The sequence below is a fragment of the Janthinobacterium sp. GW822-FHT07H10 genome (assembly GCF_058798675.1).
Genome location: NZ_JBXAKS010000002.1, coordinates 55,833 through 729,234 on the forward strand (window position 1 = coordinate 55,833; position 673,402 = coordinate 729,234).

Below are 673,402 nucleotides of genomic sequence, written 5' to 3' on the forward strand. Positions count from 1 at the left end.
CAAGCTCACGCTCGATACGCCCGTGCAGCAGGTGTTGCCCGAGCTGGCCCTGAAAAACCCGTGGCAGGCCAGCGACCCCGTGCGCATCCGCCACTTGCTGGCGCATACGTCCGGTCTGGACAATGTGCGCTTCTGGCAGGCGTTCAGCCTGAAACCGGCGCCGGATACGCCGCTGGCGGCCGCGTTTGACGGCGGTGGCGGCCTGCTGCGCGTGCGCGCCCGTCCCGGCAGCCGCTATGCGTATTCGAACATGGGCTATGGCTTGCTGGGCATGGTGATCGAGAAAGTCACGGGCCAGCCATACGAGCGCTATCTCGATGCGCAGCTGCTGCAGCCGCTGGGCATGACGGACAGTACGTTTACCTTTGTCACGCAAATGAGCACGCAGGCGGGAGCGCAGGCCGACCCGCGCCTGGCCATGGGCCACTTCGAACGCGGCGTGGCGCAGGCGGTCGTGCCCCAGTACCTGCGCCCGGCCACGCAGTTCACCACGACGGCAGCCGACATGGGCAAGCTGGCGCAATTCCTGATGGGCGACGGCCAGCTACAGGGCAGGCAGTTCATCGACCTGGCCCTGTTGGGCGCCTTGTCGGAGCCGGCCGGCACGGACGCGGCGCAGGCGGGCCTGGAAACGGGGCATGGCCTGGCGCTGGCCGTGCGCGACCGCCACAATGTGGTGGGCGCCTGCCATCCGGGGACGGGCGTGGGTTTCCGCGCCATGCTGTGCATCTACCCGGAACAGAAAAGCGCGTTTTTCGTGGCCTTCAACACGGATGCGGAGCAAGCCGATTACGAACGCTTCAACCGCCTGCTGCTGCGCGACCTGGGCTTGCCGCTGCGGGCGCCGGCCGCGCGCGGCATCCCCGCGCCCACGGTGGAAAACTGGCAAGGCGTGTATGTGCCGTCGCCCAGCCCCATGGCCAGCATGGCCTGGGTCGACGCCGTCTTCGGCTTCACGCGCCTGAAATGGGATGGCGAATCGCTGTTCCTGATTCCATTCCAGGGCGAGCCGAAGGAACTGGAGCCGGTGGGCGGCTTCCTGTTCCGCGCCAGCGACCGCAGCGCGCCGTCGCACGTGCTGCTGCAGGAAGAGGGCCGGCATGTGCTCAGCGACGGCTTGCGCAGCTATGAGCGGGCGTCGATGCTGCGCATGCTGGTGTTGTGGGGCAGCCTGGCGCTGGGCGCGGCGGGCTTGCTGTACGTGCTGCTGGCGGGCCTGTATCGCGCCGCGCGCCGCACCCTGGGACGTGGCGATCACCTGTTTGCGCCGCTGCTGTCGTTGCTGTCGCTGGCCTTGCCGCTGCCATTTTATTTCTTCCAGTCCTGGCTGCGCCTGGGCGACGTGACGGTGGCCAGTGTGCTGCTGGCGCTGGCCACAGGCGCGCTGCCGCTGGCCATGGCCTTTGGCCTGGCGCGCTGCTGGCGCAGCCGCGGCACGGCGGCGGGCACCCTGGAAAAATGGGACTGGGTCGCCTTGCTGGCGGCCCTGCAACTGCTGCTGGTGCTGGCCTGGTGGGGCTTGCTGCCGCTGCGCATGTGGCAGCTGTAGGGGGACAGACGGCAAGTCTGTCCGACTGCAAGTCTGTCCGACGGCAAGCCTGCCCGGTTGTAGGCCTGTCCTGCGGTCAGTCTGGCGCTCTGCGAGCCTGTCCGCCGGTCAGATCCAGCCTGCCAGCAGGCGGCGCCACCAGCGTTGCGCCGGCCTGGCCTGGGTCCCATGTCCGGCGCGCTTGGCGCGATAGCTGGCCGCCGCCATCTGCAGGCCGATGCGGTCCATCGCCGCCATCGCGTCCGCTTCCTGCGCCGACAAGCCATGCAGCAGCGCTTGTGCATGCGGTGCCAGCAGGAAGGCGCGGCGCAAGGCGTCGTCCGTGTACAGCTGCGCCAGGTAAGTTTCCAGCGCGGGGGAGCTCATGCGTTTCGCCCCGCGCGCAAGGCCGCGCGCGCCAGTGCCAGCTGGTCCAGCACATGCGCGAACGACGGGTAATTGCCGTCGCGTTCGACGATCACCGTCAGCGGCTGTGGCGCATGGCGCGCCAGCAGGGTCAGTAAATCGAAGACGGCGGGCGGCACGTCGTGCAGATGGTCGTCCAGCAAGCGCCTGCCCGCGCCGTCCGGCTGCGCCACCCAGTGGCCGCCGCTCAGGTGCACGGCGCCGACCATGGCCAGGGGCAGGCGCAGCAACAGCTCTTCCGGCGCCTCGCCGAAATTGACGGCGTTCGCATACAGGTTGTGCAGGTCGAGCAGCAGCGGCACTTGCGCGCCGTCGACGATCTGCGCCAGCCATGCCGCTTCGTCCATCGTGCTGGCCGGCGGCTGGACCAGGGTGGCGATGTTTTCCATCAGCGGCGCGCTGCCGACGATGCGCGTGGCCAGCGCGATATTGGCGATTGCGCCGGCGGCGCTGTGCGGCGTGCGCGGCGGCGCCGCCAGGTGGCCGATTTCGACGCCGCCGGCGCGCACAAAACTCAGATGCTCGGACCACGATTCGGCTTGCACCTGCCGCATCAGGCGCGCCATCGCGTGCAGCCGGCGCGGATCGGCGGGTATCGTCGACGCCAGTCCCATGCCGACGCCGTGCAGGCTGAGCGGGACCTGGCGCGCCAGGCTGCACAGCGCGGCGATGCCGGCGCGCGAGGCGCGGTAATAGTCGTCGGCGATCACTTCCAGCACGTCGATGTGCGCCAGATTCGACAGGATGCCGGCAGCCAGTTCGCCGCGCCAGCCCAGACCGACGCGGTCCGGTGCTACCGCCATGCTAGCTGCCACAGCCGCCGCCACCGCCGCACCCGCCACAGCCGCTGCCGCACGACGAACCGCCGCCATCGCCGCCCGATGAAGAGTCGCCGGAACTCGAGCTGCCCGATGCACTGTCGCTGCCGCCGTTGCCGGACCGTGGCGCCGGATACAGTTCGGCGATATACGTGTACACGGACAGCGGCAAGGCGCCGATGCCGAAGATGGCGGCCAGCAGCGCCATGTCGGCGCTGCCGTCGCCCGCCTTCAGGCGCGACGAACGCATGTTCAGCCGGCGAAACAGCATGCGCAGGTCGGCCAGCAGCCGCTGCGCGCTCCAGCTGGACCGCCGGTTGCGCAGGCCGCGCAAGATCAGCAGGAAGAGCGCCAGCAGCAACGCCAGGAACAGCAGGTTGTAATGCCCGTTGGCGATGGCGACGATGGCCTTGATGGCGGCCACCGCCAGCAGCAGGTAGTGCGCGATCCCGGTGATGCGCGCGCGCCGGCGCAGCAGCGGCGGCCCGACCAGCAATTCCTGCTGCGTCAAGCTATCCAGGTAGGCGCGGCACGCGGGCAGCGTCGCGGCCTGCACAGCCAGTTCCCTGCTGTGGCCCTGGCGGCCCAGGAAGAGCCGCAGCACGTCGCGCTCGATGTCATGGCTGGCGAAGCGCAGGCTGTCGGCGCTGGCCGTGGCCAGCAGCGGCCCTGCGGCGCGCAGCAAGCCGCGATCGACCAGCACGATGGCGGCGATCTTCACGGCTTCGAGCGCGCCGCCGCGCAGGAAGGCGATACGGTAGGGATCCTCGGCAAGCGTCAGCTGGGCATGCGGATTGCGCAGTTCCTGGCGCATCAGCAGCTCGCGCACGAGGTACAGCACGAGCACGCCGAAGAGCAGGTAGGCGAGCAGGAACCACGGCCCGCTCCAGTAAAACGGATTGAGGCCGTTCACCGCATCTGCTCCGCGTGCTCGCGCAGGCGTTCGGTAATGGCCATCAGGCCGGTAAAGGCGGGCAGGGCCTGCCCCGGCGCCAGGCGCGCCGTTTCGCGCGCCGTCGACATGGCTTGCAAGGCTGCGTGCAAGGCCGGGTCGCCCAGCCCGTCGACAAACGCTTCGAGCGCCTGCTTGCCGGACAACGGCGCCAGGTCGTCCAGCTGCGCCAGTGACGCCGCCGCCGAGCGCAGGGGGCCGGCGGCGTCGGCGATGGCGCCGGCCAGCTGTTCTTCGTTCAGGCTGAGGAGCAGGTAGCGTTCGCGCATGCGCAGCTGCTGGTTCAGCAGCACCTGCCGCAGGCGGCGCAGCACGGCGTCGCGGCTGGTGTGCAGGCTGGCGAAAGGATCGGCGCCATGCAGCACCTGGTGGCGCGCGATGATGTCGGCGAACTTGACGGCGAAGGCGTCGGCCGCCTCCGCCAATTCGCTCTCGAGCAGGAACATCACCTGCAGATCGATGGCGGAATGCGCCATGCGCAAGGGCCCGCGCAGCGCATCGGCCGCTGGCGGCGCAAAGCGCTTGAGCAGCAACAGCAGGTTGACGTCGGACGTGGCGCGCAACTGGCCGTCCGCGGCCGAGCCAAACAGCACGGCGGCGGCAAGGTCCGCGCCGAAGGCGTGGTGCGCGGCGGCGACAAACAACGCCAGGTGGCGTTCTATCTCTTCTGGCAACGATGGCGGCATGCGGTGTTCTTTCACGGTGGACAAGCTCGGTATGCACAAGTTTGCAATATAGCAAAAATATGCAGCCGTGCGCGCGCCGCCCGCTGCCTTGCCATCTGCCGCCAGCCCAGGCCAACTCAGGCCGGCACCAGCTCAGCTCAATACGTTGAGCAAGCCATCGAGGCCGACAAAGTTCAGCGCCACGTCGGCCTGCGAGCGCACGACGGGCTTGGCGCGGAAGGCCACGGACAGGCCGGCGATGCCCATCATCTTCAAATCGTTGGCGCCGTCGCCCATGACGATGGCCTCGGACGGGGAAATGCCCATCTCCTTGCACACGCGTTCCACCGTGCGCTGTTTTTCCTCGGCGTCGACGATGCCGCCCAATACCTTGCCCGTCAGCTTGCCGTCGACGATTTCCAGTTCGTTCGCGTGCGTGTAGTCGAGGCCCAGGCGTTCCTTCAGGCGTTCCGTGAAGAAGGTGAAGCCGCCCGACACCAGCAGGGTTTTCAGGCCCGCCTTCTGCACGGCCGCCAGCATGGTTTCCGCGCCGGGCGACAGTTTCAGGCGCTCGTCGTAGACGCGCTGCAGGGCGGACGCATCGAGGCCTTCGAGCAGGGCCACGCGCTGCGTCAGGCTGGCGGCAAAATCGAGCTCGCCGCGCATGGCCGCTTCCGTGATGGCCGCCACTTGCGGCTTCAAGCCTTGCATGTCGGCGATTTCATCGATGCATTCGATGGTGATCAGGGTCGAATCCATGTCCATCGCCACCAGCTTGAACTCGGCGAGTTCACGCTGACCCATCATGTAGGTGGCGTCCAGCTGCGCCGCCTGCGCCGCCACTTCGATGGTGGGGCGCAGCGCGGGCGAATAGGCGATCTTTTCGCAGCGCACGGCGTTCGGCCCCAGGCGCGTGATGGACGTCGGCGCGGCCAGCGCGGCGATGCGCTCGAGGCGGGCGCTGTCGCCGTCCAGGCCCTGCAGGATCAGATTCATGGTGATGGTCTTGGTATTGGTCATGGGTCAGCCCTGCATAAATGGTATGAATAGTCTAAACCGTCAATTGCTTGATGGTGGTCTTGATCTGCGTCACGCGCGCGGCCAGGTCCGGCATGGCGGCCGTGATTTTCAGCTTGTCCTGGCCATGCAGCTTGATGTGGCGGTTTTTCTGGATCAACTCGATGATGCGCATCGGGTCGATGGGCGGCTTGGCCATGAATTGCAGGGTGGCCGCCTCGCCATGCACGTCGATCTTGACGATGCCCACGGTCTTGGCCGCGATGCGCAGGCGGTGCGTCTCGATCAGCGCCTTCACCGGGTCGGGCAGCTTGCCGAACCGGTCGATCAGCTCTTCCTGGATATCGTCGATCTTGTCCTGCGTGGCGCAGTTGGCCAGCCGCTTGTAGATCGACAGGCGCTCGTGCACGTCGCCGCAGAAATCGGCCGGCAGCAGGGCCGGCACGTGCAGGTTGATTTCCGTCGTCGACGCCAGCGGCGCCGCCAGGTCCGGCTCCTTGCCGGCCTTCAGCGAACGCACGGCTTCGTTGAGCATGTCCGAATACAGCTGGAAGCCGATCTCCGTCATCTCGCCCGACTGGCTCTCGCCCAGCACCTCGCCGGCGCCGCGGATTTCCAGGTCGTGCATGGCCAGGTAAAAGCCGCTGCCCAGCTCTTCCATCTGCTGGATGGCGTCCAGGCGGCGCTGCGCCAGTTTTGTCAGGCCCTGCACATCGTGCACGAGCAGATAGGCGTAGGCCTGGTGATGCGAGCGGCCCACGCGGCCGCGCAGCTGGTGCAGCTGCGCCAGGCCGAACTTGTCGGCGCGGTGCATGATGATGGTGTTCGCCGTCGGCACGTCGATGCCCGTCTCGATGATGGTCGTGCACAGCAAAATATTGAAACGCTGGGCGACGAAGTCGCGCATGACCTTTTCCAGGTCGCGCTCGTGCATCTGGCCGTGCGCCACGGCGATGCGCGCCTCGGGCAGCAGTTCCGTCAGCATGGCCAGGCGGTTCTGGATGGTTTCCACCTCGTTGTGCAGGAAGTAGATCTGGCCGCCCCGTTTCAGTTCGCGCAAGCATGCTTCGCGGATGATGGCTTCGCCTTCGCTGCGCACAAAGGTCTTGATGGCCAGGCGCTTTTGCGGCGCCGTGGCGATGATGGAAAAGTCGCGCAAGCCTTCCAGCGCCATGCCCAGCGTGCGCGGGATCGGCGTGGCCGTCAGCGTCAGCACGTCCACTTCCGCGCGCAGCGCTTTCAGCGCTTCCTTCTGGCGCACGCCGAACCTGTGTTCCTCGTCGATGATGACCAGGCCCAGTCGGGTAAACTTCACATCGTCCGACAGCAGTTTGTGCGTGCCGATGACGATGTCGATGGTGCCGTCGGCCATGCCCTTGAACGCCTGCGTGATCTCCTTGCCGGTGCGGAAGCGCGACAACTCGGCGATGCGCACGGGCCAGTCGGCGAAGCGGTCGGCGAAGGTTTGCGCATGCTGTTCGGCCAGCAGGGTGGTGGGCGCCAGGATGGCCACCTGCTTGCCGCCCATGACGGCGATGAAGGCGGCGCGCAGCGCCACTTCCGTCTTGCCGAAGCCGACGTCGCCGCACACGAGGCGGTCCATCGGCTTGCCCGAGGTCATGTCCTTGATGACGTTATTGATGGCCTCGGCCTGGTCCGGCGTCTCGTCGAAGCCGAAGCTGTCGGCGAAGCGCTGGTAGTCGTGCGCCGAGAATTCGAACGAGTGGCCCTGGCGCAGCGCGCGGCGCGCATACAGGTTGAGCAGCTCGGCGGCCGTGTCGCGCACCTGTTCGGCCGCGCGTTTTTTCGCCTTTTCCCACTGGCCCGAACCGAGCGAGTGCAGCGGCGCGTCTTCCGGCGAGGCGCCCGAATAGCGCGAGATCACATGCAGCTGCGACACGGGCACGTACAGCTTGGTGTCCTTGGCGTATTCCAGGTGCAGGAATTCCGTTTCGCCTTCGCCCAGGTCCATGCTGGTCAGGCCCATGTAGCGCCCGATGCCGTGGTTGATGTGCACCACCGGGTCGCCGATCTTCAGCTCCGACAGGTCGCGCACCATCGACTCGACCTGCGTCACGCCTTCCTGTTTCTTCGTGCCGACCCTGCGGCCGGAACCGGCATACAGTTCCGTCTCCGTGATGAAGGATAAATTACCTTCCGGCGTGAACAGTTCGAAGCCCGCGTGCAGCGGCGCCACGCCCAGCATCAGCTTGGCGTCGGATTGCAAAAAGCCGTCGCAGCCTTCCACCGGCGTCAGGTGCAAATCGTATTCGGTGAAGTACTGCTGCAGGGTTTCGCGGCGGCCATTCGATTCGGCGCAGATCATCACGCGGCGGCCCGATTGCAGCAGGTAGCTGCGCAGGTTGGCCAGCGGATCGTCGGCGCGGCGGTTGACGGCGATGTTCGGCACGGGCGCCGACAGTTCGGACGCCAGCGCATCGTTGGACTTCGTGATGGCCAGGCGCGGATACGGCTTGGCCAGGCCGAAGAACTGTTCATCCGAGAGGAACAGCGCTTCGGGCGCCAAAATGGGCCGCTCGCGGTCCGCCTTTAAAAAGCGGTAGCGCGACTGCGTATCGGTCCAGAAGCGCCCGATGGCGGCGTCGATGTCGCCCACCAGGGCCAGCGAGGCGTCGGGCGGCAGGTAATCGAAGAGGGTGGCCGTCTGCTCGAAGAACAGGGGCAGGTAGTATTCGATGCCGGCCGAGGCGATGCCGCTGCTGATGTCCTTGTAGACGACCGAGCGCGAAGGGTCGCCTTCGAACTGCTCGCGCCAGCGGTTGCGGAAGGTGGTGCGCGCCGCCTCGTCCATGGGGAATTCGCGACCCGGCAGCAGCCGCACTTCGTGCACGGGATACAGCGAACGCTGGGTGTCGGCGTCGAAGGTGCGGATGGTCTCGATGGTGTCGCCGAACAGGTCGAGACGGTAGGGCAGGGCCGAGCCCATGGGGAACAGGTCGAGCAGGCCGCCGCGCACCGAGTATTCGCCGGGCGACATCACTTGCGAGACGTGGCTGTAGCCGGCCAGGGTCAGCTGCGACTTCAACCGCGCCTCGTCGAGCTTTTCGCCCTTCTTGAAGAAGAAGGTGTAGGCGGCCAGGAAGGATGGCGGCGCCAGGCGCACCAGCGCCGTGGTGGCCGGCACGATCAGCACGTCGCACTGGCGGTTGCCGATTTCGTGCAGGGTGGCCAGGCGTTCGGACACCAGGTCCTGGTGCGGCGAAAAGGCGTCGTAGGGCAGGGTTTCCCAGTCCGGCAGCAGGTGGCAGCGCAGTTCCTTGCCGCCAAACCAAGGGATTTCATCGAGCAGGCGCTGGCCGTCGCTGGCCTGCGCCACCACCACGGCCAGCATCTGGCCGCGTGCCTTCAATGCCAGCGCGGCCAATGCCAGCGCATAGGCGTCGGATGAACCATACAGGGCGGGCAGCGCAAAGCGGCTGCCGGGCTTGGGGAGGGATTTTGTTAAGTCTAAGGACATGCAGGCGACGACGCTAGTGGCAGAGGCAGTTGAGTGGGACGGCTGTGGTGCGCGCAGCGCCGCCAGTGACGGCGCCGACAGGCAAGATTATAGACCATCGCCTCTATCCCCGCGCTTGAGAAAACCGTCGCGAGCGGCAGTGATTCGTGGCCAGGAAGCGCAAGCGTACTTTCGTGCGGTGAACATCGCCGGCCGCATAGCGCGACGCGCAGCAGGTTTGATCAGGCGCGGGCATTGGCGATGCCGAACGGGACATGCACCATCGGTATCGTGCCGCCCGCCGATTTCAGATGGCTCATCTGGTCATCGAAGAAGATATGCGGCTTGAACACGGCCAGCACGCGCGACTTGTCCATGCCGCCGAGGAAAAACGTCTCGTCGGCCGCCACGCCCCAGCTTTTCAGCGTCGTCACGACGCGCTCGTGCGACGGGGCGTTGCGCGCCGTGATGATGGCGATGCGCAGCAGCTTCTTGTAGCCGGGGTCGCGCCGCTGCGCCTTTTCCTCCAGGCGCTGCATGGTGGCCAGCTTCTGGAACAGGTCGGCCAGCGGACCGGGGCGGTGCGGCGTGCCCACGTTCAGGGTTTCGTGGGCGTGGAATTCATCGACGTCGTTGTTGCGCTTGAACACGGTTTCCGCTTCGTCGTCGGCGATCACGCCGTCGAAATCGAAGGCCACGCGCAGCTCTTCGTCGCTGACATCGTCTTCCGTGCGCGACGGCAGCACCAGGCCGGCAGGGTAGCCGCAGTCCAGCGCGCTGCGCACGTCGTCTTCATTGGCGCTGAGGAACAGCGACGCGTTGAAGGCGGGCAGGTAGGGATACGGCGACTGGCCCGTCATGAAGGCGGCGCGCGAGATGTCGAGGCCGTAATGGGCGATCGAGTGCATGACGCGCAAGCCCGTTTCCGGCGAATTGCGCGAAAACAGCACCACTTCCACGGGCGACTGGCGCGGATAGTGCTTGTTGATGTTCAGGAAGCGGCGGATGAAGGGGAAGGCCACGCCCCGCGGCAGCACCTCGGCTATATGCGCTTCCTGGTACTTGCGGTATTCCTCGGGGCCGCTGTCGAGGTAGACCTGGTGCGACTCGGACAGGTCGAACAGCGCGCTCGAGGCGACGCCGATGACCAGCTTGTGTTCGATAGGATAAGCCATGGTGTGCCTGTTGTTTGCTTGTTGACCATCTTATACGACTATTAACTGCGTAGCCAATAGCGGCACGCCGCGATTTTTTGCACCAAAGCGGGGCGTCGGATGGATTTTTGATGCCACTGTGCAAGGTGCGCCACAGTCAGGAAATAAATATTGTCTTGTATCAAGTATGTAACAGTCAGCGCGCGCATTTTCCACTATGCTTCCTCTTATGAAATCTCGCCAATTGTAACGAAGCGTACGCCCCGTCCCCGCCACCTTTATACAAGTGTCAGCTGTTTTACTCGAACATGCCAGCCCCAACCTCGCCAGCAGTTATCGTGACTTTATAAAGGACCTAGCCATGTTTAAGAATTTACTGATCAAATGGAAGTTGGCGACGCTCGTCGCCGTGATGATGGCGGCGCTGCTGGTGGTGGGCATCTGCGGCTATACGGGCATCGCCACCGTGGGCGATGCCGTCAATGAAATCGGCGTGGTGCGCCTGCCGTCGATCCAGGGCTTGCTGATGATTAACGAAGGCCAGACGGCCGTCGCCGCCGCCACCCTGACGGCGGCCATCTATGAAAACAATTACCAGGCACAGGACAAGTTCGCGGAAGCGCTGCAGCTGCGCACCAAGGCCTGGACGAATATCGAGGCGGGACGCAAGCTGTACGAGCCGCTGCCGCAGACGCCCGAGGAAGCCGTGCTGTGGAAGCGCTTCCTGGACGAGTGGACGGCCTGGAAGGCGGACGACGACAAGGTGCGCGCCATCCTGCGCCAGCTGGCCGACAACCGCGACGAACAGCAGCAAAAGACCCTGTTCGTGGCGTTCTACAAGCAATACCAGGATTCGCGCAGCCTGTTCAGCAAGGCCGAGGGCAGCCTGAACGAAATCATCAAGCTCAATAACGGCGTGGCCGAGGCCAGCGTGAAGGCGGGCGGCGCGGCCGTGGTCCGCTCGGAAAGCCTGATGCTGATCCTGGCGCTGCTGGCGTCGGCCGTGGGCATCGCCTGCGCCGCCTACATCACGCGCGCCATCACGCAACCGATCAACTCGGCCGTGAAAGTGGCGCAGACGGTGGCCTCGGGCGACCTGACCAGCCATATCGACGTGCAGACGACGGAAGAAACGGGCCAGCTGCTGCAGGCCCTCAAAGACATGAACACGAGCCTGGTGAGCATCGTCGGCCAGGTGCGCAGCGGGACGGACACCATCGCCACGGCCTCGTCGCAGATCGCCAGCGGCAACCTGGACCTGTCTTCGCGCACGGAAGAGCAGGCCAGCTCGCTGGAAGAGACGGCGTCGTCGATGGAAGAACTGACCTCCACCGTGCGCCAGAACGCCGACAACGCCCAGCAAGCGAACCAGCTGGCGCGCAGCGCCTCGGGCGTGGCCGTCAAGGGCGGCGAGGTGGTGGGCAAGGTGGTCGAGACCATGGATGCCATCAACGAATCGTCGCGCAAGATCGTCGACATCATTTCCGTCATCGACGGCATCGCCTTCCAGACGAATATCCTGGCCTTGAACGCGGCCGTGGAAGCGGCGCGCGCGGGCGAGCAGGGGCGCGGCTTCGCCGTCGTGGCGACGGAAGTGCGTAATCTGGCCCAAAGATCGGCTGGCGCAGCGAAAGAAATCAAGACCCTGATCGGCGACTCCGTCGTGGCGGTGGACGCGGGCAGCAAGCTGGTGGCCGAGGCGGGCAGCACGATGGCGGAAATCGTTTCCAGCGTGCAGCGCGTGACGGACATCATGGCGGAAATCAGCCTGGCCACGCAGGAGCAAAGCTCGGGCATCGACCAGATCAACCAGGCCATCGGCCAGATGGACCAGGTGACGCAGCAGAATGCGGCCCTGGTGGAAGAGGCGGCCGCCGCGGCCGAATCGCTGCAGGAACAGTCGGGCCAGCTGGCCGGCGTGGTCAGCGTCTTCAAGCTTGACGGCATGCAGGCAGCGCCGGCGCGCGTGGCGGCGACGGCGAGCAAGCCGCGCGTCGTGGCGGCGCCCGTGCGCGCGGCCGCGAAACCGCGTCCCGTGCTGCGCGCCGTGCCGTCCGGGCACAAGAACGCATCGCGCGATGACGAGTGGGAAGTATTCTGATCGTGGGATAGGGTGACGGCGGCCTTGCCGCCTGCCCGATACCGGACGGCCGCCTTGCGCGGCCGTTTTTTGTGGCCGCGCCACATGCCGGCAGGGCGCCGGCGCTGTTTTCTTTGCGCGCGCTCAAAGCCGTGGCGCAGGAAGGGGATTGAATAGGCAGTTCAGGCCAACCATCCCGGGTATTCCGGTCGTTGCTGTCTTGCGCCGGCGTCTGCACAGACGCCATGCCCCCATGGTTGTCGCCGACAGGTCCGGCTGATCAGGCACAGCTGCAACGATTCCCATCTCCCTGCTCCAGCACAAGCGGTCGCGGTCGCGTCTGGGCATGCCTATGGGGCGTTATTTGGCCGGCAAGCCACCGATCACGGCGGCCCGGCATTCATCGATCGCATGCAAACCAACGAGAGGAGGGCGCGCCATGAGCCTAGCCATGATAGATTTCAGTACCCGAAACTGGGTCGATATTCCAGCCGACACGCGTCGCATCCAGGTGCAGTTGCTCGCCAAGCCCCCGGTGGGCGCCAATCTCAAGATCGTCATTTTCAGCAGGGAAATTTCCGAGTCCTCCGAATGGGAGAAGATCGGCGCCTCGTTCCTGGACAACCTGGCCCATACGCCCGACGTGCAATCGACCTCGTTTCCCGTCAAGCCAAGGCGCTACTATTCGTTCAAGGTACAGGGCGAGGCGCACCTGCTGATGCCGCAGGTGGACAAGCTGCGCGTGGGGTTGTCGGTCCTGGCCGATGATGACGAGCTGTTCGACTACGGCTCTCCTCAGGCGATCGACGGCAATGCGGCGGGATTGATCGGCGTCACCTATCTGCAACTGGTGAACTAGCCATGCGGCCCTTTCCGGCGTATGGCATGCCGCTGTGCCTGTGCTTGTGCTGTGCCAGCGCGGCCGCGGAAAAAATGTCGCTCGGCAGCCTGCTGCAGAAAGCCGTAGTCGACATGCCGGCGACGACGGCGCCCGCCGCCTTCCTGTTGGGCGCTTCGGCGCAGCAGGTGCCGCGCCTGTCGACTTTCCGCGAATTCGTCACGCAGATTGCGCGGGCTTACGATGAAAACGGGGAACTGGCCAATGCGGTGGCGGCTGAAATCGCGCCCAGCCTGGTGCTGGGGCATACCAGCTGGGATGGCATCGTGCACAGCTGGCCTACCCGCGTACTGTCGCGCACCACGGTGTCGTTTGCCACCAAGGTGGGGGAAAACAACGGCGCCAAGCAAACGGCGCTGGGCCTGCAGTCCGTCCTGTATTCGCGCGAAATGGATGGCGTGTTGCTGGTGGCGGCCGACGACCGGTGTCGGGGCGCCGCCCGTTCCTTCGACGACAGCGCGCCACCCCTGGCGCCGCCGGGTAATGCGCCGGGGGCGCCGTCGGCCGCCGTGCCGATGTCCGCAGAAGTCCAGGCGGGCATTGAAAAGTGCCAGGAAGAAATTACAGGCATCCTGAGCAAATGGAACCAGACCATGCTGGCTTTCGGCGCGGGCCGGGTCTTTTCCTCCGGCGATGCGCCCGACGCCAGTGCCGCGGATGCCTCGGCCTATTGGCTGACGGGAAGCTATGGCGGAGATCTTGGCAAAGAAAGGCTCGATACCGGCAAGCGGCTCGGTTACCTGCTGACGGCGCACGTCCGGCACACGCGCAATGCGGCTATGAAAGACATCGCGGGCAATGACGTTCTGGCCCGCCAGCGCGTCGCCGGGCTCAATTTACGCTATGGCAATCCACGTCTGGCGGGCATTGCCGAGTATTCCATTCTCAGGAGCAGTGCGCCCGGCTTGATTCTCGATGATCGCAAGCGCGCATTGCTTGGCCTGGAATACAAGGTGGCTGACGGCCTGTATCTGACCCTGGGCGTGTCCAGTGACAGGCAAGCAGGGCAAAGCAAGCGTTCGATGCTGGCCAATGTTAACTGGGGGATCGCCAAGTCATCCGTCATCTTTCCCTAACGGGCGTGGCCACCTTCATTCGTAGGCGCCCAGCCTGCGCTGTTCGTCCGGCGTGAAACTGGCGTCGCGCAGCTGCTGTACGGCCGTCGCGTCCTGCGCGCCGCCGGGCAGGCTGGCCTTTTGCGCCTGATAGGCGATGATGCGCTGCTGCCATTGCGATTCTTCGCGGTCCAGCTCGGCCAGGCGCGCCGCCGCCGCCGGCGTGAACGTGCTGGCGCGCAGGCGGTAGACTTCATTCTCGCCGCCGCCCTGGGCCCGCAGCGCCTGCACCGAGGCGTCCAGCTTGGTCACCTGCAGCGGCGCGTCGCGCGCGGCGCGCTGGGCCGGCGACAGGTGCTGGTCCAGCGCCGCCAGTTTCGCCTGGCGCTGCGCCTCGTCCAGCGTGGCGTCGCCGAGTATCGTCATGCGCGCCACGGCATCGTCGTCATACGCGTCGCTGGCGCCGAACAGGCCCGCGCTTTCCTGCGCAGTAAAATAATTGCCGCGCAAGGCCCGCATGGCTTGCAGCCGCGCGCGGGCCGCCATGGCGGGGTCGGCTTGCGCGGGCAGGGCCTGTTCCGCGCCGGCCAGCGCCTGCCTGTAGTCGAGGTAAGCGCCCAGCAGGCGCTTCGCTTCGCGCGCGGGGACGGGCGCCAGGCGCTGGTCCAGCTCCGCCTCGATCTGGCTGCGGATGGCGGCCAGCGGCTTTTCGCCGAGGCCCGCCAGGTAATAGTCGAACAGGTGGCCCAGTTCCGCGTCGACCACCAGCTTGTCGCCGGCGGCCACCGTCACGTTGCCATCGGGCCGCGTGCCTTCCATCGAGCGCACGAACGCAAACAGGTCCGGCTCGGCCTTTTCCGGCGGCGGGGCCGGCGGCTCGCCCGGCCGCAGCGCCAGATACAGGGCCAGGGCCGCCACGCCGCCCGTCATCATCCATTTCGCGTTCGTGCGCATCGCCGTCTCCTTACAGTCCCAGGCCTTGCAGGCGGTTGGCCTGCTGGCGGAAGACGGTGACGGGGCTGGTCTCGAACAGGTTGACGATGCCGACGAACTGGTTGACTTCATCGAGATGGTTCATCGCGTAATCGTCGCGGATCACCTTGCCCAGGTGGCTCGAGCAGCTGCTGACGAGGCCATCGTTCTTGGCGCCGCCAAAGGCCAGGCTGATGGCGGCCAGCAGCGGGTCGCCCACGTCGAGCACGTTCGTGTACGGCTGCGCGCCGCTCCACGAAAAGTAGTGCACACCCTGCACCTGGTAGGCGCCTTCGCCGCAGGCCGTGGCCGGGATGCCTTGCGGATGGCGGCTGTTGAAGGCCAGCGAACCGGCCGTGGACAGCGAGGCCAGCGAGGCGCCCGCGTTTTGCGGCAGCCCCTTGTTGCCCGACAAAATGCCGATCAGACTGGCGAGCGCATTGCCCAGCGCACCACTCGTGTTGGGGGCCGCGCCGATGAGGATGTCGGCCACCTTCGAACCCTTGTTGACGCCGGCCACGCTGGTGACGGAAGCCACCAGGTCGGGCCGCACGGACGCCACATAGCGGGCCGTGGGGCCGCCGTGGCTATGGCCGATCAGGTTGACCTTGGCCGCGCCCGTGGCGGCGAGGATTTGCCGCACCTGCGACAGCAGCTGCTCGCCGCGCACTTCCGTGCTGTTGGCGGCCGACACGGTGGTTACATAGACTTGCGCGCCGCCGCTGCGCAGGGCAGCGGGGACGCCATAGAAATATTCGACGGGACCCAGCTTGTCGAAGCCGAACAGGCCGTGCACCAGCACGATCGGGTATTTCGTTTGCGTGTAGCCGGCCGCGCTGGCGCTGCCGGGCAGGATGGCGATGGCGAGGAGCAGCGTGGATAGCAGTTGCCAAAAGCGAGTCTTCATTTTGTCTCCGTTCTTATTAATAGTCGATTGAATTAATAGTGGAAATGTCGATGCTGTAGCGATTACCCGTGTGCCCACTGCACATTCTATCGATGCATGAAATATAGCGAGCGCTCGGTTTTTTGAATGTAGCACCGCTGGATTTAAATTGCATTTAAATTGCATGATGCAGCGCAATATCTGTGCGCATTCATCGTTGCTTATGCACTCATTGCATAGTTGAAAAGTAAAATAGTTGTTTTCCTGAGCTATAATCGGCCCCGCATCAGCCGTCCCGCCGTCTTGCAGCGCCGCCCAGGCACTGTATTTACACCGCTCATAACCGTTACTTGGGAATGCACTTGTCGACCCATTTTAATTTCGAACAGTTTCAGCAGATGACGCCCCTGAATGGCGAAAACATCTGGGAATATATTCTTGACCGCCACGCGGGCCGTATCGGCGTCAAGCGCCGCAAGCCGGCGCTGGAAAATCTCGAACGCATTTTCGGCGCCACGTTCCGCCTGGCCAATGACGTCGGTTTCCGCGCCATGAGCTTGCGCGACCTGTGCCGCGAGACGGGGCTGTCGATGGGCGGCCTGTATGGCTACATCACCAGCAAGGACCAATTGGCCGAAATGATCGAGGACGTGGTGCGCCACGCCACGCAGGCGTTGCCGCTGCTGTTCGCCGACGTGAAGTCGCCGCTGGACCGCCTGGAAGCGATGATACGCTCGTCGATCTACCTGTCTGAAGTGCTGCAGCCGTGGTTTTACTTCGTCTTCATGGATTCGCGCGTGCTGCAGGTGGAGCAGCGCAGCATGGCGAAGAACTCCGAACTGTTCGTCCAGACCCTGATCGCCGCCACCATCGCGGAAATCGAGCCGAAGCCGCATGGCGATCCCACCTTGCTCTCCGCGCACTGCCTGGCCCTGTTCCAGGACTGGTACGTGAAACGCTGGAAGTACCGCGCCGCGAAAGTCAATGTCGACGATTTTGCCGATAGCGTGGTCAGTACGGTGCGCAGGTATTTGAGCATGAGCGGCGAGGTAGGTCGGACTAGCGCAGCGTAATCCGACACGCACGGACGGCGGCTCATGCCGGGTTACGCCGTTCCGGCTAACCCGACCTACGCAAACTGCCCTTTACCCATCAGTTCGTGGTTTCCGGCGGCAGCGTCTCCGGCACGGCCGTCGGATCCGTCGGCGTCTCGGCCTCCATATCCAGCGTTTTCACGCCGTTCATGTCGATGAATTCATCGTACATCCATTCGCCGTCGACCTGGCTCAGGCCCGCCGGCACCGCGCGCGCGACTTGCGGGCGCGTCGACAGGGCCGTGCGCATGTAGTCGATCCAGATCGGCATGGCCAGGGTGGCGCCGAATTCGCGCCCGCCCAGCGATTTCGGCTCGTCATAGCCCATCCACGCCACCGCCACGATGCCGCCGCCGTAGCCGGCGAACCAGCCGTCGACGGCGTCGCTGGTGGTGCCCGTCTTGCCGGCTAGGTCGCTGCGTCCGAGTTTCTTCGTCGCCGCCGCGCCCGTGCCCGAGCGCGTCACTTCGCGCAGCATGCTGTCCATGACGAAGGCGTTGCGCGGGTCCAGCGCCAGGGTCTTGTCGTCGTTCGGCGCCGGCGGCTTGGTCTGCATCAGGATGGCGCCCTTGGCGTCGACGATGCGGTCGATCAAATACGGTTCCACCTGGTGGCCGCCGTTGGCGAACAGGGCGTAGGCGCCCGCCATCTGCACGGGCGTGACGGAACCCGTGCCCAGCGCCATGGTCAGGTTGTTCGGCTGGCGCGCCGGGTCGAAACCGAATTTCTCGAGGAAGTCGTGCGTGTACGACACGCCCAGCGCGCGCAGGATGCGCACCGAGGCCACGTTCTTCGATTGCGCCAGCGCATAGCGCATGGTGATGGGGCCGTCGAACTTGAAATCGTCATTCTGCGGTGCCCACACCTTGCCGCCCGCCTGCAGTGCCAAAGGCACGTCGTTGATCAGGGTGGCCGGCGAAAAGCCTTTTTCCAGCGCCGCCGAATACACGAAGGGCTTCATGGCCGAACCGGGCTGGCGCCACGCCTGCGTGACGTGGTTGAACTTTTGCAGGTTGTAGTCGAAGCCGCCCACCATGGCGTGGTAGGCGCCCGTGTCGGCGTCCAGCGAGACGAAGGCGGCGGCCACCAGCGGCACTTGCGTGATGGTCCAGTTGCCCTTGGCGTCCTGGCTGATGCGGATCACGGCGCCCGGGCGCAGCTTGATGCCGGCGCCGGCCTTGGCGGACAGGGCCGGGGCGGCGAAGCGCAGGCCGTCGCCCGTGATGGTCTTGGCGTCGCCGTCGCCGGTGTCGGCCACCACCTTGCCGCTGGCGACGTCGGTGACGACAGCGGCGATCAGGCCGTCGCTGTCCGGGCGTTTTTGCAGCGCAGCATCGATGGCGTCGTCGCGTTGTTCCGCATCAGGCGGCAAGTCGATGAAGGTTTCCGGGCCGCGGTAGCCGTGGCGCTGGTCGTAGGCGATGACGTTGCGGCGCGTCGAGGCGTAGGCCGCATCCTGGTCCGCCTTCAAGATCGTCGTGTAGACGCTGATGCCCCTGGTGTAGCTGTCTTCCTTGTATTGCGCAAACACGGCCTGGCGCGCCAGTTCGGCCACGTATTCGGCGTGCGTGTCGAAACCCTGCTTGCCGCGGCTGTTGACATGCAGCGGCTGCGCCAGCGCCTGCCGGTACTGGCCTTCGCTGATGTAATCGAGTTCGCGCATGCGTTTCAAGACCAGCTGCTGGCGCGCGTGCGCCTTTTTCGGATTGCTGATCGGGTTGTGGCGCGACGGGTTTTGCGGCAGGCCGGCCAGCATGGCCATTTCCGCGATCGACAGCTCGGACAGCGGCTTGCCGAAGTAGGTCTGCGCCGCGCTGCCGAAGCCGAACGAGCGCTGGCCCAGGTACATCTGGTTCATGTACAGCTCGAGAATCTGCTCCTTCGACAGGGCCGATTCGATCTTCAGGGCCAGCATGATCTCGTTCAGCTTGCGCGAGGCGACTTTTTCGCGCGTCAGGAAGAAATTGCGCGCCACCTGCATGGTGATGGTCGAGCCGCCGCCGTGGCCGAAGCCGTGGCGCAAATTCGACAGCACGGCGCCGCCGGCGCGCACGAAGTCGATGCCGTGGTGTTCGTAGAAGCGGCTGTCCTCGATGGCCAGCAGGGCCTTTTTCATCATTTCCGGCACTTGCGCGATGGGCACGAAGTCGCGGTGCTCCTCGCCGAATTCGCCGATCAGCACATTGTCGGCCGTGTACACGCGCAGCGGGATCTTCGGCTGGTAGTCGGTGATGACGTCGAGCGCGGGCAGGCGCGGTTTGACATACAGGAACAGGTAGGCGGCCAGCAGCAGGGCGCCAGCCAGCGTGGCGCAGCCGGCGAGGATGACGCCGCGCATGGCGGCGCGGCGCGAAGGCCAGGGAAATCCGGTTCGTTTGGCAGTCAAGGCAGTCTCATGTGAGCGTGCAAGGCACGGTGGCAGCGATTATAGACCAATGCGCCAGCGGCTCCGGCGCGGGCGGGGCGCCGGGGCCGCCCGTCGGGAGCGGGAGCAAAAAACCTTTTCATCGAAACGCGGCTGTGCGATAGTCTCGGCTTCAAGAAAATAGCCCGGGCGTCAATCCGGGCTGTTTATTTTATAAAATTAAGGATTTATTTATGGCAAAAGATGCAATGCCGAGCGCCGTGAAGCCGTACATCCCGGCCGATGCGAAGCTGCCCGAGATGACCTTCCGCGCGCTGTTCATGGGCGTCATCCTGGGGATGGTCTTTGGCGCCTCCTCGCTCTACCTGGTGCTGAAAGTGGGCCTGACCGTCAGCGCCTCGATTCCCGTCGCCGTGATCGCCATCACCCTGTTCGGCCTGGCCAAGAAGGTGGGCGGCAAGGATTCCTCGATCCTGGAAAACAGCATCACGCAGACGGCCGGTTCGGCCGGCGAGTCGCTGGCCTTCGGCCTGGGCGTGACCATGCCCGCCATCCTGATCCTCGGCTTCGACCTGGAAATCTCGCGCGTCATGCTGGTCGGCGTCCTCGGCGGCCTGCTGGGCATCCTGATGATGATCCCGATGCGCCGCACCATGATCGTCGACCAGCACAAGGAACTCAAGTTCCCCGAAGGGACGGCCTGCGCCGAAGTGCTGAAGGCGGCCGCCACGGAAGAATCGCGCATCGCCGCCGGCGAAAGCATCGAAAAGGACTCGGCCGCCGCGAAGGACGCCAAGCGCCGCGCCAAGATCATCTTCGGCGGCTTCGCCGTCGGCTTGCTGTACAAGGTATTCAATATCTCGTTCAAGGGCTGGAAGGACACGCCGGGCGTGGAATTCGGCGCCCCGCTGAAGGCCGGCTCCATCGGCGCCGAGATTTCGCCCGAGCTGCTGGGCGTGGGCTACATCATCGGCCCGCGCATCGCCGCCACCATGGCGGCCGGCGGCGTGCTGTCGTACCTGGTGCTGATCCCGATGATCAAATTCTTCGGCGACAGCCTGACCACGGTGCTCTCGCCGGGCACCAAATTGATCAGCGAAATGGGCGCGGACGATATCCGCAGCGCCTACGTGCTGTACATCGGCGCGGGCGCCGTGGCGGCCGGCGGCCTGATTTCGCTGGTGCGCGCCATGCCGATGATCTGGCGCAGCCTGTCGGCCGGCCTGAAGGGCCTGGGCAAGGGCGTCAAGGTCACATCGACCCTGCGCACGGAGCAGGACATCCCGCTGAAATGGGTCATCATCGGCTGCCTGTCCATCATCGCCGTGATCACCTTCGCCACGCCGCTGCACATGAATTTCCTCGGCGCGCTGCTGATCCTCGTCTTCGGCTTCCTGTTCGCCACCGTCTCGTCGCGCCTGACCGGTGAAATCGGCTCGTCGTCGAACCCGATCTCCGGCATGGCCGTGGCCACCCTGCTGTTTACCTGTTTGATCTTCCTGATCATGGGCTGGACGGGCGGGCGTTACTATGTGACCGCCTTGTCGGTGGGCGCCATCGTGTGCATCGCCGCCAGCAATGCCGGCACCACCTCGCAAGACTTGAAAACCGGCTATCTGGTGGGCGCCACGCCGCGCCTGCAGCAGTACGCGATCCTGGCCGGTGCGCTGTCGTCGGCCCTGATCCTCGGCCCGATCCTGCTGAAACTGAACGAGGCGAGCACCGTCTACGTGCCGGCCGCGCAAGTGGCGCCTGGCCTGACGGTCGATGCGTCGAAGCTGACGGTGACCGGCGAGCTGCATGGCCCGCAAGCCGAGACCGACCACAATACGTACAAGGTCTGGCAAAAGACCGATACCGTGGGCGGCCCGGCCGGCAAGTACTTCGTCAAGGACGACGGCCAGCTGGCCTATCTGGTCGATCCGGGCATCAATGGCCATTACAGCAAGCGTCCGGACGGCTCGGAAGTGAAGAAATACGATGCGCCGAAGGCCGTGCTGATGTCCTACATCATCAAGGGCATCCTCGACCAGCAGCTGCCGTGGACCCTGGTGCTGTTCGGCGTGATGATCGCCGTGGTGCTGGAAATGGCCGGCATCCCGTCGCTGGCGTTCTCGGTGGGCGTCTACCTGCCGCTGTCGTCGACCCTGCCGATCTTCGTCGGCGGCCTGGTGCGCTGGCTGGCGGACCGCCGCAACAACAAGCTGGAACACAACGCCAGGCTCAATGACGAAGAGCGCCAGCTGGCGGGCGACCGCAGCTCGGGCGTGCTGCTGGCGTCGGGCTACATCGCCGGTGGCGCGCTGGCCGGCATCATCATCGCCATTACGGCCGGCGTGCTGACGCACTTCGACCAGATGATGGCCGACTGGGCCGAGCATGGCAACCCGTTCTACGCGGGCATGAACTCGGACGTGCTGTCGCTGCTGCCGTACGCTGCCATCATCGTGCTGCTGTATATCGTGGCGCGCGAGAAGAAAGCCGACAAGCCGCAGGCTTGATGTCTGACTAAGCCCCATGAAAACCGCCCGGCTCGCACCGGGCGGTTTTTTTATGCGCGGCGCCGGCTGCTCCAGGTATTTTGTTATAAAAATGGAATCAAATTACTTCAAGTAGTGTATTGTTCTTGCTATTTAAAATACAACACACTGGAGTTCTCCTCATGTCCAAGCTGCGATACCGTAACAAGTTACAAGGTTTTATCTCTGCTGCCTTGCTGGCCGCCAGTCCGGTCCTGCATGCCACGCCTTTCCCCGTCGAAGCCATGTTTGAAGCGGAGGGCACGGCGCCCGGCGCGCCGTGGGGGCTGGAAAACGAGGGCGGCAACGTAGTGTCCGGTGGTGCCTACCTGAGCACGCCCGCCGACCTCGTGCGCGCGGACACGCCAGGCGCGGCAGCGCAATTGTCGTATCCCGTGGCCGTGCCCCGCGACGGCACGTACACGATCTGGCTGCGCGTGCTGGCGCCGGCGGCCAGCGCCGCGTCCCTGTACCTGGCGGTCGACAGTGCCGCCTATGCCAGCGTCGCCGTGCCGGTGACCGTTGGCCAGCCAGCGCGGTGGACCTGGGTGCCCGTCACCCGCTGGCTCGCTGCCGGCGCGCGCGAACTGAAGATCAAGTACCGCGAGGGCGGCCTGGGGATCGACTGCCTGCTGGTGACGGCGCTCGCCGATTTTGTCCCGCAAGGCTATGGCGTGTACCCGCTGCCCACCGTGCTGCCGCCCGCCGGCGAACATCCGCGCCTGTTTGCCAGGGGAGGGGACCTGGCCGCGATACGCGGCCGTTTCGAGTCGGACGCGCAGGAGATGGCGACGCACCGCGCCGCCCTGAAGACGTTCATCGAGGCGCCGGCCGTCGTGGCGCTGCCCGTGTTCGTGCCCGGCGGACCGGCCAGGAGCAACCACCAGACCGAGCTGGTGAGCAGGATCAAGGCGAAAGCGCTGCACTCGCTGCTGTACGAACACGGCTTCCCTGCCGCGCAGGCGCCGCGCGGCAGGGAAGCCGTGCAAATGCTGCTCGACTACCTGGCGGCCGTGCAGTTCGCGCCCGGTTACAATCACCCGAATGAAAAGGGCGAGGTCATCCTGGCCAGCGCCATGGTGTATGACTGGTGCTTCAATCTGATGAGCGCGCAGCAGCGCGCGTATGTCGTCACGCGCTTCACGCAGCTTGCGGCCACGATGGAAATCGGCTTTCCGCCATCGCGGCAGGGCGCTGTCGTGGGCCATGGCAGCGACAACCAGCTGTTGCGCGACCAGCTGTCCGCCGCCATCGCTTTTTATGACGAGGCGCCGCTGGTCTACAACATCGTTGCCGGGCGTTTTTTTGCCGACTATATCGCGCCGCGCAACTACGCCTACGCTGCGCAAGCCTATCACCAGGGCGCGTCCTACGGCACGGTGCGCTTCCTGGCGGACATGTACGCCGCATGGCTGTTCCGGCGCATGGGGGCTGCCCCCGTGTTCGATCCCGTGCAGCAGATGATGCCCTACCATTGGCTGTATGCGCGCCGCCCCGACGGGCAATGGATGCGTGATGGCGACGTCTACCATTCCTCCTACACCAACAGCACGCAGTACTGGAGCGAGCCGCTGGCCTTCCTGCTGCCGGCGACCTATTACAATAACTCCACGTTAAAGCATGAGTACCTGAAACAGTCGCTGCAGCAGTCGACGAACTTTATCCACACCAAGGACAGCATCTGGCCCGTGTTGCTTGGCAATACGACCATGGGCAGCACGCCCAGCCCCGCTGTGTTGCCCTTGACCAAGTATTTCCCTGATCCGGCCGGCTTGATGATCGCCCGCACGGGCTGGACCGATGGCGAGCGCATTCAGGTGCAGTCGGGTAACGTGATCGCGACGATGAAGCTCGGTGGCGACTGGTTCGGCAATCACGAGCATTACGACGCCGGGCATTTCCAGATTTACTACAAGGGCGGGCTGGCCATCGATTCGGGCATCTATAGCGGCAAGGATGTTGCCGACCCTTCCATTCCCCTGGAGTACGGCAGCGCGCACGACATGAACTATCACAAGCGCACCATCGCGCATAATTCGATGCTGGTGTACGATCCCGGCGAGCATTTTGACGGTTATGCGAATGACGGCGGCCAGCGCTTTCCGGGTGAAGAGCCGCAAACCCTGGCGGAACTGGCGAATGGCTACAAGGTGGCCTCTGTCCTGCGCCAGCAGCAGGTCGGCACCGAGGCGGGGGCGCCGGATTTCAGCTACATCAAGGGTGACCTGACGGCCGCGTACAGCAGCAAGGTGCGCCAGTTCCAGCGTTCATTCGTGTTCCTGAACCTGAAGAACGCGGACCACCCGGCGGCCCTGATCGTGTTTGACAAGGTCAGTGCCAGCGATGCGGGGTTCAAGAAGACCTGGCTGCTGCACAGCCAGGGCGAACCCGAGATCAGCGGCGACACCGTGGTGATCCGGCGCACGGAATGGGACTACAACCACACCTTGCAGTACAACGGCAAGTTGATCAACCGCACCTTGCTGCCGGCAAATGCCGTGCTGGCCAAGGTGGGCGGCAGCGGCAATGAATTCAGCGTCGGCGGGACCAATTATGCGATCCAGCCGGAAGCCGAGTATTCGACCGAGGAGGCGGGCGCGTGGCGGCTGGAAGTCTCGCCGCCGGGGCCCAGCGAAACGGATCTGTTCCTGAACGTGATGCAGGTGATGGACGCCAACAGCGCGCTGCCCGCATTGCCCACGACGGTCATCGATTCGCCCTTGCTGGCCGGCGTGAAAATCAAGGACCGCGTGGTGCTGTTTTCCAAGAGCGGCCTGCCGCTCGACGGGACGGTCGCCGTCGAGCTGCCGGCACAAAGCGCATCCATGCAGGTGCTGGTGACGGATTTGCAGGCGGGAAGCTGGACGGTGAGCAAGCGCGGCACGGGCGGTCCCATCGAGGATGAGGTGAATGCCGATGGCGGCACCTTGTACTTTATCGCCAATGGAGGCGGCTGGTACGACCTGCGGCGCGGCGCAGGCAGCACATCGAGGGCGGCCGCCGCATTGCCCGCATCACCGGCCGTGCCGTGACGGGCCGGCAGCAATAGGCCGCGCCGCCAGCTGCGCCGCCGTAGCGTAGATCGTCACGTGGTCCGACGCCAGCTGGCGCAGGTGGTCGAAAAACCCCTGCGCCGGTATCAGCCACGACGCCGCATCGCCCACCTGGCCGTTGCTGCGCAAGCCGGCGGCGTCGAACTCGCGCTGGAAATACGCGCGCAAGTCGGCACGGCCGGGATGGTCGATGCGGCGCTGCGCGACGACGGGGTCGAAAGGGCGCACGGGCACTTCCCAGCGCTGGCCGCCGTGGTCCAGGCAGGCCAGCAGCGCCGTGTTCGTTTCCCAGACGGGGATGGGAAAGGCGTCGCCCATGGCGTCTTCCAGCGCATGATAGAACGTCACCGGGCCCATGGAAATGCCCAGGCCCAGCACTTTCGCATGCTCGCAGCCGATGAAGCGCTGCCACGGCGAACCGGCGCCGAAGATCGAGGGCGCGCGGTGATGTGCTTCGGTCAGATCGCCCGCATGGCGGCCCCACGCGGAGACGGAATGGGTGGGGTGGATGCTGCGGCAGATGCCGGCGCAGGACAGGAACGCCTCGGGCAGGCGCCCCATGTGCGTGCCATGGCGGCGCGGGTCGAATACATAGTCCTGCATCTCGCAGGTGGCGCGCACCGTGCCGCCGGGGAGGTAATAGGTGGGCAGCAGCAAGCTGCCTTGCGGGCCGACGGCGTCCTGCAGGGCATGGACCACGGCCGCCGCGCCGCCTGCCACGTAGCCGAGGCTTTTCAGCGAGGAGTGCACGAACAGCGTGTCGCCTGGCGCCACCCCGAGCCGCAGCAGGTCGGCCGCCAGTCCGGCGCGCGTCACATGGCGCCCGCTCTGGCGGACGCGATGGGCGCTGGCGGCGCGCCGCCAGGCTTCCAGCACGGCCCTGGCGGCGCGCTGTGCCTGTTCATGCATCGCTGACTTCCCGCTTCAGTTTCAGTTCCAGTTCCAGTTCCAGTTCCAGCAGATTCGCGTCGATGCAGAACTTGGCCGCCCAGTTCAGGTAAGCCCAGGTGCCATAGTCGCCATCGACGGGAAACGAACCCTTGACGCCACCACGCGCATGCGGCGGACCGTCGACGCTGATCGAGCGCCGCACGAAGCCATTCAGCCGGCGTGCCGCGTCGAGAAAGCGCCGCTCGCCCGTGAGCTGGTACAGCAGGAACAGGCAGTGCGCGTTTTGCGCGGAACCGGTCAGGCAAACGTAGTCGGCCCCGGGCTGGAAGTCCGGACCCAGGCGGCCGGCCAGGTAGCCATCGGCCGCCACGGCCCTGGCGATGCCGGCACCGGTGCGCACGGCGGCGTCCAGCAGGTCCGCGCGCGCAGAGAACCGGTGCGCTTCAAGCAGGCCGCGCAAGGCGTAGCCGATGGTATGCGTCAGGGGCAGGAGCGGGTTGTCCAGGCAGTTCGAGGCGAACCAGCCGTTTGGGCGCTGTTTGCTCAGCGCCCAGTCGACCTGGCGCAAGCCCGCCGCGCCGTAGCCGTGGCCAGGCGCCGCGCGATCCGCCTCGAACAGTCCCCATGCCACATGCGTTTCGTAGGCCTTCTCGCCGGCGCTGGCAAATGGCGTCGGATGTTTGCGCCAGCAGCCGTCCGCGTCCTGGCTGTCGCGCAGCCAGCGTGCCGCCCGATGCATGGCATCCTGGTAGGCGACGCCATATGCCACGACGCCGGCCGCCAGGCCCAGCAGGATCTGGCCCGTGTTGAAGGTGACGGGCACGCGCGGCGTGGAATCGACCTTGCCGCCCTGGAAGCCGCCTTCCTCGAACTGGATCGCCACGCACCAGTCGAGCATGTGGCGCGCGCGCTGGTGCAGCGCCTCGTCGCCCGCGCGCTGCGCCAGGGCGATCATGGTGGGGATGATGTAGCCGGTGGTCTCCGGATAAGAGCTCGACCATCCCGTCAGCAGACTGTAATCGCGGGCGACGCCGCCGTCGGCCGAGGTGGAATGGTCTTGCGCCGCGCCCAGCCAGGCCGTGCAGGCCTGCACGACAGCTGCCGGGCCGGGATCGAAGGCGGGCAGGCCACGCGCATCCGACAGGCGCGCCATGCGTGCCGCCACCGGCAGGCTCGCCGGCGGCGCCAGTGTGTTCCTGATCTTCGCGAGCAAGGTGCGCATGGCGGCGATGACGTGGTGGTTGGTTCAGGCTACTGTAGCCCTGGCGGGCAGCACGGTTATTGACTTGCCGCAAGCGCAGCGTGTCCGTGTAGCGCAAGGGGCGGCAAAGCGTGTCGTCGCATTGCCGCCCCCAGAATTGACGCATAATGGAGGCCTCACCACCGTTGACGAGGCCCGCCATGAACAAGGTCACGCTTGAGTACTCGGTCGTTACCAATCCCGACACATTTGTCGGCTTCAAGTATTACGTCAAGGCGGGACAGGCATTCGACGCCGACGATTTCGCCTATTCCTACAAGTTGAACCGCTCCGACCTCGATCCGGACAGCGTGCTGGCGACCCGCGAAGCGGCGGCGAACCTGTTGCCTGGCGAGTGGCTGACGGTGTCGCATTCGATTGCGGCGTAGCCTGTCTTCCTGTTTCACGCTTGTGCCACTTTGACGGGCCTGCCAAGGACCGATGCACCTGACTCTTACAGTATTTCCTGAGATGTCCATTGTTCCAACGCTGGCAGAACATGCCGAAGCGCTCGCCACGCTGGTGAGCGAAAACCGTGGACACCGGCACTTGCCTGTCCGCCGTGGCGCAGCCGGACTCGTTCGGCGAGACGCCAGCCTATCCGCTGGCCGCTGCCGCGCGCGCCGCAGCGGCGCAGTACTGGAATGGCAGAGTTTCCCGGCACGGTCTTGTGCGCAGCATCCGCCTGAAAGAAATCGACGACGCCGACCGCAAGGCAAAATAGGCTGTTGCCTGGTCCGCCAATTCCAGGGGGCGGGGCAGCGCCAACGCGTCGCTGCGCGCCATCCTGGTGCTGTCCGGTGGCCGGGATTTACGCACGAAGGCGTGTTGCGGCAATGGAGTTGTTAAATGGGGCTGATGGTTTGCCGTGGACGGATTTTGCGCCGGCTGGTGCGGCATTCCATTATGACGGTGTTTCCGAATTGTTGAAATTGCGCGGCCGTTGGTCATTGTTCACGCAGAATGGAGTGGATATAATGACGGCGGCGTGTAATCCGATGATCGATAAGGATGGCGCGTGAAAAAATTATTCCATGTAATTGTCCTATATTTTAAGGAATCAATGAAACGTATCCTTTCTGTCTGTATGTTAATGTCGGTAATGTCGGTAATGGCTGGATGCGCAACCTCCAGTACCGGACCAGTTGCGGCTGGACCTGATACCTTTGTTGTGTCTCGTCAAGCTGGTGCATTTCCGAGCGGAAGGGAGCCACTCCTGGCAGAAGCCCTTGTTGAGGCGAATGCCAAGTGTGCGACTGTCGGTAAAACAATGAAGTTGTTATCGACCGTTGAAAATCCGGGCCCTTATGTCTTCGGAAACTATCCGAAGGCTACTGTTGTATTCTCGTGTGCCTAATTAAAAATAAAATTCAATTGGATATGGATTAGCATGAAGAAATCTGTTTTTGCCTCATTTGTCTTGGTGACAGTTTTATCCGGCTGCGCGACGCAGCTCGATGCCGGTGCGGAAAAAGTACGCATAGTAACGGCTACGCAAAAAGACGATTGTGAATCGTTGGGCGTCGTTAGCACAGATCAGCAACTGGGACTCAATAAAGCCTCCAATTCAATGAATAAGGCGATTAATGAAGTTGCGCGACGGGGCGGTAATGCGATATTTTTGGTGTCGACGGGAACGAGCGGTCTGGATGGTGTCGCAGTCACTGCCGAAGCTTTGCGCTGCAAAAGCCGCTAATTGTTTCTATTTGAAGTCTGAAGGCCCCGCCGATACCGCCGAGGCCTGATTTTTCCGCTACTGCCCGAGTCGGGCAGTAGCGATAGCAGCGACGCCAGCGATTATTTGGCATATGCTGGTCGCGCAACCGTGTGCGGCCACACGAACCGCTGACTTTCACATCGATGCTTTCTTCGCCTGGTGCACTGCCCAGTCATTTCCCTACTATTTCCCCGGCGGGCACACTGGCGCAAACCAGGCCCGCAGCTCCGCCTCGGCCTGCTGCGCAGTTGCCTGCGTCAAGGTCAGCACGATGATCTTTTCCTGCGCCGGCCGGCTCCCGTCGCCATCGGCCAGCTCGATGGCCTGCTCGAAGCTCGTGTAGCCGTGGCCGCATTCGCGCGGGCATTGCTGCACGATGCGCGCCGCCTTGCCGGCGATCCTGTCAGCCAGATTGACGATGGGATTGCCGTCATAAAATGGCTGGCCGTTGGCAAAGGCGGTGCGCAGATAGGGCGCGCACTGGCCGTCGAGGAAGGCCAGGCGCGCCTGCCAGTACGCTTGCACGGCCGCATATACGGCGTGGTCGTCGAGAAAATCGGCAAACAGGAAGTCGTTCATCATGGTTTCTGCGGCTAGATGCCGAACACTTTCAATAGGGCGTCCGTCAAACCCTCGAACCAGCTGCCCACCTTGCCCGGCTGCTTGCCGTGGCGCGGGGTTTCTTCGTACAGGTAGACGCCGTTGTCGCCGTCGAAGCGGTCGTTGAGCAGCGCCTGCTGGCCGCGCAAATACGGGATGAAGGTTTCGCTGCGCAGGGTCGAGTACAGCACGTCGGTGCTAAATCCCAGGGTGGCGGACTGGCTGATGGAGCGGCCCTGGCCCGCGCGTTCCAGGCGCACGCCGCGGCAGCCACGCACGACCAGGGTGACGGGGCCGCGAAAGACGATGAAGCGCAGCTGCAGGGTAAGCCAGGCGTGCAGGCTGCCCAGGCGCCAGTGGCTGGACATTGCCAGCGGCTGGCCGGCGTCGCAGAGCAATCCCACGAGGCCCCGAGGCTGGAACACCAGCGCGCTGCCGGCCGGCAGGTGGACGATGGCCACTTCCAGCAGCGGATCGTCGCTGGCGGAAATCGTCACGGACGCCGGCTCGTCACTGTGCAAACGCGTCAGCGCCACCATGCCGGCCGCCAGGCTGGTCAACGGAAAGCGCCAGTCCAGCAACCACTGCGTGCGCTTGCGCGTGCTGACGGGCGACGATTGCAGGTATTCGGGGTGGATCAGCATGACCTGGCCCGGCGCCAGCCGCAGCGCCTGCGACACGGCGGAGATGCGCGACTCGCCAGGCAGCGATGGCGACAGCGGCAGGGCGCCGCCCGCCAGTTGCAGCTCGCGCGCGATCGACAGCGGCTGCAAACGCGAGGCGAAGGGCGCCAGCACGAAGTAAAAGAAGGCCTTGATCGCCAGCGGCAGCAGGATGGCCGACAGCACCAGCAGGGCGGCCGTGGGCGCCACGTCGAGCACGGGAGCGCGCCAGCGGCCGATCCAGTTGCGCGCCAGCTGCGTCTCGGTGGCCGCCATCGCCGCATGCATGGGCGCCAGCGCCCCTGTCAGCGCCGCATGATCGATGGCAAATGGCGCGGGCCGGGCGGCGTTGGTGGCGTCGCTGGTGCGCGCGCGCTGTGCCAGCCAGGCCCGGTACGCTTGCAGGTTGATTTCGCGCAAGCGCTGGCCTTGCGCTTCGAGCCGCGACAGCTGCGCGTAAGCGTCGCTGCCGGGCAGGCGCGCCGCCAGCGGATGCTGCGCTTCAAGCTGCTGGCGCTGGCGTATGTTTTGCTGCAATGCGGCATAGGCGCTGACGTGCGCCGCGTGCAGGCGCGCCAGCGTGCGCCGCGCATCCTCGCCGCTGATGGCGGCCTGCAGGGCAAGCAGGTAGCGCGCTTCCTGCGCCAGCACTTCAATCTCCACGCGGCGCCTGGCCTCGTCCTGCGCATGGGCGGCCAGGACGCCGGCGTCGGGCAGGGGAATGGTAAACAGCGACGGTTGCTGCTGCGCGCGCAAGGCGGCCAATTGCGTTTGCACTTCGCTCAGGCGGGCCGCGATGGCCGCTTGCGAGGCGTGTGTCAGGGCGTGCATGCGGGCCGTGGCGGCACCGGCCAGGCTGGCGCCATGGCCGTCGGCCGTGACGGACGCCAGCCTGAGCGCAGCGATGGCATCGCTGCTGGCGCTGTAGGCGCGCCATTCGGCCAGCAACAGGCGTCCGGCCAGCAGGATGACGATGAACAGCGCGAACTGCAGCGCATGGCGCAGCAGGAAGCGCAGGATGGCCGTCAGCAGCTGGCGCAAGGAGAGCGCGCCTCAGCTTGCCGCGCTATCGGCGTCGGCGCAGCATTTCTTGTACTTCTTGCCGCTGCCGCAGTGGCAAGGGTCGTTGCGGCCCGTCTTCGGCACTTCGCGCAGCACAGTGGCGCCGGGCTGGTGCTGTACCTGGCTTTTCAGGTGGCGCTGGCGGGCCCAGGCCGCGTTGATGGCGATGACGGCGGGAATCACGCCATCCATGGCCGTTTCGGCCGCATCGTCGTCGAGTTCGCTGGCCGTGGCCAGGTGCTGGAACGGCGCCAGGTATTGCGGATGGCTGACGGCGAGGGCCGCCCACTGGGGCTTGTCCAGGGTCGTGCCCAGGATAAAACCGGCGCACCAGGCGGGCACGCTCCATTCGGGGCCGCAGACGTAGATCGGTTCGAAGCTGTCCGGGTCCTTCGCCAGCCATTCGACCATGTAGCCATGGTGGCGCTGCGCCAGGGCGGCGGCCCGTTCGCTGTCCGCATCCTGTGCCGGCGCGGCGCTGCCGGCCGCCTTGTCCCATACCCAGGGCAACCATTGTTCAGGCGCGATTTGCTTCGGGCTCAGGGCCACGGCCGTGAGGAAACCTTCCAGCATCGACACGTCCATGGCGGTACCGGCCAGGGCTGGCGCCGCCAGCAGGGTGTCGAGTTCGGCGTATTCGTCGTCGGAGAGGGGCGTGGTGGTGGACATGCTGGACATGGGATTCTTCTGTAATGTGGGTGGAGTGGCCATCGGCCCTGGCGGTATTGTACCGCCCGGCCAGGGGGAAACGGTGGCCGGAATGAAAAACGGCGGCCCGCAGGCCGCCGTTTTGATCTAAAACAAGACGCTTACTTCACGCCGTGCATCAGTTTGTTGATCAACGGTGCGATCAGGAACAGCACGACGCCGGCGCCCAGCAGGGACCAGAAGCCGAAGGTGTAGCCGGACAGGGCCGACTGCACCGACATGCCGCTTTCGCCGCTGACGTGGCTGGCGAAGATGCCCGACAGGTTGTTGCCGATACCGGTCGACAGGAACCAGCCGCCCATGCCCAGGCCCACCAGGCGCACTGGCGCCAGCTTGGTGACCATCGACAGGCCGATAGGCGACAGGCACAGCTCACCGATCGATTGCAGCACGTAGACGGTGGTCAGGGTCCAGAACGGGATCTTGTTGTCGGCGCCAACCAGGCTCGACAGAGCGAAGATCAGCAGGCCGAAGGCCAGCGCATTGCCCAGCAAGCCCAGGCCGAACTTGCGCGGGATCGATGGATTGACGTTGTGGCGCGCCAGGAAGACCCAGACGGCCGCGATGATCGGCGCGAAGACAATGATGGCCACCGAGTTGACGGTCTGGAAGTAGGCGGTCGGGAAGATCCAGAAGCCCAGGTCGCGGTTGACGATCTTGTCAGCCAGGAAGGTGAACGAGCTGCCTGCCTGTTCGAAGAACATCCAGAACAGGATGTTGAAGACAAAGATCAGCAGCATGGCGATGACGCGGTCGCGCGCCACCTTGCCGTTGCGGATGCCTTCGATCATCAGCATCACGGCCAGGCCGATGAACAGCACGGTCAGGACGATTTGCAGTTTTTGCGCGCCCACGGTCAGCAGGAAGTACACGAGCGGGATCACGCACAGCGAGCCGAGGGCTACCCAGATGACGCGCATCGGGTTGCCGGCGCCGGTTTCCGGTGCGCCGATGCCCTTCAGGGCACGGCGGCCGATGGCGAACCATACCAGGCTGATGATCATGCCGAAGCCGGAAGCCATGAAGACCATCTTGTACGAAGGCATGGCGCTGGTGCCGAAGATCGATTCGGCCAGCCACTGGGTGAAGACAGGGGCGACCATGGCGCCCATGTTGATGCCCATGTAGAAGATCGTGAAGCCACTGTCGCGGCGCGGATCGGCTGTCGTGTACAGCTTGCCGACCATGGTCGAGATGTTCGGCTTGAACATGCCGTTACCGACGATCACGGTGGCCAGGCCCAGGTTGAAGATGTCCTGGTTCGGTACCGAGATGCAGAACAGGCCGGCAGCCATGAAGACGGCGCCCAGCAGGATCGAACGCTGGTAACCGATGACCCGGTCGGCGATGTAGCCGCCGAACAGGGCGCCGGCGTACACCAGCGCGAGGAAGGAACCGTAGGTAAGGTTGGCCGCTGCCTGTCCCGAACCGTCGCCACCGTGGAACTGGGCCACGATGTACAGTACCAGCGCCCAGCGAACTCCGTAGAACGCGAAGCGTTCCCAGAATTCAGTCATGAACAACATCCACAATGGGCTTGGATGGCCCATAATCTGCTTGAACTCGGGAATAACGGCTTCCTTGTTGGGCGTAGTCGCACCGCTCATGCGGTTCCTCCTGAAAAATTATTATAGTCAATCGATAAAACAAACTTATGGAAGCCTGCCGGGCTGCGGGCACTCTCATGAAGAACCGACCACACGGGAATTCCAATAGGCTGGCATTCTAATCTACAAATTGCGCTGAGCGAAGGTTTCCATTCGCATTAGCAAGAATGACTGTTTCATATTAGTCAAACCGGTTTGCATGCAAGGGGCGATCGCGGCGATTTTGCGGCACCACAGCACAACTTGCCTGACTTGTCGTATATTGCTAGTGCAATACCTTCGAGCATCGATTTTTAAAGGGATTTTTCGCATTATGGAACACGACGTTATCGATACTCTGGTTTCACCGGAAGGCCGCCTGGACGTGCTCTCCAAGACTGAAGTCAACAAACTGCTCGACACCAGCCAGGGCGGCCTGTACAACACGTTCCGCCGCTGCGCGCTGGCGGTGCTCAATTGCGGCAGCACCATCGACGATGGCCGCGCCTTGCTTGAGCGATATCAATCGTTTGAAATTTCCATCATCCAGCGCGAGCGCGGCATCAAGCTCGACATCAAGGGCGCGCCGGCCATCGCCTTTGTCGACGGCAAGATGATCAAGGGTATACACGAACATCTGTTTGCCGTCTTGCGCGATATCATCTTCGTCAGCGATGAAGTCACGGGCAATCCGAAATTCGACTTGCAGAGCACGGAAGGCGTGACGGACGCCGTCTTCCACATCCTGCGCAATGCCAACGTGCTGCAAACCCAGCTCAACCCGAACCTGGTCGTGTGCTGGGGCGGCCACTCGATCAACCGCGCCGAATACAATTATTCGAAGGAAGTGGGCTACCAGCTGGGCTTGCGCGGCCTCGACATCTGCACCGGCTGCGGCCCGGGCGCCATGAAGGGCCCGATGAAGGGCGCCACCATCGGCCACGCCAAGCAGCGCCTGCACAATGGCCGCTACCTGGGCATCACGGAGCCGGGCATCATCGCGGCCGAATCGCCGAACCCCATCGTCAACGACCTGGTCATCATGCCGGACATCGAAAAACGCCTGGAAGCGTTCGTGCGCGCGGGCCACGGCATCGTCGTCTTCCCCGGCGGCGCCGGCACGGCCGAAGAGATCCTGTATATCCTCGGTATCTTGCTGCACCCGGACAACGCCGACATCCCGTTCCCGCTGATCTTCACGGGGCCGGAAACGTCGCGCGAATATTTCGTGCAGATCAACCAGTTCATCAGCGACACCCTGGGCCCGGAAGCGCAGCAGCGCTACAAGATCATCATCGACGACCCGGAGCTGGTGGCGCGCGAGATGCTCGAAGGCATACGCCAGGTGCGCGAATTCCGCAAGGCGCACAGCGACGCCTATTACTTCAATTGGCTGCTGAAGATCGACCACGAATTCCAGAAGCCGTTCCACCCCACGCATGAAAACATGCGCAACCTGAGCCTGCACAAGAACCAGCCCACGCACTTGCTGGCGGCCCAGCTGCGCCGCGCGTTTTCCGGCGTGGTGGCGGGCAACGTCAAGGACGACGGCATCCGCTCGATCGAAGAGCACGGCAACTTCGAAATCCACGGCGACAAATCCATCGCCGGCCCGATGGACGCGCTGCTGGCCTCGTTCGTGGCGCAGCACCGCATGAAGCTGGCGGGCACGGCGTATGTGCCGTGCTATACCGTGATTCAGTAGTGCGGGATGCGTAGGTCGGATTGGCGTGCAAGCGCGTCATCCGACATGAATGGCCAACAATGTGTCGGATGACGCGTGGCGCCAATCCGACCTACGTGGCGACAGAAGTGAAAAAGCCGCCTGATCTTGCGATCAGGCGGCTTTTTATTGGCCAGCGTCCGTGCTTATTCTTCGCGGCGCAGGTGCGGGAACAGCAGCACGTCGCGGATGTTCGGCGAATCCGTGATGATCATCATCAGGCGGTCGATGCCGATGCCGCAGCCGCCGGCTGGCGGCATGCCGTATTCCAGCGCGCGGATGTAGTCGGCGTCGTAGAACATCGCCTCTTCATCGCCGGCGTCCTTGGCCGCTACCTGCGCCAGGAAGCGGGCCGACTGGTCTTCCGCGTCGTTCAACTCGGAGAAGCCGTTGGCGATCTCGCGGCCCACCATGAACAGCTCGAAGCGTTCGGTGATGCCGGCCACCGTGTCGGAAGCGCGCGCCAGTGGCGACACTTCGACCGGGTAGTCGATGATGTAGGTCGGTTCCCATAGCTGCGCTTCCGCCGTTTCCTCGAACAGCGCCAGTTGCAGCGCGCCCAGGCCGGCCGTGGCGAACGGCTTGACGCCGAATTTTTTCAGCTCTTCCTTGATGAATTCGGCATCGTTCAACTGTTCCGGCGTGTAGCCTGGAGCATATTTGTTGATCGCTTCGACGATGGTCAGGCGATGGAATGGCTTGGCCAGATCCAGCTCGCGGCCGCCATAGGTCAGCGTGGCGGTGCCGTGCGCGTCGATGGCGGCCTGGCGGATGACGGCTTCCGTGAAGTCCATCAGCCATTTGTAGTCGGTGTAGGCCGCGTAGAATTCCATCATCGTGAATTCAGGGTTGTGACGGATCGACACGCCTTCGTTGCGGAAGTTGCGGTTGATCTCGAACACGCGGTCGAAGCCGCCGACGACCAGGCGCTTCAGGTACAGTTCGGGCGCGATGCGCAGGAACATTTGCATGTCGAGCGCATTGTGGTGCGTGATGAACGGCTTTGCCGCGGCGCCGCCCGGGATCGTGTGCAGCATCGGCGTTTCCACTTCCATGAACTCGTTCTTTTCCATGAAGCGGCGGATCGACGAGATGGCGGCGGTGCGCGCCTTGAAGGTGCGGCGCGTCTCTTCGTTCATGATCAGGTCGACGTAGCGCTGGCGGTACTTCGTTTCCTGGTCGGCCAGGCCGTGGAATTTGTCCGGCAGCGGGCGCAGCGACTTGGTGATCAGGCGCAGTTGCGTGACCTTGATGGTCAGTTCGTCCGTCTTGGTCTTGAACAGGGTGCCTTGCACGCCCAGGATATCGCCCAGGTCATAGTGGTGCAGGGCGGCCATGGCCGCTTCGCCGGTGAGATCCAGCGTGGCGTAGATCTGGATGCGGCCGTCGGCCTTCGGGCCGGAAGCGTCCTGCAGGGTAGCGAAGGCGGCTTTCTTGCCCGCTTCGCGCTTGAGCATCATGCGGCCGGCCAGCACCACGTGTACGGGGTTCTCTTCCAGCTCTTCACGCGACTTGCCGTCGTATTGCGCGTGCAGATCGGCCGCCTTGTGCTCAGGGCGGAAATCGTTCGGGAAGGCGACGCCTTGTTCGCGCAGTGCGGCCAGCTTGGCGCGGCGCTCGGCGATGATCTTGTTTTCATCGGGGGCGGCGGCTTGTTCTTGGATATCCGTAGTCATGGTGTTCTTCGTGATTGATGATTGATGGTTATGTCGTTGGCGTGCCGGCGGCAAACGCTGCCGGCTGGCTGGCGAACAGCGCCTCGACATCGAGTTGGCTGAAGTCCTGCGCGATGCAGATGATGTTGTCGAATGCGGCAAACGCTTCGGCCGGCAGGGTGGTGGTCAGGACCACGACCCGCATGCCGGCGCGGCGCGCCGCTTCCACGCCCAGGGGCGCGTCTTCGAAGACGATGCAGTGCTGCGGCAGCGCGCCGGCCAGCTGCGCGCCTTTCAGGAAAACGTCCGGATGCGGCTTGCCCCGTTCCACGTCGGCGGCGCCGACGATGGCGTCGAAGCGGTGGCGCAGGTCCAGGCCGTCGAGCGTGAACGCGATATTCTCGTTCGGCGCCGCCGTGCCCACCACCAGCCCGACGCCGGCCTGGCGCGCGCTGGCGATCAGCTGGTCGAAACCGGCCACCGTGGCCAGGTGCGGGCCATACAGCTCGCGGTAGACGACTTCCTTTTCGGCCAGCAGGGTGACATGGTCGGCATCCTCGCCCAGGTATTTGGCGATGATTTCGTGTCCCTGCCGTCCTGCCGTGTCGCGGAAGAAGGCGTCCGCGTCCAGCGCATGGCCCTGGCGTTCGAAGAACGCCAGCCACGATTGCGTGTGGAAGGCCATGTTGTCGACGATCGTGCCATCCATGTCGAACAGGAAGGCACGCTGCGCCACTGCCGGAGCGGAGGCGTTCATCCTTACACGCCCTGTTTCAGCGAGGCGGAGATGAAGTCGTCGATGTCGCCATCGAGCACGCCCTTGGTATTGCCCGTCTCGAAACCGGTGCGCAAATCCTTGATGCGCGACTGGTCCAGCACGTAGGAGCGGATCTGGTGACCCCAGCCCACGTCCGTCTTCGAGTCTTCCAGCTTTTGCTGCTCGCTCATGCGCTTGCGCAGTTCGTGCTCGTACAGCTTGGCTTTCAGCATTTCCATCGCTTCGGCGCGGTTGCGGTGCTGCGAACGGTCGTTCTGGCACTGCACCACGATGCCGGTCGGCGCGTGGGTCATGCGGACGGCGGAGTCGGTTTTATTGATGTGCTGACCACCGGCGCCCGACGCGCGGTAGGTGTCGACGCGGATATCAGCCGGGTTGACGTCGATCTCGATCGAATCGTCGACCTCCGGATACACGAACAGCGACGTAAACGAGGTATGGCGGCCGTTGGCCGAGTCGAATGGCGACTTGCGCACCAGGCGGTGCACGCCCGTTTCCGTGCGCAGGAAGCCGTAGGCGTGGTCGCCCTCGACCTTCAGCGTGGCCGTCTTGATGCCGGCCACCTCGCCGTCGGACTGCTCGAGGATCTCGACCTTGAAGCCCTTGCGTTCGCAATAGCGCAGGTACTGGCGCAGCAGCATCGAGGCCCAGTCCTGGGCTTCCGTACCGCCGGCGCCGGCCTGGATGTCGATGAAGCAGTTGTTCGGATCCATCGGATTGTTGAACATCCGGCGGAATTCCATGCTTTCGATGACCTTGCGGATTTCCTGCACGTCTTGCTCGATCGCTTCCAGCGTCTCTTCGTCGCCCTCTTCACGGGCCATGTCGAACAGGTCCTTCGTGTCGCGCAGGTCGGCGTCGGCCTTGGTCAGCGTGAAGACGATGGCTTCCAGCGCCTTCTTCTCCTTGCCGAGGTCCTGGGCGCGCTTGGGATCGTTCCAGACGGTAGGATCTTCCAGTTCTTCGTTGACTTGCTCTAGTTTCTCCGACTTGACAGTGAAGTCAAAGATACCTCCGAAGTTCGGCTTCGCGGACCGTGAGGTCGGAGAGCAGGGCGGAGATGAGATTGATGCGTTCGGCTTCCATAATGTTCTGGTCTTCTATGGTGAAATCAAACCCTGAATTATACGCGAGCGCGGGCCGTTTCCGATGCCGCTGGCGCCGAATCGGTGGCGCGCGCAGCAATAAAAGCACTAATTTGCTGCATTTACGACAATGTTCTACCCAGCGTCACGGCTGTTTTATGCCTTGATGGCCGCTGCCGTGCTGCGTATGATGCTGGCGATATTGTCTTTCCACAGGAATTCTCATGTGCCACCCCCTGCGCCAGTTCCCCCGTCTCGCCCTGTTACCGCTGCTGCTGGCCGGCTGCGGCGCCTTGCCGCCCGCCGCCAACAGCCCTGTCCACGCGCCATCGGCCGCGCCGGCCGGCAGCAGCGCCACCCTGGCCCTGCTGGAGACGACGGATTTGCACGCGAACGTGCTCAGTTATGACTATTACAAGCTGCAGGCGGAGCCGTCGATCGGCCTGGAACGCACGGCGGCCCTGATCGCGCAGGCGCGCGCCGAATTCCCGAACACGCTCTTGCTCGACAACGGCGACACCATCCAGGGCACGGCGCTGGCCGACTACCAGGCGCTGGTGAAACCGCTGGCCTGCGACCAGACGCTGGCCATCTACAAGGCCATGAATTTGCTGAAAGTGGACGGCGGCGGCATCGGCAACCATGAATTCAACTACGGCCTGGCGTTCCTGAGCCAGGTGACGGGCAACCAGTTCGACGTCGACAGCGTCGATGCGGCCAAGCCGCGCTGCGCCGGCCCGCAATTCCCGCAAGTGCTGGCCAACGTCTACAGCGTCAAGAGCGGCAAGCCGCTGTTCGCGCCGTATCACATCATCGCCAAGCAGATCACGGCCACCGGCCCCGATGGCCAGCCCGTCACGAGCACGGTCAAGGTGGGCATCATCAGCTTTGCGCCGCCGACCATCATGGCGTGGGACAAGCGCTGGCTGGAAGGGCGCGTCTACACGCAGGGCGTGCGCGAGACGGCGGAAAAATTCATCCCCGAGATGCGCGCCAGGGGCGCCGAGCTGGTGGTGGCCATCTCGCACGGCGGCCTCGATGACAGCCCGTATTCGCCGACCATGGAAAACGGCAATTACTACCTGTCGCAAGTGCCGGGCGTGGACGCCATGCTGATCGGCCATTCGCACCAGCTGTTCCCGAACGCCACGAGCACCGTGCCGCAGTTCAATTTGCCCGGCGTCGACAAGGTCAAAGGCACGGTCAACGGCGTGCCCACCGTGATGGCCAATCTGTGGGGCAAGCACCTGGGCGTGATCGGCTTGCGCCTGCGCCACGACGGCCGGCAGTGGGTCGTCGACAAGGCGCAGACCACGGTGGAAGCACGCGGCATCCAGAACGCGGACAAGAGCTATGTGGCGCCCGATGCGGCCATCGCCAGGCTGGTGGCGGAAGAGCACGCGGCGACCATCGCCTACGTGCAGACGCCCGTGGGCGCCACCGACTTCCGCATGTCGACGTATTTCGCCGACGTGGGCGACGTCAGCGCCATCGAAGTGGTGAACCAGGCGCAATCGGGCTACCTGGCCGCCTACGTGAAGGCCAACCTGCCGCAGTATGCGCACTTGCCCGTGCTGTCGATGTCGTCGCCGTTCAAGAGCGGCTCGGCCGGCGTATCCGATTACACGGACGTCAAGGCGGGCAACGTGGCGCTGAATAACGCGGCCGACCTGTACCTGTACCCGAACGCGCTGTACGGCGTGAAGATGAATGGCGCGGAACTGAAGGCCTGGCTGGAACAGTCGGCGCGGCGCTTCAATACCATCGATGTCAACAAGACCGAGCCGCAGGAACTGGTCAACACGGCCCACCCGAGCTACAACTTCGACGCCATCACCGGCGCCGACGTGCGCTACCAGATCGACATCACGCAGCCGCCAGGGCGTCGCATCCAGGGCCTGACGTACCAGGGCAAGCCGGTGGACTCCAGCCAGGAATTCCTCATCGCGACGAATAATTACCGCGCCAGCGGCGGCGGCAATTTCCCCGGCCTCGATGGCAGCAAGACGGTGGTGGCCTCGCCCGACAACAACCGCGAACTGCTGATCGCCTACGTCACGCAGGAAAAACACCTGACGCGCGCGAAAAACGGCTCGGCGCGCAGCTGGACCTTTGCCAGGGCCGCCACGAAAGGCCCCGTGGTCTTCCACTCGGCGCCGAACGTCATCGAACTGGCCAAGGCGGCCGGCATCGCCAACGTCACGCAGCTGAAGGCCGACGATGGCGCGGGCAAGGGCTTTGCGCTGTACCAGCTCGACCTGTCGAAATGAAGCTGACGGCTTGGCTGCTGGCGGCCGCCCTGGCTTCCCCCCTGGCGTCGCCGCTGGCGCAGGCCGGCGCCGATCCCGCCGCGCAAGTGGTGCAGGCGAAGGCGCTGATGCGCGCTGGCGCAGCATCGCAGCCGGCCGCGCGTGCGCTGTTCCGGCAGGCGGCGGGGCAGGGCAGCGGCGCGGCCGCATATTATCTGGGCCTGATGCTGAAGAACGGCATGGGCGGCGCGCAGGACAGCGGCGCCGCCTTGCACTGGCTGCAACTGGCCGCGCAGCGCCAGGTGGCGCCGGCCATGTTCATCGTGGCGAACATGCTGCTGGACAGCGACGAGGACAAGGCGCGCTTTTGGCTCGATGCCGCCTGCGAGCTCGAATACCCGGAAGCGTTGCAGCAAAAATCCGTCGCCGTGGGCGAAGGCAGGATGGGCTATGCGCACAGCGAAGAGCTGGCGAACCTGTACCTGAAAATGGCGACGCATGCGATGGGGCACCGGGCCGCCGAACCTTGATGATGTGAGCCGAGCATTGCTTATTTTTCTCAAGATATATTTATTCCATTAAATAAGGCCATTGCTTATATTTTCTTCTCTATTTTTCACTGTTGGCGCTCAGTTATTGTTGTTTTCAAAAGAGTCGTGGCAGTATGCGGGAAGTATTTTTTTGATAACTTCATGATGAAAATAGAGGAAACGCATGGCAATGCAAGCAATGGCAAGGCAATCCGGTTGTCAGGTTCCCGCGCGTCGGCCAGGCAAACGATGGCTGCATGCGGGCCTGGGCGTGCTGGCGATGGCGGCGTCTGCCGCGATGGCGCAACTGCCCGCGCCCGTCAAGACGGGCCATCCGAAGCTGTTTGTCAGCCAGGCCGGCTTTGATCTTCTCAAGACACAACTGCCTTATTACCCCGCCGCGCGTTTCCCCGCCACCAGGGGCAGCATCAGTTTTCAGTTGCTGGCACAGCACAAGGATAGCCGCGACGGGGTGAATCAGAACATTTTCGGCCAGCACGTCAGTGTTGGCAATACGATTCTGATACGCCATGTGGATGGATGGGATGTGCCGGCCGTGGCGGGAAGCAAGGGGACGGTGGGTGTCCAGTTCGCATTGCTGAAGAATGGCGTGTATGCCTCGAGCACGCAGGTCAACTTGACGCCAGGCGTGCTGTCCAGGATGAAATTTTCATGGGATAGCCAGGCGCACCGGGTCGGGCTGACGGTGAACGATGTCGCCATTCCCACCATCTGGAATACGGCCCTGGGCGTGCCCGTCGAGTGGCAGGCGGATGCGCAGATATTCAGCCTCGGCGGCCGGTACAAGGAAGACATGCAGGATTTCGTCCTGCGCGACGGGCAGGGCACGGCATTGATCGGCTATCCCACCCGGGATGTGGGTCTCAATACCGCCTGGAACGCATTTGTTTATGCGGCAGACAGGCGCCTGGCGGAAATCCATAGCTGCGCCACGATCGCGCCCACGTCGGCCGCTTTTCCGAAATCGTGCAAGGTGGCCACCGGGCATCGCGGGACGATCTATGAAAGCGCGCAATTGCTGTCCATGGCATGGCTGCTGACGGAAAAGGACAAGTACCGGCAGGGCCTGCTGACGTACGCGGACATGCTGCTGGCGAGCCCACTTCCCGCCGGCAATGAATGGTCGATGGGGGGCAGGGTGGCCGCCATGGGGCTGATGTATGACTGGCTATATGACTTGATGGGCAGCGTGAATGTGCCCGCCGCGCTCGGCACGGGGCCGTACCGGAACATGCTGGCGCAGAGAATCAAGGAGACGATAGCGGCGGAAAATACGCTGCCGGCACATGATCACCTGGTGGCGTCCATGTGCGGCAGCGGGCAGCATTTGCGCGACACGAGCACGGTCTTCGATTGCGAGCAGAAACCCGTGTACGAACACTGGAACCGCGGCGCGACGCCCTCGATTGCCAATTACTATGTCAGCGGCCACGCCTTCAGTGCCGTGACGAACATGGCGCTGGGCTTGCTGGCCATCGCCGAGGAGCACCCCGAAGTCGTGCCGATGATCGACACGGCATATGCGCATTTCGACAAGGGTTTCATGGCCGCGCGCGCCACCATTTCCGCCGATGGCGGCCACCAGATGGGCTTTGCGTATGGCGTGTCGAGCATCCCTGAGCGCTTGCTGTTGTGGCGCACGGCGCTCGACAATGGCGACGGCACGCCGCTGTTGCAGGCGGACTGGCAGGATCAGTTGCTGTATCCCTATATCTACGGCTTGCGCAGCGACGGCCTGTTCCCTTCCAGCGGCGACAACTATGATTTCCCCGTAGGCAATCCACTGCTCGGGCAATTGGCGCGTGGCGTGGCCAGCGTTGGCGGCGATGGCGTCGCCTGGTCCTTCTATCGCGAGCAGGTCGCGACGCGTCGCGGCGGTGGCGACGAGATCCTGGAGCGCCTGTTCTGGCCAACCCCGGTGGTGCCTGCGCCGATACCAGGCCTGCCGCTGGCGCGCCATTTCAGGGTCTCGGGCCAGGTGCTGATGCGCGACAGCTGGGATTATGCGCAGGCCACCGTGCTGGACTTCAAATCATCGTCGTTCGCGGCGCAGAATCACCAGCACGCGGACCAGAACAGCTTTTCGCTGTATTACAAGGCGCCCTTGCTGCTCGATACGGGCTTGTATGACAGCTATGAAAGCGTGCACTGGTGGAATTACTACACGCGCAGCGTAGCGCATAACACGATCACGGTCTACGATACGGTGGACGATGCGACGGAGCTGCTCATGAACGGCGTGAGCGGCCTGAGCCGCGATGGCGGGCAGTGGCTGCAGGCGCGGCAACAGAACTATCCGACAATCGACGAGATCCAGCCTGGCGGCGTGAATGCGCTCGATGGCATCGTGCGCTATGAAAATACGCCGGAATATACCTATACCAGCGGCAATGCCAGCAAGGCCTATTCGGCGACCAGGCTGGACCGGAATAACGGTTTCGTGCGCCAAGTCCTGTTTCTGCGCCAGCCGGCGTTCTGGCCCAAGCCCGTGACGGTGGTCTTCGACAGCGTGCGCAGCAAGCGTGGCTTGCCAGCCACCTTTTTGCTGCATACGGCGCATGACCCGGCGGCCAATACGGCCAATACGAGCAATCTCGGCGATGGGCACTACAAGCTCGGCTACAGTGCGGGACAGCGGCGCATCGCCACCGTGCGCAACGGCGAGGGCATGCTGATCGTGCAAACCGTGCTGCCGGAAAATGCCGTCGTGCACAAGGTCGGCGGCCTCGATCATGACGGCACCGTGTGTCGGCAGATGAGCCCGGTCAAGGCGAACGAACAATGGGCCAGCAGCGGCGATTGCCGCTTCATGGTGCGCCGCCGCCAGGCCGATGGCAGCGATCTGTGGTTCAACCATGCGCCGCAGACGAGCGAGCAAAAAACCACGAATGAGGATGTGGGTGTTTGGCGCCTGGAAGTCACCTCGGCAACGGCACCGGCGGCCAATGCGCCCGAGTATTTCCTGCACACGCTGTTTGTTGCCGACAACGATGGCGCCAGCGGCACGGCCCAGCCGCCCGATACGCGGCGCCTGGCGGCCGCGGCCAACACCGAGGCGCTGTTGCTGGGCAGTCAGCTGCACGTGCTGTTCAACCGCGACGTGACGCCCGCTGCCCGCATGGACTGGACTTCGCCGCTGGCGGCCGGCGCCATCCTGGCCACGGGCTTGAAGCCTGGCGTCCATTATGCGCTGACGTCGGCGCCGGCGGCCGGCGCGTTCGCCCGCAGCCTGGTCGAGGTGGTGCCAGGGCCGGGCACGCACCTGAGTTCCGATCAGGGCGTGCTCAGCATCGAGTAAGCCGCTTGCCTGCTGGCCGGGTCAGGCCGCCTCGTCCTTCTTCGGCTTGGCGCGCAAGGCGGCCGCCGCCTTGCCGATGGCGAACGGGTCACGCGACAGGATGGCCGCGCCCAGGTCGACCAGCCTGGCCGCGGCGTGGATGGCGGCCTTGACGTCGGCGATGCGCTTGAGCTGCGCCTTGCCTTTGGCGATGGCGGCGTCGATGTCGCCGCGCGCCTGCTCGGCACCCTCGGCGATCAGCGCGATGCCGAAGGCGCGGAACAGCGACACCATCTGGTCCAGGTGGTGCTCGTATTGTTCCAGCAGCGCGCGTTGCTCCGCCGACAGCGCCGGGCGGGCGCGGATGCGCAATTCCAGCACCAGGCTCGATGCCTGCGCCAGGCTGTCGGCGATGGCGAACGATTCGTCCTTCGTCAGTTCGGTCAGTTGGGCCATGGGATTCTCCAGTGGACGCGCCGCTTACCAGCGGACGGGGGCGTAGAAAACGGCTTGCCGCTGCAGGGCGTCGACGTGGCGCGCAAACTGCGCCAGCTGCGTTTCCAGCTCCGGTTCCTGCAGGCGGTCGATATGCGCGCGCAGCGCGGCTACGCTCGCTTGCAGCGACTCGACGGCGCGCACATAGGCGACGACGATCTTTTCCCTTTCCTGCAGTTGCTTGCCTTCCTGGTGCAGGCGGGTGCGGATGTAGTTGGCGGCCAGCGGTTCGCGCGCGGCGGCGCCATCGACGGCGCCGCGCAGCAGGGCCAGGTCGCGCAATTCATCCTGCAGCCCGGCGCGGTAGCTGCGCTGCGCATAGTCCTTCAGCGCATCGCTGACGATATTCACGGCGTCCTGCTGCTCGAGCAGTTCGCGCAAGGCCGACTTTTGCAGGCGCTGCGTGGCCAGGCGGCTCAGCAGTTCGCTCAGCTTCACGACTTTTTCCAGCTTGTCCGCGTCCAGCAGGGGAGCGCCGGCACCGGGCTGGGCGAGGCCGCCCAGCGCGTCGCCCAGCCCCGCAAATTCCTCCTGGTAGACGGGCAGCTTCTCGTCGGCCAGCGCCGCCAGCGTGTGCGCGTAGCGCAGCAGCACGTCATTGAGGCCGGCGATCGACAGGCTGGCCTGCGCGATGGCCGCGCAATCGGCGCGCGCGGCCTGTTCGCTCGCCTGCGCATCGAAGCGCTCGGCCATGATCAGGCGCTTGCGCATGGCCTTGTCCGTGCAGCTGTTGACGCTGCCAGCGAGCATCGGTTCGAAGTGCACCGACATCTTTTGCGTCTGTTCGGCGAACGTGCGCACGGGCGCCAGCTTGCTCGCGCAGCCGCCCAGCAGCAGGCTGGCCAGCAGACTCGCCAGCAAGGCCGCGGCAGGCGGGCGCAGCGCGGTGGAAAGGGATGGTTTCGACGGGCGCTGCATATTGCCTCCATGCGGTAGGAGTGGCTGGACGGGGCCGCGCTTGAGCGCTGGCATGGCCGACCTTAGCATGCTGGACAGTGGCAGCATTGCGCCAGATCAGTGCACGGAAGAATCGCTGCCAGCACCCGTCCCGGCTGTCGCGTTTTGCCACAAACGTGTTGCCCGATGGCGCAGAGTGCGCCAATTTGCGTCATATTTTCCTTACAGAAGTCTGACAGCAGACAAGCAATTGGCTGTTTTACACATGCTGCGACGCGTCATATGTAGTTGTTGCTGGAGCATGTTTACTAACCTACAATGATTTATCGATGGGGCGGTTATCCAGCGTACGACTATAAAAATAAGTGGCATTAAAAACGTTGTATCACAGGAGATGACAAATGAATTTCAAACAGAAGTTGCTCGTGGCAAGTTTGGTTTTGGGTTTCTCGCAAATGGCTGTCGCAGCCGACCCCATCAAGATCGGCGTGTCCGGTCCGTTCACGGGCGGTTCCGCGCCGATGGGCGTGTCGATGCGCGACGGCGTGAAGCTGGCGGTCGCCGAAATCAATGCCAAGGGCGGCGTACTGGGCCGTTCGCTGCTGCTGATCGAGCGCGACGATGAAGCGAAGAACGAGCGCGGCGTGCAGATTGCCCAGGAACTGATCAACAAGGAAAAGGTCGCCGCCACTGTCGGCTACATCAATACGGGCGTGGCCCTCGCTTCCCAGCGTTTCTACCAGGAAGCCAAGATTCCCGTGATTAACAACGTGGCAACGGGTTCCATCGTTACCAAGCAGTTTGCCGACCAGCCTGAAAACTACATCTTCCGCAATGCCGCCAACGACCAGATCCAGTCGCACATGATCGTCGAGGAAGCCGTCGACCGCCGCAAGTTCAAGAAAGTGGCGATCCTGGCCGATTCCACCAACTATGGCCAGCTGGGCCGCGCTGACCTGGAAAAAGCGCTCGACGCGAAAGGCATCAAGCCTGTCGCCATTGAAAAATACAATATCAAGGACGTCGACATGACGGCCCAGTTGCTGAAAGCGAAGCAGGCGGGCGCGGAAGTGGTGCTGACCTATGGCATCGGCCCGGAACTGGCGCAGATCGCCAACGGCATGGAAAAACTGGGCTGGAAAGTGCCGCTGATCGGCAGCTGGACCCTGGCCATGGGCAACTTCATCGACAACGCGGGCAAGAACGGCAATGGCACGCGCATGCCGCAAACCTTCATCCAGGACCCTACCACGCCGAAGCGCAAGGCCTTCATCGACGGCTATGTCGCCGCTTACAAGCCATCGGGCGGCCGCATGCCGTCGGCCGTGTCCGCCGCGCAAGGCTATGACTCGATTTACCTGCTGGCCGCGGCCATCACGCAAGCCGGAGGCACGGACGGCCCGAAAGTGCGCGCGGCGCTGGAAAACCTGAACGAAAAAGTGGAAGGCGCCGTCACCACCTACAGCAAGCCGTTCAGCAAGACCAACCACGAAGCGATCACGGCGGAGCTGACGGTGTTTGGCGAAGTCAAGGATGGCAAAGTGGTCCTCGCCAAGTAACGGGCGGATAGTTCATCCATCGCCGTGGAATGGCCAGCTTGAGGATTCAAGGCTGGCCATTTTTGTATCGTTCGTCTTTCGGGGAATACCATGGAAATCTTCCTGCAGCTTGTCTTCAGCGGCGTCGCGCTGGGCATGATCTATGCCGTCATCGCCTTCGGCTACCAGCTGACCTTTGCCACCTCTGGCACGCTCAATTTCGGCCAGGGCGAATCGCTGATGCTGGGCGCGCTGGTGGGCCTGTCGCTGGTGGGCAGCATCCACGGCGGCCCCTACATGAGCTACCTGCTGATGATTCCCATCGTCATCGCCTTCGGCGCTCTGCAGGGCGTGTTCGTCGAGTGGATCGGTGTACGGCCCGCCATCAAGATCAAGTCCGAATTCGGCTGGATCATGTCGACCATCGCGCTGGCCATCATCTTCAAGAACGTGGCGGAAAACATCTGGGGCAAGGATGACCTGATGTTCCCCTCGCCGCTGTCGGCCGCGCCGTTCCAGGTCTTCGGCGCCAACGTGCAGCAGATGCAGGTGGCCGTCATCATCGGCGCGCTGGCCATCATGCTGGCCGTCGAGGTATTCAACCGCAAGTCGATCTATGGCAAGGCCGTGGTGGCCACGGCGAACGACCGCGACGCGGCCGGGCTGATGGGCATCAATACGGGCATGGTCATCACGTTTTCGTATGCGCTGTCGTCGGCCACGGCCGCGTTTGCGGGCGTGCTGGTGGCGCCGCTGACACTGACGGGCGCCACCATGGGCGCTTCGCTGGGCCTGAAGGCATTCGCCGTGGCCATCATCGGCGGCCTGACGTCGGGAGTGGGCGCCATCGTGGGCGGCCTGATCCTGGGTATCGCGGAAACCACCACAGGCTATTACATTTCCACCGGCTACAAGGAAGTGCCTGGCCTGCTGCTGTTGCTGCTGGTGCTGGCCATCAAGCCGTCCGGCCTGTTCGGCAAAGCCGCGATCAAGAAAGTCTGAGGATGCCATGAACAAGAAAATCACCATGCTGGCGTTGAGCGCGGCAGGACTGGCCGTGCTGGCGCTGTTTCCCATCGTCATTCCGAATCCCTATTACATCCACCTGGCCGAGACCATTTTGATCTACGCCATCCTGCTGTTCGGCCTCGATATCGTCGTCGGCTACACGGGGCAGGTGTCGCTGGGCCATGCGGGCCTGTTCGGCATCGGCTCGTATGCCACGGGCGTGCTGGTGTTCAAGCTGGGCCTGCCGTTCTGGCTGGCCATTCCCGCCAGCATCGTCGGTGCGGCCGCGTTCGGCGCCATCCTGGCCTTGCCGGCCCTGCGCGTGACGGGCCCCTACCTGGCCATGGTGACCCTGGCGTTCGGCACCATCGTGCAAATCCTGATCAATGAAATGAGCTTCCTGACGGAAGGCCCGATGGGCATCAAGATCCACAAGCCCGTCATGTTCGGCCATAAATTGACGGAAGTGGAGTACTACTACATGGTGGCCGCGCTGATGGTCATTTCGCTGGTCGTCGTGCACCGCATCCTGAAGTCGAACCTGGGGCGGGCCTTCGAGGCGCTGCGCGACAGCCCCATCGCCTCCGACTGCATGGGCGTGTCCGTCTACCGCTACAAGGTGTACGCCTTCGTCATCAGCGCCGGCTTCGCGGGCCTGGCCGGCAGCCTGTATGCGTATTCGGAAGAGTATATCTCGCCGAATACCTACAACTTCGAGCTGACGATCCTGTTCTTGCTGGCCGTCATCATGGGCGGGCGCAAGACGCGCTCGGGCGCCCTGATTGGCGCCCTGATCGTCGTCATGCTGCCGAGCTTGCTGTCGGACATCGAACTGTTCCGCAAGATCGCCGTGGCCGCCGCCGTGCTGGGCGTGATCGGCTCGGCGTTCATGGTGGCGAAAAAGCGTTCGACCGTGCGCGGCGTGATCGTGCCGCTGGTCGCCACCATCGGCCTGGCCGCGTTTTCCTACAAGCTCGACAACATGGTCGACTGGCGCCTGACCATCTTCGGCCTGATGACCCTGTTTGTCGTGTACTACCTGCAGGACGGCATCGTGGGCTTCCTGATGAGCTTTGTCGGCAAGGGGCGGCGCCATGTGGAAGCCGTCGCTTCGCACGGCGTGGCCCCGTTCCACCATGCCGAAGGCGGCGCCCAAGGCGCCACCCTGCTGCGCGTGGAGCAGGCGCTGATGCAGTTTGGCGGCCTGAAAGCGCTGAACCAGGTGGACCTGAGCGTGACGCAAGGTTCCGTGCATGGCTTGATCGGGCCTAACGGCTCGGGCAAGAGCACGATGATGAACGTGCTGACGGGCATCTACAAGCCGACGGCGGGCAAGGTGGAATTTGCCGGCGTGGTGATCTCGGGCCGCACGCCATCGGAAATCGCGCTCGGCGGCGTGGCGCGCACCTTCCAGAACGTGCAGCTGTTCGGCGAGATGACGGCGACGGAAAACGTGCTGGTGGGCTTGCACAACACCTTCCAGTCGAACGTGCTGGACGTGATGCTGCACACGCCGCGTTACCGGCGCGAAGAGAAGGCCGCGCGCGAGCGGGCCGCCAGCATCCTCGAATTCGTCGGCCTGGCCGACCTGGCCAATGAAGAGGCGCGCAACTTGCCGTATGGCAAGCAGCGGCTGCTGGAAATCGGCCGCGCGCTGGGCCTGAACCCGCGCCTGCTGCTACTGGACGAGCCGGCGGCGGGCCTGACGGCGCCCGACATCAAGGAGTTGATGGCCATCATCCGCAAGATCCGCGAACATGGCATCACCATCATCCTGATCGAGCATCACATGGACGTGGTGATGGCGCTGTCGGACGTGGTGACGGTGCTCGACTTCGGCCAGAAGATCGCGGAAGGCGTGCCGAGTGCCGTGCAGAGCGATCCGAAAGTGATCGAAGCCTACCTGGGCGGCAGCGCTGAAACCCTGGCCCCTGTGGCGCACTGAGAGGAAGACCATGCTGACCATTCATAATCTGCACGCCGCCTACGGCAAAGTCGAAGTCTTGCACGGCATTTCGCTCGACGTGCCCAAAGGCAAGCTGGTGACCCTGATCGGGTCGAACGGGGCCGGCAAGACCACCACCATGCGCGCCATTTCCGGCATGCTCAAACCGAGGTCGGGCAGCGTGACCCTGGGCGGCAAGGACGTCACGGGCCTCGATTCGCACCGCATCGCCCGCGCCGGGCTGGCCCATTCGCCGGAAGGGCGCAGGGTCTTCGCCTCGATGTCGGTGACGGACAACCTGCTGCTGGGGGCGTTTCCCCGTTTCACGCGGGCGCGCCCGAAAGGCGACATCAAGGGCGACCTGGACAAGGCCATGGAATTGTTTCCGCGCCTGAAGGAGCGGCGCGACCAGCTGGCCGGGACGCTGTCGGGCGGCGAGCAGCAGATGCTGGCCATGGCCCGCGCCGTAATGCTGAATCCGGAAGTGATCCTGCTCGACGAACCATCGATGGGCCTGGCGCCCATCCTGGTGGAGGAAGTCTTCCGCATCATCACGCGCCTGAAAGCGGAAGGCGTGACCATGTTGCTGGTCGAGCAATTCGCCGCCGCCGCCCTGAACGTGGCCGATTACGGTTATGTGCTGGAAAACGGCAGCATCTCCGTGCATGGCCCGGCCGAGAGCTTAAAGACGGATCCGAAGGTGATCGCGGCCTACCTGGGAGGGCAGGGGCACGCCTGAGTGCCGGAGCAACATGCATGCAGGCACGGCTGGGGGGAGCGCTTTCCAGGCCGGCCTGCTGCGGTCAAGCCCGCTTTAATTGATGGGGTCAACCTGGGTGACCGTGCAAAATCCCGACACATTGCCGCTGGTATACACCATCACGCGGCGATTGCCGCTTGCAATGGACATCAGGGTGACGGCGATGATGGTCTTGCTCGCTTCGGGAATGAACATCCAGGTGGCGCCCGCACAATTGTCGGGCGATGCCGTGGTAGAGGGATTGAAGCGTATCAGCAAGCCGCCGGCGACCGCCGAGTGGTCCCATATCTCGCCCTCTTGCCACGTTGGCCCGGCATGCGCCGGCGCCAGCGACAGGGAACCGCAGAATAAAACGGCGGAAAGCAGGAATTTGCGCAGCATAGTGTCCTTTAAGTCAGTATTTTTCTGAAATGATCATTCATGCATCGCCGCGCGACCAGGCGGCTACGGCACGGCTGATGCCAGCCTCGCGGCTGGCGTGGCGCTGTTATTGAATGATGTAGAGCGAGCGTAGCGTCGTGCCCCAACCCGCGCAGGCATCGACTTCCAGCTGGATTTTTTTGCCGGCCACCAAGGCTGACAGGGCAGCGGCGTACGCTTGCTTGGAGCCAGGGCGCGTATTGTCGATCGAAAAAACGTTGGTCCCGCAAAAGACGTCACTATCGAGCGAGATATAAATCCTTGCTTCGCCGTTGGCGGGCTCACTCATGTACGGCCGCAGTGACGTAATACCGACCGGTCCGCTTTCAGGGCCGGCGATGGCCAACGGTGCCGCCGCGCACAGTGCCCCGAGGAGGATTGCGTGTTTGATATTCATTTTAAGAAATATTGTTTTTCGGAAATGTGTGATTTTATAGCGATTTGTAAAAAATGCAATAGCCATGTCGCGTCTGGCGGAGCGGCAGGTAGGCGTGCGGGAGGAAGGGCCGGCATGCCGAACGTGGCGCGGCGGCGCGGCCGCTATCGGCTGGTCGTGCGGCGATGGAGCCGGCAGGCGGCTGTCTTTCCAGTATCGAATGCAGTGGCTAGTCCGGGATGACTAGTCATCCATGCGAAGAAGATTGAAGCCGCTGACATAGTTCCAGCGCGCGGGCAAGTCTGGACACACCGTGGCGGAATCGGTGACCCACAAGGTGACGCTGCGGCCACTGGCTTGTGCCGCCAACAAGGTGGCGTATATCACTTTGCAGGTGGCGGGATTGATGCCGTTGGTGGCCGTTTCCACATTGCACAGAAACCCCCATTGCACTTTCCCGATGCTCTCCGCGACCACGGCGCCTAGGCCGTTAATCGACACGCCTTCACCGGTCCGCTACACGTATGGTTTGCCGATGCGGGCATGGAAGTGATCAGGGAAGCGATGGCCAGCATGGCGGCGAGATATTGGTCATTGAGCGCCAAGTTGGTGAAGCGATGCCGTCGCTGGCGGTACGCAGATCTTGCCCGGCAGCGCCCCGGCATGCTTGCCGCCCGGCGCTGCGCTTGTCCCGCGGTGCCTAGTGTTTGGTGGGTTTATCCTGCTGCACCAGGATAAACGGGCTGACGACGACGGCCCACAGGGCCGCGTCGGCCGCCTGCCAGTCCAGCGCCTGCTGGTCCGATACCTTGGCGACCTTGCCGTCGGCCATCCATTGCGAGATGGTGGCCTTGTCGTCGTGCGAGATGCGCACGGCGACTTCCACCAGGTCCAGCTCGTTGGCGACCCAGACGACGTTGCCCTGGGCGAAGTGCTTTTCCAGTTCGCTCCAGGCCAGGCGGGCCGTTTCGCTGTTGACTTTAAGGCGCAGTTCGGTGTCTTTTTCAGGATTGGTTTGCATGCGAAATATCAATGTTCTGTGAGTCGGATGCCGCGCCGCACAGGGTTCTTTACAGGATTTCCACGTGCGGCGTTGGCGTACCCCGCCATGTTAACCGATAGGCGGCGCCTTTGCGAACATTGCCCACGAGGGCGGGGCGGAAGCAGGCCAGGTTGGTGCCGCCCGCCAGCCTCGTGCTGGGGAAGATGATGCCCATGGAACCGGCCTCGAGCAGGATGGCGGCCAGGTCTTGCGAGGCGATATAGCTGGCCGGGTCGAGGCAGGCGCGGTAGCGCTCCTGGCCGCGCAAGTCGTGGAAGCTGGCGGAAAAATCGGCCAGCAGCGACTGGTAATTGACGCTGTCGTCGAAATAATCGATTTCCTGGTATTCCACGGTCTTGTGGAAAATGATCTCGGCCAGCGCCGTTTTCATGTCGAAGGCGCAATACCAGGCGCCCCGCTCGCCATCGTTGAAACGCGCGCCTTCCGGGCGGGCATAGGTGTAGGCGGCGTTGATGATGCGAAAGTGCGGCACGCCAAAAACCAGCTCGTCCACGCCAATTCCTGGCGCGCCGCCGTACTCGGCCACCAGGCGCGCATTCGTCGCGTTATCGAGTTCAAACAGCTCGCGCAAGTGATCGTCGTCTTCCGCCAGCGGCGCCAGCACGGAGTCTTCCATGTCGGCAAAGCGCGACGGGATCAAGCGGCAGGTATCGATCTGGCGCAACGCGGCCAGTGGCGGCAGGTTTTCAAGGGATGAGGGCGGCAAGATCACAACCCTCCACGCCGCGCATCGAGCAGCTTGCGCACCGTCTGCATGGCCAGCAAGCCGCCGGCCAGCATCTGCGACAGCGGCGTGCGGCCGCCAAACACGGGATTTTTGTTGGGCAGGCTTACCCATTCATCGGCCAGCTTGTCGCCGTACAGGATGTGCAGTGCCTTGTAAATGCCCAGCAGATACGAGATGCGCGTGATACGGTCCACCTCCAGCACGCGGTCCGGATGCTTCTTCCATTCGTAATAGGCGCTGCTGGACAGGCCGCCCAGCAATTCGCGCGCATCGTCGTCGCGCAGCTTCCAGGCGGCGGCCAGCTTGAAAAACCCTTTCAAGGCCGCTTGCGACAGGCGTTCGCGTTCGGCTTTCGCATTCAGGTCGACGAGCACGGCCGGTTCGAAGCGGCTCTTGGGGTAGGCGTAGGCAAGATTCATGATGAACTCCTTTTATGGATTAATATTACTCCTTTTTTGGAATTATTGCTGTCCTGCTCCAATTGTGTGCGATAACACCCCTCATGCGTCAAAGAAGACCATGCCGGTGTAGGGCGCGGCACGGCAGGCGGCCAGGCGCTGCGCCAGGCTGCCCGCATGCGCTTCCAGCCGGTGGCCGTCCGGGTCGAGAAAATACAGCGAGTCGCCCTCGCTGCTGTTGCGCTGCCATTCCGGCACGTTTGCCGCGCGCAGGCGGGCCGCGAGCGGGCCAAAGTCGGCGGCAGCGATCGACAACGCGTAGTGCGTGTAGCCGGGGCTGGCGAGGGGTGCGTCCGCCGCCTGGGTGTCCAGCGACAGGCATAGCCACAAATCGCCAGCCGACAGGTAGGCGCCCCGGTCCCAGCGCGCATGCAGGCGCAGGGACAGGGCATCGCGGTAAAACGCGATGCTGCGCTCGAGTTCGCGCACGGACAGGGTGAGGTGGTTCAGGCCGCTCAGCATGGAAGTGGGGGCTGCTTTCAGGTGGGTGTGGAGGCCAGCGGTGGCGCTTGCGTTGCGCGGGCGGGGAGTTTGACGACGACCGTGCCGGCCATGAAGTCTTGCAGGGCCCGGCGCTGTTTATTCAGCATCAGTACGATAAATTCGCTGAGCATCCAGAGAAATGCAAGAAATATAGCCGACAGCTCCCAGGCGTACGCGTTCTCGAAGGACAATGCTGTCTGCCCCGCCAGGCCAGGAAACGAGAGTCCCAGGAAGTGCCAGAGTTTCGGCAGGCTTGCCAGCAGATAGAGCGTGGCGACAACGCCGTAGCGCAGCCAGGCGGCGCGGCTGGTCACGGCCGATCCGTCCTGCAACTGCAGTTTTAATTTGCATAGCCACATGCCCGGCGTCACACCGTTGCGGGCGACAAGAAAGACGTTGTACGCCAGCATGACAGGTAACATAAACAGCGGCATGAATTCCTGGTTAATCAGTGTCGGCCCCGGAGTGTCGAGCGCCCAGGAGGCCGTTAGCACAATCGACACTGGAATGATCATGCTCAATGATACGATTATTTGATCAATACAAAACGCGCCCAGCCGGCGCCAACATCCCCCGTATTCCATGCGATGTCTCCCATTCATGGCAACCGGCGGCTGCCTGTATGACTGGATACGCCATTACTTAGGGGAAATGTTAGCTATTCGCCGCAGCATTGAGGTGGAGCAATAAGACTAGCAAGGTCATCAGGCAGGTTCCGCATGCTCCACCATCAGTTGCACCTTGGTCGTGCCATTGTATTCATTCGCATCGAGGCGGAAGGCGACGCGCGTGCGTTCGCCCAGGGCGTCCGTGTGGCCGAACCAGATGGCGTCGAAGCGCACGCCGTTCTTTTCCAGCAGCAACTTCAAATGGCGCTCCTTCAGGATGCGCTGGCTGACGACGCGGAATTCGTCGCAGAAGACGGGCGGGGCGAAGCCCTGGCCCCACACTTGCCCATCCATCAGCTCGATGAAGGCCGTCGTGTAGTAGGCGTCTTCCAGCGGGCCGTCCGTTTCCACCACGCGCTCGAGCTGCTGCTGGCTGAGCCAGGCCTGGCCCACGGCTTCGAAGGCCTTGGAAAATGCGTCGAAGGCGTCGGCGCGGATGGTCAGGCCCGCCGCCATGGCGTGGCCGCCGAACTTGTCGATCAGGCTCGGCGCCCGTTTCGACACAAGGTCGAGCGCGTCGCGCAGGTGAAAGCCGGGGATCGAGCGGCCCGAGCCCTTGATCCAGCCGTCGGCACCCGGCGCGAACGTGATGGTCGGGCGGTAGAATTTTTCCTTCAGGCGCGATGCGACGATGCCGATCACGCCCTGGTGCCACGACTCGTCGAACACGCTGATGGTGCTGCTGGCGGCCGGCTCGAAGTCATCGAGGTGGAGCAGGGCCGTATCCTGCATTTCCGCCTCGATTTCACGGCGTTTCAGGTTGATGTCGTTCAATTGCTGCGCCAGCGCCCAGGCGCGGCCTTCGTCGTCCGTGATCAGGCATTCGATGCCCAGCGACATGTCCTGCAGGCGCCCGGCCGCGTTCAGGCGCGGTCCCAGCGCAAAGCCCAGGTCGAACGGCGTGGCGCTGCGCGCTTCGCGGCCCGCCACGCGGAACAGGGCGGCCACGCCCGCGTGCATATTGCCCTTGCGCATGCGCTTGAGGCCTTGCGCGACGAGGATGCGGTTGTTCGTATCGAGGCGCACGACGTCGGCGACCGTGCCCAGCGCCACGAGGTCGAGCAGGTTATCGAGCTTGGGTTGCGTTTGCGCATCGAAAATGCCGCGCCGGCGCATTTCCGCGCGCAGGGCCAGCAAGACGTAGAACACGACGCCGACGCCGGCCAGGTGCTTCGATGGAAAACCGCAGGCCGGCTGGTTCGGGTTGACGATGACGGCCGCGTCGGGCAGGGTGTCGGCCGGCAAATGGTGGTCGGTGACGACGACCTGGATGCCGCGCCGGTTTGCCTCGGCCACGCCGTCGATGCTGGCGATGCCATTGTCGACGGTGATGATGATGTCGGGCGACTTTTCGCGCGCCGTCAGCTCGACGATTTCCGGCGTCAGGCCGTAGCCGTACTCAAAACGGTTGGGCACGATGAAATCGACATCGGCGCCCATGGCGCGCAAGCCGCGCAAGGCGACGGCGCAGGCGGTGGCGCCGTCGCAATCATAGTCGGCGACGATGACCATGCGTTTCTTGGCGGCAATGGCATCGGCCAGGAAGACGCCGGCAGCGCCGATGTGCAGCAAGCCGGACGGCGGCATCAGGGCCGCCAGTTCGCTCGACAGTTCTGCCGCGTCGGACAGGCCGCGCGAAGCATACAGCCGGGCCAGCACGGGATGGATGCCACCCTGGCGCAGCAGTTCGGATTCGCGGTAAGGGCAGGGACGGGTGGCGATGCGGGTACGGGTCATGATGCTTTCAACTTGTTCAGGGTGGGCGCGCGCCAGAATTTGCGCTGCGCATGCTTGCCGGTGGTGACGTCCAGCCAGGCGTCGCGGTGGCTCAGCACCAGGCGCAGACGCCCCAGGCGGCCATCTTTGAGGGCCGCCAGCAGCGGCGCGAACCAGTGTGCTTCCAGCGCCTGCAATTGCTGCAGCCACAGGCCCCATTCCTGTGCCTGGGCCGGTTCGATCAGCCCGCCCAGCACGACGAGTGCGTCCTGCTTGCCCGCCAGTACACTGTTTGGACTGGCATGGCGCTGCGCCGGTTCCGCCAGCGCCGCCAGCCAGCCTGGCGCGTCCGCCGTATGCAGGCTGGCCGCGCATGTCGGACGCTGCGCCGTCGCCAGACCGGCGCCCCAGACCCAGAAGGAATTGATGGCTTTCAAGCCGCGCTCTTCGCGCGCCGCATTGACCGGGTGTTCATGCCACAGCATCTGCACTTCGTTTTGCAGGCGGCGCGCGGCGCGTGCGTGCTCGCCTTCCGGCATCCAGACGGACAGGTCTTGCGTGGTGGCGCCGTCCGGCGACGCACATTGCAGGTCGGACCAGCCATCGGCGCGCATGAACCAGGTGCCGGCGTCGCCATACGCCAGCGGCTGGCCGATCTCGTCGAAATACGGGCGTGCCGTATCGAACAGGGCGCGGCCGTCCTCTTCGCTCAACTTGAGCTGGCGCAGGTCTTCCAGGCTGATATGGCTGCGGGCGATGGCCAGGTGGGCCGGGTGCAGCAGGAAATAGCGCGCGCCGGGCGCTGGCGCCAGGCCGTAGCCGCGCATCGCCTCCACGGCAAAGGCTGCCTGCGCCGCCGCGCCATTCGGCGCTGGCGCCAGGCCCAGCGCATGCGCCAGCCACGCTTCGTGCGGCAGCAGGCGCTGGGCGGTGTCAAATGTTTCTAAATTGGAACTGGAAGTGCGCGACAGGAGCGCCGCCAGCGCGGGCGCCTGCAAGACCTTGAGCAGGTCGGCAGCCAGTTCGGCATTGGGCAGGGCGCAAGGCAAGACGAGGGTAAGTTGATTCATCCCGAGATTGTAGGCGATTGGGCAGTGCCAGAGTAGGGGCATGTCATTTTCATCGGCGGCGGCAGCCATATCAAAAGTATCAAAAATACATCAAAATTATAATAATTTAATCATTATTGGTGGAAATCAATTTGCTTTTACAAATATCGACGATATAATTGCGCTAACTTAAATATCAGAAAGACAATCACCCCCTGCTGTGTGGTTGCGTCGTTTGGCTCCTGTGTCCCTCGAAACTGTATACAAGACGCTGCCGGCTTCATTTTTTAAACAAGTCTTTTTCTTGGAAGCCCACCCATGTATACATTCGCCGCTTTGCACGGCCAGGCTGATCGCGCCCTGGCCTCCCACGTTGCCACTCCTGCCGCCACCGTTGCGCACCGCCAGGAGGCCGCATGACTACCTACAATCTGTCGACCACGGTCCACGTGTGCGAAGACATCAACAAGAATTTCGACATCCGCGACTTGCTGGTGCAAGCCGGCTATTCGGTGCAAGGTGAACTGAACATCAAGAATTTCACCGTGCTGTTGCCCGACGATACGGAGTCGACCGTCAATACGCCGCTGTTCGGCATGCTCGACGCGGACACCGTGTACGTGCGTCCCGGCGACTGGGCCGCCAACTACAACGGCAGCTTCTCGACCATCCAGGTGACGATCGACAAGGGCAATGGCGATATCGTCCAGCTGAGCCTGCAAGTCATCATCGACCCCGTCAATGACGCCCCCGACGCGGCCGACAAGACTTTCACCCTGGTCGATGGCAGCAGCGTGGTACTGAGCGAAAGCGATTTCGGCTTCCACGACGACGTCGAGCATAACGGCTTCAAATCCATCGTCATCACGAACACCACCACGGCCGGGCAAGTCTTGCTCAACGGCGTGGCCGTCGCCGTGGGCACGGAAGTTTCCATCGACGCCATCCGCGCGGGTCAGCTGGTCTTCGTGCCGAGCCAGACCGTGGCCGGCGACTTCGACCTGGGCTTCAAGGTGCGCGATGATGGCGGCACGGAAGGCTGCAACGCGCAAGACCTGAGCCTGGCGCCCCATTATCTGACCTTCAAGGTGCCGATGGCCCACCTGGGCGACTTCGTGTGGGAAGACAAGAACGCCAATGGCGTGCAGGATGCGGGCGAGGCGGGCATCGCCAATGTCGTGGTGCAACTGAAGGATGCGGCCGGCAATGTTGTCGCCAGCACCACCACGGACGCCAGCGGCGGCTACCACTTCGACGTCAATCCGGGCACCTATTCGGTGACGGTGGTGGCGCCGGCCGGCTATGTGCCGACGGCGGCCAACCAGGGCGGCGACATGGGCAAGGACAGCAATATCGATGCGGCCGGCAAGATGGCGCCCGTCACCCTGGCGCCAGGCGAAACCAATCTGAGCCTCGATGCGGGCCTGTACCGCACGGCCGAACTGGGCGACCGCGTCTGGCTCGATACCAACAAGAATGGCGTGCAAGACGCCGGTGAAGCGGGCGTGGCCGGCGTGAAAGTGACCTTGCTCGATGCGTCGGGCAACGCCGTCGGCAGCCCGCTCGTCACGGATGCGAACGGCAACTATCTGTTTACGAATTTGAAGCCGGGCGCCTACAGCGTGCAGTTCGACAAGACCAGCCTGCCTGCCGGCTACGCCTTCACGGGCCAGGACCTGGGCGGCGACGATCAGCGCGACTCCGACGCCAATGCGCTGACGGGCAAGACGGCGCAAGTGCTGCTGGCCTCGGGCGACAGCAACCACACGCTGGATGCGGGCATCGTGGCCCTGCCAGCCACCCTGGGCGACCGGGTATGGCATGACAGCAACGCCAATGGCGTGCAGGATGCGGGCGAAGCGGGCATCGCCGGCGTCACCGTGCAGCTGAAAAACGCGACGGGCAGCGTAATCGGCTCGACCGTCACCGACGCCACCGGCTACTACAACTTCAATGTCGATCCGGGCACGTATTCGATCGCCGTCGTCGCGCCACCCGGCTATCTGACCACGGTCAAGGATGCGGGCGGCAACGATGCGCTCGACAGCGACATCAACGCGGCCGGCAACAGTTCGCTGGTGACGGTGGCCGCCGGCCAGAACTACAAGGACCTCGATGCCGGCCTGTACAAGACGGCCGCCATCGGCGACCGCGTCTGGTGCGACACGAACGGCAACGGCACGCAGGATGCGGGCGAGGCGGGCGTGGGCGGCGTGAAAGTCAACCTGTACAACGCGCAAGGCGCCGTCGTGGCCAGCGCCACCACGGATGCCAACGGTAACTATTTGTTCAGCAACCTGGTGCCAGGCAATTATTACCTGGGCTTCGTGCCACCGGCCGGCTACGGTTTCACCAAGGCGGACATCGGCGGCTATGCCACCGATTCCGACGTCAATCCTGCCACCGGCCTGACCACCACCTGGGCCACCTTGAAGTCGGGCGAGACCCAGCTGGACTGGGATGCGGGCCTCGTCAAGCTGAACACGGCGTCCATCGGCGACCGCGTGTGGGAAGACAATAACTACAACGGCGTGCAGGATGCGGGCGAACTGGGCGTGGCGGGCGTGAAAGTCAACCTGCTCAATGCCAGCAACCAGGTCATCGCCACGACGACAACGAATGCCAGCGGTAACTATCTGTTCGACAAGCTGGCCGCCGGCAGCTACAAGGTGGAAGTCATCCGTCCATCGGGCTTTTATTACACCAAGGCCAATGTGGGCAGCGACGCGGCCGATTCCGACGTCGATACGAGCACGGGCCGTTCCGGCCTGATCAACCTGGCCGCCGGCCAGAACGACATGAGCTGGGATGCGGGCATCTACCGCAAGGCCAGCCTGGGCGACAAGGTGTGGCGCGACGCCGACCATGATGGCGTGCAGGACGCCAACGAGGCGGGCATCGCCAACATCAAGGTGCAGCTGTACTCGGGCAGCGGCGCCTTGCTGGCCACCACGTACACGAATGCCAGCGGCAACTATCTGTTCAGCAACCTCGATCCGGGCAGCTATTCGCTCAAGTTCGACAAGTCGGGCGTGTATCACGCCGGCTACGCCATGGACAGCTGGCGCTGGGGCGTGAAGAACGTGGGCAGCAATGACAACATCGATTCCGACGTCAACAGCAATGGCACCCTGGCCAACGTGGTGTACACGGACATCCTGAAACTGGCATCGGGCCAGAACGACATGAGCTGGGATGCCGCCATCACGCCTATCGTGATCGACCTGAACGGCGATGGCGTGCACACGATCGCCCGCGCCGATTTCCACGGCAGTTTCGACTTGCTGGGCACGGGCAGCGCCATCCAGTCGGGCTGGGTTTCGGCCCACGATGGCTTGCTGGCCATCGACAGCAATGGCAATGGCAAGATCGACAATATCTCCGAGTTGTTCGGCGGCAACGAGAAGGGCACGGGCTTTGCCAAGCTGTCCAGCTATGACTCGAACCACGACGGCGTGGTCGATGCCAAGGATGACAAGTTTGCCGAATTGCGCATCTGGCGCGACGCCAACAGCAATGGCGTAACGGACGATGGCGAACTGATGTCGCTGCACGACGCCGGCGTGGCCAGCCTGACGGTGGCTTACACGGAACTGCCTTTCCTCGACGCCAACGACAACCTGCACCTGGAGCGCAGCAGCGCCACCCTGGTCGACGGCAAGACGGTGGACATGACGGACGTGTATTTCAACGTCGACGCCAAGGATGCGGCCAAGGCTGGCATCACCTTGCCGAGCATGGCCGACCTGCTGCGCGACGACCATGCGCTCGACACGGCGCTGGGCCAGGACGCGACCGTCGCCACGGTGGCTGCCGCGCCAGCCGCGCCGGCCGCGGAAGCCCAGGCCCAGTGCGAAATGGCCGACCTGTTGCGCCGCGCCATGGCGCACACCACCGCACAGCCCCAGGAAATGGCTGCCTGATGTTCCTTGCCGGGCCGTAATCCTGCCCGGCAATGCCGCACCGGCGCACCCGTCAAGGGGCGCCGGCGCTTTCCACACGTACTTTCTACACTTACATAATAGAAATAGGGAAACCACCATGAAACAATCCATGCACCTGCTCGTTCGCGGCGCCATCGCCGCAGCCGCCTTCGCCCTCGCCAGCGGCAGCGCCCTGGCGGCCTCCAACCTGCAAGTCGTCGATTCGCACAGCGTCAGCCTGTTTACGGCTGCCGGCGGCGCCTTCGGTTCGGGCAACGCCATCTCGCCGACCTTGTGGGAAGTCAAGTACGACAGCAATACCTTCCTGGCCTTTTGCCTCGATCCCCATGTGGCCGTGAGCAACAGCGCGAACAGCTACAGCAGCGGCGCCTTTGCCGCCAGCGATGCCGTCAAGCGCCTGTACGAGGGCTATTACGCGTCTTCGATCGCCAATGTGTCGACCAGCGCCAACAGCGCCGCCGCCTTCCAGCTGGCCCTGTGGGAATTGAATAACGACAACACGAACCTGTTGACGGGCGACCTGCGCTTCAAGAACCTGAGCAACGCCGTCGTCAGCCAGGCCAACAGCATGCTGGGCGTGGCGACGGGCAATGGCGCCATCCAGAACCTGTACAACTACACCAGCCTGACAAGCGTCAACCCGGCCTCGCAAACGCTGCTGGCCGTGTCGCCGGTGCCGGAAGCGCAGACCTGGGCCATGCTGGTCGCCGGCCTGGGCTTGCTGGGCTTCATGGCGCGCCGCCGCAAGTCCGGCGCCGCGTAAACCGGCAATAGCGGTATTGAGTTAGTAGTTTCTGCTGCGGCGCGTCCATCACGACGCGCCGCAGTTTTTCATTTTTACAACATCATTCTGAATAGCTGTTATTACTATGGCACAATGTTTCTGCAGGTTATCGCAGCGCGACCGTGACCATAGTCTCTTACTGTTTATTGCAACTGCCTGAGATAGGACTTGAGTTCCTCATGACGCCACCTTCTGACGCGCACGCCGCCGTCGATGCCTCCCCCTCCACGGCCCGTGCCGACACGCTTGCCGACGCCATGGTCTTCCTGGCCCGCTTTCTTGGCGCCGGCGTGCAAGCCGAGCGCCTGCGCGCCAGCGTGACCGCGCATGGCGATCCGGCCGCCGCCGATTTTCTCGAGCAGGCGCTCAGCCATGCCAGCCTGGCCGGCACGCCGCTGCCGATGGGCAAGCCGCGCCGCGCCACGGAAATGCCGGCCTTGCTGGTGAATGGCGCCGGCCAGGCGCTGGTGGTGCTGGGCATCGCCAATGAAAAATATGAATGCCATGTGCCGGGCATCGCCGGCACTTCCTGGCTCGATGCGGCGACGCTGGCGCAGGAAGTGCCGGATGGGCGCTGGGTGGCCGTGCGCCCGGTGATGTTTTTCGACCAGCGCAGCCTGCTCTACAACATGCCGGCGGCGGGGCGCTGGTTCTGGGACGTCTTCAACCGCAACCGCTGGGTCTTCCGCTGGGCCTTGCTGGGCACGCTGGTTTTGAATGTCATCAGCGCGCTGGTGCCGTTCTACGCGATGGCCGTCTACGACCGCGTGATCCCCAACAACGCCACGTCCAGCCTGTGGGTGCTGACCGTTGCCGTGGTGGCGCTGACGGGCTTCGAGCTGGCCATGCGATTGCTGCGCGGCGAGCTGGTGGAAACGGCGTCGCGGCGCATGGACGTGGCCCTGTCGTCGAATATCTTCGCCCAGTGCCTGCGCCTGCGCGCGGCCAGCCGGCCCGCCTCGGGCGGCGCCCTGGCCAATACCGTGCGCGATTTCGAATCGGTGCGCGAATTCTTCGCCTCGACCACCCTGACCACCCTGGGCGACTTGCCATTTTTGCTGCTGTTCCTGCTGGTCATCGCCCTGGTCGGCGGCTGGCTGGTGCTGGTGCCGCTGGCCGCCATCCCCATCCTGCTGCTGGTGGCCTTCGCCTCGCGCGCGGCGCTGGCGCGCCACGTGGCCGCCTCGATGCAGGAGAGCGGCCAGCGCACGGCGCACCTGTTTGAAACCATGAATGGCCTCGACACCATCAAGGCGCTGGGCGCCGAGGCGTGGAGCCGCCGCAAATGGGAAAGCCTGACGGTGGCCATCGCCGCCAACAGCGTCGAGACGCGCGAAATCGTCAGCCGGGTCAATTACATCAACACGGCCGTGCTGGCCCTGTCCGGCGTGGCCGTGGTGGCCGTCGGCGCGCTGCTGATGGGCGAACACCTGCTGACCCTGGGCCAGATCATCGCCGTCAGCATGCTGACGGGGCGCGCGCTGGCGCCCGTGAGCCAGATCGCCGGCCTGATCATGCGCTGGGAGCAGACCAAGCTGTCGTACGAGGCGCTCAACAAGATCATGGAAGCGCCCACCGACGACGATGCGGCCAGCCTGCAGGCGCCGCCGCTGTCCGGGCGCATCGAGTTCCGCGAGGTGGGCTTCGCCTACCCGAACTCGCCGCCGCTGCTCGATAAACTGAATCTGCAAATCCGTCCCGGCGAACGGGTGGGCGTGATCGGCAAGCTCGGTTCCGGCAAGAGCACCTTGCTGCGACTGCTGCTGAACCAGTATGGCCCGCAAAGCGGCAGCGTGCTGTTCGACGACCTCGCCAGCACCCAGCTGGAACCCCTGAGTCTGCGCCGCCAGATCGGCTACGTGCCGCAGGACGTGACCCTGTTCCATGGCACCCTGCGCGAAAACATCGAACTGGGCCGCAGCCAGGCGGACGACGCCGGCCTGCTCGACGCCATCCGCCTCGCCTGCCTGGACGACATCATCACCCAGCTGCCCAATGGCGTGGCGACGGAAGTGGGCGAGCGGGGCGAGCGCCTGTCCGGCGGCCAGCGCCAGGCCGTGGCCATGGCCCGCGCCCTGCTGGCGAAACCGCCGATGCTGCTGCTCGATGAGCCGAGCAGCATGTTCGATCCTGCCACCGAGCAGCGCCTGATCGCCCGCCTGCGCACCTTGCAGGACACCACCATCGTGCTCGTCACGCACCGCATGGCGATGCTGGCGCTGGTGGACCGGCTGATCGTCTTCGACAAGGGACGCATCGTGGCCGATGGCCCGCGCGATGAAGTCCTGCGCGTGATCAATGGGCAAAGCAATGGACAAAGTAGTGGACAAAGCCCGGCTCAGAACCAGGCCGCCAGGCCTGCCACCGTTGCCACCACGACGGGAGCACCGGTATGAGCGCCCTGAATGCCCGTCCGCTGCCGCAGGCGCACCCGGACCCGGAACGCGAGCCGCGCCGCATCATCATCCGTATGCTGGCCCTGACGGCCGTGCTGCTCGTGCTGACCCTGGCCTGGGCCACGTTCGCCCAGCTTGACGTCTCCGTGAATGGCCGCGGCGCCATCACGCCGCCGTCGCATCTGCAGGAAGTGCAAAGCCTGGAAGGCGGCATCGTGCGCGAAATGCTGGTGAAACCGGGCCAGCAGGTGCGCCGCGGCGACTTGCTGCTGCGCCTCGATACGGCGCAGTACGACGCCAACCTGGGCGCCAGCCTGCAGAACCGCCTGGCCGCGCTGGCCGGCAGGGCGCGCCTGGACGCGCTGCTGACGGGCGGCACGCCCCGGTTCGCGCCGGAATGGCAGCGCGAGGCGCCCGAGCTGATCGCCAAGGAAACCCAGTTGTGGCGCGACGGCCAGCGCGAATTCGCGTCGGCCACGGCGGCCGCGCGCGAAGGCGTGACGCGCCGGCGCGGCGAACTGGCCGAGGCGCACAGCCGCATCGCCCAGCTGGACGCGGGCATGAAGCTGGCGCTGGAAAGCCTGTCCATCGAGGAGCGCTTGTTCAAGGAGGGGGCCGGTTCGCGCGGCGATTACCTGAACGCGCAGCAGCGCGTGCAGCAGCAGCGCACGGAACTCGACAGCCTGCGCAGCTCCGTGCCGCGCCTGGTGGCCACCCTGGCCGAGGCGCAGGCGCAGGCCGGCGAAGTGGAAGCGCGCATGCGCGGCCAGTGGGGCGCGCAGCGCAGCGAATACGAGACCAAGGCCGGCGCCCTGGCCAGCACCGTCAAGGGCCAGCAGGACCAGGTCAGCCGGCGCGACGTGACGGCGCCCGTCGACGGCATCGTCAACCGCGTGCTGGTGGCCACCGTGGGCGGCGTGGCGCAGCCGGGCAAGCCGATCCTGGAAATCGTGCCGGCCGATTCCGAGGTGCTGATTTCCGTGCGGGTGAAGCCGTCCGACATCGGCTTCATCCACGTGGGGCAGGGCGCGTCGGCGAATGTGCTCGCGTATGACGCCACCACGTACGGCCGCATGAAGGCGCAGGTGGTGCGCGTGGGCGCCGACGCCATCCCCGACGAGCGCAACGAGCCGTATTTCGAGGTGCAGCTGAGTACCGACCGCAGCCAGCTGACGGCGCACGGCAAGGTGCTGCCGATTACGCCCGGCATGCCGGTCGACGTCGGCATCCTGACGGGACGCCGCTCGGTGCTGCAATATGTGTTCAAGCCCGTGCTGCGCGGCTTGCAGTCTTCCCTGCAGGAGCGTTGATGCGTGCCTTGCTGATATTTGTCATGCTGGCGTGCGCCGGCATCGTGGTGGAAGCGCAGGCCCAGCTGCCCGGCACCTTGTCCGTCCAGCCGGCGCCCATGCGTGGCTTGCCGGCCCTGCTGGCGCGCGCCGTGCCGCGCGACCCGCAGGTCATCGCGGCGCAGGCGGCGCTGGCCACCACCGAGGCGCGCTACAAGCAGGCCCGTTCGCGCCTGTTCCCGAATGCGGCGCTGCAGGCCAGGCGCGGGCGCAGCAACGACCTCGATGGCACGCTGGACGTGCAACGGCGCACCCACGAAGTGGAGGCGAGCCTGCGCTGGAATGTGTACAACGGCGGCGCCGACCGCGCCGAACTCGATGCGGCCGACCGCGAGATGGCGGGCGCCGCCTTCGACGTGGAGCGGGCGCGCGCGGAAAGCGCGGAAAAGCTGGCCGAAGCGTATTTCGACATGCAGCGCCTGGAACGCAGCCTGCTGCAGTCGCAGGAACGCCTGCGCGACGTGACGCAGCTGGTGAAGCAGGTGGCGCGCCAGGCGGAGCTGGGCAAATCGTCGGAAGTGGACCGCGAGCTGGCGCAAAGCTCGCAGCTGGACGCGGAACTGGTGCACGACGGCTTGCTGACGGACCGCCTGGCCGCGCAGATCAAGCTCGAGGCGCTGGCCTTCGAGCCGGTGGCGCAGTTTGCCGATTTTGTCTTTGCGCCGCTGTCGGCGCGGGCGCTGGAGAACGCCGACGCGCAGCAGGCGCAATTGCGCGCCGCGCGCGAGCGGGCGGCGGCGGCCCAGCTGCGCGTGCGCAGCGTGGCGGCCACCCTGGCGCCGAAAATCGACCTCGATGTCAGCCATCTGCTGAATAACAAGACGACGCCACCGCCGTCGACGATCCAGCAGCGCGGCTGGTCGGTGGGCGTCAGCTGGGAATTCCCGCTCGGCGGCGGCAACCTGGCGCAGCGCGACGAGAGCATCAGCCGCGCCCAGGCGGCCGAGGCGGACGTGGCGCGCGCCGAGCAGGGCACGCGCGCCGACCTGGCCAGCATGCTGCCGCGTATCGCCAATGCGCAGCGCACCCTGGCCCTGCTCGACGAGCAGGAACGCAAAATGGCGTTTGTCGTGCGCGGCGGCACCATCCAGTACGAGGCGGGCCGGCGCAACCTGCAGCAGGTCATCCAGACGCGCGACAGCTACTTCACGATACAGCAGCGCCGGATCGACCAGCAGCACCGCCTGACCCTGGCGCAGATGCGCCAGTACGCGCTGGCGGGACAGTTGCTGCAGGTGTTCGGACTGGCGCAATAGGGCGCTGGCGCCGGATTTGGCGCCAGCGTGCGCTGTTTCACGCACAGTTTCATGCATGAAATGGCCATTGTGTGGCACACTGCGCGCTCGCATATCATCGTTGTCGCGGGAGCGCATGAGCATCATCAAACAATTTCCTTTTGAGTGGCAGGTCGGCGTGCGCTATACGCGCGCCGGGAAACGCAGCGGCCGCAACAGCTTCATTTCCTTCATCTCCCTCATTTCCGTGGCCGGCATCGGCCTGGGCGTGGCCGCCCTGATCGTCGTCCTCTCCGTCATGAACGGCTTCCAGAAGGAAGTCACCGACCGCCTGATGTCGGTGCTGGCGCACGTGGAGGTGTTCGACACGAGCGGCTCCATGCCGAACTGGCAGGCGCAGGAGCGCGCCGCCTACGCCAACCCGCAAGTCAAGGCCGTGGCGCCCTTCGTGGAAACCCAGGGCATGCTGCTCAATGACGAAACCATGCGCCCGTCCGTCGTGCGCGGCGTGCTGCCGCAGCAGGAAGCCACCGTTTCCAGCGTGGCCGCGCAGATGAAGCAGGGCAGTTTCCAGGAGCTGACCCCCGGTTCCTACCATATCGTGCTGGGCATCGACCTGGCCAAGGCGCTGGGCGTGCAGGTGGGCCAGAACGTCACCCTGATGCTGGAACGCGAGCCGAGGGCGGGCGATCCGGCCAATGGCCTGGTCATGCCGCGCATGCGCGCGCTGAAGGTGTCCGGCATCTTCGAAGCGGGCCATAACGAACTCGATGGCAGCCTGGCGTTCGTCAACATGCAGGACGCCGAGCAGCTGCTGCAGCTCGATGGCCCGTCCGGCCTGCGCCTGCGCCTGCACGACATGAACCAGGCGCCCCAGGTGGCGCGCGAACTGAAGGCCTCGATGCCGGGCCAGCTGTGGATGCGCGACTGGTCGCGCGCCAGTGCCAGCTGGTATGCGCTGGTGCAAAGCCAGAAGAACATGATGTTCATCATCCTCAGCATGATCATCGCCGTGGCCGCGTTCAACCTCGTCTCGACCCTGGTCATGTCGGTCACCGACAAGCAGGCCGATATCGCCATTCTGCGCACCCTGGGCGCTTCGCCGTTCTCCATCATGAAGATCTTCATGATCCAGGGCGCGCTGGTGGGCTTGCTGGGCAGCGCCCTGGGCGTGATCGGCGGCGTCGTGCTGGCGCTGAACGTGGGCGTGATCGTGCCTTTCATCGAAGGCATCTTCGGCCTGCATTTCATCTCGAAAGAGGTGTACCAGATCAGCGCCGTGCCGTCCGATGTGCACTGGTTTGACGTGGCGCAGATCGGCCTGATCGCCTTTGGCCTGGCGCTGGTCGCCACCATCTACCCGAGCTGGCGCGCCGCCCGCGTGAAACCCGCCGAGGCGCTGCGCTACGAATGATCGCCGCCGTTTGCAAGCTGAAACGAAACCTGAAACGATAAAGACCGCCGGAACAATGAGTATTTTCAAGAATTTGCCTTTCGAATGGCTGGTCGGCCTGCGCTACACGCGGGCCGGCAAGCGCAGTGGCCGCAACAGCTTCATCTCCTTCATCTCGCTCATTTCCATGGCCGGCATCGGCCTGGGCGTGGCCGCGCTGATCGTCGTGCTGTCCGTCATGAACGGCTTCCAGAAGGAAGTGACGGACCGCATGCTGTCCGTGCTGGCTCACGTGGAAGTGTTCGACAACAGCGGCAGCATGCCGGACTGGCGCGCCGAGAAGGCGCAGGCCTTCAAGAATCCGGCCGTCAGGGGCGCCGCGCCGTTCGTCGAAACGCAGGGCATGCTGCTGCGCGACGACGCGCTGCGCCCCGCCATCGTGCGCGGCGTGCTGCCCGAGGAAGAGCCGAACGTCTCCGACATCGCCGGCCAGACGCGCATGGGCAGCTTCAAGGCCCTGCAGCCGGGCACCTTCAATATCGTGCTGGGCATCGAGCTGGCGCGCGCACTGCGCGTCAACCTGGGCGACAAAGTCACCCTGATGCTGGCCCAGGGCCAGGTCACGCCGGCCGGCGTGCTGCCGCGCATGCGCAGCTTCACCGTCAGCGGCATCTTCCAGGCCGGCCACAATGAATTCGACGCCGGCCTGGCCTTCATCAATATCGAAGACGGCCAGCGCCTGCTGCGCCTCGACGGCCCGTCCGGCCTGCGCCTGCGCCTGGCCGACATGAACCAGGCGCCGCAAGTGGCGCAAGAGCTGAAGAAAACCATGCCGGGCGACCTGTGGCTGCGCGACTGGTCGAAGCTGAACGCCAACTGGTTCGCCGCCGTGCAGACGGAAAAGCGCATGATGTTCATCATCCTGACCCTGATCATCGCGGTGGCCGCCTTCAACCTGGTCTCGACGCTGGTGATGACGGTGACGGACAAGCAGGCCGATATCGCCATCCTGCGCACCCTGGGCGCTTCGCCGGCGTCCATCATGAAGATCTTCATGATCCAGGGCGCGCTGGTGGGCATCCTGGGCACGCTGCTGGGCGTGGGCGGCGGCGTGCTGGTGGCGCTGAACATCGACGTCATCGTGCCCTTCATCGAACACCTGCTGGGCGTGCAGTTCCTGTCGAAAGATATCTATTTCATCAGCACCGTGCCGTCCGACCTGCGCTGGCCCGACGTCAGCAAGATTGGCGTGCTGGCCGTGATCCTGGCCTTTTTGGCGACCCTGTACCCAAGCTGGTGGGCCGCGCGCGTGAAACCTGCGGAAGCCCTGCGCTATGAATAACCCACTGACTACGACCATGACCGATCTGAATAAACCTGCCTCCAACGGCGCTTCCGCTGATACTGCCGTCCTTTCCTGCCGTGGCCTTGGCAAGACGTTCACGCAGGGCAGCTACAAGGTACAGGTGCTGGCCGGCATCGACATCGACATCCATCGCGGCGAAAGAGTGGCCATCGTCGGCGCCTCGGGCTCGGGCAAATCGACCCTGCTGCACCTGCTGGGCGGCCTCGATACGCCGACCAGCGGCAAGGTGAGCCTGCTGGGCAGGGATTTCGCCACCCTCAGCGAAAAGGCGCGCGGCGACCTGCGCAACGCCTCGCTGGGCTTCGTCTACCAGTTCCACCACTTGCTGCCCGAGTTTTCCGCGCTGGACAACGTCGCCATGCCGCTGATGATACGGCGCATGCAGCGCGCGCCCGCCACCGACCTGGCGCAGCAGATCCTCGCGCGCGTCAACCTGGCCAAGCGCGTGACGCACACGCCGGGCGAGCTGTCCGGCGGCGAACGCCAGCGCGTGGCCCTGGCGCGCGCGCTCGTCACGCAGCCGGCCTGCGTGCTGGCCGATGAGCCGACGGGCAACCTCGATCACGCCACGGCCGAACAGATTTTCGACCTGATGCTGGAACTGTCGCGCACCCTGGGCACGGCCTTCGTCATCGTCACGCACGATATCGAACTGGCCAAGCGCTGCGACCGCGTGCTGCGCCTGACGGACGAAGGGCTGCAGCCGTACCAATACTAAGGAGCCACCATGCTGTGGATCGACACGCACTGCCACCTCGACGCGCATGAATTCGGCGATGAATCGCTGCAGGTGGCGGCGCGCGCGGGCGCTCAAGGCGTGGCGATGATCGTCCTGCCGGCCGTCGAACGGGCCAATTTCGCCATCGTGCGTGGCCTGGCCCATGCGGCGCCCAACGCCTGCTATGCGCTCGGCATCCACCCGATCTACGTGCCGCATGCCACGGAAGACGATTTGTCGGCCCTGCGCGCTGCCGTGGAGCTGGCCATGGCCGATCCGCGCTTTGTCGCCATCGGCGAGATCGGCCTCGATTTCTTCCTGCCCATGCTGTGCGAGCCGGCCATGCGCCTCAAGCAGGAGCACTTCCTGCGCGAACAGCTGAAGATCGCCCGCGATTTCGACTTGTCCGTGCTGACCCACGTGCGGCGCTCGCAGGACATCGTCCTCAAGCACGCGCGCCAGATCCGCCCGAACGGCGGCATCGCGCATGCGTTCAACGGCAGCTTCCAGCAGGCGCAGGGCTATATCGATCTGGGTTTCAAGCTCGGTTTCGGCGGCGCCATGACGTTTACGCGCGCGCTGCAGATACGCCGCCTGGCCGCCGACTTGCCGCTCGACGCCATCGTGCTGGAGACGGATGCGCCCGACATTTCCCCCAGCTGGCTGCATCCGGGCCGCAACAGCCCCGAAGAATTGCCGCGCATCGGCGCCGTGCTGGCCGAACTGCGCGGCCTGGATATTGCGCAAGTGGCGGCCGAGACCAGCGCCAATGCACGCGCCGCGATTCCCCGATTACCCCTGATGGAATGAGACCATGAACAAGAAAATGCTTGCGGGCGCCCTGGCAGCCTGCCTTTCCGGCGCGTTGGCGCCCGCCATGGCGGCGGCCGGCGCCCAGTGCGACGGCTTGCCGCGCCTCGACGTCGCCACGCCGCCCGGCTTTTGCGTGGCCGTGCTGGCAGACGGCCTGAAGTTTCCCCGTGGCGTGCTGCCGCTGACGAATGGCGACATCCTCGTCACGGACATGGCGGGCTGGACACCCAAGCAGGGCAAATTATGGCTGTTGCAGCGCAAGGCGGCTGGCCCCGGCTATGAACGCAAGTTGCTGCTTGACAAACTCGACCGCCCGAACGGCATCGTGCAGGGACCGGATGGCATGGTGTACGTGGGCGTGGTGGGCCGCATCTTCCGTTTCGACTTGCGCGACCCGACCCGCGCCATCACCGACGTCATCGGCGGCACGGCCAGGACGCCGGGCTTGCCGGGCCTGGGCCTGCATTTGCTGACGAACATGCGCTTCAGCGCGCAGGGCGACCTGTACGTGAACGTGGGTTCCAGCACCGACCATTGCGAAGGCGCGGATGGCAAGGCGCCCGATCCGGCCAAGGCCTGTCCCTCGGCCGAAGGCGAGCAGGCGCTGGGCGCCATCCGCGAATACAAGATGGCCTGGCCGGCCGGCAGCGTGACGAGCTGGCGCACGCATGCGCGCGGCTTGCGCAATTCGATGGCGCTGGCCTTCCACCCGGCCACGGGCGAACTGTGGCAGGCGGAAAACGCGCGCGACGCCATCCAGGCCGCCATGCCGCAGCTGAAAAGCGATGAAAACCTGCCGCACGAGGAATTGAACCTGATCAAGGCCGATCGGCACTATGGCTGGCCCTATTGCTACGACGATAATGTGGCCAGCCCGGAATACCCGAAGACGGCCTGCGCCGCCCAGTATGCGGCGCCGCAGCGCTTGCTGCCGGGCCACGCGGCACCGCTGGGCATGACCTTCTATACGGCCAGCCGCTTCCCCGAGCTGTATAAAAACAGCCTGATCATCGGCTACCACGGCTACCGCAGCAACGGCCACCGCCTGGTGGCCTTGCTGCCGGATAAGGCCGGCGCGCCGCTGGGCAAGTCCGTCGAGTTGATCGGCAACTGGGAGCGCAAGGGCAAGCAGGGCCGCGGCGCGCCCGTGGACGTGAAGCAGGGCCAGGATGGCGACATCTATCTGGCCGACGACCACAACGGCCTGGTGCTCAAGCTGCACTACGAGGCGCCGGCCAAGCCCTAGCCAGCGCGCGCTACAGCGTGCGGAACGACACCGTCGGGCCGGGAGCGCCGATCTGCACCAGGTGCAGCCCCGACTGCGCGCCGCTCCACCACTGGCTGTCCGGCAAGGTGTCCGGTCCGAACTGGTTGTTGCCCGCAGCGGCAAACAGGTCGCCGGCGTCGCCGCGGTTCGATGAGTCGCGCTCCAGGTCGCACAAGCCGTCGGCCTGCACCAGCGAACATTCATAGTGGCGTTCGGCCGTCATCTGTTCATTCTGGTTGTCGCCCAGTTCATCGATGTGCCATATGGCCAGCCCTTGCGCGGGCAGGGCCAGGTCGCGGCCGCTCGCCTGGCGATTTTCGATGATGAAGTACTCGGTGGCGCTCTTGCGGTGGATGTAGAACTGGTTTTTCTCGGCCGCCGCCGCCGCGCTCATGCCGGGATCGAGACGCACGGTGGAGGTGGCCCAGCCGGCGCGGTATTTCAGGTAGGCATTGACCTGGGTGGGATTCTTCCTGTCGACGTTGGCGCCCGTGCACATCAGGCAAAAGCTGCCCACGCCCGACGATTCGGCGCCGTAATCGTACAGGTCGGGGAAATCGCAGATCAGGTGGCCGTTTTCATGGCAAAACGTGCCCAACGACAATTCCTTGTCCATGTCCGTGATCTGGTAGTCGAAACTGCAGGTTTCCGGCCCCAGCTTGTATGGCGTGAGCAGGTGGAACGAGTGCGGCCACAAGCCCTTGGCCCAGTTGTTGACCCGCTTGCCCGCGTAAAAGACATTCGTCGCATACACATATTCCTGCTCATCCGTCGACAGGGTTGAGAAGTCGAAGCCCTGGGCCTTGAAATGGTCGAGCGCTTCCTTGATCAGTTCGCGCGCCCGTTGCGGCTGGCGTATTTTTTCATTCGTGTAGTAGTCGCGTGGCTGGCGCGCCGTGTAGTACGGCGTGACGAGGTTGGTGTAGCGCATGCGCCCGGCTGAATTATCGAAGAAGTAGTCGTAGACGGAGCCATGGTTGCCGAAGCCGCTGTAGCCGGGCTGGTTGCAAAAGTCGCTGACCTGCTGCTGCGTGATGGTGCCGGGCACGTCGGGGAAATCGATCAGCAGGCACAGGCCGACAAAGTCGCCCACCGTTTCGCGCTTCGGCGGCGCCGGCATCATGGCTGGCGCCAGGCTGTGCGCGCGCAAGTCCGCCTTGTATTGCTTGCGTCGCTGTTCCCAGCGCGACGTGCCCGGCTTCAGGATGGCGTTGTCGCGCACGCTGGCCCTGGCCGCCTCGGGCTTGACGCGCAGGCCCGGATCCAGCCCCAGCGCCTGCACGGCCACCTGCCGCGGCCGCGCGCCCGCCGATTCCAGCTGCTCGGCATCCGCGCTCAGCTTGGCATACATATAGTAGTTGGTGGCCGGATTTTCCACCACCGTATAGCCATTCTGGGCTTCGAATACGGCGTGGTACTGGTTGCCCCAGCCGCGCACCGTCAGCGCGCTGCCGTCGGGCTGTCTGAAGGTGAACTCTTCTCCGTGAAATGGTGTAGACATGGCATGCTCCTGTTCTCATTGTCGTTTCGACACGGCCAGTCCGCTCCAAGCGGCGGACCAGCCTGACCTTGCCCGGCCAGCGGCTCGCAAATCGCTGGCGGGTCTTGATGGACAGGTGGTGGAGGGGAAGGTTCATTGATGGGTTGGCAAGACGGTCCAATCCACAGTGCGCACGCGGACTCTCATCCAGCCCTGCGCTTGCGCCCGCTCATGGTCCGCCCATGGCGGCGTCCTACAATGGAGCATGCTCGTGTCCATCCCGGCACGGCGTTGCTTCGTTGCTACTCGAGCGGGAGGTTGACGTGAAACCTGCATTCATCACGCTGCGTGAGAATTACTCGAGCGTGGACGCCGTCGGCCAGGCGGCCCTGTTTGGCGAGATCGGCTGGGAAGACCTGATCGACCAGGAAAACTTCAGGAATACCTGCGCCATCCGCGTCAGCCTGGCCCTGATCAAGTCCGGCGTCCGGCTGAAGGGGCGCATGGCCATCCGCAAGGGGCCGTTCAAGGGCGCGCTGATCGAACCGGGGCAGGCCAGGCTGTCGCACATGCTGGCCAGTCCCGCACTGTGTGGCGCGCCCGAAAAATTCGGCAGGGCGACGGCGCTTGCCGGCGTCGGCCAGCGCCAGGGCCTCGTCGCGTTCTTCCGCATCCCCGGCTACCTGGACGGTGCGGGCGGACATATCGACATCCTGCTGCCGTCCGCAGGCAGCAAGGAATGCGGTAGCGCATGCTACTGGGATTGCGGCGAGGTGTGGTTCTGGGAGCTGCGGTAGATTATTTGAACTTCTTGCCCAAACGTCCGCGCGAGGCCGCGTTGTGTGCGCGCAGGATGGAATCGACGCGCTCGGAGGCGTCGCGCGACAGGTTCTGCGCCACCGCGATATCGGGGAAGAATTCGGGCAGGCGGTAGCTGAGCCACGCATACGCCGAGTAATAGCGGCACGTGTCTTCCACCTGCTGCAGGTTTTGCGTGCCGCCGCCATACGCGTGCTGGCGCAAGGTGGAGGTCTTGCCCTGCGACAGATTCCTGGCCCAGTGTTCCCACGCCGTTTGCAGCGACGGCACCTTGCTGGAGATCGGTACCAGTGACAAGGTGAATTTGTCGGCCACGGACAGGGGCAGGGTATCGAGCCACAGCGCGCGCTCCTTCTGGTCTTCCGTGATGCGCGGGAAGAAGAAGCCGTCCGGCACGTCGATATTGTGGATGAAGCGGCGCAGCAGCTTTGACAGCGACAGCTCGCCCGTCACGGAGGAAATGCGGTGCAGATGCTCGAGCGATGGCGCCACGGCAAAGCCGCTGGTGTTCAGCGGATGCAGCTTCTCCTTGAGCAGGGCGCGCATCACTTCATGCGTCTCGTTGTCGTAGCCGGCCACGAGTCCCTCTTCGTGCACGCCGTAGCGGCCCGCGCGTCCGGCGATCTGGCGCGCCAGCGCGGCGGAAATCTCTTCTTCTTCGCGGCCGTTGTACTTGACGCAGGTGGTCATGACGATGCGCGCGATCGGCATGTTCAGGCCCATCGCCAGCGCATCGGTGCCGACGACGATATCGGCCGTGCCGTCGCGGAAGCGCTGCGCCTGCGCGCGCCGCACTTCGGGCGACAGGTTGCCGTAGACGGTGGCCACCGACAGCCCCGTTTCCGTGATCATGTCGCGCCACATCAGCACTTCGCGGCGCGAAAAGGCGATGACGGCGTCGCCGCGGCGCAGGTTGCGCACCTTGCGCACGGCGTTCGCCTCCATCGACAGGGGGGCCATGCGTTTCAATACATGCACTTCCAGCGGGCAGTCCAGGCGTTCGGCCAGCGCCTCGATGGCGCGCCGCGCTTCCGGCGCTCCCACCAGGTACACGGTGTGGGCCGGCGCGCCGCAGACGGCGGCCGTCCAGGCGGCGCCCCGGTCCGGGTCGGCCAGCATCTGGATTTCGTCGATGACGGCCACCTCGACGACGGTTTTCGTGTCCAGCATTTCCACCGTGCTGGCCACGTGCGTGGCGCCGTCGACGACGCGCCGTTCCTCGCCCGTGATCAGGCTCACGGCCAGCGGCTTGCCATGCGGCGCGGCTTCCTGCAGGCGTTCGTAGTTTTCCAGGGCCAGCAGGCGCAGGGGCGCCAGGTAGAGGCCGCTTTTCGCTTTCACCAGCGCTTCCATGGCGCGGTGCGTCTTGCCGGAATTCGTTGGTCCCAGCAGGGCGATGAAGCGGCGCGGCAAACGGCGCGCCATCTCGAACGAGGCCGGATATTCGGCCAGGTTGATGCTCTGGCGCGTGCGCGCCGCATGCTGTTCTTCCTGCTGGCGCTCGATGGCGTGGTTGAAGCGCTGGCGGATGCGGTCGAAGACCATGCCGGCCGGCTCCGACGTCTGCATGTCGCCCAGCGTATGCAGGAAAAGCATCGGGTCCGTGTCCACGTCCTCGCACTGGCCCGCGATATCGGCGACGAAATCCATCACGTGCTGGCGCAGTTCCTCGAAGATGGCGGCGCTGGCCCGTTCGCGTATCAGGGCCAGCTTGGCCTCGCGGTCCATCTTGCGCCACTTGGCCGGCCGCGCCAGCACGCCCTGCGCCGGCACCAGCGCATACGGCACGCGCAGGCCGCCCGCCTTGACCATGCCGGAAAAGCGCACGAAGACGCGGCCTTCCATCTTGACCAGGCGGATATGCTCGGCCAGTTCCCCCAGTTCCGCGACCAGGGTGGCGTCGTTATTGTCTTCGGTGCTGTCGGCGAGATCGGTGGAAGTGTCGGGAGGAAGTGCGGAGGAAGTCATGTCGTGCCTGGGTGTTGAAGTAAGCGAGGCCGATTATACCGTCGATGGCGGACAGCTTGCTTCCAGGCATCCATTTTCAGGCAGCCTGCGCGCGCACCAGGCGCAAGCCCCAGCCCGTGGCGATGGTGCCGTCCACGCGCTGCAGGCAGCGGACGGCGTCAAGAAAGGCTTGCCGCAGGCGCTGCCTGGCCACGTCGTCGAGCCGGTCGATGTCATAGGTGTCGAGCAGCGCGGCCCACAGTGCGTGCGGCGTCGGCGACCAGGGCACGTCGATGTCGTCGAACGCGACGTGCGCGAAACCGCCATCGAGCAGCTCGCGCCAACCGGCTTCCGAGCCCGCGCGCCTGTCGCCAAAGCGCAGTGGCGGCAGCGCGTCGTTGGCGATCGGCCTGAAGACGTCCATGAAAGCGTCGTTCACTTCGCCCAGCAAAAAGGTCCGGCCGACGATGGCCGCGAACTGGCCGCCGGGGCGCAGCACGCGGCGTATTTCGCGCATCACCTGTTCCATGTCGTCCATCAGCATCAGCGCCATGTGCGACACGAGGCAATCGACGGCGGCGGGCGCCAGGTCCAGCGCCTGCGCGCGTCCCTGCTGCAGGCGCACGGATGGGGGCAGGGTGGCGCGCGCCGCGGCCAATTCGGCGGCGCTCATGTCGATGCCGATCAGCTGCAGCTGCGGCCTGGCAGCCAGCAAGCCTAGCAGGTGGCCGTCGCCGCAGCCGAGATCGAGCACTGTCAGTGGAGTATCCGTATCCGCTATGAGGCTGGTCAGCACGGCATAGGACGACGCATGGTGCGCGCTGGCCGAGCGGGCCGGCAAGTGGCCGAATGCGGCGCTGGTGACGCCTGGCTGGCGTTGATGGAAGTCCTGCAGGTACATCTCGGCGGTTGAAAGCGCGGTCATGTGGCGTTCGATAAAGGGGGGGAGTTGGCGCCCGGGGCGCTGAAGGGCATGCTAGCATGGAAGCGCATGAGAATGCACCGCGATTGCTTTGGCTGGGCTGGCGTCGTTCGTAATATGGAGACTGGGAGAGTAATGATGTTGAGTCGCCGGGGTTTTTTCGCTGTAGATGCCGCAACTGCCGAGCAGATCATTCTCGATTCGCAAACGGACGGCATGCATGTGTTTCACCTCCCTGGGGAAATGACTTCCAAGGACACATTCTTTGATGGGGTACGCCAGAGGCTTCCTCTCGATCCTCCGTTACATAGCAATACAAGCTGGGAGGCGCTAGCGGATTCCGTATGGACAGGATTGGATGGATTGAAGGACGATGGCATCGTGATTGTCTGGCGGGACTCCGGTTGCATGGCAACATGCGCCCCGGAGGATTTCTGCATGGCCTTTGATATCTTGAATGAATTGCCCTGCACACTCGACGATGTCACGCTAACATTGAATAACCCTAAGAAAGTGGTGGTGCTTCAGGTGGTTTGATCGCCATATGGCGCTGGACGGGCCGTGAATGGGCGATATCGCTTGCTCATGCGCCGCTCAGGCAAGAGCGGCACTGCAGGGTTGCAAGAGATCGTAATGAGATGGCAAACCTTGGGCTTTAGCAAGATGAAAAGAAAAATGCAGCTTGAACTAAGCGCAGATGATGATAATGTTGCATATTTGATTCTTCCAGGTCATCGGGGGAAGGGCGTAGCCGGCGGCGTGAAAAAACAAATTCGGCTGCGCGATGTGCTGGAATATGCCGGACCCGATATTTATTTCGATTTTGATGATGGCGGCAATCTTGTCGGCGCAGAGATTCTCGCCTGAACTGCATATTGCAAGTTGTTGCCGGTGATCGTCAGGCAGTCGGGCCATGGATCATGGCGCGGAGACTCCACTCTTTTATATTTCCAGGGAGTTTTCCGCAATCCGGATGCAGTGCAAGATGGCGCTTCAAGAAAATCGGATGTTTAATGCTCAATGACAAACTTTGTTGCCGTGTTTGCGGCTATGCTCCTGATACTCCGCCATGGTGAACGGATGGAAAAACGCCAGGGCATGACTGTTGATCCTGTTGCGGGGTGGAGCATGGCTGTCAGGATTGCCTGCGCTCTGCTGCCAGAAAATTCAGGGAAAACTGGATACCTGCGGGAGCGAATTGGAAAAATTCTTCCTTCGTCCCATTCGATTGGAATTTGGTGGAGCAGCTGAGAATCATTCCTGTCGATTGTCTTTAAAATCAGTATGGCGTGGTGTAGATGGGAAAGAAATGCAAGGTGGCTATTGCTTGGTATTAACTGAGCTACTTCGTCTTGTTCTGCTCCCGATCAAACTTGCAGCTAGCATGTGCGCGCGCACCCAGATAGCGCCGTTTATAGTGGTGAATCTGAGTCAGCGCCGCTTCGGCCTGCCATGCGCACCTTCATACTCGGCTTTTCCGCTGGCGCTTTCTGGCTGCAGACGCAGGCCGAACTGCCTGCGCATGCGGGTGCGGCGCTGCTGCTGGCCTGCTTGCTTTTCCTGGGGCTAGGCTACACCGCGCGTGGCGGGCATGTGGTCTTGCGCCTGTCCCTGGGCTGCCTCTTCGGCGTCATCTTCGGTTATTTCTGGGCCGCGTTCCTGGCGCACGCGGCGCTCTCATCCCAACTGGCATTGCAAGACGAGGGCGAGGACATCACCGTCGTCGGCACCATCGCCAGCCTGCCCTACCATTTCGAGCAGGGCGTGCGCTTCAACTTTGCCGTCGAAAAGGCGGTCAGTGCCAAGGTGCCGCCCCTGATCGCCCTGTCCTGGTATGCGGGCTTTCGCGACGCCGCGACGAATGAAGTGGGCAATGTGCAGCCGGGCGAACGCTGGCGGCTGACGGTGCGCCTGCAGCGCCCGCATGGCAATGCCAATCCCATGGGTTTTGACTACGAAGTGTGGCTGCTGGAGCAGGGCGTGCGCGCCACCGGCTACGTGCGGCCGCAGCCGCGCGCGGACATGCCGAACCGGCGCCTGGCTGCCTTCGTGCCCGGCTTCGGCAATGTGGTGGAAGCGAGCCGCGCGGCCCTGCGCGCGCGCATCGTGCGCAGCCTGGAAGGCAAGCAGTACGCGGGCGTGATCGTGGCGCTGGTGGTGGGCGACCAGCGCGCCATCCCCCAGTCGGACTGGCAAGTGTTCAACCGCACGGGCGTCAGCCATCTGATTTCAATAAGTGGTCTATGAATATACTAAAGGCTGATGATATAATTGCCTGTTGGTAATCATATGGACCTCGCCGTGCCAGTCGCCTATAGCTATATTCGTTTCTCTACGTCAGAGCAGAAGAAAGGCGACTCCCTTCGTAGGCAGACCGAGTTGTCAGAAAGCTACGCCGCCAAGCACGGCTTGACGCTCGACACCACACTTCATTTGCAGGATCTTGGTCTGTCAGCATTTGACCGCTCGAACATTGAACGTGGCGCGCTTGGTGGGTTCTTGGAAGCAATCAAACGTGGTCGTATTGTTTCCGGCTCGTTCTTGCTGGTTGAGTCGCTGGATCGTTTGTCGCGTGACAAAGTTCTTGCTGCGTTGGAGATTTTCATTTCCATTCTTCGGCAGGGCGTCACTATCGTTACGCTTGCAGATAACATGGTCTACAGTGCGGAGTCCGTTGGCGATAACTTTAGTAGTCTGATCATCTCTATCACGATCATGGCTCGCGCCCACGAAGAATCCGCGATGAAAAGCCGCCGCATCTTGGCCGCATGGGAAAGCAAAAGAGCGAGTATTGGTGTTAAGAAGTTAACCGCACGATGCCCGTCATGGTTGAAGTTGAATGCTGACAGGACTGAGTTCGAGTTTATTCCAGAGCGTGCTGAGTTGGTAATGGAAATTGTTGGCATGGTCAAGGCCGGGATGGGGCAAGCGCTGGTTGCCAAGCGGCTTAATGCTCGTTCTGAACCACCAGTCTCAGCGCATGGAAAGGGTTGGCACGCCTCTTACATCTATAAGATCATTACCAGCACTGCACTATATGGCGAATTTCAGCCCCAGTTATGGAATGGTGGCAAGCTGACGCCTCATGGTGAGCCGATTCCTGACTACTACCCAGCCCTGATTTCCAAAGAAGATTACTTTCACTTGCAGGCCATTCGTTCACAGCGTCTGTTCCCCGGCGCAAGAGCTAGGAAGGGTACTGATGTCCCGAACTTACTGAGTGGCATCGCCAAGTGCGGATACTGTGGTAGCACAATGATCTTGGCAGGTGGCGCAGCACAGCGTGTGCGTTCCGACGATGGTGAAATCAAACGGCCAGGAAAGAAGGTGCTTGTGTGCGACGGCGCGCGCCGGGGCCTCGGATGTTTCGCAGTGCAATGGCCGTACAAAGATTTTGAGAAGAGCTTTCTTACGTTCTGTCGTACGTTGCAGTTGAAGGAACTTCTGTCGGATGTCGATGCTGTTGAAGGCGAAAGTGCGCGACAGCTCACGATTAGCGAACAATTGCAATCAGCAAATGCTGCTGCTGACGAAAACAGCAAGCGTCTTGCGCACTTGATGTCAGCACTGGAATTGGGCGATGCGCCTGCAACCGTCCTCAAACGTATACGTGAGCTTGAGCACGAGGCGGACATACTGAGTGCTACAAGGGATGAGCTTGCGAACCAACTGAAATCGGCTGAAGCTTCAGTTCGCCATCGTTCAGAAGAGATGGATTCAGTTAGAAAATTGATCGACCAACTTGACTCCCTAACAGGAGACACGTTGTTTACGGTTAGGACCGGATTGGCTGAGCACATTCGCCATCTCGTTGATAGCGTTCAGGTATTTCCGGCTGGCTCATTGTCCAGCCGCGAGACTATTGATGATCTTCGACGGAAGTTGATCGATGCAGGGTTCTCGTCGGCGCGAGCTGATGCATACATACTTGAGACGCATAGAACCGAACCAAAGCGGACAGGAAGAGGTGTTCGCGGACGATATGTTTCGCGGAAAGATGTCGGTAGGTTTTTCACGATCACAGCAAGAAACGGTGGCTTCAGAGTCGTGTATCCTGACTTCGATGATCCGGCACAGGTGGTAGTTGAGGTCGGGACGAGAGGCGGTTGAATCGGAGTCAGCTCACGATAGGGCAGGTAGGCCGTAGACGAGTCGGACCAGATCGACTTGCCTGCTGACGCCAATCTTCTGATAGATGTGCTGTGTGTGGGTCTTGATTGTGGAGAGTGAGACGAACAAAGTATCGCTCAACTCATCCTGCGTAAGCCCTCCGGCCAAGCCGGTCGCCACTTTCGTTTCCGCAGCGGTCAGTCCATACGAGTCCTGCAAAACATGTGATGCCATCGCACGCTGCTGATTGTTGTCTGAAAGGACGAGAACAACACCGGCTTCATCGTCGTCTAGCTGTCTCTTTTCTTCATTGCTAACCGGAAGCACCGCGATTCGAACGCGAGTATTGCTTTGCGTGGCAAGTGTCTCGATGGTTTTGGCCTGCGTATCAGCATTGTCGCCGCTAACCGCAGTTCGTATCAGTCCGCAGAGCGCGTCATTGTCCTTGATGTTTGTGAGCCGGATTCGACCAAATAGGGATTGAACTACCTCACCTGATTGTAGCCATAGTTCTGCGCGCTGGTTCGTCATCCTTACATGACCGGCCTGATTCACGATGATGATGCCGTAGTCCATGCGATCAAGGACTGCCATCGCGAGTCGTTTGGCATCGCTAACGGTGGATACCTTCGCCGCAACTTGGTCGGCCTTGGCGAAATGCGGTATCAGGCGTTGTAGGAAGTCTGTTTCGATCTGCGAAAACGGTGGTTGGCTGACGTGACGTTGAAAGCCGAAGAAGCTGATCATACTGCCTTCCATGCTGACAACGCCGCTAAGAACATAGCGAATTCCGTTCGGAATCATGAAGTCGGAATAGAATTTGCTCGTCGCCACGTCGGCATCAGACAGGTATTCGCTACAGGCGAGTGCTCGACCTGGCGTTTTGATGATCTGGGCTAGGGTCGGGTCAACTGCAAGAAATTGATCGTTGTAGAGCGCTTGCGTTCGCTGGTCGTGTCCGACTGTGTGCCAATACGCACCTCGACCATGACGGATATCCAGTCCGGCATAGAAGCCTGCTACAGCACCGATGACCGAAGTAATTTCGGTCAACAACGTCTCCCACTCGGCGGGGTCTAGGGCTGCGTCATAAATCTTCCGAATGATGCTGTCTAACCGATCCATGTCCCTCGATTCTTCGCTTCGCTGAAATCATCCTTTGGGATGATTTAAGCAAATTCATTGCTCTCTATCATTAGTCCAACAGAGAGCGCTAGTTGATTAAAAGTCAACGCATTCCGACAGCAGAGGCGTAGATCGCCAAGGCATTCAGGAAATGTTGCCAATTGTCAACATTATGGCGTTCCTTGTGATAGTATATCCCATAATAGGTTATGGCATATCCTGAGTTGGGTTTCAACCTGTGTGGATGGCTAATCCTATTCACGACCCCAACTCACAAGTGTTCCGGCAAATGCTGGTTGAAGCGCGCATGTCGCGCGGACTTTTGCAAGCCGATCTGGCTGATAAACTCCGCAAGACACAGTCTTTTGTCTCGAAATATGAACGCGGTGAACGACGCCTGGACTTTCCAGAATTCGTCACCATCGCTGATGCGCTCGGCCTTGACGTTATGGTCTTCGTTGACGAGTACAGGTCACGTATCACCAAGGATCACCCGATGATCTAACTGGTTTCAGCGAATCGGGAAAAAGTTGCGCCAATAGACCTTCACTGCCGGGGCTTCACAAACGGCAAGCGCCCACGAGGTGCGAGTGGAGGAAATGAATGAAGAAATCTATTGGAGCGGGATTGATCACTCTGTCATTGGCCGCATGCGGCGGTGGCGGTGGCGGTCCTGCCACGCAAGTGCCTGTAATCCCAGCTACCCCAGCGCCAACAGTCACGCTAGCGATCAGTCAGCCTAAAGTCGCATTGGGATCGTCGGCTACGCTTACTTGGTCGTCCACAAATTCCACATCATGCAGCGCGACCGGGGCATGGTCAGGAACTCAGGCTACATCCGGCACGTCAGTACAGACGCCAACTGCGGCTGGCGCTGGAACGTACACGCTAACTTGTACTGGCGCGAGCGGCACCGCAAATCAATCGGTATCGTTGATCGTTCCGATCCCGGTGCTTAAGTCGTCCTACGAAAACAAGATCGCTGCTGGCAAAGCACTCGGCGCACAAACAATGCCGGCGGATGTGACTGAGTCCAACTCGGTGGCATTTGCGGACTTCTTCCAAGAAGGTAGCTATTCGATGGTTACCCACTCCTTGGAATACAACTACACGGCGGCGACGGCATCAAAGCTGGGCCACATCCGATTCTACAAAAATGTGAACGGCGCTTGGGTTGATAACACAGCCAAGCTATTGACCAACACTGTCGGCTGTGTCCATCCGCGCAAAACCATCGTAGCCGACTTCAACAACGATGGCGTGCCAGATGTGTTCTTCGCCTGTCATGGCGTTGATGCTGATCCGTATCCCGGCGAACAGCAGCACATGTTGATGAGCCAAGCAGATGGCACCTACAAGAACCTGACGCTTCCCGATATCTGCTATTGCCACAGCGCTTCGGCGGGAGACATCAACGGTGACGGCTATGTCGATATCCTCGTAACGGACAACATGGTTCAGCAGAAGCCGTACTTCCTTATCAATAACAAGGACGGCACGTTCACGCGTGACATGTCGCACTTCCCGGCAATGATCAACGCGTATCAGTCCAATGGGCAGCCAGGCATCACAGGCGTTAATACTGGCAACGCCGCAATCTACACGTCAGAGTTGATTGACTTCTCCAAGTCAGGACGCTACGACGCATTCTTGGCAGGTACAGCGCCAGACAACCACTTCGGCAACTGGCCTCCGACCATTTTTAAGAATGATGGATCGGGCGTGTTTTCGCAGTCGAGGGTAACGGTACTGCCATATATGCAGCAGTATCAGACCACCTTGGATATCGTTGTCGATGCCGGTTCGATTTATCTGACCAATGTTCATCTGACCTATGACGCGGCGGTCTATGGCTTCAGCAACATCGTCAAGATTGATCCGGTGGCACTTACCTCCACGCAGATTTACGGTAACACGGCCAACTTCAACAACGGTCACGGCTGGTTGAACTGGATCATTCCATACCAAGGCAAGATCGTAAGCCAATCAGCAGCATACGGCGTCTCGGTTCCGGAGTAATGAAGTCTCGCACGGCAAGTCCACTTGCCGTGCGACGCTACGAACATCAAAGGTGAAAAAATTGAAGAACACTATACTGTGCCTATTGCTTCTTGCTGCTGGATCGGTCGCACACGCGGCCAGTTTCGATTGCGCGAAGGCCGCAACTAATGTCGAGAAAACGATCTGTTCTGACGAGAAGATTTCTGACCTCGATAGCCAGCTTATGCAGTCGTATAAGAAGTCGATGTCAACGGCAGTCAACGCTGATGAATTGAAGTTGGAGCAACGAGCTTGGCTCGCGAACGTTAGAAATAAGTGTCAGGATGTTGCATGCCTGAAGCATTCTTACGCTGATCGAATTGCAGTGCTTAATGGGGCAACTTCGATCAGCGTCACACCCGCTATGACGGCGAATAAAGCTGAACAAATTGTAGTGGTGGAACCTGCGGCAGGTGTTCGGCGTGCCACGAAAACCAAGTCGGCTTCCTTGCCGGAAGCTTCCTCATCATTGTCAAATATAGAGATTACTGAAAGGGCATACACAGATAGTGAAGAACTGCGGAAAATCGTCCTCTTGAAGCCCCCGGCGGTGGGCGCGCCCTTTCTTAGCAAGAAACTTGTTGAGGTTGCGGGAACAGATCAAAAATTGATGGAATTCGCGTTGAAATATGTAAATGAACGTAGGTACACCGACGCTCTGCCGTTGCTACGCTACCTCACAATTCGAGGAGATGCGGAAGCTCCACGGTTGCTGGCCAATATTCACAGTATGGTTTATCCGGGCGTAACATCAGCGTACATAAAGTTCGATTACGTCGGTGCTAGACAGCTTTACCAATTGGCTGAGAAGCGTGGAAATGTTAGTGCCATGGTCGGCGAGGCTGATTTGATAATGAAGAGCGAGCTGTTCCAAAAGGAGCTTGGAACAGCAGTTACCTTGTATCGCATCCCCGCATCTCAAGGCGATCAGAAAGCCATTCTAGGACTAGCGCTAATCGCAACGTCGAAGCCTCCAAGCCCAGAAAGCAAGCAGGCCAATGCAGAGCTGAAAAAGATCGGAGTTCCAATCGAGAAGATCGAGCAAGTTGCAGCAAATGCACGTGGAAGAAGCTCGAACACAGTCATCATTGATCCCAATACAGGCAGGAGCGTGGCGGACCCTTATTGCCTCATCCACGAGAACGCGGTTGAAAAGAGTCGACGTTCTGGCGATCTCGCTGGTGCTCGGATACTCGCAGCACAGACACCAGCAAATTGTAAGTGAAGGCCCCCACCAATGTTGACGAAACTAGCGATAGTCGCGTTTAGTCTGGCAATTGTGTTTCCTAGGTGTGTTGGGGCTGCGGAGATCGCGGAACGCATCAACGTGGCCCAAGTTCTTCAACCGACGGGGAAGTCATGTCAGAGTTACTATTCACTTTATCCAGCGGGCATTGCCTGCCTCAAGGATGTCGAGTACAAACGGCTGTTTCGCGTCACGTACAAATTCGCTGGTGAGGTGAGAAAGGCTGACCTGGAGTGGTATCCGGAGAAGAAATTTGCGGTGATGGCAGACGGCACGCCAATCAATCCCGATACGTCCAACCAGTTCAAGACTGAGCATGACCGACCTAACTGATTTCGGAGGATGGTATGGAAAGCGTGTCGTTGTTTGACGGATCTGGCCGAAGGGTAGGTTTCACCGAATCCCGCCCCAACGGAAACATCGTCGCGTACTCGCCAAACGGAACACCGCTTGGCTACTACTGCGCTTCTTCGCGATTTACCTTCGAGTGGCTGGGGCGTCGTGTCGGCAGCGGCAATCAGATCGGTCTGCTGTTTCGATGATCACGAAGCCAGTCATTGACGTTGGCTTGAAGATCAAGTTAGTAGACCGCGTGCTGTTCGCTGTGCGGCGGCTTTACAATCGCACGGTCGGCGCGCATGTCCTGAACTGGAGCAGTGACCGGCTTACTCTCTTTGGCTACAGCATCGTGTCAAAGCGCTCCATTGATGCGCTGTACTCCAAGCAAGCCAGAGAAAATCTCAAGGTCGGATTGTCGGCTGACGAATATCGGGAAGTCTTTCAGGCGTTGGTGATTACCAGCTTTCTACCAACGCCTGAATTGTTCGATGGTTCCTTCTCAGATCGGCAGAAGGCCGAATATGGTATCCGACTTGTCTGGTGCCGCTTCTATGTCCTTGCCACTATTTGACCGTGGATGTTGCCAGTCTAGACAGGTAGCCGGTCAGCAGGCAGGGCCATGTTCCTATCGGCATTGAGGGTCCACCAGAAGCTCACCTGGGATCGCAAGAGCTTAGGCTGGTAGTGCAAGGTCTGCTTTTGCTACTGGGGTCCCTGAAGTGCTCAGATAGATAGTCGGATACGACTGCGCCACTGATGGCAACTGATTGTGACAGTCAACGACAGGCAACTGCTTGTGACAGTCAACGACACTCGACATTGGCAGATGCCAAAGTACGCTGCACATCGGATTCGTGCCACGAAGTTCCTCGATCATGCGCAACGCATGAGTTTGGCGAACCAACACTTCAAATGAATTGAACTTCGCATCATCGAAGATGGACTCATCTACTACGATCAGCGTTGGCTTGAAGGACGATACTGAAGTCAAAAATACCTGCTCAATATCGTCATCGCCACAATCATCAACGTTGCAGAAGTCAATCCACAGTTTGCCGATCTGTTTATGTGCATACGCTAGCTTACACTGTGCGATGGCGTCGAGTTGAACGCTCATGTCTGCCGCAGGTTGCTCGACGCCAGCAATTTTGAACATGAGCTGTTCGGACATACGGCGCAAGTCTACGGTAGTACCGACCCATATTACGTGGCCTCCTTTGGTGGCGAAATGCCAAGCCAGCGCTAGGGGCATCGAGATTGCGTCGGTCGTTGGCGTACAGTCGATCACATAGTTGGTCTGCGGCTCCCAGAGCTCTGCCTGCGCGTTGAGTGGCAGGCCGAACGCGATCTTTGGTGGCAGGTACCTTGCCAGCCAGTCTCGTGCGAGAAGGCTGATTGGCTTTCTTGGCACGCTCCCTGATTTGTTGATTTCGTCTCTTGCCCTGCTCGTTGGCATATTGCTATTGATATTCATGTCGTGCTCCGCTTCGCCTCCAGTGGCGGTGATGATTCTGGATGCAGATATTTATCGACTACGGAGTAGCAGTGATTTCGAGAACAAACGTGAAATTTTCTTCAACCTATTGACGAAGATTGTTGCCTTCAGTTATTGTGTCATCAGCGTTAAGTACTTCAACCCAACTACGCTGCCAGATTTTGCGGACACTCTCCGCGCCTCGTGGGTAACACGGCCGACACAGAGCGGTACCATCATTGAGTTTGATGGAAGGGGCAGGCTGAAATTCTTTCATTCGGTATTTCGGATGTGGGAGTTCGCCTGCAAATCTGACAGAGTCTATTAGACGGCGTCTACTGCCGTTCGCGTCTCTGCATATTCCCAGGCTGCCACACCTCCGGTCTTCCGATTTCGTACGACGTTGTGTTTGCTCGTCTTCGAGTTGCATACCGTCTGCCGAAGGAGTTTCATTTTTAACCTAACCATTAAATTTGAAAAGGCAGTTACCTCATGTTCGCACTCAATATCCCTACCTCCTCCAATGTTGCTGATCTGCTCGCGAAGAAAGCAGAACTTGAAGCGTCGCTGAAAATGAATGAAGACGCTCTGAACGCTGATCGTCCCCTGTTTATCGCTCAGGTGCATCAACTTATTGCGACGTTTCGTATTACCAAGGACGAAGTTTTTCCGCCATCAAAAGATAAACAGGCCATTGTCGATAAAGACTACAGCCCTGACTATTTCTTCCGCGATCCTACGACTGGAGAAGAGTGGGACGGTAAAGGAAAACGCCCTAGCTTCTTGAGCAAGAAGAAGAAGACAGATGATTTTCGCATCTACTACGCGACCAACACGAAGTTCCCGCCCGTCGCCAAACCAGTGCCTTCCCCGGTTGAATCTGCAACTTCAGCCGTCGAGCCATCCGCTATTGCCGCTCCTGATGTCGCCGACATCGCAGACTCCGCAGAAGACGTCGCCTCCCCGGCGGTCGTTGACGAGTTGGTTGCGAACGCTGCGCAACACATTCGTGTAACTACTGCGCTGCTGCCAACCGCAAGCTAAGTTTCCAAAGATTCGTTAGTCGCGAGGGCTTGGTTCAAATTGCCCTCCGGCTAGCTGTTTTCAATCTTCGTTTGGATTGATAGTGCATGTCATCTTTTTTGATGAGGCACTGTCACGCAAAAAATATTAGGAAAATCATGAGCAAAGCTACAAAAGTCGTTAAGCAAATCACTTTATCTGATCGCGATATCGAAGTTGCGAAAAGCGCCTTGCGCGAAAGCAAAATGGGCACAGACCACAAAACACTGAACCTAGTCCTTCGTGACTTCGCGGTGGTAAAAATGTTGGCGAAGAACGGCGACCAGCTCCATGTTAGTAGGTCAATAGACCATTTCGTGTACATCCCAAACAAAGGGAATATCGCGCAGCTTCACAAATGGCTGCTTGAACAAGGATACGCAAACATTAGTACTAGGAAGGGAGAAGATGCCAAGGTGTGCATTAGCTTCACACACACGGGGGCTACGAATTTAGGTGAAATCATCTTGCATACCATTCCAATCGCTCGTGCTTCCCGCAAGGCAGGCGGCAAATATGACGGATGGGGGACGTTCTTGGAATTCAAATCGGAAGACGATTTTGATAAATGCCCTTTAGTCGAAGAACAGCGATGTGCTAACCAAGCGTAATTGAACGTTGGACGCATATAAATAGACTGAGCGCACAAGACAACTCTTTAGGTATCGCCGCTTCGCGTTGTTACCTCCATCGAAACGATATCTGGATAGTTGTTGCGTGCCTCAGTCGAACTGGTAACTCGACTTTAATAGCGAAGCGGGATCACAGCTTGACGATTCCGCATTACATCATCATCGGAGTTTTCATGTACATCACTCTGCCTATCGGCATCACCTTTTTCCATCAAATGGCCGACAATCAGGCCAAATCTACCTCTCTTTTGTGGCCCGAAATCGCGGCCATGTTGAGTGCGCCGCACGCGAGCGCACTCAGCCATAAATCTAACCTGCCACTTTTTTCCCCTTGGGTATACAAGGACGTGTCAGACCCGACTGTAGTTAAAGGTGACGACCGCGAAGGGAAGCCACTCAAGTTTTTCAGCCGCACGCACGTTCGCCGCATCTCAGAGAACTTGGTAGAGATGACCATGCTCGTGCTCGACTATGACGGCGGCCGTCCATTGGATCAGCTTCGTGAAATCTTCAACAAGTGGGAGCATGTGGTCTATACGACGCTTAACCACCGTGAAGAAGGCAAAGACAAAGCACGCATTGTGCTGCCACTGGCTACTTCGATGCCAGTCGCGGACTTTCTTCAATTGCAGCCCGTCATCGAGTCATGGGCTACTGACTTGGGTGCCGATCCTTCGACGGCTGATATTGGCCGCATGTTCATCTTGCCTGTTGTGGGCAAAGAGCGTCGTCACCTTGCGCAAAGCTGGCACCACGAAGGGATGTTTCTGGACTGGCGCATGTTCAGCGACATGCCTAAGCCTGTTGCTGTGCCGATGACCGCAGTGGCTAAACCGCTCAATAGTCACGGCCAGTTGCGCAAGCTGCTGCCGGAGGACGTGATCGAAACGGCTAACAGCCATATCGTCGTACGCGATATCACTCACAAAATTTCTAACGTGCGCTGTCCATTTCATGACGATCCAGAGCCGAGTGAGTTCGTCAACGTCACCGGACGTGGCACTCCGTTCTTAGTCTGCAAGAAGTGTGGCACGGTTTACATGGAGCGTGCGAAAGGCGATGACATCGTTGACGGCATCGCGGAAATCCTCGCTAGGAAAAAACTGCGTGAAGGCGATGCTCAATGATGATCAAACCAATACATCAAGATGCTGAACAATGCGGCCCCGGCAAACTGATCGCGCTCGTGCAGAACTTGAATGAGTCGCATCAGGCGCACGCGGAACTGAAAGAAGATAAGCACAAGGATGCCATCTACTTGGACGACCGCTATCTCGGTGTTCCAATCCGCCACATGAGCAAAGAACTCAGCGAGGCTAAGGTTCTCTTTGTGAAGTCGCCGAAGGGAACGGGAAAAACACAATGGCTGGTGCCATACATGAACTCGCTCCCCGCAACCTGGCGTCGAATTCAGCTTGGACATCGTCGCTCCTTGGAGAGAATGCTTGCCCGTGAGCTTGGACACATTTGCTATCTGGACGAGCGCTCACCAACAGATCGGTATGCAGTGAGCATGGATAGCTTGGATTTCATTCGCGAACATCATCACTACGACGTGCTGGTGATTGATGAAGTCGAACAGGTTCTGCGCCATTTTTTGGCTGATACCACTAAGCCGAAGCGGAACCTCATCTTCAAAATCTTGATTCGACTTCTGCGTGAAGCAAAGCAAGTGATCTGTCTCGATGCTGACATGAGCGATACGCTTACCCTTCATCTGATCCCGATGCTGATGGGACAGTTTGACGTACGTGCGGCCAAGGCCATTATCAACGAATGGAAGACTGATCGTACCATCGAGCTATATGAGGACAAGGATCATCTGATTGCTGAAATGATCGCGGCTATCGAGGCCGGCGAGCGTGTATTTGTGCCTGTCGGGAAGAAGGTGTTGGCGAAAAAGCTTACATCGCTATTGCGGTTCATCCATGATAAGGACGGCAACCCGGTGAAAGTGCTTTCGTTGAACGGCGATACTAACGACGAGCGAAATCACAAGGCGTTCTTCGATGATCCTAACGGCGAGTCGAAGAAGTATCAGGTGTTGATTGCTACGTCTACGCTGAGCACAGGCGTGAGCATTGACGTTAAATGGTTCGACTCTGTCTACGGCCTGTTCGATGCTGGTGTCTATACCTTTCAGGACTGCGATCAAGCTATCAGCCGTGTTCGGTCTCCCAAGCGTGTAAAGGTCTGGATTCACGATGACAAGCGCAGTGTCTTGCAGTCCGAAAGCGCAATTCGCAAGGGCACAGCGGCCCGTGAGCTGGCAACGCGAACCCTCAGTTTGAATCAGACTGACGCTACGCTGTCGGAAGGGGAGTTGCTATACCTGGACTTCGTTACTAGGCTGGCTTGGTGTGAAGAGCAGTGGCGGCATAACCGTCAGCGGCAGTTCATCGGTTTGAAGAAAGGAGAGGGGTGGACAGTAGAGCTTGTCCCGGTAGACAGCGCTATCAAGCAAGCAGGCGCGGAGATGTTGAAGATTGCCGCAGACCCTGACGGGAACAAGAAGTACGTGGCAATTCTTGAAGCGCCATCGCTGTCAGCAGAGGAATTGCATGAGCTTCGCAAGGTTACACACACGAAGCTCACCAACATAGAGAAGCGATCACTGAAGAAGGCCACCATTGCTGACCTCTTTGATTTGAAAAACGTGAGCGACCTAACCTTGCAGCAGATTATCGACTACGACTCGAAGAAGCTTCGTAGTGTCCTGCGAGATATCAAGCTGCTTGAACTTTCGCACGACGACGCGCTGAAAACTGACCGAGTTGAGCGTGAGAGCAAATGGACGCATCGTGCCTTTCCCGACTATCGCCACAACACAAAGCGGCGAGACTTGTTGCTCGGGGCAATTCACACCGTGGAGATTGAGCCCGGCGATGTTCTGCGGAATGCAGCGCAATGCAAACTCGTTGAGGCTGAGTACGCAGCAGCAATGGGAGGGGTGTCTAGTTCCTCGCGACAGGGCCGTGCACTCGCGAAACGACGCAAGGAGCAGCTTGGTGAACTTCAATGGGTGATAACTGACGAGCAGATTAATCGTGCCGCTGCATATGCCACAAAAAATCTAAGAGACTTGAATCGCTACCTTGACACTAGCTTCAAGGTGCCTGATGCGCCGGAGGCGAAGGTGAAGGTCTTCAACGGGATCATGAAGCATGTAGGTGTCGCGATAAAGAGGAAACGTGTGATGGTAAATGGAGTAACGTCCAGCATGTATTGCATCGACTATGATCAGGTTGCTGAGCTGGCGGCGGCAGTGGACTTCAAGACATATCCAGACCTTCTGGCTGCTTGATGGCTGTACATTTTTGCATATGTTTTCAGTGAGGGTGTAATGTGTTTGTGTATTAAGCCTTACTGGAACGTATGCAAATATGTACCGGGTCAAAGGCGGGCTCGGGCGAGTGGCTTGTACAAATTTGCATATGTTTTCGGTGAATGAGTAGTGTGTTTGTGTACATCATCGTATCGGCGGCGGCTGCAAATTTGTACACCTCGAATTTTGGATGGGCGAAGGGCGATCTTGTATAGATTTTTTTCGTGAAGCCCGGCCAGAAACTGAGTAAAAAGCTGTACAAATATGTACGGCTTGTTTATAGCCTCTCAGGGGCATCAGGGCAGGGCGATGAAGGAACATATCAGCCGCGGCGCAATCGACGCTCAGGGGGCGGTTTGACAAGGACAAAAAAATGGGCGTCAGATCACCTTCTGCTATCAACGATCCGAAGTAGATGGCTGGCTAGCACGACCATTTCCTGAGCGTCAGTAGGATCGTTTATTGTAACTGTACGATGCGAATGCGGATTCTTATATGAGCCAATGGCGCCAGCAAAAAGGTGCGCCAGCGCTTCTCGCTCTGCTTCTGGCTGGTTTTGATCGGAAAGTGGTCCTGTGGTCTTATCGAAAGCCTTCCGCATTAATGCTGTGCCAACGTCGGCGTCGGCAAAATGTCCAGCCTCCCGAACTGCAATTTCAACGGCGCGAAAACCTTTAAAGACGGCTGTCTCCAAATCTCCCCGAACGATATCTAGCCAAACTTCATCAGCAATTGTTGGGTGTAGCAGCGACTTAGGAAATCCAACGCTTCTGACATAGGTCGTGAAGCTTGCGTTTGCGACAATGGTCTGAGCGCGGCGACTCAGTAGCATCCAGCCGTTATTTCCGTTCGAGCCAGGTTGAGGTACAAGAAGGCCGTTTATCAGTAGCCAGTTCCATGCCTCTGCCAAAGCCAACTCCGCTTCGTTTCGACGAGTCTGAGGGTATCCGTCGTTTGTCGTGGGATGACCGGTTATATCTGATGCGATAGATTGCTGGTGGATTACATTGTTCTGCTTACGCTCTTGAGCGAGTTGCAATACGACTTCAGCTAATTCCTCCGGCGCAAGTGCAAGAAGCACTTCGACGTCAGGAATTAGTGAGGTTAGAGTAGCCATGGTATTTCACTCCAGCGTAGAAAGTAGTCGCGACAGTATGATGTAGACGGGGCATTTTCCCACGGCTAGAACAAGTCTGTGCAGATTTGCTTGAGCCGCACAGGGTTGTCCTCGACGTACTGTGCTGTCATAGCGATAGACGAGTGGCCCATCAGCGTGGACACGGCCTTTATGTCCACACCCTTTTCAATCAGGGTTGTTGCAAATGTGCGCCGCCCGCTGTGGCTGGAGGCACCTTGCAATTTCGCGTCCGCGTACATGCGATGGAAGAGCTGCTGCAAGCTGTTCGGCGAAAACGAGCTGCCTTTCTGCGACTTGAACAACGGCGCTTCGAGGTTGAACAGGATACCTTCACGCTGCTGCCGTTCGGCGACGAATTCGCGCATCGCGGCGACCACTTTAGGGTTCGTCACATAGACATGTCGCTGCTTGCTACCCTTCGTCATCGATCCGGTGAGGTTGATCTCATCGAGCAGGTTGCCATCAACGCCGAGCACGTGCTTGATGCGCAGCGCGGCCATTTCCTTCGCACGTAGGCCGAGGCCAAACGAACAGTAGAGTAACGCGACGTTTCGCTTGGCGTGCGCCTTCTTCTTCACCACGTTGACGACGCGGGACAGCTCCCGCTCGCTCAGTACCTTCGCTTGACCTTCTCGCATCGGATCACCTCGGAATGTTTCATTATTGCATAATTGCAATACTTTCAAACCATTCTATCCAGCCCTTTGGGCTTCGTACATCGCAGGAGTGGCACCGGCAGCCACAACGTTTACTAATTGCATTTAGTAAACATTATCGCTAGCCTGGCTTGACCTTGCACCTGATCAAAAAACTGACCATCGCAGGACGCCGCCAGGGACGTTCAGGCTGGCTGGTCAATATGTCACTATCGGCATGGGCTACTCATCTGGTAGACTGTGAACGATTTTAGTCGACTTTACGCTATTGAAACAAAGGTCCATGCAATGAATGCCGAACCGTGGGTGACCGCCGAACAAGTAGCCGAGCACTTGGGCGTTGTGAAAGATACCGTCTATCGCTGGCGGGAGCGAAAGGGGCTTCCAGCCCACAAGATCGGGCGTCTTTGGAAGTTCCAGCTTTCGGAGGTCAATGAATGGGTTCGCACCGGCGGCGCAGACGAAACAGTCGCAGGCCACGATCAGCAGGCATAGGCGTGACGGAAAATTTCGAATTTCGAATTTCGCAATGAAGTTCAATCACACAACAATATTAGGTCTGCTCAATGACAACAACAGAAAACCAAATTGAACAAGATTTGATCGGCAAGCTGAAAGATCTTAAATATACCTATCGGCCGGACATCCGTGACCGTGAAGCGCTGGAACAAAACTTCCGCGCCAAATTTGAGGAACTGAACAAAGTCACCCTCACCGATGCTGAATTCGCCCGCCTGCGTGACGAGATCGTCACCGCTGATGTATTCATTGCATCCAAAACCCTACGCACCCGCAATACGTTTACACGCGAAGACGGAACACCGCTGCAATACACCCTGGTCAATATCAAAGACTGGTGTAAAAACGACTACGAAGTCATCAACCAGCTGCGTATCAATACCGCCAACAGCCACCACCGTTATGACGTGATTCTGCTCATCAACGGTATGCCGGTGGTACAGATCGAACTTAAAACCCTGCAAGTGAGTCCGCGCCGCGCTATGCAGCAGATCGTCGATTACAAGAACGACCCCGGCAATGGTTACGGGAACAGCTTGCTGTGCTTTATGCAGCTGTTCATCGTCAGTAACAACAGCGATACCTACTACTTCGCCAACAACCACAATCAGCATTTTGGTTTTAATGCGGACGAACGCTTTTTGCCGGTTTATCAGTTCGCCGCTGAAGACAACAAAAAAATCACCCAGCTCGATGCATTTGCCGATAAATTCCTCGCCAAATGCCTGCTTGGAGAAATGATCAACCGCTATATGGTACTGGTCGCCAGCGAGCAAAAATTATTGGTAATGCGCCCGTACCAAATTTATGCGGTCAAAGCGATTGTTGATTGCATCCATCAGAACCGTGGCAATGGTTATATCTGGCATACCACAGGCAGCGGGAAAACACTTACGTCATTTAAGGCCTCAACCTTACTCAAAGACAATCCCGATATCGAAAAGTGTTTGTTTGTGGTCGATCGCAAAGACCTGGATCGTCAAACCCGCGAGGAATTTAATAAATTTCAAGATGGCTGCGTGGAAGAAAACACCAATACCGAAACGCTGGTGCGGCGCATGCTTTCGGAAGACTATTCCGATAAAGTCATCGTAACCACCATACAAAAGCTCGGCCTCGCGCTCGATGGTAATAACAAAAAGAATTACAAAGAACGCCTAGAACCTTTAAGCAATAAACGTATTGTATTTATTTTTGACGAATGCCATCGCTCACAATTTGGCGACAACCATCAAGCCATTAAAGAATTTTTCCCCAAGGCCCAACTATTCGGCTTTACGGGCACGCCCATTTTTGAACAAAACGCCAGCTACAAACAAATCGACGGCAAAGACGCCTCCTACAAAACTACCGCCGATATTTTTGAAAAACAACTGCACGCATACACCATCACCAACGCCATTGATGATAACAACGTGTTGCGTTTTCATATCGACTATTTCAAACCGGAAGGCAACGTAAAGCCAAAAACAGGCGATACGCTTTCGCAGCAAGCTGTGGTCGAAGCAATTTTGGCCAAACATGATGCTGCAACTAATGCGCGTCGCTTCAACGCGGTATTAGCCACGGCCTCGATCAATCACGCCATTGAATACCATCGTTTGTTTACCGAGATTCAGGCAAAACGCTGTCGTGACGATGATAGCTTCCAGCCGTTGAATATCGCCTGCGTGTTTTCACCGCCTGCCGAAGGCAATAAAGACGTGCAGCAATTGCAGGAAGACTTGCCGCAAGAAAAGCAAGATAACACCGTCGCGCCAGATGAAAAGAAAGCCGCGTTGAAAGCCATCATCGCCGCCTACAATGAGCAATACAATGCCAATCACAACATCAACGAATTTGATTTGTACTATCAGGACGTACAGCAACGCATTAAAGATCACAAATACACTAATGCTGATTATGCCCACCACAACAAGATCGACGTGATGATTGTGGTGGATATGCTGCTCACTGGTTTTGATTCAAAATATCTTAACACCCTTTATGTGGATAAAAACCTCAAACATCACGGTTTGATTCAAGCCTTCTCGCGCACCAACCGCATTCTTAACGACACCAAACCCTACGGCAATGTTCTCGATTTTCGGCAACAAGAACAAGCGGTCAAGGACGCTGTGGCATTGTTCTCTGGCAGTGATTTTGAATCCGCAAAAAAATACTGGTTAGTAGATGCTGCGCCGGTAGTGATAGAAAAGCTCGATTCCGCTATCACGAAGCTACAAGAATTTATGCAAAGCCAGGGGCTGACTTACGCGCCCGCCGAAGTGAACAACCTCAAAGGCGACGACGCGAGAGGCCAGTTCATCAACCTGTTTAAAGAAGTGCAGCGGCTGAAAACCCAGCTCGACCAATACACTGATTTAAGCGCAGAGCAAAGCACCAGCATTGAGGCGGTCATCACCGATGACACCCTGCGCGCCTTCAAAGCCATGTACCTGGAAACCGCGCAACGGCTGAAAGAGAAGCAAGACAAAAGCAAAGAGCCGGACGATAAACTCCAGCAACTCGATTTTGAATTTGTGCTGTTTTCTTCTAGCGTCATCGACTATGACTACATCATGGGGCTGATTGCGCAGTACACGCAAAACCCACATGCCAAACAAAGAATGACTCGCGAACAGTTAATTGGTCTATTGGCTTCCAGCGCGAACTTAATGGACGAACGCGAAGATATCACCGCCTACATCAACCAGCTCAAAGCGGGCGAAGTGCGGAATGAAAAAGAAATCCGCGCCGGTTTCGACGCCTTCAAATCTGCCAAATCCGCGAAAGCAATTAGCGAAATGGCAGCAATGCACCAACTGGACAGCGCAGCGTTGCAATCATTTGTAGACGGCATTATGGGGCGTATGATCTTTGATGGCGAAAAACTAAACGACTTGCTTGCGCCACGTGAACTGGGCTGGAAAGAGCGCGCCAAGGCTGAGTTGGCATTGATGGAAGACCTGCTGCCATTGTTGAAAAAATTGGCACAAGGGCGCGAGATTTCGGGGTTAACTGCGTATGAGTAAGGATGTGAAAAAAATGCTGGTGCCGAAGTTGCGTTTTCCTGAGTTTCGGGATGCAGGAGCGTGGGAGGAGAAAAGGCTTGGAAATGAAGGTGAACTCTTTTCTTCGCTAACTGGAAAAGCAGGGGCTGACTTCGATGCTGGCGAAGCCCGATTCGTTACATACATGAATGTGTTCTCTAACACATTCGTGGATCCGAAGGCGTTGAGGTTTGTTGACGTGCAAGAAGGCGAGAGTCAAAACGCAGTTGTCAGTGGCGATGTGTTTTTCACGATATCATCTGAGACGCCCGGTGAAGTTGGCATGTCGAGTGTCTTGCTGGAGGAATTGGAGAATTGTTATCTCAACTCCTTCTGCGCGCTATTTAGGTTCTCCGAAAACAAACGCCCCAATCCAGTGTTCACCGGCTACTTGCTTAGGCAGCCCATGGTTAGGGCCTACTTCACAAAGAAAGCACAAGGTTCCACACGATTTAACCTCTCGAAGGATTCATTCAGAAATCTTCCACTTTTCGTCCCTACGTCCCCCGAGCAACAAAAGATTGCCGATTGCCTATCCAGCATCGACGCACTGATTGGAGCTCAAAGCCAAAAAGTCGAGGCCCTTAAGAACCATAAAAAAGGTCTATTGCAGAAACTATTTCCCAGCAAAGGCGAAACTGTTCCTCGCCTTAGATTTCCTGAATTTGGGGATACGGGAGAGTGGAAGACTCAAAGAGTTGAAGAGTTAGCAAAAAGAGGCTCTGGCCATACACCGGATAAAAAGCAGCCGGGTTACTACAACGGGGGTATTAAGTGGGTCTCTCTTGCGGACTCTAATAAGCTCGATAACGGGTATTTGTATTCAACAAAAACTGAAATTTCTAAAGAGGGTCTTAAAAACTCTTCTGCGGTTCTTCATCCTGCCGGTACGGTGATTGTCAGTCGTGACGCAGGTGTCGGGAAAAGCGCAATCTTGCATTCGGACATGGCTGTAAGTCAACATTTTATAGTATGGGTTTGTGACGAATCGAAGCTTTCAAATTGGTTTTTGTATTATGTATTGCAAATTTTAAAACCCACGCTTGAAAGCATTGCGGTGGGTAGCACAATTAAGACCATTGGGCTGCCGTATTTTAAAGCTCTTTATATATCCATTCCGTCTATTGAAGAGCAGAAGAAAATCGCCGATTGTCTATCCAGCGTCGATGCACTGATCATGTTGCATAGCAAAAAACTAGACTTACTAAAAGCCCATAAAAAGGGCCTGATGCAGCAACTCTTTCCCGTTGTGGATAAGGTGGGGGCATGAATTTACCAGCTATAGCAAAGCAATTGGTTGAAATGAACGAGAACATTATTCTTATCTTCGCGTTCAATGGAACAGGAAAAACTCAACTATCAGTTGCCTACAAGAATGCGACAAAAAATCACGACACTGGTCAGCATGCCGGCGTGTATTACAACGCCTTTAGTGAGGATTTGTTTGTTTGGGACAACGATGAAGACAATGATGGCCTTAATATTCATTTAAATATACTGCCGAGTAGCTTGAATAAATTCCATAGTTTTTTTTATGAGAATGAAAATCTCATTATGGAAAAGCTTGCGGCCTATAGCCCTAAATATCGCTACAAATTAAATCTATACGACAATATTGAGAATGGCATTGAATCGGTTACTTTTTTTGCGGAAGACGAAAAAGATACTCCTATCAAAATATCACGTGGCGAAGAACGTATATTTGTTTGGTGCTTCTATCTGGCGCTGTTAGAGGTTGACGGATGGGCCAACGAACAAGACGCGCATATCTTCATTGATGACCCGGTTTCCAGTCTTGATGAACACAACATTTTCATAACTGCGGATACATTGTTTAAGCAGGTCGAGACACATTACGAAAAAAAGAAAATCATCATCACTACGCACCACATTGGTCTTTTTTCTATTCTGGCCAATCGCCTTACTAAAGGCGAGAAAAGTGGTCGTTACAAAAACCTAACAGGTTTGCGTATGTTGAAGAGGGTTGGTAATGATTTGACTCTTGAAGTGCCACGACGAAGCGTCTTTCTTTATCATTTGCATTTGTTACAGGTCTTAGAAGAGGCGAGAGGTGAGCAACTGTACACCTACCACTTTGCTTTACTAAGGCAGCTTCTAGAGAATATTGCGTCGTTTCTTGGCACAGGAAGAATAGGCCACACCTTAAACCAGATAGGCGTTGAAAACGTTGATGGTGTAGCAGACGTCATAAACACCCATTCACATAAAAGCGTTTATTACGATCAGACGGAAATAATGAATGGTACAGAGCAAGAATATTTTAATGACATATTCAAGAAACTCACTGAAAAATATCAATTTGTACTGCACGCGAGATAGCCATGACTGAACAAGACCAAAAAGAATTAGGCAATACCCTTTGGAAAATTGCCGATGATTTGCGCGGTGCGATGAATGCCGATGACTTCCGCGATTACATGTTATCGTTCTTGTTTTTACGCTATCTCTCCGACAATTACGAGCTGGCAGCAAAAAAAGAATTGGGCAGTGATTACCCTGTTTTGGAGCCCGGCGACCGACGTGCGCCTTTATCGCTTTGGTATGCCACTAATCAAGATGATACTGTTGAATTTGAAAAACAGATGCGCCGCAAGGTGCATTATGTGATTGAGCCTGCCCATCTGTGGAGTAGCATCGCTGAACTAGCACGAACGCAGGATGACGAGCTGCTCCACACGCTTCAGAAGGGCTTCAAATACATCGAAAATGAATCCTTTGAAAGTACCTTTGGCGGATTGTTCTCCGAAATCAATCTCGACTCAGAAAAGCTAGGGAAAAACTATGTCGAGCGCAACAAAAAACTTTGCACCATTATCAGCAAAATCGCCGAAGGCGTAGCAAAATTCTCTACCAACAGCGATGTGTTGGGGGATGCATATGAGTACCTGATCGGCCAGTTTGCCGCCGGTTCGGGAAAAAAAGCGGGCGAGTTTTATACGCCGCAGCATATGTCGTCGATATTGTCGAAGATCGTCACGCTCGACAGTCAAGACCCATCCACCGGTAAAAAGAAGAAACTCAACCGGGTTCTGGACTTTGCCTGCGGTTCTGGTTCACTGTTATTGAATGTACGCAAACAAATGGGTGCGCACGGCATTGGTAAAATTGTCGGGCAGGAATCCAATATCACCACGTACAACTTGGCGCGCATGAACATGTTGCTGCACGGGGTGAAAGATTCTGAGTTCGAGATTCACCATGGCGATTCACTGTTAAACGACTGGGATATCTTGAATGAAATGAACCCGGCGAAAAAGCTGGAGTTCGATGCCGTGGTTGCTAACCCGCCTTTCAGCTACCGCTGGGAACCTACCGAAGCGCAGGGAGAGGACTTCCGCTTTAAAAGCTACGGCCTTGCGCCAAAATCAGCAGCGGATTTTGCGTTCTTGCTGCATGGCTTCCACTTCCTGGGGAAGGAAGGCACCATGGCGATCATTCTTCCGCACGGAGTATTATTTCGTGGTGGCGCAGAAGAGCGTATCCGCAGCAAACTGCTCAAAGACGGAAACATCGACACAGTAATTGGCTTGCCCGCCAACCTATTTTTCTCTACCGGCATCCCTGTGTGTATTCTGGTGTTGAAGAAATGCAAAAAACCTGATGATATATTGTTTATTAATGCCAGTGAACATTTCGAAAAAGGTAAGCGCCAGAATAAATTAACTGATGATCATATCGCGAAGATTGTTTCTACCTATCAATTCAGAAAGGAAGAAGATCGCTATTCCCGCCGGGTGACGATGGAGGAAATCGAGAGGAATGATTTCAACTTGAATATTTCGCGTTACATCAGCACAGCGACTGCGGAGGACGAAATCGATTTGCAGGCGGTGAATGCCGAGTTAGCCACGCTGGAGCAAAAGATTGAAACAGCACGGGACAAACATAATGTGTTTCTCAATGAGCTGGGCTTGCCTGTTTTGTGCTGAGCAAACTTGAGCCATTGAAGCCGGCGACACTGAAGCTTGCGCTTCGGTGATCGCCGCCGCTGTCAGTGGTCAGATTTCGATGATCTGGTGGACGATGGCTTGCACTTCCGGGCCGCTCTTCTTCAGCAATGATGCGAAGCGAGCGACGATCAGACGGTTTTTCTTTGTTTCCAGCTTATTGATCTCGCGGACAATGCTCGAATCGAATGGCTTGCCGGGCTTGATGTTCTCGATGGTGGTCTTAACCAGTTCAGTACGTTCAGCGTCGAGGGCCTTAATGGCATCGCGCAGATTGTCGGCGACGGATTTTTCTGGCTGCATGGTCGCGCTGGATTGCGAGGTGTCCGCCGATGGCGAAGAGGTATCGGGTGCGGAGGCCTTCTTATCGAGGGCGACGGTTGGCTTTTTGTCGGTGGCTGCGTTCATGGTAAATCTCCTATTTGTTTGTCAAATCGACAAGACAATCTTATCCAGCCTTTCGAAAATCGTACACTGATTTATTGCAAATAATCAACTTTTAGCTTTCGGCGACCGTTGTCTGATTATTAGCTCTTGTTGAGAACGAAGAGGTCACACATTGAACACTCCAGATGAAGACGCAAGAGACGAATGGTATGCGGATCTAGTCGATGAAATAACCGAAGATGCTATTAACGCGTTTACCTTTGATCGACTGCGTTCCTATTACGTAGATAATCCGACGCTCGCTATCGCTGCTTTTAACACACATCGCGAAGCAGAAAAAGTGCAGGAATTATCGCCTTCTTCGGCACTAGTCTTCTTCACGGCGGCTATTGAGTTAGGGCTCAAAGTTACGCTGCTGGAACCGGTGGTATATGGACTGGTGCACAACGAATCTGTTGCAACGCTTATTTCAAGCCTCGTCGTTCGAAACAATGGCTTTGATCGTGTCGGGGGCCTGCTAACCGCCGTTCTCAAAACATATGGACAAATAGATTTCGATAAATTCAAAATTGAAGGGCACGCGAAGATTATGCGTGAAGAGATTCTTGTTCTTCAAAAAGCGCGCAACAGTGTAGTACATCAAGGGACGTTAGTTGGCAGCGAGACTGCGGAGCTTGGGCGTGTCATATCGCAAACGATACTTGGTGTGTTTCTCGTAGCTGTCCTGAAAGGACTGGAACTTAAACTCAGCAAACGGGGAATCATTGAAGAGATAACTTCGCATCTCCAATTCGATGAGTGGCGTAATCCAGAGACAAATTTTCGCGCACATCTCAGGTTGCTAAGAGAAGATGAACAATTGAGTGCGATCCCAGGTATTGCAATCGTTTTCGATGGAACGAAGTTGCATGGGACAATTATTGCAATAGAGAGTCTAAAGGACGAGTTATCTACCCATCTAGCAGGGAATCCATTACCGTTAAAGGTGTACTGGAAATCAATGAAAGACTCGACAGAGAGGAGTGCATTGCTAACCGCGCTTGGCCCGACGCCCACTTTGGTTTCGCGCTGAGGCGCTAAAGTCCCGCCAGTGGACACATCATGGTGCACCCCCTGAATAATGTATTCATAGACCATTTGTAAGAATAAGTGGTCTATGAATACAAATCTGGCCTAGTGTATTCATGGCCCATATATCTCCATTTCGGGCTTGCACATCACCATGATCGCGGGATTGTTCGCCTTGGCTGCGGGCGCATTGTGGCGGCGCTCGTTTTTTACTGGCTGGCAACTGCCGTTGCGGCTGCCGGCGCAAAAGGTGGCGGCGCTGGCCGGCGCGCTGGCTGCGTTTTTATATGTGCTGCTGGCCGGCTTCGGCGTCCCGGCGCAGCGCACCTTATATATGTTGATGGTGGTGGCGCTGGCCTTGTGGCTGGGCCGCATCACCAGCATAGGCCACGTGCTGTGCCTGGCGCTGGGCGCGGTCGTGCTGCTCGACCCCTGGGCCGTGCTGTGGCCTGGTTTCTGGCTGTCGTTCGGTGCCGTCGCCACCATGCTGTACGCTGGCGTGGGACGCACCGCGGCGCCGATGCCGGCGCAGGCGAGCCGCTGGCGCCGCCTGCGCGCGGCCGTGGCGCTCGGTGCGCAGACGCAATATGTGGTGACGGTGGGACTGGTGCCGCTGACGATGCTGCTGTTCTCGCAAGTGTCGCTGGTGTCTCCTGTCGCCAATGCGCTGGCCATCCCCGTCATCAGCCTGATCGTGACGCCCTTGTCGCTGGCGGGCAGCCTGCTGCCAGCGCCGCTGTCCGATGGTTTGCTGTTGCTGGCGCATGCCATCGTGCAGATGCTGGCGCAGGTGCTCGATTGGCTGGGGGCGCGCCGTTTTGCCGTGTGGACGGCACCCGCGCCGCCGATGTGGAGCTTTTGCTGGGCGCTGTTCGGCACCCTGTGGCTGCTGGCGCCGCGCGGATGGCCGCACCGCTGGGCGGGCATGCTGGGCTGGCTGCCGCTGCTGACGGCCTTGCCGTCCAGCCCGCCGCCGGGTCGCTTGTGGGTGACGGCGTTTGACGTGGGACAAGGCATGGCCCTGCTGGTGGAAACGCACGGCCACCGCCTGCTGTACGACACGGGGCCAGCCTACGGCCCGGAATCGGACGGTGCCAGCCGCGTCATCGTGCCGTATCTGCGCGCGCGCGGCATTGCCAGTCTCGATGGCGCGATCATTTCGCACAGCGATCTTGACCATGCGGGCGGCGCCATGTCGCTGCTGGAAAATATCCATGTGGGCTGGCTCGCTTCGTCGCTGTCCGGCGGCCACCCGGCCATCGAGGCGCGGCGGCAGTCTGGCCGTCCCTACCTGCGCTGCGTCGCGGGCCAGAGCTGGACGTGGGAAGGCGTGCACTTCGCCATGCTGCATCCATTGCCCGCCAGCCACGACGACATCGCCTTGAAGCCTAACGCCCGCAGCTGCAGCGTGAAAATCACGGCCGGCCAGCACGCTATCCTGCTGGCCGGCGACATCGAGGCGGCGCAGGAGGCGCAGCTGGTGGCGCGCTCTGCAGAAGGTGAACTGGCGGCCGACGTGCTGCTGGCGCCGCATCACGGCAGCGGCACGTCTTCCACGCAGGCATTCCTGGACGCCGTGCATCCGACCCTGGCGATCTTTCAGGTGGGACACCGCAACCGCTATAAACATCCGAAGGCGCAGGTGTATGCCCGCTATGGCGCGATGGGGATCACGCGGCTGCGCACGGATGTGGAAGGGGCGCTGGTGCTGGAGTTTGGCGAAGGTATCGCCGTGACGCAGTACCGGGCCAGCCGGCCGCGGTATTGGCAGGGGCGGTAGGGCCAGGCGCGCATTGCCCAGCTCGTTGAGTTAAATGCAATATCTCTCTATGATGGCGAGCGTAGCGGCGCGCGGCGCTGCCTGATGATGCTGAAAGGATAAGGATGGCGCTGTTTAACTGGTGGAAGAAGGAAGCGGCTATGCCGCAGCTCGGCTTCGAGGAGCGGATTCGTTCGCAGAGTACGCAGGCGACGTCCCGGCAGTTTGACTTGCGGGGGCGGCAGACTGACGCCGTTCGCCAGCAACATCCATATCTATTTCATGTGACCGACGTGGCAACGGCCGAGGCCATCGTGAACTCGCAGCAACTGCAGGGCATTTTTACCTACGTTACGCTTTCCCAGGAATTGCAAGGCGCGGCACAACAGGCGGAAAGAAAAGGTTGTGCGCTGATTTTTCAATTCCAGGGGCTGTCGATTGTCGGGGAAGCTCCGTCAACGAAAGCGAAGGAGGTGGCTTACCACCATGTTGGTTCCGACGGCTATGTGGAGACGTTTATTGCTCACGGCACATTGGCACAGCTTACCCTGGTCGCGATTTCATTTCGGGGAGAGGCGCCGCTCTACGATGTCGCCTGGGTGCTGCATGCGCCGCTGGCCGTTTACGTGAAAAAATAGCCGCCATGATTGGACGCGCCGGGCCAGCCGCCGCGATGAGCAAGGAGCATGAATGACGCACCCCGGCACAACTTACCTTGTCCGCCCGGCGCAGGCCGCCGACATCGACGCCATCACCTCCCTGCTGCAAGCCAACTCTCCCTCGCACGGCGGTAGCCTGACGGGCAAGTTTTCGCGCGACAAGGTGGCGGCCATGGCCGATGGGCTATCGCCCGTCATCGTGGCGCGGCGCGTGGCCGATGGGCCGGTCGTTGGCGTGCTGTTCAGCGCGGCGACAGCCACCGCGCAGGCGCCCGTAGTGCTGGCCATGCTGGCCGCGTACGCGGGAGGAAAGGGCGCCTATGTGTACGGCCCCGTCTGCATTGCGGAATCGGAACGGGGGCAGGGCTTGCTGGCGCTGCTGTATGCGGCCCTGCGCGAGCAGCAACAGGGTGCGGAGGCCGTGCTGTTTATCCGGCGCGACAATCTGGCGTCGCTGCGCGCGCATGCACGGCTGGGCATGCGCGAGGTGACCGGGTTTGTCTGCGATGGCGCCGAGTTTGCCGTGTATAGCGATGCGATCGTCGCGGAATAGTCGCTAACTTATGCGTTCATCGGGTATGTCCAGTCCCCGCTGCCGCACGTATTCGAGGAACAGCCGCGCCCCCTTGGCCATGCGCGAGGTGCCGTAGACGGCGTGGATGCTGGGGTCCAGCTCCTTTGACGAAGTCAGCCGGTACGCCGTGCAGACGCGCCGCAGGGTGCCGGCGGCCACTGCGGGCTCGGCCAGCCAGCTGGCCAGGCGCACGATGCCGGCGCCTTCCAGGGCCGCCTGGAAGGTGGCGATGCCGGAGGTGAAGCGGAAGCGCGGTTGCACCTGGTAGCGCACGTTGCGTTCGCCGGAGACGAAGTGCCAGTCGCGCAGGATGCGCGGCGCCGAATGCATGATGACGTCATGGCCGGCCAGCTCTTCCGGCTCTTCGGGCGCGCCCATGCGGGCTATATAGTCGGGCGAGGCGTACATGTAGCGGCGGTAATTCCACAGGGGATAGCCGATCAGTTCGCTGGACTGGGGAAAGGCGCCGCGGATGGCGAAATCGAGCTTTTCCTGGATGGGGTCGATCGACTTGTCCGAAAAATGGATGTCCACCGACACGTTCGGGTAATCGCGCGAAAACTGCGCCACCACTTTCGGCAAAAAGCCCAGCGACAGAATTTCCGGCGCCGAGAGGCGCACCCAGCCCTGCGGCGAGTTGCTCAGCTCGGCCAGCTGATCTTCCGCCTCGGCCTGCGTTTCCAGCAAGTGCTTGGCCGATGCGTAATAGGTTTCGCCGGCCGTCGTCAGGGTAAACTGTTTTTGCGTGCGCAGGATCAGCTCGGCGCCGATGGCGTCCTCGAGAAACTGGATGGCGCGCGTGACGGCCGACGGCGAGCGTCCCAGCATGCGCGCCGCGTGGATGAAGCTGCGCTTCTCGACGACGGTGCAGAAGGCGCGGATTTCCCACATCAGTTTCATCGACATCGTACGGCCCCGGTAGCAAAAGAGGCCAGTAGACCGCACGGGGCGCATTCCGTCAAGCGTTACGCCTGATTGCGTTTTCCGCAATATGAAGTTGCATCCAGAAAAATGCCCTGCGCCTATACTGCCCCTGTTGCCCATTTCCTGCTGCCTATCATGTTGACCATTTCGCTGCTGTGTTTATTTGCCTTCTTTGCCGGCCTGATCGATGCCGCCGTGGGTGGGGGCGGACTGATCCAGCTGCCGGCCCTGTTCAACCTGATGCCGAACATGGCGTCCACCTCCTTGCTGGGCACCAATAAGCTGGCGTCGGCCTGCGGCACCACGTTCGCGGCCCGCTCCTTTGTCGGCAAGGTGCATATCCCGTGGCTGCTGGTGCTGCCGGCCGTGGCCAGCGCCTTCATCATGTCCTTCATCGGCGCGGCCGCCGTATCCTATGTGCCGCAGCAGGTGGTGCGTCCGATGGTGCTCGTATTGATCATCATCATGGCCATCTACACCTTCATCAAGAAGGATTTCGGCACCACGCGCGAGGCGCGTCCCATCGGCGGGCGCGAACGCATCCTGGCCATCGTCATCGGCGGCGCCATCGGCTTTTATGACGGCCTGTTCGGGCCGGGCACGGGCAGTTTCCTGATCTTCCTCTTCATCCGCGTCTTCGGCTTCGATTTCATCCTCGCTTCGGCCTGCTCGAAACTGGTGAATATCGCCACCAACGTGGCGGCGCTGGCCTTCTTCATTCCCGCCGGCCACGTGGTCTACGCCGTAGCCGCACCCATGGCCGTGTGCAATATCCTGGGCGCCCTGACGGGCACGTGGATCGCCGTGCGCCGTGGCGCCGCCTTCGTGCGCATCCTCTTCCTCGTGCTGCTGGTGTTGCTGATCGTGAAGCTGTCCTACGACATTTTCTTCAAGTAATCAGTTTAAGTAAGCATTTAAGCCGAACCTCGCCATGAAAACCATCCAGGGTGTGCTGTGGGACAACGATGGCGTGCTGGTCGATACTGAACAGCTGTTTTATGAAAGCAACCGCGACTTGCTGTTGCCCTACGGCATAGACCTGACGCCGAAGCAGTTCTTCGACTGGTTCCTGGACAATAACTATGGCGCCTGGCATGTGCTGCTGGGGCAGGGCCACGATATCGCACTGGTCGACCGCCTGCGCCTGGAACGCAAGCGGCTGTTTGCCGACCGTTTGCGCCAGGCGCGCCGCTTGGCCCTGCCTGGCGTGCAACAGGTGCTGGCAGCCTTGCGTCCGCATGTCGCGATGGGCGTCGTCACGAGTGCATATGAACAACATTTCGAGATCAGCCATGCCACCACGGGCTTGCGCGGGCATTTCGACTTCGTGCTGACGCGTGAAATGTACCTGGAAAGCAAGCCGGCGCCCGATGGCTATCTGCTGGGCTTGCAGCGCCTGGGCCTGGATGCCGCCCACTGCGTGGCCGTGGAAGACTCGCCGCGCGGCTTGCGCGCCGCCAACGCTGCCGGCCTGGAGTGCATCGTCCTGCGCAACCAGATGAACCGTCACCACGCGTTTGACGGCGCGTTTTGCGTGGTGGAATCGATGACCGAGCTGGGCGAAGTGCTGGCCTCGTTCGTGCCCGGCATGGCCGTGGCGCAGCGGCAATTAGAGGCCTTCCTCTGATACGTCTTGCCGGGCTGCCATTACAATTGCCTATCGCATTTACCGGCCCAGCCCCACGATGACACTCCCGCAGCTGCACTTTGCCCACGCCAACAGTTATCCCGCCGGCACTTACCGCAAGCTGTTCGGCTTGCTGGGCCAGTATTTCCAGGTACAGGCCCTCGACATGCACGCGCACGACCCCGCGTATCCCGTCAGCACGGGATGGCCCGAGCTGGTGCGCGAGTATATCGACGACCTCGAGCGCCGCTACACGGCCCCCGTGATCCTCGTCGGCCACTCGCTCGGCGGCATGCTCAGCGTGATGGTGGCCAAGCGGCGACCCGATCTCGTGCGCTGCGTGGTTTTGCTCGATTCGCCCGTCGTGGCGGGCTGGCGCGCCTTGCTGGTGCGCCTGGCGCGCAACACGGCGCTCGGTGAACGCTTCTCGCCGGCACGCTTTTCCGCCAAGCGGCGCAAGCTGTGGCCCGATGCGCAGGCCGCGTATGAGCACTTCGCGGCCAAGGACATGTTCGCCATCTGGGCGCCGCAAGTCTTGCGCGACTACATCGCCAGCGGCCTGGCGCCGCATCCGGACGGGGTGCAGCTGCGCTTCACGCGCGAAGTGGAAACGGATGTGTACCGCAGCTTGCCGCACCATATCGGCAGCCTCGTGCGCGATGGCTTGTCCGTACCGATCGGCTTTATCGGCGGCACGGCATCGGTGGAATGCCGCCAGGCGGGCTTGACGGCCACGCGCAAGCTGGTCGGTCCGTTTTTCCGCCAGGTGCCTGGCGGCCATTTGTTCCCGATGGAAAACCCCGAGCTGACGGCGCAGGTGGTGCGCGAGATGATCGCTGCGTTGCTGGCGAAACACTAGACTATTGGCAATGATTTTCAGGGGGCAATGGCCAACGGCGGTGGATTTTCGCGTAAAATCCTGCCATCCGGGCCGCGCCTGCTCAAGGCGTGCCGCCCCAGCCATTCCGATATTCTAGAAAGATGCCCCTGCGATGACGATTAAAAGCGATAAATGGATACGCCGCATGGCGGAAACAACCGGCATGATCGAGCCGTTCGAGCCGGGCCAGGTCAAGGAACGCGACGGCAACCGCATCGTGTCCTACGGCACGTCCAGCTATGGCTATGACATCCGCTGTGCCGACGAGTTCAAGCTGTTTACCAACATCAATACCACCATCGTCGATCCCAAGGATTTTGACGCGAACAACTTCGTCGACGTGTCGGGCAAGGGTTATTGCATCATCCCGCCGAACTCGTTCGCGCTGGCCCGTACTGTCGAGTATTTCCGCATTCCCCGCAATGTGCTGACGATTTGCCTGGGCAAGAGCACCTATGCGCGCTGCGGCATCATCGTCAACGTCACGCCGTTCGAACCGGAATGGGAAGGTTATGTGACCTTGGAGTTTTCCAACACGACACCGTTGCCGGCGAAAATCTACGCCAATGAAGGCGTGGCGCAAGTGCTGTTCTTCGAATCCGATGAAGTATGCGAAACGTCGTACAAGGACCGTGGCGGCAAGTACCAGGGCCAGGTCGGCGTCACCTTGCCAAAAACCTGAGCGACGGCGGGCAGGCGCCAGTCCTGCCTTGTGTCTGCTTAAAGCTGTTTCAGTAGCCAGGCTTTCAGCTGCGGCGATGCCTGGTACAGCGGAACATGGCCGCGCAGCAAGATTTGCGTGCTGCGCCGGTAAGCCGCGCTGCAGATGGCCAGTGTATCGTCATCCTGGCGCGCCACGATGCCGGTGTCCAGGATGCCGGCCGGATTTTCTATGCCCACCGCGATTTCCGCCTCGTTCGCTCCCACGGCCGGCAAGCCGCGCGCCATGGCGTGCGCCACCGTGCCTGGTATCAGGCAGGCGGCCGCCAGGCAGCAGCCGCCCGAGACGGCCAGCGAAGCGTGGCCCGCCTGCGGCGTAAAGTAACGTACAGCAATATTTCCCTCTCCCGACGCCGGCCCCACGATGCAGAACTTGGGGATGGTTTCGCTGCGCCCGAGTTCATCCAGGCTCATCGGCTGGCCATCGCCCCGCCGCAAGCCCATCAGTTGCCCCGCCGCGCTCCACACCTGGCGGATGGTGTGCATGAAAGCCGCGTCCGCTTCCAGTTCCGCGATGGACTCGCGCGCCGTCTTGCCGAACTGGCTGGCCAGCGCGATGACCATGGGCACGGCCACATCCACGCACGAGACGTCGTAGCCGAGCACCTTATCCTGCGCCTTGCCCGTCGGTAAGAGCTTGCCCGTCTTGGCGCCCACGGGTTGCTGCAGGAATAGATCGACGCGGGGAAAGCTGCCGGGCACGCCGGGTATGCCGGTCGCCGCAAAGCTGCCGTCCGGCTCGCGCGCCATGCGCGAGGTGGTGATGACGCCCGTGTTGGTGTTGCGGATGTCGATGGCGTGCGGGCCGATGGCCAGCGCCTCGATGACGCCGCTATCGAGGCCCCACAGTTGCAGGGCGGATGACATATTGCCGCAGTTCACGCTCCAGTCGATCCCGGCATGGCCGCCAGCCAGTTGCGCCAGGGTGCTGACGAGGCGCGGCTGGCCCGCATGCTGTTCCACTTCGACAAGAAAGACTTTATTGCTGGTCGGTGCGCCGCGCCCCAGCCCCGTGATTTGCCGGTTGCCCGGCAACTGGCCGGACAGGGGCGCGCCCATCAGGTGGCGCAGCAATTCCTCGCGCAAGGCCAGGTCGGTCGGCACGGACGCCGCGTGCAAGACCAGGCCCGTCGAGGTGCCGCCGCGCATGTGATGGACGGGAAACTCGATGACGCCGCAGCGCAGGCGGGGCAGGAAGTCGGGCAGGGCGGGCAGCAAGGATATCGTCATCATTGATCAAGGCCAAGGAAGGGAAGCCCCAGTGTGCCAGTTTTGCATGCCGGGAGGCAAGCGTGCGCCGGAGCGGCGTCTTTACCTGGCTTTACACGCGCGCCACTACATGCGCACCTGCCCGTGCCGTTAACATTGGTATCGACACACACAGGAGGCATCATGGTAGCGGCAATCGGTACAGGCGGCGCGGTCAGCGCGGCCAGTGGCGGCAGTTCGGGCGGCAGCTCGCAAATCGCGGCGCTGCAAAAGCAGATCACGGCGGCGCAAAAGGAATTGACGGAGTCGCAGAAGGGCGAGCAGACGGAAGCGTCGCAAAAGCTGCAGCAGCAGCTGGCGCAGCAGATCCAGGCCTTGCAGGCGCAAATTGCCCAGTTGCAGGCCGCCGCCGCGCAAAAGGCTGCGCAGCAAAGCACGCAGGCGGCCGGCAGCGCCGATACGGCCACCAGCCCGGCCGCATCGGCCTCGTCCACCCTGGGCAGCATCATCGATACGCAGGCGTAACAGGGCGGCTGGCCATCCCCTGCGCGAGGCTGGCCTCGATGGTCAGCCTGGCGTTTTCACGGGCAGCAGCATTTCCACGCACAGCCCGCCGCCGTCGCGCAGGCTGGCCCCGATGCGGCCGCCATGGGCGCCGATCACGTGCCGGGCGATGGCCAAGCCCAGGCCATGGCCATCCGTACTGTGCCGGGTAGGGCTGGCGCGGAAGAACGGTTCGAAAATGCTGGCGAGGTCGGCCGTGGCCACGCCCGGCCCCCGGTCCAGAACGGCGATGCGCAGCATTGCCTGCCTGTCATCGTCTTGGCGCGACATGGCCACGTCCACCGTGCCGCCGTCCGGGCTGTGCTTGACGGCATTGCGCACGACATTTTCCACGGCGCGCGCCAGCAATTCCGGCTGGCCCGTGACCATGGCGTCGGCGCTGGCCGCGTCGCCCGCCACCGCGATGGCCACCTGGCGCGCCCCGGCCTCGTAGCGGGCGTCTGCCACGATATCGTGCACGAGGTCGGCGATGGCGACGTCTTCGCTGTGCGGTTGCGCGGCGCCCCCCTGCGCGGCGCCCGCTTCCAGCCGGGACAGAGTCAGCAGTTCGCCGATCAGCTTGTCCATGCGCTCGCTTTCGCGTTCGATGCGCTGCATCGAGGCGGCCATCTTTTCCGGCTGCTGGTGGGCCAGGCCGATGGCCGCCTGCAGGCGCGCCAGCGGCGAGCGCAGCTCGTGCGAGACATCATGCAGCAAGCGCGTCTGGCTATCCATGAGGTGGCGCAAGCGTCCCGTCATGCGGTCGAAATCACGGCCCAGGTCCGTCAATTCGTCGCCGCGCTTGCCGCTGGCGTGGAAGCGCGGCGCCAGGTCGCCATGCGATGCGGCCTCGAACGCTTGCCGCAGGTCGCGGATGGGACGGGCAAAGTACCAGGCCAGCAGGAAGGCGAACAGCAGGCTGGCGGCGATGGCGGCGGCGAGGGGAATGAAGGTGCGGTAGGGACTGTCCAGGCGCGGGCCGGGCGGCGGGCCCCGTTCGAACTGCGGGCGGGGCGGCGCGGCGCCTGCTGCGCCTGACCGTGGCCCTGGCGGCATGCCGCGCGGACCGCTCATGGTGACGGCATTGAGGGTATCGCGCGCGGCGCCTGCCTCGGCATTGCGGAAGCGTTCGGAGGAGGGCAGGAACAGCAGGTAGCGCTTGCCGTCGCTACCGCCCGCCTCGCGCACCACGGGATGCGACTGCGGCTGCGCCAGCAAGGTGCGCGCCTTGAGCAGCATGGCGGGGTGGACATTGCGTCCCATTAATTCGTGCCCTTGCGCATCGACGGCAAACACGCGCAGCCGCTCCATCTTGCCGAGGAACTGGCGCAGGGCCCCGCTGCCGCCCGCTTCCAGCGTGGCGCTGGCCGCTTCGATGGCCATTTGCGCGGGCGGGCTGGTGTCGATGTCGAGCGCCCGTTCCTGCAGGGCGGCGCGGTTTTTCAGCCAGAAGGTGCCGCCGATGCCGATGGTGGCCGTCACCTGGGCCAGCATGATGCACAGGAAAAACTTCCAGAACAATCGGCCCACGGCTTACTCCTTGATCAGCTGGTAGCCGAGCCGGTACACGGTTTGCAGGCAGGAACGGCCGTCGGCCAGGCTGCCCAGCTTGCGGCGCAGGCTGCTCAAATGCACGTCGATATTGCGGTCGAAGCGGGCCATGGGCCGCCCCAGGCCCAGTTCCGACAATTGATTCTTGCTCACGGGCTTGCCCGCGTGGCGCACCAGCACTTCCAGCAGGTTGAATTCCGTGCTCGTCAGTTCCAGGTGCGTGCCGGCCCAGGCGGCACGGCGCTGCTCCGGCCACATCGTCAGCTGGCCCACGGTCAGCGGCGCCGTGCCCCCGTTGTCGTGCGGCGCCGCCTGCGCACGGCGCAGGATGGCGCGGATGCGCGCCGTCAGTTCGCGCGGCGTGCATGGTTTCGTCACGTAATCGTCGGCGCCCAGTTCCAGGCCCACGATGCGGTCCGTGTCGTCGCCGCGCGCCGTCAGCATCAGGATGGGCAGGGTGCTGCCGGCGCGGATGCGGCGCAGCGTTTCCAGGCCATTCATGCGCGGCATCATGACGTCGAGGATGGCGATCGCATATTTGCCCGACAGGGCTTCGGCCGCGCCGCTTTCGCCGTCGTGCACGGCCTTGGCGTCGAACCCTTCCTGCGTCAGGTACTCCTGGAACATGCCGACCAGCTCGACGTCGTCGTCGATTAACAAAACCTTGCTCATGCCTGTACTTTTTCGGTGGATATCGCCCGATGATAGCAGCCAAACGCGGGTGTTCACGGCCGTTTTACCCACTTTTACATGCCGGCGCGCCCGTTCCTGCGACCATTGCCGCCCACATGCCTGCTTACATTCCTTTACACGCTTTTACGCCGCCCTAACGCTGCTTTACATGGCGGACGCCGACAATCAAGGCTGATCGCCACGAAAGGAATGTCCCATGAAATACCTGAGCATAGTCGTCTCCCTGTTGCTGCTGTCGGCCTGCAGCATGCCGCTCGTCGCCCTGGCCCAGCAGGCGACGGCTTCCGACGGCCCGCCGCCGCATCCGATGGAGGGCGCGCCGCCGGGAGCCGGACGCGGTCCCGGTTCCGGCCCCAGTCCCGGCCCCGGCTCCGGCCACGGTCCCGGGGCGGGCTTGCCGCCATTCCTGCGCGGCGTCGAGCTGAGCGAAGCGCAGCAGGACAAGGTCTTCGCCGCCACTTATGCCCAGGCGCCGCTGCTGCGCGAACAGCACAAGATCGCCTTCAAGGCGCATGAGCAGCTGCGCGAACTGGCCGCCTCATCCGCCTATGACGATGCCAGGGCCGCCACGCTGGCGAACACGGCGGCCCAGGCGATGGCGCAGATCAGCTTGCAACAGGCGCGGCTGGACCAGCAATTGCTGGCCGTGCTGACGCCGGAACAGCGCCAGCAGCTGGCCCGGCAGCGCGAAGACGGCCCCGGACCACGCGGCCAGGCCGTTGAACGCGTCCAGCCGGCTGCGCGCCAGCGCTAGGCTGCCCGATACAGTGGCCTGAACCATGGAACGCCAGTTCGCCCTTGCTGTCAGGAAAGCGCTCGCGGAACGGGCCATGCAAGCCCTGTTCCTGTGCGCCAGCCTGAACCCGGCATTGGCGGGCTTGCCCCACTTGATGGAGTATTTATGGACTTACATGACCACGGCCTGGCATCCGACCTCGAAATGATGGCTGCGCTGGCGGCCGAGCGGCGCCAGGTCTTGCGCTGGCTGCTGGCGGGCGCGGCCGGTTTGCCTCTGATCAGCTGCGGCGGCGGTTCCGACGCCGGCACGACGGCCGTGGCCGGCAGCGGCGCAGGCACGGTCGCGACGCCCACCGTCCCCGCTACGGGCGCCTGCGCGGTGATCCCCGAGGAAACGGGCGGGCCGTATCCTGCCGACGGCACGAACACGCATGGCGGCAGCATCGTCAACGTGCTGAACCAGTTGGGCGTCGTGCGCAGCGACATCCGCGCCAGCTTCAACGGCGCCACGGGCGTGGCGGCCGGCGTGCCGTTGACCATCAACTTGCAATTGCTCAACGCCAGCGGCGGCTGCGCCAGCCTGGCCGGCTACGCCATTTACCTGTGGCATTGCGACCGCGACGGCCTGTATTCGCTGTACTCGAGCGGCGTGACGGCGCAGAATTACTTGCGCGGCGTGCAGGAAACGGACAGCGCCGGCAAGCTGAGCTTTACAACCATCTTTCCCGGCTGCTACGCAGGACGCATGCCGCACGTGCATGTCGAGGTCTATCCCAGCCTGGCGAAGGCGGCCAGTGCCGCGAACCGCATCAAGACGTCGCAGTTCACGTTCCCGATGGCAACATTGAACGAGGCCTATACGGCCAGCGGCTACACGGCCAGCGTGCGCAACCTGGCGCAGATCAGCTATGCCACCGACAACGTCTTCAGCGACGGTACCAGCCTGCAGATGGCCACGGTGACGGGCAGCGCCACGGATGGCTATGTCGTTACCCTGAGCATCGCCGTCAACGGCTAGGCGCCGAGTGCTCAGGCGGCCATGAAACCCAGGTCGCGCCGGCTGAAGTTGCCGATGTTGGGGAACACGCTGGCCAGCTGGCTGTCGGCCACGCCGAACCACCTGGCCAGGGTGGCGCCGTACTGGTCCACCGACGTGGTGGGCAGCAGGGCGCCGGAGCCGACGTCGAGTTCATGGCCCACGCCCGTGGCGGGGAAGGCACCGTAGATGTCGCGGCCCTTCACGGCGCCCCCGACGACGAAGTGGTGCGCGCCCCAGCCGTGGTCCGTGCCGTCGCCATTGCTGCTGAAGGTGCGGCCGAAGTCCGACGCCGTGAACGTCGTCACCTGGCGCCGCATGTCGGCGCCCTGCAGCGCGGCCAGGGCCGTGTCGAAATACGCGAGCGCATGCGCAACGCGCGCCATCAGGTCGGCATGCAGCGCCTTTTGCCGGTCATGCGTGTCGAAACTGCCCAAGGTCACGTAAAACACCTGGCGTTTCGCGCCCAGCGGGCCGCGCCCGCCGATGATGCGCGCCACCGTCTGCAATTGCACGGCCAGCGGATTGGCGCCGGACGCGCCCGTGTTCGGATTGACATAGGGCGGGGGATTGGGCACGCCGCCCGGGCCGGCCGGCAGCATGGCGCCGCTGAGGATGCTTTGGCTGGAGATGGCGCGCTCGATCATGGCCACATGTTCCTGTTCCATCATGTCGCTGCCGGCCGTCGTGATGATTTCGCGCAAGGCGGCCGGTCCCTGCGCCGTGCCGAACAGGCTGCCGCCAAGGTTGATATTGCGAATCGGCACCGCACCGGACTGGCCCACCTGGAACTGGCGCACCTGGCGCCCGCTCAGGAACAGTGCGTTCGATGCCGCGGACACGGCCGTGAACATGGTGTTGCTGTTGCCGGTGCCCACCAGGTCGCCCAGGCGACCGCCCCAGCCCACGCTGGCGCCTTCCGGCAAGCCCGACTGCCAGGTCGATTGCTGGTCGTTGTGCGAAAACAGCTTGGGCGGCAAGGCCACGCTGCCCGCCTTGTATTGCGCCAGGGTGACGGGCTGGATCAAGGTGCCCACATTGGCGACGACGGCGGCGCGGCCGTCATCGAACAGGCTTTTCAGCGGGCCGAGCGCAGGATGCAGGGCAAAGCTGCGCCCCGCTTGCGCGGTGGCCGGCACGATGGGCAGCACGCCACCGGCTGCGCCGACGGCGGGCAGGTGGATCGAATCATTGCTGCCGGTGTTGCGCAGGCGCAGGTATTCATTCCAGGAAGGCGTATCGGTCGCCAGCACCGTGTTGAAGGCATCGTTGCCGCCAGCCATGAACAGGCACACGAGCGCCTTGTAGTCATCGGCCGACTGGGCGGCGGCCTGGCCCATGGCGGCCAGGTTGAGGGCGAATGGCGCGGCCGTGCTGCCGGCCAGGCCCAGCATGGAACCGAGGAAGCGGCGGCGGGAAAAAGGGGGGAGTTGGGACATGCGGCTTCCTTATTTCTGGACCAGGTATTCAGGCGAGGCCATCGACAGGAAGATGGCCAGGCGTACGCGGTAGGTTCGTGCGAGATTGACTTGTGCGGCATTGCTGCCGTTGGCGGCCGGAATCGGCACGCTGTTGACGGCGGACAGGATGGTGCCGCGCAGCTTGGTCGTCATGTTGCCGGCCAACAGCAGCAGGTCAACGCGGTCGAGCAAGGCTGCCGGCTGGTCGGCCAGGGCCAGTTCGGCCGCATAGTCCGCCTTTACCTCGGCGCTTTCTCCCACGCCGCCGCTGATGGCATCCTGGATGAAGTTCAGATAGCCGGTGACGGACGGCTCCGCCGTGATCTGCATTTCCGGCGCCACCAGGCCCGCAGTGGCCAGCGGCGAATTGGGCGGCACATAGCTGGGACGGAAATAATTGAAGACGGATGGCGCATTCATGGGATTCTGGCCCAGGCCCGTGAGCGGATCGCTCAGATAATAGATGCGGTATTGCGAGGCGGCATCCTTGGCGTTAAAGGCGCGCATCCAGTTGCCCAGGCGTACCAGCGGTTCACGCAGCTTCCCCGTGCGCAAGGTCGTGCCGGCCGGGGCCAGCGCTTCCGGATCGAGCAGCACGGCGCGCAGCACGGCCTGCATGTCGCCGCGCACGCCCGCGCCATTGTTGGCAAATGCGGCGGCGACCCTGCCTACATAGGCGGGGCTGGGATTGCTGGTGACGAGGCGCTGGATCAGCTGGCGGCCGAAGAAGGGCCCCGTGTTCGGATGGTTGAACAGGGTGTCGAGGGCTTGCGCCAGGTCGGCTTCGCCGCTGGTGGCGCCCGAAATGCTGACTCCCAAGAAACGTTTTTCACCGGTGGAATGGAAGGCTGCGTAATTCTGCATCGGTTTCCAGTCGCGGTCCGGGTCGGCAACGCTGCCGTTGAAACGGGTGGCGCCCTGGTCCGGCCCGGCCCAGCTCCAACCCGTAAACACTTTCGCCAGGCCGCTCACGTCGTCGCGCGAGTAGGTGTCGATGGGCTTGCCTCCGGACAATTTCAAGCTGCCGTCCGCGTTCAGCTGGTACAGGCCGATGGTGAAGAGCTGCATGACTTCGCGGGCGAAATTTTCATCCGGCGTACGCGTCGCCGACTCCTTCTGATTGCGCAGGTGCGACAGGTACAGCCCCATCATCGGGTGCGTGGCGACGCCTTGCAGCAGCGCGCGGAAGTTGCCGAACGCATGTTGCCCCAGCATGTCGTAATAGCTGGCAACACCCCGCGTGTGCGGCCACACGGCTTCGTTTTGCGTGGAAATGACAAAAATTTCCGACAAGGCGAATGCCGTGCGTTGCCGCAGCTGGTCGTCGCCGCGCACGGCCTGCTGCCAGAACGTTTCATAGAAATCCTGCGGCAGGGCCTTGCCGGCCGTCGCGCCCGCCGGTGGAAACTTCGCATCGATATATTTGCGATGCAAGGTTTGTGGCCTGGAAAACTGGTATTTGAACCAGGCGTCGCTGTCGCTGGCGGCCAGCGCATCGATGGCCGCCATATTCGGGCCGAACGTGGCCCGGCCCAGGAAACGCGACGCCTGCTGGCGCGTGAAGGTCGTCGCCTGCCCGGCGGGCGGGATCGTCAACGGTGGTGGCGGGACGGTTTCCCCGGGGACTGCCGGCTCGCCCGGCGTCACATCCGGGGGCGCCACCGTGGCGGGCGGTTCCACCGTTGCCGGTGGCACCACCGAGACATCGGGTTTCTGTACCGGGGTGGCCGGACTGTCGCCACCACCGCCGCAGGCGGCAAGCAAACTCAGGAGTGTTACGGCTGCGAATAAGCGGCGCAAAGTAGGGAAGGTCATTTAGTTTCTTTATGGCAATCAAATTCTGACCTCGTAATTGTAGAGCTTACTTACTGGAAGTGCGTTCTCAAAAGAATATTTATGTCTTGTCCATCTTTTAAATTGATAAGTTTTTTGACGAAGTTGCAGGATGATGGCTTCAATTTGAGGGAACTTTATTTTTTGTAAATGGAAAAATATTTTTGCGTGCACGCCTACTTGTGGTCGATGCATGACGTAAAAATTCCCTCGCATTAAGCTTGTTTAAAAATTCATGGACACAGCGAAAATAGCTTCGCCGGAAACCATGGTTTTTACGCCATCGGCGAAATGCCGTTCGCCGCCGCGCCCTCCATTCCCCCGACTCCCTGCTGGCACGGCCCTTGCGATAACAGGGCATGGGCCGCGTGCCTTCCTTGTGTTTTGCCGGAGCCTGCCATGACCAGCCGCCTGCTTGCCTACCGTCCCGAAATGGAATTGCCCGAATCGCCGGACACGCTGCCCTTGCAGCACGAGGATGAACTGGCGCTGGCCGCGCAGCTGCTGGAAGTGCAGGCGCCGGGGCGCTTCGACGCTTTCCTCGCGCGCCAGCTGGCGGGCACGGTGGCGGGGCGGCAGGTGCGCGGCACGCCGCTGGAAAGACCGCTGCGCCGGCTGCTGGGCAGGGTGGTGGCGCCCATGCTGCCCCTGCATGGCGGTTCCGCGCAGGCGCTCAAGCAGCGTGCCGCACACATCTTCGGCATGGAACTGGAAGGATTGAGTCCGGAAGACAAGGAATTCGAACTGGCGCGCCATGTCGTGCATCTGATCGACGCCGTCAATACGGAGCTGGCGCAGCAAGGGCGCGCCGCCGCCGCGCGCACGCCGGCGGCGCGGGTGGAAACGGCAGTGCTGCAAGCGGCGCGCACCCTGGCGCCAGGCTTGCTCAAGCATGCGGCGCAAACGCCAGGGCCGGGGCGGGACGGTGGCTACTGGCGCCGCGAAGGCGGGCACATCGTCGTGCTCGATGGTTAGCCGGGTGGTCATGCCATCCGGCACGGTAGGGTCAACTGAGGTTTCAACTTTTAGGAGTTCATCATGCATGACATAGATCGTACGACCCTGGAATATGGGCAGGAGATGTCGGGCTTTGAGGCGGAACAGTTCGAATTTGGCCAGGGCGAGTGGAGCGGCGAGGGTGGCTCGAACGCCATGTTTTCCGAGGCGGAAGAAATGGAGCTGGCCAATGAATTGTTGTCGGTCAGTAATGAGGCCGAACTCGAGCAGTTTCTCGGCAATTTCCTGCGCAAGGCCGCCTCCGTGGCGGGCGGCATCATCAAGTCGCCCGTGGGCCAGGCCATCGGCGGCGTGCTCAAGGGTGTGGCGAAGAAAGCCATTCCGCTGGCTGGCGGCGCCATCGGCGGTTATTTCGGCGGCCCGCTGGGCGCCAAGATCGGCAGCGGCCTGGCCTCGGCCGCCGGCAGCGCGCTGGGCCTGGAGGCGGAAGCGTCATCGAACGAGGACCGCGAATTCGAGGGCGCCAAGCAATTCGTGCGCCTGGCCGCCGATACCGTCAACCGCGCGGCCCAGGCACGCGGTTCGGGCGATCCGCGCGCCATCGCCCAGGCGGCGGCCAGCGCCGCGGCGCGCCAGTTCGCGCCCGGACTGCTGGCGCGTGCGGGCAGCCAGGTCGCCACGCAGAACGACGCCGGCAGCCAGGCGCCGGGCGCCGCGCGCAGCCAGGCCGGCATGCGTCCGGCCAGCGGCCGCTGGGCACGCCAGGGCCACAAGATCGTCCTCTACGGCGTCTGAGATCATGGCCATCGGCGCTTACGCTGCCTGGATGCTGGCGCAGGAGGCGCGCTCGCTGCTGACGCGGCTGGCGCGGCTGGAGCCGTTCGCGCTGATCGAGCCGACGGTGCTGGCGGCCGCCCTGATGCCCAGCGCCCAGTCGGCCATCGAAAGCCAGCTGGTGCAGGGCCGGCGCGAATTGCGGCGCATGGTGGCCCAGTTCCAGTGGTGGCTGCGGCGCGAGCAGGCCGACGGCGCCAGCATGGCCACGGCCGCCGAGGCGCAGCGCCGGTTTACCTTCCTGCGCCTGAAATTCAATGCCGCGCTGACCCAGTTCGACCTGTTCAACGAGGTCATCACGCAGCGCAGCGAGCACAAGACGGGCGTGTGGCTGGCCGGCCTCGACATCGTCGCCGCCGACGCGCTGGCGCTGCCTGGCGACGTGTACCAGGCGCCGCCCGTGATCTGCTACCTGGACCGGGGGCCGGGGGCGGCCATCCGCCGCGCGCGCACGCGCCTGCCAGGCGGCGGCGACAATCCCGTTGCCATCATCCGCCTGCCGCGCGAACGCATGATCGGCAGCAGCATCGCTTCTTCGCTGGTGCACGAGGTGGGGCACCAGGGCGCGGCGCTGCTGGACCTGGTGGCTTCGCTGCGGCCCGTGCTGCAAGCGATGCAGCATGGCGGCAGCGGCGCCGTGCACGTGTGGCAGCTGTGGGAACGGTGGATCTCCGAGATCGTGGCCGATTTCTGGTCGCTGGCGCGCGTCGGCGTGGCCGCCACCCTGGGCCTGATCGGCGTCGTCAGCCTGCCGCGCGTGTTTGTCTTCCGCCTCAACGTGGACGATCCCCACCCGGTGCCGTGGCTGCGGGTCAGGCTCAGCTGCGCCATGGGCCGGGCCCTGTATCCGCACCCGCAATGGAGCCGCCTGGAGCAGCTGTGGCTGTCGTACTACCCGCTGGCGGGCCTGCCCTTGTTCCAGCAGCGGCTGCTGGAACAACTGCAAGCGAGCATGGCGGCCCTGGTCGGCCTGCTGGTGCAGCACCGGCCACCGGCCCTGCGCGGCGCCTCGCTGGCCGAAAGCATGGCCGTGCAGGCACGCCAGCCGGCCAGGCTGGGCCATTTGTTTCGCAGCTGGAACCTGGTGCCTGGGCAGATGTACGAGGCCGCGCCCACCCTGGTGTTTGCCGTGCTGGGCCAGGCGCGCGCCAGCGGCAGCCTGAGTCCCGAGGACGAAAGCGAGCTGCTGGGACGCCTGCTGACGCACTGGGCCTTGCGCAGCACCCTGGACACGTCGGAACTGTGCGCCGATGTCGTGCGGCATGGCCGCCAGGCTGGCGGGACGGTGCCGCCCCCGGCATCCCGTTTGATTATCCATTGAGGAGAATGACATGAGCAGCAAGATGAGCAGCAAAATGAGCGGCAAGGGCGGGGGGGCGGGCCAGGCGGGCCCGAAAAACCGGGGCGGCAGCATCGCCGTCACCGTGCACGAGCACGATAGCGGGGTGCGGGTCGTCAACGCGGCCGTCAGCCTGTACCGGGGGCTGGATGCCGATTGCCATAATTTCAATGCCGCCACGTGGGTGGCCGATCCGGCCATGCTGGTCGGCGTGCGCTGGACCGATGGCAATGGCTGCACCGTGTTTTCCGACCTGGCGACGGGCAGTTACGTGGGGCGGTACGGCAATTTTCCGGCCACGGCGCCCCAGTGCGTGACGGTGCAGTCCGGCTGCAGCGCCGTGCTGTGCTTCAAGCCCCAGCTCAACCCGCAGGTGGGGCTGACGTTTGAAACGGCCGACTGCCATCCCAGCGACTGCAATTTCGGCCGCGTGGGCGACCGCGCCATCGCCAGCGTGTCGTTTGACGGCGATCAAAGCGCCGATGGGCGCGACCTGGTGCAGGTGCTGGCCGCCTCGCCGTGGGTACCCATGCGCGGCACGCCAAACGCGTTTTCCACGCCCGTGCGGCGCGCCGGCATGCACCGCTTCGGCGCGCAGATGATGCTGTCGCAGCGGCCGGAGCTGCTTGGTGCGCTGCCCGTGCCGGAGGGCCTCAGCCCGAATGCCATGCTGGCCGTGGATGCCGATTACGAGACGGAAGAGCGCCAGCCATCGCCGATCACGGGCAATGTGGGGGTGTCGCTGACGCGCACGGAAACGGAGCCGACCGAGGATTTGCCGCTGTGGACCCTGATACGCAACAGTACCGAGGCCATGTCGTTTACGAACTACCTGCATTTCATGGACAGCCTGTTCTGCGGCGACCTGGCGAGCGTGCGCGGCTTCGAGCAGGAGCGCTTCGTCAAGAAGGCCGACATGTTCCAGCAGCTCAAGCAGCGCCGCGCGCTGCCGTTTTCCGATTCCGATTCCTACCGCGTGCTGAAAGTGGCGACGGAAGCGTTCGTGATGGTCAATTGCGGCGTGCTGAACCAGCCGCTGGCCTTCAATCCGGCCGAGGACAACGCCTACCTGGACCGGCGCGACATTCCCCAGGGACGCGACCTGGAAACCGTGCTGCGCAACGACTACCTGGAAAACATCGACGGCTTCCAGACCTTGCCGTATCTGGCCGTGATCCGCCGCAAGCTGCCCGACATCCCGATCAGCATCCCGCGCGGCCAGGAAGGCGAAGTGGATCTGTGCTTTGGCATCATCCAGGAAAAGCTGGCCAATCCCTGCCTGCTGGAACTGATCTGGTCGTACTGGCATGAAGAGGGCATGCTGGTGCAGACCATGAATGCCATCACGCAGCGCTTCCAGAACCTGCGCGCGCCCGGCGGCGGCCTCGACCCGCTGTCGAATACGGAAATCGACATGCTGCGCCCGCTGAATAACTTGCTGTGGGGATACACGCAAGATGAGCAGCACCGGCTGACCGTGGTGCGCCGCAATTACGAGTACGACCACCATTACGGCGTGCGTCTCGACGGCAAGGCGGTCCAGCACTTCCGGCCAGCCGACAGCCGCTCGAAGTTCCTGGAAGCGTTCCACCACCTGCTACGCCTGCTCACCTCGTTCTACAAGCAGGACGACGACACCACCGTCAAGGCGGACGCCTTCCCCGTGCTGAATGCGCTCAAGGAAATCCATTTGATCCTGTCGCAGGGCGCGCACAACCAGTTCGGCGACTTGCCGTCGACGGCGCGTATCGAGATGCTGATGCAGCAATGGATGCTGGCGCGGCCCGAATTCCGCGAATTCCTGCCCACGCGCGTGATGGTGGCATATCCGGAACCGTGGATGGACCGCGTCGACGCCATGAAGAAACTGCAAGGCTGGACCGATACGAGCGTGATGCACTTCCGCAACCTGGCCATCTTCGGCGAACAGTTGCTGCTGTCTGTGCGCTATGGCAACTGGAGCGACATCTATGAACCGACGCAGGCGTTCAACTGGGCACGCTTCTGGCGTCCGCAAGTGCAGGGCTATATCCACGGCTACCGTGCCGCCACCGGGGTCGACCTGTCCGTCGACAGCAGCGACCCGGTGGTCGAAGCGACCATGCCCTCGGTGCTGCTGCGCCAGCGTTTGAGCCAGCAGCTGCGCAGCGTCTAGGGTGGGAGCGGGGCGGGGGCATGCTCGACTTTACCAGCGCCCTCTACCTGGGCATGCGCCACCCCTCGGCCCAGCTGGCGCCGTGGAGCTGCCTGACCCTGGGCCAGCCGGCGGCCCTGCGGGAGCCGCCGGGCGCGCAGGCGGTGGCGGCCGACCTGGCGGCGCTGCAGGATTGTGAGGCGGCTTGCGTGCTGCCGTCGACGCTGCACCTGTTCTGGGACCTGTTTGGCATGCTGGCGGCCGACCGGCTGGTGATCCTCGTCGACGGCGGCAGTTATGCCATCGCGCGCTGGGGCGCCGAGCGGGCGCAGGCGTTGGGCTTGCCGCTGCAGGTGTTTCCGGCCGGCGACGTGGTGGCGCTGCGCCGGCTGGCCGCGGCCTGGGGCAATGGCGGGCCGGTCGCCAGGCGCGGCGGCCGGCGGCCCCTGATCCTGGCCGATGGCTATGTGCCCGGCAGCGACGCGGCGCCGCCGCTGGCCAGCTACGCGGCCATCGCGCGGCACGGTGGCGGCTACCTGCTGCTGGACGATACGCAGGTGCTGGGCGTATCGGGGCCGAACGGTGGCGGGTCGGCACGGCAACATGGTTTGCGGGACGGACACGACGGCAATGGCGGCCACCTGCTCATCGGCGCTTCGCTGGCCAAGGGCTTCGGCGTGCCGCTGGCCGTGCTGGCGGGCAGCGCCAGCCTGCTGCGGCGCTTTGCGGCGCAGAGCCAGACGCGCGTGCATGCCAGTCCGCCATCGGCGGCCGTGCTGGCGGCGGCGCGGCGGGCGCTGGCGCTCAATGCGCGGCATGGCGATGCCCTGCGCGCCAGGCTGGCGGCCAATGTGGCGCAATGGCGGGCCGCGATGGCGGCCGCCGGTATCGCTTGCCGTGGCGGCAGCTTTCCCGTGCAGCGCCTGCCAGGCCGCGCCAGCCTGCAGGACGCCTTGCGCGAGGCCGGCGTGCTGGCGCTGGCGCAAGCGGGGGGCGGCAGCGGAGCACTGACTTTTTTGTTGCGGGCGGACCATGCACCGGCGCAGTTGGCGCAGGCCATGGCGCTACTTGAACATCACACGAGGAGGCGATATGAACGAGGCATTTGAAATGCTGTCCTTTATGGGGCAGCCTCAGGCAGCTGGCGGGCAGGAGCAGGAGTGGGCCGGCGAATGGGCGACAGAGTGGGAAGGGGAGTGGACCGGGGAGGACGAAGGCGAGTGGGAAGGCGAGCGCCCGCGTCCCGGCGGCCCGCGCGGCGGCCTGCGCAGCGGCGGCCTGCGCGCGCGCCCGCCGCTGCGCGGACAGCGCCGTCCCGTGCCGCCGCGCTACCAGGGGCGCCGTCCGCCGCGCCCGCCGCCCTTGCCCTACCTGCCGCCGCGCTTCCGGGGCTGGGGCGGTTACGCGCCGATCTACCCGGCCATCTATCCGGCGGCCTATCCCGTGCCGGAGCCTGCATTTGGCGACCGGCAGGGGCCGGATCAGGTGCTCGACCCGGACCAGGGACAGGACCAGGGCGGCGCGGACGATGACCAGCAACAGGGCGAAATCCCGCCCACCCTGGCCGGCACCCTGGGCCGGGTACCGGAAGCGGCTGCCTTGCGCTACCAGGCGCTGGGACCGCTCGCCGATGCCTTGCGCGATCCGAATGGCCGCGGCCCCGGGCTGTATGTGATCGAATTCGATGCGGGCGGGCGCCGCCGCGCCTACAGCGGGCAGACGGATGACCTGCACCGGCGCCTGCTGCAGCACCGCCTGTGCGGCCAGATGATGGGCGTCGACCTGAGCACGCATCAGGTGTACGTGGCGGCCCTGTCCTCGGCAGCGCAGCGGCGCCGCATCGAGCAGCGCATCCACGACGACATGTTTGCCAACCAGCGCGGCGTGCTGACCAACCAGCGGCGCGAGCTGGAACTGGCCGTGCTCGGTGAATTGTGGACTTGAAGCGCCCTAACTCAGCGAAGGAGAGCATCATGCACCGACTCGAATGTGAATGCGCGCAATGCCGGCAACGTGCCGGCGCCGCGTTTGAAGTGCTGGAATTCGGCCAGGACTGGCCCGGCAAGGGCAGCGCTACGGCCATCATGAGCGAAGAGGAAGAGCTGCAACTGGCCATGGAGTTGCTGGAAGTGTCCAGCGAGGATGAACTCGACCAGTTCCTCGGCAAGGTCTTCAAGAGCGTGTGGAAAGGCGTCAAGAAGGTGGGCTCGACCATCGCCAAGGTGGCCAAGCCCCTGGGCGGCGCCTTGAAAGCCGTGGCCAAGACGGCCTTGCCCTTTGTCGGCGGCGCGCTCGGCTCGATGATCCCCATACCGGGCGTGGGCACGGCGCTGGGCTCGGCCCTGGGGCGGGCCGCCAGCAATGCGCTGGAGCTGGAAATGGCGGCCGGGGCGCCAGCCGACCGCGAACTGGAGATGGCGCGCCGCTTCGTGCGCATCGCGGGGCAGGCGGCGCGCCTGGCCACCGAAGGCGATGGCAGTCCGCGCGCCGTGGAAAGCGCGCTGACGCGGGCCCTGCACCAGCAATTGCCGCATTTCCGTTCGGCCGCGCCAGACAGCGAGGACGAGAGCGGGCGCTGGCGCCGGCGCGGCAACCGCATCGTCGTGATGGGCGACTGGAATTGAGCGGCCAGCGGCCGGGGAGGGCGGCGTGGTTCCCGTCATCGATTGCCATTGCCATGCCGGTCCCGGCGACGGCTTGAGCGGACCGTGGGACAGCGATGCGCCGCTGCAAGCGTACCTGCGCCGCGCGCGGGCGGCCGGCATCGCCCGCAGCGTGCTGTTTGCCACCTTCCATTCCGATTACGCCATCGCCAACCACGGCGTGGCGCGCCTTGTCGCCGGCGATCCGCAGCGCTACTACGGTTTTGCCTTCGTGCATGCGCGGCGCGACCGGGGGCGCATCATGGACCTGGTGCGCACGGCCGTCGAGCGCTACGGCTTTGTCGGCATCAAGGCGCACCGCCTGGACGCGCGCATCAGCGGCGAGCTCTGCGATGCGGCGCGCGCCTTCGGCTTGCCCGTGCTGTACGACCCGGCCGGCGAGGTGGCCGTGGCCGAATTGCTGGCGCAACAGTATCCCGACGTCAATTTCATCCTGCCCCACCTGGGCAGCTTCGGCGACGACTGGGCGGCGCAGCTGGCCTTGATCGATCACCTGGCGCGCCACGCGAACATCTACACGGACAGCTCGGGCGTGCGCCGCTTCGACTTGCTGGAGCAGGCCGTGCGGCGCGCCGGGCCGCACAAGATCCTGTTCGGCTCGGACGGGCCCTGGCTGCATCCGGGCCTGGAGCTGCACAAGATCCACTTGCTGAACCTGCCGCCGCTGGACGCGGCGCTGATCACGGGCGGCAATTTCTTGCGCCTGGCACGGCTGGCTTGAGGTGGATCAAGGGAGGATCAAGGGGCGGCCGGCGTGGCCGATGTCGCAGCCGCCTGCGCCGCGCAGGCGGCTGCCTTGCGGCGTATCTGCAGGGCGCGGTCGGTCACGCCCAGGCGGGCTGCGGCGCGCTGGTTGTTGCCGTGCTCTTCCGCCAGCACGAGGCGGATGGCCATGTCGGTGGCGCAGCGCGTGATACACGACAGGTTCAGGCCCAGGCTCAGGGCGCGCCGGATGGCCGCTTCGAAATGCGGGTCGGGCCAGGGCGGTGCCAGCAGCCGCTCTTCGGGCGGCAGGGCACCGATGGTGATGGGGCCGGGACCGCAATGGCGGTGCCAGATGCGCGTGACCGTCTGGCGCAGTTCGCGCACATTGCCCGGGTAGTCGCGCAGCAGCAGGTATTCGCGCACGGCGGCGTCGAGCGGGGGCGGCGACTGTTGCGCCAGCTCGGCCAGGAAATGCCGGGCCAGCGGCAGGATGTCGTCCTGGCGCTCGCGCAGCGGCGGTGTCTGGCAATGCCAGCCCGCGATGCGGTAATACAGGTCGGCGCGAAAGGCGCCGCGCGCCACTTCGCCCTCCAGCTCGCGGTTGGTGGCGCAGACGAGGCGAAACTGCGTCGGCTGCCAGCTGCTGCCGCCCACGCGCTTGTATTTGCGTTCCTGGATGGCGCGCAGCAGCTGTGCCTGCAGGGGCAGGGGTAGTTCGCCCACTTCGTCGAGGAACAGCACGCCGCCGTCGGCCAGGGCGAAGGCGCCGTCGCGCGCGCCGGCCGCGCCCGTGAAGGCGCCCCGTTCATGCCCGAACAACTCGCTGCCGGCCAGTTCCGGCGACAGCGTGGTGCAGTCGAGGATGGTCAGCTCGCCCCTGCAGTTGCTGAGGCGATGGATCAGTTGCGCCAGTAGATCCTTGCCCGTGCCCGTCTCGCCCGTGATCAGCATCGACGCCTGGCTGAACGCGGCCATTTCCACCACATGGTGCAGCAAGGCATTCCAGGCGGCGCTGTCGCCCACCAGGTGCCGGCGCACGGCGCTCGATGCCAGCAACTGCGCCACCGCCTGCCAGCGCTGCAGCCGCGCCAGCACCTGGCCCGCATCGACGCTGCCGGGCGGCCACAGCAGCACGTCGAGCGCGCCGGCCGCCATCACGGCCCGCTGTTGCGCGCAGCTCAGGGGCTGGCCGCAGGCGGCAATCGCCAGCACGCGCGCCCGTTGGCACAAGGCGGGCAGCGTTTGCAGCAAGGCCGCATCGGCGTGCGAAAACAGGACGATGCCATGGCCGTCGCGCTCGCTGTCGCGCTGCGGCACGATAGTTGCCTGAGCCTGCTTCAAGGCTGCAGCCAGCAAGGCGCCACTGCCAGCCGCCGCCTGCTGCACGATTTCCAGCCACACCTTGAGCGCCATAGTCATCCCTCCACGAGGGCAGGAGTCGCCCATCTTAGGAGCACGTCACCCCAGCCGTTTGATCTGGCGCAAGCGTGCGCGGTAGCCGGAAATGAAAAACGCCACCTGAAAGGTGGCGCTAATGCGTGCAGTTCAACGAACGTCACAACGGGTCATCCGATCGTAGCGGGCGGCAGCGAGGCCCGGCGCCCCCTTGTGGCCAGGAAGCGCAGCCGTACTTTCGTACGGTGAGCATCGCCGGCCGCAAAGCGCGGCGGGCTAGATTGGATGAGCCGTCACTAGTCGTCCATCTTGACGCAGTCGACGAAGTAACCGCGCTTGCCATCGACCTCGCGTTTCACGAGACCATGCACATCCGTCTCGAAGCCAGGGAAGCGCTCGTTGAAGTCGCGCGCGAAGCGCAGGTAGTCGACGATGGTCTTGTTGAAGCGTTCGCCCGGGATCAAGAGCGGGATGCCCGGTGGGTACGGCGTCAGCAGGATGGACGTGATGCGGCCTTCCAGGTCGTCGATGGCGACGCGCTCGATTTCACGGTGCGCCATCTTGGCGAAGGCGTCCGACGGCTTCATGGCCGGGATCATGTCCGACAGATACATTTCCGTCGTCAAACGGGCCACGTCGTAGGCCTTGTAGAAGTCGTGGATCTGCTGGCACAGGTCGCGCAAGCCCATCTTCTCGTAGCGCGGGTTGGCTGCCGCGAATTCCGGCAGGATGCGCCACATCGGCTGGTTCTTGTCGTAATCGTCCTTGAACTGCTGCAGCGCCGTCAGCAGGGTATTCCAGCGGCCCTTGGTGATGCCGATGGTAAACATGATGAAGAACGAATACAGGCCGCATTTTTCAATGATGACGCCATGCTCGGCCAGGTACTTGGTGACGATGGACGCGGGAATGCCCGTGTCGCCGAACTGGCCGTCCAGCGACAGGCCCGGGTTGACGATGGTCGCCTTGATCGGGTCGAGCATGTTGAAGCCGGGAGCCAGGTCGCCGAAACCGTGCCAGTCGTCCTCGGCGCGTATCATCCAGTCGGCCTGTTCGCCCATGCCTTCGTCGTTGAAGTTGTCCGGCCCCCACACCTGGAACCACCAGTCCTGGCCCCATTCCTGGTCGATCTTCTTCATGGCGCGACGGAAATCGAGCGCTTCCATGATCGATTCTTCCACCAGGGCCGTGCCGCCCGGCGCTTCCATCATGGCCGCGGCCACGTCGAGCGACGCGATGATGGAATACTGCGGCGAGGTCGAGGTGTGCATCAGGTACGCTTCGTTGAAGGCATCCTGGTCCAGCTTGACCGTATCCGATTCGCGCACGAGGATCTGCGAGGCCTGCGACAGGCCGGCCAGCAATTTGTGCGTGGACTGGGTCGAGAAGATCATCGATTCCTTGGCGCGCGGACGGTCCTTGCCGATGGCGTGCATGTTCTTGTAGAAATCGTGGAAGGTGGCGTGCGGCAGCCATGCTTCGTCGAAGTGCAGGGTGTCGATCTTGCCGTCCAGCATCTCGCGCAGGGTTTCCACGTTGTAGATCACGCCGTCGTAGGTCGATTGCGTGATGGTCAGGATGCGCGGCTTCTTGTTCTTCGCTTCGCGCGCGAACGGATTCGCCTCGATCTTGCGGGCAATGCTTTCCGGCGTGAATTCGTGCAGCGGGATGGGGCCGATGATGCCCAGGTGATTGCGCGTCGGCATCAGGAACACGGGAATCGCGCCGCACATGATGATCGAATGCAAGATCGACTTGTGGCAGTTGCGGTCGACGACGACGATGTCGCCCGGCGCCACGGTCGAGTGCCACACCATCTTGTTCGAGGTGGATGTGCCGTTCGTGACGAAATAGCAATGGTCGGCATTGAAGATGCGCGCCGCATTGCGTTCGGAGGCGGCGACCGGACCGGTATGGTCGAGCAGCTGGCCCAGTTCCTCGACGGCGTTGCAGACGTCGGCGCGCAGCATGTTTTCACCGAAGAACTGGTGGAACATCTGGCCGATCGGCGACTTCAGGAAGGCCACGCCGCCCGAGTGGCCGGGGCAGTGCCACGAGTAGGAGCCGTCGTTGGCGTAATGCACGAGCGCGCGGAAGAACGGCGGCGACAGGCCGTCCAGGTAGGATTTCGCTTCGCGGATGATGTGGCGCGCGACGAATTCCGGCGTATCTTCGAACATGTGGATGAAACCATGCAGTTCGCGCAGGATGTCGTTGGGGATATGGCGCGAGGTGCGCGTTTCGCCATACATATAAATAGGGATGTCGGCGTTCTTGTAGCGGATTTCCTCGACGAAGGCGCGCAGCGACTTCAGGGCGATATCGGTGTCTTCGACGGAACCGGAACCGAATTCCTCATCGTCGATCGACAGCACGAAGGCCGACGCGCGCGATTGCTGCTGGGCAAATTGCGACAAATCGCCGTAGCTGGTCACGCCCAGCACTTCCATGCCTTCTTTTTCCATTGCGGCGGCAAGGGCGCGAATACCCAGGCCGGACGTATTTTCAGAACGGAAATCCTCGTCAATGATGACGATAGGGAAACGAAATTTCATGCATGTCTCCAAAAAAGCAAGCCGCCCCTGACGTAATGGAGGGGCGGACTAGGGCGCGTCAGCCTGGCGGTATGGGTGCCGGCAGTCGCAGAAAAAAAATAAGAACGGGATTCTCGCAGAAATGCGGCGTCTGCGGGAAAAAAATATCATACAAAAAACACTTCAAGCGTGCGCTAGCGTGACGCAACGGTGTGACAGGGGTATTACAGCCATAACTTGCCGCTGGATATATGCCCCTCCAGCACGTTCAGCACCTTATCAGGCTTTGCGTTCCAGCGTGACAAAGGCATACGGCAAGCCGGATTTCTCCGACACATGCGCTTCGCGCGCGGTTTCTTGCCACACGGTATGGTCAATCGCGGGGAAAAAGGCGTCGCAGGCAAACGTCTGGCCGATTTCCGTGACGACCAGGCGCTGGGCCAGGGGCAGCGACTGCCTGTAGATCTCGGCGCCGCCGATGACATAGCCTTGCGCGCCGTCCAGCAGGGCGATGGCTTCCTCCAGCGAGCCGACGGCTTCCACGCCGTCATGGCGCCATGCGGCGTTGCGCGTGATGACGATGTTGCGGCGGTTCGGCAGCGGGCGGCCGATCGAATCGAAGGTCTTGCGGCCCATCAGGATGGGGTGGCCCGTGGTCAGGCGCTTGAAGTGGGCCAGGTCTTCCGGCAGCTTCCACGGCAAGGTGTTGTCGATGCCGATGCCGCCTTGCTGGTCCGTGGCGACGATGATGGTGAGTATGCTCATTGGTTCTGTGAAATAGGTGGGGGCAGGGCCCGATGCCCGTCATTATCCTTGAAATTGCGTTCAGGCTCCATCGGCGCCCGCAAATGCGGGCGCCGCCAGGAAGGCGCGCATGGCATCGGCCAGCGTGTCGGGCGCTTCCAGCGGGATCATGTGGCCGCAATGGTCTGCGATCATGCGCAAGGTTGCGTCAGGGAAATGTTCTGCCATTTCCCGCAGATCGGCCGGCTTGACCAGCTTGTCCTCCTCTGCGCCCACGATCAGCACGGGAAACGGCAGTTCCGCCAGGCGCCCCATCAAGTCCGGGCGGTGGATGGTGGTGATGAACTGCGCCAGCAGCACCTCCTTGCCCAGGTCCAGCCCCATTTGCCGGATCAGCCCCGTGATGGCTGCATCGTCCAGGTGCGATGGGTGCAGCAGTTCGCGCAGGCGCTGGCGGCTGATGCCCGTATACGCGTGCTGTTCGAGGATGGCGACGATGCGCTGGCGCGCCGTAATTTCCGCCGGTGGCAAACCTTTCGCGGAATTGGCGATCAACGTCAGCGACTGGACGCGACCGGGGTGGGCCAGCGCGTGTTCGATGGCCAGGTAGGCGCCCAGCGAAAAGCCCACCAGGTGCGAGCGCGGCGCGCTGTGGCTGGCGATCAGCGCCTGCATGTCCGCGCGCGTGCGGCCCTGGTGCAGGGGCACGGCGTGCAGGTGGAAGCGCTCGCCCAGGGCGGCAGCCAGGCGCGACCACATGCGTTCATCGCACAAGGTGCCGGGGAGGCAATCGAGGCGCGTGATGGTTTCCTGTAAATAATGGGTATGGCTGTTGAAATCGGTCATGGCGATGGAGGTATGCACTTGTCGAGCGGCATTATCGGTCATTTTGCCGTGCTGCTGTCCAGTGCTGCTGTCGCCTACCCGGGGCAGGGCGGCAGATGCGATGGCATTATTTTCAATAGTGCGGCTATGGCACGCATTTACTTTATGGTAGGCTCATGGCTCGCCCGGCCATTGCGCCGGCGTCGTGTTCCGTAGCACCGAATGCAACCTACTAATTAAAAAGGAAATACCATGGCGATCAGTCTGCAAAAAGGCGGCAATGTCAACCTGAGCAAGGAAGCTCCTGGCTTGAAGAAAATCGTGATTGGCCTGGGTTGGGACCCGCGCGCCACCGATGGCGCCGCATTCGACCTGGACGGCAGCGCCTTCCTGTTGAAAACGGACGGCAAGGTCCGCTCCGATGCTGATTTCATTTTCTATAACAACCTGAAGTCGGCCGATGGCTCCATCGTCCACGCGGGCGACAACACGACCGGCGGCGGCGATGGCGACGACGAGAAAGTGGCCGTCGACCTGGCCAACGTGCCGGCCGATATCGACAAGATCGCCGTGGCCGTCACCATCCACGACGCGGAAGCCCGCAAGCAGAACTTCGGCATGGTCGGCAAGGCCTACATCCGTTGCCTGAATGGCGACAATGGCGCGGAAATCGCCCGCTACGACCTGTCGGAAGACGGTTCGACGGAAGCGGCCATGATCTTCGGCGAAATCTACCGCGCCGGCAGCGAATGGAAATTCAAGGCCATTGGCCAGGGCTTCAAGGGCGGTCTGGGGCCTCTCGCACGCTCGTTCGGCATCAACGCCTAATAACACCTGTCAAAACCTACTGCGCGTCGCGATTTGCGGCCTCCGATGCTCACTGTGCTACAGCACAGCTCCGCGTCTCGGCCACAACTCGCTGCCGCTCGCTACGGTTTTGTCAGGCGTTGCTACGCATAAAATGGTCCATGGCGGCATGATGCAGCCATGGGTTTGCTATGTTATGCGCATTTCTTTGGACAACCCGCCTTGCCCTGGGCTGCTGTTCGAAGCTTTCACACCTGAATAAACAATCCCATGGAAAATCTGATCAAGGGGCAGCGTCTGGCGCTGTCCGGCCTCGTCACGGGCAACGCTTTGCAGCTGGGCATCAGCAGCGCCGGCCTGGCGCTGGACTTTGCCTGTTTCGGCCTCGACGCCAATGGCAAGCTGTCCGACGACCGCTACATGACCTTCTTCAACCAGCCGCGCACGCCATGCGGCGGCGTGGAGGCGGCCGCGCCGTCCGGTGACGCGGCCGGTTTCAGTTACCAGCTCGATCGCTTGCCGGCGTCCATCGAGCGCCTCGTCGTGACGGCTGCCATCGATGGTGCGGCCACCATGGCCCAGCTGGGCAGCGGCTGCCTGCGCCTGCTCGACGGCGCGCGCGAACTGGCGCGTTTCGCGTATGCGGGCACGGATTTTGCGCAGGAAAAAGCCGTCATGCTGGGCGAGTTTTACCGCAAGGATGGCGCCTGGCGCTTCATGGCCGTGGGACAGGGTTTCAATGGCGGCCTCGACGCGCTGGTCGCGCATTTCGGCGGCGAAGTGGCGCAGGCCGCTCCCGCTCCCGTGGCGCCGAAGATTTCCTTGTCGAAAATCTCGCTGACCAAGGCGGGCCAGACGCACAGGGTGTCGCTGGAGAAGGGCGCGGGCGCGCCGAAAAAGCTCACCGTCAAGGCCACCTGGACGGACAACGGCGATGGCGACGACGATAACGACGACCTCGACCTGCGCGTGGGCGTGCTCTTGCCGAACGGCCTGATGCGCTTCATCCAGGCGCCCGATACGGCGGGCAGCTTCGACAGCATGCCCTACGTGCGCCACCTGGGCGACGTGGCGGGCGCGTCGGGCAAGGAGCCGGCCACGGAAACGGTGGAAGTCAACCCGGCGCTGGCGCAGCATTATGGCGGCACCGTCGGCCTCGTCTTCAGCGTGTATTCGGCGCTGGCCAACGGCGCCGTGTCGGTGGCGTCCATGCGGCCGAAGATGGTCATGCAGTATGGCGAACAGATCGTCGAGTGCGCGTTCGACTTCCGCCTGTCCAAGGCGGCCGAGGACGATTCCGTCTACACCTATGTGATCGGCCTGGCGCGCATCACGCCCGACAGCATCATCCTCGAGCCGTCCGGCAGGACGTCGCCGCCGGACAGCGAAGCGACGCCGTGGCTGAGCTGGCAGGGCGAAGGCTTGCAGCTGGCCTTCAACGGTCCCGTCGTCTTTAAGGGCGAGGACAAGGATGATGAAGACGATTTCAACGCCGACAATCCACGCCGCTACATCGCCTGAGGCCGTGCAACTTCACATAACGCAGCATCGATACCGGAGAAACTGATGGAAACCTTGTCCAAGGGCCAGCGCTTGCCGCTGGCCAATCTTGTCCCCGATGGCGTGCTGGACGTTGGCGTCGCCGCGCAGGGGCTGGCGCTCGATTTTGCCTGCTTCGGCCTCGACGCCAACGGCAAGCTGTCCGACGAGCGCTACATGACCTTTTTCAACCAGCCGCGCACGCCGTGCGGCGGCGTGGAAGCGCGCGCGGCCAGCCATGGCGACAATGCCGCGTTCGCCTTCCAGCTGGCGCGCCTGCCGGCCGGCGTGGAGCGCCTGGTGCTGACGGCCTCGATCGATGGCGGCGGCGTCATGTCGCAGCTGCAGGCGGGCCATGTGCGCCTGCAGGCGGGCGGACGCGAGCTGGCCCGCTTCGCCTTTGCCGGCGCTGATTTTGCGCAAGAGAAGGCCGTCATGCTGGCCGAGCTGTACCGCAAGGACGGCGCCTGGCGCTGCATGGCCGTGGGCCAGGGCTTCAATGGGGGCCTCGATGCGCTGGTGCGCCATTTTGGCGGCGAAGTCGCTCAATCGGCCCCGGTCGCCCCGGCTGCGGCGTCGGCCGTCATGCAGGCCAAGATCGACCTGGAAAAGCGGGTCGAACGCGAAGCGCCGCAACTGGTGAGCCTGGTCAAGCAGGCGGGCGTGTCGCTGCAAAAGGTGGGCCTGTCGGCGCACCGCGCCAAGGTCTGTCTGTGCCTCGATATTTCCGGCTCCATGGGCCGGCTGTACAAGGAAGGCCTGGTGCAGCGCTTTGCCGAGCGCATCCTGGCGCTCGGCTGCAAGTTCGATGACGATGGCGAGATCGACGTTTTTCTTTTTGGCAAGAACGTCCACCACCCGGCGCCGATGGCCTTGAGCAACTGCAATACCTACGTGGGCCAGGCCATCACCCGCCACCCGCTGGAAGGCGACACGCGCTATGGCGCCGCCATGCAGGCGATCCGCGCGTTTTACTTCCCTGACGCGCGTGGCGGCGAGCGCACGCGGCCCATCGCGGCCGAGCTGCCCGTGTACGTGATGTTCGTCACCGATGGCGGCACCAGCGACCAGGCGACGACGGAGAAACAGTTGCGCTGGGCCAGCAACGAACCGATTTTCTGGCAATTCATGGGCATCGGCAAGGGGCGCAAGTCGAAGAGCAAGTTCCTCGCCGCCTTTGCCGATTCGGATTTCCCCTTCCTGGAAAAGCTCGACGAGTTGCAGGGCCGCCTGGTCGACAATGCCAATTACTTTTCCGTCAGCTCGCCCGACGAGCACAGCGATGCGGAACTGTATGACTTGCTGATGACGGAATATCCAGGCTGGCTGAAGCTGGCGCGGGGGCAGGGCTTGCTGCGTTAGCATCAGGCGCATCGGGTGAGGCTGGAATGCCACAAGGGCAAGAGATTTGTAAATTGAAGTAAATTGCCATGCTGCGCATTTGCCTTGGCCTGGCGACTCGTGGCATGCTTTCAATGTGCCCTCACGCCGCGGCGTAGCGCCTCATCCGTAGCGTTTCCATTATTCATTACCTCATGCATAAAATCCTCTTTCACTGTCTGGCGGGCGGCAGCCTGCTGGTCGCCGGCGCCGCCCAGGCGCAAACCGCTGCCACCGCCGCCACTGGCGACGCCGTCGTCAAGCCGGCGCCGCCGGCCAAGGTCCCGGCCGTCGATGCGCCCGCTACCGTCAGCATCACGGCCGAGCGCCCCACGGGGCGCATCGACCGGCAAGTCTACGACGTCAAGTCCGACGTGGGCAGCACCAACGGCACGGCGGCCGACGCACTGAATAACGTGCCGTCGGTGGCCGTCGATCCCGATGGTTCCGTGTCCCTGCGCGGCAGCAGCAACGTGCAGATCCTGATCGACGGCAAGCCGTCGGCCATGCTGCAGGGCGACTCGCGCGGCGCCACCCTGAACGCCATGGCGGCCGACGATATCGAGTCGGTGGAAGTGATCAACAATCCCGGCGCCCAGTTCGGCAACGAGGCCGGCGGCGGCCCGATCCTGAATCTGGTGATGCGCCGCAACCGCAAGCCGGGCGGCTTTGCCACCGTCAACGCGAATACGGGCATCGGCGGGCGCTACAACACGGCTGTTTCGGGCAGCTACAACGAGGGGCCATGGGGTTACCAGGGCGGCATCAACTTCCGTCACGATGGCCGCAATTCCGTGGGCGAGGTCAGCCGCGAGCGCCTGGACCGCGATACGGGCGCGTTTGCCCCCAGCAGCCAGCGCTCCACCAGCAATGGCTTGAATGATTCGCTGGGCTTGAACGGCACCGTCAATTACAACCTGAACGCCAATGACACGCTGGCCGCCAGCGTCTCGTACAACGGCCGCAGCAACGACCAGCGCTCGCTCGATCGCTACATCAATGGCGACAGCGCGGGCAACACCATCGGCGACTATGTGCGCAGCACCGTGCGCAATGGCGACAGCCGCAACTACAGCTGGGGCGCGCGCTACGACCACAAGGGCGAATTGCCGGGCGAGACATTGAAGATCGACCTGCGCGTGTCGTCGTCGAACAACGAGAGCGACAGCGATTACGCCAACGCCTACACGGTGGCGCCCCCGAATGCCTTCGACACGCGCGCGCGCCAGCACAGCGAGACGGGCAACCGCATCGTCGACTTCAGCGGCGACTACGAGCGTCCGCTGGCGGGCGGCACGGCCAAGCTCGGCTACAAGGTGGCCGACAACAAGAGCAGCTTCGATACCCTGTACACGGACATCAACCCCGGCAGCCTGGCGGAAACTGTCAATCCCATGCGCAGCAACCGTTTCGAGCTCGACGAGCGCACCATCGCGCTGTACGGCTCCTACCAGATGCGCATCAACGAGCGCTGGGGCGCGCTGGCCGGTTTGCGCGCCGAATACACGGACTTGAATGTGCGCCAGATCACGGGCGGCATCGAGGCCAGCAACAATTACGTCAACTACATACCGAGCCTGTTCGCCACGTATAAAGTCAGCGACGAGAGCAATCTGCGCTTCAGCTATGCGCACCGCATCCGCCGCCCGAACGCCGGCGACCTGAACCCGTACGTGGTGTACCGCGACGAGTTCAATGTGTCGTCCGGCAATCCCAAGCTGAAGCCCACGCAGACGGACTCGTTCGAAATCGGCTATGAAACCAGGCTGTTCGGCCTGGAAAGCAGCTTGCGCGCCTATCACCGCCGCGACACGGATGCCATCGTCGATTACCGTTATTTCATCAGTGATAACGTCTTGCTGACCACGCGCGAAAATGGCGAGGGCAGCCATTCCAGCGGCATGGAGTTCAGCGTCAGCGGCAAGCTGACGCCATCCCTGACCCTGAACACGAGCGGCAACCTGGCGCGCAGCCAGCAGACCAGCTCCGACGACCTGGGCAACCGCAGCACGCGCACGGCCAACTCGCTCAGCGGCAGGGCGCGCCTGAATTACCAGATCAATGCGGACAACCAGCTGCAACTGGCCCTGCAAATGCAGGGCAAGACCCTTTCCGGCCAAGGCTACCGCTCGCCGAACAACACGCTGAACCTCAGTTTGCGCCATACGGTGACGCCGCAATTGAGCCTGGTCATGAATGTGACCGATGTTTTCAGCAGCAACAAGATGGAAACCGTCATCAACAGCGCCTCGCTGCGCGAGACGAGCACGCGCCGCTTCGATGGCCGGATGATTTATGTGGGATTGTCGTACCGCCTCGGCGGCGCCGGCACGGCGGCGAAGGATGGCGAGCGCGAGCCGCGCTTCGGTCCGCCGGGCGGACGGGGCCCCGGTGGTCCGGGCGGTCCGGGCGGTCCCGGCCCCGGCTGATGCCGGAGCTCAGGCGGCGGCGATTTCCAGCAGGAAGTCGATAAAGCTGTCCGCGTGGCGCTCGAAACGCCAGGCGCCGGCGCCATGCCGGGCCGTGTACACGGGCGCGTCGCCGTTGGCGATGGCGCCCAGGTCCAGGCAATACGGATCGCCGCCCGCATCGGCGATCACCAGATAGTGTTCGGGCCAGCCGGGAATGGCTGCATCGCTGGCGGGATTCCAGGCGTAACCGTGCTGGGCCTTGACCAGTTCCACCGCGCCGTACAGGTTCAAGCCCTGGAAATACTGCTCGCTGTCAATCAACACCCGCAGCGGCGAATGGCAGGCCAGGAATCGCCGGTAATGCTCCGGCAAGGCCCAGCGCTGCGCGATGGCGGCCATGTCGGCGGCGCTGGCGATCGTCAGCCAGTTCGATGGCTGCGCCAGGTCCTGTTCCTGTTTGCGCCTGGCCGCCAGTTTTTTCTCCAGCCTGGCCGCGGCTTTTTCCAGCGCCGTGCGCGGCTCGTCCAGCGATGCATGGGTGGCCGGCGCCGCATGGCCTGCACCATCCGGGCAGCCATCGCGCTGCCAGGCCAGCACGGCATCGAGCTTCAAACTGTCTTGCCGCCAATGGCCGGGGTCTGTCGGCAAGCCCGCATCGAAGGGCTGGCGGCTGAAGACGGCCAGGCTTTTCACGGCCTTGGCCCGCACTTCCAGGCTGGCAGTGCCGGACGCGGCCAGCGCCACCAGCGGCGCATAGGCATCCCTGCCTGCGCTTTTCAGCAAGCCATCGACACTCCAGTACGCCAGCGTGGGTTGCGCCAGGGCCCAGGCGAAAAATGCCGCATGCTCATCTGCTTCCACCAGGCGCGCGATATCGCTCATGAGGAAGTTGCGCCAGTGCAGCAACTGCCCCTCCTTGGCGTAGCCGATGAGGATATCGAGCACGGCCAGCCGGTCGCTGGCGCCGTGCTTTGCCAGCAGCCGGTCTTTTAGTTTGGAAAACTTGACGCCATCGGTCTCGTCAAACAGCTTGCGGTGCAGGGCGGCCAGCGCAGTCACCGCCATCAGACGGCCATCGCCGCCTTGATGGGCGCATGGTGTTCATAGCCTTCCAGCGAGAAGTCGGACGGTTCGATCTTTTCCAGCCACTCGGGTTCGTACTTGCCCGTCTTGGCGTAATCGGGCACGCAGTCGGCAATGACGAATCTCGGGGCCGGGAACGGCGTGCGCTTCAATTGCTCTTCCACCATGTCGAGGTGGTTTTCATAGATGTGCGCGTCGCCGATGAAATAGGTAAACCAGCGCGGCGTGTAGCCCGTCAGGCGCGCCACCAGGTGCAGCAGGGCCGCGCCTTCGGCGATATTGAACGGCGTGCCCAGGCCGATGTCGTTGCTGCGCACATACAGGCACAGCGACAGCTCGCGCGTGCCGGCGTTCGGGATGAACTGGTACAGCAAGTGGCAGGCGGGCAGGGCGACGGCGTCCAGCACGGCCGGGTTCCAGCCGTGGAACAGGATGCGGCGGCTGCCGGGGTTGTGCATGATGGTGTCCAGGCATTCGCGCAGCTGGTCGACGGCCTTGTACAGCAAGACTTTCTGTACGCCCGCTTCGACGATGGGGGCGATCAGCGTAAAACCGTTGGCTTGCGCATCGGCGATCTGCGCCGGCTGGTCGGCGTCGAGCAGTTTATACGCGGGCCATTGGCGCCATTGCACGCCGTACACGGGGCCGAGGTCATCCTCGCCTTCGCGGTAGGGGTTGGCCAGCCACTGCGCATTTTCATTGGCGTTCTGGTCCCACACTTTACAGCCGAGCGCGCGGAATTCGGCCGCGTTGCGCGAGGCGCGCAGGAAGGCGCACAATTCGCCGATCACGGATTTGAAAGCCAGTTTCTTGGTCGTCACGGCAGGGAAGTTGCCGTTGGCCAAGTCGAAACGCATCATGGCGCCCGGCACGCTCAGGGTGCGGATGCCCGTGCGGTTGTCTTGCCAGCTGCCCGTTTCGAGGACGGTCTTGATCAAATCTTGATATTGCTGCATGTATTTCTCCAACGGTAAGGATGGTGATTGTAACGCAGGCGCGACAGGCGGGCCGCCGCCCGCACAGATAATTGCACTACCTTATCACCTGCAAACATGACTCTGTGGTAATTTGTGTGTCCCTAAGGAAATATAGAAACGGCAGACGCTGGCACCATGTTTTTGCGACAATTTGTAAATAATAATAACGCCGCCGTGGTGGAAATGAGCAGGGCCGATTTTCTCAAGGCCAACCTGCGCCTGATCCTGGCCTGGCCCCTGCTGGGCGTGGCCCTGTGCGCCGTGCTGTGGACGGCCACCATGCTGCAGCTGGAAGCGGAAAAGAAGGTGGCGCAGCAGCAGGCGCTCGACAGCGTGTCCTCGCAGTCGAAGGCGTATGGCCAGTATCTGCTGCGCACGCTCGAGCAGATGGACCAGCTGACCCTGCAGCTCAAGTATGAATGGGAAAACTCGCGCGGCCACTTGCGCCTCGACCAGTTGAAGACGCAGGGCATGTATGCCTTGCCGCAATTTGCCATCGTCGCCATCCTCGACCGCAAGGGCCAGGCCGTGACGGCCACGGCGCCCTTGACGCGCCTGCGCACGAACGAGCGCAGCGATTTCCTGCTGCGTCACTGGCGCAGCAATTCCAGCGCCCTGCGCATCGCGCTGGGACGCGCCAACGAGGCGGCCCCGGCAGCCACGGCCACGGGCATCGACGAGACGCTCGTGCATTTCACGCGCCGGCTGGAAGACGAGGACGGCAATTTCGACGGCGTGCTGCTGATCTCCATCCATTCCAGCTATTTTTCCGAATTCTACGACAGCGTCAATTTCGGCAAGCTGGGCATGTCCGCCATGGTCGGCGAGGAGGGCGAGCTGTTCAGCACGCGCCTCGGCGCGCGCGTCCTGCCTGTCCATGCGGGCCAGGGCACGGCGTTCCTCGACACGAGTTTCCTGGAAACGGACAGCGGCGCCATGGAGTCGGGCAGCCGCGTGGCGTTTTCCGACAAGCAAAACCGCTATGTGGGCTGGCAGGCGCTGAAGGCGTATCCGTTTACGGCCGTGGTGGGTTTTGCCGACAGCGAAATGCTGCATCCCTACCAGGAAACGCGCACCATCTACATGGGAATCGCCTTTGCCGTGACCTTGCTGCTGCTGGCGTTTACCGTCATCGCCACCGTGCTGTCGCTGCGCCTGGCCTGGCGCCACCACCAGTCCGAGGGCGTGCGCAACGCCTACCGCATGGCCACGGAAGGCACGAGCGACGGCTTTTTCATCATCTCCGCCCTGCGTGGCGACGATGGCGGCATCGTCGACTTCGAGATCGTCGATTGCAACGAGCCGGGCGCCGGCTACTTCGGCGTGCGCCGCGAGCAGTTGCTGGGCATGCGGCTGCAGTCGCGCGCCCACGAGCCGTATTTCCGCGACCTGATCCATAATTACCGGGCCGCCATGGTTTCCGGTTTTTCCGAGGAAGAGATCGAATTGCCGGATGGCAATCCATTCAAGCTGCGCTGGATACGCCGGCGCCTTGTGCGCAGCGGCGACCGCCTGGCCGTCACCCTGCAGGACATCAGCACGGCGAAGGAGCACGAGCGCGACCTGCGCCGCCTGGCCAACGAGGATGGCTTGACGGGTTTGCCCAACCGCTACTGGCTGCAGCAATTCCTGCCCGGGGCGCTGGCGCGCGCGGCCATCACGCGCCACATGCTGGCGCTGCTGTTCATCGACCTCGACGGTTTCAAGGATATCAACGATACGCAGGGCCACGCGGAAGGCGACAAGGTGCTGCGCGCCGCCTCGCTGCGCCTGAAGGCCGTGCTGCGCCCGGGCGACCATGTGGTGCGCCTGGGCGGCGACGAATTCGTCGTCGTGCTCGACCCGGTGGAGGACGACAGCCGCGCCGAGCAGGTGGCGCAGCGCATCGCCATCGCCTTCGACGAACCGTTCTACCTGGGCAGCGAACGCCACAAGATGGGCGCCTCGATCGGCATCAGCCTGTATCCGCGCGATGGCGCCGAGACGGAAGTGCTGCTGAAGAACGCTGATATCGCCATGTATGCCGTGAAGGTGGCGGGCAAGGGCCATCACCGCTTCTTCCAGCCCGAATTGTTCGAAACCATCCGCAGCCGCCGCGAACTCGAACAAAGCCTGGTGGCGGCGCTGGAACAGGACCAGTTCCTCGTCGTCTACCAGCCGCGCGTCGACGCCATGAGCGGGCAGCTGTGCAGCATGGAGGCGCTGGTGCGCTGGCGCCATCCGCAGCACGGCATGGTGCCGCCGCTGGAATTCATCCCCGTGGCCGAAAGCAGCGGCCTGATTTCGCAGCTGGGCGAAGTCGTCATCGAAAAGGTGTGCCAGCAGATGGCGCACTGGCAGGCCAGCGGCCTGGAGCTGGTGCCCGTCTCGATCAACGTCTCGGCGCGCCAGTTCGGCCGCGGCGACGTGCACCAGGTGCTGGCGTCGGCGCTGGCGCGCCATCGCATCGATGCGCGCCTGATCGAGGTGGAAATCACGGAATCGGCCATGATGGATGAACAGAACCGCGCCGTCGAGCAGCTGTCGGCCATCCGCGCGCTGGGCGTGCGCCTGCTGGTCGACGATTTCGGCACCGGCTATTCCTCGCTGTCGCAGCTGCAGAAGTTCGCCATGGACGGCTTGAAGATCGACCGCGCCTTCACCATGGAGCTGGGGCGCTCGGAGCAGGGCGAGGTCTTCGTGCGGGCCATCCTGTCGATGGCCCATGCGCTGGGCATGAGCGTGGTGGCCGAAGGGGTGGAAACGCGCGAGCAGCTCGACATCCTGCGCGCGCTGCAGTGCAACGAGGTGCAGGGCTATTTCATCTCGCGGCCCGTGCCGGCCGAACAGATGCAGGTGCTGATGCGCAAGCGCTTCCTGATCCCGCTTCCCGTTCCCGTATCGCCACCGTACAGTCCTGTGCAAGGAGAGGAAAACAACACCGTTTCATAAAAAGAGCGAACGTTCGCTTTTTATTTCAAAATATTATATGCTTCGCTCATGCCGTCAGTGAATTGGAGTTCACGGCGGCAAGAAAAGTGCAAGACGGGCCAGGTTGAGACGCCCGAGACAGTGCGCCGAAGAAACTAAACACGGCAGACAAAACGCGACGCACAGCAGGTTTTGTCCAGTGTTTTTATTCATATAATAAAGAGAGACCAACTTGAAACATAAATATCTGCCCCTCCTGATCGTCGCCGCATTCGCCGGCATTTCCTCCACCGCACAAGCATCGGGTTACCGTTTCGGTTCGCAAAGCGTGTCCGGCCAGGGTTCGGCCGATGCGAACGGCGCCGAAGCGGCCGACGCCTCGACCATTTTCTACAATCCGGCCGGCCTGTCGCGCCTGGAAGGCACGCAGTTCGTCGGCGGCGGTACCCTGGTGGTGCCGCATTCGACGTATGAAGACACGGGTTCGAAGACCTTCACCGGCCGCACCCCGGGCGGCACGACCAAGGATTACGCGCCGGACGCGGTCTTTGCACCAGCCCTGTACGCGAGCAAGAAGGTCAATGAGCAATGGACCGTCGGCATGGGCCTGTTTGTGCCGTACGGCGCCAAGCTCGATTACGGCAATGACTGGAGCGGCCGCTATGCGATCACCAACATCAAGCTCGAAGCCATCGCCCTGAATCCTTCCGTTTCCTTCAAGGTCAATGAGCACCATTCCTTCGGTTTCGGCGTCACCGCCGAACACATGAAGGCGGAACTGGGCCAGGCGGTCGACGTGCCGGGTTCCGTGGCCTTCCTGGCCCAGCACGCGCCAGCCGCGTCGCAAGCCTTCCTGGCGAATATCGCCAAGACGCAGGGCCTGGCCGCCGCACAGGCAGCCGGCGCCGCCCTGAAGGGCGCGAAGGATGGCCATGCCTCGATGGATGGCGACGACTGGGGCTTCGGCTTCAACCTGGGCTACCTGTACCAGATGAATGAAGGCACGCGTTTCGGCATCTCCTACCGTTCGTCGATTTCGCACAAGCTGAAAGGCGACACGATCTGGGACTTCTCGCAAGTGTCGAACAACGCGGATGTGAATGGCTTCATCGCCAAGGCATCGAACAAGGTCAATTCCAAGGCGCTGGTGGAAGTGCGCACGCCGGAAACCCTGTCGGTCAACGCCTTCCATCAGATGGATGATCGTTGGGCCCTGATGGGCGACGTCACCTGGACCCGCACCTCGCGCCTGCAGAACCTGGACATCCAGTTCCCGCCGACGGCCGAAGGCCCGGAACGCATCCGCCAGCAGTGGAAGAACACCTACCGCGTCTCGCTGGGCACCAACTACAAGTACAGCGAAAACCTGCTGCTGCGCGCCGGTATCGCGCATGACCAGGCGCCAGTGCGCAGCGCCGAGCTGCGTCACCCGGCGCTGCCGGACAGCGACCGCATGCAGTATTCGATCGGCGCGAACTGGAAGCTGAACGCCAATTCCTCGCTCGACCTGGCTTACAGCTACATCGACTTCAAGGATGCCACGGTCAACTACAAGAATGACTGCTCGCCGGTGACCCCTGGCTGCACCGGCAACGGTGAAACCACCAAGGGCCTGTTCAAGACCCGCATGCAGTTGATTGGTCTCGCTTACAACTACAAGTTCTAAGCAAGCGATGGCGGCCGATCCGGCCGCCGGAATGTGAAAAAGGCGCCTTCGGGCGCCTTTTTTGTGCCATGCACAACTAAACTTGCTTTTCGAAAATGTTGTTTCATTATTATAATGAAGCTTGATGGACCTCTTTCATGCAGCGAAAACCGGCGAGGACGAGACATGTGTATGGATACAGATCAGCGCGAAAGTAGCGCGGAAAACACCGGGGCGATTACAACAGGTGCAGGCGCCAGGCGGCTGGCCCAACCTGGCGTCTTCCACGGCGGCGGGCGGGCGTCATGAGCGCCGCCTCACCTGTCCCGTCGCCGTTCTACACGCCGCCCGGCTTTGGCGACACGCCCGTCGGCGCGGTGATCGCCTTTGCGGGAACCATCGCCGATACCGGCATCGAAGCCTGGGGCTGGATGGTGTGCGACGGCCGCCTGCTGGGCGTCAGCCAGTATCCGGAATTGTTCGCCACGCTCGGCTATCTGTATGGGGGCGCGAACGATACCTTCCGATTGCCCGACTATCGGGGCTGCTTCCTGCGCGGCCGCGCTGCCGGCACGGATACTGATGCCGGCCAGGGCGCCGGCCCGGTACGGCAGGAGGCGGGGCCGAACAGCGCCGATGTCAGCTATCTGATCAAATTCACCTCTGGCATGCGCATGCGGATGCCGCCGCCATTGTCGGCATAGTTACGACAGGGGCGCCGCGCGCCTGCCGCGCGGCGTCATTCATTCCCCTTACCAGGAGCGCAGCATGGCAGATTTTTTGCAAGGCATGGACGTATCGGAACACAACGGATACATCGACTGGGCCAGTGTCGCCAGCCGCATGGGCGTGCCGCGATTCGTCTATCTGAAAGCCACCGAAGGCGGCAACCGGATCGACCGCCAGTACGCCAGCAACCGTGCGGGCGCCACGGAGCAGGAGCTCTTGTGCGGCGCCTGCCATTTCTTCCTGCCCTCCACGCCGGTGGCGCAGCAGGTCGCCAACTTCTGCAATGTGGTGGGCAGCGTCCAGGGCGAATTGCCGCCCATGCTCGATGTCGAACAGGCCGGGCTGGAGCAGCCTGCCTATGCGGCCGCTGTCGCACAGTGGCTGCAGCAGGTGGGCGAGAGGCTCGGCTGCGTGCCCGGCATCTACACCCACACCAGTTTCTGGGACGGCAGCGTGGGCTCGTTTGCGCCTTTCCTCGCCCATCCGCTGTGGATCGCCCAGTACGGCTCCAGGCCCGGTCCCGCATTGCCGTCCGGCGCCAGCGGCTACACGTTCTGGCAGTATACGAATATGGGCGTCGTCAACGGCATTGCCGGACCGGTCGACATGAGCCGCTTTGCCGGCTCGCCGGAGCAGCTGCAGGCGCTGCGCTGCGGCTAGCGCCCGCTCAGCGGGCAGCCAGCGTCTTGCCGCGCATCGCCTGGTCGAGCAGCGTCAGGGCCAGCCGCACGGTATCGTCGGGCATTTCCAGCAGCTGATCGCCCACATACCACTCCACCACGCTGTGCCCGGGCAGGGCGGCGTGGCTGGCGCGGCCGAACAGCCAGATGCCGTGGTCTTCGGCCACCTGGTTGCGGATGGCGATGGCCCGTTCGCGCGAGACGGGCAGGTGCAGGTGCAGCATGTTGGCCTGCGGGCTGGCCGGGTTGACGGCGATGGCCGGGAAGTCGTGCAGCAGCGCATACAGCCATTGCGTGCGTTCAAAGTAGCGCGCCATGGCGGCGATGCGTGCATCGAACTGCATGGCGGCGGCCACCACGTACGGCGTGCGGTGCACGATATTGCCGCCCTGGCGGCGGAACCATTCGCGCGCGCGTTCGACGAACGGCCGGCTGCCGGCCAGCATGGCGCCACCGAGGCCGCCGATACCCTTGTACAGCGAAACATATACGGAATCGAAACCGGCGCAGATGGCGGGCAGGGGCTGCTTGAAACCTGCTTGCGCTTCCCACAGGCGCGCGCCATCCATGTGCAGGTGGATGTTGCGGTCGCGGCAGTGCCGCTTGATGTCGCTCAACTCATCCCATGACGGACACTGGCCGCCGATTTCGCGCATCGGCAGTTCGACTTGCACGGCGCCCAGCGCATCGGGCACGGCGCGCAAGTCATCCAGCGTCCATGGGCGGTGCGGGTCGCCGATCATCAGGCCCTTGAAGTGCTCGAGCAATTCATGGTTGCCCCGTTCGTGGCGCAGGATGTGCGACGTCGGGTGCAGCGCCACGAGCGGGGAGCCGCGGTCCTGGCAGGCCAGGCGCAGGGCGGTCACTTGCGTCATGGTGCCCGTGATGCAGAACACGGCCGCCTCGAAACCGAGCAGGCTGGCGACCTTGTTCTCGAACTGTTCGATCAGCGCGCCTTCGCCGTAGGTATCGTGCGCGATGTCGTTGGCATCGCACCAGGCGGCCATGGCGGCGAAGGTGGCGGCCGGGGTGGGCTGGCGGTGGCCCGGCACGATGGTGTGGCAGCGCTGGCGCAGTTCGGCGTCGGTCAAGGGGCGTCTCCGTTACGGTTACAAGGTGGCCGTGGCCAGTTTTGCGCCAAAGCCGATGAACATGGCGCCCACGCCGCCGCCCATGCCGGCCGACAGGCGCCGGCGGCGGCGGAAGGTCTCGGCCAGGCGCGCGCCGACGAAAATGATGGCCGTCAAATAGGTAAAGCTGATCACCTGGCAGATCAGGCCCAGGCCGATGAACGACAGCACGGGATTCGGGAAGGCCGGATCGACGAACTGGATGAAAAACGAGATGAAGAACAAAATGGCTTTCGGATTCATCAGGCTGATGATCAGCGCCTTGCGGAACGGATCGCTTTCCTTGACGGCGACGGGCGTCGCGGGCGTTTCGCCGTCGGCCGCCGTGGGCGCGCGCAGCTTGCGCCAGCAGCCTATCAGCATCTGCAGGCCGATCCAGCCCAGGTAGGCCGCGCCGATGTATTTCACCACGTAGAACAGGGCCGGGCTGGCTTTCAGCAGCGAAGCGACGCCGCAGGCCGACAGCACCATCAGTATCAGGTCGCCGGCGAAAATGCCGAAGGCGCCCTGGTAGGCGGGCCGCACGCCGCGCTGCGCGGCCACCGACAGCACGTACATGGAATTGGGGCCGGGCAGGATGACGATGAAGATGGTCCCCAGCAAGAAGGTCCAGAAATCGGTGATGCCCAGGTTGGCGTGGAAGATGGCGTTCATGGCGGGTCGTGTCTAGTTAATTTGTACGTGATGGAATTGCAGGGCCGCCAGGTTGGCGTAAATGCCGCCTAACGCGACCAGCGATGCGTGCGTGCCCGTTTCGACGATCTTGCCGTCTTCCATGACGACGATGCGGTCGGCCCGCTGCACGGTGGCCAGGCGGTGCGCGATGATGACGGTGGTGCGGCCCACCATGGCCGCTTCCAGCGCCTTTTGCACCAGGCGTTCCGATTCCGCGTCGAGCGCGCTGGTCGCTTCGTCGAGCAGCAGCAGCGGCGGGTTTTTCAGCAGGGCGCGGGCGATGGCGATGCGCTGGCGCTGGCCGCCGGACAGGCGCACGCCCCGTTCGCCGAGGAAGGATTTGTAGCCGTTCGGCAGGCGCTCGATGAATTCGTGGGCCGCCGCCATCTTCGCCGCGGCGATGACTTCCTCGTCGCTGGCGCCGGCGCGGCCGTAGCGGATGTTTTCCATGGCGTCGGCCGAGAAGATCACGGTATCCTGCGGCACGATGCCGATGGCGTCGCGCAGGGTGTGCAGGTCGAGCTGCTTGATGTCGACGCCGTCGAGGCGGATGCTGCCGCCCTGCGGGTCGTAGAAGCGCAGGAACAGCTGGAACAGGGTGGTCTTGCCGGCGCCGGACGGGCCCACCACGGCCACCGTTTCGCCGGCGCGGATGTCGAGGCTGACATGGTCGAGCGCATGCGTGTCGGGACGCGACGGGTACGAGAACATGACATTGTCCAATGTCAGGGCGGCGCCGTTCGCGGCGCGCGCGGGCAGCGGCAATGGCACTGCCGGCGATGTGATTTCCGATTTGACGGCCATCAGTTCCAGCAGGCGCTCGGTGGCGCCGGCGGCGCGCTGCGCTTCGCCCATCACTTCGGACAGGGCGCCGATGGCGCCGGCGACGATGGAGGCGTACAGGATGAACTGCCCCAGGTCGCCGCCCGTCATCGAGCCTTCCAGCACGGCGCGCGCGCCCAGCCACAGCACGAAGACGATGGTGCCGAACACCAGCAGGATGGCGATCACGGTCAGCAGCGCGCGCGCGCGGATGCGGCGCATGGCCGTCATGAAGGCGCCTTCGACGGAGTCGCCGAAGCGTTTCGATTCGATTTTTTCGTGCGTGAACGCCTGCACGGTGGGCATGGCGTTGAGGATTTCGCCGGCCATGGCCGAGGCGTCGGCGATGCGGTCCTGCGAATCGCGCGACAGCTTGCGCACCTTGCGGCCAAACACGACGATGGGCACGACGACGAGGATCAGCAGGCCGATGATGATGCCCGACAGCTTGGGGCTGGTGACGAACAGCATCACCAGGCCGCCGAGGAACAGCAGCACATTGCGCAGGGCCATGGAGATGCTGGTGCCGACCACGGCCTGGATCAGGGTGGTGTCGGTGGTGATGCGCGACAGGACTTCGCCCGTCTGCGTGGTTTCGAAGAATTCGGGGCTTTGCGTGACGACGTGGCGGTACACGGCGCTGCGGATGTCGGCCGTGACGCGCTCGCCCAGCCACGACACCGTGTAAAAGCGCGCCGCCGTCGCCAGCGCCAGGATCGAGGCGACGCCGAACAGGGCGAGGAACACCAGGTCCACATGCTGGATGCTTTTCGAGCCGGCCGCGCCGCCGAAACCGAGGTCGATCATCTGCTTGAAGGCGGCGGGAATGGCCAGCGTCGAGGCGGCGGCCACCACCAGCGCGATACCGGCCAGGAAAAACTGCTTGCGGTAGGGCGTCAGGAAGGGCATCAAGCCCTTGAAGGCTGCCAGGCTGCCTTTTTTCAGTTCGCGGCTGCTGCCGCTATCGGGAGACGGTGTTGCGCTTGCGGCGGTTGCTGTACTCGTGCTGTTTGTTTCTGTGCTGGTTGTCATTGTTTTTCGCTTTGATTTACATATTCGGTACTGTTTACAACTTCATCGGCTGCACGTAGCCCGTCATTTCCAGGTAGGCGCGGCCCGCCGGCTGGCCATCGCGCTCCACCGTGACGGCGCCTTCCCAGTACACGGCGCCGGTGGACCTGCGCGAATCGAGTTCCTGGTCGGCCTGCAATGGCTTGATCTGCCAGCGCGTGGCGCCCGTGCGGATCTCCGTGGCGACCGGGTACTCGGCCTGCGTGCGGGGCGAGCGCCACAGCTGCGTGGGGGTGAAATCGACGTCGCCGGGCGCAAACTGCGTCACTTTGCCGGCAGCGTCGCGCCATGCCGCGTGCGCCCATAGTTTAGCACCTGTCTTGCTGCGGATCTGGAAGGCCATCAGGGCGCCGCCGTCATCGAGGTTGGCGCCGACCCAGTTCCAGCCGCTGGCATCCGCGTCGAGCACCTGGCTCGACCACTCGTGATCGAGCCAGGTGGCGCCCGTCACGGCTTCCGGCTTGCCGCCCGCGCGGGCGATCGTGCCCGTGGTGCGCAATTGCGGCACGCTGTAGTAATAGCTGGCCTGCGCCGGCCGCGCGCCCTTGCGCGAGTAGCCGCCGTCGCCCTGCAGCAGCACCGGCTGCGAGGGGGCCAGGGTCAGCTGCAGGTTGAAGTCGCGGGCGGCCAGGCTGACCTGGTAGCTGCCGTCGGCTTGCCGCCGCATGCGCCAGTCGTCGAGCTTTACGTCCGTGTCGCCGACCTTGGCGTAGGCCAGGCCGAAGCCCTCGCGCGCGCTTCTTTCATCGTGCAGCAGCTTGCCCAGCTTCGGATCGGACAGGGCCGCATGGCCGATGATCAGCTGTTTCGGCGCAAACGCGCTGGGGTTGTCCGCATCGGCGGCCGTGGCGCTGCGGAAGAAGGTCACCTGGTAGCCCAGCTGTTCCCCGGCGCCGGTCTTGACCCACCCGGTGGCGTACCACCATTCCGTTTTATACGCGGGATGGGCGCCGAAGTCGTGCGGCAGGCGCAGGGTCTGGCCCGGCGCCAGCGGCGTGACGGGGGCGAAGGCGGGTGGCGCGGCCAGCGCGGTGGCGCTGCAGAACATGAGCAAAACAGTCAAACGGCGCATTACCAGTCCTCCCTGACGGCGCGGATGGGGCCAGCGGACAGCGCCTGGCGCCCCGCGATGAGGGCCGTGGCGGCGGCTGCCGTCAGCAGGGCGCCGGCCACGGTGGCGATCAATGGCCAGGGCAGGTGCAGCTGCATGGTCCAGTGGAACGATTGCGGATTGACGATGAAGACCAGCACAAAGCTGATCAACAGGCCGAGGACAAAACCGGTGGCGATGCCCAGCGCCGTCAGCGCGCCGCCCTCGAACGCCAGGATGGCGAGGATCTGCCCGCGCGTCACGCCCACATGGCGCAGCATGCCGAACTCGCGTGCGCGGGCCAGGGTCTGGGCCGAGAACGTGGCGGCCACGCCAAACAGGCCGATGACGATGGCGATGGCTTCCAGCAGATACGTGACGGCGAAGCTGCGGTCGAAGATCTGCAGGCTCAGGGCGCGGATGGCCGACGGATTCGATACTTCCAGGCTGGCGCCGAACGGCAGGGCCTTCAGGCGCTGCTGCAGCTGTTCGCCCGTGGCGTCCTTGTCCAGCCACAGGGCCGCATCGCTGACATCCATGTCGGCGCTGAGGGCGCGGTAGTCGGCCAGCGGCATCTGGATCGCGCCGGACGAGCGCGCATAGTCGCGCCAGATGCCGGCGACAAAAAAGCCGTGCAGGCCGCCGGCCAGCGGCAGCGCGATCGGCTGTCCCGGCTTGACGCTGTACAGGTCGGCCGCCGCCTCGGACAGCCAGACGGGCCGGCTGCCAGCCGGCACGGGCAGGGAGTCGCCCACCAGTACCATGCTCTTGCCCGGGTCCTGCAAGTTGATGGGGCGCGCCAGCAGCGCCACGTTGGGCCGGTCCGGCGCCAGCGACAGCGAGCGCACGCGCTGGAAGTCGGCCCTCGCCACGCCGGGCAGGGCGGCGATGGCGGCTTGTTCGCGCGGATTCAGGCCACCGGTGCCGCCGCTGGCGGCCGTGCGCGCATACACGTCGGCCGGCAGCACTTGCAGCAGCCAGTCGTCGACGGAAACGCGGAAGCTCGACACCATGATGGCCATGGCCACCATCAGGCTAAAGCTCGACAGCACGCCGCCGAGGGCGATGCCGGCCTGGCCCGAGGCATTCGCCAGGCGCGCCAGGGTCAGGCTGCGCACGGGCGCATGCTGGCTCGTTGCCGTGCGCAGCCATGCCGCCTGCGCGGCGCGGAAGACGACGGCGGCCAGCTGCGGCATCAGGGCGATGGCGCCGATCAGCAGCAGGGCGATGGACAGGTAGCCGAACAGCGGCAGCTCGAACACGGGCGGCAGCAACGTCAGGGCGCCGGCCAGCAGCAAACAGGCCAGCGCGGGCCAGGTTTTCGCCAGGCGCGTCGTGACGACTTCCTCGCTGCCCGATTTCAGGGCGATGGCGGGGGCGGCGCGCGCCGCCTCCAGCGCGGGCGCGGCGCAGCCCAGCAAGGCCACGCCGAGACCCAGCGCGAAATACACGAAGGCGGCAACGGGCGTGAACTGGACCTGCGGCTGCACGCCGGCGAAATAGCCGGCGCCCAGGTCGCCGCCAAAGAAACGCAGGGCCACGGCCGCCATCGCGTAGCCGCCGGCGATGCCCAGCGCAGCGCCCACGATGCCGAGGCTGGCGCCTTCCAGCAGCACCTGGCGCAGCAGCTGGCCCCGTTCCATGCCCAGCACGCGCAGCAGCGCGAACTGGCTGCGGCGGCGGATGACGGACAGCGCCTGCGTGGAAAAGACGAGGAAGGCGCCCGTAAACAGGGCGACGAGCGCCAGCACGGTCAGGTTGACGCGGTAGGCGCGGCTCAGGTTATTGTTGCGGCTATTTTCGTTCTCGTCGTTGGGCTGGCCCACGTGGAAGCGCCCCGGATACTGCGTTTCCAGCGCGCGCGTCAGGTCCGCCAGGAAGGCGTCGCGGTTGACGCCCTGGCGCAGTTTCAAGTCGATGCGCGACAGCTTGCCCAGCCTGTCGAAGCGCCACTGCGCCGCGCCGATATCCATCACGGCGATGCGCTGGCCGGCGCGTGCGCGCTGCAGCGAGCCGGCCACGCGCAGCGGCACCTTGCCCGTGCCCGATTGCAGCGCGAGCGTGTCGCCCTGCGCCAGACCGAGCCAGCGCAAGGCGGCGGGCGACAGGAAGATGGCGTCGTCGGCCAGGGTGTCGAAAGGCTGGCCTTCGGCGGGCGCGCCGATCAGGTCGGGAGAGATATGGCCGGCGCGGAAGACGTCGAGCGCGAGGATATGCAGCGGGCCGCCATCCTTGCCTGCTTTTCCTGCCACGCCGGCCTGCAATTCCAGCACGGGCGAAGCGACGGCCACGCCGTCGCGCTGCGCCAGCCATGGATAGATGCTTTCGTCGAACAGCGCTTCGCGCCCGGCCACCTGCACGTCGGCCTGGCCGGACAGGCTTTTCACGGCCGTGGAGAATTCATTGAAGGCGGCCGCGTTGATCAGGTGGATGGCAAAGCCCAGCGACACGCCGATGGCGATGGCCAGGATGGCGACGAGGGCGCGCACGGGATGGGCGCGCCATTCGCCCAGCAGCAGCCAGCGCGACAGCAGGCGCGGGGACGCGGGCGGGCCCGGTTGCCGGGTCAATTCAGGCACTCGATGGCCAGGCGCTCGCCGGCGCGCCGCGCCTTGAGCTGCGCCGCATCGCGGGTTTTGTCGCCGGCGCCGACGGCGTCCTGCGCCGCCCATTTCTGTTCGAGGCGCAGCTGGGCGCAGTGCTTGTCGCGCGCCTCGAGCTGCCTGGCGGCCCGTTCGCGGGCCTGGTCTTCGACCTTCTCGCGCTGCTTGCGCGCCGCTTCCATCTGGCTGGCCACCCGTTCCTGGCGCGTGGCCGCGCCCTTGTCGACGGCAGGCGGCGGCGCTGGTATCTCGAGGATTTGCAGCTGGCCACCCGTGCACGGCGTTTCGCCATAGCTGGTCTGGCCATCCTTCACGCATTTGTACACGCCCTGCGCACCAGCCTGGCCGGCCACGCTGGCCAGACAGGCGAACAGCATCGGCACGATAGACGACTTCACAATATCTTCCCAGGATTCATGATGTTTTGCGGGTCCAGCGCCTGCTTGACGGCGCGCATCAGCTGCAGTTCCAGCGGCGACTTGTAGTGCGCCAGGTCCGCCTTTTTCAGGGCGCCGATGCCGTGTTCGGCCGAGATGGAACCGCCAAAGCCGTCCACCCGGTCGTGCACGATGCGGTTGATGGCATCCTGGTTGGCAAGGAAGTCGCCATCCGTCATGCCGGCTGGCGGCGCCACGTTGTAATGCAGGTTGCCGTCGCCCAGGTGGCCGAAGCATACGAGCTGGCAGCCGGGGAAGGCCGCTGCCAGGGCCGCATCCGTGACGGTGATGAAATCGGCGATGCGCGAAATCGGCAGCGAGATGTCGTGCTTGATGTTCTTGCCTGCCTGTGCCTGCGCCAGCGGAATGTGCTCGCGCAGCTGCCACAGGCCTTCGGATTGCGCCACGGAACTGGCGACGACGGCGTCGTCGATCAAGCCGTCTTCGAGGGCCGCGCCGATGCTCGCTTCCAGCAATTCCACGGCGTGCGCCTCGGACTGGCTGCTGGACAGTTCGAGCAGCACGTACTGGCCGTGCGCTTCGGCAAAGGGGCGCGGCAGCTGCGGGAACTGCTCGGCCACCAGCTGCAGGCAGTACTGCGACATCAGTTCAAAACCCGTCAGGCTGGCGCCGCAATGGTCCTGCATCAGGCTTAACAGACGCAGGGCGTGGGCGGGCGAGGGCATGGCGGCCAGCGCCGTGATGCAGGCTTTCGGTTGCGGGTAGAGCTTCATCACCGCGCCCGTGATGACGCCCAAGGTACCCTCGGCGCCGATGTAGAGGTCGCGCAAATCGTAGCCGGTATTGTCCTTGCGCAAACCGCGCAAGCCGCTCCAGATCTCGCCTTGCGGCGTGACCACTTCCAGGCCCAGGCACAGCTCGCGCGTGTTGCCGTAGCGCAGCACGGCCGTGCCGCCCGCGTTGGTGGCCAGATTGCCGCCGATGGTGCAGCTGCCCTCGGCCGCCAGCGACAGGGGAAACAGGCAGCCGGCGGCGGTGGCCGCTTCCTGGATGGTTTGCAGGATGCAGCCCGCGTCGACCGTGATGGTGCGGTTGACGGGATCGAGCGCGCGGATGCCGTTCAGGCGCGCCAGCGACAGCACGATGGCCGTGCCGGCCGCGTCGGGGATGCTGCCCAGGACCAGGCCCGTATTGCCGCCTTGCGGCACGACGGGAATCCGCCATTGCGCGCAGGCGCGCAGCACGCCGGCCACCTGTTCCACCGTGGCGGGACGCAGCACGGCCAGGGCCTTGCCGGTGAACCTGTCGCGCCAGTCGGTGAGGAAGGGCGCCGTGTCGGCGTCGCCGGTCAGTACATAGGTGTCGCCCAGCAGGTCGCGGCAGGCGGCGAGGAAGTCGGTCTGGTCTGTCATTTTTTGATGCTCACTTTATTCACTTTTTCCAGCAGTTCCCTGGCCATGCGCTTGGCGGCCTTTTTATACGGGCGCAGATACAGTATGGCGCAGAAGAAGTAGATGCAGACGATGGCCGCCTCGCCCCAGGCCATCAGGGCCGACATGCGGTTCGTGTCGCTGTAGCCGCGCACCACGCCCTCGGTAAAGTACAGCAGGATCACCATCGACGACCATTGCAGGGTGTAGACGTCGCGCTTGATGACGCCATACAGGGGAATGAGCAGCGGGACGGCTTTCAGCACGACCCAGGAGCCGCCCGGCTGCAGCGGGGCGACGACGGTTTCCCACAGCACGCACCAGACGATCAGGGTGACGAGGCTGGCGATGGCCCCCCAGTGAAAATACTTGTGCAGCGCGCCGTGCATCAGGCGCCCGCCAGTTTCGCGGCGTTTTCCGCCAGGCGCCGGCCCAGGGCGATGGACAGGCGCTTTTCATCGTCGCTGAGCGCCTTGTCGCCGTCTATGCCCGACCAGTGCGTGGCGCCGTAGGGCGAGCCGCCCGTAGCCGTCGTCATCAGTTCAGGGTGGGTGTAGGGCAGGCCCATGACCAGCATGCCGTGGTGGAAGAGGGGGATCATCATCGACAGCAGCGTTGATTCCTGGCCGCCATGCAGGCTGCCCGTGGACGTGAATACGCAAGCGGGCTTGCCGGCCAGGCTGCCGGCCAGCCAGTCGCTGGCCGTGCCATCCCAGAAGTACTTCATGGCGGCGGCCATGTTGCCGAAGCGCGTGGGCGAACCGAGGGCCATGCCCGCGCACTCCTGCAAGTCTTCCAACTCCACGTAGGGCGCGCCATCGGGCGGCACCTCGGGCGCCGTCGCCTCGGCCACCGTCGAGACGGCGGGCACGGTACGCAGGCGCGCATCGCAGCCAGGCACGCTTTCCACCCCCTGGGCAATCAATTCGGCCAATTGGCGCGTGGCGCCATGGCGTGAATAAAACAATACAAGAATAATCAGATTGGTTGGCTTCATCATTGGTATTATAGGGCGCTTTACAGCCTGATACGACTGCTGTCATGGCGCCGTTCTGATTTCGAACATGTTTTTAAAATATATACTTCCATTCTTTCAATACCTGTGGCGTACCCTGGGCATCGGGCTTGACGTCGTGCGCGGCCTGACCTGGTCCGAAACGCGCGACCTGCTGCAGTTCGCGCGCCGCCGCGTGCGCGAGGAAAGCCTGCCGCAAGTGGCGGGCAGCCTGACGTTTGCCACCGTGTTCGCGCTGGTGCCGCTGCTGACCCTGGCCCTGGCGATCTTCACCACCTTCCCGCTGTTTAATACCTTCCGCCACGCGCTGGAAGATTATTTCGTGCAAAGCGTGATGCCCAAGGGTATTTCGAACACCATTCTCGACTACCTGACGACGTTTGCCTCGAAGGCCACGCGATTGTCGGCCATCGGCGCGGGCGCCCTGATCGTCACCTCGGTGGGCATGATGAGCTTGATCGAGCGCGTCTTCAACCGCATCTGGCGCGTGCGCCAGGAACGCCGCTGGACCAAGCGTCTGCTCGTGTACTGGGCCATCGTCACCCTGGGGCCGCTGCTGGTGGGCGTGTCGCTGACGGTGACGTCGCGCGTCTTCATCGCCACCAGCGGCGTGGTGGGCGCCGTGCCTTTCCTCGGCACCGTGTTCTACACGCTGGTGTCGATCGGCCTGACCATGCTGGCGTTCACGCTGTTGTACATCACGGTGCCGAACCGCGACGTGGACTGGCGCGACGCGGCGTGGGGCGGCTTGCTGGCGGCGCTGGCGTTCGAGGTGGCCAAGCGCGGTTTCGGCGAATTCATCCAGGAATTTCCCACGTATTCGCGCATCTATGGCGCGCTGGCCGCCTTGCCGCTGTTCCTCGTGTGGATCTACCTGAGCTGGATGATCACGCTGGTGGGCGCCTTGCTGGTGGCCGCCTTGCCCGTCGTGAAATACGAGCGCTGGTGGTACGAGGCGGCGCCCGGCAGCGAATTCGTCGACGCCGTCGCCATCCTGAAGGTGCTGCACCAGGCTTGCCATTGCGCCGATTCGGCCCTGGTGGGCGCGGCCGAGATCCGCCGCAGCACGCGCCTGGGTTTCGAGGAAATGGAAACCCTGCTCGACAAGATGGTGCTGCAGGGCTGGGTGGGCCGGGTCAACGTGGACGGCGCCGTGCGCGTGCAGTGGGGCAAGCGCGTGGCCGACAGTTCCGACCACTGGGTCTTGCTGGGCAATGTCAACCGCATCACCCTGGCCGACGTCTACCGTTTATTCGTCTTCGGCGGCATGCGCGTCAATTCCGGCTACCCGGCCGGCTCCACCAACGAGCGCGACATCAAGGCAGCCGAAGAGGCAGCCGCGCTGGCCGCGCAGGTGGAAAATGCCGTGGAAGAGGGCCTCGGCATGAGCTTGGCCCAGCATTTCGGCGAAGTGCGCTGCGCCTGATGGGCAGTCAGGTATTGAGCCTGTCGTACAGCAGGCTGTCGAGCGCGCCCGTCAGCGTATTGCCTTCTTCATCGAGCAGCGTGTAATCCTGCTGGCTGTCGCCGAGCGATGCGCTGCCCTCGATGCCGCACACGAGCTGGTAGGTGGTGTCGTCGATCGCCAGCTTGATCATCGCCAGGACTTGCTGGCGATGGCCGTCGGCCAGTGCCAGCGCGTCGAGCATGGTGCCCAGCCGGGTTTGTCCCTGCCGGCCCTGCGCATACAGGGCCAGCAGCGAGGCATTGGATGCGCTGACATCATCGATGAACTTTTTCGCTTGCATGGGGACCTGGTCTTGAAGTGGCGCGGGCTGTCGGTCGCCGCCGGGGCGAAAACTCACAGCAGCACGGGCCGCAGGGCCGCCTGCAGCGCCACCTTGCCGAATGCCGCCGCATCGCACGCGCGCACCACGCCCAGGTAATACGTGTCCTCGCCGCCGTGCATGTTGACCAGGCGCAGCTGATGCGGCGCCAGGTGGGCGGCGATGGCGGCCAGGCCGTCGGCCATGGCGTCGCCATCGTGCTGGTCGGCCCAGGTGAAATCGCGCAGCGCGGGCAGGTCGATATGCCGGGCGATGCGCGGCACTTCATCGACCGCTTTCCAGTCCAGCGTGGTGCCGTGGCCTAGCACGTGGGCGGCCGTCGACCAGAGCAGGAAGAAACAGGCGGCTGCCGGCGTGTCGCCCTCGTATTCCTCTTCCGGGTCGTCTTCCGCCAGTTCTTCCAGCGTCACCTCCACGCAGCGCTGTGCCAGCGCCGCATCGCCCAGCAAGAGCAGCGCGGCCATGGCGCGCAGCTGTTCGCGGTCGGCTTGCGCGAGGATCTGCGCCGGCGTAAAGCTGTTGCGCGGCGGCGCTTTCTTCTTGCCCAGTCCCATGGCCTCGCTCAGCTGGGCCGTGATGGCCGCCTTGAAGTTGTCCACGGTGTCGAGCTGCTCCAGCAACTGGCCCGTGAAATCCATGGTCCACGCCATGCCATCCTTGACCACATATAGAAAATCGCTTTGCACGGCCACGCCGCGCAAATGGTGGGCGGGCGGGTACAGGGGCGTGAATGCCTGTTTTCCATCGGGCGTCAGCATGCACGCCAGCCCTTGCGCGTCGATGGCGAAGATCAGGTTCTTGCGCAGCCTGGGCGACGACGAGGTGGTGGCGCAATCGATGGCTTCATACCGGCACGGTGCCAGCAGCTCGCCCTTGGCGTTGGCCAGGCCGAACAGGTAGCGCCCGGCTATGCGCTGGCTGACGATGGCGATCTTCTTTTTCGTGCCGAAGTCCTGCACGGAGCTGTAGGCGGTCGGCAGCAGCACCTTGCCCGTGGCGTCGATCACGCCGCAGACATTGCGCTCGTCGTCATCCTTCGTCTGGCGTTCGATGTCGATATGGCCATCGTCGCGCTGGCCGATATTGTCCACGCCGTCGATCAGCAGCGCGCCATCGGGCAGGCGCAGCAGACGGCTGGTGCCGTCCGGCGCGATCTGCTGCAGCAGGTGGGGAGTGATCACGTACAGGGCGCCGGGGGCGGGCGGCAGTACCACCGTGCCGTTCAGGTCCAGCACGCCGTGCGCATCGGGCTGGGCGGCCGTGGCGTAGGTGATCCAGCCATCGTCCGCGTCGTGGCTGTCCAGCGCAACCGCGTTCAGCGACAGCGGCACGATCCAGCGGCCGTACGGCGTGACCATGCCCAGCAGTTCGGGCTGTCCGGCTTTGGCCACTTCGTAGCACAGCGCGTCCTCGATCCACTTGCGCACTTCCAGGCCCTGCAGGAAGGGCAGTTCGTCCGTGTCGAGTTCCTCGACATCGGCCAGCTGCGCGCTGGCGGACGCCGACCAGTAGCCGGTCGCGGGCGATGCGGCGCCGGCGGCCAGCAGCGGCGCCAGCGCTTCCCGGTCGCCGCGCAGCAGGGCCGAGTGCAACGCTTGCGCCTCGGCGCGCAGGGCCTCGAGCGCGGCCGCGTATGCCGGCGTGTCGATATCGTGCGGGATCAGCTGCACGCAATCGAGCACCAGCCACGGCTGGCCGCCGGCCAGCAGGGCGCCGATGGCGCTGCGCGCGACGATGGCGGCCGCGTCGCGCGGCTTGTCCATCAGCGCGGACAAGGCTTGCCAGCTGGCCTGCGCCTGCGCCATCGGCGCGGCCAGCACGCAGGCGCAGTCCTCGCCATCGCCGTAGACGGGCCAGGCGACGGCTTGTGCACCGTCGCCGATGAGCAGCTTGAACAGCATGGGCGTGTCCAGCCGCCATTCGGCCAGGCCGGTAATCGTGTCGGTGTCGAAATCGGCTTGGCCGGGCAGGACGGCGGTGCCGAACAGGGCTGCGGTATTGATCATGGATCTGTCTGAAAATGAAGGGTAGGAATGGTTCAGGGGGCGGGCGGCATGAGCCAGTGCGCGAGCGCGCCGCGATCGAGTCCCAGGCGTTGCGCCACGGCGGCCGCCTCGAAGGCCCACAGGCCGTAATAGCCGCCCAGGCCCTGCGCGCGAAGATGGCCGTTGAACCAGTCTTCCTGCACCAGCGCGCCGTGCCAGCTGGCCAGGTAGTCTTGCAGGTATTCCAGCTGCAGCGTTGCATCGTCCGCGCGCAGGCAGTCGTACAGGGCCGAGCAGGGTTCGGCGAAATACCACTCCTCGACGGCGGGACGCCGCGGATCGATGGCAGACAGCAGCGCCTCATACACGCCATCCTCGCCATCGAAGGCCGTTTGCAGCGCGGCCAGGCGCGCGGCCAGGTCGTGGCGGCCGAACAGCAGGCTGGCCCCCAGCAGTTGCAGGGTGCGCGCATAGTCGGTCAGCTGTTCGAAATCAAAGGCGGGCAAGGCGTCGTCATCGTAGGCTGCGGCCAGGGCCGCGCGCGCCGATTCGCAGGCGGCGATGGCAGCTTCCAGCGCCGTTTCCACCTCGGGCAAGGGCAAGCCTGCCGTGTAGCGCAGCGAAAACGCCTGGTACGCGGCGCTGGCGGCCGCACAGGCCCAGTAGCCGTCATCGCCGCCATCGTCCAGCGCCTGCGCCCGTGCATACGCTGCCAGCAGGGCGTCGAGGTAGGCCAGGTTGCGCGCGAAATCAAACGGAGTGCCGAACGGCGCGGGCGGCGCCTGGCGCGGCGTACAGTGCCACGGCGCGGAGGACGGCGCGCAGGCGTTGGCGCAGTCGCGCTGGATGGCCCAGTCGGCAAAGATTTGCCGCATATACAGCGCCGTCTCGTCGTCGTGGGCGATGGCCCCGGCGCCCACCATGGTCGTGCCCAGCAGGGTATAGCCGGGAAAGCGGCTGCTCTCGTAGGCGATGGTGGTGACGCTCTGGATGGCCTTGCCGTCGCTCAGGTCGCGCACGCGGAAGTACACGTCGTCCCAGCCCGCCAGCGGCATGCCCTGCCGGGCGGCGGGCACAGTGGTCCAGCCGCCATCGGCCTGTTCCGCATAGGCGTCGAGCAGTTCGTCGAGGCCGCCGGGCCGGTCGATGCGGTTATTGGCATCGTATTGCAGGCCCAGTGCGGCCGCGAACGCGGGCGCATGGCGGCCTTCGAAGACCAGGTATTGGGCGTTCAGGGTGCCGACCAGCAGGTCGCTGCGGCAGCCCGCCACGGTGACGGCTTGCGGCAGGCGGTACCAGTGGTAGCCCGGTATGCCGGCCATGGGGCCGCCTTCGGCCGCTTGCGGATTATCGCAGCGCAGCTGTTCCAGCCAGGTGTAGCGTTCGTGCCGCGCCGCTTCCGTGCCGCTGCCGCGGCCAGTCAGTTCGTCCAGCAGGGTGTCCAACAACATCATGCATCTATCCTAAAAATGGGCGTGGCAAGCTGCCGCCGCCACGCGGGTACCAGTGTCAGCGCCTCACGCGGGCGCTGTTTGCGCAAACGCAAACAGCGCGTCGAGCACGGCGTCCGGCTGCTCGGCCATCAATTCATGCCCGCTGTCGACCTGCACCACCTGGCCATGCGCGATGCCTGAGGTCAGCAGCCGGGTCGATTTGGGCGGCGTCATCATGTCGCGCGCGCCGAAAATGAATAAAGTCGGGCAGTGTACCGAAGCGGCGGCGATTTCGCCGTTCGCGTACGCATTGCAGGCATAAAAGTCCGTATGGAACACGTGCTGCGGGTTGATGGCGGCGATGCGCTGCTTCAGGCGCCGCGCGCCGCCCATGGCATAGAAGCCGGGGCCGGGGAACGACGGCTTTTGCGCGATCGACGAATGCGACCAGATATTGACCATGTCGATGGCCGCCTGTTCATCGTGCAGCGAGGTTTCCAGCAGCGCCGGCGACACCTTCATCGGGTAGGTCGAGCCGAGCATGGCCAGCCGGCTGACCCGCTGCGGCGCCTGGAAGGCCGCTTCCAGCGCGATCAATGAGCCCATGCTGTGGCCGGCCAGCATGGCCTTGTCTGCGCCGGCCGCGTCCAGCACGGCCAGTATCCAGCGCGCCAGTTCCTCGACGCTGGCTTTCGCCGCGCCCAGGCTGCGGCCATGGCCGGGCAGGTCGACGGCCAGCACGTTCCAGCCATGGTGGGCGAAATAGCGCGTCTGCAGGGCCCATACGGAATGGTCGTTCTGCGCGCCGTGGATGAAGACGGCCGTCGGCTGATTGGGGTCAAAAGCCTTGCCGCCCGTGTAGCAGTAGGCGACGGTATGGTCGATGGTGAACAGCATTTCAGGCGCCTTTCTGCGACAGTTTCAGGCCACGGGCCAGGTCTTCGATCAAATCGTCCGCGTCTTCCAGTCCCACGGACAGGCGCATGGTGCCCTGCGTGATGCCGGCCTGCGCCAGCTGCTCGTTGGGCACGCGGAAGTGCGTGGTGGAGGCGGGATGGATGACGAGCGACTTGGCGTCGCCCACGTTGGCCAGGTGCGAGAAGATTTTCAGGCTGTCGACGAAGCGCTGGCCGGCCGCGCGGTCGCCGCGCAGGCTGAAGGTGAAGACGGCGCCGGCGCCTTTCGGCAGCAGGGTCTTGGCCAGTGCGTAATCGGGATGCGAGGGCAGTTCGGGGTAGGACACGGACTCCACGGCGGGATTGGCCAGCAGGAAGTCGATCACCTTGCGCGTGTTGGCCACGTGGCGGTCCATGCGCAAGCCCAGGGTTTCCACGCCTTGCAGCACGGCGAAGGCGTTGTGCGGGCTCATGACGGCGCCGAAGTCGCGCAAGCCCTCGCGCCGCGCGCGCAGGGCGAACGGCGCCACCGTCGATTCCTCGGCGAAGACCATGCCGTGGAAGCCGTCATACGGTTCGCACAGTTCGGCAAAGCGGCCCGTCCTGTCGTAGGCCGCCTGCCAGTCGAAGGTGCCGCCGTCGACGAGCAAGCCGCCGATGGCCGTGCCATGGCCGCATAAAAATTTGGTGGCAGAGTGGAACACCAGGTCGGCGCCATGCTCGAAGGGACGCAGCAGATACGGCGTGGTGAAGGTGGAGTCGAGCATCAGCGGCAGATGATGCTCGTGCGCCAGCGCGGCGACCGTCGGGATGTCCAGCACGTCGAGGCCGGGATTGCCCAGGGTTTCCGCGAACAGCACCTTGGTGTTCGGACGGATCGCGGCGCGCCAGGCATCCGGATCGCGCGGATCGACGAACGTCGTCTCGATGCCGAAGCGTTTTAATGTATAGGACAGCAGGTTGTGCGAGCCGCCGTACAGGGCGCGCGAGGCGACGATGTGCGAGCCGGCGCCGGCGATGGTGGACAGGCCCAGGTGCATGGCGGCCTGGCCGCTGGCCGTGGCGATGCCGGCCACGCCGCCTTCGAGGGCGGCGATGCGCTCTTCCAGCACGGCATTGGTGGGATTCGAGATGCGCGAATACACATGGCCGGCGCGCTCCATGTTGAACAGCGAAGCCGCGTGATCCGAACTCTTGAAGGCAAACGAGGACGTGAAGTGGATCGGCGTGGCGCGCGCGCCCGTGGCCGGGTCGGGCGCGGCGCCCGCGTGCAGGGATAGGGTATCGAAACCGGGGTATTTCGGGCCGCTCATGGTGGTGTCTCCGCCAAATATTAGTGTGGCCAGATCGTACCCGGATTTGCCGCCGAGCAAAAGGGCATGCGTGCAGGGCGCATGGCGCCGTGCTGGCGGCTAAGCGGTGTAACTTGAAGTCGAAAAAAAGTGACCGGCGCGGGGCGGCGGTGGTAGCATATCGGGTCAGCGATATTCGGGTTGTTTCACCCTCGCGCGTGCGCCGCGCCGTGGGGAAGGCGGCTGCATGCAAGCGAAATCCTGGGCTTCAGGCGCACTCTCATTGCATGTTCACCAGGAAAGATTTTATGCCCGCACCATCGTTCGACGGCGCCCTCGCCGTACCCGGACCATCTGTCGCCGACGGCCTGTGCCACGCAGGCTGGGTCATGCAAGAGCATTTCATTCCTCCTGAACTCAGTCGCCAGCTGGCCGCCGAGTGCGTGCAATCCATGCTCAACGGCAACATGAAGGGCGCCGGCGTGGGCAGCGGCCACGCGCCCTTGCTGCAGCCGGATATCCGCGGCGACCATATCGAATGGCTGGAAGCGGGGCGTTCCGCCGCCTGCGACCGTTACCTCGAGCATATGGAAGCGCTGCGCCTGACCCTGAACCGCGAGCTGTTCCTGGGACTGGACGAGTATGAAAGCCATTTCGCCCTGTATGCGCCGGGCGCCTTTTACCGCGCCCATCTGGACCGTTTCCGCGACGACGACAAGCGCACCGTTTCCGTCGTGCTGTACCTCAACGATGACTGGCTGCCCGCGCACGGCGGCGCCCTGCGCCTGTACCCGCAGGGCGCGCCCGTGGTGGACGTGGCGCCGGTAGCGGGGCGCATGGCCATGTTCCTGTCGGGCGAGATGCTGCACGAGGTGCTGCCGACGGCGCGGGAGCGCCTGTCGATAGCCGGCTGGTTCCGCCGCCGCGCGTGACGCAATGTTGCGCGCAATCCCCCTCGATTTGATTGTGCGCAAGGCTGGATTTTTCCGCAGGCATAGGCTACAGTCGCAGTAAGGGCTTAGAATAACTAAAATACCAATCACGCGGACAGGACGGCCAATATGAAAGTATCTGAAATTCTCCAAGTCAAGGGCAATATTCTCTACACGGTCACGCCTGACCAGCCCCTGCTTGACGCGGCCAATACCATGGCTGAAAAAGACATCGGTTCGCTGGTGGTCATGGAATTTGGCGACCTGGTCGGCATGCTGACCTTCCGCGAAGTGTTGAACGCGCTGCACGAAAACGCGGGCCAGATCGGCGGCGGCACCGTGCGCAAGCACATGGATGACCACCCGATCACCGTCACTCCCGATACGGAAGTGAACGAAGTGCGCCGCATCATGCTGGAAAAGCACGCGCGCTACCTGCCCGTGATGAACGCCAAGACCTTGCTGGGCGTCATCTCCTTCTACGACGTGGCGCGCGCCGTGCTGGAAGCGCAAAGCTTTGAAAACCAGATGCTCAAGGCGTATATCCGCGACTGGCCGGCCGAAACCACCGACTGAATTCATTCCTTGCAGTTAAAGCAACGCCGGCATCGCCGGCGTTTTGCATTCCAGGGGCAAGATACGGCGTTTACGCCGCGCCCTGCAGCGCCTCATTGTTCAGCCAGCTGCCCAGCGCCGCAGCCGTCATGGGACGGGCAAACAGGAAGCCTTGCGCCATCGGGCAGCCCAGCGCCTGCAAGATCTGCGCCTGGCGCTCGTCTTCCACGCCTTCCGCGATGACGGCCAGGCCCAGGTTGCGGCCCAGCTGTATCACCATCTCGGCGATGCTGCTGCCGCGCGCGGAGCCCGTGATTTCCGTGACGAAGGCGCGGTCGATCTTCAGACGGTCGACCTGCAGGCGCTGCAGGTAGGACAGCGACGAGAAGCCCGTGCCGAAGTCGTCGATGGCGATGCTCACGCCCGTCTGCTTGATCTGCCACAACATCTTGATCAATAAATCCGGCTCTTCCATGGCCATCGATTCCGTGATTTCCAGCTCGATGAATTCGGGCGGCGCCTGCGTCTCTTCCAGCGCCGCGCGCAGCATTTCCAGGAACAGCGGATGGCGGAATTGCACTTGCGACACGTTGACGGACATGACGAAGTTGCGGTGGCCCTGTTCGCGCAGCAGCACCAGTTCGCGGCAGGCCGTGCGCAGCACCCATTCGCCGAGGTCGATGATGATGCCCGAATACTCGGCGATGGGGATGAAGCGGTCGGGCGAGATGAACTTGCCGTCCGGCGTCTGCCAGCGCAGCAGCGCTTCCGCGCCGACGGGGCGGCGCGTGGTCAGGTCGATCTGCGGCTGGTACACGACAAACAGCTGACCCTGGCTGAAGGCCGTGCGCAGCGCGTGCATCATGCGCACGCGTTCGCGGATTTCGATGCCCATGCTGCGCGAGAAATAGAAGTGCCCGGCCCGCTGCTGGCTTTTCGCCCGCTTCAGGGCGATGTCGGCATCCTTCAGCGCGTCCGCGCCCGTGCCCGCATGTTCGCCCAGGCGCACCAGGCCCAGGGTGGCGGACAGTTGCACGTCCTGGCCGTCGATGCAGAACGGCGCCTGGAACAGGGCCAGGATGTTGGCGGGATTGACTTGCGACGAGTCGCCGAGCACGCAGAAGATGTCGCCGCCCAGGCGCGCCACGGTCAGCTGCGACCCCAGTTCCGTTTGCAGGCGGCCCGCCACGGCGACGAGCAGCAGGTCGCCGAACTGGTGGCCCAGCGCATCGTTGGTTTCGGCAAAGTGGTCGAGGTCGACCAGCGACAGGGTGGCGTCGTCGCGCGCGGGGCCGGCCAGGGTGGCGTCGAGGATTTCCACCAGGCGCGTGCGGTTGGGCAGTTTCGACAGGTTGTCGTAGAAGGCCGCGTTATGCAGGTGCGACACGAGCTCGACATTGTCCAGGCCGACGGCGACATTGCTGCAGAATACTTCCAGCAGACTTTCATCGATGGCCGAGAGGGGGCGCGGCAGCAGCAGGTAGGCGGCCGCGTCGCGGCTCGACTTGCCGGCGAAGTACAGGGTGGCGTAATCGTGCGCGTACACATTGCGCCGCTGTGCCAGCGTGTGTTCGATGGCGGCCATCACGCGTGGGTTTTGCAGGCCGCACAGGGCGCTGTGCGGCAGGCCGGAAAAGCTGCCCGTGCAGGCCGAGACGAGCAATTCCTTGGCGCCGCTGTCGAGCAGTTCCTGCACGCACAGCACGCCGTCGGCGCGGATGCCCAGCAGGTCGGCGATCTGCGCCAGCACGCCGGCCGAGAAATTCTGCACGCCATGCAGGGCCATCAGCTGCGTGCTGGCGTGCACGATCTGGTCCAGGCCGCGCCGGCTGCTGCTGATCGAGCGGATCTGTTCGTACGAGCGGATGGCGGCCGTCACCGTGGTAAACAGTTTGATGCGCGTCAATTCCGACTTGGTCTTGTAGTCGTTGATGTCGAAATCGCGGATGGCGTCGATTTCTGGCGCATAGCCAGGCTGGCCCGTGCGCAGGATGATGCGCACGTCCGTCATCTTCAGGGTTTCGCGGATGTAGCGCACCAGGTGCAGGCCGGCGTCGTCCTGTTCCATCACCACGTCGAGCAGGATGACGGCGATGTCGTTCTCGTGCTTGAGCAGTTCGCGCGCCTGGCCGGCCGAGTAGGCATGCACGAATTCCAGCGGACGGTGCTGCATTTCCAGGTTGCCCAGCGCGAAAGTGGTGGTGGAGTGGACGTCTTCATCGTCGTCGATGATCATCACCCGCCAGACGCTGCGCGGCGCGGCGGCCAGCGGCAGCGCTGGTTGCTCATCGAGAAATACCAGGTCGTCGTGATCGTCCTTGTTGGCGTCAAGGGGGATGATCGGTGCGGGCATGTATAGCTTCTCCTGGATGACTCAGTACGGAATGTGAGCACATCAGAAATGTCCATGGCGTTGTTGCGCTGCCTCGCCGTACTCGCGTACTGACTTCGGCAGCGCGCCTAGCCCTGGGCATTTCTGATGCACTCAGGGGCAGCCAAAACAGCACTCAATTGCCGTGGCGCTTTGCCTCGCCGTACTCGCGTACTCTCTTTGGCAACGACGCCTGGCCCTGGGCATTTTGTGACGCGCTCTCGGCGCTGCACAAATCTGGTTTGGCAACCAGTATTGTGTAGCGCGCTTTGATCCAAGTATATAGCTATTTAATAAGCAAAATGTTTTTTTAAGCCTATTCTGTGGGGCAATATTTATTGTTTTGCATGATTGCAACTCATATCTGGCATTTTTCATACGAAAAAAAACGCGGGATTTAAAAATGGCAATTCCTGCGCGGCAAATGGCGGCAGCGAGGGCGGACAGGCGCGCGAATATCGGGCGCTGGCGTGGCATTAGCGGCATGGCATGCCCCGCGGCTGGTAGAATTGAGTTTTCCAGTCCTCACATCTCCCTACTATGTCCGGCAACTCTTTTGGCAAGCTGTTTACTGTTACCACTTTCGGCGAATCGCATGGCCCGGCCATCGGTTGCGTGATCGACGGCTGTCCGCCGGGCCTGGTCCTGTCGGAATCCGATATCCAGCCCGAGCTGGACCGCCGCAAACCGGGCACTTCGCGCCACGTGACGCAGCGCCAGGAATCGGATACGGTGGAAATCCTCTCCGGCGTGTACCAGGGCGTGACGACGGGCACGCCCATCGCGCTGCTGATCCGCAATGAAGACCAGCGCAGCAAGGATTACGGCAATATCGCGGAAAGCTTCCGTCCCGGCCACGCCGATTACACCTACTGGCATAAATACGGCGTGCGCGACCCGCGCGGCGGCGGACGCTCGTCGGCGCGCCTGACGGCGCCCGTCGTGGGCGCGGCGGCGATCGCCAAGAAATGGCTGCTGCAGCAGTACGGCACCACGTTCAAGGGCTGCATGAGCCAGCTGGGCGACATTGCCGTGCCGTTCCAGTCGTGGGAACACGTGCATGCGAACCCCTTCTTTGCCGCCAGCGCCGACGCGGACCTGATCGCGCGCATGGAAGACGCCATGGACCAGCTGCGCCGCGACGGCGATTCGATCGGCGCGCGCATCGACGTGATCGCGCAAAACGTGCCCGTCGGCCTGGGCCAGCCCATCTACGACAAGCTCGACGCCGACATCGCCTACGCCATGATGGGCATCAATGCCGTCAAGGGCGTGGAAATCGGCGCCGGCTTCGATTCGGTGGCGCAAAAGGGCTCGGAACACGGCGATGAACTGACGCCCGAAGGTTTCATCGGCAATAACGCCGGCGGCGTGCTCGGCGGCATCTCGACGGGGCAGGATATCAGCGTGTCGATCGCCATCAAGCCGACGTCGTCGATCCGCACGCCGCGCCGCTCGATCGATAAAGAGGGCAATCCCGTGATGGTGGAAACGTTCGGCCGCCACGACCCCTGCGTGGGCATCCGCGCCACGCCGATCGCCGAAGCCATGCTGGCGCTGGTGCTGATCGACCACGCCCTGATGCACCGCGCGCAATGCGGCGATGTCAGCGTGGGTACGCCGAAGCTGAAGTAAGTGAGGGTTGTCGGATCGCGGGCCTGCGGCCCTGATCCGACCTACGACCCATGCCATGCAGGTCGGCTTAGCGTGTAGGTCGGATTAGCGCTTGCGCGTAATCCGACACCATTGTCGGCGTTTCCTGTCACGCCACCTTGTTTGCCACCAGCTCGAGTTGGTGGCGCATCTCCACCGACTGCACCAGCAACGCCCGGATATCGTTGATCAGGTTGAATTCCGTCTGGTTCAGCTGGATCGGCGGGAAGCTGTCGTCCCAGTCGCCGTACAGGAATCCCGTCGGGTGGCCGTTGGCCGACAGCGGCAGCACGACGAAGCTGCGCGCTTCCGACAGCGTGGCCTTCCACCATTGTGGCAGCTTGGCGGCGAATTTCGGGTCGCGCGCATTGTCGATGAAGATCACGCGGTCGCTATTGAGGGCCGCGTGGAAGACGTTCGGTTCATACGTGTCGCCAAACACCATCAAATCCTGCAGGTCGGCCATGCCTTCGCCCATGCTGATGCGCGCCGAGTACAAGTGATCCTTGTGGTTGCGCACGAACGCCACCGAGCGCGAAAAATCAAAGCCCTGGTGCAGCGTTTCCAGCGCCATCGAGACCATTTGCCCGGGACTGGCGCTGCCGATGGCGCCGCGCAGGTCGGCCAGGCCGCTGATCAGCACGCGGTTGCCCTCGGCGCGCATGCGCGTGGACGCCAGCTGGCGCGCGCGCCGTTCGGCCGGCTTCGACAGCGGCGCGATCGACAGGTCGGCCGCCGCCATCATCTTCGCCTTGTCCACCGCCACGCCCAGGTCGTTGGCGGCGATGCCCAGGGTGCCCGCATAATTGTCGATCAGCGCGTGCACCTGGGCCGCGCCGGCCGCATCGTCATGCCACAGCGAGTCGGCGCAGCGCGCCGCCATCGTCGACAGGCCCGCCATCCAGTCGGCGCCGCTGACGGGGGAATTGTCGGGCGACGGATCCATCGGGCGCATGCCGTTGATCAGGTGCTGCGGCAAGCCCCAGTGGGCGGCCGTGGCATAGCCCACTTCCGGCAGCGACAGGCCGAGGATCTCGCGCGCGGCGGCCGCCTCGTTGCCGGGCCCGGCGTGCGCCTGCATGCGGGCCCAGAAGTCCGTCATGTAGAACGTCACCATCATGCGGCCCAGGGTGTGCAGCATCGAGCAGACGACGGCCTGTTCGGCCTGCAGGCTGCCGGCGCTGGTGGCCACCTGCTGCGCCACCATGCCGGCCAGCACGGCCTTTTCCATTTCCACGTGGGCGCTGACGGAGTCCGGCGAGGCCTGCGACAGTTCCTCGATCAGTTTCAGGCCCAGCGCCAGGTGGCCGATGGCGTCGATGCCGAGCACCAGCACGGCTTTCGATACCGTGTTGACCCGCTGGCCGAAGGCCGAATACATGCCGCTGTTGGCCAGGCGCAGCACCTTGTGCGTGAGGACAGGGTCCGACAGCACCGTTTGCGTGATGTCGAATTCGTGGTCATCCTCGCCGCGCATGGCGCCGAGGATGGCGCTGATGGCCTTGGCGAAGCCGGGCATGTCGCCCTGCTGGCGCGTGCGCGCCCACAGCAGTTCCAGGGTGTTTTTGCCGAGCTGGGTCGGCGCCGTGAAATGGCCAGGGTTCATTGCACACCTCCGCGCAGCTCATTGGCAGACGGCGTGGGCACCAGCGCCGCATAGGTTTTGTCGCTCAAGGCCGATAGCGCCGCGTGGGCCGGCATCGGTTTGCCCGTCAGGTAGCCTTGCACATAGTGGCAGCCGCGCGATTCCATGAAGTGCATCTGCTCCTCCGTTTCCACGCCCTCGGCCACCACGGACAAATTCAAATGCTTGGCCAGGTCGAGAATCGTGTTGCAGATGGCCGCATCCTTGCTCGATTCCGGCAAATCCTTGATGAAGGTGCGGTCGATCTTCAGCACGGAAATGGGGAAGCGCTTCAGGTAGGCCAGCGAGGAATAGCCGGTGCCGAAATCGTCGATGGCGATGCGCGCGCGGCGCTCCGTCATCTTGCCGAGGATGGTTTCCGCGTGCACGGGATCGATCATCAGCGTGCCTTCCGTGATTTCCAGCACCAGGTGTTCGCCGGAGAGGCCCGAAAAGGCGATGGCGTCGTCCAGCACGTCAAGGAATTTGTCGTTGCGGAACTGGCGCGGACTGATATTGACGGAGATGTACAGCGCCCGCTTGGCCACTTCCTGGAACTGCTTGAGCTGCACGCAGGCCGCCTTCAGGGCCCAGGCGCCCAGCAGGTTGATCAGGCCATTCGCCTCGGCGATGGGGATGAAGCGCACGGGCGGCACCAGTCCCAGGGTGGGGTGCTTCCAGCGCATCAGGGTTTCAAAGCCCTGGATCTGGCGCGTGTGGGCGTCGACGATGGGCTGGTAGAAGAGCAGGAATTCTCCTTCGCGCACGGCGTGGAACATGGCCGCTTCCAGCGAGATATCGTGTTCCGACGGGCCATTCAGGCGCGGGCTGTAGACCAGGCAGCGGGCCTTGCCCGTTTCCTTGGCGCGCGACATGGCCGCATCGGCCAGCGCCACCAGCCGCACTTCGTCTTCCGCGTGCAGCGGATAGATCGCCACGCCGACGGATGCGCCAATGTAAATCGTGTGGCCATCGACCTCGAACGGCGCCTGCAGGGTGGCCAGCAGGCGGCCCGTCACCAGCTTGATCTGCGCATCGGTGGCGCTGCCGGGCAGCACGGCGACGAATTCATCGCCGCCCACGCGCGCCAGGGTGTCGCTGTCGCGCAGGGTCTTGCGCAGGCGCGCGGCGGCCAGGCGCAGCACGGCGTCGCCGACCGGGTGGCCGAGGCCATCGTTGACCTTCTTGAAGCCATCGAGGCCGATGGTGGCGACGGAAAAGCCCTGGCCCGAGCGCGCGGCCTGGGCGATCACCATGCGGATGCGGTCCGACAGCAGCAGGCGGTTCGGCAAGCCGGTCAGGGCATCGTGCGTGGCCATGTGGCGCAGCCGTTCTTCCGTACTGTGCTGGGCCGAGGTGTCGCGCCCGACCACCAGCAATTCGGCGACGCCGGCCGCGTTCATATAGGAAGACAGGCGCAGTTCGAACCAGATTTCCTGGTCCGGCGTTTGCAGCCGCACTTCCAGGCGTCCCGGTTCGGCCAGGGCGTCTTCCAGTGCCGCTTGCAGCGCGGCGCGCGACGCTTCGGCCGCCAGCGGCAGCAGCAAATGGCCGCCCAGGCCATTGGCCGCGCCGAACAGGGTGGCCGCGCGTTTGCTGGCGAACAGGATCAGGCCGTCCGCATCGAGCCGGAACACGACGTCGCCTGCCTCTTCCATGAGGTTGTCCAACTCGTGGCGAGCCTCGCGGTGGGCGGCGGATGGGGTACTGGAAAACATCGTGCTGGCTTTTACCTTCTTTGTCAGTGCCGGCTTCCGGCGCATTGCCGGGAGCCAACGGGAGTAGTGCGTAGGGCAGCTTGCCGCAATAGCAGGCTAGAGTGACTATGGGAACGCGATCCACACGAAATGTATCATTGAAAAGCACCCGAATACATGAAATAGAGCAACATTGCTTCAGGTTTTATAAATAATCCTGTCTTCCCTGAAAAAATCAGGAAGCTTTTTGCGTGGCCCCGTTTCACCCCTCATCGCACCGCTGCGGCGCGCTTGCCCCGCCCGCGCGTTTGCGCTAGTCTGGCTGGCAGACGGATGCACGGTGCGCCAGCGGCGGCGAGGGCGCCATGATAACAAATCGCGGGAGACAGCCATGAATGCCTTTGACACGCATGAAGTTTTCAACCAGGCGACGCCGTTCGAGAACGTCAACCTGTTCGCCTGCGATCCGGCGCTGATCGAGGCGCTGCTGCGCGAGGGCGGCGGCGCCGCGCTGCAGGAACTCGATGCGCTGGGCGAAAGGCTGGGCCGCGCCGAGACGATCGCGCTGGCGCGCCTGGCGAATATCCATACGCCGGAACTGCAGCAGTTCGACCGCGCCGGGCGCCGCATCGACGAAGTGCTGTTCCACCCGGCCTGGCATGAGCTGATGGCCATCCTCGTCGGCGCCGGCGCGCATGCCTCGCCATGGGCCGCGCCCGGTCCGGGCGCCCAGGTGGCGCGCGCGGCCGCCTATCTATTAGTGGGGCAGCTGGAAAACGGCACGCAATGTCCGGTGACGATGACGTATGCCTCGGTGCCGGCCCTGCGCCAGGCCCTTGATCTGCCGCAAATTGCCGAGCGCTGGCTGCCGAAGATATTGTCGCGCCACTACGACCCCCGCTCGCTGCCCGTGGAGCAGAAGCGCGGCGCCCTGGTCGGCATGGGCATGACGGAAAAGCAGGGCGGCTCCGACGTGCGCAGCAACACGACGCGGGCCACGCGCGTGCCGCCGGCCGAGGCGCGCACCCTGTTTGGCGGGCAGGCGGACGGCGCCTGGCGCATCGTCGGCCATAAATGGTTTTTTTCGGCGCCGCAAAGCGATGCCCATCTGATCCTGGCGCAGGCGGACGAGGAGGGGCTGTCGTGCTTTTTCCTGCCGCGCTTCCTGCCCGATGGCAGCCGCAACGCCATCCGCGTGCAGCGCCTGAAGGACAAGCTGGGCAACCGCTCGAATGCGTCGTCGGAAGTGGAGTTCGCCAACGCCTACGGCTGGCTGGTGGGCCAGCCGGGGCGGGGGATCCCCACGATACTGGAAATGGCCAGCCACACGCGCCTCGATTGCGTGCTGGGCAGCACCGGCATCATGCGCGCCGCCTTGAGCCAGGCGCTGCACCATGCGCGCCAGCGGGCCGCGTTCGGCAAGCCGCTCGTCGAGCAGCCGCTGATGCAGAACGTGCTGGCCGACCTGGCGCTGGAATCGGAAGCGGCCACCGCGTTCGCGCTGCGCCTGGCACGTTGCTTCGATGAAAAGGACGATCCGCAGCAAGCCATGCTGGCGCGCGTGCTGACGCCGGCCGGCAAGTACTGGATCTGCAAGCGTGGCCCCGGCTTCGGCGCGGAAGCCATGGAAGTGCTGGGCGGCACCGGCTACGTGGAAGACGCGCCGCTGGCGCGCCTGTACCGCGAGCTGCCCGTCAACTCGATCTGGGAAGGCTCGGGCAACGTCATGTGCCTCGATGTCTTGCGCGCGTTCGGCAAGTCGCCGGCCGCGCGCGATGCCCTGGCGGCCGAGCTGGCGCTGGCCGGCGATGACGATGCCACGTTCGCCGGCTACCGCGCGCGCCTGCTGGCCGACCTGGACGGGGCGCAAACGGATGAATTTGGCGCCAGGCGGCTGGCCGAACGCATCGTGCTGGCCGTGCAGGGCGGCTTGCTGCTGCGCCACGCGCCGCCATTTGTCGCACAAGCCTTCCTGGGCTCGCGCCTGGCGCAGGCGCCGGGCGGCGCGTATGGCCGCTTGCCGGCCGGCACCGATTGCGCAGCCATCCTGGCGCGCGCGCTGCGCGAGTATTGAGGAGGGCGGGGCAGGACGCCGCACTGGCCCCGCGCGGCGCGGAAAGCGGATTTTTGTATGCAATGTCGAAAATTCCGGCCACAGGCGGGCTGTGGGCTGGGATAATGCTGGAATCCATCATTTTATCGACGCACAGCGCGTTTGCGGCCATGCATGCCGCCGCGCCAGAGAGTAGAGAAAGAAAAATAACATGAAACAAGATCCACGCTTCCCCAATCTGTTCATTACCGACCATCCCTTGATCCAGCACAAGCTGAGCCACATGCGCGAGCACGATACGTCGACGCGCACCTTCCGCGAGTTGCTCAAGGAGATCACCTTGCTGATGGGCTATGAAATCACGCGCGACTTGCCGCTGACGACGCGCGAAATCAAGACGCCGCTGGTGACCATCGACGCGCCCGTCATTGCGGGCAAGAAACTGGCCATCGTGCCCATCCTGCGCGCCGGCATCGGCATGAGCGATGGCCTGCTGAACCTGGTGCCGTCGGCGCGCGTGGGCCACATCGGCGTGTACCGCGACCCGGCCACCCACATGCCCGTGGAATACCTGGTGCGCCTGCCGGACTTGAACGAGCGCACCTTCATCCTGTGCGATCCGATGGTGGCGACCGGCAATTCGGCCGTGTACGCCGTCGACGTGCTGAAGAAACGCGGCGTGACCGACGAGCAGATCATCTTCCTGGCACTGGTGGCCGCACCGGAAGGCGTCACCGTGTTCCAGAACGCGCACCCGAATGTCAAGATGTTCTGCGCCGCGCTCGATTCGCACCTCGACGACCACGCCTACATCGTGCCGGGCCTGGGCGACGCCGGCGACCGTATCTTCGGTACCAAGTAAGCGTTTTCAGGCGAGTATCGCGATGGCAACCTTGATCGACCCGGATTTTCGCGCCCGTTTGCGCGCCTTGAACGACAAATATGCGGCTAGCGTGCCAGCTCTGATGCAAACGATTGCCCAAGCGCAAGCACGTTGCGATGGCGAGGGGCCGCGCCTGGATCCGCTGACGGAGCTGCACCGTGCGCTGCACGCGGTGGCCGGCTCGGCCGCCACCTTTGGTTTCGCCGCGCTGGGCCAGGAATGCCGGCGCATCGAGCAGCTGGTGCGCGTGCTGCTCAACGAGCCGGGGCCGGTGCTGACCGAGTGGCCGGTGCTGAGCGCGCAGGTGGGGGCGCTATTGCGCTGGGCGGAGAGCGATGCGGCCGCCACCCACTTCACTGCCTGAACGACCGCGTCATAGTGGGTGTGGTTGCAATGATTCATTTGATACAACGCAAAGCCCCCGCGTCGTAGATTAGGATATAGTGTGTCCATGCCGCTGGTACAGGGCGCCGCAAGACGGGGATTTGGCTATCAAAGTAGTGTTCGCAAGTTTATTTTGCGAAAGAATGGTTTTTCTCAGTTTTGTTGGTATAATTGGGCATCGTTGGATTCGAGGTAGTAGTGCAGTTTGTCTGTCATTTCTTTCTTGCTTCAAACGATATAACGGGCGCAAGCCCAACTTAACTGAAATAGGAAATTGTAATGGCAACTGGCATCGTAAAATGGTTCAATGATTCGAAGGGTTTCGGCTTTATTACCCCTGACGAAGGCGGCGAAGATCTGTTCGCTCACTTCTCGGCTATCCAGTCGAACGGCTTCAAGTCCCTGCAAGAGAACCAACGCGTTTCTTTTGAAGTGACCGCTGGCCCTAAAGGCAAGCAAGCTTCGAACATTCAGCCAATCTAATACGCTGGATCAAACGAAATAAAGAAATCCTCGGTCTCCGAGGATTTTTTTTCGCCTGAATTTCCGTAAGGCATGGGTTTTATGTGTTTTACGGGGACATTTTGCCCGTGCGCAGCCATTTGTCGGGCGGCTGCGCTGCAGCGTCGGGCGGGCAGGTCGGCCTGGCGCTTATGCGTATGCCGGCCGGCCCGCATTTCCCTGTCGTCACTGGGCTGGGAGGCGTCGGCTTAGGCTGTGCCATGCCGACCTGCGCCGCTGCTTGTTGCCGCTTTGTCTCATTGCTGGCGGGCAGGCCTGCCTGGTCAGCGCAAGCCTCTAAGTCGAGCTCTACGGCTTTTCCCGCTGACGTCTCGGCGCCGGACAAAGCCGTCGCGAGAGGAAGACAGGGGGGGGGCGAGAAGCGCAACGTAGTAAAGACCGGTGAGCATCGCCGGCCGCCTATGCCGATGCGCAGCAGGTTTGGTCTCGCATCCTCAGAAAGCCGGTTCGCGCCAGTAATCGGGTTGCGAGTACGCATGCCGCAAAAAATCCACGAATGCCCGTATGCGCAGCGGCAAATGGCGGCGCTGGGCAAACACGGCGTAAATGTCGTTGCCCGGCGCGGCGAACTGGTCCAGTACCGTCACCAGCTGGCCAGAAGCGATCTCGGCACCCACTTCCCACATCGAGCGCCACGCCAGTCCCTTGCCCGCCAGCGCCCAGTCGTGCAGCACTTCGCCATCGTTGCACACCATGTTGCCTGCCACCTTTAAAATCACATTCTTGCCGTTTTCGCGGAAGGTCCAGCCGCGCTGGCTGCCTTCGCTGCTGATCGCCAGGCAATTGTGTTTCGCCAGGTCGGCCGGGATGCGCGGCGTGCCCGCCCGTTTCAGGTAGGCGGGCGAGCCGACCAGCACGCGCTGGTTGTCGGCCAGCTTGGTGCTCACGAGCGAGGAATCGGACAGGCTGGCGATGCGGATGGCCACGTCGATGCCTTCGCCGATCAGGTCGACGAGGCGGTCGTTCAGGTTCAGCGATACCGTCACGTCGCGGTGCTCGGCCACGAACGAGGGGATCAGCGGCGCCACGTGCTGGCGGCCGAAGCCGGCTGGCGCGGAAATGAGCAGATGGCCGCTGGCTTTCACGCTGCGCTCGGCCACGGCCGCTTCCGCCTCTTGCAGCTCGCCGAGGATGCGCTGGCAATCCTCGAGGAAGGCGGCACCTTCATTCGTCAGCGCCAGCTTGCGCGTCGTGCGCTGCAGCAATTTGACGCCCAGACGCTGTTCCAGGGCATCGAGGCGGCGCCCTATCATGGCCGGGGCGATGCCTTCCGCGCGCGCGGCGGCCGACAGGCTGCCCTTGGCGACGACTTCCACGAACGTCGATATTTGTCTGAACTGGCCCATGCTGTGTTCTCGTTATGTCGTAACTTGTGATAAAAACGCATAGATGAAGTGATTTTTAATCTCGTTTCCATGCCTTATAGTGCAATACTATAGAACAAAAGCGCCGCCCGGCAGAGTGTTTTCGCGTCTCTGTCCAGCTTGCCCGCACAGTCGTTCGGCTTATACTTGGATCACCAGATTACCTTTGCTTATATTTACTAAAAACCGGAGAACGTCATGACGCAGAGCACAATCCCCCTTCCCGAAGGCATGCAAATCACGGGCGCCATCGCCCCCGGCTACGAACAGATCCTGACGCCCGATGCGCTGGCGCTGGTGGCCAAGCTGACGCGCGCGTTCGAGCCGCGCCGCCAGGAATTGCTGGCCGTGCGCGTGGAGCGCGCCAAGCGTCTCGATGCAGGCGAGCGTCCCGATTTCCTGCCAGAAACCGCACACATCCGCGACGGCGACTGGAAGATTGCGCCCATCCCGAAGGCGCTGGAATGCCGCCGTGTGGAAATTACCGGTCCCGTCGAGCGCAAGATGGTCATCAACGCGTTCAATTCCGGCGCCGACAGCTACATGACGGACTTCGAGGATTCGAACACGCCGAACTGGGACAACCAGCTGACGGGCCAGATCAATATGTTTGACGCCGTGCGCAAGACGATTTCGCTCGAGCAAAATGGCAAGTCGTACAAGCTGAACGACAAGATCGCTACCCTGGTCGTGCGTCCGCGCGGCTGGCACCTCGATGAAAAACACGTGCTGGTCGATGGCAAGCGCATTTCGGGCGGCATCTTCGATTTCGCCCTGTTCATGTTCCATAACGCCAAGGAGCAACTGGCGCGCGGTGCCGGCCCGTATTTCTACCTGCCGAAGATGGAATCGCACCTGGAAGCGCGCCTGTGGAACGACATCTTCGTCATGACGCAAAATGAGCTGGGCTTGCCACAGGGCACGATCAAGGCCACCGTGCTGATCGAAACCATCCTCGCCGCCTTCGAAATGGATGAAATCCTGTACGAACTGAAGGAGCACAGCTCGGGCCTGAACGCGGGCCGCTGGGATTACATCTTCTCGTGCATCAAGAAATTCAAGCTGGACAAGGATTTCTGCCTGGCCGACCGCGCCAAGGTCACCATGACGGCGCCGTTCATGCGCGCCTACGCCTTGCTGCTGCTGAAAACCTGCCACAAGCGCGGCGCACCGGCCATCGGCGGCATGGCGGCCTTGATCCCGATCAAGAATGATCCGGAAAAGAACGACATCGCCATGGGCGGCGTGCGCAACGACAAGGCGCGCGATGCCACCGACGGCTACGACGGCGGCTGGGTCGCCCATCCTGGCCTGGTGGAACTGGCCATGGGCGAGTTCACGAAAGTGCTGGGCGACAAGCCGAACCAGATCGAAAAGCAGCGTCCCGACATCGACGTCAAGGCGTCGGACTTGCTGAATTTCCAGCCGGAAGCGCCGATCACGGAAGCGGGCTTGCGCTACAACATCAACGTGGGCATCCACTACCTGGGCAGCTGGCTGGCCGGCAATGGTTGCGTGCCTATCCACAATCTGATGGAAGACGCGGCCACGGCCGAGATCAGCCGCTCGCAAGTGTGGCAGTGGATCCGTTCGAGCAAGGGCGTGCTGGAAGATGGCCGCAAGGTGACGGCCGAGATGGTGCGCGCCATGATTCCGGAGGAGCTGGCGAAGGTGCAGCGCGATGCGCCAGGCGGCGACGGCCCGACTTACGTGCGCGCCGGCCAGATTTTCGAGGAAATGTCGACGTCGGAGTCGTTTGCTGAATTCCTGACCCTGCCGCTGTACGAAGAAATCTGATCCTGATCAAGAGCTATGTAAAAAAATCCCGGCAGATGCTTTTGGCGCTGCCGGGATTTTTGTATTGATGTATGCGCGCCTGACAAGACCGTCGCGACGTGCGGCAGGTTTGCTCAGGTGTCCTCAGAAATTATTCTTCCACATGCGCAGTGCGGCAAACGCTTCCACCGGCGAGGCGTCGGCGGCCAGCTTGCCTTCCACCTTCAGGCTGGTCAGGATGGCCGGTTCGCGGTAGCGCAGGAAGGGGTTCGTTGCTTTCTCCAGTGCAATGGTCGACGGCACGGTGGCCAGGCCTTGCTGGCGCTTTTCCGTGTCGATGGCGACGCGCTCCTGCAGGGCCAGGTTGCCCGGCTCGACGGCGCTGGCGAAGCGCAGATTGGACAAGGTGTACTCATGCGCGCAAAATACCTCGGTATCGTCGGGCAGGGCGGCCAGCTTGCCCAGCGAATCGGCCATCTGGCCCGGCGTGCCTTCGAACAGGCGGCCGCAGCCGCCGGCAAACAGCGTGTCGCCGGAAAACAGCCATGGGGCGCCACCGCGCTCGTCGCGCTGGCGCACATAGGCGATATGGCCCTTGGTGTGGCCGGGCACGTCGATGACCGTCAGCTGCAAGCCCAGTTCGGGCACATAGGCGACATCGCCTTCGGCAAGCGGTTCCGTGATGGCTGTGATAGCCTCATTGCGTGGGCCGAAGACGGGCACGGCGAAATGCTGCAACAATTCAGGTACGCCGCCCGTGTGGTCGGCATGGTGGTGCGTGAGTAAAATGGCGGACAGGGTCAACTGATGGGTTTTAAGCGCATCGAGGATGGCCATCGCATCGCCGGGGTCGACGACGGCGGCATGGCGGCCGTCATGGATCAGCCACAGGTAGTTGTCGGCAAAGGCGGGCACGGCAAGTACCGATAAAGCGTGTTCAGGGGAATGGGTCATGAGTCAAAGAGAAAACTGAATGGACAGTGTGGCATCCGAAAAATCCATTATAGCGCTTGACGGCTGGCTGCAGACGCCGGCAGGTCTGTACGTGCGCGCCTGGGAGCAGCAATGCCTCGACAGCCTGACGGTCGACATCTTCGGTTTTAACGCGGTGCAGATCGGCTTGCCCCAGCTCGACGCGCTGGCCGCCAGCCGCATGCCGAACAAATGGCTGCTCGATTCGCGGCTGCCGTCGCGCCCGCCGCAAGAGAGCCGTTTGACCCTGGTGGCCGCTTTCGACGAGCTGCCGTTCGACTCGCAAAGCCTGGACCTGGTGGTGCTGCCGCACGTGCTCGAGTTTGCCGCCGAGCCGCACCAGGTTCTGCGCGAAGTCGAGCGCGTGCTGATACCGGAAGGGCGCGTGATCGTCTGCGGCTTCAATCCGGCCAGCCTGTGGGGCGCGCGCCAGGGCTTGAGCCGCGTGACGGGCCGCCATTACCTGCCGCAGGCGGGCGAGCTGATCTCTATGCCGCGCATGAAAGACTGGTTAAAATTGCTGAATATGGGCGTCAGCCAAAGCCATTTCGGCTGCTACGCGCCCGCCTGCAAGACGGAAAAATGGCTGCGCCGCAACGCCTTCATGGACAAGGCCGGTGCGCGCTGGTGGCCATATCTGGGCGCAGTGTATATAGTGCAGGCGATCAAGCGCGTCAAAGGGATGCGTTTGATCGGTCCGGCGTGGACCAAGAAACCGGCGACGGCGCCCGCAGGCGCACCGGTCACGAATAAAAGGCGGGAACAGCAAGATGGATAAGGTAGAAATTTACGCCGATGGCGCATGCAAGGGCAATCCCGGCACGGGCGGCTGGGGCGCGCTGATGGTCGCCGATGGCGCCAAGAAAGAAATTTACGGCGGGGAACTGAATACGACGAATAACCGCATGGAATTGAAGGCCGTGATCGAAGCCTTGACGGCGCTCAAACGCCCCTGCCAGGTCGTGATGTATACCGATAGCCAGTATGTCCAGAAGGGCATCAGCGAATGGATCCACGGCTGGAAGGCGCGCGGCTGGAAAACCGCAGCCAAGGCGCCCGTGAAAAACGTCGACCTGTGGCAGGCGCTGGACACGGCCCAGGCCGTCCACGAAGTGGAATGGCGCTGGGTGCGCGGCCACAATGGCCATCCGGGCAATGAGCGGGCCGATGCGCTGGCCAACCTGGGCGTGGAAACCGTGCGTGCCTGAGAACGTCTTGCCAAACCTGCTGCGCGCCTGTGATGCTCACCGTAGCTGCGTACGGTTGCGCTTCTCGACCGCAAATCACTGCCGCTTGCGACGGTTTGTAGGACGTTCAAGCACACTGTGGTTCGATTACGATACGCAGGTTTGTTATACTGTGCGCTTCGCTTTTTGCTTTTAAGACTGAATCCCCCATGCGTCAAATTGTTCTCGATACTGAAACCACCGGCCTGAACCCACGTACGGGCGACCGCATCCTGGAGATCGGGGGGGTCGAGATGAACAACCGCATGTTGACGGGGAATAATTTCCACCATTACATCAATCCCGAGCGCGATTCGGAAGAGGGTGCGCTGGCCGTCCACGGCTTGACGACCGAATTTCTGAGCGACAAACCGAAATTCGCGGAAATCGCCGAGGAATTCCGTGCCTATATCGCCGGCGCCGAACTGATCATCCATAACGCGCCGTTCGATATCGGCTTCCTCAACGCCGAATTCAAGCGTCTGAACCTGCCGCCCGTCCACGAGCAAGTGCATGGCGTGATCGATACCCTGGTGCAGGCGAAGGAAATGCATCCGGGCAAGCGCAATTCGCTCGACGCCCTGTGCGACCGCTACGGCGTCTCGAACGCCCACCGCAAGCTGCACGGCGCGTTGCTCGACTCGGAATTGCTGGCCGACGTCTACCTGGCCATGACGCGCGGGCAAAACAGCCTCAGCATGGAAGAGGAAGTGGAAGTGGCGGCCGACGGCGCCGCCCTGGAAATCGTGCCTCTGGCCGAAGTCATCTTCCAGAGCGCCAGCGCCGACGAACTGGCCGCCCACGAAGCCACCATCGCCGGCCTGGACAAGGCCGCGAAAGGCCAGTGCATCTGGACCGCCGTCACGGCGCCGCCAGCAGTCGCCTGAGAAAAATGTGGGCCGCGACAAATTTCCTGCCGCCAGCCCTTGCAGATGCCGCAACACCTATGCGATAATTCGCCTCGCTTCGGGAGGTTAGCTCAGGGGTAGAGCACTGCATTCACACTGCAGGGGTCGCAAGTTCGAAACTTGCACTTCCCACCAGAATTCGTAATGAAATCAAGTAGTTACATGAAAGCCCTCTATTAAAACAGAGGGCTTTTTTACGCCTGTGTAATTTCCCTGTGTAATTTTATTTTTTGTTTTGCACCAACACCGATAATTTATCCAGAGCCGCGCGCTGTGCATCGACTTGCAAGTGCGCATAGCGCTGAGTCGTCTGCACATTACTGTGGCCTAGAATTTTGCTTATTGTATAAAGGTCTACACCCAGGCCAAGCATGATGCTGGCACAAGAGTGGCGCAGGTCATGGAAGTTCACATGTTCCATACGAGCCTTCACGCGCGCCCGGCGCCAAGCGGATTTTAGGCCATCAACACTCACTTCAAGCGGAAAGTGGGTGAGCCAAGGCCGGAGCGCGGGGATGATTGGAATAACCCGCGCCCGTAAAGTCTTCGTGTGGCTGGAAGGTAAGGTGATCGTGTCAACGCCAATATCCTCCATACGAATTTTGAACAACTCGCCGCGGCGGGCACCCGTCAAAAGCGCAGCCCAGATGGCGGCCTGTACCTGGACCGTGCAATGCTGAGCAATTTGCTGCACTTCATCCACCGAAAGAAATACCTCCCGCTTGTTGTTCACTTTCATGTTCTCAATTCTTAATCCGAAATTTTCGGAAATTAAACGTTGGCGCCATGCAATTGCAAGTCCCTTTTTTGCGCAGGCCAGCGAGCGATTAATGGTAGCGGGCGCATATGCATGCTTCATTTTTCCAGTCTTTTTGTCCAGTATTTTCTGGCTCATATCTTTGATGACGTGATCCGAGAATTCTTGCGCTTGGCTTGCTTTATACTTACGAGCCCATGGTTCAAGACGCTTTACGTGATGCTCAGACGACTCCGCACTGCGAAGTGTTTTTGAGTGCTCCACATAGAGAGCCAGGATGGCAAGCATGGGTGGGTCGCCCTGAATAATTACGGGCTTCGTTGGCGCGCGCGCTACCGAGCCGCGCATTTCCGCCTCTATTCGCTTGGCATCACGCGCAGTTGTGCCTTGCGGCAAGATATGGTGAAATCTTTTGCCGCTGACCATAAAGCCGATGTGCTTCCTTCCGTCCTTGTCATCCCAGATGGACATTGATTGTTTTCCTTTAACCAGTTCTTGCATTCTTCAAGGTCGTAGCGCTTGGAGCGCGCGCCGACCGGTGTGTATGGCAGCCCGGCCTGCTCGAGCCGTCGGATCGTTGATTCGCTGACGCCGAGCGAGGCACAGATCTGTTGCCTGTTAAGTTCGCCGGCGGTGTTTGCGGTGTGCTTGCCGCCAGCCTTGTCCAACGCCGCCACCATTTCGGCGATGTGGCGCATTTCGACTTCGCTCATGTTCATGGCGCGCTCCCGGCTGGCAAGTCGCCGGCATGCCCACTACCACCGCAAGCGGGACAGTCCAACTCGCCGCTGCCTGGCTCGGCGCCGTTGTTCAAGAAGACCAGGCCGCGCGGCGTCGCCGCGATGGTCTGGCCGGAGGCGCGCGCGGCGGCGATGGTCTGCTGCGTTTCCGGCGAGAGCGGGGCGCGACGGCGCACGAGCTGAGCTTCAAGCTCGGCAATTCGTTTCGCCCAGCGCTCCCCGGACTGCATATGCTCTGCCAGCGCAGCGGCGCGCCATTCGTTGCCTTGCTTGAGATCGGCCTCGGCTTTCTCAGCGCGTTGTTGCCATGCGTGGACGCAAGTGCATTGACCACGCCACTCGCCGTCCAGCCCATGCACGCCGCCAGTTCCGCCGCAGGCGCTGCACAGGGCGCGCATTTCGGCGCACGCGCCCACAACCGTCGCGTCTTTGCCCACAATGTGCACCGATGGGGGAGCAGGCGCCGCGGCGATCATTGCTCGATATGCCGGCACCATCGTAGCCAGCATGCCAGCCAACGCATCGACGGTCGTGCCCGGCGCCATGTTCATCTGCATCAAGACGATTGGCGCCGCCTGGCGAGCCAGGTCGATATCGGCAAGCGTTGCGGTTGGCCAGGATGCGATTGCGGCGCCAGCGATGATCTCAGGCGTCGGTTCAACCGGCACCAGCTTCCAGTCGTCCTGCACGGCCAGGCGCTGCGCCGTTACGGCGACCGAAAGGGGGTCGCCTTGCTCCAGCGCGTCAATACTAGCGTTGTTGTTCATTCTGCATGCTCCAAAAAGGTTATCTCGTTTGGCTGGCGCGGTGTCGCGTCGCCCATCAGGTAAATCACGGACGACACGCCGCCGCCCAGCACCTGGGCGCCCATGGCGCGCAAGTGGTGCTGCTGACCCTCGAACAGCACGGGCTGGCAGGTGTGGATCGCGCGCAGCACGGCGCGGTCCAGCTTGTAGGCGGCCTCGGCCGGGGTTTCCGGCGGCGGCGCCGATCTGCAGTTACTCACGTCGCGGCCGGCGCTGGCCGGACGAAGTACGCTACGGGACCATCGTCCTCGGTGTCGAAGATGGCCAGAAGGAACCAGTCGGCGCCTACTGGCGTGGTGGGCTGCCACTCCTTCAGTGCGTCGGTATCGTCGTCCATGTAGCGCCCGCAAAGCGGTGCGGCATCGATCTCCATCCAGACGCGGGTGACTTCGACGCCGCATTCCGCCAGCCAGGCGCTGAAAGCTACGGCGCTGTCATCGTCCGGCGAATTGGCCAGGGCGGGGTGGAAGTAGCTACCATCCTCACGGCGCTCGACTTGCACGGCTTCGATTATTGTTTTCATATTTACCTTTCAGGTTGTCGCGGCCAAGACGCCCGCCAGGGTCGCCGCCACGTAAATCAGGATCAGGGCCAGTGCGGCGCGCGCGGCGGCTGGGCTGCGCTCGCTGTTCGGCACTTCGTCGTTGTCGGTCATGCAGCCTCCGTGGTGGGCATCTTGACGCCGCGCCAAGCGTAGAAAGCTGGCCTGTCATCAGGCGAGATGCGCATGCAGTCTTCGCCGAACGTAAAGGTGGCGTCGTGCTGCGCCCCTGGAAATCGGAAGTAGAGGAGCGCCTGAGCATGTCCGAGCCTGTCCGGCCCCTGCAGCGGCGCGCGGCTTACCCAGATGCTGCCGATCTTGCAGTCTGGATACTTGACCTCAAAGAACTCGATCAGGGCCGCCTGGGCTTCCTTTTGCGCGCGCTGCTCGACAAACTCTCCCATCACACAGCTCTGGCTGCAGTAGACGGCATCGCCATCCGTGACAACTTCCAGGTGTTCGTGCTCTTCACCTTCATCCTCCGCCTCCTGCTGCAAGTCGTCGCTGACGCGCCGGCTGCAATGCTGGCATTCGAACCACCAGCCATGCTCAATCAGCACGGTCTTCGGCACCGGGCCGGGCGCGTACTGATCGAACTGCGGGCGGCGGTTGCAGGATTCGACTTCGTTGAAGGAGCAGTCCAGCTCGTTTCCGCCTTCGCGCCGCGCTGTAGCGCTGTTGGTGGCGAAGCAGATAACGCAGTGGCCCTCGCCAGGCTCGCGCACCTCATAGGCAAGCAGCCGCTTCATGGCGCCACCCGCTTGAATTCGATCACCCACACCCATGGGTTGGCTGCCCAGCTGCCGGCGCCGTTGATGGATTTCCATAGACGCTCGAACGATGCTTTGGCCGTTTCGCTGACGCACCACTCGTCGTGCGACCACCCCCCGTGTGACAGGTGATTGGCTGGCTCGTATCGCTTGGCTCCCTCGGCGCGAGCATCCGATTCGCTGATATCCTGCAGGTGCTCGACGCGCACCGACACGATGTCCAGCAGGATCCTGCTGGCCGCGCGCGGCATGTGGATGCTTGGCCTCCATCGTGGGCGTGCGAGATCGCCAACACATTCACTTGCTGGCCAGCCGCCAGGGCGGTCGGTGCTGCCCTCCGGCAGATCAGCACGGTACTCGATGCTGCATTCGGACAGCGGACGCTGGTGTTCGTCAGGGGACACATAGCCGAACGTCTCACGCACCCACAGGTGATCTCCATGCCCGCCGTGTGGGCACGCGTCGCCAGCCATGCCGTGGGCGCCAGGCGCACGCGTATCCGCAACGCTCACCATTGACTGGAATGCATTGCAGGGCCACTGGTAGTCGCCTGGGCGGTGCGGGCTGGGCTCCGGCTGCGGCTTCATAACCCGCCGCGTCTGCGTCTTGCTGCCGTCGAGCAGTGCTCGTACCATCGAAGCACTGAACAGAATTGGGCGCTCTTTGCTCATGCTATTATTTCCTTATGGACATGGATAAATTTACCGTTGCGAACAAAAAATTTTGGGTTCGCTATTTTTATGTAGGCCGTGATGCCTGGCATGCGTGTTACTTCCGAGACGTAACAGGGCATCGCGATGCAGACTTCTTTGTTGCGCGTTGTAATTCAGCGATTTACACACATAAGTACCCTAGATACGATCGCGAAGCTGCATACGGGCTAGCCAAATATGAGGCTGATCGGCTTGTGCGACTTGAAGAAGAGCCCGAGCGTTACTCGTTTTCTATATCAGGAGAGTGGTATAGCGAGTAGCGCGTCGTGAGATCCGCCGGGCGTTTCATTCCTGACCACACCTTTCTTTTTCATGGCCTCCATAAGCTGGGCCGCTCGGTTGTAGCCGACGCGCAGGTGGCGTTGCACCAGCGATATCGATGCCCGCTGTTGCGTGCGAACGACTTCGACGGCCTGCTCGTACAGCGGATCGCTCGCGCTGCCGTCGCCAGGCAGCATGGCGCCTGCAGCTTCGCCATTCAGCTGCAGCGCCGGGCGCTGCTGGCGGACAGGGGCATCGCCCGCTGCCGGTCGTGGGCTCGGTTCCATGATCTCAACGGCGGCTACCAGCAGCAGGTCGGCGGATCGCGAGCCGCCAAGCAACTCCTTGGCCAGCGTCAGCGCCGATTTAATTGCACCTTCGGCTGTTTGCGCCATATGCTCGCGCACGCGGGCAACGGCCGGCTGCACGGTGCTGTCATACAGCTCGTTGAGCACATCGCGGTAACGGGCGCGAAGCTTGTATAGATCGGCAGTCAAGTTCACGGCGCGCTCGATCTTCTGTTGGCCGGCAGCAGCCGGGCCCGGCGCCTGCGTCTCCACGTCGGCCTCGCCACCCAGCGCCTCGACCAAGTCAGCCAGCATCTTGGCCAGCTCGCCCGTTATTAAGGCGAAGTCGCTGTCGAAGCGCTCGTCGTCATTCCGCGTGACGCTTTCCTTGATGAACTCCAGTGGCTTGACGGACTTGATGGCCAGCGACTCGTCCAGCACGAAGCTGATTTTGTCGCTCCAGGTCATGGCCAGGCGGGTGCATTGCTTGCCGGCGGCGATGTGGCGGCGGATATCGTCCGCTTCCAGGGTATGGCGCTTGTACGCCACCTGGGCCTTGCTCTCGCCGGTGGCGCGCATGATCGCGTCTTGGTCGACCGTGAAGCCGGCCGGGGATTCGTCTGCTTGCAGCCATTCCGTCATGGCGCCCACGGGCGAGCGCACGACGCGCAGGCTTTCCAGCGGCAGCTTGTCGACGGATTTGAGCAGCAGCTTGACTACCTCGTCGGCCTTGGCCGGGCTGGCCGCATCCACCACCAGCCAGCCATTGATCGGGTCGATCCACACTGCCGTGGTGCTGAGAATGGCGAACGCGCGCGGCAGCAGCTCATCGGTGACGCGCTCCTTCAGCTCTTTCATGGCCTTCTTGCCAGGCGCGAAGCCCTGGGCTTCTTCCATTTCCAGTGCGCGGGCGGCGGCCACCTGGTTGACCACAGTCGACGGCAGCAGCTTCTTCTCGGTTTTCAGCTGCAGCAAGAATTGGCCGCCGACGGCGTGCACGAGCGGCTGATCGGCGCCGCGCGGCGCGGCCCAGCCTTGGCGCTGCAGCTCGGCGCTCGTGGCGGGCGTGAAGGTCTGGCGCTCGAGCATGCTGTTCAGCTCCGGGGCGCTCATGGGCCAGTTTGCGGGCAGGCGGTAGATTTGAAGATTCTTGAAAAACATGGCGCTTCCTTATTCTGAGAACACGACGCCGCGCGCGGCACCGAAGGCATACAAAAATTCAATGAACTGCGCGGCTTCCTTCACGTAGAAGTCGCTGGTCTGGACGCCCAGCTGCACGATGCGGCGCCCGTCGAAGCTGGGCGTCACGCGCCCGTCGTGGTGCAGCGGCGTGCCGGCCAGGCGCATTTCGTCGGCAAACTCGTCCACCAGCAGCCGCTTCATGTCGTCCGCATCCCACTTGCGCCCGATGTGCTCGACCTGCTTGGCGATCTCGCCGATCATGGCGTGGTACTTTTCTTCTTGGGCGCGCTTCTTTTTCGGCTCGGAAAACACCACCATCCAGCCGGGCGGCGCGGTCTTGGCAAATTCAACTGCCCGGCGCCGCGCCTCGTCGTGCACGAGAAAGTAGGTTTGCTTCGTCATGGCGGAACTCCCGCCGCGCGGCGCGCCGTCATGCTGGCACCGCCTCGGCCGCCAGCCGCTGGGCAGCGTCGTATTGCTCGATGCCCCAGGCCAACGCGTAGCAGCACCAGAGGAAGCGGGGCGTGTATTCCTTCGTATCGACCTCCCAAAAGTCGGTGAACTCGAACTTTGCATTCGGGCCATGGAATGCCTTCCAGGCATCGCCGGCGTGCGTGAAGTCGTTCGCGGCGTCAAAGCACCGCACCTCGTTGCTGTCCGCGCTCAGCACCTCCGACTCGACCTCGGCGCGCAGCTCGGCATAGGCATCAGCCCACAGTGCAAGCTGCTCCGGTTCGTCGTCGTTTGGCTTGTCGCCTTCTGCTTGCTGGTCCACCCAGTCATTTATCTGGCGCGTGAACTCATCGTGACTGTGTCTTGTCACGCCGGTGTTGTCGGCTGCCTCGATTTTCTCGGCCCAGTAGCGCCGATCGATGCCGTCCAGGCGTCCGTTCTTGCGGAAGAAGCCGAACATGTCCTGCGTGCGCTGGAAAACGTAGGTGCCCATGTCGCCGCTGTAGCACAGGAAGCCCGGCCAGGTGACCAGATCGAAGAACATGTTGCTGCTGTCCGGCTGCTTGAACCGGATGTGGCGGTGCACGCCGTCATCGCGGATCACGGTCATTTCGTGCTTGGCTACGTCGCGTAGGAATCGTTCTTCGGAACAGGCGGCGCTCATGCTTTTGCCGCCTTCAGAGCCGTCACGCGTTCCAAGTCATAGCAGCCGCTGATACCATCCAGCCAGATGACTGCGGTGTGTCCGCTGAGCACCTGCGCCTCGCTGACGGTGATCGTCTCGCGGATTTCGCCGCCATCCAGCTCGACGCTGACGGCGGCGCCGACCTGGTGCGCGGCATTGAACTTGTCGCAAGCAGCCTGGAGCTTTGCAGTCGCCTGTGCCTGGCGTTCGGCGCGGGTGGTCATGCTGTACCGCCCAGGTCGGCCACGTCGATCACGATGCCGCGGCAGTACGGCTCGCCGTCTTCCACGATTTCGAAGGTGGCGTGCGGCACGTCGGTGCGGTAAGTCCAGCTGTAGCAGTCTTCCTTGCCCCACAGGGCATCCACGGCGCGCACCTGCGGCGCACGGGCGAAATAGTCTTTGAGTGCTTCGTCGTCGTGCTGGATATCCTCGCGGAAAGGCAGCAAGCCCTTGGCGTCGAGCAGTGCGATGGTTGGCGCGCCGCGCTCGTCGTCCACGAAGCCGCGGAACTCCATCAGGTCGTCGCTGGCGCCAAAGATCACGATCAGGCCGGCGGCCTTGGCCTGCAGCTCTTCTTCCTTGGCCATTTCGCTGCCGTATTCGCGGCCCATCAGCAGTCCGGCCAGCAGTTCCTTGCTCAGCTTTACCGGCGCCAACTCGACGGCCGGCGTGCCCATGTTCTCGTACGGATGCTTGTCGGCATGCGGCTTGATGTGCGCGTAGAAGTGCTTGCCGACGGATTCGGCGCCGGCGAAGGCTGCATACTCGGCGGCCGTGACGTTGGCGTAGTGGTACACGTCCGCCGGCGCGCCCTTGCGGAAGAACTGCACGGCCAGGGTTTCGGTGGCCGGACAGTGCCCGATGGCGGCAATCTGCGAGGACTGAATGGCTTGAAGGGCGATTTGTGGTGCTGCGGCTGCTGTGTTCATGGGTTTCTCCAGGTGGTGGGCGGGGCGGTTTATGCAGCTTCGGCGACCAGGCCCGCGCGCGCGACGGCAAAGTCGAACTTGGCCAGGCGGTCGATCGCTTCGGCTGGCGTCAGGCCGAACTGCTCGAACATCACATCGAGGATGTCGCTGTCGGATGGGTAGAGGTCATCGGCAGCGGCGTCGAGCAGGTCAGGTGCTGGCGCTGGGCGGCTCGGCGCCGGTGCGTCGGCGGCCGGCGCGCGGCGCATGCCGACAGGGGAGGGAGGCGCTGGGGTCTTAACCTTGACGACTGGTGCGGGGGCGCGCTCGGCAGCGATCTGCGAGGCTTGCTCTGCCAGTTGGCGCTGCGTGTCGGCGGCCGCGCGTTCGCGTTCGGCCTGGGCAGCCTCGGCAGCCAGGCGGTCCGATTCCACCTGGGCCAGCCGGATTGTCTCTGCCGCTACCTTTTCTGCCTTGACGCGTTCCTCTTCGCGGATCCGGGCGCGCTCGGCTTCAGCCTTTGCTTCCTCGGCGCGCTTGTGATCAGCGATGCGGCTGGTGATGACGAGCTGGAAGTCTTCCATGGGCTTGCCGATGATCGTGGCCATGTCCATGAACAGGAAGCCGTAGCTGGCAGCGTTCACGCGGCACCAGGTCTGCTTGGCGCGGTAGTCGGCTGCTTGCGTGTTGGCGGCAATCTTGGCGTTGGCCAGCGTTGTGCTGACGGCATCGCGCAGGCTGCCCAGGGTGCGCTTGTTCTTCATGGCGCCGGCAAAGTCCGGCTGCTGCAGTTGCAGGCGCAGCGGCGTGATTTCGGTTTCGAGCGCGGCCACGTGCGCGGTGAAGGCGTGCCGACCTTCGTTCAGGATGGTTTCCTTGATCTGTTCCTTGCGGGTTTTGACCAGCCTTTCCAGTTCCAGGCGCTTGGCGCGGAACTGCGCCTTGATGTGGTCGACCGTGCGCATCACTTCGTCAATGGTCGCGGTTTGCGCCAGGGCGGCGGCCTTGGCCAGTTCCAGCTTGTCTTCCGCCTCGCCGCAATACCTGACGGTGTTTTCGGCATTGGCGAAGTCTTCGTCGGTTTCCAGCTTGGTGTTGATTTTGGCAATGAACTTCTCGGCGGCGGCCTTGTACGCCACGAGGTTGCTGCTGACGACCTTGCCTTCGGTCTGGACGACCAGGGCGGGCAGGGCGGCGATAGGCTCGGCAGCTGGCTTCTCGACAATGTCCACCTGTGTGTAGTTGGCGACGTCGATATCGAACTGCTCCCAGCCGGCCACGATGCGCGAAAACCATGCGGTGTCGGGATATACCCACATCCAGACCATGTTGGCCTTGGTGCCGTCGGATGCCATGAACAGCCACTTCTCGGCGCCGGTCACCAGCAGTTGCTGCTGGACCTGCGGCTGGTGCTCTTCCGGCAGCGCGCCGGCGCCAACCGACGCGGCCAGCTCGGCATTCCACTGCTTGTGCTCGAAGCCGATAGTTTCGGCCATGTTCAGGCCATCGCACGAGGCGCTTTCCTTGCCCAGCGACAGTGTGGCAGGGTACAGGTCGTCGCCAATGATGCGCTCTGCCAGCGGGCGCGCCAGCGCTTCGACTTCATGGCCGTAGTCCAGGATGTTTTCCTGTACCCAGTCGCTGAATTCCTTGGCCAGGCCTGTGGCCTTCATGCGCACCAGCTCGCTGCGAGTTACCTTCGTCGACAGGCCCAGCATCGCGGCCGCCTCGCTGGCACCATGGTGATCGAAGCGGAAGGCGTGCCAGTCGTCGCTGCCCTGGAGCAGATTGTGGATTTCGCGGGTGAGAGTATTTTCGCGTTGCATGATGTGTCCTTGGTGATTTTTTTGTGGTGTAGCGATTAGTCGTTTTCGTGCGCCCAGCTGTCGATTGTCATTTTTTGCGCCTCGGTGAAGGTCGCCCGGGTGCTGAGCATGGCAATCAGCTGCGCCGGCGTTTTCTTCTTGCTGTGGATGGTCTGGCGCCATTCCGGCGTTTTTTGCTTGAACAGTTCGTCAGTACATTCCGGCAGCTGATCGATGGTGCGGTCATCTGCAGCCGGCGCGGCCGGCGTGATGTCGCGCATTTCGCGGTTCGTTTCCTCAAGCTCGTCTGGCGTGTAGACGCCCAGGATTACGTCAGGGGCGTACAGGCGGCTCCAGCGCTTTACGGCGAGGTAGGCCAATTGCTGGCGTGGATCGGTCGCCCACAGTGGTGAGTTGCGCACGGAGGCCTGGACAAGCAGCAGTTCGAGATAGCGCGGCTCGCTTTCGCCGCGCAGCGTTGCCCAAATGCGCACTCCGCAGCCTTCTTCGCTTTGCATGGGGTAATCCGGCACGCGGTATTGATAGGCCTTTTTGTAGTCTTTATCGCCCGGCTTTCCCTTGGCAGGTGCCTCGCAAACGCGTGTTTTGCCGATGATTTTTTCCCATGGCCCAAACCATTCGTAGTTGAAACGGTCGAGCGTGACGCCGCTGGACTGGATGGCTGCGTTCACCAGCTGGCCTTCGTAGCCGAGCGTGCCGTTCACCAGGTGCGTCTTCTGCGCCACTGCGAACGGGTTCATCTTCCACTGCATGGCCTGCATGACGACTGCAGCGCAGTCGGCCGAGCTACCTTTCAGGTGGTCTGGGATGGTTGAGCGGCCCTTGGCCATGATGTCGGCCAGGCGCATGATGCTATCCATGCTTGCAACATCAAGGATCAGGGAGGCGCTGCTGGTGCTGGCCACGGACAGATCACCCTGTCCGTACTGCGCTGTTTGCAGGGCCGTTTGACCCTCTTTAGTTGCTGCGTTCATGACTTTTTCCTTGTGAGTTTTATGATTTCTGCCTTCAACAGCGCCAGGCGGACGGCGTAGACGATGGCGTGGCCGGCATGCCAGTTGCGCAGGGCCTGGCCGGCCACGTCCATCACGGCTTGGCTTACGACGTCCACTGCGCCTCCCGGTGGGCGCGGCCCAGGCGCTGCACGCGCGCGCTCGATTCGTCCAGGTCAATCAGCGCTTCGATCTGCGCGGTGATCAGTTCCTTGCGCATTTCTTCGAGTCCGGCCAGCTCGCGGCGCACGCCGGCCAGGCGCATCTTGTTCATGCAGTGCTGGTGCTGTGCCTGGTAGTGGCGATGGGCGGCTAGCAGGCGGTGGAAAAGGGCGATCATGGGCGCACCATCGCTGTCACGCCCAGGGCGCCGCCGTCGTAGGCGGCATCGATCAGCGCGGCCAGGTTGCCGATGGCGGCGAAGTGCGCGATATCCTCGGCGCGCGGGCCGGTGCGGATGGTGATGATGTAGCTCATGCCCTGCTCCTCGGGTTAATGGGTTGCTGGCGACCCGAGATAATCCGTCGGGCGTGTGATTCCTGCGGCTGTTGGGCCACCAACAAAGCAAGGGGCTGGGCGCTACTCCAGCCGTCAGTTGGCTATGTCGTGGTAACGCGACCCGAAACTGACTTACTGCGAGGGATCATTCCCTCGGGTGCGTGTCTGCTTCCCACGCCGCCCTTGCTTTGTTGGCCGCCGGTTACGCCGGCGAGACGGGCCAGGGCGACTAGCCCGTGCTTAAAATCAGGCTGCCGTCACCTGCGAAGGGCGGAAGCGCTGGCTTTGCGTCGAGCCGTCCAGCAGTACTTCCAGGAAGTCACCGCGGGCGCCTGGATGCGTTTGCACGAACTTGCCAGGGCGCGGCAACGGCTCGGTTTTCGTGCCCTTCACATTCACTTTTTGGTCTTTTTTGAAATTCGACATGCTGTATTTCCTTCAAGGTTTGTTGTGGCGCCGAGCTTCCCCGGGCGCCTGATCCTCACGAAGATCAATCGGGGCATGCTGATCCCACAGGGCATTTATCCGGCCCGCCGGCCTGTCCCGCCTTGAACTACGGCGCGGGCGACCGCTGATCTGGTTTGGCCAGTTCGACCAGGTGGCCGAGCTCTTTGCCGTAGAAGGTGTTGCAGGGCGAGGCCATGCGCGCATCCGTCAGGGCCATGGCATGCGCCACACTTTTGTTGCGGGCCCGGACCTTGTTGCGGTAGGTGCCGTCTGTGAAGCGAATCGTCACGTCGAAGTTAAAGCGCGGGGCTGGAGCTGTGACAGTAGCTTGGTGCTGTGCCAGCTCAGCCTGCAGCTGGGCGGTGTCGTGGTCACGGGCACTCATGCGGCAACCTTCGAAAACTCGCCAACAGCGTCTTCGACAGACCAGTCCGAGGCGAACAGTTCGTCTGCGAGTTCCAGTGCTGACGCATCGAGCTTGAAGCCCAGTGCCATTTCAAGAGCCGCCACCCAGTGGGCGAAGGCGCGTTCGAGCACAAAGTCGCTGCAGCCTTCGGCGCTGCGGAAGTTGCGGGTTTTGGCGATGGTGTCGGCGTGCATGATGTATTCCTGTGCAAGGTGGTTAAGCACGCGCAGCAGCAACGTGCACGACCGGGATCTGTTCGCCGGCGGCGATCAGGGCTGCTTCAAGTGCTGCTAGTTCGGCGCGTGACATGACCTGCTCCTTTAAGCGAACATCAGCTTGTTGATGACTTCGATATGACGCGCCGAGGCGGCCGCTTTTTCGATCGCAGCGCTCGTTGCGCGTTCAGCCTGCAGCTTCGCGGCATCAATCATTTCGATGGCTTCAATCGAGTCGATCTTTGCAAGGCCGTTGTGGGGCACGAAGGAATAGAACTGGTTATTTCGGGAGAGGACGTATGCATCAGGCGTGGAATCACCTGGAGTCGGTACCGCGGCGACTACCAGCAACCCATTCAAGAAGCCGACTTTGACCGTTGCTCCTATTGCCCAGCTCTGCTTACTTTTCGTGATCATCATTTGCTCCGGTGTCTGCTTGTTCGATGGAATGAATTATCGCGAATGCGATTATCCAAGTCAAGCGCATTCGCGATAATTCTTGTTAAATTTTTTTATTTGCAGAGATTGGGGCGAAAAAAAACCCGCTCAAGGCGGGTTTTGATATTTTGGCGGCTGTGAATTCTGACCTAGGTGCAGCTCCGTTTAGGAATGTTGCCTGAATTTTTGAGGCACCTGTCAAGGATTTCGATAGCGGCTGCAGACGCTGGCGTGGCATCAACTGCTACTGAGGCGCGATCAATCTTGTCTCCACTTAGGTTGCCCAAAGGCAGTGTCCAATCTTCAGCTAGTTTGTATTTTCTAGCCACGGCCTGTCCAGCTTTCTTATCGGCGCTCAAAGCATCCATGCCCTGTGCGATGTATTTCTCATTTAGCGTTTCGAACTCTGCTGCGGCACTAATTTCGGATTCAGCTGCCGGTCGATCGGCGGCGAAAATCGCCCATTTTTCTTCTGGCCATATTGTTTTTTTTAAGTCAGGTCCATAGTACACGACGGCATACTCGCGGTATTTCCTTGGCGCACTCTCCATGCCGGACCGCAAAATTGTTACTTTGGCTGAATCGGCGCCAGCCTGGATAGCCCTTTCGGCGATGACAATGCCGGTAGCGATCCAGTCGTTTTTTGTGCCACCATCAACTTTTGCGTCAACTTCCGTAACTCGAACCCCGTTCTCAAAGAAGTTGCTAGATGACGCAGTTGGTGCAGAAAAAGTCAAAACAGTTCCGTGAACTGCTGGCTTTACAACGGTCCGATCTTGCTCGGAAGCCTGGGGCTGTATATGTTCGCTGCAGGCTGTAAGGGCCGAAGTAAGCGATAAGATGATGAAATATGGCCGCAATGAGTCTCTTAGCGTAATCATTTAAAAATGTGTGCTTTCTCGCCTAACTACTCGCCCAACAACAATACAGTCGCGGCCTTGGCATAGCTTTCGATGATACTTACGTTGGTCAGAGTTGTCTGACATCAGCCACCATTGGCCTGCATCTCGGGAAAGTCGTTTTACGACAGCTTCGCCCTCATAGTTAAGGGCATAGACGCCGTTGTCGACCAAACTTGTGTCGTCGAGATTAACAACTATCACATCGTCTTCGTAAAGAGTGGGCTCCATGCTTTCCCCCTTGACCTGCAAGGCAACCAGCCTTAAAGGATTAAGGCCAGCTTTATCTGCCCACTGCTTCGGCACTCCCACTTGCCCGCCGTAGGCGTCATCGGGTTCTGTCCGGACTCCATTAATGCCAGCTTGCAGCCGCAATTTCACTCTTGGGATTTGGTAGTGATGGGGGAAATTGCTATCGGCAGCAACAACCTTGAGTGCCCCTTCGGGCGGTTGTGCTTGTTGATCTCCGGAATTCGGGTAAGGCGCTCCACGCCCCTCGGCAAGCCACAATGGATCAACGCCTAAAAATGCGGCAACAAGTGGGATCTTCCTACCCGACTCCCGTGCACCCGATTCCCAGCTGGCAATGGTCGACTGCGCTATCCCAGTCTTCTGTGCCAACTCTTGCTGGGTTAGGCGAGCCTGTGTCCTGGCCCAAGATAGTCGTTCTGCAAGTGTTCTCATAATCACGAATGTAATACAGATGTTAATCACAATGGCGATTGACATGCGATATCGCATACGCGATAATTGATCGCATGGATACTCGTAAAATCACATCGGACCTTCTTGCGACTGGATTAACTCAGCAAAAGTTAGCTACTTTAGTACCTTGTGGTCAGTCAACAATTGCATCTTTCCTAACAGGAACGCGCGGGAAAAATCCGACTTTCGCGATCGCCGCGCGCCTGATCGAATTGCACGAGGAGCTGTGCGCCTCGCCACCGCATGACACCCCGTTGGGGAAGGAGCCTGCGTGAGCGCCATCGCGAACATACTAAGTTCAGTCATTACCTTCGGCACAATCCCGTCGAATTCCGTTGTCATGGGTGTCGAGCCATGACCCGCCTGGTTCCCATCCCCTCACCACGCCCGAAGGGCCGCATCGGGCGCATCCCGCTGCTTGAACCGCATCAGCTGGCTCGCGGCGCGCAGCTTGAGGAGCGCACATCGCCCGCCAGCGCGCGTCCACCTTAAATCAGCACGAACGCACCAACCTGCAATTCGCTGTACCCAAACCCTGTAACACCGACCACCAGGAGAAAACCATGAAACAGAAGCAAAAACGTACCGCGCTCGTTAAGGGCTACATCACCGACGAGAACAAGGCTGACTTGCAAGCCGCATGCACTGCGATGCGCAAGAGCGTCAGCGATGTGCTGAACGAATGCACGATCGTGATCATCCGCAATCACCTGGATGCCAGGCCAAAACGGAATGATACGCCGCCGTTTTCCAGTGGAGCTAGGCCCAAATCAATAGTTAACAGGGCCCAGATTCTGCCAGCGCCGCGCCCGTGCTTTGGCGTCGTCCCGCGCGTCGTGCGGATGCGGGTTTAACGGCATGGAGGCAGCTATTGAGTAAACCAGCCGAGGTCACAGCCGAGGAAAAGGAGCTGGTCTTCCAGCGTTCGATGATCTACCGCCAGGCCGAGAAGGACTTGCAGGGCGCCAAGGACGGGGAGGGCGAGAGCGCGGCGAAGGCTGCGCACAAGGAAGCGCGCCAGAAATGGCGCGATGCCACCGACAGGGTGGCGAAGAAACACGAGGTGCCGCGGCGCGAGCCGCCATAACGGACCCGCACCCGACAGCTACAGCATTGCACGGCCGGATTCGGCCACTTTAATCACCATCAAATAGGAATATGACATGACGCAAACAACTGCTATTACGCCGTATCGCTCGCTGGACAACGCTGCTGGCAACAACGAGCTGCTCGACACTCTCCTGGCCAAAGGCCCAAAGAACGACGCGGCCCTGGCCCGCGCGCTGGAAGTGGCGCCGCCAGTGATTTCCAAGATCCGCCACGGCCGGCTGCCTGTCGGCGCCTCGCTGCTGATCCGCATGCACGAGGTGTTCGACGTGTCGATCGGCGAGCTCAAGCGCATCGCGCGCGCTGAGGTGGCGGCTTGACCTGGTTGATCACGCAGCCTGAGTCCGGCGCAAGTGCGGCGCTTGGCGAGGAGGGCGCCCAGCAGCAAGGGCATGTCGATCGAGAACTGCCGATTGACCCCGGCCACGTGCGGACGCGCCAGCACTACGAAGCAATGCTGCAGGAGCTGCAAGGCCAGAAATGAAAAAAGCCCGCTGGCAGGCGGGCTTCCTTGAAACGCTATAAATCCCAGAAAGAATTTATGAGCCAAATTGTACAACACAAAAGCATCAGCATCGCGAATACGGTCATCACCACCGATCAGGACGGCCGGTTCTGCCTGAACGATCTGCATAAGGCAGCTGGCGGTGAAGACCGGCATGTGCCTGGATACTGGTTGGAAAATCGGCAAACAGCCGAATTAATTGCTGAACTGGAAACTACCGGAATTCCGGTAGTTAAAAAGCCTGGCCGTGCCGGTGGCACATACGCTTGCAAGGAGCTGGTGTACGCCTACGCCATGTGGATCAGTCCCAAGTTCCACCTGGAAGTCATCCGCACCTTTGATGCCGTGGCCACCGGCCAGGCGCCGGCCGCCGCGCGCACGCGCAGCGCCGTCTCGCCCGCCAAGGAATTCCGCGCCATCTTCGGTATTGCGCGCCTGATCGGCCTCGACAAGAATGCCGCGGCGATCAGCGCGAACCAGGGCACGGCCGCGCTCACCGGCGTCAACATGTTGCAGCTGATGGAGCGCACGCACCTGGCCACGCCCAGCCAAGAGATTTACTACACGCCGACGGAGCTGGGCAGCCGCTTCGTCAAGAGCGCCAGGGCATTCAACCAGCTGCTGGTGCAAGCTGGCTTGCAGGAGAGCATCGCCGGACACTGGGTGCCGACGGAGAAGGGACGCGCGCATGCTTTCGTGGCGGACACCGGCAAGGCGCATTCCAGCGGCACGCCCATCCAGCAAGTGAAATGGCGCGACTCCGTCCTGGCGGAGGTGGCATTGTGACTGGCCAAGCTGACAATCGCGCGCGCCCAGCTTTTGGCGTAAATAAGGCGAAGCGCCGCCGAACTTGCGTCACTCTCCCGAAACACGGCTCCCGCTCGTACGCGCTGTTGCATGCGATGCTGGTCGGGCCCGGCACTTTCTACCAAATCTGCGAGCGCGCCGGCTTCGATATTGAAGAAGCGGGCATGGAACACCGCTTGCGCATGATTTTTTCGCGCTTCATCCAGGGCAACGTGCGCCTAGTGGGCATTCGCTACGTGCTGAAAGACGCCTCGCGCGCGGCGCTGCTGGGTGCTGAGACCGAGCAGCCCGGCCAGGTCGCCACGCCGCACTTTCGCGGCACGGTGGGCGCCATGCCTGTAGTGGTCGTTCGCCGGCCAGCTGCGGAGGTGTGCCCATGAAGCAACTATTCAGTATCGTTGCCGTAAAGCTCGTAACCCGTGGGGCTTGGCGCAACTTCATTGGCAGCCGCCTGACATTGCCTGAGAACTACCGTAATTCGATCGGCGGAAACTGCAATCAAAGCCTTCCATCTATCAGTCTGCGCCTGGGTGAGCTTCGTGGTGGCGTTGTCAGCGTACGCCAGATGATCGCCAATGAGTCGCTGGGCGAGCTCAAGCGCGGAAATTGCGTAGGCAAGTCTGGTCGCGCAGTTCCCGCCCAACAGGCTCAGCAAAGCCAACTCCTCAGTGGATATCGCAAATTTCTCGATGCGAAGCAGTTTCTCAGCCTGAGCGCTTGCTATCGGTTGATGGGCCGAGCTTGGCCCTGCAAAGGCCAGATGGGCGATACACATGTCGAGGCTTTGAGAGAGCGATTCAAGGCGTGGGGCAAGACTTGCTGCGACGATATTCGCCCGAAGCAAGTCAGCTTTCTTGCGAGTTCGTTTTTCTTGAGTGGACAGCCACAAGGCCGCGACAGTAGCGGCGACCGTAGCCAGCGCGGAAATTGCATCCCAATCAATGCTGTACGCCATATTCATTCCATCCGTTTTTTGCAAGGATACATCCGCATGTGCGGCAATTCGGTCTCCCCGCCCATGGCCAAGGCCTTGATCCTCGCAAGCTTCGTGCATGAGCGCGAGATTGCGAGGGTGGCGTGAAATCACATGCTTCTGAGTACGACTCTGCCTGTTTCCACCACTTCGACTACAACATGAAAAGCATCTTGCTCGATTTCCTTAAATTGAGTGACTTCAGCATGCATTTCGTAATAGTCCGAGTGCCTAAATCCTGGATCTGTTCTAGCTTTCTGTGTAATGAATCGAAGTACATGGATGCTTCTTTTCATGGCGAGTATCGCGCCGACCATCTCTGTAGATCTGAGATTGTGGAGGGGTATAGCCGCGAGAGCTGCTTCGGCGCCATCAAAATCAAGATGGTAAGAGCTTACCTCCAAATAGCCGAAGATGTTTCCTCGGTCCAGAAGGTTGTCAATGGCTTCAATTGCGATTTGATGAGCATAGGCCGCGATGGTAAAGGCGGAAGTGAGTCTTTCATCATCCGCTTCAGCTCGCTCACGTTTAGCGAGTTTTTCTGCATTGGCGCTTTGTACGCTCGCAATGACGAATCCTGCGCAGATTGCAACGAAAGATGCAATGGCCTGGACCCAACTCGCACTATCACTTGTGCCGAGTCCACCACCAGGCTTGTCAATCGCTTTCGTCAAGCCGGCCATCATGAACACAAGAATAAAAATCGTTATTACGGTGACGACGCCGATAGCTATGTTTTTGCGAATCATTTCCAGTATGGCTTCTTAGGTGATGAAGGTTTGAAGCATAACCGAACTTTTCAAAATGCAATCAAAACGGAGTCGCCATGATCGCTAATCCCGCCCAAATCGCTCGCCACTACCTAGCGAACCAGGCCGCGCCAGCCTTCTCGCTGATCCGCAAGGCCTGCGCCTGCGGCAAGGCCAGCACCGCCAAGCAGCTGACCCAGCATGGCAAATGCGCCGCCTGCGCGCTGGCGGCCGTCCGCGACGCAATCATGCCAGGCGACTTCGCCAAGCTGCAGCACATGCTGGGCGCCGTCGAGCACGTCGCGAAGAAACGGTGGGGATGGCGCAATTACTTTGCCGCTGGCCGCGGCCAGCAGCACGAGGCGATGCAGCGCCTGGTGGCCGCTGGCCTGGCCACGGCCGGCCGCGCCGACGGCGACATGACCTACTTCTACGCCACACGCCTGGGTTGCAAGGCTGCTGGCCTCGACGCCGCTGGCATCAAGCGCGCGATGGAGGATGCATCGTGAGCCGTTGCTTAGGCCTCAATCATCGGTGTCGGGTGCGCGCTTGCAGCATGGGGTTGATGCCGACGACAGACATCGTCCGAACTTTGACTTGCAACCAACGAACCGACTCAAATTTAGCGTTGACTCGCGAACACTTCGAAATCGCTCAACATGCTACTGGCAGCCAAGATATGTTCATGACTTGGGCCACCTGGAGGCAGTACGTCCCAGCCGTTCACCTCGCTTCCAGTCGCTCCGTGTGGGCGTGTAACAAATTTCATGCCTGGCTTAAAAAACTTATAAGTGCTAAGCCGCCTGTTGAGTTCCAGCAAGTATTCATCTTCAGTGAGGCGCGGTCGGAACTGCGGATTCGAACTTGCTGCCTTCCCGCTCACTATCAGCATGGCTTTCTCCAAAGCATTTTGCACGGCTTCATCGGAAGATTTGAACGACAAAACGTCTTGCTCCTCAGATTGCCGCGACACGTCGTCGGAAATGAAAATGGTGGCGCTCCATTCTCCTTCTGGTTTTTCGCGAGCAATGGCTGTCAAGGTAAGTCCGCGGAACTTCATGGGATTTGTATGCCGCATGGTGGCCTCTATTGTCAAAAAAGGAATGTTAGCATGAATCAACTCGACATTTTTTCAGCTGGCGTCCAGCGACTGCAAATGACCGAGTCCATCGATCTGACCCTCCAGTCGCTGTTGGCCTACGGCGCCACGCACGAGCACTGGGGCATCGCTTGGTCGGGCGGTAGGGATTTGAGCTACCGCGTGAAGTTCTCAGCTTGTGGATATCTCACGATGCATATCGAGAAAAATAGAGAGTTCTTGCGAAGCAGCATTCAATTTTTCGCTAGCAAATCTAAGTCGGTTCGCAATATTTTTTTCGACACCAGTTGTATGTGCAACTACGTCATGCGTTACTCTTTCTTCAATTCTTTTGATGAGCGGGATACTCCCGCGAATGTTGCTCGAAGCCGACATAAGATTCGTTGCGATATCTCGTCCCGCAACGATCAAAGGCGTAACGTCAGCACTACTCCACGTATCGATAGCGTCCAACGTTTTTATGCACGAAGCGTAGTCAGGGAGATCGAAATCACCCGACTCCACGTGAAGAGTCTTAATTGCGCTTGCTACACATGCCTGGATAAACATAAGTCGAAATATCCAATCGACAGCTACAACTATTGCCAGCGTTACCTTTTCTTCGTTGCGCCTCCTGCTTTCGGCAGTGGCAAGCCATATTGTGCCGGCAAGCGTGCCCACGGTGCCGATCGCTCCGATCCAGTAGGCCCATTCAGCGACGCCCATTTTGCACCATGGAACGCCGTTATAGCCTGCCAAGCCAATAGCGGCAGTGATAACCATGATTGCCCACTTATCGGACCAAGCCATTCTGCCTCCAATAGAAGTTGGCGGAATCGTAACACGGCGAGTATTGGCGGTGGGAAATGAAGCGTTCACCCATGAAGCCAGGGAAGGCACTGGCCCGTTCGCCATTCAAGCGCACCTCGCCCATGCCCAGTACCGGCATGCTCTCCGTGCAGTCGCACCAGCGCACTGCGCCGAAGCGCAAGGCAGGCTTGAAGACCAAAGGCACACGTTCGACGCCGATCCGGCGCGCCGCGCGCGGTCAGGACTGCACGCTGCGCCTGGCCGTTTGCAACTTCGACCCTGACACCACCGTGCTGTGCCATTCGAACTTTCTGGCGGACGGGAAGGGCATGGGCCTGAAGGCGCCAGACACGGCCGCCGCGTTCGGCTGCAGCGCCTGCCACGACGTGCTCGATGGTCGGCGCCTGCGCCCGGCTGATCTGTCGCTGGCCGGCCTGGAGGCTGCCTTTCGCGTGGCGGTCGGCCGCACACACGAAATCTTACGGTCGGCGGGCCTGCTCGATGCAGCGCCTGTCGCCAATCAACCTATATTGGAACACCCATGAGCGCTTTTAGCCAGCAAGAGCAAAAACACCTGAAAGAAGCCGCGTACGGCGAATTCCTGCGCGCCAAGATCAAGCTGGCCCAGCGCAAGGGCTTCGACGTGCCGCTGGCCGACATCCATCCAGGCCTCAAGCCGCACACCCGCGACATCGTGCGCTGGGCCTTGGCCGGCGGCCAGCGCGCCATCTTTGCCTCGTTCGGCCTGCACAAGACCAGCACCAACCTGGAAGTGATGCGCCAGATCGGCATCAACCGGCCGGGTGGCATTCGCGGCATCGTCGCGCCGCTGGGCGTGCGCCAAGAATTCGCGCGCGAGGTTGCGAAGCGCTTCACCGGCGATCAGGCCGTCGACCTGCGCTTCATCCGGTCCGACGCGGAGATCGATGACCCGGCCACGATTTACATGACGAACTACGAATCGGTACGCGAGGCGAAGGTCGACGTGACCAAGTGGCAGGCATCCGGGCTGGACGAGGCCAGCGTACTGCGCAGCTACGGCAGCAAGACATATCAGGAGTTCTTGCCGATGTTCGACGGCGTCGAGTTCAAGTTCGTCTACACGGCCACGCCGAGCCCTAACCGCTTCAAGGAGTTGATCCACTACGCGGGCTACCTGGGCGTGATGGACACCGGCCAGGCCCTGACGCGCTTCTTTCAGCGCGACAGCGAGAAGGCTGGCAACCTGACGCTGTACCCGCACAAGGAACAGGAATTCTGGCTTTGGGTGGCCAGCTGGGCCGTGTTCATCCAGCGCCCGAGCGACCTGGGCCATTCGGACGAAGGCTACGACCTGCCGGCGCTGGACGTACGATTTCACGAGGTGCCAAGTAACTACAGCACGGCCGGCGCCGAAAAGAACGGCCAGGGCCTGTTGATCCCGAACGTGGCCATGGGCCTGTCGGCCGCTGCCGGCGAGAAGCGCGACAGCATGGCCGCGCGCGTCGCCAAAGTAGCCGAGATCATGGCCGAGGATCCTGATGATCACTTCCTGATCTGGCACGACCTGGAGGACGAGCGCCATGCGATCCAGGCGGCCGTGCCGGGCGTTGTCAGCGTGTGGGGCACGCAGGACCTGGACCAGCGCGAGCAGCGCATCGCCGATTTTAGCGACGGCAAGATCAAGGACTTGTCGACCAAGCCGATCATCGCTGGCAGCGGCTGCAACTTCCAGGTGCACTGCCACCGTGAGATTTTCGCGGGCATCGGGTTCAAGTTCAACGATTTCATCCAGGCAGTCCACCGCGTCCAGCGCTTCCAGCAGCAGCACGCGGTGCGCATCGACATCATCCATACGGAAGTTGAGCGCAAGGTGCTGGCCGACCTGATGGAAAAATGGCGCCGCCACGACGAAATGCAGGCCAAGATGGGGCAGATCATCCGCGCCTATGGCCTGGACCAGTTGTCCATGCAGGACTCGCTGGCGCGCACCATTGGCGTCGAGCGCGCCGTGGTGGCCGGCGAGCGCTTCTCGGTGGCCAATAACGACTGCGTGCTCGAAGCCATGCAGCAGCCGGACAACTCGGTGGGCATGATCATCACCAGCGTCCCGTTCGCCAACCATTACGAATACACGCCGAGCTATAACGACTTCGGCCACACCCAGGACAACGATCACTTCTGGGAGCAGATGGATTTCCTGACGCCCGAGCTGCTGCGCATCCTGCAACCGGGCCGCATCTACGCTTGCCACGTCAAGGACCGCATCAATTTTGGCAACGTCACCGGCGCCGGCGTGCCCACCGTCAGCCCGTTTCATGCCGAGGCGCTGTTCCACGGCATCAAGCACGGTTTCGACTACATGGGCATGATCACCGTCGTGACCGATGTGGTGCGCGAAAATAACCAGACCTACCGCCTGGGCTATTCCGAAGTGTGCAAGGACGGCACGAAGATGGGCGTTGGCTCGCCGGAATACATCTTGCTGTTCCACAAGCCGCAGACGGACCGCAGCCGCGGCTATGCCGACACGCCAGTCACCAAGGCCAAGCCGATGTGTCTGGACGATGCTGGCGACCGGATCCCGTTTGACCGCAAGGCCGCGCCGATTCCCGGTACCGGCTACAGCGTGGCGCGCTGGCAGGTCGACGCGCATGCGTTCTGGCGCTCGAGCGGCGACCGCCTGCTGGGCGCGGCCGAGCTGGCCAGCTTCGGCCCTGGCAAGTTGGCGAAGCTGTTCACCAGCATGTCGCTGGAGAACGTCTATAACTACGAATACCACGTCGAGGTGGGCGAGGCGCTGCTGGCCGGCAAGGCGCTGCCTGCGGATTACCTCAGCCTGGCGCCCGGCAGCGCCGATCCGGCCGTGTGGCACGACATCGTGCGCATGCGCACGCTGAACGGCGAGCAGTCGGCGCGCGCGGTTGAAAAGCACGTTTGCCCGTTCCAGATCGACATCGTTGACCGCCTGATTGGCCGCTACAGCAGCCCGGGCGATGTGATCTACGACCCTTTCTGTGGCCTGGGCACCGTGCCGGTGCGCGCGATGAAGCTGGGCCGCCAAGGTCGAGGGAGCGAGCTGAACCCGGCCTATTTCACCGACCAGGTGCACTACTGCCAAGCGATGGAGCGCGAAATCAGCATGCCCACGCTGTTCGATATGGAACTGATGGACGAGGAGAATGCAAAGTGACGCGCGCAATTTTCAGTGAATTCGTGCTTGGCGCAATGCCCGGTACCAAGGCCGAGATCGTCATCAAGTCGGGCGTCAGCCAGGCGGCCGTGCTGCGTTGGGTTCGCCTGCTGCATGCAGGCCGCAAGATTTACGTCGCCAGCTGGAAGCCGCACCCGCGGGCCGGCGCCCCGATGGCCGTGTATGCCATCGGCGAGCTGCCAGACGCACCGTGCACGCTGCTGCACCTGAGCAAGCGCCAGATTCGTTTGCGCTTCCAGGCCAAGGCCAAGAAGGATGGCCGCTATGACTCAATGAAGGCGCGCTGGCGCAGCAAGTACTGGATCCGCAAGGCGGGCGCCGTGGGCGATCCGCTGGTGGCTGCGCTGTTCGGAGCGGCGCGCGCGCAGGAGGCTCGCTGATGGGGCGCATTCGCACTGTAAAGCCGGAGCTCTTCAAGCACGAAGACCTTTTCGACTTAGAAAAAGAAACTGGCCTGCCGATCCGCACAGCCTTTATGGGTCTGTTTACCTGCTGCGATAAGGAAGGCCGGTTCAAGTGGCGCCCGCGCGCGCTTAAGCTCGACATCCTGCCATACGACGAGCTTGATTTTTCACGCGTCCTTGACGCGTTGATGACGCGTGGATTTGTAGTGAAATATGAGGTCGACGGAGAGTTTTTCGGCATTATTCCGACATTTTCCAAGCACCAAGTCATAAATAATCGTGAATCTGACTCTGAATTGCCAGCGCCGGATGAATCTCTATATATATCAATGACATCCACGCGTGCGGCACGCGTGGATGACGCGACAGTCACGCCCCTTAAGCATGCTCAAGGGGAAGGGAAGGGAAAGGAAGGGAAAGGAAGGGAAGGGGAACAGGAAGGGAAGGAGACTCTTGTCGAGCAAACCCAGCTCGACCCCGTGAAGACGATCTTCGCGTTCTGGCAAAAAGTCATGGACTCGCCCAAGTCGGTTCTGGACGACAAGCGCAAGCGGTTGATCGCCAAGGCGCTCAAGGGCTACTCGCCGGCCGACATCTGCAAGGCCATCCGTGGCTGCTCGAAGACGCCGCACAACATGGGGCAGAACGACGCCCAAACGAAGTACAACGGTCTGGGCCTGATCCTGCGCGATGCCGACCACATCGACCGGTTCATCCGCAACGATGCTGGCCAGGCTCGCGCCAGCGCCGGCAACGAGTCGATCGAGCAGACGAATGAGCGGGTCATGCGGGAGTTGATGGGTGCTTCCGCGCCATCCGGCGACATCATCGACATGGTGCCCGCATGAACGCCGCCGATACGCCACGCTTCATGCAGCTGCTGGCCGAGACGCTGGCCGCCTACGGCAAGCCGCTCCCGGAGCCTGCCATGTCCCGCGCCTGGCTTGCCAACCTTGAACCCTATCCGCTGCGCACGGTGGCGGCTGCCATGCAGGCCTACCGTGACGAGAATGGCGAATTTGCGCCGGTACCGGCTGGCATCGCCAAGCGTTGCAAGCTCATGGACGGCCGCCCGGGCTCCGAGGAAGCATGGGCAATCGCGCTGATCAGCCAGGACGAAATGGCCAGCGTGGTCTGGACGACCGAGATTGCCGAGGCCTTCCGCATCTGCCGGCCAGTACTCGACTCCAGCGGTGCCATCAGCGCGCGCAAGCCGTTCCTGGAGGCGTACGAGCGCATCGTTGCCGCTGCGCGCGCGGCGCGGCGCCCGGCCGAGTGGGTGGCATCGGTGGGCTGGGACAAGACGCGCCACATCGAGGTGCTGGGCAATGCGGTGAGGGCAGGGCTGCTGCCGGCGCCGGCCGTGGCAGGCCTGCTGCAGGGCAAGCAGGACCAGACGCCGGACGATGCCGCGCGCGCTCAACTTGCCGCCATCAAAAAAATGATTTCCGACGGCGCTGCCGCGAAGGAAGCGGCGCGCCTGGAGCGTGTCGAGCAGCAGCGCCTGGCGGACGAAGAATTCAAACGGTCGACCGCTGAGCGCGTGCAACTTTACCTGGCTGACGGCAGAAATGCACCAGGCCCGGCAAGTGCGAATGCCGTTCAGGATTTGCCAGAGGCACCGCCGCACTGCGCAAGGGCCATGGCCGTTACGAAGTGACGTACCCATTAGAAAAAACGGCTTAAAAGGCTTTAAATGAAAAATCAAGAAAACAAAATCGCAGCAAACAAACGCCTGGCCGAGCTGCTGGGCTGGTCCAACATTGTCGAGGTGGGCGGCGCTCTGGTCGGCACGCCGCCGGCGGGCGCCGCCGCAAGTCGCGGTCTGGTGCTGGTACCGGACTGGCTGGGCGACTGGGCGGCGGCCGGGCCGTTGCTCGCGCGGTTCGAAATTAACCCGATGTTCATGTCGACCTATGTCGGTGCAGGCGGCACTGCCGAGCTTTATTCGGTGCACGGCGGCGACCGTGACGCGGCTGCGCGGTGTGCCATCGTTAAGGCGGCAATGCATCGCCTGGAGAAATCGCGATGATGGCCCGTGGCTTACAGGCCTTGGGCCGCCTGAAGGTCGGCGCCATGAACCAGACCGAGGAGGCCTACGCCAGGACGCTGGAGCTGCGTAAGGCTGCCGGCGAGGTGGCCTGGTACAAGTTCGAAGGCCTGAAATTTCGCCTGGCCGATAGCACTTTTTACACGCCGGATTTTGCCGTGCAGCTGGCCGACGGCGCGCTGGAGGCGCACGAAGTGAAGGGGTACTGGCAGGACGACGCGCGCGCGAAGATCAAGATCGCGGCCGACATGTACCCGCTGCGCTTCGTCGCCGTCCAGGCGCTGCCGAAGAAGGCAGGCGGCGGTTGGAAAATGGAGGAATTATAAGAGGCCACTTTCTCAAATTAAATTGAAATGCATTGCTGAGACTAAAAGTGATAATTTTTGATTGATAAAACTCTAATTTGAAAGGGGGTAGATTATAGAGCGTTGCCTAATAAAAACTCCTCCTTTTGATGGTCTAAATGCCGCCTTCGTTGCATAGGGCACGCCTTCTTTGTCGGTATAAAGTAAAACTAGGAATGACTTCTTTTCCTTTGAGAATAGAGTTTCAATTTTTTCTTTATCTATGCCGTAAAATCCGGCATAGGTTTCGATGAGTGCTTCTTTGTCTTTGTATCTTTCATTTAATGATATTATCATCGTTGCTTCATTATCTGCTTTTAGCATCCCTCTGCCGCCAGCTTTTGTTACGAGAAGAATATTTTTTTCGTGTGAATAATAAAATGCCTTAATGTCACGTGCAAGATTGCTAGTTGCATTAATGATTGATATGTTTAGTTCATTTTCCTCATTAGGTTTGCTGAGCTTTCGCGCGTATAGGATCGGCTTTATTGATTCAATATAGCTTTTTTCTGCTAATTTGAATTGTTTTTCAATTATGTTTCTTGATATGTATGTTTCACGCAAATAGAGAAACGTAATAATTGCAAGGATGAGGCTTATGATTATTGGAATGAGTGTAGAGGGATTGCATAATTCGTTCATTTGTTACTCCTGTGGATTTATTGCGTTATTGGAAATTTATTTTCCATATTCTATTTCTTTTAAATTGTCTATCAGAGCTTGATTTTTTTTCTTTCCATTCATTCCGTGATGGATCTCTTTATGGCATGAGGGGCAAATCGCTCCCACGTGGGATGGGTGGTCCGGTCCGCCATCTGAAACTCTTGTGGTGTGATGCGGCTCAAGGTAAGGCGTGCCATCTTTCTTGAAAAATGGTGCTGGTGTATTGCACGACTCACAAATGCCTCCTGCGCGCAAAAGTACGTAGTCTTTCACTGCTTTGCTTCGTAAGTAAAGAATGCGAACACCAGATTTTCCAGCAGGATTAGATGTTGTTGTTGATGCCGCATAAGCAGCAGCTCTGGCTTCTTCTAACGAAACGTTTGATGAATTTATCTGATTAACGTCCTGCGGCTCTTCTGATTCAAAGCGTTCTGCATCTGCAACGTTTATTAGGCGAAAAACAATAATTTCCCGTTCTGCTAAGGTCTTGTCCCTACCACGCCTGGTTTCGTGATTAGCATAGATAAATTCGCCGAGATATCTTACTCCTTTTCTTTTTCCTAATATTTCAAATAAGTGGAGTGCTCGTCCAAGTTTGCTATGCTCTGAAATTGCAAGGTTTCCACGGGTAAGTGTCATATTACCGACTTGACCTTCGCCGGTGTACATGAAAACCTGAACGCCACTTTCGTCAAGGACGAACTCGTCCTTGTAGCCATATTGGCCACCGCTATCGCCCGTAAAAAGGAAAATGGCGTCTGATACGCTCGATGCGGAAATTCCGCTTTGCCAGCTTCCTCCGTATGGGAGATGAATATCTTCTCGCCTTTGGTAGACCTTTCCGAGTTCGAACACGGGGATCGGCTTCGTAACGCTACCGGCGATTGGAACTATTTTGAAACCTCTTTTCTTCAAGTAATTGTTCGCCTCAGGGCCGCCGCTCAACGCTGAAACTGGCATACCGGTAGCCATAGAGATAATTTTCTTTGGAGGATATTTTTTTCCGTTTAACTCGATTGCGTGGCGTTGAGCCTTGCTACTCTCCCAATCGAGGAATTCGTCTGAAGTGCGTACATGTTCGTCAAATGCTGCGAATGCTTCTTCGATTTTTTCTTTGCCTACTGGAATGATTGCCATCTTGTCCTCTAAAGATTGCCATATCGCGCTATTTGCGTGTGGTCCTCATTATCTTGTGTATCAGCTAGATAAATCAACAATTATTGTTGTTTGGAAATATTCTAACCCTGCCTACTTGATCAATGTCATAGATGCACTATCGCTTCCCAGGCTACACAGGGTTCTATCAAGATTCAGCGCCGCGTTGCGGTCGAAGCGATTTTGCTGTGTTAACATTTCAGATAGAGATAGAGATAGGGAGGCATAAAATGGGCTTTACAGACCGCTACATCGCAGCAATCGGATCGAACAATCTGATGGACGACGCACAGCACCACCAGACGGACCCGCTGGCCGCCGCGGCGCTTGCTGGTGATATTGGTGCGCTGCTGTGCCGCGTGAAGTACGCCGACGGCACGCTAAACCGCATGTTCGAAGGCAATCAGCAGAACCTGGCACAGCTGTTGCGCATCTGGACTGTCGAGGTGATTAAGCGCGGCCGGGCACGCCGTTGGCTGCCGGAAAACACGGCCTGGGATGCCCAGTCGGCGCAGGCGCTGTACCGCCGAGTAGCCGAGAAGTCGCTGGCGCACTGGCTCGATAGCAAGTGCAAAGGCTGCAGCGGGACCGGCGTCAAGGTGTTGCTGGGGAGCGGGCAGTGCACGTCGTGCAAAGGAACCGGTGTGGCGCCCGTATATGGCGTGGCGGGCTTGGAGTTGGAGCGGGTCAAGGACATGGTGAGCGACCTGAGCGCGATTTACGACAGCCATTCTGGCCGGGCGGGCGGATTGTTGCGCGGCGGCGACCAGTAGTGCGGTAGTTTTTAAAGCCTGTGTTTACAAACAGTATTTCGGCTGTATAATGCAGGCTCTAGTTCAAGAAAATTCTTCCGGAAATCGTAATGTGCGCACCGCGCCACCGATAGCTGGAACTCGCGACAGTACCCGGACCCAGCGCTGTACCTGCACGCCTTGAATTTGCCTCTCACCACGCACTGAAGTCGTGAAAGTAATACCGAACCCGTATATGCGGGCTTTTTCTATGGGGCAAGTTAGGTCGATAGCGACTGCGCCAAGCCGATCCTTTTTTGCCAAGGCTGATCACCGCATTTGCGTGCAATGACAGGGCACTGGCCGCGGCGAAAGCTGCTGCGGGTTTGAGCCTGAGCCTGAGCCTGAGGTTGAGCCTGGGATGGTGCTGGATATATGTAGCTTGATGAAAGAGCTGCTTTCATCCGACGATCCGCCCACTACCCACCCATAGTGTGTCCAAAACTATTCATTAGGCTAAACTTCGTTTCTTCTTGTTAAGGAGTTGAGATGGATATTTTGGGTTTTGTTTCCGGCGCGATTTCTAGCGCTTTCCTTTTGTCGATCGCTGCGCTTTTGTCCAAAACCTGGATTGAAAAGCGAATAGAATTTTCCATCGCACATGAATACGAGAAAAAGATTCAGGCTGCTGAGCACGAACACGAACTCCGCATGAAGGCGGCTTTGGTTGCTGAGCTTTTAGCGGTCTGGGCGTCGAGCATAAATGTGAATCCCGACCTGGCCACGCGTTTGAACCAGTTGAGTTTTGAGGCATTTCTTTGGTTGCCAGAATCCATAGCGAAAGAACTCTCTAACACTTTGGCGCACGCCCCCGGGGCTGATAGCGTTAAGACTATTTTGATAAAAGTCAGGAAGCATCTGCTGGGCGACGAAGATCATCTAACCGCTCATGATGTCATTTCTTTCCGCAATAATGTTCCATGAAGTTTTTATGGTAGCAAAAACCTAAGCCACCCTTGAGGTGGCTTTTTATATTTCAGCGCGTGAGCAGCCAGTGGAAGAGGTCACCCTCCGGCCGCCCGATTCGTGCAGTATGACGCTTGCCACCTGCACCGTGTGACGGTTATGCCGCTACAACCTCAAGCTCTCGACCAAGTGCATGCATCGCGTCTTCGATAGCGTCGATCTTGGTTGTATGCGCCAAGTCAAGCAGCCGCGTTACTTCCTGGGGCTTCACGCCCAGGCGTCGGGCCAGCTCGGCCGGGCGCATATCCTGTGCGGCCATTTCATTAAGTAGTAACACCTTGGCGCTGACACTGGCCGGAAGGCTGATAAGGCGCTCGCCAGGCAGCGCGGCTGATGGCGTAGGGGCGGCACGGCGGTCTTCAAAATAGAAATCCATCGCGGTGGCAAGGGCAGAGCGGGCTTCGGCCAGTGCTTCGGCTTCGTCATCGCCTTGGGCGATCGCTTCGGGGATGTCGCGGAACGTGACGACATAGCCGCCATCCGGATCTGGTGTAAAAGTTGCTGGATATTTCATTTTCGTCCTCGTCTAGGTACGGTTGCTGCGGTGCTGTGAATCGTGTCGCAAACCCCTTTCGGGGCTTGCTTCACTTTAGATTTAGCTGTTTCTTAACTCCTTCGACAAGGCCTGTTTTCAGTTCCTTGCTTGGGTGCCTCGGGAGGATGGTCTGTTTGCCGTTCAGATAAACCTTCAAGTGGTTCGTGCCATCCTTGAAAGTCGCTCCGTTCTGCTTGAGCCACCGTACAAACTCACTCTGTTTCACTGCACCCCTTTGTTGTTTCGATGGAATGAGTATAAGCAAAATTGTTTATGTTTGCAAGCAATATCAACAAAAATGCTTATATTTTTTTGGGTGGCCGGATGCGCGCGCGAGCATGCCGCCGCAGGCCTGAAAAGGAGGTGCACCATGAAGTAGCGAAGAATTCATCTCCAGCGCCATGTGGCGCAAATGTGAAGGCGACTTACCGTGCATTTAGCCATCGGCGCAGCGGGTAGTTTGGCACTGGCGAGGCCTTAGCGCATCAATCAGCCAAAAACCACGAGCAGGATATGCATCACCCAGCCGACGCGCGTTGTACCCGCGGCTATTCGGCGCCGGACGCTGTAACCGGAAACCAGATTTCGCGGGCTTAGCTCAATGGCAGAGCGGAAGCCTTCCAAGCTTTCCACGCGGGTTCGATTCCCGTTGCCCGCTTTAGGTTCATCGCACGTTTAGCCGAGCGCTCCAAAGCACTGGGCCGCAACCCTGGACAACCGTAACTCGAAAGGTATGTCATGCAAAACGCTGTTGGAAATGAGGGGGCTGTAACTGCCGAGCGCGCCGGCAAGGTTGGCCGCTTGGATGCTCCGCCCGGCGCGCGTGATAGACCCGGCGTCATTGGCGGCGCTGCGCCAGGCCCTGCCGACCAGCCAATTACCAGCCAGCCAGGATGACAAACTGCGCGCGCTGGTAGAGTTATGGCGAACAAGTGTACGCGCACGTTACCAGTGCGCAGATCGGACGGACTACCCCGAAGGGAAGCGCGCCATGAATAGCGCGGCGATGATTTATTTCAACCGCTCAGAGGAACTTACGAAAGCCCTAAACGCGACTTCGCCTCCGTTACCGCCCACTCTTTGAGGACGCCAAAGGCGACGCCGCCGAACGGCGCGATCACATTCTTCTTCGCCTTTTCCCATAAAGTTGGGTCCTTGATGGAGTCAATAAAATCATGACCCTCCCAGGTCAGGCCGATCGGGAATGCGTACTTCGGACCGCTCATCCGATCCTGCACAGTGCCCTCCAGTAGTCCCGCCTCAATAAGGAGGGTCATGTGAGCGTTAATGATTTCTGGATCGTAGTCGGCGTGCGTGAATTTCAATGGGATGTTGCTGGGCGGTCGCGCCTCAAACTCCAGCAGAATTATTCGGATAAGGTCGAAGTCTCGTTTCATTTTCTCTTCCGTAGTTGATGAGTGCGTCCACCGCCGGCAAGCAGTGGGGCGCGCCTAATTGTAGTGCAGTTGATAATTTTAAATATCACAAATGGTTACGCGGCTGGTGAGTACCCGCCCGCTCTAGCTTCTCCTTGCCCGCCACGCCGGGTTTCGTCGCCGGCCGCATAACTGCGCTGGCGGCTTTTCTATTTGAATATCGAGGACACTGATACCGTGTTCCGAAACTGCGAAGCCCCGACAGAATTGAAGCTGGCCGGGGCTTCTTTCATTTCCATGCGCAGATAGGTTTGCAAGCCGAAAGCAGCTCGTCCCTGCTTCTGCGCACCCATTTCAACGACGACCATTGACGAGGGAAATCATGCACGAGATCATCATTTCGGAGTTCGGCGGTAGCGTGTTTCAGTTCGATCAGCGCGGCTGGTTCAACGCGACAGGAGCGGCGGTATCGTATGGCAAGCAGGCGCACGAATGGTTGCGACTGCCAGCCACCGCTGACTATCTGGCTGCAATGTCGCGTAGATACGGGGAAATCCCGTATGTAGAAACGAGCCGCGCCCGGGTCGATCGCGGCGGCGGTACATGGCTGCACCCAAAGTTGGCAGTGGTGTTTGCGCGCTGGCTAAATATTGATTTCGCGCTCTGGTGCGATGAACAAATCGACAACATCATGCGCGGACAGGTAACGCAGCAGTTCGCCATTTGGCGTGAGCTGCAGGCGGCCATCGCAAAGGATGACGGTTCGAAGATCCGCGCTTCGTTCGGTTCGCACTTGATGCTGAAGCGCAAGCGCGAAAAGCCGAGCCTCACGGGTGAGATCGACCGCTTGGCACTGCAAATTCAGCCTTCCTTGCTTGAGAGTTCCTAGCTCGATCTGTCAGCGTGCTCCAATAGAAGGGCCTGAAATACGGTACTTTTATAACGCCATAAAGCGTATCCGCGGAGCCTCGTTGCCCTGCGTAGTTCGACCGGTACTCGGGTCGGCTATACTGAATTTTCACCAAAGCGAGGGAGTTCAATATGGGCGAATTCAAAAAGGGCGAGACAGTTGAGCTGAAAAGCGGGGGGCCAGTAATGGCGATTGCAGGAGTTGGGAACTATGTTGAGACTGGGGGGCCAGAGGATGGGGCAGCTTGCACTTGGATTGACTCGGCAAATGAAGTGCATTCACATGTTTTTGATGTGGAATTACTTAAGCGAACCTCACAAAATGACCGTAGAAAATAACGACAGTTGAATCTAACCGCCTATTGGCGGTTTTTTTATGCGATGAGCTTATGGGGAAGGGAATGCTGACACGAAAGTCCGCCGCATTGACATCTCAGCGCCCGATGCCGCCACCCGAATTCGCCGACCCGCTTAACAACCGCTACCTGCCTGCGCCCGAAGTACTCAAATGTGTGCGCGCAACCATCCTCACCGAAGGCGGCGCGCTATACAACGAAGACCATGCCCACCTGGAATATGCCGACGTGCAGTTCCTGTGGGCGCCGCACGGTTTCAATAAGGCCGGCCGCACCGTGCTGGGCCAGTGCGAGGAAGTCACTTTCCGCTGTGGAGCGTGGCAGAAAGGCCGCCAGAAACAGCAGATGGCCGACTGGTTCGGCGCCGTGCCGGACTTCCTCATTACCTTGGACGCATCGTATTGCTTGACCTGCAGTGACGCCGAATTCTGCGCGCTGCTCGAGCATGAGCTTTATCACATCGCCCAGGAGCAGGATGAATTCGGCTCGCCAGCATTCAACAAGTACGGGCTGCCGAAGCTGTACATGCGCGCACATGACGTCGAGGAGTTTGTCTGCGTTGTCCGGCGCTACGGAGCAAGCGAGGACGTGCAACGCATGATTGACGCAGCAAAGACCGCGCCAGAAGTGGCGAAAATCAACATAGCGAGGGCGTGCGGAACGTGTCTGCTGAAGGCCGCGTAGGCTTTACGTTGCTTTACAGGAAACTAAAACATGGCCGCACTCAAGGACGAGGTGAAGCTGTACATCGTCAACGCGCTGGCCTGTTTCGACTCGCCGACGCAGGTTTCGATAGCGGTAAAAGAGGAATTCGGGCTTGATGTGAGTCGCCAGCAGGTGTCCTGCTACGACCCGAACACGTACGTCGGCCGTAACCTGAGCCAAAAATGGCGGACGATCTTCGAAGAGACCCGGACCAAGTTCCGCGCCACTGCCGAGGAAATCCCGATCGCCAGCAAGGCATTTCGTCTACGTGGACTGGGTCGCCTAGCGCAGAAGGCCGAGAACATGCGCAACTTGCCGCTGGTAGCCAGCCTTTATGAGCAGGCCGCCAAGGAAGTGGGCGATATCTACGTGAACAAGGGCAAGGCCGAGCAGGCCGACCAGGTGCCCACACCAGTCGCCATCACCTTCGGCGTGAAAGACGCCAAGCGCCATGACGACAATCCAGTTTGACCTGAACGTCCCGCAATCCGACTTCCTGCAGCTGCCGCACAAGTTCAAGGCCTACGTGGCCGGGTTCGGCTCTGGCAAGACGTTCGTCGGCTGCGCCGGCATATGCGGACACTTCTGGCAGTGGCCAGGCATCAACCAGGGCTACTTCGCACCGACCTATCCGCAGATTCGCGACATCTTTTATCCCACGATGGAGGAGGTGGCCTTTGCGATGGGCCTGCGCATCAAGGTGAAGCAGGGAGACCACGAGGTCGAGGTGTACGAGGGCCGGCGCTATCGCGGCACGGTCATCTGCCGCTCGATGGAGAAGCCTGAAACCATCGTCGGCTTTAAGATTGGCCACGCGCTGATCGATGAACTGGACGTGATGCCGCTGAAGAAGGCGCAGATGGCCTGGCGCAAGATCATCGCCCGAATGCGCTACAAGGTGCCGGGGCTGATGAACGGAATTGACGTGACGACGACGCCCGAGGGCTTCAAGTTCGTCTATCAACAATTCGTGAAGGCCATCCGGGACAAGCCAGAGCTGGCCAGCCTGTACGGCTTGATCCAGGCGAGCACCTTCGACAATGAGCTGAACTTGCCGGACGACTACATCCCGTCGCTGATGGCCAGCTACCCGCCGGCGCTGATCGATGCGTACTTGCGCGGCAAGTTCACCAATCTGACCAGCGGCAGCGTGTATGCCGATTTCGACCGCGCGCTGAACCACACGAACGAGATCATTCTGCCCGGCGAGCCGCTGATGGTGGGCCTCGACTTCAACGTGCAGAACATGACTGCCTGCATCAACGTGGTCCGGGAGGGGCTGCCGCGCACGCTATCCGAGCGCGTGCAGGTGCGTGATACACCGGCAATGGCCAAGATCCTGAAAGAAGACTTCAAGGACAAAGGCCACCAGGTGAAGATTTTCCCGGATGCCTCCGGGCAGAACACCAGCAGCAAGAACGCCAGCGAGTCCGATCTGTCCATTTTGCGCCAGGCGGGCTTCCTGCTTGAAGTGAACCACTCAAACCCAGCGGTCAAGGACCGGGTCAACGCCTACAACGGGATGATCCTGAACGCCCAGGGCGAGCGCCGCTGGAAGATCAACACCGATCAGTGCCCGACCACCACCGAGGCGCTGGAGCAGCAAGTGTGGGGCGCCGACGGCCAGCCGGACAAGAAATCTGGCCATGACCACCCGAATGACGCGAACGGCTACTTCCTCGTGAAGCGCTACCCGATCGTGAAGAGCACGACGACTACGGCGCCGCTGCGCATGTAACAACAAGGATTTCCATGACCGATGTACGCACACAATCAGCCGAAGCGGCCAAGCTGAACGAAGATTGCGCACTGATTGGCGCGCTGCTGGGCGGCACGAAGACCATGCGGGCCGCCGGAAAAAAAAAATATTTGCCGCAATGGCCAGGCGAGGACGACGAGAGCTACGAGCTGCGCCTGGCCGTGGCCACGCTGTTCCCGGCCTACGCACGTACCATCGATGTGCTGTCGGCCAAGCCATTCAGCAAACCGGTGACGCTGGGCGAGGACGTGCCGGAACGGCTCAAGCCTTGGCTGCAAAACGTCGATCTGTCGGGCCGCGACTTGCATAGCTTCCTGTCGGAGATCACACAGGAGGCCATGGGCTACGGCTTCGCTGGCATCCTGGTCGACTTCCCCAAGGCTGGCAACCTGGTTACGAAGGCCGACGAGCAGGCCGCTGGCGTGCGCCCGTACTTCGTCCAGGTGCATGTGCAGAACGTCCTGGGCTGGCTGCCGAAGAATGCGACCAGCCTGAACGGATTGACCCAGCTGCGGCTGCTGGAGAGCGTGTCCGAGCCGAATGGCGACTTCGACACCAAGGAAATCGAGCAGGTGCGCGTCCTGGGGCGCGGCACTTGGCAGACTTGGCGCCAGCGCGAGACCGGCAGCAAGAAGGAATGGGCATTGTACGAGGAGGGAGTCACCACGCTGGAGACAATTCCTTTCGTGCCCGTCTACGGCAAGCGCCTGGGCTACATGCAGGCCACGCCGCCGCTGCTCGAGCTAGCGCACAGCAACATCGAGCACTGGCAGAGCAAGAGCGACCAGCAGAACATCCTGCACATCGCGCGCGTGCCAATCCTGTTCGCCAAGATGCTGGGCGAGGGCGGCATCACCGTCGGCGCCGGCAGTGCAGTTAAGTCGGAAGCGCCAGAGGGCGACCTGAAATTCGTGGAGCACGGCGGCAAGGCCATCGAGGCCGGCCGCCTGTCCATTCTTGACCTGGAAGACCGCATGCGCCAGGCTGGCGCTGAACTGCTGGTGATCAAGCCGGGAAACATTACCGAATCACAGACGCAGGCCGACAACGAGCAGGGCTCCTGCGCGCTGCAGAAAATCGCGGGCAACGTCGAGGATGCCGGCGACCAGGCGCTGCAGTTCATGGCTGAATGGGTGGGCGAGGCCGAAGGCGGCCATATCACCATTTTCAAGGATTTCGGCGCCGCGTCGATGGCCTCGGCCAGTGCCGAACTGCTGTTCAAGAGCGCCGCCGGCGGCAAAATCTCTGGCGAAACCTTCTTCAACGAGCTGCAGCGCCGTGGCATCTTGTCGCCGGATCTGGACTGGGAGACGGAGCAACAACGCATCCGGTCGACTCCGCCTAACATGATTGGGACATAAATGGGCGCGTACATCGACCTTTGCAGCTGGACGAACCGGGCGACGGCACGCGCCTGGGACGGCCGTTCGCTCAATGGCAAGACATACACCGAGGGGGGCAAGGATAGGGCCTGGTGTGCCGAGTACCTGGGCCCGGGCCGCGCCGAGATGTATGAGGCGGGCAAGATCACGCTGAATGACCTGATGAACCTCAAGGGGCGAAGATTGACGCTGGGGCAGCTGAGAGACAAGAATTTTCCATGAGGTATCTTTGGAATACAACGCAGAAGTAATTCCATTTTTACAATCCGCTAGTCTTAGCGTTCGAATTTCCGATCCTGGTGATCTTCGCACCATGGCTGCGTTTATTTGATTGTAAGCGTTCAGTTGGGCTTCTAGGTCGCCTGTTGCGGCATTGATTTGCACCCAACGGATGTCGCCGATGTAGGTCAAGACTATATGAGATCGGATTGCTATATTGGTTGTAAATAGATTACTATGGTGAAAGTCTCTATTTTTATAGGGAATTGCTCTGGTAGTTCTATATCTGAGGATGTATGGCGACGCGAAAAAAAAGAGTTAGAAAGCATGTAATAGCAGACTTAAGCGTGAATCACGTTGACTTTCATCTGCTAAATGCAGGGCACACAATGACCGTTGTTCCGAAGGACTATGGGTATGATGGAGTTGCATTCACTTATTCACCAACAGGTGAAGTGGAGAATGGTCTTGTTTATATACAGTTAAAAGCAACTGACTATATGCGTTTGAAAGTTAGTGGGAGTGATTTTACATTTTCGCTTAGCGCAAAAGATATAAATTTTTGGCATGGTGAGCCTTTTCCAGTATATTTGGTGCTCTACGATGCGATTAATCTAAAAGCATATTGGTTGTATTTGCAGCAATATTTTGAATTGAATAAAATAGATCCTGCTTCTATGAAAAAAAAGTCAATGACTGTCCGTATTGCTTCAGCTAATCTATTCGATGCGAGTACGCCCATGATTTGGCGAACTCATAAGAATAATATTCTTTCTTTGCTTAAGGCGAATGTTGGAGTAACACATGTATAGGCCGGTACTTACGAGAAATTTTATTCGTGCGCTAGAGAAGCTTGGTTTCTCTTCTGAAAGAAACTCCGGATCCCATGCGATATTTAAGCATGAAAATAATGAATTGATAATATCTATTCCAACCGGAGAAAAGGAATTGCGCTCTGTATATATTAAGGCAATTTCAAAGCAAATTATTGAATCAGGGTTGACCACAGAATCTGAATTAGAGAAATTAATAAATTAATATTTTTTATTGTTGATTGAAGCCGCCCGGACAACCAGGCGGCTTTTTTTTTGCCGCAAGCGGACGCGACGCGGCGCACCGGCCGGAAGGTCACCAATGGGGCGGATGCCCAGAAAGCCACCACATGAAACTTAAACTCGATGCAAATGGCAATGTCGTTGTCCAGGATGGCAAGCCAGTCTACGTACATGAAGACGGGAAGGAAGTCCCGTTCGATGCGGCGGCCGCCGTGCAGAAGATCCAGGGCCTGAACGGTGAGGCAAAGTCTCACCGCGAAGCAAAGGAAGCCGCCGAGGCAAAGCTGCAAGCGTTCGCTGGCATTGACGACCCTGCCGTTGCAGCGAAGGCGATCGAACTGATGAAGAACGTCGACGAGGGCAAGTTGGTCGCAGCCGGCAAGGTTGAAGAAATCAAGCTGGCCGCGAAAAAGGCAGCAGAAGAGCAGGTTGCTGCAGCCAACAAGGCCCATGCCGACGAGCTGGCCCGGACCAAGGCTGAGCTGGACGCCATTACCGGCAACCTGTATTCGGAAATGATCGGCGGCAGCTTCAATCGTTCGAAGCTCATCACCGACAAGTTTGCCATCCCGGTCGACCTGGTTCAGGCGCGCTTTGGCCAGGCCTTCAAGGTCGAGGCCGGCAAGATCGTGGCCTACGACGGCGCGGGCAACAAGATTTTCTCGCGCACTCGCCCGGGCGATCTGGCCGACTTCGATGAAGCGCTCGAAACGCTGGTGGACCAGTATCCCTACAAGGATCAGATCCTCAAGGGTTCGGGCGCATCCGGCGGCGGTGCGCAGCAGGGCGGTGGTGGCGGACAAAAACAAACCGGCAATCTCGGCGGGACGCGTGAAGAACGTGCCGCCGCTTTTGCTGCTCAATATCCCGAATTAGCGAAAGGCTAAAAAATGTCTCTCTCCCAAATGCAAGTCTTCAACAAGTACATCATGCCGGCGACCATCGAAACGCTGGCGCAGATGGTGGACAAGTTCAACGCGGCCAGCAACGGCGCCATTCGCCTCACTACCGAAGGTTTCGAAGGCGACTTCCTGCAAGAGTCGTTCTTCGCTGCCATCCATTCGGCCCAGCGCCGTGTAAATCGCTACGGCGCCAATGGCGTGGCGGCGTCGACCGACCTGACCCAGTTGAAGCACAACTCGGTGAAGATCGCCGGCGGCTTCGGTCCGATTCGCTTTGAACCATCGCAGATGACCTGGCTGCACAAGCCGACGGCAGAAGGCATTGAAGTTGCCTCGCGCAATTTCGCTGAAGCGATGCTGGCGGATCAATTGAACACCGCCATCCTTGCGCTGGTGGCGGCCATCAGCAACAACGCCAACACGGTCAACGATGTGAGCGCGACGCGTGGTGTGGACTACATCGCCATGAATGAAGCCCACGGCAAGTTCGGCGACCACAGCGGCAATTTGGTGGCGCAGATCATGAACGGCACGACCTTCCACAAGCTGATTGGCGCCAACCTGGCCAATGCAACTCAGCTGTTCCAGGCCCAAAACGTGCGCGTGGTGGATGTGCTGGGCAAGCCGGTGGTCGTTACCGACGCGCCGGCGCTGTATTCGGCTGCCGTCGGGCCAGCACCTGGCCCTGCCGCACCCGCGAAGTTGCGCGTGCTGTCCTTGGCCGAAGGTGCGGCAACCGTTACCGACGGCTCCGACATCATCAGCAACATTGAAACGACCAACGGTAATCAGCGCATTGAAACCACGATGCAGGTTGACTACACCTTCGGCCTGGGCTTGAAGGGCTACACCTGGGATGAAGCCTCGGGCGGCAAGTCGCCATCCGATGCCGCGCTGGGCACCGGCTCCAACTGGGACAAGGTGGCCACCAGCGACAAGCATACGGCTGGCGTGATCACCATCGGTGACGCGACCAAGTAAGTAGCGACCGCGCCATTAAACAGGGCGCGGTTTAATCCAACATGCAGAAGAAACGGGGTTCCAAATGGAAAAAGTGCCGGAAAACATCTGGTATCTGGCAGGGCCGATGTTCCAATACAACGAGGACGTCAAGGCGCTCGCGCGCCAGGCTGGCCTCAAGATTATCGATGCAAACGTGGCGGTCGACCGCGCCAATGCCGCTGTAGACGTGCCGGAAGTCACGATCAAGGCCGAATACATTGATCAAAGCGCGGGCGAGCGCTTGCCGACCGCGGGCGAGTTGATGGCTGCTCGCGCTGAACTGCTGGCTGCGCACGATGATTTGCAGCAACGCGAACGCGAGCTGGCGGCCGAGAAAGAGCGCGTTGCCAAGCAGGCGCACCAAAATGAGCTCGCTGCCGCCCGCAACGCGGAGCAGGCCGCCGCGAACGAAGCCGAGGCCCAACGCCTGCGTGACGAAGCGGCCAAGCAGGCCATAGTCACTCAGGCGGCAGCCGCTGAATCAAAGCCTGCCAAGGCCAAGACCACTTAAGCGCTACCCACCGCCCTAAGTTGGGGCATTCATTGATCCAGCATCCTAAAGCCGTTATGCCCATCATCATCGAATCCGGCGAAGGCCTGGCCGACGCCGAATCCTACGCCAGCACTGTAGCGGTGGACGCGCACGGTGCCAGCAATTACAGCGCCGTATTTTCACTGGAGATTAAATGCTGACATCAGCGCAAATGACGGACGCCCGGCGTTGGATGGGTTACCAGGTGGTCGGCACAGCCATGCCAATGGACGGCAATCATGACGTGGTGCATGGCCGCTTCGGCATGCGCACGATGTCGCTTTACGCGCGGCTGACCACGCTCACGGCTGAGGAAGAGGTGGTGCTCGTGACGATCTACCTGACGAACTTAGCTACACTTGAAACGGCAATATTTGGCGCCGGGGATAATCTGGATACCGACGTTGCCGCTATCTGGTCGCATAACAAGAACGAAGTCAGTGACCGGGTTGGGCTCTTTAATCGTGTTCGACGCCAAATGTGTGCTTTCATAGGATTCGCACCTGGTCCTGGACTGGACGATGGCGGCGGCAATTCGATCAAGTTGGTACGGGGATGATGGATGCCGACGATACCAACGACCTGATCAATCTGATCTGTGGTCGGAAACTGGGTGTGGGTACCTACCGCACCGTTTTTGAATGTGCGATCGACAAGACTCGTGTCGTAAAGCATGATAGCGGATGCAATTTCAGCAATATCAATGAATGGCAGCTGTCGAGTGAACTGGCGGCCACGTCACTGGCGAAGTGGATTGCTCCGGTCTACTGGCTCAGTCCGCGAGGGCTTTGGCTGATCCAGGCCAGGACGACGCCTATCACGCTTGAGCAGTTGCCGGAGAAAATCCCTGCCATCTTCGCTGATACCAAAGTCGAGAACTGGGGTCTGTTCGAAGGGCGCCCGGTTTGCCACGACTACGGCAATCACCGTGCCTTCCTCCTTGCAGGCAAATCTGGCATGCGGATGAGGAATGCGCACTGGATTGGGACGACATGAGCGTTCGCGCAAGGCTGATGCCTTATTGACACTGGAGTACTTATGGACGGCGCTAAAATTCAGGACCGCGTGTACCGTGGCTATGCCAAGGCCGCCGACAAAATTGGCCTAGCTCATGCGCTGTATCGGCCCTCCGGCGCAGCCGTGCCACTGGCAGCCGGCAATCTAATCGCGTCGCTCCGGGCCAGTTTCAATGCCGAGGATATGAAATACGGCAGGCCGAACAAATACGGCAAGCCAACCTGGTACGCCATCGTTGACGGCGCGCAGACGCGGGTGGGCGACTACTTGGTGGGACCGAGCGGCACTTTCTTCATCGCCGCCCAACAGGCGCTGTTGCCGATCCTGGCGGTCGAGTGCAACAGAACGATCAATATCCTGCGCCCGCAGCAGCAAACGGGCGTAGGTGCGGTCGGCTACGGCGGCGACACAGACGACAACGAGACGCTGCTGATGCAAGCGTGGCCAGCCTCGGTGCTGCAGGGCGCCAAGGGCGAGAAGAATGAAACGAATCTGCCGGGCGACGTTCGCTCGCCTTGGTGGGCCGTGCTGTTGCCTGCGCTCCCAGGTTTGCTGTTGCGCACGGCGGACATCATCACCGACGATCTAGGTCGCCGGCTGCTGGTCAGCTCGGCTGAGCTGACCGACATGGGCTGGCGCATCACCGCAATGCAGGCACTGACATGAGCGATATTGGCGACGTACAAAACAGCCTCGTGGCCATGGTTGCAGCTGCGGTCTACCCGGGCGGTACCGGCGCCGCCTCTGTCTCCGGCAAGGATATCGTTGTCTACGCCGGCTGGCCGACCAGCTCGCGCCTCGACGCAGATCTACTGGTGGAAAAGGCGCACGTCACTGTTTTTCAGACCCAAACTGAGGCGAACAAGACCCGTTACCCCAAGGACTGGACGGAGGCGAGCATCAACACTGCAGGCCTGGCCATCGCGGTGACCGGCCAACAGATCACGATCAGCGGCGCACCGCTTGAGTCATTCCAGCCTGAGAACGTATCGGTCCGGATCGGCCGGAAGTGCTACGTGGTGGCCGCGAGACCGGAAGACACGCCGGGGACACTGGCTGCCGGTCTGGCGGGGCAGATTGCCGCCGATTGGCCGGCTGCGGTGGCCGCCGGAGGCGTCATCACGCTGCCAGCTGCCGCGAACATCACTGCGGCGCTGATCGGCGTGGCCGGCACCGTAGTGCGGGCGCTTCGCACCTTAGAACGGGTGTTTCAGATTACGGTCTGGTCGGCGACGCCGGCACAGCGCGACGTCATCGGCAGGGCACTCGATACCGCGCTGGCGGGGATTGAACGCTTCACGCTGGCCGATGGGTACGGCGCGCGGCTCATATATCGAAGCAGCCACATCACTGACCACCAGCAGAAGGCGAAGCTGTATCGGCGCGACTTTCAGTACAGCGTCGAATATTCGACAACGCAGTCAATGACTGCAACCCAAATCACGCAAACCGCACTCAACAGTACGGGAAGCGCCACTTAGGAACGCCATGAATTTCAATTTAACTGTTGTCGAAGCTTTCCTTTCCCACGGTAAAGGTGACGTGATCAGTGACGCCGCGGAGGTCGCGAAGTATGTCGATTCTGAATGGCAAGGGCATTTCGTGAAGAGCGCGGCACCTGCGGCGTCTGCTACTAAACCGGCGACAAAGGGCGACGCTGCCGGGAAGTAATCCAACATCAAGCCATTTTGGCCGCCGTCGGGCGGCTTTTTCATTTCTAGGAGCCGTTCATGACTGTAGTTCAACAGGGCAGCATCAATACCACGGCACTTATCGTGCCCGATCTGTACGTCCAGATTGTTCCACCGAGCGTTGCGCTGCTCAACGGATTGCCGACCAATATCCTCGGCATTGTCGGCACGGCGACCTGGGGGCCGGTCAATGCGCCGGCGGTTATCGGCAGCATGGCCGACTATTCGCGCCAATTCGGTGCAATCATGCCGCGCAAGTACGATATGGGCACGGCCGCGGCCGCTGCAGTGCTGCAGGGGGCCAATAACTTCCGCTGTGTGCGCGTCACCGACGGCACCGATACTGCCGCCAGCGGCACGCTCACAGCCTCTTCAGCCGCCGATGCTACGGCTATTGCTGCCGCGATCAATGCCGGCCAGTCCGGCTTGCGCGGGCCGTCCCAGCTCGCGGTGGCCACCGCCGCCTTGGCAGTTGTCACCGTCACGTCCAAATATACTGGCACCCTCGGCAATTCCATGGTGGTGTCAATCGGCGCCGGCAGCAAAGCGACTACCAGTCGCGTCACGATCGCTCTGCCTGGCCAAGTCCCGGAAGTGTTTGACAACCTGGGCGTTGCCAGCGCGGCCGCCGCCACCGCTGCAGTTGCCGGCGGCACGGACGGCGCTACGACGATTACGGGGGGCGTGCTGGTGGGCGTAGACACCGTGCCCCGCAAAGGCATGTACGCGCTCCGCAACACGGGTGTGTCCGTCGCGATGCTGAGCGACGTCGATGATTCGACCCAGTGGTCTACCCAAGTGGCGTTCGGCTTGTCGGAAGGCACGTATATGGTTTTGACAGGCCCGGCCGGCGATACCATCACCAATGCCGTGACGGCAAAGGCTTCGGCAGGCATCGACTCGTACGCGGCAAAACTGCTCTTCGGCGACTGGATTTACTTTAACGACACCGTCAACAGCCAGGTGCGTTTGATTTCGCCGCAGGCATTCAGCGCTGGCCGGCTGGCCAACTTGTCGCCCGAGCAGTCCAGTTTGAACAAGCCGATGTATGGCATCGTCGGCACGCAGAAATCGCAGCAAAACCTGGTGTATTCGAATGCTGAGCTGCAGCTGCTGGGGCAGGCAGGCATCGACGTCATCACGAATCCGATTCCTGCCGGAAACAGTTTCGGCGCGCGCTTCGGCCACAACACATCGAGTAATGCGGTCACCAACGGCGACAACTATACCCGCCTGACTAATTACATTGCGTACAGCCTTGATGCGGGCATGGGCCAATACATTGGCAAGCTGCAGTCGCCGAGCGTACGCCGCTCTGCATCCGCATCGATTTCTTCCTTGCTGGAAGGTATGAGCGGCCAGGGCATGATCGGCAGCGCAGACGGTAGCCAGCCCTACAGCGTGCAGATCAATGATGCCAACAACCCTCAAGCGCGCGTCGCCTTGGGCTACATGCAAGCTGACGTCAAGGTGCGCTACTTGTCGGTGATCGAGAAATTCATCATCAATCTGGAAGGCGGCCAGTCGGTCAATATCAGCCGACAATCCGTCAATTTAGCCTAAGCCGTTCATCCCACCGAGGCCCGCGCTGCCGGGCCGCACTTTTTCTAGGAGCATCAGATGCCGCTTAATGGCTACTCAGTCGGGCGCGACTTGTCGCTCGATATTATCGGCCCCAATGGCCCGATCAATCTTAACCAGATCGTCGGCTTCACAGCTAAACCCGACGTTACTGACAAGAAAATCAAGGGTCTCGATGGCATTACCCGTCATCTGCGCTTTCCTGACGGCTGGTCGGGCTCGTTCGACCTGGAGCGCCAGAATAACGTCGTTGACGACTATTTCTCGACGCTGGAAGCAAACTACTACGCAGGCCTGAACGAAAGCCCGGCCACGATCACGGAGACTATCCAGGAAGTGGATGGCTCGGTTTCGCAGTATCGATTCCTGCAAGTACTGCTGACGCTGGAAGACGCCGGTAGCTTCAAGGGCGACGATACCGTGCATCAGAAAGTGCGTTTCGTCGCAGCCCGCCGCGTAAAAGTCTCGTAATTCAACCGCTGCCGGGGAGCTCCGGCGGGAAAAAAGGAATGCCATGAATACCGAACAAGTAAAAGTGACCTTGCGCGAAGCGCCCGCAGCGCAGGTACTCGCCAAGGCCAATGAGGAAACAGTTACCACCGACGCGCGCGGCCGAGTTATCAAACTGAAGAAGCCAGGCGTGCTCGCGCAATATCGCCTGATCGAGGCCTTGGGTGACTCGGCTGCCAACCAAACCTATATGGGCATGGTCTTGCCGCTGATCTACGTCACCGCGATCGACGATCTGGCAGTGAACCCTCCTAAGCTGAAAATGCACGTCGAGGCGCTTATTCAGCAGCTGGACGAGGATGGCATCGAGGCAGTCATGAAGCACGTCCAAGAAACCTACGGCAAGACGGATCCAGACGCCGACAAGGCGGAATTAAAAAAGTAGTCCGGGCCGGCCCGATTCGCGAATGCCTGTTTCTGGTAAAGAACCATGTGCCATTTGATATTGCGTTCGGGCTGGATGACATTACGCGAACGGGCTGGTGCATCATTTTTTCTGAAATGGACGGCGCGAAATTCAATTTTCACACCATGGCCTATGAGGAGCAGAAATGAAGCATTTTTCGGATATTGGCGAGATGATCAAGCATCTGACCCTCATAGCTGCCGCACAGACGCTGGCAGACCATCGTGCGTTGAAGAAGTGCGCCGTAGCGATAGAAAACACGGCCAAAGAAGAGTTCGGACATTACCAAGGCGAGGTAACGCCGTTTGCTGGCTGGACAGAATTAGCCGAAAGCACTAAAGAAGATCGACTGGCGAAGGGCTTTACTGAAAATGACCCACTCCTGCGCACCGGCAAGCTCCGTAAATCGGTCAGCCATTTGATCAGCGGCGCTGACGCCGTGATCGGTTCCGAAAGCGAAGTGATGGTGCACCAGGAGCTGGGCACTGACAGAATTCCACCGCGGGCGGTGCTTGGGCCAGCTGCTATCCGCAATAAACAGCTGATTATCGACACGATTGGTCATTCGGCAGCGGAGGGCCTGCTTTACGGCTCCGGCCTTACATTGGCCAAATTAACGTAAATGCAAAGTAGAAAATAGCTGCTGCAAATGCAAAGCCAGCCAGGCCAAGCACAAGCAGCGCTCCCGACAAAACGAGCACGTCAAAGCGTTGGCCCATCGTTAAATGGCGCTTTGCCACCGGACTAGATCGTGATGCAACGCGAGTAAAAGCATCAGTGGGCCTGATATTAGGGTACTGAACCCATGACACCCGGTCGGCCGCCCATTCCTGAATTCTGTGCGACAGCTTCATATTTTCCCAAGGTTTCTCAATGTTTGATGCGTACAAAATCGGCGTAACGCTTTCCCTGACAAATCATGTCAGCAAGGGTCTATTGCTTATGGCCGGGGATTTCGCCAAGACGGAAGCTCAGGCCACGTTGCTCCAGCGGCGCATGAATAGTATCAAAAATGATGCCCTTAAAGGTGGTTTGATGCTCGGCGCCGGCGCGGGCATGCTGATGCTGCTCAAGGGGCCATATGAAGAAGCCAAGAAGCTCGCCCAGGCACAGGCGAATTTTCAAACGCTGAACTTGTCAGCAGGTGAGAACGCGGAGGTGTTCGGGAAGGCGGCAGCCATGTCGCATAAGCTGCTTGGCACCACGATTACCGAAAACGTGAAGCTGATTCATGACCTGCACACTGCGTTCGGCGATCTGCATCATGCGGTCGACACGGCGGATATGTTCGCCAAAATGTCAATTGTGGGAAAGGTGGCGAACGGCGGCAAGGACATGGACGGCATGATCAATGCGGCTGCTAAGGCCCTTGAGCACCGCGGCGGCAAGGTGATCAATAACCCAGCGGAGTTCAATGCTGAAGCGAGCCTGATGACAAAAGTGATGCTTGCCACCAAGATGCGCGTCAGCCCCAGGGACTACCTGACTGCATCAGGTACCGGCAAGATGGCTTACCAGCTATATGACAAGGAATATTTGTACGGAAACTTTGCCGGGCAGATGGCGATCAATGGCGGCGCACGCACTGGGAATGAGGCAATGACCGCATTCAGTTCGTTGATCAGCGGGCGCATGGATTCCAAAGGCAAGGGTTTTCTAGCGGATTTGGGGCTTTGGCAGGAGGGATTTAGTAAGAAGCGTCTCGCCCTCCTGAATGCCTCAATGAAAAATATGACGCCAGAAGAAAAGAAGTTGGCGATCGCTAGCATGGGCGGCCAAAGCATTGTATCGGGTGGATTGAACGATGCTGACTCGGAATTATTCGCTCGTCGTCCTGATCTTTTCATTCAGAAGATTTTGCCCTTAATTCGTTCGCGTTTCGGCATGGATTTGACCGATGACCAGATCGCATTGATGGTAGCCAAGAAATTTAATCGCAGTACTGGTATTTTCCTTGGCACTCAGATCACCATGGCATCGAAATTATCCAAAGACACGGCCATTATTAATAAATCGATGGGAGTCGGAGAGGCCTACCAGCACTACTTGAAGTCGCCCGAGGGCGCAGAGGAGGCCGCTGGTGCCGCATGGAAGAATTTTCTTGCTGTATTCGGATCGGTATATCTTCCTGCCATCACCAAGGGCCTGCTGAAGCTGGCCGCCGGGCTGGATTCGATGTCTAAATGGGTCAAGGAGAATGAAGGGCTGGTTCGTGGCTTGGTTGTAGCATTCTCGGTATTAGCCGGTAGTATGGCGATTCGCGGGTCAATCCTTCTGCTTGGAGCTGCATTTAATTCTCTCGGCTTGTTATTGACTATGGGAACCGGCCTGACTATACCTGCCAGTTTGACGGCCCTGGGAGTCGCGGCGGCAGGTTTGGCTGCCCCTGTCGCGATTGCAGTTCTTGCCATCACGACTATCGCCGGGGCGCTGTATGCATTTCGGCCTATTACAAAGGCCGAAATCGAGGCCGCGAAATTCGAAGGCGGCGCAAAGTTGAGCCCTTCCGCTGCAGCGCGCATCGCCAACGGGGAACTTGCAGTGCCGTCTCTTCCCGTGGCTCCTCGCATTCCCACTGTGCGATATGGCGCGCCTATGGTTGCCATATCGCAAGGCCCTACGGTTACTTCCCCCCTTGTTGAAAACGCAATTGCAAGCACGACTCAGCGTACCGGCATGGTCGAAACGAATATTCATATTGATGGCGTGAGAATCGGCAAAGCGGTGACCGCCTACCAGACCAAGGTTTCGGCAGGACCGCAGTCCGGAATTGGTCGCTTTGATTCCTCCATGGCAGCACCACAACCAGGGATATTACGATGAAGCCTGACACTTATATGCAGCTCGGCGACATGCAGTTGTCGCGCTACGAGGTGCCGGAATCGATCGGCTTTGGTGGCGAACAGGCACTTGCCGTGCATGAACTGACCGGTGGCAGGCGTGTTGTTGACGCGATGGGGCGCCAGGACCGCCCCTTGGAGTGGTCGGGCTTGTTCATCGGCGAGAACGCCAGCGAGCGCGCTCGCTACCTGAACGCGCTGCGGATCGCTGGCAAGCAGGTCAACGTATCTTGGGCCGAGTTCGCTTACAAGGTGGTCATTCGCTCTGCGCTGCTGGACTACCGGCGCGCCTACGAGATTCCGTACACGATTTCGTGCACGGTCATAGAGGATTTAACGATCCCTGTGTTCGAGCTGACGGCGTCGTCCATCGATTCCGCTATCAGCGACGACATGGATGCAGCGAATGCGTTGGGCGACCAGATCGGCGATGGCACGTTGTCGACGATGCTGGGCACGCTCAATTCCGCCATCAAATCCGTGTCGTCCTTTGCCGGTGCGGCGCAGAGCACGATCACCAGCGTGCTGGGACCTGTGCTGGCCGTCCAGTCGCGCGTCTCGGCGCTGATCGCCGCGACGGGCAACACGATCTCGAATATCTCGACGGTCGGCGGCGTGCTGCCGAATAACCCAATCGCGACGCAGGCCGCCAAGCTGACCCGCCAAGTGGCGGGCTTTACGCAACTGCCGCTGCTGCTCAACCTGCAGTCGACGGTGGGGCGCATGGGCGCGAACTTGGGCGCGGTGTCCGGCGCCGGGACTAGCATCACTACCGCCGGCGGCAACCTGTTCGCCATGGCATCCAAGGCCTACGGCGATGTCTCAAAATGGGTAGGCATCGCCCGGGCCAATAAAATCAGCGACCCGGCGCTGACCGGCGTGCAAACAATCATCGTCCCGCGCGTGGCGGGAGATACGGGGGGCATCAATGCCGGTTAATCCAGATACGGTATCCGCTGCGCGCCAGCCGCGCGGTATTGTCAATGTGGGCGGCGTACGCGTTGACGGCTGGGTGCGGTTCGAGGCCGACAACAACACCTTCAGCGAGGCCGACACGTTCCGCGTGGTGTTCGCGCTGTCGGCGCTGCCGACCGCCTACGGCGATTCATTTTGGGCATCGCAGTCCGAAGTGTTTGTCGAGGTGTTCGCCGGCTTCCCGGCCGACGCCGAGCACTATAGTGCCGAGGAGTTGCGGAGTTGGGTCTACGGGCGCGTCGATGACGTCGAGTTCGACCCCGTGGCGCGCACTGTGGTTGTCTCAGGGCGCGACCTGACGGCCATCCTGATCGACGCGCGGACCATGGAGTCGTTCCAGAACCTGACCGCGTCCCAGGTGGCGACAAAGCTGGCCCTGCGCCATGGCTTTACGCCAGTGGTCACGGCGACAAGGGACATGGTCGGCAGCTACTACGAGACGGACACGATCAAGGTCAACACGCAGCGCAGCGAGTGGGATATTTTGACGACGCTGGCGGCGGCCGAGGGCTTTACCTGCTTTGTGCGCGGCAAGGAACTTCACTTCGAGCCGATCGCGCCAGCGCCGGTCGATAGCTACGCGCTGAAATGGGAGGCGCCGAACGACCAAACGGGCGCCTACAGCTTCAACGGCAAGGCCATCAGCTTTCGCCGCGCGCTGAGCATCGCCCGCGGCGTGGTAGTAGAGGTGACCTACACCGTGCCGAACAAAAAAGGCACGTTTCGTGTGCGCTATCCGAGCAAGGCCGCCGATATCAAAGTGGGGCAGAGCGCCGCTTCGGCGCAACTCTACCGCATCACCATGCTCGGCACCAGCCCACAGGGCGCGCTGAATCGGGCGCAGCGGGAGCACGCCGCAATCACGAAGCACGAGGTCAAGATGGTGGCAAGCCTGCCGGCCGACGACATCCTAACGACGACGAACATCATCACAGTGACCGGCACCGGCACTGCGTTTGATCAAACCTATTATCCGGAGAGCATCATGCGCGAAATGGATGTCAGCACCGGCTATTCGATGACTGTGCACGCGAAAAACCATTCGCCGGAAACGGTCGTGGCGATATGAGGGGCATGCTCAACGCGATGCGCCAGCAGGCACAGGCTGCTATCGGCGACGTTGCGCTGCCGAGTACTGGCATCGTGCGCAGCTACGACCCGACGAAATACGCAGTGCGCCTGGAGTTGCAGCCGCAGGGCAACATGACTGGCTGGATCCCGCTCTTGACGCCCTGGGTGGGCAACGGCTGGGGCATGTTCTGCCCGCCGACCATCGGCGACCTGGTCGAGGTCACGTTTTTGAATGGCGACATCAATTCCGGCGTGGCCGGCCTGCGCGCCTTCAACGACCAGGACTTGCCGCTTCCGGTGGTGTCCGGCGAGTTCTGGCTGGTGCACAAAGCAGGGCAGGTTCTGAAATTCCATAACAACGGAACTATCGAGATCAGTGCGTCAGGCCGAATTAGCTATACGGCAGCCGGCCACGATTTCCACGGGCCAGTGACCATGGATGACACGCTAGACGCGCAGGGAACGATCACGGCTCCGATTGTCGACGGCACTTTAAATGTGACCTTCGGCGGCAAATCCGGTATTGACCATAAGCACGGCGGTATTCGCCGTGGCAGCGAAATGAGCGACCCACCCACATGAGCGACCTGAACCACTATTTCGGCGGAGACCTTACGCAGTCGTCCACGGGCGATCTACTCAAGGTCGACGGTATAGAGGAGGGGCAGCAGAGGGTGCTGCGCCGGCTACTCACAAACCCGGCCCTGATCGATGCCGACGGCAACACGCTGATCCCGGGCGACTATATCTTTCATCCCGACTACGGCGCCGGCCTGCCGCGCATGATCGGCGACACAGTCGACATCCCAAAAATCAAGGGGCGCATCCAGGGGCAGATGTTTCTCGAGGCGTGCGTCGCGCGCAGCCCGGCGCCGATCATCATGGTGACCGAGATCCTGGGCGGCGTGTCGGTCGATATCCGCTACAACGATGCGCAGACCGGGACGCCGGCGGCGCTCGCGTTCGATGTAACCAAATAAGGCGACCATGAGTATTTCAACAAAAGATTTTGTAACGCTGGTTCGCGACGCTGTCACGGCGATCCAGGGCTCCGCGAGCGGCCTGGTCAACCTGACCGTCGGCTCGATCCTGCGCGCCGTAGTCGAAGCCAACGCCACAGTCATTCTGTGGCTTCAGGGTCTGATCTTGCAGTTACTTGCCGCCACGCGGGCGGCGACGTCCAACGATGCCGATCTGGATAGCTGGATGGCCGACTTTGGCGTGGTGCGCCTGGGTGCCGTTCCGGCCTCGGGCCTGGTCTCGTTCTCGCGCTTCACTCCGACCGCGCAGGCTGTCGTCCCGGTCGGTGCCACCGTTTTGACGCTCGACGGCGCTCAGGCGTATGTTGTGCTGCCCGACGCGACGAACGCCGCGTACAGCGCACTGCTGGGCGGCTACGTGCTTGCGCCGGGCGTGGCGAAAATCAATATCACCGTGACCGCATCGACGCCTGGCGCGGCAGGGAACGCAGTGGCCGGGCAGATTGCGTTGATCAATCAGCCGATCCCCGGCGTCGATGCCGTCACGAACGCGTCCGGCTTCGCAAATGGCGTCGACGCAGAGAAAAACGCTGCCCTGCGAGCCCGTTTCATCACCTACATCGCGTCGCTGTCGAAGGCGACCAAGCTGGCGATTGGGAACGCCATTACGTCGCTGGCGCAGGGCGTGACGTTCTCGCTGACCGAGAATTTCACCTACGGCGGCGTGGCCCAGAACGGCTATTTTTTCGCTGTGGTCGATGATGGCACGGGCTATCCGCCATCGCAACTTCTGCTGTCGGCGGCGAATGCGATCGACGCCGTGCGGCCGTTCACGTCGACGTTTGGCGTGTTCGCCCCGGTTGTCGTCACGGCGAACATCTCAATGACGATCACCACGGCCTCCGGCTATGACCACGCGGCGACTGCTGCTCTCGTGGCGAAGGCGATCAATTCCTACGTCAATACCCTGATGTTGGGGAATGCCCTGACTTTCTCCCGCCTAACACAGATCGCATACGATGCCTCGCCCGGCGTCACAAACGTGACCGCCGTCAAGCTCAATGGCAGCACGGCCGACCTGGCCGCCACCGCGCTGCAGGTCATCAAGACCGGTACGATCGCGGTGGCGTGATGACGGGCGACCAATCTGATATTGCCGCGCGCATCAAAAGCGTGCTGCCGCCCTGGTTCGGCCCGGTGCGCGACCTGGTCGACGCGCTGATCCAAGGCCTCGCCAATGCATCCGCCTTCGCATATGCGCTCTACCAATACGCGGTGCTGCAAACCCGTATCAAGACGGCGACCGAGGGCTGGCTCGACATGATCGCTGCAGACTTTTTTGGTACCGCGCTGATGCGCTCGGCGAACCAGTCCGACGCTAGTTTCCGCGCGCGGATCATCATCAACCTGTTCCGTGAGCGCGCCACGCGCAATGCGATCACTCGCGTACTGACCGACCTGACCGGGCGCGCGCCGATCATCATCGAGCCGCAGCGGCCGGCGGATACTGGCGCTTACGGGGCACCAAACAGCGGCTACGGCGCGGCTGGCGCCTACGGGTCGATGCTGCTGCCGTTCCAGGCGTTTGTGCAAGCTTACCGCCCAGCCTCGTCAGGCATCCCGTACATCGCCGGTTACAGCTCACCGCCAGGTGGTTACAGCGCGCCGTCTCGCGCGGCCTACGCAACGCTGTCGCAAAGCACGGGCGCAGTAACGGACGCCGACCTATACGCGGCTGTGGATAGCGTAAAGCCGGTCGGAACCATCGTCTGGATGAGCATCCGCTCCTGATAAATCCGCAATTCACCCACAAGGGCCGCTCACGCGGCTCTTTTTTTTGGAGTAAATTTTGAAACGACAAATTATTTATCCAGGCCAGATTCCTTTGGAGACGGACCTGCTCGGCACCAATAAAAATATGATGATTGCCCTAGCAAAGCTGACGGCGACAATCATCGGCACCGCGACCATGGCCAGCGGTTTGGCCTGCGCGCCGAACTCGCCAGCAGCGCTGAACGTCGTGATCGCTCCGGGCGAGATCTACAGCCTGCAAAACATCGATGGCACGGCCTACAGCTCAATCGCCGCCGACACCGCGCACTCGATCATGAAACAGGGCATCCTGCTCGATTCCGTGACACTGGCGTGCGCGGCGCCAGGCACTGCTGGCCAGAGCATCAATTACCTGATCCAGGCAGCATTTTCAGAGGTGGATAGCGGGGCGGTGGTGCTGCCGTATTACAACGCCAGTAATCCCTCGACCGCATACAGCGGCCCAGGCGGCGCTGGCACAACGAACAACACTGTACGCGACGGGACGGTAGCGCTATCGGCGAAGGCCGGCATCGCGGCTGCGACCGGATCGCAAGTAACGCCTGCGGCAGATGCCGGCTATGTCGGCTTGTGGGTCGTCACAGTAGCAAATGGTCAGACGACAATTACGGCTGGGAATATCGCGCAGGCTGCAGGTGCGCCATTCTCTGGCACTGCAGCGATGCTGAATGTGATGAATGCGTTCACAGTCTCCCCAACGGTGCCAACGCCGCCTGCAGCCGATAACAGCGCGAAGGTAGCGACCACTGGTTGGCTTTATAACGCCATAGCAACTGTCGCTTCCGCAATGGGCTTCTCAGCAAGTCTTACTGGACACGGATATATAAAACTCCCATCCTGGCTCGGCAGTTTCATCATGCAATGGGGGTACGGGTCAACATCCGACAGCTCTGGATTATCAACCGTAGCATTCACCATCGCTTTCCCTGCCTCGGTTTTACACGTATTCCCTTTCTACGAAGCCAGTGGAGGCTCCCCTTCACCCAATCCGTCGGTTGTAAATGCTGGGCTGACGACCTTAGTGGGAGCCAAACTTTTTACTTGGAGCGGCACAACCATCTCCGGTGGCATCACCCCCTCATACATTGCCATCGGCAAATAAAGGAATCTAAATGAATAAATTTTTCTCAGTTGCAACTGGTGGATTTTATGGGGCTGCGTTGCGTGGAGACTATGACGGTGCAGGTACCTGGCCGGCTGATGCAGTTGAGGTTGCCGCTACAACAGAAGGGGAGTTGAGGGCGGCAATTTGCCGCGGCGACACGATCAAACTCTCTGGCGCGAAATTCATTTTTACCCCGGCGCCTGCGGCTCCGTTCGCCCCAGTCTCTGCCGCGTACCTGGACACCGTGCGCGTCATACGTGAACAGGTTCTCAATCGCCTGGCCGGGATCGGTATGGCGGCACTACTTGCAGCCGATACCAAGACGGCCAATGCGGCTGCGGCCGCCCGGCAGGAGCTGCTCGATATCACCATCGCGCCGGCTGTGCTGGCCGCTACTGATCTCGATGGAATGGTCACTGCAATGAGAGGCGCCTACGCGGCGATCATTACAGCGGCGCCGCCGGCTATTCGCGAGGCCTTTGATCCTGACGCGATCTGAGAGCACGCCCAGTCCATTACAAACCCGCTTCGGCGGGTTTTTTCATTTCCACCACCTGAAAGGCATCCATGGCCATCGAAACAACCGCCGCCGGCGGCGCACTGATTAAAATTTTTGGCATCCCGGTCCTGGCCGGCGCGGCCGCAACCTCACTGGGATTCATGTTCATGTGGCCAAAAACCGCCAAGGAAGCGGGCGTGCGCTTCTTCGTCACCATTCTCTTTTCCGCCCTGATGGGCCCGGCTTTGGTCGTGGTCGTGCGCAACTGGATGCCGGGCCTGTTCGACAGCGCGCGCGCCGTGGCCGTGCTATACGGCAGCGACCCGGCGCTGGGCTTCCTGTTCATCGCTGCGCCGCTGATGGTGGCCGCCGGCTTGCCCGCCTGGTGGGTGCTAGGCGCCACGGTACGTTGGCTCGATAAACGCAAGGACAAGGACATCGGCGAGCTGGCGCGCGACGCGGCCGCCATTGTCAAGGACGTACGGGGTGGGCTGTGAGCGCCGTGACGCTGGCCCAGCTGGTGGCGATCATGCCGCTGGCGCGCTCTCGTGCGGCCACCTTCCTAGCGCCGTTGAACGCGGCCATGCTGGAATTCGGCATCACGACGCCGGCGCGCCAGGCGTCGTTTCTGTCCCAGGTCGGGCACGAGTCTGGCCAGCTGCGCTATGTGCGCGAGCTGGCCAGTGGCCAGGCTTACGAGGGGCGCGCCGACCTGGGCAACACGCAGCGCGGTGACGGCATGCGCTTCCGTGGGCGCGGTCTGCTCCAAGTGACCGGCCGCGCGAACTACGCCGCCTGCGGCAAGGCGCTGGGCCTGGATCTGCTGGCTCAGCCCGAGCTGCTCGAGCAGACAGTCAACGCTTGCCGCTCGGCTGGCTGGTTCTGGCAGACGCGCGGCTTGAACGCGTTGGCCGATACAGGAGACCAGGAACGGGTGACGCGCCGAATCAACGGTGGCGTGAACGGCCTGGCTGAGCGTCTGGCCTTGTTCCAGGAAGCGCGTAAGGTGCTGGTGTGAGCGCCTTGGGCGCGCTGGTGGGCGTCGCCGTTAGCGGCATCTGGAAGGCGGCCGCCGTCATCCTGGCCGTCGCGCTGCTGCTGGTGGCCAGCTCAACCTGCACCGGCTGGTGGCTGGCCGCCGACGACAGGGATGCAGCACGCACGGCGCTGGTGCAAGAGCAGGGCGTCAGCGCGCAACTGCGCGCATCGATCACCGAGCAAAACCGCGCCATCGATGGGATGGCCGCCGCCACGCTGGCGGCGCAGGAGCGCGGCGCTGCGGCGCGGGCGGCAGCCGTTGCCACGGGCCGGAAGTACGACGCGGCCCTGGCACGGATCACTGGCGCGCGTGCCACGACTTGCGACGAGGCCATGCCGGCCGTGAGGCTGCTGCTGGAGGGCGTGCGATGAAAATCGGTAACTTGACCAAATTGGCAGGTTTGGCTGTCGTGGTGTTGTCGGTTGGCTGCGCCAGCGCGCCGACAACACCCGTGCGCGTCGAGATTCCAGTATTTACACCATGTGTAAAGGTGGCGCCGCAGCGCCCAGCCTACGAATTCGACGGGCTGACGTCGGTGGCAACAGACGGTGAAATGGTCTTGGCGCTGGCACGGGACTGGTCGCGCGGCCGGAAGTATGAGGCAGACTTGGAAGCTGTGTTGGCTGGCTGTCTTTAGAAAGACTGATAAGTTGGGGGTAACAGTCTTAATGTCGGGCTAGCAGCGCCGCCCAAGAAGCAGGGGGAGCGCGACGTGGTGGTGGGGGCGCTGCAGCGGCCGCTGCAGCCGCTGCTGCCGTAGCAGTAGCTGCCGCTGCCGCTGCGGCAGCCTGTTGGACAATTAAATTTGCATTGCAATTTGCAATTCTGGTTTGCAAAAAATTTATGGCATTTTGATGACCGGCATCCCTTGGGATGCCGAGTCTTGTCACGAGGGCTGTCGACGCCGCCCGGCCATTAATTGCTAATTGATAAGAATTCTTCGCTTGTTGATAACGCGCCGCGCCGAAATGTACATTCCCTGCGGCTTCATCAGCGTGATAACGCTGAACGAGCGCTGCATTCCTATCCAAATCGGCTTGGTCTTCTGGGCGTGGCATAACGTTGTCCTTTGGTGGCTTTTTTTATCATGAGTTGTTATACGTCAGTAATCGAAGTTCGCATCCAACTTGAATGGAATTGCCTCCTCTGGCCTAAGTGAATAGTAGGTGAGATTTTTCAAGTAACACAAGTAACAATTGCAGGTGCAGAAGCGCAATTGCCCCTCGCTTTTATAGAGTGCAAGGGCAGTAGGCGCATGCCGGGTACTTTATTTTTATTGGGATAAGCACAGCGGTGGTTGTAGGAATATATCGGTTGTCGCTGCGTCAACAGCGACAACCGAGATCGGCGCGGGCCAAGCCAGTGACCCAAGTAGGCTCGTGTTACCTCGGGGAGGTAATTCGACTCTAACATTAGGAGGTTCACATTTTGGCATTTCCCATCATCCCCTGGATTGGCGGTAAACGACGCCTGGCCGACCGCATCATTCCGCAATTTCCACCCCATACTTGTTACGTCGAGGTCTTCGCCGGCGGCGCCGCGCTGTATTTCATGCGGCCGCCGGCGGAAGTCGAGGTGCTGAACGACGTCAATGGTGAACTGATCAACTTGTACCGCGTCGTCAAGAATCACCTGGAGGAATTCGTACGCCAGTTTAAATGGGCGCTGTCGAGCCGCGAGGTGTTCAAGTGGCTGCAGGATACGCCGCCGCATACCCTGACGGACCTGCAGCGCGCGGCCCGTTTCTTCTACCTGCAGCAGCATGCCTTCGGCGGCAAGGTCGACGGGCAGAGCTGGGGCACGGCCACCACCGCACCGCCGATCAACCTATTGCGCATTGAGGAGAACTTGTCGGCCGCACACTTGCGCCTGTCTGGCGCCTATATCGAGAACCTGGACTGGTATAAATGTATGGAGCGCTACGACCGGCCGCATACGCTGTTCTACCTCGACCCTCCGTATTGGGAGACGGCCGGGTATGGTGTGGAATTTGAGTTCGAGCAGTACGAGAAGATGGCTGAGTTGATGGCCAGACTGAAGGGCAAGGCTATCCTGAGCCTTAACGACCACCCGGATATTCGACGGGTGTTTGCGCGCTTTCAGATGGATACGACCGGTATCCATTACAACGTCGGCGGCGGCGGAAAGGCGGTGGAGCGCAAGGAATTGATTATTTACAGTTGGGACAAGGCGACCGAGCCTGCCGGGCTATTCTAAGGAGTTCGGCAGGCGGGTGCCAGCGGCCATGGACGGCGAGATCGTCCTGGCGCTGGTGCGAGACTGACCGCGCGGACGAAAATACGAGGCGCAGATGGAGGTAGTTATTGCAGGGTTTTGGTAATAGTGATCACTTTGTTTTATATAGGGTGCTCACGCATGTGCCACATACTTCGCGCCCGATCTTAGCGCACTTTTCTCGAGCTACTTGTTCCGTTTCACAACTGAACTTGTTGGTGCTACTGTCTTTTTTATCCATCTCCTTGCATTGCGACTTCTGTGCGATATTGTCGCATGTGAATTTTGGGTCAGCAGCAGGCATGCGCCCTTTGAATAAATGCAATTCCCCAGTTGTATCATGTTGCTTTAGTGAATATGAATCCATAAATAATTCCTATAGAGAAATATTCATTGTACGAAAATAACGTCACGAGCAATCTATCCAATTGTTGCATTAATTGACTCATTCGCAAAAAGAGGAGAAAGCCTTCGAAACCGACTCTCCGAGGGCAATGCCAGCAACCGGTTGCACCAAATTGCGCCTCCGATCTTCGCTCGAGTTGAGGGCGCGTGCCCGCCTGAATTTTCAAACCAGTATTGTCGACAGTCATTCACGCACCGGCGTCCGCTTCTCGTTTGCATAGTCGTGCAGCATGGGCTACGCTGCCGCACTGTGTATTGGCGTCACTTTTGCCGCCGCTGGCACCGTGGCGCAAAGGTCCATCCACATGTTCATCAACAGCATCCGCTTCTCCAGCAGGTCGCCACGTGTTAAAGAGATAACGGCAGCACCCACAAAAGTTAAGGGAAGTAGGCGTTGACGGTGAGTAGCTATAGCGGTGTTCACTAAGCGATTATTGAATATTGTTGTTGATTTTAAATTAATTTCAAAGAAATTTAACGATGTATTTTGATAGTACACCTATCGCTAATGATAATAAGCTTGATGAAATTAAATTTCTAATAACTAGCGATTTTCTTGTTTTAAATTCTTCAACCAAATTATCGTCACCTCTGTTTAATTTTAAATAAGAAAGAATAGGATAGCTATCCACGGCATGTTCCAATATTTTCCCTGCCATCTCCGAAAAATGAGAGAGTATATACCCAATGCCTATATACGCGATTATAATTGTGGCTAATCTTGAATTTGATGAATCTAAGAGTAATATTTTTTGAGCTTCCATCGCGGAGAAATACGTAAAGATTCCCACTGTAAAAACCTGAATAAGAGTAGGGAAACTATGGGATCTTATTTGAAAAAATTCAAGTCCAAGTGGTTTTGCTGTTTTTTTACAGCCCTTAATCCACTCATCAAATGCCTCGAAGAAGCCGCGGGCAACTACATAATCAGAGTAATCAATGGTTATTTCGGCCGTATTCGCATTAATGTAATTCCACAGCCGTCCTCTCATGACTGCTGGGGCTTCGGTTTCTAATTGTTTTATAACTGCTAGTTTGGATGCTAAACGAACGGTTACTACATACTCTTGCGGACATCGAGTCTCAGGGGAGAATATTGAGAAATTATACTTTAATAAAAGTGTAACTGTTGGGCTGATAGCGCTGGAATTATAGGTTTTAAATTTTTCAAATGAAGGGAATTGTTGTTTTTTGTCTTTGGCATGAAAAATTGTAATTACTTCACTTTTTGCTACTATTGTATGTATGCCACATAGCTGCATAATTTTAATATGCAACTGGTTTATATCATCAAATTCGAGCAGCAGATTTTCTGAGAAGCTAGCCTTACTTTGCTCGCTTCTTCCCGTAATTTGTTTATATGCCTCTCTATATATGTCTAAAAATATATTTTCTTGTTTTTTCTCTGGTGCAACTATCTCTACTTGATTGTTTTGGTCGTCAGACCCTACCAACTCACTCATAAGCCCTCCCTAATTTTGATTGGTGGAATGGTAATTATTTAAAAATAAATTGTCAACAAGTAATTTAAGTTGCTTTTCATTTTTTGTGGTAAAGAAGTGACAATAATTATATGGTTTAGATGTGAATGGATTTTTCAGGGTTCTGTGAAGCCTTTAAGCCTATTATTTACTGCAAACGTCTTTCGTTATCAAGGGAGTGCAAGATTGTCCTGCGACTAATTTGGCGCTATGGTGCGGGAATGTCCCAACTACACCACCGGCGCTAATGCGCTGGTCGAGAATCGATTCGGCATCCGCTCACGTTAGCTCGATCTTCCGCCGAAGGTCTGCCTAGGCTACATGGCGCCTTCCTGTGTGGTTCACACGAAGCGCCCGGCGAGCTAGAAATCGCTCCAGCCATGTTCGGCATGGTTCGCCACTGGGCAGACCCCAAACTGGCTCGCCAGACCTACAACGCGCGCACCGAGACGGTGGACACCAAGCCGCCCTTCCGCAACGCCTGGAAGCGCAAGCAGTTCTGCATCATCCCGGCCGCCAACTTCTTCGAGCCCAATTACGAAACCGGCAAGCCTGTGCGTTGGCGCATCGAGCGCGCCGACGGTGCCCCGGTGGCCATCGCGGGCATCTGGGAATATCGGCCGGCGGATCAGCTGCTCTCGTTCTCTATGTTGACGATCAACGCCGATGAGCACCCGCTGATGCAGCGCTTTCACAAGCCTGATGATGAAAAGCGCATGGTGATGATCCTGGACCCGGACCAGTACCCAGGCTGGCTGGATGGCTCGCTGGTGTCGGAAGAGGACGTTTATCGGCAGTATCCAGCGGAGTTGCTTGTCGCGCAGCCCGACCCTATGCAGACGCGATCCCGTTCGAAAGCGCCTGCGCCGGCCGCGCCAGCGGAGCAGGGCGGACTCTTCTAGTTACAAATTTCGCCTTCTGGTTTCCTAAGCTTGGCAATATACTGTGTTTTTGTACAGTGGATTTGGGGTGAATGATGAAGGTTTGGGCATCAAGGCGTCGAGAGGAAGGGGCAGTGCTGGCAGCCCCTGCACCGGTAGTAGAGGGTGCCATACTGCTCGAACTGTTGGTGGTCGACGTAACGCTGGAGGGGAATCGACGCCCTTCAAAAGTGGCACGCCTGCAAACCATAGGCGCGCCGCGTATTCTGGCGCAGCTGGCCAAGCCCAAACTGGTGCGGGTTCAAGGATGGAATATGGTGTTGAGTGGCATTGAGGCAACGAAGGATGAGTCCGGCCACACCCGCGAGGTCGCCCAGACCTGGGTATGCAAACTTTTCGTACCGGAAAACGCTATCGGATTCCGCGCCAGGGAGTTGTATCGATCCGGAGTGGCGCTACCGAAAAAACTTGCACGTGAGAGCGGTGGCTCGCGCGGGTTGCTGGCGGTGGCTGATGATTATTCAAATGTGCTTCAGCGCCACGCCACGTGCGCTGAGTTGCGCCGCCATCAGATTTCCACATTTCCGGAGGGCCGACTGATCGATTGTTATATCGAGTGGATGTCGGAAGAGTCGTTCGAAATGGGCGGCTTGCAGTTGCGCTCGAGTTGCGAGAGCCATCCGGAACAACTGGAGCGCGGCGGGTGGCTGGTCAGCATCGACATGAAAGAACGCGAGCTGACGAAGAGCGAGGCGCGCATGGTTCGATAGAATGCCGACCGAGTTTAACGCGCGACGACGAACTGGCATTGGGCAAATGAAAAGTTATGAGCAAGATTCGAAAGCCGCTCAGCATCGAGCAGCTGAAAGAAATCCAAGGTCGCAATGACTCGGCCGATGTGCGTGCGCTTTTGTGGGAGGTTCGGCGCCTGCGCGAGATCGCCGCAGCGGCCGATGAATTGGAGCGCGGCTTGGGGCCTCGCATCGGCATGTCCGGGCTGATCCGTGCCTCGCTTCGGGTGCAATTGGACGGCGAGCCTTGCTTTGCCATAATGCAACCGCCTGAATGAGCCGACGGCCGATCAGCGTGCCGGGCAAGATCGTCCGGCGGATGCCCAACCCGCCACGCGCTGTTGCTGGTCGAGCAGCACGATGACTTGGCAGTCGGCTGCCACGCTGCCATAGTTCAGTTGCAGGTAGTCGCCCTGGTGCTGGTAGCTGGCGGGCGTGCCGTAGCGGGCGGCGAGGGCGAAGCTGTCGATGCCAACAATATCCGAAAAGGCGTGGCGAGCTTGTGGTTTACTGCTGCACCCAGCCAAGAACATCAGCACTATCGACATTGTCTTCATGTATATACATCCACTCAGTATTTACATGAGTATGATCGCCGCATGACGTTATGATTTATGAAATGTCATCAAATGATCTTACGTGCATGTTCGAGGCTGGGCCTGTGTAAATTCCTGTGTAATTTGGTGCAATTTCGTGATGGTTTGTGATGGCCAAGAAGAGATATCCCCTATGAGAACACTGCGCAGCCGTGCCTTCAATGGCATTCACACTGCAGGGGTCGCAAGTTCGAAACTTGCACTTCCCACCAAATTTTTCGTTTGTATTCAATGACTTAGGATTTTGAATCTGGTCGAAATACGAACTTGGGGCAAACTTGCGGCAATGAGATTTTTCTTCCACCGCCTAGCCTCAACGATACGGCCGCTTCCTGCGGCCGTTTTCATGTCAAGCTGCCTTAGAACGCCTGACATTCCTCTTACTAGCTTTCTCAACAACGGCCTCGTACACTGCGCTATTCTGATTGCCCTCTATCGGCCTATTGTGTTGAAAAACTCTTGGTCAAGACTTGTCACAATGCAATAAATGTACAGGAAAATTGTACGTAGTGAAGGATGCGTTTGAGGTGGGCAAATAGTATCTCGACCTTTTTCCGATCTTTAGAAGATGAAATCGGTACGGCTGAACGTGCCGTCGCGATGCTCGGAGTTATCCCATGCAAGGACTTGCAGGGCGATCTTCTTTTCATCGACCAGCCATCCCAGCATTGCAGCCACGCCGTAATTCGTATCGCCCACCAATTGCTGCGGCTTGATAGCGAATTTTTCCTCAACCCGGTTGATCATCGTTTTGGTCACTTCGACCTCTGCGAGCTTGTTCACGGCTGGTGCCTCGACATCGACAATCATTCCCGCTTTCAAATCGATCAGGTAATTTGTTGAGTAAGCAAAAATAGCCGGCCCTGCAGCGGCAGTCCAGGTTGCAGACGGATCCGTCAGCGAGATTCTTTTGGGCAGCACTGGATTAGCTTGCTCCAGAGCTCCAGATATTCTCGCACCGGTCGACTTGCCTGCTCAGGGTCACCCCAATCGATAGCGGAATCGCCTGAACAGGAACGTCGCCGCTGGGCGTCAGCCTTGATCATGCTGGCGTCGCTTGCAAACCCTTCGCCCTGTACCAGGCCTGCTGCCATGCAACGTCGAAGAACCGCATCGAATAGATTACGAAATGCATCGTGATCGCGAAAGCGGCCGTGTCTATTTTGGGAAAAACTTGAGTCATCCGGCACCTTATCCTGCAGACCCAACCGGCGGAACCAACGGTAAGCCAGATTCATGCCGACTTCTTCGCACAGCCTCCGCTCAGAACGTATGCCATCGAGCGCGGAATCGTTTTGTATTGTCGCGCTTGCGGTAGCCTTGCTTATGCAACCGATGGAACGATCATCGCTGACGACTCATCTTCTAGCAAAGGTGTGCGGCCTGCTCCGTCTTCGCGGTGTCAAATGCGCTAACCCCTAGCTATACAACGTCCGCTTCGAGTGTGGCGCGGACACTACTATAGTTCCGCAATCGACAAGAAGCAGTCGTTGTTGTGTATCGCTGTCAGTCCTATTTATCGTGCATTAAGCAGTATCCATCACTCTTAAGTGTGCAGCGGACTCCTGGGTTAGATTGCAACAGCTCATATTCAGCGTAGGAACGTTGAAGCTGTCGCAAAACAGCAATCACCTGGGGATCAGTGCTTTTGGACAGGTCATCCAATTTTCCCCAAGCTACTAACTTAGGGGAAATACCAACAAAGACCATGGAAAATGGCGCCAATTTGTACTCAGGGAAATAACTGGTCACGCAACCAGTGCCGTTTTTCTCGCATTTGTAACTTGATGCCACCCGACCGGTTGGCTCGCTAATTTCGTAATGCCGCAACGTATAAGTCGCTCCCTCTACTTCAAATATTCTTGACGCAAGAACACTTGACCGACCCAACACCTTATCGACCTCAGAAATTGTGAGTCCTTTCCCTTTTTTTTCGAGCGTCGCAACGTCGCTCTCCCATACGGGAACAGAGACACATCCTGTAAGCATAACCAAAAGAGTGACAATAGTGAGTTTGGAAACAAGACGCATAGATTTTAGGGGAAATATTTTTAATGTAACCACTTTCCGAGACGATCATGGTTTTTTATCACGTTGGATATAAACAATGATAGCATTTCCCCTTCGCAAGTTTTCGATATCTGATGACTATAATGCGTTGCACCGATGACCTGGCACGCGAGCCATGCGCCGCAGACGGTACTCGCCTAATGGCCGTGGCGATATATTCTTCTGCTTTGGGGTGGAAGCTGTCGCACATGAACACCGGCAACCGGCCAGAAGCAGTCATTGGAGAGATAATGGATTGGGAACCGATTTCAGAGACAGAATGATGGGATAAGATCATCAGTGCGGAAGGCCGAATGGGTCCTCAGGTACTCCGCCTGTGGGAATCCATCAAAATTCCTCCTGAGAAGTGGGCCGAGAAAACCTATGGCACAGTTGGCGGCGGCTTTTGGGTTGTGGCGGTCATCGGCAGCAGGGTAATCTGGTTCCACGATATCGAAGATGGTTTTAACTGTTCTTCATATGTAGTCGCCGGTAAGCTTTCCGAGTATTTTTGCAACCAAGATGAACTTGAGATAGCCGTTCAAAATATGCTAGCGATCATCGAGACCGGCAGAGATTCAATCGCGCGACGCTCCGTCCCGATCCCAAGGGAATGGAAGTCTAGATAAGTCTAGTATCAAAGGTCCGGTCTGGAGCGGAACCTACCAACAGCGGCAATCGGCCAAGAGGAGCCACTACAATAGACTCGGGTCCAACCCTTCGGCGTACGTCGCTCATCATCGAGATAAACCGTCATTCCTTCGTTCCCTTAGATAATTTGATGAATATTTCTTCCCTTCCAATAATACCCTGCGCGAATGCTCCGAAGCTCGGACAACCTTTGGCTTGAGCGCGACAGGAGCCTCTGCAGGGCAGGGGGCTAGGCAGGTCATACCCGATTTCGTCGTTGCATCAGCTGACGCCGAGAAGGCACACCAGGTGCCAGGCAGGATACCCAGGCCCCTAACACGATCCATCGGTTTTTCATCTTTCAAAAACTATGGATCGGGCGAGTTTAAGCGACTGGTGGTGATTCAATGGAACGGTTCGCTTCCACCCCCTTGCGGACGCTTGGAAGTAGCGGCCTTAGGCAAAAAGATAGCTGGCTATCGCAGACCGCAACGGTCCGCTTTGATTTCCTGATCAAGCGCTTGCAGATCCCGGTCAAGCGGATCACATTGATCTCCTTCAGCCAAGGCAACCAGCTTAATTTTGATGACACGGTTCCAGCCCTTGCAACGGATGCAGCCAATATCTTGAACTTCAAATGCTCGAATCATTTGATAAATTTCCTTTCCGTCAGATGGCTGCTTACTTACATAACAATGACCAGCATTGGAATACGAGAAAAGGCCAGGTGCCACGGTAGACGGCATCCCACAGGAAGTGCAGCATCCATCTTCGACGTAGAAGGGGCCTGGCGAATTTTCAGGAAAAGGAATTTTTTTCTCATCATTTATGATGACCGCATAAAAGCGCCGATGTCGACCGGCAGCTTCTGGCCGGTTGTCGTAGTAGATAGAATGAGAAATATTTAATTCATATTTTTATGAAATATATTCATATGATGCTTGATATAAAACAGAAATTCACAAAAAACATGGAGTAATTGCATGGCAATATATATTGCTTTGGTGCCCAGATACCTATAATTGGCCGCTATGAACTACGACGACTTCCAACGACACATCGGCAAGGCGGGGCCGAAGCTCCACGAGTTTGCGACGCTCATGGACATGAGTCACTTATTCCCCCAGTTTCAGCGGATGCACTTGCCGCTACCCTTGAGTGTGCAGCGATATCGCTGGGTGAGAAGTATTCCCTTTCCCCATCGGGTCAGAAGTTTTCACCCGCAGAGCGCAGCTCCGGACAATGGCAATTGCTCTTTTCCTTGCTGTTCGTTTCGCTGGCAGTCGAGGACGATACGTTGATGCGCTTCCCTGTAAAAAATCGCCCAATTCGATAAGGAGTAAAAATGGCGAAGATACTCGATACACGCGGCCTCAAATGGCAATTCCAGAAAACGAACGGTATCGATACCATCGTTCTCGTCAATGACTCACCGCAAGACGTGGCCATCTCGGCGCTCTGGTTCGAGGCGAATATTTCCATCGGCGTCGGGCTCGGCCAGCAGCGCAATCTGACGGACGACGCGACTGCCGAAGTCAGGAAAGGGCAAACGCGCCAGGAAGACAGGGACAAGCCGATAGAGGAAAAGCGCCTCAGCGACATGAAGGTCCATCTTTTCCGGGAAAGGATGTGGGACCTTACCTACAAGAAAAAAATGGACGCTGGCATGGCCTTTTGGACAGTCGCCGATGTGTATCTGAATCCCTGGGGGACGCTGTGTGTGACGAGCCAGGACGATGGGGTGTTCAGCCGAACCTCCTTCTCCGCAAGCCCGGTCTACCTTTACCAGTTTGAGTACAAGAAACCAAGATCGATTGCCGCCAATCTGCAGAAGTCGCTCTCGTATGTCAGCAGTTTCGCGTGCCTGGAATATGGTTCCTACATCAAGAACCTGAGCACGCTACCCAAGGTCTGGGTCCGCTTCCCAGATCAGAGTGATCCTGTGCAAGTTCCCCTGGACCTGATCGACCTTCAGATGAGCGGCAAGCGGCGTCGCACGATAGACAGCTCCAGCCGGAACATCATCAAGTCCGCGGCTTTTTCGCGGCGGGCTCTGGGGTATTACGCAAATTACTTCGGCTACGGCCGCGATGTTTTCATCCGCGATCTGCCGTTCGAGCATATCAACGAAATTTCCTACGGCATGTTCAGCATGGACCTGAACGGGAACCCCGTCAGTTCCGATCCCTGGGGCGACGACTGGCAGCTCAGTTCCCTGCAATTCATGAAGCAGTTGAATCCCGAGCTGAAAGTCCATCTGATCGTCGGCGGGTGGCCGAAGGAATTGCCGTTCGAAGTCCTCACTGTGAACGACAGGGAAGAGGCGAAGCGTATCGGACGGCACAATCCGGCGGCGCAATTCACGATCTATCTGCCTCCCGCCGCCCCTACTGGCGCGCTGGCTCAGAATGAATTTTATGTGCGGCGCTGGGTTGACGCGCCCGATGGAAATGGCGGCATCATGCCGCCGGATAGCGAGCCGCAAGGCCATCCCGCAGGTGTCTACCCGGAACTTTATCAGCAACTGCTGCCGGGCTGGTACAAGGACATGGATCAGCACAGGCAGTTGTTCATACAGGACTGGTTGTCCACGCAGTTCAATATCAAGATCCTGCCTGCGGCCGATCTGTTTTCCTACATCGGCAAGACCCCGAAGGCGGTGCAGAATTTTGCCCGTTCCCTGGTGCGCGCCGTCATGGTGCTCGGCTTCGACGGCATCGAGCTGGACTGGGAATACCCGTCCGAAGCGGATGGTCCCGGCTTTGTCGCCATCCTGGAGGCATTGCGTCAGGCGGAAAAGGACCTGCAAGACCCGAGCCAGAAACAGTTTCTGCGTGATGCGTGGATCGAGGTTCCGGACGACAAAAAACTCCTGCTCTCCATTGCGGCCCCGGCCGACCCGAAAAAGATCAAGAGGCTGGACAAGTATTGGCTCAAGATCGGCAGCCTGGTCGATACCATCAATGTCATGACCTACGACTATGGCGGTACGTGGCTCCAGAATTCAGATTTCAACGCGCCCATGCGTCCGGTTTCCACGGCAACGCCGGCAAGCGGGTATGAAGCGCCGAGCGGCGTGCGAGAGACGATGACGGCAATGCTGGGGTACGCGGACAAGCTCTGCTTCACGCGGCGGCAGTTGTCGCTGGGGCTCGCCATCTATGGCCGGGGGCTGGAAGTCGACGGTGTCACGCGCCCGGCGACGGTTTCCGAGGCCGACTGGAACAGCGGCATCAACCGGCCGGTCCGGAAGGCTGCGGACGGGCAGTTCAACGACGGCACCGGCACCTATCTTTACAATTACATCGCGACCGAAGTCCGCAAGGGCAGCGCCTCCGACAAGCTCCCCGGCCTGGTCGCCTCGTCTTACCTGCACCCGGTGGCGCGCGCGCCTTACCTGTTCGTGAAGGGCGAAGGCGGACGTCAAGATACCCTGATCACCTACGACAACCCCAATTCCGTCCGCGAAAAAATCCGCTACGCCAAGCAGGAATGCCTGGGCGGCGTCATGGCCTGGGACCTGTCGGGCGATCTGCCGCCAGACGATCCGCAATCGATCCTGCGCGCCATCGGCGATGAAATGCGGCAGGAGCGCCCGGCCTCGCGCGCCGAGGTGCGGAAGCAGAAGGAAGCAACCCTGATGGCTGCGACAGCGCGCGACGGCGGTTCCTTGCCGAACCAGCGGCTGTGGGGTGTCGCGCGCGACTATGCGGGCACTTCCGTATTGCGCGAAATGCCGCAGGGCGACCGGCTGTGCGCCGTCGCCGCCTTGCCAGGCGGACGCATGGTCGTGGGCCGCGCCAGTGGCGTGATGCAGTTGCTGACGCCCGATTACAGCCAGACGCCGTGGCAGTGGCAAGTGACGGCGGCCTGGAAACATGCGAACAGGGCGATTTCCCTGCTCGACCTGCCGTCGGGACGCATTCTCGCTCTGCTTGCGGACGGTACGCTGCTCTGCCTGAGCGCCGATGTGGATGGGCAGCCGCGCGAGCATCTGGTCAAGAAACTTCCCGAGGCGCAGGACGCCCGGCTGATCCCGGCCAAGGGTGAACAGGCCTTCCTGGTGCAGAACAATTCTCTGCTGGTCGTCAACATGGGCGCAGACGACAATGCGCAGGATCGCGTGGGCGGTTACGGATTGACCGGACCGGATGGCGCGCGGGCAAATATAGCGTGCGCGCTTGCGCTGCCGGGCGGAATGATCCTCACGGGCGGCGCGCGGACCGATGGTATTCCGACCGTCGGCGTCTGGGCAATCGAGACGGGCACGCCGGTCTTCAAGGGCTCGCCGCCGCGCAGCCAGAACGAGGATTGGGGCGACATCGTTTTTCTGGCCAATCTGTCGGACGGCTCCGTCGCCGCCCTTACAGCCAATGGCAATTATCAGGTCTATGGACCGTCGGCCTTTACGCCCGGCCATCTGCAACCGGCCCAGTGGAGCGTCTTCGCGCCAGATCCGCTGGCCGGGCGTGCGCTGACGGCGCTGCCGCAAGGCGGCTTCCTCAGCATCACCGACGGCGTCTACATGTTGTGGAACAGCCTGCCGAGCGGCGGCTATATGCTGGCCCAGCGCTTGCCTGCCGAGGGCGTATTCCAGGGCGTGGCCGTGCTGGACGACGGTACGGTGATCATCGCGCGCGACGCGGAGAGCTTCCTGCATATCGAGGCGCGCGGCTGGCCGCGTCCGGAAGCCCTGCTGCGTTCAAGCTGGGACTGGCGCGAGCAGGAAAGCGGCTATTCGTGGCTCCACCATCTCGCCGCCAACGGCAACGCCGGCGCGCTGGCACAGGCCCTGGCGGCGGGCGCGCCGCCGGAACTGGCTGACGATACCGGCGCTCAGGCGATCAGCCTGATCCGCACGGCGCTGGAGAAAGACCAGTTGAAGAGCCTGCCGCCGCTGCTGGCGGCCGGCGCGCCGCTCTGGTCCGTGCCGGACATCGCCGACGGCAACTTCTTCAATGATGAAACCCTGGCCGGCTTGCTGCCGGCCTCGCTGCTCGCGGCCTATCCGCATTTCGTGCCCGAACTGCCGCCGGAAACGCCGGCAGTCATTCCGGCCGAGACAGCCGGCTTTCTTTCCGATAATCCACGGCTGGCCGCTACCATCGTCAGCACGCTCGTGCCTATCCTGCCGGCGATGGCGAAGGCGGTCCAGCGTGTGATCCAGGACTTCGCCGTCGATGACGAACTGCTCAAGACAGCGGCGGGCGGCGGCTCCGACCAATTGATGCATCTGATTGTGGACGAGTCGAAGAAATCCACCGAAGCGCAGGAAGCCGAGGGCGTCGGCGAGGATTTACGCCGCGTGCTGGACACACTCAAAGGCAAGCGTTTCGAGGACGGCGACGCGTTGCGCAAAGCCATCGACGACAACTGGAGCGCCGCCGACAAGACCCGGCCGTGGCGGGTGTCCGAGTGCGATCAGGTCATCAATGCCGCCGCGCGTCCCAAGCGTCCGGACCGTTACAAGATCGATGGCGATATCGCCCTGAACGAACAGGCCCTGGCGCATTTCGCCAAACTGGTGGAGGCCGGATGGCCGATCCAGCAGGATGGCAAGCCGGTTTCCCTGATGGCGCACGCGCCGGCGCATTACCGCATCGTGATGGAAGCGGGGCGCAGCGCGCTGACGCCGGATGGCTATGACGCTCCGCTCCTGCGCGCCGACAAGGAGACCTTCACGATGCCGCCGACCGCGGCCAGCCTGCTGCAAATGGCCCCCTTTATGGCCGACTCGCTCGCTGCTGTCGCCAATAGCCTGGTATCCGGCCTCGGTGCGCTGGTGCATGCCTATGTCGGGAACGAGCGAAGGGAAGGGCGTCTCGCCGTTGCCGATGTCGCCGCCGTTCAGGACCCCTATGCGGCCCTGGCCGACTTCGACGGCGGCTCCGCGCTGGCTGGAACGGCGATGCAGGAATTGATCATCGAGGGCACGGTGTCGCCGCGCGGCGGACGGCTGTCGGCAAAAGCGGCTGTGGCCTTCCTCGCCCGGCATGCGGCCGATCCCTGGATTCCCCAGGGCAGCTGCAACGCCTTCAGCCAGGCCTGGACTGCATGGTCGGCAGACTCGCTCTGGCTGCCGCTCGACCCCAGGGGCTTGCCGGAACAGACCGGCAACGGCGTCCTGCCCCCCGAGCGTGGTATCGCGCAGGCGAAGTCGGGCCGGAGCTTCGACGGCCCGCCTGATGCGCCCGATCTCGACGACAGCCGCAACCGCCAAAGCATGGCGCTGCTGCGTGCGACCCAGATGAAGCTGAAGTTCCAGGCGTGGCAGAACGGCATCCGCTTCGACAGTACGGTCGAGGATAGGGAAATCCAGCGCCGGAAAGACAGTCCTTTTGTGCAGAGGATGGACAATCTGGCCGAGGACATCGCCATGAAGGATATGGTCCTCAACCGGTCGCGTTCGCTGCGCAGCATCCTGGACGATCTGGGCCAGAAACCTCAGGACAACATGTCGATCAACGACCTGAAAAAGCTGGGCTTCTTCGGATTGAAGCCGCCGGAAGGTTTCGGCGAAACGGATGTGTTGCCGGCGGGTACATTCAAGGACGTGATCGATAGAGAGAACAAGCGGCTGCTCAAGCAGGAAGATGACACGGCAACCCAGCGGGCGGACTCCGCGAAGCAATTGCGCTCCCTCTACCGCAAGCAGGCCAGCGATCCCCTGCGCCAGAAGTCGCTGGTCGAAGCGCGTGCGCAAAAGGCCCAGATGAAGTCGGCCCAGCGCATGATGACCAAGATGCAGGACTATGCGATGGTGTCCGAGCAGATCCTGGTGTACGGCACCCAGGCCATCAACTTCCTGGAGGACAAGGGACTCAACAAGGCCGTCGCGTCGCTGCTGCGCAATGTACTCCATTACGCCAACATGGCCGTGCAGATCGGCACGGCGCTGGCCACTGTTGGCTATGCCTTCCAGCAGATGCGCGCCATGCAGGCCATCGGCTCGATAGGCAAGGGTGGCGGCGCGATGATGATGCTGTCCATCGGCTTCACCGCTTTTTCCCTGATCAAGACCGCCATTTTCGGGGCGGACCCCGATCCGCTGGAAGAAGTCTACAAGGCACTTTCCAAGCAGATCGAAGAGATGGCGAACACCATCCTGAAGAGCCTGGAAGCCATGTCCGAGCAGATGGACAGCATGGGTGCGGGCATCAACAAGCGCATCGACGGCCTGGAAGAAAAGATCGACGGGCTGGCGCGCGAACTGGGACAGCAGGTTGCCGACATGTCGAAGCTGATGGACGAAAACTTCGCCCTCGACCGCGCGGAAATTCGGCAATCGACCGCGCAGGTGCTGCTGGCCATGCAACGCGGCTTCGATACGATGAACCGCCGCTTCGACATGCTCGAAGACCGTCTGGAAAACGACATCCGCCACCTGGAAGAAGTGATGACGGTCAGCCTCATGAACGAGTACGAGGAAATCGATATCGCCATCGACAAGTCGGAACGCGACCAGGTCTGGGCTCCGGAGCCGGTCGCTGTTCTGGCCGATGATCCGAAGCGCCTGGTCGATTATCGCAATGCCCTGGTCAGCGGCGTGCGCAACAAGCTGCTTGGGCTGGCCCCGCAGCAACTGGAAAATGTGCTGGATTCCCGCTGGCTGCAGGACTGGCCGCTGGAGGTGGGGACGGCCTCGGCCTGGGCCGGCGCCGTCGCGATCAACCGTATCGGCGACTGCTACGACTTCTATGTCCGGCGCGGCACTGGCGCGGACGCCTCTCGCGGCCGCATCTACTTTTCTTCCGTCTATGGACACAAGCTGGCGGACCGGCTGCTTTGGGTGTTGCAAAAGATTTTGCGCTTCTCCGGTAACGTGGGGTCGATGATCGAAGACCTCGACGAACTGATCATTGAGCCGGCGGAACGCACGAAGGCTTTCCTGACCGGGCTGAAGACGGACAATGCTTTCTTCGGCGCGCTGTTCGACGACTACCGCGATACGCTCGATGACGTTGCCGGCCGTTGCGCCGACATCCTGCCGGGCGACCTGGTGCAAAACTGGCGTCTGCCGGCGCAACGCCTGGGCGATCACGCCTTCCTGCAAGGGCTGATGTTCGACCGCCTGCCGCTGCTGTCGCTGGCCGATCTGGCGGCGGAAACCGTATCGGCGACGACGCCGCTCAGGCGCGACCGGTACCTGTCTTCGTTCGACCTGTTCCTGAATGGCCCCGCCCTGGGGTGGCGCGCGCGGCGGGTGCTGCGGGTGCTGGCACTAGCCCATGTCTTCAAGGTGGCCGATCTGGAAATCACCGACGACAAGGAAACGATCACGCTGTGGGTCGGCTTCCGGGGCGTGCGCCAGCCGGTGGCGCAACTGTCGCTGGTGGCGGACCAGATCGTGGACAGCCGCTTCACGATGACGGGCAATAGCCTCGCGATACGCATCGCCCGGGCCTGCCGTCCGGAGCAGCAGCGGGCCGTAACCGCGTACAACGCACGCATCCGTGCCGAGGCGAAAGGGGAACTGGCGGCGCTGGACGACAGCGTGGCGCGGTTGATCCAGTTCATGACGCTGGCCGGCCTGTCGGAAGCCGGAATGGCCGAGGCGTTGAGCATGCTGTGGAGTTCCGGACGAATCGACTCCTACTTGTCGGAGCAGATCGCAGCGCCTGACGGCGGAGCGGCGGCAATCAGTCCGCCGGTTGCTGTCGTCCTGCGCAGCGGGCGCACGACTTCAGCCCGCTCAGAAACCGTGCTGCGCGAGGCGTTGGCAGCGCTGCCGTCCTGGCCGGCAGACGATGCCCGTCGCGATCCTCTGCCCGCTCACCTGATCGAGGAAACGGAAGATTTCCTCACGCGGGCAAATGCGTACAAGGACAGGTTGAACGACGCTTTCGTGCCGCTCCTGCCGTCGTTCGACACGCTTGCGCCGGTCGAGATTGTGAGGCTCGACGCCGCTGAAAGGACGGCCGCATGAGGGGAGGGCTTGCGGACAGCCTGGTTTTATAGGACCTTCGGTATTTTTCTTATTCCGGACTTTTTCCGGAATGGCGGCAACGGGTGGGAACGGATGGGGAGCGAGGCGCTGACGGCGCAGCGCTCCCTGTACGCCATGCCTTCGATACTTGCCGAATGGAAAATTAAGAATACTCATCCTGAACGATGACCCTCCGGTCATTTTCTAAAATGTAGCGTCGGGGGCATTTCTGGGACTTGATAATTCCTGAATTTTGCCAAATTTGCCAATGCCTTGAAAGTCGTGGAGCAAGCAATGCCCTATCTCGCCAGGAATGCGCACATCCTGGTTTTCCATTCCTTCAGACTGTTTATCGTCGCGATAGGTATCGTCGGCATCAAAAGCAGGACGGAAAGCTGCATCGCTTTCGCCGATTACGCATCCGCTACCAACTGCGGACTCAATCAAATGCATCGTTACAGAAAAGAAATGATGCGAAAGAGAACTCGAATCGATTGCTCCGCGCCCCGCGAAACCCGGGATTTACGTTGCAAGAGGCTTAGCCACGGAAGCGTGCATGGAGAAATTCACTGAAGGCCAAGCAGTTTTTGCTAGCGCGCGGTATCCGCACGGTGCAAGTGGTGGCCCGTTCTGCCGGAGACAACCGTTTTGATCCAGCCAAACTCATGGACTTTACGTTGACAGGGGCAAGCGGCCAACGCATCCCGCTGTCGCAGGTAGGCAAGGTCGACGTGCGCGCTGAAGAAGCGATCATCCGGCGTCGCGACCGGACGCCGACCATCACCGTGCGCGGCGACATCGCCGATGGCTTGCAGCCCCCGGACGTGTCCAGTGCTATTACAAAGCAGCTTCAGCCTATCATCGACAAGCTGCCGGCTGGCTACAGGATCGAGCAGGCCGGCTCCATCGAGGAATCGGGCAAGGCAACGACCGCCATGCTGCCGTTGTTCCCTATCATGCTGGCGGTCACGCTGCTGATCATCATTTTTCAGGTGCGCTCGATTTCGGCGATGGTCATGGTATTTCTGACCAGCCCGCTGGGGCTGATCGGAGTGGTACCGACACTCATCGTGTTCCAGCAGCCATTCGGTATCAATGCACTGGTCGGACTCATTGCCCTATCAGGCATCCTGATGCGCAACACGCTGATCCTGATCGGCCAGATCCAGCATAACAAGCAGGCTGGCTTGGATCCCTTCCGTGCGGTGGTCGAGGCAACCGTGCAGCGTTCCCGTCCCGTGATCCTGACTGCGCTGGCAGCCATCCTGGCCTTTATTCCGCTAACCCATTCCGTTTTCTGGGGGACGCTCGCTTACACGCTCATCGGCGGCACATTTGCGGGCACGGTACTCACACTGGTATTCCTGCCAGCCATGTATGCCATTTGGTTCAAGATTACGCCGACAAGCAATGTTGAATCGAACTGATCTGTCGTTTTGCACCATTGTATTGGAAGGATGTGCGATGTCGCAGTCTGCTGTCGTCGTTGTCACCGGGGTGTCGTCTGGAATCGGCGTGCCGGTGCGGAACATTTCGCCAGGCGCGGCCGCACGGTGTCTGGCACCGTGCGCAGCCTCATCGACGCAGCGCCCCTGACCTTGCAACGTTTCACGATGATCTCTTAAGCAACAGCCCGCGTAGTAGTAATTCCAAGGCCGCAACTCCCTCGATCAATCGCACCCTGCCTTCGTCACCGTCTGCGATCCAGAACGCCGCTTCTGCCAGACTGCCGTAAATCAGCGAAGCCAGTGCCCGTGGGCAAGCCTCGGCCACGATGCCTTGATGAATCAGTTCGTGGATAATCCCTTGCATCGACTCGACGCAATGGCGCTGCGAGTCCGGTGACGCACCACCCAGTACCGCCCTGGCATCGCGTAAAACGATGCGCTGAATTTCCGGCTCCAGGGCCATCTCCAGATAGGCACGACAGCGACTACGAAAACCTTCCCACGGATCGTCGGCCCGTTCGGAGATGGTTTGCAGGCGGTCATCCATTTCCGCGTCGATCTGTTCTACCACCGCGAGCAGCAAGCCCTTCTTGTCGCCAAAGTGGTGATACAGCGCACCACGCGTTAGCCCTGCCTGCGCAGTGAGGTCGTCCATTGACGTGTCGGCATAACCGCGCTCGCCGAACACTTTGCGGGCAGTGGCTAGCAACGATGCACGGGTTTCTTCCATTTCTGCACGGGTGCGGCGAACCATTGCTTCCTCCTTACATACGCTACGTATGATTGTTTACATTCAAGGCGTATGAATGTATGATTTATTCATACGCCATGTATGTATTATCACTGTAGCGTGTCTTCATTGCAAGTGCAGCATGAAGGGGATCGAGATCGATACGCCATGGCAGAAGATGCCTGCTGTGTCCGCACCACGGATTTTTCCTTCCATTTCATGGCAATTGAACAACACCTACCCGATACCGTCTTTACCGGCAAAAGCCGTCTATCTGATTCTCTAACGAAGGATATGAACCATGAGTACGTCTCCCTGCGCTGTAACAGAAACCTCTGTCCGTCACCCGTGGCTGGCGATCACCGCCATAGGTATGGCCACCTTCTCGGTAGTGACAACGGAAATGCTCCCGGTCGGCCTGTTGACGCCGATTGGTGACGCCCTGGACACCTCCACCGGAACCGCTGGCCTGATGATCTCGCTGCCAGCATTACTGGCGGCCTTGTTCGCTCCATTGCTGGTGATCGCATCGGGAAGCCTGGACAGGCGCAAAATTCTATGTGGTTTGCTCAGTCTATTAGTGATCGCGAACATTGCCTCGGCATTGGCACAAAACCTGGCGTGGATGCTGGCTGCGCGTGTTCTCGTCGGTTTTTGCATGGGCGGAATCTGGGCCATTGCCGGTGGCCTCGCTTCCCGTCTTGTTCCTGCTCCCTCAATCGGCCTGGCAACGTCGATTATCTTCGGCGGAGTAGCGATCGCTTCCGTCCTGGGCGTGCCGCTTGGCGCCCAAATCGGTGACTTTGCCGGATGGCGCTGGGCCTTTGGCGTCATGGCGCTGTTTAGCGGCCTGGTACTGGCGTTCCATCTGGCCGTCATTCCTGCGCTGCCTGCTGCCAGTTCGGCAACCTTGCGTCAATTCGGCAAACAGTTGTGCAACCGGAAAGTGCAAGCAGGGCTGCTTCTGACCCTGTTGCTGGTGACGAGCCATTTCGTGGTCTTCACCTTTGTGCGTCCGTTGTTGCTGTCAGTGTCGGGGTTTGATGTGCAATGGCTAGGAGCACTGCTGTTTTTCTATGGCTGCGCGGACATCATTGGAAACTTCCTGGCTGGTGTCGTTGCGGTGCGGCGCACGGCGCCAACCATCATCGCTATCGCGAGTGGCTTGCTGCTCACGCCGCTACTATTCTTGGCAGTCGGCGACTCCAGGATCGGCGCCGGCTTGGTGTTGCTAGCTTGGGGACTAGCCTACGGCGGTGTATCGGTCGGCCTGATGACATTGATGATGAAGGCGGCACCCCAGGCAGTGGAGATAGGCGCCGCGCTGTACGTGAGTGTATTTAATGTTGCCATTGCGCTCGGGGCATGGGCCGGTGGACAGGCAGTCGACAGGCTAGGCCTTTCCACCAACCTCTGGACCGCAGCAGGATTCTCTGCTGCTGCCTTGCTGCTGTCGTTTGGTATCAGCTTTGTTGAGCATCGAATGAAGACTGACGACAGGCAGCTTGGCTCTGCAATGCACTGACAATGCCAGTCTCGCCCAATAGTGAGGCGTCTCGCAGTCGGAGACGCCATGCGGTATCTATATTGGCACAGTCTTTCAGAGGCGGTACAGACTGCCGGAGCCAACGCTGTCCACCGGTGTGCCGTCCGTGCAGCCGGCCATCGGCAAACCCTGCGCCCATCCGGCTGCCAAGGCATGCACGTCACGCAAGGGATCGGACGCCTTGGCGCGCTCATTGCGAATGCGGCAGGTTTCAGGATCAGTGGCAAACAGGCCACGCGCGAAAACGCGACCCTGCTCGGCCAGCTTCGCGGTCTTCGGCCCGCGGATCTCCGCGAAGCGCAGCAAGGCTGCATCGAGGCGGCCGTCCGTCCCGGCCAGACACCGCGCCAGATGCCAGGCGTCTTCCAGCGCCTGACAGGCGCCCTGGCCAGATGTCGGCAACGGCGCGTGCGCCGCATCCCCCACGAGCAGCACATTGGCCCGGCTCCACGTGTGCAGTGGCTCCAAGTCGTGCACGGCAATCAGTCGGATGGCATGCACCGGTGTCGCCTGGATGATGCGGGTGACAGGTTCCGGCCATCCCGCGAACAGATCCTCAATTTCCTTACGCATATCCGCTGCGGGCGCTGCCCCCGGCAATGGCCGTGCCTGCGCCGCCGCCCAGTAGACCAAATCCGGCCGGACCGCCACGCAACCGAAGCGATCACCCGCACCCCAATAATCCTGAATCGCGATATCGTCCACCAGTGCACTCTCCGCCTGCGCCACACCCACCCAGTTCACGAAGCCCTGATAAACTGGCGTGTTGTCCCCCGCGACGAACCCCCGTGCCACCGAGTCCATGCGGCCATCGGCGCCGATCAGCAGATCCGGACGAATGCTTACCCCGTTTTCGAACCGCGCTACGGCTTTGCCACTAGCATCGAGGTCGATCGCCACCGCCCGATGCCCGAATTCTACCGGGATCCCGGCCTGTGCCGCATGATCCAGCAGTACCGCCTGCAAGTCCCGGCGCAAAATCGTATGGGTCGGATGTCCCATAATCTGGTCTAGCAGCGCAATATCGATGCCCCCCAAAGAATTGCCTGCGGCATCCTGACGGTGCATGGCCACTGGCCGGCCTCCCACTGCAGCGATGTCTTGCAGCAGCCCTAGTTCCTCTAGCACAAAGCCGGCGTTGGGCCAGAGCGTAACGCCAGCCCCCATCGTCGCTGGCCCCGCCCGGCGCTCATATACGCGGGGACTGTACCCCCGCTTGCTCAAGGCAAGCGCCACGCTCAACCCTGCAATGCCGCCGCCAAGTATTCCGATTTCCATGCTGAAGCTCTCCTATTCAATCTGTCCCGACGTGCCGCCGGCGGCGATCCATCGGACGAGACGGCATCTTAGATTCCGCCACTGTGGAACACTAGTATGTGAAAATGGATAGCTTTCATACCTTAATCGGGATAATAATGCGCAATGCCCTCGACCTGAATACCGTCCGTGTCTACGTGGCAGTCGTCGATGAACAAAGCTTTGCCGGCGCGGCACGCCTGCTGACCCTGCCATCTTCCAACGTCAGCCGCCACGTCGCCACGCTGGAACGCATGCTGGGCGTCCGCCTGCTGGAACGCAGCACCCGCCACCTGCGCATGACGGAAGCTGGCAGGCTACTCTACGAACGCGCCAAACCCTTGCTCGACGCCTTACTCTCCACCGAGGAAGAGCTTGGCGCAGTGCAGGGCGAACTGCGTGGTCCCCTAAGGATGTGCATGCCAGGCGAAGCGCCAAGGCTGCTAGCGCCTATCCTGGCCGAATTCTGTAGCCTCCATCCCGGCGTCGAACTGGAATGCGACACGCGCCTGACCGGTCTGGAAGCTCTCCGGGAAGACATGGACCTGTCCATCGTCTTCCATCGTGGGCGCCAGGACGACAGTACCTTCATCACCCGCGAACTCGCTACGCTGCCCAGCATCGTGGTCGCGGCGCCCGCCCTGCTAGCCAAAACTGGAATACCGCGCCAAGTACGCGAACTTAGGTCATTGCCTTGCATTACCACCTTGAGCGCGTTAAAGGGCCAGCCCTGGCAGTTTCTCGACGCCACAGGCGAAATCGTGAAGGTAGCTGTGCGTAGCCGCTATCGTGTTAACAGCGGAGAACTGGCATTGGCGGGCGCGCGGCAAGGCATCGGCTTTGCGATAGTGGCGGCCTATCCATGCCAGGAAGATCTTGCCGCGGGCCGATTGCAGGAAGTGCCGCTGGACCTGTGCCCTGCGCCGCTGCAATTGCTTGGCGCATACAGCCATCGGCATTCCGTGACTGCGCGGGTTCGGGCTTTACTGGAATTGATACAGGTGCGGTTGGAAGGAGTGGGGAGCGGCTCAAGATGAAAAGCGCATCGAGGAACGCGCCCGAATAGCCGAATGCCTGCTCGGCAACTGCGGATTCAATCTATCAACGCAGCACTTTAACTTAGACACATCGTTGCAGACTGGGAATGATGCGAAAAAGAACTGGAATGGATTGCTCCACGCCCCGCAAAGCCCGGGATTAACGTTGCAAGAGGTTTAGCCAAGGAAAGTTCATGGTGGCTTCCACCGAAGCTCAATCAACTATGGCTTCAGCGCGGCACGAGTCTCGGCAGGGCAGGGGAGATAGACAGGCCGGACCCGATCTGGCCGTTGGATCAGGCAGCCACGAGATCGCACACCTGGTACCTGCCAGGACATCCAGGCAAAACACGATCCATCGATTTTTCATCTTTCAAGAACCATGGATCAGGGGAGTCTAAGCTACTGATAGCAACTCATGGCGATTTAGTATTGATGTAACAACACCGTCACATTTGAATGCCACTATGCACCATTTCAGAATGGTGCAGCTACCTTGCCGACTCGATCCGTCATCCTGCCATGGCCCATGCAGCACCGCTGCTGGCTTGACGACGCTCGCGGCAATGCACGGTGGCGGATTCGACAGGGGTGCGTATGTACGTCGGCGGCTTGAGCTGCAACGGGCTGGCGCTCTTCTGGGTACTGAGTGGGCTTATCGGATTAACAGGGGACGCCCATGGCGCTCCTCCCGATTTTCCGCCTACCGGTGCTGCACGTGTCGATCCCGTTTCTGATGCGGCTATTTCTCTCCTTGCTTTCAGTATCCCGGCGCAGCCGCTCAATGCGGCGCTGAACCAATATGCGGACATCACCGGACAGCCTGCATTGTTTTCTAGTGATATCGCGCATGCCCGTACCTCCACGGCAGTATACGGCCATCATTCGGCCGAAGCGGCATTGCGCATCCTGCTCGAAGGTACCGGACTGGTTGCTGACAGGCGCAGTTCTGGCCTGGGCCAGACCTTCATTCTGAAAGAGGCCGCCGTGGCATCCGCAGCACCGGCATCCACCTTGCCGCGCAATGGCATGGCCGAGCTGTTCAGCGAGAATGGCTATGCCGGACTGGTTCAGATGCGTATCTGGCAGGCGCTGTGCTCGGATGCGCTTACCCGGCCGGGAAACTACACGTCCTTGCTGCGGTTTTACCTGGAAACGGATGGCCGCATCGGCGGCGCCCGCCTGCTCGGCAGCAGTGGCGATCCCCGCCGCGATGCCGCGTTGCTGCATACACTGCGCCGTGTGCACATCGGCAGCGTCCCGCCAACGGCGATCGCGCGCCAGCCTTTGACCATGTTGGTTGCACCTAATGCCCCGGATGCCGGGCCGCAGTGCGAGCGGCAGGGAGCGGGCTAGCCATGGCCGAAGGCACGCAGCTCGTTCTGCTGAACTACCTGGGCAAGCATTACGCTTCCATCAAGCAACGCCTGACGCGCAAGCTGGGCAATGCGGAAGATGCCGGCGATGCACTGCACGATACCTGGCTGCGCCTCAAGGGCGGCGAGGACCTTGGGCCCGTCCAGAATCCCGGTGCCTACCTGTCCCGGATGGCGGTCAACATTGCGGTGGACGTGCGGCGCCGGCACAGCCGCCTGCTGTCCGGCGATAATGTCGATGCATTGCTGGAGGAGCTGGTGGATCCGGCCCCCGGTCCGGCGCGGACGGCCGAGATACGCTCGGACCTGGATGCCCTGTTCCAGCTGCTCGACCGCATGCCCGAGCGCCGCCGTGCCGTCGCGCTGCTCGTGCATGCGGAAGGCGTGACGCAAAAAGAGGCGGCCCAGCGGCTGGGCGTGTCGTTGCGGACGGTCGAATACGAATTGAAGCGCGTCCATGAGCGCCTGGACGCTTATCTGGCGGCGGAGCATGAATAATGCGGGTTTTCCGGGGCGCCATTCGTCATCAAGTATGAGAGAGCAAAAAACATATGCACGCAGCACGCAGCAGCCCGCAGGTTTCCTGCCTCGCGGCCCGGCCTGGCCGCTGGACCTGACACGATGAAGACGCCGCCACCCAAGGACAGCCGCGCCGCTTCGTCCGCCGATCTGGACGCCCAGGCGTGGAACTGGTTGCGCCTGCTCACCTCGGGAGACGCGCGCGAAGTGGATGCGCAACGGTTCCGGCGCTGGGTCAAGTCCAGTCCCTTGCATCAGGCCGCGTACAACGACGTGAAGCGGCGCTGGGATGCGCTTGAGGCCCCGGCCCGCGAGTTGCTGCGCGCCAGACCGCAGGCCGTGCCGGCGCGTGCGCGACGTCCCCTGCTTGCGCCCGGTGGACGGCGGGCTTTTCTCGGCGCTGCCATCGGCGCGGCGGCCGTCGCCGGCGTGGCCGTGGTCCATCCGCCCCTGGGCTTGTGGCCGGGGCCGGACGAGTGGGCTGCAGACGAGCGCACCGCCCCTGGCGAACAGCGCACGCTGGCGCTGTCCCAGGGTGTCGACGTCATCCTCAATACGCGCACCAGCATACGCCGCCAGACCGATGGCGGCAGGCTGGTCGGCCTGGATCTGCTCACGGGCGAGGCGTCCATCGACCTGAGGGAGGCGGGGCCGGCCTTTGCCGTCGTGGCCGGCGTTGGCCGCAGCCTGCTCGAATCCGGACGGGCCGAAGTGCGCCACCTCGATGGCAAGGTCTGCGTCACCTGTATCGATGGCGCCGTCCGCGTGGAGCATCCGGCCGGCGCGCGTCAGCTGCATGCGCGCCAGCAAATGGTTTATGGCGCCAGTTCGCTGGGCGACATCACCGGCATCGATCCGAAAACGGTGTCGGCCTGGCGCCAGGGGATGCTGGTGTTTAACCAGGCCCCCCTGGCCGACGTGCTCGACGAAATCAATCGTTACCGCGCCGGCCGCGTGGTGCTGATGAACGATGCCGTGCGCAACAAGCCCGTCAGCGGGCGTTTCTTCACGGCCTCGCTGGACCTGGCGCTGTGGCAGTTGCAGGAGTCGTTTCAGCTGCAGGCACGGTCGCTGCCGGCGGGATTGCTGCTCTTGAGCTGAACGGCTCGCTCCATCGGGTTGCACCACAGGTCCCGGGGCATTGGCGCGCGTGTCACCCTGCGTTGTGCGCCGTATTTCGCGCTGTGCGCAGAGGTTACAAAAAAAAGTTTCAAAAAAGTTTGCGGTATTTGCGTGGTGCGGTTCGTCACCCTTGCATAGGGGCCCTTCCTGTCGCCGGCGCTACTCGGCTGCGATGGAGAAAGCCTTCATGAATGTGGCTGGCCGGTGCGAGACGGGCAGCCGGACGGCATCGACTCAATGACCAGGCGGAAACTTACATGAACACACGCGGGCGCAGTGGCAGGGAAAATCAAACGATACGCAAGCAGGATCGGGTATTCAGGCTGGCACCGCTGGCGCGGGCCATCGCGCTGGCGCTGGCCGCCGGCGCGGTGACGGTGCCGGCCCATGCGCAGCGCGCGTTCAGTCCGGCATGGTTTGCCGACAAGGGCGCGGTCCGGGACACGGCGTCGCAAACGGGCCGGCTGCCCAACGGCTTGCCCGCATCCAACCTGACGAGCCCGCTTGGACAGCAGCAGAAGGCCAACGAGCAACTGCAGCGCTCCATCAGCAACCTGAACCTGGCCGCGCGCGGCATCGCGGCGCAGCAGTCGGCCCAGGCTGCCGCCCGCCTGGCGGCAGCGAACGGAGCATCCGTTCCCGACGGCATGACCGTGGGTGGCTTGAAAATCGATACCGATTCGCTGAGCGCAGGCTGGCACAACGCCAATGCCCCGACGCTTTCCCAGGTCGACGGCCGCAGCAACGTCGCCATCGAACAGACGGCCGACAAGGCTATCCTGAACTGGGAGACGTTCAATGTCGGTCGCAATACGACGGTCGAATTCAGGCAGCAGAAGGAGTGGGCTGTTCTCAACCGCGTCAACGATCCGAATGCGCGCCCCTCGCAGATCCAGGGCCAGATCAAGGCCGATGGCACGGTGCTCATTGTCAACCGCAACGGCATCGTCTTCCATGGCAGCAGCCAGGTCAATACGCGCAACCTCGTCGCCGCCGCCGCCCAGATCGTTGACGGCCAGTTCAAGACCAGCGGCATCTACACGGCCAATGCCAGCCAGCCCAGCTTTACCAATGCCCAGGGCAAGGTAGAGATCCAGTCCGGCGCCCGGATCGCCACCCAGGCCCCGAAGACTTCCACCGAAGGGGGCGGCTACGTCCTGCTGCTCGGCAAGGAGGTGCACAACGGGGGGGACATCGCCACGCTGAAAGGCCAGACCACGCTTGCGGCCGGCAACAGTTTCGTCATCAAGAGGGGCGTGGGCACGGATGGCAACCAGGCGTCGACCACGCGCGGCAACGAAGTCACGCCGCAGTTCAGCGGCGACAAGCTGGCCGGCAAGGTCAGCAATACCGGTCTGATCCAGGCCCATGAGGGCGACGTGACCCTGGTGGGGCGTGACGTCCAGCAAAACGGCATCGTCCTTGCCACCACCAGCGTCACCGCGCGCGGCACCGTGCACCTGAACGCCTTCGGCGCGGACGGCAAGGTGGTTTTCGGACAGGGCGCCGCCACCGCCGTGCTGATCGAGGACGACGGCAAGACGGCCCTGGACAGCCAGCGCGCGGGCCTGCGCAGCCCCGTGCTGGCCAGCGCCGACAACATTGTGGCCCTGGCCGATCGCCGCGACCAGTCCCGCATCGAGATTGCCAGCGGCGGCACGGTCGACTTCCAGAGCGACTCGCTCACGCTCGCCACGGGCGGCCAGATCGTGGTCAACGCAGCGGGCCGCAGCCTGGTGCGCGAGCGTGCCATGCTCGATGTGTCCGGTGCCGTGGGCGTGAATGTGGCGATGGCGTCCAACAATGTCGAAGTCAACATCCAGGGCAACGAACAGCGCGATGCCCCGCTCAACCGGGACGGCAAAAGTCTCAGCAGCAACGACGCGTGGATCGACCGCCGCCGCCTCGTCTTCGTTCCCAAGGGCACGAACGGCTACGACAGCGACCGCTGGTACACGGCCGGCGGCCTGCTGGAGGTGGGCGGCTATCTTGGCACCGCGGGCCACACCGTGGGCGAATGGATGGCGCAGGGCGGCACGGTGAACTTCGGCGGCAACGAGGTGGTCACGCAGGCCGGATCGCACATCAACCTGTCCGGCGGCACGATCGATGTGCAGAACGGCTTCATCCGCCAGACCTGGCTGAAGGGGGCCGATGGGCGCTTGTACGAAGTCAGCCAGGCCCCGGGCGACCAGCGCTACACGGGCGTCTACAAGGGCTTCGAGGACAAGCACGAACGCTGGGGCGAGAAGGCGACCGGCTATTACTACAACCCGCTGATCGGCATGCAGAGCCGGCTGGAAAGCGGCTACACGGTGGGCCGCGATGCGGGCGTGCTGGTGGTCGGGACGAAGAACGCGGTGCTCGAGGGCGACATCGCGGGCAATACCTTCCAGGGAAGCCGCCAGACGCAGGCGGCGCAGGCCGGGCTCGACGGATACGACCAGTCGCAGCTGGCCGTGGCGCGCGGCGGGCAGCTGGCAGTCGGCAAATATCTGCCGTACTTCGTCAAGGACAGCGCCACCCTGCAGTACCAGCTGACGGCAGATGCGGGCACGCTGCAGGACGTCATCCTGCGCAAGGACGTCCGCAAAGTCGCCGCCGGCCTGGACATGGACACCGTGCTGCCGCAGGAGCGGCAAGGCACGCTGTTCCTCGACACCGAGCGCTGGAACGGCTTCGGACTGGGCGGGATCAAGATCGCGGCGCGCAACAGCATCACGGTCCAGGACGACCTGGCCGTGGGCCATGCGGGCGAAATCACGCTGTATGGGCCGAAGGTGGAGGTCAACGCCGACCTGACGAGCCATGGCGGCACGATCCGGCTGGGCAATGTACTGAACCAGATCGGCAACAATTTGCAGGTCCAGGATACGCTGCTTGCCGCGCCGGCGGAAACGGCGGCGGGCGTGACGGTGGCGCAAGGGGTGACGCTCGATGCCAGCGGGCTGTGGAGCAACCAGTTGCCCGATGCCGGTGATGGCAGCCGTTTGCCTTACCTCAACGGCGGTAGCGTGGCCTTGCGCAGCAGCGGCAACGTGATCCTGGCGGCCGGCAGCCGGGTGGATGTGTCCTCCGGTGCGGCACTCGATGCCGCAGGCCGGGCTTCCGCAGGCAAGGGCGGCAACCTGACGCTGGCCGCCAACGCCGGCACCCCCAGCAGCCTGGGCAATCTGGTATTGAACGGCGAGCTGCTCGGCTACGGCGTCAGTGGCGGCGGGCGCCTGAGCGTGCAGGCCGGCAAGGTGCTGATCAGCGATCAGGCCGTCGCGCCGCAGGCGGGGACCTTGCTGCTTGGCGGCGACTTCTTCAACAAGGGTTTTGGCGCGTATGACATCACCGGCAATACCGGCTTGCTGGTGGCCGATGGCACGCAGGTCGACGTGACAGCACCCGTGTACCGTTTCAATGCAAGCGCGCAGGAGGTGCCGGGCGGCGCCGGTCCGCGCAGTGCGCTGGACATCTGGATGCCGCCCCAGTACCAGGAAAACCCCGCCAAGGGCCAGTTGACCTCGCGCAAGGGGGCGAGCCTGAATCTGCAAGCGGGCACCTCGCTGTGGTCGACGGCCGCGCAGATGGCGACGGCGCAGGCGCGCATCGGCCAGGGTGCCCGGATCAGCGTCGACCCGGGCCAGTCCATCAGCGTGCGCAGCATAGGCCAGTTGAGCGTGGACGGCACCCTGAACGCCTGGGGCGGCAGCATCGCCCTGGGCGGCGTCAGCGTGCAGCCCACCGTGTCTGACAGCGTGGAAGCCCAGGGCCATGGCCGTTCGATCTGGGTCGGTGAGCAGGCGGTGCTCGATGTGGCTGCGCGTGCCGTCACCGCGGTGGACAGCCTGGGCCGGCACTACGGCACGGTGGGGCCGGGCGGCAATATAGCGATCGGCGGGGCGGTCGATGCCGCCACCGGGATCGCCGATGCGGCCAACCTGTTCGTGGTGGTGCGCGAAGGCGCGCGCCTTGACGCCTCGGGCAGTCATGCGGTGCTGGACCTGCCCGGCGCCGGCGGCCCGAGCGTGGTCGCCAGTCGTGGCGGCAGCATTTCCCTCGCGTCCAATAATGGCGTGTACCTGGACGGCACGCTCGTGGCCAACAGCGGCGGTGCGGGGGCGGCCGGCGGCAGCCTGAGCCTGGCCCTGGAAGCGCCGCTCTACATCGATGCGGCCACGGCCCGCGTGCGGCAAGCCCGTGAATGGATCGTCAGCGCAGCCGACCCCGCTTCGTCGTTGCCGAACGGTAGTACCCCCGAATCCGCCGCCGGCAGCCTGGCCTACGGCCATGGCCGGCTGGCGGCCAGCCAGGTCAAGGCGGGCGGCTTCGATAACCTTTCGCTGCTGAGCAATGGCCTGATCAGCTTTGACGGCGACGTGTCGCTGCGCCTGGGGCAGAGCCTGAGCCTGTACGCGGGAGCCATGGCCCTGGCCGATGGCGCGGCCCGGCAGTCCCAGGTGCGGCTGGCGGCGCCGCATGTGCGGCTGGCCGGCGTTGGCAACAATAGCCAGAACAGCGTCGACAGCGCCGTGCGCCCGACGGTCCAGGGCGGCGTTTCCACGCAGGACGCGGCCGGCGTATTGCGGGTGGAGGCGGCCAACGTGCTGGAGCTGCGTGACGGCGTCAGCGTCGGCGCCCATGCCGCGCGTTCCAAAGCCTTGGCCGATGGCATCGACCGCCGCGCCTTCGACCAGACTGAGCTGGTCAGCCAGGGCGACATGCGCTTCCTGGCGCGCAGCTCCAGCAAGACCCAGACCAGCCTGACCACCCAGGCCGACCTGAACCTGACGGCGGCGCAAATCTACCCCGCGACGGGGGCCATTGCCGAGGTCACGGCTGGCAACGTGGGCGCCAACAGCGACTTTGACCCGGCGCGTACCTTGCGCATCGGCAGGGTCGGCAGTACGGCCCCGGCGCAACCGTATTCCGTGTTCGGCAGCTTATTGCTGAGTGCCTCGACGATTGAACAAGGTGGGGTGCTGCGGGCCCCCATGGGCAAGCTCAGCCTGGGCGTCGGTGCGGACATCCGTCACGCCACCAATGTGATCAGCCTGTTGCCGGGCAGCCTGACCTCCGTCGGCGCCGGCGGGCTGGTGCTGCCGTATGGCGGCACGGTCGACGGCGTGACCTGGCGCTATGACGGCAAGCAGGTGGAGTTGCTGGGCGTCGGCGGCACTTACGGCACGGGCAGCCTGGCCGTGGGCGTGCAACTGACGGGACGCTCGCTCAATGTGCTGCCAGACGCGGTGCTGGACCTGTCCGGTGGCGGCGAATTGCTCGGCGCGGCGTTTGTTTCCGGACGGGGCGGTTCCACCGATGCGCGCTACCACCCGCTGGTACAAGTGGGCAAGGATGGGCGCCTGGTCTTGCCGGCGCTGGCCACCAACCCCGTCTACGCCATTGTCCCCGGCGCCCAGGCAGGCGTAGCGCCCAGCGGCGGCGAAGCGGGGGCGAGCCAGCCGTTGGCGGGGCAGCAGATCAGCATCGGCGCCGGGGTTCCCGGCCTGGCGGCAGGCACCTACACCTTGCTGCCGTCCACGTACGCCTTGCTGCCGGGTGCCTTCCGTGTCGAGATCAACGGCCTGGCGCCCGCCTTCGCCCCTGGCACCACGCCGCATGCGTCGGCCATGAACAACGGCTCCTGGTCAAGCGAAGGCGTGCTGTCCATTGCGCGTACGGGCATACGCGACAGCCTGGCCAGCCAGGTGATCATCACCCCCGCACAGGTATTGCGCAGCTATTCCCAGTACAACGAAACCCGCTATGCGGAGTTCGTGCGCGCCGATGCGCTTCGGCTGGGCGTGCCGCGGGCCGCACTCGAGGCAGACGCCAAAACGCTGAAGTTGCAGCTGCTTGACGGTCAACAAGGTCTGGGGCTTGCCTTTGGCGGGGAAGGGCGTTTCAAACCCGCCGAAAATGGGTTTGGCGCCACAGTGTCGCTGTTGTCCAGCGGCGATCTGGAAGTGATTGCCGACGGCGCCCGGGCCAGTACGGCGCCGTCGATGGTGTCCGTGCGCGCCAGCGACCTCAATGCCCTGGGTGCTGCCCGTCTGGTGGTGGGCGGCGAAATGACGGTGATGTATGGCCAGGGCGGCAATTTCGCGGAATTCGACAAGGGAGGCACGATCGCCAATTCCGTGTCCGTGCGCGAGGGCGCAACCCTGGCGGCGCCGGAAGTGTTCCTGGTGACGGGCAGGTCCGCGGGGGCCATAACAGTCGAGCAAGGCGCCTCGATCAATACTGTGGGCCGCGGCAAGGCCGCCTATGATACGGATGATGGTTTTATCTATCGGCCAGGCATCAGGAGTGTGCTGGCCGTCTCCAACGGGCGCTTGCAAATGCTGGCCCCCGTCAATGGCAATGGTTTTATCGGACCGGGCAGCATCCTGGTCGGCCAGTGCAATGCAGCTGCCTGCAGCGGCGAAACGTCGCTGTATTCGGACGGCTCGATTGCCTTTGCCACCAGCAACCGGTTTGCCTTGAACGACGGCGTGCGCTTCGGCACCCGCCACCTGGCGCTGGCGGTGGGCGGTATCAACGTCGGCGGCGCCGAGGCGCTGGCCGACGCTGCCGCGCGGGGCGTGCTGCCGTCGGGCCTGACCCTGAACCAGCAAGTGATGGACCGGCTGCTGCGCGGCGACACTTCCCGCGGCGCGCCGGCCCTGCAAAGCCTGGCGCTGACCGCCGGACAGTCCTTGAACTTTTATGGCAGCACGACCCTCAGCACGCTGGACGGTTCGGGCAAGTCGCTGCTCGACCAGCTGCTGTTGACCACCCCGGCGATCTACGGTGACGGCAACGCGGGCGATGTGGCGCTGATCCAGACCGGCACCCTCGTGTGGGGTGGCGACACCGGCGCGCCGCCGTCCGTGATCGGCAATGGCGCGGGCACGGGCAGCGGCACCCTGGAGCTGCAGGCCCGGCGCATCGAATTCGGCTATGGCCGCAACGCCCAGCCCGACAGTGTTGCCAGCAATGGCCGCATGACCCTGGGCTTTGCCAACGTCAGGCTCAACGCCAGCGAACGCATCACGGCCAACCATAAAGGCAGCCTGGCCGTGCATCAGTCCCAGGGCGCCTATGCAGCGGGCACGGGCTTTGCGTACAGCGGCGGCAACCTGGCCATCAGCACGCCTTTGCTCACGGGCGAAGCCGGTTCCGTCAACCGCATCACCGCCGGTGGCGCGGTGACCGTCGCGGCCCCGGCCGGCGGCACTGCGCCGGTCGATGCGGCGGCCATCGACGCGCTGGGCGCCGAGCTGCTGCTGTCCGGACGCAGCCTGGCCCTCGACACGGCGGTGGTGCTGCCGAGTGGAAAATTGACCCTGGGCGCCGATGAAGAATTGACCCTGGGCGCCGCTTCGCGCCTGGACCTCAGCGGCCGCAAGGTGCAGATCAACGACGTCAGCAAATACAGCTGGGGCGGCGACGTGATCCTGGAGAGCCGGCACGGCAACATCCGCCAGGCGGCCGGCGCGCTGATCGACCTGTCGGCCCAGTCCAACCAGGGCGGCTTGCTCAAGGCCGTGGCCGAGGACGCCAACGCGGGGCAGATCGACCTGCAAGGGCAAATCCGCGCCGCCGGCAGCGGTTATTCCGATGCGGGCGGCACCCTGGTGCCGTACAAGGCGGGCGGGGTGGACATCCGCGCGCAGCGGGTGGGGGATTTCGCCGCGCTGAACCAGCGCCTGAACCAGGGGCAGGTGTTTGGCGCGCGCAGCCTCCAGCTCAAGCAGGGCGACCTGCAGATCGGCAATGAACTCAAGGCCAGCCAGGTCAATGTGTCGCTGGATAACGGCAGCCTGACGGTGACGGGCACCATCGACGCCAGCGGCGAACGGGTCGGCAGCATACGCCTGGCCGGCAAGCAGGGCCTGACCCTCGCCGGCAGCGCCGTGCTCGATGCCCACGGCACGCTATTACGCGTCGACAGCTACGGCAAGATCATCGACGCACCCAACCGTGCGGTGGTCGAACTCAACAGTGGCGACGGCCAGCTGACCCTGGCCGACGGCGTGCGCATCGACTTGCGTCACGGCACGGCAGCCGCCCCGGGCAACCGGCCGGGGCAATACGACGGCCTGGCCCGCGGCACCCTGGAGCTGAACGCGCCACGGCTGCATGCCGATGACGTGGCCATCGATGCGGCCGGGCGTGTCACTATCCTGGGCGCCCGCTCCATCGCGCTCAATGCCGTGGCCCGTTACACCGACGCGCCCGCCGGCACCGCGCCGTCGGCCAGCGGCCGCCCGTATCAGCTCATCGACCAGCATTACCTCGATGAAAAACACGCGCTCGGCACTACCTTCATCAACAAGGCCCTGGGCAACGACGTGCTGATGAAAGGCAAGCTGGCTGGCTTGAACAACGGCAGTTACCGCGATGCCTTCCGCCTGCGCCCCGGCATTGAAATCGTCACGGAAGGCGATCTGGTTGTCAGTGGCGACCTGGACCTGTCGGGCATGCGCTATGCCAGCGTCAATCCCAACACGCCGAAGACCTCGGTTTACGGCTCGGGCGAGGTGGGCAGCCTGGTGGTGCGCGCCGGTGGCAACCTGGACATCTACGGCAGCATCAACGACGGTTTTGCCCCGCCGCCGGCCACTCCGGACGATAAGGGCTGGGTGCTGACACCCGGCCTGCAAGGGTTCGGCAGCGATGTGGTCGTGCCCGGGCCTGGCGTCGTGCTGGCTAATGGCAGTGCATTCCCCACTGGCAAGATCCTTAACTATCCGCTGCCTATCCAGGCCACCATGCTGGCCCAGGGCACGGTGCTGCCCGCCGCAGGCATCCTCGATGCCCCATGGAGCGTACCGGCCAACACCGTGTTGAGCGCGGCCGTGCACGACAGCACCGGCAAGCTGCTGTATGCCGCCGGCACCCTGTTGCAGCAAGCCGTCGTGCTGGCCGCCGGCACGCGGCTGGACGCGGGCACCTTGCTGGCGGGCGCCGCCTCGCTGCGCGCCATGACCTGGCCGGCGGGCGTGCCATTGCCCAGCCGTGGTTCCGTGACGGGCAGCGCGGCCGACGGCGTGCTGCTGGCCGGCAACCTGGCACTCCACGTGGGTGCGCTGATTCCTTTCGGCACGGACGTCAAGTTGCCCGATGGCGCACTGTCCGTGCCCTTGCGCACCGCGACGGGCGCCGTGGCGCGGCAGAACTGGGCCGTGGCGCCGATGCTGGCCGAAGGTTCGCAGTCGTGGTCGTTGCGCCTGGTGTCGGGCGCCGATACCCAGGCGGCCGACACCCGCTCGATCAAGCCGTCCTTTGCCGGCGACCTGACCCTGGCCGACACGCACTATGGCATCTACGAAACCCATGACAAGAAAATCATCCCGGGAAGACCCGCCCAGCCGGGCGGCGCCTGGTACTGGGACCAGCTTGGCGAAGAACTGTTCGGCGTCAAGCCGGGTACGCCGGTGGCGGACATCGACGCGGGTTCCTGCGAGGAGCCGGGCGTGTGCGTGCGCATCAAGTACGTGTGGGACGAGCTCGGTGAACTTTTCGACAAGGTGCCCGGCCAGCCGGTATTTCCCGACGATGAATCTTCATGCAGCGAGCCAGGTTTCTGCATTGCCCTGGGCGAACCTACGCCGGCTATACCGGAGCAGGTGATCGTCGGCGAGGTCAAACTGGTTTCGCCGGTGAGCCAGCATTTCAGCGTGCTGCGCACGGGCACCGGTGACCTGGACCTGATCGCCGCAGGCAAGGTGTCGATGCAATCGCCCTACGGCGTCTATACCGCAGGCGCCTCCAGCGCTGCGCGCGCCGGTACTGCCGCTGCCGACTTCAACCGGCCCCGCGCCACGGCGGCCGATGGCACGGTGCTGGGCAGCGCCGCCAAGGCGCATGAAGCCCTGGTCAATGAAGACGCCGCCAGCCCATATGCCGCCTGGTATCCCGACGGGGGCGGCAACCTGCTGTTGCGCACGGGCGCCAGCCTGACGGGCAACGTCTGGGCGCCACGCACAGGCCAGGCCATGGCCAATGACGGTCGCGCGCAGCTCGCCAGTGACAGGCTGGGGAACTGGCTGTGGCGTCAAGGCACGGGCAACACCGCCGGTGTTGCGCCCATACCCACCAGTTGGTGGATCAACTTTGGCACGTATGTGAAGGGAAGCGCCGGCGCCAACCTTCTGTTCGAGGACCGGGCACAGATAGAACTGCTGCCACGCCTGGTGGGTTTCACCGGTATCGGCACCCTGGGCGGCGGCAACCTCACCCTGGACCTGGGCAGCGATGGCGGCATGCTGGCGCGCCGCGGCACCCTGGCGAGAGCGCCGCGCAGCGAAGGCCTGGTGCTGGCGGTGGGCAGCACCGGGCGGGTAGTCGACGGCCAATTGCTGCTGACGGGAGGCGGCGACCTGGATGTGCGCATCGGCGGCGATTTGAATCCCGGACTGGACGCTCGCGCGAGTCGCGTCAGCAACACCAGCAGCATGCTGTCCGCCGACTACAAGGACCAGGAACTCAGCCTCAACGGCGTGCTGACCAACCTGCGCGGCGCCTTGAACCTGCAGGCAGGCAGCCTAGGCGGTATCGCCCTGAACTATGGCAGTTTGCGTGGAGAGCAGGATGCCAAGGAAAGCCGGGCTTACTCGCCCTATGCCGCAAGCGTGGGCACGGCCACCGGCGGGATCACCCTGATGCTGGGCGATGCCACGGCCAGCCTGTCGACGCGGGGCGACCTGGTGCTGGCGGGAGCGGGCGACCCGGGACGTATTTCTACCGAGAACACCCAGGCGTTCAATTACAACGGCAAGAACGACGGGACCGATGGGGTCACCTGGTTCTCGTTGTGGACGGGGCGCACCGCCATCGACCTGTTCTCCGCAGGCGGCAGCCTGACGCCCAGCGTGCAGACCGTGTCGCTAGGCGCGAGTGCCGGCAGCACTCCCACAGCAGGGTTGAACTACTCCCCGTCGGACGGGCGCTTCATTTTCCCGTCCAAGCTGGGCGCGGTGGCCGCCAACGGCAGTATCTATCTGGGCCCGTCCGCATTGGGCAGTGCCCCGCCACCGAACGCTCCGGCGTATTCGCTGCTGCTGGCGCCGTCGAGCCAGGAACGGCTGGCAATGCTGGCCGGGGACTCGATCTACGCCAGTGGCTATGCGCTCAACCAGTCGGGTGAAAGCCCGGGCTCCATGCCGACACCGTTCGCGCCGGCCTTTATTGGCAAGACCGGTGCTTCGGATGCCGATGTCAACAACCTCGGCAGCGACGCCACATCGTCTTCCATTAGTGCCGGATTCTCCTTGTTTGCCTTCCGCACGCCGGCCGATCCGGCACGTCCCGATGCCCAGGCAACGCCGGCCAGGTTTTACGCCTTGCATGGTGACATCGTTGGTTTGCGCAGCGGTGAAATCCTGACGCTCGGCGGTTCGCGGCTGGGGCAAGTCCGCCATGAGTCCGCAGGTCCCGTGTGGATGCGGGCGGGGCGGGACATCGTCAGTTCAGGCACCGCCCTGGGCTTGCCTACCATCTATCCGAGCGTCATCAGCTCCACCACGGAGGACAGCGTGGGTTCCATTGGGGAAAGCCGTGGCAATCTGTTCGTCCACAACGCCCCCAACGACGTGTCTGTCGTTTCCGCCGGACGCGACATTCTCTACAGCTCCTTCAACGTCGCCGGTCCCGGCACGCTGGAAATCTCTGCGGGGCGCAACCTCCTGATGGAAGACAAGGCCTCGGTCGTGAGCCTCGGTCCCGTCGCTGCAGGAGACCTGCGTCCGGGTGCCAGCATCGTCATGCAGGCGGGCGTGGGCCCCGCAGGACCGGACTACGCAGGCTTTGGCCGGCGCTACCTGAGCCCGGGCAATCTGGCGGACAGCGGCGCTGCGCTGGCCAGCCAGCCCGGCAAGGTGCCTTACCTCTACAACCGGGAACTGACCATGGCCGGATGGCTGCGCGAACAGCATGGCTACACGGGCGACGAGGCCGGCGCGGACGCCTTCCTGGCCGCGTTGCAGGCCAGGCGCGATGCCGCCGCCGACCAGCCCCGGCGCGACCTGCGCCAGGACTATGTCCAGACCGGCCAGCTGCACCTGGTGAACTGGCTGCGCGATCGCCACGCCTATGCGGGCGCGGCGGGCGACGCGCAGGCCTTCTATGACGCGCTGGCCCCCGAGCAGCAGCGCGTGTATGCGCGCAATGTGTACTTTGCCGAACTGAAGGCCGGCGGCCGCGAGTACAACGATGCCGGCAGTCCCCGCGCCGGCAGCTATCTGCGGGGCCGCAATGCCATCGCGGCGCTGTTCCCGGCGCAGGATGCGCAGGGCCGCAAGACCGTCTACCAGGGCGACATCACGATGTACGGCGCCGCTGGAGTCAACACCCTGTTCGGCGGCGACATCACCATGCTCACCCCGGGCGGCAAGCAGGTTTACGGAATCGAGGGGACGGCGCCCGTGGCCGTGGCGGGCGTCATTCCCGGCGTCATCACCCAGGGCCAGGGCGACATCGCGCTGTATGCGCTGGGCAGCATCCTGCTGGGCCAGAGCCGCATCATGACCACCTTCGGCGGCCACGTCATGGGCTGGTCGGCCGAAGGCGACATCAACGCGGGACGCGGTTCCAAGACCACCATCGTGTACACGCCGCCCAAGCGCGTGTATGACCAGTGGGGCAACGTCAGGCTGTCGTCGTCGGTGCCCAGCACGGGCGCGGGGATTGCGACGCTGGCGCCGATTCCGGAAGTGCCGGCCGGCGATATCGACCTGATCGCGCCCCTGGGCACCATCGACGCGGGCGAAGCGGGAATCCGGGTGTCGGGCAATGTGAACCTGGCGGCCCTGCAAGTGCTCAATGCGGCCAACATCGCCGTCAAGGGCGAGTCGACGGGCATGCCGGCCATTGCGGCGGTGAACGTCGGCGCATTGAGCAATGCAAGTGCGGCAGCGTCGCAAGCGACGGCCGCCGCGCAGGACGTACTGCAGCGCGAACGCGCGACGACGCGCCAAAACCTGCCGTCGATCTTCACGGTACGCCTGCTCGGCTTTGGCAACGAGCCCATGGAGGGAGAGGCGGAAGCACCGCCGCCACCGCGGGCCGGCTTGCAGTCCGCCCGCGGCGTTCCCTACGATCCTGCCAATCCGGTGCAGTTCCTTGGCGTGGGGCGGGATTTTGACGCCAAGCAGCTTGCGCGGCTGAGCCCGGAGCAACTGCACCAGTTGCAGCAGGAGCGCCAGTCCAGCGGCATGTAGCGCATGCCCGCCTGTTTCCTGCCCCGTGCAGGGGACAGGCCGGGGCGCTCCCCCCATTCTTGCAGCCGAACACCGAGGTAGACGTCATGAACCCGAGTACCCTGGATGGCCTGGAGGCCTCCAATACTGCCGATGCGCTCGCAGCAGCGTCGTTTGGCGAAAATGGCCCAGGCATCGTGCTGCGCGATTTCCTGGCGGCGAACTACGCCCGCCTGCACCGCCGATTGCTGCGCAATCTCGGTTGCGCGGACCTGGCCAGCGATTGCCTGCACGACGCCTGGCTGCGGCTGGCGGATGCCAGCACCCCGGTATACGTGCAAAACCCGAACGCCTATGTCTACCGGGTGGCGTGCAACGTGGCGATGGACCAGCTGCGCGGCAAGCGGTCGTCGCAGTACGACGACGAGGCGGCGGTCGAATACTTGACGGATCCGGCCCCCGGTCCGGACCTGATTGCGCTGGTCCGCTCGGACCTGGCCGCGGTCGAGCGCGCGATGCAGCGCATGCCGTACCGACACCGTTCCGTGCTGCTCGCCCTGAGAATAGAAGAAAAAACGCGCCAGGAGGTGGCAGACGAGTATCAGGTTTCCCTGACCAATGTCGATACGATGCTGCGCCAGGCCCTGGATCATTGCGCCCGTGAAACCGGACAGCCCGTGCTCGGGGGCATCAGCCAGCCCCGGCGGGGTTTCTCGCGCCACTGGCAGACCAAGGTGCTCGCCGCCGAGTCCACTGCGCTGGCGTGGCAACTCCCAGCTACCGACCTGTTCCGTTTTGTTCAACAAATCAAGCCCGTTGGCGAAATCCCTCGCATGACGCGGCTTGATCACCGCCAGAGGAGCAGCGGCAATAGCCAGTAACGCAGCGGCTTCAAAGGTGTTATCACAATGGTTCTGTCGCCTTGTTGATCGGTGGGTGAAATTTTCCCGGCATGGCACTTGAGCTCTCACACTGGACGGACCTGGCCTGCCAGCGCACAAAGTGGTCGGCGAACGACGTCATCACTGTGCGAACCATTGCGAACCGACCTTCGCCGATCATGTGCATGAGTTTCACGCAAGCAACTATGCGCTTCCAGCGTTAACAAGCAGGCGCTCTGCTGCTGCTTCGGTCAGCTATGCCATCCTTCGCCGGCAGCGATAGCCAGGGAAAGCCTGCTTTTGCTAGGTCGCGGCAGGAGTCTCTGCAGGGCAGGGGAGATAGACAGGCCAGGCCAGATCTCGTTGGTGGATCAGGCAGTTACGAGATCGCACGCCAAGCGCCTGGCAGCATACCCAGGCCGCAACACGATCCATCGGTTTTTCATCGTCCGAGAACCATGGATCAGAAGAGTCTAAGCTACGGGTGGCGATTCAACTGGGCGAATCTCAAACTGGCCCGCCAGACCTACAACGCGCGCCCCGGGACGGTATACAGCAAACCACCTCTTCGTGCAGGTGTCGATGGCTGGTACCGGTGGCGCCGAAGCAGGCGCTGCAGCCGATCCCGTCGGCGGCTTACTTCCTGGCGCGGTGGCGCGAGATATTCAAGACTTGATCCTGCCGAGGGGAGCGCTTGCTGCGACAGGGCGCGCATGCCAAGCGTTTGTGCGGCGTGAGCCGGTCTCAGGCTGTGTGTGGGAGGGAGGCAAGAATGGCTGCCGAACGATTGAACGATTGAACGATTGAACGGATAGAACGCAAAACGGCGGTACGCCATTGCAGGCATACCGCCGGCCTCATGCCAAACTGCCGCGATGGCGGTCAGGCATTGCGGCGCACAGCTAGTTTAAGGGATGATGGGCGCATTTTTCGGGTCCACGGCCAGCACGGTGGTGCCTGCCACGACGCCCTTGCTGTCCAGCCATTGCACCGCGCCCAGATAGCGTTTGCCGGCGTCGAGACCGGACCAGCTCAGGCCCACGGTCGCTTTGCCTGCGGGATAGACCTGGCCCGGAGCGCCCGCTTTCAGGTTGCCGCCGACGTCGCCGCGCTTGACGATGGCCTGGGACAGGGAAAGGTTCGTGGAGACGCCATTGGCAATTTTGTAGCCAACCAGGCAAACGTTGTAGCTGCCCGGCGCTGGATTGCTGATCGTCAGGCTTTCATTGCTGCTCGATCTACCGCTGTAACCTTGGCGTACGCCATTGCTGTCCAGAATGAGCATGTCGATGTCATCGCCTTTGCCGGTGCCAGTATCGCGGTCAAACGTTTCAAAGCGTACCGCGGCCGTGCCGGTGCTGACGACAAACGGCACCAGCAAGGTACCTGCGCTTTTGGCGACGCATGCCTCTACATTGCTGACTACGGTCGCCAAGTCGGCCTGAATTCCCTGGGTGAGCGTCAGCGGAATGCGTTTGACTTCGCTGAACCCGGCAATGGCTGCCGTCATGGGGCCGCTGATGGCGCTGGTCACGCCCAGCAGGCGCGTAGCCGCGGGTTTGTCCGAGCTGATCAAGGGCGGCACTTCCAGCAACTGTGAGCGTGCCACCAAGGGGCTGCGTACCTTGTGTTGGCCATCGCTCCATTCCAGTGCGCCGAATTGCCAGGTATTGGTTGGCGTGCTGGTACGCGTCAGGGTCACGTCGAAGGACTTGCTTTCGCCAGGCTGAAGGCTCAGGCTGGCCGGTACGATGAGCACATCGTAGCCGTTCAGCGACGCGCTGGCGACATACGTTGCCGCAGCGGTAGCCACATTGGTTACCGTGCGCTTGACGGTTTGCCGAATGTACACATTGCTCACGGAAATCGACGGCAGGTTCAGGTTCAGGCCTGCCTTGTCGACTGCTGTGCAACCCTTGCCGATACCCATTTCACAGACATATTTCTGGTAGTCGGCTGGCGTTATGTCGTATACCAGACCAGGATCGGACGCCAGGTTTGGAACGACGTGACCTGCGCCTTGGCCGAAAGGCAAGATGCCGCGCGCATCGCGCTCCTGGATATCGGCATGCGTGGCGCTGGCCGTGGTTATCAGCGCCGATTTGATGGCGGCAGGAGACCAGCTAGGGTATTGCTGGCGCAGCAGGGCGGCCAGACCGGCCACATGGGGACTGGACATGGAGGTGCCTTGCAAGAATTGCCAGCTGGCTGGCGGTACGATGGTGCCGGCAACGATGGACGCATGCTCGGCTTTCGTCATGCCTGGCGTGTAGCCCGCCAGTACATTGACGCCCGGAGCGGTGAGATCGGGTTTGAGCACATTACCGTCGTACCTGTTGGGTCCGCGCGAGGAAAAATCGGCGACGACGGGGGAGGCCGACGGGTTTTTGCCGAAGCTGGCCGCCGAGAGGGCGGCAGCCGCGTTGGCGGTGCCGGCATAAGTACGGATCAGTGCGCCGTCCGCAGCAGTCATGTGCACCGTAGGGACGGCGTGTATTTCCGCGACCAAGCCGGCACCATTGTCAACCATCACCATGCCCACGCCGCCGGCTTCCCGAACGGCATAACTCTTGTCCACGCGGGCATTCGCCCCGCGTGCGCATACGACAACCTTGCCTGCCGCCTTGGCCGGATCGAGCAGGGCTACCCCGGCATTTTCCGTGCTGCTGTAGCAACGCGCCAGCTTGACGGCGTCGGCACCGGCCAGGCCTGCATCTTCCGCGCGGATCAGCGTTTTCTGGGGCAGTGCGGCGACATTGCCTGAGGCACCCTGATATTGTTTGCCATCGGCCAATAGCACGCTGGCCGTGCCCTGACCCCGATCATGCGTCGATGCCGCCACCGTGATCAACCATGGGCTGACATGCGCGACTTCATTGGACGGCCCACTGTTGCCGCCCGAAGCGGCAACAAACACGCCTGCGCTGGCCGCACGCAAGAAGGCCAGCTCCACAACGTCATCGATTTTTTCGCCACCGCTGATCGAGAAGTTAAGTACATTCACGCCGTCGATGATGGCTTGCTCGACTGCAGCCACAGAGTCGGCTCCATAGCATGTATTTTTGCCTGCAACAGCTGCCGTTGGATACGTCCAGCATACCTTGTAGGTGGATATCCGCGCGCGCGGCGCCATGCCCGAGATATTGATAAGGCCGCTGCCCGCCAGGCTATTGCCAGCCGCAGTAGTGGCGGTATGAGTGCCGTGGCCCCCTTTGCCAACGGGGTCACCCAGCGAATCCCGGGGTGAGCGGAAGTCACTCCAGTGCATGACAGGGTAGTTCGCCCTGAAGGTACTGTCGAAATAGCGTGCACCTATCAGTTTATTATTGCAGTGGTCGGCTGTAAATCCGTCTCCCGTCTGGCATATGCCTTTCCAGCTGGCTGGCGGCGCGCCGTAGGCGAGCGTAGCGCCTGGGTCAAAGGTCGGTGCGCCACTGGCGTCGATGCGGTCGGCAAAGGCAGGATTTTCCGGCCAGACGCCGCTATCGATAATGCCAACCACGATGTCCTCGCCCGCGTGCGCGCGCCCGCCCAGCTTGCTCCATAAACCATCGGGTTGGTCCAGCCCCAGAAATGTGGGTGTGCTAACCGTTTGCGCCGCTTGTGCCACATCGGCCTTGATGCTGGCGACATCGTCGCTGGCTTTCAATTGCAGCACTTCGCTATCCGTCAGCATGGCGGCAAAGCCGTTCAGCACGGCCATGTATTGATGTTGGACAGGCGCGTCGGCCACGATGGCTAGAACGGCCTGGAGTTTTCCTTCCAAGTAACTGGCATATTGCTGGGCATTGCTGCTGTTGATATCCAGGCGCTCGCCGGGAGCTGGCTTGGTGGCGGGTAAGCCATCGATGCCACCGGTATAGGTGGCCAGTGGTTCCGCTTTCAATTGCACGATGTATGAGCGACGTACGTCATCTCCGTCAGAAGGGGCGGCGTTGACGCTGGATATGCTGCAAAGCAGCACGGCGATGGCAAGGCAGATAGGGCGTAATTGCATGGTTTATCCTCGGTGTATGGATTGAATCAGGCGCGGCGACGTGCGACGGCAGCGATGCCTGCCAGGCCCAGCAAGAGCATCGTGTAGGTCGATGCTTCCGGTACGGCGCTGATGCTGAAGTTAAGATTGTCGAGGGCAAACTGTCCCTGATTGTTGCCAAGGCCGTTGCACGCGCCGCTTGAATCGCAACTGAGGGTAAACATTTGCATGCCACTGAAGCTGAGTGCGCTCATGGCGCTATTGAAACTGTATTGCTTAAAAGATAGCCCATTCTTGCCGGGGCCGGCCAGGTCGAACGTTTGCGACAGAGACAGGCCATTGCCATAGAAACCCTGCACGACCAGGCGCCCGGCCAGCACAGGAAGACTGCCGCCGCTGCCAATAAAGCTGGCGTCGAAGTTCTGTACCTTGAATGTACTGCCGCCTTGTAAGCCATGAATACCGAGTATGCCGTCGTTCAAACTGCCATAGTAATTACCGGCGTTGCCCGCAGGGCAGCTGAGAGCGCTGCAAAACCCGCTGTCGCTGCCGTCGATGACGGCGCCTACCAGCGCTCCACTGGCGCCATTGAAGTCGGAACCGCTGAGCCGCAAGCCACGCTGTTCGATGCTGCTGCCGCTGAAAATCAGGTCATTGCCGAGTCCTTCGAAATCAATTACATCGGCGTGTACGACGGGAGCCAGGGTAGTAAGCGAGCAAAACACGGCGCCGGCCAGACTTTTGTAAAGTGGGGAGCCGGCATCGATGTCAGGCAAAGTAAATCGGTAGGCAGAGTGATTCATGTTCATCCCTATGGTGATAGTTTTTGATGGTTAGCGCGCGCCGGATGGGTGCGAATAACATGTCGTCCAGCAAATGTTGGACTTGGTAAACTATATCCATAATGATATTTAAGTGTGTTTTTTTTAATGGTTGGTGCGAAAAAGAAAACACGTCATTACTTGCATGTTAGCAATTATCATTCTTGCAGTAACCAATAGTAGATAAAAAATAAATGTAAGTTGTAGAAAAAAAACGACATTTTTTTTGCGTTCGGGTATTTCGTACAAGATGTGTGCGACAAGGCACGATAGATGGAGCGGGAGTCGTGGCGAAAACCAGCTATTTCGAGGAGTGGCGGGATTTTTTTGCATTTTGAAGCCATTTAATTACTAAAAAAGTCAAATTTATTTTTGAATAATTTTTCAACGCTAATTTGAAAATCATGGCACATGGGGAAATAAAATCTCAAATTCATCATCATATTTTGACTAATAGTTGTATTTCCATGTTTGAAAGAGTCCGCCGTGATATCCCCGGCAGGTTGTGGTCAAGCCCACCTGTTTGCGCTGGCAAAGGCCTGTGATCTGGTTTGATGTGTGCGGGGGAGGGGGCGCATCCCTGTCAGTGGGGGCCATGGCTGCGTTGGACACGCTGAATGGGCGCTTCGGACGCCGTGCCCCCGCGATATGCAGGCCAGGTCTGGTGTCGGGTAAGGTTGTCCGCGAACGCAGGCCACGGTATGGAGCGCAGCTTGGAGTCGCGCGTCGGTCTGCATGGATTGATCAGTGCCTGGCGAAGGGGGCAACTGGAGGGGCAGCCTTGCATGGTTGTAATGCCAGCAGCCAGGCAGGCAGAAGCTGCTCAGCGGACCGTACACGATTTCCCCGTCGATGCCCGGCTTGCCACGCGCTGCGACTCATCGATCCGCACGATGAGCGGCAGCCGGAGGCTGCGCTGCCATAGTTGAACTGTAGCGGGCCGCCCCGGTGCTGGCAATTGGCGGGCGTGCCGTAGCGGGCGGGGGGGGGGGAACTGGCGATGCCGGTCATATCGGCATGCTCGCGCGAGCGCGGCCCACTGCATGAGAACAAGGTCAAAAGTGCGAGAATTCTCTACGAAATCAAATGCTTAGATTAAAGCCGACACGTGAGGTGATCGGCTTTTTTGTGCCTGTGTAATTAGCCTGTGTAGTTTATTTTGGGCCTTGCACCAGCGCCGAGAGTTTACTCGAGCGCATGGAAAACATTCGGCAAGCTTAGCCGACGTCAAATCAGGTCGGCATACGCCCATTTCCTTCAAACGCTTGTGCCTTGACGCTTAGGGATCGCAAGGTCGGCGACGATCTGCCCCAAAGTCATGCCAATCCCTGTAGTCTTTTCCATGGGCGCAAGTTGCCTGGATCGCCTTTGGTGAAATCGTCTTGGTTCAGATCGAACGACCATGAGGCAGGATCGGCAGCGGTTGGCCGATGGCGATATTGTCACAGGTCCGACGTTGCGTTCCCATCGGGAATGACTAGTACAAAATCGTAGCCCTGAATCATGCCTTGGACACTGCTGTTTCCATTCGCCAGGGTGTTAGCCGAGCCTAACAAGGGGCGCACGTCGAACAATGACCATTCCTTATGCCCATTCGCCGCGGCAAAGAAGGGCATTACGCCAGCCATGGAGGACTTGGTATCGATTTTTTCGATTTCTGTTATGGCCGACGCGCGCCCAATGCCAGCAAATTGCGCCTGCTGGCCTTTGGATGCCAGCACCAACACATGCAGCGATTTTTGTCCGCGGCCTTCCGCATATTCAGCCAAATAATTGCCGATCTCCCGGCTACCCGCAGCAAGCGAGTTATAACCCCGGAATACATGAACTGCGCCGGCTTTCAGCAACATTCGCTGCGCAGGCGCAAGCGTCAAATGGCTGGCCACAAGCTGCTTCATTAGCCTGGCACGCTGTATATTGGACGAATACCCTTGTCCCGGAGTCATGTTTTTGAGATAAATGCTGCGGCTTTCAAGCAACGAATTTAACATCGTCAAGGCGGGCATTTCCGCAGGTGTCGTGAGCAGCTTCTGTAGCGCGACCAATTCTTCTTCCTTGATTTTCATCATGAAAAGCTCACGCGGGTCGCCGTTCTGCAACGCTCGGCTATAGTAGTCGCTTTCAAGCTTGCGGAAGGCCTCGATTTTTGATTTCGCCAAGGGACTGAGCGGTTGCCCAGCCATTTGGTCGAGCAAATATTTCGAAGCGCCCATGAGTTCCTGATCCATTCCTACTAATTGGAACGATGGCCCAGCAGCTTTAGCGATACGGGCCAAGAATTGCGCCTCAGCTTGCCATTTGTAAAAAGCAGTAGCGACCGGATATGCCGTATTAAATGCTGCTATGCCAGCAACGCCAGTATCGGACTTCAATGTCTTTGCCAAAGCATCAGCAACGGCCGGCCCATTTTCGATAATCAGCGTCGTAAATCCCCGACTTGCCAATGCTTCAAAATACGCCGCCGAAAAATGCGCAATTTCTGCGACGCCATGGTCCTCGCCGATGAGTACGAATTGGCTGTCCAGACCGGCGTCCATCAATGTTGCCGCGCCAGAACCCACCATCTTTCCATGATCGATTGCGATCGTCGTGCGAACGGCAGCCAAGCGCTCTGGCAAAGATAGTGGCTTATCCGCCGACAATACAGGCATGGCCAAGCTGGCCAACATGATAAACATAATCATGGAATGAGGTTTTCGCATTATTTTTCGCATAAATTGTGTTCTGGTCGGCGATTTCAGTCGCGGTGTATTTGGAAGCACGATGTAAAGCCGCCAGCGCAGGATGTCCTGTTTGTCTGGTAAGCAATCGCGATCGCGCTCAATCAGTATGCCATGTGAAATGAGGGTAGGCTGGCCTTGAAGGATGCTTCCTTTTATAAATTTTATGTATTGGCGGGAAGGAGAAATGCGGCAATCCTACGATAAATCATGTGACGCCACAACTATCCTGACACAGGAGGGTATTAATAATTTTATGTAAATGGTCATGCGCGGGACACGGCCGCGATCAAGGAGACACAATGGCCGGAACGGCGCTGCACGGCCTGTCCATCATTTTTCGCGCTGGGTTCAAGTACAGGAAGGCCGGAATCATGCTGATGGACCTGCAGCCGGAGACGCGGCGCCAAAGCGTCCTGTTTGATGCGGGCCCGATGGTGCACGGTCGGTACGCGCCATGGCCGCGAACGGTAGCAGTGTATCCATCCTGCCGTTGGGGCAAGTCGGGCGCTGCGCGAGGGTGTCAGACAGCCAGCGTGCTGGATCGAGTCCGTTGAGCTTGGCAATGGCAAACAGGCTCTGGATCGCGGCGCACGGCGGCCCGACCGCTCGGCGTCCACCACCAAGCAGTTTCTCTTGCCGATGGCGATGGGGCGTATCGCGCTCTCGACAGGGTTGTTGTCGATGGGCAGGCTGTCCGAACTGGCGTAGCGCTGCAGCGCCGGCCGATGCTCGAAGGCATGCTCGATAGCCTGGTCGTGCGGCTGCCGGCGGCGCCAGCCGTGGCGGTACCGTTCGCCAGCGTGCCGATTGCCGTTTTAGCCAGTATTTACTTGAACATACAGGCGCCTTGTTGCACAATCAGCCATTTTCCTGGTGAGAGATGCGCGATGAGTGACTTGAAAGCGGCCAGCGCCCTGACGATGGCAGGTGTGACGGCCAGCGAGATCGAGGGCGATAAAACGCCGCAGCGAGCCAGTGCCGCGCCCCTTGCGAACTGCGCCAACTGCCAGGCGCCGCTGGGCGGCGCGTTTTGCCAGGACTGCGGCCAGTCGGCCCACATCCACCATTCGCTGCTGCACCTGGCCGAAGAAGTCGTGCACGGCATCCTGCACTTCGACGCCAAGGCCTGGAAGACGCTCCCGCTGCTGGTGGCCTTTCCGGGCCGCCTGACGCGCCGCTACATCGACGGCCAGCGCAAGAACTATGTGTCGCCGCTAGCGCTGTTCCTGTTCATGGTCTTCCTGACCTTCTTCGTCACCTCGTTCGGCAACGGCCAGCTTCTCAGCCGCGACGCCAATATCGCCTCGCTGACCAACCACGCCGCGTCTGCCAAGCTCCGGGTCGAGCGCAATGAGCGGGCGCTGGATGAGGCCCGCAAGGCCAATACCGGGGTCGCTGGTGTTGAAAAAGCGCTGGCCGTTTCGCGCAAGCTGCAACACGAAGCCGAGCAACGCCTGTTGTACGTCGTATCGCCAGAAAAAGCGAACGGCGAGGAGGCGATTGCACTGAGAGAACCCGGCTGGTTCGACAAGACTGTCTCCAAGATCGCGTCCAGCCCGCCCAATCCCAACGCCAATTTTCCGGAGTTGGAAAAAACCTTTCGTCATGCCGCCGAAAATCCCGAGTTGGCGTTTTACAAGCTCAAAAACACGATCTACAAGTTCTCGTTCCTGCTGATCCCGATCTCGCTGCCCTTCATGTGGCTGATGTTTTTCTGGAGACGCGACGTAACCATGTACGAGCATGCGGTGTTCGTGCTGTACTCGCTGTGCTTCATGTCCCTGTTGTTTACCGTGTTGATACCGCTATCGATACTCAACCAGGGCTGGCTGATCGGATTGCTGGTGTGCCTGGCGCCGCCCCTGCACATGTTTCTGCAGCTACGCGGCACCTATAACCTGGGCAAATGGGGCGCGCTGTGGCGCACTTGCATGCTGCTGCTGGTAGCCAACATCGTGTTTTGCGTGTTCATCGTGCTGGTGTTGATGAAGAGCCTGCACTAGCGTCGCAAAGTGGGGCCATGAAGTGGTCGGGACCCATCTGTTTGGGTATCTGCCACTCAGCCGTGGCGGACGGGCACTCTAGAATTGATGAAGTTCTACATTTTGGCCACCGACCAATACTACGAAGCAGCTTGCGGGCCGTCGGAAGCATCGATTTTCTGGCGTGATGCGGACCTGCCTGCGCCGTGCAGGAAGGCGCGGTCTGCGAAGTCTGAAATAAGGGGGCGGCGGGGGGGGGGGGGGGGGGGGGGGGGGGGGGGGGCGGCGCGGTTGGCAATGCCAACCGCGCCGCCAGCTATTAATGCGACAACACCGAATCGCGCGATCTGTGTCCGAGGTAAGGCAGCAAGCTGATGAGGCCAAGCACGGCCAGTGCGACACCGACCCACAGTGGGGAGCGCAAGCCGTAGCCGGCGGCGATGCCGAGGCCGCCGAGCCACGAGCCGGCGCCCAGGCCGATGTTGATGACGGAGGTATGCACGGTGTTGACCAGCGGGCCTGGATGGACGGTTTTCATCACGCGGGCGATGATGGCGGGATTCATCGACATCCCGACCAGGCCTGTGACGACCAGCAAGGCGACGCTGATGGTCTTGTCGTGTGCAAAGACCGCGAATAGCGCCAGGCTGATGCTCAGGATGACCATGCCCCAGACCATGATGATGGTGGTATAGCGGTCCGCATAACGGCCGACTACGGCATTGCCCACCACGTTGGCGACGCCGTAGATGCCCAGCAGCCAGGGGATGGCGGACGCGGGAAAGCCGGTAATTTCCGTCAGGATGGTGGCGAAGTAGCTGAAGGCCGCGAAGATTGCGCCAATGATGAGGCCGCTGCTGGCATACGCTGCCCACAGGTGGCGGTTCCTGAATTCCCCCAGTTCATTGCCGAGGCTCACGACTTCAGATGGCTTGGTGCGCGGCACCAGCACGGTGATGAGCGCCAGGCACAATACCGCCAGCAGCACCACCAGCCAGAAGCTGGCGCGCCATCCCAGGTGCTGGTCGATGAGCGTGGCGACCGGCACCCCCAGCACGGACGCCAGCATGAGGCCGCCGATCACGACGGCGGCGGCGCGCCCGCGCGCGTTGGCGCTGACGATGTCGGCGCAGATCGCCAGCGACAGGCCAAAGCAGGTCGAGGCGGCTACGCCCGTGACCACCCGTGCGATGGCCAGGATGTCGTAGCTGGTGGCCGATGCGGCGACGGATTGGGCAAGGGCATAAAAACCCAGCAGCCACAGCAGCCCCTTTTTATTCGGCACGCGCAGCTTGAGCAGGGCAATGGTGCTCAGCGGCCCGCCGATGACCATGCCCATGGCGTAGAGCGAAATCAGATAGCCGATCCGTGTCACCGGTTCATCCATGGCCAGGGCCAGCGAGGGCATCATGCCCGCTACCATGAATTCGGATGTCGTCAACGAGAAGATCGTCAAGCCCAGAATGTATACAACCAACGGCATAGCAATATCCTTCGAGAGTAAAGACTAAAACACTTGCCAGGCGTGGCGCGCGCCCTGGCCGCATGCGACCGGGGCGAGCGCCACGTGCTGGTCAGGTGTCGCAAGACGTAAAAACGCTGTCCGGAATGTCGCCGACAAACAGGTTGGGAAAGTCGCGTACCGACAGGTGCTGCGGGTCGTTGCCGGTGACCATGCGCAGCAGGCGGTTGCCTCCGGCCTCCAGGTAGAAGACCGATGAGGCCTTGCCCGCCCGCTCGACTACCCAGGCGTCCGCCTCCTGGCCCAGCACGGTGTGGCGGCCATCGTGGCGCGCCGCGCCGTCAAGCAGGATCGCTTGCGGCAGGAACAGGCCATGGAACGGTGTCACCTCATCGGCCAGCGCCGTGCCGTGCAGCTGTTCGCCAGCGGCCTCGGCTTGCCTTGTGTATGCCACTTTCTGCTTGCGGCTTTTTTCACGCCTGGCGTCGCCGATTTCCGACATCCACAGCAGGTGTCCATGTTCCTTTTCCGACCAGGGGTTGAACAGGCCATCGATGCGGCAGATGTTGCGCGCATAGTCGAACCAGCAATAGCCGGACGTGATCTGGTCGTCTGCCTGCATCGGCGTCCAGTAGGATATATAAGCGCTACTCCATTGCATCGGCAGCAGCGGCGGGGCGAGGTGGGTTGGCATGGCGACTCCCTAGCGGCCCAGCGCGTAGCCGAGGCTGGCCATCAGCGCTTCTTGTAGCGACGGCAAGTCCTTGCGGCGGGCGTCGAAGCTGGCGGTCAGCTCTGCATTGCTCAGTCCGATACGCTGGCCCACGCTTTCAAACCACAGGCGGCTGCTGTTGGCGTGCTCCTTGAACAGTTGCACCAAGGGCACTGCACGGGCGTTGAAGCTGTCCAGGGCAGCCGCCGCGTCGGCTTCGGTATCGAGGGTTTTGACCAGCAGCAGTGCCGCCACCACCGCCATGGTGGTGCCATGGCCGATGGAAAAATGCCCCGATTGCAGCGCATCGCCGAGCAGGACGAACTTGCCGTCGCGGGCCCGGTCGTGGCTGAGGGTCATGAAGTTGCGCCAGCCCTGGCCCGGTTGGCTGAGCAGCCCGTGCTCACCCAGTTCGGCCTCGAAGGTTTTGGCGATATACGCGGCGGCGTCGCGCTCGGAAAGCGCCTCCAGCTGCGCCCTGGCGTACGTTTCTTCACTGCATTCGACGATAAAGGTGCTCATCGTGTCCGAGTATTTATAGGCATGGCCGATGAAAATGCCTTGGTCATTGCTGCGGAACACCAGGTTCATCTGGTCGAACAGCTGGGTGGTGCCGTACCAGATGTATTTGTTGCGGCCGAAATCGATGTGCGGCGCCAGCGCTGGCGGCAAATCCAGCGATTTGTAATTGACGCCATTCGAGACCACCACCAGATCGTACTCGGCTTCCAGCTGCGCCTTGGCCGCCGGCGGCGTTTCATAGCGGATCGTGATGCCGGCTGCTACGCACTTGGCGCGCAGCGCCTGCACCAGGGCCTGCCGTCCGACGCCGCACAGGGTGACGCCGGTGCTCATCAGGTTGGGCTGGTCGTGATGCACGAGCTTGAATTCTTCGAGGAACTGCGGATTGAGCCGTTCCGGTTGCTCCAGGTAAGAGAGTGGATTGGCGGGATGGCGCGGCGGCCGTCCCGGTAGCACCACACCCCAGCCCAGCACTTCTTCCTGGGTGTTTTTTTCCGTAATGCGGATATTCCAGCCGGGCTGGGCCTGTTTCATCTGGCTGGCGAAGAGCAGTCCTGCGGGGCCGGCGCCGATAACGAGAATGTTCATTAGTTTACCCTCCCAAGTTTGTACCAAACGTTTTGCTTTTTCTGGATTTGCTGCAATTCATCGTAAGGTATCGATGTAAAGAACAATTTATCCGCCATGTCGGGTGGATAAATACGGGGGAATTTCTGGTGCATGTAGCGGTTGTAGCGCGTCTGCAGGAAGAAAATCAGGTTGGGGTTGCTCAGCGCTTCGTAGTTGGCGATCGCCATATCCTGCATGGCGTCCGCCTGTACCTTGCGCAGGTGCGTGAACTCGGACAGGGTGGGGGCCAGGGCATTGCCGTGCTTTTCCAGCAAGGTGGCGAAGATATGCGTGTCCTCCAGCGCCATGTTCATGCCCTGTCCGAGGAAGGGAGCGGTGGCGTGCGCCGCATCGCCGATCAGCAAGACATTGCCCTTGTAATGGAAGGTGCTCGAGCGGACATTGATGAGGTCGTTGCTGGGCAGGGCGATAAACTGGTCCACCATCTCTTGCCGGCTGGCCGCCGGCAGCTTGTCGTAATAGCGGTCGAAGAAGGCCGCCATGGTTTCCCGGTTCAGCGTGTTCAGGCTGGGCGTGCCGGAGTAGGGCAGGCAAATGACGAAGCTGACGCTGCCATCTGGGATGGTGGCCGCGCGGCCGGCAAACTGGCCCTTGGACGCCATGCCGAAGAAATACAGCAAATCTTTCCTGAAACCCAGGCCCTCCGCATTCGGCAACACGAGGGTCTTGTAGCCATGGCGGAAGAAGCTTTGCTTGAATTCAAAGCGCCGCATGCCGCTTTGCATGGCGCGACGCACGGCGGAATGGGCGCCGTCGGCACCGATGATCAGGTCGCCATGCAGGTGCTGCAGGGCGCCGTCCGGGCCCTGGACCAGCACGACTTTTCTTTCCAGGTCGACATCCAGGCATTTATGCTCGAAGTAGTATTTCACTTCGTGCCTGGCGGCGTAGGTGTTCAACAGGCGCTGAAATGCGGACCTGTCCAGCGACAGCGGAAACAAGCCTTCGCGCTGGGGCAGTTCGCGCACCTTGAATGTGCGGCCGACGGAAAACGCCATGCCCAGGATGCGTTCGCCGCACAGCTCGAGCTCCTGCCGGCTGATGCCGGCCGCCAGCACCGCCTTGACGCCGCGCACGGTCATGGTGACGCCGATGGCGCGCGAGTTGACCGGATCGGCGTTGGCGGACGCTTTCTGCAGCGGATCGCCGCGTTTTTCGACGACGTGGACATCGTGTCCCCGTTGCGCCAGATAAATGGCGCTGAGGCTACCTGCCAGGCCTCCGCCGACGATAATGATTTTATGCATTTCAGGCCTCTCTTGACATCTTTCCCCGAGATAAATCGGTAAGTTGCTGATTAAAAAACTCCAACATTTCTATCGGCGCCATGCCGATGACATCGCTTTCCAGGCTGCGGGCGTACTGCGCCAGCGCCAGGCACTTTTGCGCCAGCATGTCGCAGCCCAGGCTGTAGTCGCTGCTGACCCGGCTGCTGACGGGCTCGGGTACGGGCGGTCCTGCTTGGCGGCCGGGCACGCCGGACGGCATGTTCATCAGGGCCGCCGACAGCGGACGCAACAGGCCGGTCATGATGTCGATGGACGCATTCATCAGGCGCGAGCGGCGCAGGCTGCCCAGCGGCTGCTGCGCAAAATGGTGCGCCATCATCAGGAAGGTCAGTTCGTAGCAGCCTTGGTACAGCTGCATCAGCGCGCGCGCCTTTTGATCGGTCACCACGGTGCAGTCCGCGCGCGCTTCCAGCACGGGATTCTTCAGCGCCGGCAGCGCCGGTTCGAACGGCTTGTCGCGGGACGAAAACTTGCCGGCGATGGCGCGCAGCCGCTGGAAGTGCGAAGAGGCGAAATGCGGCGAATCGACGGCCACGCCTTCCCCCTGTTCGGTGACGAAGTCGATGGCGAACAGCGCGCTGTCGCGGTCCGATACTTCCAGCTGGTAGCCGGGATAGGCGCGGTTGGTCAGTTCTTTCAGGAACAGGTGGTGTTCGCCGCCGCGCTTGCCGCCGCCGCTCTCGAACAGTCCGGGCAGCTCGGCCACGGCCTGGCGGATCGCGATATAGAAGGTGGCAATCGATTTGCCCGGCGTGGGAATGTAGTCGGGCCATTCGAACCGCACGAAGCGGGCCAGCACGTGCTCGGAAAATGGCTCGAACGCAAATTCCGTGTCCAGGCCGAAACGCCGGCGCGCCTGCTGGCCCAGCACCGGGGTGCCGCTGTAGAACGGTTCGCCAAGCGCCATCAGCACATTGTTCACCAATAAGTAGTGAATCATTTCTTCATGGGCGATTTCCAGCAGCGCGCCGCGCGTACCGCTGTTGCGGCGCCGGTCTTCGGCGCCGCAAGCCAGCTCCAGCTCGGCCGGTTGCCAGCGACCGGACTGCACCAGCGCTTCCCCCTGCGCATAGTTGGGAATGGAATAGGCGGCATACAGGTACTGCAGCATGAGCGACAGCTCCAGGTCGATGGCTTTTTTCAGCTCTTCGATCAACTCGGCCTTGCAGCCGATGACGTGCGGCACCGCTGGCGCCGGCACCGCCGCCTTGGCCGCCGCCTCGACCTGCGTCAGGTATTTCAGGAACAGGCGCGACTTTGGCAGCGACAGTTCGCGGGTGCTGGGCATGTAATAGCTCTTGTCGCGGTTCTGCGGATCGCACATCTGCCACATCAGGCGCGAATACGTTTCGCACTTGCACTGGTCTGCCAGGCTGAAGACCTTGTCCGACATGAAGGGATACACGAGCTCGTAGTAGCTCATCACATGCCGGTAGAGGAAGGCATAGTCGACCTGTTCCGCCGGTACCTCATCGAGGTGCCAGTCGTCGGGCAGCACGCGCACGCCGAGGTACTGCGTGCCCTTGCCGGTCCCCAGCACGACGCGGGTCGCGCCAGGCCGGCGGCCCGTCAGGGTCAGCGTCGTGTAGCCAAGCCCGAGCGGCGACGGCTGCTGGCGCACGGCCAGCAGCGCGCCATCCTCGGGTTCCGCCGCCAGGGCCGCAGGCGCCGCCAGCTCGCCGCGGAAGCGGCTTTGCAGCATGATCGTCTGCGGAAATTCCTCGTGCTTTTTTCCGTTGGGCGCTTCCAGATACAGCTGGTTGCTGTCCGATTGCAGCACCCAGTCGGCCTCGTCCCACTGCGCCTGCGCGCTGCCCAGGCTGAGCGAACCCGGGGCGGTGCCAGCGTGCTGCAGCGGCACATCGAAGACGCCGTGATGGCGCCAGTGGTCGCGGTACAGCGGTTCGGGAATGCGGGCCAGCAAGGTGCCGGCGTCGTCATGCAGCAGCAGATCGCCGAGCCCCTGCTTGCCGCCCAGCGCATGCGTGGGATGCTGTTCCGAGACGGCGCCCGTGTCGCGCGTGGTGAAGGGAATGGCGGTCGGCATGTTGAACGAGACGCGGTCCGCATGCACCTTCACCAGCACCGGCCCCAGGCTGCCCTGGCGCGGCTGCAGCAGCCGGCCGGCCGGGTAGGTAGCCAGCTCGCCGCGCCGCCACAGGCCGATGCTGCCGGCCAGGTCGTAGAACACGGGCGAATCGGGTTTTTGCGGCGTCGACATATTGAAGAGGGCATACTGCACCGTCAGGCCCAGCACCTCGTCGTCGTCCAGGGCTTGCCGCAAGGCGAGCATGCTGGCCGGCAGCGGCAGGTCCGCATTGAACAGGAAATGCGGATCCTGCTTGGCCACGGAAAACTGGAACAGCCTGGAGCGGCCGATTTCCTCGTCGAGGAAATGCCCGCTGCGTTCCGTGATATGCCCGCTGCCGAGCCAGCGCACCGAGTGCGCCTGCGCGATGTCGGCGGTAAACAGCGTGGGCGTGTTGGGCGTGGCCAGCCTGTCGCTCAAGGTGAACTGGCCCGCGTAGATCAGCGTCGTGTCCGGCTGGGCGGGATTGTTGTCGATCCACCTGGCGCGGTTGAACGTCGTGCGCAGGTACTCATTGTAGTGTCCCCACAGGCCCAGCTTGGCGCCCACCAGTGCATCCTGCGTATCGACCTCGCCATCGCGCAACTGGACGCCCGTGATCCGCGCGTTTTCCCACGAGAAATGATTGTTGCCGCAGAAATTGTAGCCCGCCGCCAGGCTGAAGATGCCCTCCGGATCGGGCTTGCCCGCCGCATTGAAGCGGGGGGCAAGCTGTTTCAGGTGCGCATGGAATTCGGCTGGCGGCCGGCTCAGGTCGACCGCTTCGCCCGCCATCGATACCGCATTCGTGGCGATATCGATGTTGCCGTGCGTATTGCGATTCCCGGTCGGTACATTGGCGCGGGCAAAACCCCGAAAATGCAGGCGGGGGAAGTCAAGTAGGCTCATGCGCGCTCGGTCGAGGAAGTGATGAACGTATCGTTGGCGGCTTCTTCTGCCGTCCGCTGATCTAGCCGTTGCAGCAACAGGCCGCTCGCGTGCCGGGCGCTGATCAGGCTGCCTTCCATCCAGCCGCAATGCGCGGTGTAGGCATCCGAGCAGGAGATGATGCCGTCCTGGTGCAGCAGGATGGCCGGGTGCTCGGCCTCCGGCTCCACGCAAAACTCGACGCCATGCGGCCAGAACTTGTGGAAATGCGCCTTGATCTGCGGCAACGGCTGGCCATCGAGCGGCAGGACTTCTTCCAGGTGGCCGCGGACACGCTCCAGGTACACGTCCTCGCCCAGTTCCAGGCTGTCGCGCCAGTAGGTGGCGCTTTTGCTGTCGGTGTAGAACAGCACATACTTGTTGCTCTTGAAGTAGATCTTGCGCAAGGGATTTGCCGCCATCAGCACCTTGTCCGTCAGCCCCAGCGCGTCCCACCAGGCCGTGTCGAACGTGAGGAAGCCCTTGAACAGGGGCAGCGAGTCGTACTGGAACGGACTCCATGCGGTCGGGAAATCCAGGTTCAGGCGTGGCATGGCGGATGGCGGGATGGCCATCACCAGATGGCGTGTCCGGTGCATCTGCGTGTCGCCATTATGGCTGAAGGCGAGCACATGGTCGGCGCCGGATTTTTCAACGGACAGCAAGCGATGTTCGAGCTGGAATTCCACCCCGGCGGCCTGGGCTTGGTGTTGCAACTGGCACAGCAATTCGTGGTAGCCGTCGGTGGCATAGTGCCACTGGTTGGCGGCGTTCTCCGTAAAGTGCTGCGTTTCCGGGTGTTTCTTGATGATGTCGTAGGCCATGGCCGCCGACACCATCGGCAGCAGCAGGGCGTCATAGCCGGTCGCCTTGATGATGTGGTTGGCCTTGGCGGCGCCCAGGTAATGGCTGACGAAATCAAGGAAGGAGTCGTTCGGATGGTCTTTCAGCATCGGGCTCAGCTCATCCAGCGTTGCCTTCAGTTCTTCCAGCACGCTATCGTGGGAGATGACCTCGGTGAACGGGTAGACCGCATGCGGCAAGCCGCTGCCCTGCATGAGCTGCTGGAAGTGCGGATGCAGCTGCGGCGAGTAGCGGGCGGCGCCGAGTTCGGCGATTTCCTTGCCATCGATCTTACGCGACTGGATGCGGCCGCCGACCGTGGCATTCAGGTCGAATACCCGGATGCGCAGATTCCTGCTGGCGGCGGCGTCGATCAGGTGGTTGGCGCAAGTCAAGCCTCCGATACCGGCGCCAACGATGCAAATGTCAGAATAAGTGCTCATAAGAAATTCCTTTCTACGTTCATTAATCAAAAGCCGCAAAATTGCTGGCAAAAGTTTTCCCAGCGCGTGTAGGCAAGGAAGGGGGAACGCTGCGTGTCACCGCACTGGGCGGGTGTTATCGGCTGGGGAATGAAGCGCCTGGCGAGAACTGGCGTTGTTTCTGAAATGGTCGTTTCTTGGCAGCAGAGTTTCTGTTTCAAATCAAAGATGGCACCGACAGTAGCCCAGGCATCGGGCAGTCAATTTGATAAATATCAATGTAGTTGTCGTTTGGCCTGCGCCGCTTCCTGGCGCGTCGATGCATGCGGGCCGGCGGCGGCGCCCATGTGCCGAATCGATACGGCTGCCGGTGGCGCCAGCGTCACGGCGCGCCGGGCGAGGAGGGGAAGCGGATTTGCAGCGGCAGTGCGCCGGGCAGTGCAGGAGTGCTGGGAAGGGGGAATGGGTGCGGGATCTCCAGCCGCTGCCATGCCGTGAGTTCCGCCGTGTGCCGATGGAGACAGGGCCGGCAGCGGGGCGTGTCGCCATCGGCGGTGGCTTGATCTACATCTTGCTTTTTACATTGCTGCTGGCGCGCGGTGCATGCCGGCAGTCGACGGCGCTCGCTTCTTCAGCCATCTTCCGGCCGGGCGATGCCGGTGCCCGTCAAAAAAACCGATGCATGAGAGTCGCACGGTGCGGTGCGCCGATTGCAGGAGCGTTCCATGCGCCGCCGCGCCCGCCCGGCAATGGCGTTCAAGTGCGTTGATCGGCCCGTCGCGCGAGGTGCCTGCCTTGCTGAAGGAGGGCGACAAATTGCCAGCTTTTTGTCATGCCGTCGAAAAGCGCCCGTGCCCGCCCTGAAATCGGCAGGCCGGCACGGTAGTCGTCCTGGGTGTCCTGTTTTTAGCGTGCGATCCAGACTCCGCGGATTTCTTGCAGGGCGTTGCAATCGGCATTGTCCTGCGTATAGCGAACCACCACATCCTTTTGTGTGCTGATAGCCGTCAAAAAGAGAGCGTAAATGGGTTTGAAGTCCGGGCTTGTTTGCGCAATTTTTCCCTGGCCACCTCCTTGAAATACCACCCATAACAGGCCGTCGCCCACATACATGTTTCTCGGTGATAGATTGCACTCGGTCACGGCAGCTGCCGGCAAGGGGGCGAGGGTCAATGCCATGCCGGCGGCAAGGACATAAGCCAGCTTGGCGAGAATGTTCTTTGTGCTTTTTTTGTTTGTTGTGAGCTTTTGAATGTTCATCAATGATTTTTGATTGTGTATTGGAGTGGAGCGATTATCGTCGCCAGCTGTGAACCGATTTGTTTTATTTGCGATTTTATCATGCTTATGATGCAAGTATTCTTGGCATGTCCGAACCGGTATTCCTTGTCGTTGCTGTATGAACGGTGCGACATGGCGAGCATGTCTGCAGGGTATGACGGTGCAAACAGACTGCTTTGGGCGGGCGTGCAGGAATCTTATCGGCTTGCATGGTGGTCGGGAAATGGCAATCGTGTCTCTGTCCGTGTATTTCAGAAGGCCGTCGCGTCGGCGCGGCGGTTACCGCAAGCCCGGCATGCGGGGGACCTGAAATTTGCATGCCCGTTTCCCTCCTTTTGGCAATTCGCCTGGAATTGTCGCAAGCACTTAATATCAGCAGATATAGAATCAATAATTTTGTTTTTTTGAAAAAGTCAATTACAAAAATCAGAAAATATCGGCAGGCGATAGTTTTTTATGCTGCAATGACTGACGCTGCCAGATGCCATGCCGGCTGTCGTTATTTGGGTTGTGAAATGTTAATTTTTCCTGCATACTTTCAATGTGGTGGGAAAAAGACATCACTCTCTTTGCTGGGGCACCTGTCGATATCGTTATGCGAGTCTTTGCACATATCTGATGCGGTAGTGCGCCATATTTTCTCAAGATTGTCTGATTTGCGGGCTTGCATGTGGCTGCTGTTTCTGTTTGCCTGATTTGGCAGGCTATTGATATGCGCTGTCATGTAGGGGGTGGAAACCGGATTCTAAATATAATTAATGCAGTTCGAACTCAAAACTTTCCGCCAGGGCCAAGGTGTCTCTTCTTTAGTCTTGCGTGCGAGTAGTTTTTCGGACGCACGTCAGCAGGCTGAGGTTCTTGGCCATCAGGTCATTTCCGTGCGCCGGCAGATACGCTGGAATTTTTCGCGCCGGACGGCCCAATCCTTTTCAGTGCCATTATTTAGCCAGGAGCTGCTTTCCTTGCTGGAGGCAGGCCTTAGTTTGATCGAGATTATCGATCTTCTCGAACGCAAGTCTCGCCACGAAGCATCCAAAAAAGTTCTTCGCACGCTATTCTCCGCACTGCATCAGGGCTATTCTTTTTCACGCGCCCTGGAAGAGTTGCCTGAGGTTTTTTCTCCCCTCTATATCGCGACGATTCGCACTTCGGAACAGACGGGTGATTTGATTGAGTCCCTGCGCCGATACCTGACCTACAACCAACAGCTTAATATTGTGCGCGATAAGATCGTCGCCGCCTCTGTATACCCCGCATTGCTGATTAGCGTAGGCGCCTTGGTCGTCTTGTTTTTGCTCGGTTATGTCGTTCCGCGGTTTAGCCGTGTGTATGAAGACCTGGGACGCGACTTGCCATGGATGTCCCAGTTGCTAATGCATTGGGGAAAATTTGTTGGCGACTATGGTTGGTGGCTGGCCGCCGGAGTATTGGCGACATTTGTAGCTCTCGTGGCGGCTTTCATGCGGCCTGGCACGCGTGCGGGCATTGAGCGTCGCTTGTGGAACATTCCGGCCGTCGGTGAAAAGATGCGTTTATATCAGCTGGCGCGGTTTACCCGTACCTTGGCGATGCTGGTGAATGGCGGGATTCCCTTCGTCACGGCCCTGGAAATGGTCAGCGGCCTATTGCACCAGCCCGGCCTTCGGCATGGCTTGGTGCAGGCGGCTCAGTTGATACGCGAGGGACGTTCGGTTTCCGATGCATTCTCCGTGCATGGCCTGGCCAGCGAGGTTGGCGTCCGCCTGCTGGCGGTCGGCGAGCGATCGGGCAACCTGGGACGCGCGATGGAGCGCGTGTCAGGCCTTTATGAAGATGAATTGGCACGCTGGATAGATTGGTTTGGCCGTTTATTTGAACCCTTATTGATGATAGGTATCGGCCTGATTATTGGCCTGATTGTGATTTTGATGTATATGCCAATTTTTGAACTTGCGAGCAGTATTCAATGACGTCTTCCGCCCATGCTGCTTCCCCGCCCGTGATTCCAACTGCCATGCTTGCCGAGTGCCGCGATATTTCGGCCAATGGCGGTGGCACGCTGCTCGATTTGCTGGAGGAACGGTTGCAATTGCCGTCAGAGCAATTCATGCAGTGTTTGCAGAATACATTGCATTATCCCGTCCTGGTATCGGAGGACTTCCATCGCCTTAGCCCCGAGTTTGACGTGCTGCCGTTTACGGAGGCACTGCAGCAAGCCTGTTTTTTAGCCCGCGATGGGGCTGTACTGGTTTGCGTGCTTGCCGATCCATTCAATTTGTCGCTACAGACATCGATCGAAGCCCGCTGCAGGGAACCGATTTCGTGGTATCTCGCGCACCGGGCCGATCTCAAGGCATTCTTTGCCTTTCATGAAAATACGCTGCGGGCCATAGACGATACCCTGCATACGGCTTCCGATGAAACCTCGGTACCGATCATGCTGGAGGATCTGTCGCTGAGTTCTATTGCCGGCGATACCAATCCTGTCATTAAATTGGTTAATTCGACCATTTATGACGCGCTGAAAACGGGAGCCAGCGACATCCATCTCGAAATTACCCGCGCAGGTCTGCATGTCAAGTATCGCATCGATGGCGTGCTGGCCAGCATCGCCAATTTCCAGGGACTGGAAATGGCCGAACAGGTGGTGTCGAGAATCAAGGTGATGGCGGAGCTGGATATTGCCGAACGGCGCATTCCGCAAGATGGCCGATTCAAGCTGTCTGTGCGAGGGCACGAAATTGATTATCGTGTTTCCATCATGCCCAGCCTGATCAGCGAAGATGTGGTCATCCGTATCCTGGACAAGCGCAATCTGACGGATCAGATCCAGGGGCTGCGTCTGGATTTGCTGGGGTTTAATCCGGCCACGCTTTTGCAAATACGCCGTCTTGCGCGCGAACCGTACGGCATGCTGCTGGTGACGGGCCCTACCGGCAGTGGCAAGACCACCACCATGTATGCGGCCTTGTCTGAAATTAATAATGGCCAGGACAAGATCATCACCATCGAGGATCCTGTCGAATATCAGTTGCCCGGCGTCTTGCAGATTCCGGTGAATGAAAAAAAAGGCTTGGGATTCGCCCGCGGCCTGCGTTCCATTTTGCGCCATGACCCCGACAAGATATTGGTCGGCGAGATACGCGACCCCGAAACCGCACAAATCGCCATTCAGTCGGCCCTCACCGGGCATTTGGTTTTTACCAGCGTCCACGCGAATAACGTGTTCGATGTATTGGGCCGTTTCCTCCACATGGGGGTCGATACCTACAGTTTTGTTTCTGCTTTGAATGGCATCCTGGCGCAGCGCCTGGTGCGTTTGATATGCCCCAAATGTACCGTGCCCTATCAGCCCTCCCTGGAAGAACTGGAACTGTCGGGCATTGATGGCGCTGACGCCTCTGCCATGCATTTCTGCAAAGGGCAGGGTTGCGGTCACTGCCGCGGCACCGGTTATCAGGGGCGGCACGCCATAGGCGAGGTATTGATGCTGAATGACGAATTACGCGAATTGATCATATCCCGCGCTCCTATCCGCACGATCAAGGAAGTCGCGCGCGCAAAAGGCACGCGTTTCCTGCGCGATTCGGCGATCGAGTTATTGGCACAAGGCAGGACTACGCTGGAGGAGATCAACCGTGTCACTTTTGTTGCGTAATAAATTGCGCGTTGTCCTCTGTCGCGATCAATTATCGTTGACCGTCACGGCCCGCGGCTGGCGCCAGCCAGCGGCCGACCCCATCGTCTTAAGCTGCAAGGCGGCCGATGGTGCTGCGGAATGGGCGCCGGCGCTGGCGGCGCTGGACAGCTGGCTGGCTGGGAACAAGATGGCTGCGACAGTGGAGTTTATCTTGTCGGACAGGCTGGTGCGCTACGCCCTGATGCCGTGGTCCGCAGAGATAACGAGTGAGGCGGAGCGTCGTGCCATGGCGCAGATTCATTTTCAATCGCTGTATGGCGCAACAGCGGGAGCATGGGAAATTCAGATGTCACAGGCTGGCTATGAGCAGGCACGCCTTGCGTGTGCCATCGACCCGCAGTTATTGCATGCACTGCGCGCCCTTGTTTCCACGCACAAGTTGCGCCTGGCGTCGTTGCGCCCCTATTTGATGAATGTTGTTAAGCAATGGCGCAAGCAAATGGCAGGCGATGCCTTGCTCGCTGTGATGGAATCGGATCAATGCACGATGGCAGGTTTTAAGAATGGCGGCTGGTGCAGCGTCCGTGGTGTCCGCCTGCAAACGCACGCCGCTACAGATATGGGCTTGCTCATCGAGCGTGAGCTCGTGTTGCAGGGCCTCGAGGGCGCAACAGTCTATTTGCATGCGCCAGGTCTCGCGCCAGCCGTTCAATTGCGCGGCGGCGGCGCCGTCGTGGTGCTGGCGAATGTGGCCGGCGGCGTAGCGCAGGCTCCTTCCATGGTGATGTCGACATGCGCAATGTGATGATGCGGAAGCTGGACCTGGATTTTGTACGCCAGACGCGTCCATTGAAAACACTGGGCGTGGTGCTGTTCTTGTTTGCCGTGTCAGGCATGGCGCTGGTGACGCACGCATATCTTCAGCGTAAAGGCGAGTTGGATACCTTGCAGCTGCAAATGCAAAAGCTGACCCAGTTGACGCGGAAAGTGAGTGAAACAGGCCTTACTGAAAAAAAAGCGACAAAGCAGGTTCAGCTTGAACTGACGCTTGCCCAGCGCGTCATAGGCCATCTGGCAATGCCATGGGAGCCATTGTTCCAAACATTGGAATCGACCTTGGGCGAGGACGTGAGTTTGCTGAGCGTAATTCCAGATACGGAAAAAATGACCTTGAGCGTAACGGCGGAAGCCAAGAACCTGGCCGCCATGATCAGTTATCAGCAGCGCTTGGCTGGTGATCCGCTATTCCAGGATGTTTATATCGCCAGCCATCAAACGCAGCAGCAGGACTTGCAGAAGCCCGTGCGCTTCATGGTCAATGCCCGCTGGGTCGATCCCGCTCTGCATGACGCGGCACAGGCCGTGCAGGTGGTCCCATGACGGCAAAGACCCATTTCCAGCGCTATGTCTGGTGCATCAAGGAATATGCGGCGGCCCTGGCCTGGCCGGGCATGTTGGCCATCGCTATTGCTTTGACAGCGGTGCTTGTGGCAGGCGTGTTATTGCGGCCCCTATCCGGGCAGATGAGTGGCTTGCAGCAGCGTGTTGCGCAGGCCAAGGCCGCCCATGGCGGAAGATTGACGCAATTGCCTGCTGCCGACGGGGCAATTGAGCAGTTGCGACAGTATTACCAGTTCTTTCCTGCCAAGGAGACCTTGGGCGTCTGGATGGGACGCTTATATGAAACTGCCGCCGAGAATGGTATTGCCCTGGATCAAGGGCAATACCAGTTGTCTCACGATGGCAAGGGCAAACTTTGGCGTTACGAAATTGTGTTGCCTGTGCACGGCAGTTATCCGCAGGTACGGGCCTTCCTCGCGCAGGTGCTCGCCAAAATCCCTCACCTTGCGCTGCAGAGTGTTTCCTTCGAGCGCCAGAAGGTTGGCGATGCCATGGTCGAGGCGAACATCAGATTGACGCTATATCTCAGTGAAAATAATGCTTAAGAGAAAGCCTATTTTATACGCGCTGCTGGCGGCGACCATTGTTGCCGCTGTCTGGCCGGGCGCGGACGATGCTTCGGCAGTGGTGGAGCCCAGTGTGGCAGTGCGGCCCGTGAAGGTCGCCGTGGCTGCCCCGGGGGCCAGCGAGCCCAAGCCTGCGGATTTGGCTTTGTATAAGCTCGAGCGCGCATCGATGGTGGTGACCACGCAGAATCCGTTTGCGACGACTTCCTGGTTCGTGGCGCCGCCGCCACCGCCGCCACCAGCGGCCGCCGCGCCGCCACCGCCACCAACGGCGCCCGCGATGCCGTTTGTGTATGCCGGCAGATTGCAAGGGACGGGCGGACGCTGGACATACTATCTGACGCGCGGAGACCAATCGTTCGCCGTCAGCCGCGGCGAAACATTCGATACCTCGTATCGCCTGGACAGTGTCGATGACAGCAAGATGGTCATCGAATACCTGCCCTTATCCGTCAAGCAGACGCTTTCCCTGATGGGGGAGTCGTGAGGCAGGTGCAGCGCGGATTCACCATCGTGGAAATGCTGGTCACGGTGGTACTGGTATCCATTTTGGCCAGCGCGGCATTTCCCATGGCTGAACTGGCTTTCCAGCGCGACAAGGAGCAGCAGTTGCGGCGCAATCTGAGGGAGATACGCGAAGCCCTGGATGCATATAAGCAGGCAAGCGATGACGGGCGGGTGATGCGAAAGGCTGACCAGTCAGGATATCCGCCGAATTTGCAGGTCTTGCAGGATGGCGTGCCGAATGCGAAGGATCCGGATGGCGCGCCGATCTATTTCTTGCGGCGTATTCCACGCGATCCATTCTTTGAGAAAGAGGATATGCGACCGGCTGCGGCAACCTGGGGAACGCGCAGTTATGCCTCCAGCGCGGCCGAGCCGAAAGAGGGGGCGGATGTGTTTGACGTCTATTCGACGATGGAGGGCGCTGGCATCAACGGCATCGCTTATCGGGAATGGTAGGGATAATGAGAAAAGATCAGCGCCGCCATGGCGGCTTCACCTTGATCGAATTGCTGGTCGTAATGACGATAATCGCCACCTTATTAACGCTGGCTGCGCCGCGTTATATGGGGAACGTAGACAAGGCAAAGGAGTCCGTATTATCGGAAAACCTGGCGACATTACGGGATGTGATTGACAAGCACTATGCGGACACGGGATCTTACCCGATGGTGCTGCAGGACCTGGTGACGCTCAGGTATATGCGCAAAATACCGCTTGATCCGATGACCGATAGTAACCTGACCTGGGTGATCGTGGCGCCGCCGGATACCCAAAAAGGCGCGGTATTTGATGTGCATAGCGGCGCCAAGACCCGGGCGCGTAACGGCAGTTATTACCGTGATTGGTAATACGTTACGGCAGCCGCCTTTGCCAAATTGTGCGGGATTTACTTATTTGGCACTGCTGTTTGCCGTCAGCATTGCCGGTTTGGTGCTTGCTGGCGGCGGCGTCCTGTGGTCGCATGCGCAGCAGCGCGAAAAAGAAGGCGAGCTACTTTTTGTCGGCAATGAATTTCGCCGGGCAATTGGCGCCTATTATGAAAATACGCCAGGCACGCTAAAACGCTACCCAGCCACTTTTGACGATCTCATGGAAGATCGCCGCTTTGCCGCGACCACCCGCCATTTGCGCCGGATATATGCGGACCCGATGACTTCACGTTCCGAATGGGGCATCGTTACTGGTCCGGATGGCGGAATTATGGGCGTCTACAGCATGAGCGCGGGCACGACCATCAAGCGCTCCGGTTTTCGCCAGCGCGATGCCGGGTTTGAGATGGCCGAGCACTATGGCGAATGGCGGTTTGTTTATGAGTCACCCGCAGTAATCGTGGATAAAACGGATGTGATGAAAAAATGAAAATATTTTTAATTGTTAAAAAAATAGTTTCCCTGTAGAGTCACGGTCTTATTTTATTTTGGCTTTTCTTGGTTGAGAAAAATCGCCGGGCGGTGGTCTGGCATGTACTTCGTATAAGAATGAAAGAAAAATACATGATATTTAAATGGCGGACAACGCTTGGGGCAATTTTTGCCTCTCTTTCCCTGGCAGGTTTTGCGCATGCAGCCATGCACACGCCTGGGAAATTTGATGTTAGCGAACTTGGTGCAGCAACTTATTCTATTCCGATTCTGGTGCCTCCACCGACAGCAGGTATGGGACCAAAACTGGCATTTAGTTTTAATAGTCAAAGTGTTTCAGGAAATAGTCAAAGTCTTTCCGGTACGCTTGGCAAAGGCTGGTCTATAGCCGGTATGTCAAATATTACTCGTTGTGGCCAGACCATTGCACAGGATGGTGGCCTGCGCAGTGGGGTCAACTTTGATGGTAATGATCGTTTTTGCCTTGATGGTCAGCGTCTTGTTGTGAGCAATGGCGGTATGTATGGCGCAAATGGCACGGAATACCGTACGGAACGCGACAATTTTTCCAGAATTATTTCTTATGGCATCGCTGGTACTGGACCTGCTTGGTTCAAGGTATGGAGTAAATCCGGAGAAATTATGGAATATGGTAATACTACTGATTCCAGAATCGAGGCACAGGGAAAACTGACGGTCAGAATATGGGCGCTTAATAGAGTGCAAGATTCTGTAAGTAACTATATGACAGTAAATTACATTAAGGAGACTGAAAGCGGAGATTTCTATCCAAGCATTCTCAACTATACCGGAAATAGCAATGTTGGAATGATGCCAAATAATTCAGTACGTTTTAAGTACGAAAAGAGGCCAGATATCGCCACCATGTATCAGGCCGGCTCTTCGATAACAACTTCGATGCGTTTAACGAATGTTGAAACATATACTGGTGCAGTTAAGGTAATGGATTTTCGTCTCGCATACATGGGAAGTAGCGATCCTTTCCGTTCGCGGTTGAGTAGTATTACTCAATGCGATGGAGCCGGTGCAATATGCCTGCCAGCAACCAAATTTGACTGGGAGTCCAGCGCCAATGAACTTCTTTCAGTAGGAGCATGGTTGAAAACAGGTGCCGTGTTGGATACTGGAGCTCCTATACTGCACTCGGGAAATTCATTTCTGGTCGGGGACGTAAATGGTGATGGGAAAACAGATCTGCTTAGATTGATGCAAAGAGATTCGACTTTACGGATATTACCTCTTATATCGAGTGGCAATGAATTCGTCACTGGAACATGGCAGGATACAGGGGTATATGGTAACGCTACAGTTGCAGGCGATTTTAATGGCGATGGTAAGATTGATGTTGCTATTATAGGAGATGGTTATATTCTTCCAATGTACTCCAATGGAACTGGTTTTGATAAAGGGGTGCCATATCAAAATTCAGTATTGAATGGATATAATTCATGGGTCGCCATGGATATTAATGGCGACGGTAAGGCAGACTTGGTACAGTATAAAACATCCGGTAACGAGCTTTGGTTATTGCCTGTAATATCTACCGGAAACTCTTTTAATCCAGGGGTTTTTTCCTTGGCTAGTTCTCGTCAATCTGCTGGATGGGCGCATGACGCTGCAATTAGTATTTTTCCGATTGAATTGAATGGCGATGGAAAAATGGATTTCATCGAGATGTGGCGAAATAATCTAACGGGTAATATATGGTTGCTTCCACTATTCTCGAATGGTTCGGGGTTCTCCGCCGGAAGTTGGTTTGATACAGGATTGCCAGGTTATGACACAGTCGATCCAGGAAAAACATTGCTGAATCAATATATCGCAACTGATTTAAACGGCGATGGGATTGGCGATTTTGTTATCGTGAATAAGCCATATACAAAAGCAAGTCCGATGCGGAGGAGCGTGTATTACAGCCCATTTTATTTTAATGGCGTTTCATTTGTTGCCGGTGAGGGGCGATCAGCTAATGCAGCATGGAATTACCCATCGTCATTGTATGCGGAAAGTACCATCGCAACGGATCTGAATGGCGATGGAAGGATGGATTTGATTCAGGTATGGCTTTCGAATAATACCGGTGGTGGAGTGCAAGGAGAAATGTGGCTGCAACCGATAGTTTCATCGGAAGGGAAGGGACTTATTTCCATGGCTCCTTATAATACCCATTTGAAGGGAGATACGGTAGGTGCTCCTTATGCAGAGAGTGAAAGTGGATATTCATTCGAGGGTAAAGGACCAGGATTAATGGCATTGGACATTAATGGCGACGGTAAATTAGATCTGGTGCAGCAAAATTATAAAAATTATGACGTTCCGATCACAATACAAGCACATATGATTGATGGCGGCATTGGTGATTTGATGACTTCGATCACTGGGGGAACTGGGGCAAAAATTGATGTGGTTTATAAAGCACTCGCTGATAACGATGTGTACACTCCCGACATGCAATCGTTGTATCCAGTGGCGGATGTGACAATGCCTTTATATGTGGTCTCAACCGTGAACCGTTCGAATGGGAAAAGGGGAGTTAATTCTTCAAGTTACACCTATGGAGGTTTGAAGCTGGACTGGAGTCGGGGAGGAATTATAGGGTTTCGTTGGCGACAAGAGAAGCAGATAGAATCTGGATTGACCAAACGTAGTGAGTATCGCCAGGATTGGCCTTATATTGGTATGATCGCAAATTCAAAAACAATGCTGGCCGGGCATGGTAATGGTGATCGTTTAAATGATGTATCGAGCAGCTATGCTTGTATCGATCCAATTTATGGAGGCGCATGTACGATAGCCCCCGGACGAGTCTATTTTCCTTATGCTGCACAATCGGTTGATTTTTCTTGGGATTTGAATGGTGCAATTTTTCCTGCAAACACAACGACTACCAATTATGATTCGTGGGGAAATGCAAAAAAAGTGGTGAAAACAAGCATTGATGGGGTTAATGCTTTTAGTAATATCACGGAGAATATTTTTAATTCTGCCGATCTGATTAACTGGCATTTAGCCCAATTGCAACGCTCTACAACTACTAACACTCGGCATGCTGCATCTACGCCACCATTCCCTTTAGGGCCAATTGGTGCCTGGCCAGGCGGAGAAGGTTCGGTAGGCCCGGGAATCAACAATCCGGGAAATGCTGGCATTACTACCAGTACGACGTTTTTGGCTGCTGGTTATCCTTCGCCAGAAATCGCAGTTCCGGGACAGGTTGTGGAATTGAAGGTTTATGTTAAAGGGGCAGTTGTTCGTACTGGATATGTCACTTTCAGCGATGGAAATGAAATATTGGCAATGGTCGGGCTGGACGCAAGTGGTTCCGCGTCATTTTCTGCATCATTGAATAGGCTGGGAGAGCATACAATAACAGCTACGTATTCGGGAGATGCAAGAAATTCATCAAGTTCAATTAAGACCGTTATTAGAGTAAGGAAATTGGACCTATCGCCAATTATAATGTTATTAATGGATTGATGTTTTTTAATATCGGTGAAAGTGAATTTTGCAAGTTGAGAAAGTAAAGATAATGGAGAGATTTATGAGTTACTTTCTTAATTGTATATTTGAATATTATTTTTTTCAAAAGAAAAGATTAAAAAATGAAAAAATATTTTATATTATTTTTATTTTTATCGGGAGATGTTATTCCGGTTATGGCTGCTACGGTTGTGGCTCCACCATTCAGTGCCAGTCGTACTATTGCATATAATTATCAAGTTGGAAATGGTCTTCTGAGTGCAGTGACAATAGAGCCAGATCGTGCACAGTTACGTTTAGACGCTAGTTTTAAATATGATGCTTGGGGCAACGGTGTTGTGACAACCGTATCATCACCGGCAATCGGGAATGCAGCTATAACAGCTCGTGAAAGCCATTCTTTATTTGATTCACGTGGGCAATTTTCGACTGGAACGGTTAATCCTTTATCGCAATCTGAAAATTTTACATTTGATTCTTCATTCGGTGTCGTACGTAAAATTATAGATGTAAACGGAATTGCGACGGAGTTTAAATATGATAGCTTTGGTCGAAAGATTATGGTTGTTGGTGCTGATGGAAACCGAAAGAAGCTAGATTATAAGTTTTGTAGTGGTGTGAATGATGGAGCAGAAATTTGTCCCATGTATGCGAAATATATGCTTCAAGAAACCGCATTGGCGAGTGACGGCCTAACAGTGAACGGTGGTTGGAGTAAATATTATTATGATGAACTTGACCGTGAAGTTGCTCTGGAGAGGTCTGGATTCGATGGTACTTCTGTCATTGTTATTAGTACAGAGTATGATGAACGTGGACGCATATCGAGAATTAGTCGCCCATATTATAAGGGTGCGCAAGTATATTGGAATGTCATTAGTTACGATGATGTTAATCGTGTCAGCATGATTGTTAATGCAGATGGCTCTAAAAATACTTACTCATATAATGGCTTAAGTAGCTCGTCTAGAAATGCAGCTGACCAGGTTAGGATACACATAAAAAATTTGCAAGGAAAATTGTCAAAACTGATTGATGATGAGGGAAATGAATTTAATTATCAGTATAGTGTTTTTGGAGATTTGTGGAAGACAGTAGATTCAAAATCTAATGTAATTTCAATCGCTTACGATGATCTTGGAAGAAAAATTCAAATTGACGATCCTGATATGGGGGTGAGAACATTTGTTAATGATGCATTGGGACAATTGGTTCTCCAGGTGGATGCTAAAGGGCAGTCATCTAGTTTTTCCTATGATAAATTAGGGCGATTATTATCTCGTCGCGAAGTTGATCTGGTTTCCTCTTGGAGCTATGATAGTTGTGTGAAGGGTGTTGGGAAACTTTGCAAGATCACGGCTGATAATGGATATGCTGAAACATTAAGTTATGATCAATATGGTCGAAAAAATGTAAGCAATAAATATATTGATGCGGCCTATGTTGAAACAAATAGTTTCGATATGAATGGGAGGATGAATAAAAGAACTTTTCCCGGTGGATTGACTTTGCGCTATGACTATACTCAAAATGGTTATTTGAAAGAAATTCGAGATAATGACACTAATGTTTTATATTGGCAGGCGCAAAATTTAGATGCTGAAGGGAATTTCCTGAAGCAAATTTATGGAAATAACATTGTTACAACGAGGGAGTATAATAGTGGGAATGGTCGTGTTAAAAATATTTACGGTGGTACGGGAAATGGAGTGCAAAATCTTGCATATGATTTTGATGTAATTGGGAATATTGTTTCCCGAACGGATAAAGCACAAGGGTTGACTGAATCTTTTTTGTATGATGGATTGAATCGTCTTCGAACATCAACTGTCAACTCTTCCGGAGCTGGATTGCTGACGCAGAGTTATGAGTACGATAGTATAGGTAATATATATTCACGTTCAGGAGTAGGTAAATATATTTATGATGCGGCGCCGCGAATACTTCCTCATGCTGTTGGAACAATTGAATTAAGTTCTGGTGGTAGTCGTCGTTTTGAATATGATATGAATGGGAATCTAATTAAAGATTTCAAAATGGATGCATCAGGAAAAAATATACCTGCCGCGGAACGTACAATTTTTTATAGCAGTTTCGATATGCCTGCGAGGATTGTTTCAGCGGGCGGTGCAGTCGATTTTCTATATGATGCTAATCATATGCGAATTAAAGAAACATCATCTTCCGCGACTAATATTTATGTTCATCCTGGAAATGGTGGGGATCTATATTATGAGAAGGAAATAAAAAAAGATGGAAGTGTTGAACATCGACAGTTTATTTCTGTGGCTGGGGTTGTTATTGCCGTTGTTAAGAAAAATTCTGGAATTCAGTCTATTAATTATTTTCACCGAGATTATCTTGGTTCAGTTGTTGCCATAAGCGATGAGGCGGGTACTGTTATTGAGCGACTTGCTTACGAGCCATTTGGTAAGCGTCGCTATGTTTCTGGTCTTCAAGATGCTAATAGACAGATTCGTGGTGTGAATTCGGTGAGAGGATTCACTAATCATCAGCATTTGGATGATCTTGAATTGATACATATGAATGGTCGAGTGTATGATCCAATAATTGCACGTTTTATTAGTGCGGATCCAACAATTACGAATCCAACCGATTTGCAATCATTTAATAGGTATTCTTATGCAATTGGGAATCCACTGGCATTTGTAGATCCAAGTGGATTTACTGAAATAAATATGCTCGATCAAGTAGTTAATATTGAGGGAACAAAACTCAGTATGAATTTTACTGCTCCTGTAAATTCTTTATATATAATGAGTTTGGATGGGTTTAGTTGGACTGTGGCTGGTTGGGACACTATTGATCCTGAAGGTATGCCAATAGTTGGTATTCATGCACGTAAGGATAGAACCAGTACGAGTGTTGCGCAAACTGCTATTAATGGGACCAGGGATTTTATGGATGGTGGGTATGGAGCCATGTCCCAACAGGCATTTAGCAGTGGTCGCTACGGATTAGGCAGTGCTTACATATTAGCTGGTGCCGCATTTGGTACACTCAATGTACTATCTTTTGGTGAGGCGGGGGCACTTGTTAGTGCATCGCGTGCAATTGGAGCAAAAGCTGGTAGCCGTTATGTCGCAGGAAGCCCAGTAAGAGTTACTGAAAAGGGGCTGGCATTAGTTGAGAAAAACTTGGCCAGATTTGAACCATATGGCCCTAATGAAGCGATGGTAAGTGCTCTTCGCGAGTCTTTGAAGGCTGGTGAGAAAGCCAGTGGTGCATACGCGGATTTCTATTTGCATGAAATTGCAGAAAATACTTTTAGAATAGGGAAAATTGTTGATCCAGGGTATGATGCTGCGCATAAGGCAGCGTTGTTAAAATATGGAGCGTCTGAATTTAGTATATATAGTGAAAAAGTTATTCGCTCCATGCCGGGTGAATTTAATCAGAATTTTAGAAATTTTTGGGGTATTAAATGAATGTAATTATGTTATCAAAAGAGCGCAGGGCGCGAGTGTGGATTGATAATATTCCATCAAGTTTTTTCTATCCATTTGGTGAGATAAGTTTTCTAAATGATGTGAAAAATAAGAATTTAATTTTTCAAAATAAAATGGTAGCTATTGAATTGTTTATCCCTGTTGGTGGGAGATTTTTATATGGAATGTTAGGTTGTGAGGCAGTAAAGCTAAAAACACAAGAATTGGATTTGGTTGTTGAGTCTTCTTCCAATATTGGGCCGAATTTTAAAGATGCTTTGTCTAGTGAACTTGAATCTGTTTGGCTTGGAATTTCTCCTGAGTATGTTGATGCAATTAAAAAAGGAGCAAAATCCGGAATTGAAAAATATGGAGTTATCGAGAATTTTGGTATTAAATTTTCATGTGGTGCTCACGGAGAAATTGGCTCAAGTGAGAAGATATTCGAAAGATTGGCAGAATTGTGTGTTGTTTTTTTAAATTCTAGTGGGAGTGATGAGGAGTATATTAAAGATAAACTTGAGATTGCATTGGGATAATTTAATGTTTTATCTTTATTTAAAATAATCTGTATTTCATGAAAAATTGTGAAAGAGCTATATGGGATTGCGGGGCTGTATTTCAACTGTTGTCACAGCACTTCTGCTGTCAGCCTGCGCCGGCGAACGCGAACACCGTTCGGGCCTGAATTTGCTTGCCGAGGGCAAGACGGAGGATGGGCTGAGCAATCTGGAAAGCGCCGTGGCGCAGGCGCCTGATAATTCGCAGTATCGGCTGGACCTGCTGAGCCGCAGGGCGGAGCAGGTTGGGCGCTTGCTGGCCTCTGCCGAGGCCGAGCGCGGTGCCGGGCGCTTCGATGAGGCGCAGGCGCTGTATGAACGCGTGCTGAAGATCGAAAAGGCCAATAGCCGGGCGTCGCATGGCATCGAGTTGCTGGCGCGCGAGCGTTTGCATGGACCGCTGATCGCGGAGGCGCGCGAGTCGTTCAAGCGGGGCGACCTGGATCGTGCGTTGGGGCTGTTGCGCCCAGTCTTGTCCGAGAGTCCTTCGGATGTCGAGGCGCAGGCGCTGAAACGCCAGATCGAGAGCAAGCAGACGCAGGATAGGACGGTCGAGCCGCTCTTGCAGATGGGGCAGCGCAAGCCGATCAACCTGGAGTTCCGCGATGCCAGCGTGCGCATGGTGTTTGAAGCGCTGGCGCGTACCAGCGGCGTCAATTTTATTCTGGACAAGGATGTCCGTCCCGATTTGCGCACCACCGTATTCTTGCGGCAGGCAACATTGGAAGACGCGATCGAGTTCATTCTGCAGACGAGCCGCCTGGAAAAGAAGGTCTTGAACAGCAGCACGATTTTGATTTATCCGAATACCACGGAGAAATTGAAGGATTACCAGGAATTGGTGGTCAAAGGCTTTTACCTGGCCAATGCCGATGCCAAGCAGACCCAGGCGATGCTGAAGGCTTTGCTGAAATCGAAGGATACGTTTATCGATGAAAAGCTCAACTTGCTGGTCATGCGCGATACCCCGGATGCGGTGCGCCTGGCGGAAAAGCTGATCGCCATGCATGACCTGTACGAGCCGGAAGTGATGCTGGAAGTCGAAGTGCTGGAAATCAAGCGTTCGCGCTTGCTGGAAATGGGGATCCAATGGCCGAGCCAGCTGGTGCTGGCGCCGATCGGCAGCATCGGCGGCACCACGCTGAGCGACTTGAAGGGGCTGAACGCTGACCGCATCACGGCCAGCATCGGCCCCACCACGGTGAATCTGCGCCGCGCCGTCGGCGACGCGAATATCCTCGCCAATCCCCGCATCCGCGCGCGCAACCGGGAAAAAGCCAAGATCATGATCGGCGACAAGGTCCCTGTGTCGACCTCGACGACGACGGCAACGGGCGTCATTTCCGAGAGCGTGCAGTATCTCGACGTCGGTATCAAGCTCGATGTGGAACCGACGATTTACCTGGGCGATGAAGTCGCCATCAAGATCGGCCTGGAAGTGAGCTCCATCAGCAACGAGGTGCGCACGCCCGGCGGTTCGCTGGCTTACCAGATCGGTTCGCGTTCGGCGTCGACCGTCCTGCGCCTGAAGGATGGCGAGACGCAGGTGCTTGCCGGCCTGATCAATGACGAAGACCGCATGGCCGCCAACCGCGTACCGGGCGTCGGCGATATTCCTGTGCTGGGCCGCTTGTTTTCCAGCCAGAAGGATGACCGCAACAAGACGGAAATCGTGCTGTCCATCACGCCACGCCTGGTGCGCAACATCAACCGTCCTGACGCCGCCGCCAGCGAATTCTGGTCCGGCACCGAGTCGGCCTTGCGCACGCGTCCATTGACGATGCAGGTCGCCAATGAAAAGCAGGGCCTGGACCCCGCTGCGCCTGGTGCGGGACAAGGCGTCATGGCGCGCGGCGCGTCTCCGATGGCTGGCCAGGAAGAGGGGCCAGGAGCGCCACGCAAGGATATCGAGCCGGTGGCGGTCAGTTTGCAGTTGCAGGCGCCCGAGCAGGTGAAGGCGGGGCAGCAATTCAAGCTTGCCGTGCGCATCAAAAGCGATGGCGACTTGCGCAACCTGCCGCTGCAGATCGCCTATGACACGACGGCCTTCCAGGTAATGGGCGTGGAAGAGGGCGGCTTCTTCAAGCAAAATGGCGGACAAAGCACGCTGTCGAGCAATGTGGATGCGACGACGGGCCGCATCTTCGCTAGTGTGCTGCGTTCAGGTACGGCGGGCGCGCGCGGCGAGGATGTGGCGGCCGTCATTACCTTGAAGGCCTTGAAGGCCAATCCGAAGGCGGAAATCAGAATCCTGTCGTCGACACCGATTACCGTCAATAACAGGACGATTGAGCCCGTGATGCCGGCGCCGCTGGCGATCAAAGTTGTCGACGGCAAGTAGTTCGACTGCAGGGTTGTGGGTAGCCGATGGTGCTTGAGCGGGACCTGCGCGGGAAGAGGCATGCTGCGCAGGGGCCGCGTATCGCCGGGTAATCACGGCGATTTGCGGCAGGTTCTTCCCGCGTTCTTTTGATGCGATGAGTGTAAATCATTGCTGAGGGATGTGATACGGCGTTGTATATGATGAATGACTTACCAGGAATTGGATGCTGATGAAATATCGTTCGAAAATAGCCAAATTGGCCGTGTGTCTTTTTTTATCGGCATTGAGCGGCAGTGCTGCAGCCGGCTGGACGGTTGCCAAGATATCCTCGATTGTCGTCTATGAGGATGGCGATGTCGTCTATGTGTTTCCAGAGGGTGGAGTCAAGGACGCACCTGCGTGTCATGGTAGCAATGGCGATTATTTATCGTTTTCCTTGAAGCGTCGGTATGCCAGGGAATATTATGCTGGCATGCTTGCCGCATATACCGCTGGGAAAACTGTCAGGTTTCGCGGGCTTGACGCGTGCAAGGATCAATCGATGTCAGAGACACTGATGTACTTCGAGCTGATGTAAGTTTTGATGGGCATGCCTATGTAGATGCCATCATTGATATGCGAGGGTGACCAGTATCTCATCAAATGCCTACTCCGAGGAGTAGGCATTTTTCATTAGAGGTGGCCGGTATCACAGCGCCTGGCCCTGCGTCGGGGCGTCAAGGCATGCCCGTGGCCCCACCGCAATCGCTTGCCGCCGACGCACACACTTCCCAGCCGCCGCCCAGTGCCTTGTAGATGCCGACGATGGCCAGCCGCTGCCCGGTGCGGGCGGCGGCCAGTGCGCGCCGGCTAGCGAAGTCGGCGCGCTCGGCGTCGAGCACATCCAGGTAAACGCCTGCGCCTTGCGCGAAGCGCAAGCGGGCAAGGCGGGCCGCTTCGCGCTGTGCCGCCGACTCTTGCAGGCGCAAGCCCAGCGTGTCGCCTGCGGCGGCATAGGCCAGGAAGGCGTCGTCCGTTTCCTGCAGCGCGCGCAGGATGGCCTGGTCGTAGACGAGCAGGGCTTCCCTGACGCGGGCCTCGCTGGCGGCGATGCGGGCGCGCACGCGGCCTGTATCGAGAAAGGACCAGCGCAGCACGGGGCCGAGGAAGCCGGACAGGGCGCCCGCGTCGCCCATCGCGTCGAGACTGCCCGCCACGAAGCCGATCGAGCCTTGCACCTGCATTTCCGGGTAGAGTCCGGCCGTTTCCACGCCGATGCGCGCCGTCGCCGCGGCGAGACCGCGTTCGGCCGCCGCGATGTCGCTGCGCCGCGCCAGCAGGGCGGCGGGATCGCCCACGGCGAGCGGGCGCACCGCCAGCGTCGCAGCGGCGGGCGCGGCGGCCGGCAAGCTGAACAGTTGTGGTGTTTCGCCCACGAGGATGGCCAGCGCGTTGATGGCGGCCGCGCGGCGCCGCTCCAGTGCGGGCGCTTCCACCTCGACCTGGCGCAGCAGGGCCACGGCGCGCAGCCGGTCGACTTCGTTGGCGGAACCGGCGCCGACCTGTCGCTCGACCAGCGCCAGGCTGTCGCGCTGGCTGAGTCGCAGGTCGGCGACGACAGCCAGTTCGGCCTCGATGCCACGCAGCTCGAACCAGGTGGCGGCCACCGCGGCAGCCACGCTGGCCTGCACGCCGCGCAGCAGCGCTTCGCGCGAACCGGCTTGCGCCTCGGCCGCTTCCACGGAGCGCCGCACGCGGCCAAACAGGTCGATTTCCCAGCTCGCATCGACGGCGCCGCGATAGCTGTCCGTGCGGCGCGCCTGGCCGGACGGCATTTCGGCGTCGCTGCGCCGGCGCTGCTCGACGCCGAGCGCGGCGCCGCCGCGCGGCAGGAAGCCCTGGCCGCTTTCGCGCAGCATGGCACGGGATTCGTCGAGCCGCGCGGCGGCGATGCCGATGTCGTGGTTGGCCGTCAGCGCGCGCCCGACCAGCGTGCTCAGCGCCGCATCGTCGAAGGCGCGCCACCACTCGGCCTCGACGGTTCCGACGCCGAGGCCGGCAACCGGCTGGCCGAAGCTGGCGGGCAGCCGCGACGCGGGCAGGGGTGGCGCGGCATAGTCGGGCCCGGCCGCGCATCCGGCCAGTAGCGCGAGGGCGCCCAGTGGCAATACAACTGTTTGATAGAGATTTTTCATGACGTGCTTTCCTCCAGGTGCGGTTGGGGGGCGGGCTGGTGCCGCTTGAAACGGGCCGCCAGGCCGCGCATCGCCACATAAAACACCGGCGTCAGGAACAAGCCGAACAGGGTCACGCCGAGCATGCCCGCGAACACCGCGATGCCCATGGCCTGGCGCATCTCGGCGCCGGCGCCGCTGGCCAGCACCAGCGGCACGACGCCGGCGATGAAGGCGAGCGAAGTCATGACGATGGGCCGCAGGCGCAGCCGGCACGCCTCGATGACGGCTTCCAGCGCGCTGGCGCCCTGCGTTTCCAGGCTGCGCGCGAATTCGACGATCAGGATCGCGTTCTTCGCGGCCAGGCCGACCAGCACGATGAGGCCGATCTGTACGAAGACGTTGTTGTCGCCACCCGTCAGCCAGACGCCGGCGATGGCGCTCAGCAAACACATCGGCACGATCAGCAGCACGGCCAGCGGCAGCAGCCAGCTGTTGTATTGCGCCGCGAGGATGAGATAGGCGAGCAGCACGCACAGCGGGAAGATGAACAGCGCCGCATCGCCGGCCAGTTTTTGCTGGTAGGTGAGGTCCGTCCACTCGAAACTCATGCCTTCAGGTAAGACCTCCTTTGCCAGCCGTTCCATCACGGCCACGGCCTGTCCCGAGCTGACGCCCGGCATCGCGCCGCCCGACAGGTCGGCCGACGGATAGCCGTTGTAGTGCATCACGCGGTCCGGGCCAGCAGCGGGCGTGACGGTGACGAACGAGGACAGGGGCAGCATGGCGCCGGCCGCGTTGCGCACCTGCAGGCGTCCGATGGCGTCGGCCTGCATGCGGTGCTGCGCGTCGGCCTGGGCCGTCACCTTGTAGGTGCGGCCGAAGCGGTTGAAGTCGTTGACGTACAGCGAGCCGAGATACACTTGCAGCGACTCGAACACGTCGGCCAGGTGCACGCCCTGGCTCTTGGCCTGGGTGCGGTCGATGGCGACGTCGAGCTGCGGGGCATTGATGTCCAGGCTCGTGAGCAGGCCCGCCACCTGACCCGATTCGCCCGCTTTCGTCATCAGGACCCGGGTGTGCCGCGCCAGGGCGTCGAGCCCGGCGCCGCCGCGGTCCTCGACCTGCATCTTGAAGCCGCCCGTGGCGCCCAGCCCGGGCACCGGTGGCGGCGGGAATACGCCCAGGTAGCCGTCGGGAATGCTGGCAAACTTCGCCTGCAGCCGGGCGGCGATGGCCGTCGCGCCAAGCTCCTGCGTGGTGCGGTCCTTGAACGGGTCGAGCATGACGAACATGACGGCCGCGTTCGGCACATTGACGAAGCCGTTGATGGACAGGCCGGGGAAGGCGACGACGCTTTCCACGCCGGGCTCGGCCAGCGCGATCTTCGACATTTGCCTGACGACGGCGTCGGTGCGGTCCAGCGATGCCGAGTTCGGCAACTGGGCGATGCCGACCAGATAGTATTTATCCTGCATGGGCACGAAGCCGGGCGGCACGGCCTTGAAACCGAAGAAGGTCAGCGCGAGCAAGCCGCCGTACACGAGCAGCGCCACGCCGCTTACGCCCACGACCTTGCGCACCGTGTTGCCATATGCGCCAGGCGCGCGCTGGAACGGCTTGCCCAGCACGTGCAGCAGACGGTCGGCGCGTCCGCGCAGGCTGCGTGGATCGCGTGGAGGGCGGGCGCGGCCTACCTTGCGCGGGCGCAACAGCAGGCCGGCCAGCGCCGGGCTGAGCGTGAGCGAATTGACGGCCGAGAGGATGGTCGAGATGGCGATGGTCAGCGCGAACTGGCGGTAGAACTCGCCTTGCAGGCCGCTGAGGAAGGCGGTCGGGATGAAGACGGCGGCCAGCACCGAGGTGATCGCGATGATGGGGCCCGTGACCTCGTCCATGGCGCGCCTGGCCGCCTGCGCGGGTTCCTCGCCGTTTTCGATGTGGCGTTCGACATTCTCGACGACGACGATGGCGTCGTCGACGACGATGCCGATCGATAGCACCAGGCCGAACAGGGACAGGGTGTTGAGCGAAAAGCCCATCAGGTGCATGACGGCGAAGGTGCCGACCAGCGATACGGGCACGGCCATGAGGGGGATCAGCGAGGCGCGCCAGTTGCGCAGGAACAGCACCACCACGAGGACGACGAGCAGGGTGGCCTCGAGCAGGGTGGTGGCCACCGATTCGAGCGAGGCGCGCACAAACACGGTCGGGTCATAGGCGATGCGCGAGCTGAGGCCGGCCGGGAAGTGCGCTTCCAGGCGCTGCATGGTGGCGCGCACGGCTTGCGCCACGTCAAGCGCATTGGCCCCCGGACTCTGTATGATTTGCAGGGCGACGGCCGGTTCGCCGTCAAGCAGGCTGCGCAGTGCATAGGCGTCCGCCCCCATCTCGATGCGGGCCACGTCGCGCAGGCGCGTCACCTGGCCATCGCTACCCGTGCGGATGATGATGTCGCCGAACTGTTCCTCGTCCGTCAATCGCCCCAGCGTATTGACCGTCACCTGGAAGGCGGCCGTCGAATCGGGCGCCTGGCCGACGGAACCGGCCGCCACCTGCACGTTCTGCTCGCGCACGGCGGCAATCACGTCGCCTGCCGTCAGGCCGCGCGCGGCGACCAGGTCCGGGTCCAGCCACAGCCGCATGCTGTATTCGCCGGCGCCCCACACGAGCACGTCGCTGATGCCGGGGATGCGCGACAGCTCGTCGCGCACCTGCAGGTAGGCGTAATTCGAGATGTACAGCGGGTCATAGCGCTTGTCCGGCGACAGCAGGTGCACCACCATCAGGATGTCCGGCGAGGTCTTTTGTGTGACGACGCCCTGGCGCTGCACTTCTTCAGGCAGGCGCGGCAGGGCGCGCGCCACCCGGTTCTGCACCTGGACTTGCGCCATGTCGGCGTTCGTTCCCTGCGCGAAAGTGACGCTGAGTATCATCCTGCCATCGGTCGCCGATTGCGACGACATATACAGCATGCCTTCGACGCCGGTGATCGCCTGTTCGAGCGGCGCGGCCACTGTTTCGGCGATAACCTTGGGATTGGCGCCCGGATAGGACGCCGTCACCTGCACGGTGGGCGGCGTGACGGCCGGATATTCGCTGAGTGGCATCTGGAAGAAGGCGACGATGCCGGCCAGTACCATCAGCACCGACAGGACGATGGCAAAGATGGGGCGGTCGATGAAGAAACGCGGGAAGGACATCATGCACCTCCCGAGGCGTGCGGCGCCGCGATGGGCGTGCCGTCGATGGCGGCCGGCTGCGGCGTCACCTGCATGCCCGGGCGCACGAGGCCCTTGACGACGATGCGCTCGCCCGCCTGCAAGCCTTGCTCGATCACGCGCAAGCCGTCGACCACGGGGCCCAGCTCGACCGGCCGGAATTCCGTCCTGTCGTCCTTGCCGACGACGAGCACGTAGCGGCGCCCCTGGTCCGTGCCGATCGACAGCTCGGAAATGAGCACCCGCGCTTGCGGCGCGCCCGTCTCCAGCTTGACCCTGGCAAACAGGCCGGGCGTCAATTTCCCATCGGCATTGTCGACGACGGCGCGGATGCGCACCGTGCCCGTGCCGCGCTCGGCGCTGTTGGCGAGGAAATCGACGCGGCCCGAGCGCGCATACGTCTTGTCGGTGGCGAGGGCCAGCCGCACCGTGGCCGCTTGCCTGCCTTGCAAGCTGGGCTTGTCGCGCTCCGCCGCGAGAGAGCGCAGGTAGGTGCGCTCGTCGACGTCGAAATACACGTGCAGGGGATGGGTCGAGACGATCGTCGTCAGCGGCGTCACGCCGCTGGCCACGTAATTGCCTTCGGTGACGAGGGTTTGGCCGACCCTGCCGCTGATGGGCGCCGTCACGCGGGTAAAACCCAGCTCCAGCCGCGCGGCATCGAGCGCCGCCTGCGCGGCATCGACCTGGGCCTTGCCTGCCTGCAGCGCGGCCGTTGCGGTATCGAGGCGGTCGCGCGCGACGATCTTTTGCGCGAACAGCTGTTCGGCGCGCGCATGTTCGGCCTGGGCCAGCAGCGACGCCGCTTGCGCCGCGCGCAGGCGCGCCGTGGCCGCATCGAGCGCGGCCTGGAAGACGCGCGGGTCGATACGGAAGAGTTCGCTTCCTTTCTCGACGTAGCGTCCTTCGGGCACGCTCACCTGCTGGATATAGCCGGCCACCTGCGGGCGCAGCTCCACGCGTTTGACGGCCGTCAGTGCGCCGGTGAATTCGGCAAACGGCGTCACGGGACGCACGATGACCTCGGCCACGGGAACGCCGGGCGGTGTTGCTGCGGCCGGCGGGGGCGCCGCCTGCCGGCAGGCGGAGAGGGTGAGGGCGGCGCCGAGCGCCGCCGTAATCAAGCTGATGCGTTTGACTGTCATTTTCTGCCTTTCGCGACGGTTGTCGACCTGGTTTTGTCGAGCTAAAAACAGCTCCCATGGCCTTTATCCGACTTGCCACGCCGGGAAAGTCAAGTCTTATTGCCCGTGCCCGCGATTTTTCCGGGCGCTGCCGGCCGAGGCGAGACCGTTATGCCGATGCCGGGCGAGGCGGTACAGTGGAGGGACGGGGGATGGGCGGCAGGCACTGGTGAAAAACAATGCCTTTTTGATATAATTCTGTCTCGTCATCCGGTGCTCCGTTTTGCGATGCAAAACCAAACGGCGCCGGAGTTTACACAAATAGCGGCAGGACAGTCTAAAATAGATGGTTAGGCTAAGGCAGGCCCCAGGGCCGATACACGAGCCGTCCAGGGCAGGGTCAACCACCATGTGTTTGGAACGAAGTAAGTTAACCACCTGAACCACAGGCATCACCGCATACAAGGGAATGAACATGGCAACACAAAAATCCAAAATCATCTACACGCTGACTGACGAGGCGCCGCTGCTGGCGACGTATTCCCTGCTGCCAATCATCAAAAAATTCACCGCGCCGGCCGGCGTCGACGTGGTTTCCAGCGATATCTCGGTGGCGGCACGTGTCTTGGCAGAATTTCCCGAATTCCTGACGGACGAGCAAAAAGTCCCGAACACCCTGGCTGAACTGGGCAAGCTGACCCAGAATCCGGACACCAACATCATCAAATTGCCGAACATCAGCGCCTCGCAAGGCCAGCTGATCACGTGCGTGCGCGAACTGCAAGCCCGTGGCTACAAGCTGCCGGACTACCCGGAAGAGGCGAAGACGGACGAAGACAAGGCCCTGAAGGCACGCTACGGCAAGTGCATCGGCAGCTCCGTCAACCCGGTCCTGCGTGAAGGCAATTCCGACCGCCGCGCGCCGAAGGCCGTCAAAGAGTACGCACGCAAGCACCCGCATTCGATGGGCGAGTGGAGCCAGGCTTCGCAAACCCACGTCTCGCACATGCACCACGGCGACTTCTACCATGGCGAAAAATCGCTGACCCTGACCCAGGCGCGCGACGTCAAGATGGAACTGGTCACCGCCTCGGGCAAGACTATCGTGCTGAAACCGAAGGTATCGCTGCAAGCGGGCGAAATCATCGACAGCATGTTCATGAGCAAGAAAGCGCTGCTGGAGTTCTACGAGAAGGAAATCGACGACGCCTTCAAGACGGGCGTGATGTTCTCGCTGCACGTCAAGGCCACCATGATGAAGGTGTCGCACCCGATCGTCTTCGGCCACTGCGTGCGCATTTTCTACAAGGACGCGTTCGCCAAGCACGCCGAGCTGTTCGACAAGCTGGGCGTGAATGTCAACAATGGCATGAGCAACCTGTACGACAAGATCGAAACCCTGCCAGCGTCGCAAAAAGATGAAATCCTGAAAGATTTGCACGCTTGCCACGCCAACCGTCCGGAACTGGCCATGGTCGATTCGGCCAAGGGCATCACCAACTTCCATTCGCCGAACGACATCATCGTCGACGCGTCGATGCCAGCCATGATCCGTATCGGCGGCAAGATGTGGGGCGCCGACGGCCGTCCGAAGGATGTCAAGGCAGTCATGCCGGAATCGACCTTTGCGCGCATCTACCAGGAAATGATCGGCTTCTGCAAATGGCATGGCAACTTCGATCCGAAGACCATGGGCACCGTGCCGAACGTGGGCCTGATGGCGCAGCAGGCGGAAGAATACGGTTCGCACGACAAGACCTTCGAAGTGCCGGAAGGCGGCATCGCCAACATCACCGACCTGGCAACGGGCGAAGTGCTGCTGACGCAAACGGTGGAAGAGGGCGATATCTGGCGCATGTGCCAGGTCAAGGACGCGCCGATCCGCGACTGGGTCAAGCTGGCCGTCACGCGCGCGCGCAACTCGGACATGCCTGCCGTGTTCTGGCTCGATACCTACCGTCCGCACGAGAACGAAGTCATCAAGAAGGTGCAAACCTACCTGAAAGACCACGACACCAAGGGCCTGGACATCCAGATCATGTCGCAGACGCGCGCCATGCGCTACACGCTGGAACGCGCGTTCCGCGGCCTGGACACCATTTCCGTGACCGGCAACATCCTGCGCGACTACCTGACCGACCTGTTCCCGATCCTGGAACTGGGCACCAGCGCCAAGATGCTGTCGATCGTGCCGCTGATGGCCGGTGGCGGCATGTACGAGACGGGCGCCGGCGGTTCGGCTCCGAAACACGTCAAGCAGCTGGTGGAAGAAAACCACCTGCGCTGGGATTCCCTGGGCGAGTTCCTGGCCCTGGCCGTGTCGCTGGAAGACATGGGCATCAAGACGGGCAATGCGAAGGCGAAGATCCTCGCCAAGACCCTGGACGAAGCCACCGGCAAGCTGCTGGACAACAACAAGTCGCCATCGCCACGCACTGGCGAGCTGGACAACCGCGGCAGCCACTTCTATCTGGCCCTGTACTGGGCGCAGGCGTTGGCAGCGCAGGCGGAAGATGCGGAACTGGCGACGCACTTCGCGCCACTGGCAAAAGCCCTGGCGGAAAACGAAGCGAAGATCGTCGACGAGCTGAAGGAAGTGCAAGGCAAGCCGATGGATATCGGCGGTTACTACTTGCTGGATCCGGCGAAAGCGGACGCCGTCATGCGTCCGAGCGCCAGCCTGAATGCGGCCTTGGCCAGCATCTGATGCAGTCTTGATGTAGAGCAAAGCCAGCTTGCGCTGGCTTGCTTGCGGTAAATCAGTTTACTGCAGAAAAAACGCCGCCGGGAGCGATCCCGGCGGCGTTTTTTATGGCTTCACAGCTTTATTGATAGTGCTTGTAGACGCTGGTGCTGCCATTGTTTTTCACCAGCAAGACGTCGTACGGGTCCTTGCGCGGTCCTTCCATGCCAGGTGAACCCATCGGCATGGCGGGCACGGCCAGGCCTTTCGCCTTCGGTTTTTCGCGCAGCAGCTGCTTGATTTCGCTGGCCGGCACGTGGCCCTCGATGGCGTAGCCGTTGACGAGGCCCGTGTGGCAGGAGCCCAGCTGCTCAGGAATGCCGGCGAGCTTGCGGTACTGCGCCGGCATTTCCACGTTTTTCGCGCGCACGCTAAAACCGTTCGCTTCCAGGTGCTTGATCCATTCGGAACAGCAGCCGCACGCGGCGCTTTTATACACTTCGATGACGGGCGCGGCCGCCATGGCGAACAGGGGCAGGCCCAGCATGCCGGCGCAGGCGCCGCGCAATAACAGATTCTTGATCATGGATAGGTCTTTCAAATAAGGAATGCAGATGGTGTAGCCGCCAGCATGGCTCCACGGTGACGGTGGCAATGCTGGTGGTTGAATGGAGTGCAGCCGCTTCGAGACGGCTTGAGCTTATGCGGCGCGCGTTTGCCGGGGTGGGCGGCGCGGGCCGTCGGGAATGTATCCCGCAGCCAGCGTGGCGGCGGCAATGCTGACGCTTTCCGAGGTCGCGCCATCTGGAACGGCGAGGCGGGCAGGCGGCGCCATGAGCGCACCCATGCAAAAGGCGGAGCAGGCATCGCAGGCGGAATGGCGGGCGGTGGCGTCGTCGCCGGCTGGCGCGTCATCGGCCGTCAAGGGGGCGGCACGCTGGTGGCAAGGATGGGCAGCTACTTCACTGGACGTGACTGGCGGCGCGTGTTGCTGGGCTGGCGCGCATGCCATGCCGATGCTGGCGGCCGCCGCGTGCAGCGGCAGCGCCGTGACCAGTATCAGCATCAGCCATGTTGTGAAGAGTCGTATCATGCCCACAAAGTATAACATGCGGGGCAGGGGCGCCTGTCGCGATGGCAAAATGAAAAACTTTCATGCTTCGCAATGCTCATGATTTGACTATACATGCCGTTATAGATGTGTCCGCTTCAGGTGTGCACCATCTCAGGTGGATCAAAAGTGCTCTTCAACTTAGTTTTCGTTTAGCAAGGCATAGCGACCATGACTTCTGTATCTTCCCTTTCCCCGGCGGCGGGCTGGACTCCGTCCGCGACCCGTGCAGCGGACAGCGCGTCCTACAAAACGCCAGCCGCCTCCGCCCCGGCAAGTACGCCATCGACCATCGTCGCCCTGAGCGGACAGGACGCCGCCGTCGATCCCGCCCGCTCCACCATGAAGGGTTCGCCCATCGTGTGGGAAAGCGGCGCGCGCGACGGCGTCAGCGACCAGATCGCAACAAATTTCTCGGCGCGTTCGTTCGGCGGACGTTTCAGCGGCCTGGGCGCGGCCCTGCTCGACCAGCTCAAGGATGGCGTGCGCAACGTGTCGCAAGCCGTGCAGCAGCCGTCGCTGCGCGTGCAGCGCGATACCTACGCCGAACTGGCCGGCGTCGCGCCGGCCGGCCTGCATGGCAATGGCGAAGACCAGGTGACCCTCAGCGTGACCACCAAGAGCGGGGTCGAGGTCAAGCTGTCGCTCGACAGCCAGGGCGATGGCCTGGCCGTGCGCATGACGACCAGCGGCGAACTCAGCGATGCTGAAGCGAGCGCGCTGGGCGACCTGTCGGAAGCGTTCCAGGACGCCATCGACGGCATGGCGCAACAGCCGCCGAAGGCCAGGCTGGTCGGCTTGATGCAGTTCGACCAGGAGGTGCTGGCATCGGTGAACCTGCATGCGGAAGTGCGCGTGCGCGGGGAGCAGGAAAGCTCGGAAACCCTCGACTTCCAGGCCGACGGCGCGCAGCGCAAGGTCAGCTTCAGCGGCGTGTCGGGCAGCCTCGACGTGAAGGTCGATACGAGCCAGCTGAGCGCCCTGGGCAGCCCGGAACGGCAGGCCAAGGCGCTGGGCAGCTACATGAAGCAGTTCGACCAGGCCGCCTCCCGCGGCCATGGCGATGCCGCGCTGATGGGCATGTTCAAGGAGGCGTTCACGGCCATGAGCAGCAATGCGGCGGCGCCCCCGGCCCCTGGCGCGCCGCCGGCGGACAAGTGGCGGCTGGCGGCCGAGGACCGCGCCATGCTGACGGGCCTGCCAGACTTCAGCGCATCCATCTCGCAAACGGCGAAATTCAGCAATCCCATGCGCTCGTCGGAACGCGATGGCTTCCAGTACGAAGTGTCGCAGAGCACGACCCAGACCGGCGCCAGCCAGGACGACCGCTCGGTGCGGCAGAAACAGCAGTCCAGGCTCAGCGCCAGTTTCCACGAGACGCTGGTGCCGGGCGTGCCCCTGCGCCTGACGGAAAAGGTGGAGTCGCAAAACTACACGTATCACCAGATCGAGGATACGGCCAGCAGCGATGCGCAAATGGCGTACAGGGAAGGCAAGCTGGTGAAGGCCAGCCTGCAGCAGGCGGCCAGCCAGTCCACACACATCACGAAATTCATGATGGGCAAGGTCGAATCGGACGTCACGACGCCGACCAACCGCTCGCTGATGCGCGATCTGCTGTCGGTGCTGGGACCGTACAAGACGGGCGAACTGGGCATGACGCCGGAGAAAAAGGCGGAGCAGCGCCAACAGTTGCTGCTGGGACTGAGCGACGACGTGCTGCTGCAATCGTATCCGGGCCAGATGATCAGCCTGTGGCAGGCCGACGTGCAGCCGAAAGTAGCGGACGCGGTCGCCGCCGGCTAGTTGTCCGCGCGGCGCCAGCTGTAAAAAAAAGCCCGTCTTCCTGCGAAGACGGGCTTTTTGTTGGTGCTTGATGCGGCGCAGGGCGCGATCAGGCCCTGGCCTTGTTTTGCTTGATCCAGTAGCCGACGCCCAGCGCGGCCAGCCACACGGGTATCAGGTAGACGGAGATGCGCAGGCCCGGCGTCAGGTACATGATCACCAGGATGCCGGCCAGGAAGACCAGGCACAGGTAGTTGGTGAACGGGTAGCCCAGGCTCTGGAACAAGGTCGTCTTGCCTTCGATTTTCTTTTGCGCGCGGAAGCGCAGGTGGATCCAGCTGATCATGGCCCAGTTGATGATCAGCGCCGACACCACGAGGCCCATCAGCACTTCGAACGCTTCGCCCGGCATGAAGTAATTGACCACCACGCAGGCGCCTGTCGCCAGCGCCGACACGCCCAGGGCGACGAGCGGTACGCCGCGGCGGTTCAGGTGCAGCAGCGCGCGCGGCGCATTGCCCTGCTTGGCCAGGCCGAACAGCATGCGCGTGTTGCAGTACACGCCGCTGTTGTAGACGGAGAGGGCGGCCGTCAGCACCACCACGTTCAGGGCCGTGGCCACCAGGTTGCTGTCGAGCGCATGGAAGATCAGCACGAAGGGGCTGCCGCCGGTGACGACGTTTTGCCACGGGTACAGCGACAGCAAAATGCCCAGCGCGCCGATGTAGAAGATCAGGATGCGGTAGATGGCCTGGTTGGTGGCGCGCGGGATCGTCGTGCTCGGGTCATCCGCCTCGGCCGCCGTGATGCCCACCAGTTCCAGGCCGCCGAACGAGAACATGATGACGGCCATGGCCATCACCAGCCCTTGCCAGCCATTCGGGAAGAAGCCGCCGTGCTGCCACAGGTTGGCGACGGACGCCTGCGGGCCCGCGTCGCCGGAAGCGAGCAGCCAGGCGCCGAAGACGATCATGCCGATGATGGCGACCACCTTGATGATGGCGAACCAGAATTCCATTTCGCCGAAGGCTTTGACATTCAACAAACTGATGGCGTTAATCACGCAAAAGAAGATCAGTGCCGACACCCAGGTGGGCACACCGGGCCACCAGTACTGCACGTAGATGCCGACGGCCGTCAGTTCGGCCATGCTGACCAGGACATACAGCACCCAGTAGTTCCAGCCCGACAGGAAGCCGGGCAGGTGGCCGCAGTATTTGTCGGCGAAATAGCTGAAGGAACCGGCCACCGGTTCGTCGACCACCATCTCGCCCAGCTGGCGCATGATCAGGAAGGCGATCACGCCGGCGATGCCATAGCCCAGCAGCACCGAGGGGCCAGCCATCTTGATGGTTTGCGCGATGCCCAGAAACAGGCCGGTGCCAATGGCGCCGCCCAGGGCGATGAGCTGGATGTGGCGGCTTTTCAGTCCGCGCTTGAGCTCTTGTGGTTCGGTAGTCCCGACTGCCGTCATAGTGTTTTATCCTGTTTTTACGGGCTGAGGTCGCTGATTCTAAAGCATGCACGCGCAAATCAGGAGCGAAATGCATGTTGCACTGCGGAGGCGCAAGAAAAGCCATGCATCTTCGCCGAACGGCGCGCAAAACCACTGCCGCCGGCGACGGCGGCGCGGTATCATGATGGCAAATTTTTGAGGAGCGTGTATGAATCTGGCGCAGCGCAGCCGCATGCAAGGCATCAGCCTGGGTTTTTTGGCCGGCTATGTTGACACCCTGGGCTTTGTCGCCCTGTTTGGACTCTTTACCGCCCACGTGACGGGCAACTTCGTGCTGATCGGCGCCGCGCTGGCGAATGCCACGCATGCGTCGATCGCCCTCAAGCTGCTGGCGTTTCCCGCCTTTATCCTGGGCGTGGCGGCGGCGCGCCTGTTGAGCGTGGCGGCGGAACGCCGTGGCGGCCCGGCGCTGCGCCTGGCATTGGTGCTGGAACTGGCGCTGCTGCTCGGCTTCATGGTGTGCGGCATGCTGGCCGAGCCGCTGACGGCCGAACCGGGCGCGCTGGCCATGGCGGCGGGCCTGTTCGGCGCGGCCGGCATGGGCGCGCACAGCGCCATCAGCCGGTTGCTGCTGGCGCACCTGGCGCCCACGTCGATGATGACGGGGAATGTCACGCAAGTGGTGATCGACACGGTCGACGTGCTGCGCGGCGCGGCAGACGGTGCCACGCGCGAGCGCTGCGTCAAGTTCTTCTGGCCGCTGCTGGGCTTTGCCGTGGGCGCCATCCTGGCCGCCTTCGCCTACCTGGCCGTGGGCTTTGCCGCGCTAGCCGTGCCGCTGGCAATCCTGCTGGTGCTGATCGCGCTGGAACCGGCGCGGCTGCCGGCCTAGTCCCGCACTTGCCGCCCTAGTCCTGCGCTGGCCGGCGCGCCGCGACGATGGCCGGTTCGTACACGGCCAGGAATGCGGGCGGCAGGCGGCGCGCGCGGCCGCTGCTCAATTCGATGCAGATCAATTCCCAGCGTCCGCGCACGACGGTGGCGCCGTCGCTGTCGCGCACCAGCTGGAAGCGCCGCTCCATGCTGGAACGGCCGTCGCTGGCGCACAGCCAGGTGGCCAGGGTCAGCGCCTCGCCGGCCCGCGTCGGCAACAGGTAATCGTATTCGCCGCGGCGTATCGCCATGGCCCGGTCCAGGCGCCGGTAATCGTCGAGGTCCAGTCCCAGCGCGGCCGAGTGGTGCCAGGCGATATGCTCGCACCAGCGCACATACACGGCGTTGTTCGTGTGCTGCAAGCCGTCGATGTCGGCCGCTTCGGGCGCGACGGGCAGGGTATGGGCGTGCGGATAATCCCAGTTCAAGTGACTTCCTTTCAAGGCAATGGCGGCGATTGTACTTTCCCGCCGCATTTCGTGCTGGCGCCGCACACGCCATAAAACAGCGTTTTTTCTATTGATGTATGATGCATCATAATTTTTGAAGATACTCAAACGCGCATGAATCACCAATTCGACCACCTGGCGCACGTCAACCTGGGCAAGTCCGTGTATGCGATGCTGCGCGAGGCACTGGCGGCTGGCCGCTTCCAGCCGAACGACCGCCTGCGCATCCGCGACCTGGCGCTGCAGCTGGGCACCAGCGTCACGCCCGTGCGCGACGCCATGCTGCAACTGGTGCAGGAAGAAGCGCTGGTGCTGCGTTCGCCGCGCGACTTCCGCGTGCCCGTGCTGAGCGTGGCGCGCTACCTGGAAATCCGTGCGCTGCGGCTGGAACTGGAAGGGCTGGGCGCGTTTGAAGCGGCGCAGCGCATCGATGCGGCCACCCTGGCCGACCTGGAACGGCTGCTGCAGGCAAACGAAGACGCCATCGCGCGGCATGACCTGGCGGCGGCACTGCAATGCAACCAGGCGTTTCACCTGGGACTGGCGCAGGCGGCCGGTATGCCGACCCTGAAGCGCTTCGTCGATCACCTGTGGATGCAGACGGCGCCATTGATCGCCGCCGGCTATGCCGCATTTACGCCCGACATGCGGGTCGGTCACCACCGCGCCGTCATCGGCGCGCTGCGCCAGCGCGACGGCGCGGCGGCGCGGCGCGCCATCGAACAGGACATCCTCGACGGCGGCGCGCAGATGCTGGCGTACGTGATGCGCATGGAGCGCAGCCACGCCGTCCTAACGCAAGCAGACAAGGAAGAGCATGCACAAGACTGAACATCCAATCGAACAGAAAACCGAACAGAAAACCGCCATCGTCACGGGCGCCAGCCGCGGCATCGGCCACGCCGTGGCCGAACGCTTCCGCAGCCTGGGCTGGCGCGTCATCACCGTCTCGCGCAGCCCGATTCCCGGCGGCTGCCCGCGCAGCCAGGAACACAACACGCATGTCTGCATGGATCTGTCTGACCTGAGCCAGATCGGCCAGATGGTCGAGACGCTGCGTCCCATGCTGGGCGACTCGAAACTGCACGCGCTGGTCAACAATGCGGGCGTGTCGCCGAAGGGGCCGGGCGGCTCGCGCGTCAATTCGCTGACGACGGACATGCAGACGTGGCAAGCCATGTACAACACGAATTTCTTTGCGCCGCTGGCGCTGACGCGCGGCTTTGCGCAGGAATTGTCGAACGCGCGCGGCGCCGTCGTGAACCTGTGCTCGATCGCCGGCTACCGCGTGCATCCGTTTGCCGGCTCCGCCTACGCCAGTTCGAAGGCGGCGCTGGCGTCGCTGACGCGCGAGATGGCCAACGACATGGCGCCGCTGAACGTGCGCGTCAACGCCATCGCGCCCGGCGAGATCGACACGGCCATCCTGTCGCCCGGCACCTCGCACATCGTCGACACGCAGATTCCCTTGCGCCGCCTGGGCACGACGGCCGAAGTGGCCGACCTGGTGGAGTTTTTATGCAGCGAGCGCGCCTCGTACATCACGGGCGCCGAAATCCCCATCGACGGCGGCCAGCGCATCTGATACAGATCAATACACCACTTGTGGAGACATCGCCATGACCCTGCATATCGGCATCGTCGGCTGTTCCGCCGAAGGTGCGGCCCTGTGCTACCGCACCATCTGCGAGGAGGGCGCGCACGCGCTGGGGCCGTATGCGCACCCGGAGGTATCGCTGCATACGCCGTCGCTGGCGCGCTACGTCGCCTGCCTGAACGCGGGCGACCTGGCCGGCGTGGCCGAGCTGATGCTGGCCTCGGCGCACAGGCTGGCGGCCGCCGGCGCCGATTTCCTGATCTGCCCCGACAACACCATCCACCAGGCGTTTTCCCTGGTGGCGCCCCGTTCGCCGCTGCCCTGGCTGCACATCGCCGAGGTGGTGGCCGGCGAAGCGGCCGCGCGCGGTTTTCGCCGCGTCGGCCTGACGGGCACGCGCTGGCTGGTCGACAGCGCCGTGTATCCGGACATGCTGGCCGCGCGCGGCATCGATTGCGTGCGGCCCGGCGAGGACGAGCGCGCCGACATCAACCGCATCATCATGGAAGAACTGGTGCCGGGCGCGGTCAAGCGGGAAAGCGTGGCCCGCTTCCAGGCCATCATCGGCCGCTTGCGGGAACAGGGCTGCGACGCCGTCATCCTCGGCTGCACGGAAATCCCGCTGATCATCGGCGACGCCAACTCGCCGTTGCCGACGCTCGATTCCACGCGCCTGCTGGCGCGCGCCGCCTTGCGCAAGGCGCTGGCCGGCTGACCGCCCCGGTTATCTGGCCAGCTGTGCCTGCAGGGCGGCCACCACCAGCGCATGGTCGTCGGCCTGTGCCAGGCCCGACACGGTCACGGTGCCGACCGGTCCCACGCCGCGGATGATCAGGGGGAAGGCGCCGCCATGGCCCGCATATTCGACGTCGTCGAGGTAGGCCACGTCTTCGAAGGTGCTGCCGCGGCTTTTATACGAGATGCCCATGTAGTACGAGCTGCGGCCGAAACGCTGCACGGTGTTGTTCTTGCGGCGTATCCAGTCGGCCTGGTCCGGGGTGGCGCCCGCCATGGCGTGATGGAACAGGACCTGGCCGTTGCGCGTGATATTCACGGTGACGGCCTTGCCCCGCTTGCGCACTTCCTCGACGAGCCACAGGCCGACGGCCAGCGCGGCATCGTTGTCGAAACATTCGAATTGCAGGGACTCTTCCTGTTGCGCCAGGGTTTGCAGCAAATCCGCGTAGTGATCCATCGTCGGTGAGTGTCGTAGTGGCAGGAAACGCTACTGTAGCGCACCGCGGCCGCGCCGCGCGCATTTTTTGCGCATCGCGCCGGCCCGATCAAGGCCGTTTACAATAGGCGGCATGAATCTGTCCCTGTTCGCCGACGAAGACCTGGTGCCGTCCGGCCCCGTGCCGCTGGTGCCCGGCACGCTCGCCTCCATGCTCTTGCGCGGCTTCGTGCTGCCCCATGTCGCGCAGCTGCTGCCGGCGCTCGACGCCGTCGTGCGGGCCGCGCCGCCGCGCCACATGGCCACGCCGGGCGGCTTGCGCATGTCGGTTGCGATGAGCAATTGCGGGCAGCTGGGCTGGGTCACGGACGGGCGCGGCTACCGCTACGCGCGCCTGGACCCGGCCAGCGGCCAGCCGTGGCCGCCGATGCCGCCCGTGTTCTTGCGCCTGGCGCAGGAGGCGGCGCTGGCGGCCGGCTATGCGGATTTCGTGCCCGACGCCTGCCTGGTCAACCACTATGCGCCCGGCGCGCGCATGGCGCTGCACCAGGACCGCGACGAGTGCGACTTCACGGCGCCCATCGTCTCCGTGTCGCTCGGCTTGCCCGCCGTGTTCCTGTTCGGCGGCGCCGCGCGGGCCGACAAGGCGGCCCGGATTCCTCTCCTGCATGGCGACGTGGTGGTATGGGGCGGCGCCGACCGCCTGCGCTTCCACGGCGTGGCCGCCCTGAAAGAGGGCGAGCATGCGCAGCTGGGCGCGCAGCGCATCAACCTGACCTTCCGCAAGGTCGGCTAGCTGGCGGGCGGCGGCACGGCATGGTCCGTGGCGCTGGCCTCGGGGTGGGGCGCGTGGCGGCGTCCCCGGCGGGAGCGCGGCGTGCCTCAATACGCAATTGACTTGCAAATGCGATGAAAACTCTTCATGATATGCAATTGACTTGCATATTAAGGATGCCGTTCCATGAAGCGCGATCACCATCATTCTCCCTTGCCCGACGTGGCCCTGGGCGGCAACGCCGGCAGCCAGCTGCCGCTGGACTGGGTCGGCATGCAGGGCATCGCCTTGCCCTTGTGGTTGGAAGAGGGCGGGCAGGCGCAGCAAGTCCATGCCTGGGCCGACGTGCACGTGGATCTGCCCGATGCGCGCGTCAAGGGCATCCACATGTCGCGCCTGTACCTGCTGCTCGATGCATTTGCCGCCGCGCAGCCGCTGGAGGCCACGGCGCTGGCGGCCCTGCTGCGGAATATGGTTGCCAGCCACGCCGACTGCGCCAGCACCAAAGCGCGCGTGGCGCTGGCCTTTCCCGTGCTGCGGCGCCAGGCGGCGCTGCTGACGGCGGGACTGTCGGGCTGGCGGTCGTACCCTGTGCGGTTGCAGGCGACATCCTCATCGCAAGGTTTTGCGCTGGCCCTGACGGTGGACGTCGCCTATTCGTCGACCTGTCCGTGTTCGGCGGCACTGGCGCGGCAATTGATCGCCGACGGTTTTGCGGCGCGCTTCGGGGAGGGGCCGATCGACGGCGCGGCCGCCCGCGCCTGGCTGCAGGAACACGCGAGCCTGGCCACGCCGCACAGCCAGCGCAGCATCGCGACGGTGACGGTGCAGCTGGCGCCAGACGCGGAGCTGGAACTGTTCCCCCTGATCGACCTGGTGGAGGGCGCGCTGGCGACGCCGCTGCAGACGGCCGTCAAGCGGGCCGACGAACAGGCGTTCGCGCGCTTGAATGGTGCTAATCTGATGTACGTGGAAGACGCGGCCCGCCGCGTGCAGGCCGCGCTGGCGCTGCGTTACGCGCAGGCGAATGTGACTGTACGGCATGTGGAAAGCCTGCATCCGCACGACGCCGTGGCGCAGGCCGGCAACGCCGCCTGAGGCGGCGCGCTGGCGTGCGGCGGCATTCGCCCGAAGCGCCTACACTTTTCAGTCACCCACCGCGAAGGAGCGCAGCATGCCGGAGAAAACCGTACGGGACGCCATTGATGACGACGTGGAAGAGGAATTGCAGCGCGAACGGCGCGAGCATGCGCTGATCGACGAGGAAAAACTGGGGATGGATGAGCTGGAGGAGGAACGGCTGAGGCGCGAGCGGGAGCCACAGCCTTTAAGTAAGCTCCAGGGGTAGTCAGGCTGGCCTGCGCAACTGGTGGCTAGGATTGCTTTTCTGAAGTAGATGGCATATTAATTGTTTCCCATGAAACTTAAAAAAATGATATCGTTACAGATAGGGGCGATATGCAATTATTTAAATGATCTTCAATATGGGAGAGTGTATGTCAGGAATTTTCAGCGGTATGCAGGATAGGGCTAAGCTGCATACCAAAAAAAATAATGCAAGCGGGAAATTATTATTGCTTTCTTCTTTATGCCTGGCCAGTTTGAATGTCGGCGCAACGCCATTTTCAATTTCTCCGCAACACCCGCGCATATTAACAACGCAGCTGGCAATAGATAATTTGAAGTGGCGATTGCCTTTGGGGCCAGCGGTTTTTCCTGGCGCGGCCGGCACCATCGCATTTGATTTTACCGCATCGAAAAGAAATCCGGCGGATGCGGTCGAGCAGTTCATTTTTGGCGAAATGAACGTCAATAATGGTAAGAGTGGCATATTCATACGGCATATTGATGGCGATACGCCGGGAATTTCCAGAATTCAACTTGGCATGCTGCAAAAAGCAATCGGAGCCAAGCCTGCGCGTTACATTGCTTATAAGACGATCGAGATGCCTATCGGCGTGGCGACGCGGATTGAGTTCAGCTGGAATAGCAGTATGAAAACCACCAGCCTGAAAATCGGTGGCGCCAGTGTAGCGATGGGATTGGAATGGCTGAGTGAGGGTTCCGCCGGCAAGGTCGATTTTTCACCAGACCAGACCGCTTTTCAATTCCCTGGCAGGGTAAATGAACCTATCAGTAATTTCGTGTTGAAGGATGGTCAGGGAAATATCCTCGTCAACTATCCGGGTAGCCTCGATATGGCACTGGCCACCGCCTGGTTTGATTTTACACGGCTGGTCAAATCGGACGTGGTATCGTTGAATATGTGCCCAACCGCTGCCTCGCCCTGGACGCAGCCGAAAGTGTGCAATACCGCCAGCGGACATCGCAATGGCATTGTCGAGTCGGCACAGCAACTGGCACTGGCCTATAAGATCACGCAAGATCCCGCCTATTATTCGGCAATATTAAGTTATATCGACAAGTTGCGCATCGTTCCCTTGAATGCGGGCGGTGACATGTCCATGGGCGGACGCGTGATTGCGCTGGGCATCCTGTATGACTGGCTATATGCGGAACTGGGTGCCAGCGCGGTGCCGAATGATAATACACAGGCCAGCTATCGGACGGCCATGGCTGCCACCATCCGCAATACCATTGCGGCGCAGGCGGCACCGGGCGGCACCAACCTGTTAAGTGAAATTTGTGGCCCGCAAGGCATGGCACCCTCCTCGTTCGACTGCGCTGCCAAGCCCATTTTCGGTAACTGGAATCGCTATGCTTCGCCGCCCCAGCCATCCATCGCTACCGCTTATATGGCTGGCATGAATTTCAGCAGCGTATATGGTGCTGCGGTCGGCCTGCTGGCCATCGCCGGACCGCAAAATGACGACGTATTGCCGATGATAGAAACGGCGTATAGCCATTTTAACGAGGGGTTTCTGGCGGTGCGGCGTGATATCTCCATCGATGGCGGATACCATTCCGGATTTTCCTATAGCCTGACAGACTTGCCGTCCCGCCTACTGCTATGGAATACCGCTGTGCAAAATGCAGGCGACATGGGGCAAGCCTCGCAGTGGATGCCAAAAACCATCTACCCCTATATATATGGCCAGCGTGACGATAAAAGTTATCCAGCCAGTGGCGACAACTTCGTGACATTGTCAAATTTCCCGCTGGTGGGCAGCATTGCGCTATGGGCCGCCGCCCATGCAGGCGATGGCAATGCCTGGGATTATTACCAGAAACAGGTGCATGGCCAGCGCTATGCGCCGAATCGCTACCCGTACATCCTGGAACAATTGTTTTGGCCCGTCGATCAGGCAAGCTTGAATCAGCCTGTCGATCTGGATTTGTCGCGCCACTTCCGCCGTTCGGGCCAGGTGCTGATGCGCGACCGTTGGAATTACGCGGACGCGACCTTGCTGGAGTTCAAGTCCACGTCATTCATCACGGATAACCACCATCATCTGGATCAGAACAGCATTTCGCTCAATTACAAGGGACCGTTGCTGGTCGACTCCGGCAGGTATGACAGCTATGGCAGCGCCCATTGGGCCAATTACTACACGCGCAGCATTGCCCACAATACGGTGGTTGCGTTTGATGCCAATGAGCGTTTCCAGCGGGCTGGCAGCGGGACGAGCAAGCTGGAGTTCAGCAATGACGGCGGACAATGGGTGGGCGGTACGCGTGCGGCGTACCCAACCCTGGAAGAAATCCAGCCCGGCGCGATGAACGCCCTGGGGGGTATCGTCAATTATGAATATGCGCCTGGCTATACGTATGTTCGCGGCAATGCGAGCAAGGCCTATGCCGCATCCAAACTGGATCAGGCGAATGGTTTCTTGCGCAGTGTCGTCTACCTGCCGGCGCCAGCGACGGGTTCCCTGCCCATCGTCCTGACGTTTGACAGTGTGCGTACAAATGCCGCGCCTGCTACATTCTTGCTGCATACGGTCAACGAACCCGCCGCCGCAGTGTCGGCCACCGCACTTGGTAATGGGCAATACCGATTTACCCATGCGGCCACCGATGCGCGTAGCATTACCATTCGCAATGGCGGCGGTATGCTGATCGCTCAAACCTTGCTGCCCGAGAAAGCCGTAATTACCAAGGTCGGAGGCTTGAACGCGGGCGGGCTATGCGACCAGGTCAGCGCCGATTCCGCCTTCGGTCCTGGCACCTTGCTGCCTGGCGGGCCTACCGGCGATTGCCGCTACACGGTCCGGGTTTTGCAGGCGGATAATAGCTATAAATGGCGCAATTATCCACCCAGGGCCGTGGCCGATGCCACTGATACCAGCGTCACGGGCGATATCGGTGCATGGCGCCTGGAGGTGCAGGCCGAGGTGGCCGCTCCTGTCGGTACCCCCCAGTATTTCCTCCATGTCTTGCATGTGGCGGACAATGACTATGGCAGCGGCAGCGCTGGCAGCGGTAACGCGCGTCGCCTGGTGGCCGACAGCCATACGGAGGCTGTGCTGATCGGTACCCAGACGATGGTGGTTTTTAACCGCGACACGGCGCCATCGACGCGCATGAGCTGGAATGCGCCCGCATCGGCGACGAATGTGCTGGCTACAGGCTTGTTGCCGGATACAGACTTCCTGCTGAACCGGGTGGCGACGCCCGATGGCGATCAACTGGTACTGGCGCAGGCGGCAGCCAGTAGTGCAACTTATCGCAGCTCGGCTGAGGGTGTGGTCAATATCGGCATGTAGAATGGCGGTAGGCGATCTGTATCGCCTACCGGCTCCCGGCGGGTTTTGACTGGGCAACTGTCGACTACCTTTTATTAAAACGCATGAATCTATATTTGCATGGCGCGTTGTTGGCCGCATTGTCGGCCTTATCCATTACCACGGCCCAGGCCGCCACTATCTGCACCGCCATGGCCGACGCCAAAGCGGGCACCGTTTTGTTGCAAGAAGGCAATTGTTTTGACCGGGTCACGCCCGCGTCCACGTTCAAGATCGCCCTCAGCCTGATGGGCTATGACGCCGGCTTCCTCAAGGACGAGCACAAGCCCAGCCTGCCGTACCGCCAGGGCTATGTGGACTGGGGCGGCGACGCCTGGCGCCAGGAGACGGACCCGTCGCGCTGGATGCAGTACTCGGTGGTCTGGTATTCGCAGCAGATCACGCAGGCGCTGGGCGCCGAACGCTTCCAGAAGTATGCGAAGGCATTGCGCTATGGCAATGCGGATGTCTCTGGCGATCCAGGCAAGGAAAACAGCCTCGAGCGTTCGTGGATCAGTTCCTCGCTGAAGATTTCGCCGCTGGAACAACTGGGCTTCCTGCGCAAGCTGGTCAACGATCAATTGCCCGTCAGCAAGCAGGCGATGGAGCAGACGCGGCGCTTGACGCGCCTGGCGGACGTGGGCGGCTGGCAAGTGCATGGCAAGACGGGCGCGGCCTATCCGCGCAAGGCTGACGGCAGCTTCGACGAAGAGCACGGTTATGGCTGGTTCGTGGGCTGGGCCAGCAAGGGCGAGCGCACGATCGTCTTCGCGCGCCTCGTGCAGGATGAACGCAAGGGCCAGCAGTCGGCGGGCCTGCGCACGCGCGAGGCCATGCTGAAGGAATTGCCGGCCCTGCTGGAGCAGGCGCAGAAGTGACGCCGTCTGTCGTCACGGCCACCTTTCTCTGCACCGAAGGCGACTACCTGGAAGCCATCATCGAGGCCGATGGCCAGCGCCTGCATGTGATGGACGAGTTTGGCGGGGCGCAACTGGCCGCCGGCACGCAAATCCGGCTCGAGCTGTGGCCGCAGGCGAGCGAGGGCGGCGACTGGGACGCGATGTTCACGGCCAACCCCGGCCGGGAAAAGGGCCTGCGCCGGCTCGATGGCTGGCGCTACCTGGCGCTGGGCGTCGTGACCCAGGTCGATCCCGTCATCTGCGACTGCGGCTTGCTGCAGGTGGAGGACGCGTTTCACACGCGCGACGTGCGCTGCGTGGGCGCCTATGTCGGCGTCACCGTGTCCCGCCTCGATGCTTGCCTGCCGTAAATTCCAGCCCGCTTTGTTGCCCGCCCTATATACTTGCTGAAACGGATCATCCGGCATCAGACAAGGTACAGGCATGGCATCAGGCATGGAGCAGTTTCAGGAAAAAGCACGGCAGGCATGGACATGGGCGCGCGCGCAGGCCTTGCGCGTGGCGGGCATGGCGTGGGTGAGGGCAGTGGCGCTGTACCGGCGCGGCCACGCGCACTTGATGACCTTGCCGCCCGTGCGGCGCGCGCTGGTGCTGGGCCTGTGGTCGTTTCTGGCCCTGCTGGCGCTGCTGGTCCTGTACATGCTGCTGCTGATTCCCCTGACGCCCAGCATCCACGACTTGCGCCAGGCGCGCGCGGCCGCGCCGAGCACCATGGTCAGCGCGGACGGCAAGGAGCTGGCCCGTTTCGACCAGGGCTTGCAGGAACGCGTGACGCTGCAGCAGATTTCGCCGAACGTGATCAGCGCCTTGATCTCGACGGAAGACCACCGTTTCTACGAACATCACGGCGTCGATTTCACGCGCACGGCCGGCGCCATCGTGCATACGGCGGGAGGCAACCCCCAGGGCGGCTCCACCATCACGCAGCAGCTGGCGCGCAATATGTTCCCCGAAGAAATTGGCCGTTCGCGCAGCCTGAACCGCAAGCTGAAGGAACTGATCACGGCCCTGAAGATCGAGGCCACCTACAGCAAGACGGAAATCCTCGAAGCCTACCTGAACACGGTGCCTTTCCTCTACAACACCTATGGCATCGAGATGGCGGCCCGCACGTATTTCGACAAGTCCGCCGCGCGCCTCGATATCCTGGAAAGCGCCACCCTGGTCGGCATGCTCAAGGGCACGAATTACTACAATCCGGTCGGCAATCCCGAACGTTCCTTGCAGCGGCGCAATGTGGTGCTGGGCCAGATGCGCAAGCATGAGGTCATCGACGAGGCGCGCTACCGGCAGCTGGTGAAGCGTCCGCTGCGCCTGCATTTCGAGCGCCAGAGCGAACGGGCGCAGTCGGACAGCCACTTCACGGCCTATGTGCGCAAATGGCTGATCGACTGGGCCGATGAAAACGACTACAACCTGGAGCTCGATGGCCTGGTGGTGCACACGACGCTCGATTACGACTTGCAGCAGGCGGCCGAGCGGGCCGTCGAGCGCCAGGCGAATGCCTTGCAGGCGATTGCCGACGTGGAATGGAGCCGCGCCGGCGTGCCGTCGTCCACTTCGACGGGCATGTATGCGGGCATGCAGGCCGGCAGCGTGCCGTTCGACTATTTCTGGAAATCGCATCCGGGCTTGCTGGACGCCTTCGTGCGCGAGTCCGGCGACTACCGCAAGCTGACGGCGGCCGGCAGCGCGCCCGACGAGGCGCTGGAGAAATTGAAGGGCGACCGCGCCTTCATGGCGGCCCTGCGCAAGTCGAAGACGCGCCTGGAGGCGGGCTTTACGGCCATGGACCCGGCCACGGGCGCCGTGCGGGCCTGGGTGGGCAGCCGCGACTTTGCGCGCGAACAATTCGATCACGTGTCGCAGGCGGCGCGCCAGCCCGGCTCCACCTTCAAGCCCATCGTGTATGGCGCGGCGCTGGAAAAAGGCCTGAGTCCCGACCACGTCTACCGCGACGCCGTGATGGATATCAAGGCGGCCGACGGCACGAAATGGCGGCCGACCGACATGAGCGGCAGCACGGGGCGCGACATGACCATGCGCGACGGCCTCGTGTATTCAAAGAACACCATCACGGCGCAGGTGATGCAGGACGTGGGCTTGTCGCCGATTATCAAGCTGGCGCGCGCGCTCGGCATCCGCGACAGCAAGCTGGAAAAAGTGCCATCCCTGGCGCTGGGCACCAGTCCCGTCACCTTGCTGGAAATGGTCAACGCCTACGCCAGCATCGCGGCGCAGGGCGAGGCCCGTTTGCCGTTCGTCGTCACGCACATCACCGACCGCGACGGCAAGACCATCGCCCGCTTCGGCGAAGACAAGCCCAAGCGCGCCATGAAGGAAGAATCGGCGGCCACCCTGACGGACATGATGCGCGGCGTCATCGACCGCGGCACGGGCACGGCCATCCGCAGCCGCTTCGGCATCCGTTCCGACGTGGCCGGCAAGAGCGGCACCACGCAAAACAATGCGGACGGCTGGTTTATCCTGATGCACCCGGAACTGGTGGGCGGCGCCTGGGTGGGCTTCAACGACGCCCGGGTCACCATGCGCAGCAATTACTGGGGCCAGGGCGGCCACAACGCCGTGCTGGTGGTGGGCGACTTCTTCAAGACGGCGCTCGACACGGGAAAACTGTCGCGCGACGCCATCTTCCCCGGCGGCAAGCCACCACCGCCGCTGCGCCATGTGGAGCCGGTCGAGGAACCGCAGGATGAGCCGGTGGAAGAGCCGGGCGACCTGGTGCCGGAAGGCGCGCCAGCCGCGCCGCTGGCCATGCCGGCCGAAGGCGACGGCGGGCAGGAAGCGCATGGCAAGGCGGTGCCGGAGGCAGCACCTGAGCCGCAGACTGCGCCAGTGCCTGTACCGCAAGGCTGAATGGCCGGTCCGGCGCGGTCTTCTGATCGGCTGCATGATTGACGTTAGTCCCCCAATGGGACTAACGTCAATCATGCGCGTTCCGGCCAAGCCGACCTTGATGGCCTTCCATGGACAGGCCATCCATGCAGATTCGACGGCACCGTTGTTGCCGCGTTCTGGCCATGTGCTCAGGGCGTCATGGCCCGATCCGGCGGCGTGAAATCGGACTTTGCCACGGCGAGCATCCTGAGAGAGGGACGGGGTGCCCAATATCGGCGGGGGCAACAAGTCTGGGCTTGTCGCATCGATCAGTTATGCGTATGGCATTTTGCAGATCCAATTTATCGGAACGCAGCGGCAATATGACGCGATAGATGCACGGACAATCCAGGACAATAAAATGCGCATCAAACCTCCCCAGGCTGACGACGGCTACGGCGCCGCATTGCGGGAGCCTAGTCCTTGATGTGCGCCGAATTCGGCACGCCTGCAGGCGACCACCTGGACGGACTGGCCAGCTCGTCGATGCCTATGAACGCGGTACTGCATGAGGCGCCGGAGATTCCGGCGGAAGTGCTGATACGGCAGGCGGTGGCTCAGGCATAGCTGCTCGGCCTGACGTTTTACACCGTATTGCGCATCAACCCCGCCTGCCGCACGAACACTTGCAGCGCCGCCTGCGTCTGCTGGTGCAGCGTCTTCAATTCCTCTCTCAGCGTGGGCGTGATGGCCAGGCTGCCGTCCGCCTGGTGATGCAGGGGCAGACCCAGCGCTTGCGCCATTTCTACTGGGTAATTCGTAAAGTTGCCATACGGTCGCTTGCCGTCCACGGCTGGCGTGGGCCAATAGCCTTCGGCCAGGTAGTCCTCGGCCGCGCCCATGCCCAGCATTTCCAGCGGCAGCCACGATTGCTGGCGCAGCAATTGCAGATGCCGGGTGGTAAACGTGAACGGCGTCTTGCCGTTCGCATAGCTGCCCGGCTTCAGGTTGGCCATTTGCACGAAGTGGGGCAGCAGTTGCGCCGCCTCCATCAGGCGCTGGGCGGCCAGGGCGGCATCCTTGCCGCCGATCGCCTGCATGGCCAGGGCCAGGGTATCGCCATCGCCGAGCGGGTGCGCGGGATTGAGCATGGGCGCGCCGCTTTCCACGGGCGACCAGCCGATGTTGAAACGCTGTATCAGCGCCAGGTGGTGCACGTTCAAGACGGTGGGCAGCGGCGCGTCGAGCGCGGCCAGGACGCGCCGGCGCACGGCGCCGGGCAGGCTGCGTTCGGCCGCGCGCGCCAGCATGGGCGAGCACAGCAGGGTGCCGGCCAGGCGCAGCAGCTGGCGCCGCATGGGCTGGATCAGCCGCTGCATCATGGCGTCGTCAGGGATTGACGCTGGAATTCGATGCGGTTTTCCTGGTAGTCCCATTTGGTGTAGGGCCCGAACACGCGCCGGTTTTCCTTGCTGTCGGCATTCGACAGTTCGCGCTTCATGCGTCGTACCAGGGCGGGATCAACGAGCGGCGCGCTCGTCGCGGCGAAGACGTCGTGGCGCACGCTGGCCTTGGCGTCGGCGCCGCGCGAGATGATGGTGAGCTTGCGCGACGCCGGATCGAAATACAGGCGCATGGCGAAGGTATTCATGTCCTGCAGGTACAGGCCGTCATCGCGCTGCTGGGCATAGAAGTAATCGCCGCAGACGGCCTTCGGTTCGCGTTTCCATTCGCACGACAGGACGATCAGCAGGTGCTGGTCGTCGAGCTGCTTGACCGAAATGCGTCCCTTGGAATAGCCCCAGCTGCTGGCCGGCACGGTTGCCGACGAGGCGAGATTGTAGTCGCCCACCAGCGTGGACATGGGCGCTTGCGCCGAGGCGCCGGTGCAGAGCGTAAAGGCGGCTGCCGCTGCGGCGCCGAGTCTCTTGGAAAATGGTGTCATGATGGCCATCAAAAAAAAGTTGCCATATTATAAGTGGCAACTTTCTTTGAGGAACGCGCGATTGAACGCGCCCGTGGCCGTTACTTCAGCTTGCTCAATTCCGCCACGTCGATCTTGACGACCTTGCCGTCGGTGGCGGCCACCAGGGCATGGAAGTGGGGCGTCGCGTAGTGGGCCGTCAGGTGGGCCTTGTCGCTCCATTCTTCCAGCATGATGAAGCGCGTGGGAATGCTGTTGTCGAGGTGTAATTCATAGCGCAGGCAGCCGCTTTCAGCGCGGCTGGGCGGCACGACGGTTTCCAGCGCGGCGCGCACGGCGTCGATATGTTGCGGTTGGGCATCGATGGTGGCGACGACGATCAGTGTCATGGTAATCCTTGTGTATGGGGTGGAGCGCTATGCGTTGGGCGCATGCAGCTTAGCGTATCTTGCCCTTTCTTGCCCACCAGTACACTCTGGCTGCGCCGAAACAGTTTCCGCCGCAGCCAGAAAATCCGCCGTGATTACGCCGCCTGCAGCATTCCGATCTGTTCGAACGCGGCGTCCAAGGCTTGCGCCCTGGCTTCGTCGCTGACCTTGACGCCTTCGGCGCGCACGATTTCGGGCTCGGTGATGCCGAGGAAGCCGAGGAAGCTGCGCAGATGGCTTTCCTGGTGTTCCAGGCTGGCCATCGGCGTGTCGGCGCCGTAGTAGCCGCCGCGCGACGAGGCGATGATTACGCGCTTGGCGCCCAGCAAGCCATCCGGGCCGTTGGCGCCGTACTGGAATGTCTTGCCCGGTACGGCCAGCGCGTCCAGCCACGATTTAAGCTGGCTGGGGATGGCGAAGTTGTACATGGGGGCGCCGATGACGATGACGTCGGCGGCCAGCACTTGTTCGAGCGCAGCGGCAAGGACGACGCCATCGGCGTCGCTGGGGGCGGCCGTGAACTGCGGCAGCGGCTGCGCGGCCAGGTCGTGGTAATGGACGGCGGCGCCCGGCGCGGCCGCCTGCAGGCGGGCCACGATGGCGGCGGACAACTGGCGGCTGACGGAATAGTCGCCGAGGACGCTCGAATCGATATGCAGGATGTTCATGTGAGCCTTCTTGGGTGGTATGATCGGGTGGTATGGATTTGTTACCGAGGCTAATATAGTGACTATAAAATGAACGCACAAGAAGGCACTTTTTCCACACTGGGGCACACGGATGTGACTATTGGAGACGCGGCCGCGCAAAGGGCCGAGCTGGAGCGGCGCATGCGCGACGAGGGCGGCCATGCTGGCGTGGCGGATTCGTGCCGCCCCATCACGGATATCCTCACGCGCGTGGGCGACAAATGGAGCGTGATGGTGGTGATGTTGCTCGGTAATGGCACCAAGCGCTTCAACGAGATGCGCCGCGTGATCGGCGGCATTTCGCAGCGCATGCTGACCTTGACCCTGCGCGGGCTCGAGCGCGACGGCCTGGTGACGCGCACCGTGTTTGCCACCGTGCCGCCGCGCGTCGATTACGCGCTGACGGACCTCGGGCGCTCGCTCCTGATCCCCATCAGCGCGCTGGGCGCCTGGGCCTACGGCCACCGCGACGCCATCGATGCGGCGCGGCTGGCGTTTGATGCCCGGAACGCAGGCGAGCCGCCGCCAGGCAACTAGACAACTGGAATAGCTTTCCTGTTTCCCGGCATTGCCGCCGTCGATGCTGTCTCTTTTAACTGCTTTGCACGTCGTTGCGGTAGCGCGCGGGCGGCAGCTCGAACTGCGTCTTGAAAAAGCGCGTGAACGCGCTTTGCGAGGAAAAGCCCAGGCGGTCGCCGATTTCCGCCACGCTCATGCTCGTTTCGCGCAGCAGCCGGCGCGATTCGCGGCTCTTGGCGCGCAATTCCAGCGCGCGGAACGATGTTTGCTCCTGCTGCAGCTGGCGCTGCAAGGTCCAGCGGTTCATCGCCAGGCCGTCGCACAGGGCCGGCAGCAGCGAGGCGCCGTCGGCGTCGCCCGCACCTTGCCGACCCAGTAAATCGATGATGGCTTGCTCCACGCGCGCCGAAAACAGCTGCGCGCCGTGCAGCTTCTGCAGCTGCGCCTGGGCGTGGCGCAGCGCGTGCGGCGCCAGCATGGCGTTGAACTGGGCGAACGGCAGGTCCAGGCCAGGTGCCTCAAAGGTCAATGTATTGCGCCCCTGGCCATAGGTGGCCGCGGCGCCGAAGCATTCGGAGACGGCCGGCGCGAACCACGGCGCCTTGCCCTGGAAGCTCGCATGGAAGGCTGTCGGCGCGCCCGTGTCGTAGGCGCGCGTGACCAGCGACAGCATGCGGAAATTGGCCAGCGCCTGCATGGCGCCGCCGACCGGGCAAAACTCGGACAGGTATTCGATCTCGATGCGCGTGCCGCTTTCGCTCATCAGCATGAAATCGAATTCGCCGATCAGGCCCCGCAAATGCAGCATCTCGTGCAGGGCGCTGCGCAGGGTGGGGCGATTGAAGCAGACGTGGGCGACGCCGGAAAAATGCGCGAACCAGTGCGTGACGTCGAGATCGAGGATGCCGCGGTGCGCCGGCAACTGCTGGGCGTAGGCCGTCATGCGCCGGTGCCGGTCGGCGTTGATGCGGCCGCCAGGCTCGCTCAGCTGCGCCGGCGTGATGCCCGTCTGGCGGAAAAAATCGGCGGGATCGTGGCCATCGGCCTGCATGGCCCGCGCGTATTGCTGCGCAATGCGGTTCGAGACCGTGCGCGTATCGGCTTTGTGCAAGGGTGTCTCCTGCTTGTTGTAGTAATTTTTCACAAATATTAGCACTTTGTAGGAAATTGTTGGTTGTCGCGCCGTCTAACCAAAAATTGTTTTCGCCGGTATAAAACGCGTGCTGCGCGGTCAAGAAACTCACGGATTCTCACGCTATATTGGATCCGGGCTGCCCTGAAGCGGCCCGGATACCTACAAAAACAGTCTTGGAGATAATGATGAATTGCACATTGAAACCGATGGCCCGCGTGGTCGCCGGCTGCATCGCCACGCTTGCCCTGGCCGCCTGCGGCAACGACACCGTCAGCGAGGAATACACGCAGCCCGTGTTCGGCGCCACCACCTTCAATCTGGTCAAGGTTGACGGCTATACCTTCAAGGACATGAACCGCAGCGGCAAGATCGAGCCGTACGAGGACTGGCGCCTGTCGGCCGAGGCGCGCGCCGACGACCTGCTGTCGCGCATGACGCTCGATGAAAAGGCGGGCCTGATGATGCATGGCACGGCGCCCACGGCGTCCGATCCGTCCGGCATCGGCCTTGGTGGCGCGTATGACCTGGCGGCCTTACAAGACCTGATCGTCAAGCAGTACGTCAACACGTTTATTACGCGCATGGCGGGCGATTCTGCCAACATGGCGGCGCAATACAACAAGCTGCAAGCCCTGAGCGAAACGTCGCGCCTGGGTATTCCCGTCTCCATCAGCACCGACCCGCGTCACCATTTCCAGTACACGGTGGGCGCCAGCGCCGGCACCAAGGGTTTTTCACAGTGGCCGGAAACCCTGGGCCTGGCGGCCATCGGCGACGATGCGCTGGTGCGCCGCTTCGGCGACATCGCGCGCCAGGAATACCTGGCCGTCGGCATCACGCAGGCGCTGTCGCCGCAGGCCGATCTGGCCACCGAGCCGCGCTGGTCGCGCATCAACGGCACCTTCGGCGAGGATGCCGACCTGGCCAAGCGCATGGTGCAGCACTATATCGAGGGCTTCCAGGATGGCAACACGGGCTTGCATGACGGCAGCGTGGTAGCCGTCGTCAAGCACTGGGTCGGCTATGGCGCGACGAAAGAGGGCTTCGACGGCCACAATTACTATGGCCGCTACATGACCTATCCAGGCAATAATTTTGCGTATCACGTGAAGCCGTTCGAAGGGGCGTTCACGGCCAAGGCGGCATCCGTCATGCCCACGTATGCGCTGCCGGACGGCAATATCACGATCGACGGCATCACGCTGGAACAGGTGGCGGCCGGTTTCAGCAAGACCATGCTGACGGACTTGCTGCGCGGAAAATATGGCTTCGAGGGCGTGATCCTGTCCGACTGGGGCATCACTTCCGACTGCGACGCCAACTGCCGCAACGGCACGGCGCCGGGCGTGGCGCCGTCGTTCATCGGCTTCGGCACGCCATGGGGCATGGAAGACGCCACCAAGGCCGAACGCTACGTGAAGGCCGTGACGGCCGGAATGGACCAGTTTGGGGGCGTGACGGAAGCGCCGTACCTGACGCAGGCCGTGCAGCGCGGCCAATTGACGGAAGCGCGCATCAACGCCTCGGCGCGCCGCATCCTGGTGCAGAAATTCAAGCAGGGCCTGTTCGAGCATCCGTTCGTCGATGCGGCCAAGGCGGCGGCCACCGTGGGCAAGGCGGACTTCGTCGAGGCGGGCGTTGACGCCCAGCGCCGTTCGCTGGTCTTGCTGGAAAACAAGGACAAGGTCTTGCCGCTGGCCGCCACCGTCAAGAAGGTGTATTTATATGGCATCGACGCGGCCGTGGCGCAAACGTACGGCTACACGGTGGTCGCTACGCCGCAGGAAGCGGACGTGGCCCTGCTGCGCGTGGCCGCGCCATATGAAATCCTGCACCCGAACTACATCTTCGGCAGCATGCAGCACGAAGGGCGCCTGAACTATGTCGATGGCGATGCCGACTACGAGGCGATCAAGAATGCGGCGAAATTCGCGCCGAAGACGGTGGTCACCGTCTACCTGGATCGCCCGGCCATCCTCGGCAACGTGCAGGACAAGGCCAGCGCCATCGTCGCCAACTTCGGCGTCAGCGACGGCGCGCTGTTCGATGTCCTGACGGGCAAGGCCAAGCCGCAAGGCAAGCTGCCGTTCGAGCTGCCGTCGTCGATGGCCGAAGTGCAGGTGCAGAAGTCGGACGTGCCGTATGACACGGCCCATCCGCTGTACAAGTTCGGCTACGGCCTGGCGTACTGACAACGCTCCTGCTGTCAGCGCACGGTAATCCAGCTGCGCTCCTGCACGGAGCGCAGCGCCCCCTCGATCACCCGGTCCACCTCGTAGCCATCGCGGAAGGTGGGCCAGACCGCTTTGCCGCCGGCAATCGCCTGCAAAAAATCGCGCGCCTCGATGACGATCTGCTCGTTGTAGCCGGTGCCGTGCCCCGCGCCCTGGGAAAATGCCAGGTAGTCGGGATGGGCGGGGCCCATCAGCAGGCGCTGGAAGCCCTGGCGCTGCGCCGGGCGGCTGGCGTCGTACAGCCACAGTGCATTCTGGTCTTCCTGGTCGAAGGCAATCGCGCCTTTCGTCCCCGTGATGCGGTAGGTGTAGCCCATCTTGCGTCCGGCCGCCACGCGGCTGAAGGTCAGCGCGCCGAGGGCGCCGCTGGCAAAGCGCAGCATCAGGTTCCCCTGGTCGTCGTTTTCCACCGCTTCCATGCCCTGCGGGCCCTGGCGCTGCGCGTGCACGGTATTCATGTCCGCCACCAGCGCGTCGACGGGACCGCCCAGGCGCAGGGCCAGGTTGATCAGGTGCGAGCCGACGTCGGCCAGCGCGCCGGCCCGCGTCGCCGTCGCCGCACGCGTGCGCCATGAGGCGGGCGCGCGCGGGTCGTGCAGATAGTCTTCCACGTGTTCCGCGGCGATGTGGATGATCTCGCCGATTTCTCCCGACTCGATGATCTGCCGCGCCAGCTGGCTGGCCGGCGTGCGGATGTAGTTATAGCCGACCATGTTGGCCACGCCCGCCTGTTCGGCCGCCTGCGCCAGCTGCAGGGACTCGGCGGCGGAAAAGCCCAGCGGCTTTTCGCAGAACACGGGTTTGCCCAGGGCCAGCGCGGCCAGCACGATGTCCTTGTGCGTGGCCGGCGGCGTGGCGACGACGATGGCGTCGATGGCGGGATCGTTGACGAGTGCGCGCCAGTCGCCCGTGGCGCGGTTCCAGCCCAGTTCCCGCGCGCTGCGGGCCGCGCTTTCTTCGCTGCTGGTGGCGATGCATTCGCACACGGGATGGCGTGCCGTGGGGAAGATGCTGCGCACGGCCTTGTAGGCGATGGTGTGGGCCTTGCCCATGTAGCCGGCGCCGATGAGGCCGATGTTGATGTTGTGCATGCGGTGAGTCTCCAGTGTGATGGCAGTGTCGGATTCAGGCTTGCTGGCGCCAGGCGTGGCTGTCCAGCGCATCGCGGAAGCGCGCCGGCGGCCAGTCCTGCGCCAGCGCCTCGTGCATGAGCTGCTGCTGCGTGGGCGGCGCCATGCCGCCGATCGGCTGGTCGCGATCGAGGTTGCTGGGAAAGGCGTAGCCTTCGGCGCAGGCGGCAATCGCGTGGGCGATGCCATCGGCGGACAGGCCGCCCTGCGCGCGCAGCGCCTGCAGGGCCGGATACAGGGTGGCGCTCATGGCCTTGCGGTCCAGCGCTTCCATCGCGCGGCCGAATGGCGACGACACTTGCAGCAGGTTGGCCATGCGCCGGATGTCGGGCGAGCAGTTATGCCCGGCCGCATGGAACAGGGCGGGGTTGAAGAACACGGCGTCGCCTTTGGACAGCGGCAGCTGCACGCAATGCTGCGCGAAATAATCGCGGAAAGCGCTTTGCTGCCAGGCGAGAAAGCCTTCCCGATAACGCTGCGAGTACGGCAGGTACAGCGTCGGTCCCGATGCCAGCGGCATGTCGCCATGGGCGACGGCGCCCTGCAGGGTCAGGAGGGCGGACATCTGGTGCACGGGCGCGGGATACGCGGCGCAGGCGGCGGCGCTCTGGAAGCCCAGGTGGTAGTCGCGGTGCGGCGCCTGGGCGGCCCCGCCAGGGTTGACGACGTTCACCTGCGCCGTCATCTGGTAGGCCGGCCCCAGCCAGGCCTGCGATATCCAGGCAAAGACGGGATTGGCGTAATAGCGGGCGAAGGCGTCGGGCGCCCGCAAGCACAGCTTTTGCTGGGCGTTCCAGATGCGGTCGTTCGCGCCTGGCCTGGCGAAATGGTCACCCGCCGCCTGGCCGCTGGCCTGCTGTTCGGCGATCAGGTCGCGAAACACACCGCTCACCTGGTCCAGCGTACCGAGATCGTCGACGGCGCCTTGCAGCACCACCACGCCCGGCCCCTCCATCAGGGCCCGGCTCCATTCCGCCTGCAGCGCGCGCAGCGCGGAGGAACCGGCGGCCAGCGCGCGCACGGCATCGCAGTCGTAGACGAGGATATTCGCTTCCACCGCGGCGGCGTGCGGATAGTCGGCCAGCGCCGTGCGCCGTTCGACGGCGCGGATGAAATCCTCCAGCCGGCAGTCTTGCGGCGACAGCCAGCAGGGGGAGGGCGCGGAAGGCGACTCCGTGCCGGCGTCGGTAGTGTGCATGTTTTGTCTCCATTGTTTAAGTTGTAGAATCAGTATAGGGATGAAAAGCCGCATTTTTCATCAAGAAATCCATCAAAAAACCATCAATTCGAATTGGACATCGCATGACCCATCCTTTCCCCGTCAAGGTCGTGGCGCTGCAGGCCGGCGTCAGCGTGGCCACCGTCGACCGCGTGCTCAAACAGCGCGGCGGCGTGCACGCGACCACCGTGCGCCGCGTGATGCAGGCGCTCGACGAACTGGCGCGGCAAAGCACGCAGGTGGGGCTGGCGGGGAAAAAATTCATGCTCGACGTGGTGATGGTGGCGCCGCAGCGCTTTACCGATGCCGTGCGCGCGGCGCTGGAAGCCGAACTGCCGTCGCTGCACCCGGCCGTGCTGCGTTCGCGTTTTCACCTGCATGAAACGCTGGAAGTGGAAAAAATTGTCGCGCTGCTCGAACGCATCCGCAAAAATGGCAGCCACGGCGTGCTGCTCAAGGCGCCGGACTTGCCGTCGGTGGCCGAAGCCGTGAACCGGCTGGCGGCGGCCGGCATCCCCGTGGTGACCCTGGTGACGGACGTGCCGGGCTCCGCGCGTCGCGGCTACGTGGGCATGGACAACCGCGCGGCAGGGGAGACGGCCGCCTACCTGATCGGCCAGTGGTTGGGGGAGGAGAAAAAGCGCCAGAAGCAGCAGGTGCTGGTGACTCTCAGCAGCAACCGCTTTCACGGCGAGGAAGAGCGCGAGATCGGCTTTCGCCGCGCGCTGCGCGAACGGCACCGCCACCTGAGCATCGTCGAAGTGAGCGAGGGCCACGGCATCGACGGCGCCACTGGCGCGCTGGTGCGCCAGGCCCTGGCCGAGCATACAGGCATCGTCGCCGTGTATTCGATCGGCGGCGGCAATGCCGCCATCGTGCAGGCGTTCGCGCAGGCGGGCCGGCCATGCCGAGTCTTCATCGGCCACGACCTCGATGCCGACAATGTGGCGCTGCTGCGCTCGGGCGCGATCCAGGCCGTGCTGCACCACGACTTGGGCCAGGACATGCGCCGCGCCTGCCAGGAAATCCTGCGCGCGCAGGGCGCGCTGCCGGCCCTGGCGCGGCCGCAGCCGCTATCCGCCATCCAGGTGGTCACGCCGTGGAACCTGCCGGCCCTGGGCGCGGTGAATTGACAGTCGTCCGGGTCTGGCCGATACTCGCCGCTTCGCTCATCGCTCACCCCTGGAAGGAATCTCCGATGTCCGTCATTCCGACTTTGCATCAGACCGTGCTTGCTGCGGCACTCTCCATCGCGTTCGCCATGCCCGCGCTGGCCGCCGCTCCCGCAGTGGCCAGCGCGTCGTCGGCCTGGGTCGATGCCAGCAACCGCAACGCCGCCATCGTGCTGGCGGCGCAGGCGCAGTTTTCGCCCGAAGACGCTTCCGACACGGGCCTGGCGCAATACGACGGCCTGGCGGCCGACCTGGGGCCGAACATCACGGAGCGCCATGTGGCGGCCATGCAGAAGGCGCGCGCGCAGCTGCAGCAAAAGCTGGAACTGGAGCGCGACGAACGCATTCGCCAGGATCTGGAAATTTTGATCGGCGCCGTCGACCAGGAAATCGCCGGCGTCCAGCTCGACGCCCAACACAGCTTGCCGTGGGTCGACGTGCCGCAAATGGTCTTTGGCAGCATGCAAAGCCTGCTGCAGGAGCAGCGTCCGGCAGCGCGCCGCGCCAAGGCGCTCGAACGCCTGCAGCGCTACGTGGGCCAGTATCCGGGCAGCACGCCGATCACGGCGCAGGCGAAAGCGCGCTTCACGGAAAAGATCGGCCAGACGGGACTGGCAGGCCCAGTGCGCCGGCAGGTGGAGCAGTCGCTCGAGAACGTGCCGACGTATATCGCCGGCATCCGTAAGCTGTTCGCCGACATGCAGATTGGCGGCACGGAGGGCGCGCTGGCGGCCATGGAACAGCAACTGAACGAGTATGCGGCATGGGAAAGGCAAGTGGTGCTGCCGCTGGCGCGCACGGATTTCCGCATGGCGCCCGAGCTGTACGCGTTCCGCCTGAAGCAGGTGGGCATCGACATCGAACCGCGCGCGCTGGTCGAGCGGGCGGAAGTGGCCTACCTGGAAACGCGCGCGGCCATGCAGGCGCTGGCGCCCGTGGTGGCGGCCAGGCTGGCCTTGAAGGGCGTCGACGGCGCGGATTACCGCCAGGTGCTGCGCGCGCTGAAAAGCGATTCCATTCCCAACGAGCGGCTCGAAGCGCACTACAAGGGCGTCAATACGCAGCTCGAGGAGCGCATCCGCGCCCAGCGCGTGGTCGACCTGCCGCAGCGCGCCATGACCATGCGCCTGGCGTCGGCGGCGGAATCGGCGGCCCAGCCGGCGCCGCACATGCGTCCGCCTCCGCTGATCGGCAATACGGGGGAGCACGGCCAGTTCGTCCTGCCCGTCAGCAATCCGGCCGCCAGCGGCAAGGGCGAGGCCTATGACGATTTCAATTTCGCCGGCGCCGCCTGGACCCTGAGCGCGCACGAAGGCCGCCCCGGCCACGAGCTGCAGTTCAGCGCCATGGTGGAGCGCGGCGTGTCGCAGGCGCGCAGCCTGTACGCGTTCAATAGCGTCAACGTGGAGGGCTGGGCCCTGTACGCGGAAGCGGAAATGATCCCGTACGAGCCGGCCGAGGGCCAGTTCATCGCGCTGCAGTTCCGCATGCTGCGCGCGGCGCGCGCCATGCTCGACCCGATGCTGAACCTGGGGCAGGTGACGCGCGAAGAGGCGGGCCGCATCCTGACGCAGGAAGTGATGCTGTCGGCGCCGATGGCGCGCCAGGAACTCGACCGCTACACCTTCAATGCGCCGGGCCAGGCGGGCAGCTATTTCTATGGCTATACGCGCATCCTGCAGCTGCGCGCGGAAACGGAGCTGGCGCTGGGCGCGCAATTCGACCGCCTGGCCTTCAACAACTTCCTGCTGGGCCAGGGCTTGCTGCCGCCGGACCTGCTGGCCAAGGCCGTGCGCGAGCACTTCATCCCCGCGCAGCGCAAGGCCAAGGGCTGACGGCAGCCTGCGCCGCATGCCATACTGGCGTCCTTGAAATGATGACGTGAGTGGCGGGCATGTGGCGTGGGATCGTATTTGGTTTGCTGGCGGGCGCCTTCTGGGGCGCCGTTTTCATCGTGCCGGCCCTGCTGCCCGATTTTTCGCCGTTCGAGCTGATGGTCGGCCGCTACGTCTGCTATGGCGCGCTGGCGGCCGGCCTGATGCTGCCGCGCCTGTTGCCGCTGCTGCGGCGCTTGCGGCGCGGCGACTGGCTGGCCATGCTGCGCCAGGCCCTGGCCGGCAACGTCGTGTACTACCTGCTGCTGGCGTATGGCGTCAAGCTGGCCGGCGTGGCGGCCACCTCGCTGATCATCGGCCTGCTGCCCTTGAGCGTCACCATCCTGGGCCGCAACGACCACGGCGCGCTGCCGCTGCGCCGCCTGGCCTGGCCGCTGCTGGTGGTGGCCCTGGGGATCGCCTGCATCAATCTCGATGTCTTCAGCCATGACGTGGGCGTGGCGGTGGGCGGCGCCAGCCTGGCGCACAAGCTGCTCGGCGTGCTGTGCGCCGCCTGCGCGCTTGCCTGCTGGACCTGGTATGCGCTCGACAATGCCCGTTTTCTCAAGCGCCACGCGCATTTCAGTTCCATGGAATGGTCGATGCTGTATGGCCTGGCCAGCGGCGTCATCGCCCTGGTCGCCGGCGCCGTGGCGTTGGCCCTGCACCATGCGGGCGAGGCGGGCGGCCAGGCGGTCCCCGGCCGCGACTGGCCCGTCTTCTGGCTCGTGTGCCTGCTGCTGGCGCTGGGCGCTTCCGTGATCGGCAACTACCTGTGGAACATGGCCTCGCGCCTGGTGCCGGTGACGCTGTCGGGCCAGCTGATCCTGTCCGAAACCCTGTTCGCGCTGCTGTATGGCTTCGTCTACGCGCAGCGCATGCCACGTCCGCTGGAATGGGCGGCGATGCTCTTGCTGACGGCGGGCGTGCTGTGGTCCGTGCAGCGGCATGCGCAGCAGGAGCCGGAGCGCGGGGAAGGGCGGACGTAGCGAAAAATACATGGTTGCCAGCCTGCCGTTTGCACTGGCCGGGCCGTATAATTACGACAATGATGCTTGCCTTCCATGGGAGTTCCGCTTGCAATTACCGATCCGTTATCCGAACATGCCGCAACTGCTGCTGAAGGCGCGCGACAGCCTGCTGCAGCACTTCCGTCCCATCCTCAATCACTTCGGCGTGACGGAGCAGCAGTGGCGCATCATGCGCGCGCTGAATGAAAGCCCGACCCTGGAGCCGCGCGAGCTGTGCGACATCTGCCAGATTTCCAGCCCCAGCATGAGCGGCATCCTGGCCCGCATGGAAGAAATCGGCTTGATCGGACGCAGCAAGTTCGAAGGCGACCAGCGCCGCCGCAAGGTGCACCTGTCGGAAGCGGGCGCCAGCCTGCTGCTGCAGATGGGCAAGCTGATCGACTTGCAATACGAAAACCTCGAAGCGGCCTACGGCAAGCAGGTGTTCGAGGACATGCGCCGCACCCTGGAAGCCTTCATTGCGCTGGAAACCCTGCCGGTGGCGCCCGCCATCCTGCGCTGAACGGCCGCACCCGCTACCTCCCTCCTTCCTCCTGAAGCACCGACCGGCGCATGTTTTCTGCATGCGCCGCCGCTGCTTTGTCCACGCCTGTCGTCATCATTTTCGGCATATGCCGGGCTTGCGGCCCCGTTTTTGTCTGTTTTGCTATAAGACACAAGAAAGTTTTGCTATAAGACTATGCCTTATAGTCAATCACTTACATGTGAGTAAATAAGCGTATAATTTGCCTCACTTGATCCAAATCAAGAAGAACAGCGGACGCCCCGGTCAGCGGATCGGGCGACAACGCGGCGTCGAGGCCGGTACTGCGCCATCGCGGCGGCACTACTTGCCAGGCGTACAATAAATCAGGAAAGTCAGGAAAAATAATGAAGAATACTTGCATGCGCGCTACGGCGCTGGCCGCCTTTTCACTGCTTTGCGCAAACGTTTGCGCCCAAAGCAACGTCAGCATCTATGGCGTTGTCGACGCGGCCACCGCATACGCGAGCAACCAGGGCGGCAATTCGAACACGTATATGCGCAGCGGCAGTTTGTCTGCCAGCAAGATCGGTTTCCAGGGCGTGGAAGACCTGGGCGGCGACCTGAAGGCGCTGTTCCTGCTGGAAAACGGCTTTGAAAGCGATACGGGCGCGCAAAGTTCGGCCGACTCCCTGTTCAACCGCCAGGCCTACGTGGGCCTGCAATCGACGGCCTACGGCACCCTGACGGCCGGCCGCCAGTACACGCCGTACTACCTGCTGGTGGGATCTTTGGCATCGAGCAATGTCCTGACGGGTGCCACCGGTGCCCACCCTGGCGACATCGATGGGCTCGATACGACCGTGCGCATCAGCAATTCCCTGAGCTACAGCATGCCGGCGTGGCGCGGCCTGCAGGCCAGCGCGCAATACGGCTTTGGCGAAGCGGCCGACGGCAATGCCGTGGGCAGCAGCTTCAGCGCCGCCGTCAAGTACAGCACGTCGCCGGCCGAATTCGCGCTCGGCTATTTGAAACTGAAAAATGGCCGGAACGCGGCCAGCAGCATGGCCATGAGCGGCCAGGCCGGCTGGAACAGCAACGCCTCCGGCAGCTTCGGCGTGTCGGCCCTCAACCAGGGCTATGTTTCGGCCGACAGCATCGAGTTCATCGCCGCCAGCGCGCGCTACACGATGGGCAAGTGGATGGTGGGTGCGAATGCCAGCAACGTGCAGTACCAGGCGGGCAGCCATTCCACCTTCCGCGACACGGCCATCTTCAACACGGCCGGCCTGATCTCGAGCTACCAGCTGACGCCGCGGTGGTTCCTGGCGGCCGGCTACAGCGATACCTTCGCCAGCCACGCCAACGGCATCGCCGACCGCGCGCGCTACCGCCAGCTGTCGTTCGAACAGACGTATGCGCTGTCGAAGCGCACCGCGATCTACCTGATCGAAGCGCGCCAGCTGGCGCGCGGCCAGACCCTGGGCCAGAACGGCGATATCGTCAACGCCGTCGCCTCGGTCGGCGATTCGCAGAACGGCACGCCGTCGTCGAACGGCGGCCAGACGGTGGTCATGGTCGGTCTCAAGCATTCTTTCTGAACGGTTGCTGAACTCACGGGAGCTTCAATTGGACGCTACACACAATAAGGAGGGCCGCGGCCCTCTCAATCCCGGCCGCCGCATGGTGCTGGCCGGCTTGCTGTCGGTTTCGGCCGCGGCGCTGATACCCTGGGCGCTGGCCGAGCCGGTCGCCGACGCGGAGCAGGGCGCCTTCTTGGGCGTGTCGGCCATGCTGGTGGGGCGTCCGGTGCTCGATCCCGTGCTGGCCAGGCGCCTGTATGACGCGCTGGTGGCGCAGGACGCCGCCTTCCCCGCGAATGTGCGCGCATTGCTGGCCCTGATCAATGCGCAGGGCTTGCAGGCAGCCGGCCTGCAGGAAGCGCTCGATGCGCTCGATCCGGCGCAGTCGCCGCTGGCGGCCTTGCCGCGCCAGATCGCCAGCGCCTGGTACCTGGGCATCGTCGGCACGGGCGAGGCGGCCGTCTGCGTCGCCTACGAGCAGGCGCTGAACGCGGCCGTCGTGGCTGACGTCCTGAAGCCTCCCACGTATTCCTACGGCGCCTACGGCAGCTGGGCCAGAAAACCAATTTAAGGAGCCATCATGGCTGAACAACTGACCGCCGATTACCTCGTGATCGGCTCCGGCATCATCGGCTCGCTGGCCGCGCGCAAGCTGGCGCTGGCCGGCGCCTCGGTGCTGATCCTGGAAGCGGGGCCGCGCGTGTCGCGCGGCGAAATCGTCGCGCGCTTCCGCAACACGACGCGCCGCAGCGACTGGATATCGCCGTATCCATCGGTAGCCACGGCGCCGCACCCGATCTACCAGCCGAAGGATAACGGCTACCTGGTGCAGGCCGGTCCGTATCCGTACCCGGCCGAATACATCCGCCAGTTCGGCGGCACCTCGTGGCACTGGGCCGCGCAGGCCTGGCGCAACGTGCCGAACGATTTCCGCATCCACACCCTGTATGGCGTCGGCGTCGACTGGCCGATCAGCTATGCAGACCTGGAGCCGTTTTACCAGGAAGCGGAAGAGATCATGGGCGTCTCGGGCGCCGACAATACCGGCTCGCCGCGCAAGCAGGCCTTCCCGATGGACCCCGTGACGGAGCCGTACGCGATGCGCCGCATCCGCGAGCGCCTCGACCCCTCGTTCAAGGTGGTCGGCAACACGGTGGCGCGCAACAGCGTCGGCTACGATGGCCGCCCGGCCTGCTGCGGCAACAACAGCTGCCAGCCGATTTGCCCCATCGACGCGCAATACCACGGCGGCATCGCCGCGCAGCAGGCGGAAGACGCGGGCGTGAAGATCGTCTGCAATGCCAACGTCTACAAGCTGGAACACGACGCGCAGGGCCGCATCACGGCCGCGCTGTACTACGACGTCGACAGAAAGAGCCACCGCGTCACGGCCAAGACTTTCATTTTGGCCGCCAACGGCATCGAAAGCCCCCGCTTGCTGCTCGTTTCCGCCTCGGACAAATACCCGAACGGCCTGGCCAACAGCAGCGACATGGTGGGCCGCAACCTGATGGACCATCCGAGCACCTCGATCACTTTCGACGCCGATGAAGACCTGTGGCTGGGCCGGGGCCCGCAAAGCCCCAATTCCATCAACACCATGCGCGACGGCGACTTCCGCAGCCAGCATTCGCCATACCGCCTGGACTTCACGAACATCTCGCGCGTCGATGGCGCCTCGAAGGAACTGATCGGCAAGGGCGTGTTTGGCGCGGAATTCGAACAGCAGCTGCGTTTCCGCTCGGCGCGCGAAATGAGCCTGAAAAACGTGCTGGAAGTGCTGCCGAACCCGGAAAACCGCATCGCCCTGAGCAGCGAAAAGGATGCCATGGGCATTCCCAAGCCGCAGGCGCACTATGCGATCGACGACTATACGAAGCGCGGCCATGAACGCTCGAAGCAGGATTTCGAGCAGATCGCGAAACTGATGGGCGGCACCAATCTGCGCCACAGCAAGGAAGGCGTGTTCGCCAACAACCAGCACATCTGCGGCACCCTGTCGATGGGTTCCGACCCCGCCAAGGCCGTGTGCGACCAGTGGGGCCGCACCTTCGACCACGCCAACCTGTTCCTGTGCAGTACCGGCGTGCTGCCGACGTCCGGCACCTGCAATTCGACGGAAAACGGCCTGGCCGTGGCCTTGCGCACCGTCAAGCACATCCTCGATGAACAACTGGGAGGAACGGCATGATGGCGGCCTTCAGACTGGCGGCGGGCGCCGCCTTGCTGTCCCTGGCCTTGCCCGTGCTGGCTGCCGGCGCATCCAGTCCGGATGCGGCGGCGATCGAGCGTGGCCGCTACCTGGCCACGGCCGGCGACTGCATCGCCTGCCATAGCGTGCCCGGCGGCAAGCCGATGGCGGGCGGCCTGGCCCTGGCCACGCCGCTGGGCGCCGTCTATGCCACCAACATCACGCCGTCCAAAACGCACGGCATCGGCAACTACACGCTCAAGCAGTTTTCCGACGCCGTGCGCCATGGCGTGCGGGCCGACGGCGCCAACCTTTATCCGGCGATGCCCTACACGGCCTACGCCAGGGTGACGGACGAGGACACGGCGGCCCTGTACGATTACTTCATGCATGGCGTGGCGGCCGTGGACGCGGCGCCGGCGCAAACGACGGATCTGCCATTCCCGTTCAACATCCGCCTGTCGATGGCGGGCTGGAATTGGCTGTTCCTCGACAAGAAACCGTTCGTGGCCGATACGGCCAAGAGCATGGAGTGGAACCGCGGCGCCTACCTGGCGCAGGGCCTGGCGCACTGCACCACCTGCCATACGCCGCGCAATGCGCTGATGGCCGAGCAGCTGTCGAAAGAGCTGGGCGGCGCCGACCTGGGCACCTGGCATGCGCCGAATATCACCTCGGACGTCAACAGCGGCGTCGGCAGCTGGAGCCAGCAAGACCTGGTCGACTACCTGCGCACGGGTCGCGCGGCCAACAAGGCGCAGGCGGCCGGACCAATGGCCGAAGCCATCGACCATAGCCTGAAGCACCTGAGCGATGCGGACTTGAACGCCATCGCGCACTACGTCAAGAGCGTGCCCGCCATCCGCGACAAGGCCGACACGCAAGCGGTGACGCAATGGGGGCAGGCGGGCGATGCGCTCAATGCGATCCGGGGCGTGCCGCTGCCGCAGGACTTGAACAAGATGTCGGGTGCGCAGCTGTACGATGCGCAGTGCGCCAGCTGTCACCAGGCCAGGGGCGAGGGCAGCTTCGATGGCGGCCTGCCGCCGCTGTTCCACAACTCGGTGACGGGCCGCAGCAACAGCAACAACCTGGTGATGGCGATCCTCGATGGCGTGGAGCGCCAGGGCGGCAAGGGCAGCCATGCCTCAGGCCACCTGATGCCCGCCTTCCGCCAGACCCTGTCGGACGAGCAGATCGTCACCCTCGGCAATTACGTGCAGCAGATGTACGGCAATCCCGCCGTCAAGGTGACGGCGGAACAGGTGACGACCCTGCGCAATGGCGGCGCGCCGTCCAACCTGATCGGCCTGGCCCGCGCCGGCATCATCGTCGGCGTGCTGGTGCTGCTGGCGCTGCTGCTGCTGTGGTGGCGCGGACGCCGGCGCAAGCAAGCGTAAGCTGGGGCCAGGCTGGAAAGCCTGGCCCTTTTTTTATGCGGCAAAACCGCCGTCGATCTTCAGCCCTGCGCCCGTGACGAATGCCGCTTCCTCGCTGGCCAGGTAAGCCACCATGCCGGCGATTTCATCGGCGCTGCCGTGGCGCGGCAGGGCCATCAGGCCGTGCATCAGGTCGGCGAAGTCGCCCGTCGGCGGATTCATGTCGGTGGCGACGGGGCCCGGTTCCACGTTGTTGATGGTGATGCCGCGCGGGCCCAGGTCGCGCGACAGGCCTTGCGTCAGGCCGCTCAGCGCCGATTTGCTCATGGCGTAGGCGGCCGCGCCGCCGAACGGCATGCGGTGCGCATTCGTGCTGCCGATGTTGATGATGCGTCCGCCCGTCTGCATGTGCGCCACGGCCGCCTTGATGGCGACGAAGACGGCGCGCACGTTGACGGCCACGGTCTTGTCGAAGTCCGCCAGCGAAAAATCGTCGATGGCGCCGGGCAGGAAGACGCCGGCGTTGTTGACGAGGATATCGACGCGGCCGAACTGCGCCGCCACCTGGTCGATGGCCGCCGTCAGGGCCGCCGCATCGGCCGCATCGGCCTGCACGGCCAGCGCCTTGCCGCCGGCCGCTTCCACCTTGCCTGCCAGCGCCTGCGCTTCGGCCGCGGAACTCTGGTAAGTGAAGACCACCGTGGCGCCCTGCAGGGCCAGGCGGCGCACGATGGCGGCGCCGATGCCGCGCGAGCCGCCCGTGACGAAGGCGATCTTGTTCAGCAGTGATGGGGAACTGGTGTTGGCTTGGGTGTGCATGATGTAACTTTCTGTGTGGGGAGTCGAGGAGTTCAGTATCTGCCTTTCATTCCTGCCGCGCTAGCCATGAATCGCTACAATCACTTTCAACCATTGCTATCAAATGAGCGGGTAGAATAGGCGCATGGACGCCCTCAATCATTTGCAATCATTCGTGCTGTCGGCCGAGGCGGGCAGCTTTTCCGCGGCCGCGCGCCGCCTGGGGCTGACGCCGGCTGCCGTCAGCAAGAACGTGGCGCGCCTGGAAGCGAGCCTCGGGCTGCGCCTGTTCCAGCGCAGCACGCGGCGCCTGACCCTGACGGAAGGGGGCGAACGCTTCCTGCAGCAGATCGGCGGCGCCCTGGCCACCCTGCGCGAAGCCATCGCCGACGTGGCCGAGGAGGGCGGCCAGCCGGCCGGCGTGCTGAAGATCAGCATGGCGCCGTCGTTCGGGCGCAGCTACGTGGTGCCGCTGCTCGGTGAATTCATCGCGCGCTACCCGGGCGTGATCCCCGACTGCCATTTCGACAACCGCCAGGTGGACCTCGTGGGCGAAGGCTTCGATGTCGCCATCGGCGGCGGCATCGAACTGACGCCGGGCGTGGTGGCGCGCGAACTGGGGCATGCGCACATCGTGGCCACGGCGTCGCCCGCCTTCATGCAGGGTAAAACCATGCCCGTGCATCCGTCGGACCTGGCGCCATTCGACGGCGTGGCGCGCCGCTCGGCCGGCAGCGGGCGCCTGCGCAGCTGGATACTGCGCGATGGCCGGGGCGGCGAGGGCGTGGCCGAATGCCGGCCGCGCGCCATCTTCGACGATCCGGAAGCGATGGCGCAGGCGGCCATCATGGGCGTCGGGGTGGCGCTGCTGCCCATGCCGCATGCGCTGCCCCATTTGCGCAGCGGCGCCCTGCTGCGGCTGCTGCCCGGCTGGCATGCCGATTCCGGGCCCCTGTCGATATACTATCCGAGCAAGAAGCTGCTGCCGGCGAAGACGCGCGTGTTCGTCGATTTCTTGCTGGAGCAGTTCCGCCAGCGCGATTTCGCCGCCCAGATGCGGCCCGACTAACGAAGAGAAAGCACGCATGCCTGCTAATTACAGCCTGTTTTACACCTTTGACGGCGATCAGCCGGCCCGCTTCCGCGAGGTGCGTGTGTTCGGCACGACGGTCTGGACGGCCGGCGGCGCCGCCATGACCTGGGGCGAGGAAACGCGCAGCGACTATGCCAGCGCGGCGCAGGCGCGTGCCGTGTACGCCGCCCATTGCCAGGCGGCGCTGGCCGATGGCCATGCGCTGGCGCGTGAAAGCTTGATCGACCCCGCCGCATTCGATGTCGCGCTGCTGAAAAGCCTGGTGGCGGACGCCGCGCGCCTGGCCTTCGATGCCGTGCGCGCCGCCCATCCCGGACAGCACATCAACGCGTTCGCGCTGGTCAGCGACGACAGTGCCATGACCATCGGCCCCATGGCGAATAGCCGCGAAGCGCTGGCGGCCTCGGAGTATGGCGACGAGATGCTGTGGAATCCGGCCGAATGGGCGTTTGACGATGGCGGCGCGTATTTCGACAGCGCCTACCGCCTGCTGTTGCAGGCCCACCGCGACTTGCCGTTCGACGTGGATTTCGCGACCTTCCGCACGGGCGTGTTCGAGGCCTGTATCGCGGCGCTGGCGCAGCTCGATGCCGAAGGCGCGTTCGGCGCCGGCGCGCAGCGCGACGATAGCGTGCTGCTGTTCGAGGTCAGCGACAGCGAAGCGGTGGAGGGCGCCATGGCGCGATTGAATCCGCCGGCGGTGCTGGCGCGTTTCGAGGCGTGGATGGCCAGCTGGGCCGATTAGGCTTTACGCCGCCAGCAGTCTCAGTCTCGTAATCTCGGCCGGCGCGCCGATGCGCTTGGGCGGGCCCCAGTAGCCGGTGCCGCGGCTGACGTAAATCCACAGGCGGCCGCGCCGGTGCAGGCCGGCCACATACGGCTGCTGCAGCGGCACGAACAGATTCCACGGCCAGAACTGTCCGCCGTGCGTGTGGCCCGACAATTGCAGGTCGTAGCCGGCCAGCTCCGCTTCCGGCGCGCTGCGCGGCTGGTGCGCCAGCAGGATGCGCGGGATGGCGGCCGGCGCGCCGGCGATGGCGGCCCGCGGGTCGCTCTTCTGGGCTGGATCGAAACCGGCCGCATTGAAGTCGGTCACGCCGGCCAGCGCCAGGCGCGCGCCGTCGTGTTCGAGGATCGCGTGCTCGTTCATCAGCACGCGCAAGCCCAGGCGGCGAAATTCCGCGACCCACGGGCCGGCGCCCGAATAGTATTCGTGGTTGCCCGTCACCAGAAACACGCCATGGCGCGCGCGCAGCTCGCCCAGCGGCGCCGTGTGCGCCCCCAGCTGCGCCACCGTGCCGTCGACGACGTCGCCCGTGATGGCGATGGCATCCGCCTGCAGGCCGTTGGCGCGCGCCACGATGGCCTCGACGTAGGCGCGCTTGATGGTGGCGCCGACGTGGATGTCGCTCAGCTGCACGATGGTGAAGTTGTGCAGCGCCGGCGGCAGGCCGGCAATCGGCACGTCGACGTCGCGCACCCTGGCCACCCGGCGCGCGTTGACGAAGCCGACGATGGTGGCCAGCAGCGCCAGGAGCAGGACGGCGATGGCGGACGCCTGCGCATGCGGGCGCGCGGCGGGAATGAACATCAGCAGTGCGCGCAGCAGCGTGAGCACGAACAGCGAGGAAAAAAAGCCCATGCACAGAGAGCCAGCCCAGCTGAGGCGGTCGGCCAGGCGCGCATCGCCGGTGACGGCGCGGGCGAAGATCGTCATCGGCATCAGCATGGTCGAGGCCAGCAAGACGGCGCCGCCCAGCAGCCAGCCGGCCAGGCCGATGGGCAGCGCTGGCAGCAGCAGCCAGCCCAGCAGGGCGTGCAGGGCGCCCAGTATCATGGTGATGCGCAGCAGCGGCGTGCGGGTTTTCATGTCATGGTTCCAGAAATGGGGGCCGGGATAGGCGCGGGCGGTGCGCACGGGCTGCCGTCCGGGCGGCGGCGCGCATCGCTGGCCGCCGCCGCTTCGCGGCAAGGCCGAGACCGTCGCGTTTCGCACGCGCCGATTATAGCCGAAGCGTTATGCGGGCGCGCCGCCGCGCCCGGGGCGGGGCGGCGGCGCTCACTGGCCGATATGCAGTCCCAGCGTGGCCAGCTTGCCGAAATCGACAGGCTTGGCAAAATGTTCGTTGAAGCCGGCCTGCATGGCGGCTTGCCTGTCGTGTTCCTGGCCGTAGCCGGTCAGCGCCACCAGCAGGAATTGCTGCGGGATCGGCAGCTTGCGCAGGGCGACGGCGACCTCATAGCCGTTCATGTCGGGCAGGCCGATGTCGAGGAAGACGATGTCGGGCCTGAATTCCAGCGTGCGCTCGGTGGCCTGGGCACCCGTGTAGGCCGTGCGCACCGTGTGGCCGTACATTTCCAGCAATTCGGCCAAGGTGTCGGCCGCATCGCAATTGTCGTCGACGACGAGGATGCGCTGGCTGCCGCCAGCATCGGCTGGCGCCGCGGGTGGCGCCGGCAGCGGCACGTTGGCGTCGAGCGGCAGATGGACTTCAAAGGTGCTGCCCAGGCCCACGCCCGGACTGTGCACGCTGACCTGGCCGCCGTGCAGCTCGACCAGGTTGCGCACCAGCGACAGGCCGATGCCCAGGCCGTCCTGCACGCGGTCGGGCGAATGGCCGCTCTGGGCGAACAGGCCGAAGATGCTGTCGATGCTGGCGGCGGCGATGCCGATGCCGTTGTCGCTGAGGCGGATGGCCACGTTGTCGCCTTCGCGCGCGGCGCAAATGGCGATGCGCCCGCCCGGCGCCGTGAACTTGGCCGCGTTGAGCAGCAGGTTGGCGACGATCTGCGACAGCCGCACGGCGTCGCCGCAGACCCACAGCTCTTCCGAGGGCAGCTTGACGTCCAGCGCGTGGCCGCGCGCCTCGATGCTGTGCGAACTGGTCTCCAGCGCGCTGCGGATCACGCTGGCCAGGCTGACGCTTTCCCACTGCAGCGAGATCTTGCCCTGCGAAATGCGCGACACGTCGAGCAGGTCGTCCACCAGGCGCACCAGGTGGTCCGTATGGCGGGCGATGGTGCGGCGCGCATTGTCCTGCATGGCCGGCACGACGGGATCGAGCTTGCACAGCAGGGCCAGCGCCGTGCGGATCGGTCCCAGCGGATTGCGCAGTTCATGCGCGAGGGTGGCCAGGAATTCATCCTTGCGGCGGTCGACGTCGCGCAGTTCGCGCTCGACCTGGCCCAGGCGCAGCAGCGCCCGGACGTTGGCGATCAGTTCATCGGCTTCGATCGGTTCGACCAGGTAGTTGTCGGCGCCGCCGTCGAGGGCGCGGATCTTGTCGGCCGTGCCGATGCACGAGGCGGACGTCTGCAGCACCAGGATGGTGTTGGTGTCGGCGCCGCCTTTCAGCTGGCGGCACACTTCCAGGCCGTTGATGTCGGGCAGCTTGACGTCGAGCAGGATCAGGTTGGGGCGGTCCTGGCGCGCGCGCAGCAGCGCGTCGCCACCGTTCGACGCTTCGATCACCTTGAAGCCGGCGCGGGTGAGGATGCGCGATTTGGCGTAGCGTGCGCCGTCGCTGTCATCCACGTTCAGGATCAGTGCATCGCTGTTTTTATCCGGTAGCATGCGCATTGTTCCAGGTGGTTGTGCCTTGCGGCGGGGCCGGTTCTTGCCGGTGGTGTGGATTGCCGATCAGGGCGCGCAGGGTGGACAGCAGCTGCTGGCGCAGCAGGGGCTTGACGTAATAGGCGTCGGAACCCAGCGCCAGGCCCTTGCGCTGGTCCTCGATTTCGGTGGCGACGATGATCGGCACCTGGCGCCGCAGCGGATCGTTTTTCAGTTCCGCCAGCCAGTGCCAGGCGCTTTCGCCATGCAGCAGGATGTCGAGGATGACGGCGGCGGGCCGCTGCTGTTCCCAGCGTTCCTCCGCTTCGCGCACGCTGCGCGCGGCCACCACGCGAAATTCGCTGCCGGCCAAAAATTTTTCATACAGCAGGCGGATGGGGGGATTGTCTTCCACCACCAGCACGGCGATGCGCTGGTCGTTGCCGTTGTCGTTGGCCGGCGCGCAGGGCGGCAGGCTGCCTTCGGGCGCGTCGTAGCGCACGGGCAGGACGACGGAAAACAGCGAGCCCTGGCCCGGCGTGCTTTCCACGGCCACCGTGCCATTGAGCAGGGTGGCCAGGTTGCGGCACAGGGGCAGGCCGAGGCCCGTGCCCTTGACCTTGCGCTGCATGTGGTTTTCCACCTGGCTGAATTCCTCGAAGATCATCTGCACGTCCTCGGCGCCGATGCCCAGGCCCGTGTCGGAGACGGAAAAGCGGATCGCGTCCTGTTCCGGCAGTGGCGTGGCGCTGACGACGATGGCGCCGGCCTCGGTGAACTTGAGGGCGTTGGAGATGAAGTTGCGCAGGATTTGCGACAGCTTGCCTTCGTCCGTATGGATCTGCAGGCCCGCATCGGGATCGAGGAAGGTGAGCGTGAGCGACTCGGACACCAGCAGCGGACGCAGCATGCCGCGCAGGGCGCTGAACAGGTCGGCCACCTGGAAGCTGTTGGCGTGCACGTCGACCTTGCCCGCCTCGATCTTGGCCAGGTCCAGCAAGTCGTTGACCAGGTCGCTCAGGCTGACGGCGCCCTGCAGGATGAACAGCACCTGTTTTTCCTGTTCCGCCGACAGCTCGCCATCGACCCTGTCGAGCAGCAGCTTGGCCAGCGCGCGGATGGAGCTGAGCGGCGTGCGGAATTCATGGCTCATGTTCGACAGGAAGCGCGATTTCATCTGGTCGGCGCGGCGCAGGTGGTCGGCCTTTTCATCGAGTTCGGCGTACAGCGCCACCACGCCGCGGTTGGTGTCTTCCAGTTCGCGCGTCAGCTGCAGCAAGTCTTCCTGGCGCGTCTTCAGCTCGGCCAGGGTGCCCAGCAGCTCGCGGTTCTGCTGCTGCACCTCGGCCACGGTGATGTCCGATGGCAGCGCCTGCAGGCTGCCGGAGAGGGTGCCGATTTTCTGCCCGTCGAGCAGGGGCGCATCGCGCGGGAACAGCTTTTGCAGCGTGATTTCCGTGCCCTGGCCCGGCACGCTGTGGATGTGGCAGCGGTCCATCAGGCGCTGCGCGCCCAGGATGCCCAGCCCCATGCCCGTCGGCGAATGGTAGGTGCCGGCCAAGATGCGCTCGAGCTGGGCGATGCCGGGGCCCTGGTCCTCGATGCGGATGGTAAACACCTGCGGCGCCGTCTGGCCATCGATGGCGAAATGGACTTTGCCGCTGCCCGCGTAGTTATATACATTGCGCGCCAGTTCCGACACGGCCGTGGCGATGCGCACCTGGTCCTGCACGCCAAAGCCGCACAGGGCGGCGATCTGCCGCGCGCGCTGGCGCGCCCCGACGACATCGAGCTCGCTGGCGATATTGGCGGTCAATATGCGTTGTGTCATGCTGTCCCTTCTTCTCCGGTTGCGGCCTGCTGCTCCTCATGTTCGCGCAGCACCACCACGGTGACATCGTCGCGCCCGCGCGCAAAGTCGCGGTATAGCGCGGCGGCGACCAGGCTCGGATGGCATTGCGCCAGGCCCGGATACTGTTCCAGGTCCCAGCGCGTGTGCAGGCCGTCCGAATGCATGATCAGCATGGTGCCGACCTGCCACGGATAGCGGAATTCCTGCAGCTTGCGCAGGTTGCTGCCGACGATGCCGTTGTGCGACAGCAGGTGACGGCGCTGTTGCGGCGCAAAGGCGCAGGCGGCGATATTGCCCACACCGGCGTAGCGCAATTCCTGGCGCGCGCTGTCGATATGCGCCACGGCCAGCGCCGCGCCGCGCGTGCCGCGCAGGGCGCCGTGGGCCAGTTCGATGAAAGGCGCGGGCAGGGGCGGCAGGCCGGGCGTGCTCTCTTCGAGCAGCGCGCTGGCCAGTTCCGAGGCGCGCGCCGCCAGCGGGCCATGGCCCAGGCCATCGGCCACCATCAGGCTCAGTTCATGGCCTTCGCACACCACGTTCCAGGCGTCGCCGCACACCTGCTCCGAGGCCAGCGGCAGGCAGACGGCGCCGACCTGCCAGTTCGGACTGGGGGGGATGGCGCTGCTGGCGTGCGGACCCCACACCACCATCATCAGCAAGGTGCCCTTGCCGGGCGCCGTGTACAGGTCGAATTCCTGGCTCAGGCGGCGGATCGCCCCCAGGCCCACGCCATACGTGCCCGTGGTGGAATGGCCATCCTGCATGTGCTGGCGCACGTTGGCCATGCCTGGCCCGCTGTCGATGGCCAGCACCTCGATGCCGCTGCAGCCGCCGCGCACCACCTTGCGCAGCAGGATCTCGCCGCGCCGCGCATGCTTGACGATGTTGGTGGCCGCCTCGCTGATGACGATGGCCAGCTGGCCCGCGCGCACGTCGTCGAAGCCGATGTGGCGCGCCAGTTCGTTGCCGGCGCGGCGGGCCGCGGCGATTTCGCTCGGTTCGCCGATGGGAAAACTTCTTTGCCTGAGGATGTCAGGGTACGGCTCTTGGTGGTTCAAAACAGCTTCCATTTCGCGATGGTGACGGTGGTGCCCGCGCCGGGCGCCGTGTCGATGTGAAATGCATCGGCCAGGCGCTTGGCGCCGCCCAGGCCCAGCCCCAGCCCGCCGCCGGTGGTGTAGCCATCGGTCAGCGCCTGGGGAATATCGTCGATGCCCGGTCCCGCATCGACAAAGCTCAGTTCCAGCCCGAGGCGCGCGCCATCGCGCACGCGCGCGATGCGCGCCTCGCCGCCGCCGCCGTAGCGCAGGGTGTTGCGCGCCAGTTCGCTGGCCGCCGTGATGATCTTGGTCTGTTCGATCAGGCCAAAGCCCATGGCGACCATGCTGTCGCGCACCTGCTTGCGCAGGCGCACCACGTCCTCATCGCTGCGCAGCGGCAGTACCTGCGCCGCTTCCTGCGCCGTTGCCGGCGCGGATGGCGCCCAGCTGGGCGATGCTGGCCAGGCCGGGCTTAGTCCCACAGGCTGCCCCGTTCCAGCAGCTTGATGCCCAGCTCCACGTTCAGCGCCGTGCTCACGCCTTCCAGCGCCAGTCCCAGCTCGACCAGCGTGATGGCGACGGCTGGCTGCATGCCCACCACCACCGTGCGCGCGTCGAGGATCTTCGCCATGGCCGCCGTGTTGCTGATCATGCGGCCGATGAAGGAATCGACGATGTCGAGCGCGGAAATGTCGATCAGCACGCCCGTGGCGCGTTCCTTGACGATGCGCGTGGTCAGGTCGTCCTGCAGGGTCATCGCCAGGCGGTCATGCATGTCCACCTGGATCGTCACCAGCAGCAGCCGGCCCATGCGTAAAATGGGGATTCTCTCCATGGACGCCTCAGTGTTGCTGCTGCTGGTAGGTGATGGTGGAGCCCGTACGCTTCAGGGCCACGACAAAGGCGTCGGCCAGGGTAGCCTTGGTGATCACGTCTTCCAGGTTCACGCCCAGGTGCACGATGGTTTGCGCGATCTGCGGACGGATGCCGCTGATGATGCAGTCGGCGCCCATCAGGCGCGCCGCGGCGATGGTTTTGAGCAAGTGCTGCGCCACCAGGGTGTCGACCGTGGGCACGCCCGTGATGTCGATGATGGCGATCAGGGCGCCCGTGTCGACGATCTTTTGCAGCAGGCTTTCCATCACCACCTGCGTGCGGGCGCTGTCCAGGGTGCCGATCAGGGGCAGGGCCAGCACGTTTTGCCACAGTTGCACTACCGGCGTCGACAGTTCCAGCAATTCCTGCTGCTGGCGCAAGATCACCTGTTCGCGCGCCTTTTGATAGGTGGCGATGGTCAGCAGGCCCAGTTCGTCAAACAGCTTGCTGGTGCCGATGATGGCGTCGCCCAGCGTCTGCGGCTGCTCGGCGAGCTCCTTGCGCAGGTAGGTAAATAGCGGTTCCTTGAGGGAAAACACGAAGCTGGCCGTGTCGATCGGCGAATAGCCCTGGCGCACGCGCGATTGCGACATTTCGCTGAGCAGCTGGCGCGTGTCGTCCCAGGCGCCGCCTTCGATATCGAAGGAATCGCTGCCTTCCAGCGCGCGCACCAGCAGCGGCAGGAATTGCGCCGCCTGCTGGCGCAGCTCGTTTTCCGCGATCTTGTCGCGCCGCACCAGGCGGGCGATCAGGTCGGCCATCCAGCCGTCCAGCAGTTCCGTGTGGTGTTCGCTGATGATGGCGGCCAGCTGCTGCGCCTGGCTCATGCCCGTCTTGTTTTTCATGCTCATCCTTGGCTGGAGTGGAGGGCGCCGGACTGCCTGCCATGTGCGCTGCGCGGCGGCGGCGAGATCCGGTTTGCCGATAGTAAATTATAGGCAGACATGGCCATATTGTTATGTTCTTTGGCGCACATAGTGGCGCATGTCAATCAATATTCTTGTCGGAAACTTTGGGCGTGAAGGGAGTTCCTTAAAGATGTATATGGTTTGCATGTTTATGGGAATTCCGCTACACTGGCCGCACTCAACCAGAGAAGAACGCCATGAATATCGACAAGTTCAAACAGCAGCACCTGGCCATCCTGGCCGCCATCGATGACTTGCGCCGGCTGGCGCGCGGCGGCGTCGCCGTGCAGGCCAAGGCGATCGCCGGCCAGATCGTCGCCATGAGCGGCTTGATCAAGCTGCACCTGGCCGTCGAGCAGCGCTACCTGTATCCGGCCGCGCAAGCGAGCGGCGTGGCCAAGGTGGCGCAGCTGGGACGCCGGTATGAAAGCGAGATGGATGGCATTGCCGGCGCCTACCTGGTGTTTGCCAGCCGCTGGAATACCCCCGTGCGCCTCGAAGCCGAGCCGGACGCTTTCCGCCGCGAAGCCAACACCGTGCTGCACGCGCTGTACCAGCGCATGCGCCGCGAAGACAGCGAGTTGTATCCCGCCGTCGAAGCGCTGGCCTAAGCGATTATTTTTTACCTCATACAGGAGTTTTACATGCTGACCCAAGAACAACGCGCCATCATCACCGCCACCGTCCCCATCCTCGAGCAGGGCGGCGAAACGCTGACCCGCCATTTTTACAAGAACCTGTTCCGTGACCATCCGGAAGTGCTGCCCTACTTTAACCAGGCGCACCAGCACAGCGGCGACCAGCAGCGCGCGCTGGCCAATGGCGTGCTGATGTATGCCAAACATATCGACCAGCTCGAGGCGCTGGGCGACCTCGTCTCGACCATCGTCAACAAGCACGTGGCGCTGCAAATCCGCGCCGAGCACTATCCGCTGGTGGGTGCCAGCCTGCTGCAAGCCATCCGCGAAGTGCTGGGCGCGGAAGTGGCCAGCGACGCCGTCATCGACGCCTGGGGCGCGGCCTACGGCCAGCTGGCCGACATCCTGGCCGGCGAGGAGGGCCGCATCTACAAGGCGCAGGCGGCCGCGCCCGGCGGCTGGCGCGGCGCGCGCGATTTTCTCGTGCAAGCCAAGGTCGTGGAAAGCGACGAGATCACCTCGTTCCTGCTGGCGCCCGCCGATGGCCAGCCCGTGCTCGACTTTGCGCCAGGCCAGTATATCGGCGTCGTGGCGACGGTCGACGGCGTGCCCATGCGCCGCCAGTATTCGCTGTCGGCCGCCAGCAATGGCCAGACTTACCGCATCAGCGTCAAGCGCGAGCAGGGCGGCAAGGTGTCGACTTACTTCCACGACCAGGTGCAGGCGGGCGGCATTGTGCAGCTGACGCCGCCATCGGGCGACTTCGTGCTGGCCGATGGCGACAAGCCGCTGGTCTTGATCAGCGGCGGCGTGGGCATCACGCCGACCCTGGCCATGCTGGCGTCGGCCCTGCGCGGCAAGCGTCCCGTGCATTTCATCCACGCGGCGCGCCACCATGGCGTGCACGCGTTCCGCGCGCAGGTCGACGCACTGGCCGCGCAGCATCCGCAGCTCAAGCGTTTCTATTGCTATGCGGAGCACGGCGGCGAGCAGGCGGCGCCGGACGCCATCGGCCTGCTCGATAAAGCCCAGCTGGAGCGCTGGCTGCCGGCATCGCGCGACGTCGACGCGTATTTCCTCGGTCCGCAGCCCTTCATGCGCGCCGTGAAAGGCTATCTGCGCGACCTGGGCGTGCCCGAAAAGCAGACGCATCATGAATTCTTCGGACCGGCGAGCGCGCTGAACTGAAGCAGCGTCGTGCAGGCGTCGTTGTGGCTGGACGAGAAATAGCCGCGCCGTAAGGGGCGGGTAAGCCTCGCCCTGTACTGTGAAAACAAGCTCGAAGAAAAGAGCATGCTTTTACATAACAGGAGGCAACACCATGCACGACGATCTGGTTCAGAAAATCAAGGGCGACCCCGCCTATCATCAACTGGTCAAGGTGCGTTCCCGCTTCGGCTGGACGCTGACGGCCCTGATGATGGTGGTGTACTACGGCTACATCCTGCTCATCGCGTTCGACAAGGAGTTTCTCGCCTCGAAGACGGGCGAAGGCGTGATGACGTGGGGCATGCCGATCGGCCTGTTCGTCATCGTGTTTACCGTGGTGATCACGGGCGTCTATGTGCGCCGCGCCAACAAGCAGTACGACGACCTGACCCAGGCCATCCAGGCGCGGGTGCAGGCATGAGCGGCGCGACCTTGACGCGGCGCACGCTCTCCTGGCTGGCGGCGCCAGCCCTGCTGGGTGCAAGCAATGCCGTGCTGGCGGCCGGCGCCGACCTGGGCCAGGCCCAGCAGCAACCCACCAACTGGACGGCCATCATCATGTTCGCCGTCTTCGTCGTCTTCACCCTGTTCGTCACCAAGTGGGCGGCGGCCAAGACCAAGTCGGCGTCCGATTTCTACACGGCAGGCGGCGGCATCACGGGCTTCCAGAATGGCCTGGCGATCGCCGGCGACTTCATGTCGGCCGCGTCCTTCCTCGGCATTTCCGCCGCCGTCTTCCTCAACGGCTACGATGGCCTGATCTACGCCATCGGCTTCCTCGTCGGCTGGCCCGTCATCACCTTCCTGATGGCCGAGCGCCTGCGCAACCTCGGCCGCTTCACCTTTGCCGACGTGGCAGCCTACCGCTTCAAGCAGGCGCCGATCCGCATCTTTTCCGCCTCCGGCACCCTGGTGGTCGTGGCCTTTTACCTGATCGCGCAGATGGTGGGCGCGGGCCAGCTGATCAAGCTGCTGTTCGGCCTCGAATACTGGATCGCCGTCGTGCTGGTCGGTACCCTGATGATGATCTATGTGCTGTTTGGCGGCATGACGGCCACCACCTGGGTGCAAATCATCAAGGCGGTGATGCTGCTGGGCGGCGCCAGCTTCATGGCCATCGCCGTGCTGGCGCAATTCAACTTCAGCCCGGAAGCGCTGTTCGCCAAGTCCGTGGAAGTGCACGCCACCAAGGAAGCCATCATGGGTCCAGGCAGTTTCATCAAGGACCCCATTTCGGCCATTTCGTTCGGCATGGCGCTGATGTTCGGCACGGCCGGCCTGCCGCATATCCTGATGCGTTTCTTCACGGTGCCGAACGCCAAGGAAGCGCGCAAGTCCGTGTTCTGGGCCACCACCTGGATCGCGTATTTCTACGTGCTGACCTTCATCATCGGCTTTGGCGCCATCGTGCTGGTGAGCACGAATCCCGAGTTCAAGGATGCTGCCGGTAAATTGTTGGGTGGCAATAACATGGCGGCCGTGCACCTGGCCAAGGCCGTCGGCGGCGACGTCTTCCTCGGCTTCATGTCGGCCGTTGCCTTCGCCACCATCCTGGCCGTCGTGGCGGGCCTGACCCTGTCGGGCGCCTCGGCCGTGTCGCACGACCTGTACGCCACCGTCTTCAAGAAGGGCAAGGCGACGGGGGCCAGCGAGCTGAAAGTGTCGCGCGTGACCACCATCGTGCTGGGCATCATTGCCGTGGTGCTTGGCATCGTCTTTGAAAAGCAGAACATCGCCTTCATGGTCTCGCTGGCCTTCGCCATCGCCGCCTCGGCCAACTTCCCCGTGCTGTTCATGTCGGTGCTGTGGAAGGATTGCACCACGCGCGGCGCCACCATCGGCGGTTTCATGGGCCTGATCACGGCCGTCGGCTTGACGGTGGTGTCGAAATCCGTGTGGGTCGACGTGCTCGGCCATGGCGAAGCGCTGTTCCCGTACGCCTCGCCCGCCATCTTTTCGATGACGGCCGGCTTTGTCGGCATCTGGCTGTTCTCCGTGCTCGACAAGAGCCCGCGCGCGCGCATCGACCGTGCCGGCTACGAAGCGCAGCAGATGCGTTCGGAAACGGGCATCGGCGCGGCGGGCGCCAGCGCGCATTGAGCTATAAGTAGCCGCTGAAGGAAACAATGCCCGGTTCGCCGGGCATTGTGGTTTTTGGCGCAGGCCTTGCTTACCTTGCCAGGTGCAGCGGGATCACGCCCGGTGCCGGCAGCGGCGCATTCTGCGTTCCCTCGAGTATCGACGCCAGAGTCACGCTGTCGAGCACGGCCAGGAAGGCGCCCGTGGCCTGGCCCAGCTTGGCCTTCAACTGGCAATCCGGCGTCAGCGGGCACGTGTTGCTGTCCTTGTTGAAGCACTCGGCCATGAAGAAATCGCTTTCCGTCTCGCGCACCACGGTGCCGATATTGATCTCGGCCGGGTCGCGCGCCAGGCGCAGGCCGCCATTTCTCCCGCGCACGGTTTCCACGATGCCCGACAGGCCCAGCTGGTGCACCACCTTCATCAGGTGATTCTTCGAGATGGCATGCAGGTCGGCGATGTCCTGGATGGTCACGAGCCGGTCGCGGTGCGTACCCAGGTACATCAGGGTGCGCAGGGTGTAATCAGTATAGGCAGTCAGTCGCATGGGGCGGAGGAGTAAAACACCTGACAAAGCGATTGCGCATCGCGATTTGCGGCCTCCGGCGCGCACTGCGCATGCGCACAGCTCCGCTTCTCGGTCGCAACTCACAGCCGCTCGCTACGTTTTTGGCAGGTGTGTAGTAAAGATGTGGAATACATCCTTGTTTCAAGCCGCCAGCATACAGCAAAAGCGCTTCGCGACGGCCGCCAGGCTGTGCGTGTCAGCGTTACATTTCAGCCGCGAAAGACAAAAGTTGTTTGCCTTTCGTTCAAATGCGTAGTAAATTTTCATATTGCTGCCACGGCAAACAGCTTGCACGCCCTTTAAAGCCCTTTGAGTACGGATTTTATGGATGAAAATCAAGAGGATGGTGAAACAATAAGGTAAATTTACTACAAATTGGACGATGGGCGTTTCCCGGGCCGGGAAGCGCGTACTACGCAATCTGTGCGGTGCCGCCGTGGCCGCCCCAGGAATGAATACCATGCAAATGAATGAAGTGAAAGACGAGCTGCTGAGCAGCGATATCCGCCAGCTGGGCCGTCTGCTGGGCGACGCCATCCGCAATCACCTGGGCGACCCTGCCTTTGACCGCATCGAGCACGTGCGCCAGCTGGCCATCCGTTTCCGCCGCGACAATGACGAAACCGCCCGCGTGCAGCTGTCGGCCGCGCTGCAAGCGCTGTCGCAGGAAGAAACCACGCAATTGACGCGCGCCTTCAGCTATTTCTCGCTGTTGGCCAATATTGCGGAAGATCAACACCACATCCGTCGCACGCGCGCCCATCTGATCGCCGGCTCGCCGCCGCGCCAGGGTAGCCTCAGCCACGCCGTGGGCAATGTGCTCGACGCGGGTCAGGCCGATGCGCTGGAAACCTTCTTTGAAGATGCGTTTGTCAGCCCCGTGTTTACGGCGCACCCGACGGAAGTGCAGCGCAAGAGCATCCAGAATTGCCAGATGGCCATCGCGCGGCTGTTGAACGAACGCGACCGCGTGCAGATGACGCCGGAAGAAGCGGAACAGAACGAGGAAGCGCTGGGACGCGGCATCGTCACCCTGTGGCAGACGCGGCTGTTGCGTACGAGCAAGCTGTCCGTGATGGATGAGGTGGCCAATGGCCTGTCGTTCTACGACCACACGATCCTGCGCGAATTGCCGAAGTTGTATTCCTCCCTGGAAACCATGCTGGCGCAGCGCGATGCGCGCTGGGAAGATGTGGAATTACCCAATTTCATGAAAGTGGGCAGCTGGATCGGTGGCGACCGCGACGGCAACCCCTTTGTGACGGCCGATATCCTGCGCAGCACCCTGCAGACGCAGGCCGACAAGGTCCTCGATTTCTACCTCGGCGAATTGCGCAAGCTCGCTTCGCAGCTGTCGCTGGCGCAAATACTCAATGCCTGCAGCGAGCCGCTGCGCGCGCTGGCCGAGCGCTCGGCCGATGCTTCGCCGCACCGTGTCGACGAGCCATACCGCCGCGCCCTGCATGGCATCCATGCGCGCCTGGACGCCACGCGTTACGTGCTGTGCAGCAAGGGCAGGCAGGCGGACGGCGTGCAGCCTTACGCTTCCGCTGCCGAGCTGCTGGCCGACCTGGACGTGGTCCAGCATTCGCTGGTCAGCAATGGCTTGCGTTCGCTGGCGCGTGGCCGCCTGCGCCAGCTGCGCCGCGCCGTGAAGGTATTCGGTTTTTCGCTGGCGCCGCTGGACTTGCGCCAGAATTCCGACGTGCACGAGCGCGTCGTGGGCGAACTGTTTGCCGGCGCCCAGCCGGGCCTGGTCTACCTCGACCTCGATGAAGAGCAGCGCATCGCCTTGCTGCTGGCCGAGCTGGAGTCGCCGCGCCTGTTGACGTCGCCATACGCGCAATACTCGGAGGAAACCACCTCCGAGCTCGACATCTTCCGCGCCGTGCGCGAGGCGCACGCCAAGTATGGCCGCGAATCGGTGCCGAACTGCATCATCTCGAAGGCGGCCAGCGTCTCGGACTTGCTGGAAGTGGCCTTGCTGCTCAAGGAAGTGGGCTTGCTGCGCCAGGACAGCCAGGAAGTGGACGTCAACATCATCCCCCTGTTCGAAACCATCGACGACTTGCGCGCCGGCCCCGCCATCATGGCGCGCGCGTTCGGCTTGCCGTTCTACCGTGGCTTGCTGGCGTCGCGCGCGGACCAGCAGGAAGTCATGCTCGGCTATTCGGACAGCAACAAGGACGGCGGCTTCCTGACGTCGGGCTGGGAACTCTACAAGGCCGAGATCGAGCTGGTGTCGGTGTTCAGGCAATACCAGATCAAGCTGCGATTGTTCCACGGCCGCGGCGGTTCCGTCGGCCGTGGCGGCGGTCCCAGCTACGAAGCCATCCTGGCCCAGCCGGCCGGCGCCGTGCAGGGGCAGATCCGTCTGACGGAGCAGGGCGAAGTCATCACGGCCAAGTATGCGAACCCGGAAGTGGGGCGCCGCAACCTGGAAGTGCTGGTGGCCGCCACCATCCAGTCCACCCTGCTGCCGCAGGCCCAGCTGCAGCCGAAGGCCTCGGCCGGCGCGGGCCATCTGGCCGCGATGGACGAGCTGTCCGGCACGGCCCTGAACGCCTACCGCGACCTCGTCTATGGCACCGAAGGCTTCGAGCAGTATTTCTGGGAATCGACCGTGATCGCGGAAATTGCCGCGCTGAACATCGGCAGCCGTCCCGCCTCGCGCAAGAAATCCACGTCCATCGAGGATTTGCGCGCCATTCCCTGGGTGCTGAGCTGGGCGCAATGCCGCCTGATGCTGCCGGGCTGGTTCGGTTTCGGTTCCGCCGTGCAAGCCTATCTGGCCGCCCATCCGGCCGATGGCGCGGACGTGCTGCGCGGCATGTACACGGACTGGCCTTTCTTCACATCCCTGCTGTCGAACATGGACATGGTGCTGGCCAAGAGCGATATCGCCATTGCCGGCAAGTATGCGGAACTGGTCAAGGACAAGGCCTTGCGCGACGCCATCTTCACGCGCATTCGCGCCGAATACGCGGCCACCCTGGACGCCCTGAAGCTGATCACGGGCCAGGAAGAATTGCAGCAAGCCAATCCGCTGATGCAGCGCTCGATACGCAACCGCTTCCCGTATATCGACCCGCTGAACCACGTGCAGGTGGAGCTGCTGCAGCGTTTCCGCGAGGGCAAGCAGGATGTGGCGGCGCGCACGGGGATTCATTTGTCGATCAACGGCATCGCGGCTGGCTTAAGAAATAGTGGTTGATTCTTTTTAACCCAACAACAAATGCTGGGGTCGGAGCTCAAGGTCTGCCCCCGGATTTTGCACCTGGGTTGCTTTTAAGTAAAACAACAAGGAGACAGCATGACCATCAAAGTTGCCATCAATGGCTATGGCCGCATCGGCCGCAATGTCTTGCGCGCATTTTACGAAGGCGGCAAGCAGCAGGATATCGAAATCGTCGCCATCAATGACCTGGGCGACGCCAAGTCGAATGCGCATCTGACGCGCTACGATACGGTGCACGGCAAGTTTCCCGGCGTCGTCACCATCGATGGCGAGAACATGGTCGTCAATGGCGACCGCATCCGCGTCTTCGCGCAGCGCGACCCGGCCTTGATACCGTGGGGCGAGCTCGGCGTCGATGTCGTGCTCGAATGCACGGGTTTCTTCACGACCAAGGAAAAAGCTGCGGCGCATTTAAAAGGCGGTGCAAAGAAAGTCATCATTTCCGCGCCCGGCGGCAAGGATGTGGACGCCACCATCGTGTTTGGCGTCAACCAGCACGTACTGAAAGCCACGGATACGGTCATTTCGAATGCCTCGTGCACGACAAATTGCCTGGCGCCACTAGTAAAACCGCTCAACGACGCCATCGGCATCGAATCGGGCCTGATGACCACCGTGCACGCCTACACGAACGACCAGGTATTGAGCGACGTGATGCATGAAGACTTGCGCCGCGCCCGTTCGGCCACGCATTCGATGATCCCCACCAAGACGGGTGCGGCAGCGGCCGTGGGCCTGGTCTTGCCGGAACTCAATGGCAAGCTCGACGGTTTTGCCGTGCGCGTGCCGACGATCAACGTGTCGCTGGTCGACCTGTCCTTCATCGCCAGGCGCGACACCAGCGTCGAGGAAGTCAACGCCTTGCTGAAAACGGCCTCGGAAGGCGCGTTGAAAGGCATTTTGACGTACCAGACGGAGCCGCTGGTATCCATCGACTTCAACCACAACCCCGCCTCGTCGAATTTCGATTCGACCCTGACCAAGGTGTCGGGCCGCCTCGTGAAAGTGTCATCGTGGTACGACAACGAGTGGGGCTTCTCGAACCGCATGCTCGACACCACGGTCGCCCTGATGGCGGCCAAGTAACAAGGTTTCACCGCTGATCCAGCGCACCAGGACGGCCGGCCCACAAGGCTGGCCCTTGTAGCAACTTATTATAGAAAGCAGCACACCATGACCATGCAAGTACAGCAACGCGCCACCAAGATCGTTTCCACCATCGGCCCCGCTTCGAACGATATCGATACCCTGGTCCGCATGTTCAAGGCCGGCGTCGACGTCGTGCGCCTGAACTTCTCGCATGGCAAGGCGCAAGACCATATCGACCGCGCCCGCATGGTGCGCGAAGCGGCAGCCCTGTGCGGTCGCGAAGTGGCCATCATGGCCGACTTGCAAGGGCCAAAGATTCGCGTCGGCAAGTTTGAGGAAGGCAAGATTTTCCTGGAAAACGGCGCCACTTTCATCCTCGACGCGAAATGGGGTGAGAAGGGCGAGCTGGGCAACATCGAGCGTTGCGGCCTTGACTACAAGGAATTGCCGCGCGACTTGCGCGCCGCCGATGTACTGTTGCTCAACGATGGCCTCATCGTCTTGACGGTGGACAAGGTCGTCGGCAGCGAAATCCATACCACCGTGAAAATCGGCGGCGAATTGTCGAACAACAAGGGCATCAACCGCCAGGGCGGCGGCTTGTCGGCGCCGGCCTTGACGGCGAAGGACATGGAAGACGTGAAAACGGCGATGAGCTTCCAGGCCGACTACGTGGCCGTGTCGTTCCCGAAAAACGCCACCGACATGGTGATGGCGCGCCAGCTGGCCAATATCGCCGGCGAAGCGTGGGACCACAAGCCGATGATGATCGCCAAGATCGAGCGCGCGGAAGCGATTCCCGCCCTGCAAGAGATTCTCGATGCGTCCGACGGCATCATGGTGGCCCGTGGCGACCTGGCCGTGGAAGTGGGCAACGCGGCCGTGCCGGCCCTGCAAAAGCGCATGATCAAGATGGCGCGCGCGTCGAACAAATTGGCGATCACGGCCACACAGATGATGGAATCGATGATCGTCAACGCCGTGCCGACGCGCGCGGAAGTGTCGGACGTGGCCAATGCCGTGCTCGATGGCACGGACGCCGTGATGACGTCGGCGGAAACGGCGTCGGGCCGCTATCCGATCGAAACGGTGGAAGCCATGGCCGCCATCTGTCTGGATGCGGAAAAGTGGGATACCTGCAAGCTCGACGCCGACTTCCTCAACGCCACGTTCTCGCGCATCGACCAGTCGATCGCCTATGGCGCGCTGTTTACGGCCCACCACCTGCGCGTCAAAGCCATCGCCACCCTGACGGAATCGGGTTCCACGGCCTTGTGGATGAGCCGTTGCAACATCGACATCCCCATCGTCGCCCTGACGCCGAGCGTGGGCACGCGCCGCAAGCTGGCCCTGTACCGCAACGTCAGCACGCTGGAGCTGACGTCGGGTACGGATCGCGACAAGGTCTTGCAACAGGCGGAAGAATTGCTGCTGGAACATAAAGTCGTGGCCAAGGGCGACACCGTCGTGCTGACCTGGGGCGAGCCGATGGGCAAGGTCGGCGGCACGAATGCGCTGAAAATCATGAAGATCGGCCAGCACTGATCATCGATTGCAGGGTGGCGCGCGGCAAGCCTGCCGTCACCCGATTGGCGCCATCACTAGCCGCAGGCCGGCTCGGCGCCGCAGCAGGCGTGGCGGAGTATGCGCCGCAAGCTTAAGAATTCCTGAAAATTCCGCCTTCCACGGCAAGCTGTCGGGCGGATGGCAATCCGCCCATTGCGGTATCGCCATTTCCGTGCCAACATGCATTTCCTGCCGTGTAAGGCGTTTCCGGAGTCCATGATGACCGCATACCTGCCTGCCTTGATCTGGTCGCTGTCGGCCTTTGCCTGCCTCTTCATCGCCAAACGCCGCCGCGTCCGGACAACTGCCGTGCGGGCCGCCCTGGTGGTCCTGCTGGGTCCGTTGGCCATTCCCTTCGTGCTGGCCGCAAGGCCCGATCCGCTCAAGCCGGCCTGACGCATGCACCGTTAAACGTGCGGGCCGGGCGCGCTGTCCTTTGCTATATTTTCGCCTTTTAGCAGAGAGACATGCTTATGCAACGCAGCGCGACCTTGTTAATGATGAGTATCTTGCCCTGGTGTCTCGCCACGGCCGCTTGGGCGGCGGAGCCGGCACAGCGCCTGCAGCGCGCCACGGGCTTGTGGAAGGTGACGCCAACGACGTCGCCTTTTTCCTGGGAAATCTGCGTCGACCAGGACCGCGACCGCCTGATCGACGATGACTTGTGGAGCGACTTCGAGCAGGAATGCACGATAGCCTCGCAAGGCCGCGATGGCGACAGCTATGTCTTCCAGTCCAGCTGCCCCGGCGCCATGCTGGCAGGCCATTTCAAGGGCGACCTTGCCAAGGCCTACACGCTGAGCAGCGACACCACCATGGAACTGAACGGCAAGACCGAGGTGCAACACCTGGAACTCGAAGGCGTCTTCCAGGGCGCTTGCCCGGCCGGCCTGGCGCCGGGCGCCAAGAAAATGCGTGGCGGCATGGTGATGAAGACCTTGTACACACACCGCTAGGAACGGCGTCGGCCCCGCTGTACGCTGCGCTGACCGCTGCGCTGACCGCTGCGCTGACCGCGTGGAACCGGCTTGCCGCGCCCGCGTCACGCTGCATGAAACAACAGTTTCCGTGCCTGGGCAGGCGCCGGGATTGACGCGGCAGGCGATGATTTGCGATAATGAGAATTATTCTCAATTGAGCTGCTTGTCATGCAGCTGCTCACCATCCCAGGCAGCGCCTCGCTTTGAGCGCATCGGAGTTTCTAGTGAACATTGCGCATTCCAGCGACACCATCGCGTGTATGTATAGCAACCACCATGGCTGGCTGATGCGCTGGCTGCGCGCCAAGCTGCAATGCGCCGACCATGCGGCCGACCTGGCGCAGGACACCTTCGTGCGCCTGCTGGCGGCGCCGCCAGAAGGCCGGCAGAGCTTGCACGAGCCGCGCGCCTACCTGACCACCGTGGCGCAGCGCCTGCTGATCGACCATTACCGCCGCCTGTCGCTGGAGCAAGCGTGGCTGGAAACGCTGGCACAGCAGCCTGAGCTGCTGATGCAGTCGCCGGAAGAACGCCTGCTCGTGCGCGAAGCCTTGCAACGCATCGATGCCATGCTCGACGGCTTGCCGCCGCTGGTGCGCAGCGCCTTTTTGCTCGCGCATGTCGATGGCCTCGGCTATGCGGAAATCGGCCTGCGCCTGGGCGTGAGCGAGCGCAGCATCAAGCGTTACATGGTGCAGGCCTTCGAGCGCTGCATCCTGCTGATCCTGTGAACGGCGCCGCCGCCATCGACCCGCGTGCCGCGCGCGCGGCCGCGCAATGGCTGGTGCGCCTGCATGCGGGCGCACTGACGGCGGACGAGCAGCGGACATTCCAGGCCTGGCGCGCCGGCGACCCGGCCCACGAAGCGGCCTGGCAGCGGGCCGAGCTGGTGTGCAACACCCTGGCCAGCGTGCCGCCCGCGCTGCGCCAGGCGGCGGGCGAGGCGCCGCCGTCGCCGCGCCGCCGTGCCTTGCTGGGCAGCCTGGCCGCGCTGGGCGTTGCCGCTCCCACCCTGTGGCTGGCCAGCCAGTCGGCGCCCTGGCAGGCGTGGCGCGCCGGCATCCGCACGGCGCGCGGCGAGATTCGCCGCATGAACTTGCCTGACGGCACGCAGCTGGTGCTCGACACGGATACGGCCATCGACGTGCGCTACGATGCGGCGGCGCGGCTGCTCGTGCTGCATGCGGGGGAAATCCACGTCGGCACGTCCCATGACGGGGCGCTTCCTGCGCGACCGTTCCTCGTGCGCAGCAGCAATGGCGTCGTGCGCGCGCTGGGCACGCACTTCAGCGTGCGCCAGGGCGGCAGCCTGCTGGCGCCGCGCACCGAGGTGAGCGTCAGCCAGGGCGCCGTCGAAGTCCGGCCAGCGCAGGCGTCCGCCGCCGCGCGCCTGGTCGATGCGGGATTGCAGGCCAGTTTCGACGATGGGGCCGTTTCCCCGCTGACGCCGCTGGCGCCCCATGCGGGCGCGTGGCTGCAGGGCGTGCTGATCGCCGAGCGCATGCCGCTGGGCGAAGTGCTCGAGCACGTGGCGCGCTACCGTTATGGCGTGATCCGCTGCGATCCGGCGCTGGCGGCCATGCCCGTCGACGGCATCTTCCAGCTGACTGAGCCGGACAAGATCCTCGCCTTGCTGCAGCATTCGCTGCCGATACGCATGGCGCGCCGCACGCGCTACTGGATCAGTGTCGAGCCGGCCTGAGGCAGTTATTTACCGTTTGCCTGTCCCTTTTTCCGGATTGCTTCGTCATACAAGGTAGAGAAGGAATCATCCGAACCATCGAAAGGGTTTTACATGGCTGTGCAGCACCGCTTATTCTCACCATGGACGCCGCCCGCGCTCCATCCCACCACGGGCGCCGTGCGCGCCACGCTGGTCTTGCTCCTCGCCGTGGGCGCCGCCGGCGCCAGCTTGCCGCAGATGGCGCTGGCGGCCGACGCCGGCCAGGCTGCCGGCGTGCGCGACTACCATATTCCCGCCGGCAGCTTGCGCGGCGCGCTGTCCTCGTTTGCCATTGCCGCCGGCATCAACCTGTCGACGCAGGGCGTGGCGCTCGACGGCCTGGCGACGCCGGGCTTGCAGGGCCGCCATGCCGTCACCGCTGGTTTGAGCAAGTTGCTGCAAGGCAGCGGCCTGGAAGTGACGGACGGCGGCAATGGCAATTACCTGTTGCGCAAAATCAATGCCAGCACGGCCGATGGCGGCCTCGACAGCATGCCGGCCGTCGTCGTCAGCGCCGAGGCCGACCGCGCCACGGAAGGCACGGGCTTATATACGTCGCGCAATATGTCGACGGCCACGGGGCTGAACCTGTCGCAGCGCCACACGCCGCAAACGGTCAGTATCATTTCCAGCCAGCAAATGGAGGATTTTGACTTGACCACCTTGCAGGACGTGGCCCGCGCCACGCCTGGCATTTATGGCAAGTCGCAGGGCGTTTCCGACCAGGAAACCACGTATTTCGCGCGCGGCTTCGCCTTGAGCCATGTCAATGTCGACGGCTTGCCGCTCGATGTGACCGGCTTCAACGAACGCAACGTGTCGGCCGACATGCTGATGTACGACCGCGTGGAAGTGGTGCGCGGCGCCACGGGCCTGATGGAAGGGGCTGGCGCGCCAGCGGGCAGCATCAACATGGTGCGCAAGCGCCCCACGGCCACGCCCCTGCTGAATGCTTCGGCCCACCTGGGCAGCTGGAAAGACCGGCAATTGACGGTGGATGCCAGCAATGCGCTCAATGCCACGGGCAGCGTGCGCGGCAGGGTGGCGGCCAGCTGGCGCGACAGCGACAGCTTCGTCGACGTCGTCAACAACCGCAACAGCACCGTGTATGCGATCGTCGAGGCGGACCTGACGCCGTCGACCACGGCCGGCTTCGGCTTTTCGCGCCAGCACAGCCGCACCGATGGCGTGTTCGTCGGCTTGCCGACGTTTGCCGATGGCAGCCACATGCCCTTGCCGCGCTCGACGTTCCTGAACAACGCGGACTCGTTCCAGAAACGCGACAACAACGTCGTCTTCGCCGACCTGGAAACGCGGCTGGAGCAGGGCTGGCGCAGCCGCTTCGCCATCACGCACATCGATGCCTCGTCGAGCACGCGCAACACGACGAATAGCCGCATCGACGGCGAAACGTATTTATTGAACCAGTCGGAAACGGGCTGGAAGTACGGCACGAGGCAAGTGGTGGCCGACTGGCGCTTGAGCGGTCCCGTCAGCTGGTTTGGCCGCCAGCACGACGTCATCGTGGGCGCCAGCTACCGCCACGACAATTCGGACGCGGGCCAGAGCTGGGAGGGCGCCGGGACGCGCGTGATCGACATCCGCAACTGGAATCCGTACGCCTTTCCCATGCGCGGCACGGCGTTCGAGCCCTACAACTGGGGCCGCAAGACGGACGAGAAGGGCATCTATGCGGCGGGCAACTTCAGCCTGGCCGAGCCGCTGCACCTGGTGCTGGGCGGGCGCTTCGGCTGGTATGCGCAGGACGTGACGGGCTGGTATGCGAGCAATCCGGCATGGCGCCGCAGCCTGACGGAAAACGCCAAGTTCACGCCGTACGCGGGCCTCGTCTACGATGTGGATCAGCATCATTCCGTGTATGCGAGCGGTACGCAGATTTTCGAGCCGCAAAGCTCGCTGGACGTGCGCGGCAATACCTTGCCGCCGCTGAGCGGCACCAATCTGGAAGTGGGCGTCAAGGGCGAGTATTTCGGCGGCAGGCTCAACGCCAGCGGCGCCTTGTTCCGCATCAAGCAGAATAACCGCGCCATGGCCGACGAGCTCAATTGCCCCACGGGCGGCGCCATTTACTGCGCCCGCGCGGCCGGGCAGGTGAAGAGCGAAGGCATCGATCTGCAATTGTCGGGCTCGCCGCTGCCGGGCTGGCAAGTCGCGGGCGGCTACACCTATGTGCTGGCCAAGTATACCAAGGATAGCGTGGCGGCGAATATCGGCCAGCGCATCGCCACCGATGAGCCGAAGCAGCTGTTCAAGGTGTACACGAACGTGCAGCTGAGCGGCAGCCTGGCGAAATGGAATCTGGGCGCCTCCGTGTATGCCCAGGACAAGATCTACCGCCGCGACCCCGGCTACCTGACGCGGCAGGGCGGCTACGCCATCGTCGGCCTGACGGCCGGCTACCGCCTCAGCGAGCAGCTGCAGCTGCGCGTGAATGTCGACAATGTGCTGGACCGCCATTACTACCAGGGACTTGGCTATTCCTGGTCGGGCGGCCTGGAACGCTACGGCGCGCCGCGCAGCGTGCTGGTCTCGCTGAACTACAAGATGTAAAGGCTGTGCTAGCGGAGCGCGCCCCGCGCGGCGCCTCTGCTACACTGCCGCCGTCCTCATCTTTCCACTTTTCCATGACCGCTACCCCTGTCCTGACGCCCCTGAAAAGCGCTTTCCAGCAATCGCGCGCCGAAAATAACATCGAGCTGATCCTGCCCGAACTGCTGGCAGCCCAGCTGCACGTCGTCATCGGCGGGCAAAGCGAGCAGATCGACCTGTTCCTCGTGCCGTCGCCGAATCCCGAGCGCCGCTGCGTGACGGTGGCGGAAGCCCCGGCCTTCCTGGCCGGCATCGCCTTCCCCAACATTCCCGTGACGGGCGCGCAATTGCTGGCCTCGATCCCGGCCGAGATCGAGGTCGTCATCCTGCATGGCGATGGTGCCAATTACCTGACGCGCGAGCAGCTGGCCTGGTTCCGCCGCATGCTGGCGCCGGCCGCTTGAGCGGGGAGGCGGGACCCGGGCTGAAGCCGGCGCGCGCGGAATGGATATGCTTTGCGCCGGCCGAGGATGCGGCGGCCCAGGCGGCGCTGGTGGCGGATATGCGTCCCGTGCTGTCGCGCAGCGTGCTGCTGGGCGGCTGTGCCCTGATCCTCGCGTTTGTCGGGCAAGCCGTGTGGCGCAACGTGCCATATGCGGGCGAGGCAGTGTTGTTCGCTCCGCTGGCGCTGGCCGCCTGGATCGCGGGCCTGGTGCTGTTTCCCGGACGCGCTCTGCTCTTTCATGTGGAGCTGGGCGACGCGGGCCTGCTGCTGCGGCGCCATGCGCGGCGCCTGCCCGGCTGGGATAAAAGCGTGCTGCTGGAGCTGGCGCAGCTGCAGCGGCTGGAAGTGGTCACCCATGCAGGCGCGCTGCAGGTCTACCGGGCAGCGCCGCCGCTGTCGCGCGTGGAGCTGCTGCTGCACACCGGTCTCGCGGAGTGCCCGCTGGTGCGCGTGGTGGGCCTGGACTTGCCCGTGCCGCAGCGCTGGTCGCTGTGCCAGATCAAGGAGGAGCTGAGCCGCCGCTGTAGACTGGCCGGTATCCCTGTCAGTGAGACGGCTGGCCCGCCCAGCCAGCAATCGGCGGCCCTCCGCGCGCGCTGGCCGCAGGCATAGCGCGGACATACGATGGGCATAAACACGTCGTTGTCGCATCGGCGCCGCAATCACTGTCATTTTTGATAACTGTATTGCTGAAGTCCTATGAATATTTTTGTAAAGCAACTATACTCATGGCTCTTTAAAAAAATCATCGTCACGCTGGTGGCCAGCTATCCGCGCCAGAGTTCGTACGCTTTCCGCTTTTTCTATCTGAAAAAGCATCTTTTCCCCGCGCGGCAGGCGCGGGCGTGATGACCGAGCCTTGCCCTGGTCGACTCGTACCGTTGTCATTTTCGCTGTGTTGCCGCTTTGTTCAAAGTGCGGCGCCGGCACGCGGTGCGCCGTCATGTTTTGCGACGTCACGTTTCACTCACCTTATGCCACGACCGTATGTTTAGCTCCATGTTCGCCGTATCGTCCGATACGCTGCCGTATATCTATGGCACGCACAATTACTGGCTGGTGCTGTTTTCCATCGCGATCGCCATCTTTGCCTCGTTCATGGCCCTGCAGATCGCCGGCATGGCGCGCAGCAGCGAGCGCGGCTTCCAGCGCCAGACCGCCATCGTCACGGGCGCCATCGCGCTCGGCGGCGGCATCTGGTCCATGCACTTCATCGGCATGCTGGCCTTCGACATCTGCACGCGCGTTTCCTTCGATCCCAGCCTGACCCTGCTGTCCATGCTGCCCGGCATGGCGGCCTCGTGGGTGGCGCTGCACTTGCTGGCGCGGCCACGCATCAGCTGGCGCCAGCTGGTGGTGGGCGGCGTGCTGGTGGGCGTGGGCATCGGCTCCATGCATTACAGCGGCATGGCCGCCATGCAGACTTCGCTGACCCTGCACTATGAACCGTGGCTGGTCGCGCTGTCGCTGCTGGTGGCCGTCGTCATGGCCATGCTGGCCTTGTGGATACGCTTCGGCCTGAACGCGCTGCGCCAGCGCCTCAATCCGCTGGCATCCTTGCTGGTCAGCAGCGTGGTGATGGGCCTGGCCATCTCCGGCATGCATTACACGGGCATGCTGGCGGCGCGCTTTTCCGGCACGCCCACGGTGGGCGACAACACGATTACCGTGCAGGCGTCGTTCGTGGCGCTGGCCGTGGCCCTGATCACCGTCACCCTGACCGTCTTCGTGGCCGCCGCGAACGGCTTGCTGCGCTACCGCCAGCTGCTGCGCCACGCCAGCGCCAGCGAGTCGCGGCTGCGCGCCATCGTCGACACGGCCGCCGACGGCCTGATCACCATCGACGGCCAGGGCAAGGTGCGCTCGTTCAATCCGGCCGCCGAAGCCCTGTTTGGCTGGCGCGAAGCCGACATCGTGGGGCGCGACGCGAGCCTGCTGCTGCAGGCGGCCGACGCGTCGCAGTACCAGGGCTACCTGCGCGACTACCTGGAAACGGGCGCCTCGCGCATCCTCGACAGCGGACGCGAACTGGAAGGCCGCCACCGCGACGGCGCCGTGCTGCCGATGCGCGTGGCGATCGGCAAGATCGACACGCCGGGCCAGCCCCTGTTCGTGGCCTTTGTGACGGACATGCGCTCCTCGCGCAACATGGAGCAGGCGCTGAAGGACAGCGAGCGCCAGTACCGCACCCTGATCCGCAATATCCCAGGCGTTTCCTTCCACTGCAGCTTCGCGCCCGAGTGGAAGATGATTTTCATCAGCGATGCCGTTTTCAACCTGACGGGCTGGATGCCGCAGGACTTCATCGAAGGGCGCGTCCGGCTGTTCGACCTGGTGCACCCCGACGACCGCCAGCGCGTCAATGACACCTGCGTGCAGGCGGCCGGCGAAAAGCGCGACTTCGAAAACGTCTACCGCATGATCCACCGCGACGGGCGCGAACGCTGGGTGCGCGAAAGCAGCGGCCCCGTGCTGGACAACGACGGCGTGGTGCGCTGGATCGACGGCGTCATCCTCGACATCACGGAGAGCGAATTGCGCAACGCCGAATACGAGGGCAAGGTGACGGCCATCTCGCGCGCGACGGCCGTCGCGGAGTTCGACCTGCAGGGACGCATCCTGGAAGCGAACCAGAACTTCCTCGACCTAGTCGGCTACCAGCTCGACGACGTGCGCGGCCTGCATCACAGCATTTTCTGCGAGCCGGCCTATGTGACGTCGCCCGCGTATGCGGCTTTCTGGCAGCAGCTGGCGCAGGGCGAATTCAATACGGGCGAGTACAAGCGCATCGGCAAGGTCGGCCGGGAAGTGTGGATACAGGCGTCGTACAATCCGATCTTCAACACGGACGGCAAGCCGTTCAAGGTGGTCAAGCTGGCCACCGATATCAGCGAGCGCCGCGCCATGCAGGAGAACCTGCGCGCGGCGAAAGACCGCGCCGAGCTGGCCGCCGAATCGAAGACCAGCTTCCTGGCCAACATGAGCCATGAAATCCGCACGCCGATGAACGCCATCATCGGCTTTACGGAAGTGCTGCTGGGGACGGCCCTGGACAGCCTGCAGCGCCGCCACCTGGGCACGGTGCGCCAGTCGGCGCGCTCCTTGCTCGAACTGCTCAACGACATCCTCGATACGGCGAAGCTGGAAAAGGGCGCCACCGAGCTGGAACTGGTGGACTTTTCGCTGCCGGACCTGGTCGACCACGTGGCCGCCTCGCTGCGCATCACCGCGCATGCGCGCGACCTGGTGCTGCATGTGGATGTCGACCCGGGCATGGGCCAGTTCTTCCTGGGCGATGCGCGCCGCGTGCAGCAGGTGCTGACGAATCTGATCGGCAATGCCGTCAAGTTCACGGAAGTGGGCCATGTGCGCGTGGCCGTCGACATGCAGGGCGACAGGGTGCATATCGCCGTGCACGACACGGGCATCGGCATACCGGCCGACCGCCTGGAGAAAATCTTCGCGCCGTTTACGCAAGCCGATTCCTCGATGAGCCGGCGCTTCGGCGGCACGGGCCTGGGCACGACGATTTCGCGCCAGCTGGTCGAGCTGATGGGCGGCACCATCACGGTGGAAAGCACGCTGGGCGTGGGCAGCGTGTTCCACGTGCTGCTGCCGCTGGCGCCGGGCAAGGCCGTCCTGCGCCGCAGCGAGCAGCCCGTGGTAGCCTTGCCGCCGCTGCGCATCCTGGCGGCCGACGACGTGCCGCAGAACGTGGAGCTGCTGCTGATCAGCCTGGGCGCGGCCGGTCACCAGGTGATCGCGGCCAGCGATGGCGAGAGCGCCGTGCGCGAATTCAGCAAGGGCAGCTTCGACATCGTGCTGATGGACGTGCAGATGCCGCGCATGGATGGCCTGGAGGCGGCGCGCCTGATCCGCGTGCACGAGCGCGAACAGGGCCTGAAGGCGACGCCCATCATCGCCCTGACGGCCAGCGTGCTGGAACAGGACCGGCGCGCGGCGCAGACGGCAGGCATGAACGGCTTCGCTTCGAAGCCGCTGGAAATGCACAAGCTGACGGCGGAAATCGCGCGCCTGCTCGACATCTCCGTCGTCCAGGCGGCGCAAGCGGCGGCCCCGCCGGGCGCCACGGCCGGCCAGGTGGACTGGCAGCGCGGCGTCGCCCTGTGGGGCGGCCGCGACACCCTGCAGCGTGCCATCGCGCGCTTCGTGCAGGCCAATGGCGGTTGCGCGGCCTTGCTGGCCACGGAACTGGAACGGGGCGGCATCAGCGTGGCCGGCCACCTGCTGCACCGGGTCAAGGGCGCGGCGGGCAACCTGTGCCTGGTGCAGGTCGAGCGCCTGCTGGGCCGGATCGAGCAAGCGATCGCGCGCCAGCAGCCCGTTACCGAATTGTTGGCACAGCTGGCGGCCGCCTTTGCGGCGCTGGGCGCCGAGCTGGAAGAGGGGACTGAAACGCTGCCGGCCGCGGTCATGGAAGCGCCCGCGGATGCGGCGCCGCTCGACGGCGTCGCCGCCGGTGCCTTGCTGCGGCAAGCCATCGCCAGCCTGGAGGGCGGGCAGCTCGACGACGCCCTGATGGCGCAGATCGCCGCCATGCTGGCGCCGCATGGCCAGCAGCTGCGCCTGCAGGCGCTGGCCGGCGCCATCGACGACTTCGAATTCGCGCGCGCCGCGGGCGTGCTGCGCCAGCTGCTGGACTGGCTGGATGCTCCTGCGCCGGCCGACCATTCCTGATATTGGGCTTGAGATGACCTTACACGAAGACAAACCAACCCTGTTGCTGGTTGACGATGAAGCGACGAACCTGCAGGTGCTGCGCCAGATCCTGCAGGACGACTACCGCCTGCTGTATGCCAAGGATGGCGAGAAGGCGCTGGAACTGGCGCAGAACAACCCCGTCGAACTGATCCTGCTCGACATCATGATGCCGGCCATGACGGGTTATGAAGTGTGCCGGCAGCTGAAGGCCATGCCGGCCACCGCAGCCATCCCCGTCATCTTCGTCACCGCCTTGTGCGACGTGAAGGACGAGGCGGACGGCTTCGACGCCGGCGCCGTCGACTACATCACGAAACCGGTCAGCCCGCCCATCGTGCGGGCCCGCGTGCGCACGCATTTGTCGCTGGTGGACGCCGAGGAATTGCGCCGCTCGCGCCTGCAGGTGATCCAGACCCTGGGCCAGGCGGCCGAGTACAAGGATAACGAAACGGGCATGCACGTCATCCGCATGAGCTATTACGCGCGCCAGCTGGCGCTGGCGGCCGGCTACAGCGCGGCCAGGGCCGAGGATCTGCTGAATGCGGCGCCCATGCACGACGTCGGCAAGATCGGCATCCCCGACGCCATCCTGCAAAAGCCGGGCAAGCTCGATGCGGACGAATGGAAAGTCATGCGCAGCCACGCCGAGATCGGTGCGGCCATCATCGGCGAGCACGCGGGCGGCCTGTTGAAAATGGCGCGCACCATCGCCCTGACGCACCATGAAAAATGGGATGGCAGCGGCTATCCGCAAGGCTTGAAAGGCGAGGAAATTCCCCACGAAGGGCGCATCGTCGCCATCGCCGACGTCTTCGACGCCCTCACCAGCGAACGCCCCTACAAGCCCGCCTGGACGATCGACGAAGCCATCGCCACCATGCAGCGCGACAGCGGCACGCACTTCGACCCGGACCTGCTGGCGTTGTTCATCGAACACTTGCCGGCCATGCTGGAGATCAAGGACCAGTGGCGCGAGCCGGCGTGAACGGGCTGCGCACCGTGCTGTCCCGTATAGTGATGGCTTGATTTTGAGCGCAGGATTGCCCATGGATTACCGGAACCGCATCGCCGACTATCTTCGTCAATGGTCATTGCAGGCCGATGGTGTACCCGTGCACACGCACGGCGCATGCCTGCTGCCCGTGCTGCGTGGCGGCCAGCCGGCCATGCTGAAACTGTCGGCGGGTGGCGACGAGGGGCGCGCCGGCGCCGTGCTGCGCTGGTGGGATGGCGAGGGTGCCGTGCGCGTGCTGGCCGCGGCCTTGGACGATGACGTCCTGCTGCTCGAGCGGGCGCCGGGTTCCCGTGCGCTGGACGCGCTGGCGCACGCGGGGGAGGCGGGCGACGCGGCCGCCACCGGCATCCTGTGCGCCGTGGCGGCACGCCTGCATGCGCCGCGGCCCATGGCGCCGGCGCTGCCTGCCTTGTCCGGCTGCTTTGCCGCGCTGGCTACCGCCGCCGTGCACGGCGGCGTGTTTTCCGCCTGCCACGCGGTGGCGCAGGATTTGCTGGCGGCGCCGCAGGACAGCGTCGTGCTGCATGGCGACCTGCATCACGGCAACGTGCTCGATGGCGGCGCGCGCGGCTGGCTGGCCATCGATCCGAAAGGCTATGTTGGGGAGCGGGGCTTCGATTTCGCCAATATCCTGTGCAACCCGGATGCCGCGCTGGCCACTGCGCCTGGCCGGCTGCAGCGGCAGGTGAGCGTGATCGCCGGTGAGGCACGCCTTGATCCGGCGCGCCTCTTGGCGTGGGTCGCCGCGTGGGCCGGCCTGTCGGCGGCATGGCACCTGGAGGATGGCACGCCGCCGCAGACGGCGCTGGCGGTAGCCGCCATTGCGCTGGGCGCCTTGCGGGCGTGACGTCGCCTAAGGCAGGCTGTCGGGCTGGCGCAGGATGCGCCGTATCTCCAGAATCGCCTGCGGACTTTCCTGCACGCTGTGCCACGAGGGGATGACTTTTTCCGACTGCGCGCCATCGAGGTGGGCGCTGGCGTAGGGCACCACGCCGTCGCTCGACTCAAGCAGGGGCAGCTCCGGCGTGTCGTTGCCCATGATCGAGTAGTAGCGCACTTTCGGGCTGATGGGCAGGTCCGCCACCAGGCGCACGAACGGGTCCTTGTCGCTGAGGTTATCGATGCTGTTGGGGATGCGCAGCGGTTCGCTGCTGCCCGTGTCGAGCTGCGCCAGGCTGCCGGCGGCGTCCGATAACTGGTCGAGCATGGTGATGGGCAGCGTCACGAGGTTGGCGATCCAGCGCGCCACCTTGTGGTTGGCGAACGAGGTGCCGCGGTGCGGCGCGGCGATGAAGATGGCGCGGTTCACCTGCGGCATGGCCGTGAAATCGAGGTAGGGCTGCAGCCCGGCGCGCACTTTCTCGGCCTTCTTGCCCTTCAAATTGTATTCTTCCGTGATGGCGTCGAGCAGGGTGTTGCTGGCGTCCGAGACCATCAGGCGCGCCAGTACGCCGCCCATGCTGTGGCCGATCAAGACCATGTCGTTCGCGGCGGCGGCCTTGGCCGACGGGTCGAAATGCGCCAGGGTGGCTTCCAGCGCCTTGCGGATGGCGACGTTGTTGGCGGCCAGCGGCGCGTTGCTGGGGTAATACACCTGCCAGATCTGGTAGCGGCGGCGCAGCTGCTCGTCGCCCATCAGTTCATTTGCCACGTTGATCCACGCTTCAGGGCTGCTGGCCAGGCCATGCAGCATGACGATGGTGCGCTTACTCGGGTCGTACGGCTGCATCAGGTGCACCTGCGGGCGCGAAATGCCGTCGGCGCGGCCGAACAGCGTGCGCAGCGCCTGCACGCCGAAGCTGGAACGGGCCAACCACAAGCCATAGCCGGCCGTGAAGTTGGCTGCGACAGGCAGTTCCTGGCCCGCCATGCGCGTCGCTTCGCTGCGCGTCGGGTCGACCAGCATCACCATCAGCTGCTGCGTGGCCAGCACCTCCTGCAGGCTGTTGCCGTCGAAGCGGATCAGCGCCGTGACGACGGGAAAACGCGTTTCCTGGTATGGCACATACTCGCCTTTCGGTGCCTGTGGCTTGGGCATGACGGCCACCAGGTCGGCACCGAAGCCGTCGCGCCGGTAGACATTGCGCAGGCCGGAAAACGACAGCGAGGTGGCCGGCAGCAGTTCGTCGGGCAGGGTGCCGTCTTCGGGCAGGCGCAGCGCCGACAGTTCGCTGTCGATTTCCCAGCCGGCGGCGCGGATCACGTGGCCGTCCGGCCGGTATTCGCCGCGGTGGCGGAACAGGTTGCCGACTGCTTTTTGCACGGCGTAGTTATAGTAGTCGCGGATCTGCGTCTGGCGCTCCTCGAAGGCGCGCTGGCCCGGCGTGCGCGTCGTGTAGAACAGGTAGGCGTAGGCGTAGCGGGCCGATTCCAGCCAGGCGGCCAGCAGTTCGGCGCTCGGGCGGCCGAGCTGTTTTTCTTCCGCCAGCGCGCTTTCCAGCCACAGTTCGGACAAGGTCGCCAGGCGCTGCTCGTCGCTGAGCAGCTCGGAACGGGCCAGGTCGGCGCGGCAGCTGCCCGTATTGGCTTCGCAGGCGGCGATGTCGCTGCCGATGATGCGCAGCACCTCGCTGGCCGAGGCACTGAGTTTGCCCGTGGTGAGGATGTCGCCGCGCCGCTGTTGCAGGTAGTCGGCCGGCGAAATGGCGCTGACGGTGACGGCGGCGCAGCCGCTCAGGAGCGCCGCGGCGCACAGCAGGGCGCATACGCGCAGACGCCGCATCAGCATGGGCGCGCGTCCTAGAACGAGTAGACCAGCGTCAGCGAGGTCTGCGTATCCGTGTTCTTCTTGTCGTCGGGCACGCGCGTGTCGTTGCGGGCGCTGAAGGCCGCCTTCATCTGCATGGTGCCGTTGATCTTGGTGCTGAGGGCCGTCTCGGCGATCGAGTGGGTGTTCGAGGTGCCCCGTTCGACGCTGATCGTTTGCGTAAACATCGCCGACTGGCTGATTTTCCACTTCATGGCGGCCGCGCCGCGCACCGTCAGGCCGTGTTCCGATTCGCCCGCGTCATTGGTGCCGCTGAAATAGCCAGGACCGATTTCCACGTCGACGCTCTTGTCGTTCGACTGGTACCAGCGCGAGCCATGACCGACGGCCAGGGTCGAGTATTTGGTGTAAGCGCCAAACTTGTCGTTGACGTGCGAGGCCAGCACGAACAGTTTTTCGTGGTCGGCCATCAGCTTGTAGGCGGCCTTGGCGGAGGCGGAAAAGCGCTCGGCCGAGCGTTCGCGCACCTTCTTGCCGTCGTCGTCGGTGGTTTCGTCTTCCTTGAAGTAGCCGCTGAAGATGTACTGGTTGCTCCAGTCGTCGAGCTCCTGGCGCGCGTCGATCTTGCCCGTGACGGAGGTGCCGACCGTGTTGCCCGAGGTGGTGATGGCGCCCAGCTCGGCCGAGGTGCTCCAGCTGCCGATGGCGATTTCGTCAAACAGCATGCTTTGCTTGGTGTCCTTGGCGGCAGCGGCGCCGCAGGTGATGGCCATGGCCAGCGCCAGTGCGAGAGAGGGGGTCGATTTCATGGCTGTATTTGTCTGTGGCGCGCGCCAGCGTGGCGGCGAGCCTTTTGTTCGTTAGTGGCGATGGTGTCGATGCAGGCCGCGGCAAACCTGGCGCCGCCGGTAAAACATGCGCACATGCGCGCGCGGGCGCGGCCATACATTGTCGAGGCTGTATTGTACCCGACCCTGCCATCGGCCGCCGCACGCGCGCAGCGCCGCACTGGAACGGCGATGGCGGGGCGCCTTGCCAGGCTGATATGCGCCTGGTGCGCGCCGCCGCCGGCCACGCAGGGTGCCTGCGCGCGGGGCTGGCAAGTGGCGCGCGCCTGGCGTATGCTGCGCGTATCTGCCGCCCCGATTTTTACAAGGAACCACTGTGCGCTGCCTGGTCATCGAAGACGAAGCTGAAACTTCCCGCTACATTTGTGCCGGCCTGCGCGAGGCGGGCCACGACATCACGGCCTGCGACAACGGCATCGACGGCATGCGCCTGGCCTGCGGCGAGGACTGGGATGCGCTGGTGCTGGACCGCCTGCTGCCCGGCGAAATCGATGGCCTGGCCATTGTCGCGCGCCTGCGCGGCATGGGCCGCAACACGCCCGTGCTGGTGCTGTCGGCCCTGTCCAGCGTCGACGAGCGCGTGCGCGGCCTGCGCAGCGGCGGTGACGACTACCTGTCGAAACCGTTCGCCATTGCCGAACTGCTGGCGCGCATCGAGGCGCTGCTGCGCCGCGCCGCGCCCGTGCCCGAGTCGACGCAGCTGCAGGTGGCCGACCTGGTGCTCGACATGCGCACCATGCGCGTGACGCGCGCCAACCGCCAGATCGCCCTGCAGCCGCGCGAATTTCGCCTGCTGGAATACCTGATGCGCCATCAAGGCCAGTCCGTCACCCGCGCCATGCTGCTCGAAGCCGTGTGGGACTACCACTTCGACCCGCAGACGAATGTCATCGACGTGCAGGTGAGCCGGTTGCGCACCAAGGTCGACAAGGAATTCACGCCGCCGCTGATCCACACGGTGCGCGGCGTCGGCTATACCCTGGGCGTGCTCGATAGTGCGTAGCCTGCACCGTTCGATCGCGGCGCGCCTGGCGCTCGGCTATGGCGTGCTGGTGGCGCTGTCGATCGCCGTCGTCTGCGGCCTGTTCTATTTCGGCACCATCGGCGTGCTTGATCGCAGCGTGGACCGCAAGCTGGTGCTGCTGTCCGAGCGCCTGGCCGCGTTGTACCGGCCGGAGGACGCCAGCCGCACGGCGGCGGAAATCGCCCATCTGCTGACCGACCGCACCGACAGCGACACGGAAATCTTCCTGCTGGTGGGCGCCGATGGCCATCGCGTGGCAGGCAACCTGTCGGCCTGGCCCGACACCGCCAGTCCCGTGGGCCAGCTGCTGCACCGCGACGTCACGCGCGAAGGCCGGCGCGTCCCGGCGCGCCTGCTGATCCGCGACCTCGATGGCGGCGCGCGCCTGTTCGTCGGGCGCGACATGGAGGAGGGCGAATCGATCCGCACCCTGGTACTGCGTTCGCTGGCCTTCGGCGGCGGCGTCGCCGTCCTGCTGGCCGTGGCGGGCGCCTGGCTGTTCCGGCGCCAGCTCGAGGCGCGCATCGGCCAGATACGCCGCACGGCGGCCGAGATCGAGGCAGGGGACCTGAGCCGGCGCATTCCCGTCTCCAGCGAAGATGAATTCGGCTTGCTGAGCCGCGACATCAACCGCATGCTCGACCGCATCGAACACCTGATGGATGGCGTGCGCCATGTGTCGAACGCCATCGCGCACGACTTGCGCACGCCACTGGGACGCATCCGCAACAAGCTCGATGGCGCCCTGCGCCAGCAGCAGAGCGTGGCCGCGTATGCCGGCGCGGCGCAGGCGGCCATCGACGATATCGACGACCTGACGCGCGTGTTCGACAAGCTGCTGCAGATCGCGGCGGCCGAATCGGGCATGCGTCCCGAGAATTTCGATGACATCGACCTGCAGCAGATCGGCGCCGACATCGTGGAAATGTACGAAGCGACGGCCGACGAGCAGGGCGTGCTGCTGGTGCAGATGTATGGCGACGGCGTGCCGGCGCGCGGCGACCGCAACCTGCTGGGCAGCGCACTGGCCAGCCTGGTCGATAACGCCATCAAGTACGCGGGACCGGGCGCCACGGTGGAAGTGTCGGCCGGCAGCGATGCGCAGGGCAGCTGGCTGGCCGTGCGCGACAACGGCCCCGGTGTGCCGCCGGAAGAGCTGCCGAAGCTGACGCAGCGCTTTTATCGCCTCGACAAGAGCCGGCATTTGCCCGGCAATGGCCTGGGCCTGTCCATCGTGGCCGCCATCGCCGTCCTGCATGGCGGCAGCCTGGAGATCGAGGACGCGGCACCGGGATTGCGGCTGAGGCTACGCCTCGTCTAAACGCGGGGCTGGATCACGGCCACAGGTTTATAAGCCTGCGGATGTGCTCGAAGGTTTGCTGCGCGGCATGCCGGGCTTTTCGGCCGGCATCTTGTTGTTTTACTACCGCAGGCAAGCCTGGATATTCGCTTATTCTGCGGCACTGTCCCTGGCCGTCCTGCTTGCCCGCAAGGGGCAGAGCGTCGACCTGATGCTGGATGTCGTCGCGATCATGGCCCTGTTTCCGGCGCTGCTGCGGCTGCTGGCCGCCATCCGTCCGCGTATCCTGGAAGAGAAATGTCGGCCTTCCTCGGCGATATTTCCTATGCGGTTTATTTACTGCATGTGCCCCTGGGCCCGATACTGATCAATCCCTTGCTGCGCCTGATACCGGGTGCCGGCCTGGCGCCGTGATCCCCCTGCGGCACATTACCAACTTGTAACCCCCTTTGTTTTCGCTCCCACCTATCATCCGCTCTACCCGGCGTAGAGCGGCTGCGTGCGCGCAGCCGCCTGTTCCGGGCTGCCCGCGGTGCGCCGCGGATTGCCTGTCCCGATCCGTCGTAGAGCCGTTCCATGCATACTTTTACCGTCAGCGGGGAATCCGCCGCAGCGCAGCAGCAGGCAGCGCGCCAGCATGGCCACCGCATCAAGGCCGCGCTGGGGGCGCTGGTGTTTCCCGTGCAGCGCGCGCGCTGGCACGCCTTCATCGCAGAAACGCCGGGCCTGGCGGCGCTGGCGCAAGCCCATCCCAGTCTGCTGTACAAGATCTACCGTCCGTATGCGAGCCGCCAGTTCGGCTGCGCGGCGCGCGTGGACCTGCTGCGCGGGCATTACCGCTTCCTGTGGCAGGCGGGCGCGCGGCCGCTGGTGGAATATGCGGCGCGCCGCCCGCTCGTGCTGGCCGCCATCGAGGGCAAGGATGGCGCCATCTACCGCCTGCAGCTGACGGCCATCCACGACAGCCACCGCGAGGGCGACCTGTGCCTGCGCCTGACGTGCGACGGCGTCTCGCTGTACCTGGCCAGCTTCCTGTTCCGGCCCCAGCCCGGCGGCGTCGCCATCGCGCTGGGTGCGCTGCAGGGCTTGCGCGCGCAGGCGGGTGCGCAGGCCGTGCGCGACGCGACGCGGGCGCTGCACGGCTGCCGGCCGAAAAATCTGATGGTGGCCGCCTTGCGCGACCTGGGCGACTTTTTCGGCTGCGAGCATGTGAGCCTGGTCAGCAACGCCAACCGCATCGCGCTGAACTGGCGCCGGCGCCGCCACATCAGCTGCGATTACGACCAGGCGTGGCAGGAGCTGCATGCGCAGCCCGCCGGCGACGGCAATTACCGCCTGCCGTGCGCCCCTTGCCGGATGCCGGAGCTGGACCAGGTGCCGTCGAAAAAACGCGCCGATGCGCGCCGCCGCGGCGCCATGCTGGTGCGGCTGGCGGCAGACATGCGCTGGCAACTGACCGCCATGCTCGATGCCCAATGAGGCAGCAAGCCCGCGTTTCTTGACCTGGGCGGCATTTTTGCCGGGCGACCGGGCGCAATCGGCGCGATCGGCGTATACTTACCGGCGTTCTCAACCTGAAGCCAGTCACCCCATGCCAGCACAATTCCCCACTTTGCGTATGCGCCGCCTGCGCGCGACCCCGCAACTGCGCGAGCTGTTCCGCGAAACCGAGATCAACCCGCGCGACCTGGTTCTGCCGATCTTCGTCGACGAAGGCGCCAGCGATTTCATCGACATCACGTCCATGCCCGGCGTGCGCCGCATCCCCGAGGCGAAGCTGGCGCAGGAAGTCGAGCGCTATGCGCGCGCCGGCCTGCGTTCCGTCATGACCTTCGGCATTTCGCACCACAAGGACAGCCACGGCACGGACACCCTGAACCCGGACGGCCTGGTGGCGCGCATGTCGCGCATCATCAAGGACGCCGTGCCCGAGATGGTGGTCATGTCCGACACCTGCTTCTGCGAATACACGGACCACGGCCATTGCGGCATCCTGCATGGCGACACGGTGGACAATGACAGCACCGTGCTGAACCTGGGCAAGCAGGCCGTCATCGCCGCCCAGGCGGGCGCCGACATCATCGCCCCATCGGCGGCCATGGATGGCCAGGTGGCGGCCATCCGCAGCGCGCTCGACGCGGCCGGCTTCCACGACACGCCCGTGATGGCGTATTCGACCAAGTTCGCCTCCGGCCTGTACGGCCCGTTCCGCGACGCGGCCGGCAGCACCCTGAAGGGCGACCGCAAGACCTACCAGATGGATCCGATGAACCGCCGCGAAGCGGTGCGCGAATCGCTGATCGACGAAGCGGAGGGCGCCGACGCCCTGATGGTGAAACCGGCCGGAGCCTACCTGGACATCATCCGCGACCTGCGCGAAGTGACGCGCCTGCCGATCGGCGCCTACCAGGTCAGCGGCGAGTACGCGATGATCAAGTTCGCCGCGCAGGCGGGCGCCATCGACGAGCGCCGCGTGGTGCAGGAAACCCTGGGCGCCATCAAGCGCGCGGGCGCGGACATGATCTTCACGTATTTCGCGATGGATGTGCTGAACAATCCGTACTAAGCAAACCAGGGGCAGGGCAGCCGCCTTTTCAGCTATCATGCGCGCTGCCCAATCCGAAGCTGCGATTTGTCGCCGTTAGTCTATCCATGCCCCTGAAAATCTCCCGCATCCTGCACGCCGGCTATGTCTTCGAGTGCGAAGGCACGGCCATCGCCTTCGACCCCATCGTCGAAAACCCGTTCAGCCGCAATTGCCACGCATTCCCCTCCGTGCGTTTCGACCTCGATGCGGTGCGCCGGCTGCGCTGGGATGCCGTCTTCATCTCGCATTTCCACGACGACCACTGCTCGCTCGACAGCCTCGATGCGCTCGACCGCGCCACGCCCATCTACCTGTACTGCGTCTTCGACGAACTGTTCGCCATGCTGCGCGCGCTCGGTTTTACCGCCGTCGAGCGCCTGCACGTGGATGCGCCAGTGCGCGTGGGCGCCATCGAGGTGATACCGCGCCGGGCGCTGGACGACGATGTCGACTCGCTGTTCCAGGTGCGCGCCGCCGGCTTGAACGTGCTCAACGTCGTCGATTCCTGGATCGGTCCGGAGACCCTGGCGCAACTGGCCGCGTTCGCGCCATGGGACATGGTGCTGTGGCCCTTCCAGACCATGCGCGAGATTGCCGTCATCGCGCCATCGCAGGCGGCGCGGGGCCAGGTGGAACTGCCCGACGACTGGGTGCCGCAGCTGCGCGCGCTGGCGCCCCGTTACCTCGTGCCCAGCTCCTGCCAGTTCGTGCAGGAAGACTGGTCGTGGTACAACCACGCGATGTTCCCCATCACGTACGCCCGGTTTGCGCGGGAGATCGGCGCCGCGCTGCCGGGGGCGCACATCTTCCGGCTCGACCCGTCGACGGCCGTGCTGCTCGACGCGCAAGGATTGACCGCTGCGGCGCCGCTGCCCTGGGTCATCCCGGTGGGGCCGCAGGACGTGGATTTCGACTACCGTCCGGAGGCGCCGCCGCCCGCCACGGCGGACATCGCGCGCCATTTCGCGCCCCTCGATGCCGAGGATACGGCGCTGGTGCTCGACTTTTGCCGCCATGGCCTGCTTGAGCGCTACCGCTACATGGAGCTGCCCGAGGACAGCTACTTCCAGCAGCCGCGCCTGTGGCGGCTGTCGCTGTACGGCCACGACGGCGCGGCCACGGTCCTGCATTACCGCACGCATGGCGACTTGATCGACCTCGTGCCCGATACCGGTGAAGCGCCCGGCTGGACGACGCAAGTGCCGCTGGTGAAATGCCATGCGGCGCTGGTGCTGGGCGAATCGCTGACGTCGATGTACATGCGCATCAACGATGGCGCTTTCGACGCCGCCACGCAGGCCGAACTGAGGGATGCCGACCTCGTCGACGATCCCCTGATCCGCTGCCTGTTCAACGACGCCATCGGCGCCTACCAGGCGGCGCAGCTGAAACGCCTGCTGGCCCGCTGAAGAAAACGCGGCGACAGGGTAAGATAGCTGTTTCTGACTTTGATCTGGAAAGACACCATGGCACACGACAATGAAACCGCAATCCTGGCCGGCGGCTGCTTCTGGGGCGTGCAGGACTTGCTGCGCCGCTATCCGGGCGTGCTGGCCACGCGCGTCGGCTACAGCGGCGGCGACGTGGCCAACGCTACCTACCGCAACCACGGCACGCATGCGGAAGCCATCGAAATCATCTTCGACCCGCAAGCCATCAGCTACCGCAAGATCCTCGAATTCTTCTTCCAGATCCACGACCCCAGCACGCCGGAGCGCCAGGGCAACGACCGCGGCAGCAGCTACCGTTCGGCCATCTTTTACACGAGCGACGAGCAACGGCGCGTGGCCGAAGAGACCATCCGCGACGTCGACGCGTCGGGCCTGTGGCCGGGCAAGGTGGTGACGGAAGTGGCGCCGGCCGGCCCGTTCTGGGAAGCGGAGCCCGAGCACCAGGATTACCTGCAGCGCTTGCCGCACGGCTATACCTGCCACTACATCCGCCCGGACTGGGTCTTGCCGCAGCGTGCGCAGTAAGCGCGCGGGGCAGGGGAGACGGCGATGCGCTATTGGCGGGTGGAGCGGCGGCAGGCGGAAGGGCAGCTGGACCTGGGGCGCGCCCTGGACCTGGTGGCGGCCATCGGCCATGCCGACGTGAATGCCATGGCGGGCGCCATCCTGAAGACGGTCGGCACGGCCGCGCCGATCGCCCAGTGCACGATCTTCGCGTATGAATTCGGCAACCGGCCGCGCACGGTGGCCGTGGCGGACCGGCGCGGCGGGCGCTTCCTGCAGGATATCGCGGACAGCTACGCCCGCCACTACTACGCGCTCGACGGCAACCAGAGCGTCATCGCCCCTGCCGTCCAGCCGAAAATCGACCCCGCCATCGTGCTGCACCAGCAAGCGAGCGACGAGATCCGCCATCCCGGCTACCGCGCCGCCTGCTACCAGCGGCCGAATGTGTCGGACCGGCTGTCCTTGCTGGTGCAGCCGGCCAGCGATATCTGGCTGTCCGTCAATTTTTACCGCGACAGTAGCCAGGGCAAGTTCCAGCCCGGCGAAATCGCCGGCATCGAAGCCCTGTCGCCGCTGTTTGCATATGTGGCCAGGCACCACTACAGCTTGAACGGCCAGCCGGCGCAGGGCGTCGCGCCCATGATGCTGGCCCGGCTGCGCCAGCATGGCCCGCAATTGAGCAAGCGCGAACTCGATGTCCTGCGCGGCGTGCTCGAAGGACTGACGGCCGTGGAGATTGCCGAGACCATGGGCGTGCAGCCGGCAAGCGTCATCACCTACCAGAAGCGCGCGTACAAGCGCCTGGGCATTGCCAGCCAGCGACAATTGTTTGCGCTATGTCTAGGCCCGCAAGCGGCATAGATGCTAGCGCTGCCTGGTTGCCGGGGCCTGCATAAAATAGCTGAAATTCAAGGTGATAATGTGCGCGTATTGATACGGGAATACGGCCTATGCTGCTTGCAGAGTGTTGATGCGTTGAAACAAAACAACCGTCGGCAAGGCTGATAGCCAGCGCCTGTCGCAGCCCGCGATCTCCTGTTTCCCTGGCTCAGGAACCACCCCGAAGGAGTTCATTGTGTCCACATCTGAATTGAATGCGGTAGAACACGTGTATTTGATCGCCGGCAATCTCGGCCTGCCAGGCGCACCCATCCTGAATCTGGCCCTGTTCTACAACCCCGACGATGGCACGGTCAGCGGCGAAGCCCTGATCACGCAGTCGATCGCGCCTCCGCACGGCCGCGTGGTGATCCGCCCCGTCAGCGGACCCGTGCATGGCCTGGGCGTGGGGAAAACCACGCGCGTCTTCAGCCTGCGCGGCGAATATGTCGTGTCCGTGCCGCCACCGGCCATCGGCAGCTACCTGGTACAGTTCGAAGCGACGTTTGCCACCGACAACAACTGGAGCGGCCACGGCTCCTTTATCTATGACCAGCAAAAGGTCGATAACGTGCCGATCAAGAAACGCGGCTAAGCACGCCGCCCGACGGCATCGGGCCATGAGGGCGGCAGCCCGCGCGGGCCGCCGCCGTTGCCCTGCCCACTAGTTCTTTTGGCGGCCAGCTGTCCCCAAAATGGGGACAGCCTTGAGCCTGCCCGTCTGCATACTGTGTCTCAAGCCGGATCAGCCGGCGGCTCCCACCCCATAAAAACAGCAAGGGGGGAGCGACACCTTATGGAGACAAGCATGACCATCGCCCCGGCGGCTCCCCCCGCCATCCATGCGCCCGTCCTCGACGCGGCCACCGTGCAACTGGAACAGCAGGTGATGCGCAAGGTATCGCGCCATCTGCTGGGATTTTTGTTCCTGCTGTTCGTATTCTCCTTTCTCGACCGCATCAATATCGGCTTTGCCGGCCTGACCATGATGCAGGACCTGGGCCTGTCCGGCACCCAGTTCGGCTTTGCCACCACCCTGTTTTACATCGCCTACATCGCTTGCAGCATCCCCAGCAATATCGTGCTGGCGCGCATCGGCGCGCGTCGCTGGATAGGCTCGATGATGATCGCCTGGGGCCTGGCCTCGACGGCGACCCTGTTTGCCAGCGGCCCGGCCAGCCTGTATGCGCTGCGCTTCCTCGTCGGCGTGACGGAGGCGGGCTTTTTGCCCGGCATGCTGCTGTACCTGACCTACTGGTTTCCCAGCGCCTACCGCGCGCGGGCCAACGCCCTGTTCATGATCGCCATGCCCGTCACGGCCGCCATCGGCTCGGCCCTGTCGGGTCTGATCCTGGGCCTGGACGGCCACTGGGGCTTGAAGGGCTGGCAATGGCTGTTCTTGCTTGAAGGCATGCCTTCCGTGCTGCTGGGCCTGATGGTGTATGGCTACCTGGACGACGCGCCCCACAAGGCGAACTGGCTGGGCACGCTGGAACGGCAGGTGCTGGCGCGCATGCTGGCGGCCGAGCACAAGCCGGCGGCGCCACAGGCCGCGGCACAGGCACAGGCCTCCGTGCTGGCGGAGATGTGCTCGCCCACGGTGCTGAAATTCGGCATCGCCTATTTTTGCCTGGTGAACACCCTGGCGATGGTGGCCGTGTGGACGCCGCTGATCGTGAAAAGTTTCAATAGCGGCGCCAGCAATACGCAGATCGGGCTGCTGGCGGCCATCCCGCAAGTGTGCACGGTGATCGGCATGATTGCCTGGGGCCGCCGCTCGGACCGCCGGCAGGAACGCCGCTGGCACATCGTCTGGCCCATGCTGCTGTCGGCCCTGGGCTGGCTGTTGACCGCGTATGCCGGCAATCCCGTCGTCCAGCTGCTGGGCGTGTGCATGGCCTCGACGGGCGCCTACACGGCCATGTCCGTCTTCTGGACGACGCCGGACCGTGCGCTGAGCCTGGGCGCGCGCGCCATCGGCATCGCCGTCATCAATGCGACGGGCAATATCGGCTCGGCCCTGAACCCCGTCGTCGTGGGCTGGCTGAAGGATTTCACGCACAGCTTTGCCACGGGCTTGCTGTACGCCAGCGTGCTGCTGGTGGCGGGCGCAGCCATCGTGCTGACCCTGCCGATGGCACGCGGCAAGGAACATTCTTGAAGAGGACACCATCATGAGCGACACGTTTCACCCCTATCCCCATGTGCCGACAGTCTATCCGCCCGGCAAACCGGCCGCTACGGGCACGCAGCATGTGCCCGTCGTGATCGCCGGCGGCGGCCCCGTGGGCCTGGCCACGGCCCTGGGCCTGGCGCGCCACGGCGTGCGCTCGGTGCTGATCGAAGCCGATGACGGCGTCTGCACGGGCAGCCGCGCCATCTGCATTTCGCGGCGCAGCCTGGAAATCATCGAACGCCTGGGCGCGCTCGACGGTTTTCTTGCCAAGGGCTTGCCGTGGGCCGGCGGGCGCAGCTTTTACCGCGAGGAAGAAGTGCTGCACTTTACGATGCCGCAAGACGCGCACCAGAAATTGCCGCCGATGCTCAACCTGGCGCAATACCATATCGAACAGTTCCTGCTCGATGCGGCCGAACGCCTGCCGGAATTGATCGATATCCGCTGGCAGACGCGGGTCACGGACGTGGCGCGCCGCGCCGACGGCGTCACCGTCAGCGTGGCCACGCCCGATGAAAGCTACCAGATCGAGGCGGACTGGCTGGTGGCGGCCGACGGCGGGCGCAGCGCCGTGCGCGAGGCGCTGGGCTTGAAACTGCAGGGTACCAGCTATGAGGGCCGCTATGTGATCGTCGACATCCACCTGAACAGCAGCCGTCCGACGGAACGCCTCGCGTATTTCGATCCGCCGTCGAATCCCGGTTCGACCGTGCTGGTGCACAAGCAGCCCGACGACATCTGGCGCATCGACTACCAGCTGCGCGACGACGAGGATGCGCAGGCGGCCGTGCTGCTGGAAAACGTGGCGCCCCGCGTGGACAGCCTGCTGGCCATGATGGGGGAAACGGCGCCGTGGCATCCCGTGTGGATCACCATCTACACGGCAAACGCGCTGACGCTGGAGAAATACCGCCACGGCCGCGTGCTGTTCGCGGGCGACGCGGCCCACCTGGTGCCGATCTTCGGCGTGCGCGGAGCGAACTCGGGCATCGACGACGCCGACAACCTGGCCTGGAAGCTCGCCTATGTCGTCCAGGGCCAGGCGCCGCACGGTTTGCTCGACAGCTATTCGGACGAGCGCGTGTACGCGGCCCATGAAAACCTGCGCCACGGCACGAAAAGCACGGAATTCATGGCGCCGCCCACGTTTGCCTTCGAGTTGATGCGCACGGCCGTGCTGGGCCTGGCGGGCAGGCATGCGCACGTGCGTTCCCTGATCAATCCGCGCCAGACCAGCGCCATCGCGTATGCGCGCTCGCCGTTGAACGGGGCGGATGCGGATGCGTTCGGCGCCGGTCCCGCGCCGGGCACGGTCTTGCCCGAGTGTCCGCTGGCGCTGCTGCAGGACGGCGCGCGGAAAGCCGGTTATATTACCGATCTAGTGCGGCTGGGGCAGGGGCGGTTTGCGGGCTTGTACTTCAGCGACGATGGCCAGGTGCCAGAGGAATTGCTGGCGCTGCGCGGCACGCTGCCGCTGGCGACCGTGGCCATTGCCCGCAATCCCGTGCGGACAGGCGGGGAACTGTGCGCCTGGGACCATACGGCGCAGGTATGCTCGCTGTTCGATGCGCAGCCCGGCACGTTTTACCTCGTGCGCCCGGACGGTCACGTGCTGGCGCGCTGGCGGCAGGTGCAGGCGGGGCAGGTGGCGGCAGCGCTGGCGGCGGCAGGCATCGGCACACAATCGTAACAAGGAGACAATATGACGGACATTGAACTCGATAATCTTTATACCGAGCTGTGCCACACCATGGGCGGCGTGGGCGAGCAGCGCGCGCCGCTGCTGCTGGCTCGCTTCGCCTTGCTGGCCATGGGCGCCATCGGCAAGGCCGACGTGGTGCAGGGCTTGCTGCGCGACGCGGCCGAAGGCCTGGCGGAGCCCGTATGATAGGCGCCGGTTATCAAAGCGGCTTCGGCAATGAATTTGCCACGGAAGCCGTGCCCGGCGCCTTGCCGCAGGGACAGAATTCGCCGCAGCAGGCGCCCCTGGGCCTGTATGCGGAACAGTTGTCGGGCACGGCCTTCACGGCGCCGCGCGCGCAGAACCGGCGCTCGTGGCTGTACCGCATCCGTCCTGCCAGCCGGCATCCGCCGTTTACCCTGCTGGCGAATCCCCGCATCGTCAGCGATTTCCATGCGATGCCGCCGACGCCGCCGAACCAGCTGCGCTGGGATCCGCTGCCGCTGCCCGATTCCGGCCAGCCGACGGACTTCATCGGTGGCCTCGTGACGATGGCCGGCAATGGCAGCGCCGAAGCGATGAGCGGCTGCGCCATCCACCTGTATGCGGCGAACCGGCCCATGCAGCGCTTCTTTTACTCGGCCGACGGCGAGCTGCTGGTCGTGCCGCAGCAGGGCCGGCTGGCCATCGCCACGGAACTGGGCCTGATCGAGCTGGACCCGCAGGAAATCGCCGTCATTCCGCGCGGCGTGCGCTTTCGCGTGACCCTGCCCGACGGCCAGGCGCGCGGCTATGTGTGCGAAAACTTCGGCACGGCGTTTCGCCTGCCGGACATGGGGCCCATCGGCTCGAACGGCCTGGCGAACGCCCGCGATTTCCTCACGCCGCATGCCGCGTACGAGGATATCGAGGGCGAGTGCGAGCTGGTGGCCAAGTTCGGTGGCCATTTGTGGCGCACGACGCTCGATCATTCGCCGCTGGACGTGGTGGCCTGGCATGGCAATTACGCGCCGTATAAATATGATTTGCGCCGCTTTAACACCATCGGCTCGATCAGCTACGACCACCCGGACCCGTCGATCTTCCTCGTGCTGCAAGCGCCCAGCGAAAACCCGCAGCTGGGCGCCATCGACTTCGCCATCTTCCCGCCGCGCTGGCTGGCCGCCGAACACACGTTCCGCCCGCCCTGGTTCCACCGCAACGTGGCCAGCGAATTCATGGGGCTGATCCACGGCGTGTACGATGCCAAGGCGGCCGGTTTCGTGCCGGGCGGCGCCAGCCTGCACAACTGCATGTCCGGCCATGGCCCCGATGCGCAGACCTTCGAGCGCGCCTCGCACAGCGACACGTCGGCGCCCGTGAAGGTGGGCGACACCATGGCCTTCATGTTCGAGACGCGCACCATCATCAAGCCGACGCCATTCGCCTTGAACGGCGGCCTGCTGCAAAGCGATTATTTCGAGTGCTGGCAAGGCTTGCGCAAGCACTTCGACCCGGACCAGGCCTAGTCAAGCGGCCCGCGCCCGCGTGTGCGGGTTGACGGGCCGCGCCAGTCCCAGGTGGTCGCGCAGGGTGTTGCCTGCATATTCGGTGCGGAACAGGCCGCGTCGCTGCAGTTCCGGCACCACGAGGCGGGTAAAATCCTCGAAGCCTTGCGGCAGCAGGGGCGGCACGACGTTGAAACCGTCCGCGCCCCGTTCCGTGAACCACTTTTCCATCTGGTCGGCCACCGTCCTGGCGGAGCCGATCGCTTGCAAATGGCCGCGCGCGACGCGAAAGCGCAGCACCAGCTGGCGCAGGGTCAGGTGCTCGCGGCGCGCCAGTTCCAGCTGCTGCGCAAAGCGTCCCTTGCCGTTGTCTCCCGCCTGGTAGGGCAGGTCGGGCAGGGGGCCGTCGAGCGGATAGCCGGAGAGGTCAAAACCGCCAAATTCCAGGTTGCTGAAGTCGACCAGCGATTGCAGCTCGCCGAACTGGTCCTGCGCCTGCTGGTCGCTTTCCGCCACCACCACCGACAGCCCTGGCGTGACCTTCAGCTGATCTTCGGCGCGGCCGTATTTCGCCATGCGCCCTTTCACGTCCGCGTAATACGCCTGCGCCACGGGCAGCGAGGTGGCCGAGCAGTACACCATCTCGGCCTGGCGCGCGGCAAATTCGCGGCCCGTGTCGGAATTGCCCGCCTGCACCAGCACGGGGTGGCCCTGCACGGGCCGGGGCAAGTCCAGCAAGCCTTGCGAGGCGAAATGCTCGCCGCGGAAGTCCAGCGCGTGGCCCGCCGCCGGCTGGTAGAACTGGCCGCCGGCGCGGTCGGGCCGGTCGAAGGCATCGTCATCCCAGCTATCCCACAGGGCCCTGGAGAGGGCGACGAATTCGTCGGCGCGCGCATAGCGCTCCGCGTGACTGCGCGGTGCATCGATGCCGAAATTGCGCGCCGTGTGTTCGCCGAACGAGGAAACGACGTTCCAGCCCGCGCGCCCGCCGCTCAGGTGGTCGAGTGAGCTGAATTTGCGCGCCACGTGATACGGATGTTCATAATTGGTGTTGACGGTGGCGATCAGGCCGATACGGCTGGTGACGGCGGCGATGGCCGACAGCAGGGTGAAGGGCTCGAAGGGCAGGCCGATGGCGGCGCGGCCCGTTTCCGGCGCGACGTCGCCGGCGCGGCCGATGAAGTCGGCAATGAAAAAACTGTCGAATTTGGCCGCCTCGGCCAGCTGGGCGGCGCGCAGCCACCAGGCCAGGTCGGGCCGTCCGCTGGCGCTGGCCGATGGGTGGCGCCAGGCGGCAGGGTGGTGGCCGTGGCGTTGCAGGAAGACATTCAGGACGAGCTGGCGTGGCGGCATGGGAGTTCCGTGGTGGGCAGGCGACATTGCCTGCTCCACTGCCATTGCAAGGTTCGGGCCAGCACCGGAGCCGCACCTGAGCAGCAGCGGGCATATGCAAAATCCGGATAAGCTAGAACGGCACCATTCGTTCACGCCGGCGCTTTTTGCGCGGTATAGTCGGCGCATGGAACTCCTAGCCCACAATTTCAGCAGCGACTTTGCGCGCAGCGCCCACCTGGCCCGCGGCGCGGGCAGTGCCGATGACGACGGCGCGCTGGTTGCCTTCCGCGATCCGCAGCAAATGAGCTTGCTGGTGCGCGCCACGGCGTTTGTCTTTGCCGACCCCCACTCGCGCCAGTTGCACGAACTGATCGAACGCATCGCCCCCAGCGAGGCGACGGTGCTGATCACGGGCGAGACGGGCACCGGCAAGGAGCTGATCGCGCGCCACGTGCATGGCTTGAGCGGGCGCGCCGAGCAGCCCTTTGTGGCGATTAACTGCGGCGCGTTTTCCGAAACCCTCGTCGAGAGCGAACTGTTCGGCTATGAACGGGGGGCGTTCACGGGCGCGCAGCAGGGCAAGCCGGGCTGGTTCGAGACGGCCAGCGGCGGCACCCTGTTCCTCGATGAAATCGGCGACTTGCCGCTGGCGATGCAGGTCAAGCTGCTGCGCGTGCTGCAGGAGCGCGAAGTGGTGCGCCTGGGCGCGCGGCGCGCCATTCCCATCGACGTGCGCCTGATCGCCGCGACGAATGTGGACCTGGCCGAAGCCGTGCGGGCCGGGCGCTTCCGCGAAGACCTGTATTACCGGCTGCAGGTGATCGGCCTGCCGCTGCGGCCCCTGCGCGAGCGTCCGGGCGACGTCATGCCGCTGACGCGCCACTTCATGGCCATCTATGCGCAGCGATTGCACCTGGGCGAGGTGGAGCTGGGGGCCGATGCGCAGCAAGCCTTGCTGGCCTATCCGTGGCCGGGCAATATCCGCGAACTGGAAAACGTCATCCACCGCGCGCTGCTCGTGTGCCGCAGCGGCGTCGTGCGCGCCGAGGACTTGAGCCTGTCGGGCTGGCACCGCGCAGTGGCTGCCGCACCCGCGACGGCCCCTGTGCCTGCTCCAGATGCCTGGGCCGGCGGCGCCGACATCGCCTACGCGGCGCACGGCGCTGCCGCGCAGGACGACTCGCTGGCCGCCGAACGCTTCGCCCGCGCCTGGCAAGCCTTGCTCGACTCGGGCGAAGCCGTGGCATTCGAAGCCATGCAGCAGGAGCTGGTGCGCGCCGCGTGGGAGCGCAATGAGCGCAACCAGGTGCGCACGGCCAAGCACCTGAACCTGAGCCGCAACATCCTGCGCACCTTCCTGAAAAAAGCGGGCGCCATCGATTAGGCACGCGACTTCTCCCCTGGAGCCGGACCCGCAGCCATGCGGGCTCCGGCTTTTTTCATGGCTGCTGCCTATGCAGCAGTCTGCTGGCCAGGGTGCAGCCGCTTGCTGCACAAGCAGCAGCTTCGGGCGCCGGTGGGTGTCCAGCACATGGCATGTTTTCTGCGAGGAGGGTGGGGCAGGCCGCGGCGCGCAATGTGCGGCGGTATTTTCTTCTATCCACGACAGGAGTCCATGCATGACCATTGAATTCATCTGGCAATTGCCCACAAGCGGCGACGGCCGCCATGCGGCGCCCGGCGTCACGCGCCGCGGCGAACGGGCCGCTGGCGCGCCCAGCCCCCTGCAGGCGGGCGTGAGCGACCCGCGCGGCGCGCGTCCGCCGTTCAATTACTACGACTACCTGCACCAGATCGCCCGCGCGGCGGACCTGTCCGGCTTCGACGGCATCCAGGTGCGCCACGATACGCAGGGCGATGAAAGCTGGATCGTCGCCGGCTACCTGGCGCGCAGCACGCGCCATTTGAAACTGATCGCCGAATTCGATGCGGCCTGGGGTTCGGCCGTGTACGCGGCAAAGAACGCCGTCAGCTTCCAGCGCTTCACGGGCGGGCGCTTCGCCTGGCAGATCGCGCATGGCGGCGATGCGGCAGCGCGCCGGCGCCAGGGCGATGCGGCGCCGGACGCTGATATCGTGCCGCGCATCGATGAATTCATCACGGTGGCGCGCGGCGTGCAGAATGCTTCTCCCTTCAGCTTCAAGGGCAGGTTTTTCGAAGTGCAGGATGGCGGCTTCAAGGGGCCGCTGGCGAACCACCCGCTCAACGGCATCTACCTGACGGGCGATAGCCCCGAGGCGCTGGCCCTGTCGGCGCGCCAGGCCGACGTGCACGTGTTCGACGCGGCGCCCGTGGCGGCCCTGCAGCCGGCCATCGACAGGCTGCAAACGCAGGCGCGCCAGCTGGGCCGCAAGGTGGCGGCGGGCTTGCGCATCGACGTGCTGGCCCGCGAAACGCTTGAAGAAGCCTTGCGCGATGCGCGCCGCTACCGCCGCGGGGCGGGGCTGGCCGACGATGCCCCGTTCGACGGCAGCGCGGCCGCTTTCTGGCCCGGTTTTGCGCAGGCGCAAACGGGCGCCCACGGCGCCCTGGTCGGTAGCTATGAACAGGTCGGCGCCGCGCTGGAGGCATATGCGCAGGCCGGCGTGTCCAGCTTCGTGCTGGCGGCCATCCCGCATTTCGAGGAAGCCTATCGCATCGGCGAGCATGTGCTGCCACGCGTGCGGGCAGCCTTGAGCGCGCAACGGCAAGCGGCCTGAATTCCTGTATCCACCTTACTGAAGGAGCATCCCTGATGGCAATCGATTTTTTCTGGCGCATTCCCACGCATGGCGAACCGAGTTCGCACCGCGCCCGCACGCCGTTTCGCGGCGACTGGTTTCCCGGCAACGACAACCTGCGCCAGGCCGGCCTCGGTGGCGGCGGCGCCGACGGTTTCACCTACATCGACTACCTGGCGGAAATCGCCCGCGCGGCCGAAATATCGGGCTTCCAGGGCGGCCTGATTCCCTCGTTTCCCATGACGGACGAGCCGTGGGCCATTTCCGCGCTGCTGGCGCGCGAGACGCGCACCTTCCGCTTCATGATCCCGTTCCAGCCCGGTTTCCTCAACCCCGTGGTGGCCGCGCGCATGACGGCCAGCCTGCAGCGGGCCACGGGCGGGCGCGCCCTGTACAACGTCATCACGGGCGGCGGCGGGCCGGCGCAACTGTGGTGGGGCGATGCGGCCGGCCACGACGACCGCTATACGCGCACGACGGAATTCCTCGATGTGGTGCGCGGCGTGTGGCGCGGCGGGCCGTTTTCCTACCAGGGCAAGTTCTACCAGGTGGAAGATGCGGGCCTGGCCACGCCGCTGGCAGAGCAGGACTTCCCCGAGATTTATTTTTCCGGCTCGTCCGACGCGGCCCTCGGTTCCGCGTCGAAGCATGCGGATTACTACCTGACGTGGCTTGAACCGTTCGAGCAGCTGCGCGAGAAATTCGCCCGCGTGCATGAAAAGACGGCGCTGCTGGGGCGCAAGATCAAGTGCGCCGTGCGCGTCGACATCGTCGCCCGCGCCACGGAAGAAGAGGCGTGGGACGAAGTGCGCAAGGGCTTCGACGCCGTCGATGCCACCACCCTGCGCCAGTTCCTCGGCGCCGATGGCGGCGATTCCGTGGGCGCGGCGCGCCAGCGCGGCAACCGCCCGACCACCCTGAACAGCTACAAGGACTTGATCACGGCGCCGAACATCTGGTCCGGCTTCAACCTGCTGCGCGGCGGGCAGACGCAGGGCATCGTCGGCAGCTACCAGCAGGTGGCCGAGCGCCTCGACGAGCTGGTGCAGCTGGGCGCCGATGCCTTCATCCTGGCCAGCACGCCGCACCTGGAGGAAGCCTACCGCGTGGGCGAGGAAGTGCTGCCGCTGGTGCGCGGACATACGTCGGCCCTGCTGCGCGCCGCCTAAGTATCCCCTGTTGCCGCGACAGCAGCGCCATGGCCTGCTGTCGCGCAGGCAGCACGCGGCAGCGCCGCTGCTGCTAAATCAACAGCACTATCATCACGCTAGTCTTCCTTTGAAATCAAGCACTTGATTCCCATTTTGCTGCGCTGCGGCAGCGGGCATGCGCCTTGCAATGACAGTCATCACCATCTCGCGTTTTGACTTTACTCAAGGATAATTACCCATGCGCCGTTCGACTGCCCCCGCCGCCATTTCTTCATCCCCCTTCCATCTGACGCCAGTGCGCCGCGCGCTGCGCTCGGCCTTCGCCATCGGCGGCTGGATGCTGGTCCATGGCATGGCCCATGCGGAAACGCCTGCCGCCGATGTCATCGCCACGGCCGACGCGAACGGCGCCGGCGAGGGCGCCTCCTTGCAATCGGTGACGGTGACGGCGCAAAAGCGCGAGGAATCCGCGCAGAAGGTGCCGAGCGCGATCACGGTCCTGGGCGGCAAGGAGCTGCTCGACACGGGCATCGGCCGCTCGGCCAGCGAAATCCTCAATTACGTGCCGAACGCCTCGGCCGGCACGCAGCAGCATGGCCGCCCGCGCTGGTGGATACGCGGCGTCGGCGCGGGCCAGCAGCAGATCGATTTCCCCAATCCCGTCGGCTTCTATCTCGACGACGTCTACATCAGCAACTCCAGCGCCACGGGCTTTCCCCTGTTCGACCTGGACCGGGTGGAAGTGCTGCGCGGCCCGCAAGGCACCTTGTGGGGCAAGAATACGACGGGCGGCGCCATCAACGTCATTTCGCGCAAGCCCTCGTTCAAGTCCAGCGGCTACGCCAAGCTGGACTACGGCAGCTACGACACCAAGCTGGCCGAAGGGGCCATCGGCGGCGCGCTGGTCGACGAAGTGCTGGCGGGGCGGCTGTCCTTCCACACGGAGCAGCAGGACCGGGGCCGCTTCCGCAACCTGTTTACGGGCGAGCGCGACGGAAAACTCAAGGACAGCGCCATCCGCGGCCAGCTCAAGGCCCTGATCGGGCGCGACCTGACGGCCAATCTGAACCTGCATTACCGCGACTACACGACCAAGGGCGCCACCACCACGGTGGCCAGCTATGGCGCCAATGGCGTCTACCGCAATGGCTACGTCCCCAGCACGAATCCGGACGACGTGAGCACGAACGCGCCGGCCGACAGCGACGTGAAACAGGGCGGCGCCCAGCTGAACCTGGAATACGCGCTGGGCGAGCTGACCCTGACCTCGATCACCGGCTATGAAAACTTCCGCAACGAGGCGACGGGCGACAGCGACAACACGCCGCTGGAAGTGGGGCGCAGCCGCTCGAAGGCGAGCAGCCGCCAGGTGTCGCAGGAACTGCGATTGACGTCGCCGCAGAACGGCGCCGTGAGCTGGGTGGCGGGCCTGTTCTACTTCAATGAAAAGATCGATTCCGATGCGGCCGGCGCGCGCCTGCCCAACGGCACGGTGCCGGCGCTGGCGGGCAGCACGCAGCCCGTCGGCTACAACCGCACCATCTACCAGCACAAGGCGCGCAGCGCGGCCATCTTCGGCAGCACGACCGTCAACTTCAGCGAGCAGCTGCTGTCCACGTTCGGCCTGCGCTGGACCACGGAAACCAAGGACCTGGACCTGCGCCGCGTGCAGGCCGCATCGAACACGGTGACGTTCGGCGATCCTTCCAACTGGTGGAACACGGTCCGGGGCGGCAATTACGCGGCCGCCTCCGTGGCCAACAACAACTTCACGTCGAATCCCTCGACCACGTGGAATGCGCTGACCTACGACGTGACGCCCGAGTACCGCTTCAGCCGCACCCTGCGCGGCTACCTGAAATACGCGCACGGCATCAAGTCGGGCGGCTACAACACGAGCGCCACGGACGTGCGCGCCCTGAACACGGTGAAGCCGGAGACCCTGAACTCGTTCGAGGCGGGCATCAAGTCCGAATGGCTGGATGGCCGCCTGAATTTCAACGCCAACGTCTTCCACTATGACTACAAGAACGTGCAGGTGAATATCACGGGCGTGTACAACGGCGACCCCACGCAAAGCGTGAATTATCTGCAGAACGTGCGCAAGGCCCACGTGAACGGCGCAGAATTCGAGGTCGAGGCGCAGCCGACGGACAATCTGCACATCAACGCCAACGCGGGCCTGCTGCGCACAGAATTCGACGATTTCGCCATCCAGAACAATGGCGGCGACCGTTCCGGCAATGAATTCGTGCGCTCGCCCCACGTGACGGCCCTGCTGGCAGCCGACTACCGCTACCCGCTGGGCAATGGCGCGCAGCTGGTCTTCAGCGGCGACGTGCGCTACACGTCCAAGCAGTACTACTATGTCGACCCGCAAAGCGACGCGCGTGGCTTGCTGAACCAGGGCGGCTTCGCGCTGGCCAATGCGCGCCTGTCGTATGTGCTGCCGGGCGGCAAGCAGCGGATCACGGCGTATGCGAACAACCTGGCCGACAAGGTCTACCGCAACCATACGCTCACCAGCTTCGTGCCGGGCGCGGTGAATGGCGACACCGTCATCATCGGCCAGGGCCGCACGGTGGGGGCGTCGTACACGCTGCAGTTCTAGGCGCGCGGGGCAGGGACAGGGGCGATATGCTATAGTCGCCGGGCGTGGCTGCCGCACCCTGTGCGGCGGCCACGCGACGTTCTCAGGGCGGGGTGCGATTCCCCACCGGCGGTAATGGCATGCGTGCCTAGCCCGCGAGCGCTTGCCGGCACGGTCTTCGGACCGGGACGGCAAGGTCAGCAGACCCGGTGCGATTCCGGGGCCGACGGTATAGTCCGGATAAAGAGAGAGCGGGATGTATCATTGTGTTGCTGCCGGCCTGCGCCCGGCGCATGGACGGCCTGCGTTTGCCGTCGGTGCGCGTGCGTATGTCTGCATGCCCAGTAGGGCGCGGCTGTTCTGCGCCTGTCATATCCCCTTCGATCCCATGCCCTGTTTTTATCATTCTTGAAAACAGGAGTTTCTTATATGTCACAACCTTCACACGCCGCACCCGGCAAGCGCATCGCTTTCATCCAGGCGGGCTGGCACCGCGACATCGTCGCCCAATGCCGCCTGTCCTTCATCGCTGACATGGCGGTCCTCGGCTTTGCCGAAAACGAGATCGATGTCATCGACGTCGCCGGCGCCTTTGAAATCCCCCTGCATGCGCAAGCGCTGGCCAGGAGCTGCCGGTACGCGGCGATTGCCGCTTCCGCGCTGGTGGTCGACGGCGGCATCTACCGCCATGACTTCGTCGCCGACGCCGTCATTTCCGGCATGATGCAGGTGCAGCTGGCAACGGGCGTGCCCGTGCTGTCGGCCGTGCTGACCCCGCACCACTTCCATGCGGGCCACGAACACCAGGAGTTCTACTTCCAGCATTTCAAGGTCAAGGGCGCGGAACTGGCCACGGCTTGCGCGGCCACCATCCATTCGCTGCAGCGGCTGGCGCAACCGGCCAGTGCGCCGCATGCGGCGCTGGCCGCCTGAGCGGCCGTTTGCCGCGTAGCGGCAATGCCGGGGCCAGCGCATCTGGATGCGCTGGCCTTTTTTACGCCGCCTGCTGCAGCAGCGCTGCCAGCCGCCGCTGCGCTTCCTCCAGGGGGCGGCGGTCGATCCAGGCGTCGATGTCGACGTCGCGGTCGAGGAAACCGTGCTGCAGCTGGAAATCCTTCTGTTGGCGGAACAGGGCCACCTTCTCGTCGGACAGGTCGGGCGCCAGCGTCAAATGAAAACCGTCGCGGTAGGCTTCGGCCACGGCGTCGGCGCCGGCCCGCGTCTCGCCCTGCAGGATGGCCAGCACGTCGGCCTGGTGGTTGCGCGCCCAGTGCGCGGCGCGCAGCGTCTGCGTCAGAAAGCGCACGACCAGCTCGAAGTGCTGCTCCAGCATCGTTTCATGCACGGTGATCGGGCGCGGCGTGCCGTTATTCACGCGGAAGCGGCGGTCGGGCAGGGCGTCGATGTCGATGCCCACTTCCAGCCCCGCCGCGCGTGCCGCCTCGGCCGCCGCCGCGCCTTTCACGTAGACGGCGTCGACTTCGCCGCGCAGCAGCGGGCCTATGCCTTGCCATAGCCCCGCGCCCAGGTTCTGCGCCGCTGGCGCCTCACCTCCCACTTCCACCAGCCGCACGTCGTCGAGCGTCAAGCCGGCCGACGCCAGCACGCCCTTGTAGCCGGCCAGGCTCATGCCGCGCGCGATGCTGCGGCCGCGCCGGTTCTCGCGCAAATCCTCGGCGCGGAAGGCGGGCAGCGCCAGGCGCTTGCCCTGCAGCTGCGCCGGCGTCGCGATGCCGGCGCCGGGGCGCACGAGGATGGCTTGCCATTCGTCTATCCATGTGAGGCCGATCAGGCGCGTGGGCGCCCCTTGCGCGCGCGCGGGCAGGGCCAGCAGGTTGCCGCCTTCGCGCACGAGCGTGGACAGGCCATGGTCGTAATGGTGGCGCGCCAGTTCGCCGCCCACTTCCTGCAGGGTTTTCAGGGCGATGCCGTCGCGGGCGAATTCCTCGTCCAGCCAGCCCAGCTTGTAGGCCAGGCCCGTGGCCGTGGGCACGGGGCAGCGCGTGAACCAGACGGTATCGACGGTATCGGCGCCAGCGGAGGTTGCGGTAGTCATGGGATTCCTTGGTGAGGTGAGGGAAGACCAGGCGCTGCACGAAACATGCCCGCTGCCGGGGCCTGGTCCGCCGGATCGGGCCCGGCCCTGTGCTTGCTGGCTGGCCGACAGCGCCGGCGCCTGGCGCTGCTGCCGCGCCAGCAGCCGCTGTTGCGCCAGCAGCAGCCATCCGCCAATGCCCCCGGTCCCGGTGCTGGCACGCGTCTTGCGAAAGTAGGGACAGGAGCGACCCGTATCCCTAACCCAAACTGAATGGAGCATGACATGACGGACGTGGCACAAGCGGAAGCACAAGCAGAAACCCAGGAGCTGACGGCGGCCGAACTGGCCTTCGTGGAGCAGGTGCGGCGCGATGCGCAGACGGCCTTCGACGGCTTGCGCGAGACGGGCAGCCTGACGGCCAACGGCACGGTGGGCTTCGTCGAGCGCACGCCGGGCGGCGACAAGGTGGTGGTGGTCAACGATCCGGGTCCGTTCCGCCGCGGCCAGCCCCTGAAGGCGGCCGTGCTGGCGCTGGACGGCACGGTGATCGTGGGCGACGCCAACAACGGCGGCGCGCGCTATTTAAAACTGTTCCGCGAGCGGCCCGAGGTCACCTCGATCTCGCACGTGCATTCGCCGTCGCTCGGCGCGTGGGCGCAGACGCACCGCACCCTGCCGATCCGCTACGTGCCCGTGCAGCGCTACCAGCTGATACGCGAAATTCCCATCTATATCGACCGCCGCCAGCCCGAAGTCGATTTCATCCTCGGCGAAATCGCGCGCAACACGCACGCCACGGCCATCCTGGAAGCGAATGGCGGCGCCACCGTGTGGGGCAAGCAGGGCTTGCTGAAGCTGGCCGAATTCATTTTGCTGCTGGAAGAGGGCGCGCAGATCCAGATCGCGGCCGAAGCCATCGGCGGCTCGCGCGACTTCGGTCCCGGCGTGCTGCTGCAGCAGTGGAAGATGAGCAAGCTGATCGACACGGCGCGCGCTCTTTCCCTGCTTCCTGCCACCGACTTGGTATAACTTTCAAGAACAGGTCCGCAATGTCATTGAAATTCTTACGTTTGACCTGGCGCAAGGCAGTCGCCGCCGCTTTGGCGGCCAGCCTGCTGGCGCCGTCGATTGCGGCCGCCGCCGAGCCGCTGCCGGCCGCCGTGCGCATCGCCGTCGTGGCGCGCACGGCGCCATCCGGCAAGACCGTGTTTGCCGGTTCGGCCGCCCAGGTGGCAGCGCAAGGCTGGCTGGCCGCCGAGCTGGGCAAGCTGGGGGTGAAGCTGGAGTGGGTGCCCGTCACCACCAATTCCGTGGCGACGCAAGTCAACGAAGCGTTTGCCAACCGTTCGATCGACCTGGCCCAGTATGGTGACTTGCCGTCGATTATCGCCAATGCCTCGGGCTTGCAGACGCGCCTGATCCTGCCCGGCGGCAGTTTCAGCAATACCTATCTGGTGGTGCCGAACGGTGCCACGGCCCGCTCGATCAAGGACTTGAAGGGCAAGCGGATTGCCCTGCACCGTGGCCGGCCGTGGGAATACCCGTTTGCGCGCCTGCTGGAAGCGAATGGCATGACCTTGCGCGACGTCAAGATCCTCAACCTCAATCCGCAGGCCGGCGCGGCGGCCGTGGCGACGGGCGGCGCCGATGCCTTCTTTACCCTCAGCGACGCCTTCCTGCTGGAAGATAAGAAGGTCGGCAAGATCATCTGGTCCAGCAAGGCGCCGCCGCAGGACTGGAAGATGCGCGCCGAACTGTGGGCAGACAGCGGCTTCCTGAAAAGCTATCCGCAGCTGGCCCAGCTGGTGGTGACGGCCTATGTGCGCGAGCACCACCGGGCCGCCGGCGCCGGCGGCGAAGACGAATACGTGCGCATCGAGGCCGCGTCCGGCCAGGTGGAAAGCGTGGTGCGGCGCGAACTGGCGGGCGACCACACGCCGTGGCAGGCGCGCTGGTCGCCCTTGTTTACGGCCGGCCTGCGCCAGCATTACCTGGGCGAGGCGGCGTATGCGAAGAGCGCGGGGCTGATCGCGCGCCCGCTGCAAGTCGATAGCCTGTTCGCGCCGCAGTTCGTCAACCAGGCGCTGGCGCAGTTGAAATTGCAAACTTACTGGACGCCATGACTTCCATCGTCAACGCCATCCCCTTGCCACGCGCCAGGCCGGCGCCGCCAGCGCAGGCCGCGGCGGCGCGCACGCCGTGGCTGCGGCGCTTCGTGCGCTCGCGCTGGTCCGTGTGGGCCTCGCCGCTGGCCTTGCTCTTGCTATGGAGCATAGCCACCAGCTATGAATGGATGCCCGCGCACATTTTGATGTCGCCCTGGCAAGTGCTGCTGACGGCCCGCGACCTGGCCGAGAGCGGCGAACTGGGCCAGCACCTGGGCATCAGCCTGTTCCGCCTGCTGGCCGGCTTCGGCCTGGGCGCCAGCGTCGGCCTGGCCTTCGGCGTCGTGCTGGGCCTGTCGCCGGGCTTGCGCAGCTATGTCGATCCCACCTTCAATGTCTTGCGCCAGCTGCCGACGGTGGCCCTGATTCCCCTGTTTATCCTGCTGTTCGGCATAGGCGAGAGCTTCAAGGTGTTTATCGTGGCCAAGGCCAGCTTCTTCATCGTGGCGCTGGCCGTGCATGACGCCATCCGCAACCTATCGCTGCGCTACTTCGAGGTGGCGCAAGTGTATTGCTTTTCGCGCTGGCAGCGCATCCGCCTGATCGTCTTGCCGGCCATCGTGCCGGCCGCGCTGACGGGCATGCGCATCGCGCTGTCGCGTTCGTGGATGGTGCTGGTGGGGGCGGAATTGCTGGCCGCCGACAGCGGCCTGGGCCAGATGATGGAAATGGGCCGGCAAATGTTCCGCCTCGACGTGGTGATGGTGGGCGTGGTGCTGACGGGCGTGATCGGCTTCGGGCTGGATCGTGCTTGCCATGCGCTGGAAGCACGGCTGATGCGCTGGCAGCGCGGCGCCAAGGGAGAGTCGGCATGAGACAACGCCTGATCCGTATCATCAAGGGCGCGCTGTTGCCGCTGTTCTTGCTGGGCGCCTGGCAATGGGCATCCGGCCAGGGCGCGGCCGCCGCCTATATCTTCGTCTCGCTGGGCGACCTGGCGCACAGCCTGCGCGACCTGCTCGTGACGGGCGAGCTATGGGTGCATTTGCGCGCCAGCCTGGGCCGCACCCTGGCCGGCCTGCTGCTGGGCGGCAGCGCCGGCATCGCCACGGGCGCGCTGATGGCGCAGTCGCCGCTGGCGGACCGGCTGATCGGCCCGCTGTTCCACAGTATCCGGCAAGTTCCTCTGCTGGGCCTGATCCCTTTGCTGGGCCTGTGGGTGGGCAATGGCGACGGCGCCAAGCTGCTGGTGATCGTCATCGCCGCCTTCTATCCGACCGTGCTCAACACGTATGCGGGCATGCGCCAGGTGGAAGGACGCTTGCGCGAAGTGGGGCAGGTGCTGACCCTGACGCGCTGGCAGACCCTGCGCCGCATCTTGCTGCCGGGCGCCATGCCGGCCATCGTCACCGGTGTCACGCATGCGCTGGCGTTCGCCTGGCTGGCCTGCCTGGGCGGCGAACTGCTGTTTGCGGCCGGCCCCGGCATGGGTTCGCTGCTGCTCAACGGCGAAGTGTCGGGCCGCATGGACGTCGTCCTGCTGGCCGTGCTCGTGATCGCGCTGCTGGCGCAAACGATGAACGTGGCGTTTGCGCGCCTGGCGCGCCTGCTGGTGAAGGGGCGCAGCAGTGAGTGAATCCCTGCCATTCCAGCCGGACGCGGCCATCATCGCCCGCGACGGCGAGCTGCGCGCCTTCCTGCTGCGTTTTATCGGCCTGACCCTGCTGTCCGGCGTGACCATCGGCATGAACAAGGTGCTGGCCACCCTGCTGGGACTGCATCTGCACGTGAGCAATTTCCAGCTGGCCATGATCAGCAGCGCGGAAACCCTGGCCATGGCGCTGGGCACGATACCGGCCGGCTACATCCTGTCGCGCGGCAACCCCAGGCACCTGTACGCCGGCGTCAGCCTGAGCCTGGCGCTGGCCTTTTGCGTGCTGCCGTGGTTGCCGGGCTGGCAATGGGTGGCCTTGCTGATGTTCCTCGTCGGCCTGTGCATCTCGCTGCGCATCGTGGCCATGAGCACCGTGTTTCTCGTGCGCCTGCCGGAACTGGGGCAGGGCAAGGCGGGCTGGTACAAGGGGACCTTGATCCTCGGCATGCAATTCCTCGGGCCCCTGTGCGGCAATTACCTGATCGCGCAGCTGGGCCTGAAGGCGGGATTCTTGATCTCGGCCCTGATGTTCGCCATCCTGGCCGTGCTGGGCTGGCACGTATTGCCCAACAATACGTTGCCAGGCAACACGGCACCCCGCAGGCAGGCCGGCCAGGCGCCGTTGCCGGGCGCGGCCAGCCTGCGCCAGCTGTTGCGCCTGCCCATCGTGCGCAGCACGTATCTGTTTGAAATCCTCGCCAGCTTCACGGCGTCCAGCGTGGGCGTGTTTTCCATCCTGCTGGCCATCCGCGTGCTGCACTGGCCCGCGCACCACTCCGTCTGGCTGATGGCCGTGCAGGGACTCAGCTGCGTGCTCGTGCTGCTGTTCCTGGGACGCTTCGTGCTGGCCAGCCGCCACCGCGAGCAATTGTACGGCGGCGCGCACCTGGCCATCATGGCCGCCTTGCTGATCCTCGGCCTGTGGCCCGGCAGCATCGCCTACCTGGGCGCTTCCGTGCTGCTGGGACTGGGGCTGGGCGTGAATAACCTCGTCAACACGGACAATATCGCGCGCGCGCCCGTCGACAAGGCCCGCGTCTCGGCGCATTTGACCCTGTTCGGCATGGTGGGCGGCACGGCCGGCGCGCTGGCGGCAGGCCGCCTGGCCGACCTGGCGGGGCTGCGCAATGTGTTCCTGATCTGGCTGGCGCCCTGGCTGGCCGCCTGGCTCGTGTTCCACGGCAGCCGCTGGCTGCGCCGCGCGTCGCCCGCCGCTGTTTCTTCCCTAGCCCCTACTGCAGAGAGTGCGCCATGAATGATCTCGTTTCCCCATCGACCCTGCTGCCGCGGCGGTCACACCTGAGCGGCGGCTTGCAGGTGCAGCACGTGAGCAAGTCGTTTTCGCTGAAAGGCGCGCCGCTGCTGGTGCTCGACGATATTTCCCTGACGATTGCACCCGGTGAATTCGTCGCCATCGTGGGGGCGTCCGGTTGCGGAAAATCAACCCTGCTGCGGCTGCTGGCGGGCCTCGACACGGACTACACGGGCTTGCTGCTGCACGATGGCGTGCCGATCCGTGGCACGGATCTGCACCGGGGCCTCGTGTTCCAGGACCACCGCCTGTTTCCCTGGCTGACGGTGCAGCAGAACGTGGCCGTGGCTTTCAGCAATACCAAGGTGCCGCTGGCCGAGCGCGACGCGCGCGTGGCGGCGGAAATCACGCGCGTGGGCCTCGACGGCTATGCGGATGCGTATCCGCATCAATTGTCGGGCGGCATGTCGCAGCGGGCCGCCATCGCCCGCGCCCTCGTCGGCCGGCCCGACGTGCTGCTGCTCGACGAGCCGCTCGGTGCGCTCGATGCGCTGACCCGCTTGCGCCTGCAGCAGGAGCTGCGCCGCCTGTGGCAGGACGAAGGCATCACCATGGTGATGGTCACGCATGACATCGACGAAGCCGTGTACCTGGCCGACCGCATCGTCGTGCTCGATGCGCGCCCGGGCAAGGTGCGCCGCGTGCAGGACGTGCCGCTGGCCCACCCGCGCCAGCGGGGATCTCCGGGCTTTGTCGCCATCCGCGATGGCTTGCATGCGGATTTCAGCGATCTCGACGATAGCCACGTGCCGCTGGCGACAGCGGAAGTCCATCCCAGCAGCTTGTGGGACGGCAATGAATGGGCGCGCAGGATGGCGCTGTAGTTTCCCTTTGATCGACACACCCACCCGGAGATACCCGATGAGCAATGACACACTCGACACCCTGTGGTACACGCGCTGCCCCGTCCCGACGGGCCTGGGCATCGCCTTGCAGCAGGGCTGGCTGGAAGAAGCCCTGCGCGCCGACGGCACCAGCTTGCGTTCGCTGCGCGAGTCCGAGCAGGAAGCCGTGCGCGAATCGCATTTCGACCATACCCTGCAAAATTCCGTGCGCCACGGCGGCAATATCCCGGCCCTGTGGGCCAGGGCGGCGGGACGCGCGACGCGCGTCATCGGCCTGTCGTGGTCGGACGAGACGCAGCTGATCCTGGCCTTGCCCGACAGCGGCATCAAAACCGTGCGCGACTTGAAGGGGCGGCGTTTCGGCCTGCCCCTGTGGGCGAAAGCGCAGATCGACTTTGCGCGCGCGCAAGCCTTGCGCGGGCTGGAAAACGCGCTGAGCCTCGAAGGGCTGGCTGTTGCCGACGTGGAGCTGGTCGACTATGTGGTCAACACGGGCCAGAGCGAAGCGCCGCCCGAGCGGGGCGCGGCAACGAATCTGTTCAGCGGCGCGCGGCGCGGCGGGCAAAGCCCGGAACTGCTGGGGCTGCTGCGGGGCGAGGTGGACGCCATCTTCCTGAAAGGCGCCTCGGCCGCGCAGCTGGCGCAGCAGTTCGGCTTGCACACGGTGATCGATACGGGCAGCCATCCGGAACCCTTGATCCGCGCCAACAACGGCACGCCGCGCACCCTGAGCGTCGATGCGCACCTGCTCGACAACCATTTTCCTTCCGCCGTGACCCTGGTCGACCAGGTGCTGCGGGCCGAAGCGTGGGCGCGCGGCCATGCGGACGAGACGCGGCGTTTCCTCGCGCGCGAATCGAATGCCAGCGAGCATTGGGTGCAAGTGGCTTATGGCAAGGATGCGCATCTGCGCCTGGATACGGATCTGGCGGAAACGTCGATCGCCGGCTTGCAGGATTTCAGCGATTTCCTGTTCCGCTGGAATTTCCTGCCCAGCAAAGTCGATGTGCGCGCGTGGATCGACCCCCGTCCTTTCGAAGCGGCGCTGGCGCAGACGCGCCGGGCTGCCTGAGCGGGACGAACGTCAACGGTGGCCATGTTCGATGAAGAGGAGAATGCGATGCGGCGACGTACGGTGATGGGCGGGCTGGCGCTGCTGCCCCTGGCGGGACAGGCAGTGTCGGCGGCGAAAGCGGCGGGGGCGCCGCCGGCGGCCCTGCGCATCGCCTCGACGGGCTTTGCGGAAAACGGCAGGGCGGAGCTGGGCGGCATCGCTTACCGGGTACAGCAGGAAGGCTGGCTGGCGCGCGAACTCAAGCTGCGGGGCGTGCGGCTGGAATGGCTGCCCGTCACCGGCGATACGGGCGCCACCATGAACGAAGCGTTCGCCAGCGGGCGCATCGACATGGCCGCGTATGGCGACTTGCCCTCCGTCATACTCAACGCGGGCGGCGTGCGCACGCAGGTGATCGTGCCGGCAGGGCGGGGCACGGACCAGTTCCTGCTGGTGCCCACGAGCTCACGCGCCACGTCGCTGGCCGAGCTGAAAGGCAAGCGCATCAGCGTGCACCGGGGCCGGCCGTGGGAGCTGGGCCTGCGCCAGCTGATCGCCGACCAGCGCATGTCGCCCACGGATTTCCGCCTGATTAATATGGACCTCAAGCCGGGCACGGCCGCCCTGGCCACGGGCGCCGTCGATGCCTTGTTCATGATCAATGGCTACCCGCTGGAAGACAAGGGCATCGGCCGCATCATCTGGTCCAGCAAGGGTTTGCCAGAGAGAAAAATGCGCGCGGAACTGTGGGCGCGGCGCGACTTTACGCAAGCCCACCCCGACATCGCCGAACTGGTGGCCACGGCCTGGCTGCGGGCCCAACACTGGGCGGCGCTCGACGGCAACCGCGAAGCGGTCATCAAGGATGGCACGCGCAACGGCACGCCCGACAGCGTGGTGCGGCGCAGCTACGACGATCCTGGCTTGCAGTGGAAGGAGCGCTGGTCGCCGCTGTACGACGATGCCGTGTACCGCCATTACCGCAGGGTACTGGCGTTTGCGCAGGAACAAAAGCTGATCCGCCAGCCATTGACGGCGGAAGAATTGCTGGAGCCGCGCTTCGTCGCGGCCGGCCTGAAAAAACTGGGCCTGGCCCATTACTGGGAGCCGGCCAAGGTGTAGTCTGGCTAGAGGGACGCGTGGATCAATGGGGCAGGCACACGCGTCCTGCCGGTTTAACCTCCGTATCGCCCGCATGCGCGCGCAGTTGCAGCAGCATCAGGGCCACGCCCAGCATCAGCGCGGCCGCGCAGAGTTTCTTGTGCATTGTCTTTCCCGTTTTCACTATCTTTTATGGAGGTTGGCAACAATATTATTGCCGAAATTCAGCGTGCGAACCGAGTAGTTGCTAAGCGTGCTCTACAATTATGCATCTTGCGCATCCGCGCCATCTGAATTCTATGCATAGTATGTGAAGGGAATGACAAGCCTGTGACTTCCAAGCCGATCAAGATCGCCGCCACCGTCGTCGTGGCCCTCGCCGCTGGTGCCGGCATCTACACGTTGACCCGTCCGGCCGCCACCGCCACGCCAGACGCTCCCGCCGGCGCGCCCGGCAACTCGGCCGCCGCGCCGCAATCGGCCGCCGATACGGCCGCCATGGCGGCCCAGTTCCGCGACTTGCTGGCCAATTTCCGCAAGATTATCGTGCTGCTGGCCGACGAGCAAAGCTTGCCGGAAGGCGCGCGCGACGAGGCGAGAAAAGTGGGACAGGCGCTGTTCCATGAAAACCAGGAACGCATCGCCAAGCTCGATCTTGCGCTGGATCAATTGACGGCACCCACCAATCCGGGCCGCTTCGAGGCGCTCGACAGTTTATTGACGTATATCGAATCCGATCCCGGCCTGTACGATGCGGACCGCCTGGCTTTCCGCGAGCTGCTGCAAAGCATGCTGGCCGACGTCGCCAAGGATTCCTCCTTGCCGGCCATCAAGCTACACAAGCGCATTTCCGAAGACCTCGACGCGCTGGGCGAGATCGAGCGCAATTACGAGAAGGAAATCCGGCAAATCTTCGGCAACCTGGGCCAGCGCGCCATCGAACTCAAGCGCGAGCGGTGGGACGACTACGTGGCGCAGCTGAAAAAGCTCTACAGCCGCGAACAGATCCTCAAGGAGAACGGCATCGTCGTGCCGTATGCAGCACCGCCGGCTGGCTCCGTGCCCGAAGCCAAGCCGGCGCCGAAGAAGGACGAGGCGGAAATTTTCGGCCTGGGCTTGCCGAAGAAGACCATCGTGCTGACCTTCGACGATGGCCCGCACCGCCGCTACACGGAAGAAATCAGCGCCATCCTGAAGCAGTATGGCGTGCCGGCCGTGTTCTTCAACGTGGGGCGCAACCTGGGCTCGCTCGACGCGGAAGGTCATGCCAAGCTGAACGCGGGCGCGGAAGTGAGCCGCAAGCTGATGAAAGAGGGCTATGCCGTGGGCAACCACAGTTTCAGCCACGCCCAGCTGTCGAAACAGACGGGCGAGAAGCTGAAAGGCGAAATCCTCGGCACCGACACCCTGTTGAAGGCCATCAGCCCCGAGCGGGCCGCGCTGTTCCGCTTTCCTTACGGCGCGCGCAACAGCGAAGGCATGGCTGCGCTGGCCGACGCCCACCTGAAATCCGTGATGTGGAATATCGATTCGCTGGACTGGGCCGACCCCGTGCCCAGTTCGATCACCAACCGCGTGCTGGCGTCCGTCGACAAGGCGGGGCGCGGCATCGTCCTGTTCCACGACATCCACGAACGCACGGTGAAAGCCTTGCCGGCCGTGCTCGACAAGCTGATCGCCGAAGGCTATCAATTCGCGGGCTGGGATGGCACCAGCTTCCAGGTGGCCAAAAGCACGGCGCCGGCGCCGGAAAAAGTGCCCGTGACCACGGGCTATGCCAATTCCTGGGCCGTGGTGATCGGCATCGACGATTACGCGAAATGGCCGAAATTGCAGTATGCGGTGCGCGATGCGCAAGGCATACGCGAAACCCTGATCGAGAAATTCGCGTTTGCGCCCGAGCGCGTCGTGACCCTGAAAAACGGCGAAGCGACGCGCAACAACATCCTGGCCGCCTTTCACGACAAGCTGGCTCATGGCGGCGTGCAAAAGAACGACCGCATCTTTGTCTTCTTCGCCGGCCACGGCGCCACGCGCAAGCTCAGTTCGGGACGCGACCTCGGCTACATCGTGCCCGTCGATTCCGACCCGGCGCAGTTCGCCACGGATGCGATCCCGATGACGGAAATCCAGAATATCGCGGAAAGCCTGACGGCCAAGCACGCTTTCTTCGTCATGGACGCCTGTTACAGCGGCCTGGGCCTGACCCGCGGCGCCGGGTCCAGTTCCTTCCTGCGCGACAACGCCAAGCGCATCGGCCGGCAAATGCTGACGGCCGGCGGCGGCGACCAGCTGGTGGCCGACGGCGGACCGAACGGTCATTCCGTGTTTACGTGGACCCTGCTGCAGGGCCTGGCGGGCAAGGGTGACCTCAACGGTGACGGCCTGATCACGGCGACGGAACTGGCGGCCTACGTGGCGCCGGCCGTCTCCAGCGTGTCGAACCAGACGCCCGCGTTTGGCAGCCTGCCCGGCTCGGAAGGGGGCGATTTCGTCTTCGAATTGCCGGGCGAGACGGAATTCCTCAGCCCGAACACGGCGCAGCTGTCGACGGAAGCCATCGCCCTGAATAGCAAGCTCGACGCCAAGCCGCAGGCGGCCAGCGTGACGGTGAAGGACTTGCAGGGCGGCGAACAGAAGATCGTCACGCCGGGCGCCGTGCCGACCTCCACGCGCCAGCTGGCGCAGCGGGCCAACGACCGCGGCTTGCAGCTGTACAAGGAAAAGCAGTATGCGCAGGCGGAAGCGCAATTTACGGAAGCGCTGAAATTGCGTCCCGACTTCGCACTGGCGGCCAACAACCTGGGCTTTGTCTTCTACAAGCAGGAAAAATACCGCGAAGCGGCCCGCTGGTTTGAAAACACGGTGCGGATGGACCCGTCGCGCGCCATCGCCTACCTGAACCTGGGCGACGCCTATGCCAAGGCCGGCGATGCCGCCAAGGCGAAAGCCGCGTACAAGACTTATCTGGAACTGGCGCCGACGGCCGCCACGGCCCCGGCCGTGCGGCAAAAGATGGAGAAGCTGTAAGCGTGTCCGGCAGCCAGTCCATCGTCCACGTGTTTGCCTGCAGCGGGCGCTTCGTCAGCTGGGAAGCGCTGCAAGCCTTCCTGGCGCCCACGTACACGGCAGATGGCGACGCCGTGCCGTCGGCGTTCTTCCTGGAAACCGGGCTCACGCAGTACGAGCCGGCCTGCCTTGAAAGCGCGATGCTGGCGGCGCCCGCGCCGCTGGCGCAGCTGCTCGATGGCGTGTCGTATGGCGACAGCTGGCTGGCGCGGGCTGGCGCGGACGCCGATGCGCAGGGCGTGCTGGCCGACACCAGCGTCTGCGTGTTTGCGCCCAACCAGCTCGCCCATCCACAGCGCAGCTCGCTGCATTACGTGGGCAGCTATGCCTATGTCATTGCTTGACGCTTCAGCGTTCGCGCTCCTCATGCAATAGCTTGTTCACGCTGGCCAGCAGGCTGGTGCCCGAGGTGGTGATGAAGCGGGCGCCAGCCGCCTCCGCTTCCACGCCATAGCTGGCGACCGTATCCTTGCTGCAATACACGATGATGGGCAGGTCCGGCTGGACCTGGCCCACTTCGCGCACCGTGCGCACGCCCGCATCCTTGACGCGCCGGCCGTTTTCGGCCCGTGCCATGTCCGTGATGAATAGCGCATAGCGCTTCTGTTGCAGCATGGCCAGCGCCTGCCGCGTCGAGACGGCCTGGTCCACCTTGATGTTTTCCCGTTCCAGCTGTTCCACCAGCAGGGTGTTGTTGCGCGGGTGGTCGTCCAGCCACAGCACCAGGCTGGACGGTTTTTGCGCCGTCGGCATGCCGGCCAGGGCCGTGACGGCGGCGGCGCCATCGGGAGGATGGGCCAGCAGCAGCTGCGTGACGGCTTCCTGCATGTCGTCGAGCGACTTTTGCTGCAAACGGCTCAGCTCGGTGACTTCGATTTCCTTGCCGCTTTCCAGGCGCACGGACTCGTTTTTCACGAGACTGTCGGCGCGCTTGATCATGATGGACAGGTAGATGCGCGTGAGCAAATAGCCGATGAGGAAACCGTGCACGGAGAAAAACAGCATGATGCCGCCGACCACCGCCATGGCCGTGGCCGTGTCGACGGCCAGGCTGGGCGCGATGAAGGCGGCCATGCTGCGTGCGCTGGCGGGCAGGCTCTTGAGTTCGATCAAGCCGACGCCGACGATGATTTTCGTCAGCCAGTCCGACACTTCCACCAAGTTCGAATTGATCTCCATCGGCGTCGGCGTGCCGAGGAACAGGGTGTTGCTGGCGTTGCTGGCGGCCGCATCGCCCGCCGCGGCTGGCGACTCGTCCGTGGGGCGGCTCTTGCCGCCGGCCCGCTCATCGGGTGTCGCCATGTTGACGGTGCCCGACGGCAGGGTGCGTGGAATGCCGAATAAAAAGCCCAGCAGCATGCCGCTGACGCAAAATCCCAGGCTCCACAGCAACGCCGGCACGGCCTGGTAATGGGGCGGCAGCAGGGCGCCGGCCAGCACGGCCAGCAAGCCTGCCAGCAGGATGAACAGCAGGATGTAGGGCAGCACGTCGCGCTTGCGCACGCTGGCAGGCACGTTCCTGGCCGGCTTGCTGGCGTTATCGGTCTGGTCCACGGGCACTCCTTGCGAAGTCGGCCATATCGCCAGCGCTGAATCCAGACGGGCGATGGCCGCGTATATAAGCGGTAGGCCGGCCACGGCCGGCGGCCTGTACTGACATCATAAAAACTGGGGGCGCGATGGGATTGATAAAAAGCAAACGGATGGCAGCTTGTGCGCTGGCGCTGCTGTCGATGGCAAACAGGGCGGCGGCCGCAGCCCCGGCCCCGGCCGCCACAGCCGTTGACGAGGCGCGCACCGTGCGGGTGTCCGGCCACTACGACAACGCCGTCGGCACCTCGGATGCGGCCAGCCAGGGCGTCATCACCAGCGAACTGATCGTCAACCGGCCCGCCTTGCGCACGGGCGAGTTGCTGGAATTCGTGCCGGGGCTGATCGTCACCCAGCACAGCGGCGACGGCAAGGCCAACCAGTATTTCCTGCGCGGCTTCAATCTTGACCATGGCACGGATTTCGCTACCCATGTCGACGGCATGCCCGTCAACATGCGCACGCATGCGCATGGCCAGGGCTATTCCGACCTCAATTTCCTCATTCCCGAACTGGTGCAGCGCATCGACTACAAGAAGGGGCCGTATTTCGCCGGCGAGGGCGATTTTTCCTCGGCCGGTGCGGCGCGCATCCGCCTGGCGGATAAATTGCCGCAAGGCCAGGCCAGCGTCTCCGTGGGCCAGCATGGCTATGTGCGCGGCGTCGTTGCCGATTCCTTCGATGCGGGACCGGGCACCTTGCTGTACGGCATGGAGGTGAACCGCAACAACGGTCCCTGGGACGTGCCGGAAAACGTGCGCAAATACAGCGGCGTGCTGCGCTACAGCCAGGGCACGGCGGATGACGGCTACAGCGTGACGGCCATGGCCTACAGGAATAGCTGGAACGCCACCGACCAGGTGCCGCTGCGCGCCGTGGAAGCGGGCCAGATCGGCCGCTTCGGCTCGCTGGCGCCCAGCGACGGTGGCGACACGTCGCGCTACAGCCTGTCCTACGCCATGCGCCAGCGCACGCAAAACCGCCTGTTCGAACTCGATGCCTACCTGATCCGCTCGCAGCTGGAACTGAACAGCGATTTCACGTATTTCCTGGCCAAGCCGGAACAGGGCGACCAGTTCCAGCAAAGCGAGCGGCGCACGGTGGTGGGCGTGAACGCCAGCGAAAGCTGGAACACGCAGTTGGCAGGATTGTCTATGCGCAACAAGGTTGGCGTGCAGGGGCGTTTCGACCGCCTGTCGCCCGTGGGCCTGTATGACACGGTGGAGCGCATCCGGCAAAGCACGGTGCGCGAAGACCGCGTGCGCGAGGCCAGCCTTGGCCTGTACGGCGAAAACACGGTGCAATGGCTGCCGTGGCTGCGCTCGGTGGCGGGCTTGCGCTATGACGCCTACCGTTTCAAGGTCGATAGCAGCATCGACGGCAACAGCGGCACGGCGCGCGACCATGTGGTGTCGCCGAAACTGTCCTTGATATTCGGCCCGTGGAGCAAGACGGAGTTTTTCGTCAATTACGGCAAGGGCTTCCACAGCAACGATGCACGCGGCACGACGCAGACGCGCTTGCCCAACGGCGAGGCCGCCACGCCCGTCACGCCGCTGGTGCCGACCAAAGGCATGGAGCTGGGCGCGCGCACGGAGTGGTTGCCGGGCCTGCAAAGCTCGCTGGCGCTGTGGCGCCTCGACATCGATTCGGAACTGCTGTTCGTCGGCGACGCGGGCGCAACGGAGGCGAGCCGCGCCAGCCGCCGCCACGGCATCGAGTGGAACAACCATTACATTGCCGCGCCCTGGCTGCTGTTCGACCTCGACCTGGCCGCTTCTCGATCGCGCTACACGCAGAATGACCCGGCCGGCAAGCATATCCCCGGCGCCATCGGCAAGGTGGCCTCGTTCGGCATGACGGTGACGGACCAGGGCCCGTGGTCGGGCGCCTTCCAGCTACGCTACTTCGGCCCCCGTCCCTTGATCGAGGACAGTAGCGTGCGCTCCGCCTCGACGACACTGGCGTATGCGCGCCTGGCGTATCAGCTCAACCGCAGGACGCGGCTGTCGCTCGACGTCTTCAACCTGTTCGACAGGCGCGCCAGCGACATCGATTACTACTACGCGTCGCGCCTGCCCGGCGAGGCGCAAGATGGGGTGAACGACCGGCATTTCCATCCCGTGGAACCGCGTTCTGCGCGCCTGACCTTGTCATATGCGTTTTAACAGGCGTAGACTGCGGCCATGGCGCCCGCTGTGGGCGCCTGCATTGACCCATAATAACAAGATTGAATGACCGATAATTTAGTACACACCAGCAAATTCCTTTCCCTTATCCTGCGCCACGCGCCTGAAAAAATCGGCCTCGCGCTCGATGCCCAGGGCTGGGCCGACATCGGCCAGCTGCTGGCGCAGGCGGCCCGGCATGGCCGCCGCCTTTCGCGTGACCAATTGGATGACGTGGTGGCGCGCGACAGCAAGACACGCTACGCCATCAGTGCCGATGGCTTGCGCATCCGCGCCAACCAGGGGCACTCCTTGGCCGCCGTCGATATCGGCTTGCCGCCGGCCGCGCCGCCCGCCATGCTGTACCACGGCACGGCCAGCCGCTTTGTCGAGGCAATACGCGCGGCCGGCCTGCTGGCCGGGTCGCGCAACCATGTGCACCTGTCTGCCCACCGCGAAACGGCCGTGGCCGTGGGCGCGCGCCATGGCAAGCCCGTCGTGCTGACGGTGGACGCAGCCGCCATGCAGGCCCGGGGCCACGTGTTTTATGTGTCGGCCAATGGCGTGTGGCTGACGGACGCCGTGCCGGCGGCGTTCATCGGTTTCCCCTGAAGCGCGGCAGGTTTGCCCTGGCCTGGCCCTGGCGCTTGCGGCGCCAGATCAGCACACCCGTGATGCTGAGGGTCGCCACCAGCACACCCATGGCGCAGATGAACAGCTTGAAGGGCCAGCCCCACATCGAGGCCATGTGCAGGGCGCTGATCCAGCTGCGGATGGTGTCGCCGCTGGCCGCACCCGTGGGCAGCCAGGTGGCCAGCTGTTGGCCGCTGGCCGCATCGAAAAAGACGGTGGTGAGGCCCTTGTGGGCGCGCACGTCGCGGCTGCTGCGCACGTGGTAGCTGTACACACCCAGTGCGCGCTCGTACGCCAGCGCGTTTTCCTCGATGATGCTAAATGCGTGCCGGCGCGCCAGCTCGTTCATCAGCTGGCGGCCCTGCGCGCGCGCGGCCGGCCAGTCCAGGTGCGGCGCGGGCGAAGGCGTGTGCCGCGCCACCACTTCCTCGGCGCCCTGGTGCGGGAACAGCGGCTGCATCACGGCCGCATATACGCCGTACAGGTTGAAGGCGACGCCGCTCCAGGCAAACACCAGCAGCATGGCCCACAGCCACAGGCCGCCCGCGCGATGCAGGTCGAACACCAGTTTATAGCTGCCGCCATGGCGGCGCAGCAGCCATGAAGGACGCCAGCGCAGCAGCCAGGCTTTCGTGTCCGGCCCCCGTTTTTTCAGGCGCGTGGGGAAGGTCAGGGCGGCGCCGATGAAGCAGTCGACCGTCCATAGCACGGCGATCAGGCCAAACACCAGCAAGCCCGTGTCGCCCAGCGCCAGCGCGTAGTGCAGGCGCTCGATGAAGGGCAGCAGGTTGATGGCGCCCTGGCCGATGTCGCCCCACCGGCGCTGGCCCAGCACGGCGCCCGTGTACGGATCGACGAACACTTCGTCGCTGGCCAGCGGCGTCTGGCCCGCCGGGCGCAGGTAGAACTGCATGCTGTGGCCGGGCGGCGCCGACAGCGGCGCGTAGCTCACCTGCGCCTGCGGGAAGCGCGCGGCCACCCGTTCGCGCAGCAGCAGGGCGTCGAGCGGCACCGCGCCAGGCGCGGGCGGCGCCACGCGGAACACGGCGGGCAGCATCGCCGCCTCCAGTTCATCCTTCCACGCCAGCGCGCTGCCCGTGACGCCTGCCACGATCAGGAAGCCGGCCATCAGCAGGCCGGCGTAGCGGTGCATGGCCGCCAGTGCGGGCCGCATCTGCAGCGATGGCATCAGAAGCGGTACATGGCGCTGACGTTGGCCGTGCGTTCGGCGCTGCGGTAGCACAGGTTCGGCAGGTAGCCGCAGTCATACAGCGCCTGCTTGTTGAACAGGTTGTTGACGTTGAGGGAAAACTGCCAAGGTCCGCGCGACATGCCCAGCGCCGCATCCCACTGCGTGATGCCGCCGTTGCGGAGATTCAGGTTGTCGCCGTCCGAATTGGAGCGCATGGCGCCGAGGAAGCGCATGCCCAGCGCCGCATGCGCGGGCAGGGTCCCGGCCACGTTGAACGACTGGCGCGCCCAGGCCGAGGCGCTATGGCGCGGCGCGCCCGGCTGTTGCAGGCCCAGGTCGCCGTTATTGCTCTTCGTTACTTCCGTATCGAGGTAGGTGTACTGGGCGATCAGGCTCAAACGGCTGGCGAACTCCGTGCGCGCTTCCAGTTCCACGCCGCGCGCCTTGACTTGCCCCGTCTGCAGCAAGTGGCCAGGATTGGCGATGTCGGACGTCGAGACATTGTCGCGCACCAGGTCGAACACGGCGGCCGTATAGCTGGCGCGCCGGCCCACGGGTTCGTAGCGCACGCCCGCTTCCAGCTGCTTGCCGCGCGACGGCTTTAACGCGCCGCCGCCCGCCATCGTGCCCAGTTCGGGCGAAAACGAGGTGGCGTAGCTGACATACGGCGCCCAGCCGCCGTCGAACAGGTAGACGGCGCCCAGGCGGCCCGTGGTGGCCGATGGCGACTGGTGGTAATCGGGTTTGACGGCGCCGCTGGCCAGGTCGATGACGTCGCGCGATTGCGTGGCCTTGTCGCGGCGCAGGCCTGCCGTCACGACCCAGCGCTCCCATTTCAATTGATCCTGCGCGTACAGGCCCAGCTGGCGCGACGGGGCGTCGGCGCGCGTGGGCGCCTTGGCCGGCACCAGCGGCTGCTTGCCATACACGGGATGGTACAGGTCGAGCGGTTCGACGAAACCCTTCTGGTAGCGGTAGTCGTCCGTGTTGCGGATGTTCGCGTAGTCGACGCCCAGCAGCACCTGGTGCGTCAGGCCGCCCGTGGCAAACCGCGCCTGCAGCTGCGTGTCGGCGAACAGGCTGCGCGATTCCGTGTCGACGGGCCAGAAATAGCGCTCCACCGTGCCGTCGTCGTTCACGCCGCCGGGGAACATGTCCGTGCGGTCGTTGTTCAGGCGCGTGTAGCGCAGATTCTGGCGCAGCGACCAGGTATCGTTCCATGTGTGCTCGAACTCGTAGCCCAGCATGGTGTTGCGGCGCTTGAAGCGGTTGTCGTCGCCCATCAGGTTGACGCGGGGATCGACCTGGCCGCGCGGGCCCGGCACCAGCAGCTGGTTGGGAAACGCGTACTGCTGGTTGTCCTGCTCGTAGCGCGCCAGCAGGGTCAAACGCGTATCCGGACCCGCTTGCCACGTCAGCGAAGGGGCGACATACAGGCGGTTGTCGCGGTCGCGGTCCAGCCGCGTGTGCGCTTCGCGGCCCAGCATGACGACGCGCCAGGTCCATGCGCCTTGCGCGTCGAGCGCGCCGCCCACGTCGGCCTTCAGCTGGCGACGCTGGTAGCTGCCGTATTCCATGCCCACTTCGCGCACCGCGTCCACGCTGGGGCGCTTGCTGACGGCGTTGACCATGCCGCCGGGCGGAATCTGCCCGTACAGCACGGAAGCGGGGCCGCGCAGCACTTCCAGGCGCTCCAGGCCATACGGCTCGATGGAGGCGCCAAAGGTGCGGCCCGAATTGCGCAAGCCGTCCTGCAAAATGCCCGTCGTTTCGATGGTGAAGCCGCGCAGCAGCGAGGAATCGTCGCTGCCCAGCGGGCGCTGGTTCGGCGTCACGCCGGCCGTGTAGCGCAGGGTTTCATCGAGCGATTCGGCGTTGCGGTCGCTGATTTCGTCGGCCGTGACGACGGACACGGATTGCGGATTTTCATTCAAGGCCGTATCCGTCTTGGTGGCCGAGGCGGCGCGCCGCGCCACATAGCCGCGCACGGGACCGGTGGCCGTTTCGCGCTCGCTGCTGGCATTGATGGTGATGGCGGGCAGGGTGGCGCTGGCTTGTGCCTGCGCGCCTGCCTGCGCTTGCGTCACTGCGGCTTCGGCCCGTAGCGCATATGCGCCGTCGGCGCCCGCCACGAGGCGCAGGCCCTGGCCGCGCAGCAGTTCCTCGAAGCCCTGGCGCACCGTGTAGCTGCCCGTCAGCCCGCCGCTGCGCTTGCCCTGCAGGAGCGACGCGTCGGCCGACAGTTCCACGCCGGCCGCGCTGGCGAACGTGGTCAGCGCGCGCTCGAGGGAGCCGGCGGGAATCGCGTACTGGCGCTGCGCCTGCGTGTTGTCCGCCGTCTGAGCCTGGGCTGCAGGCGCGGTGACGGCCAGGACGCCCACGGCGGCACCGGCCAGGAACAGGGCCTGGATGGCGGCGGCGATGGGAAACGGGCGCAGGTGGCGGGTGGGCGCGGTCGAGCGATGAGGCATGGTGCAGATCCTTGGAAAGTGGAAGGAAAAAAATGGTTCTTCCCGTATTCCGTACGAGCCGCCAAAACCCTCAACGTTTTTTGCACTTATTCTGACTTTATTTTTCAAGCGGCGAAACGGGGGGCCACGCTGACCCAGTAACGCGTGCGGTAGACCAGCTGCACGGGCAGGCTCAGGGCCAGGTTGGCCAGCGAGCGGTCCGTGTCGCGCAGCGAGTACACGCCGGTCACGCGCAGCCCGGCGATGCGCGCGTCGCAGCGCAGCACGCCGTGGCGGTAGCGTCCCAGTTCGGCCAGCAGTTCGCCCAGGGGCATGCGCTCGGCCACCAGGCTGCCGTGCGCCCAGGCGGCGGCGCTGTCCTCGACGCTGCCGATGCCCTGCACGGCCAGGCGCGAGTAGCCGGCGCGCTGGCCCGCCCGCAGGCGCACGGATCCGGCGCCGTCCTGCGCCGGCTGCAGCGCCACGGCGCCCTGGAAGACGGCCACCGTGCTGGCGCCGCCATCGAGGCGCACGGAGAAGCGCGTGCCCAGCGCCGTCGCCGTGCCCTGCGGCGTTGCGACCAGCAGCGGGCGGTAGACAGGCGCCGTTTCGTGGGCGGTGGTGACGAGGATGGCGCCGGCGCGCAGCACGATGCGCCGTTCGCCGGTGCTGTATGCGACGTCGATGGCGCTGGCCGTGTCGAGCACCAGCTGCGTGCCGTCGGCCAGCACGATGGCGCGCGTCTCGCCCACAGCCGTGCGGTAGTCGCTGGCGGCGCGCCGCCACAGGTCCGATTCGTGCGCCAGCAGCGCCGTGCCGCCGCCGGCCGCGATCAGGCCCAATAGCTGCAAGGCGCGCCGGCGGCCGGCGGCCTGGCGCTGGGGCGGCGCCAGTGCGCCGCGCGCCACCTCGCGCGGCAGGGCGTCGAATTGCCGGGCAAAGCGCTGCAGCCGGGTCCAGGCCCGCTCGTGCTCAGGATGGGCGGCGCGCCAGGCGGCGCAGGCGTCGGCATCGGCCGCGCTGGCGTCTTCCGCCCACAGCCGCGCCATCCATTCGGCGGCGCGCTGCAGCACGGCCGGGGCAATCGGTGGACTGTCCAAGGGGGGGCTCATGTGAATTGCGCCGCGCAGCAGGCCAGCAGGGCGCGGGCGATGTATTTTTCCACCGACGAGACGGATACGTCCAGGCGCGCGGCGATGTCGGCATAGGCCAGGCCTTCGAGCTTGCACAGCAAAAAGGCGTCGCGCACCTTCTGCGGCAGGCCGGCCAGGATGGCGTCGATTTCCATCAGCGCCTCGACGATCAGCGCGCGCGTTTCCGGCGTCGGCGCGGCCGCTTCCGGCTGCGCGGCGATGGCGTCCGCGTAGGCCGCCTCGATATGCCGGCGGCGGAACAGGTCGACCACGAGGCCGTTGGCGATCTGCGCCAGGTGCTGGCGCGATTCCACGGGCGCCGGCGCGCGGCCGCGCGCGAGAATGCGCAAATACGTGTCGTGCGCCAGGTCGGCCGCATCGAAGGCGTTGCCCAGCTTGCGGCGCAGCCAGCCCTGCAGCCAGCCGTGGTGGTCGCTGTAGAGCACTTCGATTTGCCGGTGCAGTTCCAGTTCGGGACGTAGCATGCAACCTTTCCATGCCATGCTCCGCTGGACGGTCAGGCCTTGATGCGATTGAGAATTGTTCGTATTGTAGCCCGATTGTCAGGCCCTGTGCTCAGGCAGTGGCAAGCCAGCAACGCTTTCAGGCCGTGATCAGCTTGATATCGGCGACCCGCTCCACCAGCCAGACAGCGGCCACCAGCGCGATGGCCAGCGAGCCCACGGTCAGCACCTGCCGGTACAACCAAGTCTTGCGCAGCAGCCAGGCGACGGGCAGGAAGGCGGCGACGATGGCCAGCTGGCCTATTTCCACGCCCACGTTAAAGCCCAGCAGGCTGGCCAGCAATGCGCCCTGCGGCAAGCCCAGGTCGCGCAACACGCTGGCGAAGCCGAAGCCGTGGATCAGGCCAAAGGCGAAGGCGGCCACGGGGCGCTTTCCGCGGAACAAAGGCAGCAGATTGTTCAGCGCCGCCAGGATGACGGAAGCGGCGATGGCCGACTCGACCCAGCGCGACGGCAGCGAGACGAGCGACAGGCTGGCCAGGCTCAAGGTGATGGAATGGGCCAGCGTGAAGGCCGTGACGACTTTCAGCACGTCATAAAAGGCCGCCTGCAAGCCTTGCTGTTCGTCGCGCCGGCCAGGCAGCAGCACGGCCGGCAGCAGCAGCGAGAGCAGAAATAAAATATGGTCGTAGCCGATCCAGATATGCCAGATGCCGTGCTTCACATAGGCGCCGAACTGCGCCAGGCGGTCGGGCGTCGCCAGCGAGATGGTCTGGCGCGGGTTGTCCGGGTCGAAGATGGCCGTCTGCGTGACGCCGCCGTGATCGATCTTGAGCAGGCCCTTGTGCTGCGGATCGAGGTCGGCGAACAGGGTGTAGCCGATGTGTAAGGCCGTCGGCGCGCCGCCGGGGCAGCTGGCCGTAAAGCGCAGCACGCTGTAGGCGCCGTCCGTGTGGCGGTCGATCAGCTGTTCGACCGCCTGCAGCGGGCAGGCGCCGTGGTCGCTGGCCAGCTGCAGGCGCTGCAGGGCATAGGCGGCGATGGCGTCGTGGCGGACGCGGATTTCGTCCCACGTCAGCGCGCCGTCGCCATTGCCGTCGAGGCCGATGGCGAAATCGAGGTCGCGCAGGGCGATATCCCATTGCCCTTCGATCCGCTGGCCGTGCACGGCCAGGCTCAGATAGCTGTCGCTGGGCTTGTGGGCTTGCGCGGGAGCGAGCCAGGCGCAGAGTAAAAACAGGGCGAACAAACACCGTTTCACAGCGCACCTGCCTTCCTGGCGGCGCTGAGCTTCTGGCCATCCTGCGGCCCCAGCCGTTTGACCAGCGCCTGCAGGACCACGTCTTCCACGCCATTGGCGGCGATCCAGGCCAGCACCGGTTGCGCGGCCGCGTAGTTGCGGGCGGCCAGCGCCGCTTCCAGCAGGATGCGCATGTCCGGCACTTCCTTCTGGATGGCCCAGTTTTTCTGCGCCAGCCGCAGGGCGGCCGGCACATCCTGCTGCAGGAACAGGGCGAAACGGGCCTGCTCGCGCTGGTGCACGGTGTCGCCGCGCTGCAGGGCGGCGTGGAAACGGGCCGCCAGTTCCGCTTTTGCCGCCAGGAATGCCGCTTGCTGGCCGGGCAGCGCCTGCAGGGCCAGCGCGTACCGCAGCAGCAGGGCGTCGATGCGCTGCTGCTCTTTGAGCAGCTTGACGACTTCCTGCGGGCGCTGCCGGTCGAGCAGGAAATCCGCGTAGGCGCCCAGCAGGTAGCTGTCGCGCGGCTGCCGCGCCAGCGCTGTCCTGTAGCGGCTTTCGGCCAGCGCCGCTTCGCCGCGCCGCGTGGCCATTTCCGCCAGCAGGGTCAAGGCCCAGCCTTCCAGCTCGGGCGCCACGCCGGCGCTTCTCTGCAGGGTCAGGTCCAGCAGGCGCTCGCTGCCGGCGGCGCGGCCCGTGACGCTGGCGATATTGGCGATGCAGCTGACGGTAACGAGCTGGCTGGCGAGCGCCGACAGGCGCGCGCAGGCCGCCGTCGCCCGGGCATAGTCGCCCTGCACGGTGAGCACGGTGGCGCGCGTCAGCCAGGCCTGGCCATTGCCCGGTTCCTGCGCGATGATGGCGTCGAGGTCTTGCAGGGCGGGAGCGAACTGGTGGGTGCTTTGCAAGATGGTGGCGCGCAGCAGGCGCACGGGCAGGGGCGGCGCCGCCTGCCGCCACCACGGCGCCAGCGCCGCCTGTGCGTAGCCCAGGTAGCGCGGATCCGTCTCGCTGCGCGCCAGCGCAATATAGCGCTGCGCCAGGCTGGTGGCCAGCGCCAGGTCTTGCGGCGTGGCCGTGAGTTGCTGGCGCAGGCCGCGCAGGGCCAGCTGCGTGGCGTCGGCGCGGCGCGGCAGCTGTTCGATGACGGCGCTGCCGTCTTTCGGCGTGTAGGGCGCGGCCCATGCCAGCAGCGGCAGGCAGGCGCACAGCAGGGAAATTGGTATTTTCATCGTGGACGCCATCGACGGTGGAGTAGGGCGGCAAGGGCGGGGCGCCGGAGAACGCTGTCTCCGGCACCCGCACCCAGTTACTGCGCGTTACAGCGGCACCGGTTCCGTATTTTCCGGAGACGTCGCCATGATGGCGTCGATGGCGACGCCGTCCTTGTCATCGCTGGTGGTCGCAATGACATTGCTGACGGCCACATAGAAGGCGTCGAGCAGGACCACGGGCGGCGGCGTGGTGCCGCCATTGTCGCCACTGCTGCTGCCGCCGCCACCGCAGCCGGCCAGCAGGGCCGTGAGCGCCAGGGCGCCGCATGCATAGAGCTTTTTCATCGCATTCTCCTATTACAGCTGCGGCGAACCGGCCACGGGATTTTTCAGGTAGGGGAAACCTGCCGTGAACGCGGTTTCGTCGAGGAAGGCGCCATCCGTGAAGTGCAGGCCGCCGGCAGGCGCATCGCCGGGGACGCAGCCGATATTGAGCGTGCACAGCTTGCCCATGGCCACGCGCAGCACCACGTCGACCACGTCGTCGCCAGGGCGGCGGCCATTCGGGAAGCCCGCATTGTCGCCGCCGATGACGCCGAGGCGGTTTTGCGCACCCACATTGGTGGCCGCGATCGACGTGTTCAGGCGCAGCATTTCAGAGGCGACCACCGTCACGGGCTGGTTCACGCCCTTGATGCCGGTCAGGAAAGTAGCCACCAGGTCATTGCGGGGAAAGTTGGTGGGCGCCTTGGCGCCGGCCGAGCCGAACAGCACTTCCACCAGCGCCGGTGCCGTCGGGTTGGTGACGTAGTCGGCGAATTGCGCATCGCCCGACGGCTTGCTGGCGTTGAAACGGTCCTTGTCCTTCAGGCCGATCACCAGTTCATTTACCAGCGGCATGCCCAGGCGCGACACCTGCACCCAGGCGCCGCCTTCCTTCGACGCCGTGGTGGTGGTCCCGGGCGCGGGGTTCAGCAAACGGCCCTGGCGCAGGCTGGCCGTGGTCCAGCCGCCGATGACGGGGTCGCTGCCGGCCGTCAGGCAGGAGGTCGGCACTTCCATCTCGATGGCCGTGACGTTCTTGCGCGCCAGGTCATCCTTGGCTGCCGACTCCGCATTTGCGGCGAATTCCGTGGCGGGCGCCTTGATATTGATCAAGTCGAAGGTTTCGCCCAGGTTGACCACGAACGGGTCCTTGCGCTGGCCGACGAACAGGCGCGCCGGCGCGGCGCAGCCGGGAATGTTGACGGCGTACACATGCTGCGCCGCATAGGCGGCGTAGTTGGGGATGGCCTTGTTGCCGATATTGTCGACGGGCTTGTCGAACGTCGTGCCGCCGCCGCTGGCGTTGGTGACGGCGCTTCTCGTGCCCGTGCGCCGGTCGCCGCGCACCACGGTCACGCTGTACGTTTCGCGCACGTTCAGGCCGGCCGGATTGACGGAATCGATGGCGCCGCCGTTGATGACCAGCGGAATCGACACTTTCTTGCCGCCCACGGTGAACTGGCCATCCTTGATGGTGTTGGTGAAGCGGAACTGGAAGGTGAGGTCTTCCTTGCCGTCGCCATTGTTGTCGATATGGATTTCGTACAGGGCGTTGGGATCCATGGCGAAGTAGTTGGGGCCGCCATACGCGTCCTGCAGGGGGATATAGTCGGCCACCAGCGTGGTGTAGGCGCCGCGGCCGGCCTCATAGCTGCGGAACATATAGAAGTCGGTGGCGTCGACCTTGGGGTTTTGCGTGATGAATGGCGCTTCGCGGTGGCTGGAAGCGTAGGCGGCTGGCGCCAGGGCCAGCGCCAGCAGGTTGCCCAGAAGGGCGGCGCCGAGGGCGGTTTTCGAGTGTGACAAAGACATTTCGATTCTCCCGATTTTTATGTACGTTGACCAACAAGTCCAAAAAACTGCAGGCTGCCTGACTTGTACGCACGGTGGGAGAAAACGGATTCAATTCTTTGGCCAGGGCCGCCAGGGGCTTACCAGGCCAGCACTTTCGGCCCGATGGCGGCGCCGATGGCGGTCGGCACCAGCATGCCCAGCACATACCAGAAACCGACGAAGCTGGCGGCCAGCTCCGGGCAATGCAGGCAGTAGACGAGGGCCGCCATGGCGCCGGCGGCAAACCCGGCGCCCGCGCCCGCCAGGCGCAGGCGCGTGGGCGCCAGCTCGCGCATCAGGCGCAGCACGGCGGCCAGGAGGGGCAGGGACAGCATGGCGATCAGCAGGGGGCAGCTGCGCCAGGTGGCGCCCCAGAACAGCTCGGCACGCTGCTCTGGCGGCGCTTCATTGACGGTGATGGCACCCAGCGCCCACATCAGGAGCACGGGCACGGCGATCAGCAGGGGCAGGGCGCGGGTGGCCGCCCCCGGCATGCAGAGGCGGCGGCTGACATGCCAGGCTGCCAGGGAGAGGCAGATGACGAAACCGACCTTGATCCAGAAGTCGGGCAGCAGGGCCAGCTGTTCCAGGTTGGGGCGCACGCCCAGCAGCATGGCCATCAGCGCCACGCTGGCCAGTACTCCGGCGCCCAGCGTGGCGGCGGCGCGCCAGTGCGCGCCCGGCGGTGGCGCGGCTGCCACGTCGGGGCCGCTGGCCAGCATGGCGATCAAGTCATCGGTTTTCATGGTGCGTTTCCCTCATTGCCTGTTCTTAAATGGGCCGCCAGCGCCTTCAAGCCGCGGTGCACGGCCACCTTGACGCTGGCTTCCGAAATCTGCATGGCGGCCGCCGTGTCGCGCACGGACCAACCGTCGAGCTTGGTATGCACGATGGCGTCGCGCTGCTGCGCCGGCAAGCCGGCCAGTAATTTACCCAGGTCGCGGCTGGCCTCGGCAGCGTCGGCGTCGGCGCTGGAAAACAGTTCCTGCGCACCATCCTCCTCGTCATACGGCAAGTGCTGCGCCTCGCGCCGCGCATGCCGGCGCAGCCAGTCGATCAATTTATAGCGCGCGATCGCATGGATCCACGACGTCAGCGGCACCCCCGTATCGTAGGTCAGGCGCTGGTTGTGAATGGCCAGCAAACACTCCTGCACCAGGTCTTCCACTTCGTCCGGCCAGCGCTGCAGGCGCCGCCGCAGGAATGCGCGCAAATGCTGGCTCGTTGCCTGCAAAAAACTGCGGTAGGCCGCCGCATCGCCATCGAGCCCGCGCAGCATCAAGCCGTGCAGCCGCAATTCCGTGCCATGCAGGTGTTCGCTTACAGGTATTCGTTGCATGCGGGCCTTTGGTGACAGGCATTGAAAAAAATAAATCCCGGATTATTTTTGGCAGCGGCTGTAACCAATCCGTATCGCGCGGCGAATTGACTGGCAAGCACGCTTCTTCATTCAACGTTTCTTCATTCAACGTTTCTTAATTCAATATACCGGCTAAAGACCATGGACATCAAGCACCGCCTCGCAATCCTGCTTCTTCCCGCCCTCGGCGTGAGCGTAGCGGCGCCGGCCGCCGCGCAAATGGCGGCCGGCCAGCGCTGCGCCGTGCACAGCGGGCCGCGGACGGCGGCGCTGGTGGAACTGTACAGCAGCGAAGGCTGCTCCAGCTGCCCGCCCGCCGACCAGCGCCTGAATGCCCTGCGCAAGGAGGCGGGGGCGGCCAGCCTGGTCGTGCCGCTGGCCCTGCACGTGACGTACTGGGACCAGATCGGCTGGGCGGACCCGCTGGCGCAGGCGCAATTCGACGCGCGCCAGGCGCGGCTGCTGCGCTACCAGCGGCGCCAGGTCGCCTACACGCCGCAGTTTTTCGTTGGCGGCACGGAATTGCGCGGTTGGCAGACACAGTTGCCGGCCGCCATACGCCGCATCAACGCGACCGCCGCCAGCGTCAACATCGGCCTGTCCGCCACGCCGGGGGCGGGCGGCAAGCTGCTGCTCGACGCGCATGCCAGCGCGCCGGACGCGGCCACCAGCGGCGAGCTGTACCTGGCCATCAGCGAAAGCGGCATCACTTCGACCGTGCTGCGCGGCGAAAACCGCGGCGCCACGCTGCACCACGATGCGGCCGTGCGCTTGTGGCTGGGACCGGTAGCGCTGGCGCAAGGCCGCGCCCAGCTGCGCCGCGAAGTCGATCTTCCTGCCAACTGGCGCCCGGAGCGGCTGCAAGTCGTGGCCTTCGTGCAGCAGACGGGCGGCAGCGCCATCCTGCAAGCCGTCAGCACGGCGTCCTGCGCCGGGGGAGTGCTGTGATGCAGGCGCCTGCCACCGCCACCATCCACCCGGCCTGGCTGCGCATCACGCACTGGCTCAATGCCGTGGCCGTGGTCGTGCTGGCCGCCAGCGGCTGGCGCATCTACAACGCGGCGCCATTTTTCCCGTTCGAGCTGCCGCGCGCCTTGACCCTGGGCGGCTGGCTGGGCGGCGCCCTGCAATGGCATTTCGCCGCCATGTGGCTGCTGGCGGCCAATGGCTTGCTGTACCTGTTGATCAATATTGCCTCGGGACGCATGCGGCGCCAGTTCTTTCCCCTCTCGCCACGAGCGCTGCTGGCCGATTTTAGCGCCGCGCTGAAGGGCAAGCTGGCCCATGCGGACCCGCGCCATTACAACATGGTGCAACGCGCCGCCTACCTGTTCGTCATGTTGGACTGCATCGTGCTGGTGCTGTCCGGCCTGGTGCTGTGGAAATCCGTGCAGTTTCCCATCCTGCGCGAGCTGATGGGCGGCTACGAGAGCGCGCGCCGCGTGCATTTCATCGCCATGGCGCTGCTGGCCGGCTTTGTCGGCGTGCACCTGGCGATGGTGGCGCTGGTGCCGCGCACCTTGCTGGCCATGCTGCGCGGACGTTAAACGGAGAACCCCATGAAAAAAACCATCATCGTGGCTGAACCCGGCCAGGCCATGCTGGCCGATGCCTTGCGCCAGATCAAGCAGCCGTCGCGTCGCCTGTTCCTGCAGCGCAGCCTGACCCTGGGCGGCCTGTCCCTGCTGACGGGCTGCAATGTCAGCGAGCCATCGAGCATCGAGACGGCCCTGGCGGCGGTGTCGCGCTTCAACGACACGGTGCAGGGCTGGCTCTTCGACCCCAACAAACTGGCGCCGACCTATCCCGAGTCCATGATCGCGCGGCCGTTCCCCTTCAACGCCTATTACGGCGAGGATGAGGTGGAAGAGGTCGACGGCGACGCCTGGCGCCTGGAATTGAACGGTTTGATCGCCGACAGGAAGCCGTGGAGCTTGCCGCAGCTGCGCGCCTTGCCGCAGGAAACGCAGGTGACGCGCCACATCTGCGTGGAAGGCTGGAGCGCCATCGGCAAGTGGGGCGGCGTGCCGTTTTCCCACTTCCTCAAGCTGGTCGGCGCCGACACGACGGCGAAATACATCGGCTTCAAATGCGCCGACGATTATTTCACCAGCATCGACATGGCCACGGCCCTGCATCCGCAAACCATCATGGCCCTGAGCTACGACGGCAAGGAACTGCCGCCCAAGTATGGCTACCCGATGAAGCTGCGCATGCCGACCAAGCTGGGCTACAAGAACCCCAAGCATATCCAGGCCATTTTTGTCACGAACACGTATCCGGGAGGGTATTGGGAGAATCAGGGCTACAACTGGTTCGGCGGCTCCTAGGAAGGCCGGGAAGGCGGTAATGCGCCTGGCCTTGGCCATACCTCCCGACCTTCCTGTTATTTGGCAACAGGCATTACCGGCAGCACAGCGACAGTTTTACCACCGGGCAATTTCGCCCATCCAACACTGAGACAAGGACTTATCATGAAAACCACGATCACCGCCATCATCGCTTCCGCCATCCTCATGTCGGGCGCCGCGTTCGCCCAGGACGCCATGAAGAAGGACCCGATGGCCAAGGAGGCCTCGGCCGACGCCATGCACAAGGATGCCATGGGCAAGGATGGCATGCACAAGCCGATGGCCAAGAAACACATGAAGAAAGACCACATGGCCAAGGATGGCATGGCGAAAGACGGCATGCAGAAGGATGAAATGAAAAAGGACGAGATGAAAAAGGATGGCATGGCCAAGGATGCGATGGCCAAATAAGCTGGCATAGCCGGCATTGCGCCGCCTCTGGTGGCGGCGCAATGTCGCGCGGGTATTGACGCGGAGTATGCAATGCATCAGAGTTTATGGCGATGGCTGCCTTCGGCCGCCTTGCCGGACTCCGGCCCGCACCCTGTGCACTACTGGAAACCAAGTCTGCCCATGCCGCCACTGCCTTTGCTTGAAACGCCACGGACTGTCCTGACCGTGCTGCATCCCGACAATGCCGGTTTGCTGCATGCATACCAGCAAGAGAACAAACGGCATCTGGCGCCATGGGAGCCGGAGCGCGACAGCCAGTTCCATGGCGCAGAAGCGTGCCACGCGCGCGCCGCGCCCGCTTACCGCGCATTTCTCGATGGCCATGCCGTCAATTTCATCGCCATCGACAAGGCCGCGAAGACGATGGTTGCCGGCTGTAACTTCACGAATATCGTCAGGGGCCCTTTGCAGGCCTGCAATCTCGGCTATTCCATCGCCCGGGAATATGAAGGCCGCGGCCTGATGCAGGAAGTGGCGGCGGCGGGCATCCGCCATGTATTCGAGGTCGTTCGGCTGCACCGCATCATGGCCAACCACATGCCTGCCAATGTCAGGAGCGAACGCCTGCTGGGAAGGCTGGGATTCGAACGGGAAGGCTATGCCCGGGCCTACCTGAAAATTGCCGGGAAATGGGAGGATATGGTGCTCAATGCGCTGATCAATCCGCAAGGATAGCCTGTCGTGCCATGCGGATGAGCCGATACTTGTATACTGCTTGCTTTCGTCTCGCTTCCGATGCATTTCGCCCGCTACTCAACCGCAGAGCCATGAACGATCCGCACACCACCGCGCTTGCTCCCGAACCGCACGCCATCGCCATCTCCGACAAATCCCTGCGCCGCCGCTCGCTGTTCGCCGCCTGCGGCGCGCATGCCGTGCATGACGGCTTGACCGATGTCATCTATGTGCTCTTGCCCATCTGGCAAGCGCAGTTTGCCATCAGCTACGCCATGGTGGGGCTGCTGCGCGGCTCGTATTCGGGCATGATGGCCGGTTTCCAGTTGCTGGCCAGCCGCATGGCGCGGCGCTGGGGGCGCGAGCGCATGCTGGTGGGCGGCACGGCGCTCGCTGGCCTCGCCTATCTGATCGCGGGGCAGGCGGGCGGCCTGGCCGTGTTGCTGCTGGCCTTGCTGCTGGGCGGGCTGGGCGCCAGCACCCAGCATCCGCTGGCCTCGTCCATCGTCACCGATACGCACGAGGCGGGCGGCGGCGTGAAGGAAGCGCTGTCGCAATACAATTTCGCCGGCGACATCGGCAAGACCCTGATCCCCGCGCTAGTGGGCCTGCTGTTGCTGGTGTGCAGCTGGCAAGCCAGCGTCAGCCTCATCGGCCTGCTGGGCCTGGCGGCGGCCGGCTTGCTGTGGTGGCTATTGCCGAAGCCCGGCGAGCTGCAAGCCATCCAGAAAAAAGTGCTCAAACCTATCGCGGGCAGCGGTTCTGCAGGGGGCTTTCGCGCGCTGCTGGCCACGGGCACGCTGGACAGCGCCGTGCGCATGGGCTTTCTCACCTTCCTGCCATTTTTATTGAAAAGCAAGGGCGCGGGCACGGCCGGCATCGGCGTGGCCTTGTCCCTGCTGTTCGTCGGCGGCGCCTTCGGCAAGCTGCTGTGCGGCTATCTGGGCGCGCGCATCGGCATGATGAAGACCGTGTGGCTGACGGAATCGATGACTTCCGTCCTCATCGTCGCGGCCCTGTGGCTGCCCCTGGCCGGCATCATGGCCATGTTGCCCTTGCTGGGGCTGGCGCTCAACGGCACCTCGTCCGTACTGTACGGCGTGGTGCCGGAACTGGCCGGACCCGGCAAGCGCGAACAGGCATTCGCCCTGTTCTACACGGGCACCATCGGCGGCGGCGCGCTGTCGCCCGTGCTGTTCGGCGCCTTGGGCGACCATACGAGCGTGCCGACGGCCTTGACGGTGCTGGCGGCGCTGTTGCTGCTGACCTTGCCGCTGGCGTGGAAGGTGCAGAAGGGTTTGCGGGCGTGACGGGGGAAGACTGGTTTGCGCGGGAACAACTGCACCGCGCCGCACAGGATGGGGACATGAAGGAGATGCGGCGCCTGCTGGATGCCGGTTTTCCGCCGCGGCTGTTTGACGACTTGAGCTGCACGCCGCTGCATTATGCCGTCCAGGGCGAGCATTACCATGCCGCCGAGCTGCTGCTGGGCGCCGGCGCGCAGGTCAATGCGCATGAGCAAGACCGGATAGGCGAGACGCCGTTATGCCTGGCCGTGCAGGGCGACTACCCGGAAATGGTCGGCTTGCTGCTGAGCCATGGCGCGGACCCGGACATTCCCGGCTGGATGGGGCTGACGGCGAGGCTGCGCGCGCGCAAGCGCAAGGATGAGGCGGGCCGGCAGATCGCCGCGCTGCTGGCGCGCCATGCGCCGGTTCTCGCACGGTGATTCCCGGCATGCGCACTTGCCCGCCGATACTCCCATCGTCTACACTCGCCGCATGAAAAATTTTGAAAAGCGGCGCGACCGCTATGACTTGTTCCGCGCGTTCGAGAATCCCCTCGTCAACATTAACTTCATGCTCGACGTGCCGGATTTCCGTCCGTACTGCAAGGCGCGGCAGATTCCCGTGTTTCATTTCTTCCTGTTTTGCGTCTTGAACACGGTCAAGGACATCGACAATTTCATGTACCGCATCTACCAGGATGAAGTCATCAGGATCGACGATTTCCCCGCCTCGTACACCGTCATCAATGGCGACGAAAACCTGAACTACACGCGCTTCGCCATGACGGACCAGCTCGACGTCTTCATCGCGCGCAGCCTGGAAGCAAAACGCATCGCCGAAACCAGCTCCGAGCTGATCAACACCGGCGAGGGCATGAGCGAGCGCGAGCAGCGCAACAATATCTTCATCACCAGCCTGCCGTGGCTGGACATGCGGGCCATCGAGCACCCGATCCACCGCCACCGCGACGCCGATATCCCGACCTTTACCTGGGGCAGGTTTGGTCCTGCGCAAGACGATGGCCGCATGACGCTGCCGTTTTCCGTGCAAGCCCACCATGGTTTTGTCGACGGCTATCACATCCAGAAGCTGGCGCAGGCGCTGGCGCGGCGCATCGCCGATATGATTTCTTAAGCCAGATAGTCGCTGGGCGCCTGGCCCAGCACGCGGCGGAACGCGGCCGTGAAGGCGCTGGGACTGGCGTAGCCCAGGTCCAGCGCGATCCGCGTGACGGCTTGCCCGTCGGCCAGGCGCGCGATGGCTGCCAGCAGGCACGCTTGCTGGCGCCATTGGGCAAAGCCCAGCCCCGTCTCGGTGCGGAACAGCCGCGTAAACGTGCGCCGGCTCATGCCCGCCTGCGCCGCCATCGCGTCCAGGCTGCCATCGATGCGCGGTTGCCGGAACAGTTCAGTACACAGCCGCGCCAGCCTGGCGTCCCGCGGCAGCGGCGCGCTCAGGGGCAGGGGCGTGGCGGCGGCGATTTCGTCGAGCAGCAGGGCCATCAGGCGCCCGGCGCGCGATTCGGCCGCATATAAAGCATCGACCTTGACGGCGTCGGCCAGCAGCTGGCGCAGCAGCGGCGAGGCGCCCAGCACCTGGCAGTGCGCCGGCAAGCCTGCCTGGACCACGGCGCCGGGCTCGATGAAGACATTCAGCATGGTCACCGCGCCATGCATGCGCATGCCGTGCGCCAGGCCGGCCGGCACCCAGCAGGCGCGCTGCGGCGGCACCAGCCAGTTGCCTTGCGGCGTGTGCACGCTGATGGCGCCTCGCGCCGCATAGGCGAATTGCCCACGTGCATGCTGATGGCTGGGAAAGATGTCGCCGGACGCATGGTCGCGCGCGGTGGCGATCAGCGCGCGCGGCGATTCCGTATAAAAGTCGCTCATGGCCCGAACTCTACAGTATTTGACCCGGCATCAAAAGCGGGCCGCCATGCGTGCCCTTACCATGGCTGTTTTCTACTCGGGAACAGTGATGCACAATACCTATCATCGCGTGGGCACGGGCGCCCATGCCGTCCTCGTGCTGCACGGCTGGTTTGGCGACGCGCACGCCTTTGCGCCGATGGAGCCTGGCCTCGATGGCGCCAGTTTCAGCTATGTCTTCATGGACAACCGCGGCTATGGCGGCATGCGCGGCGCGGCGGGCGACTACACGGTGGACGAAGTGGCGCGCGACGCGCTGGCGCTGGCCGATGCACTCGGCTTTGCCACCTTCAGCGTGGTCGGCCATTCGATGGGCGGCATGGTGCTGGAAAAACTGGCCCTGCTGGCGCCCTTGCGCCTGCGCAAGCTGGTGGCCGTGGCGCCCGTGCCCAGCTGCGGCGTGGCCTTCGAGGCGGCGGCCCGCGCGCTGTTTCTCGACGCCGCCGGCAGCGTGGCGGCGCGGCGCGCCATCATCGACCGCAGCACGGGCGCGCGCTTGCCTGCAAGCTGGCTGGACTGGAAGGCGGCGTATTCCTGGGCAAGTTCGGATGCGGCCGCGTTTGCCGCCTATTTCCTCGCCTGGAGCGAGACGGATTTCAGTGGGGAAGTCAAGGCGGCGCGTCCGCAGCTGCCCTTGCTGGCGCTGGCGGGCGAGCATGACCCGCGTTTCGATGCGGCGCTGATGCGTCGAACGTACCTGGCGTGGTACCCGCGGGCCAGGCTCGAGGTGCTGGCCAATGCGGGACACTATCCGATGAATGAAACGCCGCTGGCCCTGGCGGCCAGCATCGAGGCGTTTTTGCAGGAAAAGTAACTGCGCCGCTTATGCCGCCTTGGCGCGCAGGCGCAGCAGGCTCAGGCCCAGCAAGACGAAGGCGCCGCCCGAGATGCGGTTGAACAGCTTGGCGCGGCCCGGCGTGGCCAGCTGGCTTTTCAGCAGGCGCGCCAGGTTGGCGTAAAACAAATGGGCCAGCATGGCGCAGGCGACAAACGAGGTCGTCAGCACGGCAAACTGGATGCCCACGGGCTCGCCCGGTGTGATGAATTGCGGGAACAGGGCCGAAAAGAACAGGATGGCTTTCGGATTCGTCAGCGCCACCGTCAAGCCCTGGCGGAACAGTTTCCAGAACGAATTCGGATTCGCCGTGCCTGGCAGCGCTGGCGCATCGGCCACGATGCTGGTCTTGCTGCGCCATTGCTTGATGCCCAGGTACACCAGGTACAGGGCGCCAGCCAGTTTCAGCAGCATGAAGGCCGTGGCCGAGGTGGCCAGCACGACGCCCATGCCGGCCATGGCCACGCCGGAAATGATGAACAAACCAAAACCATTGCCCATGCTGCTGATCATCGCGCGGCGCGGGCCGACGGCGATGGCGTTGGAGATGGCCAGCAGGACGGCCGGGCCGGGCGAAAACGTGACGAGCAGGGCAACGCTGCAAAATAGCAGCCAGTTCGAGAGATGCATGGATGTTCCTGGATGGGGCCGTGGCCGGATTGAAAAGTCAAAACATGCTTATTGTACGAAGTTTTTCGCGCGCGCGTCGGCGGCCCCGGCAGGCGCAGCACACCGCGCCACGGCGTCAGACGAGCACAGGCAGCACGGGATGGGGAACGCCGTGGGCCAGATCCGGCTTCGGCATGCCCGATGGGGATGCGGCGGCGATATGCGCGGCCAGGGCACGGCCGCTGAGCCAGGCGCCTTCCACCGTGCCGGCCTGCAGCCAGTCGCCGCACAGGCCCAGCCGCGAACGCTCATGCCAGGCGAACAGTTCGTCGTGGCCGCCGGCCGGGGCCGCGTGCTGCCAGCATTGGGTGCTCCATGCCAGCGGCGCCGGGCCGCCAAGCTGGGCGAAGGCGTGCAGCAGCGCCTTGGCCACCTGGTCGGCGGGCCAGTCCAGATGCGCTTCACTCCAGTCCGGTTGCGCGTGCAGCAGCCAGCTTTCCTGGCCATGGCGGCCCGGCTTGCTGTTATTGCGCGCGACCCAACGCAGCGGGCCGTGGTTGACGAAGGCGGCGTCGAACGGCAGGGCCAGCGGCTGCGCGTAGCGGGCCATGACGGCCCAGCAAGGTTGCATGACGCTGGCGGCCGCCAGGCTGGCCAGGCGGCGCGAATGGGCTTGCAGCAAGGGCAGGGCTTGCGGCGCGGGCATGGCCAGCACGACGCCATCGTAGACGGCTTCCAGCAAGCCCAGTTGCCGCGTTTGTAATTGCCAGCCAGCCACGCCACGCTGCAGGGCGGTAATCGTGGTTTGTAAGTGCAGCGGCAAGCCGCTGGCCAGCCAGCGGGCCGGCGCGTTCATGCGCGGCATGCCGACGAAGCGTTCGACGGGGCCGGCCGGCGCATGCGCGCTGCCGTCCGCCGCCAGCAGGCACAGGCGCGGCGTCCACAGGGCGGCCACGCCTGCCAGTTGCCAGCGCGCCACTTCGGCGCGAAACGCGGCCGAGCGGGCCGTGAAATACTGGGCGCCGTGGTCGCATTGCCAATCCCCGGCGCGCCGCGTGGCCATGCGGCCCGCCACGGTGCCCGCCGCATCGAAGACGCTCACTTGCCAGCCGGCGTGCTGCAAGGCGCTGGCGCACGACAGGCCGGCGATGCCGGCGCCGACGACGGCGATGTGGCGCGGCGCGACCATGTGCGGCTTATCCATGCGTTTCCGTGGGCAAGGGCAAGCCTTCGGCGCGCGCCAGCCGGTCCATGGCCAGTTCCAGCATGGCCCTGGCCTGGCCCGTGGCGTGGGCCAGGTCCTGGTGCAGCAGGGCATCGTCCGGATGGCGCGTGGCGCAGTGCTGGCTGTAGCGCTCGAAACTGCCCACCATCGACAGGATTTCCGCCAGGTGGCGCGGGCATTCGCACTGCACGGTCGAGGTGGCGGCCGTGATGGCGGCCAGCGCCTGGGCGTCGAAACGGCAGGGCGGCACGGGCAGCGCGGCTGGCGGGGGCGGCGCGGCTGCCGGGCCGGGATGGCCCAGGGCGCCGGCGCACATGCGCAGGATGTCGGCCGGCGCGGCCGGTTCGCGCGCCAGCAGGCAGTCCTGCGCACGCAGGTGGGCGATGGTGGCGCTGGCGCCAAAATGGAAGAGCACGACGACGGTGCGGGCGGCGCCCGCCAGGCGCGCCGCGCGGATCAGCGGCAAGGCTTCGTCGGACAGTTCGGCGATTTCAAGCATGACGATGTCGGCGCGCGCCCCCAGCAAGGCTTGCGGCGCCTCGGCCAGGCTGTCGCAGACGCGCACCACGTCGCAGGCGGGCAAGGTGGCCGTGCCGCGCAAGTCGCTGGACATGCGCATCGGCAAGGTGGTGCCGACGAGTGCCAGACGCAAGGGGCGCGGCGGCGGGACGCCGCCAGGCGCGCCGAGCGGCATCAGCAGTTGCTGCAGGCTGTCTGGCGGCAGTCGGGCCAGCATGCCGACGGCATGGCCGAGGTCGGCCAACTGCTTGATCAGGCCCAGGCGCTGGACTTGCTCCGGCGAATACAGGCGCTGGCCGCTGGCCGTGCGCTGCGTGGCGGAAATGCCGTAGCGGCGTTCCCACACGCGCAGGGTTTCCACGGGCAGGCCCGCCATCCGGGCGGCGGCGCCGCTGCGCAGCGCGCCGCGTTCGCCATCGTCGGCGACGCTGCCAATCGCCTCGTTCGATATGGTCGATGCTGTCATGATGACCCGCTGATGAACCGTGATTTTTTCATTGTAGCGGTTCAATTTCCTTGTGCAAGCGATATTCACGGCTACTTGTGCGATATCAAGCGGGTCACTTCGTTCAGGCGAACAGGCTGGCCACGACATGGTTGATGGCGGCGCCACCGGCGATCAGCCAGCAGAACAGCAGGCCGGCCAGCAGCAGCGGCTTGATGCCGGCGCGGCGGATGGCCGACATATGCGTCGTCAGTCCCAGGGCCGCCATGGCCATGGCCAGCAGGGCCGTGTCGATATCGGTGATGGTGGCCACCATGCTGCCTGGCAGCAAGCCCAGCGAATTGAAGGCCACCACGGCAATGAAGATGAAGGCAAACCAGGGGATGGCCAGCTTGGCCGCCTTGTTGCCGCCGCCCGCCCTGGCCTTGCCGCGCGCCAGCACCGCCGACAGGATGACGAGGAAGGGCGCCAGCATCATCACGCGCACCATCTTGGCGATCACGGCCGCGTTCGCCGCTTCCTGGCCGATCGACTTGCCTGCGGCCACCACTTGCGCCACTTCATGCACGGTCGAGCCGATGTAGACGCCGAAGGCCGTGGGCGTGGCGCCCAGCAGATGCCAGCCCAGGTTCAGCTGGTACAGCAAGGGGTACAGGAAGATGGCGATGGTGCCGAACACCACGACCGTCGAGACGGCCACGGTGACGTCCTCGCTGCGGCCTTTCACGACGGGTTCGGTGGCCATCACGGCCGCGGCGCCGCAGATCGAGCTGCCGGCGCCGATCAGGATGGCGCTGTTGCGCTCGAGCTTGAAGACCCGGGTACCGAGGAACATGGCCAGGCCAAACGTGGAGGTCAGCACCAGCGCGTCGATGGCGATGCCGGCCAGGCCCACCTGGCCGATATCCTGGAAGGTCAGGCGGAAACCGTAGAGGATGATGCCCAGGCGCAATAATGTCTGCTTGGAAAAAGCCACGCCGGCGCCGCAGGCGGGCGCCAGGCGCGCATACACGCTATTGCCGAGAATAATGCCGAGCATGATGGCCAGGGTCAGCGCGCTCATGCCATGGCTTTGCATCCAGCCCAGCTTGCCCAGCTGGATGGCGCCATACGCGATGAGGCCGCTTAGCAGCAGGCCGGGCAGCAGGCGGCCATAGCGGTCGCTGACAGTGCTGGTGTTGGTGGTCGAGAGGGATGACATGCCGTACTCCATGGTTCTGTGTTCGTATGGCATGACTGTACAGTTCGGTGATTAAATGGTAAAACGGATTGTTTTTGTATGTTTAACCTGAAAAATAGGTAAATAAGGAGGCAGCAGCGTGTCATTAACTTTACGCCAATTGCAGATCTTTCTCGCCGTCGCCGACACGGGCAGCACCAGCGCGGCCGCGGAACATATTGCCTTGTCGCAATCGGCCACCAGCGCGGCCCTGAACGAACTGGAAGCGCTGCTGGGCGCGCAGCTGTTCGACCGCGTCGGCAAGCGATTGCTGCTCAACGACAACGGCCGCTTGCTGTTGCCGCAGGCGCGGCAGATGCGCGACGCGGCCGCCAGCATCGAGCGCCAGTTCGCGGGCGCCGACCCGTCCGTGCCCGTCAGCCTGCAGATCGGCGCTAGCACCACCATCGGCATCTATCTGCTGCCGCAGATCCTGGCGCAGGCGGCCCGGCAGTATGGGCGCAGCATCCCGCAGGTGACGATCGCCAACACGGCCGACATCGCCGCCGCCGTGGCCGCATTCCAGGTCGATATCGGCCTGATCGAGGGGCCGTGCCACGAGCCGGGCTTGCTGGTGGAGCCGTGGCTGACGGACCAGATGCTGATCGTGGCCGCGCCCACGCACCCGCTGGCGCAGCTGCGGCACCTGCTCAGCTTTACGGAATTGAACCAGGCTGGCTGGCTGCTGCGCGAGGCGGGCTCGGGCACGCGGGAGGCCGTGGAGCAGGCGCTGGTGCCGTATTTGCACTATCTGCGCGCCGCGGGAGAATTCAGCAATTCGGAAGCCATCAAGTATGGCGCGGCGGCCGGCCTGGGCATCGCCTGCCTGTCGCGCGTGGTCGTGGCCGATTTGCTGGCCAGCGGGCAGCTGGTGGAACTGGAAACCATGCTGCCGCCCCTGGAGCGCAACTTTTACCTGATACGTCAGTCTAAAAAGATCCTCTCGCCGCGCCTGACCGGCTTTCTGGAGCTGTGCCGCCACGCTTCGCGCATGGCGGGCTAGTTCGTTGCGCGGTCGCTGCCATTGTTACGGGGGCACGCGTGCAGTGTTGTTGTTGTTGTTGTTGTTGTTGTTGTTGTTGTTGTTGTTGTTGTTGTTGTTGTTGTTGTTTGTTACAGGACAAGCGTTACAGGGCAAGCTCGTCCAGCTCGTAGTCAATCGTAGTTGCTCTGGGACTATTTTTCTTGCGGCAGCTTGCCAGCATCCGGCCGCGCCATGCGCGGAGCTGCTGGCAGTCATGCCTATTTGGGCCGTGGCGGCCCCAGCTTCGCATCGGGTGGCGCCAGGGTGCCCGCGCGTAGCCGCTTGACGGCTACGGCCACGGCGCGCGCCACGTTGCGCACTTCTTCCTGCATGGCCGTGTCGCGGTCCAGCGTTTCATGGCTTTGCGCATAGCTGTCGTAATAACCGATGTAGCGGTCCAGCCGTGACTTGGCGCCCGCGTCGACCAGGCCCATCCAGTCCAGCCAGTCCGACAGGCCGCGTCGCACGCCTTCGATGCCGGCCACGTCGCCATGCACGACGAGGCCATACGCGCGCCCGGCCAGGTGTTTTGGATAATCCCAGCCTTGCAGCTCCAGCGCTTTCGCTTCCACGGCTTTCTTGCCGTGCGTGCTGGTCGGGTCCGGGTTGCCGCCGTCGGCACATACGAGCCTGTCTATCATCAGTTTCAGCACGCTGGGCGTCTGGTACCAGTACACGGGCGTGAGGATGATGACGGCATGCGCGGCCGTCCAGCGCTCGTAGATTTCCGCCATCCAGTCGTTCGTCTGGCGTTCGCCATGGTTCGGGTAGCAGCTGCACGGCCAGTGGCACAGCGGCATGGCCGTCGAGACACAGCCCTTGCACGGGTGAATGTGCAAGTCGTACGAGGAGGTCAGCAGGCTCAGGTCGAGCACGTCGGCCTCGATCTCGTCCGCCAGCAGCACCTCCTTGGCCCACTGCGTCATGCGCCACGTCTTCGAAATTTCACCTGGGCAAGAACCGTCATTGCGCGCCGCGCCGCAGATCAACAGCACGCGCGAGGGCGTGGCCGGGTCTTGCTGACGCGCCTGGGCCGCCAGTAAACGGTTGCGCGTGGCCATCCATTCCACCGAGATATCGTAGTCGGGGTCTGCAAAGCCAGGTCCCGCCTTTTGCGTGAGAGGCGCCTTGCGGCCCTCCTTGTAGTTGTTCCACGCCACTTCTTCCACCTGCACGAGGGCGCCGCGTACGGCGTCGAAGGTGGGGTCGGTAAACGAACGGATGAATTGCAGGTGGAATTCGACGCGGCCCAGGGAATCGGGCGCCTGGCCCTGGCGCGGCACGGGAACGGCGGGAGTGACGGGAGTGACGGGAGTGGCGGACATGGCTTCTCCTTGATGGGGTGGAGCCATGCTGCCGCATGGGCGGCCTGCGGTCTGTGCGTTGAGCAACGGTGCGGGCGGGCTTGACGAAATTCCATTTCAGGGATAAATTCCCATATATGGAAAATCATGCAGTGCTCGATAACGATACGGAACAGCGGCTGGCGGCGCGCCTGAAACAGCTGCGCGTGGAGCGGGGCTGGTCGCTGGACCAGCTGGCCGGCGCCAGCCAGGTCAGCCGCGCGACATTGTCCCGCCTGGAAAACGGCGAAGTCAGTCCCACGACGAGCGTGCTGGGCAAGCTGTGCGCCGCCTATGGTCTGGCCATGTCGCGCCTGCTGCGCATGGTGGAAGACGATTTCCCGCCCGTGCTGCGGCGTGCCCAGCAAAGCGTGTGGAAAGACCCGGACACGGGCTTTCGCCGCCGCTGCGTCTCGCCGCCATCGCGCGCGCTGGCCGGCGAGGCGCTCGAATGCGAACTCGATGCGGGCGTGACGATCGCCTATGCCGCCTCGCCGCGGCCCGGCATGGAACACCATCTGCTGCTGCAGGAGGGCAAGTTGAACGTGAGCGTCGATGGCAAATCCCACGACTTGCTGGCCGGCGATTGCCTGCGCTACCAGTTGCACGGCGCCAGCGCCTTCGTCACGCCGCCCGACAGCGGCGCACGCTATTTCCTGTTCATCGTCTGAGGCCGCCATGCATCCATCACTACGACTTTTCAGCTCCACGGATATTCTTGCGCGCCTGCCGGAGCTGGGCGCGCTGCTGCAGGCATGCGTGCACGATGGCGCCAGCATCGGTTTTATCCTGCCCTTCGATGCGGCAGCCAGCCAGGGGTTCTGGACGGACAACGTGCTGCCGGCCGTGACGCGCGGCGTGCGCCTGCTGCTGGTGGCCGAGGTGGACGGACAGGTGGCGGGCGCCGTGCAGCTCGACTGTGATACCAACCCCAACCAGGCGCACCGGGCCGAGGTGCGCAAGCTGCTCGTGCATCCGGCGTTTCGCCGGCGCGGCATCGCCCGCTTGCTGATGCAGGCGCTGGAAGCGCAGGCGCGGTTGCTGCCGCGCAGCCTGCTGACGCTCGACACGCGCAGCGGTGACCATGCGGAACCGTTGTACTTGTCGCTGGGTTACGTGGTGGCCGGCAGCATCCCCGGCTATGCGCTGGCACCGGCCGGCGAGCGGCTCGACGCCACCACCATCATGTACAAGCTGCTGTAGCGGGGAACTCAGGCTTTCAGCCGCGCTCTAACAGCAGGGCGGTGCGCCGACGGTGTTGACACCATGGGCTGGGTGGTGCTTTGCTGCGTCTGCGTCTGCGTCTGCGTCTGCGTCTGCGTCTGCGCCGTGGCCAGGCTGATGCCGTGCGCCGCATGCGCAGGCGTCAACGCCGGCGCATGGCCCAGCTTGAAGATGCCCACCGTGCCCGACAGCTGCGTGGCGCGCTGCTGCATGCTGGCGGCCGCCGTTGACGCCTGTTCCACCAGCGCGGCGTTTTGTTGCGTCACGTGTTCCATCTGTACGATGGCGGCATTGACTTGCTCGATGCCCGACAATTGCTCGCCGCTGGCCATGCTGATTTCACCCATGATGTCCGTCACGCGGTGCACGCTGGCAACGATATCGCGCATGGTGGCGCCCGCCGTGTCGACCAGGCGCGCGCCCGCATCCACGCGCTCGACGGAGTCGCCGATCAGCTGCTTGATTTCCCTGGCCGCGCCCGCCGAACGCTGCGCCAGGGTGCGCACTTCGCTGGCCACGACGGCAAAGCCGCGCCCCTGTTCGCCTGCGCGCGCCGCTTCCACGGCCGCATTCAGTGCCAGGATATTCGTCTGGAAGGCGATGGCGTCGATGACGCCGATGATATCGACTATCTTTTTCGACGAGGCATTGATCGAGCTCATGGTCTCGACCACCTGCGCCACCACCTTGCCGCCTTTGCCCGCCACCTCGGCCGCCGAGAGCGCCAGCTGGTTGGCTTGCCGCGCGTTATCGGCATTCTGCTTGACGGTGCCCGTCAATTCCTCCATCGATGCGGCCGTCTGCTCCAGAGAACTGGCCTGCGCCTGCGTGCGCTGCGACAGGTCGAGGTTGCCGGCGGCGATCTCGCCCGAGGCGCCCGCGATGTCGTGCGTGCCGCCGCGCACCTCGCCGACGATGCCGGTCAGGCTGGCCGTCATGTCTTTCAGCGCCTGCAGCAACTGGCCCACTTCATCGCTGGATTCGACGCGGATATTGTCGCTCAGGTCGCCGCCGGCCACCTTGCGGGCCACTTTGACGGCATGGCGCAGCGGGCGCACGATGCCGCTGCTGATGAACCAGGCCGTAAGCAGACTCAGCACGCCGCCGATCACGCCCAGTGCAATGATCAGCATGCTGGTATTGCGCGCCCGCGCCACGGCCGCGCCGGCCGCTTCGCGCATGAGGGCGGACTGGGCCGCGATCTGCCGGTCGATGTCGCGCAGGGCCGCCGGATCTGCCTGCATGGAGTTGCGCAAGGCGTGCAGTTGTTCGATGCGCGCATAGCGCTGGTTCACGCTGGCGTCGATTTCCCCGCTGACCGTGGATAGTTGCCAGGTGCTGATGATCACGACGATGGCCAGCAACAGCGATGCCAGCAGAAAGCCTGTTGTCAGGCGTGCTCCGATACGGATGTTGGAAAGTTTCATGTCCCCTCAGCGGTTGTCCCATGGTGGCCACTTCCCATGCGGACGGCATGGCGCGGCGCGATTGCCCCTGACATTGCTGGGGTGAAATGAGTGTAGCAGTGCAGTACTAAGTAATCTATAAATATTTCCATATTGGAATTTGTTGCTGATTATTCAGCAACAGATGACGACTGCATGTCGGAACGAATCACGGCAATGAATCAGGAGTTTTCCTACTGATTCGGGCGGGATTGTCTGACTAGCCATTTGAGCCGCCGCGCCTACACTCCAATCCTGGCCCGCTGGCGCATGCCTGCCGGCGGCATCGCGATTGTCAACCGTAACATTAAGTGCAGCATTAACCGCAACAGGAGACCGAGATGGCGAATATTCAATCGGGTACGGAAGGGACGGCACGCACGGAACTCATGGCCATGCGCCTGAATGCGCTGGACTGGGTGGCCATGGTGCTGCTGATCGTGGGCGGCTTGAACTGGGGCCTGGTGGGCCTGTTCGATCTCGACGTGGTGGCGCGCCTGCTCGGCGACGTGACGATGGCGTCGCGCACCGTCTATGTGCTGGTGGGCCTGGCTGCCCTGTATTCGATCTATCTGTGCGTGCGCAAGCTGCCGTCCAAGCCATGACGGGAGAGCTGCCATGCCTGTCGGCGCCAATCCCAAGCGTGAACGCGAATTCAGGAAGCTGGACAAGGATTTCAAGCAGGAAGGGCGCTATCGGGGCCGCGAGGAAGAAGTTGCCGCCCGCATCGTGAACAAGCAAAGGGCGCAAGCGGGCGAAACGCTCGTGCCACGGGCTGGCAAGCCAACGGGCAAGGGTGGGACGCCGGAGCTGCCCATCGACGGCTACCAGCACCTGACGGCGGCGCAGATATGCGGCAAGCTGGAGGGCCTGTCCGCTGCCGACCTCAAGCGTTTGCGTACCTATGAAATGGCGCACAAGAAGCGCAAGGGCGTATTGCAGGCGCTGGGAGCCTGACCTGCCGCGGCGTGGTTCCTGTGGCTTGATGCGGGGCGTTGCTTTCAGCCGGCGTGCCGGTCTGTGGCGCGGCCGTGCGCGCTTGCATACGCTTATTGGCCTGGCTTAGGTTTAAGCTTGGTGGGCTTGGTGGGCTTGGTGGCTTGATTGGTTTATTGCTGCGTACGCAAATAGGCCAGCAAATCGGCCACTTGCTGGGCATTGCCGATGCCCCAGAAGCGCATGTTGTTGCCCGGAATGAAATCGCTGGGCGCTTTCAGGAAAGCGGCCAGATTGTGTTCGGTCCAGACGACCTGGGAGTTTTTCATGGCCGCCGAATAGCGGTAATCGGTGGTGGCGCCCGCCTTGCGGCCAATCACGCCCGTCAACTTGGGGCCGAAACCGCCGCGCGCCGATGGCCCCACCTGGTGGCAGGAGGCGCACTTGCGAAACGCCGCCTTGCCCGCCTCGGCATTGCCCTTGAGGGCGGGTGCCGCTGGAGTTGGCGCTGTGACGGCGGGCGCAGCCGCATGGGCCATGACAGCTTGGGAGCAGAGCACGGCGAACAGCGTGGCGGCCGCCAGGCTGTTGCTACGCATGCTGGTCGGCGGCAGGCGCAGCGGGCGGTGAAGGAGATAACGGCAAGCTTGTAACAGGTTTTTCATGGTGAAAGCGGATGCGTCAGGCACGTGCGTGGCAAGCGATGGCGCATTTTACAGGGTGGTATGGATACTTGCTTTTATGCATGCATCCGCTGCGGCAGGTCTGGGGGCGCGGTGTGGCCAGCACAGTGTGGCCTGTCTTGCCGCTGCTATCTGCCTTGCCGCATTGCCGCATGCGCGTTGCAGGCGGTTGCAGTTGCAGTCGGCATGCCGCCGCTAACGCTTGCCGCCTTGCGCCCCCAGCGCCGCCATGGCCGAAGCGAAGACGATGCAGCCGATGGCCAGCCACTGGGTCATGCTCAGCAGTTCTCCCAGCACCACCATGGCGGCCAGTGCGCTGACGGCCGGCGCGGCGCTGCTGAACATGCCGAACACGCCTTGCGGCAAGCGGCGCAGGGCGAAGATTTCCAGGGAATATGGCAGGGCGCTGGAGAGCATGGCAATCGCCAGGCCCATCAGCGCAATCGACGGCGCCAGCAGGGCCGTGCCCGAGTAAGTGATGCCGATGGGTACCGTCACCATGGCCGCCACCGTCATGCCCCACGCGACGGCCTGGCCGCCCTGAAGACTGGAAGCGCGCTTGCCGAAGATGATATACAGCGCCCAGCACAGCGCCGCGCCCAGCGCATACGCCACGCCGATAGGGTCCAGGCTGCCCGGACTGCCTTGCAGCGGCAACAGCAGGTACAGGCCGAACACGGCGCAAGCCACGGCCAGCAAATCGCGCGGCCGCCGCGACGACAGCATGGCCACGGCCAGCGGCCCCGTCACTTCGATGGCAACGGCGATGCCGATCGGTATCAGCGCAAACGCCCGGTAAATCAGCAAGTTCATCAGCCCCAGCACGGAACCGTAGACCAGTAAATTCAGTACATCCTTGCGCGTCAGCCGAAAACGCCACGGCCGAAAGATGGCCAGCAAAATCAAGGCTGAAAACCCCACGCGGTAGGCCGTGATGCCCTCGACACCGATGACAGGAAACAGATTCTTCGCAATCGCCGCCCCCAGATTGACGGAAATCTGCCCTCCCAGTACGGCCAGGGAAGGGAGCAGGATGCTGTCGGGGAGGGGGGAGGTCGAGGCGGGGGAGGTCATGGGGCATGATTTTAATACGCCTGGGCCTGCCAGTCGCTGGCAACTTGGTAAGTTGGGAAGATTTAACTGGGCAGCCGCTGGCATAGCTGGCGTATCGCGGCTTCTTCCATGTCATTTCTTTGATGTTATATTGTAAAATACGCTACAGTTGCGGAATTGTTTGCGAATGACCAGAGGCTGCACGTTGTCAGTGAAGCGGTTAAGCATTGTCATATTTTTAAATTCAGATAGGATTTAAGCCATGGAAAATAGCGCCCCAAGTCTTTTTGCTTCATTTCTTCCATTAATATTGATGTCACTATTGATGGCAATACCAGCACATCTTCTGGCTAAGGAAAAGGGACGCAATGTAACAAAATGGACGATTCTTGCGTTGATTCCGATTGTAAACTTCGCATGTATCTGGTTCTTCATCGGCGCATCGAATCTAAAGCTTGAGCGCAAAATTGACGATTTAGCGCTTCGTTTGCAATCCCAGAGCGATAAGTAATAAATTACCTCACTGCTCGCTGTCGGCCAGCACCGGATGCTTGGATACTCGCCAATTCGTCTGCCCGCGCAGGTTCCGTAGTGCAGACTCAAGCCGGCGGCATAGTTGCAAGCGATAATTGGCTGCCGCACTAAGCCTCGCGGTCTTTTAATCTATGGGCCCGCAGGCTCAGCTACAAGCTAGGTTGCACCATGGAGTATTCGTTTTCACGCTTGATAATTGCGGCTAGTTTGGCTTGTTTAGTCATGGGTGCGACCGCTATTCATCAGATGCGCCTCAGTCGTCCCATCGGTAAAGTAAAATACTTTCTGCTTAAATTGGCGCTGTTAGTCTGGCTAGTGAGTGGGCTATTTGTCGGAACACTCTACAGTCACGGAATCGATGTGGCGTGGTACATTTTTGGTGTCGCCGTTAGTCTGGCCGGATGTATCGTTGCAGGCATTGTGGTGCTTGCCTGGCTGCTTTTCACAAGGCGCAAGCAGGACAGTTAATATACTTTATGAAATTGCCTCGCTTACGAATTTAGTTGCCGACCGATATCTGCTTCCGGCCAGAAGCGGACGGTTAGAACGCCATGGGTAAAGATATGCGCGTAGCGAAATCAATGAAATGACGCAGCGTGAGTGGCGCGAGTTCGGTTTCTTCTATGACAGCGATGATGACGCCAAGGAGTGGCGATTGGTTGGGACCAAGGCAGGGCTTCGACAGTTCGCACATGCAATGCAAAAATATGCAGCAAAACCTAGCAACGATTTAATTTCGGCACACGAATACTTTGGCGCCTACCGTTACCTTGCGCCCGGCACTTGGACAACATCGGAGATCAGCGACCATTGGCTCGCCGGTTCGCTGAAGGACATTCAAAGGCCCATCAACGATTCCAAACGCAAGTCGATTTTGCGTCGTTTCTACCCAGACTATTTTAAGCGAGGATAGCTAGTGCAAAAGTAGCCGTTCGATAGAATGGAGTCTGTCTAATTCAGGGCGTGCAGTCGCCCTTGTCTAAATATGGAATCAATCACAGTGATGGCAACCAAGTGGAAGAACCAGGAGGTGCGCAGCTGCAATGGCCTCGTGTGCACCAACGGTGACATCTACGAAGTGCACGAAACCTGGATGGCCAAAGTACATGAAAAACAGGAGCCTGGCAGTTGGCTCAATGTCGCGATTCTGGCGCAAGAAGAGCTGTATGGTGGACAGTACATAGTCAAGTGCGGAGAGGCGGCGGAACATGGCTCAATCGGCGTAATCGTTTTGGAATCGCTGCAAAATCATGAACCTGTTTGGACGTTTGTCTCGGATCAATCCAATCCATTTGATCAAATAACAATCAAGGCTGGCTGGGTTGTGGTGCTGTCAACGTCAGGCGCCGTTTTTCGGTTTGGCGCTCCAATTAGGGAGGTAAGGCTTCTGCTTCCGCGTACTTCAATCCATGGTTCTAACTACGCAAGCTTGTAGAGTGGACGCAGCGTCTCCATTAGCTTTGCGTGACACCTTTCAGGCAGCCTTCGGCCAACAGCAGTCATTCATATTGACGTGATAATGCGTGACTTTTCCCCTTCGGTAATTTGCTATTCTCTGGGGGCGCTGTAAAAAGCGGCCACGGTCGGGTGTTGGAATGATTGGCTTTCTGACGCCTGCGCCGACGCTATGTTCGCGCTTACACCTTACCGACGAGGCATTGAACAAATGCAGCGGCATCATGCAATACACCGCCTTAATCCTGCCAATACCATGCTGAACATCCTGCTCGCGCTCTATCTGCTGTTTGTTTTTCCTGCCTTGAACGTGTGGCGCAGCCTGCGTCCGAAGAGTAATAAGCCCCGTCCACTGCTGCTTCGTTACTGGTCAATGAGTTGGCATGTACTAGTACTACTGGGCATCCTCTGGGTCGGTTCCTGGCAAGCCGGCTACACGCTACGCGAAATCGGCTTCGATCTGCCCCTTTCCAGCATCGGCACCTGGGGATTGGCCTTCGCCGTGTTGCTGCTGTGTGGCCTTTCGCTAGTCGTCAACATCATTGAGCGTCGTAAAACGCCACTGGCTCGCGCTGAGAATGAACGCAAGCTGCTGGATTCATCTTTCCCTTGGCCGCGTACCGGCGCCGAGACGCTGGCCTTCGTGGCTAGTATGTCGCTTACGAGCGCTGGATGGGAAATCCTCTACCGCGGCTTTATTCTGCTGCTACTGACACCCAGCACAGGCTTGCCGATTGCCATCGCGGCTTCTGCTCTTGCCTACGGCATAGGGCACGGCTACAAGAACCCGAAGCAGCTAATCGCCTCGATCGTGTCGGCCTTCGTCTTTACGATCGCATATGCTTTGACGCACAGCCTGTGGTGGCTGATCGTCATCCATGCTGGTTTGTCGCTAATCTCAGTTCCGGTGGTGTTCCGGGCGCGACAGCGCCGTGAAACAGAGATCGCACATGCGGTGTAGAGGAAAGTTCGAACGCAGACCCATCAACGACGAAGGTGCTGGATCGTGAATCTCTGAAAAGAGGTAGAAGCTGCCACCAGCCATCTGCCGCCGTTCGCCAATGTAAGAACTGAAGCATCACCGATTTATTTTTGGAGCATCGATTTGGAAAATCTAGTTGTATTGCGAATTTTCGACAATGACGGCGTAGACTTGAATGGTGTCAAACTACGCTCAGCAAGTGAGGTCGCTGAAGCTCTTGAGAAAATCGGCGCCGAAAACTCGGACATGACCGTTTCTGTCGAGGCCACCGATTCCAAATGGTATGAGTCTATCGGAAAGGCCATTTACGGTAGCCACCGGGCGGGCTTTTCAGGTGAGCGATTTCGCGTACTCATCGACGGCAAGCCTCTGGAAGCCTGACCTACACCGCCGGCTGCCGGCCAGAAGCGGCCGTAGCCAGGGCAGCTAAGGAGACATTCAATGGCCGTGTGGCAATATGATCTGTTTGTAGTTGGTGAAGGGAGCACTCTTCCGCTTTTGAAAGAAGATGGTTGGCATCTTCCTCAATCTCCTGCAGCGTCAACGCTGAGCGCACAGCGAACTCTAATCGCCTCGATGCGCTATCCGTGGTTCATGATGGGTGACTGGGTAGTCTTCGGGGCGAAAATAGCACTCGCGTTGACCTCTTCTTTGAAGAAGGCGACGGGGTAGAGATACACATTCGTCTCGACGCATCAGCAACTGAGACAGAACTCGATGCAGTCTGCACCTTTGCTGGTGCGCTAGGTAGTCGATTATTCGATCCGACGACGCGTGTATTGCTTCAACCCGACCAGAGCTCGGTTGCTTCCGCGCTGACTATGTCCCGTGCAGTAACCTTTTCCCGCGCTCCGCAACTATTTCTGATAGAGACGCTAGGTAATCGACCGGTTCACGCCAACGTCTGCTTTGGTGCGGAAGCAGACGTCACAGGTCTTGCCTTGTCTGCGGACTAAGCGTCCTTGCTGCATTCACGGGCCTTTAAACGCGTTGAAGTTTGACGCCGTCGCTGTGCGCGTTGACAATGACGGCACGTACATGGGCTTCAGGATGAAAATAGGCCATCTGCATGCTGGCCGTGATTGCCTGGCTTATACTTGCCGCCTGCTTGATCGACGCGACCGTTCTGCATGCATGCCTGCCTGTCGCCCCGCATATTCACATATAACCCAGGAGTCGTATTGCATGACTGTTTTCAGTATCGGTGGCACCAATTTTGAAGTGGACGTGGCGAAATCAGGCATTCGCCTGGAAGGCGATGGCAGTGGCTTGCTGGAGCTCAATATCGATATCCATGGCGACGACGATGTGTTCATGCGCTTGACCGAGGACGACGATGCGGAATGGGCGTGGGCCCTGTATCCGCCGGCCTTTTTCCTGCACGGCTTGCGCGTGCAGGCAGGGCCGCAGGGGGAATTCACTGCCGGTCCGCTTGATACGGAGTCCGATGCCGAGGAGTCGGGTATCTATATGATGGAGTACGGCGACGTATCGGCCGTCCATGTCGTCGAATTGTCGGCGCGGCGCCTGGCCATGTCGGGCATGGTGGACTTGTGCGGCCAGCGGCTGCCATTTCATATCGACATGCCGCGCGCATAGTGCCGGGTACCGGGGGGCGGTTCCCCCGGGGGCGGAATGCGCGCCATTGGCGCGTATTCCCCGGCGGATCTGCCCCCTTCCTGCGTCATTACTCCAGCTTCAACGCCTTCGCCACATCCGCCCACGCCACATACTTGAAGTTCTGCGGGCCGTCGGGCAGGCGCTTGTAGCCGTCCTGTATCACCAGCATGCCTTGCGCGTAGGCGCCGCCCAGGTTGGCGGAGGTGACGTCGAGACCGTCCGTCTCCGACGTGCCGTCTATGCCGGCCGGCAAGTTAAAGCCGACCTTGAAGCGGCCGCGCACCTTGTACGGGGCTTGCGCATCGAGCACGACATAGCTGCTGTCGCCCTGGCTGGAGACGACCAGGTAGCCGGTGTCAGGCGCGCTACCCGGCTGGCGGTAGATGGCCATGCCTTCCACGTCGGCCGTCAACTGCGGGCCGACCGGCAAGACCATGGTCAGCGCGTCCGGCTTGGCGGCGTCGGCCGAGGTGGTCCACACGCCGCGCGTTTCTTCGCCGAGGAAGAGGCGGCCATTGGCGTCGTCGGCCACGCAGCCTTCCGGTTGCGTGGCGACCTTGATGCTGCGCAAGAGGGTGGCGGTAAACTTGTTCTCGCTCATGCCGATCCGGTACTGCTGGAAAGTGCCGTCCTTGTCGTTGATGAACGCTTCCACGCCGCCGCCAGCCGGCTGGTACAGACACATGCCGTAGATGCTTTTCAGCCCGGTAGGGAAACGGCCCGCCTCCGTCACTTCGCCGCTGGCATTGATCGTGAACAGCATCATGCTGTTGTCGTCGCGCTGGGTGGCGACGGCCAGGTCGACCTTGCCGCCGCCAAGGCTGGTGTTCTGCCGCACGTCGACGTTGTTCAGGCGGCCCACTTCCAGCAGCTGGGTTTGCTTGCCTTGCAGGTCGTAGACGAGCAAGCCTTGCTTCTTGTTCGTGCCGAGGATGCGTGCGTCGCCCGGCTTGCTGGACAGCCAGATGGCCGGGTCGTCGGCCGCGTCGCCCTGGCGCGCCATCGGTTCCGTCTGCGCTTGCGGGGCGACGATGGCGACCGCTGGCTGGATTTCCGCCTGGCCCGTCCACTTCAATGGCCGCGCTTGCCAGCTATTTTTGCCGCGCAGCAATAACGAGCTGGCATCGAGCGCCAGCTGGCTGTCGCCCTTGCGCACGTTCAGGGCGACGGCTTGCGGCGGCAGGGCCGTCCACTTGCCGCCCTGGTGTGCCAGCAGATGCAGTTTTTCTGCCTTGCCGTCGAGCACGGCCACGCCGCCGGGCAGCACGGCCAGTGCGCCGGCACCGCCATCGAGCTGGCCATACGGCTTGCGCAAGGCCACGACTTCGCGCTTGCCCATGCCTTCGGCATCGGCGTCATACGCCCACACGCCCATGTTCGCTTCGCTCACCAGCAGGCGCTGCGCGCCATCGTCGACCCGGCAATGCTTCGTATGCGGCGGCAAGGCCAGCTTGCGTACCAGCTGGCGCTGCTCGCCCCGCATTACCCACTGTTCCGCTTGCCCATCCTTGCCGATCAAGAACAGATGTTCGAGCTGCTGGGCATCGCGGTACAGGCACGACGCTTCCACGGAAAACGTCGGCACGGGAAACGGCGCCAGTTTCACCAGCTTGCCGGCCTGTACATCGACGGTGACGGGCAGCGGGCGCTGCGTGTCCGCTTCCAGGAAGACGGCCAGAACCTTGCCGCCATCGATGCGCGTGTCGAGCTGTTTGGCGCGCACGGCGATGCGGTCCTGTTCCTGGCCGGCAGGGTCGAACAGGCGCAAGCCGTGCTTGTCGAGAAGCAGCCAGCCGCCGCCGGGCAGGCGCGCCAGCTCTTCCGCTTCCTGCGTGAAGGCGGGAGGAACCATGGCGGCAGGCGCGGCCTGCGTCACGCCGCTGAAAGAAAAGGCGGCCAGCAAAGCACTGCAGAGTACGGTCTTTTTCATCTTGTTCAAATTCATCATCAGAAGGCGCTGGCTTTCAGGCTCACCTTGAAGGTGCGGCCATATTGTTCGTTCTGCACGTTGTATTGCTTCGTGCCCTGGTAGACATAGTATTTCTCATTGTTCAGGTTGGCCGCTTCGAAAATCACCTGGAATTGCTTGTTGATCTGGTATGACAGCGAGAAATCGAGCTGCTTCTGGCTGTCGACGATGTGGTCCTGGCTTGAATCGAGGATATCGCCGCCCATTTCCAGCAGATACGGCGACTTGTAGTTGAGGGCCAGGCGGGCGCTGACGGGACCCGTTTCATAGCCCAGCATCAGGTTCATCACCTGGTTCGACTGGCCCGGCAGGCGGATGTCGCGGTTGACCTGCTTGCCTGCCGCCTTGTCGAAACGGCCGATCTGCGCGCTCGACGTGCTCAGCGTGCCATTCACGCCCACGAGGAATTTGTTCCACGGCGCCGGCAGCATGCGCAGCGGCTGCATATAGGCCAGTTCGATGCCTTTCACCTTGGCCGCATCGCCATTCGCATACGAGGTGGCCGTCGTGTAGCCGGCCCACTGGCCCGTGCCGGCCAGGTTCGTCGTGTACGTAAAATTGTTGATGTCCTTGTAGAAACCGTAGGCCGACATCACGCCGTCATTGCCCAGCACGCGCTCGATGCCCAGATCCAGGTTGTTCGCCTTCAGCGGCTTCAGGTCCGGGTTGCCGATCACGGCTTCCGTGTTGCTGGCCAGGCTGACGCCGGGCGCCAGCTGGCTGAAATTGGCGCGCACCACGGCTTGCGTCCAGGCGGCCCGCACGCTGGTCTTTTGATCCAGGTCATAACGCGTCTGCAGGTTCGGCAGCCAGTTGGTGTACGAGCGTGCGCGCGTCAAGGGCGTGGCGACGCCGGCGCTGTCCACTTGCGAGCCGGCCGCTTCAAAGCTGGTGCGCTCGGCGCGCACGCCACCGAGGATGTGCCAGGCATCGAAGTCGTAGCTGTTTTGCACATACATGGCGTTGATGTCTTCATGCATGCGGTAGTCGTTGATGATGGACTCGGTTGCCAGGCGTGCCTTGGCGCGGTCCAGCCCGGCCACGCGGGCGCGGATCAGGGCCGGATCCAGGGCCACGCCGATGTTGCCCAGGTCGTAATCGAGGCTGTGGCCTTGCACGAAGCTGCTCATCGACGTGGACCCGGCGCCCCAGTAGTTGCCGCTGGTGGCCTTGCTGCTGTTGTACGCCCATTGATCCGTGTCATTGCTTTTCTCGCGGCGGCTGACCTTGGCGCCGAATTTCAGGGTGGCGATGTCGAACTTGCGCGCCAGGTCGATGCGCGCGTGGTGTTCATTGTCCTTCGAGTAGCGTTTTTGCAGCGTGATGGCGTTGAGCGCGTAGCTGGCCGGGTCGTACAGCGAGGCGGGGCCGCTCAGCCTGGGTTGCTGCGTATCGGTGAAGCTGATGCCGGGGAAGTTGCTGAGACCGCGGAAACGGCCGTCGTTCAGCGATTCCGGCGTGTCTTCCGTGGCGCGGCTCATGCCGCCTTTCACGTCCAGCGTCCAGTCGCCCGATTTTTGCTGCGTGCCCAGCACCAGCGAGCGCACCTGCTGCGTGTACTTGCGCTGGCGGATGCGGCGCTCGGCGCGCGCGCCGGCCGTTTCCCCTTCGGCCAGGCTGCCGCCGGCGATATTGCTGATGGTCAAGCGGTCGCGCACTTCATTGTCGGAAAACGCGCTGACGAACGAGCGCAGGAACCAGCTGTTGCCCGCTTCGGGACGGTAATCGAGGTTGACGGCCAGCGCGCCGCGCTTGCGCACGGGCAGGTAGTCGCGCAATTCCAGGCCGGATACGCGGCCCTTGCTCCAGGCGCCGCCCGTTTCCACGTCGTCGGAACCGAACGAGCGCTTTTCCGCGCTCAGGCCGGCTGCCACGCCCAGCTTGCCGTCGAGGAAGCGCTGGGCCCACAGGGCGCCGCCGCTGGGGCTGGTCTTGCCCGTCTTTTCATCGTGGCTGGCGCCTACGTTGGCTGACAGCAGCTTGCCCGGCAAGTCGAAGGCGGACAGCGATTTCACCTCGACCGTGGCGCCCAGCGAGTTGGCGTCCATTTCCGGCAGCAAGGTCTTCGACACTTCCAGCGTGCGGATCAGGCCGGCAGGCAGGATGTCCAGCGCCACGGCGCGGCGGCCCGCTTCCGGCGACGGCACCAGCGCGCCATTGATGGTGACGGCGTTCAGGTCCGGACCCAGGCCGCGCACGGTGATGTAGCGGCCTTCGCCCTGGTCGCGCTGCACGGACACGCCCGGCAAGCGGGCCAGCGCCTCGGCCGCGTTCTTGTCGGGCAGGCCGCCGATATCGTCGCTGCTGATGACGCTGATGATGTTGTCGGCTTTTTCCTGCGCCGCGATGGCGTTGCGCAGGCTGGCGCGCTGGCCGCTGACGACCACGGTGGCGGCCGCCTGGCCGTCTTCCTGTGCCTGGGCCTGGCTGGTGCCGCCAAAGACGGCCATGATGCCGAGGGCCAGGGCCGTCAGGCGCAGCGGGGAGGGAGTCGAAGTGTGCATGGTTTTCATGAAGAGCTCGGTTAGGGGAGGGAACCGGGCGGATTCTAGGCAGCAAATATGACCATTGCGTGACAGGCAAGGGCTTGCCACCCTGAAAACAACGGCAGGCAAGCGCTTTCCGGCCGGAAATGAACCGTGGTGAGCTGAAATGACCTGCGCGCGCCGGGCGCATGGGCTGCCGCTTGCCGCATTTGCATCATGTTGCTTCGCAATCATGAGCCGTTTGCACCTGTCGCACGGCAGCCGGCCATGTCATCGTGCCGTCATGGGCGGACGCTATCGTGGCGGCAGCACCACTTTTAAAGGTTTCCCCACATGCTGCCACTCCACCGCAACAGCCTGATTGCCGCCGCGCTGGCGCTGCCCCTGTTCTTTTTCCTCTACGCCACCTTGGGGCAGCCGAAGCCGATCGCCCTCTGGAAGTGGATGGACATCGTGTGCGAAGGCGGCACGGCCATCATGGCCGGCGTGTGGTTCCTGTTTACCCTGAGCAGCCGGCCGCGCGGCCTCGTGACGCGCCTGATCGCCGGCGGCCTGTGCGCCATCATGCTCGGTTCCTGGGCCGATTGCCTCGACGAATTCTTCGCCGTCGACAAGCGCGCCGTATGGGATAACTGGCTCGAAGGCTTGATTCCGTTCGGCATGCTGCTGCTGACCATCGGCATGTATTACTGGCGCCACGAGCAGTTTCGCCTGAACGAGCACCTGCAAAAGCGCGAGCGCCTGTTCCGCGACCACCGCGCCTTCGACCGCATCACGCAGCTGGCCGACGCCAGCTACCTGCGCACGCAGATCCGCCTGGAGCAGGAGCGCCGGCCGGGCCTCGATTGCGCGCTGGTCTTGCTCGACATCGACAGCTTTCACCTGATTAACCGCGAATACGGCCACCGCGAAGGCGACCGCGTGCTGCAGGCCGTGGGGCACATGCTGCTGCTCAATCTGCGCAATGACGACTTGCTGTGCCGCTATGCGGGCGACCGCTTCGCCGTGCTGATGCCGGGCGTGTCGCGCGAGGCGGCGGCCGTGTGCGCGCGCCACCTGTGCGCGATGGTGGGGCAGATGCGCCACCACGCCAACGACAACCGCGAAATCCGCCTGAGCCTGCGCCACGCCTGTTCGCTGGCCGATGGCGTGCCGGAAGTGGTCCTGGCCGAACTGAGCCGCGCGGTGGAGACGCCGCGCGCGCATGCCGCCGCGCCCGCCTGATGTCGCTGAACCAGGCGGGCGACCCCAGCATCGCGGCGCGCCACCAGCCGGCGCTGGTGCTCGACTATGCGCGCAGCCGCGACCTGGCCACGGCGCCGCTGCTCAAGGGCACGGGCCTCGATGACGGTCCGCTGCCATCGGAGGAAAGCCAGGTCAGCGCCGCGCAATACCTGCAATTGCTGGCCAACGTGGCGCGCGGCCTCGACAGTGCCGACACGAGCTTCATGCTGGGCCAGCAAATGCTGCCCGGCCATTACGGCGCCGTCAGCCACGCCTTGCTGCAGGCGCAGAACCTGCGCCAGGCCTTGAGCATCCTGTGCGACTTCCACACGCTGCTGTGCCCGCTGTTGCAGCCGCGCCTGCGCGAGGCGGGCGAGCTGCACGTGCTGTACTGGACCGATGCGTTCGGCGCCCCGAGCCAGCTGCCTTTCCTCGTCGAGATGCACATGACGGCGCTGGCCGCCATGTGCCGCTGGCTGGCCGGCGAGACGCTGCCGTGGCGTTTCTGCTTCAACCGGGCGCAGCCGCGGCATGTGGAGCAGCACGAGGTGCACCTGGGCCAGGCGCTGCGTTTCGATTGCCAGGTCGACGCCATGCTGATCGAATCGGGCTGGCTCGACCGTCCCTGGCCGCGCGGCAATGCCACGGCGGCGGCGCTGGCCATGCGCGCGGCGGCATTGGCGCCGGCGCCGGCCGCCAGCCTGCTCGGCGCGCTGTACGACTACCTGCTGGAGCATATCCGCTGCGCGCCCACGCTGGAGCGCACGGCGCAGGACTTCGGCGTCAGTCCCGCCACCTTCAAGCGCCACCTGGCGCGCCATGGCACGCATTTCCAGGCCGAGCTCGACCAGGTGCGCGCGCACAAGGCGATCTACCTGTTCCAGGCCCACGGTTACGACAACGACGCCGTGGCCGCCTATCTCGGCTTTCATGATGCCACCAACTTTCGCCGTTCGTTCAAGCGCTGGACGGGGCAAACGCCGCAATTGCTGCGCCACGCGCTGGCCCTGTTCGTCGCTGGCTGAGAACGCGGATCAACACCTGCTGCACGTCGCGATGACGGCCTGCGCTGCCCGCTGCCTGCGCGGCCCCGTGCACGGACAGCGGCGCTTCGCGGCCGTATCCCGCTTCCGCCCGCCACGGTTTGGATGGGCGTTGCCCGTTCCTGGCCGGCGCGAATTGCGGCAGCGTTGCGCGATAGCGCCAGTGTGAGTCGTTCCAGAGGGAACAATTGCCCGTTCTGCTACATCCATAGTACACTCGGCAAGAGAGCGAGCAGACGCGCTTTGAGGCGGTCCGGCTGGCGTGGCGTCACACGACGCCGCAGCGCCGCCATATCGATGGTGCGCCGGTGGCAGCCGACCGGCTTGCCTTGCCTTAACCCAGTCTGGCAACTGGCGCCCCGATGGCTGGCGCGCCGGAAAACCGGGCCACTTGATAATGTTCAATCGTGTATTCACAATCGCAAATCGATCCAGTCGTCAGTTTCCGCAACACCCAGGGTGAGGCGGTGCGCGGCACGATTTTCAACCTGCAGCGCAACTCGCTGGTGATGGAAATCTACAATCCATACTCGATTGTGCAGGTCAGCGAGGTACTCAACGAGCTGACGGTGCGCATGGGGGCGAAAAACGCCTACGTCGGCAAGGCGGTCGTCATCAGCAGCGTCAACACGGGCCTGACGGCGATCGTCTCGGTGACCCTGATCGACGAATGGCGCGAACTGAGCGATGTGGTGGTGGTCAAGGGCGCGGTGGCGAAGGAGTCCAGCGCCTTTGTCGCCGGCTGGGGCGAGCGCTTCCGCATCCGCCGCGACTACCAGATCGTCGTCAATGAAATGCGCGCCTTTTTGTCGGAAGTGGCGCGCTGGGTCGAGCAGGTCGACTTGTCCGACTCGCTGCCCAAGGAAAATGGCCGTTTGCGCGCCGATATCTTCGACGAGCTCGCGCTGCCGCTGATGGAGCAAACCCAGCTGTACTTGCGCCAGCTCGAGACCGAGGCGTCGCTGGTCGAGGAAGAGCGGGCGCCGGCCCACCGCGCGTTTGCCCAGGCGGCGCTGCACCCGCTGATCCTGCGCGCGCCATTCGTCTTTCGCACGTTCACCAAGCCGCTCGGCTATGCGGGCGACTACCAGATGGTCAACCAGTTGCTGGACGACCCGCGTCAGGGACCGAGCACGTATTTTCAGATCGTCAATGCGGCCTTCCTGCAGGCGGCCGTGGCCACCGCGCACCGCAACCGCATCGATATCCTGACGGAATTCCTGACGCAGAAGGCGGCCGCCGCGCGCGCCGCCGGGCGCGTCTTCAAGGTGCTCAACGTGGGCTGCGGCCCGGCCATCGAAGTGCAGCGCTTCCTCGACACCTGTGCCGATGCGCAGTGGCTGGCCTTTGAACTCGTCGACTTCAGCAGCGAGACGCTGGACTGGACGCGTGCGCGCCTGACCACCATCATGCAGCGCACGGGCCGCGTGGTCGAGATCGACTATGTGCACGATTCCGTGCACAACCTGCTCAAGCGCCGGCATGGCGCCGGCGTCACCGGCTTGCCCGGCAGTTTCGATGCCGTGTATTGCGCCGGCCTGTTCGACTACCTGTCCGACAAGGTCTGCGCGCGCCTGCTGCTGCACTTCGCTTCGCGCGTGGGGCCGGGCGGGCGCCTGCTGGTGACGAATGTGCACGCCAACAATCCCGGCAAGTTCGGCATGGAGCATTTGCTGGAATGGCATTTGATCTATCGCAATGAAGAGAGTCTGTCGGCCCTGCTGCCCGAGTATGCGACGGACCCGCATATCTATGTCGATGCCACGGGCGTGAATGTGTTCGCGGAAGTGAGCATTCCCTGATGGATACTCCAGGCCTGCACGCCGGCTACACGGCCGTTTTGCGCGACTTCCGCCTGGAATTCAGCCGCGGCGGTGCCTACACGGGCATCGTCCTGATCCTGCTGGGCATGGGCCTCGATTCGGCCCTGTATCCGGACATGCAGTCGGCCTTCACCAGCGCCCGCCTGCTGGTGTCGGTGCTGATCTTTATTGTCGTGCTGGCCATGCGCACGCGCTGGGCGCAGGACCGCATCCAGGGCCTGACCTTCGTCTGGCTGCTGCTGCCGCAGCTGATGATCGCCTGGATGATCGCCGTCACCGAAGGGGCCGCCTCCATCTATTACGTGGGCATGACCCTGGCCATCTATTCGTCGGGCATCGTGCTGGCGTTCGGCCTGTGGCAAAACATGGTCTTCGGCGCCGTCTCCTGCCTGCTGTACGTGGCCGCCTGCGCCTGGCATGCGCACGGCTTCGACTTGCAGAGCACGTTTATCGTCAATTGCCTGTTCCTCATCATGTCGGCCAGCATCAGCGCCGTGTTTACCTACTTTAACGAGCGCGCCCGTTTCATGCTGTTCCAGCTGAAGGCGGAAGTGGCGCAAAAGAACACGCAACTGGAAGAAACCAACAAAAGTTTGGCCGATATCAAGGGGCAGATGCTGCAACAGGAGAAAATGGCGGCCATCGGCACGCTGGCCGCCGGCATGCTGCACGAGGTCAACAACCCCGTCAATTTCTGCATGATGGCCATCGAGGTGGCCATCGAAGATCCGGCCGCCAAGCAAAGCGCGCTGGTGAGCGAATGCCTGGCCGACGCCAAGCAGGGCATGCTGCGCGTGCAGCACATCGTTTCCGACTTGAAGACCTTTGCCTACCGCAAGAGCGGCAATCAGCTGGAAACGGGGCACTTCCAGTTCCGCAGCGCGCTCGACGCGGCGATCCGCCTCGTGGGCCACGAAACGAAGAATGTCAGCATCAGCCATGACTTGCCGGTCGATACCCTGGTGCGCGGCGACGAGGCGGCCATCGTGGGCGTCCTGATCAACCTGCTGGGCAATGCCGTGCTGTCCATGCGCAAGGGAAATGCGCCGCCGTTCGAGATCCGCATCACGGCCCGCTGGGACGACGACCGCCTGCGCATCAGCGTGCGCGACAATGGCCCCGGCATCGCGCCGGAAAACCTGGCGCGCGTCTTCGAACCGTTCTTCACCACGCGCGAAGTGGGGCAGGGACTGGGCCTGGGGCTGAGCATCAGCTATGGCGTGATCGAGCGCCATGGCGGCACGCTCAGCGCCGAGAGCGAGCTGGGCGTATGGGCCAGCATGAACTTCGACCTGCAGCGCTCGGATTGGGAGGGCCGCTAGCATGGATAACGATAGCCGCGCCTGCGTGCTGTATGTGGACGACGAAGCGCTCGCCTGCAAGTATTTCGAGCGCGCCGTCGCCACGCGCTACCGCGTGCTGACGGCGCCCGGCGTCGATGCGGCGCTGGCCTTGCTGGAACAGCATGGCGGACACGTCGACGTGCTCGTGACCGATTACCGCATGCCGGACCGCCTGGGCAGCGAATTGCTGCAGGAAGTGGCGCAGCGCTACCCGCACATCGTCTGCATGCTGGTGACGGCGTATGCGGACAAGGACGTGCTGCTTGAGCTGATCAATGGCGGCACGGTGTTCCGCCTGCTGGAAAAGCCGCTCGACCTGAACGCCATGCACAGCGCGCTGCAGCTGGCCGTGCAGACGGGACGCGAGCGCACCGCGCGGCGCCAGGGCCTGGTGGCGATGCAGGAGTCGCTCGCTTTCCTGGCCCATGAATTGAATACGCCGCTGGCGGCCATCGCCAATTTTGCGCGCGGCATCGAGCGGCGCACGCAGTCGGCTGGCGCGCAACAGGCCGAGATCGGCGAGGCCGCCGCCCTGATGCATGGCAATGCCCGTTATTGCCTGTCCGTCCTGGCCAGCTTCATCGACACGGTGCGCCTGGCCAGTGCCGGGCCCGGCATGCAGGATGGACGCGGCGCCGGCAGCGCGCGCCAGCTGCTGGCGGCACTGCTCGACAGCTACCCGCTGAGCACGCAGCAGCGCGCTGCCATCACGGTCGAGGCCGGCGAAGACTTTGCCATCGCCGAGTCGCCCAATTGCGTGGCGCTGATCCTGTCGTCCGTGCTGGGCAATGCCTTGCGCTCGGCCGGCGAGCAAGCCCATCCGGCGATCAGCATCCGCATCGGTGCCGGCCACATCAAGGTGCGCGACAATGGCGCCGGCATCGCCCCCGAGATTGTCGAGCAGCTGTTGATCGACCCCGTCAGTGCCAGCAGCGATGCGGGCAAGGGCTGGGGCATGGTATTTTGCCACCGCATGATGCAATCGTTCGGCGGCAATCTCGACATTGCCACCGAGTTTGGCAGTTCCACCACGGTGACCCTGAATTTTCCAGTACATATAAGGAACGAGCATGATTGACGCCAATCTGCGTTTACCGGCTCAACGAGAGCCGGCGCAAGGCTTGCCGACGATACTCTATGTCGATGACGAGGCCAACGCCCTCAAATATTTCCAGCGCGCCATCGCGCCGCTGGCCGACGTGCTGACGGCCACTTCGGTCGAGGAGGGCAAGCGCATTCTCGACGAACAGGCTGACCGCATCGCCGTGCTCGTATCGGACCAGCGCATGCCCGGTGCCTACGGCAACGAGCTGCTGTCGTACGCGTGGGACCGCCATCCGCATATCGTGCGCATCCTGACGACCGCGTATTCCGAGCTCGAGCACACGGTGGAAGCCGTCAACCAGGGGCAGATCCACCGCTACATCCAGAAGCCGTGGGATATCGCGGCGCTGCGCATGGAGTTGAAACAGGCGCTGGAGCTGGCGCGGCTGCGCAACGAGCATGCGCAATTGCTGCGCGAAAAGCTGATGGTGCGCCAGCGCCAAGCGATCGCCAACCGCATCGGCACCCTGTACACGCTGTGCGCCAGCCTGGCCGGTCCGGAACAGCAGCTGCCCGTGGAAGCCTACCTGTCGGCGGCCCTGACGGCCGGCGTCACGCCGCCCGAGCCGGACTGGCTGTTGATGGATTATGCCGACCTGGTCAGTTCGGAAGCGTTCCGCGGCACGGCTTTTGCCGCCGCCGTGCGCCAGCAGCTGGAAACGCTCGAGCGCGAGCATCCGGGGCGCGGCGTCGAGCAGGCCATCGACATGCTGCAGCCTGCGTTTGGCGCGGCGCTGCAAAACCAGGCCGGCACGGCGCTGTTCCTCGATGGCCGCCTGTTGACGGAATTCCTTGAAACGCCCACCACCACGCCCGTCTCGGCCACCCATGCGTTCTGGCTGGCCAACCTGCTGTGGCTGGCGCGGCGCGGCTGGTCCTTGCAGCTCAGCAAGGGCGAACAGGGTTTGCTGGGCAAGGTGGTGCAAGCCGAACCGGCCCTCACGCCCGATCACCTGGCGGCGTGGATCGAGCAGTTTTAAGCATGCGGTCCGCTTTCACGCGCCAGCGCGGCGCCGACGGCGTGCAGGCGGACCGTTTTCATGCGGTGGATGGCATATTTAATCTTCGAATAACTTTGTTTATTGCATCCCCCAATATAAAATAGGGTTTTATTGTATTCGGATTCAAATGAAACCTATTTTACTGAGCCTGGTTTTTGCCCTGTCTTTTATTTCATCGCAAGCCCATGCCGAGGGTTCCATTATTGGCAAGGTCTCGGAAGTGCGCATTGATTCCGACGGCAAGGGCCTGGTGACATTTGTCGACGTTATCACGGGTACGCCGCCGGCGTGCGCCATTGCCGGTTATAACCATTCCCTGGCATTTGATGCCGCGACGGCCGGCGGCAAGGCCTTCTACGCCATGGCCTTGCTGGCCAAATCCAGTGACGGTGTTATTTTTGGCCTGGGAAAAGGAATATGCGTGACTTACGGTGTCGTCGAGGATGCCAATATTCTTTTCTTGAAATGACGAGTATCGGGTTTTCTGGATAAAACATCCTGGCCGCTGCGTCACAGCAGCCGCCCGTGGCAGTGCCGCTGTCGGCGCTCCTGACGGCCGGCGGGCCGTTTTCATGCGGTGGATGGCATATTTAATCTTTGAATAACTTTGTTTATTGCATTTGCCAATATAAAATAAGGTTTTATTCTATTGATATTCAAATGAAACCTGTTTTATTGAGCCTGGCTGTTGCCCTGTCTTTTATCTCGTCGCAAGCCCATGCGGAGGGCGCCATTATTGGCAAGGTCGCGGAAGTGCGCATCGATTCCGATGGCAAGGGCCTGGTGACATTTGTCGATGTCGTCGTCGGCACGCCGCCGGCGTGCGCCATTGCCGGTTATAACCATTCCATGTCATTTGATGCGGCGACAGCCGGCGGCAAGGCTATGTACGCGCTGGCCTTGCTGGCCAAATCCGGCGGCGCCACGGTTTATGGCCAGGGCAAGGGCACTTGCGTGATTTACGGTGTCGTCGAGGGCGCCAGTATTCTTTTCCTGAAATAATAAGCGCAAGGGCATTCCCATGTGAATGCCTGTCAGCTTGGATGCTTGCTGGGCCCGCCGGCAGGCGGTGCAATGCACCTGCCTGCATGGATATGCAAGGGCCGCGCCTCCAACGGTCATCCCAAAAGAACAGGGCCGCGCAGGCCCTGTCCGTCATGGGGCGGAGACGATTTACCGTTCCGCCGCCGCCTTCAGGTTGTTCAAGCCCTTTTCGAAATCCTTGCCGATCATGGTATCCATGCTGACGAATACGGTCATGACCTTGCTGACGTAAGGGCTGGGGCCCGTCATGGTCCAGTTCACCTTCGTGCTGTCGCCCTCGGGCGTCATGGTGAACGTGGTGGTGTTATGGCTTTCGAACGGTTTCAGGAAGTCCAGCTTGATGACGGTGCGCTCCGGTTGGGCCGCTTCCGTGATTTCCATGCTGCCGGCGCCCACCTTGTCATTGCCTTGCCATGCATATTGCGCGCCCAGGCCGCTGGCCGGGCCCGTAAACGTGCGGCGCATGGCCGGATCGAGCTTTTCCCACGGCGACCAGGCGGCCCAGTAGTGGAAGTCCGTGATCAGGGCGGCGATCTTGTCCGGCGGGGCCTTGATGGTGATTTCGCGCTGGACACTGAATGTGTCGGGCTTGGTGGTGGCATAGCCGAGGATGGCGGCGACGACGACGACGATCAGCAACAGGGTTTTTTTGATCATATGCTCTCCAAATCTTGAATGGTCGATGCGAACGAATCAAGGCAATCTTAGCAGATATGAATGGCTGTGCGCTGCATGTTGGCCTTTATTTGCGCTAGCTCGCCGCAAGGCCGCTTGCCGCCTCGCGGACGGGCGCACGGCAGGTTTGTGGTGCGGGCCTATCCTCCGCTAGAATGCTGGCCTGCAAAGATTTCAACTAGGGAAATATGATTCAAGGAACGATCGCCAGGCTGACCCTGGCGTGCGGCGTGCTGGCTACGGCCTTTGCCGCGAACCTCGCTTACGCCGCCGCTTGCCCCGCGCATTACGTCGATGGCCGCAGGCCGGAAATCACCAACCCCAAGCTGGAAGTGGCCACCAAGGAACTGTGCTACAACGTGTTTGGCGTGATGCACTCGGGGATTACCCGCACGCCGCTGTGGTCGGCCGAACATTTGACGGCGAACAACCTGGAAGCGGCGCAGGACTTGTCGCGTGAAAACTCCTTCCATGCCGAGCGCAAGCTGCCGGCGGCCCAGCGCGCCGAGCTGGCCGATTATGCGCGCAGCGGCTTCGACCGTGGCCACATGGCGCCGAATGGCGACATGCCGGACCGCCAGAGCCAGCGCGACAGCTTTACTCTGGCCAATATGGTGCCGCAAGACTCGCGCAACAACCGCTATGTCTGGGCCGGCATCGAAGGCGCCGTGCGCAAGATGGCGAAGAAGGAGGGCGACCTGTACGTGATCACGGGACCGGCCTTTATCGGCGGCAATTTGCGCAAGGTGGGCAGGGTGATCGTGCCCAGCCACCTGTACAAGGCCGTGTACAGCCCGCGCCAGCGCGCCGGCGCCGCCTACTTCATTGAAAACGTGGATACCAAGAGCTATGAAGTGCTGAGCATTGCGCAACTGGAAGACAGGATAGGCATCGATCTGTTACCGTCGCTGACGCGGCAGCAGAAGTTGCGCATGCTGAGTTTGCCGAAGGTCAATAGCAAGTCCAGGAAATAATCTGATTGAGAGGAAATGCCATGTGCGCAAAGAAATTCGTTCCCTACGCCAATGAAAGCGATGTGCTGGAAATTGGCAGCCTGACGGTCGAGAACCGCATCGACCGCATTAGCATCAGCGGCGACATCGACCTGACCCTGGACAAGCCGGGCCTGGCCCTGGCAAAACAGCTGCAAAAGCTGCTGGCCGACGTCGTGGCGCAACTGGAAAAGCAGGACTTGCCGGACCAGCTGCCGCCGCCCGAAGTGACGTCGGTGGCCAATCCCTTCGAGTGAGGCGGGCCTGCTCCTGCGGCGCCCGGGTGGTGCGGGAGCAGTGAACAGCCTATGCCGTGGGCGGGAAAGGGCGGATAATAGCGGCTAATTCATTAATGCACAGGTTTGTTATCCCCCATGGAAATTAAAGTCAACTTTCTCGACAAGCTGCGTCTCGAAGCCAAGTTCGATGATTTTACGGTCATTGCCGACCAGCCCATCCGTTACAAGGGCGATGGCTCGGCGCCGGGCCCGTTCGATTATTTTTTGGCCTCGTCGGCCCTGTGCGCCGCGTATTTCGTGAAGTTGTATTGCGATACACGCAATATTTCCACCGAACATATCCGCCTGTCGCAAAATAATATCGTCGACCCGGAAAACCGTTACCAGCAGATCTTCAAGATCCAGGTCGAATTGCCGGCCGATATCTCCGCCAAGGATCGCCAGGGCATCCTGCGTTCGATCGACCGCTGCACGGTGAAAAAAGTGGTGCAGACGGGCCCCGAGTTCGTGATTGAAGAAGTCGAGAACCTCGACGCCGATGCCCAGGCCCTGCTGACCTTGAATGCGGCGCCGGGCGCGAGCACCTATATTACCGGCAAGGATTTGCCGCTGGAACAAACCATCGCCAATATGTCGGGCCTGCTGGCGGGCCTGGGCATCAAGATTGAAATCGCGTCGTGGCGCAACATCATTCCCAATGTGTGGTCGCTGCATATCCGCGATGCCCATTCGCCCATGTGCTTTACCAACGGCAAGGGCGCGACCAAGGAAAGCGCGCTGGCCTCGGCCCTGGGCGAGTATATCGAGCGCATCAGCAACAACCATTTCTATGCTGGTTCATTCTGGGGCATAGACATCGCCAACGCGCCGTTCGTGCACTATCCGAACGAGCGCTGGTTCAAGCCTGGCCGCAAGGATGCCTTACCGGACGGTATTCTCGATGCATACAGCCTGGACATCTACAATCCCGATGGCGAGCTGCGCGCCTCGCACCTGGTCGACACCAACTCCGGCAATGCCGAGCGCGGCATCTGTTCGCTGCCGTATGTGCGCCAGTCGGATGGCGAAGTCGTGTACTTCCCGTCGAACCTGATCGAAAACCTGTATGTCAGCAATGGCATGAGCGCCGGCAATACCCTCGTCGAAGCGCAGGTGCAATGTTTGTCGGAAATTTTCGAACGGGCCGTCAAGCGCGAAATCCTTGAAGGCGAGATCGCCTTGCCCGACGTGCCGCAGGAAGTGCTGGCGAAATATCCGGGCATCCTGGCCGGCATTCAGGGCCTGGAAGAGCAGGGCTTTCCCGTGCTGGTGAAGGATGCGTCGCTGGGCGGCACCTACCCCGTCATGTGCGTGACCTTGATGAATCCGCGCACGGGCGGCGTGTTTGCCTCGTTCGGCGCACACCCGAGCCTGGAAGTGGCGCTCGAGCGCAGCCTGACGGAATTGCTGCAGGGCCGCAGCTTTGAAGGCCTCAACGATTTGCCGCAGCCCACGTTTGCCAGCGAAGCCGTCACCGAGCCGAACAACTTTGTCGAACATTTCATCGACTCGAGCGGCATCGTGTCGTGGCGCTTTTTCAGCGCGAAAGCCGATTACGATTTTGTCGAGTGGGACTTTTCCGGCCACGGCGACGACTCGAATGCCGAGGAAGCGGCGACCCTGTTCGGCATCCTTGCCGACATGGGCAAGGAAGTCTACACGGCCGTGTATGACCAGCTGGGCGCCACCGCCTGCCGCATCCTCGTGCCCGGTTATTCGGAAGTGTATCCAGTCGAGGATTTGATCTGGGACAATACCAACAAGGCCTTGCTGTTCCGCGCCGACATCCTGAACCTGCATCGCCTGGACGAAGCCAGCCTGGAAGACTTGCTCGAGCGCCTGGAGAACAGCGAGCTGGACGAGTACGGCGACATCGCCACCCTGATCGGCATCGAATTCGATGAAAATACGGTGTGGGGACAGTTGACGACGCTGGAATTGAAACTGCTGATCCAGCTGGCCTTGCAGCAATTCGAGGAAGCCAAGGAGCTGGTGGAAACCTTCTTGCAGTACAACGACAACACGGTCGAGCGCCGGCTGTTTTATCAGGCCTTGAACGTGGTGCTGGAGGTAGAGCTCGACGACGAGCTGGAGCTGGACGATTACGCGGTCAATTTCCGCCGCATGTTTGGCAACGAAAGGATGGACGCCGTGCTCGGTTCGGTGGACGGCAGCGTGCGTTTCTACGGCCTGACGCCCACCAGCATGCAGCTGGAAGGGCTGGACCGGCACCAGCGCCTGATCGACAGCTTCAAGAAACTGCACGCGGCGCGGGCCAGGGCGGCAGCCATCGGCTGACCGCCGCTTCATACACCGGTTCAAGCCTGATCGGCCATGCTGCGCCGGATCAGGTTTGAACCGCGTTTCTTCCCGTCTTATTTGGCGAACGCCTGCGCCGCCGGCGTCACCGTCACCGCTTCCGGCTTGATGTTGAGTTTCATCGCACCGATGACCTTGTCTTCGGCTAGCAGCGCTTGCGGCTTGTTGCCATCGTACTTGATGGGCGAGTAGGCGTCGCTGACGAGCTTATCCTTCAGGCCGGCCGCATCCTTGGCGATCACCACCACGGACAGGTTCTTTGCCGACAGGTGCTGCTGGATGGCGCGGTTGACGTCGGCCACCGTCAGTTTCGACAGGCCATCACGCATCAGCCTGGTGAACTCGGGCGTGCCATACCATTGCGAGTCGAGCGCGTAACCGAGCTGCTGGTCCTGCGTCGAGGTCATGACGAACACGTTCTTCATCAGGTAGTCGCGCGTGGTGGCGAACTGTTCCTGCGTCAAGCCGTTGTCGACCAGCTTGCCCAATTCCGTCAGCGCCACGCGCAGGGCGAAGTGGGCGTTTTCTGGCGCCACGGGGCGGATCCAGATTTCGAACAGCTGCGCCTTGCGGCCCAGGTTCGGGTTCGGGAAGAACTGGTACATGCCGCGCGGGAAGGCTTCGATGTAGGCATAGTCGCCATAGTTCATGCCGCGGATTTCACGGATGCGCTGGTACAGGTAGGAATTCGAGGCGCGGTGTTCGCCCAGCCAGGTCTTCACCAGCCACAGGGCGGGGAAGTCCGCGTGCGTGCGCGTCACCTCGAGCGGCAAGCCGAAGGAAATGGCCGTGGCGCGCGTGTTTTTCTCGATGATTTCCACTTCCAGGCCGTTCGCCTTGCGGCCCACGGGTTTCACCGTGGCCGGCAAGCCGGGACCGGCCGGCAGCTTCGCCAGCGCCTGCATCAGCGAAGCCGTCATGGCGTCCGAGACGTCGCCGGAAATGCCCACCTTCACGGCGCCTTGCGCATACGCCGTCTTCCAGAACTGTTTCACGTCGTCGAGCGTGATGGCGTCGATGCCGGCCACGGTACCCAGCACCGGGTGGCCGTACGGCGTGCCCGCGTAGACATTTGTCTGCAGCCGCTCCTTGGCGAACTCTTCCTCGTTATTGTCCTTCAGGTCCAGCAGCAGCGCGTTCTTCTGCGCATCTTTCAGGCGGCGGAAGTCGTCCTCGCGGAAACCGGGCGAGAGCAGCAGCGGCAGGGCGATGTCGCTGAACTGGTTCCAGTTATCCTTGTGGATGGAACCGGTAAACGTCGTCATTTCCTTGTCCGCCTGTTGCGTAAAGCTGCCGGCCAGCGGGAACAGGGCCTGGTTGACTTCGTCGATCTTGCGCTCGGACGAGCCGCCCGACGCCACCATGGCGGCCGTCAGCGCGGCCAGGCCTTCCTTGCCTTGCGGATCGTGCGCAGAGCCGGCCGTAAACAGCAGCTTGTAGCGGATTTGCGGCAGCGCGGACTTTTGCACCAGCACGTCGAACTTGGCGTTCGGGGCGGCTGGCAGCAGGCTGGCCAGTTTCGGCACGCTGGCGATGGCGGCCGGCATGGCTTCATGCGACAGGGTGGTCAGCACCAGGCCGTCGTCGTTCAGGTATTTGCGCGCGGCCGCCTGCAGGTCGGCCGGGGTGAGCGAGTCGATCAGGCGGTAGTACTGGTTCAGGGTGGCATACGAACGGTCGAAATGCACGAACGAGGCCAGGGTGCCGGCGATCTGCTCGGTATTGTCGAGGGTGCGGATCAGGCCGTATTTTTCCGCCGACTTGGCGTCCGCCAGGTCTTTCTCGCTGACGGGCGTCTCGCGCAGCTGCGCCACGGTGGCGAGGATCGCGTCGCGCACGTAGACGGCGTCGGCGAGGTTTTTCACGCGCGCGCCCAGCACGGCCAGGGTCGGGTCGACCCGGTCCGGCGTCATGTCGAACAGCTGGTCGACCTTCTGCTCGTTCTGCACCAGGCGTTTATACAGTGGCGAGGTGCGGCCGAACGACAGCGACAGCAGGGTCGCCAGCGCCGCCTGGTCCTTGTCCTTCACGGAAAACGCCGGCGCATGGAAGCCGACGGCCACCCACGGCAGGGTCGGCGTAGGCCAGGCCACGTGCTTGTAGACGGGGCCATGCGGTGCCGGTTCGACGGGCACGGCCGCCTGCCGCTTGCCGCGCTGCCAGCCGCTCCAGTATTTTTCCACCAGCGCGATGGCGTGCTGCGGCTCGACGTCGCCGGCGATGATGATGGTGGTGCGTTCCGGGCGGTACCAGCGGTCGAAGAAGATCTTCGAATACGCATACTGGTTCGGCATGTCCTCGATGTCCTGGATGAAGCCCATCGTCGTGTGCTTGTAGGTATGCGTCGTGTAGGCGCTGTCGCGCATCACTTCGAACAGTTTCGAGACGGGATTGGCACTGTTCTTGTTGTATTCGCCCAGCACGGCCCGCGATTCCGTCTTGAACGCGTCTTCCGCATAGTCGAGGTGCTGGAAGCGGTCCGCTTCCACCTTCAGCACGGTTTCCAGGTCGTCCTTGGCGAACGTCGTGTGGTAATTGGTCAGATCGTCGCTGGTGTAGGCATTCTGGCGCGCGCCCGCCTTGGTGATGATGTCCTGGTATTTTTCGGGCGGATAGGCCTTGGTGCCGCGGAACATCATGTGTTCGAAGAAATGCGCGAAACCGGACTTGCCCGGCTCGACTTCATTGCGCGACCCCGTCTGCACGGGAATCTGCAGCGAGACGATATTCGGGAAGCCGGTCGGCACGATGATGATCTTCAAGCCGTTGGCCAGGGTCTTTTCCGTGGCCTTGAACGGCAGCAGGTCGGCCTTGCCGGCGGCGGCGCTTTTGGCAATGACGGGCTTGGCTGGCGCGGCGCCGGCCGTTTGCTGGGCCAGGCTGGACGAGGCCATGGCCGACAGGGCCAGGGCGAAAGCGGGGATGAAAACGGGCATGATTCTTGACACGAGGGCTCCTTCTTTTCTTGGAATGTGGAAAGTGCAACGCCGCAGCATAGAATATTCATGCCGCCGTGCATAGGGGGCAAGGCGTTTTGGCATGCAGCATGCAGGGGCGCCCCTGTCAGGGCAATGGCGCGAGCGGGCAAGGCATGCCGCTGGCGCGGACACTCACGTCAGCGTCGTTTCCGGCAAGCTGATGCGGTTGCGGCCCAGGTGCTTGGCGCGGTACAGGGCGCAATCGGCCGTGTGGATCAGCTGGCCCAGTTCCGTGCCGGCGCCGGGCAGGGCGGTGGCGGCGCCGATGCTGACGGTGACGCAGGCGCCGCCTTGCTTGCTGCGCGGCAGTTGCAAACGCTCGACGCGCTGGCGTATGCGTTCGGCCACGATGGCCGCGCCCTTCAGCGACTGGTTCGGCAGGATCACGGCGAACTCTTCGCCGCCATAGCGGGCCACCAGGTCGTTCGTGCGCATTTCGCTGGCGACGGCGCCAGCCACCTTGCGCAGGCACAGGTCGCCTCCCTGGTGGCCGTGGCTGTCGTTGTATTGCTTGAAATTGTCGACATCGACCATCAGCAGCGACAGCGCCTGCTGCTGGCGCTGGGCGCGCTGCCATTCGGCATGCAGGGTATCGTCGAAGCAGCGCCGGTTCGCCAGGCCCGTCAAGCCGTCGCGCGTGGCCAGGCGTTCCAGCTCCACGTGCGCGCGTTTTTCATCGGTCATGTCGCGCAGGGTTTCGACGACGGCGATCAGTTCGCCGGGATTGCCGTAGATGGGGCTGGCGTCGACGGCCAGGTAGCGCCGCCGGCCCGTGCGCGGCATGTCGCACCAGTTTTCCGCGCACAAATTGTCGCCCGTGTTGCCGCGGTATTGCTGCTGCGCATACACGGCGTGCAAGTCGCCGCCGCGCCCGGCCAGCAGCAGGTCGGCCAGGGTGGGGCGCTGATCCGTGTAAAAGCAGCTTCCCGCCTCGCGCGTGCCCAGCACTTCGGCGGCCGGCACGCCCGTCAGCTGTTCGCAGGCGCGGTTCCAGATCATCACCTGGCCATGCACGTCGAGCACAAAGGTCGGCACGACCAGCAATTCCATCATTTTGACGGCGAAACCATGGGCGACACCATAGGGCGACTCGCTGGCCTGTGCGTGGCTGTCCGGCATGAAAGCATCCTTATCGGGCGTGGAATGGGGCTGGCTCGACCGCCATGATGCAGCGTGGCGGGTAAATGATGTTGATATTGAGCAATATTCTCAGGGATAGCCGGCACGTTCGTCCGGCGTGGCCGGCAGCGGCAGCGACAGGTGCAAGGTGGTGCCGCTATCGACGCCGCCGCGGCTGTCGATGCGCAGGGCGCCGCCGGCGCTGGCCAGGCGTTCATGCATGCCGGACAGGCCGCAGCCGAGGCGGGCGGCGGCGGGCATGCCGACGCCGTTGTCGCTGATGCGGAACTCCAGCGTGGCGGCGCGGCGGCGCAGCTGTACGCTGACGCGCGTGGCGTGCGCATGGCGGGCGATATTGGCCAGCGCCTCCTGCAGCACGTGGTACAGCAGGATGGCGTGCGCGCCTGCCGCGCCCTCGGCCAGCGCGGGTTCGCACATGCATGCGCAGACGACGCCCGTATTGCGCGAAAAATCGGCCAGCAAGCCGTCGAAGGCTGACTGCAGGCCCAGCTCGAGGGCGGGCGGGCGCAGGTCGTGGATCACGCAGCGCAGGGCGGCGATGCTGAGGTCGACATTCTGCACGATCATGGCCAGTTTCTGCGCCAGCAGCGGCGTGGCGTCGCACGTGCTCGTCTGCAACATGCACAGGTCGATTTTCAGGGTCAGCAGATGCTGGCCCAGGTCGTCATGGATATCGCGCCCGATGCGCTGGCGCTCCTGTTCGCGCGCCTTTTGCTGCTCGCCGGCCAGCAGCGTGCGCTCGGCGTCCGCGCGCAGCTGCTCCTGCGCGTGCAGGCGCGCGGCCAGGCAGTGCTGGCGCCACAGCAGCAGCAAGGCCAGCGCGCCCAGCAGGACGGCGCAGGCCGTCATCAGGTTCAAGGGCGTATTCACCTGCGCCAGCGATTCGTCGGCGTGGCCCGCCTGCAGGGATGCGGCCGTGCCCGCAGCAAAGCAGGCAACAATGCCGAGGCGAACCGGCAGGCGTATGGCGCGTTGCATCATCTCCTCGCTCCCCGAATGTTTTCCAACAGGCAATGCTATTGCCTGAAAATATATTATCTTGTGTATATTTATATTGTCTAAACGCAAAAGCTCGGCAGATAGGCGCGCTGCTGTCGTTTTCCGGGCGGCCGTGGCGGGCCATCCAGGCACCGGGCGCGGCATTTGCACGGGAAGTGTCTGGGCGGCATATAATAGAGGGTTGTCAATCGGCTTTTGCGGTCCCGGCCCTGCGGTTAGCGCCGTGCGCGCCCGCATCCATGCGCCCGCCATGCGCGATGGCGCCAGCCAGCTCTTAGGAAATACAGTGACTTATAGCATCAAAGAGATTTTTTATACCCTGCAGGGGGAAGGCGCGCATGCGGGCCGTCCAGCCGTGTTTTGCCGCTTTTCCGGCTGCAATCTGTGGACGGGCCGCGAAAGCGACCGCGCCACGGCCGTGTGCCAGTTCTGCGACACGGATTTCGTCGGCACGGATGGCGAACGGGGCGGCAAGTTCAAGACGCCGGCCGAGCTGGCCGCGCTGATCGACAGCCTGTGGCCGACCAGCTATACCGCCAGCAAATACGTGGTGTTTACGGGGGGGGAACCGCTGCTGCAGCTCGATGCCGCGCTGATCGACGCCATGCACGCGGTGGGCTTTACCATCGCCATCGAAACCAACGGCACCTTGCCCGTGCCGCCCGGCGTGGACTGGATCTGCGTCAGCCCGAAGATGGGCTCGACCCTGGTGGTGCACAAAGGCAATGAAATCAAGGTGGTCATTCCCCAGTTCCAGCAAGACCTGGCCGCCTACGAACAACTGGACTTCGAGAACTTCTTCGTGCAGGCGATGGACGGCCCCCTGGCCGCGTACAACATGAAGCTGGCCATCGAGACATGCAAAAGCAACCCGAAGTGGAAGCTGAGCCTGCAAACCCATAAACTCCTGCAAATACCTTAATAAAACAATATGCTGACTATCACACGCAAGCTCGAATTCGACGCGGGCCACCGCATTCCCGACCATAAAAGCCAGTGCCGCAACCTGCACGGCCACCGTTACACGGTGGAAATCACCCTGGTCGGCAAGGTCATCGAAGCGGAAGGCAATTCCGACAATGGCATGATCATGGACTTTTCCGACGTCAAGACCCTGGCCAAGCAGCACCTGGTCGATGTCTGGGACCACGCCTTCCTAGTCTACGAGAAAGACACGGCCGTGCGCGACTTCCTTGCCAGCCTGCCTGACCACAAGACGGTCGTCATCGACCGCATCCCGACGGTGGAAAACCTGGCGCGCATCGCCTTCGAGATCCTCAAGGCCGCATTTACCGACCATTTCGGCACGGGCTTGCACCTGCATAAGCTGGTGCTGCACGAAACGCCGAACTGCTGGGCAGAAGTGACCGATGAGTGAAACGCCTGACAGCGCCGTGCCCGCCGTGAACGCGGCCGACGCCGGGTTCATGCGGCTGGCGCTGGAGCAGGCGCAGCATGCGTGGGACCTGGGCGAGGTGCCCGTCGGCGCCGTCGTCGTCAAGGATGGCGCAGTCATCGCCGTCGGCTACAACCAGCCCATCGGCCGCCATGACCCGACGGCGCATGCCGAGATCATGGCCCTGCGCGCGGCCGCCGACAAGCTGGGCAACTACCGGCTGCCCGGCTGCGAGCTGTACGTGACCCTCGAGCCGTGCGTGATGTGTTCGGGCGCCATGCTGCATGCGCGCCTGGCGCGCGTCGTGTTTGGCGCGGGCGATCCGAAGACGGGCGCCTGCGGCTCCGTACTGAATCTGTTCGAGCAGACGGCGCTGAACCACCAGACGGCCATCGAAGGCGGCGTGCTGGCCGACGAGTGCGGCACCTTCCTCAAGCGTTTCTTTGTCGAGCGCCGCCGTGCCCAGGCGGAAGCGCGCAAGCTGGCCAATCCGGCCGCCCAGGTCTAGCCAGGAGCGGGCAGGGTAGTCCCGGCCCGTGCTCTCGCCAGCACGCATATGCCAGCCATCCCGGCTGGCATTTTTTATAACTGTTGCGAAATAACATCTGTCTAGACCATTTTGCCATTCTCAAATGAGAATGATTCGTGTTACAGTATTGTTTTCGCCAGCAACCTTTCCCCTTACGTATCGTTATCGATCCGGGTCCAAGAGCCAGCCTTCACTCTTTCACCGGATCATCATGACTACAGTGCCTCTGCAGCGCACCGCTGCACCCGTCGTTCCTGCCGCCCACATTCCTGCCCGCCGCCATAACCTGGTGCTGCGTGCCGCCTTGCTGGGTCTGTTCGCCGCGCCCATGCTGCCTGTTTGCGCGCAAACGGCCGCCATCAATGCGGGCACGGCCGCCCAGGAGCCGGCCAAGCTGCCCGTCTTCCCGGAAATCGTCGTGAATGCCAAGCAGGACTACGAGCGCCGCGCCGGCACCAAGACGGTCATCAGCAGCGACGATCTCGAGCGCCGTGGCGTGACGGACATGGCGGGCATCGTGCGCTATCAACCGCTGATCAGCACGCCAATGTCGGCCTCGGGCGGCGGCAGCGTGTGGGATGGCGCGGGCAACACCGGTTACAACATCCGCGGCCTGGAAGGCAACCGCGTCAGCCTGGACGTCGATGGCATTTCCCTGCCCGATGCGGCGCCGAAGCCGGATGGCACGACCCTGAACGCCTTCGGTACGGGGCGTGACTATTTCGATCCTGAAACCTTCCGCGAAGTGCGCATCGATTCGGGCACGACGTCCGTCAGCGGCGCCAATCCCGGCCTGGGCGGCGGCGTGGCCTTCATCACCAAGTCGCCCGAGGATTACCTGGGCGAAGGGCAGGACCACTATGTCGCCTATAAATACGGCCGCGCCACGGCCGACCGCAGCAATGCGCACACCCTGACGGGCGCCGCCAAGCTCGGTGGCAATCTGCAAGGCCTGGCCGTGTATGTGCACCGCGACGGCGAGCAGCTCGACAGCCGCGGCAGCGCCACGGTCAATCCCGACGACTGGCATTCGAACGCCTTGCTGTCGAAGCTGGTGTGGGCCTTGCCGGGCGAACAAAAGCTGGACTTGACGGTTGACATGTTCGAACGCAAGAACAAGCGCGATCTGCGCAACAAGGTCAGCACCTATTATCCGACGGGCGTGCAGCAGGACTCCACCACCAAGCGCACGCGCGTCAGCCTGGGCCACGACGTGGCACTGAAAGACTTCGCCCTGTTCGACCGCCTGACGTCGAAAGTGTATCTGCAGAATGCGAAAATCGATGACAAGACGCAAGGCCGCTACACCTTCGGCAGCCCGTCCCAGCGTACCATAGCCACCAGCTTCAAGAATGACAGCATCGGCCTGACCACGGAAGCGTTCAAGCAAGTCAATGCCGACAATGCGCTGCTGTACGGCGTGCAGCTGGAACAGGCGAAATCGCGCCGCCCATGGATGGAAGACCGCACCATCATCGCCACGGGCGTGCACCAGATCACGCGCAAGAACCGCATGGCGGACATGGACAGCACCAAGCTGGCCGTGTACGTGCGCGACGACTATAGTTTCGACCTGGGCGGCAAGAAAGCCGTGCTGACGCCTGGCCTGCGCGCCGACTACCGCAAGCTGGAACCGAAGAATCTGCAGAATTATGTGATCGCCGTGCCCAACGCGGCCAAGGAAGTGCGCAAGGAAAGCGACACCTATTTCACGCCCAGCCTGAGCCTGTCCGTGGAAGTGTTGCCGCAAATGAATGCCTACGCCACGGTGACGCGCGGCACGCGCCTGCCGACGGCGGCCGAGCGCACGGGCACCTACGACTCCTTCAGCTATACGGGTGCCGGTACGGGCTATGCCGTGCTGGGCAATGCGAAGCTGCGCAAGGAAACCAGCCAGGCCTATGAACTGGGCTTGAAGGGCGACATCGTCAAGGGCTTGAGCATGCACGCTTCCGTCTACCAGACGGAATACAAGAACATGATCGAGTATGTGGCGCAGGAAGACGATCCGGTGAACTTTCCCACCATCGTGCAGGGCCTGTTCCGTCCGGAAAACATCGGCGATGCCCGCACCTGGGGCGGCGAGTTGAGCCTGCGCGCGCAACTGGGCGCCTGGTCGCCTGCCATGCAGGGCTACCGCGTCGACCTGGCCACGGGCGTGGCCAAGGGCCGCTCCTTCAATACCCAGACGGGCCAGAGCGGCGGCCTGGCCTCGGTGGCGCCGGCCAAGACGGCGCTGACCTTCGGCTACGACCACGCGAACCAGCTGTTCGGGCTGGAACTGACTGCCCTGCATGCTGGCGAGAAACAGGCGCCGAACGACTTGCTGATGGGCACGACCGCGCCGCGCTTCAAGGTGCCGTCGTACACCATCTTCGACCTGTCGACCTACTGGAACGTGCACAAGAACGCCAAGATCATCGTCGGCGTGTACAACTTGACGGATCGCAAGTACTGGGATTATGCCGCTGCGCGCAGCCTGTCCGCCGGCACCACGGCGGCCAGCCGCGCCGAGATCGAGCGCTACGCCAAGCCGGGCCGCAACGTCGCCGCCAGCCTCAGCATCAACTATTGATTTTTACCGGGGAGGGGCGGCTGCCCCTCTTTTTTTCCATGTTTGATTGAATGGTCTCTCTATGAAGTTATCCAAACTCGTTCTATCCCTGCTAGGCAGCCTGCTGATTGCAAACGCATATGCGGCCCCAGCCACTTTGGCGGAACGCTGGTCCACCTTGCGTACGGAACAGCCGAAGCTGCAGATCCGCGACGCGGCGCGCGCGCTGGGTGTGTCGGAAGCGCAATTGCTGGCAACCAACATCGGCAATGGCGTCACGCGCCTGCAGGCCGACGGCAACCAGCCGCGCGAAATCATGCGCGCCGCGCTGGACCTGGGCGTGGTGCAAGCCATCACGCGCAACGAAAACGGCGTCATCGAAACGACGGGCACGGCCAGCAAGTTCAAGCAGGCGGGCGACAAGTCGGAACAGGCCGACGCCAAGCAGGATCCGGAACAGGAAGCACGCCAGCGCAATATCGCCGGCGGCTATCTGGGCGGCCAGATCGACCTGCGTTTCCACTTTGAAAACTGGAAATACGCGTTTGCCGTGGTCCAGCCTGGCCGCGACGGCAAGCCGACGCGCAGCCTGCAATTCTTCGACGCCAACGGCACGGCCGTGCACAAGATTTATCTGCGTAACGAGCCGGGCGTGGCCGTCTACGACAAGCTGGTGGCAACGTTCCGCATGCCCGAGCAAAGCGCCGAGCTGAATGTGCTGGCCGTGGCGCCGAAGGCGGCCGAGAAGCCGGATGCCGAGATCGACGTCAAGGAATTCCAGCTGGCGTGGAAAGACATGACGGATGTGCACCAGTTTGCGCAGATCATGCGCGAATTCCACCTGTCGCGCGAACAGGCGCTGCGCCTGGCGCCGGCCGGCGTGGTCGAACGCGTGACACCGGAAGCGCTGCGCACCCTGCTGGAAAACGCGGCCAGGAACAAGGTCGCCATCATGGTGTTCCTGGGTAATGAAGGCTTGACGCAGATCTACAGCGGCAAGATCGAGAAAACCATGGCCGCCGGCGGCTTCTTCAACGTGCTGGACCCGGACTTCAACCTGCACATCCGCGACACGGCCCTGCGCAGTGGCTGGGTCGTCAAGCGCGGCGGCGTCACTTCCGTCGAATTCTTCGACAAGGAAGGCACGCAGGTGGTGTCCTTCTTCGGCGTGCGCGAACGCGGCAAGCCGCAGCCGCAAGCGTGGGTGGACCTGGCCGATTCCCTGCCGAAAGCCAAGTAAGTTGCAGCACCGTTGCCGCCCGGCGTACCGGGGCGGCAACACTTCAGGATGAGTGCCGCGTGCCGGTCTCATGTCTGAAGCACAATAGTGGTATGCTGATTGCAAGGCCGCAGCGATCGTGCCTGCGTGCTGGTTCCTGGAAGAGAGGCAATCATGGCAACCATCATGGCGAACGGCCTCAACATAGCTTATGAATGCCACGGTGACCCGGCCGACCCGTGCGTATTGCTGGTGATGGGCCTGGGCATGCAACTGATCGCCTGGCCATCGGATTTTGTCGAGGGCATCGTCGAGCAAGGCTTTCGCGTCTTGCGTTTCGACAACCGCGACAGCGGCCTGTCGAGCAAGATGGCGCTGGCCGGCAAGCCGTATCTACCGCTGGCCTACGTGAAAAACCTCGTCGGCTGGCCCCTGAAAAGTTCCTACACCCTCAACGACATGGCGGACGACGCGCTGGGCCTGCTGTCGGCCCTACGTATTGCCCAGGCGCACGTGATCGGCGTGTCGATGGGCGGCATGATCGCGCAGGTGATGGCGGCGCGCGCGCCGCAACAGGTGCTCAGTCTGACTTCCATCATGTCGAGCAGCGGCCGGCGCGGCTTGCCCGGCCCCACGCGGGCGGCCCGCAATGCTTTATTGCAACGTCCGAAACGCAATGCCAGCCGCGCCGAGCTGATGGCGCACATGGCCGCCACCGTGCGCGTCATCGGCAGCCCCGCCTATCCCGTCTCGGAAAAACTGCTGTACCAGCGCATCGAGGCGGCACTGGAACGGGGCAGCTGTCCGGAAGGCGTGGCGCGGCAAATGGTGGCGATTGCCGCCTCGGGCGAGCGCACGGCCTTGTTGCCCAGCATTACATGTCCGGCGCTGGTGATCCATGGCGCGGCCGACCCGCTGATTCCCGTCGCCTGCGGCATCGATACGGCGGCGCTGATTCCGGACGCGCGCCTGGAAGTGATCGAAGGCATGGGACACGACATGCCGCCGCAGCTGATCGAGCGCCTGCTCGCCTTGATCGATGTGCATCTGCAAGGTAAGATGGCGCCCCAGATGCGCTCCCAGCCAGCCTAGGCGCGCCCACCACTTGACTAGCCGGGCATATTTTGAAGACACCTGAGATTGGCATCGCCATCGTCGCGCCGGGCGGGTATGCGCCCGACGAGGCGGCCCTGGCGCGCGGCATCGCCCGCTTGCAGGCGCAAGGCGCCACCGTCCACAATTATTACGATCCACAACATAAGTTCCAGCGCTTCGGCGGCACGGATGCGGGCCGCCTGGCGCAGCTCAACGCGGCCGCCAGCGACCCGGCCGTGCAGGTGGTACTCGCCTTGCGCGGCAGCTACGGCATCAGCCGCATCCTGCCCGAGATCGATTTCCAGGCCATGGCCGACAGCGGCAAGCTGTTTGTCGGCTACAGCGATTTCACGGCCTTTCACATGGGCTTGATGGCAAAGACGGGCCGCGCCAGCTTTGCCGGGCCCATGGTCTGCGACGATTTTACGCGCGACGAGCCCGAGCAATTTACGCTGAATCAACTGTGGTCATGCCTGGCCGGCCCCACGCACACGGTGACGGGCACGGCAGCGGGCAATCCGCAGGTCGAATTGCAGGGCAAGCTATGGGGCGGCAACCTGGCCATGCTGGTGCACTTGCTGGGCACGCCGTATTTCCCCCAGGTCGATGGCGGCATTTTGTTCCTGGAAGACGTCAACGAACACCCGTACCGGGTAGAGCGCATGCTGCTGCAACTGCTGCACGCGGGCGTACTCCAGCGCCAGCAAGCCGTGCTGCTCGGCGATTTTTCCGCCTATAAACTCAGCCCCATGGATAACGGCTACGATTTCGACGCCATGCTGGCCTATGTGCGCCAGCGCTTGCCCGTGCCCGTGCTGACGGGACTCGAGTTCGGCCACATCCGCCGCCGCGTCACCTTGCCGTTCGGCGGCCAGGCACGGCTGCGCTCGGACGAGGCGGGCTTTACCCTGCAGGTGGGCGATTACCCCACCCTGGCGCGGCCCTGAACGCCGTGCCCGCCAGACACGGACGCTTGCCGCAACTCGACGTGCTGCGCGGCATCGCCGTGTTCGGCATCCTGCTGGTCAATATCTGGGGCTTTGCCTGGGGCACCATTTCCCTGCGCTACGGCACCTTGCCGGCGCAGCCGCCCGTGCTCGACCAGCTCGTCATTTTCGGCGTGGCGGCGCTGGCGCAATTCAAGTTCTATCCCATCTTCGCCTTCCTGTTCGGCGCCGGCTTTGCCCTGCAGACGCGCTCGCTGAAGCGCCAGCTGGGCAGCTGGGAAGAGGCGCAGGCCGCCTACAGGCGTCGGCTGCGCTGGCTGCTTGCGTTGGGCCTGCTGCATGGTTTTTGCGTGTGGAGCGGCGACGTGCTGACCTCGTATGCCGTTGCCGGCATGCTGATCCTGCCGCTGGCGTCCGCCAGGCTGAGCCGCGTTCGCAACCGCGCCTGGCTGGTGGCGGGCGGTTTCCTGCTGTTCATGTGTTTATTGATTCCCGTGGGCCAGCAGGGCGGCGCCCCGGACACGGCGCACGATCTGCAAAGTTTTGCCGCCCGGTACGCCATCTATACGCAAGGCGGCGCGTGGGCCGTGGCAAAGTTGCGCGCCAACGACTACCTGACGTCCTTGCTGTACGCCATCGTCATGCTGCCGCACATCGTCGTGCTGTTCTTGCTGGGCATCGTTTCCGTGCGTTTGGGCTGGCTGACGCAGCCGCAGCGCCACGGGCGCCTGTGGCGCTGGGTCTGCGGCGTGGGGCTGGGCGTGGGACTGCCGTTCAATTTGCTGGCGGCGTTTGCCATCACGTGGCAAGTGGTCGATCCGTATCAACAAGTGTTCGACGCGGCCTTGTTCGAGGCGGGCCTGTTCGCGGGCGGTCCCGTGCTTGCCGCAGGCTATGTGGCGGCCTTGATGCTGGCCGGCCCCTTCCTGCTGCGCTGGCTCGCTTCCTGGCTGGCGCCCGTGGGCCGCATGGCGCTGAGCAACTACCTGTTGCAATCCTTGCTGGGAAGCTGGCTGCTGCAGGGGCCGGGCCTGGGCTGGGGCGCGCGTTTGCGCCCGGCCGAGATGCTGGGGCTGGCGATACTGATGATGGCGGGGCAGGTGCTCTTCAGCCGCTATTGGCTGCGCCACTTCCGCCAGGGTCCGTTTGAAGCGCTGTGGCGCCGCCTGGCGCGGTTGCCCGGCTGATCTGGCGTAATCCGGTCTAATCCGCATTCCAGTCGAATGAGGATTGGCCGGGCGGCGCGGGCGGCGGCTTGGCCTTGGCGGACGGCACCAGCGGATTGTCGACGGCATGCCATGCGAACAGGTCCACGTCGAGCATGCAGCTGCGCGCCAGGTGCAGCGCGGCCTCGGGCGTCAATGCGGGGTCGAGCCAGCGCCGCGCGTCTTCCAGGCTGACGGCGACGGGGCGGCGGTCGTGGATATCGACCATGCCGCCCATGCTGTCGGCCGTCACCAGCACGAAGCCCGCTTCCTCGCGGCTGTGTTTCCAGGGACCGAACTGGGCCAGCACCAGCAGGAACAGGCGCGCGCGGTCGCGGCGGTGGATATGCCACGGCTGCTTGCCGCCTTTTTCACCGGTCCACTCATACCAGCCATCCACGCAGACGATGCCGCGTCCCGCGCGCAGCAGCGGCTTCCAGTAGGCGCCGGCCAGTTTTTCCAGCCGGGCGTTGATGGCGATGGGAATTTTCTTCTTGCCGGGCGCCGGCGTGGCCTGTGCCGCCCAGGCAGGGCGGTAGCCCCAGAAGACGTCGTCGACGCGGCGCACGCCATCCTCGATATGCAGCACGGGCCGGTAGCTACCCGGAGAAACGTTCAGGTGCGGCTCGGCCTCGCTGTCGAAGACCGCGTCGGTCCAGCCGAAAGACGACGCCAGCACGCGCGCCGTGTCATTTTGATCGAATCGTCCACACATGGCGAAATCATACCTGAATGCCTGGCCGCGCGACGGCTGGCGCACGCATCGTGCGGGTGTGGGCCAACGTACAGACCGTGCGCGGCGACCGGCGCACACTGGCTGCAGTCAGATCCCTGACGCTCATGCATCGGAGGAAATATGTCTTTTGAGAATCCCACCATCCACAAAGGTTTCACCATCAGCGCCACGGCCAGCCAGCGCCGCGATGGCCGCTGGGTCGGTTCCTTCATCAGCCAGAACCACGCGTGCGGCGCCTATGCAGACACCTGCGATTATGACGATTGCAGCAACGAGAAGGACGCGCAGCAAGTGGCCCTGTCGGTCGGCTGGCGCCTGGCCGACGGCACGCCGGCTTCCCGCTAAGGTATGCAGTGGCGCAAGCTTGCAGGCGCCGCGCCTTCAGCCTTTGCGCCGCAATGCCAACAGCACGCCCGCCAGCGGGAACAGCAGGACGGTGCCCAGGCGCACGGCCGCCAGCGAGGCGATTTCCACGCCCAGCACATGCGGCAAGGCCAGCAGCAATAGCGGCGCCGGCACGGCAATGGCGAAGAAGAACAGATACCACGAGTGGCCGTTCTTCTTTGCCAGCAAGGCGATCAGCGCGCAGCCGATCAGGAAGACCAGTGGCAGATTTACATTTTCCATTATTTGGCATCTCATCGAGTGGGGTAGGCGCCGCGTCTGCGCGGCGCGCGTGATTATACGCGTCCCCATGCCGTAGGGCGCCTGGCAACTTCGCCCGGCAACTTGCTAGTTGCCGACCAAGTCAGGCGGCTGCGGCGCCTGCTTGCCGCTGGCGGGCGCGTCCGCCGGCAGCAGCGCCTTGATGGCGCCGTTATAGATGAGTTCCTGCGCATACGCGGACGCCTCGATCAGGGCCGCATGCACGGATTTGAAGCTGCTGGCCGTCTCGATGAGCACCGGCTTGGCGTACACCTGCTGCGTATCGCCGCGCTTGCTGACCAGTATCATGCCCCGGTAGCGCCCATCCTTCTCCAGCGCCCCCGTCACATGAAATTCATAGCCCCTGATCTGGTGTTTTTGTTGTTGCTCCATATTTCCCGCCTCCAGCACCGATTGTCACGGCATTGGACCATCCATTCGATAGGAACAGCAGAGTGTTTGATGTGTATTAATGCTTGAAATTTTTACCACGATACAAGGAACGTCACGCCGCCAGGCAGAATCGCAGCGAGCGGCAGGGACCTATGGCCGAGTGGTGCAACCGTACCCTGCTACGGTGCGCCTCGCCAGCCGCAAGGCGCCCCGCGCAGTCGCTTGCGGCAAGTGTCATCAGCCAGCGCGAATGGCTCGGATCTGCTGGGCTGTTTCTTCTATCTCGCGATACGCTTCCTGGATATAGCCATCGATAGGATGCCCGTCCATCCATTCGAAATAGGCGCGTTCGTCATGCTTGATGGAAAAGGGGACATGGTGGTCGCGGATCGATTCGGCCGTTTCGCGCACCAGCGAGGCAAACAGCAGCTCCAGAGTTTCCATGATGGTCACCTTGCGAGACATAGAGCATTCAATGTAGCACACCGCCAGCCAGGGCGCGCACCGCCGCCGTGCGCGCCCGCGCCCGACATGCCGCCCGCGGCTATCATGATGCGAGGCGGCTGGCCGGCCTTCAGGCCGGGTGGCCGATATGCTCGTACAGGATCACGCAGCCGATGACGATCAGCACGAGGCCGCCCACCAGTTCGGCGCGGCGGCCCGCCACCGTGCCCAGCACCCGGCCCAGCATCACGCCCAGGGTCACCATGACGAAGGTGGAAAAGCCGATGGCGGCGGCCGTGACGACGATATTGGCGCCAAGCAAGGCCAGGCCGGCACCCACCACCATGGCGTCGATGCTGGTGGCCAGGCCCGTGATGGCCAGCACCCAGAACGAGTGCGACTGCGCGGGCGCTTCCTCCTCGTCGGCGTCGGACAGGGCATTGCGTATCATCAGCAAGCCGATGATGCCCAGCAGGCTGAAGGCGATCCAGTGGTCCCACGCGGCCACATATGGCGCGGCCACGCTGCCCAGGGCCCAGCCGATGACGGGCGTGATGGCTTCGATGACGCCAAAGATGAGGCCAGTGCGCAGCGCTTCGCGCCATTGCGGCTTGTGCAGGGCGGCGCCCTTGCCGACGGCGGCAGCGAAGGCGTCGGTGGACATGGCAAGCGAGAGGGCGGCGGTGGCGGCGAAATTCATCGTTGGCTTTCAGTGGGGCTGGCTGGGATGGTTGTTCACGATAAGGCCTGCAAGACTGTAGCGGGCGCAGGAGAGTTGCGGCCGAGAGGCGCCACTGTACGGAGGTACGGTGCGCATCGCAGGCCGTCAATCACGACGCGCAGCAGGTTTGATCGGCGTTTTCAGCAAACCCGGCGATTCTACCCCACGTACAGCACGATGGCAGAGGCCAGCAGGCAATAGGCGCCAAAGAAATGCCAGCGTCCCTGTTCCAGCCAGCGCGACAGCCAGCGCAGGGCCAGCAAGCCGGCCAGGAATGAGAGCAGCATGCCCAGCAGGCTGGGCGCGAGCAGTTGCGGCAGGCTGGCGCCATGCGCCAGGTGGCCGAGGCTGCCGCTGGCGACGGCCTGGTAGAAGCGCCAGCCTTCCTTGACCAGCACGGCGGGCGTCAGCACGACGGCCAGCGCGAAGCTGAATTCCTCGGCGCGGCGCTGCGGCACGCTCATGGCGATGCCGGCCGAAATGGTGGCGCCCGAGCGGGAAAAGCCGCGGAAGGGCAGGCACAGCCCCTGCACGGCGCCGATCACCATGGCCTTGCCGATAGACAAGGTGCCGCTTTCCCGCGCCTGCTGGCGCGAGGAGGCGATGATCAGCAGGCCGGCGGCGGCCAGCGCGGCCGCCATCAGTGTGGCGTTGCCGAACAGGTGTTCGATTTCAAAGCCGGGCGCCTCCTTGCGCATGACGTGGGTGATGCCTTTCAGCAAGCCGAAACCGACGATGCCCGTCAGGGCCGTGGCGGCCACCAGCAGCAAGGCATTGCGGCGGAAGGCCGCGGCCGAGCTGAAATAGGTGGCGCGCCAGGATTTCCAGAAATACACGATGACGGCAAACATGGTGCCGGTATGCAGCATCACCAGCAGCATGGTCAGTTCGGGTGACGTGGGGTCCAGGCCCATCCATTTTTCCGCCATGATGACGTGGGCGGAGCTGGACACGGGCAGCAACTCGGCGAAGCCCTGGACGATGGAAAGGATGAGGAGTTGCAGAAAAGTCATGGATGGTGTGCTCGGGATCGTAGGCAGGCAGGAAAATTGTTGCATCGGAAACAGGGCGTATCCGGCCGCGCCATTTTACAGGCCGCCTCCTGGCTGGCCGCCTGGCGCACCATTACAGTTTGTCCATGTTGGCGTAGGCCAGCAATACGCCTAGCGCCATTAAAATCGTGCCGATCAGCCGGTCGACCATCCGCTGGTGGCTGAGCATGCGGGAACGGAACGTTGCTCTTGAAAAAAAGATGGCGACCAGGGCAAACCACAGCAGATGGATGACGGACATGCATAGCCCGTAGCCGAACTGGACTGTTAATGGCGTGCCAGGCTGCACCATCTGGGTGTAGGTACTGATGACAAACAGCGTCGTCTTCGGGTTCAGGGCATTGGTGAGGAATCCATGGAGGAAAATTTGCTGTCGGGACACGGACGCGCCATCGTGCAGGTCGATGACGAGCCCGGCGCGGTTGGCGCAAGTTTTCCAGCCGATCACGATCAGGTACAGGGCACCGGCAAACTTGATCGCGGTAAACAAGGCCGGTGACTTTGCAATGATGAGCCCGATACCAAACATCGTATAGAACACGTGGACTTGCACGCCCACGGCGATGCCGAGCGCGGCCAGCAGGCCGGCACGGCGGCCATGCAAATAGCTGTTGCGCGTGACCATCGCGAAATCGGGGCCGGGGACGATGGAGGCCAGCAGGGTAATCAGTGCAACAGCAAGCAATTCAATCATGGATTCTTCCTTGGACGGTGGCGGCGCCGCATGGCGATCAGTGAGTATTCATCGCCTGGATGGCAAGCGCCATTGCGCATGCGGGCTAGCGGAAGAGCAATTATCCCTATAATGACGCACGGTGAAAAACGATGATATCTTGCGATTATGTGTGAGAAAAAATGACAGATCATGACTAGACAGGTAGCCCTCGGCGCCTTGCGCTTCTTCGCGGCGGCGGCCAGGCTGGGCAGTTTCGTCCAGGCGGCCGACGAATTGCATGTCACGCACGGCGCGGTGAGCCGGCAAATCCGCCTGCTGGAAACGTCGCTGGGCACGGCCCTGTTCGAACGTCGCAACCGTGGCGTGTTCCTGACGCCGGCGGGCGCGCAGCTGCAGGAGGCCGTCCAGCAAGCGTTCGAGCGGCTCGATGCCGCCCTCGAGGCCGTGCGCCAGCCGGCGCGCCAGGCGCCACTGGTGGTGTCATGCGAGCCGACGATCGCCATGAAATGGCTGATCCCGCGCCTCGGCGACTTTTACCAGCGGCATCCCGAGGTGCCGCTGCACCTGTTTGCGTCGGGCGGGCCGGTGGCGTTCCAGCGCGACGCGGTGGATGTCGCGCTGCGCCGCAACGATTTTCTGTGGGATGCGGGCCTGCATGCGGAAAAGGTGTGCGACGAATGGATCGCGCCCGTGTGCGCGCCGGCCCTGTTGCGGGACGGCCGGCTGGACTTGTCAGCGCAGCGCTTGCTGCATACGGCGTCGCGCCCGGCCGCCTGGACGCACTGGCGCGCCGCCGCCAGGGACGACGGCGGCCAGGGCCAGGGCGACAGCCAGAGCTACGAACACTTCTACCTGAGCCTGCAAGCGGCCTGTGCCGGCCTGGGCGTGGCCATCGGCTCCGTCTTCATGGCGCGCGAAGACCTCGACCACGGGCGCCTGGTGGCGCCGTTTGGCTTCCGGCGCGACGGCACCGGCTATTTCCTGCTGTCCCCGCAGCCGTTCGACGGCGACGCGCGCCGTACCACCTTGCTGCACTGGCTGCGCGAGCAGATGGCACAGGCGCTGCCGGCGCCGTAGCCACCCCGTTTACCGGGACGGCGTGGCCGGCTTGAACACGTCGCGGAAGGCCTTCAGGGCGGCGGGATGGTAGATCGTGCCATGGGTTTCGGCCGGCATCTTTTCCTGGTGCCATTGCAAACCGGCAGGCGCCTGCTTCTCCAGCACGTCCGACAGGCGCTGCACTTCGACGGCGATGCCCGCTTCGCTGCTGGACGCCAGGTACAGGCTGCGCTTGCCCGGCGCGCCCTTGGCCAGCAGGGCGGCCGCCTGGCGCGGCAGGGCGCCGCCGTTCCACCACAGGCTGGGGTCGAACGCCAGGTAGTGGTCGAACAGCTGCGGCTCGAGCAGATAGGTTTCCACCACGAACAGGCCGGCCAGCGATTCGCCGACGATGGCCGTCTCGCCCGTCGTGCGGTAGCGGCGCTTGACTTCCGGCATCAGTTCATCGCGGATGAAGCTGCGGTAGGCGGATGAACCGCCCACGACGGCAGCGATCTTACGGTCGTCGGCGCTATCGGTCGGCCCCGTCAAGTCGCGCCGGCGCTGCGTGTTCTGCATGCCGACCAGCATGAAGGGGCGCATCGTGCCATTGGCTACCGACACTTGCAGCAGGCCGGCCACGTGCAGGAAGTCCTCGGCCACGCCGCCATCGGGCATGTACAGCACGGGCAGCGGGGCGTCGGGCGGGGTGTCCCAGGCGCGCGCCACGTACACATTGATGTGGCGCTTTTCCTTCAGGGCGCGGGAATCGATGCTGAAACTTTCGCCGATGACCAGCGGCGTTGCCGCGCTGGCCACCGCGGTGGCGGGCGCGGCTGCGCTGGCAAGGTGAAAAGCGCTGCTGGTGGACAGCAGCAAGGCGGCGGTGAGGTGCAGTGCAAGGGTAGAGCGGCGCATGTTTTCCTGTGATAAGTAAATTGGGACGATGGCATGTACTCGTATAGACATGCCATTGAGCAATTCTATCTTATCTTTGATGCAGGATTACTTGATCGCCAATAGTTCCCGCTCCCGCACGATGCCTGCCTTGTCCACCGTGTAGGCGATCAGCAGGGCACCATCGTCCGCGCACGCATGACAGCTCTTCAGGGACGTGGAAAACAGCAGGCGCTGGCCGCCATCGCTGGTGGCCGTGCTGCCGACGAAGTCGGCCGGCGCAAACGGCATGGCGTCCGGGTGGGCGGCGGCAAAGGCGCGCCAGGCTGGCGTGGCGCGGTCCTCGTCGCGCACGGAGTTTTCGTCGACGTCGATGGCGGCGCCATCGCTGCCGATCAGCAGGCTGCCTTCATTCGTGTTGGCGCGAAACGGATAGGTGACGGTGGCCAGGGCCGCCTTGCCCAGCGGACGCCAGGCGGAGATGAAGCCGGCCTTGTCCGCTTTGACCAGCATCCTGGCGGCGGCGATGGCTTGCGGCCGGGCGCCGCTGCGCTGCATGGTGCGCAGCAGGCAGACGTCGGGCGCGGTGGACGATTGCTCGCTGCGGCAGGCCGACAGCGAGCGTTCCTGCCACACGGCGCGCGCGTCGATGGCGTCCGTGGGCGGGGTGGCATGCGCCGCGTGCATGGTGGCCAGGCTGGACAGGGCTAGTGCGGCAACGCCGGCAAGGTGGCGGGAAAGTCGTAGGGGCATGGCGTTATCCTTTCAGTGCTTTTCAACAGGCACTGATTATAGGAGGAGGGCCGCGCCCGCCTGCGCACCGTAGCGGCGGCCTAGCGCTTCCTTGCCGCCGCCTGGCGCAGCGCCTTCGCTTCCTGTTTGTTCGGGATGTGCGGACGCTTCGCCAGTTCCGTCTTGACGGCGGCGATGGCGGCGCCGAACAGCTGTTCGGCCTGCTCCATGCTGGCGCCCGCATAGTGCTGCTGATTGGACTGGGCGGCACGCAGCCGGCGCAGCAGCGCCAGCAGCTGCCTGCCGTGCAGGGCGGGCAGATCCTGGGCCAGTACTTGCCGGCCCAGTGCGCCTTCCACGTAGTCGGGATCGAGCAGGCGCAGCAAGGCCAGGCCTGCGGGTTGCGGTACCGGCTTGTCCATCAGCACATTCTAAACGCGGCGCGGATTACAGGTAATCCCAGATTTCATCGAAGGTTTCGCGCGCGAAATCGTTGCGCCACGCTTCCGAACTCTTTTCGCGGCTGATGGGGAACACGGCGCGCCAGGTCTGCTTCGGCGCGCTCGCGTAGGTCGCGGCGATCTTTTTCAAGCCTGCAATGCATTGCTCTGCCTTGCAGCCGCTCTTCGCCAGTTGCTGCGAGGCAGGCGCCCATGCGACGGGCACCTTGACGAGCTGGCATTCGAAGCTGACGACGGTCGTCTGCATGCCGTTTTCTTCCGTCGCCGGATCGGCCTTGGTGGCCTGGCATGCGGCGCCATTCTTGGCGGCGATGACGTTTGCGGCCAGCAACTCGGCTGCCGGCGTCAAGGCTGCCTGCATGGCGGCCGGGAACAGGTCGGCGATCAGCTTGCCCGTTTCCGCTGGAAATTGCGCATCCGTTTCCTTCAGCGCGCTGTACGACGCATATTCGGCGGACTGGTGGCCGGCCAGGCGGGTGGGGCGCAGGTAGGCGTTGAGCTTGGCGACGCTCGCTTCGTCATGGTTGACGATGGTCTTGATGTACAGATTGGCCACGTCGACCGGCGCCAGCTCCACGGCGACGGGCGTCGCGGCGATGGCGGGTTGGGCCAGCGCGGCGGCGGCGGCAAGGGCAGCCGCCAGCAGGGTGGCGCGCGGTGCTTGTTGTTTCAGGTGCATATATGTTCTCCACGATTCAATGTCAGGCGCCAAAAATGCCTTACGGCAACTCTGGCGCCGCGCATTATATATGGTGAAAGTCATAACGTTGCGCACGTCACGCATCACCCTTGCTGGCCGCGGCCAGGAGGGCGATCAGCAGCTCCTTGCGCCGTCCGTCCGCCTTGCGCGCCAGGGCGGCCATTTTTTCCAGCTTGCCCCAGATCGGATACAGCATGTGTTCCACCAGATAGCCTTCCAGCCCCTGCAGTTGCTGGTGCAGGCAGGCCAGTTTTTCCACATCGTCGAACTCGGCCTGGATCTTGAGTTTCACGTTGTCCGTGCAATGCCGCAAACACGCCACCAGCGTCGGGATGGATTGCGTCGTGACGCCATATCGCTCCACGAAGGCCGCCGTAAACTGATCCTGCACCGACTGGTGTTCGTCATCGACCTGCGCCATGTAGTCCTGGATCAGGGGAAAATAACGGGCGTCGAGCAGGCCCAGGCCGAACGTGGCATAGCTGCCGGGCATGCAATTCTTTTCGCCTTCCGTATCGGCATAGAATTCATATTCCGCGATGGCCGCGCGCGCATACGCTTCCAGCTGCGGCTGCAGGGCGGGCCAGGCGAGGGCGTTGGCAAAGAAGCGGTGCGTATCGGATTTCGCCAGTCCCTTGATCGGCAGGTAGGCCTTGGCCCTGGATTTGAGCTTGATCTGGTAGCTTTTCGGGAAACCGTTTGCCAGCAGATGCGTGATGAATGCCAGCGCCTGCCCATACGCGGCTTCCTCTTCCTGGGCAATGCTGATGGTCAGCGTGGCAAACACGTCGTTGGCGCGGCATTCCAGCAGCGCATTCTTGACATGGATTTCCCCCTCGCTGAACGTGCCGCTGCCTTCGTGCAGCATGCGCACGGCCCGTTCGCTGCCCAGTTCGCGCGCGATTTCCAAGAATTTGAGGCCCCTGGCCTTGGCGTAGCTCGGTTCATGGCGCAGTATCATGACGGCGCCATAGAGCAGGAGGTCGAGCGGCTGCATGGCTTGCGCATCGAGCGCCACGGCCGCTTTCAAGGCGTATTCGGTGGCGCGGTAGGCGGACTGGGCGCGGTCGTAGTATTGCGGCAGGAAGTCGTTTTCCACCCATTGCGTGATGGCACGCAGGATATGGTGGCGGTGTTCGGCCAGCGCATCCGGCGTGGCCTTGTTCAAGGCCAGGATGCGTTCGAATTGCGCGATGGTCCAGGCCACGTCGAGTTGCGGGAATAGCTGATGGTCGAGCAGGTGGCGCGCGAGGAAGAACGATTCCAGCGCTTGCGTCGGCTGCGTGCCCTGGGTCAGCTGTTGATCGATATACGCGTGGATGCGCTCAAGCAGCAGTTGGCGTTTGTCTTCATTCACATATTCCAGCAAGCTCAAGTGCAACTTGCCCTGCGCCGTCTGGAATTTGCCGCGAAACGTGAAGCGGTAGTCGATAATCGCCGTGTTCACCAGCGGCGCCAGCCGCGCTTGCACCAGCGCCGTCAGCTGCGGCGCGATCAGCTCGCGCACTTGCGCATCATCAAGACGGGCCGGCGTTCTCGGGCCCGCGTCATCGTCGTTGTCGTAGCCCAGGTCGATATCGTCGGCCGTCGTGCGCCCCGGTTTATAGTCGAGCAGGAAATCGTTGAAGATGCCCACTTGCATGGTGGTCCGGTCGAGAGACGAGTTCAGGTCGGTGCGCTGCAGGCGCTCGTCGAACCAGGCATGGATCGCCTGCGTCATTTCCTCTGTTGCCTGCTCTTGCAATGTGCTCATCTATTTCGCCTTCTCATGCATTGCACGCGACAAGGCCAACGCATGGCGTCACGAGCAATATTTAATATAAATCACTATTTTAGGTGTTCCGGCCTGACCTGGGCAAGGGCGCACGGACGTCAGGAGGGCGGCGCGAGAAAGCGCTCGTCGATCTCGCTCGATTGCGGCCCCACCGTGACCGTCGAGTGCCAGCCCGACGGTTTCTCATTGCCGTCAAATAAGGCGATGCGCGTGTGGATGAACAGCACCGAATAGACGCCGGACTTCATGTCGCGGTTCAAGTCCCAGTGCACCAGTTCTATGGCTTCGCCGATGCGCGGCAAATGCGCGCCCGGCGGCACCACGATGTTCTGATTGACGAACTCCCGGCTTGGCCCCGGTTCCTTGTGGCGCGGATCGATGTAGCGGAAGGAAACGCTGGTGGGGATGGTTTGCATGGACGGGCCTGCTCAATTGTATGTCCGATGACAATAGCACATGGGCGGCTGGCCTGATGCGTACCGTACGCGGCCGGGCTGCCTGTTGTCGCGGCAGGCTTGCGCATGCGCTATGTACGGTAACAGACGGTTTTTAACCGGGAATCACGTTAGGCTTGCTTGTTGTCACTCCTAATAGATCGCAGGAAATGTCATGATGCATTTATTCCTAGAGGAAAAGCAGGTGGGTACGGCCGCGCTCAAGCCGGGGAGCACGGGCATGTCGGGCGCGACCGGTGCCGTGCTCGAGCGCAGCCTCGCGGGCTTGGGCACCCTGAACAACCGTGCGCTGGTGGAAGTGCGCTCGGAGGCGGGCTTGACCTTGCAGCGCTCCATTTTTTCTGTCAGTAACTTCATCGCTGAACTCAGCTATCGGGCCGGCCTGCAAGCGGAGCTGTCGCGCTGCATCTTCGTCGCGGAAACGGTCGATCCCGTGCTGCGGCTCGATGCGGACAAGGATTTGCTGCTGTCTGCCGTGGGCAGGCTGCTGCAGAATGCCTTCAAGTTTGGCGCGCCGAATGGCACGGTGGTGCTGCGCGCGTATGCGAGCGGCGAGCGGATCAAGGTCGAGGTGGAGGACAACGGCGCCGGCCTGTCGCCGGCTGCGGCAGAGCAGTTGTTTCTGCCATTCACGCAAGACGGCGCCAACAAGACGGGCCTGGGCCTGTCGATCGCCAAGCGCAGCGTGGAAGCGAATGCGGGCGTCCTGAGCGCGGAAAGCGTGCTCGGCCACGGCTCTGTCTTCATCATCGACTTGCCGCGCCATGCGGACGCTGCGGATACATCTTGCCCATGAATGCCTGCCTGCTTCCCGACATCGTGGCCACTGCGTCGCCACCAGGCACGTCGCGGACGGCATGCGGGACGGAGGCTGGCCATGCCCTATGAAATCGTCAAGGACAGCATTGCGCTCGACCAGGCTGGCGCCGCCGTCACCTTCCATCTGAGCGTCTTCGGGGTGGAAAAGAGCTGCAGCATCAGCGCAACCGCATTGCACAGCCTGGACGAGGGCCGGGGCGGCGACTTGCTGGCCATCTTCGACACCCACCGGCTGCGCATCGCCCAGCGTGCGTTCGCTCACCTGAGCAGGGATTTGCTGGTCAGCGGCGTGACCTTGCGCGCACTTGATTTCTAGTCACTATTTCCTGTGTTGACGCCGCTGTCCTGGCCAGATATGGCATTTCCGCACAGATCATCAAGTAAATGCAGGTATGGCTGGACGGAAATGTTACATCTCGGTATTCTGCGCATCTGATACTTATTTCTATACGGAAAAAAGTAAGAATGTGGCCGGGACCAGCGCTCACGCTGGCAGCCTGGCCAGGCACGATCAGGCATGCAAAGATGAAGTCGTCCACCTGCCGAGTGTCGCCGTCTGGTTGCGGCGCGCAGGGGACAGGGAAACTGTGCTGTCATCTTAAAAAGTAAGAGAGGTTGTTTATGAATCCAGAAAAGGCTGTTGTGTACGGTACAGAAGATTTGTTAATGAGTTTGTGTAACTCGGTAGTGCGGGTGCTCAACGTTGCAACACAAAGCAAGGTCAATTATTCCGGCATGGTGCAGCGCATCACCAAGACCGGCCTGAAACCGGACATCGGCTGTTTCGTGATGTTCGATGGCGGCTTCACGGGCCTGGTCGTGCTGAACTTCGCGGCCGACACGGCGATGGAAATCTACGAGCGCTACATGTTGCACATGGGGATGCCGAAGTCGGAACTGGCCAGCTTCTACACGTCGGACGAAGTGTCGAACATCATGGGTGAGCTGATGAACCAGATCGTGGGCGACTTCACGGGCAAGGTGCGGCGCGAGCTGCAAACCAACATCACCCAGAACCAGCCGAAGATGCTGGTGCTGAACAAGCAGGTGATGCTCAGCGTCGATACGCCGCTGGACCGCCCGGAAATGCGTCGCGTGACGTTCTATACAGAAAAGAACAACATTTTCTATCTGGAACTGGCAATCGACCGCACCGAGTTCATCAAGCTGCACGATTTCGATTCCAAGGAATACGACGCCGACGCCTTGATGGCTACCGAGCATGCCAACCAGGCCAGCCAGGCCGCCGCGCCGGCGCCCGCGCCAGCCGCGCCGGACGAGGATGACAACGCCGACCTGCTCAAGTCCCTGGGCATGTAAGCTGGCTGTTCATCGGCGGCGGTGGGGGCATTGCCGCCACCGCCGCCAGCGGTTTCAATCGCGGTTTCAATCGAGTAAGGTTTTGCTCATGAACACCCGGCTCGTCCCCTCGGGACTGCAGCTGATTTCGCCAAAGGTACGCCAGCCACGGCGTTCGTAAAATTCGGGCGCCTGGAAACTGATGGTGTACAGCACCGCCGAGGCGCAGCCGCGCCGGCGTCCTTCCGCCTCGAACTGCGCCAGTACCTGGCTGCCCAGGCCGAGTCCGCGCAAGGCGGCGGGCAAATAAAACAGATCGAGGAAAAGCAGGCCCAGCGAGGTGCGGCCCATGGCGCCGCCCAGCACCTGACGCGTCTCGCGGTCGCGTACGACCACGCTCAGCGCCTGTCTGTCGCTGTAGCCGGTGATCGCATCGTTGTAGGCGTTCAAGCCATCGAGAATGACTTGCTCGACCTCGGCGTCGATCGCGGCGCTGACGGAAATGGTATAGGACGGCACGGTGTGCGGATTTTCTGGCATGCTCGACAAGGTTGTGATTGATGACTGTATGAATATACAGTATCTTGCGTCCCGCGACCAGTGCGAGTCTACCCGGCGCGCGCCGTGCTGGCGCTATGGCGACAGCGTCACCGTGTCCATCTTGCCCGTGCCGACCATGCCGCTCTGCTGGCTGTCATCGAGCGACCAGTACTCGAGCGCATACACATAGCTGCCATCGATGATGGTCAGCGTTTCCTTCTGGCGCCCGCTGGGCGCCTTGTAATACAGGCGTCGCGCCGGTTTGCCATCCACCGTCTGATGGAACGCCTGCGGCGAAATGCGGACGCGCTTGCCCGCCTTGCCCGCCATCGACATCGCCGTGATCGTCAGGTAGGCCCGTTCCGGGCAGCGCGCCAGCAGGTGTCCGCCGCTCAGTACAGTTGCCTGCGCGCCCTCCAGCGGGAAGCCAAACGGTTGCACGCCGACGATATCGTGGCAGCCGACCTGCCGTGCCACAGCGGTCAATACGGCCGGGTCGAGCGCGCTGCCCAAGTGTTTTTCATCGGCCTGTGCCCGACCGATCGCCCAGCGGCGCTCCAGCTCGGCCAGCGAAATGTCGCCGGACACGGGCAGCGGGGCAGGGGCGTGCGGATCGGCCGCCCTGGACGTTTCGTCCCGCATGCGCGCTTCGACAGAGTGGGCGCGCTCGGGGGATGTGGCGCGCGCGGCTTGTTCCGCTTCAGGCGAGGCGCTTGCCAGGGCGGTGCTGGCGAAGAACAGGCCGGCGGCCAACGTGATAACTTGTTTGCTAAGCATGGGGATATTGTGGGCGGCGGGCGGGCCTGACGCGCTAGGGGCAAAGGACAGGCATTCTTGCACCGAATCGCGCTTTTGCCCATGGGGGCACGAGAAATAGGGCGGCGCAGTGCCAAACATCAGGGGCCGGACAGGCTGGGGCGCAAAGGCGGCGAGTCGGGCGTAGCTTGTCTGCCGGTGGCGTTCCGTGCTTTGACGTAATTTACAGCTGTCGTCAGCCGCAAAAGTCAGCCCCCAAAAAATCTGTCGAGCCTGTAACCATAATGCCTGAGTTTCCCTTTTCGTATGGCCGTTCCCGAACCCAGCATGGAGTCGTCTTTTATTGCTGACATCAGCTTGCCTGCGGCTTTGAGCTTATCTTCCATCGAAATGCTTTTTTGCAAGAAAAACAGCCCGTCTCCCGGGTTAAAGAAAAAAATACCGTCGCGATGCTGGTACACCGCCCCCGCGTGTCCGTTTCCGGCAACGAATAGAAAGTCTCCCGGCTCCATTCCCGCAATATCCGCGCTGGATAGTTCTGCGGGAACAAGCGGGAAAAACATCGAATCAGTGCCTAATAAGTCCTGCAATTTCACTGCCCAGGAAGTGTCGCCTTTTTCAATAAGGGCTTGCAATGCATCACAATCGCTTGCCTTCAACTTCAAGGCATGTTCCATTCCCTGATTATCAAGCCGGGATAGCCATAACATTGCCGCCGCCTCACATACGCCCTTTGGGTGCGTATGGGTCTTGTTTTCCCATTCCTTTACCTTTTTCATGATATGTGTCCGTCATTGCCAGATGGATGGGATGTTCCTATTTATTTTCACGGCTTGATTTCTTGTAATTATAGTTGGTGAAATATTGGTAATTCTAGATAATTGTCACTGCTTGCTTGTAATTTCAGGTAAAAATTGCGGCTGCCGCAATTCGCCGACTCGTCGGGATTTGCCGCCTGGCTAGTGCTGCGATGTACAGGTGGCGATAGTGATTTTTTGCTTCTAACACGTTACGTGCCGCGTAACCTGCTGTTACTTGCTGGCCGATGCGGGTCGGCATACTGTGCCTCCATCGGTCCACCAGTTTTGTTGTAATAAATATGCAGGCCGGCCCTTGTGGCGACTCCCTATCCATCGATTCGATGGATAGGGCAGTGTCTGTCGCTCCCGTGCAAGTTGGTGTCATGGCATATGGATTCCTTGAGTACGGAACCGATACACTTTCAACCAATCAATGAGGAAATGATCATGCAAACGATCGGCAGCTTGAATCTTGCGAACAATGGCGGCTTTGTCTGCGCTGGCAAAGTGAGTTTTATCGACCCCAATGGCGGCACGGGAACGTCTGATCGCTGGGATATGATCGCGCTTGGCCAGAACGAGACGATGAAGCCAGGTGACAGGGGCGTGGCAAGCGGTTCGCTGGTGCAGATGTATATCGACATCGTGGCGGGAAACGACCGTACGGGAGGAACTTACTTCCTGTACGACCCGGCTTCGCCACGCTGCGCCAACTACAGCATTACGGGCACGACGCTTAACAGCACGGTGCATTTTGGCGGCATCACGCCAGTCTGATCAGGGGGCGTGGTCAGGCTGGACGGTATCGTGTCCCTGGTCTGGCTGCGCCGGTGCAGGCGGAAGCCGAGCATAAAATGGCTGCCTGGCATGGCACGGGAAAGCGAGCTGGTTCCCGGATTGCCTTGCTGGCGGTATCGGCTGAGTCCTGCCTTGGCAGCAGCCAGCGTTTTATCGGCGGAATGTGCGGATCGAGGATCTTTTCCGCTGATGTAAATCCGATGTGAATTTATAGGCGCCCACCACAGCAGCGGCAGCGGCAATGCCCAGCCCGTAAAATCCCATTCCCCAACCTACTTGAATGTCCGTACTCGCGTATTTATTCAGGAAAAAGGGCGCCGCATAGATCAGCGCAAGGCTGGCAACCCCAAAAACGCCCGCTCCTATCTTGGACGCCTCTGCAACCTCCCCCTGCGTGGCGCCATACACGATGTCGCCTCGGCAGCCTTGGCACACATGCGCGCCAACATTGAATTCGAAATGGCATTGATAGCAACTACTTGTTTTTTGAGCCAATTAAATTCTCCAGATAAATGTTTATTTATGGAAATTATCATAGATTGTCTGAAGTTTAATTGTCAAGGGCAGGGCATCGTGCCGCCGCAGCTGTCTTACCGCCCCGTAACCGCCGGCGCCAGCTCGATCGAACTCAGTTTCCAGCCCCAGATGCCGTGTCGCTGCAAGACCAGCGCGCCGTTTTGCGTCTTGCCATCCTTCGCGCGCACGACGAACTGGTTGATGCCGGCATAACCGGCCCGGTAGTCGGCCTTGTTGCGTCCGCCATCGGCTGCTGCACCGGCCCCTGCGCCTGCATCCATCTGCGGGCTGACGGCGCTGTTGTTGACGAGCGCGACGACGCCGGCGGGCGAGACCATGGCGTCGACCATCTTGCCCAGCATGGCGCCGGCAATCGATTGGCCGAGGGCGGCGAGCGGGTTGTCGCTGCCGGCCACTGCCTGGATGCTGTTGGCCATGTTCGCTTCCAGCTGGATCTTGACGCTGTCGCGCAGGGCGGGGAAGTCCACGTGCGCGGCCAGCGCGTCGGCATTGCGTTCGGCCAGCGCGGTCTTGATCTGGTGCAAGGCGTAATACGGCGAGGCATAGATGGTGGCGGCGATGGTAATGGCGGCTACGGCGGCGGCGATGGTGATTTTTTTCAAGGGATGCCTGTGTGATGAAAGGGAAAAGGGCGCTGTCACGCCGCCTCGCATGGCGGCCTGAAGCGGGCGAGCGCAGCGTATCTGTTAAATGAAAATGCGGCAATAGTAATTTCTTGCCATTAGCTTGCGCCGCATCCGCTGGCCTGGCCGCGCCAGGTGCCGATTCCCGGCCCCTATGGAGGGGAGGGGGGCCGGTGCTGTATAATGGGAGAAAAGTACTTAACTAGCTGTTTTAACTGAATAAAGACCTAATATCACATGCTTTCAACCGCAAATATTACGATGCAGTTTGGCGCCAAGCCATTGTTTGAGAATATCTCCGTCAAGTTCGGCGACGGCAACCGCTATGGTTTGATCGGCGCCAACGGCTGCGGCAAATCGACGTTCATGAAGATCCTCGGCGGCGACCTGGACCCATCGGGCGGCAATGTCATGCTCGATACCAACGAGCGCCTGGGCAAGCTGCGCCAGGACCAATTTGCCTTTGAAGACATGCGCGTGCTCGACGTCGTCATGATGGGCCACACGGAAATGTGGGCCGCCATCCAGCAACGCGACGCCATCTACGCGAACCCGGAAGCGACCGACGACGACTACATGCAGGCGGCCGAACTGGAAGGCAAAGTCTCCGAATACGACGGCTACACGGCCGAATCGCGCGCCGGCGAGCTGCTGCTGGGCGCCGGCGTCGCCATCGACCTGCACCAGGGCCCGATGAGCAATGTCTCGCCGGGCTGGAAGCTGCGCGTGCTGCTGGCGCAGGCGCTGTTCTCGAACCCGGACATCCTGCTGCTCGACGAACCGACGAATAACCTGGACATCAACACGATTCGCTGGCTGGAAGACGTGCTCAACGAGCGCAACTCCACCATGATCATCATTTCCCATGATCGCCACTTCCTGAACCAGGTGTGCACCCACGTGGCCGACATGGATTACGGCACGTTGAAGATTTATCCAGGCAACTACGACGAATACATGTTCGCCTCGACCCAGGCGCGCAACCAGCAACTGGCCAACAACGCGAAAGCGAAAGACAAGGTGGCCGAGCTGCAGGAATTCGTGCGCCGCTTTGCCGCGAACAAGTCCAAGGCCCGCCAGGCGACGTCGCGCGCCAAGCAGATTGAAAAGATCAAGGTCGATGACATCAAGCCGTCGTCGCGCGCCTATCCCTTCGTGCGTTTCGACGGCGAGAAGAAATTGCACCGCCTGGCCGTGGAAGTCGAGAATATCTCGAAAGGCTTCGACCGCCAGCTGTTCAAGAATTTCAGCATCATGGTTGAAGCTGGCGAGCGCATCGCCATCATCGGCGCCAACGGCGCCGGCAAGACCACCATGCTGCGCTGCATCGCGGGCGACATCGCCGGCCTGCAGCCGGACCAGGGCCGCGTGAAGTGGGCGGAAAACGCCAACGTCGGCTACATGCCGCAAGATCCGACGGAAGATTTCGCCAAGGATACGAACCTGACCGACTGGATCGGCCAGTGGACGAAAGAGGGCGACGACGACCAGGCCGTGCGTTCCATCCTGGGCCGTTTGCTGTTCGGCGGCGACGATGTGAAAAAGGCTGTCAAGGTACTGTCCGGTGGCGAGAAGGGCCGCATGATGTACGGCAAGCTGATGCTGGGCCGCCACAACGTGCTGATGCTCGATGAGCCGACCAACCACATGGACATGGAATCGATCGAATCGCTGAACATCGCGCTGGAAAAATACGCGGGCACCCTGATCTTCGTCTCGCATGACCGCGAATTCGTTTCCTCGCTGGCCAACCGCATCATCGAGATCAAGGAAGATGAAGTGGTCGATTACCGCGGCAATTACGAGGATTACCTGAAGAGCCAGGGTATTGATTAATTTTGTAGGGTAACGTTCCGTCGGATTACGCGCTGTGCGCTGATCCGACCTACGTCAGAGTGAGTTGACTGGGTTGGCCGCGTAGGTCGGATTGGCGGGGCCGCCGAGGCGTAGCGTAATCCGACATTACAATGCCAGCCTGCAACGCCAACCGCCAGCACCACACCGACGCGCCGCGGTCCTTTCGTTCCGGCGCACTTGCTTTCATGCGATAGTGCCGGTCTATTCCGTTTTTGTTTGACACAGCCATGCAAACTTTAGCAATCAAATCCGTCGAGTATGAACATCCACAAGACGGAGCCAGCTGCACTGCCCACGCCTGGGCACGCACGCCAGCGACGCCTTCCCCGGCCGAAAAAGCCGAACTGATCACGCGCATCAAGCGCCTGCTGATCGAGCGCGAAGCCGTGCTCGTTGCCCACTACTACGTTGATGCTGACCTGCAAGACCTGGCGGAAGCGACGGGCGGCTGCGTCTCCGATTCCCTGGAAATGGCCCGCTTCGGGCGCGACCATCCGGCCAAGACCCTGGTCGTCGCCGGCGTGCGTTTCATGGGCGAAACGGCCAAGATCCTCAGTCCCGAGAAAACCGTGCTGATGCCCGACCTCGATGCGACCTGTTCGCTCGACCTCGGTTGCCCGGCCGATGAATTCACGGCCTTCTGCGACGCCCATCCCGACCGCACCGTCGTGGTCTACGCCAACACCAGTGCGGCAGTGAAAGCGCGCGCGGACTGGATGGTGACGTCGTCCATCGGCCTCGACATCGTTGCCCATTTGCATGCGCAGGGCAAGAAAATCCTGTGGGCACCCGATAAACACCTGGGATCGTACATCCAGAAGCAGACGGGCGCCGACATGCTGCTGTGGCAAGGCAGCTGCCTCGTGCACGACGAATTCAAGGGCATCGAACTCGATCTGCTCAAGGAAGAGTATCCGCAGGCCAAGGTGCTCGTGCATCCGGAATCGCCGGCCAACGTGGTGGCGCTGGCCGACATGGTGGGCTCGACGTCGCAAATGATTGCGGCAGCGCAAACCATGGACACGGATACCTTCATCGTCGCCACCGACAATGGCATCCTGCACAAGATGCGCGCGGCGGCGCCGGGCAAGCGTTTCATCGAAGCGCCCACGGCCGGCAACAGCGCCACCTGCAAGAGCTGCGCGCACTGCCCGTGGATGGCCATGAATGGCTTGCTGAACCTGGCCGAAACGCTGGAAAACATGCACAACGAAATCCACGTCGATCCCGCCGTCGGCCAGCTGGCCGTGCGCTCGATCAACCGCATGCTCGACTTCGCCGCCGCCAAGAAGGCTGGCCTGCAGCCGGGCGCCGATCTGGCAAAAGAAACTAAATTGTTCCAAGGAATCGGTCCAGCATGAGTACCCTCGTTAATTCTTTCGCTCCCTTCGACCCGGCCCTGGCGCGCGCGTTCGAGGGCAACTTGCTGGCCGCCCTGCTGGAAGACGTGGGCCAGTGCGACCTGACGGGCGAGCTGGTGCCGCCCGACCACATCGTCACGGCCCGCGTCATCGTGCGCGAAGCGGCCGTGCTGTGCGGCGCGCCATGGTTCGAAGGCATCATGAAAAGCCTGGACCGCAGCATCGACATTACATGGCATTACGCGGAAGGCGACATGATGACGGCCGACAGCGTCGTCTGCACGATACAGGCGCCGGCGCGCGCCTTGCTCACGGCCGAGCGCAGCGCCCTCAATTTCCTGCAGCTGCTGTCGGCCGTGGCCACGGCCACGCGCCAGTACGTGGACGTGGTGGCCGGCACCAAGGCGTCCATTTTAGATACGCGCAAGACCTTGCCCGGGCTGCGCCTGGCGCAAAAATATGCGGTGCGCGTGGGGGGCGGCAAGAACCAGCGCCTGGCCCTGTACGACGGCATCCTGATCAAGGAAAACCATATCGCGGCGGCAGGCGGCGTCAGCCAGGCCCTGGAAAACGCGCGCAACCTCGACGCGGGCGTGCCCGTGCAAATCGAGGTGGAAACCCTGGCGCAACTGCAGGAAGCGCTGGACGCGGGTGCCGTCTCCGTGCTGCTGGATAACTTCAGCAACGACATGATGCGCGACGCCGTGCAGCTCACGGCGGGCCGTGCCTTGCTGGAAGCGTCGGGCGGCATCAATTTCGATACCGTACGCGCGATTGCCGAGACGGGCGTCGACCGCATCTCGATCGGCAGCCTGACCAAGGACGTGCGGGCCACCGATTACTCCTTGCGCATCGTCGGCTGATGACGGCAGCAGGGCGGCGCCTGGCGCGCACGCGCATGCTGGCCATGGCCCTGCTGTGGCCGGCGCTGGCCTTGCCCTTGCAGGCGCCAGCGCGCGAATTGCTGGCCGTGGGCGCGCAGTTCGAACGCGTGTTCGAGTACCAGGATAGCGGCGAATATGGCGGCCTGGGCGCGGAACTGCTGCGCCTGATGGCGGCGCGCACGGGCAATACCGTGCGCTTTCGCATGGTGCCGTGGGCGCGCGCCCAAGCCATGCTGGTGCAGGGCCAGGCCGATATCCTGATCGGCCCCTACAAGGCGCCGGACCGCATCGCCAGCATGGCGTTTTCCGACAAGCCGTTCTACCAGGACCAGATCGTCTTCTATACGCGCCAGGATGCCAGTTTCGGCTGGGATGGCGACTATGCGACGCTGAAGAACCGCAGGGTGGTGCTGCTCAATGGCTGGGCCTATGGCTCGGACTGGGAGCGCGCGCGGCCCGGCTTGCAGGTCAGCGTGGCCAACAACGTGGAAAATGGCTTGAAAATGCTCGTGCATAACCACGTCGACGTGTTTGTCAGCAACCGCCGCAATACCGATCCCGTCATCGCCCGGCTTGGCTACGGACGCCAGGTGAAACCCTTGCCGAAGGTCATAGAAGTGCAGAACGGCTACTTTGCCTTTCCCCGTTCGCCCACATTCGACAAGCTGCGCCTGCAATTCGACCAGGAACTGAATATGCTGATCGAGACGGGCGAACTGAAAAAACTGGGCAAGCGTTTCGACGTCAGCGTGCCCTGACGGGCGTGCCGCCAGTGCGGCTCAGCTTGCCTATCTCTCCTGCGCTTGACGCGCCTCAACCATGCCGCATGGCCTGGCTATACCCTGACAACAGGCAGCGAATACTGTCCACCTCGTTGAAGGGAGACGCCATGCATACGCACCACATCAGCAAGCTTGTCTGCGCCGGGTTCACCGCCGTGCTGGCCGGGGTCCTGTTTGCCTGCGGCGGCGGCCACCATCACCACAAGCCGCCGAGCCTGGAAGGCTATGGCGCGACCAGTCTCGTGTCCGATACGGCGCAGCTGCCCGCCGCGCACACGGATGCCAAGCTGGTCAATGCCTGGGGCCTGGCCTTCAATCCCCGCGGTTTCGTCTGGGTGGCGGCCAACGGCACGGCGAAATCCACCTTGTATGACGGCAATGGCGTGCCGCAATCGCTGGTGGTCAGCACGCCTGCGGGGCCGACCGGCATCGTTTTCAACGGCACGCAGGATTTCAAGCTGAGCCGGAACGGCGTGACGGCGCCCAGTCCCTTCATTTTCGCCGCCGAGAACGGCAGCATTTCGGCCTGGTCGCCCTCGGTCAGCCCGACCACGGCCCTCGTCGTGTTCGATGGCGGCGCCGGCGGCAGCGGCTACAAGGGCCTGGCGATGTCCCGCCATGCCGGCGCCAACTACCTGTATGCGGCCGATTTCCACAAGCAGCGCATCGATGTGTTCGATGCCAGCTTCGCCAGAGTCAGCTGGTCCGGCGCGTTCAGCGACCCCGGCATGCCGGCCGGCTACGCGCCATTCGGCATCCAGGCCATCGGCGAGCGCATCTATGTGGCGTATGCGAAGCGCAGCGCCAGCGGCGACGAGGAGGAGACTGGGGCCGGCTTGGGCATCGTCAGCGTGTATGACAGCGGCGGCACGCTGATCAGGCAACTGGTGCGCGGCGGGGCCCTGAATGCGCCATGGGGCATGGCGCTGGCGCCGGCCAATTTCGGCAGCGCCAGTCATGCCTTATTGGTGGGCAATTTTGGTGATGGCAGGATCAATGCCTATGATGCGGAGACGGGCGCGGTCATCGGCAAGCTGACGCAGGCGGATGGCAAGGCGCTGGAGATCGACGGCTTGTGGGGCATCGCCTTCGGCAATGGCGTCAACGGCCAGCCGGCGAACACGCTGTTTTACGCGGCCGGGCCGGACGATGAGACGCATGGCCGGTATGGGCGCATCGACGTGAAATAGGCGCTCATGCCATTGCCGCCCATGCCACCGGCGGCGGCATGGGCGTTCGCGCCGTTACAGCTGGCGCGCCTCGAACGTGTTGCACTGGGCGATCTGGCCGCTTTCGATACCCTTGCTAAACCAGCGCACGCGCTGCTCGGAGGTGCCGTGGGTAAAGGAGTCGGGCACGACATGGCCTTGCGCCTGGCGCTGCAGGGCGTCGTCGCCGATGGCCGTGGCCGCTTTCAGGGCCGCTTCCACGTCGCCTTGCTCGAGGATCTTGCGATCCGCATTCGCGTGATACGCCCACACGCCGGCGAAGCAGTCGGCTTGCAGCTCCAGGCGCACGGACATGGCGTTGGCCTGGCGCTCGGACGCCGTGCGGCGCGCATTGTCGACCTTTTCGGACAGGCCCATCAGGTTTTGCACGTGGTGGCCCACTTCATGCGCGATCACGTACGCTTCCGCGAATTCGCCGGACACCTTGAAGCGCTGCTGCATCAGGTTGAAGAAGTCCAGGTCCAGGTAGACTTTCTGGTCGCCGGGGCAATAGAAGGGGCCGCTGGCGCTCTGGCCCGTGCCGCATGCGGTCGGCGTGCTGCCCGAGAACAAGACCAGCTTGGGTTTTACATAGTTGCCGCCTTCGGCCTTGAACAGGTTGCTCCACGTGTCTTCCGTATCTGCCAGCACGGTTTTCACGAAGCGCGCCATCTCGTCCGATTCGGGGGGCTGGCGCGCGGGCGCCTGGCTTTGCTGGGTGCTGACCTGGCCACCGCCGCCGCTGAGCAGATTCAGCAAGGTCAAAGGGTTGACGCCCAGCACATACGAGCCGACGAGGGCGATGACGATGGTGCCGATGCCGATCGAGCGGCCGCCAAAACCAAAGCCGCCACCGCCACCGCCCCCACCACCGTCTTCGCCACGGCGGTCTTCCACATTGTCGCTTTCGCGATTGCCTTCCCATTTCATGATATCTACTCCTGCTGCGATTGTGCGATTGATTGGTGACGCCTCAAAATGTTTCTTGCGACGAATCTTATAATTATCGCAGCAAACCGCGCCGCGACAGGAGCGACAGTGTTACGCTTTGCAACTTTCCACCCACACGACAACAGGTAGATGCATGGTGCTTGCCAACGATACACTCATTTCGCCCGCGGCGGTGGTCCAGGCCCAACTGGACGCCTATAACGCCCACGACGTGCCTGCCTTGCTGGCCATCTACGCCGATGACGCCCAGCAATTCCAGCACCCGGATACCTTGCTGGCCACGGGCGCCGCGCAGATCGCTTCCCGCTTTACGGCCCGTTTTGCCGCCAGCCGGCCGCAGGCGCAGTTGCTCAACCGCATCGCCTGCGGCAAGCTGGTGATCGACCACGAGATCGTCCATGGCGACACGGACGATGGTGTTTCCGCGCAGGAACTGGTCGCCACGTATGAAGTGGCGCAGGGGCGCATCGCGCGCGCCTGGTTCAGCTTTGGCGCCTTGACGCGGCTGCGCGTGGCCCTGCCTAGCGACGTGCCCGCCATGAATGCGCTGATCGCCCGTTCCGGCGTGGAATTGAGTACGGGCTTTTATACGCTGGAGCAGGCCGAGGCCGTCACGCGCCACGTGTTTGGCGTCGATACGCAGCTGGTGGCCGACCAGACGTATTTCGTCATCGAGCGCGATGGCGCCATGCTAGCTTGCGGCGGCTGGAGCCGGCGCGCCACCCTGTACGGCGCCGACCGCGCCAAGAGCGGGCCGGACCCGCTGCTCGACCCGGCCAGCCAGCCGGGCCGCATCCGCGCATTCTTTGTCGACCCCGCGGCCGCGCGCCAGGGCCTGGGCAGCATGCTGATGCGCCATTGCGAACGGCAGGCGCGGGCGGCAGGGTTTACGGCGCTGGAACTGGCCGCCACCTTGCCCGGCGTGCCGCTGTACCTGGCCAGCGGCTTTGCCACCACGCAAGAGTTTCACCTGGACTTGCCTGGTGACATACAACTGCCGCTGGCGCGCATGCACAAGCGGCTGTGAGGCCATGCTTTACCAGGGCAGCGGCGCCTGTTCGCCGTTGCCATTTTCCGCGTAGTACAGCGAGGGCAGGAAGCGCGACAGATAGGTAAATTCGCTGTAGCAATGGCGCAGCAAGTTCAGGCCCAGCACGTCGGGTACGTCGCGCACGGGATCGAGGCTGTTGCGCCCCAGCAGGAAGCGGCTGCGCAGCACGCAGCCGGTGGACGTGTCGCGCGCCAGGTGCAGCATTTCGCCATCGAGCGGATCGCCTTGCGGGTCGAGTTCGACCTGGTCGCCAAAACCGATGCGCGCGCAGACGGCCGCCGACAGGGCGCCGCTCTCTTGCGCGTGGCGCAGCTGCGCCGCATCGAATACACACTTCGGATCATGGAACTTCAGCTTGGCTTTCACGGGCGGAATGTCGCCCAGCGCTTCCACCGCCTCGATCGAGGCGCCATGGTAACTCTCGCCCTTTTTCCAGACGCTGTTCCAGCCGTGATGGGCCACGTGGTCGTGCGGATGCCACCATTTGATGTGCTGCGTCGTTTCAAAGAACGTGAACCACCAGTCCAGCATGCGCCCGCTGCAGCCATGCAATTGCGTGCGCGCCGCCACCAGCAGGCAGCCGTCGTCCAGGCGCGTGACGCCCGTTTCCAGGTGCAGGGGGAATGGGTCGAGCAAGTCGCCCGTGCCGGCGATACGCCACGGTGTGGCAGGATGGTTTGTGTCAGCCATGTTGTTCTCCTTTGTTGAGGTGAGCCAATTATATATTAAAGAAACGTAAAACGTTTCCTAAATGTTTTTCAGTGTAAAATCGGCCATCGATCAAGCAGGAGCAGGCATGCAGGAAGCAGACAGCAAGACCATGCGCGGACGCGGGCGTCCGGCCCGTCCGCCCGAAGAGGGGCGCGAAGCGGCCGTGCAGGCGGCCACCTGGCTGCTGCTGCATGAAGGTTATGCGGCCACGACCATGGAAGCCGTGGCGCGCCACGCGGGCATGGCAAAGAAATCGCTGTATCAGTACGCGGCCAACCGCGAGGAGCTCGTGGCCCTCGTCGTGCGCGGCTGGACGGACGCCTTCCTGCCCGCCATGGCGCACGATGCGGCCACGCCCGCAGAGGTCCTGCCCTTGCTGAAGGACATATTGCAGGCGATGGCGGCGCGCGTGCTGACGGCCGACGCCGTCGGCCTGTTCCGCCTGCTGTGCACGGAGTTTCCCGCGCGTGCAGACTTGCTGGCCGCCTACCAGCGCAACGGCATCGAGCGGGGCACGGCCCTGCTGGCCGAATGGCTGCAGCGCCAGGCGGCGCGCGGCAGCGTGGCGCTCGGCAATGCGGGGGAAGTGGCTGGTTTGCTGCTGTCCATGGTGATTGCCGAGCCGCTGCGGCAGATGGCGCTGGGTTTGCTGGCGCCCGCGCCCGCCTGGGATGCGGCGCCGCGCATCGACGCCGCGCTGCGGCTGCTGGGCGGGCAGGGTTTCAGCCTGGCTGGTGCTTCAGCGCTTCGCGGTAGCTGAGCGCAGATAGTTGCTGGCGGTGTGCGCTGGCAAAGGCCAGCACGGCCTCGGGCGCGTGGCGCGCGTAGTCGCGCAAGGCCCAGCCGATGGCCTTGCGGATGAAAAACTCGTCTTCGTGGGCCAGCGCCAGCGCGGCGTCATACAGCCAGGCGGCATCCGTGTCGGCGCGCCAGCCCAGCTGGTGCAGCATGGCGATGCGGCGCAGCCAGAAGTCGTCATGGCGCAAGGCTGCGTCCATGTGTGCATGGCCGTCGCCGCCGCGCTTGTGTTCCGCCTGCAGCACGTCGCCCACGATGCCCGCCATGCCGTCGACGCTGTCCCACCACGCGCGCTGGCGCGCCAGGGCCAGCAGGGCGGGGAGGTGTGCCGGCGTCAGCTGGCGCCGGTGCAGGGCCAGCATGTCGAGCGCCACATGCTGGTATTCGCGTTCGGGCTCCTGCCACAGCCGCTGCGCGTGTTCCAGCAGGACATCGGCCCCAGCACCCTTCAAGCCCGCCAGCAGCGCCTTCGCGGCCAGGCGCCGCTGCGGCGCAGCGACGCCAAGAAACACGAACTGGTCGCGCATATAGGCCTGCATGGGCATGGCGCGGGCCGGGTCGGCGGCCGCTTGCAGGGCGGCTTTCAATTCTGCATGTAAACGCATGGCGTTCTCCGGGCGTAAAAAAAGCGCTCCAGGGAGCGCTTTATATCCGGGCAGGATGCCCGATTTACTGAATCTTTGCTTTCTTCATCAGTTCGTCGCGGTAAGCGGCGAGCTTCTTCTGTTGCAGCGATTCAGCCACCTGGCCCTTGACTTCTTCCAGCGACGGCAGCTTGGCCGGGCGGGTTTCTTCCAGCTTGATCACGTGGAAGCCGAATTGCGATTGCACTGGCGTTTGCGTGACCTGGCCTGGTTTCAGGGCGACCATGGCGTCGGAGAATGGCTTCACGTACGAAGCTGGGCTAGCCCAGTCCAGGTCGCCGCCATTGGCTGCGGAACCGTCTTTCGATACTTTCGCCAGTTCTTCGAACTTGGCGCCGCCTTTCAGCTTGGCGATGATGTCTTTCGCTTCCGCTTCGGTGGCCACCAGGATGTGGCGTGCATGGTATTCCTTGTCGCCGGCCTGGGCCTTGAACTTGTCGTATTCGGCCTTGATTTCAGCGTCCTTGACCGGGTTTTTCTTCACGTAGTCGGCCAGCAGGGCGTTGATGATGATGCTTTGACGGGCATTGTCGATCTGCGACTTGACTTCCGGACGGGTGCCGTAGCCTTGCTTGTCGGCTTCCTGGATCAGCACTTCGCGGCCGATCAGGTCTTTCTTGATGGCTTCGCGCAGTTGCGGCGAATCCGCTTGCTTGCCTTGGGCGACGACTTGCTTGACGACCTGGTCGACGCGCGACGATGGAATGGCCTTGCCATTCACGGTGGCAACGTTTTGGGCGAAAGCAGGGATCGCCGCAACGGCTACCAAGGCTAAGATCAGGCGGGCTGGCTTCAAAATCATGTTCATTCCTAATAGATATACAAAAGATCGCGTCTGGCGGACAGAACGCATTCAGGCGCAGAATACACGACCGGCGCCGAAAAGGGCGCCGGGGAGGTCAGTTCTTATTGAACTTTCGCTTTTTTAATCATTTCTTCTTGATACGCTTGCAGTTTCTTTTGCTGCAGCGCTTCAGCGATCTGTGGCTTGACTTCTTCCAGGGTTGGCAGTTTTGCCGCGCGGGTGTCGTCCAGCTTAATCACGTGGAAACCGTTAGGCGTTTGCACCGGGGTATCGGTGACCTGGCCTTTTTGCAGTTTCACGAAGGCGTCCGAGAACACTTTCGGGAACGACGATGGGGCTGCCCAGTCGAGGTCGCCGCCATTGTCGGCCGAGCCGGCATCTTTCGATTGCTTGGCCAGGTCTTCAAACTTGGTGCCGCCTTTCAGCTTGGCGATGACGTCTTTCGCTTCGGCTTCGGTGGCCACCAGGATGTGGCGCACATGGTATTCCTTGTCGCCGGACTGGGCCACGAAGCGGTCGTATTCGGCCTTGATTTCAGCGTCGGTGACGGGGTTCTTTTTCAGGTAGTCGCCGACCAGGGCGTTGATGATGATGGCCTGGCGCGCGTTCTCGATTTGCTGCTTGACGGCTGCATCTTTACCGAAACCTTTGTTTTCCGCTTCTTGCATCAGCACTTCACGGCTGATCAAGTCCTTCTTGATCATTTCGCGCAATTGCGGCGAATCCGGTTGCTGGCCTTGGGCGACGACTTGCTTGACGACTGCATCAACGCGCGACGATGGGATAGGCTTGCCATTAACGACGGCAACATTTTGCGCAAAAACAGGTACCGCGACAACGGCGAGTAGTGCGATCAGCAAGCGGGCTGGCTTAAAAGTCATTATTAAATCCTGTTAGGGAAAGTTTCGTAAAAAACGCATGGAAGAAATTCCGCATGGCGTAGGCTGCGGCGTATCCGCAAAAATGCGGATACGCCAAAAACGCCATCCTTATGCTACCTCGGACGGCGCCAATGCAACAATCGCCAATGCATGTATCTCATTATGCATCATATCGTGCACGGAATCATACACCAGTCGATGGCGCATGACGAGCCTGAGGCCTTCAAATTGACTAGAAATAATGCGCAAATTGTAATGGCCTCCGCCCGAAGCGGCGCCCGCATGGCCGCGGTGGCGTGCCGAGTCGTCTTCCAGCACGCATTCCAGAGGGGAAAGCGCTGTTTCCAGGCGGCTACGAATGCGCTGCATGCGGGTTTCCGGCGCGGTGTTTTCGGTGGTGGTATGCATCATGCGTCTTCCTTGATATGTTTGGCCAGGAACAGGGTTTGCGCCACGATGAAGGCAAAGAAGATGCCCGTCGCGCCAAATGCCTTGAAACTGACCCAGGCCGCCATGTCGCCCTTGTATAGCACGAAGGCAACGAACAGGTTCAGCGCGCCGATGGCGCCAAAGAAGATGATCCACGCGGCCAGCAACTGGTTCCATACGGCGTCGGGCAGCTGCACTTGCGCTTCCATGGTCTTGCGGATCAGGTTTTTCTTGAAGCCCACGTGGGCGATCAGCAGGGCCAGGCCGGACAGCCAGTAAATCAGGGTCGGCTTCCATTTCAGGAAGAAATCGTCATGCAGGTAAATGCTGGCGCCGCCAAACACGACAAAGATGAACAGCGACAGCCACAGCATGCCGTCCACTTTGCGTCCGCGCAACAGCAGGTAGCTGACCTGGCAGGCGGTGGCGACGATGCCGACGAGGGTGGCGAGTATCCACGGCGCCTGGTCGGCCTTGATCAGGCCGCCGGACACGAAGCCGGATAAATAGTGCTGCACGAAGTCGTGCGTGGCCGCTTCATACATGCCGCCCAGCTTGAAGGCGGCGAAGAAGGCGATCAGGGGGAAGAGGTCGAATAGAAATTTCATGGCGAGACTTTACTATGGTCTTGTTAAAAGCATCTTAGGAATGGCTTAGGAGCAAGCGTGGCGCTCCCAGGCGATCCCCGTGTCTCAAGGCTGCGGATCGAAGCGCAGGGAAGCGGAATTGATGCAATAGCGCAATCCGGTCGGTGGCGGGCCGTCCGGGAAGACGTGGCCCAGGTGGGCGTCGCAGACGGCGCAGACGATTTCCGTGCGCACCATGCCATGGCTGCGGTCGACGATTTCCGTCACGTTGGCCGGATCGAGGGCCTGGAAATAGCTGGGCCAGCCGCAGCCGGAGTCGAACTTCGTGTCCGAGGCAAACAGCGGCGTGTTGCAGCAGACGCAGGTGTAGATGCCGTGTTCATGGTGGTCCCAGAACTTGCCCGTGAAGGCCCGTTCCGTGGCCGCGTGGCGCGTGACTTCGTATTGCATGGAATCGAGCATGGCGCGCCATTCGGCGTCCGTTTTTTTGACTTTATTGGTGGTCATGGTAATACCTCAGGATGAGCAACTGACTTCAAGGTGGCTGGCCCAGTCGGGCGGCAGCGCCGCATAGTGCTGGTGTTCGGGCTGTTCGTCAAATGGCTTTTGCAATATTTCCAGCAATTTTGCCACTTCCGTGTAATCGTGCTGCTGGGCTTTTTCGATGGCAACCTGCGCCAGGTAGTTGCGCAGCACGTATTTCGGGTTGACCGCATTCATGGCCGCTTGCCGTTCCGCATCGACGCTGTGCTCCTGCAGCAGGCGCGCGCGGTAGCTGCCGGCCCACGCATCGAAGGCGGGACGGTCGATGAACATGTCGCGCAGTGGCGCATCCGTTTCCGGGCTTGCCACTTGCAGTGTAGACAGGGTGCGGAAAAAGTTCGTGAAATCCACGTGATTGGCTTGCATCAGCGCAAACATGCCGTCGAAAAGCGCCGTGTCTTCGTCCTGCGCCGTGCGCAAACCGAGCTTGGCGCGCAGCAAGGCGTTCATCTTCGCGGCAAACGCGCCCTGATAGCCGTCCAGCGCCGCCTGCGCCAGTTCCACTTCGCCGATCAGCGGCAGCAGGGCCTGGCCCAGCGCATAGCAGTTCCAGTGGCCCACCTGCGGCTGGTTGGCGTAGGAATAGCGGCCTTGCTGGTCCGTGTGATTGCAGATGTGCTCGGCATCGAACGCTTCCATGAAGCCGAACGGGCCGTAATCGAGGGTCAGGCCCAGGATGGACATATTGTCCGTGTTCATCACGCCATGCATGAAGCCGACGGCTTGCCATTGCGCCACCAGCTCGGCCGTGCGCACGCTCACCTCGGCCAGCAAGGCTTGATATGGATTTGATGCAGCGCGCAAATGCGGATAAAAACCGTCGATCACGTAGTCGGCGAGGATTTTCAGCTCGTCCGGTTTCTTGCGGTAAAACCAGTGCTCGAACGAGCCGAAGCGCACGAAGCTGGGCGCCATGCGCGTGACGACGGCCGCCGTTTCTACCGTTTCGCGCATGATGCCTTGCTGCGAGCCCATGATGGACAGCGCGCGCGAGGTGGGGATGCCCAGCGCCGCCATGGCTTCCGAACAGAGGAATTCGCGGATGGACGAGCGCAGCACGGCGCGGCCGTCGCCCATGCGCGAATACGGCGTGGCGCCGGCGCCTTTCAGCTGCAGCTCCATGGGACCGTTCGTCGTGGCGATATCGCCCAGCAAGATGGCGCGGCCATCGCCGAGCTGGCCGGCCCAGACGCCGAACTGGTGGCCCGAATACACGGCCGACAATGGCTGCGAGCGCTCGGCAACGGCGTTGCCGCTGAATAGTGCCACGTAGTCGGACTCGGCCAGGCGTGCCGCATCGAGCCCCACCAGGGCCGCCGCCGGCGCGCTGGCGGCCACAAAGTAGGGTGCGGGCAGGGGCGTGGGCATCAGGCGCGTATAGAACGCGGGCGGCAAGGCCGCGAAGGAGTTGTCCAGGGGTAAGGTATGAGCGGTGATGGCGATTCCATTCAATAGTGTCAAGCGCGCCAGCGGTGTGCGCCGGCCGGAAAGGCGATTTTACCGCACGGCGCCGCGGCGTGCGGCGCCGTGCCATTTCCCCGCGCCGCCATGCCGGTTTGCCCGTGCGCGCGGCGGGAAAAACGGCGAAAAAACGGAATGGAAAATTCCATGCTGCATTGCAATATCGAAATGCGTTGACGATTTCCGCACGACCGTACGAAACTAGGCCATCTTAGTTAAAACTCAAGAATAGAAGCGAGCCATCCCGGGCCCTGCCGCTATTCGCTTACCAGGAGACACGATGTCGGCATTCCCCTTGAGTCCAGTGATGGGCCAGATGATGAATCAGCCCCTGCTGATTTCCAGCATTATCGAGTTTGCAGCGCGTCATTATGGGAGCGGAGAAATCGTCTCGCGGCGGGTGGAGGGCGATGTGCACCGCTATACCTACCGCGATTGCCACCAGCGCACGCGGCGCCTGGCCAACGCCCTGCATGGCCTCGGCGTCGGCATGGGCGACCGCGTCGCCACCCTGGCCTGGAATGGCTACCGCCACCTGGAAGCCTACTATGCCGTGTCCGGCTCGGGCGCAGTGCTGCACACGATCAACCCGCGCCTGTTTCCCGAGCAGATCGCCTACATCTCGAACCATGCGGAAGACCAGGTGCTGCTGTTCGACCTGACCTTCCTGCCCGTGGTGGAAAAGATCGCCGCCGATTGCACCTTCGTCCGGCACTTCGTGCTGATGTGCGACCGCGACCGCATGCCCGCCAGCAGCATCCCCGACCTGCTGTGCTATGAAGACTTGATCGACACGCATTCGGACGAATACACCTGGCCCCTGTTCGATGAGAATTCGGCCGCCGCCCTGTGCTATACGTCGGGCACGACGGGCAACCCGAAGGGCGCGCTGTACTCGCACCGCTCGACGGTGCTGCATGCGTATGCCTCGGCCATGCCCAGCGCCCTGAACGTGCGCGCCACCGACACGGTCCTGCCCGTCGTGCCCATGTTCCACGTGAATGCCTGGGGCTTGCCGTATTCCGTGCTGCTGTCGGGCGCGCGCATGGTGTTTCCCGGCGCGGCGCTGGACGGCAAGTCGCTGTACGAGCTGTTCGAAACGGAAAAGGTGACGTTCTCGGCCGGCGTGCCCACCGTCTGGCTGGGACTGCTGAACTACGCCTTGCAGAACGACTTGAAGTTTTCCACCTTCCGCCGCACGGTGATCGGCGGCGCCGCCTGTCCGCCGGCCATGATGGATACCCTGATCGACAAGTTCGACGTGGAAGTCATCCACGGCTGGGGCATGACGGAAATGTCGCCGCTGGGCACCACGGGCGGCTTGCAGACGCGCCACCTGGCCATGAGCAAGGAAGCGCAGCGCGACATCCTGCACAAGCAGGGCCATGCCATCTATGGCGTGGACATGAAGATCGTTGACGACGATGGCAAGGAATTGCCGTGGGATGGCGTCGCCTATGGCCATTTGCTGGTGAAAGGGCCGTGGATCATCTCGTCCTACTACAAGAACGAGGGCGGCGAGGTGCTGCAGGATGGCTGGTTCCCCACGGGCGACGTGGCCACCATCGATGCGGACGGCTACATGCAGATCACGGACCGCAGCAAGGACGTAATCAAGTCGGGCGGCGAGTGGATAGGCACCATCGACCTGGAAAACCTGGCCATGGCGCACCCGGCCGTGCTGCAGGCGGCTTGCATCGGCGTATTCCACCCGAAATGGGATGAGCGCCCCGTGCTGGTGGTGGTGGTGCGCCCGGGCATGGCTGTCACGCGCGAGGCCTTGCTGCAGTTCTTCGAGGGCAAGATCGCCAAGTGGTGGACGCCCGACGACGTGCTGTTCATTGACGCCTTGCCCATGGGCGCCACGGGCAAGATCCAGAAGAACAAGCTGCGCGAGCAGTTCAAGGGGCACAAGCTGCCAGGCTTGTAGGCAGGCGGCGCGGCGCGGGCCTTACGCGGCCTGCGGCAGCGCCGAGCCCAGTTTTTCCAGCAAGTGTTCGCACTGGAATACGGACAGGGTCTGGCGCTGGGCCTCCGTGCCGATATCGATCATGTCATCCATGTCGCTGCGCAAGTCGTCGTGCGTGCCCGTGCGGATGATTTGCGGCGCCGCAAAGCGCTGGCTGTCGGAAATGGTCATGATGTTGTCGACGTGGTCGACGAGGAAGCCGTAGCGCTCCTCGCCCCGTTCCACGATGAGGATCTTGCCGGCGCTTGCGTCCGGCAAGGCCGGCATCGCGTACAGCTGGCGCAAGTCGATGATGCTGATCATTTGCTGGCGCAGGTTGAGCATGCCGCGCATGCAGGCCGGCATGCCGGGCGGCGTCGTGATGGCGGCGCTGAAGTCGATGATTTCGCGCACCTGTCCGATTTCCACGGCAAACTGCGTTTCCACCGTGAAGGTGATGTAGACGCGGCGCTGCGCCTTCAGCGTGGCGGCGCTGGCCGTTTCCGCATCGGCCGGATACAGGCGCGCGTGGCCGTCGCGCATCTCGACGATCTCCGTTTGCGACAGGATTTCCTTATGGTCGAGGAAAATGATGTCGCCCAGCCCCTCTTTCGTGATGCAGCCGGCAAACATGGCCGCGCGCGCCTTGCTCAGCAGGGGAATCGGCAGCACTTCATCGCCGAAGAAATGCACGATGCTGTCGACCGAATCGACGAGGAAGCCCACCGTCGTGTCGTCCAGGCGCACGACGATGATGCGCTGGTCCGGCGTGGCCGCCTTGCCGGATGCGGCCGCATGCAGCAGGGCGCCGAAGTCGACGACGGCCACCTGGCTGCCGCGAAAATGCATGCGTCCCAGGCACAGCGCACTATTCAGTATCGAGCTGTGCAGTTCCGGCACGCGGATGATTTCCTGGATCGCGCACATCTCGAAGGCAAACGTGGCACCCGCCGCATGGAAGCTGACGCACTGCCGGCGCTCGCTTTGCGCGTGGTAGCGGGCCGTGCTGAGCTTGGCGCCGCTCGCTTGCAGGGCCAGCACGTGCGGCACGTTTTCGATGCGCAGCATGGCTTGCGGGTCGAGGATTTGCAGCAGGCGGGCACCGCCGTCGAGCAATATCGTGCCGGCGATGACGGCATGGGCGTCGCTGGCCGCATATTGCAGGGCGCTGCGCTGGCTGGCGGGCACGCGCAGGATTTCGCCCGTATCCTGGAAGACGATGCCAATCAGCACCTGCTGGAAATCGAGTATGGCGATCTTGTCGCTGGGCACGGCGCGCGGTGCGTCGGCATGGAACAAGCGGCCCAGGTTGACGACGGGAATGACGCTGCCGCGCAGGGTGAACATGCCTTCCAGGTAGGGCGGCGACAGGGGCAGGGTCGTGACCCTGGCCGGATAGTTGACCACTTCGCGGATGCAGCTGGCGGGCAGGGCGAATTCATCGTCGCCGAGAAAGAAGGAGCCGAACAGTTCCGTGGCCGCCTCGCCGCCGGCCTCGGTGTGCAAGCCCGTCGCTTCATGCATGTCCATATGCGCTTTCCTTGCGTTGAGTCAAAGGGGCGTGCGCCACCACGTCGGTGACGGCAAAGCTGTGGCGGGCACAATCGATCAGCAGCTGGCGGCCGTGGCGTCCGCCCAGCGCGCAGAAACTGACGTGCAGGCCGCACTGGTCCAGGTATTTCTGCGCCGCTTCCGCGTTTTGCCGGCCCACCTGCAGACGCCCGTTGCGCGGGCCAAACATGCTGGCGCCGCCGGCCAGCACCACTTCGATGTCGGGATAATCGGCCTGGCGCGCCCCCATCAGGCGCAGCAGCGAGGGCACGGCCTGGCTTACATAGCGCGCGCCCAGGGCTGCTTCCCGGCCCGGCGCTTCCGGCAGCAGGCAGTGGGCGAGACCGCAGCAATGGCCTTTCTTCCAGAGGAAGCCGATGCCGATGCAGGAGCCGAGCAAGGCTTGCAGCTGCTCGCCGTGCGTGCCCACGCTGAGTTGCCCCATGCCAACCTGCTGCAGGGGCACGCCGTGTTCAGGGAGAAGGACGCTGCTGCTCATGCCGTGCCCGCCTTATAAATCATGGGAAACTCGAATTGGTAGCCGGTGCCGAGGCGGGCGATGGTTTCCGACTCGCCCAGGATCAGCCGGCCATCGTCCTTGAGGCTGCCGCGCGCCTGGCGCAGCACGGTCTCCTGGTGCTCGGCGTCGAAGTAAATCAGCACATTGCGCAGGAACACGAGGTCGAACTGCTGGGCCGGGCGCAGCGCTTCCAGCAGGTTATGCTGGGCAAAGCTGACGTGCTGGCGCAGCTCCTCGTTGATGCTGACGCCATACGGCGAGGGCGTGAAATACTTGCGCAGCAAATCCGGATGCGACAGGCGGATGCGCTCGACGGAGCGGCCGCTGTACTGGCCGGCCCGGGCCGCGGCGAGGATTTGCTGCGAAATGTCGCTGGCCAGGATCTGGTAGCGAAAGGCCGGCACTTGCAGCTTGAATTGCTCGCACAGCATGGCGATCGAATACAGCTCCTCGCCGCTGGCGGCGGCCGCCGACCACACTTTCAGGCAGGCGCCAGGATGGGCGCGGGCCCAGGCGGGCAGGTAGCGGTCGCGCACATAGTCCCACACCTGCGGCGTGCGGAAGAACAGGGTGTCGTTGGTGGTCACCAGGTCGATGAAATGGCTCACTTCGTCGCGGTCGCTGGCCACGCGCTCCAGGTAAGCCTGGTAGCTGTGCAGCGACAGCGCCTGCAGCCGGGGCTGCAGGCGCCGCTCTAGCAAGACGCTCTTGCGCGGCGTCATGGCGATGCCCGTATGCTCGCGCACCAGCGCGATCAGGCTCGTCAGGACCTCGGGCGTCAGGCTGGCCGCGTGGCTCATGGCCTACACCACGAAACCGGAGACAGTCTGGTTCAGGCTGCCCGCGCGCTCGTTCAGGCCATCGGTGGAGCGGGCGATGCTGTCGCAGTTGGCGGCCGACTTTTCCGTTTCCTCGGCGATATACTGGATCGCCGTCGACACTTCGCGCGCCGTCAGTAGCTGCTCGTTGGCCGCCTTCGAGATATCCGAGATGGCCAGCGTGGTTTTCGCCACGCCCGAGACGATCTTGTCGAAGGCGTCGCTGGCCTGGCGCGAAATCTCGCTGCCCGTCGAGACGCGCTTGACGGATTCGTTGATCAGCTTGGAAATTTCCTTGGTTGCCTGCGAGGAGCGCTCGGCCAGCTTGCGCACTTCGTCGGCGACGACGGAAAAGCCCAGGCCGTGTTCGCCCGCGCGCGCCGCCTCGATGGCCGCGTTGAAGGCCAGCATATTGGTCTGGTTGGCGATTTCGCTGATGACCTTGACGATTTCGCCGATGTCTTCCGACGAGCGGTTGATCAAGTCCATCGCCTCGATCGACTTGGCGACGGCGCGCGCGCCCGCTTCCGCCTCCTGCTGCGTGGCTTTCGCCAGGTAGTCGGCGTTCGAGGTGTTTTCGGCGATGGAATTGATGGAAAAGGTCAGGCCGTCGATGGACGCGTTCATTTCCTCGACCGTCGCGCCCAGCGCCTGCGTGCCGACGGCCACGCCCGTGGCCCGCTCGGCGATCGCGTGCGAGGCGTCGGCAAAGCCGTTCGCCGCCGACACCACGTTGCCGATCACGCCGCGCAGGTCGACGATCATCTTGCTGATGCCGCCGGCCAGCAGGTCGATCGGTTCCTCGCCTTCGGGCACGATATTGCAGGTCAGGTCGCCTTGCGCCGCGCGCGCCACGGATTCGAGCAGGGCATTGACCTTGCGGCTGTCGTTGGCGGACCTGGCCTGGATGCTGTTTTCCAGGTTCACCTGGTCCGTGATGTCGATGGCGAATTTCACCACCTTATATGGCTTGCCGTTGAGGTCGAGGATGGGGTTGTAAGTGGCCTGTATCCACACCACCTTGCCGTGGTTGCCCAGGCGCTTGTAGCGGCCGCTGTCGAATTCGCCGCGGTTGAGCTTTTGCCAGAACTTCTTGTAGTCGGCGCTGCTCGCATACTCGGGCTCGCAGAACTGGCGGTGGTGCTCGCCCTTGATGTCGCTCAAATCGTAGCCCATGACGGCGAGGAAATTTTCGTTCGCGTCGAGCACATTGCCCTGCATGTCGAACTCGATCACGGCCTGGGCCTTGCCGATGGCGCTGACCTTGCCTTCGTACTCGGCGTTGCGTTTCTTCAGGGCCGTGATGTCGCTGGCGAACTTGACCACCTTGAACGGCCGGCCTTCCGCGTCGAAGATGGGATTGTAGGTGGCGTTGAGCCAGATTTCGCGGCCATCCTTCGTCACGCGCTTGTATTCGCCGGCGTCGAACAGGCCTTGTCCCAGTTTCTGCCAGAACTGCGCATATTCGTCGCTCTTGGCATACTCGGCTTCGCAAAAGATGCGGTGGTGCTTGCCCTCGATTTCCTCGGGCGTATAGCCGACGGCCTTGAGGAAGTTTTCGTTGGCGCGGATGATGGTGCCGTCGAGGCGGAATTCGATCACGGCCTGCGCCTTGCTGATGGCGTTGATCTTGCCTTCGTAATCGGCAGTGCGGCGCTTGCTGGCCGTGATGTCGGTGGCAAACTTGATGACTTTGTACGGCTTGCCGTCGGCGTCGAGAATGGGGTTATAGGAAGCGTTGATCCACACTTCGCGCCCATCCTTGGTCAGGCGCTTGTATTCGCCCTGGTCGAATTCGCCGCGGGCCAGCCGGGCCCAGAAGTTGCGGTATTCGGGCGTTTTCACATACTCGGGGTCGCAGAACAGCGCATGGTGCTTGCCTTGCACCTCCGCCAGGGTATAGCCGAGCACGTTCAAGAAATTGTCGTTCGCATGCAGGATGGTGCCGTCGAGTTCGAATTCGATCACGGCCTGTACACGGTTGAGTGCAGTATTTATCGCTTGTAAGTCCAGATCCTGCGAATGGCTGACATGGCTGGCTGCGTCCATAGTATTTCCTTCTGTGTGAGGCGAAGTGAATGGGGGCGATAATACTGATCTGGTAATGACTACATAAATGGCTTACATCCATGAAAAAATGATGGCGACCGTGCGCGCGGTGATAATCGGTGAGAATGTCCGCAATACGCACGGCTATTTCGGCAATGACTGTGCCTAATATTAAATCAATTGCAGAGTATTGATTTGAATCAACTATTTTATTATTCCCCAGCGTCAGGCGAAAAACAAGGGGGCTGAATAAATAATGCGAAAAGTGTCGTTATTGTCCAGTGTCGGTATATATCGGGGCATTTTTCATATAATAAAACGATGTTTTTCTTATTGCTGTTTTATTATTTAAATGAATATCCAAACGATAGCTGCTGGCATCGGGCGCGGTCCGTGCCGCCCTGCGCAGGTGGGCGATGTTGTACCATGGCGCCCAAGGCGACCGCCTGGCACGCCACGACAAAAATAATACGAGCGTTCTTTTATGCGGTATAGTGAAGCTTCATCCCTTGCAACCACCTCATACGTTGAGTAAAACCAATAAGGAAGAGACATGAGTGCTGAATATCAGGTGAACGGCGCCGTTGCCGTCATTACCCTTAGCAATCCGCCAGTCAATGGCCTGGGCCTGGCAACGCGCACGGCCGCCGTCGCCGGCATCCGCCAGGCGCTGGCCGACGACAGCGTGAAAGCCATCGTCATCACGGGCGCCGGCAAGGCCTTCTCGGGCGGCGCCGATATCAAGGAATTCAATTCGCCCAAGGCGCTCACGGAACCGACCCTGCATACCCTGATCAATGTGGTCGAGCAGTCGGGCAAGCCCGTCGTGGCGGCCATCCACAGCGTCTGCATGGGCGGCGGCCTGGAGCTGGCGCTCGGCTGCAACTACCGCGTGGCCGCGCCGGGCGCGCAGATGGCCTTGCCGGAAGTCAAGCTGGGCATCTTGCCGGGCGCGGGCGGCACGCAGCGCCTGCCGCGCGTGCTGGGCCTGGAAATGGCGCTCAACATGATCGTCTCGGGTACGCCCGTGGCGTCCGACAAGCTGGCCGGCACGGCCCTGTTCGACGAAGTCATCGCGCCGGGCGCGGACTTGCTGGGCGCCGCCGTGGCCTTCGCGACGAAGGTGGCCGACGTGCGCCCGTTGCCGAAAGTGCGCGAGCGCAAGGTCGATTACCCGAACTACGAAGCCTTTCTGCAGTTTTCGCGCAATACGGTGAAAGCCATGTCCGGCCCGTTCCCCGCGCCGCTGAAATGCGTGGATGCCGTGGCGGCCGCCGTGACGATGAAATTCGACGACGGCTTGAAGTATGAGCGCGAACTGTTCATGCAGCTGGTGCAGTCGCCCGAGTCGAAAGCCCTGCGCCACGCCTTCTTTGCCGAGCGCGTGGCCAGCAAGGTGCCCGACGTGCCGGCCGATACGCCCGTGCGCACGATCGCCGGCGCGGCCATCGTCGGCGCCGGCACCATGGGCGGCGGCATCGCCATGAACTTCGCCAACGCGGGCATACCCGTGACGCTGCTGGAAACGCAGCAGGAAGCGCTGGACAAGGGCCTGGCCACCATCCGCAGGAATTACGAGAACACGGTGAAGAAGGGCAAGCTGACGCAAGAGAAGGCCGAGCAGCGCATCGCATTGGTCAGCGGCACGCTGGCCTATGCGGATATCGCGCAGGCCGACATCGTCATCGAAGCCGTCTTCGAAGAGCTGGGTGTGAAGGAAACCGTGTTCCGCCAGCTCGACGCCGTCATGAAGCCGGGCGCCATCCTCGCCTCGAACACCTCGACCCTGGACCTGGACAAGATCGCCGCGTTTACCGCGCGGCCGCAGGACGTGGTCGGCACGCATTTCTTCAGCCCCGCGAACGTCATGAAGCTGCTGGAAATCGTGCGCGGCAAGGCAACGGGCAAGGACGTGCTGGCGACGGCGCTGGCGCTGTCGAAAAAGCTGAAAAAGACGGGCGTCGTCTCGGGCGTGTGCGACGGCTTCATCGGCAACCGCATGATCGAACAGTACAGCCGCCAGGCCGGATTCCTGCTGGAGGAAGGCTGTTTGCCGGAGCAGGTGGACAAGGCGGTCGAGAAATTCGGTTTCGCCATGGGCCCGTTCCGCATGGGCGACCTGGCCGGCAACGACATCGGCTGGGCCATCCGCAAGCGCCGCTATGTGGAAAAGCCGGAAGTGACGTATTCGAAGACGGCCGACCTGCTGTGCGAATTGAAACGCTATGGCCAGAAGACGGGCGCCGGCTGGTATGACTACAAGGCGGGCGACCGCAAGGCCTATCCATCGGAGCAGGTCAATGCCATGATCGTGCAGCATAGCGCCGACATCGGCGTGGCGCGGCGCAAGATCGGCGACCAGGAAATCGTCGAGCGGCTCGTGTATGCGCTCGTCAACGAGGGCGCGCGCATCCTGGAAGAGGGCATCGCCCTGCGCGCTTCGGACATCGACATGGTCTACCTGACGGGCTACGGCTTCCCCCTGTTCCGCGGCGGCCCCATGTTCTATGCGGACAGCGTCGGCTTGCCGAACGTGCTCGATACGATCAATGGCTACGCGAAAGGCCGCCACGGCGAGGCATGGACGCCGGCGCCGCTGCTGGTGAAGCTGGCGGGCGAGGGCAAGGGATTCAATAGCTGATGATGGGGTAGGTCGGATGTAGGTCGGATTAGCGAGGCTGCGCCTCGCGTAATCCGACAACATTGTTGGCCGTAGCGGTGTCGGATTACGCGGCATGCCGCCAATCCGACCTGCGTTGTTATTTCTTCTTCGCCACCATCTTCACCGCTTCGTTGACGATGACGGGGTTGTCCTTCTGGATGTAGTAGCCGGCGCCCGTGATACGCTCGATGGCCGGCGCGCCGGACAGGCGCTGCCAGTCCTTCTCCTGCGCCCGCACCAGGGCTTCAAACGAGCCCATTTCCTCGATGCCGAACTTGTCGCGCACCAGCAGCATGGCCGGGATGCGCAGCGGGCTGGCCATGTCCACATGCTGCAGGCACTGCGCCTGGGCATCGAATTCGGCCGACTCGGCACTGTTGAAAATCAGCTTGCGCCGCGTCTTCACGAGCATGGCGTAGGTGGACGCGTCCGTCTGCATGCGGTTCCATTGCTGCGGGTGGGTAGGGTCGAGCAAGACCAGCCCGGCCACGTCCTGCGGATACAGCTTGGCATACACGTACTGGTACAGGCCTCCCAAGCCCTGGCCGACCAGCACATATGGCGGCTTCAGGCCCGCTTGCGCCAGCAGGGCGCGCTGCTGGGCCGCGATGGTGCACGGGTCGCGCGGCGTGGTGGTTTTCCGGCTGTCGCCGTAGCCGGGACGGTCATACACGAGCACGCGGTGCTGCTTTGCCACTTCGGGCACCACGGTGGTCCACACATCCTTGCCGTCGCCCATGGCCGACTGGAAGACCACCGGCAGCGTGCCTTGTCCTGTCAGCGTGTAGGCGATGGTGGCGTCGGGCAGGGCGGCGGTGGCCGGCACGCCGGGCATCACGGGGGAAGATGGCAGCAGGGAGCAACCGGACAGCAACAGCCCGACACTGCCGAGGAGAATGGCGCGCGCGCGGCGGTCGACGAATAGATGATGCATGAATTTCCTTCTTGGTGCAGGGACCGGGGACCGGTATGGCGTGCCAGCCATTATAGGCAAATCGTCCTGAAGTGGAAATGCCGAACAGAGACGGTTTTCCGTCCTGTCAGCCGGCGTCGGCGCGATGGCAGACGGCTTCGATGCGGTTGCCGTCCGGATCGAACAGAAAGGCCGCGTAATAGCTGGCGTGATAATGGCGCAAGCCCGGCGCGCCCAGGTCGAAGCCGCCGTGCGCCAGGCCCGCCTGCCAGAAGGCGTCCACGGCGGCGCGCGATGGCGCCTTGAAGCAGCAGTGGCGGCGCGGCGCGTCGTCGGGCGCGGGACCGAGGCGCACGGAAAAATAGCTGCGCGCGGGGAATTCGGCGTCGCTGCGTTCGCCATAGCCTATCCACGCGTTCGCATGGTCGCTGCCCACCTTGGGCACGCCCAGCGCGGCGAAGACGGCGTCGTAGAAGCGTTCCGCGCGCGCCAGGTCGGCAACGGTGAGGGAAACGTGATCGAGCATGGGCACTCCACTGTAATCGGGGACGGCCATAGCATAGCCCGTATCGGACGCCATGTGGGCCTGGCGAGGGCAGAATGACCAAGTGATCCTGTGCGAAGACTACCTTTGGTCAAGGCAGGCCCAGATCAGGCGGAGAGCGGCGCGCGGTGGCGGCTCAGGACGAGCAGGAGCAGGCCGTGCCCGCTGGCGCGCTGCCGCAAGCACAGATCGGGCAGGCCGGCGCCGGACGCGCGATCCTGGCGACGATGCCACGGCTGAGCGCTTGCACGCGCGGCGCGAACAGCATCACGGCGCAAAAGGCGACGGGCCAGGCGGCAAGGAAGGCATGGCCCCAGCGCGGCAGGAAGTCCGCCTGCAGGCCGATATTGAGCCAGGTGACCCAGGCGCTCATCAGCAAGGTCATCACCAGCGACATCAGCAGGGCAAACACGAAACGCAGGCGCAGGGCGTCGGACATGGCGTCATCTTCCAAATGATTGAGAAATGACAGCGTAAACACTTGCGGCAATCTATACTAGAGCGAAATTTTTAATTTCAAATTCCATAAATGAAATCATATTCGACGCATCATGCTGGATGACCTGGCCCTGTTTGTCGCCATCGTGGAGGCGGGCAGCCTGCATGCGGCCGCCGTGCAGGAAGACTTGCCGCCCGCCACCGTCACGCGCCGCCTGCAAAAACTGGAAAGCGAGCTCGGTTACCGCTTGCTGAACCGCAGCGCGCGCCGCCTGCAGCCGACGGCGGAAGGCTGGCAATACTATGAGCAGTGCCGCCCGCTCGTGCATGCCTTGCGGCAAGCCACGCGGCAGCTCGACGCCAGCCTGTCGGCCGTCTCGGGCAGCATCCGCGTGCTGGCGCCCGTCAACTTTGCCAGCGGCCTGCTGACGCCGGCCTGGGTCAGCTTCATGCGGCAGTATCCCGATATCCGCCTGGAGCTGGAACTGTCGAACCGCCTGCAAGACCTGGTGGTGAGCGGCGCCGACCTGGCCATCCGCGTGGGCGCGCTCGACGATTCCTCGCTGATGCAGCGCCGCCTGGGCAGCGCCGCGCTGGTGATGGTGGCCGCGCCCGCTTACCTGGCGCGCGCCGGCGTGCCGCAAGACTTGCAGGAACTCGAGCGGCATGAGCTGATCGTGGCCGAACCGCTGCGCAGCTGGCGCTTGCGGCGGCCCGGCGACGGCGCCGAAATGGTGATCCAGCCGCAGGCGCGCCTGCGCGTCAATGAAATGCGCCTGGCCGTGGAAATGGCGGACGCCGGCATCGGCATCTTGCTGTGTCCGCTGCTGCAATGCCGCGACGAAGTGGCCCGTGGCAGCCTGGTGCGCGTCCTGCCCGACTGGATGCCGCAGCCGCGCCACGTGTACGCCGTGTGGACGCAGCGGCGCTACCTGCCGGCCCGCGTGCGCGTGCTGCTCGAGCACCTGGCCACGTTTGCGGCCGGCAATCCCCTGTTGAACGGGGAGCCGGGCGCTTAAATCGCCTGCTGCCGCGCCAGCCACCGCGTGAACTGGCGCAGCGCCGGCACGAAGCCGTCAGCCGGCGCGGCGCCCGGCCGGGCCTGGGCCAGGAAGCAGGCCAGCTGCGCCCGCATGGCGGGATGGCGGCGCAGGAACAGCTGCGCGTGCTCGTCCAGGCTGGCGGGCCAGCAGGCGTCGCCGTCGCGGCGCAGGATATTCGTGGAACGGATCAGCTTGCGTGACGCTTCCCGCTGCAGGCGCGCGATGGCGGCCGGCTCGGTCGCACTGTCGAGGCGCCGCGCGTAGTCGTCCAGCACGTGGGCAAAGTCGCCATTCACGGCCATGGCGATGGCGCGCGATGGCGCAAACGGCGCAAAGTGACAGGACAGGTCGTCGCCCCACAGACAGCGGCACTGGTGCTTGAGCCAGTAGCCCCAGCTGTACAAGTGCTCCGGCGCCAGCACCTGGGCCCGGTGGCCGATATCGAAATCGACCTTGAGCACTTCCGGATGGCGCGCCTGCAACGCCTGGCGCAGCGTTTCCAGCGCCGCGGCGTGCGCCGGTGCCGGCGCCTGGCGCAGCACCAGCGTCAGGTCGAGGTCGGATACGCCAGGCGTGGCGTCGCCGCGCGCGATGCTGCCGTAAAGGTAGATGCCATCGAGCAAGTCCCCGGCGTGCGCGGCCAGGGTGGCGCAGGCGTCCTGCAGCAGGGCGTCGAAGGCTGGCTGCAGCGCAGCGTCGGGGGCGGGCGGCAGGAAGGTGGCGGTGGCGGGCATGTCCGGAGCATTGAGCGTGAAAGCAACAGCTACCATAGCATGCGGCCGGGCTGGCGCGCCAGGCAGGGCCGGGAAGCATGGGCGCCCCCGTTAATTATTACCATTCAGTAATACCGAGCGCTTGTACTTCGCGCCGGGATCGCGTTAAGATAAAGCCGCTCGCTTATCAAGCTTGTAACCTGGTGTTTTTTGTCGCGCAATCCCTTCCATACACATGTGAGATGCAATGAAATATCTGATCGTTCCCTTCCTGTTGGCCATTACCGGCTGCGAGGTACTGTATGACGCGAACCGGGACAAGATCGGCGAGTACTGCAACAGCCTGAATAATTTCGACGACCGCAATGCCTGCCGCAAGCGCAACCAGACCAGCTACCAGGAATACGTGCAGCAGCGCGACAAGCTGAAAAAGGGCGCCACGGAAAAGTAAGCGTCCCGCCGCCGCATAAAAAAACGCCGCTGACATGTCAGCGGCGTTTTGCTTTGCGGGCCCCGGCAGCGCGGCCGGGGCTTGCATTGCATCAGTCGTCGGCGTAGATATTGTTGTCTTTGGTTTCGCCGACAAACAGGGTGCCGATCACGACAGTCGCCAGGGCGACGACGATCGGATACCACAGGCCATAATAGATGTCGCCCTTGAAGGCCACCAGCGCGAAGGCCGTGGTCGGCAACAGGCCGCCGAACCAGCCGTTACCAATATGGTAAGGCAGGGACATCGAGGTATAGCGTATGCGGGTCGGGAACATTTCCACCAGCATGGCGGCGATCGGGCCGTACACCATGGTCACGTACAGCACCAGGATGAACAGCAGCAGCACGACCATCGGCTTGTTGATCTGTTCCGGATCGGCTTTCGCAGGGTAACCGGCTTCCTTGATGCCGGCGCCCAGTTCCTTCTTCAGCGCCGCTTCATGGGCCTTGCTCTCGGCGTCGAAGTTCAGGCCATCGGCCGTCATGACGGCGTTAAACGAGGAGAACTCCTTCGTGCCGATGCGGACCTTGGCGATGCTGCCCGCCGGTGCATCTTCCTTCGTGTAGTTGACGGAGCTGTTCGACAGGAAGCCGGTGGCGATGTCGCACGACGATGGGAATTTCTTGGTGCCCGTCATGTTGAACTGGAAGTGGCAGGAGGCGGGATCGGCCACCACGACCACTGGCGAGTTCTTCAGTGCAGCTTCCAGTTGCGGGTTGGCGAAGTGGGTCAGGCCGTTGAAGATCGGGAAGTAGGTGGCGGCGGCGATCAGGCAGCCGCCGAGGATGATGTACTTGCGGCCGATGCGGTCGGACAGGCTGCCGAAGAACAGGAAGAACGGCGTGGCCAGCAGCAGGGCGATGGCGACGAGCACGTTGGCCGTTGCCAGGTCCACTTTCAGGGTCTGGATCATGAAGAACAGCGCGTAGAACTGGCCCGTGTACCACACGACGGCCTGGCCTGCGGTCAGGCCGATCAGGGCCAGGATGACGATCTTCAGGTTTTTCCACTTGCCGAACGCTTCCGTCAGCGGGGCTTTCGAGGTCTTGCCTTCGGCTTTCATCTTGGCGAACGCCGGCGATTCATTCATGGCCATGCGGATCCAGACGGAAATACCCAGCAGCACCACGGAGAGCAGGAACGGCACGCGCCAGCCCCATGCCTCGAATGCCTGCTCGCCGGTCGCCAGGCGGGTGCCCAGGATGACCATCAGCGACAGGAAGAAGCCCAGGGTCGCCGTCGTCTGGATCCACGCCGTGAACGCACCGCGCTTGCCTTCAGGGGCGTGTTCCGCCACATACGTGGCGGCGCCGCCGTATTCGCCGCCCAGGGCCAGGCCTTGCAGGATGCGCAGGATGACGAGGATGATAGGCGCGGCGATGCCGATGGACGCATGGCCCGGCAGCAAGCCGACGATGAAGGTGGAGCCACCCATGATGATGATGGTGACGAGGAAGGTGTACTTGCGGCCGATCATGTCGCCGAGGCGGCCGAAGACCAGCGCGCCGAAGGGACGCACGATGAAGCCGGCGGCAAAGGCCAGCAGCGCGAAAATGAAGGTGGTGGTGGGGTCGCCGATGAAGAATTGCTTGGCGATGATGGAGGCCAGCGAACCGTACAGGTAAAAATCGTACCATTCAAAGACGGTGCCTAGCGAGGACGCAAAGATGACCTTGCGTTCCTCCGGCGTAATCGGAGTTCCCTTGGTGGAAATTTTCCGTACGTCGGCCGAGCCGGATGGTGTTGCCATGGTTTGTCTCCCTATATTTATAGTGAACCGTTGCCGAGGTCTTAGATTGACTATTCTTGCAACAGCTGGAGCCGAGTGTGTTCTCTTAACCTTACGTCATGCTTGCTTGAAACTTACACGGAGCTTACAGTGCGCGGCTTTTACGCGGGCGCAAAACAGCGTGCAACTTTGCGAACGACCGTACTTAAATGTGCTATTCTGCCTGCATGCACTGCACCATAGACATCACCACAAAACATTCCCACAAGGAGACACAGCATGAATGAAGCCGTCATCGTTTCGACCGCCCGCACGGGCCTGGCCAAGTCCTGGAAGGGCGCGTTCAACATGACGCATGGCGCCACCCTGGGCGGCCATGTGCTGGCCGCTGCCGTCGAGCGCGCGCGCATCGAGGCGGAAGAAGTGGAAGACGTACTGGTTGGCTGCGCGTTTCCGGAAGGCGCGACGGGCGGCAATATCGCGCGCCAGGTGGCCTTGCGCGGCGGCTGCCCCGTGACGACGGCCGGCATGACCGTCAACCGCTTCTGCTCGTCCGGCCTGCAGGCGATCGCCTTGGCGGCGCAGCGCATCATCGCCGGCGAAGGCGATATCTATGCGGCCGGCGGCGTGGAGTCGATTTCCTGCGTACAAAACGAGATGAATACACATATGTACCGCGACGTCTGGCTGCAGCAGCACAAGCCGGAAGTGTACTGGCCCATGCTGCAGACGGCCGAAACCGTGGCCAAGCGCTACCAGATTTCGCGCGAACGCCAGGATGTGTATGGCGCGCAAAGCCAGCAGCGCGCCGCCGCGGCCCAGGCCGCCGGCCTGTTCGACGCGGAAATCGTGCCGATGACCACCATCATGGGCGTGGCCGACAAGGCCAGCGGCATGCTGGTGTCGCGCGAAGTGACGATTGCCGCCGACGAAGGCATCCGCGCCGACACCACATATGACGGCGTGGCGAAGATCCGGCCCGCCATGCCGGGCGGCGTCATCAGCGCCGGCAATGCCAGCCAGTTTTCCGACGGCGCGTCGATGGCCATCGTGATGAACGCCAAAGTGGCCGAAGCGAAAGGCTTGCAGCCGCTGGGCGTGTTCCGCGGCTTTGCCGTGGCCGGCTGCGAACCCGATGAAATGGGCATCGGCCCGGTGTTTGCCATCCCGAAACTGTTGAAAAAAGCGGGCTTGACGGTGGCCGACATCGGCCTGTGGGAACTCAACGAGGCATTCGCTGTGCAAGTGCTGTACTGCGCCGACACGCTGGGCATCCCCATGGAGCGCCTGAACGTAAACGGCGGCGCCATCGCCGTCGGCCACCCGTACGGCGTGTCGGGCGCGCGCCTGACGGGCCACGCCTTGATCGAAGGCAAGCGCCGTGGCGTGAAATACGTGGTGGTGACCATGTGCATCGGCGGCGGGCAGGGCGCGGCCGGCCTGTTCGAAGTGCTGTGATGATCGCGAGTCCAGCCATGTAATCGCGTCTGCGGGCGGCCTTTGTGGCCGCCCGTTTGCATTCCGCCCCCTGTTCCTGCAGAGCGCGCCGATAGCGGTTACAGTAATGCTTCATTTATAAACAACCAGCCTGCCACCATGATCAAGCACATCGTTTTCTGGAAACTCAAAGACCATGCCGAAGGCGCGGACCGCGCCACGAACGCATTGAAACTCAAGGCTTTGCTCGATTCCTGCGCCGACCTGGTGCCCGGCATCGTGACATTCGAGGCGGCAGTGGCCCAGCCTGGCCTGGAAGCCACGTACGACATCGTGCTGTACAGCGAGTTCGCCAGCCGCGAAGCGCTCGATGCCTACCAGAACCACCCCGAGCATGTGAAGATCAAGCCGTTTTTCGGCGCCGTGCGCGAAGCGCGGCAATGCATGGATTACGAAGTGTAGGGACGCAGAACTAAACCTGCTGCGCGTCGGCACAGGCGGCCCGCGATGTTTACCGTACTTCAGTACGGTTGCGTTTCCCGGTTGCCTTCGCCTTGCGCTCGCGACGGTTTGGTACGGTGTCGTGAATATCAATGTTAGCCATCAACTTTATTGACAGGAGCATCATGAGCACATATCAACGCATCGTCCTCGCTTCGCGCCCCGCGTCCACGGATGAAGTCCAGCCGGCGCATTTTCGCCTGGAAACCAAAGACATTCCCGCCATCGCGGAGGGCCAGTTGCTGGTGCGCAACCATTATCTGTCGCTCGATCCCTATATGCGCGGGCGCATGAGCGCGAATAAAAGCTATGCGGCGCCGCAGGCGCTCGATGAAACCATGATAGGCGGCACGGTCGGCGTGGTGCTCGAGTCGAAGCATCCGAAGTTTGCCGTCGGCGACACGGTGGTGGGCACCCTGGGCTGGACGGAAGTGGCCGTGTCGGACGGCACGATGCTGCGCAAGGTCGATACCACGCATATCCCGGCGTCCGCCTACCTGGGCGCCGTGGGCATGCCCGGCATGACGGCCTGGTATGGCTTGAACCAGATCATGGCGCCAAAGGCGGGCGAAACCGTGGTCGTGTCGGCCGCCAGCGGCGCCGTCGGCAGCGTCGTCGGCCAGCTGGCGAAATTGCAAGGTTGCCGGGTGGTCGGCATCGCCGGCGGCGCCGAGAAATGCGCGTACGTCGTCGATACGCTGGGTTTTGACGCCTGCATCGATTACAAGGCGGGCAATCTGGCGGCCGACCTGGCGGCGGCCACGCCGGACGGCATCGACGCCATCTTTGAAAACGTGGGCGGCGCCGTGTTCGATGCGGCCCTGGCGCGCACCAACGCGTTTGGCCGCGTGGCCGTGTGCGGCTGGATCGCCGGCTACAATGGCGAGCCGACGCCGCTCGACAATGCGCGCCTGATCCTCACCAACCGCCTCACCGTGCGCGGCTTCATCGTTTCGGAACAGCCGGAATTCTGGCCGCAAGGCCTGGCGGAACTGGGTTCGCTGGTGGCGACCGGCAAGCTGACATTCCGCGAATCCGTGGCCGACGGCCTGGCCAGCGCGCCCGAAGCCTTCATCGGTCTGTTAAAAGGCCGTAACTTCGGCAAGCAGCTGGTGAAGCTGACTTGACGCGGCCGGGCTGAGTGCCCTGCTAAAGAAGGGCAGGCCGTGCGACAATAACGGCCTGTCTTTTACTACTGCCTACCATGACCAAGCACACCATCCGCCTCGGCGACTGGGCCACCCTGGGCCAGGACGCCACCGCCATCCGTTTCGAAGTCTTTGTCGATGAACAGAAAGTGCCGGCCGAGATCGAACTCGACGATATGGACGCCGTCTGCCTGCATGCCGTCGCCTATGACGCGGCCGGCGTTGCCGTCGGCACGGGCCGTTTACTGCCGGATAGCCACATCGGCCGCATGGCCGTGCGCCAGCCGGGCCGCGGCACGGGCGTGGGCGGCGCCATCCTGCAACTGCTGATGGAAAAAGCGCGCGAGCGGGGCGACCGCGCCGTCGTGCTGAACGCGCAAACCGTGGCCGCGCCATTCTATGCGCGCCACGGTTTCGTGCAGCAGGGGAATGTATTCGAAGAGGCGGGGATTGCGCATGTGGAGATGCGGCTGGAGTTTTGAGCCTTGCGCACGAGGTTGTCGGATGACGGCCTGCGGCCTCGGCGGCCCCGCCTAATCCGGCCTGCGTCGACCTGCTGCGGCTATGGCAGGCCGGGTCAGCGCGCAGCGCATAACCCGACATCACCAGCACAATCAGTTCTGCGCGTGCGACTGGCGCCATTTATCGAGGATGACGGCCAAGACAATCACGACACCCTTGGCCACATACTGCCAGAACGACGACAGTCCGAGGATCGTCAAGCCATTGTTCATCACGCCGATGATCAAGGCGCCGATGACGGTGCCCCAGACGGAGCCCACGCCGCCCATCAGGCTCGTGCCGCCCAGCACGACGGCGGCGATGGCGTCCAGCTCATAGCCTGTGCCCCAGTTGCCGTTGGCCGCGTACAGGCGGCTGGCCGACATGGCGCCGCCCAGGCCGGCGAACAGGCCGCTGATGGTGTAGACAAACATCAGCACGAGGCCGACCTTGATGCCCGTCAGGCGGGCCGCCTGGATATTGCCGCCGACGGCGTAGATATGCAGGCCCAGCGTCGTCTTGCGCAGGATGAACCACGTCAGCACGACGACGGCGGCGGCCAGCCAGATCAGCCAGGGCACGGCCAGGAAGCTGCCATTGCCCATCCATTCGAAACTGGGGATTTCCGTGTTCAGCACGCTGGTGCCGTCGGCCAGCAGGTAGGCGGCGCCGCGCAGGGCCGTCATGGTGCCCAGGGTCACGACGAAGGGGTTCAGGCCGACGAGGGCCACCAGCACGCCGTTCAGCGCGCCCAGCAGCAGGCCGACGATGAGGAAGGTGGGAATCGAGAAGCCGGCGAACTGGGCCGATAGCGACATCAGCATGCCCGCCACGGCCGAGACGGCCAGCACGGAGCCGACGGACAGGTCGATGCCGCTGGTCAGGATGACGAAGGTCATGCCCGAGGCCAGCACGATATTGATCGACACCTGGCGGAAGATATTCATGGTGTTGTTGCTGGTCATGAAGGTCGATGTGCCGTCGGCCGAGAAATACACGGTCAAGCCATACATGGCCAGGTACAGCACCACCAGCACGGGCAGCATGCCCAGGCGGCGCATCAGGTTCGAGGCATTGAAGGGTTCTCCGGCGCGCGCGGCGCCGCTGGTGGTACTCGTAGTCATGGTCTATCTCCTGAATGATTATGCTAATACGTATTCCTGGAACGCCTGACAAAACCGTAGCGGGCGGAAGCGGCTTGTGGTCGAGACGCGCAGCAGGTTTTGACAGGTGGTCTTATGCCGCTTCCAGCTGGGTGGCGTAGGCAAGGATGTTTTCCTGCGTGATGTCGTCGCCCGTCACTTCGCCCGTCAGCCGTCCTTCGCACATCACCATCACGCGGTCGCAGATGCCGACCAGTTCGGCCAGTTCGCTGGAAATGCATAGCACGGCCGTGCCCGCATCGGCCAGCTGGTGGATGATCTTGTAGATTTCGCTCTTCGCGCCCACGTCCACGCCGCGCGTCGGTTCATCGAGGATGAGGACCTTGGGCGCGATGGCCAGCCAGCGCGCCAGCAAGACTTTCTGCTGGTTGCCGCCCGACAATCCCCCGACGATGCCTTCCGGGCCCGACACCTTGACGTTGAGGTTGGCAATCGCCTCGCGCGTGAGCTGCGTCAGGGCGCCGCGGTTGACCACGCCCGCCGTGGAATGCTTGGAAAGGATATTCATCGACATGTTTTCCATGGCCGACAATTGCATGAACAGCCCTAGGCTCTTGCGGTCTTCCGGCAGGTAGCCGATGCCGTGGCGGATGGCCGCCAGCGGCCGCTGGATATGCACTTCCTGGCCGTCGAGCCAGACTTGTCCCGATTGCTTCTTGTCGGCGCCAAAGATCAGGCGCGCCAGTTCCGTGCGGCCCGCGCCGACGAGGCCGGCCAGGCCCGTCACTTCGCCCGCATGCAGGGCGAACGAAGCGGGCTTGACCTTGCCGCCGCCCACGTTTTCCACGCGCAGCCGTTCGGCGCCGCGCGACGTGCGGCGCTGGTGCGAGTAAAAGTCGTCGGCGGGACGGCCCACCATCATTTGCACGACTTTCTTTTGATCCAGCTCATCCTTGCCCAGCTCGCCCACATAGGCGCCGTCGCGCAGCACCGTGATGCGGCGCGCCAGGCGCTCCACCTCGGCCATGCGATGGCTGATGTACAGCACGGCCAGGCCCTTGTCGCGCTGCTCTTCGATGATGCGGAACAATTGTTCGGTCTCGCGGTCGGACAGGGCGGCCGTCGGCTCGTCCATGATCAGGATGCGGCTTTCGTGCACGAGGGCGCGGGCGATTTCCACCTGCTGCTGCTCGGCGATCGACAGGCTGGACACCATGGTGTCGGCATCGAAACGGGAACCGAGGTCGGCCAGGATGGCGTTCGTGCGCGCGCGCATCTCGCCGCCCTTGACGGTCCAGAACGGTCCTTGCGGTTCGCTGCCCATGAAGACGTTTTGCGCCACCGTCATGTTCTTGGCCACGCTCAATTCCTGGTAGATCAGGTTGATGCCCAGCGCGCGCGCTTCGCCCGGGTTGCGGATACGAATCGGCTTGCCGTCGAGGATGATTTCTCCTGCATCGGGGGTATAGACGCCCGAGAGGATTTTCATCAGGGTGCTCTTGCCGGCGCCGTTCTCGCCCATCACGGCATGGATTTCGCCGCTGCGCACCGTCAGGTGCACGCCGCGCAGCGCGCGCGTGGCGCCAAAGCGCTTCTCGATGCCGCGCATTTCAAAAATAATATCGTCGCTCATGGGAATATCCTTGCTGTGAAACTGTCGCCCGCCTCCGGGCCGGAGCCGGGGCGGGCGACATGTGGTTCAGGTCAGGCAGATCAGTTCTTTACCCAGCCCGTATAGGTGGCGACGTTTTCCTTGGTGATGGCAGGGGTCGGCAACAGCACCATGGTCTGCTTCGGCGTGCGGCCGTTCATGATGTCGTAGCCCATCTGCACGGCGTCGGTGGCCATGCGGTACGGGTTTTGCGCCGAGGTGGCGGCAAACAGGCCGGCCTTGTTTTTCAGGGCGTTCTGGCCATCGGGCGCGCCATCAACGGCCGTGATCAGTTTCACGTCCGTGCGCTTCGATTGCTTGATCGCCAGTTCGGCGCCGATGCCGGTCGGGTCGTTGATGGCGAACACGCCGTCGATCTTCGGATGGGCCGTCAGCAGGTTCGACATCACCGTCATGCCGCCGTCGCGGCTGCCGCCCGCATTCTGGTTGTCGGACAGGATCTTGATATCCTTGAACGCGGCCAGGGTCTTCTTGCAGCCGTTGACGCGGTCGATGACGGAGGTGACGGGCGGGCCGTTGAGGATCACCACATTGCCCTTGCCGCCGATCTGCTTGGCCAGGTAGGCGCACGAGACGTCGCCGGCCATGGTGTTGTCGGACATCACGGTGGCCGAGGCGCCCACGGCGCCCACGTCGACGGCGATGACGACCACGCCCGCATTGCGCGCCTTCTTGATGGCCGGCGCGATGCCCTTGGAATCGACGGCGTTCAGGATGATGATGTCGGTCTTGTTGGCGATGAAGTTCTCGATCTGGTCCACCTGGGTGTTGAGGTCGTACTTGCTCGACACGGTGGTGACTTTCACGCCGGGGCCGCCCAGCTTTTTCGCGCTTTCTTCCGCGCCGCGGCCGATGGCGACGAAGAAGGGGTTGGCCAGGTCGCCCACGCTGACACCGATCGATTTCAGCGGTTTGTCGGCGGCGAAGGCGCCGCAGGCGGCGGACAGCAGCAGGGTGGCGGTAAGGACTTTTTTCATGGGTATCTCCAAAGGGTTTTTATTGTGAGAGCAGGGGTGCTACGGGTAAAACTTATTGCTTCTTTAATTTTTCGATCATGGCGTCCAGCTTGCCCGCATCGACGGCGAAGCCGCGGATGCCTTCGGCCAGCTTTTCGGTGGCCATCGCATCGTCGTTCAAGGCGTAGCGGAAAGCCGCCTCGTCATACGTGATGGCTGCCTGCGCCGCGCCGAGGTCGCCGCCCAGGGCGCGCTCGAACGGCGCATCCGCCGCTTCCAGCTTGGCCAGCAAGTCGGGGCTGATGGTCAGCAAGTCGCAGCCGGACAGCGCCGTGATCTGGCCCACGTTGCGGAAGCTGGCGCCCATGACCTGGGTGGCGATGCCATGTTGCTTGTAGTAATTGAAGATGCGCGTGACCGATTGCACGCCTGGATCGTTGGACAGGCTGCGCGCCGCTTCGTCCCAGGCCGCGCCCAGCGATTTCTTGTGCCAGTCGTAGATGCGGCCCACAAACGGCGAAATCAGGCGCACTTTCGCGTCGGCGCAGGCGACGGCCTGGCAAAACGCGAACAGCAGGGTCAGGTTGCAAAAGATGCCGTCCTGTTCCAGTTCGCGCGCCGCCTGGATGCCTTCCCAGGTGGCGGCGATCTTGATCAGCACACGTTCGCGCTTGATGCCGGCCTGCTCGTACAAGGCGATCAGGCGGCGCGCCCGGGCCACGGTGGCGGCGCGGTCAAAGCTCAAGCGGGCATCGACTTCCGTCGACACGCGGCCCGGCACCACCTTCAGGATTTCCAGGCCGAAGCGCACCAGCACCTGGTCGACGATGTCGTCCAGCGAGGCGGCTTGATGCGCGGCGACCGTGCTTTCCAGCAAGGGCGCGTAATCGGGCTGCAGCACGGCCTTCAGGATCAGCGACGGGTTGGTGGTGGCGTCTTGCGGCGCGAAGCGGGCCAGTTGCATGAAGTCGCCCGTGTCGGCGACGACGGTGCTGTATTGCTTCAGTTGTTGCAGTTGAGTCATTGCTACTTATCCTTCGCTAAGTTGGTGCAAGGCCTGCACGGCAGGAAACAGGCTACGGTATCGACCGTAGCGGACGCTCAAGGCTGCGCTGTGCGCGGCATCGGGCAAGAAAGTATTTTTGACGGGCAAGCCCTGCGCCAGCAGGCTGGCGTCGCCGATGGCGGCAAAGCCCAGCTTGGCCGCGCCCAGGCTGGCCGACAGCTCGCTGTGGTGCAGGGTGCGCATTTCGCGTCCCAGCACATTGGCCAGCAGCTGCGCCCAGTACTGGCTGCGCGCGCCGCCGCCCACCAGCAGGCAGTGCGGCACCACGGCGCCCGTCGAGGTGACGGCCGCCATGGCGTCGCGCAAGGCAAAGGCCACGCCTTCGAGCACGGCATAACCGAGCTGGGCGGTATTGCTGTCGTGGCCCAGCTGCAGGAAGGCGCCGCGCACCTGCGGGTCGTTATGCGGCGTGCGTTCGCCCGACAGGTAGGGCAGGAACAGCGGCGCCGACGGCGCGATGGCGGCATCGAGCGGCAAGCCCGCTTCCACCAGCGCCAGCAGGGCCGCCTCGTCGGGCAAGCCCAGCACGCCCGTGGCCCAGCGCAGGCAGCTGGCGCCGGACAGGATGGCGCCCATCGCATACCAGCGCCCGGGCAAGGCGTGGCAAAAGCTGTGCACGCCGCCGGCCGGGTTGCCCAGCGGCGCTTCGGTGACGCTGACGATGGCGGCGCTGGTGCCCAGCGAGATAAAACTGTCGCCGCCGTTGACGGCGCCGATGCCCACGGCCGAGACGGGGTTGTCGCCGCCGCCGCCGGCCACCACCACGTTCGCCGGCAAGCCCAGCTTGTCGGCGATGGATGCCAGCACCGTGCCCGTGGCTGCATCGCCTTCGGCCAGCGGCGGCAATTGCTCCGGCGCCAGGCCGCAGGCGGCCACCATGGGCGCGAACCAGGCGCGCTTCGCTTCGTCCAGCCACAGGGTGCCGGCCGCGTCGGACATGTCCGTGAGCTTGATGCCCGTCAAGCGCAGGCGCAGATAATCCTTCGGCGACAGCAGGCAGGCGATGGCGGCAAAGGCGGCCGGCTCATGCGTTTTCAGCCACAGCAGTTTCGGCGCCGTCAGGCCCGCCATGGCCAGGCTGCCCGTCACGTCCGCATAGGCGGGATAATCGCGCGCCAGGGCGGCCGCTTCGGCATCGGCGCGCGCATCGTTCCACAGGATGGCCGGGCGGATCACGGCATCATGGTCATCGAGCAGCACGGCGCCGTGCATCTGGCCCGACAGGCCGATGCAGGCAATGTGCGCAAAGTCTTGCGGCCAGCCGGCGCGCAGCTGGCCCAGCGCGGCGACGCAGGCGGCCCACCAGTCGTGCGGCGACTGTTCGGACCAGCCCGGCTGCGGGCGGCTGACGTCGAGGCGCACGGAGGCCTGGCCGCGCAAGTTGCCGTCGCGGTCCATCAGCACGGTTTTCAGTTCGGAGGTACCGAGGTCGATACCGAGGGAAATAGCTGAATGCATGGGTGTCTGGCGTAAAAGTTCAGGGGCAACCGCAGGAATTGCGCACGCGCAAGGCTGGCGACAAGCGCTGCACATGCTGGGCGCGGCCCGGGTTGGCGATACGGTCGATCAGCAGGTCGACGGCCATGGCGCCCAGTTCTTCGAGCGGCTGCGCCATCACGGTCAGGCGCGGGCTGAAATAATCGGCCCAGTCGAAATCATCGAAGCCGGCCAGCGCCACGTCTTGCGGTACCGCAATATGGGCGTCGCGCAAGGCGTGCATGGTGCCGATGGTCATCAGGTTGTTGCCGGCGACGATGGCCGTCGGGCGTTGTGGCAAGGCCAGCAGTTCGCGCGTGGCCATGCCGCTGCGCTCGAGGTTCGAATCGCCCGAGCGCAGCAAGTCCCCATCGAAGGCGATGTTGGCGCGCTGCAAGGCCAGGCGGTAGCCCGCGATGCGCTCGTCCGTGGTGGACAGGCCCGGCGCGCCGGCGATGAAACCGATGCGGCGGTGGCCATGGGCCGCGATCAGGTGGCCGACCAGTTCGGCCGTGGCCTCGATGTTTTCCACGCCCACCTGGTCGAACGCCTGCGGCGACATGCGGTCGACCAGCACGGAAGCGATCTTATTGCTGCTTAAATAGTCGAGAGCGCGGTTGTGCGCGTCGCCGGACGGTGCCAGCACGATGCCGTCGACCCGGCGCTGGTGCAGGTTCTGCACCACCTTGAGTTCCTGCCCGGGGTCGTCATGCGTATCGGAAAACAGCATCATCAAGCCGTGGCGCGTGCAGGCGGCCTCGATGGCGCGCACGGTTTCGCTGAAATAATGGTTGGTGAAGGCGGAAATGGCCACGCCGATGGTGCCCGACGAGGAGCCGGCCAGTGCGCGCGCCAGCATATTGGGCACATAGCCGATCTGCTGCATGGCCGCGTTGACGGCGGCGACGGTTTTCGGGCTGACCTTGCGGGTGCCGTTGAGTACGTGCGAGACGGTCGACAGCGATACGTCCGCCGCCCGCGCTACATCTTCCATGGTGGCCATGGTGTCTCCTGATGGTTTTTTTATTCTTATGTACTGCGATTGGATGCGGCTGTGTCGCCGCGTTGGAATCCATCGTAAACAAAAGAAAGCGCTTGCGCAAGCGCTTTCTTTTTTTGTGCGCATGGATGGCGTGTGGGTTTTCGATGAGGATAGGGGAAGCTTGCGTAGGTCGGATCAGCGCGCCGGAGGCGCGCGTGATCCGACGTCGGGGATGGCGGTGATGCCGGTGGAGTGTGGTGGGTGGTGTCGGCTTACGCGCTGCGCGCTAACCCGACCTACCTGACTTTTTTGTGCGCATGGATGGCGTGTGGGTTTTCGATGAGGATAGTGCGTAGGTCGGATTAGCGCGCCGGAGGCGCGCGTAATCCGACATCGGGGACGGCGGTGATGCCGATGGAGTGTGGTGGGTGGTGTCGGCTTACGCGCTGCGCGCTAACCCGCCCTACTGAATCACCAGCTCATGCAGTTCGCCGGGGGAGTCGGGGAACAGTTTGACCACCGTGGACGTGCGCGTGCCGTAGCCCGGCGTTTCGATGCAGACGGCCGACAGCACGCGCTCGAGGTCGAGCGGCACGCCCGTGTCGGGCAGGCGGAAGTCGGGCGCGCGCGTGGTGTCGGCCAGCATGTCGAAATAGGCGTCGTCCGGGGCGCCCTGGCACAGCAGGCTGGCGAACTGGGCCTTGGTTTTCAGGACCTTCGGCCACGGCGCGTCGAGCAGGGCGTTCGACAGGCCGTAGATGCCCGGCGCCAAAGGCTGGCCGTTGCGCGCATCGCCATCGCCGCGGTTGGAGAACCAGATCAGGGTGCTGGCGTCGCCCAGCACGAGGTTGAAGCCGTTGTAGGCTTTGCAGCCGGGGCGGATCTGCGCGATGTAGTCTTGCGGCGACATCGTGCCGGCCAGGTAGTCGGCCACCAGGGCGCCGCGCGAGGGGGCGTCCGGGTTGCGGTCTTGCGGGCTGCGGATATTCGTGATGGCGGCAAAGCGCGAACTGCCGCCGCCCGTCTGCGTGATGCCCATCCAGCTGCCGCCCGCCTGCAGGTCGCGCCCGGCATACACTTGCGGGTGCTCGGGCCAGGCGCCGGCGGGGGCGCTGGCGCGCTCATAGAATTCGTCGCGGTTGGCGGCGGCAATCAGCGGGATGTGCGGATTGACTTTCCAGGCAAAAACGATCAGGCACATGGGGGCAAATCCATGAACACTTCCGTATGGCGGGCGCCTGCCGTCAGTGCCAGCAGGCCGGCCTCGTCGGCGGCGCTGGCCAGCAGGTCGGCAAAGCCTTCGCCGACGACGGGATAGATTTCCATCCACGTCTGCAAGCCATCCTTCGCCTCGGGGCGGCGCTTCAGCTGCGGCGCCACGCCGGAGGCGGCCGCCAGCTTGCCTTGCAGGGCGCGGACCCTGGCTTCCAGCGCCTGGGCGTGCTCGTCTTTTACCTGATAGTAAATGTACAGATCTTTCATGGCATTCTCACAAGTCGAGTGCGTCGAGCACGTAAGGCATGGGCAGGAATTGCACGGCGGCACCCTGGGCCGAGCCGTAGCGCACGGCACCGGCGTCGCTTGAACCTGATTCGATCGCCCCCAACTTCATTTCAACGAGGGCGTCAACGCCGCCGGCGCCGTTGGGCGCCGCGTTGACGACCATGCCGCAAGGCTGGTCCGGATCGCTGACGGCAAACAGTTCGCCGCCGGCCGCTACCGATGCCCCGGCGATGCTGACGAGGGTGGTGCGGCGCTTGAGCTTGCCCAAATACTGGCTGCGCGCGACGATTTCCTGGCCCGGATAGCAGCCTTTCTTGAAATTGACGCCGCCCAGCAGCTCGAAGTTGACCATTTGCGGCACGAACTGCTCTTGCGTGGCGGCCGTGATCTGCGGGATGCCCGCATGGATCTCGGCCAGTTGCCAGGCGTCGTTGCCGCCCTTGGCCAGCCGGGCAATCAATTGCGGCCACGCGTCGCGCGCCGTGGCGGCCGACGCCAGCCATTGGTAGCGGGGACTGCCGAAGGCGTCGGCCACGCGCAGCAGGGTGCCCGCCGCTGTCTCGACCTTGCTGAACGGCGTGGCGGGCAGGGTGGGGAACCAGGCGGACAGGGCCGCGTCGGCTTGCCGGCCGCCGACACCGAGCACGACCTGGGTCGCCGCATCGGCGGTGGCATCGTGCAGCTTGGCCTTGGCGCGCAGCACGAACATCTGCAAGCGCTTCTGGATGGCCGGCTGTATGGCGCGCGGCAATTGCAGATAGATGGTGGTGGCGTTGCGCCACATCAGGAAACTGGCCAGCAAGCGGCCTTTCGGCGTGCAGTAGCCGGCCAGGCGCACTTGTTCCTGGTTCAGGTGCTCGACATCGTTGGTCAGCTGGCCGTGCAGGAAACTGGCCGCATCGTCGCCATCGAGGCCGATCAAGCCCTGGTCCGTGATGGCCGCGACGAAGCCGTCTTGCAGCTGGGGCACTGTCAGGGACTGGCCGAAATCGGCGATGGGGGACGCGGTGGCGGGGACGGTACTGTCAGGCGCGCCTTCGGGAGGGACGGGACGGGCGCCTTGCGCAGCTAAAAATTGATTCCAGTTATTCATAATTTCCATTAGATCAGCGATTAAGCATTATCATTACGGGTTCATTATAGTGATGTCGCGCGGATCGCGTCGGCAGCGGCAAGAAACACAGCATTCGTGCAGGTTTGCGCAGACTTTCTTCACAAATGAACGATCACAACAAGCGGGCGCCGGCAACAGGCGCCGGCATAACAAGAATCGGAACAATGGCTTTCTTTAAAAAACTTGTAGTCAGTTCAGTCATCGCCGCCATCGGCGTCGGTGGTACTTTTGTGTACTGGGCGCAGCAGCCCATCACGACGGAAGGCGAAGCGATTCCGTTTACGATTTCGCCGGGCAGCGGCGCGCATGCGGCCGGCCAGCAGATCGCGGACGCGGGCGTGCCCATCGTGCCCATCCTGTTCAACTTGCTGGCGCGCATCGAAGGCAAGACGTCGAAGATCAAGGCCGGTTCCTACGAGCTGAAGCCGGGCACGACGCCGCAGCGTCTGATCACGCAGCTGGCGCGCGGCGAGTTCGCGCAAGAGTCGCTGACCATCATCGAAGGCTGGACCTTCAGGCAGATGCGCCTGGCCATGGCCGGCCACCCCGGCCTCAAGCACGACACCGTGGGCCTGTCCGACAAGGAACTGATGGCCAGGATCAGCCCGGAATATCCGCAGCCGGAAGGCCTGTTCTTCCCGGACACCTATCTGTTCGCCAAGGGCGCCAGCGAGATGCAGATCTTCAAGCAGGCGCACGCGGCCATGATCGGACGGCTGTCCGAGGCGTGGGACAAGCGCGATCCGGCCTTGCCGTATAAAAACCCGTACCAGGCGCTGATCATGGCCTCCATCGTGGAAAAGGAAACGGGGCAAAAGTCCGAACGCGCCATGATCGCCGGCGTGTTCGTGAACCGCCTGAAGACGGGCATGCTGCTGCAGACGGACCCCACCGTGATCTACGGCATGGGCGACAGTTACCAGGGCAAGATCCGCAAACGCGACCTGGAAGCGGACACGCCGTACAATACCTACACGCGCGGCGGCTTGCCGCCCACGCCGATCGCCTTGCCCGGCGCGCAATCGCTGACGGCGGCGCTGGCGCCGGCCCGCACGCAGGCGCTGTACTTTGTCGCGCGCGGCGACGGCACCAGCCAGTTCTCGGCCAACCTGCCCGACCATAACCGCGCCGTGAACCAGTATCAGCGTTAACATCAGAAAATAAGAAGTTTCATGACACAACAATATCAACCCCGCTTCATCACGTTCGAAGGCATCGATGGCGCGGGCAAGTCGACGCATATCGGCTTTGTCACTGATTACCTGCAGCAACAGGGCGTGCGCCTCGTCTCGTCGCGCGAACCGGGCGGCACCAGCCTCGGCGAAAAGCTGCGCGAATTGCTGCTGCATGAAAAGATGCACCTGGAAACGGAAGCCTTGCTGATGTTCGCCAGTCGCCGCGAACACATCGCGCAAGTCATCGCCCCCGCGCTCGAGCGGGGCGAGTGGGTCATTTCCGACCGCTTCTCGGACGCCAGCTTCGCCTACCAGGGCGGCGGACGCGGCATGGACTTGCGCAAGATGGAGCAACTGGAAGCGTGGGTGCATCCGCATTTGCAGCCGGACCTGACCTTCCTGTTCGACGTGCCGCTGGCCGTGGCCCGCGCCCGCCTGGACGCCACGCGCGCGCTCGACAAGTTCGAGCAGGAGCAGGCCGATTTCTTCGCCGCCACGCGCAACGAGTATCTGCGCCGCGCGGCCCAGTTCCCCGAGCGTTTCCGCATCATCGATTCCACGCAAAGCATCGTTGACATCCAGGTGCAGCTCGCGCAGTTGCTTGATGTGCTGCTTGAGAAAAGTATCGCAAGTCACTGATTAACAAAGAATAATATGACCAGTTCTCTCTATCCTTGGCAACAGGACGCGTGGCAGCAGCTGCAAGCCCTGCGCCCGCGCATGCCGCACGCCATCCTGTTCCATGGCGCGCAGGGCATCGGCAAGGCCGACTTCATCGAGCACTTTGCGCAAGCGCTGCTGTGCGAAGATGTGCGCGCCGACGGCCATGCCTGCGGCGCCTGCGCCTCATGCGGCTGGTTTAGCCAGGGCAACCATCCCGATTACCGCCGCGTGCGTCCGGAAGCGCTGGAAGACGAAGTGGCCGACGAGGGCGAAGACGGCGAGGGCGCGAAGAAAAGCGCCAAGACCAAGACGCCGTCGAAAGACATCAAGATCGAGCAGATCCGCAACCTGGCCGACTTCATGAACATCTCCACGCACCGCCAGGGCTTGCGCGTGGTGGTGGTGTATCCGGCCGAGGCATTGAACACGCCGGCGTCGAACGCCTTGCTGAAGACGCTGGAAGAACCGCCGCCAGGCACGTTGTTCCTGCTGGCATCGAACAGCCTCGACCGCTTGCTGCCGACCATCCTGTCGCGCTGCCGCAAGTTCGCGCTGCCCATGCCCAGCCACGAGCAGGCGCTGGCCTGGCTCAAGGTGCAAGGCTTGAACGACGCCGACAGCTGGCTGCGCGAGCAGGGCGGCGCGCCACTGGCGGCGCTGGCCCAGTCCGAGTCGGGCGGGCGCGAAGAAACGGAGCAATTGCTGCAGGTACTGGCCAATCCGGGCGTGGAAGCGGCCTTGAAGGCGGCCGACAAGCTGCAGAAGGCGCCGCTGGCGCCCCTCGTGGCTTCCCTGCAGCGCTGGCTGTACGACTTGTTTTCCATCAAGCTGTCGGGCACCATCCGCTACTACCCGCGCCACCGGCGCGAGCTGGAAGCCCTGGCCGGACGCATCAACGTGAGCCGGCTGATGGCCGCCATCAAGGCCGCCAACGAACGGCGCGCCATCGCCGAGCATCCCTTGTCGCCGAAGCTGTTCCTCGAAGATATGCTGCTCGACTACGCGGCCAGCTGCCAATAGGTAAAATTTCAATCAAATCAAATGCTTGCATTGCGTACCTCATCTGAAATATGAGAAAGAAAGTGCGCGATCCGGTCCTTCCGGGCCGGCGCGCCGCTTCCTGCCGCCATGCCTGTTTGCCACGCCCGGGCCATGGTGTTAAAGTGAAATGAAAGTAACTTTTCATAACGGGCATCGTCCCGCACCGGAGGCATCACATGAAACGGGTCACTGGCATCGGCGGCATCTTCTTCCACGCGCAAGACCCGGCCGCGCTGCGCGCCTGGTACCAGCGCCACCTGGGGCTCGACGTCTTGCCGTGGGGCGGCGCCGCCTTCACCTGGACGGATGCCGACGGCAAGCCCACGGCCGGCACCACCATCTGGTCCGTCAGCGAAGCGGGCAGCGATCAATTCGCCCCGGGCAAGGCTGCCTTCATGATCAATTACCGCGTCGACAACCTCGACGCGCTGCTGCAAGTGCTGCGGGAAGAGGGCTGTAACGTGCTGGACAAGGCCCCCGATTCCGAATACGGCCAGTTCGGCTGGGTCATCGATCCCGAGGGCAACAAGGTCGAGCTGTGGCAGCCGCCCCCGGGGCAGTAAGCAGGCAGGACGGTCATTGCCCTGGCGGCGCCTGGGCATCGTTTCCCTGAGTTTCGGGGAAAGTCTTCTTATCCGTGTCGTCGTCACTGAAAGGATGCACCATGCTGCACGTTCCAGATGGATACACCACTGCCCGCGACGCCCTGCTGACCCTGCCGACCGGGCAACAGCTCCTGCACAGCATCCGCACGGCCAACGTGCGCGCCATCATTTCCCATGACTTGAATGGGGCATATGGCAGAACCGTGGATGCCCTCACCATCCACCTGACGCCCAATTTCGCGCAATTATCGTTGCCGCAACAAGCCTGCGTGATCGCGCACGAGCTGACCCATGCCCACGACCTGAGCTATGCCAACCAGAACGCGGACGACTACCGGGACAGCAAAGGCCTCGGCGATACCGAAATCAACGCACACTTTAATCAGGGACAGGTACTGCGCGAGTTTCGCAGTGCGCGCGCCAGGTTCGCCGCTCCCGATGCCCTCGCAATCGACGCGGCATGCGCCGGCGTCACGGTGTTTGGCCGCTCCGTCGACTGGATTACCCGGGCCGACGTCGTCAGCCACCTGGCGAACGGCATGTACGCCGGCCATGTGATCGGCTGGCGCCTGGGCGCAGGGATTTACAGCGATGACATGTACACCAGTGCGGCGCGGCCGTTTCACTGCGACGAAAACTGGCATACCTTCAGGCGCGTGCTGCCCGTGGAGGACGAAGGCGAGATCGAGGAAATCCACGTCTAGACGCGTCCATGGCCGCAGGGCTGGCGTCGCCATGGCAATGCCGGCGTCTGGAATGCGGCGCGCGGTGCGTTCTTAGGTGCTGCCCGGTTCCAGGTCCAGCGAAAACTGGTGGCCGTCGACCACGACACCATGCACAATGGCGATATCCGCAATCCCATTCCCCCGCGTGAAACCGCAGCGTTCCAGCACGCGGATCGATGCCGCATTGCCATCGATGGCGCAGGCGTAGAGCCGCGCCAGCCGCCATTCTTCACGGGCCAGGCCGATCAGGTGGCGCAGGGCGGCCGTGGCCAGGCCCTGTCCCGCATGCTGCTGGCCGACGCGGTAACCGACTTCGGCCGTCTGCGCCTGCCGGTCGATATCCTTGAGGTTGGCGCGTCCGGCCAGCTGTCCGTGCTCGTCGAGGATGACGCACGGGTGCAAGCTGCCGCCCGCATGGCCTGCCAGGAAGTGCCGGATGTGGGCCAGCACGCCGTCCGCGCTGTAAAACTCGTCGGGCCGCGGATCGATGTGGCGTTCGAACCAGGCGCGGTTGTCCTGCTCGAAGGCCAGCAGTTGCGGCGCGTCGTCCAGGCGCAGGGTGCGGATGGTGTAGGGACTCATGAATGTTGTGGCGGCACGCGGCCGGCTCGCGATTGAAAGACATGAGTCTAGAGACGGAAGGCCGGGCCGGTCAATCTTGATTCGCGGAATCGACCATGCAGCCATCAACGCTACAATGGCGGCCATGAACAAAGACCTGTCCGCGTCCGAGGCGGCGCGCATCCTCGGCGTCAGCCTGCCCACCCTGTATTCCTACGTCAGCCGTGGCTTGCTCGCGTCCAGCGCCAGCGGGCCGGCGCGCCGCAAGCGCTATCCGCATGAGGACGTGCTGCGCCTGGCTGCCCGCAAGGGCGACGCCCGGCGCGGCGGACAGACGGCGGTGGCGGCCATGCACTGGGGCGTGCCCGTGCTGGAGACGCAGATTTCCCATATTGCCGATGATCAACTGCTGTACCGGGGCTGCGATGCGGCGGCGCTGGCCGGCCATGCAACGCTCGAAGCTGTGGCCTGCCTACTGTGGGACGATGGCCAGGTCGACTATTTCATGGCGGGCGCCCCCGTGCTGCCCGAAGGCCTGTTCGAGCGCGCCCTGGCCCTGGCGCCGGACGCGGCGCCGCTGGCGCGCGCCATGGCCACGCTGCCGCTGCTGGCGCAATGCCTGCCGGCGCCCGGCCCGCAGCCGCAGGCCATGCTGCAGTCTGGCCCGATGCTGATGCGTCTGCTGGCCGCCATCCTGCTGAAGGCGGCGCCAAGCGCCTTGCCGCTGCACCGGCAAGTGGCCCTGGCGTGGGGCGTTGATGCGGCCCAGGCCGAATGGATACGCGCCGTGCTGGTGCTGCTGGCCGACCATGAATTGAATGCGTCGACGTTTGCCGTGCGCTGCGTCGCCTCGACGGGCGCCAGCCTGGCGGCGGCGCTCGCGGCCGGCCTGGGCGCCTTGTCCGGCGACCGGCATGGCGGCGGCAGCGCCGCGGCCAGGCGCATGCTGGCCGGCGCGCTGGCCGCGACACAGCCCGAGGAATTTATCGCCAGCTATTACCGGAGCATCGCGCCGGAGCTGGCCGGCTTTGGCCATCCGCTGTATGCGCATGGCGATCCGCGCGCGGCGTATGTGCTCGCGCGGCTGGCGCCCCTGGCGCAGGAGCGGCCGCGGCTGGCCGCCATCCTGTCCGCGTGCGAGGCGGCGGGCCGGGTGCTCGACGCCCGCCCGAATGCCGACCTGGCGCTGGCCGTGCTGGAACTGGCTTTCGACTGGCCCGCAGCGGCAGGCAGCACGCTGTTTGCCCTGGCCCGCGCGGCCGGCTGGATCGCGCATGCGGCCGAGCAGGCCACGGCGGCCACGCTGATACGGCCGCGCGCCCGCTATGTCGGGCGTCACCAGCGCGATTGACGCTTAGCGGCTGGCGCCGGCCCTTGCAGCGGCCACGCGGTCCGGGGTGGCCGCGCCGTACTGTCCCTGCAGCTTGCCCTTGGCCCAGTCCGCCATCAGGTCGTAAAACCCGGCAGCGATGCGCGTCGACTTGCGCGTGCCGTCGGCCGCCTCGGTGTAATGCCACATGCCGTGGCCCGTCAGCGGGAACAGGTAGACGGCGATATCGTGGCCTTGCCGGCGCAACTGCGTGAGGCGCTCGAGCGTTTGTGCAATCGGCGCCTGCCGGTCTTCCGCCGCGAATGCCCACAGCTGCGGCACCTTGACGCCGCTCAATACCTGCATGGGCTGCACCGACCAGTCGATATCGAGCTTGTCGAATTGCGGCACGCCATGCTGGCGCAGTTCCTCGGCCGGTATGCCCAGCAGCACGCCCGTATAGCCGCCCTTGATGACGGCAAACCACGCTTCCTTCGCATGGCGCTGCTGGAACGCCGCCAGCTCGTCGAGCCCGTCCTTGTACGACGATTTGACGATCCTGGCCGTGATGTCGCTTGCCGCGCGGCCCAGCGCGACGATCTCGTCGCCATAGCCGCGCTCGCGCAATTCCTTGCTGACCTGGGCCGCGTCCTGTTCCGTGATGTCGACGGCCAGGCCGTAGCCGATGCCGAGAAACTCCGCCTTCGCGCGCTGCGCCGCCAGCGGGGCGATCCAGCCGCCCTGGCTTACGCCCAGCAAGCCGAAACGGCCGTAGCGGCCTTGCGCCAGCCGCTTTGCTTCGCCCGATGCCGCCACCAGGTCATCGGCCAGGCGCGGGAAGTTCTGCGTATATTCCCCTTCCGACAGCCCCGCGCCGCGCTTGTCGTAGACGAAGACGGAGACGCCGCGCCCGACCATCTGGTACGGGTCGCGCGCGCGGTCGATCCAGCCGCTGCCTTCGGAACCATGCGCATACACGACGAGCGGCGTCTGCCTGCCCGCGCCAGGCGGCTCCATCAGCCGTCCGGCCAGCATCACGCCATGCGAGGCGAAGCGCGTGTTCGACTCGGCGATCGCCACTTTCGGCCAGGTCTGCGTTGCCCGCACCCGCACGCCGTCCTTTTCGCAGGCGACGAGGGCGGCTGCATCCAGTGTATTGCCGACCGTGCCGTCGCTGAAGGTGTAGGCATAGCCTTTGCCTCCTTTCGTGAGGGCGACGAAGGCCGTCTCATCCTTGCGGTAAACGCCCGTTTCGCAGGCGATGGGTGGGGCCGCATCGGGCGCGGCAGCTGCTGGCGCAGGCGCAAGCTGGGCATGGACGGGAGCGCCGGCGGCGGCGAGCGCGGCGGCAAGGACGGGGGCGAGGAGGTGGTTTGTCATCGCACAATACTACCGCATGGTGTTGCCGCATTGTTAAAGAAAAGCTGAAGACCGCGGCGCCGGCCATGGCGCCTTACCGGCGCGCCCCTGGCCGCTGCCAGTTTCCTCCCGCTCCGGTACAATCTCGCCTATGTATATCGATTCCCATTGCCATATCAATTTCCCCGAGCTAGCTGCTCGCATGCCCGAGATTCTTGCCAAGATGGCCGAGAACAAGGTCACGCACGCCTTGTGCGTGTCCGTTGACTTGCCGGACTTTCCGCAAGTGCTGGCCCTGGCCGAGCAGTATCCGCATATTTTTGCCTCCGTCGGCGTGCATCCCGACTACGAGGATACGCCGGAGCCGTCCGTGGACGACCTGGTGCGGCTGGCCGACCATCCGAAGATCATCGCCATCGGCGAGACGGGCCTCGACTATTTCCGCCTGACTGGCGACCTCGAGTGGCAGCGCGAGCGTTTCAGGACCCACATCAAAGCTTCAAGAATCACGCGCAAGCCCTTGATTATTCACACAAGAGCGGCCAGTGAAGACACCATACGCATCATGCGCGAAGAGGGCGCCGGCGTGGCCGACGGCGGCGTGGCCGGCGTCATGCATTGCTTTACTGAATCCCTGGAAGTGGCGCGCGCGGCCATCGACATGGGTTTCTATATTTCGTTTTCCGGCATCGTCACCTTCAAGAGCGCCAAGGACTTGCAAGCCGTGGCGCTGGAAGTGCCGCTCGAGCGCATCCTCATCGAGACGGATTCACCTTACCTGGCGCCCGTGCCCTTCCGCGGCCGCATGAACGAACCGGGCTACGTGGCCCACGTGGCGGAATACCTGTCGACCCTGAAAGGCATACCGCTGGCCCAGGTGGCGCAGCAGACGACGGATAATTTCTTCAAGTTATTCAATCAGTTGCCATAACTTATTAAGGTTGATTATGATGCGAAAACTCGCGCTGGCGGCGCTATTGTGCTGGGCCGGGGCCAGCCAGGCGGCGCCGGAACCGGAAGCCTTCTCCCGCGCCGTCTCCGTCAACAATGACAGCGGCGTGCGCAGCATGCTGGCCGACGGCATGAATCCCAACCTGCCCGACGCGCAGCGCGGCGACGTTCCCCTCGTGCTGGCCCTGCGCGACGATGCGGACAAGGTCTTCGAGGTCTTGCTGGCCGCGCCCGGCATCGACCTGGAAGCCCGCTCGGCGAATGGCAACACGGCCCTGATGATGGCCGCCTACAAGCACAAGCAGGCGGCCGTGGAAGCCTTGCTGGCCAAGGGCGCCAAGGTCAACCAGAGCGGCTGGACGGCGCTGCATTACGCGGCCTCGGCCGGCGACTTGCCCATCATGAAGATTTTGCTGGACCGCGACGCCGTCGTCGATGCGCGCGCGCCCGCCAACATCACGCCGCTGATGTTTGCCGCCCGCGAAGGCCAGGAGGGCGCCGTCAAGCTGCTGCTGTCCTGGGGCGCCGATGCGCAACTCAAGAGCGACCATGGCTGGACGGCCATCCAGTTCGCCCAGGCCGGCGACAAGCCGGGCGTGGTGGCCATCATCGAACGCCAGCTGCAGGCGCGCGCCAGCCGCAAGTAATCGTTCCAGTATCATTCCTGCAATGTTTTCCATGCCAGCGCTCAAACTGGCATGGAATTGCCTCTCACCTCAGCCCTTTGTTCATCTCCCTGATTAACGATAATGATTGTGTCGCATTAATCAGGAGATCTTTCGCATGGGTAATCACATCAAGGCCAGGCGCCGGCTGTACTGCCGCCGCCCCGCGCGCAGCCCGTGCGATATCACTGCTTTCTGGAATGACAAAACCGACCGGCCATCGGAGCCAGACTCCAAGAGGACAGACATGCTGAATGAACGAGAAATCGAGAGTTGTTACCTGGGGCAATTTATCCCCGTCCATTACCACCACAATATGTTGATGGACCAGAACCGCATGCACGGGTTCAAGTCGGCGATCGATTACGCGGTAAAACCCGGCATGAAGGTGCTGGAGCTGGGTGGCGGCACGGGCGTGCTGTCGTGGTTTGCGGCGGCCCGCGCCGACAAGGTGTGGTGTGTGGAGTTCAATCCGGACATGGTCAAGGAAGCGCGCAAGATGCTGGCGCTCAACCCGAATGGCGAAAAAGTCGAGGTCGTGCATGCGGACGCCTTCGAATACCTGCCGCCCGAGCCCGTCGACGTGGTCATCTGTGAAATGATCCATGTGGGCATGCTGCGCGAAAAGCAGGTGGAAGTGATCGAATCGTTCAAGCGCCGCTACCTGGCCCGTTTCGGCGGCCCGCTGCCCATCTTCCTGCCCGAGGCCGTCATCATGGCCGTGCAGCCGATGCAGCAGGAATACGATTTCGAAGGCTTTTACGCGCCCATCGTGCAATTCCAGGAAACCACGGCCATCCATCCTGGCGTGCAGGAACTGGCGCCGCCATCCGTCTACAGCATCATCGACTTCAGCCAGCCGACGGACAGCGTGTTCGGCTTCGACGGCAAGTTCGTCGTCGAGCGCAGCGGCACACTGAACGCCTTGCGTTTCGTCACCAAGAACATCCTGGCCGTCGTGCCCGAGCGTTCCACCACCATCGACTGGCTGAATCACTACATGTGTTTGCCGCTGGCCATGCCGGTCGCCGTGAAGGCGGGCGACGTGCTGCAAGTGAGCTTCCAGTACCGCGCCGGCGGCTCGATCCCTTCGCTGGAAGCGTCGATCCGCGCGCAGGTCATCTACGACGTCAACCTGCAGCCTGTCGTGCAGAACGCCGTCTACGCCTGAACGCCGGCCTAAGCTGCTGCACGTCGCGATGTGCGGCCTGCGATGCTCGCTGTGCCCTGGCACAGCTGCGCTTCTCGGCCACAACCCGCTGCCGCTCGCGACGGTTTTTTCAGGCGTTTTGACGCACCTTTTGCTAACGCCGCAGGCATTTCGTCCTGCGGCGTTCGTCCATTCAGGGTATATTTCGTCCTTTACCCACCGGACAGCTTTACTATCATGGAACAGATCGATCAGCGTTACCTCGTGCAACAGAACAAAATCAGCGACGGCGAGACCAAGCCGCCCGTGTTTGCCAAGGTGATGCGCAGCAAGGAAGGCGTGTTTGAAGGCGTGTCCTTCATCAAGTCGAAGGACAAGGCGACCGTCATGACCATCGAGGACGCCAACCAGGCCATCAAATGGGCCACCAGCAAGAAACCGAACGCGCACGAGTACGTCACCAAGGTGATTTGCGTCGGCCAATAAACACGCCGCCAGCCGCCGTTCATTCCCGCTTTCGTCCCGTTCATCGTGCCATTGTGCCGTTCATCGCATTGCCGTTGCCGCCATGCCGGCGCTTTTATATAGTGGCGTCACGGTAGCGGGGCAAGCACAGCTTGCTCCGCACATTTCATTCAAGGGGAACGACATGCTGGGTTTTGTGCTGTGGCTGCTGCTGCTGATGCTGTGCTGGCCCCTGGCCTTGCTGGCGCTCGTGCTGTATCCGCTGGCCTGGCTGCTGCTGCTGCCGTTCCGCCTGATCGGCATCGGCGTCGAGGGCGTCTTCGAGCTGTTGCGCGCCATCGTCATGCTGCCGGCCCGCGTGCTGGGCGGCGGACGGCGCTGAAGCGCTCCTCCCCATAAAAAAAATGGCGCCCCCGGCGCCATTTTGTATTTGTCGGACAGTACTCTTACAGGTCGACCATGAAACCGGCGCCGATCGACTTTTGCGAATAGTTGTAGTCGATCAAGCTCTGGCCATAGCCGGAGAACAGCTGCAGATAGCCTTTCAGGTTGGCTTTCAGCGGGAAAGCCCAGCTGGCCTGCATGGAGCCATGCTTCTTGCTGAAATTGCGGCGGGCCGTGACGGCGTATTCATGACCCTTGTTGCGATAGCTCAAGCGTAAATCGCCATGTCCCATGTAATCGATGATGTCGATATTATCATTGTCGTTCGCGCTATTGTCGAGGCGGTGCCACACGCGCGCCGTGATGGCCAGATTGTCTTTTTCCATGCCCAGCTCGGCATATACGCGGTTCCAGCTGCGCGACAGGGTCGAGGTCTGGCCGTTTGACTGGTGCACCAGGCCGAAGTTCAGGTAATTGAATTCCAGGCCGGCGAGATTCTTGTTGATCGGCATGACCAGCATCAGTTCTGGCTGATAGTTCGTCTCGCGGAACGGGCTCGAGGCCTTGCGGTTGTACGCCTGCCAGAAGCTTTGCTGCGTGTAGCCGAACCACATGTCGATCGGCGTGCCGGCGATGTCTTCCAGCATTTTCATCTTAAAGCTCAGCTGGAAAGTCAGCTCCACATGCTGGCTCTTGATGCCGCCCGGCGTGAAATCCTGGAACGGTTCGTCATTGGAAGCGTTGCTGTAATTGGCCAGCAACAGATACGTGTCGCGGTGGGGGCGGAAGTTGAACAGGCCGCGTTTCGACGCCTCGTTCAATTCCCACGATTGCTGGGTGCGCGAAATCGGCGTTTCCGGCGGCGCCGCGCCAGCCTGGGCGATGGCGGGAATGGCGGCGTTGACGGCTTCCGGCGTGGCGACGCCAGGCGGGCTGATGAGCGTGAGGGGCGCGACCTCGGCGGCAGCCGCCAGGGTCACGGCCGCCGTCGCCGGATCGCCGCCGGCGGCGATGGTGGCTTTTTCCGCCGCCTTGGCCAGGGTATCGAAGCATCCCAGGCGGGCGCTGGCGTCACCGAGCACGGCGCAACGCTGCATTTGCTGCTCCAGTTCGCCTGCCATGGATAGCGCAGGCGACGCCAGCAGGGAAGAGAGAATTATTTTTCTTAGTTGAATAGTCATAGGCTGTGTGGGGCATGTCGTTCGGTGCGCACCTGGGCTGCATGCCGGCGGCGTCGCCTTGCATGGCAGGATGCCATGCATATTGATACTGATTAATCTTTGTTGATTTAGTACTTATGAAAGTATAGCTGAATCCGCAATTAGCCCCGGTGCGCCTGACGTGCGCGCGGCGGACAGTGTTGTGTGCATGGTAAACGGCCCGCTGCCGTGCCGCCAAAATCGATGTCTGCTACACTGGAAAACCGGCGCAAACCCTGGCGTGCCGGGGCTAGCCATGGAGATTGTGATGACCCGCAAAACACCTATCGAGCGCTACCGCAACATCGGCATCAGCGCCCATATCGACGCCGGCAAGACCACCACCACCGAGCGCATCCTGTTTTATACGGGGGTGAATCACAAGATAGGCGAAGTGCACAATGGCGCCGCCACCATGGACTGGATGGAACAGGAGCAGGAACGCGGCATCACCATCACCTCGGCCGCCACCACGGCCTTCTGGAAAGGCATGGCCGGCAATTTCCCCGAGCACCGGATCAACATCATCGATACGCCGGGCCACGTGGATTTCACGATCGAGGTCGAACGCTCGATGCGGGTGCTCGACGGCGCCGTGATGGTCTACGACGCCGTCGGCGGCGTGCAACCGCAGTCCGAGACCGTCTGGCGCCAGGCCAACAAATACCACGTGCCGCGCATCGCCTTCATCAACAAGATGGACCGGGTCGGCGCGGACTTCCTGCGCGTGCGCCAGCAGATCGGCGCGCGCCTGAAAGGCGTGGCCGTGCCCATCCAGCTGCCGATCGGCGCCGAAGAGCATTTCACGGGCGTGATCGACCTCCTGAAAATGCGCGCCATCACCTGGGATGACGCCAGCCAGGGCGTGCAGTTCAGCTATGGCGAGATTCCCGCCGAATTGCAGGCGCAGGCGCAGGAGTGGCACGAGCACCTGGTCGAGCATGCGGCCGAAGCCAGCTCCGAGATGACGGAACGCTACCTGAACGGCGACACCTTTACCGAGGCCGAGCTGAAGCAGGCCTTGCGGGCGCGCACCATCCGCAATGAAATCGTGCCCATGCTGTGCGGCAGCGCGTTTAAAAACAAGGGCGTGCAGGCCATGCTCGATGCCGTCATCGAATACCTGCCGTCGCCGATGGAAGTGCCGCCCATCATGGGCCATGACGAGCACGACAACGAGGTGGAGCGCCATCCGACGGACGACGAGCACTTTTCCGCGCTGGCCTTCAAGATCATGACGGACCCGTTCGTGGGCCAGCTGACGTTCTTCCGCGTGTATTCGGGCGTGGTGAACTCGGGGGACATGGTCTACAACCCCACCAAGAGCGCGCGCGAGCGGCTGGGGCGCATCCTGCAGATGCATGCGAACGAGCGCAAGGAAATCAAGGAGGTGTATGCGGGCGACATCGCCGCCGCCGTGGGCCTGAAGGCCGTCACCACGGGCGACACCCTGTGCGCCATCGACCACATCATCGTGCTGGAAAAGATGATCTTCCCGGAACCCGTGATTTCGCAGGCCGTCGAACCGAAGACCAAGCCCGACCAGGAAAAGATGGGCATCGCCCTGAACCGCCTGGCGCAGGAAGACCCGTCGTTCAAGGTGCACACGGACGAGGAGTCGGGCCAGACCATCATGTCGGGCATGGGCGAGCTGCACCTGGAAATTCTGGTCGACCGCATGCGCCGCGAATTCGGCGTCGAAGCGAATGTGGGCAAGCCGCAGGTGGCTTACCGCGAAACCATCACGCGCACGGTGGAAGATGTGGAAGGCAAGTTCGTCAAGCAGTCGGGCGGACGGGGCCAGTACGGCCACGTGGTGCTGAAACTCGAGCCGCTCGAACCCGGCACGGGCTACCAGTTCGTCGACGCCATCAAGGGCGGCGTGGTGCCGCGCGAATTCATTCCCGCCGTCGACAAGGGCATCGCCGAAACCCTGAAATCGGGCGTGCTGGCCGGCTATCCCGTGGTCGACGTGAAGGCCACCTTGACCTTCGGCTCCTACCACGACGTCGATTCGAATGAGAATGCCTTCCGCATGGCCGGCTCCATCGCCTTCAAGGATGGCATGCGCAAGGCCGCTCCCGTGCTGCTGGAACCGATGATGCAGGTGGAGGCGGAAACGCCGGAAGAGTTCATGGGCAACGTCATGGGCGACTTGACGGCCCGGCGCGGCATGGTACAGGGCGTCGACGACATTCCCGGCGGCGCGGGGCGCATCGTCAAGGCCCTCGTGCCGCTGGCCGAGATGTTCGGCTATTCCACCACCCTGCGTTCGCTGACCCAGGGCCGCGCCACTTACACGATGGAATTCAAGCACTATGCGGCCGTGCCCAAGCATATCCTCGACCAGGTGGCGGCGGCGGGCAAAACCAAATAGAGGCGGGTAGCGGGTAGGTCGGATTAGCGCGCAAGCGCGTCATCCGACGCCACCACCGGCAACGCCAACGATGTTGTCGGATGACGGCCTGCGGCCTGATCCGACCTACCCATCAATTCAGAAGATTCTGCGCAATAATCGTATCGGCGATCTTTTCCGCCTCGGCCACCGGCTGGCCCAGCGCTTTGGTCGTGTAGACGGTCGACGCCGCCATCGGCTGGTCCAGGGTCGCTCCTTCGCCATGGCTGGTCTCGACCGTCACGGTGGTGGACAGGCCGATGCGCAGCGGGTGGGCCGCCAGTTCCTTCGGGTCCAGCGCGATGCGCACGGGCACGCGCTGCACCACCTTGATCCAGTTGCCCGTGGCGTTTTGCGCCGGCAGCAGCGAAAACGCGCTGCCCGTGCCGGCCGACATGCCCAGCACCTTGCCGTGGTACACCACCTTGCTGCCATACAAGTCCGTTTCGATGGTGGCCGCCTGGCCGACGCGGATATTGCGCAATTCGGACTCCTTGAAGTTGGCGTCGACCCATAATTGATCGAGCGGCACGATGGACATCAAGGGCGTGCCCGGCGTCACGTGCGAGCCCAGCTGCACGCTGCGCTTGGCCACGTAGCCGGAGACGGGTGCGAGCACGGCGTTGCGGCGCACGGCCAGCCACGCCTGCACCACGTCGCCCCTGGCCGACAGCACGGCCGGATGGCTGGACAGGTTCACGCCGGCCACGCCCGACTTGGCGGACTCGGCCTGGCGCTGCGCCACCACCAGGGCCGCGTTCGCATCGTCGACGGCCTGTTTCGCGTGGGCCAGGTCTTCGCCGGAAATCGTCTGGTCCGCGGCCAGCGGCGCGCGGCGCGCCAGATTGCCCTGCGCCGTGGCCAGGGCCAGGCGGCGCTGCCCGATGACGGCGTCGTACTGCGCCACGCTGGAATACCGTTCGCGTTCCTGGCGCACGACGTTGCCCAGTCGCGCCTCGGCCTGGCGCAGGGCCAGGTCCGCATCGATGCCGTTCAGGGTGATGAGCGGCGCGCCCGCTGTCACCATCTGCGTCTCGTCGGCGCGGATTTCATCGACATTGCCCGTTACCTGGGCGGACAGGGTGACCAGGTTGCCGCCCACATAGGCGTTGTCCGTGACTTCTTCCTTGGCCAGCACCAGTTGATAGTAGGCGGCCCAGGCTACGCCGGCCACGACAAACGCGGCCGTGATGGCCATCAGTACGGCCTTGCGCTTGCCCGGTTGTTCGGTTGGGGTGCTTGTTGCTGTGGTATCGCTGCTCATGATGTGTTCCGTAATCGATGGTTATTGTTGGGCGGTGGCATTGGCGGAAAAGTCGCTGCTACCCCGGTAGCCGCCGCCCAGGGCCACGGTCAGGCCGATTTCCGCGTTCTGGCGCTGGTTTTGCAGCTGCATGCCCAGGTCCACCTGGCCGCGCACGGTCATTTCCGCGCTGAGCTGGGTGGCGCGGTCGGCCAGTCCTTGTTTCAGGCGGGCATTCGCATTGCGCAGCTGCGCTTCGCTGGCGCGCAGGTTTTCCTGCTGCAGGCGCAGCTGGTTTTCCACGCCCTGCACCCTGGCGCCGGCCTGCGCCACGTCGCGCACGACGTTGTAGACGTTCTGGTTGTAGTCGGCGATCAGTTCATTGCGCTCGCTGCGCGCGCCGGCAAGCTGCGCCTGCAGGCGGCCGCTGTCGAACAGGGGCAGCGACAACGCCGGGCCGATGAACAGGGTGCGGCTGCCGGACTCGAGCAGCTTGCCCAGCTTGATGGCATCGAGGCCGAACGAGGCGCCGAGGTCGATATCGGGGTAAAACGCGGCCTCGGCCGCCTCGATGCCGCTCAGCGACGCTTGCACGCGCCAGCGCGCCGCCTGCAAGTCGGGCCGGCGCGCCAGCAATTCCATGCCCAGCTTGCCGGGCAGGGCGTGCGGCAGCGCCTGCGCCGCCTTCTGCTGCAGGCTGGCCAGGGCCGTGCCATCCGCGCCCAGCAGCGCGCGCAAGGCTTCGCGCTCCGTGACGATCTGCGTTTCCAGCATGGCGATCTGCTGTTGCAGCAGGCTCAGCCGCGTTTGCGCGGACAAATGGTCGTCGCTGACGCCGAGGCCGTTGGCGATGCGCTTTTCCTTATCCGCCACCAGTTGCTGCTGCAATGTCACCAGCGCATGCAAGTTGTCCATGCGGGCCCAGCCGTTTTGCATGCTGAAATAATGTTTGGCGATTTCGGCCGCCAGCATCTGCTCGGCCATCGCGTACTCGGCGCGGCGCGCGTTGATTTCGCCCAGGGCGGCCGCGATCTGCGCCTTGTGCCGGCCCCACCAGTCGAGGTCGTAATGGGCTTGCAGGCCCACCGTCGCTTCATTGTAGTAATTGCCGCCGATGGGAGCGGGCATCAGGCCGTTGCCTGAATAGCGCTGGCGGTTGGCGGCGGCGTTCACATCCACGCGGGGGCCGCGCTCCGCATGCCGGGCGTCAAAGGCGGACAGGGCCGAGCCGATGCGGGCATGCGCCACGTCCAGGCCCGGGCTGGCGGCCAGCGCCTGCTCGACCAGCTGATCCAGCTGCGGGTCGCGGAACTGGCGCCACCACTGGGCCGCGGGCCAGCCTTCGCTGGCCAGGTGGATGTCGGCCGCCAGCTGGACGGTGGCCAGGTCTTGCTGCGGCAGCCGTTGCGCGTCGGGCGGGATGCTGGCGCAGCCGGCCAGGGCCAGCGATACGCTGAGGGCCAGTATGCCGAGGGAGAGTTTCATAGGTGTGTGCATGAGGGTTATTCCATGGCCGCGTGGTCGCCCACGACCGGCGCATTCTTCTTCGGTGGTTTGATCAGGAGCAGGAGCGGCAGCACGAGGATGGTCAGCCACATCATCAGCCAGAAATCGTCGAGGTAGGCGATCATCGACGCCTGCCGCGTGATTTCGCCATTCAGCGCCGCCATGCCGGTGCCCGTGCCCAGGTCGAAGACTTGCGCGATGCCCGGGTCGTGCAGGGCGGGGTTGCCGATATTGATGTGTTCCGTCAGGGACGCATGGGCAATCTGCGTATTGCGCACCAACAAGGTTTGCACGAGAGCGATGCCGATGCTGCTGCCGATATTGCGCACCAGGCTATAGATGGCCGTGCCTTCCGCCCGCATCTGCGGCGACAGGGTGGCAAACGTGGCCGCGCTCAGGGGCACGAAGACGAGGCCCAGGCCGATGCCCTGGATGATGCCGTTCCACACGACGGTCTTCGGCACGAGGTCCAGCGTGAAATTGGCCATCTGCCACAGCGAGAACGCCGTGATGGAAAAACCCACGCCCAGCAGGATGCGCGTGTCGATTCTGCCCGTGAGCTTGCCGACGATCAGCATGGCCATCATCGTGCCCAGGCCGCTTGGCGCCGTCACCAGACCGGCAATGGCCGCCGGGTAGTTCATCAAGCCTTGCAGCATCGACGGCGTCAGCACCCGGGTGGCGAACAGCACCAGGCCGACGATGAAGATGAACAGCAGGCCGCTCACATAGTTCGAGTTCTTTAACAGGCGGTAATCGAGGAAGGACTTGCCGGCCGGGCGCAGGGCCGTATGGGCGATGAAATAGCACAAGCTCATGGCCAGCACGATGGCTTCGATCCACGTTTCCGTCGAGGAAAACCAGTCGTTCTGCTCGCCACGGTCCAGCAGCATCTGCAAGGCGCCGATGGACAGGCTCAGGGTGGCGAAGCCGAACATGTCGAAATTCATGCGGCGGTTCGGCGGGTCCTTGCGGATGTAGCGCCAGATGCCATAGAAGGCCATGGCGCCGATCGGGATATTGATGAAGAAGACCCAGCGCCAGCTGTAGCTGTCCGTCAGCCAGCCGCCCAGGGTCGGTCCCAGGATGGGGCCTATCATCACGCCCATGCCCCAGATGGCCATGGCCGAGCCGTGCTTTTCGCGTGGATTGATGTCGAGCAAGACCGCCTGCGACAGCGGCACGAGGGCCGCGCCGAACACGCCCTGCAGCAGACGGGCGGCGACGATCTCGGACAGGGTGCCCGACAGTCCGCACAGCACGGAAGCGAGCGTGAAGCCGGCCACGGAGACGAGGAAGGTGTTTTTCTGGCCGAAACGGTCGCACAGCCAGCCCGTCAGGGGCGTGGCGATGGCGGCGGCGACGATGAACGACGTCAGTACCCAGGTGATCTGGTCTTGCGAGGCGGACAGGCTGCCCTGCATGTGGGGCAGGGCGACGTTGGCGATGGTGCCGTCGAGCGCCTGGATGATGGTGGCGAGCATGATGGAAATCGTGATCATGCGCCGGTTCAGCGTGGGATCTTGCGCAGCCGGTACGGAGGACGCGGCAGTGGCCGAACTCATGCGGATTTCTCCGTGGCCGCCTGCAAGGCTTCCAGCAGTTCGGTGGCGGCCCGCAATTGTTCTGGGTCAATGCCTTGCAACAGTTCCTTGCGGAAGCCATCCGCTTCCTTGCGCACTGTGTCGTACACCTGCATGCCCGCGTCGGTCAGCACGACGAGTTTCACCCTGCGGTCCGTTTCCGATGGCTGGCGCTGCACGAAGCCCGATTTCACGAGCCGGTCCAGCATCGACACCATGGTGGGGTTTTCCACCCCCAGCTGGTGCGCCAGCTCGCTTTGCGACGGCGGCTGCGGCGACTTGGCGATCATGGCGATGGCCATCCAGCTGGCCTGTCCCAGGTCCAGGTCTTTCAGGCGCCGGTCGATCGCATGGCGCCAGCCGCGCGCCGTCTTGTGGAGCGCGGCGGAGAAACGCTCTTCGATAGAAATCATAAAGTAAGTCGTCTAATAGTTAGGTCTCGAACTAATATTCTAGCATGCAGATGTGCGCCGCGTGCAGGCCTTTCTGTTTTCCCCCGCCGCTGTTACATTAGTGCCAGTCCATCACCTTCAGGAGACAGCATGACGACCGCAGAACAGAAACAGGAAGGACAGCACCGTGACGGCAGCGACTTTGTCATCACGCAAACTTTCGACGCGCCGCGCGAGCTGGTGTTTCAGTCGTGGGTGGAGCCGGAGCGCCTGGCCCAGTGGTGGGGCCCGGTGGGCTTCGAATTGAGCGTGCTGGCGCTCGACCTGCGGCCGGGCGGCATTTTTCATTACGGCATGCGCGCCGACAATGGTTACGAGATGTGGGGCAAGTTCACTTACCAGGCTATCGACGCGCCGGAAAAGATCGTGTCGATCCTGTCGTTCGCCGACAAGCAGGGCAATGCCGTGCAGCACCCCGTCAGCGCCACGTGGCCGCTGGAATCGTTCAATACCATGACGCTGACCGAAGAAAACGGCAAGACGACGATGACCCTGCGCTCGACGCCGCATAAGGCGACGGATGAGCAGCATCGGACTTTTGTGGAAGGGCATGAGTCGATGACGGAGGGCTTCAAGGCCACGTTCGGCCAGCTGGCGCAGTACCTGGCACGCGTGCAGTGATCTGGCGCGGTTTCGTTAACAACGGCGGGCCGGAGTCGCGGGCCTGAGAAAACGGCCATGGCCATTCTTCAGGCACGCTGGGTCCGAAGGGCCCGGCTTGGCAGCGGGAGCCTGCCCGGCTTGCTCCTGTCTGCCCGTTTGGTGTTCGCCGGCAAGCACCGGCATGAACGCGGGCAAGTCGCCGCCATGCCTATGTGTGCGACAGAATATTGATGAGCTTGCCGAAAGGGTCGCGCACGAAAAAGCGCCTTACGCCCCAAGGTTCATCGACTGGGCCATATTCAATGGGAAAGCCTGCCGCAGACATGCGTGCCAGTGCCGTATCGACGTCATCGACTTCAATGGAAAGGTCGGGCACGGCAGTGTTCGAGCCGCCTTCCGTCGCGAAGCTCACCTGAACGCTCATCTCGGTCTGCAAACCATATGTCCTGATCCAGCCATGATCCATTAACAGGCTGAGACCCAGCACTTCCTGGTAAAAAGTCCGGGCCAGCCCCAGGTCCGGCGCCGGGAAATTTGCCACTATCCGCATGACTTGCATATTTTTCCTCACTGCCAAAGATTGAACAATTCAACACCCGCCTCTAAGCGTCAGTTTTGGCTATACCAGCCTCCAGCAGGCTGTGACAGGCCGAGAAAATCTCATCGAAACAATCCTCTGCCGCAATGCCAAAACACTGGTGCCCTGTTTGTTCGTGCGCCAGCACCGTGAAGTCTTCCAGCGATGGAGGATGTCCAAGCTTTCCTGCGATGGTTGCTATCAGGGCGCAGCCCTGGTTGGCATCGAGCGACCTGTCCAGCACGTCGCGAGCCAGAAGAAGGGCGTCACCGATGGTTTCATACTGCCTCATATCGTTCCGTTCGCATTCATGGCCGCTCCGGCTATTGGCAGTGGAAACGTCTTATGAGAAAGAATGACATTCCCATACTTCATTGGTTTGCCGTGTTGCCAGGATGCATTCTCGAATCGCACATAGTATTCCTTGCTGTGGGCGGCACTGACCAGTTTGCTTAACATCCGCAAAAATTCATCGAGTGAAAAATGGGCGCGATCAAAGTCTTGCGGGAAAAAGGTAAGTTCGCAGAATATGCTCCCTGCGGCGTCCCAGTAGAAGAACGCCTGAATGTGCTTGGGATTGCTGCCATCGTCCCATAGCGTCGACAGTGCGCCGGTGCGCTGTTCCAGGAAGCGGGCCAATGCCGCGTATGGAATGTCTTCGCCGCTGTAGGTTTTCGCCTGCCTTAGCTGCCAGTAAGCAGCCAGAACATGGAGGACGCCGATAGCACCAGACGTCGAGATGCATTCCGCAAAGTTGATGTCCCGGCAGGAGCCGTCATCATCCAGCAGGGCAGCCTCGACAGCGTTCAACATGGTTTGTTCATTGATTTTCATGAATGATTTGCGCATCCGGCACCTTGAACACCGTTTCCCCAGAGACAGACGCAATGCCCCACGGCTGCTCCGTACTGACCCGCGCCAGGCGGCGCCATCTGCACGGACAGGCTGGCCACGCGGGGAACGGTCATGAATCATCATCCCGCTTGGCATCGCGCTCGCGGCAGCTCAGGGATGCATAGTGCCCCTTGGGGACCTTGTTCCTGATCGCCACCTCGCGCAGTTCATGCGCCAGATCAACATGATCGCTCAGGGTGCAGCGGTTGGCGCGGGCAAACTGTTCCAGGTTCCTGGTACTGCCATGCACCTTCACCGTGACTCCCGCACCGGGGCTGACGCAGCAGCCGATGTATTGCGTGATGTACTCCTCCTCGATCAGCACCAGTTCATGACCGAGGAAGGGGGCGGGTGTCTTCAAGAGGTAGTAGTCGGTGTAGTCGGCGCGCTGGTTGGGCTTCTTGCCGACCAGGCCAGCCCGCATATAGGCCTCGATGGCCTGGCCGGACGTGCCCGTGCGCTCGGTCGTGCCCTTCTTGAGTTGCAAGGCATGCAGCAAGCCGCTTTCCAGTGACGTGGTGTCGGCGGCGAACGCCATGACGGAGCAGGCGGCAAGCATGGCACAGGCGATGGCGTGTTTCATTGTGCTTCCATCCCCAGCATCTGTTTGATCACCGGCAAGATCATCCGCCACGCGGGCGACGTCGCGGCGATTTCGTCGTAATGGCTGGCGCCGGGCAGTATCAGTACTTCCGCATGGTCGCCGGCCAGCTTCGCCTTGGCCGCATAGTCGTGCGCGACGCGGGGCGGCGAGATGGTGTCGAGTTCGCCCGTGGCCAGCACGGTGCGGCTGCCGTTGGGCATCAGGTCGGCCGCGTTGGTGTCGCTGTAGATGTCGGGACGATCATTGCTGGCGCTGCCCGCCAGTTGCACCATATCGCGCTCGCAGCTGCTCTTGATCAAGTCTTTCTCGTGGCGCAGGTCGGCCAGGCCGCCGAGGCTCAGGATATTTTTTACTGGCAAGAACTTGTCGCGGTACAGGGGGCTGGTACGCGGCAGTTTTTCACGCCCGGCGATCCATTGCACCAGCTGCCCGCCCGCCGAATGGCCCATGGCCACGATGCGGCCCGTGTCGAGCTGGTACTGGAGCGCATGCTGTTGCAGGCTGTCGAGCGCCGCGTGCATGTCTTCGTAGGTGCCGGGATAGCCGCCGCCTGCCTCGTCCACGCGCCGGTACTCGACATTCCACACGGCGATGCCCTGCGCCACGAGGGCGCCGGCCACGTTGCGCATCTGCGTGATGCCGCCGAACGCCACCGTCCAGCAGCCGCCATGCACGAGCACGACGACAGGAAACGGTCCGCTGCCTTCGGGCCGGAACAGCTGTGCGTACTGCGACGGCGCCGCGCCATAGGCGATCCGTGTCGTGGGCGCGGGGCCATGCAGGGCCAGGTAATCGTCCAGGCTCATGGGAGCGGCGACGGCGCCGTGGCTGGCGGCGAGCAGGGCGGTGGCGATCAGGGAGGGCGGCAGGGACATGGTCATGTGCGATTACGCTTGAGAGAAGAGCAACACTCTAGCATAGGCTGGCGCGCTCATCACTCCCGGAGATGCGGTTTTCTCCTATGGGAAGCGTTGCCCCATGGTATATTTCGGGCATCAGTTACCCGCTTATCGACACGGTGCACGCAAACAACATCATCACATTGCTGGACGCCGAGCATCGCGCGCTGGGAAGCATCGCCGCCGGTGTCGACCTGGCCCATGCTTTGGAACATTTGCTGCTGGCGCTGGAGTCGCAGTCCGACGAAGCCATGCACGCCTGTCTCGTCCTCATCGACGAGACCGACCGTTTTTGCGGCCTGGCCGCGCCCAGCCTGCCGCAGGACCTGTGCCTGGCCTTGCGCCACGGCGGCGAACAGCCATCGCCGTTCAGCACGGCCGCCTTTTCCGGCGCGCCCGCATACTGCGGCGACATCACGCGCGACTTGCAATGGAGCGCCGGGCGCAAGGAAGCGGTGCTGCATGGCTATCGTGCCTGCTGGGTCGCTCCCGTGTTCGGCGCCAGTGGACATATCCTGGGCGTGCTGGGCTTGCTGTTCCAGGCGCCTTGTCACCCGACCCAGCCCGAGATCGAGCTGCTGGCGCTGGCCGCCCGCGTCGCCTCGCATGTGATCGAACGGAGCCAGCTGGAACGGCAGCTGCACGACAGCCGCGAACACTTTCACTACGCCATCGAGCTCAACACCCAGGTGCTCTGGACGGCCGACATCGACGGCAAGCTCAACTATGTGGCGCAGCGCTGGCGCGAATGGACGGGGGGCAGCGGCCTGGGCACGAGCTGGCTCGAGGCCCTGCATCCCGAGGATGTACCCCATTCCCTGGCGGCATGGAGCGAAGCGGTGGGCAGCGGCCAGCCGTTCGAGGCGGAAATGCGCGTGCGCCGGCAGGACGGCCAGTACCGCTGGATGCATACACGCGCCTTTTGCCGGCAGGATGAGCGGGGCAATCCCTTGAAATGGTATGGCTCGTGCGAGGATATCGAAGAGCACTGGCAAGCGCGCAACGCCTTGCTCGACAGCGAAGCACAGTTCCGTTCGCTGGCCTCGACCATGCCCAACCAGGCCTGGCTGGCGCACGGCAACGGCGCCACCTACTGGGTCAATGAACAGGTCTGCGCCTACACGGGCCAGTCCATGAAGTCGCTCGTGGCCAGCGGCTTTCGCTACTGCGTGCACCCGGACGATATGCAGGCCACGCAGCAAAGCTGGGAGCGGGCCGTCAGCACGTCCAGCGCCTATGAATACGAGTTCCGCATGCGCCGCGCCAGCGACGGCCAGTACCGCTGGTTCCTGGCGCGCGCCTTGCCCCTGTTCGACGAGGCCGGCAAGGTGCTGCGCTGGGTGGGCACCAACACGGACGTGCAGGAACAGAAGAACGTGCTGGAAAAGATGGCCTACCTGAATTCCTCGCTGGAAGTGGAGATGGCCAACCGTACGGCCGACCGCGACCGCATGTGGCGGCTGTCGACCGATATCATGCTGGTGGCCGACATGAGCGGCATGATCATCGCCGTCAATCCCGCCTGGACGGGCATCCTGGACCGGCCGGAAATCGAATCGCTGGGCATGGATTTCATCAGCCTCGTGCATCCCGAGGACCGCATGGCGGCCTTGAAGGACCTGTCGCGCCTGGCCCATGGCGCGCCGACCCTGCGCATGGAAAACCGCTACCGGCGCCGCGACGGCGGCTACCGCTGGATTTCCTGGACGGCCGTGCCGGCGCAAAAGCTGATCCACGCCATCGGCCGCGACGTCACGGACGAGAAAGAGGCGCGGCTGGCGCTGGTGCGCAGCGAGCAAGCCTTGCTGCAGGCGCAAAAGCTGGAATCGATCGGCAAGCTGACGGGCGGCGTGGCCCACGATTTCAATAACGTGCTGCAAATTATTTCCGGCAACCTGCAGCTGCTGAAGCTGACGGTGGCCGACAACCCGCAGGCGGCGAAACGCCTCGATTCCGCCGCCTCGGCCGTCGAGCGCGGCGCCAAGCTGTCGTCGCAATTGCTGGCCTTTGCGCGGCGTCAACCGCTGAAACCGCTGGTGACGGACCTCGGACGCCTGCTGCGCCGCATGCATGAGCTGATACGCCGCGCGCTGGGCGAGGCGGTGACCGAGGAAACCTTCATCAGCGAAGGCCTGTGGCATACGCTGGTCGACCCGAACCAGATGGAAAACGTGCTGCTGAACATGGCCATCAACGCGCGCGACGCGATGGAAGGGGGCGGCCGCCTGACGTTTACCTTGAGCAATGTGACGCTCGACGCCGCCTATGCCAGCCTGCATGCGGACGTGCTGGCGGGCCAGTATGTCTTGCTGACCATCACGGACACGGGCCACGGCATGGAGCGCGACGTGATCGACCAGATCTTCGAGCCGTTCTTCACCACCAAGCGCGAAGGCGAGGGCACGGGCCTGGGCCTCTCCATGGCCTACGGCTTCATCCGCCAGAGCGCGGGCCACATCAAGGTGCACAGTGCGCCGGGAGCGGGCACGACCTTCAAGATATATCTGCCGCGTTCGCTGGAAAAACTGGCCGAGCCGCCGCCCGGCCTGGCCGGACCCGTGCTGGGCGGCGGCGAGACCATCCTCGTGGTGGAAGACGACGCGCCCGTGCAGCACACGGTGGTCGACATGTTGCGCGGCCTCGGCTACGACGTGCTGCACGCGGACGACGGCGCCTCGGCCCTGGCCCTGCTGCGCAGCGGCGTCGCCGTCGACCTGCTGTTTACGGACGTGGTCATGCCGGGTCCCGTGGGCAGCAAGGAGCTGGCGCGCCAGGCGCGGCTGCTGCTGCCGGAACTGGCCGTGCTGTTTACCTCGGGCTATACGCACAACGCCATCATGCAGGGCGGCCGGCTGGACCCGGGCGTGGAGCTGCTGAGCAAACCGTACCGGCGCGAAGACCTGGCCCGCACGGTGCGCCATCTGCTGGCCGACCGCCGCCTGGTGGGCGCGCCCGACCCGTCCGGACGACGCATCCTGCTGGTGGAAGACAATGACGATGCGCGCGAAATGAGCACGGAAATGCTCAACATGCTAGGCCATACCGTGTATGGCGTGGCCAGCGCCGAGGACGCCTTGCCCCTGCTGGCCTTGCCGGGCCTCGACGTGCTGGTCACCGACATCAGCCTGCCCACCATGTCGGGCCTGGAACTGGCGCGCCATGCGCGCGAGCACTGGCCGCAGCTGGAAGTGATCTTCGCTTCCGGCCACGACTGGGGTGCCAGCCTGATGCAGGACGCCAGCGCGCGTTTCCTGCGCAAGCCGTTCAGCCTGGAAGAGCTGGCCGCGGCCCTGAAGGCGCGCCGGCCCGGGACTTAAGCGCCTGTCTTGCCGGGCGGCAGCAAGACCTGCTGCAGCTGTTCGAGGGTAAATGGCTTGACGAGGAAGCGCGCCGCCGGGTCCAGCACGCCGGAATTGGCCGGCGCATGGCCCGTGGAAAACACCACTTCCAGCCGCGGATGCTCGCGCGCCACCAGTTCGGCCAGTTCGACGCCCGACATGTGCGGCAGGCTGATGTCGGTCAGCAGCAACTCGAGTCCAGGCGTGCCCAGCAGCGGCACGGCTTCCTCGGCCGTGCCCACGGCCAGCACCGCATGCCCGAGCATGGCCAGCAGTTCGCCCGTCATGGCGCGCGCGTCCGCATTGTCTTCCACCAGCAGGATGTGACGCGTGCCGGGCCGTGCCCCGGGCAGCGCGGGCGCGGCCGGCTGCGGCGCCAGCTGCGCGCGGTATTGCTGCAGGCCCGCCACGTGGCGGCCATTGGCCAGCAAATGGCGGATGCGCCGCGCCAGGTCTTCGCGCCGGTAGGGCTTACTCAGCAGCTCCACGCCCGGTTCCAGGCGGCCGCCCTGCATGATGGCATCCTGCGTGTAGCCCGAGGTAAACAGCACGGCCAGCTCCGGCAGCAGCAGCCGCGCCTGGCGTGCCAGCTCCGTGCTGGCCACCTTGCCCGGCATCACCACGTCCGTAAACAGGAGGTCGATGGGGATGCCGCTGCCGATGATGTTGAGCGCGCTTTCGCCATCGCTGGCGCGCAGCACGAAATAGCCGAGGCCGCGCAGCATGTCGACCACCGTCGTCTGCACCTGCAGGTCGTCTTCCACGACGAGGATGGTTTCCTTGCCGCCGAGCACGGGTCCACTGAGCTGCAGCGGCAGTTCGGATTCCGCTTCCAGCGAACGGGGCAGGTAGATGCGGAAGGTGCTGCCATGGCCGGGTACGCTGTCCACCTTCAGGTGGCCGCCGCTCTGGCGCAGGAAACCATACGCCATGGACAGGCCCAGGCCTGTGCCTTCGCCTTCGCGCTTGGTGGTGAAGAAGGGCTCGAAAATCTTGTCCAGCAGCTCGGGCGGAATGCCCGTGCCCGTGTCTGACACGGCCAGCTGCACATAGTCGCCGGGCACCACGTCCGCATGGCGGGCCGCATAGGCGCTGTCGAGCACGCTATTGCTGAGTTCGATGGTCAGCTGGCCCTGGCCCTCCATGGCGTCGCGCGCATTGATGGCGAGGTTGAGGATGACGTTTTCCAGCTGGTGCGGGTCGACCAGGGCGCGCCAGGCGCCTTCATCGAGCAGCAAGCGCGTGTCGATGGTCTCGCCCGTGGCGCGGCGCAGCAAGTCCTCCGTCGAGCGCAGCAGGTGCGCCAGGTCCGTCACCAGCGGTTTCAACGGTTGACGCCGCGCAAAGGCCAGCAACTGCGCCGCCAGCTTGGCGCCCCGTTCCACGGCGGCCGTGGAGCTGGCGATGCGCCTGGCGGCCCGCGGATCGTCGCCCACGGTCATCTGCAGCAGCTGCAGGTTGCCGGAAATGATTTGCAGCACATTGTTGAAATCGTGGGCCACGCCGCCCGTCAGCTTGCCCAGCGCTTCCAGTTTTTGCGACTGCAGCAGCGCCGTCTCGCTGTGGCGCAAGGATTCCTGCATGCTGCGCAAGGTGCTTTCCGCCTCCTTTTCCAGGGTGATGTGGCGCCCCGTGGCGAACACCAGGTCGCCTTCGGGCGCGGCCACCCAGGACAGCCAGCGGTGGCCGCCGTCGCGGTGGCGGTAGCGGTTTTCAAAGCTGGGCATGGCTTCCGGCGTCACTTGCGCCACCTGCGCCAGTGCCCGGCGCGTGGCGGCGGCATCCTCGGGCAGCACGAAATCGAACACGCTGCGGCCCAGCATTTCCTCGGGCAGCCAGCCGAGGATGGCGGCCGAGGCCGGGTTGACGGCGGCGAAGCAATATTCGGCATCGACGGCCACCATCAGGTCGTGCGCGCTGCGCCATAGCCTTTCGCGTTCGCTGTTGCGTGCCGCCAGGTCCGCTTCCAGCTTCTTTTCCACGCTGATGTCGCGCGCGCTGCAATACACCTTGTCGCCCTCGGGCACGGCCACCCACGACAGCCAGCGCCAGCCGCCGTGCTTGTGGCGGTAGCGGTTCTCGAAGCGCAGCGCCGGCTGGCCCTGGTTGGCCGCCTCCCACGCCGCATAGGTGCGCTTCAAGTCGTCAGGGTGGATCAGTTCCAGGAACTTCGTCGTGCGGATTTCCTCTTCCGACCAGCCCAGCGTGGCTTGCCAGGCGGGGTTCGAGTGCTCGAAATAGCCGTCGAGGTTGAGCACGCCCAGCAGGTCGGGGCTGACTCGCCAGGTTCGGCCGAATTCGCGCGTGCGCTCGGCCACCTGCTGTTCCATGTTGGCACTGAGCAGGCGCAGCTGTTCTTCCGCCTGGGCCCGCAAAATGGTCGACCAGACCCGTTCCGACACTTGCACGGCCAGTTCGATTTCGTCCGCGCGCCAGATGCGGGCGGCGCGGCTGTGGACGACGAACAGGGCCGCCAGCCGGCCATCCTTGGCGATGGGAATGTTCAGGAAGGCGCGTATGCCCAGCCGCGCGAACGTGGCCAGCGCGGCAGGCGCGGCCGTGCGCGGGTCGCTGGCAACGTCGCTGACGGCCAGTGCGTGGCCGGCCGACAGCGTGTCGGCCAGTCCGGCGGCATAGTCACCGAGAAAGTATTCGCCGGCGGCGCCCGGCGCCAGGCCATCGCTCCATGCATGTTGCAGGGTGGGGCATTGCAGGGTCTGGTCAATGTCGAAACAGGCGACCTGCTGCGCGCCCAGGCGCTGGCCCAGCATTTGCGCCGACAGGGCGAGGATGGCGCCCGTGTCGTGCAGCAGGCGCAGCCGGCGCTCCAGTTGCAGCAGGAAGGCCACGCCGCTGGGGCCGGTGGTGGTGCGGTGTTCCGTCATGCCGGCCTCAGCTTCCTGCCAGCGGCAGGGTGACGCTGAACAGGGCGCCACTGCCGGGCTGGCTTTGCAGGGTGATGGCGCCGCCGTGCGCATCGACCAGCTGCTTGGTGATGAACAGGCCCAGGCCCAGGCCGCCCGAGCGGTCCTGGTACATGACGCGCTCGAAGGCGTCGAAGATGCGTTCCTGGTCCTTGGCGCTGATGCCGATGCCATGGTCGCGCACTTCGATGACGGCGCTGTTCTGCGTGTGCGCCAGGCTGATTTCCACGGGCTGGCCCTGGCCGTAGCGCAAGGCATTGCTGATCAGGTTGACAACGATCTGTTCCACGCGGAAGGCATCCCAGTAGCCGTGGATGGGCTCGAAGGCCAGCACTTCGAGCACGCTGCCCGTCGTCGCCGCATAGTGGGCCAGATCGTCGGCCACGCGGCGCACGAGGCACGCCAGGTCGACCGGCTCGCGGCGTATCGACAGCTTGCCGCTGGTGATGCGCGAAACGTCGAGCATGTCGTCGATCAGGCGCACCATGCTGCGGATCTGGCGCCCGTCGCGGGCCACCATCTTGTTCAGCTTATCCGCTTCGAAGGCGGCCAGGTTGCCCCGCTCCAGGTTGACGGTGCGCATCTGGGTTTCCAGGAACAGGGTGTTCAATGGCGTGCGCAATTCGTGCGCCACCATGGACATGAATTCGTCGCGCAGGCGCAGCGAGCGCTGCAGTTCGGCCTGGGTGGCGCGCAATTCCTTGAGCAGCGCTTCCTGCTGCTGGCGGCTGTACTCGAGCGCCTGCACCTGGCGCCGCGTTTCGTTGCGCTGCTGGTGCAGGGCGACAAACACGTTGACCTTGCTTTGCACGGCATTGATGTCGAGCGGCTTGTGCAGGAAATCGACGGCGCCGCTCTCATAGCCCTGGAAGGCGAAATTCATTTCCTTGCCGGCCGCCGTGACGAAGACGATGGGGATGTGGCGCGTCTTTTCCGTGCCGCGCATCAGTTGCGCCAGCTCGAAGCCATCCATTTCCGGCATTTGCACGTCGAGGATGGCCAGCGCAAAATCGTGTTCGAGCAGCAGGGCCAGCGCTTCCTCGCCCGAGGAGGCCTGGTAGACGCTGCGGTCGCTCTCGCGTATCAGGGCATTGAGCGCGCGCAAGTTTTCCGGCAAGTCGTCGACGATTAATAATTTGGTACTGGTTTCAGTCATCATGTGTCATTCCTGGCATGGCTTTGCCGTCCAGCGTAAGAGGGCGCGGCGCGCGATGGCGCGCGTTTGCGGTAGAGTTTTTCGACGCCGGGCAATGGCTCGAACTCGGTGGAAAAACGGGTGAAATGCGGACTTTCCTTGCTGCCCAGCCCCAAGAAGCCCCGGTGGCACAGCGATTCATGAAACAGGCCCAGCGCGCGGTCCTGCAGCTGCTTGTTGAAATAGATCAGTACATTGCGGCAAAGCACCAATTGCGTTTCAACAAAGACGCTGTCCGTCGCCAGGCTATGGTCGGCGAAATTGATCTTGTCGAGCAGTTGCCGGGGGAAGCGCGCCGTGGCGTGCTCGACCGTGTAGTACTCGGCCAGCTGGCCCAGGCCGCCAGCTTCCCGGTAGTTGTTGCCATACTCTTCCATCCGGTGCAGCGGATACGTGCCGCGCACGGCCGTGGCCAGCGCCTGCGGGTTGATGTCGGTGGCGTAGATGCGGCTGCGCTCGAGCAAGCCTTCCTCGTGCAGCACGATGGCCAGCGACAACGCTTCCTCGCCCGTGCAGCAGCCGGCCACCCAGATGGTTGGCGACGGGTAGGTTTTCAGCACGGGCACGACATCTTCGCGCAAGGCGAGGAAAAAGGCCGGGTCGCGGAACATTTGCGTGACGGGCACGGTCAAAATCTGCAGCAGCCGGCCAAAGGCGGCAGGGTCGTCTATCACCAGCTGCTGCATGGCGGGCAGGTCCGCGCACTGGAAGCGGTCCAGGGCATGGTTCAGCCGCCGGCGCTGCGAGGGCAGCGTGTAGTCGCGGAAGTCATAGCTGTAGCGCTGATAGATGGCTTCCATCAGCGCCTGCAGTTGCGCATCCGTGTGGCGCGCGGACATCAGTGCCGCTCCATCCTGTGCGAAACAGGCGAAAGGCGCGCCATCACATGCGTTCCATCTTCGGCATCCACACGCGCAGCAGCGAGTACAGGCGGTCGAGGTCGATCGGCTTGGCCAGGTAGTCGGAGGCGCCTGCCTGCAGGCACTCTTCCTGGTCGTTCTTCATGGCCTTGGCCGTGATGGCGATGATGGGCAGCTTGTTGTAGCGGCCGTCGGCGCGTATCAAGCGCGTCGCTTCCAGGCCATCCATGCCCGGCATCATGACATCCATCAACACCAGGTCGATATCGTCCACGCTATTGAGCTTGCTGATGGCTTCGAAGCCGTTGCGGCCGATTTCCACCACCACGCCTTTCTGTTCCAGCGCATTGGTCAGGGCAAAGATATTGCGCACGTCGTCGTCGACCAGCAAAATCTTGCGGCCTTCGAATACGCGTTCGCGGCTGCGCACCTGCTGCAGCATGCCCTGGCGTTCGCTCGACAGTTCGGACTCCACCTTGTGCAGGAACAGGGTCACTTCGTCGAGCAGGCGCTCGGGCGAGCGGGCGCCCTTGATGATGATCGAGCGCGAGTATTTCATCAGGTCCGCCTCTTCCTCGCGGCTCAGGTTGCGGCCCGTGTAGACGATGACGGGCGGGAACGAGCACAGTTCCTCGTGTTCCATGCGTTCGAGCAATTCGTTGCCCTGGATGTCGGGCAGCTTCAAGTCGATGATCATGCAATCGAAAATCTGCGTCTTCAGCAATTCCAGCGCCTGTTCGCCCAGGGCCACGGCCGTGATTTCCACGTCGTCGTCGCTGATCAGGTGCACCACGCTTTCGCGCTGGCGTTCATCGTCCTCGACCAGCAGGATGCGCTTCATCTTTTGCGTGAACTTCGATTCGAGCTTGCGGAACACGTCCTTCAGCTGTTCGCGCGTGCGCGGCTTGGTGGCGTAGCCGATGGCGCCCAGCTGCATGGCTTCCTGCACCTGGTCGTTGCCGGAAACGATGTGCACGGGAATGTGGCGCGTCAGCGGGTTTTCCTTCAGCTGCTGCAAGACCAGCAAGCCGGGACGGTCAGGCAAGCCCATGTCGAGCAGGATGGCGTCGGGCAGGAACTGCTCGGCCAGGCGCAAGCCTTCGTCGGCGCCATGTGCCACCAGGCAACGGTACTGCATTTCGTGGGCCAGGTCGAACAGGATGCCGGCAAACGAGGGCTCGTCCTCGATCACCAGCACGGAGCGCTGGCCGCTCTTGCCGGCCGGTACGCTGTCGCGGTCATCCTGGAAGGTGGCCAAAGGCACGGGCTTGGCGGCGGGCACCGCTTTCGGCGCGGCGGCTACGGTGGCTGGCCGCGCCACGGCAGGCTGGACGGTGACGGTAGCGGGCGCGAGGGCGTCCGGCGCCGCTGCGCGCTGCGGCATGGCCGGCGGCAGGACCAGGGTAAACGTGCTGCCCTGGCCAGGCGTGCTGGCCAGTTCGATGGTGCCGCCAAGCAAGGCTGCCAGGTCGCGCGAGATCGACAGGCCCAGGCCCGTGCCGCCATAGCGGCGGCTGGTGGTGCCGTCGGCCTGGTGGAAGGCGTCGAAGATCTTTTGCTGCTGGTCGTCGGCGATGCCGATGCCCGAATCCTGCACCTGGAAGCGCACGTTGCCGCCGTCATCGGTGCTCACCTGCAGGGCCACCGTGCCCGCATCCGTGAATTTGATGGCGTTCGACAGCAGGTTTTTCAGGATTTGCTCGAGGCGCTGGCGGTCGCTGACAAACGACGCGGGCGCATCCGGCGCCACGCTGACGTTGAAGGCGAGTTTCTTTTGCTGCGCCTGCGGACCGAACAGCATGCGCATGCTGCTCAGCAGTTCATCGAAGGGCACGGTGTCCGGCATCAGTTCCAGCTTGCCCGCCTCGACCTTGGAAATGTCGAGGATATCGTTAATGAGCGTCAATAAGTCGTTGCCGGCCGAATAAATGGTTTGCGCAAACGTCACTTGCTCGGGCGTCAGGTTGCCGCCGCTATTGTCGGACAGCAGCTTGGACAGGATCAGCGAGCTGTTCAAGGGGGTGCGCAGTTCGTGCGACATGTTCGCCAGGAATTCGGACTTGTAGCGGCTGGCCCGCTGCAGCTCTTCGGCGCGCGCCTCGAGCTGGGCATGCGCCTGGACTATCGCCATGTTCTTCTGGTCCAGCGCCAGTGCCTGCACGGCCAGCTGCTCGTTCGACTGTTCGAGCGCCGCCTTTTGCTCTTCCAGGTGGGCCTGCGACTGCTCCAGCACGCGCGACTGCTCGCCCAGTTCCTCGTTGGCCGTGCGCAGCTCTTCCTGCTGCACTTCCAGCTCTTCATTCAGCTGCTGCGTTTCTTCCAGCACGTTTTGCAGGCGCTGGCGGTACAGCGCCGCTTCCAGCGAGGTGCCGACATTGGCGGCGATCAGGTTCAGCAATTCTTTCGCGCGCTGGCTGACGGGATGCGTGAAGCCCAGCTCGATCACGCCGTTGACGGCGCCCTCGTTGTTGACGGGGGTCAATACCAGTTCCAGCGGCGCGCCATGGCCCAGGCCGGACGTTACGGTCAGGTAATCGTGCGGCACCTGCTTGATGTGCTTGAGCCGTTTCTCGCGCGCCGTTTCGCCCACCAGGCCTTCGCCCAGCTTGAATACCTGCTTGTCCTTCACGCCCTGTTCGTTGAAACCGTAGACGGCCGTGCGGCGCAGGCTGCCGTCGTCATCGATTACATACATGGTGGCGACGGCCACGTCCAGGCGGTTGGCGAGGAAATCGAGCACTTGCCGTCCCAGTTGCGGCAAGGCCAGCTGGCCGCTCGTATGCGCGGCCAGCTCCGTCTGCCCCGTGCGCAGCCAGGCCTGTTCCTGCAGCACGTCGTTATCCTTGCCGCGCTGTTCCAGCGCCTCATTGTAGATGTCGGACAGGCGCAGCAGTTCGCGCCGGCCCAGGTAGGCCAGCAGACCGGACAGTCCCAGGCTCAGGAGCAGGAACACCACCACGGCCAGCACCGTGCGGCTTTCGGCCGTATCGCCGCGCTCCTGGCGCAAGCGCTGCTCCATGGACAGGAAGGACAGGAATTCGCGGCGGATCTCGTCAAATTCCAGCTTGCCTTCGCCCTGGCGCACGCGCGCGAGAAATTCCTGGTTGCTGCGGCGCTGCCCGATGACGCTTTCCGCGTATTCCATCCACTGGTTTTGCAGCGCGCGGATGCGGCGCAGGCGGTCCACCTGGACGGGACTGTCGGAGACCAGCTCGAGCAGGGTATTCATCTCGACGGCGATCTTTGCCTTGCCCGATTTATACGGCGCCAGGAAGGTTTCGTCGCCCGTCAGCAAATAGCCGCGCATGCCCGTTTCCAGGTCGACGGACAGCTTCATGACTTCATTCGCATTGCCGATGACCCTTTCGGAATGTTCGACCGAGCGCAGCGCCGACAGCAGGTAGGCGATCAGGCCGACGAATACGAGGGCCGTGACGACGCCGATGACCAGGGGCAGGGTGACGTTGCGGGCAAGGATGCGGCGAAAGCTGAAGGAGTCGATCGGGGTCTTGGTATTCATCATGTCCGGTAAGGGCTGGTGCAAAAAATCAATTTTAATGGAAATGCAAGTATTTATGCGGATTGCGCATAGCGTGCGCTAGCATAGCAGCCTTGCGCTAGTTTCATTGCTGTAATACTTGTGTATGCGAGGCAGCGAACAATGCGATGCGGGCCATGTTCAAGTTCGCCAGAAGTCAATGCTTGCACGTTTGATATAACGCAAAGAGTGCGCCGGTTTGCGTCCTAGTATGCAGATGGTGGTGGCGTCCGTGCGGCTGGCAGCTTGCCGCGCGGCTGGCCACCGTGTGCAATGCCATTGCCCATGCAGGAGGACATCATGGCCAATCATCTGATCCACCGCGATCCGCTCAACCCGCTGGCGCGCTTCGACCCCTTCAGCGACATGGAAGAGCTGATGCGCGATTTCTTCACGCCGGCCCTGCGCCTGCGCGAAGGCGGCGCGCCGCGCATCCGCGTCGATATTTCCGAAACCGAACAAGCTTACCTGGTGCAGGCCGACATACCGGGCGTCAGCAAGGATGACATCAAGGTGTCGATCGACGGCAACCGGGTATCCATCGCCGCCGAACTGAAGAATGAACACGAACTGCGCGACGGCGGCGGCAAGGTCGTGCGCAGCGAGCGTGAATATGGTCAGCAATACCGCAGCTTCGTGTTGCCGCATGAAGTGGAGGAAGCTGGCGCCCAGGCCCGCTATGAAAATGGCGTGTTGTTGCTGGACTTGCCGAAAAAGGCGGGTACGGGCGGCAGGCAGCTGGCGATACAGTAGCCGGCGCCAGCAGCGGGGCATGGCGCCGGTTCCGGCGCGGCCGGCGCGCAGGGCCGGCGACAAAAAAATGCGCCGGACGAATCCGGCGCATGGCGTACATGGCGGCATGCGGCAAGCGCACGCCTGTCTATATATATATGTCAGTCGCGGATTTCCAGCGCCCGGTTCAGGCTCAGCGCGGCCAGCGAGGCGACGGCGCCCGACAGCAGGTAGAAGCTGACATAGGCGAGGCCGAAGTTGGCCGACAGGCCCAGCGCCACCAGCGGGGCGAAGCCGGCACCGACCAGCCAGGCCAGGTCGGACGTCAGGGCCGCGCCCGTGTAGCGGAAGCGGGCAGGGAAGTTGGCCGTCACGGCGCCGGCCGCCTGGCCGTAGGACAGGCCCAGCAGGCTGAAGCCGACGAGGATGAACACGTCCTGGCCCGTATTGCCGCCGCCCATCAGGATCGGCACGAAGGCGCTGAAGATGGCGATCAGCACGGCCAGCACACCCAGGGTGGTGCGGCGGCCCACTTTATCGGCCAGCAAGCCGGAAATCACCACGCCGACGGCGGCCAGCACGGCGCCCAGCATCTGGATTTGCAGGAAATCCGGCGCGGAACGGGTCTGGTAGACGGAAATCCACGACAGCGGGAACACGGTGACCAGGTGGAACAGCGCGTAGCTGGCCAGCGCGGCGAGGGCGCCGATCAGCACGTTGCGGCCCTGGCCGCGGCTCATTTCAAACACGCTCACAGGCTGCAGTTCGCGTTCGTCGAGCAGGCGCGCATATTCATTCGTCGATACCAGGCGCAACCGGGCAAACAGGGCCACCACGTTGATGGCGAATGCCACATAGAAGGGATAGCGCCAGCCCCAGTCGAGGAAATCTTCATCCGTCAGCGTGGTCAGCATGAACCAGAACAGGCCGGCGGCGATCAGGAAGCCGACGGGGGCGCCCAGCTGGCCCAGCATGGCGTACCAGCCGCGCTTGTTTTCAGGCGCGTTCAGGGCCAGCAGCGACGGCAGGCCATCCCACGAGCCGCCCAGCGCCACGCCCTGGCCGATGCGCAGCACGGACAGCCAGATGATGGCGGCAAAGCCCAGGTGCGAATAGGTGGGCAGGAAAGCGATGCCGGCCGTCGACACGCCCAGCAGGAAGAGGGCGAACGTCAGCTTGGCGCTGCGCCCCATGCGGCGCTGGATTTCCATGAAGATCACGGTGCCGAACGGACGGGCGATAAAGGCGAACGAGAAGATCAGGAACGCATACAAGGTGCCTTCCAGGCGCTCTTCGAAGGGGAAGAAGACGCGCGGAAACACCAGCACCGAGGCGATGGCGTAGACAAAGAAGTCAAAATACTCGGAAGCGCGGCCGATGATCACGCCGACGGCGATCTCACCGGGGTCGATATGCGATTCGACCGTGCCGGCCCCGCGTGCGTCGCGCAGGGAATGGGGGGAAAAGTCAGCGGGTACATCCCCGCTGTGTATGCGCGTGCTGGACATGATGATCGTCTCCAATATAGTTTCGAGTTCGGCCAACGCGTAACATACCCCGGGTGTCTCACGCCCGGAGTAGGACTATCCATCAGGTAGTCGTAGGAAAACTCCGTACGTACACAGTGAAAGTCCGAGCAAGGGGTAGGACAAAACGTCCAATTGCCAACGCGCTCCAGTGAGAATACAGTACCATATCTTCATCCCCTGTACTGGACTTTCCTGTATGTTTTCATTAAAAGTTCGTCGCGGACTGCTTCTTTTACCCCTCGCATTGTTGGCTGGTTGCAATACGGTGGTACTGAATCCGTCCGGAGACATCGCAGTTCAGCAAGGCAATCTGATTGTCATCTCGACATTGCTGATGCTGTTGATTATCGTTCCGGTAATCGCCCTGACCCTGCTTTTCGCATGGCGCTATAGAAAAAACAACACCGCGGCCAAATACGAGCCGGACTGGGACCACTCGACTCGCCTCGAGCTGATCATCTGGGGCGCGCCCCTGCTGATCATCATCGTGCTGGGCCTGCTGACCTGGATCAGCACCCACACCCTCGATCCTTATCGTCCGCTGAGCCGTATCGACGCCAACCGTCCGATTCCTGCCAGCCACAAGCCGATGATCGTCGAAGTCGTGGCGCTGGACTGGAAATGGCTGTTCATCTACCCTGAGCAAGGCATCGCTTCGGTCAATGAACTGTATGCGCCCGTCGACCGCCCGATCCGCTTCAAGATCACCGCCTCGTCCGTCATGAACTCGTTCTTCATCCCCGCACTGGCAGGTCAGATCTACGCCATGCCGGGCATGGAAACCCAGTTGAATGCCGTCATCAACAAGCCAGGCGTGTATAAAGGCTTTTCCGCCAACTACAGCGGTGCCGGTTTCTCGGGCATGCGCTTCAAGTTCCATGGCGTGAACGATGCGGACTTCGACAAATGGGTGGAATCGGCACGTGCCGGTGGCGGCGCGCTGAACCGCGACGACTACCTGACGCTGGCCCAGCCGAGCGAGCGCGATCCCGTGCGCCGCTACAGCGCGGTACCTAGCGATCTGTACAAGGCAATTTTGAACCGCACCATCGTTTCCGACGCCCTGTGCGTGACGCCGGTCGAGCCATACAAACTGGCGGTGGCAAATAGCCCGGTAGCGGCCGTAACGGCAGTAGTCGCTAGCGATGCAGTGGTTGAAAAGGGCGTTCAAGCCAAGTAACGACTGCATGAATCCCGCAGCGCATAAGTACTTAGCGCTGCAGATACTGGCGCCGCTTGCCTGGCGCCTCCCTTTTTTCTCTGAGAGTAACAATGCTAGACCATATTGATCTGACGAAGCTTATATTCGGCCGTCTGACTTGGGATGCAATTCCATTTCACGAACCTATCCTGCTGGTGACCTTTGCCATGGTTGCCCTGGGCGGTATCGCACTCGTTGCGGCACTGACGTATTTCCGCGTCTGGGGTACCCTGTGGCGCGACTGGATCACCAGTATCGACCATAAAAAAATCGGTATCATGTATATGATTCTGGGCCTCGTCATGCTGCTGCGCGGCTTTGCCGACGCGCTCATGATGCGTACCCAGCAGGCCGTCGCCTTTGGCGACAATGCCGGCTTCCTGCCACCGCATCACTACGACCAGATCTTCACCGCCCACGGCGTGATCATGATCTTCTTCGTCGCGATGCCTTTCGTGACGGGTCTGATGAACTACGTGGTGCCGCTGCAAATCGGCGCGCGCGACGTGGCTTTCCCTTTCCTTAACAACTTCAGCTTCTGGATGACCACCATGGGCGCCGCCCTGGTCATGGCTTCGCTGTTCGTCGGCGAATTCGCCCGTACGGGCTGGCTGGCGTATCCACCGCTGTCGGGCATCGTCGGCAGTCCGGACGTGGGGGTAGACTATTACATCTGGTCCCTGCAGATTGCCGGGGTCGGGACGCTATTGTCCGGTGTCAACCTGATCGCCACCATCGTCAAGATGCGCGCGCCCGGCATGACCTGGATGAAAATGCCCGTCTTCACCTGGACCGCACTGTGCACCAACATCCTGATCGTCGCCGCCTTCCCGGTGCTGACGGCCGTGTTGGCCATGCTGTCGCTGGACCGCGTTGCCGGCTTTAACTTCTTCACGACGGAACTGGGCGGCAACGCCATGATGTACGTCAACCTGATCTGGATCTGGGGTCACCCGGAAGTCTACATCCTGATCCTGCCGCTGTTCGGCGTGTTCTCGGAAGTGGTCGCCACGTTCAGCAGCAAGCGCCTGTTCGGCTACGCCTCGATGGTGTACGCCACCTGCGTCATCATGATCCTGTCCTACCTGGTCTGGCTGCATCACTTCTTCACCATGGGTTCAGGCGCCAGCGTCAACTCCTTCTTCGGCATCACGACGATGATCATTTCGATCCCGACGGGCGCGAAGATCTTCAACTGGCTGTTTACCATGTACCGCGGCCGTATCCGTTTCGAACTGCCCATGCTGTGGACGATTGGCTTCATGGTCACCTTCACCATCGGCGGCATGACCGGCGTGCTGCTGGCCGTACCACCAGCCGACTTCGTGCTGCATAACAGCCTGTTCCTGATTGCCCACTTCCATAACGTGATTATCGGCGGCGTGGTCTTCGGCGTCTTCGCTGCGATCAACTACTGGTACCCGAAAGCCTTCGGCTACAAGCTCGATGCGTTCTGGGGCAAGTGCTCGTTCTGGTTCTGGTTCGTCGGCTTCTACCTGGCCTTCATGCCGCTGTACGTGCTGGGCCTGATGGGCGTGACCCGTCGCGTCAACCACTTTGAAGATCCATCGCTGCAAATCTGGACCATCATCGCCTGGTTCGGCGCCGTCTCGATCGCGCTGGGCATCGCTTCCATGCTGATCCAGTTCTATGTCAGCTACCGCAACCGTCACGCCCTGCGCGACGTGACCGGCGACCCATGGGGCGGCCGTACGCTGGAATGGTCGACGTCGTCGCCACCGCCAGACTATAATTTCGCCTTCACGCCACAAGTGCACGAACTCGATGCATGGACCGACATGAAGAAACACGGTTACCAGCGTCCGACGTCCGGTTTCACGAAGATCCACATGCCGAAGAACACCTGGGCTGGTTTCGTGATCGCCGCGTTGAGCGCACTGGTTGGTTTTGGCCTGATCTGGCAAATGTGGCTCGTCGCCAGCATCGGCTTCGTGATCATGATGGTCACCATCATTGTCCATACCTTTAACTACAAGCGCGATTACTACATTCCTGCGGAAGAAGTGGTCCGTACCGAAGACGCTTATACTAAATTGCTGAGCAGCCATGTCTGATACCATCGCCCATAACACCGGCGCCGCTGGCGCCGCACCAAGCACGCGCAGCTACTTTGTGCGCGAGCACCACCCGGAAAACGGCAGCCTGCTGGGTTTCTGGCTTTACCTGATGAGCGATTGCCTGATCTTCGCCTGTCTGTTCGCCACGTACGCCGTGGTCGGCCGCAGCTACGCGGACGGCCCGACGGGCGCCGCGCTGTTCGACCTGCCGCTGGTGGCCGTCAACACGGCCATGCTGCTGCTGTCGTCGATCACCTACGGCTTCGCCATGCTGGCCATGCAGCGCAAGAATTTGCGCAGCACCCTGGTCTGGCTGGGCATCACGGGCCTGTTCGGCCTGGCCTTCCTGTCGCTGGAAATGTATGAATTCATGCATCTGATCCACGAAGGCGCCGGTCCGCAGCGCAGCGCGTTCCTGTCCTCGTTCTTCGCCCTGGTCGGTACCCACGGCTTGCACGTGACGTTCGGCGTGATCTGGCTCGTGACCTTGATGTTCCAGTTGAACAAGCATGGCCTGACGCCGGAAAACGGCCGTCGCATGATGTGCCTGTCGCTGTTCTGGCACTTCCTGGACGTCATCTGGATCGGCGTCTTCACCTTTGTCTACCTGATGGGAGTGCTGCCATGAGCGACCACCACACACACGGCGATAGCCACCACCATGACCATCACGATCATGGCAGCCTGAAAAGCTATGCCATCGGCTTCATCCTGTCGGTGATCCTGACGGCCATTCCTTTCTGGCTGGTGATGACGAAAGCCATCACCAACTCGGGCACCATGGGCCTGGTCCTGCTGGCGTTCGCGGCTGTTCAAGTGGTGGTGCACATGGTGTACTTCCTGCACATGAACACCAAGTCCGAAGGCGGCTGGAACATGATGGCGCTGATCTTCACCATCATGATCGTGGGTATTGCCATGGCCGGTTCGCTGTGGGTCATGTACCACATGAACCACAACATGATGCCGGATCTGATGCCTGAGTACATGCATACGAAAACGGCTCCATGATGAGTCAAACGCGCCCAAGCAGCACCGGGCGCGCCCCTGGCGCCGCATCGCAAGATGCCGCGCCAGGCCCACGTGGCATGGCTGTGCATTATTCAAAAATTGCACTGGCCTTGCTGGCGGGGATCGTTTTTGCCGGTTTCTGTGCCCTGGGCACCTGGCAAGTCAAGCGCCTGTTCTGGAAGCTTGACCTGATCGAGCGCGTCGAACAACGCGTACATGCGCCCGCAACGGACGCACCTGGACCCGCAGCCTGGGCCAAGGTCACGCAGCAAACGGATGAATACCGCCATGTGCGACTCTCCGGTACTTATCTTCCCATTTTCAATACCCTGGTGCAGGCAACGACGGCACTGGGCAGCGGCTATTGGCTGGTGACGCCCTTGCGCCTGGCCGATGGCAGCACCGTGCTGGTCAACCGCGGCTTCGTGCCCAGGCGCGAAGGCATCGGCGCCAGCACGCCGGCCGGCATCGTCCACGTCGATGGCTTGCTGCGCATCAGCGAGACGGGCGGCGGTTTCTTGCGCGAAAACAGTCCTGCCACGCAGCACTGGTATTCGCGCGACGTAGCCGCCATCGGCGCCTCGCACATGCTGAGCAACGTGGCGCCATACTTCGTCGATGCGAAGGCAAAGTCGGAAACGGCCGCGGACGCGCCCGTCGGCGGCCTGACCGTGATTTCCTTCCACAACAACCACCTCGTGTACGCCTTGACCTGGTTCGCGCTGGCCTTGATGGTGGCGGGCATCACGTGGTGGATCGTGCGCGAAGACAAGCGCCGCCGCGCGCGCAAGGCGGGCTTGTCGCAACAACACCCTGATCAATCGCAAGAAAGCGACCATGCCGGGCAGGATTGAGATCCTGCCCAACCGCGAAGTGCTGGAGCGCGGTGCGGTAGCGGCCGAGATGGAACATCCGGCCGGCCACCAGAACATGAAGCTGCTGATCCAGCTGCGCTGGCTGGCCGTGATCGGCCAGATCAGCACGATCTTCGGCGTCGGCGTGGGACTGGGCATCGCCTTGCCCGTGCCCTACATGCTCGAAGTGCTGTCCTGCCTCATCGCCTTCAACCTGGCCAGCCTCTTGCGCTGGCACGAACGCCAGCCCGTCTCGAACACGGCGCTGTTCCTCGCCTTGCTGGTCGACGTCACCGTGCTGACGGCCCAGCTCTACCTGAGCGGCGGCATCAGCAACCCGTTCGCCTTCCTGTATCTGCTGCAAGTCATCCTCAGCGCCGTGCTGCTGGAAGTGTGGTCGACCTGGATCATGGTGGCCATCACCAGCCTGTGCCTGGCCGGCCTGGCCTTGCTGCCCGGCCCCCTGATCCTGCCGATCGACCCCGAGCGGGGCTTTTCCAGCCTCTACGTGCAGGGCTTGCTGATCTGTTTCATCCTCAACGCCGCCTTGCTGGTGGTGTTCATCACGCGCATCAACCGCAACCAGCGCGCCGGCGACGCCAAGGTGGCGGACTTGCGCCAGCGCGCGGCGGAAGAAGAGCACATCATCCGCATGGGCTTGCTGGCATCGGGCGCCGCGCACGAGCTGGGCACGCCGCTGGCGACCCTGTCCGTCATCCTGGGCGACTGGCGCCGCATGCCGGAATTGAGCAAGAACGGCGAATTGCTGGAAGAAATCACGGAAATGCAAGCGCAGTTGCAGCGCTGCAAGAGCATCGTCAGCGGCATCCTGTTGTCGGCAGGCGAGGCGCGCGGCGAATCGTCCGTGAAGACGACGATCAACACCTTCCTCAACGACCTCGTGGAAGAATGGCGCACGAGCCGGCCCATCCACGATTTCGAGTACGATAACCGCATCGAGCACGACGTGCCCGTCGTCTTCGATTCGACCCTGAAACAAACCATCTGCAATGTGCTCGACAATGCGCTGGAAGCGTCGCCCGACTGGCTGCGCTTCGAAGCGACGCGCGAAGCGGACGCCTTGCACCTGGTGATCACCGATGCGGGCCCCGGCTTCGAGCCGTCGATGCTGACGCACCTGGGCAAACCGTATCAAAGCAGCAAGGGCAAGCCCGGCGGCGGCCTCGGCCTGTTCCTGGTGGTCAACGTTGCGCGGACTTTGGGCGGCACGGTGACGGCGCGCAACCGCGTGCAGGGCGGGGCGGTGGTGCACCTGGCCTTGCCGCTGGCGGCCATCAAACTGGAAAGAGAAAGTGACCACCATGCAGGATGACCGTCTGTTACTGATCGTGGAAGACGACGCCGCGTTTGCCCGCACCCTGGGCCGCTCGTTCGAGCGGCGCGGCTACCAGGTCATCCTGGCCACCAATTTCGATGAGGCGAGCGCCTTGCTCGAGCAGCATTGCCCCGATTACGCCGTCGTCGATTTGAAGTTGAATGGCAATACCTCGGGCCTGGCCTGCGTGCAGATGCTGCACCAGCACGATCCGGACATGCTGATCGTCGTGCTGACGGGCTACGCCAGCATCGGCACGGCCGTCGAAGCGATCAAGCTGGGCGCCTGCCAGTACCTGGCGAAACCGTCGAACACGGACGATATCGAAGCGGCCTTCGGCCACGTGGCCGGCAACGCCGACATCGAACTGACGAGCCGCGCCACCAACATCAAGACCCTGGAATGGGAACGCATCCATGAAATGCTGGCCGAGACGGATTTCAATATCTCGGAAACGGCACGTCGCCTGGGCATGCACCGAAGGACCCTGGCGCGCAAGCTGGAGAAGCAGCGCGTCAAATAGGCAGGCGTTTAGCCGTTGATGTTATAGCCCGACACTTTCCAACTGGCATCTTTTTCCAGCACGGTCGTGATGGTTTCGCGCACGTCGGCCTTGTTTTCATACTGGCTCACGTAGTCGATGACGACCTTGTCCGGGCCCGGCTTGCCGGCCGGCGCCTTTTGCAGGGCGGCCGACTTCAGCTTGCGCGACTTGAACTCGCCCAGCGGCCAGTGCACGGCCGTGATCAGCATCTTCCAGCCCGACTTCGACATTTCGCTGCGCAGCGAGGCCGCGCTGCTGTCCCACGTGCCCGCATCGTCGCCCGCATCCATGCGCTTGAGCCAGCTGTTCGCGGCGACCTTGGCGGCCGCCACTTCCGAGGATTCCTGCGCCATGGCGGGCTGGGCGCCAAACAGGGCGGCGGCGACGAACATCGATGTGATGAGTTTCATGGTGGTTCCGCAAGAGATTGAACAGGCACCAAGATTAGCGCCAAAGCCGGGCCCGGCATAGCGTTTTCTAAGGGGCGGTGCGGGCGCGCAACATCAGGCCGGCGCCAGCCACGCCATCTTCTGCACCTGGATATGCGGGTGGCTCTCCAGCGCTTCCCATTCCGGCAGGAAGACAAAACCCTGCTTCTGGTAAAACGCCGCCGCGCGCACATTTTCCGGCGCCACGTCGAGCACCAGGCGCGCATGGCCAGTGGCCACGGCCTGCCGTTTCACGGCATCGACCAGGCCCTGCGCCACGGCCATGCCGCGGTATTCTCGCTGCACCCACATGGCGATCAGGTTGCACTCGCCATTGCCGGCGACCACTTGCGCGGCGATGCCGATGGCGTGTTCGCCGTCAAAGGCGAGGAAAAACGTCCGCTGCGCCGTGCTGACGGCGCGCTGCCGCCAGTCCGCGTCGGCATAGGCGGCCGCGCTGGCATGGCTGACGCCAAAGGCGGTCGGCGCGTCGAGCAGCGAAGCGAGGCGCGTGGTTTTCAGGGCGGGCCAGTCGGCCGGGGTGGTGGGGCGGATGTGGATGGTGGTCAAACCAGGGGATTCCTTGTGGTGTGATGTTGCCGTGGACTATTTGCCAATATTAACAGCATCGCTGCCGTGTTCGAGCATTTCCGCACGCTAGGCGCCCGCCCAGGTGCTGGCTGAACCAGGCGAGGTGCTCTATTTGCTGTGGTACCTTGTCGTGACGGGGTTTCATGGTCTGTTTGGCCTGCTCAGCTCCTGGCATCGAAGGCCGGATGATAGGCGACATTCCCCGATGGCAGCGCCGAATCGAAAGCCAGCGCCTGGAAATATTCGGCCGGCACGCCCGGCAACACCAGCGCGCCGTGTGCCTGGAAGCCGAAGCGCCCGTAGTAGGCAGGCTCGCCCAGCACCACGCAGCCCGCCGCGCCCCGCTGGCGCAAGTCGTCCAGCAACTGCTTGATGAGCTCGCTGCCCACGCCTTGCTGCTGATGGCTGGGGGCCACTGAAACGGGCCCCAGGCCAAACCAGTGCGGCGCGCCGTCGCTGATGGCGACGGGCGAGGCGGCCGCGTGGCCGATCAGTTCTCCGTCCAGTTCGGCCACCAGCGAGACGCTCAGGGCGCCCGCGTCGCGCAAGCCTTTCACGATGAACTGTTCCGTGTGGTCCGTGTGCGCGGCGTGCAGGAAGGCGTCGCGCGTCAGCTGGTCGATGGCCCCGATGTCGGCCGCGGTTTCCTTGCGTATGATCAATGTACTGTTCCTCATGACTGGTCCCACACTTCAATGGTCAGGAGCTGGCCTGGCGCGCAGGCGGCGATGCGGTCCCCGTGCACGGTGATGCAGCCGGGCCAGCCCGTGGGCTGGTCGTGGGGAAAAACGCCATCCTGCGCGACGGCGATGCCGTTTTCCAGCAGGGGCAGGATGTCGCCCGCCATCGCCGTGTAGCGGTTGGGAAAGCCGTTCGACGACAGCTGGGTCGCCTTGCCTTGTGCACACAGTTGCGCGATCCAGTCGGCGCCGAACAGGCCCGCTTCCCACGTGGCCAGGAACGCTTCCTTGTTGACTTTCGTCATATCGGCCATGCGTTGCGGCGTGTCTGTCGAAATGATGGTCCACCAGCCTGACATAAATGATTCCCTGTAATAAGTAAGTGCTTCAGCGCGTCATGGCCCGGCGCAGCACATAGCTGAGGCCATCAACGGCCGCCACCATCAGCAGCATGGCGATGATGACGGTGGCGGCGCTCTGCATCTGGAACAGCGACAGATGGTATTTCAGCATCTGCCCCAGGCCGCCCGCGCCGACGACGCCGAGGATGGCGGCGGCGCGGATATTGTTTTCCCAGCGATACAGGGTGTAGGACATCATCTGCGGCCCGCACTGCGGCAAGGTGGCGTACAGGAAGGCCACGGCCGGGCGCGCCCCGTTGATGCGCAGGGTGGCGGCCGGCAGCGGCGGGCAATTCTCGAAGGCGTCGGCAAACAGACGTCCCAGCACGCCCACCGTGTGCAGGGCCAGCGCCAGGGTGCCGGCGAACGGGCCCAGGCCGGCGGCGATCAGCAGGATCGAGGCCCACACGAGTTCGGGGATCGAGCGCAGCACATTCAGGACACCCCGTGTCGCGTTGCGCGCCACATTGCCGAAGCGGCCGCTGGCAGGCAGGGCCAGCAGTGCACCGAGCACGGCGGCAATCACCGTGCCGATGGCCGACATGGCCAGGGTTTCGAACGTGGCCACGCCCACCTTCACGAGGAAGGCGCCGGCCAGCTCGGGCGGGGCGAAGCCGTGCAGGAAGTCGGCCGTCGTGCGCAGCGCGTCCTGGCTGAAGAACTCGCCCCATTTCAGGGGCAGGGTGGCAAAGCTGGCGATGACGAGCAGCAACAAGCCGGCCAGCAAGGCCCAGGTCGACCAGCGTACGGGGGTGGAAACAGGCAGCATGGACGTGTCGTTCTTCATGCCAGCCTCCGGCGCAGCATGGCGGAGACGGCGTCGGCGCCCGCCACCAGCAATACGAATACCATCAGCATGGTGGCCAGTTCATTGCCTGCCATCATCTTCATCGATTCATCCATGCGCTGGCCCAGGCCGCCGGCGCCGACGAAGCCCATGACGACGGAACCGCGGATCGCGCATTCCCAGCGGTAAATCGTATACGACACGAGTTCGGCGGCCGATTCGGGCAGGGCGCCGTACAGCAGGGCCTTGAGGCGGCCGCTGCCGTTGTGCAGCAGGGCGTTGCAGGCGGCGGCATCCGACGATTCGAGGATTTCCGCGTAGACCTTGCCCAGCATGCCGCAATAGGTGAGGGCGATGGCGATCACGCCCGCCGTCGGCCCCAGGCCGACGATGCGCACCAATAGCAACGCCCACACCAGTTCCGGCACGCTGCGCAGCAGCACCAGCACGGCGCGCACGCCGTGGCGCAGGGCGGCGGCCGGCGGCGACACGTGGCCGGAACCGATGCGCGAGATCGACAGCCGTTCCGTCACCAATAAGGTCAAGGGGATGGCGCCCAGCATGGCCAGCGCCATGCCGGCCGTCGCCATGGCGATGGTTTCCCAGCTGGACACAGCCACCAGGCGCAGGAATTCCAGCGAGTGCGCGGGCGGCACGAAGCTGGCGATGAAATTCCACGTCGCTTCCAGGCTTTGCGCGTCGAACAGGATCCACGGCTTGAACTCGGCCTGCACCAGCATCGGCCACAGCACGAGCAGCACGATGGCGGCGGCGCTCAGGCGGCCGCGCCAGGCGGGGTCGCGCGGCAGGGCGGCGTCGGCGGCCTTCAGCAAAGGGGCCTCGCGGCGTCCAGCCGCGCTTCCACGGCCTCGAATGCGGGCGCGGGGTCGGCCTGGTTGCGGTACAGCGCTTCGATCATGGCGTCGCTGACGTCGGCGCTGGCCGCATCGAACACCACCTTGCCGTCGCGCAAGGCGATGATGCGCGGGAAGCAGGCGCGCGCGATTTCCACCTGGTGCAGGCTGCAGATCAGCGTGGCATGACGCGCTTGCGCTTCCGCCTGCAGCACGGCGATCGTTTGCTGGGCCAGCGTGGGGTCGAGCGCGGACAGCGGCTCGTCGACGAGGAAGACCTCGGCATTCGAGACGAGCGCGCGGGCCATGCCGCAGCGCTGGCGTTCGCCGCCGGACAGGCGGTCGACGCGCGCATACAGCTTGTCCTGCAGGTTGAATTTGCCCAGGGCCACCCAGGCGGCGCGTGGGTCGACGGGCGCCAGCAGCGAACGGATGGCCGTCCACAAGCTCCATTGCGGCAGCCGGCCGGCCAGCACGGCGTTGACGACGCGCTGGCGCGGCGGCAGCGGCGGCGTCTGCGGCGCCAGGAACAGGCGCGCGCGCAGGGCGTGGCGCTGCGCGCTGCCGATGTCCCACGGCGCGCTGCCAAGTATATTCAAGGTACCCGCTGCGGGACGCAGCGCGCAGGCCAGCGTGTGCAGCAGGCTGGTCTTGCCGGCGCCGGAAGGGCCGATCAGGGCGATCTGTTCACCCGGCGCCACGTCCAGGCTAAGCTCGCGCAGGGCCAGCGCATTGCCGGCGGCGCCCGCGTGGTGGACGCTGACCTTGTGAAGTTGGAATGTCATGCGATGTTCGGTCTTGGGGAGGGGCGGTGTCGGATTTCGTGGCTGGGCCGCTAATCCGACCTGCGCCATGCAATAGCAGCGCAGGTCGGATCAGTCCGCAGGACGTGATCCGACAGGTTTCAGCAGTTACTTCAACAGCTTCGCATCGCGCGCGGCCGCTTCGATATCCTTGTAGTTCTCGGCCTTGGTCGGGATAAACCGGGTGGCGCGCTGCAGTTCGAGGATTTCCTTGCCTTCAGGCGTGGACGGGTCCAGCGCCAGGAAGGCGTCCGTCAGCTTCTTGCGCACGACGGGATTCATGTCGGCGCGCACGCTCCAGTTGTAGTCGTAGTAGCCGGGCGTCGTGTAGAACACGCGCACCTTGGCCGGATCGACCTTTTTCGCTTCCACCAGCTTTTCCCACACGGAGATGTTCAGGGTGCCCGCATCGACCTTGCCGCCGGCCACGGCCGCCACGGTGGCGTCATGCGCGCCCGAGAACGCGATGCGCTTCATGTCCGTATCCGGGTTGATCTTGGCGGCCAGCAAGTAGTAGCGCGGCATCAAATGACCGGACGTCGACGATTCCGAGCCGAACGTGAAATTCTTGCCCTTCAGGTCGGACAACTGGTTGATGTCCTTGCTGGTGGTCACGAACACGGAGCGGAACTTCGTGTCTTCCTCGCGCTGCACCAGCGGCACGATCTTGCCGCCGCTGCGCACGTTCGCCTGCACGAAGGTGAAGCCGCCGAACCAGACCATGTCGAGCTTGTTATTGATCAAGCCTTCCACGGATGCCGCGTAGTCGGTCACGGGCGTAAATTCCACCTTCATGCCCAGCTTTTTCTCCAGGTAGCTGCCCAGCGGCTTGAACTTGCGCTGCAATTCCGTCGGCGCTTCGTCGGGAATGGCGGACACGCGCAGCACTTGCTGCGCCTGCGCCAGGCCGCTGTGGATGGCCAGGGTGGCGGCGACGGTGGCCAGGATGGCGGGGAATTTAGAGAACGTGGTCATGGGACTGCCTTTGCAAAAAATATTCATTAAAATACGGAAACCCCGGTGTTGCCTTCCTGCATCTCGCCGATCACGGTTGCCTCGGCAAAGCCTTCGGCACGGAAAATCGCCAGCACCTGTTCGACGGCTTCCGGCGCGCATGCCACCAGCAGGGGACCGGCCGTCTGCGGATCCGTCAGGATGGCCTTGTCGATGGCGCTGAGGCCATCGTCGAGCTGCACCTGCGCGCCATAACCTTGCCAGTTGCGGCCCGAGGCGCCCGTGATGTTGCCGTTCTCCGCCAGTTGCTGCACTTGCGGCAGCAGCGGCACGTCGCGCATTGCGATGCGCGCCTGCAAGTTGGCGCCGCGCGCCAGTTCCAGCGAGTGGCCGAGCAAGCCGAAGCCCGTCACGTCCGTCAGCGCATGCACGCCGTCCAGCAGGGCCAGCTTCTTGCCCGGGGTATTCAATTTGGTGGTGTTGTCGATCAGCGAGGCATAGCCGCCCGCGTCGAGCGCATTCTTCTTCAGCGCGGCCGACAGGATGCCCACGCCGATCGGCTTGCCCAGCACCAGCTTGTCGCCGGCGCGCGCGCCCGCGTTGCGCTTCACCTGCGACGGGTGCACGAGGCCCAGCACGACGAGGCCGTAGATCGGCTCGACGGAATCGATGGTGTGGCCGCCGGCGATGGGGATGCCGGCCTGGGCGCAGATGGTTTCGCCGCCTTTTAATATCAGGCCGATGGTTTCCACCGGCAGCTTGTTGATCGGCATGCCGACCAGGGCCAGCGCCATGATGGGCGTGCCGCCCATGGCGTAGACGTCGGAAATGGCGTTGGTGGCGGCGATGCGGCCGAAGTCGAACGGGTCGTCGACGATGGGCATGAAGAAATCCGTCGTGGCGATCAGCGCCTGCTCGTCGTTGAGCTGGTAGACGGCCGCGTCGTCCGAGGTTTCTATGCCGACCAGCAATTCCTTCGGCAGGGGAAAGCCGCCGCTGCCTTTCAGGATGTCGGCCAGCACGCCAGGTGCAATTTTGCAGCCGCAGCCGCCGCCATGGGCAAATTCGGTCAATCGGATGGGGCTTGGAACGCTATCGGACATGGTCTTCATCCTGCTGAAATAAGTAATTAGATGGCAAGCCAGGCATCACACGGCGCTGGCGGTACGTTGTTCGCCGACGATAGCACATAATGCGCGCGCGGCTTGCTCAAAGGCATGTTCTGAAATATCGGGCAAGACCAGCGGCGTCGCCTGCGCGTAGCGGCTGAAATTGCGCGCGATCGATTGCCGGTACACGGGGTCGTAATGCTGGACCAGCAATTCCTCCACCAGCTCGGCCATGCGGCCCGCCGTCGCCAGTTGCTGCCAATGGGCGATTTTCTCGCGGCCATGCAGCTGCGTCAACAGGGCCAGCTGCACGTTCAGGCGCGCCGGGTCGCCGACGAAATGCGCGTAATCGTCCATCAGCAGGCGCACGCGCTCGCCGATATCGAGCCGCACGTCGGTGCAGGCGGCCGCGCGCATCTTTTCCATCAGCGCGTCGGGCACGCGCAAGCGGCCCACTTTCTTGCTTTCGGATTCGATGAACACGGGGAGTGCCGGGTCGAAATGGCGCAATTGCTGCCACAGCGCGCTTTCAAACGCCTTTTGCGATGGCTGCTCTTCTTCCGGCAAGCCGCCCAGCACGGAGCCGCGGTGGGCGGCCAGGTCTTCCAGGTCGATCACTTGCGCGCCCTGGCGGTCCAGCACCTGCAGCAAGCGGCTCTTGCCGCTGCCCGTGGGGCCGCACAGCACGTTGATGAAATCGAAACGCTCGGGCAGGGTGGCCAGCTCGGCGTTTACGTGGCGCCGGTATTCCTTGTAGCCACCGTCGAGCTGGGTCACGGGCCAGCCGATGCGCGCCAGGATATGCACCATGGCGCCGCTGCGGTTGCCGCCGCGCCAGCAATACACGAGCGGCTTCCACTGTTGCGGATGGCCGAGGAAGCCGTCTTCGATATGCCGCGCGATATTCTGCGCGATCAGCGCTGCGCCCAGTTTCTTCGCTTCGAAGGCGCTCGTCTGCTTGTACAGGGTACCCACGCGCACGCGCTGTTCGTCGTCCAGCACGGGCAGGTTGATCGCGCCCGGCAAGTGGTCTTCCGCGAACTCGGACGGGCTGCGCACGTCGATGATGGCATCGAATTCGGTCAGGCGGGGCAGGATATCGCTGAAAGGCAGGACTGCGGGGTATTTCATCGTGGCGAGGGCGCTGGCAAGGGGAAACGCATATTATCCCCGATAAACGCCCGTGCCGTCGGTGTTTGCGCCGCCTAGCCTGGTTCTTTCTGCTCCGCAAAGAAATTGAGCAGGCTGTGCGGCGCGTCCTCGCCAAAACACAGGCTGAAGACGCGCCCGGACTCCGCCGCCGCCGCGCTGCTGCGCGCAAACAGCGCCGTTTCATACGCTTGCAGGGCCGCTTCCACGTCGCCGGGATGGGCCGCCAGCGCCTGCGCCAGCTCGGCGCCGTCGAGCATGGCGAGGTTGGCGCCTTCGCCGGCGGGCGCCATCAGGTGGGCCGCGTCGCCCAGCAAGGTCACGCCTGGCACGCGCCGCCAGGCATGGTCGGGCGGCAAGGTATGCACGGGACGGGGCACGGGCGGCGTCTCGCCATCCGTGATCAGCGCCGTCAGCGCCGGCGCCCAGCCGGCAAATTCCGCGGCGACGCGGGCGCGGGCGGCCGCGGGATCGTCAAAGTCGATGCCGGCCAGCCATGCCTCCGGTTTCTGCAAGGCCACATACGTATGCAGCACGCCATCGGGCTCGCGGTGGGCCTGGATGCCCTTGCCGGGCGCCAAGGCAAACAGGGCGCCGGCGCCCACGGCTTGCGCGCTGGCCTGGTGCTGGCGGTCGCTATCGAGCAGATATGTTTCAATGAAGGACACGCCCGAGTACACGGGCTGCGCGCCGGACAGCAGGGGGCGGACCCGGGACCAGGCGCCGTCCGCGCCCACCAGCAGATCGGTTGTTGCCGTCGCGCCATCGGCAAAGGTCAGCCGGTGCCTGCCTCCGCCCAGCGCGGTGGCGGCCGCAAGCCTGTGGCCCCAGCGCACGGTGCCGGCCGGCAGCGAGTCGAGCAGGATGCGGCGCAGCGCGCCGCGCGGCACTTCCGGACGCCCGCCCGTGCCATCGTCGCCCTCGTCGAGCAAGACCGTGCCGTGCATGTCCAGCACCCGGCTCGCTTCGCCGCCCGCGTGGATGATGGCGCGGAACGCGTCATACAGGCCGGCCGCCCTCAGCGCGCGCTGGCCATTCTCTTCATGAATGTCGAGCATGCCGCCCTGGCCGCGCGCCTGCGGCGACGCATCCGCTTCATGGATGGTGGCGGCGATGCCGTGGACATGCAGCACGCGGGCGAGCATCAGCCCGCCCAGGCCCGCGCCGATGATGGTGATGTGTGGATGCATGGGAATTCCTTAAGGGGAGGGGCGGGAGCGTTCAACCATATGAATGGAACGGTGTTCCACAAGAATTTTGCGGCATCGCATCATCTGTGTCAAGATAAGCGATGCTGAAAAATGTAACGAAACCACCACGGCGCGACACCTCGCTGACGCGCGACACCATCATCGACGCCGCCATCAGCCTGCTGGACACGGCCGGCGAGAGCGGCCTGACATTCCGCGCCCTGGCCGCGCGTCTGGCCACGGGGCCGGGCGCGATTTACTGGCACATTGCCAACAAGGACGAGCTGTTCACGGCGGCCAGCGACAGCGTCGTCATGCGCGCCATGGAGGCGGTCTTGCCTGGCGCCACGCCGCCAGCCTGCATCCGGGCCGTGGCGCTGGCCGTGTTCGAGGCGATGGATGCGCATCCGTGGCTGGGCTCGGCGCTGGCGCGCGCGCCGGGCCAGTTGCCCACCGTGCGCATCCTCGAGCGCCTGGGGCGGCAAGTGGACGCGCTGGGCGTGCCGGCAGAGCGGCAATGGCTGGCCACCTGCACGCTGCTCAATTATCTGCTGGGCGTGAGCGGGCAGAATGCGGCCAACGCCGCCATCGGCCGCGCCAACGGCCTGGACAGGTCTCATTTCCTTGACAGCCTATCAGCCGCGTGGTCGCGCCTCGATGCGCAGGCGTTTCCGTTTGCCCGCAAGGTGGCGGGGCAGCTGCGCGCGCACGACGACCGCGAGGATTTCCTGGCGGGCATCGACCTGATCGTGCATGGCATGCAGGCGCTGCAGGCGGGCCGCTAGCCCAGCAGGCGTCCCAGCAGCGGCGCCAGCAAGACCGTCACGACGCCGGAAAAAATCATCGTCAGGCTGGCCACGGCGCCTTCTTCCGTGCCCACGCGGCGCGCCACGGACAGGCCGAAGCCGTGCGCGGCCGCGCCATACGGGGCGCCGCGGGCGATGCGCATGCGCAGGGGCAGCAGTTTCAGCAGCGGTTTGCCCAGCATCAAGCCAAACAAGCCCGTCATCACGACAAAGATGCCCGTCAGCTGGGCCGAGCCGCCCATGTGGCGCGACGCTTCCAGCGCGAACGGCGTCGACACGGAACGCGCCAGCAGGCTGCGCGCCATGTCGCCGTGCACGCCCAGCAAGCGGTCCAGCAGCAGGGTGGCGGCGACCGAAGCCACGATGCCGGCGCAGCTGCCCAGTGACAAGGCCAGCCAGTGCTTGCGGATCAGCTTGCGCTCCTGGAAGATGGGCAGCGCGAACGCCACGGTGGCGGGGCCCAGCAGCCACGGCAGCCAGCGCGTCTCGCCGAAATACGTGGCGAACGGCGTCGCCGTCGCCTGCACGATGACGATCAGGATGGCCGAGGTGCAGATGGCCGGCGTCAGCAGGAAGTGCGGGTGGCGCTTGTGCACGGCCTGGTTGGCATAGAACAGCACCAGGGTCAGCAGCAAAAACAGCAAGGACAAGACCAGGGTGCTCATGCTGCTGCCCTGGCATTGCGCTGGCGCCGCAGTGTTTGCAGGCGCAGCCGGCGTTCATAGCGGCACACCCATTCCACGGTCAGCGCCGTGGCCAGCATCACGCAGGCAAAGCCCAGGCCGATGTTCACGAACAGCATCAAGCCCTGTGACTTCAACAGCTGCGTAAATTGCACCACCGATACCACCAGCGGGATGAAGAACAGCAGCATGTTGGCCAGCAGCCAGTTGGCGCCCAGCTCGATGGCGGCCGGCCGCACCCAGCCCGCCAGCAGCAGGGCCACCAGCACGAACAGGCCGACGACGCCGCCGGAAAACGGCAAGTGCAGGGCGGCGGCGGCCTGGTCGGCCAGCCACCAGGCGGCGATCAGCACGCCCACTTGCCACAGCGTCTGCGCCGGCTGGCGCCAGGCGGGCATGGAGGGCAGGGTGGCGACAGGATGGGGGACGGCTTTCACGGCGGGCTTTCAAGTTGCAGGGGGAAGTTTTCATTGTAGGGATTGCACATCAAAAGATAAAATGACTTAAACTCATGATCATCATTCGATATTGGAATGCATCATGGATATCCGCTCCCTGCGCTACTTCGTCGAAGTGGTCGAGCAGAACAGTTTTACGCGCGCGGCCGCCCGGCTGCACGTGACGCAGCCCACCGTCAGCAAGATGATCCAGCAGCTCGAACAGTCGCTGGACCTGGCCCTGCTGGACCGCGCCGGCAAGCGCTTTACCCTGACGGATGCGGGCCAGGTGGTGCTGTCGCGCGCGCATGAGCTGCTGGCCCTGCATGCGGAACTGAAGGTGGAATTGCGCGACCTGCAGCAGCTGGAGCGGGGCGAGCTGCGCGTGGGCGTGTCGCCGCAGACCCATTCCACGCTGGCGCCGTGGCTGGCCGAATACCACCAGCGCTATCCGGGCATCGAGCTGAAGATGTATGAAAGCGGCACGCAAGCCATCGAGCGCGACTTGCGCACGGGCACGGTGGAGCTGGGCACCATGCTTGATTACCCGGGCAATGCAGCCACCTGGCAGGATTTCGACGCCTTGCCCCTCGTGCGCTCGCCCCTGTGCCTGCTGGCACCGGCCGACAGCGTCTGGCGCGGCCGCGCCGCCGTGGCCCTGGCCGAGCTGGCCGGCAGTCCCTTCGTGTTCTACGGCGCCTCGTTCGCCCTGAACGACATCGTGCTCGACGCCTGCCAGCGCGCCGGTTTCGTGCCGCGCATCGCCGGCCGCAGCGGGCAGTGGGATTTCATCGCCTCGCTGGTGCGCCTGGGCGTGGGCGTCTGCCTGCTGCCGAAGATGTATTGCGACACGCTCGACGCCGCGCAATTTGCCGTCATCCCGCTCGAAGGCCCGCCCGTGGAGTGGAATTTGATGCTGGCCTGGCGCCGCGGCGGCCGGCTGTCGTTCGCCGCGCGCGCCTGGCTCGATCTCGTCAGGGCGCACATGGCGCCGCCCGGGCGATTACAATAGGCGCTCGCCAACCACCGCCAAACACATGAAGAACATCGGTAACGCCAAACTCAAGCGCACGGCAGGCTCATTGCTGCTGGGATTGCTGTGCACTGTGGGCCTGATGAGCGAGATGGGCCATGCCCAGGCCGCCATTCCCGTTTATGGCTACTTCGTCAAGAATAGCTATCCGCACGATCCCCGCGCCTTCACGCAGGGCCTGCTGTTCAAGGATGGCCACCTGTATGAAAGCACGGGCCAGAATGGCCAATCGTCGTTGCGCAAGGTGGACCTGGCGACGGGCAGGGTGCTGCAGCGGGTCATGCTGGACAAGAACGTGTTTGGCGAAGGCATCACGGCCGTGGGCGACGAGATCCTCGGCCTGACGTGGACCTCGCAGACCGGCTATGTGTTCGACCAGAAAACCTTCCAGCTGAAGCGCACTTTCAGCTACAAGGGCGAAGGCTGGGGCCTGGCCAGCGACGGCAAGGCCGTTTACATGAGCGACGGCACGTCCGCCATCCGCGTGCTGAACCCGAAGACCCTGGCCGAGGTGCGCCGTGTCGAGGTGAAGGCCGAAGGCCGTCCCATCGAGCGCCTGAACGAGCTGGAAATGGTCAATGGCGAGCTGTTCGCCAATGTGTGGGGCGCCGACGTGATCGCCCGCATCGACCCGGCCAGCGGCAAGGTGGTGGGCTGGATCGACCTGACGGGCCTGCTGCCGCCCGAACAGCGGGGCACGGCCAATCCCGACGCCGTGCTCAACGGCATCGCCTGGGATGCGCGCGGCAAGCGCCTGTTTGTCACGGGGAAATTGTGGCCGAAGCTGTTCGAGATCGAGCTGATCGAGATCCAGCGCCATTGATGTTTCCTGCAGGACAGTGTTGCTGGGGATGAATCGTTTATGATGTTCATCCTTCGCCCGGTGCGACCTTTACAGGATGCCATGCTGTCCCTACCTTTACGCCGCCTGGCGGCCGCCGCCGTCCTGGCCGCCGTCATCTTGCCCGCCGCGCAGGCGCAAACACCGTACGTGCCGGTGAGCAAACAATATGGCGACTTCGTCGTCACCAACGACCGCCACGACCCGCTCGTCACCTTGACTTTCCGCAAGCAGGGCTATTGGCCCGGCGGCGCGCGCGAAGTGGTGGAAGTGCGGCCCCTGCCGGCCATGCGCGAAGGCCAGCCCATGCTGCTGGCGTTCACCAAGGGCTATACGGGCCAGGGCACCATCCTCATCGGCGTGCAGAACGGCGAACCGCTGATGCGTCCCGTCAGCCCCCTGCAGCGCGACAGCATGGTGCGCACGGAGCGCGACCCGGAATGGGGCGTGCCGCAGCGGGGGCGCGACAGCCTGCTGCTGTTTGCCCGCGACGGACGGGCGCTCGATACGCGCACGGGCGAGCTGCTGTGGTTTGACGTGCAGGGCGTCGTCACTGGCGATTATCCGAATGCCATGCTGGTGTCCGTCTCGCCCGACAGGCAGCGCGCCGCCTACCTGTCGAATGCGCTGACCAAGGTGAAGATCATCGTTGCCACGCGCGACGACGGCATCGCCGGCGCCCTGGCCTTGCCGCCCGATACCTACCAGCGCTGGCTGAAGCCGCTGTCGGACAAGGCGTCCGAGCAGGCGCACGTCGCCATCAAGGCAGGCAAGGGCCGCACGGATTCGAACCGCATCCGGCGCGAACTGGAACTGGCCTGGTTTGGCGAGCAATTTCAATGGAAACAGGGCCAGCACGGCTGGCAAGTGACGGGCCTGGGCTTGACGACCACGCCTGTCGCCGCACAAGGAGCACAGCCATGAAAATCCATCACCTCCTCGGCGCCTGCCTTGCCGCGGGCTTGCTGGCCGGCTGCGTGCATGGCGAAATGTTCCCCAGGGATTACCTGGCGCAAGACATCGACAGGCAGCAGGCATTGCTGGAACTGGACGTCGCCTTCGAACAGGCGCCCGACTACAAGCTGACGTCGCGCAGCTCGGCCCGCGCCGACGGCAGCCTCGAGTACTCGGGGGCGCCGCATATCGTCGTGCCGTTCTACCAGAAGGGCCTCGGCTTCGACCAGGGTTTTGCCGGCACCTACATCTTTGCCGTCGTGTATCCAGTTGCCAAGGTCGAGACAGCCACGGCCAGCAGCCGCGTCTTCGGCCAGCAAGTCGATGCATCGCAGCAGGGCGGCCAGCGCTACCGCTTCCGCGTGCCGGGCAAGGCGCAGTGGAACAGCAATGAAACCTTCATGCTGAGCTTTGCGCGCAAGGACCGCCGCGAGGAAATCACCTTCCGTTTCAGCAACGAAAAAAGCTGTCCATCCGCCTTCAAGGCCATCACGCCACGCTATGGCTTTCCGATCAGCGTCAGCGCCACCTTCAAGGATGGCAAGGGTTGCCTGAAAGTGTGCGACAGCCGCGACCAGTATCCGGGCTTCTGCGCCTTCCAGCCGCCGCCAGCCGCCTGACTATCATCATGCAAGCCACGCGCCGGCGCTTGCCGGCGCGGCGCTTATACACGTGCGCCTGGCCGGCAATCTCTCCAATTGTCATCGAATTGCGCATAAACCCCGCCTTTTGCCAGGCTAGCCTGGCTGAAAATTGACGCAGATCAATTCCCGCATCGGCATGCAACTCTTGCCGCAAAAACATCTTTCCTAAGCGTATTATATTCTTGCCGTTTTCAGCGCACCTTGCATGGCGCGGCGACGGCCTGACATCCGAAACGCCTCATCCCGTGGAGAGACCAGAATGAAAATGCCCGTGTTAGGAAGTACGCAAGCCGCCATTACCAACCGCCCGCTCGACATGCTGGCCACCGACACGGCGGCCGTGCGCGCCATTGCCCAGGCGGCCGTCAGCGTCGAGCTGTTCACCATTCCCCTGTACATGGCCACCATGTATTCGATCCAGGGCACGCACCAGATCAATTCGCAGGGCATCAGCTATTACGAGGGCCGCCAATGGCCGGGCATGGGCACCACGGCGCGACCGGAACTGGCGGAACAGAAAGCCTTCAACATCATCTTCAGTGTCTTCATCCAGGAGATGCTGCACCTGCAGATGGCCGCCAACCTGGCCACGGCCATCGGCGCGGCGCCGTGCTTCACGGGCTCGGAACTGCAATCGCAGGAGCATGGCTGGACCTGCTATGGCAAGGACTGTACGGTGATTCCGCACATCGTCGACTTGCAGGACACGTCCGGCTACCGCCATGTGCGCGTCAACCTCGAGGAATTGAACGGCAACCAGTGCGACCTGTTCCTTGCCATCGAGCAGCCGGAAGAACAGGCGCGCGAACAGTTGCGCGCGTTCGACCGCCAGGATCACACGAAATACTTCCCCGACGTGCCGCTGGCCGGCTGGACGCCGGGCAAGCATGTGCACGACCTGCCCCTGTTCGGCACCATCGGCTATATGTACGAGTGCTATGCGCGCTATATCAGCATCGAATACACGGACGGCGAGGCGCTGTGGCAAAAGCTGTTCGTCAACGGCTCCGTGCAGCAAGACATGTTCAACAAGAAGGTCGATGGGCATGAACAGGCCGAGTTTCCCCGTTTCGACACCTGTTTCGGTCCGCAAGACCAGGATGGCGGCCTGACCGGCTCGTTCAACAAGGCCATCGACATGATGGCGGCCATCACCGACCAGGGCGAGGGCAGCGAGACGGCCATCAAGCGCTACCGGCGCGACGCGGCCGCGCGGCTGATGGCCGTGCAGCCCGACTACCGCGAAGACCTGGCGGCCCTGAAGGTCGATTACCCCTCGTACTCGAACGATGGCAAGGAGGCGGCATCGCGCGATGCGGCCGCGCGCCACGACAGCGCGCCGTTCGACCATTACGAGCGCTTTGGCCAGGTGAAGGAGATGCTGCCCGTGAAAACCTGGGCCCAGTGGCACAAGGAGGGCCACCGCTGGGACGAAGCCATGCTGACCAACGAGCGCTATCACAAGGCAACGGCGCCGAAGAATATTCCCGCGCCGGGCGACGTGGCGGGCGCGCTCAACCGCCTGAAGGACACGGCCGGTACCTTGAAGATGCTGAGCACGGTGGCGACGGGCGCCATCTATGGCATCACGTCGGTGCTCGACACCTACTGGCAAAAGCAGGGCACGGAGTTCCCCTACCCGTCGATGGTGGGCGCGGGCGACCGCATGGCCATCTGCTGGGCCGTGCTGGGCCAGGCGCCGAACCTGGCGACGGGCGTGCCGGTGGCCGAGAAGGGCGTGCTGTACCACGCCTGCCAGGGCATGCACCTGGCAGGCGAGGCGTCGTCCACCTGCGCCGCGCTGGCCGTCTACCATACCTGCCGCGGCTCCAACGGCTGCCATGCGCAGGGCGGTTGCGGGTTTGCCCAGCCGGACACGGGCGGCTCGTCCTGCGGCCATTCGGTGAAAGCCGTCGCGGCAGCGGGCAATCTGTGCGGCACGCCCAAGCCGGTTCCGCCAGGCAAGCAAATCTATAGCGCGCCCAGCGACAACAAATGCGCGACGTTCGGCGGCTGCGCCGTGCCGATCTCGGCCTCGCAGCTGTATCCGAACACCACCAAGACGCAACCGCCCGAGTCCGCCACTATGGTGCTGTACGATTTCGGTCCCGCGCCCGACCACCACCCGCTGCCGCTGCAGCAGACCCTGACGTTTTCGCTGGGCGACAATGTCTATGACAAGGCCTGGGAAGCCTACGGCAAGGTGATGGCGGCGCGCGGCACGCCCGTGGGCGCGGCGCCGGCGCCCACCGACCTGCGCCTGGCCTTGCCGCCGTCGACCTGATGCCGGCCGCCACGACCGGCGCGCCACCGCGCCTGGGCCTGCCGAACCTGGGCCTGGGCGTGGGGCTGCGGCCGCAGCACTATGAGCACATCCTGCGCCACGGGCCGCAGGTGGACTGGTTCGAGATCATCAGCGAGAACTTCATCGACAACCACGGCTATGCGCGCCATGTGCTCGAGCGCGTGGCGGCGCAGGTGCCCATCGTCATGCATGGCGTGTCGCTGTCGATCGGCAGCAGCGCGCCCCTGGACCTCGCGTATCTGCGCCAGCTGCGCCAGCTGGCGGCCGAGGTCCGGCCCGCGTGGATTTCCGATCACCTGTGCTGGACGGGCGCCGCCACCCTCAACAGCCACGACTTGCTGCCGCTGCCGCTCGATGACGCCAGCCTGCGCCATGTGGCCGCGCGCGTGCGCCAGGTGCAGGAATTCCTCGGACGGCCATTGATCCTGGAAAACCCCAGCACCTATGTGGAATTTTCCCGCTCCAGCATGCCTGAATGGGAATTCCTGGGGCGCCTGGCCGAGGACACGGGCTGCGGGCTCTTGCTTGACGTCAACAATGTCCACGTGTCCGCGCATAACCATGGCTTTGACGCGGCGGCCTATATCCGCCAGTTGCCGCACGACCGCATCGTGCAGCTGCACCTGGCCGGGCCCACCGATTGCGGCGACGTGCTGGTCGACACGCACGACGCGCCCGTGCCTGCCGCCGTCTGGCGCCTGTATGCGCTGGCGCAGCAGTTGACGGGCGGCGTGTCGGCCTTGCTGGAGTGGGATGCGAAGATTCCGCCGTATCCGCAGCTGCTGGCCGAACTGGACAAGGCGCGCGCGGCCGAACGGGGCGTGTTTGCGCAGGACGCCATGGCGGCGGCCACGGGCGGCGCCACCTCGACGCCGCTGGGCTTTCACCTGGAGGCCATCCATGCCTGAACCAGTGGTCCTTGCCCTGTCCGCGGCCGAGCCGCCGCTGGCGCAATTGCAAGCCTGGTTCCTGACGGCCATGACGGCGCCGGGCGGGGCGGCGCGCGGCGTGGCACTGGCGCAGCAGCGCCACGGCCTGGCGCCGGGGCACGTGCTCAAGGGCGGCGAACAGGGCGTGGCGCGGCTGCGCATCCATGCCGACGGCTATGTGCAGCGCCTGCTCGAATGCCTGCAAGCCGACTATCCCGTCTTGCGCAAGGTGATGGGCGACGAACTGTTCGATTTCTTTGCCCGCGCCTATATCTGGCGCCACCCGTCCACGTCCACGACCTTGCATGACCTGGGCGCCGGCTTTGCCGGCTTCCTCGCCGCCACCCAATCTGGCGCCGGCGCGCGCGCCGAGGCGCTGCGTTTCCCCATTGAACTGGCGCAGCTGGAGCGGGCGCGCAGCGAGGCGGCACGGGCGCCGGGACTGGAAAATCAGCCCCAGCCGCTACTGCCGCCGGGACTGGAGTTGCTGCTGGGAGGGACGCAAGCGTGGCGCATGGCGCCGTGCACGCGGCTGCTGGCCGTGACGTTTCCCGTCTGTGCCTTCTGGGAACAGTTGCAGGCGGCACCAGAAGGCGAGGCACCGCCCGAGCCTGCGGCGGCGCCCGGGTTTGTCGCGATAAGCCGCCTGCATTATCGAATTGCCATGCATGCGGTGCAGCCATGGCAATGGTACTGGCTGCAGGCGCTGGCGGACGGGGCGTCGCTTGCGCAGTGCGCCCGGCGGGCCGCCGTGGCCAGCGGCAGGCCACAGGACGAGGTGCTGGCGGACGCCATGTTGTGGCTGCCAACGGCGGCCGCGGCCGGCCTGATCGCGTGTGATGCCTGAGGACGAGGCGCGCGCGGCAGGCGCAAAAAAGGCCGATGGATATCGGCCTCGATGGGAGTGCGGTGCTTAGCGGTAAATTAGCGGTAAAACGCTTCGACTTTGCCCTTCAGCTTGATCTGCAGCGGACGGCCGCGGCGATCGAGGGACTTGGTGGAAGCGACCTTGATCCAGCGTTCGCTGATGCAATATTCTTCCACGTCAAGACGCTCCTTGTCGTTGAAGCGGATGCCGACGTCGTTTTCGAACACGGCTGCAACGTGGTAAGGGCTGCTAGGGTCGATCGACAGGCGATCGGGCAATGGGGGTAAGGTGGTGGTATCGTTCATGGCCGCAATTATCGCCCAGAATGCCAATCCAGACAACGGGGTTTCGCATGCCCGCCCGCCGCGCCGTCACGCCAGGCGGGACGCCGCCGCCTGCCGCGCACTATAATGGCGCCTGCCCTAGCGAGAGGAGTCAGCATATGGAAATGGCAGTAAGCGACAGTCTGCGGCGGCAGGCATATGCGCTGGCCGAGGCCTTCGTGCAGGCGCTCGACCGGCGCGATCCCGTTGCGCTGCAGGACGGCTGGGCCATGTCGCCCGCGCTGGCCGGGGAAATCGTCGACATGGTGGACGGTTATTTTGCGCCGCGCCAGCGCCTGTCTCTGGCGCCCCTGGCAGATGCCTTCATGGCGGGCAGGGGCGGGCGTCCGCCCGTCGATGTGTATGCCACCGATGCCGGCCCGCTGGGCATGGAATGCCTGCTGCTTGCCGACGGCAAGCCGGACGAAGCGGTCCTGCACCTGGAAGTGTCCGGCCACGATGGCGCCTTGCAGTTATCTTATAAATACATCGGTTCTTGATAGAAATGAACGACATGGTCAGCGAAAGACAGCAGCGCATCTGCGATAAATTTGATTTGCCGGCGCAGGCGCCCGAACCCATGGTGGCCCTGGCCATCGGCAGCCTGGCGCAGTCGCCCATCTATGGCACGCGCGTCGCGTTGCCCGAGAATGGCACCATCAGCTGGTTCATCCATTGCGGCGAGCACGACGACGCCCTGGACTTTTACCAGCCCCTGCATGCGGAACACTTGCACGAGATGCTGCCGCAGGTGCTCGATTACCTGGCCTTGCCCAGCGGCGCCAAGTTCATCCTCGACCGGGAAGGGTACGAGGATGTGTGGCTGGAAGTATAGGTTTCTAAGTAGCAAGATTCTCGTTGACGTTGGTAAATAGGTATGTGATGCTGCGCGGTCCGTTTCTTTACCTTCGTCCTCGAGAAAGAACCACCATGCCCGTACGTTTCCCCGCCGCCATCTTCGTCATGGCGCTCGCCGCCGTCCCTGTTGGCGCCATGGCAGCCAAGGCTGCGCCGTCCAGCCAGCAGCAGCCCGCCCGCGCGGAACACGATATCGCCGCCTTCCTGCGCAGCGAAATGCAGGAACGCCAGATTCCCGGGCTGCAACTGGCCGTCATACAGCGGGGCAAGGTTGTCCTGGCGCGCAATTTTGGCGTGGCCAGCTTGCAATACCAGGTGCCGGTGACGGACGCCAGCCTGTTTTCCATCAATTCGGCCACGAAAGCGTTTGCGGGCGTGGCCGTGATGCAGCTGGTGCAGCAGGGCAAGATCGACCTCGCCGCGCCGATCGGCAGCTACCTGCCGCACTTGCCCCCTGCGTGGCAAGCCGTGACGGTGACGCAGCTGCTCAACCATACATCGGGCTTGCCCGACGTGCTCGATCAGCGCAGCGGCAAGCTGGTGGGGCCGCAGCCGGACGATGCCGATGCGGCGTGGACAGCCGTGCAGGCGCTGCCGATGGATTTCCAGCCGGGCACGCGCTACCGCTATAACCAGAGCAATTATGTGTTACTGGCGCAATTGATCGAGCGTCAGGGCGGCCAGCCCTTCGTCGACTTCGTCCAGCGCCACCAGTTCGACGTGGCCGGCATGCGGCACAGCGGCTTTGGCGATGCGAAGGACGTGGTCGCCAACAAGGCCAGTTCCTACGTGCTGGCCCGGGGCGGCAAGGGGTACCGCAACGTCATCGAGGATTTCCCCGTCTTCATGCGGGCCGGCGCCGGCATCAACAGCACGGCGGGCGACCTAGCCAACTGGCTCATCGCGCTGCAGTCGGGGCGCCTGCTGGCGCCCGCCAGCGTGGAGCGGCTGTGGCAGCCGACCACTTTCAGCGATGGCAAGCCGGCGCCGTGGGCGCTGGGCTGGCCCACCATCCGCCGCGACAGCCACCGCGCCGTGGCCGGCATCGGCGGCGCCCGCTCGGCATTCTATGTGTATCCGGATGATGGCCTGGCCATCATTATCCTGAGCAACCTGGCCGGCGGCCAGCCGGAACAGCTGATCGACAGCGTGGCCGGCTTTTACATCCCGGCACTGCGCCAGCAGAGCGGCGGCGCCTATGCCGCGCACCTGTTGCGGCAAAGCCTGGGCAATGGCGCGTATGCGGACCTCGGGCAGAAGCTGTCGGCCATCCGGCAACAGCACGCCTTGCCGAATCCGCCGGAAGACGACTTGAATGCCTGGGGCTACCGCCTGCTGGCGCGCCAGCAGCCGAAGCAGGCCGTGGCCGTGCTGCAACTGGGCGTCCAGCTGTATCCGGACAGCGCGAATGGCCACGACAGCCTGGCCGAAGCATTCGAGGCGGACGGCGCCACGGCGCCAGCCATCGCGCACTACCGCCGCTCGCTGGAACTCGATGCGGGCAATGCGCACGCCGTGGCGCGCCTGAAAAGCCTGGCCGCCAACTAGCCGCGCGGGTCGGGGGCGTCAGCCCTGCTTGCCGTGTTCGGCCCCGTGCATGGCCAAGTAGGCTTGCAGGTTGTCGTCGTCTATGCCCAGGGTGCGCAGGATTTGCGCCGTGAAGGTGACGGGCGCCGTGCCCGGCGCCGTGATGATGCGCTGGTCGGCCACGGCCCACGGCACGTCCTGGTACAGGGCGGCGCCCGCATAGCCGACGGCTGTCAGGTTCTCGGCGGAATTGGAAGTGTGGCGCACGTTGTCGAGCACGCCAGCTTGCGCCAGCACGCGGGTGCCGTCGCAAATGCCGGCCAGCACGATGTTTTTGTCGCGCGCGGCGCGCAGCAGGGCGCCCAGCTCGGGTGCCTGCGGCGTCTGCCAGCTGCTGCCGCCGCAAACGATGAGCAAGTCCAGTTCCTCGAGTGAAATGGCTTCCAGCGCCAGCTGGGGCGTGACCAGCATGCCGCCCGACGAGGTGACGGCATGGCCGCCCGGCGTGGCAAACTGGGTATAGAAGCCGTAGTACAGGCGCGCCGTGGAGTTGACCAGGGCGGTTTCCCAGTCGGCGAAGTTTTCGGTAAGGATGGTGATGGCGCGTGTCATTGCAAGATCCTGTCTCAGGTGGTGTCGGCATGGTACGGGCCGGCTGGCCCGTTGGTGGCGAAATCATAATAAAAGGTACTGACAGTTTCTGTCAGGAGCGCAGCCATGGCACCGGGTTCGCTGCCTTGGGCTGCAGATGCTATCGGCAAGAAATGATGATACAAACCGCAACAAGCTGCGCTACAATCGCGCACCCGTCCACGCGGACGGTGCCGTGTCGCCCGTAGTCATTCCTGCAATCTATCTCTAGCCAGCCATCGCCGCCATGCTGATCCTGTTTTGCCGTGTCCTGCTCAGCATTGCTGGCCTGTTCGTGTTCTTCCTCCTCGATCAGTTAAGCGCGAACGAATTCGCCAAGCTGGGCGTCCTGCTGGCCGCGCTGCTGCTGGGCGTGGGTGGCGCGCTGAACGCATGGGGCTGCCGCGACGGCGCCATCACGCTGCTGCTGCGCATTGCGCTGCCCGTGTTTTATCTGGATGCCGCCATCAAGGGCTTTTTACGTGGCTATTTTGGCATGCGCCCCAATCCGAATGCGGTTTTGCAGGCAATGTTTGCGACAGATCAAGCGGAAACGGCGGAATTCTTCCAACATAACAGTCTGGCCCTGCTGCAGGCGGCCGGCTGGTTTGGTGCGGTGACGGCGGCCGTCATGCTGGCCGACCACTGCCTGCAGCGCCGGCAGCGGATGCATGCCATGGCGCCGGTGGCGCCGGGTCCATGGCAGCGGGGCTTTGCCGCCTTCATGTGCGTGTTCCTGGTGCTGCTGCACGTGAATACCACCATGCGCCGCGAAAACCCGCTCCTGTTCTGGCCGCTGCGCTACCAGCAGTACGATGCCCAGCTCGAAGCGATGCAGGCCATGCAGCGCGCGCTGGCAACGAAGATGGCGTCGCCGCCGGACTGGCAGGTGCGCTACGCGGGCGAGGACGCGCACACGGTGATCCTGGTGATCGGCGAAAGCACGAACCGCGCCTCGATGTCGCTGTATGGCTACCCGCGTGCCACCACGCCGCAGCTCGACGCCATGCGCTCGCAGTTGCTGGTATTTAATGACGTGATTTCACCGGCCTCGAGCACGGTGGAATCGATGATGACGATGCTCACGCCGGCCGACATCGGCAATCCGACCGCATGGATGGCCAAGCCGAACCTGCTGATGCTGGCCGAGGCGGCCGGCTACAAGACGTTCTGGGTGTCCAACCAGGCGCGCAACGATGGCTGGATAGGCTTGCTGGCGGGCGAGGCCGATGAAAGCGACTTCATCAACTTCGGCACCGGGCGTGGCGAAAACAATTTCGATGGCAACCTGTTCCAGCCATTTGGCCATGCCTTGCGCGACGAGGCGCCGAAAAAGCTGATCGTGGTGCACTTGCTGGGCGCCCATCCCAGCTACGACATGCGCTATCCCAGCCGTTTTTCACATTTCGACAAGCAACGCGACACCGTCAGCGCGCAGATGGCCAGCCAGGGCCGCTCCGCGTGGATACGCAACCAGCGCGACGAATACGACAACGCCATCCGCTATGGCGACTATGTGCTGGGCAATCTGATCGCCATGACGGACCTGGCCAAGTCCGACCGCGCCGCCTCGCTGCTGTTCGTCTCCGACCACGGCCAGGAAGTCGGTCACAGCCGCAATCACGCCGGCCATTCCGCGTCGGACAAGAGCGGCTATGAAATTCCGATGCTGATGTGGAGCAACCGGCAGCTGGGCCAGTCGAACGTGGCGCGCGCCGCGCTGGAAAGCCGGCCGTACCAGACGGACAAGCTCGATGCGACCGTGCTGGGCTTGCTGAAGATCGAGACGCGCTACTATGCGGCGCACGACGATATCCTCAGCAACGCCTTCACGCCCGTGCCGCGCTTCATGAACGGCGTGCGCTACCAGCGCGGCGCGGTGCCGCCGCAGGCGGCGGGCCGGCAAGCCATCCTGCGTTGAGGGCGCGCTGAAACGACAAGGGCCCGGCGCCGCCGCGCAGTGCGGCGGGGCCGGGCCCCAAGGGTAATGCTTGATTACTTTTCGGCGAATGCGCGCTCGACAACAAAGTCGCCTGGCGTCGAGGTGTTGCCTTCCTTGAAACCACGCTCTTCCAGCATGTCTTTCAGGTCGCGCAGCATGTCCGAGCTGCCGCAGATCATCACGCGGTCTTCGGCGGGATTGAGCGCAGGCACGCCCAGGTCTTCGAACAGCTTGCCGGTTTCGATCAGTTCGGTGATGCGGCCCATGTTGCGGAAGTCTTCGCGCGTCACGGTCGGGTAGTAGCGCAGCTTGTCGCTGACCATTTCGCCGAGGAACTCGTGGTTCGGCAGGTGCTCGACCAGCAGGTCGTGGTAAGCCAGCTCATCGACCTGGCGCACGCCGTGCACGAGGATCAGCTGGTCGAAGCGCTCGTAGATGTCCGGATCGCGCACGATGCTGAGGAAAGGCGCCAGGCCGGTGCCCGTCGACAGCATGTACAGGCGCTTGCCTGGCAGCAGGTAATCGGAGACCAGGGTGCCCGTCGGCTTGCGGCCGACGATGACAGTGTCGCCCACTTGCAAGTGCTGCAGGCGCGACGTCAATGGACCGCCCGGGACCTTGATGCTGAAAAATTCCAGGTGGTCTTCGTAATTGGCGCTGGCGATACTGTAGGCGCGCAGCAATGGCTTGCCGTCGACGCGCAGGCCGATCATGGTGAAATGGCCATTCGAGAAACGCAGCGACGGGTCGCGCGTGGTGGTAAAGGAGAACAGGGTATCCGTCCAGTGGTGCACGCTTAATACGCGCTCTTCATTCATCGAACTCATAGTGTTTGTTGGCTGGTCAAAAAAATGGTTAGTTGCTGGCAACTGCTGGCAAAAGTGAAACCCTGTGTAGGCCCAGACGCTATTGTACTGGCGTCCACACGAAATTGTTACCGTCTATCGCCGCCATTGCTGCCGCACGCGGTGCCGACATTATAGTGCGAATGGCAAGGCGGGGCTGGAATTCGCCCGGAAACACGCGGCCGGCATGCGCTCTCTTGACCTGGCTCACTTTTTCGCCTGGCCAGGTATCGCCGGGCCGGGCCGTCAGGCGCCGCGTGCCTGCAGTGCCGCCGCGGCCACGTCGTGCATCTGTTGCAGGGCGGCCGCCAGCGCGCTCAGGCTGGGGCTGTCCTCGCCAAACCGCTCGTCCAGGCAGCCAGCCAGCGCGTCCAGGCTGCTCAGTGCCTCGTCCAGCCGCGCCTGCAGATCCAGATAGAACGCCGCAGGCGTGGCGGCCACGGCAGCGGCGAGCCCGGCAAGGTCCGGCCCCGCATCCACAGCCACTTGCTCGCCGCCATGCTGCCGCAGCTGTTCCTGGCGCCGCGCCCGTTCCCAATCGGCAAGGGCAAAGGCGGGCTCGCCGGAAGTGAGCGGCAGCAGGCGCAAGTCTGGCAGCAGCTTTTCATTGAGCCTGCGGAAGATGGTCGCGCGGTGCTCGTCGTCGGCCGGGTACAGCGCCTGCCAGTAGCGCGCGCACAATTGCTGCAGCAGGCTGAAGCCGGGGGCGAGGGCGTCGACACCCGTGCGATGGACTTGCGCTTGCAGCAGCCATGCCGCCAGTTGCAGATCCTTGCTGTCGTGCGCCAGCGCGTGCGCGGCCAGCCCGGCCACGCGCTGCCAGTCGGCCTGCCTGAGCTGATGCTCCCAGGCGCCCATCGGCAAGCTGGCATCATCGTGCCGGCGCGCCTGTTCGATGGCGTGGTACACGGGACCGCCGTGCAGCGGGGCGCCGGCGGGAGCGGCGGCCGCGGTGGACGCATCGAGGGGAGCGATCAATTGTTCGAAGGAAAAGCCCGTGTTCGCCTGGAAATAGGCATGCGCGCGGCTGGTGTGTGCTGGAGTCATGGCGTCCTGGCCTGGATGGCAAAAAGCATAGTTTGCCATTGCCACAAGGCAAAGTGCTATGTTTTTATGCCGCAGCGCCGGCAGATGCAGGCCTTGCCCCGTTGTTCGGGCGGCACGCGGGCGCGCGCGGCCGCGTCAATGGGCTGCGCCTGGCACCAGCAGGGCGTGGCAAAGCTGCCCGACCGGGCCGGTGCGCAGCCGTTCGGGCCGCCGCACAGGGGGCAACGGTGCTCCGGGGCGGGAACGCCTTTTAAAGGGGTCTGCATCGCCGCCTATGGTACGCAGGAAGGCGCGGCCGTGGCGCTGCGCCGGAAGCGCCGGCGGATGGCGGCGTTGGCCGGCTCGGACAGGTAGCGGGCGACGAGGGCTGCCGCCAGCGCCGTTGCGGCGAGGAACACCAGCAGCCATGGCAGGCGCTCCGCATAAGCGAGGCCCGCCTTGTCGACGACGTTGCGCATGCCAGCCAGCACGATGATATGGAATAAATACAGTTCATAGCTGTGGCGTCCCAGCCACTGCAGCGGCGCGAACCGGGGCGGGCGGGCCGCCTGTGCGGTCGTGCCGCCCAGGATGAAGGCGGCGCTGGCCACGGCGATCCAGGTAAAGCCAAACACTTCGTGGCCGCCGATGCCGCGCACATACAGCGCCGCCAGGGCAAGGCCGGACAGCAGGCGCAGCAGCTGGCCCTGGCGTGGTCGCAGGCGCACGGATTGCGCCAGCAGGGCCGTCAGGCAGCCGATGGCGATGGCGTCGAAACAGGCGAAATAGCCGTACATGAAGTAGATTTCATTGTCGGCGTGCAGGCTGCGGTAGGCGGGCCCGGCCACGATGGCGGCGCCGCACAGCAGCAGGATCCAGTGTCGCTTGCGCAAGAGCCGGCACGACAGCGGCAGCAGCAAGTAAAACATTTCCTCGACCGATAGCGACCAGTACACGTTCAGGCAGTAATTGAAATAGCCGGCGCTCTGCATCAGCACGTTGTGCCAGAAGGTCAGCACGGAAGCGATGGCGATGACGAAATAGCTGGCCGGCAAGTCCTTGCCGCCGTCCGAGTTGGCGAAGAAGGGCACGTCCAGCGTGCCCAGCATGACGATGATGGACAGGGCCAGCAGCAGCGACGGCAGCAGGCGGGCGATGCGGTAGACATAGAAGGCGGCCAGGTCGATGCGCGCCAGGTCGCCCCAGCGGCGCAGCGACGTCGACGTGATCAGATAGCCGGAAATGACGAAGAACATCGTCACGCCATAATTGCCCTGGTAGGCGGCGCGCAGCAGCCAGCCGGGCAAGGCTTCGAGCGGGCTGTTCTTCAAGCCGTAGGCCAGCGCGAAGTGCAGCACCAGCACGCACAGGATGGCGGCGCCGCGCAGGGCGTCGATATGGCTGTTCCGGGTATTCAATGTGCATCCTTGTCGCAAGAGGGTGGCGGGTACGCGCGCGGCCAGCGGCCTATGCCGGCTGGCGACTGAAGGGGCAATTATGCGACACGTGTCGCTCAAAGGTCAACGATTTTCAAGATAGTGGACAGGCATTGGCGCTACAGAGCAAGGGGCGGTGAAGTCTTGCGTGTATGATATTGCCGAACAGAATTGTTGGGCATCTGTCATCTTCAAAGGCGCGTTTTTCCCGCGCGTCCGCCCGAGACTCTGCGCGCACGATGCCGCTTGCCAGGATGCCTGACCCACAGTGAAAGGTAACGATGATGTATAAGACAGTGCGCGACATGTTCCTGCATTTCAAGGAAGCCGTCCCATTCCGGCTCGTCCCGGCCCTGATTTGCACTGCCTTGCTGGTTGGCATGTTATTGCTGCCGGCGCCGGAAGGCTTGACGCCGAAGGCCTGGGGCCTGGTGGCGATCTTCCTCACCACCATCCTGGCGATCATTTTAAAAGTCATGCCCATCGGCGTGATGGCGATGATGGCCATCGTCATCGTTTCGCTGTCGCAGGTGACGTCGACCTCGTCCAAGGGCGCCATCACGGATGCGCTCAGCAGTTTTTCGAATCCCCTGATCTGGCTGATCGTCGTGGCCATCCTGATTTCGCGCGGCCTGAAAAAGACGGGGCTGGGCAGCCGCATCGGCCTGCTGTTCATTTCGCTGCTGGGCAAGCGCACCATGGGCATCGGCTATGGCCTGGCCATCTGCGAACTGGTGCTGGCGCCCTTTACGCCGAGTAACACGGCGCGCGGCGGCGGCATCGTCCACCCCGTCATGAAATCGATCGCCAACGCCTTCGACTCGGATCCGGCCAAGGGCACGGAAAAGAAGGTCGGCACCTACCTGGCCCTCGTCAATTACCACGCCAACCCGATCACCTCGGCCATGTTCCTGACGGCCACGGCGCCGAACCCGCTGGTGGTCGACTTCGTCGCCAAGGCCAGCGGCCAGACCTTTCACCTGAGCTGGACCACCTGGGCCCTGTGCATGCTGCTGCCGGGCCTCGCGTGCCTGCTGGTGATGCCGCTGGTCATTTACTGGCTGTCGCCGCCGGAACTGAAGGCGACGCCGGACGCCGTCACCTATGCGAAGGCGGAATTGAAAAGCATGGGCCCGCTGTCGCCGTCGGAAAAAGTCATGCTCGGCACCTTCGGTTTGCTGCTGCTGTTGTGGGCCAACGTGCCCGCCATGCTGTTCGGTCCCGCGTTTTCGCTCGATGCGACGGTGGTCGCCTTCGTCGGCCTGTTCGTGCTGATTATTACCGGCACCATAGCCTGGGACGACGTGCTGTCGGAAAAGAGCGCCTGGGACACCCTGGTGTGGTTCGGCGCCCTGGTGATGATGGCCGAGCAACTGAACAAGACGGGCGTGATCGCCTGGTTCTCGGCCGGCATGAAGGCGGCCATCGTCGCCAGCGGCATGGACTGGCTGCCGATCGCGGCCGTGCTCGTGCTGGTGTTTGTGTTTTCGCATTACTTCTTCGCCAGCACCACGGCCCACATCAGCGCCATGCTGCTGGCCTTCCTGACCGTCGGCCTGCACCTGATCCCGGCCGCATACCACGTGCCCTTCATGCTGATGATGACGGCCGGTTCGGCCATCATGATGACCCTGACCCACTATGCGACGGGTACGTCGCCCATCATCTTCGGCAGCGGCTTCGTGACGATGGGCAACTGGTGGCGCGTCGGCTTCATCATGTGCGTGCTGGAACTGCTGATCTTTGCCGTCGTCGGCACCACGTGGTGGAAGCTGCTCGGCTACTGGTAAGGCGCACGCTACAGCTGGCGCGCCAGGCTCTGCATCGCAGCCAGGCAGTGCGCCAGCTCGCCGCCGACGGCGCGCTGCCACAGGACGGCCGTTTGCGACCAGGCTTTTTGCGCCAGCAAGCCACGGATTTCCTCTTGCAGCGCTGGTGGCAAGGCGCCGAACCGGCGCAGTTCCAGAGAACGGGGCTGGCCGTGGCGGCCCGCCGGGTCCAGCTCTTCCAGCGCGCCGTGCAGGCTGCCGGGCCGCTGCGGCGCGCCGGCGTCGGCCAGATACGCCAGCTGCAGGTCGGGCGCGTCCTCGACGTCGTAGCCGAGGTCGCGGCAAGGCTCGTCGATCAGCTGGGCCACATTGTAGATCGTCAACACCTGCGCGGAACGCACGACGTCCGTCAGGTCGTGCACATCGACACCGGCGTCCAGCAGGCGCTGCAGGGCCGGGGAGTTAATGAAGGGAAAGCCCGACTCGCCCAGGTCGCGCCAGCGCTCGAGCCACTGCGGCTGCGGCTGGCTTTCATCGACGACGTCGGACCACAGGCCGCGCAGCAGCAAGTACCGCAGCAAGGGCCCATGGTCCTCGCGTTGCGCCGCCTGCGCCAGGGCGTGCGCCTGGCTGTCGCTATATCCCAGTTCCTGCAAGCGTTCAGAGATTGAGGTCATCGCCTTACTTTCTTGTCATAAAGATTCCGGCATGATAGCCGCTGCGGGCTAATGCAGTCCGCTCAGCCGTGCATGCGCGGCAGCCACATGCTGATCGCCGCCACGGCGATGCCCGCGCCCATCGCCACCGTCAGCAGCGCCAGCACGGCCGCCATGCCCAGGCGCAGCATCGGGCCGCCGCCATCGCGGCAGCGCAGATAGGCTTCCAGCACGGCCAGCGGCAGTAGATACTGGGCAAAGGCGAGGATGCCGAGGGCCGGTCCCGTGAAGGTGGCCGGGTCGAAACCGGCCGGGCCGCCGTTGACGGCCAGCCAGAACATCAGTCCCACGCGGAAAAACCACACGCCGCTCACCACCAGGAACAGGCGCAGCGCCCAGCGGCGGTGCGCCGCGATGTCGCGCCGCACCGCGTTTTTCAGCGCGAGGCCCGCGAACAGCAGCACCAGCACGGCATTGAGGCTGATGCCGAGATGCTGCACCATGTCGCCCACGGCGCCGCGCCACCACAGCATATACAGTCCCGACACGGCGGCCAGCACGGCGCCGGCCAGATATATGCGGCCGTTCCAGCGGTGCAGGCGGGGCGCGCGGCGGCGCACCTGCGGCACCAGCTGCAGCGCGCCGCCCAGCATGATGACGGCCGCCAGCAGCAGGTGCACGCCGGTGGCCAGGTTGCCGATGCCGTCGCCGGGTACGTGGCCATGCGTCATGACCGTGTTCCAGCCCTGGAAGTGGCCACGCGCGGCATGGCCGCCGTACAGGGCCACGATGTAGGCGGCAAACACCAGCTGGCCGATGACGGTGGCGAGGAACCAGAAGGCGGCGGAGGCGGACAGCGCCGTGGTGCTCCATGTTCCGGCCGTGGCCTGGAACGGCGCGGGGCAGGGCATGGCGGTGGAAGTTGCGGATGGCATGGGGTCTCTCCTGACAGGGTGTGCAGCCATCAGCATAGGCGGCCGCCTGCCTGGCGGGCGCGAACAGGCGGCGACGGTGCGACGAACGGCGGTTTTCAGGGCTTGAATGGCGGCCGCTTCCCGCGTATCGTGGCGCCATGATGCCCGCGCCTGTCACCACCCGCCGCACCCCAGCGTTCCTGCCGACCGCGCGGCAGGCGCTCGTCGTGACGGTCTTCACCTTGCTGCTGTCGTGGCTGCTGCATCTGCTTAGCGGCACGCCCTACCTGGGCGTGTTTGGCCGCATCGGCTTTATCGGCGCGGTGCTGCTGCTGGCGTACTCGGCGGCGGGAGCCTTGCGTCCGCGCTGGCTGTCGCTGGCGTCCGCGCGCCTGGGCGCCGTGGTGCTGATGGCGCCCGTGGCTGCCCTGGTCACGGCGCTGGCCACGCAGCGGGGCCAGTTCTTTGCCTATCTTGCGCAAACGCAAACCCTCGTCGGCCACTTCCTGATGGTCTTGCTCGCTGTCGTCTTCGGCGTGCTGTTTTCCCTGCTGGCCATGCGCAGCGAACGGCGCGAGCGCGAACGGGCCGACCGCCTGCAGGTCGAACTGGAGAAAAACACCCTGGAACGGGAACTGCTGGATGCGCGCCTGCGTCTCTTGCAGGCGCAGATCGAGCCGCATTTCCTATTCAACACCCTGGCCAATGTGGAAGCGCTGGTGGCGTCCGGCTCGCCGAATGCGGGCCCCGTGCTGCGCCACCTGATCGCCTATCTGCGCGCCGCCATGCCGCGCCTGAACGACGCCGGCGCCACGCTGGAGCAGGAATTGCAGCTGGTGCGCGCCTACCTCGAGCTGATGCGGGTGCGCATGCCGGACCGCCTGCAGTTCGACGTGGCCCACGTCGCGCAGGCGGCCAGCCTGCGCTTTCCGCCGATGGCGTTGCTGACCCTGGTGGAAAACGCCGTGCGCCACGGCATCGATCCCGGCGTGGCGGGCGGGCGCATCGCCGTCGGCGCGACGGTGGACGCGGCCGGCGGCGCGAGCTGCGTCTGGGTCAGCGATACGGGCGTGGGCATGGCGCCGACGGCGCAGCCCGGCACCGGCTTGAGCAATGTGCGCAGCCGCCTGCAGGCCGTGTACGGCGCCCATGCCCGGCTGGAACTGCACGCGGTCGCCCCGCATGGCGTGCGCGCCGAACTGCATTTTTCTGGAGGCAGGCATTGAACACTATTTCCGCGCTGATCGCCGACGATGAACCGCTGCTGCGCGAGCGCCTGCGCAGCCATCTGGCCGCCCTGTGGCCGGCCCTGACTGTGATCGGCGATGCGCGCAACGGCGCCGAAGCGCTCGAGCTGTTTGAGCTGCATCAACCCGACATTGTCTTTCTCGACATCCGCATGCCTGGCCTGGACGGCATCGCCACGGCGCGCGCGCTGGCCCGCCGCGCCCAGCTGGTGTTCGTCACGGCGTACGACCAGTATGCGCTGCAGGCGTTCGAGCAGGGCGCCGTCGACTACCTGGTAAAGCCCGTCGACCCGGCGCGCCTGGCCGACACGGTGCAGCGGCTGCAAGGCCGGCTCGCCACCCGGCTGGCCGATGGCGGCGCACTGGACGCCATGCTGGACCAGCTGGCCAGCCGCCTGGGGCAGCGCGCCGCGGCGCCTGCCTGGCTGCACTGGATCCGGGCATCGGTGGGCAACAGCGTGCGCCTGATTCCCGTTGAGCAAGTGCGCTATCTGCGCGCCGAAGAGAAATACACGCTGGTGGCGTGGGAGGAGGGCGAGGCACTGATACGCACCAGCATCAAGGAACTGGGGGAACAGCTGGACCCGGGCCGCTTCGTGCAAATACACCGCGCCGTCATCGTCAACCTGGCATATGTCAGCCAGGTAACGCGGGGCATGAATGAAACGGCGCAGCTGCACTTGCGCGGCAGCGACGAAACCCTGCCCGTCAGCCGCAGCTACCTGCAGCATTTCCGGCAGATGTGATTGCATTCACGGACAACTACCTATACAAGGAGCGGCAAATGGCAATTATTCCAGCGGCAATGACGGAACACCTGTTTTCCTACGGCACCCTGCAGCAGGCCGATGTGCAGCTGGCCACCTTCGGACGCCTGCTCGACAGCCAGCCCGACCAGCTGCCGGGCTACCGCCTGGCGCTGCTGGCCATCGACGATGCGCAGGTGGTGGCCACCAGCGGCAAGACGCATCATCCGATCGCCTCGCGCAGCGGCGAACCGACGGATTGCGTGCCCGGCGCCGTGCTGGCAGTTTCGCCGGAGGAATTGCGCCAGGCGGACGGCTACGAGGTGGCCGCCTACCGGCGCGCGCGCGTCACCCTGGCATCGGGCAGGCAAGCGTGGGCTTACGTGGATGCGCGCGACGCGCCGCCCTGACCGCTTCCTTCGCTCGCTATTTACGGTGTGACAATGCGTGTATTTTCATGCAGGGAATCCCGTTAACATGGCCGGCAAACCCTTTCCAGCCTGCATGGCGGACGTGCAATGCAGGCGGCTTCTCTTTCCCTATCGCATCGCTCAACGCCTACAAGGAAATATGTCGAACGCAACCATAGAGATTTTATCGGGCAACAATCAAAACCAGTACAGGCTGGTTACGGCAGCCGGCAATGCAGTCGCGACTTTCGCGCCGCTTTCCGTCCGGGTGTCTTCCGGCGGCGTGCCGCTTGCGGGCCGCCAGGTCAGCTGGAGCGCGTCCGGGCAGCCGGCGTCCATGGCCGTGCAGACAGAGCCGGGCGGGGGCGCTGGCAGCGTCACCGTCACGGGAGCCGATGGGGTGGCCGTCCTCGACAGAATGGGCGGCAACGCCGTCTTCGCCTACTATGCCGATGGCGGCTTCGGCGTCACAGCGGCATGCGATGGGGCGAGCGCCGCATTCAAGCAGACGGTTGCCGGGCTGGCGCCGCCCGCGCTCGCACTGAGCGTGCTATCCGGCGATCACCAGAGCGTGGCGCGCGCGGGTTTCGCGGTGCCCGGCGGCAAAGCCGTCTTTGGCACGCTGCAAGTCAAGCTCACCGACGCGTCGGGGCGGCCGGTACCCAAGGCGGACGTCTATTTCAGGGGGGGCGTCAAGCCGGAGGGCATGGCCATTCAGATGAGCTCGAATTCGGAGGGTGCCCTGCTGACCACCGATGCGAATGGCATCGCCACCCTCGACAGGTCTGGCAACCACGGCCTGGCTTGCTACTACGCGGAAGGGGCCTTCACGATCGTCGCCGGCGCCAATAATTCATCGACGGCAACTTTTTCGCTCACCGTGGCGCCGTCCGCGCCGCCGCCCGCGCCCATTGCCGGCGCAAGCCTGGCCGTGCACGCGGGAGATGGACAGACGCAGGCGCGCATCCATGGCGCCGGACGCAGCGCGGCGGCGAACTTCGCGGCGCTGACGGTGCAGCTCAAGGGGCCGGACGGCGTGCCCCTTGACGGACAGCAGATCAGCTGGTCGTCACCATCCCATCCGCGCGAGATGGCGCTGCAGACGGAGCCGGGTGGCGGCATGTCCTCCATCACCTTTACCGACGCCAACGGCATGAGCACCCTGAACCGGATGAGCGGCTTCAGCGTCAGGGCCTACTTTGCGGATGGCCCGTTCACGCTGCAAGCTTCCCACGGCTCTGCCACGGCGCTGTTCCACCTGACCGTGGGCTGAGGCCAGCTGCCGCTTCCCGCGCAGGCCTTGGCGCGCGCGTCAGGCGCAGGCCGGATTTTCAACGCCGGGAACAGTGCGTGAAAGCCAAGGGTAGACAGGCGCAGCAAACCATCGAGTCGAATGCGCCGGCGTTTCAAAGAACGCCGGCGGCATTTTCCCGCAGCCGCTTGATTTCTAAAAAGAAAATTCCGCCGACCACCAATAAATGATTGCGCACGGTGCTGTCCACTGTGCTGCCCATAAGCGGCGCCGTGCGCCGTTTTGCATGGCGACTGCTTATGTCCTTTGCGGTTTCGCAATAATTTCTCGTGTATTGCTTAATTCTTCAGGCGGCAAAAGGACGTCGAGCGGTCCTGCGTGTAATAGTGCTCCACCAACTTGCGTTTTATCGCCGGGGTCTGCACCAGCAATACCGCGCGATGCGAATCCGCTTCGCCATCGGCGCCGATACCCAGACGGTATTGCCCGGGCCACCCGCCACCGCGCGCGTCTTCGCGTCAAGAATGAATATCATTAAAGTTTATAAAATATTACTATTCAATTGTCGCGCGATGATAAATATCTGTCTATTGTCTATCGGGAAATTGAATGGTGAGCTATCGCGGAGAATAAATATATTGCAGGGTTTCTGAAAAACACATGCAGACTTTTACATTCAGGTGACAATGTTTGAGTCTTTTGGATTTTCAATTCGCTATGCTGTATGGCAGTTACTGGCAGCCGGCGAGCCGGTAAATACCTGCCGTTCTCCCGATATTCTGTTGTTGGGTATATTCGATGCAGAATAAAGGATGACTTCATTGATTTAAATCAATTACTTCTGATAGGAATCTGCATGAGCCATGACCACCTCGGTTGCGCCTGCTGCAACCTGCCTCACCTGCCAACGCTGACCAGCGGCCTGCTGACGGAAACCGCACTCAGCGGCGAACTGGATGCCGCGTTTCAACAAGCATATGCGCCGCACGGCGGGAAGCTGGGGCCGCAAGCCGTGATCTTTTATAACGGCGTCATCCATACCCTGGCCACGGGCGGCAGCGAGCAGGTGGATGCCCTGGGCATCGCCGGCGGCACCATCATCGCCACTGGCACGCTGCACGAAGTGCGCCAGGCCATGCAGGCGCACCAGCCGGACGAGACGGACCTGCATGGCCGTACCTTGCTGCCAGGCTTCGTCGAAGCCCACATGCACGTGCTGCCCAGCGCGCTGTACAAGAGCTGGCTGTCGCTGACGCCTTTCCAACAGGCACCCCGGCAACAGGAGTTGAATCCGGAATACAGTTTCCAGAGCATCCGCCAGCAGATACTCAGCGCGCTGGCGCAGCCGGAAAAGCTGCAGAAAGACAAGAAAGGCAATCCCTGGCTGCTCGGTTTTGGCGTCGATCCTTCGCTGATGCAGCCTTGGGAAGACATCACCGCCAGCCAGCTGGACCCGTTGAGCAGCACGGTGCCCATCCTGCTGATGAACTCTTCCGGCCACCTTGCCTATCTGAATACCGCTGCGCTGAACGCGGCGAACATCCAGGACAACCCTTCCGGCGTGCTGACCGAGATCAAGATCGCCGAAGCGCTGCTGGCCGCGCCGCAGCCCAAGCTGCCGGAATTTATTGCTAGCCTGAAGCAGGTGCTGGAGAATGCCTCCGCCATGGGCTTTACCACCGTCTTCGACGCCGGCCTGGGCGCCACCGAGCAGCCGCAGCTGGAGATCGGCCTGCTCAAGCTGGCGGCCCACCTCGGTCCCGTGCGCATCGGCGCCGCGCTGTTTACCAAACCCGAAGCCGCAGCGCTGGACAAGTGGCTGCAGCATTACAAGCCGGACCTGGACAGCCACGGCGACCAGCGTTTCAGCATCAAGGCGATCAAGCTGATTGCCGATGGCTCCAACCAGGGCTTGACCGGTTACCAGAACCAGCCTTATGCCTGCTCGCATGAACATTCGATACCTGGCGTGCCCGACACCGGCTTGAGCAATTACCCCCAGACATCCCTGTTTACAAGCATGCTGGGCAAGGCGGTGGGGCAGGGCTGGCCCGTGCTGGTCCACGCCAACGGCGACAAGGCGGTGGAATATGTGCTGGACAGCTACCAGCAGGTATTGACGGCGCAGCCGGGCGGCATCAGCGAAGAGGAAGCGCAAAAGCGGCGCAAGCTGCGCCTGCGCGTCGAGCACGCATCGCTGCTGAATGATGTAGCCATCAATAAAATGGCGGAACTGCAATTGAACCCCAGTTTCCTCATCGGCCACGTCGGCTATTGGGGGTACTCGTTCCAGAGCACCATTTTTGGCCGGGAGCGGGCCCAGTTGCTGGACCGCTGCCATTCGGCAGTGCAAGCGGGTATGCACATCAGCTTGCACTCGGACCATTTCGTCTCGCCGCTGGGGCCCTTGCGCATGATGGAGCAGGCGGTGTTCCGCACCATGGAAGCGACGTCGGGGAAGGAAGTGCTGAATCCGGGCGAGTGCCTGAGCCGCATGGCGGCCTTGCGCGCCGTCACGCTCGATGCAGCCTGGCATTGCCACATGGATCATCTGGTAGGCTCGCTGGAAGCCGGCAAGCGGGCTGACCTGGTGATCCTTGCGCAAGACCCGCTGGACGAGACGGTGCGCAAGCTGCGCGACATCGTGGTGGAGGAGACCTGGCTGGCAGGAGTCAGAGTGCATCGCCACGGCAATGCGCCAGGCAACATTGCGCGATAAGCCGCCGCAATGCAACAGCCCCCGATAGCTGCAGGCAGCTATCGGGGGCTGTTAGTTACTGCGGGACGTTACCGGATCAGGCCAGCTTGTGCTTGCCTGCCGAGAAACGGTTCCAGCCATAGCCGGCGACGATGATGGCCAGGATGGCCGCTTGCGCCAGCAAGGTTTCCAGGGTCGGCAGGATGCCCAGCAGATCGACGCGGATGAAATCGACGGGGCTCACGCCGACCCAGCCCGCTTCCTGCAGCGCGGCCACGCCTTTACCCATCAGGATCACGGCCAGCACGGCCACGAAGGCGGACGTCCACGAGAAGAATTTGCCGATAGGCATGCGCGCACTGGTGCGCAGCAAGGCCCAGGCGATCACGACCAGCAGCACGATGGCCACCAGGAAGCCGCCCAGCAGGGCGCCGCCATTGCCGTCCGCCGCCAGGGCGGAATAGAACAGCACGGTTTCAAAGACTTCGCGGTAGACGGCGATGAAGGCCAGGGCGAACAGACCCCAGGCGGAGCGCCGCGACATGGCTGCCGTGAGTTTCTCGTGCAGGTATTCCTGCCAGCGTCCGGCGCTGCTCTTCTGGTGCATCCACAGGCCCACGCTGAGCAAGACCAGGGCCGCGAACACGGACCCGAGGCCTTCGCTCACTTCGCGGCTGGCACCGCTGATGGTCACCAGATACGTTGCCGCCACCCACGTCAGGCCGCCCGCCACCAGGGCGCTGGCCCAGCCCGCATGCACGTAGGGCAGCACATCGTTGCGCTTGGCCTTGCGCAGGAAGGCGATGATGCCGATCACGATCAGCAACGCTTCCACGCCTTCGCGCAGCAAGATCGTCAGGGCGCCGACAAAGGTCGTCATCGGATCGGCCTTGGCGTCGCCCAGTTCCGCTTCCACGTGGGTAAACAGTTGCTGCAGCTTTTCGCCGGCCGCGTCGGCATCGGCCACCGTGCCCTTGGCCACGGCCGAGCGGTAAGCCAGCATGGCGTTTTCCACGGCCAGCAGCAGCGATTTGTTGCGCGCGCCGACCATCGGCTCGATCGGCTCGAAGCCGTCCAGGTAGGCGGACAGGCCCAGGCGCGTGGCGCCCGCGCGGTCGCCCGCGCGCATGGCGGCCAGGCTTTCGGCCAGGCGCAAACGCGACAGGGCCAGGCCGGCCGGCTTGTGCGCCTCGGCCTTGTCCGGATGGCGGCGCAGATACGCCGTCAAGGCTTGCGCCTCGTCCGCGCCCAGCTTGGCGGCCGCCGCTTCCTGCGTCAGGGTCGTCACGGCGGCCAGGTCCGCGTACAGTTTTTTGCTGCGCGGATCGTCCTGCCACAGTGTTTCGCCGCGCGCGCCTGCCGCCGCATCGTGCGACATGCCGCCGATGTAGAAGGCCAGGTCCCAGCGCTCGTCTTCGGACAGCTGGCCAAAACTGGCCATCGAGGTGCCGGCCACGCCTTGCGAGATGACCTGGTACAGCGCCATCAGGCTGCGCGACTGCGCCCGATCGCCATCCGTGAAGGCGATCGGCTTCGGTTCCAGGCTGGCCGCCAGCGGACCGTCGCCGCCGCCGGCCACGCCGTGGCACGACGCACACTGGGCCGCATACAGGGCCGCGCCGCGCGCCAGGTTGGGCAGCACTTTCGGCGCCACGGGAATCGGGTAGGCGGCGATCAGCAAGCCATTCGCGTGGTGCGCCAGGCGCTTGACTTCCGCGCCATCCGCCTTGGCGACGACGGCTTTGCGCAGGTCGGCGATGGCGGCGGCAATGGTCGCTTTCGAGGCGTGGGCGGGCAGGGCGGCGATCTGCGTCGTCGCGTTGTCGGTAAAATCGAGCATTTCCGCATATTCCGCCTCGCTCACCACCTTGCCGTGCTCGACGGCGCCGCTGTAATCGACGGCAACATAGTCAATCAATTGCCACAGCTGCTTGGCACCCGTGTCCTGCCCGGCCACTTGCGCCTGCGCGCCGCCAGCCAGCAGCAGGGCGGCGGCCATCAGGAGATGGCAAACGAGCCGTTTCTTCATTTTGATGAACATGATTCTCATTCTCATTTCTTGTTAACCCGGCGACTATAGGACAGGCACCGCGGGGTGTCAACGCGTGCACGGGTGAAGGGCATAGCATTTTTGTTCTATCGGGCAACGAATTAGTGCGGATTGCGCGTGCCCGAGGCAGCAGGTGAGGACCCGGGGCCGAGAGCTAATTCAGCAGTGGTGAACTTGTCCATGCGACAAGAATCGCCTGTCGAGGAGGCGCTGTGGGGTGGTGATGTAGGCGAATGCAGTGGCTTGCAAGAACATTTAATGGAATGAATCGTGTCTGACAGTGTGAATTGCAACTGCAACTTGCGTGCGTTTCCCAAGGATACGCACGCAAGAAGTTATTGTTTAAGACAGGCGCCTATTTTTTCACCTTCGACATGCTGCCTATGCGCTGTCCCTGCAAGACGGAAATACAATCGAGCACGCCAGGTTGAAACAGCAGGATATTGAGCGATCCGCCATAAGCAAAATAACCGAGTTCCTCGCCTTTCTTGATCTTGACGGGGGTGCCGCCCGGACGCACGTAGGTGTCGCTCACCACCGATGGATGTATCGCGCTGATGGTGTTCAGTCCGACCGGCACCACTGCCACGTAGCCGTAATCCGCCGTTTCGATGATGAAATAGGCACGGTGGAAGTCTTCAAAAATGCTGAAGTCGGTATCGCTTTCGCCGATATTGCCTTCGCCGAACCAGTGCTCGCCATCCATGATGCCGTTGTAGATACCCGGAACTTCCATGCCTTCCACGATATTGCCGCTGACCGGCGCATGGTAATGGTGGTAACTGGTCGGCATCAATACGCAGGAAAGGGCGGTGCCGCCCACGAAATGCCTGGCAAATTTGGAATTATTCAGCAATTGCGTTACATTCAATTCCCGCGTCTTGACCGGCAGGGAAGTCTTGAGCGTGAGGTTCGATTCGATGAAGTTGATTTCGGTATCGCCTGAAGCCACCAGTATGGAATTATCCTCGGGATCGGAAACAGGCCGGGGATTGTAGGCGGCACTGATATTCAGGCGACGGGTAAAGAATTCATTGAAGGTCTTGAAGCCGCCTGCAGGAATGATGAAGTCCCTGTTCGGAAACGTCGCCATCCATTCCTTCAGATAATCCTGATTGATGGATGCAGGCGAGTCCATGAAATGGCCGCGCTCCTTGATGAATCTGACCGACCAGTTGAATATCTCCCTCGAGTATTCTTCCGCATGACCGCTTTTGCTTTGCAATCTGTTCATGAAATAGAATGCCTGCGGATTATTCACATAGAAAAAGGTCAATGGAACAATGAAGCCCAGGCCGCTGTCTGGCTGCGGCAGGAAGGTAAACCATTTGTCGAAATAGCCGACGAAATCATCCACCGTGGTATTGGTCCATGGGTTTTCCTGTTGCATGCCCAGTTCCATGATGAATGGATCCAGGTTGGCAATGGCGGTGTTGTAGGCCGCTTCGACCACTGGATTGCGTACGATCACCCGCAACTCATCCATGATCTTTTTCATTTCAGCTGTATGCGCCGGATATACGCCATCGGGAAACATTCCAACCAATGGGTTTTTTGATTTGGCGTCTTGATTTATCTGTTCCATAATTTCAATCATCTTTCAAGTGAGAAATTTACATATCGGTGAGCAGAGAAATACACATACACAGTCAATACAAGGTGATACAAGGACATACCGCACAACATTGCGCAGACAAACCCATCCGCACTCAAATTTTTCTGCACGACGATACCAAGCGATTCAAATCCGCTCATCGCTATCGCCATGCAAAACAGCATCAGCAAGCAATACGCCAGGCGCGGCAAGATCTGCGCCCGCATGCCGCGCCGGATGCGCAGCCACCATCCTGTGCCGGCCGCAACGGAGCCTTGCCCTGGTACTGCGACGGCATGAAAACCCAGGCATATCCACAGCAGCATCGCGACAGTCGTGATGGGGAACCATTGGAAGTGAAATTCGATATGCCGCCCTATCCCGGTGAGGAATGCTTCCTGCATGGCGCTACGGCACTGCGACAACAGGAAAACAGGCGACACGCGCCAAAAGTCGCCCAGGCTGGCAATACTGATCAGGGCGCTACACCCGAGCAGGGACCAGATGGCACTGCGCCGCCGATGCAGGTGAAAGAGCAGCCAGGATGTCGTTACCAGACACGCGCCGCTGAGCGCTCCCCATAGCCACAGGGGCGGTACCTGGTGTGGCAGCAGCGGCAGCAAGGTTGCCAGCCAGGAAAAGCAAAATAGCAGGAGCAGATCGCGGGCAGGCCGGGGGGAAAGCCAGCTTGCCGATCCGATAAGAGAGCGGGCACGTGCCGCCGCTCCAGGATGCCATGCGTGGGGGAGGGTCACTTTATCCTTCCGCATAATTTTCACCATGCTCCTGTTACCAGACAAAGAATTCTTTGCGGTAGGACAAATTGAAAGAGATACGTGGATCACGCAGGCTGAAAGAGCGCAATTCCATGTCTTTCAGCCTGCGTTGCTGTTGCTATCCCGTTTATTTCAGGCTGACCCGCAAGGCCTTCCTGAGGGGCGCCGCAGTCGACGCCAGCGCCAGCGTATTTACGCCAGGATCGGCCTGGTGGCCGACAATTTCTGCACTGAAGGTCGTGTCGGAATTCGCTACCACACTCTGTGGCAGGTGATTCAAACTGAAGTGTGCCTTGACATTCAAATGCGTCTGGCAGTTGGCGCAACCCTGGATCGCATTCCGGCTCAGGACGGACTGGACGCCGACCAGGTGTTTCTGGCCATTCACCGTGGCATAGCCTGCGATCAGGAAGGAGCCGCGGACGGCCGCCTTGTTGGCGCCAGACACCGTCAATACCTGGCCGCTGTAACCTTCCGATACGTTCAGCATCTGTTGTCGGCACGCCCCGGTTTGCGGCCAGCTCGCCTGGTCAAGCGAGCCGATCGAATAGGTGTAATTCAACTGCTGCTCGATATTCACCACATCGCTGGCGACTTGCACCTTGCCGTTCGCATCGACAAATGGCATCAGCGGCGAGTCCATCGACAGCCAGACATTGCCGGCCACCCCGGGCGTAGGTCCCTGATTATCGACAGAATTGGTGCCCGGATATTGGGGAATGATATCGAGTGTGTTGAGGTTGCCAGTTTTCTTTTGCCAGACCCAGAACATGCGGTCGACATTACAGTGATGGAAATAGAAAATCGGATCCAGGCCCGCCGTGTCATTTTCACCCATGTCGCCATTGGCGCCAACGATCGGCGATCCGTCAAAATTCTGCGTGGCGACCGTTGTAATATCGACGCCGCCGACCGCGACGTGCATATCGTTATGCGGCTGTTCAAGCGGCACTGCCAGAGTTTCACCGGTACTCAGTAAATCATTGTAATTCTGGGCAGACGTCGTATTCGAGAAAACCGTATAATTGGGCGCATTCAAACAATTCTGGTAGGCAGTATGGATGCCGGCCGATATCGTTGTATTGTTATTGACGTTATCCGGTTGAATATTGATAACGGCAAGATTGAGCCAGTTAACCACGTTCTGGTTAAGCACGACAACCGCTTCGGCCGCGTTCCACTGGCTGTTGTGCAGCTTAGTCACGGCCAGATTGGCAGGCGTGCCCACCAGGCCGGAATAAGGGTAGCGAACCGTCGTGTAGCCTGCATTCTTGGTATACAAGCCTCCGGCGCCACCTTCCTGGTCCGTGGAGATATTATCCGTAATATTGACTGGAAACGTGAATGAGCGCAGCGGATTCGGAATCTTATTTCCATTGCTATAGGTGAAAAACTCGTCCGTCAGGCAGGATGGTATGCCTTGCGCCAGTGAGTAGTCATCTGTTTCATCCCAATACGGCAACATCACGCTTTCACATCCTGGAATGCTTTGCAATGCCTTTTCCAGTTTCACCAGATACAATCTGTGCCAGGTTGGAAACAGCACGTTCCCGTGATTGCACCAGCCGCCCCACCATGCGCTGCTGCCATATCCAGCGCCGCGGAACGGTTCGCCGTGATAACCGCCAAGCACAAAAAATGAATTGAGGTTGGAGGAATCCAGCGCCTTGATGCCAGCCCAGGCCGTCATCAGGTTTTCCAGGGTTTCAGTATCCGTCTTGTTCTCGAAATTGGTCTGGATTTCCAAAATGGAACGACGAACGCCCATCGATATTTGTGCCATATTTTACCTTGTCGTGGTTTTGTACAAGAAAGAAATACCCTGAAAATCCAGTGATGCATACTGCGTTCGACGGTCATACATTTCTTCTCATCATCATCTTTATTATTGAACGATAAAACAAGTAACATCTCGGCTCAAAAAGTTACATCCATTTGTTACTTGCATAAAAATAATAAGCAGCCAGCCAAATTTTCTGTCAAATACTGCTCAACGCATGGCGCGGCCAGGCTTCGGGGCGATGCCGGCAAGATTGGCCTTGCGTATCAGTGCGCAGGGAGCGTGGCGCGGGCGCAGGCCCACGCGTACGGCGGGCGGGGAGGGGAGAACATCAGGCAACGGCACTGCGCCAATTCTCCGATTCCTGTGCCAGATCAAAAGAGCATTGACATTAACGTTGACTTTAGTCTTAGAGTAGAGCCACGGCTGGGCAGGCAGGGCGGGGGGATCCGCCCTGAAAGCAAACGTTGCCAGGCCGTTCGAGTCGTTCCCGTCGTTTCGCCCAAACCGTAAAGGAGCAGGATTTTACCGAGTGACAGCAAGCAGCTCATACCTCACCAGGTGGCAACTCACACATTACATAGGAGTACGGACCATGGCATACGTCACAACGCAGGATGGAGTCGAGATATTCTACAAAGACTGGGGGCCGCGCGAGGCGCAGGTGATCTTCTTCCATCATGGCTGGCCGCTCAGCGCTGACGACTGGGATGCGCAGATGCTCTTTTTCCTGGCCAACGGTTTTCGGGTAGTGGCTCACGATCGTCGCGGCCATGGGCGCTCCAGCCAAGTCGGGGACGGCCATGACATGGACCATTATGCCGATGACGTGGCGGCGCTCGTGAACCACCTCGGCGTGCAGAAGGCCGTCCACATCGGCCATTCCACGGGCGGCGGCGAAGTCGTCCGCTATATTGCCCGTCACGGCGAGGATCGCGTATCCAGGGCGGTGCTCATCAGCGCGGTGCCGCCCTTAATGGTGAAGACCGACGGCAATCCGGGCGGCCTCCCCAAGGAGGTTTTCGACAACTTCCAGGTCCAGCTCGCGGCGAACCGGGCGCAGTTTTACCGCGACATTCCTGCCGGCCCTTTCTATGGCTACAACCGCCCCGACGCCAAGCCGTCGGAAGGCGTCATCCTGAATTGGTGGCGGCAGGGCATGATGGGTAGTGCCAAGGCCCATTACGACGGTATCGTGGCTTTCTCGCAGACCGACTTCACCGACGACTTGAAGAGCATCAGCATTCCCGTACTGGTCATGCATGGCGACGACGACCAGATCGTCCCTTATGAAAATTCCGCGCCCTTGTCGGCGAAGCTGCTGAGGAACGGCATCCTGAAAACCTATGCGGGATTCCCGCACGGCATGCCGACTTCCAACGCCGACACGATCAACGCCGACCTGCTGGCGTTTGTGCGAGGCTAACAGCCACGGGCGCCGGTGGATCCCCCCCTGGCGCCCGCCGGCCCGCTGTTGGTGCGGGCCTGGCGAGATGCGCGCAAGATCATTTTTCCGCTTCGAGGGCCGCGAGTGGCTTCGGCGCATACAGTGCACTCTGGAATTCTGGCACGTATTCATATTTCATCATTTTCCCCAGCTTCAGTGTCTTGATGTAGGTGGAGAAGCTGCCGTCGCCCAGCGTCAAGTCTACAGATTCTGCGCTGCTACTCGATGCATGGCTAAGTTGCCGGGAAACGGCATAGCCATAAGTCAGCTTTCCGTCCCGATCCTGGTTTGTGAAGCTGTTTTTCACCAGGTCGGCCTTGTGCGAGAGGTCGCCCAATTTTTTTCCCGCAAAAACAAAATCAAGCTTGCCCCTTCAATGTTTGATTTGGAAAAGTTGGTTTATAAGCAGTCTGGCCGGTATGCGAGCACCGCGGCGTCAGGCATTGCGCGGTTTATCCATCCTGCGGCGATACTGCCAGTTCTTGACTTTGGTTTCCAATTGCTGAATCAGCAGCGCCAGGGCAGGGGCCACATCGGGCCTGGTATGCTTTCCCTGGCTGAGGCGTCGCAGTTGATACTTCACCATCGCCATATAGGCGATGGACGACAGCACCTTGTTTTTCTAGGTGATCGCTCTAAGCAACGGAGTTGCTGATGTGTCAGAAGCCCATGCTTCAGGCAGGCGCGGATTGTGATTGCCAGCGCAGTGCCCATGCCCGCCATATCGATGCCGCTGCTCAGCACTTGCTCCACTACCTGGTAACGGCGTATGCCGCCTGTCACCATGATGGGCATCCGCGCCACCGTTGCGATGTCTTTGGCAAATTCCAGAAAATAGGCCTCGCGGGCAAGCGTGCGGCCATCGCGTGTCTGGCCGTGCATGGCCGGCGCTTCATAACTGCCGCCGGACAATTCAATCAGGTCTACCCCCATGGGATTGAGCATGGAGACAACTTTCTTGGCGTCATCCGAACTGAAGCCACCCTTTTGGAAATCCGCCGAGTTGAGCTTCACCGCAACGGCAAAGCCTTTGCCCACGGCCTGTCGCACCTCCTTGACGATGTCGACCAGCAGCCGCGCGCGATTTTCAAGTGATCCGCCCCAGCGGTCAGTGCGCCTGTTGGTGATGGGGGACAGGAACTGGCTGATCAGGTAGCCGTGCGCGGCATGCAGTTGCACGCCCGTAAAGCCGAACCTTTCGGCCAGCTGTGCGGTCCTGACAAAGCGTTGCCTGACGTCGGCAATGTCGGCCTCCGTCATCTCCCGCGGAGCCGAAAACTGCTTTGAGAAGTTCCCCAGGTCCATGGGCACGGGTGACGGTGCGATGGTTTCCTGTCCCATTGCAGCGGGCATCTGGCGTCCCGGGTGATTGATCTGCATCCAGATCTGCGCGCCCTGTGCGCGGGCGGTTTGGGACCATTGCTCAAAACGCTCGCCAAACTGTTCGGACTCGAGAACCACGCCTCCCGGTCCCGTCATGGCGCGGTGATCGATCATCACATTTCCAGTGATCATCAGGCCGACGCCACCGTCAGCCCACGCACGGTACAGGCGAATCAGCTTCGCCGAAGGAGCATGATCTTTATCCGCCATATTCTCTTCCATGGCCGCCTTTGCCAGGCGGTTCGGAATGACTGCCCCATTGGGCAGCGACAGTGCAGTGAAGAGTTTCATCGTTATTTCCCAAGGTTGCGATACGCTCACGATAAGCTTTAAGCTAACTTGAAGGTCAAGCCCTAAAACGAAAACATATTGCGCATGTATCCCGGTCGAGACAACCGTTTGCAGAACTGCCATCCCCTGAACAGAAAAAACCCATCAGCTGCGCATTGGGCCCTTGACCTTGAAGTTGGCTTCAAGTTTATAGTTGACCGTGCCGTGTCAGCGGACATGGCCTGGTACTTTCAACCATGTGGAGGACAATCCCCAAAGTGCCCTGGCTGCTGCAAAGTGAGATGGAGAGCAAGGGGGCGCGTTATGCAAAGGGCCTTATCCCGTTTGACAGCTTCGTGATTACAGATGACCGCTTCGTCACGGGCCAGAATCCCGGATCGAGCAAGGAAGTGGCGTAAGCGCTACTCAAGGCGCTGCAGAATAACAAACCGCAATAATGACTAATACAATGTTGTAAACGATTGCTCAACAGGAAAAACTATGAAAATTGGTGAATTGGCCAAGCGCAGTGGCCTTGCCGCATCGACGATTCGATTCTACGAATCGAAGGGCTTGCTGAAAGTCGTGAGCCGGCAATCGAACGGCTACCGTGACTATCCGCTTGAAGCGGTGGCGGTGCTGTCCATTATCAGTGATGCGCAGCAGGCTGGCTTTTCCCTGGACGAAATCAGGCAAGTCCTGCCAGAGGATATATCTTCATGGCGCCATGATGATTTGATGGTGGCCCTTAAAAAGAAGATTGCGGATATTGAATCACTCGAAGTCCGCCTAGCCCAGAACAAAGCCCATCTGCTGTCGCTGATTCAACTGATCGATGCAAAACCTGATGATCTGGCTTGCAAGGACAATGTCGCCAGAGTCATGGAAAGCATCGGCATAGCCAGTAAAAGTGAAATATAGAACACAAGGCCGGTGATTTTTGGACGCCCATGGATTCAATCGGGGCAAAACGCACTGGGAGAGAAGGCCGCCGTGCCGTAATCGAGACCAGCATGCAGCGGGAACTGGCGCCGGCCCATGGGCAGTGGTCGCATGCCGGCATCAGCGACGAAGAAGCAGGACGAAGGTAGCGGGCTAGCTGTTTCCGGCTGCCAGCAGAAAACCTTGCGCATCACGGCTTGCAGCAACAGGCAGCGAATTCCCGGAACGTCAGGGTGAAGACCAGAAGCACCGACACCTAGAGCGACAGCGACTACAGTTGCAAGCAAAGTTGCGGCCGTAGCGGCAAGCCACGATGCAACGCAGGGAGAAACGATACGCTCAAATCAACGGGTGCCCGTTGGCTGCTGCGTTCTGACCGGCTGAAAAATCGCTGTACGACGAACAGGCAACAGGGCAATTGAGCGAACAGCTTGCGGCCAGTCAAAGTGCCGTGCGCCAGGTGGAAGTAATGTGGGAACTCGTCACCGGGAACGAAGGGCCGCTAACCTCCATCATCAATTTGACATAATATAAATTATGCGAAGTATTGTGCGAACCTGAAGAATCCCCGTTCTCCTCGAGATGGAAATCGCAATACCGATTTATGGTCTTCGATCCATCATAATCAAAAATAACAAATGAGATTCCCAATCTGCGACACGGCAACCCCACCGGGCTTGCGCACTTCGTCATGGACCTTCCCTTGGCTGATATGGTGCGCACTGCGCCGCGACGAGCGCACAGTGCGCGACTGGCTCAGCGGCAAACAGCGCGTGCCCTAGTGGAGTCCCGAATACATGCGCTTGCGCCAAATGGAACAAGCCGGACATTTGCTGGCGATGAACATGACAGCCCTTGGAGATCGCCTAGGCATTGTGGCATTGTGCGTGCGGACGTCATCGAACTGGCCGTGCGCCTGCCAAAAAAAGAGCCCCAAATAACTGGCTTGCGGCGCGATGACTTCGACCAGCTGCAGATCGCCCTTTGATTACTGCTAGAGCGGCCGATTACAGCACTTGCAGCGTTCGCGCTTATTATTCTTGCGTATTTCGCACCTGAAGGCCCAGGCGGACAGGACAATGCAGACGACTATCAGGACGATGCCAGTTGCGATAAAGCTTTGATGTGGACTCATATCATTCTCGACCATGCAAAAACAGAAATTCGATTCTATCAAATAAATTATTTATCACGTTACATTTTGTAACAAAGCCCGCAATCTGCGGGCTTTGTCCATTTCTTCTTGCGCTTGCGGAATTGTCTGTTTGCCTTGCGCAGCGGCCTGCGACGGGCCGTTATGCGGCCTCCAGCGCTTCCACGAGGGATTCGATTTGCGCGGGCACCCCAGTCCTGCAACAGAAGACCTGACAACGAAATGAACAGGAACGGGTCTACTGCGCTCATTTTGCCAGCGGACCTTTCTCAGCGATCACGCCCGCCAGCGCGTCCGCCTTGGCCTTGGCGCCATCGACCGCGACACAGCTGCCTGTCGAACATCGAGGTACACCGGCGCGGCCCCGCATCGGCGGGCATCCACGATTGCTCGATCTTCAATTGGATAGGCGATTTTGTGATGTTTCGACTCGCCTGCCTGCTTTGGACTCGGCTGCCGGCAACGCTCACGCGTATGCTAGGCTCAAGCGTCGGTCTGCATCCGCGCTAGTGAAATGCTTTGCTCTTCTTGGGATTGGGTATGCCCTTTGCCTGCGGCTTGTAAAACATGCCGCCGGTAATGACGCCGTTGCGCAAGTCCTGGGTCCAGTCGTCGATGATGACGCGTAGTTTTGCCCGGTTGCTGATCCAACGCTGCCTGGCGCCATCGATCTTGTTGTAGAAATCCAGATTGGCGAGGTTCCTGGCCGTCAGCGAATCGAGTAATTCAATGTAGTGCTGGGTGCCGGCCGTCGTGCTTTGCGATTCGAGGATGCCGATATTATCCATGTAGCGTTGCAGCTCCTGCGCAGCCAGCGAACTGTCCGTGTTGGGCTTGGCAAGGTGCTGGAAGTTATCCAGTTCATATTGAATATGCTGTTGTTGCCTGACCAGCATGTCGCTATGTGCCGAATAACGTCGTTCGCGCTTGGCAACGCCACCGTAGGTCCACGATGTCTTTGCCGTCGCATCCGGCAAAAAATGGTTGGCCAGCGTCATGTTCGGCGTCGTATTGGTCTTCTGCGGCGTGATATCGGTAAATACGACCTTGCAATTCTGAAAAAAATTCAGCATGTGCGGGTCGATAGTCGTGTTGTTGTTGCTTTGATTTTCATTGGCCCAGCCAGCCCACAAATTCATCGGTTCCCAGATGCAGACCGTATCGAAATTGTGCAAGCCGCTGGCGTCCCAATGGGGTTTGATTCTCAGGGTTTTCAGGTCGGCTGCCTGGATGATATTCATGGGGTCATCATAGGCGCCGCCGCCCAGGATCATCAGGTAAAACACGAGGATGGCGCGCTCGAATGTATTCGGCCCCTGGGCCTGGGCCAGTTCAAAGAGATCGAGCAGATCGGTCTGGCGCACCTTGTGCCGCTTGTTCAGTGCGCTGGCCATGCTGCCGAGCGCGTCAAATTCCCCCACCACGGCCACGGCCGTCGATTCCGCCAAAAACAATTCGAGTGCCAGCTTATCCATCTGCGCGTCTCCACCTGCTCAAGGGCCATCCCCTTGCGGCGATGGCCAAGATAATCAATGTCGGGTCCATTTGCGACGTTATAACAAGCCATGGAGCCGCGTACGTATCAGCCCGATACAAACAGGTAACAGCAGGCCAGCACCGCATGCACAAGGCCCTTGCCTTGGCGCCACGCTGTCGCGTGTCAGATTGCCGTCCATGAGCGCGATATGCATGAAATCAATGCCTTGCAGAGTATTATGAATGAAAAGTCTTAACATATGACCTTGTCCCAGCCCTGCTTGCGCGCGAGCATCGCGCTTGCCATCGCTGCTGATTTGTCCGCCTGCACCAGCCAGCCTGGCCCCTGGCCATCGCACGCGCTGCCGTCCGGCATCGTCTTCCCTTCCCCGCCCTGCTCCCGGCACCGCGTCAAGCCGCGCCGCTGGCGCCCATCCAGTCACCATACCAGCGGTTCGGAAAACCAGCACTGGTATGGTCCGGATTGCCCAGCCTATGGGACGATGCCGCAACTGGTATTGTTATCTTGCGCAAAGAATAAAACCAGTTGACTACCACCTGTAATGCTTGCACTCTGGAAAATCGGACGGTGATGAACCGGACCGCCATGATAAAAAACACACAAGGAGATGCAAGTGAACCGGACAGTCATGAATACCCTCATCGTTACCCTCTTCGGGGGCACTTTGGCCGCGTGCGGCGGCGGCAGCGAAGGATCCGCCGCGGGCGCCAGCCAGCTGCTGGCCGGCACGACGGAAGCCGTCGCCTGCTACACGCCGTGGAACAGCAGCACCGCCTACAACGGCGGCGGCAAGGCCAGCTACAACAATGTCAATTACAACGCCAATTGGTGGACACAAGGCAACAATCCTTCCACCAGCAGCGGCGGCGCCGGCAGCGGCCAGCCGTGGACGGCAGTGGGCGAATGCGGCACGCCAACGCCAACCCCGACTCCCACACCAACGCCTACTCCGACACCTACTCCGACTCCAACGCCAACGCCGACGCCCACACCGACTCCAACGCCAACGCCAACCCCAACCCCAACGCCAACCCCAACGCCTACCCCGACTCCAACGCCCACCGGCCTGGCGAAGCACGCGCTGATCGGCTACTGGCACAATTTCACCAATCCGAGCGGCGCCACCTACCCGATCAGCCAGGTCAGCGACGACTGGGATGTGATCGTCGTCTCGTTCGGCGACAATGCGGGCGGCGGCAATGTCAGCCTGACCATCGACCCGGGCGCCGGCACGGAAGCGCAATTCATCGCCGACGTGGCCGCCAAGCGGGCGAAAGGCAAGAAAGTCATCCTGTCGCTGGGCGGGCAAAATGGCTCCGTTTCCGTCGGCAACACGGCCGAAGCCACCAACTTCACCAACAGCCTGTACGCCATCATCACGAAATATGGCTTCGACGGCATCGACCTGGACCTGGAAAACGGGGTGGCGCAAGGCGCGGCCATCCAGACCTATCTGCCGATTGCCGTGAAAAACCTGAAAGCCAAGGTCGGCAACAGTTTTTACCTGTCAATGGCGCCCGAATGGGTGTACGTGGAAGGCGGCTATACGAGCTACGGCAGCATCTGGGGCGCCTATATTCCCATCATCAATGCATTGCGCTCCGAGCTGACGGTGCTGCACCCGCAGTACTACAACAATGGCGACATCTACACGCCATACGCCACGGGCGCCATCAAGGCCGGCTCGGCGGACCAGCTGGTGGCCACGGCGCGCATGCTGATCGAAGGCTTTAATTATGGCAGCAACACCTTCGCCGGCTTGCGTCCTGACCAGGTGGGCTTCGGTGTGCCGTCGGGCCGCAGCTCGGCCGGCTCGGGTTTTACCACCAACGCCGACGTCAGCAACGCCCTCAATTGCCTGACGCGCCTGCTCAACTGCGGCACCATCAAGCCCTTGCAGGCGTATCCGGACTTCCGCGGCGTGATGACGTGGTCGATCAACTGGGACCGCCACGACAACTATAACTTCTCCGTGCCGACGAAGAATGTGCTGAAAACCTTGCCATAAGGCGCCAGGCAGGCCGGAGAAGGACTCCCCTCCTCCGGCCTGCCGCTTTATATATAGTGTGGCGCGTTCAAGCCCCGGACTGGTACACCAGCCGGTCCCGGTCGCCAATCCGCCAGTGCAGCACACGGTCGCGCCAGCTCGGCTTGCCGTCATGGGCCAGCACGTGCCGCGCATACGCGCAAAACCGCGCCGCGTCGATGTGCTCGGCGCGGGGAACACCGCCAAAACGCCGGTCCACCACAAAGAACCGCAGCCGCCACGTGATGTCGGTGCCGCCAGGCACTAGACGTGGAGGCAGTTCTTCCCGCGCGACGCGTATGAAAATCACCTCCGCATGGCGCTCGCTTAACTGGCTTAGCTGGCAAAACAGGTCCCAGGCCTGCATATCCGCCTGGTAATGGCAGGTCGACACGCCGCGCACGAGCGGATACCGGCCCGTCTGGCGCGCAATGCGGTCGCAGGCGAACCTGGCCAGCACCGTGCGGTGACTCCCGCCGCCATCTGTAAACCAGTGCGTGCCATCGATGGAGCTGAGCATGATGCCGTTATCGAGGTCGCCATTGAAATAGTAGTCGGGATGGCTTTCATACAGCTCAAAGACGCCGCGCATCTTGTCCTGCCGGTACTGCGGCGCCAGCGCCGCCTCGCGCCAGGATTGTCCCGCATAGTGTTCCGACTGGCCCACGACCGTCCGCATGTCGATGCGCGCATCGCGCCGCCGGTACTCGCGCACGACGAAAGCTTCGAGGCTGGCGCCGTGCTGCGATGGAAACATATCGCGCCATTCGGCAATCACTTGCTGCGACCAGGGCTGGACCGTGGTCAGGATGTCATCAAACAGGGTATTCATTCGCTTCTCCGCATTCACCAGAACTACTGGCCTAACAAGGTCTAGCGAGTGGCTGGCCGGGCAAGCGGGCCAACAGGGCCAAATTGAAAGAATATTGAAAAATATAATGAATTCTTATTTTACGATAGTTTTCAATGATCAACTCGATTGAAATATTTTACTTTCTTTTGTAAATGAGAATCGTTACTATCTACTTCAAGGATAAGCGAATTCAACAGAAAAGGAGCGTCCCTTGTTTACAGCGATCAAAACATTCAGCCAGGTTCTCACGCACATGTCGATCGCCTTCGGTCTCGCCTACTTGCTGACGGGTTCGCTGGCTCTCGGTGGCCTGGCGGCGATTATCGAACCCGTCATCAATGTGGCCCTGCTGCCCTGGCATGAAAAGGCCTGGCATGCGATCCGCCGCCGCTACGCCGCCAGCCGCCTCGGCTTTGCCGTGCTGGCCGGTGAAAAGGTCAGCCAGACCTGCTTGCACATGAGCGTCGCCTTCGGCGTCATGTACTGGGCCACGGGTTCGATGGCCTTCGGCGGCTTGCTGGCCGTGGTCGAGCCCATCTGCAACGTCATCGTCCTGCCCTTCCATGACCGCCTGTGGGAGCGTGTGCGCGCTCGCCAGGAAAGCCGTGGCGCGGCGCGCCTGGCGGCCCTGTAATCAACGTTATTCTCTGCCAGCCCACACGGGCGGCCGCCTTTGCACCCATGGCGCCGCCCGCTCCAGCTGCCCGGCAAGGCGCAGCAGCACGCCATCCTGGGCGTAACCCGCCATGAACTGCATGCCGATCGGTAAGCCGTCGGCTGACATCGCCAGCGGCACGGACATGGCCGGCAAGTCCGCCACGTTCGCCAGTGGCGTGTACGGCGAATGTTCGAACAGGCGCGCCGTCCAGCCCAGGCCGTCCAACGTGCCTTCATTTTCCCCATAGCGGCCCAGCTGCCACGGCAAGTCCGGCATGGTGGGCGTCAGCAGCACGTCATATTCCGTGAAGAAGGCGCCCGCGTGGCGCGTGACCGTGTTGCGCACGTCGAGTGCGGCAACGAATTCGACGGCAGAGACTGTCTTGCCATAGCGGTAGCACGCCAGGGTGGCTGCTTCCAGTGTCTCCAGCGATACGCTGCGCCCGCTTTCCTGCGCCAGGCCATCGATCCACGGCACCAGGTTGGCGCACCAGATACGCGCATTCGCCTGTACGAACGCTTCCCACGACACGCCCAGCGGCGGCGTCACCTGTTCCACATGGTGGCCCAGCCCTTCGAGCAGGCGCATGGTCTCGTCCAGCGCGGCGTCCACGGCGGGCACGGGTTGCGCGCCATTGCTGGCCGCGCGCTGTACGCCGATGCGCAACTTGCCCGGGGCCACGCTGACCTGCGACAGCCAGGTGAGGTGGGGCGCGCCCGTCACGTACGGCTCGCCCGGCATGCTTCCCTGCACACCATCGAGCAAGGCGGCGCTGTCGCGCACGGTGCGGCTCACGCCCAGCTGCACGCCCAGGCCGCTGAAGATCTCGTCCATGGCCGGGCCGTTCGAGACCCTGCCACGGCTCGGCTTCAGGCCGAACAGTCCTGTCGAGGCGGCCGGCACGCGGATGGAACCGGCCGCATCCGTCGCATGGGCCAGCGGCACGATGCCGGCCGCCACGGCCGCCGCCGCGCCACCGCTGGAGCCGCCCGCGCTCAGGGCCAGGTTCCACGGATTGCGCGTGGCGCCATACAGGACCGGTTCGGTGGTGGTGGCAAACGCCATTTCCGGCGTGCCCGTGCGGCCAAAGGTGGCCAGGCCAGCCTGGCGGAACTGCGCCATCAGGTGCGAATCGGCGGCCGCGACATGGCCGGCGCCCAAACGGCTGCCCGCCTCGCTGGCCTGGCCCGCCATGGTGACGGCCACATCCTTGATCAGGAAGGGCACGCCGGCGAACGGCGCGGCCTTGTCGATGCCGGCAAGGTCGGCCGGCCACAGCCCGACCACGGCGTTGATGTGCGGGTTGACGGCGGCGCAGGCGCGCATGGCAGCGTCGTGCAATTGCGCCGCGCTGACTTCGCCGTCGCGCAGCAGCCGGGCCAGCCCAAGGCCATCAAAGCTTGTATATTCATGGAGTTGCATCAGATTGCTCCTGTAATGGTTTAAAAGTGTAGGTCGCAGGAACAACTGTAGGGCTTGCGCTATCATTCTGGAAATGAATAGTTAATATACGAGGTATAGTCGTGAACAATCTGCGCAAGCTGGACTTGAATCTGCTGCTGACCCTGGAAGCGCTCTTGATCGAACGCAACGTCACGCGGGCGGCCGCGCGGCTGCACCTGAGCCAGCCTTCCGTCAGCGTGCAGCTGGGCAAGCTGCGCGCCGCCTTCGACGATCCGCTGCTGTTGCCGGGACCGCGCGGCATGCTACCCACGGCGCGGGCGCTGGCCCTGTTCGCGCCCTTGCAAGCCGTGCTGGCCCAGCTGGAGCAAGTCTTGCAGCCGGAACAGGCGTTCGACCCGGCCACGGCCGAGGTGCGCTGGAACCTGGCGGCGGCCGACGCCACCGAATATGCGATCCTGCTGCCCATGCTGCCATCGCTGCGCGCGCAGGCGCCGCTGTCGCGCATGGCCGTGTTCGAAGCCGTGCCGGCGCGCATGGCGCAGGAGCTGGAAAGCGGCCAGGTCGACCTGGGCTTTCTGGCGCAGGAAGAAGCGCCGCCCGGCTTGCGCCACCGCACCCTATTTACGGAACACTATGTGCTGGCGGGCCGCCACGACCACCCGCTGCTGCAGGCCCCGCCCGACCTCGAGCGATTTTGCGCGCTGGAATTCATCGTCGTCTCGCCCAACGGCGGCGGCTTCCGCACGGCTGTCGACACGGCCCTGCAGCAACTGGGCCAGCAGCGCAAGGTGGTGTTGTCCGTGCCGCATTTCCTCATCGTCCCGCCCTTGCTGGCAGCGTCCGACATGGTGGCCTTGTTGCCGTCGCGGCTGCTGAAGAACGCGCTGGGCGCACTGCGCACGTGGGAGCCGCCCATCAGCCTGCCCGACTACGAGATGGCCATGGTCTGGCACGAACGCCTGCACCTGGACCCGGGCCACCGCTGGCTGCGCGAGCGCATCCTGGGATTTGTCGCGTAGTGATGCGGAAAGCGGGCTTGATGCGCCGCCTGGCCGCCCTGCCGCTGTTGACAAGGAGCGCGATCCCCTATATCGTCTAACTTTATCACTAACTAAATTAGCTATTAATTAGAATGCCTACCGTTCCACTGCCTCGCTGGCCGATTTTACTTGCCATGATCGTTGCCGAGATCATGGACCTTGCCGCCTCAACCATCGTCAATGTCGGTGGACCTGCATTGATCAGTTCGCTTGGCGCCAGCCCGGCCCAGATGCAATGGGTCATTGGCGCTTATGCGCTCGCCCTGGGCGCCGGACTGGTGCTCGGCGGGCGCCTCGGCGACCGCTTCGGCCGGCGCAACATGTTTCTCACCGGCCTGGCCGCGTTTACCGTCGCCTCGCTCTTTTGCGCCGTGGCGCCGACCATCGCCATGCTGATCGCCTTTCGCCTGCTCCAGGGACTGGCCGGCGCCATGCTGTTGCCGCAAGGCCTGGGCTTGCTGCGTGAAAACTACAGCGGTCCGGATCTGGCCAAGGTGTTCGGCATCTTCGGTCCCATCCTGGGCCTGGCGGGCATACTCGGCCCCGTGCTTGGCGGGATGCTGCTTGAACTGAACCTGTTCGGCCTGGGCTGGCGAGCCGTGTTCCTGATTAATATTCCGGTAGGCATTGCCTGCTTCCTCGTGGCATGGCGTTACTTGCCGCATCGTCCGGGTGACCGCTCGGTCAACATCGACGTCGCCGGCGCCACCCTGCTGGTGCTGTCCTCGGTGCTGCTGGTCTTGCCGCTGGGCGAGGCTGGCGCCTGGCCGGGCTGGGGCTGGCCTTGCATCGTGCTGGCCGCGCTGGGCTTCGGCCTGTTTGGCCTGCGGCAGTCGTCGGTGGTGCGCGCCGGGCAGGCGCCGCTGATCATGACGTCGATTTTCCAGCGGCCTGCGTACACGGCCGGGCTGGCCGGCATTGCCCTGTTCTTTTGTTCGCTCGTCGGCATGCAGCTGGTGCTGACGCTGTTTCTGCAGATCGGACATGGATTGACGGCGGGCGAAGCAAGTATTGCCAATCTGCCATTCGCTATCGGCACGGCATGCGGCGCCACCTTGAGCGGCGCCGTCCTGGCGGCGCGTTTCGGACGCAGGGTGCTGCAACTGGGCGCCGGCGTCCAGCTTGCCGGCGTGGCGCTGCTGCAATATGAACTGGGCAATACGGCGGCCTTTTCCGCATGGCATGTAGTGCCAGGCATGCTGGTCTGCGGTATCGGCGCCGGCCTGGTGATTGCCGCCCTCTTCAGCATCATCCTTGCGTCCCTGGATGACAGGCAGATAGGCTCGGGTTCCCGCGTTCTGTCTGCCGTGCAATCGATTGCCGCCTCGATCGGCGTGGCCGTGTTCAGCGGCGCATTCTTTGCCGCGCATCCCGCCGTGACGCCAGGCCGGGCTTTGAGCGCCGCGCTGGCGATCCAGGCCGTCATACTTGTCGCCTTTATGGGCGTGACCTTATTTTTTCCCACTGCCGCAAAATCAGAACTCGAGGTAAACCATGCATGACCAGCAAGCAACAATTGAATCATTCGCCCCCGAAGACCCGCGCGGCATGCACATCGCCGGCGATGTCATCGGCCGCCAGCTGCAGGACATCGCGATCCTGACGCGCGAAGCGGCGCAGCGCCTGAGCACCGCGCTCGGCATTAACCAGACCGATATGGCGTTGATGGAGCAGCTGATCAGCAACGGTCCCCTCGCTCCGAATGAACTGGCCGCGCGCCTTGCCGTCACGACGGCCGGCGTCACGCTCGTCATCGACCGCCTGGAGCGTGCCGGCCACGTGACGCGCGAACGCCAGCAGGACGACAAGCGCCGCGTGCTCGTGCATCCGGTGCAGGCATCGGTGGCGCAGACGTACCGGCATATCGCGCCGATGCTCGATGGACTGGACGCGGTGCTGAGCGCCTTGTCCGCGGACGAGCGCACGACGATAGAGCATTTTCTCCAGCAAGTGATTACGGTTTACCAGACCACGTTGCCAACGGCAGCAGAAAAGAAGAATAAATGAAGAACAAGCGAAAAATCCTGATAACGGGTGCAAGTGTCGCCGGCCCCACGCTGGCTTTCTGGCTGGCGCACCAGGGCATGGAGGTGACGGTCGTCGAACGCGCGCCCGAGTTTCGCGATGGCGGGCAAACGATCGACGTGCGCGGCGCCGGCAAGGTGGTAGCGCAGCGGATGGGACTCGAGAGCGCCATCCGCGCCAAAAGCACGCATGAGGATGGGATCCGGTTTGTCGATGAGCATGATCGCACCAGGGCGGAAATCGGCATCGGGGCGTTCGAGGGCAACGGGCCGGTGGCCGAGCTTGAAATCCTGCGCGGGGAACTGGCCAAGCTGCTGATCGAGCATGGCCGTCAGCAGGTGAACTACCGCTTTGGCGACAGTATCGCTGCGCTCGAGGAGCTGCCCGACGGCGTCGAGGTGCGCTTCGAACACGGCGGCGAAGAGCGGTTCGACCTCGTCATCGCTGCCGAAGGCGTGGGCTCGCATACGCGCAAGCTCGTGTTCGGAGACGAAGTCAGACGCCGGTCGTTCGACCTCTACACGGCCTACTTCACCATCGCGCGCGCGCCCGGCGACGAGCGCCAGATGCGATGGTTCAATGCGCCTGGCGGCTTGAGCGTATGCTTGCGTCCGGACAATCTGGGGACCACCCGCGCCCTGCTCTCGTTCCAGGAACCGCCCAGCGCCTACGAAAAGCTGTCGCTTGCCGAGCAAAAGACACTGCTGAAGCAAAAATTTGCCGGGCTGAGCTGGGAAACGCCGCGCATACTTGCCGCCCTGGACGCGACTCCCGACCTGTATCTCGACCAGATTTCCCAGGTAAAAATGGCGCGCTGGTCCAAGGGCAGGATCGCGCTCGTCGGCGATGCCGCCTATTGCGCCTCGCCCATCAGCGGCATGGGGACCAGCCTGAGCCTGTGCGGCGCTTACATCCTGGCAGGGGAACTGGGACGCCACGCCGATCACGTGCAGGCGTTTGCCGCGTATGAAGCGATCATGCGCCCCTATGTCGATCAGGCGCAGAGCGTGCCCACCTTCGCGCCCCGGCTTGCCTCGCCCCACTCCCGCGCCGGGATCGCCTTTGGCCATGCGATGTTGCGCATGAGCAATGTTCCAATTGTGAAGTCAATTCTGGCCAGGTTTTTGACTCCCAAGGCAGATGCCCTGGCGCTTCCCGATTATGCGCACATGGCCTGATGCGGGCACACCTTGACCGGCAGTCGGTCAAGGTGTGCGGCGCCTTCCGCCTGCCGCAGCGCGTAATTGCCATACAGTAATTTGCGTCGGCATGCACTAGGCAAGATTACCTAGTCGACCGAAAGAAACTCCCAATTTTCGCCATGGTGGCGCATGCGTATGCTGGGCCCGAATAATAGAGGGTCACCATGAACGCCAATGCCACTTCCACCTTGTATCCCGGTTCGCCGCACCGTTTTTCCTTTTCATCCGCACTGATGCAGGCGCTGCTGCTCCTGGCGAGCATCCTGCTGTGCGCCACTTCCGCCACAGCCGCCGCGCCGCCAGCCGCGGCGGCGCAAGCGGCGCCGTCCGCCGAACTCGTCAAGCGCGGCGAATATGTCGCGCGCCTGGGCGATTGCGTGGCCTGCCACACCAGCCCGAACGGCGCCGCCATGGCCGGCGGTCTGGAGCTGAAAACGCCTTTCGGCACCATTTACAGCACCAATATCACGCCCGACGCCAGGATGGGGCTGGGCGGCTACTCGTTCGCGCAGTTCGACCGCGCCATGCGCAAGGGCGTGGCGGCGGATGGCCACAATCTGTATCCGGCCATGCCCTACCCGTCCTATGCGAAGATCTCGCCCGACGACATGCAGGCCCTGTACGCGTATCTGCAGCGCGGCGTGGCGCCCGTGGCGCAGCAAAACCGCGAAACGGACATGAAGTGGCCGTTCAGCATGCGCTGGGGCTTGTCCTTGTGGAACGCCGTCTTCCTCGACGACGCGCAGTTCAAGCCCGACAGCGCCAAGTCGGCCGTGTGGAACCGGGGCAGCTATATCGCCCAGGGCCTCGGCCATTGCGGATCGTGCCACACGCCGCGCGGCGTGGCCTTCCAGGAAAAGGCCCTGGGCCAGGATGGCAGCGGCGGCAAGCATTACCTGTCCGGCTTCACCTTCGACGGCTGGCATGCCGTGAACTTGCGCAACTTATGGACGCCGGAGGAAATCGTGCGCCTGCTGAAAACGGGCCGCAACAGTTTCGGCACGGCGGCCGGCAGCATGACGGAAGTCATCACGCACAGCACGCAGTATTTCACCGATGGCGACCTCGATGCGCTGGCGCACTACCTGCATGACTTGCCGGCCAAACCGGGCGCGCCAGTAACGCAAAAGGCGCCGGCTCCTTTCGTGGCGGCCAGCGACGACGCCCTGTACAACACGCGCGGCGGCCTCGGCTACCTGCAGTTTTGCGCCACCTGCCACCGGCGCGATGGCCGCGGCGTCGAGAATATTTTCCCGCCGCTGGCGCAGAACGACTCAGTGCAGTCGAAGGATGCCACCTCCGTCATCCACATCGCATTGACCGGCTGGCAGTCGGCCGTCACGCAGCAATCGCCGCGTTCGTTCGGCATGCCTTCGTATGACCGCCTGTCGGATGCGGAACTGGCGGAAATCCTCACCTTTGTGCGCGGCAAGTGGGGCAACCACGGCGCGCCCGTCACGACGGCGCAGATCGCCAAGGTGCGCAAGGAACTCAAGCTCAAGGCGCCGGATCCGGGCGGCTTCGTCACGCCCCGCTTCGCCGCCCTGGCGGCCGATCCGAATGCCAGCCAGTTGATCTACGGCATGCAGCTGATGACGGAAACGCGCGCGCGCCTGCCGCGCAACGTGGGCAACGACCTCAATTGCAGCAGTTGCCACCTGAATGGCGGCACCGTGGCCAACGGTTCGCCCTTCCTCGGCATTTCCGCCTTCTTTCCCTCGGAAGCGCCGCGCGCGGGCAAGGTCATCAGCCTGGGCGAGCGCATCAACGGCTGCTTCCGCCGCTCGATGCACGGCAAGCCGCTGGCTGTCGACGGCCCCGAGCTGCAGGCCATGGTCGCCTATATCGACTGGATGAAGGGAGCCACGCAAGCGAACGACAAGGTGCCGGGACGCGGCGTGGCGAAGATCGACCGCAACCTCATGCCCGATCCCGTGCATGGTAAAAAAGTATATGCCGAGCAATGTGCCGTGTGCCACGGCGCGAATGGCGAAGGCATCCAGGGCGCCAATGGCGTGCCGGCCTTTCCACCGCTGTGGGGCGAGCGTTCGTTCAATATCGGCGCCGGCATGGCCCGCACCTACACGGCGGCCGGCTTCGTGAAAGCGAACATGGTGATGGGCCATGGCCAGAAGTTTCCGCTGGGGCAAGGCAACCTGTCCGACCAGGACGCCGTCGACGTGGCCGAGTATTTCACCCACATGCCGCGTCCGGACTTTCCGGACAAGGTGAAGGACTGGCCGAAAGGCGGCAAGCCCAGGGATGCGCGCTATTGACGTCCGGATCCGCTATGCTCATGCCATGACCATCCTGGGAGCATTGCATGAGCGACAACATCCATCACGCGGCCGCCGACGGCTACGCCACGGCGGCCGCCAGCTACGTCAAGGGCCGGCCCGACTATCCACCGGAAGTGTCGGCCTGGCTGAAGGACGCGCTGGGCCTGCGGCCGGGCGTCACGGTGCTGGACCTGGGCGCCGGCACGGGCAAGTTCACGCCGCGGCTGCTTGATACGGGTGCCACGGTGATTGCCGTCGAGCCCGTACCCGCCATGCTGGCAAAATTATCCGCCGCCCTACCGCAAGTCACGGCCCTGGCGGGCGCGGCAACGGCCATTCCCCTGCCCGACGCGTCCGTCGACGCCGTCGTCTGCGCGCAGGCATTCCACTGGTTTGCCACGCCGGCAGCGCTCGACGAGATCCTGCGCGTGCTCAAGCCCGGAGGCAGGCTGGGCCTGGTGTGGAACCTGCGCGACGCCAGCGTGCCCTGGGTGGCGCGGCTGGACGCCATCGTCAACCGGGCCGAAGGCGATACGCCCCGCTATTACACGGGCGCCTGGCGCCAGGCGTTTCCCCATGCGGGATTGAGTCCCTTGCAGGAAACGCATTTTTCCCACGGGCATACAGGGGCGGCGGAAGACGTGCTGCTCAACAGGGTGCGCTCGACCAGCTTCATCGCCGCCCTGCCGCCGCAGGAACGCCAGCGCATCGACGACGACATCGGCCAGCTGATCGCTGCCGAACCGGCCTTGCGCGGCCAGGACGTCGTCACCGTACCCTACCGGACGGCCGCCTTCGTGGCGCGCAAGCTAGACTGAAGCATGGCCGGCCGGCGTTCAAGCCTGGCCTGGCCTGAGCATGTTTTCCACGATGCGCAGCACGGTTTCACGGGGCAGCAAGCGCGGCAGCCAGGCCAGCAGGCGGTTTTGCCGGCCCGCCACATGGCTGCTGCGGCCCTGGTCGAGTGCGCGCAAGGCTGCGTCGACGACGGCCTGCGG

General features: G+C 62.7%; 621 protein-coding genes, 2 tRNA genes, 6 pseudogenes and 1 riboswitch (1 of these 630 running past the window's edge). Of the genes and pseudogenes, 357 read left to right on the top strand and 272 right to left on the bottom strand.

Annotated elements, in window-relative coordinates; translation table 11 throughout:
- On the top strand, window positions 1-1,549 hold the 3' portion of the coding sequence (locus AC1RDJ_RS04360; RefSeq protein ID WP_493026598.1) for a serine hydrolase domain-containing protein. It extends 341 nt beyond the left edge of the window; the window shows 1,549 of its 1,890 coding nt (coding positions 342-1,890); its start codon lies beyond the left edge, outside the window; its stop codon occupies window positions 1,547-1,549.
- 108 nt (window positions 1,550-1,657) lie between these two features.
- On the opposite strand, the gene AC1RDJ_RS04365 is transcribed toward AC1RDJ_RS04360, so the two are convergent.
- The 7 genes from AC1RDJ_RS04365 to AC1RDJ_RS04395 form a co-directional block, all read right to left on the bottom strand.
- Entirely contained in the window at window positions 1,658-1,915 is a 258-nt protein-coding gene (locus AC1RDJ_RS04365; protein ID WP_071323209.1) for a hypothetical protein, read from the bottom strand.
- A complete protein-coding gene (locus AC1RDJ_RS04370) occupies window positions 1,912-2,757 on the bottom strand; it encodes an MbnB/TglH/ChrH family RiPP precursor modification enzyme (protein WP_493026599.1) in 846 nt (281 codons plus the stop codon). The genes AC1RDJ_RS04365 and AC1RDJ_RS04370 overlap by 4 nt, the downstream gene beginning before the upstream one ends.
- Before the next feature lies 1 nt (window position 2,758).
- The gene (locus AC1RDJ_RS04375) at window positions 2,759-3,685 is read right to left on the bottom strand and encodes a TIGR04222 domain-containing membrane protein (RefSeq protein WP_493026600.1); all 927 of its coding nucleotides are present in this window, start codon (window positions 3,683-3,685) and stop codon (window positions 2,759-2,761) included.
- A complete protein-coding gene (locus AC1RDJ_RS04380) occupies window positions 3,682-4,434 on the bottom strand; it encodes a hypothetical protein (RefSeq protein WP_493026601.1) in 753 nt (250 codons plus the stop codon). Before AC1RDJ_RS04380 ends, AC1RDJ_RS04375 begins: the two co-directional genes overlap by 4 nt.
- A gap of 108 nt (window positions 4,435-4,542) precedes the next feature.
- Window positions 4,543-5,385 carry a phosphoserine phosphatase SerB gene (gene serB, locus AC1RDJ_RS04385; RefSeq protein ID WP_289887333.1) on the bottom strand — a complete coding sequence of 281 codons (843 nt, stop codon included), beginning with the start codon at window positions 5,383-5,385 and terminating at the stop codon, window positions 4,543-4,545.
- Between the two features lie 55 nt (window positions 5,386-5,440).
- The gene (mfd, locus tag AC1RDJ_RS04390; protein ID WP_071323213.1) at window positions 5,441-8,884 is read right to left on the bottom strand and encodes a transcription-repair coupling factor; all 3,444 of its coding nucleotides are present in this window, start codon (window positions 8,882-8,884) and stop codon (window positions 5,441-5,443) included.
- A 221-nt stretch (window positions 8,885-9,105) separates the two neighbouring features.
- Window positions 9,106-10,038, bottom strand: coding sequence for a 5'-nucleotidase (locus AC1RDJ_RS04395; protein ID WP_493026602.1), 933 nt, complete (start codon window positions 10,036-10,038; stop codon window positions 9,106-9,108).
- A 340-nt stretch (window positions 10,039-10,378) separates the two neighbouring features.
- Between AC1RDJ_RS04395 and AC1RDJ_RS04400 the strand changes: the two genes are divergently transcribed.
- From AC1RDJ_RS04400 to AC1RDJ_RS04410, 3 genes are all read left to right on the top strand, one after another.
- A complete protein-coding gene (locus AC1RDJ_RS04400) occupies window positions 10,379-12,118 on the top strand; it encodes a methyl-accepting chemotaxis protein (protein WP_493026603.1) in 1,740 nt (579 codons plus the stop codon).
- A gap of 430 nt (window positions 12,119-12,548) precedes the next feature.
- The gene (locus AC1RDJ_RS04405) at window positions 12,549-12,956 is read left to right on the top strand and encodes a hypothetical protein (protein WP_071323216.1); all 408 of its coding nucleotides are present in this window, start codon (window positions 12,549-12,551) and stop codon (window positions 12,954-12,956) included.
- A 2-nt stretch (window positions 12,957-12,958) separates the two neighbouring features.
- Window positions 12,959-14,071, top strand: a complete 1,113-nt coding sequence (locus AC1RDJ_RS04410; RefSeq protein WP_493026604.1) for a hypothetical protein — start codon at window positions 12,959-12,961, stop codon at window positions 14,069-14,071.
- 15 nt (window positions 14,072-14,086) lie between these two features.
- On the opposite strand, the gene AC1RDJ_RS04415 is transcribed toward AC1RDJ_RS04410, so the two are convergent.
- Both AC1RDJ_RS04415 and AC1RDJ_RS04420 read right to left on the bottom strand, forming a co-directional pair.
- On the bottom strand, window positions 14,087-15,004 hold the full coding sequence (locus tag AC1RDJ_RS04415) for a lipase secretion chaperone (RefSeq protein ID WP_493026605.1): 918 nt from the start codon (window positions 15,002-15,004) through the stop codon (window positions 14,087-14,089).
- Between the two features lie 10 nt (window positions 15,005-15,014).
- On the bottom strand, window positions 15,015-15,929 hold the full coding sequence (locus AC1RDJ_RS04420; RefSeq protein ID WP_071323219.1) for a lipase family alpha/beta hydrolase: 915 nt from the start codon (window positions 15,927-15,929) through the stop codon (window positions 15,015-15,017).
- 335 nt (window positions 15,930-16,264) lie between these two features.
- Between AC1RDJ_RS04420 and AC1RDJ_RS04425 the strand changes: the two genes are divergently transcribed.
- On the top strand, window positions 16,265-16,981 hold the full coding sequence (locus tag AC1RDJ_RS04425) for a TetR/AcrR family transcriptional regulator (protein WP_083411741.1): 717 nt from the start codon (window positions 16,265-16,267) through the stop codon (window positions 16,979-16,981).
- Between the two features lie 79 nt (window positions 16,982-17,060).
- On the opposite strand, the gene AC1RDJ_RS04430 is transcribed toward AC1RDJ_RS04425, so the two are convergent.
- Window positions 17,061-19,340, bottom strand: a complete 2,280-nt coding sequence (locus AC1RDJ_RS04430) for a penicillin-binding protein 1A (protein ID WP_493027140.1) — start codon at window positions 19,338-19,340, stop codon at window positions 17,061-17,063.
- Window positions 19,341-19,600: 260 nt separating this feature from the next.
- Between AC1RDJ_RS04430 and AC1RDJ_RS04435 the strand changes: the two genes are divergently transcribed.
- Both AC1RDJ_RS04435 and hepB read left to right on the top strand, forming a co-directional pair.
- Window positions 19,601-21,868: an OPT family oligopeptide transporter gene (locus tag AC1RDJ_RS04435; RefSeq protein ID WP_071323221.1), complete on the top strand. Its 2,268-nt coding sequence runs from the start codon at window positions 19,601-19,603 to the stop codon at window positions 21,866-21,868.
- A 161-nt stretch (window positions 21,869-22,029) separates the two neighbouring features.
- A complete protein-coding gene (gene hepB / locus AC1RDJ_RS04440; protein WP_493026606.1) occupies window positions 22,030-24,918 on the top strand; it encodes a heparin/heparin-sulfate lyase HepB in 2,889 nt (962 codons plus the stop codon).
- Here hepB and AC1RDJ_RS04445 read toward each other — a convergent pair.
- Together AC1RDJ_RS04445 and AC1RDJ_RS04450 are read right to left on the bottom strand one after the other, a co-directional pair.
- Window positions 24,901-25,848 carry an AAC(3) family N-acetyltransferase gene (locus AC1RDJ_RS04445; protein ID WP_493026607.1) on the bottom strand — a complete coding sequence of 316 codons (948 nt, stop codon included), beginning with the start codon at window positions 25,846-25,848 and terminating at the stop codon, window positions 24,901-24,903. The genes hepB and AC1RDJ_RS04445 overlap by 18 nt on opposite strands.
- On the bottom strand, window positions 25,841-27,052 hold the full coding sequence (locus AC1RDJ_RS04450; protein ID WP_493026608.1) for a prenyltransferase/squalene oxidase repeat-containing protein: 1,212 nt from the start codon (window positions 27,050-27,052) through the stop codon (window positions 25,841-25,843). Before AC1RDJ_RS04450 ends, AC1RDJ_RS04445 begins: the two co-directional genes overlap by 8 nt.
- Window positions 27,053-27,231: 179 nt before the next feature.
- On the opposite strand from AC1RDJ_RS04450, the gene AC1RDJ_RS04455 reads away from it, so the two are divergent.
- The 4 genes from AC1RDJ_RS04455 to AC1RDJ_RS04470 all read left to right on the top strand — a co-directional run bounded on the left by AC1RDJ_RS04455 (window position 27,232) and on the right by AC1RDJ_RS04470 (window position 28,766).
- Complete coding sequence (locus AC1RDJ_RS04455) at window positions 27,232-27,459, top strand: hypothetical protein (RefSeq protein WP_071323224.1); 228 nt, start codon at window positions 27,232-27,234, stop codon at window positions 27,457-27,459.
- 146 nt (window positions 27,460-27,605) lie between these two features.
- The gene (locus AC1RDJ_RS04460) at window positions 27,606-27,794 is read left to right on the top strand and encodes a hypothetical protein (protein WP_071323225.1); all 189 of its coding nucleotides are present in this window, start codon (window positions 27,606-27,608) and stop codon (window positions 27,792-27,794) included.
- 294 nt (window positions 27,795-28,088) lie between these two features.
- Window positions 28,089-28,427: a hypothetical protein gene (locus tag AC1RDJ_RS04465; protein ID WP_156894758.1), complete on the top strand. Its 339-nt coding sequence runs from the start codon at window positions 28,089-28,091 to the stop codon at window positions 28,425-28,427.
- Between the two features lie 33 nt (window positions 28,428-28,460).
- The gene (locus tag AC1RDJ_RS04470) at window positions 28,461-28,766 is read left to right on the top strand and encodes a DUF4156 domain-containing protein (protein WP_156894759.1); all 306 of its coding nucleotides are present in this window, start codon (window positions 28,461-28,463) and stop codon (window positions 28,764-28,766) included.
- 204 nt (window positions 28,767-28,970) lie between these two features.
- Here the strand turns inward: AC1RDJ_RS04470 and AC1RDJ_RS04475 are convergent, their stop codons facing one another.
- From AC1RDJ_RS04475 to AC1RDJ_RS04490, 4 genes are all read right to left on the bottom strand, one after another.
- Entirely contained in the window at window positions 28,971-29,369 is a 399-nt protein-coding gene (locus tag AC1RDJ_RS04475; RefSeq protein ID WP_071323226.1) for a hypothetical protein, read from the bottom strand.
- An 11-nt stretch (window positions 29,370-29,380) separates the two neighbouring features.
- Window positions 29,381-31,090, bottom strand: a complete 1,710-nt coding sequence (locus tag AC1RDJ_RS04480; RefSeq protein ID WP_493026609.1) for a hypothetical protein — start codon at window positions 31,088-31,090, stop codon at window positions 29,381-29,383.
- A 12-nt stretch (window positions 31,091-31,102) separates the two neighbouring features.
- Window positions 31,103-31,789 (bottom strand): UPF0149 family protein, encoded by a 687-nt coding sequence (locus tag AC1RDJ_RS04485; protein WP_493026610.1) that lies wholly within the window; start codon window positions 31,787-31,789, stop codon window positions 31,103-31,105.
- A gap of 131 nt (window positions 31,790-31,920) precedes the next feature.
- Entirely contained in the window at window positions 31,921-33,426 is a 1,506-nt protein-coding gene (locus AC1RDJ_RS04490; RefSeq protein WP_071323228.1) for a peptide MFS transporter, read from the bottom strand.
- Window positions 33,427-33,739: 313 nt separating this feature from the next.
- Between AC1RDJ_RS04490 and ppnN the strand changes: the two genes are divergently transcribed.
- A complete protein-coding gene (gene ppnN / locus AC1RDJ_RS04495) occupies window positions 33,740-35,110 on the top strand; it encodes a nucleotide 5'-monophosphate nucleosidase PpnN (RefSeq protein ID WP_071323229.1) in 1,371 nt (456 codons plus the stop codon).
- Window positions 35,111-35,274: 164 nt separating this feature from the next.
- Here the strand turns inward: ppnN and lysS are convergent, their stop codons facing one another.
- The 3 genes from lysS to prfB form a co-directional block, all read right to left on the bottom strand.
- Complete coding sequence (lysS, locus tag AC1RDJ_RS04500; protein WP_071323230.1) at window positions 35,275-36,804, bottom strand: lysine--tRNA ligase; 1,530 nt, start codon at window positions 36,802-36,804, stop codon at window positions 35,275-35,277.
- 28 nt (window positions 36,805-36,832) lie between these two features.
- The gene (locus AC1RDJ_RS04505) at window positions 36,833-37,540 is read right to left on the bottom strand and encodes an HAD family hydrolase (protein WP_493026611.1); all 708 of its coding nucleotides are present in this window, start codon (window positions 37,538-37,540) and stop codon (window positions 36,833-36,835) included.
- Between the two features lie 2 nt (window positions 37,541-37,542).
- A protein-coding gene (gene prfB, locus AC1RDJ_RS04510; RefSeq protein WP_156894760.1) for a peptide chain release factor 2 occupies window positions 37,543-38,647 on the bottom strand; the annotation gives its coding sequence in 2 pieces (ribosomal slippage) (window positions 37,543-38,565 and window positions 38,567-38,647; 1,104 coding nt in all).
- A gap of 223 nt (window positions 38,648-38,870) precedes the next feature.
- Here prfB and AC1RDJ_RS04515 point away from each other — a divergent pair.
- The 3 genes from AC1RDJ_RS04515 (at window position 38,871) to AC1RDJ_RS04525 (ending at window position 44,744) form a co-directional block, all read left to right on the top strand.
- Window positions 38,871-40,916 carry a bifunctional 2',3'-cyclic-nucleotide 2'-phosphodiesterase/3'-nucleotidase gene (locus AC1RDJ_RS04515; protein WP_493026612.1) on the top strand — a complete coding sequence of 682 codons (2,046 nt, stop codon included), beginning with the start codon at window positions 38,871-38,873 and terminating at the stop codon, window positions 40,914-40,916.
- Window positions 40,913-41,425: an SEL1-like repeat protein gene (locus tag AC1RDJ_RS04520; protein ID WP_071323234.1), complete on the top strand. Its 513-nt coding sequence runs from the start codon at window positions 40,913-40,915 to the stop codon at window positions 41,423-41,425. The genes AC1RDJ_RS04515 and AC1RDJ_RS04520 overlap by 4 nt, the downstream gene beginning before the upstream one ends.
- 280 nt (window positions 41,426-41,705) lie before the next feature.
- Complete coding sequence (locus AC1RDJ_RS04525; protein ID WP_493026613.1) at window positions 41,706-44,744, top strand: heparinase II/III domain-containing protein; 3,039 nt, start codon at window positions 41,706-41,708, stop codon at window positions 44,742-44,744.
- A gap of 21 nt (window positions 44,745-44,765) precedes the next feature.
- Here the strand turns inward: AC1RDJ_RS04525 and AC1RDJ_RS04530 are convergent, their stop codons facing one another.
- Together AC1RDJ_RS04530 and AC1RDJ_RS04535 are read right to left on the bottom strand one after the other, a co-directional pair.
- Window positions 44,766-45,179, bottom strand: a complete 414-nt coding sequence (locus AC1RDJ_RS04530; protein ID WP_493026614.1) for a hypothetical protein — start codon at window positions 45,177-45,179, stop codon at window positions 44,766-44,768.
- A gap of 24 nt (window positions 45,180-45,203) precedes the next feature.
- On the bottom strand, window positions 45,204-46,136 hold the full coding sequence (locus tag AC1RDJ_RS04535) for a hypothetical protein (RefSeq protein ID WP_493026615.1): 933 nt from the start codon (window positions 46,134-46,136) through the stop codon (window positions 45,204-45,206).
- Between the two features lie 380 nt (window positions 46,137-46,516).
- On the opposite strand from AC1RDJ_RS04535, the gene AC1RDJ_RS04540 reads away from it, so the two are divergent.
- The 4 genes from AC1RDJ_RS04540 (at window position 46,517) to AC1RDJ_RS04555 (ending at window position 51,345) form a co-directional block, all read left to right on the top strand.
- Window positions 46,517-47,674 carry an ABC transporter substrate-binding protein gene (locus AC1RDJ_RS04540; protein WP_071323238.1) on the top strand — a complete coding sequence of 386 codons (1,158 nt, stop codon included), beginning with the start codon at window positions 46,517-46,519 and terminating at the stop codon, window positions 47,672-47,674.
- Window positions 47,675-47,764: 90 nt separating this feature from the next.
- A complete protein-coding gene (locus tag AC1RDJ_RS04545) occupies window positions 47,765-48,655 on the top strand; it encodes a branched-chain amino acid ABC transporter permease (RefSeq protein WP_071323239.1) in 891 nt (296 codons plus the stop codon).
- Between the two features lie 7 nt (window positions 48,656-48,662).
- Complete coding sequence (locus AC1RDJ_RS04550; protein WP_493026616.1) at window positions 48,663-50,606, top strand: branched-chain amino acid ABC transporter ATP-binding protein/permease; 1,944 nt, start codon at window positions 48,663-48,665, stop codon at window positions 50,604-50,606.
- Between the two features lie 10 nt (window positions 50,607-50,616).
- On the top strand, window positions 50,617-51,345 hold the full coding sequence (locus AC1RDJ_RS04555) for an ABC transporter ATP-binding protein (protein WP_071323241.1): 729 nt from the start codon (window positions 50,617-50,619) through the stop codon (window positions 51,343-51,345).
- Window positions 51,346-51,420: 75 nt separating this feature from the next.
- Here the strand turns inward: AC1RDJ_RS04555 and AC1RDJ_RS04560 are convergent, their stop codons facing one another.
- From AC1RDJ_RS04560 to AC1RDJ_RS04605, 10 genes are all read right to left on the bottom strand, one after another.
- Complete coding sequence (locus tag AC1RDJ_RS04560; RefSeq protein WP_493026617.1) at window positions 51,421-51,747, bottom strand: hypothetical protein; 327 nt, start codon at window positions 51,745-51,747, stop codon at window positions 51,421-51,423.
- A gap of 106 nt (window positions 51,748-51,853) precedes the next feature.
- Window positions 51,854-52,249, bottom strand: a complete 396-nt coding sequence (locus tag AC1RDJ_RS04565; RefSeq protein WP_493026618.1) for a hypothetical protein — start codon at window positions 52,247-52,249, stop codon at window positions 51,854-51,856.
- Between the two features lie 156 nt (window positions 52,250-52,405).
- Window positions 52,406-52,615, bottom strand: a complete 210-nt coding sequence (locus AC1RDJ_RS04570) for a hypothetical protein (RefSeq protein ID WP_493026619.1) — start codon at window positions 52,613-52,615, stop codon at window positions 52,406-52,408.
- A 247-nt stretch (window positions 52,616-52,862) separates the two neighbouring features.
- Complete coding sequence (locus tag AC1RDJ_RS04575) at window positions 52,863-53,183, bottom strand: DUF2288 domain-containing protein (protein ID WP_493026620.1); 321 nt, start codon at window positions 53,181-53,183, stop codon at window positions 52,863-52,865.
- A 49-nt stretch (window positions 53,184-53,232) separates the two neighbouring features.
- Window positions 53,233-53,931 carry an RES family NAD+ phosphorylase gene (locus AC1RDJ_RS04580; protein WP_071326379.1) on the bottom strand — a complete coding sequence of 233 codons (699 nt, stop codon included), beginning with the start codon at window positions 53,929-53,931 and terminating at the stop codon, window positions 53,233-53,235.
- A gap of 2 nt (window positions 53,932-53,933) precedes the next feature.
- The gene (locus AC1RDJ_RS04585) at window positions 53,934-54,371 is read right to left on the bottom strand and encodes an MbcA/ParS/Xre antitoxin family protein (protein ID WP_034755432.1); all 438 of its coding nucleotides are present in this window, start codon (window positions 54,369-54,371) and stop codon (window positions 53,934-53,936) included.
- An 81-nt stretch (window positions 54,372-54,452) separates the two neighbouring features.
- The gene (gene fos / locus AC1RDJ_RS04590; RefSeq protein ID WP_493026621.1) at window positions 54,453-54,872 is read right to left on the bottom strand and encodes a fosfomycin resistance glutathione transferase; all 420 of its coding nucleotides are present in this window, start codon (window positions 54,870-54,872) and stop codon (window positions 54,453-54,455) included.
- A 17-nt stretch (window positions 54,873-54,889) separates the two neighbouring features.
- A complete protein-coding gene (locus AC1RDJ_RS04595) occupies window positions 54,890-55,495 on the bottom strand; it encodes an RDD family protein (protein ID WP_493026622.1) in 606 nt (201 codons plus the stop codon).
- 102 nt (window positions 55,496-55,597) lie between these two features.
- Entirely contained in the window at window positions 55,598-57,298 is a 1,701-nt protein-coding gene (gene recJ / locus AC1RDJ_RS04600; protein ID WP_071323247.1) for a single-stranded-DNA-specific exonuclease RecJ, read from the bottom strand.
- The gene (locus AC1RDJ_RS04605; protein WP_493026623.1) at window positions 57,295-58,347 is read right to left on the bottom strand and encodes a hypothetical protein; all 1,053 of its coding nucleotides are present in this window, start codon (window positions 58,345-58,347) and stop codon (window positions 57,295-57,297) included. Before AC1RDJ_RS04605 ends, recJ begins: the two co-directional genes overlap by 4 nt.
- A 395-nt stretch (window positions 58,348-58,742) precedes the next feature.
- Between AC1RDJ_RS04605 and AC1RDJ_RS04610 the strand changes: the two genes are divergently transcribed.
- The 10 genes from AC1RDJ_RS04610 (at window position 58,743) to AC1RDJ_RS04655 (ending at window position 73,570) form a co-directional block, all read left to right on the top strand.
- A complete protein-coding gene (locus AC1RDJ_RS04610) occupies window positions 58,743-62,249 on the top strand; it encodes an SdrD B-like domain-containing protein (RefSeq protein ID WP_493026624.1) in 3,507 nt (1,168 codons plus the stop codon).
- A gap of 118 nt (window positions 62,250-62,367) precedes the next feature.
- A complete protein-coding gene (locus AC1RDJ_RS04615; protein WP_071323249.1) occupies window positions 62,368-63,033 on the top strand; it encodes a PEP-CTERM sorting domain-containing protein in 666 nt (221 codons plus the stop codon).
- A 200-nt stretch (window positions 63,034-63,233) separates the two neighbouring features.
- Complete coding sequence (locus AC1RDJ_RS04620; protein WP_493026625.1) at window positions 63,234-65,450, top strand: type I secretion system permease/ATPase; 2,217 nt, start codon at window positions 63,234-63,236, stop codon at window positions 65,448-65,450.
- Window positions 65,447-66,760 carry an HlyD family type I secretion periplasmic adaptor subunit gene (locus AC1RDJ_RS04625; protein WP_493026626.1) on the top strand — a complete coding sequence of 438 codons (1,314 nt, stop codon included), beginning with the start codon at window positions 65,447-65,449 and terminating at the stop codon, window positions 66,758-66,760. Before AC1RDJ_RS04620 ends, AC1RDJ_RS04625 begins: the two co-directional genes overlap by 4 nt.
- Complete coding sequence (locus tag AC1RDJ_RS04630; protein WP_493026627.1) at window positions 66,760-68,055, top strand: TolC family protein; 1,296 nt, start codon at window positions 66,760-66,762, stop codon at window positions 68,053-68,055. The genes AC1RDJ_RS04625 and AC1RDJ_RS04630 overlap by 1 nt, the downstream gene beginning before the upstream one ends.
- 115 nt (window positions 68,056-68,170) lie before the next feature.
- Window positions 68,171-69,448, top strand: a complete 1,278-nt coding sequence (locus tag AC1RDJ_RS04635; protein WP_071323252.1) for a lipoprotein-releasing ABC transporter permease subunit — start codon at window positions 68,171-68,173, stop codon at window positions 69,446-69,448.
- A 55-nt stretch (window positions 69,449-69,503) separates the two neighbouring features.
- Complete coding sequence (locus tag AC1RDJ_RS04640; protein ID WP_071323253.1) at window positions 69,504-70,769, top strand: lipoprotein-releasing ABC transporter permease subunit; 1,266 nt, start codon at window positions 69,504-69,506, stop codon at window positions 70,767-70,769.
- A 16-nt stretch (window positions 70,770-70,785) separates the two neighbouring features.
- Window positions 70,786-71,511 (top strand): lipoprotein-releasing ABC transporter ATP-binding protein LolD, encoded by a 726-nt coding sequence (gene lolD, locus AC1RDJ_RS04645; RefSeq protein ID WP_071323254.1) that lies wholly within the window; start codon window positions 70,786-70,788, stop codon window positions 71,509-71,511.
- Window positions 71,512-71,523: 12 nt separating this feature from the next.
- Window positions 71,524-72,321 (top strand): TatD family hydrolase, encoded by a 798-nt coding sequence (locus tag AC1RDJ_RS04650; RefSeq protein ID WP_493027141.1) that lies wholly within the window; start codon window positions 71,524-71,526, stop codon window positions 72,319-72,321.
- Between the two features lie 4 nt (window positions 72,322-72,325).
- Window positions 72,326-73,570 carry a PQQ-dependent sugar dehydrogenase gene (locus AC1RDJ_RS04655; RefSeq protein WP_289886230.1) on the top strand — a complete coding sequence of 415 codons (1,245 nt, stop codon included), beginning with the start codon at window positions 72,326-72,328 and terminating at the stop codon, window positions 73,568-73,570.
- 10 nt (window positions 73,571-73,580) lie between these two features.
- Here the strand turns inward: AC1RDJ_RS04655 and AC1RDJ_RS04660 are convergent, their stop codons facing one another.
- The gene (locus AC1RDJ_RS04660; protein WP_493026628.1) at window positions 73,581-75,092 is read right to left on the bottom strand and encodes a M6 family metalloprotease domain-containing protein; all 1,512 of its coding nucleotides are present in this window, start codon (window positions 75,090-75,092) and stop codon (window positions 73,581-73,583) included.
- Window positions 75,093-75,394: 302 nt separating this feature from the next.
- On the opposite strand from AC1RDJ_RS04660, the gene AC1RDJ_RS04665 reads away from it, so the two are divergent.
- Window positions 75,395-75,868, top strand: coding sequence for a T6SS effector amidase Tae4 family protein (locus AC1RDJ_RS04665; protein ID WP_493026629.1), 474 nt, complete (start codon window positions 75,395-75,397; stop codon window positions 75,866-75,868).
- 1 nt (window position 75,869) lies between these two features.
- Here AC1RDJ_RS04665 and AC1RDJ_RS04670 read toward each other — a convergent pair whose 3' ends face one another.
- Both AC1RDJ_RS04670 and AC1RDJ_RS04675 read right to left on the bottom strand, forming a co-directional pair.
- Complete coding sequence (locus tag AC1RDJ_RS04670) at window positions 75,870-77,858, bottom strand: helicase-related protein (protein ID WP_493026630.1); 1,989 nt, start codon at window positions 77,856-77,858, stop codon at window positions 75,870-75,872.
- 76 nt (window positions 77,859-77,934) lie between these two features.
- Entirely contained in the window at window positions 77,935-78,762 is an 828-nt protein-coding gene (locus AC1RDJ_RS04675; RefSeq protein ID WP_493026631.1) for a class I SAM-dependent methyltransferase, read from the bottom strand.
- A gap of 132 nt (window positions 78,763-78,894) precedes the next feature.
- On the opposite strand from AC1RDJ_RS04675, the gene AC1RDJ_RS04680 reads away from it, so the two are divergent.
- The 4 genes from AC1RDJ_RS04680 to AC1RDJ_RS04695 all read left to right on the top strand — a co-directional run bounded on the left by AC1RDJ_RS04680 (window position 78,895) and on the right by AC1RDJ_RS04695 (window position 82,869).
- Entirely contained in the window at window positions 78,895-79,296 is a 402-nt protein-coding gene (locus AC1RDJ_RS04680; RefSeq protein ID WP_493026632.1) for a barstar family protein, read from the top strand.
- A 96-nt stretch (window positions 79,297-79,392) separates the two neighbouring features.
- The gene (locus AC1RDJ_RS04685) at window positions 79,393-79,626 is read left to right on the top strand and encodes a DUF2283 domain-containing protein (RefSeq protein ID WP_493026633.1); all 234 of its coding nucleotides are present in this window, start codon (window positions 79,393-79,395) and stop codon (window positions 79,624-79,626) included.
- A gap of 585 nt (window positions 79,627-80,211) precedes the next feature.
- On the top strand, window positions 80,212-81,006 hold the full coding sequence (locus tag AC1RDJ_RS04690) for a ComEC/Rec2 family competence protein (protein WP_493026634.1): 795 nt from the start codon (window positions 80,212-80,214) through the stop codon (window positions 81,004-81,006).
- Between the two features lie 42 nt (window positions 81,007-81,048).
- The gene (locus AC1RDJ_RS04695) at window positions 81,049-82,869 is read left to right on the top strand and encodes a recombinase family protein (RefSeq protein WP_493026635.1); all 1,821 of its coding nucleotides are present in this window, start codon (window positions 81,049-81,051) and stop codon (window positions 82,867-82,869) included.
- Between the two features lie 12 nt (window positions 82,870-82,881).
- On the opposite strand, the gene AC1RDJ_RS04700 is transcribed toward AC1RDJ_RS04695, so the two are convergent.
- Window positions 82,882-83,922 (bottom strand): helix-turn-helix transcriptional regulator, encoded by a 1,041-nt coding sequence (locus AC1RDJ_RS04700; protein WP_493026636.1) that lies wholly within the window; start codon window positions 83,920-83,922, stop codon window positions 82,882-82,884.
- Window positions 83,923-84,238: 316 nt separating this feature from the next.
- Here AC1RDJ_RS04700 and AC1RDJ_RS04705 point away from each other — a divergent pair, with 316 nt between their 5' ends.
- The 5 genes from AC1RDJ_RS04705 (at window position 84,239) to AC1RDJ_RS04725 (ending at window position 88,190) form a co-directional block, all read left to right on the top strand.
- On the top strand, window positions 84,239-84,499 hold the full coding sequence (locus tag AC1RDJ_RS04705; RefSeq protein ID WP_493026637.1) for a helix-turn-helix domain-containing protein: 261 nt from the start codon (window positions 84,239-84,241) through the stop codon (window positions 84,497-84,499).
- Between the two features lie 98 nt (window positions 84,500-84,597).
- Complete coding sequence (locus AC1RDJ_RS04710; RefSeq protein ID WP_493026638.1) at window positions 84,598-86,013, top strand: FG-GAP repeat domain-containing protein; 1,416 nt, start codon at window positions 84,598-84,600, stop codon at window positions 86,011-86,013.
- A gap of 52 nt (window positions 86,014-86,065) precedes the next feature.
- Window positions 86,066-87,259, top strand: coding sequence for a lysozyme inhibitor LprI family protein (locus AC1RDJ_RS04715; protein WP_493026639.1), 1,194 nt, complete (start codon window positions 86,066-86,068; stop codon window positions 87,257-87,259).
- 12 nt (window positions 87,260-87,271) lie between these two features.
- Window positions 87,272-87,613: a hypothetical protein gene (locus tag AC1RDJ_RS04720; protein ID WP_493026640.1), complete on the top strand. Its 342-nt coding sequence runs from the start codon at window positions 87,272-87,274 to the stop codon at window positions 87,611-87,613.
- Window positions 87,614-87,818: 205 nt separating this feature from the next.
- A complete protein-coding gene (locus AC1RDJ_RS04725) occupies window positions 87,819-88,190 on the top strand; it encodes a hypothetical protein (RefSeq protein WP_493026641.1) in 372 nt (123 codons plus the stop codon).
- 102 nt (window positions 88,191-88,292) lie between these two features.
- Here the strand turns inward: AC1RDJ_RS04725 and AC1RDJ_RS04730 are convergent, their stop codons facing one another.
- Window positions 88,293-89,093 carry a hypothetical protein gene (locus AC1RDJ_RS04730; protein WP_493026642.1) on the bottom strand — a complete coding sequence of 267 codons (801 nt, stop codon included), beginning with the start codon at window positions 89,091-89,093 and terminating at the stop codon, window positions 88,293-88,295.
- A gap of 492 nt (window positions 89,094-89,585) precedes the next feature.
- On the opposite strand from AC1RDJ_RS04730, the gene AC1RDJ_RS04735 reads away from it, so the two are divergent.
- The 4 genes from AC1RDJ_RS04735 (at window position 89,586) to AC1RDJ_RS04750 (ending at window position 94,091) form a co-directional block, all read left to right on the top strand.
- Window positions 89,586-90,137: a hypothetical protein gene (locus AC1RDJ_RS04735; RefSeq protein ID WP_493026643.1), complete on the top strand. Its 552-nt coding sequence runs from the start codon at window positions 89,586-89,588 to the stop codon at window positions 90,135-90,137.
- A 137-nt stretch (window positions 90,138-90,274) separates the two neighbouring features.
- Entirely contained in the window at window positions 90,275-90,766 is a 492-nt protein-coding gene (locus AC1RDJ_RS04740) for a ribonuclease E inhibitor RraB (RefSeq protein ID WP_493026644.1), read from the top strand.
- Between the two features lie 158 nt (window positions 90,767-90,924).
- Window positions 90,925-91,914, top strand: a complete 990-nt coding sequence (locus AC1RDJ_RS04745; protein ID WP_493026645.1) for a hypothetical protein — start codon at window positions 90,925-90,927, stop codon at window positions 91,912-91,914.
- Window positions 91,911-94,091: a plasmid replication protein, CyRepA1 family gene (locus AC1RDJ_RS04750; RefSeq protein ID WP_493026646.1), complete on the top strand. Its 2,181-nt coding sequence runs from the start codon at window positions 91,911-91,913 to the stop codon at window positions 94,089-94,091. Before AC1RDJ_RS04745 ends, AC1RDJ_RS04750 begins: the two co-directional genes overlap by 4 nt.
- 406 nt (window positions 94,092-94,497) lie before the next feature.
- Here AC1RDJ_RS04750 and AC1RDJ_RS04755 read toward each other — a convergent pair whose 3' ends face one another.
- Window positions 94,498-95,229, bottom strand: coding sequence for a TIGR02391 family protein (locus tag AC1RDJ_RS04755; protein ID WP_493026647.1), 732 nt, complete (start codon window positions 95,227-95,229; stop codon window positions 94,498-94,500).
- Window positions 95,230-95,294: 65 nt separating this feature from the next.
- Entirely contained in the window at window positions 95,295-95,936 is a 642-nt protein-coding gene (locus tag AC1RDJ_RS04760) for a tyrosine-type recombinase/integrase (RefSeq protein ID WP_493026648.1), read from the bottom strand.
- 258 nt (window positions 95,937-96,194) lie between these two features.
- Here AC1RDJ_RS04760 and AC1RDJ_RS04765 point away from each other — a divergent pair, with 258 nt between their 5' ends.
- The 5 genes from AC1RDJ_RS04765 (at window position 96,195) to AC1RDJ_RS04785 (ending at window position 103,407) form a co-directional block, all read left to right on the top strand.
- The gene (locus AC1RDJ_RS04765) at window positions 96,195-96,401 is read left to right on the top strand and encodes a helix-turn-helix domain-containing protein (protein ID WP_493026649.1); all 207 of its coding nucleotides are present in this window, start codon (window positions 96,195-96,197) and stop codon (window positions 96,399-96,401) included.
- A 71-nt stretch (window positions 96,402-96,472) separates the two neighbouring features.
- Window positions 96,473-99,439, top strand: coding sequence for a type I restriction endonuclease subunit R (locus AC1RDJ_RS04770; protein ID WP_493026650.1), 2,967 nt, complete (start codon window positions 96,473-96,475; stop codon window positions 99,437-99,439).
- 13 nt (window positions 99,440-99,452) lie between these two features.
- Window positions 99,453-100,727, top strand: a complete 1,275-nt coding sequence (locus AC1RDJ_RS04775; RefSeq protein ID WP_493027142.1) for a restriction endonuclease subunit S — start codon at window positions 99,453-99,455, stop codon at window positions 100,725-100,727.
- Window positions 100,724-101,797 (top strand): AAA family ATPase, encoded by a 1,074-nt coding sequence (locus tag AC1RDJ_RS04780; protein ID WP_493026651.1) that lies wholly within the window; start codon window positions 100,724-100,726, stop codon window positions 101,795-101,797. Before AC1RDJ_RS04775 ends, AC1RDJ_RS04780 begins: the two co-directional genes overlap by 4 nt.
- Before the next feature lie 2 nt (window positions 101,798-101,799).
- Window positions 101,800-103,407 carry a type I restriction-modification system subunit M gene (locus AC1RDJ_RS04785; protein ID WP_493026652.1) on the top strand — a complete coding sequence of 536 codons (1,608 nt, stop codon included), beginning with the start codon at window positions 101,800-101,802 and terminating at the stop codon, window positions 103,405-103,407.
- A 69-nt stretch (window positions 103,408-103,476) separates the two neighbouring features.
- On the opposite strand, the gene AC1RDJ_RS04790 is transcribed toward AC1RDJ_RS04785, so the two are convergent.
- Window positions 103,477-103,833, bottom strand: coding sequence for a hypothetical protein (locus AC1RDJ_RS04790; protein ID WP_493026653.1), 357 nt, complete (start codon window positions 103,831-103,833; stop codon window positions 103,477-103,479).
- Window positions 103,834-103,984: 151 nt separating this feature from the next.
- Here AC1RDJ_RS04790 and AC1RDJ_RS04795 point away from each other — a divergent pair, with 151 nt between their 5' ends.
- The 4 genes and pseudogenes from AC1RDJ_RS04795 (at window position 103,985) to AC1RDJ_RS04810 (ending at window position 107,851) form a co-directional block, all read left to right on the top strand.
- A complete protein-coding gene (locus tag AC1RDJ_RS04795) occupies window positions 103,985-104,884 on the top strand; it encodes a hypothetical protein (RefSeq protein ID WP_493026654.1) in 900 nt (299 codons plus the stop codon).
- Window positions 104,885-105,007: 123 nt separating this feature from the next.
- A pseudogene (locus tag AC1RDJ_RS04800) lies at window positions 105,008-106,660 on the top strand (DNA internalization-related competence protein ComEC/Rec2); the annotation flags it as partial.
- Window positions 106,661-106,764: 104 nt separating this feature from the next.
- Window positions 106,765-107,277, top strand: a complete 513-nt coding sequence (locus AC1RDJ_RS04805; protein WP_493026655.1) for a hypothetical protein — start codon at window positions 106,765-106,767, stop codon at window positions 107,275-107,277.
- 52 nt (window positions 107,278-107,329) lie between these two features.
- Window positions 107,330-107,851: a hypothetical protein gene (locus AC1RDJ_RS04810; protein WP_493026657.1), complete on the top strand. Its 522-nt coding sequence runs from the start codon at window positions 107,330-107,332 to the stop codon at window positions 107,849-107,851.
- A 3-nt stretch (window positions 107,852-107,854) separates the two neighbouring features.
- Here the strand turns inward: AC1RDJ_RS04810 and AC1RDJ_RS04815 are convergent, their stop codons facing one another.
- Window positions 107,855-108,778: a LysR family transcriptional regulator gene (locus tag AC1RDJ_RS04815; RefSeq protein WP_493026658.1), complete on the bottom strand. Its 924-nt coding sequence runs from the start codon at window positions 108,776-108,778 to the stop codon at window positions 107,855-107,857.
- Between the two features lie 153 nt (window positions 108,779-108,931).
- Here AC1RDJ_RS04815 and AC1RDJ_RS04820 point away from each other — a divergent pair, with 153 nt between their 5' ends.
- The 4 genes from AC1RDJ_RS04820 to dcd all read left to right on the top strand — a co-directional run bounded on the left by AC1RDJ_RS04820 (window position 108,932) and on the right by dcd (window position 111,985).
- The gene (locus AC1RDJ_RS04820; protein ID WP_071326384.1) at window positions 108,932-109,693 is read left to right on the top strand and encodes a sulfite exporter TauE/SafE family protein; all 762 of its coding nucleotides are present in this window, start codon (window positions 108,932-108,934) and stop codon (window positions 109,691-109,693) included.
- A 34-nt stretch (window positions 109,694-109,727) separates the two neighbouring features.
- Window positions 109,728-110,423, top strand: coding sequence for an HAD family hydrolase (locus tag AC1RDJ_RS04825; RefSeq protein WP_493026659.1), 696 nt, complete (start codon window positions 109,728-109,730; stop codon window positions 110,421-110,423).
- Window positions 110,424-110,481: 58 nt separating this feature from the next.
- Window positions 110,482-111,282 carry an alpha/beta fold hydrolase gene (locus AC1RDJ_RS04830; protein ID WP_071323268.1) on the top strand — a complete coding sequence of 267 codons (801 nt, stop codon included), beginning with the start codon at window positions 110,482-110,484 and terminating at the stop codon, window positions 111,280-111,282.
- A 133-nt stretch (window positions 111,283-111,415) separates the two neighbouring features.
- Window positions 111,416-111,985, top strand: a complete 570-nt coding sequence (gene dcd / locus AC1RDJ_RS04835; RefSeq protein ID WP_034755486.1) for a dCTP deaminase — start codon at window positions 111,416-111,418, stop codon at window positions 111,983-111,985.
- Window positions 111,986-112,023: 38 nt separating this feature from the next.
- On the opposite strand, the gene AC1RDJ_RS04840 is transcribed toward dcd, so the two are convergent.
- Window positions 112,024-113,256, bottom strand: coding sequence for a PrpF domain-containing protein (locus tag AC1RDJ_RS04840; protein WP_493026660.1), 1,233 nt, complete (start codon window positions 113,254-113,256; stop codon window positions 112,024-112,026).
- A 159-nt stretch (window positions 113,257-113,415) separates the two neighbouring features.
- Between AC1RDJ_RS04840 and AC1RDJ_RS04845 the strand changes: the two genes are divergently transcribed.
- Complete coding sequence (locus AC1RDJ_RS04845) at window positions 113,416-113,757, top strand: FlxA-like family protein (RefSeq protein ID WP_493026661.1); 342 nt, start codon at window positions 113,416-113,418, stop codon at window positions 113,755-113,757.
- A gap of 42 nt (window positions 113,758-113,799) precedes the next feature.
- Here the strand turns inward: AC1RDJ_RS04845 and AC1RDJ_RS04850 are convergent, their stop codons facing one another.
- Both AC1RDJ_RS04850 and AC1RDJ_RS04855 read right to left on the bottom strand, forming a co-directional pair.
- Window positions 113,800-115,305 (bottom strand): sensor histidine kinase, encoded by a 1,506-nt coding sequence (locus AC1RDJ_RS04850; protein ID WP_493026662.1) that lies wholly within the window; start codon window positions 115,303-115,305, stop codon window positions 113,800-113,802.
- A 3-nt stretch (window positions 115,306-115,308) separates the two neighbouring features.
- Window positions 115,309-115,998 (bottom strand): response regulator transcription factor, encoded by a 690-nt coding sequence (locus AC1RDJ_RS04855; RefSeq protein ID WP_071323271.1) that lies wholly within the window; start codon window positions 115,996-115,998, stop codon window positions 115,309-115,311.
- A gap of 217 nt (window positions 115,999-116,215) precedes the next feature.
- On the opposite strand from AC1RDJ_RS04855, the gene AC1RDJ_RS04860 reads away from it, so the two are divergent.
- Window positions 116,216-116,773 carry a Spy/CpxP family protein refolding chaperone gene (locus tag AC1RDJ_RS04860; RefSeq protein ID WP_493026664.1) on the top strand — a complete coding sequence of 186 codons (558 nt, stop codon included), beginning with the start codon at window positions 116,216-116,218 and terminating at the stop codon, window positions 116,771-116,773.
- 147 nt (window positions 116,774-116,920) lie between these two features.
- Window positions 116,921-117,775: a dioxygenase family protein gene (locus AC1RDJ_RS04865; protein WP_493026666.1), complete on the top strand. Its 855-nt coding sequence runs from the start codon at window positions 116,921-116,923 to the stop codon at window positions 117,773-117,775.
- Between the two features lie 11 nt (window positions 117,776-117,786).
- Here the strand turns inward: AC1RDJ_RS04865 and AC1RDJ_RS04870 are convergent, their stop codons facing one another.
- Entirely contained in the window at window positions 117,787-119,232 is a 1,446-nt protein-coding gene (locus AC1RDJ_RS04870) for a DUF1501 domain-containing protein (RefSeq protein ID WP_493026667.1), read from the bottom strand.
- A 9-nt stretch (window positions 119,233-119,241) separates the two neighbouring features.
- Window positions 119,242-121,068 carry a DUF1800 domain-containing protein gene (locus tag AC1RDJ_RS04875; RefSeq protein ID WP_493026669.1) on the bottom strand — a complete coding sequence of 609 codons (1,827 nt, stop codon included), beginning with the start codon at window positions 121,066-121,068 and terminating at the stop codon, window positions 119,242-119,244.
- Between the two features lie 417 nt (window positions 121,069-121,485).
- Here AC1RDJ_RS04875 and AC1RDJ_RS04880 point away from each other — a divergent pair, with 417 nt between their 5' ends.
- From AC1RDJ_RS04880 to AC1RDJ_RS04915, 8 genes are all read left to right on the top strand, one after another.
- Window positions 121,486-122,061, top strand: coding sequence for a hypothetical protein (locus tag AC1RDJ_RS04880; RefSeq protein WP_493026670.1), 576 nt, complete (start codon window positions 121,486-121,488; stop codon window positions 122,059-122,061).
- A gap of 63 nt (window positions 122,062-122,124) precedes the next feature.
- Window positions 122,125-122,838, top strand: a complete 714-nt coding sequence (locus AC1RDJ_RS04885; RefSeq protein ID WP_493026672.1) for a hypothetical protein — start codon at window positions 122,125-122,127, stop codon at window positions 122,836-122,838.
- Between the two features lie 4 nt (window positions 122,839-122,842).
- Entirely contained in the window at window positions 122,843-124,198 is a 1,356-nt protein-coding gene (locus tag AC1RDJ_RS04890) for a hypothetical protein (RefSeq protein ID WP_493026674.1), read from the top strand.
- Between the two features lie 10 nt (window positions 124,199-124,208).
- Window positions 124,209-126,371 carry a hypothetical protein gene (locus AC1RDJ_RS04895; protein ID WP_493026676.1) on the top strand — a complete coding sequence of 721 codons (2,163 nt, stop codon included), beginning with the start codon at window positions 124,209-124,211 and terminating at the stop codon, window positions 126,369-126,371.
- A gap of 20 nt (window positions 126,372-126,391) precedes the next feature.
- Window positions 126,392-127,459, top strand: coding sequence for an aminotransferase class I/II-fold pyridoxal phosphate-dependent enzyme (locus tag AC1RDJ_RS04900; protein ID WP_493026677.1), 1,068 nt, complete (start codon window positions 126,392-126,394; stop codon window positions 127,457-127,459).
- Window positions 127,443-128,294, top strand: a complete 852-nt coding sequence (locus AC1RDJ_RS04905; protein WP_493026679.1) for a hypothetical protein — start codon at window positions 127,443-127,445, stop codon at window positions 128,292-128,294. Before AC1RDJ_RS04900 ends, AC1RDJ_RS04905 begins: the two co-directional genes overlap by 17 nt.
- 29 nt (window positions 128,295-128,323) lie before the next feature.
- Complete coding sequence (locus tag AC1RDJ_RS04910) at window positions 128,324-128,974, top strand: hypothetical protein (RefSeq protein ID WP_493026681.1); 651 nt, start codon at window positions 128,324-128,326, stop codon at window positions 128,972-128,974.
- 25 nt (window positions 128,975-128,999) lie between these two features.
- A complete protein-coding gene (locus AC1RDJ_RS04915) occupies window positions 129,000-129,734 on the top strand; it encodes an amidohydrolase family protein (protein WP_289886269.1) in 735 nt (244 codons plus the stop codon).
- Window positions 129,735-129,751: 17 nt separating this feature from the next.
- Here the strand turns inward: AC1RDJ_RS04915 and AC1RDJ_RS04920 are convergent, their stop codons facing one another.
- From AC1RDJ_RS04920 to AC1RDJ_RS04935, 4 genes are all read right to left on the bottom strand, one after another.
- Window positions 129,752-131,137 carry a sigma-54-dependent transcriptional regulator gene (locus tag AC1RDJ_RS04920; protein ID WP_493026682.1) on the bottom strand — a complete coding sequence of 462 codons (1,386 nt, stop codon included), beginning with the start codon at window positions 131,135-131,137 and terminating at the stop codon, window positions 129,752-129,754.
- 272 nt (window positions 131,138-131,409) lie between these two features.
- Window positions 131,410-133,668 (bottom strand): arginine/lysine/ornithine decarboxylase, encoded by a 2,259-nt coding sequence (locus tag AC1RDJ_RS04925; RefSeq protein ID WP_071323284.1) that lies wholly within the window; start codon window positions 133,666-133,668, stop codon window positions 131,410-131,412.
- A 258-nt stretch (window positions 133,669-133,926) separates the two neighbouring features.
- Window positions 133,927-134,412, bottom strand: coding sequence for a dihydrofolate reductase (locus tag AC1RDJ_RS04930; RefSeq protein ID WP_493026683.1), 486 nt, complete (start codon window positions 134,410-134,412; stop codon window positions 133,927-133,929).
- Window positions 134,413-134,472: 60 nt separating this feature from the next.
- Window positions 134,473-135,279, bottom strand: a complete 807-nt coding sequence (locus AC1RDJ_RS04935) for an alpha/beta fold hydrolase (protein WP_493026684.1) — start codon at window positions 135,277-135,279, stop codon at window positions 134,473-134,475.
- A 189-nt stretch (window positions 135,280-135,468) separates the two neighbouring features.
- Between AC1RDJ_RS04935 and AC1RDJ_RS04940 the strand changes: the two genes are divergently transcribed.
- The 4 genes from AC1RDJ_RS04940 to AC1RDJ_RS04955 all read left to right on the top strand — a co-directional run bounded on the left by AC1RDJ_RS04940 (window position 135,469) and on the right by AC1RDJ_RS04955 (window position 141,371).
- Window positions 135,469-136,044, top strand: a complete 576-nt coding sequence (locus AC1RDJ_RS04940; protein WP_071323286.1) for a TerD family protein — start codon at window positions 135,469-135,471, stop codon at window positions 136,042-136,044.
- A 249-nt stretch (window positions 136,045-136,293) separates the two neighbouring features.
- Window positions 136,294-137,544, top strand: a complete 1,251-nt coding sequence (locus tag AC1RDJ_RS04945; RefSeq protein ID WP_493026686.1) for a TerD family protein — start codon at window positions 136,294-136,296, stop codon at window positions 137,542-137,544.
- A 45-nt stretch (window positions 137,545-137,589) separates the two neighbouring features.
- Window positions 137,590-138,924 (top strand): VWA domain-containing protein, encoded by a 1,335-nt coding sequence (locus tag AC1RDJ_RS04950; RefSeq protein WP_493026687.1) that lies wholly within the window; start codon window positions 137,590-137,592, stop codon window positions 138,922-138,924.
- A gap of 173 nt (window positions 138,925-139,097) precedes the next feature.
- The gene (locus AC1RDJ_RS04955) at window positions 139,098-141,371 is read left to right on the top strand and encodes a TonB-dependent receptor domain-containing protein (protein ID WP_493026688.1); all 2,274 of its coding nucleotides are present in this window, start codon (window positions 139,098-139,100) and stop codon (window positions 141,369-141,371) included.
- A 9-nt stretch (window positions 141,372-141,380) separates the two neighbouring features.
- Here AC1RDJ_RS04955 and AC1RDJ_RS04960 read toward each other — a convergent pair whose 3' ends face one another.
- Window positions 141,381-142,418 carry an SMI1/KNR4 family protein gene (locus tag AC1RDJ_RS04960; RefSeq protein ID WP_493026689.1) on the bottom strand — a complete coding sequence of 346 codons (1,038 nt, stop codon included), beginning with the start codon at window positions 142,416-142,418 and terminating at the stop codon, window positions 141,381-141,383.
- On the bottom strand, window positions 142,418-143,392 hold the full coding sequence (locus tag AC1RDJ_RS04965; protein ID WP_493026690.1) for a thymidylate synthase: 975 nt from the start codon (window positions 143,390-143,392) through the stop codon (window positions 142,418-142,420). Before AC1RDJ_RS04965 ends, AC1RDJ_RS04960 begins: the two co-directional genes overlap by 1 nt.
- A gap of 156 nt (window positions 143,393-143,548) precedes the next feature.
- On the opposite strand from AC1RDJ_RS04965, the gene AC1RDJ_RS04970 reads away from it, so the two are divergent.
- The 4 genes from AC1RDJ_RS04970 (at window position 143,549) to AC1RDJ_RS04985 (ending at window position 149,357) form a co-directional block, all read left to right on the top strand.
- Complete coding sequence (locus AC1RDJ_RS04970) at window positions 143,549-146,344, top strand: bifunctional diguanylate cyclase/phosphodiesterase (protein ID WP_083411751.1); 2,796 nt, start codon at window positions 143,549-143,551, stop codon at window positions 146,342-146,344.
- A 211-nt stretch (window positions 146,345-146,555) separates the two neighbouring features.
- Window positions 146,556-147,989, top strand: coding sequence for an OmpP1/FadL family transporter (locus tag AC1RDJ_RS04975; protein WP_071323292.1), 1,434 nt, complete (start codon window positions 146,556-146,558; stop codon window positions 147,987-147,989).
- A gap of 284 nt (window positions 147,990-148,273) precedes the next feature.
- Window positions 148,274-148,672: a phage tail protein gene (locus AC1RDJ_RS04980; RefSeq protein ID WP_071323293.1), complete on the top strand. Its 399-nt coding sequence runs from the start codon at window positions 148,274-148,276 to the stop codon at window positions 148,670-148,672.
- A gap of 64 nt (window positions 148,673-148,736) precedes the next feature.
- Window positions 148,737-149,357 (top strand): glycoside hydrolase family 25 protein, encoded by a 621-nt coding sequence (locus AC1RDJ_RS04985; protein WP_493026691.1) that lies wholly within the window; start codon window positions 148,737-148,739, stop codon window positions 149,355-149,357.
- Window positions 149,358-149,364: 7 nt separating this feature from the next.
- Here the strand turns inward: AC1RDJ_RS04985 and AC1RDJ_RS04990 are convergent, their stop codons facing one another.
- From AC1RDJ_RS04990 to wrbA, 9 genes are read right to left on the bottom strand one after another with little or no spacing between them, the layout of a single operon-like run.
- Window positions 149,365-150,468 carry a threonine aldolase family protein gene (locus AC1RDJ_RS04990; RefSeq protein WP_493026693.1) on the bottom strand — a complete coding sequence of 368 codons (1,104 nt, stop codon included), beginning with the start codon at window positions 150,466-150,468 and terminating at the stop codon, window positions 149,365-149,367.
- Window positions 150,469-150,486: 18 nt separating this feature from the next.
- Complete coding sequence (gene leuE, locus AC1RDJ_RS04995; protein WP_493026695.1) at window positions 150,487-151,161, bottom strand: leucine efflux protein LeuE; 675 nt, start codon at window positions 151,159-151,161, stop codon at window positions 150,487-150,489.
- 12 nt (window positions 151,162-151,173) lie between these two features.
- Window positions 151,174-153,036 (bottom strand): ABC transporter transmembrane domain-containing protein, encoded by a 1,863-nt coding sequence (locus AC1RDJ_RS05000; protein ID WP_493026696.1) that lies wholly within the window; start codon window positions 153,034-153,036, stop codon window positions 151,174-151,176.
- 34 nt (window positions 153,037-153,070) lie between these two features.
- Window positions 153,071-154,147: a lipocalin-like domain-containing protein gene (locus AC1RDJ_RS05005; RefSeq protein WP_493026698.1), complete on the bottom strand. Its 1,077-nt coding sequence runs from the start codon at window positions 154,145-154,147 to the stop codon at window positions 153,071-153,073.
- Window positions 154,147-156,744 (bottom strand): FtsX-like permease family protein, encoded by a 2,598-nt coding sequence (locus tag AC1RDJ_RS05010; protein WP_493026699.1) that lies wholly within the window; start codon window positions 156,742-156,744, stop codon window positions 154,147-154,149. Before AC1RDJ_RS05010 ends, AC1RDJ_RS05005 begins: the two co-directional genes overlap by 1 nt.
- Window positions 156,732-157,166, bottom strand: coding sequence for a DUF4124 domain-containing protein (locus tag AC1RDJ_RS05015; protein ID WP_493026700.1), 435 nt, complete (start codon window positions 157,164-157,166; stop codon window positions 156,732-156,734). Before AC1RDJ_RS05015 ends, AC1RDJ_RS05010 begins: the two co-directional genes overlap by 13 nt.
- A complete protein-coding gene (locus tag AC1RDJ_RS05020; protein WP_493026702.1) occupies window positions 157,163-158,578 on the bottom strand; it encodes an FAD-binding oxidoreductase in 1,416 nt (471 codons plus the stop codon). Before AC1RDJ_RS05020 ends, AC1RDJ_RS05015 begins: the two co-directional genes overlap by 4 nt.
- Complete coding sequence (locus AC1RDJ_RS05025; RefSeq protein WP_289886294.1) at window positions 158,575-158,985, bottom strand: DUF2069 domain-containing protein; 411 nt, start codon at window positions 158,983-158,985, stop codon at window positions 158,575-158,577. Before AC1RDJ_RS05025 ends, AC1RDJ_RS05020 begins: the two co-directional genes overlap by 4 nt.
- Entirely contained in the window at window positions 158,985-159,593 is a 609-nt protein-coding gene (wrbA, locus tag AC1RDJ_RS05030) for an NAD(P)H:quinone oxidoreductase (protein WP_493027143.1), read from the bottom strand. Before wrbA ends, AC1RDJ_RS05025 begins: the two co-directional genes overlap by 1 nt.
- Before the next feature lie 67 nt (window positions 159,594-159,660).
- On the opposite strand from wrbA, the gene AC1RDJ_RS05035 reads away from it, so the two are divergent.
- Window positions 159,661-161,037, top strand: a complete 1,377-nt coding sequence (locus AC1RDJ_RS05035) for a YihY family inner membrane protein (protein ID WP_289886295.1) — start codon at window positions 159,661-159,663, stop codon at window positions 161,035-161,037.
- A gap of 7 nt (window positions 161,038-161,044) precedes the next feature.
- Here AC1RDJ_RS05035 and AC1RDJ_RS05040 read toward each other — a convergent pair whose 3' ends face one another.
- The 5 genes from AC1RDJ_RS05040 to AC1RDJ_RS05060 form a co-directional block, all read right to left on the bottom strand.
- Window positions 161,045-161,359 carry a hypothetical protein gene (locus tag AC1RDJ_RS05040; RefSeq protein WP_493026704.1) on the bottom strand — a complete coding sequence of 105 codons (315 nt, stop codon included), beginning with the start codon at window positions 161,357-161,359 and terminating at the stop codon, window positions 161,045-161,047.
- Between the two features lie 53 nt (window positions 161,360-161,412).
- Window positions 161,413-163,404, bottom strand: a complete 1,992-nt coding sequence (locus AC1RDJ_RS05045) for a DUF6630 family protein (protein WP_493026706.1) — start codon at window positions 163,402-163,404, stop codon at window positions 161,413-161,415.
- A 32-nt stretch (window positions 163,405-163,436) separates the two neighbouring features.
- Entirely contained in the window at window positions 163,437-164,837 is a 1,401-nt protein-coding gene (locus tag AC1RDJ_RS05050) for a PoNe immunity protein domain-containing protein (protein ID WP_493026708.1), read from the bottom strand.
- 63 nt (window positions 164,838-164,900) lie between these two features.
- Window positions 164,901-165,713, bottom strand: coding sequence for an alpha/beta fold hydrolase (locus tag AC1RDJ_RS05055; protein WP_493026709.1), 813 nt, complete (start codon window positions 165,711-165,713; stop codon window positions 164,901-164,903).
- Between the two features lies 1 nt (window position 165,714).
- Window positions 165,715-167,025: an O-acetylhomoserine aminocarboxypropyltransferase gene (locus tag AC1RDJ_RS05060; protein ID WP_493026710.1), complete on the bottom strand. Its 1,311-nt coding sequence runs from the start codon at window positions 167,023-167,025 to the stop codon at window positions 165,715-165,717.
- A gap of 287 nt (window positions 167,026-167,312) precedes the next feature.
- On the opposite strand from AC1RDJ_RS05060, the gene AC1RDJ_RS05065 reads away from it, so the two are divergent.
- Both AC1RDJ_RS05065 and AC1RDJ_RS05070 read left to right on the top strand, forming a co-directional pair.
- Window positions 167,313-167,936 (top strand): 2OG-Fe(II) oxygenase, encoded by a 624-nt coding sequence (locus tag AC1RDJ_RS05065; protein WP_493026712.1) that lies wholly within the window; start codon window positions 167,313-167,315, stop codon window positions 167,934-167,936.
- Window positions 167,937-168,065: 129 nt separating this feature from the next.
- Window positions 168,066-168,512: a CBS domain-containing protein gene (locus AC1RDJ_RS05070; protein ID WP_010398828.1), complete on the top strand. Its 447-nt coding sequence runs from the start codon at window positions 168,066-168,068 to the stop codon at window positions 168,510-168,512.
- 70 nt (window positions 168,513-168,582) lie between these two features.
- Here AC1RDJ_RS05070 and AC1RDJ_RS05075 read toward each other — a convergent pair whose 3' ends face one another.
- Window positions 168,583-170,844: a GGDEF/EAL domain-containing response regulator gene (locus tag AC1RDJ_RS05075; protein WP_071323309.1), complete on the bottom strand. Its 2,262-nt coding sequence runs from the start codon at window positions 170,842-170,844 to the stop codon at window positions 168,583-168,585.
- 558 nt (window positions 170,845-171,402) lie between these two features.
- On the opposite strand from AC1RDJ_RS05075, the gene aroC reads away from it, so the two are divergent.
- Entirely contained in the window at window positions 171,403-172,497 is a 1,095-nt protein-coding gene (gene aroC / locus AC1RDJ_RS05080; protein ID WP_493026715.1) for a chorismate synthase, read from the top strand.
- A 127-nt stretch (window positions 172,498-172,624) separates the two neighbouring features.
- Here aroC and AC1RDJ_RS05085 read toward each other — a convergent pair whose 3' ends face one another.
- Together AC1RDJ_RS05085 and AC1RDJ_RS05090 are read right to left on the bottom strand one after the other, a co-directional pair.
- The gene (locus AC1RDJ_RS05085) at window positions 172,625-174,121 is read right to left on the bottom strand and encodes an HDOD domain-containing protein (protein ID WP_071323311.1); all 1,497 of its coding nucleotides are present in this window, start codon (window positions 174,119-174,121) and stop codon (window positions 172,625-172,627) included.
- Entirely contained in the window at window positions 174,118-175,797 is a 1,680-nt protein-coding gene (locus tag AC1RDJ_RS05090; RefSeq protein ID WP_493026716.1) for a putative bifunctional diguanylate cyclase/phosphodiesterase, read from the bottom strand. The genes AC1RDJ_RS05085 and AC1RDJ_RS05090 overlap by 4 nt, the downstream gene beginning before the upstream one ends.
- A 430-nt stretch (window positions 175,798-176,227) precedes the next feature.
- Between AC1RDJ_RS05090 and AC1RDJ_RS05095 the strand changes: the two genes are divergently transcribed.
- The 4 genes from AC1RDJ_RS05095 (at window position 176,228) to AC1RDJ_RS05110 (ending at window position 179,639) form a co-directional block, all read left to right on the top strand.
- Window positions 176,228-177,910, top strand: coding sequence for an isovaleryl-CoA dehydrogenase (locus AC1RDJ_RS05095; RefSeq protein WP_493026718.1), 1,683 nt, complete (start codon window positions 176,228-176,230; stop codon window positions 177,908-177,910).
- Window positions 177,911-178,100: 190 nt separating this feature from the next.
- Window positions 178,101-178,751 (top strand): uracil phosphoribosyltransferase, encoded by a 651-nt coding sequence (upp, locus tag AC1RDJ_RS05100; RefSeq protein WP_046682928.1) that lies wholly within the window; start codon window positions 178,101-178,103, stop codon window positions 178,749-178,751.
- 22 nt (window positions 178,752-178,773) lie between these two features.
- Window positions 178,774-179,136, top strand: a complete 363-nt coding sequence (locus AC1RDJ_RS05105) for an Hpt domain-containing protein (protein WP_493026720.1) — start codon at window positions 178,774-178,776, stop codon at window positions 179,134-179,136.
- A 299-nt stretch (window positions 179,137-179,435) separates the two neighbouring features.
- Window positions 179,436-179,639, top strand: a complete 204-nt coding sequence (locus AC1RDJ_RS05110; protein WP_010398811.1) for a cold-shock protein — start codon at window positions 179,436-179,438, stop codon at window positions 179,637-179,639.
- A 473-nt stretch (window positions 179,640-180,112) separates the two neighbouring features.
- Here AC1RDJ_RS05110 and AC1RDJ_RS05115 read toward each other — a convergent pair whose 3' ends face one another.
- Entirely contained in the window at window positions 180,113-181,024 is a 912-nt protein-coding gene (locus tag AC1RDJ_RS05115; protein WP_493026722.1) for a LysR family transcriptional regulator, read from the bottom strand.
- Between the two features lie 216 nt (window positions 181,025-181,240).
- Here AC1RDJ_RS05115 and aceB point away from each other — a divergent pair, with 216 nt between their 5' ends.
- Entirely contained in the window at window positions 181,241-182,839 is a 1,599-nt protein-coding gene (gene aceB, locus AC1RDJ_RS05120; RefSeq protein ID WP_071323316.1) for a malate synthase A, read from the top strand.
- A 123-nt stretch (window positions 182,840-182,962) separates the two neighbouring features.
- Here the strand turns inward: aceB and gloB are convergent, their stop codons facing one another.
- Window positions 182,963-183,772, bottom strand: coding sequence for a hydroxyacylglutathione hydrolase (gene gloB, locus AC1RDJ_RS05125; RefSeq protein ID WP_493026723.1), 810 nt, complete (start codon window positions 183,770-183,772; stop codon window positions 182,963-182,965).
- Window positions 183,773-183,791: 19 nt separating this feature from the next.
- Between gloB and AC1RDJ_RS05130 the strand changes: the two genes are divergently transcribed.
- The 4 genes from AC1RDJ_RS05130 to AC1RDJ_RS05145 all read left to right on the top strand — a co-directional run bounded on the left by AC1RDJ_RS05130 (window position 183,792) and on the right by AC1RDJ_RS05145 (window position 186,059).
- Window positions 183,792-184,568, top strand: coding sequence for a class I SAM-dependent methyltransferase (locus AC1RDJ_RS05130; protein WP_071323318.1), 777 nt, complete (start codon window positions 183,792-183,794; stop codon window positions 184,566-184,568).
- Window positions 184,561-184,998, top strand: coding sequence for a ribonuclease HI (gene rnhA / locus AC1RDJ_RS05135; RefSeq protein ID WP_071323319.1), 438 nt, complete (start codon window positions 184,561-184,563; stop codon window positions 184,996-184,998). Before AC1RDJ_RS05130 ends, rnhA begins: the two co-directional genes overlap by 8 nt.
- Before the next feature lie 188 nt (window positions 184,999-185,186).
- Complete coding sequence (gene dnaQ, locus AC1RDJ_RS05140) at window positions 185,187-185,903, top strand: DNA polymerase III subunit epsilon (protein ID WP_493026725.1); 717 nt, start codon at window positions 185,187-185,189, stop codon at window positions 185,901-185,903.
- Window positions 185,904-185,984: 81 nt separating this feature from the next.
- Window positions 185,985-186,059, top strand: a tRNA-Val gene (locus tag AC1RDJ_RS05145).
- A gap of 88 nt (window positions 186,060-186,147) precedes the next feature.
- Here AC1RDJ_RS05145 and AC1RDJ_RS05150 read toward each other — a convergent pair.
- The 25 genes and pseudogenes from AC1RDJ_RS05150 to AC1RDJ_RS05270 all read right to left on the bottom strand — a co-directional run bounded on the left by AC1RDJ_RS05150 (window position 186,148) and on the right by AC1RDJ_RS05270 (window position 200,479).
- Entirely contained in the window at window positions 186,148-187,152 is a 1,005-nt protein-coding gene (locus AC1RDJ_RS05150; RefSeq protein ID WP_493026727.1) for a tyrosine-type recombinase/integrase, read from the bottom strand.
- Window positions 187,038-187,400 (bottom strand): helix-turn-helix transcriptional regulator, encoded by a 363-nt coding sequence (locus tag AC1RDJ_RS05155; RefSeq protein WP_493026728.1) that lies wholly within the window; start codon window positions 187,398-187,400, stop codon window positions 187,038-187,040. The genes AC1RDJ_RS05150 and AC1RDJ_RS05155 overlap by 115 nt, the downstream gene beginning before the upstream one ends.
- Window positions 187,397-188,188 (bottom strand): hypothetical protein, encoded by a 792-nt coding sequence (locus tag AC1RDJ_RS05160; RefSeq protein ID WP_493026729.1) that lies wholly within the window; start codon window positions 188,186-188,188, stop codon window positions 187,397-187,399. The genes AC1RDJ_RS05155 and AC1RDJ_RS05160 overlap by 4 nt, the downstream gene beginning before the upstream one ends.
- A complete protein-coding gene (locus AC1RDJ_RS05165) occupies window positions 188,185-188,427 on the bottom strand; it encodes a hypothetical protein (RefSeq protein ID WP_493026730.1) in 243 nt (80 codons plus the stop codon). The genes AC1RDJ_RS05160 and AC1RDJ_RS05165 overlap by 4 nt, the downstream gene beginning before the upstream one ends.
- Entirely contained in the window at window positions 188,424-188,750 is a 327-nt protein-coding gene (locus AC1RDJ_RS05170; RefSeq protein WP_493026731.1) for a hypothetical protein, read from the bottom strand. Before AC1RDJ_RS05170 ends, AC1RDJ_RS05165 begins: the two co-directional genes overlap by 4 nt.
- 9 nt (window positions 188,751-188,759) lie before the next feature.
- Window positions 188,760-188,882, bottom strand: coding sequence for a hypothetical protein (locus AC1RDJ_RS05175; protein WP_493026732.1), 123 nt, complete (start codon window positions 188,880-188,882; stop codon window positions 188,760-188,762).
- Entirely contained in the window at window positions 188,879-189,595 is a 717-nt protein-coding gene (locus AC1RDJ_RS05180; RefSeq protein WP_493026733.1) for a hypothetical protein, read from the bottom strand. Before AC1RDJ_RS05180 ends, AC1RDJ_RS05175 begins: the two co-directional genes overlap by 4 nt.
- Window positions 189,514-190,209: a hypothetical protein gene (locus AC1RDJ_RS05185; protein ID WP_493026735.1), complete on the bottom strand. Its 696-nt coding sequence runs from the start codon at window positions 190,207-190,209 to the stop codon at window positions 189,514-189,516. Before AC1RDJ_RS05185 ends, AC1RDJ_RS05180 begins: the two co-directional genes overlap by 82 nt.
- Before the next feature lie 278 nt (window positions 190,210-190,487).
- Entirely contained in the window at window positions 190,488-190,907 is a 420-nt protein-coding gene (locus tag AC1RDJ_RS05190) for a DNA translocase FtsK (protein ID WP_493027144.1), read from the bottom strand.
- A gap of 159 nt (window positions 190,908-191,066) precedes the next feature.
- A pseudogene (locus AC1RDJ_RS05195) lies at window positions 191,067-191,960 on the bottom strand (recombination-associated protein RdgC); the annotation flags it as partial.
- 9 nt (window positions 191,961-191,969) lie between these two features.
- The gene (locus AC1RDJ_RS05200; protein ID WP_099376061.1) at window positions 191,970-192,383 is read right to left on the bottom strand and encodes a recombination protein NinB; all 414 of its coding nucleotides are present in this window, start codon (window positions 192,381-192,383) and stop codon (window positions 191,970-191,972) included.
- 28 nt (window positions 192,384-192,411) lie between these two features.
- Window positions 192,412-193,098, bottom strand: coding sequence for a hypothetical protein (locus AC1RDJ_RS05205; protein ID WP_493026737.1), 687 nt, complete (start codon window positions 193,096-193,098; stop codon window positions 192,412-192,414).
- Window positions 193,095-193,343, bottom strand: a complete 249-nt coding sequence (locus tag AC1RDJ_RS05210) for a hypothetical protein (protein WP_493026738.1) — start codon at window positions 193,341-193,343, stop codon at window positions 193,095-193,097. Before AC1RDJ_RS05210 ends, AC1RDJ_RS05205 begins: the two co-directional genes overlap by 4 nt.
- A complete protein-coding gene (locus tag AC1RDJ_RS05215; protein WP_493026739.1) occupies window positions 193,340-194,050 on the bottom strand; it encodes a KTSC domain-containing protein in 711 nt (236 codons plus the stop codon). The genes AC1RDJ_RS05210 and AC1RDJ_RS05215 overlap by 4 nt, the downstream gene beginning before the upstream one ends.
- A gap of 29 nt (window positions 194,051-194,079) precedes the next feature.
- Window positions 194,080-195,855, bottom strand: a complete 1,776-nt coding sequence (locus AC1RDJ_RS05220) for a YqaJ viral recombinase family protein (RefSeq protein ID WP_493026741.1) — start codon at window positions 195,853-195,855, stop codon at window positions 194,080-194,082.
- A gap of 35 nt (window positions 195,856-195,890) precedes the next feature.
- Complete coding sequence (locus AC1RDJ_RS05225) at window positions 195,891-196,829, bottom strand: RecT family recombinase (RefSeq protein WP_493026742.1); 939 nt, start codon at window positions 196,827-196,829, stop codon at window positions 195,891-195,893.
- Complete coding sequence (locus tag AC1RDJ_RS05230; RefSeq protein WP_493026744.1) at window positions 196,826-196,966, bottom strand: hypothetical protein; 141 nt, start codon at window positions 196,964-196,966, stop codon at window positions 196,826-196,828. Before AC1RDJ_RS05230 ends, AC1RDJ_RS05225 begins: the two co-directional genes overlap by 4 nt.
- Window positions 196,954-197,187, bottom strand: coding sequence for a hypothetical protein (locus AC1RDJ_RS05235; protein WP_493026745.1), 234 nt, complete (start codon window positions 197,185-197,187; stop codon window positions 196,954-196,956). Before AC1RDJ_RS05235 ends, AC1RDJ_RS05230 begins: the two co-directional genes overlap by 13 nt.
- A complete protein-coding gene (locus AC1RDJ_RS05240; protein ID WP_493026747.1) occupies window positions 197,184-197,324 on the bottom strand; it encodes a hypothetical protein in 141 nt (46 codons plus the stop codon). Before AC1RDJ_RS05240 ends, AC1RDJ_RS05235 begins: the two co-directional genes overlap by 4 nt.
- Window positions 197,325-197,591: 267 nt before the next feature.
- A complete protein-coding gene (locus tag AC1RDJ_RS05245; RefSeq protein ID WP_493026748.1) occupies window positions 197,592-197,771 on the bottom strand; it encodes a hypothetical protein in 180 nt (59 codons plus the stop codon).
- Between the two features lie 127 nt (window positions 197,772-197,898).
- A complete protein-coding gene (locus tag AC1RDJ_RS05250; RefSeq protein WP_493026750.1) occupies window positions 197,899-198,177 on the bottom strand; it encodes a hypothetical protein in 279 nt (92 codons plus the stop codon).
- Window positions 198,174-198,392, bottom strand: a complete 219-nt coding sequence (locus tag AC1RDJ_RS05255) for a hypothetical protein (RefSeq protein WP_493026751.1) — start codon at window positions 198,390-198,392, stop codon at window positions 198,174-198,176. Before AC1RDJ_RS05255 ends, AC1RDJ_RS05250 begins: the two co-directional genes overlap by 4 nt.
- A gap of 126 nt (window positions 198,393-198,518) precedes the next feature.
- A complete protein-coding gene (locus AC1RDJ_RS05260; protein ID WP_493026752.1) occupies window positions 198,519-198,833 on the bottom strand; it encodes a hypothetical protein in 315 nt (104 codons plus the stop codon).
- Window positions 198,834-199,000: 167 nt separating this feature from the next.
- Window positions 199,001-199,588 carry a hypothetical protein gene (locus AC1RDJ_RS05265; RefSeq protein ID WP_493026753.1) on the bottom strand — a complete coding sequence of 196 codons (588 nt, stop codon included), beginning with the start codon at window positions 199,586-199,588 and terminating at the stop codon, window positions 199,001-199,003.
- A 144-nt stretch (window positions 199,589-199,732) separates the two neighbouring features.
- On the bottom strand, window positions 199,733-200,479 hold the full coding sequence (locus tag AC1RDJ_RS05270) for an XRE family transcriptional regulator (protein ID WP_493026754.1): 747 nt from the start codon (window positions 200,477-200,479) through the stop codon (window positions 199,733-199,735).
- A gap of 539 nt (window positions 200,480-201,018) precedes the next feature.
- Here AC1RDJ_RS05270 and AC1RDJ_RS05275 point away from each other — a divergent pair.
- The 7 genes from AC1RDJ_RS05275 to AC1RDJ_RS05305 all read left to right on the top strand — a co-directional run bounded on the left by AC1RDJ_RS05275 (window position 201,019) and on the right by AC1RDJ_RS05305 (window position 203,955).
- On the top strand, window positions 201,019-201,309 hold the full coding sequence (locus tag AC1RDJ_RS05275) for a hypothetical protein (RefSeq protein WP_493026755.1): 291 nt from the start codon (window positions 201,019-201,021) through the stop codon (window positions 201,307-201,309).
- 17 nt (window positions 201,310-201,326) lie between these two features.
- Window positions 201,327-201,542, top strand: a complete 216-nt coding sequence (locus AC1RDJ_RS05280) for a hypothetical protein (RefSeq protein ID WP_493026756.1) — start codon at window positions 201,327-201,329, stop codon at window positions 201,540-201,542.
- Between the two features lie 76 nt (window positions 201,543-201,618).
- Window positions 201,619-201,882 carry a helix-turn-helix domain-containing protein gene (locus tag AC1RDJ_RS05285; protein ID WP_493026757.1) on the top strand — a complete coding sequence of 88 codons (264 nt, stop codon included), beginning with the start codon at window positions 201,619-201,621 and terminating at the stop codon, window positions 201,880-201,882.
- On the top strand, window positions 201,879-202,046 hold the full coding sequence (locus AC1RDJ_RS05290; protein ID WP_493026758.1) for a hypothetical protein: 168 nt from the start codon (window positions 201,879-201,881) through the stop codon (window positions 202,044-202,046). Before AC1RDJ_RS05285 ends, AC1RDJ_RS05290 begins: the two co-directional genes overlap by 4 nt.
- A 27-nt stretch (window positions 202,047-202,073) precedes the next feature.
- A complete protein-coding gene (locus AC1RDJ_RS05295; RefSeq protein ID WP_493026759.1) occupies window positions 202,074-202,853 on the top strand; it encodes a KilA-N domain-containing protein in 780 nt (259 codons plus the stop codon).
- Between the two features lie 107 nt (window positions 202,854-202,960).
- Window positions 202,961-203,254 (top strand): hypothetical protein, encoded by a 294-nt coding sequence (locus AC1RDJ_RS05300; RefSeq protein WP_493026760.1) that lies wholly within the window; start codon window positions 202,961-202,963, stop codon window positions 203,252-203,254.
- On the top strand, window positions 203,251-203,955 hold the full coding sequence (locus tag AC1RDJ_RS05305) for a hypothetical protein (RefSeq protein WP_493026761.1): 705 nt from the start codon (window positions 203,251-203,253) through the stop codon (window positions 203,953-203,955). Before AC1RDJ_RS05300 ends, AC1RDJ_RS05305 begins: the two co-directional genes overlap by 4 nt.
- Window positions 203,956-203,957: 2 nt before the next feature.
- Here AC1RDJ_RS05305 and AC1RDJ_RS05310 read toward each other — a convergent pair whose 3' ends face one another.
- Window positions 203,958-204,596, bottom strand: a complete 639-nt coding sequence (locus AC1RDJ_RS05310) for a hypothetical protein (protein ID WP_493026763.1) — start codon at window positions 204,594-204,596, stop codon at window positions 203,958-203,960.
- 77 nt (window positions 204,597-204,673) lie between these two features.
- Here AC1RDJ_RS05310 and AC1RDJ_RS05315 point away from each other — a divergent pair, with 77 nt between their 5' ends.
- On the top strand, window positions 204,674-205,105 hold the full coding sequence (locus tag AC1RDJ_RS05315; protein ID WP_493026764.1) for a hypothetical protein: 432 nt from the start codon (window positions 204,674-204,676) through the stop codon (window positions 205,103-205,105).
- 113 nt (window positions 205,106-205,218) lie between these two features.
- Here AC1RDJ_RS05315 and AC1RDJ_RS05320 read toward each other — a convergent pair whose 3' ends face one another.
- A complete protein-coding gene (locus AC1RDJ_RS05320; RefSeq protein ID WP_493026765.1) occupies window positions 205,219-205,635 on the bottom strand; it encodes a hypothetical protein in 417 nt (138 codons plus the stop codon).
- A gap of 72 nt (window positions 205,636-205,707) precedes the next feature.
- Between AC1RDJ_RS05320 and AC1RDJ_RS05325 the strand changes: the two genes are divergently transcribed.
- The 8 genes from AC1RDJ_RS05325 to AC1RDJ_RS05360 are packed head-to-tail and all read left to right on the top strand — an operon-like array spanning window position 205,708 to window position 212,457.
- Complete coding sequence (locus AC1RDJ_RS05325; protein ID WP_493026767.1) at window positions 205,708-206,544, top strand: hypothetical protein; 837 nt, start codon at window positions 205,708-205,710, stop codon at window positions 206,542-206,544.
- Window positions 206,541-207,029: a nuclease domain-containing protein gene (locus AC1RDJ_RS05330; RefSeq protein ID WP_493026768.1), complete on the top strand. Its 489-nt coding sequence runs from the start codon at window positions 206,541-206,543 to the stop codon at window positions 207,027-207,029. The genes AC1RDJ_RS05325 and AC1RDJ_RS05330 overlap by 4 nt, the downstream gene beginning before the upstream one ends.
- Window positions 207,026-209,656 carry a DNA methyltransferase gene (locus AC1RDJ_RS05335; protein WP_493026769.1) on the top strand — a complete coding sequence of 877 codons (2,631 nt, stop codon included), beginning with the start codon at window positions 207,026-207,028 and terminating at the stop codon, window positions 209,654-209,656. The genes AC1RDJ_RS05330 and AC1RDJ_RS05335 overlap by 4 nt, the downstream gene beginning before the upstream one ends.
- The gene (locus tag AC1RDJ_RS05340; protein ID WP_493026771.1) at window positions 209,653-210,057 is read left to right on the top strand and encodes a hypothetical protein; all 405 of its coding nucleotides are present in this window, start codon (window positions 209,653-209,655) and stop codon (window positions 210,055-210,057) included. Before AC1RDJ_RS05335 ends, AC1RDJ_RS05340 begins: the two co-directional genes overlap by 4 nt.
- Window positions 210,057-210,929, top strand: coding sequence for a hypothetical protein (locus AC1RDJ_RS05345; RefSeq protein ID WP_493026773.1), 873 nt, complete (start codon window positions 210,057-210,059; stop codon window positions 210,927-210,929). Before AC1RDJ_RS05340 ends, AC1RDJ_RS05345 begins: the two co-directional genes overlap by 1 nt.
- Window positions 210,926-211,741 carry a hypothetical protein gene (locus AC1RDJ_RS05350; RefSeq protein ID WP_493026774.1) on the top strand — a complete coding sequence of 272 codons (816 nt, stop codon included), beginning with the start codon at window positions 210,926-210,928 and terminating at the stop codon, window positions 211,739-211,741. The genes AC1RDJ_RS05345 and AC1RDJ_RS05350 overlap by 4 nt, the downstream gene beginning before the upstream one ends.
- A 36-nt stretch (window positions 211,742-211,777) precedes the next feature.
- Complete coding sequence (locus AC1RDJ_RS05355; RefSeq protein WP_493026776.1) at window positions 211,778-212,113, top strand: hypothetical protein; 336 nt, start codon at window positions 211,778-211,780, stop codon at window positions 212,111-212,113.
- Between the two features lie 20 nt (window positions 212,114-212,133).
- The gene (locus AC1RDJ_RS05360) at window positions 212,134-212,457 is read left to right on the top strand and encodes a PDDEXK family nuclease (protein ID WP_493026777.1); all 324 of its coding nucleotides are present in this window, start codon (window positions 212,134-212,136) and stop codon (window positions 212,455-212,457) included.
- 72 nt (window positions 212,458-212,529) lie between these two features.
- Here AC1RDJ_RS05360 and AC1RDJ_RS05365 read toward each other — a convergent pair whose 3' ends face one another.
- Both AC1RDJ_RS05365 and AC1RDJ_RS05370 read right to left on the bottom strand, forming a co-directional pair.
- Entirely contained in the window at window positions 212,530-213,117 is a 588-nt protein-coding gene (locus AC1RDJ_RS05365; RefSeq protein ID WP_493026779.1) for a hypothetical protein, read from the bottom strand.
- A 36-nt stretch (window positions 213,118-213,153) separates the two neighbouring features.
- Window positions 213,154-214,275, bottom strand: a complete 1,122-nt coding sequence (locus tag AC1RDJ_RS05370) for an SRA domain-containing endonuclease (protein WP_493026780.1) — start codon at window positions 214,273-214,275, stop codon at window positions 213,154-213,156.
- A gap of 248 nt (window positions 214,276-214,523) precedes the next feature.
- Here AC1RDJ_RS05370 and AC1RDJ_RS05375 point away from each other — a divergent pair, with 248 nt between their 5' ends.
- Both AC1RDJ_RS05375 and AC1RDJ_RS05380 read left to right on the top strand, forming a co-directional pair.
- The gene (locus tag AC1RDJ_RS05375) at window positions 214,524-215,066 is read left to right on the top strand and encodes a hypothetical protein (protein ID WP_493026781.1); all 543 of its coding nucleotides are present in this window, start codon (window positions 214,524-214,526) and stop codon (window positions 215,064-215,066) included.
- 507 nt (window positions 215,067-215,573) lie between these two features.
- Window positions 215,574-216,008: a hypothetical protein gene (locus tag AC1RDJ_RS05380; RefSeq protein WP_493026782.1), complete on the top strand. Its 435-nt coding sequence runs from the start codon at window positions 215,574-215,576 to the stop codon at window positions 216,006-216,008.
- Between the two features lie 139 nt (window positions 216,009-216,147).
- On the opposite strand, the gene AC1RDJ_RS05385 is transcribed toward AC1RDJ_RS05380, so the two are convergent.
- Both AC1RDJ_RS05385 and AC1RDJ_RS05390 read right to left on the bottom strand, forming a co-directional pair.
- The gene (locus AC1RDJ_RS05385) at window positions 216,148-216,564 is read right to left on the bottom strand and encodes a type II toxin-antitoxin system HicB family antitoxin (protein WP_493026783.1); all 417 of its coding nucleotides are present in this window, start codon (window positions 216,562-216,564) and stop codon (window positions 216,148-216,150) included.
- A gap of 70 nt (window positions 216,565-216,634) precedes the next feature.
- Window positions 216,635-216,811, bottom strand: coding sequence for a type II toxin-antitoxin system HicA family toxin (locus AC1RDJ_RS05390; RefSeq protein ID WP_289948370.1), 177 nt, complete (start codon window positions 216,809-216,811; stop codon window positions 216,635-216,637).
- A gap of 361 nt (window positions 216,812-217,172) precedes the next feature.
- Here AC1RDJ_RS05390 and AC1RDJ_RS05395 point away from each other — a divergent pair.
- Window positions 217,173-217,243 (top strand) — tRNA-Gly (locus tag AC1RDJ_RS05395).
- 376 nt (window positions 217,244-217,619) lie between these two features.
- Here AC1RDJ_RS05395 and AC1RDJ_RS05400 read toward each other — a convergent pair.
- Window positions 217,620-217,982 carry a DUF2513 domain-containing protein gene (locus tag AC1RDJ_RS05400; RefSeq protein WP_493026784.1) on the bottom strand — a complete coding sequence of 121 codons (363 nt, stop codon included), beginning with the start codon at window positions 217,980-217,982 and terminating at the stop codon, window positions 217,620-217,622.
- A 361-nt stretch (window positions 217,983-218,343) separates the two neighbouring features.
- On the opposite strand from AC1RDJ_RS05400, the gene AC1RDJ_RS05405 reads away from it, so the two are divergent.
- The 31 genes from AC1RDJ_RS05405 to AC1RDJ_RS05555 all read left to right on the top strand — a co-directional run bounded on the left by AC1RDJ_RS05405 (window position 218,344) and on the right by AC1RDJ_RS05555 (window position 241,290).
- Window positions 218,344-218,850, top strand: coding sequence for a KilA-N domain-containing protein (locus AC1RDJ_RS05405; RefSeq protein WP_493026785.1), 507 nt, complete (start codon window positions 218,344-218,346; stop codon window positions 218,848-218,850).
- 152 nt (window positions 218,851-219,002) lie between these two features.
- Window positions 219,003-219,209 carry a DUF2158 domain-containing protein gene (locus tag AC1RDJ_RS05410; protein WP_493026786.1) on the top strand — a complete coding sequence of 69 codons (207 nt, stop codon included), beginning with the start codon at window positions 219,003-219,005 and terminating at the stop codon, window positions 219,207-219,209.
- Window positions 219,210-219,271: 62 nt separating this feature from the next.
- Window positions 219,272-219,910, top strand: a complete 639-nt coding sequence (locus tag AC1RDJ_RS05415; RefSeq protein WP_493026787.1) for a putative metallopeptidase — start codon at window positions 219,272-219,274, stop codon at window positions 219,908-219,910.
- Window positions 219,911-219,940: 30 nt separating this feature from the next.
- Window positions 219,941-220,402: a DUF2280 domain-containing protein gene (locus AC1RDJ_RS05420; RefSeq protein WP_493026788.1), complete on the top strand. Its 462-nt coding sequence runs from the start codon at window positions 219,941-219,943 to the stop codon at window positions 220,400-220,402.
- The gene (locus AC1RDJ_RS05425) at window positions 220,383-221,669 is read left to right on the top strand and encodes a terminase large subunit domain-containing protein (RefSeq protein ID WP_493026790.1); all 1,287 of its coding nucleotides are present in this window, start codon (window positions 220,383-220,385) and stop codon (window positions 221,667-221,669) included. Before AC1RDJ_RS05420 ends, AC1RDJ_RS05425 begins: the two co-directional genes overlap by 20 nt.
- A gap of 14 nt (window positions 221,670-221,683) precedes the next feature.
- Window positions 221,684-223,051, top strand: coding sequence for a DUF4055 domain-containing protein (locus tag AC1RDJ_RS05430; RefSeq protein WP_493026791.1), 1,368 nt, complete (start codon window positions 221,684-221,686; stop codon window positions 223,049-223,051).
- The gene (locus tag AC1RDJ_RS05435; protein ID WP_493026792.1) at window positions 223,052-223,294 is read left to right on the top strand and encodes a hypothetical protein; all 243 of its coding nucleotides are present in this window, start codon (window positions 223,052-223,054) and stop codon (window positions 223,292-223,294) included.
- A gap of 344 nt (window positions 223,295-223,638) precedes the next feature.
- Window positions 223,639-224,103 (top strand): DUF4365 domain-containing protein, encoded by a 465-nt coding sequence (locus AC1RDJ_RS05440; protein ID WP_493026794.1) that lies wholly within the window; start codon window positions 223,639-223,641, stop codon window positions 224,101-224,103.
- Entirely contained in the window at window positions 224,096-224,329 is a 234-nt protein-coding gene (locus tag AC1RDJ_RS05445; RefSeq protein WP_493026796.1) for a type II toxin-antitoxin system HicA family toxin, read from the top strand. Before AC1RDJ_RS05440 ends, AC1RDJ_RS05445 begins: the two co-directional genes overlap by 8 nt.
- A 124-nt stretch (window positions 224,330-224,453) precedes the next feature.
- Entirely contained in the window at window positions 224,454-225,233 is a 780-nt protein-coding gene (locus AC1RDJ_RS05450; RefSeq protein WP_493026797.1) for a DUF6651 domain-containing protein, read from the top strand.
- Between the two features lie 18 nt (window positions 225,234-225,251).
- Window positions 225,252-226,229 carry a major capsid protein gene (locus AC1RDJ_RS05455; RefSeq protein WP_493027145.1) on the top strand — a complete coding sequence of 326 codons (978 nt, stop codon included), beginning with the start codon at window positions 225,252-225,254 and terminating at the stop codon, window positions 226,227-226,229.
- Between the two features lie 64 nt (window positions 226,230-226,293).
- Window positions 226,294-226,761: a hypothetical protein gene (locus AC1RDJ_RS05460; protein ID WP_493026798.1), complete on the top strand. Its 468-nt coding sequence runs from the start codon at window positions 226,294-226,296 to the stop codon at window positions 226,759-226,761.
- Window positions 226,762-226,817: 56 nt separating this feature from the next.
- Window positions 226,818-226,943, top strand: a complete 126-nt coding sequence (locus tag AC1RDJ_RS05465; RefSeq protein ID WP_493026800.1) for a hypothetical protein — start codon at window positions 226,818-226,820, stop codon at window positions 226,941-226,943.
- Window positions 226,937-227,341 carry a hypothetical protein gene (locus AC1RDJ_RS05470; protein WP_493026801.1) on the top strand — a complete coding sequence of 135 codons (405 nt, stop codon included), beginning with the start codon at window positions 226,937-226,939 and terminating at the stop codon, window positions 227,339-227,341. The genes AC1RDJ_RS05465 and AC1RDJ_RS05470 overlap by 7 nt, the downstream gene beginning before the upstream one ends.
- Window positions 227,338-227,778 (top strand): hypothetical protein, encoded by a 441-nt coding sequence (locus tag AC1RDJ_RS05475; protein WP_493026803.1) that lies wholly within the window; start codon window positions 227,338-227,340, stop codon window positions 227,776-227,778. The genes AC1RDJ_RS05470 and AC1RDJ_RS05475 overlap by 4 nt, the downstream gene beginning before the upstream one ends.
- A gap of 42 nt (window positions 227,779-227,820) precedes the next feature.
- Window positions 227,821-228,465 carry a hypothetical protein gene (locus tag AC1RDJ_RS05480; protein ID WP_493026804.1) on the top strand — a complete coding sequence of 215 codons (645 nt, stop codon included), beginning with the start codon at window positions 227,821-227,823 and terminating at the stop codon, window positions 228,463-228,465.
- Entirely contained in the window at window positions 228,462-229,280 is an 819-nt protein-coding gene (locus AC1RDJ_RS05485; RefSeq protein WP_493026805.1) for a hypothetical protein, read from the top strand. The genes AC1RDJ_RS05480 and AC1RDJ_RS05485 overlap by 4 nt, the downstream gene beginning before the upstream one ends.
- 7 nt (window positions 229,281-229,287) lie before the next feature.
- Complete coding sequence (locus AC1RDJ_RS05490) at window positions 229,288-229,470, top strand: hypothetical protein (RefSeq protein ID WP_493026806.1); 183 nt, start codon at window positions 229,288-229,290, stop codon at window positions 229,468-229,470.
- A 59-nt stretch (window positions 229,471-229,529) separates the two neighbouring features.
- On the top strand, window positions 229,530-231,053 hold the full coding sequence (locus AC1RDJ_RS05495; RefSeq protein WP_493026807.1) for a phage tail protein: 1,524 nt from the start codon (window positions 229,530-229,532) through the stop codon (window positions 231,051-231,053).
- Window positions 231,054-231,110: 57 nt separating this feature from the next.
- Entirely contained in the window at window positions 231,111-231,542 is a 432-nt protein-coding gene (locus AC1RDJ_RS05500) for a hypothetical protein (protein ID WP_493026808.1), read from the top strand.
- A gap of 43 nt (window positions 231,543-231,585) precedes the next feature.
- Window positions 231,586-231,966, top strand: a complete 381-nt coding sequence (locus AC1RDJ_RS05505) for a hypothetical protein (RefSeq protein ID WP_099376092.1) — start codon at window positions 231,586-231,588, stop codon at window positions 231,964-231,966.
- 166 nt (window positions 231,967-232,132) lie between these two features.
- Window positions 232,133-232,609 carry a hypothetical protein gene (locus tag AC1RDJ_RS05510; RefSeq protein WP_493026809.1) on the top strand — a complete coding sequence of 159 codons (477 nt, stop codon included), beginning with the start codon at window positions 232,133-232,135 and terminating at the stop codon, window positions 232,607-232,609.
- A gap of 251 nt (window positions 232,610-232,860) precedes the next feature.
- Window positions 232,861-234,810: a hypothetical protein gene (locus AC1RDJ_RS05515; RefSeq protein WP_493026810.1), complete on the top strand. Its 1,950-nt coding sequence runs from the start codon at window positions 232,861-232,863 to the stop codon at window positions 234,808-234,810.
- A complete protein-coding gene (locus tag AC1RDJ_RS05520) occupies window positions 234,807-235,766 on the top strand; it encodes a hypothetical protein (RefSeq protein WP_493026812.1) in 960 nt (319 codons plus the stop codon). Before AC1RDJ_RS05515 ends, AC1RDJ_RS05520 begins: the two co-directional genes overlap by 4 nt.
- The gene (locus tag AC1RDJ_RS05525) at window positions 235,756-236,871 is read left to right on the top strand and encodes a hypothetical protein (RefSeq protein ID WP_493026813.1); all 1,116 of its coding nucleotides are present in this window, start codon (window positions 235,756-235,758) and stop codon (window positions 236,869-236,871) included. Before AC1RDJ_RS05520 ends, AC1RDJ_RS05525 begins: the two co-directional genes overlap by 11 nt.
- A 5-nt stretch (window positions 236,872-236,876) precedes the next feature.
- A complete protein-coding gene (locus AC1RDJ_RS05530; protein WP_493026814.1) occupies window positions 236,877-237,455 on the top strand; it encodes a phage baseplate assembly protein V in 579 nt (192 codons plus the stop codon).
- On the top strand, window positions 237,452-237,853 hold the full coding sequence (locus AC1RDJ_RS05535; RefSeq protein ID WP_493026815.1) for a phage tail protein: 402 nt from the start codon (window positions 237,452-237,454) through the stop codon (window positions 237,851-237,853). The genes AC1RDJ_RS05530 and AC1RDJ_RS05535 overlap by 4 nt, the downstream gene beginning before the upstream one ends.
- 7 nt (window positions 237,854-237,860) lie before the next feature.
- The gene (locus AC1RDJ_RS05540) at window positions 237,861-238,985 is read left to right on the top strand and encodes a baseplate J/gp47 family protein (RefSeq protein ID WP_493026816.1); all 1,125 of its coding nucleotides are present in this window, start codon (window positions 237,861-237,863) and stop codon (window positions 238,983-238,985) included.
- Window positions 238,985-239,644: a UCP028438 family phage-derived protein gene (locus AC1RDJ_RS05545; protein WP_493026817.1), complete on the top strand. Its 660-nt coding sequence runs from the start codon at window positions 238,985-238,987 to the stop codon at window positions 239,642-239,644. The genes AC1RDJ_RS05540 and AC1RDJ_RS05545 overlap by 1 nt, the downstream gene beginning before the upstream one ends.
- A 58-nt stretch (window positions 239,645-239,702) precedes the next feature.
- On the top strand, window positions 239,703-240,788 hold the full coding sequence (locus AC1RDJ_RS05550) for a gp53-like domain-containing protein (protein WP_493026818.1): 1,086 nt from the start codon (window positions 239,703-239,705) through the stop codon (window positions 240,786-240,788).
- Window positions 240,789-240,798: 10 nt separating this feature from the next.
- Window positions 240,799-241,290, top strand: coding sequence for a hypothetical protein (locus tag AC1RDJ_RS05555; RefSeq protein WP_493026819.1), 492 nt, complete (start codon window positions 240,799-240,801; stop codon window positions 241,288-241,290).
- Between the two features lie 16 nt (window positions 241,291-241,306).
- Here AC1RDJ_RS05555 and AC1RDJ_RS05560 read toward each other — a convergent pair whose 3' ends face one another.
- A complete protein-coding gene (locus AC1RDJ_RS05560) occupies window positions 241,307-241,459 on the bottom strand; it encodes a hypothetical protein (RefSeq protein WP_493026820.1) in 153 nt (50 codons plus the stop codon).
- On the opposite strand from AC1RDJ_RS05560, the gene AC1RDJ_RS05565 reads away from it, so the two are divergent.
- The 4 genes from AC1RDJ_RS05565 to AC1RDJ_RS05580 are packed head-to-tail and all read left to right on the top strand — an operon-like array spanning window position 241,458 to window position 242,966.
- Window positions 241,458-241,787 (top strand): hypothetical protein, encoded by a 330-nt coding sequence (locus AC1RDJ_RS05565; protein WP_289897448.1) that lies wholly within the window; start codon window positions 241,458-241,460, stop codon window positions 241,785-241,787. The two genes, AC1RDJ_RS05560 and AC1RDJ_RS05565, sit on opposite strands and share 2 nt — an antisense overlap.
- Window positions 241,784-242,308: a glycoside hydrolase family 19 protein gene (locus AC1RDJ_RS05570; RefSeq protein ID WP_493026821.1), complete on the top strand. Its 525-nt coding sequence runs from the start codon at window positions 241,784-241,786 to the stop codon at window positions 242,306-242,308. The genes AC1RDJ_RS05565 and AC1RDJ_RS05570 overlap by 4 nt, the downstream gene beginning before the upstream one ends.
- Window positions 242,309-242,325: 17 nt before the next feature.
- Entirely contained in the window at window positions 242,326-242,700 is a 375-nt protein-coding gene (locus tag AC1RDJ_RS05575; protein ID WP_493026822.1) for a hypothetical protein, read from the top strand.
- Window positions 242,697-242,966, top strand: coding sequence for a hypothetical protein (locus tag AC1RDJ_RS05580; RefSeq protein WP_493026823.1), 270 nt, complete (start codon window positions 242,697-242,699; stop codon window positions 242,964-242,966). The genes AC1RDJ_RS05575 and AC1RDJ_RS05580 overlap by 4 nt, the downstream gene beginning before the upstream one ends.
- 28 nt (window positions 242,967-242,994) lie before the next feature.
- On the opposite strand, the gene AC1RDJ_RS05585 is transcribed toward AC1RDJ_RS05580, so the two are convergent.
- Window positions 242,995-243,387: a hypothetical protein gene (locus tag AC1RDJ_RS05585; RefSeq protein WP_493026824.1), complete on the bottom strand. Its 393-nt coding sequence runs from the start codon at window positions 243,385-243,387 to the stop codon at window positions 242,995-242,997.
- A 370-nt stretch (window positions 243,388-243,757) separates the two neighbouring features.
- On the opposite strand from AC1RDJ_RS05585, the gene AC1RDJ_RS05590 reads away from it, so the two are divergent.
- Window positions 243,758-244,546: a DNA adenine methylase gene (locus AC1RDJ_RS05590; protein WP_493026825.1), complete on the top strand. Its 789-nt coding sequence runs from the start codon at window positions 243,758-243,760 to the stop codon at window positions 244,544-244,546.
- A gap of 887 nt (window positions 244,547-245,433) precedes the next feature.
- Here AC1RDJ_RS05590 and AC1RDJ_RS05595 read toward each other — a convergent pair.
- Complete coding sequence (locus AC1RDJ_RS05595; protein WP_493026827.1) at window positions 245,434-246,432, bottom strand: hypothetical protein; 999 nt, start codon at window positions 246,430-246,432, stop codon at window positions 245,434-245,436.
- 398 nt (window positions 246,433-246,830) lie between these two features.
- Between AC1RDJ_RS05595 and AC1RDJ_RS05600 the strand changes: the two genes are divergently transcribed.
- The 3 genes from AC1RDJ_RS05600 to AC1RDJ_RS05610 all read left to right on the top strand — a co-directional run bounded on the left by AC1RDJ_RS05600 (window position 246,831) and on the right by AC1RDJ_RS05610 (window position 248,400).
- Entirely contained in the window at window positions 246,831-247,352 is a 522-nt protein-coding gene (locus AC1RDJ_RS05600) for an SOS response-associated peptidase (RefSeq protein ID WP_493026829.1), read from the top strand.
- 113 nt (window positions 247,353-247,465) lie between these two features.
- Entirely contained in the window at window positions 247,466-248,101 is a 636-nt protein-coding gene (locus AC1RDJ_RS05605; RefSeq protein WP_493026831.1) for a hypothetical protein, read from the top strand.
- A 56-nt stretch (window positions 248,102-248,157) separates the two neighbouring features.
- The gene (locus AC1RDJ_RS05610) at window positions 248,158-248,400 is read left to right on the top strand and encodes a hypothetical protein (RefSeq protein WP_493026832.1); all 243 of its coding nucleotides are present in this window, start codon (window positions 248,158-248,160) and stop codon (window positions 248,398-248,400) included.
- Window positions 248,401-248,412: 12 nt separating this feature from the next.
- Here the strand turns inward: AC1RDJ_RS05610 and AC1RDJ_RS05615 are convergent, their stop codons facing one another.
- The 3 genes and pseudogenes from AC1RDJ_RS05615 to AC1RDJ_RS05625 form a co-directional block, all read right to left on the bottom strand.
- Window positions 248,413-248,679, bottom strand: coding sequence for a hypothetical protein (locus tag AC1RDJ_RS05615; RefSeq protein ID WP_493026833.1), 267 nt, complete (start codon window positions 248,677-248,679; stop codon window positions 248,413-248,415).
- A 609-nt stretch (window positions 248,680-249,288) separates the two neighbouring features.
- Window positions 249,289-249,995: pseudogene (locus tag AC1RDJ_RS05620) on the bottom strand (transposase); the annotation flags it as partial.
- A 235-nt stretch (window positions 249,996-250,230) separates the two neighbouring features.
- The gene (locus AC1RDJ_RS05625; protein WP_493026835.1) at window positions 250,231-250,782 is read right to left on the bottom strand and encodes a hypothetical protein; all 552 of its coding nucleotides are present in this window, start codon (window positions 250,780-250,782) and stop codon (window positions 250,231-250,233) included.
- A 299-nt stretch (window positions 250,783-251,081) separates the two neighbouring features.
- On the opposite strand from AC1RDJ_RS05625, the gene AC1RDJ_RS05630 reads away from it, so the two are divergent.
- The 3 genes from AC1RDJ_RS05630 (at window position 251,082) to AC1RDJ_RS05640 (ending at window position 260,323) form a co-directional block, all read left to right on the top strand.
- Complete coding sequence (locus tag AC1RDJ_RS05630; protein WP_493026837.1) at window positions 251,082-251,396, top strand: hypothetical protein; 315 nt, start codon at window positions 251,082-251,084, stop codon at window positions 251,394-251,396.
- Window positions 251,397-251,804: 408 nt separating this feature from the next.
- On the top strand, window positions 251,805-252,305 hold the full coding sequence (locus tag AC1RDJ_RS05635) for a hypothetical protein (RefSeq protein ID WP_493026839.1): 501 nt from the start codon (window positions 251,805-251,807) through the stop codon (window positions 252,303-252,305).
- Between the two features lie 437 nt (window positions 252,306-252,742).
- The gene (locus AC1RDJ_RS05640; protein ID WP_493026840.1) at window positions 252,743-260,323 is read left to right on the top strand and encodes a glycosyl hydrolase family 18 protein; all 7,581 of its coding nucleotides are present in this window, start codon (window positions 252,743-252,745) and stop codon (window positions 260,321-260,323) included.
- 204 nt (window positions 260,324-260,527) lie between these two features.
- Here AC1RDJ_RS05640 and AC1RDJ_RS05645 read toward each other — a convergent pair whose 3' ends face one another.
- Complete coding sequence (locus tag AC1RDJ_RS05645) at window positions 260,528-260,770, bottom strand: hypothetical protein (RefSeq protein WP_493026842.1); 243 nt, start codon at window positions 260,768-260,770, stop codon at window positions 260,528-260,530.
- Between the two features lie 155 nt (window positions 260,771-260,925).
- On the opposite strand from AC1RDJ_RS05645, the pseudogene AC1RDJ_RS05650 reads away from it, so the two are divergent.
- A pseudogene (locus AC1RDJ_RS05650) lies at window positions 260,926-261,750 on the top strand (efflux RND transporter permease subunit); the annotation flags it as partial.
- A gap of 181 nt (window positions 261,751-261,931) precedes the next feature.
- Here the strand turns inward: AC1RDJ_RS05650 and AC1RDJ_RS05655 are convergent.
- Window positions 261,932-262,525 carry a TetR/AcrR family transcriptional regulator gene (locus AC1RDJ_RS05655; protein WP_071323325.1) on the bottom strand — a complete coding sequence of 198 codons (594 nt, stop codon included), beginning with the start codon at window positions 262,523-262,525 and terminating at the stop codon, window positions 261,932-261,934.
- 277 nt (window positions 262,526-262,802) lie between these two features.
- On the opposite strand from AC1RDJ_RS05655, the gene AC1RDJ_RS05660 reads away from it, so the two are divergent.
- Window positions 262,803-264,026, top strand: coding sequence for an MFS transporter (locus AC1RDJ_RS05660; RefSeq protein ID WP_493026844.1), 1,224 nt, complete (start codon window positions 262,803-262,805; stop codon window positions 264,024-264,026).
- A gap of 75 nt (window positions 264,027-264,101) precedes the next feature.
- On the opposite strand, the gene AC1RDJ_RS05665 is transcribed toward AC1RDJ_RS05660, so the two are convergent.
- Window positions 264,102-265,325: an FAD-dependent monooxygenase gene (locus AC1RDJ_RS05665; protein ID WP_493026845.1), complete on the bottom strand. Its 1,224-nt coding sequence runs from the start codon at window positions 265,323-265,325 to the stop codon at window positions 264,102-264,104.
- A gap of 137 nt (window positions 265,326-265,462) precedes the next feature.
- Here AC1RDJ_RS05665 and AC1RDJ_RS05670 point away from each other — a divergent pair, with 137 nt between their 5' ends.
- The 6 genes from AC1RDJ_RS05670 (at window position 265,463) to AC1RDJ_RS05695 (ending at window position 283,450) form a co-directional block, all read left to right on the top strand.
- Window positions 265,463-266,380, top strand: a complete 918-nt coding sequence (locus AC1RDJ_RS05670) for a LysR family transcriptional regulator (RefSeq protein WP_493026847.1) — start codon at window positions 265,463-265,465, stop codon at window positions 266,378-266,380.
- 597 nt (window positions 266,381-266,977) lie between these two features.
- Window positions 266,978-267,736 (top strand): hypothetical protein, encoded by a 759-nt coding sequence (locus tag AC1RDJ_RS05675; protein ID WP_156894771.1) that lies wholly within the window; start codon window positions 266,978-266,980, stop codon window positions 267,734-267,736.
- Between the two features lie 2 nt (window positions 267,737-267,738).
- Window positions 267,739-268,254: an RNA polymerase sigma factor gene (locus AC1RDJ_RS05680; RefSeq protein ID WP_071323329.1), complete on the top strand. Its 516-nt coding sequence runs from the start codon at window positions 267,739-267,741 to the stop codon at window positions 268,252-268,254.
- A 123-nt stretch (window positions 268,255-268,377) separates the two neighbouring features.
- Window positions 268,378-269,376, top strand: coding sequence for a FecR family protein (locus tag AC1RDJ_RS05685; RefSeq protein ID WP_493026850.1), 999 nt, complete (start codon window positions 268,378-268,380; stop codon window positions 269,374-269,376).
- Window positions 269,377-269,654: 278 nt separating this feature from the next.
- Complete coding sequence (locus AC1RDJ_RS05690; protein ID WP_493026852.1) at window positions 269,655-282,590, top strand: filamentous hemagglutinin family protein; 12,936 nt, start codon at window positions 269,655-269,657, stop codon at window positions 282,588-282,590.
- An 86-nt stretch (window positions 282,591-282,676) separates the two neighbouring features.
- Window positions 282,677-283,450, top strand: coding sequence for an RNA polymerase sigma factor (locus tag AC1RDJ_RS05695; protein WP_493026853.1), 774 nt, complete (start codon window positions 282,677-282,679; stop codon window positions 283,448-283,450).
- A gap of 907 nt (window positions 283,451-284,357) precedes the next feature.
- On the opposite strand, the gene AC1RDJ_RS05700 is transcribed toward AC1RDJ_RS05695, so the two are convergent.
- The 5 genes and pseudogenes from AC1RDJ_RS05700 to AC1RDJ_RS05720 all read right to left on the bottom strand — a co-directional run.
- Window positions 284,358-287,447, bottom strand: coding sequence for a S8 family serine peptidase (locus AC1RDJ_RS05700; RefSeq protein WP_493026854.1), 3,090 nt, complete (start codon window positions 287,445-287,447; stop codon window positions 284,358-284,360).
- A 26-nt stretch (window positions 287,448-287,473) separates the two neighbouring features.
- Entirely contained in the window at window positions 287,474-288,229 is a 756-nt protein-coding gene (locus AC1RDJ_RS05705) for an NF038120 family PEP-CTERM protein (RefSeq protein ID WP_493026855.1), read from the bottom strand.
- A gap of 1,460 nt (window positions 288,230-289,689) precedes the next feature.
- Window positions 289,690-290,931, bottom strand: a complete 1,242-nt coding sequence (locus AC1RDJ_RS05710; protein WP_493026856.1) for a TraB/GumN family protein — start codon at window positions 290,929-290,931, stop codon at window positions 289,690-289,692.
- 408 nt (window positions 290,932-291,339) lie between these two features.
- A complete protein-coding gene (locus AC1RDJ_RS05715; RefSeq protein WP_493027146.1) occupies window positions 291,340-291,597 on the bottom strand; it encodes a transposase domain-containing protein in 258 nt (85 codons plus the stop codon).
- 26 nt (window positions 291,598-291,623) lie between these two features.
- Window positions 291,624-291,716 (bottom strand): annotated as a pseudogene (locus AC1RDJ_RS05720) (hypothetical protein); the annotation flags it as partial.
- On the opposite strand from AC1RDJ_RS05720, the gene AC1RDJ_RS05725 reads away from it, so the two are divergent.
- Window positions 291,696-292,973 (top strand): DUF3667 domain-containing protein, encoded by a 1,278-nt coding sequence (locus AC1RDJ_RS05725; protein ID WP_493026857.1) that lies wholly within the window; start codon window positions 291,696-291,698, stop codon window positions 292,971-292,973. The pseudogene AC1RDJ_RS05720 and the gene AC1RDJ_RS05725 sit on opposite strands and share 21 nt — an antisense overlap.
- Window positions 292,974-293,271: 298 nt before the next feature.
- On the opposite strand, the gene AC1RDJ_RS05730 is transcribed toward AC1RDJ_RS05725, so the two are convergent.
- The 7 genes from AC1RDJ_RS05730 to AC1RDJ_RS05760 all read right to left on the bottom strand — a co-directional run bounded on the left by AC1RDJ_RS05730 (window position 293,272) and on the right by AC1RDJ_RS05760 (window position 303,087).
- Window positions 293,272-294,435, bottom strand: coding sequence for an MFS transporter (locus tag AC1RDJ_RS05730; protein WP_493026858.1), 1,164 nt, complete (start codon window positions 294,433-294,435; stop codon window positions 293,272-293,274).
- A 91-nt stretch (window positions 294,436-294,526) separates the two neighbouring features.
- Complete coding sequence (gene vioE, locus AC1RDJ_RS05735; protein ID WP_493026859.1) at window positions 294,527-295,108, bottom strand: violacein biosynthesis enzyme VioE; 582 nt, start codon at window positions 295,106-295,108, stop codon at window positions 294,527-294,529.
- Between the two features lie 9 nt (window positions 295,109-295,117).
- Window positions 295,118-296,236 carry a flavin-dependent violacein biosynthesis monooxygenase VioD gene (gene vioD, locus AC1RDJ_RS05740; RefSeq protein WP_493026860.1) on the bottom strand — a complete coding sequence of 373 codons (1,119 nt, stop codon included), beginning with the start codon at window positions 296,234-296,236 and terminating at the stop codon, window positions 295,118-295,120.
- Entirely contained in the window at window positions 296,236-297,525 is a 1,290-nt protein-coding gene (gene vioC / locus AC1RDJ_RS05745; protein ID WP_071323339.1) for an NADP-dependent violacein biosynthesis oxygenase VioC, read from the bottom strand. Before vioC ends, vioD begins: the two co-directional genes overlap by 1 nt.
- Window position 297,526: 1 nt before the next feature.
- Window positions 297,527-300,544, bottom strand: coding sequence for an iminophenyl-pyruvate dimer synthase VioB (gene vioB / locus AC1RDJ_RS05750; RefSeq protein WP_493026862.1), 3,018 nt, complete (start codon window positions 300,542-300,544; stop codon window positions 297,527-297,529).
- A complete protein-coding gene (gene vioA, locus AC1RDJ_RS05755; RefSeq protein WP_493026863.1) occupies window positions 300,541-301,848 on the bottom strand; it encodes a flavin-dependent violacein biosynthesis tryptophan-2 monooxygenase VioA in 1,308 nt (435 codons plus the stop codon). Before vioA ends, vioB begins: the two co-directional genes overlap by 4 nt.
- Window positions 301,849-302,733: 885 nt before the next feature.
- Window positions 302,734-303,087 (bottom strand): hypothetical protein, encoded by a 354-nt coding sequence (locus AC1RDJ_RS05760; RefSeq protein WP_493026864.1) that lies wholly within the window; start codon window positions 303,085-303,087, stop codon window positions 302,734-302,736.
- A 338-nt stretch (window positions 303,088-303,425) separates the two neighbouring features.
- Between AC1RDJ_RS05760 and AC1RDJ_RS05765 the strand changes: the two genes are divergently transcribed.
- The 15 genes from AC1RDJ_RS05765 to AC1RDJ_RS05835 all read left to right on the top strand — a co-directional run bounded on the left by AC1RDJ_RS05765 (window position 303,426) and on the right by AC1RDJ_RS05835 (window position 320,972).
- On the top strand, window positions 303,426-303,803 hold the full coding sequence (locus AC1RDJ_RS05765) for a hypothetical protein (protein WP_493026866.1): 378 nt from the start codon (window positions 303,426-303,428) through the stop codon (window positions 303,801-303,803).
- A 63-nt stretch (window positions 303,804-303,866) separates the two neighbouring features.
- Entirely contained in the window at window positions 303,867-305,057 is a 1,191-nt protein-coding gene (locus AC1RDJ_RS05770) for a type II secretion system F family protein (protein ID WP_071323343.1), read from the top strand.
- On the top strand, window positions 305,054-306,745 hold the full coding sequence (locus AC1RDJ_RS05775) for a GspE/PulE family protein (RefSeq protein ID WP_493026867.1): 1,692 nt from the start codon (window positions 305,054-305,056) through the stop codon (window positions 306,743-306,745). The genes AC1RDJ_RS05770 and AC1RDJ_RS05775 overlap by 4 nt, the downstream gene beginning before the upstream one ends.
- Window positions 306,726-307,532, top strand: coding sequence for a hypothetical protein (locus AC1RDJ_RS05780; protein ID WP_493026868.1), 807 nt, complete (start codon window positions 306,726-306,728; stop codon window positions 307,530-307,532). The genes AC1RDJ_RS05775 and AC1RDJ_RS05780 overlap by 20 nt, the downstream gene beginning before the upstream one ends.
- On the top strand, window positions 307,520-308,107 hold the full coding sequence (locus tag AC1RDJ_RS05785; RefSeq protein WP_493026869.1) for a PilN domain-containing protein: 588 nt from the start codon (window positions 307,520-307,522) through the stop codon (window positions 308,105-308,107). The genes AC1RDJ_RS05780 and AC1RDJ_RS05785 overlap by 13 nt, the downstream gene beginning before the upstream one ends.
- Complete coding sequence (locus AC1RDJ_RS05790; protein WP_493026870.1) at window positions 308,104-308,673, top strand: hypothetical protein; 570 nt, start codon at window positions 308,104-308,106, stop codon at window positions 308,671-308,673. Before AC1RDJ_RS05785 ends, AC1RDJ_RS05790 begins: the two co-directional genes overlap by 4 nt.
- Entirely contained in the window at window positions 308,666-309,181 is a 516-nt protein-coding gene (locus tag AC1RDJ_RS05795) for a hypothetical protein (RefSeq protein ID WP_071323348.1), read from the top strand. The genes AC1RDJ_RS05790 and AC1RDJ_RS05795 overlap by 8 nt, the downstream gene beginning before the upstream one ends.
- A gap of 5 nt (window positions 309,182-309,186) precedes the next feature.
- Complete coding sequence (locus AC1RDJ_RS05800) at window positions 309,187-309,657, top strand: type II secretion system protein (RefSeq protein ID WP_354669890.1); 471 nt, start codon at window positions 309,187-309,189, stop codon at window positions 309,655-309,657.
- 5 nt (window positions 309,658-309,662) lie between these two features.
- Window positions 309,663-310,049 carry a type II secretion system protein gene (locus AC1RDJ_RS05805; protein ID WP_071326393.1) on the top strand — a complete coding sequence of 129 codons (387 nt, stop codon included), beginning with the start codon at window positions 309,663-309,665 and terminating at the stop codon, window positions 310,047-310,049.
- Window positions 310,050-310,095: 46 nt separating this feature from the next.
- Window positions 310,096-310,560 (top strand): type II secretion system protein, encoded by a 465-nt coding sequence (locus tag AC1RDJ_RS05810; RefSeq protein ID WP_493026872.1) that lies wholly within the window; start codon window positions 310,096-310,098, stop codon window positions 310,558-310,560.
- A gap of 134 nt (window positions 310,561-310,694) precedes the next feature.
- Window positions 310,695-314,060, top strand: coding sequence for an FG-GAP-like repeat-containing protein (locus AC1RDJ_RS05815; protein ID WP_493026873.1), 3,366 nt, complete (start codon window positions 310,695-310,697; stop codon window positions 314,058-314,060).
- A 125-nt stretch (window positions 314,061-314,185) separates the two neighbouring features.
- Window positions 314,186-317,512, top strand: coding sequence for an RHS repeat domain-containing protein (locus AC1RDJ_RS05820; protein WP_493026874.1), 3,327 nt, complete (start codon window positions 314,186-314,188; stop codon window positions 317,510-317,512).
- Complete coding sequence (locus tag AC1RDJ_RS05825; protein WP_493026876.1) at window positions 317,509-318,051, top strand: hypothetical protein; 543 nt, start codon at window positions 317,509-317,511, stop codon at window positions 318,049-318,051. Before AC1RDJ_RS05820 ends, AC1RDJ_RS05825 begins: the two co-directional genes overlap by 4 nt.
- Before the next feature lie 151 nt (window positions 318,052-318,202).
- On the top strand, window positions 318,203-320,413 hold the full coding sequence (locus AC1RDJ_RS05830; protein WP_493026877.1) for a secretin GspD/PilQ domain-containing protein: 2,211 nt from the start codon (window positions 318,203-318,205) through the stop codon (window positions 320,411-320,413).
- Between the two features lie 205 nt (window positions 320,414-320,618).
- A complete protein-coding gene (locus AC1RDJ_RS05835; protein ID WP_198043909.1) occupies window positions 320,619-320,972 on the top strand; it encodes a hypothetical protein in 354 nt (117 codons plus the stop codon).
- A gap of 139 nt (window positions 320,973-321,111) precedes the next feature.
- On the opposite strand, the gene AC1RDJ_RS05840 is transcribed toward AC1RDJ_RS05835, so the two are convergent.
- The 3 genes from AC1RDJ_RS05840 to AC1RDJ_RS05850 are packed head-to-tail and all read right to left on the bottom strand — an operon-like array spanning window position 321,112 to window position 326,914.
- Window positions 321,112-322,569 carry an efflux transporter outer membrane subunit gene (locus AC1RDJ_RS05840; RefSeq protein WP_493026878.1) on the bottom strand — a complete coding sequence of 486 codons (1,458 nt, stop codon included), beginning with the start codon at window positions 322,567-322,569 and terminating at the stop codon, window positions 321,112-321,114.
- Complete coding sequence (locus tag AC1RDJ_RS05845; protein WP_493027147.1) at window positions 322,566-325,751, bottom strand: efflux RND transporter permease subunit; 3,186 nt, start codon at window positions 325,749-325,751, stop codon at window positions 322,566-322,568. The genes AC1RDJ_RS05840 and AC1RDJ_RS05845 overlap by 4 nt, the downstream gene beginning before the upstream one ends.
- Window positions 325,751-326,914, bottom strand: coding sequence for an efflux RND transporter periplasmic adaptor subunit (locus AC1RDJ_RS05850; protein WP_493026879.1), 1,164 nt, complete (start codon window positions 326,912-326,914; stop codon window positions 325,751-325,753). The genes AC1RDJ_RS05845 and AC1RDJ_RS05850 overlap by 1 nt, the downstream gene beginning before the upstream one ends.
- Window positions 326,915-327,368: 454 nt before the next feature.
- Here AC1RDJ_RS05850 and AC1RDJ_RS05855 point away from each other — a divergent pair, with 454 nt between their 5' ends.
- On the top strand, window positions 327,369-329,600 hold the full coding sequence (locus AC1RDJ_RS05855) for an NADP-dependent isocitrate dehydrogenase (protein ID WP_493026880.1): 2,232 nt from the start codon (window positions 327,369-327,371) through the stop codon (window positions 329,598-329,600).
- A gap of 118 nt (window positions 329,601-329,718) precedes the next feature.
- On the opposite strand, the gene AC1RDJ_RS05860 is transcribed toward AC1RDJ_RS05855, so the two are convergent.
- Complete coding sequence (locus tag AC1RDJ_RS05860; protein WP_071323358.1) at window positions 329,719-330,162, bottom strand: DUF411 domain-containing protein; 444 nt, start codon at window positions 330,160-330,162, stop codon at window positions 329,719-329,721.
- A 114-nt stretch (window positions 330,163-330,276) separates the two neighbouring features.
- On the bottom strand, window positions 330,277-330,642 hold the full coding sequence (locus AC1RDJ_RS05865) for a hypothetical protein (protein WP_493026881.1): 366 nt from the start codon (window positions 330,640-330,642) through the stop codon (window positions 330,277-330,279).
- Window positions 330,643-330,858: 216 nt separating this feature from the next.
- On the opposite strand from AC1RDJ_RS05865, the gene AC1RDJ_RS05870 reads away from it, so the two are divergent.
- Window positions 330,859-332,493 carry a hypothetical protein gene (locus tag AC1RDJ_RS05870; RefSeq protein WP_493026882.1) on the top strand — a complete coding sequence of 545 codons (1,635 nt, stop codon included), beginning with the start codon at window positions 330,859-330,861 and terminating at the stop codon, window positions 332,491-332,493.
- Window positions 332,494-332,581: 88 nt separating this feature from the next.
- Here AC1RDJ_RS05870 and AC1RDJ_RS05875 read toward each other — a convergent pair whose 3' ends face one another.
- Window positions 332,582-333,946 carry an amino acid permease gene (locus AC1RDJ_RS05875; protein WP_071323361.1) on the bottom strand — a complete coding sequence of 455 codons (1,365 nt, stop codon included), beginning with the start codon at window positions 333,944-333,946 and terminating at the stop codon, window positions 332,582-332,584.
- Between the two features lie 190 nt (window positions 333,947-334,136).
- On the opposite strand from AC1RDJ_RS05875, the gene AC1RDJ_RS05880 reads away from it, so the two are divergent.
- Complete coding sequence (locus tag AC1RDJ_RS05880) at window positions 334,137-334,820, top strand: YoaK family protein (protein ID WP_071323362.1); 684 nt, start codon at window positions 334,137-334,139, stop codon at window positions 334,818-334,820.
- A gap of 16 nt (window positions 334,821-334,836) precedes the next feature.
- On the opposite strand, the gene AC1RDJ_RS05885 is transcribed toward AC1RDJ_RS05880, so the two are convergent.
- Window positions 334,837-335,289, bottom strand: a complete 453-nt coding sequence (locus AC1RDJ_RS05885) for an acyl-CoA thioesterase (protein WP_493026883.1) — start codon at window positions 335,287-335,289, stop codon at window positions 334,837-334,839.
- A 135-nt stretch (window positions 335,290-335,424) separates the two neighbouring features.
- Here AC1RDJ_RS05885 and AC1RDJ_RS05890 point away from each other — a divergent pair, with 135 nt between their 5' ends.
- The 3 genes from AC1RDJ_RS05890 to AC1RDJ_RS05900 are packed head-to-tail and all read left to right on the top strand — an operon-like array spanning window position 335,425 to window position 337,622.
- Window positions 335,425-336,141: a GntR family transcriptional regulator gene (locus tag AC1RDJ_RS05890; RefSeq protein ID WP_071323364.1), complete on the top strand. Its 717-nt coding sequence runs from the start codon at window positions 335,425-335,427 to the stop codon at window positions 336,139-336,141.
- Window positions 336,128-336,895 (top strand): SDR family NAD(P)-dependent oxidoreductase, encoded by a 768-nt coding sequence (locus AC1RDJ_RS05895; protein ID WP_071323365.1) that lies wholly within the window; start codon window positions 336,128-336,130, stop codon window positions 336,893-336,895. The genes AC1RDJ_RS05890 and AC1RDJ_RS05895 overlap by 14 nt, the downstream gene beginning before the upstream one ends.
- 34 nt (window positions 336,896-336,929) lie before the next feature.
- Window positions 336,930-337,622 (top strand): aspartate/glutamate racemase family protein, encoded by a 693-nt coding sequence (locus tag AC1RDJ_RS05900; protein WP_071323366.1) that lies wholly within the window; start codon window positions 336,930-336,932, stop codon window positions 337,620-337,622.
- A 9-nt stretch (window positions 337,623-337,631) separates the two neighbouring features.
- On the opposite strand, the gene AC1RDJ_RS05905 is transcribed toward AC1RDJ_RS05900, so the two are convergent.
- Window positions 337,632-338,102, bottom strand: a complete 471-nt coding sequence (locus tag AC1RDJ_RS05905) for a heme-degrading domain-containing protein (protein WP_493026885.1) — start codon at window positions 338,100-338,102, stop codon at window positions 337,632-337,634.
- 112 nt (window positions 338,103-338,214) lie between these two features.
- Between AC1RDJ_RS05905 and alkB the strand changes: the two genes are divergently transcribed.
- The 7 genes from alkB to AC1RDJ_RS05940 all read left to right on the top strand — a co-directional run bounded on the left by alkB (window position 338,215) and on the right by AC1RDJ_RS05940 (window position 347,338).
- Window positions 338,215-338,877, top strand: coding sequence for a DNA oxidative demethylase AlkB (alkB, locus tag AC1RDJ_RS05910; protein ID WP_493026886.1), 663 nt, complete (start codon window positions 338,215-338,217; stop codon window positions 338,875-338,877).
- A 165-nt stretch (window positions 338,878-339,042) separates the two neighbouring features.
- A complete protein-coding gene (gene folE2 / locus AC1RDJ_RS05915; protein WP_493026888.1) occupies window positions 339,043-339,954 on the top strand; it encodes a GTP cyclohydrolase FolE2 in 912 nt (303 codons plus the stop codon).
- Window positions 339,955-340,030: 76 nt separating this feature from the next.
- The gene (locus AC1RDJ_RS05920; RefSeq protein ID WP_156894780.1) at window positions 340,031-340,204 is read left to right on the top strand and encodes a hypothetical protein; all 174 of its coding nucleotides are present in this window, start codon (window positions 340,031-340,033) and stop codon (window positions 340,202-340,204) included.
- A 148-nt stretch (window positions 340,205-340,352) separates the two neighbouring features.
- A complete protein-coding gene (locus AC1RDJ_RS05925) occupies window positions 340,353-343,523 on the top strand; it encodes a heparinase II/III domain-containing protein (RefSeq protein WP_493026889.1) in 3,171 nt (1,056 codons plus the stop codon).
- An 83-nt stretch (window positions 343,524-343,606) separates the two neighbouring features.
- Window positions 343,607-344,419, top strand: a complete 813-nt coding sequence (gene blaOXA, locus AC1RDJ_RS05930; protein WP_493026890.1) for a class D beta-lactamase — start codon at window positions 343,607-343,609, stop codon at window positions 344,417-344,419.
- The gene (locus tag AC1RDJ_RS05935) at window positions 344,416-344,811 is read left to right on the top strand and encodes a hypothetical protein (RefSeq protein WP_493026891.1); all 396 of its coding nucleotides are present in this window, start codon (window positions 344,416-344,418) and stop codon (window positions 344,809-344,811) included. The genes blaOXA and AC1RDJ_RS05935 overlap by 4 nt, the downstream gene beginning before the upstream one ends.
- Window positions 344,812-344,896: 85 nt before the next feature.
- Window positions 344,897-347,338, top strand: a complete 2,442-nt coding sequence (locus AC1RDJ_RS05940) for a penicillin-binding protein 1A (RefSeq protein ID WP_493026892.1) — start codon at window positions 344,897-344,899, stop codon at window positions 347,336-347,338.
- A gap of 605 nt (window positions 347,339-347,943) precedes the next feature.
- Here the strand turns inward: AC1RDJ_RS05940 and AC1RDJ_RS05945 are convergent.
- The 4 genes from AC1RDJ_RS05945 to AC1RDJ_RS05960 form a co-directional block, all read right to left on the bottom strand.
- On the bottom strand, window positions 347,944-348,681 hold the full coding sequence (locus AC1RDJ_RS05945; protein WP_493026893.1) for a hypothetical protein: 738 nt from the start codon (window positions 348,679-348,681) through the stop codon (window positions 347,944-347,946).
- Window positions 348,678-349,244, bottom strand: coding sequence for a hypothetical protein (locus tag AC1RDJ_RS05950; RefSeq protein WP_493026894.1), 567 nt, complete (start codon window positions 349,242-349,244; stop codon window positions 348,678-348,680). Before AC1RDJ_RS05950 ends, AC1RDJ_RS05945 begins: the two co-directional genes overlap by 4 nt.
- Before the next feature lie 80 nt (window positions 349,245-349,324).
- Window positions 349,325-349,612, bottom strand: coding sequence for a putative quinol monooxygenase (locus AC1RDJ_RS05955; protein ID WP_071323376.1), 288 nt, complete (start codon window positions 349,610-349,612; stop codon window positions 349,325-349,327).
- Between the two features lie 134 nt (window positions 349,613-349,746).
- A complete protein-coding gene (locus AC1RDJ_RS05960; RefSeq protein ID WP_493026895.1) occupies window positions 349,747-350,319 on the bottom strand; it encodes an FMN-dependent NADH-azoreductase in 573 nt (190 codons plus the stop codon).
- A gap of 162 nt (window positions 350,320-350,481) precedes the next feature.
- Here AC1RDJ_RS05960 and AC1RDJ_RS05965 point away from each other — a divergent pair, with 162 nt between their 5' ends.
- Window positions 350,482-350,877: a winged helix-turn-helix transcriptional regulator gene (locus AC1RDJ_RS05965; protein ID WP_493027148.1), complete on the top strand. Its 396-nt coding sequence runs from the start codon at window positions 350,482-350,484 to the stop codon at window positions 350,875-350,877.
- Between the two features lie 55 nt (window positions 350,878-350,932).
- Here AC1RDJ_RS05965 and AC1RDJ_RS05970 read toward each other — a convergent pair whose 3' ends face one another.
- Window positions 350,933-351,970 carry a helix-turn-helix transcriptional regulator gene (locus AC1RDJ_RS05970; RefSeq protein WP_493026897.1) on the bottom strand — a complete coding sequence of 346 codons (1,038 nt, stop codon included), beginning with the start codon at window positions 351,968-351,970 and terminating at the stop codon, window positions 350,933-350,935.
- A gap of 206 nt (window positions 351,971-352,176) precedes the next feature.
- Between AC1RDJ_RS05970 and AC1RDJ_RS05975 the strand changes: the two genes are divergently transcribed.
- The gene (locus AC1RDJ_RS05975) at window positions 352,177-354,186 is read left to right on the top strand and encodes a glycoside hydrolase family 3 protein (protein WP_493026899.1); all 2,010 of its coding nucleotides are present in this window, start codon (window positions 352,177-352,179) and stop codon (window positions 354,184-354,186) included.
- A 14-nt stretch (window positions 354,187-354,200) separates the two neighbouring features.
- Here AC1RDJ_RS05975 and AC1RDJ_RS05980 read toward each other — a convergent pair whose 3' ends face one another.
- The gene (locus AC1RDJ_RS05980) at window positions 354,201-355,319 is read right to left on the bottom strand and encodes a Gfo/Idh/MocA family protein (protein ID WP_493026900.1); all 1,119 of its coding nucleotides are present in this window, start codon (window positions 355,317-355,319) and stop codon (window positions 354,201-354,203) included.
- Window positions 355,320-355,353: 34 nt separating this feature from the next.
- A complete protein-coding gene (locus AC1RDJ_RS05985; RefSeq protein WP_493026901.1) occupies window positions 355,354-356,556 on the bottom strand; it encodes a phytanoyl-CoA dioxygenase family protein in 1,203 nt (400 codons plus the stop codon).
- 104 nt (window positions 356,557-356,660) lie between these two features.
- Here AC1RDJ_RS05985 and AC1RDJ_RS05990 point away from each other — a divergent pair, with 104 nt between their 5' ends.
- The 8 genes from AC1RDJ_RS05990 to AC1RDJ_RS06025 all read left to right on the top strand — a co-directional run bounded on the left by AC1RDJ_RS05990 (window position 356,661) and on the right by AC1RDJ_RS06025 (window position 366,291).
- On the top strand, window positions 356,661-357,710 hold the full coding sequence (locus tag AC1RDJ_RS05990; protein WP_493026902.1) for a LacI family DNA-binding transcriptional regulator: 1,050 nt from the start codon (window positions 356,661-356,663) through the stop codon (window positions 357,708-357,710).
- Between the two features lie 65 nt (window positions 357,711-357,775).
- Complete coding sequence (locus tag AC1RDJ_RS05995) at window positions 357,776-359,584, top strand: DUF885 domain-containing protein (RefSeq protein WP_493026904.1); 1,809 nt, start codon at window positions 357,776-357,778, stop codon at window positions 359,582-359,584.
- 59 nt (window positions 359,585-359,643) lie between these two features.
- Complete coding sequence (locus AC1RDJ_RS06000; RefSeq protein ID WP_493026905.1) at window positions 359,644-360,612, top strand: DMT family transporter; 969 nt, start codon at window positions 359,644-359,646, stop codon at window positions 360,610-360,612.
- 88 nt (window positions 360,613-360,700) lie between these two features.
- Window positions 360,701-361,156: a homoprotocatechuate degradation operon regulator HpaR gene (gene hpaR / locus AC1RDJ_RS06005; RefSeq protein WP_232251255.1), complete on the top strand. Its 456-nt coding sequence runs from the start codon at window positions 360,701-360,703 to the stop codon at window positions 361,154-361,156.
- 368 nt (window positions 361,157-361,524) lie between these two features.
- The gene (locus AC1RDJ_RS06010; protein ID WP_493026906.1) at window positions 361,525-362,718 is read left to right on the top strand and encodes a porin; all 1,194 of its coding nucleotides are present in this window, start codon (window positions 361,525-361,527) and stop codon (window positions 362,716-362,718) included.
- 28 nt (window positions 362,719-362,746) lie between these two features.
- Window positions 362,747-363,271: a sugar dehydrogenase complex small subunit gene (locus AC1RDJ_RS06015; RefSeq protein WP_493026907.1), complete on the top strand. Its 525-nt coding sequence runs from the start codon at window positions 362,747-362,749 to the stop codon at window positions 363,269-363,271.
- A gap of 9 nt (window positions 363,272-363,280) precedes the next feature.
- Window positions 363,281-364,891 (top strand): GMC family oxidoreductase, encoded by a 1,611-nt coding sequence (locus tag AC1RDJ_RS06020; protein WP_493026908.1) that lies wholly within the window; start codon window positions 363,281-363,283, stop codon window positions 364,889-364,891.
- Window positions 364,888-366,291: a c-type cytochrome gene (locus AC1RDJ_RS06025; protein ID WP_493026909.1), complete on the top strand. Its 1,404-nt coding sequence runs from the start codon at window positions 364,888-364,890 to the stop codon at window positions 366,289-366,291. Before AC1RDJ_RS06020 ends, AC1RDJ_RS06025 begins: the two co-directional genes overlap by 4 nt.
- Window positions 366,292-366,324: 33 nt before the next feature.
- Here the strand turns inward: AC1RDJ_RS06025 and AC1RDJ_RS06030 are convergent, their stop codons facing one another.
- Entirely contained in the window at window positions 366,325-367,089 is a 765-nt protein-coding gene (locus AC1RDJ_RS06030) for an SDR family oxidoreductase (RefSeq protein WP_493026910.1), read from the bottom strand.
- A gap of 124 nt (window positions 367,090-367,213) precedes the next feature.
- Here AC1RDJ_RS06030 and AC1RDJ_RS06035 point away from each other — a divergent pair, with 124 nt between their 5' ends.
- Complete coding sequence (locus AC1RDJ_RS06035) at window positions 367,214-368,137, top strand: LysR family transcriptional regulator (RefSeq protein WP_071323392.1); 924 nt, start codon at window positions 367,214-367,216, stop codon at window positions 368,135-368,137.
- Between the two features lie 16 nt (window positions 368,138-368,153).
- On the top strand, window positions 368,154-368,906 hold the full coding sequence (locus AC1RDJ_RS06040; RefSeq protein ID WP_493026912.1) for a DUF4303 domain-containing protein: 753 nt from the start codon (window positions 368,154-368,156) through the stop codon (window positions 368,904-368,906).
- 3 nt (window positions 368,907-368,909) lie between these two features.
- Here the strand turns inward: AC1RDJ_RS06040 and AC1RDJ_RS06045 are convergent, their stop codons facing one another.
- From AC1RDJ_RS06045 to AC1RDJ_RS06075, 7 genes are all read right to left on the bottom strand, one after another.
- On the bottom strand, window positions 368,910-370,031 hold the full coding sequence (locus AC1RDJ_RS06045) for a metallophosphoesterase (protein WP_493026913.1): 1,122 nt from the start codon (window positions 370,029-370,031) through the stop codon (window positions 368,910-368,912).
- A gap of 189 nt (window positions 370,032-370,220) precedes the next feature.
- Window positions 370,221-371,735 (bottom strand): ATP-binding response regulator, encoded by a 1,515-nt coding sequence (locus AC1RDJ_RS06050; protein ID WP_071326399.1) that lies wholly within the window; start codon window positions 371,733-371,735, stop codon window positions 370,221-370,223.
- Entirely contained in the window at window positions 371,722-373,545 is a 1,824-nt protein-coding gene (locus AC1RDJ_RS06055; RefSeq protein ID WP_493026914.1) for an ATP-binding protein, read from the bottom strand. The genes AC1RDJ_RS06050 and AC1RDJ_RS06055 overlap by 14 nt, the downstream gene beginning before the upstream one ends.
- Window positions 373,542-374,624 carry an ATP-binding SpoIIE family protein phosphatase gene (locus tag AC1RDJ_RS06060; protein WP_493026916.1) on the bottom strand — a complete coding sequence of 361 codons (1,083 nt, stop codon included), beginning with the start codon at window positions 374,622-374,624 and terminating at the stop codon, window positions 373,542-373,544. The genes AC1RDJ_RS06055 and AC1RDJ_RS06060 overlap by 4 nt, the downstream gene beginning before the upstream one ends.
- Window positions 374,621-375,007, bottom strand: coding sequence for an ATP-binding protein (locus AC1RDJ_RS06065; protein WP_071326400.1), 387 nt, complete (start codon window positions 375,005-375,007; stop codon window positions 374,621-374,623). Before AC1RDJ_RS06065 ends, AC1RDJ_RS06060 begins: the two co-directional genes overlap by 4 nt.
- Before the next feature lie 71 nt (window positions 375,008-375,078).
- Complete coding sequence (locus AC1RDJ_RS06070) at window positions 375,079-375,441, bottom strand: STAS domain-containing protein (protein ID WP_071323396.1); 363 nt, start codon at window positions 375,439-375,441, stop codon at window positions 375,079-375,081.
- A 7-nt stretch (window positions 375,442-375,448) separates the two neighbouring features.
- Window positions 375,449-376,327 carry an STAS domain-containing protein gene (locus AC1RDJ_RS06075; protein ID WP_071326401.1) on the bottom strand — a complete coding sequence of 293 codons (879 nt, stop codon included), beginning with the start codon at window positions 376,325-376,327 and terminating at the stop codon, window positions 375,449-375,451.
- 260 nt (window positions 376,328-376,587) lie between these two features.
- On the opposite strand from AC1RDJ_RS06075, the gene AC1RDJ_RS06080 reads away from it, so the two are divergent.
- The 4 genes from AC1RDJ_RS06080 to AC1RDJ_RS06095 all read left to right on the top strand — a co-directional run bounded on the left by AC1RDJ_RS06080 (window position 376,588) and on the right by AC1RDJ_RS06095 (window position 380,337).
- Entirely contained in the window at window positions 376,588-377,001 is a 414-nt protein-coding gene (locus AC1RDJ_RS06080; RefSeq protein WP_493026917.1) for a hemerythrin domain-containing protein, read from the top strand.
- 33 nt (window positions 377,002-377,034) lie between these two features.
- Window positions 377,035-378,216, top strand: coding sequence for an NO-inducible flavohemoprotein (gene hmpA / locus AC1RDJ_RS06085; protein WP_493026918.1), 1,182 nt, complete (start codon window positions 377,035-377,037; stop codon window positions 378,214-378,216).
- 133 nt (window positions 378,217-378,349) lie between these two features.
- Window positions 378,350-378,658 carry a DUF485 domain-containing protein gene (locus tag AC1RDJ_RS06090; protein ID WP_493026920.1) on the top strand — a complete coding sequence of 103 codons (309 nt, stop codon included), beginning with the start codon at window positions 378,350-378,352 and terminating at the stop codon, window positions 378,656-378,658.
- On the top strand, window positions 378,655-380,337 hold the full coding sequence (locus AC1RDJ_RS06095) for a cation acetate symporter (RefSeq protein WP_289886478.1): 1,683 nt from the start codon (window positions 378,655-378,657) through the stop codon (window positions 380,335-380,337). Before AC1RDJ_RS06090 ends, AC1RDJ_RS06095 begins: the two co-directional genes overlap by 4 nt.
- Window positions 380,338-380,407: 70 nt before the next feature.
- Here AC1RDJ_RS06095 and AC1RDJ_RS06100 read toward each other — a convergent pair whose 3' ends face one another.
- Window positions 380,408-380,863: an RrF2 family transcriptional regulator gene (locus AC1RDJ_RS06100; protein WP_071323401.1), complete on the bottom strand. Its 456-nt coding sequence runs from the start codon at window positions 380,861-380,863 to the stop codon at window positions 380,408-380,410.
- Between the two features lie 481 nt (window positions 380,864-381,344).
- Between AC1RDJ_RS06100 and ppc the strand changes: the two genes are divergently transcribed.
- The 10 genes from ppc to AC1RDJ_RS06150 all read left to right on the top strand — a co-directional run bounded on the left by ppc (window position 381,345) and on the right by AC1RDJ_RS06150 (window position 393,147).
- On the top strand, window positions 381,345-384,098 hold the full coding sequence (gene ppc, locus AC1RDJ_RS06105; RefSeq protein ID WP_493026922.1) for a phosphoenolpyruvate carboxylase: 2,754 nt from the start codon (window positions 381,345-381,347) through the stop codon (window positions 384,096-384,098).
- A 99-nt stretch (window positions 384,099-384,197) separates the two neighbouring features.
- Window positions 384,198-385,208, top strand: a complete 1,011-nt coding sequence (gene gap, locus AC1RDJ_RS06110) for a type I glyceraldehyde-3-phosphate dehydrogenase (RefSeq protein ID WP_071323402.1) — start codon at window positions 384,198-384,200, stop codon at window positions 385,206-385,208.
- An 87-nt stretch (window positions 385,209-385,295) separates the two neighbouring features.
- On the top strand, window positions 385,296-386,756 hold the full coding sequence (gene pyk, locus AC1RDJ_RS06115; RefSeq protein WP_083411763.1) for a pyruvate kinase: 1,461 nt from the start codon (window positions 385,296-385,298) through the stop codon (window positions 386,754-386,756).
- Window positions 386,757-386,993: 237 nt separating this feature from the next.
- On the top strand, window positions 386,994-387,173 hold the full coding sequence (locus AC1RDJ_RS06120; protein WP_493026923.1) for a hypothetical protein: 180 nt from the start codon (window positions 386,994-386,996) through the stop codon (window positions 387,171-387,173).
- Window positions 387,174-387,244: 71 nt separating this feature from the next.
- Complete coding sequence (locus AC1RDJ_RS06125; RefSeq protein WP_493026925.1) at window positions 387,245-387,733, top strand: DUF3617 domain-containing protein; 489 nt, start codon at window positions 387,245-387,247, stop codon at window positions 387,731-387,733.
- A 248-nt stretch (window positions 387,734-387,981) separates the two neighbouring features.
- Entirely contained in the window at window positions 387,982-388,488 is a 507-nt protein-coding gene (locus tag AC1RDJ_RS06130; protein WP_156894782.1) for a sigma-70 family RNA polymerase sigma factor, read from the top strand.
- On the top strand, window positions 388,485-389,459 hold the full coding sequence (locus AC1RDJ_RS06135) for a FecR domain-containing protein (RefSeq protein ID WP_493026927.1): 975 nt from the start codon (window positions 388,485-388,487) through the stop codon (window positions 389,457-389,459). Before AC1RDJ_RS06130 ends, AC1RDJ_RS06135 begins: the two co-directional genes overlap by 4 nt.
- Window positions 389,460-389,552: 93 nt before the next feature.
- Window positions 389,553-392,051 carry a TonB-dependent siderophore receptor gene (locus AC1RDJ_RS06140; protein WP_493026928.1) on the top strand — a complete coding sequence of 833 codons (2,499 nt, stop codon included), beginning with the start codon at window positions 389,553-389,555 and terminating at the stop codon, window positions 392,049-392,051.
- Between the two features lie 74 nt (window positions 392,052-392,125).
- Window positions 392,126-392,494: a hypothetical protein gene (locus AC1RDJ_RS06145; RefSeq protein WP_493026930.1), complete on the top strand. Its 369-nt coding sequence runs from the start codon at window positions 392,126-392,128 to the stop codon at window positions 392,492-392,494.
- Entirely contained in the window at window positions 392,491-393,147 is a 657-nt protein-coding gene (locus AC1RDJ_RS06150; RefSeq protein ID WP_493026932.1) for a hypothetical protein, read from the top strand. The genes AC1RDJ_RS06145 and AC1RDJ_RS06150 overlap by 4 nt, the downstream gene beginning before the upstream one ends.
- Before the next feature lie 114 nt (window positions 393,148-393,261).
- Here the strand turns inward: AC1RDJ_RS06150 and AC1RDJ_RS06155 are convergent, their stop codons facing one another.
- A complete protein-coding gene (locus AC1RDJ_RS06155; protein ID WP_156894784.1) occupies window positions 393,262-393,495 on the bottom strand; it encodes a hypothetical protein in 234 nt (77 codons plus the stop codon).
- A gap of 27 nt (window positions 393,496-393,522) precedes the next feature.
- Between AC1RDJ_RS06155 and AC1RDJ_RS06160 the strand changes: the two genes are divergently transcribed.
- The 3 genes from AC1RDJ_RS06160 to AC1RDJ_RS06170 all read left to right on the top strand — a co-directional run bounded on the left by AC1RDJ_RS06160 (window position 393,523) and on the right by AC1RDJ_RS06170 (window position 399,119).
- The gene (locus AC1RDJ_RS06160) at window positions 393,523-397,233 is read left to right on the top strand and encodes a PAS domain S-box protein (RefSeq protein WP_493026933.1); all 3,711 of its coding nucleotides are present in this window, start codon (window positions 393,523-393,525) and stop codon (window positions 397,231-397,233) included.
- A 13-nt stretch (window positions 397,234-397,246) separates the two neighbouring features.
- A complete protein-coding gene (locus AC1RDJ_RS06165; protein WP_493026934.1) occupies window positions 397,247-398,242 on the top strand; it encodes a response regulator in 996 nt (331 codons plus the stop codon).
- Between the two features lie 61 nt (window positions 398,243-398,303).
- Window positions 398,304-399,119 (top strand): aminoglycoside phosphotransferase family protein, encoded by an 816-nt coding sequence (locus AC1RDJ_RS06170; protein WP_493026935.1) that lies wholly within the window; start codon window positions 398,304-398,306, stop codon window positions 399,117-399,119.
- A gap of 6 nt (window positions 399,120-399,125) precedes the next feature.
- On the opposite strand, the gene AC1RDJ_RS06175 is transcribed toward AC1RDJ_RS06170, so the two are convergent.
- Both AC1RDJ_RS06175 and AC1RDJ_RS06180 read right to left on the bottom strand, forming a co-directional pair.
- Window positions 399,126-401,000 (bottom strand): esterase/lipase family protein, encoded by a 1,875-nt coding sequence (locus tag AC1RDJ_RS06175; protein ID WP_493026937.1) that lies wholly within the window; start codon window positions 400,998-401,000, stop codon window positions 399,126-399,128.
- Window positions 401,001-401,011: 11 nt separating this feature from the next.
- Window positions 401,012-401,788, bottom strand: a complete 777-nt coding sequence (locus AC1RDJ_RS06180; protein WP_071323411.1) for a DUF481 domain-containing protein — start codon at window positions 401,786-401,788, stop codon at window positions 401,012-401,014.
- 355 nt (window positions 401,789-402,143) lie between these two features.
- Between AC1RDJ_RS06180 and AC1RDJ_RS06185 the strand changes: the two genes are divergently transcribed.
- The 13 genes from AC1RDJ_RS06185 to hmgA all read left to right on the top strand — a co-directional run bounded on the left by AC1RDJ_RS06185 (window position 402,144) and on the right by hmgA (window position 414,940).
- Entirely contained in the window at window positions 402,144-402,830 is a 687-nt protein-coding gene (locus tag AC1RDJ_RS06185) for a winged helix-turn-helix domain-containing protein (RefSeq protein ID WP_071323412.1), read from the top strand.
- Window positions 402,823-404,172: a sensor histidine kinase gene (locus AC1RDJ_RS06190; RefSeq protein WP_071323413.1), complete on the top strand. Its 1,350-nt coding sequence runs from the start codon at window positions 402,823-402,825 to the stop codon at window positions 404,170-404,172. Before AC1RDJ_RS06185 ends, AC1RDJ_RS06190 begins: the two co-directional genes overlap by 8 nt.
- A gap of 43 nt (window positions 404,173-404,215) precedes the next feature.
- Window positions 404,216-404,518, top strand: a complete 303-nt coding sequence (locus AC1RDJ_RS06195) for a hypothetical protein (protein ID WP_493026938.1) — start codon at window positions 404,216-404,218, stop codon at window positions 404,516-404,518.
- A 209-nt stretch (window positions 404,519-404,727) separates the two neighbouring features.
- Window positions 404,728-405,630 (top strand): VirK/YbjX family protein, encoded by a 903-nt coding sequence (locus tag AC1RDJ_RS06200; protein ID WP_493026939.1) that lies wholly within the window; start codon window positions 404,728-404,730, stop codon window positions 405,628-405,630.
- 112 nt (window positions 405,631-405,742) lie between these two features.
- The gene (gene hemB / locus AC1RDJ_RS06205; RefSeq protein ID WP_493026940.1) at window positions 405,743-406,717 is read left to right on the top strand and encodes a porphobilinogen synthase; all 975 of its coding nucleotides are present in this window, start codon (window positions 405,743-405,745) and stop codon (window positions 406,715-406,717) included.
- Window positions 406,718-406,803: 86 nt separating this feature from the next.
- The gene (locus tag AC1RDJ_RS06210) at window positions 406,804-408,147 is read left to right on the top strand and encodes an MBL fold metallo-hydrolase (protein WP_493026942.1); all 1,344 of its coding nucleotides are present in this window, start codon (window positions 406,804-406,806) and stop codon (window positions 408,145-408,147) included.
- Between the two features lie 57 nt (window positions 408,148-408,204).
- Window positions 408,205-408,714 carry a peptide-methionine (S)-S-oxide reductase MsrA gene (gene msrA / locus AC1RDJ_RS06215; RefSeq protein WP_071323419.1) on the top strand — a complete coding sequence of 170 codons (510 nt, stop codon included), beginning with the start codon at window positions 408,205-408,207 and terminating at the stop codon, window positions 408,712-408,714.
- Between the two features lie 24 nt (window positions 408,715-408,738).
- Entirely contained in the window at window positions 408,739-409,557 is an 819-nt protein-coding gene (locus AC1RDJ_RS06220) for a helix-turn-helix domain-containing protein (protein ID WP_493026944.1), read from the top strand.
- Window positions 409,558-409,771: 214 nt separating this feature from the next.
- The gene (locus AC1RDJ_RS06225) at window positions 409,772-410,170 is read left to right on the top strand and encodes a DUF1842 domain-containing protein (protein ID WP_493026945.1); all 399 of its coding nucleotides are present in this window, start codon (window positions 409,772-409,774) and stop codon (window positions 410,168-410,170) included.
- A 213-nt stretch (window positions 410,171-410,383) separates the two neighbouring features.
- Window positions 410,384-411,736 (top strand): MFS transporter, encoded by a 1,353-nt coding sequence (locus AC1RDJ_RS06230; protein ID WP_493026947.1) that lies wholly within the window; start codon window positions 410,384-410,386, stop codon window positions 411,734-411,736.
- A gap of 13 nt (window positions 411,737-411,749) precedes the next feature.
- Window positions 411,750-413,441 carry an FAD-dependent oxidoreductase gene (locus AC1RDJ_RS06235; protein WP_493026948.1) on the top strand — a complete coding sequence of 564 codons (1,692 nt, stop codon included), beginning with the start codon at window positions 411,750-411,752 and terminating at the stop codon, window positions 413,439-413,441.
- Between the two features lie 12 nt (window positions 413,442-413,453).
- A complete protein-coding gene (locus AC1RDJ_RS06240) occupies window positions 413,454-413,639 on the top strand; it encodes a hypothetical protein (protein ID WP_071323424.1) in 186 nt (61 codons plus the stop codon).
- Complete coding sequence (hmgA, locus tag AC1RDJ_RS06245) at window positions 413,636-414,940, top strand: homogentisate 1,2-dioxygenase (RefSeq protein ID WP_493026950.1); 1,305 nt, start codon at window positions 413,636-413,638, stop codon at window positions 414,938-414,940. Before AC1RDJ_RS06240 ends, hmgA begins: the two co-directional genes overlap by 4 nt.
- Here hmgA and AC1RDJ_RS06250 read toward each other — a convergent pair whose 3' ends face one another.
- Window positions 414,941-416,272 carry an LLM class flavin-dependent oxidoreductase gene (locus AC1RDJ_RS06250; RefSeq protein WP_493026951.1) on the bottom strand — a complete coding sequence of 444 codons (1,332 nt, stop codon included), beginning with the start codon at window positions 416,270-416,272 and terminating at the stop codon, window positions 414,941-414,943.
- A 166-nt stretch (window positions 416,273-416,438) separates the two neighbouring features.
- Here AC1RDJ_RS06250 and AC1RDJ_RS06255 point away from each other — a divergent pair, with 166 nt between their 5' ends.
- The 5 genes from AC1RDJ_RS06255 to AC1RDJ_RS06275 all read left to right on the top strand — a co-directional run bounded on the left by AC1RDJ_RS06255 (window position 416,439) and on the right by AC1RDJ_RS06275 (window position 423,648).
- Window positions 416,439-417,638, top strand: coding sequence for a sigma-54 interaction domain-containing protein (locus AC1RDJ_RS06255; RefSeq protein WP_083411766.1), 1,200 nt, complete (start codon window positions 416,439-416,441; stop codon window positions 417,636-417,638).
- A gap of 235 nt (window positions 417,639-417,873) precedes the next feature.
- On the top strand, window positions 417,874-418,953 hold the full coding sequence (locus AC1RDJ_RS06260; protein ID WP_493026952.1) for an LLM class flavin-dependent oxidoreductase: 1,080 nt from the start codon (window positions 417,874-417,876) through the stop codon (window positions 418,951-418,953).
- A gap of 35 nt (window positions 418,954-418,988) precedes the next feature.
- Window positions 418,989-420,143 (top strand): LLM class flavin-dependent oxidoreductase, encoded by a 1,155-nt coding sequence (locus AC1RDJ_RS06265; RefSeq protein ID WP_071323428.1) that lies wholly within the window; start codon window positions 418,989-418,991, stop codon window positions 420,141-420,143.
- 220 nt (window positions 420,144-420,363) lie between these two features.
- Window positions 420,364-422,736 carry a TonB-dependent receptor gene (locus tag AC1RDJ_RS06270; RefSeq protein ID WP_493026954.1) on the top strand — a complete coding sequence of 791 codons (2,373 nt, stop codon included), beginning with the start codon at window positions 420,364-420,366 and terminating at the stop codon, window positions 422,734-422,736.
- 74 nt (window positions 422,737-422,810) lie between these two features.
- A riboswitch (FMN riboswitch) is annotated at window positions 422,811-422,972 on the top strand.
- Between the two features lie 172 nt (window positions 422,973-423,144).
- Window positions 423,145-423,648 (top strand): 6,7-dimethyl-8-ribityllumazine synthase, encoded by a 504-nt coding sequence (locus AC1RDJ_RS06275; protein ID WP_493026955.1) that lies wholly within the window; start codon window positions 423,145-423,147, stop codon window positions 423,646-423,648.
- A gap of 61 nt (window positions 423,649-423,709) precedes the next feature.
- Here AC1RDJ_RS06275 and AC1RDJ_RS06280 read toward each other — a convergent pair whose 3' ends face one another.
- On the bottom strand, window positions 423,710-424,771 hold the full coding sequence (locus AC1RDJ_RS06280) for an ABC transporter substrate-binding protein (protein ID WP_493026956.1): 1,062 nt from the start codon (window positions 424,769-424,771) through the stop codon (window positions 423,710-423,712).
- A gap of 264 nt (window positions 424,772-425,035) precedes the next feature.
- Here AC1RDJ_RS06280 and AC1RDJ_RS06285 point away from each other — a divergent pair, with 264 nt between their 5' ends.
- From AC1RDJ_RS06285 to AC1RDJ_RS06320, 8 genes are read left to right on the top strand one after another with little or no spacing between them, the layout of a single operon-like run.
- On the top strand, window positions 425,036-425,782 hold the full coding sequence (locus AC1RDJ_RS06285) for a class II aldolase/adducin family protein (RefSeq protein WP_289886510.1): 747 nt from the start codon (window positions 425,036-425,038) through the stop codon (window positions 425,780-425,782).
- Between the two features lie 20 nt (window positions 425,783-425,802).
- Window positions 425,803-426,876 carry a PhnD/SsuA/transferrin family substrate-binding protein gene (locus AC1RDJ_RS06290; protein WP_493026957.1) on the top strand — a complete coding sequence of 358 codons (1,074 nt, stop codon included), beginning with the start codon at window positions 425,803-425,805 and terminating at the stop codon, window positions 426,874-426,876.
- On the top strand, window positions 426,873-427,733 hold the full coding sequence (locus tag AC1RDJ_RS06295; RefSeq protein ID WP_083411767.1) for an ABC transporter permease: 861 nt from the start codon (window positions 426,873-426,875) through the stop codon (window positions 427,731-427,733). Before AC1RDJ_RS06290 ends, AC1RDJ_RS06295 begins: the two co-directional genes overlap by 4 nt.
- Window positions 427,730-428,494, top strand: a complete 765-nt coding sequence (locus tag AC1RDJ_RS06300) for an ABC transporter permease (RefSeq protein WP_493026958.1) — start codon at window positions 427,730-427,732, stop codon at window positions 428,492-428,494. The genes AC1RDJ_RS06295 and AC1RDJ_RS06300 overlap by 4 nt, the downstream gene beginning before the upstream one ends.
- Window positions 428,487-429,767 (top strand): MFS transporter, encoded by a 1,281-nt coding sequence (locus AC1RDJ_RS06305; RefSeq protein WP_071323434.1) that lies wholly within the window; start codon window positions 428,487-428,489, stop codon window positions 429,765-429,767. Before AC1RDJ_RS06300 ends, AC1RDJ_RS06305 begins: the two co-directional genes overlap by 8 nt.
- Window positions 429,764-430,648 (top strand): ABC transporter ATP-binding protein, encoded by an 885-nt coding sequence (locus tag AC1RDJ_RS06310; RefSeq protein ID WP_493026960.1) that lies wholly within the window; start codon window positions 429,764-429,766, stop codon window positions 430,646-430,648. The genes AC1RDJ_RS06305 and AC1RDJ_RS06310 overlap by 4 nt, the downstream gene beginning before the upstream one ends.
- Before the next feature lie 37 nt (window positions 430,649-430,685).
- Entirely contained in the window at window positions 430,686-431,741 is a 1,056-nt protein-coding gene (locus AC1RDJ_RS06315; protein ID WP_493026961.1) for an ABC transporter substrate-binding protein, read from the top strand.
- A 48-nt stretch (window positions 431,742-431,789) separates the two neighbouring features.
- On the top strand, window positions 431,790-432,845 hold the full coding sequence (locus tag AC1RDJ_RS06320) for an ABC transporter substrate-binding protein (protein WP_156894785.1): 1,056 nt from the start codon (window positions 431,790-431,792) through the stop codon (window positions 432,843-432,845).
- A gap of 22 nt (window positions 432,846-432,867) precedes the next feature.
- Here AC1RDJ_RS06320 and AC1RDJ_RS06325 read toward each other — a convergent pair whose 3' ends face one another.
- Window positions 432,868-432,990: a hypothetical protein gene (locus tag AC1RDJ_RS06325; protein ID WP_257786883.1), complete on the bottom strand. Its 123-nt coding sequence runs from the start codon at window positions 432,988-432,990 to the stop codon at window positions 432,868-432,870.
- Window positions 432,991-433,154: 164 nt separating this feature from the next.
- Here AC1RDJ_RS06325 and AC1RDJ_RS06330 point away from each other — a divergent pair, with 164 nt between their 5' ends.
- Together AC1RDJ_RS06330 and AC1RDJ_RS06335 are read left to right on the top strand one after the other, a co-directional pair.
- On the top strand, window positions 433,155-435,854 hold the full coding sequence (locus tag AC1RDJ_RS06330; protein WP_493026963.1) for a polysaccharide deacetylase family protein: 2,700 nt from the start codon (window positions 433,155-433,157) through the stop codon (window positions 435,852-435,854).
- Window positions 435,855-435,856: 2 nt separating this feature from the next.
- Entirely contained in the window at window positions 435,857-436,237 is a 381-nt protein-coding gene (locus AC1RDJ_RS06335) for an immunity 22 family protein (protein WP_493026964.1), read from the top strand.
- Window positions 436,238-436,241: 4 nt separating this feature from the next.
- Here the strand turns inward: AC1RDJ_RS06335 and AC1RDJ_RS06340 are convergent, their stop codons facing one another.
- A complete protein-coding gene (locus AC1RDJ_RS06340) occupies window positions 436,242-437,447 on the bottom strand; it encodes a response regulator (protein ID WP_493026966.1) in 1,206 nt (401 codons plus the stop codon).
- A gap of 149 nt (window positions 437,448-437,596) precedes the next feature.
- Here AC1RDJ_RS06340 and AC1RDJ_RS06345 point away from each other — a divergent pair, with 149 nt between their 5' ends.
- Complete coding sequence (locus AC1RDJ_RS06345; RefSeq protein WP_493026967.1) at window positions 437,597-439,651, top strand: TonB-dependent receptor; 2,055 nt, start codon at window positions 437,597-437,599, stop codon at window positions 439,649-439,651.
- Window positions 439,652-439,717: 66 nt separating this feature from the next.
- A complete protein-coding gene (locus AC1RDJ_RS06350) occupies window positions 439,718-440,263 on the top strand; it encodes an RNA 2'-phosphotransferase (RefSeq protein ID WP_071323442.1) in 546 nt (181 codons plus the stop codon).
- Here AC1RDJ_RS06350 and AC1RDJ_RS06355 read toward each other — a convergent pair.
- The 10 genes from AC1RDJ_RS06355 to AC1RDJ_RS06400 all read right to left on the bottom strand — a co-directional run bounded on the left by AC1RDJ_RS06355 (window position 440,247) and on the right by AC1RDJ_RS06400 (window position 451,191).
- On the bottom strand, window positions 440,247-441,473 hold the full coding sequence (locus AC1RDJ_RS06355) for a PepSY-associated TM helix domain-containing protein (protein ID WP_493026968.1): 1,227 nt from the start codon (window positions 441,471-441,473) through the stop codon (window positions 440,247-440,249). The two genes, AC1RDJ_RS06350 and AC1RDJ_RS06355, sit on opposite strands and share 17 nt — an antisense overlap.
- The gene (locus AC1RDJ_RS06360; protein WP_493026969.1) at window positions 441,473-443,947 is read right to left on the bottom strand and encodes a TonB-dependent siderophore receptor; all 2,475 of its coding nucleotides are present in this window, start codon (window positions 443,945-443,947) and stop codon (window positions 441,473-441,475) included. Before AC1RDJ_RS06360 ends, AC1RDJ_RS06355 begins: the two co-directional genes overlap by 1 nt.
- A gap of 104 nt (window positions 443,948-444,051) precedes the next feature.
- Window positions 444,052-445,038 carry a FecR domain-containing protein gene (locus tag AC1RDJ_RS06365; protein ID WP_493026970.1) on the bottom strand — a complete coding sequence of 329 codons (987 nt, stop codon included), beginning with the start codon at window positions 445,036-445,038 and terminating at the stop codon, window positions 444,052-444,054.
- Entirely contained in the window at window positions 445,035-445,544 is a 510-nt protein-coding gene (locus tag AC1RDJ_RS06370; RefSeq protein ID WP_493026971.1) for a sigma-70 family RNA polymerase sigma factor, read from the bottom strand. The genes AC1RDJ_RS06365 and AC1RDJ_RS06370 overlap by 4 nt, the downstream gene beginning before the upstream one ends.
- Window positions 445,545-445,662: 118 nt before the next feature.
- Window positions 445,663-446,784, bottom strand: a complete 1,122-nt coding sequence (locus AC1RDJ_RS06375) for a HupE/UreJ family protein (protein WP_493026972.1) — start codon at window positions 446,782-446,784, stop codon at window positions 445,663-445,665.
- On the bottom strand, window positions 446,781-447,992 hold the full coding sequence (locus tag AC1RDJ_RS06380) for a tetratricopeptide repeat protein (RefSeq protein WP_493026973.1): 1,212 nt from the start codon (window positions 447,990-447,992) through the stop codon (window positions 446,781-446,783). Before AC1RDJ_RS06380 ends, AC1RDJ_RS06375 begins: the two co-directional genes overlap by 4 nt.
- Before the next feature lie 87 nt (window positions 447,993-448,079).
- Window positions 448,080-448,319 (bottom strand): hypothetical protein, encoded by a 240-nt coding sequence (locus AC1RDJ_RS06385; protein WP_071323447.1) that lies wholly within the window; start codon window positions 448,317-448,319, stop codon window positions 448,080-448,082.
- Window positions 448,320-448,331: 12 nt separating this feature from the next.
- On the bottom strand, window positions 448,332-449,831 hold the full coding sequence (locus AC1RDJ_RS06390) for a DUF4331 domain-containing protein (protein WP_493026974.1): 1,500 nt from the start codon (window positions 449,829-449,831) through the stop codon (window positions 448,332-448,334).
- A gap of 119 nt (window positions 449,832-449,950) precedes the next feature.
- Window positions 449,951-450,598, bottom strand: coding sequence for an NrsF family protein (locus AC1RDJ_RS06395; protein WP_493026975.1), 648 nt, complete (start codon window positions 450,596-450,598; stop codon window positions 449,951-449,953).
- On the bottom strand, window positions 450,595-451,191 hold the full coding sequence (locus tag AC1RDJ_RS06400; RefSeq protein WP_493026976.1) for a sigma-70 family RNA polymerase sigma factor: 597 nt from the start codon (window positions 451,189-451,191) through the stop codon (window positions 450,595-450,597). The genes AC1RDJ_RS06395 and AC1RDJ_RS06400 overlap by 4 nt, the downstream gene beginning before the upstream one ends.
- A gap of 162 nt (window positions 451,192-451,353) precedes the next feature.
- On the opposite strand from AC1RDJ_RS06400, the gene AC1RDJ_RS06405 reads away from it, so the two are divergent.
- From AC1RDJ_RS06405 to AC1RDJ_RS06440, 8 genes are all read left to right on the top strand, one after another.
- Window positions 451,354-452,160, top strand: coding sequence for a DUF1223 domain-containing protein (locus tag AC1RDJ_RS06405; protein ID WP_493026977.1), 807 nt, complete (start codon window positions 451,354-451,356; stop codon window positions 452,158-452,160).
- Window positions 452,160-452,759: a cytochrome b/b6 domain-containing protein gene (locus AC1RDJ_RS06410; protein ID WP_493026978.1), complete on the top strand. Its 600-nt coding sequence runs from the start codon at window positions 452,160-452,162 to the stop codon at window positions 452,757-452,759. Before AC1RDJ_RS06405 ends, AC1RDJ_RS06410 begins: the two co-directional genes overlap by 1 nt.
- Before the next feature lie 51 nt (window positions 452,760-452,810).
- Window positions 452,811-453,542, top strand: a complete 732-nt coding sequence (locus AC1RDJ_RS06415; RefSeq protein ID WP_493027149.1) for a molybdopterin-dependent oxidoreductase — start codon at window positions 452,811-452,813, stop codon at window positions 453,540-453,542.
- Window positions 453,543-453,686: 144 nt separating this feature from the next.
- Window positions 453,687-453,974, top strand: coding sequence for a pentapeptide MXKDX repeat protein (locus AC1RDJ_RS06420; RefSeq protein WP_071323453.1), 288 nt, complete (start codon window positions 453,687-453,689; stop codon window positions 453,972-453,974).
- Window positions 453,975-454,004: 30 nt separating this feature from the next.
- Window positions 454,005-454,691 (top strand): GNAT family N-acetyltransferase, encoded by a 687-nt coding sequence (locus AC1RDJ_RS06425; protein ID WP_493026979.1) that lies wholly within the window; start codon window positions 454,005-454,007, stop codon window positions 454,689-454,691.
- Window positions 454,692-454,783: 92 nt separating this feature from the next.
- Window positions 454,784-456,001 (top strand): MFS transporter, encoded by a 1,218-nt coding sequence (locus AC1RDJ_RS06430; RefSeq protein WP_289886536.1) that lies wholly within the window; start codon window positions 454,784-454,786, stop codon window positions 455,999-456,001.
- Window positions 455,998-456,420, top strand: coding sequence for an ankyrin repeat domain-containing protein (locus AC1RDJ_RS06435; RefSeq protein ID WP_493027150.1), 423 nt, complete (start codon window positions 455,998-456,000; stop codon window positions 456,418-456,420). The genes AC1RDJ_RS06430 and AC1RDJ_RS06435 overlap by 4 nt, the downstream gene beginning before the upstream one ends.
- Before the next feature lie 52 nt (window positions 456,421-456,472).
- Window positions 456,473-457,114, top strand: coding sequence for a CatA-like O-acetyltransferase (locus tag AC1RDJ_RS06440; protein WP_493026980.1), 642 nt, complete (start codon window positions 456,473-456,475; stop codon window positions 457,112-457,114).
- Here AC1RDJ_RS06440 and AC1RDJ_RS06445 read toward each other — a convergent pair.
- Window positions 457,111-457,869 carry an AraC family transcriptional regulator gene (locus AC1RDJ_RS06445; protein WP_493026981.1) on the bottom strand — a complete coding sequence of 253 codons (759 nt, stop codon included), beginning with the start codon at window positions 457,867-457,869 and terminating at the stop codon, window positions 457,111-457,113. The two genes, AC1RDJ_RS06440 and AC1RDJ_RS06445, sit on opposite strands and share 4 nt — an antisense overlap.
- Before the next feature lie 88 nt (window positions 457,870-457,957).
- On the opposite strand from AC1RDJ_RS06445, the gene AC1RDJ_RS06450 reads away from it, so the two are divergent.
- The gene (locus AC1RDJ_RS06450) at window positions 457,958-458,722 is read left to right on the top strand and encodes an alpha/beta fold hydrolase (RefSeq protein WP_493026982.1); all 765 of its coding nucleotides are present in this window, start codon (window positions 457,958-457,960) and stop codon (window positions 458,720-458,722) included.
- Window positions 458,723-458,731: 9 nt separating this feature from the next.
- Here the strand turns inward: AC1RDJ_RS06450 and AC1RDJ_RS06455 are convergent, their stop codons facing one another.
- The 4 genes from AC1RDJ_RS06455 to AC1RDJ_RS06470 all read right to left on the bottom strand — a co-directional run bounded on the left by AC1RDJ_RS06455 (window position 458,732) and on the right by AC1RDJ_RS06470 (window position 462,742).
- Window positions 458,732-459,373: a LysE family translocator gene (locus AC1RDJ_RS06455; RefSeq protein WP_289886541.1), complete on the bottom strand. Its 642-nt coding sequence runs from the start codon at window positions 459,371-459,373 to the stop codon at window positions 458,732-458,734.
- 115 nt (window positions 459,374-459,488) lie between these two features.
- Window positions 459,489-460,556 carry an NAD(P)/FAD-dependent oxidoreductase gene (locus tag AC1RDJ_RS06460; RefSeq protein WP_493026983.1) on the bottom strand — a complete coding sequence of 356 codons (1,068 nt, stop codon included), beginning with the start codon at window positions 460,554-460,556 and terminating at the stop codon, window positions 459,489-459,491.
- On the bottom strand, window positions 460,549-461,562 hold the full coding sequence (locus AC1RDJ_RS06465) for a MerR family transcriptional regulator (protein WP_083412132.1): 1,014 nt from the start codon (window positions 461,560-461,562) through the stop codon (window positions 460,549-460,551). The genes AC1RDJ_RS06460 and AC1RDJ_RS06465 overlap by 8 nt, the downstream gene beginning before the upstream one ends.
- 103 nt (window positions 461,563-461,665) lie before the next feature.
- Window positions 461,666-462,742, bottom strand: coding sequence for a YeiH family protein (locus tag AC1RDJ_RS06470; RefSeq protein WP_493026984.1), 1,077 nt, complete (start codon window positions 462,740-462,742; stop codon window positions 461,666-461,668).
- 118 nt (window positions 462,743-462,860) lie between these two features.
- Between AC1RDJ_RS06470 and AC1RDJ_RS06475 the strand changes: the two genes are divergently transcribed.
- On the top strand, window positions 462,861-463,763 hold the full coding sequence (locus AC1RDJ_RS06475; protein ID WP_289886544.1) for a LysR family transcriptional regulator: 903 nt from the start codon (window positions 462,861-462,863) through the stop codon (window positions 463,761-463,763).
- Between the two features lie 239 nt (window positions 463,764-464,002).
- On the opposite strand, the gene AC1RDJ_RS06480 is transcribed toward AC1RDJ_RS06475, so the two are convergent.
- On the bottom strand, window positions 464,003-465,109 hold the full coding sequence (locus tag AC1RDJ_RS06480; protein ID WP_493026985.1) for a flavodoxin family protein: 1,107 nt from the start codon (window positions 465,107-465,109) through the stop codon (window positions 464,003-464,005).
- A 116-nt stretch (window positions 465,110-465,225) separates the two neighbouring features.
- Here AC1RDJ_RS06480 and AC1RDJ_RS06485 point away from each other — a divergent pair, with 116 nt between their 5' ends.
- Window positions 465,226-465,798 carry a helix-turn-helix domain-containing protein gene (locus AC1RDJ_RS06485; RefSeq protein WP_493026986.1) on the top strand — a complete coding sequence of 191 codons (573 nt, stop codon included), beginning with the start codon at window positions 465,226-465,228 and terminating at the stop codon, window positions 465,796-465,798.
- Window positions 465,799-465,805: 7 nt separating this feature from the next.
- The gene (locus AC1RDJ_RS06490; protein WP_493026987.1) at window positions 465,806-466,330 is read left to right on the top strand and encodes a GNAT family N-acetyltransferase; all 525 of its coding nucleotides are present in this window, start codon (window positions 465,806-465,808) and stop codon (window positions 466,328-466,330) included.
- Window positions 466,331-466,338: 8 nt separating this feature from the next.
- Here the strand turns inward: AC1RDJ_RS06490 and AC1RDJ_RS06495 are convergent, their stop codons facing one another.
- Window positions 466,339-467,778 (bottom strand): methyl-accepting chemotaxis protein, encoded by a 1,440-nt coding sequence (locus tag AC1RDJ_RS06495; RefSeq protein WP_493026988.1) that lies wholly within the window; start codon window positions 467,776-467,778, stop codon window positions 466,339-466,341.
- A 359-nt stretch (window positions 467,779-468,137) separates the two neighbouring features.
- On the opposite strand from AC1RDJ_RS06495, the gene AC1RDJ_RS06500 reads away from it, so the two are divergent.
- The gene (locus tag AC1RDJ_RS06500; RefSeq protein WP_493026989.1) at window positions 468,138-468,401 is read left to right on the top strand and encodes a DUF378 domain-containing protein; all 264 of its coding nucleotides are present in this window, start codon (window positions 468,138-468,140) and stop codon (window positions 468,399-468,401) included.
- Between the two features lie 13 nt (window positions 468,402-468,414).
- Window positions 468,415-468,753, top strand: a complete 339-nt coding sequence (locus tag AC1RDJ_RS06505; protein WP_493026990.1) for a hypothetical protein — start codon at window positions 468,415-468,417, stop codon at window positions 468,751-468,753.
- A 152-nt stretch (window positions 468,754-468,905) separates the two neighbouring features.
- Here the strand turns inward: AC1RDJ_RS06505 and AC1RDJ_RS06510 are convergent, their stop codons facing one another.
- Both AC1RDJ_RS06510 and AC1RDJ_RS06515 read right to left on the bottom strand, forming a co-directional pair.
- Window positions 468,906-469,271 carry a c-type cytochrome gene (locus tag AC1RDJ_RS06510; protein WP_493027151.1) on the bottom strand — a complete coding sequence of 122 codons (366 nt, stop codon included), beginning with the start codon at window positions 469,269-469,271 and terminating at the stop codon, window positions 468,906-468,908.
- Window positions 469,272-469,610: 339 nt separating this feature from the next.
- On the bottom strand, window positions 469,611-470,489 hold the full coding sequence (locus tag AC1RDJ_RS06515; protein ID WP_493026991.1) for an EamA family transporter: 879 nt from the start codon (window positions 470,487-470,489) through the stop codon (window positions 469,611-469,613).
- Between the two features lie 241 nt (window positions 470,490-470,730).
- Between AC1RDJ_RS06515 and AC1RDJ_RS06520 the strand changes: the two genes are divergently transcribed.
- From AC1RDJ_RS06520 to AC1RDJ_RS06555, 8 genes are all read left to right on the top strand, one after another.
- Complete coding sequence (locus tag AC1RDJ_RS06520) at window positions 470,731-470,979, top strand: hypothetical protein (protein WP_493026992.1); 249 nt, start codon at window positions 470,731-470,733, stop codon at window positions 470,977-470,979.
- A gap of 191 nt (window positions 470,980-471,170) precedes the next feature.
- Entirely contained in the window at window positions 471,171-471,470 is a 300-nt protein-coding gene (locus AC1RDJ_RS06525) for a hypothetical protein (RefSeq protein WP_493026993.1), read from the top strand.
- 118 nt (window positions 471,471-471,588) lie between these two features.
- Window positions 471,589-471,915 (top strand): hypothetical protein, encoded by a 327-nt coding sequence (locus AC1RDJ_RS06530; RefSeq protein ID WP_493026994.1) that lies wholly within the window; start codon window positions 471,589-471,591, stop codon window positions 471,913-471,915.
- A 72-nt stretch (window positions 471,916-471,987) separates the two neighbouring features.
- The gene (locus AC1RDJ_RS06535) at window positions 471,988-472,437 is read left to right on the top strand and encodes a hypothetical protein (RefSeq protein WP_493026995.1); all 450 of its coding nucleotides are present in this window, start codon (window positions 471,988-471,990) and stop codon (window positions 472,435-472,437) included.
- A gap of 276 nt (window positions 472,438-472,713) precedes the next feature.
- Window positions 472,714-473,418, top strand: a complete 705-nt coding sequence (locus tag AC1RDJ_RS06540; RefSeq protein WP_493026996.1) for a CPBP family intramembrane glutamic endopeptidase — start codon at window positions 472,714-472,716, stop codon at window positions 473,416-473,418.
- 144 nt (window positions 473,419-473,562) lie between these two features.
- Complete coding sequence (locus AC1RDJ_RS06545) at window positions 473,563-473,820, top strand: hypothetical protein (RefSeq protein ID WP_156894791.1); 258 nt, start codon at window positions 473,563-473,565, stop codon at window positions 473,818-473,820.
- A 60-nt stretch (window positions 473,821-473,880) separates the two neighbouring features.
- Window positions 473,881-474,111 (top strand): hypothetical protein, encoded by a 231-nt coding sequence (locus AC1RDJ_RS06550; protein WP_493026997.1) that lies wholly within the window; start codon window positions 473,881-473,883, stop codon window positions 474,109-474,111.
- Window positions 474,112-474,624: 513 nt separating this feature from the next.
- Complete coding sequence (locus AC1RDJ_RS06555; protein WP_493026998.1) at window positions 474,625-475,038, top strand: hypothetical protein; 414 nt, start codon at window positions 474,625-474,627, stop codon at window positions 475,036-475,038.
- An 88-nt stretch (window positions 475,039-475,126) separates the two neighbouring features.
- Here AC1RDJ_RS06555 and AC1RDJ_RS06560 read toward each other — a convergent pair whose 3' ends face one another.
- Window positions 475,127-476,989 carry a phytase gene (locus AC1RDJ_RS06560; RefSeq protein ID WP_493026999.1) on the bottom strand — a complete coding sequence of 621 codons (1,863 nt, stop codon included), beginning with the start codon at window positions 476,987-476,989 and terminating at the stop codon, window positions 475,127-475,129.
- Window positions 476,990-477,006: 17 nt separating this feature from the next.
- Entirely contained in the window at window positions 477,007-479,532 is a 2,526-nt protein-coding gene (locus tag AC1RDJ_RS06565) for a TonB-dependent receptor (protein WP_493027000.1), read from the bottom strand.
- Window positions 479,533-479,847: 315 nt separating this feature from the next.
- Between AC1RDJ_RS06565 and AC1RDJ_RS06570 the strand changes: the two genes are divergently transcribed.
- From AC1RDJ_RS06570 to AC1RDJ_RS06605, 8 genes are all read left to right on the top strand, one after another.
- Complete coding sequence (locus tag AC1RDJ_RS06570; RefSeq protein ID WP_071323476.1) at window positions 479,848-480,738, top strand: GGDEF domain-containing protein; 891 nt, start codon at window positions 479,848-479,850, stop codon at window positions 480,736-480,738.
- A complete protein-coding gene (locus AC1RDJ_RS06575; protein WP_071323477.1) occupies window positions 480,738-481,763 on the top strand; it encodes an AraC family transcriptional regulator in 1,026 nt (341 codons plus the stop codon). Before AC1RDJ_RS06570 ends, AC1RDJ_RS06575 begins: the two co-directional genes overlap by 1 nt.
- A gap of 425 nt (window positions 481,764-482,188) precedes the next feature.
- The gene (locus AC1RDJ_RS06580) at window positions 482,189-483,583 is read left to right on the top strand and encodes a class I SAM-dependent methyltransferase (protein ID WP_071323478.1); all 1,395 of its coding nucleotides are present in this window, start codon (window positions 482,189-482,191) and stop codon (window positions 483,581-483,583) included.
- The gene (locus tag AC1RDJ_RS06585) at window positions 483,583-484,926 is read left to right on the top strand and encodes a sensor histidine kinase (protein ID WP_071323479.1); all 1,344 of its coding nucleotides are present in this window, start codon (window positions 483,583-483,585) and stop codon (window positions 484,924-484,926) included. The genes AC1RDJ_RS06580 and AC1RDJ_RS06585 overlap by 1 nt, the downstream gene beginning before the upstream one ends.
- Window position 484,927: 1 nt before the next feature.
- Window positions 484,928-486,025 (top strand): hybrid sensor histidine kinase/response regulator, encoded by a 1,098-nt coding sequence (locus AC1RDJ_RS06590; protein WP_289886561.1) that lies wholly within the window; start codon window positions 484,928-484,930, stop codon window positions 486,023-486,025.
- Window positions 486,018-487,031 carry a response regulator gene (locus tag AC1RDJ_RS06595; RefSeq protein ID WP_071323481.1) on the top strand — a complete coding sequence of 338 codons (1,014 nt, stop codon included), beginning with the start codon at window positions 486,018-486,020 and terminating at the stop codon, window positions 487,029-487,031. Before AC1RDJ_RS06590 ends, AC1RDJ_RS06595 begins: the two co-directional genes overlap by 8 nt.
- A 148-nt stretch (window positions 487,032-487,179) precedes the next feature.
- Window positions 487,180-487,521 carry a hypothetical protein gene (locus AC1RDJ_RS06600; protein WP_493027001.1) on the top strand — a complete coding sequence of 114 codons (342 nt, stop codon included), beginning with the start codon at window positions 487,180-487,182 and terminating at the stop codon, window positions 487,519-487,521.
- A gap of 128 nt (window positions 487,522-487,649) precedes the next feature.
- Entirely contained in the window at window positions 487,650-488,054 is a 405-nt protein-coding gene (locus AC1RDJ_RS06605) for a hypothetical protein (protein WP_493027002.1), read from the top strand.
- 171 nt (window positions 488,055-488,225) lie between these two features.
- On the opposite strand, the gene AC1RDJ_RS06610 is transcribed toward AC1RDJ_RS06605, so the two are convergent.
- Window positions 488,226-488,753, bottom strand: coding sequence for an SRPBCC family protein (locus AC1RDJ_RS06610; RefSeq protein ID WP_071323484.1), 528 nt, complete (start codon window positions 488,751-488,753; stop codon window positions 488,226-488,228).
- Between the two features lie 206 nt (window positions 488,754-488,959).
- On the opposite strand from AC1RDJ_RS06610, the gene AC1RDJ_RS06615 reads away from it, so the two are divergent.
- The 3 genes from AC1RDJ_RS06615 (at window position 488,960) to AC1RDJ_RS06625 (ending at window position 492,339) form a co-directional block, all read left to right on the top strand.
- The gene (locus AC1RDJ_RS06615) at window positions 488,960-489,745 is read left to right on the top strand and encodes a DNA/RNA non-specific endonuclease (RefSeq protein ID WP_493027003.1); all 786 of its coding nucleotides are present in this window, start codon (window positions 488,960-488,962) and stop codon (window positions 489,743-489,745) included.
- A 20-nt stretch (window positions 489,746-489,765) separates the two neighbouring features.
- Window positions 489,766-490,020 (top strand): nucleotidyltransferase family protein, encoded by a 255-nt coding sequence (locus AC1RDJ_RS06620; RefSeq protein WP_071323486.1) that lies wholly within the window; start codon window positions 489,766-489,768, stop codon window positions 490,018-490,020.
- Between the two features lie 117 nt (window positions 490,021-490,137).
- On the top strand, window positions 490,138-492,339 hold the full coding sequence (locus AC1RDJ_RS06625; protein WP_493027004.1) for an OsmC domain/YcaO domain-containing protein: 2,202 nt from the start codon (window positions 490,138-490,140) through the stop codon (window positions 492,337-492,339).
- A gap of 77 nt (window positions 492,340-492,416) precedes the next feature.
- Here the strand turns inward: AC1RDJ_RS06625 and AC1RDJ_RS06630 are convergent, their stop codons facing one another.
- The 3 genes from AC1RDJ_RS06630 to AC1RDJ_RS06640 all read right to left on the bottom strand — a co-directional run bounded on the left by AC1RDJ_RS06630 (window position 492,417) and on the right by AC1RDJ_RS06640 (window position 497,459).
- Window positions 492,417-495,296, bottom strand: coding sequence for a M16 family metallopeptidase (locus AC1RDJ_RS06630; RefSeq protein WP_493027005.1), 2,880 nt, complete (start codon window positions 495,294-495,296; stop codon window positions 492,417-492,419).
- 174 nt (window positions 495,297-495,470) lie between these two features.
- Window positions 495,471-496,457: a sensor domain-containing diguanylate cyclase gene (locus AC1RDJ_RS06635; RefSeq protein WP_289886573.1), complete on the bottom strand. Its 987-nt coding sequence runs from the start codon at window positions 496,455-496,457 to the stop codon at window positions 495,471-495,473.
- A 90-nt stretch (window positions 496,458-496,547) separates the two neighbouring features.
- Window positions 496,548-497,459 carry a sensor histidine kinase gene (locus AC1RDJ_RS06640; RefSeq protein WP_493027006.1) on the bottom strand — a complete coding sequence of 304 codons (912 nt, stop codon included), beginning with the start codon at window positions 497,457-497,459 and terminating at the stop codon, window positions 496,548-496,550.
- Window positions 497,460-497,763: 304 nt separating this feature from the next.
- On the opposite strand from AC1RDJ_RS06640, the gene queE reads away from it, so the two are divergent.
- The 8 genes from queE (at window position 497,764) to AC1RDJ_RS06680 (ending at window position 506,404) form a co-directional block, all read left to right on the top strand.
- Complete coding sequence (queE, locus tag AC1RDJ_RS06645; RefSeq protein WP_493027007.1) at window positions 497,764-498,399, top strand: 7-carboxy-7-deazaguanine synthase; 636 nt, start codon at window positions 497,764-497,766, stop codon at window positions 498,397-498,399.
- 9 nt (window positions 498,400-498,408) lie between these two features.
- A complete protein-coding gene (queD, locus tag AC1RDJ_RS06650; protein WP_475415043.1) occupies window positions 498,409-498,855 on the top strand; it encodes a 6-carboxytetrahydropterin synthase QueD in 447 nt (148 codons plus the stop codon).
- Window positions 498,848-499,381 carry a tRNA adenosine(34) deaminase TadA gene (tadA, locus tag AC1RDJ_RS06655; RefSeq protein ID WP_493027008.1) on the top strand — a complete coding sequence of 178 codons (534 nt, stop codon included), beginning with the start codon at window positions 498,848-498,850 and terminating at the stop codon, window positions 499,379-499,381. Before queD ends, tadA begins: the two co-directional genes overlap by 8 nt.
- Before the next feature lie 232 nt (window positions 499,382-499,613).
- A complete protein-coding gene (locus tag AC1RDJ_RS06660) occupies window positions 499,614-501,977 on the top strand; it encodes a TonB-dependent hemoglobin/transferrin/lactoferrin family receptor (protein WP_493027009.1) in 2,364 nt (787 codons plus the stop codon).
- 61 nt (window positions 501,978-502,038) lie between these two features.
- Window positions 502,039-503,196, top strand: coding sequence for a hemin-degrading factor (locus tag AC1RDJ_RS06665; RefSeq protein ID WP_493027010.1), 1,158 nt, complete (start codon window positions 502,039-502,041; stop codon window positions 503,194-503,196).
- 153 nt (window positions 503,197-503,349) lie between these two features.
- Complete coding sequence (locus AC1RDJ_RS06670) at window positions 503,350-504,267, top strand: alpha/beta fold hydrolase (protein ID WP_071323493.1); 918 nt, start codon at window positions 503,350-503,352, stop codon at window positions 504,265-504,267.
- Between the two features lie 32 nt (window positions 504,268-504,299).
- Window positions 504,300-505,217: a muramoyltetrapeptide carboxypeptidase gene (ldcA, locus tag AC1RDJ_RS06675; RefSeq protein WP_493027011.1), complete on the top strand. Its 918-nt coding sequence runs from the start codon at window positions 504,300-504,302 to the stop codon at window positions 505,215-505,217.
- Between the two features lie 5 nt (window positions 505,218-505,222).
- The gene (locus tag AC1RDJ_RS06680) at window positions 505,223-506,404 is read left to right on the top strand and encodes a DUF418 domain-containing protein (RefSeq protein WP_232251259.1); all 1,182 of its coding nucleotides are present in this window, start codon (window positions 505,223-505,225) and stop codon (window positions 506,402-506,404) included.
- Window positions 506,405-506,420: 16 nt separating this feature from the next.
- Here the strand turns inward: AC1RDJ_RS06680 and AC1RDJ_RS06685 are convergent, their stop codons facing one another.
- A complete protein-coding gene (locus AC1RDJ_RS06685) occupies window positions 506,421-507,137 on the bottom strand; it encodes an SOS response-associated peptidase (RefSeq protein ID WP_493027012.1) in 717 nt (238 codons plus the stop codon).
- A 141-nt stretch (window positions 507,138-507,278) separates the two neighbouring features.
- Between AC1RDJ_RS06685 and AC1RDJ_RS06690 the strand changes: the two genes are divergently transcribed.
- On the top strand, window positions 507,279-507,503 hold the full coding sequence (locus tag AC1RDJ_RS06690) for a hypothetical protein (protein WP_071323497.1): 225 nt from the start codon (window positions 507,279-507,281) through the stop codon (window positions 507,501-507,503).
- Window positions 507,504-507,539: 36 nt separating this feature from the next.
- On the opposite strand, the gene AC1RDJ_RS06695 is transcribed toward AC1RDJ_RS06690, so the two are convergent.
- From AC1RDJ_RS06695 to AC1RDJ_RS06720, 6 genes are all read right to left on the bottom strand, one after another.
- The gene (locus tag AC1RDJ_RS06695) at window positions 507,540-507,785 is read right to left on the bottom strand and encodes a hypothetical protein (protein WP_289886592.1); all 246 of its coding nucleotides are present in this window, start codon (window positions 507,783-507,785) and stop codon (window positions 507,540-507,542) included.
- A gap of 105 nt (window positions 507,786-507,890) precedes the next feature.
- Entirely contained in the window at window positions 507,891-508,196 is a 306-nt protein-coding gene (locus AC1RDJ_RS06700; protein ID WP_289886593.1) for a hypothetical protein, read from the bottom strand.
- A gap of 237 nt (window positions 508,197-508,433) precedes the next feature.
- The gene (locus AC1RDJ_RS06705; protein ID WP_071323500.1) at window positions 508,434-508,640 is read right to left on the bottom strand and encodes a hypothetical protein; all 207 of its coding nucleotides are present in this window, start codon (window positions 508,638-508,640) and stop codon (window positions 508,434-508,436) included.
- Window positions 508,641-508,770: 130 nt separating this feature from the next.
- Window positions 508,771-509,340 carry a manganese efflux pump MntP gene (gene mntP / locus AC1RDJ_RS06710; RefSeq protein WP_071323501.1) on the bottom strand — a complete coding sequence of 190 codons (570 nt, stop codon included), beginning with the start codon at window positions 509,338-509,340 and terminating at the stop codon, window positions 508,771-508,773.
- A gap of 179 nt (window positions 509,341-509,519) precedes the next feature.
- On the bottom strand, window positions 509,520-510,374 hold the full coding sequence (locus tag AC1RDJ_RS06715; protein WP_493027013.1) for an undecaprenyl-diphosphate phosphatase: 855 nt from the start codon (window positions 510,372-510,374) through the stop codon (window positions 509,520-509,522).
- A 112-nt stretch (window positions 510,375-510,486) separates the two neighbouring features.
- Window positions 510,487-511,107, bottom strand: a complete 621-nt coding sequence (locus AC1RDJ_RS06720; protein ID WP_493027014.1) for a LysE family translocator — start codon at window positions 511,105-511,107, stop codon at window positions 510,487-510,489.
- A gap of 171 nt (window positions 511,108-511,278) precedes the next feature.
- Between AC1RDJ_RS06720 and AC1RDJ_RS06725 the strand changes: the two genes are divergently transcribed.
- Window positions 511,279-512,166 carry a LysR substrate-binding domain-containing protein gene (locus tag AC1RDJ_RS06725; RefSeq protein ID WP_493027015.1) on the top strand — a complete coding sequence of 296 codons (888 nt, stop codon included), beginning with the start codon at window positions 511,279-511,281 and terminating at the stop codon, window positions 512,164-512,166.
- Between the two features lie 9 nt (window positions 512,167-512,175).
- Here the strand turns inward: AC1RDJ_RS06725 and AC1RDJ_RS06730 are convergent, their stop codons facing one another.
- From AC1RDJ_RS06730 to AC1RDJ_RS06755, 6 genes are all read right to left on the bottom strand, one after another.
- Entirely contained in the window at window positions 512,176-513,045 is an 870-nt protein-coding gene (locus tag AC1RDJ_RS06730; RefSeq protein ID WP_289886598.1) for an alpha/beta hydrolase, read from the bottom strand.
- Between the two features lie 87 nt (window positions 513,046-513,132).
- Window positions 513,133-513,777, bottom strand: a complete 645-nt coding sequence (locus tag AC1RDJ_RS06735) for a hypothetical protein (protein ID WP_493027016.1) — start codon at window positions 513,775-513,777, stop codon at window positions 513,133-513,135.
- A gap of 80 nt (window positions 513,778-513,857) precedes the next feature.
- A complete protein-coding gene (locus AC1RDJ_RS06740) occupies window positions 513,858-514,178 on the bottom strand; it encodes a hypothetical protein (protein WP_289886601.1) in 321 nt (106 codons plus the stop codon).
- Between the two features lie 25 nt (window positions 514,179-514,203).
- Window positions 514,204-514,896 carry a hypothetical protein gene (locus AC1RDJ_RS06745; protein ID WP_493027017.1) on the bottom strand — a complete coding sequence of 231 codons (693 nt, stop codon included), beginning with the start codon at window positions 514,894-514,896 and terminating at the stop codon, window positions 514,204-514,206.
- A gap of 97 nt (window positions 514,897-514,993) precedes the next feature.
- Window positions 514,994-516,670, bottom strand: a complete 1,677-nt coding sequence (locus tag AC1RDJ_RS06750) for a DUF6138 family protein (protein ID WP_493027018.1) — start codon at window positions 516,668-516,670, stop codon at window positions 514,994-514,996.
- Between the two features lie 119 nt (window positions 516,671-516,789).
- The gene (locus AC1RDJ_RS06755; protein ID WP_071323510.1) at window positions 516,790-517,107 is read right to left on the bottom strand and encodes a hypothetical protein; all 318 of its coding nucleotides are present in this window, start codon (window positions 517,105-517,107) and stop codon (window positions 516,790-516,792) included.
- A gap of 193 nt (window positions 517,108-517,300) precedes the next feature.
- On the opposite strand from AC1RDJ_RS06755, the gene AC1RDJ_RS06760 reads away from it, so the two are divergent.
- The 3 genes from AC1RDJ_RS06760 (at window position 517,301) to AC1RDJ_RS06770 (ending at window position 519,285) form a co-directional block, all read left to right on the top strand.
- Window positions 517,301-517,942 carry a sensor histidine kinase gene (locus AC1RDJ_RS06760; RefSeq protein ID WP_493027019.1) on the top strand — a complete coding sequence of 214 codons (642 nt, stop codon included), beginning with the start codon at window positions 517,301-517,303 and terminating at the stop codon, window positions 517,940-517,942.
- An 81-nt stretch (window positions 517,943-518,023) separates the two neighbouring features.
- On the top strand, window positions 518,024-518,281 hold the full coding sequence (locus AC1RDJ_RS06765; RefSeq protein ID WP_493027020.1) for a DUF1488 family protein: 258 nt from the start codon (window positions 518,024-518,026) through the stop codon (window positions 518,279-518,281).
- A 305-nt stretch (window positions 518,282-518,586) separates the two neighbouring features.
- Window positions 518,587-519,285 (top strand): DUF3334 family protein, encoded by a 699-nt coding sequence (locus AC1RDJ_RS06770; protein WP_071323512.1) that lies wholly within the window; start codon window positions 518,587-518,589, stop codon window positions 519,283-519,285.
- Between the two features lie 66 nt (window positions 519,286-519,351).
- On the opposite strand, the gene AC1RDJ_RS06775 is transcribed toward AC1RDJ_RS06770, so the two are convergent.
- From AC1RDJ_RS06775 to AC1RDJ_RS06785, 3 genes are all read right to left on the bottom strand, one after another.
- Window positions 519,352-519,783: a GNAT family N-acetyltransferase gene (locus tag AC1RDJ_RS06775; protein ID WP_071326419.1), complete on the bottom strand. Its 432-nt coding sequence runs from the start codon at window positions 519,781-519,783 to the stop codon at window positions 519,352-519,354.
- A gap of 114 nt (window positions 519,784-519,897) precedes the next feature.
- Window positions 519,898-520,581 (bottom strand): hypothetical protein, encoded by a 684-nt coding sequence (locus AC1RDJ_RS06780; RefSeq protein WP_493027021.1) that lies wholly within the window; start codon window positions 520,579-520,581, stop codon window positions 519,898-519,900.
- A gap of 227 nt (window positions 520,582-520,808) precedes the next feature.
- On the bottom strand, window positions 520,809-521,339 hold the full coding sequence (locus tag AC1RDJ_RS06785; RefSeq protein WP_493027022.1) for a hypothetical protein: 531 nt from the start codon (window positions 521,337-521,339) through the stop codon (window positions 520,809-520,811).
- 468 nt (window positions 521,340-521,807) lie between these two features.
- Here AC1RDJ_RS06785 and AC1RDJ_RS06790 point away from each other — a divergent pair, with 468 nt between their 5' ends.
- On the top strand, window positions 521,808-522,137 hold the full coding sequence (locus AC1RDJ_RS06790) for a hypothetical protein (RefSeq protein ID WP_156894798.1): 330 nt from the start codon (window positions 521,808-521,810) through the stop codon (window positions 522,135-522,137).
- A gap of 171 nt (window positions 522,138-522,308) precedes the next feature.
- Here the strand turns inward: AC1RDJ_RS06790 and AC1RDJ_RS06795 are convergent, their stop codons facing one another.
- A complete protein-coding gene (locus AC1RDJ_RS06795) occupies window positions 522,309-522,653 on the bottom strand; it encodes a hypothetical protein (RefSeq protein ID WP_156894799.1) in 345 nt (114 codons plus the stop codon).
- Window positions 522,654-522,748: 95 nt separating this feature from the next.
- A complete protein-coding gene (locus tag AC1RDJ_RS06800) occupies window positions 522,749-523,297 on the bottom strand; it encodes a DUF2939 domain-containing protein (RefSeq protein ID WP_493027023.1) in 549 nt (182 codons plus the stop codon).
- A gap of 258 nt (window positions 523,298-523,555) precedes the next feature.
- On the opposite strand from AC1RDJ_RS06800, the gene AC1RDJ_RS06805 reads away from it, so the two are divergent.
- The 5 genes from AC1RDJ_RS06805 (at window position 523,556) to AC1RDJ_RS06825 (ending at window position 529,392) form a co-directional block, all read left to right on the top strand.
- A complete protein-coding gene (locus AC1RDJ_RS06805; protein ID WP_034756044.1) occupies window positions 523,556-525,154 on the top strand; it encodes an ABC-F family ATPase in 1,599 nt (532 codons plus the stop codon).
- A 248-nt stretch (window positions 525,155-525,402) separates the two neighbouring features.
- Window positions 525,403-526,536, top strand: a complete 1,134-nt coding sequence (nadA, locus tag AC1RDJ_RS06810) for a quinolinate synthase NadA (protein WP_493027024.1) — start codon at window positions 525,403-525,405, stop codon at window positions 526,534-526,536.
- Window positions 526,533-527,399: a carboxylating nicotinate-nucleotide diphosphorylase gene (gene nadC, locus AC1RDJ_RS06815; protein WP_493027025.1), complete on the top strand. Its 867-nt coding sequence runs from the start codon at window positions 526,533-526,535 to the stop codon at window positions 527,397-527,399. Before nadA ends, nadC begins: the two co-directional genes overlap by 4 nt.
- Window positions 527,399-528,178 carry a substrate-binding periplasmic protein gene (locus AC1RDJ_RS06820; protein ID WP_289886621.1) on the top strand — a complete coding sequence of 260 codons (780 nt, stop codon included), beginning with the start codon at window positions 527,399-527,401 and terminating at the stop codon, window positions 528,176-528,178. The genes nadC and AC1RDJ_RS06820 overlap by 1 nt, the downstream gene beginning before the upstream one ends.
- 131 nt (window positions 528,179-528,309) lie before the next feature.
- On the top strand, window positions 528,310-529,392 hold the full coding sequence (locus AC1RDJ_RS06825; protein ID WP_493027026.1) for a TIGR03118 family protein: 1,083 nt from the start codon (window positions 528,310-528,312) through the stop codon (window positions 529,390-529,392).
- A gap of 54 nt (window positions 529,393-529,446) precedes the next feature.
- On the opposite strand, the gene ypfJ is transcribed toward AC1RDJ_RS06825, so the two are convergent.
- Window positions 529,447-530,340, bottom strand: coding sequence for a KPN_02809 family neutral zinc metallopeptidase (ypfJ, locus tag AC1RDJ_RS06830; protein ID WP_071323522.1), 894 nt, complete (start codon window positions 530,338-530,340; stop codon window positions 529,447-529,449).
- A 154-nt stretch (window positions 530,341-530,494) separates the two neighbouring features.
- Between ypfJ and AC1RDJ_RS06835 the strand changes: the two genes are divergently transcribed.
- The gene (locus AC1RDJ_RS06835; RefSeq protein WP_493027027.1) at window positions 530,495-531,388 is read left to right on the top strand and encodes a GNAT family N-acetyltransferase; all 894 of its coding nucleotides are present in this window, start codon (window positions 530,495-530,497) and stop codon (window positions 531,386-531,388) included.
- A 9-nt stretch (window positions 531,389-531,397) separates the two neighbouring features.
- Here the strand turns inward: AC1RDJ_RS06835 and AC1RDJ_RS06840 are convergent, their stop codons facing one another.
- Window positions 531,398-532,102 (bottom strand): DAPG hydrolase family protein, encoded by a 705-nt coding sequence (locus tag AC1RDJ_RS06840; protein ID WP_071323523.1) that lies wholly within the window; start codon window positions 532,100-532,102, stop codon window positions 531,398-531,400.
- A 106-nt stretch (window positions 532,103-532,208) separates the two neighbouring features.
- Between AC1RDJ_RS06840 and AC1RDJ_RS06845 the strand changes: the two genes are divergently transcribed.
- Window positions 532,209-532,883, top strand: coding sequence for a TetR/AcrR family transcriptional regulator (locus AC1RDJ_RS06845; RefSeq protein ID WP_493027028.1), 675 nt, complete (start codon window positions 532,209-532,211; stop codon window positions 532,881-532,883).
- Here the strand turns inward: AC1RDJ_RS06845 and AC1RDJ_RS06850 are convergent.
- The 8 genes from AC1RDJ_RS06850 to AC1RDJ_RS06885 all read right to left on the bottom strand — a co-directional run bounded on the left by AC1RDJ_RS06850 (window position 532,846) and on the right by AC1RDJ_RS06885 (window position 538,420).
- Window positions 532,846-533,526, bottom strand: coding sequence for a DNA alkylation repair protein (locus AC1RDJ_RS06850; protein ID WP_493027029.1), 681 nt, complete (start codon window positions 533,524-533,526; stop codon window positions 532,846-532,848). The two genes, AC1RDJ_RS06845 and AC1RDJ_RS06850, sit on opposite strands and share 38 nt — an antisense overlap.
- 64 nt (window positions 533,527-533,590) lie before the next feature.
- A complete protein-coding gene (locus AC1RDJ_RS06855; RefSeq protein WP_071323526.1) occupies window positions 533,591-534,367 on the bottom strand; it encodes a peptidylprolyl isomerase in 777 nt (258 codons plus the stop codon).
- 104 nt (window positions 534,368-534,471) lie between these two features.
- Window positions 534,472-535,251 (bottom strand): peptidylprolyl isomerase, encoded by a 780-nt coding sequence (locus AC1RDJ_RS06860; protein WP_493027030.1) that lies wholly within the window; start codon window positions 535,249-535,251, stop codon window positions 534,472-534,474.
- Window positions 535,252-535,359: 108 nt separating this feature from the next.
- Window positions 535,360-535,662: a BolA family protein gene (locus AC1RDJ_RS06865; protein WP_232251260.1), complete on the bottom strand. Its 303-nt coding sequence runs from the start codon at window positions 535,660-535,662 to the stop codon at window positions 535,360-535,362.
- The gene (locus tag AC1RDJ_RS06870) at window positions 535,659-536,288 is read right to left on the bottom strand and encodes a septation protein A (RefSeq protein WP_071323528.1); all 630 of its coding nucleotides are present in this window, start codon (window positions 536,286-536,288) and stop codon (window positions 535,659-535,661) included. The genes AC1RDJ_RS06865 and AC1RDJ_RS06870 overlap by 4 nt, the downstream gene beginning before the upstream one ends.
- 84 nt (window positions 536,289-536,372) lie before the next feature.
- Window positions 536,373-536,774, bottom strand: coding sequence for a peptide-methionine (R)-S-oxide reductase MsrB (gene msrB / locus AC1RDJ_RS06875; protein ID WP_070218372.1), 402 nt, complete (start codon window positions 536,772-536,774; stop codon window positions 536,373-536,375).
- Window positions 536,775-536,783: 9 nt separating this feature from the next.
- Window positions 536,784-538,262, bottom strand: a complete 1,479-nt coding sequence (locus AC1RDJ_RS06880; RefSeq protein WP_493027152.1) for a protein adenylyltransferase SelO — start codon at window positions 538,260-538,262, stop codon at window positions 536,784-536,786.
- A 5-nt stretch (window positions 538,263-538,267) separates the two neighbouring features.
- Window positions 538,268-538,420, bottom strand: coding sequence for a hypothetical protein (locus AC1RDJ_RS06885; protein WP_493027031.1), 153 nt, complete (start codon window positions 538,418-538,420; stop codon window positions 538,268-538,270).
- Window positions 538,421-538,551: 131 nt separating this feature from the next.
- Between AC1RDJ_RS06885 and AC1RDJ_RS06890 the strand changes: the two genes are divergently transcribed.
- Window positions 538,552-540,201, top strand: a complete 1,650-nt coding sequence (locus AC1RDJ_RS06890) for a 3-(methylthio)propionyl-CoA ligase (RefSeq protein ID WP_289886635.1) — start codon at window positions 538,552-538,554, stop codon at window positions 540,199-540,201.
- 21 nt (window positions 540,202-540,222) lie between these two features.
- Here the strand turns inward: AC1RDJ_RS06890 and AC1RDJ_RS06895 are convergent, their stop codons facing one another.
- Genes AC1RDJ_RS06895 through AC1RDJ_RS06910 form a run of 4 tightly spaced genes read right to left on the bottom strand, consistent with a single transcriptional unit; the run spans window position 540,223 to window position 545,157 of the window.
- Window positions 540,223-541,749, bottom strand: a complete 1,527-nt coding sequence (locus AC1RDJ_RS06895; RefSeq protein ID WP_493027032.1) for a chemotaxis protein CheW — start codon at window positions 541,747-541,749, stop codon at window positions 540,223-540,225.
- On the bottom strand, window positions 541,736-542,269 hold the full coding sequence (locus AC1RDJ_RS06900; RefSeq protein WP_071323530.1) for a chemotaxis protein CheD: 534 nt from the start codon (window positions 542,267-542,269) through the stop codon (window positions 541,736-541,738). The genes AC1RDJ_RS06895 and AC1RDJ_RS06900 overlap by 14 nt, the downstream gene beginning before the upstream one ends.
- A complete protein-coding gene (locus AC1RDJ_RS06905) occupies window positions 542,266-543,090 on the bottom strand; it encodes a CheR family methyltransferase (RefSeq protein ID WP_493027033.1) in 825 nt (274 codons plus the stop codon). The genes AC1RDJ_RS06900 and AC1RDJ_RS06905 overlap by 4 nt, the downstream gene beginning before the upstream one ends.
- Window positions 543,091-543,093: 3 nt before the next feature.
- Complete coding sequence (locus AC1RDJ_RS06910) at window positions 543,094-545,157, bottom strand: methyl-accepting chemotaxis protein (RefSeq protein WP_083411782.1); 2,064 nt, start codon at window positions 545,155-545,157, stop codon at window positions 543,094-543,096.
- A gap of 553 nt (window positions 545,158-545,710) precedes the next feature.
- Here AC1RDJ_RS06910 and AC1RDJ_RS06915 point away from each other — a divergent pair.
- Window positions 545,711-547,798, top strand: coding sequence for a 3-hydroxyacyl-CoA dehydrogenase NAD-binding domain-containing protein (locus AC1RDJ_RS06915; RefSeq protein ID WP_493027034.1), 2,088 nt, complete (start codon window positions 545,711-545,713; stop codon window positions 547,796-547,798).
- A 118-nt stretch (window positions 547,799-547,916) separates the two neighbouring features.
- Here AC1RDJ_RS06915 and AC1RDJ_RS06920 read toward each other — a convergent pair whose 3' ends face one another.
- The 3 genes from AC1RDJ_RS06920 to AC1RDJ_RS06930 form a co-directional block, all read right to left on the bottom strand.
- Window positions 547,917-548,753 carry an alpha/beta fold hydrolase gene (locus AC1RDJ_RS06920; protein ID WP_493027035.1) on the bottom strand — a complete coding sequence of 279 codons (837 nt, stop codon included), beginning with the start codon at window positions 548,751-548,753 and terminating at the stop codon, window positions 547,917-547,919.
- 106 nt (window positions 548,754-548,859) lie between these two features.
- Complete coding sequence (locus AC1RDJ_RS06925) at window positions 548,860-549,258, bottom strand: VOC family protein (RefSeq protein ID WP_071323534.1); 399 nt, start codon at window positions 549,256-549,258, stop codon at window positions 548,860-548,862.
- Between the two features lie 154 nt (window positions 549,259-549,412).
- A complete protein-coding gene (locus AC1RDJ_RS06930) occupies window positions 549,413-549,715 on the bottom strand; it encodes a DUF2798 domain-containing protein (RefSeq protein ID WP_493027036.1) in 303 nt (100 codons plus the stop codon).
- Between the two features lie 112 nt (window positions 549,716-549,827).
- Here AC1RDJ_RS06930 and AC1RDJ_RS06935 point away from each other — a divergent pair, with 112 nt between their 5' ends.
- Complete coding sequence (locus AC1RDJ_RS06935) at window positions 549,828-550,733, top strand: LysR family transcriptional regulator (RefSeq protein WP_493027037.1); 906 nt, start codon at window positions 549,828-549,830, stop codon at window positions 550,731-550,733.
- Here AC1RDJ_RS06935 and AC1RDJ_RS06940 read toward each other — a convergent pair.
- Window positions 550,730-551,491: a nucleotidyltransferase domain-containing protein gene (locus AC1RDJ_RS06940; RefSeq protein WP_493027038.1), complete on the bottom strand. Its 762-nt coding sequence runs from the start codon at window positions 551,489-551,491 to the stop codon at window positions 550,730-550,732. The genes AC1RDJ_RS06935 and AC1RDJ_RS06940 overlap by 4 nt on opposite strands.
- 226 nt (window positions 551,492-551,717) lie before the next feature.
- Between AC1RDJ_RS06940 and AC1RDJ_RS06945 the strand changes: the two genes are divergently transcribed.
- On the top strand, window positions 551,718-551,921 hold the full coding sequence (locus AC1RDJ_RS06945; protein ID WP_071323537.1) for a hypothetical protein: 204 nt from the start codon (window positions 551,718-551,720) through the stop codon (window positions 551,919-551,921).
- A gap of 91 nt (window positions 551,922-552,012) precedes the next feature.
- Here the strand turns inward: AC1RDJ_RS06945 and AC1RDJ_RS06950 are convergent, their stop codons facing one another.
- Complete coding sequence (locus AC1RDJ_RS06950) at window positions 552,013-553,713, bottom strand: MFS transporter (RefSeq protein ID WP_071323538.1); 1,701 nt, start codon at window positions 553,711-553,713, stop codon at window positions 552,013-552,015.
- A 258-nt stretch (window positions 553,714-553,971) separates the two neighbouring features.
- Here AC1RDJ_RS06950 and AC1RDJ_RS06955 point away from each other — a divergent pair, with 258 nt between their 5' ends.
- From AC1RDJ_RS06955 to AC1RDJ_RS06970, 4 genes are all read left to right on the top strand, one after another.
- Window positions 553,972-555,150, top strand: coding sequence for an acetyl-CoA C-acyltransferase (locus AC1RDJ_RS06955; protein WP_289886648.1), 1,179 nt, complete (start codon window positions 553,972-553,974; stop codon window positions 555,148-555,150).
- A 138-nt stretch (window positions 555,151-555,288) separates the two neighbouring features.
- Window positions 555,289-555,591 (top strand): Dabb family protein, encoded by a 303-nt coding sequence (locus tag AC1RDJ_RS06960; RefSeq protein WP_071323540.1) that lies wholly within the window; start codon window positions 555,289-555,291, stop codon window positions 555,589-555,591.
- Window positions 555,592-555,755: 164 nt separating this feature from the next.
- Entirely contained in the window at window positions 555,756-556,757 is a 1,002-nt protein-coding gene (locus AC1RDJ_RS06965) for an NADP-dependent oxidoreductase (protein WP_493027039.1), read from the top strand.
- A gap of 77 nt (window positions 556,758-556,834) precedes the next feature.
- A complete protein-coding gene (locus AC1RDJ_RS06970; RefSeq protein WP_493027040.1) occupies window positions 556,835-557,260 on the top strand; it encodes a GNAT family N-acetyltransferase in 426 nt (141 codons plus the stop codon).
- Window positions 557,261-557,392: 132 nt separating this feature from the next.
- Here AC1RDJ_RS06970 and AC1RDJ_RS06975 read toward each other — a convergent pair whose 3' ends face one another.
- The 9 genes from AC1RDJ_RS06975 to ygfZ all read right to left on the bottom strand — a co-directional run bounded on the left by AC1RDJ_RS06975 (window position 557,393) and on the right by ygfZ (window position 567,130).
- Entirely contained in the window at window positions 557,393-558,403 is a 1,011-nt protein-coding gene (locus tag AC1RDJ_RS06975; protein WP_071323543.1) for an ABC transporter permease subunit, read from the bottom strand.
- Window positions 558,404-558,515: 112 nt separating this feature from the next.
- Window positions 558,516-560,015 (bottom strand): sugar ABC transporter ATP-binding protein, encoded by a 1,500-nt coding sequence (locus AC1RDJ_RS06980; RefSeq protein ID WP_071323544.1) that lies wholly within the window; start codon window positions 560,013-560,015, stop codon window positions 558,516-558,518.
- A gap of 80 nt (window positions 560,016-560,095) precedes the next feature.
- Window positions 560,096-561,031 (bottom strand): ABC transporter substrate-binding protein, encoded by a 936-nt coding sequence (locus tag AC1RDJ_RS06985; protein WP_156894800.1) that lies wholly within the window; start codon window positions 561,029-561,031, stop codon window positions 560,096-560,098.
- 52 nt (window positions 561,032-561,083) lie between these two features.
- Window positions 561,084-562,034, bottom strand: coding sequence for a transaldolase (gene tal, locus AC1RDJ_RS06990; protein WP_493027041.1), 951 nt, complete (start codon window positions 562,032-562,034; stop codon window positions 561,084-561,086).
- Between the two features lie 6 nt (window positions 562,035-562,040).
- The gene (xylB, locus tag AC1RDJ_RS06995; RefSeq protein ID WP_493027153.1) at window positions 562,041-563,522 is read right to left on the bottom strand and encodes a xylulokinase; all 1,482 of its coding nucleotides are present in this window, start codon (window positions 563,520-563,522) and stop codon (window positions 562,041-562,043) included.
- A gap of 31 nt (window positions 563,523-563,553) precedes the next feature.
- On the bottom strand, window positions 563,554-564,555 hold the full coding sequence (locus tag AC1RDJ_RS07000; RefSeq protein ID WP_493027042.1) for a LacI family DNA-binding transcriptional regulator: 1,002 nt from the start codon (window positions 564,553-564,555) through the stop codon (window positions 563,554-563,556).
- 442 nt (window positions 564,556-564,997) lie between these two features.
- Window positions 564,998-565,735, bottom strand: coding sequence for an NRDE family protein (locus AC1RDJ_RS07005; RefSeq protein WP_071323548.1), 738 nt, complete (start codon window positions 565,733-565,735; stop codon window positions 564,998-565,000).
- Window positions 565,726-566,016 carry a DUF4936 family protein gene (locus tag AC1RDJ_RS07010; RefSeq protein WP_071323549.1) on the bottom strand — a complete coding sequence of 97 codons (291 nt, stop codon included), beginning with the start codon at window positions 566,014-566,016 and terminating at the stop codon, window positions 565,726-565,728. Before AC1RDJ_RS07010 ends, AC1RDJ_RS07005 begins: the two co-directional genes overlap by 10 nt.
- 7 nt (window positions 566,017-566,023) lie before the next feature.
- Entirely contained in the window at window positions 566,024-567,130 is a 1,107-nt protein-coding gene (gene ygfZ / locus AC1RDJ_RS07015) for a CAF17-like 4Fe-4S cluster assembly/insertion protein YgfZ (protein WP_493027043.1), read from the bottom strand.
- Window positions 567,131-567,315: 185 nt separating this feature from the next.
- On the opposite strand from ygfZ, the gene mltG reads away from it, so the two are divergent.
- The 5 genes from mltG to AC1RDJ_RS07040 all read left to right on the top strand — a co-directional run bounded on the left by mltG (window position 567,316) and on the right by AC1RDJ_RS07040 (window position 571,339).
- Window positions 567,316-568,302 (top strand): endolytic transglycosylase MltG, encoded by a 987-nt coding sequence (mltG, locus tag AC1RDJ_RS07020; RefSeq protein WP_071323551.1) that lies wholly within the window; start codon window positions 567,316-567,318, stop codon window positions 568,300-568,302.
- A 21-nt stretch (window positions 568,303-568,323) separates the two neighbouring features.
- Window positions 568,324-568,965 carry a dTMP kinase gene (tmk, locus tag AC1RDJ_RS07025; RefSeq protein WP_289886656.1) on the top strand — a complete coding sequence of 214 codons (642 nt, stop codon included), beginning with the start codon at window positions 568,324-568,326 and terminating at the stop codon, window positions 568,963-568,965.
- Window positions 568,966-568,980: 15 nt separating this feature from the next.
- Entirely contained in the window at window positions 568,981-570,009 is a 1,029-nt protein-coding gene (locus tag AC1RDJ_RS07030) for a DNA polymerase III subunit delta' (RefSeq protein WP_493027044.1), read from the top strand.
- A 197-nt stretch (window positions 570,010-570,206) separates the two neighbouring features.
- Window positions 570,207-570,593: a VOC family protein gene (locus AC1RDJ_RS07035; protein ID WP_071323554.1), complete on the top strand. Its 387-nt coding sequence runs from the start codon at window positions 570,207-570,209 to the stop codon at window positions 570,591-570,593.
- Between the two features lie 101 nt (window positions 570,594-570,694).
- A complete protein-coding gene (locus AC1RDJ_RS07040) occupies window positions 570,695-571,339 on the top strand; it encodes a hypothetical protein (protein WP_289886659.1) in 645 nt (214 codons plus the stop codon).
- A gap of 72 nt (window positions 571,340-571,411) precedes the next feature.
- On the opposite strand, the gene AC1RDJ_RS07045 is transcribed toward AC1RDJ_RS07040, so the two are convergent.
- Window positions 571,412-571,942 (bottom strand): GNAT family N-acetyltransferase, encoded by a 531-nt coding sequence (locus AC1RDJ_RS07045; protein WP_493027045.1) that lies wholly within the window; start codon window positions 571,940-571,942, stop codon window positions 571,412-571,414.
- 124 nt (window positions 571,943-572,066) lie between these two features.
- Here AC1RDJ_RS07045 and AC1RDJ_RS07050 point away from each other — a divergent pair, with 124 nt between their 5' ends.
- Entirely contained in the window at window positions 572,067-573,272 is a 1,206-nt protein-coding gene (locus tag AC1RDJ_RS07050) for a citrate synthase (RefSeq protein WP_493027046.1), read from the top strand.
- Window positions 573,273-573,275: 3 nt separating this feature from the next.
- Here AC1RDJ_RS07050 and AC1RDJ_RS07055 read toward each other — a convergent pair whose 3' ends face one another.
- Complete coding sequence (locus AC1RDJ_RS07055) at window positions 573,276-574,610, bottom strand: alpha/beta hydrolase family protein (protein WP_493027047.1); 1,335 nt, start codon at window positions 574,608-574,610, stop codon at window positions 573,276-573,278.
- Window positions 574,611-574,740: 130 nt separating this feature from the next.
- Here AC1RDJ_RS07055 and AC1RDJ_RS07060 point away from each other — a divergent pair, with 130 nt between their 5' ends.
- The 5 genes from AC1RDJ_RS07060 (at window position 574,741) to AC1RDJ_RS07080 (ending at window position 578,202) form a co-directional block, all read left to right on the top strand.
- Window positions 574,741-575,520, top strand: a complete 780-nt coding sequence (locus AC1RDJ_RS07060; RefSeq protein ID WP_493027048.1) for a TatD family hydrolase — start codon at window positions 574,741-574,743, stop codon at window positions 575,518-575,520.
- Window positions 575,521-575,536: 16 nt separating this feature from the next.
- The gene (locus tag AC1RDJ_RS07065; RefSeq protein ID WP_071323559.1) at window positions 575,537-576,187 is read left to right on the top strand and encodes an ankyrin repeat domain-containing protein; all 651 of its coding nucleotides are present in this window, start codon (window positions 575,537-575,539) and stop codon (window positions 576,185-576,187) included.
- A 265-nt stretch (window positions 576,188-576,452) separates the two neighbouring features.
- Entirely contained in the window at window positions 576,453-577,376 is a 924-nt protein-coding gene (locus AC1RDJ_RS07070) for a class I SAM-dependent methyltransferase (RefSeq protein WP_071323560.1), read from the top strand.
- A 216-nt stretch (window positions 577,377-577,592) separates the two neighbouring features.
- Complete coding sequence (locus AC1RDJ_RS07075; RefSeq protein ID WP_071323561.1) at window positions 577,593-577,841, top strand: hypothetical protein; 249 nt, start codon at window positions 577,593-577,595, stop codon at window positions 577,839-577,841.
- Between the two features lie 163 nt (window positions 577,842-578,004).
- A complete protein-coding gene (locus tag AC1RDJ_RS07080) occupies window positions 578,005-578,202 on the top strand; it encodes a hypothetical protein (protein WP_071323562.1) in 198 nt (65 codons plus the stop codon).
- A 64-nt stretch (window positions 578,203-578,266) separates the two neighbouring features.
- Here AC1RDJ_RS07080 and AC1RDJ_RS07085 read toward each other — a convergent pair whose 3' ends face one another.
- Complete coding sequence (locus AC1RDJ_RS07085; RefSeq protein ID WP_083411784.1) at window positions 578,267-579,325, bottom strand: phospholipase A; 1,059 nt, start codon at window positions 579,323-579,325, stop codon at window positions 578,267-578,269.
- 346 nt (window positions 579,326-579,671) lie between these two features.
- Here AC1RDJ_RS07085 and fusA point away from each other — a divergent pair, with 346 nt between their 5' ends.
- Complete coding sequence (fusA, locus tag AC1RDJ_RS07090; protein ID WP_071323564.1) at window positions 579,672-581,780, top strand: elongation factor G; 2,109 nt, start codon at window positions 579,672-579,674, stop codon at window positions 581,778-581,780.
- A 112-nt stretch (window positions 581,781-581,892) separates the two neighbouring features.
- Here fusA and AC1RDJ_RS07095 read toward each other — a convergent pair whose 3' ends face one another.
- From AC1RDJ_RS07095 to AC1RDJ_RS07110, 4 genes are read right to left on the bottom strand one after another with little or no spacing between them, the layout of a single operon-like run.
- On the bottom strand, window positions 581,893-583,062 hold the full coding sequence (locus tag AC1RDJ_RS07095; RefSeq protein WP_493027049.1) for an HlyD family secretion protein: 1,170 nt from the start codon (window positions 583,060-583,062) through the stop codon (window positions 581,893-581,895).
- 21 nt (window positions 583,063-583,083) lie between these two features.
- The gene (locus tag AC1RDJ_RS07100) at window positions 583,084-584,526 is read right to left on the bottom strand and encodes an efflux transporter outer membrane subunit (protein WP_493027050.1); all 1,443 of its coding nucleotides are present in this window, start codon (window positions 584,524-584,526) and stop codon (window positions 583,084-583,086) included.
- A gap of 17 nt (window positions 584,527-584,543) precedes the next feature.
- Window positions 584,544-586,112: a DHA2 family efflux MFS transporter permease subunit gene (locus tag AC1RDJ_RS07105; RefSeq protein ID WP_493027051.1), complete on the bottom strand. Its 1,569-nt coding sequence runs from the start codon at window positions 586,110-586,112 to the stop codon at window positions 584,544-584,546.
- Entirely contained in the window at window positions 586,109-586,543 is a 435-nt protein-coding gene (locus AC1RDJ_RS07110; RefSeq protein ID WP_289886668.1) for a MarR family winged helix-turn-helix transcriptional regulator, read from the bottom strand. The genes AC1RDJ_RS07105 and AC1RDJ_RS07110 overlap by 4 nt, the downstream gene beginning before the upstream one ends.
- A 129-nt stretch (window positions 586,544-586,672) precedes the next feature.
- Between AC1RDJ_RS07110 and AC1RDJ_RS07115 the strand changes: the two genes are divergently transcribed.
- On the top strand, window positions 586,673-587,203 hold the full coding sequence (locus AC1RDJ_RS07115; protein WP_493027052.1) for an SRPBCC family protein: 531 nt from the start codon (window positions 586,673-586,675) through the stop codon (window positions 587,201-587,203).
- A gap of 190 nt (window positions 587,204-587,393) precedes the next feature.
- On the opposite strand, the gene AC1RDJ_RS07120 is transcribed toward AC1RDJ_RS07115, so the two are convergent.
- From AC1RDJ_RS07120 to AC1RDJ_RS07140, 5 genes are all read right to left on the bottom strand, one after another.
- Window positions 587,394-587,744 (bottom strand): VOC family protein, encoded by a 351-nt coding sequence (locus tag AC1RDJ_RS07120; RefSeq protein ID WP_071323570.1) that lies wholly within the window; start codon window positions 587,742-587,744, stop codon window positions 587,394-587,396.
- A 43-nt stretch (window positions 587,745-587,787) separates the two neighbouring features.
- A complete protein-coding gene (locus AC1RDJ_RS07125; protein ID WP_493027053.1) occupies window positions 587,788-588,054 on the bottom strand; it encodes a hypothetical protein in 267 nt (88 codons plus the stop codon).
- Window positions 588,051-588,596, bottom strand: coding sequence for a hypothetical protein (locus AC1RDJ_RS07130; RefSeq protein WP_493027054.1), 546 nt, complete (start codon window positions 588,594-588,596; stop codon window positions 588,051-588,053). The genes AC1RDJ_RS07125 and AC1RDJ_RS07130 overlap by 4 nt, the downstream gene beginning before the upstream one ends.
- Before the next feature lie 130 nt (window positions 588,597-588,726).
- The gene (locus AC1RDJ_RS07135; protein WP_493027055.1) at window positions 588,727-589,239 is read right to left on the bottom strand and encodes a hypothetical protein; all 513 of its coding nucleotides are present in this window, start codon (window positions 589,237-589,239) and stop codon (window positions 588,727-588,729) included.
- Window positions 589,236-590,141, bottom strand: a complete 906-nt coding sequence (locus AC1RDJ_RS07140) for an alpha/beta hydrolase (protein ID WP_493027056.1) — start codon at window positions 590,139-590,141, stop codon at window positions 589,236-589,238. The genes AC1RDJ_RS07135 and AC1RDJ_RS07140 overlap by 4 nt, the downstream gene beginning before the upstream one ends.
- Window positions 590,142-590,221: 80 nt before the next feature.
- On the opposite strand from AC1RDJ_RS07140, the gene AC1RDJ_RS07145 reads away from it, so the two are divergent.
- A complete protein-coding gene (locus tag AC1RDJ_RS07145; protein WP_493027057.1) occupies window positions 590,222-593,476 on the top strand; it encodes a PAS domain-containing protein in 3,255 nt (1,084 codons plus the stop codon).
- On the opposite strand, the gene AC1RDJ_RS07150 is transcribed toward AC1RDJ_RS07145, so the two are convergent.
- From AC1RDJ_RS07150 to AC1RDJ_RS07165, 4 genes are read right to left on the bottom strand one after another with little or no spacing between them, the layout of a single operon-like run.
- Window positions 593,473-596,382 (bottom strand): hybrid sensor histidine kinase/response regulator, encoded by a 2,910-nt coding sequence (locus AC1RDJ_RS07150; RefSeq protein ID WP_493027058.1) that lies wholly within the window; start codon window positions 596,380-596,382, stop codon window positions 593,473-593,475. The two genes, AC1RDJ_RS07145 and AC1RDJ_RS07150, sit on opposite strands and share 4 nt — an antisense overlap.
- A 7-nt stretch (window positions 596,383-596,389) precedes the next feature.
- A complete protein-coding gene (locus AC1RDJ_RS07155) occupies window positions 596,390-597,580 on the bottom strand; it encodes a hybrid sensor histidine kinase/response regulator (protein WP_493027059.1) in 1,191 nt (396 codons plus the stop codon).
- Entirely contained in the window at window positions 597,577-598,455 is an 879-nt protein-coding gene (locus AC1RDJ_RS07160) for a CheR family methyltransferase (RefSeq protein WP_493027060.1), read from the bottom strand. Before AC1RDJ_RS07160 ends, AC1RDJ_RS07155 begins: the two co-directional genes overlap by 4 nt.
- Before the next feature lie 43 nt (window positions 598,456-598,498).
- The gene (locus AC1RDJ_RS07165) at window positions 598,499-601,996 is read right to left on the bottom strand and encodes a response regulator (RefSeq protein WP_493027061.1); all 3,498 of its coding nucleotides are present in this window, start codon (window positions 601,994-601,996) and stop codon (window positions 598,499-598,501) included.
- A gap of 318 nt (window positions 601,997-602,314) precedes the next feature.
- Here AC1RDJ_RS07165 and AC1RDJ_RS07170 point away from each other — a divergent pair, with 318 nt between their 5' ends.
- Window positions 602,315-602,767, top strand: a complete 453-nt coding sequence (locus AC1RDJ_RS07170; protein WP_493027062.1) for an Hsp20/alpha crystallin family protein — start codon at window positions 602,315-602,317, stop codon at window positions 602,765-602,767.
- A 140-nt stretch (window positions 602,768-602,907) separates the two neighbouring features.
- Here AC1RDJ_RS07170 and AC1RDJ_RS07175 read toward each other — a convergent pair whose 3' ends face one another.
- Window positions 602,908-604,254, bottom strand: a complete 1,347-nt coding sequence (locus AC1RDJ_RS07175) for an MFS transporter (RefSeq protein WP_493027063.1) — start codon at window positions 604,252-604,254, stop codon at window positions 602,908-602,910.
- Between the two features lie 217 nt (window positions 604,255-604,471).
- Between AC1RDJ_RS07175 and cyoA the strand changes: the two genes are divergently transcribed.
- The 7 genes from cyoA to AC1RDJ_RS07210 all read left to right on the top strand — a co-directional run bounded on the left by cyoA (window position 604,472) and on the right by AC1RDJ_RS07210 (window position 611,278).
- Window positions 604,472-605,455 carry a ubiquinol oxidase subunit II gene (gene cyoA, locus AC1RDJ_RS07180; RefSeq protein ID WP_083411786.1) on the top strand — a complete coding sequence of 328 codons (984 nt, stop codon included), beginning with the start codon at window positions 604,472-604,474 and terminating at the stop codon, window positions 605,453-605,455.
- Window positions 605,456-605,547: 92 nt separating this feature from the next.
- Window positions 605,548-607,551 carry a cytochrome o ubiquinol oxidase subunit I gene (gene cyoB / locus AC1RDJ_RS07185; protein WP_070253477.1) on the top strand — a complete coding sequence of 668 codons (2,004 nt, stop codon included), beginning with the start codon at window positions 605,548-605,550 and terminating at the stop codon, window positions 607,549-607,551.
- Window positions 607,544-608,182: a cytochrome o ubiquinol oxidase subunit III gene (cyoC, locus tag AC1RDJ_RS07190; protein ID WP_071323578.1), complete on the top strand. Its 639-nt coding sequence runs from the start codon at window positions 607,544-607,546 to the stop codon at window positions 608,180-608,182. The genes cyoB and cyoC overlap by 8 nt, the downstream gene beginning before the upstream one ends.
- Entirely contained in the window at window positions 608,179-608,565 is a 387-nt protein-coding gene (gene cyoD, locus AC1RDJ_RS07195) for a cytochrome o ubiquinol oxidase subunit IV (RefSeq protein WP_071323579.1), read from the top strand. The genes cyoC and cyoD overlap by 4 nt, the downstream gene beginning before the upstream one ends.
- Entirely contained in the window at window positions 608,562-609,419 is an 858-nt protein-coding gene (locus AC1RDJ_RS07200; RefSeq protein ID WP_493027064.1) for an SURF1 family protein, read from the top strand. Before cyoD ends, AC1RDJ_RS07200 begins: the two co-directional genes overlap by 4 nt.
- Window positions 609,403-610,752 carry an ATP-binding protein gene (locus tag AC1RDJ_RS07205; RefSeq protein ID WP_071323581.1) on the top strand — a complete coding sequence of 450 codons (1,350 nt, stop codon included), beginning with the start codon at window positions 609,403-609,405 and terminating at the stop codon, window positions 610,750-610,752. The genes AC1RDJ_RS07200 and AC1RDJ_RS07205 overlap by 17 nt, the downstream gene beginning before the upstream one ends.
- Complete coding sequence (locus tag AC1RDJ_RS07210; RefSeq protein ID WP_071323582.1) at window positions 610,742-611,278, top strand: response regulator transcription factor; 537 nt, start codon at window positions 610,742-610,744, stop codon at window positions 611,276-611,278. The genes AC1RDJ_RS07205 and AC1RDJ_RS07210 overlap by 11 nt, the downstream gene beginning before the upstream one ends.
- Window positions 611,279-611,286: 8 nt before the next feature.
- On the opposite strand, the gene AC1RDJ_RS07215 is transcribed toward AC1RDJ_RS07210, so the two are convergent.
- The 11 genes from AC1RDJ_RS07215 to AC1RDJ_RS07265 all read right to left on the bottom strand — a co-directional run bounded on the left by AC1RDJ_RS07215 (window position 611,287) and on the right by AC1RDJ_RS07265 (window position 620,245).
- Window positions 611,287-611,709: a DUF4019 domain-containing protein gene (locus tag AC1RDJ_RS07215; protein ID WP_493027065.1), complete on the bottom strand. Its 423-nt coding sequence runs from the start codon at window positions 611,707-611,709 to the stop codon at window positions 611,287-611,289.
- Window positions 611,710-611,802: 93 nt separating this feature from the next.
- Entirely contained in the window at window positions 611,803-612,297 is a 495-nt protein-coding gene (locus AC1RDJ_RS07220) for a GNAT family N-acetyltransferase (protein WP_493027066.1), read from the bottom strand.
- 182 nt (window positions 612,298-612,479) lie between these two features.
- Window positions 612,480-612,995 (bottom strand): GNAT family N-acetyltransferase, encoded by a 516-nt coding sequence (locus tag AC1RDJ_RS07225; protein ID WP_493027067.1) that lies wholly within the window; start codon window positions 612,993-612,995, stop codon window positions 612,480-612,482.
- Window positions 612,992-613,357: a hypothetical protein gene (locus tag AC1RDJ_RS07230; RefSeq protein ID WP_493027068.1), complete on the bottom strand. Its 366-nt coding sequence runs from the start codon at window positions 613,355-613,357 to the stop codon at window positions 612,992-612,994. Before AC1RDJ_RS07230 ends, AC1RDJ_RS07225 begins: the two co-directional genes overlap by 4 nt.
- Before the next feature lie 28 nt (window positions 613,358-613,385).
- Window positions 613,386-614,186, bottom strand: a complete 801-nt coding sequence (phnE, locus tag AC1RDJ_RS07235; protein WP_493027069.1) for a phosphonate ABC transporter, permease protein PhnE — start codon at window positions 614,184-614,186, stop codon at window positions 613,386-613,388.
- The gene (locus AC1RDJ_RS07240) at window positions 614,183-615,019 is read right to left on the bottom strand and encodes a PhnE/PtxC family ABC transporter permease (protein WP_071323586.1); all 837 of its coding nucleotides are present in this window, start codon (window positions 615,017-615,019) and stop codon (window positions 614,183-614,185) included. The genes phnE and AC1RDJ_RS07240 overlap by 4 nt, the downstream gene beginning before the upstream one ends.
- Window positions 615,013-615,825 (bottom strand): phosphonate ABC transporter ATP-binding protein, encoded by an 813-nt coding sequence (locus AC1RDJ_RS07245; protein ID WP_493027070.1) that lies wholly within the window; start codon window positions 615,823-615,825, stop codon window positions 615,013-615,015. The genes AC1RDJ_RS07240 and AC1RDJ_RS07245 overlap by 7 nt, the downstream gene beginning before the upstream one ends.
- Before the next feature lie 126 nt (window positions 615,826-615,951).
- A complete protein-coding gene (locus tag AC1RDJ_RS07250; RefSeq protein ID WP_071323588.1) occupies window positions 615,952-616,818 on the bottom strand; it encodes a putative selenate ABC transporter substrate-binding protein in 867 nt (288 codons plus the stop codon).
- A gap of 26 nt (window positions 616,819-616,844) precedes the next feature.
- Complete coding sequence (gene selD / locus AC1RDJ_RS07255) at window positions 616,845-617,900, bottom strand: selenide, water dikinase SelD (protein WP_493027071.1); 1,056 nt, start codon at window positions 617,898-617,900, stop codon at window positions 616,845-616,847.
- Window positions 617,901-617,945: 45 nt separating this feature from the next.
- Complete coding sequence (mnmH, locus tag AC1RDJ_RS07260) at window positions 617,946-619,037, bottom strand: tRNA 2-selenouridine(34) synthase MnmH (RefSeq protein WP_493027072.1); 1,092 nt, start codon at window positions 619,035-619,037, stop codon at window positions 617,946-617,948.
- 74 nt (window positions 619,038-619,111) lie between these two features.
- Window positions 619,112-620,245, bottom strand: a complete 1,134-nt coding sequence (locus tag AC1RDJ_RS07265; RefSeq protein WP_493027073.1) for an FAD-dependent oxidoreductase — start codon at window positions 620,243-620,245, stop codon at window positions 619,112-619,114.
- A gap of 101 nt (window positions 620,246-620,346) precedes the next feature.
- On the opposite strand from AC1RDJ_RS07265, the gene AC1RDJ_RS07270 reads away from it, so the two are divergent.
- Window positions 620,347-621,030, top strand: a complete 684-nt coding sequence (locus AC1RDJ_RS07270) for a TetR/AcrR family transcriptional regulator (protein WP_493027074.1) — start codon at window positions 620,347-620,349, stop codon at window positions 621,028-621,030.
- On the opposite strand, the gene AC1RDJ_RS07275 is transcribed toward AC1RDJ_RS07270, so the two are convergent.
- Together AC1RDJ_RS07275 and AC1RDJ_RS07280 are read right to left on the bottom strand one after the other, a co-directional pair.
- The gene (locus tag AC1RDJ_RS07275) at window positions 621,027-621,716 is read right to left on the bottom strand and encodes an LrgB family protein (RefSeq protein WP_071323593.1); all 690 of its coding nucleotides are present in this window, start codon (window positions 621,714-621,716) and stop codon (window positions 621,027-621,029) included. The genes AC1RDJ_RS07270 and AC1RDJ_RS07275 overlap by 4 nt on opposite strands.
- On the bottom strand, window positions 621,713-622,171 hold the full coding sequence (locus AC1RDJ_RS07280) for a CidA/LrgA family protein (protein WP_083411788.1): 459 nt from the start codon (window positions 622,169-622,171) through the stop codon (window positions 621,713-621,715). The genes AC1RDJ_RS07275 and AC1RDJ_RS07280 overlap by 4 nt, the downstream gene beginning before the upstream one ends.
- Window positions 622,172-622,274: 103 nt before the next feature.
- On the opposite strand from AC1RDJ_RS07280, the gene AC1RDJ_RS07285 reads away from it, so the two are divergent.
- From AC1RDJ_RS07285 to AC1RDJ_RS07315, 7 genes are all read left to right on the top strand, one after another.
- On the top strand, window positions 622,275-623,183 hold the full coding sequence (locus tag AC1RDJ_RS07285) for a LysR family transcriptional regulator (protein ID WP_493027075.1): 909 nt from the start codon (window positions 622,275-622,277) through the stop codon (window positions 623,181-623,183).
- A gap of 25 nt (window positions 623,184-623,208) precedes the next feature.
- The gene (locus tag AC1RDJ_RS07290) at window positions 623,209-624,027 is read left to right on the top strand and encodes a glutaminyl-peptide cyclotransferase (protein WP_493027076.1); all 819 of its coding nucleotides are present in this window, start codon (window positions 623,209-623,211) and stop codon (window positions 624,025-624,027) included.
- 81 nt (window positions 624,028-624,108) lie between these two features.
- Window positions 624,109-624,969, top strand: coding sequence for a hypothetical protein (locus AC1RDJ_RS07295; protein WP_493027077.1), 861 nt, complete (start codon window positions 624,109-624,111; stop codon window positions 624,967-624,969).
- Window positions 624,966-625,619: a hypothetical protein gene (locus AC1RDJ_RS07300; RefSeq protein WP_289886696.1), complete on the top strand. Its 654-nt coding sequence runs from the start codon at window positions 624,966-624,968 to the stop codon at window positions 625,617-625,619. Before AC1RDJ_RS07295 ends, AC1RDJ_RS07300 begins: the two co-directional genes overlap by 4 nt.
- A gap of 283 nt (window positions 625,620-625,902) precedes the next feature.
- On the top strand, window positions 625,903-627,927 hold the full coding sequence (locus AC1RDJ_RS07305) for a ferritin-like domain-containing protein (RefSeq protein WP_493027078.1): 2,025 nt from the start codon (window positions 625,903-625,905) through the stop codon (window positions 627,925-627,927).
- Entirely contained in the window at window positions 627,927-628,856 is a 930-nt protein-coding gene (gene bufB / locus AC1RDJ_RS07310) for an MNIO family bufferin maturase (RefSeq protein ID WP_071323598.1), read from the top strand. The genes AC1RDJ_RS07305 and bufB overlap by 1 nt, the downstream gene beginning before the upstream one ends.
- Window positions 628,849-629,724 (top strand): HvfC/BufC family peptide modification chaperone, encoded by an 876-nt coding sequence (locus tag AC1RDJ_RS07315; protein WP_493027079.1) that lies wholly within the window; start codon window positions 628,849-628,851, stop codon window positions 629,722-629,724. Before bufB ends, AC1RDJ_RS07315 begins: the two co-directional genes overlap by 8 nt.
- Window positions 629,725-629,801: 77 nt before the next feature.
- Here the strand turns inward: AC1RDJ_RS07315 and AC1RDJ_RS07320 are convergent, their stop codons facing one another.
- On the bottom strand, window positions 629,802-630,050 hold the full coding sequence (locus tag AC1RDJ_RS07320; protein ID WP_010398340.1) for a DUF3297 family protein: 249 nt from the start codon (window positions 630,048-630,050) through the stop codon (window positions 629,802-629,804).
- A gap of 137 nt (window positions 630,051-630,187) precedes the next feature.
- Between AC1RDJ_RS07320 and AC1RDJ_RS07325 the strand changes: the two genes are divergently transcribed.
- The 3 genes from AC1RDJ_RS07325 to AC1RDJ_RS07335 all read left to right on the top strand — a co-directional run bounded on the left by AC1RDJ_RS07325 (window position 630,188) and on the right by AC1RDJ_RS07335 (window position 632,474).
- Window positions 630,188-630,568, top strand: coding sequence for a hypothetical protein (locus AC1RDJ_RS07325; protein ID WP_083411790.1), 381 nt, complete (start codon window positions 630,188-630,190; stop codon window positions 630,566-630,568).
- Window positions 630,569-630,582: 14 nt separating this feature from the next.
- Window positions 630,583-630,903, top strand: a complete 321-nt coding sequence (locus tag AC1RDJ_RS07330) for an immunity protein Imm33 domain-containing protein (RefSeq protein WP_232251266.1) — start codon at window positions 630,583-630,585, stop codon at window positions 630,901-630,903.
- A 95-nt stretch (window positions 630,904-630,998) separates the two neighbouring features.
- Complete coding sequence (locus AC1RDJ_RS07335; protein WP_493027080.1) at window positions 630,999-632,474, top strand: serine hydrolase domain-containing protein; 1,476 nt, start codon at window positions 630,999-631,001, stop codon at window positions 632,472-632,474.
- Between the two features lie 18 nt (window positions 632,475-632,492).
- Here the strand turns inward: AC1RDJ_RS07335 and AC1RDJ_RS07340 are convergent, their stop codons facing one another.
- Window positions 632,493-633,065, bottom strand: a complete 573-nt coding sequence (locus AC1RDJ_RS07340) for a type 1 glutamine amidotransferase family protein (RefSeq protein ID WP_493027081.1) — start codon at window positions 633,063-633,065, stop codon at window positions 632,493-632,495.
- A 265-nt stretch (window positions 633,066-633,330) separates the two neighbouring features.
- On the opposite strand from AC1RDJ_RS07340, the gene AC1RDJ_RS07345 reads away from it, so the two are divergent.
- Complete coding sequence (locus AC1RDJ_RS07345) at window positions 633,331-635,004, top strand: phosphoethanolamine transferase (RefSeq protein ID WP_493027082.1); 1,674 nt, start codon at window positions 633,331-633,333, stop codon at window positions 635,002-635,004.
- A gap of 74 nt (window positions 635,005-635,078) precedes the next feature.
- On the opposite strand, the gene AC1RDJ_RS07350 is transcribed toward AC1RDJ_RS07345, so the two are convergent.
- From AC1RDJ_RS07350 to AC1RDJ_RS07365, 4 genes are all read right to left on the bottom strand, one after another.
- Entirely contained in the window at window positions 635,079-635,852 is a 774-nt protein-coding gene (locus AC1RDJ_RS07350; RefSeq protein ID WP_071323603.1) for a ferredoxin--NADP reductase, read from the bottom strand.
- A 264-nt stretch (window positions 635,853-636,116) separates the two neighbouring features.
- Window positions 636,117-636,917, bottom strand: a complete 801-nt coding sequence (gene tssA, locus AC1RDJ_RS07355) for a type VI secretion system protein TssA (protein ID WP_493027083.1) — start codon at window positions 636,915-636,917, stop codon at window positions 636,117-636,119.
- A gap of 56 nt (window positions 636,918-636,973) precedes the next feature.
- On the bottom strand, window positions 636,974-637,183 hold the full coding sequence (locus tag AC1RDJ_RS07360; protein WP_493027084.1) for a cysteine-rich CWC family protein: 210 nt from the start codon (window positions 637,181-637,183) through the stop codon (window positions 636,974-636,976).
- A 6-nt stretch (window positions 637,184-637,189) separates the two neighbouring features.
- A complete protein-coding gene (locus AC1RDJ_RS07365) occupies window positions 637,190-638,314 on the bottom strand; it encodes an acyltransferase family protein (protein WP_493027085.1) in 1,125 nt (374 codons plus the stop codon).
- Window positions 638,315-638,616: 302 nt separating this feature from the next.
- On the opposite strand from AC1RDJ_RS07365, the gene AC1RDJ_RS07370 reads away from it, so the two are divergent.
- Window positions 638,617-640,122, top strand: coding sequence for a DASS family sodium-coupled anion symporter (locus tag AC1RDJ_RS07370; RefSeq protein WP_493027154.1), 1,506 nt, complete (start codon window positions 638,617-638,619; stop codon window positions 640,120-640,122).
- 8 nt (window positions 640,123-640,130) lie between these two features.
- Here AC1RDJ_RS07370 and AC1RDJ_RS07375 read toward each other — a convergent pair whose 3' ends face one another.
- Both AC1RDJ_RS07375 and AC1RDJ_RS07380 read right to left on the bottom strand, forming a co-directional pair.
- Window positions 640,131-640,778, bottom strand: a complete 648-nt coding sequence (locus tag AC1RDJ_RS07375) for a hypothetical protein (protein WP_493027086.1) — start codon at window positions 640,776-640,778, stop codon at window positions 640,131-640,133.
- 62 nt (window positions 640,779-640,840) lie between these two features.
- Window positions 640,841-641,692: a DUF2306 domain-containing protein gene (locus AC1RDJ_RS07380; protein WP_493027087.1), complete on the bottom strand. Its 852-nt coding sequence runs from the start codon at window positions 641,690-641,692 to the stop codon at window positions 640,841-640,843.
- A 137-nt stretch (window positions 641,693-641,829) separates the two neighbouring features.
- Between AC1RDJ_RS07380 and AC1RDJ_RS07385 the strand changes: the two genes are divergently transcribed.
- The 5 genes from AC1RDJ_RS07385 (at window position 641,830) to AC1RDJ_RS07405 (ending at window position 648,045) form a co-directional block, all read left to right on the top strand.
- A complete protein-coding gene (locus tag AC1RDJ_RS07385) occupies window positions 641,830-642,897 on the top strand; it encodes a sensor histidine kinase (protein WP_493027088.1) in 1,068 nt (355 codons plus the stop codon).
- The gene (locus AC1RDJ_RS07390) at window positions 642,894-643,664 is read left to right on the top strand and encodes a LytR/AlgR family response regulator transcription factor (RefSeq protein WP_071323609.1); all 771 of its coding nucleotides are present in this window, start codon (window positions 642,894-642,896) and stop codon (window positions 643,662-643,664) included. Before AC1RDJ_RS07385 ends, AC1RDJ_RS07390 begins: the two co-directional genes overlap by 4 nt.
- 38 nt (window positions 643,665-643,702) lie before the next feature.
- Window positions 643,703-644,074 carry a gamma-glutamylcyclotransferase family protein gene (locus AC1RDJ_RS07395; protein ID WP_071323610.1) on the top strand — a complete coding sequence of 124 codons (372 nt, stop codon included), beginning with the start codon at window positions 643,703-643,705 and terminating at the stop codon, window positions 644,072-644,074.
- Window positions 644,075-644,141: 67 nt separating this feature from the next.
- The gene (locus AC1RDJ_RS07400; RefSeq protein WP_493027089.1) at window positions 644,142-645,347 is read left to right on the top strand and encodes an Ig-like domain-containing protein; all 1,206 of its coding nucleotides are present in this window, start codon (window positions 644,142-644,144) and stop codon (window positions 645,345-645,347) included.
- An 835-nt stretch (window positions 645,348-646,182) separates the two neighbouring features.
- Window positions 646,183-648,045 (top strand): amidohydrolase, encoded by a 1,863-nt coding sequence (locus AC1RDJ_RS07405; RefSeq protein WP_493027090.1) that lies wholly within the window; start codon window positions 646,183-646,185, stop codon window positions 648,043-648,045.
- 76 nt (window positions 648,046-648,121) lie between these two features.
- Here AC1RDJ_RS07405 and AC1RDJ_RS07410 read toward each other — a convergent pair whose 3' ends face one another.
- The 4 genes from AC1RDJ_RS07410 to AC1RDJ_RS07425 form a co-directional block, all read right to left on the bottom strand.
- Window positions 648,122-650,065 carry an FTR1 family protein gene (locus tag AC1RDJ_RS07410; RefSeq protein ID WP_493027091.1) on the bottom strand — a complete coding sequence of 648 codons (1,944 nt, stop codon included), beginning with the start codon at window positions 650,063-650,065 and terminating at the stop codon, window positions 648,122-648,124.
- 364 nt (window positions 650,066-650,429) lie between these two features.
- Window positions 650,430-651,671 carry a phosphatidylserine decarboxylase gene (locus tag AC1RDJ_RS07415; protein WP_493027092.1) on the bottom strand — a complete coding sequence of 414 codons (1,242 nt, stop codon included), beginning with the start codon at window positions 651,669-651,671 and terminating at the stop codon, window positions 650,430-650,432.
- The gene (locus AC1RDJ_RS07420; protein WP_493027093.1) at window positions 651,668-652,450 is read right to left on the bottom strand and encodes a hypothetical protein; all 783 of its coding nucleotides are present in this window, start codon (window positions 652,448-652,450) and stop codon (window positions 651,668-651,670) included. The genes AC1RDJ_RS07415 and AC1RDJ_RS07420 overlap by 4 nt, the downstream gene beginning before the upstream one ends.
- A 121-nt stretch (window positions 652,451-652,571) precedes the next feature.
- Entirely contained in the window at window positions 652,572-654,227 is a 1,656-nt protein-coding gene (locus tag AC1RDJ_RS07425) for a tyrosinase family protein (protein WP_493027094.1), read from the bottom strand.
- Between the two features lie 592 nt (window positions 654,228-654,819).
- Here AC1RDJ_RS07425 and AC1RDJ_RS07430 point away from each other — a divergent pair.
- Window positions 654,820-655,650: an alpha/beta fold hydrolase gene (locus tag AC1RDJ_RS07430; RefSeq protein WP_493027095.1), complete on the top strand. Its 831-nt coding sequence runs from the start codon at window positions 654,820-654,822 to the stop codon at window positions 655,648-655,650.
- A 79-nt stretch (window positions 655,651-655,729) separates the two neighbouring features.
- Here the strand turns inward: AC1RDJ_RS07430 and AC1RDJ_RS07435 are convergent, their stop codons facing one another.
- Both AC1RDJ_RS07435 and AC1RDJ_RS07440 read right to left on the bottom strand, forming a co-directional pair.
- Entirely contained in the window at window positions 655,730-656,008 is a 279-nt protein-coding gene (locus AC1RDJ_RS07435; RefSeq protein ID WP_493027096.1) for a hypothetical protein, read from the bottom strand.
- 99 nt (window positions 656,009-656,107) lie between these two features.
- Window positions 656,108-657,345, bottom strand: a pseudogene (locus AC1RDJ_RS07440) (NADH:flavin oxidoreductase/NADH oxidase family protein).
- A 480-nt stretch (window positions 657,346-657,825) separates the two neighbouring features.
- Between AC1RDJ_RS07440 and AC1RDJ_RS07445 the strand changes: the two are divergent.
- A complete protein-coding gene (locus AC1RDJ_RS07445; protein WP_071323617.1) occupies window positions 657,826-658,245 on the top strand; it encodes a MerR family transcriptional regulator in 420 nt (139 codons plus the stop codon).
- 1,680 nt (window positions 658,246-659,925) lie between these two features.
- Here the strand turns inward: AC1RDJ_RS07445 and AC1RDJ_RS07450 are convergent.
- Entirely contained in the window at window positions 659,926-660,894 is a 969-nt protein-coding gene (locus AC1RDJ_RS07450; RefSeq protein ID WP_493027097.1) for a hypothetical protein, read from the bottom strand.
- Window positions 660,895-661,545: 651 nt separating this feature from the next.
- Here AC1RDJ_RS07450 and AC1RDJ_RS07455 point away from each other — a divergent pair.
- Window positions 661,546-662,925 (top strand): chitinase, encoded by a 1,380-nt coding sequence (locus AC1RDJ_RS07455; RefSeq protein ID WP_493027098.1) that lies wholly within the window; start codon window positions 661,546-661,548, stop codon window positions 662,923-662,925.
- 67 nt (window positions 662,926-662,992) lie between these two features.
- On the opposite strand, the gene AC1RDJ_RS07460 is transcribed toward AC1RDJ_RS07455, so the two are convergent.
- Window positions 662,993-663,775, bottom strand: a complete 783-nt coding sequence (locus tag AC1RDJ_RS07460) for a hypothetical protein (protein ID WP_493027099.1) — start codon at window positions 663,773-663,775, stop codon at window positions 662,993-662,995.
- Window positions 663,776-664,007: 232 nt separating this feature from the next.
- Here AC1RDJ_RS07460 and AC1RDJ_RS07465 point away from each other — a divergent pair, with 232 nt between their 5' ends.
- On the top strand, window positions 664,008-664,430 hold the full coding sequence (locus tag AC1RDJ_RS07465; protein WP_493027100.1) for a DUF2061 domain-containing protein: 423 nt from the start codon (window positions 664,008-664,010) through the stop codon (window positions 664,428-664,430).
- Between the two features lie 6 nt (window positions 664,431-664,436).
- On the opposite strand, the gene AC1RDJ_RS07470 is transcribed toward AC1RDJ_RS07465, so the two are convergent.
- Window positions 664,437-665,876, bottom strand: coding sequence for an amidase (locus AC1RDJ_RS07470; RefSeq protein WP_493027101.1), 1,440 nt, complete (start codon window positions 665,874-665,876; stop codon window positions 664,437-664,439).
- A 101-nt stretch (window positions 665,877-665,977) separates the two neighbouring features.
- Between AC1RDJ_RS07470 and AC1RDJ_RS07475 the strand changes: the two genes are divergently transcribed.
- The 6 genes from AC1RDJ_RS07475 to AC1RDJ_RS07500 all read left to right on the top strand — a co-directional run bounded on the left by AC1RDJ_RS07475 (window position 665,978) and on the right by AC1RDJ_RS07500 (window position 673,222).
- Window positions 665,978-666,877: a LysR family transcriptional regulator gene (locus AC1RDJ_RS07475; protein ID WP_493027102.1), complete on the top strand. Its 900-nt coding sequence runs from the start codon at window positions 665,978-665,980 to the stop codon at window positions 666,875-666,877.
- 173 nt (window positions 666,878-667,050) lie between these two features.
- Window positions 667,051-668,400: an MFS transporter gene (locus tag AC1RDJ_RS07480; RefSeq protein WP_493027103.1), complete on the top strand. Its 1,350-nt coding sequence runs from the start codon at window positions 667,051-667,053 to the stop codon at window positions 668,398-668,400.
- Entirely contained in the window at window positions 668,393-668,905 is a 513-nt protein-coding gene (locus tag AC1RDJ_RS07485; RefSeq protein WP_493027104.1) for a MarR family winged helix-turn-helix transcriptional regulator, read from the top strand. The genes AC1RDJ_RS07480 and AC1RDJ_RS07485 overlap by 8 nt, the downstream gene beginning before the upstream one ends.
- A complete protein-coding gene (locus AC1RDJ_RS07490) occupies window positions 668,902-670,101 on the top strand; it encodes an FAD-dependent monooxygenase (protein WP_493027105.1) in 1,200 nt (399 codons plus the stop codon). The genes AC1RDJ_RS07485 and AC1RDJ_RS07490 overlap by 4 nt, the downstream gene beginning before the upstream one ends.
- A gap of 188 nt (window positions 670,102-670,289) precedes the next feature.
- Window positions 670,290-672,401 (top strand): c-type cytochrome, encoded by a 2,112-nt coding sequence (locus AC1RDJ_RS07495; protein WP_493027106.1) that lies wholly within the window; start codon window positions 670,290-670,292, stop codon window positions 672,399-672,401.
- Window positions 672,402-672,448: 47 nt separating this feature from the next.
- Window positions 672,449-673,222, top strand: a complete 774-nt coding sequence (locus tag AC1RDJ_RS07500; RefSeq protein WP_493027107.1) for a class I SAM-dependent methyltransferase — start codon at window positions 672,449-672,451, stop codon at window positions 673,220-673,222.
- Window positions 673,223-673,402 lie beyond the last annotated feature (180 nt).

Excerpts from the sequence above, each read along its gene's own strand:
- AC1RDJ_RS05270 (WP_493026754.1), bottom strand. The coding sequence starts at position 200,479 with ATGTCAATCGCCATTGTGATTAACATCTGTATTACATTCGTGATTATG.
- AC1RDJ_RS07460 (WP_493027099.1), bottom strand. The coding sequence starts at position 663,775 with ATGAATACCCTGTTTGATGACATCCTGACCACGGTCCAGCCCTGGTCG.
- tmk (WP_289886656.1), top strand. The coding sequence starts at position 568,324 with ATGACACAACAATATCAACCCCGCTTCATCACGTTCGAAGGCATCGAT.
- AC1RDJ_RS05640 (WP_493026840.1), top strand. The coding sequence starts at position 252,743 with ATGGCGAAGATACTCGATACACGCGGCCTCAAATGGCAATTCCAGAAA.
- AC1RDJ_RS06025 (WP_493026909.1), top strand. The coding sequence starts at position 364,888 with ATGATGGCGGCCTTCAGACTGGCGGCGGGCGCCGCCTTGCTGTCCCTG.
- AC1RDJ_RS04695 (WP_493026635.1), top strand. The coding sequence starts at position 81,049 with ATGGACCTCGCCGTGCCAGTCGCCTATAGCTATATTCGTTTCTCTACG.
- AC1RDJ_RS05415 (WP_493026787.1), top strand. The coding sequence starts at position 219,272 with ATGCTGACACGAAAGTCCGCCGCATTGACATCTCAGCGCCCGATGCCG.
- AC1RDJ_RS06315 (WP_493026961.1), top strand. The coding sequence starts at position 430,686 with ATGAGCAATGACACACTCGACACCCTGTGGTACACGCGCTGCCCCGTC.
- AC1RDJ_RS07405 (WP_493027090.1), top strand. The coding sequence starts at position 646,183 with ATGAGCCATGACCACCTCGGTTGCGCCTGCTGCAACCTGCCTCACCTG.
- AC1RDJ_RS04505 (WP_493026611.1), bottom strand. The coding sequence starts at position 37,540 with ATGAACGCCTCCGCTCCGGCAGTGGCGCAGCGTGCCTTCCTGTTCGAC.
- AC1RDJ_RS06325 (WP_257786883.1), bottom strand. The coding sequence starts at position 432,990 with ATGCACAAGAAACTCTGCGCGGCCGCGCTGATGCTGGGCGTGGCCCTG.
- AC1RDJ_RS05085 (WP_071323311.1), bottom strand. The coding sequence starts at position 174,121 with ATGAACCCTGGCCATTTCACGGCGCCGACCCAGCTCGGCAAAAACACC.
- AC1RDJ_RS05020 (WP_493026702.1), bottom strand. The coding sequence starts at position 158,578 with ATGACAGACCAGACCGACTTCCTCGCCGCCTGCCGCGACCTGCTGGGC.
- leuE (WP_493026695.1), bottom strand. The coding sequence starts at position 151,161 with ATGAACGCCATCTTCCACGCCAACCTGGGCATCACCGATTTCTGGACC.
- AC1RDJ_RS05710 (WP_493026856.1), bottom strand. The coding sequence starts at position 290,931 with ATGATTATGTTTATCATGTTGGCCAGCTTGGCCATGCCTGTATTGTCG.
- AC1RDJ_RS06040 (WP_493026912.1), top strand. The coding sequence starts at position 368,154 with ATGCCTGCTAATTACAGCCTGTTTTACACCTTTGACGGCGATCAGCCG.
- AC1RDJ_RS05115 (WP_493026722.1), bottom strand. The coding sequence starts at position 181,024 with ATGGGCCAGTTCAGACAAATATCGACGTTCGTGGAAGTCGTCGCCAAG.
- AC1RDJ_RS06500 (WP_493026989.1), top strand. The coding sequence starts at position 468,138 with ATGGCGAATATTCAATCGGGTACGGAAGGGACGGCACGCACGGAACTC.
- AC1RDJ_RS07200 (WP_493027064.1), top strand. The coding sequence starts at position 608,562 with ATGATGAGTCAAACGCGCCCAAGCAGCACCGGGCGCGCCCCTGGCGCC.
- AC1RDJ_RS06345 (WP_493026967.1), top strand. The coding sequence starts at position 437,597 with ATGGCAGCTTGTGCGCTGGCGCTGCTGTCGATGGCAAACAGGGCGGCG.
- AC1RDJ_RS06310 (WP_493026960.1), top strand. The coding sequence starts at position 429,764 with ATGAATGATCTCGTTTCCCCATCGACCCTGCTGCCGCGGCGGTCACAC.
- AC1RDJ_RS06840 (WP_071323523.1), bottom strand. The coding sequence starts at position 532,102 with ATGGCTGACACAAACCATCCTGCCACACCGTGGCGTATCGCCGGCACG.
- AC1RDJ_RS06520 (WP_493026992.1), top strand. The coding sequence starts at position 470,731 with ATGGAAAATAGCGCCCCAAGTCTTTTTGCTTCATTTCTTCCATTAATA.
- tal (WP_493027041.1), bottom strand. The coding sequence starts at position 562,034 with ATGACTCAACTGCAACAACTGAAGCAATACAGCACCGTCGTCGCCGAC.
- AC1RDJ_RS05325 (WP_493026767.1), top strand. The coding sequence starts at position 205,708 with ATGAATCAACTCGACATTTTTTCAGCTGGCGTCCAGCGACTGCAAATG.
- AC1RDJ_RS06000 (WP_493026905.1), top strand. The coding sequence starts at position 359,644 with ATGTGGCGTGGGATCGTATTTGGTTTGCTGGCGGGCGCCTTCTGGGGC.
- cyoA (WP_083411786.1), top strand. The coding sequence starts at position 604,472 with ATGTTTTCATTAAAAGTTCGTCGCGGACTGCTTCTTTTACCCCTCGCA.
- AC1RDJ_RS06960 (WP_071323540.1), top strand. The coding sequence starts at position 555,289 with ATGATCAAGCACATCGTTTTCTGGAAACTCAAAGACCATGCCGAAGGC.
- AC1RDJ_RS06890 (WP_289886635.1), top strand. The coding sequence starts at position 538,552 with ATGTCGGCATTCCCCTTGAGTCCAGTGATGGGCCAGATGATGAATCAG.
- AC1RDJ_RS06950 (WP_071323538.1), bottom strand. The coding sequence starts at position 553,713 with ATGGCAACACCATCCGGCTCGGCCGACGTACGGAAAATTTCCACCAAG.
- AC1RDJ_RS04840 (WP_493026660.1), bottom strand. The coding sequence starts at position 113,256 with ATGATGACGATATCCTTGCTGCCCGCCCTGCCCGACTTCCTGCCCCGC.
- AC1RDJ_RS07075 (WP_071323561.1), top strand. The coding sequence starts at position 577,593 with ATGGAACAGATCGATCAGCGTTACCTCGTGCAACAGAACAAAATCAGC.
- AC1RDJ_RS04770 (WP_493026650.1), top strand. The coding sequence starts at position 96,473 with ATGACAACAACAGAAAACCAAATTGAACAAGATTTGATCGGCAAGCTG.
- AC1RDJ_RS06095 (WP_289886478.1), top strand. The coding sequence starts at position 378,655 with ATGAGCGGCGCGACCTTGACGCGGCGCACGCTCTCCTGGCTGGCGGCG.
- ppc (WP_493026922.1), top strand. The coding sequence starts at position 381,345 with ATGCAAATGAATGAAGTGAAAGACGAGCTGCTGAGCAGCGATATCCGC.
- AC1RDJ_RS05370 (WP_493026780.1), bottom strand. The coding sequence starts at position 214,275 with ATGGCAATCATTCCAGTAGGCAAAGAAAAAATCGAAGAAGCATTCGCA.
- AC1RDJ_RS05245 (WP_493026748.1), bottom strand. The coding sequence starts at position 197,771 with ATGTCGAATTTCAAAAAAGACCAAAAAGTGAATGTGAAGGGCACGAAA.
- AC1RDJ_RS06320 (WP_156894785.1), top strand. The coding sequence starts at position 431,790 with ATGCGGCGACGTACGGTGATGGGCGGGCTGGCGCTGCTGCCCCTGGCG.
- AC1RDJ_RS06200 (WP_493026939.1), top strand. The coding sequence starts at position 404,728 with ATGCATACTTTTACCGTCAGCGGGGAATCCGCCGCAGCGCAGCAGCAG.
- AC1RDJ_RS07225 (WP_493027067.1), bottom strand. The coding sequence starts at position 612,995 with ATGAGGAACAGTACATTGATCATACGCAAGGAAACCGCGGCCGACATC.
- AC1RDJ_RS07495 (WP_493027106.1), top strand. The coding sequence starts at position 670,290 with ATGAACGCCAATGCCACTTCCACCTTGTATCCCGGTTCGCCGCACCGT.
- msrA (WP_071323419.1), top strand. The coding sequence starts at position 408,205 with ATGGCACACGACAATGAAACCGCAATCCTGGCCGGCGGCTGCTTCTGG.
- AC1RDJ_RS05560 (WP_493026820.1), bottom strand. The coding sequence starts at position 241,459 with ATGAACATGAATCCCAGTGAGGTTGCGGCCGCGCCGGCCAGGACCGGG.
- AC1RDJ_RS05860 (WP_071323358.1), bottom strand. The coding sequence starts at position 330,162 with ATGATCAAGAATCTGTTATTGCGCGGCGCCTGCGCCGGCATGCTGGGC.
- AC1RDJ_RS07270 (WP_493027074.1), top strand. The coding sequence starts at position 620,347 with ATGCTGAAAAATGTAACGAAACCACCACGGCGCGACACCTCGCTGACG.
- AC1RDJ_RS04805 (WP_493026655.1), top strand. The coding sequence starts at position 106,765 with ATGGCGCTGTTTAACTGGTGGAAGAAGGAAGCGGCTATGCCGCAGCTC.
- AC1RDJ_RS06220 (WP_493026944.1), top strand. The coding sequence starts at position 408,739 with ATGCGCTATTGGCGGGTGGAGCGGCGGCAGGCGGAAGGGCAGCTGGAC.
- lysS (WP_071323230.1), bottom strand. The coding sequence starts at position 36,804 with ATGACTACGGATATCCAAGAACAAGCCGCCGCCCCCGATGAAAACAAG.
- AC1RDJ_RS05000 (WP_493026696.1), bottom strand. The coding sequence starts at position 153,036 with ATGACAACCAGCACAGAAACAAACAGCACGAGTACAGCAACCGCCGCA.
- AC1RDJ_RS07455 (WP_493027098.1), top strand. The coding sequence starts at position 661,546 with ATGAATACCCTCATCGTTACCCTCTTCGGGGGCACTTTGGCCGCGTGC.
- AC1RDJ_RS07430 (WP_493027095.1), top strand. The coding sequence starts at position 654,820 with ATGGCATACGTCACAACGCAGGATGGAGTCGAGATATTCTACAAAGAC.
- AC1RDJ_RS07205 (WP_071323581.1), top strand. The coding sequence starts at position 609,403 with ATGCCGGGCAGGATTGAGATCCTGCCCAACCGCGAAGTGCTGGAGCGC.
- AC1RDJ_RS06405 (WP_493026977.1), top strand. The coding sequence starts at position 451,354 with ATGGACATCAAGCACCGCCTCGCAATCCTGCTTCTTCCCGCCCTCGGC.
- AC1RDJ_RS06415 (WP_493027149.1), top strand. The coding sequence starts at position 452,811 with ATGCTGGCCGATGCCTTGCGCCAGATCAAGCAGCCGTCGCGTCGCCTG.
- AC1RDJ_RS06785 (WP_493027022.1), bottom strand. The coding sequence starts at position 521,339 with ATGAAAAAGGTAAAGGAATGGGAAAACAAGACCCATACGCACCCAAAG.
- AC1RDJ_RS07095 (WP_493027049.1), bottom strand. The coding sequence starts at position 583,062 with ATGAGCAGCGATACCACAGCAACAAGCACCCCAACCGAACAACCGGGC.
- AC1RDJ_RS04905 (WP_493026679.1), top strand. The coding sequence starts at position 127,443 with ATGAACGAGGCATTTGAAATGCTGTCCTTTATGGGGCAGCCTCAGGCA.
- AC1RDJ_RS07155 (WP_493027059.1), bottom strand. The coding sequence starts at position 597,580 with ATGATGACTGAAACCAGTACCAAATTATTAATCGTCGACGACTTGCCG.
- AC1RDJ_RS07415 (WP_493027092.1), bottom strand. The coding sequence starts at position 651,671 with ATGATTGAAATTATGGAACAGATAAATCAAGACGCCAAATCAAAAAAC.
- AC1RDJ_RS06395 (WP_493026975.1), bottom strand. The coding sequence starts at position 450,598 with ATGAAAACCGATGACTTGATCGCCATGCTGGCCAGCGGCCCCGACGTG.
- AC1RDJ_RS05075 (WP_071323309.1), bottom strand. The coding sequence starts at position 170,844 with ATGCCCGCACCGATCATCCCCCTTGACGCCAACAAGGACGATCACGAC.
- AC1RDJ_RS04980 (WP_071323293.1), top strand. The coding sequence starts at position 148,274 with ATGAGCGCCGCCTCACCTGTCCCGTCGCCGTTCTACACGCCGCCCGGC.
- AC1RDJ_RS05475 (WP_493026803.1), top strand. The coding sequence starts at position 227,338 with ATGATGGATGCCGACGATACCAACGACCTGATCAATCTGATCTGTGGT.
- wrbA (WP_493027143.1), bottom strand. The coding sequence starts at position 159,593 with ATGAAGCCAACCAATCTGATTATTCTTGTATTGTTTTATTCACGCCAT.
- AC1RDJ_RS05495 (WP_493026807.1), top strand. The coding sequence starts at position 229,530 with ATGACTGTAGTTCAACAGGGCAGCATCAATACCACGGCACTTATCGTG.
- AC1RDJ_RS04860 (WP_493026664.1), top strand. The coding sequence starts at position 116,216 with ATGAAATACCTGAGCATAGTCGTCTCCCTGTTGCTGCTGTCGGCCTGC.
- AC1RDJ_RS05500 (WP_493026808.1), top strand. The coding sequence starts at position 231,111 with ATGCCGCTTAATGGCTACTCAGTCGGGCGCGACTTGTCGCTCGATATT.
- AC1RDJ_RS04725 (WP_493026641.1), top strand. The coding sequence starts at position 87,819 with ATGATCACGAAGCCAGTCATTGACGTTGGCTTGAAGATCAAGTTAGTA.
- AC1RDJ_RS07040 (WP_289886659.1), top strand. The coding sequence starts at position 570,695 with ATGCTGCACGTTCCAGATGGATACACCACTGCCCGCGACGCCCTGCTG.
- AC1RDJ_RS07060 (WP_493027048.1), top strand. The coding sequence starts at position 574,741 with ATGTATATCGATTCCCATTGCCATATCAATTTCCCCGAGCTAGCTGCT.
- AC1RDJ_RS06770 (WP_071323512.1), top strand. The coding sequence starts at position 518,587 with ATGAATCCAGAAAAGGCTGTTGTGTACGGTACAGAAGATTTGTTAATG.
- AC1RDJ_RS05275 (WP_493026755.1), top strand. The coding sequence starts at position 201,019 with ATGAAACAGAAGCAAAAACGTACCGCGCTCGTTAAGGGCTACATCACC.
- AC1RDJ_RS04935 (WP_493026684.1), bottom strand. The coding sequence starts at position 135,279 with ATGACCGATAATGCCGCTCGACAAGTGCATACCTCCATCGCCATGACC.
- AC1RDJ_RS05655 (WP_071323325.1), bottom strand. The coding sequence starts at position 262,525 with ATGGTTCGCCGCACCCGTGCAGAAATGGAAGAAACCCGTGCATCGTTG.
- AC1RDJ_RS04635 (WP_071323252.1), top strand. The coding sequence starts at position 68,171 with ATGAGCATCATCAAACAATTTCCTTTTGAGTGGCAGGTCGGCGTGCGC.
- AC1RDJ_RS05695 (WP_493026853.1), top strand. The coding sequence starts at position 282,677 with ATGAACCCGAGTACCCTGGATGGCCTGGAGGCCTCCAATACTGCCGAT.
- AC1RDJ_RS05850 (WP_493026879.1), bottom strand. The coding sequence starts at position 326,914 with ATGACAGTCAAACGCATCAGCTTGATTACGGCGGCGCTCGGCGCCGCC.
- AC1RDJ_RS05895 (WP_071323365.1), top strand. The coding sequence starts at position 336,128 with ATGCACAAGACTGAACATCCAATCGAACAGAAAACCGAACAGAAAACC.
- AC1RDJ_RS05875 (WP_071323361.1), bottom strand. The coding sequence starts at position 333,946 with ATGACGGCAGTCGGGACTACCGAACCACAAGAGCTCAAGCGCGGACTG.
- AC1RDJ_RS05365 (WP_493026779.1), bottom strand. The coding sequence starts at position 213,117 with ATGAACGAATTATGCAATCCCTCTACACTCATTCCAATAATCATAAGC.
- AC1RDJ_RS04430 (WP_493027140.1), bottom strand. The coding sequence starts at position 19,340 with ATGCGCGGCGTCATCCTCGCCGGCTGCGCCACGCTGGCTGGCGCCCTG.
- AC1RDJ_RS06745 (WP_493027017.1), bottom strand. The coding sequence starts at position 514,896 with ATGCACCTGAAACAACAAGCACCGCGCGCCACCCTGCTGGCGGCTGCC.
- AC1RDJ_RS06530 (WP_493026994.1), top strand. The coding sequence starts at position 471,589 with ATGACGCAGCGTGAGTGGCGCGAGTTCGGTTTCTTCTATGACAGCGAT.
- AC1RDJ_RS05990 (WP_493026902.1), top strand. The coding sequence starts at position 356,661 with ATGACCCATCCTTTCCCCGTCAAGGTCGTGGCGCTGCAGGCCGGCGTC.
- AC1RDJ_RS06615 (WP_493027003.1), top strand. The coding sequence starts at position 488,960 with ATGATTCAAGGAACGATCGCCAGGCTGACCCTGGCGTGCGGCGTGCTG.
- mnmH (WP_493027072.1), bottom strand. The coding sequence starts at position 619,037 with ATGAAATACCCCGCAGTCCTGCCTTTCAGCGATATCCTGCCCCGCCTG.
- AC1RDJ_RS06855 (WP_071323526.1), bottom strand. The coding sequence starts at position 534,367 with ATGATTTTGAAGCCAGCCCGCCTGATCTTAGCCTTGGTAGCCGTTGCG.
- AC1RDJ_RS06250 (WP_493026951.1), bottom strand. The coding sequence starts at position 416,272 with ATGCCGCCACGCCAGCTCGTCCTGAATGTCTTCCTGCAACGCCACGGC.
- AC1RDJ_RS04670 (WP_493026630.1), bottom strand. The coding sequence starts at position 77,858 with ATGACTTCCTCCGCACTTCCTCCCGACACTTCCACCGATCTCGCCGAC.
- AC1RDJ_RS05725 (WP_493026857.1), top strand. The coding sequence starts at position 291,696 with ATGCTCGAAGGCATGCTCGATAGCCTGGTCGTGCGGCTGCCGGCGGCG.
- AC1RDJ_RS05460 (WP_493026798.1), top strand. The coding sequence starts at position 226,294 with ATGGAAAAAGTGCCGGAAAACATCTGGTATCTGGCAGGGCCGATGTTC.
- recJ (WP_071323247.1), bottom strand. The coding sequence starts at position 57,298 with ATGACCCGTACCCGCATCGCCACCCGTCCCTGCCCTTACCGCGAATCC.
- nadA (WP_493027024.1), top strand. The coding sequence starts at position 525,403 with ATGCAAACTTTAGCAATCAAATCCGTCGAGTATGAACATCCACAAGAC.
- AC1RDJ_RS06140 (WP_493026928.1), top strand. The coding sequence starts at position 389,553 with ATGGCTGTGCAGCACCGCTTATTCTCACCATGGACGCCGCCCGCGCTC.
- AC1RDJ_RS06125 (WP_493026925.1), top strand. The coding sequence starts at position 387,245 with ATGCTTATGCAACGCAGCGCGACCTTGTTAATGATGAGTATCTTGCCC.
- AC1RDJ_RS04425 (WP_083411741.1), top strand. The coding sequence starts at position 16,265 with ATGCACTTGTCGACCCATTTTAATTTCGAACAGTTTCAGCAGATGACG.
- AC1RDJ_RS06860 (WP_493027030.1), bottom strand. The coding sequence starts at position 535,251 with ATGACTTTTAAGCCAGCCCGCTTGCTGATCGCACTACTCGCCGTTGTC.
- AC1RDJ_RS05170 (WP_493026731.1), bottom strand. The coding sequence starts at position 188,750 with ATGAAAACAATAATCGAAGCCGTGCAAGTCGAGCGCCGTGAGGATGGT.
- AC1RDJ_RS04450 (WP_493026608.1), bottom strand. The coding sequence starts at position 27,052 with ATGCGCACCTTGCTCGCGAAGATCAGGAACACACTGGCGCCGCCGGCG.
- AC1RDJ_RS06075 (WP_071326401.1), bottom strand. The coding sequence starts at position 376,327 with ATGAAAAACAAGACGGGCATGAGCCAGGCGCAGCAGCTGGCCGCCATC.
- AC1RDJ_RS05790 (WP_493026870.1), top strand. The coding sequence starts at position 308,104 with ATGACGGCAAAGACCCATTTCCAGCGCTATGTCTGGTGCATCAAGGAA.
- AC1RDJ_RS04985 (WP_493026691.1), top strand. The coding sequence starts at position 148,737 with ATGGCAGATTTTTTGCAAGGCATGGACGTATCGGAACACAACGGATAC.
- AC1RDJ_RS07130 (WP_493027054.1), bottom strand. The coding sequence starts at position 588,596 with ATGAAAATCAATGAACAAACCATGTTGAACGCTGTCGAGGCTGCCCTG.
- AC1RDJ_RS05580 (WP_493026823.1), top strand. The coding sequence starts at position 242,697 with ATGAAAATCGGTAACTTGACCAAATTGGCAGGTTTGGCTGTCGTGGTG.
- AC1RDJ_RS05070 (WP_010398828.1), top strand. The coding sequence starts at position 168,066 with ATGAAAGTATCTGAAATTCTCCAAGTCAAGGGCAATATTCTCTACACG.
- hmgA (WP_493026950.1), top strand. The coding sequence starts at position 413,636 with ATGATAGGCGCCGGTTATCAAAGCGGCTTCGGCAATGAATTTGCCACG.
- AC1RDJ_RS05760 (WP_493026864.1), bottom strand. The coding sequence starts at position 303,087 with ATGAACATTCAAAAGCTCACAACAAACAAAAAAAGCACAAAGAACATT.
- AC1RDJ_RS06915 (WP_493027034.1), top strand. The coding sequence starts at position 545,711 with ATGAGTGCTGAATATCAGGTGAACGGCGCCGTTGCCGTCATTACCCTT.
- AC1RDJ_RS05310 (WP_493026763.1), bottom strand. The coding sequence starts at position 204,596 with ATGATTCGCAAAAACATAGCTATCGGCGTCGTCACCGTAATAACGATT.
- serB (WP_289887333.1), bottom strand. The coding sequence starts at position 5,385 with ATGAATCTGATCCTGCAGGGCCTGGACGGCGACAGCGCCCGCCTCGAG.
- AC1RDJ_RS07045 (WP_493027045.1), bottom strand. The coding sequence starts at position 571,942 with ATGAGTCCCTACACCATCCGCACCCTGCGCCTGGACGACGCGCCGCAA.
- AC1RDJ_RS07150 (WP_493027058.1), bottom strand. The coding sequence starts at position 596,382 with ATGACGGAACACCGCACCACCACCGGCCCCAGCGGCGTGGCCTTCCTG.
- AC1RDJ_RS07080 (WP_071323562.1), top strand. The coding sequence starts at position 578,005 with ATGCTGGGTTTTGTGCTGTGGCTGCTGCTGCTGATGCTGTGCTGGCCC.
- AC1RDJ_RS05880 (WP_071323362.1), top strand. The coding sequence starts at position 334,137 with ATGAATCTGGCGCAGCGCAGCCGCATGCAAGGCATCAGCCTGGGTTTT.
- ppnN (WP_071323229.1), top strand. The coding sequence starts at position 33,740 with ATGGAACACGACGTTATCGATACTCTGGTTTCACCGGAAGGCCGCCTG.
- cyoB (WP_070253477.1), top strand. The coding sequence starts at position 605,548 with ATGCTAGACCATATTGATCTGACGAAGCTTATATTCGGCCGTCTGACT.
- AC1RDJ_RS04405 (WP_071323216.1), top strand. The coding sequence starts at position 12,549 with ATGATAGATTTCAGTACCCGAAACTGGGTCGATATTCCAGCCGACACG.
- AC1RDJ_RS05105 (WP_493026720.1), top strand. The coding sequence starts at position 178,774 with ATGGCAACCTTGATCGACCCGGATTTTCGCGCCCGTTTGCGCGCCTTG.
- AC1RDJ_RS04485 (WP_493026610.1), bottom strand. The coding sequence starts at position 31,789 with ATGTCCAGCATGTCCACCACCACGCCCCTCTCCGACGACGAATACGCC.
- AC1RDJ_RS06370 (WP_493026971.1), bottom strand. The coding sequence starts at position 445,544 with ATGCTACGTCCCGAACTGGAACTGCACCGGCAAATCGAAGTGCTCTAC.
- AC1RDJ_RS05845 (WP_493027147.1), bottom strand. The coding sequence starts at position 325,751 with ATGTCCTTCCCGCGTTTCTTCATCGACCGCCCCATCTTTGCCATCGTC.
- AC1RDJ_RS04610 (WP_493026624.1), top strand. The coding sequence starts at position 58,743 with ATGACTACCTACAATCTGTCGACCACGGTCCACGTGTGCGAAGACATC.
- AC1RDJ_RS04535 (WP_493026615.1), bottom strand. The coding sequence starts at position 46,136 with ATGCAGCGCCCGTCGAAACCATCCCTTTCCACCGCGCTGCGCCCGCCT.
- AC1RDJ_RS06750 (WP_493027018.1), bottom strand. The coding sequence starts at position 516,670 with ATGAGCACATTGCAAGAGCAGGCAACAGAGGAAATGACGCAGGCGATC.
- AC1RDJ_RS06910 (WP_083411782.1), bottom strand. The coding sequence starts at position 545,157 with ATGGACGCAGCCAGCCATGTCAGCCATTCGCAGGATCTGGACTTACAA.
- AC1RDJ_RS07070 (WP_071323560.1), top strand. The coding sequence starts at position 576,453 with ATGCTGAATGAACGAGAAATCGAGAGTTGTTACCTGGGGCAATTTATC.
- fos (WP_493026621.1), bottom strand. The coding sequence starts at position 54,872 with ATGCTGAGCGGCCTGAACCACCTCACCCTGTCCGTGCGCGAACTCGAG.
- AC1RDJ_RS06505 (WP_493026990.1), top strand. The coding sequence starts at position 468,415 with ATGCCTGTCGGCGCCAATCCCAAGCGTGAACGCGAATTCAGGAAGCTG.
- AC1RDJ_RS07410 (WP_493027091.1), bottom strand. The coding sequence starts at position 650,065 with ATGTTCATCAAAATGAAGAAACGGCTCGTTTGCCATCTCCTGATGGCC.
- AC1RDJ_RS04545 (WP_071323239.1), top strand. The coding sequence starts at position 47,765 with ATGGAAATCTTCCTGCAGCTTGTCTTCAGCGGCGTCGCGCTGGGCATG.
- AC1RDJ_RS06295 (WP_083411767.1), top strand. The coding sequence starts at position 426,873 with ATGACTTCCATCGTCAACGCCATCCCCTTGCCACGCGCCAGGCCGGCG.
- AC1RDJ_RS07300 (WP_289886696.1), top strand. The coding sequence starts at position 624,966 with ATGAAAATCCATCACCTCCTCGGCGCCTGCCTTGCCGCGGGCTTGCTG.
- AC1RDJ_RS06940 (WP_493027038.1), bottom strand. The coding sequence starts at position 551,491 with ATGCCCGCCACCGCCACCTTCCTGCCGCCCGCCCCCGACGCTGCGCTG.
- AC1RDJ_RS06700 (WP_289886593.1), bottom strand. The coding sequence starts at position 508,196 with ATGGAGCAACAACAAAAACACCAGATCAGGGGCTATGAATTTCATGTG.
- AC1RDJ_RS06790 (WP_156894798.1), top strand. The coding sequence starts at position 521,808 with ATGCAAACGATCGGCAGCTTGAATCTTGCGAACAATGGCGGCTTTGTC.
- AC1RDJ_RS05090 (WP_493026716.1), bottom strand. The coding sequence starts at position 175,797 with ATGGAAGAGGCAGGCGACGTCGTGTTCCGGCTCGATGCGGACGGCCTG.
- AC1RDJ_RS05435 (WP_493026792.1), top strand. The coding sequence starts at position 223,052 with ATGGGCGCGTACATCGACCTTTGCAGCTGGACGAACCGGGCGACGGCA.
- AC1RDJ_RS06610 (WP_071323484.1), bottom strand. The coding sequence starts at position 488,753 with ATGATCAAAAAAACCCTGTTGCTGATCGTCGTCGTCGTCGCCGCCATC.
- AC1RDJ_RS07315 (WP_493027079.1), top strand. The coding sequence starts at position 628,849 with ATGCCTGAACCAGTGGTCCTTGCCCTGTCCGCGGCCGAGCCGCCGCTG.
- AC1RDJ_RS07360 (WP_493027084.1), bottom strand. The coding sequence starts at position 637,183 with ATGCAGACCCCTTTAAAAGGCGTTCCCGCCCCGGAGCACCGTTGCCCC.
- AC1RDJ_RS05665 (WP_493026845.1), bottom strand. The coding sequence starts at position 265,325 with ATGGAAATCGGAATACTTGGCGGCGGCATTGCAGGGTTGAGCGTGGCG.
- AC1RDJ_RS07470 (WP_493027101.1), bottom strand. The coding sequence starts at position 665,876 with ATGCAACTCCATGAATATACAAGCTTTGATGGCCTTGGGCTGGCCCGG.
- AC1RDJ_RS06515 (WP_493026991.1), bottom strand. The coding sequence starts at position 470,489 with ATGACCTCCCCCGCCTCGACCTCCCCCCTCCCCGACAGCATCCTGCTC.
- AC1RDJ_RS06100 (WP_071323401.1), bottom strand. The coding sequence starts at position 380,863 with ATGCGACTGACTGCCTATACTGATTACACCCTGCGCACCCTGATGTAC.
- AC1RDJ_RS05235 (WP_493026745.1), bottom strand. The coding sequence starts at position 197,187 with ATGATCGCCCTTTTCCACCGCCTGCTAGCCGCCCATCGCCACTACCAG.
- AC1RDJ_RS04690 (WP_493026634.1), top strand. The coding sequence starts at position 80,212 with ATGCGCACCTTCATACTCGGCTTTTCCGCTGGCGCTTTCTGGCTGCAG.
- AC1RDJ_RS05945 (WP_493026893.1), bottom strand. The coding sequence starts at position 348,681 with ATGATGCAGCGGCTGATCCAGCCCATGCGGCGCCAGCTGCTGCGCCTG.
- AC1RDJ_RS06120 (WP_493026923.1), top strand. The coding sequence starts at position 386,994 with ATGATGACCGCATACCTGCCTGCCTTGATCTGGTCGCTGTCGGCCTTT.
- AC1RDJ_RS04475 (WP_071323226.1), bottom strand. The coding sequence starts at position 29,369 with ATGATGAACGACTTCCTGTTTGCCGATTTTCTCGACGACCACGCCGTA.
- AC1RDJ_RS06955 (WP_289886648.1), top strand. The coding sequence starts at position 553,972 with ATGAATGAAGCCGTCATCGTTTCGACCGCCCGCACGGGCCTGGCCAAG.
- AC1RDJ_RS06690 (WP_071323497.1), top strand. The coding sequence starts at position 507,279 with ATGTCTTTTGAGAATCCCACCATCCACAAAGGTTTCACCATCAGCGCC.
- AC1RDJ_RS05240 (WP_493026747.1), bottom strand. The coding sequence starts at position 197,324 with ATGAGCTACATCATCACCATCCGCACCGGCCCGCGCGCCGAGGATATC.
- AC1RDJ_RS06865 (WP_232251260.1), bottom strand. The coding sequence starts at position 535,662 with ATGATGCATACCACCACCGAAAACACCGCGCCGGAAACCCGCATGCAG.
- vioB (WP_493026862.1), bottom strand. The coding sequence starts at position 300,544 with ATGAGCCTACTTGACTTCCCCCGCCTGCATTTTCGGGGTTTTGCCCGC.
- ygfZ (WP_493027043.1), bottom strand. The coding sequence starts at position 567,130 with ATGAATAACTGGAATCAATTTTTAGCTGCGCAAGGCGCCCGTCCCGTC.
- AC1RDJ_RS05155 (WP_493026728.1), bottom strand. The coding sequence starts at position 187,400 with ATGAACATGAGCGAAGTCGAAATGCGCCACATCGCCGAAATGGTGGCG.
- AC1RDJ_RS07320 (WP_010398340.1), bottom strand. The coding sequence starts at position 630,050 with ATGAACGATACCACCACCTTACCCCCATTGCCCGATCGCCTGTCGATC.
- AC1RDJ_RS05530 (WP_493026814.1), top strand. The coding sequence starts at position 236,877 with ATGCTCAACGCGATGCGCCAGCAGGCACAGGCTGCTATCGGCGACGTT.
- AC1RDJ_RS05855 (WP_493026880.1), top strand. The coding sequence starts at position 327,369 with ATGGCAACACAAAAATCCAAAATCATCTACACGCTGACTGACGAGGCG.
- AC1RDJ_RS07285 (WP_493027075.1), top strand. The coding sequence starts at position 622,275 with ATGGATATCCGCTCCCTGCGCTACTTCGTCGAAGTGGTCGAGCAGAAC.
- AC1RDJ_RS06965 (WP_493027039.1), top strand. The coding sequence starts at position 555,756 with ATGAGCACATATCAACGCATCGTCCTCGCTTCGCGCCCCGCGTCCACG.
- AC1RDJ_RS05995 (WP_493026904.1), top strand. The coding sequence starts at position 357,776 with ATGTCCGTCATTCCGACTTTGCATCAGACCGTGCTTGCTGCGGCACTC.
- nadC (WP_493027025.1), top strand. The coding sequence starts at position 526,533 with ATGAGTACCCTCGTTAATTCTTTCGCTCCCTTCGACCCGGCCCTGGCG.
- AC1RDJ_RS07050 (WP_493027046.1), top strand. The coding sequence starts at position 572,067 with ATGAACAAAGACCTGTCCGCGTCCGAGGCGGCGCGCATCCTCGGCGTC.
- AC1RDJ_RS05425 (WP_493026790.1), top strand. The coding sequence starts at position 220,383 with ATGACGACAATCCAGTTTGACCTGAACGTCCCGCAATCCGACTTCCTG.
- AC1RDJ_RS06870 (WP_071323528.1), bottom strand. The coding sequence starts at position 536,288 with ATGAAATTTCTATTCGACCTCTTCCCCCTGATCGCCTTCTTCGCCGCC.
- AC1RDJ_RS04885 (WP_493026672.1), top strand. The coding sequence starts at position 122,125 with ATGCATGACATAGATCGTACGACCCTGGAATATGGGCAGGAGATGTCG.
- AC1RDJ_RS05335 (WP_493026769.1), top strand. The coding sequence starts at position 207,026 with ATGAGCGCTTTTAGCCAGCAAGAGCAAAAACACCTGAAAGAAGCCGCG.
- AC1RDJ_RS07325 (WP_083411790.1), top strand. The coding sequence starts at position 630,188 with ATGGAAATGGCAGTAAGCGACAGTCTGCGGCGGCAGGCATATGCGCTG.
- AC1RDJ_RS06900 (WP_071323530.1), bottom strand. The coding sequence starts at position 542,269 with ATGAGCAGCAGCGTCCTTCTCCCTGAACACGGCGTGCCCCTGCAGCAG.
- AC1RDJ_RS04900 (WP_493026677.1), top strand. The coding sequence starts at position 126,392 with ATGCTCGACTTTACCAGCGCCCTCTACCTGGGCATGCGCCACCCCTCG.
- AC1RDJ_RS05785 (WP_493026869.1), top strand. The coding sequence starts at position 307,520 with ATGCGCAATGTGATGATGCGGAAGCTGGACCTGGATTTTGTACGCCAG.
- AC1RDJ_RS04705 (WP_493026637.1), top strand. The coding sequence starts at position 84,239 with ATGGCTAATCCTATTCACGACCCCAACTCACAAGTGTTCCGGCAAATG.
- AC1RDJ_RS06695 (WP_289886592.1), bottom strand. The coding sequence starts at position 507,785 with ATGGAAAATGTAAATCTGCCACTGGTCTTCCTGATCGGCTGCGCGCTG.
- AC1RDJ_RS05925 (WP_493026889.1), top strand. The coding sequence starts at position 340,353 with ATGTCAGGAATTTTCAGCGGTATGCAGGATAGGGCTAAGCTGCATACC.
- AC1RDJ_RS04575 (WP_493026620.1), bottom strand. The coding sequence starts at position 53,183 with ATGCAAACCAATCCTGAAAAAGACACCGAACTGCGCCTTAAAGTCAAC.
- AC1RDJ_RS06930 (WP_493027036.1), bottom strand. The coding sequence starts at position 549,715 with ATGTCCGACGCCCTGCGCCTGCGTTTCGTGTTTGCCCTGCTGATGTCG.
- AC1RDJ_RS05205 (WP_493026737.1), bottom strand. The coding sequence starts at position 193,098 with ATGAGCGCCGCCTGTTCCGAAGAACGATTCCTACGCGACGTAGCCAAG.
- AC1RDJ_RS04555 (WP_071323241.1), top strand. The coding sequence starts at position 50,617 with ATGCTGACCATTCATAATCTGCACGCCGCCTACGGCAAAGTCGAAGTC.
- hepB (WP_493026606.1), top strand. The coding sequence starts at position 22,030 with ATGTCCAAGCTGCGATACCGTAACAAGTTACAAGGTTTTATCTCTGCT.
- AC1RDJ_RS05985 (WP_493026901.1), bottom strand. The coding sequence starts at position 356,556 with ATGCACACTACCGACGCCGGCACGGAGTCGCCTTCCGCGCCCTCCCCC.
- cyoD (WP_071323579.1), top strand. The coding sequence starts at position 608,179 with ATGAGCGACCACCACACACACGGCGATAGCCACCACCATGACCATCAC.
- AC1RDJ_RS07295 (WP_493027077.1), top strand. The coding sequence starts at position 624,109 with ATGCTGTCCCTACCTTTACGCCGCCTGGCGGCCGCCGCCGTCCTGGCC.
- AC1RDJ_RS06660 (WP_493027009.1), top strand. The coding sequence starts at position 499,614 with ATGACTACAGTGCCTCTGCAGCGCACCGCTGCACCCGTCGTTCCTGCC.
- AC1RDJ_RS06300 (WP_493026958.1), top strand. The coding sequence starts at position 427,730 with ATGAGACAACGCCTGATCCGTATCATCAAGGGCGCGCTGTTGCCGCTG.
- AC1RDJ_RS06640 (WP_493027006.1), bottom strand. The coding sequence starts at position 497,459 with ATGATGCAACGCGCCATACGCCTGCCGGTTCGCCTCGGCATTGTTGCC.
- AC1RDJ_RS06410 (WP_493026978.1), top strand. The coding sequence starts at position 452,160 with ATGCAGGCGCCTGCCACCGCCACCATCCACCCGGCCTGGCTGCGCATC.
- hmpA (WP_493026918.1), top strand. The coding sequence starts at position 377,035 with ATGCTGACCCAAGAACAACGCGCCATCATCACCGCCACCGTCCCCATC.
- AC1RDJ_RS04615 (WP_071323249.1), top strand. The coding sequence starts at position 62,368 with ATGAAACAATCCATGCACCTGCTCGTTCGCGGCGCCATCGCCGCAGCC.
- AC1RDJ_RS04435 (WP_071323221.1), top strand. The coding sequence starts at position 19,601 with ATGGCAAAAGATGCAATGCCGAGCGCCGTGAAGCCGTACATCCCGGCC.
- AC1RDJ_RS04830 (WP_071323268.1), top strand. The coding sequence starts at position 110,482 with ATGACACTCCCGCAGCTGCACTTTGCCCACGCCAACAGTTATCCCGCC.
- AC1RDJ_RS06595 (WP_071323481.1), top strand. The coding sequence starts at position 486,018 with ATGATTGACGCCAATCTGCGTTTACCGGCTCAACGAGAGCCGGCGCAA.
- AC1RDJ_RS07110 (WP_289886668.1), bottom strand. The coding sequence starts at position 586,543 with ATGATTTCTATCGAAGAGCGTTTCTCCGCCGCGCTCCACAAGACGGCG.
- AC1RDJ_RS06760 (WP_493027019.1), top strand. The coding sequence starts at position 517,301 with ATGATGCATTTATTCCTAGAGGAAAAGCAGGTGGGTACGGCCGCGCTC.
- AC1RDJ_RS07375 (WP_493027086.1), bottom strand. The coding sequence starts at position 640,778 with ATGACCTCAATCTCTGAACGCTTGCAGGAACTGGGATATAGCGACAGC.
- AC1RDJ_RS04560 (WP_493026617.1), bottom strand. The coding sequence starts at position 51,747 with ATGCTGCGCAAATTCCTGCTTTCCGCCGTTTTATTCTGCGGTTCCCTG.
- AC1RDJ_RS05255 (WP_493026751.1), bottom strand. The coding sequence starts at position 198,392 with ATGCACGCCGACACCATCGCCAAAACCCGCAACTTCCGCAGCGCCGAA.
- AC1RDJ_RS05870 (WP_493026882.1), top strand. The coding sequence starts at position 330,859 with ATGACTTCTGTATCTTCCCTTTCCCCGGCGGCGGGCTGGACTCCGTCC.
- AC1RDJ_RS07500 (WP_493027107.1), top strand. The coding sequence starts at position 672,449 with ATGAGCGACAACATCCATCACGCGGCCGCCGACGGCTACGCCACGGCG.
- AC1RDJ_RS07290 (WP_493027076.1), top strand. The coding sequence starts at position 623,209 with ATGAAGAACATCGGTAACGCCAAACTCAAGCGCACGGCAGGCTCATTG.
- AC1RDJ_RS06390 (WP_493026974.1), bottom strand. The coding sequence starts at position 449,831 with ATGTCTTTGTCACACTCGAAAACCGCCCTCGGCGCCGCCCTTCTGGGC.
- AC1RDJ_RS04955 (WP_493026688.1), top strand. The coding sequence starts at position 139,098 with ATGCATAAAATCCTCTTTCACTGTCTGGCGGGCGGCAGCCTGCTGGTC.
- AC1RDJ_RS04910 (WP_493026681.1), top strand. The coding sequence starts at position 128,324 with ATGCACCGACTCGAATGTGAATGCGCGCAATGCCGGCAACGTGCCGGC.
- AC1RDJ_RS05565 (WP_289897448.1), top strand. The coding sequence starts at position 241,458 with ATGTGGCCAAAAACCGCCAAGGAAGCGGGCGTGCGCTTCTTCGTCACC.
- AC1RDJ_RS07100 (WP_493027050.1), bottom strand. The coding sequence starts at position 584,526 with ATGAAACTCTCCCTCGGCATACTGGCCCTCAGCGTATCGCTGGCCCTG.
- AC1RDJ_RS05520 (WP_493026812.1), top strand. The coding sequence starts at position 234,807 with ATGAAGCCTGACACTTATATGCAGCTCGGCGACATGCAGTTGTCGCGC.
- AC1RDJ_RS06970 (WP_493027040.1), top strand. The coding sequence starts at position 556,835 with ATGACCAAGCACACCATCCGCCTCGGCGACTGGGCCACCCTGGGCCAG.
- AC1RDJ_RS04925 (WP_071323284.1), bottom strand. The coding sequence starts at position 133,668 with ATGAAATTTCGTTTCCCTATCGTCATCATTGACGAGGATTTCCGTTCT.
- AC1RDJ_RS06050 (WP_071326399.1), bottom strand. The coding sequence starts at position 371,735 with ATGCTACCGGATAAAAACAGCGATGCACTGATCCTGAACGTGGATGAC.
- AC1RDJ_RS06885 (WP_493027031.1), bottom strand. The coding sequence starts at position 538,420 with ATGGAATTTTCCATTCCGTTTTTTCGCCGTTTTTCCCGCCGCGCGCAC.
- AC1RDJ_RS06430 (WP_289886536.1), top strand. The coding sequence starts at position 454,784 with ATGAACGATCCGCACACCACCGCGCTTGCTCCCGAACCGCACGCCATC.
- AC1RDJ_RS05700 (WP_493026854.1), bottom strand. The coding sequence starts at position 287,447 with ATGCAATTACGCCCTATCTGCCTTGCCATCGCCGTGCTGCTTTGCAGC.
- AC1RDJ_RS07170 (WP_493027062.1), top strand. The coding sequence starts at position 602,315 with ATGGCCAATCATCTGATCCACCGCGATCCGCTCAACCCGCTGGCGCGC.
- AC1RDJ_RS04845 (WP_493026661.1), top strand. The coding sequence starts at position 113,416 with ATGGTAGCGGCAATCGGTACAGGCGGCGCGGTCAGCGCGGCCAGTGGC.
- AC1RDJ_RS05905 (WP_493026885.1), bottom strand. The coding sequence starts at position 338,102 with ATGGATCACTACGCGGATTTGCTGCAAACCCTGGCGCAACAGGAAGAG.
- AC1RDJ_RS06590 (WP_289886561.1), top strand. The coding sequence starts at position 484,928 with ATGGATAACGATAGCCGCGCCTGCGTGCTGTATGTGGACGACGAAGCG.
- AC1RDJ_RS05315 (WP_493026764.1), top strand. The coding sequence starts at position 204,674 with ATGATCGCTAATCCCGCCCAAATCGCTCGCCACTACCTAGCGAACCAG.
- AC1RDJ_RS07485 (WP_493027104.1), top strand. The coding sequence starts at position 668,393 with ATGCATGACCAGCAAGCAACAATTGAATCATTCGCCCCCGAAGACCCG.
- AC1RDJ_RS07230 (WP_493027068.1), bottom strand. The coding sequence starts at position 613,357 with ATGTCAGGCTGGTGGACCATCATTTCGACAGACACGCCGCAACGCATG.
- AC1RDJ_RS06715 (WP_493027013.1), bottom strand. The coding sequence starts at position 510,374 with ATGACTTTTCTGCAACTCCTCATCCTTTCCATCGTCCAGGGCTTCGCC.
- AC1RDJ_RS06780 (WP_493027021.1), bottom strand. The coding sequence starts at position 520,581 with ATGCTTAGCAAACAAGTTATCACGTTGGCCGCCGGCCTGTTCTTCGCC.
- AC1RDJ_RS07330 (WP_232251266.1), top strand. The coding sequence starts at position 630,583 with ATGGTCAGCGAAAGACAGCAGCGCATCTGCGATAAATTTGATTTGCCG.
- AC1RDJ_RS04880 (WP_493026670.1), top strand. The coding sequence starts at position 121,486 with ATGACCAGCCGCCTGCTTGCCTACCGTCCCGAAATGGAATTGCCCGAA.
- AC1RDJ_RS06350 (WP_071323442.1), top strand. The coding sequence starts at position 439,718 with ATGACCGATAATTTAGTACACACCAGCAAATTCCTTTCCCTTATCCTG.
- AC1RDJ_RS06240 (WP_071323424.1), top strand. The coding sequence starts at position 413,454 with ATGACGGACATTGAACTCGATAATCTTTATACCGAGCTGTGCCACACC.
- AC1RDJ_RS05060 (WP_493026710.1), bottom strand. The coding sequence starts at position 167,025 with ATGAGCGGCCCGAAATACCCCGGTTTCGATACCCTATCCCTGCACGCG.
- AC1RDJ_RS06550 (WP_493026997.1), top strand. The coding sequence starts at position 473,881 with ATGGCCGTGTGGCAATATGATCTGTTTGTAGTTGGTGAAGGGAGCACT.
- AC1RDJ_RS06975 (WP_071323543.1), bottom strand. The coding sequence starts at position 558,403 with ATGACTACGAGTACCACCAGCGGCGCCGCGCGCGCCGGAGAACCCTTC.
- AC1RDJ_RS05545 (WP_493026817.1), top strand. The coding sequence starts at position 238,985 with ATGACGGGCGACCAATCTGATATTGCCGCGCGCATCAAAAGCGTGCTG.
- AC1RDJ_RS07115 (WP_493027052.1), top strand. The coding sequence starts at position 586,673 with ATGACGACCGCAGAACAGAAACAGGAAGGACAGCACCGTGACGGCAGC.
- AC1RDJ_RS05865 (WP_493026881.1), bottom strand. The coding sequence starts at position 330,642 with ATGCTGATACTGGTCACGGCGCTGCCGCTGCACGCGGCGGCCGCCAGC.
- AC1RDJ_RS07335 (WP_493027080.1), top strand. The coding sequence starts at position 630,999 with ATGCCCGTACGTTTCCCCGCCGCCATCTTCGTCATGGCGCTCGCCGCC.
- fusA (WP_071323564.1), top strand. The coding sequence starts at position 579,672 with ATGACCCGCAAAACACCTATCGAGCGCTACCGCAACATCGGCATCAGC.
- AC1RDJ_RS04870 (WP_493026667.1), bottom strand. The coding sequence starts at position 119,232 with ATGTCCCAACTCCCCCCTTTTTCCCGCCGCCGCTTCCTCGGTTCCATG.
- AC1RDJ_RS06045 (WP_493026913.1), bottom strand. The coding sequence starts at position 370,031 with ATGAAAACCCGCACGCCGCTGCTGCGCATCACCATGATACTGGGCGCC.
- AC1RDJ_RS06845 (WP_493027028.1), top strand. The coding sequence starts at position 532,209 with ATGCAGGAAGCAGACAGCAAGACCATGCGCGGACGCGGGCGTCCGGCC.
- AC1RDJ_RS06720 (WP_493027014.1), bottom strand. The coding sequence starts at position 511,107 with ATGATTGAATTGCTTGCTGTTGCACTGATTACCCTGCTGGCCTCCATC.
- AC1RDJ_RS07105 (WP_493027051.1), bottom strand. The coding sequence starts at position 586,112 with ATGAGTTCGGCCACTGCCGCGTCCTCCGTACCGGCTGCGCAAGATCCC.
- AC1RDJ_RS05615 (WP_493026833.1), bottom strand. The coding sequence starts at position 248,679 with ATGAAGACAATGTCGATAGTGCTGATGTTCTTGGCTGGGTGCAGCAGT.
- AC1RDJ_RS04655 (WP_289886230.1), top strand. The coding sequence starts at position 72,326 with ATGAACAAGAAAATGCTTGCGGGCGCCCTGGCAGCCTGCCTTTCCGGC.
- AC1RDJ_RS07165 (WP_493027061.1), bottom strand. The coding sequence starts at position 601,996 with ATGAATACCAAGACCCCGATCGACTCCTTCAGCTTTCGCCGCATCCTT.
- pyk (WP_083411763.1), top strand. The coding sequence starts at position 385,296 with ATGACCATGCAAGTACAGCAACGCGCCACCAAGATCGTTTCCACCATC.
- AC1RDJ_RS07135 (WP_493027055.1), bottom strand. The coding sequence starts at position 589,239 with ATGAAACACGCCATCGCCTGTGCCATGCTTGCCGCCTGCTCCGTCATG.
- AC1RDJ_RS07395 (WP_071323610.1), top strand. The coding sequence starts at position 643,703 with ATGGCAATTATTCCAGCGGCAATGACGGAACACCTGTTTTCCTACGGC.
- AC1RDJ_RS05470 (WP_493026801.1), top strand. The coding sequence starts at position 226,937 with ATGCTGACATCAGCGCAAATGACGGACGCCCGGCGTTGGATGGGTTAC.
- AC1RDJ_RS06905 (WP_493027033.1), bottom strand. The coding sequence starts at position 543,090 with ATGAGCCACGCGGCCAGCCTGACGCCCGAGGTCCTGACGAGCCTGATC.
- AC1RDJ_RS05950 (WP_493026894.1), bottom strand. The coding sequence starts at position 349,244 with ATGACACCATTTTCCAAGAGACTCGGCGCCGCAGCGGCAGCCGCCTTT.
- AC1RDJ_RS06035 (WP_071323392.1), top strand. The coding sequence starts at position 367,214 with ATGGACGCCCTCAATCATTTGCAATCATTCGTGCTGTCGGCCGAGGCG.
- AC1RDJ_RS06575 (WP_071323477.1), top strand. The coding sequence starts at position 480,738 with ATGTCGCTGAACCAGGCGGGCGACCCCAGCATCGCGGCGCGCCACCAG.
- AC1RDJ_RS06730 (WP_289886598.1), bottom strand. The coding sequence starts at position 513,045 with ATGCGCCGCTCTACCCTTGCACTGCACCTCACCGCCGCCTTGCTGCTG.
- selD (WP_493027071.1), bottom strand. The coding sequence starts at position 617,900 with ATGTCCGATAGCGTTCCAAGCCCCATCCGATTGACCGAATTTGCCCAT.
- AC1RDJ_RS07010 (WP_071323549.1), bottom strand. The coding sequence starts at position 566,016 with ATGAAAGATCTGTACATTTACTATCAGGTAAAAGACGAGCACGCCCAG.
- lolD (WP_071323254.1), top strand. The coding sequence starts at position 70,786 with ATGACCGATCTGAATAAACCTGCCTCCAACGGCGCTTCCGCTGATACT.
- AC1RDJ_RS06380 (WP_493026973.1), bottom strand. The coding sequence starts at position 447,992 with ATGAAAATACCAATTTCCCTGCTGTGCGCCTGCCTGCCGCTGCTGGCA.
- AC1RDJ_RS05835 (WP_198043909.1), top strand. The coding sequence starts at position 320,619 with ATGCTGATGAAATATCGTTCGAAAATAGCCAAATTGGCCGTGTGTCTT.
- AC1RDJ_RS05975 (WP_493026899.1), top strand. The coding sequence starts at position 352,177 with ATGATGAATTGCACATTGAAACCGATGGCCCGCGTGGTCGCCGGCTGC.
- AC1RDJ_RS06665 (WP_493027010.1), top strand. The coding sequence starts at position 502,039 with ATGAAGTTATCCAAACTCGTTCTATCCCTGCTAGGCAGCCTGCTGATT.
- AC1RDJ_RS06175 (WP_493026937.1), bottom strand. The coding sequence starts at position 401,000 with ATGCTGATGCGGCGTCTGCGCGTATGCGCCCTGCTGTGCGCCGCGGCG.
- AC1RDJ_RS06055 (WP_493026914.1), bottom strand. The coding sequence starts at position 373,545 with ATGACACAACGCATATTGACCGCCAATATCGCCAGCGAGCTCGATGTC.
- msrB (WP_070218372.1), bottom strand. The coding sequence starts at position 536,774 with ATGACCACCAATAAAGTCAAAAAAACGGACGCCGAATGGCGCGCCATG.
- AC1RDJ_RS06670 (WP_071323493.1), top strand. The coding sequence starts at position 503,350 with ATGGCAACCATCATGGCGAACGGCCTCAACATAGCTTATGAATGCCAC.
- blaOXA (WP_493026890.1), top strand. The coding sequence starts at position 343,607 with ATGAATCTATATTTGCATGGCGCGTTGTTGGCCGCATTGTCGGCCTTA.
- AC1RDJ_RS06270 (WP_493026954.1), top strand. The coding sequence starts at position 420,364 with ATGCGCCGTTCGACTGCCCCCGCCGCCATTTCTTCATCCCCCTTCCAT.
- AC1RDJ_RS04950 (WP_493026687.1), top strand. The coding sequence starts at position 137,590 with ATGGAAACCTTGTCCAAGGGCCAGCGCTTGCCGCTGGCCAATCTTGTC.
- AC1RDJ_RS06355 (WP_493026968.1), bottom strand. The coding sequence starts at position 441,473 with ATGCCATCGCTGCAGATGCGGCCCGCACTGGCGGCCATGCACCGCTAC.
- AC1RDJ_RS06630 (WP_493027005.1), bottom strand. The coding sequence starts at position 495,296 with ATGCCCGTTTTCATCCCCGCTTTCGCCCTGGCCCTGTCGGCCATGGCC.
- AC1RDJ_RS07450 (WP_493027097.1), bottom strand. The coding sequence starts at position 660,894 with ATGGATAAGCTGGCACTCGAATTGTTTTTGGCGGAATCGACGGCCGTG.
- AC1RDJ_RS07345 (WP_493027082.1), top strand. The coding sequence starts at position 633,331 with ATGCTGATCCTGTTTTGCCGTGTCCTGCTCAGCATTGCTGGCCTGTTC.
- AC1RDJ_RS07385 (WP_493027088.1), top strand. The coding sequence starts at position 641,830 with ATGATGCCCGCGCCTGTCACCACCCGCCGCACCCCAGCGTTCCTGCCG.
- AC1RDJ_RS06450 (WP_493026982.1), top strand. The coding sequence starts at position 457,958 with ATGCACAATACCTATCATCGCGTGGGCACGGGCGCCCATGCCGTCCTC.
- AC1RDJ_RS07160 (WP_493027060.1), bottom strand. The coding sequence starts at position 598,455 with ATGTCCGCGCGCCACACGGATGCGCAACTGCAGGCGCTGATGGAAGCC.
- AC1RDJ_RS07085 (WP_083411784.1), bottom strand. The coding sequence starts at position 579,325 with ATGGCAGGCGAACTGGAGCAGCAAATGCAGCGTTGCGCCGTGCTCGGT.
- AC1RDJ_RS06495 (WP_493026988.1), bottom strand. The coding sequence starts at position 467,778 with ATGAAACTTTCCAACATCCGTATCGGAGCACGCCTGACAACAGGCTTT.
- AC1RDJ_RS04520 (WP_071323234.1), top strand. The coding sequence starts at position 40,913 with ATGAAGCTGACGGCTTGGCTGCTGGCGGCCGCCCTGGCTTCCCCCCTG.
- AC1RDJ_RS05485 (WP_493026805.1), top strand. The coding sequence starts at position 228,462 with ATGAGCGATATTGGCGACGTACAAAACAGCCTCGTGGCCATGGTTGCA.
- AC1RDJ_RS04415 (WP_493026605.1), bottom strand. The coding sequence starts at position 15,004 with ATGCGCACGAACGCGAAATGGATGATGACGGGCGGCGTGGCGGCCCTG.
- AC1RDJ_RS04420 (WP_071323219.1), bottom strand. The coding sequence starts at position 15,929 with ATGAAGACTCGCTTTTGGCAACTGCTATCCACGCTGCTCCTCGCCATC.
- AC1RDJ_RS06230 (WP_493026947.1), top strand. The coding sequence starts at position 410,384 with ATGACCATCGCCCCGGCGGCTCCCCCCGCCATCCATGCGCCCGTCCTC.
- gap (WP_071323402.1), top strand. The coding sequence starts at position 384,198 with ATGACCATCAAAGTTGCCATCAATGGCTATGGCCGCATCGGCCGCAAT.
- mltG (WP_071323551.1), top strand. The coding sequence starts at position 567,316 with ATGGCTTTCTTTAAAAAACTTGTAGTCAGTTCAGTCATCGCCGCCATC.
- AC1RDJ_RS06145 (WP_493026930.1), top strand. The coding sequence starts at position 392,126 with ATGACCGCTACCCCTGTCCTGACGCCCCTGAAAAGCGCTTTCCAGCAA.
- AC1RDJ_RS05420 (WP_493026788.1), top strand. The coding sequence starts at position 219,941 with ATGGCCGCACTCAAGGACGAGGTGAAGCTGTACATCGTCAACGCGCTG.
- rnhA (WP_071323319.1), top strand. The coding sequence starts at position 184,561 with ATGGATAAGGTAGAAATTTACGCCGATGGCGCATGCAAGGGCAATCCC.
- AC1RDJ_RS05215 (WP_493026739.1), bottom strand. The coding sequence starts at position 194,050 with ATGAACACAGCAGCCGCAGCACCACAAATCGCCCTTCAAGCCATTCAG.
- AC1RDJ_RS05490 (WP_493026806.1), top strand. The coding sequence starts at position 229,288 with ATGAATTTCAATTTAACTGTTGTCGAAGCTTTCCTTTCCCACGGTAAA.
- AC1RDJ_RS04735 (WP_493026643.1), top strand. The coding sequence starts at position 89,586 with ATGTTCGCACTCAATATCCCTACCTCCTCCAATGTTGCTGATCTGCTC.
- AC1RDJ_RS05980 (WP_493026900.1), bottom strand. The coding sequence starts at position 355,319 with ATGCACAACATCAACATCGGCCTCATCGGCGCCGGCTACATGGGCAAG.
- AC1RDJ_RS04445 (WP_493026607.1), bottom strand. The coding sequence starts at position 25,848 with ATGCATGAACAGGCACAGCGCGCCGCCAGGGCCGTGCTGGAAGCCTGG.
- AC1RDJ_RS04815 (WP_493026658.1), bottom strand. The coding sequence starts at position 108,778 with ATGTCGATGAAACTGATGTGGGAAATCCGCGCCTTCTGCACCGTCGTC.
- AC1RDJ_RS05765 (WP_493026866.1), top strand. The coding sequence starts at position 303,426 with ATGCCCGTTTCCCTCCTTTTGGCAATTCGCCTGGAATTGTCGCAAGCA.
- AC1RDJ_RS04765 (WP_493026649.1), top strand. The coding sequence starts at position 96,195 with ATGAATGCCGAACCGTGGGTGACCGCCGAACAAGTAGCCGAGCACTTG.
- AC1RDJ_RS06755 (WP_071323510.1), bottom strand. The coding sequence starts at position 517,107 with ATGCAAACCATCCCCACCAGCGTTTCCTTCCGCTACATCGATCCGCGC.
- AC1RDJ_RS07005 (WP_071323548.1), bottom strand. The coding sequence starts at position 565,735 with ATGTGCCTGATCGTTTTTGCCTGGAAAGTCAATCCGCACATCCCGCTG.
- AC1RDJ_RS04365 (WP_071323209.1), bottom strand. The coding sequence starts at position 1,915 with ATGAGCTCCCCCGCGCTGGAAACTTACCTGGCGCAGCTGTACACGGAC.
- AC1RDJ_RS05045 (WP_493026706.1), bottom strand. The coding sequence starts at position 163,404 with ATGATCAATACCGCAGCCCTGTTCGGCACCGCCGTCCTGCCCGGCCAA.
- AC1RDJ_RS06555 (WP_493026998.1), top strand. The coding sequence starts at position 474,625 with ATGACTGTTTTCAGTATCGGTGGCACCAATTTTGAAGTGGACGTGGCG.
- AC1RDJ_RS06070 (WP_071323396.1), bottom strand. The coding sequence starts at position 375,441 with ATGGAGAGAATCCCCATTTTACGCATGGGCCGGCTGCTGCTGGTGACG.
- AC1RDJ_RS04960 (WP_493026689.1), bottom strand. The coding sequence starts at position 142,418 with ATGGCGGTGACTGCGCTGGCCGCCCTGCACCGCAAGCTGTTTGACGAG.
- AC1RDJ_RS05635 (WP_493026839.1), top strand. The coding sequence starts at position 251,805 with ATGGAACGGTTCGCTTCCACCCCCTTGCGGACGCTTGGAAGTAGCGGC.
- AC1RDJ_RS06635 (WP_289886573.1), bottom strand. The coding sequence starts at position 496,457 with ATGCCGGACAGCCACGCACAGGCCAGCGAGTCGCCCTATGGTGTCGCC.
- AC1RDJ_RS04595 (WP_493026622.1), bottom strand. The coding sequence starts at position 55,495 with ATGAATGGGAGACATCGCATGGAATACGGGGGATGTTGGCGCCGGCTG.
- AC1RDJ_RS04585 (WP_034755432.1), bottom strand. The coding sequence starts at position 54,371 with ATGAATCTTGCCTACGCCTACCCCAAGAGCCGCTTCGAACCGGCCGTG.
- AC1RDJ_RS06275 (WP_493026955.1), top strand. The coding sequence starts at position 423,145 with ATGTCACAACCTTCACACGCCGCACCCGGCAAGCGCATCGCTTTCATC.
- AC1RDJ_RS06985 (WP_156894800.1), bottom strand. The coding sequence starts at position 561,031 with ATGAAAAAAGTCCTTACCGCCACCCTGCTGCTGTCCGCCGCCTGCGGC.
- AC1RDJ_RS05375 (WP_493026781.1), top strand. The coding sequence starts at position 214,524 with ATGGGCTTTACAGACCGCTACATCGCAGCAATCGGATCGAACAATCTG.
- AC1RDJ_RS05730 (WP_493026858.1), bottom strand. The coding sequence starts at position 294,435 with ATGCCGTTGGTTGTATACATTCTGGGCTTGACGATCTTCTCGTTGACG.
- AC1RDJ_RS05555 (WP_493026819.1), top strand. The coding sequence starts at position 240,799 with ATGAATAAATTTTTCTCAGTTGCAACTGGTGGATTTTATGGGGCTGCG.
- AC1RDJ_RS05040 (WP_493026704.1), bottom strand. The coding sequence starts at position 161,359 with ATGCAAGCGAAAAAGTTCATCGATGATGTCAGCGCATCCAATGCCTCG.
- AC1RDJ_RS05220 (WP_493026741.1), bottom strand. The coding sequence starts at position 195,855 with ATGCAACGCGAAAATACTCTCACCCGCGAAATCCACAATCTGCTCCAG.
- AC1RDJ_RS06935 (WP_493027037.1), top strand. The coding sequence starts at position 549,828 with ATGCTGGATGACCTGGCCCTGTTTGTCGCCATCGTGGAGGCGGGCAGC.
- AC1RDJ_RS05510 (WP_493026809.1), top strand. The coding sequence starts at position 232,133 with ATGAAGCATTTTTCGGATATTGGCGAGATGATCAAGCATCTGACCCTC.
- AC1RDJ_RS04810 (WP_493026657.1), top strand. The coding sequence starts at position 107,330 with ATGACGCACCCCGGCACAACTTACCTTGTCCGCCCGGCGCAGGCCGCC.
- vioC (WP_071323339.1), bottom strand. The coding sequence starts at position 297,525 with ATGCATAAAATCATTATCGTCGGCGGAGGCCTGGCAGGTAGCCTCAGC.
- folE2 (WP_493026888.1), top strand. The coding sequence starts at position 339,043 with ATGAAGCGCGATCACCATCATTCTCCCTTGCCCGACGTGGCCCTGGGC.
- AC1RDJ_RS05005 (WP_493026698.1), bottom strand. The coding sequence starts at position 154,147 with ATGCGCCGTTTGACTGTTTTGCTCATGTTCTGCAGCGCCACCGCGCTG.
- AC1RDJ_RS04890 (WP_493026674.1), top strand. The coding sequence starts at position 122,843 with ATGGCCATCGGCGCTTACGCTGCCTGGATGCTGGCGCAGGAGGCGCGC.
- AC1RDJ_RS07340 (WP_493027081.1), bottom strand. The coding sequence starts at position 633,065 with ATGACACGCGCCATCACCATCCTTACCGAAAACTTCGCCGACTGGGAA.
- AC1RDJ_RS05535 (WP_493026815.1), top strand. The coding sequence starts at position 237,452 with ATGAGCGACCTGAACCACTATTTCGGCGGAGACCTTACGCAGTCGTCC.
- AC1RDJ_RS07030 (WP_493027044.1), top strand. The coding sequence starts at position 568,981 with ATGACCAGTTCTCTCTATCCTTGGCAACAGGACGCGTGGCAGCAGCTG.
- AC1RDJ_RS05455 (WP_493027145.1), top strand. The coding sequence starts at position 225,252 with ATGCAAGTCTTCAACAAGTACATCATGCCGGCGACCATCGAAACGCTG.
- AC1RDJ_RS06160 (WP_493026933.1), top strand. The coding sequence starts at position 393,523 with ATGTTTAGCTCCATGTTCGCCGTATCGTCCGATACGCTGCCGTATATC.
- AC1RDJ_RS05210 (WP_493026738.1), bottom strand. The coding sequence starts at position 193,343 with ATGACCACCCGCGCCGAACGCCAGGCACAGGCGACTGCAAAGCTCCAG.
- AC1RDJ_RS05305 (WP_493026761.1), top strand. The coding sequence starts at position 203,251 with ATGAAGCAACTATTCAGTATCGTTGCCGTAAAGCTCGTAACCCGTGGG.
- AC1RDJ_RS07175 (WP_493027063.1), bottom strand. The coding sequence starts at position 604,254 with ATGTCCAGCACGCGCATACACAGCGGGGATGTACCCGCTGACTTTTCC.
- AC1RDJ_RS05150 (WP_493026727.1), bottom strand. The coding sequence starts at position 187,152 with ATGTCCATCTGGGATGACAAGGACGGAAGGAAGCACATCGGCTTTATG.
- AC1RDJ_RS06565 (WP_493027000.1), bottom strand. The coding sequence starts at position 479,532 with ATGCACACTTCGACTCCCTCCCCGCTGCGCCTGACGGCCCTGGCCCTC.
- AC1RDJ_RS05200 (WP_099376061.1), bottom strand. The coding sequence starts at position 192,383 with ATGACGAAGCAAACCTACTTTCTCGTGCACGACGAGGCGCGGCGCCGG.
- AC1RDJ_RS05815 (WP_493026873.1), top strand. The coding sequence starts at position 310,695 with ATGATATTTAAATGGCGGACAACGCTTGGGGCAATTTTTGCCTCTCTT.
- AC1RDJ_RS06850 (WP_493027029.1), bottom strand. The coding sequence starts at position 533,526 with ATGCGTTTACATGCAGAATTGAAAGCCGCCCTGCAAGCGGCCGCCGAC.
- AC1RDJ_RS05355 (WP_493026776.1), top strand. The coding sequence starts at position 211,778 with ATGAAAAATCAAGAAAACAAAATCGCAGCAAACAAACGCCTGGCCGAG.
- AC1RDJ_RS05410 (WP_493026786.1), top strand. The coding sequence starts at position 219,003 with ATGGGCGAATTCAAAAAGGGCGAGACAGTTGAGCTGAAAAGCGGGGGG.
- AC1RDJ_RS06290 (WP_493026957.1), top strand. The coding sequence starts at position 425,803 with ATGTCATTGAAATTCTTACGTTTGACCTGGCGCAAGGCAGTCGCCGCC.
- AC1RDJ_RS05595 (WP_493026827.1), bottom strand. The coding sequence starts at position 246,432 with ATGAGTGAGTTGGTAGGGTCTGACGACCAAAACAATCAAGTAGAGATA.
- phnE (WP_493027069.1), bottom strand. The coding sequence starts at position 614,186 with ATGAAGAACGACACGTCCATGCTGCCTGTTTCCACCCCCGTACGCTGG.
- AC1RDJ_RS05660 (WP_493026844.1), top strand. The coding sequence starts at position 262,803 with ATGAGTACGTCTCCCTGCGCTGTAACAGAAACCTCTGTCCGTCACCCG.
- AC1RDJ_RS06685 (WP_493027012.1), bottom strand. The coding sequence starts at position 507,137 with ATGTGTGGACGATTCGATCAAAATGACACGGCGCGCGTGCTGGCGTCG.
- mfd (WP_071323213.1), bottom strand. The coding sequence starts at position 8,884 with ATGTCCTTAGACTTAACAAAATCCCTCCCCAAGCCCGGCAGCCGCTTT.
- AC1RDJ_RS06510 (WP_493027151.1), bottom strand. The coding sequence starts at position 469,271 with ATGGCCCATGCGGCTGCGCCCGCCGTCACAGCGCCAACTCCAGCGGCA.
- AC1RDJ_RS05180 (WP_493026733.1), bottom strand. The coding sequence starts at position 189,595 with ATGGAAATCCATCAACGGCGCCGGCAGCTGGGCAGCCAACCCATGGGT.
- AC1RDJ_RS04865 (WP_493026666.1), top strand. The coding sequence starts at position 116,921 with ATGGACTTACATGACCACGGCCTGGCATCCGACCTCGAAATGATGGCT.
- AC1RDJ_RS07125 (WP_493027053.1), bottom strand. The coding sequence starts at position 588,054 with ATGAGGCAGTATGAAACCATCGGTGACGCCCTTCTTCTGGCTCGCGAC.
- AC1RDJ_RS05955 (WP_071323376.1), bottom strand. The coding sequence starts at position 349,612 with ATGACACTGATCGTCGTCGCCACCATCGATGCCCAACCGCAACATATC.
- AC1RDJ_RS06465 (WP_083412132.1), bottom strand. The coding sequence starts at position 461,562 with ATGACAGCATCGACCATATCGAACGAGGCGATTGGCAGCGTCGCCGAC.
- AC1RDJ_RS06925 (WP_071323534.1), bottom strand. The coding sequence starts at position 549,258 with ATGCTCGATCACGTTTCCCTCACCGTTGCCGACCTGGCGCGCGCGGAA.
- AC1RDJ_RS05600 (WP_493026829.1), top strand. The coding sequence starts at position 246,831 with ATGTTCGGCATGGTTCGCCACTGGGCAGACCCCAAACTGGCTCGCCAG.
- queD (WP_475415043.1), top strand. The coding sequence starts at position 498,409 with ATGCTGACTATCACACGCAAGCTCGAATTCGACGCGGGCCACCGCATT.
- AC1RDJ_RS04605 (WP_493026623.1), bottom strand. The coding sequence starts at position 58,347 with ATGAATCAACTTACCCTCGTCTTGCCTTGCGCCCTGCCCAATGCCGAA.
- AC1RDJ_RS07445 (WP_071323617.1), top strand. The coding sequence starts at position 657,826 with ATGAAAATTGGTGAATTGGCCAAGCGCAGTGGCCTTGCCGCATCGACG.
- AC1RDJ_RS06705 (WP_071323500.1), bottom strand. The coding sequence starts at position 508,640 with ATGGAAACTCTGGAGCTGCTGTTTGCCTCGCTGGTGCGCGAAACGGCC.
- AC1RDJ_RS04550 (WP_493026616.1), top strand. The coding sequence starts at position 48,663 with ATGAACAAGAAAATCACCATGCTGGCGTTGAGCGCGGCAGGACTGGCC.
- AC1RDJ_RS06440 (WP_493026980.1), top strand. The coding sequence starts at position 456,473 with ATGAAAAATTTTGAAAAGCGGCGCGACCGCTATGACTTGTTCCGCGCG.
- AC1RDJ_RS06625 (WP_493027004.1), top strand. The coding sequence starts at position 490,138 with ATGGAAATTAAAGTCAACTTTCTCGACAAGCTGCGTCTCGAAGCCAAG.
- AC1RDJ_RS06460 (WP_493026983.1), bottom strand. The coding sequence starts at position 460,556 with ATGGATAAGCCGCACATGGTCGCGCCGCGCCACATCGCCGTCGTCGGC.
- AC1RDJ_RS04625 (WP_493026626.1), top strand. The coding sequence starts at position 65,447 with ATGAGCGCCCTGAATGCCCGTCCGCTGCCGCAGGCGCACCCGGACCCG.
- AC1RDJ_RS04730 (WP_493026642.1), bottom strand. The coding sequence starts at position 89,093 with ATGAATATCAATAGCAATATGCCAACGAGCAGGGCAAGAGACGAAATC.
- AC1RDJ_RS06895 (WP_493027032.1), bottom strand. The coding sequence starts at position 541,749 with ATGGACATGCATGAAGCGACGGGCTTGCACACCGAGGCCGGCGGCGAG.
- AC1RDJ_RS06570 (WP_071323476.1), top strand. The coding sequence starts at position 479,848 with ATGCTGCCACTCCACCGCAACAGCCTGATTGCCGCCGCGCTGGCGCTG.
- AC1RDJ_RS05685 (WP_493026850.1), top strand. The coding sequence starts at position 268,378 with ATGAAGACGCCGCCACCCAAGGACAGCCGCGCCGCTTCGTCCGCCGAT.
- AC1RDJ_RS06825 (WP_493027026.1), top strand. The coding sequence starts at position 528,310 with ATGCATACGCACCACATCAGCAAGCTTGTCTGCGCCGGGTTCACCGCC.
- AC1RDJ_RS04785 (WP_493026652.1), top strand. The coding sequence starts at position 101,800 with ATGACTGAACAAGACCAAAAAGAATTAGGCAATACCCTTTGGAAAATT.
- hemB (WP_493026940.1), top strand. The coding sequence starts at position 405,743 with ATGCCAGCACAATTCCCCACTTTGCGTATGCGCCGCCTGCGCGCGACC.
- AC1RDJ_RS05055 (WP_493026709.1), bottom strand. The coding sequence starts at position 165,713 with ATGCTGTTCACCATCGACCATACCGTCGCCTACTGCTACACGGGCGGC.
- AC1RDJ_RS05775 (WP_493026867.1), top strand. The coding sequence starts at position 305,054 with ATGACGTCTTCCGCCCATGCTGCTTCCCCGCCCGTGATTCCAACTGCC.
- AC1RDJ_RS06285 (WP_289886510.1), top strand. The coding sequence starts at position 425,036 with ATGACGGACGTGGCACAAGCGGAAGCACAAGCAGAAACCCAGGAGCTG.
- AC1RDJ_RS05345 (WP_493026773.1), top strand. The coding sequence starts at position 210,057 with ATGGGGCGCATTCGCACTGTAAAGCCGGAGCTCTTCAAGCACGAAGAC.
- dcd (WP_034755486.1), top strand. The coding sequence starts at position 111,416 with ATGACGATTAAAAGCGATAAATGGATACGCCGCATGGCGGAAACAACC.
- upp (WP_046682928.1), top strand. The coding sequence starts at position 178,101 with ATGAAACAAGATCCACGCTTCCCCAATCTGTTCATTACCGACCATCCC.
- tssA (WP_493027083.1), bottom strand. The coding sequence starts at position 636,917 with ATGACTCCAGCACACACCAGCCGCGCGCATGCCTATTTCCAGGCGAAC.
- AC1RDJ_RS07305 (WP_493027078.1), top strand. The coding sequence starts at position 625,903 with ATGAAAATGCCCGTGTTAGGAAGTACGCAAGCCGCCATTACCAACCGC.
- AC1RDJ_RS05525 (WP_493026813.1), top strand. The coding sequence starts at position 235,756 with ATGCCGGTTAATCCAGATACGGTATCCGCTGCGCGCCAGCCGCGCGGT.
- AC1RDJ_RS05330 (WP_493026768.1), top strand. The coding sequence starts at position 206,541 with ATGAAGCGTTCACCCATGAAGCCAGGGAAGGCACTGGCCCGTTCGCCA.
- AC1RDJ_RS05385 (WP_493026783.1), bottom strand. The coding sequence starts at position 216,564 with ATGAAATATCCAGCAACTTTTACACCAGATCCGGATGGCGGCTATGTC.
- AC1RDJ_RS07215 (WP_493027065.1), bottom strand. The coding sequence starts at position 611,709 with ATGAAACTCATCACATCGATGTTCGTCGCCGCCGCCCTGTTTGGCGCC.
- AC1RDJ_RS05675 (WP_156894771.1), top strand. The coding sequence starts at position 266,978 with ATGTACGTCGGCGGCTTGAGCTGCAACGGGCTGGCGCTCTTCTGGGTA.
- AC1RDJ_RS06470 (WP_493026984.1), bottom strand. The coding sequence starts at position 462,742 with ATGTCATCCCTCTCGACCACCAACACCAGCACTGTCAGCGACCGCTAT.
- AC1RDJ_RS05795 (WP_071323348.1), top strand. The coding sequence starts at position 308,666 with ATGCTTAAGAGAAAGCCTATTTTATACGCGCTGCTGGCGGCGACCATT.
- AC1RDJ_RS06920 (WP_493027035.1), bottom strand. The coding sequence starts at position 548,753 with ATGCATCATCTATTCGTCGACCGCCGCGCGCGCGCCATTCTCCTCGGC.
- AC1RDJ_RS05690 (WP_493026852.1), top strand. The coding sequence starts at position 269,655 with ATGAACACACGCGGGCGCAGTGGCAGGGAAAATCAAACGATACGCAAG.
- AC1RDJ_RS06835 (WP_493027027.1), top strand. The coding sequence starts at position 530,495 with ATGGTGCTTGCCAACGATACACTCATTTCGCCCGCGGCGGTGGTCCAG.
- AC1RDJ_RS04675 (WP_493026631.1), bottom strand. The coding sequence starts at position 78,762 with ATGACCGCGCTTTCAACCGCCGAGATGTACCTGCAGGACTTCCATCAA.
- AC1RDJ_RS06255 (WP_083411766.1), top strand. The coding sequence starts at position 416,439 with ATGGAACTCCTAGCCCACAATTTCAGCAGCGACTTTGCGCGCAGCGCC.
- aceB (WP_071323316.1), top strand. The coding sequence starts at position 181,241 with ATGACGCAGAGCACAATCCCCCTTCCCGAAGGCATGCAAATCACGGGC.
- AC1RDJ_RS05890 (WP_071323364.1), top strand. The coding sequence starts at position 335,425 with ATGAATCACCAATTCGACCACCTGGCGCACGTCAACCTGGGCAAGTCC.
- AC1RDJ_RS04780 (WP_493026651.1), top strand. The coding sequence starts at position 100,724 with ATGAATTTACCAGCTATAGCAAAGCAATTGGTTGAAATGAACGAGAAC.
- AC1RDJ_RS04630 (WP_493026627.1), top strand. The coding sequence starts at position 66,760 with ATGCGTGCCTTGCTGATATTTGTCATGCTGGCGTGCGCCGGCATCGTG.
- AC1RDJ_RS04370 (WP_493026599.1), bottom strand. The coding sequence starts at position 2,757 with ATGGCGGTAGCACCGGACCGCGTCGGTCTGGGCTGGCGCGGCGAACTG.
- AC1RDJ_RS04790 (WP_493026653.1), bottom strand. The coding sequence starts at position 103,833 with ATGAACGCAGCCACCGACAAAAAGCCAACCGTCGCCCTCGATAAGAAG.
- AC1RDJ_RS07400 (WP_493027089.1), top strand. The coding sequence starts at position 644,142 with ATGGCCGGCAAACCCTTTCCAGCCTGCATGGCGGACGTGCAATGCAGG.
- AC1RDJ_RS04895 (WP_493026676.1), top strand. The coding sequence starts at position 124,209 with ATGAGCAGCAAGATGAGCAGCAAAATGAGCGGCAAGGGCGGGGGGGCG.
- AC1RDJ_RS06265 (WP_071323428.1), top strand. The coding sequence starts at position 418,989 with ATGGCAATCGATTTTTTCTGGCGCATTCCCACGCATGGCGAACCGAGT.
- AC1RDJ_RS07490 (WP_493027105.1), top strand. The coding sequence starts at position 668,902 with ATGAAGAACAAGCGAAAAATCCTGATAACGGGTGCAAGTGTCGCCGGC.
- AC1RDJ_RS05250 (WP_493026750.1), bottom strand. The coding sequence starts at position 198,177 with ATGAGTGCCCGTGACCACGACACCGCCCAGCTGCAGGCTGAGCTGGCA.
- AC1RDJ_RS05540 (WP_493026816.1), top strand. The coding sequence starts at position 237,861 with ATGAGTATTTCAACAAAAGATTTTGTAACGCTGGTTCGCGACGCTGTC.
- AC1RDJ_RS05965 (WP_493027148.1), top strand. The coding sequence starts at position 350,482 with ATGCGCGACGAGGGCGGCCATGCTGGCGTGGCGGATTCGTGCCGCCCC.
- AC1RDJ_RS06585 (WP_071323479.1), top strand. The coding sequence starts at position 483,583 with ATGGATACTCCAGGCCTGCACGCCGGCTACACGGCCGTTTTGCGCGAC.
- AC1RDJ_RS07370 (WP_493027154.1), top strand. The coding sequence starts at position 638,617 with ATGTATAAGACAGTGCGCGACATGTTCCTGCATTTCAAGGAAGCCGTC.
- AC1RDJ_RS06735 (WP_493027016.1), bottom strand. The coding sequence starts at position 513,777 with ATGCCCCTACGACTTTCCCGCCACCTTGCCGGCGTTGCCGCACTAGCC.
- mntP (WP_071323501.1), bottom strand. The coding sequence starts at position 509,340 with ATGAATTTCGCCGCCACCGCCGCCCTCTCGCTTGCCATGTCCACCGAC.
- AC1RDJ_RS06420 (WP_071323453.1), top strand. The coding sequence starts at position 453,687 with ATGAAAACCACGATCACCGCCATCATCGCTTCCGCCATCCTCATGTCG.
- AC1RDJ_RS05025 (WP_289886294.1), bottom strand. The coding sequence starts at position 158,985 with ATGCACGGCGCGCTGCACAAGTATTTTCACTGGGGGGCCATCGCCAGC.
- AC1RDJ_RS05805 (WP_071326393.1), top strand. The coding sequence starts at position 309,663 with ATGAGAAAAGATCAGCGCCGCCATGGCGGCTTCACCTTGATCGAATTG.
- AC1RDJ_RS04395 (WP_493026602.1), bottom strand. The coding sequence starts at position 10,038 with ATGGCTTATCCTATCGAACACAAGCTGGTCATCGGCGTCGCCTCGAGC.
- AC1RDJ_RS06480 (WP_493026985.1), bottom strand. The coding sequence starts at position 465,109 with ATGTCCGCCACTCCCGTCACTCCCGTCACTCCCGCCGTTCCCGTGCCG.
- AC1RDJ_RS05110 (WP_010398811.1), top strand. The coding sequence starts at position 179,436 with ATGGCAACTGGCATCGTAAAATGGTTCAATGATTCGAAGGGTTTCGGC.
- AC1RDJ_RS04410 (WP_493026604.1), top strand. The coding sequence starts at position 12,959 with ATGCGGCCCTTTCCGGCGTATGGCATGCCGCTGTGCCTGTGCTTGTGC.
- AC1RDJ_RS06260 (WP_493026952.1), top strand. The coding sequence starts at position 417,874 with ATGACCATTGAATTCATCTGGCAATTGCCCACAAGCGGCGACGGCCGC.
- ypfJ (WP_071323522.1), bottom strand. The coding sequence starts at position 530,340 with ATGAAATGGGAAGGCAATCGCGAAAGCGACAATGTGGAAGACCGCCGT.
- AC1RDJ_RS04490 (WP_071323228.1), bottom strand. The coding sequence starts at position 33,426 with ATGAGCGGTGCGACTACGCCCAACAAGGAAGCCGTTATTCCCGAGTTC.
- AC1RDJ_RS05515 (WP_493026810.1), top strand. The coding sequence starts at position 232,861 with ATGTTTGATGCGTACAAAATCGGCGTAACGCTTTCCCTGACAAATCAT.
- AC1RDJ_RS07420 (WP_493027093.1), bottom strand. The coding sequence starts at position 652,450 with ATGGTGAAAATTATGCGGAAGGATAAAGTGACCCTCCCCCACGCATGG.
- bufB (WP_071323598.1), top strand. The coding sequence starts at position 627,927 with ATGCCGGCCGCCACGACCGGCGCGCCACCGCGCCTGGGCCTGCCGAAC.
- AC1RDJ_RS04400 (WP_493026603.1), top strand. The coding sequence starts at position 10,379 with ATGTTTAAGAATTTACTGATCAAATGGAAGTTGGCGACGCTCGTCGCC.
- AC1RDJ_RS04750 (WP_493026646.1), top strand. The coding sequence starts at position 91,911 with ATGATGATCAAACCAATACATCAAGATGCTGAACAATGCGGCCCCGGC.
- AC1RDJ_RS07055 (WP_493027047.1), bottom strand. The coding sequence starts at position 574,610 with ATGACAAACCACCTCCTCGCCCCCGTCCTTGCCGCCGCGCTCGCCGCC.
- AC1RDJ_RS07035 (WP_071323554.1), top strand. The coding sequence starts at position 570,207 with ATGAAACGGGTCACTGGCATCGGCGGCATCTTCTTCCACGCGCAAGAC.
- AC1RDJ_RS05225 (WP_493026742.1), bottom strand. The coding sequence starts at position 196,829 with ATGAACGCAGCAACTAAAGAGGGTCAAACGGCCCTGCAAACAGCGCAG.
- AC1RDJ_RS05050 (WP_493026708.1), bottom strand. The coding sequence starts at position 164,837 with ATGATGTTGTTGGACACCCTGCTGGACGAACTGACTGGCCGCGGCAGC.
- AC1RDJ_RS04640 (WP_071323253.1), top strand. The coding sequence starts at position 69,504 with ATGAGTATTTTCAAGAATTTGCCTTTCGAATGGCTGGTCGGCCTGCGC.
- alkB (WP_493026886.1), top strand. The coding sequence starts at position 338,215 with ATGAATCTGTCCCTGTTCGCCGACGAAGACCTGGTGCCGTCCGGCCCC.
- AC1RDJ_RS06535 (WP_493026995.1), top strand. The coding sequence starts at position 471,988 with ATGGAATCAATCACAGTGATGGCAACCAAGTGGAAGAACCAGGAGGTG.
- AC1RDJ_RS06165 (WP_493026934.1), top strand. The coding sequence starts at position 397,247 with ATGACCTTACACGAAGACAAACCAACCCTGTTGCTGGTTGACGATGAA.
- AC1RDJ_RS06540 (WP_493026996.1), top strand. The coding sequence starts at position 472,714 with ATGCTGAACATCCTGCTCGCGCTCTATCTGCTGTTTGTTTTTCCTGCC.
- AC1RDJ_RS04755 (WP_493026647.1), bottom strand. The coding sequence starts at position 95,229 with ATGGCTACTCTAACCTCACTAATTCCTGACGTCGAAGTGCTTCTTGCA.
- AC1RDJ_RS06485 (WP_493026986.1), top strand. The coding sequence starts at position 465,226 with ATGGAAAATCATGCAGTGCTCGATAACGATACGGAACAGCGGCTGGCG.
- AC1RDJ_RS04820 (WP_071326384.1), top strand. The coding sequence starts at position 108,932 with ATGTTGACCATTTCGCTGCTGTGTTTATTTGCCTTCTTTGCCGGCCTG.
- AC1RDJ_RS06365 (WP_493026970.1), bottom strand. The coding sequence starts at position 445,038 with ATGAGCCCCCCCTTGGACAGTCCACCGATTGCCCCGGCCGTGCTGCAG.
- AC1RDJ_RS06945 (WP_071323537.1), top strand. The coding sequence starts at position 551,718 with ATGAAATATCTGATCGTTCCCTTCCTGTTGGCCATTACCGGCTGCGAG.
- AC1RDJ_RS07140 (WP_493027056.1), bottom strand. The coding sequence starts at position 590,141 with ATGACCATGTCCCTGCCGCCCTCCCTGATCGCCACCGCCCTGCTCGCC.
- AC1RDJ_RS04920 (WP_493026682.1), bottom strand. The coding sequence starts at position 131,137 with ATGACTATGGCGCTCAAGGTGTGGCTGGAAATCGTGCAGCAGGCGGCG.
- AC1RDJ_RS04540 (WP_071323238.1), top strand. The coding sequence starts at position 46,517 with ATGAATTTCAAACAGAAGTTGCTCGTGGCAAGTTTGGTTTTGGGTTTC.
- AC1RDJ_RS04970 (WP_083411751.1), top strand. The coding sequence starts at position 143,549 with ATGTTTTTGCGACAATTTGTAAATAATAATAACGCCGCCGTGGTGGAA.
- AC1RDJ_RS06080 (WP_493026917.1), top strand. The coding sequence starts at position 376,588 with ATGAATATCGACAAGTTCAAACAGCAGCACCTGGCCATCCTGGCCGCC.
- AC1RDJ_RS06725 (WP_493027015.1), top strand. The coding sequence starts at position 511,279 with ATGACTAGACAGGTAGCCCTCGGCGCCTTGCGCTTCTTCGCGGCGGCG.
- AC1RDJ_RS05430 (WP_493026791.1), top strand. The coding sequence starts at position 221,684 with ATGACCGATGTACGCACACAATCAGCCGAAGCGGCCAAGCTGAACGAA.
- AC1RDJ_RS06180 (WP_071323411.1), bottom strand. The coding sequence starts at position 401,788 with ATGAAATCGACCCCCTCTCTCGCACTGGCGCTGGCCATGGCCATCACC.
- AC1RDJ_RS06445 (WP_493026981.1), bottom strand. The coding sequence starts at position 457,869 with ATGAGCGACTTTTATACGGAATCGCCGCGCGCGCTGATCGCCACCGCG.
- AC1RDJ_RS06280 (WP_493026956.1), bottom strand. The coding sequence starts at position 424,771 with ATGACTACCGCAACCTCCGCTGGCGCCGATACCGTCGATACCGTCTGG.
- AC1RDJ_RS04930 (WP_493026683.1), bottom strand. The coding sequence starts at position 134,412 with ATGAGCATACTCACCATCATCGTCGCCACGGACCAGCAAGGCGGCATC.
- AC1RDJ_RS06805 (WP_034756044.1), top strand. The coding sequence starts at position 523,556 with ATGCTTTCAACCGCAAATATTACGATGCAGTTTGGCGCCAAGCCATTG.
- gloB (WP_493026723.1), bottom strand. The coding sequence starts at position 183,772 with ATGACCCATTCCCCTGAACACGCTTTATCGGTACTTGCCGTGCCCGCC.
- AC1RDJ_RS04710 (WP_493026638.1), top strand. The coding sequence starts at position 84,598 with ATGAAGAAATCTATTGGAGCGGGATTGATCACTCTGTCATTGGCCGCA.
- AC1RDJ_RS07275 (WP_071323593.1), bottom strand. The coding sequence starts at position 621,716 with ATGAGCACCCTGGTCTTGTCCTTGCTGTTTTTGCTGCTGACCCTGGTG.
- AC1RDJ_RS04740 (WP_493026644.1), top strand. The coding sequence starts at position 90,275 with ATGAGCAAAGCTACAAAAGTCGTTAAGCAAATCACTTTATCTGATCGC.
- AC1RDJ_RS05405 (WP_493026785.1), top strand. The coding sequence starts at position 218,344 with ATGCACGAGATCATCATTTCGGAGTTCGGCGGTAGCGTGTTTCAGTTC.
- AC1RDJ_RS05825 (WP_493026876.1), top strand. The coding sequence starts at position 317,509 with ATGAATGTAATTATGTTATCAAAAGAGCGCAGGGCGCGAGTGTGGATT.
- AC1RDJ_RS04680 (WP_493026632.1), top strand. The coding sequence starts at position 78,895 with ATGATGTTGAGTCGCCGGGGTTTTTTCGCTGTAGATGCCGCAACTGCC.
- AC1RDJ_RS05900 (WP_071323366.1), top strand. The coding sequence starts at position 336,930 with ATGACCCTGCATATCGGCATCGTCGGCTGTTCCGCCGAAGGTGCGGCC.
- cyoC (WP_071323578.1), top strand. The coding sequence starts at position 607,544 with ATGTCTGATACCATCGCCCATAACACCGGCGCCGCTGGCGCCGCACCA.
- AC1RDJ_RS05940 (WP_493026892.1), top strand. The coding sequence starts at position 344,897 with ATGGAGCAGTTTCAGGAAAAAGCACGGCAGGCATGGACATGGGCGCGC.
- AC1RDJ_RS04685 (WP_493026633.1), top strand. The coding sequence starts at position 79,393 with ATGAGATGGCAAACCTTGGGCTTTAGCAAGATGAAAAGAAAAATGCAG.
- AC1RDJ_RS05705 (WP_493026855.1), bottom strand. The coding sequence starts at position 288,229 with ATGAATCACTCTGCCTACCGATTTACTTTGCCTGACATCGATGCCGGC.
- AC1RDJ_RS04720 (WP_493026640.1), top strand. The coding sequence starts at position 87,272 with ATGTTGACGAAACTAGCGATAGTCGCGTTTAGTCTGGCAATTGTGTTT.
- AC1RDJ_RS05505 (WP_099376092.1), top strand. The coding sequence starts at position 231,586 with ATGAATACCGAACAAGTAAAAGTGACCTTGCGCGAAGCGCCCGCAGCG.
- AC1RDJ_RS05185 (WP_493026735.1), bottom strand. The coding sequence starts at position 190,209 with ATGAGCAAAGAGCGCCCAATTCTGTTCAGTGCTTCGATGGTACGAGCA.
- AC1RDJ_RS04515 (WP_493026612.1), top strand. The coding sequence starts at position 38,871 with ATGTGCCACCCCCTGCGCCAGTTCCCCCGTCTCGCCCTGTTACCGCTG.
- AC1RDJ_RS06385 (WP_071323447.1), bottom strand. The coding sequence starts at position 448,319 with ATGAAAAAGCTCTATGCATGCGGCGCCCTGGCGCTCACGGCCCTGCTG.
- AC1RDJ_RS04660 (WP_493026628.1), bottom strand. The coding sequence starts at position 75,092 with ATGTCTACACCATTTCACGGAGAAGAGTTCACCTTCAGACAGCCCGAC.
- AC1RDJ_RS06400 (WP_493026976.1), bottom strand. The coding sequence starts at position 451,191 with ATGCAACGAATACCTGTAAGCGAACACCTGCATGGCACGGAATTGCGG.
- AC1RDJ_RS06030 (WP_493026910.1), bottom strand. The coding sequence starts at position 367,089 with ATGCACACCCAAGCCAACACCAGTTCCCCATCACTGCTGAACAAGATC.
- AC1RDJ_RS05450 (WP_493026797.1), top strand. The coding sequence starts at position 224,454 with ATGAAACTTAAACTCGATGCAAATGGCAATGTCGTTGTCCAGGATGGC.
- AC1RDJ_RS05095 (WP_493026718.1), top strand. The coding sequence starts at position 176,228 with ATGAATGCCTTTGACACGCATGAAGTTTTCAACCAGGCGACGCCGTTC.
- AC1RDJ_RS05350 (WP_493026774.1), top strand. The coding sequence starts at position 210,926 with ATGAACGCCGCCGATACGCCACGCTTCATGCAGCTGCTGGCCGAGACG.
- AC1RDJ_RS05175 (WP_493026732.1), bottom strand. The coding sequence starts at position 188,882 with ATGACCGACAACGACGAAGTGCCGAACAGCGAGCGCAGCCCAGCCGCC.
- AC1RDJ_RS04525 (WP_493026613.1), top strand. The coding sequence starts at position 41,706 with ATGGCGGCGTCTGCCGCGATGGCGCAACTGCCCGCGCCCGTCAAGACG.
- AC1RDJ_RS04940 (WP_071323286.1), top strand. The coding sequence starts at position 135,469 with ATGGCGATCAGTCTGCAAAAAGGCGGCAATGTCAACCTGAGCAAGGAA.
- AC1RDJ_RS06210 (WP_493026942.1), top strand. The coding sequence starts at position 406,804 with ATGCCCCTGAAAATCTCCCGCATCCTGCACGCCGGCTATGTCTTCGAG.
- AC1RDJ_RS06170 (WP_493026935.1), top strand. The coding sequence starts at position 398,304 with ATGGATTACCGGAACCGCATCGCCGACTATCTTCGTCAATGGTCATTG.
- AC1RDJ_RS06020 (WP_493026908.1), top strand. The coding sequence starts at position 363,281 with ATGGCTGAACAACTGACCGCCGATTACCTCGTGATCGGCTCCGGCATC.
- AC1RDJ_RS06010 (WP_493026906.1), top strand. The coding sequence starts at position 361,525 with ATGAAGAATACTTGCATGCGCGCTACGGCGCTGGCCGCCTTTTCACTG.
- AC1RDJ_RS06620 (WP_071323486.1), top strand. The coding sequence starts at position 489,766 with ATGTGCGCAAAGAAATTCGTTCCCTACGCCAATGAAAGCGATGTGCTG.
- AC1RDJ_RS04855 (WP_071323271.1), bottom strand. The coding sequence starts at position 115,998 with ATGAGCAAGGTTTTGTTAATCGACGACGACGTCGAGCTGGTCGGCATG.
- AC1RDJ_RS06490 (WP_493026987.1), top strand. The coding sequence starts at position 465,806 with ATGCATCCATCACTACGACTTTTCAGCTCCACGGATATTCTTGCGCGC.
- AC1RDJ_RS07245 (WP_493027070.1), bottom strand. The coding sequence starts at position 615,825 with ATGACATTCCAACTTCACAAGGTCAGCGTCCACCACGCGGGCGCCGCC.
- AC1RDJ_RS07350 (WP_071323603.1), bottom strand. The coding sequence starts at position 635,852 with ATGAGTTCGATGAATGAAGAGCGCGTATTAAGCGTGCACCACTGGACG.
- AC1RDJ_RS07425 (WP_493027094.1), bottom strand. The coding sequence starts at position 654,227 with ATGGCACAAATATCGATGGGCGTTCGTCGTTCCATTTTGGAAATCCAG.
- AC1RDJ_RS07250 (WP_071323588.1), bottom strand. The coding sequence starts at position 616,818 with ATGACCACGTTCTCTAAATTCCCCGCCATCCTGGCCACCGTCGCCGCC.
- AC1RDJ_RS06235 (WP_493026948.1), top strand. The coding sequence starts at position 411,750 with ATGAGCGACACGTTTCACCCCTATCCCCATGTGCCGACAGTCTATCCG.
- AC1RDJ_RS06820 (WP_289886621.1), top strand. The coding sequence starts at position 527,399 with ATGACGGCAGCAGGGCGGCGCCTGGCGCGCACGCGCATGCTGGCCATG.
- AC1RDJ_RS05670 (WP_493026847.1), top strand. The coding sequence starts at position 265,463 with ATGCGCAATGCCCTCGACCTGAATACCGTCCGTGTCTACGTGGCAGTC.
- AC1RDJ_RS05190 (WP_493027144.1), bottom strand. The coding sequence starts at position 190,907 with ATGGCGCAAACAGCCGAAGGTGCAATTAAATCGGCGCTGACGCTGGCC.
- vioE (WP_493026859.1), bottom strand. The coding sequence starts at position 295,108 with ATGCCAACCCACCTCGCCCCGCCGCTGCTGCCGATGCAATGGAGTAGC.
- AC1RDJ_RS05445 (WP_493026796.1), top strand. The coding sequence starts at position 224,096 with ATGTATAGGCCGGTACTTACGAGAAATTTTATTCGTGCGCTAGAGAAG.
- AC1RDJ_RS06560 (WP_493026999.1), bottom strand. The coding sequence starts at position 476,989 with ATGAAAAAGACCGTACTCTGCAGTGCTTTGCTGGCCGCCTTTTCTTTC.
- vioA (WP_493026863.1), bottom strand. The coding sequence starts at position 301,848 with ATGAGCACTTATTCTGACATTTGCATCGTTGGCGCCGGTATCGGAGGC.
- AC1RDJ_RS07120 (WP_071323570.1), bottom strand. The coding sequence starts at position 587,744 with ATGCAAGTCATGCGGATAGTGGCAAATTTCCCGGCGCCGGACCTGGGG.
- AC1RDJ_RS05920 (WP_156894780.1), top strand. The coding sequence starts at position 340,031 with ATGCCGGAGAAAACCGTACGGGACGCCATTGATGACGACGTGGAAGAG.
- AC1RDJ_RS07065 (WP_071323559.1), top strand. The coding sequence starts at position 575,537 with ATGATGCGAAAACTCGCGCTGGCGGCGCTATTGTGCTGGGCCGGGGCC.
- AC1RDJ_RS05480 (WP_493026804.1), top strand. The coding sequence starts at position 227,821 with ATGGACGGCGCTAAAATTCAGGACCGCGTGTACCGTGGCTATGCCAAG.
- AC1RDJ_RS05630 (WP_493026837.1), top strand. The coding sequence starts at position 251,082 with ATGGGTCCTCAGGTACTCCGCCTGTGGGAATCCATCAAAATTCCTCCT.
- AC1RDJ_RS04945 (WP_493026686.1), top strand. The coding sequence starts at position 136,294 with ATGGAAAATCTGATCAAGGGGCAGCGTCTGGCGCTGTCCGGCCTCGTC.
- AC1RDJ_RS05770 (WP_071323343.1), top strand. The coding sequence starts at position 303,867 with ATGCAGTTCGAACTCAAAACTTTCCGCCAGGGCCAAGGTGTCTCTTCT.
- AC1RDJ_RS07265 (WP_493027073.1), bottom strand. The coding sequence starts at position 620,245 with ATGCATCCACACATCACCATCATCGGCGCGGGCCTGGGCGGGCTGATG.
- AC1RDJ_RS05400 (WP_493026784.1), bottom strand. The coding sequence starts at position 217,982 with ATGAAACGAGACTTCGACCTTATCCGAATAATTCTGCTGGAGTTTGAG.
- AC1RDJ_RS06600 (WP_493027001.1), top strand. The coding sequence starts at position 487,180 with ATGAAACCTATTTTACTGAGCCTGGTTTTTGCCCTGTCTTTTATTTCA.
- AC1RDJ_RS04470 (WP_156894759.1), top strand. The coding sequence starts at position 28,461 with ATGAAGAAATCTGTTTTTGCCTCATTTGTCTTGGTGACAGTTTTATCC.
- AC1RDJ_RS05585 (WP_493026824.1), bottom strand. The coding sequence starts at position 243,387 with ATGCCACGCCCAGAAGACCAAGCCGATTTGGATAGGAATGCAGCGCTC.
- AC1RDJ_RS07210 (WP_071323582.1), top strand. The coding sequence starts at position 610,742 with ATGCAGGATGACCGTCTGTTACTGATCGTGGAAGACGACGCCGCGTTT.
- AC1RDJ_RS07000 (WP_493027042.1), bottom strand. The coding sequence starts at position 564,555 with ATGGCCACCATGGAAGATGTAGCGCGGGCGGCGGACGTATCGCTGTCG.
- AC1RDJ_RS05610 (WP_493026832.1), top strand. The coding sequence starts at position 248,158 with ATGAGCAAGATTCGAAAGCCGCTCAGCATCGAGCAGCTGAAAGAAATC.
- AC1RDJ_RS06090 (WP_493026920.1), top strand. The coding sequence starts at position 378,350 with ATGCACGACGATCTGGTTCAGAAAATCAAGGGCGACCCCGCCTATCAT.
- AC1RDJ_RS05260 (WP_493026752.1), bottom strand. The coding sequence starts at position 198,833 with ATGATGATCACGAAAAGTAAGCAGAGCTGGGCAATAGGAGCAACGGTC.
- AC1RDJ_RS04875 (WP_493026669.1), bottom strand. The coding sequence starts at position 121,068 with ATGACCTTCCCTACTTTGCGCCGCTTATTCGCAGCCGTAACACTCCTG.
- AC1RDJ_RS06740 (WP_289886601.1), bottom strand. The coding sequence starts at position 514,178 with ATGGACAAGCCGGTACCGCAACCCGCAGGCCTGGCCTTGCTGCGCCTG.
- AC1RDJ_RS04965 (WP_493026690.1), bottom strand. The coding sequence starts at position 143,392 with ATGCAGCAATATCAAGATTTGATCAAGACCGTCCTCGAAACGGGCAGC.
- AC1RDJ_RS06360 (WP_493026969.1), bottom strand. The coding sequence starts at position 443,947 with ATGCCTCATCGCTCGACCGCGCCCACCCGCCACCTGCGCCCGTTTCCC.
- AC1RDJ_RS07480 (WP_493027103.1), top strand. The coding sequence starts at position 667,051 with ATGGACCTTGCCGCCTCAACCATCGTCAATGTCGGTGGACCTGCATTG.
- AC1RDJ_RS04775 (WP_493027142.1), top strand. The coding sequence starts at position 99,453 with ATGCTGGTGCCGAAGTTGCGTTTTCCTGAGTTTCGGGATGCAGGAGCG.
- AC1RDJ_RS05465 (WP_493026800.1), top strand. The coding sequence starts at position 226,818 with ATGCCCATCATCATCGAATCCGGCGAAGGCCTGGCCGACGCCGAATCC.
- AC1RDJ_RS06980 (WP_071323544.1), bottom strand. The coding sequence starts at position 560,015 with ATGAGCGACGATATTATTTTTGAAATGCGCGGCATCGAGAAGCGCTTT.
- AC1RDJ_RS04530 (WP_493026614.1), bottom strand. The coding sequence starts at position 45,179 with ATGGCCCAACTGACCGAACTGACGAAGGACGAATCGTTCGCCATCGCC.
- AC1RDJ_RS07145 (WP_493027057.1), top strand. The coding sequence starts at position 590,222 with ATGGGAAGCGTTGCCCCATGGTATATTTCGGGCATCAGTTACCCGCTT.
- AC1RDJ_RS05380 (WP_493026782.1), top strand. The coding sequence starts at position 215,574 with ATGGATATTTTGGGTTTTGTTTCCGGCGCGATTTCTAGCGCTTTCCTT.
- AC1RDJ_RS05130 (WP_071323318.1), top strand. The coding sequence starts at position 183,792 with ATGGACAGTGTGGCATCCGAAAAATCCATTATAGCGCTTGACGGCTGG.
- AC1RDJ_RS07380 (WP_493027087.1), bottom strand. The coding sequence starts at position 641,692 with ATGCCATCCGCAACTTCCACCGCCATGCCCTGCCCCGCGCCGTTCCAG.
- AC1RDJ_RS05285 (WP_493026757.1), top strand. The coding sequence starts at position 201,619 with ATGACGCAAACAACTGCTATTACGCCGTATCGCTCGCTGGACAACGCT.
- AC1RDJ_RS04620 (WP_493026625.1), top strand. The coding sequence starts at position 63,234 with ATGACGCCACCTTCTGACGCGCACGCCGCCGTCGATGCCTCCCCCTCC.
- AC1RDJ_RS04455 (WP_071323224.1), top strand. The coding sequence starts at position 27,232 with ATGAACAAGGTCACGCTTGAGTACTCGGTCGTTACCAATCCCGACACA.
- AC1RDJ_RS05820 (WP_493026874.1), top strand. The coding sequence starts at position 314,186 with ATGAAAAAATATTTTATATTATTTTTATTTTTATCGGGAGATGTTATT.
- AC1RDJ_RS05840 (WP_493026878.1), bottom strand. The coding sequence starts at position 322,569 with ATGAAAAATCTCTATCAAACAGTTGTATTGCCACTGGGCGCCCTCGCG.
- AC1RDJ_RS05035 (WP_289886295.1), top strand. The coding sequence starts at position 159,661 with ATGTTTTTAAAATATATACTTCCATTCTTTCAATACCTGTGGCGTACC.
- AC1RDJ_RS05680 (WP_071323329.1), top strand. The coding sequence starts at position 267,739 with ATGGCCGAAGGCACGCAGCTCGTTCTGCTGAACTACCTGGGCAAGCAT.
- tadA (WP_493027008.1), top strand. The coding sequence starts at position 498,848 with ATGAGTGAAACGCCTGACAGCGCCGTGCCCGCCGTGAACGCGGCCGAC.
- AC1RDJ_RS05960 (WP_493026895.1), bottom strand. The coding sequence starts at position 350,319 with ATGAACATCCTGCATATCGATTCGAGCGTCCTCGGCGACTATTCCGTC.
- AC1RDJ_RS06455 (WP_289886541.1), bottom strand. The coding sequence starts at position 459,373 with ATGCATCTCTCGAACTGGCTGCTATTTTGCAGCGTTGCCCTGCTCGTC.
- AC1RDJ_RS04565 (WP_493026618.1), bottom strand. The coding sequence starts at position 52,249 with ATGGCTATTGCATTTTTTACAAATCGCTATAAAATCACACATTTCCGA.
- dnaQ (WP_493026725.1), top strand. The coding sequence starts at position 185,187 with ATGCGTCAAATTGTTCTCGATACTGAAACCACCGGCCTGAACCCACGT.
- AC1RDJ_RS04825 (WP_493026659.1), top strand. The coding sequence starts at position 109,728 with ATGAAAACCATCCAGGGTGTGCTGTGGGACAACGATGGCGTGCTGGTC.
- AC1RDJ_RS06765 (WP_493027020.1), top strand. The coding sequence starts at position 518,024 with ATGCCCTATGAAATCGTCAAGGACAGCATTGCGCTCGACCAGGCTGGC.
- AC1RDJ_RS06525 (WP_493026993.1), top strand. The coding sequence starts at position 471,171 with ATGGAGTATTCGTTTTCACGCTTGATAATTGCGGCTAGTTTGGCTTGT.
- vioD (WP_493026860.1), bottom strand. The coding sequence starts at position 296,236 with ATGAACATTCTCGTTATCGGCGCCGGCCCCGCAGGACTGCTCTTCGCC.
- AC1RDJ_RS05160 (WP_493026729.1), bottom strand. The coding sequence starts at position 188,188 with ATGAACAACAACGCTAGTATTGACGCGCTGGAGCAAGGCGACCCCCTT.
- AC1RDJ_RS05065 (WP_493026712.1), top strand. The coding sequence starts at position 167,313 with ATGCCCGCACCATCGTTCGACGGCGCCCTCGCCGTACCCGGACCATCT.
- aroC (WP_493026715.1), top strand. The coding sequence starts at position 171,403 with ATGTCCGGCAACTCTTTTGGCAAGCTGTTTACTGTTACCACTTTCGGC.